The organism is Rufibacter hautae (genome assembly GCF_008271695.1).
Classification (GTDB): Bacteria; Bacteroidota; Bacteroidia; order Cytophagales; family Hymenobacteraceae; genus Nibribacter; species Nibribacter hautae.
Genome location: NZ_VKKY01000001.1, coordinates 1,137,961 through 2,060,706 on the forward strand (window position 1 = coordinate 1,137,961; position 922,746 = coordinate 2,060,706).

The 922,746-nt window shown below is 52.2% G+C and carries 762 protein-coding genes, 6 tRNA genes and 2 pseudogenes (2 of these 770 cut by a window edge); 360 read left to right on the plus strand and 410 right to left on the minus strand.

Annotated elements, in window-relative coordinates; translation table 11 throughout:
- Together FOA19_RS04270 and FOA19_RS04275 are read right to left on the minus strand one after the other, a co-directional pair.
- Positions 1-289 carry the start of a DUF6377 domain-containing protein gene (locus FOA19_RS04270; RefSeq protein WP_149089534.1) on the minus strand. The gene continues 1,097 nt to the left of window position 1, outside the view, so only the first 289 of its 1,386 coding nucleotides appear in the window; its start codon is at positions 287-289; the stop codon falls past the left edge of the window.
- 854 nt (positions 290-1,143) lie between these two features.
- Complete coding sequence (locus FOA19_RS04275; RefSeq protein ID WP_149089535.1) at positions 1,144-1,467, minus strand: hypothetical protein; 324 nt, start codon at positions 1,465-1,467, stop codon at positions 1,144-1,146.
- Positions 1,468-1,589: 122 nt separating this feature from the next.
- Between FOA19_RS04275 and FOA19_RS04280 the strand changes: the two genes are divergently transcribed.
- The 6 genes from FOA19_RS04280 (at position 1,590) to FOA19_RS04305 (ending at position 5,693) form a co-directional block, all read left to right on the plus strand.
- Positions 1,590-1,913, plus strand: a complete 324-nt coding sequence (locus FOA19_RS04280; protein ID WP_149089536.1) for a hypothetical protein — start codon at positions 1,590-1,592, stop codon at positions 1,911-1,913.
- 374 nt (positions 1,914-2,287) lie between these two features.
- Positions 2,288-2,659 carry a hypothetical protein gene (locus tag FOA19_RS04285; protein WP_149089537.1) on the plus strand — a complete coding sequence of 124 codons (372 nt, stop codon included), beginning with the start codon at positions 2,288-2,290 and terminating at the stop codon, positions 2,657-2,659.
- Positions 2,660-2,767: 108 nt separating this feature from the next.
- A complete protein-coding gene (locus FOA19_RS04290) occupies positions 2,768-3,484 on the plus strand; it encodes a recombinase family protein (protein ID WP_149089538.1) in 717 nt (238 codons plus the stop codon).
- Positions 3,485-3,777: 293 nt separating this feature from the next.
- Positions 3,778-4,737, plus strand: a complete 960-nt coding sequence (locus FOA19_RS04295; protein WP_149089539.1) for a hypothetical protein — start codon at positions 3,778-3,780, stop codon at positions 4,735-4,737.
- A complete protein-coding gene (locus tag FOA19_RS04300; RefSeq protein ID WP_149089540.1) occupies positions 4,737-5,012 on the plus strand; it encodes a hypothetical protein in 276 nt (91 codons plus the stop codon). Before FOA19_RS04295 ends, FOA19_RS04300 begins: the two co-directional genes overlap by 1 nt.
- Positions 5,013-5,297: 285 nt before the next feature.
- A complete protein-coding gene (locus FOA19_RS04305; RefSeq protein WP_149089541.1) occupies positions 5,298-5,693 on the plus strand; it encodes a hypothetical protein in 396 nt (131 codons plus the stop codon).
- 116 nt (positions 5,694-5,809) lie between these two features.
- Here FOA19_RS04305 and FOA19_RS04310 read toward each other — a convergent pair whose 3' ends face one another.
- The gene (locus FOA19_RS04310) at positions 5,810-6,760 is read right to left on the minus strand and encodes a hypothetical protein (RefSeq protein WP_149089542.1); all 951 of its coding nucleotides are present in this window, start codon (positions 6,758-6,760) and stop codon (positions 5,810-5,812) included.
- A gap of 62 nt (positions 6,761-6,822) precedes the next feature.
- Between FOA19_RS04310 and FOA19_RS04315 the strand changes: the two genes are divergently transcribed.
- Complete coding sequence (locus tag FOA19_RS04315) at positions 6,823-7,059, plus strand: helix-turn-helix domain-containing protein (protein WP_190300279.1); 237 nt, start codon at positions 6,823-6,825, stop codon at positions 7,057-7,059.
- A 122-nt stretch (positions 7,060-7,181) separates the two neighbouring features.
- On the opposite strand, the gene FOA19_RS04320 is transcribed toward FOA19_RS04315, so the two are convergent.
- Complete coding sequence (locus FOA19_RS04320) at positions 7,182-10,649, minus strand: class I SAM-dependent DNA methyltransferase (protein WP_149089544.1); 3,468 nt, start codon at positions 10,647-10,649, stop codon at positions 7,182-7,184.
- Between the two features lie 249 nt (positions 10,650-10,898).
- Between FOA19_RS04320 and FOA19_RS04325 the strand changes: the two genes are divergently transcribed.
- Complete coding sequence (locus FOA19_RS04325) at positions 10,899-11,765, plus strand: DNA/RNA non-specific endonuclease (protein WP_149089545.1); 867 nt, start codon at positions 10,899-10,901, stop codon at positions 11,763-11,765.
- Between the two features lie 172 nt (positions 11,766-11,937).
- On the opposite strand, the gene FOA19_RS04330 is transcribed toward FOA19_RS04325, so the two are convergent.
- Together FOA19_RS04330 and FOA19_RS04335 are read right to left on the minus strand one after the other, a co-directional pair.
- Entirely contained in the window at positions 11,938-13,236 is a 1,299-nt protein-coding gene (locus tag FOA19_RS04330; protein ID WP_149089546.1) for a site-specific integrase, read from the minus strand.
- 848 nt (positions 13,237-14,084) lie between these two features.
- The gene (locus FOA19_RS04335) at positions 14,085-14,453 is read right to left on the minus strand and encodes a T9SS type A sorting domain-containing protein (RefSeq protein WP_149089547.1); all 369 of its coding nucleotides are present in this window, start codon (positions 14,451-14,453) and stop codon (positions 14,085-14,087) included.
- Between the two features lie 158 nt (positions 14,454-14,611).
- On the opposite strand from FOA19_RS04335, the gene FOA19_RS04340 reads away from it, so the two are divergent.
- From FOA19_RS04340 to FOA19_RS04355, 4 genes are all read left to right on the plus strand, one after another.
- Positions 14,612-15,730 (plus strand): NAD(P)/FAD-dependent oxidoreductase, encoded by a 1,119-nt coding sequence (locus tag FOA19_RS04340; protein WP_149089548.1) that lies wholly within the window; start codon positions 14,612-14,614, stop codon positions 15,728-15,730.
- A gap of 266 nt (positions 15,731-15,996) precedes the next feature.
- Positions 15,997-17,106 (plus strand): type III polyketide synthase, encoded by a 1,110-nt coding sequence (locus FOA19_RS04345; RefSeq protein WP_149089549.1) that lies wholly within the window; start codon positions 15,997-15,999, stop codon positions 17,104-17,106.
- A complete protein-coding gene (locus FOA19_RS04350; RefSeq protein ID WP_223808729.1) occupies positions 17,099-17,842 on the plus strand; it encodes a methyltransferase domain-containing protein in 744 nt (247 codons plus the stop codon). The genes FOA19_RS04345 and FOA19_RS04350 overlap by 8 nt, the downstream gene beginning before the upstream one ends.
- Positions 17,843-17,987: 145 nt before the next feature.
- Positions 17,988-18,206, plus strand: a complete 219-nt coding sequence (locus FOA19_RS04355; protein WP_149089550.1) for a hypothetical protein — start codon at positions 17,988-17,990, stop codon at positions 18,204-18,206.
- A gap of 75 nt (positions 18,207-18,281) precedes the next feature.
- Here the strand turns inward: FOA19_RS04355 and FOA19_RS04360 are convergent, their stop codons facing one another.
- Positions 18,282-19,184, minus strand: a complete 903-nt coding sequence (locus FOA19_RS04360) for a histone deacetylase family protein (protein ID WP_149089551.1) — start codon at positions 19,182-19,184, stop codon at positions 18,282-18,284.
- Positions 19,185-19,361: 177 nt separating this feature from the next.
- On the opposite strand from FOA19_RS04360, the gene FOA19_RS04365 reads away from it, so the two are divergent.
- Complete coding sequence (locus FOA19_RS04365; protein WP_149089552.1) at positions 19,362-19,997, plus strand: porin family protein; 636 nt, start codon at positions 19,362-19,364, stop codon at positions 19,995-19,997.
- Positions 19,998-20,159: 162 nt separating this feature from the next.
- Here FOA19_RS04365 and FOA19_RS04370 read toward each other — a convergent pair whose 3' ends face one another.
- Positions 20,160-20,717: a type 1 glutamine amidotransferase domain-containing protein gene (locus FOA19_RS04370; protein ID WP_190300280.1), complete on the minus strand. Its 558-nt coding sequence runs from the start codon at positions 20,715-20,717 to the stop codon at positions 20,160-20,162.
- A gap of 156 nt (positions 20,718-20,873) precedes the next feature.
- On the opposite strand from FOA19_RS04370, the gene FOA19_RS04375 reads away from it, so the two are divergent.
- Together FOA19_RS04375 and FOA19_RS04380 are read left to right on the plus strand one after the other, a co-directional pair.
- Complete coding sequence (locus FOA19_RS04375; RefSeq protein ID WP_223808730.1) at positions 20,874-21,320, plus strand: TlpA family protein disulfide reductase; 447 nt, start codon at positions 20,874-20,876, stop codon at positions 21,318-21,320.
- Between the two features lie 21 nt (positions 21,321-21,341).
- The gene (locus FOA19_RS04380; RefSeq protein WP_149089554.1) at positions 21,342-21,968 is read left to right on the plus strand and encodes a thioredoxin family protein; all 627 of its coding nucleotides are present in this window, start codon (positions 21,342-21,344) and stop codon (positions 21,966-21,968) included.
- A 105-nt stretch (positions 21,969-22,073) separates the two neighbouring features.
- Here FOA19_RS04380 and FOA19_RS04385 read toward each other — a convergent pair whose 3' ends face one another.
- On the minus strand, positions 22,074-22,406 hold the full coding sequence (locus tag FOA19_RS04385; RefSeq protein WP_223808731.1) for a hypothetical protein: 333 nt from the start codon (positions 22,404-22,406) through the stop codon (positions 22,074-22,076).
- Between the two features lie 307 nt (positions 22,407-22,713).
- On the opposite strand from FOA19_RS04385, the gene FOA19_RS04390 reads away from it, so the two are divergent.
- The 3 genes from FOA19_RS04390 to FOA19_RS04400 all read left to right on the plus strand — a co-directional run bounded on the left by FOA19_RS04390 (position 22,714) and on the right by FOA19_RS04400 (position 25,387).
- Entirely contained in the window at positions 22,714-23,355 is a 642-nt protein-coding gene (locus FOA19_RS04390) for a C40 family peptidase (protein WP_149089556.1), read from the plus strand.
- A 291-nt stretch (positions 23,356-23,646) separates the two neighbouring features.
- The gene (locus FOA19_RS04395; protein ID WP_149089557.1) at positions 23,647-24,522 is read left to right on the plus strand and encodes a YkvA family protein; all 876 of its coding nucleotides are present in this window, start codon (positions 23,647-23,649) and stop codon (positions 24,520-24,522) included.
- 112 nt (positions 24,523-24,634) lie between these two features.
- A complete protein-coding gene (locus tag FOA19_RS04400; protein WP_149089558.1) occupies positions 24,635-25,387 on the plus strand; it encodes a M48 family metallopeptidase in 753 nt (250 codons plus the stop codon).
- A 941-nt stretch (positions 25,388-26,328) separates the two neighbouring features.
- Here the strand turns inward: FOA19_RS04400 and FOA19_RS04405 are convergent.
- From FOA19_RS04405 to FOA19_RS04440, 8 genes are all read right to left on the minus strand, one after another.
- On the minus strand, positions 26,329-26,589 hold the full coding sequence (locus tag FOA19_RS04405; RefSeq protein ID WP_149089559.1) for an acyl carrier protein: 261 nt from the start codon (positions 26,587-26,589) through the stop codon (positions 26,329-26,331).
- Between the two features lie 35 nt (positions 26,590-26,624).
- A complete protein-coding gene (locus FOA19_RS04410; RefSeq protein ID WP_190300281.1) occupies positions 26,625-30,002 on the minus strand; it encodes an efflux RND transporter permease subunit in 3,378 nt (1,125 codons plus the stop codon).
- Positions 30,003-30,067: 65 nt separating this feature from the next.
- On the minus strand, positions 30,068-31,228 hold the full coding sequence (locus tag FOA19_RS04415) for an efflux RND transporter periplasmic adaptor subunit (RefSeq protein ID WP_223808732.1): 1,161 nt from the start codon (positions 31,226-31,228) through the stop codon (positions 30,068-30,070).
- A 9-nt stretch (positions 31,229-31,237) separates the two neighbouring features.
- The gene (locus FOA19_RS04420) at positions 31,238-32,716 is read right to left on the minus strand and encodes a TolC family protein (RefSeq protein WP_149089561.1); all 1,479 of its coding nucleotides are present in this window, start codon (positions 32,714-32,716) and stop codon (positions 31,238-31,240) included.
- A gap of 3 nt (positions 32,717-32,719) precedes the next feature.
- The gene (locus FOA19_RS04425; protein ID WP_149089562.1) at positions 32,720-33,334 is read right to left on the minus strand and encodes a TetR/AcrR family transcriptional regulator; all 615 of its coding nucleotides are present in this window, start codon (positions 33,332-33,334) and stop codon (positions 32,720-32,722) included.
- 352 nt (positions 33,335-33,686) lie between these two features.
- Positions 33,687-34,430, minus strand: coding sequence for a LytR/AlgR family response regulator transcription factor (locus tag FOA19_RS04430; protein WP_149089563.1), 744 nt, complete (start codon positions 34,428-34,430; stop codon positions 33,687-33,689).
- The gene (locus FOA19_RS04435) at positions 34,427-35,452 is read right to left on the minus strand and encodes a sensor histidine kinase (protein ID WP_149089564.1); all 1,026 of its coding nucleotides are present in this window, start codon (positions 35,450-35,452) and stop codon (positions 34,427-34,429) included. Before FOA19_RS04435 ends, FOA19_RS04430 begins: the two co-directional genes overlap by 4 nt.
- Before the next feature lie 58 nt (positions 35,453-35,510).
- Positions 35,511-36,320, minus strand: coding sequence for a LiaF transmembrane domain-containing protein (locus FOA19_RS04440; protein WP_149089565.1), 810 nt, complete (start codon positions 36,318-36,320; stop codon positions 35,511-35,513).
- 757 nt (positions 36,321-37,077) lie between these two features.
- On the opposite strand from FOA19_RS04440, the gene pheS reads away from it, so the two are divergent.
- From pheS to FOA19_RS04470, 6 genes are all read left to right on the plus strand, one after another.
- A complete protein-coding gene (pheS, locus tag FOA19_RS04445; RefSeq protein WP_149089566.1) occupies positions 37,078-38,103 on the plus strand; it encodes a phenylalanine--tRNA ligase subunit alpha in 1,026 nt (341 codons plus the stop codon).
- Positions 38,104-38,310: 207 nt separating this feature from the next.
- Positions 38,311-38,384, plus strand: a tRNA-Asn gene (locus tag FOA19_RS04450).
- Positions 38,385-38,661: 277 nt separating this feature from the next.
- Positions 38,662-41,694, plus strand: a complete 3,033-nt coding sequence (locus FOA19_RS04455) for a choice-of-anchor I family protein (protein ID WP_149089567.1) — start codon at positions 38,662-38,664, stop codon at positions 41,692-41,694.
- Positions 41,695-42,133: 439 nt separating this feature from the next.
- Positions 42,134-42,997, plus strand: coding sequence for a UDP-2,3-diacylglucosamine diphosphatase (locus FOA19_RS04460; RefSeq protein WP_149089568.1), 864 nt, complete (start codon positions 42,134-42,136; stop codon positions 42,995-42,997).
- Complete coding sequence (locus tag FOA19_RS04465) at positions 42,994-44,067, plus strand: glycosyltransferase family protein (RefSeq protein WP_149089569.1); 1,074 nt, start codon at positions 42,994-42,996, stop codon at positions 44,065-44,067. Before FOA19_RS04460 ends, FOA19_RS04465 begins: the two co-directional genes overlap by 4 nt.
- Before the next feature lie 66 nt (positions 44,068-44,133).
- Entirely contained in the window at positions 44,134-45,510 is a 1,377-nt protein-coding gene (locus FOA19_RS04470; RefSeq protein WP_223808733.1) for a GH1 family beta-glucosidase, read from the plus strand.
- A gap of 483 nt (positions 45,511-45,993) precedes the next feature.
- Here the strand turns inward: FOA19_RS04470 and FOA19_RS04475 are convergent, their stop codons facing one another.
- Genes FOA19_RS04475 through FOA19_RS04485 form a run of 3 tightly spaced genes read right to left on the minus strand, consistent with a single transcriptional unit; the run spans position 45,994 to position 51,951 of the window.
- Positions 45,994-47,253, minus strand: a complete 1,260-nt coding sequence (locus tag FOA19_RS04475; protein ID WP_149089570.1) for an alkaline phosphatase family protein — start codon at positions 47,251-47,253, stop codon at positions 45,994-45,996.
- Between the two features lie 19 nt (positions 47,254-47,272).
- Positions 47,273-48,733 (minus strand): SusD/RagB family nutrient-binding outer membrane lipoprotein, encoded by a 1,461-nt coding sequence (locus FOA19_RS04480; RefSeq protein ID WP_149089571.1) that lies wholly within the window; start codon positions 48,731-48,733, stop codon positions 47,273-47,275.
- Between the two features lie 11 nt (positions 48,734-48,744).
- Positions 48,745-51,951 carry a SusC/RagA family TonB-linked outer membrane protein gene (locus FOA19_RS04485; RefSeq protein ID WP_149089572.1) on the minus strand — a complete coding sequence of 1,069 codons (3,207 nt, stop codon included), beginning with the start codon at positions 51,949-51,951 and terminating at the stop codon, positions 48,745-48,747.
- A gap of 497 nt (positions 51,952-52,448) precedes the next feature.
- Between FOA19_RS04485 and FOA19_RS04490 the strand changes: the two genes are divergently transcribed.
- The 5 genes from FOA19_RS04490 (at position 52,449) to FOA19_RS04510 (ending at position 59,653) form a co-directional block, all read left to right on the plus strand.
- Positions 52,449-54,872 (plus strand): TonB-dependent receptor, encoded by a 2,424-nt coding sequence (locus FOA19_RS04490; RefSeq protein ID WP_149089573.1) that lies wholly within the window; start codon positions 52,449-52,451, stop codon positions 54,870-54,872.
- Between the two features lie 24 nt (positions 54,873-54,896).
- A complete protein-coding gene (locus FOA19_RS04495; RefSeq protein WP_149089574.1) occupies positions 54,897-56,141 on the plus strand; it encodes a DUF4374 domain-containing protein in 1,245 nt (414 codons plus the stop codon).
- A gap of 73 nt (positions 56,142-56,214) precedes the next feature.
- Positions 56,215-57,447: a PepSY-associated TM helix domain-containing protein gene (locus tag FOA19_RS04500; RefSeq protein WP_149089575.1), complete on the plus strand. Its 1,233-nt coding sequence runs from the start codon at positions 56,215-56,217 to the stop codon at positions 57,445-57,447.
- Positions 57,448-57,625: 178 nt separating this feature from the next.
- Entirely contained in the window at positions 57,626-58,678 is a 1,053-nt protein-coding gene (locus FOA19_RS04505) for a threonine aldolase family protein (protein WP_149089576.1), read from the plus strand.
- A 282-nt stretch (positions 58,679-58,960) separates the two neighbouring features.
- On the plus strand, positions 58,961-59,653 hold the full coding sequence (locus tag FOA19_RS04510) for a response regulator transcription factor (protein WP_149089577.1): 693 nt from the start codon (positions 58,961-58,963) through the stop codon (positions 59,651-59,653).
- Between the two features lie 72 nt (positions 59,654-59,725).
- Here the strand turns inward: FOA19_RS04510 and FOA19_RS04515 are convergent, their stop codons facing one another.
- From FOA19_RS04515 to FOA19_RS04540, 6 genes are all read right to left on the minus strand, one after another.
- Positions 59,726-60,985: a DUF58 domain-containing protein gene (locus tag FOA19_RS04515; protein WP_317132017.1), complete on the minus strand. Its 1,260-nt coding sequence runs from the start codon at positions 60,983-60,985 to the stop codon at positions 59,726-59,728.
- A 129-nt stretch (positions 60,986-61,114) separates the two neighbouring features.
- Complete coding sequence (locus FOA19_RS04520; protein WP_149089579.1) at positions 61,115-62,110, minus strand: AAA family ATPase; 996 nt, start codon at positions 62,108-62,110, stop codon at positions 61,115-61,117.
- A 9-nt stretch (positions 62,111-62,119) separates the two neighbouring features.
- Positions 62,120-63,316 (minus strand): DUF4350 domain-containing protein, encoded by a 1,197-nt coding sequence (locus tag FOA19_RS04525; protein ID WP_149089580.1) that lies wholly within the window; start codon positions 63,314-63,316, stop codon positions 62,120-62,122.
- Entirely contained in the window at positions 63,313-63,978 is a 666-nt protein-coding gene (locus tag FOA19_RS04530; protein ID WP_149089581.1) for a DUF4129 domain-containing protein, read from the minus strand. Before FOA19_RS04530 ends, FOA19_RS04525 begins: the two co-directional genes overlap by 4 nt.
- A gap of 74 nt (positions 63,979-64,052) precedes the next feature.
- Entirely contained in the window at positions 64,053-64,931 is an 879-nt protein-coding gene (locus tag FOA19_RS04535) for a hypothetical protein (protein ID WP_149089582.1), read from the minus strand.
- Positions 64,912-65,874, minus strand: a complete 963-nt coding sequence (locus FOA19_RS04540) for a stage II sporulation protein M (RefSeq protein ID WP_149089583.1) — start codon at positions 65,872-65,874, stop codon at positions 64,912-64,914. Before FOA19_RS04540 ends, FOA19_RS04535 begins: the two co-directional genes overlap by 20 nt.
- Positions 65,875-65,943: 69 nt before the next feature.
- On the opposite strand from FOA19_RS04540, the gene FOA19_RS04545 reads away from it, so the two are divergent.
- Positions 65,944-66,672 (plus strand): RDD family protein, encoded by a 729-nt coding sequence (locus FOA19_RS04545; RefSeq protein ID WP_149089584.1) that lies wholly within the window; start codon positions 65,944-65,946, stop codon positions 66,670-66,672.
- Positions 66,673-66,963: 291 nt separating this feature from the next.
- Here FOA19_RS04545 and FOA19_RS04550 read toward each other — a convergent pair whose 3' ends face one another.
- The 9 genes from FOA19_RS04550 to FOA19_RS04590 form a co-directional block, all read right to left on the minus strand.
- The gene (locus FOA19_RS04550; protein WP_223808734.1) at positions 66,964-68,574 is read right to left on the minus strand and encodes a family 43 glycosylhydrolase; all 1,611 of its coding nucleotides are present in this window, start codon (positions 68,572-68,574) and stop codon (positions 66,964-66,966) included.
- Between the two features lie 78 nt (positions 68,575-68,652).
- Positions 68,653-69,741: a glycoside hydrolase family 43 protein gene (locus tag FOA19_RS04555; RefSeq protein WP_149089585.1), complete on the minus strand. Its 1,089-nt coding sequence runs from the start codon at positions 69,739-69,741 to the stop codon at positions 68,653-68,655.
- Positions 69,742-69,914: 173 nt separating this feature from the next.
- A complete protein-coding gene (locus FOA19_RS04560; protein WP_149089586.1) occupies positions 69,915-71,084 on the minus strand; it encodes a cellulase family glycosylhydrolase in 1,170 nt (389 codons plus the stop codon).
- A 128-nt stretch (positions 71,085-71,212) separates the two neighbouring features.
- The gene (locus FOA19_RS04565) at positions 71,213-72,361 is read right to left on the minus strand and encodes a glycoside hydrolase family 172 protein (protein ID WP_149089587.1); all 1,149 of its coding nucleotides are present in this window, start codon (positions 72,359-72,361) and stop codon (positions 71,213-71,215) included.
- A gap of 199 nt (positions 72,362-72,560) precedes the next feature.
- A complete protein-coding gene (locus tag FOA19_RS04570) occupies positions 72,561-73,631 on the minus strand; it encodes a glycoside hydrolase family 43 protein (protein ID WP_149089588.1) in 1,071 nt (356 codons plus the stop codon).
- Between the two features lie 65 nt (positions 73,632-73,696).
- Positions 73,697-74,923 carry a sialidase family protein gene (locus FOA19_RS04575; protein ID WP_149089589.1) on the minus strand — a complete coding sequence of 409 codons (1,227 nt, stop codon included), beginning with the start codon at positions 74,921-74,923 and terminating at the stop codon, positions 73,697-73,699.
- A 518-nt stretch (positions 74,924-75,441) separates the two neighbouring features.
- Positions 75,442-77,256: a T9SS type A sorting domain-containing protein gene (locus tag FOA19_RS04580; protein WP_149089590.1), complete on the minus strand. Its 1,815-nt coding sequence runs from the start codon at positions 77,254-77,256 to the stop codon at positions 75,442-75,444.
- A gap of 78 nt (positions 77,257-77,334) precedes the next feature.
- The gene (locus FOA19_RS04585; protein ID WP_149089591.1) at positions 77,335-78,867 is read right to left on the minus strand and encodes a RagB/SusD family nutrient uptake outer membrane protein; all 1,533 of its coding nucleotides are present in this window, start codon (positions 78,865-78,867) and stop codon (positions 77,335-77,337) included.
- A gap of 26 nt (positions 78,868-78,893) precedes the next feature.
- A complete protein-coding gene (locus FOA19_RS04590) occupies positions 78,894-82,013 on the minus strand; it encodes a SusC/RagA family TonB-linked outer membrane protein (RefSeq protein ID WP_223808735.1) in 3,120 nt (1,039 codons plus the stop codon).
- 344 nt (positions 82,014-82,357) lie between these two features.
- On the opposite strand from FOA19_RS04590, the gene FOA19_RS04595 reads away from it, so the two are divergent.
- The 5 genes from FOA19_RS04595 to FOA19_RS04615 all read left to right on the plus strand — a co-directional run bounded on the left by FOA19_RS04595 (position 82,358) and on the right by FOA19_RS04615 (position 89,298).
- Positions 82,358-83,401: a LacI family DNA-binding transcriptional regulator gene (locus FOA19_RS04595; protein ID WP_149089592.1), complete on the plus strand. Its 1,044-nt coding sequence runs from the start codon at positions 82,358-82,360 to the stop codon at positions 83,399-83,401.
- A gap of 103 nt (positions 83,402-83,504) precedes the next feature.
- The gene (locus FOA19_RS04600; protein ID WP_149089593.1) at positions 83,505-85,142 is read left to right on the plus strand and encodes a sodium/sugar symporter; all 1,638 of its coding nucleotides are present in this window, start codon (positions 83,505-83,507) and stop codon (positions 85,140-85,142) included.
- A 90-nt stretch (positions 85,143-85,232) separates the two neighbouring features.
- On the plus strand, positions 85,233-86,405 hold the full coding sequence (locus FOA19_RS04605) for a galactokinase (RefSeq protein ID WP_149089594.1): 1,173 nt from the start codon (positions 85,233-85,235) through the stop codon (positions 86,403-86,405).
- Positions 86,406-86,488: 83 nt separating this feature from the next.
- A complete protein-coding gene (locus FOA19_RS04610) occupies positions 86,489-87,511 on the plus strand; it encodes a UDP-glucose--hexose-1-phosphate uridylyltransferase (RefSeq protein WP_149089595.1) in 1,023 nt (340 codons plus the stop codon).
- A 419-nt stretch (positions 87,512-87,930) separates the two neighbouring features.
- The gene (locus FOA19_RS04615; RefSeq protein ID WP_149089596.1) at positions 87,931-89,298 is read left to right on the plus strand and encodes an MBL fold metallo-hydrolase RNA specificity domain-containing protein; all 1,368 of its coding nucleotides are present in this window, start codon (positions 87,931-87,933) and stop codon (positions 89,296-89,298) included.
- 431 nt (positions 89,299-89,729) lie between these two features.
- Here FOA19_RS04615 and FOA19_RS04620 read toward each other — a convergent pair whose 3' ends face one another.
- The 3 genes from FOA19_RS04620 to FOA19_RS04630 form a co-directional block, all read right to left on the minus strand.
- A complete protein-coding gene (locus FOA19_RS04620) occupies positions 89,730-91,262 on the minus strand; it encodes a SulP family inorganic anion transporter (protein WP_149089597.1) in 1,533 nt (510 codons plus the stop codon).
- A gap of 430 nt (positions 91,263-91,692) precedes the next feature.
- Positions 91,693-94,128: a YDG domain-containing protein gene (locus tag FOA19_RS04625; RefSeq protein ID WP_149089598.1), complete on the minus strand. Its 2,436-nt coding sequence runs from the start codon at positions 94,126-94,128 to the stop codon at positions 91,693-91,695.
- Positions 94,129-94,816: 688 nt separating this feature from the next.
- Positions 94,817-98,161, minus strand: a complete 3,345-nt coding sequence (locus tag FOA19_RS04630) for a YDG domain-containing protein (RefSeq protein WP_149089599.1) — start codon at positions 98,159-98,161, stop codon at positions 94,817-94,819.
- A gap of 1,199 nt (positions 98,162-99,360) precedes the next feature.
- On the opposite strand from FOA19_RS04630, the gene FOA19_RS04635 reads away from it, so the two are divergent.
- Both FOA19_RS04635 and FOA19_RS04640 read left to right on the plus strand, forming a co-directional pair.
- Positions 99,361-100,536, plus strand: coding sequence for a S8 family serine peptidase (locus FOA19_RS04635; protein ID WP_149089600.1), 1,176 nt, complete (start codon positions 99,361-99,363; stop codon positions 100,534-100,536).
- Positions 100,537-101,042: 506 nt separating this feature from the next.
- Complete coding sequence (locus tag FOA19_RS04640) at positions 101,043-101,231, plus strand: hypothetical protein (RefSeq protein WP_149089601.1); 189 nt, start codon at positions 101,043-101,045, stop codon at positions 101,229-101,231.
- A 76-nt stretch (positions 101,232-101,307) separates the two neighbouring features.
- On the opposite strand, the gene FOA19_RS04645 is transcribed toward FOA19_RS04640, so the two are convergent.
- From FOA19_RS04645 to FOA19_RS04660, 4 genes are all read right to left on the minus strand, one after another.
- Positions 101,308-101,919: a sterol desaturase family protein gene (locus FOA19_RS04645; protein ID WP_149089602.1), complete on the minus strand. Its 612-nt coding sequence runs from the start codon at positions 101,917-101,919 to the stop codon at positions 101,308-101,310.
- Between the two features lie 80 nt (positions 101,920-101,999).
- Positions 102,000-102,572, minus strand: coding sequence for a shikimate kinase (locus FOA19_RS04650; protein ID WP_149089603.1), 573 nt, complete (start codon positions 102,570-102,572; stop codon positions 102,000-102,002).
- Between the two features lie 352 nt (positions 102,573-102,924).
- Complete coding sequence (locus FOA19_RS04655) at positions 102,925-104,040, minus strand: BT_3928 family protein (protein WP_149089604.1); 1,116 nt, start codon at positions 104,038-104,040, stop codon at positions 102,925-102,927.
- Positions 104,021-104,590: a DUF1599 domain-containing protein gene (locus FOA19_RS04660; RefSeq protein ID WP_149089605.1), complete on the minus strand. Its 570-nt coding sequence runs from the start codon at positions 104,588-104,590 to the stop codon at positions 104,021-104,023. The genes FOA19_RS04655 and FOA19_RS04660 overlap by 20 nt, the downstream gene beginning before the upstream one ends.
- 25 nt (positions 104,591-104,615) lie before the next feature.
- On the opposite strand from FOA19_RS04660, the gene folP reads away from it, so the two are divergent.
- From folP to FOA19_RS04675, 3 genes are all read left to right on the plus strand, one after another.
- Positions 104,616-105,494, plus strand: coding sequence for a dihydropteroate synthase (gene folP, locus FOA19_RS04665; RefSeq protein ID WP_149089606.1), 879 nt, complete (start codon positions 104,616-104,618; stop codon positions 105,492-105,494).
- The gene (gene cdaA / locus FOA19_RS04670; RefSeq protein ID WP_149089607.1) at positions 105,491-106,321 is read left to right on the plus strand and encodes a diadenylate cyclase CdaA; all 831 of its coding nucleotides are present in this window, start codon (positions 105,491-105,493) and stop codon (positions 106,319-106,321) included. The genes folP and cdaA overlap by 4 nt, the downstream gene beginning before the upstream one ends.
- 382 nt (positions 106,322-106,703) lie before the next feature.
- Positions 106,704-107,630 carry a serine hydrolase gene (locus FOA19_RS04675; protein WP_149089608.1) on the plus strand — a complete coding sequence of 309 codons (927 nt, stop codon included), beginning with the start codon at positions 106,704-106,706 and terminating at the stop codon, positions 107,628-107,630.
- Positions 107,631-107,853: 223 nt separating this feature from the next.
- On the opposite strand, the gene FOA19_RS04680 is transcribed toward FOA19_RS04675, so the two are convergent.
- Complete coding sequence (locus FOA19_RS04680) at positions 107,854-109,299, minus strand: phytoene desaturase family protein (RefSeq protein WP_149089609.1); 1,446 nt, start codon at positions 109,297-109,299, stop codon at positions 107,854-107,856.
- Between the two features lie 137 nt (positions 109,300-109,436).
- Here FOA19_RS04680 and FOA19_RS04685 point away from each other — a divergent pair, with 137 nt between their 5' ends.
- The gene (locus tag FOA19_RS04685; RefSeq protein ID WP_149089610.1) at positions 109,437-110,114 is read left to right on the plus strand and encodes a 3'-5' exonuclease; all 678 of its coding nucleotides are present in this window, start codon (positions 109,437-109,439) and stop codon (positions 110,112-110,114) included.
- Between the two features lie 235 nt (positions 110,115-110,349).
- Positions 110,350-111,666, plus strand: coding sequence for an erythromycin esterase family protein (locus FOA19_RS04690; RefSeq protein ID WP_223808736.1), 1,317 nt, complete (start codon positions 110,350-110,352; stop codon positions 111,664-111,666).
- Positions 111,667-111,953: 287 nt separating this feature from the next.
- On the opposite strand, the gene FOA19_RS04695 is transcribed toward FOA19_RS04690, so the two are convergent.
- The 3 genes from FOA19_RS04695 to kbl all read right to left on the minus strand — a co-directional run bounded on the left by FOA19_RS04695 (position 111,954) and on the right by kbl (position 115,376).
- On the minus strand, positions 111,954-112,871 hold the full coding sequence (locus tag FOA19_RS04695; protein ID WP_149089611.1) for an NYN domain-containing protein: 918 nt from the start codon (positions 112,869-112,871) through the stop codon (positions 111,954-111,956).
- A 541-nt stretch (positions 112,872-113,412) separates the two neighbouring features.
- Positions 113,413-113,844 carry a hypothetical protein gene (locus FOA19_RS04700; RefSeq protein WP_149089612.1) on the minus strand — a complete coding sequence of 144 codons (432 nt, stop codon included), beginning with the start codon at positions 113,842-113,844 and terminating at the stop codon, positions 113,413-113,415.
- Between the two features lie 338 nt (positions 113,845-114,182).
- Positions 114,183-115,376, minus strand: a complete 1,194-nt coding sequence (gene kbl / locus FOA19_RS04705) for a glycine C-acetyltransferase (RefSeq protein ID WP_149089613.1) — start codon at positions 115,374-115,376, stop codon at positions 114,183-114,185.
- Between the two features lie 204 nt (positions 115,377-115,580).
- Here kbl and FOA19_RS04710 point away from each other — a divergent pair, with 204 nt between their 5' ends.
- The 11 genes from FOA19_RS04710 (at position 115,581) to FOA19_RS04760 (ending at position 128,284) form a co-directional block, all read left to right on the plus strand.
- Positions 115,581-116,543 carry an NAD-dependent epimerase/dehydratase family protein gene (locus FOA19_RS04710; RefSeq protein WP_149089614.1) on the plus strand — a complete coding sequence of 321 codons (963 nt, stop codon included), beginning with the start codon at positions 115,581-115,583 and terminating at the stop codon, positions 116,541-116,543.
- Positions 116,544-116,781: 238 nt separating this feature from the next.
- Positions 116,782-117,438, plus strand: coding sequence for an outer membrane beta-barrel protein (locus tag FOA19_RS04715; RefSeq protein WP_149089615.1), 657 nt, complete (start codon positions 116,782-116,784; stop codon positions 117,436-117,438).
- A gap of 243 nt (positions 117,439-117,681) precedes the next feature.
- The gene (locus FOA19_RS04720; protein ID WP_149089616.1) at positions 117,682-118,413 is read left to right on the plus strand and encodes a DUF3891 family protein; all 732 of its coding nucleotides are present in this window, start codon (positions 117,682-117,684) and stop codon (positions 118,411-118,413) included.
- Between the two features lie 86 nt (positions 118,414-118,499).
- Positions 118,500-118,829, plus strand: a complete 330-nt coding sequence (locus tag FOA19_RS04725; RefSeq protein ID WP_223808737.1) for a thioredoxin family protein — start codon at positions 118,500-118,502, stop codon at positions 118,827-118,829.
- Between the two features lie 82 nt (positions 118,830-118,911).
- Positions 118,912-120,345 (plus strand): DUF4403 family protein, encoded by a 1,434-nt coding sequence (locus tag FOA19_RS04730; RefSeq protein WP_190300282.1) that lies wholly within the window; start codon positions 118,912-118,914, stop codon positions 120,343-120,345.
- Between the two features lie 234 nt (positions 120,346-120,579).
- Positions 120,580-121,545 (plus strand): YihY/virulence factor BrkB family protein, encoded by a 966-nt coding sequence (locus FOA19_RS04735; protein ID WP_149089618.1) that lies wholly within the window; start codon positions 120,580-120,582, stop codon positions 121,543-121,545.
- 373 nt (positions 121,546-121,918) lie between these two features.
- Positions 121,919-122,473 (plus strand): hypothetical protein, encoded by a 555-nt coding sequence (locus FOA19_RS04740; protein WP_149089619.1) that lies wholly within the window; start codon positions 121,919-121,921, stop codon positions 122,471-122,473.
- Between the two features lie 305 nt (positions 122,474-122,778).
- A complete protein-coding gene (gene mnmD, locus FOA19_RS04745; protein WP_149089620.1) occupies positions 122,779-123,453 on the plus strand; it encodes a tRNA (5-methylaminomethyl-2-thiouridine)(34)-methyltransferase MnmD in 675 nt (224 codons plus the stop codon).
- A gap of 787 nt (positions 123,454-124,240) precedes the next feature.
- Positions 124,241-126,751 carry a S9 family peptidase gene (locus FOA19_RS04750; protein ID WP_149089621.1) on the plus strand — a complete coding sequence of 837 codons (2,511 nt, stop codon included), beginning with the start codon at positions 124,241-124,243 and terminating at the stop codon, positions 126,749-126,751.
- Between the two features lie 504 nt (positions 126,752-127,255).
- Complete coding sequence (locus FOA19_RS04755) at positions 127,256-127,843, plus strand: hypothetical protein (RefSeq protein WP_149089622.1); 588 nt, start codon at positions 127,256-127,258, stop codon at positions 127,841-127,843.
- A gap of 57 nt (positions 127,844-127,900) precedes the next feature.
- Complete coding sequence (locus FOA19_RS04760) at positions 127,901-128,284, plus strand: SRPBCC domain-containing protein (RefSeq protein ID WP_149089623.1); 384 nt, start codon at positions 127,901-127,903, stop codon at positions 128,282-128,284.
- Between the two features lie 240 nt (positions 128,285-128,524).
- On the opposite strand, the gene FOA19_RS04765 is transcribed toward FOA19_RS04760, so the two are convergent.
- The gene (locus FOA19_RS04765; protein WP_149089624.1) at positions 128,525-129,124 is read right to left on the minus strand and encodes a hypothetical protein; all 600 of its coding nucleotides are present in this window, start codon (positions 129,122-129,124) and stop codon (positions 128,525-128,527) included.
- Positions 129,125-129,308: 184 nt separating this feature from the next.
- On the opposite strand from FOA19_RS04765, the gene FOA19_RS04770 reads away from it, so the two are divergent.
- Complete coding sequence (locus FOA19_RS04770; protein ID WP_190300283.1) at positions 129,309-130,886, plus strand: T9SS type A sorting domain-containing protein; 1,578 nt, start codon at positions 129,309-129,311, stop codon at positions 130,884-130,886.
- 10 nt (positions 130,887-130,896) lie between these two features.
- Here the strand turns inward: FOA19_RS04770 and FOA19_RS04775 are convergent, their stop codons facing one another.
- The 13 genes from FOA19_RS04775 to FOA19_RS04835 form a co-directional block, all read right to left on the minus strand.
- Positions 130,897-131,487, minus strand: coding sequence for a 5-formyltetrahydrofolate cyclo-ligase (locus FOA19_RS04775; protein WP_149089625.1), 591 nt, complete (start codon positions 131,485-131,487; stop codon positions 130,897-130,899).
- Positions 131,488-131,489: 2 nt separating this feature from the next.
- Positions 131,490-133,046, minus strand: a complete 1,557-nt coding sequence (gene bshC / locus FOA19_RS04780) for a bacillithiol biosynthesis cysteine-adding enzyme BshC (protein ID WP_149089626.1) — start codon at positions 133,044-133,046, stop codon at positions 131,490-131,492.
- A gap of 335 nt (positions 133,047-133,381) precedes the next feature.
- Complete coding sequence (gene rimO, locus FOA19_RS04785; RefSeq protein WP_149089627.1) at positions 133,382-134,749, minus strand: 30S ribosomal protein S12 methylthiotransferase RimO; 1,368 nt, start codon at positions 134,747-134,749, stop codon at positions 133,382-133,384.
- A gap of 356 nt (positions 134,750-135,105) precedes the next feature.
- On the minus strand, positions 135,106-136,065 hold the full coding sequence (gene ftsY, locus FOA19_RS04790; RefSeq protein ID WP_149089628.1) for a signal recognition particle-docking protein FtsY: 960 nt from the start codon (positions 136,063-136,065) through the stop codon (positions 135,106-135,108).
- 108 nt (positions 136,066-136,173) lie between these two features.
- Entirely contained in the window at positions 136,174-136,326 is a 153-nt protein-coding gene (locus FOA19_RS04795; RefSeq protein ID WP_071887815.1) for a DUF4295 domain-containing protein, read from the minus strand.
- Between the two features lie 2 nt (positions 136,327-136,328).
- A complete protein-coding gene (gene rpmG, locus FOA19_RS04800) occupies positions 136,329-136,517 on the minus strand; it encodes a 50S ribosomal protein L33 (RefSeq protein ID WP_062543030.1) in 189 nt (62 codons plus the stop codon).
- Positions 136,518-136,747: 230 nt separating this feature from the next.
- On the minus strand, positions 136,748-138,331 hold the full coding sequence (locus FOA19_RS04805) for an aminopeptidase P N-terminal domain-containing protein (protein ID WP_223808738.1): 1,584 nt from the start codon (positions 138,329-138,331) through the stop codon (positions 136,748-136,750).
- Positions 138,332-138,376: 45 nt separating this feature from the next.
- Positions 138,377-138,616 (minus strand): 50S ribosomal protein L28, encoded by a 240-nt coding sequence (gene rpmB, locus FOA19_RS04810; protein WP_149089630.1) that lies wholly within the window; start codon positions 138,614-138,616, stop codon positions 138,377-138,379.
- 110 nt (positions 138,617-138,726) lie between these two features.
- A complete protein-coding gene (locus tag FOA19_RS04815) occupies positions 138,727-138,924 on the minus strand; it encodes a DUF5522 domain-containing protein (RefSeq protein WP_149089631.1) in 198 nt (65 codons plus the stop codon).
- A 280-nt stretch (positions 138,925-139,204) separates the two neighbouring features.
- Positions 139,205-140,245 (minus strand): adenylate/guanylate cyclase domain-containing protein, encoded by a 1,041-nt coding sequence (locus tag FOA19_RS04820; protein ID WP_149089632.1) that lies wholly within the window; start codon positions 140,243-140,245, stop codon positions 139,205-139,207.
- Positions 140,238-140,618, minus strand: coding sequence for a response regulator (locus FOA19_RS04825; protein ID WP_149089633.1), 381 nt, complete (start codon positions 140,616-140,618; stop codon positions 140,238-140,240). The genes FOA19_RS04820 and FOA19_RS04825 overlap by 8 nt, the downstream gene beginning before the upstream one ends.
- 35 nt (positions 140,619-140,653) lie before the next feature.
- A complete protein-coding gene (locus FOA19_RS04830) occupies positions 140,654-141,982 on the minus strand; it encodes a sensor histidine kinase (RefSeq protein ID WP_223808739.1) in 1,329 nt (442 codons plus the stop codon).
- Between the two features lie 221 nt (positions 141,983-142,203).
- Positions 142,204-145,617 carry a two-component regulator propeller domain-containing protein gene (locus tag FOA19_RS04835; RefSeq protein ID WP_223808740.1) on the minus strand — a complete coding sequence of 1,138 codons (3,414 nt, stop codon included), beginning with the start codon at positions 145,615-145,617 and terminating at the stop codon, positions 142,204-142,206.
- 1,249 nt (positions 145,618-146,866) lie between these two features.
- Between FOA19_RS04835 and rocD the strand changes: the two genes are divergently transcribed.
- A complete protein-coding gene (gene rocD / locus FOA19_RS04840) occupies positions 146,867-148,108 on the plus strand; it encodes an ornithine--oxo-acid transaminase (protein ID WP_149089635.1) in 1,242 nt (413 codons plus the stop codon).
- Between the two features lie 277 nt (positions 148,109-148,385).
- Entirely contained in the window at positions 148,386-149,366 is a 981-nt protein-coding gene (gene hemB, locus FOA19_RS04845) for a porphobilinogen synthase (RefSeq protein WP_149089636.1), read from the plus strand.
- Between the two features lie 164 nt (positions 149,367-149,530).
- Here the strand turns inward: hemB and FOA19_RS04850 are convergent, their stop codons facing one another.
- Both FOA19_RS04850 and FOA19_RS04855 read right to left on the minus strand, forming a co-directional pair.
- Positions 149,531-152,407: a FlgD immunoglobulin-like domain containing protein gene (locus FOA19_RS04850; protein WP_149089637.1), complete on the minus strand. Its 2,877-nt coding sequence runs from the start codon at positions 152,405-152,407 to the stop codon at positions 149,531-149,533.
- Between the two features lie 70 nt (positions 152,408-152,477).
- On the minus strand, positions 152,478-152,855 hold the full coding sequence (locus FOA19_RS04855; RefSeq protein ID WP_149089638.1) for a hypothetical protein: 378 nt from the start codon (positions 152,853-152,855) through the stop codon (positions 152,478-152,480).
- 285 nt (positions 152,856-153,140) lie between these two features.
- On the opposite strand from FOA19_RS04855, the gene FOA19_RS04860 reads away from it, so the two are divergent.
- The 3 genes from FOA19_RS04860 to FOA19_RS04870 all read left to right on the plus strand — a co-directional run bounded on the left by FOA19_RS04860 (position 153,141) and on the right by FOA19_RS04870 (position 155,270).
- Positions 153,141-153,953 carry a metallophosphoesterase family protein gene (locus tag FOA19_RS04860; protein ID WP_190300284.1) on the plus strand — a complete coding sequence of 271 codons (813 nt, stop codon included), beginning with the start codon at positions 153,141-153,143 and terminating at the stop codon, positions 153,951-153,953.
- 6 nt (positions 153,954-153,959) lie between these two features.
- Complete coding sequence (locus FOA19_RS04865; protein WP_149089640.1) at positions 153,960-154,592, plus strand: hypothetical protein; 633 nt, start codon at positions 153,960-153,962, stop codon at positions 154,590-154,592.
- Positions 154,593-154,742: 150 nt separating this feature from the next.
- On the plus strand, positions 154,743-155,270 hold the full coding sequence (locus FOA19_RS04870; RefSeq protein ID WP_149089641.1) for a CopD family protein: 528 nt from the start codon (positions 154,743-154,745) through the stop codon (positions 155,268-155,270).
- A 269-nt stretch (positions 155,271-155,539) separates the two neighbouring features.
- On the opposite strand, the gene FOA19_RS04875 is transcribed toward FOA19_RS04870, so the two are convergent.
- The 11 genes from FOA19_RS04875 to ruvX form a co-directional block, all read right to left on the minus strand.
- The gene (locus tag FOA19_RS04875) at positions 155,540-156,841 is read right to left on the minus strand and encodes a hypothetical protein (protein WP_149089642.1); all 1,302 of its coding nucleotides are present in this window, start codon (positions 156,839-156,841) and stop codon (positions 155,540-155,542) included.
- Between the two features lie 298 nt (positions 156,842-157,139).
- Complete coding sequence (locus FOA19_RS04880; RefSeq protein WP_149089643.1) at positions 157,140-157,520, minus strand: co-chaperone GroES; 381 nt, start codon at positions 157,518-157,520, stop codon at positions 157,140-157,142.
- A 202-nt stretch (positions 157,521-157,722) separates the two neighbouring features.
- Positions 157,723-158,271: an REP-associated tyrosine transposase gene (locus FOA19_RS04885; RefSeq protein ID WP_149089644.1), complete on the minus strand. Its 549-nt coding sequence runs from the start codon at positions 158,269-158,271 to the stop codon at positions 157,723-157,725.
- Positions 158,272-158,727: 456 nt separating this feature from the next.
- A complete protein-coding gene (locus FOA19_RS04890; RefSeq protein WP_149089645.1) occupies positions 158,728-159,927 on the minus strand; it encodes a homogentisate 1,2-dioxygenase in 1,200 nt (399 codons plus the stop codon).
- Between the two features lie 287 nt (positions 159,928-160,214).
- Positions 160,215-161,867: a S41 family peptidase gene (locus FOA19_RS04895; RefSeq protein ID WP_149089646.1), complete on the minus strand. Its 1,653-nt coding sequence runs from the start codon at positions 161,865-161,867 to the stop codon at positions 160,215-160,217.
- 138 nt (positions 161,868-162,005) lie between these two features.
- Positions 162,006-162,734: a hypothetical protein gene (locus tag FOA19_RS04900; RefSeq protein ID WP_149089647.1), complete on the minus strand. Its 729-nt coding sequence runs from the start codon at positions 162,732-162,734 to the stop codon at positions 162,006-162,008.
- A 131-nt stretch (positions 162,735-162,865) separates the two neighbouring features.
- On the minus strand, positions 162,866-163,624 hold the full coding sequence (locus tag FOA19_RS04905; RefSeq protein ID WP_190300285.1) for a hypothetical protein: 759 nt from the start codon (positions 163,622-163,624) through the stop codon (positions 162,866-162,868).
- Positions 163,625-163,727: 103 nt separating this feature from the next.
- Complete coding sequence (locus FOA19_RS04910; RefSeq protein ID WP_149089649.1) at positions 163,728-164,678, minus strand: zinc dependent phospholipase C family protein; 951 nt, start codon at positions 164,676-164,678, stop codon at positions 163,728-163,730.
- A 146-nt stretch (positions 164,679-164,824) separates the two neighbouring features.
- Entirely contained in the window at positions 164,825-165,337 is a 513-nt protein-coding gene (locus FOA19_RS04915) for a hypothetical protein (protein ID WP_149089650.1), read from the minus strand.
- A gap of 811 nt (positions 165,338-166,148) precedes the next feature.
- A complete protein-coding gene (gene def, locus FOA19_RS04920) occupies positions 166,149-166,715 on the minus strand; it encodes a peptide deformylase (RefSeq protein ID WP_149089651.1) in 567 nt (188 codons plus the stop codon).
- Positions 166,712-167,131: a Holliday junction resolvase RuvX gene (gene ruvX, locus FOA19_RS04925; RefSeq protein WP_149089652.1), complete on the minus strand. Its 420-nt coding sequence runs from the start codon at positions 167,129-167,131 to the stop codon at positions 166,712-166,714. The genes def and ruvX overlap by 4 nt, the downstream gene beginning before the upstream one ends.
- A gap of 193 nt (positions 167,132-167,324) precedes the next feature.
- On the opposite strand from ruvX, the gene FOA19_RS04930 reads away from it, so the two are divergent.
- The 5 genes and pseudogenes from FOA19_RS04930 to FOA19_RS04945 all read left to right on the plus strand — a co-directional run bounded on the left by FOA19_RS04930 (position 167,325) and on the right by FOA19_RS04945 (position 174,016).
- A complete protein-coding gene (locus tag FOA19_RS04930) occupies positions 167,325-168,902 on the plus strand; it encodes a serine hydrolase (protein WP_149089653.1) in 1,578 nt (525 codons plus the stop codon).
- Between the two features lie 342 nt (positions 168,903-169,244).
- Positions 169,245-170,396, plus strand: a pseudogene (locus tag FOA19_RS23740) (M16 family metallopeptidase); the annotation flags it as partial.
- Between the two features lie 447 nt (positions 170,397-170,843).
- Positions 170,844-172,184, plus strand: a pseudogene (locus FOA19_RS23745) (M16 family metallopeptidase); the annotation flags it as partial.
- 153 nt (positions 172,185-172,337) lie between these two features.
- The gene (locus tag FOA19_RS04940) at positions 172,338-173,234 is read left to right on the plus strand and encodes a DUF2268 domain-containing putative Zn-dependent protease (protein ID WP_149089655.1); all 897 of its coding nucleotides are present in this window, start codon (positions 172,338-172,340) and stop codon (positions 173,232-173,234) included.
- Positions 173,235-173,350: 116 nt separating this feature from the next.
- A complete protein-coding gene (locus tag FOA19_RS04945) occupies positions 173,351-174,016 on the plus strand; it encodes a hypothetical protein (RefSeq protein ID WP_149089656.1) in 666 nt (221 codons plus the stop codon).
- A gap of 467 nt (positions 174,017-174,483) precedes the next feature.
- Here the strand turns inward: FOA19_RS04945 and FOA19_RS04950 are convergent, their stop codons facing one another.
- Positions 174,484-176,751 carry a TonB-dependent receptor gene (locus FOA19_RS04950; protein WP_149089657.1) on the minus strand — a complete coding sequence of 756 codons (2,268 nt, stop codon included), beginning with the start codon at positions 176,749-176,751 and terminating at the stop codon, positions 174,484-174,486.
- A gap of 743 nt (positions 176,752-177,494) precedes the next feature.
- On the opposite strand from FOA19_RS04950, the gene FOA19_RS04955 reads away from it, so the two are divergent.
- From FOA19_RS04955 to FOA19_RS05045, 19 genes are all read left to right on the plus strand, one after another.
- On the plus strand, positions 177,495-178,013 hold the full coding sequence (locus FOA19_RS04955) for a CPBP family intramembrane glutamic endopeptidase (protein ID WP_149089658.1): 519 nt from the start codon (positions 177,495-177,497) through the stop codon (positions 178,011-178,013).
- Between the two features lie 62 nt (positions 178,014-178,075).
- Entirely contained in the window at positions 178,076-179,725 is a 1,650-nt protein-coding gene (locus FOA19_RS04960) for a S41 family peptidase (protein ID WP_190300286.1), read from the plus strand.
- Between the two features lie 99 nt (positions 179,726-179,824).
- Positions 179,825-180,208, plus strand: a complete 384-nt coding sequence (locus tag FOA19_RS04965; protein WP_149089660.1) for an ankyrin repeat domain-containing protein — start codon at positions 179,825-179,827, stop codon at positions 180,206-180,208.
- A 134-nt stretch (positions 180,209-180,342) separates the two neighbouring features.
- Positions 180,343-180,741, plus strand: a complete 399-nt coding sequence (locus tag FOA19_RS04970; protein WP_149089661.1) for a helix-turn-helix domain-containing protein — start codon at positions 180,343-180,345, stop codon at positions 180,739-180,741.
- Positions 180,742-180,806: 65 nt separating this feature from the next.
- Complete coding sequence (locus FOA19_RS04975; protein ID WP_149089662.1) at positions 180,807-181,682, plus strand: aldo/keto reductase; 876 nt, start codon at positions 180,807-180,809, stop codon at positions 181,680-181,682.
- 177 nt (positions 181,683-181,859) lie between these two features.
- Positions 181,860-182,402 carry a hypothetical protein gene (locus FOA19_RS04980; protein WP_149089663.1) on the plus strand — a complete coding sequence of 181 codons (543 nt, stop codon included), beginning with the start codon at positions 181,860-181,862 and terminating at the stop codon, positions 182,400-182,402.
- A gap of 89 nt (positions 182,403-182,491) precedes the next feature.
- Positions 182,492-183,421: a hypothetical protein gene (locus FOA19_RS04985; protein ID WP_149089664.1), complete on the plus strand. Its 930-nt coding sequence runs from the start codon at positions 182,492-182,494 to the stop codon at positions 183,419-183,421.
- 92 nt (positions 183,422-183,513) lie between these two features.
- Complete coding sequence (locus tag FOA19_RS04990; RefSeq protein WP_149089665.1) at positions 183,514-183,933, plus strand: SMI1/KNR4 family protein; 420 nt, start codon at positions 183,514-183,516, stop codon at positions 183,931-183,933.
- 114 nt (positions 183,934-184,047) lie between these two features.
- A complete protein-coding gene (locus FOA19_RS04995; RefSeq protein WP_149089666.1) occupies positions 184,048-184,599 on the plus strand; it encodes a hypothetical protein in 552 nt (183 codons plus the stop codon).
- Between the two features lie 293 nt (positions 184,600-184,892).
- The gene (locus FOA19_RS05000; RefSeq protein ID WP_149089667.1) at positions 184,893-186,863 is read left to right on the plus strand and encodes a glycoside hydrolase family 172 protein; all 1,971 of its coding nucleotides are present in this window, start codon (positions 184,893-184,895) and stop codon (positions 186,861-186,863) included.
- A 280-nt stretch (positions 186,864-187,143) separates the two neighbouring features.
- Positions 187,144-189,144 carry a metallophosphoesterase gene (locus FOA19_RS05005; RefSeq protein ID WP_149089668.1) on the plus strand — a complete coding sequence of 667 codons (2,001 nt, stop codon included), beginning with the start codon at positions 187,144-187,146 and terminating at the stop codon, positions 189,142-189,144.
- 233 nt (positions 189,145-189,377) lie between these two features.
- Positions 189,378-190,151: an RHS repeat domain-containing protein gene (locus FOA19_RS05010; RefSeq protein WP_149089669.1), complete on the plus strand. Its 774-nt coding sequence runs from the start codon at positions 189,378-189,380 to the stop codon at positions 190,149-190,151.
- 144 nt (positions 190,152-190,295) lie between these two features.
- A complete protein-coding gene (locus FOA19_RS05015) occupies positions 190,296-191,558 on the plus strand; it encodes a serine hydrolase domain-containing protein (RefSeq protein ID WP_149089670.1) in 1,263 nt (420 codons plus the stop codon).
- Between the two features lie 199 nt (positions 191,559-191,757).
- Positions 191,758-193,122, plus strand: coding sequence for an AGE family epimerase/isomerase (locus FOA19_RS05020; protein WP_149089671.1), 1,365 nt, complete (start codon positions 191,758-191,760; stop codon positions 193,120-193,122).
- 37 nt (positions 193,123-193,159) lie between these two features.
- The gene (locus FOA19_RS05025; RefSeq protein WP_149089672.1) at positions 193,160-194,161 is read left to right on the plus strand and encodes a glycosyl hydrolase; all 1,002 of its coding nucleotides are present in this window, start codon (positions 193,160-193,162) and stop codon (positions 194,159-194,161) included.
- Positions 194,162-194,272: 111 nt separating this feature from the next.
- Positions 194,273-196,780, plus strand: coding sequence for a glycoside hydrolase family 9 protein (locus FOA19_RS05030; RefSeq protein ID WP_149089673.1), 2,508 nt, complete (start codon positions 194,273-194,275; stop codon positions 196,778-196,780).
- A gap of 498 nt (positions 196,781-197,278) precedes the next feature.
- A complete protein-coding gene (locus tag FOA19_RS05035) occupies positions 197,279-197,728 on the plus strand; it encodes a hypothetical protein (RefSeq protein ID WP_149089674.1) in 450 nt (149 codons plus the stop codon).
- Between the two features lie 79 nt (positions 197,729-197,807).
- Complete coding sequence (locus FOA19_RS05040) at positions 197,808-198,224, plus strand: hypothetical protein (RefSeq protein WP_149089675.1); 417 nt, start codon at positions 197,808-197,810, stop codon at positions 198,222-198,224.
- Positions 198,225-198,527: 303 nt separating this feature from the next.
- Complete coding sequence (locus FOA19_RS05045; RefSeq protein ID WP_149089676.1) at positions 198,528-199,946, plus strand: SDR family oxidoreductase; 1,419 nt, start codon at positions 198,528-198,530, stop codon at positions 199,944-199,946.
- 53 nt (positions 199,947-199,999) lie between these two features.
- Here FOA19_RS05045 and FOA19_RS05050 read toward each other — a convergent pair whose 3' ends face one another.
- Complete coding sequence (locus FOA19_RS05050; RefSeq protein WP_190300287.1) at positions 200,000-202,015, minus strand: cation:proton antiporter; 2,016 nt, start codon at positions 202,013-202,015, stop codon at positions 200,000-200,002.
- A gap of 338 nt (positions 202,016-202,353) precedes the next feature.
- On the opposite strand from FOA19_RS05050, the gene FOA19_RS05055 reads away from it, so the two are divergent.
- Together FOA19_RS05055 and FOA19_RS05060 are read left to right on the plus strand one after the other, a co-directional pair.
- Positions 202,354-203,673: a gluconate:H+ symporter gene (locus FOA19_RS05055; protein WP_149089678.1), complete on the plus strand. Its 1,320-nt coding sequence runs from the start codon at positions 202,354-202,356 to the stop codon at positions 203,671-203,673.
- A 321-nt stretch (positions 203,674-203,994) separates the two neighbouring features.
- Positions 203,995-204,690, plus strand: coding sequence for a DsbA family oxidoreductase (locus tag FOA19_RS05060; RefSeq protein WP_149089679.1), 696 nt, complete (start codon positions 203,995-203,997; stop codon positions 204,688-204,690).
- A gap of 265 nt (positions 204,691-204,955) precedes the next feature.
- Here the strand turns inward: FOA19_RS05060 and FOA19_RS05070 are convergent, their stop codons facing one another.
- On the minus strand, positions 204,956-207,586 hold the full coding sequence (locus tag FOA19_RS05070) for a glycoside hydrolase family 3 C-terminal domain-containing protein (RefSeq protein WP_149089680.1): 2,631 nt from the start codon (positions 207,584-207,586) through the stop codon (positions 204,956-204,958).
- Positions 207,587-207,874: 288 nt separating this feature from the next.
- On the opposite strand from FOA19_RS05070, the gene FOA19_RS05075 reads away from it, so the two are divergent.
- Together FOA19_RS05075 and FOA19_RS05080 are read left to right on the plus strand one after the other, a co-directional pair.
- On the plus strand, positions 207,875-208,780 hold the full coding sequence (locus FOA19_RS05075; RefSeq protein ID WP_149089681.1) for a YwqG family protein: 906 nt from the start codon (positions 207,875-207,877) through the stop codon (positions 208,778-208,780).
- A gap of 54 nt (positions 208,781-208,834) precedes the next feature.
- The gene (locus FOA19_RS05080; RefSeq protein WP_223808741.1) at positions 208,835-209,713 is read left to right on the plus strand and encodes a hypothetical protein; all 879 of its coding nucleotides are present in this window, start codon (positions 208,835-208,837) and stop codon (positions 209,711-209,713) included.
- 210 nt (positions 209,714-209,923) lie between these two features.
- Here FOA19_RS05080 and FOA19_RS05085 read toward each other — a convergent pair whose 3' ends face one another.
- From FOA19_RS05085 to FOA19_RS05095, 3 genes are read right to left on the minus strand one after another with little or no spacing between them, the layout of a single operon-like run.
- Positions 209,924-210,604, minus strand: a complete 681-nt coding sequence (locus tag FOA19_RS05085; RefSeq protein WP_149089683.1) for a TetR/AcrR family transcriptional regulator — start codon at positions 210,602-210,604, stop codon at positions 209,924-209,926.
- 13 nt (positions 210,605-210,617) lie between these two features.
- Complete coding sequence (locus tag FOA19_RS05090; protein ID WP_149089684.1) at positions 210,618-211,250, minus strand: carbonic anhydrase family protein; 633 nt, start codon at positions 211,248-211,250, stop codon at positions 210,618-210,620.
- A 25-nt stretch (positions 211,251-211,275) separates the two neighbouring features.
- On the minus strand, positions 211,276-212,841 hold the full coding sequence (locus tag FOA19_RS05095; protein ID WP_149089685.1) for a SulP family inorganic anion transporter: 1,566 nt from the start codon (positions 212,839-212,841) through the stop codon (positions 211,276-211,278).
- Positions 212,842-213,243: 402 nt separating this feature from the next.
- Here FOA19_RS05095 and FOA19_RS05100 point away from each other — a divergent pair, with 402 nt between their 5' ends.
- The 14 genes from FOA19_RS05100 to FOA19_RS05165 all read left to right on the plus strand — a co-directional run bounded on the left by FOA19_RS05100 (position 213,244) and on the right by FOA19_RS05165 (position 229,329).
- Positions 213,244-214,356, plus strand: a complete 1,113-nt coding sequence (locus FOA19_RS05100) for a porin (RefSeq protein ID WP_149089686.1) — start codon at positions 213,244-213,246, stop codon at positions 214,354-214,356.
- A gap of 293 nt (positions 214,357-214,649) precedes the next feature.
- Complete coding sequence (locus FOA19_RS05105) at positions 214,650-215,210, plus strand: cupin domain-containing protein (protein WP_149089687.1); 561 nt, start codon at positions 214,650-214,652, stop codon at positions 215,208-215,210.
- 133 nt (positions 215,211-215,343) lie between these two features.
- A complete protein-coding gene (locus FOA19_RS05110) occupies positions 215,344-217,374 on the plus strand; it encodes a S9 family peptidase (protein WP_149090490.1) in 2,031 nt (676 codons plus the stop codon).
- A 462-nt stretch (positions 217,375-217,836) separates the two neighbouring features.
- On the plus strand, positions 217,837-219,030 hold the full coding sequence (locus tag FOA19_RS05115; RefSeq protein ID WP_149089688.1) for a serine hydrolase domain-containing protein: 1,194 nt from the start codon (positions 217,837-217,839) through the stop codon (positions 219,028-219,030).
- A gap of 181 nt (positions 219,031-219,211) precedes the next feature.
- Complete coding sequence (locus tag FOA19_RS05120; protein WP_149089689.1) at positions 219,212-219,715, plus strand: VOC family protein; 504 nt, start codon at positions 219,212-219,214, stop codon at positions 219,713-219,715.
- Positions 219,716-219,871: 156 nt separating this feature from the next.
- On the plus strand, positions 219,872-221,266 hold the full coding sequence (locus FOA19_RS05125; protein ID WP_149089690.1) for an MATE family efflux transporter: 1,395 nt from the start codon (positions 219,872-219,874) through the stop codon (positions 221,264-221,266).
- Positions 221,267-221,419: 153 nt separating this feature from the next.
- Positions 221,420-221,776 (plus strand): YciI family protein, encoded by a 357-nt coding sequence (locus tag FOA19_RS05130; RefSeq protein ID WP_149089691.1) that lies wholly within the window; start codon positions 221,420-221,422, stop codon positions 221,774-221,776.
- Between the two features lie 7 nt (positions 221,777-221,783).
- Complete coding sequence (locus FOA19_RS05135) at positions 221,784-223,145, plus strand: glycoside hydrolase family 140 protein (RefSeq protein WP_149089692.1); 1,362 nt, start codon at positions 221,784-221,786, stop codon at positions 223,143-223,145.
- Between the two features lie 84 nt (positions 223,146-223,229).
- On the plus strand, positions 223,230-225,047 hold the full coding sequence (locus FOA19_RS05140) for a serine hydrolase domain-containing protein (RefSeq protein WP_149089693.1): 1,818 nt from the start codon (positions 223,230-223,232) through the stop codon (positions 225,045-225,047).
- A 66-nt stretch (positions 225,048-225,113) separates the two neighbouring features.
- Positions 225,114-226,187, plus strand: coding sequence for a serine hydrolase domain-containing protein (locus tag FOA19_RS05145; RefSeq protein ID WP_149089694.1), 1,074 nt, complete (start codon positions 225,114-225,116; stop codon positions 226,185-226,187).
- A 72-nt stretch (positions 226,188-226,259) separates the two neighbouring features.
- Positions 226,260-226,619, plus strand: coding sequence for a hypothetical protein (locus FOA19_RS05150; RefSeq protein WP_149089695.1), 360 nt, complete (start codon positions 226,260-226,262; stop codon positions 226,617-226,619).
- A gap of 139 nt (positions 226,620-226,758) precedes the next feature.
- Positions 226,759-227,142 carry an iron chaperone gene (locus FOA19_RS05155; protein WP_149089696.1) on the plus strand — a complete coding sequence of 128 codons (384 nt, stop codon included), beginning with the start codon at positions 226,759-226,761 and terminating at the stop codon, positions 227,140-227,142.
- Positions 227,143-227,331: 189 nt separating this feature from the next.
- Entirely contained in the window at positions 227,332-228,342 is a 1,011-nt protein-coding gene (locus FOA19_RS05160; RefSeq protein ID WP_149089697.1) for an aldo/keto reductase, read from the plus strand.
- A 66-nt stretch (positions 228,343-228,408) separates the two neighbouring features.
- The gene (locus FOA19_RS05165) at positions 228,409-229,329 is read left to right on the plus strand and encodes a helix-turn-helix domain-containing protein (RefSeq protein WP_149089698.1); all 921 of its coding nucleotides are present in this window, start codon (positions 228,409-228,411) and stop codon (positions 229,327-229,329) included.
- A gap of 23 nt (positions 229,330-229,352) precedes the next feature.
- Here FOA19_RS05165 and FOA19_RS05170 read toward each other — a convergent pair whose 3' ends face one another.
- Positions 229,353-230,276 (minus strand): M90 family metallopeptidase, encoded by a 924-nt coding sequence (locus tag FOA19_RS05170; protein ID WP_149089699.1) that lies wholly within the window; start codon positions 230,274-230,276, stop codon positions 229,353-229,355.
- 242 nt (positions 230,277-230,518) lie between these two features.
- On the opposite strand from FOA19_RS05170, the gene FOA19_RS05175 reads away from it, so the two are divergent.
- From FOA19_RS05175 to FOA19_RS05185, 3 genes are all read left to right on the plus strand, one after another.
- Positions 230,519-230,974 carry a DUF1801 domain-containing protein gene (locus FOA19_RS05175; RefSeq protein ID WP_149089700.1) on the plus strand — a complete coding sequence of 152 codons (456 nt, stop codon included), beginning with the start codon at positions 230,519-230,521 and terminating at the stop codon, positions 230,972-230,974.
- A gap of 91 nt (positions 230,975-231,065) precedes the next feature.
- Positions 231,066-231,605, plus strand: coding sequence for a dihydrofolate reductase family protein (locus FOA19_RS05180; protein WP_149089701.1), 540 nt, complete (start codon positions 231,066-231,068; stop codon positions 231,603-231,605).
- Positions 231,606-231,702: 97 nt separating this feature from the next.
- Entirely contained in the window at positions 231,703-232,758 is a 1,056-nt protein-coding gene (locus tag FOA19_RS05185; RefSeq protein ID WP_149089702.1) for a hypothetical protein, read from the plus strand.
- Between the two features lie 101 nt (positions 232,759-232,859).
- On the opposite strand, the gene FOA19_RS05190 is transcribed toward FOA19_RS05185, so the two are convergent.
- Positions 232,860-233,654, minus strand: coding sequence for an SDR family NAD(P)-dependent oxidoreductase (locus FOA19_RS05190; RefSeq protein WP_149089703.1), 795 nt, complete (start codon positions 233,652-233,654; stop codon positions 232,860-232,862).
- Positions 233,655-233,776: 122 nt separating this feature from the next.
- Between FOA19_RS05190 and FOA19_RS05195 the strand changes: the two genes are divergently transcribed.
- Positions 233,777-234,022, plus strand: coding sequence for a LytTR family transcriptional regulator DNA-binding domain-containing protein (locus FOA19_RS05195; protein ID WP_149089704.1), 246 nt, complete (start codon positions 233,777-233,779; stop codon positions 234,020-234,022).
- Positions 234,023-234,366: 344 nt separating this feature from the next.
- On the opposite strand, the gene FOA19_RS05200 is transcribed toward FOA19_RS05195, so the two are convergent.
- A complete protein-coding gene (locus FOA19_RS05200; protein WP_149089705.1) occupies positions 234,367-235,245 on the minus strand; it encodes a c-type cytochrome in 879 nt (292 codons plus the stop codon).
- Positions 235,246-235,489: 244 nt separating this feature from the next.
- On the opposite strand from FOA19_RS05200, the gene FOA19_RS05205 reads away from it, so the two are divergent.
- From FOA19_RS05205 to FOA19_RS05220, 4 genes are all read left to right on the plus strand, one after another.
- On the plus strand, positions 235,490-235,996 hold the full coding sequence (locus FOA19_RS05205) for a GbsR/MarR family transcriptional regulator (protein ID WP_149089706.1): 507 nt from the start codon (positions 235,490-235,492) through the stop codon (positions 235,994-235,996).
- A 78-nt stretch (positions 235,997-236,074) separates the two neighbouring features.
- Positions 236,075-236,443: a hypothetical protein gene (locus FOA19_RS05210; protein ID WP_149089707.1), complete on the plus strand. Its 369-nt coding sequence runs from the start codon at positions 236,075-236,077 to the stop codon at positions 236,441-236,443.
- 2 nt (positions 236,444-236,445) lie between these two features.
- Complete coding sequence (locus FOA19_RS05215; protein ID WP_149089708.1) at positions 236,446-237,393, plus strand: TIGR01777 family oxidoreductase; 948 nt, start codon at positions 236,446-236,448, stop codon at positions 237,391-237,393.
- Between the two features lie 54 nt (positions 237,394-237,447).
- Positions 237,448-238,164, plus strand: coding sequence for a YqjF family protein (locus FOA19_RS05220; RefSeq protein ID WP_149089709.1), 717 nt, complete (start codon positions 237,448-237,450; stop codon positions 238,162-238,164).
- 100 nt (positions 238,165-238,264) lie between these two features.
- Here FOA19_RS05220 and FOA19_RS05225 read toward each other — a convergent pair whose 3' ends face one another.
- Positions 238,265-240,385 (minus strand): sensor histidine kinase, encoded by a 2,121-nt coding sequence (locus FOA19_RS05225; RefSeq protein ID WP_223808742.1) that lies wholly within the window; start codon positions 240,383-240,385, stop codon positions 238,265-238,267.
- A 250-nt stretch (positions 240,386-240,635) separates the two neighbouring features.
- Entirely contained in the window at positions 240,636-243,431 is a 2,796-nt protein-coding gene (locus FOA19_RS05230; RefSeq protein WP_149089710.1) for a TonB-dependent receptor, read from the minus strand.
- Between the two features lie 552 nt (positions 243,432-243,983).
- Between FOA19_RS05230 and FOA19_RS05235 the strand changes: the two genes are divergently transcribed.
- Complete coding sequence (locus FOA19_RS05235) at positions 243,984-246,860, plus strand: M16 family metallopeptidase (protein WP_223808804.1); 2,877 nt, start codon at positions 243,984-243,986, stop codon at positions 246,858-246,860.
- Positions 246,861-247,570: 710 nt separating this feature from the next.
- Positions 247,571-250,768, plus strand: coding sequence for a VPS10 domain-containing protein (locus FOA19_RS05240; RefSeq protein WP_149089712.1), 3,198 nt, complete (start codon positions 247,571-247,573; stop codon positions 250,766-250,768).
- A gap of 422 nt (positions 250,769-251,190) precedes the next feature.
- Here FOA19_RS05240 and FOA19_RS05245 read toward each other — a convergent pair whose 3' ends face one another.
- From FOA19_RS05245 to yjjX, 5 genes are read right to left on the minus strand one after another with little or no spacing between them, the layout of a single operon-like run.
- The gene (locus tag FOA19_RS05245) at positions 251,191-252,375 is read right to left on the minus strand and encodes an NRAMP family divalent metal transporter (RefSeq protein WP_149089713.1); all 1,185 of its coding nucleotides are present in this window, start codon (positions 252,373-252,375) and stop codon (positions 251,191-251,193) included.
- A gap of 10 nt (positions 252,376-252,385) precedes the next feature.
- A complete protein-coding gene (locus tag FOA19_RS05250) occupies positions 252,386-253,150 on the minus strand; it encodes a LamB/YcsF family protein (protein WP_149089714.1) in 765 nt (254 codons plus the stop codon).
- On the minus strand, positions 253,147-254,148 hold the full coding sequence (locus tag FOA19_RS05255) for a 5-oxoprolinase subunit C family protein (protein WP_149089715.1): 1,002 nt from the start codon (positions 254,146-254,148) through the stop codon (positions 253,147-253,149). The genes FOA19_RS05250 and FOA19_RS05255 overlap by 4 nt, the downstream gene beginning before the upstream one ends.
- Entirely contained in the window at positions 254,138-254,869 is a 732-nt protein-coding gene (gene pxpB / locus FOA19_RS05260; RefSeq protein ID WP_149089716.1) for a 5-oxoprolinase subunit PxpB, read from the minus strand. The genes FOA19_RS05255 and pxpB overlap by 11 nt, the downstream gene beginning before the upstream one ends.
- A gap of 41 nt (positions 254,870-254,910) precedes the next feature.
- The gene (yjjX, locus tag FOA19_RS05265; protein ID WP_149089717.1) at positions 254,911-255,495 is read right to left on the minus strand and encodes an inosine/xanthosine triphosphatase; all 585 of its coding nucleotides are present in this window, start codon (positions 255,493-255,495) and stop codon (positions 254,911-254,913) included.
- Positions 255,496-255,672: 177 nt separating this feature from the next.
- On the opposite strand from yjjX, the gene FOA19_RS05270 reads away from it, so the two are divergent.
- Positions 255,673-258,273 carry a M1 family metallopeptidase gene (locus tag FOA19_RS05270; protein ID WP_149089718.1) on the plus strand — a complete coding sequence of 867 codons (2,601 nt, stop codon included), beginning with the start codon at positions 255,673-255,675 and terminating at the stop codon, positions 258,271-258,273.
- A gap of 152 nt (positions 258,274-258,425) precedes the next feature.
- Positions 258,426-259,109, plus strand: a complete 684-nt coding sequence (locus tag FOA19_RS05275; RefSeq protein ID WP_149089719.1) for a YceI family protein — start codon at positions 258,426-258,428, stop codon at positions 259,107-259,109.
- Between the two features lie 238 nt (positions 259,110-259,347).
- Here FOA19_RS05275 and FOA19_RS05280 read toward each other — a convergent pair whose 3' ends face one another.
- Together FOA19_RS05280 and FOA19_RS05285 are read right to left on the minus strand one after the other, a co-directional pair.
- Entirely contained in the window at positions 259,348-259,926 is a 579-nt protein-coding gene (locus FOA19_RS05280; protein WP_149089720.1) for a hypothetical protein, read from the minus strand.
- 69 nt (positions 259,927-259,995) lie between these two features.
- Positions 259,996-260,898 carry an alpha/beta hydrolase family protein gene (locus tag FOA19_RS05285; protein ID WP_223808743.1) on the minus strand — a complete coding sequence of 301 codons (903 nt, stop codon included), beginning with the start codon at positions 260,896-260,898 and terminating at the stop codon, positions 259,996-259,998.
- A gap of 219 nt (positions 260,899-261,117) precedes the next feature.
- Here FOA19_RS05285 and fabF point away from each other — a divergent pair, with 219 nt between their 5' ends.
- Complete coding sequence (gene fabF / locus FOA19_RS05290) at positions 261,118-262,362, plus strand: beta-ketoacyl-ACP synthase II (RefSeq protein WP_149089721.1); 1,245 nt, start codon at positions 261,118-261,120, stop codon at positions 262,360-262,362.
- A 90-nt stretch (positions 262,363-262,452) separates the two neighbouring features.
- On the opposite strand, the gene FOA19_RS05295 is transcribed toward fabF, so the two are convergent.
- From FOA19_RS05295 to ettA, 8 genes are all read right to left on the minus strand, one after another.
- Positions 262,453-263,511 (minus strand): proline iminopeptidase-family hydrolase, encoded by a 1,059-nt coding sequence (locus FOA19_RS05295; RefSeq protein ID WP_149089722.1) that lies wholly within the window; start codon positions 263,509-263,511, stop codon positions 262,453-262,455.
- 81 nt (positions 263,512-263,592) lie between these two features.
- On the minus strand, positions 263,593-264,705 hold the full coding sequence (locus FOA19_RS05300) for a glycoside hydrolase family 18 protein (RefSeq protein WP_223808744.1): 1,113 nt from the start codon (positions 264,703-264,705) through the stop codon (positions 263,593-263,595).
- A 244-nt stretch (positions 264,706-264,949) separates the two neighbouring features.
- Positions 264,950-266,230, minus strand: coding sequence for a glycosyl hydrolase family 18 protein (locus FOA19_RS05305; RefSeq protein WP_190300288.1), 1,281 nt, complete (start codon positions 266,228-266,230; stop codon positions 264,950-264,952).
- A gap of 99 nt (positions 266,231-266,329) precedes the next feature.
- Positions 266,330-267,925 (minus strand): SusD/RagB family nutrient-binding outer membrane lipoprotein, encoded by a 1,596-nt coding sequence (locus FOA19_RS05310; protein ID WP_149089724.1) that lies wholly within the window; start codon positions 267,923-267,925, stop codon positions 266,330-266,332.
- Positions 267,926-267,949: 24 nt separating this feature from the next.
- Entirely contained in the window at positions 267,950-271,081 is a 3,132-nt protein-coding gene (locus FOA19_RS05315; protein WP_223808745.1) for a SusC/RagA family TonB-linked outer membrane protein, read from the minus strand.
- A 261-nt stretch (positions 271,082-271,342) separates the two neighbouring features.
- Positions 271,343-272,575 carry a glycosyl hydrolase family 18 protein gene (locus FOA19_RS05320; protein WP_149089725.1) on the minus strand — a complete coding sequence of 411 codons (1,233 nt, stop codon included), beginning with the start codon at positions 272,573-272,575 and terminating at the stop codon, positions 271,343-271,345.
- Positions 272,576-272,947: 372 nt separating this feature from the next.
- Positions 272,948-273,496 carry a hypothetical protein gene (locus tag FOA19_RS05325; RefSeq protein ID WP_149089726.1) on the minus strand — a complete coding sequence of 183 codons (549 nt, stop codon included), beginning with the start codon at positions 273,494-273,496 and terminating at the stop codon, positions 272,948-272,950.
- 119 nt (positions 273,497-273,615) lie between these two features.
- On the minus strand, positions 273,616-275,283 hold the full coding sequence (gene ettA / locus FOA19_RS05330; RefSeq protein WP_149089727.1) for an energy-dependent translational throttle protein EttA: 1,668 nt from the start codon (positions 275,281-275,283) through the stop codon (positions 273,616-273,618).
- Positions 275,284-275,534: 251 nt separating this feature from the next.
- Here ettA and FOA19_RS05335 point away from each other — a divergent pair, with 251 nt between their 5' ends.
- The 4 genes from FOA19_RS05335 (at position 275,535) to FOA19_RS05350 (ending at position 278,896) form a co-directional block, all read left to right on the plus strand.
- Positions 275,535-276,851 carry a DUF349 domain-containing protein gene (locus tag FOA19_RS05335; RefSeq protein WP_149089728.1) on the plus strand — a complete coding sequence of 439 codons (1,317 nt, stop codon included), beginning with the start codon at positions 275,535-275,537 and terminating at the stop codon, positions 276,849-276,851.
- 48 nt (positions 276,852-276,899) lie between these two features.
- Positions 276,900-277,688 (plus strand): porin family protein, encoded by a 789-nt coding sequence (locus FOA19_RS05340; RefSeq protein ID WP_149089729.1) that lies wholly within the window; start codon positions 276,900-276,902, stop codon positions 277,686-277,688.
- Between the two features lie 167 nt (positions 277,689-277,855).
- Entirely contained in the window at positions 277,856-278,077 is a 222-nt protein-coding gene (locus tag FOA19_RS05345) for a DUF2795 domain-containing protein (RefSeq protein ID WP_022821757.1), read from the plus strand.
- 87 nt (positions 278,078-278,164) lie between these two features.
- Positions 278,165-278,896, plus strand: coding sequence for an ABC transporter ATP-binding protein (locus FOA19_RS05350; protein WP_149089730.1), 732 nt, complete (start codon positions 278,165-278,167; stop codon positions 278,894-278,896).
- A gap of 95 nt (positions 278,897-278,991) precedes the next feature.
- Here the strand turns inward: FOA19_RS05350 and FOA19_RS05355 are convergent, their stop codons facing one another.
- The 3 genes from FOA19_RS05355 to queA all read right to left on the minus strand — a co-directional run bounded on the left by FOA19_RS05355 (position 278,992) and on the right by queA (position 283,868).
- The gene (locus tag FOA19_RS05355) at positions 278,992-279,723 is read right to left on the minus strand and encodes a 2-C-methyl-D-erythritol 4-phosphate cytidylyltransferase (protein WP_317132018.1); all 732 of its coding nucleotides are present in this window, start codon (positions 279,721-279,723) and stop codon (positions 278,992-278,994) included.
- Positions 279,724-279,840: 117 nt separating this feature from the next.
- A complete protein-coding gene (locus FOA19_RS05360; RefSeq protein WP_149089732.1) occupies positions 279,841-282,468 on the minus strand; it encodes a PAS domain S-box protein in 2,628 nt (875 codons plus the stop codon).
- 353 nt (positions 282,469-282,821) lie between these two features.
- Positions 282,822-283,868 carry a tRNA preQ1(34) S-adenosylmethionine ribosyltransferase-isomerase QueA gene (queA, locus tag FOA19_RS05365; protein WP_149089733.1) on the minus strand — a complete coding sequence of 349 codons (1,047 nt, stop codon included), beginning with the start codon at positions 283,866-283,868 and terminating at the stop codon, positions 282,822-282,824.
- Positions 283,869-284,091: 223 nt separating this feature from the next.
- On the opposite strand from queA, the gene FOA19_RS05370 reads away from it, so the two are divergent.
- From FOA19_RS05370 to uvrA, 8 genes are all read left to right on the plus strand, one after another.
- A complete protein-coding gene (locus FOA19_RS05370) occupies positions 284,092-285,348 on the plus strand; it encodes an ABC transporter permease (RefSeq protein ID WP_149089734.1) in 1,257 nt (418 codons plus the stop codon).
- Positions 285,349-285,454: 106 nt separating this feature from the next.
- Positions 285,455-286,318 (plus strand): LOG family protein, encoded by an 864-nt coding sequence (locus FOA19_RS05375; protein ID WP_149089735.1) that lies wholly within the window; start codon positions 285,455-285,457, stop codon positions 286,316-286,318.
- A 148-nt stretch (positions 286,319-286,466) separates the two neighbouring features.
- The gene (locus tag FOA19_RS05380; RefSeq protein ID WP_149089736.1) at positions 286,467-287,093 is read left to right on the plus strand and encodes a PepSY-associated TM helix domain-containing protein; all 627 of its coding nucleotides are present in this window, start codon (positions 286,467-286,469) and stop codon (positions 287,091-287,093) included.
- 27 nt (positions 287,094-287,120) lie between these two features.
- Positions 287,121-288,002, plus strand: coding sequence for a helix-turn-helix domain-containing protein (locus tag FOA19_RS05385; RefSeq protein ID WP_149089737.1), 882 nt, complete (start codon positions 287,121-287,123; stop codon positions 288,000-288,002).
- 114 nt (positions 288,003-288,116) lie between these two features.
- Entirely contained in the window at positions 288,117-288,725 is a 609-nt protein-coding gene (locus tag FOA19_RS05390; protein ID WP_149089738.1) for a hypothetical protein, read from the plus strand.
- Between the two features lie 66 nt (positions 288,726-288,791).
- Positions 288,792-289,907, plus strand: a complete 1,116-nt coding sequence (locus tag FOA19_RS05395) for an alanine racemase (protein WP_149089739.1) — start codon at positions 288,792-288,794, stop codon at positions 289,905-289,907.
- 593 nt (positions 289,908-290,500) lie between these two features.
- Complete coding sequence (locus FOA19_RS05400; protein WP_149089740.1) at positions 290,501-291,202, plus strand: hypothetical protein; 702 nt, start codon at positions 290,501-290,503, stop codon at positions 291,200-291,202.
- Between the two features lie 171 nt (positions 291,203-291,373).
- Entirely contained in the window at positions 291,374-294,415 is a 3,042-nt protein-coding gene (gene uvrA / locus FOA19_RS05405) for an excinuclease ABC subunit UvrA (protein WP_149089741.1), read from the plus strand.
- A gap of 135 nt (positions 294,416-294,550) precedes the next feature.
- Here the strand turns inward: uvrA and FOA19_RS05410 are convergent, their stop codons facing one another.
- The 13 genes from FOA19_RS05410 to rpoN form a co-directional block, all read right to left on the minus strand.
- Entirely contained in the window at positions 294,551-294,787 is a 237-nt protein-coding gene (locus FOA19_RS05410) for a hypothetical protein (RefSeq protein WP_149089742.1), read from the minus strand.
- Positions 294,788-294,985: 198 nt separating this feature from the next.
- Positions 294,986-295,717, minus strand: a complete 732-nt coding sequence (locus tag FOA19_RS05415; protein ID WP_149089743.1) for a DUF4142 domain-containing protein — start codon at positions 295,715-295,717, stop codon at positions 294,986-294,988.
- A gap of 263 nt (positions 295,718-295,980) precedes the next feature.
- Positions 295,981-296,835, minus strand: a complete 855-nt coding sequence (locus FOA19_RS05420; protein ID WP_149089744.1) for a DUF4142 domain-containing protein — start codon at positions 296,833-296,835, stop codon at positions 295,981-295,983.
- Between the two features lie 131 nt (positions 296,836-296,966).
- A complete protein-coding gene (locus tag FOA19_RS05425; protein WP_149089745.1) occupies positions 296,967-297,215 on the minus strand; it encodes a hypothetical protein in 249 nt (82 codons plus the stop codon).
- 120 nt (positions 297,216-297,335) lie between these two features.
- The gene (locus FOA19_RS05430; protein ID WP_149089746.1) at positions 297,336-298,001 is read right to left on the minus strand and encodes a DUF4142 domain-containing protein; all 666 of its coding nucleotides are present in this window, start codon (positions 297,999-298,001) and stop codon (positions 297,336-297,338) included.
- 75 nt (positions 298,002-298,076) lie between these two features.
- Positions 298,077-298,652: a DUF4142 domain-containing protein gene (locus tag FOA19_RS05435; protein WP_149089747.1), complete on the minus strand. Its 576-nt coding sequence runs from the start codon at positions 298,650-298,652 to the stop codon at positions 298,077-298,079.
- 287 nt (positions 298,653-298,939) lie between these two features.
- Complete coding sequence (locus FOA19_RS05440; protein WP_149089748.1) at positions 298,940-299,410, minus strand: hypothetical protein; 471 nt, start codon at positions 299,408-299,410, stop codon at positions 298,940-298,942.
- Between the two features lie 9 nt (positions 299,411-299,419).
- Positions 299,420-299,605, minus strand: coding sequence for a hypothetical protein (locus tag FOA19_RS05445; protein ID WP_149089749.1), 186 nt, complete (start codon positions 299,603-299,605; stop codon positions 299,420-299,422).
- Positions 299,606-299,749: 144 nt separating this feature from the next.
- Positions 299,750-301,399 (minus strand): beta-N-acetylhexosaminidase, encoded by a 1,650-nt coding sequence (locus FOA19_RS05450; RefSeq protein WP_149089750.1) that lies wholly within the window; start codon positions 301,397-301,399, stop codon positions 299,750-299,752.
- 150 nt (positions 301,400-301,549) lie between these two features.
- Entirely contained in the window at positions 301,550-303,106 is a 1,557-nt protein-coding gene (locus tag FOA19_RS05455) for a M28 family metallopeptidase (RefSeq protein ID WP_149089751.1), read from the minus strand.
- 131 nt (positions 303,107-303,237) lie between these two features.
- Positions 303,238-303,834, minus strand: coding sequence for a hypothetical protein (locus FOA19_RS05460; protein ID WP_149089752.1), 597 nt, complete (start codon positions 303,832-303,834; stop codon positions 303,238-303,240).
- A 286-nt stretch (positions 303,835-304,120) separates the two neighbouring features.
- Positions 304,121-304,741 carry a hypothetical protein gene (locus tag FOA19_RS05465; protein ID WP_149089753.1) on the minus strand — a complete coding sequence of 207 codons (621 nt, stop codon included), beginning with the start codon at positions 304,739-304,741 and terminating at the stop codon, positions 304,121-304,123.
- Positions 304,742-304,878: 137 nt separating this feature from the next.
- Complete coding sequence (gene rpoN / locus FOA19_RS05470; RefSeq protein ID WP_149089754.1) at positions 304,879-306,357, minus strand: RNA polymerase factor sigma-54; 1,479 nt, start codon at positions 306,355-306,357, stop codon at positions 304,879-304,881.
- Between the two features lie 218 nt (positions 306,358-306,575).
- On the opposite strand from rpoN, the gene asnS reads away from it, so the two are divergent.
- The 5 genes from asnS to FOA19_RS05495 all read left to right on the plus strand — a co-directional run bounded on the left by asnS (position 306,576) and on the right by FOA19_RS05495 (position 312,239).
- A complete protein-coding gene (gene asnS / locus FOA19_RS05475) occupies positions 306,576-307,964 on the plus strand; it encodes an asparagine--tRNA ligase (protein ID WP_149089755.1) in 1,389 nt (462 codons plus the stop codon).
- Between the two features lie 696 nt (positions 307,965-308,660).
- On the plus strand, positions 308,661-309,167 hold the full coding sequence (locus FOA19_RS05480; RefSeq protein ID WP_149089756.1) for a hypothetical protein: 507 nt from the start codon (positions 308,661-308,663) through the stop codon (positions 309,165-309,167).
- Between the two features lie 628 nt (positions 309,168-309,795).
- Positions 309,796-310,635: a hypothetical protein gene (locus tag FOA19_RS05485; RefSeq protein WP_149089757.1), complete on the plus strand. Its 840-nt coding sequence runs from the start codon at positions 309,796-309,798 to the stop codon at positions 310,633-310,635.
- Positions 310,636-311,099: 464 nt separating this feature from the next.
- Complete coding sequence (locus tag FOA19_RS05490; RefSeq protein ID WP_149089758.1) at positions 311,100-311,579, plus strand: GNAT family N-acetyltransferase; 480 nt, start codon at positions 311,100-311,102, stop codon at positions 311,577-311,579.
- 84 nt (positions 311,580-311,663) lie between these two features.
- Positions 311,664-312,239, plus strand: a complete 576-nt coding sequence (locus FOA19_RS05495; protein WP_149089759.1) for a DUF4252 domain-containing protein — start codon at positions 311,664-311,666, stop codon at positions 312,237-312,239.
- 158 nt (positions 312,240-312,397) lie between these two features.
- Here FOA19_RS05495 and FOA19_RS05500 read toward each other — a convergent pair whose 3' ends face one another.
- Both FOA19_RS05500 and FOA19_RS05505 read right to left on the minus strand, forming a co-directional pair.
- Entirely contained in the window at positions 312,398-315,310 is a 2,913-nt protein-coding gene (locus FOA19_RS05500) for a CHASE domain-containing protein (RefSeq protein ID WP_149089760.1), read from the minus strand.
- Positions 315,311-315,434: 124 nt separating this feature from the next.
- A complete protein-coding gene (locus FOA19_RS05505; RefSeq protein WP_149089761.1) occupies positions 315,435-316,784 on the minus strand; it encodes an FAD-dependent oxidoreductase in 1,350 nt (449 codons plus the stop codon).
- Between the two features lie 105 nt (positions 316,785-316,889).
- On the opposite strand from FOA19_RS05505, the gene FOA19_RS05510 reads away from it, so the two are divergent.
- Positions 316,890-317,393, plus strand: coding sequence for a methylated-DNA--[protein]-cysteine S-methyltransferase (locus FOA19_RS05510; protein ID WP_149089762.1), 504 nt, complete (start codon positions 316,890-316,892; stop codon positions 317,391-317,393).
- A 67-nt stretch (positions 317,394-317,460) separates the two neighbouring features.
- Here FOA19_RS05510 and FOA19_RS05515 read toward each other — a convergent pair whose 3' ends face one another.
- Together FOA19_RS05515 and FOA19_RS05520 are read right to left on the minus strand one after the other, a co-directional pair.
- The gene (locus FOA19_RS05515) at positions 317,461-318,078 is read right to left on the minus strand and encodes an alpha-ketoglutarate-dependent dioxygenase AlkB family protein (protein WP_223808746.1); all 618 of its coding nucleotides are present in this window, start codon (positions 318,076-318,078) and stop codon (positions 317,461-317,463) included.
- A gap of 20 nt (positions 318,079-318,098) precedes the next feature.
- Entirely contained in the window at positions 318,099-319,409 is a 1,311-nt protein-coding gene (locus FOA19_RS05520; protein WP_149089763.1) for a cation:proton antiporter, read from the minus strand.
- Between the two features lie 72 nt (positions 319,410-319,481).
- On the opposite strand from FOA19_RS05520, the gene FOA19_RS05525 reads away from it, so the two are divergent.
- Positions 319,482-319,772, plus strand: coding sequence for a hypothetical protein (locus tag FOA19_RS05525; RefSeq protein WP_149089764.1), 291 nt, complete (start codon positions 319,482-319,484; stop codon positions 319,770-319,772).
- Positions 319,773-319,872: 100 nt separating this feature from the next.
- On the opposite strand, the gene kynU is transcribed toward FOA19_RS05525, so the two are convergent.
- Together kynU and FOA19_RS05535 are read right to left on the minus strand one after the other, a co-directional pair.
- The gene (gene kynU, locus FOA19_RS05530; protein WP_149089765.1) at positions 319,873-321,144 is read right to left on the minus strand and encodes a kynureninase; all 1,272 of its coding nucleotides are present in this window, start codon (positions 321,142-321,144) and stop codon (positions 319,873-319,875) included.
- A gap of 86 nt (positions 321,145-321,230) precedes the next feature.
- Positions 321,231-322,286, minus strand: coding sequence for an amidohydrolase family protein (locus FOA19_RS05535; RefSeq protein WP_149089766.1), 1,056 nt, complete (start codon positions 322,284-322,286; stop codon positions 321,231-321,233).
- Positions 322,287-322,504: 218 nt separating this feature from the next.
- On the opposite strand from FOA19_RS05535, the gene FOA19_RS05540 reads away from it, so the two are divergent.
- From FOA19_RS05540 to FOA19_RS05550, 3 genes are all read left to right on the plus strand, one after another.
- Positions 322,505-322,888, plus strand: coding sequence for a RidA family protein (locus tag FOA19_RS05540; RefSeq protein WP_149089767.1), 384 nt, complete (start codon positions 322,505-322,507; stop codon positions 322,886-322,888).
- Positions 322,889-323,146: 258 nt separating this feature from the next.
- On the plus strand, positions 323,147-324,007 hold the full coding sequence (locus tag FOA19_RS05545; protein ID WP_149089768.1) for an SDR family oxidoreductase: 861 nt from the start codon (positions 323,147-323,149) through the stop codon (positions 324,005-324,007).
- A gap of 65 nt (positions 324,008-324,072) precedes the next feature.
- Positions 324,073-324,792, plus strand: coding sequence for a YebC/PmpR family DNA-binding transcriptional regulator (locus FOA19_RS05550; protein WP_149089769.1), 720 nt, complete (start codon positions 324,073-324,075; stop codon positions 324,790-324,792).
- A 129-nt stretch (positions 324,793-324,921) separates the two neighbouring features.
- Here FOA19_RS05550 and FOA19_RS05555 read toward each other — a convergent pair whose 3' ends face one another.
- Positions 324,922-325,653 (minus strand): hypothetical protein, encoded by a 732-nt coding sequence (locus FOA19_RS05555; protein ID WP_149089770.1) that lies wholly within the window; start codon positions 325,651-325,653, stop codon positions 324,922-324,924.
- Positions 325,654-325,706: 53 nt separating this feature from the next.
- On the minus strand, positions 325,707-326,237 hold the full coding sequence (locus FOA19_RS05560) for a 3-hydroxyanthranilate 3,4-dioxygenase (RefSeq protein ID WP_149089771.1): 531 nt from the start codon (positions 326,235-326,237) through the stop codon (positions 325,707-325,709).
- 11 nt (positions 326,238-326,248) lie between these two features.
- Between FOA19_RS05560 and FOA19_RS05565 the strand changes: the two genes are divergently transcribed.
- The 4 genes from FOA19_RS05565 (at position 326,249) to FOA19_RS05580 (ending at position 331,498) form a co-directional block, all read left to right on the plus strand.
- Entirely contained in the window at positions 326,249-327,193 is a 945-nt protein-coding gene (locus FOA19_RS05565; RefSeq protein WP_223808747.1) for an SDR family oxidoreductase, read from the plus strand.
- A 32-nt stretch (positions 327,194-327,225) separates the two neighbouring features.
- Positions 327,226-327,675: a hypothetical protein gene (locus tag FOA19_RS05570; protein ID WP_149089772.1), complete on the plus strand. Its 450-nt coding sequence runs from the start codon at positions 327,226-327,228 to the stop codon at positions 327,673-327,675.
- A 42-nt stretch (positions 327,676-327,717) separates the two neighbouring features.
- Positions 327,718-329,160 (plus strand): aldehyde dehydrogenase, encoded by a 1,443-nt coding sequence (locus tag FOA19_RS05575; protein WP_149089773.1) that lies wholly within the window; start codon positions 327,718-327,720, stop codon positions 329,158-329,160.
- Positions 329,161-329,299: 139 nt separating this feature from the next.
- Entirely contained in the window at positions 329,300-331,498 is a 2,199-nt protein-coding gene (locus FOA19_RS05580; protein WP_149089774.1) for a S9 family peptidase, read from the plus strand.
- A gap of 161 nt (positions 331,499-331,659) precedes the next feature.
- Here FOA19_RS05580 and FOA19_RS05585 read toward each other — a convergent pair whose 3' ends face one another.
- The 4 genes from FOA19_RS05585 to glmM all read right to left on the minus strand — a co-directional run bounded on the left by FOA19_RS05585 (position 331,660) and on the right by glmM (position 335,970).
- Positions 331,660-332,130, minus strand: a complete 471-nt coding sequence (locus FOA19_RS05585; RefSeq protein WP_149089775.1) for a hypothetical protein — start codon at positions 332,128-332,130, stop codon at positions 331,660-331,662.
- 93 nt (positions 332,131-332,223) lie between these two features.
- Positions 332,224-333,189, minus strand: coding sequence for an L-threonylcarbamoyladenylate synthase (locus tag FOA19_RS05590; protein ID WP_149089776.1), 966 nt, complete (start codon positions 333,187-333,189; stop codon positions 332,224-332,226).
- Positions 333,190-333,339: 150 nt separating this feature from the next.
- A complete protein-coding gene (locus tag FOA19_RS05595) occupies positions 333,340-334,482 on the minus strand; it encodes a cysteine desulfurase family protein (protein ID WP_149089777.1) in 1,143 nt (380 codons plus the stop codon).
- 96 nt (positions 334,483-334,578) lie between these two features.
- The gene (gene glmM, locus FOA19_RS05600) at positions 334,579-335,970 is read right to left on the minus strand and encodes a phosphoglucosamine mutase (RefSeq protein WP_149089778.1); all 1,392 of its coding nucleotides are present in this window, start codon (positions 335,968-335,970) and stop codon (positions 334,579-334,581) included.
- Between the two features lie 688 nt (positions 335,971-336,658).
- Between glmM and mazG the strand changes: the two genes are divergently transcribed.
- Positions 336,659-337,477 carry a nucleoside triphosphate pyrophosphohydrolase gene (gene mazG / locus FOA19_RS05605; RefSeq protein ID WP_149089779.1) on the plus strand — a complete coding sequence of 273 codons (819 nt, stop codon included), beginning with the start codon at positions 336,659-336,661 and terminating at the stop codon, positions 337,475-337,477.
- A 146-nt stretch (positions 337,478-337,623) separates the two neighbouring features.
- On the opposite strand, the gene FOA19_RS23280 is transcribed toward mazG, so the two are convergent.
- The gene (locus FOA19_RS23280; RefSeq protein ID WP_190300340.1) at positions 337,624-337,809 is read right to left on the minus strand and encodes a hypothetical protein; all 186 of its coding nucleotides are present in this window, start codon (positions 337,807-337,809) and stop codon (positions 337,624-337,626) included.
- Here FOA19_RS23280 and FOA19_RS05610 point away from each other — a divergent pair.
- The 6 genes from FOA19_RS05610 (at position 337,733) to FOA19_RS05635 (ending at position 343,464) form a co-directional block, all read left to right on the plus strand.
- On the plus strand, positions 337,733-338,584 hold the full coding sequence (locus FOA19_RS05610) for a MotA/TolQ/ExbB proton channel family protein (RefSeq protein WP_149089780.1): 852 nt from the start codon (positions 337,733-337,735) through the stop codon (positions 338,582-338,584). The two genes, FOA19_RS23280 and FOA19_RS05610, sit on opposite strands and share 77 nt — an antisense overlap.
- 27 nt (positions 338,585-338,611) lie before the next feature.
- Entirely contained in the window at positions 338,612-339,217 is a 606-nt protein-coding gene (locus FOA19_RS05615; RefSeq protein WP_149089781.1) for an ExbD/TolR family protein, read from the plus strand.
- Positions 339,218-339,232: 15 nt separating this feature from the next.
- Positions 339,233-339,772 carry an ExbD/TolR family protein gene (locus FOA19_RS05620; protein ID WP_149089782.1) on the plus strand — a complete coding sequence of 180 codons (540 nt, stop codon included), beginning with the start codon at positions 339,233-339,235 and terminating at the stop codon, positions 339,770-339,772.
- A complete protein-coding gene (locus FOA19_RS05625) occupies positions 339,772-340,596 on the plus strand; it encodes an energy transducer TonB (RefSeq protein WP_149089783.1) in 825 nt (274 codons plus the stop codon). The genes FOA19_RS05620 and FOA19_RS05625 overlap by 1 nt, the downstream gene beginning before the upstream one ends.
- Positions 340,597-340,980: 384 nt before the next feature.
- The gene (locus tag FOA19_RS05630) at positions 340,981-341,928 is read left to right on the plus strand and encodes a PstS family phosphate ABC transporter substrate-binding protein (RefSeq protein ID WP_149089784.1); all 948 of its coding nucleotides are present in this window, start codon (positions 340,981-340,983) and stop codon (positions 341,926-341,928) included.
- Between the two features lie 222 nt (positions 341,929-342,150).
- Positions 342,151-343,464, plus strand: coding sequence for a tetratricopeptide repeat protein (locus FOA19_RS05635; protein ID WP_190300291.1), 1,314 nt, complete (start codon positions 342,151-342,153; stop codon positions 343,462-343,464).
- 617 nt (positions 343,465-344,081) lie between these two features.
- On the opposite strand, the gene FOA19_RS05640 is transcribed toward FOA19_RS05635, so the two are convergent.
- The 13 genes from FOA19_RS05640 to FOA19_RS05700 form a co-directional block, all read right to left on the minus strand.
- Entirely contained in the window at positions 344,082-345,152 is a 1,071-nt protein-coding gene (locus tag FOA19_RS05640) for an RluA family pseudouridine synthase (protein WP_149089786.1), read from the minus strand.
- Between the two features lie 93 nt (positions 345,153-345,245).
- The gene (locus FOA19_RS05645; RefSeq protein WP_149089787.1) at positions 345,246-345,857 is read right to left on the minus strand and encodes an OmpH family outer membrane protein; all 612 of its coding nucleotides are present in this window, start codon (positions 345,855-345,857) and stop codon (positions 345,246-345,248) included.
- A gap of 19 nt (positions 345,858-345,876) precedes the next feature.
- Positions 345,877-346,557, minus strand: coding sequence for an OmpH family outer membrane protein (locus FOA19_RS05650; RefSeq protein ID WP_149089788.1), 681 nt, complete (start codon positions 346,555-346,557; stop codon positions 345,877-345,879).
- Positions 346,558-346,586: 29 nt separating this feature from the next.
- Positions 346,587-349,163 (minus strand): BamA/OMP85 family outer membrane protein, encoded by a 2,577-nt coding sequence (locus tag FOA19_RS05655; RefSeq protein ID WP_149089789.1) that lies wholly within the window; start codon positions 349,161-349,163, stop codon positions 346,587-346,589.
- Entirely contained in the window at positions 349,163-349,909 is a 747-nt protein-coding gene (locus tag FOA19_RS05660) for an isoprenyl transferase (protein ID WP_149090497.1), read from the minus strand. Before FOA19_RS05660 ends, FOA19_RS05655 begins: the two co-directional genes overlap by 1 nt.
- 78 nt (positions 349,910-349,987) lie before the next feature.
- Positions 349,988-350,767 carry a type IX secretion system protein PorG gene (gene porG / locus FOA19_RS05665; protein WP_149089790.1) on the minus strand — a complete coding sequence of 260 codons (780 nt, stop codon included), beginning with the start codon at positions 350,765-350,767 and terminating at the stop codon, positions 349,988-349,990.
- Between the two features lie 28 nt (positions 350,768-350,795).
- A complete protein-coding gene (locus FOA19_RS05670; protein ID WP_223808748.1) occupies positions 350,796-351,770 on the minus strand; it encodes a DUF6089 family protein in 975 nt (324 codons plus the stop codon).
- 121 nt (positions 351,771-351,891) lie between these two features.
- On the minus strand, positions 351,892-352,770 hold the full coding sequence (locus tag FOA19_RS05675) for an NAD kinase (RefSeq protein WP_149089791.1): 879 nt from the start codon (positions 352,768-352,770) through the stop codon (positions 351,892-351,894).
- Positions 352,771-352,847: 77 nt separating this feature from the next.
- Positions 352,848-353,513: a CBS domain-containing protein gene (locus FOA19_RS05680; protein WP_149089792.1), complete on the minus strand. Its 666-nt coding sequence runs from the start codon at positions 353,511-353,513 to the stop codon at positions 352,848-352,850.
- Positions 353,503-354,273 (minus strand): alpha/beta fold hydrolase, encoded by a 771-nt coding sequence (locus FOA19_RS05685; protein ID WP_149089793.1) that lies wholly within the window; start codon positions 354,271-354,273, stop codon positions 353,503-353,505. Before FOA19_RS05685 ends, FOA19_RS05680 begins: the two co-directional genes overlap by 11 nt.
- 38 nt (positions 354,274-354,311) lie before the next feature.
- Positions 354,312-354,884 (minus strand): anthranilate synthase component II, encoded by a 573-nt coding sequence (locus FOA19_RS05690; protein WP_149089794.1) that lies wholly within the window; start codon positions 354,882-354,884, stop codon positions 354,312-354,314.
- Positions 354,885-355,068: 184 nt separating this feature from the next.
- A complete protein-coding gene (locus FOA19_RS05695) occupies positions 355,069-355,578 on the minus strand; it encodes a CvpA family protein (protein ID WP_149089795.1) in 510 nt (169 codons plus the stop codon).
- A gap of 12 nt (positions 355,579-355,590) precedes the next feature.
- A complete protein-coding gene (locus FOA19_RS05700; protein WP_149089796.1) occupies positions 355,591-356,052 on the minus strand; it encodes a GatB/YqeY domain-containing protein in 462 nt (153 codons plus the stop codon).
- 124 nt (positions 356,053-356,176) lie between these two features.
- Between FOA19_RS05700 and FOA19_RS05705 the strand changes: the two genes are divergently transcribed.
- The 4 genes from FOA19_RS05705 to FOA19_RS05720 all read left to right on the plus strand — a co-directional run bounded on the left by FOA19_RS05705 (position 356,177) and on the right by FOA19_RS05720 (position 359,137).
- On the plus strand, positions 356,177-356,893 hold the full coding sequence (locus FOA19_RS05705; RefSeq protein ID WP_149089797.1) for a pyridoxine 5'-phosphate synthase: 717 nt from the start codon (positions 356,177-356,179) through the stop codon (positions 356,891-356,893).
- Between the two features lie 70 nt (positions 356,894-356,963).
- Positions 356,964-357,542, plus strand: coding sequence for a hypothetical protein (locus FOA19_RS05710; RefSeq protein ID WP_149089798.1), 579 nt, complete (start codon positions 356,964-356,966; stop codon positions 357,540-357,542).
- Positions 357,543-357,584: 42 nt separating this feature from the next.
- Positions 357,585-358,352, plus strand: coding sequence for an alpha/beta fold hydrolase (locus tag FOA19_RS05715; RefSeq protein ID WP_149089799.1), 768 nt, complete (start codon positions 357,585-357,587; stop codon positions 358,350-358,352).
- 65 nt (positions 358,353-358,417) lie between these two features.
- Positions 358,418-359,137: an SAM-dependent methyltransferase gene (locus FOA19_RS05720; RefSeq protein ID WP_149089800.1), complete on the plus strand. Its 720-nt coding sequence runs from the start codon at positions 358,418-358,420 to the stop codon at positions 359,135-359,137.
- Between the two features lie 213 nt (positions 359,138-359,350).
- On the opposite strand, the gene FOA19_RS05725 is transcribed toward FOA19_RS05720, so the two are convergent.
- The 8 genes from FOA19_RS05725 to FOA19_RS05760 all read right to left on the minus strand — a co-directional run bounded on the left by FOA19_RS05725 (position 359,351) and on the right by FOA19_RS05760 (position 367,971).
- Positions 359,351-359,836, minus strand: coding sequence for a hypothetical protein (locus FOA19_RS05725; protein ID WP_149089801.1), 486 nt, complete (start codon positions 359,834-359,836; stop codon positions 359,351-359,353).
- Between the two features lie 130 nt (positions 359,837-359,966).
- Entirely contained in the window at positions 359,967-361,367 is a 1,401-nt protein-coding gene (locus tag FOA19_RS05730; RefSeq protein ID WP_149089802.1) for a murein hydrolase activator EnvC family protein, read from the minus strand.
- Positions 361,354-362,115, minus strand: a complete 762-nt coding sequence (locus FOA19_RS05735) for a DUF4292 domain-containing protein (RefSeq protein WP_149089803.1) — start codon at positions 362,113-362,115, stop codon at positions 361,354-361,356. Before FOA19_RS05735 ends, FOA19_RS05730 begins: the two co-directional genes overlap by 14 nt.
- Positions 362,108-363,862: a tetratricopeptide repeat protein gene (locus FOA19_RS05740; RefSeq protein WP_149089804.1), complete on the minus strand. Its 1,755-nt coding sequence runs from the start codon at positions 363,860-363,862 to the stop codon at positions 362,108-362,110. Before FOA19_RS05740 ends, FOA19_RS05735 begins: the two co-directional genes overlap by 8 nt.
- Before the next feature lie 17 nt (positions 363,863-363,879).
- The gene (locus FOA19_RS05745; RefSeq protein ID WP_149089805.1) at positions 363,880-364,887 is read right to left on the minus strand and encodes a sugar phosphate nucleotidyltransferase; all 1,008 of its coding nucleotides are present in this window, start codon (positions 364,885-364,887) and stop codon (positions 363,880-363,882) included.
- A gap of 160 nt (positions 364,888-365,047) precedes the next feature.
- Positions 365,048-365,494, minus strand: coding sequence for a dUTP diphosphatase (gene dut, locus FOA19_RS05750; RefSeq protein ID WP_149089806.1), 447 nt, complete (start codon positions 365,492-365,494; stop codon positions 365,048-365,050).
- A gap of 23 nt (positions 365,495-365,517) precedes the next feature.
- Positions 365,518-367,029 carry a lipopolysaccharide biosynthesis protein gene (locus FOA19_RS05755; protein ID WP_149089807.1) on the minus strand — a complete coding sequence of 504 codons (1,512 nt, stop codon included), beginning with the start codon at positions 367,027-367,029 and terminating at the stop codon, positions 365,518-365,520.
- 159 nt (positions 367,030-367,188) lie between these two features.
- Positions 367,189-367,971 (minus strand): enoyl-CoA hydratase/isomerase family protein, encoded by a 783-nt coding sequence (locus tag FOA19_RS05760; protein ID WP_149089808.1) that lies wholly within the window; start codon positions 367,969-367,971, stop codon positions 367,189-367,191.
- 238 nt (positions 367,972-368,209) lie between these two features.
- Between FOA19_RS05760 and FOA19_RS05765 the strand changes: the two genes are divergently transcribed.
- Positions 368,210-368,632, plus strand: a complete 423-nt coding sequence (locus FOA19_RS05765; RefSeq protein ID WP_149089809.1) for a hypothetical protein — start codon at positions 368,210-368,212, stop codon at positions 368,630-368,632.
- A gap of 365 nt (positions 368,633-368,997) precedes the next feature.
- Here FOA19_RS05765 and infB read toward each other — a convergent pair whose 3' ends face one another.
- From infB to FOA19_RS05790, 5 genes are all read right to left on the minus strand, one after another.
- On the minus strand, positions 368,998-372,315 hold the full coding sequence (gene infB, locus FOA19_RS05770; protein ID WP_149089810.1) for a translation initiation factor IF-2: 3,318 nt from the start codon (positions 372,313-372,315) through the stop codon (positions 368,998-369,000).
- A 170-nt stretch (positions 372,316-372,485) separates the two neighbouring features.
- Positions 372,486-373,742: a transcription termination factor NusA gene (gene nusA / locus FOA19_RS05775; RefSeq protein ID WP_149089811.1), complete on the minus strand. Its 1,257-nt coding sequence runs from the start codon at positions 373,740-373,742 to the stop codon at positions 372,486-372,488.
- 7 nt (positions 373,743-373,749) lie between these two features.
- Positions 373,750-374,223, minus strand: coding sequence for a ribosome maturation factor RimP (locus FOA19_RS05780; protein ID WP_149089812.1), 474 nt, complete (start codon positions 374,221-374,223; stop codon positions 373,750-373,752).
- Between the two features lie 453 nt (positions 374,224-374,676).
- A complete protein-coding gene (feoB, locus tag FOA19_RS05785; protein ID WP_149089813.1) occupies positions 374,677-376,836 on the minus strand; it encodes a ferrous iron transport protein B in 2,160 nt (719 codons plus the stop codon).
- Positions 376,837-376,839: 3 nt separating this feature from the next.
- Positions 376,840-377,073: a FeoA family protein gene (locus FOA19_RS05790; RefSeq protein WP_223808749.1), complete on the minus strand. Its 234-nt coding sequence runs from the start codon at positions 377,071-377,073 to the stop codon at positions 376,840-376,842.
- Between the two features lie 165 nt (positions 377,074-377,238).
- On the opposite strand from FOA19_RS05790, the gene FOA19_RS05795 reads away from it, so the two are divergent.
- The 3 genes from FOA19_RS05795 (at position 377,239) to FOA19_RS05805 (ending at position 381,649) form a co-directional block, all read left to right on the plus strand.
- On the plus strand, positions 377,239-377,988 hold the full coding sequence (locus FOA19_RS05795) for a Bax inhibitor-1/YccA family protein (protein WP_149089814.1): 750 nt from the start codon (positions 377,239-377,241) through the stop codon (positions 377,986-377,988).
- 656 nt (positions 377,989-378,644) lie between these two features.
- Complete coding sequence (locus tag FOA19_RS05800; protein ID WP_149089815.1) at positions 378,645-380,024, plus strand: class I SAM-dependent methyltransferase; 1,380 nt, start codon at positions 378,645-378,647, stop codon at positions 380,022-380,024.
- Complete coding sequence (locus FOA19_RS05805; RefSeq protein ID WP_149089816.1) at positions 380,021-381,649, plus strand: sulfatase-like hydrolase/transferase; 1,629 nt, start codon at positions 380,021-380,023, stop codon at positions 381,647-381,649. Before FOA19_RS05800 ends, FOA19_RS05805 begins: the two co-directional genes overlap by 4 nt.
- Before the next feature lie 31 nt (positions 381,650-381,680).
- Here FOA19_RS05805 and FOA19_RS05810 read toward each other — a convergent pair whose 3' ends face one another.
- Positions 381,681-384,152, minus strand: coding sequence for a bifunctional UDP-N-acetylmuramoyl-tripeptide:D-alanyl-D-alanine ligase/alanine racemase (locus FOA19_RS05810; RefSeq protein ID WP_149089817.1), 2,472 nt, complete (start codon positions 384,150-384,152; stop codon positions 381,681-381,683).
- Positions 384,153-384,397: 245 nt separating this feature from the next.
- On the opposite strand from FOA19_RS05810, the gene FOA19_RS05815 reads away from it, so the two are divergent.
- The 5 genes from FOA19_RS05815 (at position 384,398) to FOA19_RS05835 (ending at position 391,817) form a co-directional block, all read left to right on the plus strand.
- Positions 384,398-385,303, plus strand: coding sequence for an EamA family transporter (locus FOA19_RS05815; protein ID WP_223808750.1), 906 nt, complete (start codon positions 384,398-384,400; stop codon positions 385,301-385,303).
- Between the two features lie 85 nt (positions 385,304-385,388).
- Positions 385,389-385,844 carry a hypothetical protein gene (locus FOA19_RS05820; protein WP_149089818.1) on the plus strand — a complete coding sequence of 152 codons (456 nt, stop codon included), beginning with the start codon at positions 385,389-385,391 and terminating at the stop codon, positions 385,842-385,844.
- A 757-nt stretch (positions 385,845-386,601) separates the two neighbouring features.
- Positions 386,602-389,673 carry a SusC/RagA family TonB-linked outer membrane protein gene (locus FOA19_RS05825; RefSeq protein WP_149089819.1) on the plus strand — a complete coding sequence of 1,024 codons (3,072 nt, stop codon included), beginning with the start codon at positions 386,602-386,604 and terminating at the stop codon, positions 389,671-389,673.
- A gap of 12 nt (positions 389,674-389,685) precedes the next feature.
- Positions 389,686-391,200: a RagB/SusD family nutrient uptake outer membrane protein gene (locus FOA19_RS05830; protein ID WP_149089820.1), complete on the plus strand. Its 1,515-nt coding sequence runs from the start codon at positions 389,686-389,688 to the stop codon at positions 391,198-391,200.
- 152 nt (positions 391,201-391,352) lie between these two features.
- A complete protein-coding gene (locus FOA19_RS05835) occupies positions 391,353-391,817 on the plus strand; it encodes a hypothetical protein (RefSeq protein ID WP_149089821.1) in 465 nt (154 codons plus the stop codon).
- A 181-nt stretch (positions 391,818-391,998) separates the two neighbouring features.
- Here FOA19_RS05835 and gloA2 read toward each other — a convergent pair whose 3' ends face one another.
- The 3 genes from gloA2 to FOA19_RS05850 all read right to left on the minus strand — a co-directional run bounded on the left by gloA2 (position 391,999) and on the right by FOA19_RS05850 (position 396,158).
- Complete coding sequence (gene gloA2, locus FOA19_RS05840) at positions 391,999-392,388, minus strand: SMU1112c/YaeR family gloxylase I-like metalloprotein (protein ID WP_149089822.1); 390 nt, start codon at positions 392,386-392,388, stop codon at positions 391,999-392,001.
- Positions 392,389-392,453: 65 nt separating this feature from the next.
- The gene (locus FOA19_RS05845; RefSeq protein ID WP_223808751.1) at positions 392,454-395,096 is read right to left on the minus strand and encodes a DUF5686 and carboxypeptidase regulatory-like domain-containing protein; all 2,643 of its coding nucleotides are present in this window, start codon (positions 395,094-395,096) and stop codon (positions 392,454-392,456) included.
- A 198-nt stretch (positions 395,097-395,294) separates the two neighbouring features.
- Entirely contained in the window at positions 395,295-396,158 is an 864-nt protein-coding gene (locus FOA19_RS05850) for a DMT family transporter (RefSeq protein ID WP_223808752.1), read from the minus strand.
- A 168-nt stretch (positions 396,159-396,326) separates the two neighbouring features.
- On the opposite strand from FOA19_RS05850, the gene FOA19_RS05855 reads away from it, so the two are divergent.
- Positions 396,327-396,809, plus strand: a complete 483-nt coding sequence (locus FOA19_RS05855) for a regulatory protein RecX (protein WP_149089823.1) — start codon at positions 396,327-396,329, stop codon at positions 396,807-396,809.
- Between the two features lie 81 nt (positions 396,810-396,890).
- Here FOA19_RS05855 and FOA19_RS05860 read toward each other — a convergent pair whose 3' ends face one another.
- The 5 genes from FOA19_RS05860 to FOA19_RS05880 form a co-directional block, all read right to left on the minus strand.
- Complete coding sequence (locus FOA19_RS05860) at positions 396,891-397,529, minus strand: DUF4230 domain-containing protein (protein WP_149089824.1); 639 nt, start codon at positions 397,527-397,529, stop codon at positions 396,891-396,893.
- A gap of 430 nt (positions 397,530-397,959) precedes the next feature.
- Positions 397,960-398,880: a 1-aminocyclopropane-1-carboxylate deaminase/D-cysteine desulfhydrase gene (locus FOA19_RS05865; protein WP_149089825.1), complete on the minus strand. Its 921-nt coding sequence runs from the start codon at positions 398,878-398,880 to the stop codon at positions 397,960-397,962.
- Between the two features lie 92 nt (positions 398,881-398,972).
- Positions 398,973-401,399 (minus strand): YfhO family protein, encoded by a 2,427-nt coding sequence (locus tag FOA19_RS05870; protein ID WP_149089826.1) that lies wholly within the window; start codon positions 401,397-401,399, stop codon positions 398,973-398,975.
- Positions 401,400-401,458: 59 nt separating this feature from the next.
- Positions 401,459-401,755, minus strand: coding sequence for a DUF4834 family protein (locus FOA19_RS05875; RefSeq protein WP_149089827.1), 297 nt, complete (start codon positions 401,753-401,755; stop codon positions 401,459-401,461).
- Positions 401,755-402,507 carry an FkbM family methyltransferase gene (locus FOA19_RS05880; RefSeq protein ID WP_149089828.1) on the minus strand — a complete coding sequence of 251 codons (753 nt, stop codon included), beginning with the start codon at positions 402,505-402,507 and terminating at the stop codon, positions 401,755-401,757. The genes FOA19_RS05875 and FOA19_RS05880 overlap by 1 nt, the downstream gene beginning before the upstream one ends.
- Before the next feature lie 219 nt (positions 402,508-402,726).
- Here FOA19_RS05880 and FOA19_RS05885 point away from each other — a divergent pair, with 219 nt between their 5' ends.
- The 9 genes from FOA19_RS05885 to FOA19_RS05925 all read left to right on the plus strand — a co-directional run bounded on the left by FOA19_RS05885 (position 402,727) and on the right by FOA19_RS05925 (position 411,078).
- Positions 402,727-403,272 (plus strand): hypothetical protein, encoded by a 546-nt coding sequence (locus tag FOA19_RS05885; protein ID WP_149089829.1) that lies wholly within the window; start codon positions 402,727-402,729, stop codon positions 403,270-403,272.
- 97 nt (positions 403,273-403,369) lie between these two features.
- Complete coding sequence (locus FOA19_RS05890; protein WP_149089830.1) at positions 403,370-403,783, plus strand: hypothetical protein; 414 nt, start codon at positions 403,370-403,372, stop codon at positions 403,781-403,783.
- A 406-nt stretch (positions 403,784-404,189) separates the two neighbouring features.
- On the plus strand, positions 404,190-405,539 hold the full coding sequence (locus FOA19_RS05895; RefSeq protein ID WP_149089831.1) for a serine hydrolase domain-containing protein: 1,350 nt from the start codon (positions 404,190-404,192) through the stop codon (positions 405,537-405,539).
- A gap of 299 nt (positions 405,540-405,838) precedes the next feature.
- Positions 405,839-406,165 (plus strand): ArsR/SmtB family transcription factor, encoded by a 327-nt coding sequence (locus tag FOA19_RS05900; protein ID WP_149089832.1) that lies wholly within the window; start codon positions 405,839-405,841, stop codon positions 406,163-406,165.
- Positions 406,162-406,674 (plus strand): SRPBCC family protein, encoded by a 513-nt coding sequence (locus FOA19_RS05905; protein ID WP_149089833.1) that lies wholly within the window; start codon positions 406,162-406,164, stop codon positions 406,672-406,674. Before FOA19_RS05900 ends, FOA19_RS05905 begins: the two co-directional genes overlap by 4 nt.
- 131 nt (positions 406,675-406,805) lie before the next feature.
- A complete protein-coding gene (locus tag FOA19_RS05910; RefSeq protein WP_149089834.1) occupies positions 406,806-407,189 on the plus strand; it encodes a DoxX family protein in 384 nt (127 codons plus the stop codon).
- A gap of 218 nt (positions 407,190-407,407) precedes the next feature.
- Positions 407,408-408,955, plus strand: coding sequence for a glucuronyl esterase domain-containing protein (locus FOA19_RS05915; RefSeq protein ID WP_149089835.1), 1,548 nt, complete (start codon positions 407,408-407,410; stop codon positions 408,953-408,955).
- A gap of 94 nt (positions 408,956-409,049) precedes the next feature.
- On the plus strand, positions 409,050-410,285 hold the full coding sequence (locus FOA19_RS05920) for a serine hydrolase domain-containing protein (RefSeq protein WP_149089836.1): 1,236 nt from the start codon (positions 409,050-409,052) through the stop codon (positions 410,283-410,285).
- Positions 410,286-410,322: 37 nt separating this feature from the next.
- The gene (locus FOA19_RS05925) at positions 410,323-411,078 is read left to right on the plus strand and encodes a transposase (RefSeq protein ID WP_223808753.1); all 756 of its coding nucleotides are present in this window, start codon (positions 410,323-410,325) and stop codon (positions 411,076-411,078) included.
- A 58-nt stretch (positions 411,079-411,136) separates the two neighbouring features.
- Here FOA19_RS05925 and FOA19_RS05930 read toward each other — a convergent pair whose 3' ends face one another.
- Entirely contained in the window at positions 411,137-412,174 is a 1,038-nt protein-coding gene (locus FOA19_RS05930) for an LLM class flavin-dependent oxidoreductase (RefSeq protein WP_149089837.1), read from the minus strand.
- Between the two features lie 205 nt (positions 412,175-412,379).
- Here FOA19_RS05930 and FOA19_RS05935 point away from each other — a divergent pair, with 205 nt between their 5' ends.
- The 4 genes from FOA19_RS05935 (at position 412,380) to FOA19_RS05950 (ending at position 416,262) form a co-directional block, all read left to right on the plus strand.
- A complete protein-coding gene (locus tag FOA19_RS05935) occupies positions 412,380-412,967 on the plus strand; it encodes a carboxymuconolactone decarboxylase family protein (protein ID WP_149089838.1) in 588 nt (195 codons plus the stop codon).
- A gap of 18 nt (positions 412,968-412,985) precedes the next feature.
- Positions 412,986-413,900, plus strand: coding sequence for a pirin family protein (locus FOA19_RS05940; protein ID WP_149089839.1), 915 nt, complete (start codon positions 412,986-412,988; stop codon positions 413,898-413,900).
- Between the two features lie 300 nt (positions 413,901-414,200).
- On the plus strand, positions 414,201-415,010 hold the full coding sequence (locus FOA19_RS05945; RefSeq protein WP_149089840.1) for a helix-turn-helix domain-containing protein: 810 nt from the start codon (positions 414,201-414,203) through the stop codon (positions 415,008-415,010).
- 436 nt (positions 415,011-415,446) lie between these two features.
- Positions 415,447-416,262, plus strand: a complete 816-nt coding sequence (locus FOA19_RS05950; protein WP_149089841.1) for a DUF5602 domain-containing protein — start codon at positions 415,447-415,449, stop codon at positions 416,260-416,262.
- A gap of 81 nt (positions 416,263-416,343) precedes the next feature.
- Here the strand turns inward: FOA19_RS05950 and FOA19_RS05955 are convergent, their stop codons facing one another.
- The 8 genes from FOA19_RS05955 to FOA19_RS05990 all read right to left on the minus strand — a co-directional run bounded on the left by FOA19_RS05955 (position 416,344) and on the right by FOA19_RS05990 (position 431,777).
- Positions 416,344-418,584, minus strand: coding sequence for a glycoside hydrolase family 3 N-terminal domain-containing protein (locus tag FOA19_RS05955; protein WP_149089842.1), 2,241 nt, complete (start codon positions 418,582-418,584; stop codon positions 416,344-416,346).
- A gap of 256 nt (positions 418,585-418,840) precedes the next feature.
- Positions 418,841-420,319: a glycoside hydrolase family 30 protein gene (locus tag FOA19_RS05960; protein WP_149089843.1), complete on the minus strand. Its 1,479-nt coding sequence runs from the start codon at positions 420,317-420,319 to the stop codon at positions 418,841-418,843.
- Positions 420,320-420,456: 137 nt separating this feature from the next.
- On the minus strand, positions 420,457-421,890 hold the full coding sequence (locus FOA19_RS05965; protein ID WP_149089844.1) for a glycoside hydrolase family 30 protein: 1,434 nt from the start codon (positions 421,888-421,890) through the stop codon (positions 420,457-420,459).
- Positions 421,891-422,196: 306 nt separating this feature from the next.
- Positions 422,197-423,663 carry a glycoside hydrolase family 30 protein gene (locus FOA19_RS05970; RefSeq protein ID WP_149089845.1) on the minus strand — a complete coding sequence of 489 codons (1,467 nt, stop codon included), beginning with the start codon at positions 423,661-423,663 and terminating at the stop codon, positions 422,197-422,199.
- 252 nt (positions 423,664-423,915) lie between these two features.
- Positions 423,916-425,643, minus strand: coding sequence for a SusE domain-containing protein (locus tag FOA19_RS05975; RefSeq protein ID WP_149089846.1), 1,728 nt, complete (start codon positions 425,641-425,643; stop codon positions 423,916-423,918).
- A gap of 181 nt (positions 425,644-425,824) precedes the next feature.
- The gene (locus FOA19_RS05980) at positions 425,825-427,309 is read right to left on the minus strand and encodes a RagB/SusD family nutrient uptake outer membrane protein (protein WP_149089847.1); all 1,485 of its coding nucleotides are present in this window, start codon (positions 427,307-427,309) and stop codon (positions 425,825-425,827) included.
- A 10-nt stretch (positions 427,310-427,319) separates the two neighbouring features.
- Positions 427,320-430,601, minus strand: a complete 3,282-nt coding sequence (locus tag FOA19_RS05985; RefSeq protein ID WP_223808754.1) for a TonB-dependent receptor — start codon at positions 430,599-430,601, stop codon at positions 427,320-427,322.
- Between the two features lie 138 nt (positions 430,602-430,739).
- Positions 430,740-431,777, minus strand: coding sequence for a FecR family protein (locus FOA19_RS05990; RefSeq protein WP_149089848.1), 1,038 nt, complete (start codon positions 431,775-431,777; stop codon positions 430,740-430,742).
- 232 nt (positions 431,778-432,009) lie between these two features.
- Between FOA19_RS05990 and FOA19_RS05995 the strand changes: the two genes are divergently transcribed.
- Positions 432,010-432,606: an RNA polymerase sigma-70 factor gene (locus FOA19_RS05995; protein ID WP_190300294.1), complete on the plus strand. Its 597-nt coding sequence runs from the start codon at positions 432,010-432,012 to the stop codon at positions 432,604-432,606.
- A 144-nt stretch (positions 432,607-432,750) separates the two neighbouring features.
- Here the strand turns inward: FOA19_RS05995 and FOA19_RS06000 are convergent, their stop codons facing one another.
- Together FOA19_RS06000 and FOA19_RS06005 are read right to left on the minus strand one after the other, a co-directional pair.
- The gene (locus tag FOA19_RS06000) at positions 432,751-433,617 is read right to left on the minus strand and encodes a hypothetical protein (protein ID WP_149089850.1); all 867 of its coding nucleotides are present in this window, start codon (positions 433,615-433,617) and stop codon (positions 432,751-432,753) included.
- A gap of 103 nt (positions 433,618-433,720) precedes the next feature.
- Positions 433,721-433,796, minus strand: a tRNA-Gly gene (locus tag FOA19_RS06005).
- 154 nt (positions 433,797-433,950) lie between these two features.
- Between FOA19_RS06005 and FOA19_RS06010 the strand changes: the two genes are divergently transcribed.
- From FOA19_RS06010 to carB, 8 genes are all read left to right on the plus strand, one after another.
- Positions 433,951-435,135 (plus strand): alpha/beta hydrolase, encoded by a 1,185-nt coding sequence (locus FOA19_RS06010; RefSeq protein ID WP_149089851.1) that lies wholly within the window; start codon positions 433,951-433,953, stop codon positions 435,133-435,135.
- 702 nt (positions 435,136-435,837) lie between these two features.
- Positions 435,838-437,781 (plus strand): LTA synthase family protein, encoded by a 1,944-nt coding sequence (locus FOA19_RS06015; protein WP_149089852.1) that lies wholly within the window; start codon positions 435,838-435,840, stop codon positions 437,779-437,781.
- A 388-nt stretch (positions 437,782-438,169) separates the two neighbouring features.
- Positions 438,170-438,814 (plus strand): DsbA family protein, encoded by a 645-nt coding sequence (locus tag FOA19_RS06020; RefSeq protein ID WP_149089853.1) that lies wholly within the window; start codon positions 438,170-438,172, stop codon positions 438,812-438,814.
- A 113-nt stretch (positions 438,815-438,927) separates the two neighbouring features.
- A complete protein-coding gene (locus tag FOA19_RS06025; RefSeq protein WP_149089854.1) occupies positions 438,928-439,161 on the plus strand; it encodes a hypothetical protein in 234 nt (77 codons plus the stop codon).
- Between the two features lie 387 nt (positions 439,162-439,548).
- Complete coding sequence (locus tag FOA19_RS06030; RefSeq protein ID WP_149089855.1) at positions 439,549-440,007, plus strand: MarR family winged helix-turn-helix transcriptional regulator; 459 nt, start codon at positions 439,549-439,551, stop codon at positions 440,005-440,007.
- A gap of 56 nt (positions 440,008-440,063) precedes the next feature.
- Positions 440,064-441,182: an alkene reductase gene (locus tag FOA19_RS06035; RefSeq protein WP_149089856.1), complete on the plus strand. Its 1,119-nt coding sequence runs from the start codon at positions 440,064-440,066 to the stop codon at positions 441,180-441,182.
- A gap of 461 nt (positions 441,183-441,643) precedes the next feature.
- Positions 441,644-444,601 (plus strand): ATP-dependent DNA helicase, encoded by a 2,958-nt coding sequence (locus tag FOA19_RS06040; RefSeq protein ID WP_190300295.1) that lies wholly within the window; start codon positions 441,644-441,646, stop codon positions 444,599-444,601.
- 431 nt (positions 444,602-445,032) lie between these two features.
- Entirely contained in the window at positions 445,033-447,846 is a 2,814-nt protein-coding gene (gene carB / locus FOA19_RS06045) for a carbamoyl-phosphate synthase large subunit (RefSeq protein ID WP_149089858.1), read from the plus strand.
- Positions 447,847-448,271: 425 nt separating this feature from the next.
- Here the strand turns inward: carB and FOA19_RS06050 are convergent, their stop codons facing one another.
- Positions 448,272-449,651 (minus strand): alanine/glycine:cation symporter family protein, encoded by a 1,380-nt coding sequence (locus FOA19_RS06050; protein WP_317132019.1) that lies wholly within the window; start codon positions 449,649-449,651, stop codon positions 448,272-448,274.
- Positions 449,652-449,802: 151 nt separating this feature from the next.
- Complete coding sequence (locus FOA19_RS06055) at positions 449,803-450,204, minus strand: thiol-disulfide oxidoreductase DCC family protein (protein WP_149089859.1); 402 nt, start codon at positions 450,202-450,204, stop codon at positions 449,803-449,805.
- A gap of 180 nt (positions 450,205-450,384) precedes the next feature.
- Between FOA19_RS06055 and FOA19_RS06060 the strand changes: the two genes are divergently transcribed.
- From FOA19_RS06060 to FOA19_RS23285, 3 genes are all read left to right on the plus strand, one after another.
- The gene (locus FOA19_RS06060; RefSeq protein ID WP_149089860.1) at positions 450,385-450,789 is read left to right on the plus strand and encodes a hypothetical protein; all 405 of its coding nucleotides are present in this window, start codon (positions 450,385-450,387) and stop codon (positions 450,787-450,789) included.
- A gap of 100 nt (positions 450,790-450,889) precedes the next feature.
- Entirely contained in the window at positions 450,890-452,395 is a 1,506-nt protein-coding gene (locus FOA19_RS06065; RefSeq protein ID WP_149089861.1) for an HTTM domain-containing protein, read from the plus strand.
- Positions 452,396-452,519: 124 nt separating this feature from the next.
- Positions 452,520-452,696: a hypothetical protein gene (locus FOA19_RS23285; RefSeq protein WP_190300296.1), complete on the plus strand. Its 177-nt coding sequence runs from the start codon at positions 452,520-452,522 to the stop codon at positions 452,694-452,696.
- Between the two features lie 93 nt (positions 452,697-452,789).
- Here the strand turns inward: FOA19_RS23285 and FOA19_RS06070 are convergent, their stop codons facing one another.
- Positions 452,790-453,293: a hypothetical protein gene (locus FOA19_RS06070; RefSeq protein ID WP_223808755.1), complete on the minus strand. Its 504-nt coding sequence runs from the start codon at positions 453,291-453,293 to the stop codon at positions 452,790-452,792.
- A gap of 248 nt (positions 453,294-453,541) precedes the next feature.
- Here FOA19_RS06070 and FOA19_RS06075 point away from each other — a divergent pair, with 248 nt between their 5' ends.
- Positions 453,542-454,915: a DEAD/DEAH box helicase gene (locus FOA19_RS06075; RefSeq protein ID WP_149089862.1), complete on the plus strand. Its 1,374-nt coding sequence runs from the start codon at positions 453,542-453,544 to the stop codon at positions 454,913-454,915.
- A 96-nt stretch (positions 454,916-455,011) separates the two neighbouring features.
- On the opposite strand, the gene FOA19_RS06080 is transcribed toward FOA19_RS06075, so the two are convergent.
- Positions 455,012-455,407, minus strand: coding sequence for a hypothetical protein (locus tag FOA19_RS06080; protein WP_149089863.1), 396 nt, complete (start codon positions 455,405-455,407; stop codon positions 455,012-455,014).
- A gap of 723 nt (positions 455,408-456,130) precedes the next feature.
- Here FOA19_RS06080 and FOA19_RS06085 point away from each other — a divergent pair.
- The 3 genes from FOA19_RS06085 to FOA19_RS06095 all read left to right on the plus strand — a co-directional run bounded on the left by FOA19_RS06085 (position 456,131) and on the right by FOA19_RS06095 (position 458,506).
- Positions 456,131-457,438, plus strand: a complete 1,308-nt coding sequence (locus FOA19_RS06085; RefSeq protein WP_149089864.1) for a M28 family metallopeptidase — start codon at positions 456,131-456,133, stop codon at positions 457,436-457,438.
- An 8-nt stretch (positions 457,439-457,446) separates the two neighbouring features.
- Entirely contained in the window at positions 457,447-457,827 is a 381-nt protein-coding gene (locus tag FOA19_RS06090) for a DUF3592 domain-containing protein (protein WP_149089865.1), read from the plus strand.
- A gap of 244 nt (positions 457,828-458,071) precedes the next feature.
- Entirely contained in the window at positions 458,072-458,506 is a 435-nt protein-coding gene (locus FOA19_RS06095; protein WP_149089866.1) for a lysozyme inhibitor LprI family protein, read from the plus strand.
- A 93-nt stretch (positions 458,507-458,599) separates the two neighbouring features.
- On the opposite strand, the gene FOA19_RS06100 is transcribed toward FOA19_RS06095, so the two are convergent.
- Together FOA19_RS06100 and FOA19_RS06105 are read right to left on the minus strand one after the other, a co-directional pair.
- Positions 458,600-461,002, minus strand: a complete 2,403-nt coding sequence (locus FOA19_RS06100; protein ID WP_149089867.1) for a TonB-dependent receptor plug domain-containing protein — start codon at positions 461,000-461,002, stop codon at positions 458,600-458,602.
- A 29-nt stretch (positions 461,003-461,031) separates the two neighbouring features.
- Positions 461,032-461,511, minus strand: a complete 480-nt coding sequence (locus FOA19_RS06105) for a GNAT family N-acetyltransferase (RefSeq protein ID WP_149089868.1) — start codon at positions 461,509-461,511, stop codon at positions 461,032-461,034.
- A 244-nt stretch (positions 461,512-461,755) separates the two neighbouring features.
- Between FOA19_RS06105 and FOA19_RS06110 the strand changes: the two genes are divergently transcribed.
- A complete protein-coding gene (locus tag FOA19_RS06110; RefSeq protein ID WP_149089869.1) occupies positions 461,756-462,952 on the plus strand; it encodes a C40 family peptidase in 1,197 nt (398 codons plus the stop codon).
- Positions 462,953-463,603: 651 nt separating this feature from the next.
- On the opposite strand, the gene FOA19_RS06115 is transcribed toward FOA19_RS06110, so the two are convergent.
- Entirely contained in the window at positions 463,604-464,989 is a 1,386-nt protein-coding gene (locus tag FOA19_RS06115) for a D-alanyl-D-alanine carboxypeptidase/D-alanyl-D-alanine-endopeptidase (RefSeq protein ID WP_149089870.1), read from the minus strand.
- Positions 464,990-465,400: 411 nt separating this feature from the next.
- Between FOA19_RS06115 and FOA19_RS06120 the strand changes: the two genes are divergently transcribed.
- Positions 465,401-466,456: a S66 peptidase family protein gene (locus FOA19_RS06120; RefSeq protein ID WP_149089871.1), complete on the plus strand. Its 1,056-nt coding sequence runs from the start codon at positions 465,401-465,403 to the stop codon at positions 466,454-466,456.
- Positions 466,457-466,552: 96 nt separating this feature from the next.
- Entirely contained in the window at positions 466,553-469,675 is a 3,123-nt protein-coding gene (locus FOA19_RS06125; RefSeq protein WP_223808756.1) for a glycoside hydrolase family 3 N-terminal domain-containing protein, read from the plus strand.
- A 363-nt stretch (positions 469,676-470,038) separates the two neighbouring features.
- Here the strand turns inward: FOA19_RS06125 and FOA19_RS06130 are convergent, their stop codons facing one another.
- From FOA19_RS06130 to FOA19_RS06165, 8 genes are all read right to left on the minus strand, one after another.
- On the minus strand, positions 470,039-470,929 hold the full coding sequence (locus tag FOA19_RS06130; protein ID WP_149089872.1) for a carboxypeptidase-like regulatory domain-containing protein: 891 nt from the start codon (positions 470,927-470,929) through the stop codon (positions 470,039-470,041).
- Positions 470,930-471,069: 140 nt separating this feature from the next.
- On the minus strand, positions 471,070-472,179 hold the full coding sequence (locus FOA19_RS06135; protein WP_149089873.1) for a DUF3616 domain-containing protein: 1,110 nt from the start codon (positions 472,177-472,179) through the stop codon (positions 471,070-471,072).
- Positions 472,180-472,314: 135 nt separating this feature from the next.
- Positions 472,315-472,800 carry a hypothetical protein gene (locus FOA19_RS06140; protein ID WP_149089874.1) on the minus strand — a complete coding sequence of 162 codons (486 nt, stop codon included), beginning with the start codon at positions 472,798-472,800 and terminating at the stop codon, positions 472,315-472,317.
- 72 nt (positions 472,801-472,872) lie between these two features.
- Complete coding sequence (locus FOA19_RS06145; RefSeq protein ID WP_149089875.1) at positions 472,873-473,988, minus strand: efflux RND transporter periplasmic adaptor subunit; 1,116 nt, start codon at positions 473,986-473,988, stop codon at positions 472,873-472,875.
- 115 nt (positions 473,989-474,103) lie between these two features.
- The gene (locus tag FOA19_RS06150; RefSeq protein ID WP_149089876.1) at positions 474,104-475,354 is read right to left on the minus strand and encodes an ABC transporter permease; all 1,251 of its coding nucleotides are present in this window, start codon (positions 475,352-475,354) and stop codon (positions 474,104-474,106) included.
- A gap of 147 nt (positions 475,355-475,501) precedes the next feature.
- Positions 475,502-476,746 carry an ABC transporter permease gene (locus FOA19_RS06155; protein ID WP_149089877.1) on the minus strand — a complete coding sequence of 415 codons (1,245 nt, stop codon included), beginning with the start codon at positions 476,744-476,746 and terminating at the stop codon, positions 475,502-475,504.
- An 11-nt stretch (positions 476,747-476,757) separates the two neighbouring features.
- Positions 476,758-477,477, minus strand: a complete 720-nt coding sequence (locus FOA19_RS06160; protein ID WP_149089878.1) for an ABC transporter ATP-binding protein — start codon at positions 477,475-477,477, stop codon at positions 476,758-476,760.
- Positions 477,478-477,847: 370 nt separating this feature from the next.
- On the minus strand, positions 477,848-478,684 hold the full coding sequence (locus FOA19_RS06165) for a hypothetical protein (RefSeq protein WP_223808757.1): 837 nt from the start codon (positions 478,682-478,684) through the stop codon (positions 477,848-477,850).
- A gap of 125 nt (positions 478,685-478,809) precedes the next feature.
- Here FOA19_RS06165 and FOA19_RS06170 point away from each other — a divergent pair, with 125 nt between their 5' ends.
- On the plus strand, positions 478,810-479,781 hold the full coding sequence (locus FOA19_RS06170; RefSeq protein WP_149089880.1) for an isopenicillin N synthase family dioxygenase: 972 nt from the start codon (positions 478,810-478,812) through the stop codon (positions 479,779-479,781).
- Between the two features lie 267 nt (positions 479,782-480,048).
- Positions 480,049-481,224: a chromate efflux transporter gene (gene chrA / locus FOA19_RS06175; protein ID WP_149089881.1), complete on the plus strand. Its 1,176-nt coding sequence runs from the start codon at positions 480,049-480,051 to the stop codon at positions 481,222-481,224.
- A 96-nt stretch (positions 481,225-481,320) separates the two neighbouring features.
- Here the strand turns inward: chrA and rfbA are convergent, their stop codons facing one another.
- From rfbA to prmC, 7 genes are all read right to left on the minus strand, one after another.
- On the minus strand, positions 481,321-482,196 hold the full coding sequence (gene rfbA, locus FOA19_RS06180) for a glucose-1-phosphate thymidylyltransferase RfbA (protein ID WP_149089882.1): 876 nt from the start codon (positions 482,194-482,196) through the stop codon (positions 481,321-481,323).
- Positions 482,197-482,200: 4 nt separating this feature from the next.
- Entirely contained in the window at positions 482,201-483,208 is a 1,008-nt protein-coding gene (locus tag FOA19_RS06185) for an SDR family oxidoreductase (protein ID WP_149089883.1), read from the minus strand.
- A 231-nt stretch (positions 483,209-483,439) separates the two neighbouring features.
- Positions 483,440-484,486: a dTDP-glucose 4,6-dehydratase gene (gene rfbB / locus FOA19_RS06190; protein WP_149089884.1), complete on the minus strand. Its 1,047-nt coding sequence runs from the start codon at positions 484,484-484,486 to the stop codon at positions 483,440-483,442.
- Positions 484,487-484,504: 18 nt separating this feature from the next.
- Positions 484,505-485,527 (minus strand): UDP-glucose 4-epimerase GalE, encoded by a 1,023-nt coding sequence (galE, locus tag FOA19_RS06195; protein WP_149089885.1) that lies wholly within the window; start codon positions 485,525-485,527, stop codon positions 484,505-484,507.
- A 9-nt stretch (positions 485,528-485,536) separates the two neighbouring features.
- On the minus strand, positions 485,537-486,826 hold the full coding sequence (locus FOA19_RS06200) for a nucleotide sugar dehydrogenase (protein WP_149089886.1): 1,290 nt from the start codon (positions 486,824-486,826) through the stop codon (positions 485,537-485,539).
- 2 nt (positions 486,827-486,828) lie between these two features.
- Positions 486,829-487,428 carry an acyltransferase gene (locus tag FOA19_RS06205; RefSeq protein WP_149089887.1) on the minus strand — a complete coding sequence of 200 codons (600 nt, stop codon included), beginning with the start codon at positions 487,426-487,428 and terminating at the stop codon, positions 486,829-486,831.
- 141 nt (positions 487,429-487,569) lie between these two features.
- A complete protein-coding gene (gene prmC, locus FOA19_RS06210; protein ID WP_149089888.1) occupies positions 487,570-488,427 on the minus strand; it encodes a peptide chain release factor N(5)-glutamine methyltransferase in 858 nt (285 codons plus the stop codon).
- Positions 488,428-488,506: 79 nt separating this feature from the next.
- On the opposite strand from prmC, the gene ribD reads away from it, so the two are divergent.
- Positions 488,507-489,544, plus strand: a complete 1,038-nt coding sequence (gene ribD / locus FOA19_RS06215; protein WP_149089889.1) for a bifunctional diaminohydroxyphosphoribosylaminopyrimidine deaminase/5-amino-6-(5-phosphoribosylamino)uracil reductase RibD — start codon at positions 488,507-488,509, stop codon at positions 489,542-489,544.
- 189 nt (positions 489,545-489,733) lie between these two features.
- Positions 489,734-490,216, plus strand: coding sequence for a GAF domain-containing protein (locus tag FOA19_RS06220; RefSeq protein WP_149089890.1), 483 nt, complete (start codon positions 489,734-489,736; stop codon positions 490,214-490,216).
- A 164-nt stretch (positions 490,217-490,380) separates the two neighbouring features.
- Here the strand turns inward: FOA19_RS06220 and FOA19_RS06225 are convergent, their stop codons facing one another.
- The 4 genes from FOA19_RS06225 to FOA19_RS06240 form a co-directional block, all read right to left on the minus strand.
- On the minus strand, positions 490,381-491,064 hold the full coding sequence (locus tag FOA19_RS06225) for a phosphatidylserine decarboxylase family protein (RefSeq protein ID WP_149089891.1): 684 nt from the start codon (positions 491,062-491,064) through the stop codon (positions 490,381-490,383).
- 113 nt (positions 491,065-491,177) lie between these two features.
- Positions 491,178-492,452, minus strand: coding sequence for a Glu/Leu/Phe/Val family dehydrogenase (locus tag FOA19_RS06230; RefSeq protein ID WP_149090508.1), 1,275 nt, complete (start codon positions 492,450-492,452; stop codon positions 491,178-491,180).
- Between the two features lie 119 nt (positions 492,453-492,571).
- A complete protein-coding gene (locus FOA19_RS06235; protein ID WP_149089892.1) occupies positions 492,572-493,402 on the minus strand; it encodes a phosphatidate cytidylyltransferase in 831 nt (276 codons plus the stop codon).
- A 75-nt stretch (positions 493,403-493,477) separates the two neighbouring features.
- Positions 493,478-494,422 carry a CPBP family intramembrane glutamic endopeptidase gene (locus FOA19_RS06240; RefSeq protein WP_149089893.1) on the minus strand — a complete coding sequence of 315 codons (945 nt, stop codon included), beginning with the start codon at positions 494,420-494,422 and terminating at the stop codon, positions 493,478-493,480.
- Positions 494,423-494,478: 56 nt separating this feature from the next.
- Here FOA19_RS06240 and dusB point away from each other — a divergent pair, with 56 nt between their 5' ends.
- Both dusB and FOA19_RS06250 read left to right on the plus strand, forming a co-directional pair.
- The gene (gene dusB, locus FOA19_RS06245; protein WP_149089894.1) at positions 494,479-495,477 is read left to right on the plus strand and encodes a tRNA dihydrouridine synthase DusB; all 999 of its coding nucleotides are present in this window, start codon (positions 494,479-494,481) and stop codon (positions 495,475-495,477) included.
- Between the two features lie 382 nt (positions 495,478-495,859).
- Positions 495,860-496,774: a DMT family transporter gene (locus tag FOA19_RS06250; RefSeq protein WP_223808758.1), complete on the plus strand. Its 915-nt coding sequence runs from the start codon at positions 495,860-495,862 to the stop codon at positions 496,772-496,774.
- A 15-nt stretch (positions 496,775-496,789) separates the two neighbouring features.
- Here the strand turns inward: FOA19_RS06250 and FOA19_RS06255 are convergent, their stop codons facing one another.
- Together FOA19_RS06255 and FOA19_RS06260 are read right to left on the minus strand one after the other, a co-directional pair.
- A complete protein-coding gene (locus FOA19_RS06255; protein WP_149089895.1) occupies positions 496,790-497,212 on the minus strand; it encodes a hypothetical protein in 423 nt (140 codons plus the stop codon).
- Between the two features lie 147 nt (positions 497,213-497,359).
- The gene (locus FOA19_RS06260; protein ID WP_149090510.1) at positions 497,360-499,060 is read right to left on the minus strand and encodes an amino acid permease; all 1,701 of its coding nucleotides are present in this window, start codon (positions 499,058-499,060) and stop codon (positions 497,360-497,362) included.
- Between the two features lie 137 nt (positions 499,061-499,197).
- On the opposite strand from FOA19_RS06260, the gene FOA19_RS06265 reads away from it, so the two are divergent.
- A complete protein-coding gene (locus tag FOA19_RS06265) occupies positions 499,198-499,938 on the plus strand; it encodes a carboxypeptidase-like regulatory domain-containing protein (protein ID WP_149089896.1) in 741 nt (246 codons plus the stop codon).
- Positions 499,939-500,700: 762 nt separating this feature from the next.
- On the opposite strand, the gene FOA19_RS06270 is transcribed toward FOA19_RS06265, so the two are convergent.
- The gene (locus tag FOA19_RS06270; protein WP_149089897.1) at positions 500,701-501,888 is read right to left on the minus strand and encodes a sensor histidine kinase; all 1,188 of its coding nucleotides are present in this window, start codon (positions 501,886-501,888) and stop codon (positions 500,701-500,703) included.
- Positions 501,889-502,069: 181 nt separating this feature from the next.
- Here FOA19_RS06270 and hemA point away from each other — a divergent pair, with 181 nt between their 5' ends.
- Together hemA and FOA19_RS06280 are read left to right on the plus strand one after the other, a co-directional pair.
- A complete protein-coding gene (gene hemA / locus FOA19_RS06275) occupies positions 502,070-503,344 on the plus strand; it encodes a glutamyl-tRNA reductase (RefSeq protein WP_149089898.1) in 1,275 nt (424 codons plus the stop codon).
- Positions 503,345-503,580: 236 nt separating this feature from the next.
- A complete protein-coding gene (locus FOA19_RS06280; RefSeq protein WP_149089899.1) occupies positions 503,581-504,534 on the plus strand; it encodes a phosphodiester glycosidase family protein in 954 nt (317 codons plus the stop codon).
- A 107-nt stretch (positions 504,535-504,641) separates the two neighbouring features.
- Here FOA19_RS06280 and FOA19_RS06285 read toward each other — a convergent pair whose 3' ends face one another.
- Positions 504,642-504,896 (minus strand): ArsR/SmtB family transcription factor, encoded by a 255-nt coding sequence (locus FOA19_RS06285; RefSeq protein WP_239025651.1) that lies wholly within the window; start codon positions 504,894-504,896, stop codon positions 504,642-504,644.
- A gap of 158 nt (positions 504,897-505,054) precedes the next feature.
- Here FOA19_RS06285 and FOA19_RS06290 point away from each other — a divergent pair, with 158 nt between their 5' ends.
- Both FOA19_RS06290 and FOA19_RS06295 read left to right on the plus strand, forming a co-directional pair.
- Entirely contained in the window at positions 505,055-506,128 is a 1,074-nt protein-coding gene (locus tag FOA19_RS06290) for an anhydro-N-acetylmuramic acid kinase (RefSeq protein WP_149089900.1), read from the plus strand.
- A gap of 563 nt (positions 506,129-506,691) precedes the next feature.
- Positions 506,692-507,918 carry a Glu/Leu/Phe/Val dehydrogenase dimerization domain-containing protein gene (locus FOA19_RS06295; protein ID WP_149089901.1) on the plus strand — a complete coding sequence of 409 codons (1,227 nt, stop codon included), beginning with the start codon at positions 506,692-506,694 and terminating at the stop codon, positions 507,916-507,918.
- Between the two features lie 172 nt (positions 507,919-508,090).
- On the opposite strand, the gene FOA19_RS06300 is transcribed toward FOA19_RS06295, so the two are convergent.
- The gene (locus tag FOA19_RS06300) at positions 508,091-508,459 is read right to left on the minus strand and encodes a hypothetical protein (RefSeq protein WP_149089902.1); all 369 of its coding nucleotides are present in this window, start codon (positions 508,457-508,459) and stop codon (positions 508,091-508,093) included.
- Positions 508,460-508,531: 72 nt separating this feature from the next.
- Here FOA19_RS06300 and FOA19_RS06305 point away from each other — a divergent pair, with 72 nt between their 5' ends.
- Positions 508,532-509,644 carry a mechanosensitive ion channel family protein gene (locus FOA19_RS06305; protein WP_149089903.1) on the plus strand — a complete coding sequence of 371 codons (1,113 nt, stop codon included), beginning with the start codon at positions 508,532-508,534 and terminating at the stop codon, positions 509,642-509,644.
- 293 nt (positions 509,645-509,937) lie between these two features.
- Here the strand turns inward: FOA19_RS06305 and FOA19_RS06310 are convergent, their stop codons facing one another.
- Complete coding sequence (locus FOA19_RS06310; RefSeq protein ID WP_149089904.1) at positions 509,938-510,807, minus strand: TerB family tellurite resistance protein; 870 nt, start codon at positions 510,805-510,807, stop codon at positions 509,938-509,940.
- A 127-nt stretch (positions 510,808-510,934) separates the two neighbouring features.
- The gene (locus tag FOA19_RS06315) at positions 510,935-512,110 is read right to left on the minus strand and encodes a serine hydrolase domain-containing protein (protein WP_190300298.1); all 1,176 of its coding nucleotides are present in this window, start codon (positions 512,108-512,110) and stop codon (positions 510,935-510,937) included.
- Positions 512,111-512,501: 391 nt separating this feature from the next.
- On the opposite strand from FOA19_RS06315, the gene FOA19_RS06320 reads away from it, so the two are divergent.
- Positions 512,502-512,576, plus strand: a tRNA-Val gene (locus FOA19_RS06320).
- A gap of 82 nt (positions 512,577-512,658) precedes the next feature.
- Positions 512,659-512,733 (plus strand) — tRNA-Val (locus FOA19_RS06325).
- Between the two features lie 395 nt (positions 512,734-513,128).
- Here FOA19_RS06325 and FOA19_RS06330 read toward each other — a convergent pair.
- Both FOA19_RS06330 and FOA19_RS06335 read right to left on the minus strand, forming a co-directional pair.
- On the minus strand, positions 513,129-513,929 hold the full coding sequence (locus FOA19_RS06330; RefSeq protein WP_149089905.1) for a hypothetical protein: 801 nt from the start codon (positions 513,927-513,929) through the stop codon (positions 513,129-513,131).
- Positions 513,930-514,370: 441 nt separating this feature from the next.
- Positions 514,371-515,660, minus strand: a complete 1,290-nt coding sequence (locus FOA19_RS06335) for a phosphatase PAP2 family protein (protein WP_190300299.1) — start codon at positions 515,658-515,660, stop codon at positions 514,371-514,373.
- A gap of 456 nt (positions 515,661-516,116) precedes the next feature.
- On the opposite strand from FOA19_RS06335, the gene FOA19_RS06340 reads away from it, so the two are divergent.
- Together FOA19_RS06340 and FOA19_RS06345 are read left to right on the plus strand one after the other, a co-directional pair.
- On the plus strand, positions 516,117-517,154 hold the full coding sequence (locus FOA19_RS06340) for a sensor histidine kinase (protein WP_149089907.1): 1,038 nt from the start codon (positions 516,117-516,119) through the stop codon (positions 517,152-517,154).
- A complete protein-coding gene (locus FOA19_RS06345) occupies positions 517,147-517,839 on the plus strand; it encodes a LytR/AlgR family response regulator transcription factor (protein ID WP_149089908.1) in 693 nt (230 codons plus the stop codon). Before FOA19_RS06340 ends, FOA19_RS06345 begins: the two co-directional genes overlap by 8 nt.
- A gap of 164 nt (positions 517,840-518,003) precedes the next feature.
- Here FOA19_RS06345 and FOA19_RS06350 read toward each other — a convergent pair whose 3' ends face one another.
- The 10 genes from FOA19_RS06350 to FOA19_RS06395 all read right to left on the minus strand — a co-directional run bounded on the left by FOA19_RS06350 (position 518,004) and on the right by FOA19_RS06395 (position 528,667).
- Positions 518,004-518,582 carry a heme NO-binding domain-containing protein gene (locus tag FOA19_RS06350; protein ID WP_149089909.1) on the minus strand — a complete coding sequence of 193 codons (579 nt, stop codon included), beginning with the start codon at positions 518,580-518,582 and terminating at the stop codon, positions 518,004-518,006.
- 37 nt (positions 518,583-518,619) lie between these two features.
- Entirely contained in the window at positions 518,620-519,051 is a 432-nt protein-coding gene (locus tag FOA19_RS06355) for a hypothetical protein (protein WP_149089910.1), read from the minus strand.
- A gap of 486 nt (positions 519,052-519,537) precedes the next feature.
- Complete coding sequence (locus FOA19_RS06360) at positions 519,538-520,350, minus strand: hypothetical protein (protein ID WP_149089911.1); 813 nt, start codon at positions 520,348-520,350, stop codon at positions 519,538-519,540.
- A gap of 99 nt (positions 520,351-520,449) precedes the next feature.
- A complete protein-coding gene (locus FOA19_RS06365; protein ID WP_149089912.1) occupies positions 520,450-521,766 on the minus strand; it encodes an efflux RND transporter periplasmic adaptor subunit in 1,317 nt (438 codons plus the stop codon).
- Positions 521,763-523,115, minus strand: coding sequence for an efflux RND transporter periplasmic adaptor subunit (locus FOA19_RS06370; RefSeq protein WP_149089913.1), 1,353 nt, complete (start codon positions 523,113-523,115; stop codon positions 521,763-521,765). The genes FOA19_RS06365 and FOA19_RS06370 overlap by 4 nt, the downstream gene beginning before the upstream one ends.
- Positions 523,093-524,358: a TolC family protein gene (locus FOA19_RS06375; RefSeq protein WP_149089914.1), complete on the minus strand. Its 1,266-nt coding sequence runs from the start codon at positions 524,356-524,358 to the stop codon at positions 523,093-523,095. The genes FOA19_RS06370 and FOA19_RS06375 overlap by 23 nt, the downstream gene beginning before the upstream one ends.
- A complete protein-coding gene (locus FOA19_RS23625; RefSeq protein ID WP_149089915.1) occupies positions 524,345-526,237 on the minus strand; it encodes an efflux RND transporter permease subunit in 1,893 nt (630 codons plus the stop codon). Before FOA19_RS23625 ends, FOA19_RS06375 begins: the two co-directional genes overlap by 14 nt.
- Positions 526,230-527,507, minus strand: coding sequence for an efflux RND transporter permease subunit (locus tag FOA19_RS23630; RefSeq protein ID WP_149089916.1), 1,278 nt, complete (start codon positions 527,505-527,507; stop codon positions 526,230-526,232). The genes FOA19_RS23625 and FOA19_RS23630 overlap by 8 nt, the downstream gene beginning before the upstream one ends.
- Positions 527,508-527,648: 141 nt before the next feature.
- Positions 527,649-527,933 (minus strand): heavy metal-binding domain-containing protein, encoded by a 285-nt coding sequence (locus tag FOA19_RS06390; protein ID WP_149089917.1) that lies wholly within the window; start codon positions 527,931-527,933, stop codon positions 527,649-527,651.
- Positions 527,934-528,277: 344 nt separating this feature from the next.
- The gene (locus FOA19_RS06395; RefSeq protein ID WP_149089918.1) at positions 528,278-528,667 is read right to left on the minus strand and encodes a hypothetical protein; all 390 of its coding nucleotides are present in this window, start codon (positions 528,665-528,667) and stop codon (positions 528,278-528,280) included.
- A 725-nt stretch (positions 528,668-529,392) separates the two neighbouring features.
- Here FOA19_RS06395 and FOA19_RS06400 point away from each other — a divergent pair.
- Both FOA19_RS06400 and FOA19_RS06405 read left to right on the plus strand, forming a co-directional pair.
- Positions 529,393-531,159 (plus strand): APC family permease, encoded by a 1,767-nt coding sequence (locus FOA19_RS06400; RefSeq protein WP_149089919.1) that lies wholly within the window; start codon positions 529,393-529,395, stop codon positions 531,157-531,159.
- A gap of 188 nt (positions 531,160-531,347) precedes the next feature.
- A complete protein-coding gene (locus FOA19_RS06405) occupies positions 531,348-532,880 on the plus strand; it encodes a PD40 domain-containing protein (RefSeq protein ID WP_149089920.1) in 1,533 nt (510 codons plus the stop codon).
- Positions 532,881-533,077: 197 nt separating this feature from the next.
- On the opposite strand, the gene FOA19_RS06410 is transcribed toward FOA19_RS06405, so the two are convergent.
- The 3 genes from FOA19_RS06410 to FOA19_RS06420 form a co-directional block, all read right to left on the minus strand.
- Complete coding sequence (locus tag FOA19_RS06410) at positions 533,078-534,538, minus strand: PorT family protein (protein ID WP_149089921.1); 1,461 nt, start codon at positions 534,536-534,538, stop codon at positions 533,078-533,080.
- Positions 534,532-535,074 (minus strand): RNA polymerase sigma factor, encoded by a 543-nt coding sequence (locus FOA19_RS06415; RefSeq protein WP_149089922.1) that lies wholly within the window; start codon positions 535,072-535,074, stop codon positions 534,532-534,534. Before FOA19_RS06415 ends, FOA19_RS06410 begins: the two co-directional genes overlap by 7 nt.
- Positions 535,075-535,179: 105 nt before the next feature.
- Positions 535,180-535,881 (minus strand): Ig-like domain-containing protein, encoded by a 702-nt coding sequence (locus FOA19_RS06420; protein ID WP_149089923.1) that lies wholly within the window; start codon positions 535,879-535,881, stop codon positions 535,180-535,182.
- Between the two features lie 495 nt (positions 535,882-536,376).
- On the opposite strand from FOA19_RS06420, the gene FOA19_RS06425 reads away from it, so the two are divergent.
- From FOA19_RS06425 to FOA19_RS06435, 3 genes are all read left to right on the plus strand, one after another.
- Positions 536,377-538,545: a PKD domain-containing protein gene (locus FOA19_RS06425; protein ID WP_149089924.1), complete on the plus strand. Its 2,169-nt coding sequence runs from the start codon at positions 536,377-536,379 to the stop codon at positions 538,543-538,545.
- Positions 538,546-538,741: 196 nt separating this feature from the next.
- Complete coding sequence (locus tag FOA19_RS06430; RefSeq protein WP_149089925.1) at positions 538,742-538,948, plus strand: hypothetical protein; 207 nt, start codon at positions 538,742-538,744, stop codon at positions 538,946-538,948.
- Between the two features lie 75 nt (positions 538,949-539,023).
- Positions 539,024-540,190, plus strand: a complete 1,167-nt coding sequence (locus tag FOA19_RS06435; protein ID WP_149089926.1) for a hypothetical protein — start codon at positions 539,024-539,026, stop codon at positions 540,188-540,190.
- A 542-nt stretch (positions 540,191-540,732) separates the two neighbouring features.
- Here FOA19_RS06435 and coaE read toward each other — a convergent pair.
- The 9 genes from coaE to FOA19_RS06475 form a co-directional block, all read right to left on the minus strand.
- Positions 540,733-541,329, minus strand: a complete 597-nt coding sequence (gene coaE, locus FOA19_RS06440) for a dephospho-CoA kinase (protein ID WP_149089927.1) — start codon at positions 541,327-541,329, stop codon at positions 540,733-540,735.
- A gap of 3 nt (positions 541,330-541,332) precedes the next feature.
- A complete protein-coding gene (locus tag FOA19_RS06445; protein ID WP_149089928.1) occupies positions 541,333-542,313 on the minus strand; it encodes a CdaR family protein in 981 nt (326 codons plus the stop codon).
- 8 nt (positions 542,314-542,321) lie between these two features.
- Positions 542,322-542,657: a preprotein translocase subunit YajC gene (gene yajC / locus FOA19_RS06450; protein ID WP_149089929.1), complete on the minus strand. Its 336-nt coding sequence runs from the start codon at positions 542,655-542,657 to the stop codon at positions 542,322-542,324.
- Between the two features lie 15 nt (positions 542,658-542,672).
- Complete coding sequence (locus tag FOA19_RS06455; protein WP_149089930.1) at positions 542,673-543,221, minus strand: DUF1573 domain-containing protein; 549 nt, start codon at positions 543,219-543,221, stop codon at positions 542,673-542,675.
- Positions 543,222-543,254: 33 nt separating this feature from the next.
- Positions 543,255-544,253, minus strand: a complete 999-nt coding sequence (locus tag FOA19_RS06460; RefSeq protein ID WP_149089931.1) for an isocitrate/isopropylmalate dehydrogenase family protein — start codon at positions 544,251-544,253, stop codon at positions 543,255-543,257.
- Positions 544,254-544,263: 10 nt separating this feature from the next.
- Entirely contained in the window at positions 544,264-544,569 is a 306-nt protein-coding gene (locus FOA19_RS06465; protein WP_062543282.1) for a YtxH domain-containing protein, read from the minus strand.
- A 131-nt stretch (positions 544,570-544,700) separates the two neighbouring features.
- The gene (gene nusB, locus FOA19_RS06470; protein ID WP_223808759.1) at positions 544,701-545,840 is read right to left on the minus strand and encodes a transcription antitermination factor NusB; all 1,140 of its coding nucleotides are present in this window, start codon (positions 545,838-545,840) and stop codon (positions 544,701-544,703) included.
- Positions 545,841-546,048: 208 nt separating this feature from the next.
- Positions 546,049-546,222, minus strand: coding sequence for a hypothetical protein (locus FOA19_RS23290; RefSeq protein WP_190300300.1), 174 nt, complete (start codon positions 546,220-546,222; stop codon positions 546,049-546,051).
- Between the two features lie 708 nt (positions 546,223-546,930).
- The gene (locus tag FOA19_RS06475) at positions 546,931-548,031 is read right to left on the minus strand and encodes a Glu/Leu/Phe/Val dehydrogenase dimerization domain-containing protein (RefSeq protein WP_149089933.1); all 1,101 of its coding nucleotides are present in this window, start codon (positions 548,029-548,031) and stop codon (positions 546,931-546,933) included.
- Positions 548,032-548,177: 146 nt separating this feature from the next.
- Here FOA19_RS06475 and FOA19_RS06480 point away from each other — a divergent pair, with 146 nt between their 5' ends.
- Together FOA19_RS06480 and FOA19_RS06485 are read left to right on the plus strand one after the other, a co-directional pair.
- Entirely contained in the window at positions 548,178-549,965 is a 1,788-nt protein-coding gene (locus FOA19_RS06480) for an ABC transporter ATP-binding protein (protein WP_149089934.1), read from the plus strand.
- Positions 549,966-550,096: 131 nt separating this feature from the next.
- Positions 550,097-550,170, plus strand: a tRNA-Pro gene (locus tag FOA19_RS06485).
- Positions 550,171-550,293: 123 nt separating this feature from the next.
- Here FOA19_RS06485 and FOA19_RS06490 read toward each other — a convergent pair.
- The 17 genes from FOA19_RS06490 to FOA19_RS06570 form a co-directional block, all read right to left on the minus strand.
- Positions 550,294-550,974, minus strand: a complete 681-nt coding sequence (locus tag FOA19_RS06490; protein WP_190300301.1) for a DUF2490 domain-containing protein — start codon at positions 550,972-550,974, stop codon at positions 550,294-550,296.
- Positions 550,975-551,150: 176 nt separating this feature from the next.
- Positions 551,151-553,172, minus strand: coding sequence for a transglutaminase domain-containing protein (locus tag FOA19_RS06495; RefSeq protein ID WP_149089936.1), 2,022 nt, complete (start codon positions 553,170-553,172; stop codon positions 551,151-551,153).
- A 100-nt stretch (positions 553,173-553,272) separates the two neighbouring features.
- Positions 553,273-555,186, minus strand: coding sequence for a DUF3857 domain-containing transglutaminase family protein (locus tag FOA19_RS06500; protein WP_149089937.1), 1,914 nt, complete (start codon positions 555,184-555,186; stop codon positions 553,273-553,275).
- Positions 555,187-555,216: 30 nt separating this feature from the next.
- A complete protein-coding gene (locus tag FOA19_RS06505; RefSeq protein ID WP_149089938.1) occupies positions 555,217-557,256 on the minus strand; it encodes a DUF3857 domain-containing protein in 2,040 nt (679 codons plus the stop codon).
- A gap of 395 nt (positions 557,257-557,651) precedes the next feature.
- Positions 557,652-558,959, minus strand: coding sequence for a carboxypeptidase-like regulatory domain-containing protein (locus FOA19_RS06510; RefSeq protein WP_149089939.1), 1,308 nt, complete (start codon positions 558,957-558,959; stop codon positions 557,652-557,654).
- Between the two features lie 57 nt (positions 558,960-559,016).
- On the minus strand, positions 559,017-560,375 hold the full coding sequence (locus tag FOA19_RS06515) for a sensor histidine kinase (RefSeq protein WP_190300302.1): 1,359 nt from the start codon (positions 560,373-560,375) through the stop codon (positions 559,017-559,019).
- On the minus strand, positions 560,365-561,744 hold the full coding sequence (locus FOA19_RS06520) for a sigma-54-dependent transcriptional regulator (protein ID WP_149089941.1): 1,380 nt from the start codon (positions 561,742-561,744) through the stop codon (positions 560,365-560,367). Before FOA19_RS06520 ends, FOA19_RS06515 begins: the two co-directional genes overlap by 11 nt.
- A gap of 708 nt (positions 561,745-562,452) precedes the next feature.
- The gene (locus tag FOA19_RS06525; protein ID WP_149089942.1) at positions 562,453-563,415 is read right to left on the minus strand and encodes an adenylate/guanylate cyclase domain-containing protein; all 963 of its coding nucleotides are present in this window, start codon (positions 563,413-563,415) and stop codon (positions 562,453-562,455) included.
- Between the two features lie 29 nt (positions 563,416-563,444).
- On the minus strand, positions 563,445-563,723 hold the full coding sequence (locus FOA19_RS06530) for a GNAT family N-acetyltransferase (protein ID WP_149089943.1): 279 nt from the start codon (positions 563,721-563,723) through the stop codon (positions 563,445-563,447).
- A 32-nt stretch (positions 563,724-563,755) separates the two neighbouring features.
- Entirely contained in the window at positions 563,756-564,394 is a 639-nt protein-coding gene (locus FOA19_RS06535; protein ID WP_149089944.1) for an alpha/beta hydrolase, read from the minus strand.
- Between the two features lie 9 nt (positions 564,395-564,403).
- Positions 564,404-564,967: an NADPH-dependent FMN reductase gene (locus FOA19_RS06540; protein WP_149089945.1), complete on the minus strand. Its 564-nt coding sequence runs from the start codon at positions 564,965-564,967 to the stop codon at positions 564,404-564,406.
- Positions 564,968-565,000: 33 nt separating this feature from the next.
- Positions 565,001-565,366, minus strand: coding sequence for a cupin domain-containing protein (locus tag FOA19_RS06545; RefSeq protein WP_149089946.1), 366 nt, complete (start codon positions 565,364-565,366; stop codon positions 565,001-565,003).
- Positions 565,367-565,430: 64 nt separating this feature from the next.
- Positions 565,431-566,372: a ring-cleaving dioxygenase gene (locus FOA19_RS06550; protein WP_149089947.1), complete on the minus strand. Its 942-nt coding sequence runs from the start codon at positions 566,370-566,372 to the stop codon at positions 565,431-565,433.
- Between the two features lie 6 nt (positions 566,373-566,378).
- Positions 566,379-567,089, minus strand: coding sequence for a pirin family protein (locus FOA19_RS06555; protein WP_149089948.1), 711 nt, complete (start codon positions 567,087-567,089; stop codon positions 566,379-566,381).
- Positions 567,090-567,188: 99 nt separating this feature from the next.
- On the minus strand, positions 567,189-567,725 hold the full coding sequence (locus FOA19_RS06560; RefSeq protein ID WP_149090512.1) for a YceI family protein: 537 nt from the start codon (positions 567,723-567,725) through the stop codon (positions 567,189-567,191).
- Between the two features lie 379 nt (positions 567,726-568,104).
- Complete coding sequence (locus tag FOA19_RS06565) at positions 568,105-569,004, minus strand: alpha/beta hydrolase family protein (protein ID WP_149089949.1); 900 nt, start codon at positions 569,002-569,004, stop codon at positions 568,105-568,107.
- A gap of 105 nt (positions 569,005-569,109) precedes the next feature.
- Complete coding sequence (locus FOA19_RS06570) at positions 569,110-569,565, minus strand: nuclear transport factor 2 family protein (protein ID WP_149089950.1); 456 nt, start codon at positions 569,563-569,565, stop codon at positions 569,110-569,112.
- A gap of 363 nt (positions 569,566-569,928) precedes the next feature.
- Here FOA19_RS06570 and FOA19_RS06575 point away from each other — a divergent pair, with 363 nt between their 5' ends.
- From FOA19_RS06575 to FOA19_RS06610, 8 genes are all read left to right on the plus strand, one after another.
- The gene (locus FOA19_RS06575) at positions 569,929-571,179 is read left to right on the plus strand and encodes an efflux RND transporter periplasmic adaptor subunit (RefSeq protein ID WP_149089951.1); all 1,251 of its coding nucleotides are present in this window, start codon (positions 569,929-569,931) and stop codon (positions 571,177-571,179) included.
- Between the two features lie 281 nt (positions 571,180-571,460).
- Complete coding sequence (locus FOA19_RS06580; protein WP_149089952.1) at positions 571,461-572,150, plus strand: ABC transporter ATP-binding protein; 690 nt, start codon at positions 571,461-571,463, stop codon at positions 572,148-572,150.
- A gap of 11 nt (positions 572,151-572,161) precedes the next feature.
- Positions 572,162-574,573 carry an ABC transporter permease gene (locus tag FOA19_RS06585; protein WP_149089953.1) on the plus strand — a complete coding sequence of 804 codons (2,412 nt, stop codon included), beginning with the start codon at positions 572,162-572,164 and terminating at the stop codon, positions 574,571-574,573.
- A gap of 327 nt (positions 574,574-574,900) precedes the next feature.
- Positions 574,901-575,788 (plus strand): STAS domain-containing protein, encoded by an 888-nt coding sequence (locus tag FOA19_RS06590; protein ID WP_149089954.1) that lies wholly within the window; start codon positions 574,901-574,903, stop codon positions 575,786-575,788.
- Between the two features lie 12 nt (positions 575,789-575,800).
- Positions 575,801-576,199: an STAS domain-containing protein gene (locus tag FOA19_RS06595; RefSeq protein ID WP_149089955.1), complete on the plus strand. Its 399-nt coding sequence runs from the start codon at positions 575,801-575,803 to the stop codon at positions 576,197-576,199.
- Positions 576,183-576,596 (plus strand): anti-sigma regulatory factor, encoded by a 414-nt coding sequence (locus FOA19_RS06600; protein WP_149089956.1) that lies wholly within the window; start codon positions 576,183-576,185, stop codon positions 576,594-576,596. Before FOA19_RS06595 ends, FOA19_RS06600 begins: the two co-directional genes overlap by 17 nt.
- Positions 576,586-577,629, plus strand: coding sequence for an ATP-binding protein (locus FOA19_RS06605; protein ID WP_149089957.1), 1,044 nt, complete (start codon positions 576,586-576,588; stop codon positions 577,627-577,629). Before FOA19_RS06600 ends, FOA19_RS06605 begins: the two co-directional genes overlap by 11 nt.
- Before the next feature lie 7 nt (positions 577,630-577,636).
- Positions 577,637-579,004, plus strand: a complete 1,368-nt coding sequence (locus tag FOA19_RS06610; RefSeq protein ID WP_149089958.1) for a sensor histidine kinase — start codon at positions 577,637-577,639, stop codon at positions 579,002-579,004.
- 62 nt (positions 579,005-579,066) lie between these two features.
- On the opposite strand, the gene FOA19_RS06615 is transcribed toward FOA19_RS06610, so the two are convergent.
- Positions 579,067-579,489 (minus strand): response regulator, encoded by a 423-nt coding sequence (locus tag FOA19_RS06615; RefSeq protein ID WP_149089959.1) that lies wholly within the window; start codon positions 579,487-579,489, stop codon positions 579,067-579,069.
- Between the two features lie 350 nt (positions 579,490-579,839).
- Between FOA19_RS06615 and FOA19_RS06620 the strand changes: the two genes are divergently transcribed.
- The 5 genes from FOA19_RS06620 to FOA19_RS06635 all read left to right on the plus strand — a co-directional run bounded on the left by FOA19_RS06620 (position 579,840) and on the right by FOA19_RS06635 (position 583,940).
- Complete coding sequence (locus tag FOA19_RS06620) at positions 579,840-580,244, plus strand: hypothetical protein (RefSeq protein ID WP_149089960.1); 405 nt, start codon at positions 579,840-579,842, stop codon at positions 580,242-580,244.
- A 463-nt stretch (positions 580,245-580,707) separates the two neighbouring features.
- The gene (locus FOA19_RS23295) at positions 580,708-580,881 is read left to right on the plus strand and encodes a hypothetical protein (RefSeq protein WP_190300303.1); all 174 of its coding nucleotides are present in this window, start codon (positions 580,708-580,710) and stop codon (positions 580,879-580,881) included.
- A 693-nt stretch (positions 580,882-581,574) separates the two neighbouring features.
- The gene (locus tag FOA19_RS23670) at positions 581,575-581,703 is read left to right on the plus strand and encodes a hypothetical protein (RefSeq protein ID WP_262713900.1); all 129 of its coding nucleotides are present in this window, start codon (positions 581,575-581,577) and stop codon (positions 581,701-581,703) included.
- A 325-nt stretch (positions 581,704-582,028) separates the two neighbouring features.
- Entirely contained in the window at positions 582,029-582,700 is a 672-nt protein-coding gene (locus tag FOA19_RS06630; RefSeq protein ID WP_149089961.1) for a hypothetical protein, read from the plus strand.
- 109 nt (positions 582,701-582,809) lie between these two features.
- Positions 582,810-583,940, plus strand: coding sequence for an alkaline phosphatase D family protein (locus tag FOA19_RS06635; RefSeq protein ID WP_149089962.1), 1,131 nt, complete (start codon positions 582,810-582,812; stop codon positions 583,938-583,940).
- Between the two features lie 176 nt (positions 583,941-584,116).
- On the opposite strand, the gene FOA19_RS06640 is transcribed toward FOA19_RS06635, so the two are convergent.
- The 4 genes from FOA19_RS06640 to FOA19_RS06655 all read right to left on the minus strand — a co-directional run bounded on the left by FOA19_RS06640 (position 584,117) and on the right by FOA19_RS06655 (position 588,104).
- Positions 584,117-584,641: a hypothetical protein gene (locus FOA19_RS06640; protein ID WP_149089963.1), complete on the minus strand. Its 525-nt coding sequence runs from the start codon at positions 584,639-584,641 to the stop codon at positions 584,117-584,119.
- A 132-nt stretch (positions 584,642-584,773) separates the two neighbouring features.
- Complete coding sequence (locus tag FOA19_RS06645) at positions 584,774-586,540, minus strand: ABC transporter ATP-binding protein (RefSeq protein ID WP_149089964.1); 1,767 nt, start codon at positions 586,538-586,540, stop codon at positions 584,774-584,776.
- 121 nt (positions 586,541-586,661) lie between these two features.
- Positions 586,662-587,471, minus strand: coding sequence for a tRNA pseudouridine(38-40) synthase TruA (gene truA / locus FOA19_RS06650; RefSeq protein WP_149089965.1), 810 nt, complete (start codon positions 587,469-587,471; stop codon positions 586,662-586,664).
- Between the two features lie 174 nt (positions 587,472-587,645).
- Positions 587,646-588,104, minus strand: a complete 459-nt coding sequence (locus FOA19_RS06655; RefSeq protein ID WP_149089966.1) for a hypothetical protein — start codon at positions 588,102-588,104, stop codon at positions 587,646-587,648.
- 262 nt (positions 588,105-588,366) lie between these two features.
- Here FOA19_RS06655 and FOA19_RS06660 point away from each other — a divergent pair, with 262 nt between their 5' ends.
- The 4 genes from FOA19_RS06660 to FOA19_RS06675 all read left to right on the plus strand — a co-directional run bounded on the left by FOA19_RS06660 (position 588,367) and on the right by FOA19_RS06675 (position 592,294).
- Complete coding sequence (locus FOA19_RS06660) at positions 588,367-588,843, plus strand: DUF4293 domain-containing protein (protein WP_149089967.1); 477 nt, start codon at positions 588,367-588,369, stop codon at positions 588,841-588,843.
- Positions 588,844-589,227: 384 nt separating this feature from the next.
- Positions 589,228-590,220 (plus strand): hypothetical protein, encoded by a 993-nt coding sequence (locus FOA19_RS06665; protein ID WP_149089968.1) that lies wholly within the window; start codon positions 589,228-589,230, stop codon positions 590,218-590,220.
- A gap of 28 nt (positions 590,221-590,248) precedes the next feature.
- Positions 590,249-590,695, plus strand: coding sequence for a hypothetical protein (locus tag FOA19_RS06670; protein WP_149089969.1), 447 nt, complete (start codon positions 590,249-590,251; stop codon positions 590,693-590,695).
- Positions 590,696-590,740: 45 nt separating this feature from the next.
- Positions 590,741-592,294 (plus strand): HAMP domain-containing sensor histidine kinase, encoded by a 1,554-nt coding sequence (locus FOA19_RS06675; protein WP_149089970.1) that lies wholly within the window; start codon positions 590,741-590,743, stop codon positions 592,292-592,294.
- A gap of 59 nt (positions 592,295-592,353) precedes the next feature.
- Here the strand turns inward: FOA19_RS06675 and FOA19_RS06680 are convergent, their stop codons facing one another.
- From FOA19_RS06680 to FOA19_RS06705, 6 genes are all read right to left on the minus strand, one after another.
- A complete protein-coding gene (locus tag FOA19_RS06680; RefSeq protein ID WP_149089971.1) occupies positions 592,354-593,049 on the minus strand; it encodes a DUF4476 domain-containing protein in 696 nt (231 codons plus the stop codon).
- 148 nt (positions 593,050-593,197) lie between these two features.
- Positions 593,198-594,367: an AIR synthase related protein gene (locus FOA19_RS06685; protein ID WP_149089972.1), complete on the minus strand. Its 1,170-nt coding sequence runs from the start codon at positions 594,365-594,367 to the stop codon at positions 593,198-593,200.
- 150 nt (positions 594,368-594,517) lie between these two features.
- On the minus strand, positions 594,518-596,446 hold the full coding sequence (locus tag FOA19_RS06690; RefSeq protein WP_223808760.1) for an OmpA family protein: 1,929 nt from the start codon (positions 596,444-596,446) through the stop codon (positions 594,518-594,520).
- Between the two features lie 15 nt (positions 596,447-596,461).
- Positions 596,462-596,953, minus strand: coding sequence for a hypothetical protein (locus tag FOA19_RS06695; protein WP_149089974.1), 492 nt, complete (start codon positions 596,951-596,953; stop codon positions 596,462-596,464).
- 246 nt (positions 596,954-597,199) lie between these two features.
- The gene (locus FOA19_RS06700) at positions 597,200-598,006 is read right to left on the minus strand and encodes a (Fe-S)-binding protein (protein WP_223808761.1); all 807 of its coding nucleotides are present in this window, start codon (positions 598,004-598,006) and stop codon (positions 597,200-597,202) included.
- A 97-nt stretch (positions 598,007-598,103) separates the two neighbouring features.
- Entirely contained in the window at positions 598,104-599,456 is a 1,353-nt protein-coding gene (locus FOA19_RS06705; protein ID WP_149089975.1) for a 4Fe-4S dicluster domain-containing protein, read from the minus strand.
- 183 nt (positions 599,457-599,639) lie between these two features.
- Here FOA19_RS06705 and FOA19_RS06710 point away from each other — a divergent pair.
- The 3 genes from FOA19_RS06710 (at position 599,640) to FOA19_RS06720 (ending at position 601,661) form a co-directional block, all read left to right on the plus strand.
- Positions 599,640-599,715, plus strand: a tRNA-Phe gene (locus tag FOA19_RS06710).
- 420 nt (positions 599,716-600,135) lie between these two features.
- A complete protein-coding gene (locus tag FOA19_RS06715) occupies positions 600,136-600,549 on the plus strand; it encodes a hypothetical protein (RefSeq protein WP_149089976.1) in 414 nt (137 codons plus the stop codon).
- A 233-nt stretch (positions 600,550-600,782) separates the two neighbouring features.
- Positions 600,783-601,661, plus strand: coding sequence for a DUF5694 domain-containing protein (locus FOA19_RS06720; RefSeq protein WP_149089977.1), 879 nt, complete (start codon positions 600,783-600,785; stop codon positions 601,659-601,661).
- 222 nt (positions 601,662-601,883) lie between these two features.
- On the opposite strand, the gene FOA19_RS06725 is transcribed toward FOA19_RS06720, so the two are convergent.
- Positions 601,884-602,294, minus strand: coding sequence for a cupin domain-containing protein (locus FOA19_RS06725; RefSeq protein ID WP_149089978.1), 411 nt, complete (start codon positions 602,292-602,294; stop codon positions 601,884-601,886).
- Positions 602,295-602,510: 216 nt separating this feature from the next.
- Here FOA19_RS06725 and FOA19_RS06730 point away from each other — a divergent pair, with 216 nt between their 5' ends.
- The gene (locus FOA19_RS06730; protein ID WP_223808809.1) at positions 602,511-603,587 is read left to right on the plus strand and encodes an HNH endonuclease; all 1,077 of its coding nucleotides are present in this window, start codon (positions 602,511-602,513) and stop codon (positions 603,585-603,587) included.
- On the opposite strand, the gene FOA19_RS06735 is transcribed toward FOA19_RS06730, so the two are convergent.
- Both FOA19_RS06735 and FOA19_RS06740 read right to left on the minus strand, forming a co-directional pair.
- Positions 603,577-604,350, minus strand: coding sequence for an HNH endonuclease (locus tag FOA19_RS06735; RefSeq protein ID WP_149089979.1), 774 nt, complete (start codon positions 604,348-604,350; stop codon positions 603,577-603,579). The two genes, FOA19_RS06730 and FOA19_RS06735, sit on opposite strands and share 11 nt — an antisense overlap.
- Positions 604,351-604,428: 78 nt before the next feature.
- Entirely contained in the window at positions 604,429-605,571 is a 1,143-nt protein-coding gene (locus FOA19_RS06740) for a putative sensor domain DACNV-containing protein (protein ID WP_149089980.1), read from the minus strand.
- A gap of 419 nt (positions 605,572-605,990) precedes the next feature.
- On the opposite strand from FOA19_RS06740, the gene FOA19_RS06745 reads away from it, so the two are divergent.
- Together FOA19_RS06745 and FOA19_RS06750 are read left to right on the plus strand one after the other, a co-directional pair.
- Positions 605,991-606,863, plus strand: coding sequence for a DNA/RNA non-specific endonuclease (locus FOA19_RS06745; protein WP_149089981.1), 873 nt, complete (start codon positions 605,991-605,993; stop codon positions 606,861-606,863).
- A gap of 203 nt (positions 606,864-607,066) precedes the next feature.
- On the plus strand, positions 607,067-607,459 hold the full coding sequence (locus tag FOA19_RS06750; RefSeq protein WP_149089982.1) for a nuclease A inhibitor family protein: 393 nt from the start codon (positions 607,067-607,069) through the stop codon (positions 607,457-607,459).
- A gap of 10 nt (positions 607,460-607,469) precedes the next feature.
- Here the strand turns inward: FOA19_RS06750 and FOA19_RS06755 are convergent, their stop codons facing one another.
- From FOA19_RS06755 to FOA19_RS06770, 4 genes are all read right to left on the minus strand, one after another.
- Positions 607,470-607,736 (minus strand): hypothetical protein, encoded by a 267-nt coding sequence (locus tag FOA19_RS06755; protein ID WP_149089983.1) that lies wholly within the window; start codon positions 607,734-607,736, stop codon positions 607,470-607,472.
- Between the two features lie 401 nt (positions 607,737-608,137).
- A complete protein-coding gene (locus FOA19_RS06760; RefSeq protein ID WP_149089984.1) occupies positions 608,138-608,728 on the minus strand; it encodes a hypothetical protein in 591 nt (196 codons plus the stop codon).
- Position 608,729: 1 nt separating this feature from the next.
- On the minus strand, positions 608,730-609,542 hold the full coding sequence (locus tag FOA19_RS06765; protein WP_223808762.1) for a metallophosphoesterase family protein: 813 nt from the start codon (positions 609,540-609,542) through the stop codon (positions 608,730-608,732).
- Positions 609,543-610,140: 598 nt separating this feature from the next.
- Positions 610,141-611,229 (minus strand): J domain-containing protein, encoded by a 1,089-nt coding sequence (locus tag FOA19_RS06770; RefSeq protein ID WP_149089985.1) that lies wholly within the window; start codon positions 611,227-611,229, stop codon positions 610,141-610,143.
- A 230-nt stretch (positions 611,230-611,459) separates the two neighbouring features.
- On the opposite strand from FOA19_RS06770, the gene FOA19_RS06775 reads away from it, so the two are divergent.
- Genes FOA19_RS06775 through FOA19_RS06785 form a run of 3 tightly spaced genes read left to right on the plus strand, consistent with a single transcriptional unit; the run spans position 611,460 to position 613,244 of the window.
- The gene (locus tag FOA19_RS06775; protein ID WP_149089986.1) at positions 611,460-611,831 is read left to right on the plus strand and encodes a phage holin family protein; all 372 of its coding nucleotides are present in this window, start codon (positions 611,460-611,462) and stop codon (positions 611,829-611,831) included.
- Positions 611,832-611,845: 14 nt separating this feature from the next.
- On the plus strand, positions 611,846-612,505 hold the full coding sequence (locus FOA19_RS06780; RefSeq protein ID WP_149089987.1) for a hypothetical protein: 660 nt from the start codon (positions 611,846-611,848) through the stop codon (positions 612,503-612,505).
- Positions 612,465-613,244, plus strand: a complete 780-nt coding sequence (locus FOA19_RS06785) for a geranylgeranylglyceryl/heptaprenylglyceryl phosphate synthase (protein WP_149089988.1) — start codon at positions 612,465-612,467, stop codon at positions 613,242-613,244. Before FOA19_RS06780 ends, FOA19_RS06785 begins: the two co-directional genes overlap by 41 nt.
- Before the next feature lie 191 nt (positions 613,245-613,435).
- Here FOA19_RS06785 and FOA19_RS06790 read toward each other — a convergent pair whose 3' ends face one another.
- From FOA19_RS06790 to panC, 7 genes are all read right to left on the minus strand, one after another.
- The gene (locus FOA19_RS06790) at positions 613,436-614,356 is read right to left on the minus strand and encodes a helix-turn-helix domain-containing protein (protein WP_149089989.1); all 921 of its coding nucleotides are present in this window, start codon (positions 614,354-614,356) and stop codon (positions 613,436-613,438) included.
- Positions 614,357-614,524: 168 nt separating this feature from the next.
- Positions 614,525-615,664, minus strand: a complete 1,140-nt coding sequence (locus FOA19_RS06795) for an acyl-CoA dehydrogenase (protein ID WP_149089990.1) — start codon at positions 615,662-615,664, stop codon at positions 614,525-614,527.
- A 225-nt stretch (positions 615,665-615,889) separates the two neighbouring features.
- On the minus strand, positions 615,890-616,549 hold the full coding sequence (locus FOA19_RS06800) for a zinc metallopeptidase (RefSeq protein WP_149089991.1): 660 nt from the start codon (positions 616,547-616,549) through the stop codon (positions 615,890-615,892).
- Positions 616,550-616,589: 40 nt separating this feature from the next.
- Positions 616,590-617,081 (minus strand): D-glycero-beta-D-manno-heptose 1-phosphate adenylyltransferase, encoded by a 492-nt coding sequence (rfaE2, locus tag FOA19_RS06805; RefSeq protein WP_149089992.1) that lies wholly within the window; start codon positions 617,079-617,081, stop codon positions 616,590-616,592.
- Positions 617,082-617,193: 112 nt separating this feature from the next.
- Entirely contained in the window at positions 617,194-618,213 is a 1,020-nt protein-coding gene (locus FOA19_RS06810) for a lysylphosphatidylglycerol synthase transmembrane domain-containing protein (protein WP_149089993.1), read from the minus strand.
- 13 nt (positions 618,214-618,226) lie between these two features.
- Positions 618,227-618,574, minus strand: a complete 348-nt coding sequence (panD, locus tag FOA19_RS06815; RefSeq protein ID WP_149089994.1) for an aspartate 1-decarboxylase — start codon at positions 618,572-618,574, stop codon at positions 618,227-618,229.
- Between the two features lie 87 nt (positions 618,575-618,661).
- Positions 618,662-619,501 carry a pantoate--beta-alanine ligase gene (panC, locus tag FOA19_RS06820; RefSeq protein ID WP_149089995.1) on the minus strand — a complete coding sequence of 280 codons (840 nt, stop codon included), beginning with the start codon at positions 619,499-619,501 and terminating at the stop codon, positions 618,662-618,664.
- Between the two features lie 142 nt (positions 619,502-619,643).
- On the opposite strand from panC, the gene FOA19_RS06825 reads away from it, so the two are divergent.
- The 5 genes from FOA19_RS06825 to FOA19_RS06845 all read left to right on the plus strand — a co-directional run bounded on the left by FOA19_RS06825 (position 619,644) and on the right by FOA19_RS06845 (position 627,599).
- Positions 619,644-620,456: a glycogen/starch synthase gene (locus FOA19_RS06825; RefSeq protein ID WP_149089996.1), complete on the plus strand. Its 813-nt coding sequence runs from the start codon at positions 619,644-619,646 to the stop codon at positions 620,454-620,456.
- Positions 620,440-621,846: a DUF4270 family protein gene (locus tag FOA19_RS06830; protein ID WP_149089997.1), complete on the plus strand. Its 1,407-nt coding sequence runs from the start codon at positions 620,440-620,442 to the stop codon at positions 621,844-621,846. Before FOA19_RS06825 ends, FOA19_RS06830 begins: the two co-directional genes overlap by 17 nt.
- Positions 621,847-621,888: 42 nt before the next feature.
- Positions 621,889-623,727, plus strand: a complete 1,839-nt coding sequence (gene glmS / locus FOA19_RS06835; RefSeq protein ID WP_149089998.1) for a glutamine--fructose-6-phosphate transaminase (isomerizing) — start codon at positions 621,889-621,891, stop codon at positions 623,725-623,727.
- A gap of 562 nt (positions 623,728-624,289) precedes the next feature.
- Entirely contained in the window at positions 624,290-626,305 is a 2,016-nt protein-coding gene (locus FOA19_RS06840; protein ID WP_149089999.1) for a DUF1800 domain-containing protein, read from the plus strand.
- Between the two features lie 28 nt (positions 626,306-626,333).
- Positions 626,334-627,599, plus strand: coding sequence for a DUF1501 domain-containing protein (locus FOA19_RS06845; protein WP_149090000.1), 1,266 nt, complete (start codon positions 626,334-626,336; stop codon positions 627,597-627,599).
- A gap of 464 nt (positions 627,600-628,063) precedes the next feature.
- Here the strand turns inward: FOA19_RS06845 and FOA19_RS06850 are convergent, their stop codons facing one another.
- Positions 628,064-628,471 (minus strand): hypothetical protein, encoded by a 408-nt coding sequence (locus FOA19_RS06850; protein ID WP_149090001.1) that lies wholly within the window; start codon positions 628,469-628,471, stop codon positions 628,064-628,066.
- Between the two features lie 48 nt (positions 628,472-628,519).
- On the opposite strand from FOA19_RS06850, the gene FOA19_RS06855 reads away from it, so the two are divergent.
- Positions 628,520-628,903 carry a RidA family protein gene (locus tag FOA19_RS06855; RefSeq protein ID WP_149090002.1) on the plus strand — a complete coding sequence of 128 codons (384 nt, stop codon included), beginning with the start codon at positions 628,520-628,522 and terminating at the stop codon, positions 628,901-628,903.
- A gap of 143 nt (positions 628,904-629,046) precedes the next feature.
- Here FOA19_RS06855 and FOA19_RS06860 read toward each other — a convergent pair whose 3' ends face one another.
- Complete coding sequence (locus FOA19_RS06860) at positions 629,047-630,039, minus strand: YihY/virulence factor BrkB family protein (protein ID WP_149090003.1); 993 nt, start codon at positions 630,037-630,039, stop codon at positions 629,047-629,049.
- A 210-nt stretch (positions 630,040-630,249) separates the two neighbouring features.
- Between FOA19_RS06860 and gltX the strand changes: the two genes are divergently transcribed.
- From gltX to FOA19_RS06875, 3 genes are all read left to right on the plus strand, one after another.
- Positions 630,250-631,788 carry a glutamate--tRNA ligase gene (gltX, locus tag FOA19_RS06865; RefSeq protein WP_149090004.1) on the plus strand — a complete coding sequence of 513 codons (1,539 nt, stop codon included), beginning with the start codon at positions 630,250-630,252 and terminating at the stop codon, positions 631,786-631,788.
- A gap of 232 nt (positions 631,789-632,020) precedes the next feature.
- Complete coding sequence (locus FOA19_RS23300) at positions 632,021-632,380, plus strand: hypothetical protein (RefSeq protein ID WP_190300304.1); 360 nt, start codon at positions 632,021-632,023, stop codon at positions 632,378-632,380.
- A gap of 14 nt (positions 632,381-632,394) precedes the next feature.
- Positions 632,395-633,156, plus strand: a complete 762-nt coding sequence (locus FOA19_RS06875; protein WP_149090005.1) for a TIGR00266 family protein — start codon at positions 632,395-632,397, stop codon at positions 633,154-633,156.
- Positions 633,157-633,232: 76 nt separating this feature from the next.
- Here FOA19_RS06875 and FOA19_RS06880 read toward each other — a convergent pair whose 3' ends face one another.
- The 3 genes from FOA19_RS06880 to lptB all read right to left on the minus strand — a co-directional run bounded on the left by FOA19_RS06880 (position 633,233) and on the right by lptB (position 636,911).
- Positions 633,233-633,853: a cytochrome c gene (locus tag FOA19_RS06880; RefSeq protein WP_223808764.1), complete on the minus strand. Its 621-nt coding sequence runs from the start codon at positions 633,851-633,853 to the stop codon at positions 633,233-633,235.
- Between the two features lie 505 nt (positions 633,854-634,358).
- The gene (locus FOA19_RS06885) at positions 634,359-635,846 is read right to left on the minus strand and encodes a GH3 auxin-responsive promoter family protein (protein ID WP_149090006.1); all 1,488 of its coding nucleotides are present in this window, start codon (positions 635,844-635,846) and stop codon (positions 634,359-634,361) included.
- 333 nt (positions 635,847-636,179) lie between these two features.
- Complete coding sequence (gene lptB, locus FOA19_RS06890) at positions 636,180-636,911, minus strand: LPS export ABC transporter ATP-binding protein (RefSeq protein ID WP_149090007.1); 732 nt, start codon at positions 636,909-636,911, stop codon at positions 636,180-636,182.
- A gap of 182 nt (positions 636,912-637,093) precedes the next feature.
- Here lptB and FOA19_RS06895 point away from each other — a divergent pair, with 182 nt between their 5' ends.
- The gene (locus FOA19_RS06895) at positions 637,094-637,864 is read left to right on the plus strand and encodes a glycoside hydrolase family 25 protein (RefSeq protein WP_149090008.1); all 771 of its coding nucleotides are present in this window, start codon (positions 637,094-637,096) and stop codon (positions 637,862-637,864) included.
- A 155-nt stretch (positions 637,865-638,019) separates the two neighbouring features.
- Here the strand turns inward: FOA19_RS06895 and FOA19_RS06900 are convergent, their stop codons facing one another.
- Entirely contained in the window at positions 638,020-640,944 is a 2,925-nt protein-coding gene (locus tag FOA19_RS06900) for a S9 family peptidase (RefSeq protein ID WP_223808765.1), read from the minus strand.
- Between the two features lie 467 nt (positions 640,945-641,411).
- Positions 641,412-643,121, minus strand: coding sequence for a single-stranded-DNA-specific exonuclease RecJ (gene recJ / locus FOA19_RS06905; RefSeq protein ID WP_149090009.1), 1,710 nt, complete (start codon positions 643,119-643,121; stop codon positions 641,412-641,414).
- A 417-nt stretch (positions 643,122-643,538) separates the two neighbouring features.
- On the opposite strand from recJ, the gene FOA19_RS06910 reads away from it, so the two are divergent.
- Positions 643,539-643,973, plus strand: coding sequence for a PH domain-containing protein (locus FOA19_RS06910; RefSeq protein ID WP_149090010.1), 435 nt, complete (start codon positions 643,539-643,541; stop codon positions 643,971-643,973).
- 88 nt (positions 643,974-644,061) lie between these two features.
- Here FOA19_RS06910 and FOA19_RS06915 read toward each other — a convergent pair whose 3' ends face one another.
- The 13 genes from FOA19_RS06915 to pdhA form a co-directional block, all read right to left on the minus strand.
- A complete protein-coding gene (locus FOA19_RS06915) occupies positions 644,062-645,885 on the minus strand; it encodes a tetratricopeptide repeat protein (protein WP_149090011.1) in 1,824 nt (607 codons plus the stop codon).
- Between the two features lie 166 nt (positions 645,886-646,051).
- Entirely contained in the window at positions 646,052-648,157 is a 2,106-nt protein-coding gene (locus FOA19_RS06920; protein ID WP_149090012.1) for a peptidylprolyl isomerase, read from the minus strand.
- Positions 648,158-648,240: 83 nt separating this feature from the next.
- Positions 648,241-649,491, minus strand: a complete 1,251-nt coding sequence (locus FOA19_RS06925) for a hemolysin family protein (RefSeq protein ID WP_223808766.1) — start codon at positions 649,489-649,491, stop codon at positions 648,241-648,243.
- Positions 649,492-649,519: 28 nt separating this feature from the next.
- Entirely contained in the window at positions 649,520-649,678 is a 159-nt protein-coding gene (locus tag FOA19_RS23305) for a hypothetical protein (RefSeq protein WP_190300305.1), read from the minus strand.
- Positions 649,675-650,244 carry an LPS export ABC transporter periplasmic protein LptC gene (gene lptC / locus FOA19_RS06930; RefSeq protein WP_149090014.1) on the minus strand — a complete coding sequence of 190 codons (570 nt, stop codon included), beginning with the start codon at positions 650,242-650,244 and terminating at the stop codon, positions 649,675-649,677. Before lptC ends, FOA19_RS23305 begins: the two co-directional genes overlap by 4 nt.
- A 99-nt stretch (positions 650,245-650,343) precedes the next feature.
- A complete protein-coding gene (locus FOA19_RS06935) occupies positions 650,344-651,693 on the minus strand; it encodes a PorV/PorQ family protein (RefSeq protein WP_190300306.1) in 1,350 nt (449 codons plus the stop codon).
- Positions 651,677-652,393: a type III pantothenate kinase gene (locus FOA19_RS06940; protein ID WP_149090016.1), complete on the minus strand. Its 717-nt coding sequence runs from the start codon at positions 652,391-652,393 to the stop codon at positions 651,677-651,679. Before FOA19_RS06940 ends, FOA19_RS06935 begins: the two co-directional genes overlap by 17 nt.
- 15 nt (positions 652,394-652,408) lie before the next feature.
- Positions 652,409-654,259 (minus strand): pseudouridine synthase, encoded by a 1,851-nt coding sequence (locus FOA19_RS06945; RefSeq protein WP_149090017.1) that lies wholly within the window; start codon positions 654,257-654,259, stop codon positions 652,409-652,411.
- A gap of 54 nt (positions 654,260-654,313) precedes the next feature.
- Positions 654,314-654,877, minus strand: a complete 564-nt coding sequence (scpB, locus tag FOA19_RS06950; protein ID WP_149090018.1) for an SMC-Scp complex subunit ScpB — start codon at positions 654,875-654,877, stop codon at positions 654,314-654,316.
- Between the two features lie 16 nt (positions 654,878-654,893).
- Positions 654,894-655,277, minus strand: a complete 384-nt coding sequence (locus tag FOA19_RS06955; protein WP_149090019.1) for a TraR/DksA family transcriptional regulator — start codon at positions 655,275-655,277, stop codon at positions 654,894-654,896.
- A 425-nt stretch (positions 655,278-655,702) separates the two neighbouring features.
- Positions 655,703-656,185 carry a 6,7-dimethyl-8-ribityllumazine synthase gene (gene ribH / locus FOA19_RS06960; RefSeq protein WP_149090020.1) on the minus strand — a complete coding sequence of 161 codons (483 nt, stop codon included), beginning with the start codon at positions 656,183-656,185 and terminating at the stop codon, positions 655,703-655,705.
- A 167-nt stretch (positions 656,186-656,352) separates the two neighbouring features.
- Positions 656,353-657,075 (minus strand): tetratricopeptide repeat protein, encoded by a 723-nt coding sequence (locus FOA19_RS06965; RefSeq protein WP_149090021.1) that lies wholly within the window; start codon positions 657,073-657,075, stop codon positions 656,353-656,355.
- A 95-nt stretch (positions 657,076-657,170) separates the two neighbouring features.
- Positions 657,171-658,217: a pyruvate dehydrogenase (acetyl-transferring) E1 component subunit alpha gene (pdhA, locus tag FOA19_RS06970; RefSeq protein WP_149090022.1), complete on the minus strand. Its 1,047-nt coding sequence runs from the start codon at positions 658,215-658,217 to the stop codon at positions 657,171-657,173.
- Positions 658,218-658,356: 139 nt separating this feature from the next.
- Here pdhA and recF point away from each other — a divergent pair, with 139 nt between their 5' ends.
- From recF to FOA19_RS06990, 4 genes are all read left to right on the plus strand, one after another.
- A complete protein-coding gene (gene recF, locus FOA19_RS06975; RefSeq protein WP_149090023.1) occupies positions 658,357-659,472 on the plus strand; it encodes a DNA replication/repair protein RecF in 1,116 nt (371 codons plus the stop codon).
- 289 nt (positions 659,473-659,761) lie between these two features.
- Positions 659,762-660,088 carry a DUF721 domain-containing protein gene (locus FOA19_RS06980; RefSeq protein WP_149090024.1) on the plus strand — a complete coding sequence of 109 codons (327 nt, stop codon included), beginning with the start codon at positions 659,762-659,764 and terminating at the stop codon, positions 660,086-660,088.
- 62 nt (positions 660,089-660,150) lie between these two features.
- Positions 660,151-660,687, plus strand: coding sequence for a hypothetical protein (locus tag FOA19_RS06985; protein WP_149090025.1), 537 nt, complete (start codon positions 660,151-660,153; stop codon positions 660,685-660,687).
- Positions 660,688-660,749: 62 nt separating this feature from the next.
- Positions 660,750-661,325, plus strand: coding sequence for an acyl-CoA thioesterase (locus FOA19_RS06990; protein WP_149090026.1), 576 nt, complete (start codon positions 660,750-660,752; stop codon positions 661,323-661,325).
- A 185-nt stretch (positions 661,326-661,510) separates the two neighbouring features.
- Here the strand turns inward: FOA19_RS06990 and cls are convergent, their stop codons facing one another.
- From cls to FOA19_RS07025, 7 genes are all read right to left on the minus strand, one after another.
- Positions 661,511-662,983 carry a cardiolipin synthase gene (gene cls, locus FOA19_RS06995; protein ID WP_223808767.1) on the minus strand — a complete coding sequence of 491 codons (1,473 nt, stop codon included), beginning with the start codon at positions 662,981-662,983 and terminating at the stop codon, positions 661,511-661,513.
- Positions 662,984-663,080: 97 nt separating this feature from the next.
- Positions 663,081-664,133: a metal-dependent hydrolase gene (locus tag FOA19_RS07000; RefSeq protein WP_149090027.1), complete on the minus strand. Its 1,053-nt coding sequence runs from the start codon at positions 664,131-664,133 to the stop codon at positions 663,081-663,083.
- A gap of 283 nt (positions 664,134-664,416) precedes the next feature.
- On the minus strand, positions 664,417-665,109 hold the full coding sequence (locus tag FOA19_RS07005; RefSeq protein ID WP_149090028.1) for an ABC transporter ATP-binding protein: 693 nt from the start codon (positions 665,107-665,109) through the stop codon (positions 664,417-664,419).
- A 37-nt stretch (positions 665,110-665,146) separates the two neighbouring features.
- Entirely contained in the window at positions 665,147-666,634 is a 1,488-nt protein-coding gene (locus tag FOA19_RS07010) for a DUF5687 family protein (protein WP_149090029.1), read from the minus strand.
- Positions 666,635-667,247: 613 nt separating this feature from the next.
- Complete coding sequence (locus tag FOA19_RS07015) at positions 667,248-667,886, minus strand: hypothetical protein (protein ID WP_149090030.1); 639 nt, start codon at positions 667,884-667,886, stop codon at positions 667,248-667,250.
- Entirely contained in the window at positions 667,870-668,388 is a 519-nt protein-coding gene (locus tag FOA19_RS07020) for an RNA polymerase sigma factor (protein WP_149090031.1), read from the minus strand. Before FOA19_RS07020 ends, FOA19_RS07015 begins: the two co-directional genes overlap by 17 nt.
- A 170-nt stretch (positions 668,389-668,558) precedes the next feature.
- Positions 668,559-670,007 carry a Glu/Leu/Phe/Val family dehydrogenase gene (locus tag FOA19_RS07025; protein WP_149090032.1) on the minus strand — a complete coding sequence of 483 codons (1,449 nt, stop codon included), beginning with the start codon at positions 670,005-670,007 and terminating at the stop codon, positions 668,559-668,561.
- 229 nt (positions 670,008-670,236) lie between these two features.
- On the opposite strand from FOA19_RS07025, the gene FOA19_RS07030 reads away from it, so the two are divergent.
- The 3 genes from FOA19_RS07030 to FOA19_RS07040 all read left to right on the plus strand — a co-directional run bounded on the left by FOA19_RS07030 (position 670,237) and on the right by FOA19_RS07040 (position 675,763).
- The gene (locus FOA19_RS07030) at positions 670,237-671,613 is read left to right on the plus strand and encodes a M20/M25/M40 family metallo-hydrolase (protein WP_149090033.1); all 1,377 of its coding nucleotides are present in this window, start codon (positions 670,237-670,239) and stop codon (positions 671,611-671,613) included.
- 173 nt (positions 671,614-671,786) lie between these two features.
- Positions 671,787-673,148 carry an HTTM domain-containing protein gene (locus FOA19_RS07035; RefSeq protein ID WP_149090034.1) on the plus strand — a complete coding sequence of 454 codons (1,362 nt, stop codon included), beginning with the start codon at positions 671,787-671,789 and terminating at the stop codon, positions 673,146-673,148.
- Between the two features lie 296 nt (positions 673,149-673,444).
- Positions 673,445-675,763, plus strand: a complete 2,319-nt coding sequence (locus FOA19_RS07040; RefSeq protein ID WP_149090035.1) for a patatin-like phospholipase family protein — start codon at positions 673,445-673,447, stop codon at positions 675,761-675,763.
- Between the two features lie 60 nt (positions 675,764-675,823).
- Here FOA19_RS07040 and FOA19_RS07045 read toward each other — a convergent pair whose 3' ends face one another.
- Positions 675,824-676,822 carry a hypothetical protein gene (locus FOA19_RS07045; RefSeq protein WP_149090036.1) on the minus strand — a complete coding sequence of 333 codons (999 nt, stop codon included), beginning with the start codon at positions 676,820-676,822 and terminating at the stop codon, positions 675,824-675,826.
- A 400-nt stretch (positions 676,823-677,222) separates the two neighbouring features.
- A complete protein-coding gene (locus tag FOA19_RS07050) occupies positions 677,223-677,951 on the minus strand; it encodes a head GIN domain-containing protein (protein ID WP_190300307.1) in 729 nt (242 codons plus the stop codon).
- A gap of 268 nt (positions 677,952-678,219) precedes the next feature.
- On the opposite strand from FOA19_RS07050, the gene FOA19_RS07055 reads away from it, so the two are divergent.
- Both FOA19_RS07055 and FOA19_RS07060 read left to right on the plus strand, forming a co-directional pair.
- Positions 678,220-680,589 (plus strand): TonB-dependent receptor, encoded by a 2,370-nt coding sequence (locus FOA19_RS07055; RefSeq protein ID WP_149090038.1) that lies wholly within the window; start codon positions 678,220-678,222, stop codon positions 680,587-680,589.
- Positions 680,590-680,610: 21 nt separating this feature from the next.
- Positions 680,611-681,414, plus strand: a complete 804-nt coding sequence (locus FOA19_RS07060) for a DUF4249 domain-containing protein (RefSeq protein ID WP_149090039.1) — start codon at positions 680,611-680,613, stop codon at positions 681,412-681,414.
- 142 nt (positions 681,415-681,556) lie between these two features.
- On the opposite strand, the gene FOA19_RS07065 is transcribed toward FOA19_RS07060, so the two are convergent.
- The 5 genes from FOA19_RS07065 to FOA19_RS07085 all read right to left on the minus strand — a co-directional run bounded on the left by FOA19_RS07065 (position 681,557) and on the right by FOA19_RS07085 (position 688,575).
- Positions 681,557-681,961, minus strand: a complete 405-nt coding sequence (locus tag FOA19_RS07065) for a fasciclin domain-containing protein (protein WP_190300308.1) — start codon at positions 681,959-681,961, stop codon at positions 681,557-681,559.
- A gap of 197 nt (positions 681,962-682,158) precedes the next feature.
- The gene (locus FOA19_RS07070; RefSeq protein WP_317132020.1) at positions 682,159-682,794 is read right to left on the minus strand and encodes a rhomboid family intramembrane serine protease; all 636 of its coding nucleotides are present in this window, start codon (positions 682,792-682,794) and stop codon (positions 682,159-682,161) included.
- Positions 682,795-683,056: 262 nt separating this feature from the next.
- Entirely contained in the window at positions 683,057-684,031 is a 975-nt protein-coding gene (locus FOA19_RS07075; protein WP_149090041.1) for a polyprenyl synthetase family protein, read from the minus strand.
- 183 nt (positions 684,032-684,214) lie between these two features.
- A complete protein-coding gene (gene rnr, locus FOA19_RS07080; RefSeq protein ID WP_149090042.1) occupies positions 684,215-686,566 on the minus strand; it encodes a ribonuclease R in 2,352 nt (783 codons plus the stop codon).
- Positions 686,567-686,751: 185 nt separating this feature from the next.
- Complete coding sequence (locus FOA19_RS07085) at positions 686,752-688,575, minus strand: ABC transporter ATP-binding protein (protein WP_149090043.1); 1,824 nt, start codon at positions 688,573-688,575, stop codon at positions 686,752-686,754.
- A gap of 249 nt (positions 688,576-688,824) precedes the next feature.
- Here FOA19_RS07085 and FOA19_RS07090 point away from each other — a divergent pair, with 249 nt between their 5' ends.
- Positions 688,825-689,439 (plus strand): hypothetical protein, encoded by a 615-nt coding sequence (locus FOA19_RS07090; protein WP_149090044.1) that lies wholly within the window; start codon positions 688,825-688,827, stop codon positions 689,437-689,439.
- Between the two features lie 61 nt (positions 689,440-689,500).
- Here FOA19_RS07090 and FOA19_RS07095 read toward each other — a convergent pair whose 3' ends face one another.
- Entirely contained in the window at positions 689,501-690,118 is a 618-nt protein-coding gene (locus FOA19_RS07095) for a lipoprotein signal peptidase (protein WP_149090045.1), read from the minus strand.
- Between the two features lie 99 nt (positions 690,119-690,217).
- On the minus strand, positions 690,218-693,778 hold the full coding sequence (ileS, locus tag FOA19_RS07100; RefSeq protein WP_223808811.1) for an isoleucine--tRNA ligase: 3,561 nt from the start codon (positions 693,776-693,778) through the stop codon (positions 690,218-690,220).
- A 570-nt stretch (positions 693,779-694,348) separates the two neighbouring features.
- Between ileS and FOA19_RS07105 the strand changes: the two genes are divergently transcribed.
- The gene (locus tag FOA19_RS07105) at positions 694,349-695,437 is read left to right on the plus strand and encodes a dipeptide epimerase (protein ID WP_149090047.1); all 1,089 of its coding nucleotides are present in this window, start codon (positions 694,349-694,351) and stop codon (positions 695,435-695,437) included.
- A gap of 578 nt (positions 695,438-696,015) precedes the next feature.
- Here FOA19_RS07105 and FOA19_RS07110 read toward each other — a convergent pair.
- Positions 696,016-697,512: a glycine--tRNA ligase gene (locus tag FOA19_RS07110; RefSeq protein ID WP_149090048.1), complete on the minus strand. Its 1,497-nt coding sequence runs from the start codon at positions 697,510-697,512 to the stop codon at positions 696,016-696,018.
- A 244-nt stretch (positions 697,513-697,756) separates the two neighbouring features.
- Between FOA19_RS07110 and FOA19_RS07115 the strand changes: the two genes are divergently transcribed.
- A complete protein-coding gene (locus FOA19_RS07115) occupies positions 697,757-699,163 on the plus strand; it encodes an inorganic phosphate transporter (RefSeq protein ID WP_149090049.1) in 1,407 nt (468 codons plus the stop codon).
- Between the two features lie 608 nt (positions 699,164-699,771).
- On the opposite strand, the gene FOA19_RS07120 is transcribed toward FOA19_RS07115, so the two are convergent.
- The 10 genes from FOA19_RS07120 to FOA19_RS07165 all read right to left on the minus strand — a co-directional run bounded on the left by FOA19_RS07120 (position 699,772) and on the right by FOA19_RS07165 (position 711,551).
- Positions 699,772-700,251, minus strand: a complete 480-nt coding sequence (locus FOA19_RS07120) for a hypothetical protein (protein ID WP_149090050.1) — start codon at positions 700,249-700,251, stop codon at positions 699,772-699,774.
- Between the two features lie 568 nt (positions 700,252-700,819).
- Positions 700,820-702,409, minus strand: coding sequence for an Ig-like domain-containing protein (locus FOA19_RS07125; protein WP_149090051.1), 1,590 nt, complete (start codon positions 702,407-702,409; stop codon positions 700,820-700,822).
- Positions 702,410-702,476: 67 nt separating this feature from the next.
- Positions 702,477-703,364, minus strand: a complete 888-nt coding sequence (locus FOA19_RS07130) for a class I SAM-dependent methyltransferase (RefSeq protein ID WP_149090052.1) — start codon at positions 703,362-703,364, stop codon at positions 702,477-702,479.
- Position 703,365: 1 nt separating this feature from the next.
- Complete coding sequence (gene mnmG / locus FOA19_RS07135) at positions 703,366-705,228, minus strand: tRNA uridine-5-carboxymethylaminomethyl(34) synthesis enzyme MnmG (RefSeq protein WP_149090053.1); 1,863 nt, start codon at positions 705,226-705,228, stop codon at positions 703,366-703,368.
- Between the two features lie 69 nt (positions 705,229-705,297).
- Positions 705,298-705,729, minus strand: coding sequence for an rRNA maturation RNase YbeY (gene ybeY, locus FOA19_RS07140; RefSeq protein ID WP_149090054.1), 432 nt, complete (start codon positions 705,727-705,729; stop codon positions 705,298-705,300).
- Positions 705,710-706,129, minus strand: coding sequence for an ATP-binding protein (locus tag FOA19_RS07145; protein WP_123127003.1), 420 nt, complete (start codon positions 706,127-706,129; stop codon positions 705,710-705,712). Before FOA19_RS07145 ends, ybeY begins: the two co-directional genes overlap by 20 nt.
- A gap of 33 nt (positions 706,130-706,162) precedes the next feature.
- On the minus strand, positions 706,163-709,465 hold the full coding sequence (locus FOA19_RS07150) for a DUF4175 family protein (RefSeq protein WP_223808768.1): 3,303 nt from the start codon (positions 709,463-709,465) through the stop codon (positions 706,163-706,165).
- Positions 709,466-709,841: 376 nt separating this feature from the next.
- The gene (locus FOA19_RS07155; RefSeq protein WP_149090056.1) at positions 709,842-710,615 is read right to left on the minus strand and encodes an exodeoxyribonuclease III; all 774 of its coding nucleotides are present in this window, start codon (positions 710,613-710,615) and stop codon (positions 709,842-709,844) included.
- Positions 710,612-710,956 carry a hypothetical protein gene (locus tag FOA19_RS07160; RefSeq protein ID WP_149090057.1) on the minus strand — a complete coding sequence of 115 codons (345 nt, stop codon included), beginning with the start codon at positions 710,954-710,956 and terminating at the stop codon, positions 710,612-710,614. The genes FOA19_RS07155 and FOA19_RS07160 overlap by 4 nt, the downstream gene beginning before the upstream one ends.
- A gap of 238 nt (positions 710,957-711,194) precedes the next feature.
- Positions 711,195-711,551, minus strand: coding sequence for a carboxymuconolactone decarboxylase family protein (locus FOA19_RS07165; protein ID WP_149090058.1), 357 nt, complete (start codon positions 711,549-711,551; stop codon positions 711,195-711,197).
- A 68-nt stretch (positions 711,552-711,619) separates the two neighbouring features.
- Here FOA19_RS07165 and FOA19_RS07170 point away from each other — a divergent pair, with 68 nt between their 5' ends.
- Complete coding sequence (locus FOA19_RS07170; RefSeq protein ID WP_149090059.1) at positions 711,620-712,333, plus strand: ComF family protein; 714 nt, start codon at positions 711,620-711,622, stop codon at positions 712,331-712,333.
- A gap of 78 nt (positions 712,334-712,411) precedes the next feature.
- Here the strand turns inward: FOA19_RS07170 and gldJ are convergent, their stop codons facing one another.
- Entirely contained in the window at positions 712,412-713,599 is a 1,188-nt protein-coding gene (gldJ, locus tag FOA19_RS07175) for a gliding motility lipoprotein GldJ (RefSeq protein WP_149090060.1), read from the minus strand.
- A 73-nt stretch (positions 713,600-713,672) separates the two neighbouring features.
- The gene (locus FOA19_RS07180; RefSeq protein ID WP_149090061.1) at positions 713,673-714,749 is read right to left on the minus strand and encodes a PorP/SprF family type IX secretion system membrane protein; all 1,077 of its coding nucleotides are present in this window, start codon (positions 714,747-714,749) and stop codon (positions 713,673-713,675) included.
- A gap of 45 nt (positions 714,750-714,794) precedes the next feature.
- Between FOA19_RS07180 and FOA19_RS07185 the strand changes: the two genes are divergently transcribed.
- The gene (locus FOA19_RS07185) at positions 714,795-717,809 is read left to right on the plus strand and encodes an AsmA family protein (protein ID WP_149090062.1); all 3,015 of its coding nucleotides are present in this window, start codon (positions 714,795-714,797) and stop codon (positions 717,807-717,809) included.
- 176 nt (positions 717,810-717,985) lie between these two features.
- Positions 717,986-718,753, plus strand: a complete 768-nt coding sequence (locus FOA19_RS07190; RefSeq protein ID WP_223808769.1) for a DUF4382 domain-containing protein — start codon at positions 717,986-717,988, stop codon at positions 718,751-718,753.
- 111 nt (positions 718,754-718,864) lie between these two features.
- Here FOA19_RS07190 and FOA19_RS07195 read toward each other — a convergent pair whose 3' ends face one another.
- From FOA19_RS07195 to FOA19_RS07205, 3 genes are all read right to left on the minus strand, one after another.
- Complete coding sequence (locus FOA19_RS07195; RefSeq protein ID WP_149090064.1) at positions 718,865-719,350, minus strand: DinB family protein; 486 nt, start codon at positions 719,348-719,350, stop codon at positions 718,865-718,867.
- 83 nt (positions 719,351-719,433) lie between these two features.
- Positions 719,434-719,826 carry a diacylglycerol kinase gene (locus FOA19_RS07200; RefSeq protein WP_149090065.1) on the minus strand — a complete coding sequence of 131 codons (393 nt, stop codon included), beginning with the start codon at positions 719,824-719,826 and terminating at the stop codon, positions 719,434-719,436.
- 146 nt (positions 719,827-719,972) lie between these two features.
- Positions 719,973-721,109 (minus strand): acyltransferase family protein, encoded by a 1,137-nt coding sequence (locus tag FOA19_RS07205; RefSeq protein WP_149090066.1) that lies wholly within the window; start codon positions 721,107-721,109, stop codon positions 719,973-719,975.
- Positions 721,110-721,752: 643 nt separating this feature from the next.
- Between FOA19_RS07205 and FOA19_RS07210 the strand changes: the two genes are divergently transcribed.
- Genes FOA19_RS07210 through FOA19_RS07220 form a run of 3 tightly spaced genes read left to right on the plus strand, consistent with a single transcriptional unit; the run spans position 721,753 to position 727,621 of the window.
- A complete protein-coding gene (locus FOA19_RS07210) occupies positions 721,753-724,845 on the plus strand; it encodes a SusC/RagA family TonB-linked outer membrane protein (protein ID WP_149090067.1) in 3,093 nt (1,030 codons plus the stop codon).
- An 18-nt stretch (positions 724,846-724,863) separates the two neighbouring features.
- A complete protein-coding gene (locus tag FOA19_RS07215; protein WP_149090068.1) occupies positions 724,864-726,333 on the plus strand; it encodes a SusD/RagB family nutrient-binding outer membrane lipoprotein in 1,470 nt (489 codons plus the stop codon).
- A gap of 34 nt (positions 726,334-726,367) precedes the next feature.
- Positions 726,368-727,621 carry a hypothetical protein gene (locus FOA19_RS07220; protein ID WP_149090069.1) on the plus strand — a complete coding sequence of 418 codons (1,254 nt, stop codon included), beginning with the start codon at positions 726,368-726,370 and terminating at the stop codon, positions 727,619-727,621.
- A 144-nt stretch (positions 727,622-727,765) separates the two neighbouring features.
- Here FOA19_RS07220 and fumC read toward each other — a convergent pair whose 3' ends face one another.
- From fumC to FOA19_RS23310, 3 genes are all read right to left on the minus strand, one after another.
- On the minus strand, positions 727,766-729,163 hold the full coding sequence (gene fumC, locus FOA19_RS07225) for a class II fumarate hydratase (protein WP_149090070.1): 1,398 nt from the start codon (positions 729,161-729,163) through the stop codon (positions 727,766-727,768).
- Between the two features lie 136 nt (positions 729,164-729,299).
- Positions 729,300-730,019, minus strand: coding sequence for a M15 family metallopeptidase (locus FOA19_RS07230; protein WP_149090071.1), 720 nt, complete (start codon positions 730,017-730,019; stop codon positions 729,300-729,302).
- Entirely contained in the window at positions 730,016-730,180 is a 165-nt protein-coding gene (locus FOA19_RS23310; RefSeq protein WP_190300310.1) for a hypothetical protein, read from the minus strand. Before FOA19_RS23310 ends, FOA19_RS07230 begins: the two co-directional genes overlap by 4 nt.
- Positions 730,181-730,586: 406 nt before the next feature.
- On the opposite strand from FOA19_RS23310, the gene FOA19_RS07235 reads away from it, so the two are divergent.
- Both FOA19_RS07235 and FOA19_RS07240 read left to right on the plus strand, forming a co-directional pair.
- Positions 730,587-733,460: a M16 family metallopeptidase gene (locus FOA19_RS07235; RefSeq protein ID WP_190300311.1), complete on the plus strand. Its 2,874-nt coding sequence runs from the start codon at positions 730,587-730,589 to the stop codon at positions 733,458-733,460.
- 1,034 nt (positions 733,461-734,494) lie between these two features.
- The gene (locus FOA19_RS07240) at positions 734,495-735,196 is read left to right on the plus strand and encodes a hypothetical protein (RefSeq protein WP_149090073.1); all 702 of its coding nucleotides are present in this window, start codon (positions 734,495-734,497) and stop codon (positions 735,194-735,196) included.
- 52 nt (positions 735,197-735,248) lie between these two features.
- On the opposite strand, the gene FOA19_RS07245 is transcribed toward FOA19_RS07240, so the two are convergent.
- On the minus strand, positions 735,249-737,963 hold the full coding sequence (locus FOA19_RS07245) for a TonB-dependent receptor plug domain-containing protein (RefSeq protein ID WP_149090074.1): 2,715 nt from the start codon (positions 737,961-737,963) through the stop codon (positions 735,249-735,251).
- A gap of 199 nt (positions 737,964-738,162) precedes the next feature.
- On the opposite strand from FOA19_RS07245, the gene FOA19_RS07250 reads away from it, so the two are divergent.
- Together FOA19_RS07250 and FOA19_RS07255 are read left to right on the plus strand one after the other, a co-directional pair.
- The gene (locus FOA19_RS07250; protein ID WP_149090075.1) at positions 738,163-738,480 is read left to right on the plus strand and encodes a thioredoxin family protein; all 318 of its coding nucleotides are present in this window, start codon (positions 738,163-738,165) and stop codon (positions 738,478-738,480) included.
- 7 nt (positions 738,481-738,487) lie between these two features.
- The gene (locus FOA19_RS07255) at positions 738,488-738,730 is read left to right on the plus strand and encodes a DUF6952 family protein (protein WP_123127022.1); all 243 of its coding nucleotides are present in this window, start codon (positions 738,488-738,490) and stop codon (positions 738,728-738,730) included.
- 83 nt (positions 738,731-738,813) lie between these two features.
- Here the strand turns inward: FOA19_RS07255 and FOA19_RS07260 are convergent, their stop codons facing one another.
- The 5 genes from FOA19_RS07260 to FOA19_RS07280 form a co-directional block, all read right to left on the minus strand.
- A complete protein-coding gene (locus tag FOA19_RS07260) occupies positions 738,814-739,422 on the minus strand; it encodes a TetR/AcrR family transcriptional regulator (protein WP_149090076.1) in 609 nt (202 codons plus the stop codon).
- Positions 739,423-739,657: 235 nt separating this feature from the next.
- On the minus strand, positions 739,658-740,266 hold the full coding sequence (locus FOA19_RS07265; RefSeq protein WP_149090077.1) for a TetR/AcrR family transcriptional regulator: 609 nt from the start codon (positions 740,264-740,266) through the stop codon (positions 739,658-739,660).
- 267 nt (positions 740,267-740,533) lie between these two features.
- Positions 740,534-741,976, minus strand: a complete 1,443-nt coding sequence (locus FOA19_RS07270) for a hypothetical protein (protein ID WP_149090078.1) — start codon at positions 741,974-741,976, stop codon at positions 740,534-740,536.
- Between the two features lie 162 nt (positions 741,977-742,138).
- Entirely contained in the window at positions 742,139-743,626 is a 1,488-nt protein-coding gene (gene crtD, locus FOA19_RS07275; RefSeq protein ID WP_149090079.1) for a 1-hydroxycarotenoid 3,4-desaturase CrtD, read from the minus strand.
- 129 nt (positions 743,627-743,755) lie between these two features.
- On the minus strand, positions 743,756-744,199 hold the full coding sequence (locus tag FOA19_RS07280; RefSeq protein ID WP_149090080.1) for an SRPBCC family protein: 444 nt from the start codon (positions 744,197-744,199) through the stop codon (positions 743,756-743,758).
- A 112-nt stretch (positions 744,200-744,311) separates the two neighbouring features.
- Here FOA19_RS07280 and FOA19_RS07285 point away from each other — a divergent pair, with 112 nt between their 5' ends.
- The 3 genes from FOA19_RS07285 (at position 744,312) to FOA19_RS07295 (ending at position 746,637) form a co-directional block, all read left to right on the plus strand.
- Positions 744,312-744,986: a hypothetical protein gene (locus FOA19_RS07285; RefSeq protein ID WP_149090081.1), complete on the plus strand. Its 675-nt coding sequence runs from the start codon at positions 744,312-744,314 to the stop codon at positions 744,984-744,986.
- A 117-nt stretch (positions 744,987-745,103) separates the two neighbouring features.
- Positions 745,104-745,757 (plus strand): hypothetical protein, encoded by a 654-nt coding sequence (locus FOA19_RS07290; RefSeq protein WP_149090082.1) that lies wholly within the window; start codon positions 745,104-745,106, stop codon positions 745,755-745,757.
- A 250-nt stretch (positions 745,758-746,007) separates the two neighbouring features.
- On the plus strand, positions 746,008-746,637 hold the full coding sequence (locus FOA19_RS07295) for a DUF2939 domain-containing protein (protein WP_149090083.1): 630 nt from the start codon (positions 746,008-746,010) through the stop codon (positions 746,635-746,637).
- A gap of 103 nt (positions 746,638-746,740) precedes the next feature.
- Here FOA19_RS07295 and FOA19_RS07300 read toward each other — a convergent pair whose 3' ends face one another.
- The 8 genes from FOA19_RS07300 to rbfA form a co-directional block, all read right to left on the minus strand.
- Positions 746,741-746,986, minus strand: coding sequence for a PLD nuclease N-terminal domain-containing protein (locus FOA19_RS07300; RefSeq protein ID WP_190300312.1), 246 nt, complete (start codon positions 746,984-746,986; stop codon positions 746,741-746,743).
- Between the two features lie 56 nt (positions 746,987-747,042).
- Positions 747,043-747,423 (minus strand): DUF2255 family protein, encoded by a 381-nt coding sequence (locus FOA19_RS07305; RefSeq protein ID WP_223808770.1) that lies wholly within the window; start codon positions 747,421-747,423, stop codon positions 747,043-747,045.
- A gap of 204 nt (positions 747,424-747,627) precedes the next feature.
- Entirely contained in the window at positions 747,628-748,077 is a 450-nt protein-coding gene (locus FOA19_RS07310; protein WP_149090085.1) for a hypothetical protein, read from the minus strand.
- 199 nt (positions 748,078-748,276) lie between these two features.
- Entirely contained in the window at positions 748,277-751,219 is a 2,943-nt protein-coding gene (locus FOA19_RS07315; protein ID WP_149090086.1) for a DEAD/DEAH box helicase, read from the minus strand.
- 216 nt (positions 751,220-751,435) lie between these two features.
- A complete protein-coding gene (locus FOA19_RS07320) occupies positions 751,436-752,659 on the minus strand; it encodes an ABC transporter permease (RefSeq protein ID WP_149090087.1) in 1,224 nt (407 codons plus the stop codon).
- Positions 752,660-752,831: 172 nt separating this feature from the next.
- The gene (locus FOA19_RS07325) at positions 752,832-753,305 is read right to left on the minus strand and encodes a GNAT family N-acetyltransferase (RefSeq protein WP_149090088.1); all 474 of its coding nucleotides are present in this window, start codon (positions 753,303-753,305) and stop codon (positions 752,832-752,834) included.
- A gap of 173 nt (positions 753,306-753,478) precedes the next feature.
- Positions 753,479-754,288 carry a class I SAM-dependent methyltransferase gene (locus FOA19_RS07330; protein WP_149090089.1) on the minus strand — a complete coding sequence of 270 codons (810 nt, stop codon included), beginning with the start codon at positions 754,286-754,288 and terminating at the stop codon, positions 753,479-753,481.
- Between the two features lie 42 nt (positions 754,289-754,330).
- The gene (gene rbfA / locus FOA19_RS07335) at positions 754,331-754,783 is read right to left on the minus strand and encodes a 30S ribosome-binding factor RbfA (RefSeq protein ID WP_149090090.1); all 453 of its coding nucleotides are present in this window, start codon (positions 754,781-754,783) and stop codon (positions 754,331-754,333) included.
- 95 nt (positions 754,784-754,878) lie between these two features.
- On the opposite strand from rbfA, the gene FOA19_RS07340 reads away from it, so the two are divergent.
- Positions 754,879-756,288: a hypothetical protein gene (locus FOA19_RS07340; RefSeq protein WP_149090091.1), complete on the plus strand. Its 1,410-nt coding sequence runs from the start codon at positions 754,879-754,881 to the stop codon at positions 756,286-756,288.
- 386 nt (positions 756,289-756,674) lie between these two features.
- Here the strand turns inward: FOA19_RS07340 and rpiB are convergent, their stop codons facing one another.
- The 9 genes from rpiB to FOA19_RS07385 all read right to left on the minus strand — a co-directional run bounded on the left by rpiB (position 756,675) and on the right by FOA19_RS07385 (position 768,869).
- Positions 756,675-757,106 (minus strand): ribose 5-phosphate isomerase B, encoded by a 432-nt coding sequence (gene rpiB / locus FOA19_RS07345; RefSeq protein WP_149090092.1) that lies wholly within the window; start codon positions 757,104-757,106, stop codon positions 756,675-756,677.
- Positions 757,107-757,118: 12 nt separating this feature from the next.
- Complete coding sequence (gene tatC, locus FOA19_RS07350; RefSeq protein ID WP_223808771.1) at positions 757,119-757,973, minus strand: twin-arginine translocase subunit TatC; 855 nt, start codon at positions 757,971-757,973, stop codon at positions 757,119-757,121.
- Positions 757,974-758,101: 128 nt separating this feature from the next.
- Complete coding sequence (locus tag FOA19_RS07355; protein WP_149090093.1) at positions 758,102-759,376, minus strand: serine hydroxymethyltransferase; 1,275 nt, start codon at positions 759,374-759,376, stop codon at positions 758,102-758,104.
- Between the two features lie 174 nt (positions 759,377-759,550).
- Entirely contained in the window at positions 759,551-761,953 is a 2,403-nt protein-coding gene (locus tag FOA19_RS07360) for a T9SS type A sorting domain-containing protein (protein WP_149090094.1), read from the minus strand.
- Between the two features lie 536 nt (positions 761,954-762,489).
- Positions 762,490-766,074: an IPT/TIG domain-containing protein gene (locus tag FOA19_RS23750; protein WP_149090095.1), complete on the minus strand. Its 3,585-nt coding sequence runs from the start codon at positions 766,072-766,074 to the stop codon at positions 762,490-762,492.
- A 397-nt stretch (positions 766,075-766,471) separates the two neighbouring features.
- On the minus strand, positions 766,472-767,167 hold the full coding sequence (locus FOA19_RS07370) for a metallophosphoesterase family protein (RefSeq protein ID WP_149090096.1): 696 nt from the start codon (positions 767,165-767,167) through the stop codon (positions 766,472-766,474).
- 192 nt (positions 767,168-767,359) lie between these two features.
- Positions 767,360-767,602 (minus strand): hypothetical protein, encoded by a 243-nt coding sequence (locus tag FOA19_RS07375; RefSeq protein ID WP_149090097.1) that lies wholly within the window; start codon positions 767,600-767,602, stop codon positions 767,360-767,362.
- Between the two features lie 55 nt (positions 767,603-767,657).
- Complete coding sequence (locus FOA19_RS07380) at positions 767,658-767,945, minus strand: hypothetical protein (protein WP_123128571.1); 288 nt, start codon at positions 767,943-767,945, stop codon at positions 767,658-767,660.
- Between the two features lie 66 nt (positions 767,946-768,011).
- On the minus strand, positions 768,012-768,869 hold the full coding sequence (locus tag FOA19_RS07385) for an SDR family oxidoreductase (RefSeq protein WP_149090098.1): 858 nt from the start codon (positions 768,867-768,869) through the stop codon (positions 768,012-768,014).
- A gap of 169 nt (positions 768,870-769,038) precedes the next feature.
- Here FOA19_RS07385 and FOA19_RS07390 point away from each other — a divergent pair, with 169 nt between their 5' ends.
- The 6 genes from FOA19_RS07390 (at position 769,039) to FOA19_RS07415 (ending at position 773,538) form a co-directional block, all read left to right on the plus strand.
- On the plus strand, positions 769,039-769,314 hold the full coding sequence (locus tag FOA19_RS07390) for a 4a-hydroxytetrahydrobiopterin dehydratase (protein ID WP_262713903.1): 276 nt from the start codon (positions 769,039-769,041) through the stop codon (positions 769,312-769,314).
- Between the two features lie 105 nt (positions 769,315-769,419).
- Positions 769,420-770,109 carry a 16S rRNA (cytidine(1402)-2'-O)-methyltransferase gene (gene rsmI, locus FOA19_RS07395; protein WP_123128574.1) on the plus strand — a complete coding sequence of 230 codons (690 nt, stop codon included), beginning with the start codon at positions 769,420-769,422 and terminating at the stop codon, positions 770,107-770,109.
- Entirely contained in the window at positions 770,081-771,730 is a 1,650-nt protein-coding gene (gene lnt / locus FOA19_RS07400; protein WP_223808772.1) for an apolipoprotein N-acyltransferase, read from the plus strand. The genes rsmI and lnt overlap by 29 nt, the downstream gene beginning before the upstream one ends.
- Before the next feature lie 103 nt (positions 771,731-771,833).
- Positions 771,834-772,634 carry an inositol monophosphatase family protein gene (locus FOA19_RS07405; protein WP_149090101.1) on the plus strand — a complete coding sequence of 267 codons (801 nt, stop codon included), beginning with the start codon at positions 771,834-771,836 and terminating at the stop codon, positions 772,632-772,634.
- Between the two features lie 131 nt (positions 772,635-772,765).
- Entirely contained in the window at positions 772,766-772,948 is a 183-nt protein-coding gene (locus FOA19_RS07410) for a FeoB-associated Cys-rich membrane protein (protein WP_149090102.1), read from the plus strand.
- 257 nt (positions 772,949-773,205) lie between these two features.
- Positions 773,206-773,538 carry a hypothetical protein gene (locus FOA19_RS07415; RefSeq protein ID WP_149090103.1) on the plus strand — a complete coding sequence of 111 codons (333 nt, stop codon included), beginning with the start codon at positions 773,206-773,208 and terminating at the stop codon, positions 773,536-773,538.
- Between the two features lie 39 nt (positions 773,539-773,577).
- Here the strand turns inward: FOA19_RS07415 and FOA19_RS07420 are convergent, their stop codons facing one another.
- From FOA19_RS07420 to radA, 4 genes are all read right to left on the minus strand, one after another.
- The gene (locus FOA19_RS07420) at positions 773,578-774,558 is read right to left on the minus strand and encodes a mechanosensitive ion channel family protein (protein ID WP_149090104.1); all 981 of its coding nucleotides are present in this window, start codon (positions 774,556-774,558) and stop codon (positions 773,578-773,580) included.
- Between the two features lie 108 nt (positions 774,559-774,666).
- Positions 774,667-775,692, minus strand: coding sequence for an SPASM domain-containing protein (locus FOA19_RS07425; protein ID WP_149090105.1), 1,026 nt, complete (start codon positions 775,690-775,692; stop codon positions 774,667-774,669).
- Positions 775,693-775,875: 183 nt separating this feature from the next.
- Positions 775,876-777,318, minus strand: coding sequence for a TlpA disulfide reductase family protein (locus tag FOA19_RS07430; RefSeq protein ID WP_149090106.1), 1,443 nt, complete (start codon positions 777,316-777,318; stop codon positions 775,876-775,878).
- A gap of 87 nt (positions 777,319-777,405) precedes the next feature.
- Positions 777,406-778,785 (minus strand): DNA repair protein RadA, encoded by a 1,380-nt coding sequence (gene radA / locus FOA19_RS07435; RefSeq protein ID WP_149090107.1) that lies wholly within the window; start codon positions 778,783-778,785, stop codon positions 777,406-777,408.
- Positions 778,786-778,989: 204 nt separating this feature from the next.
- On the opposite strand from radA, the gene FOA19_RS07440 reads away from it, so the two are divergent.
- The 3 genes from FOA19_RS07440 (at position 778,990) to FOA19_RS07450 (ending at position 782,231) form a co-directional block, all read left to right on the plus strand.
- Positions 778,990-779,445, plus strand: coding sequence for a hypothetical protein (locus FOA19_RS07440; RefSeq protein ID WP_149090108.1), 456 nt, complete (start codon positions 778,990-778,992; stop codon positions 779,443-779,445).
- A gap of 199 nt (positions 779,446-779,644) precedes the next feature.
- Entirely contained in the window at positions 779,645-780,718 is a 1,074-nt protein-coding gene (locus FOA19_RS07445) for a hypothetical protein (protein ID WP_149090109.1), read from the plus strand.
- 91 nt (positions 780,719-780,809) lie between these two features.
- Positions 780,810-782,231 carry a methyltransferase RsmF C-terminal domain-like protein gene (locus FOA19_RS07450; RefSeq protein ID WP_149090110.1) on the plus strand — a complete coding sequence of 474 codons (1,422 nt, stop codon included), beginning with the start codon at positions 780,810-780,812 and terminating at the stop codon, positions 782,229-782,231.
- A gap of 271 nt (positions 782,232-782,502) precedes the next feature.
- Here FOA19_RS07450 and FOA19_RS07455 read toward each other — a convergent pair whose 3' ends face one another.
- Positions 782,503-782,928 carry a hypothetical protein gene (locus FOA19_RS07455; protein ID WP_149090111.1) on the minus strand — a complete coding sequence of 142 codons (426 nt, stop codon included), beginning with the start codon at positions 782,926-782,928 and terminating at the stop codon, positions 782,503-782,505.
- A 30-nt stretch (positions 782,929-782,958) separates the two neighbouring features.
- Positions 782,959-784,143, minus strand: a complete 1,185-nt coding sequence (locus tag FOA19_RS07460) for a class I SAM-dependent rRNA methyltransferase (protein WP_149090112.1) — start codon at positions 784,141-784,143, stop codon at positions 782,959-782,961.
- A 166-nt stretch (positions 784,144-784,309) separates the two neighbouring features.
- Here FOA19_RS07460 and FOA19_RS07465 point away from each other — a divergent pair, with 166 nt between their 5' ends.
- The 5 genes from FOA19_RS07465 (at position 784,310) to FOA19_RS07485 (ending at position 791,380) form a co-directional block, all read left to right on the plus strand.
- The gene (locus FOA19_RS07465) at positions 784,310-785,299 is read left to right on the plus strand and encodes a dipeptidase (RefSeq protein ID WP_149090113.1); all 990 of its coding nucleotides are present in this window, start codon (positions 784,310-784,312) and stop codon (positions 785,297-785,299) included.
- Positions 785,300-785,499: 200 nt separating this feature from the next.
- Entirely contained in the window at positions 785,500-788,202 is a 2,703-nt protein-coding gene (locus FOA19_RS07470; RefSeq protein ID WP_149090114.1) for a carboxypeptidase-like regulatory domain-containing protein, read from the plus strand.
- Positions 788,203-788,325: 123 nt separating this feature from the next.
- Positions 788,326-789,399: a peptide chain release factor 1 gene (gene prfA / locus FOA19_RS07475; protein ID WP_149090115.1), complete on the plus strand. Its 1,074-nt coding sequence runs from the start codon at positions 788,326-788,328 to the stop codon at positions 789,397-789,399.
- A 157-nt stretch (positions 789,400-789,556) separates the two neighbouring features.
- Entirely contained in the window at positions 789,557-790,942 is a 1,386-nt protein-coding gene (locus FOA19_RS07480) for a hypothetical protein (protein ID WP_149090116.1), read from the plus strand.
- A gap of 15 nt (positions 790,943-790,957) precedes the next feature.
- Entirely contained in the window at positions 790,958-791,380 is a 423-nt protein-coding gene (locus tag FOA19_RS07485) for a secondary thiamine-phosphate synthase enzyme YjbQ (protein ID WP_149090117.1), read from the plus strand.
- A 41-nt stretch (positions 791,381-791,421) separates the two neighbouring features.
- On the opposite strand, the gene FOA19_RS07490 is transcribed toward FOA19_RS07485, so the two are convergent.
- Complete coding sequence (locus FOA19_RS07490) at positions 791,422-793,656, minus strand: ATP-binding protein (protein ID WP_149090118.1); 2,235 nt, start codon at positions 793,654-793,656, stop codon at positions 791,422-791,424.
- A 164-nt stretch (positions 793,657-793,820) separates the two neighbouring features.
- Here FOA19_RS07490 and FOA19_RS07495 point away from each other — a divergent pair, with 164 nt between their 5' ends.
- A complete protein-coding gene (locus tag FOA19_RS07495; RefSeq protein ID WP_149090119.1) occupies positions 793,821-794,120 on the plus strand; it encodes an antibiotic biosynthesis monooxygenase family protein in 300 nt (99 codons plus the stop codon).
- Positions 794,121-794,130: 10 nt separating this feature from the next.
- On the opposite strand, the gene FOA19_RS07500 is transcribed toward FOA19_RS07495, so the two are convergent.
- Positions 794,131-794,706, minus strand: coding sequence for a hypothetical protein (locus FOA19_RS07500; protein WP_190300314.1), 576 nt, complete (start codon positions 794,704-794,706; stop codon positions 794,131-794,133).
- A gap of 165 nt (positions 794,707-794,871) precedes the next feature.
- The gene (gene gpmI / locus FOA19_RS07505) at positions 794,872-796,407 is read right to left on the minus strand and encodes a 2,3-bisphosphoglycerate-independent phosphoglycerate mutase (protein ID WP_149090121.1); all 1,536 of its coding nucleotides are present in this window, start codon (positions 796,405-796,407) and stop codon (positions 794,872-794,874) included.
- A gap of 142 nt (positions 796,408-796,549) precedes the next feature.
- On the opposite strand from gpmI, the gene FOA19_RS07510 reads away from it, so the two are divergent.
- The 11 genes from FOA19_RS07510 to FOA19_RS07560 all read left to right on the plus strand — a co-directional run bounded on the left by FOA19_RS07510 (position 796,550) and on the right by FOA19_RS07560 (position 805,629).
- Positions 796,550-796,951 (plus strand): DUF4783 domain-containing protein, encoded by a 402-nt coding sequence (locus FOA19_RS07510; RefSeq protein ID WP_149090122.1) that lies wholly within the window; start codon positions 796,550-796,552, stop codon positions 796,949-796,951.
- Positions 796,952-797,028: 77 nt separating this feature from the next.
- Positions 797,029-797,889 (plus strand): carboxylating nicotinate-nucleotide diphosphorylase, encoded by an 861-nt coding sequence (gene nadC, locus FOA19_RS07515; protein WP_149090123.1) that lies wholly within the window; start codon positions 797,029-797,031, stop codon positions 797,887-797,889.
- 111 nt (positions 797,890-798,000) lie between these two features.
- Positions 798,001-798,600, plus strand: a complete 600-nt coding sequence (locus FOA19_RS07520; RefSeq protein ID WP_149090124.1) for a hypothetical protein — start codon at positions 798,001-798,003, stop codon at positions 798,598-798,600.
- Between the two features lie 45 nt (positions 798,601-798,645).
- Positions 798,646-798,957, plus strand: a complete 312-nt coding sequence (locus FOA19_RS07525) for a hypothetical protein (protein WP_149090125.1) — start codon at positions 798,646-798,648, stop codon at positions 798,955-798,957.
- A gap of 82 nt (positions 798,958-799,039) precedes the next feature.
- Positions 799,040-799,321, plus strand: coding sequence for a heavy metal-binding domain-containing protein (locus FOA19_RS07530; RefSeq protein ID WP_149090126.1), 282 nt, complete (start codon positions 799,040-799,042; stop codon positions 799,319-799,321).
- Between the two features lie 49 nt (positions 799,322-799,370).
- Positions 799,371-800,108 carry an SAM-dependent methyltransferase gene (locus FOA19_RS07535; RefSeq protein WP_317132021.1) on the plus strand — a complete coding sequence of 246 codons (738 nt, stop codon included), beginning with the start codon at positions 799,371-799,373 and terminating at the stop codon, positions 800,106-800,108.
- A 3-nt stretch (positions 800,109-800,111) separates the two neighbouring features.
- Positions 800,112-800,900: a ZIP family metal transporter gene (locus FOA19_RS07540; RefSeq protein ID WP_149090127.1), complete on the plus strand. Its 789-nt coding sequence runs from the start codon at positions 800,112-800,114 to the stop codon at positions 800,898-800,900.
- A gap of 234 nt (positions 800,901-801,134) precedes the next feature.
- Positions 801,135-801,809, plus strand: a complete 675-nt coding sequence (locus FOA19_RS07545; protein WP_149090128.1) for a DUF2939 domain-containing protein — start codon at positions 801,135-801,137, stop codon at positions 801,807-801,809.
- Positions 801,810-801,906: 97 nt separating this feature from the next.
- On the plus strand, positions 801,907-802,737 hold the full coding sequence (gene purU, locus FOA19_RS07550) for a formyltetrahydrofolate deformylase (protein WP_190300315.1): 831 nt from the start codon (positions 801,907-801,909) through the stop codon (positions 802,735-802,737).
- Positions 802,738-802,943: 206 nt separating this feature from the next.
- Positions 802,944-804,851, plus strand: coding sequence for a redoxin domain-containing protein (locus tag FOA19_RS07555; protein WP_149090129.1), 1,908 nt, complete (start codon positions 802,944-802,946; stop codon positions 804,849-804,851).
- Positions 804,852-804,999: 148 nt separating this feature from the next.
- Positions 805,000-805,629, plus strand: a complete 630-nt coding sequence (locus tag FOA19_RS07560) for a hypothetical protein (protein WP_149090130.1) — start codon at positions 805,000-805,002, stop codon at positions 805,627-805,629.
- 50 nt (positions 805,630-805,679) lie between these two features.
- On the opposite strand, the gene FOA19_RS07565 is transcribed toward FOA19_RS07560, so the two are convergent.
- From FOA19_RS07565 to FOA19_RS07575, 3 genes are all read right to left on the minus strand, one after another.
- On the minus strand, positions 805,680-807,047 hold the full coding sequence (locus tag FOA19_RS07565; protein WP_149090131.1) for a deoxyguanosinetriphosphate triphosphohydrolase: 1,368 nt from the start codon (positions 807,045-807,047) through the stop codon (positions 805,680-805,682).
- A gap of 178 nt (positions 807,048-807,225) precedes the next feature.
- Entirely contained in the window at positions 807,226-809,379 is a 2,154-nt protein-coding gene (locus FOA19_RS07570; RefSeq protein ID WP_190300316.1) for an IPT/TIG domain-containing protein, read from the minus strand.
- 598 nt (positions 809,380-809,977) lie between these two features.
- Positions 809,978-810,475 (minus strand): YciI family protein, encoded by a 498-nt coding sequence (locus FOA19_RS07575; RefSeq protein WP_149090133.1) that lies wholly within the window; start codon positions 810,473-810,475, stop codon positions 809,978-809,980.
- A gap of 374 nt (positions 810,476-810,849) precedes the next feature.
- Between FOA19_RS07575 and FOA19_RS07580 the strand changes: the two genes are divergently transcribed.
- Both FOA19_RS07580 and FOA19_RS07585 read left to right on the plus strand, forming a co-directional pair.
- Positions 810,850-813,042: a prolyl oligopeptidase family serine peptidase gene (locus FOA19_RS07580; protein ID WP_149090134.1), complete on the plus strand. Its 2,193-nt coding sequence runs from the start codon at positions 810,850-810,852 to the stop codon at positions 813,040-813,042.
- 184 nt (positions 813,043-813,226) lie between these two features.
- The gene (locus FOA19_RS07585; protein ID WP_149090135.1) at positions 813,227-814,072 is read left to right on the plus strand and encodes a LytR/AlgR family response regulator transcription factor; all 846 of its coding nucleotides are present in this window, start codon (positions 813,227-813,229) and stop codon (positions 814,070-814,072) included.
- Positions 814,073-814,136: 64 nt separating this feature from the next.
- On the opposite strand, the gene FOA19_RS07590 is transcribed toward FOA19_RS07585, so the two are convergent.
- Both FOA19_RS07590 and FOA19_RS07595 read right to left on the minus strand, forming a co-directional pair.
- Positions 814,137-814,835, minus strand: a complete 699-nt coding sequence (locus tag FOA19_RS07590) for a hypothetical protein (protein ID WP_149090136.1) — start codon at positions 814,833-814,835, stop codon at positions 814,137-814,139.
- Positions 814,836-814,999: 164 nt separating this feature from the next.
- Positions 815,000-817,090 carry an acylase gene (locus FOA19_RS07595; protein WP_149090137.1) on the minus strand — a complete coding sequence of 697 codons (2,091 nt, stop codon included), beginning with the start codon at positions 817,088-817,090 and terminating at the stop codon, positions 815,000-815,002.
- 353 nt (positions 817,091-817,443) lie between these two features.
- On the opposite strand from FOA19_RS07595, the gene FOA19_RS07600 reads away from it, so the two are divergent.
- On the plus strand, positions 817,444-817,920 hold the full coding sequence (locus tag FOA19_RS07600) for a GNAT family N-acetyltransferase (RefSeq protein WP_149090138.1): 477 nt from the start codon (positions 817,444-817,446) through the stop codon (positions 817,918-817,920).
- A 244-nt stretch (positions 817,921-818,164) separates the two neighbouring features.
- On the opposite strand, the gene FOA19_RS07605 is transcribed toward FOA19_RS07600, so the two are convergent.
- Positions 818,165-818,470, minus strand: coding sequence for a DUF4286 family protein (locus FOA19_RS07605; protein WP_149090524.1), 306 nt, complete (start codon positions 818,468-818,470; stop codon positions 818,165-818,167).
- 93 nt (positions 818,471-818,563) lie between these two features.
- Here FOA19_RS07605 and FOA19_RS07610 point away from each other — a divergent pair, with 93 nt between their 5' ends.
- Entirely contained in the window at positions 818,564-819,373 is an 810-nt protein-coding gene (locus FOA19_RS07610; protein WP_149090139.1) for an energy transducer TonB, read from the plus strand.
- Between the two features lie 43 nt (positions 819,374-819,416).
- Here FOA19_RS07610 and FOA19_RS07615 read toward each other — a convergent pair whose 3' ends face one another.
- Positions 819,417-820,652, minus strand: a complete 1,236-nt coding sequence (locus FOA19_RS07615; protein ID WP_149090140.1) for an MFS transporter — start codon at positions 820,650-820,652, stop codon at positions 819,417-819,419.
- A gap of 204 nt (positions 820,653-820,856) precedes the next feature.
- Here FOA19_RS07615 and FOA19_RS07620 point away from each other — a divergent pair, with 204 nt between their 5' ends.
- Complete coding sequence (locus FOA19_RS07620) at positions 820,857-821,747, plus strand: TraB/GumN family protein (RefSeq protein WP_149090141.1); 891 nt, start codon at positions 820,857-820,859, stop codon at positions 821,745-821,747.
- Between the two features lie 157 nt (positions 821,748-821,904).
- On the opposite strand, the gene FOA19_RS07625 is transcribed toward FOA19_RS07620, so the two are convergent.
- The 3 genes from FOA19_RS07625 to FOA19_RS07635 form a co-directional block, all read right to left on the minus strand.
- The gene (locus FOA19_RS07625) at positions 821,905-822,462 is read right to left on the minus strand and encodes a hypothetical protein (protein ID WP_223808773.1); all 558 of its coding nucleotides are present in this window, start codon (positions 822,460-822,462) and stop codon (positions 821,905-821,907) included.
- 37 nt (positions 822,463-822,499) lie between these two features.
- Positions 822,500-824,818, minus strand: a complete 2,319-nt coding sequence (locus FOA19_RS07630) for a TonB-dependent receptor (RefSeq protein WP_149090142.1) — start codon at positions 824,816-824,818, stop codon at positions 822,500-822,502.
- 219 nt (positions 824,819-825,037) lie between these two features.
- Positions 825,038-825,370 carry a hypothetical protein gene (locus tag FOA19_RS07635; RefSeq protein ID WP_149090143.1) on the minus strand — a complete coding sequence of 111 codons (333 nt, stop codon included), beginning with the start codon at positions 825,368-825,370 and terminating at the stop codon, positions 825,038-825,040.
- A 424-nt stretch (positions 825,371-825,794) separates the two neighbouring features.
- Between FOA19_RS07635 and htpG the strand changes: the two genes are divergently transcribed.
- Positions 825,795-827,621, plus strand: coding sequence for a molecular chaperone HtpG (htpG, locus tag FOA19_RS07640; RefSeq protein ID WP_149090144.1), 1,827 nt, complete (start codon positions 825,795-825,797; stop codon positions 827,619-827,621).
- 209 nt (positions 827,622-827,830) lie between these two features.
- Here the strand turns inward: htpG and FOA19_RS07645 are convergent, their stop codons facing one another.
- The 10 genes from FOA19_RS07645 to FOA19_RS07690 form a co-directional block, all read right to left on the minus strand.
- A complete protein-coding gene (locus FOA19_RS07645) occupies positions 827,831-828,778 on the minus strand; it encodes a hypothetical protein (RefSeq protein WP_149090145.1) in 948 nt (315 codons plus the stop codon).
- A 118-nt stretch (positions 828,779-828,896) separates the two neighbouring features.
- On the minus strand, positions 828,897-829,217 hold the full coding sequence (trxA, locus tag FOA19_RS07650) for a thioredoxin (protein ID WP_149090146.1): 321 nt from the start codon (positions 829,215-829,217) through the stop codon (positions 828,897-828,899).
- Between the two features lie 76 nt (positions 829,218-829,293).
- Positions 829,294-830,103, minus strand: coding sequence for an AraC family transcriptional regulator (locus FOA19_RS07655; RefSeq protein ID WP_149090147.1), 810 nt, complete (start codon positions 830,101-830,103; stop codon positions 829,294-829,296).
- A gap of 86 nt (positions 830,104-830,189) precedes the next feature.
- Positions 830,190-830,957, minus strand: a complete 768-nt coding sequence (locus FOA19_RS07660) for a DoxX family membrane protein (protein WP_149090148.1) — start codon at positions 830,955-830,957, stop codon at positions 830,190-830,192.
- Positions 830,958-831,199: 242 nt separating this feature from the next.
- Positions 831,200-832,030, minus strand: coding sequence for a 4,5-DOPA-extradiol-dioxygenase (gene ygiD / locus FOA19_RS07665; RefSeq protein WP_149090526.1), 831 nt, complete (start codon positions 832,028-832,030; stop codon positions 831,200-831,202).
- A 177-nt stretch (positions 832,031-832,207) separates the two neighbouring features.
- On the minus strand, positions 832,208-832,798 hold the full coding sequence (locus FOA19_RS07670; RefSeq protein ID WP_149090149.1) for a Crp/Fnr family transcriptional regulator: 591 nt from the start codon (positions 832,796-832,798) through the stop codon (positions 832,208-832,210).
- 50 nt (positions 832,799-832,848) lie between these two features.
- Positions 832,849-833,262, minus strand: coding sequence for a hypothetical protein (locus tag FOA19_RS07675; protein WP_149090150.1), 414 nt, complete (start codon positions 833,260-833,262; stop codon positions 832,849-832,851).
- A 125-nt stretch (positions 833,263-833,387) separates the two neighbouring features.
- Positions 833,388-834,335 carry an NAD(P)H-dependent flavin oxidoreductase gene (locus FOA19_RS07680; RefSeq protein ID WP_149090151.1) on the minus strand — a complete coding sequence of 316 codons (948 nt, stop codon included), beginning with the start codon at positions 834,333-834,335 and terminating at the stop codon, positions 833,388-833,390.
- A gap of 100 nt (positions 834,336-834,435) precedes the next feature.
- Positions 834,436-835,032 (minus strand): hypothetical protein, encoded by a 597-nt coding sequence (locus FOA19_RS07685; protein ID WP_149090152.1) that lies wholly within the window; start codon positions 835,030-835,032, stop codon positions 834,436-834,438.
- Positions 835,033-835,049: 17 nt separating this feature from the next.
- Complete coding sequence (locus FOA19_RS07690) at positions 835,050-836,048, minus strand: sugar phosphate nucleotidyltransferase (protein ID WP_149090153.1); 999 nt, start codon at positions 836,046-836,048, stop codon at positions 835,050-835,052.
- A gap of 320 nt (positions 836,049-836,368) precedes the next feature.
- Here FOA19_RS07690 and FOA19_RS07695 point away from each other — a divergent pair, with 320 nt between their 5' ends.
- The 3 genes from FOA19_RS07695 (at position 836,369) to FOA19_RS07705 (ending at position 838,382) form a co-directional block, all read left to right on the plus strand.
- Positions 836,369-836,947, plus strand: coding sequence for a LemA family protein (locus FOA19_RS07695; RefSeq protein WP_149090154.1), 579 nt, complete (start codon positions 836,369-836,371; stop codon positions 836,945-836,947).
- A gap of 184 nt (positions 836,948-837,131) precedes the next feature.
- Positions 837,132-837,593 (plus strand): TPM domain-containing protein, encoded by a 462-nt coding sequence (locus tag FOA19_RS07700; RefSeq protein ID WP_149090155.1) that lies wholly within the window; start codon positions 837,132-837,134, stop codon positions 837,591-837,593.
- Complete coding sequence (locus FOA19_RS07705) at positions 837,594-838,382, plus strand: TPM domain-containing protein (RefSeq protein ID WP_149090156.1); 789 nt, start codon at positions 837,594-837,596, stop codon at positions 838,380-838,382.
- 958 nt (positions 838,383-839,340) lie between these two features.
- Here the strand turns inward: FOA19_RS07705 and fbaA are convergent.
- Both fbaA and FOA19_RS07715 read right to left on the minus strand, forming a co-directional pair.
- Positions 839,341-840,411, minus strand: a complete 1,071-nt coding sequence (gene fbaA, locus FOA19_RS07710) for a class II fructose-bisphosphate aldolase (RefSeq protein WP_149090157.1) — start codon at positions 840,409-840,411, stop codon at positions 839,341-839,343.
- A gap of 52 nt (positions 840,412-840,463) precedes the next feature.
- The gene (locus FOA19_RS07715; protein ID WP_149090158.1) at positions 840,464-840,745 is read right to left on the minus strand and encodes a 2TM domain-containing protein; all 282 of its coding nucleotides are present in this window, start codon (positions 840,743-840,745) and stop codon (positions 840,464-840,466) included.
- Positions 840,746-841,193: 448 nt separating this feature from the next.
- Between FOA19_RS07715 and polA the strand changes: the two genes are divergently transcribed.
- A complete protein-coding gene (polA, locus tag FOA19_RS07720) occupies positions 841,194-844,064 on the plus strand; it encodes a DNA polymerase I (protein ID WP_149090159.1) in 2,871 nt (956 codons plus the stop codon).
- Between the two features lie 105 nt (positions 844,065-844,169).
- On the opposite strand, the gene FOA19_RS07725 is transcribed toward polA, so the two are convergent.
- The 4 genes from FOA19_RS07725 to FOA19_RS07740 form a co-directional block, all read right to left on the minus strand.
- Positions 844,170-844,670, minus strand: coding sequence for a DUF5640 domain-containing protein (locus FOA19_RS07725; RefSeq protein ID WP_149090160.1), 501 nt, complete (start codon positions 844,668-844,670; stop codon positions 844,170-844,172).
- Positions 844,671-845,086: 416 nt separating this feature from the next.
- On the minus strand, positions 845,087-845,551 hold the full coding sequence (locus FOA19_RS07730) for a lipocalin-like domain-containing protein (RefSeq protein ID WP_149090161.1): 465 nt from the start codon (positions 845,549-845,551) through the stop codon (positions 845,087-845,089).
- A 148-nt stretch (positions 845,552-845,699) separates the two neighbouring features.
- Positions 845,700-847,139, minus strand: coding sequence for an SGNH/GDSL hydrolase family protein (locus FOA19_RS07735; RefSeq protein WP_149090162.1), 1,440 nt, complete (start codon positions 847,137-847,139; stop codon positions 845,700-845,702).
- 12 nt (positions 847,140-847,151) lie between these two features.
- On the minus strand, positions 847,152-848,393 hold the full coding sequence (locus tag FOA19_RS07740; RefSeq protein ID WP_149090163.1) for an OmpP1/FadL family transporter: 1,242 nt from the start codon (positions 848,391-848,393) through the stop codon (positions 847,152-847,154).
- Positions 848,394-848,809: 416 nt separating this feature from the next.
- Between FOA19_RS07740 and FOA19_RS07745 the strand changes: the two genes are divergently transcribed.
- The 4 genes from FOA19_RS07745 (at position 848,810) to FOA19_RS07760 (ending at position 852,732) form a co-directional block, all read left to right on the plus strand.
- On the plus strand, positions 848,810-849,703 hold the full coding sequence (locus tag FOA19_RS07745; protein ID WP_149090164.1) for an NAD(P)/FAD-dependent oxidoreductase: 894 nt from the start codon (positions 848,810-848,812) through the stop codon (positions 849,701-849,703).
- A 291-nt stretch (positions 849,704-849,994) separates the two neighbouring features.
- Positions 849,995-850,672, plus strand: a complete 678-nt coding sequence (locus FOA19_RS07750; protein ID WP_149090165.1) for a hypothetical protein — start codon at positions 849,995-849,997, stop codon at positions 850,670-850,672.
- 15 nt (positions 850,673-850,687) lie between these two features.
- On the plus strand, positions 850,688-851,191 hold the full coding sequence (locus FOA19_RS07755) for a T9SS type A sorting domain-containing protein (RefSeq protein ID WP_149090166.1): 504 nt from the start codon (positions 850,688-850,690) through the stop codon (positions 851,189-851,191).
- A 350-nt stretch (positions 851,192-851,541) separates the two neighbouring features.
- Entirely contained in the window at positions 851,542-852,732 is a 1,191-nt protein-coding gene (locus FOA19_RS07760) for a T9SS type A sorting domain-containing protein (protein ID WP_149090167.1), read from the plus strand.
- 91 nt (positions 852,733-852,823) lie between these two features.
- On the opposite strand, the gene FOA19_RS07765 is transcribed toward FOA19_RS07760, so the two are convergent.
- Positions 852,824-853,651: a cyanophycinase gene (locus tag FOA19_RS07765; protein WP_149090168.1), complete on the minus strand. Its 828-nt coding sequence runs from the start codon at positions 853,649-853,651 to the stop codon at positions 852,824-852,826.
- A gap of 216 nt (positions 853,652-853,867) precedes the next feature.
- Here FOA19_RS07765 and FOA19_RS07770 point away from each other — a divergent pair, with 216 nt between their 5' ends.
- Positions 853,868-855,217 carry an MBL fold metallo-hydrolase gene (locus FOA19_RS07770; protein ID WP_149090169.1) on the plus strand — a complete coding sequence of 450 codons (1,350 nt, stop codon included), beginning with the start codon at positions 853,868-853,870 and terminating at the stop codon, positions 855,215-855,217.
- 348 nt (positions 855,218-855,565) lie between these two features.
- The gene (locus tag FOA19_RS07775) at positions 855,566-856,372 is read left to right on the plus strand and encodes a DUF481 domain-containing protein (protein WP_190300318.1); all 807 of its coding nucleotides are present in this window, start codon (positions 855,566-855,568) and stop codon (positions 856,370-856,372) included.
- Positions 856,373-856,909: 537 nt separating this feature from the next.
- On the opposite strand, the gene arfB is transcribed toward FOA19_RS07775, so the two are convergent.
- A complete protein-coding gene (arfB, locus tag FOA19_RS07780) occupies positions 856,910-857,314 on the minus strand; it encodes an alternative ribosome rescue aminoacyl-tRNA hydrolase ArfB (RefSeq protein WP_149090171.1) in 405 nt (134 codons plus the stop codon).
- Positions 857,315-857,799: 485 nt separating this feature from the next.
- On the opposite strand from arfB, the gene FOA19_RS07785 reads away from it, so the two are divergent.
- Positions 857,800-858,006, plus strand: coding sequence for a hypothetical protein (locus FOA19_RS07785; RefSeq protein ID WP_149090172.1), 207 nt, complete (start codon positions 857,800-857,802; stop codon positions 858,004-858,006).
- Between the two features lie 67 nt (positions 858,007-858,073).
- Here the strand turns inward: FOA19_RS07785 and FOA19_RS07790 are convergent, their stop codons facing one another.
- Entirely contained in the window at positions 858,074-858,613 is a 540-nt protein-coding gene (locus FOA19_RS07790; RefSeq protein WP_149090173.1) for a hypothetical protein, read from the minus strand.
- Between the two features lie 280 nt (positions 858,614-858,893).
- Here FOA19_RS07790 and FOA19_RS07795 point away from each other — a divergent pair, with 280 nt between their 5' ends.
- Together FOA19_RS07795 and FOA19_RS07800 are read left to right on the plus strand one after the other, a co-directional pair.
- The gene (locus FOA19_RS07795) at positions 858,894-859,295 is read left to right on the plus strand and encodes a BlaI/MecI/CopY family transcriptional regulator (protein ID WP_149090174.1); all 402 of its coding nucleotides are present in this window, start codon (positions 858,894-858,896) and stop codon (positions 859,293-859,295) included.
- Positions 859,270-861,387 (plus strand): M56 family metallopeptidase, encoded by a 2,118-nt coding sequence (locus FOA19_RS07800; protein WP_149090175.1) that lies wholly within the window; start codon positions 859,270-859,272, stop codon positions 861,385-861,387. Before FOA19_RS07795 ends, FOA19_RS07800 begins: the two co-directional genes overlap by 26 nt.
- Before the next feature lie 214 nt (positions 861,388-861,601).
- Here the strand turns inward: FOA19_RS07800 and FOA19_RS07805 are convergent, their stop codons facing one another.
- The 3 genes from FOA19_RS07805 to FOA19_RS07815 are packed head-to-tail and all read right to left on the minus strand — an operon-like array spanning position 861,602 to position 863,459.
- The gene (locus FOA19_RS07805; RefSeq protein ID WP_149090176.1) at positions 861,602-862,270 is read right to left on the minus strand and encodes a hypothetical protein; all 669 of its coding nucleotides are present in this window, start codon (positions 862,268-862,270) and stop codon (positions 861,602-861,604) included.
- Between the two features lie 20 nt (positions 862,271-862,290).
- Positions 862,291-862,854 carry a DUF4256 domain-containing protein gene (locus tag FOA19_RS07810; RefSeq protein ID WP_149090177.1) on the minus strand — a complete coding sequence of 188 codons (564 nt, stop codon included), beginning with the start codon at positions 862,852-862,854 and terminating at the stop codon, positions 862,291-862,293.
- Between the two features lie 29 nt (positions 862,855-862,883).
- Positions 862,884-863,459, minus strand: a complete 576-nt coding sequence (locus tag FOA19_RS07815) for a hypothetical protein (protein ID WP_149090178.1) — start codon at positions 863,457-863,459, stop codon at positions 862,884-862,886.
- 162 nt (positions 863,460-863,621) lie between these two features.
- On the opposite strand from FOA19_RS07815, the gene FOA19_RS07820 reads away from it, so the two are divergent.
- The 11 genes from FOA19_RS07820 to FOA19_RS23540 all read left to right on the plus strand — a co-directional run bounded on the left by FOA19_RS07820 (position 863,622) and on the right by FOA19_RS23540 (position 876,934).
- Positions 863,622-864,140: a hypothetical protein gene (locus FOA19_RS07820; protein WP_149090179.1), complete on the plus strand. Its 519-nt coding sequence runs from the start codon at positions 863,622-863,624 to the stop codon at positions 864,138-864,140.
- A gap of 210 nt (positions 864,141-864,350) precedes the next feature.
- Complete coding sequence (locus FOA19_RS07825; protein WP_149090180.1) at positions 864,351-865,376, plus strand: DUF3667 domain-containing protein; 1,026 nt, start codon at positions 864,351-864,353, stop codon at positions 865,374-865,376.
- Between the two features lie 87 nt (positions 865,377-865,463).
- A complete protein-coding gene (locus FOA19_RS07830) occupies positions 865,464-866,171 on the plus strand; it encodes a head GIN domain-containing protein (RefSeq protein ID WP_149090181.1) in 708 nt (235 codons plus the stop codon).
- 590 nt (positions 866,172-866,761) lie between these two features.
- Positions 866,762-869,506, plus strand: coding sequence for a S8/S53 family peptidase (locus FOA19_RS07835; RefSeq protein ID WP_149090182.1), 2,745 nt, complete (start codon positions 866,762-866,764; stop codon positions 869,504-869,506).
- Between the two features lie 258 nt (positions 869,507-869,764).
- A complete protein-coding gene (locus tag FOA19_RS07840) occupies positions 869,765-871,408 on the plus strand; it encodes a TldD/PmbA family protein (RefSeq protein ID WP_149090183.1) in 1,644 nt (547 codons plus the stop codon).
- A gap of 64 nt (positions 871,409-871,472) precedes the next feature.
- A complete protein-coding gene (locus FOA19_RS07845; protein ID WP_149090184.1) occupies positions 871,473-872,789 on the plus strand; it encodes a TldD/PmbA family protein in 1,317 nt (438 codons plus the stop codon).
- Between the two features lie 59 nt (positions 872,790-872,848).
- Complete coding sequence (locus FOA19_RS07850; RefSeq protein ID WP_149090185.1) at positions 872,849-873,469, plus strand: DUF4159 domain-containing protein; 621 nt, start codon at positions 872,849-872,851, stop codon at positions 873,467-873,469.
- 27 nt (positions 873,470-873,496) lie between these two features.
- Positions 873,497-873,997 (plus strand): hypothetical protein, encoded by a 501-nt coding sequence (locus FOA19_RS07855; protein WP_149090186.1) that lies wholly within the window; start codon positions 873,497-873,499, stop codon positions 873,995-873,997.
- A gap of 231 nt (positions 873,998-874,228) precedes the next feature.
- Positions 874,229-875,224: an AAA family ATPase gene (locus FOA19_RS07860; protein ID WP_149090187.1), complete on the plus strand. Its 996-nt coding sequence runs from the start codon at positions 874,229-874,231 to the stop codon at positions 875,222-875,224.
- A 171-nt stretch (positions 875,225-875,395) separates the two neighbouring features.
- On the plus strand, positions 875,396-876,280 hold the full coding sequence (locus FOA19_RS07865) for a DUF58 domain-containing protein (protein ID WP_149090188.1): 885 nt from the start codon (positions 875,396-875,398) through the stop codon (positions 876,278-876,280).
- A gap of 54 nt (positions 876,281-876,334) precedes the next feature.
- Entirely contained in the window at positions 876,335-876,934 is a 600-nt protein-coding gene (locus FOA19_RS23540; RefSeq protein WP_223808774.1) for a DUF7710 domain-containing protein, read from the plus strand.
- A gap of 158 nt (positions 876,935-877,092) precedes the next feature.
- On the opposite strand, the gene FOA19_RS07875 is transcribed toward FOA19_RS23540, so the two are convergent.
- Together FOA19_RS07875 and FOA19_RS07880 are read right to left on the minus strand one after the other, a co-directional pair.
- Complete coding sequence (locus tag FOA19_RS07875; protein ID WP_149090189.1) at positions 877,093-879,162, minus strand: insulinase family protein; 2,070 nt, start codon at positions 879,160-879,162, stop codon at positions 877,093-877,095.
- 33 nt (positions 879,163-879,195) lie between these two features.
- Positions 879,196-880,521, minus strand: coding sequence for a M16 family metallopeptidase (locus FOA19_RS07880; RefSeq protein ID WP_149090190.1), 1,326 nt, complete (start codon positions 880,519-880,521; stop codon positions 879,196-879,198).
- 223 nt (positions 880,522-880,744) lie between these two features.
- Between FOA19_RS07880 and FOA19_RS07885 the strand changes: the two genes are divergently transcribed.
- The 13 genes from FOA19_RS07885 (at position 880,745) to FOA19_RS07945 (ending at position 897,962) form a co-directional block, all read left to right on the plus strand.
- Positions 880,745-881,161, plus strand: coding sequence for a hypothetical protein (locus FOA19_RS07885; RefSeq protein ID WP_149090191.1), 417 nt, complete (start codon positions 880,745-880,747; stop codon positions 881,159-881,161).
- 386 nt (positions 881,162-881,547) lie between these two features.
- The gene (locus tag FOA19_RS07890) at positions 881,548-883,956 is read left to right on the plus strand and encodes a penicillin acylase family protein (RefSeq protein WP_149090192.1); all 2,409 of its coding nucleotides are present in this window, start codon (positions 881,548-881,550) and stop codon (positions 883,954-883,956) included.
- 2 nt (positions 883,957-883,958) lie between these two features.
- A complete protein-coding gene (locus tag FOA19_RS07895) occupies positions 883,959-884,291 on the plus strand; it encodes a hypothetical protein (protein WP_149090193.1) in 333 nt (110 codons plus the stop codon).
- A gap of 198 nt (positions 884,292-884,489) precedes the next feature.
- Entirely contained in the window at positions 884,490-885,671 is a 1,182-nt protein-coding gene (locus FOA19_RS07900) for a hypothetical protein (RefSeq protein ID WP_149090194.1), read from the plus strand.
- A gap of 171 nt (positions 885,672-885,842) precedes the next feature.
- Positions 885,843-886,709, plus strand: coding sequence for a DMT family transporter (locus tag FOA19_RS07905; RefSeq protein WP_262713901.1), 867 nt, complete (start codon positions 885,843-885,845; stop codon positions 886,707-886,709).
- A 198-nt stretch (positions 886,710-886,907) separates the two neighbouring features.
- Positions 886,908-887,417: an RNA polymerase sigma factor gene (locus FOA19_RS07910; RefSeq protein ID WP_149090196.1), complete on the plus strand. Its 510-nt coding sequence runs from the start codon at positions 886,908-886,910 to the stop codon at positions 887,415-887,417.
- Entirely contained in the window at positions 887,407-888,360 is a 954-nt protein-coding gene (locus tag FOA19_RS07915) for a HEAT repeat domain-containing protein (protein WP_149090197.1), read from the plus strand. The genes FOA19_RS07910 and FOA19_RS07915 overlap by 11 nt, the downstream gene beginning before the upstream one ends.
- Positions 888,361-888,381: 21 nt before the next feature.
- Positions 888,382-889,251, plus strand: coding sequence for a DUF4097 family beta strand repeat-containing protein (locus tag FOA19_RS07920; RefSeq protein WP_223808776.1), 870 nt, complete (start codon positions 888,382-888,384; stop codon positions 889,249-889,251).
- A gap of 30 nt (positions 889,252-889,281) precedes the next feature.
- The gene (locus FOA19_RS07925) at positions 889,282-889,992 is read left to right on the plus strand and encodes a DUF4097 family beta strand repeat-containing protein (protein WP_149090198.1); all 711 of its coding nucleotides are present in this window, start codon (positions 889,282-889,284) and stop codon (positions 889,990-889,992) included.
- Positions 889,993-890,509: 517 nt separating this feature from the next.
- Positions 890,510-892,945, plus strand: coding sequence for a TonB-dependent receptor domain-containing protein (locus tag FOA19_RS07930; protein WP_149090199.1), 2,436 nt, complete (start codon positions 890,510-890,512; stop codon positions 892,943-892,945).
- A 267-nt stretch (positions 892,946-893,212) separates the two neighbouring features.
- Complete coding sequence (gene nagA, locus FOA19_RS07935; protein ID WP_149090200.1) at positions 893,213-894,364, plus strand: N-acetylglucosamine-6-phosphate deacetylase; 1,152 nt, start codon at positions 893,213-893,215, stop codon at positions 894,362-894,364.
- Between the two features lie 387 nt (positions 894,365-894,751).
- A complete protein-coding gene (locus tag FOA19_RS07940) occupies positions 894,752-896,767 on the plus strand; it encodes a M13 family metallopeptidase (RefSeq protein WP_223808777.1) in 2,016 nt (671 codons plus the stop codon).
- Between the two features lie 262 nt (positions 896,768-897,029).
- On the plus strand, positions 897,030-897,962 hold the full coding sequence (locus tag FOA19_RS07945) for a 1-phosphofructokinase family hexose kinase (RefSeq protein ID WP_149090201.1): 933 nt from the start codon (positions 897,030-897,032) through the stop codon (positions 897,960-897,962).
- Positions 897,963-898,555: 593 nt separating this feature from the next.
- On the opposite strand, the gene FOA19_RS07950 is transcribed toward FOA19_RS07945, so the two are convergent.
- From FOA19_RS07950 to FOA19_RS07960, 3 genes are all read right to left on the minus strand, one after another.
- Positions 898,556-898,966, minus strand: a complete 411-nt coding sequence (locus tag FOA19_RS07950; protein WP_149090202.1) for a septal ring lytic transglycosylase RlpA family protein — start codon at positions 898,964-898,966, stop codon at positions 898,556-898,558.
- A complete protein-coding gene (locus FOA19_RS07955) occupies positions 898,959-899,651 on the minus strand; it encodes an alpha/beta fold hydrolase (RefSeq protein ID WP_149090203.1) in 693 nt (230 codons plus the stop codon). The genes FOA19_RS07950 and FOA19_RS07955 overlap by 8 nt, the downstream gene beginning before the upstream one ends.
- 131 nt (positions 899,652-899,782) lie before the next feature.
- Positions 899,783-900,217 (minus strand): GNAT family N-acetyltransferase, encoded by a 435-nt coding sequence (locus FOA19_RS07960; RefSeq protein WP_149090204.1) that lies wholly within the window; start codon positions 900,215-900,217, stop codon positions 899,783-899,785.
- A 771-nt stretch (positions 900,218-900,988) separates the two neighbouring features.
- On the opposite strand from FOA19_RS07960, the gene FOA19_RS07965 reads away from it, so the two are divergent.
- Positions 900,989-901,303 carry an SH3 domain-containing protein gene (locus FOA19_RS07965; RefSeq protein ID WP_149090205.1) on the plus strand — a complete coding sequence of 105 codons (315 nt, stop codon included), beginning with the start codon at positions 900,989-900,991 and terminating at the stop codon, positions 901,301-901,303.
- A 104-nt stretch (positions 901,304-901,407) separates the two neighbouring features.
- Here FOA19_RS07965 and FOA19_RS07970 read toward each other — a convergent pair whose 3' ends face one another.
- Positions 901,408-902,178, minus strand: a complete 771-nt coding sequence (locus FOA19_RS07970; protein ID WP_149090206.1) for a hypothetical protein — start codon at positions 902,176-902,178, stop codon at positions 901,408-901,410.
- Positions 902,179-902,338: 160 nt separating this feature from the next.
- Here FOA19_RS07970 and FOA19_RS07975 point away from each other — a divergent pair, with 160 nt between their 5' ends.
- Positions 902,339-902,572 (plus strand): hypothetical protein, encoded by a 234-nt coding sequence (locus FOA19_RS07975; protein WP_149090207.1) that lies wholly within the window; start codon positions 902,339-902,341, stop codon positions 902,570-902,572.
- A gap of 78 nt (positions 902,573-902,650) precedes the next feature.
- On the opposite strand, the gene FOA19_RS07980 is transcribed toward FOA19_RS07975, so the two are convergent.
- The gene (locus FOA19_RS07980; RefSeq protein WP_149090208.1) at positions 902,651-903,208 is read right to left on the minus strand and encodes an Hsp20/alpha crystallin family protein; all 558 of its coding nucleotides are present in this window, start codon (positions 903,206-903,208) and stop codon (positions 902,651-902,653) included.
- Positions 903,209-903,356: 148 nt separating this feature from the next.
- Positions 903,357-903,737: an Hsp20/alpha crystallin family protein gene (locus tag FOA19_RS07985; RefSeq protein ID WP_149090209.1), complete on the minus strand. Its 381-nt coding sequence runs from the start codon at positions 903,735-903,737 to the stop codon at positions 903,357-903,359.
- A 553-nt stretch (positions 903,738-904,290) separates the two neighbouring features.
- Here FOA19_RS07985 and FOA19_RS07990 point away from each other — a divergent pair.
- The 4 genes from FOA19_RS07990 to FOA19_RS08005 all read left to right on the plus strand — a co-directional run bounded on the left by FOA19_RS07990 (position 904,291) and on the right by FOA19_RS08005 (position 906,308).
- On the plus strand, positions 904,291-904,713 hold the full coding sequence (locus FOA19_RS07990) for an STAS/SEC14 domain-containing protein (protein WP_190300319.1): 423 nt from the start codon (positions 904,291-904,293) through the stop codon (positions 904,711-904,713).
- A 324-nt stretch (positions 904,714-905,037) separates the two neighbouring features.
- Positions 905,038-905,454 carry an STAS/SEC14 domain-containing protein gene (locus tag FOA19_RS07995; RefSeq protein ID WP_149090211.1) on the plus strand — a complete coding sequence of 139 codons (417 nt, stop codon included), beginning with the start codon at positions 905,038-905,040 and terminating at the stop codon, positions 905,452-905,454.
- Positions 905,455-905,494: 40 nt separating this feature from the next.
- On the plus strand, positions 905,495-905,911 hold the full coding sequence (locus FOA19_RS08000; RefSeq protein ID WP_149090212.1) for a SpoIIAA family protein: 417 nt from the start codon (positions 905,495-905,497) through the stop codon (positions 905,909-905,911).
- 148 nt (positions 905,912-906,059) lie between these two features.
- On the plus strand, positions 906,060-906,308 hold the full coding sequence (locus FOA19_RS08005) for a YetF domain-containing protein (RefSeq protein ID WP_190300320.1): 249 nt from the start codon (positions 906,060-906,062) through the stop codon (positions 906,306-906,308).
- 66 nt (positions 906,309-906,374) lie between these two features.
- On the opposite strand, the gene FOA19_RS08010 is transcribed toward FOA19_RS08005, so the two are convergent.
- Positions 906,375-906,845, minus strand: coding sequence for a hypothetical protein (locus FOA19_RS08010; protein ID WP_149090214.1), 471 nt, complete (start codon positions 906,843-906,845; stop codon positions 906,375-906,377).
- A gap of 393 nt (positions 906,846-907,238) precedes the next feature.
- Between FOA19_RS08010 and FOA19_RS08015 the strand changes: the two genes are divergently transcribed.
- The 4 genes from FOA19_RS08015 to FOA19_RS08030 all read left to right on the plus strand — a co-directional run bounded on the left by FOA19_RS08015 (position 907,239) and on the right by FOA19_RS08030 (position 910,483).
- The gene (locus FOA19_RS08015; protein WP_149090215.1) at positions 907,239-908,507 is read left to right on the plus strand and encodes a PAS domain-containing protein; all 1,269 of its coding nucleotides are present in this window, start codon (positions 907,239-907,241) and stop codon (positions 908,505-908,507) included.
- A gap of 32 nt (positions 908,508-908,539) precedes the next feature.
- Positions 908,540-908,887, plus strand: a complete 348-nt coding sequence (locus tag FOA19_RS08020; RefSeq protein WP_149090216.1) for a histidine kinase — start codon at positions 908,540-908,542, stop codon at positions 908,885-908,887.
- Positions 908,888-908,987: 100 nt separating this feature from the next.
- The gene (locus FOA19_RS08025) at positions 908,988-909,392 is read left to right on the plus strand and encodes a SpoIIAA family protein (RefSeq protein ID WP_149090217.1); all 405 of its coding nucleotides are present in this window, start codon (positions 908,988-908,990) and stop codon (positions 909,390-909,392) included.
- Positions 909,393-909,682: 290 nt separating this feature from the next.
- Positions 909,683-910,483 carry a hypothetical protein gene (locus tag FOA19_RS08030; RefSeq protein ID WP_149090218.1) on the plus strand — a complete coding sequence of 267 codons (801 nt, stop codon included), beginning with the start codon at positions 909,683-909,685 and terminating at the stop codon, positions 910,481-910,483.
- Between the two features lie 273 nt (positions 910,484-910,756).
- Here the strand turns inward: FOA19_RS08030 and FOA19_RS23320 are convergent, their stop codons facing one another.
- From FOA19_RS23320 to FOA19_RS08045, 4 genes are all read right to left on the minus strand, one after another.
- Positions 910,757-910,903, minus strand: coding sequence for a hypothetical protein (locus tag FOA19_RS23320; RefSeq protein ID WP_190300321.1), 147 nt, complete (start codon positions 910,901-910,903; stop codon positions 910,757-910,759).
- A gap of 460 nt (positions 910,904-911,363) precedes the next feature.
- On the minus strand, positions 911,364-911,936 hold the full coding sequence (locus tag FOA19_RS08035; RefSeq protein ID WP_149090219.1) for a hypothetical protein: 573 nt from the start codon (positions 911,934-911,936) through the stop codon (positions 911,364-911,366).
- A gap of 672 nt (positions 911,937-912,608) precedes the next feature.
- Entirely contained in the window at positions 912,609-914,990 is a 2,382-nt protein-coding gene (locus FOA19_RS08040) for a ribonucleoside-diphosphate reductase subunit alpha (RefSeq protein ID WP_149090220.1), read from the minus strand.
- A gap of 188 nt (positions 914,991-915,178) precedes the next feature.
- Positions 915,179-916,138, minus strand: coding sequence for a ribonucleoside-diphosphate reductase small subunit (locus FOA19_RS08045; RefSeq protein ID WP_149090221.1), 960 nt, complete (start codon positions 916,136-916,138; stop codon positions 915,179-915,181).
- A 1,015-nt stretch (positions 916,139-917,153) separates the two neighbouring features.
- Between FOA19_RS08045 and rplU the strand changes: the two genes are divergently transcribed.
- Positions 917,154-917,462, plus strand: coding sequence for a 50S ribosomal protein L21 (gene rplU, locus FOA19_RS08050; protein WP_149090222.1), 309 nt, complete (start codon positions 917,154-917,156; stop codon positions 917,460-917,462).
- A 69-nt stretch (positions 917,463-917,531) separates the two neighbouring features.
- Entirely contained in the window at positions 917,532-917,837 is a 306-nt protein-coding gene (rpmA, locus tag FOA19_RS08055) for a 50S ribosomal protein L27 (protein WP_149090223.1), read from the plus strand.
- Positions 917,838-918,381: 544 nt separating this feature from the next.
- Here the strand turns inward: rpmA and FOA19_RS08060 are convergent.
- From FOA19_RS08060 to FOA19_RS08080, 5 genes are all read right to left on the minus strand, one after another.
- Entirely contained in the window at positions 918,382-919,194 is an 813-nt protein-coding gene (locus FOA19_RS08060; protein ID WP_149090224.1) for a cyclase family protein, read from the minus strand.
- Positions 919,195-919,257: 63 nt separating this feature from the next.
- Complete coding sequence (locus FOA19_RS08065; RefSeq protein WP_149090225.1) at positions 919,258-919,941, minus strand: 2'-5' RNA ligase family protein; 684 nt, start codon at positions 919,939-919,941, stop codon at positions 919,258-919,260.
- 123 nt (positions 919,942-920,064) lie between these two features.
- Positions 920,065-921,390, minus strand: coding sequence for a TraB/GumN family protein (locus FOA19_RS08070; RefSeq protein WP_149090226.1), 1,326 nt, complete (start codon positions 921,388-921,390; stop codon positions 920,065-920,067).
- 132 nt (positions 921,391-921,522) lie between these two features.
- On the minus strand, positions 921,523-922,386 hold the full coding sequence (locus tag FOA19_RS08075) for a LytR/AlgR family response regulator transcription factor (RefSeq protein ID WP_149090227.1): 864 nt from the start codon (positions 922,384-922,386) through the stop codon (positions 921,523-921,525).
- A gap of 95 nt (positions 922,387-922,481) precedes the next feature.
- A protein-coding gene (locus tag FOA19_RS08080; RefSeq protein ID WP_149090228.1) for a pentapeptide repeat-containing protein crosses the window boundary here: on the minus strand, positions 922,482-922,746 show its end. 308 nt of this gene lie beyond the right edge of the window; the window shows 265 of its 573 coding nt (coding positions 309-573); the start codon falls outside the window, past its right edge; it ends in the stop codon at positions 922,482-922,484.

Consider the following 922,746-nt stretch of genomic DNA (forward strand, 5'->3'; position numbering starts at 1 on the left):
ACCGCAGATCACTCCCGGTGAGCATAGCAAGGGCAGAATCCACATAGGCCTCTCCTTTGTTCCTGTAGCGTGTGGAATAGTAGATATCCTGGGTATAGCCAGACAGGTCATAGTACGCCCGCGATTTTAGGGCATAGTAGTCTACCTTCACGCTATCGGGCATGTTCGTGACCCCAATGGTTTCCAGTGAGTCGAGGGCCTCATTGTACATACCTGATGAAACTAGGATAAAACTTAGTTTCAGCTTGGCGTGCGTAATCCTGACTGGGTCCTGAAGGTCTCTTGCCACCTCCTGTAATTTGAGTGCATAAGCAAAAGCTGAGTCATATTTGAAAGCCCGATACTGATATACGAGTTTATCATACAGGGCAAAGTGCTGAAGAGGTGAATTGGTCTCCTTAAGGCTCTTTTTGAGCCTATTTAGTTGATTGTTTTTTATATCTATAAAGCTGTCATTCCTTTTGATTGTACTAGTTAGCTCGTTGAGTAAGCTATCAGTACTAGATGATGCCGAAACAGTTAATGAGGTTAATATGAATAAGAACAACAGAAATATTGTAACATACTTGTTCTTCATGGATATATTTAAGAGAAAGATTTAAGAGGCGGTTAAAGGGGGTAGATGTAAAGTTAGCAAATACTCCCTCAACTATTAGTATTGGTCTTCTCCTTTGGGTGTTTGGTATTTAAGGTGCGGGGGTATGTTGACCCGATTGGAACGCTTTGGGTCTGACCGGGTGGGTCTGTTTTGGCGGTCCTGCATCCTTTTGACACAGACACGCAAGCCTCTGATGGAGTAAGTTTCCTTGGGAAACGGAAACCCTGCCCCCTCGGGCTTCATTCTACTTTACCGGTGGTGACAAGGGGATGGTCAGCCAGAAACCTCCTGCGGCACCCTTGCACTTCTGGCACTTTCTGCACTAATAGCCCGCTTGACCTTCATACAAAACAAGCGGGAGTAGTCTGCCAAAAAGAAAATCGCCTAGGCTCGACCGGGTACCCCAACACTCACATGGTGGGCGTGGCTCCCCTTAACGATGGGCAGCGGCAGGAAACTACCTTTGGGGATTGAAAACGCCCTGAAAGCCCTGAAACAAGGCAAGAACGGCGCATACACAATCAGGTAATAGGCAGGGAATCATGTTAGAGTTCTACCTCGCCGCCATTTCCCAGGTGGCTGTTTCTGAGGTAGTACCTGAGCGTCAGCTTGGCGAGTTCGTAGGCATCCTCCCGTTCCTCGCGCTCCCCCAGGTACAGCACATACTCCACCCGTGACCGGCAGTAGTTGATGATGTGGTCCAGGTGGTCCTCCGTGAAACCTTGGTTGACGAGGCCGCCGAACACCCCCAATGCCTGCTGCATGTAACCAGTCAGGGCTTGGCCGTTGTCCGCGTATGCGTTCCCGAGTTCCTCGACCTTGGCGAGAATCTGCGTCAACTCCTCATTGCTTTTTTTCCTGAATGGCATTCCCTGTATATTTCCCCCAAAGATACTGGAATAAGCCAGCCGAAGATTCCCGTTCTTCCCCCGGCCCCGCGATGATTTCTCCTCCCGCTGCCGTTTTCATCGTTTCACCCGTACGCAAGGACATGGAGCAAAGAAACCCCACCCACACATTGCTGTCATGGTTAGCGGAGGTAAACGACAAGTTGACTTTACTGGCCCCAAACGCGAGGCTACCCCATTTAGAGGCAGAAACCTGCATGCAGGTGATAAAACTGCTCAAAGAGGCGCAGCACGCATTGGACCTCTTGGAAGCAATGATGAGGGACCACCCTGCGCTCATCGCTGCCCAGATAGCCCTGCTAGAAGCCATGATACTAGCCAGGAGGCTCAAGGCTGCTGAAGCCATACAGAAAGCGCAAAACAACCTGCATTTATTCCTGGAGAGCATGGAAGACAGGCATAGGTAACGCATGCCCGGCCCCAGCCTGATTTCGCACCGAATATCCAGGTAAATACTTACAGATAAATACTTAATTATCAGGTTTAAACACTGAATATCAAGTATTCCTGAAACCTCCACTACGCCTAAGGGTATGATCTAGTAGCCTAAATTACCGTTTTCATAATAGTTTTAAGCCCCTTATCCGCTTGCGCTCTGAGGGAGTCATCATGGATTACAGCCGCGCATCTCCAAAAGGTGGGCGGCTGCCTTATGTTTATAAGGCCCGATAAGTGATTTCTTCCGGAAGGAGGCGCATTTCTACAGGCCCCGGAAGGGATAACCACTAAAAATGCCGCTTATCTACGGAATCAAGCCCTCTCCCCAAACCAAGGCTACCGCGTGCGGGTATATTGCACCAGCAACCAAAGAAAACAGCACATGGCTGGCCTTACCCCATCACGCCTTCGTTCCCTCATCAAAGATGTAAATCCTGTGGATGCGTGCCTGAATGAGCTGGCCGAAGTGCGGCTCACGCTCAGGAGACAGCTTGCCAGGGAGGATTTTTCTTACATCCAGACAAGGGAGGCGATAGCATACGCCCAGGACCTATTAAGCCTCCTGGAAACAGCCATGGGGGAGGAACCCGCCTTGGTCCATGCCCAGATAGGCCTGCTGGAGGCATCGGTCCTCTCTAACGGACTCCGGCTCCGGGAGGCTGTCCACACTGCCCACTCCTGCCTGATCTGGCTCCTGAAGAGCAGGCAGGTTTAAACAGAAAAGCAGGTACCTATGCTTCAGACTAATATTATCCCAGGTATTTTATTTCTAGAAACCCTATGTTACATTTGTTGAACGTTCGATTGACTAATGTAACAGGATATGGAGACACAGCTACCTACCACCGCAGAGACCAAGTATGTGGCGTATTACCGCGTATCGACCAGCAAACAGGGCGAGAGCGGCCTAGGGCTGGCAGCACAGCAGAACGCCGTGAACCAGTGCGTGAGAGACCCTCAGCTAATACTGGCCTCCTTCACCGAGATAGAATCCGGCAAGAAAAACAACCGGCAAGAACTGGAGAAGGCCATCTCCTACGCCAACGCTCAAAGTGCAAGACTCATCATCGCCAAACTGGACCGACTCTCCCGTGACCAGGCGTTCATCCACACGCTGAGAAACACCGGAGTAGACTTCATCTGCGCCGACATGCCCGACGCCAATACCCTGACCATCGGAGTCTTCGCAGCCGTGGGACAGCATGAGCGAGAAACTATTAGCAAACGTACCAAAGAAGCCCTGCATGCCAAGAAACTAAGAGAGCCTAACTGGAAACCTGGCACGCCCGCCAATCTCACTGATGAGGCAAGAATGGCCTCCTTGGACACCCGCCGAAGGAACGCTCAGCAAAACGTGAATAACCGACGGGCTGCGGCCCTAGTTAGATCACTTCGTGAAAGAAAAGATGAGGCCGGTAACGCACCCACATGGAGAGAGATCGCAGAGGAACTCAACCGCCACGGCTTCAAAACTAGTCGGGGAGGTTCCTTCCAGGCAACTCAAGCCATGCGGCTCTTCAAGCCAGCAATAGAGGATTGATTAGAATTGCGAAATTAAAGCTATAGCTTAATAGCATACAGTTTAAAACAGTTGCAAAGGGGCATAGTTAAACCTAAAGAGGGTTCATCTAAGCAATACTTATTTTGATACAGAGTAATCAGGATTTTACCGCAAAAAAATTAAGCGATTTTATAGTTCCCAAAGCAACCCGAAGTAGTAGGCATTGTATAGTATGAGTGGAACTGTATTAATATCTTTTAGAGTTTATATTAATATAAATTAATATTATACATTCGCGCACTATATAGTGGCAATGCCGCCTTACTTACCCCATGCCAACAAACGAAATACAGGCTATAGATCTTGATAAAGAAGTTTTGCTTAGAATAGGCAAACCAAGCGATGAGCATATTGTTCCTTGGTCAATTCTGAAAAGCGTCGGCAATTCTTTGGAGGCTTTGGTTCTGACTTTAGCGAAACATTCCCAAGAGTTAAATGAAGCCGTTAGTCTCGATGACTTTAAGCTAGATTTTTCTGGTTTTTATAACGGTTCCCCAGTACCAGCTTTTAAGCTAAACAATCATCCAAAGCCCACTCTTTTTCATTCTGATGCAAGCATACATCGGGCAAAAAAGGCAGTAAACGATGATTTTTCACGAATTATGCGGGATGTTAGCGAAGGTAATTTTAAAGCAATACTAGACCATTACACCCAACCAGAAGCAAAAAATGAAGTGATCAAGCGCGTTTACGAATTTAGTAAAGCGGGTGGCGAAAAACCAGTTAGCATCGTCAGAAGGGATGCTGAAAACCATTTTTACCAAGTTTACCAGGTTAAGAAGTTAAAAAAATCAGTCCTTATCAAACTGCTGGTTGAAGAGAACCTGCCTACTGATATTGATTCCGGGGAAAGCACAGCTGTAGCCAAGATGATCGTCACTACCACCAAAGGTGGTAAAGTTGTGCGTAAACCTTCTGAAATCTACAATGATAAGGAAGCGACTCTTTCTTTAAAATTGGACCAAATTGAGTTTTTGGGCCATAAATATACTTTCATTGCGCCAGTTCTTTTCCAAATCTATCAGGAAGGCGGTGGCACCATTATCGAAAACGAGCAACTGGATATTTATGCGGCCGGGGCAAACCTTACCCAGGCAAAAATTGAGTTGTTCAGTCAGTTCGATCATACTTACAATAGACTAACGGAACTGCAGGACGACCAGCTCTCCAAAAGACTTCTCCGAGTAAAGCAGTATTATAATCTCCTCATCAATACAGTAACAAATTTATAATGGCTGTACTCGACCCTAAAAAAGCTATTAGTAATCTACTGCAAAAAGGTTTCATAAAAGAAAGTAGCCATCATCATTATTATGAATTTTGGCATGACAATAAGCTAGTTGCCCGTACATATTCAAGTCATAACGGACAAGAGTTAAACGATTTCTTAATTGCATCAATGGCCAAACAATGCGGCATGCCCAAGAAGTTTTTTATAGAGTTTGCTAAGTGCACCAAAAGCAAAGAAGACTTCATAAACCTTCTGAAAGAAAAAGGCGACATATAATTAATATTAACTCTGGGAATAGGAAGCGTATTGGATTTCGATAGGTGATTATGATAGATGTCCCTTCAAATGAAAGAAGTCTTAGAATACTCCTTTTAATGGCTATTTAGTTGTTCATGACAATAAATAACGGCAGTGGTTTCTGAACTATAATCCACCTTTGTCCTTACCTATATCAAGGTAAACTTCAGGTTACGGGCACAATCAAGTATGCAATGATGACAGTTACTTTTGTAACTGCAACAGATACCCTCCAATCCCATCCTTTTACACTCCCTATAACGCATGAACATCCCCTACTCGGATATTTCCGGCATCCTGGCCGTGCAGCACCGGGTCCTCAAGGACCTTAAGAAGAAGACGGGTATCCGGCAGCGGGATTGGGAGGTGCTCTGCGCCTGCCAGCGGCTCTCCCTGGCAAAGTACCCGTTCACCGCCTCCAAGCTGGACGCCTATCTGTCGGGGGCCTATTTCCTGCCTTGCCTATATGATTCCATCAATGTATTGCTGGAGAGAGGCTATATCAAGGTGGTGGTACAGGGGAAACCGTTCCGACCTGAGTCGTATGAGATGGCCTATCAGGGGACCGCCTTGGTGAAGAGGTGCTCGGATGAGATGCGGCGCCTTTGGGAAGTAAATGATGAGGAGCTGGCAGGAAGAGGGATCCGCCGGATCTGGTAAGAAGGTAAGTGCCGATTTTGCATAGGAAGCTGCTCAACCCGGGAGTAGGCCTCTGCCACTTCTACAAAAGGTAGCCTTTGGGGAATCCAGTGCTTTAACGGGTTATACCCGTAGGTTTACTTGTCCTCCCTCAGAATTGACTTGATTACCTCGTATTGCCCAGCGCTCAGGCCCTCGACCTCCTCCATCCTGTTTATGTCAATGCCCATGGGGCTGTAGTTGATGACCGCCTTCAGTGACCAGCTGAAATTATAGCGTACCCAGGAGTAGAATCTTCTCGCCCAGTCTTTCTCCGGGTATATCTGTTTGATTTCTGCCTCGGAAGGGATATCCCTGCCGGAGCCGATGAGCAGGTACACCCCGTTCCCCAGGTCCCTGGTCTCCTCGATCAGGTTGACAGGCCTGCAGGGATGGAGCCAGAACTGGAACAGCCTTTGGGCGAAGATGCTGGCCCTCCCGTCACAGGCGATGAGGACCCCTCTCTTATACCGCTTTATCAAGTACACCCCTTCGGTATTGCGGATCTGGTTATCTGCCGGGTTCCTTATCCAGAGCAGGATGTCCTGCAGTCCCCGGTGGAGTTCATTGAACCAGACCCGTTCCTTCGGTATCCCTTTGCCGGGTGAACCGACGCAATTGGCAGAATTTGTCAGGGCGATTCCTTTCCTGACCGTAAGCGTAGCGAGCCCCGAAAGGTTCGCCTGGCGGGTGATCTCCTCAAGGACTAAGTTGAGGCATAGGCTGGAGCGCAGTTCCCTCGCCCCTGAAGGGGAGAAAGAGGAGATCCCGGTCCTGTACTTCATCTGGAAGTACTTGCTGATCCGGAAATTCCCCGATTTACTGAGCAGAATAACTTCCAGCTCCCTCAAGAAGGGCTTGTCCTCGCTGGAAACCAGATAGGAGTTTTGGAAGTCAATCAGGTAATCCCTCCGGAGTCCCTTGATCCGGGAAAGGCCCGTGCTCAGGCCAATCTTAAGGAGCGGGTCGCCCTCGAAAACCAGCACGTACAGACACCGGCCCACAGGTGTGGGGCAGCTTTCCAACATCGGCAGCGCGGCGACCTCCATGGCACAAAGTTAGGAGATTCCCCGAATGGTGTCGCATCCGATACCAAGTAAAAATGGACGGTATGCCACCTTTGGAGGTGCGCCACCTTGAGAAGACAAAGAGATTCGGGTTCCACCTCAAAAGGCTGAGGGAGGGGAAAGGGCTTTCCCAGCAGGCCCTGGCCGACATCGCCAACATCGGCAAGACCACCGTGCTGCGGATCGAGAACGGCAGGCAGTCCCCTACCCTGGAGATGCTTTTCTCTATCTGCGAGGCCTTGGAGGTTCCCATTGTTGAGCTGATGGATTATGAGCGATAAGGATTGCCTGAAAGTGGAACTAGTGGCAGCAGGTAAATAAGAAAGCCCTCGCTCGCTAAGAACAAGGGCTTTCCTGATTCGTGGGTTTCAACCCACCTGAGAGCATATCAAACCGTTCTTTTCTACTTCACATACTGTTCCTGCTCGGTTTTTCTGAGCAGTCCCAAGCCATGCAAAGTTTGCAAGAGGCTCTCGATTTGCTGAAGGCGCTGAGGCTGCTGGGCCTTGGCTACTGGCTTAAACTGGCGATACAGATCTTGGGCGGTGGCAGGACGCTCATGCACTTGTAGCGCCCGTTGCACTGCCTGCGCCTGCTCGGCAAGTGTTTTAGGCCAAGCCAGTACTTCTTTTGCAGTGGCTTTAACCACCTTTGCAGTAGTTTCTATACCCATGTCCGCCTGCTGGATGCCTTGCGGGTTCTGATACTCGGGGCGGAGCCAACGGATGAGGCCACGGGCCTCTTCGGCGGCGCGTTCTTTGTTCAGCGCCACCAGGCGTTCCAGAATTTCCTCTTCGGGCAGATGGGCGGGCCAGCCATACGCAGCAGCAACGGCGGCGTCCAACTCTTGGTGCAGTTGCTGCAGGATGCTCACCAGCCCTTGCTCATGCGTCTTCTGCTCTTTGGCCGTGAGGGCCTCGCCCGCTTTCAGCTTCTCCAGCACGTTGTACATGTCTGTGATGGTGAGCGTGGGGTGCAGGGATTGCCGATGCTTCCGGTGCGTATCCAGCTGTTCGGCGAGGCTGCGGATTTGCTCTTTCTGCGTTTCGGTGGCGGCGGGGAAAGGGAATGGGTCAAAGCACTTAGTTTTGTCATAAACTAAATCATTTCCTACGCCCATTCTTCCTCCGGTTGCTGATGCCCAACTTGTATGAATGTTAGATGATAAAACGCCTAAATGAAATTCATCTTCTGAACCTATAGCTATTAGCTTATCATCAGGCATAATTGTTCCTTCTAAAAAAGAAAAGGTTCTGTGTTTCGACGTTTGCACAGTTACAATATAACAGCTCAGGTTTCGTATTGAGTTTCTTAACTTTTCATTTGACCGTGCATGAAGCCACCAATTTTCTCTTCTTGTCTTATCGTTATTTTGGTCTCTTTCAGGCTTTACTCTTTCTAGTAACCATTGATAAATTTCTCCGTGCTTGTCTCTTAATTCCTTTTCTGAGTAACCGAAGGTATCTATCACATATACCATCCGAGGGACTTGATTAATGTCCCTTCCATTTCTGTAAGGCTTTATAATTGTGTCTAAACTATTTGCAGGATTCAGTTTGTCCTTCTCTTCTTTTGAAAGTATAAAACCAGCACCATGAGGTATTATACCTCTTGCACCGATATTGTAATTGGCCTTCAAAATTTGAACATCAGAAACATTTGCTCCGATACTTATATCAGAATGTATTCTACCATTCTTTTCTTTTAGAACAACTTCTTTACCCAATTCTCCTGTTTCTCTTTCAACTATTACGAGGTCCAACCTTCCCACAAAATTCCCTTTTTCAGCTACGGTCATTGCAATTCTAACTTGAGCACCATCACCACTATCAACCCATGGATGGTCTGGAATAGCATAAGTTATAGAAATTGGTTCTTTAGCATCCATGAAGGCTTGCAACACCCTTCTATTAAAAGACTGTGTTAGGCTATTGGTAGTGATAAAGCCGAATCGTTCCACCTTATCCTTTGATAAAACTTCAGCAGCTTTATACCACCAGTACATTACAAAATCAGCACTGTCTGGCACAGCATTTTTGTAAGCCTTTCTCAAAGCCTCGGTATAACCTTCGCCTAAAGCATCACGCATGCGCTTATTTCCTACAAACGGCGGGTTGCCTACTATGAAATCGGCTTCGGGCCAGGAGGCGGGCTGGGGGTTGAGGTAGTCGTAGACCACGGTGCGGGCGGTCTCGTCGGGCACCTCCTGCCCGGTGACCGGGTGCGGCTTGGTGCTGTGGCCATCCCAGCGGGTGACGGGCTGGCCGTGGTTGTCCAGCCGGGGCTGGCGCTCAGAGTAGCTCAGCACCGCGTCTTGCTGTTTGATGTTGCCGTACTCGCGCAGGATGGGGTTGCTCAGGCGTTGGGCGTGGCCGTGCGCCCGGAAGTGCCACTGCAGGTAGCCGATCCAGAGCACCACGTCGGCGATGGCGGCGGCGCGCGGGTTCACCTCCAGCCCCAGCAACTGAGCCGGGGTTACGGTGTAGCCGCCCGTCATGTCCAAGGCCTGCTGCCCCGGGAAGTGGGCCAGGTACTCGGTCACCTCTCCCTCCAGCCGCTTGAGGTGCTCCAGGGTCACGTACAGGAAGTTGCCGCTTCCGCAGGCCGGGTCCAGCACCTTAACGGAGCACAGCCGCCGGTGGAAGGTCTCAATCTCCTTGCGCGCACCGGACTCATCCCCGTTGTCCTCCAGGATAGCAGAGGCCGTACGGGCCGCCTCCCATTCCTCACGGAGAGGTTCAATGACAGTGGGCATGACCAAGCGCTCCACGTAGGCGCGGGGCGTGTAGTGGGCCCCCAGCTTGTGGCGCTCCCGGGGTTGCAAGGCTCGCTCCAACAGCGTCCCGAAGATGGCGGGTTCTACATCGGCCCAACCGGCCTCGGCGGCCTGGATGAGCAACTCCAACTGCGCCTCTGTGACGGGCAGCGCCTCCGGGTTCTTGAACAGGTAGCCGTTGAACTGCGGTATGGTGGTACGCAGGGCCGGGTCAAATCCGCCCCGGTCCATGCTCTGCCAGAGTGCCCGCAAGGCATCTGGGAAGTGCTGGAGGTTCTGGCGGTAATCCTGGAGCAGTTTGGTGAAGGACTGGTCCGGCAGGAGCTGCACATCCTCGGCGAACATCGTAAAAAGGCAGCGCATCAGGAATCCGGCCACCTGCTCAGGTGTGTGTCCTGCGGCCTCCAACGAACTTGCCAGCTTGGCCAGCCGCTCAGCCAGTTGACGGGTTACGCGGGCAGCGCGGCGGCTAGGATCTAACTCCAGAGGCTCAGTGAAGAGCAGGCGCAACCGCTCCTGCACCTCAGGACGGTGCAGTTCCTCCAAGGTAATCCGGTAGCTGATGGGATCAGGGAACGGCACGTAGGTCTTGCCCTGCCGAGCGAAGTCGGCGTATAGGTCAATGCAGTAGCCCACGTCCACCACGGCCAGAAACGGCGGCCAACCCTCTGTGGTAGGTAGAGACCGGGCGTAGCGCAGGGCCTGCTCCTTAGCCTTCTTCATCTCCCGTTCCCAGGTGCGGGTGTCCCGGGTAGCGGTACCGGTCTTTGTTTTCACTTTCGCCAGACCCAGCAGCTCGGCCTCTGTCACGGTGGCTTTGTCGGCCCCCTGTTTGGCTTCTAGCACGAAGCAGTCCTTTTTGTAGAGGTCTATGAAGTTGGTGCTGGTCCTACCTTCGCCGTCATCGAAAACCACGGGACGCTCAAAGGTGTAGGTAGCCTCGTGCACCTTGTCAGAGGCAGGCCTCGGTTTTTCCACCCCTAGGAGTTCGCAGAGTTCGGTAAGGAACAACTGGTAATTGGCTCGCTCAGAGGCACCGGATGCTTTCCAGCGGTTTATAAAGTTTTCTGTAGATAAAGTATTCGATTCGCTCATATTCAATCTATACCACCAAGGATTGGGTCTTCCCCTCCAAGTGCCGGTTTGGGATCAAGTGCAATCTACAACAGTTTCAAAATATGATCCGACACTATTATGAATACAAAAGAAGATTTTTGTTTTCAAGGAAGCACCGTTGGATTTTTATTTCAGACCCCTTCCTCTGATCTGTTGGGTTCAAGCGGTTACGGATCAAAACCTCTTGTCCTACTCCGCGTTTCGAAATAAAAAACCAAATCTTTTCCGATGACTTTATCCCTACTCCGCCGTTACCACTCATATGCCTACCTCTTCCTCTCTCTTCTCCTTATAGGCTGTAAGGAGACGGAAGTAGCCCCAAGGAAGTCTTTGACCCTGGCTGACGAGCAGCTGCTGCTGGGTAACCCAAGCGGGGCTACAAGTGATATCAGTAACGAGGACGACTACCTAATCATGCGCCCGCAGTATGCGTTCTCCTACAGCCGGGAGCGGGGAACGCCCAACTGGGTGAGCTGGCACGTAGACCCGGACTGGCTCGGTATGGCAGATCGGCAGGACGACTTCAGGGCGGACCCCGAACTGCCGCAGGGATGGTACCGCGTCACGGCCTCCAGCTACTCGGGCAGCGGCTTCGACCGGGGCCACAACGTCCCCTCGGCGGACCGCACCAAAACAGTGGAGGACAACTCAGCCACGTTCCTGATGACGAACATGGTCCCGCAGGCACCCAGCCACAACCGGGAGCTGTGGGCGAACCTGGAGGACTACACCCGGGAGCTGGTGGACCAAGGCATGGAGGTGTACGTGGTGATGGGCAGCTACGGGGAGGGCGGTACTGGGTCGAATGGCTCCTTAAGAACCATCGACAACGGGAGGGTCACCGTGCCGGCCCGCATCTGGAAGGTGTTGGTGGTCCTGCCGCTGGGAGGGGATGACCTGGAGCGAATTTCCTCCTCCACCCGGGTGATCGCCGTGGACACGCCCAACAGCAACACGGTAAGGTCAGACTGGGGAACCTACCGCACCACCGTGGACGCCATCGAGTTGGCCACAGGATATGACCTTCTCTCAGCTCTTCCTGTGCAGTTGCAGCAGTTACTTGAGGGGAGGGTGGACAACGGGCCTGTTATTTAGCGAAAGACATTCTAGTTTAGCGGGGGACTGCTCTGCCCTTCTAACCAACAACTTCCTTCCCATTCCGGAAAATGGGACTCATGCTTGAAGCTGCATATCCAATCCTTCGATGTGGGAAACTGGGGTTACCCTTTTCGGCACCGGCGCTGCTTTTACTCTTTCCTAATCTCCTTTAGCTTACCACCTTCATTTGTGCTGGCAATCGCCAAATGTCGTTCATTTCGTTCTCGGTCACCTTCTCGCTGATCTTGATGTACTTCTTGAAGGTGGCGTAGTTAGTGTGACCCGAGATCCGCATCACCACCTCCGGACGCATGCCCTTCTCCAGCGATAAGGTGATGAAGGTGCGCCGGGCCGTGTGGGTCCCGATGAACTCATACTTAGGCAGGGCTTCGCGCTCCACGACAGTGACTACCTTATCCTCCACTGTCCTTTTGCTGTTGGCCAGTTTGTCGCTCCCCAGCTTCCGCGTGACGGTGGTCGGCTCGTCGATACCCACCATTTCGCAGAGGTCTTTTATGTATTCGTTCGACTTCTGGTTGCTTATCACGGGCAAGGGCTTCGTATCCCCCTCGTACTTCTCAAGTATTGCGAGTGCAAAGCCGTTCAAGGGCACAATGTGGTGGGCCTTGTCGGTTTTGTCATCCCTCAACAGCCACCTATTTCCTTTTACATCACTGCGCCGCAGCTTAGCTATATCAGAATACCGCTGGCCGGTGAAACACCCAAAACAGAAGCAGTCGCGGACCCTGTCCAGCTTACTGCCTAATGGCAGCTCGGCATTGTACAGCCTCATCAACTCCTCCTCCGTAAGGTAGACCATCTCTGCCTCTCGTTGGGCTACTTTGAATTTCCTGAAAGTAAGGTTCTGGTGCAGCCCCCTATCATTCGCCCAGGCCATGAAAGTCTTGAGGGTGGCGAAGTCTTTCCAGAGGGTATTGTCCGTGTGCTTCTTCTCTTGGATTAGGTAGGCCCGGAACAGATCGAAGAAGCGCATATCTATGGCCTCGAAGGAGAGTTTGAAGCGAAGGTGTCTGCTGAACCCGTCCAGGTGGTTGTGGAGGATCTTATACTTCGCTAGCGTGGCCTTGCTCAACTCGGTGGACCTGACCGCTATAAAACCCAGCAGATGCTCCAGGAGGCCCACCACCCGCTCCGGCTCCTTCTCCTCATGGTGCGACAGTACCGCCTCCCTCAGCTCCTCGAAAGAGACATTCCCATCGGCAGTGAGCCGGTTATATAGCTTGAGCATTTCGCTCCGGCGGTTGTCCAGCCAGGCGTTGAACTCCACACAGCCGGTGAAGTTCCGCTTCACATGGTTGCCGTTCTTATCCGGCTTGGTGTTCCAGTACTTGGGATTGATGTACTGACCGGTCTTTATCTTGATAGTCTGCTTGCCGGTCCTCAGGAACAGGTAGATGGCGGTATCCCCCTCCGCCTTAGGTTTGTCCAGGTAGTAGTTCAGTGTCATCGCAGGTGCCTGTGGTACACCTTAAAGTTAAATACGTTTCCGAACTTCGGAAATATTTCGGACACTAAAATTTACACTACTTTAACTTTACTTGCTTTCATTTTAGTTTAAAAACCTTATAATTAAGAGAAAAGAGGCTTTTAACCTACTTGACAACAAACTCAATGTAAGTAAAGCCAATGAGTTCGATTCCCGGCGAGGCCACTTTCCTTTTCCCTCTTCACTGGCCACCTCTTGGCGTGGCCTTTATTAAACCCTGATAATCCTGTTTAGCTGCAGCCTTCCACCTGCTGGTTTGCCGCCCTGCTTTATTTATTCCAATAATTCTTTGTAGGCTAATTCAATTGCATTGCAAATAATAAATTACTCACCCAACACAGTCAATTAGCTTTTCAATTACTTTCTACAGAATACTGTCTTTTAAATTAAACAGCGCAATTCAGCTTCTATTACCATTTACAAAAAGAACATTACTTCTTTAACAGGCCTTGCAGCAGTGCTTTTTGATATTCAGTTAATAAAACAAATAATCATCCATTTGCTTTATAACCCATAATTCCAGGACCCTTCTTCGGGTTATACCCACCTTTGCTTTCCGTATATTTCCTGATTTTTTTGTTTGCACCTTTTAATACAAACAAATTAGACATACACCGCCTGTAAAGAAATGAACGTGAAGACCATTTCATCTAAGTATCGATATCGCTTGGGTAAGTGCTTGTAATTTTGATTTTCCATCACCTTTAAGACCAAGCAATTCCTAGTTTCACATTGCCTCTCAGTGGGTTAAAAGCAAATAAAAAAGGCAAAACCATTGGTTTTGCCTTTCACTTATAAGTGGCTGAATGCTACTTTAGAATTACTTTCCTTACTTCACTGTAGGAGGGGGCCTCCAGTTTTACGTAGTACAATCCTTTGGATAGCTTGTTAAGGTCTAGTACTTTCATGTAGTGGGTATCTGGGTCCTGTATTACCTCACGGTACACCACGTTGCCAATAACATTCATGATCCGGAGATCGGTCTTTTTGCCTTCAAAGCCTTCCAGTGAGATGGTGATTACGCCGCTGGAGGGGTTGGGGTACACCGACAAAGACTGATCTTCTACGTCAGCCTTTGCCTCGCTCTTCTGTTCTGTTGGCAGCGGCCGGGTTCTAACCTGGGCCGACGAGTCAAAGAAGGTGAGACAAATAATAATTAAGAGTATAAAGTGTTTCATGAGTTTTCTTTAATCCTGAATACGAACTTGAGCCATTAACTTATAACTTGTTAACGATCAAGGAGTACACTTAGTTTTGTATTTTATACTGAACAAATACGTAAATCAATTGTTTTAAATATCAATTATAGCATAAAAACAACATCTTACCCGCACCTATGGTTACCCGCAAAGTCATTGTCATTGGAGGAGGATTAGCCGGTTTGGTGAATGCTTTGCAACTATCGGGCCAGGGCGTAGAGGTGACACTGGTAGAGAAAAAAAGGTTTCCCTTCCATAAGGTATGCGGCGAATATATCTCCAACGAGGTCTTGCCTTTTCTGCAGCGCTTGGGCGTAGACGTAGAAGGATTAAAACCCGCCCACTTAACGCATTTCATGCTGTCTTCCCCCACCGGCCGCACGCTCCAGACGCCGCTGGATTTAGGCGGCTTTGGGGTTAGCCGGTACACCCTGGATTATCACCTTTTTCAACTGGCGCAAAGGCAAGGCGTTATATTCAGGCAGCAGGTGAGCGCCACCGACGTGGCTTTTGACGGTCATGAGTTCACCGTGACCCTTTCTTCTGGAGAGCAGTTGCAGGTCCCGGTGGTGATTGGGGCCTACGGAAAACGCAGCGCGCTGGACCGCCGCCTGAACCGCTCCTTTTTTGAGGAACGCTCCCCGTATTTGGCGGTCAAATACCACCTCCGCACGCAGTTTCCTAAGCATGTCATTGCGCTGCACAATTTCGCTGATGGGTACGCTGGGGTATCTGCCATTGAGGAGGACCGGTATTGTTTCTGCTATCTCACTACCCGCCACAACCTGAAAAAGCACGGTACTATTGCCCAAATGGAAGCCCAGGAACTAAGCAAGAACCCCTGGCTGCGCGATCTTCTCCAGAACAGCGAGTTCCTGTATCCCCAGCCCGAGGTCATCAACGAGATTTCCTTCGCGCCCAAAGCCTGCCTAGAAGACCACGTACTCATGAGCGGAGACGCCGCCGGTCTCATCACGCCGCTCTGCGGCAACGGCATGGCCATGGCCATCCATTCGGCGAAACTGCTGTCTGAACAGGTGCTTTTGTTCCTGAACGGCCAGCAAACCAGAACCCAGTTGGAGAATATTTACTCAAAGGCTTGGCAGCGGCAGTTTGGTGCCAGGCTGCAAACCGGCCGTTTGGTGCAGCGCCTGTTCGGCAGGCCGGTCTTGTCTGAGTTGGCGGTCACCAGCCTCAAATACCTGCCGGGCGCGGTGGGTGCCATCATGCGGCGCACGCACGGCAAACCTTTTTGATGGTATGGCCTCAGAAATGTGATCATCTGCCTTTCTGCTTTTGACCTGATTTTTGAGAAACCGGCATAAAACGAACTTGCTGAAATAACCCGCGTTCAAATTGCTTTTAGAGGACTTTTTCGGGCTTTCTTCTTTTGCCAAAACCTCAGCCCGGGGATATGAGTATGTTCCCGATAGCGGGCACTCAATCCCCCTCTGCCCGGAGCCCCGGCAAAACAAATCCGGCTCTTTAAACATCTTGCCGCAATTTTGCTTATACTTAATATATGAAGAGTTACCTCTGCGCCATCGGTACGGCAAATCCACCGTATGCTTTTCCTCAGCAACAGATCGCTGATTTCATGGCCGAGGCCCTTCAGCTGGACAAGGACGACACGCGCAAACTCAAAGCCCTGTACCGGGTGTCGGGCATTGAACAGCGCCATACGGCCCTCCCCGACTACGGCCGCCAGAACGGCGAGTACGAGTTCTACCCCAACACACCCGGCCTGGAGCCTTTTCCCACCGTGGGAGACCGCATGCAGGAATACCGCAAAAGCGCTTTGCCGCTCTCAGTGGAGGCTGCACAGGAATGCCTGGCACAGGTCCCGGATATGGACGTGAGCCAGATCACCCACCTCATTACGGTTAGTTGCACGGGCATGTACGCCCCAGGCCTAGACATTGAACTGGTGGAAGCTTTGGGCTTGCCTAGCCAGGTGCAACGCACGTGCATTTACTTCATGGGTTGCTACGCCGCATTCAACGCGCTCAAGGTAGCCGATACCATCTGCCGCGCCGATGCCCATGCCCGCGTGCTCATTGTCTGCACCGAGCTCTGCACCCTGCATTTCCAAAAACAGCAGCAAAGCGACCATCTGGTTTCCAACTCTCTCTTTGCCGATGGCGCCGCCGCCGTACTGGTAAGCCCCAAGCCGCTTTCACCGCTGTCACTGCGCGTAGATGCCTTTCACTGCGATTTGGCACCGTCGGGGCACAAAGACATGGCTTGGCACATCCATGATTTCGGGTTTGAGATGACGCTTTCCTCTTATGTGCCGGCGTTAATCAAGCAGGGCATCGGGCAATTGACGCAGTCGCTGCTGCAGAAGCTGAACCTGAAACTGGAGGAGATAGATCTGTTTGCCATTCATCCGGGCGGGCGCAAGATCCTGGAGGTGATTGAAGAGGCACTGGGCCTTACCGCCAAAGACAACCGGCACGCCTACCAGGTGCTGCGCCAGTTCGGGAACATGTCCTCGGCTACGGTCCTGTTTGTGCTGCATGCGCTTTGGCAGGAGCTGCAGCCCGGCCGCCACGAGGCGCCCATTCTCAGCTTCGCCTTCGGGCCGGGGCTCACCCTGGAGTCCATGCTACTGTCGGTGCACTATGTTTAAAGAGCGGTCCACGGAACCGGAGTTGATGGACGACCTGTCGCTGGCCAGCGACGACTTGCGCCGGAACCTGCAGGAACTGGAGTTCATCAACATCTGGCTGGGCGGCCATGACGTGGTACGCCACGGTTTGGACCAGATCATGCGCGATCCGTTTCTGGCCTCTTTCCCCAAAAACAAGCTTAAAATAGCCGATCTGGGCAGTGGCGGCGGCGACACCCTGCGCATGGTGGCCCGCTGGGCACGGCACAAAAACCTGCCTGTGGAATTGACCGGCATAGACGCCAACGCCTTCATGCTCCAATACAGCACCGCCCTGAGCCAAGACTACCCCGAAATCTCTTACCGGCAAGCCGATGTCTTCTCACCGGAGTTCGCCCAGCAGGAGTTTGACATTGTCATCTGCAGCCTTTTCCTGCACCATTTCCCGGAGGCGGCCTTGGCTTCTCTCCTGGGCCAACTGAAAGACCAGGTACGCGTGGCAGTGCTCATCAACGACATCCACCGGCACCCGCTGGCGTATTATTCCATCAAGGGCCTTACCCAACTATTCTCGCGCTCGTACCTGGTAAAACATGACGCGCCGCTCTCGGTGCTGCGGGCTTTTTCCCGCACCGACTGGCAGCGGACGCTAGGCAAAGCAGGTGTCCAAAGCTACCGTTTGCGGTGGCGATGGGCGTTTCGTTGGCAGATTGTTTTCGGCCCGATTGCAGAAAAACGGCACCAAAACGAAAAATAATTTGTAACTTACTTAAACAGAGAAACATATACGTATTTACCGCATTTTTAAACCATCGGTTACTACGCAGAAAGCTCCCTGTCAAAAGCGGAAGCCATCCTATTAAGGTTAAGCTACCGCACATTGTTTCACCAAATATTTTCCCATGGGCCGAAGTTCCTCAAAACAACCCCTTCAGTTCTGGCTGCTTCTGGCAGCATCCATCCTTTTATCAGCAATGGTCATCAGCCTCTTCTTTGAGATCATGAAGGTGATGATCTACTTACTGCTTGTGCTCCTGCTGGTGCCAGGGATCTACCTGGCTCTGAAACGCTCCCTCCCCTTCCTTCGCGGCACCGATTCCAAACTAAAAACCCGTATTTGATTTACGTACCAGGTAGCACGTACCAAGTATCAGGATAAAAATCTTGCTACGGGATACGTGTTATCTGATACTTTTTTAAAAGAAGATCTGCTGGGCCAGCCGGAAGGTATTGGCGTGGGCTTCCACGATGTCTGCAATGCGGGTAGAGTAACCGCCGCCCATGCTGGCGCACACGGGAATTCTGCGTTGGTGGCACAGATCCAGCACCAGCCGGTCGCGCTCTTTGCAGCCGGCCAGAGTGAGCCCCAGTTTACCCAACTTGTCCGAGGCCAGCACATCTACCCCGCTCTGGAAAAACACGAAATCGGGGTTCACTTGCTCCATAAGAGCGGGCAGATGCTCGCGCAGTAATTTCAGGTAGTCGGCATCGCCAATACCATCGGGCAGAGGCACGTCTAGGTCAGATTTTTCTTTGTGCAGCGGATAGTTATTGCCGCCATGCATGCTAAAGGTAAACACGCGCGGCTCCTCGGCGAAAATCTGGGCAGTGCCGTTGCCCTGGTGCACATCCAGATCCACAATCAGTACTTTCTGTGCCTTGCCTTCATCCAGCAGGTACTGGGCCGCCAGCGCGTTGTCATTGAGCAGGCAGAATCCTTCGCCCCGGTCAGTGAAGGCATGGTGCGTGCCGCCGGCAATGTTCATGCCCATGCCGTATTCCAGCGCAAACTCCGCAGCCATCACTGTGCCGCCCATGATCATAACTTCCCGCGCCACCAACTCCTTGGACAACGGAAAACCGGTTCTCCTGATCTCGGAGGGCGTGAGTTCCAGGCCGTGTAGCCGCCGCCAGTACTCCTTTGCATGCACGCGCAGGATGCGCTCCTCCGGCAAAGACGCAGGCTGGAAGAAGTTCTCCTGTGTCACGGTGCCTTCGTAGAGGAGTTGCTGCGGCAGCAGCTCGTACTTGAGCATGGGAAACCGGTGGTTTTCCGGCAACGGATGCGCGTACTCGGGGGACCAGGCAATTTTAAGCATAGTTTAAGGGCAAGCGGCTTTTAGGATTATTCCTCTTCAGATTCAACTGGGTTACTGTGACAACATTGTCTTTGTGCAGAATGTTTGTCTGCAACATTATAGGCAAGAGATAGTATAAGAGGAACAACCCGTTTCTGCGGAAAGGGTTTATCCACTACCCCAAATGTACTACCTACTATGAAAAAACTTTGTTTACTGTTCATAAGTGTATTTTTCTTTGAAGCTGCACAGGCGCAGGAGCGCGTGCTGAACAGAGGCGTCATCAACCACAACGAAGAATCTGGCGGCGGCGAACGCACCAACAGCGGTTTCGGGGTGAAAGGCGGGGTGCTTTTCAGTTCGCTTCAGGGCGATGGCAAAAACATGCTGGACAACCTCAAGTCCTCCACCAACTGGCACGCAGGTGTCTATTCCCAGTTCAGTGTGAGCCGGGTGTTCTCCATCCAACCGGAGGCCCTTTACACCCGCCGCGAAGTGAACGCCAATGACGCTGACAGACAGTTTGATTACATTGATGTGCCGGTTTTAGGCGTGCTTAGCCTGACAGACAACATCAGCATTCATGCGGGTCCGCAGGTGGGCGTGATGCTCACCGCCAAGGAAAACGACAAGGAAATTGACAAGGAAGGCCTGAACACCTTTGACTACGGCGCGGCCGCGGGGATTGAAGCCAAGGTATTCATCTTCAGGGTAGGCGGCCGTTACTACCGCAGCTTTGAGGACCTGGGCAAGTTCGACTCGGCTAATGCCAACCGTGCCCTCAATGACATCAGAGCCGGAAACTTCCAGGTTTACCTGGGCGTAGGATTCTAACAAGCACTAATAAAAGGGTTTTCAAGCAGAAGGTGCTCCGGAATGGCAGCACCTTCTGCTTTTTTAAGGGTTTCCGTTTTAGGATTATTTTATTTAAATCAGGCCCAAAACGAGCGCGCCGATGACATGGTCATCGGCGCGCTCGCTTTTTAGTTGGCGAACTTAGGACCTATCGTGCTTTCCTTCGGCGAATTCCTCAATCATCTTCTTGTTGAAAGCGGGGATATCGTCTGGCTTGCGGCTGGTCACCAATCCCTGGTCTGTGACTACCTCCTGGTCTACCCAATTGGCGCCGGCGTTGGTGAGGTCTGTTTTAAGGGAGGGCCAGCTGGTCATTTTTCTTCCTTGCACGGCTTGCGCTTCTATCAAGGCCCAGGGGCCGTGGCAGATAGCTGCAATAGGTTTTCCGTTGTCATTAAAGGCCCGCACAAAGGCCACTGCCTGCTCATTGGCCCGCAGATAGTCTGGGTTCATGACGCCGCCGGGCAGCAGCAGACCGTCATAGTCAGAGGTTACGGCGCTTTTCAGCTCTTTGTCCACGGTGAATTCCTGGCCCCAGTCGGTCATGGCCCAAGCCTTCACTTTGCCGGATTGCGGGGAGATGATGTGGGTCTCGGCGCCGGCCTCTTCCAGGGCGGCCTTCGGCTTTTCCAGCTCTACCTGCTCAAATCCGTTTTCTACAAGAATGGCTATTTTCTTTCCTGCGAGTTTCTGTGACATGTCAATTTTGTTACGTATATGTTAAAATCCTACCCAGTTGTACTTTGGTATAGATAGAATCGTTACATTGGTATGAAATACACTACTGCTATGGTCCCCCGGAGAATCCTTTGCCTCAGTGCTTTGCTCTGCAGTTTACTCCTGACTGGGAACGCTATGGCCCAAACCCAAAATGTGGCCAGCGTAAAGCTCCCGCACCTGCAGAAATACCTTAATTCAAAATCAGACACCACCTACGTCATCAATTTCTGGGCCACCTGGTGCAAACCCTGCATTGAGGAACTCCCCAACTTTGAGGCGCTGCAGAAGCAGAGTGCCGGCAAGCCGATCCAGGTGGTGCTGGTGAGCATGGACTTCGCCAAGGACCTGGAGAAGAAGGTAGTGCCCTTCGTTAACCGGCACAAGCTGCAGAGCACAGTTTTTCTGCTGGATGAGCCCGACCAGAATGCCTGGATTGACCTAATAGACCCCTCGTGGAGCGGCGCTATTCCGGCTACCCTCTTTGTGAACAACAGCCGCAAACAGCGGTTTTTCATAGAGAAACCCATTACGCTGGCGCAACTGCAGGAATACATTACTTCTAAATTCCCACAAAACCCTTAGTCTCCCTCAAACCTTACGCTTATGAAAAAACCTTACTACTTGCTCCTACTCCTCAGCGTGTTCACGCTGCTGGGAACCTCCGCCTACAAAGCCGCCGATGGCGGTTACCAGGTGGGTGACACCGCCTCGGACTTCAAATTGAAGAACGTAAATGGTCAATTGGTGAGCCTCCGCGACCAGAAAGAAGCCAAAGGGTATATCGTGACGTTCACGTGCAACACCTGCCCTTACGCCAAGTTGTACGAAGACCGCCTCATCCAGCTGCACCGGAAATACGCCGCCAAGGGCTACCCGGTCATCGCCATTAACCCCAATGACGTGACTGCTTCCCCGGGCGACTCCTACGCCCAGATGCAGAAACGCGCCAGCGACAAGAAATTCCCGTTTGTGTACCTGTATGACGAGTCCCAGGAAGTGGCAAAACGCTACGGCGCTACCCGCACGCCGCACGTCTATATTCTCACCAAATCTGGCCAGGACTTGAAAGTGTCCTATATTGGCGCGATAGACGACAACTCCGGTGATCCAGAGAAAGTACAGAAACGCTACGTAGAGGCCGCCCTGGACAACCTGCTTTCGGGCAAGGCCGTGCCGCAAACCAGCACCAAAGCCATTGGCTGCACCATTAAATGGCGCAACAATAGCTAGAGCGCAAAGAATACCAATAACTTAGAAGGGCTGCCGTTTAGGGCTTGTTTTGCAGAAAACAAGCCCTAAACGGCAGCCCTTCTTTATGGCAAGTTCTGAAAGTTTCTAAACCGCTCCCGTAGGCGGCTTAGCCTGATTTTGCTTCGCCAGGAGGCTCTGTTTCACCCCGGCCATGCGGGCTTCCACCTCATACTTATTATTATAGTAGCCCACCTTCACCGATTCTAGCAGGTACAGCCAGAGAAATCTAAGGTAGCCATGCTCCTGAAACTGACGCACATGGCACAATTCATGCGCCACCCAAGCACTGTCCAGTAAAAAATTTTCTTTGGAAACTCCGCTCAAGTGTATAGTTTTGCCCAGCACCATGGCCACGTTGGTGCTCTTCAACTTCCAGCGGGCAAACCGCGCCAAAGGTGAGTTCTCAATAATTTTCAAATTATTTTCCAGGGGCTGCATCTTTCTTTTTTGCCAAATTATACGGCAGACAGGCTTCTAAAGCTACATTCTTGCATCCATTTCCCTTCTTTACAATTCCCGCACAATAAACCGGGCTTTAAACGAGTTTGGTTTTAAAAGGTTTCATATTTACCTTTGAAATAATGAGAGTATGTTGGAAAATAACATTCTTTCTGTAAAAGGGCTTTCTTCCTGTTTTTAAGCGTCTCTGACGCTGACAGTTGGAAGAGCCGCGAGGTGGTCTCTGCTGCAGCCGGTACCACCCGATGTTTCACCATTAAAACAGATGATGAAAAGTTACATTCTGTCTGCACTAGCCTTAGGCTCTGCGTTTCTGTCCTTCTTCTATGAAGTACAACCTTCTTCAGCCAACAACTACTCTGAGGAAGCATTATCGGTCACCCCATCAGAACAAATCCAGGAATGGGCGCTGGCACACAACAATTTCCGTGCTAACGATCCGCTCAGCGGGGTAACCAAAGAGAAAAGCCTCACCTTCAAAGACTCGCTTTTCTACAACTACTACTCCCAGTCGCTAGGCCTTAAGTTGGATTACGACGAAGACAAAGCCCTGCTGGAAACCGTAGCCGACTGGATTGGCACCCCTTACCGCTCCGGCGGAAACACCCAACGCGGCACTGACTGCTCTGGGTTCGTGAGCAAGGTCTACAAGCAAGTGTACGGCATCAACCTTACCCACAGCTCGCGCTCCATGTTCCATGAGGTGAACAGAGTTTCCAAAAACGCCCTTGAAACCGGCGACCTGGTTTTCTTCCGCCGCGGGCCCGGCCAACCCATCTATCACGTAGGCATTTACCTGGAAGACGGCAAATTCATCCATGCCGCCTCTAACGGTGGGGTCATGATCAACTCCCTTATGTCTCCTTACTACAAGAGAAACTTTTACGCCGCCGGCAGACCCATCTAAGCTGCCGCAGCTTCAAGCATAAAAAAAGCGCCTGCTCTGTTCTACAGGGCAGGCGCTTTTTTTATGCTTCCTGTTTCTGGGTTATTTATGGGAAAACAGCCTCAAAACCGGCCTGTTATCCGCAGGCGCTTCTAACTATTTCCTATTAAAACAAGTATAGAAAGTGTTACAAGCCAACGTACGTGCCGGCATCCTTTACCTTCTTACCCGATCTCCATTCTTTTTTGTTACTTGCCGCTGCGGAAGTGAAGCGCCGATCTTTACACCTGTTACTCAAACGTCAATACCCATATGGAAAACCAAACCGATAACCCCAACAATGTACACCAGTCCTCCGCCTTCAAGCGGTTCCTGCACAAGGCCGAAGAATACCTCAAGCAGCCGCTGCGCATCAAGACCCTCCTGAACGATGCCTACCAGAAGGCCTCCGAGAAAAAGGATTTCGGGACGATTGCCTCCGAGGCGGTGGAGAGCGTGGCCACGCTGTCGCGCCTGATCAAGGCCTCCGTTTCAGGGGAGTACCACGGCATCCCTAAAAACACCATTGTGATGGGTGTGGCCGTGCTCATCTACTTCCTCTCGCCCATTGACATGGTACCAGACTGGATTCCGATCATCGGGCTCCTGGACGATGTCACGCTGTTGGCCTGGTTCATGACCAGCATCAAGACCGAGATGGACAAGTTCCTGGCCTGGGAGACTTCTATGGGCAGAACCCCCGCCCAGGCTGGTGCCGTGGTGCCTTCTTCCATGCACACAGACCCATCGGCCCACACGCCTAAGTACGAGAACGAGGCCCCGGGCCAGTACGGTAGCAATCGCCTATCGGCCCCGTCCAATACGGGCATCGGCTCCTCGGCCTCGCAGCAGAACCACACCTACGGCGAAGGCAACATGCAGGTGGGGAACAACTCCTCGGGCTCGCAGGGCTCTACCGGCGGCATCATCCCTAACCAGCATGATGACATTCCGGTGACCAGTCTGCACTCCGTGGAAGGTACGCCCATCCAGGAGATTGACCCAACGGCCACCCATGACGCCGCCCCCACCGACCACGGCGTGCCTACCGGCTACGGCGAGCCAAACGTGCGCGCCTCTACCACAGATAGCACCCGCGTGCCCAACAGCAACAGCTATGACACAGACCACGGCGGGAACGTACGGTAAGGTTTGGAGCTTATTTTAGGAAAAGGCGCCTTAAACGGGCGCCTTTTCTGTTTTACAGGGTGAGGTCAGGCATACGGGAAAATAGCGGCCCAACCTGTATCTTTGCCGGGATATGGAGAGGAAGAAAAGCAGCCCTACCCTTGCATCGGGGATTCTGGAGAAGGAGATTGACACCATAGGCCTTGTGCAGTTTGTTCCCAGCGCCACGGCAAAATACGTTAGAATCAGCATCAGGCCCTGCAAAGGCGTACGGGTGACCTTACCCAAACGCGCTACGCTGGCGCAGGCCGAGGCCTTCGTGCAGGAGAAAGCCCCCTGGATTAGAAAGCACCTGTCATCGCAGCAACTACAGCAGAGTAAAAAGACGCTGTTCTCCCCCGAGGTGGAGTTCAAAACCCGTTTCCACCAACTCCTCCTACTGCCGCATCCCTTGCCGCACTGCAAGAGCCGGATCAAAGACGGTGTGCTGTACGTGTGGTACCCCGAGCAGATTGACTTGCAACACACCGATGTGCAGGACTACATCAAAAACGCGGTGGAATACACCCTCCGGTTAGAGGCCAAGCGCTACCTGCCCCAGCGCGTGGCGCACTTCGCCCGGCAGTTCGGGTTCTCTTTCCAGCAGGTGACCATCAAAAACGCCAAGACCCGCTGGGGCAGCTGCTCTCACACCAACAACATCAACCTGAACCTGCACCTCATGCGCCTGCCGGAGCACCTCTGCGACTACGTCATCCTGCACGAGCTGGCGCACACCGTAGAAAAGAACCACGGTCCCCGCTTCTGGGCTCTCCTGGACAAAATCAGCGGCGACGCCCGCGGCCTGGACAAGCAACTGAAAGCCTACCGGTTGGAAGTCTTTTGAAAGGAGTTCTGAGCTCTGAGTCTTGGGTCCTGAGTGGCTTTGGAGTATCTCTGTTGGCGAGTTGAAACACAGGCGCTTTTGGTCTATTTTCTGTTAATGGCCTCGAAATACAACCCACCCCTACCCCTCCGAGGAGGGGAATTTCGCAAAATATCAGTAGGTGGTTGGGGCGCAGTTCTGGTTATTGGTGATAACACCAATAACGGCACAGGCGAGGTTGGCCAGAGAACGATGAGGAATGTAGGGGCACCTCTTGTGGGTGCCCTTTCTGGTAGCAGCTGTTGTTTGCGTCAGAACCGTTGGAGACAAGGCATGCCTTGTCTCTACATGATCAGATAACCCAGATGCATAATCTAGACGAATACCAAGACCACCCGTATCCTGCGGCAGGCCGGGGCGAAGGTCTACAGTGAGGCCGAGGCACGGCCTGACGCACGGAAGAACTATTTGAATGGCAGTGGCTTGCGTGTGCTATGGAACAGAGGACGGCTGCGGGGTGGTACTGGAATGAAGCCTCACTGTCCGAGCGTCAGCGAGTTTGAGGCTTCTTGATTCTTTTGGTTACTTTTCTCATCAAGGAGAAAAGTGACAAACGCCCGCAGACCGCGGCTGCAACCCAAGAGTTAGAAGAAAGGCAACAGGAAGTAAAGACCTCTAGAGTGGGTTTGAGGCTAACGCCTCACTGCAGTTGCAAACTGCAGACCATGGTAGGTCCAAGTTGAAAACTTGAACCAGAGAAGAGTGAAGAGAGAAGAAAGAAGAAAGAAGAAGAAGTCATCCCCCTACCCCCTTCCAAGGGGGACCATGCGCTTAAAAACTGTTTTACATCCGTTTCCCTAAAAACAGCCTCAAAACAAGCCCCGTCTCATGTAAATGAAGAAAGACAGAAGGAAACTCCCCCTGCCTTTCTGAGTCAAAAAATGAGCACTCTAATAAAGGGATTAACTTGCCTGGCGCATGGTGTGGCTGGAGACATAGTTCACAAAATCACCAACGGTGTTCAGGGGCACTTCGTCGGGGATGACAATCTTGAAACGTTTCTCCAGCTCCAGGATAATGTCTACCACATCTACGGTGTCAAAGCCGAACTCCTTGTTCAGGTTGGCTGAGGCCCGGAGGCGGGAGGGCTTTATCTCCTTGGTCTTACTGATGATTCTAACGACTTTTCGGGTAACAGAAGGGGTTGTATGGGCGGTAATCATATGGGTAAATGTTAAAGGGTCCTTATTCAAACAAATCAGCCTACCAGCACCGCTTTTTCCTCACGGCGTTTGGGCAGTACCTTCCTCTTGATTTTCTCATTGATCAGGTACATCATAGGCACTACCAACAGGGTAAGGAACGTAGCAAAGCTTAAACCAAAAATAATAGTCCAGGCCAGGGGTCCCCAGAAGGTCACGTTCTCGCCGCCCAGGAAAAAGTGCGGCTCTAACTCGGTAAAGAGCGTGAAGAAATTGAAGTTGAGACCAATGGCCAGGGGAATCAATCCTAGAATGGTGGCAGTGGCGGTCAATACCACCGGACTCAGACGCGTTTTACCGGCCAACACAATGGCTTCCTTCAGCTCCATTCCCTCTCCCATCAACACATCGGTAAATTCAACCAGCAGAATCCCGTTCTTCACCACAATCCCGGCCAGGGCAATAATCCCAATCCCGGTCATCACTATTGACATATCCATATTAAAGACAGAGAAACCCAGCAATACCCCTATGACCGAGAAGATAACTTCTGATAAAATAATGAGGGATTTGGAAACCGAGTTGAACTGTGTCACCAGCACCAGGAAGATGAGGCACATGGAGGCCAGACCCGCCAGGGAAAGGAAATCCATGGTCTCTTTCTGGTCTTCCTGCTCGCCGCCCATGCGTATCTCATACCCCTCGGGTGTAGGAAACTGGTCCAGGGCTGTCTTGATGTTGCCTACCACCTCATTGGGGTTGTAACCGCCCAGCACGTTGGAGGAAAGCGAGATCACCCGCTTCAGGTTCTTGCGCTTGATGCCGCCGTACGTGGTAGAGTATCTGATGGTGGCGACCGCCGATACCGGTACCTGGCGCACCATGCCCGAGGCATCTCTGAACGTGAGTATCATGCCCATGAGCTGGTCAATGTTCTTGCGGTACTGCTCGGCCAGCCTGATCTGGATGGGGTACTCGTCCTCATCCTTCTTGAACTTGGATGCCTCCTTCCCGAAGATGGCCGTCCGGAGCTCGGAGCCTATCTGCGCGGTGCTCAGGCCCTCGCGGTTGGCCCGCACGCGGTCAATCTCCACGGTGATCTCGGGGTTCTTGTCCTCTAAATCGGTGCGCAGGTCTTCCACGCCGGCAATCTGCAGTGAGTCAAGGTAGCGCTGCACGTCTTTGGAGACCTTGATGAGCCCGGCAAAATCTTCGCCGGCCACCTCCACCAGAATGGGCTTGCCCACTGGCGGACCGTTCTGCTCCTGCTCCACGGTGATCTCGGCCCCGGGAATGCCTTTCACCGCCTCCCGGATATCGTCCAGGTACTTAGAGGTCTTTACGCCCGGCTCACGGTACTGGTACTCCACAAAAGCTACCGTCACCCGCCCGCGGTTAGACTCGGCCTGCTGGCCTCCTGACATGGGGTCGCCGGCGCCCACCGCCACGTTGGAAATCACAGATTCCACGTTGGGGTTTTTCTGACCCACCACTTTAAACACCCTGGACTCCACCACCTTGGTAATGGAATCTGTCACCGTTTGGTCGGTACCCACCGGCATCCGGATGTAGGTGTAGATGAAGTTAGGATCGCCCTGCGGGAAGAATACTACTTTGGGAGCCCTGAGGCCGGTCACCACAAAGGAGAGCACCAGCAGCCCCACCACAAAACCTACCACTTTGTAAGGCCGTCCGCCTACCAGCATCCAGCGCAACAACCCCTCATAGCGCCGCATGAAGGCGGGCAGCACGCGGCCCTGGAACGAGTTGATCCAGCCGGTGAAGACATACTTGTTCAGGGCCACAAACACCATGAGCACCACCACCAGGTTGCCAATCCCTACCCAACCGGCCGCATAACTCAACAGCGCCACCCCGGCCATGATGAGCATAGACAGCCTGAAGGATTTTCTTTGTTTCGCTGGATCCTGGTTGCGGTTCATGAAAGACACCGCAAAAACCGGGTTGAAGATAAAGGCCACCAGCAGCGAAGCCATGAGGGTCAAGATCAGCGTGATGGGCAGGTAGAACATGAACTCGCCTACAATGCCGGGCCAGAAAGCCAGCGGCAGGAACGGCGCCACCGTGGTGAGCGTACCGGCCAGCACCGGCAAAAACACCTCGCCGGCTGCCAACTTCGCCGATTTGGCGATGTTCCAGTTGGTCTCATGGAAGATGCGGTGCGTGTTTTCAATGACCACAATGGCATCGTCTACCACAATCCCCAGCGCCAGCAGAAACGAGAAGAGCACAATCATGTTCAAAGAGAACCCAATCATGGGCATGATCAGGAAGGCGATGAACATGGAAATAGGCACGGACAGCCCCACGAACAGCGCATTGGTGGTACCCATGAAGAACATCAGGATCAAAGTCACCAGGATAAACCCAATGATGATGGTGTTGATGAGGTCATTGAGGGTGTGGCGGGTCTTGTTGCTCTGGTCACCGGTGACAGTGATCTTTAGGTTCTGGGGCAACGTGGTGCCGTGCGCCTCTTTGATGATGGCGTTGATCTTGTCTGAGGCTTCAATGAGGTTCTCGCCGCTGCGCTTTACAATGTTGAGCGTAATCACGGGGTCGTTGTCCAGGCGGGCAAAACTCTCGCGCTCCTCAAAGGTATCGGTGACCTGCGCGATGTCCCGCAGGTAGATGTTGCCGCCGTTCAAGGACTTCACCACAATATCCCCGATGATGGCTGGGTCTGTGTACTGGCCCACCACGCGCACGGCCCGCTTCATGTCGCCCACGCGCACGGTGCCGCCTGAGATGGTCATGTTCTCGGTGAAGATGGCGCGCTCCACATCGCCAAAAGTCACCCCGGCCACCTGCATTTTGTACATGTCCATGTTCACCTGCACTTCCTGCTCCAGGGCGCCCACAATGTCCACGCGGGTGATCTCGGGCAGGGTCTCAATGCGGTCCTGCAGATCCTCGGCGAACTGTTTCAGTTTCTCGGCGCTGAAATTCCCCGAAAGGTTCACGTACATGATGGGCATCTCGGAGAAGCTGATCTCCTGCACGTTGGGGGCTTGGGGAAGATCAGTAGGCAAATCGGTTTTGGCTTTGTCCACGGCGTCTTTCACCCGCTGCTTGCCCACCTCTACGTCTACATCGGTGTTGAACTCCACGTTGATCATGGCAAAGTCCTGCATGGAGGTAGAGGTGACCTTTTTGACTCCGTTCAAGGATTTGATTTCCTTTTCAATGGGCCGTGTGACCAGATTCTCCATGTCTGAGGGCGAGGTGCCGGGATACAACGTGGTCACGATCATGGTGGGGATCACGATGTCCGGGAAGTTCTCTTTCTGCAGGCGGTTGTAGGTGAGAATGCCCGCAATGGAGATGAGGAACGCAATGATGTAGATACTGGTGCGGTTATCAACGGCCCAACTGGTGGGCTTGAATTCCTTGATGTTATGAGACTGTTCCATGTAGTTGGTGTTTAGGAAACCCCGGCCACGCTGACGCGTTTAGGGCTTCTTTTTGGAAAAACGCCTTAGAAACTCACCGGCTGCCCCTCATTGAGGTTCTGGGCTCCGGCACTGATCACCTGGTCATTGGGGTTGAGGCCCGTGAGCACTTCCACTTTGCCGCCGTAAGAAGTACCCGTGGAGATGTTCCGCTTCACGGCTACCCGCTGGTTGCCTTTCTGCTCCACCACGTACACAAAGTTGCCCTGCTCGTCTTTCTGCACAATGTCCAGCGGCAGCGTGAGGGTGTTCTCCTTGGCGTAATCCTGGATGCGTACCACCGCCACCATGTTGGGGCGCAGGTTCACTTTTCCCTGTTCAGAGGGCTTCACCCCCAATTCCACCGTAAACGAGCGGTTAGTCGGGTTGATGTTGCTGCCCACCACCCGCACCGTGGACATGATTTCCTGGTTCAGATCGGGGAAGAGCACCAGGGCGTCATCGCCCCGCTTGATCTTGGCCGCGTAGGCCTCAGAGACTTCCGCCACGATCTTGCCGCTGCTGGCGTTCACCAGCCGGATGATGCCCATGCCGGGCGCCACTGACTCCCCAGATTTAGGAACCACCTGGTCCACCTCACCAGAGATAGGCGCTTTCACGATGTACTGGGCCCGGGCGGCCTGCATGGCGGCTAGTTGGCGCTCCAGGCTCTCCACGTTGTTCTTGGCGGTGAGAAACTGGATCTCGGTGCCGATTTTCTGATCCCAGAGGTTTTTCTGCTTCTGGTACACCGTGCGGGCCAAATCCAGATTAGGCCGAAGGGCAGCAATCTGCTGATCCAGCGGACCGGCGTCTATGGTGGCCAGGGTTTGGCCGCGGCTCACGCGGTTGCCGGGGTCCACGCGCAGACTGGTCAGCACGCCTGGCACTTTGGGACTCACCATCACGTTCTGGTCAAAGTCCACACGGCCCTGCACCTCCAGGTAATGGCGAAAAGTCTCGGGCTGCACGGTCAGCACCGACACCGGCACGGCGGCCACTTTGGGCCCGCTGCCCTTGCCTTCTTTCTGCAGCTCGGTTTCCAGTTGCGTGATCTGGCTGGTTAAGTCGGCCTGCTCTTTCTTGAGTTCGGCTAATTGGGTGGCTTTGTCTTGCTCTTTCTGGCCGCAGCCAGAGGCGAACAGGGCCATGGAAATAAAGCCGGCAATGAGGTAGATTTTCATAGAAGATAAAAATGAAAGGTTCATGGGTTGGGTTTATTTCAGGAGCAAGGCACCGGTGGCCCGGTCAGCGTCTATCTGGGCAATGAGGGCGTCATAGAGGGCACTGTAGTAGCTGGTCTGGGCGGCGCGCAGATCAGTCTCTGCGGTGATCACCTCCAGGTTGGAGCCCACGCCTTCCTGGTACTTGATGCGCGACACGCGGGCAATCTCCTCGGCCAGCTCCAGGTTCTGCCGCTGCGCCCGCAGCACGCTCATGGTGTTCTCTACCGTGACATCAGACTGACGCAACTCTAAATCAATGGCCTGTTGCAGCTGCTCAAAGCCCAGTTTCACGTTCTCCAGCTGGATTCTGGATTGCTGCACCTGGTAGCTCTTGCGCAAGCCGTCAAAGATGGGCACCTGCAGGCTCAGGCCCACCACCCCGAAGTCAAACCAGTTGCGGGTAGTGGTGTTGTTGGCCCCAGCGCGCACATCCAGCAAACTGGAAGCCGATTTTCCCACGCCGTTGTAGCCGTAGTTGGCGTTGAGCAGCAACCGGGGCAAGTAGCCCGATTTGATGTTGCGCTGCTGCAAGAGGGCCAGGTCGCGCTGGGTTTCCAGGATGGAGTATTCAATGCGGTTGGCGTAGGCAAAGGTCCCATAGTTGACTTTAGGTTTGCCGGTGGCCAGGCTGCTCTCATTCAGTTGATCGGTGAGCAGGATGGGCTGGGCCTGCGGGTACCCCATCTGGAACTTGAGCAGTTGCTCTCCCAGGGTCAGCAGCCGCTGGGCTCTGTCGCGGTCTATCTTGAGGTTGTTGTAGCTTACCCTAAGGCGGTCCACGTCCAGCTTCTCCACAAACCCGTTGCGGTTCATGATAGAGGTCTGGCGCAAGAGCGTGTCCAGGCGGGTGAGGTTCTGGTCCAGCAATTTGATCTGCTCGGCGGCCACCAGCACACTGTAATAGGCTTTGCTCACCTGCTCGGCGGTTTCTATCTCGCCCTGCTGGGTGCTCTTCTTCGAGAGCTGGGTGTAGGTAGAGGCTGCCCGCAACCCGATGAGGTAGGAACCGTCAAAGAGCAACTGGGAGGCCGAGAGCGCCGCCGCTCCGGTCCAGGGCTGCACAAACGTGATGGCCTGCGGCCCGGACATGCCCTCGGGCACGGTGTAGGTGGGCGTGAGCACAATGTCCTGCCCCGAGCTGAGCTCCTGCTGGGTAATAGTGAAGTTATTGAGCTGCCCGCCGCCCCCGAAGGCGCTGAAATCTACAATAGCCTTCTGCTGGATGAAGTTGTTGCTGATGTCTACCCCGGCGTTCACCTGCGGCAACCCGATGGCGCGCACTTCGCCCACTTTGGCTTTGTCTATCTGTTCCTGGTTGCGCAACGTCTTCAGCGAAGGGCGGTTCTGGAGGGCGAACTGGATGGCCTGGGACAGCGAGAACGCCTGCTCCTGTGCCCAGGACGGCAAAGGATCCAGTACTGTGAGGAGCCAGGCTAACAAAAGCCAACTAACGGAGAGGCGCTTTTTCATAATTTAGTCTTCTTCGGTGATCTGTTTATGCTGATTGATCAATCTATGCCCCTTAAGGGTGGCCAACCCCAGCATGAAATGCTCCAGCAGCGCTATTTGCACTTTCTGCAAGTCAAACCGGGTGGCCGGATACGTCTCTGAATCAAAGCCCAACTCCACCTCGGCCAGGCGCAGCCTGGCCAGAATCTCCACGTCAATGTCTTCCCTGAACAGCTTCTCTTTGATGCCGCGCTGGATGTGCTCTTTGGTCTGCTTTAAAAAGAAATCGTTTTTGTGCTCCTGCCACAGCCCCCAGGAGGTAGGGTGGTATTTCTGAAGGTCATAGAAAATGCTGGGGTGCATCTGCCGCATTAGCCCGCGCACCATCTCCACAATCTGGAACATGGCCTCCAAGGCATTGTTAGTGGAGGCCAGCGCCTGGCTGCAGGTTCCTTCCATGCCCTTGATGTACTGCTGCATGCCCTCAAACACCACCTCGTCTTTGTTCGCGAACCATTTGTAGATGGTCTTTTTAGACACCCCCAAACGCGCGGCCACATCATCCATTGAAACTGACTTAATCCCTTTCTGAAAGAAAAGGGCCAGTGCCTCCTGCAGTATCCTGTCTCTGATTTCCATTCGTTTCCGTTGATCGGGGGTAAACCTATGGAAACTTTTCTTGTTCCCAAAGTTTCCATTACAAATGTTTTCAGCTTTCTAAATCTTTGATTCTCTGCATATATAACTTTCCGAAGCGAGCTCAAAGGGCAGGCAGAAAGCTGCTATTACAGGCCTGTCGTTTAAGGCTGATTCTTTCAAAAACACCCCAGAAACGAGTACCATATAGGAGACTTCATTCTTTGGGCTAGCGCCATTTCAGGCCTATTTTGGTCATAACAACCCAAAAACGATTCCCTTCCTCCAGCTTCAGGCCGGGGTTTATGCTTATTCTTAGAAAATTATTTTGGGGCTCTTTTTACGTTTTCAGGCGCTAAATACCCAGCACGGCTTTCAAGCGGGCGTACCCGGTCTTGCTCAGGGGCAGGCGGGTGCCGTTGCGAAGCAGGGCCACGTGGGTTTCCTTTTCCAGGGGCTCAATGCGGGTGAGCTGGTCCAGGGCCATCATGTAAGACCGGTGCACCCGCACAAACTGACGGTTCTCCAGGGTTTTCTCATAATAGCCCATGGTTTTCTTCTTCAGGAAACAGCCGTAGGCGGTATGGATCTTCACGTAATCATCATAGGCCTCCAGGTAATGGATGTCCTGCACCGGAATGATCCGGATGTCGTTGTTCACCTTCACCACAATGCGTACCTGCTCCTCAGGCTGTTTGGCCGGCACTTCCTCCAGCACTTTCACCGTGGTCTCTGATGCCGGCTGCTGCTGTTTTTGGCGCCATTTCTTTAAAGCGGCATCAAAACGCTCCTGGGTGAAAGGCTTGAGCAGGTAATCCACGGCGTTGGTCTCAAAGGCCTTGATGGCGTACTCGTCAAAGGCGGTGGTGAAAATCACGCCCGGCACGGCCTCCACCAACTCCAGCATCTCAAAACCGTTGATCTTGGGCATCTGGATATCCAGGAACACCAGCTCGGGTTGGTGCTGCATAATGGCTTTCACACCCTCAAAACCGTTGTTGCACTCCTGCACCATCTCCATATCTGGGTACTTCTGCAGGTACTCGCAGACAATGCTCCGCGCCAGGGGTTCATCATCAATTACCAGACACTTGATCATATTTTCTGAGGTATTTTAACGGTGGTGATGAAAACGTTGTCTTGTTGGTGGGTGGTGAGCAGATCGGTGCGGGCGTACAACAGGTACAGGCGCCTGCGTACCGAGTCCAGCCCGAAACCGGTGCCCTGCTTGTGCTGCAGCAGCGCGGAGTCAAAAGGATTCAGGGTGCTGATGACCAGCATAGAATCCTGCAGGGTGGCGGTAATCTGGATGAGAATATCGTCAATGGTATCATACAGGCCAAACTTGATGGCGTTTTCCACAATGGGTTGCAGCAGCAGGTAGGGCAAGGTCCCTTGCAGGCTTTCTTCCTGGTAATCTACCTGGGTCTGCAGCCGGTGCCCGAACCGCACTTTCTCAATCTCCAGGTAAATCTGCAGGTGCTGCAGCTCATCCGCGAGGGGCACCATGGTTTGGTCATCTTTGCGAAGCGTGCCTCTCAGGAAATCTGACAGCTGCTGCACCATTTTCTTGGCCTGGTCGGGTTGGGTTTTCACCAGTGCGCTGATGGAGTTAAGGCTGTTGAACAGGAAGTGCGGTTGCAGTTGCTGCCGCAGGTTGAACAACTCGGCTTCGCGGGCCAGTTTCTCGGTGGCGGTTTTGCGTTCCTCGGCTTCTTGCTTCTCACGGGCATAAAACCACAGCCAGTTCTGCAGCACAATGAACAGGATCATCAACCAGGCGAAGGCCAGCCGCACAAAGAAAGTCTTGTCAACAAAGGCCAGGTATTCTGTCTCCGCGCCCAACAAATGCTCCAATCCGGTATCCCAAAGCACCAAACTGATCATGGCCACGCCCAAACTCCAGCCCATCAAGTACACCACCTGCCGTCCGCCGGGGCGATAGAAGCGCAATGCCAACGACATCACATAGCCGCTGCCCACTACCAGACCACTGCTTAAGGAGGCGTCTTTCCAGGCCAGGTCTACCGGAAAACCTGCCTGGTAAATCACCGCGCTTTGCACCGCGGCCCACAGCAAAGCCCAACCCAGATACAGCAAAATAACCTTAAGTGATGACATGGTGCAGCAGTGGTTTGGCACGTAAGCAGGCGCTACCGATAGCATAAGCGACCTGTGGTTAGTAACTCTTGATCTCTATGCCCCCGCAGAGCACCGTTCCCTTCAGCACCAGCACCTTGTCAGATTCCAGGGCGGCCTCTACGAAGCCTCTTTTGTCGTCTATCCCCCCAAAGATGGTAACCACCTCAGAGCGTACCCGCCAGTGCGGCGGGATGATCAGGCTGACGCCCCCGAAGAACTCGGTGATGTTCAGGATCACTTCGCCCTGCACGTCGGCGTGGGTGAGGTTGTATTTGGCCCCGCCGCAGAAGGTGAGAATGTCGCCGCCTTTGAAGTCCTTTGTGATCACGTTCTTGGTGATGCCGCCAAAAACCGCGGTCCCCGTAAGGAAGTCTTCTTTGGAAAAACTCTCGTTTCCGGGGAAGCTCTCATTTGTAGAAGCAGCCCGGTTGAAGTTAGGTCCCTGTGGCCCGAACCGCCTTACTTTCTTCATGTGTTTCTCGCAGGTGTGCCGGGGTTTGAAGATAAGCCACAAGCCGGCCACCATGATAATAATCGGCCATAAATAATTCCTGAGCCGAATACCAGGCACCAAATCTTCCAGCAGAAACACGCCCCCGATGATGATGGGCACGATAAACCCGGGGTTGCGGAACGAATGCCGGAAGCCGCTTACCAGGCCAATCACGATCAGAAGCATTTTCCAGGAGAAAACCCAGCCCGGCAAGAAGATGGCGTGCATCTGATTGGCCAGCAATATAGCGCCCACCCCTATGATGAGTAACCCGGCGGCCACCCGGCCTCCTTTGTTTGCAGGACGGTCCCACTGCCGGTAATCGCCTACTCGTTTTATGTTCGGATTTTCCATAACCTTGCTGATTTATGTTCCAAAACTAGGCAGAACCGGTGCGCGCCACAACGGGAATTAGGCTAAGCCCAGCGGAAAGTAGGTGAATGGCGGGTGGGCGTAGGTGAATGAAGATAATTTGTTGTTTACCGATTCTTTTGGGAGTTGTAGTTTGTATGGGCTAGTGGAGGGCCGCTGTGGTTCTTATAAGTTTCCTGTGCGCGTAGTCCGTTAATGCTGGCGTAGTACCGCTGTTTGCGTGGGTTCATAAGCTTTATTGTTTCATGGCTGGGCTCCGTGCGCTCACGGCCGCGAGGCCCCGCCTTCCGGCATCGCGCTGCGCCAGCTTCCTTTGCTCCCTTGCGGTCACAATGCCTCTCGGCACCGGAATCTGACAAGGCGCTCAACCGAAAGGCTGGAATTGGTGCGTTTGGTTAAAGCCTTTGCAGCACAGCGGACTTTCCCCTCCTTAGCCAAGAAGAAGACCCTGTGGATGTTCTGATTCCCCTCCTCGGAGGGGCAGGGGTGGGTTATCTCTCCATGGTTCAAGTCTGTGACTTGGACCCACAATGACCGGCAGTTTGCAACTGCCGAGAGGCGAGAGTGGCAAAAGCGAACGTCTCAGCGTTGATTTGGCAAAAAGGACAACTATAAGACCTCTCTTGTTTTAAAGCTGTTTTTACTGAAACAAGCTTGAATCGTATTCACCTACGAGGATTGGACCTACTGTTCCTGACAAAACCTTACGCAATCCCCATTACTTCTTTATCTTTGCGCTATGCTATTGGAGAACATAAAACGGCTGACCCAAGAGGTAGAGGCCTATGCGATAGAGAACAAAGAGCAACTGGAGACTTTCCGGAACACCTATGTGAGCCGCAAAGGCCAGATTGCCGCCCTGTTTGACGAGATGAAATCCGTTGCCCCTGAGCAGCGCAAACAGGTGGGACAGGAGTTGAACCAGCTCAAGCAGTTGGCCCAGCAGAAAATGGATACCGTGCAGGAAGCGCTGGAGCAGAACGCCACGCCAGATGCGCTGGCGGGCCTTGATTTTACCTTGCCGCCGGTGCCTAATGCCTTGGGTACCCGGCATCCGCTGGCCCGCGTGCGGGAGCAGATCATCCGTATTTTCGAGCGCATCGGGTTCAACGTATCTGAAGGCCCCGAGATGGAGGATGACTGGCACAACTTCTCAGCGTTGAACTTCCCCGAGAACCACCCCGCCCGCGACATGCAGGACACGTTCTTCCTGAGCAAAAACCCGGATATGTTGTTGCGCACGCATACCAGCAGCGTACAGGTACGCGTGATGGAGCACCAGAAACCACCCATCCGCACGCTGTCCCCGGGCCGCGTATTCCGGAACGAGGCTATCTCGGCGCGTGCGCATTGCGTGTTCCACCAGGTAGAAGGCTTGTTCGTGGACCGTGGCGTCAGCTTCAAAGACTTGAAAGATACTCTCTACTACTTCGTGCAGGAGTTGTTCGGGCCAGACACCCAGATCCGGTTCCGTCCGTCGTTCTTCCCGTTCACGGAGCCCAGCGCTGAGATTGACATCACGTGTCTGATTTGCAAAGGCGAAGGCTGCAACATCTGCAAGCACAGCGGCTGGGTGGAGATTGGCGGCTCGGGCATGGTAGACCCGCAGGTACTGGAAAACTGCGGCATAGATTCCAAAGAGTTCTCCGGCTTTGCCTTCGGGATGGGCATTGAGCGGATTACCATGCTCAAGTACCAGATCAAGGACCTGCGCCTGTTCACCGAGAACGACGCCCGTTTCCTGCGACAGTTTGAAGCGATTTAGACGATCGGACTAGAAAGCAATTCACGGCTAGGCGTTTGTTTTGGGGCTGTTTTCAAATAAGTAGCCTCAAAACAAAATTTTTCTGATTTCATTTTCAGCCACTTATCATAAAAGGTAAAATTTTTCTAGGCGAACACTTGCGCACAATCAGAATAGCCCCTACTTTTGCATCATCATTCAAGGTCACACGGCCAAAAGGTGATAAACTCCTCCTTAGCTCAGTCGGTTAGAGCACATGACTGTTAATCATGGGGTCCTTGGTTCGAGCCCAAGAGGGGGAGCTTCTAAATCAGCCACTTACGAGATAAAACTTGTAAGTGGCTTTTTTGTTTGCACACAATTTTCCAAAAAAGGCCATAAAACGCCTGACAGGTTCTCTTGCCTGAATAGCGGTAGAACGTCCGCAGAACGGCCCTTTCCTTCTCTAGGAACTGCTTCTTCATACAGCAGTAACGAGCCTGCTCCTATTTTACCTATTGATAATCAATAGGCAACATTCCCATAATATGCACAGGGTACCTTGGTTGCATCTAACCTTTTCACCTTTACCACATACCTATGGGAAGAAAATTACTGATTATCATGGCGCTGTTAGCGCTGCTGATCCAGATAGCCTCGGCGCAGACCCAGTTCCAGGCAGGCGACATTGTGGTTGTAGGATACCGCATGAACGCCACCGATGTCGGAGATGAGATCGCCCTCCTGCCCCTGGTGAACATCCTTCCGGGCACCATCTTTCAGCTGACGGATGCCAAGTTTACCTCCAATGCCCAAGCGCAGTGCCCAGGAGGACTTACCTGGACGGCTCCCGCGGCGGGTGTGGCAGCCGGCACCATCATCAAGATCCAGAACGATGTGCCCAGCGCTAGCCTAGGAACATTGGCTGGCTCCGGCTTCGGACTGAGTTCCAGCGGAGACCAGGTCTTGATTTACACTGGCACCGCGGAAGCCCCCAGCTACATCACCGCCCTCAGTTCCAACAACTGGGCTACCGCTAATACAAGCTGCAGCGGCAGCAATTCTTTACGGCCTGCCGCACTAACCGACGGCACCACCTCCATCAACCTGAGCACCGCCCCGGGAAACGTAGAGGGGAACACGGTTAATGCCTATTACAACGGTCCTCAGACGGGCACTGCGGCGCAGATACGCCAGGCAGTGCTTAATCCAATCAACTGGGTGGGGATAGGTTCAGGAACCGCCGCTCAAGCATGGCCTAACTGGGCTTTTCCTGGTCCACCCGCTGTGTCAGGGGCTACTACCATCAGCAACATCTCCCTACAACTTACTTTTAACCGGGAGCTGGAGCAAGCATCTGCTACCAACCTCGCCAATTACACGGGTATTGCAGGGCTGCAGCAGGCCATCCTGAGTGAAGACAAAAAGAAGGTTACCTTGACGTTTACTACGCCGTTTACCTCTGGCGCTCCTTACTCCTTAATGGTAAACGGAGTGAAGGATTTGGAGCAGAAACCGATGCTCAGTGCTTACACCTTCAATTTCACTTATTCCACCAGTATTGCCTGGAAAGAACGGTTTATGACGGTCCCGGAGAACGGAGGACCTCTAAGTGTAGAGCTGACCTTGGTGAATCCTTCGGATGCCACCGTGCAAGTGGTGGTAAAAGCGGACCCGTTCAGCACGGCTTCCGCGGCTGACTTCACCTATACCACCCAGACCATTACCTTTACCGGCAACAGTACCGCCACCCAGACCATCACCATCCCCGTGACGGATGACGCACTAGCCGAGCAGGACGAGTATGTAGTTCTGAGTCTGGAAAGCCCCAGCGGTGTCAGCATCTCCGGGAACCCATTCATTACCCTGTACATCAAAGACAATGACCGTCAGGCGCCGCAGCCTAGCCGGGAGATCCAGTTGGGTCACGTGGCAAGCTTTACCCCCAATACCGCCGAGGGTAGTACCACCGAGATCGTAGTGCATGACCGGGCCTCACAGCGATTGTTCATGACTAGTGCGGTGCAAGGCCGCCTGGATATCGCTGATTTCTCAAATCCCGCCAATATTCGCCTGATAAAGTCCATCGATATGAATCCGTATGGAGGCATCACCAGCGTAGCGGTGAAAAATGGAGTAGTGGCCGTGGCTTCCCCCAACGCCAACGAGCAACTCAACGGCTCCGTGGTTTTATTTGACACCGATGGAAACTTCAGCAAACAGGTAACGGTGGGGGCGCTGCCCGATATGATCACCTTCTCCCCTGACGGCTCCAAGATCTTGACGGCGAATGAAGGCCAGCCCAACGACGCGTATACGGTGGATCCCGAGGGTTCCATCAGCATCATTGATATCTCGGGCGGCTTATCGAAGGTAGAACAATCCAAGGTGACAACCCTGCTTTTTGACGCTTTCAACAGCCAGGAGGCTCAACTACTGGCCTCCGGCGTGCGCAAGACGAAAACCTCCAGCACCTTATCTCAGGATTTTGAGCCCGAGTATGTGACCATTTCCTCTGACTCACGCAAAGCATGGGTCACTCTTCAGGAAAACAACGCTATTGCCGAAGTGAACCTGGAGAACAACACCATTTCCGCGGTCTGGCCCCTGGGTACCAAAAACATGGGGGTGATGGGGAACGGGTTCGATGCGTCTGACAACAACAACCAAGTGCTGCTGGCTAACTGGCCGATCAAGTCTTTTTACATCCCTGACGCCGTAGCGAACTACACCGTGGGCAATACCACCTACCTGGTCACTGCCAATGAGGGAGACGAGAAAGAGTACGCCGGCTTGAACGAGCGCACGACCGTGGGGGCCGCTAACCTGGACCCCACTGCTTTCCCCAACGCAGCCGTGCTAAAGGAAAGCCATAACCTAGGCCGACTGCGCATCTCAAACCTGCAGGGCGATACCGACGGTGACGGAGACTTTGATGAGCTTTACATGCTGGGCTCCCGCTCCTTCTCTATCTGGAATGCCGGCACAAAAGCATTGGTGTATGACAGCGGCGACGCTTTTGAGCTGTTTACCTCAAAAGACCCTATAATCTCTCCGCTCTTCAACGCCGATAACGAGGGCAATGGCTTCAAGACCCGGAGTCGCGCGAAAGGCCCCGAGCCGGAAGGCGTAGCGGTAGCTTCCATAGAAGGCAAGACGTATGCCTTTGTGGCGCTGGAGCGGGTAGGCGGCCTGATGGTGTATAACATTACTGACCCGGCTAACCCGCAATTTGTAGACTACCAAAACAACCGCAGCCTCACCACCTTTGCCGGAGACCACGGGCCAGAGGGAGTATTCTTTGTAGACCGCGGCGATAGCCCAGACGGCAGGTTCTACGTGCTGGTGGCCAACGAACTGAGCGGCTCTGTGTCGGTGTACAAAATCCAGAATACCCTTACGGCCTTGGAGCCGGAGACTGGTTCTAAACAGGAATTTGTCCTTTATCCAAATCCTACCAACGGCTCTAAAGTCCACCTCAGCAAAAAAGCTAATGTAGAGGTATTAGACGGACTCGGGCGCAAGATCTACGCCGGCAACGGGGTGCAAACCCTCGATGTTTCCGGCTATGCCCAAGGCCTTTACTTTGTGAAGACAGAAAAAGGAGAAGTGCGTCGCCTGATTGTCAAATAAAGGAACCGCTCTTACGCCTTAACACCACAAAAAGAGAAGCATGCTTCTGTTCTTGTGGTGTTTTTTTGTTTTTGGGATTTTGCAAGAGTATCAAAGCTCTGGTTCCTTTTGATCAGAGTCATAGCCAGGATGCTCTTCCCTGAGACGCCACTTTAGGGAACGATTTCACAAAACGGCAATAGAACGTTAACGATGTGGAAATACTTGGCAGGTACATTTACAGTGTGGTTGTACTATAACTTTTAAGTTTAGAATTCACCCACATGCCCCTCAGAGCATTGATTGAATATGAATCTGGCATTCTATCCCAACTCGTTTCATTATTGGACATGAGAAAGATGAAAGACTTTTTCCAGCATACCCTCATCGTTTTCCTGGTGCACCGGATGCATTCCTTTGACTCGCCGTTCAAGCGTCACTAAAATTCATTGAATTGCCTATGAAGCGCGTCAAGTCCCCCAGAAAAAGGAAAGTAGAGGTAGTGGTTATTTCAGACGTGCACCTGGGCACCTATGGGTGCCATGCCAAGGAATTGTTGGCGTACCTCAAGAGTATAAAACCGAAGAAAGTCATCCTCAACGGGGATATCATAGACATCTGGCAGTTCAGCAAAAGTTACTGGCCCACGGCCCACATGCAGGTGATCAAGCACCTGACCGGCCTCATTTCTAAAGGCGTGGAGGTGACCTATATCACGGGCAACCATGACGAGATGCTGCGCAAGTTCGTTGGATTCAGGTTGTCTTCCTTCTCCATCCAGAACAAGGTTGTCTTGGAACTGGATGACCAGAGGATATGGATTTTCCATGGGGATGTTTTCGACGTGACCATGCAGCATGCCAAGTGGCTAGCCCGGCTGGGCGCCCATGGCTATGACCTGCTCATTCTCCTCAACCGCCTGGTGAACTTTATGTGCCATAAGCTCCACCGGGAGAAGGTATACTTTTCAAAAGGCATCAAGAACCGAGTGAAAAGTGCCGTCAAGTTCATCAATGACTTTGAAACGGTCTGCGCCGATCTAGCCATAGAAAACCAATTCCAGTATGTGGCTTGCGGGCACATCCATCAGCCAGAAATGAAGGAAATTACTACTCCTAAGGGCACAGTCACCTACCTCAACTCGGGTGATTGGGTCGAGAACCTGACTTCTCTGGAATACTATGATGGGCAATGGCACCTGTATAAATATCAAGATGAAGTAGCCGAGCTCCATCAACTTACCGAAGCACCTGCGGTGGCCTCCCTTGATAGCAACGCCCTCTTCCTGGACCTGATGTCAGAATTCAACCTCAAACGTGCATGAAAGTACTCTATGCCATACAAGGCACGGGCAACGGTCACCTGAGCCGGGCCTTGGAAATCGTTCCCATCTTACATAAAAAGTGCCAGTTGGATATCTTGGTAAGCGGGTGCCAGGCAGACCTAATTTTACCTTTTGACGTGAAGTACCGGTTCCACGGCCTAAGTTTCATCTTCGGCAAGAAAGGGGGCGTTGACTTTGTGGAGACCTTTTCCCAATTAGAAACCCGATCCTTTTATGACCAAGCGCGCCAACTTCCGGTAGAGGACTATGACTTAATCATCAGTGACTTTGAGCCTATCTCCGCCTGGGCCTGCTCGTTCAAGAAAAAGCCCTGTGTAGCATTAAGCCACCAAGCCGCGGTGATTGATCCCAACGCTCCACACCCCAAGAAAGAAGACCGGTTGGGCAAACTGATCTTGCAGTATTATGCCCCGGCCACCGCGTATTATGGCTTCCACTTCCAGCGCTTCTCGCCCGATACGTTTACGCCGGTCATTCGGGCGCAGGTGCGGGAACTGGAGCCTACAAACCAGGGGCACTACACGGTCTACCTTCCGGCGTACGCCGATGAACTGCTCCTGAAGAAGCTATCCAAATTCCAAGAGGTCAGGTGGGAAGTCTTTTCTAAGCACAACCGCCTGCCCATCCGGCAAGGCAACATAGAGATCAAACCGATCGACAACGAGTTATTCATCAAGAGCATGGCTTCCAGCGCCGGGGTGCTCTGCGGGGCTGGATTTGAGACGCCCGCCGAGGCGCTGTACCTTGGCAAGAAACTGTTGGTGGTGCCCATGAAAAGACAGTACGAGCAGCACTGCAACGCGGCCGCTTTGGCCAGCATGGGGGTACCGGTGGTGAAGAACCTGAAACCGAAGAACCTGCCCAAGATTGCGGAATGGCTGCATGAAGGGCCCGTCATTCCGGTGGATTATCCAGATAAAACCGAGCAGATCCTTGATAGGATTCTGGCGGGCGATTACCAAATGAAAGCAGAAAAGCCGAAGAAGGGCTCTTTTCGGCAAAAGTGGCACGAAGCCATTATGCCTTCTCTCAGGGCGTTCTTTGTTTAAGATATACAGTTTGAAGGCAGTATTGCTCCTCACTTAGGGGCAGCGCTGTTTAGGAGCCAAAACGGCATGATGGAGCACGAACCAGCGGCAACGCAGCACACACATGAATTACGCAGAGAGTCATTTGGAAAAGAGTTTGCATGGGGTGTTTCAACCGCCGCCTACCAAATAGAGGGCGCCCATGACGCCGACGGAAAAGGCCCCTCCATCTGGGACGAGTTCACCAATACCAAGAAAAAAATCCTCCGGGGAAACCACGCCAACCACACCTGCGATTTCTACAACCGGTACCCCGCAGATCTGGACCTGATGAAGGCCATGCAAATTCCCAATTTCCGGTTCTCTTTTTCCTGGCCCAGGATCTTGCCGGAAGGAATTGGCTCCGTGAACCAGAAAGGCTTGGATTATTATGACCGACTGATTGACAATTGTCTAGCCCGGGGCATTGAACCTTGGGTGACCCTCTACCACTGGGATTTGCCTGCGGCCCTGGAAAGAAAAGGCGGGTGGGCCAATCGGGATATCGTGGGTTGGTTCACGGAGTACGTGCAACTTTGCGCCTCCAGGTACGGGGACAGGGTTCGCCAGTGGATGGTCTTGAACGAGCCGATGGCTTTTGTGGGCGCCGGTTATTTCTTGGGCATTCACGCGCCAGGCCGCCGCAGCATCAACGGTTTCTTGGCCGCCACTCATCATGCCACCTTATGCCAAGCTGAAGGCGGTCGGATCCTGAAAGGAATCTTGCCGCACGCCGAGGTAGGCACCACCTTCTCCTGTTCTCACATAGAGCCCTTCCGCGATCTGCCCCGCGACCACAAGGCTGCCCAGCGGGTAGATGCCTTGTTGAATCGGCTATTCTTAGAACCAGCCTTGGGGTTAGGGTATCCTTTCGCGGACATTCCCTATTTGCGACGGATGGAGAAATACTTCGCTCCGGGCGATGAGGACCTTCTTCCTTTTGACTTCGATTTTATAGGCCTGCAGAACTACACCCGCGAAATGGTGAGGTTCTCGTTTTTTACGCCTTTTCTGCAAGCCAAACTGGTACCGGCTTCAAAACGCGGGGTGGAGCGCACCGTCATGGATTGGGAAGTGTACCCAGAGTCCATGTACCACATGTTGGAAAGATTCAACGGGTATGCCGGCGTCCGGAAAATCATTGTCACCGAGAATGGCTCCGCGTTCCCAGACACTGTCACCAACGGGCAAGTACACGATCCCCAACGGGTAGCGTACTTAAATAACTACCTTAAGCAGGTGCTCCGCGCCAAACAAGAAGGAATGAAAGTAGAGGGTTACTTCGTCTGGACGTTTACTGACAATTTTGAATGGGCCGAAGGCTACCACCCGCGTTTCGGGCTGGTGTATGTGGACTTCCAAACCCAGGAACGTATCATTAAATCTTCGGGGCATTGGTACAGCCGCTTTCTCACGAATGCCTGAGTTTCTCACTAGCTAGAGTGATGTTTGAAGAGTAGCAGAGGAATTAACAACTCTGGGAATGTTAAATCCTCCGTTTTTTCTCCAATGGTTTACAAGCTAACTCCCTTCTATATTACCATTCAGTTAAGGTTCTGATTAGGGGATTATTGCTAGGAATGGCTTGCTACCTTTAGGTATGTTTGTTTGCAAGGAAATCATAAAAGCGGCAGCCCTGTGGCTGCCGTCTTTATTTTATAGGGCTGCTATCGGCGCAGGAGGCAAAAGTGTTCCCGGGCAATGGCTTCCGTTTATTGGCTGTTTCTGGTAAAGTAAGGATAAATCAACGCTTAGATAGAAGTGCTCTAAACAGAAAAGGCTACTGATGACCAGTAGCCTTTTCTGTTTAGTTTTGTAAAAACAAGCAAGAATCATACGCTCTGAACAGGGCTACAAAAAGTTTACTTTGAGCTCCCTCTACAGTCACCAGTTCTAATAAGACTTCGCTCAGTTCTTACTCAACACCACCCATCTGTTCACGATGTTGTGAGGCCCTTCTAAGACCACTTTGTAAAGTCCTGAGGATTGTTCCTTGACAGGAATCACCACTTTCTCCTCCTTGATGGGCACTGTTTTCAAAAGCTTGTACTCGTCCTTCTCGCCATTTTTGAAATGGTTGGTTGTCGCAAGCCATACCTTTACCTTTCCCTTCTTGTCCATTGCTTTCCAGCCTAGCTTGAGCTCACCATTCTCATAGACGGCCTTTGGCTTCGCAATAGAAACGTCACCTGTGAGCGGCACTCCATCTATTTCCATCAGAGCTTCACGTGGTAAGTCAACCTGAAGGAATCTTGCGATGGTGGGCATGATATCCACGATGCCGGGCCGGTTTTCTTTAAACTGGGCGTTCAGGTTTTTGGCGTTTGTGACCATCCAGGTGGTGCGCTCTCTTTCAGATTGTCCGCCGTGATGTTTACCGGTTTTGCTGTCTCGGCCATGGTCTGTGGTGATGACCATCATCCAGTCTTCGCCATGCTGCCGTTGCCGGTAATCAATGGCATCCCACAATCGGCCCATTTGGTTGTCTACTAGTTCCACTGCTTTGTTCAGCTGCTCGCTGTCGCCATGGTAATGGCCCATATCGTCTGAGTACTCTAGATACACCCAGGACAGATCGGGCGCTTTGTCTTTGATGTGCTCCGAGGCTTTCGTCACTACCTGCTCATCTATCAGATGCATAAACCGCCTTTCCTTGTCATGCGGAAAGGTGATGGTATCCAACTCAAGACCATCCACCTCATAGTCTACCTGCAGATTACCCGTTTCCGGAAGACCTTCCCCCACTAGTTTTGTCCGGTTGTCCAGCCAACTGGAGAAGACGGCGGTTTTCTTCTCTGGGTATTGCTGCTTCAGAAACCGAAAGATGCTCCAGTAATGGTAATTAGGGGCCTTGATGTTGTTGTCCCAAACGTTGTGCTTGTTCACCCAGGTACCGGTTAGTAAGCTGTTATAGCCTACCGCTGAGATGGTGGGGGTTTGGGAGTAAGCATCTTTCTCCCCGCCTACGTGGGCGCGGGTATAGCCTCCTATGGCAGCTATTTTATCCATGTTGGGCGTGTGTTGCTTCTCCAGCACATCGGCCGGGATGCCGTCTACAATCACGAAGACCACTTTCTTTTTCCCTGACTGTGCGTGTGCCGTGATGGAGAAGACTAACCCCAGCAGAAACAGAAGGTGCGTTAATAGGGTGTTTTTGAAAAAATGCATAGAAAACAAGTTAGGTCAATTACTCTGGTTTCAGGATCCACATGGTGCCATTGATGTTGTCCCCCTCGGGGTACTGACGGGCGATGGCGGCCTCCACATGCTGCCTGTTCAGGTTGAATTCACTTTCTGGGTACATCCAGCGCTTGGGGATTCTCTTCTGGTTCAACACCCCTGCCCCACTCACATCAAACGAAGGCATTCCGGTGCGGCGCTGCTCAAAGAAAGGCTGCCAGCCAGAGTTCATAAAGAAAGCAATATACTTCTGCGTGAGCACGTACTCCAACTCCCGGGAAGCGGGCAACTGCACTTCGGGGCTTTGAACGTAAGCGGTGATCCCTTCCTGGGGAACGCCGTAGGTGAGCATGCTGGCCTCTATTCCTTTCTTGTAAAACGTATCAGCGTTACCAGCTATCCAGCCCCTCAGCACAGCCTCGGCCAGGATGAACTGCACCTCCGCATAGCCCAGCGCCACACTTGGCTCATTTACCGGGTTATTGTAATAACGAGCATCTATTTTGGAGGCATCGCCGCTAACCACCTTGGTTTTGTTCACATCCAGGGTTTCGCTTCCCTTCACTCCTCCGTAAGCACTCAGGTCACCTTCCGGAAGACTGCTTTTGGAGGGAGCCACATCCGCCATCTTTGGCAGACGCGGGTCTTTGAGGTTCTGCAGCAAGGTCACAAACCCCTCTTCCATGTAGTAGGCAGTCTGCAAGTCGTTGCTGTTGAAATAAGGGTAACGGTTGGCCTCCAGGTCATAGAAGGGCAAAGAAGCGTTGTCGCTGTTGGAAGTAAAAATAGGATACTGCGCTGGATTGTTCACGATCTCCTGAAAGCGTTGCTTCACCCTCAAACCTGCATGGTTCTCTTTCAGGGACAGGTTCATTAATACCCTCAACGTGAACGAATTCACCAGTTTTTGCCACTTCTTGAGATCGCCCTTGTAAATGACATCACCCGTTACGGTTTCCGTGGAGTTAGCCAGTAACGTATTGGCTTCGTTCAATTCCTGCAAAACGTTCAGATAGATGTCCTCCTGCTTGTCGTAGACGGGCGAGAAAACACCTTCGCCTCCTTTCAAGGCCTCCGCGTAAGGAATGTCCCCAAAGGTTTGCGTGAGCTCCACCACAAAGTAGGACCTGAAAAACTTTGCCAGCGCGGCATACGCCGGCCGGTTGGTACGGGCGGCCTCTTCTTCCATTTTGACCACTTGTTTTAAATGATCGTAGTTTTCATAGCCCGAGCGCTGCCACCCGTAGTACTGGTTCAAAGACACGCCATCGGTGTTGGTCAGGTAGCGGGAGGCCAAAGCCGCAGAAAGGCTGATTTCGTTGAAGGCCTTTGTCTCAATATTGGTTAATAGCAGATCCGGGGACGCCTGGATGGTTCTGTTGGGGTCAAGCTGCAGGCTCTCGAAATCCTCACAAGAGGCCAGGCAGCTGAGAAGAAGAAACAGGAAAGGTATATGTATTTTTTTCATTTCTGTGGTCTTTAGAACTTAAAGTCAAGGTTAACGCCCATGCTGCGGGTAGAAGGGGTTTGCAGGTTGTCTACCCCTGTATCTGGGTCCACATTAGGCAGTTTAGACCAAAGCAGCAGGTTACGTCCCACCAAGGAGATAGCCGCCGAACGGATAGGCAACCGCTGCAGTACTTTGCTTGGAATCTGATAGGAAAGGGTTACTTCTCTGAGCTTCAGGAACGTTTCTTTGTAGTAATGGTAGTTGGAGGCTGGTCCGTTGCTGGTGTTGATCATGTAGTTGATGTAGCTCACCGCTTTTTCATTAGGCGCAAACTGCCGGGTGTCTTCCACAATGTTGCCCTGGCCATCATACTTCACCTCTCCACTAACCACCACCACGCCGTTGCCCACATAGGTAGCCTGTCCGGCGTTTGCCTCATCCCTGAACTGGTTCACTGTACCCGGGTGCGTTCCTCCCCACCACATCTTCTGGTTGGTAGTGGAGTAGATTTGTCCGCCCAATTGGCCGTCAAAAAGGAAGCGCAAACTGATGTTCTTAAGAGAGATAGCATTCTCGATTCCATAGACCCAGTCTGGTTCGTCATACCCGATGGCGCGGGAAAAAGGATCAGTCCTGGGGAAACCGTTGGAATTGTAGATGATGTTGCCCTGTGGGTCTTTTTCGTAGACGGTCGCATAGATTTTGTCGGTACGGTCTCCAACTTTCAGGCGGTTCAGTTCTTCTGCTCCCCCAAATATCTCCTTCAGGTACCGGCGGTACTGGCTTACGTTGGCGGTAATATCCCATCTCAGGTCATCGCGCTTGAGGGGAGTAACCCGGGCGATTACTTCCAGGCCTTTCCGCTGGAACACGTTCCCGTTCTCCAAGCGGGAGGCGTATCCACTGGAAAGCGAAACCGGAATGTTGGTGATGTTGTTATAATCCCTGGCCTGGTAATAGGTCACATCAAACCCAAGTCTGTTCTTGAAGAAGTTGAACTCCAAACCTGCTTCCCAGGTATCAGACGTTTCGGGCTTAATTTCAGGATTCAGGTCATTATTCCCGTAATACTGGGATGGGGTTCCGTTCCATTTCACTCCGTTCTCATAGGCAGCTAGATGGCTGTACGGGTAAAGCCCGATGCGGCCTTCCGAGACGCGGGACCAGGAGCCGCGCAGTTTCAGGTAAGACAAAACCGTAGGCATGGTGATCAAGTCAGACACCACCACCGCGCCCGAAACTGCCGGATAGAAGAAGGACTTATTGCTAATAGGCAAGGTAGAAACCCAGTCGTTACGCCCGGTTAGGCTTAGATAGACCGCCCCGAACAGTTCAAGGTCCACCACCCCGTACACGCTGTTCTTCTTCTGTTCCTCTAAGTTGTTCTGCCCCTGCACCGGATTGGCGGAGTTGCTGATGTTGTAGAATCCCGGAATGGTCAACCCATCTGTGTTCACCGATTGGCCTTTCAGGTTCTGGTAGTTATTGGAGCCCCCCACCTGCGCTTTGACGGAAAGGTTTCTGTGGAATTCATGCTGATATTGCAAAATCAGGTCAGAAACCACATCAAAGTAGTTCTGGCTGCTCACGTAGTAATTACCCCGTGATTTATCATTGTACCCCACATAGCTTTTAGGCTCCTTCGTAGTTCTTGTAAGGCCGTAGATGTTCACGCCAGTCCGGTAAATGGCACTGAAAGCCGGGTTGAACTTATAGTCCAGGGTGACTACCCCGAAGGTGTTGTCCTTATAGTAGCCGCGCTGGTACTCATAAGCCTGAAAGTAGGGATTGTTGTACCAAGATTGGTTGTAGTGCCTCTGCTGCTCTCCCTCTCTTCCCTCTATCCAGTAGTTTCTCAGGTCTCTTACGTCTACATCGGCACCCGTCCACAGAATAAGGTTGTACAGGTAATTGGTAGGCCCGTAACCGGTCTCGGGGTAATTGTCGGTGTATTGTCGGTTATAGCTGATCCGGGTGTCGGCGGTTAACTTTTCTGTAAGGCTGTAGTTCCCCGAGACACTGAACGAGCTGTTGTTCAAGCCGGTGTTTGGGACGATCCCTTTCTGGTAGATATGCGAGGCGGCGGCTCTGAAACTTCCCTTCTCTCCACCTTTGGTCAGGCTTACGCTGTTGGTGGAGATCATTCCGGTCTCAAAGAAATTCTTCACGTTGTCTTTGCCCCTGGAACGCCAAGGCAAGGGCTGCCGGGCACCCGTCACCGGATCTACCGGGCTGTTGTACTGGGGAGTCTCCCAGTAGCCGCTTGGCGTGGAAGCATCGGGTTGGTCAAGTTTAGGACCCCAGATCCAACCGGCTCCTTCAACGCCACCACCCGAGCCGTTCACGTAGGCATACCGGCCATTGTTCCCGTTGCCATAGGTTGTCTGCACTTCGGGTATTTTGATAAAACTAGGCTGAAGAAGCGTGGAGGAATTTACCTCTACGCTCAGGTCAGTGCCTTTCCCCCGTTTCGTGGTGATCATGATGGCCCCGTTCCGCCCAATGGAGCCGTAAAGGGCAGAGGCGGTGGAGCCCTTCAGCACGTTCACGCTTTCAATGTCATCGGAGTTGATCTTCCAAAGGTCTGCGGTTTGGTCTGGCACCCCATCAATCACGATCAAGGGCTTTCTTCCCCGCAGGCTGATCTCCGGGTCCTGGAAAAGGTCGGTGGAGCTTTTGATGGTAAGCCCCGCTACCCTGCCCGTCAGGTTACTGACCACGTTGCCTTCGCGGGCTTTCACCAAATCCTCTCCCTGTACTTCCTGCACGGCATACCCCAGCGCTTTTTTCTCCTTTTTAATGCCCAAGGCGGTGATCACCACCTCCTCCAGGCTTTGGGAATCCTCTGCCAAGGTTACCTCCAGCGAACTACTGTTGCCTAAAGCAATCTCCTGCTTCACATACCCGATGAATGAAAACAACAAGACAGGTTGGTCAACGCCGGCGGTATTGAGAGTGAACTTGCCTTCCGTATCAGTGATGGTCCCGTTGGTCGTCCCTTTCAGGATGACCGAGACCCCCACCAACGGCTGGCCAGCGGCATCCCGTATTACGCCAGTCACTGGTCTACTTTGATACTCCAGGTGCCTGTTAAGGTAATCAACAGAAGCCTTGGCACCGTGCCCCGCTTTGGAGGCAAAACCCTCCAGAGGAACAACGCCGAGCAGCGCCAGAAGCAACAGGGAGCATCTCCCTAAGTAGTTGCCTCTTCTTTTTACGGTAGAGATTCTTATCATGCTAAACAGGTTTAGTTTAAGGATGGATGGTTTTGTATGTACAGACTGAGTAATGATCCATTGGAAGAGCGTTGGAAGGAAAAGCGTAAGGGGGCCATCCTTACCAGAGTCTGGGCTACCCAAGAACTGCTCCTATTGCGGCTAGGTAATCGTCCTGCAAAACTCAAAAGCAGGATTTACTACAGTGTTTAGGAGAGATTAAAAAACCATTAAGCAAAGAGGGGTTTAGCAGGAAGCCTTAACACACCCATAACTTAGACAGGAGATACAAGGTCGCGGAAAACCTTAGGGATGTAGAAAGGGGGGCTCTTTGGAGACAAATTAAATTACCACTATTGGTATTCCACTTTTGGCTAGCTGCTGAGAGAACTAGGTCGCCATCACCTTCAGCTTTGTAGAATCATTCTAAATAACTTGGGATTGTAAGTTGTATCGGCTAATATTGTGCTACTATTTAGAATTAGTCTAATTATCAGGTCAACGACTTGATTCACAATATGAGATTACGGTCCTCTCTAAACTTTCTACAGCTTACTTCTCCTTTATATAAAGGGCTCTTCGCCTTTTTCTTCTTTTTTCTCACCGATTCTCTGGCTGGATATGCACAAAACACCGGTACTGTCTCAGGGAAGGTAACCGACACTGGAAGCAGAGCCATTGAGTTTGCCAACGTGTTTATCAAAGGCACCGAGGCGGCGGTACAGACCAACGCCGACGGCTTCTTTTCCCTAGCCGCTCAAGAAGGAGATTATGACCTGGTTATTTCGTTTGTGGGGTATTCTTCAAAAACGAGCAGAATACGCATCACGGCGGGCCGCACCACCAACCTAGGCACCATTGCTTTATCAGGAAGTCTGAACGTGGACGAGGTTTTGGTGACCGGAAAAACGCAGAACACCGCTATTAAAGAAGAGGGCTTTAACGTGACGGTGCTGGATACCAAGAAGCTCTACAGCACTTCCGCTGATCTCAACCAAGCTTTGAACAGAACCACTGGTATCCGCATCCGGGAGGAAGGGGGCGTGGGCTCCAACTTCAGTTTCTCTTTGAACGGCTTTTCCGGAAAACAGGTCAAATTCTTCCTGGACGGCATCCCCATGGATAATTTCGGCTCTTCCTTAACACTCAACAACCTGCCAGTCACCATGGCCGAACGGGTGGAAGTCTACAAAGGCGTTCTTCCTATCCATTTGGGCGCGGACGCTTTGGGCGGCGCGGTGAACATCGTGACGCGGGCCAACCCTAACTTCCTGGACGTTTCCTATGGCGTTGGATCTTTCAACACGCACAAAGCCTCCGTGAACGGCGCCTTCACCAATCTTAAAAGCGGGCTTACCTTCCGGGCGAACGCTTTCTATAACTACTCAGACAATAACTATAAGGTGGATGTGCAGCCTATCAACTTTACCACCGGCCAAAGGGAAGCGATGAAAGAAGTAGAGCGTTTCCATGATGCCTATAAATCGGGTACTCTTCAACTAGAAGGAGGCGTCACCGGTAAAAAATATGCTGATCTTTTCCTGGTAGGATTGATAGCCTCGGGCAACGACAAGGAGATCCAGACCGGCGTGATCATGGATCAGGTATTTGGCGCCAGAACCACCCGCTCCTCTTCCGTGATCCCGACGGTGAAGTACCGCAAAGCCAATCTTTTTGTCCAAGGCCTGGACTTGAGCCTGTACAGCGCCTATAACATGACGCAGAACCAGTTTGTGGACACCACCCGCCTGCAATACAACTGGAACCAGGAAACGAGAGAAACGAGCACGGCAGAATTTAACCGGACGCAGCTGAAGAACCGTGACAAAGAAGGCTTGGTAACCGCTAACCTCAGCTACGCACTCTTTCCCAGCCAATCTCTTTCCTTTAACTATGTTTTGTCTGATTTCGGGCGAAAATCAAGCGATGTGGAAGACCCGCAAAACGTGACGTTCCGGTATCCTCAAGCCTTGAACAAGCAGGTGATGGGCCTTGCCTGGCAGTTGAATAAAAACCGGTTCAATGCTACGGCCTTTTCCAAGCTTTACCTGTTAAATGCCAGTTCTTTTGAACAGATCTCAGACGGAACGGGTGAGCCGAACTTCCAGCCTAGCCAGACCAAAACAAATAACATAGGCTACGGCACCGCACTTGCCGGTTTCATCTTGCCTCAGTTACAGGTAAAAGCCTCTTATGAGCATACCTACCGCTTGCCCGAGGCGATAGAATTGTTGGGAGACGGTCTGTTTGTCCGGAGGAACTCTGCTTTGAAGCCTGAGAAAAGCGATAACGTGAACGTAGGCGCCGCTTATTCCTTTAAGCCCCACGCAGACCATCAATTCGCATTAGAGGCTAACTACATCTATCGGAACTCAGATGACTACATCCGGCTAGACCAAAGACAAGCCCAGCCAGTTGACCGGCAGTACATCAACATGGGGAACGTGGTAACCAACGGAGTAGAAGGCGATTTCAGGTATTCCTGGAAAAACAGGCTCCAAATGGGCTTGAACCTTACCTACCAGAGCATTCTGGACAAAGAGGAATTCCTGACCAGCACCAATCTCACTGGCACTACCGTCTACAAGAACCTAGGATACGGTTACCGCATCCCCAATATGCCTTATCTGTTCGGAAACGCGGAAGTAGGATATTCCTTCACCGATCTGGGTGCAAAAGACAACGTGCTTACCCTTAATTACAACCTCAACTACGTGGAGGAATACTTCTTCACTTGGGAGCACTTGGGAAGAAACAACCAAGATATGATCCCGCGCCAGGTAGCCCATAATGTAATGGTCAACTATGCGCTGCAAAACGGGAAATACGGCCTCTCCCTGGAGTGCCGAAACCTGACTGACAATAAGCTTTTTGATAATTTCAAGCTTCAAAAACCCGGCCGATCCTTCTTCTTGAGAGCCAGATACTTTTTCAACAATTAAGATTACCAACCAATCCTTACCTAAATGAAGTCCACGATCAAACAACTAGCCAAGTTCAGCTTTTTAGCAGGGGTAGTTTTTACCTCTTTTTCCTGTAGCGATAATGATAACGACGACCCAACCCCAGTGGCCGAATCAGATAAAGTGTTTGCCTTAGGCGTGGGAGTTACCACTTCTACTGCCACCACCAACTATGTAGTGCAGACCAGCAACCTCATGAGCGGCACCATCTCTCTGACCGGCAACGGTCTTCTGCAGGAAGGCTACCGTGATTACGCGTTCGGTGGGGGCAATTTCTACAGCATCGGGGGGTTGGGCATTACGGATGTCAATACCATTAGCCTGAACTCTTCAAACCAGCTGACAACTAAGACTGGCCTTACGTTTGAGCAAGCCAACAACGACTTCATTGACCCTACCGGTGCCGGTACTACCATGGTGGGGGTTTCCATGCCCGCCAGCCCTACGGCCGGCCTGAACGCCAACTTCTATACGGTGGACATCGCTTCCAATAGCATTACCAACAGAGCGAATGTGCCTATGAACAACATCCACCCTAGCAACAGAGACTGGTTATTCCACACCGGTATGCAGGTTAGAAGTAATCAACTGTTCCAGACGTTCTATCCGGTAAACTATACCACCTACGCCACCGCCAACACCGATACCTGCTACGTGGCCATTTACAGCTATCCGGGCTTCGGGCTGCAGAAAGTGATCAAAGACACCCGTACGGGTCCGGCCGGGGCGTTCAACAACCGGTCAGGTATCTTCAAGACCGAAAATGGTGATCTTTACACCGTTTCCAACAGCAGCTACTCCAACGGCTACAGCCAATCTACCAAACCAGCGGGTATCCTGCGAATTGCGGCTGGTTCTACAGAATTTGACCAAAACTACTTCTTCAACACCGATACCGCCCCTAACGGAGGCAAAATTGCGCACGCCATCTACATAGGCAATAACAAGTTGTTCGCGGCCATCACCACCGTGGCCCCTACCCTGGCAGACAGATGGTCAGACAAAAACCTAAGACTTGCCATTGTGGACCTATCGGCTAAAACCATCACCCCGGTAGCCAACGCGCCTCAATTCACCGGTAACGGAGGCAGAAGCTTCGCCGCCTTGCTGGACGAAGGCAAAGTATACACCGCCATTTCCACGAATGGCGTGGTGAATATCTACCAAACCGATGTTGCTACTGCCACCGCTACCAAAGGAGCTGTAATTGAAGGCTCTTTCTTAGGCGGGATCGCCAGACTGAAATAACCCTTTTCCCTCCAGCCTTTGCTTACCTGGCCAAGGCTGGAGGTATTTTTACCTATTCCCCCTTGCGTACAACATGAAAAGTAAAAAATCAAGCAACCCAAGTCTCTTAAGACGCCTGAACGATTGGCTCCACCTCTGGCTAGGCCTGGCCTCAGGCATTGTGGTGTTTATTGTGAGCATCACGGGTTGTTTTTACGCTTTTCAACAAGAAATTAAAGATGCCCTGGAGCCTTGGCGGTTTGTGGAGGCCCAGGAGAAAGCCTTTGTTCCGCCCAGCCAGTTGCTGGATACTGCCCTGGCCTACATGCCCGGCGTAAAGCCCACCGGCCTTACGTACAGCAACCGCGAGGAAGCCGCTGCCGTGGGTTTCAGTAGTTTTGCGAACGGAGAGCGCAGTTTTACGGCCGTTTTCCTGAATCCCTATACCGGCGAGTTCCTGCAGAAACAAAAGTCCATTGGCAAAGGGGAGTTTGATTTCTTCCGGTTCATCATTGATGGACACCGGGCCCTTTGGCTTCCCTATGACATCGGGCGCCCTATAGTAGGTGTTTGCACGCTCATCTTCCTGGTGCTGCTGGTGACCGGACTTGTGATGTGGTGGCCCAGACGCTGGAACAAATCTAACCGCGACAAAAGCTTCAAGATCAAATGGAATGGCAGCTTCAAGCGGGTCAACTATGACCTGCATAACGTGCTGGGCTTCTACAGTCTGCTTTTAGCTTTGGCCTTAGGAATCACGGGTTTGGTCTGGAGCTTCAAATGGTTTGAAGAAGGCCTCTACTACGTCACCTCCGGCGGAAAAGAATTACCAGAGCACCACCACCCGCATTCAGACACTACCCAGGTGGCGCTGCTGGCCAACAACCCAGTCTCGGCGCTGGACCGGGCCTGGTACAAGACCATAGCGGTAGAACCAGACGCGCAGGGTTTTTACATGACGCCCATCCTGGAAGACAAAGACGATGCCCTTGAGATCATCGCCTACCAGGACCACGGCTCCTGGTACAACCGCAACGAGTACTACTATGACCAGTACACGCTAAAGCTCTTCCGGGTACAAGGTGATCGCTATGAAGAGGCAGGCTTCGCCGATAAACTATCCTTGCTCAACTATGACCTCCACATAGGCGCGGTGTGGGGCTTACCGGGCAAAATTCTGGCTTTCTGCATCAGCCTTATCTGCGCCAGCCTGCCCATCACCGGGTTTCTGGTGTGGTGGAACAAAAAGAAGAAAACAAAAAAGAAGGCTCTTTCCAGGAACGCAGAAAATACTACCCCGAAGAATTCTGGCATGGCAACCGCGTAGAAGCTGTCGGGTACCTGTCCCTGGTTGCCTCTCGTTTTTTCGTCACTCCCGCAACTCTTCTGTCATGAGCAGGTTTCTGGCGGCCTTTACTTGTCAAGTTTAGGGGCTGAGGGCCTGTAAATTGGTGGTGCGCGCTGTATCTTTGCCGTATCCCTAGTTTCCAGAAAGCAAAACCACCATGCTCTATAGTTTCACCAACGATTACAGCGAGGGTTGCCACCCTAACATTTTACAACGCCTGACAGAAACCAATACGCAGCAGCAAGCCGGATACGGGAATGATGCTTTCTCTCTGGAGTCTGTGGCCGCCATCAAGGCCATTTGCGCGCAACCCGACCTGGATGTGCATTTGGTGGCCGGGGGCACGCTGGCGAACCTTATTGTGCTGAGCGCTTTCCTGAAGACCTATGAGTCTGTGATCGCCGCCGAAACTGGCCACATCAACAACCATGAGGCGGGCGCCATTGAAGCCACCGGGCACAAGATTGAAACCGTGGCCACCCCAGACGGAAAGCTAAGCCCAGAGCTCATCAGGCCGTTGCTCAACAAGTTTCCGGAGTACCACACCGTCAAGCCCAGGATCGTCTACATCTCCAACTCCACCGAAATTGGCACGATTTACAAAAAACAGGAACTAACTGACCTGTATGCCTTCTGCCAGGAGAACAACCTGCTGCTGTTCATGGACGGCGCCCGCTTGGCCATGGCCTTATCGGCAGAGAGAAATGACCTCACCCTGGCAGACGTAGCCGCCCTCACCGATATCTTTTACCTGGGCGCTACCAAAAGCGGCGGCTTGATTGGCGAAGCCATTGTGATCTGCAACGCCAGTCTGCGCAAAGATTTCAAATACTACATCAAGCAACGGGGCGCCTTGCTGGCCAAAGGCCGATTGTTCGGGATTCAGTTTGCGGAGCTGCTGCGCGATAACCTCATGTTCCACCTGGCGGGTCACGCCAACGCCATGGCCCAGAAGATTGCCCGCCAACTGCAGGAACTTGGCTACTCTTTCCTGACCCAGTCAGAGACAAACCAGATATTTCCTATTCTGCCAGATGCGTTTATTGCCCAACTTTCTAAAAACTACGGCTTTTTTGTCTGGCGTAAAATGCCCGGAGAAGTCTCTGCCATTAGGTTGATCACCTCCTGGGCCACCCCAGAAAAACAGGTAGACCAGTTCTTACAGGAAGTAAAAAACCTATCTGCGGTAGCAAAGCAAGAACTAAGCTAGGACGCATCCTGCTAGCGCAGATCAGGCCTTTCTTCCCCACTAAACCATCCGCTTTTCCTTAGGTTGTAGGGCCAAGTCGTTATCCTTAAAAGCCACTTACAAGGTAAAACTTGCAGGTGGCTTTCCTGTTTTTAAGCCTTTTTGGTGCTTTTCTGCCCATCTCAGCGGATTAAACACTGAATTTCACCATTATCGATTCTTATTTTGTGCGATTTTGAGCCAAAATGAATATAAATTCACTAAAAAATCTATTTTTACTAAACATCCCTTAACCCGCAGACCATGAAAGCATCTCCCCCCGCATGCCTTCGGCAAAAGATTGAGGAAAAAATAGCGGAAGTGGCAGTGATGGCCGAAGGCCTGCCTGGTGTGGTGGTCATCCATAACATTCAGAAAGACCTGGCGGTGGAGTACATGTCGGCCCGGGGACTGCAGCAGATTGGCGTGACCTTGCCAGAGTTGCAGCAGATGGGCAAGGAGTTCCACTCCAGGTTCTTCAACCCGATAGAGTCTGCGGATTACATACCCAAACTTATCCATGGCCTGCTAAGCCGCAATGACGAAGACGAGGTCCTGTCCTTTTTCCAGCAGGTGCGGTTCCATGATCAGGATGATTGGATGCTTCACCTGAGCTCCATCAAGATCTTCATGCGTGACGAAGCGGGCCAGCCGCTGCTTACCATCACCATTGCCATTGCGGTGAACCCCATGAGCCACATCACGGCCAAGATAAAGCGGGTACTGGAAGAGAACGCTTTCCTGCGCCAGCATTACCAGAGTTTCACCCAACTGGGCCCGCGCGAAAGGGAGGTTCTGCGGTTGGTGGCCCTGGGCAAAAGCTCGCTGGAGATTTCGCAGGAAATGTACATCTCCGAGAAAACCGTGAACACCCACCGCCGCAACATCAGGTTAAAACTGAATGCCCAATCTTCTTTTGAGATTTCCCAGTACGCCCGCGCCTTTGACCTTATTTAAGAGCCGAGTCCGGTTCCTGATTTCAGACTGTTTTCCTTAAAAAGGCCCTAAAACAAGAACTTGCCGGCAAAGTTACAGCAACCCGCGGGATTTGAATTCCAGGTACTTGTTGATGGTGTTGACGGTGAGTTTGTCTGGCGGCGTCAACACCGAGTGGATACCGTGGGCCGCGAATTCCTTTACAATCTGCCGCTTCTCATAGGCAAACTTCTCCGCGATGGCCTTCAGGTAGATTTCCTCGGTGCTGTCGGCGGGTTTCTCCAGCAGGGCGCGGGTCTCAGTGTTCTCAAAGAAGATGACCAGCACCAGGTGGTGTTTGGCCAGCTTGCGCAGGTACGGCAACTGTCGCTTGGCCCCATTCAGCGTCTCAAAGTTGGTGAAGAGCAGCAGCAGGCTTCGTTGTTTTACCTTAGATCGCACGGTGACGTACAGCCGCTGGAAATCCGTTTCCTGGAACTTGGTGGTTTGGCTGTAGAGCAGCTCCAGGATCTTCTGCAGTTGCGAAGCCCGGCGCTCAGCCGGCAGCACCGACCCGATCTGGTCTGAGAACGTGATGAGCCCGGCTTTGTCTTCCTTGCGCAAGGCCACGTTGGAGAGCACCAAGGTCGCGTTGATGGCGTAGTCCAGCAGGCTCAGACCGGCAAACGGCATTTCCATCACGCGGCCCTTGTCAATGAGGCAATACACCTGCTGCGATTTCTCGTCCTGGTAATGGTTCACCATCAACTCCGCCTTGCGGGCCGAGGCTTTCCAGTTGATGGTGCGCTGGTCATCGCCGGCCACGTACGACCTGATCTGTTCAAACTCGGCGCTGTGGCCTACCTTCCGTACTTTCTTAATGCCCATGGCCGTGAGGTGCTGCGAGGCCGCCAGCAGCTCATACTGCCGCAGCTGCAGAAAAGACGGGTACACCGGCACCTCCTGCCCCCTCCCGAACTGGTACCGGCGGCGCACCAACTGCAAGGGCCCGTTCACAAACACGTTGGTGGCCCCAAAAGAATAGACCCCGCGCTGCACCGGCCGCAGTTGGTATTCAATCACGTGCGTCTCACCAGGTGGCACCTGCACCAGGAAACTGGCATCGCGCTTTTGGAACTGGAACGGCAATTCTTCCATCACCTCCAGCCGCACCGTAAAGCCGTAGCGGTTCTCCACGTACAGGTACACCGGATTCTCGCTCCCGTTGGAAAGCTTCTCCTGCATGCTCCGTGACGCCGCAATCCCCTCGGGGTGGCGGAAGAGCGCAGCCACGTCTACCAGCACAAACAGCACCAGCACCCCAAACAGGATCTTCACCAGGAACAGGAACGCCGGGAAAAAGAAAGCCAGCACAAATAACCCTACCGCCGCAGAGAGGGCGTAGAAAAAGTACCTGGTGAAGTACAGGCGGCTAAAAAAGGAAACGAGTGCTTTCAGGAGTGGAGCGTTTTAGGGGTGATTTGGTGAAAACAGGCTGTAAACCTAGCGGGGCACCTCGGTTTTCTGGATGATTTGTTTGATGACATCGTCTGGGGTGGCACCTTCCATTTCGCGCTCCGGCGAAAGCAGGATTCTGTGGCGCAGGACGGAGGGGGCCAGTTCCTGCACGTCCTCGGGGGTGACAAAAGAGCGGTTCCGGATGGCGGCCAGCGCTTTGGCGCTGTTGAGCAAGGCCAGCGATGCCCGGGGCGAGGCGCCCAAGTACAGAGATTTGTTTGCGCGCGTCTGCACCACCAGTTGGGCAATGTACTCCAGCACCTTGATATCTACGTGCACTTCACGCACCTGCTTTCTCAGGGCAGAGACTTTCTCGGCGGTGAGTACGGGCCGAATCTCGTCCAGGGTCTGTTGCAGGGCCGGGCGGTTGTGGTGCACGCCCAGAATGGCTACTTCCTCCGCCAGAGACGGATACTGCACCAGAATCTTGAACATGAAACGGTCCAGCTGGGCTTCGGGCAGGCGATAAGTTCCCTCCTGCTCAATGGGGTTCTGGGTGGCCAGCACAATAAACGGATCGGCCATGGTGTACTGGACCCCGTCCTGCGTGATCTGCTGCTCTTCCATCACCTCAAACAAAGAAGACTGCGTTTTGGCCGGCGCGCGGTTGATCTCGTCAATCAGCACGATGTTGGAGAAGATGGGTCCCTGCTTGAACTGGAACGTGGCCGTGCCCGGATGGAAAACCGAGGTTCCCAGCACATCAGAAGGCATCAGGTCTGGGGTGAATTGGATACGGTTGAAACCCACGTCAATGGTGCGGGCCAGCAGTTTGGCCGTCAAGGTTTTAGCGATTCCCGGCACACCCTCAATGAGTACGTGCCCATCGGCGAGGATAGCGATCAGGAGGAGGTCAATGAAGGCCTCTTGCCCGATGATCCGCTTGCGGAGTTCTTCCTTTATTTGCCCTATGGCCTGCTGCAGATCAGAGAAATCAGTTTGTGGTGCCAGGCCTAACGCGGCTTCTTCTAGTGGTTCCATGTTTATTCGTTATCGGCTGGTAGCTTGCCGGTAAAAGCTTTCTAATTGTTTGTTCAACTGCCACAGGTTCTGCTCTTCCAGGGTATGGGTGGTGCGCACGTAGTGGATGAGCCGGAACAGCTCGCTTACTTCTGAGGCGGGTATCCCCGACTTATGAGCAATGCGGGTCTGCAGTTCCTGGTCTAGGTCACGGGTAGATTCAAAGTAATGCAGGCGCAGGTACTCTAGAAAGTAGTTGATTTTCTTCTCGGCGATGACTTTATGGTCGCGGTAGTTGAAGTACAGGTTCCCGATGACGCGCACAAACTCTAGCGTGGTATTCCTGGGTTTCTCCACCACGGGGATGATGCGCTGCGTGCGCTTGCTCTCAAACAGCACAAAAAGCAGCAGACTACCCAAAGCCAGGTAATACGCCCAGGCCAGCGCCTCATGGCTGAGCAGCACCCTAAACACTGAGCTATCGCCCACGGCGCCCTGCTTCTGGTACTCATCCCACCACACGGGCCGCACCGGCAAATGCGACAGCGCCAAGGCCGCGTACTTACCCTGCACCGGATGGATGACGTGGTAATTGGTAAAGGCCAAAGGCACCGAGCTGAGAAAGAAACTTCCCTTCCCATACCGGATCTGCACAAAGTTGGCGCCGCCGGCGGTGTTCTTGCCCAGAACAGTGGCTTTGTGGTTAGAGTCCACTGTGATGGTGCGGTTCACCTTTTCCCAGGCATAGCGCACCGGTTTGTTTTTCAGGAGCTGCGGATGCGTGAAGACCAACCCCAGGGAATCCTGCTTGGGAGCGAACTCCAGTTTAAAGCCCAAGGTATCTTGCAGCTGCCGAGAGAAATGGTGGGAACTGATGAAGACGTTGCTGCCCTGCGCTACAAACTGGAGCAGCGTTTTCAGGTCCAGTTTGTCTACCTGCGTGGTTCCATTCACAAACAGGTAATTCACCGGCGCGGTGGTGCTGTCTTCTCTAAGCGTGTTGTTTTCCTCCACCTGGTTTACCACCGGCAACCGCACAGAGGTGACAGGCTGGTCAGGGAAAAGGTCTGGCAAGAGCTCAAAAAGCACATAGGCGCCGTACGGAATCTTGTCTTTGTTGGAGAAAGTCTGCTTCCAGTCAATAGGCTTAGGCCGATAGTATTCCACCACCACGAAGACGGTGAACAGCAGGCCAAGGCCCAGCGCGTATAAACGGTAGTTTTTCATGCCGTTTTTGTCAAAGACTGGTTAAACTGCTGGAACGAGTTTCTTACGGCTTCAAACTTCTGCTCGTCTACCGCAGAGCCGCCGTACCATACGTACTCAAACAGCTGGGTCACGCGCTCAAACGGCCGCTGCAAAGGCGAGTTCTGCAGTTCGTTCACGTAGCTCCAGTTGGTTTTACCCGGTCGCCAGTCAATGAAGCCACCGTCGGTGAGGGTTTTCAAGGTGCGCAGATAGTACAACCTGGTCGCACGGCGGTAATCGCCCTGGGCTTCGGCTTCCTCCAACAGGGCCGCAAAATCTATCTCGTGGATGTTCTCGCGGTAAGTCTCATAGGTAAGAGCGGCCGCAGCGGGCTTTTTCCCGAACAGGCCCGAGAAATCCACTTGAAACAGTTTCAAAATCACATACACGGTGGTCACGATGGCAATGCCGTACAGCACGTACTTCCAGAAGCCGTTGTAAGAGGTCTTGCCCAGAAGGCTGTTCAGGTAATCGCCTACGCGCCGCCAGAAACGCTCCCAGAAAGACATATCTGGCCGGATGTCCTGCTGGTACTGGAAATCTTTGTTTTCGCGGAGTTCCTGCAACTTTTGGGCATTGGGGTAGCGCACCTGCAAGGGAGCGACGGCCGCCGGCGCCGGTGCCTGGAGTGGCGCCCCCACGGATGGGGTACCAAATAAGGCACAGCACAGAAAAAGCAGGAAAAACAGAAGCCGGGGAAAGCGCACAGAAAAGATTATAACAGGTCTAAAGATGTCTCCCGCTGGGCGCCAATCTGGTTTACCTGCTCCAGCAAGCCTACGCCCTCTTTCTTCTCCACCAGGTCAAAATACTGGAAAGCAACACCGGTGAGGGTAAGGGCATACAGCAGTAAACTGATGAACGTGGTGAAACCCGTGGCTACCACCAGCAGCACGTCACTATCGCCGCCAGGCAAATGAAAAATACGCAGAATATACAGCGCCATGGCCGGCAAGGAGGCCACAAACCCGATGATGCCCTGCAGCAAGGCCAGCAACAGCAGAAACCCGAAACTGGGCCACCAATACCCTTTGATCAGGTAAAAGCAGCGCTCCACCGCATCCAGAAAACCCACTTCCTCGTGCAGCATCACCAGCGCGAACATACACAGCGCCACCGCCACGTAGATGCCTGGCAACACCAGCAGCAAAGTGGCCAAGACGCTTATCAGGATCACGCCCACGCTGGAGTACAGCACCGGAATAAAGTTGCTTTTGATGCCTTCCCAGACCTGGGCAGAATCGACCTGGCCCCGGTGCTGCATGTACTGCAGCATGTAAGAATAGATGGTAAGGCTCAGCAGCACAAAACTCACCAGCGAGAAAAACAGGCTTACCCAGTAATGCGCCGAGTTCACAGTCTGGGCAAACGTGTAAGCGCCCATGGAACCGTACTCCACCGCCCCGGAAAGCTCATCTAGTTGGATGCCTTGGTAAATCCCGGAGAAGATACCCGCCAGCAGCGCGAACGGCACCACAAACAGCAGAATGCACTTAAAAAGCGGCCTGAAGTTCTGCCGCAGGAACGTAAAGGTGGTATTCAGTTTCTGGCCCAAATCACGTTCTAGCCTGAACTCAATCAGCGGATCTTTCATTAGGTAACTTGGCTTGCAGCCAGTAAGGATATAACAGAAAGTAAAAAACAATCAGCGCCGCCGAGCCTCCAATGATGAGCAGACTGGCGAACAGGGGCATCTGGGTATGGCGGGTCACAAAACCCTCCAGAAAACCGGCCATGATAAAGATAGGCACCAGCCCCACCACTATCTTCATCCCGTCTTTGGCCCCGCGCCGGAAAGACTCCAACCGCGAAAAAGTCTTAGGGAAGAGCAGGCTGTTGCCCATGATAAAACCGGCGCACCCGGCAATGATAATGGCAGATATCTCCAGGGTACCGTGAATCCAGATGGTGAGCATAGAGCTGAGCAGCAGCCCCTGTTTGTAGAAAAAGTACTGGAACGCGCCCAGCATAATGCCGTTTTTGAGCAGAATCCAGAAAGTGCCCGCAGAAAACACAACGCCCATGGCAAACGCGGTGAACGCCACTTTGATGTTGTTGAAAGTGATGGTAAGGAACATGGTGGTCTCATCGGCCTGCTTGTAGACCGCCATGGGATCACCCTTCCGGATGTTGGCCACCGTCTGGTTCACGTACTGATCGCCCAGAATGAGGCGCACAAAGGTATCGTCATACGCCGCAGACAAGGCCCCAATGAAAACGGCCGATGCGAAGATGAGGAACGCATAGAACAACTGCCGGTGGTACTGCCCCATCAACAGCGGCAATTCCTGTTTCCAGAACAGCACAAAACGGTTGCTTTTCTCTTTCTTGTTGCGGTAAATGGCCTGGTGCACCTTGCCGGTGAGGCTGTTCAGGTAGTCGGTGTTGTCAGAGTCTGGGTAGAAGGTGCGGGCGAAGGCCAGGTCGTCGGTGAGCTCAATGAAGCGGTCGGCGAGCTCATCTGGGTTGGACGTGGGCTCTGAGGCGTACCGTTTCCATTTAGCTGAATTCTGTTTGATGAAAGCGGCCTCGCGCATGCCCTGTCTTTTTGTTTCCTTCCAAATATATCTAACTTAGGCAAGTTATTAAAGCAGTTGAAGAAGTAAATGGAAACCATCAAAATCAGGACCACGCAGAATGTAGAAGTTGAATATGAGATCGCCAGCGTGGGTGACCGGATCCTGGCCTATATCATTGACACGCTGGTAGGCGTTGGCTGGCTGATTATCTGCGGTTTGGTATTTGCGCTGCTGCTGTCTTCGGCTTCCCCTTCTACCCCGGCCATTGTGGTGCTGGCTATTATCGCCCTCTTGCCTTACATGTTTTACGACCTGCTCTGCGAGATTTTCATGAACGGGCAGAGCTTGGGCAAGAAAGCCCGCGACATAAAAGTGATCAAACTAAGCGGACAGTCACCCAGTATTGGAGATTACCTGGTGCGCTGGCTCCTGCGGCCCATTGACATCTTCTTCTACGGCATTGTGGCCATCGCTACCATCGCCATCACGGGCAAAGGCCAGCGCCTGGGCGATGTGGCGGCGGGCACCAGTGTGATCAGAACCACGGCCGTGCAGAAAAAGAACCTGTTTCAGGTGCAGCTGGAGGAAAACTACACCATTGTATTCCCCGAGGTGGCCTTGCTTTCAGACAAAGACATGGCGCTGGTGCGCAAACTGCTGGCCAAAGCCATTGAGCACAAGAATGAGGCGCTGCTTAACCGCATCGCAGAACGCGCGAAAGAAGTCATGAACGTAAACCCCACCATGACCGACCGCGAGTTCCTGAAGACCGTCATCAAAGACTACCATCACCTCACCGCCGGCATGGAGGCGTAAGTTTCACTCTGTTTTGCGTCTATTCTCCCAAAAACGGCCTTAAATCAGAAGAGGATCTTTACAAGAACAAAGCTACGTTAGCGAATGTAGGGGCAATCCCTTGTGGTTGCCCTTTTAGGTTCATCAAGGAAAAGGGCAACCACAAGGGATTGCCCCTACATTTATCCGCCTTAGATGCAGGTTGTAAACCACCACTATCTTACAGTAAAAGGTGTTTCGGGGCTGTTATCTTTAAAACAGCCCCGAAACACTTTTAGAGGAAAAGCATAAGCTATTGCTTTCATTTAGCCTCTAATGCACTAACCGGTACCATTCGTAGACGGCGGCAGAGCCGGCTGGGCCCTTGGCGGTGAGGCCCACGCGAACGCCCCGGTCCCAGGGTGGCAGGAAATCGCCGTTCAGGGGTTTGCCCTCGTTCAGAGGATTCCAGGTGGTGCCATCGGTGCTCCAGGCGAATTGCAGTTGGTCACCTTTAGCGGCGGTGAGTTTGAACTGCAGCAGATCACCCGTAGGAGCCGCTACTTTGGAGTGCACCGTTTCTTTGTTCTCTTTCACCGTCCACAGCGATATCTCCCCGTTGCGCAGAGATACCCCAATGGCGTTCTGCGGGTCACCGATGGCGGCCAATCCGGCGGCTACGCCCTGTGCCAGCTGTTTCTGGTTGATGGCGGTGGTGGCGGTATAATCTGCTTCTAATGTACGCTTAGACAACACGCTGCCTACTTTCTCAGGGGTAGCCTGCAGCAGCAAGCGGCCGCCGTTACCGGGCTGCACGGTGAACTTGGGCGTCTGCTCCACAAACCACTGCCACGAAGGGGCCAGGGTGCTGGCGGTGAACTCTTCCTGGGTGTTCAGTTCCTCTTTGGCGTTGGTATTGTAAGGCGCGGCGGCGGTTAAGGCCGGAGAACCGTTCTGGAACTTAGGCCAGCCATCGGTGCCCCAGGTGATCTCGTCCAGCAAGCCTTGGCGGCCCGGGTACACGGTACTGTTGGCGCTGTAAGCATGGTACAGGAAAAAGTCGCGGCCTTTGCCATCAGAGACCACCGTGCCGTGGCCGGGGCAGGTCCAGGTTTCGTTTTTCTTCATGATGGGGTTTTGGGCATATTTCTCCCAAGGACCTCTTAAATCCTTTGCTCGGGCTACGCCTACGCCGTAGGTACAAGCCCGTCCGCAGCAGGCATCGCCGGCGTAGAACATGTAATAATAGCCATTGCGTTTGATGAGAGCCGGGCCTTCCACCAGACCACCCTCCCAGGTGCCTTTCTCGTTCCGGAACAGCTCAAACTTCTCGCCGGTGAGCGCGGTTCTTTCCTCGTTCATGCGCTGGCCCCAGAGCGGGGTGGGCTTGCCTACGCTGTTGGCGTCTTCTTTCCAGATCAGGTACAGATCGCCTTTCTCATCCCGGATGGGGAAACCGTCAATAGAACCCACCTCCTGGCACACCAACGGACCCAGGTCGGTGTAAGGACCAGTGGCTTTGGTGGCGCTGGCCACGCCTACGCAGAGGTTGCCGCCTTTTTTCTTGGCCGTGTAGTAGATATAGTATTTGCCTTTGTCATAGGTGATCTCAGGGGCCCAGAAATGCGCCTCGGCCCAGTCTGGCAGTTTGTTGGGGAAGACGTGGCCCACCGTTTCCCAGTCTACCAGGTTTTTGGAGTGCAGGATAGGGTACAGCGGCGCCCACTCAGAGGAAGTGGCTGTGGCCCAGTAATCATCGCCCACGCGCACCACCGACGGATCGGCGTAGTCGCCGGGCATCACGGGGTTGCTGTAGGTCACCGCCTGGGTGGAGGTCACGGGCGCGGCTGTGGCCTCTGAAGCAGCAGTGGTCTGGTTCTTTTGGCAGGAAGAAGCCATTAGCCCCAGCACTACGGCTGAGATGGAAAGGAAGTAGTTTTTCATAGGTAAAGAAAATGCCAGTCTGCCGGTGGGTTCCAGCCCTGGGTTTGTACACGTTTAATCAGTTCTGTTTAGATAGTTTTATCTCTGCCCCGAGGGGACCGGAAGGGGCACCCCGGAAGGCACCGGCTCCCCGAAAACCGGATAGCCGTCGGCTGTCCAGGTGAATTTCTGTAGCCGGATATCGCGTTGCCAACCCGGCTTCTCAGATTTCTTGGCGTGGTAGAAAATCCAGTCCTCGGTGTTGTCTGGCGAAGTGGTGAAACTGCAGTGCCCCACTCCTAGCACGTTGGCCGTGGCCTGAAATACGGGTGCGCTTGATTTAACCCAGTTACTGGCTACCATAGGGTCGGCTAAGGTGTCTGAGAGGGTCAGCTGCCCTAACCGGTATTCTTTGAGCCAGGATTCCCGGCAAGAGTAAATTAGAAAAGCTTTCTCCTTTTTCTTCAGCAGCTCAGGCCCCTCGTTGAGGTCCAGTTCCCCGCCGGTTTCCCAGGGTTCGGTGGGCGAAGAAATCTTGGCCCGGTTAGAGGCAATGGTCCAGGGATTGCTCATCTTAGCAATATACAGGTGCTGTTTGGTTCTATCCGTTGAAGCATTCTTTTCCCAGCCAGACCAAACCGCGTACAACTGCCCGTTCAGGTAAAACGGCGATACGTCAATGGCCCACCTTACCGAGGACGGGGTTTGCAGGCTGTCGCCGGTGTAGAGCATGCCTTTGTCTGCGTACGGCCCAAACGGACTGTCGGTGGTGGACTCCAGCACGCCCGAGCGCTGGTGGATGAACGGCCCGCCCGGCTCTTTCCCGGCGGCGTAGTAGATGTACCATTTGCCTTGCAGGTAGTGGATCTCGGGGGCCCAGATATTATGCGCGTTCCAGCCACTGGCAGGGGCTTTCCACACGGGCACCCGCGTGCCCAACTCGGTCAGTTTCGTGGATTGCGAGACATAGATGGTGCCGTTGCCGGAGCCGCAGGAATAATACACACTGTCTTTCTTCAGAACCCAGGGATCGGCGCCGTCCATGATGGGATTGGTGAAATAACGCGAGGAGGCGGTCTCCCGGGCATCTGTAGCTACAGGCGCAGGCAGGGTGGCACTGGACTTACAGCCCAGCAGCCACCCACCACAAGCAACTAAAACAACTAACTTCTTTAATTGGCGATTCATACTTATTTACATGCGCCTTCTTCTGGCCCAAGCCGATATTACTTATTTTTCAACTGGCCACCACCTGTCTCTGTTTTGGAGCTGATTTTCTTAAAACCGGCCAGAAACGGTACCCGGTTTGAAAGCAAGTGTAGGTTCTGTCATTACCTACTCAGGAGCAGTTCTCTGGCAAATCACTGCGCGGCCACAGCTTTCTCTTTCACTCCGGTCATGCTCCTGATCAGGTCCACCTCGGCCTGGCTGTACGGCGTGCCGTCTTTCCGGAGGATGTCATGGAACCAGACTTTCGGCTCACCGGTGTAGTTCTTATCCCAGCTGTCCCAAGGGTAAATGGTTTGGGTTTTACCATCCACAAAGCCCCAGTTGACCATGCCTACGTTGTGTTTCTTGGCCACCGGCAGAGAGCTCTGGAACGTGCTGCCGTTGGGCCGGGCCATGTACTCGGTGCAGATCATGGGCTTGCCGTAGCGCTTGAGCCAGTTGATGCGCTGCTCCAAATACTGGGCGCTGTCATAGTTATGGAAGGTGATGATGTCTGACTCATCCAGCATCACTTTCTCAATGGCCGTGAGTGAATCCTCTACTGACCAATTCCCTTTCCAGACAGCCGAGGTCACCGGCTGCACCGGGTTGGCGGCGCGGGCCCAGACGAAGCTTTTCTTCAGCAGCGGCAGCACGTAGTCCAGTTTATTGGGCAGTTCCTGTTTGCCGTAAGCCGAGCCCTGATTGATGTTGTCTGGCTCGTTCCAGATGTCCCAGGCCAGAATGCGGTCATCATTGGCGAACCTCCGGATTACGCCTTTCACGTAACGTTCCAGGCGCGGGTGCTGGGTAGAGTCCTGCAGTCCTACTGATCCGGGGCTTTGCACCCAGCCCGAGTTATGCACATGCGGCCGGGGCTCGCGCTGTTTCCCCAGTTTAGGATTAGGATCCCACACCGAGTCAAAGATCACCAGAATAGGCTTAATGTTGTGCCGCTGCGCGATGTCCAGGAACGTGTCTACCCGCTGCAGGAATCCCGCCGAGTCTTGCTGGTACAACAGGTCATGCAGGTACACGCGCGCCGTGTTCATGCCCAGGTCCTCGGCCCAGCCCAACTCCCGGTTAATGGTGGCGGTGTCAAAACTCTCGGCCTGCCACATCTCCAGTTGGTTGATGGCGGTGCTGGGCGAGAAGTTAGGCCCGATAATAAAGCCTTTGTCTTTGTACCATGCCTTGGCTTTGTCTACGCTCCAGACGGTTCTGGGCTTGGCCTCGGTTTGGGTGGTGGCTTCTTTCTTGCCGCAGCCCTGGGTTAACAGGCCGCAAACCAAAGCCAGCAGGTAGAGAGACTTCCATTTCATAGTTCAGTTTCAATTAGGTGCGTAGTTTCAAATTGTTGCCCAAAATCCATTAGGCGTAGTTTTTTGATATAAGAAGCATCCCCGTTTAAGGGGCGTTTTCAGGAAATCAGGGCCAAAACGATTGCTTATCAGTTTACTTCCAACTCGTTTTTAGAAGGCAGTTTAGGGAAGGGCGCGTGTGGTTCGGTCTGGTACCAGTACACCACCGAGCTGATGTCTGACTGCTGCGGCAGGTACCTATCCTCGCTGCGCCAACCCAAATCCTGAATGGTGATGCGCAGGTCTTTGTTGAACCGCACCGGGTCTACAATGTGCCAGCGGTACATGCCAAACCGCTGTTGCGCGTTGTACAAGCCATCGGGACGGATAACCTGGTGCAGGCCGGCGTAGGCGGTGGAGTACGGCTCGTACTGCCGCGTCTTCTTGTTCTCAAAGTTGTAGGAGCCGCAGAAATAGTCCTCCGTGCCGGTGCCGTTGATGGTTGGGAAGTCTTTGTCGCCGTCCAGGAAGAACTTGATCTCGCCTTCGCCCCACCAGCCGTTGTTGTTCACGCCCCAGGCCATGTAGGTGCCCACGTACTGTCCTTTGCCTTTGATACCGTCTACCAGGGTGTACAAAGCGCCTTTGGTGGGATTGTTGCGCCGGAACTGCGCGTGGAAATAGGCGGCATCGCTGGGGATATCGGTGAGGGTGTAGTCTATCTGGTAGAACAGGTTCATGCGCTCAGAATGGGTGTTCTCCATGGTGATGCGGCACTTCTTTCTAAAGGGCATGACCCAGTACGAGTTGAAGGCGCTGCCCGGGTTCACGGTCACGGCCAAAGAGTTCAGCGGCGCGTACTCACCCCAGCCCATCCCGAAGAAATCGCCCACGGGCACTTCAATGGAGGGCTCTTTTTCATCGTCCCAATAGATTCTTAAGATGGAGTAGCGCCAGTTGCCGGTGGGGGTCATCCAGATGTGCTGAATGGCGCCGGAGCCGTCAATCTCGGCCAGGGTAACGGTTTTACCGCCTTCAATCCAGATAAAGGGGTTTACTTTCCAGCCTACGCCCAACTCGCGGGCCTGCCGCCCGTGTACGCCCTTGTCCAGCGGGGCCATGCCGCCTTTGCCTTTCTCGCCGGTGAAATTCTCCGGACTGATGGAGCGGGTCTCGGCGTTGGAGGTGCGGTAGAGGTTGCCCAGGTTCATTTCCAGGCCATTGAAGTTCCCGGAGCGTTGCGCGAAAGCGCCCGTGGCCAGGCAAAGAACAGCAAACAGTGAAAGTAGACGTCTCATCAAATTCTATTTTGGTTTAAATTTAACGGTACCTTGGTCAGGGATTTCGCATTTGTTCTCTGCCTGTTTCCAGGCCGAACTTTGCAAAACCCTTCCTTCTCAGTTGTAAGCCACTCGGTTTAAGGCCTGCTTTTCTGAAAACAAGCCCTAAACCCAGGCAAAATATTCTACTTCGGCACCGCCTATTTCCAGGCAAAAGTTACTTCACCTCGCCAGATGGCCTAAGAAGCGGCGTGTTGATTTTTACCGGCTCCCCGAAGTTGGGCGTGCCGTCTGCGTTCCAGGTGAATTTCTGAATGCGGGGGCTCCGGGCGTTGCCGCAACCCTGCCCCGCGAAGGAGTTGGCGTGGTAAATGATCCAGTCCTCGGTGCCGTCCGGCGATTTGAAGAACCCGTTGTGCCCCGGCCCGAAGGCGTTGTTCTCAGCCTTGGTGGCAAACACCGGCGCTGGTGACTTGATCCAGTCATCGGGGTTCATGGGATTGCCGTTGTCGCGCAGGGTGAGGCGGCCCAGGGAGTAGCTATCGGTCCAGCAGCCGCTGGCCGAGTACACCATGAAGACTTTCCCGGCGGCATTCTTGATCACCTCGGGCCCCTCGTTCACCAGGCCGTTCATCTCCCAGTTGAAGGTAGGCCGGGAGATCATGACTCGGTCGCCCTCAATGGTCCAGGGGTTGGTCATCTTAGCAATGTAAATCTGCTGGATGCCCGGGTCATTGGTGCCCACCCAACCCGACCAGATGAAGTACAGCTGCCCGCCGTGCTCAAACACCGACCCGTCAATGGCCCACCGGTCTGTAGTAGGCGTCAGTTTGCCTTTCATGGTCCAGGTGCCGGTGGTAGGGTCTGCGGAGGCGTTCTCCAGCACGTACATGCGGTGGTTTACATCGTTGCCGTTATCGGCGGCGAAATAGATGTACCATTTGCCGTTCAGCTGGTGGATCTCGGGGGCCCAGATGTTTTGGGAGTAAGGCTCCCCCACCGAAGGCGCCCACACGGTGGTAAAGGCCTCCTTGCCCAACTGCGAGATGGCCTTGGTCTTGATCAGCCCGATGCGGTTGCCCAGGGTATGCGTGTAATAATAGGTATCGTTCTGCTGGTACACCCACGGATCTGGTCCGCTGGGCAGCAAAGGATTGGTAAAGGTGTTGGCTGTGACGGGGCCAGGTGGATTTGGTTTTTGCTGGACATCATCCGCTTCCTTCTTGCAGCCTGCGCCAAGCGCCAGAAAAAGGGAAACACCATACAACAGCCGTTTGTAATTACGCATAATCAGTATTTAACTCGGTAAACAATTATTTAAACTCTCCTCGACCCCCTTGGCTGACTAGCGCCTCACGGCGTGATGCGCCCTTCTTTGAGGTAGACCTCACTGTGCCCATCGCTGAAATTCCGGGTGGTGATGAGCCAGATAGTATTGGCGTCTTTCAGGAACATAGACGAGTAATACGCTCCCTCGTTGGTGGGCAGGTTAGGCCACGGGTAGGTGATGTTACTGAAATTCATGGCCGAGCTATTGCCCACCAGCACCAGCATGGTATTCTTTTTCCAGTCGGCGCCTACGGAGCGGCCCCCGGCATCCTGGCAGGAGAGCACGGTTTCGCCAGACGGCAACTGGATGAGGTACGGGGCCCCACCCCAGATATTCTGCGAGGTAGCCAACCAGCGCCGGCTATTGGCCGTGGTGCTTGGCCCCTGGTAGTTGAAGCGCGCGTCCAGCGAGGACCACACCATCCAGGGCGATTTGGAGTTCTTCACAGATTCAATGGGGAAGACAATGCCTTTGCCGTTGTTCAACACCACCGGAACCGGCATGCCGTCGCGCATACCGGGGGTGTAGGCCACCTGTTTGGGCATCTTCCAAGAGGCGCCATTGTCGGTGGACCGCACCATCAGGATCTCCTGCTCCTGCGCGGTAGAGCCCGGCCCGGCCCACCAACGGGCCTCGCTGGAGTAGAAGATCTCAATCTCGCCATCGGGCAACTGCACCATAGACGGTTCCCAGGACCGGCCGGAAGCCACTACCACGGGCGGCCCGAAGGTCCAGCCCCGGTCATTGCTGATCCTGATCTGGATGTTGGCGTGGGCGTTGTCATCTGGGTTCCCGCGGCCGGTGTAGGCCAGCATCACGCGGCCGTCCTTGAGCACCAGCACGTCTGGGTTGGAGAAACCGTAGTAGCTGGGGTTGTTGTCGGGCATGAGGGTTTCGGGGGCAGACCAGGTGGTGCCGTTGTCAATACTCCGCCTGATGGCGATGTTGTCCCACTCGTTTCCGGGCGTGCCGTAATGGTAAGTCAGCAGCAGCGTGTCTCCTTTTACCCGGCGCACGCGGCCGTACTCGGCAAAGTACACGTCATGCGACAGCTTCGTGGCCGTGGTGCTCCAAGTGATGTTTAAGGACGCAGTGCTGTTGTCTACCGCCGGGAAATCATCGGCGTGTACTCCGGGAGTAGGACCCGGACCCGGCCCGGGGTTGGGGTCATCTTCCCCGCTTTTGCAGGAAAAGGTGAACAGCACCCCCAGCAACAGGCACCAGACCTTTATTCTAAGTAACTCCATCATTCCTATATTAGGCACCAACTTCAGGCAGTTGGCCACACCTGGTAAGTTTGATTCGCCTTTCCTCTTGTCTCTACCATCCTATTCCCTATCATCGGCTCAGAAACCCGGCCGCTACACCATGGATTCCAGAAACAAAATAATCAGCAGGACCAGCAACGTTAGGACCTGCTTTCTCTTTTTCGGTTTTTCAACCCTGCGTCTCATACAGACAATTATCTAGTGGATACAAACACACAAAGTCTCATGCAACAATACAGGCCTATGGCGCTTTCACTTGAGAAGTAAGGCCAAAGCCCCGCCGCAGTACCGGCCTAAAAAGCCGAAAGCCTGTTTCAAGCCTATTTTCTGCGAAACAGCCCTAGAACGCCCGCTTCGGAAAACCCTGTGGTAAACGGCTACCCGTCTGTGGAGTCACCATTTACCCCAAGCTTCCCTTCAACCTGCGGGAGAGTATTTTGGGGCTGTTTTGCAGAAAACAGCCCCAAAACCATTCAGCGAAATTCAGGTTGGTTGCCGTTTTACTGGACTACAATCTTGCGGTTCTCTACGCCGCCTTTGTTGTCGTTCACCTGCAGAATGTAGATGCCCGGGGCCAAGGTCAATTGCACACTGTTCATGGCGCTCAGGGTTTTCACGGTACGGCCATCCAGGGTAGACACTTTGAGCTCGTACTTTTTGCCTTTCTCCAGTTTCACGTTGATTCTGCCCGGGGCCGGGTTAGGGTACACCTCCATGTTCAGGTCCAGTTTCTGGTCAGCGATGCCGGTGAGCACGCCGTTGGTGATGGTGAAGCTGGTTTTCATGAAAGGCGAACCCATGAAGCTGTTGTCAATGGCCTGTACCCCGTAGCGGTATCTGCCCTGCGGCAGGTCTTTGATGATCCAGGAGGTGCTTAGTTGCACGTTCCCCATTTTCTGCACCATCAGTTTACCGGTGGTGGTGTCTGCCATGGGGTGGATGTACATTTTGCCGGTGGCATCTTGCAGGAAGATGTTATAGGAAAGGGAATTGGCGGATGTGGTGGCATCGGTGGCGGCGCTCCAGCTTAGGGTAACGCCTCCGCCGGTTCCCATGGTGGCCTGTAGCGTGGCCGGCATAGTGGGCGCGGTGTTCACCATAGTGGTGGGGTTCACCACAATCACCGATACCTTGTCATTGTAGGCGCTGTTGGCACCGTTGAAGTTGTTGCCTGAGAAACCAGTCAGCATCAGGTCTAGGTCGCTGTCGCCGTCAATGTCGGCCACTTCAATGGAGCTTTCTGAGACGCCCGGCAGTTTGTCATTGTTGGCCATGGCCGTGAAAGCGCCCGCGTTGTTCAGGAAAATAGCGGTGGCCTGTCTTTTGGCGGTGTCATCCCAACCGGTGACAATCACATCCAGGTCCCCGTCATTGTCCCAATCAGCGAAGCGGCCGCCGTCACCCACCGCAATCTGGCGGTAGGTAGAGAAAGTAGTGGCCTCAGTGAAGGCACCGGCGGTGTTTTTGTAGAGGCGGTAGATGTCACTGGAGGGTTCCCCGTTGGCGCCGCCGTCTCCGTTCAGGAGCAGGTCCAGGTCACCGTCGGCATCATAGTCGCCCCAAACGGCACCCCCGAATCCTTTCTGGATGAGACCCAGATCGCGCACCATAAAGGTGCCGTTGGTGTTCACGAACATTTTGGAGAAACGGCTCTCGCTCACTATTTCAAAGCCATTCACAAACAGATCCAGGTCACCGTCTTTGTCAAAGTCCACTGCCGAAATCTCAGGGTCAACGAACTTGTAATCGTTGAATTGCGCCGACTCGGTGAACCCGCCGGCTTTGTTGTTGAAGTAAATCTTGGCCCGGGAAGCGTCATTGGCCGTGTTGTTCGCGTTCCCGAAAGCGTAGATGTCTGTATACCCATCGTTGTTCAGATCAGCAAAGCCAGTACCTGGGTTTACCTGCTGAATGCCGGAGTTGGCTACCTGCGTGAACACGCCGGTGGCGTTGGACTTGAACAAGGCCGTAAACGGACCCGTGGTCCCAAAGCCCGACTGCAGCATGTCCAGCCTGCCGTCATTATCCACATCGCCCCAGTCAATGGAAGCAAACGCACCCGCCAGGAAAGGAGAAGCGGTCTTGGTGAAGTTCCCGGCGCCGTCATTAGTGAACAGTTGCACAAAGCGCTCGGAGCCGGAGATCTCTCCCATGATGAGCAGGTCCATGTCTCCGTCGCGGTCAATGTCAATGGCCGAAACGTCACCGTGCTGCACTGGGAAGTTGAGGTTTTTCATGGTAAAGTTCTGGGCGGTAGCTTCCTCCTGCTGACTTAACAATCCCAGACAAAGCAAAAACGGTAGATATTTTCTCATATGGTTTGGTTGATGGTTTCAGAAAACGGGTAAAAAAAGGCCGTGGAGCTTGGGCAGCTCCACGGCATTCCTTAAAAATCAATAACCGGGGTTCTGATTCAGGTTAGGGTTAAGGTCAAGCTCCAGCTGCGGAATAGGCAGGAACTCATCCTGTCCGGGTGTGAAGGAGTTGAAGGCCGGGTCTCTCTGCTTGGTGGTAGCCGAGGTGATGTCACCCCATCTTACCAGGTCATGCCACCGCTGCCCTTCTCCGGCCAACTCAAGGAGTCGCTCATGCTTGATCTGCTCTAGGAACTGCTCTTTGGTGAGGTTAGGCTTCACGTCTGAGAGTCTTGCCAAACCCGCTCTCTGGCGCACCCGGTCAACGTACTGATAAGCCTTGGCCGTGTTGCCGGTCTCGTTCAGCACCTCTGCATACATGAGCAACACATCTGCGTAGCGGATGTAGCGCCAGTTGTTAGGCGAGTTGTACTCCTCGGTGTTTTTCCAGTTGTCGTTGAGGAACTTGCGGAACCATACCCGGTCATTGTTGGCACCGTACCGCTGGGCAAAAGACTCGCCGTAGATCATGGAAAAGGCCGGCCCTCTTTCGTCTGTGTAGTCAAAGAGGAACGAGGCCGCAAGGCGCGGATCACGGGCGCCGGTGGTGGTTCTTTCATTAAACTCGTCCACTACCCATCTGCGGGCTTCCACATCTGACCAACCCACCCCGGGAGGAGACATGAACTTAGGCAAAGACTGGCCATAGTTGAGGTTGTCTGCCCGTGGGTCTGTGTCATCGTCGTGGTTCTCGGCGGGGTTCAACGCAAACTGCCACTCAAACACAGACTCTTTGTTGTTCTCAGAAGTCACCAGGAAGTTGTCACGGTAGTTAGGCATGAGGTCATAAATGTTTCTGCCTTCATCCTCTACCAACCATTTCAACGGAGCCACGGCTTCTGTGTACTTACGCTGCTGCATGTACACTTTAGCCAGTAAAGCGTAGGCGGCTCCCTTGGTGGCCCGGCCCAGATCGGCGGAGCCGTACGTGGCGGGCAGTACCGCGGCGGCCTCGTTCAGGTCGCGCTCAATCTGGGCAAATACTTCTGCCTGCGTAGAGGTAGGCGGTAGGTCTCCTACCACAGACACCTTGGTGATCAAGGGAACGTTGCCGTAGATGGTGGCCAGGTGGAAGTAGAACATGCCTCTCAGGAATTTGGCCTCGCCAATGTAACGCTGCTTCAGTGACTCGTCCATCTCGATACCGGGTACATTGTTGATCACCTGGTTTGCCCGGTTCACGCCAATGTAGTTGTCCCGCCACAGCGGCCCGTAGGTATCGCCCAGGTTGTAATCGGTTACCAGAAACTGGTCAAAGTTATTCACCAGATGCGAGGCCGGACTCAAACTTCTGCCTTCATCTGACCTGCCAATGTAGAACCAGGGCAGGAAACGGGAGATAGCCCGGTGCATGGTGCTGTAGGTGGCGTTCACGCCCAGCAATGCATCGTTGGGGGTCTTCCAGTAAGCTTCCACGGCCAATTGGTTCGGGTTCTCTACATCTAGGTCCCTGTCGCAACTGAACATGGCCAAGCCAGCTGCCATCAATGAATATGTTAGAAACTTTTTCATATGCCTTTCTATTTAACTGCACTTACTTAAAAACCGGCCTGAATACCTACAGAGATCACCCTTGGGGATGGCCAGTGTCCATTGTCTAATCCTCTCTCCCGGATACCACCCGTCACGTCAGGATCCAGCCCTGAATAGTTGGTGATGGTAAACAGGTTCTGACCGCTTACAAAAAGGCGGGCGTTTGAGATTCTGGCTCTGGTGAGCAGACTTGCCGGCAACTCATAACCCAGCTCAACATTTCTGAAACGCACGTAGGATGCTTCTTCCAACCAGCGGTCGCTTTCTGCCCGGTTGTTGGAGATGATGCCCTGGTCATCTGTCTCCAAACCGATTCTTGGGTCACTGGTATTGGTGTTGGTTGGTGACCATGGGCTCAGGTCTGAGCGGAAGTTGGTGTTCTGGTAGATGTCCAGCGCTCTTCTCACGTCATTGTAGATGGTGTAGTCAAACACTCCTACCAACTGTACATTCAGGCTGAACTGCTTGTAAGAAGCGTTGAACTGACCACCGGCCTGCAGAGAAGGCCAGGGAGAACCCGCAAAATCCCGGTCTTCGTTGTTAATCTGCCCATCACCGTTTTTATCAATGAACCGGATGTCACCTGGTCTTGCATTCGGCTGGATCACGGTTCCTTCGGCACTTACGTGGTTGTTGATTTCGTCTTGGTTTTGGAAAATCCCGGCGGTTCTGATCACGTACCACTCCCCTACCGGACGGCCTACCGCTGAGCGGGCGTTACCGGTCTGGATGAAAGATACCCCCTGGCCTACTTCCTCTACCTTGTTCTTGATGGTAGTGGCGTTGGCAGAAACATCCCATCTGAAGTCACTGGTGGTGCTGCTTCTGTAAGTGGCGGCAATCTCAAACCCTTTGTTTCTGATAGAGGCGGTGTTGATGAACGGGTTGCCTTGCAGGTTACCCAGGTAGCCCGGCACGTCTAGGTCCAGGATAGCGTCTTTTGACAGCGAGTTATAGACGTTGAACTCTAAAGAGACTCTGTTATTGAGGAAGCTGGCGTCAATCCCAAGGTTCTGCTGCACCCTTTCTTCCCAGTGCAGGTCTGGGTTGGCCAAACGGGCGGCGTAAGCCCCTATGTAAGGCGTCTGGTCTGTCCCAAAGATGGCTCTTGGGCTGCTGTTGATGTAAGCGGTGTAAGGCCAGGAACCCAAGTTAGGCACCACAATCCCCAGTTTACCGTAAGACGCGTTCAGTTTCAGGTCAGACACCCAAGGAGCGTTGAAGAAGTTCTCTTCGCTTATTCTCCAGCTGGCGGCTACGGACGGGAAGAAACCTCTTCTGTAGTTCGCCCCGAAACGGGAGTCCTCATCTACCCTACCGGTGAAGGTAAGCAGGTATCTGTCTTTGAACGTGTAGTTCACCCGGCCCAGGTACCCGAAGATTTTGTAGTCATCACCTAATCCACCGCCGGCAGAAGCTGTTCCGGTGGCAGCCCCAACAGTGGGATAATACTGGCCGTTGGCATAGAGCAGGTTGGTTCTTCCACCAGAGGTAAACTCTCTCTCGGCCTGCTGCTGGCTTATCCCCACTACCCCATTGATGGAATGGTCCCCAAAGGTTCTGTTGAAGTTCAAGGTGTGCTCAAACAGTGTGCTGAGGTATCTTGACCTGTCTTCGTTAATCTCACTTGGATAGGAAGTAGCGTTGAACTGGTACACCCCTGTTTTTCTGATCCGCTGCAAGTGGTCAAAGCTCACCTCTAACCCCACGTTGAATTTATAGCTGAGCCATTCTACCAGCTTCACATCTACATAGGCGTTCCCTACCAACTTGGCGAACTCGGTTCTGTAATTGCGGTAATTTCTTACCGCTACCGGGTTATAAGCATAGGTCACGGCGCTAGTAGAGCCAATGCCGTAGCCATCTGGGTTAGACGGAGTAACATAAGAAGGATCCTGCACTGGGATAACCGGCAGCATGATGGCCATGTCATAGATGGGGTTGCCTTCACCCGGAGATCTGGCGATGGAGTTGGTCAGGACCATGTTCTCGCCAAACGTCACCCGCCCTTTCTGGCTGCTGGTGTTCACCCGCAAGCTACCTCTGTCAAAGGAAGTCGCTTTCACAAATCCTTCGTTTTTGAAGTAGCTGGCAGAGATAAGGTAATTGCTTGTAGCTGTACCGCCAGACAAAGACACGTTGTAATCTTGCAGGCTTCCGTTCTGAAGGCTTTCATCCTGCCAGTCTGTGTTGATGGCAGGGTTGAAAGTGCCTTCGGCTACGCTTGGCAGCGGGGCTTTGTTTGAGTTCTGGTACTGCATGCGCTGCATAGCGGCAAATTCACTCGCATTCATCACATCCCAGCGTTTAGGGATCTGCTGCACGCCGTATTTGGCGGAGAAGCTAACCTTGGCCGGTCCTTCTTTTCCTTGCTTGGTGGTGATAATCACCACGCCGTTGGCGGCGCGGGCACCGTAAATGGCTGCCGCAGAAGCATCTTTCAGCACCTGGATAGAGGCAATGTCATTGTTGTTGATGGTGGTGTTCGCGTCGGCGATCATCCCGTCAATCACATAGAGCGGGTCGGTGTTCAGGAAGCTGGCAGTACCCCTGATCTCGATTCTGGCATTGGATCCTGGCACGCCTTCGGTTCTTACCGTTACCCCGGGTGTTAACCCTTGGATAGACTCTGCCACCGAGTTGGCGCTTACCCTGCTGGCAGCCTCTGGGCTCACCACGGAAACCGCGCCGGTCAGGTCACTTTTTCTTACGGTCTGGTACCCAATCACCACCACCTCATTAAGGGTTTGCTCGTCTGGCTGAAGGGTGATATTAATAGAAGACTGTCCTGCAATAGGCACTTCCTGCGAAGTGAAACCAATATAGGACACTACCAGCGTACCGTTCTCCTGGCCGCTGGCCAGGGAGAGGGAGAAATTACCGCTGGCGTCTGTAGAGGCTCCATTGCTGGTTCCTTTCACCAGAACCGTTACCCCGGCCAACCCTTCGCCCTGGGCACTAACCACTTTCCCTGAAACCGTTCTACCCTGGGCCTGCGCTTCATAGGCCAGGGAGTTAACCAGTAGGCAAACCATCAACATAAAGAGCCAGTGGCCTATTTTACACCTTCCCAGATGGTGGCGTGCATTGTCCAGCGACATTTCATTGTGTAACTTTTTTTTCATGTAATGAGCATTAAAAGTTGTTAAAGCGGACTACTTCAGATTTTAAGACCTATCAGATTCTTAAACAAACAGGTGAGCGGGCATCAAATTGACAATTTCGCAAAATAGCGTAATCGATTACGTTGCATATTTACAAATTGGCAATTTAATTTCCTAACATCACCCCTCCAACTCTTGGCATTTCTTTTAATAATTATCATTTCTGGCTTATTTTTTACTAAATAAACCCAAAATACAGGTGTTTAAATGACACTTTATTAAGATTGTTTGAAATTTAAGTCAAAAACAGGCTATTTGCGAAATTCATAAAATTTGCGATATATTTACGTAATCGATTACGTAGCATGAGCAGAACCACCATCCATGATATTGCGAAGGAACTGAACACGACAGCGGCTACGGTTTCACGTGCCCTGAACAACCATCCTTCCATTAGTTCTGCCACCAAAGAAGTTGTAAGAAAAGCGGCCCAAAAACTCAATTACAGGCAAAACCGGGCTGCGTCCTCTCTTCGCTCGGGCAAGACCTACGTGATTGGGGTGATCATTCCCAGCGCCGAGATCAGCTTCTTCGGGTCTGTCATCCATGGCATTGAGAAGGTGGCCAAAAGCCAGGGATACAGCGTCCTGCTGTTCCAGACAAATGAAAGTTATGAAGACGAGGCGCAGGGAATTCAGACGCTGCTGCAGTCAAACGTAGACGGCATCATTGCTTCCATTGCCAAAGAGACCACCCGCTACGACCATTTTCAGGAGGTGAAAAACCGCAAGATCCCGCTTATCTTGTTTGACCGGGCCATAGATGAACTGGACGTACCGGCCGTGGTCATAGATGATTACAAGGGCGCCTACATGGCCACCGAGCACCTCATCCGGCAGGGCTACCAACGCATTGCCCACATCTCGGGCCCGCAGCACATCCAGATTTTCCATGAGCGCCTGCGCGGATACGTAGACGCGCTCAAAGCCTATAACTACAAAGTAGACGGCGACCTGATCACTTACGGAAAAGTCTCCATAGACTCGGGCCGCACCTGCACGGAGGCTTTGCTGAACCTGCCCAAAAGACCCGACGCCATTTTTGCGGTAGAGGATTTCACGGCATTGGGTGCCCTGCAGGCCATCAAAGAAACCCCCTGGAACAAGCCCGGCCAGATTGGCCTGGTAGGTTTCGCGAACGAGGCTTTCAGCGCTTACATCACCCCAGGCCTAACCACCGTTGACCAGCAAACCGCCTTAATGGGCCAGGAAGCAGCCAACATTTTCATGAACCTACGGCAAGAGGAACCCACCCTGGTAGACCTTCCGCAGAAAATCATCCTGGACCCGGTATTGGTTGTGCGCCAGTCTTCTCTGCGCAAAAAGATCAGCCGCCGGCGCGAAGAATAGAAAATTCTTATATTGAGATTATATGAGATAATCATTAAAAAGATAACTTCACCAAACGATCTATCATTTTCAACTAACAAATAACTGACTCACTCTCCTCTTTATGGGCTTACAAACCATTGACTACATTGTCTTCCTAACCTACTTCTTTATCGTCTCGGGGTACGGCTACTGGATTTACCGGCAGAAAAAAGACGAAAAAATGGACTCCAAGGACTACTTCCTGGCCGAGGGGTCGCTGACCTGGTGGGCCATTGGATCCTCCCTTATCGCCTCCAACATCTCTGCGGAGCAGTTTATCGGGATGTCGGGCTCGGGTTTCGCCATGGGTCTAGCCATCTCTACTTATGAGTGGATGGCCGCTCTTACCCTGATCATTGTGGCGGTATTCTTTATCCCCATTTATCTGAAAAACAAGATTTACACCATGCCCCAGTTCTTATCCCAGCGGTACAACGACGGGGTGAGTACCATTATGGCGGTTTTCTGGCTGTTGGTGTACGTGTTTGTAAACCTTTCCTCTATTCTTTACCTGGGGGCTCTGGCTATTGAAACCGTTACAGGCATTGACTTTGATTACGCCATGTACGGCTGTGCCATCTTCGCTATTTTCATCACCTTGGGTGGCATGAAAGTGATTGGCTACACAGACGTTATTCAGGTATTTGTACTGGTGCTGGGCGGTTTGGCTACTACCTACCTTGCCTTGGACTTGGTGTCTGAACAATTAGGCGGTTCTGGTGCCTGGGATGGGTTGGTGCACCTGCGCCAGCAAGCCGGCGACCACTTCAGCATGATTCTTTCTGAGAACGAGATCATGATCCCGAACGGCGAAGGCGGAACCCGTGATGCCTATATGGACTTACCCGGTCTTTCTGTCTTGATTGGCGGTATGTGGATTGTGAACCTGAACTACTGGGGTTGTAACCAGTACATCACGCAGCGTGCGCTGGGTGCTGACCTGAAAACTGCCCGTAGCGGTCTTATTTTTGCTGCTTTCCTGAAACTGATGATGCCTATCATTGTGGTATTGCCGGGTATTGCCGCGTATGTACTGCACAAGAACGGTTTGTTCCAGAGAGAAATGGCAAACCAGGCTGGCAATATCATTCCAGACCACGCGTACCCAGTATTGCTGAACTTACTGCCTACCGGTTTGAAAGGTTTGTCTTTCGCGGCCCTTACCGCTGCTATTGTAGCTTCTTTGGCTGGTAAAGCAAACAGTATCTCTACTATCTTCACCCTAGACATCTACCGCAAATTCTTTAACAAAAACGCTTCTGAAGCCAAATTGGTAAATTTCGGTAAATTAACGGTAGTTGCTTCCTTCGTTATTGCCATCTTGGTAGTACCGCAATTGCGTAAACTGGACCAAGCGTTCCAGTACATCCAAGAGTACACCGGCTTTATCTCTCCGGGTGTATTTGCCATCTTCTTCCTTGGCTTCTTCTGGAAGCGCACCACGTCTGCGGCGGCCTTAACCGCGGCAGTATTAACCATTCCACTTTCTACTTTCCTTAAGTTCCAGTTTCCTGAAATTCCGTTCCTGGACCGGATGGGTATTGTGTTCGTGGTGTGTATGGTTCTGATGATTATTATTACGTTACTTGACCCTAGGAGCAAAAATAATCCCAAAGGATTGGAGATTGACGGTTCTATGTTCAAGACTACTACCACCTTTGCCGTATTATCTGTCCTGATCTGCGGTATTTTGGCAGCCCTTTACATCTCTTTCTGGTAAGAGATACTTAATCAAAAGCATCTTAATTACGTTTACCTCTAAAGGCATAGCATTTCAAAGTGCTATGCCTTTAGGCTTAATACAGATATTATGGTTGAAGACATTGTTGTTAAATTCAAGGAGCTATACAAAACAGAGCCGGTGGTGGCACGTTCCCCTGGTCGGGTGAACCTCATTGGGGAGCACACAGATTATAACGAAGGCTTTGTGCTGCCTGCCGCCATAAACAAGGAGATCTACTTCGCCATCGCGCCAAACGGCACCCAAACCATGCGGGCCTACGCCTTTGACCTGGAAGAGAGCGCCGAGTTTGACTTGAACAACGTGCAGCGCACAGATATTGGTTGGGCCAACTACCTGCTTGGGGTGGTGGCACAGCTGCAGAAAGCCAACTACGAGGTAAAAGGGTTTGACCTGGTGTTCGGGGGCAACATTCCCATCGGGGCGGGGCTTTCCTCCTCCGCGGCGGTGGAATGCGGCCTAGCCTATGCCCTGAACTACCTGTACGCCTACGGCATAGAGCGCTTTGACATGGTGAAGATGGCCCAGAAGGCCGAGCACGAGTACGCGCTGGTGATGTGCGGCATCATGGACCAGTTCGCCAGCATGTTTGGCAAGCACAACCACGTAGTGAAGCTGGACTGCCGTTCCCTGGAGTACCAGTATTACCCGTTCAACATCGACGATTACCGCATTGTGCTCTGCGACACGCAGGTGAAGCACTCGTTGGCTTCTTCTGAGTACAACACCCGCCGGCAGGAGTGCGAGACCGGCGTGGCCTTGCTCCAGAAATTATACCCACAGGTACATAGCTTGCGCGACGTGACCGAGCAGATGCTGGAGCGCCACCAAGACGAGTTTGACCCGGTAGTTTACAAACGCTGCCGGTACGTGGTGCAGGAAAACCTGCGCGTGGAGGATGCCTGCCTTGACCTGGAACGCGGCGATTTGGTAGCGTTTGGGCAGAAGATGTTCGCCTCGCACCAAGGCCTGCAGCACGACTACGAGGTAAGCTGCCCCGAGCTGGACTTCCTGGCCGACAAAGCCAAACACTCTGATGCCGTGCTGGGTGCCCGCATGATGGGCGGTGGTTTCGGGGGCTGCACCATCAACCTGGTGAAGCTGGACCAACTGGATGAGTTCACCCGCCAGATGTCTGAGGCCTACCAACAGCAGTACAACATCACGCTTAAAACCTACGTGGCCGAGATTGTGGACGGCAGCAGCCTGGTTCCGGTTGATTTCTCCAAAACCAGCCGCTAAACACCAGAACCAAAAAAGGTCCCGCTCAGTACCGAAGGCAGAAAACAACTGCCCTCCCAATTACCCACTTACTACCTGAAACTATGAACTCATTTGATATCACGGAGCACTCGCACCGGCGCTTCAACCCCTTACTGGGCGAGTGGGTGCTGGTGTCGCCGCACCGCTCCAAGCGCCCCTGGCAGGGACAGCAGGAGACCACCGAGAAGGACACCCGTCCGCAGTACGACCCTTCCTGCTACCTGTGCCCGGGCAACGTGCGCGCCAACGGCGAGACGAACCCTAATTATCCCTCTACCTTCGTGTTCACCAACGACTTCGCCGCCCTGCAGGCCGAGAGCCCCTCGGGCTCCTTCACCGATGGCATGCTGCGCGCGGAGAGCGAACGCGGCATCTGCAAGGTAATCTGCTTCTCGCCCCGCCATGACCTCACCCTGTCTGACATGGAGACCGCCGAGATTAAGAAAGTGGTGGATTTGTGGCAGGAGCAGTACCAGGAGCTCGGCGCACTGGAGGAGATCAGCTACGTGCAGATCTTCGAAAACAAAGGAAGCGTGATGGGCAGCAGCAACCCGCACCCGCACGGGCAGATCTGGGCCCAGAGCTCAGTGCCCGGCGAGCCTGCCAAAGAGACCGAACAGCAGGAGGCCTATTTCGCTGAGAACGGCCGCAGCCTGCTGTCCGACTACCTGGCCCAAGAGCTGGAGGAGAAAACCCGCATTGTGGTGGAAAACGAGCACTTCGTGGCACTGGTGCCGTTCTGGGCCGTGTGGCCCTTCGAGACCATCGTCATCCCGCGTCGCCACTTCGGGCACCTGGGAGAGATCTCGGAAGAAGAGAAATCCGGCTACGCCGACATCATGAAAAGACTGTCCAGCGTCTATGACAGGCTGTTCCAGACCTCCTTCCCGTACTCGGCAGGCATCCACCAGGCGCCCACCGACGGCAGGAACTACCCCGGCTGGCACCTGCACATGCACTTCTACCCGCCGCTCTTGCGTTCGGCCACGGTGAAGAAGTTCATGGTGGGCTACGAGCTCATGGCCGATCCGCAGCGCGACATCACTCCCGAGAGCGCCGCCGAAAGACTCAGAGGGTTGTTATAGGTGTTTCAGGCCCGGTTCCTGAAAACCAACCCTAAAACAAAATCTCTTTCCATTTTAGCAGAAGCACCTGGATGATAGCTGTTCAGGTGCTTCTGCTTTTTATTTCAAATCAGAAAAGGGCAACCACAAGGGATTGTCCCTACCTTCCTCTCGCTGGCGCGAGCTTGCAGCCCGTGTCCGCACGCTTTTGTGAATAGCTTTCCGAATCCTCCTCTCTTTGTCATCCTGAAAGGACCTTGTGAACGAACGGCAGTAGCCCTTACCACAAAGCCTCACAAGATCTTTCCAAGATGACAAAAAAGGAAAGTGCGTGCATTCCTTTTCGCCCTGTTTTCCAGAAATAAAGTTTAAAACAGCATTTTCTGCATCTGAAAAGGCTGCGGCCCGTACAATCCCCACCTATTCAGACTTACTTTTCTATGACGATATCTTTTTACGGCGCGGCCCAGACCGTGACCGGCAGCAAACACCTGGTTACTTTAGAAAACGGCAAACGCATTCTGCTGGACTGTGGCCTGACCCAGGGCATGGGCGACAAAACCGAAGAACGGAACCGCTCCTTTGACTTCGAGCCCGAGAACCTCACCTGCCTCATCCTCTCGCACGCCCACATTGACCACTCCGGATTGATTCCGCTGCTCGTGCGCGAAGGCTATACCGGCCCTATTTACGCTACGCCGCCTACCCTGGAACTCTGCAAGCTTCTGCTCATGGACAGCGCCCGTATCCAGGGCAGCAACGGGAACGGCAGCACGCCGCCGCTTTACACCGAGGAAGACGCCGAGCAGGCCCTACAGCAGTTCGTGACCGTGCCGTATGATGAACCTTACCAGATTGACGAGGACATTGAGTTGCTCTTCACCGATACTGGCCACGTACTGGGAAGCGCTGCCATCAACCTCCGGCTGCAGGACGACGGGAAGGAACGCACCCTCTGCTTCAGCGGCGACATCGGGCGGTTTGCCAACCGGATTCTGAATCCACCACAGGCGTTCCCCCAGGCCGAGATCATCATCTGTGAGTCTACCTACGGCAACCGCGTGCATGACAGCCTGGAGAACACCGAGGAGCGCCTGCAGAAGATTGTGCAGGAAGTCTGCGTGGAGCGCCAGGGCAAACTCCTGATTCCGGCGTTCAGCATCGGGCGTACGCAGGAACTCATTTACTCTCTGAACTACCTGGCCGAGGAGGGCCGACTGCCCGAGGTGAAAGTGTTTGTGGACAGTCCGCTCTCGGTGTACGCCACCGATATCATGCGCGACAACCCACAGTACTTCCGCGACACCATGCAGGAATACCTCAAAGAGGACCCAGATCCGTTCGGGTTTCCGCAGCTCACCTATATCACCGAGGTAGGCGACTCTAAGGAACTGAACAAGATTGACGAGCCCTGCGTGATCATCTCCTCCTCGGGCATGATGGAGGCCGGCCGCATTCAGCACCACCTCAAAACCAACCTCTCTGACCCTAACAGTGCCGTGCTCATCACCGGTTATTGCGAGCCTTCTACATTAGGCGGCAAACTGATGAACGGCGCCGAGAAAGTCTACATCATGGGCGATGAGGTGGAGGTAAAAGCCGAGATGATGATCATGAAAGAATACAGCGCCCACGCCGATTACGGAGACATCGCCAAGTTCCTCCACTGCCAGGATAAGGAGAAAATCCAGTGCATCTTCCTGGTGCACGGCGAGAAATCGGTGATGACCCAACTGAAAGACGATCTATCAGAACTGGGCTACCAGAACATCGAAATCCCGGAGTTCCGGTTGTCTTACGTGGTGTAGTTCCTCATATTTGCAATCACCAAGAAAAGCGTTTCGGGGCTGTTTTGCTTAAAACAGCCCCATAACGCTTTTGTGCTATGGTACGCGCCTACGCTTCAACTCGCAGGCGTGAGCTTGCAGCTCGTGTCCGTACGTACTTCAGAAAGCTTTTTTTCCCTGCATTTCAAAGTCCAGGTAATCTGGTTCATTTCAAAGAAACTCCCCCTCTCTTGTCATCTTGCAAAGATCTTGTGAGTGAACTTGAGAAACTTTGAAGAAACGGCGCTACAGTTAGCCCACAAGATCCTTTCAGGATGACAGAATAGAGTGAAGCTGGATACTTGCAACGCCTGCAGACACGAGCTTCAAGCTCGCGCCAGCGGAATTCTCCTTCTCATAGGCGGCGCGTTTCAAGCTTGTTTTACCTAAAAAAGACCTAAAACGAGAGGCACTCAATCTGTGACGATGCCGTAATGCGGATCTTCCAAGATATTCACGTCTATCACGGCACCTGCTTTCTGGAGCAGTTGGCGGCAATCGGGACTGAGATGGCGTAGGTGCAGTTTCTTGCCGGCTTTTTGGTAGCGCTCGGTGAGTTTGTTTAAGGCCTCAATGCCCGACATATCCGCCACTCGGCTGTCTTTAAAATCGATGATTACTTCTTCGGGATCATGGGCCACGTCAAACTTCTCGGTGAAAGCCGTCACGGAACCGAAGAACAGCGGACCGTATAGCTCATAGTGTTTCGCACCGTTCTCGTCCACGTACTTTCTGGCCCGGATGCGCTTGGCGCTCTCCCAGGCAAATACCAACGCCGAGATGATGACGCCAATAAGTACGGCCAGCGCCAGGTTGTGCAGCCAAATGGTGATGCCCGCCACCAAGATGCCTACGAATACATCGGCCCGCGGCATTTTGTTGATGATCCGGAAACTGACCCACTCAAAGGTCCCGACGGACACCATCACCATCACGCCTACCAACGCCGCCATGGGCACCCGCTCAATAAACGGAGCCCCCACCAAGATAATGACCAGAATGGTAAGCGCCGCGACGATCCCCGCGAGCCGCGCCTTGGCTCCCGCCGACAGGTTCACCAACGTCTGCGCAATCATAGCACATCCACCCATCCCGAAGAAAAACCCGTTCAGGAGATTCGCACTTCCTTGCGCCATGCACTCGCGGTTCCCGTTTCCACGGCTACCCGTGATCTCGTCCACCAGGTTCAAGGTCAACAGACTCTCGGTAAGCCCCACGCCCGCCATGATGAGGGCGTAAGGGAAAATAATCTGCAGGGTTTCCAAGGAAAGCGGAATCTGCGGAACATGGAACGGTGGCAAACTCCCGCTCACCGAAGCGATATCCTTGACCAACCGGGTTTCAATGCCCAAGCCCATCACCACCCCAAAGACCACCAAGATGGCCACTAATGACGGCGGCACTGCTTTGGTTATCCTGGGCAGCAGGAGAATGATGGCAATGGTCAACGCCACCAGTCCGGCCATAATGAGCATTGCATCTCCTGAAAGCCAGGCTTCTTTCCCGTTCACTACCGTCTTGAACTGCGCCACCTGCGACATGAAAATGATGACCGCCAAGCCATTCACAAAGCCGTACATCACCGGCTGCGGCACCAACCGGATGAACTTCCCCAGTTTAAACACGCCCACCAGCATCTGCAGAACTCCGGCCAAGGCCACCGCCGCAAACACATACTCCAGCCCGTGCGACTGCATCAAGGCGATAAGCACCACGGCCGTAGCTCCTGCTCCACCCGAGATCAGCCCTGGCCGGCCACCCAACACCGCCGTCACCAAGCCCATGATAAAGGCTGCGTACAAACCCACCAACGGCGGAAAGCCCGCCAGAATCGCAAAGGAAAGCGACTCTGGAATCATGGTCATGGCCACCGTAAGCCCGGCTAATATTTCTTTTCTGTAATCTACTTTCTGGCTGAAATCAAATAAGCGTAAGTAAAGCTTCATTCTGGAACTCTGAATGGGGGAAACTGGTGCATGACTAAGCTTGCTTGCACCTTGCTATAAACTTGATTTGTGATAGACTCAGGATAATGACTAGACTAGCTTACTGCGCTAGTAGGAAAAGCTTTCTTTCCCTAAAACCACAGGAAGGAGCACTAAAAAGGACCTGCACTATCACAGTGCAAAAGTACTACTATTTCCCGGGCCTCACCTTCCCCGTAGATGTGATCTTGAATAACAGGCATATTGAAGCAATATCAGAAGAGCTTTTGGCTTAGTTTTAAGAATATACCCCAAAAATAGGTAAACACTTTTTGACTGTTGCGCAATCTTCCAGCCTCTATATTATAAGGATTATGAGTTCAGCTGACCGGTATAAACAAAAAAGGCCACCTTAATGGAGGTGGCCTTTTTTGAACTTGACATGAACTACTTATTGCTTCACTACCCGGATGGTAGATTTACCTGTATTGGTCTGCACCTGCAAGTAGTAGATACCAGGTACTTGGTCTGTTAGATCAGCGATGGGCCTGCCAGTTTCTAGCTGCACCTGCCGTTGAGAAACAGCCCGTCCGCTGCTATGGAACAGGGTCACCGTAGCTGGCCCGCTTCCTTCTGTGGAGGACACATACACCTTGCCTGGAGTTGGGTTAGGGTACGCTCCTAAGGAAGCTTGGGCAGAAGCTTTGCCATCAGCCTTCACCGTAATTACTTTGGAGTATTCAAACTTACCGTCTAAGTCAACTTGTTTCAGGCGGTAGTAGACAGTACCTGTCGGCGCAGCAGCATCAATAAAAGAATATTTCTGCGACTCATTGGTAGTACCATTACCCCCTACTTTGCCGATACTTCCAAAAGTCTTTCCATCTTGGCTGCGCTCTACCTGGAAGTAGTCGTTGTCTTTTTCAGTGGCGGTTGTCCAAGACAAATAGATAGAAGAGTTCTTTGTTTGTTTTCCCTCGAAGGATATCAAAGTAACAGGTAATGGACCTGGTTCAATAGTAGCGGTTGTTGTAGCTACTCCCGTCAAATTATAATTAAAATCATCTGCTCCTAGTAGCGTGGCCCCCGAAAGGGTAACAAGCCAAGTACCTGGCTCTGAATTGGCAAAATTTGCGGCACCTCCAACAAGCGCTACATCGTCTGTTACAACATGGCCAACTAAGGTACGCTCTACGATTGTGGCTGTAGTGGTCCCATCCTTCACCTTATTCGCTGCTGTGAATGCACCCGTAATATTCTTAGGAGTAATAGTAGCCCTCAATCCAATAGGTTGAACAATTCTATAATTGGCTGCATCTGCTCCCTCAATGGTAAATCCAGTCACTAATGCTAACTTATTATTGCCAACATTTTTGTCCTCAAAGGTGGCATCCGCAAAAGAATTATTTACCGTAACTTTTTCTTCTACTCCGTTATTGGAAACAACTCCAACTAAGGTAGGATTGCCTAGTAATTTTGCATTAGTAGTGCCATCATAAGTTCTATTTTCAATGGAAACGCTTGAAACCTCCACCGGTCTGAGTAAAATGTTAGCCGCTGTTACTGCTGTTGTATTAACAAGCTTGTAATTACCTGCATCTGCTCCTGTAATAGAAATGCCGCTTACGTTGATTTCCCGAGACCCTACATTTTTATCAACAAAGTTGGCTGAGGCATAGGCAGCGCCAACAACATCCCCACTAATGGAGTCTGTTTTAAATGATACCGTTGCCAAAGTTGTACCATCATAGATTTTGTTTTGCCCAATTGTGGTAACGGTAAGATTTCTTTGGGTGATATTTGCAAAAAGACCAGAAGGTTGAGTAAGAATGTAGTTACTAGAAGCTGCCCCTTTTAATGTGCTGATGGAAGTAACTGAAATATTCTCTCCAACTTTAACACTTGAAAACACACCAATACCATCATAGGAAACTTGGTCACTGCCTACTATACCTGTCAAGGTTCCAGTTATGGTGGCGGCATTTGTCTTATCATAAACCTTGCTGCTTGCTGCCGGATTTGTAAGGGTAAGCGCTTTCTGAGCAATAGTGAGGTTTACCTCTGTTCTTGTAGCACTTGGACAACCAGAGCCATTGCGGGATTCAGCATAATATTTATAATTACCAGCAGAAGTTTCTTTTGGAGTATAAGAAAGCGAATTCGTTGCTAGCAGCTCTCCACCCGTTGGAGCGCTGTACCAATTGACTGTTTGCCCGGCAGGAACAGTTGCTGTGAAGCTAGGGTTAGAACTTCCATAGACAACCGTTTTGGTTGTTTCCCCACTCGCTACGACAGGTGCAGCATTTACAACTGCATTGATCGTGAATGCAACACCGTTCGCTGGTGCTCCAGTATGATTTGGCAGAGTTGATCCTAAGTAAATTCTATAAGTACCTGTGGCACTATTTACCGGAAGAGGAATCGTTTGGGTGATTCCACTAGTCACACTTGATGGACCACCACTTCCGGTTCCGAAGACTGTAGTTAGCTTTTGGAAGGAGTAAATTTCAGTATATGGCCCTCCATTAAGACCTAGATATGCTTTAAAAGTGGTTGATGTATTATATTTGAAAGCATTCCCGTTACCATTCCCATTAGTAGTTGTAAACGTAATCGTCACACTGGAACCTGCACAAACTGGATTTGGTGTAACGCTGTTGACCGTTATACTCTGAGCATATGAGATTGAGATTGTTGCAAGTAGCGAAATAATACATAAGAACAAAACCTGAAATGGCTTGTACAAGAAAGTAGGCTTTCTATTTTTAGGTTTTAGAAAATTTGGTGAATTTATTCTATACAACCTCAATTTATCAAGATCGTCAATAAACTGATCTGGTAAAATTTTTCTAACAATAGAGTACAACTGCATCATACTTTCCTCCATATTTAATCTTTTGATTGAAACTTTTTCTATTTTTTTCTGTATTCAATACACAAGTATGGAAAAAATAATTCACCCAATCCAATCGGACTGTTTTATCTCTTCATTTTAAAAATTATATAAATTAAAAAAATAGATATATTATTTTTTATGATTAGTACAAGTTAAAATTACAATAATCTTATTTTATATACAACAATGTAGTATTGTCAATAATAAAATCCTATAAATCACCAAATAAATAAATAATATTATACAACTTATAAATATTGTTTTATTAAATTTTATTGAAATAATCTAACTGCGAATGCAAATTTCTTGAAATTTTTAAATACTAATAAGCTTTAAACAAGCGTCAAGACCTAGAGAATAAGTTTAAAAACTAGAATGATGGTTAAGGATATAAATTTATTCTCGCCTTAACTCAAGAAGCACATAACTTTGGTTTGATAGGTTGTTAACCATCACAATCAACTTGTCCTTGCAAAGAATACTAACTCAAGTATCATAAAGAATAGTTAATAGGCTCAAAATACAATACTAATCTAGCTTCCAATCTCCCCCTCCAAGGTTATTTTAAATAGAGTAGGCAGATAAATCTTTGGCTCCCTGCTCACAAGCACATGCGTATAAAGCAACTAAGGCCACCTCAATGAGATGGCCTTAGTTGCTTTATAATTTAAAAGATTGATTATTGCTTTACTACACGGGAAGTTACTTTTCCTGAAGCAGTCTGCACTTGCAGGTAATACACACCTGGTGAATAGCTCGCAAAATCAAGAGCTAAAGACTGCCCCACTTCTACTTGAACATTTTGCTGCAGCACTACTTTGCCGTTGCTATAGAACACAGTAACGGTTGCGGCACCACTCACTTGAGAAGAGGTAACATAAATCTTGCCTGCAGTTGGATTAGGATAAACTTCTAATGAAAGCTGAGCACCTGCTTTAGAATCCGCCTTCACTGCAATCACCTTTGAGTACTCAAACTTGCCGTCAAAGTCAGCCTGCTTGAGGCGGTAGTAATTCACACCAGTAGAAGCAGAAACATCTGAGAAGTTGTAATTCCGCAATACATTGCTATTTCCATTTCCTTTTACCCTCCCTACACTGGTGAAAGTTTTACCGTCCAGGCTACGCTCAATCTGGAAATAATCATTGTCTTTCTCAGCGGCAGTTGACCATGACAATTCTATTGACGAAGCTTTTTGCTTTCCTTCAAATGAAATTAATGAGACAGGCAGAATCTGCTCAGTAATTGTGGCGGAGGTAGGAGCTACCGATGCCAAGCTATAGTTTCCTGCATCGCTACCAGACATGCCATAACCAGATAAGGTTACAGGCCAGGTACCCACTTGCGAAGATTCAAACTTTGCTAAACCACCAGTTAAGCTAACAACATCCCCGTTAATTGCACCAACCAATTTACGAGAAGTTACTGTTGCGTTGGTGTTACCATCCCACTCTTTATTACTTGCTGTGAAAGTACCGGTAATTTCTAATGGCGCAATAGCAGCAGATGGAGAAGCAATTATATTTGAGAGGATATAATTTACTGCATCAGTTCCCTCCAGTCTTACATCCTCTACTGTTACAAGTTTGTTGGTCCCTACATTTTTATCAGCAAAAGTAGCAGAACCATACAACGCAGTCACTACATCACCAGATATCTTATTTGTAGTTAAGGTAACAGGCGCGTTAGCATTTCCATCGTAAATCTTGTCTTGGCTAGTTGCAGTTACGTTCAAGGTTCGCTGAGTAATGTTAGCGAATACTGTTGCAGTAGTATTGAAAGAATAATTAAGAGCATCTGCTCCACTAAGGGTTATACCGCTTACAGATACTGTTTTATTAGCTGCTACGTTCTTTGTTCCAAAAGTAGCAGTTGCATATGCTGGGTTTACAATATCATTGGTAAGTTTATTTGTATTCAATAGAACTGTGGCAGCAGTGGTTCCATCATAGACTTTATCCTGACCAGTTGCCGAAACAACAAGCGCTCTTTGGGTGATGTTAGCCGAAGCAGTTGCAGTAGTGTTATAAGTATAGTTCGCTATATCCGCACCTGTTATTGAGATACCAGTTACATTGATTGCTCTAGTCCCTATATTTTTCTCAACAAATGTTGCAGTTGTATAAACTGAGGCCACGTCATCTGTGCTCACCTTATTAGAGGATAAAGTAACTGTAGCAGCGGTGGTCCCATCATAGACTTTGTTTTGACCAGTTGCAGAAATAACAAGTGCTCTTTGGGTAATGCTCGCTGAAGCAGTTGCCGTAGTGTTAAAGCTATAATTACCTGCATCAGTACCACTTATTGAAATTCCGCTTACAGCGATAGATCTAGTTCCTACATTTTTCAAAGCAAAAACGGCAGAACTATAAGCAGGCACTACGTTATCAGCAGCAAGCTTGTCACTTGACAAAGTAACTACTGCAGCCGTATTACCGTCGTATACTTTATTCTGCCCTGTAGCTGAAACAACTAGCACTTTCTGGGTGATGTTCGCTGAAGTAGTTGCAGCAGTATTAGACAGCGTGTAGTTGTTAATACTTGTACCGCTAATTGAGATTCCACTTACATTGATTGATCTTGCTCCTACATTTTTATCCACGAATACTGCAGACGTATAAGCAGGCACCACATCATCTGCTCCTAATTTATCAGAAGAAAGAGTAACGGTGGCACTTGTAGTACCATCATATACTTTATTCTGGCCAACCGCGGTTACAACAAGTGATCTTCTAGAAATATTGGCAGTTAACCCATTAGGGATGGTTAAGGTATAGTTTGCCATATCGGCGCCAGACAGGCCTCCTGTAGAAGTCACTACAATTCCGTTCCCAGCATTTGCCGTAGCAAAAGTACCTACATTGCTCCAAGTAACTACGTCTGGTGAAATAACACCAGTCAATGTACCTGCAATGGTAGCAGCAGTAGTTCCATCATACACTTTTCCATTTGCAACGGGAGTTGCAATAGTAAGTGTCTTAGCAGAGATAGTTGCCGTTAGAGTTGATAACTGAGTAAGAGTGTAGTTTACTGCAGCTGTCCCTCCAAGAGAATATCCAGTTACTGTGACAGGCTTGTTTACACCAATGTTTTTGTTTACAAAAGCAGCACTTACTGTTGTAGAAACTAATGTTACATCATCATTTCCAACTCTACCTACTAATGACGGGGTCCCCGTTAAGGTAGCCGTAGTAGTTCCGTTATACTCTCTACTTACTGCTGCAAGACCCGAAATGGAGAGTGCTTTTCTATTAATTGTAAGCGTTACTGGAGTACGCGTATAACTAGGACAGTTAGAGCCACTTACAAACTCCGCATAATACGTATAAGATCCTACTGCCACTACAGTAGGCGTGTATGTTGAAGTAGAAGCCAACGCAGTGCCACCTGTGGAAACATTGTACCATCTCACTGACATTCCAGTTGGTGGCGTAACAGAAAAAGTGGGATTAACTTCTCCATAAGTAATGCTTAAAGGCTTACTGTCTACAGTTGTTATGGTAGGGGAACTAGCCATACCTACTGAAAAAGGAATAGTAGAGAATCTATCTATTTGATTTCCTTGGTTGGCAATTGAACCAATATATCTTCCAACCCCAACAGATCTACTATCTAATGTAACCGTCGTGCTAGCTCTATCCCCAATTCTTCCGTTCATTTGTATTTGCCCGAGCGGTTGCAGTAGAGTTGCTGTTGCTGAGTTTCCGTCATAAACTCCTAATGTAAACACAGCATTACCATTCTTGTCAGTAGTTACGGTAACGGTAATGCTTTCAGTGGGGCAGTAGTTATCCTTATCATTTGCAACAAGCGTCTGGGCCGCTACCTTAGAGGATTGCCCAAAGGACATTCCTGCAAGTAGGAGCACCACAAAACAAATTTTAGGCAACAAGGAGGGTTGACAGAAATGAAAACCTCCACCAGAAGTCTCAAATGTTTTTGCTCCTATCAACTGCTTCCTATGTAAGGACTGCTGGAGCATATTTGTTAGAGCAACCTTACCAAACGAGTACAATTTTTTCATAAAAGGGTTACTAGATATTGATTGATTATTGTATTACTTAGTTACTTCTTTTAACAAGTGCTACAAATTTGGCAATACTATCTATCAATTCATCACATTTATAAGTATGACAATTTTTATAATACCGTATAAATACCCTTTCAAATGTTTAAAAATTGTATTAGCAGGCTTTTATTTATTTATATTCATGTCTAGCTGATATAATTACAAAGCCAATATTGACAAAAAATATTTATACTTCTTACCATTAAAACCTATGTAAGTACACATAATGGAATTGCTTCTAGTCTCCCTCTTTTTTTCTAACATATACAATAATTTAAATTAAATTATTTATATAACCTTTTTAGAAATTATGAGTAAAACCATAGATTGGTCAGCATATAATTGTAAGATTATTTATATATTTTATTATGCATGCATAATAAAATCAACTACTTATCAGCCATTTCTGGATTATTCTTGCCTTTACTCGTTAATCCTTATATTAAAATTCAAAATACTATAAGCACTTTCCTATTGTTTAAAATTACATTCTTAGCTTCTCTAAAAACGCTATTAAACAACAACACACTACTTATAAACAAGAGGTTAGCCACAATCTTGGTAAGGTTAGACGAGAGACAGAGCAGGGCATCCTAAGTAGGCTGTAATTTTGAGTTAACTACTTTGGCAAGCACCTACAACTACTTATATACATTGTAGAGCTTACATGAATATATGAATTTTATAATATTAAAGCCACTGCTTTCCTTTCAAACTTTTCCTCTTATGATTAAGGAAAATATAAGGCCACTACGAAGCACTGAGTAATTACACTCCCATCATTCCGAAGCTTATCTTGAAAAAACCTGGAGCATTACCAGCTTACCACAGAATGTAAATGAGCAAATATGCACTGCCTTCCGCTGGTCCGTTTTAGCGTTCTTTCATAATTATGAACCTAAATCAAGAGCATGCCTCTTAAGGAGTACATCGACTTAACTTTATACAAACTAGGCGCTTCAGGTTTAAAAACAAGCCTTTCCATTGATCATATCCAGTATACCATATAACTTTTTCGGCCTTATAAAGACTAAAAATCTAATTATTACCTCAAACAGTAGAGGGTGATTGAACCATAAACAAAAGCCGGGGGTTACGAAGAAGCGTGACGCTTGGTTACGCTGCTCTTTATCTTTAATATCAAAAGATTAACTATGCGATCAACTAATTTCAAAAAAGCAGTCTCTTTCTTCGCCCTGGCCTCTGTATTCTCTATGGCGGGTTGCCAGAAAGACGAACTTTTAGAAGAAACGGCTACTGCGCCAACCCCTCCTGCCGCTGCCTCCAAAGCGGTAGAAGGTAAATACATTGTTGTAATGAAGAATGGCTCTGCCGCTTCTAAACAAGAGTTAAGAAACCGCTTATTTTCGAGATTAGGCATAAACCAGAATCGCGTTAGCGAAGTGTTCAACGGTGCATCAGATGGATTCACTGGTAACCTCAGCAAAGACCAGGTGCTACAGTTAAGACAAGATGAAAACGTAGCGTATGTAGAGCAGGAACAAACGGTACAGCTTGAGAAAGCTGTTGCTACCCTTTCTGCTGAAACTACTACTTCTACAACCGCCACTACCCAGTCCATTCCTTGGGGCGTGGCCCGTGTAGGTTATGGTGACGGTACTGGCAAAACCGTTTGGGTGATTGACTCAGGCGTGCAGTCTACCCATCCAGACTTGAACGTAGACAAAACCCGCAGCAAGTCCTTTATTTCCGGAGTTACTTCTTATGAAGACGGCTATGGCCACGGTACTGCAGTTGCCGGTATCATCGGTGCCAAAAACAATACAACTGGCGTAGTAGGCGTGGCCGCTAACGCGACCATTGTTGCCCTGCGCGTATTTGATAACACTGGTTACGGAACCCTTACCCGCATCTACTCGGCGTTGAACCATGCTTATACCTACGGGAAAGCAGGCGACGTAGTGAATATGAGTCTGCGCGTGGCTGCTTCCACTATGCTGGATGACTTAGTAAGAAAAGTAGCTGCCAAAGGCATGTTTGTAGTGGTAGCATCTGGAAACAGCTCTATTGACTGCAAGGTTGACTCTCCGGCCCGTGTGGTTGCCACAAACGTGTATGTGGTATCTAACATGGACTCTTACGGCAAGTTCAACGCTTCGTCTAACTTCGGGGCTTCTGTGAAATATGCAGCGCCGGGTACCAACATCAAAACTACCTGGAAAGGCAGCGGATACGTGAACGGTAACGGAACGTCTTATGCCGCTCCGCACGTAGCTGGCATCTTGGCTTTAACCGGCGGAAGAGTAGGCTCGCAAGGTTTAGTAACCAATGACCCAGATGGCAAACCAGATCCCATCGCTTTAAAATAGTAGCATCAGTCATGCTCTAAACAAGAAAGGCCCGTCATGTAGACGGGCCTTTCTTGTTTAGAGCATGACTTGGCTCACCAATAATTCCAGCCTGCCGGAATCCATCAGCATCATACCAATTGCTTTCTCCATTTAAAACCGTTTATAGCTCGTTTTACCGAAAAGCCGTTCTACCGAAAGATGTGGTTTCGCTCCATCTTGGCTTATCTTTCCTTCTCACGCCTAACAAGGCAATCTATAGCTCTCCCACTTCGGCGGTTTTCACTCACCTCGGCATCAAAACCATATCTGTTATCTGATCCAACTCCTCACATTTGTCTATCTGTATTTGCTGGCGGAGTAATCGTCAACAATTGCAAACCAGTGAACTACCGAACACCAAAGCGTGCCAAATGACGGACCGGAAAAACTCAGGCTCAACCTTTTTGTCTAAAATAGAGTAATCTGAATACAAATGGTTTTATGGTGTAAACCAAGCCTTTAATCAATGACCTAAACTTACTGATATGAAAAATTTACAAGCATACTTTTTCGCGTTCATGCTGATCATGTCCATGACGCTTTCCAGCTGCGACGTTATCGGGGATATTTTCCAGGCCGGTATGTGGACCGCAGTCATCGTGATTGTGATTGTGATTGCTTTGATCATGTGGCTACTCCGCAAAATACGGGGTGGAGGAAGAAACCGGCTTTAGGGCTCATTTACTCCAACAACTCTAAAAAGAGAAGGCCACCTGCAAAGGTGGCCTTCTCTTTTTATATAGGTATAGCTTATCTTTTACGCTGCTCTGGCATGGTACCCATGATCCAATCCCAAAGTGGGGAAGAAACGCCGTACGCCCGCTCAGGGTCTTTGTAGTGATGGATGCTGTGGTGAATCCAGAGCTGTTTCAAGAAGTTTTTGGGTGGCGCGTAAGCATGCACCGCGTAGTGCACGAAAAGGTAAAGCGCGTACCCAAACAAGAAACCAGCCACCAAACCAAATACCAGCGACCCGAAGACCAGTTTGAACACGAAAAAGAAAAACGAGGCGATAAACAGACTCACGATGGGCGGCATGGCCAGCCTGGTTTTGTCTTTGGGGTAGTCGTGGTGGTTTCCGTGAAACGTGTACTGGATGTTCTTCTTGAACTCATTGGTGGGCTCCATATGGAAAATGTAGCGGTGCGCCAGGTATTCCACCAGCGAGAAAATGAGCCAACCGGCTACAAACAAACCTACCGCCGAGAGCACATCCAGGAAGCCGTATGTAAAGCCGTACACCAGCAGACCAGTAGCAATCACTAAGAAGATAGAGATGGGGAGCGCAATGTGGGTATGGGTGAGCCGCTCCAGTACTGGATTCTTGAACAGAGTTGCAGATCCTTTGTGATTCGGTTTCATAGTAAACAGAAAAAATTAAACGAAGCGTTTCTTGCCAGGAAACGCGCAAAAATAACTAAAATTATCCAGAATCAGCCATTTTACTGGCTAGCGGCGCCAAGAAGGCACTGCTCAATTTGCTGCGCCACGGTAGGTACATCTCGGCCTCCGGCGGCAACGACCAAAGATGCCTGTTGGTAAAACGGTTCGCGTTGTCGCAGAGTGTCAGCGAGATACACCAGCAACTCATCGGGGGTTTTGTCCCGCAGCAAGGGCCGACCCTGCAGGTCAGACGGCGTTAGGCGGGCCACCAATTCGGCGGGAGTGAGTTTCAAATAAACCGTGGCACCTTGCGAAACCATAAAACCCATGTTTTCACAGAAACAGGGTGCGCCGCCACCGGTTGCCAACACCAGGCGCTCTGATCGGGCGGCAGCCAGACGTAAGGCCTGCGCCTCGGCTTGCCTGAAATACTCCTGCCCGCGCTGCTCAAATACCTGCGGCACGGCAAGCCCCTCCTGCTCCTCAATCAAAGTATCCAAGTCCAGGAAAGTGCACTGCAGCCGTTGGGCTAGTTCTTTCCCCACCGTGGATTTCCCGCAACCGGGCATGCCCACGAGGAAAACTTTGGCAGGAAGTTCAGTCAGTTGGGAAAGGACTTGGGCGGAAGACATGTAATCAGAGACAGGTTTCAAGGATTGCAAAGACCAGCGGCAAACCGGTTCGTTTTTGGGCTATTTTCTCAGAAACGGCTTGTAAACTGCGTGTACGTACAAGACCGTAACAAGGGACCGATCCACGGGAAAATATAGTAGAATCACCTTCCTATTCAAGTTCAGGCAGTAGATACCGAAGGCCGAATACCTAAAACCGCACGTTTGACAAGGCTTCTGTCAGCAACCACTTGCCCCCCTTATCTGAATTGCCGCTTACCAAGCGTCCTTTTCCATCTTCGTTTCTGGCCAGATTCCGGAAAACCGGGCCAGAAACGCTGTAGTTCAGAGGCAAACAAGTGGTTTAGGCGCGCTATCGTACCAAGGTCTGCACTTCGGACAGGTCTGGGATATCATTGTAGTGCCACTTGCCTACCACGATGCCGTTCTTGAAAAGTAGTAAGCCTGGATTGGAGCGGATCATGGTTTTAAGCACCGTCGCATCGGCGAAGAAGTACGGCGCCGACAGGTTGACCTCGTGGCGGAACACGTCAAATTCCTGGCTGCTGCTGGAGGTAATGACCACCGGCACCACTTTGGGCGTTTGGTTTTTCTCCAGACCGGCCAGCAGGGCGTTGATTTCCTTGAAACTCTCCTGGTCAGCCTTGCTCACGTCTTTCACCAGAATGAGTAGGCGGTTGCCCAGGAACATCTCCTTCGTGAAATCGCCCTGATCGTTCCAGATATTGAAATCGGTGATCTTGGGGCCATCCTCCGGGTTGAGCGGCACCATCTTCTTGAATTTGTAGGTGGTATCGGTGGGGTAACTCTCAAAGGTAGACTCCACGCCGGCTTTCTCCATCACGTACTGGTACCGCAGCGGCGCCGATGGTTTCATGAGCTTGGGGATATTGGCGCCCACCCGGTAAGACCTGAAATCCAGGAACGGCTCGTGTTGGTAAGCATACACGCTAATGGCCACCGAGAAGACCAACGACACCAGCACAATGGCACCCGTCACGCCGCGGTTCATCTGACCCAATGACAGCAGATGGCGCTGGGTAAACAATAGCACTAGGATGAGTACCAGCAGAATGATGTCCTTCGTGAACGACTGCCAAGGCGTGAGTTTGATGGCATCCCCGAAACAGCCGCAATCGGTTACCTTGTTGAAGTACGCCGAGTAAAAGGTGAGGAAGGTGAAGAACACAATCAGGAAGAAGAGCAGCCACAACACTGTCTTCAGGCGCCAGCGCACCAGCAGGGCCACGCCCAGCACCACTTCCAGGGTACTCAGGAAGATGGACAGGTACAGTGCAAACGGTTTGAACGAGAGAAACACCGAGGAGAAATCCGTGGAGAACACCTCAAAGTACTCCTCCAGTTTGATGGCGGTGCCCACCGGATCATTCAGTTTGATCAGACCCGAGAAGATGAACAACCCGCCCACCACTATCCAAGCGAACCTACTAAGCAGACGGAGTACCATGGTCAGGATAATTTAGTTTGATAAGGCAAAACACAGCATAGTTGAGCATATCGCGGTAATTGGCCTCTACCCCTTCAGACACTAGCGTGTGGCCGGCATTGTCTTCTATCTGTTTGGTGCGGTAAATCTTCATCAGGATCAGATCGGTCATAGACTCCACGCGCATGCTGCGCCAGGCCTCGCCGTAATCATGGTTCTTGTCTTCCTGCAGCGCCTGCGTCTTCCTGATTTCCTCCTGGTACAACTCCCGTACCCGCTCCACCAGCAAGGCCTGCTCGGTCTCACCTTGTGCTATGAGTTGCTCCTGCATGAGGGCAATGACGCAGTAGTTCACAATGGCCACAAACTCAGACGCAATATCATCCTGTATCTTCTGCGTGCCCTTCTCCTGGATGGACCGGATGCGCTGCGCTTTGATGAAAATCTGGTCGGTGATGGAAGGCAGACGCAGGATTCGCCAGGCGGTGCCGTAGTCCTGGGTTTTCTGCAAAAACAGGCGCTGGCATGCTTCTACCACGCGGTTGTACTCCTGGGCGGTTTGGTGAATCAAGTTTTTCGTTTTACTTTTATAGGAAATGGGAATAGGCCAATTGAACGCGAAAGATACACTTTTTTGCAAAAAAATCACCCTCAACTGCGCTGGTAGATTGGTCTTGTTGCAGCAGCCCACGGTAATGGGCATCCTCAACTCCACCCCAGATTCCTTTTACGCGGGCAGCCGATTGCAGGGTACCGACCAGGCCCTGGCCCAGGCCGAGAAGATGCTCCAGGACGGTGCCACGTTCCTGGACGTAGGCGGTTACTCCACCCGACCGGGCGCTCCGGAAGTTTCGGAACAGGAAGAGCTAAATCGCGTAGTACCCATTATAGAGGCGCTCTCCAAAGCTTTCCCTGAGGCGCTGTTGTCCATTGACACCTTCAGGGCCCGGGTAGCGGAAGAGGCAGTACGGCACGGGGCGCACATCATCAACGATGTCTCCGGTGGTACGCTGGACGCGGACATGTTCCCTACAGCGGGCCGGTTACAGGTTCCGTACCTTCTCATGCACATGCGCGGCACGCCGCAGAATATGGCTTCGCAGAACCACTATGAGCAGGGGCTGCTGGAAGAGATCACCTCTTTCCTGGCCGGGCAGGTGGCAGCGTTGAGGGCAGCCGGGGTAAAGGACATTCTGCTGGACCCTGGTTTTGGTTTCGCGAAAAACGTGGACCAGAATTACCAGCTGCTGCGCCGGCTCAAAGAACTGGAACTGTTTGAGTTACCATTGCTGGTGGGGCTCTCCCGCAAATCCATGACCTACAAACCGCTTCACGTGGGTCCGGAGGAGGCCCTCACAGGCACAATTGTCGCCAACACCGTGGCGTTACTGAACGGGGCAGACATTTTGCGGGTGCATGACGTGAAAGAGGCGGTACATACTATTGAAATTGTTAAAAAGATGCTGACGGCGTGATTCCACTGTTTTCCATAGGGTTTTTAGATATAGAGTGGCTGGACATTATTGATGTGCTGCTGGTGACGGTATTGCTGTACCAACTCTACAAACTCCTGACCGGAAGCGTGGCCCTCAAGATCTTCTTAGGCCTATTATCTATCTACCTGCTGTACCTGGTGGTGAAAGCCGCCGGCATGGAGCTACTTACCATCATCTTGGGGCAGTTCATGGGCGTGGGCGTTTTAGCGGCGATTATCGTATTTCAGCCCGAAATCAGGCGTTTCCTTTTGATGATTGGCAAGACCACCGCGTTCAACAACGAGCGTCTGTTCAAAGGATTCCCCTGGCGCCGCACCGAGCCTACCGACAAGCTTTCCATCACCCCCTTCATTGAGGCGGCCAAGTCGCTGGCCGGCAAGAACACCGGCGCCTTGATCGTGTTTGCCCGCAGCTCAGAACTGCGCTACTTCGCCGAGTCCGGTGACGCCATTGACGCCATCGTGAGCAAGCGTCTGCTTATCTCCATCTTCAACAAGAACAGTCCGCTGCACGACGGCGCCGTCATCATCCAGGGCAACCGGATCAAAGCCGCGCGCTGTATTCTACCCGTGACGGAGAGCAACGATGTGCCCGCTTCCATGGGTCTGCGTCACCGCGCCGCCATCGGCCTGTCTGAAGTCACCGACAGCGTGGTGCTGGTGGTCTCCGAGGAAACCGGCCAGATTGCCCTCGTGCGCAACGGCGAAGTCTACCGCAACCTCTCCGCCGCCGACCTGCGCTCCAAACTCAACCACTTCCTGTTTGACATTGAGCCGAAGGTGGTAGAGAAAGTAGCCGCCGCATAGTTCATTGCTGATTGCTGATTGTTTATTGTTGATTGCTTTCCCGCACAACCCTATCCATCTAGTCTGCCCTAGGCACGTCTAGCGCGAGTTTGCCCCAGCAATTGTCGTTTCCTGCCCTGTGGGCACCCTCCTAAATCAGGAGAGGATTTTCTGTCTACCTCCGCTTTACCGTCTGCACATAATAAGACCTTGAAGTGTCCGGAGGTCCAGCGAGTGTCTGTGCCCAAAGCTCTCCCCTGTAATTGGTTCTAAAATTGAGACCACCCTATTTCAGGCTCATTTTCCAGAAAACAGCCCCAAAGCACTTAACAGCCACTGAACTGACCAGAAAAGCGGTTGGCTTATTGGAAATGCCTATCTTTTGGGCATCAACCAGATGACCATGCGATTCCCTTCACTCCTCTCCCTCCTGCTCGTGCTTTTCGTCTCTTTGCCGATTTTCGGGCAGAAAACGGCTAAAGAGAAAACCGACAAGCAGCTCACCCAGAAACTGCAGACGCTTACCAAAGACTTCCAGGGCGAGGTAGGCATTTATGTGCGGCATCTAAAAACTGGGAAGACGGTGGCCATCAACGCCGATACGCTTTTCCCCACCGCCAGCATAATCAAGGTGCCTATCATGGTGGCCATGTTCGATAAAATAGAGCGCAACGAAATCGACCCCAAAACCATCCTGCGCTACCGCGATTCGCTATACTATGCCGGCGAAGACATTGTGGGCAGTTTCAAGGACAGCTCTACCGTGGCTTTGAGCAAAATCCAGATGCTCAGCATCACCACTTCAGACAATACCGCCAGCCTGTGGCTGCAACAACTGGCGGGTACCGGTACCGCCATCAACGCCTGGCTTGAGAAAAATGGCTTTACCTACACCCGCATGAACTCCCGCACTCCGGGCCGGCGCCCTAATTGGGAGAAGTACGGCTGGGGCCAGACGACACCTCGGGAAATGGCTACGCTGGTGACCATGATCAGGGAGGGAAAAGCCGTGAGCCCCGCCGCGAGTGAGCGCATGTACCGAAACCTGGGCCGCATTTATTTTGACAGCGAGGCACTTTCGCAGATACCGCCTTTTGTGCACACCGCCTCTAAATCAGGGGCAGTGAACCGGTCCCGCTCAGAGGTGGTGCTGGTGAATGCCCCGCACGGCGACTACGTGTTCTGCATCATCACCAAAAACCAGAAAGACGAGAGCTGGGAATACAGCAACGCCGGCTACGCGCTCATCAGGGCCGTCTCCAAAACGCTGTGGCAGCACTTCGAACCCAAATCTGATTGGAGCCCAGCCCTAGGCGTGGAGAAATACTAGATCATCGGGCAGAGATTCCGTTTCCCAAGAAAGGACTTTCATCCGATCCTGCAGCCCCGAAGGCAAAATCTATTTTAGGCTTCTTTTCTAAGAAACGCGTTTAAAACGCCTGTAAAAGAACAAAGCCCACCATCCGCACTAGGTGCTTCAGGTGGACTTTTTCCCTTCATGAGATAGTAAGACCGCTATATTCGGCGCTACCCCTATCCTGGTGCGAATCTTTTTAAGATAATTTTGGCGCCGATAGCTGGAACACATCTTTCAGGGCGCGGCGGGCGGCGTGGAAACCGCACATGCCGTGCACGCCTCCGCCCGGCGGGGTGGACGAGGAGCAGATGTAGATGCCTTTGGCCGAGGTCTGGTACGGAGACAAGGTCACCACCGGACGGGTGTACAGCTGCCCCATGTCAATGATGCCGCCGTTGATATCGCCGCCGATGTAGTTAGGGTTATGAGCCTGCATCTGGGCCGTGTTCATGGTGTGGCGTTTTAAGATCAAATCCTTGAAACCGGGCGCAAAACGCTCTACCTGTCCTTCAATGGCTTGGGTCATGTCAATAGTGGATCCGTTGGGCACGTGGCAGTACGCCCAGGCCGTGTGTTTGCCCTCGGGCGCGCGGCTGCTATCAAAAAGGCTTTGCTGGGCCAGGAGCACAAAAGGCTTCTCCGGGTGTTTCCCGCTCGCCGATTCCCTTTCCGAAGCCGCGATCTCTTCCAGCGTGTTGCCCAGGTGGATGGTCCCGGCCTGGCGGCACTCGGGCGCCGTGAACGGGATGGGTCCGTCCAGAGCCCAGTCTATCTTGAACACGCCCATGCCATACCGGTAACGCTGCAACTGACCCCGGTAGAAAGGCGACAGCTTCTCGCCGGCAATGTCCAGCAGTTGTTTGGGCGTAACGTCCAGCAGGAGCGCTTTGTGCGAAGGCAGTTGTTTCAGGGAAGTCACGTAGTTCCCGGTCTCAATTTTACCACCCAGGCTCACGAAGTAAGACACCAGCGCGTTGGCAATCTGTTGCGAGCCACCTCGGGGTACCGGCCAGCCCTGCAAATGCCCCACCGCCATGAGCACCAACCCGATGGCCGAGGTAGTAAGGTTAGACAACGGCTGAATGGAGTGTGCCGCCATGCCCGCCCATAGCCCCCGGGCTTCCTGCGTCTTGAATTTATTGGCCAGAAACGTAGCCGAGGTCAAAGCATTCAGCCCGAAAGCAGCCATGTCAATGGGGTGGTCGGGAATCCGCAAGGGGCCCAGCACATCTTTGGCCAGGCCAGGCCAGCTCTTGACCAAGGGCTTCATCAGGTTGAGGTACGCCTGTCGGTCTGGTCCCAGGGCCTGCGCGGTTTCCTCTAAAGACAGGTGCAGCGCCGCGGCCCTTCCGCCATCAAACGGGTGCGCCGCCGAGACCTCAGGGTACACAAACTCCAGCCCGTGTTCCTGCAGCGGCAAGGTCTTGAAGAAAGGGGACCCGGCCGCCAACGGGTGGATGGCCGAGCACACATCGTGCACAAACCCCGGCAGGGTCAGTTCCCGGGAGCGCAGCCCGCCGCCCAACTGGTCTTTTCCTTCTATCAACAGCACCTCCAGCCCCGCCTGCTGCAGCACAATAGCCGCCGACAAACCATTAGGACCAGAACCAACTACCACCGCATCATATTGAGTAGTGCTCACGCTTGCTCTTTTTAAGGGTTATGGTATCTCCTGCAACAACCTGGGAGGCGCTTTGTTTTACCCCTGATGTATGAAAACGGGAAGTAAAACAGAACGAGGTTCTTGCGTATACGTGCTACAAGCTACTCATTTTTTCCATGCCTGACGCTCCCTTTCTGCCCCTTTTTCCGGACCTCACGCCCATCCTCAGCAACGTGACCGCCCTTGATTTTGAAACCACCGGGGTAAGCGGGAGCAAAGGCCGGGTGATTGAGATAGCGGCCGTGAAAAGCGCCAATGGCAAGATCACGGGCCGGTTCCACACGCTGGTGCAACTGAAAGGAGAACTCCCCAGGAAAATCACGGAACTGACGGGCATCACGCCCGAGGATCTGGCCCATGCCATGGACGAGCGCACCGCTTTCAGCATCCTTAAAGAGTTCATCGGGGACAGCACGGTGGTGGCGCACAATGCCCCTTTTGACCTGGGTTTCCTGTACAGCACCTACCGCCGGCTCAAACTTGGGCCGGTGCAACATCCGTTTATAGATACCCTGTCAGTGTGCCGTTTGCGCCAGCCCTCCCCGCGCAGCCTACCCGACATGTGCAAGGTTTACGGCATCCCGCTTACCAGATGGCACCGCGCCCTGCCCGATGCCACCGCCACTTGGCAACTGCTTCATCGGCTGCACAAGGAAAGTCCCCTGGATAACATGCGCAACAAACTGGTGCTTAACCCCAAGTACGGCACTCCTTATTGGCTGCCGCCGCTGGCTGAACTCCTGCCCTCGCCAGATACGGCAGTACAGGATGCCCCTGTCCCTTCTCAGGACTAAAACCGGCCCAGAACCCAACCTCATCTTTTGAAACAAATTAAATAATACCAATACGTTTAACACTTATTAGCTTTCCTACATTTGGGTATTTGCCTCTATAAAAACCCGTACAAATTCAACGCACCAAGGTCCTGCGCTTTCGTTAAGCATATTCTGGGAGTAGAACAAAGTAAACCTTTTATAACTATTCCATTCCTTCAAAACAACTCAAGATATGTTTATGCGGAAATTGAACATGGGAAGACTGCAGCTGGTGTGGGTGTTACTGTTAAGCGGATGGCTCTTCTCCTGCTCCTCAGACAACGACTCGCTGGACGAGCGAGAGCAGGAAGAGGGTTTCCTCACGAAAGGGGTTTACCCGCTGGAGGACGTAGGCGATCTGGACATCCTGATCAACGAGATAGGCAACAGCCAATACGTGTTGATTGGGGAGGCCTCCCACGGAACCTCGGAATTCTATACCTGGCGGGCCAACATCACCAAGAGGCTCATCCAGGAGAAAGGCTTTAACCTGATTGCAGTAGAAGGCGACTGGCCCGCCTCCTACTCCTTGAACCAGTATATCCAGGGGCAGACGGGCGGTACCGCGCAGCAGGCGGTGCAGGCTTTCCAACGCTGGCCCACCTGGATGTGGGCGAACCAGGAGGTCGCCACTTTCTCTGAGTGGCTCAGGCAGCACAACCAATCCTTGGCCCAAAACCAGAAAGTAGGTTTCTACGGCATGGACGTCTACAGTCTATGGGAGTCACTAGAGGCAGTACGTTCTTATATGGAGACGGCGGACCCCGCCATTGCCCAACTGGCCCGAAACGCCCAGACCTGCCTGCAACCGTACAACCAAGATGAGCAGCTGTACGCCCAGGCCACCGCGCAAGGCACCTCCTGCGCGCAGCAAATGCAAACCCTGCTGGAGGCGGTACAAGCCTACCGATCAAGGCAGCCCGCCAACCATGAGGCCTCCTTCAACGCCGAGCAAAATGCGTTGGTAGCCTTGAACGCGGAACGGTATTACACCCAGATGATCAGGAGCAGTACAGGTTCCTGGAACGTGCGGGACCGCCACATGCAGGAAACCGTGAACCGTTTGGTGGCTCACCGGGGAAATGGAGCCAAAATCATTGTCTGGGCCCATAACACGCACGTAGGAGACGCCCGCTACACAGACATGGCCAACGCTGGCATGGTGAACATCGGGCAGTTGATTCGTGAGCAGCATGAAGACAAGGGAGTGTACCTGGTGGGCTTCGGGTCTTACCAAGGGCAGGTAATAGCGGCTACCATGTGGGGCGCGGCCACCAGGGTTATGAACGTACCGGCCGCCATGAACAACAGTTGGGAGGATATTCTGCACCGGCACAGCGCCGAGGACAAACTCCTGCTCATGCGTGAGCTGAAGGACATCCCCGAGGCGCTCCAGCGGCGCGGGCACCGAGCCATTGGGGTGGTGTACAACCCGGCCTCGGAGGGTGGTAATTACGTACCCACGGTCCTGCCCCAACGCTATGACGCCTTCCTGTTCATTGACCAGACCACAGCCCTCAATCCGCTTTAAGCCTGATTTTGTAAAACAAGCCCCAAACCAGGCTCAATGAGAAAATGCACCTGTTATTAAAGGAAAAGGGGGAGCTGTCCGGCTCCCCCTTTCGTATTTTTGTCTTTGTTGTTTTGTCTTGGAAAGCTTTGTCACGCTTCCCCTCACTCTTTCAAGAGCAGCTAGTCAGGCTGCAAGTGAACACTTATTCCCAAAGGGCTAGTCAGGCCGCTTACGGGTTCTTTTGTAAAGGTGGCTAGTCAGGCCGCCTATGCATACTACTACTTCTGTTGCCGTTAGTCAGACCGCTAGAGAAGCTTGACGCTTTTGGCCACGTCGTTGCCTTCATCATCTTTCTCAATCTCAAACTCCACGCGGTCGCCTACGTGCAGCTCATTGAAATCTGTGTCAATCACGTTGGTGAAGTGGAAGAACAGGTTGTTGGGTGGGAATTTAATGAAACCATACCCGTTTTTCAGGCTCATGATCTCGCCTTCACCGTGTCCGTCAACATTCCCGTGCGACTCTTCATAGTCCTCGTCGTGGCCTTGGGGCGCCGCGTTCCGCTTCTGGTCCGGCTGTACGAACAGGCGCTGGATGGTGGCATCGTTCTGGGCAATCCGCTGATCAATGATGCCATGCATGGCCATGGGGTAGGTCACCTCGGCCAACAGATCCTGCGACGGGCGGGTTGTCATCCGCTGGCCGTTGTCTGTGGTGTACTCAAACTCCCAGGTAAGCGCCATCACGCGGGTTCCCAGGGTGTTCACCTTGCGTACCATGGGCACATAGTCCCCGTCTGAGGAGATGAGCACCAGTACATCGAACCGTTTGTAGAATGCCTGTTCAAAAGCTTCCAAGGCCAGCCATACGTCTATGCCGCGTTCCTGCTTGTACCCCTCCGGCGTGGTCCGCACGGGCAGGTAATGGGTCGTCACGCCCTCAGACATGAGGATGTCATCAAACACACGGTCCCAGTACAGGGTGTCGCCGCGTTGGCTGGCTTCGTAGGCATTGAGCCTGCCCCGGAAATAGTGGGCGTCTACGATTCGGCAGAAACGTGGGTCCACGTCCTCCTCCTCGGCCACTTGTTCCCTGATAAATTCATGAAGGCCAGAAATACTAATCCTGCGTTTGCGCTGATGCCCGTAGGCGTAGTAATTACTGACCTGCAAGAAGTAATTGCCGTCATAGAAGACGCCAATCCTTACTAGTTTTTCCTGCATGTGGTTTTTGGTTTTTGTCTGTCTTTCTTTTTGTTTATTTAATCTATTGGTTACTTGTTTCTACCTATTACCGGCTTTTATAAGGTGCAGGGGGAGTAAACGGGCGAAAGCGGCGAATGCCAGAGGTGTTTTTTGGGGAGGGGGAGCAGGAAATAGTTCTCTATGGATGTTTTAAAGGAACCAGGGGAAAAGAATCTGCTATATCTTAAAAATACCTTCATTAATTTTTTAGTCTGGGGGACCACTTTCTGATTTAATTTCTCATCTGCTTCTACAGCAGTTACCATATTACCGGTACAGGCCCCTTTCCTTTGGAACGCTGTAGGTACCGCATTTCCTTAAATGGAAGAACATATCCTTTAAGTAATTACAAGACAAAAGTAGGGAATGATTGTTTCGCTGACAACCTAAATTCCATATAATAACAAACGTCTCCGTTGGTAGCATAGTACATACCAACGGAGACGTTTTTGGGGTATTTTCAGGAAAAAAAGGTAAAACAAACAGGGCTTTTTGCTGTTATGCAGCAAGATATTCTCCGTTATTTCACCTTCAAGGCAAAAGAAATTGGCGTGCCTTTCCAGATGGCGTCAAAGACAAACCGGTCACCTGGTTTAAGGACTGGCTCTAGCACATGGGATGCAACATTTTTCCCGTCTTCTTCAGGGCCCATGCCCCAGGCATATAATTCAAACTTCTGCAGGTTTGCCTGATCTTTGACTTGTAGGGCCTTTATAGGCCGTAAATCCCGCACCAAGTAGACATGAGCAATTTCCAAATCCTCCGTTTGGTTTACCACTACCCCGGATTTTAACTCCTCCAAAGAGTAGCTTTTGGTCAGGTCCACAGGTTGCCCATTTTTGAAGAAAAGGAAATTCGGTTTTTCCTGCGCCCAACCCATGCTAACGTTTGCACTAAAATACAGCAGTATTACTGCCAGCAGCGATTTAAATAGAACTTTAGATTTCATCATAGTTTAAAATTAAAATATGAAATAAAATAAAAATGAATTCTAATTGCTAGGTGATGGAAGTAACGCCTTTATTTCAACTAGATAGTTAAGCATTAAAAGGATATTTCAAAGAATACCCCAAGCCGCTCCGCAACAAATAATTATCAAATCACTGATTCTAGGCGCAGTATAACTGTTAATTTAGTTTAATAACTAACTAATTAGTTTATTCATTTCAAGCGCCGCTCACTTTATTTTCGAATAACTGAAAGTGAGCCTCTAAAAAACAAGACCGGCCTGCCATTTTCAGAATGGCAGGCCGGTCTTGTTTCATGCTTTTCTCTTAAGGTTCCGAAAGATTATCCTTTCAGGACACCTAGTTCCCTGCCAACTTCGGTAAAGGCCTGGATGGCGCGATCTATCTGCTCCTTAGTATGTTCCGCAGAAAGCTGCACCCGTATGCGGGCGGCGCCTTTGGCTACCACCGGGAAATAGAACCCGATCACGTAAATGCCTTTCTCCAGCATGCGGGCGGCAAACTCCTGTGCCAGGGCGGCCTCGTAGAGCATTACCGGCACAATAGGATGTACCCCCGGACGGATGTCAAACCCGGCAGCGGTCATGTTCTCTCTGAAGTATTTGGTGTTCCACTCCAGGCGGTCACGCAGCTCAGTGGTGGAGCTCAGCAATTCCAGAACCGCCAGCGAACCTCCCACAATGGCCGGTGCCAGGGAATTGGAGAAAAGATATGGGCGCGAACGCTGGCGCAGCATGTCAATGATCTCTTTACGGCCCGAAGTGAACCCGCCCATGGCGCCGCCCAACGCTTTGCCCAAAGTACCGGTGATGATGTCCACGCGGCCCATCACATTGTTGTACTCATGCGTGCCGCGGCCGGTCTTGCCAATGAAACCGCTGGAGTGGCATTCGTCCACCATCACCAAGGCTTTGTACTGATCCGCCAGGTCACAGATTTTGTCCAGCTGCGCGATGGTGCCGTCCATGGAGAAAGAACCGTCGGTGACAATGATGCGGTGCTTGGCGCCCTGGGACTCCTGCAGTTTGGCTTCCAGATCGGCCATGTTGTTGTGTTCGTAGCGGTAGCGCTGCGCCTTGCACAACCTCACGCCGTCAATGATGGAGGCGTGGTTCAGGGCATCGGAGATGATGGCTGATTGTTCATCGAACAGAGGTTCAAACACGCCGCCGTTCGCGTCAAAGGCCGCCGCGTAGAGGATGGTATCCTCGGTGCCCAGGAACTCGGCCAGTTTCTGCTCCAGTTGTTTGTGGATGTCCTGGGTTCCGCAGATGAAGCGCACGGAGCTCATGCCGTAGCCGTGGGTATCCAGGGTGCGTTTGGCGGCTTCCAGCACGGCAGGGTGCGAGGAAAGCCCCAGGTAATTGTTCGCGCAGAAGTTCAGTACCTCGCCGGTCTGCTGGGTTCTGATCTCAGCGTGCTGCGGGGTCGTGATCACGCGCTCTTTTTTATACAAGCCATTGGCTTTGATCTCGGCTAACTGCTGCTCCAGATCTGGTTTTAAAGTTTCGTACATATCGGTTAGATAAACTTGCTACTAACATTTAACGGGGTTTCAGGCTTGTTTTCTGCAAACGGGCCTGAAACAAAAGTTGAGGCACAGGTAAGTTTTCTTCCTACTCCGTACCTAAGATCACCAAAGATACAAAACCCCGGCACTCTCCCATATTTTTTGGAGCCACTTGAATAACGTACATTTGTTTTCCTATTCAGCACTTGCATGTCAAAACAGAAAAATGCCATTTTAGTGATTGGGGCCTGCGGACAGTTGGGCTCTGAACTCACCCTTGAATTGAGAAAAATCTACGGCGATGCCAACGTGGTGGCCGCCGATATCCAATACCCCAAGCAAGCCGATCTGCGCGAAACCGGGCCTTTTGAGATTGTGGACGTGCTCACCCCGCAACACCTCACCGAGCTGGCCTCGCGCTACAAGTTCAAGCAGATCTACCACCTGGCGGCCATTTTGTCGGCGACCGGCGAGAAGAACCCCAAGTTTGCCTGGCGCCTGAACATGGACGGCCTCTTCAACGTGCTGGACTTCGCGCTGGAGCAGAAAGTGGAAAAAGTGTACTGGCCTTCGTCCATCGCGGTTTTCGGGCCGAACACACCGCGCCAGAACACGCCCCAGGACACCATCATGGACCCCAACACGGTGTACGGCATCAGCAAGCAGGCCGGCGAACGTTGGTGCGAGTACTACTTCAACAAATACGGTCTGGATGTGCGCAGCCTGCGGTACCCGGGCCTTATTGGCTACAAAGCCCTGCCCGGCGGCGGCACCACCGACTACGCCGTGGACATTTACCACCAGGCCCTGGCCACCGGCACGTACAAATGTTTCCTGAGCGAGAACACCCGCCTGCCCATGATGTACATGCCAGACGCCCTTAAAGCCACCTTAGACCTGATGCACGCACCCGCCGAGCAGGTGAAAGTGCGGTCTTCTTATAACCTGGCGGCCATGAGTTTCACGCCGCAGGAGATTGCGGCCAGCATCCAGCGCCACTACCCTAACTTCCAGATTACCTACGAGCCAGACAGCCGTCAGCAGATCGCAGATTCCTGGCCGCAGAGCATTGATGACCTGGCCGCCCGCCAGGACTGGGGCTGGAATCCGCAGTATGACCTGCACACCATGACCGATGACATGCTCCTGCACCTGAAGCGCATCAACAACTAAGCTTTTCAGGGCAAAGAACCTGTCTCTTTAGATTGAAATCATTCTTGAAATCCATGCCTTTCTGCCGGGCATGGATTTTTTGTTTTAGGCCGATTTTTTCCAAACAAGTCAGAAACAAACAAAATCAATCTTCTTCATAGTGAGGGTACTATCCTTCAAAGAACCGTTCACCGGCGGCAAATACGCAAGGCTTGCTTATTATTGCCCCTCAAAAAATCCCCTATTTAACTTTAAAACTATGTTGAAGAAATTTCTCTCGGCCGCTGCTTTGTGTTTTACCATCGGGTTTGCGGCTTCGGCGCAGGATGCCGGTGGCATTAAACCCGGTGCCGGTGCTGTAACCGGCGAGGTACAGTTAAGCCTCACCGATGGCAACACCGTAGGCTTGGGCTTGAACCAGCTGCGCGGCCGTTACTTTTTAGCCCCTAACACCGCATTACGCGCTTCCTTCATCCTGGATGTGCAAAACCAAACCGCAGATGACGATTTCAGCCGTACCTCTACCCTGTTTGTACTGGCACCTGGCATTGAGAAGCACTTTGCGGGCACAGACCGCCTTTCTCCGTACGTAGGCGCCGAGATCTCTTTTGCCAAGTTCTTCGCCAGCGAGGAAGCCGACAACTACGAGATTGAGGGAGGATGGTCAAACGGGAACAGCGTCACCAACCGCAACTACTTCGGGTTTGGCTTGGGAGCCGTGGCCGGGGCCGACTACTACTTCGCGCAGCACGTGTACCTGGGCGTGGAGTTCGGGTTCGGGCTGCAATACCAGGCAGAGGGTGATGTGGAGATCAATCCTGAGAATGGCTCTAACACCACTCTGGAAGGAGAAAGCGGCTCTTTGCGCCTGCGCCCTAACGTGAACACTGGCCTGCGTTTAGGTTTTGTGTTCTAGTCTTACCTTCTTGACTTGACCTGCCCGGCATTGTTTTCAGTGCCGGGCTTTTTTGTGCCCATTTTTTGAAATCGGCCTTCAAACAGAACTTCCCTTGCGCAAAGGCGGCACGCGCTACCGGTTTAGGGCATGTTTTTCAAAAACATCGTAGAAACCACTTTACTACATCTCTGAATCAGACGTACAAACCTTCACTGCCCCCATTGGCCAAAATCGGCAGCACCAAGGGAAGAGAAAACCACCATGATTGTAAACCCCCACGAGAGAGGCTGGGAAATTGTCTACCAGCAGGCCCACGCCCTTTTGGCCGCCGAGATAGGCTTCGCGTGGCTACCCGAGAAGCGGCCGCTGTATTTCATGCAGACGCTGGCAGCCATTGCCCAGCACGATGACGGCCAGCAGGACCTCACGGGCCGCTATGCCCTCACGCCGGCCGGGGCGCCCGCCAACTTCACGCAACTTCCTTTTTGCCTGGAGCAGGCGCAGCAGGTCATGAAAGAGGCCCGGTTCCAGGGCCGGTGGCGCAGCCTGCTCACCAGCATGCACCTGTCCTTTTTGTACGAAGAACTGCGCGGCCAGAAAAAGGAGTGGGATGCTTTTCTGGATGAGCAGCTCCAGTGCCAGCGGAAATGGCGGCAGGGCCTCAAGATCAAGAAAGCCCAGGCGCAGTACGCCTATGATTTCATGCAGTGGTGCGACCGCTTCTCGCTCATCCTGTGCCGCAACGAGCTGCCCGAGATGGAGCGCGCCCTGGAGATCAGCAACGGCCCAGACCAGGTGAAGTACGAGGTGGCCCTGCTGAAGACCGGCACCGTGCGGGTAACGCCCTGGCCTTTCCGGGAGAAGCAGGTGAACCTCTGCGTGGAGGCCCGCTGCCTTACCCAACTGCAGTTCTCCTCAGACCAGGAACTGGACCGTGCGCTGTGGCAAACCCCCGTCACCAGAAAAGAATGGCTTCTGCAAAAAGAACCGTAAAAGCGCTCGCTGGGCGTGGAATAGCATTTTCCCTCAACTCAGGGCTGTTTTTCCACGTTACCGATAGTTTAACGAATGTATTTAACATGATGGCCATCCAGATCTCTTCTGATAACGAACTGCGCTCCCTCATCTTTGAAAAAGAACGGGTCATAGTCAAATTCATAGACAAAGACTGCCTTATCTGCAAAGCCCTAGCTCCCTCCTTCAAGGAATTCTCAGAGAATGCCATGTACGGAGACATCACTTTTCTGCAGATGGACGCCGCTGAGAACCCGGTTTCCAGCAAGGAAGTGAAACTTACCGGCACGCCTTTCTTTGCCATTTACTACAAAGGCACCCTGCGCAACTGCGCCCTGCTTTCGTCTAAAGAAGATGTGCGGGAGTTCCTTGACCAGTTGCTCATGGCCCAATAATCACGCGGTTTATGCGTACTTTTGCCAAAACAGCCACAAAACACCATCGGCTTACCACCAAGGCATCACTATTTTAGACGGCATGCGAGGGCGCTCTTTCCACTTTCTCTTTTCTTTTCTGCTGTGTGTCTGCGTACTGCCCGCCTGCCAGAAGTCAGCGTCCCTTAACGTGCCGGCCCCCGAGGCCCAGGTTTCTTCCCCGCCCTTACCGGAGCCCCGGCTTTCTACCATCACGTTGCCCATCACCATTCCGGTCTCGGCGCTGGAAGGAATCCTGAACCAGGAACTCACCGGCGTTATTTACCAGGACGACAACCTGCAGGACGATGACCTCATGGTCAAGGTGACCAAGGCCGGGCCCATGAAACTGCGCTCTGAGTTCAGCAAACTGTCCATGGAGGTGCCGCTCAGGATCTGGGCCAAAGGCCGATGGCAGTGGAACGCCTGCGAGCTGTGCAAAAACATCCAGAAAACCGAGGAGACCGAGTTTGAGGTAACCGTGCGCACCGATAGCCGCCTACAACTCCTCCCCGACTACAACCTAAAAAGCTACACCAGCGGTGACTTTGCCTGGGGCGCACGCAAACCCACGCTCTCGCTGGGTCCTTTGCGGCTGAACCTGGCCCCTTTCATAGAACCAAAGCTCAAGGCCCAGCTCGCCCCCATGCTCCGGTTACTGGACCATGAACTACAGAAACGCGTGCCCCTGCCCACGTATCTGGCCCAAGCCTGGCGACAGTTGCAAGACCCGGTGCTTCTGAACGACCAGTACAACACCTGGCTGTCGGTGGAGCCCAAGGCCGTGCGCCTGACCCCGCTAGAGCTTCAGCAAAACAAACTGAGCCTGCAGGTGGGCATTGACGCTTTCCTCAAGGTTTTATCTGGCCAGAAACCAAGCCAAACGCTGGTAGCCCTGCCAAACTACACTCCCACCCGCACACTGCCGTCGGTGGCCCAGCTCAACATTGCCAGTGATGTTTCCTTCACCTACCTCAACCAGATTCTGGAGAAAGAAGTGAAAAACCAGAAATTCAGCTTTGAAGAGGGCAAACACCAGCTCACCATCCATGACGTGGCCATCAGCGGGAAAGGCACCCAATTGCTACTGGCGCTGGACGTGAGCGGCCAGACCAAAGCGTCTTTCCTCACGAAGAAATTCCAGGGCAAGGTATGGCTGCAGGCCACGCCGTTCTATGACCCCGCCACCCAAAGCATCAAGGTGCAGAACCTGGAGTACACCCTGCAGACCAGAGACAAGTTGGTGAACACCGCCCAATGGCTCTTGCAGAACAAGTTCAAGGCCCAGCTGGAAAAGCAGATGGAGTTCCCGGTGAAAAGCCAACTGGCCAACATGCGCCAGGCCCTGCAAGCCGGCCTGAAAGAAAACCAACTCCAGGAAAGATTCCTGCTACGCGGCGCCGACTTCACCTTGGAACCAGACACCCTTTACGTGACCCCAACCGGCGTGCAGACGCACTTCCTGGCCTCGGGGCAGCTGACGCTTTCTTTTCAATGAATGATTGAGTGATTGAGAGAATGAGTGAGTGCTTGAAGGTTTGAAGGAATAGGCATGATTTCCTGAAAACAGGCCCAAAACCAATTACTAGGAAACAAGCGGTGCCTGCCAATCCTGGATTCATCCAGTAACACCCTAAATTATCCATCCATTTCACCCTCATTCTTTCTAAAAATCAACAATTGGGCGTCTATTGCCGTAGTTTCAGATATTTCAATCCTGATTCTGAAGCGAATGGCTAAGTATACAGCAAAAGGCATATTGGGCATCCTCACAAATTCCGCATCGGAGTTCATGAAGAACAACTCGCTCCGGTTGGCAGCGGCCCTTTCTTACAATACTATTTTCTCCCTGCCTCCCCTCTTGTTTATTGTGGTACGCACGGCCAGCTTTTTCTTGGGCGAAGACGCGGTCACCGGACAGTTGGACAACCAGATCAGCGGTTTGGTGGGACGTGAGGCAGCCACGGAAATCCAGGGCATGATGGCGAAACTACACTTGGAAGGCCCTAGCCCTCTGGCTACCTGGATAGGCATAGGCACCTTGGTCTTCGCCGGCACTACCATTTTTGTGACCCTGCAGGAGTCCTTGAACAACGTCTGGAACCTACAGACCAAGGCAAAGAACGGCATCCTGAAACTGGTGATGGACAGAATCCTGTCTTTCGGGATGATCTTGAGTATTTCGTTTCTCCTGCTGGTGAGTTTGGTGGTGAGTGCCTTAATTGGCATTCTAACAGATTATATGCAGCGACTGCTGCCAGGGATAGCCATTGTGTTCATCTACCTTTTAGATGTGGTGGTTTCTTTAGGGTTCATCACCCTTCTTTTCGCCTTGATCTTCAAATATCTACCAGATGCCATCATTCGCTGGCGCGATGTGTGGGTAGGGGCCGCCGCTACCGCTTTTCTGTTCTTGCTGGGCAAATACCTCATTGGCTGGTACCTGGGCCAAAGCGATTTCAACAGTTCTTATGGTGCGGCGGGTTCTATGGTCATCCTGCTCTCCTGGGTGTATTACTCCTCGCTGATCATCTTCTTCGGGGCAGAGATTACGCAGGAGTATGCCGATGCCTTTGGGCAGCCGGTAATGCCCAACCATAACTCCGTGCGGATTGAGATACGGGAAGTACCCTTTGAGGAATCCCCAGAGGCCCAGAACTCCGGCCGGCCGCCTTCCCAAGGGCGTTTCAAAAGCTAGTTGTTTAGATGCCATTTAGGAGAAAATAGCCGCTAAACAGCCGTTGTGCAAGGCAGCACTGCTAACCCGATACTGCGGTTTTCCTATGGCAGGAAGACACGGCCGAACTGTGAAATAAATACCGGAAAAGCGGCAACGCAGAAGGGTTTCCTATAGTATAGTGGTCAGGTAAGCAAGATTATTTTTTTGCGTTTCTGTGTAGCTTTGCAAATCGTTTTTTGTATATTAGAATACAATTCTGGCTGGGTTTCTTCTTATTTTGGACATGGGTATGTGGCGGCTGATTTTGCTTTTGTGTATAATCCCGTTTTGGGTACAGGCTGGCTGCCAGGGAAACCAGGAACCAGATACGCCGCGGGTGGCACGGGCGTCAATGAGGCCCAGGACAACGGCTCCTAAGAGCACCTACGCCCCTAACTTCAACAACACAGCCCGTATGGAGGCGTTCTATCAGCGCATAGAACTGCTGGAACAGGAGCACCCAGAGGTTATCAAGGCTACTGCCTTTATCTCCAATCCCTTCTTGCCCGTAGAGGAGCCCGTGCTGCAGCAGTACGCCGAACAGGTGCGCACCAAGTTTGAGGTCTTGAAAGACACCATTCATAACCAGCACAACGCCCGCTACATAGACACGCTCTTCCAGCTCAACTTTGACTCCAGCACCGTGGAGTTGTACTACCCCATGTACACCAAACGCTTCATGCTTTCTTACGCCGATATCAAAAGCCCTAACCTGCAGCTGAAAAACGGCATCAAGGTAGGATGTTCCCGCCAGGAGCTTCTGCAGAAACTGATGGGCTACAAACTCTTTATCAAAGAAACCAAGAACGTGGTGGAAGTCTGCGACTGGGAACGCAACTCCTGGCTCAGGTTCCAATTGTCCAAAGGCAAAGTAACCAGCATCCAGTACGAAGGCTACATAGATTAGCCCTGCCACCTCGGCAAGCTGGCGCTGATCCTTCCATCCTTTAGGCAGGATTTCTTTCCCTGATTTCATCTAAAATCTTCCTGATATCCTTTTTGCTGCCCACTATTTTGGCCCTGTTTTCTAAAAATCATAAGCAAAACAGCCTAGTGGTTACCGGAATTACGGACAATGGCAGAACTGATTTTCTGCGAGGATTGGCAACCGTGATCTGTGTTATAGGGGTGATTTAAGAAAAATGTCCCTGAAACGGAGCTGGTTTCCTTGTCCAGTTCTCCATTCTTGCTTCCTAATTCTTAATTTGCTTCATGAATCTTGAAGTAAGACAAACAAAAGACGGCTCCACCACCCTGTTTGTGCCGGAACTGAACGAGCATTACCACTCGGTGCACGGAGCGCTGCAAGAGTCCTTGCACGTGTTCATCAAAATGGGCTTAGAGGCAACCCTGGAACGTCAGTCATCGGTGCGCCTGCTGGAGGTTGGGTTTGGAACGGGCCTCAACGCCTTACTCACGCTGCAACACACCCTAGCTTTTGGGGCAACGGTGCAGTATGACACCCTGGAGAAATACCCGCTCACCCCAGAAGTGGTGGCCCAGCTGCAGTTTGACAAATTCATTCTCAACCCAGAACTGCTGGATTTTTTTGCCCCTTTGCACGCTGCTCCCTGGGAACAGTCCATCGCCATTACCCCGCATTTCACCCTCCGCAAACTGGAAACTGATCTAGAGGCCTTCTCCCCGGCCCCGGATAGCTACGACCTGATCTATTTCGATGCCTTCGCCCCGGAGAAGCAGCCCCACCTCTGGACCGACACCATCTTCCAGAAAATGCACGATTGCCTCGCCCCTGGCGGCACCCTGGTCACCTACTGCGCCAAAGGCAGCTTCAAACGCAGCCTAAAAGCCGCCGGCTTCACCGTAGAAGCATTGCCCGGCCCTCCCGGCAAAAGAGAAATGACCCGCGGCGTGAAAGCCACATAAGTTTAAGGGCCGATTTCCTAAAAACATGCTCTAAACGCTTATGCTTAGTAATTCTCCCTTGCGCTGAGCCGCAGTTTTGGTCATTGATGATAACACCATCAACAACGAGGAACATCGCTTGCATTCCTTCCTAATCCTTCTGCAATCGTGATTTTGAGGCTCTCGCCTCACGGCAGTTGCAAACTGCCGATCATTTTGGGTCCAAGTAGCAGACTTGAACCATAGAAAAAACCAAAGGCAGATTGACAAGAGAGAAGGCACCTGCGGCAGGCTGGGGCGAAGGCCTACAGTGAGGCCGAGGCACGGCCCGCCGCAAGCAATGGATGCTCGAATGGCAGTGGCCTGCGTGTGCGATGCAACAGAGGACGGCAGCGTGGTGTCACAACTACTGAAGCCTCACTGTCCGAGCGTCAGCGAGTTTGAGGCTTCTTGATTCTTTTGGTTACTTTTCTCATCAAGGAGAAAAGTGACAAACGCCCGCAGACCCCGGCTGCAACTAGAAGGTTGTAAGAAGGGAGTAGGAAGTAAAGGCAGAAGAAAGAAAGTCACTACCTCCAAAGCAGATTTGAGGCTAGCGCCTCACTGCAGTTGCAAACTGCAGACCATGATAGGTCCAAGTTGAAAACTTGAACCAGAGGAAAAAGATAAGAAAATATTCTCCTTACCCATCCTTCAAAGTATATTAACTAAAAGAAACCATTTTGGCTAAGTGCTCCCTTCGCATAACCCAAAAAATCAAAGACCGTTTCGTATCTTCAAGCTTCCAAACACTCACAAAACCCTTTACATGAGAATTGTTTACACGCTGGCCTTGTTTTTAGGGGCCAGTCTAGGGATTTTCGCCCAAACGGGGCAACCCCAAAAAGCCAATTACCAGTTAGCCTCCCGCTTCTCACCCAAAAAACTGGAGAAGCTTATTTTCACCACCAGCTTAGACCCGCACTGGCTAAAGCAAACCGATAGATTCTGGTACCAGTACGAGACCTCCAATGGCAAGAACTGGTACATCGTAGACCCGGCCACCAAATCCAAGCAGGCTATTTTCAACACAGATCAATTGGCGGCCGCCATCACCACCATCGTGCGGGACCCGTTCGATGCGCAGCACCTGCCCATTGAGAACCTCAAATTCACTGAGGACGAGAAGAACGTTCAGTTTGAGATCAAGAGCACCATTGACCAGGTAAAGAAAGACCGCGTCGACAAAAAGGCCGCCGACTCACTGGAGAAGAAGGTTTTCTACTTCCAGTACAACCTGGCTACCCGCAAGCTCACCGAGCTGAAGGATTACAACAAACCCAAGCGCAAGCCCATGTGGGCGTCCATGTCGCCAGACCAGAAGTTTGTGGTGTTCGCCAAGGAGCATAACCTCTACTGGATGGACCGCGCCAACTACGAGAAGGCCCTCAAGAACGATAAAGACTCTACCATTGTAGAAACCAAATTCACCACCGATGGCGTGGAGAACTATTCTTACGGCGACTCGCAGGGCGAAACCAACGTGGAGCGCGAGAAGAATAAGAAGAACCGCAAGCCGGCTTTCATCATGTGGTCACCGGACTCTAAGTACTTCATCCTGACCCGCACCGATGCCCGCAAAGTAAAAGACCTGTGGGTGTTGCACAACACCGCTACCGGTCGTCCGGCGCTGGAAACCTACAAATACCAGATGCCCGGCGAGAAGGAAGCCCCCATCAGAGAGCTGCTTTTGTTCAACTTTGCGGAAAAGACCGCTAAAAAGATCAACGCCGCTGCCTTCAAAGACCAGGAACTCTCCGTATGGCCGGCGCCTGCCAAGCAAAGCGCCCGCGATGACGAGTTCCGCGCCAACCTATGGCATGGCACCAACAGCAAAGTCTACTTCACCCGCACCAGCCGCGACCTGAAGAAGATTGACGTACTTTCGTTGGATGTGCCATCGGGCACCGTGAAGCCTTTGATTGACGAGCGTTTCAACACCTACGTGGAAGTGAGCCGCGTGGGTCTGGTGAACGGCGGCAGTGAGTTGATCCATTGGTCTGAGCGCGACGGTTGGGGCCATTTCTACCTCTATGACGGCAACGGCAAGCTGAAAAACCAGATCACCTCCGGCGCTTACCACTGCGAAGAGATTGTAGGCATTGATGACAAAGCCCGCGTGCTCTACTTCACCGCCAACGGCCGCGAAGCCAAGGAAGACCCCTACTACCTGCACCTGTACCGCGTGAACTTTGACGGCTCCGATCTGAAACTCTTGAACGGCGGCAACTTTGACCACCAAGTGAGCATGAATGACGGCCGCAAGTTCTTCGTGAACAATGCCTCCCGCGTGAACACTGTCCCGGTTTCGGCGCTGTATGACAGCAACGGCAAGAAAGTGATGGACCTGGAGAAAGCCGATCTATCCCGCCTCATGGCCACGTCTTACAAGTTCCCAGAGCCGTTCATCGTGAAAGCCGATGATGGCGTGACCGATCTGTACGGCGTCATGTACAAGCCTTTTGACTTTGACTCCACCAAGAAGTACCCCATCATTGAGTACATCTACCCAGGCCCTCAGACTGAGGCCGTGAACAAAGCCTTTGGGCGCAGCATGGACCGCATGGACCGTCTGGCGCAGATGGGCTTCATTGTGATCACTGTGGGGAACCGCGGCGGGCACCCGGCCCGCTCCAAATGGTACCACACTTACGGTTACGGCAACCTGCGTGACTACGGCCTCGCCGATAAGAAAGCCGCCGTGGAGCAATTGGCAGATCGGCATAAGTTCATTGACGTCAACCGCGTGGGCATTACCGGTCATTCGGGTGGAGGGTTCATGTCTACCGCTGCCATGCTGGTGTACCCAGACTTCTTCAAAGTGGCCGTCTCCGGCGCCGGAAACCACGAGAACAACATCTACAACCGCTGGTGGTCTGAGAAGCACCACGGCGTGAAGGAGGTCATCACCGCCAAAGGCGACACTACTTTCCAGTACACCATTGACCGAAACCCGGAGTTGGCCAAGAACCTGAAGGGCCGCTTGCTGCTCACCCACGGCGACGTAGACAACAACGTGCACCCTGCCAACAGCATCCGGATGGCCGATGCCCTCATCAAAGCCAACAAACGGTTCGATTTTGTGATGATGCCCGGCCAGCGCCACGGCTACGGCGACATGACCGAGTACTCTTTCTGGATGACCGCCGATTACTTCTCCAAATACCTGTTGGGTGATTTCTCCCAGCCAGTAGACATCATGGAAATCAACAGAGAAGCAGAGCAGAACAACAAGAGACCTTCCTCCAACAGAACCGCTCAACCGGAAGACCAAGAATAGCCCTCCACCTAAACACCCAAAAGCCGCAGCCCTCACTGGACTGCGGCTTTTTTTTAATGTATTAACTTCTGCAGGGGGAAAGGTGGCATTCTATTGCCTTTTGGATGATTGTAGTTGAGCTTCTAAGCACACTTGGCTCACGCTTCGTCCCCCTTTGAAGGGGGTAAGGGGATGACCAACCCGCATGAAGAACCGAAACCTTGTACAATGGAACACATGCTTATTTTATGAATAGGAAACTTCATGGTACTGCCATGATCTGCATGAGTAGTCATCCCCCTACCTCCTTCAAAGGGGGACAAACCGGCTAATGTGCATTTTGATTTGAAGCTTACTTTTTCATACAATACTTATTTGATTTTGGCTGCATTAGCATCCTATTTCAGGGCTGTTTTCAGGAAAAAGAGGTTAAAACGACATCTAAGTCAGAAACGAACTTTCCTTGATGGGGCTTCTGCACAGGCTACCAATCCTTTTATATTTTGTTTTCCGTATAAAGCATCTATGAAAAAACTGCTCCTCGGTTTGTTGCCTTTGCTTGCCCTGTTTACTTCCTGCTCCAGAGAAAATGCCGTTCAGTACGAAACCAATCCGTCTGCCGATGCGGTAGCGGCTTCGCCAAGCGTTTCCTTTACCAGCTTTGCCGGCGAACTGCCCGCGCTGACTTTGCCTTTCAAGGCGACCTGCGCTTTTGAGTATACCTTCGGCTCCAGGTTAGACACCACGGTGGCCGGCAGCTACCTCAAGCCCCACGAGATCCCTTACCGTCGCCTTGCCATCAACAAAGACGTGACGGCACTGCTGGTGTTGTTTCCGTCAGATGAAACCGTGCCTAGAATCAGGACCTACAACCAGGAAGGAGCCCAACTGGATGAGCAGAACCTGAAATTCAACCCGTGCGGCGAGGAACCCGGGTTCAAGCACAGCGAGCAATTCACCATCCAGAAAGACTTCACCATTGAGCACCTGGACAGTACCACCCGCTGGCAGTTTGACGCAGCGCACAACGAGGTGCCCAACACCAGAAAACTCACTGTCACCCGCAAACGCTTCAAGATCTCGCCCCAGGGAGACATCTCAGAAATAAAGTAACCCGCCGCGGCATCAGGAACCTGCCGTAGCTTTTACCTTCGCCCCATTGTTTGAACTATGAAAGACTTCAAGAAATATTACCTGCTCCCGGCCACGCCCGAGGAAGTGTACATAGCCCTCACCAACCCCATCACGCTGGAGATCTGGACCGGCGAGCCCGCCGAGATGTCCACCGAGCCCGGCTCTGAGTTCTCGCTCTGGGAAGGCAGCATTGTGGGCAAGAACCTGGAGTTTGAGGAAAACAAGAAGCTCGTGCAGCAGTGGTATTTTGAGGGCGAGCCCGAAGAATCCATCGTAACTATCAAGCTGCACCCGCACAAGCAAGGCTGCTCCATGGAGGTTAAGCAGACCAACATCCCAGACGAGGCCTATGACGAACTGGTGGAAGGCTGGAACGATGCCTATGCCGGCGCTCTGCTGAATTTCTTTGAGGAGCAATAGCCCAGCCCCCCTACTGCTCTGCTGTTTTTAAGCTGATTTCTCAAAAAAGGCCGGTAAACGCTACCGGCCTTTTCCATTCTGTTTTGTGTAAGCTAGGTCTATTCAAACTAGCTCACGGTATAGCCAGAAACCTCATGGCTAGCTGTCTTTTAAGCCTGATTTCTGAAAAACAAGCCCAAAAGCCTGATGATTGTTTTTATCGAAATAAAAGAACCTGCCTCAGGACCTTACCACTGGAACTCAGTCTTGGAAGGTGGTAGCGGATTTGGCCTTTTTCCTACTGATGACTTTGTCTAGCACATGGGAGGTGAGTGCCACCGCATTGAGGCCTATAAAATTGCGCCAGAAAACGGGTGCCCCTGAGGTGGGCTTCACAAAGTAATGGTGCGCCGCCAAGGCATTCACCATCCCGAAGGTGGCCCAGCTGGTTCCTTTGTTTTCCGGTCCTTTCCCGCCGTTAAAAGCACCCAGCGACATCACGTGCAAACTTGCCGCCGACCAGTACGCCCCATTCTTCGCAAACCCGATGGAACTCACCAAACCCGCCACGGTCTCCCCTACCAGGAACAGCACCACCTTACTTTCTTTTTTCTCCTCCACTTCTTGTCTGAGAGAAATCCTCCGATCAAAAGACGGCGTAACAATGCCTTTTCCAGCGCTATACCCCAACAAGGACCCGTTGGGCGGAGAAAGGCGCAGAATGGTGGTAGTTCCTCCGGTGGCGGAGTCAACAGTGGGTGACGATTGAATGGAATCCGGTGCTAAGGAAACGTCCTGCCCTTGGCTCAGGCCCGGCAGAAGTAGCAGCAGTAAAAGAAGGGTATAGAACAGCTTTTTCATCAGTAGTATGACAGACTCAGCGTACTATTCACCTATCTTCTGTTTTGTCTTATGAGCAAAAAATATATAGTGAAGTACTAATGTAACCCATAGGTGCAAATCACTTCGTGTTGGTGGCTCTAAAAATTAGTTCGCTGTTTTCTGCGTCCGCTCGTTATATAATTCATCAGTAAAAGAGTACGTTATGAGAAACCGCTACATTCTATTGTTCCTCTTGTTGTGGGCCACGGGCACCCAGGCGCAAACCAATCCGCCGGGCGCCACAGAGCGGGTGAAGGTAACCGTGCCCGCAGGCATGCGAAATGCACCTTTCAACACAGACCGCTTTGTCTCGCTGCCCAGGAATTTCTCGCTGGCCGTCTACGCCCGCATCTCCGGCGCCCGGTTCATGGCCATTGCGCCCAACGGCGATCTGCTGGTATCGGTGCCGGGGCAAGGCCGGGTGAAGCTGGTGCGGCCCAACGCCACCGGCGATCCGCAGGTAACCGATTTTGTGAGTGGACTAGCCCGTCCGCATGATCTGGTTTTCCACGAGATTAACGGGACCACCTATCTGTATGTCTCGGAGAAGAACAAGGTAAGCCGCTATACGTACCAGAACGGGGATTTAACGGGGCAAAACCGCCAGGTGATAGTAGACAATCTGCCCGATGCGAGCCTGCCGGAACTGAACGGCAACTATGGCCACGAGCTGAAGAACATCGCCTTGGATCGGAACCATAACCTATACGTGTCCATCGCCTCTACCTGCAACGCCTGCGTCTCAGATACCCAAAGCGATCCCATCAGAGGAGCTATTTACGTGTATGATGCCCAGGGAAATAACCGCCGGCTTTTTGCCCAAGGCCTCCGAAACGCCGAGGGGCTGGCTTTTATCCCGGGTACCGATGAGTTGTGGGTAACGGTGAACAACCGCGACCAGATCCGCTATCCTTTTAACGACGCTACCGGCAACTACGGCAAGATCATCTCCAGCTACGTGGACAACAATCCGCCGGAGGAGTTCACCCAGGTGCGCGACGGCGGAAACTACGGTTGGCCTTTCTGCAACCCTACCTTCGCGGAGGGCACGGATAACATGCCTTTCGCCCCAGATTACGAACTGAACCGGAACAGCACCGTCAACTGCGGCAACATGGACCGCATCTCCAAGGGAATAGCCGCTCACTCAGCACCGCTGGGCTTCATCTTCACCCAAGGAACCAAACTGGCCGCTCCGTACAACAACGGCGCCATCTTGGCGTTGCACGGCTCCTGGAACCGCACGAAGAAAACCGGCTACAAAGTGATTTATTTCCCCTGGAACGCAGCCACCCAAACACCCGGTCCGCAGATTTCCCTGATAGACCATATCCTGAACGAAGACTCTACCAGCGCCTGGGCCAGACCCGTGGATGTAGCCATTGACGTACAAGGCAACCTGCTGGTCTCTGATGACCAAAGCGGCACTATCTTCAAGATGACCTACCATGATCCGCTGGGCGCCAGCGACAACCTACCAGCCGGTCACCAGGTAACCGTAGCGCCAATGCCGGCCCAGAAAAGCACGCTGCTCACCATTGAGGTACCGGCGCCCATGAAGGCCACGGTCACGCTGGTGAATCTGCAGGGCGATAAACTCTGGGAAACCACGCAGAACCTAGGCAGCGGAAGCACCAAAATAAGAGTAGCCACTGACCACCTCGCCGGGGGTATGTACCTATTGCAGGTAGTGACACCGGCTTTCCAGATCTCCCGGAAGGTGCTGGTGCAGAAAGAGTAAGCCTGAAGATTTAGACCTGTGAGTCGGATTGCTCGAACGACCACACCAAGTCAGGAGTGATCACGGCATCCAGGGTGAGGTCTGTGGCGCTCACATCGTCAATGATCTCCACCGGAGGGTCCAGGGAGAGCCCCAGTTTTTGGCTCATTTGGGGCAAAAGGGCCAGAAAACGGTCGTAGTACCCTTTGCCGTACCCCACGCGGTGACCATTGAGGTCAAAGGCCAGCAAGGGCACCAACACCGTGTCAATCTCAGACTCGGGGATGGGCAGGGCGTTGACCGGCTCCGGAATACCCCACTTGCTTCCCTGCAGCTGGGTATCTGGGGTAATGAGGAAATGAGCCATGGAAAAATCCTTCGGGTTGGCCACGGGCACCGCCACCTGTACGTTGCGCTGCCATAGCTGCCGCACAATGTGCCAGGTGTTGATTTCCTGTTGCTGTTGGATGGGCAGGAAAGTGTGGACCGTCTGACCAGGCTTGGGCGCGAATTCGGCCAGGAAACGCGCCGCGATGCGCTCGCTGCAGACTTCTATCTCTTCTGCGGTGAACTGCCTGCGCCGCTGGGAAAACTCCCTTCTAAGATCAGCTTTCAAGGCCATGGCTATTCCTCCTGAAGTACGGTAAAGCAGTAAGAGAACGGCTCAAAGGCGGCCAGCAACTCCTGGATAAAATTGGGGTTGTTGGTCTGGTAGGTGAGCAGGTTGTCTACGCGCTCCTGCAGCACGCCCGTAGGGAAAAGCTTCTCTTTGAGGTTGGCCAATTGGTTGTACGCCGTATCGTTTTTGTTTTCCACGGCTTTGTTCAGCTTTTTCTCCAGCATCTGGAAGCTGTTCAACGCTTTCTGGGTTTCGGCGCCCACGGCTTTCACCAGGGTGGGATCAATGGACTGGGCCAGTTCCTCTATCTGCCGAAAAGCCTCTTCCACGGCATCGCGCTGCTGTTGCAGGCTTACCTCCTGCTGGTTCAGCAGCTCGGCCAGTCGTTTCTTCAACTCGGGCAATTCCCGGAACATCTCGGTCACGGTGAAACCCAGTTTCTCCATGCGCTGCGCGTTGGGTTTGGTGATGTACATCGCTGAGTTGCGCAGCATCACCGCCGGATACGGCACACTGTACGCCTCAAACGTGCCTTTTAACTGAAACCAGTACGCCACCTCGGCCCCACCCCCAATGTAGGCCAGATTGGGCAGCACCAACTCCTGGTACAAAGGCCGCAATACTACGTTAGGGCTGAATTTCTCAGGCTGCTCCTGGGTTAAGGCTACAATCTCCTCGCGGGTGAAAACCAGGTCGGTGTTCAGGACTTTGTAGTGGCCGTCTTCCTGTACAATGCGCTCGCGCAGGTTCTGGTCCAGATAAAAAAGGTTGATTTCGCGCACCATCACCTGCGGTTTGTAGTGCTGCTCCAGCGCCGCGTTGGTTTCAGTCACGGCTTTAAACCCTACTTGCTCGGTGAGTTCGCGCTGCGCGATGGTGCTGAACGCCTGCTTCAACGCGCGGCTATCGCCGTCTACGCACACCACGCCGTACTCGCCAAACAAACCGTTCACGATCTGGCGCATGGCCTCGGCCAGCGTGGCGCTGCCGGTGTAGGCCTGTTCAAACAGCGGATAACTCTCGGGCATCTCGTCCAACAACTCGTTCAGGCCGTCGGTAGAGAATCGGCCTACGGCACCCTTGGCATCGCTCTCCCAGGCATACTGCTTCCCGAACAGTGTGAAATGGTTCACCTCGGCGAAGTCGTGGTCCTCGGTGGCCATCCAATAAACGGGCACAAACGTCTGGTCTGGGTAGGCTTTCTGCAGCTCGCGGGCCGTGTTGATGGCCGTAATCACCTTATAAATGAAGTACAGCGGACCGGTAAATAGGTTGAGTTGGTGCCCCGTGGTGATGGTAAAAGTCTGGGCATCGGCGAGCGCTGAGATATTGGCCTGCACCGCCTTAGTGATTTCCACGCCCTGGTACTGCCTATTCAGCTCCTCTACCAGCACCTGCCGCCGCTCCGCCGGAAAATTCCGCTCCTGAATGAGGGCCGGAAACGAGCTGATTTCAGGAAAATGGGCGTAAAACGGCCGGAGTTTGGCATCTTTCCGCAGATAGTCCAGCACAAGCGAGGAAAAGGCACCAGTGGCGCTATAGTCAATACAGGAAACTTTCATAACTGGGTACGGGCGGCGTTGAGCGCACCTACCGTGCAAAGGTAAAATCTATTTTCAGAATAATACCCGTAGTACGTTTCTAAGAAGACCATGGATGGTGTCACGCAGGAAACTACAGGAAGTACGAGGTTGATCTGAGCCGAAGAAAGCATTCTGATTTGAGGCTGCTTTGGTGAAAACAGGCTAGAAACAGAATCCAGGTTGTAATTTATATTCGCGCCTTACATGCACAAAAGGGCAACCAAAACGGGTTGCCCCTACTTAGATACCGAAACAAAAAGACCTCACAGATTTTTAAATCTGTGAGGTCTGATGCACTGTTTTGAAGCTATTTCTTAAGAAACAGACGGTAAATGGCTGGATACTTCTTTCTCTACCGGAGCGTAATTGTTAGTCACTACCTCGCCATAAAGGTCGAAGTCAGAAGAATCGGTGATTTTCACGTGGGCGAAATCTCCTAGGCGTACGTAAGTGCTGTCTGCGGGTACCAATACTTCATTGTCCACTTCCGGAGAATCGTATTGGGTACGGCCTACGAAGTAGCCGCTTTCCTTGCGGTCGAAGAGTACTTTATAGGTGTTACCTACTTTCTCTTCGTTCATTTCCATGGAGATACCTTGCTGTAATTCCATGATGGCATCGGCGCGCTCTTGTTTCACCTCGTCCGGAACGTTGTCTACCAGGGTGTGGGAGTGGGTGTTTTCTTCGTGCGAGTAGGTGAAGATGCCCAAACGATCAAATCTGGTTTCCTCTACCCAACGGTACATCTCCTCGAAGTCCTGCTGCGTCTCACCGGGGTGACCGGCAATCAAAGTAGTTCTCAAAGCGATGTCCGGTACACGCTGACGGATGGTGTCTACCAGTTCCAGGGTACGGCGCTTGGAGATACCGCGGCGCATGGTTTTAAGCATGTTGTCTGAGATGTGCTGCAAAGGCATGTCCAGGTACTTGCAGATGTTTTCGCGCTCTACCATCACGTCCAGGGCATCCATCGGGAACTGGCTTGGATAAGCGTACTGCATTCTGATCCACTCAATGCCGTTTACGTCTGACAGGCGTTGTAACAACTCAGCCAGTTTGCGCTCACCGTAGTGCTGCAGCCCGTAATAGGTCAAATCCTGCGCGATGAGGATGAGTTCTTTCGTGCCCATGTTGGCCAGACGTGTGGCTTCCTGCACCAGGCTCTCCATAGGACGATCCACGTGCTTGCCGCGCATCAACGGGATGGCGCAGAACGAGCAAGGGCGGTTACAGCCCTCGGCAATCTTGAAGTAGGCGTAATGTTTAGGCGTGGTGATTAAGCGCTCGCCTATCAACTCGTGCTTGTAATCAGCCTCTAGAGTTTTCAGCAATTGCGGTAACTCCAGCGTTCCGAAATAAGCGTCTACCTGCGGAATCTCGGCCTCTAAGGAGTCTTTGTAGCGCTGAGACAAACAGCCGGTCACGTAGAGTTTATCAATAGCGCCTGCTTCTTTGGCATCGGCGTAGCGCAGAATGGTGTCGATGGATTCCTGCTTGGCGTTGTCGATGAAGCCGCAGGTATTCACGATGATGATGTTGGCGTCATCTTTCTCTGAGTCATGCACCACCTGGCGGTCGTTGGCCTTTAACTGGCCCATGAGCACCTCAGAGTCTACCAGGTTTTTGGAGCAACCCAGCGTGATAACGTTGTATTTGTCTTGTTTAAGCGATCTTACTTTCACGTGCCTGTCTTAGGGAATTCTTACTTATGGGGAGCAACAACCAAAGTGGGGTGATTGGTTTACTTTGCGCCTCTTTTATTAGAATCAGCCTATAAATAGCCTGATTCCCATCTCTTCTTTATTATCTCTTGTTCAAGTTTTCAACTTGGACCTACTTTGATCTGAAGTTTGCAACTTTCGTGAGGCATAAGCCTCGACGTCCGTCTTCCAGACCTTTCTACTTCCACATATCGCAAGTTGAAAACCTGCGTCAATGGTTGCTCCAAGTTGAAAACTTGAAGCAGGAAGAAATAAGAAGTAGGAAAGGCTTTCCTGTTTTGAGCCTACTTTTTTCAAAACAGGCCCAAAACAACTTACTATTTCTTGGAGAACAATGAGTCCACGAACTCTCGTTTGTCAAAAACCTGCAGGTCTTCCACGCGCTCACCTACCCCAATGTATTTCACCGGAATCTTGAACTCGTCAGAAATACCAATGATCACACCGCCTTTGGCCGTTCCGTCCAGCTTGGTCACTGCCAGGGCAGTTACCTCGGTGGCTTTGGTGAACTCGCGGGCTTGGATCACAGCGTTCTGACCGGTGCTGCCGTCCAAAACCAGCAATACTTCCTGCGGAGCGTCTTCAATCACTTTCTGCATCACGCGCTTGATCTTAGACAACTCGTTCATCAGACCCACTTTGGTGTGCAGACGGCCGGCGGTGTCAATGATCACTACATCAGCGTTCATTTCCACGCCTTTCTTCACCGCATCATACGCCACGGAGGCCGGATCGGTGTTCATGCCGTGGTCAATCACCGGGATGCCTACGCGGTCGCCCCAGATTTTGAGTTGGTCTACCGCAGCGGCCCTGAATGTATCGCCTGCGCCCAGTACTACTTTCTTGCCTGCTTTGTGGAACTGCGAGGCCAGCTTACCAATAGTAGTAGTCTTGCCTACGCCATTCACGCCTACCACCATGATCACGTACGGGTTGCCGCCGGTGTCTGGGAGGGTGAAATCGGCGGCCACACCGCCTTTGTTCTCCTCCATAAGGTCCATGATCTCTTCGCGCAGGATGCGGTCCAGGTCTGAGGTCCCCACGTACTTGTCACGGGCAACGCGCTTCTCAATGCGGTCAATGATCTTGACGGTGGTACCAATCCCTACATCAGCATGTACCAGAACGGTCTCCAGCTCATCCAGTACCTCTTCATCCACCTTAGACTTGCCCACGACGGCTTTGCTGAGTTGGTCAAAGAAGGAGGTTTTGGTTTTCTCCAGACCTTTGTCCAGAGATTCTTTTTTGTCTTTGCTGAAGAAACCGAAAAGTGCCATAGCGGTCTAGGGAACTATTGGAAGTAAAAATTAGAAATAAGAATATACCAAAAAAGTCCCTGGTATGGAGGGACTTTTACAGGTATATCATCAATGCGATATCGGCAATTATTTTTTGAGGGCGTCTTGCACTTGGTCAATCGGCACCATCTCTTCTCTGAAGGTGTAGGCTCCAGTCTTAGGAGACTTAACAGCTTTGATCACCTTTGCCCAGTCTTTACCAGTGGCGGTCTTCAGGGTTGCTACTACTTTCTTAGCCATGGTTATTTAATTTCTTTATGTACGGTAACTTTCTTCATGAACGGATTGAACTTCTTCATCTCCAAACGCTCAGGAGTGTTCTTTCTGTTTTTGGTAGTGATATACCGAGACATGCCAGGTACGCCGGAGTTTTTCTGCTCAGTGCACTCCAAAATCACCTGAACTCTATTGCCTTTAGCTTTCTTTGCCATCGCGAAGTTGATTTTTATTTAGGACTGCAAATATACGAGGCCAGTCCTGTAATTACAAATGCTTTTCTACTTTTTTACTTTGTGTATCACACAGTTTGTGCCTGAACACCCGCTTCGTTTCACTTCCCTAAGTTGAAGCACCGTGCTTTAGTTCCTTTAGAGCCTGTTTTCTGTAAAACGGCTCCAAAACCCCTTCTGAATTTGAGACTTGCCTCTAGCGGCCGATGCCCTTACTTTAACTCCGGCAGTTTGAAGTTATCCAGCGGGCTTGGCTTGGCCATGGCCGCCTCAATGTCTTTCACCGTACGGGGCGCGCCCACCGACAAGTTCTCCCAGCCTTTGTCGGTGATGAGCACGTCGTCCTCAATGCGCACGCCTATGCCCCACCATTTCTTATCACAAGGGCTACCCTCGGGGATGTAGATGCCGGGCTCCACGGTAATCACCGTGTTGGCTTTGAAAGGCCCGTAGGAGCCGCGGTCGTGTACGTCCAGGCCTAGGTAATGCGACACGCCGTGCATGGTGTAGCGGCGCGCCTCCTCGGCTTTCTTAATGATGCCTAATTTGACTAAACCTTCGGCCAGTACCGCTTGCGCGGCTACGTTAGGAGCGCTGAACATATTGCCTACTTTGCACTCCTTGAACCCGGCCTCTTGGGCGGCATACACCAATTCATAGATCTGCTTCTGCTCTTGGGTAAACTTCCCGTTGGCCGGAATGGTACGGGTCACATCGGCGGTATAGCCGTGGTACTCGGCGCCCAGATCCATCAGCACCAACTCGTTGCCCAGCTTTGGTTTCTCGTTTTCGATATAATGCAGGATGCAGCCATTGTTGCCCGCACCCACAATAGACGGATAGCCCTCGTACTCAGCCCCGTACTTTTTGTATACGAACTCATGGATGCCCTGCACCTCGGTTTCTGACATGTTGGGCTGCATAGCTTTCATCACCTCCAACTGCCCGATGGCCGACATAGCAATGGCCTTGCGGAGCAGCTTCATTTCCTCGGGAGTTTTGGATTCCCGCATTTCAGCCAACACCGTCTCCAGTGCCGATAAATCAAACTTCTCCTTGGGCATGTTTGCGACCAGGGCAGCCCGGGCGGGTGCATCTTTGGCGGCTAGGTAACTTTTCAGGAAGGCGTTGTTGCTCAGGTTGGGGCTGGCGCCCATCTGCCGCTGCACCTCCTGCTTCACCTTGTCGCCGGCCTGGGCATCGTATTGCTTGATAATTTGGTAGAGTTCCTGATGGGCGAAATCCTGGGTAGGAGAGACGCCAATCTTCTGCCGGAACTGCGCCACCAAATCATACAGATCGGCTTTGTCACCGGGCTCGTTTCTTAGATCCGTGGGCAGGTTCAGGAACAGGATTTGGTCAAAGGCGGCCGTGTCCAGCTTGAAGTTGGCGAAGGCGGTGGCCGGCAGGGCGTGCGTTAAACCAAGGTGCTGCTTCACGCCTTCCTCGCCCAGGCGCTTGCCGGTCCAGGACTCACGCTGCGGGTTGCGGGGCTGCGCGAACAGTACTTCCTGGGTAGCCACGCCGTTTATGACGTGTTGTTCTGAAAACAGGAGCAAAACGGAGTTAGGCTCGCGGTAGCCGGTGAGGTAGTAGAAATCAGGGTCTTGGTGGAAGTTGAAGTCCACGTCGTTGGCCCTGTTTCTCACCGGATTGGAAAACAAAACGGCAACGGAGTGGGCCGGCAGCTTTTGCCGCAGGGCCTCTCTCCGTTGCCGGTGAAATTCTTTATCCAGGAAATCCGCAGGTTTGTCCGGGCCAGTTGATTGCGCGGTCACCCCTATCGGCAGCGACACAAGCAATGTAAAACAAAGGTGTCGCAGAGCCTTCATGGCAGAAGTTTAGTAAACGATGTAACCGTCTTCTTTGGCTTTCTTCAAAACGGCAGAAATACCGTTTTTAGAGATCGTGCGGAGCGCAGAAGTAGAAACTTTCAAAGTCACCCAAGCATCCTCTTCTGGGATGTAGAAGCGCTTTTTCTGCAAGTTCGGGTAAAACTTGCGTTTTGTTTTATTGTTGGCGTGCGAAACGCGGTTACCCACCTGCACTCTTTTACCGGTTAAATCACAAACTCGTGCCATTGTATCGTTAGTATCGTTTATTACAAAAGGGATGCAAATATCCGCAAAAAGTTGTGCAATGTCAACCCTTGCCTTCAACTTTTTTCTTTAATGCGTTCTTCAAAAGTGTTTTAACCCGCCTCAGCGTCCTTTTTGCTTCCATCTGCCGGGGCAGAATTCCCCTTTTTGGTGAATCCGTAAGGGCAATGCTTGCAGCCGCTCTGGCAGCAGTAACCACGCCGAAGGTGGTACTGCTGGGTGAAAACCATGAGCCCCTGCTCGTTGAAATAAAAGTCGCCGGGCTCCAGCGGCAGCGGTTTTGGTTTCATGCCGCAAAGATACGACTTACCGGGCTGGTAAGAAAGCTAGGATCGAGCAAACCGCAGCCAGTGCTGCTTGATTATCTTTAGTGGCTACCTATGCGTTTAACTATCCCACTGAAAGCCTCCTGGCTGGTGATCGCGAAGACAAAAGCTTTTGCATCTGTTTCGTACGTCATGTTTTAAGCCGCTGCAATTCTAATTGGGTAATCACCGTAAAGATGATGTCGCAGCAGGTGCTCTTGTCAAACTTGCTCGTCAGAAAACCCCTCTCGCCTTTGAACGCCCGTTATTGTACTACTTCGTATGCCACCATAGAAAGGGCTTTATTCTTAAGAGACATCTCCCCTACTTTCTGGCAATGGAATGAGTCTTTGATTTGCTCATAGCATTCTTCGTTTACCATAATCTGGCCGGGCATGGCCGCGCTCTGCAACCTTTGCGCCGTGTTGACTACATCCCCTATCACCGTGTAGTCCAGGCGCCGGAGGGTAGCCGAACCGATGTTGCCGGAAATAACCTCGCCGCTATTGATCCCGATGGAGACTTTGGGCATATACCCGCCGTGTTCTCCCTGGGCCGGCATCTCGTCTATTTGCTTGCGCACGGCCAGACTAGCCTCTACTGCGCGGTCTAGGTGAAAATCACCTTTGAAGACAGCCATGATGGCATCCCCGATGAACTTGTCAATGTAGCCGCCCTGGGCGATGATCTCTTTCACCATGGCGTCAAAATAGGTATTCAGCAGACGCACCACCACATCGGCGGGCTGGGTTTCGCTGATGGCAGTGAAGCTGCATATGTCTATGAACACCACACTTACCTCCAGCGTCTCGTTGGTCAGGAGCGAGGTCTCAAATTCGCGGGTACCCATAAAGTTCAGCACATTCTCGTCTACATACATGCGCAGAATGCTGTTTTCCTTTACCGCCTGCAGGGTTTTTCTGATCTGCGTGACGTGTTTCAGGGTTTTCTCAATGGTCAACTCAAGGTCATTGAAGTTAACGGGCTTGCAAACGAAGTCAAAAGCGCCTCGGTTCATGGCTGTCCGGATGTTGTCCATGTCGCCGTAGGCTGAGACCATGACTGCTTTCACCAGCGGATTAGATTCTGATATTTTAGTCAGCAGACTCAGGCCATCCATCTCGGGCATGTTGATGTCACTCAGCAGAATGGAAATGTCTGGGTGCTCTACCAGTTTGGCCAGGGCCTCGTTCCCATTTAAGGCAAAAACAAACTCGTATTTCTGCTCCCGTATCTGCTTCCTGAATTTCTGCTTAATGAGCATCTCCAGATCCACCTCATCATCGGCTACCAGTATCTTAGTCATGGAGCTGTGTTTTTAATTTGTCTCTTAAAAGGGAAAAGTCCAGGGGCTTGGTCAGAAAGTCATTGGCCCCCAAACGCATGGCATTATTGTAGTTCTCCTCATCGCCGTAGGCCGTCACCATCATGACCACGGGCGGTGGGGTCTCGTACTTTTCTTTGATGTGTTGCAACAACTCCAGACCGCTCATGCCCGGCATGTTGATATCTGACAGAATGAGCACGGCTTCATGGTGGTGTGCGCGCATGTAGGCCAGGGCCTCCTCTCCGGAGTTGGCAAAGGCGAACCGCATCTGCTTTTCCCGTATCTCTTTGCGGAAGCGCTGCTCAAAAAGAAGCTGCATGTCCTGTTCATCATCTACTACTAGTATGTTCATGCGCCTGGTCTTTTCTCTGGTCTAAGTTTAATTTGTTACGCGGGCAGTAAAATATCAAACTCGGCGTACTCTCCTTCTTTTGTATGGGCCTTCATGGAGCCGCCGTGCCCTTTGGTGACAATGTCATAACTCATGGAAAGGCCCAGGCCCGTACCCTCGCCGGTGGGCTTGGTGGTAAAGAAAGGCTGGTAGATTTTAGCCAGCACTTCTTCCGGTATGCCCATGCCATTGTCTTTCACTTTTATTTCTATGCCGCTCTCTGTTTTCTTTGTAGCCACATAAAGAATGGGCTTAAATGCGGTGCCCAATACTCTTTTTTTCTCAACCACTGAGTAGAAGGCGTTGTTGAACAAATTGAGCAGCACGCGGCCCATTTCCTGCGGCAACATTTCCACTTTCCCCACTGCCTCGTCAAAATCGGTTTCCATGGTGGCATTGAAGCTTTTATCTTTGGCACGCAACCCATGGTAGCTGAGCCGCAGGTATTCATCTACCAAGGCGTTCAGGTTGACAAACTCCTTCTCTCCGCTGGGCTGCCGGGCGTGTTGCAGCATGTTTTTCACAATGCTGTCTGCCCGCCGGCCATGATGCACGATCTTGCCCATGTTCTGGTGGATATCCTCTGCTAAGATAAGGGCTTCCGCAGTATTGCCTCCTATTATTTCTTCTTTTAATTCAATCAACAACTCAGCATTGACTTCAGAGAAGTTGTTCACGAAGTTGAGCGGGTTCTGGATCTCATGGGCTATGCCGGCGGTGAGTTCGCCCAAGGAGGCTAATTTTTCTGCCTGGATGAGTTGAGTTTGGGTGTTTTTCAGTTTTTCCAGCGAAGTCCGTAACTCTTCGGTTCGTCGGGCCACCTTTTCCTCCAGTTCCTGGTTTCTGGCTTTCAAAACATCAATGGGCCAGGACTCCCCTTCTGCCTGCTCAGAAGAAGGGAAAGACAAATGGACATGAATCGCCTTCCAACTTTGGCCTTTACGTTGATAAGCCGCCGATAGCCGCGTGTTCATGTGCACCCGTTCCTCTGCCAAAGCAAAGCTCAAATCTATGACCCCGTCCAGCAACGCCACCTCCCCAACGATTCTGATGTTCAGGTTTTCATAATGATACGCCAAACCTAGGGGTAACTGCGCCTTGGAGCGGGCGATCAGCCGTACATACTCCTCAACTGAGGAAAGGACCTCGTCTTTCCCAGTGCCGCAAGCCGTCAAATCTTCCGCCCCACATCTCCGGATCACTCCTTCAAAATCATCCGGTGCCAGCAAGGTGGCTTCCATCAAAGCCAGATGGACCTGTAGCAAATCAGCCTCCAGCACTGGATCTGAGGGATGATGTAGCAAGGTGATCTTTGTGTTCTCCATAGGTGACTTTTAGGGCTTCGCAAATCTTAAATTTTGAGGACCTGTTTTGAAGCCGTATTCCGGAAATCTGGCCTAAAACAGCAAGTACTTGTGTAAGGGATTCTGCCTGTGTAAGCCTTGGTGTTTTGAGGCTGTTTAGCCGAAATCTGCCTTAAAACACCAAGAATTGATTACACGCAACTAGCCATTTTGATTTTGCCGAGTTGACTCTTAAAGGCTTTTCAGACAAGCGCATGCGTCCTTTGGGCAACCTCCACTTTTTGGAATGGAAGCGTTACGGAGAAGGTAGTGTACGCCCCTTCCTGGCTGTCTATTTTCAGCCCGCCCCCGTGCCCTTTGACAATGATATCATAGCTAAGCGACAAGCCCAGGCCTGTTCCCTCGCCGGTAGGTTTGGTGGTAAAGAAGGGCTGCAGGATTTTGTTCTGGATGCCCACCGGAATACCTATTCCGTTGTCACGTATTTCAATCAGCACGCCGTGCTCTGTTATTTTCGTTTTAACGCTCACCTGCGGATGAAACCCCGGGCCTTCTGCTTTCTTCTTTTGCTGTACAGCATAGAAAGCGTTGTTGAACAGATTAAGAAATACCCTCCCCAGGTCTTGGGCCACTACCTCTATCTTAGGAAGAGTACCATCCAAATCGGTGACCAACTCAGCATTGAAGCTTTTATCCCTTGCTCGCAGCCCATGGTAGCTGAGGCGCAGGTATTCGTCTACCAATGAATTCAGGTCTGTGGGAGCTTTCTGCCCGCTATGGTTCTGCGAGTGCTGGAGCATGCCTTTCACAATGCTGTCGGCACGTTTGCCGTGGTGGCTTATTTTCTGCAGGTTTTCCTTCACGCCAGAAGCAATGATCAGGGCCTCCTCGGTTTCGCCGCGCTGCAGTTCTTCCTGCATTTCCTCTAGTAGCTCCACACTTACCTCAGAGAAGTTGTTCACGAAGTTGAGCGGGTTCTGGATCTCATGCGCGATGCCGGCGGTGAGTTCACCCAGCGAGGCCATTTTCTCTGATTGAATAAGTTGATTTTGGGTGACTTTCAGTTCTTCCAGGGAGGTTTGCAACTGCGCCGTTCTGTGCGACACTTTCTCCTCCAGCACCTTGTTCTCTTTAAGCAGAGCTTTGGACCGGACTCTGATGAATCCCCACACCAAAGCTGCAAAGAGCAAGACGTATAAGACGTACGCCCACCAGGTCTGCCACCACGGCGATCGAATGACCACCGTAACCGAGGCTGCTTCCTCATTCCAGACCCCGTCACTGCTGGCCGCTTTCACGGAAAAGGTATAGGTGCCGGGCGAGAGGTTGGTGTAGGTGACGGAGCGCTGGTCCCCGCCGTCCAGCCAGTGTTGGTCATATCCCTCCAATTTGTATTGGTAGCGGTTGAGGGCTGGGTTGGTGTAATGGATACCGGTAAACTGAAACGTGACCCGGTTCTCATTGTGCTTCAACTCCAACTTCTCTGCACCCGGCCACAAAACACTAGTTTCCTCCTTGCTGTCTTGCCCGCTTTTTAGGTAGCTTATTTTCTCCAGCAGTACCTGGGGCAAGGTAGCATTGGAGACTAGCTTATCTGGGTTAAAACGCAGGATGCCATTACGCGTACCCACCAGCCAATCTCCGTTGGTGGCGGTAGCATTACCCCATGTTGACAAATCTGCTGAGGGTAGCCTGTTGCGGGAAGAAAGGGTGGTAACGGAAAAATCTGTCGGGTTGAAGATGGAGTACCCCCTGCCGCCTCCCAGCCAAAGCTTCCCAGCAGCGTCTTCCCTGATGATATAGATTTGATCATACAGCAATCCTTCCTTCTCCGTAAACTTTCTCAGAACCCCCTTCTCTCTGTCCACCAGAAACAGACCTCTAACATACGTTCCGGCCCAGAGCCTTCCGGCCCGGTCTTCATGGATAGAAGTGACGGATTGAAGCCCTTTTTCATGATTATGGAAGGAGGTGAACTTCCCTGTTTTCTGATCCAGCTTGTTCAAGCCTCCTTGATTGGTCCCCACCCATAACGTTCCGCTCCGGTCTTCCAGCAATGAACCAACTTGGTCATCGTCCAACTCCCCTTTTTCAGGGATAGTAGTACCTGAATTGATAATAAAGGGGAAGCGCTCAAACTTACCTGTTCTCTGGTCAAACCGGCATAAACCTCCGCCAAAGGTACCAACCCATAATCTTCCACTTCTATCTTCCAGTACACTCCTAACCTGATTATGACTCAAAGAGGAAGAATCACCTTTTATGTTCTGATAGTTGATGACCTGCTTTGACATAGGGTTATACCGGAACAAACCGTGTTGGGCGCTGCCTATCCAGGCGATGCCAGCCTTGTCTACAAAAATTGAGTAAGTTATGACCGGCGAACCGTCTTGCCCGGGAAGCGGTACAGCCGTAAACTTCTTAAGATTCTTATCGCTTTCATAAAGCCCCAGCGGGGTAGAGACCAGATAGTTCCCCGTCTTCAGGAGGGCAATGCTGTAGGCTGTCCCACCCGGGTATCCCGTTTTGTCCCCGGTATGGTGAATGAACTCAAATTGGGACTGCACTTCGTTCAACCTGTACACCCCGAAGTTTCTGATTGCCACCCATACTCCTCCGTTCCGGTCTATCAAGGAACTCCATAGAACATTGAATGGTAACCCATCGGGTAAAGCAAGGTCAGCCGTGTAACGGCTCAATTTGGCCCTAGTCGAGGGCAGGTGCAGCAACCCTTTGCCAGACAACACCCATAAGGCCCCGTCACGCCCTTCCTTTATATTAAAGCAGCTGTCTGCCGTCAGCTCTAGGTTTTTATCGTTAACGGCGTAGGAGGCGAAGGTATTGGTAGCCGTGTCAAACCGGGCAATTCCTTTGGTGGTGCCTACCCAAAGCTTTTTGCTTCTGTCCTCAAAAATGGTTTGCACACTTCCATACCCCTTAGATAAGCTCTGGTTTTTATAGAAGGTGGCCTTGTTATTTGCTGTGTTGAACCGGACTAGGGCATTGCCGGCCTTAGTCTTCTGCGCTAGCCACAGCACCCCAGGTTGGGAGGGTGCCTCATAAATGGTTATTATTCCATTCTTTCTAGCTGTATCCTGGCTGACCAGGCACCCCGTGAACCTCTCCTGCTTTGCATTGAATCTATAGAGCCCGTTGTCTGTCGCCAACCAGACCTGACCTTTTGAATCCCGAAAGAGGTCGTTATAGGTACCGGTAGGGAGATTGAACTTCCCTTGGGAAAGCGAGTCATAGGTGGTAAAACCACCCGTCTTAAGTTTGATGCGGTCAATGTGCCACTTTCTATCTCCATCTACATTCAAAGTCCAGAGAATACCTTTTACATCTGTAAGAATATTATGTGTAATTTCATTTACCAGTGGCTTTCCTTCTTTGGAGAGATGGGGAAAATGGGTAAAGTTGTCAGTGGCACGGTTGTATCTGTATAAACCATTTGTTATCGTTCCAACCCAAATGATCCCCGCGCTGTCTTCTCTGATAGCTCTGATAGCCCTGTAGTTCTGTTCCTTTTTATCAGCGGTCTCTAGGTTGTACACCTTCACCTTATAGCCATCATAGCGTACCAACCCATTCTGGGTGCCAAACCACAGATACCCGTGTTTGTCTTGCAAAGAGCAAACGGCCCAATTTTCCGGCATCCCGTTTTCTACCGATAACCTGGTAAAATTGGGCTCTCTAAGTTGGCCTGCGGAGGCAAAGGCAGTAAGACAGAAAAAAAGGAGTAAAAGGTTTTTCATATCATGCGTTTAGAAGGCACTTAGCTAATTTTCAATTCTGGCAACGATGCGCGATACCTTACTCCCACTCAATTCCTTGATTTGGATCCGCTGAATGCTAGTAAAGAAATGCTGTACAAGTATCTCTTCAATTGCACCGGCAAGGTTTCCGTTTTGGAAAGCACCTTTATAAGCAAAGCTTGAGCGAAATGGCAATACCTATCTGAGACTTGAGTCTCGCAATTCATAAGGAGGGGGAAGCAATAAGAAGCTTTTAAACCTGGATTCCTTGTATTCCATGTTCAAGACATAAAACAAGCAGTAAAGGCAATCTATGAAATGGGGAAGCTACTAATAAGGGTTTGCTGCTATTGCTTCTCTCTTTTTAAAGAGTTTAGCTAGCTTGCTTTAAAGATGTTATCCTTTTCTTTTCTATCTCACTAACAGCCATTCGGTTGCAAGACAAAATTTGAGAAACACTAAAGAAATGGACTAGGTAACTAGAGCCTTTCCCTGCTAAGCAAATTCTTCTTTCTATAAAGGAAAGATAATGATATCTATATGATTATTACAGTTTTAAATTGACTAATTCATAAAAAGTCTGCAAAAGCAAGTGACACCTGCCACCTAATTTGCCAAAAGAGTACTCCACCATGCTCCCCTTTCTTTGCATGGCTTCTCATGTAACTCCATTTACAAACAAATTCCCCTACTTACCAGGATGACAAGTAGAGGAAGGGCATGGAGAGTACCTGATTATCTTTTCAAGAATTTGGAATGTCTGGATTTGACTAGAAGCTACAAGTTGATGTTGAAAGGGCACTTCGAAGGTCCATTGATCTGGGGAAGTAAGAACTGGTCCAGACCACCAGATTGCTGGCGAAGTCTACATCAGCGGAGGCAGTCACCCAATAAACTCTGTGGCTTTGAATTTTTACTTGTAGGCATTGCCCAAGATAACGGCTCCCAACAAAACCGCCACGACGATATTCAGTGAGCGTAAATATTTTGTATTGGGCTAAAATGTGGGGCAAGGGATGCTGAACCGAATCCGTGCTGCCTTTGGGAATAAAGACTTTTCGTTACTTTTATCTCTGGAAGCGGTTCCTCCGTAAATACAGATTCAGGGAATACCGCTCGTCCTTTCCTTTCACCTTAAATGCACTACCACATGAATACTTCCGCTGTTACCTCCAGCCAAGAGGCTATTGCCTTAGAAGACAAATACGGAGCCCACAATTACCACCCCTTACCGGTGGTACTCAACCGCGGCGAAGGCGTGTTTCTCTGGGACGTGGAAGGCAACCGGTACTATGATTTTCTATCGGCGTACAGCGCTGTGAACCAGGGCCACTGCCACCCGCGCATCATTGGGGCGCTTACCGAGCAAGCCCAGCAACTCACGCTTACTTCGCGCGCCTTTTACAATGACAAACTGGGCCCTACGGAGAAATACCTGGCAGAGCTGTTCGGCTATGACAAAGCGTTGATGATGAACTCCGGGGCCGAGGCCGTGGAGACTGCGTTGAAATTGGCCCGCAAATGGGGCTACAAAGAAAAAGGCATTCCGCCGCACGAGGCCGAGATCTTGGTGGTGGAGCACAACTTCCACGGGCGCACCACCGGTATCATCTCCTTCTCCACCGATCCCAGCAGCACCGTGGGCTTCGGGCCGTACATGCCAGGCTACAAAGTACTGCCGTACGACAACCTGGAGGCTCTGGAGCAAGCCTTGAAAGAAAACGCCCACATCTGCGCCTTCATGGTAGAGCCCATCCAGGGCGAAGCTGGCGTAGTGGTTCCATCAGACGGGTACCTGAGCGGCGCCAAAGCCCTGTGTGAGAAATACAACGTGCTCCTGATCATTGACGAAATCCAGACGGGTGTTGGCCGCACGGGCAAACTGCTGGCCTCTCACTATGATGGCGTGAAACCCGATATCCTGATTCTGGGCAAAGCCCTCTCGGGTGGCGTGCTTCCGGTTTCCGCGGCCCTCGCCAATGATCGTATTATGCTTTGCATCCAACCAGGGGAGCACGGTTCTACCTTCGGGGGCAATCCGCTGGCCTGCGCCGTGGCCGTTGCCGCGCTGGATGTGATCCAAGACGAGAACCTCACGGAGAACGCCATGCGCCTGGGCGAGGTTTTCCGTGCGCGGATGAACGAACTCAAAGCCCGTCATCCTGAGTTGGTGAGCCTGGTGCGTGGCCGTGGTTTGCTCAACGCCGTCATCATCCAGCCTACTCCGGATGGCCGTACCGCCTGGGATGTCTGCGTGAAACTGATGGAGAACGGCCTGCTGGCCAAACCTACCCACGGCGACATCATCCGCTTCGCGCCGCCTTTGGTCATCACCGAAGAGCAATTGAACGCCTGCTGCGACATCATTGAGAAGACATTGGCGGAGTTTTAAACGAACTTACTTCCATTCAACAAGGCTGCCTGAACTTCATGTTTAGGCAGCCTTTTGTTTTATGTCTGTTTTCAGGAAATCAAGCCCAAAAACACTGCCGGTGGCAAGATTCGGGAAAACATAGCATCTGAGCGTCAGGGGCCGTACCTTTGCGCCGCGCCGGAGAAGGCAGGCAGAAAATATCCATTCTGTCTACACTTTTCGCCGGGCGCTTTTGTTGTATCAGCAGCAGGCCCGTTCCAAAGCCGGAACCGCTTGCTTAACCCTAACCGCTGCTATGAACCATTTAACCCGCCGGCCCCGCCGGAACCGTAAATCAGATGTCATCCGTAATCTGGTACAGGAAAACCACCTCACCCTACACGATTTAATCTTCCCCATATTTGTCACCGAAGGCCAGAATGTGCAGCAAGCCATTCCTTCCATGCCTGGTATCTCGCGCTTTAGCTTAGACCGCCTGGTAGACGAAGTAGGCCAATGCGTGGAGCTGGGCATCAAGGCCTTCGCGCCGTTTCCTAATATCTCTGAGGAAAAGAAAGACCGTTTTGCGCAGGAAAGCAAGAACCCCGAAGGCCTTTTCCTGAAGACCATTTCTGAACTGAAGCGTCAATTCCCCGGCATTGTGCTGGCGACCGATGTGGCCATGGACCCTTACAGCACCGATGGCCACGACGGCATTGTGGACAACGGCGAGATCATCAACGATGCGTCTTTGGAAGTGCTGGGCCAGATGGCTTTGGCCCAGGCGCAGGCCGGTGCCGATATTGTCGCTCCTTCTGACATGATGGACGGCCGCGTAGCGCACATCCGTCAGTTACTAGACAAGCACGCCTTTTACAACGTGGCCATTATGAGCTACACCGCCAAATACGCCAGCGGCTTCTACGGCCCGTTCCGCGATGCCCTGGAGTCTGCCCCTAAGCACGGCGACAAGAAAACCTACCAGATGAACCCTGCCAACAGCCGCGAAGCCCTCATTGAAGCCGAACTGGACACGCTGGAAGGTGCCGATTACCTCATGGTGAAGCCCGCCCTCTCCTACTTGGACGTGATTAAATCGCTCCGTGACAACTCCAACCTGCCTATTGCTGCCTACAATGTGAGTGGCGAGTACGCTATGGTGAAAGCAGCCGCTCAGAATGGCTGGCTGGATGGCGAGAAGATCATGCTGGAGACCCTTTTGAGCATGAAACGCGCCGGCGCTGACATCATCCTTACCTACTTCGCGAAGGAGTTTGCCCAGTACGTGAAGCGCTAGGCTATTTCTGACCTGTTTTACTTAAAACAGCCTTAAAGTAGAAAGGGAGCCCAGCGAGGCTCCCTTTCTACTTTGATAACTGGATGAGAAATAGACCTCTAAAACAGAAGGAGCTGCCCAAGGTATCTTGGGCAGCTCCTTCTGTTTTTCAGCTAGCGGGCATTTTACCGCAGGAAGGCCAGGCGCTTGGTGTAGCGCTTGCCGTCTATGGTCAGGTGATACAGGTAGGTGCCGGAGGCTACGGTTCCGCCGCCACTGGCGCGACCATCCCAGGTAACCTGGTGTGCCCCGGCTTGTTTCTTACCGTTCACCAGCGTAGCCACAATTTTTCCGCTCAGGTCATACACGGTCAGTTTCACGTTGGCTGCTCTTTCCAGGGCGAAAGGAATGGTGGTTACTCCTCCCTGCCGGAAAGGGTTAGGGAAGTTTTGCTTCAACCCGAACTGTTCAGCGTTGGCGATTTCTTCCTGCGAGGCGAGCGGCCCGGAGTAGCGGCGGCTGTACACCCCGTTTCCGTGGGTACCTACCAGCACCAGGTCATCGGTGGTACGGCTGAGCACCATGTCTACCGGCACCTGGCCAATGGAGCTGGCTCCTTCTCTTATCCAGTTGGTGTTTCTGCCGCTGAGAGTGGCCGTGGAGTAAAGTCCGGTGCTGGTACCCACCAGGTATTTGGTCGTGCCATCGGGGCTGGGCAGAATGGTAAGCCATCTGGTGGACGGGCCGTTTCCTTCCACATCGCCGCTCTCTTCCAGGTTCCCCGAGATAGGCGTCCAGGAAGTTCCGCCGTTGGTGGTATAGAAAAGGCTTTCGATTTTATAATTGGTGAACACCACAATAGCTTTGTTCGCATCGCGTGGGTCAATGGCAATACAGCCAATGTTAGCCCCCGACGGGAAGTTGGTTCCTGTCACAGTAGTACGGGCAGGGGTAGTAGCGGATGCATCATTGAACTTGTAGAGCTTCCCGGACCGAGTCCCGAAGTACACCACGTTGGCAGGCGACTTACTCACCGATACCGCCGAGATTTCCTCTGAAGAAGTCAGCCTGCTCACTACTTCCCAGCCCAGGCTAGACTGGTTCCCGGTGCTGTTAGCCGGAATCTGCGAAATGTTCTTATTCCGCCACAGGGTGTCACCGGCCGGCAAGAACATTTGGTACTCATTGTTAGGGTCAATGGTGTACGGGTTCACGAACAGATAACCGCCGGCTTTAGGCGGGTCAATACGGGCGTAGCCGGTGTAGTCACCGTTGTTATTATAGGCGAACCGGTACACTGTTCCGCTTTGGGACGACACCAGAATGGAGTGCGTGGTAACTGCCGTAAAGGCCCCATCGCCGCCTAGTTGCTCTACCCAATTGGTCTGTTCCTCTATGTTGTCTACTGCCCAGCAGCCGTTGTCCTGCATACCGCCCACCACAAAGTCATCGGTGGTGTTCAGGTCAAAGGCCACGGTGTAGAACTGTGTGGTCTGGTAGCCGCGGTTCAAAGACTCATAAGCCACCGTACCCGCCAAAACGTTGTTCGTTCTGGAAAGCCCGCCGTCATGCGCAGAGATCATCATGTTTGGATTGCTCCTATAGAAGACTACCTCGTGCTGGTCTGGGTGATGGTTGGGGTATTGTTCAAAGGTGGCATTAGAGGCAATGTAGCCCCCAATCTTGGTAGTAGCCGTGGTGTTGGTAAAACCGCTGGTAGATCGGTAGAGGTTGGTGCCACCCAACACCACAATGTTAGGATCGGTGGGTTTGGTTCTTACCACCATGTTGTACCCGCCCTGCAGGTCCAAATCCCCAGACTTGCCGCCCAGCATGGGCAGGTTAGCGCTTAGATCGATCCAGGTGCCGCCTGCGCCGCTGCCATTACCAGACACATATTGGAATTTCCAAAGGTTGGCCTCGTTGGCGGCGTTCTCCGCGGTATAAACAAAAAAGTGCACAATGTTCTCATTAGACGGAGAAATGTCCATCACGATGCGCTCATAGGTATCCGGAAACTCAGCGGGAGTAATGTCCGTCCAGGTGGTGCCGTTGGTGGAACGGTAGATGCCTTTCTTGGTGGAGGTGCGGCCTCCGTTAGCAAATTGGCTCAGGGCCGCGTACATGGCGCCGTTATTCCCAATGGCAATATCGGTGAAGAAAGGGCTGGTGTTGAAATCCTCCGTATCGGCCCCGAAGCCCAGGACGTAGTCCCAGGTGGTTCCGCCGTTGACAGACCGCCGGATAGAGCCCGCCGTGGCTGCAAAAACCTCATCTTGGGTAGTGTTGGCTGGGTTGGTGGCTACGCGGTAGTTATACTGGAATACGCTGGTGAATCGAGTATAATCATCGGTTTGGGTGCTGGGCAGCGGGTTCCAGGTCACGCCGTTGTCAATGGATTTGAAGATCCCGTTTCCATAATAAGAGGCGCCGGGCGCATTTGCCGAGTTGCCGATCAGTTCCCCTGTGCCGTAGTACCAGACGTTGCGCTTGCCGGCCCTTCTGTCCTGCGAGATGGTGGTAACACTGTGCAGCATGTTGGGGTTGGTAACCTTTACCCAGGAATTACCGCCGTTGCTGCTGCGCCACATACCACCAGACACGCCGCCAGCCAATATGTTGTTCTCATTGGCCACGTCAATGGCCAAGGCGCGGGTACGGCCGCCTACGTTATAAGGTCCGCGTCTGTCCCAGGTGAAAGTGGCCAAACGGGCATAAGGATTCGCCTGGAACAGGACCTGCTCTGCCGTGAGGATTCTATTGGAATAAGCCAACTCCAACTCCCGGATTCCCTCGGGGATTTTACCGGTGGCCGGGTCTCTGAGCCGCGCCACCTCATATGCCTGCCGGGCATTGGGGTCTTCCTCGCTGCCAATAGCGCCTTTCTTATGCAGGCGCTCTGCGCGTGCCACCCGGCCCGCCTCTTTAAGGCCCTGAGCCGAGAAATGCGTTTTCCGGGTGCCTTTGAAAACCGGGGAAGATGCAAAGTATAGTAGCGCCCCAAAGAAAAGAAGCAAAGCGCCTGACATCCAGAATTGGCGCTGCGGGGTTAAACGTTCCATGAAAAATGTAAGGTTTGGTCTGATGTACTGTTGGTTTATGATAGGTTAGGCAAAAAGTCGGCTATAAAATTCAGTCTGACAAGGCGTAAGAGTGAATTACCAGGGGGCCACCTTCGGTCAGGGAGCTTTTCAGTTCGGCTTTGATTTTCTTTCCGGCGGTTACGCCAGGTCTGCCCTTGCCAGCCTGCACCGTCATGGGAAAGTAAACCGACATCTGTTGCCCCTGCCCCAAGGATTTGTTAAAGCCAGCTCCGTAGCCCAGCACCTGCGTAATGCGCACCTCGGCTTTGCAGGGCGCCTGGCTGCAGGGCCCGTTGCCTGCGGGCTCCAGGTCTGGCAAGATCCTCACCACCTCCAGTACGGCGCGGGCACGGCCGGGCGCAACTGGCTTCTGGTCAGGTACCGGCAGTTTCTCTGTAATGGTGTTGAGCTTAGAAGATTTAGGCATCTCTGTTTGGCCGTCTTGGTCTGTTTCAGGCAATCGTTTACACGCAAAACCAGCCAACAGGAAGAAAGTTGGCAAAAGGAGCAGTAATCTCTTTCCGGCACAGGTTCTATGCATAAAACAAATATAATTACAAAGATCAGGTTTTTAACATCTTACTATAAATATCTGAAGCCAGAAGCCCGGGCAGTGCTTATTTGCGTATATGCCGCAAAACCAGCAACCTTGCCCCTGTTATGGGGTATAGGAGAAAACGAATGTTTCTACCCGTTTTATAGCGTCAACTCCATGAAAACCTACTTTCTGCCACCGCCTTGCAAGTGGTTGGCATTGTCTTTTCTCTTCCTGCTATCGGCCTGCGATATGTTTGAGTACCACCCGTACGCCGGTAATCTAGAGTTCAAAGACCTTACCGCCCAAAACGTAGCCCGCATCAAAGCCCTGGAAAGCCAGTACAATCCCGAGAATCCGCTACGGTTTGCCTTGACCGGGGACACTCAGGGATTCTTTGCCGAGACCGAGGACATGGTGAAAGACATGAACTCCCGCGACATTGCCTTCGTGATTCACGCCGGCGACCTCACGAACTACGCTTTCACCGACGAGTACGAGCGCATGCACCGCGTGCTGGCCAAACTGAAGGCCCCGTACGTCACCGTGATCGGGAACCATGACTGCCTGGGCGATGGCGACAAGCTCTACAAAGAGATGTACGGCCCCCTGAACCACTCCTTCACCTTCGGGCCAAATAAATTCATCCTGCTCAACACCAACTTCCTGGAGTTCGACGCGAGCGTGCCCGATGTGAACTGGCTGGAGAAAGAACTGCAGACCCCCCAGACCATTATGAACAAATTCGTGATCTCGCACATCATCCCTGACAACAGCGAGGCCAACCCCGCCCAGGAACAGACCTACGTAAACCTGATGCGCAAATACAACGTGCGCCTTTCCCTGCACGGCCACACGCACAACTACCGCGCGTCTGAGCTGTATGATGACGGCATTCCCTACGTCACCACCGCCGCGTCTTTGAAGCGGAGTTATGTGCTGGTGACAGTAACCGGAGACCAGGCAACCTACGAAAAAATTGATTTCTGATTCTGTATGAGAAACTTTTCCGCTTTTTGCCTGCTTTTCTGCCTCACGCTCTCCCTCACTGCCTCCGCGCAGGACATCGATACCCTTCCCCAAATCACCGTTGACAAGGCAGACCGCCCCAAAAACAAATGGTACGCCCCAGATTACGTGGTGGCGCAGCACGCCGGCCTTATAGGAATTCTGGCGGCGGGGGTGGGCTACGATTTCGGGAAACATGACCGCACCAACGCCGAGCTTATGTACGGGTTTACGCCCAACTACGGATTCAAGAACACCACCCATACGTTTACCACCCGAGTATACTACCAGAGCCATCCCAAGCCGCTGTTCAAGGGGTTCCAGATCAGTTGGATCAGGGCGGGCGCGGGCATCAGCATGACCATTGGCGAACAGTTTGAGACCTTCTTCCCCAAGCACTACCCCGAGGGCTACTACATCTGGCCCACGGCTACACGCATTCTGCCCTTTGTGGGCTCCTCGCTGGGCCGGGAGTTCGGTGGCAAAAAACGGCCTCACTACGGAGAGCTCTACGGCGAGATTGGCACCAGCGACGTCATGATTGTGGACAAGTACCGGAACAAGGGCATCTCGGTCCCCGATATCCTTAACCTGGCCATTGGCGTGCGCCTTTCCCTGTAGAGCGTCCGTTTAGGGGCTGTTTTCCAGAAATCGGCACAGAAACAAAGCTTAAGGGAAACAGTTCTGTTTGGGCGGGCGTTGGTTTCTCCGGCACAAACCCTCATTTTTGCAGCGGTTCTCTTCACAGCCTTCCCCCGCGCGGATATTGTTATGGATTATAATTACCTGAAATCGCTGCACATCATTTTTGTGGTCACCTGGTTTGCGGGCCTGTTCTACATTGTGCGGTTGTTTGTATATTACGCAGAAACGGCCTCTAAACCCGAGCCTGAGAAAAGCATTCTGCAGACGCAGTTCGCGCTCATGCAGAAACGGTTGTGGTACGGCATTACGTGGCCCTCGGCGGTACTCACCGTGCTCATGGGCCTGAGTCTTCTGCGCTACTATGACCCCATCCCTACCTGGCTCTGGATCAAACTGGGCTTTGTGGCCGGACTGCTGGCCTATCACCTGTACTGCCATCACATTTTCAAACAGCACCAGCGCGGCGAGATAAAGCAAACCTCCACCGCCCTGCGCATCTGGAACGAGGTAGCCACGCTTTTCCTGGTGAGCATTGTGTTTCTGGTAGTGTTGAAAAACGGCCTGGACGCTACCTGGGGCGTACTGGGTTTCATCGGTTTATCGGTCCTGCTTATGGTGGCCATCATGGTTTACCGCAAACTCAGAAAAGCTTGAGCCTTCTCTCCTTCTGGCATCCTGCCCCTCCTGAAAGGACCTTGTGGGCAAGTTGCAACAGCCGTTCACCTCATCACCTTTCCAAAATAGAGGCAAAAGGGTTTCGGGCCTGATTTTCAGAAATCAGCCCCGAAACCCTTTTGCTTCTGGTGGTAGCCTCTTGAGAATCCAGTCTCTTTTCCAGAAAACAGGCCCGAAACAGGTTGGGCCTAAAAAGGAAACGGCCCCAAAGGGGCCGGCTCACTACAAACAACCAACATGACAGCGACTTACTGATAAGCCGCCATTACCTTTTCGTATTCATATTTAGAACCCACGGTTTTAGCCGCCTGGGAATACGCTTCTCTTATTTTCTTATCGTCTTTGGGGAGCTGCAGCGCCATCTTGCGGAGCAGCTTGGCCTTCTCGTAGTCTGACCCGATGCTTTCGCTGGCTTTGAGCAAAGGCAGGTACTGGCTTGTGCTCAGCCGCGAGTTACCCAACAGACTGCTGTACGCCTTGGCTTTCTCATAGTCAGAGCCAATGCTGTTCATGAGCGGCAGCACTTTGTCAAAGTACTTGACTAATTGCTGCTCATGGCGCATGAGCGGCTGCAGTCCTTTGGTGCGCTCATAGTCTGAGGAAATGTTCTGCAAAGCCCGCATAGACAGCTCAAACTGCTTTTCTGAGAGCTGCGGACGGCTGGCCAGCGCGTGCAGGACTTTCACTTTCTCGTAGTTAGAGTCAATGGTGGCAATGGCCTCAGCGGTTTTGTCCAGGGCTTTCTCAGAGAGTTCCTCCTGTTGCAACAAGTGCCTCAACACCCGTGATTTCTCGTAGTCAGATTCCAGGGAAGCGCTGGCAGTGGCGTAGGCCTCGGCGGTCTCTGAGTTCGCCAGAAAGTCCAGCGGAAGCTTGGTGAGGATGGACGCGGCTTCGTAGTCCGAGGTTTTTCCCTGGGTTACTTGCTCCAGCAGGAGGCGCATCTCGCCCGGCTTCAAATCCTCTTTCCCGAGGAGGTACTTGTACATTTTGGTGCGGCCAGAACCGGCTTCCATCCCTGCGGTAAAGGCCAGCAGTTTTTTGGCACCGCCTTCCCCGTACAGGCGCGCGGCGCGGGCCTCGGCCCCCAAACCGGTTTTGGACACCATCTCGGGCAGGTGCTTCGCCAGCCAGGTCTGTCCGGCGGTGGCATAGTCCTGCGTTTCGCCGTCAATCCAGTAGTTACCTTCCAGAGCGCCGTCTCTGTTCTCCAGCACCACCTTGTGCTCCGGCCCCGATTTCTCTTGGCGGGCAAATTCAAAGCGTCCGCCCTGGCTCAGGCCGGTGATGGAATGTTCATCCTCGGCTACTGTCACGTTTCCGCTGGTCACCAACTTCAGGCGCAGCCCGTTGTCATCGGTGGTGATGTACACAGATTCCCCTTTGCTGCCCTGGGTGGTAAACGTGCCGTTGATCACCCGCACTTCCTCGTGGCTGGACGAAGTGGTCTTCTTGGCTTTCTGCCCGTCCTCTGAGGTTTGGGCATAAACCGGCGCCACCAAGTTAAGACAGCCGAAAGCAAGGAAAGAGGAAAGCAGAAATGGACGCATGGCGTGACGTTTTAGTGAATTGTCTTACAAGTACCGGGAACCCTTTCTCTTTTAACCTAAAGACAACCGCTGTTTGGGGTGGTTGCACGGAAAAGAGAAAATGTTTCTGTTACTTTCTTAGACAAGCGCCATGCCAACGAGTTAATGTAGTGATTTACAGAATTTTATCTTCTACACTTAAAACAAAAATGTTCGCTTCCGAACAACAATCATTCAAAAGCGAACACTTTCTGATACAGGTTTAGGCTTATTTCAGCTAAAACAGGCTAAAAACGAAAGATGCTTTTTCTGTCTTAGACTATTCCTCTTCGCGCTCCAGCAGCAGCACCGAAGACTGCGGCACAATAAAATATTTATCGCCCAGGTAGTTGATTTCCACGGCATCGCGCTGCAGGTAGATGGCCAAATCGCCTTCGCGGGCCTGCAGCGGCAGGTAGCGCACCTGTTCCTTCTCGTCCTGGTTCCAGATCTCATCGTCCAGCCCGTAATCAGCAGGAATGGGGTAGCCGGGCCCCACACGCATCACGTAGCCTTCCTGCACCTTTTCTTTCTCCTGCACGCCGGGCGGCAGAAACAAGCCGCTCTTGGTCTGCTCTTTTGTGCTCTTGGGTTTAATGAGCAAGCGGTCTCCTACTACAATCAGCTTCTGCAGTTTATTGGCGGGTGAGTCTTTGCGCATAGTGGTCAACGTTAAAGTAAATAGGGCTGCAAAGATACAACTGCGATTGCGTTCGGCGCTACTAGGGGAAGGAAGGGACGAAGAGCAGGAATTGTGTTTAGAGGAAATTTTGGAGAAAGTAGGCTAGAAATAGGAGAACTCCCGCAAGTTTAGCGACAGCGTAACTTGTGGGTATCATGGCGGAAGTTTATAAACTTCCTTCCTACTCTATCACTACCACCTCTACCAAGCCTTTCACCCCTGTATAGTCACGGGCACTGCTGTAAAGGTAATGTTCCGGCTCATCTACCCAGCCAGCCACAATGGGGTTCTGGTGCAGGTAGGCCAAGCGCTGTTTCAACATTGCATTACTGCTTAACTCAACAGGATGGTTCGTCTGCTGCCAAAATTGGTATTTAGTATTATTGGGGTTCTTTTTACCGGCCCGCTCGAACATCCAAAGCATCCATTCTCTTCTACTTTCCCGTGTATTTTCCTCAATTGCTTTCGTGATTTCTTTGGAAGTGTACCGTTTCAAGTCTCGTAAGATATTCTCCAACTTATCCCCCGTTGAGCCAATGATGAGATGTACGTGATTGGACATGAGACACCAGGCATACACTTCCAGGCCTTTATGTTTGATACAGAACTGAAGGCTTTCTACAAAAATGTCTTTGTACTCCCTTCTGGTAAATACGTCTATCCAATTGACGGTAGCGAAGGAGACGAAATACAGGCTCTGCTGTTCTCTTATTTTGTAGCTAAGGCTCATGGAACAAGGTAAGTTTATAAACTTACCGCAATGGGCACCCACAAGTTACGCTTCGCTAAACCTGCGGGAGAGGCGAGAAGAATGAAGCCTTTTCCCATTCAAGGCATTTGGCTTAAAAGTGATTTTATACCAAATTATACAGCACTCTCAGTATCTCGAAGGAGCCATATATAATCATGCCAGTAGCAACAATATACATACCGGCTCCGTGACCATATTCATCCTTATAACCATTCTTCTTCTCGCCGTGCATATGATAGATTGAGATCAGTCCTATTAACAAGCAAAGCAATCCTATGGTAAAATCAAACCAAGCCACTTACTGAACTTTAAACAAATTAATATCCCTCTTCCGCAAGTTTAGCGACAGCGTAACTTGTGGGAATCTTACTTCGGAAGCCTCTAAACTTACGTGCCTCCGTTTCAAGCGCGGTTTCCCAAAACACCCCTAAAACCCTATTCCATCATATCCGCCGGGCGGGGTGCCTGCGGGGCCACGTCTGGGTTCCAGCTCATGGGGTAGTTCTGGTCCAGCAGTTCCAGGGCATCCATGGTCAGGTAGAGCGGCTTGAAGGTGTCAATCATGACGGCCAGTTCATGCGTTTCCTTCTTCCCGATGCTGGCTTCCACGGTGCCGGGGTGCGGGCCGTGTGGAAGGCCGCTGGGGTGGATGGTGAACGAGGCGATGTCAATGCCTTTGCGGGACATGAAGTTGCCGGCCACGTAGTACAGAATCTCGTCTGAGTCTACGTTGGAGTGGTTGTAGGGCGCCGGAATAGCCAGTGGGTGGTAATCAAACAACCTGGGTACAAAGGAGCACACCACAAATCCCTGCGTCTCAAAGGTCTGGTGCACGGGCGGCGGCTGATGGATGCGGCCGGTGATGGGCTCAAAATCATGGATGGAGAATGCGTACGGGTAGAAATAGCCGTCCCAGCCCACCACATCCAGCGGCGAAAAATCATAGTGGTACTGGTGCAGGAATCCTTCCTTTTTGATCTGGACCAGGTAATCGCCGGGCTCGTTTTCTACCAGCAGTTCATGCGGCGGCCGGATGTCGCGCTCGCAGTAGGGGCTGTGCTCCAGCAACTGCCCGAAGTGGTTGCGATAGCGGCGCACGGTCTCCACGGGGCTGAAACTCTCGGTGATGAGCAGGCGCACCGGCCCCTCGTTCCACTTCCACTGGTGGATGATGGTTCTGGGAATGACCACGTAATCGCCGGCTTCCACTTCCAGGCGGCCCATCTGCGACCGTAACTCGCCGGAACCCTCGTGGATGAAGACAATCTCATCAGCTAAGGCATTCTTGTAGAAGTACGTCATCTGGCGCTCGAGCGGCAGGCAGATGGAGATGGTGCAGTCCTTGTTCATCAGGACCGTCTTGCGGGCACCCAGGTAATCTTCGCCGGTACTTTCCCCTTTGAACGGCTTGATGTGGTAAGGCGCCAGCGGCACATCTGATTTCACCGGTCCGTACGGCACCGGCTCCCCTATTCTGGTGATTCTGGTGGGTGCGTGTTGGTGGTAGAGCAGCGAGGAAACGCCAGAGAAGCCCAGCGTGCCCACCAACTGCTCATGGTAGAGACTGCCGTCGGGCTGCCTGAACTGAGTGTGTCTTTTGCGGGGGATGTTTCCTAACCGATGATAATAGGCCATACCTTTTCAATGAGTGAAGGAGTGATTGAACGAAGAAGTGAATGTCTTTTTAACGCGTACGCAATTCGGTTTCAGAAGAGATAAGTTGTTCACCTATCTAAAAGCCGCCTGCGTTTCAGGCCTGTTTAGGCCAAAACTGCTCCAAAACAGGAATTACCCACAGCCCTTATTCCCTTCCGGAATTTAGCCTCTGCAATGGAGCGAATAAGTTAGGACTTCCTGCCCCATAAAGCAAAAAGCGCAGCAGGATTTCCTGCCGCGCTTTCAATCTAATCTATCAAGGAAATTTACTTTCCTAAGCTAATGTGCTTGGCTTGGTCAAAGAGCCCCAGCGCCCGCTGGAAATCGGGGTCAACCTCATTCAGAACGGGATAGAAACCTGCGGCCTCGTAGCGGCTGCGGGCAATGAAAGCCTTCAAGTTGTTGCGGATGGTTTTCTCAGACCTTTTCAGCTCTTTGCTGTCCACCTTGATGTCTGCGCGCTTGGCTTCTTTCAAAAGCCCCTGCATCATGGCATCAGAGATCTGGAACGACTCCTGGAAACTGGTCAGGGAAGTGTTCTCCAACTGCTGACGGTGGTCCCGGAAGTACGTGAGGGCATATTCGCGCAGCACGTTCTTGCGGTACAACTCGGTCAACAGATTGGTGTTGTCTGTGGTATCACGGGGCACGAACACGTCTGGCATAATGCCTCCGCCGCCGTAGACCACGCGCCCGTGGCTGGTTTTATATTTCAGCGAATCATTGAACTTGATGCTGTCCTGGCTGAAGAACTCGCCGTGCTTGTAGCGGTTGGCAATGTCCATCTCGTAATCCTCGGCTGACTCGGGGTCATACGGTTTCTGGATGGAACGGCCGCTAGGCGTGTAATACCTGGAGATGGTCAGGCGAAGCTCCGCGCCGTCAGACAACGGGATAGGTACCTGCACCAAGCCTTTCCCGAAGGAACGACGGCCCACAATCAAGGCACGGTCATGGTCCTGCAAGGCACCGGCCAGAATCTCAGAGGCCGAGGCGCTTCCTTCGTTGATCAAGACAATCAGCTCCCCGTTCTCAAAGTCACCTTTCACCTTGGCGTAGTAGTTGGCATCGTACTTAGAGCCTTTGCCGTCTGTGTACACCAGTTTCTTGTTTCCGGCAATGAACTCATCGGCCATGCGGGTGGCGTGGTCTAAGTACCCGCCGGGATTATCGCGCAGGTCCAGAATCAGGCGTTGCAGGCCTTGTTTCTTCAGGCCATTCAGTTTGGATTTGAATTCCTCATAGGTCCCGTTGGAGAAGCGGCTCACTTTGATATAACCGGTCTTGTTGTCTACCATGTACCCTGCATCCACGGATACGGACGGAATCTTGCGGCGCGTTACCGTGAAATGCACCGGCTTGGTCTCGTGCGGACGCAGCACGGTCAAATTCACCTTGGAGCCTCTAGGGCCGCGCAGCTTCTTAAACACCATCTCGTTGGAGATGTTCACGCCGGCAATAGCCTCGCCGTTCACTTTCAGGATCTTGTCACCAGCCTGGATGCCCACCTGCTCAGAAGGTCCTCCGCTCAGCGGCGCAATCACATACAAGGTATCGCGGAAGATGTTGAACTCCACGCCAATCCCGTCAAAATCGCTCTCTAAATAAGAGCGGGCCATGGTGATGTCCTTAGAGGGAATGTACGAAGAGTGCGGGTCCAGTTTCTCCAGCATCTTGTTGATGGCGTACTCAGAAAGCTGTTCGGTGTTCACCGTATCCACGTACTCGCGGTCAATGTAGCTCAGAATCTCTCGGAACTTGAGGTATCCGCGGGCAGTACCCTGCGGATTGTTGGAACTAGGCTGGAACAAAGTGGCTCCCACCAGGATGCCCACGGCCATGGCCAGGCCCAGGAAGAGCGGCAAGCGTACCTGAAACAAAGAATTCTCTATTTTCTTAGGCTCTGTTTTCTCAGTCATATATTATACTAATCATATTAACACCAAAGAAGACTTATTCTGCAAACCATTGACCTCTTAGCAGTTGCCAACCTTAACCAAAAATAAATCTTCCTTCATAATACAAAATACAACTCAGTAAAGTTGCCTTCACCGGGCTTATGCGTTAGAAGATAATTTCTGCGCCATTTTCCTGAGCTCGCGGGCGTATACCTGGCGGTAGCTTCCGTTGCGGGTGGTGGTGTCTGCGGGAGACAAGATGGGGCGGGCCTGCACTCTCTTGGCCGTACCCAAAGCTACCTGGGCAATCTGCTTGTCGGGCCAGTGGCCTTTGAGGGCGCGCAGACACTTATAGATCAGCTCAGAATCTTCAGATTTGGCTTCCACTAGTTGCTCTGTGTAGTAGGCGATGGTCAGCAGCACGCGGGTGTTGCCCATGTCCTGGTAGTAATGCGGGAACAGCTCCTTGCGTAGCATCTCGTTGGCGGCCTGCTGCTGCAGGACAAACAGATAGTCTTTCTGCAGGTTTTGCAGCAGTACCCCTTTGATATCGGCGTGCTTGTCGGCCCAGTTGGCTTCCCCGGCATGCGCCTCAGAGATACGGGCTATCTCCTCAAACGGATTTTCCTTCACTCCCTTGGGTGGGGTGAGGTCGGCGTATTTAGATCCTTTGGGATAGGTGATCTCGTATTCGGGTTCTTTGGCCCTGGCCGAGGCGGCGGCAGAGGCCTGCGCATTGGCAGCCGCCACTGAATCTGCGGTTTGCTTTTTCTCCCCTGAGGTGGTTTTGGTGGCCATGTCGCGGAGCATTTTCTCGCACGAGGTCAGGCTTAAGATACTAATACAAGCCACTGCCAGTACGGCACGGCTACGGAAGGAATGAATCATGAAATGAATTATAAACCAATATTTTAAAGACAGCCGCCGGCAAGTATACCCCTCCCCTCACGCCTAAAGTAATGCTTTAAGTAAGCCCTCAAAAGAGATAGGGGCAGAATATTTGTGCACGCATTATCCACTTAGCTATCCACCCGCTTGTCCACAGGCTTATCCACTTTGCCGTGGTTTTTCAGGCGACCGGCCATCTTCTTCAGTTCTCGGGCGTAGACCTGCCGGTGGTACCCATGGGCAGTGGCCGTATCTGCAGTGGCTTGTTTTTCGCGGGCCTGTACCCGGGTGGCAGTAGAGAGGGCAGCCTGGGCAATCTGCTCCTGTGGCCAATGACCTTTGAGCGCCCGCAGGCACATATAGATCAGTTTAGCGTCTTCAGACTTTGCTTCCAGCAGTTGGTCTGTGTAAAACCCGATGGCCTCCAGCATGTTGGGCTGGGTGGGATCTGTGTAGTAATGGTGGAAAAGCTCATGACGCAGCATCTCGTTGGCGGCCTGCTGCTGCAAAACAAACAGGTAATCTTTGCCGGTGTGCGCCAACAGAAGCTGGCGCATATCGGTGTCTTTGCCGGCGTAGTCTCTTACCGGCCCGTTGGCGTTCACGATGCGCCGCACCTCCAGAAAAGGATTGGGGGCCACGCCTTCCGGAGGGGTGAGGTCTTGGTACTTGGAGCCCGCCGGGAACGTGAGGGTCCACTCGGGCTCCGGCATCACCGCCGCGCGGATGGGCGCCGAGGCCTCCACTTTGGTGGACCGGAAGCCCAACCAGCTTCCGCCGCCGGTATCCGGGTTCAGGAAGAACCGCTGTACCACCAGGGTAGCCAGTCCCAGGGCAATCAGGAATATGTCAACTCTATAGCTTTTCTCCATGTGAGGGCCTCCTGTCATAAGGTGCTCTGCTTATTTTCTCTCTGCATCCGGTTCCATTTTCCACAAGATGCGTTCTGGGCCTATTTTCCATAAAACAGGATTTAAACGCACCAAACACCTTTTAGCGTGTCTCGTGCTCACCGGTTTGGTACTCAATTTTATTCTGCTCCAGTTGCTGCGTTTGCTCGGGTGTGAGCGGCGCCATCTGCCTAAGATCGGGCTGGCCCGCGTTTACCCACGCCGTGTACCAGTAACTGGCCACCAAGTGGATAGCTAGCCGCATCTGCCGCTCAACCTGCCCCTGCAGTCCGTGGTGGTAGGCTTTGCTGAAATCCCTGGAATAGACTTTTACGGTAGAAGCGCCGCGCTCTTCCAGGCTGTATTTCGTGTCCTCAGAAAAAGTTTTGCTTAGCTGTTTCTCTACGGTAAAGACCGAATCTAACGCGGCATTGGACCTGGCCACGATCTCCCAGGCGGTGCGACCGGGGTTGGGCAAGTGCTGCGGTGGCCCCAGAAAGAAATCATATTCCGAGGCCCAAAGTTCCGGCAGACGGCTTTCCCACAGCCCATGGATGCCTCTTTGGTTGGTGAACTGACCGTTGTAGTTGTGGGTGGTGTGCAGCGGCACGCAGGCATCGGCTAGGTAATGGCCCAGTTCCGCCGAAAGCCGTAATAGGCGCGCCACATCATGCTCCTGGAAGGCCTGGGTGAGTTGGTACTGCACCAACCCGATGTGCCAGGGCACGATGCCGTGCCGCTGTAGGGTGTCTAGGGTGAATTGCTGCACGGCGTCATCCCAGCGGCGCGGCAGCTTGTAGGCGGCACTGTCTCCGTACACGTCCAGGTCAATGAAGTGGCGGGCACCTTCCTCGGGCACCGCATACCGTCTTTTATCCGGGGCTACGGCCTGCTCCATGAGATACGGCAAATGCTGCTTGTAAAACCCGATCATCTCGGGCGGCAAGGTGTACACCGCCTGCTGGTTGATGCGCTGGTGCGCGTAGAAGCCCCAAGCCAGGGCAACCCGCTGCAAGACAAGCAAAAGCACCAGAAGCAGAAACCGTTTCAGCATGGAATACTATACGCGTGGACCGAAAAAGGAAAGGCCTGTTTTCAGGCTTCTATCCTAAAAACAGGCTTAAAATAATCTGGTAAACTTCCGGCTGGCTTAGCCCCGGCGTTTGATGCCCGTTTTTTACAAACAGGCGCGAAACCGGTTCAGAGCTTGGCGCTTTTCTTCGCCTGCAGGTAATCTTCCTTCTTGAAGATCTTAATGCCGTAGTAGTTGATCTGCTTGTAGTCATACAGGCGGGCAACTATCTGCTCATCGGCGTAATCTGTGTAGGCGTCCACGAAGTCAAGCCCCTCTACCTGCTCCCCGGCCTCCAGCACCGCCATGTCACGCTGCTTTACATTCTTCCTGATTTTGTCAAAGGCAGAACCGCCCTGGGCGTTGTAGAGAATCCTGTTAGGACTGACCTCACTGTAATAGAGAATGCACCAGGCATCGGCGCCCTCGTCTTCCGGATTGTAGGCCCAGACCGCTTTGCCCATCTTGCCTTCAGTAGGCCCCACATCTGATTTAGGCACCCAGCCCTTGTCATGCAAGAAAGCGCTAATCTCCTGTTTGCCCATGCCCTGCAACTTCAGAAGCTGCTCCAGATTAAGGCTTTGCCCCGCACAGGTGAGAGAGAGCAATACAACTAACGGGAATAGAACGAGCTGTTTCATACTACCTTCCAAATTATAACTGCCTGTAAGTAAGTTACATTATTATTTTGACAAAAGAAAATTTTCATGGCTTGGGAACCCACCCCTACCCCTCCCAGGAGGGGAATCCCTCAATGCGTTAGGAAGAGGATTGGGACGCAGTTATGGTTGTTGGTGATAACACCAACAACGGCGGGCACCATGAGCGAGGTTGAGAGGAGAATATAGGGGCGCCTCTTGTGGGTGCCCTTCCGTAGCTGCCGGATATTGCAGAGGATTCGTTGGAGACAAGGCAGTGCTTGGTCTCTACCTGATCAGGTAAACAAGATGGTTAATCCAGACGAATACCAAGACCGATTGTTTCCTGCGGCAGACCGGGGCGAAGGCCTACAGTGAGGCCGAGGCACGGCCTGCCGCAAGCAGTGGCTGTTCAAATGGCAGTGGCCTGCGTCAACGATGGAACAGAGGACTCTAGCGGGGTGGTACTGGATTGAAGCCTCACTGTCCGAGCGTCAGCGAGTTTGAGGCTTCTTGATTCTTTTGGTTACTTTTCTCATCAAGGAGAAAAGTGACAAACGCCCGCAGACCACGGCTGCAGCCCTGAGGCTTGTAAGAAAGGTAGTAGAAAGTAACTACCTTCAAAGTGCCCTTGAGGCTAACGCCTCACTGCAGTTGCAAACTGCAGACCATGATAGGTCCAAGTCACAGACTTGAACCAGAGAAAGAGAATTGAACCAGAGAAAGAGTGATAAATTTGAAAAAATAGCCTCAAAACAAAAAACCTCACAGATCTGTCAGACCCGTGAGGTTTCAAAAATTACTAAACAATCAACTACCGCTTGCTAAGCCCAGCGAACTTCATGCGGTAATCCGCGTCCACGTCGCCTTTGGTGATCTTGGTGAGTTTGCCTTTGATCAGGCGCTTTTTCAGCGCCGATAAATGGTCGGTGAAGAGGATGCCTTCAATGTGGTCGTACTCGTGTTGGATCACACGGGCGGTCACGTCATCAAACTCCTCAATGTACTCATTGCCTTGCAGGTCATAGTACTTGATCTTGATACGCTCCAGGCGCCACACTTCCTCGCGCACGCCCGGGATGCTCAGGCAGCCTTCGTCAAAGCCCCACTCCTCGCCAGATTCCTCCAGGATGGTGGGGTTGATGAACGCCTTCTTCACGCCCTGGTCTTTTTCGTCCTCGTCCATGAAAGGGTTGGAATCAATCACGAACAGACGGATGCTTTTGCCTATTTGCGGGGCGGCCAGACCTACGCCGTGGGCGTGGTACATGGTTTCAAACATGTCTTCAATGAGCTTCTCCAGCTCAGGGGAATCCAAGGGGATGTCTTTGGCTTTGGTGCGCAGCACCGGATCGCCGTAGGCAACAATAGGGTAGATCATAGATATTGTCTGCTCTCTAAGTAACTCTGTAAAATAATGGTGGCGCTGATCTTGTCCACGGTCTCTTTGTTGGCGCGGGCTTTCTTGCCCAAACCAGCGTCTATCATGGTCTGAAACGCCATTCTGGACGTAAAGCGTTCATCATGGGTGATGACTTTCTTGTCTGGGAACTGCTTCTTCAGTTTCCGGACAAAGCCTACCACGTGCTGGGTGTTGTTCGTGTCTGAACTGTCCAGGTGCTTGGGCATGCCTACCACAAACTCGTCTACCTGCTCTTTCTGGCAGTACTGCGCCAGGAACGTGTGCAAGTCTTTGGCGTGCACCGTGTCCAGGCCAGAGGCGATGATCTGCATTGGGTCAGTAACCGCGATTCCCACCCGCTTCACGCCGTAATCAATGGCCAGTATGCGCCCCATGTCTCGGTTTTTACGTTGTTTTCCGGAAATAAGCCTAGAAACGGCGCAGGCTTTCTGCGTTGCGCGTCCGTTGCCCCCGGAAAGAAGACAAAGGTAGCGCATTATTCTGAAAACCCGGCTTCTCCGCCGCCGGGCCAGTTTCAACCGAACGGTCTTTTTGTGTATCTTGGGAGGTAAAACGAAACTCTCATCCATGTCACTTCTTTTTTCCGGCCGGTCGCTCCGGCTTACTTTCCTGGCGCTCTTCCTGTGGTGCCTCTCCCAACCCGTTTTTGCCCAAGCCGATCTCCAGAAACTGGACGCCTATTACCAAAAAGCCCTTAAAGACTGGAACGTACCAGGCATGGCCATCGCCATCGTGAAAAACGATTCGGTGGTATTTGCCAAAGGCTATGGCGTACGTGACCAGCAGAAAGGCGGCACCGTGGACGCCAACACCATCTTCGGGATTGCCTCCAACACCAAGGCCTACACCGCCGCCGCGCTGGCCATGCTGGTAGACGAAGGCAAACTGAGCTGGGACGACCCCGTGACTAAATACCTGCCGTACCTGCAACTCTATGACCCGTACGTGACGCAAAACCTCAACATCAGAGACTTACTAAGCCACCGCGTGGGCCTGCAGACCTTCTCCGGTGATATACTCTGGTACAACACCACTTTCAGCCGCAAAGAGATTCTGCAACGGGCCAAGTACCTCAAACCTGCTTATCCTTTCCGGGGCGGCTACGGCTACTCTAACCTCATGTTCATCGCCGCCGGCGAAGTCATTGAGGCCATCAGCGGAAAGCCTTGGGAGCAGTTCATCCAGGAACGCATTTTTAAACCGCTAGGCATGAATCGGTCTTACACCTCGGTGAACCAACTGAAGGGAATTGAAAACGTGACCAAGCCGCACGGCAACCCTACTTCAGAAAACGGGAAACCAGTGCCTACGGTGCTTACCGCCTGGGACAGCTGGAACCCGGCCGCCGGTATTTTCACCAGCGTGAACGAAGATGCCAAATGGCTCAAACTGCAACTGAACCGGGGCACCTACAAAGGCCAGCGCCTGTTTTCTGAGAACGCCTCGCACACCATGTGGACCATGCACAACGCAACACCGGTAGCAAAAGAGATGGAAAAAATCACGCCTTCTGTTCATTTCAGCGGAGCCGGCTTGGGTTGGATGCTCAATGACTACCAGGGCAAAAAAATAGTAGTGCATAGCGGCGGCCACGAAGGCATGAACAGCCGCACGGTGCTGGTGCCCGAGGAGAAACTGGGCATCGTGATTCTGACCAACAGCATGAGCAGCATCATGGCGCCCATTGCCAACTACACCATAGATCAGTTCCTGGGCATTCAGAACGGCCGCGACTGGAGCCAGTTCAACCTGGAGGCAGCTGCCAAAGCCCAAGCAGCAGAAAAGGCGGCTGAAGCCAAAACCGCTAAACAGAAAACCGCCAAAGCCAAACTCACCCGTGACCTGAACGCCTACGCCGGCACGTTCCACAGCCCTTATTATGGAGATGCGGTAGTAACGGTGCAAAACGGAAAACTGATGCTGAGCTTGGTCTCGGCCCCAGCCTTGGGCGGAGAACTCACCCTCTGGCAACCCGACATCTTTAACCTGGCCTGGAAAAACAATTTCGCGCTGCTTACGCCTACCAAGGCCCGGTTCCTGCCTGGCCCAGACGGTACTATCTCTGAGTTACGCTTAGACGCCAACAATCCAGATTTACACTTCTCGGAGTTGGAGTTCAGCCGCGTAAACACCGCCAAACCGTAAATTTTCGGCTTCTTTCTGAACTCAACGGGCTCCGTTCACCTTTGCAGGGAGGGAGCCCGCTGGTTTCAGGGTCTTTTGAGAAAAGAAGGCAGAAAATGGGCGGGGCTGTAATAATCCATTCTTCCCGCCGACTAAGAAAGTACCCCTACGGCAACTTCGGGCCCGAAAGCCCAGCCGCCGCAATTTAAACCATTAACTATCATTTGTTTACAAACTCGCTCTCTTTTGTGATATGTAAGAATAATTCCAAATCATTATAAGCAGAGTCATCCTTTTACCCAACCCAAACAAACTATTCGCATGTCAAAGAAGAGCACCCTGGCAATCTTGCTGGCTGCCGCCATGTTAACGCAGGCGCAAGCGCAGACTAAAGCCACGCCGGCCAAGAAAGCCACTACCACCGCCACCAAGTCTCAGGGTGGTACCCGTAAGTTAGAGACGGTGAGCCGCAAACCCGGCGAGCTGGTGATTCCCTACGAGAAATACCAATTGGCCAACGGCCTTACCGTGATTGTCCATGAAGATCATTCTGACCCCATCGTGCACGTGGATGTGACCTACCACGTAGGCTCGGGCCGCGAGGAAGTGGGCAAATCTGGCTTTGCGCACTTCTTTGAGCACATGATGTTCCAGGGCTCGGACAACGTAGCGGATGAAGAGCACTTCAAGATTGTCTCAGAGGCCGGTGGAACCCTGAACGGAACCACCAACCGCGACAGAACCAATTACTTTGAAACCGTTCCTTCCAACCAGTTAGAGACTGCCCTTTGGTTAGAGGCTGACCGTATGGGCTTCCTGTTGGATGCCGTGACCCAGCAGAAATTTGAGGTGCAGCGCGAGACCGTGAAAAACGAGCGTGGACAGCGTGTAGACAACGCTCCTTACGGTTTGTCTTACGAGAAAATGAGCGCTGCCTTGTATCCGTATGGTCACCCGTACGCCTGGACCACCATTGGGTACATCGAGGACCTGAACCGGGTGAACGTAAATGACCTCAAGAACTTCTTCCTGCGCTGGTACGGCCCTAACAACGCTACCCTGACCGTGGGTGGTGACGTAACCCCGGCCCAGGTGGTGAAACTCGCCGAGAAATACTTCGGCTCTATCCAGCGCGGCCCGGAGGTGAAGAACATGAAACTGCCGGCTCCGGTACTGGCCCAGGATCGTTACATCTCTTACGAGGATAACGTGCGTTTCCCGCTGGTGCAAATGGTGTTGCCAACCGTGCCGGCCAATCACCCGGATGAGCCAGCCCTGGATGTACTTGCCGATATCATTGGCGGCGGCAGAACGTCTATCATCTACCAGAACATGGTGAAAACGCAGAAAGCCAACCAGGCCGGTGCGTACCATTCCACCTCTGAGTTAGCTGGTGAATTCGCGCTGTCGGCGCGGGTGCTGCCTACCCAGAACTTAGCTGATGCCGAGAAACAACTGCGCGAGGCCATGGCGGAGTTCGAGAAAAAAGGCGTGACCGATGAGGACATCGCCCGTTACAAAGCTTCCTATGAGGCCAGCATCATCAACAGACTTTCCAGCGTATCTGGCAAAACGTCTACCCTGGCGGCTAACCAGTTCATGACCGGGAACGCCAACCATCTTGTAAAGGAAAGACAGGCAGTGAACGCGGTGACCAAAGCCGATGTGCAACGCGTGTACAACCAGTATGTGAAGGGCAAAAAAGCCGTGATCCTGAGCGTGGTACCCAAAGGCAAGTCTGAATTGATTGCCAAAGCCGACAACTTCAAAGTAGACCCAACCGGCTACAAAGCCCCGGCTGATCAGTACTCTGGCCTGAAATACGTAAAAGCGAAAGATAACTTTGACCGCAGCAAGCGTCCGGCCGCGGGTGCCGTTCCGGCCATCACCGTGCCTCCGTTCTGGAAAGAAAGCCTGGCCAATGGTATCAAAGTAATCGGTGCCAAGTCTGACGAAGTACCAACCGTGACCCTGTTGTTCACGCTGCAAGGCGGGCACAAACTGGAAGCCAACGATCCGTCCAAAGCGGGTATTGCTTCTTTGACGGCTTCTATGCTGAACGAGTCTTCGCAAAAATTCACCGCTGAGCAGATCAGCACCGAGCTGGAGAAACTGGGCTCCTCTATTGGTTTCGGAAGTGGCGCAGAAAGCATGACCGTTTCGGTGTCTTCCCAGGTGAAGAACCTGGATGCTACGTTGGCTTTGCTGGAAGAGCGCATGTTCCGTCCTCGTTTTGACGCGGCTGAGTTTGACCGCATCAAGAAGCAGCGCCTGGAAGCCATCAGAAACCAGAGCACCCAACCTACCGTGGTAGCCGACAACGTGTACAACAAAATGCTGTACGGCGAAGGCAACATCCGCGCAATTCCGGTGGTGGGCACTGTGCAAACCGTGGAAAGCATCAACCTGGATGACGTGAAGAAATTCTACGCGAACTACTTCTCGCCAAGCGTGACCAACCTGGTGGTAGTAGGTGATGTAGACCAAAAGCAAGTGATGCCTAAACTGGCGTTCCTGAACAAGTGGACGCCAAAGCAGGTGACCATGCCGTCTGACTTCAAGGCGGCCAGCATTGACAAGACCAAGATCTTCATCGTAGACAAAGAGAAAGCCGCCCAGTCTGAGATCAGAATCGGGTACATGGCGCTTCCTTTTGATGCCACGGGCGAGTACTACAAAGCTAACCTGATGAACTACGTGTTGGGTGGGGCCTTCAACAGCCGCATCAACCTGAACCTGCGCGAAGACAAAGGCTACACCTACGGCGCCCGCTCCGGCTTCAACGGCACCGAAGAGGCTGGTCCGTTCACCGCTTCCGCTGGCGTGCGTTCCAACGCATCTGATGCCTCAGTAGTGGAGTTCATGAAAGAGATCAAGCGCTTTAGAGAAGAAGGAATCACCGATGCCGAGTTGGCCTTCATGAAGAACGCCATCGGGCAGGCGGATGCCCGCCGGTATGAGACTTCGTTCCAGAAAGCGGCCTTCTTAAACAACATGCTGCGCTACAACCTGACGCCTGACTATGTGGCTAAGCAGAACGAGATCCTGCAGAACATCACCAAGGAGGAGATCAACGCGCTGGCCAAAAAGTACCTGCCGGTAGACAACATGAGCATTATGCTGGTGGGCGACAAAGCCGCTATCAAACCAGGTTTGGAGAAACTAGGCTACGACGTGGTAGAACTGGATTCTGACGGAGGCCCGGTATTGGCCAAAGCCACTGCCCCGGCCACCCCGGAAGTGAAGAAAGAAGAGCCGGTGAAAAAAGGTCGCAAAGCCAAAGTGCAAGGCCGCGTTTTCTAGGCTAATTCTCACCGGTTTACCTGCATAAAGTAAATCCATTTTAAAGGCGTTTTCGGGAAAAGACCCCGGAAACGCCTTTTTTCATTTTACATCGTAAATCCAATATATAATTGTAATTTATGGAACCTTCTCTAACAAGTTTACTTCCAGCTGATGAGGATTCCCTTCGGATTATTTTTCGTTTTTCTGTCAACCTTCTGCCATGCCCAGAATTTGCCAGCCCCAATTACCAACGATCCGGACTCGGCTGTCATCGTCTACAAAGACATCATCAATTTTTGGAAAGCATTTGACCGGAGTAGCCAAGAGGGAAGCCAGGCGTTTGAAAAGTACTACATCAGACCAGGAAGCAATGGTGTAAAGCATTTTATTGACCATAATAGGATAGTGAATGCAGACTCCCTTTTTGGAACGGTCCAAAAAAAGCGATCGGAGTATCTCAGAGTTCGTGAACAAACCCTAAGTATAGAGAAAGTGGTGCCACAGTGTAAGGCAGTTTATTATTCCTTTGAGTACCTATATCCCAAGGCAAAATTCCCACCGTTATATTTCGTTATCGGACGGTTTAACACAGGAGGGGTTTCCCTTAAAGCTGAGCAAATTATTGGCGCTGAAATGAATGAGCTCTCCAATATCCCTTATTTAGTTGCTCACGAACTTGTTCACGCAAACCAGAATATTCCATACAAGTATAAAATCTTGTTGGAGCAATGTATTATTGAGGGAAGTGCAGATTTCCTGGGTGAATTGATTTCAGGGAAAGTTGCTTCTCAAGAACCTTACAGATATGCAGAAGGCAGGGAAGCAAGCCTGAAGAAGGACTTTCTGCGAGACATGGAGTTAGGCGAAAATGATGATTTCGCTAATTGGTTAAATGCCGGAAAAAGAAAGGATGACAGACCTGCGGATATGGGCTACTATATTGGGTATGCCATTACCAAAGCATATTATGAAAAAGCGTCTGACAAGAAGAAGGCGGTTTATGACATCCTGAACATCCAGGATTGCAAAGAATTCCTAAAAAAGAGCGGGTATCAACCTGATAAATAAAACTTCACACAACTAAAGCTACAGCACACTAAGGCGCACCCTAGCTCAGGCATATCATTGAAATTGAACGGGTTACTTCTGCCTTAATTCAGCATTAAAAGAGTACCTAAGCTGCCATGCCAAGACTTCTCCTTTTCTGCGCCTTTGTTTTTCTGGTGGCCGGGTTCAACGCCTGCTCCTCAGACCCGGCTTTGCAGTTTGAGCAGCCGCAGCCTTTGACCGGTACAGAAGAAACCGCTTTCCCGAAGGCGCTTTGGGGGCAGTATTTCAACGCCCAGGACTCCACCACCCTCCTGCTCACGTCCTCGGCGCTGGTGCAGAGATTGCAGTTCGTTTTGCCCGCGGCGATGCAGGAGTTACAAGATGATTCTATTCCCTACAGATTGGAAAATGGCCGGCTCTTCCGCAAAGATTTCCCCGAAGGCTTGCCCATCGTGCGCCGCACCCCAGACTCGCTTTACCTCCAGGTAACCATCCTGGATACGCTGTTCGCGCAGAATGCCACCCACCGGCTGCGTTCCTTCAAAGGCATGTATTTCCTGAACCAACAGATTGAACCCAACCGCTGGAAGGTTTTCTGCTTGAGTAGGCAGGGCCGCAATCACATTAGGCTGCAGTACCTGGATGACTCGGTAGACCGCGTGAAACTGGAGGAGATTATTCCCCTGCGCGAAACCGGCAAGGTGTTCCTGGCCAATCCCTCCCAAAAAGACCTCCGGAAGTTTCTGAGGCAAGGCGGCTTCCGGCAAATGGAAACCTATACCCGCGTGGCCCAGCTTTAGAAAAATTACTCTGTTTCCCGCTTCGCTGTCTTGCCAAAGAATTCTTCTACCTGATTTTAAGGCCGATTTAAAGAAAACAGGCTAAAAACGCTTCCGCAGTTGCACTCTTTGATTCCTCTGGTTAAAGAATTCCTCTGGTTCAAGTTTTCAACTTGGACCTAACACGGGCTGAAGTTTTCAACTTCAGTGAGGCGAAAGCCTAAAACCAGCTTTGCTGAGTCTGTTACAGGGAAGAATCCCACCAAAATGAATTACCCCTGAAAGATTTGGGCAAAGGCCTACAAAATTTTTCAGGGTTTACGAAGGAATGGAAGCAGAGACAAGGCAGTGCCTGGTCTCTACATTGGATCTACTATTGAGATCATCGTGCTCCACCAGGCAGAGATTTGAACGGAGAACTTGAGAGACGTTTTAAGCTCGTTTTTAATAAATCAAGCCGAAACAGATATAAGGTGTAGACAATCACCTTAAAAGCTCTTCCGCAGTTGCAGGCCCGTATAGAAGTTGCGGCCGGGTGCGGCCTGGAAGTAGCGGTTCCCGAAGGCGTTCAAGTCATTCCCCAGGCTGTAATCGCGGTCAGTGGCGTTGTCTACGCCGCCGTACAGGTCCAGGTGCCAGGTCTGCGCAAAGGTGCGCCGGAGACCGGTGCGGGCCCCTAAGATGAAGTAGTCTGGGGCGTACACCGTATTGGCATCGTTCAGCGGGATTTCATCTGAATAGTTGGCGGTGGCGTTGAGGTACAGGCCAAGTCGGCTTTCCACATCCAGGCCGGCCACGGCTACGTGCGGAGCGGTACCGGTGAGGCGATTGCCCGAGAAATCATTCTCGTTCTGCTGGTAGTTCTGGAACCGGAACCGGTTGTAGGTATAAGAACCCCAGAGCCGCAGCAAACGCAACGCATGGTCCGGCGCCTGCACAAGGGCATACCCCAGCGCTACTTCCACCCCTTGCTGTTTCGTAGCCCCGGCGTTCGCGAAGACGGCTACCCCAGAGGGCGTGGTACGGCTCACGATGGTTTCCTGCAGCTTGAAATGGAAAGCGACCACATCATACGTGAACCGCTGGTTGAACAGGCTTCCTCTTACCCCGGCTTCGTAATTAGTGCCGCGCTCGGGCTGCAAGGAAAGGTTGATGCTGGCATCTGAGGGGCGCACCTCGGCCTCAGTGGGCGGCGAGAACCCCGCGCTCACGCTGGCGTGCGCCGATAAAGTGGGCGAGATCACTTTCACCAAACCAACGCGCGGCGAGAACTGCGCGTCAATGTTGCGGGTCTGTTTATACCCCTCGGGGTTAGTGCTGGCATCGGAAACGCGGACCAGATCATACCGAAGCGAATTGAGGCTAGCGCCCAGCGTGAGCAGGAAGTTCGCCGGCAAATCCACCTCGGCCTGGCCGAACACAAAGCCTTCTTTCACGGTCACTTCATCGTCATAGTTCAGGGGACCGGGCGTACCAGCGTTGTTCACGTACTGGCGGGCATTCACAAAACGGCGCTGCCCCTCGGCCCCTAGGGTAAAGCGGGTGGGCAGGCTGCCTATGTCTGTCCGGTAGGTGGTGCGCGTCCGACCGCCGAAGCTCTGGTTCAGGTTGCGTTCATAATCGGTCACGAAGGGGTGGTTGAGGAAGCTGAACACGCCAAACAAGGAAGTGGTGTTGCTCCAGCGGTCATTGAACTGGTAGTTGTGCACAAACCCCAGGTTCAGGCCCTTCAGGTTGAGCGAGGCGTTCTGGTCTTTGTTCAACTGCCGCGCCGCCCGTGGATTAGCGGCAAATTGCTCACGGGTGAGCGCACCGGGAAGCTCGTAGAACAGATCTGAGTACAAAGCATGGAAAGACAAGGTTTGTTTCTGCGACGGGTAAAACTGCCCCGAAAGCAGCAGGGTTTTGCGGTCCATGGCACTTTGCTCGCGGTAGCCGTCCAGGGTCTGGCGGTCAAAGCGCAGCAGCAGGTTTGATTTCTCTGAGGCCACGCTGGCACCAACAAATCCTCTACGCAACCCAAAAGAGCCTACCTGTACCCCTGCCATGACGCTGCTTTCTACCGGACGCACGGTCTCCATCAAGATGGTGCCCCCCGTACCGGCGCCGTACACACTTCCACCCGGCCCTTTGATGACTTCTATGTTCCCGATGATACCAGGGTCCAGCATGTTCAGGGGAATGGTCCCGTTTGCTTCCACCAACGGCACCTCGTTCAGGTAGATTTTTACGTTGCGCACGCCGTACGGGGCCCGCAGCGAACTTCCCCTGATGGAGATGCGGTAACTGGCCGTGGCCCGTTCTTCCATCCGCACGCCGGGCAGGGTATTCAGCGCCGGTACCAGCGTGGTCTGTGAGAACCGCTCCAGGTCACGGGTTGAAAGCAACCCTATGGCGCCGGCGGTCTTCTGCAAGGGTCGGCGGGTTTCGTACCCCCTTACCACCACTTCCTGCAGGTTCACCGCCAGGGGCTCCAGCAGAATCACCAACGGCTTCTTGCTCTGCGGCACTACCAATTTCTGCAGACGGTGGCTGGTTTCGTGCTGGACCAACAGCGTGTCAAAACGAGAGGCCAGCACCATCCTGAACTGCCCGGCGGCATTGGTGAGCACCTGAGCTCCGGTGGCGCCCTCACTCACAGTAACACCTTCCAGCGGCTGCTGAGAACGGGCATCTAACACGCGCCCTTCTACGGTTACCTGCGCCCAAGCCGGGAAAAACGAAAGAAGGAAAACAAAAGCGAAAAGGTATTTCATGGGATTGAATTCAAGGGCAATCAGATGGAGGAAACAGCAAAGGCTGACTGTTTTAGTGCTGTTTTCACGAAATCAGGCTTAGAACAAGGTGCGTACCCTGCCCCGTCTCTGCCGGAGTTGCTTACGGAATCTGGTGCCAGGCGGCGGTACAAACCTATGAAAAACATCTAGCTTTACCCATCCAAGGTTTGGCAACCGCGGATTTGCTACTTGGCCTTTACTAGACACACTCACCGGAAATCATCCAGCCTAGCTGAGTCCCCTTGCTTGTCGTCTTGCTTATTGAACAACCATATGGCTGCGCATGCACTTCATAGGCTGGAAACTATATACTATATTCGGCAGTGCAGTTCCGTTTATCCTACCAACGGTGGGCGTGTAAACGGAGGTTTGGCCCGCATATAGGGTAGATAAACGGAGGAGTTCCGTTTACACGGTAGTTGTGTGAAATATAGATTATGAATAAAGGACTAAGAATCAAAGATTGCCTAATCATTTTATTGGTTACCATACTGATTGCTCCAACAGCCTTGGTGATTTTCAAAACTCTCCCACTTAATGAAGGCTTGGCTGAATTTCTCGGCTATACGATAGGCATGGGTTTATCAGCGGCGTTTGCTATTAGAATCTACAAATAGAAAGCCAACGAATTTAAAGTTGCAATAGGCTCCACCTATATAGAATATGCTCCTTTGGTTGCCCTGTGGCCTATCTTGTTGGTTTTCGGGATTACTTCGCACTTTATGTATTTAATTCCAACACCTGATTTTCTCTCTGGGGCGTTTGAACCTTCAGAAAACAACATAACTTGGCTTTCCCTACTTACTGCTGCACTAATTGCGCCTGTTTTAAAGGAAATTATATTCAGAGGGGTAATCCTGAAAGGGCTGCTTTGCCAGTACAACCCCGCCAAAGCGATAGTGGTTTCCAGCCTTATCTTTGGCTTTGTGCATTTGAATCCTTGGCAGTTCCTTGGAGCCTTTGGAATAGGAATTATTAGTGGCTGGATTTATTGGAGAACAAACAACTTATTACTGCCCATAGTCATGCATATTTCCAACAACCTATTTTTTTCTCTGTTTGGAAAGTATTTCGGCACCTCATATCTAATTGACACCCCGATGCAGCAAGTTTTCGGCAACCAACTCAATCAGTCAATTGCTGTTGGTCTTTCAATTCTTCTGTTTGCAGTAATATGGTATATTTTATCAAGGAGAATGAGATACCAAGAACTAAGAAATACTTCACACAACATTGCGTAAACGGCATCCTCGGCCGACAGCCTCGCAGCCGCTTACACGAGCCCGTTAGCGGTAATATCAAGATGAAAAATATAATTCTAGTTCTCCTGAGTATCATAATTAGTTTCAAAACTGTAAATGCTCAAAACAACTTATCTGATACAGAAAAACTAACAGCAACTGCAAAAATCTGGGGGTTTCTGAAGTATTACCACCCGAATGTTGCCAACGGAAAGTTAGACTGGGACAATCAGTTACTGGTAATCTTACCCTCCATAGAAAAGGCCAGCAGAAAAGAGGAGTTGTCTGGCATCTTTGTAGCATGGATCGAGTCTCTAGGCGGAATTAAGTTGTGCAGAAAATGTCAGACAATTCCTCAATCAGCACAGTTCGATAAAAATTTTGATTTGACTTGGTTTGAAAACAACAAGATATTCACCAAAGAGCTCACGGAAAAACTTAAGTTCATAGAACAAAACAGGTTTCAGGGGAAACCTTTTTATGTAACTACCGAGGGTCGAAGTTCCAGCCTTGTTATCTCGAATGAAAAACCATATGACAACTTCGTCTGGACAAACAGGCCATTACGTCTCCTGTCTTTATTTAGGTACTGGAATATAATCGAGTATTTCTATCCCCACAAGTATCAACTAGACACGAAATGGGATGTGGTTCTCTCCCAGATGCTTCCTAAATTTTCCTCCCCAGCTTCTGAATTAGCGTACCACTTGACCATGCTGGAGCTTGTGGTAAAGATTGATGACAGTCATGGCTACTTTACAACCGATGTACTAAATGAGCATTTCGGTTTAAAACAAATTCCAGCGGCTTTCAGAATCATTGATGATCAGATTATAATAACGGGCATTTATGACAATGCACTGGCCAACTTAAATGACATAAAGGTAGGGGACGTCATAAGCAAAGTGGAAGGTGTTGAAGTAGCTGAGGTATTGAAGCAGAATCTAAATTATTGTAATGGATCAAACTATCAGTCCAAACTAAAACATGCTACTGTCAAAATCCTAAATGGCTCTTCGGACAGTGTCAACGTTGAAATTACGAGGGGTGGGAAAACCAAGGACCGAAAGCTAGCAAGGTACTCATTTGACCAATTTAAGTATGGTACTAATCAAAAATCGTGGAAGGTTCTTCAAGATAACATTGGTTATATTAAACTGGGAATCATTAATGAGAAAGAACTTGCTGATGCCCTTAATAGTCTGGTAAGCGCCAAAGCCATCATTATAGATCTGAGAGGTTACCCTAAAGAATTTTATGGTTACCATTTCAGGGACTTTCTGGGGGTGAGAAACGCAGAAACGAATAAAGTAGCAAAGCCTGATTTTAGGTTTCCTGGTAAGTTTATTTTATCCAATCATACTATAGTTTCTAAAGGGGACCCCAAGTTCACAGGTGAAGTTCTAGTTCTTGTTGACGAATACACGCAAAGCAGGGCCGAATATACCGCCATGTGGCTACAGAATGGATACCATGTAAAAACGGTAGGCAGCCAAACAGCAGGAGCAGGCGGAACGATGGTTCCCCAGGAGTTTGTAGGAGGTTACAAGTCCTACTTTACGAGTAGTGCCATCTTCTATCCAAACATGGCCCCGATACAAAGAAAGGGTGTGAAAATCGATATTGAAATCAAACCAACCCTTCAAGGGACTGTTGATGGCAAAGATGAAATACTTGAACGGGCTATTGAATTGGCGACTAAAAATAAATAAATACTGTTGCCAACAACGTGTAAACGTCAGCAGCGGCCGACGGCCTCGCCGTCGTTTCCACAAGTACGTTAGCACTAATTATAAATAGAAAAACTGCATATGAAAAAGAATCCAGTATTTGAAAAACTGGTGTCCTGTATAGTGAACAATAAAAGCCAAGAATTTTCAGTAATATTAGAGAAGGACCCAACCGACTTAAACTTTAAAGACGGAAAAGGATGGACACTCTTGCATTATGCCGCTCAATACTTAGCGGTTGAAATTGGTCAGACGCTTTTATCAAGAGGTGCCGACATAAATGCTAAAGACAACTTTGGGAATAACGTTTTATGGAGAGCAGCCTTCTCTTCAAACGGAAGAGGTGAATTCATTCAGTTGCTTTTGCATAACAGAGCCGACAGATACGAGAAAAACAATAGTGGAATAAGCCCTGAAGAGTTAGCCAATACCATAAGCAACTATAATGTCAGGCAATTTTTTTAAAATAACAGGTGCTAACATTTTGTAAACGCCAGCTGTCGACGGCTCGCCGTCACTTACACCAACCGTTACCTGCAAGGCTTAAACCATAGCATCCCCGCTAATGACAAAACTATTTATTCAGCAAAATATAGAATATGGCGTCACTTCAACATACTTCAGTAAGACAACGAGAGATAACTGAAGTTTTTTTGAACGAATTGGACAAAAACCTATTCGAACTTATCAATGGTACAACCGAAAAAATGGTTGAAATCAATGAAATCGCAGATGCGTTGCATATTCACCCGCGTCATTTAACAAACACAGTTAAATTAGTTACTGGTAAGAGCCCCTGTGATTTATTTGAAGGCAAAATATTGGTTGCAGCCAAGCAAATGATTGTGGATGATAAAATGAACATCTCCTCTATTGCAAATTTACTTACCTACGACCCCTCAAACTTTACTAAATTTTTCAAGCGGTTTACAGGAAAAACGCCCAAACAGTTTCGGGAGGAAACTCTAAACCAAAAAACTGAACACCTCACCATTTAATCTGAACACTTCACCATTTTCCTACCTGTACCCAGTTATAATTTTGCAGGATACATAACGAAAATATGAAGATGCAAGAAATTATTATCGGAAAGGGGACTGAGAACCCATTGGTAGCTAGAAAACCAGGTTACGGAACAATGCGTTTGACGGGACAAGATTTTTTTGGTGAACCAGCCGACCGAAACGAAGCAGTAAAATTATTAAGAAGAGCCGCTGAGCTAGGAGTTAATTTTTTTGACACTGCCGATTTTTATGGTCCTGGCGTCACCAACAAATTATTGGCAGATGCTTTTTACCCGTATTCACCAGACCTTATTATTGCAACAAAAGTTGGCAGTATCCGCGGAAAAGATAAAAGTTGGCAACCTTATAGCAAACCCGAGGAATTAAGGAGAAGTATTGACAATAACCTTAAAGAACTGAGATTAGAACAACTTCCACTTGTTCACCTGGGGAAATCAGCAGGCAGTCCCGAGACGTATGATGAGGCACTGGGCGCAGTACTTGAACTCCAAAAAGAAGGGAAAATCCTGCATTTAGGATTGACGAATATTACAGTAGAGCAATTTAGATTTGCCACAAGCAAAGCCGAAATTGCAACGGTTGAGAATTTATACAGCTATGCCCAGAGAACCACTGACCCCAACAGTCCTTTTGGTTTTCAGGGAGGTGAAGTATTGGAACTTTGCGAACAAAAGGGAATTCCGTTTATTCCATTTTTCTCGTTGCAAACTTCACTTCCTGTAGAACAGCAAAAACTGAAGCAGGTTGCAGATGCTCATGCTATTACTGTTGCTCAGCTGAATATCGCTTGGCTCTTGCACAAATCAGAATGGATTTTACCAATTCCCGGGACAACCTCTATCAAACACCTGGAAGAGAATATTGCCGCAACTTTGATTACGCTTTCCCTAGGAGAAATGGATTTTCTTGGGTAAGTTCTTAGCACATTACCAAAGCCCTGCAGGTAACATGGATTTGGCGTTATAGGGAGGTTGAAGAATAAAGGCTCAAGTATCGTACTTGAATTTATCTTTAAAAATGAATGGGCTGAAGTTCCCTGATTTACCCTACAACTCCAAGCTCTAAACCGTTAGCAGGCATAAAATAATAGAATGAAAAAGTCACTTCATTTTGCTGCCTTGATTCTAATAGTTTTTTCCTGTAACAGCAGGATAGACACAGTTCAGGAACCACAACTGCCATCATTTACTGTAAACGGAAAAGAGTACCTTAATATTACCAAATCCAGATATTACCCAGCCTTTGAAAAAAGGCCGCTCAAAGAATTTGAGAAAGCCGATGGTAGAATCATTTTAGGTTCATCCGACGGGTTTATATTAGTTACTGCCAAAATCTGGATTGTAGACTCCATGTTTAAGAATTTGGCAGAAAAAGAAAATTTGAAATACTCCAAAACTTTTTTCCTTGACACTACAAACAAAGTATCTCCCTTTGACTTTACCAATGGCTTTGAAGTAAAGTCTATTTCGGGTGACACAGCTTATTTTCATTTAACAACTAAAAAACTTCAATTCACTGAAAAAGAAATTAAAGAGAGGTGGAGAATGAAAATTAATTGCCATTTTGAAGATAAAAATGGTCTTTCAGTTGACACTTTCTTCGTCAGTAGATTCAATGCTGATTGGATGAAATAGAAATAATGATCGCCAACATGGTGGAAAAGGTAGCCTTGGCCGACGGCCTTGCTCGTTGTTTATACTAACCATGTGGGGCCTAGATAGAAATGAAAAATTTAATTCTTTTGGTACTAATACTTTCTCCCTGGGCTGTGAGCCTTGGGCAGGTGAGTGGCTTTGAGTTCAGTCCCCAAGAGTTAAAAGGGCTACAGCTAATTACTTCTAACCACACTAATTACTCCTCTCCCTCTGATAGCACCAACAGCAGGACAGTCTATGAAATTACCCCTTCAGGTAAAGTCACTAGGAGCGACACTTATGAGAATGGGGTAAAGGTACATTGGGAAAAGAACAGGTACGGCAAAGAGGGGCGGCTTGAATCCACAGAATCACACGGGCGAATTTATTCATATGATGAAAAGGTACAGGACCATGTCCCAGCTTTGCTTGACGACTTTTATCATCTCACCACCTATGAATATAAGCAAGACCGACTTTACAGAGTAAGAAGCAGCAATTTTGCCTGGGGCTCAGGCACCTTGGACACGGAGAAAACATATGAGTATGATAAAATCGGCCGCAAAATAAAAGAGACCATCACATACCTACACGTTGGGCTGGAAGCATCATTCGCCAGGAATACGGCTACCTTGGACTCTATCTACTATAAGGGAGCGGCAGATAGGATAGTAACTAAATTCCGCCACAGCAGAGATTCGATAATTGAGACCCGATTTGATAAGGAAGGGAATGTGGAAGGATATACCCACAGCAAAATAAATAGTAGAGGGCAGGTTGAAGAATGGGAAATGACAGACAAAAACGGGTCCAAGGTAATGAGGGGTGTGAATTTTTATAATAAGGCAGGTAAGATAATAAGAAGTAAGAGCACTACTATAGATATTTCAAAATCAAAGGGAGACACAATGGCAGGTGACGAGTTTGTATACAAGTATAACTCCGCTGGTAAGCTAACAAGCAAAACTGTCTTTTCTGAAAACAGAAGGATCTCAATAGAAACCATTACCTACAAATAACTACATCTCACAACATTGTGCATAAGCCATGCTATTACCGATGGCCTCGCACGCCTAATGCACGAGGCCGTTTGCAGGCAACTAACATAAAAATGGAAATTTTAGAAAGGCTAAAATCTTTAAACAAACCAGTTCCTAAATCGCCCGCACTACCAGTAGAAGAGGACGTGAAAAATGCAGAAGAAAAGTTTGGAGTAAAGTTTCCGCCTTCTTACGTGGAATACCAACTTGAATATTCAGACATCTTCTTCGGGACTTTTGAGCCTTACCGACTTATTGAGGACGGCAGCTACTTGGATTTAATAAAAGCCGTTAGCGAAGCAAGAGAATACGGGCTACCAGAAAACCTACTGCCTTTTTTGGAAGACAATGGAGATTACTATCGTTTCGACTTAAATTCAGAAGCACCAGAATATATTGTCAGATATTGGACGCACAATGGTACAACCGACGAGAAATGGGAAAACTTTCTGGATTGGGTTGAGAGATGTTGGATTGAAGAGCAAGTGTAAAAAAGAAAAAAGGCTGCCAACAACACCTAACCGGCAGCCTTCGGCCGACGGCTTCGCTCGTCGTTTAGCTTAGTACGCTTATCAGTAATCTCATAAATCAAACGCGGACTTCATATGACAAAATCTGTTCCGGTAGTACTTATGATTTTGATCTCATCTTGCGTTTCTTACCACGTAACAGATGAGGGTGGTTACAGAGTGGACAACCCGAAGGTTTTCAAATACAATAGACCAAAGTACAATGGGCTGGATAAGGGGGCAATTGACACTACAGCCATTTACTTCCTTGACAGCACAAATAGAAAGCATCCGGAAGGCTGGAAAAAACGTGATCAATTTTGCAGGTTTTTCTCAGGAGGGCAGGTGGTTTTCATTTCAAGTGAAGGAATGCCTGATGCCAAACTGATTAATAATGCAGAAAAGGGAACGCCTGGGTATTACTTTATAGAGGGCGACAGAATCAGAATTGATCTGTTCCAAGATCTAAATGGCGGACAGACCGGAAAATACTTTGGCAAAGTTCAAGGCAACGGAGACATCATGTTCTACGAACAAAGACCGGAGACGTATTACGGTTCGTTTAGAGGACTTGAAAGAGACGGACAAAAATCATTTTGGAAAAGAATTAGAGTAGACCATATTACTCCCTACAAACCAAATTGGTGATCTGTAATTAAGGCCATAATAGTCTAAAACAAACGCCATCACGCCTTAAAGTTTGGTCCATTTATAGTCCAAATAGTTTACAGCATCACTAAATTCAACAAAAGAAATAGCAGAGACCTCACGCACTGGAAGCACCACTACCAGCTACAATCTTGCCGCAGCCCACAAAAAACCGTTACCTTCAATAATTAGAAAAACAGCCCTAAAACCCGCGCCATAGGTATTCGGCCACACACCGCCGAAGGAAGTCTTGTTCAGGAAAGCATACATCAATAACCATTTACCTAACCCGTATGATGAAACAACTATTGATTACCGTCCTTTTCTTTGGTGCTTTTTTGAATGTGTCTGCGCAGAATGACAACTACCGCAAAGAGTTGCTCAACCTGGCAGATGTCTCCCGGCTTCCTTTGTACCGCTCAGGCAATATGGAGCAGTTATCCAGCTATGACCGCACCGGGGGCAATGATGATGGCTTCTCGGGGAAATACTCAGCCATCAGGAAAGAACCCGAAGGGCTGGTCTTGGCCGATCTGAAAGGTCCCGGCGTAGTGAACCGCATCTGGACGCCCACCCCCGAGGCAGACACCGTGAAATTCTACTTTGACGGGGAAAAGAAGCCCCGAATCAGCATTCCGTTTATCAATCTTTTCAACGGGAAACAATTCCCATTTGTGGCGCCGCTCTCGGGCAGCCAGTTAGGTGGGTTCTACTGCTACCTGCCCATCCCCTATGAGAAATCACTGAAGATCGTTTACACGGGCAAGAACCTGCGCTTCCATCAGTTGCAGTACCGCACCCTGGAGAAGAAAGAGAGAATGGGCTCGTTCTCCACGGCTCTGGTAAACCAGCAGAAAGATGCCTTGGAGAAAATTGCGGCTGCCTGGGGCAGGCAAGCCTCGCCGCTCCAACTGTACGGAAACAAAGTAAAATCCCAGAAGGTCAATGTGGTTCTGAAGAAGGGCGCCGAGGCCTCTCTCTTTGCCCTGAAGCAAGGCGGGCGCATAGTGGGCATAGAACTTGGCGCCGGAAGCGACCTGCTGCAGGCCTACCACAAAGTGCTGCTGACGGCCCGTTGGGACAATGAGCCAAAGAACGCGCTGGAGTTGCCCCTGCACAATTTCTTCGGGTTTGCGTTCGGGAAACCGGCCATGCAATCCATGCTTCTGGGCTCTGACCGAAACAAGCTGTACTCGTACCTGCCCATGCCCGTGGACGCATCAGCGGAACTGCGTTTGAAGTACGACAAAGGAACAACCGGTGACCCTGAGGAAATCCTCCTCTCAGGCACTGTCTACTACACAGAGGACAAAAGGAACCCCGCTACTGAAGGCAAACTGTATGCGCAGGCCAGAAGACAGTACAACATACCGCAGGCCGTTCCGCACCTGATTGCCAACGTAAAAGGTAGAGGGCATTACATTGGTACCATTCTGCAGACCCAGGGCCTGGAAGAAGGCAGCACCTATTATTTTGAGGGCGATGACCGCGCCTTTATTGACGGCAAGCTGAAACTGCACGGCACTGGCTCTGAAGACTACTTCAACGGTGGTTGGTATGCGGTTACCGATAAATGGGACAAGGGCTTGAGCCTGCCCATCCACGGGGCTTTGGCCTATGACCTCATGACCTCACGCACCGGCGGCTACCGCTTCTACCTTGCCGATAAGCTGAACTTCCAGGACTCGCTCCGGCTCACGATAGAGCACCAGCCCGAAGCCAAAATCAACGTCAAAACAGATTACACCTCCGTGGGCTTGTTCTACGCCGACCAGCCCCAGTTTGAGAACTCCGAGATCAGGATAGACGACCAAATCACCAGGCTTCCGCAGCGCCATAAATTAACTCCCCAGGGCATGGTGTATTCGCTTTACTGGCTGGCCACCGCCGACTACCAGGAGCCTTCCATCGTATTCGGGCTGAAGCCCTCTGATTCCTGGACCGCCAAGATTGACATAGACGCCGTTCCGGTGGTGCAGGTGTCGTTGCAGGGTTTGGACAATGGCCGGTACAAGGTGTATGTAGAGCACGGCAAAACCGAGCAGGCCAGTCCGTTCAGCGTGTGGCAGCGGTCTTCCCAAGTTTCCGGCTGGATTCCTACGGATGTTGAGATGCCCAAAGAAGGCGGGAAAACCGTCTATGCCGGAGAGATTGAAATCACCGATGACCTGAAAACCATCACTCTGCGCAAAAGACCGGCAGACCTCGCCTCGGTGCGCGTTTTCAGCTTCCTTTTTGAGAAAATAGAGGAAAAGAAGCCGTAGTGCAGTAACTGGTTTCCGAAAGCACTTCAGAGTAGTTATAAACAAACTGTACAAAATCCTGTTACAGAAAGAAGCGTGCGGAATTTACTGGCTCGGTTTATCTCAGTACAGATCTTATCGTTCTCAAACTTCACCCGTATACCCCGAAGCTCCTCGTATTTCTCATCCCAGGTAAACCTCTACCCTCAGAGTTGCCCCTTACCGCCTTGAGAAAAGATCACCTGCCGCCCTGTGCCTGGCAAAAGGCTTTTATCGTTTGCATAAACCTTAACCCGTTCTCATGATTACATCCACCACTTTTTACGGCTTGCTGGTATTTAGTCTGAAGTTAATGACCTTTATGGGGTTCACTTCTTCAGACACCAACTGGAAAAACCGGAAAACCATTTCAGACAAAGGCACCTACAGAGGTGCCATTTTTTTTGTCCAGCATGGCAGCCTTCCGGGCGCTGACCAATTGGGATACAAGCCTATTGAGGCAAATCCAACAGGCCTTTTAGAACCAGAACTAAACCAAGAACAGGATGTAATGACAAGTTCAGTAACAGCCATCTTAACGCGGGGGCCTTATTTGCAAATGGGCAATAAAACAGCCGTCACCCTGCGCTGGAGAACAGACCTACCCACCAATTCTGTTGTACAGGTTGGCACCACCTATGGCGTGTATACCCTTTCTGCTACGGATCCGGTTCTCACCACCAAACACGAGGTCAGGATCAAGGGGTTGACCGCAGACTCAAAATACTTTTACAGATTTGGCAGCTCTACGCAGGTATTGCAGAGCGGCAGAAGCAACTATTTCAGAACCGCTCCCGGAGACAATACCATCCGGAAGATAAGGATTGCCGTGCTGGGTGATTGCGGGGAAAATGAAAACGGGAACCGATCTGGCTCCCTAAGCTCCTATCTCAATTACACCAAAACAAACCCCGCGGAGCTTTTGCTCATCCTGGGAGACAACGCCTACCCCGGCGGCAGTGACGGCGACTATAAAAGGGAGTTTTTTGCCCCTTATGGCGAAAACATCCTCAAAAACCACATCCTGTTTCCGGCCATAGGCAACCACGAATACCAATCTGTCGGCTCACTGACTGGCCGGGACAGAGGCGGCTACTACACCAACTTCTCCATGCCCACCGCGGGAGAGTGCGGCGGGGTACCCTCAGGCACCAAGGCCTTTTACTCTTTTGATTGGGGCAACGCACACTTCATCAGCCTGGACTCCTACGGGCGAGAAGCCGCTGATTATACCAAACTCTATGACACACTGGGGGTGCAGGTGCAGTGGCTGAAGAAAGATCTGCAGGCTAACCGCAAGAAGTGGGTCATTGTGTACTGGCACCATCCGCCCTTTTCAAAGGGGAGCCACAACTCAGACGTTGATGAAGAGCTGAAAAGACTGAGGGGGAACTTCATTCGTATTCTGGAGCGCCATGGGGTGGACCTGGTGCTCACCGGCCACAGCCATAACTACGAGCGTTCTTATTTGCTGAACAACTACTACGGATCTGAGGCCAGTTTCAGCCTGCTTACCCACGCCAAAAGCAGTTCCAGCGCCAAGTATGACGGCAGCATCAATTCTTGCCCTTACATCACAACCTCTGGCAAGCGAAACCGCGGAACGGTGTATGTGGTGGCTGGTTCCTCGGGGGCATCTGGCGGGGTGCAATATGGCTATCCGCACAACGCCTTGCCTTTTGCAGTCAATGACGGCGGCATGTTCTACCTGGAGATTGAAGCCAACCGCCTGGACGGCAAGATGCTGCGCAAGGACGGCACCGTCTTCGATAAATTCACCATCATGCATGATGTAAATAAAACCTTGACCAGGAATATCTCGCCAGGTACCGCCACCAAACTCTCCGCCTCTTGGATAGGCACCTACAGATGGTCTACCGGTGCCACCACCCGCAGCATCACGGTAAGTCCACAGTATGCGACCACTTACAGAGTAACTGATGGCAAAAAATGCCTAACAGATGTATTCAAGGTAAACACCGGCCTAATCGCCGGCATCACCAGTGCTGCCGAAAGCATCCATAGTCCTATGCTGGAAGTATATCCCAGCCCTGCCAGACGCGGCACCGTCATCACGGTTAAGTCAAATAGCCCAGAAACCACGGAGGCGTATGTTTTAGATATCGGCGGGCACATCCTGTCTACCTTCCAGTTTACCGGCACCGGCGAAATTGACACCAAGAACCTGCCCAGTGGCATGTATATCCTTAGCTTATCTGAGGAGGGCCAGCTCAAGAAATATAAGTTTGTGGTGGTAGATTGATTTGAGCCTCCATCAGGCTAAAGAAGCAAAAAGCGTTTTAGCTGTCTTCTCTTAAAACGATCCCAGAAACTAATGTTTCTGGGATCGTTTTGTTTGTTGCCGGAGGTAGCCTTTTTATATTTTATAGCACACAGCCAATGTCGTATATTCGGCAGTACTGTTTCGGTTAGCCTTACATGTAGTTTGGGCAGTTTGAATAGACTCGTCTAGCCGGTATTTAGGTAACATAAAAAATGAAAATAAAACTACTAATTATCCTCGCTCTTCTTAGTCTCCCAAAAGCTTACTCACAAGAAATATCTAAGGAAGAAATCCTTAAGTATGGAATCGAAACAATAACAGCTGTGGATGAAGATGGGAAGCAGTTGATTAAGTTTTTCAATGCAAAGGGAGACATCATAAAAGCAGGTGAAGTAGAGAAAAGTGGCACCCTAACTATCAACGAGGAATACCGATATATTGGCTTTGGCCAGCTCGATGAAATAATAAAATTTGATACCGACGGCAGAATTCACTCAATAATAAAACACCAATACAATGCACAAGGGCAATTGGTAAAAGCCGAGCTCTTAGATGATGGCAAAGTTGATGTCACTTGGACATACACTTATGACACAGCTGGGAACAGAATAAAAGAAACAGAAGACTCAAACACCTCAGGCAATTATGTGACAGTTTTCAAGTATGAAAACAATTCTCTATTGATTGAAGAAGACAAGTCAAATGATACTATAGGTAAGGAGGAGAAGGTCAGCTACAAGTATAATGACCGTAAGCAGTTGATTGAGAAGAGAACCAAGGACTACTTTAGTGGAACCACCTTAACTCAGACTTACCAGTACAATGAAGAGGGCAAAATAAAACAGCTTAAAGACAAATCTTCAAATGGTGTTTCAATGGTGATAACCTATACTTACGATGAGAAAGGTCTTTTAATTAGTGACAGTTGGAAAGGTTCATTGAGCAAAGAAGCCTATACTACTTTTTACATAGTTAATAAGAAGTAGAAAATGAAAGGATATTCGGGACTGATCTTAAGTTTTCTGTTTTCATGTTTAAGCCAGGCGGAGCATACATCTTCAATGGAGTTTAATATTTCTAAGCACACCTATTAACGGCAAGCAAATACTGGAACCCAAACCAACAAACTAATGAATAAAATCATCTACGCTTTACTATTCATTTTCATCATTACTTCTTCCTTTCAGAAACCACCTGTTGGCAAGAAGCCTTCTGTCATCATAGACAAAACGGTGAAAGCAAGGATTGATGAGGCCTTGAGAAGTTTTGTGGATTCAGGCAGAGTGGCAGGCGCATCGGCGCTGATCTTTGAGAAGAACAAAGAGGTGTACCATAATGCTTTTGGGTTTGCTGACCGGGAGGCCAAAACGCCCATGGACCGGAATACCATTGTGCGCATCTATTCCATGACCAAGCCAGTGACCGGGGTAGCGCTTATGAAACTCTATGAGAAAGGTGCTTTCCAACTGGATGACCCGCTTTCAAAATACGTCCCGGAGGTTGCGAACATGAAAGTGTACAAGGGCGTGGATGCCTCGGGCAATCTGATTCTGGAGCCGCTCAAACGCCCTATTACTGTCCGGGACATTACCCGCCATACGGCAGGGTTCGCGTCTGCCACCGATCTTCCGGGTTTAAGCGAATTGGTGCAGCAGGCGGATCTCTCTAACCCCAACCACACGCTGGAGCAGATGGTGAAAAAGCTGGCCAGCCTGCCGCTCCTGTTTCAGCCCGGCGAGCAGTGGTCGTACGGGCCGTCGGTAGACGTGCAGGCCTATCTGGTGGAGCGCCTCTCGGGTAAGCCTTTTGCCCAGTACCTGCAGGAAAACATCTTTACGCCGCTGGGCATGACTAACACCCGCTACGTGGTGCCGGAAAATGACAAAAGTAGGTTTGCCGCTACCTACCGCAAAGCCGAAGACGGTCAACTGACCCGTGTTCCAGACCTAGACAACCTCTTCAACACCAAAGATTTCGCCTTGAAACCGGGAGGCTGGGGCCTCACCTCTACCCTGGATGATTACATGAAGTTCGCCCGCATGCTGGTGAACAAGGGCACCCTGGGCAAAGCCAGAATCCTGAAACCCGAAACCGTTAAACTGATGGCCACGAACCAGTTGTCAGACAGTGTGACGCAGCGCATGTGGCTGCCCAGCAAAGGCCAGGTGGGTTTCGGGATTGACTTCGCGGTACGTTTGCATCCGCCGGCTTCTAAAGAGGAAAACAACGGCGCCGTAGGTGAGTTCTTCTGGGATGGCGCGGCCAGCACTTTGTTCTGGGTAGACCCGGCCAATGACCTTACCGCTGTTTTGTTCGTGCAGGTATTTCCCTTCGACGGCCAAGTGCATAAGCGTTTCCGCGATGCCGTTTATGGCTCGTTTCAGGTAAAGTAATGCTAAAACGAAAGCACCCGCACTGTTCACGCAATCACGCTGCGGGCATGGTTCTTCCACGGTTTCTCAACCTTTAAACGCTGCCAAACAGAGAAGTCTCACTTTGTCTTGGGCAGCAGAAACTTATCCAAGATCTGTAGCAAAGGGCTATCTAAAATGGTGTTATATTTATAGGAAATAGTCTTCCTCTATCTTTCCTATGTTGCTACTTTACGGTCTCAGGGTTTTGCGCTTTTCTCTGGTTTTGATAGCGGTTTCGCTGCTTTCGTTTGCGGCCTCGGGCAGGCAAAACAGGGCGAAAATAGCGGTAGAGATAGAACAGTCCATGCGCACGAAGTTACTGAACGTGTGGTATCCCAGGAGCCTAGACCAGCAGCATGGAGGCTTTCTGAGTTCGTTCACCTATGACTGGCAGCCCACCGGTTCGCAGGACAAGATGATTGTGACCCAGGCGCGCCATACCTGGTCCAACGCCATCGCCTCGCAGCTTTACCCCAAAGAAGCGCATTACAAAACCGGCGCCCGCCACGGCTTCGCTTTTCTCCGCGATGTCATCTGGGACAAGAAGAACGGAGGCTTCCATACGCTGGTAAACCGGGAAGGCCAGGTTATCCGCCGCGGTATTGCGGAGAAGGAAGCCTACGGAAATGCCTTTGCGCTGTATGCCCTGTCTGCGTACTACAAAGCTACCCGTGACAAGGAGGCGCTGGCTCTGGCGCAGGAAACGTTTCGGTGGTTGGAGAAGCACAGCCATGATCCAGTCCATAAAGGCTATTTTCAACACTTGAAACTGGACGGAACGCCTATTGTACGCCCAGATACCATCTCCTCCACGGCAGACCTGGGCTACAAAGACCAGAACACCTCCATCCATTTACTGGAGGCTTTCACCGAACTCTACCAAATCTGGCCCGACCCACTGGTGCGGGACCGATTGCAGGAAATGCTACTCCTCATCCGCGACAAGATTACCACGCCGCAGGGGTACATGGTATTGTTTTTCCAACCCAACTGGACGCCCGGCTCTTTCCGGGACACCGATAAAGAAACCATCCTGCGGCACCGCTACCTGGACCATGTTTCGTTCGGCCATGATGTGGAAACCGCTTACCTCATGCTGGAGGCCTCGCACGTGCTGGGCCTTAAAAACGACACCACCACGCTGCGGGTAGCCAAACGCATGGTAGACCATGCGCTGCGCAATGGTTGGGACACGGAGAAAGGCGGCTTCTATGACGAAGGGTATTACTTCAAAGGAGATCCCAAAATAACCATCACCAAAGACAGCAAGAACTGGTGGGCCCAGGCCGAGGGCCTCAACACGCTCCTGCTCATGGCCGACCTCTTCCCTCAAGACCAGATGCAGTACTACCAGAAATTTGAGACGCTCTGGCGCTATATCAACACGTACCTCATTGACCAGGAACACGGCGGCTGGTACGCGGGCGGACTGGACAAGGAGCCCCAGCAGAAGACGGCTCTCAAAGGCCATATCTGGAAAGGCAACTACCACCAACTTCGGGCCATGGCTAATTGCATGGAGCGTTTAAGGGCCAAAAAATGAAAAACAGCCTCAAAACAGAAATAGCGATACTACCTGTATGAGAAAAACCTTCCTCTTTTCTTTCCTGATTTTCAGTCTGCAATGCCTGGGCCAGGGCTTCGCGCCGGTGAACCCCAATGCCACGCCCGAGGCCAAAAAGCTGCTCGCCTACCTGTACCAGATCAACGGTAAGCACCTTTTGTCTGGGCAGCACAACTACAACGAGACGCCCAACAAGTTCTCGGAAATGGTGGTGGCCCGCACCGGGAAACAGCCTGCTATCTGGGGAACCGATTTCATCTGGCGCGGCACCCAGGACCCCGGCGCTGAAATCGTGAAAGAGGCCATCCAGAAACACCAGCAGGGGCACATCGTGACGCTGATGTGGCACGCCGGTCGGCCCATTGACACGCCGCCTTTCCGCTGGAAGGAAAGCATCCAGGGCGAACTCACCGACCAGCAGTGGAAAGAACTCACAACTCCCGGCTCGGCCCTGCACAAGGTATGGCTGGCGCAGGTAGACCAAACCGCCGAGTACCTGAAGCAATTGCAGGCCGCTAACGTGCCGGTGCTTTGGCGCCCTTACCACGAGATGAACGGCGTCTGGTTCTGGTGGGGCGACAAGAAAGGCAAAGACGGCTACCAGAAACTCTGGACCATGCTCTATGACCGCTACACCAATCACCACAAACTCAACAACCTGCTCTGGGTTTGGAACGCCAACGCCCCGCGGGACATCCCCAAAGACGAGGCCTTCGCCTACCACCTCTTCTACCCTGGCGCCAAATACGTGGATATTCTGGCCACCGATGTCTACAACTTCGATTACGAGCAGAAAGACTACAACGAGCTCCTGGCCTTGGCCAAAGGCAAACTGATCACGCTGGGCGAGGTAGGTGAACTCCCCAAACCCGAGATCCTGCAGGCACAGCCCAAGTGGTCTTGGTTCATGGTTTGGGCCAACTGGATTGAAACCCACAACACCCCAGAGCGGGTGAAAGAAGTTTACAACCTGCCCCAGACCCTGACTTTGGATGAACTAGCAGCTACCAAAAAGTAAGCCTAAGGATTCACTCTCTGGACGAGAACGAATACCTTCGCCTTGGTGAAAGCCTGTGTTTACGCACCTATTTTCAGAAAACAGACCTAAAACGAATTTTCTAAGAACCCAATGATCCAAAGACTACTCAAAAGAGCCTCCTACCTGACAGCTGTGGCGGTGTTTGCCCTTCAAGCGCCCGATGCGCTTGCTCAGGCCAACACCAGCGGCGGCTTACGACTAAACGAACTGGAATACCTGGAGATGCCGGGCCTCAACGTGATGCTGGCCCATGACTTCTACCCCGAGAGCCACCAGGGTGGCGTGGGCATCATCCAGAACGGCCTCCGCATTGGCACCAATGGTGATCTTCGCCTGGAGCCCACGCCCGGGCAATGGCAACCGGTGCCCAAAGTAGGGCCGCGCGTGGTGGACAAAGCCACCCAGACCATCAGCGTGCGGATGCAGTACCCAGACCCTGACAAAAACCGGAAAGGCTTCAACCCCATCATCTACCCAGACCTGAATTTCGCCTACGAGGTGAAGGTACGGCCCGAGGGCAAGAACTTCCGGATCATCGTGGACCTGGACCAACCCCTGCCCGATGCATGGATTGGCAAGGTAGGCTTCAACTTCGAGCTGTTTCCGGGCATCCTGTTCGGAAAGAGCTACTACATGGACCAGCAGTTCGGGATTTTCCCGAGGCAGCTGAACGGTCCCGGTTTCTATGATGCTTCCAAAGAATACCAGACTACACCCCTAGCGACGGGTCAGCAACTGACCATCGTGCCCGAAGACCCGCGGCAGACGCTCACCATCCAGAATGTTTCGGGCGAAGGCCTGCAGTTGATTGACGGCCGCGCGCAGCATAACAACGGCTGGTTTGTGGTGCGGTCGCTGGTGAAGAAAGGGGCTACTAAAGGCGCGATTGAATGGCTTGTGTCGCCTAATGCCATCGTTGGCTGGAAGTATGATCCGGTGGTACAAATTTCCCAAGTGGGCTATCACCCCAAGCAGCAGAAAGTAGCCGTGATTGAGCTGGACAAAACCGAAACGCAGCGCCACCCGGTGACCTTGTACCGCATTAAGGAAACCGGCGGACTGGAGAAAGTGCTGGAGACGCAACCCAAAGAATGGGGCAAGTTCCTGCGTTACCACTACCTGCAGTTCGATTTCACCAAGGTGGAGCAGCCGGGTATGTACAAAGTTCAGTACGGCACCTATGAAACCAGTCCGTTCCAGATTAGCGACCAGGTGTACAAACGGCACGTGTGGCAGTCGGTGATTGAGACGTTTTTGCCGGTGCAGATGTGCCACATGCGCGTGAACGACCGCTACAAAGTATGGCACGACGCCTGTCACCTGGACGATGCCCGCATGGCACCCCTCAACCACAACCACTTTGACGGCTATCTCTCCGGCCCCAGCACCCTGACCAAATACCAGCCCGGGGAACACGTGCCCAACCTGGCCGTGGGTGGCTGGCACGATGCCGGTGACTATGACATGCGCGTGGAATCCTTGGCTGATGAAATCCGGATTTTATCGCTCGCTTTTGAGGAATTCAAGGTAAAGTACGACAACACCAGCATTGACCAGAAACTGAAGATCGCCGAACTCCACCGCCCCGATGGCAAGAACGATATCCTACAACAGGTAGAGCACGGCGCGCTTTCCATTGTGGCTGGTTACCGCAACTTGGGCAGATTGTACCGTGGCATCATAGAACCTTCTTTGCGCCAGTACACCTTACTGGGCGAGGCCTCCACGCAGACGGATGAAATGGTGTTTGACCAAGCTAAAGCGCCTAACCCACTCCCAGAAATCGGGCAAAAAGGTGCCCCGGATGATCGTTGGGTGTTCACTGAGGAGAATCCCGGCAGGGAACTGCAGGTCGCGTCTTGTTTAGCGGTAGCGTCACGGGCTTTGAAAGGCTATAATGATTCTCTGTCAACGCACTGCCTGCAGATTGCCCAGGAATTGTGGGACAGAACAAAGGAGAAAGACAAGATGCAGCGCGTGAATGCCGCCGCCGAGTTGTTCCTTTCTACCAAGGACAAGAAGTACTCCAACTGGCTCGTGGACAACACTCAAGACATCACCAAAAACATCAGCCGCACGGGCTGGGTGATTGGCCGGACACTGCCGCTTATCAAAGACAAGAAATACAAAGCGGCGGTACTGGACGCGGTGGCTAACCACAAGAAAGTTGTAGAAGAGCAGGAAAAGAAAACGCCGTACGGCATGCCGTATGAGCCCGATATCTGGGGTGCTGGCTGGGGTATCCAGAACTTCGGGGTACAGCAGTACTTTTTGCACGCTTCTTACCCCACCATCTTCCCGAAAACCTTCCTACTGCACGCCATGAACTTCGTGCTGGGCGTGCACCCGGGTTCCAACGTGTCGTCCTTCGCCTCGGGCGTGGGTGCCAAATCGTTGACCACCGCCTACGGAAACAACCGCGATGAATGGTCGTACATTCCGGGTGGAGTAGGTTCTGGCACGGCCTTAATCCGCCCAGACTTTCCGGAGCTGCTGCACTGGCCGTACCTCTGGCAACAAACCGAATATGTGATTGGCGGCGGCTCCTCCGATTACATGTTCCTGATTCTGGCGGCAGACCATTTGTTGAGCAAGTAACCTTTCTCATTTTACATCAGAAAAGCCCGGAGACACGTCTTCGGGCTTTTCTGTTTTACGGCTGTTTTCTAAAGATCAAGTAAGAAACCAAACATCGTACAAGGTCGCTCTTGCTAAATATGAGGTGTTGCTTCTCAGCCTTGATGGACCCTCCTGCCAGTACGTCTTCTTCCTCGTTAACCACAAAGGTCAAAAGCAGAAAGCCGTTTAGATTCCTTTTTATCAAACAAGCTTTAAAACAGGCCACAGTCTTTACTTATTTTTAAGTAATTCACAGATTATCAAAGTAATACACCCAACTTTACATATAAATTAGATATATTCGGTGAGCAATTTCAACCTCCCCCTTCTGGTTCATCAAACGAGTTAAGCAGCCCACACCCCCTCCATCAGCTGCTTTCAACCCGGTATTTTTCTATGACGCAGGCACTCTCTACCAAGCTATCGTAGAGAAGCCGAAAACTGCATTTTGAAAAGTAGGCGCTAAAACAACTTCTTATGAAAAAGATTACCCTTGCGTTGGTCCTCCTTATGCTGGCTACGGTTTGTTACAGCCAGACACCTGTGGTTCCTACGCCTATTCAAGGAGCCTCTAAATACACGAAAGAGTATTACTTAGAGAAAAAGGAAGCAAACATGGTGAGAGGCTGGATTTTTACCCCAGTGGGCGTGGTGCTTATGGGAGCAAGCTTTGCAATGGCTTGGAATGAAGTTGCTACTGGCATCACTTCTTTTGGGCAAAACGAGACTGACGGTACTGGTTCAGGAATATTGGCCTTAGCTGGGGTAAGTTCTATTATTGTGGGCACGGTCTCCTTTATCTCTGCAGGAAGCAACAAGAGAAAAGCCAGGTCTTTGGCGGTAGGCTATGAACAGGTTCCCTCACTACAACCAGGAAATGCCATAACCAAGACAGTGCCCACCGTGGGCCTAAAGGTTGCTTTTTGAAGTTTCTGCTTCAAGGTAGGGTAAGATAGAGATAGGCCTAAACAGTCTTTTGAAAAAGTAGACACTTAAAGACCGCCTCATGAAATCCATCCTCTTTTCCACGGTTCTTCTTTTTGTAGTAACAACTTCTTACAGCCAAGGCGTTGTAGAAAAAACATATTCCCAAGAGTATTACTTGCAGAAAAGTAAATCTCAAAAGAAGCTTGGCTGGATACTTACAGGAGGTGGTCTTGGTCTGGCAACTGGCGGATTTATAACGCTCACCGCACATAACCCCCTGTGGAACCCTAAAGAGCCCCAAACTACTATTGGGGCTACCATGACCCTGATAGGATTGGCCTCCATGGCAGTAGGAGTGTTCCCATTTATTTCTGCCGGATCTTATAAGCGCAAAGCCAGGTCAGTAGCAATAGGGCCTACCCATATCTCCTTGCCTCAACCAGGGACAGCAGTCACTAAGGCGGCTCCAGCGGTAGGTGTACAGATTTCCTTTTAAAGCTTACATCGCCAGTGGGCAAATAGGAGCATACTTCTTACTCCAACAACCACACTGAGCCAACTCATCTGAAAGCACTATCTGCCATAATGGGCCAAGTCTGGTATCCCCATGCCCGGAGCTCTTCCTACACAGGCGGTGCCTACATTGGGCCTGAAAATCACTTTTTAAGTTCCTGATTGCTTCTATCGGCTAATTCACTGAAGCATTTACGCTACCGCAGGGCACCTCAGAACAAAAGCAAAACAAGGCTGTTACGATACCACACCTCTTTCCCAAAGAAAGGCACCATCGGCAGACAGCATGAAAATCTTACTCACCGGCACTACAGGATACATTGGGCAGAGCCTGCTTCCGGCGCTGCTGAAAGACGGCCATGAAGTGGTATGCTGCGTGCGCGACCGGAACCGGTTTGATGAGGGCAGATACGCCTCAGAAAAGCTGCAGGTCATTGAGGTGGACTTCCTGGACCAGGCCTCGCTGGCGGTGATCCCAGATGACATTGAGGCGGCGTATTACCTTATCCACTCCATGTCGGCGGAGGGCGAGGACTTTGAGAAGCTAGAGCGCACCACGGCCCTTCATTTCAGGGACAGAATTCAGAAAACGGCCGCAAAACAGGTGATCTACCTGGGCGGCATCACCAATGACGAAAAGCTGTCCAAGCACCTGCACTCCAGAAAAGCGGTAGAGGAAATCCTGGCCTCGGGCACGTATCACCTGACCACACTGCGGGCTGGCATCATCCTGGGCTCAGGCAGTGCCTCGTTTGAGATCATGCGCGATCTGGTGGAGAAACTGCCCGTCATGATTACCCCCAAATGGCTCAACACCAAATCACAGCCCATTGCCATCCGGAACGTCATTGAGTACCTGGCGGGGGTGTTAGGCAAAGAAGAATTGTATGACCAAAGCTTTGACATTGGCGGGCCCGATGTGCTCACCTACAAGCAAATGCTCCTGGGCTTCGCGAAGGTGCGGGGCCTGAAACGGACCATCATCATTGTGCCGGTCATGACGCCTAAACTCTCCTCGTACTGGCTGTATTTTGTCACCTCCACCTCCTACACGCTCGCTACCAACCTGGTGCAGAGCATGCGCGTGGAAGTCATCTGCCAAGGCAATCGGCTCCAGGAATTTCTAAATATCACGCTGCTGCCCTATGACACCGCCATCAAACTGGCTTTTGACCGCATCCAGAACGAGGGCGTGATTGCCAGCTGGAAAGACGCGTTGTCCAGCAACGTGCTCCACGAGGGAATCTCCAAGCTGCTCACCGTGCCCACCTTCGGGTGCTTCACCGACAAACGCGAAGCCGAAGTAACCCAAATAGACAAATCGGTGCACAAAATCTGGTCTATTGGCGGCGAGAACGGCTGGTATTATGCTAACTGGCTCTGGAAACTGCGCGGGTTTATTGACAAGCTGTTCGGAGGGGTGGGTCTGCGGCGCGGCCGGAAAAACAGCACCATGATCCACGCCGGCGAGTCGCTGGATTTCTGGCGCGTGCTCTACGCCGATCGCGAAGAAAAACGCCTCCTGCTCTACGCCGAGATGAAGTTGCCCGGCGAGGCCTGGCTGGAGTTCAAGATCATCGGGAGAACGCTTTACCAGACTGCCACTTTTCGGCCGCTAGGTTTGTGGGGCCGGTTGTACTGGTACTCGGTGCTGCCGTTTCACGCCTTTATTTTCAGCAACATGCTCAAACGCATTGCCGCCTGAACAAACCCCGTTTTAAGCCGAATTTCAGAAAAATAGACCTAAAATATTAAGGCTTACTTCTGCTCTGGGTACAGAATGGCGTAGCTCACGTCCTGGAAATAGCGGGAAAGATAACGGGGCACCACGTTGAACTCTGGCCGGTAAGAGACCGTGTGCGGCCTACCCAGCACTACCGTGAACAGATCATTTTGGGTCATTTCCTTGGCCAGTGACGGGAAATTATCCCAGTTCTCATACAGCTCGTAGCTGATGTTCACGGTGTAGCGGTCCTGGTCCTGCACGAAGCTCTCCAGCGTTTGCAAAGTCCCTTTCGCACCCAAGATCCTGATTCTGGCGCCGGCTCCTTTGGCGAGCTGCAGAATGGTGTTCACCCAGTAGGGGAATCCGGCCTCCCGCTCAGAGTTGCGGGGCACCACCACCACAATGGTCTGGATGGTATTTAAAGGGTCGCAGAACTTACAGAAGATGGTCTGCACCGTGGTGTGGTTCACCACCCGGTTCAGGATACTGCCCCAAAACCACTCACGGGCGCTAAGCTTGCCATTCCAGGCCATCACCACCTCGGTAATGCGCAGTTCCCGCACCGCCCTGATGATCCCGTTGCCCACGTTGATATCCACCCGGTACACCGGCCGGATGATTTCGGGGTCTTCCGTTACTTCATGGATCACGGAGGCCACATCGCGTTGGTGCAGCTTGATTTTGTCCTCGGGGTTATGGTGTTCTGAGACCACCACCAGCGGCAGCAAGGGTTCCGGCGCAATGGGGTTCTTGATGAGCAGCGAGAAATCCAGGAGGCGTTTCAGGTGCTCCATGTTTTCCACCGGAATCAGGATGCGCTCGTCGCCCTCAGTGCCTTCCGGTACTTTGTCGGCCATGGCAATCGCAATCTTCCGGCCGGCTTTCTCGGCCACGATGCTACTAATGAGGCAGGAAACCAGAATCAGCAGGATGGTGCCATTCAGTGCCTGGATGTCTAAAATCTTGAGGTTATACCCGATCAGGACCACCGCAATAGTAGCCGCCGCGTGTGCGCTGCTCATGCCAAAAATCAGCCTGCGCTCATCCGGATCAAACCCATAGATTTTCTGCGTACAGAAAGCCGCCAGCCATTTGCCCGCAAACGAGATCACAATGATTACGGCCGCCACAAACAAGGCCTCGGGACCTTCCAGCAGCACCCGCACGTCTACCAGCATGCCTACGCTGATAAGGAAAAACGGGATAAACAGGGTGTTGCCCACAAACTCGGTGCGGTGCATCAACGGCGAGGCTCTTGGAATAAGCTGGTTTAAGGCCAAACCCGCCAAAAACGCCCCAATGATTGGCTCGGCTCCGGCCAAATGCGCCATGAACCCAGATAAAAACACCACGGCCAGCACAAATAAATACTGCGCGTTGCCTTCGCCCTCCAGCGCCCTAAAAAACCAGCGGCTGATGCGGGGAATCCCCCAGAGCACCACAAACACAAACAGCGCCTGCTGCGCCACAAACTGCACCCAGAATAAGGGCGACAAATCGGGTTTCTGCAGATTGGTGACCACCGCCAAAATGATCAGCACGGCGGCATCGGTGATGATGGTACCGCCCAGGATAAGCGTCATGGTCCTGTGCTGCGTAATGCCCAACCGCCCGATGATGGGGTACGCCACTAGGGTGTGCGTGGAGAACATACTGGCCAGCAGAAACGCCGAGAGCGGACTATACCCCAGCACAAAGCGAGCGCCCAAGAACCCCAGGATCAGCGGAATAAGGAAGGTGAGCGTTCCGAAGACGATGCTTTTGTTCTTGTTTTCCCTGAAGTCGTCCATGTCCATCTCCAGGCCGGCCAGGAACATGATGTACAGCAACCCGATGGTACTGAAGAGCACCACACTTTCGTCGCGCTCCAGTACGCCCAGGCCGTGCGGCCCCAGCAGCACCCCAGACAAGATGAGGCCCAGAATACCGGGGATCCCCATTTTGTTGAACAGCATGGGCGAGAACAGGATCACCAGCAGAATGACGGCAAACACCAAAACTGGGTCCTGAAGAGGAAGTTTGAAAAGAGACAAGGACAATAAGACCATGTTGGGATAGCTCAAAAATAGATTACACCTAGGTACGACGCATCTGAACGGATGTTCCTGTTCTCTTTCTGCCCTTACTCCATACCAGGCAACTAGTTTTGGCAACGGCCCTGTCACGCACCATTCTCCGTACATTTTCAGAAAACAAGGTAAAAACCGCTACCAGAAACACCTCTCCAGGGCAGCAACTCTCAACTTCATGCGGCGGGTACCCGAAACTTTTCTACATTTAAGAAGCCATCTCTGCCTTCATAGGATCCTTGGCCCAACACTTTTCTTTGAACACGCTTATCGTCTTTTTTCCTGAAAACGCCTTAAAACCAAATTCCCTCTGGCCTATGCCACTCCTGCTGATTGCCCTTGCCGTGCTTGCCTTGCTTGTTCTGATGATCGTCTTCCGGCTGAATGCCTTTCTGGCCTTGATTCTGGTGGCCTTGGGGTTAGGCATTGCCGAGGGGATGCCCGTGAAAGACGCTATCACCTCGGTACAGAACGGAATCGGTAGCACACTGGGCTCCATTGCCTTGATCATTGGTTTCGGGTCTATGCTGGGTAGCCTGATTTCAGACAGCGGCGCGGCGCAACGTATTTCGTTGAGTTTGATTAAGAAGTTTGGAATACGGCATATCCAGTGGGCCATGATTCTGACTGGGTTTGTGGTGGGGTTGCCCATGTTTTACAATGCCGGTTTCATCCTGCTCATCCCGTTGGTGTTCAGTATTGCGGCCTCTACGGGGTTGCCGCTGTTGTTTGTGGGCATTCCCATGGCGGCAGCCTTGTCGGTGACGCACGGGTATTTGCCGCCCCACCCCGGCCCCACCTCCATTGCCGTCATCTACAAAGCAGACATAGGACTGACCCTTATCTACGGGCTCATAGTGGCCGTGCCCGCCATCATTATTGCCGGACCTATCTTTACCCGGTTCTTAGGCAGATTCAAAGCTAGTCCGCCGGTTGGTTTGGCGGCCCCCAGAGTCTTCACCGACGAAGAGATGCCCGGCTATGGCACCAGTTTTTTCACGGCGATCTTCCCGGTTTTGCTTATGGCTTTGGCCACCCTCGCCAACGCCATCCTCCCCGAGGCCTCGGTGCTTCGGCAGTCCCTTGATTTTGTGGGTGACCCGGCCATTGCCCTGCTCCTTTCGGTTTTCCTGGCCATCTACACACTGGGGTTAAGAAGAGGCCGCAAGATGGATGACATCATGGCGCTTTTAAGTGGTTCTGTGAGCAGTGTTGCCATGATCATGCTCATTATTGGCGGCGGTGGGGCCTTGAAACAGGTGTTGGTAGACAGCGGCGTGGGCGATTACATTACGGCGCTGGTACGCGACATGTCCTTGTCGCCTTTGGTGCTGGCCTGGAGCGTGGCTGCCATCCTACGGGTTTGCCTGGGCTCGGCCACCGTAGCCGCCATCACTACCGCAGGCATCACCTTACCCGTCATCGCGGCCACCGGGGTTAGCCCCGAGCTCATGGTGCTAGCCACCGGCGCGGGCAGCCTCATGTTCTCGCACGTGAATGACCCCGGCTTCTGGATGTTCAAAGAATACTTCAGCCTGAGCATCCCGGATACTATTGCCACCTGGTCTATCATGGAAACGCTGGTGTCGGTGATTGGGCTGTTGGGCGTGCTGGGCTTGAACGCCTTTCTGTTTTAACCCGATTCCTCCTGACAGGATCGACCATTTGCATAGCTGACTAAAGCAATGCGCCTTTTTGGCAGACCTTTGGTTTCCTGAACGATACCGGAAGGCTTCGTCTGCCCTGCTCATCTAAAAAATACCCTTACCGGTTTCCTAACGCCATTTTCTGGGCAGCAGCTGTTCATACCCCTTGACGGTTGCTGGTTCCGGCATGCCCCTCCAGGAACATTTAGGAAGGTTCTTAGTATAGAATTTGATGCAACATCCTGGGCGCCGGCGGTGAGCAAGCATGCTTTGCAAGCCAGGCCCCGAGTTTTCACCAGAAAGAAGAGAAAGATGAAAGTAGAGATATGGTCAGATGTGGTTTGCCCCTTTTGTTACATAGGCAAACGCAGGTTTGAGAAGGCGCTGGAAGGTTTTCCGGGCAAGGACAAGGTGGAGGTGGTATGGCGCAGTTTCCAGCTTGACCCCGAAATGAAATTCGTTCCCGGGCAATCGGTGCACGAGTACTTGGGCAAACGCAAAGGATCCACCGCCGCTGAGGGCAAGAAAATGAACGACTACATGGCCCAGATGGCCAAAGAAGTAGGCCTGGAGTATGATTTCGACAAGGCCATTATCAACAACACCTTTGACGCGCACCGCCTTCTGCACCTGGCCAAAAAGCACAGCAAGCAGAACGAGATGAAAGAAAGGCTGTTCGCAGCTTACTATACCCAGGGCAAAAACGTGGGCGACCTGAATACCTTGGTGCAGTTAGGCGAGGAAGTGGGTTTGAACGGAGCCGAGATCAGGGAAGTCCTGCAAAGCGACACCTACACTCAGGAGGTGCAGAGAGACTTATACGAGGCGCAACAAGTGGGCGTGCGCGGCGTGCCCTTCTATGTGTTTAATGACAAATACGCCGTATCTGGCGCACAGCCCACCGAACTGTTCCAGGAAGTGTTGAACAAGGTTTGGGAAGAGGAAAAGCCGCAGCTGATCTCCGGCGAAGGTGCGGGCTTCTGCACCCCAGACGGCGTTTGCGAGTAGTTTTCAACCTATTTTAAGGAAAATGACATGAAAGTACTGATTGTATTGACTTCACATAGTAACCTAGGAAACACGGGTGAGAAAACCGGTTTCTGGAAGCGGCTCACCTTTTGCTACAACTTTTAAGAAAATAGCCCTAAATCGGCTTTGGGGTGACAGCCGCTAACTTTTCTGGCAGGCTTTCCTTCTTTCCAGAAAGCCATAAAAAGCAAGAGGCCTTCTCCAAATGTGTTGGAGAAGGCCTCTTGCTTTTCAGATCATTAGCTTACTTCAAAGCCAGCGTTCCTTCCACGGTTTTCTTGCTTTTCTTGGTAGCGGCATCTGGCTGGCTTCCGCCTACGCTGATGGTCACGGTACCCGGCACGTGCTTGGCAGTACCGTCCTCGGCAATCAGATGGAGATCTTGCGGACGTAGGGTAAAGTTCACCACTTTGCTTTCGCCTCGTTTTAAAGAAATGCGCTCGAAACCTTTCAGGGCTCTTATAGGGGTTTTGTAGCCGTTCTGTTGGCGCGTCAGGTATAACTGCACTACTTCTTCACCGTCCATTTTGCCGGAATTGGTCACGCGCACGCTCACCTGCACCGGGCTGTTCACTTGAATGGTCTTTGGCAGATCCAATTTGTCATACGTGAACGTAGTGTAGCTCAGCCCGTGCCCGAACCCATACAAAGGTTGCCCTTTGAAGTATCGGTAGGTGCGGTTTTCCATGGAGTAATCCCCGAAAGCGGGTAGGTCCTGATCGCTTTTGTAGAACGTCACAGGCAGACGTCCGGCTGGGTTGTAGTCCCCGAACAGCACATCGGCGATGGCTGTACCGGCTGACTGACCGGCATACCAGGCGTTCACAATGGCCGGAATGTTCTTGGCCTCCCACGGCATGGCGATGGCGCTACCCGTCATCATCACAAACACGACCGGTTTACCGGTGGCTTTGAGCGTCTTCATCAGATCGGTCTGTACTTTGGGCAACAAGATGGAGGTTCGGTCGCCGCCGTTGAAGCCGGGCTCGTCCACTTTCATTTCCTCGCCTTCCAACTGCGGCGAGATACCACCCACAAAGATGATGGCATCGGCGTCCTTCACGCGGTTCGCGATGGCTTTGAAGTCAGACTTGGCGAAGTTACCGGCCCGCAGCTGGATAGAGGCTTTGCCACCGTCCTGGTTGTATTCCACCACCAAACGGTACTTCTGACCAGCCTTGGTAGGCAGTTTGTAGCTTTTCGCGCCCCAGCGGTTGCGGGTCCAGGCGTTCAACTGCTCTTTGCCGTCCACAAAGAAGCGGTAGCCGTCATCGCCTTCTACCTCCAGAGTGATAGAACCGGTGGTAGTGGCCGTATAATCTGTAGTGTACCGGGCCGAGAAGTTGTAGGCTTTCATGGTACCCACCACGGTTTCGCCTTCCTGCCAGAAATTGTTTATCGCAGCTTCCTGGCGAGTGGCTACTGGTTGGCCTTTCAGCTCCATGTTGTTGAAGTACTCGGCTTGCACGCCGGGTTTGCCTCCAAAGCTCAACTGCGGGGTAATGTTGGTGTACACCAGCAGGGTGTCTTTGGTGAAGGTAGAAGCGCGTTCATAGATTACCTCGGTACCGGCCCCTACTTTGTTTTTGATGCCCTGCAAGGCGGTTACAATCTCAGACGGCAAACCGTTGTAGTTCCCCAGCACCGCAATCGGGTTGTCAGCGTTAGGGCCTACTACGGCAATCTTCTTCAGGTTCTTTTTCAGCGGAAGCGTGTTCTTTTCGTTTTTCAAAAGCACCATGGACTGTTGCGCCATCTTGAGCGAGTGGGCTTTGTGAGGGGCGCTTTCCAGTACGGTTACCGGCGTCTGCGCGTATTTCACCATGGCCACCGGGTCAAACATGCCCAACTTAAACCGGATGGTAAACAAGCGTTTCACCGATACGTCAATCATGCGCTCCTCAATTTTGCCTTGCTTCACGGCTTGCACCAGGGCTTTGTAGGCATCGGTACCGCAGTCAATGTCTGTGCCGTGCATCACCGCATCGGCAGAGGCCGAGGCAGCGTCTGGGTGGGTTTTGTGGTTCTTGAAGAAATCGTCAATAGCCCAGCAGTCTGAGGTGACGTAGCCGGTGAACTGCCACTGGTTACGCAGAATGTCGTTCATGAGCACATCGGAGCCGCAGCAGGGTTGACCACGGAACGCGTTGTACGCGCACATCACGCCCGCTACTTTAGCGTTTACCACCAATTCCTCAAAAGCAGGCAGATAGGTATCCCACAGGTCGTAGTTGGTAGCAGTGGCGTTGAACACGTGGCGCTCGGGCTCCGGACCGCTGTGCACGGCGTAGTGCTTGGCGCAGGCGGCGGCTTTCAGGTATTTGGGATCGTCGCCTTGCAAACCACGCACAAACGCTCGGCCCAGCATGGCGGTCAGGAACGGATCTTCGCCGTAGGTTTCCTGCCCGCGGCCCCAGCGTGGATCCCGGAAGATGTTGATGTTGGGCGTCCAGTAGGTCAAACCCACGTAGCGCTGCCCTGATTTGCCATCGGCAATGGCTTTGTTATAGATGGCGCGTCCTTCCAGGGCAGAGTAATCGGCCATCACCTGTAAAGAAGTGGTGTCAAAAGTAGCGGCCATGCCAATCGCCTGCGGATAGACGGTTACTTTGTACGGCGTACGGGCCACGCCGTGCAGCACCTCGTTCCACCAGTCATAGCTTGGAATGCCCAAGCGGTCAATGGCCGGGGCGGCGTTCAGCATCTGCGCTACCTTTTCTTCTAAGGTAAGGCGCGATACCAGGTCATTCACCCGGGCTTCAATGGTGAGCGAAGGGTCTTGAAAGGGGTACGCGTATTTCTCTTCTTTGCTGGAGCTAAAGGCCAGCATGCCAACGATGGCACAAAAAGAGAGTAAAACATAGACTTTTTTCATGAAATCCGGGAAAGTGTGGTTATGGAGTCTAAATTGGAGAAAAAATCCAACATTTCTGTAAAAAGCAGGCAAGTTTTAGATGGCGCACCTTTATTTAAAGGGACCATTGATAAAAAGTTAAGTGTACCTTCATAAGACATATTGGTGCCTAAACGCAGAAGATTTTACAGGAAGTTCTTCGCGGTACAACTGGATTCATTTTCATCTTCCAGAGAAATGCGCTGATTGACTTTAATATCTATTGCTACTTTCTACCAGCAAGCATACATCTTTTTTTACACCAACTACATGACTAAAGCAGAACTTGACATAAGGTTACAAGAACACAGCCTAGACCATTATTTTCAACACCTGGAGCCACATATACGCAATACCATTAGGCTTTACCTTACACCTGCTTCTGAAGAAAGTATTAAACTGGGTCAATCTAAAATAGGTGGCTTGCCAGATTTACCGCCTAGCTTGGCGTGGGTTACAGAAACAGGTATGGTCAAAATCAAAGAAAGGAAATTCCTTCTCTTTTCTAAAGAAACCGAAAGTCTTCAAACCAAGCCACTTTCCTTTATTGCTCAGATCAACCTGGCTGAAGTGGCGCCTTTTGACACGGAGAGCCTTTTACCACGAACAGGAATACTTTACTTTTTTTACTCGGCAGAACAAGAAGCCTGGGGGTTTGACATTGGGGATGAAAACAAGTTCAAAGTTCTGTATTTTGATGGTGACCTGAGCACCTTACACAGAGCGGAAGCTCCTTCCGAGCTTGAGCCCCACGCGCTTTACAGCCCCTGCACACTTACGCCTGTGCAGGAAATAAGCTTGCCTTCTAATGAACATGAAATCTATAGCCTCTTCACAGAAGAAGAAAGTGATCTGTTCTTTGAGCATGTCTACGATGATGGCAATATCAACAAACTACTTGGTTACTCAGACAACGTCCAAAGTGCAATGGAACTGGAGTGTGAGTTAGTTACAAATGGGCTTTACTGCGGTAATTCTTCTGGTTACGATGACCCTAAAGCCCAAGTACTTGCCCCTAATGCAGTAAACTGGCGACTCCTTCTACAAATTGATAGTAACGAAGACGAATGTGGTATGATGTGGGGCGACATGGGCCGGCTATATTTCTGGATTAAAAAACAGGGCCTGCTGGAGAAGAACTTTGACCTTAGCTGGCTTATTCTGCAGTGCTGCTGATTATCTTATAACATAATACTTCATTCCTCTATGAAAACACTTCTGAGAAACTTGATGTTACTTTCTCTTTTGCTTTTTACTTATGCCTGCTCCACTAAGCAGCCTGTGCAGCAAGGTGCTACGATGGAATCTACTTCTCAGGACTCTGTGGCGGCCAAACCAGAGCCTTCTGACCTGCCAGAAACAGAGAGCTTACCATCTACTTCCACAGAAGTCGAGGTTTCCTCAGAAACGGCAGACAAACCTTCCCCAATTGAACCTTGGGGCAAGCCAGACACTATTTTGGCCAAAATCCTGACAGAGGGCTTTTTCCACTCTGATGAAGTCTGGGAAGATGCCCAGACAGAGAAATGGTACGGCTTGTTCCAAAACAAGAATGGTTTTTATTTGCAGCAAACCAACCTTGAAACGGAAAGGTACTATGATCCCATTATAGATGAAGATGAAAGCGAGAAAACCGGTTGGAAAGTAAGCACCTCTAACCAAGATACCTCTGTCGTGTTAATAAGTAGTACCGACCTTATCAAAAGCAGGAAAGTGGAGGCCGTTACGTTGTCTAAACAAGAGATTTGGCCCGGCAATAAAGTAACTTTCACCTACAAAGGAAATCCCTACACCCTGCAGGCTACCGGTAAAAAGAAAAGATCAGATGCCGGGAGTGATTACTATATAGTATCAAATTACAAGCTGTTTCTCTCTACCATAAAAAACGGGCAAGAGGTGAAGCAACTGCTGGTAGAGTCACGCTTCTTTGATGATGCTATGATTTATATTCGGTTTGTGGGGGACTTGGATGGAGATTCCTTTCCCGATTTTCTGATAGATCGATCCAATGATTACAACGGCTCAAACCCATCGCTTTTTCTCTCTACACCCGCGAAAAATGGAAGTTTGTTGAAAATGGTAGGAACCCATGAAAGTGTAGGCTGTTAACTCTCCTTTACTTCGCTTTTTGGCAAGACTTGAATCATATCAGATTGTACAAAGTACATATGCAATTACGCAGTTTTAACCTGCTTTTATAAAAACGGCCACAAAAGGGCAAGCCCAAAATGTAAAGCCCCTCTTGCGACATGCAAGAGGGGCTTTGTTTGATGGATGAAGAACCAACTAACAGGTAGATCAATAACACCTGGAAACTGGTTATCCCTTGATGGTTTTAAAAACAAGCTCTGTTAAAAAGTCCACCAGCTGGTTTTCCTGTTTCGGATCCAGGTTGGTGAGCGAGGGCAGATGCTTGGCGAAGAAGACTTGCTGATGGGCACTTTCTGAGATCGTAGACACCAACGATGCTGGGTATTGATACTCTGGGTTGATTTCCAGAATAATGCTGGCAATTCGTTTGTTCAGCCTTTTGTAACTCAGGAAGAACCCTTCTTTGTTGTTCTCATCCACCTCTTTGGTGAGATACGCCTTGGCCGACTCTGAGATTACAATCTTTTGGAGCGTTACCTCATCAATGTGGGCAAAATCCATGTCGTTCTCTATCCTGCCAGACAGAATCCGTATGGCGACCCGCAATCTTTCCTCCGGGGAGGCAATGTTAGAGGTAGCAAACACCAGGCGGTACTCCAGCCAACTCCAGTACCAGGAGATCAGGTAGACCAACAGGTGATGCTTGCTTTCAAAGTACCGGTAAATGGTAGCCTCCGTGATGCCGGTTCGCTCGGCCAGTTTCTTGAACGTAAATGCCTCAAGACCCAGCTCCTCCATCAGCTTGATGCCATGTTCAATGATCATCTTGCCTTTGTCAGAGCTTTCCGGGTCTTTGAGGTATACTTTCTCCTCTACTGTAATCTTAATGTTAGCCAGCAGATTCTTCATGGTGCGGGTTTCCCTAGGCGACTTCTTCGCTGTAGAACTCTACTGCGCCCGATTTTACATCGTACATGCCACCTACGATGCCAATTTCGCCATTTTTAATCATTTCATCCAAAATCGGGCTTTTTTCTTTGATGAGTTGCACCGCGCGTCTCACATTTTCCTGCGCCACCAATTCAACAAACTCCTTGTTTTTAGAGCTTTTCTCGCCTTGGTAATCAATGGCCTCTACAGATGGGGCAATTTTATTTACCAATCCGGTGAGGTTACCCAATTCTACGTGGTCGCAGGCCCCTTTGATTGCTCCGCAGCTGGTGTGCCCTAATACCACAATGAGTTTAGAACCGGCCACTTTGCAGGCAAATTCCATACTGCCCAGAATGTCTTCGTTCACTATGTTTCCGGCAATTCTGGCGTTGAAGACATCGCCTATTCCCAGGTCAAAAATGAGCTCTGAGGAGGTGCGTGAATCTATACAGCTCAGGATAATAGCGAAGGGGTTTTGGCCCTCAGCGGTCTCCTCTACCTGCTGCAAAAGGTTACGGTCTTCTCTTTTGCTATTTACAAAGCGGTTATTACCTTCTTTTAGAATTTGAATGGCATCTGCGGGAGTTAGCTTTTGCTGAAGCTCTTTGGTGTACGTTGTCATGTTTATTTTTAGTGGTTAATGGAAATTAGAAATTTGTGTTGGCGGTACTTGCCCGTTGCCGCTCTCCGGCCTCTTTGAAAGTGAGGTGGATGTTTTTCAGGTGGGCATTCTCCTTGAAGTCCTGGATCAATTCCTTTACGTCATGGTCTACCACGGCCGATTTAGAATAGTCAATCACCAGGTCCGATCCATCAGGAATCTTGCGCAGGGCCTGCATGATGTTGCCTTTGTTCAGGAACGTCACTTCCTCGGCCAGCACCAGATGGTATTGCTCTTTGCCCTCCTGGGTTTTCTCGGTATGCAACAGGTGAGACACTTGGTAGCTGTTTTTCAGGAGGAAGAGCACGGCTACCGCCATACCAATGCCAATACCGGTGAGCAGGTCTGTGAAGACAATGGCAATGATGGTGACAATGAAGGGCAGGAACTGCATCATGCCGGAGCGGTACACACTTTTAAACAAGGCTGGTTTGGCCAGTTTATACCCTACGGTGAGCAAAATGGCCGCTAAACTGGCCAACGGAATCATGTTCAAAACACCCGGGATGGAGATCACGCACAGCAGAATCAGTACCCCATGGGTGAAGGCGGCCAACTTGGTTCTTCCCCCAGACTGGATGTTGGCCGAACTCCGCACAATCACCTGAGTCACGGGCAGACCGCCCACCAACCCGGCTACCATGTTGCCTACGCCCTGGGCCTTGAGTTCTTGGTTAGCGGGGCTTATTCGCTTGTAAGGGTCCAATTTATCGGTGGCTTCCAGGCAGAGGAGTGTCTCCAGACTAGCCACCACCGCCAGCGTTCCGGCCAGGAAAATCACTTCATAGCTAAAGATTCGGCTGAAATCTGGCCGGGTGAATTGCCCAAAGAAGCCGCTGATGTTCTCTGCGACAGGCAGCGTAACCAGGTGGTTGTCACGCAGCGCCAACTGCGGATAATAGTTCTGGAATAAAATGTTCAGCCCGATGCCCAGCACCACCACTACTAGCGGTCCCTGAATGAGCTGGAAGATTCTGCCTTTTTTAGAAAGGACTTGATCCCAGAGAATCAGAATAAACAAGGAAAGCACACTGATAATCACGGCCGAAGGCGACACGTACTTGAGCATGTGAAACAACTCAGAAAAAGTATTCTGTCCGTCGGGTTGGACAAAGTGCACATTGCCTTCATAATTGCGGTCATAGCCAAAGGCGTGCGGCAGCTGCTTTAGGATAATGATCACTCCAATACCGGCCAGCATTCCTTTGATCACCGAAGTAGGGAAATAGTACCCGATGTTCCCTGCTTTCAAGAAACCTAAAGCCAACTGCATGAGCCCGGCCAGGAAAACCGCCGACAGGAAAACTTCAAAACTACCCAGCTGGTCAATGGCGTTAAGCACGATCACGGCCAAACCCGCCGCCGGCCCACTTACCCCCAACTGCGAACCGCTAATCAGACTGACTACCACCCCACCAATGATCCCGGAGATGATACCGGCAAACAAAGGAGCCCCAGAAGCCATGGCGATGCCCAGGCACAAGGGAACTGCTACCAGGAAAACGACCAGCCCGGCAGGAAAATCGTTTTTAATTTCTTTGAAGCTTAGCATGATTTTAATACCGTTTTAATGTTTATTAAAAGTACTTTAATGTATATTAAAAGTATTACTATAGCTATTCAAAGTAAAACTATATACCTCAGATTTCCAAGGAAAGTTTAGCCTTTGGTAGAGCTGAATGCGTCCAGAATTGAAAACGATCATCTCTGCTCGAACAGAATCACGGATTGCTACTGTAGAAGAGGCAAGCCGTTAAAACCATCATAGGGTTTGCCGAGAAAAGACTGAGCTCGGGTTAAAAAACCGAAACCATTTTAATGCCTTTTTCCGGAAAACGCCCTTAATTCAAACCTCCTGCAAAGTCACACATCGTCTTGCTGCTATTCTCGTAGCAATAATTTTATAGTCCTCCATCCTGATCCAACCATACCCAACTTCTCCCTGCCCAAAAACATGAAGACAAAACTGTTGCTGGCATTTCAATGGCTTTCGTTGGGGCTTAGTCTCCTGCTGGGGAGAGAGGCGGCTGCGCAGACAGACAGTACCTGGCTTCAGTCGCCGGAGGTTGCGGTGAGCGGGTTTGTGGACGTGTTTTATACTTATGATTTCAACAAACCACAGGAAAGCTATCGGCAGCCGTTTCTCTATAACCACAACCGGCATCATGAAGTGAACCTAAATCTGGGGCTGGTGAAGGTGGCGGTGACGCACACGAAGTACCGGGCCAATCTGGCGTTGCAGACAGGTACCTACGCCAATGACAATTACGCCGCCGAGCCGGGCGTACTGAAAAACATTTTTGAGGCCAATGCCGGGCTTTCCCTGAACCCCAAGAACACACTTTGGCTGGATGCCGGGGTTTTCTCATCACACTTGGGGTTTGAAAGCGCCATCTCGCTAGACAACTGGACGCTCACACGCTCGCTGGTGGCCGAGAACTCTCCGTACTTTTTAACCGGGGCCAAACTCACCTACAGCCCAACCTCCCAACTAGACCTGGTGGCCGTGGTGTGCAACGGCTGGCAGCGCATTGAGCGCCTGGAAGGCAACTCGTTGCTCTCCTTCGGGACCCAGGTGAATTACCGGCCTAACGAAAGCACCACCCTCAACTGGAGCACCTTCGTGGGTACCGATACCCCAGACTCTACCCGGCGCATGCGCTACTTCAACAACGTGTACGGTAAATTCCAACTGACTTCCAGGTTTGGCCTGCTGACTGGTTTTGACCTGGGTTTGCAACAACAAGCGAAAAACAGCGCACGGCATGATGTCTGGATAGGCCCCGTCTTGATTGGCCGCTACACCCTTAACCAAAAATGGGCCGCTGCCCTGCGGGCCGAGTACTACCAGGACAAAACAGGCATCATCATTCCTAGCCAAATGCCAGACGGTTTCAAAACCAGTGGCCTCTCCCTGAACCTGGATTATACCCCTGTCCCTAACGTAGCCGCCCGCCTGGAGGGCCGCTGGTTCCACAGCCCGGATCTGCTATTTCGGCGGGAGGATGGCTTTACAGACCAGAACGTATTTGTAACGGCATCGCTAGCGCTCCGGGTTGGGAAGTAAAAACTCTTTGGTAGCAGAGGAAAGGGGCTTTAGCAAGAAACAAATACACGTTCACCTGCTTAAGATTCAAGTAAAAGAATCCCGTTTCAGGCTTGTTTTCAGGAAAACTGCCCAGAATCAGAGGGCTGTGGTAAGAAGTAGCGTCACATATTAGCCTCATAGGCTTTGATACGCAAAAACAATTGCTAACTTCGTTCACCACTCGTTGTTATCTCCTGTCTCCCAATCAGATAACCAGAACATTCCTCTGCGCTCACGCACTAGTACTTCCAGCTTTCTATCTTTCATCACCCATGAAAAGAAGCAGGTTTTTAGGTATTCTTCTGGCATCAACTCCCCTTCTTTCTTTTACCTCTTTTGGGCAAAACACCCCTAAAACCGGCAAAGGGTTTAAGGTAGCCTCGGGCGAAGGAAGGTACCATGGGCACCTTCAGCTGAGGGGCGTGAATGCCAATGTGCTGGATGTGAAAGTATCTGGCAAAGACACCAATGGAGCACTGGCCATCTTTGAACAAACCAGTTTGTCGCCCCGCCGAGGAACGCCGCTGCATGTGCACCCTTCACAAGACGAGATTTTTCAGGTGCTGGAGGGCGAGTACCGGTTTCAGGTGGGCCAGGAGAAGTTTAGCTTAACCGCCGGCGAATGCATTTTCCTGCCCCGGCAAGTGCCGCACGCCTGGACGCAGGTAAGCCAATCAGGCAAAATGACTGTGACCCTGCAACCCGCTGGCAAGTTGGAAGAATTCTTCGTGGCCATGGCGGCTTTGCAGCAAGAACCCACCCAAGCACAAATCACGCAACTCTTCAAAGAACATGAGATGGAGGTGGTGGGTCCGCCTCTGGCTGTGGACTAAGTTCGGCGCTGTACTCCTTCAACTGTATTTTCTTAAGTAAGCTCCTGTTGCCCTTCCATAGCCTTCCCCTCCCAAGGCAGTTCTGCTTCTAGTTATTTGTTTATTTCACCTAACCCATAATGCCATGCTAAGAATGACTCGCTTACTTTTTGTGCTGGTTTTGCTGCTGGGTTCTTTGCCCATAACGGCGCAAACAAACAAGCTACCCGCGCTGATTGACCGGGAAATCTTCTTCGGGGACCCGGAGATTGTGAATGCCCAGATCTCGCCCGATGGTTCGTTTATTGCCTTCATCAAGCCCTACAAAGGCACCCGCAACATATGGGTAAAGAAGCGCGAAGAACCCTTTACGGCCGGTAAGCCCATGACCGCCGATGTTGCCCGCCCCATTATCAATTACTCCTGGTCCAGAGACGGGAAAACGTTGCTGTACGTGCAGGATAAAGGCGGCAATGAGAACTTCCATGTCTACGCAGTGCAGCCCGCTCAGAAGTTGGAGGCCGGACAAGAAGTACCCGCCGCCCGTAACCTCACCAACGTACCCAACGCCAGAGCCATCCTCTACCTTGCTCCCCTGTCAGAACCCAACATTATCTATGTAGGCTTGAACGACCGTGACAAAGCCTGGCATGACCTATACCGCCTAAATCTGACCACCGGCGAAAAGACGCTGGTGCGCCAGAACACCGACCGCATTACCGGCTGGACCTTTGACTGGAACGATAAACTGCGCCTGGCCACCCGCTCCAAGCCAGACGGCAGCACTGAAATTCTGCGGGTAGATGAAAAAGAACTTCAGCCCATTTACAGCGCCACCGTTTTTGAAACAAGTGCCCCCATAGGGTTCCACAAAGACAACCAACGCTTCTACCTGAGAACCGATAAAGGCAACCGCAACCTGCAACAACTGGTGCTGGTAGACCCGGTCACCTTAAAAGAAGAAGTGGTAGAAACAGACCCTAAAAACCGGGTAGACGTGGGCCAGGTGCTCCTCTCTGAAGTAACCCGCGAGCCCATCTTTATCGCTTATCAGGATGATAAAATGCGCCGTACCTGGAAAGACAAAACCTATGAAAAAGACTTCAGCGCCCTAGAGAAGAAGTTTCCGGGCCAGATGGTGCTCCTGGGTTCTTCCACCATAGATGAGCAGTACTGGATAGTGAATGTCCTCAGCGATGTGAACCCCGGAGAGGTGCACCTCTTTGACCGTAAAACCAAGCAGCTCACGTTCCAATACCGGCCCAGGCCGAAGTTACCGGTGAAGGATCTAGTTACCATGCAGGTCATCCGGTACAAATCCTCTGACGGTCTGGAGATACCCGCCTACCTTACTTTACCTAAGAATTCTACCGGAAAAAACCTGCCTTTGGTAGTGGTGCCGCACGGTGGTCCCTGGGCCCGTGACGTATGGGGCTTTAACAGCTATCACCAGTTTCTGGCTAATCGTGGGTATGCGGTGCTATCGCCTAATTTCAGGGGCTCCACTGGCTTCGGGAAAGAATTTCTGAACGCAGGGAACAAGGAATGGGGCCAGAAGATGCAGGATGATATTACCTGGGGCGTAAAACACCTTATTGCGCAAGGCACCGTAGATTCTAAACGGGTAGGCATCATGGGAGGCTCCTATGGAGGCTACGCTACGCTGGCTGGGCTGGCCTTTACCCCAGACCTGTACGCCGCCGGAGTTTCCATTGTGGGACCTTCTAATCTGCACACGCTGCTCACCACTATTCCGCCCTATTGGGAATCTGTCCGGAAGCAATTTTCTGTACGCATGGGGGATGTGAACACTCCAGAAGGAAAAGAACAATTGGCCCGCCAATCGCCGCTGAATTCCGCTGACAAAATCAAAGCCCCGTTAATGGTAGTGCAGGGCGCCAATGACCCGCGGGTAAACAAAGCCGAGTCTGACCAGATTGTGATCGCCCTCCGCACGCGCGGCTTCCCGGTGGAATACCTGGTAGCCCCAGACGAAGGCCACGGCTTCGCCCGTCCCGTGAACAACATGGCCATGCTGGCTGCCGCCGAAAAATTCCTGGCCAAGCACCTGGGCGGCCGCTACCAAAAATCTATGCCTCCGGCCGTGGCTACGCGTTTGAAAGAGATTACCGTTGACGTAAAAACCGTAGCGCTTTCTTCGCCCAGCACCGCCGAGAAAGATTGACCGGCCAGGCTGTTTCTTCCGGGAACATGGTTTTCTATCAAACAGCAAAATATAGGCTATCAGTCCTTTAACCATACCAAAACCATTTTTGACCTGTTCTCAGGAAAAGAGGCCGGAATCACCAAGTTCCGGCCTCTTTGGCTTTCATCACCGGTGAAGCCGAAGCGTTACAAAAACTTAATATTTTGAATATCAACAATATAAATCTATCTTCATCACATCAAGCGCTTGCCCAGAGTTCTACCTTCCTCTTCCGCTCCTTACTTGGGAGAGGTCTTTTAAAGGAATAACCTAGGGAAAGCCCCACTGGAGAAGGCACATCGCCTTCCAGAAACAACAAAGGGAAACAGGGGAAGCTGTCTCTAAACACCTGACCGGTTTTGGCTAGCGCCTGCGCTTGGGTGCCCTGCAGAGGATGGTAGTCTATGAGAAAGCACACTGGCCAGTAAACCTTCTCCACCCATGAAAAAGTCTTTCCTGATCTTCTATTGTGTGCTGAGCGTGGCACTTCCGGCGCTGGGGCAAACCCTTACCAGGCTAGACGGGAGCAAGATCCCGGCGGCGGCACTGGGCCGCAAAATCCAGGAACTGATGCAGGCGGCCAAGGTGACGGGACTGGCGGTGGCGGTGTTCAACCAGAACAAACCGGTCTACCAGAAGACCTTCGGGTATAAGAATGCCCCTACAAAGGAACCCATCAAAGCCACCACCAATATCTACGGCGCCTCCCTGAGCAAAGCGGTGTTTGCGGTGCTGGTGATGAAACTGGTAGAAGAAGGAAAACTGGACCTGGACAAACCCCTGCAAAGCTACCTGCCTAAGCCCATCTATGACTACGCGCCCGCCACCAAATGGCAGGACCATTACCAGGATCTGAAACAAGACTCGCTGTACCGCCAGATCACCGCCCGCATGTGCCTCAGCCATACTACGGGGTTGCCCAACTGGCGCTGGGACGAGCCCGATGAAAAGCTACGGGTGAAATTCAAGCCGGGCCTGCGGTACAGCTATTCCGGCGAGGGTTTGGTGTACCTGCAGACGGTGCTGGAGAAGATGCTGGGCCAGAACCTGGAAGAAATGATGCAGCAGAGGATATTCGGGCCGGCGGGGATGGTCAATTCCTCTTACACCTGGCAGCCTCGGTTTGACCAAGACTACTGCCTGGGGCATTCGGCCACGGGAACCGTCTATGAAAAGGACAAGGACAACGAGGCGCGGGCCGCCAGCACCCTGGAAACCACTTTGCAAGACTATACCCTGTTCACGCAGGCCGTACTCCAGCACCAGCTGCTTTCCAAGGCCAGCACCAAAGCCATGTTCACGCCGCAGATCCGCATCAGGTCTGTGCAGCAGTTTGGCCCTTTGCGTCTGCAGGAATCCGCCGCCAATGACGGCATTAACCTGGGCTACGGGTTAGGCTGGGTTTTACTGCAGTCAAAGTACGGCCCGGGAGCTTTCAAAGAAGGTCACGGCGATGGCTTCCAGCACTACTCCATCCTATTTCCGGAGCGCGGTGCGGGCATTGTGCTCATGAGCAACAGCGACAACGCCGAGAGCATTTTCAAAGATTTGCTGGAAGTGGCCCTGGCCGATACGTTCACGCCCTGGTACTGGGAGAACTACATTCCCTACGACCACACCGCGCAGAAGAAATAACCACCAGCACAACGCTTACGGGGCACATCCGCCCGCCGGCGATTTGGCCCCAATTTTAGAAAAACAGTTGAAAACCAGAGAAAAGAAAGAGACCGTAAACCAACCGCTTATGACGCACATCGCCTCTTAGATAAGTTTTCACCATTCAGCATGCCTTAGCACCTACCCAAAATTCAATGTTATGAAAGAGCAACAAGCGTATCAGCAGAAAATAGTCCCGTTCCTTTGGTTCGATGACAATGCCGAGGAGGCGATGATGTTTTACACCTCTATCTTCAAGAACTCAAGAATCAAATTCATCTCCCGCTACGGCGAGGCGGGCCCGGGTCCCAAGGGAAAGGTCATGACCGGGAGCTTTCTCCTGGACGGGCAGGAATTCATGGCCCTTAACGGCGGTCCCACCTATGCGTTCACCCCGGCCATCTCGCTTTTCGTGAACTGCGACACCCAGGAAGAGGTGGATGATTTCTGGGAGAAACTCTCTGAAGGTGGCTCTACCCAGCGCTGCGGCTGGTTGAAGGATAAATTTGGGGTATCCTGGCAGATTGTGCCTACTGCCTTGGGCCAACTCATGCACAGCCCCGATGCCGAGCGAACCACCCGCGTGATGCAGGCCATGCTGCAGATGGAGAAGATTGACATTGCCACGCTTCAACAAGCTTTTGGGGATGTGGTAACCGCCTAATCTTTGTATCTTCCGCCCTGGTAGAACCTTAGGGGCATAAGGCTGTTGCAAGCTTTATGCCCCTAAGGCACTTATGCGCCTATGCCAAGGGAGCTTCTTTTCGTAAATAGCAGCTCCCCGGGCCAGGCACCACCGCCCCTAAACACCATCTAACCCATGAATGCGCGTCAAGAACTGATCCGGTTGATCTGGGATGCCGTGAAAGGCAAGGAGCAGGACTATACCCGCCTGAGCCTTAAAAGGTCCATTTTGCTTTTGGCCACGCCCATGATTCTGGAGATGCTCATGGAGTCTTTGTTTGCGGTGGTGGATATCTTCTTTGTGGGTCGATTGGGTCCGGCGGCCATTGCCACGGTAGGCCTCACAGAATCTGTGCTCATGATTGTGTACTCAGTGGGCATGGGCATCAGCATGGCGGGTACGGCCATGGTGGCCCGGCGCGTGGGTGAAAAGAAGTACAAACAAGCTGGCACCACCACGTTTCAGTTGCTGGTAACCGGTGCGGTACTGGCCGTGCTGCTGGGCACCCTCACGGTGCTGCTCGCCGAGGATATCCTCCAGCTCATGGGGGCCTCGCCCGAGGTGCTGTCCATGGGTGTGCCGTACGCCCAGGTCATCTTCGCGGGAAATCTGGCCATCATTCTGCTGTTCCTCATCAACGGGGTTTTCAGGGGTGCGGGGCAACCCCACCTGGCCATGCGTACGCTGTGGTTTTCCAACGGGATCAACATCATTCTGGCGCCGCTGCTCATCTTCGGGCTGGGCCCCATAGAAGGCTTGGGACTGACCGGGGCGGCCTGCGCTACCACCATCGCCCGCAGTTTGGGCGTGCTCTACCAGTTCTACCACCTGTTCAACGGCAAGCACCTGCTCAAGATCACGCGGGAGAACATGGTGCTGCGCTACAAAGTGGTGACCAAGATTCTGAAGGTATCGGCGGGCGGCATGGGCCAGTTCATGATCGACTCGGCCAGCTGGATTTTCCTTACCCGCATCATCGCCGAGTTTGGGAGCAACGCGCTGGCCGGCTACACCATCGCCTTCCGGATCATCACCTTCACGCTGCTGCCGGCCTGGGGCCTGTCCTCGGCGGCGGCCACGCTGGTGGGCCAGAACCTGGGCGCCGGGAAGCCCCGGCGGGCCGAGATCTCGGTATGGCTTACGGCCCGGTACAACATGATCTTTCTGGCGGTGGTCACGGCGGGTTTCTTTCTGTTTGGCGAGCACCTTTCCAGCTTTTTCACCCAGGAGCCCGAGGTGATCTCCATTGCCTCTGAGGGTTTGACCATCATCACGCTGGGGTACGTTTTCTTCGGGTTGGGCATGGTGATGGTGCAGGCCTTCAACGGCGCCGGCGACACCAGAACGCCCGCCTTTATCAACATTCTGGTGCTCTGGATTATTGAGATCCCGCTGGCCTACCTGCTGGCCATTCACCTGGGCTTCGGGATAACCGGTATTTTCGTGACCATCGCCTGCAGCCACTCCAGCCACGCCTTGGTGAGTTGGTGGGTATTCCGGCGGGGCCGCTGGAAAGCAGTGAAAATCTAAGGGGAAGCACAGAGCAGGCACCTCCCATTTCTGATTATAGGCTATTTTCAAAAAATCTGCCCTAAAACGCTTGCCGAAGGAAAAGTGACGGACCTTGTACGTTCGGGTATATTTCTGATATTCATAACAGTATTTCTAGAACCCGTAAGTTGCATGAAAGAATTCGCCCTACTTTTCAGAAGGAACATCACTTCAGCAGAAGCGCAGCCCTCCCCCGAGCTGCTGCAGACCTATCTGGCCCAATGGAGTACCTGGATAAGCAAGCTGGCAAGCCAGGACGTGCTGGCGCCCGGCGGAAATCATTTCTCCCCGGAAGGCAGAGTGCTCAGGTCCAATCAGCAGATAACCGAAGGTCCTTACACGGCGCAGCAGCAATCAGTGGACGGGTACCTACTGGTGCATGCCCAAGACCTGGAGGCGGCCGTTGCACTGGCAGGTGAATGCCCTCTTCTACAGGGCGAAAACACCAGTGTGGAGGTGCGCGAGATTGCCGAACCAGGGAAACTGTAAGGCTCTTATGCGACGCATTCTATTCCTTTCACTTCTTGTTTTCGGCTCATTTTGCAGTTTCGGGCAGAAAACGCCTTTGCTGAAAGTCAGCGCCAATAAGCGGTACCTGGAAACCCCAACCGGCCAACCGTTCTTCTGGCTGGGCGACACGGCCTGGGAACTACTCCACCGGCTGAACCGCGAGGAGACAGACCTTTACCTCAAAGACCGAGCAAGCAAAGGCTTTACCGTCATCCAAACGGTAGTGCTGGCGGAGCTGGATGGCTTGAAAACGCCCAATGCCTACGGGCACCTTCCCCTGCTCAACCAAGACCCTTCCCAACTAAATGAACCGTATTTTACCCATGTAGATTACATGCTCAAGCGGGCGGAGAAGCTGGGCCTTTACGTTGGCCTGTTGCCCACCTGGGGCGATAAATTCCACAAAGCCTGGGGCGTGGGCCCCGAGATTTTCACGCCCAAGAACGCTAGACAGTTTGGCCAGCTTTTGGCAAAACGATACGCAAAACAGCCCAACCTCCTCTGGATTCTGGGCGGCGACCGCTGGCCCGAAAACGAGGAAGACAAGCAGATCATCCGGGCCATGGCCCAGGGCATCAGGAGCGTGGACCAGCAACACCTCATCACCTACCACCCCAGCGGCGAGAAAAAAGCCTCTGATTTCTTCAATGAAGACTGGCTGGATCTGGACATGTTCCAGGCGGGGCACAGCCGGCAAAGCTATGATTATAAGTATGTGCGCGACAGCCGGAAAGTAACCCCTGCCCGCCCCGTGATCAACGGCGAACCCCGCTACGAAGACCACCCCGACCGGTTCAAGCCCGAGGAGTTCGGCTGGATGGATGCCTCAGACGTTCGTTCCTCCGCTTACTGGACCATGCTCTCCGGGGCGGCGGGCTACACTTACGGCGCGCACGGCATCTGGCAGATGTACCAGGCCAACCGAAGCTCCGTCAGTTGGGCCAGAACCAGCTGGAGAGCGTCCTTAGACCTTCCCGGGGCAATCCACCTTTTGCACCTGAAAAAGCTGCTTTCTGCTTTCCCGTGGCAGCAACTGCGCACCGACCAAACCCTGATTCTGAACGACAATCCCGTAGGGGAAGCCCATCAGGTAGTGGCCATGGGTGAGCAAAAGGATTTCTTGCTGGCTTATACGCCCATGGGCAAAGCTTTAAAGCTGGATCTTTCCATACTGGCAGAAAACAAATGGCAAGCTTTCTGGTTTAACCCTAGAGACGGGCAGTGGAAGAAGATAGGAGAATACAACCGCACCGATCAGCCCACCTTTACCCCTTGGTCTGCAGGCAGAGGAAGCGACTTTGTTTTAGTACTTCTGCCGGTAAACTCGCCCTACCAACTCCCCCGGTAAGAACCATGCCCCCTGCCAGACGCTTTTTGTCTGAACCTCCCCCACCCAGTACGCTTCTAGAGTACCGTTTTCTGAGGTTACATCATGGACAAAAAGCTTATAACGCTGGCGTTTCTGCTCTGCTACTGTTGGGGATTACACGCCCAACCGGCTCCTGCTGCAAAAGAGATCCGGCAGGTTGAAAACAACCTGATCCCGTTTGTGCCGGTCAACGGCTTCGCGGGGTGGAACCTCCATGAACGGATGAAGCACTACCGCGTGCCCGGCCTCAGCATTGCGGTGATCAAAGACTTCAAAATTGCCTGGGCGAAAGGCTACGGCTTAGCCGATACCCTCAAGAAAACGCCGGTCACTACCCAAACGATGTTCTCGGCGGGTTCTATCAGTAAGCTGGTCATGGCCGCCGCAGCCCTGCGCCTGGTGCAGGACGGCAAATTAGCGCTGGACGCCCCCATCAACCAGTATCTCACCTCCTGGAAAATCCCGGAAAACGACTTCACCCGTAAAACCCCCATCACGCTCAGAATGCTGCTGAGCCACACGGGGGGCACCACCCAATCTTCTTACTTCGGGTTCACGCCAGACAAAAAGCCGATGCCCACAATCGTGGATATTCTGAGCGGCACGGCCGTGGCAGAGAGCAGACCCGTGGTGGTGAACAGCGAACCAGCTAAGGAATTCCGTTACTCGGGCGGGGGCAGCATTATTGCGCAGTTGGCTTTGATGGATGTCTCAAAGATGGACTTTGCCTCTCTGGTGAAAAAGACGGTGTTTGACCCGTTGGGCATGCAGCACTCCACCTTCGCGCAACCGTTGCCACTTGAATTTTCCGCCAAAGCGGCGTGGGCGTATTCGTCGGCGCCCTGGTTTAAAGGCATGCCGTACGTGTATCCCCAGCAGGCCGCCGCCGGTTTGTACACCACTCCCACAGATCTGGCCAGGTTCTTCATTGATCTTCAAAACGGATACCGGGGTAAGGGGAAGCTTCTGCAGCAGACGCTCGCCCAACAGATGTTCACGCCGCAAGTCACGGTGTCCGAAGGGTTTTACAAAGAGCAGATGGGCCTGGGTCCGTTCTTGCTGCAACGCACCGACAACCAAGAAAACAAGGGCATCTACTTTGAGTTTACCGGGGTCAACGCCGGGTTCCTGGCCTACGGAATCGCGAGCCTCACCGAAGGCTACGGGGTGGTCATTATGCTGAACTCCGGTGATGACGTGAACGGGTTGGGCAAAGAGATCAGACGAGCCGTGGCGAAGACGTATGGCTGGTACCACTTCCTCCCGGAGGCCATCACGCCTCTTGCTTTAAGCACTGCCGAGCTGGACCAGTTCACCGGCCGTTACCGGCGCGGTCCCGATGAAGTGGTGTACCTGCGCCGGGAAAAGAACTACTTGGTAGAGAACGTCAACGAAGGTGCAGACATTTACACCTTCCCGGTCACCAAAGACACCTTGATCTTCACTGATTTCAACATCAAAGGATTCGTGCGCCGCGATGTAACGGGCCACGTTGCTTCCCTACAAACTGCCTGGCAAGACAAACCCATGCCCCGCATGAAAGCCGATGAATTCACCCCCAGCGAACACCTGAAAGCGCAGCGGTTTGCAGAGGCCAAAGAGGGTTTCCGGCAGTTGAAGATGAATGAATCCCAACTTACGTATTTGGCCTACGAGCTGCTAAACAAGCCCACACCAGCTTTAGCGGCAGCCAAAGCCATCCTGGAAGTAGCGCTGGAACAACACCCCACCTCGGCGATGGTGCAGGCCCGTTTCGGGGACTATTTTGCTAAAATGAACGATAAACCCAACGCCATCCGCTCCTACTCCAAAGCCCTGGAACTGGACCCTTCTGATCTCCAAGCCAAAGAAAAACTGAGCCAGCTAAAGAAAGAACCATAAGTTCTAACCAGCCAAGCTACTCGCTCTTTTAGAAATTAACTTCGATAGAACCATCACCCAAAAATCATGACCCGAATCTGCCTTGCTCTGCTACTCACCTTGTCGGTGCACCTGTGCTTTGCTCAGGTAGACACGGCACGGATTCGGGAGATCATCCAGAAACAGGCTGCCCAGCAGCGCTTCTCAGGCACCATTCTGGTGGCGGACAAAGGTAAAATTGTGCACCAAGCCTCCTTCGGGGTGAAAGACCAAGCTACGCAGGAACCTATAGACCACCAGACCAGATTCGGGATTGCGTCTATCACCAAAATGGTCACGGCCCTTGTCATTCTGCAGCTGGTGGAGGAAGGCAAGTTGTCGCTGCAGGACCGGGTGAGCGAGCTCCTGCCCTCGTTCAAGTTTCCGTACCAGGACAAGCTCACCATACACCATTTGCTGTTGCACATCTCGGGGCTTCCCCGCGAAGAAGACACGTTGTACTACGCGCCTATCACGCCTCAGGCTTTTGTGCAGCAGGTGTTAGCCGCCGGGGCCAAGGCCGGAGAATTTGACCAGTTCCACTACAACAACCTGGATTACGTTCTCCTGGGCCTGATCATTGAAGCCAAATCCGGCACTACCTGGCAAACCGCGATTAAGACCAGAATCATTGACAAGCTCCGGCTGGCCAACACCGGTTTTCTGGTGAAAGGGAAACTTCCCGCTAATTTTGCCCAGCCTTATTCTCTGACCAAAGACGGCAACCTGGCCCGGGACCCTGATCTTTATTTGGAAAATTACTACGCCGCGGGATGCATGTACTCCAACGCCCCAGACCTGCTCCTGCTGGACCAGGCGCTGTACGGGAACTCTCTGCTCAGCGAGAAAAGCAAAGCCTTGCTGTACACCTCCTACCCCCAATACAACTACACCGGGTACAGCGTCTGGACCTATCACTACCCCTTCGCGGCTACCAAGCCCCTCATCATGGAACGGCGTGGCGGCATTCTGGGCTCCAACTCGGCGCTGGTGCGCATGCTGGACGCCAACAAAACCATTATCATCCTCAGCAACACAAATCAATTCAATCCAGATTCTTACGGCGACAAGGAAAACCTGCGGGAAGCCCTGCTGATGGAATTAGGCAAAGCGCCCCGCTAACTCGTGTGCGGAAACAGGTGAAACGCCTGCTTCCGGTTTGCTGCTTAGAATCAAAATACAACCCAAAAACCTATGTATCCAATGAAAGCCATTTACATTACCTTGGTCGCTCTTCTGGGCATGACGTCCTGCGCTGGGCTCAATTCCACTACCTATATTAAACCCAATGACAGCTTTGTCTTAGGCAATAATGAGCACGGTGCTTTTCAGGTGAATCTGAAAAACACGTCCAAAACCAACTTATCCATTCACCAGGCGCCTATTAACGGAGGCAAACATTCTACTCTCAATGTAAAACCCAACCAAAGGGCCAGCGTGAAAGTGGACAAAAACACCGCGGTGATCATCACCAATGGTTCCAGTGACACGGCCGCCGTGAGCCTGAAGGTAACCGGTGATCTGGGTCTCTCCATGGGCTACAAAAATCAATAACCCGCCCCAAGCAATGCCTCCCTGTTTCTGGGCTGTTTTTTTAAAGTAGCCCAGAAACAGGCTTTTGGGAGTGGGGTCTTTTCAGAAAGCATCGTTAACTTGTGGGTAGCCAGAAAGATGTAACCTAAAACCAGTTCTTATGACTACGGCCACCCCTACCACCATTGATCACTACATCGCTGGTTTTCCGGAAGACACGCAAAAGGTATTGGAGCAGATTAGGGCGAGGGTGAAAGAGTTAGTCCCAGAGGCGGAGGAAACGATCAGTTACGCGATCCCCACGTTCAAGCTCACGAACAAGCCCTTGGTGTATTTCGCGGCGTATAAAAACCACATCGGGGTTTATCCGGCGCCGGTAGAAGACCTTGGCTTCAAAGAAGCGGTTGCCGGTTATAAAACCGGAAAAGGAACCGTTCAACTTCCGCTGAACAAACCGCTACCCCTAGACCTGATCACCAGAATTGTGGAATTCAGGAAGAACGAAATCGCGGAGAAGAAAGCAGGCCAGCAGAAGTCAAAATAAACTGCCCCAACGGACACTTTACTCTTTAAGGATAGCTCCTGATTCATTGCACCAAGGGCTTTCTTCATCCTTCTTCTGCTGACTTCCTTCTTTTGGATACAACATCAAGAGATTGGGCTACGTCCGTGGCCGCACGTTTCCTCACCTTTGTCTTACTCAAAAGAAGACATTCACTTAAAAGGTAAAAACATGGAAAGATTAAGAAAAACAGAGTTAGGAAGCCAAGGCTTGGTGGTACCAGTTTTAGGCTTGGGCTGCATGGGCATGAGCAAAATCGGCGGGGCCGATATCTACGGCACCGCCGATGAAGCAGAGTCCATCAGAACCATTCACCGGTCTCTGGAACTGGGCGGCAATTTCCTGGACACCGCCGATCTGTACGGGCCCTTGGAAAACGAACGGCTGATCTCCCGCGCCATCAAAGGCAACCGAAATCAGTACATCATCGCCACTAAATTCGGGTTTGAGATTGACGACCTGGGGCAGATGACCTGGCAAATCAACGGCCGCCCCGACTACGTGCGGAAAGCGGTGGAACGCTCCCTCCAGAACCTGGGCACCGACTACATTGACCTGTACTATCTGCACCGTCTGGACCCCAACACGCCCATTGAAGACACCGTAGGCGCCATGGCCGATCTGGTGAAAGAAGGCAAAATGGGCTACATCGGGCTTTCCGAGGTTTCTTCGGAAACCATTAGAAAAGCGCACGCCGTTCACCCGCTAACCGCCGTGCAGACGGAATATTCCCTGTTTGAGCGGGAAGTGGAGGAAGCCGGGGTGCTGGACACGCTGGCGGAGTTGGGCATCGGGTTTGTGCCTTATTCGCCGCTGGGCCGTGGGTTTATCTCCGGCGACATCAAAAGTCCGGACGATTTCCCCGCGGATGATTTCCGGAGAGGCATGCCGCGTTTTCAAGGCGAGCAGTTTTACAAGAACATAGAGCTGGTGCAGGCCATCAAAGCCCTGGCGGAGGAAAAAGAAATCACGTCGGCGCAACTGGCGCTGGCCTGGATTCTGGCCAAAGGCTTCGTGTCTATTCCGGGGACCAAAAAGGTGAAGAACTTGGAGCAGAACATCGCGGCCACGCACCTCACGTTAACGCCTGAAGACATGGCCCGTCTGGAGGAAATCGTGCCGCTGGGCACTTCCACCGGCGCCCGCTATGATGCGGTTTCCATGTCCATGATTAACCTTTAAAAGCAAGTTGGTACGGGAAGCTTAGTCAAAAACTTCCCGTACCTTTTCTCTCTCATTCTCTGGCGTATGAAAAAGCAACCCAATAGCCCTTACATCATTAAATCCGTTTCTGAACTGCACCGGCTGTTGGGCATCCCTCAGCCCGAGCACCCTTTGGTGAGCCTGATCAACCTGAGCGACCTTAGAGATGCCTGCCAGACCATGCTGGGCAGCTTTGTGTATAGCTTTTACACCGTCTGCATCAAGAAAGGCTTTCAGGGTAAACTGAAATACGGGCAAAACTACTATGATTTCGATGAGGGCGTGATGACGTTCTTCTCGCCCGGCCAGGTCATCTCCACCGATGCCACGGATGAGATTTCCCTTTCGGGTTGGTGGCTCATTTTCCACCCAGATTTTATCCAGAACTATCCGTTGGGCAAGAAAATCAAGGAGTACGGGTTCTTTTCGTACGCCTTGAGCGAGGCGCTGCACCTGTCAGAAAAGGAAGAGGCCGTGCTGGAAAACATCAAGAACAACATCGCGCAGGAATACACTTCTGCCATTGATTCTTTCAGCCAGGATGTCATTATTTCGCACATTGAAGTGTTGCTCAATTACTCTAACCGCTTCTATAACCGCCAGTTCCTTACCCGCAAGAACACCCACCATGATTTGCTGGTGAAGCTGGAAACGGTGCTGAACGAATACTTTCAAAACGGGCAAGTGCAAGAAACGGGGCTGCCCACCGTGCAGTTTGTCTCCGAGAAACTGAACCTCTCACCCAATTACCTCAGTGACATGCTACGCAGCCTCACCGGCCAAAGCACCCAGCAGCACATCCAGAACAAACTGATTGAGAAAGCGAAGGAGACGTTAAGCACTACTTCGCTTTCGGTGAGCGAGATTGCGTACGGGTTGGGTTTTGAGTATCCGCAGTCGTTCAGCAAGCTGTTCAAGAGCAAGACCAACGTATCGCCGCTTGAGTTTCGGCAGTCTTTTAACTAAACCGTGCTCAAAACGCCACACGATCAGGCCGCCGCTGACCTTTTGGGCAGACAACAGTTCTTGTACTTCTGCCCGCTGCCGCAGGGGCAGGATTCATTGCGGCCCAGCCGCTTGCCGTAGGGGTTGAGCAGTTCCCGGAAATTCAGCCTAAAACGCCGTTTGGGGTTCTGCTTAAAGATGCGGGTGAGCATGGCGTACAACCGCGGGTGCTTCTCGGCCATCTGGCCCGGTTTCTCAAAGAAATACTCCGTAGACACGGCAAAGAACTCGGCCTCATTGGTGGCTGCGTACGGGTTGATGTCTGATTCTCCTTTCTTGATCTCCTTTATCTTGCGGTCTACCAGCGCTTGCCACGGCTGAATCAACTCATCGGGCAGGTAGGTGGTGGGTGTTCCGTTGATCTCGCCGTCGGCCTGGTCCAGCAGGTGCGCAAACTCATGGATGCCCACGTTCTGCCGGTCGGCCATGTCATTGAAGCCGCGCTCCAGGGCGGGCTTGGAGAGGGTCACGTAATGGTCGTTCTGGAACGGATTCACGCGGCCCAGCACCTCCGAGACGGCTTCGCTGTCTTCGTCTTTGAACCGCTCCAGGCTGCCGGGGAACACCAACACCTCGCCCAGGTTCTGGTACTCCCAATCCTGTATCCCGAAGATGGGGATAATGGCGCTGGCCGCCACCAAAATGCGGGTGGTATCGTCAATAACGGTCTCAATGCCGGTGATGCGCTTCTCAGACAGAAACAACTGCATCATCTTCTCAAAACGCTCTTTCTCGGCATCGGTCTTAAGGGTGTGGTAAAAGCCCACCCGGTCGTTGAGGATCTTGCGCCACTCCGCCGGAAACTCCTGCGCCAGCACTTTCTTGCGCCGGCGGTTCTTGCGGGTGGCCCACCGGAAGAAGATGGTACAGATGATCCCTACAAATACAATGAATGCGACAGTTCCCATAGGGCATACCAACGTGTAAGCGGCAGGAAAGATGCCTTTCCGCGCAGCGTATAAAATTAGCTTTCTTCCCTGTCCATTTCCAACGCCAGAACACCAAGGAGTTTAGGGGCCGTTTTGAGGAAAACAAGCCTTAAACAAGCCTGCGGTAAATTGTATACGTAGTTTTGTGCGGCCCGCTTTTTCTTTTTACTTTGGTCTATCCCGCTGTCAATCCAGAACCCTTTCAACAAACCTGTACCCCTATGCCCGCCACCGCGCTCAGCCCCCAGGATTACCTAGATGCCCTGCCCCAAGACCGCCAAGCGGCCATAGAAGCCTTGCGCCAAACCCTGCTGCAGAACCTACCCGCCGGTTTCCAGGAGGAGATAAGCTACGGGATGATTGGGTACGTGGTACCACACACGCTGTATCCGGCGGGCTACCACTGTGACCCCAAACTGCCTTTGCCCTTCCTGAGCATCGCGTCGCAGAAGAATTTCATTGCGGTCTACCACATGGGCCTGTACGCCAACCCAGAACTGCTGGCCTGGTTTACTTCTGAGTACCCCAAACACAGCAAAACAAAGCTGGACATGGGCAAAAGCTGCATCCGGTTCAAAAAGCCAGACCAGATTCCGTTGGCGCTCCTGGGCGAGCTGGCCCGCAAAATGACACCCCAAGACTGGATCGCACTGTACAAATCGGCCTTCAACAAGTAGGTTCTGGCTTGCGCTTCAGGCTTGTTTTTCAAAAATCGGCCTTAAAATATTCTCTCTGTTTTCTTTACCCTAACAACACCCGCAGACGCGCATGAGACAAGTAGTGCTTTTTATCGCGATGAGCCTGGACGGATACATTGCGAAGGAAGATGACAACATTGATTTTCTGAACCAGGTGGAGCGGCCCGGCGAGGACTACGGCTACGCGGCGTTCCAGACCACGGTAGACACCTTGATCTGGGGCCGCAGAACCTATGATAAGATCCAATCCATGAACTTGCCCGAGTTTATGCACAAAGACAAGAAGTGCTACGTGCTCTCCAGAACCCAGACCGGGCAAGACGAGAACGTGGAGTTCTACGGCGGAGACCCCAAAGACCTCATATCTTCCTTGAAACAGCAGCCCGGCAAAAACATTTACTGCGACGGCGGCGGGCAGGTGGTGGCGGCCCTGCTCCAAGAAAACCTCATAGACAAGCTCATCGTCTCCATTATCCCGCATCTGCTGGGCAGCGGCATCAGGCTGTTCCAGGACGGGCGGCCGGAGCAGAACCTGGTTCTCACCAGGAGCAATACGTTCCCCTCTGGCTTGGTGCAACTCTGGTATGACTGCGTGAAACCAGCGGATTAACCTAAAAACTTTTCTTCTTTTTCAGGGAAAAAAGGCTTTGGACTGTCTTCTAGAAAAGGATTTTCCTTTTGTTTTGCGCCACCGGAGACATGAACCCATGAAAAAGATTTTGATTGCAGGCCTAGGCTTATTTCTAGCCAGTTGCCAGGAAAAGGAAGCAGACGTAAAACCGGTTGCCCCTGTGGCGATCTGGCAGGAAGACGACCGCTTTCTCTTTGATGCCCGCCTTCAGACCAACAGTTACGCAGACGGCAACAGCCTGTACCTGATGGGCCTGAACAATTTCACCCGCCTCACCCAGGAAAACGGCAAGAATGTTTCCAGCCGCAGCCTGCTGGAGCGGGTCAACAACCCTACCCAGTACAAGTACCCTATCTCTAAAACCCTCACGGCGGTGGCTTATGACGAGGTCACTGTGGTCGTCTACCCTACGCACTATCCGTCCATCCAGTCAGGGAAGGGCATTCTCATGACCAGGATAGACCCCGGGTTCCAAGCCTTTGATTTTGCGAGCGCCGCCACGGGCGAATGCATGGCGCTCTCCAACGACAACGTACTGGCGGTGCCTTACCGCGCCACAGACGGCATGAAGATTCTGCTGGCCAAACTGCAGGTCACGCCCAGCAGCACCGGTTTGTATGACCATGTGCAGGTCCTGGATACCAAGGTTGTGCCCCTCCACCCGTACCACGTGCCCACCCAATACGTGGGCAAACACCCCGAAGGCTTCTACGTGGCCAACGGCGAGGCCACCTACCTGCTCTCCCCAGACGGCACCCTGCAGAAACTCCGCGATAGCGGCTTGCAGCGCGTGTTCCCCTACAAGCAACAGGTCTACGGCCTGTTCAACGATGGCCTGCACGCCTCCCCTGACAGGAAAAACTGGACCTTCAAAGCCGATATAGAAACCCTGAAACTGCTCTCCTACGCCAGCCTGCACGACACCCTACTCCTAGGCACCTTCAACGACCAGGTATTTCAGATCAGGATAAAACCTGCCTCCATCAACATGCTGGAACTGAAAAATGACGGCCTGAAAGGAAACAAAATCACCTCGGTGTCACTCTATGACCATAAAGTGTATGTGACGACCCTCTCGGGGGTGTTTGTCAAAGACGAGAAAGACTTCCTCTCCTACAAAGACGCGCAATAATGCCTTTTACCCAAACCTACCATTCAAAACTGAAAGAACTCCCTGGCCCGTGTGAACAGACCAGGGAGTTCTTTTTGAAGGTTGCCGTTGGGTAAAGAAACTTATTCTTCGCTGGGTTTGGTCATTTGGTGCATGGTGGCGGCGACCATGTTGTCGGGCATGAGTTTGGTGGCGCCTACCATCATTTTGCTTCGCATACCCGAGATCACCTCCAGTTTACCGGCCATGAGCGCCTCGTAGCCGTCTTTGGCCACTTTAGCCGGATCATCCAGGTCCTGCTCTTTCACCATCTTGGACTCCTCCATATCGGCTTTGTGGAAGAACTCGGTATCAGTAGGGCCAGGCAGCAGTTTGGTGAGAGTGACGTTCGTTTCTTTGATCTCGTCCTGCACCGCTTCTGAGAACGAGGAGACAAAGGCTTTGGTGGCATGGTACACCGCCTGCAAAGGCCCCGGCATCTCGCCCCCAATAGAACTCACCATCAGAATCTTGCCCTCGTTGCGAGCCACCATTTCCTGCAGGTACAGCTTGGTGAAGGTGAGATACGCCCCGATGTTGAGTTGCACGATGTCCAGCTCACGGTTGATGTCGGTGTCCACAAACTCGCCGTACTGGCCCTGTCCGGCGTTGTTCACCAGCACATTTACCTGCAGGCCGCGGGCTTTCACTTCGTCGTAGACCTCAAAGGGAGCCTGGCGCAGGAACAGGTCTTTGGCCAGCGTAACCACCTCCACCCCGTGGTTCTGCCGGAGCTCGGCGGCGCGCTGGTCTAACTCGGTCTGGTCGCGGGCTACCAAAATAAGGTGATAGCCGTTCTGGGCGAAGATCTTGGCGAGCTCGTACCCAATGCCTTCGGTGCCGCCCGTGATCAGGGTATATTGCGTGTCTTTAGCCATGTCATTACCGGTTTAGGTGAGCTTTTTTAAACGAGGACGCTTTTGGCTGGTTTACTAAAAAAGGTAATTTATAGAATTACCTCAAGACTTATCTGCCCAACTAAAAACCGGTAGTGGCCCGCATGACCAGGAAAGCCATCCTGGAGAAACTGCCGGCCAAGGACTTCATGCAAGTGCACCGCTCCTTCATCGTGCCCCTGCGCAAAGTGGACAGCGTGAGAAACAAGATCCTTTTCATCGGCGGTGCCGATATTTCCATTGGTGGTATTTACGAGGCCAATTTCTGCGCCAGTTTTCCGCTTGAAACCCGTAAATACTTTCTGCTTGTATTCCTAAAACAAGCCTTAAAATGGCCTTTGGCTGACTGAGAAAAGGGTTTGAAACTAAATCAAATTCATCTGAAGTACGCACCCAATAAACCGGATACGGCTACGTTTCCAGTATGCCTTTCAGGCACAAAAGAGTTTGTTCATTGTGAGATGCCGTTCGTTCCTGTACGGCTTTCACATTCTAAATAAGAGCCCGGGACCTTTCCGGGCTTTTTTTCTGAAAACAGGTTCAAAACGCCTGCACCAGAAACCTCCTCAAAAGCAAGTCCCGTTTCCGGCTTCCTTTCTATAAAAGAAGCCGAAAACGGGACTTTGCTGTTTACACCCCTTAGCTGAAATTTGACGCTAGGGTCTGGCTCCTGGCTTAAAGGCCTACAGATATACTATTGCAAGGATTGGCAGTACTCGTAAATGGAGGCCAGTTCCTTATCAGTGTATTGGGCAGTCATTTTCCAGGGCATGTTTTCGTTTTTCAGGACCTTGCCCTCGGGAGTTTTACCAGTCCGCAGGGTATGCATAAACTGCGCCTTGGTCCACTTACCCACGTTCCCGGTGCGGGTGATGTTGGCCACCGGCGGATAACCGGGCGCCACCGGATCGCCGCCCTTCAGGTTGGCGCCATGGCACCCGCTGCAAGGCACCGCCAGGTATTTGCCCATGGCCACGCCTTCCAGGGTATCTACATGCGTCACCATCGGCAGGGCATGGTCAATCTTCTCTACTGACAGCAGCGGCATCTTATCTAAGTACGCCATCACTTTCACCACAGGCCCAATATCTGAGGCAGGCAGCTCTTTGTGCACGGGAGGCAGGCTCTGGCAATAGGCAATGATGGCCGCCATGTCCTGCGCCGAGAGCAGGGTGGTTTCATGCGAAGGCATGAACAGCAGCGCCTGCCCGTTGGCATCTACCCCGTGCCGAAGAGCCCTCATCCAATCGGTGGTGGTATAACTGGCGGGTAAGCCCCCTTTGCCTTTGGTGAGGTTCGCCGACACCAACCTTCCCAGTGCCTTGTCATCTATCATGACCTGTCCGCTCATATCAGCCCCGTGGCAATCTTTGCAGCCCTTGATGGCCGTAAGGTGCGCTCCTTTGGCTAGCAGGGCACTATCCTGTTTTATTTCCAGCTTTTCGGGGGCAAAAGAATACTTCTTCTCCATGCGGTGCCCTATGTTGAAAGACACGTACAAGTAAACAAGGCCGAGCAGTAGGAGAACGGAGCCAAGGACCACGCCGGTCCATTTCAGGATTTTCTTGAACATGATCTGGATATGGTTTCAGGTGGAGTGACCTGGCCGGAAAAACGACAGCTGTGCTTCCCGGCCTTTCCTTCAAAGACCAGGAAATCAGCCCTTTCCCCTACTTTACCCAGCACTTTTTTCAACCACTGCCCGGCTCCAGGTAAAAGACATTGCTGTGCGCAACTGAGATATGGGATTATTCTGGGGACAGAAAAATATCTTTCAATAAATATTGAAAGTTTGAAAACTTCTTTATATTTGAGCCATGGAATTAGCAGAGGCGAAGCAGAAGTTCATAGAGGCGTGGGGCAAGCTGGGCTCTGAGTGGGGCATTAACCGCACCATGGCCCAGGTACACGCGCTGCTGCTTATTTCCCCCGAGGCGCTCACCACCGAGCAGGTCATGGAACAGCTGCAGATTTCCCGCGGCAACGCCAACATGACCCTGCGCGACCTCATCAACTGGGGTTTGGTGGAGAAACAGCACCGCAGCGGCGAGCGCAAAGAGTATTTCTTCGCCGAGAAAGACGTCTGGACCATTGCCCGCCAGGTGGCCAAGGAACGCAAGCGCCGCGAGCTGGAACCCGTGCTGAAACTCCTGGGCCAACTACAGGAAGTGCAGGGCGATGAGCAGGACCCGGAGTACCAGACTTTCAAGACCTCGGTGACTGATATCAACAAGCTGGCATCCAACGTGGACAAAACTCTGGAGACCATGCTGAAAGCGGAAGAGAACTGGTTTTTCGGCTCAATTTTCAAGCTGTTCAAGTAGCGGCTATTTTTTTATCCAATATGTTTCATTTTTTTCTGAAAGTTCAATACAAATCATTCACCTTAAACCACTACTTCTATGAACTACTTTATCCTCACCTACACCATCTATCTCCTCACCAGTATCGCGCTCACCGTTTGGGTGGCCCGGGTCTTGTTCAACAACGGCCGCATCTTTCTGGTGGACATTTTCCACGGCAACACCCCGCTCGCCGACTCTGTGAACAAACTGCTGGTGGTGGGCTTCTACCTCATCAACATCGGGTACATGACGCTGGCCCTGAAAGAGGTGGGCACCATCACCTCTGTGCAGGCGGTGGTGGAAGTGCTGAGCTATAAAGTAGGCTGGATCATCCTTATTCTGGGCGGCATGCACTTCCTCAACCTCACCATCTTCTTTAAACTCCGGGCCCGCGCCCAGAGCCAACTGCAACCCAACGTGCAATAGCCATGGCAAAGATCATTCTGGCCGGAGGCAGTGGCTTCCTGGGCCAACTGCTCACCCAACATTTTACCGCCCGCGGCGATGAAGTCATTGTGCTCACCAGAAAACCTACCAATGCACAGTCCGATGCCCAACAGGTGTACTGGGACGCCGCCAACCCAGGCGATTGGGTCCAGCACCTGGAGAACGCCGAGGCACTTATCAACCTCACCGGCAAAAGCGTGAACTGCCGCTACCATGAAAAGAACAAACGCGAGATTATCTCTTCCCGCGTGAACGCGACGCTGGTGTTGGGCGAGGCCCTGCAGAACCTAAAGAACCCGCCCAAACTCTGGATCAACGCCGCCTCCGCCACCATTTACCGGCACGCCTTGGATCGTGCCCAGGATGAACTTACCGGCGAGCTGGGCCAGGGTTTCTCCGTGGAGGTCTGCCAGCAGTGGGAAAGCGCGTTTTTCGCCCAGAAAACCCAGAACACCAGAAAAGTAGCCTTGCGCATTGCCATCGTCCTGGACAAAGCCGGCGGGGTCATGCCTTACTACCTGAACCTGGCCCGTTTCGGGTTAGGTGGCCGGCAGGGCAATGGCTTGCAGTGTTTCAGTTGGATCCATGCCCAGGACTTGATCGGGAGCATAGAATTTCTCATGCGAAACCCAGAACTGGAAGGCGTCTTCAATCTTGCGTCCCCGCACCCGGTTCCAAACCACCACTTCATGCGCACCGTACGGCAGGCTTTGCGCGCGCCCATCGGGTTACGGGCCACCAAGTGGATGCTGGAGATAGGCGCCCTGGTGCTGGGCACGGAAACCGAGTTGCTCCTGAAAAGCCGCTGGGTGGTGCCCACCCGGTTGTTGCAGGCTGGTTACGTCTTCAACGTCCCCACCATAGAGAAAGCGGTGCCCTTGTGTGTGTGGAAGAACGGTTTAAGGGCTGATTTTGGTAAAACAAGGTAAAAACATCCGGCCGGTTCTGGGGTTCAGTCAGTGGTATCTTTCACTTCTTCGTGCATGAAAAAGACTTTCCTTACGGCAGAATGGCGCAAGCTCATCATGGTCAATTATGCCATAGATGCCCAAGTGCTCCAGAAGTACCTGCCGCCCCATACCCAACTGGATCTTTGGAACGGGACCTGCTACGTGAGCCTGATCGGCTTCATGTTCCTGAACACCAAAATCAAAGGAATCAGAATCCCGTTTCATACCGATTTTGAGGAGGTGAACCTGCGCTTTTACGTGAAGTACCCAGAGGCAGGCGTGTACAAACGAGGCGTGGTGTTCATCAAGGAGATCGTGCCCAAAACGGCCATCACGTTGGTTGCCAACGCGCTGTACAAGGAACATTACGTGACCATGCCCATGCAGCACTCCTGGGATTTGCGCGAAGACGCCCTGGCCATAGAATACCGCTGGAAAAAGCAGGATTGGTACCGCCTGGGCGTAGTGGCCCAACCTACGCCCCAGCCTTTGGCGCCCGGCAGCGAGGAAGAATTCATCACGGAGCATTACTGGGGTTTTACCACCAGAGATGAACACACCACCACAGCGTACGAGGTTGCGCACCCGCGATGGGAGATGTATCCGGTAACGGAGTACCAGCTTTCCGTGGATTTCACCGCGCTGTACGGCCCGGATTTCGATTTCCTGAACACGGCCTCGCCCCGCTCCGTTTTCCTGGCAGAAGGCTCCGAGATCCTCATCAAAGAAGGAGGCGTTCTGAGAAGCTAAGCCTGACACAAAGGGTGAGAATCAGAAAAGCCGGAGGAAAGCAACCTACATCCGTTTACCGGCTCTTTTCTACAAAACAGGCCCAAAACACTAAAGGTGCTTACCGTTTGAAGTACACCCTGAAGGTAGAGCCTTTGTCTTTCTCACTTTCCACTTCTATGGTGCCGCCGGCGTTTTCCACGATGCGTTTCACAATGTAGAGCCCGATGCCGGTGCCCTCTACGTGGTCATGCAGGCGCTTGAACATGGAGAAGATCTTTTTGTGGTCGGTGGTTTTCAGGCCCAGGCCGTTGTCTGTCACGGACAGCACCAGGTAGCCCGGCACCTCTTCCGTTTTGATCTTGATTTGGGGCGTGCGGTGAGGCGACCGGTATTTGAGGGCGTTGCTCACCAGGTTATACACGATGCTGCGCACGTTCTTAGCGGAGAAATTGACCGTGGAGTTAAGCGCGAACTCGGTTTCCACCTGGGCATTGGTCGCGTTGATGGTGTTCTCAAAGTCCAGGAGCACGTCTGCCACCACTTCGGGCAATTCAAGGGAGGCAATGTCTTCGCCGGCTTCGCGCTGGATCTTGGCCACCTCGGTTAAGTCGGCCACGGCGCGTTTGAAGCGGGTCACGGAGGCATCCATGAGGCTGAGCACCCGCTGCACCACTTCCTGCTGCCGGATATCGGGGGGAAGGTACTCCACCAAGGTTTCTATCAGGCCCTCAATGTTGGAGATGGGGGCCTTAAGGTCGTGTGAGGCGGAGTACACAAAGTTATCCAGGTCGGCGTTGATGGCACGCAGCTCGGCGTTCATGGCTTCAATCTCCCGCCGCGCCTCCACCTGCTCCTTAATGCCTATGGCAATGGCGATTACCCCAATGATGGTTCCCTTCCGGTCACGCATGGGGTGGTAGACAAAGCTGAAGTACATGGGCTCCAAGACGCCGTTGCGCTCCAGCATCACCTCCAGCTCATTGTTGGAGTAGGGAACGCCCGTGTAGAACACCCCGTCCAGCAGTTCTTTGATGCCCTGGTTGCGGACCTCGGGCAAAGCATCCAAGATAGGTTTGCCTATCACGTCGGCGTGTCGTTTGCCCCAGAGCTCACAGATGCCGGGGTTGGCCAGTTCCACCACGTGCTCGGGGCCGCGCAGAATACAGATGGCCACTGGGGCCTGCTGAAACAGCTCACTGAGCTCGTTCTGCCGCCGGACGGCTTCCTCGCGGGCCCGCACGCTGGCAATTGAAGAGGCAATCTGGCTGGTGAGCAGTTCATGGAAATTCTGGTACTCGGTATCATACTCCAGCATCGGGCTGATGCCCGACACGAAGAACCCCAGCAGACTATCTTGCCCAGGCAGGTAAATGGGGAGAATGACCGCACTTTTGGCTACCGGCTGCGAAGCGGAGCTCTGCGCCGGCAACTCGTATTGGGAAAGGTCATCCAGCACCAGGCGTTTGCGGGAATCCCGCACCTTTGCCAGCGGCCATTCATTGTGGGCCTCGTGCGCCAACAGCTTCACAGACGGCGACACCTGCGGCACCACTTTCCCGGACTCGCCTAAGAGCAGGGCCTCGGTTTCAGGGCGGTTCAAAAGGTAGATCTGGCTGAAGGGGATATCGCTTTCGTTCTGGGCCAGCAGGTCGCAGGTGGTCTGGCAGGCCTGCTCCAGCGTCTGGATTTGCGACAGGGCATCGGCGATGTCTTTGAGGCATTTGAGCCGGCGCTGCCCCAGAATGGTACTGGTTTCCTCAGAACAGGCGCAAAACACGCCCGCCACTTTCCCGGCGTCGTCAAAGGCAGGACTGTAGGAGAACGTCCAGTAAGTCTCTTCCAGAAACCCCTTGCGGTCCATGTCCAGCCGGAGGCCTTCGGTATAGAAAGGCTCACCACCCGCCAGAATGCTTTCGGCAATGCCACCGATGTCGCTCCAGATCTCGGCCCAGATTTTCCTGGCCGAGGTACCCAGCGCCCAGGGGTGTTTCTTGCCCAGGGCGGGCAGATAGGCGTCATTGTGGAAGGCGTACAGGTCCTTAGACCACCAGATAAACATGGGGAAACCCGAGTTGAGCAGCAGCCGGATGTTGGCTTTGAGGCTCTGCGACCAGCCGTCTGGGTTCCCCAGCGGATGCGCTTCCCAGTCATACCCCCGCATGAGGGCACCCATTTCTCCTCCGCCCTGAAAAATGGTTAACGCGTTTGAGGTGGGGGCGTCTTGGAAGGCGTCTGGCATAATGCGGTGGTGGTTAAAGACATTCAAATTCATTTCCCGCAGCCAAGCCGCAGGCACCTTTTCACAGGCGATAGTAGCAATACGGACAAAGCACAAGAAAGGCTCTCCTGTTTCTGCGGCCCTAAGGCCACGTCTTGAAAAAGGAAAAGGAGCCCCAGGGTTTTAGGGCTCCTTTTACAGAATAAGGCTATAAATAGTTACAGAAAACGCAGCCTAAACCCAGGTGAATTTCGGGCCACCTGAACCGCCGCTAGAACCGGAAGAAGGTGTTGGTGCCGCCTACCTTGCCCCCGAAATTGCGGATGTTGTAGGTGAACGTGAGCAGCACGTAGCGGGTGAGCACCTGCGTCTGGAAGTCTTCCACAAAGTTCTCCCGGATGCTGCGGTACGCGCTGATGTTCTGGTCCAGCAAATCATACACCGATAGTTTCAACTGGGCCCGGTCGTTTTTCATGAACAGGAACGTGACACCGGCATTGAGGCGGCTTACGTCTTTCCGGATGCCGGGCGCTACGTTGGAGTTGTTGGTGTAGTCAAAGGTGGCTTCCCACACAATGCGTTTGGGCACGCGCACCACCACGCCGGTTCTGGAGGTTCTGGTGAAAAAGCTGATGTCTTGGAACGCCTCGTCTTCATACACGCTGCGGCGGCGGCCCAGGGTCAAAGACTCGTTGAACTCAAACTTGTCATTGAAGTTCATGCGCGCGCTCAGGCTAGGGTTCACGGAGATGTTCTGCCCGTAGCTGCGGATGTCATTGAGAATGATGAGCGTTTTCGTGTAGTTCATCCACATGGAGGCCGTCAGGGAGAACTGCTTTTTGCCATCAAACTTCCAGTCTTTGGAGATATCAGTGTTGGCGTTCATCTGCCAGTTGCCATCGGTGTTCACGGGACGGGTGGTCTGCAGGCCGGTGGTCTCGTCCAGGGTTCTGGCGCGGGTCACGGCATCGCGGCTGATACTCCCGGAGAGGTACGCCCAATAGTTGATGGAGCGCTTGGTGTCAAACTTGCGGAAATGCAGGTTCAAAGAGTTGGAGATGGTGGGCGCCAGCTCGGGGTTCCCGTACTGGATGAACAAAGGGTTGGACTGGTCGGTGACGGGTTGCAGATCAGCGGCGGAGGGCTCCCGCACGTTCACGTTGTAGCTGAGGTTGAATTCTTTCCAGTTCACCGTGAGCGACGGAAACGCATAGAAATACTCCTGTTTAATGGGCTGCAGTTTCTGGAAGGCGTTGTCAATGTTGAGCAGCGTAAACCGCACGCCCGGCTGCAGGGTCAGGTCTTTGATCTTCCACTTCACGCTGGTGGTCACGTAATTGCGCCAGCCGCTTCTTTCCACCTCGTCAGACAGCTCGGGGAGCAGCACCGAATAGCCTTGCCCTTCAGAGGACAGGTTGAAGGTGTTCACCAGGTTTCGGTCTTTGAAGAACTCTGAGTTCACGCGCACCACCCCGCTCAGCGCCTTACTGAAAGGCTCTGTGTAGGAAAAGGACGTGTTCACGCCGGTGTTGGCCACCACGTTGTCGCGGAGCTGGTCCAAGGTCTCTGTATAGGGGTTGGTGCCCGTAAAGTAACTTTCTACCCGGTAGTACTGGTCCTGGTCGCCGTCATTGAAGTTGTAGGTGCCGTAGAAGTTGAATTGGCGGCCTTTCTTCCTGCGCGAGCTGCGGTCAAAGGAGAGATTCCCCGAGAAAGTGGTGGTGGTGTTTTCCAGCAGCTGCTGGTTATCGCTGGTGTTGAGCAGTTCATAACCGCCCCTGAACGTGTTGGTGAAAAGCCCCTGGTTAGACGCACTCCGCGCCAGCACCACGCTGGGCGAGAAACTGAGATTGGTCAGCGAGTCTATTTTCCAGTCCAGGCGGCCGCCCAGCCGGTGGTTGCGGCTCTCGCTGTCCTGGTTTCTGGTGCGGCGCGAGTTGATGGTATCGGTCTCCAGGTGCTGCGCCGAGTTCACCAGTTGGTTCAGGTCAGAATCAATGCCCCCGAAAAAGTACTGCAGGTTCAGTTTCACATCGCCTTTAAGCAACGTGTTGAAGTTTCCGCCCGCGCCGGAAGAACGTTGGATCCCGTCTTCGGTACCCCCAAAGGAAATCCCGTTCACGGCAAACCCGCCATCGCTCCGCACCATGATGGTGTTCATGCCGCTGCGGTTAAAGCCCCCGATTCTGGAAATGTCCTCAAAACCGAAGGCCGGTCTGTTGAGGTTATTGGAGTAGCCCAGCAAACTGATCTGGGTGGTGTCCCGGAAGACGTTGAGGATGCCCCCGCCTTCGTACCGGCGGTCTGAGCCCGTGCCCGCGTACACTTTCCCGAACGCGCCCTGTTTGATGCCTTTCTTCAGCTTGAGGTTGATGACCTGCGGAATCTCGTTTACCGGCAGATCGGGGTCTTTGCGCAGGGCATCTGGGTCGTTCACCACCTGTACTTTCTCAATCATATCGGCGGGCAGGTTGCGCGAGGCCACCTTGGGGTCGTTCCCGAAAAACTCTTTCCCGTCTACCAAAATCTTGTTCACCGCCTTGCCGTTCACCGCAATGTTCCCGGAACCATCCACGCTTACGCCCGGCAATTTCTTCAGGAGGTCTTCCAGCAGCGCCGTAGGCAGCGTTTTGAACGAGTTTGCGTTGAACTCCAGCGTGTCTTTGCGTACCACAATGGGCGGCGCCTCAGAAAGGATCACCACCTCGCCCAGCAGGTTGTCTGACTGCGTCATCTCCACCTGTCCCAGGTCCATCTCCCGGTTCTCCGGCGACAGCGTGAACTCCTTCCTATACACCTTGAAGCCGGTCATGGTAATCACGATGCGGAGTTTCTGGTTCAAGGCCAAGCCCGGCACCTTGAAATTTCCCTTGTCATCGCTCACCCTAAAGGTCACCAACGTGGTATCCTGGGCGGTGTAAACGGCAATAGTGGCGTAAGACAAGGCCTCTTTGTGGGTAGCATCCCAGAGTTTCCCTTTCACCTCGCCTTTCTGGCCTTGGGCGAAAGCACCCGTCGCCAGGCAGACAAAGAAGAGGAACAGAACAGCAGGTAAAAATGACTTCATGTGGTGGAGTAAGGGGGTGAACAATGGGTTAAGGTGCAAAAGAGAATCCCGGCGAAATGCTATGCGATATAATGTTAAGCAAATAAAGCTGAAGCATCGGACTGCTCAATGCACATTTAACATAGTTTAACATTTGATTAAGCCTATTTCCTGGCAAGAGATTGCCGGAATGATTCATTCTGTTTAAAGCCTGATTTTTAAGAAATAGCCCTGAAACAAACCGCGTCATGTCAGCTTCGCTCGCGTGAAATTCCTGTGCCCGGCTATGCTCTATTTCATAAGCATTGAAGGAGATTTTGCAGTAAGTGGCACTTGCTCTGTTAAAAGTTGCAGCCCATAATAGAATCCGCTCCTTTTTTGGCCTCATGTAAAAAGAGGTCTCAACCTATTGGAAAAACACAAAAAATTCTTTAACATTACCTAACCCTATCCTTTCACTAACCCTTCAAGCATATGTCAAAGAAGAGCATTATGGTCTTGTGTTTGGTTGCGACACTGTCTGCCCAGGCACAAACCCCTAAGAAGGCTACCCCGGCCAAAAAAACTACCTCCATGGAAAAGACGGGCCAGACGAAGATGGTAGAAAAGGTAACCCGCAAGGGCAGCGAGCTGGTCATTCCCTACGAGAAATACCGGTTGCCCAACGGCCTCACCGTGGTGGTGCATGAAGACCACTCAGACCCCATCGTGCACGTGGACGTGACCTACCACGTGGGCTCGGCCCGTGAGGAAGTGGGCAAATCTGGTTTCGCGCACTTCTTTGAGCACATGATGTTCCAGGGCTCAGACAACGTAGGTGATGAAGAGCACTTCAAGATTGTCTCCCAAGCGGGCGGGGATTTGAACGGCACTACCAACCAAGACAGAACCAACTACTTTGAGACCGTGCCCTCTAATCAATTAGAGACGGCGCTTTGGCTAGAGGCCGACCGCATGGGCTTCCTGCTGGATGCCGTGACCCAACGCAAGTTTGAGGTGCAGCGCGAAACCGTGAAGAACGAGCGTGGCCAAAACTACGACAATCGCCCCTACGGCCTAGTGTATGAGAAAAAAGCTCAGGCGCTGTATCCATACGGCCACCCGTATTCCTGGACCACCATCGGGTACATTGAGGACCTGAACCGCGTAGACGTGAATGACCTCAAGAACTTCTTCCTGCGCTGGTACGGCCCCAACAACGCCACGCTGACCGTGGGTGGTGACGTGACGCCGGCGCAAGTGGTGAAACTGGCCGAGAAGTACTTCGGCTCTATTCCGCGGGGCCCCGAGGTGAAGAACATGAAACTTCCGGCCCCGGTACTGGCCCAGGACCGTTACATCTCTTACGAGGACAACGTGCGCTTCCCCATGGTGCAGATGACCTTCCCTACCGTGCCCAACTACCACCCAGATGAAGTGCCGCTGGACGTGCTCTCAGAAATCATTGGCGGCGGCAAAAACTCCATCATCTACAAGAACCTGATCAAGTCGCAGAAAGCCGTGCAGGCCAACGCGGGTCACCCGTGCTCAGAACTGGCCGGTGAGTTCACCTTGACCGCGCTACCTATCCCCGGCAACTCGCTCGCCGATATGGAGAAAGAACTGCGCAACGCCTTCGCTGAGTTTGAGAAAAGAGGTGTCACCGATGATGACCTGGAGCGCTTCAAATCTGGGTACGAGGCCAACATGATCAACAGCCTCTCTAGCGTAGCCGGCAAGACTTCTATCTTAGCCGCTTACCAGACCTTCACCGGCAACCCCAATTACCTCACCAACCAGCTCAAAGCGAACCGCGCCGTGACCAAAGAAGATGTGCTGCGCGTGTACAACAAGTACCTCAAAGGCAAGCCGGCGGTAATCCTGAGCGTGGTGCCCAAAGGCAAGCCCGAGATGGTGGCGAAAGCCGATAACTTCAAAGTAGACCCCGACGGCTACCGCGCACCCGCCGACCAATACGCCGGCCTCAAGTACGTGAAAGCCAAAGACACCTTTGACCGCAGCAAACGTCCGGCTTCCGGCGCCAACCCCGTGATCAAAGTGCCGCCTTTCTGGAAAGACAACCTGGCCAACGGCATCAAGGTGATTGGCGCCAAGAACAGCGAAGTGCCCACCGTGACCCTGCTGTTCACCCTGCTGGGAGGCCATAAACTAGAGGCGCATGATCCGTCCAAAGCCGGCATTGCTTCCCTCACTGCTGCCATGCTCAATGAATCTTCTGAGAAATACACCGCCGAGGATATTTCCTCCCAACTGCAGAAACTGGGCAGTTCCATCAACTTCGGAAGTGGCACCGAGACCATGACCGTATCGGTGTCTTCTCAGGTGAAAAACCTGGATGCCACCCTGGCCCTGCTGGAAGAGCGCATGCTGCACCCCCGCTTTGACCCCGCCGACTTCGACCGCCTCAAGAAACAACGCCTGGAGGCCATCAAAAACCAGAGCACCCAGCCCACCGTGGTGGCGAACAACGTCTTCAACAAAATGCTCTACGGCGAAGGCCACATCAAAGCCGTGCCGGTCATAGGTACCACCGCCACCGTGGAGAGCCTCAACCTAGACGACGTGAAGAAGTTCTACGCGAACTATTTCTCGCCCAGCGTAACCAACCTGGTGATTGTGGGCGACGTGGAGAAAACCCAGATTATGCCTAAGCTGGCCTTCCTGAATAAATGGGCCGCCAAGCCCGTGAACATTCCGGCAGAGCCGAAGGTGGCCAACATAGACAAAACCAAAATCTACGTGGTAGACAAAGACAAGGCCGCGCAGTCTGAGATCCGGATCGGGTACATGGCCTTGCCGTATGACGCTACCGGCGATTACTACAAAGCCACGTTGATGAACTACGTGTTGGGCGGGGCCTTCAACAGCCGCATCAACCTGAACCTGCGCGAGAACAAAGGCTACACCTACGGTGCCTGGTCCTACTTTTCCGGCTCTGAGGCTCCCGGTCCTTTCACCGCCGCAGCCGGCGTCCGGACCAACGTCTCAGACAGCTCGGTGGTGGAATTCATGAAAGAGATCAAGCGTTTCCGGGAAGAAGGCATCACCGATGAGGAACTGGACTTCATGCGCAGCGCCATCGGGCAAAGCGACGCCCTCAAGTACGAGACCTCTTTCCAGAAAGCGTCTTTCCTCAACAACATGCTCCGCTACAACCTAGACGCTGACTATGTGGACAAGCAGAACCAGATTCTGAAAACCATCACCAAAGAGGAGATCAACGCCCTGGCCAAGAAGTACCTGCCTCTGGAGAAAATGAACATCATGCTGGTGGGCGACAAAGGCTCCATCAAACCCGGCCTGGAGAAACTGGGCTATGACGTGGTAGAGCTTGACCCAGACGGCGCGCCCATCCTGGCCAAAGCCGATGCCCCAGCCGTTACCGCTGAGCCCAAGAAAGCAGAACCGCTCAAAGGCCGCAAAGCTAGAAAAGAAGGTCGTGTCTTCTAAACCGGCAAAGTCATTCTCTCTGCTTCGTTTTGGGTCGATTTAGGAAAAATCAGGTCCAAAACGCCTTCGCAAACTTTACAAGGAGCCCGCCTTCATCAGGTGGGCTTCTTTGTTTCCAACCGCGTCATGTTGAAAGAAAGTGGAAAGACGCACTATACTTGATATTCGGAAATGTAAACCCACCCCTACCCCTCCGAGGAGGGGAATTCTCAACAAAAAAGCAAAGCCGCTTCACTCACCCTAAAACCTGGTTCAAGTTTTCAACTTGGACCCAAAATGATCGGAAGTTTGAAACTTCCGTGAGGCGAAAGCCTCAAAAGGAGCGTTCCGAAACTATATTATACCTCAGATGAATAGATTGAAAAAAGAGTAAATCGAAGACCTGCTTCTGCTAAGAGGAATTCCCCTCCTGGGAGGGGTAGGGGTGGGTTTGCGGGCCATTTTCCAGAAAACATGACCAAAACACGAGACCGGCTGCTCCCCATTTCAGGGCCATTTTCATGAAAACGGCCGGAAAGCGCTCTGGTCACGGCAAGCCAGAATGGGGCCTTCTGCCACTTGCCATCCTTCATCAAGAAACTACCAAGTGAACCTTCCTACAGCCTTCTGCCGGAAAACTTAACCCCAGACGATTTTTAGGATGAGGCTGCCGGTTATTCACCAAAGGGCGGTTATATTTAAGGGCATCATCCTTACCAATCTCTTCTTCCATGCGGAAAACAGTCTACCTCGCCCTACTGCTCGCGGCGGCATCGCCTTGGGCGCAGGCCCAGCAGAAACAGAAACCCAAAGCTGCCAAAACACAGGAAACCACGCCCCAAGATTACTTCAAAACTGTGAAGTGGCGCAACATCGGGCCGTTCAGGGGTGGGCGATCGGTGGCGGCCTCGGGCGTGGTAAACAACCCCTTGGTGTATTTCATGGGCACCACCGGCGGCGGATTATGGAAGACCGAGGACGCGGGCCAGAGCTGGTTCAACATCTCAGACGGCTTTTTCAAAACCAGTTCGGTGGGCGCGGTATCCGTGTCTGAGTCGGATCCGAACGTGGTGTACGTAGGCATGGGCGAGCACGCGCCGCGGGGTGTGATGACCTCGTACGGCGATGGCGTGTACAAATCGGTGGACGGCGGTAAAACCTGGACGCACTTGGGCCTGGACCAGACGCGCCATATCTCTGGCATCAGCATCCACCCTACTAATCCTGATATCGTGTACGTGGCGGCGCAGGGTGCTTTGCACGGCCCCAACGCCGAGCGCGGCGTGTACAAATCAGTGGATGGCGGCAAGACCTGGAAGAAAACCCTGTTTGTGGATGAGAACTCCGGAGCCGCCGATCTGAGCATGGACCTGAACAACCCTCGGATTTTATATGCCGCTACGTGGGACCACCGCCGGTTGCCGTGGGAAGTGCGCAGCGGCGGCAAAGGCAGCGGTCTGTACAAATCCATGGACGGTGGCGAGACCTGGAACAAAATCCAGAACGGCCTGCCGGCGGAGTTGGGCAAGATTGGCGTTTCCGTTTCCCGGGTAAATTCTGATAAAGTGTTTGCGTTGGTGGAGAGTGACACCCAGAAAGAGCAGGGCGGCCTGTTCGTGAGCAACGATGGCGGGCAGCACTGGAACCGCGTGAGCAAAGACCACCGGCTTACCCAGCGCGCCTGGTACTACATTGAAGTCTTCGCCGATCCGCTGCAGGAAAACACGGTCTACGTGCTCAACGGCCCCGGCCTGAAATCCACCGACGGCGGTAAGACCTGGAGCCAGCTCCGCGGCACACACGGTGACTACCACGGACTCTGGTTCAACCCCAAAAACAGCCAGAACATGGTTATTGCCAATGACGGCGGCGCGGCGGTGACCTTCAACGGCGGCAAGATCTGGTCTACCCAGAACAACATGCCCACGGCCCAGTTCTACCGCATCAGCGCAGACAACCAGTTCCCCTACAACATCTACGCCGGACAGCAGGACAACAGTTCGGTGAAGATCGCGAGCCGCAATTTATCTGGTGGTAGCATCGGAGAGCGGGACTGGACCTCCAGCGCCGGCGGCGAGAGCGCCTTCCTCGCCTTTGACCCCAACAACCCGCGCTACGTGCTGGGCGGCAGCTACCAGGGCACCATCGAGGTGCTGGACACGGAACTCAAGGAAGGCAAACCCATCATGATCGCACCCATCCAGTACATGGCCCTGCAGCCGAAGGATATGAAATACCGCTTCAACTGGAACGCGCCCATCATCCACTCCGCGCACGAGAAAGGCACCTTCTACCACGCCGCCAACAAGCTGTTCAAGACCACCGATCTGGGCAAAACCTGGGAAGTGGTCTCCCCTGATTTGACCCGCCATGACGAGAGCAAAATGGGCTGGAGCGGCACGCCGTACACCAATGAGGGCGCCGGCGGCGAGAACTACGGCACTATCTCCTACGTGATGGAATCTCCGCTGGAGAAAAACCTGCTCTGGACCGGCTCCGATGACGGCTTGGTCTACATCACCCGCGATGGCGGCAAGAACTGGAAAAACGTGACGCCTAAAGGCCTGGAGGAATGCCTCATCAACAGCATTGAGGTATCGCCGCACGAAAAAGGCACCGCCTACATCGCCACCACCCGCTACAAGTTCAACGACTTCACCCCTGCCATTTACAAAACCACTGATTACGGTAAAACCTGGAAAAATATCTCTAAGGGTATTCCGTACGGAGCCTTCACCAAAGTAGTGCGCGAAGACAGCCAGCGTAAAGACCTGCTGTTCGCCGGCACCGAGACCGGCCTGTACATCTCGCACGATGGCGGCAAGGGATGGATCAACTTCCAGGGCAACCTCCCTGTCACGCCCATCTCAGACCTGAAAGTCCACCAAAACGACCTCATCGCCGCCACCCAGGGCCGCTCCTTTTGGATTCTGGATGACCTGAACATGCTGCGCGAGTTGAATAGAAAACCATCAGCACAGGCCCTGCACCTGTTCCAGCCTGAGGATGCCTACCGCGTATTCGGGGGCAGCGCCCTGGACCAGGAACCCGAGGAGGAAACCAGCAACTACGGCAAGGCCAGTTTTACGGGTACCAACCCGGCCAGCGGTGTGGTCTTCTACTACCAGGTTCCGGCCGGCTTCCAGAAAGACAGCACATTGACATTGGAGATCCTGGATAGCCATGGCAAGGTAATCCGAAGCTACAGCAACCAACCCGATAAGACGTACGTGGGCTATTTGGGCGGTCCGGACGAGGAACCTACGCTGCACACCAAAGTCGGCCTGAACCGCACTGTGTGGGACCTGCGCCATGCCACGCTGCCGGGCGTGCCCCCGGTGTTCATTGAAGGCAGTTACCAGGGCCGCAAAGTAGCCCCGGGCACCTACCAGGCACACCTCAAAATGCACGGTCAGGAGAAAACGGTTTCCTTCAAAGTACTAGCAGACCCAAGGCTCAAAGCCACCGACGCAGAATACCAGCAGCAGCAGACCATGCTAGCCGCCGTGGAGCAGGACGTGAAAGACATTCACCTAGGAGTGCAGCAGATGCGCAAAGCCAAAAACCAAGTCTCCTCCCTGCTCACGCTGCTAGATGGCAAACCCAGCTACGGAAAGATCCAGACCGAAGGCAAGGCGCTTATCAAGAAGATGGATACCTGGGAAGATGAATTGGTGCAGAACAAATCACAGGCCACGGATGACGTCATCAACTTCGTGAACAAACTCAGCGCCAACTACCTCTTCCTGAAAGGCGAGCTGGACGTAAGCATCCCCTACATAACCCAAGGCCAACAAGAACGCCTAAAGGAATTGCAAACCGAGTGGCAGAAGCACAAAGGCCAGATGACCGAGCTGGTGCAGAAAGACATATCCGCTTTCAACCAACTTTGCCAGCAGGCGCAACTGCAGAAAATCACCGTGCTGTAGGTTTTATCCTGCGGCACTAAGAAAGGGAGAGAAGCCACTGGTTTCTCTCCCTTTCTCATTCCTCTTCCTCCCTGTCACCCCGAGAAAGTAACACCGTTTAATAGTTGTATTAATTTCCACGCATTTCGTCCCCCTTTGAAGGGGGTAGGGGGATGACCACTCGTGCAGATAATTGTATTCTCGTGTATTCCCGGTCTTTGTAGGGGCAATCCCTTGTGGTTGCCCTTTTGTGAGGAGCACCATTGAAGCATTTGCATGTAGCAGACGCTTTTAGTTTTTCACCCGGCTTTGTCATCCCCCCACCCCCTTCAAAGGGGGACGGAATACGTGAAACCAGATTCAATAGCATCTCATTTTAGCCTACTTTTAGCTATCCCTTTTAAGCCTATTTTCAAGAAATCAGCTTGAAAATAGGCTTTCTGTCACCAATTCTTAATCTGCTGCACCAAAGTATCGCCGGCCATCCAGGTCATAATCAGGACCACTAGTAACCCAAATAATGTCAACAGCCGCGGGTGCCGGTAATCGCCCATCAGGGTTTTCTTGTGGGCTGCAATGAGCATGGTTCCCAGGGTGACGGGCAGCACGAAGCCATTCAGGAGACCGGCCCACACCAGCAGCTTCACCGGCTTCCCGATGAACACGAAAATAATGGTGGAGACCACAATGAAGGCAATGATGACCCAGTTCTCGTTCCGGGCGATGCGGGGGCTGAAGGACTTGATAAAGGAAACCGAGGTGTACGCCGAGCCTACCACCGAGGTAATGGCTGCCGCTAGCATCATGATCCCGAACAGCTTGTAACCAAAGTTGCCGGCCGCCAGTTCAAACACCGAGGCCGTCGGGTTCTCGGGGTTCAGGGCTTTGCCTTGCTGCAGCACGCCCAGGGTGGCCAGGAACAGAAACACCCGGATGAGGGAAGCCAGCGAGATCCCCGATACGGCACTGGTGGTCACCTGGCCCAGGGCTTCTTTGCCTTTCACGCCCGCATCCAGCAAGCGGTGCCCGCCTGCGAAAGTAATGTAACCGCCCACCGTTCCGCCTACCAGCGTGATAATGGCTGTGAAACTGACCTCAGCCGGGGCCACGGTCCTGATGGCAGCCTCAGCTAGTGGTGGCGAGGAAATCCAGGCGACGTACACAATCAACCCGATCATGACCACACCAAGAATTTGGGCAAAACGGTCCATGATTTTACCCGCCTCGCGCACTAGAAAGATCATGATGGCAAAGGCCGCCGAGATAATCGCGCCGGTTTCCACCGAGATCCCGGTGAGCACGTTGAAGCCCAGCCCCGCGCCGCCCACGTTCCCAATGTTGAAAGCCAATCCGCCCAGGACTATCAGGAAGGCAATGAAGCCGCCCAGGCCCGGCAGCACCGCGTTAGCCACGTCCTGCGCCCGCTTCTCAGAGATGGCAATGACCCGCCAGACGTTGAGCTGCACGCCAATGTCCAGGAGGATGGAAAGCAGGATCACAAACCCGAAGCTGGCGCCCAGGCTCTGCGTGAAAACAGTGGTTTGGGTTAAGAAGCCCGGCCCCACGGCCGAGGTGGCCATCAAAAAAGCGGCGCCCAAAAGCACACTCCAGTTTCTGGGTTGTTTCATAAAAACGGGCCTAAAAAGCTTGGAGGGTAATGTCTTGGCGGGTCAGTTCTGTCCGGATGAGTTGGGCGAATTCCACCGCGTGCGCCCCATCGCCGTGGATACAGACGGTATCGGCTTTGATGGACACGTCTACGCCTTGCTGAGACAACACTTTGCCTTCCTTCACCATGCGCACCACCTGTTGCACGGCTTTGTGATGATCTGTGATGAGGGCATTGGGCAGTCGGCGGGAAGTAAGGGTGCCGTCCTGCTGGTAAGTTCTATCGGCGAAGACCTCGTGAGCGGTTTTCAGGCCCAGTTTCTCGCCGGCCTTTACCAAAGCGCTTCCCGCCAAACCGTACAGCACCGCCTCGGGATTCACTTTGTAGACTGCTTCGGCGATAGCCTCGGCTAAGGCGGGGTTTACGGAGGCCATGTTGTACAAAGCGCCGTGCGGCTTTACGTGATGCAACACGCCACCCTCGGCGATGATGAAGCCCATGAGCGCACCAATCTGGTACACGACTAAGTCAAAGGCTTCTTCGGGGGAAACCGCCATATCACGGCGACCAAAACCAGCCAGGTCCTGGAAACCGGGGTGCGCACCCAAAGCCACCTTCTGTTGCAAGGCCAGCCGTACGGTCTTTTTCATGACGCCCGGGTCGCCGGCATGGAACCCACAAGCAATGTTGGCCGAGGTCACCAGCGGCAGAATGGCTTCGTCGTTGCCCAGGCGGTACGCGCCAAAGCTCTCGCCTAAATCACAGTTTAAATCAACGGTAAAGGTTTGCTTCATCTTTTGGATTGAAGGTGGAGGACTCTTTTAAGGTGTTCCAGGGTTTGCTCCTGATGGTAATACAGCTGGTGGGCCTCCGATAGGGCAACCTGCCGATACCGGAGCTTACTGCCCGGCCGCACCTGCACCAACAGCGGCAAATCCGCGGAGATGACTTGCCCTATGCGCGGATATCCCCCGGTGGTCTGGTGTTCGGCCATCAAGATAATAGGATTTCCGCTGGTAGTCACCTGCACGGTGCCAAAAGTAACGGCGCTGGAAAGCAGTTCCAGCGGTTCTTGCAGTTGCAAACTTGGTCCATCCAACCGGTAGCCCATCCGGTCCGAAGCCGGGGAAACCTTAAATTCCGCGTGCCAGAACGTTTCCTGGGTATTTTCAGAAAACAAGCCATATTCCGGCCCGGGTAATACTCGCAGGGTGGGGTGCTCACGATAGGTAGGAAGCAAGTTTGGGGAGAGGCCCCAGGTGGAAACCAGAAACGACTCCCCGGCAGGGCATTTCTCTTGCCAATGGCGCAGTTGCTCAGAAGTAGCGCTTATTAATGGCAAGACATCACCTTTCTGCAGAGATCGGCCTTGCCAGCCGCCCAGTGCTGCCCGCGCGTAGGTAGCCGCGCTGCCCATCACCAGGGGCACGTCAATACCTCCAGCCACGGCCAGGTAAGCCCGGCAGCCCTGCACAGCCGCACCGAATTCCAGCAGCGTCTCTTTTCTAACGAATATCGGCCGATGGATGGGAACGGGGGTACCGTTCAGTTTAGGGGAAAGGTTGGCGCCGGCCAAGGCAATGAGGCTGTCTTCCTGAAACCGGAGACGGGGTCCGGACAAGGTGATTTCCAGCGCGGCGGTGTTTTCGGGGTTTCCTGTTAAAAGGTTGGCCAAACGGAGGGCAAAGGAATCCATGGCGCCGCTGACCACCATACCCTGCTTCTGATAGCCGTATCGGCCCAAATCCTGCACGGTGGTGAGCAAGCCCGGTTTCTCTACCTTAATCCCCATCTGCGTCTGGTTTCATGGCCTGGAACTCCGCTTCAGAAATCGGCACAAACCGCACCACATCTCCCATCTGCAGCAGACTGGGCGATTCTCGGTCAGGGTCGAACAAGGAGAGCGGGGTACGGCCGATCAGTTGCCAGCCGCCGGGTGTTTCCAGGGGGTACACGCCTGTCTGCAGTCCGGCAATGCCGACGGAGCTAGTGGGGATCACATTACGGGGAACTTGCTTGCGGGGGGCGGCAATCTTGGGGTCCATGCCGCCTAAATACGGAAAACCGGGCGCAAAGCCAATCATGTACACCAGGTAGTCTGCTTGGCTGTGCCGCGCAATGACTTCCTGGGGAAGTAAGCCGCAGTGTTCCGCCACAAACGCCAGATCAGGCCCATACTCCCCGCCGTAGACCACCGGAATCTCCTTTATAGAAGGTTCCTCTGGTGCGGAATCGGTTTCCAGTTGCGCCAGCATCAGCCGGATGTTCTCTTCCACGGCCGCGTACGGATCTACCTGGCCCCGCTCGCTGACAAGCCAGGGATCATAATACAAGGTGACGGTGGTGAAGGCGGGCACGTACTCTACGAGCCCGGGAAAGGAATGCTGATTCAGAAACCGGACCACGGCCTTTACTTGCCCGTGGGTCTCCACGGCTATCTCGTCTCCCAGCTGCAGCACAACGGCCGCATCGCCTAGGGGATACATCTTAACCGAGGACGTGGGCAGGGACATGGATCCGGTTTCTGTTTTCAGCTTGTTTTCAAGAAAACGGCTTAAAAATGCTCTGGTTTCAAACTTACGCTGGCTTCTTGGTGCTGCAGGTAAAGCTCCTCGTTTCTGAAAGGCACCAAAGCCAGTTTTACCGCCTGCTCATAGAGGTCGGCGCGGTCTACCACGTTTTGCGTGAGCAGCCCAATGGCGCCGCCTTTCTGCTTGGAGTTGGTGTGGCCAAACACGCGGTCATCGGCTTCGCCGAGCTCTACGCCCTGTTGCACCAGCTCGGCCACGGCAGGTGGCAAGAAGAACATACCGGTACGGGCCTTGCCCACCAGTTTTTTGGAACGGACCACAATCCAGGCGAAAGCTGCCAGGTCTGTGTGCAGCGTTTGCACGCCGCCTTCAATGCCTACCCAGAAATCGGCCGTAGGCTGGGCCTCAAATGCATTGCTCACGCGGTTAAAGGCACCGGTGAGGGTTTCTGTATCTGTCATGGGCTGATCAGATACGCCGGAGGGCACGGAGATAGGCTCCGCTACAAATTCATACTGCGGAAACATGGCTTGCAAGCCATGGAGTGCCGCACTTACTTTGACAGGATTGGTGGAGGCCACCACTACTTTTTGTACTACTTTATTCATGTTTAAGGTTTTCTCGGGTACGAAGTAATGCAAAATTCTTATATTTTAATGCGTTCTTAATCTCAAATATTTTTTTGGAGTATTTTTTTAAAAAATAGGGACAAAAACATTTATAACTACAATGCAAAACCCCCTTTAATCGGCTGGAACCGCCTTTTATTTGTAACTTTACCCAGAATGAAAAACAAGCACCTCCTGCGTCTCAAAAAAGGCCTTGTCTTTGCCTCCTGCGCCCTCGCGGTTTCCTGCGCGCCGCGCGTCTCCCCTTCCGGCAGCTCTGTTCCAGTGGCGCCCGGCGTTTCCAAGGCCCTGGCCGATCACCGTATCTCGCAACTGAGCAAGATCGCCTATGACCTGCACCTGACCATTCCGGCCAAGAAGGAGGCGCCTGTCCAGGCCGCTGAGGTGGTCACGTTCCACCTCAAAGACAAAAGCCAGCCCCTGCAGCTTGACTTCAAGGAAACCCCAGACCACCTCAGGCACGTGAGGGTGAACGGGAAAGCCATTCCGGTGCAGCACACCCAGGAGCACCTGGTCATTGGGCCGCAGCACCTGAGAAAAGGCGACAATAAAGTAGAGATTGAATTCACGGCGGGGAACCTGTCTCTGAACCGGCACGAGGATTTCCTGTACACCCTGCTGGTCCCAGACCGGGCCCGCACCGTTTTCCCCTGTTTTGACCAACCCAGCCTTAAAGCCACCTTCAAGCTCACGCTGTCGGTGCCCCAGGACTGGAAAGCCTTGGCCAACGCGCCCTTGCAGGACTCTGTGCTGAATGCGGGGCAGAAAACGTACCATTATCAAACCTCAGACCTCATCCCTACCTACCTTTTCTCTTTTGCCGCGGGTACTTTTGACCACGTGGCACAAATGAGCAACAACCGTACCATGCACTTCCTGCACCGCGAGACGGACAAAGAAAAACTGGAGCAGAGCCTCACCCCCATCTTCCAGATTCACCGCGATGCGCTGCAGTTCATGGAGCAGTACACCGGCATTACCTACCCGTTTCAGAAGTTTGACTTCGTCTCCATCCCTGATTTCCAGTATGGCGGCATGGAGCACGTGGGCGCTATCCAGTACAAGGCCTCCACGTTGTTTTTGGACGAGGGCGCCACGCAGGACCAGAAGATCTCGCGCTCTAGTTTGATCTCGCATGAGACAGCGCACATGTGGTTTGGCGATCTGGTGACCATGGAGTGGTTCAATGATGTCTGGATGAAGGAAGTCTTCGCCAATTTCATGGCCGATAAAATCACGCAGGTGGCCATGCCTACTTCCAACTACGACCTCAAGTTTGTGGTAGACCACCTGCCCGCCGCCTACGGTGTGGACCGCACTGCCGGCGCCAACCCCATCCGGCAGCAACTGGATAACCTACAGGATGCGGGCTCCATGTACGGCAACATCATTTACCACAAAGCCCCGGTGATGATGCGCCAACTGGAGCGGCTCATGGGCGAAGAGGCGTTTCAGAAAGGGTTGCAGCAGTACCTCAAGAAATACGCCTACGGCAACGCGACCTGGCCCGACCTCATCCAGATCTTGGACGACCTCACCCCCGCCGACTTGCAGGCTTGGAACCAAGTGTGGGTGAACGAGCCGGGTCGCCCGCAGTTTGACTACAGCCTGCAAACCCAAGGCAACAAGATCTCCAGCCTTACCATCCGGCAGAAGGGCGAAGACGGGTCTAATCGTTTTTGGCCCCAGTTTTTCGAAATCGCCTTGATTTACCCAGACCGCATTCAGGAGCTGACGGTGAACATGAACCAGGCCGAGGTGACGTTGAAAGAGGCCGTGGGCAAAGACAAGCCTTTGTTTGTGTTGTTTGATGTGACAGGGCAGGGTTACGGGGTGTTCCCGGTAGATGGGCAGATGCTGGGCGGGCTTTACGGACTGAAGAACCCGGTAGCGCGGGCCTCGGCGTACATTAACTTATACGAGAACATGCAGAATGGCCGCGGTGTCACACCACAGCAACTGCTGGACTTTTACCGGGGCGGACTTTCCAAGGAACCCGAGGAGCTGAATGTGAAACTGATCACCGGCCAGTTAAGTGATATTTTCTGGCGTTTTCTGCCGACTGCCCAACGACTAGCTTTAGCTCCACAACTGGAACAGGAACTCTGGACCGCCATGGAGAAGGCCACGGCTGCCAACGTGAAAAAGCTGCTTTTCAAAACCTACCAGAGCATTGCCTTGAGTTCTGCCGCCCAAAATCGCCTGTACCATATCTGGGACAAAGAACAGGCCCCAACCGGGATCAAGTTGTCTGAAGATGACTACACCTCGCTGGCGTTGGCCCTGGCCGTGCGCGATTACCAAAACAGTCCGCAGATACTCGCCCGCCAAATAGCCCGCACTCCCAACCCAGACCGTAAGAAGCGCCTCCAGTTCATGCTGCCCGCCTTATCTGGAGATGTGAAAGAACGGGATGCCTTTTTCGCCTCCTTAAAGAAAGAGGAGAACCGCGAGGTAGAGTCCTGGGTGTTAGCTGCGCTGAACTACCTGCACCATCCGCTGCGGGCCGCTACCTCAGAGAAATACCTCAAAGAAAGCCTGGACCTATTGGAAGAGATCCAGCTGACTGGTGATATCTTCTTCCCTGTCTCTTGGCTTTCGGCTACTTTCGGGTCTTACCAAACCGCAGGGGCAGCCAACACCGTCCGCACGTTTTTGCAGGCCCACCCAGACTACAACCCTAAGCTGAAAGGCAAGATTCTGCAGGCAGCCGATGGCGTGTTCAGGGCGGAGAAGTTGGTGCAGTCCATGAAATAATGGGGGCTTAGGAGTAGAAGGTGAAAAGGAGATTTTCCGGTAGCCGAAGGCACGCCGGCAAGGGTACTATTTCCGGGGAAGAGAACAAATACTGACTTCCAGCGTTCAAAGAATAGTTATGTATCTACATAATCCCTTAGACCTAAGCAACTATGAAACCTCTATTTTCACTTAAATCGGCCGGACTAGCCCTGGTGGCGGGTCTGGCTTTGGCTTCCTGCAACGAGGCTCCCAAAGAAGGAGACAAAGCCACCATCACCGACCAGAAGACCGCCGCCGATGCCAGCGGGCAAACCTTTGTGATAGACACCGCCGCTTCTTTGGTGGAGTTTACCGGTAACGGCGTAGGCAAAAACCACCCGGGCACGTTCCACCTGAACTCCGGTTCCGTATCGGTGGCTAACAACCAGATCACAGGCGGTGAGTTTGTCATTGACATCAACTCCTTGACCATGAAAGAACAGGGCGAGATGTTCCAGACTAAACTAAGACCTCACCTACTGAGCGGCGATTTTTTTGACGCTGAGAAATTTGGGACAGCCAAGTTTGAGATCACCAAGGTAGAACCGTTTAAATCGGATGGGAAAGACACCTCGCTGGTGCAAGGCGCTAACTTCAGCGTGAGCGGTAACTTCACCTTGAAAGGCGTGACCAAGAACATCACGTTCCCAGCCCGCATTGAGCTGGATGAAAACACCATGGAAGCCGAAGCCAACTTCAACATTGACCGCCGCCAGTGGCAGATGAATTACGGCAACGACAAAACCCTGGGCGACAAGTTCATCTCCGAAACCGTGAACATAGAATTAGACCTGGAAGCGAAAAAACAAGGTTGAAACGCCACCGCGTCGACCCAGTAAACCAATACTCACCAAAGCAAAGAGCCCGAAGACCTGCGTTTTCGGGCTCTTTTTGTGTAAATAGGCTTAAAAAGGTTAGCTGCTAGTTGAATTCTTGAAGATTGCGGTTCTGCTTATATTCAAGATTTAAATAGTATCCCATTTCCCTAACCTGTCCTCTATCTTACCAATTTGAAGGTAGATGGTGTTTAAAGGAATGTTGGCAGAGACAGGCTTACTTAATCTTAGCTAAAATATCTAGTTCAAAATCTTCCCTGACCTTCTTTCTTTCTTCTGGCGTCAAATCAAAGAATGTCTTCCATTTTGCATTCTTGGTAATGGGCAATTCCATGGTACTCATCAGGCAGAAAGAACAATGCTTTGGACTAAAGATTTGCGTTTGTTGGTCAGAGACTGTTAGGCAGTCTCTGGACTTGATAACATAAAGCCTCTGTGCAGACGTCCCTTTGACAATCCGGTAATAGTTAACAGCGCCGTTAAAAGTTGTATCCTGGCTTTTGAAATACTTCTTTGCAAGACTAGCCTCGGTTTCTTGATCGATACTGTCACCTACCACTAACAATGCATCTTCCTCATCCAAGAACTTGTAGCCTGCGGTAACGAAAGCTTTCAACGTATGTGCATCTACTCTGACCTCAGGATAGTTGTCCCATAGCTCATCCAAGGTTCTGCTCACATTCTTCCCAGTGTCTTTGGACACATCGTGGCAAGACAAATACGCAGGTGCATTGATGGCTTTGCAGCCGGACAAACCCATACAAATACACATTAGCAGTAGCAATGCTTTCTGCATCTTCTTTTTGATTAAAGCCCAAAGCGTGACCACTTTTAAAAAGATGAAGGCCTAAGTACTTCTTCCATTTCAATCCTTCACCAGCAATTCTTTCACCGCTGCTTCAATGGTAGCCCAAACCGGTGAGACAGGTGCCACCAAATCAAAGTGACCGGCGTCTGGCAACAACACTAATTTTGCCTTGTTTTTTCTGGAAGAGGAATGATTCACAAAATTCTGCGCCTGGCTTACTGGCACAATCGGGTCACGGGCACCTTGCACCATTCTCACAGGGGTTTTCAGGGCCAGGGCAGGTGAAGGTATTGCTTCGGTGTAGCGCTGGGGAACGGCTGCGGGCAAACCACCCATCAGTTTTTCTACGGCCGTGTTGCAGCTTCCCTTCTCAGTGCTGTACGTGGCCAGATCTGGGATGCCGGCCAGGGAAACCACGCCTTTTACTTTCAGCGGATTTTTGGTGTATAAAGCGCTAGTGCGGGGCAGGTCTTTACGTCCGGCAGCCCAGAGAGCCAGGTGTCCGCCCGCCGAGTGGCCCATCACCACAACTTCTTTCGCGGAGACGGGGTATTGTTTGGCCAGTTGCCGCACGTAATCCACCGCTTTAGCGACCTCCAGGAAGGTACCCGGGAAGCCTCCGCCCGCGTCTCCTACCCGCCGGAACTCAATGGTCCAGGTAGCAAAACCTGCCTGGGTGAGGGCGGCGCTCACGTGGTTCATGTACTGGTAGTTGTATTGGTTGAGCCAGCACCCGCCATGGATGACCACCACCACCGGGAACGGCCCCTTGCCTTGGGGCACCCGCAGCTCGCCAAATTGCAGCGAATCTGGTCCGTAGGCGAGGCGCGTGCCAGCCGCCGGCGTGGGCAATTGCATGAGATCTTGCCAGGAAATAAGCTTAACAGGCTGCGTTTGGGCGTGGAGCGGACCCGCGCAAAAGAGAAAACACCACAGCAGGATGGGCAAAAAGAACTTCATATAGTTTGGGCAGACTTTCTTAAAAACAGGCCTAAAATAGTTGGCCTTGTACGGAAGCATGAAGGTACAAGAGGCTTTTCGATTTTGAACAAGTATCTTGCCGCTACTTTCACCCCGTAAAGGGAGGAAGCGGTTGTGACCTGCGGGAAGAGACTTAACACCAAGTCTTTGCCAAAGCGTTACCGGCCACCTTTGAATCTGAATTTTGAAGTACAAGAAATGAAACGAGTTGTAGTAACCGGCATGGGTGCCTTGACGCCCATCGGGAATACCGTACCAGAATATTGGCAGTCTTTGGTCAACGGCGTGAGCGGCGCGGCCCCTATCACCCGCTTTGACGCCTCCAAGTTCAAGACCCGCTTCGCCTGCGAACTGAAGAACTTCAATCCGCTGGACTTCATGCCCAAAAACGAGGCCCGCAAGAACGACCTGTACACGCAGTATGCGCTCATCTCAGTAGCAGAGGCCGTGCAGATGGCGAACATCAATTTCGAGGAACTGAACCGCAACCGCATAGGCGTGATTTGGGGCACCGGACACGGCGGGATTGTCACGTTCCAGGAGCAGTTGCTGGAGTTCGCCGCCGGCGATGGCACGCCTCGGTTCAACCCGTATTTCGTGCCGAAGATGATTGTGGACATCGCGGCGGGCGTGATCTCCATGAAGTACGGACTGCGGGGCGTGAACTTCGCCACGGTTTCGGCCTGCGCCAGCTCCAACACCGCCATTCTGGAAGCCTTTAACTACATCAAATGGGGCAAAGCCGATATGATTATCACCGGCGGCTCGGAGGCTTCTATTAACGAGGCCGGCATGGGCGGTTTTGGGGCGCTGAAGGCCTTGTCTACCCACAACGACGACCCGGCCACCGCCTCTCGTCCCTTTGATGTGAAGCGCGACGGATTTGTGATGGGCGAAGGAGCGGGAGCCCTCATCCTGGAAAGCTACGACAGTGCTGTGAAGCGCAACGCCCCCATTCTAGCCGAGGTAGTGGGCGGAGGCATGGCCGCCGATGCGTACCACCTCACCGGCACCCACCCCGAGGGCGAGGGTGCGTACCTGGGCATGCTGGAGGCGCTGGAAGAAGCCAACCTCTCGCCGGAAGACATTGATTACCTTAACTGTCACGCTACCTCCACGCCTATTGGCGACGCGAGCGAGGTGATTGCCGTGGAGCGGGTTTTCGGGGCTAATACGCACCTGCACCTGAGTGCCACCAAATCCATGACGGGCCATTTGCTGGGAGCGGCCGGAGCCATTGAAGCCATTGCGTGCATCAAGGCCGTGCAGGAGAACCTCATTCCGCCTACCATCAACGTGACCGAGCCTGAACCTGAACTCAGCGCGAAGTTTGACTTAACCTTGGGCAAAGCTGTTTCAAAGGAAGTGAACTACGCCATGAGCAACACCTTCGGGTTTGGAGGACACATCGCCACGGCCATCTTCAAGAAGTTTACCGCGTAAGGCCCTATCCGTTTCTTATACGTTTTCATGAAAAGAGCCCGGAAGCAGTTTGTTTCCGGGCTCTTTTCATGAAAACAGGTTTGAAAGAATCTACTGCAACTTGACTTCCTTCTGACCTTCGTTCACACCTTTCATAAAGGAGATGAGGCCTTTCATGTAAGTTTGCTGGTCATCGTAGAAGGCCATGTGGCTGCCTTTAGGGCAATAGAGGTAAGAACCGTTCTGCACCTGGGTTGCCATCCACTCCATGTGTTTGGGGTCCATGGTGTCAAACTCGGCGCCTACGGATAAGGTTGGCACGGTGAGGTTTTTCAAATCGGCTTTGCGGTCCCATTTCTCCAGTTTGCCCGAGATCCCGAACTCGCTGGGGCCTTGCATGGTCACGTAAAACGACTGGTTCATTTTGGCGAACGAACGGTTCACCGGCTCAGGCCATTCCTCCAGAGGCAGGCGCAGCACGTGTTTGGCGTAGAAATGCGGCATCAGCAACTCCATGTACTTGGGGTTCTGGAAATCCTTGCGGGCCTCAATGTCGCGGACCTGGGCCAACACCTGTGGGTCCATTTGCTTGGCCAGGACTTCATCGGCGTACTTGCCGTAGTCAATGGCGCTGGACATCATGTTGGAGATAATAAGGCCTTTCATGTTCTGCTGGTATTTGAGGGCGTACTCCAGGCCCAGGATGCCGCCCCAGGAATGCCCCAGCAAGTAGAAGTTATCAGGTCCCAGGTTCAAGGCCTTGCGTACCTGTTCCACTTCCTCCACGTATCGAGCCAAATCCCAAATAGTGGTGTCTTTAGGATTATCTGAGTTGCCGCAGCCCAATTGGTCATAGTAGATGAACTCAATGCCCTCGGCGGGCAGGAAGTTCTCCAAGCATTCAAAGTACTCGTGCGTGGCACCCGGACCGCCGTTGAGCAAGAGCAGTTTCATCTTGGAGTTGTTGCCCACGCGTTTGGTCCAGACGTTAAAGGTGCCTTTGGCAGTTTGGATGGGCACCATCTTCACTCCGCCGTCTTGCACCCCTTGCTCGGTTGGGGCGAAATACGCTGCCGCCGGCGCGGCTGTTTCTGAGGTGTTTTTTTGATCTGAGCAGGAAAACAGAAGGCTCAATACCAGCAGACAGGTGCCTTGTAGAAGTTTGTTCATGTTTTATTCTTTTGGGTTATTTCTCTCTGAGCATCAGCGGTGAGCTTTCGTCTACTTTTCCAGCTTTTTTTCGGGTAAAAACTAGTTGGCGGGCCCAGCTGCTGTCTCTACTGTTCCATAAATGGCGTTTAACAATCCGTTGGAGGGGGAATCCTGGGCCAGCTGCCAGAACATGATGCCGCCTAATTTATGGGTTTTCACGTAATTCACCTTCAGTTTCATGGAACGGGGGTCATCATAGGTCACAAACAGCCCTTGTGTCTCATTGTAGAGATAAGGCGCCTGGGCTTGCTCATCCCAATGGTAAGTGTAGCCTTGCTGCGCCGAGAGAAGCCTGGGAAAATCTTTGAAGGCTTCGGCGGTTTTGAATTTGCCCATCTGGTAAAGTCCGTTGTTCACATTGGGCACCTGTTCCCAGATTCGACCGTAAAACGCGGCCCCGATGATGACTTTCTCCGCGGGAACGCCTTTCTTCAGGAGAGACTGCACGGCGTTGTCGGTGGACTCTGGCTGCTGCGGGGTGGAATACAGGGCGGTGTGGTGACCCGTTTTAGCAGAACCTCCGTTCACCAAATCATAGGTCATCAGATTCACGTAATCCACTTTTTTCATCACCTTCTTCCAGTCAATCGCTTCGTCCAGGAACTTCTGGAATCCGCCGGCGGCGAAACTGATGATGGCCTTTTTGCCCAGGCTGCGGCGTAGTTCCTGCACCAATCCAGTGAAGTTGTCTTTGTCCTCCGGCGAAAATTTGTGCCCGGGAAACCCTTCTACCACCGGATATTCCCAGTCCAGGTCAATGCCATCGGCCCCGAAGTACCCGTTCATCTTTTTGACAGAGGCTGCAAACTCTTTCCGGCCGGCGGAGGTGGAGAACACATCTGAACAGGTTTCGCACCCGCCCCATCCGCCTAAAGACACCAGTACTTTCAACTGGGGGTTCTTCTGTTTGAGCAGCACCATCTTCTGGAGCACGGCAGAATCTGCGGGGTTCCTGAGCTTCAGTTTGTTTCCGTCCAGCAGCCCGAAGGAGTAGATGATGTGGGTTAGTTGCCGGGCATCATAGGTATCCAGTTGCGCGGCGTCTCCGGCAAAATACGCGATGACCGCCGGGCGCGGCGGACTTGCTTTCTGCGCAGTGGCCGTGAGTGACAGGAATGCGAGCAGCAGAAAGATTCTGGTAGATTTCATCATGAGGGATGGAATGAATAAGTAGGATTTGTTTTAAGCCTCGTTTAGCGAAATTAAGTCAGAAACGCACATGCCTTTCTGTTTCTAACCTGCTTTTCAGAAAACAGGCTAAAATCAGTTCTCCAGCGGAGCGCATCTTCCAGAAAGTAGGGCCGGGCTTTTAAGCGTACTCCTGCTTTAGGGCCGTTTTCATAAAAACAGCCTCAAAGCAGGAGTACGGGGTATGCCAGCAATACTGGGGCTTCTTCTAGTTACCCAAGGCAGTGTTGGCGGCCTTCAGCAGTGACTTGGATTGGTCAGGGGTATCGCTTTCCACGCTCCACATCATGAGGCCACCCAAGCCTTGGTCTATCACCAACTGGGCTTTCTGCTGAATGATGGGGTGCCCGTCATAGTAGATGCCGTCATCCACGGCAAGCATGTTTTTGGTGTGCGCCATGGGGTCTTTCAATAAGATGTCTCTGAAGCTTTCATAGGTGGCGTATTTCCACAGATTACCCCACCCCACCTGCGTGCCGTCTTTGGGCATGTTGTAATGCAAACCGAACGCTGGGAAGCCCAGCACAATCTTCTCTTTCGGCAACCCGAAGTTCACCCAGGTATTCACCAGGTCGGTCGCGCCCCAGTAAGGAGAGTGGGCGGTTGGCGCCAAGTCTTCATAGCGGTACGGCTGAATGTTCACCCAGTCAATCTCCGGAACCTTGGCAATGGCACTCAGCACGCCGGTGGTCCAGCCGCCGGGCACCGAGGCCGTGTAGAAGAACTTACCATTGGGCCCGGGAGGCAGCGCGGCCGGAATGGCCTTGAAAAACTGCTCTATTTTGGAAACCGGCTCTAAAACGCCTTCGGAGGTGTTGTTAAGGTACACGTTGATGCCGTCAAAACCGTTGTTGGAGGCAAACTTCATGATGGTGGCAATGGCCGTGGCCTGCTTGGCGGGGTCTTTCACCACATTGAAGAAGCCGTAATCGGCGTACATGCCGCCGCCGTTCAAGGTCACCATGTTGCCAGTTACGTCCAGCAGCACGTACACGCCCGCGTTATGCGCCGCCTTGATGATGAGCGGAATGTTCAGGTTCTCCAGCGTGGTATCTACCAATGAGGCCTGGCCAGCCACTTCGCCTACCACCGCCGAGGAAATCACCAGGTGGGTCAGGTTGGCGAAGTTCACGTCATTGATGGAGCCGTTCTGCGTGAGGAAACCCACCATTTTCTTGTTGTAGGTTTTCGGCACGAAAGGCTTGATCACAATCACATCGGCCTCTCTGGAGTTGGTGACGCCGTTGCGGGTGGCTTCAAACTTGATGGTGTAGTCTTTGGCCTCGGGGAAAAGGTATTTGAACCGAAGGCCGGTGCCTACCTCTACCCCATCCACAAACCATTTGAAGGTAGCGTCCTGGGCGGGTGACACCTGCAAGTCAATGATGAGCGAATCTGAGATATCAGTAGTATAGGTGTTGGCCGTGGACCACCCGAAAATGCGGGGCACCGCGGTGCTTTCAAAAACCGGGTTTTCGTCGTCTTCCACCTCACAGTTGGTTAAGAAGAACAGGCAGAGAAAACAGCCTAGCAGGAGATTTATATAATTTTTCATCATGATCTGATTAAGTTCTTTGTTACTCCTCTATTATTTATCCCACCAAACCCGGGCGGTCCAGACATCGCCGCCGGTGATTCTGGCAGCGGCTTCTTTCACGTTGGCTTCGTTCAACAGATACTCGTTCACCGGGTACTGCATTCTTCTGGGCACCTGACCACCCGATTGGTTTACACCAGGGTCGCGGTTGCGGTAGGTCAGGTTAGGCAGACCGGTTCTTCTCCAGTTAGCGTATCCTTCCTGCGGGTTCAAGGCAAAATTGATCCAGAGTTGGGTGTTGATTTGCTCCAGTTCCTGGCCGGGCAGCAAGGGGTTGGCGGCTTTAAAAGCATTGATGGTCGCCTGCGGTACTTCGGGGGCTTTGTACACCGTCATTTGCTTCACGCCGGCTTCCAGCGCCTTGTTGAAATGGTCTTGCGCCGTTCCGCCAGAGTTCCAGCCTCTCACAGCTGCCTCTGCTCTCCATAATTCCACCTCGGCGTAGCTCATGATAATATAGGGCGCATCAATGGCCGATATGTATTTGGATGGCTGCAGGACCTGTAAGATGCGGGGAACCTCAGTGGCCTGGCCGTTTACATCTACAGTGATGGCCGGGCCGGTTCCTTCATAGGAGAAAGTACTGGGTGGAAGCGACATGGCGGTATAGCTCCCCAACTTGCCGCGCACCTGGTCGGTGATTTCGGTCCGGTTTTCGTCTTTCAGGTAAGAAGCGCCAAAGATTCTCAGTCTTGGGTCTGAGGTATCCTCCAGGTATTTGGCAAAGGTGTTCACCATTCTAAAGGCGCTCTCAGTAGGCGATACCGCCATCAGAACATAAGAAAAACCATTTCCCCCGAACACATCGCCCCCGAAAGGCACGTTGATGTGCTGCATCACGGCCATGTCACTGTTGCTTTCCATCACGCCGGCGGCAATGGCTGCCTCGGCTTCTTCTCTGGCTTTGGCGGGTTCCACTTTCACCAGGCGCATGGCCAACCGCAGGCGTAATGAGTTCCCGAACTTTCTCCATTTGTTCACATCGCCGTTAAAATAGAAGTCCTGGGTCACCGGGTCTCCGGCGGGAGTCAAGGCCTTGGTGGCGGCATCCAGTTCTTTGAAGAAGTCATAGTATATGTCTTTCTGGGCATCATACTTAGGCGTTAAGACTCCTTCATGGTACCCTTTCCCGGCTTCAAAGTAAGGGAGATCGCCGTACAGGTCCGTTAACCGGGAGAAGATGTACACCTTCATGATCCGGGAAACGGCATTTATGTTCACCTGGGCCGGGTCACCGGTGGTGCGGATCACCATATCAGAGATGTTCTTCACTTCCCGGGGGTACTGGGTATCCCAGAGGGCGCTCATGTACCCGTCGTTTTTCTGGCCTTTTCCGCCAAACTCGGTGGTAGCGTATTCGCCCGTCCACTGCTGCATCCAGTCGCCGGCGTAGATAAAGCCGTTCCGCCACTGCTCATACATCCCACCCGAGAGCTGCAACTGAATGGTAGGCAGCATGAGGTTAGGGTCCATTTGCGTGGACTTGGTAGGGTTCTGGTTCATCTCCTCAAAATTGTCGCAACTGCCCAAAGACAGGAGAAGCAAACCGCACAGCAAAAGCCTTATTTTCTTATAGGTTGATTTCATGATTAATCTATGTTGAGGTAAACGCTAGAATCTGATGGATAAATTAGCCCCAAAGCTTCTTCTGGACGGGATAGAACCGTACTCCAAGCCTTGCCCGTTGCCGTTGTTGTAGCTGGACTCTGGGTCAATGTTAGGCAGGTTGCTGTACAGGATAAACAGGTTTCTTCCCACAAAAGAGATAGAGGCCGCCTGAATAGGCAATCTGCCGAACAAGGTTTTAGGAAGGGTGTACCCGATGGTCAATTCCCGGAGTTTGGCATAGGTCGCATCATAGATAAACGGCTCCGGTGAGTTAGACAGGAACTGAGCCCAGTAACTCTGCGGATTCACAAAAGTGGTGTTGGGCTGATAGTTAGGAGCCTCCGCGGTGCCTACGTTCACTACCCCTTTGCCTACGTAACCGCCGGTGGGCGTCCAAGCAGCGGGACTTGCGCCAGCGGCTAATCTGGCTTCTTCTGAGGCATACCAGCCCGCACGGCCTTCCAGGGTATTTTCTGAGGTACCATTGGTATGGGCAATGGCACTGCTCATGGAGTATATATCGGCCCCTGATTTAATGTCTACCAGAGCACTCAGTCTGAAACCTTTATAGGTCAGCACATTAGTGATCCCCGAAGTCCAGTCATAGGTTCCTTTGCCTAATACCTCCTGCTCGGTACCGAACACGGGCAAACCGGCGGCATTGTGCACCACATTTCCGTTCGGGTCGCGCATCAGTTTCTTTCCTACAATAGTCCCGAAAGTCTGCCCTTCCTGGGCCATGATGGCGGCCCCGGCCCAACGGGCATTGGCCAGGGTGTACTCTTTTACCTGCTCATGCAGTTTCACCACCTGGTTCACGTTGCGGGCATAGTTTACCATCACATCCCAAGAGAAAGCAGGGGTAGAAACCACCCCGCCTTTCAGCATCAGTTCCACGCCTTTGTTCGTGATTTCCCCGGCATTGATGATAGCGGTGTTGTACCCACTGGTAGCCGGGATGATCAAAGGAAGGATCTGATCGGTGGTTTTCTTGCTGTAGTAGGTTAAATCCAGTTGCACTCTGTTCTCCAGGAACCGGAGATCGGTCCCGAATTCATAAGTGAAGGTGCGGGTGGGTTTCAGCTCCAGGTTAGGAACGCTGGTATTGGAGATCTCGCCCAGCGGTTTGCCTAAGAGGGAGAAGTTCTTCAAACCGTAGGTTAAGCTTAACTGGTAAGGATCTGTGTCACCACCCACTTGGGCCGCGGAAGCCCGCAGTTTCCCGAAGGAAAGAATAGGGCTTCTATCCATTAGGTTCGTGAACACGAAACTTCCGGAAACCGATGGGTAGAAGTAGGAGTTATTGCCTTTGCTCAAGGTAGAGGACCAGTCGTTCCGGGCGGTCACATCAATGAAATAGGTGTCTTTGTAACCGGTTTGGACGGTTCCGTACAACGAGTTGATCTGTTTCCGGAACAAGCCATAGTCGTTGCTCTGAGTTGTGAAGTTGGTGATGGCCTGGATGCCTTCCAGCACGATGCCAGAACCAGTGCTCATCTGGTTTTCGGCGCGGCGGTGCATGATGTTACCCCCCGCAAACGCCGTCACATAGAAGTCATCGGTGAACTGTTTATCAAACTTCAGGAGCGCCTCGTAGTTTTTCTCTGCCACGTGGTTGGATTGCTCCTGCAGGGCACCGGTTTCCCAGAGCGGGGTTCCTTTCGGCGAGAAGTTGGTGTAGCGGAAATTATAGAAATCGGTACCGCCCCGCAGCTGCAGCCCCAGCCAGCTGGTGAAATCATAGTTCATTTGCAGATAACCAATCACCCGGTTGCGTCTGGAGTCATTGGACATCTCATTGGTAGACCAGTAAGGGTTGATGCGGTAAGTGTTCCCGTTCCAATCCTGGTAGCGGCCGAACTCATCTTTGTAGCCTTCAGCAAGCCAGCGTTGGTCAAAGTTAGGGGCAATCCCGATGATGGCCAGACCCACGTTGTTGGGGTTGTCTGACAAAGCCGGTCTATTATCTACTTTTTCAGTGATGTAGTTCACCTTTCCGTTGATGGTTATTTTGGACCCCAACTTCATGGTGCTGTTGATGAGGAAGGTGTTGCGGGCCATGCCCGTCTTGGGCACGATGTCTTTGTTGTGCATGTCAGAAACGGAGACCCGCACCGAGGCATTTTCATTTCCGCCGGTGAAAGCCAGCGTATTGGTGAAGGTGGACCCCGTCCGGAAGAAGCTCAGGATATTGTCGTTGACCAAAGCATAGGGCTTGGTTTCCCCGTTGTAGATCTGCAGGCTCAGGTTTGGATCCAACTGAGGGCCCCACGCCGATTGAGTATTGTTGGCATTGTTCTCCAGGGGCAGGATGCCGTCCCGGCCCTGTCCGTACACCTTCTGGTAGTCATCAAACCTAGATAATACCCTTTCAGCGGTATAATTGCCGGTATACTCTACGCCTATTCCTTTTTGGTTAGCCCCCGTTTTGGTAGTGATCATGATGACGCCGTTGGAAGCCCGTGAGCCATACAAGGCTGCCGCAGCCCCGCCCTTCAACACCGATACAGATTCAATATCGTCTGGATTAAGGCTGGATAATCCGTCACCCAGGTCATAACCGCCCCACTGCCCGGCACCACCGGCGGTGGTGTTGTCCATGGGTACGCCGTCAATGATGTACAAGGGTTGGTTGTTGCCGCTCAGTTCTGAGTTTCCCCTGATGATGACTCTGGAAGACCCCGATGGCCCGGCGGTGGGAGTAGAGATGTCCACCCCGGCCACTTTGCCCGAGAGGGAGTTGATGACGTTGATTTCTTTGGCGGTAGCCAGTTCGCTGCCTCCTACCTGCGCAATGGAGTACCCAAGAGCCTTCGCCTCTCTTTTTATCCCCAAGGCCGTCACCACTACTTCAGACAGAGCCGTGACATCTGGCACCAACGTAACGGTGATATTGGCTTGGCTGCCCACTATCACCTCCTGCGGAATATACCCGATAAAGGAAAACACCAGCACACTGCCCGGTGCGGCCGGTAGGCTGAATCGGCCACTGGCATCGGTGGCGGTGGCGGTAGAGGTCCCTTTTAGCAGGACCGTAGCCCCCGGAATAGGGGAGTTATCTTCGGAAGACACCAACTGGCCAGTGATGACGTTTGTTTGTGCCTCCGCCCGATAAAAGACAACAGTCAGCATCATAAGAAGGACTGTTATACATTTCTTAGGAAAAGTAAACGTTTCATTCATACTTATAGAGTTTTACAAGATGGGAATGGGGGTGAGAAAAGAAACTACTATGTTTCTAAGATAATTTAAAAAGATGCCATTAGGAAGGAAATGGCAGAATACATTTTCACCGCTCTACTCCGCAATCAGAATAGAACCAAACCAAGAATATCTTTGAAAGAAGTTTAGGTAAACCGAGGAAAGGATAGGAATTCAGCAATCACCTCACTTGGTTTATTCTACCAAGTACTTGTTTGAATACATCAGGTTATCTGCCTTTACCTGAATAAGATACATGCCCTGAGAAAGCCTGGGAAGCTCTACCCTGCTCTGCCGCTGCTTATTCTTGAAGGTCTTGTCATACACCTTCACGCCCTTCATGTCCCTGATGTCAATCTTCACTTTGTTTGTAGCCGCGGGAAAAGCCAGGTACCCAATGGCGGGCTGTTTTGTAGGGTTTGGGTATAAATGCACCCGAATCGGTTCTGTGCCCTGCTGGGTTGAACCGGTGACCTTCTTCAACGCCTGATGAATGGTACTGAGCAAGGAATAGCTACCGGTAGCATCCTGCGCCAGTTGCCAGATCATGATTCCGCCGTACTGCTGCTCTGCTACGTATTCTGCTTTGGCCCTGATGGTAGGGATGCCGTTGTAATAGATGGTGTTTCCTACCTGATCCAGGTTTTCTGAACCCGGGTAGCGCTTGATGATTTCGCCAAAGCCTATGCCTTCGTTGAAATCTGCCCCGAAACCATAGCCATAGAAAGGAACTCCCAAAACGGCTTTCTCTTTCGGGAGCCCACGGCCCACCCAATGATCAAGACACGCCTTGGCAAACTCAAAGGAAGAATGCTGCCCCGGACGATTGGGCGCCCAAGGTCCGGTTTCGTCATAGGCCATGATGTTGATAAAATCAAAATACTGGAAGGTGTCACTGGACACGGCATCGCCGCCGTTGGTATGCGCCAACGCCGCCGTCACCAATTTGCCCTGTGGCTTGAGGGCGGCGGAAAGATCTGCAATGAACTTACCGTAGTCACTGTTGATGGAAGCCCCTTCCAGGTCAACATCTATTCCGTCTAAATTATGTGCGGTGAGGTAGGCCGCGATCTTACGCACAAAATCTGCCCGCTTGGCATCACTGATCAAGTCAAAGTAAACTGCATACAGAGTAGGGTTGGAGGAAATCAACCCGCCCCCTATGGATACCAGTACTTTCACCTGCTGGGCATGTGCCAACTGGATCAAGGTGTTGTTGGCCGGCGTGAAGCTCAGATTACCGGCGGCATCTGTGTTCTCAAAGGCAATATTGATGTGGGTTAGTTTGTCATAGGCGATGCTTCTGGCCATGGCATTATAGTCCAACCAATTAGGCAGGTACGCCACCACTTTGTTTTGTGCCTTCACCTGCCACGCCAAAAGAAAGAAAAAGACAAACAGCCTCAATGCTTTAGGTAAATTTTCCATCTGCTGTTTATCTTATAAGGTTAGGGGAAGTAGTAGCTAAAGCTACGGTTTTCTAGCTTACTATAAAGACAAATATTTCCCTGAACAATAGAAAGAGGCAGCACGCTAGCAAGGCCCTCATTTGATGCAAGGGCTTCCTACTTGTGCCATTGATTTTGGGCTTATTTCGTAAAATCAAACCAAAAACAGTAGCGTAAGAAAATAGGCCTTCTTAGGAGTGCAGAAGAAATGGGAGTTAGCCGAACAGCTGAAAGCTGGCTATTATTCTTCAGCTAGGTTTTATTTGGAGAACAAAGATGACTTTGGTTTTCTAACGCACTATCTTGACTAAGTGACTACAGATTTGGTTGTTGGTAATAACACCAACAACGGCTATAACAAGGTTGCCTCAAGGATAATCGCATTGTCCATCACTTCAACCTTGAAAGCTTTCCAAACTACTTTAGGATTACTATCTGTATCAATCCAAGTTGCCCCATCTATTTCTTTAAAGGAGTCTTTGAAGAAGTGGTAACGTTTAAGAAAAACGGCATCATCAGAGTAAAAACTTACTTTTTTACATATATTATCTTTATTAAAATCATACAAAACTACCCCTTTATATTTACTTACACCACTAAGTGCTCCATTCTCATTAATATTATCAGCTAATATTAAATCGTCTTCATAAACCTTAATGGTGAAATCATTTAATAATTCATAAGGGTGACTACCTAATGTTTTTACATTAGAAAGGACCTCATTTTTGGTTGAACCTAAATACAGCTTTGACCTTATACTAGACAATGGTGAAGTTCCTACAATAGGCATCCCGGTTTTACTAGAATGATTATCTGGAATAAGTCGGGTGTTCTGTGAAAACAAATCACCAGAACTAATTATCAATAGGAATAATGCAAATATTAAGTATTTACTATTCATCAAGTTATAATTTTTCCAAATTTAGACAGTAAACTAGTTTTAGTAAAATTCTATAAACCAAAAGAGCCCGGAAACTTACGTTTCCGGGCTCTTTTTATAAAATCAAGCATTAAACAAACCTAGTTCATCAGCTTCTTGTAACGGATACGCTTCGGCTCTACATCGCCCAGGCGTTTCTTTTTGGCTTCTTCGTAGTCTGAGAAGTTTCCTTCAAACCACACTACCTGCGAGTCGCCTTCAAAGGCCAGAATGTGCGTGGAGATTCTATCCAAGAACCAACGGTCGTGGGAGATGACCACGGCGCAACCAGCGAAGTTCTCCAGCGCGTCTTCCAGGGCCCGGATGGCGTTTACGTCCAGGTCGTTGGTAGGCTCATCCAGAAGGAGCAGGTTGGCGCCTTGCTTCAGGGTCATAGCCAGGTGCACGCGGTTACGCTCTCCCCCGGACAGCACGCCTACTTTCTTCTCCTGGTCACCACCAGTGAAGTTGAACTTACTCACGTAGGCGCGGGCGTTCACCTGCCGACCGGCCAACAGCATGGTCTCGGTACCACCGGAGATGGTCTCAAACACAGACTTGTTCGGGTCCAGGCTTTCGTGCTGCTGGTCTACGTAGGCAGTTTCCACGGTGGGTCCTACGGTGATGTTACCCGCATCGGCGGCTTCGCGGCCAGTGATGAGGCGGAACAAGGTAGACTTACCCGCACCGTTCGGCCCGATGATGCCCACGATACCAGCGGGTGGCAAGTTGAACGTGAGGTCTTCAAACAGCAGCTTGTCTCCAAAGGCTTTGCTCAGCCCTTCGGTTTCAATCACCACGTTCCCCAAACGCGGACCGTCTGGGATAAAGAGCTCCAGTTTTTGCTCTTTCTCTTTGGCTTCCTCAGAGGCCATTTTCTCGTAGTTGCCTAAACGGGCTTTGGACTTGGCCTGACGGGCTTTCGGGCTCATGCGGGCCCACTCCAACTCGCGTTGCAGGGTCTTCTGGCGCTTGCTTTCGGTTTTCTCTTCTTTGGCCAAACGCTCGGCTTTCTGCTCCAGCCAGCTGGTGTAGTTCCCTTTCCAAGGAATACCTTCGCCGCGGTCCAGTTCCAGAATCCAGCCGGCTACTTTGTCCAGGAAGTAGCGGTCGTGGGTAACGGCAATCACAGTGCCTTTGTATTGCTGCAAGTGCTGCTCCAGCCACAGCACAGACTCAGCGTCCAGGTGGTTGGTTGGCTCATCTAATAACAAGACATCGGGCTCCTGCAAAAGCAGGCGGCAAAGCGCTACGCGGCGTTTCTCGCCGCCGGACAGGTTGCCAATCACGGCTTCGCCCGGAGGGGTGCGCAGGGCGTCCATGGCGCGCTCCAGTTTGCTGTCCAGGTCCCAGGCGCCCAGGTGATCCAGGCGCTCCTGCACCTCGCCCTGGCGGGTCATCAGTTTGTCAAAGTCGGCGTTCTCATCGGCGAAGGCTTCGTTGATCTCGTCGTACTCCTTTAAGAGCGCCACGGTCTCGGCTACGCCTTCCCGCACAATCTCCATCACGGTTTTGGCGGGGTCCAACTGCGGCTCCTGCTCCAGGTACCCCACGGAGTAACCCGGCGAGAAAGCCACCTCGCCCTGAAACTGCTTGTCTACGCCGGCAATCACTTTCAAAAGGGAAGATTTACCAGAGCCGTTGAGACCCAACACGCCAATTTTGGCGCCGTAGAAGAAAGAGAGGTAGATGTTCTTGAGAACTTGTTTCTGCGGCGGGTAAATTTTATTCACCCCCGCCATGGAGAAGATGATGGTTTCGTTGCTCATGAATAGTATTTAGATTCTGGTGCGTTAACGGCAGAAGCGTTTTGGCGGCATTTTGGTAAAAATAGCCCCTAAACGAAACCCATAACCTTGTTCTCCAAAACTCAGTATGAAAACAAGCGTCAGGTTGCGGTTATTTTCTGCCAATGGGTACAAATATCGTAAATTTTGGCACGGCCGAGTTATGAAAATTGGCGTTTATTCATAAACTTGTACCAAAATAGACTTTAATTTTTTCAGTTAATATCCAGTTGATGGAAACCAAAGATTTGTCTGAGGAGGCCCATAAGTACGGCTACATTGAGGGTAACCAAGTGTGGTTGAAGCCATTTATGCATTTTCCTGCGCGCCAGGTTGGCGAGGTGAAGGAGGTCCCCGAAGAATCATTGTACTACTTCGCAAACCGTTTCGAGAACTTCAAACAGAAGGTGGAAAGCCTGCTGGAGAAGATTGCCACCTCTGAGAACAAGGGGTCTTTTCTCATGAAGGTGCTGCACCTGAAGGAACAGATTGAGAAGTATGATGCCATCGGGGATTTTGAGTCTTTGCACCAGCGCCTCTCGGCCGCCGAGGAAGAGATAAAGGAAGCCATTGCCAAGAACCGCGACAAGAACCTGGCCACCAAGATCACGCTCATTCAACAGGCCGAGGCCCTGCAAACCAGCATTGACTGGCAGGAAACCACTGACAAGCTGAAGGAACTGCGCCAGAACTGGATCAAGACCGGACCGGTAGACAAAGCCCTCACCGATGAATTGGAGGAGCGCTTCAAAACGGCCGTGGAGGTGTTCTTCACCCGCAAGAAAGAATTCTTCCAGGACAAAAAGGACATGCTCTCCCGCACGGTAGACAAGTACAAGGCGCTCATTGCGCAGTCTGAGTCGGTGAAGAACTCTGAGGAGTGGGAAGAAACCAGCAAGAAGCTCAAAGACCTGCAAAACCAGTGGAAGGAGATTGGCGGCACCCTGCCCCGCAAGATGTCCAATGACCTTTGGAACAGTTTCAGAGCGGCCAACAACCACTTCTTTGAGCGCCTCAAAAAGCACATCAACAGCCAGAAGACCGAGTCTAAGGACAAGTACCTGGAAGACAACCTGGAGAAAAAACGTTCTCTCGTAGCTCAAGCCGAGGCCCTCTTAGACGAGCCTGTGCAACAAGCGGTACCTAAAGCCAAGGAACTGCAAGCCGCCTGGAAAAAAATAGGGCCGGTGAAGCAGGAGGAGTCTGACATTGTATGGGAAAGCTTCCTGGTCGCCTGCGACAAGATATTTGAACTGAGTAGCCTGGAGCATTTCATGCGCAAGCGTCCTTTGCCAGAAGGCAAGAACTCTGAGAATGACCAGCTGCACGCCCGCATCAACGCCCTGCGTGATTTCATCAAGTATGACAAACAGGAGCTGGAGGTGCTGGAAACTAACCTGGGTCGGTTAAATCCAAATCCGGGGAACGAGGCTTTCCGCTCTATGCTGGAGGGGAAAATCAAGAACTTCAACCGGAAAATCCGGACAAAAAACGAATTGATTGAGCTTTTGCGCAAAAAGTCTGGCGTACAAAGCAACAAAATTGCCTAACTCATTCGTAAGCCGTTAGAAATAGTCCTAAATTCTAACGGCTTACCTATGAAAAAATACTTTCTACTACTTTTCCTATCTCTTCCTTTCTTATCTCAAGCCCAGAACATCAAAGGTCCGTACCTGGGGCTCACCACGCAGTTCCAGAACACCTGGATCATCAATGATGAGCAGTACGAGGATGTAAACTACAAACACCGCTTTACCACCAAATGGGCGCCGTTTGGTGCGGTAGTTGGCTACAAATTCAACGAGAACCACAACCTACAGGCCGAGATCTACCGCTCGCACCAAGGCGAGAAATTTGACCTAATAGACAATGCCGGGAACAAAGCCGGCGAGAAGGACATAGACCTGGTTTATTGGAATATTCCGCTGCTTTTCAAATACACCACTGCCGGTACGGTGCGCTTCAATTTCCAGGTGGGCCCGCAGTTGGGCATCCTGCAGAAAGGCACGGAAAAAAACACCTTTTCCCGCACGGCCTCTTACACTGTTAAAGACCGCTCCTTTTCTGTACCGCAAGGAAATTACCTTTTGGCCAGTACCGAAAAAGGTGAAGGCAGCAACTCATCGGTGGGTGAGTTCAACAAATATGACCTGGGCATTCTGTTGGGCCTAGGCGCCGAATACAGCCTGAACGACAACCTTATTTTAACCGCCAATCTGCGCTACGGCTACAACTTCGTGAACATCCGGAAGGAAGAGCACATTGAAGACCTCAACCGCGACACCGACTATTATGTGCTGCGCCAGAACATGGTAGCCGGCCTGCAGATTGGCATTAATTACCTCTTCAACACCGGCGACGGCACCAGCAGCGCCCGCCACGAGTAAAAAACCACGCTCCGGCTAAACATTTTATAAAATTGGCCGTTGTGTTTTAGCATTGCAGCGCTTCGCGATAAGAAGAAATATTTGAATTGTCAATCAAAATCTTATTTTTGCAGCCCTGTTACCTCTGCAACTTGTTTGTATAGCTATACTTTAAAAGCGAATTTATTATGTATTGGACACTTGAACTTGCCTCTTACTTGGAAGATGCGCCTTGGCCAGCTACCAAAGATGAATTAATTGACTATTCTATCCGCTCCGGCGCCCCTATGGAAGTGGTAGAGAACTTGCAGGCTTTGGAAGACGATGGTCAACCTTACGAGAGCATTGAAGAAGTTTGGCCGGATTATCCTACCAAAGAGGACTTCATGTTCAACGAAGACGAGTACTAATCTTCAATTAAGGATTAAAAATTAAGAATTGAGAATTGCTCCACGGTGTTCTGATTCCTAATTCTTAATTCAAGGTTCTTAATTACTTTGAGCGTCTTAGAAATAAAAGAACTGGTTGCGGGATACGACGAGCGCGTACTTCTCCGCAACCTTTCTTTTTTTGTACCAGAACCGGCATTCGTGGCCATCATCGGCCACAACGGCAGCGGCAAATCCACGCTCCTGAAGACCCTTACCGGACAGGTCCCTTACCAAGGACAGATTCTGGTGCAGGGCAAACCTCTGGCTAAGCGCGCCGGCGCCATTGCCCGTTCCCTCTCCTATTTGCCGCAGAAAAACCAGGTATCCTTTCCCATTAAAGTGCGTGAGTTGGTGGTCATGGGTCTGTTCCGGCAGAAGCGCCTGTTGGACCATTACACCTCCGCTGACTACGGCCGCGCCGAGGCTATGCTGGACCGCCTGCATATCTCCCACCTAAGCCAACGCACCTTCACAGATCTATCCGGGGGAGAGCAACAATTGGTCTGGCTCGCACAACTCATGCTGCAGGACGCGCCCATCGCTTTGCTGGATGAGCCCACCCAGCAACTGGACGTTTACCACAAGAAAAGAGTTTTTGATTTGATGGACGCCTGGGTGCGGGAAGAACAGAAAACGGTGCTTTGCATCACCCATGACCTGTTGAATCTGCTGCCCATGGAAGGTTATCTGCTCAACATCTCCCAACCCTCTCCTACCCTAGAAAAGATTTCTCCCGAGACCGTCCTTGCCCAGCAGCGTTTTTTGGAGGAGAAAGCCACTTCAGCCGTCCAGCGCTAGCTTCTTAATCCCATAGCTTGGAAGGGATCAGTCAACTGCCCTGTTTTCTATTACTTTTCTGAAAAACACACCAGAAAAGGAAACCACCTCGGCTGTCATCGTCCCGCTTCCTGCAACAGGAAAGCCTCGGCTAAGACCAGGTCTTCGGGCGTGGTGAGTTTGATGTTGCGGAAACTGCCTTCTACTAGTTCTATCTTGTGCCCGAAACGCTCCACCACGGAGGCATCATCGGTGAAGAGGGGGATTTCCGGTTGGGCGTAGGCGCGGCGCAGCAAGGGTAGCCTGAAGCATTGTGGCGTCTGCACCAAACGGTAGGCGGTACGGTCCACGGCTTTGGAGTTGCCGCCCCGCACTCTTCTGATAGAATCTTTCAGGGTTACAGCTACCACAGCGGTTCCGTTCTGGGCGGCTGTGGTGTAAGCGGCGTCTAGAATGGCATTGTCAATAAAAGGACGCACACCGTCGTGCACCGCCACCACGCCGTCTTCTTCGGCGGCCAGCGCCTCTAAGCCATTTTTCACCGACTGGAACCGACTGCTGCCTCCGGTTACAATCTGGTGCTTCATGGTGAACTGGTGATCTGCGCAGAGGCTGCGCCAGGTAGGGATCTCGGCTTCCGGCAGTACCAGCACCAGCGGCATGTCAGGGTCAAAGGCATGGAACCGCCGAAGCGTATGCATGAGCACCGGCTCGCCGGCAATGGGCAGGAACTGCTTGGGCATGGCCGCCTGCATTCTGGAGCCAGAGCCACCGGCCACAATGATCGCGTACTTCTTTACATCAGGTGAAAGCATGGTGGCCGCAAGATACGCAATCAAACGGGGCAAGGCCAGTTCCGTTTAGGAGCTGTTTCTGGAAAATCAGCCTCTAAACGACATTGGGCCATCTGGCCAGTATCCGCTTTCGGGAGCAATGACACACGGCCCAATCTCTTGCTGGGATTTTTAGAACTCCAGAATGAAGGTACTGCCTTTGTCCACCTCGCTGGTGACACTGAGGTTGCCGCCCATGGCTTTGGCTTGGGAATGCGCAATGTAGAGCCCCATGCCTTTGCTGTCTTTGTGGTGGTGGAACCGCTGGTACAGCCCGAAGATGCGCTCGCCGTAGCGTTTCAGGTCTATGCCTAAGCCGTTGTCTGAGAAGTACAGCTTCTCGCAGCCGTCGGCTTTCTCAGCCTTCACGTCTATGTGCAGGGGCCGATTAGGGGAGCGGTATTTCACAGCGTTGGTGAGCAGGTTCAGGAGGATGCTGTGCAGGTATCCGGCGTTGTAGTAGACCTCCGGCACTTGGGAGAAATCCGTGGTGAGTTGGATGTCCTTTTTGTCCAGGAGCCCGTCTACCGATATGACTACTTTTTCAAAAGCCTGGGCCAGGTTCACCTGCTCTTTGTTTGTATGCGGATTGTCTTTGATCACCAGCACTTCCAACAGGTCATCTATGATGGTATTTAACTGCACCGTAGACTCCTTAAATTTCTGGATGAGCACCTTGTTTCTGCCCTCGGGGATGGACTCAGTGTCTATGAGGTTGGCGATGCCGGTAAGGTTGGCCAGCGGTGCGCGCAGGTTATGCGAAGTTATGAAGGTGAACTGCTTCAGGTCGGCATTGTTCTGGGTGAGTTCCCCAATAAGCACCTCACGTTCCTGCTCGTAGTGCTTGCGGTTGGTGATGTCGCGCAGCATAGAAATCCAGTGCGTGAGCTGCTGCTTGCGGTTGAACATGGGAATGAGCAGCAGGTGACTCCAGAAAGTACTGCCATCTTTGCGGTAGCTTACTAGTTCCACCTCAGAGGACAAACCTGCCTGCGCCCGCGCAGTCAGGTTCTGCAAGACGGTAGCGTCGGTCTCGGGGCCGGTGAGAAAAGCAGGGTCTCTACCCAGCACTTCTTCCGGAGTGTACCCCGTCAGCTTAAAGAAGGCCTCGTTGTAAAAAATGGACTCCAGTTTCTGCGGTATCCCCAGCGTCACTTCACTGAGGATGATGGCGTCTTTGGCGTTGGTGATCACAGACTCTAGCAAACGGAGTTGCTGTTCCTCTGCTTTCTGCTGCGTAATGTCGGTGAGGAGCGCGAATACGTTCTCTACCTTCCCTTTCTCGTCCAGCAAAGGCTGTACCTGCAGTTTGATCCATCGCTTTTCGCGGTCTTTGGAGTACTGGATGATCTCGCACTGCAGGGGTTTCAACTCTTTTAGCTGGCTGTCAATGAACTCCAGGGTCTCTACATCTGTCTCGGGGCCGTTCATGAGCGTACCGGGAGTCTTCCTGAACATTTCCTCCTGGGTGTACCCCATCATGCGGGTAAAAGCGGCGTTCACCCACTGGATGGTGAGATCGGGGCTCATGATCAGTACCCCGTTGATGGTCTCGCGGGCCACTACAGAAAGTTTCCGCAGTTTCTCCTCGGTCTCTTTCTGCTCCGTCACATCCAGCATGGCGCCCACAATTCTTACCGAGCGGCCGTTCTCATCTCTTAGCACGGTGCCCTGGTCAATTACATACGCGTACTCGCCATTGGCTTTTTTGAAGCGATACTCTTCGCGCCAGAAGCCCTGGGTTGTACTGGCAATGGCGGCGTCTAAAGAACCGTTCACTCGTTCCAGGTCCTCGGGGTGTACCTGCGCTGCCCACACGTCCAGCTCAGGCCCAAACTCCTTCACCTTGAACCCAAACAGTTTCTCAAAGCCCGGTCCCCAGTTGATTCTGTAATTGATGATGTCAAAGTCCCAGATGGCGTCCTTGGTGGCCAGGGTGGCGTAGTAGTAGCGGTCATTGCTTTCCCGAAGCTCAATCTCTGAGAGTTTGTTTTCCAGGATCAACTGCAACAGGCTCCGGATGCTCTCCAGCGTCTCTTCCTCCTCCGGGGTGGGCGCTTTTACCTCCTGGTAATAGATGGCCATGGTGCCCAGTATCTTCTGGTTAGACCCAATCAAAGGAAAAGACCAGCAGGCCTCCAGCCCGTAGTTGAGCAGGGTGGGATAATAGTCTTTCCAGCGCGGATCGGTTTTCACGTCCATGGCGATCACTTTCTGGCCCAGGAAAGCAGCCGTACCGCAGGAGCCGGCATTCTCCCCAATCTGGATGCCTTTGATATCATGGCAGAAACTTTCTGGCAGGCTAGGCGCGGCAATGGGATAAAGCTTATCGCCCTTCAGGCGCATGCAGGAGCAGAACATGCCTTTGTGCATCTTCTCCACCTCTTTCAGGTAAAAAGACACGGTAGACTCAAGGGTGCTGCCAGGCAGGGCGTTTCTCTCCAGCACCTTCTTGCCCAGGCGCTCCAGTTCCATGGTCTTTTTGTAGGCGCTTACCTCTTTGAGGAGGCCAACGTTGATCTGCTCAGAGGCGGCTTGCCTGGCTTGGTTCTTCGCCTTCTCCAATTCCTGGCGCGTGGCCTCCAACTCCTGCTGTAGCAGCGCCAGCTGCTCTTGATGATTGGCTGGCTCCTGCAGGGAGCCTTGTATCTGGTTCATGGTTTCATCCTGGTTTGCGGCGGGCAGATCATCTTCATCCTTCCCCTCTTGCGTACCCTTCCGGACAAAGGCCGCACTCCCGTCTTGAGTTTCCTCCTGCATTGAAATTTCTTAAAATTAGGAACCACAAACCATTCGCGTCAGAACTTTCCTTTTGGTGCCGGCACCCGAGGATCCTTAGATGATTTGCTCTGTTATTATCTGGCTGAAAGCTGGGATTTGGATCCTAAAAAAAGACCTCCCAAGTGTCAACTTCCCCTAATCAAATAGCAGAATAAAGATAAGCCAATTCTTTGGACCAACTACAGGCAAGCCTTAATTAGATTTTCAAAAGACTGGTTTATAAAGAAAGAAGAGCACAGGCGCTTTGGCCCTGATTTCTGTGAAACAGCCTTAATACAAAAAGCCCCGCGGTAAGGGTTACCAGCGGGGCTTTCTAAGGAAGGCGTGAAGCCTTACAGGATCAGCATAACGTCTCCGTAGCTGAAGAACTTATATTTCTCTTTAATGGCTTGCTGGTAGGCTTCCATGATCAGGTCATACCCTCCAAAGGCGGCGGCCATCATCAACAGGGTAGATTCTGGCATGTGGAAGTTGGTGATGAGGCTGTTCGCGATCTTGAAGTCATACGGAGGGAACACGAATTTATCGGTCCAGCCTTCGTTGGGTTTCAGGCGGCTGTTCGCCGATACAGATGACTCCAGCGCGCGCATGGTGGTGGTTCCTACGGAGCACACACGTTTCTTCGCATCCAGGGCTTTGTTCACAATTTTGGCAGTCTCATCGGTCACGAAGAACTGCTCAGAGTCCATCTTGTGTTTGGTGAGATCCTCTACGTCTACCTGGCGAAAAGTACCCAGGCCTACGTGCAGGGTTACCGGAGCCACGTCCACGCCTTTCAGTTCCAGGCGTTTCAGTACTTCTCTGGTGAAGTGCAGGCCGGCGGTAGGCGCGGCTACGGCACCAGTCACCTCGGCATACACCGTCTGGTAACGCTCTTCGTCCTCGGGCTCTGGCTCGCGTTTGATGTATTTAGGCAGCGGAGTCTCGCCCAGGCTGTGCACCACTTTGTAGAACTCCTCGTCTGGTCCGTCATACAGGAACTTGATGGTACGGCCACGCGAAGTGGTGTTGTCAATTACCTCTGCTACCAGGTCACTGTCCCCGAAGTAGAGTTTGTTGCCTACCCGTATCTTCCGCGCCGGGTCTACCAGCACATCCCACAGGTGAATACGCTTGTCCAGTTCGCGCAGCAGAAACACCTCAATCTTGGCGCCGGTTTTCTCTTTGTTTCCGTACAAACGGGCCGGAAACACTTTGGTGTTGTTGGTCACCATCACATCACCGTCATCAAAATAACCAATGATGTCTTTGAAAACTTTATGCTCAATCTTGCCGCTGTCACGGTGGATTACCATCATTCTGGCTTCATCACGGTTTGGGGCCGGATGGGTGGCCATCAGGTCGTTGGGCAGGTCAAATTTAAACTCTGATAACTTCATTTTTAATATTACGGTATTAAAATATTTTGGAAAATAGAGGGCAAAGGTAGGCAGTTTGCGCTAATTTCTTTTACTTTCCGCCAAATTTAAGTAAGGGGATCCCTTAGAATCTGCCGAAAAGGCAAGCGGAGGGGTGTAAGAAAATAACCCTTTTCGCTACTAATAAGTTTGTTGCACCCATAACTATTTCTAGGACAGTCCTTTTCTCTTCTCATCTCTACCAATGTTATACTTACGGCTGGTTTATGAAAGTTTTCAGTTTGCGTGGCAGGCCCTCAGGTCTAACCTGCTGCGTACCATCCTTTCGTTGCTGGGCGTAACCATAGGCATCTTCGCCATCATCTCGGTGTTCACCATTGTAGACTCTTTGGAGCGCAGCATACGGGAGAGCATGAGCTTTGTGGGCGAGCGCATTGTCTACGTAGAGAAGTTCCCCTGGATCTTTAGCGACGACTCTGACATACCCTGGTGGAAATTCATGCAGCGCCCCTCTCCCAACACGCGCGAGTTCAGGTACATGCATGAGAACCTGGAGAACGCCGAGGCCGTGGCCTTGGTGGCCCGCCGGGGCGGTAACACCTTCAAGCACCGCAACAACAGCATGGGCGGCATTATGCTGCAAGGGGTGACGCTGGATTTCAACAAAGTGGCCGAGGTACCCATTGCCGAGGGCCGGTTTTTCACCCAACAGGAAATTGATGGTTCCCGCAACGTGATCATCATTGGCGACGAAGTGGCGCAAAGCCTTTTCCCCAACTCCTCTGCCTTGGGCGGAGACATCAGGATCAGCGGCCAGAAATTCACGGTTATCGGGGTCATGGAAAAACAAGGGGCCGGTCTTTTTGAGGGCATGCCCACCAATGACAAAAACTCCTACGCGCCCTTTGGGGCTTTCGGGAAACTGTTTGCCGGCGGGCCCAGGGGTGTACAGCCCACGCTCATGGTCAAAGGCCGGGTAGACGACCTCAAACTGCAGAACCTGGAGTACGAGATCAAGGGCAAGATGCGCACCATCCGGGGGCTCAAGCCTTACCAGGAAGACAACTTCGCCATTAACCGCTCAGAGATGATGGCCGACGCCATTGGCGAGATGTTCGCCATCATTGGCATTGCGGGCTGGGTCATAGGCGGGTTCTCCATCCTGGTGGGTGGTTTCGGGATCGCCAACATCATGTTCGTCTCGGTGAAGGAGCGCACCAACATCATCGGGATCCAGAAATCATTGGGCGCCAAAAACTTTTTCATCCTGTTCCAGTTCCTCTTTGAGTCTGTCTTCCTGAGCCTTATAGGCGGCGGGGTGGGCATCCTGCTGGTCTCGCTGGTAACCTTTATTCCCATGGGTTCGTTGGAGATTATCCTTACGCCCGGCAACATAATCCTGGGATTGGGCGTATCGGTCGTGATTGGCGTGCTCTCAGGCATTATTCCGGCGGTCATTGCTTCCCACCTGGACCCCGTTATCGCCATCAGGTCTAAATAGCAGATCCAGGCCACCTTTTACCCTGCTCCCGTTCCTTTTTATTTTAAGTTACCATGCCTGTTTTTGGCGCCTTTTGCGTAAAACAGGGCTAATACATGAATGCTATATGACGAAGTTGAGAAAAACAAGTAAGACCAAGCTGCAAGATGAAACCTCCAATGTGGGGAGCGGCACCACTATCATTCAGCCAGACGCAAATGTGAACAAGGTTGAATCATTGCAGGAGGCCAAGAAAATAGCCAAGAACGACGCTAACTTCACCAGCGAAGATGACAAGCGCATTAGAGAGGCCTTCACCGATAAGAACTGGAACGAGATCAAGATCGCCGACTCCTGGCAGATCTTCAAGGTGATGTCTGAGTTTGTGGAGGGCTTTGAGAAAATGGCCAAGATTGGCCCGTGCGTGTCTATCTTCGGCTCGGCCCGAACCAAGCCTGAGAACCCGTACTACATCATGGCCGAGGAGATTGCCGCCAAACTGGTGCGCCACGGCTACGGCGTGATCACCGGGGGTGGCCCCGGCATCATGGAGGCGGGCAACAAGGGCGCCCACTCCGAGGGCGGCCGCTCGGTGGGTCTCAACATCCAGTTGCCGTTTGAGCAGTTCAACAACATCTATATTGACCCAGACAAGCTCATCAACTTTGACTACTTCTTTGTGCGCAAAGTGATGTTTGTGAAATACGCGCAGGGCTTCATTGGCATGCCGGGCGGTTTCGGGACGCTGGACGAGCTGTTTGAGGCCATCACGTTGATCCAGACGAAGAAAATTGGCAAGTTCCCCATTGTTTTGGTGGGCAAGAAATACTGGCAGGGCATGTTTGACTGGATCAAAGACGTGATGCTGACCCAGGAAAGCAACATCAGCCCCGAGGACCTGGACCTGGTGCACCTGGTAGACAACGCCACCGATGCCGTGAAGGTCATTGATGATTTCTACAGCAAATATTTACTGTCTCCAAACTTCTAAGAAGAAGATATTCCCAGGCCGATTTTGGCCCGTTTTTCACAAAAGAGCCCCGAAACACTTCGGGGCTCTTTTGTTTTGGCGCCTCACGCAATACACTAACTTTGCTCTCCTTGAGTTAAAGAGAAAGAACGCTTACTCCCCCACCGCCGTGACCGACTCCACCAAAAGACAGAAACAGGCCCGCGTCCTCCGCGATTTCCGGAAAGTGCACCGGCTTACGGGCGCGTTGCTGTTCGTCTTTTTCTTTGTCATTTCCATCACTGGGCTTTTGCTGGGCTGGAAGAAACACACCGGCGGCATGATTCTGGCCAAAACCTATACCGGCACCTCCACCAACCTCAAAGACTGGCTGCCCGTGGATAGCCTCACCGCCAACGCCTTCCAAGCCATTAAAGACTCATTGGGCCAAGACGTTTCGCTCACCCTGGACCGCATTGACATGCGCCCCGATAAAGGCACCGTCAAATTCCTGTTCGTGGAAAAATACCTGGGCGTACAACTGGATGCCACCACCGGAAAACTCCTGCACCTGGAAACCCGCCGCGCCGATTTCATTGAGAACCTCCATGACGGCACCATTCTGGACCGCTGGTTTGGGGTAGACAACGGCGTGCTGAAAGTCATGTACAGTACCATCATGGGCGTGGCCTTGCTTATCTTCACCATCACCGGCTTTTGGCTTTGGTATGGTCCCAAGCGGATGAAACAAGATAAACCTGCGGTGGCCTCCAAACCCAATGGCCCACGCCCAGCCAGACCTGTTCGGTCTGTATAAACCTGTGTAGCCTCTTTGTCCGTCGCAATGCCCCGTTCCACCCAGCACATCCCGCACTTTGACTTCCTCCGGAACAAATATGGCCCGGAGTTGCTGCTGGATGTGGGCCGCATGGAAAGCCTGAAGAACTTTGTGCTGGACAACACGCCCCACACCCTCTCCTTCTATGACGTGCTGTTTCTGCAGGAAGGCAGCGGCACCTTCAGTCTGGACCAGGTGGTGCATACGCTGGAACCCGGCAAAATCATTTTCACCTCTCCGGGGCAGGTACGCCGCTGGCGAGTAGAGCAACCGGTGCGCGGGTACACGCTTTTCTTTGAGGAAGGCTTTATCTCGTCTTTCTTCAATGACCCGCTGTTTCTGCACCGCTTTCAGTTTTTTCACAATCCTACCCGCCCCAATGCAGTGATGACCTCAGGAGAGGAATTCAGAAGGTTTATCCAGCAGGTGGAAGCCATGGAACAGGAATTTAAACACCTGCAGAACGACAGTCCGCACATGATCAGGGCGCTGTTGTACCAGATGCTCATGCACCTGAACCGCCTGTTCGCCCAACAGCACCAGACAGATGCTGATACTGAGGGGAACGCCTCCATTTACTCGTTCCGGAAACTGCTGGAAACTCATTTCCGGGAACGGCACCAGGTACAGGAGTATGCCGATCTGCTGCACATCACCCCAGCCCACCTAAACGAGATTACCCAACGCTACTTTGGCACCTCCGCCTCCTCTTTGATCAAAGGAAGGCTCTTACTGGAAGCCAAGCGGGAACTTCTGTACACCCCCAAGACCGTGTCAGAGATAGCTTATCACCTTCACTTTTCAGATACCGCCAACTTTAACCGCTTCTTCCGGTCCAGTTGCGGGCTTACTCCCAAAGACTATAGAGAGCAGGCGTTGGTAAAATGACCATAAACGCCTGTAAACTGACCTGTTCCCTTTTTGCCTTCTCTAGCACCTTTGTATCAGTCACAGGGGCAAACCGCTCCGCTGAATTTAACCTAAAACACAGGAGACAAAAAGATGAAAAACGTACTTTTAGGACTGGCGCTCTCTTCGCTAACGGCCAATGTTCCCGTTGAACAAACACAAGAATCACAAGCAAATGATTGGCATCTTCCGGCAGGCAAAAGCAGCCACGTGCACTACCTGGGTCAGGAAAGCTTGTACCTCAGCAAAGGCGTGGCGCTTTACGGAAAGGAGAAATACCACGAGGGCATCATTGAAGTAGACATCACGGATGATGACGCACAAGGAGAAGCCGGCATCGTCTTCCAACACACCTCAGATGGTGCTTACAGGGGAATCACGTTTAAATCAAGTGTACTTCAATCGCTTGCACCTGCTTGTCCGGCATTGACGGCAACAGAGCAGAACACACCCAACTGTACCCCAAAGGCTTCTAAACCCGCTTCCTGGACGCACTTGAAGATTATCCTCCAAGACAACAAAGCCCGGGTCTTCCTGAACGGTGCCTCTGAGCCAGTTTCTGAGATAATGTTAAAGGCCACCAAAAAGCCCATCATAGGGAGAATAGGATTGATCGCCTCCGGCGGAGCCTATTTCAGCAACTTCAGATACTCTCCTTTATCCTCCACGAGCGTAGTAGCCAAAGCAGCGGTGGGTGACTAACATCGCTGCGGCTCCTGAGAGAACCGAAGACTTCTGTATCTTTGGTTTCTGTCTAACGCTGCTGCCATGTCTTTCCTTGACCAAATCACCGAGCCTACTCTCCTGCTGAACGAGCAGATTGCCCGCACCAACCTCCACCGCATGGCCGAGAAAGCCAAACGGCAGAACGTGAAGCTGCGGCCGCATTTCAAAACGCACCAAAGCTGGCAGGTAGGCGAATGGTTTAAGGAAGCAGGCATCTCCGCCATCACTGTTTCCTCGGTGAAGATGGCGCAGTACTTCGCCCGGCATGGCTGGCAGGACATCACCATCGCCTTCCCGCTGAACCGCCGGCAATTGCCCCAGATAGCAGAACTGGCGCAGCAGATTACCTTGAACCTGACCGTCACCTCCGCCGATGACGTGGCCTTTCTGCGCGAGCATTTGTCTACGCCTGTCAACATTTGGATTAAAGCAGACACCGGCTATGGCCGCACCGGCATCAAGACTGAAGATACCGCCGTTTTAGACGCTGTTTTACAAGAACTGGCCCAAACCAAGCAACACACGTTTCTAGGTTTTCTGGCGCACGCCGGTCACAGCTACAAAGCCCGAAACCATAAAAGCATTGCCGCTATCCACCAGGATACGCTTACAAAGATGCGCGGCTTAAAAGAGCGGTATGTTGGGACGTGGCCTCAGCTGCAACTCTCCATCGGGGATACGCCTAGTTGCAGCATCATGGAAGATTTCAGCGGCATGGACGAGATCCGCCCGGGCAACTTCGTCTTCTATGACCTCATGCAAAACCTCATCAGTTCCTGCCGCTTGGAAGACATTGCCGTAGCCATGGCCTGCCCGGTGGTAGCCCTGCACCCAGACCGCAACGAAGTCATTCTCTACGGCGGCTCCGTGCACTTCTCCAAGGACGCTTTGCCGCAGGCGGATGGTGGCGTCATCTTCGGGTTAGTAGTGCCGTTGACGGAGAATGGTTGGGAAGCGCCACTTCCAGCCACAACATTAATTTCCTTGTCCCAGGAACACGGCATTGTGCGCACCACGCCGGAACTGTTCTCTCAATTTAAGATTGGTGGCTTGGTCGGCGTACTGCCGGTGCACTCCTGCTTGACAGCAGACGTAGCAAAAAGCTACCTAACGTTGAACGGCGAGCGGCTGGAGCATTTGAGTGGGGTAGTTGTCTGAAGCAGGATTTTCATAATTAACAGATTTCTGGAATTGCTTCTTTAGATTGCGCAGGAACTTGTAATATACATTCTGCAAATTGTCATGAAACTTATATGTTGAAGCAAGGAATGGTAACAAGTATGGCAAGGATGGCTGTTTATAACATTCTGTTATTTATAGTTATTATGGTTTTATACGGCATCACCGTTTTCTTACTCGGTTATGGCTCCGCTAGCAACCATACAACCAAAGCATGGATAGTATTCTGCGGTTATGTCATGATTCATCAATGCATAAACTTTTTGTTTTTAAATAGATACAGAGATAAACAAGTCAAAGTATTTACCGGCCTATTTGTTATTAGTTTATACTTAATGATTGTTTTGCAGTATCAGATGTAAGTAGTGTTTTTAACCTTACATTAAATCCCTCGTCGGCTGGCGCAAGGTTGCAGCTCGTGTCCGCACGCATTCCATCCATAATGAATTTTACTTAAGAACGCGTAAGCACGAGCGGGACGCTCGCGCCAGCAACACATCATTTTTGACCTACTTTATGGAAAAGGATTTAAAACGCATCTGCCTTATAGTTAATAGCCAAATTCCTGTCTGATGCAGATACGTTACTTGATACTTAGATTTTACAATCTCTTAATCCTGAGTATCCTCTTTGGGGTGTTTGGTTGTGAGTTTTCTGAAAGGAAGAAAGCATCTCCTAGTATTCAATCCATTACTTTCATAGACATCGACTGGGCTGATTCAGCAACTGATACCAATGAGAATTTCGGGGCTCGCAGGCTAGTTCATTTTAACTTTACAAATGATAGAGTATCCATCTACAGAAAGGATTTTGCTTTTTCTTATGACTATAAAAGTGACTCAAATTCAACACCTAATTTCGACCGTTTCCACAAAGACACGATAATCTCAGATCCCAGTATAGATACAGTTCTATACAAGTTTGTTAAATGGGCATCATCGATTGATTTTCAGAAGTACTATAAGGAACAAGCTGATATAAGGGCAAAAGCAGAACCCTGTCTTTGTAATTACAATTCTTACTTTATTAAAATCAAAACAGACTCAGCAGAGAAGGTCATTGCTCTAAGCAGTAGTTTAGAGAGTAGTTCATTCGAAAAAGCCAGAAAATTACTCTTTAGCCTTACGGAGTTAAACAAACTAAGCCCGACTACAAAGAGAATAAATGAAGACAGTCTACTTGGCCCTATTTTAACCCAAAATACATTTATCTCTCTTTTCCTCCCTCCTCCGCCACCGCCTGATTTGCCTCCTCCTCCATATCCAACTAAATAACCTCCCGTTTTCATCCCTCTTTCCCCAAAAGTAGCCCCTAAACACTCCACCAAAAACTCCTCTCTCTCAATAAACTATTCCCTTCCAAATTCGGTTAAGAAGAGATGGATTGCCCGGTGCCATTGTAGCGCGGGAATGCCTACCTTTGCTCTTTAAACCGAAACCGATCGGATGACGCCAAAAGAATCAACCGCTACCCCCGTAGCCAAAAAAAATACTTCCTCTACCGTAGATGTGCCTTTCATTGAAGTGTACGGCGCGCGGGAGCACAACCTCAAGAACATCTCGCTCAAGATACCGCGCAATGAGTTGGTGGTTTTCACGGGCATCAGCGGCAGCGGGAAATCCTCGCTCGCGTTTGACACCATCTACGCCGAGGGGCAGCGCCGCTACATGGAAACGTTCTCGGCCTACGCCCGCTCCTTCTTGGGCGGACTGGAACGCCCGAACGTAGACAAGATTGAGGGACTTTCGCCGGTGATTTCCATTGAGCAGAAAACCACTTCGCGCAACCCGCGCTCTACGGTGGGCACCATCACTGAGATTTACGACTTTCTGCGTTTACTCTACGCCCGTACCGCCGAGGCCTTCAGTTACGTGACCGGCGAGAAGATGATGAAGCAGTCGGATGACCAGATTGTGCAGCACATCCTGGAGCATTTCAGCGGCAAGCGCACCATCATTCTGGCCCCGGTGGTAAAAGGCCGGAAAGGCCATTACCGCGAATTGTTTGAGCAGATTAGGAAGATGGGCTTCTTGCGTGCCCGCATTGATGGCGAGTTGGTGGAACTGACGCCCAAGATGCAGGTAGACCGCTACAAAATCCACGACATCGAAATTGTGATTGACAAGCTGGTGCCCTCAGCCGAGGACCGTTACCGGTTATCTACCTCTATCCAGAACGCATTGCAGCACGGCAAAGGCACGGCGCTGGCCATGGACGCAGACACTAACGAGACGCAGTTCTACTCCCGCCACTTGATGGACCCTGCCACCGGCATCGCCTATGATGACCCAGCGCCTAATACGTTCTCGTTCAACTCGCCGTACGGGGCTTGCCCGGTGTGTAACGGCTTGGGCGAGATTGAGGAACTGACAGAGGAATCCATCGTGCCGGACAAAACCGTGAGCATCAGCCGCGGCGGGATTGCTCCCTTGGGCGAGTACCGCGACATCTGGATTTTCTCCCAGATCACCGCCTTACTCAAACGCCACAAAACCGCGCTCACTGTTCCTATCCAGGATATTCCGGCAGAGGCCTGGAACCATTTACTGCACGGTTTTGAGGAAGAAGACCCGAAAGGCAAGAAAGAGCCGTTCGTGTTTGAGGGCGTGCTCAACTTCCTGAAGAAACAACTGGAGTCTGACTCGGAGAACGTGCGCAACTGGGTGCAGGAATACACGCAGCAGAGCACCTGCCCCGAGTGCAACGGCTACCGCCTGAAAAAAGAATCGCTGCACTTCAAACTGGACAACAAGCACATCGGCGAACTGTCTGAAATGGACATCGCGGAGCTGGCGGGTTGGGTAGCTAATTTGGAGGAACGCCTGAATGAACGCCAGAACCTGATTGCCCGCGAACTGCTGAAAGAGATCCGCAAGCGGATTGGCTTCTTGGTAGACGTGGGATTGGAGTACCTGCACCTACACCGCTCCGTGCGGACTTTATCCGGCGGGGAGAGCCAGCGGATTCGTTTGGCTACGCAGATTGGCACGCAGTTGGTGGGCGTGTTGTACATCATGGACGAACCCAGCATCGGGTTGCACCAGCGTGACAACGAGAAGCTGATTAAAGCCCTGCAGGATCTACGTGACTTAGGAAACTCGGTGGTAGTAGTGGAGCACGACAAAGATATGATTCTGGCCGCCGATTACGTAGTGGACATCGGTCCGGGCGCGGGAGTACATGGGGGCCAGATTGTGACAGCGGGCACGCCTAAAGAGATGATGGAAAGTAAAACCACCACCTCTGATTACCTGAGCTACAGAAGAGGAATTCCGGTACGCAAGCAGAAACGCGATGGAAATGGCAAAAGCCTAATCCTGCGCGGCGCCACCGGCCACAACCTGAAAGACGTGACGCTGGAGTTGCCGTTGGGCAAATTGATCTGCGTGACGGGTGTATCAGGTAGTGGAAAATCGTCACTCATTCATGACACGCTCTACCCGATTCTGAACAAATACTTCTTCAACGCCAAGCGCGAGCCGCTGCCGTTCAAAGCCATTGAAGGCTTGGAGCACATTGACAAGGTGATTGAAGTGGACCAAAGCCCCATCGGGCGGACGCCTCGTTCTAACCCGGCTACGTATACGGGCGTGTTCACTGAGATCCGGAGTCTGTTTGCGTCTATGCCTGAGGCGAAGATCAGAGGTTACGCGGCTGGTCGGTTCTCGTTCAACGTGAAAGGCGGTCGGTGCGAGACCTGCGAGGGCGCGGGAATGCGGACCATCGAGATGAACTTCATGCCCGATGTGTACGTGCCCTGCGAGACCTGCAAAGGCAAACGTTATAACCGCGAGACGCTGGAAGTTCGCTTCAAAGGAAAATCCATCACCGATGTGCTGGACATGACCGTGGAAGCCGCCGTGGAGTTCTTTGAGCACCAACCGCGTATCCTGCGCAAGATCCAGACCTTAAACCAGGTGGGCCTCGGCTACATTACCCTGGGCCAGCAGGCTACTACCTTGTCTGGTGGAGAGGCGCAGCGCGTGAAACTGGCCACGGAGCTTTCCAAAAAAGACACTGGCCGCACGCTCTACATCCTGGATGAGCCTACCACGGGTCTGCACTTCCAAGACATCCAGCACTTGTCAGACGTGTTGAACAAACTGGTAGACAAAGGCAACTCGGTGCTGATCATTGAGCACAACATGGACCTGATCAAAGTCGCGGACCACGTGGTGGACATCGGGGCGGAAGGCGGTGCCAAGGGCGGCATGATTGTGGCCCAGGGAACGCCGGAGCACGTGGCAGAGATGAATTTAGGCTATACCGCCCGCTTCCTGAAAGACGAACTGAGCACCAGCCACTACATAGATGCGCCGGTATTCGTGGCAGATGAGCCAGAGCCAGAAGATGAGGCACCGGTGGAAGAAGTGAAAGAAAAGAAAACCCGGGGCCGCAAGAAGAAAGAAACCACGGAGGCTGATGCTACGGCACCCGCTGCCGTGCAGGAGAAGAAAAAGCCCGGCCGCAAAAAGAAAACCGAATAACGTTTAGGGGCTGATTTGAGGAAATCGGCTCAGAAATACAAAACAGAAAAGCCTTGCTCCAAGAGCAAGGCTTTTCTGTTTTAAAGGTCATTTCCGCAAAAGGACGCTAAAACAGCGCCACCCGAAAATTACTTCTTAGTGGGCAGCTTCTTCTGAATGGGCCGCTGAGTCTGGCTGGGCTACGGCAGCGCTGTCCGTTTTCACGGGAGCAGCCACGGTGTGGGCCTCTTCTTTTACTGGCGCAGAGGCAGTTACCTCTTCGGTAGTGGTGCCAGAACCCAAATCAATAGGATCTGTGGAAGAGGTATAGGTAGAACAAGCAGAACCGGCCAGCAAAGCACAAGCCGCAAAGAAAGGCATGATAGATTTCATCGTTTTCAGAAAGTTTGGCGCAAAGGTACTCAATTGGGGCTTTGAAAAACAACTGGCATTTCCCCTTACGGATTGGCGCTCTCACCTTCCTCCCCCCGATGCTGGTTTTGGGCCTCCTTTCCCTAAAACAGCCCTGAAACAGTGAGCCCGGCTACCTTATGGAGATAGTCGGGCTCACTGTTTCAGGGTGCTTGCCTTTTACTCAGCGCCGGCTTTTTTGGCAGTGCCACTGGCAGCGGCTCCGCTGGCGGTAGCTCCGTCAGGCGATCCGCCCCGGCCTACTTTTTCAAATACCGGCTGAGCCAATTTGCGGTGTTCGCGCAGAACGGGCAGGGTCTTGGCCGCGAAGGCTTTCAGGTCTGGGTCTTTGCCGTTTGCGGCTTCCTGTTCAAACAACTTGATGTCTTTGTCATGGTCTTCCACCATGTGCTGCATGTACATCCGGTCAAACTCGTCGTTGCCCTGCTGCGAGAGCATGTCCAGGTGCTGCTTGTGCTCAGGCATTAGCGTGGGCGGCAGGGTAATTCCTTTTTTGGCCGCCAAGGCCTTGAGCTCGGTATTTGCCTTGGTGTGGTCGGTGATCATGCGCTGCCCGAATTGCTTTACGCTGGGGTCTTGTCCTCTGGTGGTAGCCAGTTTTCCTGCCTGCACCTCCATTAAACCTCCGCTGGCGGCGGTCATCAGGAAGAGTTGGTCCTGGTCTTGGTTTGCGGCCATGCTGTCTGAGCTCACGCCCGTGGCCGGATTGTCAAGGGTGGCATCGTTATGGGCTTCGGCCAGGCCGGTGCTGCCGGGGTGGGTGCCCACTTGTTCGTTTGACAGGCCGTAGCCGGTACCAAAGTTATCTGGGTCTGTGCTGGCTGTATAGGTATTGCAGGCAGCGCCAGTTAACAGAATGGCGGCCGCAAAAAGGGGCATGGTGTGTTTCATAGTTTTAGAATGATCGCGTAGAACTGTTTTTAAGAATGGTTTTTATACGCAGGGCTCTGCCGGTGGTTGATTTTCTTTGCCGCAACTATTATTCAGGAACTTAAGACCTAAGGATTATAGGCCAGCGGTTCTCTGCTGTGGGCCGGGAAATACCACCTGATTAATCAGGCCTGACATGAAAGTGCCTGCGTTTTGGAGGCGTTTTGTAGAAACAACCTTTAAACGCAGGCACTTGAAAAATGAGAAGTAGGGTAAACGCAGACTTAGTCTACGCGGTCTTCCAGTTTGGTAGCCATCCCTTGGTGAGATTTAAGCATAGGCAGTGTCTTGGCGGCAAGTGCCTTCACGGTTGGGGTTTCTGCGTTGGTGCTTTTCATTGTGAACATAGCGATGTCCATTTTATGGGCAGCTTCCATGGCATCCATATAATCTTCTTCAAACCCTTTGCCGGTTTTTCCTTTCAGCTTGTCCAGCATGGTTTGGTGTACGGGCATCAGGGTTTTAGGCAGGGTGATTTTCATTTGCGAGGCCAAGGTCATTTGCTCTTGGCTGGCTTTGGTGTGGTGGTCTACCATCATCTGGGCAAATCTCTTTACCTCAGGATCAGTGGCAGTCTGAACGGCCAATTTACCGGCCTGGATCTCAAACATGTTACTGCTGGCAGCCGTCATCATGAACATGGCGTCTGTCATGTTGGTCATATCCATGGTGGCCCCGGCGGTTCCGGTAGCGCCTGCGCCTGCGGCTGTTCCCCCGGTAGTTCCGCCAGTAGTGCCTCCAGTTGTACCAGTGGTGCCACTAGTGGTAGACCCACCGGTGGTGCCCGTAGTACCGGAGGTAGTTCCGGTAGTGCCCGAAGTGGTACCGGTGGTGCCTGTGGTTCCGGTGGTAGTACCAGTGGTGGTACCCGTTGTAGTGGTTCCGGCGGTGGTGGTGCCTGCGGAGCCAGACATGGTTCCTGACCCTGACATAGAACCGGCTGTACCCGCGCTACCGGCTGTTCCGGAGGCGCTTGATGTTCCGGTGGCGGAAGCAGTATCTGTAGTGGTATTTGTGCTGGAACATGCGGTGCCCGCAAGCATAGCCCCGGCCATCAGCATTGACATGACTTTTCTCATAGCTCTTTATTTTTGTTCAAATTCGTTCAGCCCTGTATACGTTCTCAAAATGAGGCAGTTAGAGCGTCAACACTGGAACAAATACTGAATTTCAAGAAAACCATGGCTATTTATACGGGTTAGTTGGCCTCTTACCGTTGGTTGGAGGAATCTGCGGCCAGCGTATCTGAGGCGATGGCGTGGGTAGAGGCCGCCCCACCCATGCCGCCGCTGCCAGCGCTACTGGTGGCTGCGGTAGGGCTTTCCGCTGATCCCTCGGCGTTGACATCTGTGTCTGTGGTGGGTTGTGTCCCTTTCTGGTCGCTGCTGCAGCCCGAAGCCAAAAGAAGGAACAGGGCCAAGGCGCCGTAAGAACTATTTCGGATTATCGTCTTTTTCATATATAGCTAGCTAATCTGTTTTGAAGGTCTTTTGAGGAAAACAGGCTTGAAACCGATGCTTTCCCCTTTACAACAGAAAAGCCTGCGGTGGGCAGGCTTTTCTGTTGTAAAGGGGAAAATTTATTTCAAGATTTTCTTTTCCAGCTCATCGGCTTCGTGCTCATGCACCCGCAACATGGGCAGGGTTCTGATGGCGAAGGCTTTCACGGTGGTAGTGGGGGCCGCATTACTGACCACGTCAAACAGCGCGATGTCGCTCTCGTGCGCATCCTCAATCTTGTCTATGTATTTCCGGTCAAACTCAGAACCGGTCAGTTTAGACAGCTCGTCTACCAGTTTCTGGTGCTCAGGCAACAGCGCGGTGGGAAGTGTGAAGTTCATGCCCGAGGCGATGCTGGTGAGTTCCTGGCTTCCTTTGGTGTGGTGGTCTACCAGGGTCTGGGCAAAACGCTTGATCTCTGAATTGGCACTGCGCTCCAACGCCAGTTTCCCCAGTTGTACTTCCATCATGTTGCTGCTGGCTGCCTCAGTAAGGAAAGTGGCTTCTGTGATGTCACGGGTACCGTAGCGCATGGTGCCGGTGCCCGCTACGTTGCTGGTGGTGCCCGGGGCGACATAGGCATCTGCCGTGGTACGGGTAGTACCGGCCGCCGAGTTGGACGAGGTCACCGTTGCTTCGTAGGCATCTGTGGTGGGCACTGAGTTAGACGTGTTGGCATCTACCCTGCTGCAACCCCAGCCTGCCATCAAGGCAAGTGCCGTTACGCCGTAAAATATCTTTTTCATAGTTTCTTCTGTTTCATTGAGCCGCCCAAGGCAAAACTGCTTGGGCAACAACTACTCCCGCAGGCTTGCGGACCGCTATTTAGGCTCCAGTTCATCTTCCAGCTGCTCTACCTGCGAGAGGTGCGCGCGCATGGTGGGGAGGCTTTTCCCGGCAAAGGCTTTCAGTTCCATATCGGTGCCTTCCTCAGACATTTCCTCCAGCCTTTCAATGGATTCTTTGTGGTCTTTTACCAGCGCCTCTAAGTAGGCTTTGTCAAAAGCGGCCCCTGAATTGCTCATCAGGTCGTTGAAGGATTTCTGATGGTCATCTCCCAAGCTGGAGGGCACCATGAGGTTCTTGAGGTCTGCGATCTGTTTTAGCTGGGCGTTGGCCTGGGTGTGGTGGTCCATCATCAACTGCCCCAGTTGCCGCACCCGCGGATCGGCGGCTTTGCTACTGGCCAGCCGGCCCAGTTCCACCTCATACAGGTTACCGCTGGTCACCTCGGCCACAAACCAGCCGCTTTTCTCATCTTTGCCCGTACTTTCCAGCAAATCCTCATTGTGTTTTCCCGCCGCATCTACCGAAGTAGCCTCAGACGAGGAGCCGCCACAACCAGAGACAGAGGAAACACAAGCCGCGAACAGCAGGTAAAGCAGAGCGTTTTTCATAGTTAGATCTTGTACTGATGGCAAACGGAAAATTTCCGTACAGTCTTTTTACGGAGTATGCTTCACAGGGTTGACATTGTACTCTACCAATTCTAAACTGGCTCTTTCTCTTTGCCGCTGGTTTGTCGCCTATCAGAAGTTGTGCTTAAAGAAGAGCCCAGCGGTACCATCCTCTCCCAGCCAGAAGGCCGCGAAAGGTATTAAAACCAGAAGGGCGTTTGGGGGCTGCTTTTCTAAAAGCAGCCCCCAAACGCCCTTCTGCCAAAGAGAACGCTACTTAATACCGACTACAGACTGACGCCTTTGCGTTTTCCGGCCTGCCGAATGGCATCCCGTACAGCCTCTTCGTACTCTTCCGGTACCGAATCCAACTCAATCTGCCCGGTCTGGCCAGAGGTTAACCGGTACAGCAATTTATCTGACTGTACCCGCAGCAAGCTGATGGTATTCCAGGGCAGCGTGATGGCCGCCTGGGTTAAGGAAAGCTTCAGTTCCAGGTGCTCCTCGGTTACCTGCACATAGCTGGTACCGTTGGCTTTGCGCCGGCGCCAGGCCACTATCAGGTAAGAGATGGCCAAGGCCACTTGCAGCAAGGGCAGGAAATAAACGCCAATTGCCACCTCGTCCTCAGCAGTGTAGTGCCGGTACACGCCCAGCCCACCCAATAGAAAGAACACCACCGCCATGAACAGGTACAGCTTAGAGAGCGCAGACCCGTTGTGGTTAGAGGGTGAAAGGTTCAAGAAGTAAGATTCCATAAAATAAAGCTATTTAGAAGATTTGCTTTTCCGGTCCCGCAGCACAATGATGATCTTGATCACCACAAACATCATGAACCCCACAAAAGCCGCCAAGGTCACAAAGATATTAGGGTCTTCCAGGCGCCACATCAAGATGAGGAACGAGACGGTGAGCATGAAATTCAGCAACAAAGCAGATGGACGAAAAGCCATGGGTCAAAGCAAGAAGTAAGAGGGTAAAGATACAAAGATGCACCCAGTACTCAAGTCTTTACCTGTTTATGCGCTACTTTAATGAAACTGTCCCTAAAACAGAATAGTGCCTTTTCCAAGCGAAAAAGAAGCGTTCCGAAGCGTTTATTTATCGGCCAGGGTCCAGCGTTCAAAGTCACCGAAATAGGCGCTTCCCCAGAAGGCGTACCGGGGCAGAATGGCCGTTTTCAGCCGCCGCTTGAAGTCAGCGAAATCCTTCTGCTTGGGATCGGTCCAGAGTACTTCGCTCAGGGCGGTCATGCGCGGGAACACCATGTACTCTACCTTGGCCGGACTGCCCATGTACTCGGTCCAGACATTGCCTTGCGCTCCCAGGATGTACTTCTGCAGTCTCAGTTGCTGCAACTCGGCCGGAACGGGGTTGTACTGGTAAACTGCCTCCAACGGATTGTATCCATGGATGGCCAGACTGTCCTGCGGATTTTTAGACTGGTAATTGTCAAAGTACAGCGGGTTGCCGGGCGTCATGATCACCGGGTGGTGCCTTTTGGCTGCCGCGATGCCCTCCGCGGCCCCGCCCCAGTTCATGACGACCGCCGTGGTGTCTAGCTCCCCTTCCAGGATCTCGTGCCAGCCCACCACTTTCTTGTTCTTTTTGGCCAGATAACCCGATACCTGCTTTATGAAATAGGTCTGCAGCTCTTTCTCGTCTTTGAGCCCGTTGGCCTTCATGAACGCCTGCGTGCTAGAACTGGCTTTCCACCAGATCTTGCTGCACTCATCGCCGCCAATGTGAATATAGGGTGACGGGAAAAGGTCTGCCACCTCCTGGAACATGGTCTCCAGAAACTTGAAGGTCTCCGGGTTGGGCGCCAGCACGTTGTTCTGCCGGTTGTACATGCCCCAGGTATTGGCTACCTGCCACGCTGAGTCTGGTTTGGTGCTGAATTCTGGATAAGCGGCAATAATCGCGCGGCTGTGCCCGGGAATATCAATCTCCGGTATCACGTTGATGCCCCGCACCGCCGCATAGGCAATAATTTCCCGCACCTGGTCCTGGGTGTAGAAGCCGCCGTAACGCGTAGAGTCATAGCGGACGGGTACATCCTTAAAGTGCCCGATGAGGGTAGAGTTGCGCCAGGAGCCTATCTGGGTGAGTTTAGGGTAACTTTTGATCTCCAGGCGCCAGCCCTGGTCATCGGTGAGGTGCCAGTGAAAGTTGTTGAATTTATGGAACGCCAGGTAGTCCAGGTACTTCTTGAGGAAATCAACGGGAAAGATATGGCGGCTCACATCCAGGTGCATGCCGCGGTAAGCGAAGCGCGGATAATCCTTGATCTCCACCGTCGGGAAGGCTACCTGCTTGGCTTTCTGCAGCGGCAGTAACTGCAAAAACGTCTGGATGCCGTGCACCATTCCGGCCACGTCCCTGGCCTTTATCCTGATCACCGGCCCACCCGATTCCAGCCAGTACATCTCGGGCCGGTTGGCCTCTATGGTGTCATGCAGGAGTTGGATTTTGGTGTGCCTGCCCGGTTTGGCATCTGGGGTAGAGATGGCAAGACCCAGGTCACACTGGTCCAGCAGAAGCGCCTGCAGGTACTCGGCCTGGGCTTTGTAGGGAGCATCTGCGAGAATGACGGTATGCCGGTCTATGGTCACGGGCCTTTCGCCGGTGGCGTTGAAGGAAACGGGCCGGGGCACGATGTTATTGGCCAGCGGCGCCTGTCCCTGGCATTGGAAAGACACCACGGCAAACAAGCCCAGCAAACAAGACAGCCAGCGTTTCTTCATTAGTTGGTGACGGATTAACGTTGTTTTTACTTTCCAGCAGCACAGCCAAACAGATGATTAAAAATAAGGTTTATTTCCACACGGCCTAAAAACAGATCGGCCTTTCTCTGGAGAACCAAAGAAAGGCCGATCTGTCCGCTGCGGAGACGCTTATGACTGCGGCTTCACGGCCGGAAGTGCCTTGCGCGGCAACTTGTCTTTGCGGGTAGCTGACTGGTACACGAAGGAAGCCACAATCACGGAGGCTTGCTTCAGGTCCTCGGCCTGGAGGCGGTCATAGGTATCCATGTTGGTATGGTGGGTACGGGTGTTGTACTCCAGACCGTCCTGGATGAACTGGAAGCCCGGCAAGCCCAACCCATCGAAGGAAAGGTGGTCGGTGCCGCCGGTGTTGCGGTTGGTCACGGTGGTGGCGCCCAGGTCATGGAACGGTTTCAGCCACTCGGTGAACAAAGGGGCTACGGCCTCGTTGCCCTGGGTGTAAATGCCCCTGATTTTACCCGAGCCGTTGTCCAGGTTGTAGTAAGCGGCAATCTTGGCGTGCTCCGGCAACAGCTTCATGGTAGCCGGGTCACCCAGGTGCTTTTTGGCATATCCCCGGGAGCCGTGCAAGCCTTGCTCCTCCCCGCCCCACAGGGCGATGCGGATGGTGCGCTTAGGCTGCAGGTTCAAGGCTTTGATAATGCGTACGGCTTCCATCATCACGGCCACGCCGGCGGCGTTATCCGTAGCGCCGGTGGCGGCGTGCCAGGAGTCAATGTGGCCGCCCAGCATCACAATCTCAGACTTCAGTTTCTTGTCGGTACCCGGAATCTCCGCGATCACGTTATAACCTTGTTGGTCATCCGTCAAGAAACGGGTTTTGCTTTCCAGCTCCACTTCCACGGGAATACCGGCGGCCAGCAGGCGGCTCATGCGGGCCAGGTCTTCCTGAGCCATTTCAAACTCAGGCAACACAGGCTTGGCATCCATGGCGTACGAGGCGCCGTTGCTGGTGAAGTACGTACCGTGCGAGCCGCTGCGGCCGCTGAACATGGCCACGGCACCTTCCTGTAGGAACATCTCACTCATTTTGGCTACCAGCGCCCGGCGGGCCTGCATGGCGGCTCTTTGCTCATCGGTCATGGGCGTACGGCCGGCGGTAGGCTGCACAGGCTCGGCCATTTTCTGCAGCTGCTCATCGGTGTAGCGGCTGGCATCGGCAGTGAAGGTGGTTTTGATAGGATTGGTCACCTCCATCATCACTACTTTGCCTTTCAGCTTACCGGCGTATTGGGCCAAGTCTTCTTCTTTGGTGGCTTTCACCAGCATCACCTGCGCTTTTACCGGTCCGTTGGTGCTGGGCGTCCAGGCCTTTGGCGACCCAATCATGGGTTGGTAGTATGGCTTGGTGAGGGCCAGATAGGATTTCTCCACATCCCAGCCTTTCCCAAACGTGCCCCAAGGCTCAATCACGGCGTTCTTCAGGCCCCAGGAAGTCAGTTTGTCTTTGGTCCACTGGTTGGCTTTGGCCAGGCCGGTAGAACCAGAAAGTCGCGGTCCGTTCACATCGGTGAGGTAGAAGGCGATGTCCATCACCTGGGAGTTTTTGAGTCCCTCCTGGCGGATTTTCTCCACCACGGTGGCATCCAGCGGCTCTACCTGTTGGGCAAAAGCGGGCATCGCCAGAAAAGCGGCGCCCAGGAATAGTTGTAAGGCTTTGTTCATTAGAAAGGGGTTTGTAGAGAGGTTTGTGGGTCTGCGGGTAAATATAGAAAAGGGCAGATGATTAAACCAACCTCACAGGATAAAAACCTATTCCTGAACAGAATAGACCTTCCACCAGGTGCTGCCAGGCTTTACCGGCCGGTGGTATTCAGGTAGGAGTTTTCCAGTTTGAATTGCCCGTTTTTGGTGATGCGGTAGGCCTCCAGACAAGACCAGCGGCTGAAGACTTTATCGGCACGGAAATACCTTTTCACCAGCACCAGGTTCTTAGACAGCAACACAATGGGATACGAATAGGCATAATAAGAGGCAGGAGCTAAGCCTAATTCCTGCAACACCATGATGTTCTGCGGAAAATCCTCTGCGGTCCAATCGGTCCGTTTCTGCTGCCTGATTCGGTTTTTGATCAACTCAAACTCCGGTTTGGTCAGGCGGAAGTCTATCTTGAGTTGGGGCCCGGCGCCGTGCAGTCCTTGGCGAGCCGCTACGCGGCTAGCATCAGAGATGTTGACTTTGGCCCACAGGGAGTCATTGACATACACCTCAGACAGGTTCCAGGGCAGCATGTTTTTGTCTACCCGGTTGTGCCTGCCGTTCTGCCCGGCCAGGTACCGCATGAAACGCTTGGTCACCTGGGTTTCCGTTTTACCGGCCTGCGCCAATCCCTCAGAAGAAATGGACAATAGGAAGCAGAGGAAAGCGAAAAGGGCGAAAGACTTGAGACGCATGAGCTGGGAAAAAAACAATTCTTCTACAATATCCGGAAAACCCGGGGTATTCACAACCAAGCCCTTTCTACAGAGATGCCGGGTTCGGCTCTTCTCGGAGGCATGGGTTAAAAATGCAGTCGCGTTTTGGGACTACTTTAAAGAAACCAGGCGAAAAGCGTGCCACTTAAAAACTGATGATAAATCTGATTTGAAGGGGTTGTTTCTGATTTCTCCAGCGGCACCTCTTCTCTACCCTCGTCTAAATGGATTAGGCCGTTTTTGCCCTGATTTTCTGAAAAAGGCTCTAAAACGGAGTACCCCAGAGGCAGACGCCCAGCAGAAAACCCAGCGCGAAACCGGTGTATACCTGTTTGGTGTTATGGGCCCCCAAAGCCAGCCGGGCAGACAATACGGCGCCGCAGATAACACACCCTAAGGAAACGGGCAACAGCAGGTACGCCTCGGGCAGCCAGGCATGCAGCAGCACCAGAATCCCCAATGTGCCCCCCAGCCCTATGCCGTGCGCGCTGATTTTCCAGAATTGGTTGATGACCAACGTGAGGTACACCGAGGCCGTGATCACGCCCATCATGAGGTAAAAAAGGCTGTCAAAGAAAGAGATGCGGTAGAACACCACAGTGAGCACGGTATAGCAGGTGGCAGAAAGCAGGAGCGGCCAACGGCGGTCGGTGCGGGCGTCTAGCGTTACCGAGGTGACCAGGCCCGCCTGTTGCAAGAGCATTGTCCCCAGTACCGGCAGCAGGAAGGTAAGGATGAACACCAACAGCACAATAAGCCGCCTGCCTTCCGGCGGATACGAGAACACCTCGGCCGGCAGGTAATACAGCAGCAGACTGAACAGGTATGTGGGAAGTAACAACGGGTGAAAGAGCACTGAAAGCACCGTTGCGAGGCGGAGATTCACTTTTTTAAGTAAGCATTAAGAATGTAGAATTAGGAATTGGAGCGGCCGGTACCGGGCTACTCACGGAGGCAAGCAAGGCGTTAAATCATTTCTGTTTTTAATTCTTCATTCCTGATTCTTGATTGGCGGCCCCTCTCCTATAGCTCTTTACGGAGGCGGGCCACCGGTATGTTCAGTTGCTCGCGGTACTTGGCCACGGTGCGGCGGGCAATGTTGTAGCCTTTCTCGTTGAGCATCTTCTCAATCTTATCGTCTGAGAGGGGTTTGCGCTTGTTCTCGGCCTCAATGATGTCTTTGAGAATGGCTTTCACCTCACGGCTACTGGCGTCTTCGCCGGCATCGGTGGCGATGCCTTCTGAGAAGAAGAATTTGAGCGGAATAATTCCGAACTCGGTCTGCACGCTCTTGCTGTTGGCCACGCGGCTCACCGTGGAGATGTCCATGCCAATGTCCTCGGCGATGTCTTTCAGGATCATGGGCTTGAGCTTGCTTTCGTCACCCTCCAGAAAATAGTCGTACTGCCGGCGCAGGATGGCCTCCATGGTGCGCAACAGCGTGTTCTGCCGCTGCTTGATGGCGTCTATGAACCACTTGGCGGCGTCCAGCTTCTGCTTCACAAAGGTCACGGTCTCCTTCAGCTTCTTGTCTTTCTTGGAGCCTTTCTCATAGGCATCAAACATATCGGCGTAAGAGCGGGAAATGCGCAGATCCGGAGCGTTGCGGGCATTCAAAGAGAGTTGCAGCTGGCCGTCTTCGTTGGTGATAATGAAGTCTGGAATCACGTACTGCACGCGCGTGGCGCCGCCGGTTCCGCCCGGTTTGGGGTTCAACTTCAAAATCAGGTCAATGGCCGCTTTCAGCTCGTAGTCTTCCAACTCCAGTTTCTGCTGGATCTTGGCGTAGTGCTTCTTGGTGAACTCGTCAAAGGTGTCATGGATGATCTGCTCGGCCACTTCGGTGATATCGTCTGGGTCGCGGCGCTCTAGTTGCAGCAAGAGACACTCCTGCAGATCGCGGGCCGCGATGCCGGGCGGGTCAAAGGCCTGGATGCGACGCAGCACGTCTTCAATCTCCTGCGGGCTGGCGTCTATGTTCTGCGAGAAAGCCAGGTCATTGGAAATAGCCTGCAGTTCGCGCCGGATGTAGCCGTCCTGGTCAATGGACCCGATGAGCTGCTCACCTATGGCCATTTGCTTGGCGTCCAGGTTCAGAAAGCCCAGTTGGTCCAGGAGGGCATCGGTGAGCGAGCCGGTGAAGGCAATGGGCATTTCGCGGTCTTCCTCGTCTCCGGGGCCGTCGCCCTGCATTTTGTAGCCGGCTACCTCGTCATCGTTGATGTAATCGCCCAGGTCTACCTCATCGTCATCGCGGCGGACTTCGTCTTCGGCAAAATCATCCTCGGTGTTGTCGAAATCGTCATCGGCATCACTGCTGGAATCATCGTCGGTGGCAGGCTCATCGGCGGCGTCTCCCTCTTCCAGAGCGGGGTTCACCTCCAGTTCCTCTTTGATGCGGGCCTCCAGCTCAGCGGTAGGCACCTGCAGCAATTTGATGAACTGTATCTGCTGCGGCGATAATTTCTGGGATAAAAGCTGTTTTAAGTCAAGTCTCTGCATATGAAAACGGCACCAACCACACAAGTGCGGACTAGCCCAAAGTTATGGTTTTTTACTACTGGATTGCAAAAAAGGTTAATTTTGGCCCGCACCAATAGCGCGAGGCATTAAGTATCAGGTATGAAGCGGCAAGACTCTTCTTTCTATGAAGGCTTTCTGCCCCCGGATACCTACTTTTGCACGGGCTTAATACGTGCTACGTGATACTGTATAATGATATGAAAAGAACCAAAGTAAAAGAAGTCCTCCAGACGGCGCCCAGCGACCAGGAGGTGTTGGTAAAAGGTTGGGTGCGTACCAAGCGCGGCAACAAATACGTGACGTTTATTGCCGTGAACGACGGCTCTACTATACACAATATCCAGGTGGTCGCTGACATGACGGTGTTCTCTGAGGAGAGCCTGAAAGAGGTGACCACCGGCGCCAGCGTCTCTGTACTGGGCACTTTGGTGCAGAGCCAGGGCAAAGGCCAGACCGTGGAGATCCAGGCCCGCACCGTGGAGGTACTGGGTACCGCCGACCCTGAGACGTACCCTCTGCAGAAGAAAGGCCACTCGCTGGAGTTCCTGCGCGAGATTGCCCACCTGCGCCCCCGCACCAACACGTTTGGCGCAGTGTTGCGCGTGCGCCACGCCATGGCGTTTGCCGTGCACCAGTACTTCAACAGCAAAGGCTTCTTTTACATCCATACGCCCATCATCACCGCGTCTGACGCTGAGGGCGCCGGCGAAATGTTCCGGGTGACTACCCTGGACCCGGTGAACCCGCCCAAGACCGAGACCGGTGAAGTAGACTTCTCAGAGGACTTCTTCGGGAAATCAACCAACCTGACGGTGTCCGGCCAGTTGGAAGGCGAAGTGACCGCCATGGCGCTGTCTGAGATTTATACCTTCGGGCCTACGTTCCGGGCCGAGAACTCCAACACCAGCCGCCACTTAGCCGAGTTCTGGATGATTGAGCCTGAGATGGCGTTCTACGAACTGGAAGACAACATGGACCTGGCCGAGGACTTCCTGAAGTACCTGGTGCGCTACGCCCTGGACAACTGCATGGACGATCTCCAGTTCCTGAACGACATGTACGACAAGGAACTACTCCCCCGCCTGAACTTTGTGGTGGAGAACGATTTCCAGCGCCTGAACTACACCGAGGCCATTGAGATTCTGAAGACGGCCAAGCAGAAGTTTGAATACAAAGTAGACTGGGGCACCGATCTGCAGAGCGAGCACGAACGCTACCTGGTAGAGAAGCACTTCAAGAAGCCGGTGATCCTGACCAACTACCCTAAAGACATCAAGTCTTTCTACATGAAGTTGAACGACGACGGCAAAACCGTGCGGGCGATGGACGTGCTGTTCCCCGGCATTGGCGAGATCATTGGCGGTTCGCAGCGCGAAGAAAGCTACGAGAAACTGGTGACCCGCATGCAAGAGATGGGCGTACCGGAAAAAGAGATGTGGTGGTTCCTGGATACCCGCCGTTTCGGGACGGTGCCGCACAGTGGTTTCGGGTTGGGCTTTGAGCGCCTGCTGCTGTTTGTGACCGGTATGGGCAACATCAGAGACGTGATTCCTTTCCCTCGTTTCCCTAAGAGCGCTGAGTTCTAGGATTTACTTACTCCACCCTTTGTGGCTGCCAACCGCCCTACTGTCTGCATGACAGTAGGGCGGTTTTGTTTTAAGCCGATTTCTCTAAAAACGGCTTCTAAACTGATTTTCTGGTTTACTATTTCATATCCTGAAACTGTGTTTATCTCGGCTTTTTGTTTCCGGATGATTGATGAAAACCGCTAAGATGGATCAACCAGAAGCTGTGCATCTCTCTTTAAAGAAGTTCCGTAAAGCTGTTTACATTGGGTTCACGGCATCCTTCCGGTAAGTAGACAAGCATCAGGCTTCATCGAAGGCTTTGCACGCAACCTCCAGGCAAAAACCTTTGGCAAGGATCTGAGCACAATGCGCAGAAATGCCCTTTTAGCATTAAATCTAGCAGAACAAGGCCAATCCATTATGATCCGGCGGATTGACCGGCAGAATCCCTATATTTTAAATCCTATATATTAGTATCCTTTCTTGCTGCTTATCCGTATTGCCCAGAATCTACTAATCTCAGTTTAACCATCTGTTTTGATGCTTACTGCCTGCATAAACAGAATGAACAAAGCGACTTCTAAGGGAAACTAAACTGCTTTAAATCATATAAAGAACATAGAAAAGCAATTTAATCCGTAATAATTAGCATTTACCCAATAATTTATTTTGATTTGTAACGACAATAGAGACAATCCTACAAACACAAAAACTATGATGAAACACTTTACTCTCCTCTTGTTTGTATTGGCCATGGCCGTAGGTTCAGCGCAAGCCCAAAGCGCTGCCCAGAAGAGCAAAGAGCGTGCGGCTCAGATGAAACAGAAAGAAAAAGAGCGGGTAGAACTGGCCAAGCAAAAAGCAAAAGAGCGCAAAGAACTAGCCAAACAAAAGCAGATTGCCCGCGAAGCCCAGATAGACGCCAGATACGAGGCCATGGACGAGGCTTACGCCCAAAAGGAAGAAGCCCGGAAAATAGCCTTGCAAGAGAGAGAAGAAGCCATCAAACAGAAAGAAGAAGAACGGGAACAAGCCTTGAAAGAAAAGGCAGCGGCAGCCAAGGAAAAACAGCGCCAGGCTAAACTTGCGATGAAGGAGAAAGAAGAAGCCAGAAAAGTGGCTGCCCGGGAACGTGCCCAAGCCCTGAAGGAAAAGGAAGCCGCCCGCAAAATGGCTGCCAAGGAAAAAGAGGCTAACCGCAAGATCGCATCTAACGAATAACTAAATCATACCAACTCCATTAACCTGCAACTTGCAGGTAAAACAGCAAGAGCCCGCCAATGCGGGCTCTTGCTGTTTTACCTGTTCTCTATTTAGTGTCAAGGTAGAAAAGGGGTTAGTTTTTAGGCTGCTTTCTTGTAAAGATGCCTAAAACGAGTTGCCCTCATGCTAACCTAGTTTTCTACCGCATTGTCTTTGTAATCACTTTCGGCATCAACTCTAAAAAATGCTTGCCAGGACTTACTTGGTGATTGACCAGCATAAGGTTCTACTCCATCCAGCACCTTGCTGCCCGTTCTCTTTTAAGGCGCTTTCCCTGAAGCAACCAAAACAAGGCAAGTAACAGACAGGGTTCTTCAGCAAAGAAGACATATTATTTCCCATGCCAGTTCTCTCCTATTGACAGTCACGTCTGCCTTCGAAACCATTTCTGACGCCTGAACAGAGTTCTAAACCCTTCGGAACTTAAGAGTTGGTACAAATCACATAGTATAAATTCCCATAAATAATTATAATTAATGTTACCATTGTTTTATTTTATAATTAATTATAATTATTATTGGCTTACTGAATTTTACAGAAGCCCACTTTAAAACATGTTCTACCGGGAATTCTAGACTAATATTATATGGGAAACCGCTACACTTTAAAACCCGCCTCAGTTCTATGGTATCTACTGAGGATTGTGCTTGTTCTGCTCATTGTAGATACGTGCGCCATTGCTGTGGAGTACTACCTCCGGACATATGTTGACGCGTCTATTACAGGTTCTTATTCTTTCCAGTACTATGTGACGGGCATGTTCGGGTTTGATGGGGAGAGAAATATTCCCACGTACGTGTCAACCATCAACCTATTGATCAGTGCCATCCTGCTTTTTACCATCTCCAAGCACGTAAAGAACAGCGCGCAGCCCAAACACCACAGAAAATGGTACCTGATGGGCTGCATGTTTGCCTGGCTTTCAGCAGATGAGTTGTTTTCCCTGCATGAGTTACTGGTGAAGCCCTCCCGGAATTTCCTCAAGGAGTCATTGCAGCAAGACAACCTGGGATTCCTGAATTTTGCCTGGTTTGTGCCTTACGTCCTCTTTTTCATGCTGGTAGGGCTGTACCTGGTGAAGTTTGTCCTGTCGTTGCCCAAACCCACGCTGCTGCGGTTTATAGGAGCCGGGACGGTATTCATTGCAGGAGCCGTAGGCATGGAGATGGTGGGCGGTGATTTCATGGCCGATCAAGGCAGTAGAATAAGCCTGGTCTATAAAATGTTCACCTCGGTGGAGGAAGTGTTGGAGATGGTGGGCATTATCCTCTTTATCTACTCACTTCTCAAGCACATGGAACAGCAGAAAGGCCTGAACGACTTGCTGGTGATTAGCCTAGACAAAAAAGAGACTGCACCCGCTTCTTCTGCCCCAAAGAAAACCGTCATCAAAGAAGAGGAAGCGCTGTTAACAGTAGCATCCTAATCTTTCTATCGTCTTTGTTCTGCAGGTGAACGCCGCTTGTGGCAATTCCCTGCAGAACAAAGACGTCAAGCTAATTTCCTTTCATCCAAGGGCTCCTTTGAGCAAGTTTACGCGAAGTGGATTTTCCATATAGCCCTTTGTTGAGGTTTCATTTTCAGCCTTATTCTTCATTTCTGGGCCGAAAACAGATATCTGTTTTCTTTTTGCTCGTCCTCCTCCTTCCCCGGTACTCACTTCTTTGAATCTGAATTATTGAAGTGGATTAAGATTCGGTCTTTACCAGGCTTTTCAGCTTTCTACAGCTTATTAGATCAGGGATTGGTGTTCGTCAGCACCCCTCCTTTGTAAAAGAACTCCGCTAATTCAACTGAAAACTTGCAGTTTACCAAGTAATTTTATAATTTAAATTTCACTTCTACAGATTCTCCCCAAAGAACCGACAGCAAAACACCTAAACTACTATCATGCCTTTTTCTACTCCTTTGCCTGAGGCCAACCGCAGCGGCTTCTTCTTAAGCTTTGACAAAGATTTACTTCAGCTAGACACTATCCATAAGTTCTTAAGCCAGGCCTATTGGTCTAAAGGAATTCCCAGACAGGTGGTGAAACGTGCCATAGACCATTCTCTGTGCGTGGGTGTCTACTACGAGGGGAAACAAGCCGCCTTCGCCCGCCTGGTCACTGACTATACCACCTTCGCTTATCTCTGCGACGTTTTCGTGCTGGAGGAATACCGGGGCAACGGGCTGTCTAAGTGGATGCTGAAGGCCTTCAGGGCGCATCCCGAATTACAGGGCCTCCGCCGTTGGATGCTAGCTACCGAGGATGCACATGACCTTTATACCCAGTTCGGGTTTGAGCCGCTGCCCCACCCAGAGCGCTTTATGCAGTTGCACACGCCCAATATTTACCAGAAGCAGCCCCAGAGAAAAGAAGAAGTGTAGACCTGTAAAGACGGGTGACGCGCAGTGGGCATTGAGCGTTTTTGCTTTCTTTTCCGTAAAAGAAGGCAAAAACAGAACTTCCGTATGCATTATTCATCCGTCTATACACCTCAGAAATCACTTCGGCACAAGCTCCTACCCTTTTGGGTTCTGGCCGTTTTCTGTCTTCTGCAAGCCTGCAGCAGCACCAGCAAACTGCCGCCGGCTCAGTCAACAGCAGAGTTTTACCAGAAATACCGCAACGAGGCCGGTTTCAAAGGCACCACCGTGCCCGTAGGCTTGGTTTCCAAGTACCTGGCAAAGGAAATCACCGACACCACCATACGGGCGGCTTTGGCCAACATCTCCTCGGTGCGCGTCCTTTCCTTTACGCCCACCACCAGAAAATCACAGCGTTTACTCCAGCAGGGACTTACCCAGGAACTAGACCAGGTGCTGCAACGAGACAACTACGCCGCCATTCCTTTGCTGGATGAGGCACCGGGTTCTTTGCAGTTCAGGATGAGGCAGTCTAATGAGCAGGTGCAGGAAATAGTGGGCTACCGCAAATACGGCAACTCCTTCTTGATGCTCCAGGTCAACGGCCGCTTCACCCGCCAACAGGTAGAGCAAATGCTGCAGAAAATAGACCCAGATCTGCTGATTCCGCTTTTGGGCTGATTTCCAAAGGCCTCTGTTTTAAGCCTGATTTCAGGAAATCGACACAGAAACGACAAGCTGCCCGTTGACAGAACGAACCAGTAACATGAAAAAGAGCACCGGAAAGAGAGGGAATTACCTTTCCGTTCCGGTGCTCTTTTTACATGATGCGCTTTGCTTTACATCTTTTCCCCGGAGGCCAGGAGGGCAGGCGGAGGCGTCACTTTCTCCTCGCGGAAGTACACGGTAAAGGTGGTACCCTCGCCTTGCTTACTGCTCACTTCAATGCGGCCGCCGTTGTTCTCAATGATGCGTTTTACAATGTACAGGCCTATGCCAGTGCCCTCCACGTGCGAGTGGAAGCGGCGGAACATGGTGAACAGCTTCTCCTGTTGGTCTTCCCTAATGCCCAGCCCATTGTCTGCCACGCTCAACACCACGTAGCCATCCTGCCGGGAGGTGTGGATGTGAACCGTGAGTTTACGGGCCGGATCGCGGTATTTCACCGCATTGGACACCAGGTTATAGAGGATGCTGCGCAGGTTCTTGCGGGCGTACCGCAGGTGTTTCACCTCAAAGGTGGTTTGCAGCTGGCTCCCGGAGGCCTGGATCATGGGCGCAATGTCTTCCTCTACCCCGGCCAACACTTCGGCAAAGGATAGCATCTCCGCCTGTGAGTCCAGGTCTTTCTGCACCTTGGTAATTTCCGTGAGGTCATGGATGGTGCCCTTCAGTTTACCGATGGAGGAGGCCACCATGTGCAGCAGCAAATGCTCCTCGCTCTCCTCATTCCCCTCTACGGTTTCCAGCAAGGCCGAGGTAAGCCCCTCCAGGTTGGCCAAAGGCGAACGCAGGTCATGGGAAGCCGTGTACACGAAGTTGTCCAGGTCATTGTTGATCCTGATCAGCTCCTGGTTTTTCAGGTTCAGCTCGTCGTTGATGGTGGAGAGCTGCTCGCGGCTTCTCACCTGTTCCGTCACCTCCACCGCAAACGTGAGCACCGACTCCACCTCCCCACGGCCGTTTTTGATGGGCTCATACACGATGTTGAAGTGCCGTACGTTTTGCTGGCCCTCGGGAGAATCACTGAAGTAAACCGGTACTTCCTGGCCCACAAACGGCTCGCCGGTTTCCGCGATGTGCCGGATAACGGTGCTGAACTGCTCCCGCTGAGACGCGGGCAGCGAATCTGTGGCAATCTCCCCTACCTTGGCTTTCCCGTCGTACAGGTTGCTCAGGTAAGCGTTCACCAGAGTGTATTTCAGGTCTTTGGCGCGCACCAGCCCCACAATGGCCGGAACCTGCATGAAGATCTGCTGCAGCGTATCGGCGGACTGCTTCAGCTTTTTCTCCATCTTGATGCGGTCACTGATGTCAATAGCCGAGCCGATGTATCCCAGGAACTCCCCGCCCTCGGTGCTGAACCGGGGAATACCCATGGTCACCACCCCGCGGTAAGCCTCATCGCGGCGGCGCAGCCGGTATTCCACCTTGAACTCCTCATTTGCCGCTACCGCCTGCTGGTAAGACTGCATCATGCCGGGGTTGTCGTCTGGATGGATGAACTGCAGCCAGCCCTGCCCTAGGTTGTCCTCAAACCTGGAGCCGGTGAACTTGAGCCACTGTCGGTTTACGTAGGTGCAGTTGTGGTGCTCATCGGTGATCCAGATCATCACTGGGGCACTGTCGGCCATGTTGCGGAAACGGGCCTCGCTCTCCAGCAGGGCTTGCTGGGCTTTCTTCTCCTCCGTGACATCGCGCACCTCCAGAATGTGGCCAACCACCTGGCCGCCCTGCTTCACAAAACGGGTAGAGCAGACCACCGGAATAAGGTTGCCGTCATGGCAGACAAAGGAATCTTCAAAGGTAAAGGCTTTCTGAGACACCAGCTCCGGCGCCAGGTTCCCGGCCTCACTGCCCCGGTGCACCACCTCATACAAAGGCCTTCGCTTCAATTCCGATAGGTCATACCCCAGCAACTTTTCAGCGGATGGGTTCTGAAAGGTACAGTAGCCCCGGTCGTCCAGCATGAACAAACCGGCGGTGGTGTTTTTGGTGATGAGCTCAGTGAGTTGGTTTGAGCGCAGGTATCGCTGCAGTGACCAGACCACGAAGAAAATAAGCAAGCTGATGATGCTGCCACCCAACAAGATGAGGTCGTGCTGGTCTATGCCCGAGGCCTCAGCGAAAGCCTTGTTCGCTTTGTAGCGCAGGGTCCAGGTACGGCCGGCAAACCGAATGGTGTCTGTATCTGTGAGCAGGCTGTCAGAGCTGGCAGCAACGTCAATATCCGTGGCGTTCCGGAAAAGGAGCGCGTCTTCTTTTATCTTTTTGCCGTCATAGATGGAAATGCTGATGTTCTCCAAAGCATCACCCAAGGTATTGGAGAAAAGGTCTTTGGCTCGGAAAGGCGCATAGACAAAGCCCCGCAGCTTGTTTCTGCGCTCCATGAAGTCTACCGGGTCTTCGCCGCCGTAGTAGACCGGCATGTAGATAAGCAGGCCCGCCTGCACATCTTTCCCGCTTTCCTGCACCAACCGCACCTTACCCGTCATGGCCGGCCGGTTTGAGTCACGGGCAGCTTCCATGGCCTCGCGGCGGGTAGGGTCATTGAACATGTCAAAACCCAAGGCCCGTTGGTTGGCCACGTTCATGGGTTCCAAAAAGATGATGGCCGAGTACTCTGTGCGGGGCCCAACCGGGGTGATCTGGAAATTGGGAAACCCCTCGGCCCGAATGCGGGCCTCCAGCACCGGGGCCTGCTCTGGCGTGGCCATGGCCGCGAATCCAATCCCCTGCACCCCGGGGTAGTTCCGGAGGATATCCAGCGAACTCAGGTAGCCATGGAAACCGGCGCGGGTCACAGTGTCTGAGGCGGCAAACAACCCGTTTACGCCCTTCAAGATCTGCAAGTAATAGCCCATGCGGCGCTCCAGGGTGGCTTTGATCTGCACCTTCTTGATCTCAAACATGCGGGCATCCTCAGCCTCGTCATTGGATTTGGACACATAGTAGGCATACAAGGTGATTCCCAACACCAATACAAAGGACCCCAGGGCCAGGTAGTAATCTTTCAGACGGGAAAATATCATGTACAATCAGTTCGCTTCACCTTCTCTAGGTATGTAGAAGGTGTTTTGGGTTTGGCCGGCAAAGACTTTTCTGCAGGGTGTTTAAAGGGTGTTTTCCGGAAAAAGGCCTGAAAACAGAGGCAAACTAAGCCAGTTGCGCCTGCAGGTACTCCTGCACTGCTGGCTTGTCATAGTCTTCCTCTTTCTGGATATGTTCCATTAATACCCGCATGATCTCTTCCTGCCGCTGACCATTGGCCAGTGCCTCGGCATACGGTAAATCCGGGGAAAAGGTAACCATGGAATACAAAGGCAGCCAGGAATCTGGGTATTGGGCTGTGATTTTGGCCTCTATTTTCTTTTGGAGCAGAAAACGCGGATCGGCGACTTTGTCACGCATCTCAATAAAGTTATAGACGGCCAGGTCGGCAATGGCATCGGTGTTGGGCTTGCGCACGTCCTGGAACGTCTGGAAAATGGTCTCCCAATTGTCTTGGTGCTGTTCCAATAAACCGCGCAAAACGGTGCAGTCCTCAAACCCGGCGTTCATGCCCTGCCCGTAGAACGGCACGATGGCGTGGGCGGCATCGCCCAGCAACAGGATCTTGCCGCTGTGGCGCCAGGGCTGGCACTTGATGGTCACCAACGACCCGATGGGATTCTCGAAGAACTCCTGCGCCAGATCGGGCATGAGCGCCGTGGCATCGGGGAAGATTTCCTGGAAGAAGCTGGTCAGTTGCTCGGGCGTCTGCAGTGATTTAAAGGAGGGCTCGCCTTCGTAGGGGAAAAACATGGTGCAGGTAAAAGACCCGTCCACGTTAGGCAGCGCAATCATCATGTACTGGCCGCGGGGCCAGATGTGCAGCGCGTTTTTCTCCAGTTGCCAGCTCCCATCGGCCGCGGGCGGAATGGTGAGTTCTTTGTAGCCGTAGTCCAGGTAGCTTTGCTCGTAGTTGAACCGGTCTGTTTTCTGCAATGACAGCCGCACCATGGAATAGGCGCCGTCGGCGGCAAAAATCACGTCCGGCGAGATGTGGTGCTCCTGCCCCGAGACCGTGTCCAGCATGGTGACTTTGTTCGTGGCCACCTCCACCTCCATGACCTGTTGCTGAAAGTGCAGCGAGATGGTGGGCTCGGCCTCGGCCAAATCCAACAGCGCCTGGTTCAGGCCGCCCCGGGAAACGGAGTAGATGGCCTGCCCCTCCTGCCCGTACGGCTGGAAAGAGAGATTCCCGTTCTTGTCATGCATCACGCGCTGGTACATGGGAATGGCCACCTTGCGGATATCCTCGGCAATGCCGATGGTTTCCAGGGCCCGCCAACCGCGGTCACTCAACGCCAGGTTGATGGAGCGCCCGCCGCCAAGATCGGTGCGGCGCAGGTCTGGCCGCCGCTCGTACACATCCACCCGGTATCCTTGTTTGGCAAGATACAAAGACAGCAGGCAGCCTACCAGGCCCCCGCCCATGACGCTGAGTTGGGTGGTTTTCTCCATCAATTTTAGTTACGTGTGGTCTCTACGCAGAAACTGGCCCTCAAAAGGTGCTTTCTACGGAAAGAAGAGGTAAACTTAGGTTAAATTTTGTAAACAAGCCCTGCCATGTCTGCCCCTTCATCGCTCTTTGTGCTCCATGTCACTTCACCGGTGGGCACCATTCAGCTTACCTCTACGGAAAATCAGCTGTTTAGGGCTTGCTTTCTGGAAAACGGCCCCGAAACGGACAGCCCGGTTATCCCCGTCTGTCTGCAGGAGGCCGCCACGCAACTGGAAGAATACTTCGCCGGTAAACGCCACACCTTTGACCTCCCGCTCTACACCCAAGGCACTCCCTTTCAGCAACAGGTCTGGCAAGCTTTGCAACAGATCCCCTTGGGCAAAACCGACCATTACCTGGGTCTGGCTAAACGCATGAATAACGCGGGTGCGGTACGGGCGGTGGGCGTGGCCAACGGCGCCAACCCCTGGATGATTCTGGTACCCTGCCACCGCGTAGTGGGCGCGCAGGGCCAGCTTACCGGTTATGCCGGAGGACTCTGGCGCAAACAGTGGCTTTTAGAACACGAAGCCAAAATGAGCGGCACGTACCAGACGGCTCTCTTTTAAATGAGAGAAGGAGTGATTGAGAGCATGAGTGAATAGGAAAATGACATTCTCTCAATCATTCAATCACTCAATCAATCAATCTAAACGTGAGGTTGATTCTTGGTTGAAGCGGTTTGGTGGTTTTGGGGAGTTGATGGTGCCAGAAGTGTTGGGTGGGGCCGGCCATGAGGAGCAGACTGCCGGAGGGCAAAACCAGTTGGTGTTTCAAGTCTTTCTGTTGCCGGTGCCGGAAAGAGAAGGTGCGCTCCTGGCCCAAGCTGATAGAGGCAATGATGGGGTTCTGCCCTAATTCGGGTTCATCATCGGCGTGCCAGCCCATGCTGTCTTGGCCGTGACGATAGAGGTTTTGCAACACGCTGTTGAAAGCGGCGCCCGTAGTCTTTTCCAGGTCTTTTCTTAAATCTGATAATTCTGGCAGCCAGGGCAGCGGTTCCCAGGTGAGGCCCGAGTAGGTGTAGGCTTTGCCGGCATCGGCGTACCAGGCGGTGAGCCGGGGCTGGTCTACCTGGCGGCCAAACATCCTGATCTTCTCTTGGCGCCAGGCGGCTTTCTCTGTCAGCGCCTGTTGCAGAACCTCTCGTTTCCCCGGGGGAATAAAAGCCGGGAGCAGGTAGACCTCCGCATCGGGCATAGGCAGCTTACAGGCGGCAAACTGCTTTTGGAATTCTGGGGAGAGGTGCGGCATGCAGGAAAGATACAGCTAAATTATTCCTGGGGCTTAGCGGTAGGCTCGCCTTTGTCATTGTCTGACATCTCCAGGGCGGCTTTGTCGGGGTCAATGAAATCGGTGGGCTTCCGGACCTTGTCCAGGTAGCGCATGATGGGGGTAGCCAGCACGCCGTGCATGAAAACCGACAACAGGATGGTGAAGCCCGCCACCGCCCAGATTTCCTCGGGGTTCGCGAAATCGGCTTTGCCCAAGGCGAAAGCCAGGTAGAACACCGATCCTATCCCCCTAATCCCGAAGAAGCTGATGGCCCACTTTTCCCGGGTTTTCACCGGAACGCCCAATAAACCAATGAATCCGGCCAGCGGCCGAATCACCAGCAGAAACCCGATGCTCACCAGCGCGCCTTGCCAGGTAAGCGCATCCAGCAGGCCCCGGCTGATGCTGCCGCCCAGCAAAATGAGCACAATGACCACCAGAATCCGTTCAATCTGGTCGGTGAAATCATGCATCTCACGGTGGTAGGAATTGTCTTCTTCGTAATGCTTGAGGGTAAGGCCCGTGATGAACACCGCAATGAAGCCGTACCCGTGCACCATCTCAGTGAGGCCGTAAACGAGTAACGTCGCCGAGATGGCCACAAAGCCGTCCTGCGTCTCGGGGAAGTTGCCTTTCTTGGGAAGCTTGAACAAGAGGTACTCCAGCACTTTCCCCAGCAAAAAACCCGCTCCCACGCCCACCACAATGCGGTACAGCACATCATAGGAAAGCCAGTCCATGAGCCAGGCTTCGGGCGCCAGCCCGTGAAGTGCCAACGAGATGGCCAGCCAGGTAAAGGGAAAAGCCATGCCGTCGTTTAGACCGGCCTCGGCAGTGAGCGCGAAACGGGTGGCGTCTTCCACCTCATCGCTGGGCGGCCCCACCTGTACATCGGAGGCCAGCACTGGGTCAGTGGGCGCCAAAGCCGCCGCCAGCAACACCGCCGAGGCCACCGGAAAGCCCAGGAACTGCCAGGCCAGCCAAGCCAGGGTGCCTATACAAAGCAGCATGGTCCAGCTCACCAACCGCAACGGCACCTGCCACTTGAACAAGGAAAACCGCCGGTTGATCTTGATGCCCGTGCCCATAAGCGTGATGATGACGCACAGTTCTGAGAGCCGCAACGCAAAATCGTTCTTGCGCAAAGGGTCAGGCTCAGGCAACCCGATGGGGAGTTTATAGAGCAGAAAACCCACGCAGATAAACAGCATGGCATAGGAAACAGGCACTTCCTTGAACCAGGTGGGCAACCAGGCCATGGCCAGCGCGGCAATGCCAACCACCACAAAAGAAATCAGGTAAATGTCCATGGCCGCTTCAGTTTCTGGCAGGCGGAACCCTGCTCCTCGTATAAATACTTACCTCATACGGAAACCAGGCGCATGTTTCTGCCTTATTTTCTGAAAAAGCGCAAAAAAACCTGTGGCTACCTGCTCAGGCAACTCCTTCTCAGCCAGAAACTACCCCTAAAGCAAAATGCCTTTCCTCAGGTCTTTGTGTTTAGAGGCGGTTTTGCGCAAACTACCTCTAAAACAAACAACCTAAGAAAAGGCACGTGGAAGAAGCGTTGGTTGGCTGTATTTAATCTATTGTCTCCATTCCCGCTGTTGAAAATCAACCCACCCCTACCCCTCCCAGGAGGGGAATACCAAAAGCCTAAAAGTAAAGGCTAAGGCTTTCCCAAGCATTCTAGTTAGAAATCCCCTCCTGGGAGGGGTAGGGGTAGGTAAAGGAGCGCTATCTATTTGTAGCTTTTGCGAATAGCAAAGAGCTCTATTTCTGGAAATGCGCCGCCAAAAACTGCCCGAACCGGAACACGTCTTCAAAGGTGTTGTAGAGCGGCGTGGGCGCCACCCGGATCACGTTGGGCTCGCGCCAGTCCAGGATAAAGCCATTGGCCATTAAGGTCTCAAACAGCTCGCGGCCGTTCTGGTGCACCAGCAATGACAACTGGCAACCCCTCGCCGATGGCTCTTTGGGCGTGATGACTTCCAAGGCTTCTTTGGGCTGCGCTAGTTCATTGATCAGGAACTCAAGGTAGCCGGTGAGCTGCTCGCTTTTAGCGCGCAGGTTCTGCATACCAGCTTGGTCAAACATCTGTAGGGAGGCTTTGTGCACAGCCATGGGCAGAATCTGGCTGTTGGAGAGCTGCCATCCCTCGGCGCCCGGCATAGGAATAAAGCCTTTCTTCATCTGGAAGCGCACGCTCTGGTCATGGCCCCACCAGCCGGCGAAGCGCGGCAGGTCTGGGTTCTTGGCGTGGCGCTCGTGCACAAACACCCCGGAGGTTCCGCCCGGGCCAGAGTTCAGGTATTTATAGGTACACCACACGGCAAAGTCCACGTTCCAGCCGTGCAGTTGCAGTGGCACGTTGCCCGCGGCGTGCGCCAGGTCAAAACCGCAGATGGCGCCTGCAGCATGGGCCTCGCGGCTGATGGCGGCCATGTCAAACACCTGACCGGTATAGTAGTTCACTCCACCCATCATCACCAGCGCAATCTCGCTGCCTTTCTCGCGGATGACGGCCAGAATGTCCTCGGTGCGCAGCGTATGCTCGCCGGCCCTGGGCGCCACTTCAATAATGGCGGCATCGGGGTTGAATCCGTGGAATTTCACCTGACTCTCCAGCGCGTATTGGTCTGAGGGGAATGCCCCGGCCTCGGTCAAGATCTTATAGCGCTGGCCTTGCGGCAGATAAAAAGATACCAGCATGAGGTGCAGGTTCACGGTGAGCTGGTTCATGACCACCACTTCCTGCGGCAGGGCACCCACCAGCCGGGCAGTTGGCTCGGCCAAGGCCGCATGGTAGGTAAACCAAGGCGTATCACCGGTAAAATGCCCTTCCACACCCAATTCGGCCCATTTGGTCATTTCTTCCTCCAGGGCGGCCCGGGCCGCTTTGGGCTGTAGCCCCAGGGAGTTGCCGCAGAGATAGACCGTGTCTTTCCCATTGAAGGTTGGAATATGGAACTGGTCTCTGTACGACCGGAGCGGATCTGCCTGGTCTAGGGATTGGGCAAAGGCAAGGGTATTTTGAAAAGCCATGAAATGCGAATACGTTGAAGAAACAAATTTAAGAAGATGCCGGTGCAAACAGCCCCATCCTGGGTACTTTCTACACCAACAGAAAATCAGGGGGTTTGTTTGCTCTGGGCCAACTTCTGCACCAGGAAACGCTCTTTCTCCAGACCCAGCCATTGCAAGGCGGCGCCACCCAGCAGCAGTTCTTTCACCTCTTGGGAATAAGCCATGGACTCAATGAGTTTGCCGGGCTCCTGCTCACCCAGCGGAAAAGGGTAATCGGAGCCCAAGGCCACCCGGTCTGCCCCAAATTGCTTTACCACATAATCTAGGGTATTGGGGCAATGAACCAATGAGTCTATCCAGAACTTGCCCACGTAGTTTTCCGGGGCCACGGGGTTGTCCACGGCGCAGAGATCGGGGCGAACGTCAAAGCCGTGTTGGATGCGGCCCAGCGTGAACGGGAAAGATCCGCCGCCGTGCGCGAAGGCCAGCCTGAGGTTAGGCAACCGTTCCAGCACCCCTCCGAAGATAAGCGAGCAGATGGCCCGGGAGGTCTCGGCAGGCATGCTCACGAGCCAAGGCAGCCAGTACTTGCGCATCTTCTTCTCGCCCATCATGTCCCAGGGATGCACAAAAACGGCAGCCCCCAGATCGGCGGCGGCTTCAAAGATGGGGAACAAGGCGGCATCGTCCAGGTTGGTGTCGTTCACGTTGGAGCCTATCTGCACCCCGGCCAACCCAAGCTCTTTCACGCAGCGCTCCAGTTCTTTGATGGCCAGGTCGGTGTCTTGCATGGGCAGGGTACCCAGACCCACAAACCGCGCCGGGTACCGGGCCACCACCCCGGCAATATGGTCGTTAAGGATTTTAGAGAGGTCCCAGGTGTGCTCGGGCTTGGCCCAATAACTGAACATGACCGGCACGGTACTTAACACCTGCACGTGCACGCCATGTTGGTCGCACTCGCGCATGCGGGCCGCGGGATCCCAACTGTTTTCCTGGATCTCACGGAAGAACCGGTCGTCCAGCATCATGCGGGCGCAGCAGGGTTTGTGGTGCTCCAGCCTGATGAACCCGCCATAGCCGTACCGCTCCCGCAGATCGGGCCAACGCTCCGGCAGAATGTGGGTGTGGATGTCTATCTTAAGCGGCTGGTAGGACATGGCTGGCAGAACAAACAAAAAGGAACTGTTGCTCAACTTACGAAATCTCTTTCACATAGTCTCGTCTCAAGGTCGGCAGGCTCCGTTTTCTGGCTTGTTTTTGACAAAACCAGCTTGAAACGCACGGCAAAATATTTACGAAAAATGCCTCGCGGCCTGGCAGAAGTGCGGCAGGTTAGATAAACTTACTTCATCCTTTCACCTTATTATATACGCACATGGCACGACAATTATTCTCCTCGGGCGCACCCTGGGAAAGCACTGTAGGTTACTCCAGGGCCGTACGCGTGGGCCCCTTGATTGAAGTCGCCGGCACCACCGCCGTAGAGAACGGTCAGGTGGTTAGTCCAGGCGATGTGTACGCGCAAACGGTTTGCATTCTGCAGAAGATAGAACGGGTCTTGCAGGAAGCCGGCGCCTCACTGGACGAGGTAGTACGCACGCGCATGTTCGTGACCGATATCAGCCAATGGGAAGAGGTGGGCCGCGCGCACGGCGAGTTTTTCAAAGACATCAGGCCGGTCACCAGCATGGTGGAAGTCAAAGCCCTCATTGACCCCGCGCTGCTGGTGGAGATTGAAGCCACTGCCTACATCGGTTAAGGAGGTTTTCCGGCCATTTTCAGAAAATCGGCCTTGAAACAAGATTGCTTATTCACTTAGGATTTATGTGTGCCGGAAGCCGATTTTTCATCCTTCAGCCAAGACTTGGATTGGTTATCTGGCGAACAATACATTGCCAGGTGGCCGATGGGTTTGTTGCCAAAACTCATTTTACAGGCGGCTTCTTTTGCAATAAATTCAAAAGATGGGTAGTTTAGAGGACAAGAGTATATTCCCCACCTCTCACCCGCCCTGTCTATGCAAACAATCCTTGTTTTGGGAAGCACCGGAAGCCTCGGCTCCAGTATCCTGGAAGTGCTGAAACAGCAGCCTTACAAGGTCCGCGCCACCGCCCGCACGCCCCTGAAAGCCGAGCAGCTACAGCCCTCGGTAGACGAGGTGATCATCTGCGACCCCACTGATCCTGAAACCCTTTCCCCGGCGCTGGTACAGGGCGTGGATTACATCATCTCGGCGCTGGGCAAAAGCCTGAGCCTCTCAGACAGCAGCCGTACCTCCTTCCACGAAGTGGATTTTCAGGGCAACCTGAACGTGCTCCAGTTGGCGCAGGCCCACGGCCAGTTGAAGAAATTCATCTACGTGGGTGCCTTCAGCGGCGAGAAACACCCGCACGTGGCGTACTTCAAGGCGCACGAAGACTTTGCCCGGGCCCTGCAGCACAGCGGGATTGCCGCCACCATCATCAAACCACCCGCGCTTTTCTCGGCTTTCCTGAATCTGCTGCCCATGGCGCGCAAGGGCCGGCTGGCGTCTATCGGTGACGGGGAGTGCATCACCAATCCTATCCATGAGCAGGAAGTAGCCGAGGCCTGCGTGCAGGCGCTTACCTCTCCGGAGAAAGTGATGGAACTGGGCGGCCCGGTAACTTATTCGCGTCTGGAATTGGTACAACTGGTGGGCAAGGCGGTGGGCAAGGGCAACAGGGCCATTCCCAAAGTGCCGTATTGGGTGGTGAACTCTTTTCTGTCCATGGTGCGCCTGGTGAACCGGTCTCTCTATGAGAAGGCGGCATTCTTTGTGGAAGTCACCAAAAGAGACTGCGTAGCCCCCATCAAAGGCAAACTGAAGCTGGAGGATTATTTAGCCGAACATGTGTAGCAACCCGCTTGGGCTATCCGCCGTTTTTCCTGATATTTGCCTATACTTTGTTTTAGACTAACCGCATGGGAAGAGCATTTGAGTTCCGGAAAGCCCGGAAGATGAAACGCTGGGACATGATGTCCAAGCAGTTCACCCGCATAGGGAAAGAGATTGTGATGGCCGTGAAATCCGGCGGACCCGACCCAGACACCAACGCCCGCCTGCGGGTGTGCATCCAGAACGCCAAAGGGGTGAACATGCCCAAAGACCGCGTGGAAGCCGCCATTAAACGCGCCCAAGGCAAAGAAGAAAGCGATTACTCAGAAGTTGTATATGAGGGCTACGGTCCGCACGGCGTGGCTGTTTTGGTAGAAACCGCTACCGACAACGTGAATCGCACCGTGGCCAACGTGCGCATGCACTTCAACCGCACCGGCGGGGAGCTAGGCCGCACCGGTCAATTTGACTTTATCTTTGAGCGTAAAGGCGTTTTTCACCTCAACGGCGAAGGCCTGGACATGGAAGAACTGGAGCTGGACCTGATTGATTTCGGGCTGGAGAGCATTGACAAAGACGAAGAAGAGAACGAGATCATCATCCAAACCTCTTTCGGTGATTTTGGGGCGATGCAGAAAGCCCTGGAAGAGCGCGGCCTCCACGTGAAAACCTCAGAATTGCAGCGCTACCCAACCGTTCTCAAAGAACTTTCCCCGGAGCAACAGGAAGACATGGAAAAACTCATTGACCGCCTGGAAGAGGACGATGACGTGCAAGCCGTGTACCACAACATGAAAGAAGAATAAACTATTTACAGGCTGATTTCTGAAAATCTGCCGCGAAACAGTAATCATAGCAAAGGCCCGCTTTCTTTGGAGAAGGCGGGCCTTTGTGTTAATTGGATACTGTTGAAGGTACAAACAGTTAGAACTGTGTCAAGTGCCAACTGTCTCATAAGCATTGATAGAGCCAGACTTTTTATTGGTGACTGAGAAACTGAGTAGTCCGGCTGCGAACAATATAGCTCCTCCTAAAAATGGGAAACCTGCTCCCACTAAATCTTCAAGTACTGGAGAGAATAAATAAGGTAAACAATATAGCATCCCAAATCCTCCTAACAGCATAGACATACAGGAAGTAATCAAGGCAATCTTTGTTAATTTAGTTTTCATCACAAGTTCTATATTTTTAGAACCTACCACTCTTTTCCTTAAATCTGCTGTGTAGTATTTTGAATACTGTTCAATCTGCCAAGACTTTATTGATTGTGATGCTAGCCCCTGCTTGAAGTCACCATAAAAGATTCGCCACTTATTAGGAAGGAGTAAAAATCCGTACAAAAAGATGGCTAGACTTGGCACAGATATATTCCCATTGCCAATCATAAATGCTTGCATTCTTATTTCGTCAACCGGAGTCATTTTATAGTCCAAAAGAACATGTTTGAGGTCATGTGATTCATACCCCGGCACAAGCCTTAGCTTATTGCTTATCAAGCATTCAGCAATATCCTTCCCTAAGGTTCCTCGTTCTAACTCATTAAGCTTATCAACTATCTCCTCATACTTTTTAACATTGCTGAACCGCTCTATTATCCAAACAGATAAATGAAACGAGAGAGTAATTATTAATTGAGGCAATCTGGATATGCTTTTAATATATTTCATTGGGCTCTAACGACTAATTACAGCAAAGACTAGTGCTAAACGGTAATTCTTTTCTACTGCTGCACTGGAGCCGGCTTCGCCATCACTTCACAGCAGTTGGAGCAGGTGCGTTTTTCGTCTGAGGCCCAGAAGGCGTTCATGACCACGGGCAACTGCCCCACGATGTCTGACACCGGGATGAACTCTTCGTACAGTTTGGTGTTGCAGTTCTCGCAGTACCACTGGAAACCGTCTAGTTCGCTTTCATTGCGGTAACGCTCCATCACCAGCCCTACGGTGTTTGGGCCGCGGCGTGGGGAGTGGGGCACATTGGGTGGAAGCAGGAAAATATCGCCTTCGTTGATGTGGATGTCTTTGAACTCGCCGTTGTCAATGACTTTGAGCACGATGTCGCCTTCCAACTGGAAAAAGAATTCCTCGCCGTTGTTGATGTGGTAATCTTTGCGCGAGTTGGGTCCGCCCACCACCATCACAATAAAGTCTTTGTTGTCTTTGTACACCTGTTGGTTGCCCACCGGCGGCTTAAGCAGGTGGCGGTGTTCCTCTATCCATTTCTTGAAGTTGAAGGCAGGTTGTAAGGCCATGTCAATAGCGTTTGAGTATAGGATGCGTCTCCGGAATCGGCCCAGAGATTGCTCCAAGGTACGAAACCTGCCGCATAAAAGATAGATGCCGTTCTGGGGCCGTTTTCACCAAAGCGGGCCAGAAACAGCCATTCCCTCCATCCGGAATAATCTGTACATTTACCTCTATGGATTTGAACCTACAAGACAAGCACGCCGTGGTCTGCGGCAGTACGCAGGGAATTGGCAAAGCGGTGGCCCTGGAGTTAGCGCTCATGGGCGCAACGGTCACGCTGGTAGCCCGCAACGAAGAACGCCTGCAACAAACCTTACAGGAACTGTCTACCCAAGCCGGGCAAGAGCACCAGTACGTAGTGGCAGACTTCAGCCGGCCTCGGGAGGTGCAGGAACGTTTAGCGGCCCATTTAGAGAAAATCGGTCAAAACCATATCCTGGTAAATAACACCGGCGGACCGGCGGGCGGACCGGCTTTGGATGCTGCTTTAGAAGAGTTTGAGAATGCCTTTGCGGCGCACCTGCTGTCTAACCACGTGCTGGTGCAGGCGGTGGTGCCGTACATGCAGGAAGCGCAGTACGGCCGCATCATTAACATTATCTCCACCTCGGTGAAGCAGCCCATCAAAGGCTTGGGCGTATCCAACACCATCAGGGGCGCGGTGGCCAACTGGGCTAAAACGCTGTCTTTTGAGCTGGCGCCGTTTGGCATTACGGTCAACAATGTACTGCCTGGCGCTACAGTAACGGCCCGCCACCACTCGCTGATTGAAAACCGCATGCAGAAAACCGGCCTCTCGCGTGAGGAGATAGAAAAAGAGATGAAGGCGGGCATCCCGGCCAACCGATTTGCCGAGCCCGAGGAAGTGGCGGCGGCGGCGGCATTCCTGGCCTCACCGGCGGCTGGCTACATCACCGGCATCAACGTACCCGTAGACGGCGGCCGACTGGGCAACCTGTAACCGAAACAAACAAAGATTTCTCCCCCATGCCCGTGAAACAAAAAAGACTCAACTTCTACTTAAGCCTGTACCAGGCCGTTGGGTTTTCGCTTACCTCTATCGTTTTGACCATCGTTCTCATAAAAGAGGGAGGCATGGCGATACTGCTCATCTTCTTCATGGCACTGCTGTTTTTACCGTTTCTGCTGCTGTCCATCTCAGAACTCCTCAAACCATTGCTCGGGAACCAGAACCTCAAATTGTGCATCTACCTGGCGCTGGGTTTCCTGGTTCTCCCGGCGCTGGCGTTGCCGTTCTTCTTTGAGTTGGGCGGATTCCTAATAGCAGTGTTCTGCCTGTGCTTCGCCGGAGGGGTGTGGTTTCTGAAAGACTGGCACCATAAACTGTTAGCCATAAACGTCCTAGGCGGCCTGGTCCTTTCGGCGATTCTGGTGTACCTCTTTTGGAGTGTAACCAACAACATGAATCAAACCCTGCCTTAGAGCCCATCCCGTTCCTGCGCTTTTATATAAATCAATAGCTGTATGCTGCACCTCCAGAACTACATCAACGGTACCTTCGTCGCTCCGGTCTCGGGGGCGTTCCTGCCCAACATTAACCCGGCCACCGGCGAGGTGTATTCGCAAATCCCGGATTCTGATGAGCGCGATGTCCAGGCAGCCTTGGAAGCAGCACAGGCGGCATTCCCTGCCTGGTCTACCCTCTCCGCCGAGAAACGGGGCCGTTTTCTGATAAAGCTCTCCGAATTGATTGACCAGAACCTGGAGCACCTGGCCGAAGCCGAGACCACCGATAACGGCAAACCGCTCTCCCTCTCCAGAACCGTGGACATCCCGAGGGCCAGCAGCAACCTGTATTTCTTCGGGACGGGCGTGCAGCATTTTGCCTCGGAGGCCCACACCATGGAAGGCGTGGCCGTGAACTACACCGTGCGCAAACCGCTGGGCGTGGTGGCCTGTATTTCCCCGTGGAACCTTCCGCTTTACTTGTTCACCTGGAAGATTGCCCCGGCCCTGGCCGCCGGGAACTGCGTAGTGGCTAAACCCTCCGAGATCACGCCCTATACCGCCCATCTGCTAGCCGAGCTTTGCCTGGAAGCCGGACTTCCCGCTGGCGTACTGAACATCGTGCACGGCACCGGCCCTAAAGCAGGCGCCGCTATGTGCGAACATCCTGACGTAAAGGCCATTTCCTTTACCGGCGGCACCCAAACCGGCAAAACCATTGCCCGTATGGCGGCACCCATGTTCAAGAAACTTTCCCTGGAACTAGGCGGCAAGAACGCCACCGTCATCTTCGCGGATTGTGACTTTGAGAAAACGGTGAACACCGCAGTGCAGGCTGCCTTCGCGAACCAAGGTCAAATTTGTCTCTGCGGCTCGCGCATCTTAGTGGAGCGTCCGCTGTATGACCGTTTCAAGGCCGCTTTTCTGGAAAGAGCCAAAAACCTGACGGTAGGTGACCCAATAGAAGAAGGCTCCCGGATGGGTGCCCTCATATCGGAAGCGCATTTACAGAAAGTGCAGCAATACATCGCCCTGGCGCAAGAAGAAGGCGGCACCCTACTCACCGGCGGCGAACGCATGCAACTAGAGGGCCGCTGCGCGAACGGCTACTTTCTGCAGCCCACCGTCTTTGAAGGCCTTCCCCACACCTGTCGCACTAACACCGAGGAAATCTTCGGTCCGGTAGTCACGCTCCTGCCCTTTGACACTGAGGAAGAAGCCCTCACCTACGCCAACTACACCCAATACGGCCTCGCCGCCTCCGTCTGGACCCAGGACCTCACCCGAGCGCACCGCGTGGCGCATGCACTTCAATCCGGTATTGTGTGGGTGAATACGTGGCTTTTGCGGGATCTAAGAACCCCATTTGGTGGCACGAAGCAAAGCGGCGTGGGCCGGGAAGGCGGCTGGGAAGCGCTCCGCTTCTTCACCGAGCCACAGAATGTGTGCATCAAGCTTTAATGAATGATTGAGAGAATGAGAGATTGAGAGATTGAATGAATGCTTTCGTGCACCATTATTCTCTCATTCATTCAACCATTCAATCTCTCATTACCAATAAATGCCTACTTTTAAGGCTACGAACTTTCTAACAAACCCCATGAGACATACGATTAACCGCTGGGTTCTAGCGGCTTCTTGCCTGGTGCTGACTTTGAGCGCACAGGCCCAACAAAAACGCGACTTTGATTTAGACGACATCTTCCGGAAAGGCACCTTCCAAGCCCGCTCTGTCTATGGCGTGAACTGGATGCGGAACGGCCAGTTCTACTCTTCGCAGGTAGTCGACCAAAAGAACCAGGCTGTGGACGTGGTGCAGGTGGACGTGACTACCGGTCAGCCGGTGAGCACCATCATCGAGGGCGAAGACATCAAGGTGAACGGCAAGACGCTGGAGTACGATGATTACAGCTTCAGCAATGATGAAACTAAAATCCTGTTTGAAACCGAGCACGAGCCTATTTACCGACGCAGCAGCAAAGGCCATTTCTACGTGTATGATCGCGCCAGCAAAAAACTGCAGAAACTGAGCCAGGGCGGAAAGCAGTCTTACGCCACCTTCTCGCCGGATAACAAATATGTTGCCTTCGTGCGGGACAACAACCTGTTCTACGTAGACCTGGCCACCATGCAGGAGCGTCAGGTTACCAATGACGGCAAGTGGAACTTCATCATCAACGGCGGCACCGACTGGGTGTACGAAGAGGAATTCGGGTTTGCGCAGGCGTTTTTCTGGTCGCCGCAGGGAAACCAGATTGCGTTCTACAAGTTCGATGAGAGCCAAGTGCCCGAGTACAATATGCAGATGTGGGGACCATTGTATCCGCAGGACTACAAGTTCAAGTATCCGAAGGCCGGCGAGAAAAACGCCACCGTGGCCATCTACACCTTCGACCTGGGCTCCGGCAAAACAACCAAGATGGAAACCGGCGCTGAGGCCGACCAGTACATCCCGCGCATCAACTGGACCAACTCGCCTAATCTGTTGTCCATCCGGAGAATGAACCGTTTGCAGAACACGCTGGAGATCCTGCACGCTAACACGCAGACCGGCCAAAGCAAAGTGGTGCTGAAGGAGACCGATAAAGCCTACATCGACATCACCGATGATTTGACGTACCTGGCCAACGGCAAGCAGTTTGTGCACAGCTCAGAGAAAGACGGCTTCAACCACTTGTACCTCTATGACATGAACGGCAAACTGGTGCGCCAAATCACGAAGGGCAAGTGGGAGGTGAGCAGCTTCTACGGCGTGGACGAGAAGAACAACGTGGTGTACTTCACCTCCACCGAGGCATCGCCGCTGGAGCGCCATTTGTACAGCATCGGGTTGAACGGCAAGAACAAGAAGAGCCTCACACCGGCCAAAGGCACGCACACCATCAACCTGAGCCGCGATTTCAAATATTACCTGGATTACTTCTCCACCATCACCACTCCAACCGTGGTAAGCCTGCATACTTCAGACGGAAAGCAGATCAAGGTATTGGAGAGCAACGAGAATCTGAAGAACACACTGGCTACCTACAACATGCCGAAGCCCGAGTTTTTCCAGTTCAAGACCTCGGAGAACGTGACCCTAAACGGCTACACTATCAAACCCGCTGACTTCGACCCGAACAAAAAGTACCCGGTCTTGATGTTCCAGTACAGTGGTCCGGGCAGCCAGGAAGTGGTAGATAGCTGGAGAGGCCGCAATTACCTGTGGCATAGCTACCTCACCAAACAGGGGTACATTATTGCGGTGATTGATAACCGGGGAACCGGCGGACGCGGCGCAGATTTCAAGAAAATGACGTACGGCAACCTGGGCCACTATGAAGTGATGGACCAGATTGAAGGCGCGAAGCATTTGGGCAACCTGCCGTACGTAGATAGAAGCCGCATTGGCATCTGGGGCTGGAGCTTCGGGGGCTACATGAGCTCACTGGCCATCACCAAAGGCGCCGATGTGTTCAAAGCGGCCATCGCGGTGGCTCCGGTGATCAACTGGCGCTTCTATGACTCCATCTATACTGAGCGCTTTCTGAAATTACCACAGGACAACGCCAAAGGCTACGACGATAACTCGCCTATCACCCACGCGAACAAACTGCGCGGCAAGTACCTGCTCATCCACGGTACCGGCGATGACAACGTGCATTTCCAGAACTCCATCGAGATGACCAATGCTCTGGTGAAAGCCAACATCCCGTTTGAGAGCGCCTACTACCCTAACCGGAACCACGGCATCAGCGGCGGCAACACCAGCATCCACCTATTCACCAAAATGACCGAGTTCATCCAGCGTAACTTGTAGTCTGAACTTCAGATAAAAGCAAAAGGCTCCCGTTCTTGATCGAACGGGAGCCTTTTACTTTTAAAGCGTTATAGGCTTAGTTATTGAAAACTTGACCTAAAACTGAGTATGGCTAAGTAGAAAAAAGTAAACCTTTAAATTAACTGCAGATAAGAGAGTAGCTAATAGATCATAAACTTTTCGGGTAGCTTTTTATTAATAAATTTGAATAATTGGTCAGCTTGGTCTGATGCTCTCCAAACTCCTTTCAATCCCCACTGGGAAGCTTCCAATTTCTTTTTGTTGTATAGCAAAGAAACAGTAAAGCTTGCCCCATCCTGTATGTTTTCCCTAACTCCACCTTTATCTTCTACCTCATTATCCATATCTATAGTTGAGAGATAAGCATAAGTCAAGATATAGAGAGAGTCAATAGCACTATCTTCCAACTTTACTTTCAAAGTGTCTACAATCTCAGTTGTATTTTCATAATGATGTTTTAAAACATACAATGTGTTTTCATCCAAACGTCCATTGTTGATCTTGAACCGCTGCCGATCATAAACGGTAACATCAGTATTATACATAAATGCCTCAAACTTTGTAGTAAGGCCAAATGTCTTAATCTCTAATCCATATTCTTTAGATTTCACCTTCTCTGGATGCTGACAAGATATGAATGACAGCAATGCTGCAAAGGACAACAAGTAAAGGCTTGATTTTCTATGCATGTCTCACTCAACCTCTTATTTTCCTTGATAGCTGGCGCGTTGCAGGCGATCGTTGATGGCGAGGCCCAGGCCATGTTCCGGCATCGGTTCTGCGAGGATCAGATCAATGGGTTGGGCATCCAGGGTACGGAGCGCGGAGAAAAGGCTTCGGGCGGCTTCGCTTAAATCGCCGGAGGCGGAGAGTTGGATTTGCTGTTCACGTGGAACCTCAGGAAATATCTCCTGAAGGGAAATAACCCCCACGCGGGCGGGATCTGTTTTGAGCAGGTTTTCGGAAATATCGCCTAAAAGCACCTTTTTGCGGGGCGAATAGTGGCTGCTGAGCATGCCGGGCGCGGCGGGGTTGGAGGACGAGGTTTTGATTTTGGCTTTGGAGACGTGCACCACTTCCTCCAGTTCTTCCACAGCCAGTCCGCCTAAGCGCAGCACTTCCACTTCGTTGCCATTCAGTCTTATGATAGTAGACTCAATGCCTACGTCACAGGCGCCGCCGTCCAGAATGTAGGGGATGCGGTCACCAAGTTGGTCCTGCACGTGCTGGGCGGTGGTGGGGCTCACGTACCCGAACGGATTGGCACTGGGCGCGGCCACCGGGAAAGGCAACTGCCGGAGCAGATCCAGGGTGAGCGGATGGTTGGGAATGCGGACGCCCACGGAATCATGGCCCGAGGTCACCAGCAGCGGGATGTGCTTGGCTTTCGGCAAGATTAAGGTTAGAGGGCCTGGCCAGAAACGCTCGGCTAATGTATAGGCAACATCTGGCACCTCACGGGCAATGTTGCTGACCTCAGAAACGGAGTGCGTGTGGACAATGAGCGGATCGAAGGCAGGCCGGTTCTTGGCTTCAAAAATCTTCACCACCGCCTTTTCGTCATAAGCGTTTGCCGCCAGTCCGTAAACGGTTTCGGTGGGAATCGCGACCAGGTCGCCTTGGGTTAGAACGGTTATTGCGCGCTGTAAATCAGTGCCGATGTCTGCCATAGTGCTATGATAATCCTGCAAAGCTACTACGATGTTCTCTGATTTACAGCCGGGAAATCGGTTTTAAGTTTGTATTAAGAAAACCAGGCTTAAAACAGAATGCCCCGCTTTACAGGCGGGGCGTTCTGTTTTAGTAGAATATCTTACTTCTTAAACCGATACTTTCTGGTAAAGCTTGGCCAGAGTAGCTACGGCATAATCAATCTCCTCGGCGGTGTTGTACTTGCTGAACGAGAAGCGCACATTGCCCCGCTCCATATCTGAGTTAATGGCGCGCAGCACGTGAGAACCTAAATCTACGCCGCTGGTGCAGGCGCTTCCGCCCGAGGCCGAGATTTTGTTGATATCTAGGTTGAAGAGGAGCATCTCGTTCATCTCAGACACCGGCAGGCTCACGTTCAGTACGGTATAAAGGCTTTTGTCACCCTCGGCAGAAAGGCCATTGAACTGCACGTCTTCAATCTGCTCGCGCAGCTTCACAATCATGCGGTCTTTCAGGCTTTGGATATGCCGCTGGTGCTCGTCCATGTCGCGGTACGCAATCTCCAGGGCTTTCGCCAACCCGATGATCCCGTACACGTTCTCGGTGCCGCCGCGCATGTTTCGCTCCTGCGATCCGCCTTGAATCAAAGGATGGATTTTCACCCCTGAGTCCACATAGATGAAACCTACGCCTTTAGGCCCGTGGAACTTGTGGCCTGATCCTACCAGGAAGTTTAAGCCAAGGGCCTGCACATCGTGACGGTAATGGCCCATGGTCTGCACCGTGTCTGAGTGGAAGATGGCATCGTACCTCTTGCAGATCTCGGCAATGGCTTGGATGTCGTTCAGGTTCCCGATCTCGTTGTTGGCGTGCATCACTGACACCAGCGTGCGCGGCTGCGAGGCGAGGGTTTGCTCCAGATGCTCCAGATCCAGCACACCGTTGTTGTCTACCCTCAGCATGGTCAGCTCCACCTCGCCGGTTTTCTCCAGCGCCTCCAGCGAGTGCAACACCGCGTGGTGCTCCAAAGGCGAAGAAATGGCGTGTTTGATTCCCAGGCTGCGGACGGAACAGATAATGGCCAAGTTATCGGCCTCAGTACCTCCGGAAGTAAAGAAAATCTCAGACGGCGATGCGTTGATCAAACCGGCTACTGTCTTTCGGGCGCCTTCAATGGCCGCCCGCACCTGCCTCCCATGTGCGTGTATAGAGGATGGATTTCCGTAGTGCTCCAGCATGAAGGGAGCCATTACATCAAAAACTTCTTTGTCTATGGGCGTGGTAGCCGCATTGTCTAGATATACACGCATGAGGAAACTTACTTTTTACAACAACAACAGGTGAAACAGGTCCGGTTCATAGGAAGCCTTCTTAGAAAGAATTTAAAGCTTTGTATTTTTACCTAACTACGACTTAACGGTGATAATCTCTTTGATATCGCCAATGATTTTGTTGGCCAGGTGGTCGGCGGTGGAGAGGCTGTCAGACTCGGCGTAAATCCGGATGATCGGCTCTGTGTTGGATTTCCGCAGGTGCACCCACTCTTTGTTGAACTCAATCTTGACGCCGTCAATGGTGTTGATGGGCTGCTTGGCATAATGCTTCTGCACTTTGGCCAGCACCGCGTCTACATCAATGTCTTTGGTGAGCTCAATCTTGTTTTTGGAGATATAGTAATTAGGGTAGGTAGCCCGCATCTGGGTCATGGTTAAGCCGGTTTTGGCCAAATGGCTCAAAAACAAGGCGATTCCCACTAAGGCGTCGCGGCCGTAATGCAGCTCTGGGTAGATGATACCCCCATTGCCCTCCCCGCCGATGATGGCGTTCTGGGCTTTCATCATGTTCACTACGTTTACCTCCCCCACAGCGGCGGCGAAGTACTGGCCACCGGCTTTCTCGGTGACATCGCGCAGGGCGCGGGTAGAAGACAAGTTGGAGACCGTGTTTCCGACCTGATTTTGCAAAACGTAGTCAGAAACGGCTACCAGGGTGTATTCTTCGCCAAACATGCTGCCGTCTTCGTTCACCAAGGCCAAGCGGTCCACATCTGGGTCCACTACAATGCCTAGGTCAAACTTGCCTTTCTCCATCACGCGCGCAATCTCGCCCAGGTTCTCGGGGAGCGGCTCTGGGTTGTGGGCGAAATGGCCGGTTGGCTCGCAGTTCAATTTCTCTATTCGTTCCACACCCAAGGCTTCTAGCAGCATAGGCACGGCAAACCCACCACTGGAGTTTACGGCATCTACCACTACCCTGAAGTTCTTGGCTTTAATGGCCTCTACGTCTACCAACGGCAGATCAAGAATGGCCTTGATATGTTTTTTCAGGAATTTATCGCTCTGGGTGTATTTTCCCAGCTTGGTCACCTCGGCAAACTGGAAAGACTCCTGCTCGGCTATTTCCAAGACTAGTTTCCCTTCGGCATCGTTGATGAACTCGCCGTGCTGGTTCAACAGCTTCAGTGCGTTCCACTGTTTGGGGTTGTGGCTGGCCGTTAGGATGATTCCCCCGCCCGCTTTCTTGGCCGGAACTGCCATCTCCACGGTGGGCGTGGTAGAAAGGCCTAAATCTATGACGTTGATGCCCAAGCCTTGCAGCGTAGCCGCTACCAGACGGTTCACCATCTCACCGGACAGACGGGCATCACGGCCAAGCACGATAGTATCGTTGTTGGTGGTTTGCAGTACCCAGGTACCAAATGCCGCCGCGAATTTCACTACATCAACCGGTGTAAGGGCGTCCCCTACTTCTCCCCCAATTGTACCTCTTATTCCTGAAATTGATTTTATAAGTGCCACTGATTCCAAATTTTGAACACGCAAAAGTAGTAAAATAGAAATGATTCAACACAAGGAATGGTGACAAAGGTACCAGCCTACCAGCACGGATGGCGCTTACCATTATCTTTTCTGCGTGTCAATGGCGGGCAACAAAGACCTTAATTAAGGTACTCAGCAAGAGACAAAACCGGCAGATTGGGTGACTATTGCGTCTAAATACAGAAAGGGCTCTCAGCAATGGTTTATACGTTTTAGGTCTTATTTTCCAGAATAAGGCGCAAAACCCTTGGCAAAGCACTATAATTTGCATTGAAGCCAGTATCTTTTGAGAGAAGACAGCGTTTTAGTGCAAATTCTAAAAACCTAACTTGGATTTAGGCGTTCTCTCAAATACACCTGCTTTTAGGGCATTTGGCGGCGATAAACGCCTTTGAACAACGCCCAAAGAAAAAACTTCAACTTTTTTCTACTCCGGTTATGGAATCTTTGTGAAGCATGCATCATGGTAGAAAATAAATCGTTCTTGCCCGGGACCAGGTCTTGGAGAGAACGTAACCTGTTTCAAGGCTAGATCTTAAAATTCGGCCTTAAAACAAGTTAAGTTGATTCACCCTCACCGGTAAAGTTTATGGTTTGTTGTGTTATTGTTTCATTAAGAAAACCCGCATAGCTCATGAATTGTTAACAATACGTTTATCTTTGTTAAATGGAAACCCCGGTAGTACCCGCTTACCCCCGCCAAGCCCAGTTAGACGCCTTTAACCGCCTGCTGGATATTTTAGATGATCTGCGAGAAAAATGCCCCTGGGACAGGAAGCAAACCATGGAAAGCCTTCGGCACCTCACCATTGAGGAAACCTACGAGCTCTCTGAGGCCATTCTCACCCAAGACCTCCCGGAGATCAAGAAAGAGTTAGGCGATGTACTGCTACACCTGGTTTTCTATGCGAAGATTGCTTCTGAAAAAGGCGCCTTCGACATCGCGGCGGTGCTCAATGCCCAATGCGACAAGTTGGTTTTCCGGCACCCACATATCTACGGAGACACCAAGGCAGACACAGAGGAAGAGGTAAAGAAGAACTGGGAGAGTTTGAAACTGAAAGAGGGCAATAAATCCGTTTTAGCCGGCGTTCCTTCCTCGCTTCCGTCCATGGTGAAAGCCATGCGCATCCAGGAGAAGGCCCGCGGCGTTGGATTTGATTGGGATGAACCCTCTAAAGTTTGGGAGAAGGTAGAGGAAGAGTTGGCCGAGTTCAAGACTGAGTTTGACAAACCCCAACTCAGCGAAGAAGACAAGGCCAAAGCCACCGATGAACTGGGTGACGTCTTTTTTTCTTTGATCAACTTCGCCCGTTTCCTGGACCTTAACCCTGAAGAAGCCTTGGCCAAAACCAACCAGAAGTTCATTCACCGGTTCCAGTACCTTGAGAAAGCGGCCGCATCGCAGGGGAAAAAACTAAGCGAAATGACCCTGGCAGAAATGGATGTCTTTTGGAACGAAGCAAAAACAAAAAGCCAGCCATAAGGATAAACCAAATTCTTAAAAATACCTTAAATAGATTGTACTTTTGCAATAAATTTTCCGGTATTATTTGATAAATTGCGTTTAAATCCCTAGGCTTGTATTTAGGTTGCTCCCAAACAGAAGTAACTCTCTCGCTGATTTAGCAGTTAAAAGGGAATTATTAACGTATAAAGAGCATTAAACTTTTTAACAACCAATTCATTATCAACAACTAACACAGTAACACAAACAACTAAACCTAAATTTTTAGAAACAATGGAAAAAAAGAGTGCACCTGCAACTGCAAAACCAGTACAACAAGAAGGCAAAGCAGGCTCAATGTTCGCAAGCATCGTAATTCCGGTAGCCATCATCGCTGCTGTTTGTATTTATCTGTTTATCCTTGGTAACGGAGCTAACTTTGAAGGCGGCGACAACGCCAATCACCCACTTCCAGGCAACATGCTGGGCCAGGTGTACAAAGGTGGTTTCATCGTACCAATCCTGATCGCGATTAACATTCTGGTAATCACTTTCTCAATTGAACGTTTCTTGACCATCAACAAAGCAAAAGGTGGTAAAGGTCTTGAGTCTTTCGTGAGAAGCGTGCGTCAGAAAATGAACGCCAACGATATCAATGGCGCTATCGCTATCTGTGATCAACAGAAAGGTTCAGTAGGAAACGTGGTGAAAGCCGGTTTGCTGAAATACCAAGAAATGCACAACGAGCACGGTATGACCAAGGATCAGCGTATCCTGGCTATCCAGAAGGAGATTGAAGAAGCTACTGCGCTTGAGTTGCCTATCCTGGAGAAAAACCTGGTTATCATCTCCACTATCGCCTCTATCTCTACCCTGGTAGGTCTGATTGGAACGGTATTGGGTATGATTAAAGCGTTCGCGGCTCTTGCAACTGCAAGTGGTGCACCAGACGCTACCCAGCTGGCAAACGGTATCTCTGAGGCCTTGATCAACACAGCCCTTGGTATCACTGGTTCTGCTATCGCCATCGTTGCTTACAACTTCTTCACCAGCAAAATTGATGAGTTGACCTACAGCATTGATGAGGCTTCTTACAGCATTATCCAGACGTATGCTGCGCAGCACACTGAAAACAACAGAATCTAATTAGAACTTCTCGCTTAGAAGGAAAAAATGCCTAAAGTAAAAGTACATAGAACCTCTCCATCCCTGGACATGACTCCAATGGTGGACTTGGCATTCCTTCTGGTAACGTTCTTCATGCTTATTTCGAAGTTCGCACCAGAGGAAGCGCTGGTAGTGGATACGCCTTCTGCGACAACAGAAATCAAAGCCCCGGATGCCAACGTGATTACCATCAGTATTGGTACCGATGAGCGGGTTTTCTTTGGAGTAGATGACAAAAACACTAAACTGAGACTGATAGATAAAATAAGTGAGAAATACGGAGTAGGCTTCACGCAACCAGAGAAAGAGGTTTTTGCTTCTCTGGCTTCCTTTGGAGTTCCTATTTCCCAACTTAAATCCTATTTGGCTCTGAAACCCGAAGATCAGAAAAAGGTAAACCAGCCAGGTATTCCTATTGATTCTACCAGAAATGAGTTAGGTGACTGGGTTCAATTGGCCCGTTACTCTAATCCCCAGTCTATTGTAGCCATCAAAGGAGACCAAAAAGCAGGCTACCCAGTTGCTGGTCGTGTGATTGAGATCTTGCAGGAGAAGAACGTGAACCGTTTCAACCTTGTAACAGATATGGAAGTTAAACCTGTTATCAAATAACGAAAGGGAAACGACATGGCAGAAATACAACAGTCCGGCGGCGACGAAGGCGGTAAAAAACGGGCCAAGAAAGGCTCTACCAAGGTGGACATGACCCCCATGGTAGACTTAGGCTTCCTGTTGCTTACATTCTTCGTAATGACCACTACGCTGGCCAAGCCGCAGATCATGGAGATCAACATGCCGGTGAAACCCAAGGACAGACAAGAGCAGAATGAGTTGAAAGCGTCTAACGCCTTTACCGTTCTTCTTGGCGGAGACAATAGAATTTTCTATTACCGCGGTCTTCACCAGCCAAACATGAACATCATCCCACAAGTGGAGGAGAGCAACTGGTCTGGTAAAGGAATCAGACAAGTAGTTCTGGATGCAACCCGCGCCAATCCAAACCTGGTAGTACTTATCAAGGCTGATGAGACTTCTTCTTACAAGAACCTGGTAGATATCTTGGATGAGATGAGTATCACCAACACGCAGAAGTACGCCGTAGTGGAATTGGATAACGCAGATGCTACTTTGCTTAGAACCGCAGAGAAAGGAGGAGGAGCGCAATAATGGATAACCAACGATTAGCAACCGCCTCTCTTGATGATATGGTCTTTGAAGGCCGTAACAAAGAGTATGGTGCCTACATGCTTCGTAAGCTTTACACGAAGCACGTAAACAGGGCAATTGTCATCGCAATCATTCTCTTCGTGCTCTTTTTGAGTATTCCTTTGATACAGTCAATGTTCAAAGACGAAGATGCAGTGACTGCAGCTCCGGTAGTGAAAGTAGTGGACTTAGCTGCGCCACCTTCCGTTGAGAAGGTAGTGCCACCGCCACCGCCACCACCAGATGCCCCACCACCTCCACCACCCGTACGTTCTACCGTTAAGTTTACACCTCCGGTTGTAAAGAAAGACGAAGAAGTACAGAAAGAGGAGATTCCGGATGTAAAAGAGCTCCAGAAGACAGACGCTGGTACTGAAACCGTAAAAGGTGACCCAACTGCGCCGCCAACCCTTGAAGGGATTGAGAACGGTACAGGTCCAACTGGTCCGGTACAGGAAGTCTTTGAAGACAAGGTTTACATTGCGGTAGAGAAAATGCCTGAGTTCCCAGGCGGGATGGCAGCCATGATGAAATACATGGGTGAGAAATTCCGTATTCCATCAGCCGCTCAGCGTGCTGGTGCAGAAGGTAACGTGGTACTCTCTTTCGTAGTAGGCCCAACCGGGGAAATCACCAACATTGAAGTTCTAAAAGGCCTTGGTTATGGTCTGGATGAAGAAGCCGTACGCGTAATCAAGGGGATGCCTAAGTGGAGCCCAGGTGAGCAGAACGGTCGTAAAGTGTCTGTAAAATATACAGTTCCTTACCGCATCGTGATCAAGTAACCAAAACCTTCACTGGTACTCTACAAAAAAAGCTCCGGAGACAGACCTTCTTTCAAGAATGGTTTTGTCTTCGGAGTTCTTTTTTACCACATACCCTCAGATTCACGTATTATACTTGTCAGAAGCATAAAAGCAGCACCATGAATTATTCCAGAAGACCCCAGCGAGAAGACCGGGAAAGCGCCTACGGAGGCATCATGAAATATGTGTCCCTGCTTATGGTGGTTCTATACTTTGGCTTCGGCTTATACGTTCTATTCTCTAGCGAACGGCAAATCCCCTTTCCAAGAGAGTATAAATATATGTTGGGAGGGCTCCTCCTTTTCTATGGTTTGATTAGATTTGTGAGAGCGTACCAACAGTACTTCAAAAAAACCAGACGAAATGAACAAGATTAATCTTTTCACTTTTCTATTCACTGCAGGTGTGGCATTTGCTACTTTCTCGTGCGGTCAGTCTGGGAGTAAGAATACAGACACCCCTACCTCTGGAAGTATCAAGATAAGTGCAGATGAATCCTACGCCCCTATTGTTGATTCCCAGATCCAGACCTTTCAGGGGTTGTACAAATACGCCAAGGTCCAAGCTGTGTATAAGCCGGAGGCCCAGGTAGTGCATGACCTCCTTACGGATACCATCAGGTTCGCCATCATGGCCCGTCCGCTCAACGACCGGGAAAAGGCAGAGTTTGAGAAACTCAAGCTCACCCCCCGGATGAACAAGATAGCGGTAGACGGGATAGCGCTTATCATCAACAAGGAAAACACAGACACCACCCTTACCCTCCAACAGATAAGAAGCATCTTCACGGGTAAGACCACCTCTTGGAGCCAACTGGACCCTACGGCGAAGGATGGCAAAATCACCATCGTGTTTGATAACAGTAACTCTAGCACGGCCCGCTTCATTCTTGACTCCATCAACCAGAAGCAGCCGCTACCCCCTAATACCTACGCATCTACCTCTAATTCAAACTTGGTAGACTATGTAGCACAGAACAGAAATGCCATAGGCGTGATAGGCGTGAACTGGATCAGTGACCGCCGCGACAGCACCGCCATTTCTTTTCTTAATAAAGTGAATGTAGTGGGGATTAGCAGAAGCGACAATCCCACTTCTGTGGATGATTTCATCCAACCCTATCAAGGATATTTGGCCCAAGGAACTTATCCACTACGCAGAGAGGTTTTTATCATAAGCAAGGAGGCCCGCGCTGGACTTGGCACAGGTTTTGCATCCTTCATTTCAGGAGATAAAGGCCAAAGAATAATTTTGAAATCGGGCTTAGTACCGGCCTCTATGCCAGTTCGGATAGTAGGGTTTAGACAGTAATTTTAACCAGAGTTTCACTAACACTAACAACCAAGACAAATGATTAAGAACTGGAAGACGTATGGAGTTTTAGCGGCCGCTTTCTTTACTGCCGCTGGAGCCTCAGCACATAATGGGCTGCGTTCTGGTAAGATTGAACAACAACTAACATCAATACAATCCCCCCAGGATCAATTGGTATTCGCTTCTTATGCTGTACAAGATAATTCTGCCGCCGGCTTGGTGAAACAAGGCAGAGCAGCTCTTGAGCAGAACAAATTAGCAGAAGCGCAGCAGTTTTTTGACAAAGCGTTGGCGTTAAGCAAATCAAAAGACAACAACGTCAAAATCATGATTGGCGAGGCGTATGTATCGTCAGGCGTGAAGGATTTGTCTCCGGCAATCAAACTTCTGGAGGAAGCTACCAGCAAAGACACCAAAAACGCTAATGCGTTTGTGTTGCTGGGCGATGCTTACCTGCACAATAAAACCGTAGATGGTGGTAGAGCGATGGCCAGCTATGACAAAGCTTTGGCTGCCGACGGCAAATTCGCAAAAGCCCATTTACGCAAAGGACAGTTGTACGTACAGTCCCGCAACTTTACTCAGGCAAAAGAGGCTTTGGACGCTGCCGTAGCTGCGGATCCAAACTACGCCCCTACTTACCTGGAATTGGCTGAACTGTACTACCGCGCGGAGCAATATCCTAAAAGTTCTGAGTACATCAAGAAGTACGTGTCAATGGCAGAGAATACGCCAGAGACCCGCGCCAAGTATGCCTCTATCCTCTATCTGACGAAGGATTATACCAACGCCATGACAGAGATCCAATCTGTTCTGAAGAGTGATCCTAACAACATTGCCATGAACCGTTTGTTGGCATACAACTACTATGACACCAAGCAGTATGACAAAGCGTTAGAGGCCATTACCGCTTACTTCAATAAGTATGATGAGGCCAAGCGTATTCCTTCTGACTACGAGTACTATGCCAACATTCTGGTAGAGAACAAGAAACCTCAGGAGGCGGTTGCAGTTATTGAGCAAGGGAAAAAACTTGACCCTAAGAACCCGCTTTATGATGATCTTCTGGCCAAACAATACCTAAGCCTTAAGAACTACCCAAAAGCGATTGAGTCTTACAAAGCGAAGTTCGCGACTACGCCTCCCAACAACACCGATCTGTTCTACTATGGTTATGCCCATGAGTTGAACGATGACTTCAAAACCGCGGATAGTGTGTACACCATCATCACCACAAAGAACCCTACTTATGCGTACGGTCACTTCTGGAGAGCGCGTGTCAACTACAGCTTAGACCCTGAAACAAAAGCAGGCTTAGCCAAACCGCACTATGAGGAGTTCATCAAGTTGACTTCCGGCGATAAAGAGAAGTACAAGAAAGACCTGATCACTGCTAACAACTATCTTGGTTACTATTATTATCTGAAAAAAGATAAAGCGAATGCGACCAAGCACTGGCAAGAAGTGAAGGCCTTGGATCCGGCAAACGCAGATGCCACCAACGGTCTGAATGGTCTTAAGGCTATGAAGTAATCTTCTTCAACAGCATAAAAAAAGCGCCTCTTTTGCGAGAGGCGCTTTTTTTATGCTGTTACTTTTGGTTGGAAGAAGAATGTTACCATCTATAGGTAGTTCACCTACATCACTAATTATAATGGAAATATATCTAAGCTTATCCTCTGATTGTTTTGTTTTAAGCTCAAGAACAAAGCTTAGTAAGAACATAAAAGCAAATACACTTACATCTGAAATGGTTTTCGGCCTGTTTTATGAAAATAAACATGGAAGTAGCTTACCATTAATGCGGAACGATACTTATCAACTTGCTTTATTTACAATGAGCAAATGAGTGCTTCAAATACTTCTTCACAGAGGACTAAGGACATCTAATTGATAACCCAGAAATCAAGAAGGTCAATCGAAGTTCATGTGAATGTATTTTTTTCAAAGCAGTTAGAGAGCTACATACTACCTAAATAAAAAATCAGCCTGCACCATTTTAAGCCTTCTTTCCTAAAAATTACTCAAAAACATCCTTCTAAGTTAAGAGCAGGCATTCTAGGGAATGATCAACTTGAACACGCTCATAATACCTTTATAAGCTTCCGAAGAAACAGCTAGCGCCTAACTCAGATCAGAATAAGATATTATCAACTCTGGATACGGTTCTGAAGCACCTGCCCGTATTGTCTCCATTTCTCCAAGGCGGCCACAAAGTCTGTGGGTAATTCAGATTCGAAGAACACGATTTTCTGGGTTGTAGGGTGGGTAAAACCTAGCGATTTGGCATGTAGGGCTTGTCTGGGTAGCAAGTCGAAGGTATTCTGCACAAAGGCCTTGTACGAGCCCGTTTGCTGCCCTTTCAGTATCTTATCTCCGCCATAGGTGGCATCATTGAACAACGGGTGCCCCAGGTACTTCATATGTGCCCTAATCTGGTGGGTGCGACCGGTCTCCAGATTGCATTTGATGAGACTGCAGTACGTAAAGCTCTCCAAGACCTCATAATGAGTAATAGCTGGCTTTCCGAAATCACCTTCGGGGTACACCGCCATCACTTTCCGGTCTTTTATGCTGCGTCCTATGTGCCCTACAATGGTACCTTTCGCCTGTGCAGGAACGCCCCAGACAATGGCATAATAGGTTCTCTCAATAGTATGGTCAAAGAACTGTTTGGCCAGGTACGTCATAGCGAACTCTGACTTAGCAATCACCAGTAAGCCGGAGGTATCTTTATCGATTCGGTGCACCAGGCCGGGCCTGATCTCCCCGTTTCTGGAAGTGGGTAGGTTCTGCAGGTAATACACCAAGCCGTTCACCAAGGTACCAGACCAATTATTATACGCGGGGTGCACCACCATGCCGGCAGGCTTGTTGATCATCATCAGTTCCTCATCTTCATACACAATGTTGAGCGGGATATTCTCCGGCACTACATCCGTGTCTCGTGGAGGGTTGGCTAGGGTGACGGTAATCACATCCAAGGGCTTGACTTTGTAGCTGGCCTTGGTGGGTTTTCCGTTCACGCGCACAGACTCCGCTTTGATGGCATCCTGCAGTTTGTTGCGGGTCACGTTGGGCAAGCGGTCCATCAGGAATTTGTCTACCCTTAGCAGCGCCTGGCCTTTGTCTATCTGTATGCGATGGTGCTCATATAACTCATCAGAATCGGCGGAGGCCAAGTCATCAATTTCGTCTTCTGGGGCGTCAGGTAATTCCATGCGTTTTAAGCCTGTTTTCTAAAATATAGCACAAAAATAAAGAGCCGGTAACGAAAATCGTCACCGGCTCTTGAGTATTAGAAGGGATTAACCTTATTTTTTCTTTTTAACAGGAGTTGAGTTAGTCACAGCTGGCTTAGGAGCAGTAGCACCTGGGGTTGCCGCAGAAGCTGCAGGAGAACCTTTAGGAGCTGGCGTTACACCAAGATCTTTCAGTACCAGGTCAGTGAAGCTGTTTCCATCTTCTGGGCCATATAACAAAGCCTCGGCAGTAAAGATGTGAGTATAACCGTTCTCTTTGGCCACTTTGTCAATTGCCTTCTGGATTTTGTTCATCACTGGCTCTAAAGCAGCTTGCTCTTTTTTCTGCAAAGAAGCATCAGCATTGCGCTGGAACTCTTCAATAGAGGCCTGCAGAGTAGTCAACTCTTTTTCTCTGTCTGCTCTTACCACATCGGTCATAGTAGGGGCACCTTTTTTATAAACCTCTACTTTCTCTTGGTAAGACTTATACTTGTTCTGAAGTTCTTTCTCCAACTGGCTGCTGTGGGCTTTCAGATCAGACTCAATCTGGCGGCTTTCAGGCAACTGGCTGATGATGTAGTTAGCATTGGTATAGCCAATTTTAACTGTTCCTGTCTGTGCAAAGGAAGCCACACTTACCAATAGAAAAGCGGCTACTAACAGAGATTTCAATTTGTTCATTGTAAGTTACTTAGTTTGTTTAATTGTTTTTCTTTTTAACCGGGGTTGTTTTGCGGGTAGGTGCCGCTCTCTTGTTTGTTGGATTCTCCGAGGTTTCAGTAGCTGCAGGCAATGGAGGCACATCGGCCGGATCATCTTTCAAAGCATCTGCTGGGCGGGCACCGGCGGTATTCTGTTCTTTAGATGCCAAACCTAGTTCCTCCAACACAAACTCTGTGTAATCATGCCGAGGGTCTGTGTACAGCATCACCACATCGCCAGATTTGTCAAACATGAAGTTGAGGCCACGTTGCCTCACAATTTTCTCCACGGCTTCAAACAACTGGTCCTGCGCTGGTTTAATCAGTTCTTGGCGTCTTTTGAACAAAGAGCCCTCAAAGCCGAACATCTTCCGTTGAAATTCCCGCAGTTCTGTTTCCTTGCGGTTTAGCTCTTCCTGCCGCTTCACTTTCATGTCGGGCGTTAACAGAATCTCCTCAGCTTGATAACTCTTTTGGAGCTTTTCAAGTTCCGCCCGCATGCCCTCTATTTCCTTTTGCCAAGACTGAGAGAGTTTTTCTACCTCAGCCTGTGCGTTGGCATAAGCGGGCATTTTCTGCAAGATAAAACCAGAATCAATATAGCCAAAGCGCTGTGCATTTACCTCCTTCCCGAAGAGAAGAAACAAACCCAATACCAAAAAGCACTTTAACTTCTTCATCACTTCTACCTTAACAAATTCTGTTCCAATTATCTAATTTGCTGACCAATGATGAAGTGGAACTGACCTCCGTTAGCACCTGGACGCCCTGGTACCGTGTCAAGTCCCCATCCGTAGTCAAAGCCCAGCAAACCAAAGGCGGCCATGAACACCCTGGCTCCTACCCCCACAGAACGATACAGTTTGAAAGGATCGTATTCACGGTAAGTACCAAAGTTATTACCCGCTTCGGCAAAACCAAGGACAAACACGGTAGCCGCAGGGTTCAAAGAAACCGGGTAGCGCAATTCAGCCACGTATTTGTTGAAGGCGATACCACCGGCCGCGTTAGGCGTGATGCTCTCATCCTCGTAACCTCTCAAGCCAATGTAGTCTGTGGCCACGATGAACGAGCCACCCCCTAAACCAGAACCACCCAACTTGAAGCGCTCAAATGGCCCGATAACTCCTTTGGAACCGTAGGTCCCGATGAAACCAAAGTGAGCGCGTGTATTCAACACCAACTTACCATCACCGCTCAGTGAATGGAACCAAGACGCATCAAACATCCACTTGTGGAACTCAATCCACTGGAAGTTATTCACGCTGCCCTTAAACAAAGAGTAGGGTGGCGTAAACGTCACGTTCAGTCCAATAGAAGAACCAGAACGGGTATAAGTCGGGTTGTCAATACTTGAGCGGGCAAAAGACGTGATAAACGAAATGTTGTTCGCATCCGTGATCTGGTCTGCCTCGGCGTACCCCCTGAAGATGGTAGAACCGTTGCTCATATTGTACCTGAAGTAAGAAATTGAATTACTTAAGGTAAAATAGTCATCTGGCCACCGCAATCTTCTCCCCAGGTTCACACTTGCCCCTGAAATATCAATGAAGGCTTCCTGTACCTGGCTAAACTCATCTTGTTGGTTATATCTTTGAATAGACTTGCTCAAACTTACGGTCAAAGAGTTTGGACGGCGTCCGCCTAACCAAGGCTCGGTGAAGGAAAGTGAGTAAGACTGGTAACGCTTACCATTGGCCTGGATGTTCAAAGCCAGACGCTGTCCGTCTCCGGATGGTACTGGTCTCCACTGTTTCCAGTCTGTCGCTTTCCGCAAGGAGAAGTTGTTCAAGACCAAGCCTACGGTGCCTACCGCACCAAGGCCACCACCCCAACCACCAGACAAAGTAATCTGGTCATTAGGTCGTTCCTCAACCGTGTACCGGATATCTACCGTTCCGTTCTCAGGGTTTGGAACTGGCTCCATCCCGATTTTTTCAGGGTCAAAGTAACCTAAATTGGAAAGTTCACGCTGCGAACGGATCAAAGCCGATCTGCTGAAGTTCTGGCCTGGCAACGTGCGCAACTCCCGAAGAATCACGTGATCACTGGTTTTTGTATTACCGGTTACAGAAATGCTGTTGATTGTAGCTTGAGAACCTTCGCTCAACCGCATCTCAATGTCAATAGAATCACCTTCAACGGCAACTTCTACCGGTTCAATCTGGAAGAACAGGTAACCGTCATCCATGTATAAAGAGGTGATATCATTCCCGTTAGGGTTATAGTTCAGACGCTTATCCAGTTCTTCTCTGTTGTAGACATCGCCTTTGTTCAAGCCCAGTACCCTGGCCAGCATAGCATCGTCGTAAAGGTAGTTACCGCTCCAGCTAATGTTGCGGTAGTAGTACCTACGGCCCTCATCCACTACAATCTTGATCCCGATGCGGTCATCACTTATCTTGTAGATAGAATCAGAAATGATGGCAGCATCACGGAAACCTTCTGAGTTATAGAAATCAAGCAGGAGTTTCTTATCTGCCTCGTACTCGGTTTTGTTGAATTTGGCACCGGTGAAAACCTTGTAGAACTTCTTCTCCTTGGTCTTCTTCAGCTTACGCTTTAATTGGGTTTCACTGAATACTTCATCACTATCGCTCCAAATTCCGGAGATGAAACCTCCAAACCCTTCTTTCCTACTCTCACCGGTAGCGGCATTAATTCTTTCAATATCCAGTTCCCCAATACGGACCTTCTCTCCTTTATCAACCTTTATCTCCAGCGCCACGCTATTAGCAATCACTGAATCTGGGGTTTGCCTGATGACAACTTGGGCATTCAGATACCCTTTATCCTGGAAGAATTTCTGTACTGTGGTACGGGTAGAGTTCAACAGTGCGTCTGTCACTACCCTTCCTTTATTCAAGGATATTGATTTCTGCAGATCTTCAGCCTGTGACTTAGAAGCTCCAGAGAAATCAAAACGGGATAAGCGTGGGCGCTCAGTCAGGAAGAAATCAAGGAAAATATTGTCTCCCTCAATTTTGGTGGCACGCACATCTACCCCACCCAAGATCCCTTGGTCCCATAGTTTTTGAATGGCTCTGCTGATTGCATCGCCTGGCACATCTATCTCATCCCCTATTCTTAACCCTGTAAGAGAAATCAACGTACTAGGATCAAGGAATTTGGCACCACTCACCGTGATACCGCCAATCTTGTATTTACGGGGATTTGCGTAATCAATGGTAGCGGCACTGGTGCTGCCAACCCCTAGTCTGATCTGCGCATTAGCAGTTACACCAGACATCACTAAAAGGCATAACAGCCAAAAATACTTACTCATTAAGAATGTGCTTTTTGTAATTGTTCGCTTGTTTTGCCAAAACGACGTTCGCGTTGCTGGAAGGCAAGTATGGCTTCATAAAGATGCTCTTTCCTGAAATCTGGCCAGAGAAGATCTGTGATATACAATTCTGTGTAAGCCAGCTGCCAAAGCAAAAAGTTACTGATTCTCTGCTCTCCACTGGTTCTGATTAGAAGCTCAGGGTCTGGCATGCCTGCCGTATTCAGATAATCTTGCACCATGCGCTCATTGATAGCCTCTGGTTCTAATTCTCCTGCTTTTACCAACGAAGCCATCTTTTGCATGGCATTCACCAACTCCCAGCGACCACTATAGCTCAAAGCCAAGACTAAGGTCATTCGGGTATTTTGGCTGGTTATTTGGATCGCCTCTTCCAGTTGCTTGCGGCAGGCCTGGGGCAATGCCGCCAGATCTCCAATAGACTGCAGCCGGATATTGTTTTTGTTCAAGGTCTCGGTTTCCTTGCGGATGGTGCTCACCAACAATTGCATCAAGGCCTCTACTTCGTATTTAGGCCTTGACCAGTTCTCTGTAGAGAAAGCGTAGAGCGTTAAATAGTGAACCCCCAGTTCCGCCGCCGCCTCTACCGTTTCGCGCACGGCAGTAATGGCATTCTGATGGCCAAAAATTCTAAGGTTCCCCTTTTTCTTTGCCCATCTACCGTTTCCATCCATGATAACGGCAATATGTTGGGGCAAATTGCCTATGTCTATCTTTTCCTTCAGGCTCATTAAAAAGAAATTTCAATGCAATTTAGGAAAAGCTTATCACTTTTTACTTATTATCACCACCCTTAGCCTCTTTTACTTAACCGGGCAGTTGATCTTATAGAATGTGTAGGAGACACTAACCCCATTGTAGAAATACAAGTCTCTGCTGTTAGGATTCATGACCTGCTCATTCTGATCAGTGAGATTATCAAAAGCATCGGTGAAGAGCACCCTCACGCCAGCTTCAAATCCAAGGTTCCAATGTTCAGAAAGGGCATACTTCACTCCCGCACCCACAGGAACAGCCAGTGCAAAGCCGGTTCTATACGATGCGTTTTTATCTGTTTCTGGAGGATAAATTAAGTTTATCTTTGATTCTGGAGCAGTAGTTTTATTATTATAGACTAACCCCGCAACGCTCACGGTGAAGTAAGGGGTCCATCTGATAGGCCGCCTGAAATCATAGTAATCCATGAAATTATAATCAATCCCTGCACTTAGTTCTAAAAGGCTGGTCTTAACCGTTGCTTGTCTATACATAGATAGAGGTAATTCTTTGGCTAAGGCAGATGGATTACCTGTAGGCTCTTCGTCTTTTGCTTTCACCCGGCCAATTAGCAAACTTGCTTTCCATGCTAGAGCATTGGAGATATCCTTCTTGTAGAAAACATTGAGCGCAGGTCGGTTATTTTTTAAGCGGTATCTTGGCGCTATATCACCTTTATAGACAATTCCACCAATCCCTATTCCTAACTCACTGGTTGTTCTAGGCTGCCCTGTCTGTTGCTGCGCTGCTGCAGGTAACACAAAAAAAACACTCCCTATTTGTACCAAGGTGCAAACAAGGAGTGTGCGTAATGTTCTTAAAATCATTTACTCAAAATCAGAAGGTGTTTCCGTATTAACGGAATTTCGGTCCTCTTCGTGTAGGTGTCAGGATATAATTCAAAGAAAATCCAGTAGTGATGTACCAGTCATCATCAGACACGTCACCTCTCTGATCACCTTTGGCACCATAACCTGCTATTCTTCTGTAACCATTCTCAGTGATGATCGGGTACTGGCTAGCTCTAGAGTTATCGGCACTTCTGTCAGACAGAATAGCGGCGGCAGTGCTCAACTGGCTCTTATCTGCATAAACGGTACTTACGTCATCCAGGTAGTCGGTAAAGGTTTTGCGCCAAGTAATTTCAAACCCAAGATCCCAGTATCTGGCAAGCTTGTATCTAACCCCTAAACCGAAAGGAATGGCAAATTGGATTTTCTTGTATGGATCTGGATAGCCTTCGCCATTGGCGTACTGTCCTTCAGTTCCCAAAGGCTGTAGTTCATACCATCCAGCTGCCAGACGGGAATCAGTTCCGTCATAATAAGCTTTAGGGTTGTGATGGAACACAGCAACTCCTGCGAAGGCATAAGGCGTAAAGTCTGGGCGACGCATGAAGGTTCTGCGGTTCTCAAACAGATCTACAATACCTTGCACGCTTAATTCCTTGATATCATTTCTGAAGCTAAGGTTACGCTTGTATCTAGGTTCGTTCTCTGGTTCTGAGAAATCAGCACTTTTGCTATCATCACCGGTGATTCTACCCCAAGAAAGCGCAGCGCGACCATAGATTCTGGGAGTGAATTTACGGGTAAAGTTCACTGAAATGCTTGGCCGGGTAGAACTAAGGCGTAAGCTGGTAAAATCAGACTCAGGAGTTACATCGCCAAAATAATTCATGGCGTTTAAGCTAACCCCTACACTATTGTAAAGATTTCTTCTACTAAAACGCTGAGCTTCCGCCTCCGGAAGAGCAGCCATAAAGAGAACAAATAAAATTAAAGAAGTAGAGAAAAATTTCTTCATGCCATCAACTGTTACTGATTTCATCAACTTATAACTGGTTTACTATTTAATTTGCAAAACAATGCCTGCTTCGCAACGAACAAAATTATACCTTTTTTTTATACCTCAAACAGGTATATAGGATTTTTTTATATTTTAATTTTATTTAACCATTCCTTTGATCAAGTCCCCAGTGCATCTTAGTTCTAAGGGTGGTCAAGAAATTGACTTGATTCAATTTCACGAGCCTTGCATTGAAGTCTTCCCGCCGCACCGCTAACTGGATGGAAGCGTCCACTGGTTTTGACCTGGAGTCCAAAGATACCAGATATCGGGTGCTTCTGCCTTCAATTTCAAAGGAAATCACACTTTTGTCCGAGACCACCAAGGGCCGTACGTTCAAGTTATGAGGGCATACGGGAGAGATTACAAAATTGTTTGTCTGCGGCATCATCACCGGACCGCCACAGGAAAGCGAATATCCGGTAGAACCAGTGGGAGTTGCCACTATCAAGCCGTCTGCCCAATAAGAATTTAAATATTCCCCGTCTATGTAGGTGTGCACGGCAATCATGGAAGACGTATCCCGCTTCAAGATTGAGAATTCATTCAACCCAAAGTTTTTGCCGTCAAACACCTCCTGATCGCTGTCTAAATGAATGAGAGACCTATCTTCAAGGGTAAAGTGTCCTTTTAGCAAGGCATCAAGAGCCATCTCTAACTGAGCATACGGGACCGAAGCCAGAAATCCTAGCCGTCCCATGTTGATGCCCATAATTGGAATTTGCAAAGCCCCAATGTAGGTAACCGCATCCAGCAAGGTCCCGTCGCCGCCCAAACTGAGCATGTAATTCACATCCTGCAGGCTGGTATCACGGGTAAAAACCTCAGCCTGACTGGGCACGGGCGTAAAGGGCGCAAGAGATTCTACAAAATGATCTGCTACCGTTAACTCAATCCCCTGCTGCACCAAAATCTCCATTAGCCGGCGCACAAAAGGAATAACTTCCTCTTTTACAGGCTTACCGACTATTGCTATTTTCATGGTGTACTCAGATCAAAGATATTGCAACACATTCAATATCAAGACAAATATATATTGTGTTTGCCGATATAGAAAATTTAAATATTTAAATACCGCAAAAGCAAATCCAATCTATCTTGGTCTTGCGGTGCGCTGGAAGTGTCCTGGAACTGTGCGGTAATTTTATATCCAAACCGTTCTAAGGTTGCCACAATACGGGTTAAGTCCCCGGTATTTATCTTCAGTGTAAGCTTTATCCGGAAGATATCCGCCTCATCTGGTGAGACATTGGCACTCAGGATTTTGGCGTTGTTAGATTCCACCAGGCGGCTGATCTCACTCAAGGAGTAATCTCGTTCGGCCATGCAGAGCACCAGAATACCGCCCTGCCCCTGGATGGCGGACATCTGCCCGAAGGCCGAAATGGTGTCGCTGACGGTAATCACCCCCAGATACTCCTGCAAATCATCCAGTACCGGCACCACCTGCACCTTGTTCTTAATGGCCAGTTCCATCACGTTATAAAAGTGTTGGTTCTGCTGCACATGCACGTGCTCAAAATCAAAAGGAATATTCTCTAAAACCGCATCTGGGTCCTTGGCCTCTAAAACGTTCTCTTCGGTGACCAGCCCCAGGTATTTCCGGTTCTTCACCACGGGCAGTTGGTTCAGCCGGAACTCATCCATCCAACGCACCGCTTTCTCGCCGGTGTCAGAGAGTTTGAGGGGCGGAACCATCTGGTTTATCAATTCTTCAGCTATCATAGGCAGCAGTCTTTAACAGGAATTCCTCTAAGATACTGTTAAAGGCCTTCGGATGTTCCATCATAGGTGCGTGGCAGCAATGGTCTATAAAACGAAGCTCTGATTTTTGGATCAATCTGTTGAATTCATGGGCCACCATAGGCGGCGTAATGGTGTCATTAAGACCCCAGATAAGCAAAGTAGGAGCTTTTATTCCGCCTAAGTCTTTCCCCAGGTTATTTCGCTGCGCCGATTTGGCAATGGAAATAATCCGGAGCACCTTGGGGTTGCTGTTGGTGATGTCAAAAACTTCATCCACCAGTTCTGGGGTGGCCACGGCCGGGTCATAGAACGTGTACTCTATGCGCTCCTTCACAAACTCGTAATTGCCACGCTTGGGGAAGGACCCTCCCATGGAGTCCTCAAACAGGCCTGAACTGCCGGTAAGCACCAGGCGCTTCACGTGCTCGGGACGTTTCAAGGCGAACTCCAGGGCCACGTGGCCTCCCAGCGAATTGCCCAGCAAGGTAAGGTCCGTCAGGTTTTTGTAGGAGATGAAATCCTCCACGAACTCCACCAAGCCGGGAACGCTGGCCTGCGGCAACGGCATCTCGTACAGCGGCATGAGCGGAATAACCACGCGGTAGTTCTTATGGAAATAAGAGACCACCCCCTGCCAGTTACTCAGCGCACCAAACAGTCCGTGCAAAAGCAGAAGCACTTCGCCTTCGCCTTCGTCTATGTACTCAAACCCGCCTTCCTTCTTGATTTCCAAGTCCATGTGAGAAAATCGCTTGTATTGATAGTAAGTAGAAACAATTATAGGGATGTAATATTAGCAATATTCACCCAATTTCTGAGCATTTCCAATCCGTGTTGGGTAAGGGCCGCCTCTGGGTGGAACTGCAGGGCGTACAGCGGCAGGTGCGCGTGCCGGAATGCCATGAGTTCGCCTTCAGCGGTTTGCGCCAAAGGCACCAGGTCTCCCGGAGACTCCTGCACCACCAACGAATGGTAGCGAACCACCGGTATTTTGGAAGGAAGCCCCGCAAAAATCGGATCTGGTACGCAGTGGATCTCGGAGATTTTGCCATGCATCGGCCGCAGGCCTTTCACCACCTTTGCTCCGAAGAACTGCCCCAGTGCCTGATGTCCCAGACAGATTCCCAGCATGGGCAACCGGTCATGGAAGTAGTCAATGACGGCGGGCATCACCCCGGCTCGCTCAGGCGTGCCCGGGCCCGGTGACAGCACAATCCCTTCCAACGGCAAAGCCTTGAGTTCCTCCAGCGGCACATCATTGCGGCGCACCTCTACCGCCACGCCCAACTGCCGGAAATAATCATAGAGGTTGTAGGTGAAAGAATCAAAGTTGTCTAAAAGAAGCAGCACAGAGAAGAAAACGCAGGGAAATGAAAAAAGATGTTCCTGTTTTAGGCCCATTTTCTATAAAACAGACCCAAAACAGGAACGAAAAACAAATCAACTTATCCGATTACCGGGTACTTTAACAAAATATTGACTCCGTTTCAACGGTGTTTTTAGCAAAGCAGCCCTTAAACGGGAAAGCGGATTTTTACCCGAAGGACTCCAGCGCCTCGCGCCCGAAAGGGATGATCCACTGCACGAAAGACCAAGCGCTGGGCGCAGCATCCAGGTAATACGGATACACCTCAGAGTCCCGCACAGATTGAAACGTCAGGTCCAGGCCGGTGGCGTGGGCAAAGTACACGAGCAGGCAAATACAGAAGCCCCACTTCAATGCCCCAATAAGGGCCCCGATCACGTTGTCCATGAGACCGAGCGGCGTGAGGTGCACGGCTTTCTTGATGACCATGCCGATAGCCCTTACCGCAAACCCAATCCCGATGAACACTACCAGATATGGCAGGAAAGGCAGAAACCCGGCTTTGTCGCCCAGCCATTCATGGATGGGCGGCGTGAGCAGGCCCACTATCTTCATCCCGAAAACGGTAAGGATAATCAATGAAGCCAAAGACGCGATCTCCAGCACCAATCCCTTGAAAAAACCCTTGAAAGCGCCGTAAGCCACAGGCAGCAGCAGGAAAAGGTCAAATGTACTCACGCGGTGTTCTTCTTAGGCGTTGGTGTTGTTCAGCAGCGCGTTCACGGCGTTGGAGATCGCGCGGCCATCGGCTTGGCCGGCCAGCTCACGGGAAGCCACGCCCATCACTTTGCCCATATCGGAAGGCCCTAAGGCGCCCACGCGCTGGATGATTTCCAACAGACGCTCGCGCAGGTCTCCCTCGTCCAGTTGCTGAGGCAGGAATTCCTCAATCACGGCCAGTTCGGCCATCTCCACTTCCTCTAAATCAGTGCGGTTCTGGGCGCGGTAAACGTCGGCGGACTCGCGCCGCTGCTTGGCGGCTTTGGTCAGAAGTTTCAGCTCCGTATCCGGGGTAAGGGCCTGCACCCCGCCTTTCTCGGTCTCGGCCAGCAGAATCTGGGACTTGATGGCGCGCAGGGCTTGCAGACGGGTTTTATCTTTGGCCAACATGGCTTGCTTAATGCCGGCTTCTACTTTTTCTTTCAGGCTCATAGTTTTATAGGTATAAATAGTGTCTGGTGCCGCGGCACCCGTTGGGAAATCATTTAGATACGGCACGCCAAGTTTCTTTTATCTTTGCCCCATCCAACGAATGGAACGCTAACGTAAGACCAACATGACGAAGCTGAGCGTAAATATAAATAAAATAGCCACGCTACGGAACGCGCGCGGCGGCAACCGGCCAAATGTAGTACAAACGGCGCTGGACTGCGAGCGTTTCGGGGCGCAGGGCATCACCGTGCATCCGCGGCCCGATGAACGGCACATCCGGTTCCAGGACGTATACGATCTCAAAGCCGTAGTGACCACCGAGTTCAACATAGAAGGCAACCCCACCCCCGATTTCATCAAACTGGTGAAAGCCGTGAAGCCCGAGCAGGTGACCCTGGTACCCGATGCCCCCGATGCCATCACCTCCAACGCCGGTTGGGATACGCTTAAGCACAAGGATTTTCTGGTAGACGTGATCAAGGAATTCAAAGCCGACGGCATCCGGACTTCTATCTTCGTGGACCCCATCAACGCGCAGGTGGAAGGCGCCGCCCTCACCGGCACCGACCGCATAGAACTCTACACCGAGGCTTATGCCCACCAATACCACGCTGGCCGCGAGGCTGCCGTGCAACCGTATGCCGAGGCCGCCCGCGTGGCCCAACAAGTGGGATTAGGCCTGAACGCCGGCCATGACCTGGACCTGGACAACCTGCGCTACCTGAGAGAACAACTGCCCAACCTGGACGAGGTCTCCATCGGGCACGCCCTCATCTGCGATGCGTTGTACTACGGCCTGGAGAACACCATCCAGTTGTATTTGCGCCAACTCAACTACTAATGCGGCATTCCCCGTTTCCGGCCCGATTTCCTGAAAACAGGCTCAAACCGGTGTCTCGCACGCCAAGGCTATGTTAGGGCTGCTGCTGAAGATAGCGGCCCTGGCTATTGCCGCGCAGTACGGCGTGCGGTTCTTTTCCTGGTTGTTCAGGAAACAGCAGCGCGTGTTTTACCTCTCACCCATGCGCCAGTTCAAGATGGTGTTCTGGTCATTGCTCAGTTTCTGGCTGGGCGGTACCATGCTGGGCACGCTTTTGCGCGACCCTAACGTCACGCCGCTGGAATTGGGCATCGCCATCGGGCTGGGTTCTTTGCTGTTCCTGTTCGCGCTGCCTACCCTGCTGGTGCATTTTCAGTACTGGCGCCATGAGCGGGAAAACGCCATGGAATTGGAGAAAGAAACCAACACCGCTTTGCTTTTGCAACCCAATGGGCGGTACCTGCTCAATCAGCAGCACATCAGGGAGATCACCGAGGTCCAATGCCCTACCAAGCGCTTTTTCTGGAGTTCTTACCAGTACCTGGTCATTTCCCTTACCGATGGGCAACAGCTAAAAGTTACTTCCTTGCTCATTGATCTAGAGCAGCTAAAGGCTTTGTGGCCGCGGGTGCCGTACCAAACCAAAACGAAATGGGTCTGTTTTCTGTAAAACAGGCCAGAAACACATTCTCGCACCTTATCTCTCCAGAACATGGAATTAAACTATAAAGTATTAGGCGAAGGCCAACCGCTCCTTATTCTGCACGGACTCTTCGGCACCTTGGACAACTGGCAGACGCTAGGCCGGGAGTTCTCCAAAACCTTCAAGGTGTACCTGATAGACCTGCGCAACCACGGCCGGTCGCCGCACACCCCTGAGTTCAGCTACCAGCTCATGACCGATGACCTGGTGGAGTTCTTTGACCAGCACCAACTGCAGGATGCCTTGGTCATTGGCCACTCCATGGGCGGAAAGGTTTCTATGAACTTCGCGCTGCAGCACCCAGACAGACTCTCCAAACTACTGGTAGCCGATATCGCACCCAAAGCTTATCCGCCGCACCACGATGACATCATCGCCGGTTTCCGGTCCATTGATTTAAATGCCATCCAGAACCGGCAGGAAGCCGATGACCAACTGGCCCAAAAGGTAGATGATTTCGGGACGCGCATGTTCCTGCTCAAGAACCTGTACCGCAAAGACGACAACACCTTCGGCTGGCGCCTGAACCTGGATGCCATTGAGCAGAACCTGGACAAGGTCCTGAGTAACATTGAATCTGAGGCGCCTTTCACCAAACCAACCTTGTTTCTGCGCGGTGGTAATTCGCGCTACATCAAACCAGAGCAGGACCTTCCGCAGATTCAGAGCCTGTTCCCCCAGGCCACCATCCAGACCATTGAAAATGCCGGCCACTGGCTCCATGCCGAGCAGCCCCAGGAATTTTACCGCCTGACTATGGCGTTTTTGCAGGCTTAAACCCTAGACGTAAATTGAATACCTAGAGAGCCGCAATACTTGTGGCTCTCCCTTTTTAAACCTCTATGAGTACTCCCGCAAAAGGCACGCTTTTCCTGATTCCCACGGTGCTGGCCGAGGACACTGCCTCGGCGGTTATTTGCCGCCAAGTGGCGGAGGTAACGGCCCAGCTCAAATACTTTCTGGTGGAAAATGCCCGTACGGCGCGCCGCTACATCAAATCCATTGCGCCCAGCCAGACCATAGAAGAACTGCAGATCACCGTCATCGACAAAAACTCATCTGATGCCGAGCTGACCGCGGCTTTGAAACCGCTTTTGGCCGGCCAGGATGCCGGGGTGATCTCTGAAGCCGGTTGTCCCGGCGTCGCTGATCCCGGGGCGGAGTTGGCACGACTAGCGCACCAGCACGGCGTGAAAGTGGTGCCGCTGGTAGGTCCCTCAGCGATCCTGATGGGGTTGATGGCCTCGGGGTTCAACGGGCAGTCCTTTGCTTTCCACGGCTACCTGCCCATTGAGAAGCGCGACCGCATCCAGGCCTTGAAAGGGTTGGAGAAAGAGATGGCACAGAAAGACCAGACCCAGATTTTCATGGAGACGCCCTACCGCAACAAACAGATGATTGACGACCTGCTCCAGCATCTGAGCAAAGACACCAAACTCTGCATCGCGGCCAACATCACGGGCTCCAACGAGTTCATCAAAACCCTGCGCGTGGCAGACTGGAAAGGCAAAGTGCCAGACCTGCACAAACAACCCGCCGTCTTCCTGATCTATAAACGATAGGGCTACGGGTGTTTTACGATTATTTTCTGAAAGTCAGGGCTAAAACAGCGGGCATGGATTTGAAAGGAAGTTTCTTCTATAAGAGCAGAAAGAAGCATTTTGCCTAAAGATTGAGATTTCAGCTCTCTGATGAACTGGCTTTGCCATTCTAAAATTTCCGCTGTTGCAGCGGTTCCTTTCTAATACCAAATTGTGAAAGCGGTCGAAGCTTTTCTAATCATTCCAACCATAGCTTTTCCATGTGCTTCTTTCTGAATCAAATTCTTCAGTCACCATGAAACCTCTGGAATAGCTAATCACATAATGATTCTTATCTCTGAGCCGCCGGTAAGCAATCCCCAGCGATGTATCATAACTGACTGGAGCCTCTCCTAAGCTGTTTCTGATTTGATGAATCTCCATTATGATTCCTTCACTTCTGAATCTCTGAACTTTGTCGACTGCAACTCCAGCAACTAGTTGAGATATAATGAAGGTCGGCAGGATGGAAAAGGTAAACAATGCCTTTTCTGTTTTAATGGTGCTGCTGCGAAGGCTTACTATTAGGAAAATGAGAGTTGAGATAAATACGACAGCGAATGGAATTATCAGAAAGAAAACTTCTATTACTGCCAAAGGTGGAATAAAAGGTACCACCACCCCAACTAGGACGACAAACAAGAGTATAAGCGTTCTTCTTTGCCTTTTCTTCAACTTCATCCCTTTTTATAAACTATAAATTACCATAACACCTGAGACAAGTTGGCAACGGCAACTTGTCTCAGGTGTTATCTTTAGTGAAAGGTGTTTAGGGCCTGGTTTCTGAAAACCAGGCTCTAAACACCTCTTCTTATTTCGGCATGAGCCAGCCTTGCGGGTTGAGGTTGGTTTGGTTTTTCCAGATTTGGAACTGAAGCTCTGAAGTGCCCTCGGCATCGGTGTACACGGTCCCGATGTTCTGTTTCGCACTGATTTCCTGGCCCTCGGTCACGCTCACGGTGCGGAGTTTGGCATAGACGGTAAAGTACTCACCGTGCTGCACCATCACAATGTTGTTCATGCCCGGAATGGTCTGTACCGCCAGCACTTTCCCCCCGAAAATGGCTCTTACCCGTTCGTTGGCACCAGTCTGGATATCAATACCACGGTTCTCCACTACTACACCCTTCAATACCGGGTGGGCCTGCCGCCCGAAGCGTTGGGAGATGAACCCGCGTTCTACAGGCCAGGAGAAACGGCCTTTGTTCCCCGCAAAGTTAGAAGACAAGGCGGCAGCTTCTGGGGTAAGGGTCACGCGGTCGGTGCGGGAGACGGAGGCTCTGGTCTTGGCAGGGGCGCTAGCGGTGGCGGCTGGTTCACTTGGGGCAGGTTTGCCGGCGGCGGCGGCGGCTCTGGCTGCGGCGGCGGCTTCACGAGCAGCCTTGGCTTTGGCAGCGGCCTCAGCAGCGCGGGCGGCGCGGGCAATTTCTTCCCGCACAATGTTGGCAATGAGCCTGTTCAACTGCTGCACCGCTTTCTGGCGCTGCTCCACTTCCTGCTTCAGGGACTGTTCCTGCAGGCTCAGTTGTTGGATTACCTGGTCCTGCTGGTCATGCATAGAGAGCAGGTTTTTGTTTTCGTTCAGCTGCACGCTGAGCAGGCTTCTCTTCTGCTTTTTCTGGGTGGTTAGGGTGCTCAGTTGCTGGTTCAGGTTCTGCTGCACTTCCTCAATGGCGGCCGCCTGCTTTTTGCGGGCTTCGGTGTACTGGCGCAGATAACTCATGCGGCGCATCATCTGGTTGAAAGAATCTGAGGCGAACAGGAACATGAGCTTGTTGTAGCTGTTGGCCGTTTTGGAAGCCGCATAGATGAGGCGGGAGTATTCCTTTTTCAGGCGCTCTAAGTCGGTCTGGGCATCGGTTACTTTTTCCTCGGTGGTGCGCAGGTCGCGGTTAAGGTAAACTATCTCAGAGGAAATGTTTTTGATAACGCCAGTTTGCACCGTGATCTTTTCTTTGATCACGTTCAGTTGCCCCAGGGAGGCTTGTTTCTTCTGGGCCGTTTCCTGTAGAATCCGGTTTGCCTCCTGAATCCTTTTGAGGTTGGCGTTTTTCTCGCGCTCCAGCTGGGCTTTGCTTTTTACCGGCGCTTTCTTTGAGGACGTTTTGGAAGAGGAACGGGTGGTCCTTTTCTGCTGTGCCTCAGCAGAATTCAACCCGATCAAGAAAAAGAATAATAAAAGATAAAGTAGCCCCGCCCTATTTACGTTCATAGTTCGAAGGTACGGAAAAAGGGAAATCCAGAGAAGTCTCGGAGGTGGAAACCTGTCTGTGCTTCACGGCTACCACCATTGTCTTTGAGGCATTTCCCTCGGGCTGCTGAATGGAAAGCAGAACGGCCATGGCAAAAGGCTTCCCGTTCAGATCCTCAAAATCCTGATAGTCCACGGTCATGTAGTCTTTGGTCTGCAGGTTACGGACTTCGGTGCGTTTGAGCTTGAACTTGGTGGTATCCACAAACTGATCAATCTGCAGATTGGTGCGCAGAGTGCGCAGGTGCTGCACCGGGCCATCTTGTTCCAGCTTTTCCCGGCTGGCGTCACCAGCAACGAAATTCCCGATAAGGAGGTCCTGCAGGGTTTTAAAATCCACGTCTACGTTGTAGCGCTCGCGCAGCATGTTATAGGAGCCCACAAAGTACTCGTCTTTAAGCCGGTTCACGACATACACCGAGTCTGGGGTTATTTTCAGGCGGGCAGCTTCAAAACCCAGCGCCTGCACCGAGGCCCAGATCACTTCGTTTTTCTTCATGCGCAGCGTAAGGTTCGCGTTGATTTTGGTGCTCTCGCTCTGCACCTTGCCTTTTGCGCTGAAGAAGGTGTAATCTGTATTGACTACGTTTACCTTGTTAATATTCTCAGGAGCCACAGCGCCAGAAGCGCCGGGAGCGGCTTTTTTGTTACATCCTACCAGTACCAGCAAACTCAACCCTAGGGCGTAGATATAGTTACTCTTATTCATAAAGTCTCTTGTCTTTTATCTTCTTACTGATGCCCTCTGAGGCGCCGCCCACCTGGTTTGCGCGCACCCACTGTTTCAGGGCCAGATCGCGCTGGCCCAATTGGTAGAGCACATCGCCGTAGTGTTCAATAATGGTGGCATCTGAAGAGACAGCTACGGCTTTTTCCAGTAACCGTTTCGCTTCCTGGTAATCTTTCATCTTGTACAAGACCCAGGCGTAGGTGTCTAAGTACGTAGGATTGTCTGGATACTGCGCCACCAGCGTACTGGCCAACGCTTTCGCCTTAGGCAGGTTCTGCCCTCTCACCGACAGGAAATAACTGTAATTATTGAGCGCGTGTGGGTTGTTGGGTTCTATGGCCAAAGCGGCTTCATACGCCTGGTCTGAGAGCGGGTACTGTTCCAGTGAATGGTAGGCATCGCCTAATTGCAGGTTGAACTGCAACTGCAGATCCCGGTTATTGCCAGCCAAGCGGCGCCCGTATTCCAGTGATTTGGTGGCTTTGGCGTAATTCTTATTGATGAGGTAGGCCGTACCATTGTAAAACCAGAACATGGGTTGGTTTGGGAAGAACTCCAGTGCCCGCTCAGAATGGACGACCAAGGAGTCGTTCTGGTTCATTTCGCCGTCCAACAGCACAATCTGCTGCCAGATTTTGTAGTGCCCCGGGTCTAAAGCTACCGCCTTCACATAGCTGTCCCGCGCGGGCAGCTTGCGGCCGGCATTGACAAAAACATCTCCGGCTACGGCGTAGGCTTTGGCTTCGCGTGGATGCGCTTTGGTGGTGAGTTCCGCCAGTTTAATGGCCTGGGCCGCTACTTTGTCATTGGGCAGCCGCCGGATATAGTCTACCAGGATTTTCACCTTGGAGTCAATGTCCAGGGAAGGATTTCCGAAAGCCAACTCCAGTTGGGTATCGGCCTCAGCGGTTTTGCCTTGCTGCTGCAGTAGATCGGCGAGCATCAGACGGCCATAAGCATTATCAGGGGCAACCGTCAGAGCTTTTTGGGCCATGCTGATCGCCTCGTTAATTTTCTTGTTCGCAGCCAATATCTCGGCTTGGGCTAACAAATAGCGTACCTCCTCAGGCTTGGAGGAGATCAGGTTCTCACCTTCTTGCAGGGCTTTGGACAGGTTATTCTGCTTGAGGTAGATCTGCTGCTTTTTAAAGGAGATTTCCTCAATAAGCCCGTATTTCTCCTCAATCTGACCTAAGGTGCGCAAGGCATCGTCCAGCCGGTTTTTGGCCAGATAAAGGTCCGTTAGGTTGAAAAGATATTGCTCTGTGTGCGGGAGTTCCTGCGTGAGCCGGGCGTAGACTTTGATGGCATCGTCGTACTCCTGTTGGTTGGAGTAGATTTGGGCCAGCAGCAGGTGGTAATAGGGATTTTTGGGCTCCAGCTCCAGGGCGGCTTTGGCAAAGGGCAAGGCGCCCCTCACGTTGCCCAGCAGCAGACTGGTTTCCGCCAGCTTGTAGTTGACGGCTGCATTGTTAGGACTAATGGCGTACGTCCGCTGAAAACGGTCTAACGCTTTGTTATACTCTTCCAGCACGAAGAATTTCATGCCTTCCAGAAAATAGGACTCACTAAGTTGCTGCTCCTGTTGGCTAAGAACCAGAGGAGGAACCGCCGCCTGTGGGGCAGCGTTCTTCTCTTTCTTGCGCTCAGACTGGGCATAGCTGTTCTCACTCGCCAAAACCAACCCGCACAAAGCAGCCACTATCGTGAGTCCTCTCTTCAGCATAAAATTAAATCTCCTGTCTAGCCACGCAGGGTATTGTAGTCGCCTAAGCTTAGGTCAGCCGGAATCCCCTCATACACAACGTAATTACCCACCATTGAGTTAGCGATGTGGGCGTGGTTTACCTTGCTGCTTTCCTGTACAATGCTGTTGCTGATCACCGACCCGCTTACCTGGGTGTTGTTTCCAATTGAAACGTGCGGACCTACCACAGAATTGTTTAGTACTACGTTTTCCCCCAAATATACCGGCGGAATGATAACACTGTTGTTTACCTGCGCGGTTCCAGACACCAGGCCTTCTTCGTCTTTGATGTACTCCAGGTAACGCTGGTTGGTGAACACGGTAGAGTCTTTGTTTCCGCAGTCCAGCCACTCAGAAATCTGGCCGGGGATGAACACAGAACCTTTGCTCTTCATGTTCTCCAGCGCGTTGGTGATCTGGTACTCGCCTTTGTCTTTGATGTCGTTGTCCAGCAGGTACTGCAGCTCGCTGCGCAGGTACTCGCCATCTTTGAAATAATAGATCCCGATGATGGCTAGGTCAGACACGAACTCCTGTGGTTTCTCCACAAACTCGGTGATGTGGCCTTGCTCGTTCAGTTTCACCACGCCAAACGGACGCGGATCTTCTACTTTCTGTACCCAGATAGTGCCCTCGGCAGAGGTGTCTAATTTGAAATCGGCTTTGAAGAGGGTATCGGCGAAAGCCACCACCACGTTGCCTTTGAGGGCGCTCTGGGCGCACAGGATGGCGTGGGCGGTACCCAACGGCTGGTCCTGGTAATGGATTGTACCTACGGCACCTACAGACTCGGCTATCTTCAATAACTTCGCCTCTACCTCCGCTCCGAACCTACCGATAATGAAGGCAACTTCTTCAATGGGCTCCTGACACACCTTGGCAATGTCTTCTACCAACCGCTGCACAATTGGTTTCCCGGCGATAGGGATAAGGGGTTTAGGAACAGTAAGGGTGTGCGGGCGCATACGTTTGCCCATGCCGGCCATTGGTACAATAATTCTCATAGTTTCTCTTTAATAGTTTGCTTAAGTAAGGCCTACCTACGGGTTTTTCGGGTTTTAGATATGTTCACTTCCCGTTTTCAGGCTATTTCTTCTAAAATATAGTAAAAACCGAAGATATCAAATCCGGCAGGCAGCCTTGAAATTAATTTTCAGGTGCCTTTTAGTGCTTCCCGGTACTTCCGTACCCGCCGGCGCCGCGCTCTGTGTCAGAGAGTTCCTCCACGGCCTGCCAAGCCACGCGCTCATACCGGGCCACCACCATCTGCGCGATCCGCTCGCTGTCTTCCACTACAAAATCAACATCGGAGAGATTCACAAGCAGCACTTTGATCTCGCCGCGGTAATCGGCGTCAATGGTGCCGGGGCTGTTCACGATGGAGATGCCGTGTTTGAAGGCCAGTCCGCTGCGGGGCCTGATCTGGGCCTCGTGCCCCTCGGGTAGTTCAATGGAAAGCCCCGTGGGGATAAGCATACGTTGCAAGGGTTTAAGCGTCACAGGTGCCTCCAGATTGGCACGCAGGTCCAGCCCAGCGGAGTGCTCCGTGGCGTAAGCGGGCAGCGGATGCTTGCCCAGGTTGATGACTTTAACGGGAAGGGTGGTACTCATAGAAAGCTAATATACGAATTTATCTATTTAACTGCCGCTACGGGGGCTTTTCGCTGCAGAGGCTTTTCCACCACCCACACCACTGCCAGGAAAACTGCGCATAAGGCCAGGTGGTACACCTGCCGGAGCCAGAAATTCTCAATACCCCACGCGTACGCGAGCCAGATAAGTCCCGAGGCCAGCAACAGGTACCCGAAGATGGCTTTGATGGGATACGGCACCGGGAAATACTTCTGCCCGATGGCGTAGCACACCACTGACATGGAGAAGTAGCATAGGAACGCCGCAATGGCGCTGCCCATGTAGCCCAGCACCGGAATCAAGAGGAAATTCGCCGCCACCGTAACAATGGCCCCGAAGATGGTGATATAGGTGCCGTAATGGGTTTTATCGGTGAGTTTGAACCAGACGGTAAGGTTGTAGTAGACGCCGTTGAACAGATAAGCCAGTAAAAGAACAGGTACTATTTCCATCCCAGTGCGGTACTCTGCCTGCCCTAGGAAATATTGAAAGATGTCCAAGTTGGCACTGATGCCCAAATACGCCAAAGCGCACACAATCACAAACCACCGCATGACCACCGCAAATGTGGCCGGCGAATTCTTGTCCTGTGACTGCGAAAAGAAGAAGGGCTCCGCCGAATACCGAAATGCCTGGATCATGAGGCTCATCATAATGGCCAGTTTATAAGTAGCCCCAAATACGCCCACGGCCTGTTTATTGGTTACTCCGGGGTAAAAGCCTTCTGGCAGCCAGTGCTCCAACATGACCCTAGAGAGCATCTCATTGGTTGCTCCAGCCAGGCCCATAATCAAAATAGGGAAAGCGTACTCCACCATGGGCTTCATCTCGCCAAGATTTAACTTGAATCGAAAATCAGAAAACTCCCGCCAAAGCATGGGAATAAAAAGTAAGTTGGCAACCATATTCACTAGGAAAATATAACCTACCCCAAGATCAGGATTGTATATAACCTCCACCACTGGCCGCAGTTCGGACAGGTAATTGCCTTCATATACCTGCCGGCAAAAAAACAAGAAGAATAAATTTCCACCAATCACCAGGAAGATATTGGTAAGCCGAATAATGGCAAAACGAACTGCTTGATTCTCTAACCGCAAGCGGGCGAACGGAATGGCTGAAAGAGCATCAACTGCCATAGTAATAGCCAGCCAAACTATATACTTTTCCTTTCCAGGGTAGTCTAGCGCTTCGGCAATGGGCGATGCAAAAAGGAGAATACCAGTTGTGAGAAGAAGGCTAGAGACCAAAATAAGCGTTTGCACCTTTTGGTAGAGTTCTCTCCGGTCCACCCCAGGTTTGTTGGCAAACCTGAAAAAGGCCGTCTCCATCCCAAAAGTATACACAATGTTCAGGAATGCGACAATGGCATAGAGGTAGGTGACTAACCCATATTCTTCGCGTTCAAAAACGGTGGTATAAAGGGGCACCAGCAGGTAGTTCAGGGCCCGGCCCACAATGCTGCTGAGTCCGTACGCCGCCGTCTGCCCAACCAGTTTTTTAGCAATACTCATATCAGGGGATTGGCAGGAAAATGAGAGAGGGTAAGCGTGGTCATTTTTCCTTATGTACACCTACTCCCGTTTTGAACCTGTTTCCTGTAAAACAGACCCAAAACGGGAGTAGGCAGAAAGTTAAAGAATACTCTATTGGGTTGAACCAAGGCCGAGAACCTACTCGCCTTTGAAGGCTGGCTTGCGCTTCTCCAAGAACGCCGAAGTTCCTTCTTTGAAGTCCTCAGATCCGCAGCAGCGGCTGAAGGAATTGGCCTCGGTCTGGTAGCCGTTTTCCTCTTTGTCATACCAGGCATTCACGCAGTCCACAATCATGCCTACTGCCAGTGGTGCTTTGGCGGCAATCTTGCTCATGATTTCCAGGCATTTGTCCATCAGCCCTTCGGGAGTGGTTACGTGATTCACCAAGCCTACTTCTTTGGCTTCAGCGGCCGAGATCATGTCACCGGTCATCATGAGCTCCATGGCTTTGCCTTTGCCCACCAACTGGGTCAGGCGCTGCGTGCCGCCGTAGCCCGGGATGATGCCCAGATTCACCTCGGGCTGCCCGAAACGGGCGTTCTCGCTGGCTACCCTAATGTGGCAGGCCATGGCCAGTTCGCAGCCTCCGCCTAAGGCAAAACCGTTCACGGCGGCAATCACGGGCTTAGGGCTCTCTTCAATCATGGAAAAGACCTCCTGCCCGCGCTCGGCAAAGCGACGACCGTTCACCTCGTTCAGCTCGGCAATCTCCGCTATGTCGGCCCCGGCCACAAACGCCTTCTCCCCGCTTCCCGTCAGGATCACGCCCCGCACCTCGGGGTCATCATACACTTCCTGCATGGCGTTGTTTATCTCCTTTACCGTCTCAATGTTGAGCGCATTCATCTTGTTAGGACGATTGACCGTGATAAACAAAATGCCGCCTTTGTTTTCCAGCAGAAGGTTGTTGTATTGGACCATGTTCTATCTTCTAAACGTGTGTTTCTCCTTGAAATAAGAGGCGCAAATATAAAGAAATCCACACAGATTACGGTGCTTGCCCGCTACCCATTAAAAATACTCTTAATCGCCACTTTTTCAGCGATAAAGCTTAGGAAAGTATAAAAGTTGTTCTTAACTTAAATGTGTATATCTGGAACAGTTTTTGCACCTTCAGCGTTACACGGCATAATTCCACTTCTCTTCGCATCTACATCATATGACCACTTTTTTTAGATACGTTGTGTTTGCCATGGCGCTGGTACTCCTGGGCGCTAATGCGACGCAAGCCTCGGCCCAGAAGCCCAGAAAATCAAAGCGCGAAGCTAGTCGGCGCGGCCCCGATGGCATAAAGAAGGGCCAGACTGGCGCCAGCAACGTGGACCGGGAAATGCTCCTGGACCGCCAGAAAGCAGTTGCCTCTGCCAAGACCAGCGGCGGCATGTACTCTGGTCCGCGGTACTCCATGCCCGATAACAAGTACGATACCGGCAAGGGCGGCTTCTCCATTGGAGCCTATAAAAACAAGGCCAAGAAGGTTAAGCAGCGGAAATCTAAACGACTCATTGACAAGGACAATCCCAACGGAAAGATGTATCAGCAGAGCCTGAACAAGCGAAACCGTAAGTTCCTGCTTTTCTAACCTGCTACCCAATCATATCAAAAGCCCCTTTCACCTGTGTGATAGGGGCTTTCTTGTTTTTAAGGTGTTTTGCTGAAATCAAGGCCAAAAACATGAGCCAACAACAGAATGGCTTATTATCAGGAGTGTGCCCGATAAGAGTTCCTAAGGCTACTATTGGTAGTTATTAATTGCCACAGAAGTAACTACTACGCTATTGTAAGAACAAGTGGATAGCAAGGGTTTGACATCGGTTTGGCTTCTATAGCAGGGAGTTTTGTCAATACGTTTCAAGGCTGTTTTTACGGAAACCTGGTAAAACAAAAAGCCCCACTTTTTGGGTGGGGCTCTTCTTATTTGAAATTAACTGATGACTATTCTTTGGATTACAGCGTCCGCTTGATCTCACGCTCTTCGTAGGCTTCAATGATGTCGCCTTGGTTGAGATCGTTGAAGTTCTTGATGCTGATACCGCACTCGTAACCTTGGCGTACCTCGGACGCATCGTCCTTGAAGCGTTTCAGAGCCAGGATCTCGCCGGAGTGTACCACAATACCATCGCGCACAAGACGAATCTTGGAGTTTCTGGTAATGGTACCATCTGTCACCATACAGCCGGCAATGGTTCCCACTTTGGTAATCTTGAACACCTCGCGTACCTCTACGTTGGCAACTACCACCTCTTGTACGGTTGGCGCCAACATACCTTCCATGGCGTCTTTCACCTCGTTGATGGCGTTGTAGATGATAGAGTACAGACGGATGTCTATCTGCTCCTGCTCTGCCAGTCTGCGGGCATTGGTAGACGGACGAACCTGGAAACCAATGATGATCGCATCTGAAGCCGAAGCCAACAGCACGTCTGACTCGGAGATCTGACCAACCCCTTTGCTCAGGATGTTCACCTGTACCTCCTCGGTAGACAGTTTCAGCAATGAATCGGAAAGGGCCTCTACCGAACCATCCACGTCACCACGCACAATCACATTCAGCTCCTTGAACGTACCGATGGCCAGACGACGACCGATCTCATCCAGGGTGATGTGTTTCTTCGTGCGCATGCTCTGCTCACGCTGCAACTGCTGACGGCTTACGGCAATCTCGCGGGCTTCACGCTCCGTCTCCATTACCACGAACTTGTCACCTGCCTGCGGCGCTCCGTCAATACCCAACACCTGGATCGGCATGGACGGACCGGCTTTCTTGTGGCGCTTGCCTAACACGTCAGTCATCGCTTTCACACGACCATAGTGTGAGCCTGCCACCAGAATATCACCGATCTCTAATGTACCGGTCTGTACCAGTACGGTTGCCACGTATCCACGGCCTTTGTCCAAGGCGGCTTCAATCACGGTACCCACGGCGCGGCGGTCTGGGTTCGCTTTCAGTTCCAGTAATTCGGCTTCCAGCAATACTTTCTCCAACAGCTCGTCAATTCCTTGTCCGGTCTTGGCCGAGATCTCCTGGCTTTGGTATTTACCACCCCACTCTTCTACCAGTACGTTTAACTGGGCAAGTTCCTCACGGATCTTGTCTGGGTTGGCGGTTGGCTTATCCACTTTGTTGATGGCGATTACAATTGGCGAACCGGCCGCTTGCGCGTGGTTCAAAGCCTCTTTGGTCTGCGGCATCACACTATCATCAGCGGCTACCACAATGATAACCACGTCCGTTACTTTGGCACCACGGGCACGCATGGCGGTAAAGGCCTCGTGACCCGGTGTATCCAGGAAGGTGATGTCTTTACCAGCTTCAGTGGTTACCTGATAGGCGCCAATGTGCTGGGTGATACCACCTGCCTCACCGGCCGTTACTTTCGTTCTACGGATGTAGTCAAGCAAGGAAGTTTTACCGTGGTCAACGTGACCCATGATAGTCACAATTGGCGCGCGCGGCTGCAGATCCTCTTCGGCATCTTCTTCCTCTACGCCGCGGTTTTCATCGTCCTCAGTCGTAGCGAATTGGATTTCGTAACCAAATTCATCGGCGATGATGGTGATGGCCTCGGCATCAAGACGCTGGTTGATGGACACGAACATGCCCAGGTTCATACAGGTCTTGATTACGTCGTTCACGCTCACATCCATGAGAGCAGCCAGGTCATTCGCAGACACGAACTCGGTTACGCGTAGAATCTTAGATTCCAGCTGCTCCTGCATTCTGCGCTCATCAGCGGCGTCTGCCACGGCAGAGCGTTTCTCACGGCGGTATTTGGCACGGTTACCTTGGTTCCCGCCTTTTCCTCCGCTCAGACGGGCCAATGTAGCCTTGATCTGATCCTGGATTTCCTTATCTGTTAACTCGGCACGAGGTGCTGCTGGTGCTCCCGGACGGTTTCCGCCACCGCCTCCTGGGCGCTGACCTGGTCCTCCACCCGCTGGACGATTACCTTGGTAACCGCCACCGCCACCCGGACGGTTGCCTTGCTGTGGTCCGCCGGCTCCTGGCTGACGATTAGCCGCCTGGCCGGTGCCTAACGGACGGGTACTAGTTGCTCTGTCACCGGCGCGGTGTCCTTGCTGTTGTGGGGCGGCATTGCCACCGCCACCTTGCGCACCGGTTTTAGGTACTTCAATGCGTTTGCGTTTCTTCTTGTCTCCTCCGCCTTGGCCTTGCTGACCTGGGGCACCCGGTTGGTTTCCGCGGCGGCGCTCATCTGAAGACGCCACTGGTTTACCGCCTTTGCCACGGCCTCCGCTAACCGGAAGTTCAATTTTACCCAACACGGTCAAGCCTTTCAGCTGATCTGCCTGTGCTTTGATAGTAGACTGTGGTGCCTCTGGCGCACTTGGCTCAGCAGCCGGGGCTTGAGCCGGAGTTGCCGCTACCGGTGCCGGAGCAGGAGTTGGCGTTGGGGCAGGTGCTGCTGCCGGAGTTTCTTGTCTTGCTTCCTGTGGTGCAGGTGCAGCTGGTTTTGGCGTCTCTGCTACTGGTGCCGGTGTGGCAGCCGGGGCTGGAGCAGCTGGTTTTTCAACCGCAGCGGGGGCTTCCGGGGCTTTTGCCTCTACCGGGGCTTGAGGCGCTGGTGCAGCAGGCGCTTCTACCGCTGGTTTAGGAGCCTCAGCTACCGGCGCCGGAGTTGGAGCTGGTGCCGGTGTGGCAACTGGAGCCGGAGCAGCCGGTCTTTCAGTAACGGCTGGCGCTTCTGCGGCCTTGGCAGGCGCAGGGGCAACTGGAGCCGGAGCTTGTGCTACCGGGGCAGGTGCTGGTGCTGGCGCCGGGACCGCAGCAGGCGCTTGCTTTGGAATTGGTCTGCCTTTGGCATCCAGGTCAATCTTGCCCAGGATCTTGATTCCTGGCAACGCAGAACCACCTGCGGCGGCTGTGGCCGGAGCAGGGGCTGGTGCTTGCGCAGGAGCCTGCGGCGCCGGAGCGGCCGGTCTTGGCTGCTCAACGGGCTGCGTTCTCACCTGGTTGGATTTGATAAACATCTCCGGTTCAGGCTCAGGCTGCTTCTTGGGCTCCGGCCGATGCTCATGCTCAGCCGGCTTCTTCCCGATGTTCAGTTCTGCTGCCTCGGCCTTGGCCTGCATGGAGGAAGCAAATTCTTTCGACAGCATATTGAACTGCTCCGGGGTAATTTTTGAAGTAGGTTTATTCTCGATCTCAACCCCTTTCTTGCCCAGGAATTCTATTACCGTGGCAAGGCTGATGTTTAAGGTGGTTGCTACCTGTTTAAGCCTCATCGATCTTTCTTCTGACATGTTCAAATATGCTGTTATAATTTACTTTTAGTAGTTACTTGTTTCTTACTCATTAAAAAGGATGGGTGGCCATGACGACTTCGCGTTTTTGCCCTGTTTCCCGGAAAATAGGCCAAAATTGGCACCCACCCTCCAGTAAGGTCAAATAACCCGGCACATAAAGCGCACCACTAGTTGTTGCTTTCTTCTGAATCAAACTCTTGGCGGATGATGTTGAGCAGGTCTTCCACGGTCTCTTCTTCAAGCTCCGTTCTGCGCACCAGATCTTCCTTGCTGACGGCCATCACGCTGCGGGCTGTATCCAGACCAATGCGCTTCAGCTCGTCAATCACCCAGCTTTCAATCTCGTCTGAGAATTCAGTCAGGTCAATATCTTCTTCAAACCCTTCGGTTTCACGGAACACGTCAATCTCCAAACCAACCAGTTTACTAGCCAATTTGATGTTCTGCCCGCCTTTACCAATGGCCAGGGAAACCTGGTCTGGCTTCAGGAACACAGAGGCGCGTCCGGTTTCTTCATTTATCTTGATGCTGCTGATCTTGGCAGGGCTCAACGCCCGCTGGATGTACAGCTCCACGTTGTCTGTGTAGTTGATAACGTCAATGTTCTCGTTCTCCAACTCCCGCACGATGGTGTGGATACGCGAACCTTTCATCCCCACGCAGGCACCTACCGGGTCAATGCGGTCATCGTAAGATTCCACAGCTACCTTGGCACGCTCGCCGGGCTCTCGCACAATCTTCTTGATGGTGATAAGGCCGTCAAAAATCTCAGGCACCTCGCCCTCAAACAGACGCTCCAAGAATTGTGGAGAAGTACGGGAAAGAATGATTTTTGGGTTCCCGTTGATGATCTCCACGCGTTGCACTACCGCTCTTACCACGTCACCTTTGCGGTAACGGTCTTTGGGGATCTGCTCAGACTTAGGAATTAAGAGTTCATTGTCCTCAGAATCAAGGATCAATACCTCGCGGTTCCATACCTGGTAGACCTCGCCGGAGATGATCTCCCCTACCTGATCTTTGTATTTCTGGTACAGCAGGTCTTTCTCCAGGTCTTTCACCCGTTGGATGAGGGTCTGGCGGGCAGTCAATACGGCGCGGCGGCCGAAATCCTCTAACTTGATCAGCTCAGAAACTTCTTCGCCTACCTCAAAGTCAGGCTCAATCTTGCGGGCCTCAGAAAGGCTTATCTTATCATCATCCCAGATGTCCTCTGAGTTATCGTCCACAATCTCGCGGTTACGCCAAATTTCAAGATCGCCTTTCTCTACGTTCAGGATGATGTCAAAATTCTCATCGGTAGACCATTTCTTCCGGATCATAGTGCGGAACACGTCCTCCAAGATCCGCATCATGGTAGGGCGGTCAATGTTCTTGAATTTAGCGAACTCCGCAAACGACTCGATCAATATTGAACTATCCATGTCTTTCTTATTTAAAAGAGATTACAATCTGCGCTTTCACAATATTACTGAAGGCCACGTGCACGGGCTCCAGCAACGCTTTCTTATGTTTCTGTTTCACTTCCTCGGCCAGCAGGATGCCGTCTTCCAGCACATCCCTGATCTCGCCGGTTTTCTCTGCGCCGCCCTCAAAGGTCAGCTTCACGGAACGGCCAATATTTTTTCTGTAGTGCCGTTCTGTGGTAAGCGGAAAATCCACTCCCGGTGAGGACACCTCTATCACGTAGCTGAATTCCTCACCCATGGCTTCCTCAATACGCTTAGACACCCGACGGCTGATCTGCGCGCACTGGTCAATACTGATGCCTTGGTCACCGTCGGCGAGGATAGTCACTTTGGGCCGAACGGGGGTATCAGAGACCTTCACACTCACAATGAACAGGTCTGGCTCTGGCAAGGCTGCCTGCGCAAATTCCTCAATCGTTTTTTCCTCTAGGGCCATTCGCAATCTGGATAACAAATAAAAAGGGGGACTCTCTCGTCCCCTCCAATTCACTTTAATCGCACAAATGTACAAACAAATCCACTGAAACACAAGCAACAGGGCATTATGTACGCTTTAAGATCAGGCAAAAGAAAATCAGCGCAGGAAAGAGCAGCTTTTTCACCGGCTTCTGTTGACCAGAAAACCGAGACTGCTCACCTAGGAAATAACCAAGAACTTGCCTATATAGTTCAAAATAGATAAAGATGAATTTTGCGGCCGATTTCTCAAAAAAAGACTTAAAGCGCAGGCAAGAATAATTTAAGGAGCCAGCCGATCAACCATCACAACAGATAGGCTTCACAAGAAATATGGTAGCATAAAAAAAGGCAATCTCTTTAGGATTGCCTTTTTCTATTGTGTACTGATTTTGGGCTGTTTTCTGTAAAGAAACCCCAAAACGCAATAAGTTTAAGAGAACAACCGGAACACCACGAAGGCCGAGGCGTACGCCAAACCGGTCATGTAAATCAACTGCATCACAGGCCATTTCCAGCCTTTGGTCTCGCGGTAAACCACGGCCAGCGTGCTCATGCACTGCATGGCGAACACGTAGAAAATAAGCAGTGAGAAGGCGCGGGCCGGTGTGAAGAACGGCTGCCCGAACTCGTCTTTCTCCGCCATCAGTTTTTCTTTTACGGTAGAGATGTTCTCAGAATCGCCTACGCTGTAGATGGTAGAGATGGTACCCACAAAAACCTCGCGGGCCGCGAAGGACGTGAGCAACGCAATGCCTACTTTCCAATCATAGCCCAGCGGGCGGATGGCCGGTTCCATGAACTTCCCAAATTGCCCGGCATAGGACGCTTCCAACTTCTGCCCCGCCACGTGCGCCTCGGCATCAGCATCCTTCAGGTTCAGAGAAGTCAGCTCCGCAGCGGCGCGCTTTTCAGCCTGTTCAATGGCGTTGCCGGGACCATAGGAAGACAAGACCCAAAGCACCACCGAGATGGCCAGAATCACCTTCCCGGCCTGGAACACAAATGCCTTTACTTTCTCTACAATGGTGAGGCCCACGTTTTTCCAGCGCGGCATTTTGTAGGTAGGGAACTCCATGATGAAGTAGCTGCGCTCTTTCGTTTTGAGCACCCATTTCAACAAAGCCGCCGAAAAGATAGCCGCCAGAAAACCAATCAGGTACAAGCCCATCAAGACCAAACCCTGCAGACTCATAAAGCCCAGGAAATATTTCTCCGGCACCACCAGCGCAATCATGACGGTATAGATAGGCAGACGCGCCGAGCAGCTCATGAGCGGCGTTACGAAGATGGTGATCATGCGGTCTTTCCAGTTGTCAATGGTGCGGGTGGCCATGATCGCCGGTACCGCACAGGCCACACCCGAGATGAGCGGCACCACGCTTTTCCCGTTCAGCCCGAACTTGCGCATGATCTTGTCCATCAGGAAAGTCACACGGGCCATGTAACCAGTCTCCTCCAACACCGCAATAAAGGCAAACAGTAAGGCAATCTGCGGAATAAAAATCAGCACGCCACCAAGCCCCGCCAGAACGCCATCGGTGAGCAGGTCCACGAGCGGCCCCTCGGCTTGGGTATGAATCCAGGCATTAAGCGTGGCCACGCCGGTGTCAATGAGATCCATGGGGTAGGCCGCCCACGCGAAGATGGCCTGGAAGATCATGAACAGCACCCCGAAGAAAATAAGGTACCCGAAGATTTTATGCGTGAGCACCTGGTCCAGTTTGTTGCTGAACTGCTCGTTGTTCTCGGCCTTGGTCACGCGCATGGCATCTAGCAATAGACCATTGATGCGGGTGTAGCGGTCTACCGTTTCTGAGGCTTGCAGTGCGTTGGAATGGAAGCCGTATTTCTTCACCAGCTCCCCGATGTACTCTTTGTCATCATCGGAGAGGAAAGAAAGTTTGTGGTATTGGTGGGCGTAATGCCAGGCCAGGTAATCGTTGCTCAACTCAAAGTAGTAGCGGATCTGGCGCACCATCACCAGCAGGTTTTCCGGAATGGTGAAGAAGGTAGTTTTAGGTGCCTCCAGTTCTTGAGAAAGCAGGATTTTAAGCGCCGCCAGGCCACTACCGGTACGGGCATTCACCGGAATCACAGGCACGCCCAGTTCCTGCTGCAATTCGGCCACGTCAATCTTCACGCCGTGCTTCTCGGCCACATCCATCATGTTCAAGGCCAGTACCGCCGGAATCTTCAGATCGGCTAGTTGGGTGAAAAGCAGCAGATTGCGCTTCAGGTTAGAAGCATCGGCGGTGATGATGAGCACATCTGGGTAAGAGGCGGATTTTTTGTCGTGGAGCAGGTCAATGATCACCTTCTCGTCCAGCGACTTTGGATAAAGGCTATAAGTACCGGGCAAGTCAATAACCTGCGCCTTCAGGTTAGGGGTGAGCTGGCTGATGCCGGTTTTCTTGTCAACGGTGACGCCCGGGAAGTTCCCCACCTTTTGGTTCAAGCCGGTCAAATGGTTGAACAGCGAAGATTTCCCGGAGTTGGGGTTCCCAATCAGGGCAATCTTGGCCACCTTACGGGCAGCGGGAACAGTGGTATGCGGAACGGAGGCGGGGGCCGGCGCAAGAACTTCAGACATAGACTAAGCCTTTAACTTGATGGTAGCAGCTTCGTCTAAACGCAAGGAAAGGGTGTAATCGTTCACAATAATGGTAATGGGGTCGCCAAGGGGGGCACGGCTGTTGAGTTTCACCTCCTCGCCGGGAATACAGCCCATCTCCAGCAGTTTCAAAGACATTTCGGGGTCGGTTAAGCAACAGATCACGCCCTTCTCCCCTATCTTCAAATCCCGCACACTCTTTTGCTCTCTTTGCACCTTGCTTCTCTTATTTAGACTTGTTATAAACAGCTGCAAGGTACAAGGTGTTCCTTTTGAATCCAAAAAGAACCCGATGTTTTGCGTTTCAGCCCGTTACCGGCCCGATTTTGGCTTGTATTTCTACTGATTTTTGTCTATATTTCGTGAAAACAATCTAAAAACATGTCACTTTTCTCTTCTAACAACCCAGCGCTTAAAGAAGAAGCGTTTATGCAGGCGGCCGTTCCACAAGCCGTGGAAGGCCCAGTCATGACCCTGAACGGTACCATCGCAAAATCTGCGCTGCTACTGGGTATTGTTCTGGCCTTCGCGGTATTCTCCTGGGATCTGTTCGCCGTGATGGGGGTGCCCCTGCCGTTCCTGATGTCCATTCCGTTGATTGGAGTGGGTCTGGCCTTCCTGATTGTCTTTAAGAAACATTGGGCGGCTTACATCGCGCCCATTTACTGCGCCCTACAGGGATTGTTCCTGGGCGGCGTTTCCGGCATTCTGGAAACGAAGTTCCCTGGCATCGCGAACCAAGCCATGCTGTTGACCTTTACCGTGTTCGGCAGCATGCTGCTGCTGTACAGCACCCGCGTCATCAGGGCCACCGAGCGTTTCAAGTCTATCATCCTTACGGCCACCTTCGGGATTTTCTGCTACTACATGGTCTCTTTTGTGCTGCAGTTCTTCGGCGTAGAGATGGCTTTGATTCACAGCACCGGTACGGCCGGCATTATCTTCAGTGTTTTGGTAGTAATCATCGCAGCCATGAACCTGATCCTGGATTTCGACACCATTGAGCAGGGTGTAGCCTATGGCGCTCCCAAGAACATGGAGTGGTACGCCGCTTTCGGACTGGCTGTCACTTTGATCTGGCTGTACATTGAGATCCTGCGGCTGCTTTCCAAACTAAACAGCCGTAATTAATAGACAACTCGCGTTTTCTACGACCGTACATACCTCTATATCAATCTTGTACGAGTATGCCGAAGACGAAAAAAGACCAGAAAAAAGAAGACCCATGCTGGAAAGGCTATGAACAAGCCGGCATGAAAGACAAGGACGGCAAAAAGGTGCCTAATTGCGTAAAGAAAGACTAACCCTTTAACATAGAAAACGCTACTGAGATTTCAGTGGCGTTTTTGTTTTATTCAAGGTAAAAAGCCGCTTTAAACCCGTTTTACAAAAAACAGCACCTAAACGCTATTCTTGAAAGCACACCTCCAACAAACTATCTCAATACTATTTCATTTTTACAAGAAGACAATACATAATAAAGCGAATCCTAAAAATTTTCGTTTCAGAACTCACCTCCTCCATTCATGGGTTCAAATTATCCAAGTCTGCTCTTCCAAACAGACGTATGAGGTGTGAGTATTTAGTATCTTTGCCGTTGCTTTATTGTCTGGCTTACTCTAAAACACCATTTTATGCTTCTATATATTGATCCGGGTTCCGGCAGTATGCTCTTTCAAATTTTGATGGCAGGTTTACTTGGAGGCCTATATGCAATTAAAACCTTCTGGAGGCAGATTAAAACTTTCTTCCAGAGGATCTTTGGGAAAAAACCTAAGGCCTAACAGGTGGCATACGCAGAGGTGACAATCGGATCGTATCGAGATCCTGACGGATTCATTTTCCAGACAGAGAACGGGCTGTTTAGGCAGGTAAACCATTCCTACGCAACTACCTATAGGCACTTGTTTTCCTCCGGCCTTTATCAGGAGCTAACCGCAGCCCAGTTGCTTGTTGAGCACGTTGAAACAGAACTTCCTGCGTTAACGCCCGAAAGCTGGTTAGTAATTCAACCACACCGCATTCCGTTCATCTCTTACCCTTATGAGTGGTGCTTCAGCCAGTTAAAGGATGCCGCTTTGCTCACCATCCAACTCCAACAGAAAGCCTTGGCACAAGGCATGAGTTTGAAAGATGCTAGTGCCTATAATGTGCAGTTCCTTCACAGCAAACCCATCTTCATTGACACGCTCTCATTTGAACTATACGAAGAGGGTAAACCATGGGCAGCCTATCGGCAGTTCTGCGAGCATTTCTTAGTGCCTTTGGCCTTAATGGCTCATACAGATATCAGTTTAAACCGTTTGTTGCTCTCTAACCTAGAAGGCATTCCGCTTCATTTGGGAAGCAAGCTCCTGCCTTGGCAAACCTATACAACTTTTGGCCTGCTTTTGCATGTTCACCTACATGCAAAAGCCCAGGTGAAGTATACTGCCCAAGAAAGTGGTTCTAAAATCAAACAAAAACCAATGTCCAAAAATGCACTCCTACAGCTATTGGACAGCCTTACCTCAACTATCAAATCACTCTCCTGGAACCCAGATAAAACAATTTGGGCAGATTATTACCAACACACGAACTACCAGACGGAGGCAATGCGCCACAAAGAAGGGGTGGTAGAGCAGTTGCTTCAAAAAGCCAATGCCAAAACCATTTGGGATCTAGGCGCGAATACTGGCCGTTTCAGCCAAATCGCGGCCAAAATGGGTAGCCAAGTAATTGCCATGGATTTTGACATTGGCTCCACCGAAATCCACTATCAACAGATTAAAGAAGAAAAGAACACGGCTGTCCTCCCATTGGCAATGGATTTAACTCAGCCCAGTCCAGCTATTGGTTGGATGAACAAGGAGCGAGAGAGCATTTTCACACGCCCAAAGCCTGAGTTGATCATGGCCTTGGCCTTGGTCCATCATCTGGCTATAAGTCACAACCTTCCGGTTTCCTATTTAGCCTCCTTTTTGGCGGGATTAGCCAATTACCTCATCATTGAATTCGTGCCAAAATCAGATTCTCAGGCACAGAGGCTCTTGGCAAGCCGAAAGGATATCTTCACCAATTATACCCAAGCTGTATTTGAGGAGGAGTTCTCCCGCTTTTTTCAAGTAGTGGAGAAGCATCCTCTTGACGGCACAGAGCGAACCTTGTATTTAATGCAAAAACGATGAAAGGCATCAAGAGCCTTGCTTGGCATCCCTTTCTGGGGAGCTTATTCCCCGTACTTTTCCTTTTTGCTTACAACAGCAGCTACATTCCTTTTTCCGAACTCCTGATCCCTACGCTGGCAGTTCTCTTTTCGTCCGTGCTTCTCCTATTTACGGCCAAACTGTTCCTCCCCACATGGCAGAAAGCCGGTATTCTGGTAAGCACTTGGTGGCTTCTCTTCTTCTCCTATCAAGCACAAAGAGTGCAAATTATGAGTTGGTTTGGGGAAGCAAGCGCACGTCATTCCTATGTACTCTCAGTTAACCTGCTGCTTTTGTTAGCTATATTTTTAATCCTTAGAAAAAGCAAAAGCTCTCTTTACCCGCTTTCCAGAATCCTTAATGTGTTCGCTGGCATCCTCGTTATATTTCCGGTAAGTCAGATTCTATATTTTCAGGGTAGCCATTTGGTTTCAAAGGCATCTATCCAACCCATAAATCAGCGTAAAATTCAAGGACTGGGAACAAGACCAAGCCAGAGACCAGACATCGTTTACATCATTTTGGATGGTTTTGGCAGGCCCGATAACTTACAGAAAAGCTATAACATAGATCTTGAGGAGTTCACTAAATTTCTAAAAGCTGAAGGCTTTCTTCTACCTAACCAAAGCAGTGCTAATTATGCTCGTACGGCCGCCTCTCTGGCCTCTTCCCTAAACTTCGACTATCTCCAGAACCTACCCGGGTATCACCCTAAACTCACCTACCTGGATCTCCATAAAATCACAGAAGAAGCCACGGTATTACGTTTGCTTAGGAAAGAGCAGTACCAGTTATTTGGCTTTGCCACAGGTTTTGGAAATGCGGAGCTCACCAAACTTGCCACATACCTTTCCCCCTTCACCCAACCATCACCGCTGAGGGAAATGCTTTTTTCTATGTCTCCTTTACAGATCATAGAAGAAAACGCTATGCTATACAGACAATATGTTGATCTTAAGACCAAGTTATTTCACTACAAAGAAGCTCCTGCAGACAAGGGGAAACGCCATTATGAGTTAATTCAATTTGCCTTGGACAATGTGCCTCACTATGTGGGATTAGAGAACCCTTCCTTCGTGTTTGCCGACATCTTTGTGGGTCACCCTCCGTTTGTCTTCAATGAGCAGGGCAACTATCAGAAACCAACCTCAAAGCAGGAAAACTTTATTGCAGACGGAAGCGATCTTATTCCCTCTTACCCCGGCGGGAAAGAAGCATATATGCAACAGTACAGATCCCAACTCCTTTTTCTAAACAAAAGGATCATGACCTTGGTAGAGCGCATAAAACAACAGGCAAAAAGGCCCACCATCATTATTCTGCAAGGCGACCATGGCCCAGGCGCCAACTTTCACCAAGAAGATGCCACAAAGTCCAACCTCAGGGAACGATTTGCCATCTTTAACGCCATTTACCTTTCAGGCAAAAACGCCCCTCCTCTTCCAACAGATTTAACCCCAGTAAATACCTTCCGAATTCTTCTAAATCAGTATTTTCAGACGAAACTACCCCTTCTTCCAAACCGACAGTTCTACTCTCCGGGAAATGAGCCAGGTAGATTTACAGAGGTCACCCAAATTCTTCAAAAGAAAGAGAATCCACTTTAAGCCCGTTTTACAAAAAACAGGCCCTCAATGACTATTCATTAAAAAACACCCGCTTTACCCGCGTACTCACGTTAGTCAAAAGCTCATAGGGAATCGTTCCGATGCGGGCAGACAGTTCCGTGAGCGGCAATTCCGCACCAAAAATCAGCACCTCGTCGCCAGCCCGCACATCCAGGCCGGTGACGTCTACCATACACATGTCCATGCACACGTTCCCAATGATAGGCGCGCGCTGCCCATTGATGAGCACCTCGCCCACGCCATTTCCGAAGCGGCGGTCGTAGCCGTCGGCGTAGCCAATGGCGATGGTAGCGGTTTGCTTCTCGACCTCGGCAATGCCGCGGCGGCTATAGCCCACGGTTTCACCGGCTTTGATGGATTTCACCTGCGAAACGGTGGTTTTGAGCTGTCCTACCGTCTGCAGGCTGCTTTGCTCTTGTCCCGCGGCCTCAATGCCGTAAAGGCCAATTCCCAGACGCACCATGTCAAAGGCAGCCTCCTCCCCAAAACGCACGATGCCGGCGGAGTTGAGGATGTGTTTGGTCACAGCGTAACCCAGTCCTTTTTCCACGGTGGTGGCCATCTGCCGGAAATTGGAAATCTGCTCACGGGAGAAATCATTGTACAAGGCCTCATCGGCGCCAGCCAGGTGACTGAAGACGCTTTGTACGCGTACGTGCGGCATTTGGTCCAGCACTTCCAGGGCTTCGGTCAGTTCTGCGGCGTCAAACCCCAGGCGGTGCATGCCGGTATCCAGCTTCAGGTGGATACGGGGCGTTTTGCGGCTGTTTTTGGGAAAGTAGTCCAGAAACCGGTGCAGCAGGTCCGGGGAGTAGATTTCGGGCTCCAAGCTGTACTGCTGCATCTTCAGGAAACTGTCGGGGCTGGGGTTCATGACCATGATGGGCAGCGTGATACCATGCTCCCGCAGGGCAATGCCTTCATCGGCGTACGCCACGGCCAGGTAATCCACGCGGTGGAACTGCAGCAGGTTGGCGATCTCGTAAGCACCCGCGCCGTAGGCGAAAGCTTTCACCATGACCATGATCTTAACTTGGGTCGGCAGCTTGGCGCGGTAGAAGTTGAGGTTGTGCACCAGCGCATCCAGGTTCACCTCCAGTTTGGTGCCGTGGATCTGCTGCTGCAGGGCGGCCACGATCTTCTCGAACTGGAACACCCGTGCGCCTTTCACCAAGATGGTTTCCTGCCGGAAGGTCTCGGAGCGGAGCTGGCCCAGAAAGGAATCAGTGCCCAAGTAAAACTCGCTCCCGGCGGGGAAAAGGTCTTGGTGGCGGGTGATGATGTCCCCGATACCAATGACGCGGTCCACGCCACGGGCTTTTATTTCCTGCGCTACCTGCTGGTATAGGGCATGCTCCTCCACTCCGGCTTCCAAGAGATCAGAGACGATGAGCGTTTTGCGGCCCCGGCGGGCCTGCTGACCCAGCACATCCAGCGCGATGCGCAGACCGGCCAGATCGTTATTATAGGTATCATCGATGACGTAACAGCCGTTGATGGCCTCCTTCCGCTCCAGGCGCATGGCCACGGGGTGCAGGCGCTCAAAGCGACTCGCCAGTTCCTCGGGCTTCACGCCCACGTACAGCAGCACCGCCAGGCAATGGAGCGCGTTCTCCAGCGAGGCCTCATCCGAGAAAGGAAGCGTGAGGTCCTGGCCTTTGCCATCGTAGCGGAATCGGACTTTGGTTTTGCCGTGGTGCATCTCCAGCACTTTCAACTGCACCTGCGCCGCGGGGTGCTCATGGGTGCTCCAGGCAAAGGTTTGCAGACCGGCCTCCTGGATGGCTTCATAGACGGCGGGCTGATCGGCGCAGAAGATAAGCTTCTCCACGTGGGCAAACAGTTTCAGCTTTTCCTGCAGTTTCTGAGTTGAGGAGGAAAAGCCTTCATCGTGCGCCGACCCCAGGTTGGTGAACACGCCAATGGTGGGCTGCAGCACGCTGGCCAGGTGCTCCATCTCGCCGGGGAGGGAAATTCCGGCCTCAAACACCCCTATGGAATGACTTTCGTTGATCTGCCACACCGAAAGCGGTACCCCGATCTGGGAGTTATAGCTGCGGGGGCTTTTGACCACCCGCTCAGAGGCGCTCAACAGCTGCGCCAGCCACTCCTTGACAATGGTTTTGCCGTTGCTCCCCGTAATCCCGATGACTGGTATATTGAATTTTCGACGATGATAGGCCGCCAATCGCTGCAAGGCATGAACGCTGTTGCTCACCAGCAGCACGTTGGCCTCTGGATAGGTAGACAGGTCCATAAGCCCCGAGGCGTCTTCCACCACAAACTGCCGCACGCCGGCAGCGTACAGCTCGGGCAGGTATTGGTGCCCGTCATGGAATTCCCCCCTGATGGCGAAGAACACCGAGGACACGGCATTAGCTATTTTGCGGCTATCGGTGAGCAGGTGCTGGACGGGATAGGTGCCATTGCACTGCACCAACATGCCGCCCACCACCTGGGCAATTTCTTTGAAAGTAAACATGACGCGGTTATCTGTTATCCAAATATACAACAGAAGGCATACCGCCAAACACCCTCCTGTTTATTGCTGCCGCCGGCCAAAGAATCCGTTTTGAAGCCGATTTTCAAAAAAGGACGTTAAAATAGCCGGAACCCGCCCAGGACCTTCGTTATTGCCAAACACAAGGGATGTTTTGGGCAGAAATAGCTGCGTATTAGGCAGTACGCGGAGCAAGGGCTACCTTTGTGCTCCTGAAAAAAATTACCGTGAAATTCAATCGTTACCACATAGCTGCCGTCAGCGCCTTTCTTATCTGGGGATTTATCCCGTTTCCGCTTAAAGCTTTATCTGGTTTTCCCAGCAGCCAAATCCTTTACTTCCGCATTCTGGTAGCGGTACTCACCTTGTTGCTCATCTCCGGTACTACCCGCCGCGAGCAGTGGCGCCAGACGTTTCATAGGTTCAAAGAAAACGGGCCCATAGAAAAGCGGAGGTTCATTCTATACACCTTGCTGGGCGGGGCGCTACTCACCATCAATTGGCTGGCGTTCATCTACGTGGTAAACCACGTGGACATCCAGACAGGCTCTTTCTCCTATCTGCTTTGCCCTATCCTTACGGCCACGCTGGGCTTCCTGATTCTGCATGAGCACCTGCGGGTGCACCAGTGGGTTTCGGTCGGACTGAGTCTGATGAGCTGTCTTCTGGTGGGCACGGATTCTATCTATAACCTGCTGTTCAGTTTGCTCATCGCCTTCTCTTACGCCTTCTACCTCATTACCCAGCGCCTGCTCAAGGACTACGATAAAATTGTTTTGCTCACATTACAGTTACTGCTGGCCTTCATGTTCATCGGGCCCAGTTATCCGTGGTTTGTGGGGCAGGAGGCGCAGCCTATTACGGGTCATTTTGTGGGACAGATTGTGCTGCTGAGCTGGCTATTCACTGTAATTCCGTTGTTTTTGAACCTGTATGCGCTCAAAGAACTGAAATCGGCTACGGTTGGCGTGCTCATGTATCTCAACCCCATCATCAACTTCACCATGGCATTCCTGTATTTCGGCGAGGTCACGAGCCAGCAGAAAATTCTAGCTTATTTGGTAATTTTCGCCTCGGTGATCTTGTACAACTTACCCATCGGGAAGAAAAAAGGAATACCCGCTTCTGCCTAGGTTTGGGCGTCATGCAACCTTCGGGGTTGTTTTCGGCTCTTGTGTATAGATAAGGCAATGTAGCCTCACCTAGTGAACACATGTTATGAAAAGCATTTGGTATTTGGCATTGACGGGCCTGCTGCTCACAGGCTGTGCCCAAACAGAAAACCTGACCTCCACGGAGGAAGCCGTCTTTACCCAGGGAGCCAACCTGACGCTACAGCTGCAAAAGCCCGTGGCTATTGGTGACCTCACGCTTAATCTGCAAAAGGTAGACGAGAGCCGCTGCCCCATCAATGCCAATTGCGTCAGGGCGGGATCTGCCATCACCTATCTGCAGCTGCAGGATACCCGAGGCAATAGCACCACCAAGGTTCTGTACCTGGGAGATCCGCTCACGGTGCCCGATAACCGGGGCTTCCGAGACGCCGATACGGTCAACGCTACTTTGGGCAGTAAAACCTACCGCCTGATTCTAACCGAGGTTCTGCCGTTCCCTAACACCACAGACCAGAATCCGCCAGAGAAAACCGCCAAGGTATCGGTGACAGCCTTATAAACTTTGATTTTTTTGAAGGGAAGCGAGCCCGCGGCGAAAGCTGCGGGTTTCGTTTTTTATGCCCGTTCCTGTTTAGGGTTCTGACCCACATTTTGTAAAAACAGCCTCAAAACAGAACAAGGATAACCCAGTAAGAATACATCTCACACCTTCACACTTGGCAGCAGTTCTACATTGCAAACATGATGCTGTAAACTGAATTCCCTCCTTGTCTTTTTTCTCTTATCCGCTTTAGAACTGTTATTCAGAAATGAGACCTAAAACATTGGTTCATCTCAGCTCCTCTTTGCCAAGGGCCTGCTTGGTTTATGACCTAAGCCTTCAATAATCGCTTGAGATATTCTCTTTCTTCGGCTCCGAATCTAAGATGTAACCCTCTCTTTGAAATCCATAGTCCAAAATCACCTTGAAAGTTGGCTTGAAGCTTATGTAAGGTACCAATTTGCCCAATACATCATAGGCTAAAAAGTGGGATAAGATGTTAACAAAAGAGGATTTGCAGCTTAAAATTATAGATTCGTCAATAATACACTTAAAAAAACTTCAATTTTTAACAGAAATATATTTTCACCCCTAATGAATTACAAAAGTGCGTTTTTTGGGCGTTTTAGGCCCTTTTTTATTAATCTGATGTAGTGCTTTCGCAACTCCTCCCCAGACTTGATGTATTAGTGTTGTAGTAGATATTTCACTAATAATTTGCCAATATATTATATTAGACGCTTGAAAATCGATGTTTATTAACGAAAACGCATTTATGAAGAAAAACCTACTCATCTTTCTGCTCCTACATTTATGTGGGGTAGCGTTTGCTCAATCCACTATATCTGGCCGGATAACTTCCAGCAAGGGTGGTGAGCCTCTACCAGGTGTAAGCGTGGTAGTAAAGGGTACTACAGTGGGTACAACCTCTGATGTTTCTGGTAACTATCAGTTGCAAGCCCCCGCTAACGCCACCACGCTGGTGGTTAGTTTTATTGGATACGTAAGTCAGGAATTGCCTATCAGTGGCCGCACTACTATTAACGTAGGTCTGCAGGAAGACCAGCAGGCTTTGGAAGAAGTAGTGGTAGTAGGTTATGGAACCCAACAAAAGAGTTTAGTGACCGGGGCCATTTCTTCTGTGAAGGCAGAGGAGATTGCCACGGTATCATCCAGCCGGGTAGAGCAGGCCTTACAGGGCCGCACTGCCGGCGTTACAGTATTACCTGCTTCAGGTTCTCCGGGCAGCGGGATGCGCGTACGGGTAAGAGGAACTGGTTCAAACTCTGGTTCAGAGCCTCTTTACATTGTTGACGGCGTAAGAGCCGGGGGCATTGAATTCCTGGACCCTTCAGAGATTGCTTCCATTGAAGTACTGAAAGACGCGGCCTCAGCGGCCATCTACGGGGCTGAAGGTGCCAACGGGGTAGTGATCATCACCACCAAAACCGGTAAAGTCAATACCTCAGAGATCAGCTATGCTTTCCAGTACGGCAGACAATCGGTGGGCAGAATGATGGACATGATGAATCCACAGCAGTATCAGCAGTATCTGGAGGAGTCTAACAGCCCAGGCAGACCTACAGCTGCCGAAGCCGCAGCTGCTGGAGCCGGTACTAACTGGTTTGATGAAATATTCCAGACGGCGCCTCAGCAACACCACTCTATCAACTTCAGCGGAGGATCAGAGAAATCCAGCTTCTTGGTAGGCGGTAACTTCTTTACCCAAGAAGGTATTGTGGGCGGTGACAAAGCCAAATTTGACCGCTATACCGTTCGCATCAACTCTGACCATAAGGTTAAGCCCTGGTTGAACATTGGAGAAAGATTCTCCTACTCCAACTTCAGACGTAGAGGCTTGGCAGAAAACGATGAGTTTGGCGGTTTGATCAGCAGTGCCCTTTCCTTAGACCCCTTAACCCCGGTTACTTACACCGGAGCGCTTCCGGCCCACGTGACCGCCGCCATTCAGGCTGGCCAGCCACTGGTACGGGATGAGAACGGCAACTACTACGGTATCTCCAACTTCATCAGAGGAGAGTATGGCAACCCATTGGCCAGAATCGCTTTGGCCAGAGGCCAGACTACCCAGAACAAAGTGGTTGGTAACGTGTACGCCGACGTTGAGCCTATCAAAGGTCTGAAATTCACTTCCCGCTTCGGGATTGACGGAGCTTTCCAGAGACAGCATAACTGGACGCCTACTTTCTGGTTCTCCAGCGAAAACCTGAACTCCATTGCCAACGGCTCTGATTCTCAGAACAACTGGTTCAACCTGCAGTGGGAGAACTTCGCCACGTTCACCAAGCAGATTGACAACCACGGCTTCACCTTGCTGGCGGGTACCTCTGCCTTGAAACGCATGTGGAATTACATTGGCGGAAGCTACTCTGGCCTCTTCAAAGAAGAAGACAAGTTCTCTTACGCAGACACTACCCCAGACGCCTTGGACCGCATAGGCAGCAATGCCAATGTGAGCACCCTGGCCTCTTACTACGGCAGACTTTCTTATGACTACGCGGGCAAATACCTGTTGAACGCCACCGTAAGAAGAGACGGATCTTCTCTGTTTTCGCCTGAGAACGCCTGGGGTACTTTCCCATCCATCTCTTTGGGCTGGGTTGCCTCTAACGAGGATTTCTTCCCGGAAACCAAAATCAACCATTTGAAACTACGGGCCAGCTGGGGCCAGAACGGTTCCCTTTCAAGCTCCCGCATCGGGGATTGGTTAGCTGCCGTAGGAGTTGTGGGACGTTATCCAGATGGTTCGGGCGACTACCTGGTAGGGGCCGCTCCTACTACTCTAGCCAATCCAGACCTTACCTGGGAAACCAGTGAGCAATTGGACTTCGGTATTGATATAGGCATGTTCAACAACCGTCTGACCTTCACCGCCGATTATTTCGACAAAAAGACCATTGACCTGATTACGCCAGGGGTTGCTCCAGGCTTTGTGGGCGCTGCGCTGCCGTTCGTGAACGGCGGTAACGTGCAGAACAAAGGATGGGAATTTGAGCTAGGCTACCGCAATGATGCCGCAGAAGCCTTCCAGTATGAGGTATCTGGAAACATTACCGCCATCAAGAATAAGGTAACTTTCCTTGACCCTAACGTGAACGAGATTCCTGGCGCCAGCATTGGAACCGGTTGGTCTGCTACCGTTTTCAAAGAAGGATACCCTATCTGGTACCTGAGAGGCTACAAAACCGCCGGTATCTTCCAGACTCCTGAGGAAATCAGCGCGTACCTGACTTCTACCGGTATCACCGGTTACTCTCCACAACCAGGCGACCCAATTGTGGTGGACGTTAACGGTGACAAGCAAATCTCTCCGGCAGATTATGACATGATCGGCAATCCGCATCCAGATTTGATCTTCGGGGCCCGCGTGAACTTTGCTTACAAAGGCTTTGACTTGTTGGCTTTCGTACAAGGCCAGATTGGCAATGATGTGATCTTGGGCTTCAGCCGTACAGACCGCCCTACCGCCAACAAACCGGCTTTCTTCTATGAAGACCGTTGGACCGGAGCCGGCAGCACTAACACCGGCTTCAGAGCAAGCACTACCAACGCTTATGTGTACAACAGTGACTTGATGGTGTTTGATGGTTCTTACGCCCGTGTTCGTCAGTTACAGTTAGGCTACACCCTGCCAAACTCCGTGACTGAAAGACTGAAAATGAAAAACGCCCGCGTGTACATCTCTCTGGACAACTACTTCACCATTACTGACTACCCTGGCCTAGACCCAGAGGCAGGTAGCAACAACGCCAACAGCTTAGGTATTGACCGCGGTACTTACCCAGTGCCAAGATTAGCGATGTTTGGTTTAAACTTTAATTTCTAAGCAACAGAATCCATGAAGAAGAACTATATCAAGATTGCAGCATTCGGCTTAGCCCTTATGGCCATGACTTCTGGCTGTAAAGACTTCTTAGACCAGGAGGTGCCCGGCAAGCTTTCTGAACAGGAATTTTACAAAACAGATGCAGACGCCCTCCAGGCCACTACCGCCATCTATGACATCATGCAGGCGCACTACAACACCGCTTGGAGCAGTATCTACATGGTGAAAATCATGCCTTCTGACGAAAGCAACGCCGCCGGTAGCGGCCCCGGTGATCAGCCGGCTTACCAGACCATTGATGACTTCAACTTTGACAGCGAGAACGACGCCGTGAAGTGGGGTTGGAGACTGACCTACAGTGCCATCTACCGCGCGAACAAAGTCATCAACAACGTGCAGCCAGAAACAGAGCTACGCAAAAGACTGATTGCCGAGGCCAAGTTCCTGCGCGCTTACAACTACTTTGAACTGGTGTCTCTGTGGGGCGACGTGCCGCTGGTAACCGGCGACATTCCTATTGAGCAGTGGAGCAGCACCGGCAGAGCCGCCAAAACGGCTGTTTACGCTCAAATTGAGAAGGACTTGCAAGAAGCCATGGTAGACCTTCCGCTCAAAAACGCATTGGGCGGCGGAGACAGATTCAGAGCGTCTAAGGGAGCGGCCCAGGCGCTGCTGGGCAAAGCCATGCTCTACCAGCAGAAGTGGGCAGATGCCGCCACCCAGTTTGAATCCGTGATCGCTTCAAACCAATATGGGTTGGAGTCATCAGTGGGCAAGGCATTCTCTGAGGCCGGCGAGTTTGGCAAAGAGTCTCTGTTTGAGGTCTCTTACACCAAAACCCAAAGCTATGACTGGGGGAACTTCCCTTGGGGCGCGCAGCCAGAAAGCAACATCCACCTTCAGTTGATGGGCCCAAGAAGCGACTTCTACACCAAAGCACCTAGTGACTCCTTGATTGGCGGATGGGGCTTCAACTCTCCTAAGGCCAAGCTGTACCAAGCGTTTGTAGCCAATGGCGACGTAGAGCGGAAAACGGCTACCGTGATGTCTGAAGCCGAGCTGAAAGCTATGGGCGGAAACTGGACCAACCCCACCGCTTATGACTACGAAGGTTACTTCCAGAGAAGATACGGCACGTTCAGTTCCCAGACCGGCTCACCGGTGTCTGAGCTGAACTATGGTACCAACTGGCGCATGATCCGCTACGCAGACGTGCTCTTGATGGCTGCCGAGGCCCACTACCGCGCCGGCAACGAAGGCAAAGCCCGCGAACACCTGAACATGGTAAGACAGCGGTCAGAGTTAACGCCGGTAACCGCCAGCGGCACCGCCCTGTTTGACGCCATCGTGAGAGAGCGTTTCCTGGAACTTGCGTTTGAAGGTTTCCGCTACGTAGACCTGGTACGCTGGGGCCTTGCCGCCCAAGAATTAGGACCGTTGGGCTACAAAGAAGGCAAGCACAACTTGCTGCCCATCCCGGGCGAAGACGTGCGGACGGCAGGTCTACAGCAAAACCCAGGGTACTAAGCATCAACTAAGCCCTGCTTAAATCAAAAGCCCACCAGAAATCTGGTGGGCTTTTTTTATCAACCTTTCTGAAACCATGAAGCAACCATTGCCTCTGTTTCTGGCTCTTTCTAGTACGTGGGTGAAAAAGCCTTCCTTTTCAAAAAGAAGCCATGAAACATAGAATCGGTTTTATTCTTTTGGTCCTTCTCTTCCTGGCGGGATGCGCGCGCTCAAAAGACGTGGTCACCATAGAGCGTACCGTCAATCTGCACCAGCAGCCGCCTCCACGGTTTGATCCTTTTGTGCTCTCCTGCCAACAAGGTGAATCTTTTGCGCTTTCCTGGCTCAAGCCTGTTACGATAGGTGCTTTAACCCTAACGCTGCAGAAAATAGCAGATAGCCGTTGCCCCAAGGATGTCCTATGTATATGGGCCGGCATTGCTGTGGCAGACGTGCAACTGCAGGATTCTACCGGCGCCAGCGTGTATAGAACCTTATCCTTACACAACATGGAAAGAGTGGAACTGGGTGCCAAAGCGTACCAGGTGACGTTGAGAGACATTGCCCCTTATCCCAGAGCCGCTAACCTGAACCAAATAGAAAAAGAAGCAAGGGTATCGGTCACCCCTTTGTGATATCAGGAAACAGTGAATGTAAAAGCCCACGGCCCCTGCTGTGGGCTTTTGTTTTTCTCAAGCTACACAGCGTTTTCAAGCTGATGAAACCTAAGCTTTGGGGCGATCAGGCCTTTAACAAAGCTTCGCCTACCTTCCGTTTTCCGGCCTATTCTCTAAAAGAAGCTTTAAAATGGGTGTTTTACCGTTCGTACAGTTCCAGCGGCAAGCCATCTGGGTCAGAGAAAAAGCAGAAGCGCTTGCCGGTGTGCTCATCCACTCGTACTTCCTGCACTTCCACGCTTTGGTTTATCAGTTCCTGCCGGGCGGTTTCCACGTCTTCCACCTCAAAAGCCAGGTGCCTCAGGCCGGCAGCCTCGGGGAAAGATAGGCGGGCAGGCACGTTGGGGAAAGAGAACAATTCAATGATGTACTGCCCGTTCAGCGCCAGGTCTGCTTTGTATGAATCGCGCTCAGCGCGGTAAATCTCCTGCTGTAGCGTGAGGCCCAGTATCTGCGTGTAGAACTTCTTAGAAACTGGGTAATCGGTGCAGATGATGGCAATGTGGTGGATGCTTTTTAACTGAATCATGGAGTAAAGGTACTTATTGCCAGGTTCCGGAAATCGGAATATCCACTTGGGCAAGAGCTTACCGCCTAAAAGCCGTAGCCAATCCGGATACCGGAGCTTACTTTCTCGCGCTGCTGGAAGCCGGTCACAAAATCCACCCTAAAGACTTTGAAAAGGTGCTCCAGACCTACGCCCAGTTCCAGGTAATGGCCGGCGGCCGCGGTGTGGAGGTAATTGACGCTACCCACTTCCTGCCACTTCAGCTTGCGGATGAGCGGGATCTTGTTCAGGATAAAGCCGTTGAAATGGTGGCTGTAGTGGCCCTCAATGTAGGTTTTCTGGGTGCTGTAGCGGTAGTAATCCAGCAACTGGAAACCGCTGAAATCACCGGACAGGATGGTGCGGTTCCCGGAGAAATGCCTGAAGTCCATAAAATACAACTGGTTCTTGCGCCAGAAAGTACCCGCGCTCACCGAGTAGGAACTGGTGCCCAGCAAACCCAGGGCCAGGTCATCGCTCACACCCAGGGAAACGAAGTCATAGTCCACATCGCTGCCCAGAACCCCGGAGATTCCTTTCCGGTAGTTCAGGGTGAAGAGCGGCCATTTGGAGCCCAGGTTGATCTTGCGGTCTGGGTGCGAGATGTATTCCGCGCCCGGGCGATAAGTCAACATGAGGGCAGCGGTGAGGGCCTGGTGCCGCGGGAAGGCGGTAGAACCCACCTCAGCGTTTTGCGGCTCATTTGACGAAAACACCCGGGAAGCACGGTCGCGCACGGTGTAATCGGTGGTATTGAACATCATCTCGCGCTGGGCATAGCCCACCTGGAACGTCGCTGACAAACCGTTTACCAGCTCGCGGTTGTGCCACAGGCGCAGGTACTGCCGTTGGTAAAGCTTCTCGTAGTTCTTCTTCAACAGCAGCGTGTACACAGTATTCACGAAGGGCGTAATGGGTTCCTCGGGGTTGAACTGACTAACGAACTTGCCACCCTCAAAGCCCACAGAGCGCCGCCGGACCATGTCATACATAAAAGAACCCGCCAACTTGGCCTGCACCTCTTTGTTGCTGAACCCGTAGCGCAGGGTAGGCGCGATGGTGTAGCGGCGCCGGTCCTCGTACCGTTTGGTGTACTCAATGCCTAGGTTAGCCACGAGGCCTTCCACGGTGTTATACTGCCAGATACGCGTGACCGGCTCAATACTGAAAGAGGTGCGCTCAAACGAGTTCTGGTAAGAGTAACCCGAAAGCAGCAGATCAGAGGCGCTGAACTTGTTGTTCTTTCGGTCTATGGAGTCTTTGTAGGGCTTTGATTCTTTGATGACCTGCAGGCTGTCTTTGGTGTGGTAGTCCACTATCTCCTCCTGGGTTAAGGGCACCGGGCGCACCTCGTTCCAATAAGCACTGTCTCGGGTATTGGCGTCTTTCTCAATGAGCAAAACCTCCTTTTTCTTGAAGTACTCGGCATCGGGTACGCCGTTGGCAGGCGGGTTATCCCGAAGGGCTTTGCGTTCCTTACGGCTGAGTTTGGGCGCGGGCACCGATGCCACTACTGGCGGACTCACCACGGGAGCTGGCGCGGTGGAAGCAGCCGGCGCTGGGGCTGGAGTTTGCTTCACGAAGGGTGCTGGTTTTACGCGGTATTTGCTGTAAACGGCCATGAAATAGCCATTGCCCTTGAAGCCGTAGCCCTCCACGTCAAACGTGAATTTCTGCGATTGCAAAACCCATACGTTACCCGGCGCCGGCGTAAACTGCTGCGTAATGCGCAAAGTGTCTACAAACTCAATCTGCTGGTCTTTGGTCACGTACAGGTTAAGGCTGTGCAGGCGCCAGGAGCCGTCCACAATGTACACGTAGCCCGTACACACCGGGTCTGTCTTCCGTTTGGGGATTACCTTGATGCGGTGGATGAGATAGCCGTTGTCCTGGCTGCTGCCCACGTACTCATACTTGTAGAAGAACATGGCGTTGTTGGCCAGCGGCGAAACAAAGCCCCGTTCGTTCACCCCCTGCGCTTTGAGGAGGTTCTGGTAAAAATTGACGTTAAACTCCGAGGCCTGGTTATAGCTAAACGCCCGGCTGCTGCCGCTCACCTTGGAGGAGATCATGCGCTCGCGGTACTTGCCCGGCTGCATGAAACTCATCTCAGACACCGATTCTGACAGATACAGGATGCCCGGTTTAAGGCCGGCCGGCACTTTGATGATGCCCAGCAACCGCTTGGGCATGTTGATGAGGCGCTGCAGACCCTTCACGTACACCTGGGCGGTGAAGGCCTGTACTTCCTTCAAATGGTATTCTCGTTTGGCAATGGCCTGCTCCATGATGCCGTACGCCGGGTTCTTGCCGCTGAGACTTACCCGCACCTCATTGAGGTTGTAGACATCGGGGAGCAATTGCACGTTGAGCACCAGCGGCGTGGGTTTCTCCTCCTCCGGCACCTCAATGGCCCGGGTCTGGCTTTTGTAGCCCACGTACTGGAACACCACCGTGTGCTTGCCCGGGTCTACGTTGAACTGGTAATCGCCTTGCTCATTGGTGGTGGAACCCACGGTAGAGCCCTGCAGGTACACCGTCGCGAAGGCCAAGCCGGCCCCTTTCTCATCGGTCACTTTCCCTTTCAGCACACCGGCGGTGGCTACCCCCGTCAGCAGGAACCAAAGGCCCAGCACAGAGGCAAACTTACGAGACATCCTGGGGGAAAGGCACGGGTATAAAGAAAGCATGAGCAAAGGGTTTGGCTGTTTAACGAAACCGGCTAAGGTTACCATATCAGCACGTATTCAAAATCCTTACTATTCTTTAACACATCGGTTCTTCTTGAACAGCAAGAAGATAGATTTAAAGGTAAAGAGAAGATACGGAAGAGAACAAAAGCCGCTGGCCATTTTAGGCCCGTTTCATTTAAAAGATGCCTGAAACGCTCAGGAAGTTGCCTGCGCGGCCTCCAGTTTGCGCAATTTGCGGCTGTACTGCATGTTCAGGAGCACCCCCAGCAGCACCAGGGCAATGCCCAGATACGCATACAAATGGAACGTCTCCCCGAAGAACACCATGCCCAGGCCCAGCGCGTACAGAATACCGATGTAGTTGAGGTTGGCCACCCGCGCCAGCTTCTCCACCTGGTAAGACCGCGTCATGAAGTACTGCCCCAGCTGCGTGAGAATGCCTGTCAAACACAGCCACAGCCAATCGTTTCCCTGCAGCGGAACCCAGTCAAAGAAGCAGAAAACCAAAGACAAAGGCAGAGACACCAGCGGGAAGTAAAACACGATGACCAACGGATGCTCGGTCTCGCTCAGCTTCCGCACGGAGTTATACGCCACCCCAGACAGAAACGCGCTCCCGATGCCGATGAGCAGATAATACAGCGAGATGCGGGTATCCACGCCCTCAATCACCAGCACCCCCGAGAAGGAGATCAGGAAACACACCCACTGCCACGGCGCTACTTTCTCTTTGGCAATGAACACGCCCAGCAAAGCCGTGAAAATGGGTGCCAGGTACTGGATGGTTACCGCGCCCGCCAGCGGGATGTTCTGGATAGTGGTGTAGAACAGGAGCAGCGAAAAGCCGCCGGCCAGCCCGCGCAGCACCAAGACCGGCTTGCGGTTGCCCCACGGCGAAACCCCGGCCTGCCTGATCATGCCATAGCTGAGGATCAGCGAAATCACCGAGCGGAACAGCACCACTTCCATGGGTGGCAGATGCGACAGAAACTTGACGCACACGTTCATCAGCGCAAAAAAGAACGTGGAAAGCAGCATGTACTGAACCCCTCTGGTCATGGCGGTAAGCGGAAAATTCTGAGGCGCAAAGGTCGGGCTTTTACCGGAGCATTTTGCATCTCTTTTTGAATTTAGGGGCTTTAAACGTCCGCCTACCAAACTGTTTTTGCCTATTTTTGGTTTATAGAATATACCGGCAGCGGTAGTTTTCCCCTAAAGACCAGACCTGTGTTCCAGCCCAAAAAGAAGAAAGTCTACACCAAGAAAGAGGCCTTGCCTAAGATCGCCTCTTACTGCGCCTACCAGGAACGCACCCAGAACGAGGTACGCGCCAAGCTGCTGGACTATGGCCTGGACTTGGACGAAGCTGATGAACTGGTCATTCTCCTGACCCAGGAAAAACTGCTGGACGAGGAGCGCTACGCTCAATCCTTTGTGCGGGGCAAGTATGGCCTTAAGCGCTGGGGCCGCCGCAAAATTCAGATGGGTCTCAAAGCCAAAGGCCTCTCCGACTACTGCATCCGGAAAGGCCTCCAGGAAATTGACCCAGATGTCTACTGGGAGAACCTGCTGCACCTACTGGAGAAGAAAAACAAAACCGAGGGCGAACGCAACCCCATGGCCCGCCGCCAGAAAATTCAGTATTTCCTCCAAAGCAAAGGCTATGAACTGGACCTCATCCAGGATGCTTGGCGGGAGTTGGGTTTGTAAATGTGGATATTTGTAAATGTGCTAATGTGGAGATGTGCTGATGTGCTAATTTCCACATTCCCAAATCTCCAAATTTTTAAATCACCTTTTCTTCGGCACAGGCGGCGCGGCCATGGTCTCGCGTGGCATGAGGTAGACGCGGCGGCCGGTCATGTTCTCCAGCATCGGTTTCAGGATTTTCTCAGCGTTGACGGAAGTCTGCTGGAGGATTCCGCTGCTCAGAGCCGCCTGCTTAACGTTTTCCTCGGCGTACTTGTAGCCCTCATCTACCAAATCAGCATCCTGGAAGTACGTATTCTCTTTCCCAAACACCTTGGACTGAGTGTGGTCAACGCGATAATAGCAGATCTCTGGAGCGGGCAAACTCACGTGCAGAACAGAATCCCCGATGAACTGCAAATCGCTTTCCTGTAACTTCTGCAGGTCAATACAGCCCACTGCCTCGCCGCCCACAATGAGCGCCACCTTAGAATCGGGCAAGAACCGAGACACTTCCTTTTTGTATTCCACCACGTCTTTAAAGTTGTAGCGCACAAGCTCCAGTTTGCCCATTGCCTCGATTTTGGTCAAGACGGTATTATGCGTCACCTCCACCGCCGGTTCACCGGCAGGATTCAGGAAATTCTTCACAGGCATCAGCAGAAAGCGCCACGCCAAGCCGGCCACAATCAAGAGCAAGAGCCATGGAATAAGCTTACGGAGAACAAAAAGGAGTCGCATGAATTGAAAATAGGTGTCTATGTCTATATGCGAAAACCGCACCGAAAGTTACTTCTGCCGATTTGGGCTCGGTTTGGGAAAATCAGATTCAAAATAGAATATCAGATTTGGCAGGACCTGCTAAGACATATCTAACATTTTCAGCTTTCGCTGGCGCGAGCTTCCAGCTCGTGTCCGCACGCATACCTAAAGGTTCCTATTTGCTTTTCTGAGATCAAGCTCTTTAGCCTACCAAAGTCTCTTACCCACATTCTGTCCTCTTGGAAAGATCTTATGGGCGAACGAGAAAGGCTGGGTAGTAAACGCTACTACAGTTTGCTACCAAGATCCTTTCAGGATGACAAAAGAGGGAGTATGCAGCTTTTCTTTCTGGTAAGTGTCCGGACACGAGCGGGACGCTCGCGCCAGCGATGGAAAGCAATGGCAGTAGTTACCTGGCAACTTTCGCCGAAGGCCATGCCAATCCATACCGTTGTGCGTAGCCGGCCCAGCCTTGCTGTCCGCCGGTATGCACTGCTACCAGTTTAGTGCCCGCCGGAAAGTAATCTTGTTTAATCAGGTCAAATACACCGTACAGCATCTTGCCCGTGTACACCGGGTCCAGCAGAATATTGTGCCGCTGATGGAAGGTTTGAATGAAAGCCAGCAGTTCTGGGGTGTGTTTGGCGTAACCGCCGAAGTGGTAATGGATTTGCAGTTCCCAGTTCTGGTATGTCTGCCCGCTGTAGGCCTGCACCAACTCCGTTACTTCCTTCTGCAGGAACTCCCCTCCTTTCAGAGCCGGAAACCCGATGATTTTTCCTTTTCCCGCTACGCCGACTACTATCCCGGCCAGGGTGCCACTGGTGCCGGAAGCGACACAGAGCACATCCCAAGGCGCGGTGAGCTCCGTGATAATCTCAGCGCATCCTTTCACGGCCAGCAGGTTCGTGCCGCCCTCAGGGAGTAGGTAGGGTTTTGGGGCTGTTTTCAGGATTTGGGCCTGGAAATGCGGTTCGTTCCGGAGGCGGTAATCTGAGCGACTGAGGTACCGGAGAAGCATGCCCTGTTGGGCGGTAAAGGCCAAGGTAGGATTGAGCGGCAAAGTCTCCTCGCCTCTAATGTAGCCAACGGTGGAAAACCCGAACTCTTTTCCGGCGGCGGCTACGGCAGCGATGTGGTTAGAAAAAGCCCCTCCGAAGGTAACCAATGTCTCGCAGCCCTGTTCCTGCGCCGCCAATAGGTTGTATTTGAGTTTACGCCACTTATTCCCAGGGATGCCGGGGTGCAACAGATCCTCGCGCAGCACGGCCAGTTCCACTCCTTTTTGGGTGAGCAGTGGATCTGAGAGCGGTTGCAGGAGAACAGACATAGGCAATTCTAGAAAGGGCAAAAACAGCAGCGCCCGTTTCTGGACTGCTTTTGGGAAAACAAACCAGAAACGGGCACTGCTTCTATCAAAAGTTAAACGGTGGCTGGGCCCACAGGTCTTCTACGCAGACCGTACACCACGGCCCCAATGAGGCCGGCGAACAGCAGCAGCGAGGAAATCAACGCCACGGTGTTGCCCAGGCTGTATTCCTTTGGTTCAAACTTGAATTCTACCACGTGGTTACCGGCGGGCAGGTTCATGGCCCGCAGGATGTAGTTGGCCCGGAAGTGATCTACCGGCTTGCCGTCAAGGTACGCTTGCCAGCCGTCTTTGTAATAGATCTCGGAGAAGACCACCACGCTAGGCTGGGCCACCACGGCCGTGTACTTCAGGAAGTTGGGCTGGTACTCAATCAGTTTGATGATGGAACCGGTGGTGGTATAGGTCTGCGGTTTCACGGTCGGGAATTTGGACACGTCCACAATGGCCTCGTGCTTCGCGTCAATGCCTTTCAGGGCGGCCAATTCCTCGTCTGGGGAGTTCACGGCGCGCACTTCGTCCACGTACCAGGCGTTGCCCAGGTACCCCGGAATGATCTGCACGGGCTGCTGCTCCTGCCCGGTGATGGCGTATTTGGCATTCAGCATATTCAGCACCTGCACGTTGCCCTGTGCAATGTGCTGCTCAATGACATCCTGGTAGCGGCGCAGTTTGGCCCCGTGGTACCCGCCAATAGACTTGTGGAAGTAAGAGGTACGGGCATCGCTGAAGGCATTAGGCACATTGAAGACACGGTAGCTCAGTTCCTTGTCCTGCAGAATGGCTAGGTCGGCGGGGGTTGGCTGGAAGTAGGTTTTGCTGTAATCCTGCTGAAAATCCTGGTTGTTGAGGTAGCGCTTGTCTACGGTCCAGAGGTCAACCAAAATCAAGAGGCCGATTATGGCGGTGGCCATGAACGAGGTCACTTTGCGTTTGGTGTAGAGGTAGAGCGTACCGGCGGCCAGCACAATGAAGATGAGGGAGCGCAAGGCATCGCCGCGGAGCATGGAAGCCCGGTCTGCCCGGATGGCCTCCAACGGATACTGGTACTGGGCCAGTTGCTCGTCTACCGGACCAACGTAATCAAAGGTACCGCTCAAGAGCACCAAGAGTAAGCACACGCCACCGGTGGCGGCCAGCGCAATCGTCAGTTTCTTCTGGAGGTTCTCAATAGGCTCGTTCTGCAGCACGCGGCACAAGGCCAGAATAGCCAGCAGCACCATGGTTACCTGCGCAATCACCAGCGCCATGCTCACCGCCCTGAACTTGTTGTAGCCTGGGAAGTAGTCAAACATGAAGTAGTTGAAGGCCTCAAAATTCTTACCCCAGCTCAACACAAACGACAGAATAGTGGCGCTCAAAAGCCAGATCCAGAGTCTGCGCGGGGTCACCAGCAAGCCCAGCACAAACAGGAAGCAGATGATGGCTCCCATGTACACCGGTCCACCCACAAAGGACTGATCTCCCCAGTAGAAAGGCATGGTGGCGTTCTGTAACTGGGCCTCGGGCACGCCGCCCTGAGCCAGTTGTTTGTAGGTCTCAGAGTCTTTCTCCAACGGACCTTGTGAGGCGCCACCATAAAAGTTAGGCACTAACAGGGTCATGGTCTCGCCCACGCCGTAGCTCCATTGGAAGGCATACTCGCGGTCCAGGCCCGAGCCGATCTCAGAGGCGTCTTTGCCCTGGGTCAGTTCAGAAGCGCCCCGGATGGAATATTTACCGTACTCTGCGGTGGTGTAGATACGCCCAAAACTCACGCCCGCGGCCAAGGCTGCGCCGATGGCCAGGATCAACGTACGTTTGAAGAAATCCGCGATGCGGCCTTCTTTAGACCAGGTCACCAGCTCCACCAACCCGAAGATGAGCACGATGAACAGCAGGTAATACGTGATCTGCAAGTGGTTCATCCGGATGTGCATGGTTAACCCGAAGGCGAACAACGCAGCTCCCAGCCACAGGTTCTTGCGGTAGGCGTACCAAAGCCCGCCCAGCACCAACGGCAGATAGGCAATGGCCAAAGACTTGGTGTTGTGCCCGGCTTCCAGAATGGCGAAGTTATAAGACACAAAGGCGTAAGCCACCGCTCCTACCGCTGCCAGCATCGGCCGCAGGCCGAAGATGAGGAACATGAGGTAGGCGCACACCAGTGTGATGAAGATGTTGGAGGCCACCAGCGGCAAGCCGACGGTGAAAAGCGAGTGCACGTACTGGAACAGGTCACCGGAGAACTGCACGCTGATGAGGTACGCCGGCATACCGCTGAACATGGAGTTGGTCCAGAGCGCCTCATCGCCGGTCTTCTCCCGGAAATCGGCGATCTCCTTGGCGCCGCCCTGGAACTGCACCACATCGTGCTGCATGAGGCTTTTGCCGTCAAAGAAAATGGGTGAGAAATACGCTACTACCAGCAGCAGGAAAAACAAAAGCACCAGCAGGTGCGGCAGCACGTGGCGGTTGAAATCGATTTTAGAAGTGGCCATGAGGTTTAATTGCAATAAAAAAGCCCGATGCGGGGCATCGGGCTTGAAAGATACTCAGTTTATTTCACTTCTTCATAATCTACGTACTCGCCGCCGGGGAAGTCTTTGCGCGGTCGCCGGTCTTCGGGCACGAACTCTACCCGCACTTTATCGCCGCTACCCGTTGGCTGGCTCCGGGTTTGGCCCTGCGCCTGCTGGTAATGCGGTTGCTGGTGGGGCTGCCCCTGAAATGCCGCGTACTCCTGGGCCTTGCGCATCTGCTTCTGGACAAAGGTTTTAAGAAGAAAGCGGATGATGTACGGCATGAGGTACCGCATCAAGAACATCACCGCCAGCATGATCAAAAAGAATTTCACTAGGCGTATGGGTTTGGTTTAAAGTAAAAGTCGCCGCCCTGGTACTGGTCTATCTCTTGCGGGCTACACGGAGATAACGTCTGTTTGTCTGTTAACGTGTACACGCCGTACCCTAATCGGGCCAACGTCTCTACCACGGCCCGGCGGTTCTGGGCGCCGTTCAGCTCTGTCTGAATCAACGGCCTGAACTTCTTTATAGTTTCCTGCAGGTGGGCAAATACCTGGTGTTCATAGCCTTCTACGTCGCATTTGATGAAGTCCAGCCGGTCCAGATCTAGGAACAACTCATCTGGTACGCGCATTTCCACCTGGTAGGTCTGGGCGTACTGCTCCTGCGCCGAGCTGGCTATTTTGGTCATGCCGTGGTGCACCAGCCCGTCTCTTACTGGCGTGCCCATCTCAATGGTAGTGTTCTCACCGCCCAAGGCAAAAGGCAACAAGGTGAGGTTGTCTACGCCACTGGCCTTCACGTTGTCCCGCCAGATGCGCCCGAACAGCGGCACCGGCTCCACGGCCAGCACTTTGCCCTTCGGCCCGGCCAGTCTGGACAGGAACGTGGAATAATAGCCCAGATTGGCGCCGATGTCTACACACGTAAACCCCGGACGGATGATTCTTTTCAGGAAGAACAGCTCTGGGTACTTTTCACGGCCCCGGCCCGAGCCCACCATGATGATGTACATCCGGCTGACCAACCTAAGGTAGCCCTCAAACCCGAGCGCCTTGACCAATAATTTGCGGAGAAGTTTCACGCGGTAAAGTTCAGGAATATGAGGGGAGAAAACAAAGGGGTGCGTTTTGGAGGTGTTTTTGGGAAAAGAGGTGGGAAATACTAGAAGACTGAATAGTATATTCGGCAGTCTACTTTGGTTATCGGTAGGCTTCGGGATTGAAGAGTATGGTTTGTAGAGAAATAAATGGATGACAACTTTAGATATTTACTTTATCCAGTAGTTAGGGCAATTTAAATTATGAAAAGATCTTCTTTGGTCCTCATAGCTTTCTATCTTTCATTTGGTTGCTCAGAAAAAGTCAACTCTGAATCAAACCCAAAGACTATCAAAACAGAAACAGCCAAAAAAACAGAGAGCACTGAACAATCTTATCAAACTCCAGCCGATAGCCTAAGAAGCTATGAGTTTAAAGACTATCGCACAGTTAAACTTACTGACCCTATTTATGAGGATTTTGATGGCGACTCAGTAAAAGACACAGCGGTGTTTACCAGTAGGAAACAAAAGGCAGGGGTGATAATAAGAAGCGGAAAAAGCAACAAAGAGTACGTGATTGGCTGCGGGAAAGAGTTTGAAGAAATGAGTGACGATTTCAGCTGGGTTGACTCTTGGGGAGTTGTGAAAGACAAAGAAACTTTTGAAATAATAATCGAAAATGCCGAGATAGTAGGCGAACGTAAATTCATACTTGATAATCCCTCCATTTTCGTGATGAAGCACGAAAATGGAGGGATTATAACATTCAAGAATGGACATTATGAATGGGTCCATCAATCGGATTAAAAAAGACTATTCTAATATTGTGCATAAGCCATGCCACTGCTAAAGGCTTTGTACGCCTTAACCTGCTCCAACCGTTACTCGCAACCTAATCATAGAAATGAAAACCCTTAGACATAGCTTCTGCGACCCTTTTAAACCTGATGTTATAGAATTAGGCGATATTGAGAGTAAGGAAGTAATCAGCAGATTTGAACAAATTTCTTGGGACGAAATCATTTTCAATATGGGGAAAGCAAATAAATCAGATATACACTATTCTCCCTCCTTAGAATTTGAAGATGAAACTACAAAGCATGGGATAGTCGTTAGCGGTGTCGGCACTTCAAGCCTTGAAGAATTCTACGTTTCTTACAAAAGGCCTAAAAGAGTAAAGATATTATTTGGACTAATTGAGCGTGACAACCCTGAATATTATACCGATGTGACTGGTCAGACAAAAGAAGATGTTATTGAGATTCTAAATGCATTTATTACTGGAAAGTACGACTTCTTAGACAGTAAAATTAAATGACAGCGCTTTACAAGTGCTTAACACTATTGCTATCAAAGTGAGCTAAAACAATCTTAGCTGAACCGTTAAGCCCAATTTTTAAATTGAACCCTATGCAACTAATAAGGCCGAAAATTATAGGGACACTAAAGATTGAGACGATGATGGCAGGCAATCTGGCCGTCATCAACGACATCAAAAATGCACCAAATAAAATAATCATTCCATGCCGCTCGATTGAACATGGCGAGGAAATCATTAGCAAAATCAAATCTTCAAAGCCAGGAGAAAAGCTTTATCTTTAGAATAGATTCAAGGCGATTGATGAAATCCAGCCTCATGAATGCGGTTACAGGCTACGCTCTAGGCAACTCGCGTCAGTTTACAAGCAAAGTCATTATTGAAAAACTTTTCATGAGGCTACAAAATGGCAAGAATCCTTCTTTCACTTGGGTTGGTTTTGGTTTTCACCTTCTCAGCAAGGGCGCAAAGCACAGAAATGGATGCGTTGATCATGCCTTATGTGCAGACCAATAATTACGGCGGCAGTGTGCTGGTCGCCCAGAAGGGCAAGGTCTTGTTCTCCAAAGCCTATGGCCAGATGAACAGGTCTTACAACCTGCCTAATACCGCACAGACAAAGTTCTTCCTGGCATCCGCTTCCATGATTTTTACCTCGGCGGCTATCATGAAATTAGCCGAGGAGAAAAAGCTGTCCTTAGATGATCCTGTGGCCAAGTATCTTCCCAGTTACAAACACGGGAAACGCCTCACCTTGCATCACCTGTTAAGCCAGAGATCGGGCATTCCGGCCATTGGCGAGAACCAGAAAGTGGATTATGATAGCATCACCAAATTCCAACATACCCCAGAACAACTGATCAAGTACATAGAAGCAGATTCACTGCAGTTTGCACCTGACAGCAAGTACAACCACGGCCGCACAGATTACATTGTTTTAGCCTCCATTATTGAAAAAGTCACCGGAAAACCATTCGGCACCTATCTAAAGGAAACCATATTCACGCCCTTGAAGATGACCAACACGGGTCATTCTACCGGCGAGAAAGAAATCATCCCGAACCTTGCCAATGGATACGCCGCGGTAGGCCATTACGACCTAGAAAATGCCTACCAGATCAACTGGACTTCTAAGACCGGGCATGGCTCCATTTACTCTACCACAGAAGACCTATACAAATTCGCTACCGCCATCTCTACCAATGCGTTGTTATCAAAAGAATCTTGGCAAAAGGTATTCACCGATTATGGCGACAACGTAGGATACGGCTGGTTCATCCGGGATCATTTAGACAGAAAAAGGGTCCAGATGAATGGCCGCTCGCCGGGTTTCTCTTCCTATTTCGCCATTTACCCTTATGACCAGTTGACGGTGATTGTCCTTTCAAACAACTATATCTCTCTCCCGGCCACCCTTGGTCTGCAGCTGGCAGCGGTGGCTTTGAAAAAAACCATCGCTAAAACCAGCCTCACCAAAAAAGCCGTCACCCCTGAGCAGGCAGCCCAGTTGGTGGGCAAGTACAAGTTTGACGCAAATTTCTATCTCAAGGATTTCACTATGGAAGTCAGCTACCAGAACGGCAACCTGTCCTGCTCCTGGGGTGCTCTGATTCCCGTAGCCAATGCTACCAAACCCGGCACCAAGTTCATTCAGCGCACCTATTGGTCAGACGTTGAATTTACCAGCAACAGCACTGGCCAAATTGACACCATGCGGGTAGACGGACACAAGGGGATAAAAATAAAGGGCTTATAAAACGGTCAACTACCTAAGCACCGGCCAGGGCATCAGCTTTAAATAAGGAGATTGACAGGCTCCGTTCAAATCAATGCTTTTTCCAGAAAAACGAGCCTAAAACGTAGCCAGCTGCACAAAGAGAGTCTCCGCGTCTTCAAGCCGCCATCGATCAGCAACTACCCAACGTGACTACTCCCTGTGAAAACCCAAACAGAGTAAGCACTTCATGCTACTTTCCTTAAAAAAACAAGAAAACACTTGCGCAACCAAATAGTTGCACGTATATTCGCAACCATATGGTAGCAAATAGAAAGTAGATGGAGACCAGACGAGATGTATTCCAAGCCATAGCCGACCCCACCCGACGGGCTATTATCCTGCTGCTTGCCGTGAGCGCCATGACCCCCAACGCCATTGCCGAGCACTTCAACAGCAGCAGGCAGGCCATCTCTAAGCACATCCAGGTTTTAACCGAGTGTGAGATTTTGAAACAGGAGCAGAAAGGCAGAGAAATCCACTATCATTTGAATGCCAGCAAGATGAACGAAATTGAGAAATGGCTGGAGCAGTTCAAGCAGCTACTGGCCAAACGGTTTGATCAGTTAGACGATGTATTAAAACAACTTAAATCAGAGAAGAAATGAACAAGGCAATTTTATTCAACTTTCTGGTAGACAAGGAAAACAACCAGATCAACGTAGAAAGATCATTTGGGGCACCCCTTGATTTGGTGTGGTCCGCCTGGACAGAAGCTGCCATCCTGGACCAGTGGTGGGCTCCCAAACCGTATAAATCTGTCACCAAATCCATGGACTTCACCGAAGGCGGCCGCTGGCATTACTACATGCTGAGCCCCGAAGGAGAAAAACACTGGTGCATGTTTGACTTTGACGTGATAAAATCCCAAGCCTATTTCTCTGGCGCAGATGCCTTCTGTGACGAAAATGCGGTGATCAACACGTCCCAACCCCGGGTAAAATGGGAAAACGCCTTTAAAGCCCAAGAAGAAGACACGCTCGTAACCATCCAATTGTCTTTTGAAAAACTGGAGGATTTAGAAACCATTATTCAAATGGGCTTCAAGGAAGGGTTCTCTGCCGGGTTAGAAAACCTGGACCAGTACCTCCTAACAGTTTTGCCCCAAAAAGGATAACAACACCAAGGCAAGCGCTTCAGGAGGTAACATAGAAGCGCTTGCCTTGGTCTGCCTATCACAGCAACTTCACACACCGGACCAGAATCAACCAAAAGACCCATTAACCAAACAACTAAACCTAAACACTTATGAAGCGGAAGATCTTAACCGGATTTTGCATCCTCTTGGGATTATTACTCATCAACGGAGGCTTAAACAAATTCCTCAATTACATGCCGGTCCCAAATGATTTGCCAGAACCCCTCATGAAAGATACGGCAGCATTAGCCGAAATCTCCTGGCTCATTCCCTTGATCGGCTTAGCCGAAGTCTTAGGAGGAATCTTGATCATTTTCCCTAGAACCAGGGCCTTGGGGGCATTGATAGTCTTCCCGGTGATGGTAGGCATTCTGCTAACGCACCTTTTCGTTGATACCAGCGGGCTGCCCATAGCCATCGTGATCTGGCTGATTCTGCTTTGGGTCATTTTCGAGAACCGGAAGAGATACCTTCCCTTGATCAACCAGGCGTAAACCTCTTCAACGGTCGTAAAAGCCGGCTAATGAAGACGTTTTTCTGAAATTCAGAAAGGAGTGGTTTTTAGAAAAACGGCAAGGAATCATCCACCCTCCCTCCCTGAATACCAGAAATCCTTACCGCTTACCAGATAGAAACAACCAAGATGGTAGAAGAGGCAATCTACCGTCTTGGTTTAGATTTTATAAGTATCTTGAGGCAACAAAGAGCCCTCATGAGAAAACTCATCTACCTCCTATTTGCCTTAACTGTTTCTTCTGCCTCAGCGCAACAGGCGGCTATGGGAATAGCCGCGAACTACCCCGCCCCGGTAAACTTCACCGCCGAGCAGGACCACCAGCACATGATGAAGCAACTGGGCATCAAGGCGCTTCGGCCGGGACCCAGCGGAGATGAGAAGGCGCCCAACGCGGCCAACTACGATGAAGCCAAGGCTAACCCTTACCCCAACCTGCCCGAGTTGCTCACCCTCAAGAACGGCAAAAAGGTAACCACCCCGGCCCATTGGTGGAACCAGCGCCGGCCCGAGATTGTGGAAGATTTTGAGCGGGAGATTTTTGGCCGAATTCCTAAAAACGTACCCAAAGTAACCTGGAAGACCCTGATCTCGGAGCGGGAGATGGTGGGCTGGATTCCGGTGAACGCCAAACAACTGGTGGGTCAGGTAGACAATTCCCAGTACCCTGCGCTGGAGGTGAACATTGCCATGACGGTAGTCACGCCCGCCAACGCCAAAGGCCCCGTACCGGTTTTGATGATGTTCAGCCGAAGCGCTCTGCCCGCCCCGGCGCAACCGCCCAAAGAAAGCCTGGAGAAGATTAACGCCGCCATGAAGAAACTGCTGGTAGAGGCAGACCCATCGTTGAAAGCGGTGTTTGAGCAGTACCCAGCCTATAACCCCATTGCCTCCCAAACGCCTACTTTTGGTCCGCCCCCGGCTGGCGATCCACCCACGGCCCAGCAGTTACTCGCGGCGGGTTGGGGGTACGTATTGATTGAACCCGGCAGCATCCAGGCCGATAATGGCGCGGGCCTCACCAAAGGCATCATTGGTCTGGTGAACAAAGGCCAACCCCGCAATCCAGAGGATTGGGGCGCCCTACGCGCCTGGGCCTGGGGGGCCTCCCGCGGACTGGATTACCTGGAGACCGACCCAATGGTAGATGCCAAACGGGTGGGCATTGAAGGCGTGTCACGCTTCGGGAAGGCGGCTTTGGTGGCACAAGCCTTTGACCAGCGCTTTGCCGTGGGCCTTATTGGGTCTTCCGGCGAAGGCGGGGCCAAACTGCACCGCCGCAACTTCGGCGAAGCCGTGGAAAGCCTCACCAGCAGCGGCGAGTACCACTGGATGGCCGGCAACTTCCTCAAATACGGCGCCTCGGAGGCTACCTTCGGGAGCAAAACCGCCAACGACCTGCCAGTAGACGCCCACCAACTCATCGCGCTCTGCGCCCCCAGGCCTACGTTCATCAGCTACGGCATCCCAGAGCAAGGCGATGCCAAATGGCTGGACCAGCAGGGTAGTTACATGGCTACCGTGGCGGCCGGACCGGTTTACAAACTGCTGGGCGCTAGAGATTTGGGCGTAGGACATGACTATAAAACCGCCAAAATACCGGGCGTGAACGTGAGTTTACTAGACGGCGAGTTGGCCTGGCGGCAGCATGACGGCGGCCACACCGATGCTCCCAACATCAAGTACTTTATTCCCTGGGCCGATAAAATGCTGAAGCAAAAAGCGGCTGTTGGCGCGAGCCGATAGTCAGATTTCTGCGGCATGCCCTGGCGCTTTTTGGGGAAATTTTTCTTAAGTTGTCTTATCTTTAAAGCTGGTATTTGTGTTGGTAGTTTCAGGTATGACCTTTCTCAGAGCAAAATCGCTGTTTGTGGGCTGTTGCACAGCCTTTGTTTGCTGCTTCCTTCTCCTTGGTTGTCAAAAATCGGGGAAGAAGCAAAAACTGTGGGGTGGCGACGAGGAAGAAAAGCTGCAGGTGGCCATTCCGGCCTCGTTTACGGCCGATAGCATCCAGAAATTGACCGTGAAGCTGGATTCCGTTTTTAGGCACTTTCACAAAAAACGGGGCTTTAACGGCACGGTACTGGTGACCAAGTATGACAAGGTCATCTACAAAAACGCCTTCGGCCTGGCCGATTTTTTCAAGAAAGACTCGCTCACGGTAGAGACCGCTTTCCAGCTGGCCTCGGTGTCTAAGCAGTTCACCGCCATGGCCATCATGATGCTCAAAGAAGAGGGCGAGCTCAACTACGAGGACAGCGTGCAGCAGTACCTCCCCGATTTCCCTTACCACGGCATCACCATCCGGCAGTTGCTTACCCACCAGAGCGGTTTGTCTAACTACACCTATTTCAGCGATAAGCTGTGGCCAGACCGCAACAAGAACCTCACCAATGAAGATGTGATTCACCTCATGGTGACGCATCGCCCGCAGCCGTACTACCCACCCAACACTCACTTTGACTACAGCAATACCGGCTACAGCCTGCTGGCCTCCATTGTGGAGAAAGTGTCTGAGAAGCCCTTCGCGGAGTTCTTGCGCGAGCGCATCTTTGAACCGCTTGAGATGAAACACACCTTCACCTACAGCCCCGATTTCCTGACGCTCACCGGCAAAATAGCCACCGGCCACACCCGCTTCCGGCAGAAACGCACCACCGATTACCTGGACACCGTGCTGGGCGACAAAGGCGTGTACTCTACCGTGGAAGACCTCTACAAATGGGACCAAGCGCTGTACACGCAAAAACTGGTGAAGCACGAGACCCTGGACGAAGCGTTTACTGGCGGCATTCTGCACAAAAAGAAAAACCAAACCGAGGACTACGGCTTCGGCTGGCGCATCCGTCCGCTGGACAACGGAGATACTGCCGTCTACCACGGCGGCCTGTGGCACGGTTTCTCTACCTACTTCCTGCGCAACCCCAAAGAGCACAGTGCCCTTATTGTGCTCAGCAACCTGCCCAACGGCAGCTTCAGCTATCTGCAGGAACTTCGGAAGTTCCTCTACCCCGCCCACCCAGACAGTGTCGCAACTAAAGACCAGAAACTGGCGGTCCGGGGCCGGAGAAGGTAAGACCCCGGAAATTGAATCTCCTATCATAAGATCTGCAATGCGTCAGAGACAAGGCGGTGCCTGGTCTCTACAACACATTAACCCTGCAAAGCAACTTATTTTAGCATTGCCGTTTATCTATAAGCTAATAGATAAAGGTGGCATGTCTGATAAATTCCAAAACAAATACAGGATTGCCTCTACCCGTTTACAACATTGGGATTATGGCTGGAACGCTGCCTATTTTGTCACGATTTGCACAAAGGATAGGGCGCATTTCTTTGGCCAAGTCTTGGACGGAGAAATGTATTTGTCAGAAACAGGAAAACTAGCCCTCACCTTCTGGGCGGAGATCCCTAATCACTTCCCGTTTGTAGAATTAGATGCCTTTGTGGTGATGCCCAACCATGTACACGGTATCCTTTTGATCCAAAAACCAGAAAACGGCCTTAAAAACACACCACCACCCGTAGAGACCAGGCACCGCCTTGTCTCCACGTTACCCGATCCTTCATTGGCCAGTCTCACGATTACTGATCCAATTTCGCCTGATGCTGGTACTACCTATACACAACCGAAATCCCAAACCCTTGGCCAAGCTAGGTTCACCAATCCTCCCAAACACACCTTATCTTCTATCATTGGGTCTTACAAATCTGTAGTCACCAAATATGCGCGGAAGATTTCAGGTGATTTCGCATGGCAATCTGGATTTCATGACCACATCATCCGGAGTCATTCTGCTCACGAGAAAATTGAGGATTACATTCTTCACAACCCAGCCAGATGGGAGCAGGATAAATTTTATGGATGATCTCTGATCAGGAATGCGCGAAATTAGGAATGCGTAGGAGACAAGGCGGTGCCTGTCTCTACTTGTCCACAATTGCCTTTCTCACTGCCGGGGCCACTACGGTGCCTAGCAGTTCAATGGCGTGCATGACTTGTGCATGCGGCAAGGTGCCCACGCTGATGTGCAGCAGAAAACGGGTGTTGCCGAACAGCTCGTATTCCCATAGAATCTTGTCGATGACCTGTTGCGGGCTGCCTACCAGCAAGGAGCCTTCAGGGCTGCGCATGAGGTCGTATTGCTCGCGGGTCATGCCAGACCAGCCGCGCTCCTGCCCAATCTTGCCCATCACGTACGCGTAAGGCCCGTAGAATTCATCAGCAGCTTTCTGGGAATCATCGGCGAGGTAGCCGTGCGAGTTGATGCCCAACTGCAGCTTGATTGTATCATGCCCCGTCTGCTGGTAGGCTTTCTTGTACAGATCGGTGAAGGGCACAAAACGCTCGGGATTGCCGCCAATAATGGCCAGCGCCATAGGCAAACCGTAGCTGGCAGCCCGCACCACCGATTCTGGGGTACCGCCCACGGCCACCCAAATAGGCAGTTCCTTCTGGTAAGGTCTGGGGTACACGCCTAGGTTGTCAATAGCCGCCCGGTGCTTGCCAGACCAGGTGACCTTTTCGCTTTTGTTCAGTTTCAGAAGCAGGTCCAGCTTCTCAGAGAACAGCGTGTTGTAATCCTGCAGATCATACCCGAAAAGCGGAAAAGACTCAATAAACGAACCGCGCCCAGCAATGATTTCGGCGCGGCCTTCTGAGAGCAGGTCTACGTGCGCGAAATCCTGGAACACCCGGACCGGGTCATCGGAACTGAGTACCGTCACGGCGCTGGACAGTTTGATATTCTTGGTTTTCACCGCCGCCGCCGCCAACACCACGGCAGGCGAGGACACAATGAAATCTGGGCGGTGGTGCTCGCCAATGGAGAAGACATCCAGCCCCACCTGGTCGGCGAGTTCAATCTCTTCCATGAGGTTGCGCATGCGCTCGTGCGGCGGCAGCATTTTGCCGGTACCGGGATCAGGAGTGTTCTCTACGAAGGTGGTGATGCCTATTTCCATAGCCAATGTTACGATGTCTTTAGAATAAGGGAAAGAAAAAAGCGCCAGAGGCTGCCCTGCCCCCGATATCCTTGGGGTAAGTACCTGTTGGTTTGGTGCGGTTTTAAGGCTATCTTCATGAAAACAGCCCCAAATCAGAAAGCACTCCCCATACATAGCCCCCGCAGAAACGTTATCACCTCACCAGCCAAAGAAACGAAGACCCATGACCTACATCAAAACGGGCGTAAACCAACCCTGCATCGTGGAATTGCTCTTTTACAAAGGTTCTACCGGAAAAGCCTTGTCTAACCTGGCGCACACCCTCCTGCACGGCCCCTCTACCCTCAGCTCTGCCGAACGGGAACTGATTGCGTCTTATGTCTCCCACCTGAACAACTGCACCTACTGCCACTGCTCCCACGCCGCGGCCGCCAATGTCCATTTCAACGACCAGGGAACCGCCGTGCGCGGCGTGGTGGAGAACGTGGAAACCGCTCCTGTCTCGGAGAAAATGAAAGCCCTGCTGCGCATCGCCGGCAAGGTGCAGCAGAGCGGGAAAGCGGTTTTGCCGGAGCACATCGCCCAGGCCAAAGCACAGGGCGCCTCTGACGAGGAAATCCATGATACCGTGCTCATTGCGGCGGCCTTCTGCATGTACAACCGCTACGTTGATGGGCTAGGCACCAACCTGGCCGCCGAGGAAGCTTACCCCGAGATGGGCATCCGGCTGGCCCGGAAAGGCTACAAATACCCGCCGCTTTTCCTGCGCAAGGCCATCGTCTGGATGATGAACAAGAAAGCCAAAAACTAACCCTTCCTCCACTTATCTATGCTGGACATTGTGATTGAAGCCCGCAAAGCCTCGCTGGCCCCGGGCATGGACGTACGCCGCATTCTTCCTTTTCGGCTCCGCCGGATGGTGGGTCCTTTCATCTTCATGGACCACGCTGGCCCCGTTGATTTGCAGCCGCCGCTGGTGCAGAACCTGGATGTCTTGCCGCACCCGCACATCGGGCTGTCTACCGTGAGCTACCTGTTTGGCGGCCAGGTCACCCACCGCGACAGCCTGGGCGTGGAGCAGGTTATCAGGCCCGGCGAGGTGAACTGGATGACGGCCGGCAGCGGCATTGCGCACTCAGAGCGCTTTGAGGACCCCGCCACCCTGGCCGGCGGACAACTGGAAATGATCCAGACGTGGGTGGCCCTGCCCGAGAAAGACGAAGAAGCCGCGCCCGCCTTTGACAACTACAAGCCAGAGCAACTGCCCATTTTCACCGATACCGGCGTCTGGATGCGCCTCATCGCCGGTGATGCCTTCGGGCTCAGGAACGGGGTAAAGACGCACTCGCCGCTCTTTTACCTGCACGTGGTGCTGGACCAAGGCGCGCGTTTCGGGTTGCCGAAGGAACATGCCGAGCGGGGCCTTTACATCGCCAAGGGCAGTCTGGAGGTCTCCGGCCGCACCTACACCGTGGGGCAGATGCTGGTCTTCAGCAAAGGCGCTGACCCCATTCTGCTGGCCAAAGAACCCACCACCCTCATGCTGCTGGGCGGCGAGCCGCTGGGCGAACGGTTTATCTGGTGGAATTTCGTGTCTAGCCGGAAAGACCGCATTGAGCAGGCCAAAGCCGATTGGAAGGAAGGCCGCATCCTGCTTCCGCCCACCGATAACGCGGAGTTTATCCCGCTGCCCGAGGACAAATCCAAACCCGCCGGCAGTCCCGCCCCGGAGGCGCTTTCCTGAAAAACAGGCCAAAAACGGAACGCCGCGCTAACACAGCTCAGGAAAAAAATAAAGTAACAGCACATTTTAGGGCCGTTTTACCAGGATTGGCCTTAAAACGTGTACTTTAGTTTCGCTATCCTCTTTAAATATAGGCATTTACACAGGCAAGGGTCTTTCTTCTAAGGTGAATCCAGGAACCTGAGAAGAGAAGAATCAAGCGCTCCGGGCAACGCTCCTTCACGGTAAGCTTTGCGGCAAGCCGATGTTTGCCCCCGATGGATGAGTCAGCAGGCACCTGAAGTCATTTAAAAGAGGAGCATGGAGGTAGAAATACTCAGGCATACCGCTACGGCCGCCCTACAGCCTTTTATCACCCAGTATTGGTCCGGCACGTTCAGGGGTAAGTCCACGCCAACGCTCAGGCAGAAAGTACTTCCCTCCGGATACATTGAACTGGTTTTGCACCTGCCCAAAGCGCACGGCCCCTTGAAGGGGAATGCCCGCCGGAAACCCAGTATCGCTTTCTCTTTCTTTGGCTTCTGGACCGTGCCTTACGTGCTGCAATTCAAAAACGAGGCGGAGACCTTCGGGATCTGTTTCAAGCCTGAGGCCTTGCACGCCGTCTTCGGGGTGGCGGCCGCTACGCTGCTCAACTGCCCGGCAAACCTGGACGAGGTGCTGGGCGCCTCTTTCTCTGCCTTCTGCCGCAAGCTGGGCCACCTGAAAACCTTTGAGGAACGGGTCCTTGCCGCCGATGCCTTTTTCCTGAATCAGGTACCAGCCAATGATGTGCCCCCGTCCTTTGTACAGGTAGCCGCCCACCTCATCCGCTGCCAGGAAGGGGGTACCTCGGTGGAGCGCCTGAGCCACGAAGTCTGCATTGGGATGCGGCAACTGGAGCGGGAATTCAAGAATAAGCTGGGCCTGAGCCCCAAAACCTACATGCGCATCTCGCGCCTGAACAAGGTTTTGCAGCTCATCACCCAGAACCCCTCGCTCAGCCTGGCCCAGCTTTCCTATCTGGGCGGCTACTCAGACCAGGCCCACTTCAACCGCGACTTCAAGCAAATCACGGGCGAGCTTCCGTCGGTGTACCTATCTGAGCAGGAGAACTTTCTCACCATATAGTAATCTAGGCCTAGATGTAGGGCAAGGCTCTTTTCCTGCCAGAATCATAAAAATGGCTGCTAAACATAATGTCGGATTTATACAAGACTCTGACACTCTCCCGGAGTACCTTTGGCGCCGAACCTTGTTAAATCATGACCGGCGGCGACACGGCCAAAGTACTAACTGAGACTGTGCTGTGGCTGGCCAAAGGTAATTATCTCAACCGGTTAGAACTTGCTTTACCCGATCATGGGTGCGGTTCCGGCTCCCACTCCCGCTCACGCTAACCTTACTACCTGCCAGAGCCCCCTCTGCTTACACAGTAAGATTCCTTCCCTACTTCTTCACCAGAAGAGCCCGTCTATTATTCTCGCCATCTTACCCGTGCCCAACCTACGCACGGCGTCTGATGCCCTATTCAGCTTTAAACTCACTTATTTAATTAACCAACTTGATGAAAAATTCAATACTTCTGGGGTTCTATCGTCCCATTGCATCCTTCCTCTTTCTGTTATTCTTTCTAATTGGCTGCGAAAGCCCCGAGGATGTACAACCCAGTGGCAGGTTGTCACAAGACCGGAAAGGGAACTCCTCCAACATTATCTATGGAAAAACCATGGACTTATGGGGCGGCACGGCCCGCGTGTGGGTAGAGCGGGTACAGGGCAAACCAATTGCCATCGGGATAGAGCTGTCAGCGGAGGCGCTGGAGAACTTGCCGCATGAGGTACAGGAGATTGTCTTGCCGTTGCCGGGCCCGCTGCATGCCACCGGATTCAAAACCGTGATGATCGGCTGGAACCCAGAAGGCCATGAGCCCGCGGGCGTGTACACCCTTCCGCACTTTGACTTCCACTTCTACATGATCACCGAAGGACAGATCCACCAGATTATGGGTGGGATAGACCAGGGCGGGTATGACCTGCAGGACAGAGGCGTCTTCCCTAATGTGTATACCTTCGGGCCGGTTCCGTTTGCCGTTCCGCACATGGGCCTGCACTGGAGTGATGTTACCTCCCCGGAGTTCTCGCCTGCCGGCTTCAGCAAGACTTTCATCTATGGATCTAACCAAAACCGGGTTACTTTCCTGGAGCCGATGATCACGCTGGCGTATCTGCAGAGCCTGTCTCCGGGCACCTCTGTGGAAAGCCCCGTTCGTTCGCTGCTCATCCATGACAAACCAGGCTACTACCCCACTTCTTACACCATTACCCGCACCGGCGACTCTTATATCATCGCCCTCACGGATCTGGTTTGGCGCCATAAATAGGCCCTTTTCCGCATAAAAAATCCCTGCCACCTCTATCACAGGAGATAGAAGTGGCAGGGATTTTCATGTGACTACGTGCTGTTACTTCAGCTCAAAGTTCTGCTGCAGTTTGATGTTGTCTGAGGCAGTCCCGATCATCAATTGGAACTGGCCGGGCTGCGTGATCCACTCCAGGTTGTCGTTGTAGAACGATAGTTTTTCCGTATCAATGGTGAAAGTGATGGTTTTGCTTTCGCCGGGTTTCAGGGCTACTTTTTCAAAACCTTTCAATTCCTTCACTGGGCGCACGGGCTGGGCTACTACATCGCGCAGGTACAGCTGGGCCACTTCCTCGCCGGCTACTTTGCCGGTGTTGGTGAGCGTGAACGAGGCCGTGATGGTCTCGCCTTTGCCCATGCTTGGCTTGCTCAACACCAGGTTGCTGTAGCTGAAGGTGGTGTAGCTTAACCCGTGCCCAAACGCATACTGCGGGCTTTTCACCATGTCAATGTAGCCGGAGCGGTAATTGGTATCTTGGTCGTTCTGGCTCGGGCGGCCCGTGTTGTAGTAGTTGTAGTAGATCGGAATCTGGCCTTCGGAGCGTGGGAACGTCATGGGCAGTTTTCCGGATGGGTTGTATTTGCCGTAGAGCACATCAGCGATGGCGTTTCCGGCCTGGCTGCCCAGCCACCAGGTGTAGGCGATGGTAGGCACGTGCTTGGCGGTCCAGTCAAACACCAGCGGTCGACCGGCCATAATGAGCACCACCACCGGTTTACCCGTGGCCTGAATGGCTTTGATGAGTTCTTCCTGCACGCCGGGCAGATGGATGTTGGCACGGCTCTTGGCCTCACCGCTCATATCGGCCTTCTCTCCTACCGCCATCACTACTACATCGGCTTGTCTGGCCACGGCCAAAGCCTCCGCGAAACCGGCTCTGGAGGTATCCTGCACTTCGCAGCCTTTGGCGTAGAGCAGCTTGGTGTTACCAGCCTGGTTCTGCATGCCCTCGTAGAGCGATACCAGCTTGTCTTCCTTGCCCCAATCAATAGACCAGAAACCCTGCATGTCTTTCTCAGATTTGGCCAGAGGTCCGATGACAGCCACTGATTTCAGGTCTTTGGAAAGCGGCAGTACCTGGCCTTGGTTTTTCAGGAGCACGATGCTTTTGCGGGCCACGTCGCGGGCGGCTTCCAGGTGCTCGGGTTTGTTGAGGGTTTTCTTCTCGCGTTTCTCGTCGCTGAAACGGTACGGGTCATCAAACAAGCCTAGTTCAAACTTCTTGCGCAGGATGCGGCGCACGGCATCGTTGATGAGTTCCTCCTTTACTTTTCCTTCGCGCACCAACTGGGGCAGGCTGCTGATGTAGCTGCGGCTTTCCATGTCCATGTCGCTGCCGGCGTTCAGGGCCACCTCGGCGGCGTGCTTGTTGTCCTGCACGAAGCCGTGGGCGATCATCTCGCCGATAGAACCCCAGTCACTCACCACGAAGCCCTGGAACTTCCACTGGTCTTTCAGGATGTCGCGCTGCAGGTAGCTGCTGCCGGTGGCCGGAATCCCATTGAGATCATTGAACGAGTTCATAAACGTGGCCACGCCGGCATCCAGCGCGGCTTTGAACGGCGGCAGGTACACTTCATGCAACGTGCGCAGGCTCATCTCCACGCTGTTGTAATCCCGACCGCCAATAGCAGCGCCGTAGGCCGCGAAGTGCTTCGCGCAGGCCATCACGGCATCCACGTTGCCCAGACCTTCGCCCTGGAAACCCTTCACGCGGGCTCTGGCAATGAGCGAACCCAGGTACGGGTCTTCGCCGGCGCCTTCCATCACGCGGCCCCACCGCGGATCACGCCCGATGTCTACCATGGGTGCAAACGTCCAGTGCAAGCCTGAGGCAGCAGCCTCGGTAGCCGCAATGCGGGAACCTTGCTCAATGGCTTTCAAATCCCAGCTGGCGGCTTCGGCCAAAGGAATAGGAAAGGTCACGCGGTAGCCATGAATCACATCCTGCCCGAACAACAGCGGAATCTTAAGCCTCGACTGCATAGCCGCGTCTTGCAGCGCCCGGGTGTACTTCACACCGCGCACGTTCAGCATGGAGCCAATCTTGCCCTGCTTTACATCGGCCACTTTGTCGCCCGAGGCGGTGATGGGTCCAGTGGCATCCTGGTCGCCGGTGTATTGGTTCAGCTGGCCTACTTTTTCCTCCAGGGTCATTTTCTGGAGCAGGTCGTTCACCCGTTGGTCTAGGTTGGCGGTGTTCACCTTGGCGGGTTTCTTCTGTGCCATGGCACCGGAGCTGAGCAGCACCGCCAGGGCCAGAGAAGAGAGTTTTAGTTTCATTTGTATAGTCGGGGAATAATGAGTTTTCGTTTTGTGGCTGTTTTCTGGAAAATGGCTCTAAAAGGACTTTTTGATACGTGTGATCAGCAGGGGAGAATCATCCCCTACCCCTTCAAAGGAAGACGGAATGCGTGAGCTTCGCAGCTTATTAGTCAGTTACTATTTAGAGGCTATATTTCTGAAAACGGCCGTAAAAAAGGCAGACGCAAGTTTGCACCTGCGTCTGTCCAAAAAAAGTAAATCCGAAGAAAATTGCTTACAGCACCAGCGTGGCGATGGAGTGCGGCAAGCTCTTGGCATCGGCGGCTTTGCCGTTGATCCAGAGTTTGTAGTCCAGCGGTTTGTCGGTGGTGTTGAGCACGATCACGGCTACTTTGCCGTCTGGGTTCAGGAAGGCGGTGGTTTGCAGGGCATCGCGGTTAGACGAGCTGATGATGCGCTTGGCACCCGGCTTCACGAACTTAGAGAAATGGCCCAGGTAGTAGTAGCTGTTAGTGTAGAGCACTTTGCCGTTGCGGGTATCGGCGTGGATGGGCGCGAAGCAGAAGTTGCCCACGTGATTTGGGCCGCCTTTCTCGTCCAGCACCATGTTCCAGTCGGTCCAGGCGGCGGTACCGGCGTTGAAGTCGTTCACCATGGAGTAGCCGTAGCGCTCGCCCAAGGCCCAGTCATTGATGCGGTTGAAATCGAATTTCTCGATGCAACCCTCGGTGAAGATGAGGTTGGTTTCCGGGAAGGTTTCTTTCACTTTGCGCAGGTTGTCAAACAGCATGTCAGAGCCGGTCCAGGTCTCGTACCAGTGATACCCGATGCCCCACACGTATTTAGCCGCCTCAGGGTCGTTCAGCACGGTGCTGGCGCGTTGGTAGATGAGGTCGCGGTTGTGGTCCCAGGCAATGAGTTTCTTGTCTTTCATGCCGCTTTTGTGCAACGTAGGTCCTAAATACTCCTTGATGAAATCGCGCTCCTCTTCGCCGGTGAAGATGCAGGACTCCCAGGTCTGTTTCGCCATCGGCTCGTTCTGCACGCTCAAGCCCCAGATGGGAATGCCCGCCTGCTCATACGAGTTGATGAACTTGATGTAGTAATTCGCCCAGTTCTGACGATACTCCGGCAACAGTTTCCCGCCGCGCAGCATGGTCTTGGTGTCTTTCATCCAGGCCGGAGGGCTCCACGGGCTCACGTACATGGTCAGTTTTCCGCCCGCAGCCTGAATCGCCTGCTTGATGAACGGAATACGGTACTGCTCATCGTGCTTCACACTGAAGGTCTTCAGCTCTTTGTCGTTGTCCTCCACGTAGGTGTACGAGCCGCTGGAGAAGTCACTGCTGTGGATGGTGGTTCTGCCCAGCGTGTACCCGATACCGTCTGTAGGGTCATAGTAGGCTTTCAGGATTTCCTGCTGCTTGTCTTTGGGCAGTTTAGCCACGGTTTCCGCGGTGGCATCGGTGATGGCGCCGCCGATGCCCACCATCGTCTGAAAGGTCTTGCTCGGGTCCACGAACACGCACACCTGCGTCTCCATCGGTTGCCCGAAATCCTGGAAACGCGCCGTTCCGTTCTGCGACAGACGCAAATCGGTGTCTTTGGCCGTGGTGTACACCGTCACCGAGCGGTTGTCTACCTTAAAAGTATTGTTGCTGGTTTTGCTTTGGCTTGTTTTCACCTGCGAGCAGGAAAAAGCGACACCCGCGGCCAGCAAAGTAAGAGATGCTAGGGATTGTATTTTCTTCATTTATGCAATGAGTGACTGAGTGATTGAAAGATTGAGTGAATGGGATCGTACTGCTAAGGTAAGCTTGTTTTAGGCATCTTTTTCTTAAATGAAGCTGAAAACAAGTTGACTTTAACTGTCCTCCCCTTTCTTGAAATTTACCACACGTAAGTACCTACCGCGCCGGCGTTCAAGGTAGCGGCCACGGTTTTGCCTTTGTGCCGGATGTTGAACGTCTGAGCCGCATCGCTGTTGTTCAGGACTATGACAACGCGCTCGCCTTTGGGGGTTTTAAACGCCACGTTAGGCAAGTCAGTCGGTACGTTAGAGGCGATTCTCACTGAGCCGGGACGCACAAACTTAGACGCGTGCGCGATGACATAATAGGCCGGGTTACGGATGACTTTGTCTCCGTCGATGGTCAAGGCACCTAAGCACTCGGTGCAACCGCCGGGCGTGTGGGGTTTCTGCTGCGGATCAGCGGCCAGGTTCCACTCCAATACGTTGCGGGACCAGTTGCGGGGAGCCCCGATGATCAGCTCACGCACGTGCCATTTCAGGTCGCCGGGGAACTTGCCGGGGGCACCAATCCACTGCTCGGTGAAGTACACGTTCTTGTCAGGGTGTGCATTGTGCACCTCAGACATTGCCTCAATCTTGCCGCCGTACAGGTGGAACGCCGAGCCATTGATGTATTTCTTCGCCTCCGGATCATTCAGGATAGTGATGGGGTAATCCGGACGGTCCAGATTGTGGTCGTAGACGATGATCTTGGTTTTTATGTTCGCTTTCTGAAAAGCAGGCCCTAAATGGTTCTTCACGAAGACGGCCTGATCTGGCGCGAGCATAAGCAAACTCGGGTTGTTGCCCGGGTGCAAGGGCTCGTTTTGCACCGTGATGGCATCAATGGTGATGCCTTCTTTGGCCATTTCCTGCACGTACTTCACGAAGTACTTCGCGTAGGCATCGTACCACTCCGGCTTCAGGGAACCGCCTTTGGAGTTGTTGTTCGTCTTCATCCAGGTAGGCGGCGACCAAGGCGATCCCAGAATCATGATTTTGGGGTTAATCGCCAGAATCTCTTTCAAAACGGGAAGCAGAAAGGCACGGTCCGGCGCCAAGCTGAATTTCTCCAGGTTGGGATCAGTCTGGCCTTCGGGCAGATCATTGTAAGAGAACACCTTCTCGTCTAGGTCAGACGCCCCGATGCTCACGCGCAGGTAACTCACGCCAATGTTGTTTCCGTCCGTCCCGAAGAGCTCTTTCAGGATTTCCGCCCGCGCCGCCGGAGTCATTTTGTGCAGGTGGTACGCGCTGCCGCCGGTCAAGGTATAGCCAAAACCATCGATGGTCTGGAAGGTCTGCTGTTCATCAATGTCAATGACGGAGGAAGTGGTAGCTGCCGCATCTGAGAACGCCAAGGGCTGCGCCTGCTTCTGGAACAGCGAAGATTTATCAGCGTTGGTCAGCCATAGGTCAGCCTCATTCTTAGAGAAAAGGCCTTTGTTAGAGGTACAGCCCACCGCACCGCCCAGGCAAAGCCCACCGATGAGCAGGGTGTGCACCCACTGTTTTTTGAGGGAATGAATCATGAATAAGTATTAAAATAATGTTGACTCAGGAAAGCAGGCCTGGCAGTGGAGGTTTCAACCACTACCACTCTCCTCTTTTTGTCATCTTGGAAAGATCTTGAGGGCGAACAGCAATAGCGTTTGGGAAAGGGCTACCTAGCTCGCTCACAAGATCCTTTCAGGATAACAAATGGGTGTAGGATCGCTTCAGAATATAAGTTCTACCTGAGTCTGAATTTCAAACTGTAAAACGTACTGCCTCATTGCAGCACAGAAATCTGTTTCGGGGCTGCTTTCTCTAAAATAGCCCCGAAACAGGGAATAGAATTACCACACGTAGGTACCTGTCGCGCCGCCTCTCAGGGTAGTGGAGACAATCTGGCCGCGGTACCGGATGTTGAAGGTCTGGTCAGCACCGGTTTCGTTCAGGACCAACAGCACCTTCTTGCCCGCCGGATTCTTGAACGCCACGTGCTGCAGCGTGTTGAACATCTCGGTGTTCTGGGCATTCAGGAGCGTGGTTTTCACCCTTATTGAGCCGGGACGCACAAATTTAGACGCGTGCGCGATGATGTAGTAAGCCACGTTGCGGGTGGCGTTATTTCCGTTTACCGTTACGGCAGGCAGACACGTGTTACAGCCACCCTCGGTGAAAGGCCGGTTGTTCTGGTCAGCGGTCAGGTTCCACTCCAGGGCGTTCTTGCTCCAGTTACGCATGGTGCCAATGATTACGTTGGTCATGTGCCATTTCAGATCCTCAGAGAAGTTACCGGGGGCGCCTACCCATTGCTCGGTGAAGTACACGTTCTTGTCTGGGTGCGCATTGTGCACGGTGGTCATGGCCGTCACGTTGCCCGCGTACAGGTGAAACGCTGAGCCATCTACGTACTGCTTCGTGAGCGGGTCATCCATGATAGAGATTGGATACTCCGGGTGATCCAGGTTGTGGTCATACAGGATGATCTTGGTTTCCATGTTCGTGGCGCGTAACGCCGGCCCGATGTTGTTCTTCACAAAAGACCTCTGGTCCAGCGCCGACATGAACATGCTGGGGTTGTTCCCGTCATGCAAAGGCTCGTTCTGCACCGTAATGGCGTCAATGGTGATGCCGGCCGCTTTCATGCCCTGGATGTAATTCACCAGGTACTCGGCGTAGTCATCAAAGTATTCGAACTTCAGCGAACCGCCTTTGGGGCTATTATTCGTTTTCATCCAGGCCGGTGCCGACCACGGTGAAGCCAAGAGTTTGATGTTAGGGTTAATGGCCAGAATCTCCTTGAGTACCGGAATATAATAGGCCTGATCCGGGGCCAGGCTGAAGGCGGTGCCCATCACATCCTGGTACGAGTACACGGTGGGGCTCAGGTCAGAGGCGCCCACGTTCAGGCGCAGGTAACTCACCCCAATGGTGCCTTCCTCTTCATCTACCGCGAACAACTCTCTTAACAGATCGGCGCGGCTGGCGGCGGCCATCTGGTTGAGCACGTAGGCGCTGCCGGTGGTTAAGGTGTACCCGAAGCCATCCACGGTTTGGTAGGTCTGGGTAGTATCCAGGTCAATGGTGAGGTTATTGTTCGTCTCGGCCTTGAAGTTCAGGGTCACGTTCTGCTTCTTGAACAACACCGATTTGTCTGGATTGGTGAGCCAGAAAGCTACCTGGCTGGTACCGTTGCCGCCTGGGGGTGGCGGGGGGGACGGAGTTGGGTCTGAGTCGCCGCCGCAGCTGGCCAAAGACCCGGCCAGTAACGCCAGCACACTCAGTTTAGATATTTTCTTTAAAAATGGATTTCCCATGGTTACGCTTTGAACAGGCCGGTTTACCCTAAAAAGAGAGCGGCTAAACCTGCCTCATGAAACACACGGCTGCGCTTGGCTAACCCTTTGCTCTGGATAGCTCGGCTCACAGCTTTTCTCATTTGCAGGCTTTAGGTGTTTAGAGGCTATTCTTCAAAAATCGGCCCTAAAACGACGCCAGGCATACCTGCCCCTTTTATGAAATGAAACGGGCGCTTCCTCCTTCTCCCGAAGGCGAAGCGCCCGTTTTGATTATTGCTTTACAAATGAATACTCGGCAGTTTTGTAGTCGTTCGTGACGGTGATGGTCGCTTTGTAATTACCGGCTTGCGTGATGCCTTTGTAGTTAGGGCCTCCGTTGGTCATGGTTCCGCTCAGGGCCGTGCTGTTGGTCCCGAACTGAACATCCCAAGGGGAGTTGAACTTCAGGTCAAAGTTGGCTTTCAGGGCTACCGTTCCTTCAAAAGTATAAGGGTGCTTGTAGGTCAACAGGTACTCGTTGCGGGCATCCCATCCTCCGCCGGCATCATCCCAGTGGAAGAGTTTGATGTTGTAGTACTTCCAGGTGAGCTTACCGGTCTGGAAGTTCAGAGTGAGTTGGTAGGCCTGGTCACGAGAAACCACGATCCCTGCGTTTCCCGTACCGAAATCAACGGGCGCAGATACGGCATCCGCGTCTGGCGTGGCGGTCTCGCCAATTTTGGCCGTGGTAGTGAAAGAAGTGCCCGAGCCGTCATTGGCAGAGTTCAGTCTGTATTCTTTGCTTGCCTCCAGCGCCAGGAACACGTTTGATTTGAAAGAGTTTCCGTCTTTGGTCAATTCTGCCACCACGGTGTTGCCTTGCAACAAGAACAGTTTGTCTGGGATAGTGGCTGGAGGTGGCACAGAGGTGTCTTTCTGCAGGGAGTAGGTGTATTGCTCACCAGACAGGTTCAAAGTCACGATATGACGACCAGTGGCGGTTGCCGGAATGTCTTCAAACGTACCGGCAGGAGCCTGAGACTCCATCACCAGTTGGTTGCTGGTACCTTTCACGCGTTTCATGAGGTAACCCCAATCGCCGTTGGCTCTGAAAACGAACCCTTCGGTTTTCTCAATACCCAGGGAGGCTTTCCATACCCCGTTGCCTTGGTACTCCAATGCCTCCTCGCTGTTCCAGCCACCGGCAAACGCACCACCAATCACGCTCCAACGGTCAATCTTCACGAAGCTGAATTCGTTTGTGTTCAGGTCTACAGTAACGCGGTAAGTTCCGGCGCCCGGTGCTGCAATGGGGGTTCCTTTTTTGCGCAATTTGCCTTCTGCTGACGCGCCGTACACCAAGGAGGTGGCGTTCTGCTGGCTGTAGAATCTGAAAGTACCGCCCTCGGTTAAACGGGTGTACACCTCAAACACGTTGGTCCGGTTTCCGTTGGCGTCTTTCAATGGGCGCATCTGAATGGCTTGGCTTACATCGGCGCCTTTCTCGGTGGCTGAACCGGAGATATACAACCGGTCTGGGTGCGTCTCGTTCGCGAAACGGGTAACGGCGAGAGGCTTGCCCGCTGACACAGTTTCTTTGCTCAACGACTGCGCCACCACGGCCCATTTCAACTGGGCCACCGCATTGGCATCGTAACCCGCCATGGACAAGGCTTGGTCAATCTGCACTGCGGTAGGCGTAGCGAACAGGTTTTTCCCGCCGTTGCCGGTAGGCATGCTCAGGATGGGCGTGCTGAAATCTGCGTTGGCGGCAGAGTCTATCACCAATCTGTAGGTGACGCCATAGTTCTTGCTGGAGACTGCCGGAGCCCACTCAAAACGGGTAGTGGCGTTAGGCGCGGTCTGGTCCAGGGTGATGGCGGCATTCTCTGCCGGGTTAGCCAGTACCGGGGCACTCAGTTCCCAATTGCCCACCGGCTCAATATTGTCTTGCTCTTCGCAGGCGCCCACTACAAACAGCAGGGCCAGGAGCTGGAAAAACACGTTTATCTTTTTCATGAGGACTATTTATTAGACATGAATTCTTGAAGAGACTCTTGGGCAAACACCTGCACCCCTCCTTCCTGGCCCCGCAAAGTATTTGCGGAGCCAGTTATTTCAGGGCTGATTTTAGAAAAACAGTCCTGAAACAGAACCCTGGGGGGAAGGTTCTGAGACGGGTGCCTTGCGGCCGAAAGATTTAGTTATACCCTTGGGTTTGCGTCAACTGCGGGTTACGGTTGATCTCTGACTGCGGAATAGGCAGGAACAGCTCATGCGGCGCTACGTTGTACTCCTTGCGGGTATTGGTGCGCAGGTCAATCTCATTGAGGCTGTTCATTACCTGGGCAGCCACGCCGTAACGGCGCAGATCATCCCAACGGTGACCTTCCTGGGCCAGCTCCAGACGGCGCTCTTTCAAGATGGCCATTCTCATCTCCTCTTTGGTAGTGGAGGTATTCACGCCCAGGTTTACTCTTCTGCGCACGGTGTTCAACACGGTTCTGGCTTCTTCCAGACGGCCCAGCTCATTCAGGGCTTCGGCTTTCAGGAGCATGATATCGGCTAGCCTGAAGAGGTACTGGCGGTTGGTACTGGCCCAGCCGTTGGCACTTTTCCAGCGGTACGCGAACGGAACGCTTCCGCCAGTGCTCACTGACCAGAACTCATCTGACCAAGGTGCATTCTCAAACAAGATGGTGGTGTTTCTCCGGACATTGTCGTTCTCAGAGTTATAGGCATTCACCAGGTCATGCGACGGGGTCATGAATTTGCGCCAGGTATCACCGCTTAAAGACGGCGGGAGCAGCATCTGAGGACCCCAGTTAGCTTCGTTTCCGCCGATGAACTGCACCTCCATGATAGACTCGGCATTGTTGTAGTGCGCGCCGTCAAACAGATCGTTGAAGTTGCCTAGCAACTGGTAACCGGCCGGGCTGTTGATCACGGCATCGGCGTACTGCAGCACTTTGTTGTAGTCGCGGTCAGGGCGCTGCGCCCAGGCTTTGGCTAGAAGCGCGTTGGCGGCTCCGCGGGTAGCGCGGGCTTTGTTCACGCTGGCATTCTCTCCGAAGGTATCAGGCAGTCTGTTTTCCAAGGCAAAGGTCAGGTCGGTCACAATCTGGTTGTAGACCTCCACCTCGGTGGCGCGGGGCTTTTGGGTAGTAGCTGGGTCTAGCGAGGTTACTGGCTCTAACACCAACGGCACGCCACCCCACATTTTCACCAATTGGAAGTAGTGGTATGCGCGCAGGAAAGCAGCCTCGCCTAGAATCTGGTTCTTGCGGGTCTCAGACAACTGTGGGTCTGTGATCTGAGGTACCTTCTGCAACACCACGTTTGCTTTGGCAATGGCGTTGTAGATCTGGCTCCAGTTGTTCCAGAGACGGCTGTTGGTAGGCGTGATGGCCACGTTGTCTACCGCGAAGATTTCGGCGTTGTCACCCCCGGCATAATAGTTATCAGAGAGAATCTCGCTGAACACCAGGTTGTCCCAGATGTAGTATTCTGCCTGAAACGACTCATAAACGCCGGTTAACGCGGCTTCGGCATCGCTGGCAGATTTGTAGGCGTTTTCCGTAGTGGCCTCAGAAATGGGCTCCAGTTCCAGGAAATCGTCACAGGCGGGGGCTCCCATCAAGAGAGCACCTGCCAAGGTATATATGGCTATTCTGTTCAGTTTCATATATTCTTAATTAGAAAGAAAGATTCAGACCTAAGATTAAGTTGCGCGTCTGCGGATAGGTACCAAAGTCAACGCCCTGGGCTCTGTTGTTTCCGCCAAAGGCGTTCACCTCTGGGTCAAACCCTGAATAGTCTGTGAGGGTGAACAAGTTCTCGCCGGTGGCATAGAGGCGCAGGTTGTTCATTTTGATCTTGGACAACAGCGTTGAAGGCAGGTTGTAGCTGAGGGTAAGGGTTTTCACACGCAGGTAAGAACCGTCTTCCACAAAGCGGGAAGAGATGCGCGAATTGTCGGTGCTGGCCCAAACCGCTTTCGGGATATCCGTCACGTCACCTGGGTTTCTCCAACGATTGATAACGGCAATCCCCTGGTTTTTAGGATCAGACATGCCTTCCATTTCTATGCGGGTGGCGTTAAAGATGTCATTGCCTTGTGAGCCCTGCAGGAAGATGCTCAAACCGAAGTTTTTGAAAGAGAAGGTGTTGGTTACCCCGTAGATGAAGTCTGGATTAGGGTTACCAATGATCACGCGGTCATCCGCCGAAGGCGTAAAAGTGCTTTCGCCGTTTCTGTTGATGTAGTAGGCCATACCGGTGGCTGGGTCTACCCCACCCCACTGATAGCCATAGAACAGGGCCAAGGGAGAACCTTCTCTTGACAAGCTCACATCACCTCTACCGGCTACGCCACCCCCGAAGAAGCTTTGGCCCAGGATGTTGGTTACTTTGTTTCTGTTGAATGACAAGTTCAGATCAGTGGTCCAGGAGAAATCACCCACCAGGTTCTGGGAGCTCACCAGGAACTCAAGACCTTTGTTTTGCAGGCTTCCTACGTTGGCATCACCACCGTTGAAACCGGTAGACCTTGGCACTTCAATAGGCAGCAACAGGTCTGTGGTTTTCTTCAAGTAGGCATCAACGGTTAAAGAGATACGGGAATTGAGGAAAGCCACATCCAAACCTACGTTGGTCTGCTCAGACGCTTCCCAACCCAGTTGGTTGTTCCCGATAGAAGAGGGATAGCTACCTGGTTGGGCGGTACCGCCAATAGGGTAGTTAGCGCCGTAGCCTACGCGGGGCAGGTATGCATACGCTCCCAAGCCGGTATCATTACCAACCAATCCCCAACCTACGCGCAGTTTCAAATCATTCAACACGTTGGTTTTAGGGAAGAAATTTTCCTCAGAGATTCTCCAGCCCAAAGACGCTGATGGAAAGTAGCCCCAACGCACTTCCGGACCGAACACGGATGAAGCATCTGCTCTGAAGTTGGCGGTTAACAGGTACTTGTTCGCGAAGTCATAGGTCACCCGGCTAATGAACGAGGTGTTGGTTTTCTCAGACTTGTTCGCATCTGCCGACTGGATTACGGCACCGGCACCAGGTGTGGTTACTGCCGTACCAGAGAACTCCGTGCGCTCAATGCTGCTGTTTTCCCATCTGAATTTCTGCTGCACAGAACCCACCATGGCGCTGAAGTTGTGCTGCCCCACGGTTTTGGTGTAAGAAAGGGTGTTGTCCAGAATCCAGAAGTTGGTGAGGTTGGTGCTGTTACGGCCAATCCCTTTTCTGGCGCGGCCATAGCTAGTTCTGAACGGATCTAAGAAGTAGTCGTTGATGGCGCTGATGTAGTCAATACCAAAGTTGGCGCGGTATTTCAGGCCCTTCAGTAGTTGCACCTCGCCGTACACATTGCCCAAAAGACGCTGGTTGCGGTAGTTGCGGTCAGAGCCATCGGTGCTGGAGATTGGGTTTTCCCAGTCCTGGAACGGGTTGCTGGTGAAGGTTCCGTTAGCGTTGTACACACCAATGACTGGCGGGGTAGACAGTACGCCCAAGATCACCCCACCCTGGTTTACAGACTGGTTATCAGCTACGTCTACGTCATGGTAGCGGGTGTAGCCCATGTTGGTACCCACGGTTAACCAGTTGGAAAGCTTTTGCTCTAGGTTCACTTTAAAGCTGGCGCGGTCCATGGTAGAACTGCGCACGGCGCCGTTCTGCTTCATCCAACCGCCAGAGATGTAGTAGTTGGTTTTGTCGGTCTTGCCGGAAACGGCTAACTGGTAGTTCAGAGAGCTTCCGTTCTGGAAAACTTCTTTCTGCCAATCGGTATTCTCCTGGTAGCGGCTCCAGTCTGTGTTCTGGCCCAGTTCGGTCATCAGGTCACGGTACTGCTCGGCGTTCAACACGTCAAGGGTATTCCAAACTTGGGAAACCCCAGTGTAAGTGCTGAATTCAAAAGTTGGCTTCTCGGTTCTACCGCGTTTGGTGGTGATCAACACTACCCCGTTGGCACCCTGCGCTCCGTAGATGGCGGCCGAAGAGGCGTCTTTCAGAATAGAGATGCTTTCAATATCGGCGGGGTTCAAGCTTCTGGTATCACCAGAAGGAACGCCGTCTACCACGTACAAAGGATCACTGTTGGCGGTAATAGAGCTTGTTCCCCGGATACGGATGTTGAAACCAGCCGAAGGTTTACCAGAGTTGGTCAATACCTGCACCCCGGCGGTTTTCCCCTGAATCAGATTCCCGATCTGGGTGTTAGGGCGGGCGTCAAAGGCTTCGTTGTCAATCACCGATACAGAACCGGTAATGTCTTCTTTTTTCTGCGTACCATACCCAATCACCACTACTTCTTGTAAGGATTTGGTATCTGGGGCCAGGGCTACGTTGATGGTAGAGCGGTTCTCAATGGCTACTTCCTGTGTCGTGTACCCGATGTAGGAAAGCACCAGGGTGCCGGTTCCGTTTGGGACGTTCAAGGAGAAGCCTCCGTTCACGTCTGTGGAAGTGGCGTTGGTGGTCCCTTTCACTGAAACGGTAACGCCGGGCAACCCGGTCCCGTTCTCGTCGGTTACTTTCCCGGAAACGCGGAAGCCGTCCTGCACTACCGGAGCCACAGAAGCTTTGGGCTGGGCTGCTCTGGTGTTTCTGGTGCGCACGTGAATGTTGTTGTTCACCTGCTTGAACTCCAGGTTGGTGGTAGCCGCTACTTTTTCCAGCACTTTGTCCAAGGGCTCGTTCTTGGCCTGCACCGTCACCTTAGACCGGCTAGGCACTTCGTTCTCATCAAACGTGAACTTAAACAGGGTTTCGGCCTCCACTTTCCGGAAGAATTCCTGGAGGGTGCCGTTGGTGATGGAGAGGGTGATTTTTGTTTTCTGAATAGTGCTCACCGGGGCTTTGCCGGGCGCGGCGAAACCCGTTGAGAAGAAAGCCAGATGCAGCACAAATACCGCCAAAGCTTTCCAGGTCATTCCTTTCAGGACGCCGTAAACGTTTTTTTCCATATCTTGGGAGTGTTTAGTTTTAATTGTTTGTATTGCCTCATGGATCTGGATGCGCCAACATCTGGTTTCCGGAGGTAGTTGACAGGTAGGCCACCCAGTGGCTTACCTGTTAAAAGAACCGGTCATCTCCTCATAAGCTCACGGTTTTTTGAAGGTTATCTGAACTTGGTCTTGGTTCACCTGGTAAGTGAAATGCTTTACAAAGCCAATGCCTTCCAGTACCTGGGGCAGGCTTTGCTGTCTGTATTCACCGGTATAACTCCATGCTTTTTTACTGGTTGGTCCCATGCCTTTCACGTCAATCTGCACGCCGTACCAGTTCTCAATTCTATCTACCACCTCTTCCAGGCTGGCTTGTTTGAAATACAGCACCCCGTCTTTCCAGCCCAGCACTTCCTGCGCTTTAAAGGTGTCCACGGCATGTTTCTGGTCTTTGCGGTTGAACACCAATTGCTGCCCCGGCACCAATTGGGCCAGCGTGGCTTCCTCTTTTTCCTCCCCTTTGCTGATTTTCACCACCCCGGTGGCCAACGCCACCGAGATGGCGGTGTCTTTAGGCTGGTATCTGATGTTGAAGGAGGTACCCAAGGCCTGGGTATATATGGAGCCAGATTTCACCACGAAAGGCCGGTCTTTGTCTTTGGCCACCTGGAAGAAAGCCTCGCCCTCTAGCGCAATGTCTCTTCTGTTCTGGGCAAAAGGCACCAGGTAGCTCACTTTGCTGCCCGGCCGCATCACCACCGAGGACCCGTCTTCCAGCTGAATGGTTTTCCACTCGCCGGGGGCGGTCTGCACGGCCATCATTTTCCCAACGGCAGACTCTTTTTGAAAGTATTGGCTGGCCACAAACCAGACTAACCCCAGCGGCAACAGAATGGAGGCCGCCACGCGCATCCATTTGGTCCAGGCGCTTGGCTGCAGGGGCAGCACCTTGGCTTCTTGCGTCTCGTTTTGGGCGTCTTTTTGAATAAGGGCCTCTAAACTGCGCCAGGTTTTATCTGCGTCGTGTGCGTAAGTTGGTTCAGACTGCTGGTGTTCCGCCTGGGCCCAGAGTTCCTTCATCTCAAGTTCCTGCTCAGGGGTAAGTTTCTGATGCTTAAACCACTCCAATACCGCCTTCACCTCACCAGGGGCACATGCCCCCTTGTAAAAACGGTCTAGTAAGTGTTGATCCATGGGTTATAAAAGATTAGCGCTTTTCCCTATTACACATATCCCCAGGCTTGCACCACCTCCGTTTTCAAATATTTTTAACAAAACTTTCGGTTTTTGTTTTTTCTATAAAATGGTCTACATTTATCCTTAGTATTTTAGGTTTTTGAAATTGACTACTTCAAAAGGAGATCTGAGGACGTTGGAAGAGAGAGGTTGTAGTAGCATGAAAGACAGGTACTTTAACCAAAAAACCATGCAAACAGATAGCAGGGAAAGTTTCGTGGAGGACATTGAGGCCTTGACCACCGGTAACGTGGCGGCCTTTGAGCGTCTGTACCATAAACTGGAACCCAAGCTATTTGCCTTTGCCATGAAACTGGTGAGAAGCCGCGAAGATGCCGAAGAAATAGTGCAGGAAGTTTTCCTGAAAGTATGGGAGCGCCGCAGTTCCCTGGACCCTACCCAGAACCTGGATGGCTACCTGTTCACCACCGCCAAGAACCTGGTGTACAACAAAGCCCGCCACCGGGTGTACGAGTTCGCCTTCGGCCAGTACCTGGCCGATTACGGGGCGGTTTCTGAAAACTCCACCCAAACCACGCTGGAGCACAAAGAACTGGTACAGTTGTTTGAAGAGGCCTGCGCCTCCATGCCGCCGGTGAGGCGACAGGTGTTTGTCATGAGCCGCACCGAGGGCCTGAGCAACACCGAGATTGCCACCAAGCTGAACACCAGCAACAGCAACATAGAAAACCACATCAACAAAGCCTTGAAAATGCTCCGGGAGAAATTCAAGAGCTATGACATTGTCTATGGCTTCCTCTTGATGTGTGCTTACTTAGTACGCTAACGGTTTTACTGGACTTTCTGAAAAACAAGCTCAAAAAGAGAAGCCCTCGACAGATGCAAAACATCAGCCGAGGGCTTTTTCACTTAGAATATCATTTGGTTTAGAACCTGTTTTTCAGAAAAACAGCCCCTAAACACCAGGCAACTATCTTCCAGCTTTGCCCTGGCCCAGACCAATCTGCAGCCCTATGGAAGGCACAATGGTGATACCGGAGTAGTCTACCTGCTCGCCTTTCAGGAGCTCAAAGGTGCCGTAGTTCTGGTAGAACATAGACAGTGCAGGCAGCAGGAAAATGCGCTTGGCCCCAATCTTAGCGTTCACAAACAATCCGTAAGACGGGAAATTCCCTTTTCTGGTGAGGCCTTCCAATTGCACGGCTTTTCCGCCGCCCACTTTCTCATACAATCGGCCGGGCACCAGGCCGTACTCCACGAAGGTATGGTTATAGGCCACCCCGAAGGAGATGTTCCCGAACTCCTCATCTACCCCGAACGACCGGCTGAACACCAGCGGCACCAGCACGTCTCTTCTGGAGGCTTCAAACTGCAGGATGGGGGAAAGCTTGTCCAGGAAGATTTTGGACAGGACATCTGATTTCTGCCCGGCGTACTGAAAACCTACGCTGCCGTACCATCTCTCGGCGCTTTTGGCCGAGCCGGCAAGCGGCCCCATGAACTGGTACATGGCGTCCAGCACGTGCACCCCAGAGGCGTATTTGTAGCCCACGTCCACGCGGGGCAGCACCCCGTAGCGCACATAGAAATCAAAGTTGGGTCCTACCGGATCCAGGGTGTAGGCAATGGCGGCCTTCGTCGCCGATTTCACCAACCCGTCATAGTACACAGAGTCGCGGCTGGCGAGCGCCTTGATGGCATCCTCGCCCACGTCTTTGAGCTGGCTGATGGGCTCTGAGGCGATGTTCCCCCCAAAGTTGGCGCCCACCTTGAACTCCCCGTGCGGGGTAACCCTCCCAGAGTGGATTACGGAGCGGGGCGCCGTACAACTGGCCACTGATACGAAAAGGACAAATGCTAGAACTTGGCAATAGCGGGGGAAACTCAGAACTCTACACTTACCCATCTTAAGGAACCGGAAAAGAAATATATAAATGATTTGGAGCGAGAAACGGGATTCGAACCCGCGGCCCTCAGCTTGGGAAGCTGATGCTCTACCAACTGAGCTACTCTCGCTTGCTACTGAACAAAGATAACCAGTTTTCTCTTAGAGGCAAGAATTGCGCCACCTTGGTCCTTGTTCGGTCTAAATCTGAAACAATCCGTATTTACCTCTATTCCGTAATGTACTATACCGCAAACCACCCTTATTCATCCTTACACTAAAACTATGGAAAAGAGAATATTAACCTTCGCCCGTAAAGGCGGATTCATTTTGGCCACGGCTTGCAGCTTTTTGGTCCTCTCCTGCGAGAGCAAACGTCCCGTGGAGGAAACCGAGAGCGTGAGCCGCGAAGGAGCCGTGGACACCACCGCGGTTGACCTCGATGCTGATGCAGACACCTCTGACCAGGCAGCATCCAGCCTGAAGCCCACTGGTACCAAACCGGCCTGGGCAGACACCATCACCGGACCTATGCAGGCAGTGATAGAGAAACTGGCCAGCTACAACGCCAAACCCATTCCGCAACTCACGGCGAAGCAGGCCCGGCAGAACCCCACCCCTACCACCGCCGTCATGGACCTGATGAAGGAGAACAACATGCCTATGCCGCCTTCTAAGGTAGACACCGTAGGGAAAAAGATTCCGGTGACAGGGGGCCAGATCCACGCCCGGGTGTACACGCCCAAAACGGGTACCGCCCCGTACCCGGTGATTGTCTACTACCACGGCGGGGGCTGGGTCATTGCTGATCTGGACACATACGACGCCTCGGCCAAAGGACTGGCAGAGCAGACCGAAGCCGTGGTCATCTCGGTGGCCTACCGTCAAGCTCCTGAAAACAAGTTCCCAACTGCCCACAATGACTCTTTCGCGGCCTACAAATGGGCTTTGAAAAACGCCGCTTCCCTCAAAGGTGACCCCAAGAGAGTAGCCGTGGTGGGCGAAAGCGCCGGTGGCAACCTGGCGGCGGCCGTGAGCATGATGGCCCGCGACCAGAAGGTACAGATGCCGTTGCACCAGGTGTTGGTCTACCCCATTGCCAGCTATAACACCAACTCTGCGTCTTACCAGCAATACGCCTCGGCCAAACCCCTGGACAAACCCATGATGGAATGGTTTTTCAAGCAGTACCTGCGCACGCCAGCTGATGGCAAGAACCCCTGGATCAACCTGGTGGGCGCTAACCTCAAAGGACTGCCTCCTACCACCATCATCAACGCCCAACTGGACCCTCTCCAGACCGAAGGTCAGCAGTTAGCCCAGCGGTTTGATTCTACCGGAGTAGACGTGAACCACAAGGTTTTCAATGGCGTGACGCATGAGTTTTTCGGGATGGCCTCTGTGCTGCGCGAGGCAAAGTACGCGCAGGAAATGGCGGTGACGGACTTGAAGAAGGCTTTTGAGAAGTAACGTGTTTTAGGTTTCTTTTTTTGAAAACAGCCTTGAAACGATGAGACGTTTTAAGGCTGTTTTTTTGTTTTGGCTTTAGGGAGTTTTCCCGAGGGGCTGCTCTTTTGCATAAGCTTTTTAGTGGACGCGTAGTCTGGTTGTGCTGGCGTGGCGCCGATGTTCGCGTGGGTGCATGAGCTTTATTGTTGCATCGCTGGGCTCCGTGCGCTCACGGCCGCGAGGCCCCGCCTTCCGGCCTCGCGCTGCTGTTTTAGCCTTGGCCGGTTGGCCTGCCGCATCCGCGGCACCAGGTCTAAAACAAAGGCGCTCAACCGAAAGGCTGGAAACGGATATGCGCCTTCTAAGCGGGGACTCCCCCCCTTGAGGGGGGCGAAGGGGGGTGTTTATAACTGCCGGATTTAGCTCAGCCCTCTCTCCCTTTTCATGGTTCAAGTCTGTGACTTGGACCCAACATGACCGGCAGTTTGTAACTGCCGTTAGCATAGATTTTACCAAAACCACCCACTTTAAAGGATCGAAAAGGGCGTTTAAACCTGCTGGTCTGGCGTTCCCATTATCCACAAAGCTAAAATCCCAATTACCTTTAACTGTTTAAAACCTTCTTTTCCCAAAACAGCCTTAAACCTAGTGTATTCCGCTCTTCTATCCTTGGTTTCTATATCTGCTTCGGGTTCAGTAATTTTGCGGTTCTTTCTTTAGGACATGATAAAATCTTTTCAGCCGAGGGCGTTGCGACGGAGCGTGCATGTGGCCATGCTGCTGGCGCTGTGCCTGGCGATGTTGCTATACACGGTCTGTCGGCTTCTCTTCTATTTTTTCAACAAGGGCTTTTTCGCGGAGACGTCTTTCGCTGACCTGCTGTACCTCATGTGGGGCGGGCTCAAGTTTGACCTGGCGGCAGTCTTGTACACCAACCTGCTGTTCATTGCACTGATGATTTTGCCCTTCCGGTTCCGGCATCATCCGGTGTACCAGAAAGTGGTGAAATGGGTCTTTCTGGTGTTCAACGGCATTGGGTTAGCGCTTAACTGTGTGGACTTTATCTACTATCGGTTTACCCTGCGGCGCACTACCGGCAGCGTGGTCAAGGAATTCGCGAATGAGGATTGGGGCGGCTTTGCTTCCAGTTTCCTGGTGGATTTCTGGTACATCGCGGTGATCTGGGTGGCGCTGGTGGCGCTGATGGTCTGGCTCTACAACCGCATCAAACTGGAGAAAGCACCTACCTACAATCCTTGGTTTTACTATCCGTGGCATACCGTCATGCTGGTGCTTACCATAGGGCTGAGCATCGCGGCCATGCGCGGCGGCTTTCGGCACAGCACGCGACCTATTACCTTGAGCAACGCCGGCGAGTACGTGAAGCGGCCCCAGGAAATGTACATCGTGCTCAACACGCCCTTCTCTATCATCCGGACCATCAATAAAACCAGCTACCAGAAGCTGGCCTATTTCCCGGACCAGCAGGTAACCCAGCTTTACTCGCCGGTGCACCAGCCTACTGACTCAGCCAAATTTCAGAAAAAAAACGTGGTGGTGATTGTGCTAGAGAGTTTCGGGAAGGAGGCTGTGGGCGGCTACAACCAACACCTGGAGAACGGCACCTACACCGGGTTCACGCCTTTCCTGGACTCGCTTATGGGCCAGAGCAAAGTGTATTGGAACTCGTTTGCCAACGGCCGGAAATCCATTGATGCGCTTCCCTCGGTGCTTACCAGCATTCCCAGCATCCAGGAGCCGTTCGTGTTAACGCAGTACGTGAGCAACAATTTGCCCAGTTTGCCGCGCACGCTTCGGCAGAAGGGCTATTACACCTCTTTCTTCCACGGGGCGCCCAACGGCTCCATGGGTTTTGACGCGTTTATGAACCTCATTGGCGTGCAGGATTACTACGGCATGACGGAGTACGGCAAGCCCGAGGATTTTGACGGCATGTGGGGCATCTGGGACGAGGAGTTCCTGCAGTTCATGGCCGGCAAGCTGAACACGTTTCAAGAGCCGTTCATGAGCGCGGTATTTACCACCTCGTCGCACCACCCCTACAAAGTGCCGGACCGTTACCAGGGCAAGTTCAAGAAAGGACCGTTTGAGATCTTTGAGTGCATCGGGTACTCAGATATGGCGTTGCGCAAGTTCTTCCGGAAGGCCAGCCAGGCGCCCTGGTTCAAGAACACGCTGTTCGTGATCACCGCCGACCATTCCGCCACGCACACCTTCTATCCCGAGTACCAGACCGCCTGGGGTAACTTCGCGGTGCCCATCCTCTTCTACGCCCCCGGTGATCCTTCCTTCAGAGGTGTGGAGCAGGACCGCGTGGTGCAGCAACTGGACATCATGCCTACCGTGCTGGGCTACTTGGGCTACGACCAACCGTACTTCTCCTTCGGGAAAAACATGCTCAACCCGGCAGAAGGCAATTTCGCCATCAGTTACCAGGGCGCTTACCAATGGACCGAAGGCGATTATTTCCTCCAGTTCGATGGCATTAATACGCTGGGGTTGTTCAATTACAGGGAAGACAAATTCCTGAAGGAGAACCTCAAGGACAAGGAGCCGCTCATCAGGGTAGCCATGGAAAACAAGCTAAAGGCCTTTATTCAGCAGTACAATAACCGCATGCTGGAGAACAAGCTAACCGCGAAATAGGGGTTAATTGCTGATGGTTGATTGCTGATTGTTAGAATCCCGTTTAGGAGCTGATTTCTCAAAAACAGCCCCTAAACGGGATTTTTTCTTGCTGCAAACCACACGCATTCCGTCCCCCTTTGAAGGGGGTAGGGGGATGACAAAGGCCGTTGAAAGAACCATCCTACTCTTGCCACAAAGCAAGGGCAACCACACGAGATTGCCCCTACACGGCGCGCCATTGCCGCCTCGTTCAGGGGTTTACCTGTAGAAACCATTACCATGCCGGTGGCAACGTTTCTCCGGAGTACCTTTGTGGTCGCTGTTTAAGGTTTGCTTTTCAGAAAACAAGCCTTAAACGCTTATTTCTTTTCCAGTTTCATAGCGTTTGCCCCAAGATCCAAAATCCATGACCATCCATACTAAGCCTACCCTCTTCTACATTTCCGATGCGCTTTGCGGTTGGTGTTTTGCCATGGGTCCGCAGATAGAGAAACTGCAAGCCGCCTACGCAGACAAGTTTCATTTTGAGGTGCTGAGCGGCGGCATGATCTTGGGTGACCGCGTGGGGCCTATCGGGAACATGGCCAATTACATCCGGCAGGCCATGCCGCGGCTCAACGAAATCACCGGCGTGCAAATGGGCGAGGCATACTTCACAGAGGTTCTGGACAAAGGCACCTACATCTCCAACTCAGAGCCTCCCGCCATTGCCTTGAGCATCTTCAAAGAACTGCACCCAAACAAGCAGGTGAAGTACGCCAAAGCCATCCAGGACCTGCAGTTCAAGGAAGGCAAGGATTTCAACGAGGTGGAGACCTATTTGCCGTTGGCTGCGGAGGCCGGCCTTTCTGAAGAGCAGTTCCGGGAGCGATTCGCGGAGGAAAAATACCAACGGCAGGCCATGGGCGAGTTTGCGCAGGTGCAGGACTGGGGCATCCAGGGCTTCCCGTCTATGGTGGCGCAGAACGGAGACAAACTGTATCTGGTCACCCGCGGCTACGCCAAATTTGAGGACCTTACCCCGGCCCTGGAGCAGGTCTTGGCCCAATAAAAAGACATTCTGGTGCTGCCTTTGCCAGTAAACCTGAAAATGGACTCCGGGTTTTCTGTCGATACGCCGGTGTTTTCCGTAGAGGAGGACTACCAACCTAACCTACAACCACTATGAAAAAGGAAATCACCACCGTGGGCGCCACCATCCGGAAAACAGGAATCATGCTTGCCTTCTCCAGCCTTTTCCTACTGGGCGCCTGCGAAGCCAAGAAACCCGCCGACCAGGAAGCCAAAGACCGGGATGACGCGGCCACGGACATCACCGAGGATGCCGACCCTGACAGCACGGTGGAATCTCCGGCCACCACTGGTTACCTGGCGCAACCTACCCCCAGCCGGGTTTAGTTCGTCCTTCCTTACCCATAACGGTATTCCCGGGCAGGCTTTTAGCTTCTAAGAACCTGCCCGGGAAAGCCCAGCCAGATTCTGTTTTAAACCTGTTTAAGGAAACCAGGCTTAAAACGCTGGCTTCTTCTCAGACTTGTCCTTTGCCTGGCTAGGCAATGCCTGTTCCGTTCCGGTGGCTAGCACTTCTTCGGGTGTTACAAAACCTGTACCCACAGGTAAAAACCAGCTTTATTCCGGCGAAACCGTTTTCTGGCTTTTTTCCGTAAAACACTTCAGAAACGGTGATTTACTGGAAGAAACCTGCACGAAGCGGAACAAAGTCACTACAATAATTGTATATACAATAATAAGACGTAGATTTGCCACCGCAACGGCAACAAGCCCATGAAATTAGAAGAGGAACTAAAACAGAAGACATTTGGCAGCCCTTACCGGCGCATGGCGGTGAACGTCATGTTCACGGGCAATTGGCTGCAAAAGGAGTTCTCCTGTCAGTTGAAGCAGTATGGGATCTCGTTGCAGCAAAACAACGTGCTGGGCATTTTGCGCGGACAATATCCTAATCCGGCCACGTTGGGCCTGATCCAGGACCGGATGCTGGACCGTGACTCCAATGCCACGCGCTTGGTAGACAAACTGCTGGAGAAAGGTCTGGTGACCCGCTGCCAGTGCCCCGATAACCGCCGCAAGGTAGACATCGTGATCACGGAGCAAGGCCTGGAGCTGCTGAAGAAGACAGACACCATTATGCAGAACCTGGAGGAGAAATTCTGCCAGATCAACCCTGAAGAAGCCACCCAGATTGGCGAATTCATGGACAGATTAAGAGAACGAAGCTGCTAATATTTTTTTACCCATATAGTTGTATATACAACTCTTGTATTAACCAGAAATAGATCATGAGTCAGATAGAAAATCAACCGCTGTTACAGCCTTACCAGAAAGGCGCCCTTGAACTGAATAACCGCTTGGTGATGGCCCCTATGACCCGCAGCCGGTCTAACAACCCAGAGAACGCACCCACCGAGTTGAACGCCGAGTACTACGCCCAACGCGCCAGCGCCGGGTTAATCATCTCAGAAGGCACGCCGGTGAGCCCGCAGGGCGTGGGGTACATCAACATCCCGGGCATTTACTCTGAAGCGCAGGTAGAAGGCTGGAAAGGGGTGACCAATGCCGTGCACGAGAAAGGCGGAAAGATCTATGCCCAGTTGTGGCACGTGGGCCGCATGTCGCACCCAGATTTTCACAACGGTGCGTTACCGGTAGCCCCGTCGGCCATCAACCCCAATGACCAGGCATTCAGTGCCGAAGGTTTTAAGCCAACCGTGACGCCAAGAGCCTTGGAAACGGCAGAGATAAAAGGGATTGTGGCCGATTTCCAGAAAGCAGCTATCAACGCGATAGAAGCTGGTTTTGACGGTGTGGAGATCCACTCCTCCAACGGCTACCTGTTCCACCAGTTCTTCAGCCGCTGCTCTAACCAGCGCACCGATGAGTACGGCGGAACGATTGAGAACCGCGCCCGCTTCTTCTTTGAGGTGCTGGATGCCGTGAAAGAAGTCATTGACCTGAACCGCGTAGGTGTCCGTCTGAATCCGTCTATGCACGAGCAGTTCGGGATCACCGTTGACGAGGAAACCGCGCCTACGTTTGAGTACATCGTGAAGCGCCTGAACGACTATGATTTGGCGTACTTGCACCTCACCGAGGCCTCACCTAAAGTAGCCGAGTTGCCGTATGCTATAAAGGAGATCGCCAAGCACTTCCGTCCGCTGTACAACGGCACGCTCATCATCAACGGCGGCTTTACGCAGGAAACTGGTAATAAAGTATTGGAAGACGGCTTCGCGGATTTGGTGGCCTATGGCAGACCGTTCATCGCGAACCCAGACCTGGTAGAGCGTTTCGCGGAGAATGCTGAGCTGAACGCCCCGGACTACAACACGTTCTACAGCAACACCGCCGAAGTAGGCTACACCGACTACCCTACCCTGGCCGAAGTTTCTGCCGTGTAACAAGTAAGGACAACACAACTGCATATATAGAAAATGGCCGCACGCTTTGTGCGGCTTTTTTCGTTTCAAGGGTGTTTTGGTGAAATCAGGCTAGAAAAGGAGAAGGTTTTCTAATATAAATGAATGTAGAACCAATCAGGAATGCGTGCGGACACGAGCTGGAAGCTCGCGCCAGCGAAGGGCCAATTCCTTTTATAGCATGGAAGCTACTTCCGCTACATAGTTTGTGCCCCATCCCTACCCCTTCCAGGAGGGGAATCTATCTAACTGAGTTAAATTCCCCTCCTGGGAGGGGCAGGGGTGGGTTATCTTGAAAAGCAGATAAAGTATCTTATTGATCCTGTTCTAGGCATATTTTGTCAAAAACACCCTCAAAACAAACCCTTCTAATCAGCTTAGCCTCAACTACTATTTTGCGGCAAATTCCTTAGCATAGAGTACCTTTGCAGTCTGCCAGACGTGTGAAAGAGATCCTCCTGATGAAAGCTGCTTCCCCATCCTTTGCCCTCGTGCATCTATATGCTACCGGCTCCTATGGTCTAAAACATGGGCTGCTGCAGGTGGGCGTATTGTCGCTGGAGAAAGGAAATGCGGTGCTTAGAGAATGGTTCATCAACCCCGAGGCGGAGTTTGGCCGCAGCGTGCAGAAACTCTCCAAAATCAGCAAGGAGCAGGCAAAAAGCGCGCCTCTCTGGCAGGAGCAGAAAACCGAGGTGCAGGCCTACCTGAGTTCTTTCACGCACCTGTTTTTCTTCCACGAACGCCACGAGCAGACCTGGCTCAAGCATTACATTCTCGCGGGAATGGCCGCACCGCCCGTCTGCGCTGATCTAGCCTTGCTGTCTTCGTTCTTTCTGCCGCACCTGAATCTGATGGAGATGGGCGATGTGGTGGCGCGCTCCACGGCAGCCCAGAAAAAGCCGGCTTCCCAACCCATGCACATGGCCTTGGCGGCCCTGCACACGCACCTTTTCCAACTGTTGGAGGTATTGTTGCAGAAAATCCCCAGCACACCCGAGAACGAATCCGGCGAACCTACCCTCTTCATGCAACTCCTTCGGCAGGTGCTGAACTTGGGCGCCATCTTTATGGGCACAGCCTGGCGCACGTTAGTATCTGCCGCCGAGCACATCGAGACCTTGGAACCGCTGGACTTGCACTGGCTTACGCCTCCGGCTACTACCGAGGTGCCGGTCTTGCCCTTCCACCTGCGCGAGCAGCTCACCTCCTGGCTGCCCACGGTGCCTGATGCCCCTGTGGTGAAACCAAGGGTAGACATCGCACCGCCGTCTGACCAGCTCATCCACGATGCCCTGCACGCCTGGTACAAGAAACACGGCCTGCCCGAGCGCTACGCCCAGATGCAGTACGCCAAATTCTGCAACAAAGCCCTTACCGACAAAGGCACCTTCGTGGCCGAGGCCGGTACCGGCACCGGGAAAACCATGGGCTACCTCATCGCCGCCGCCGAGCTGCTCCGCCTGAACCCCGGCCGGAAAGTGGTGGTGGCTACGGCTACCAAAAACCTGCAGGAACAGGTCATGCAAGGTGAGATTCCGCGGTTGCGCTTCAAGGGCGGTTTACACGCGCATTTGCGGCCCGCCATCGTGAAAGGCAAAAACAACTACCTGTGCGTCTCGGCGCTGCTGGAATTGTATGACGAGCTGGTGGTACAGGAGAAAGGCACCATCCGGGAAGGGCTGAGCTGGCTCTACCTGGTATTGCGTGTGCACCACACCCAAGGCGAAGTAGAGGAGATTCCGCAGAACATCAAGGCTATTTTACCAGACACGTACCGCTTGCTCACCGAGGCCAATGCCCAGGAAGTGTGCGTGCCCAAACTGTGCCAGGAACCAGCCAAGTGCACGTACGCCCGCCACATGGAGCAGGCCTACGCCGCCGATATTATCGTCACAAACCACCACAAGCTGCTGCAGCTAACGCCCAAGCTCACAGATTTGATCAAACACTGCATCATTGACGAGGCCGACCAGTTCCCCGACTTCGCCCGGAGTGCCCTGAGCATGAACTTCAGCTTGGGCATTGTGGAGGCCCGTCTGCTGCGTCCGTTGCTGGGCAAAGACTACCGCAAAGGCTTACTAGACGTGGTGGGCGACAAAGTCATGAAAGGCGCGGATACCGAAACCACCCTGCTGGTACTGGACGAGATTGACTCCATCCACCGCGACTGCGCCACCATCAGGGCCAGTGGCGAGCTGATTCAGGCGTTGCCCATCCAAGGGGAGCAGCGGTGGCAGGAAGAAGTTGCGCTGATAGAAAACGGCCGCTGGACCAAAAGAGAATTCAGCGCCGATATTGAGCAAGCCCTGCAGGAGCTTTTGACGGCCATTCAATTTGTGGCCGGTAAGATTGACCGCATCCTTAAACTCCTGAAAAAGCCCGAGGACAAGACCTTCAGCCGCCTGGAAACCTACAAAGAGAAGGCCGCGGAGTTTGCCGATTCGCTCCAAAAAATCACCAGTGATTTCCCGGCCCGCAAATGGATTCACGTGCTGGAGAAAAGCGGTCAGAACTGGTCGGTGAGCAAGATGCCGTACTACCTGCAAGACGAGATGGAGAAGCTGCAGAACGTGTACCCCAGCCTGCTGTTCACCTCGGCTACGCTGTACGTGGGCGGCAACACGCAGTATTTCCGGAATCAACTGGGCCGCTCTGAGCCGTTTGCCCAGGAAGTGCGCTACCTCTCGCCGTTCAACTATGAGCAGCAGGAAAAGGTCCATGCCGTGGTGCCCGCGTTCATCCCTTGCTACGAGCACAAGATGGCCCTGGACCAGAAACAAGCCTGGCTGCAGACTTCCATGGAAACGCTGCTCAAGTGCATTGTGGCCATGAACGGCCGCACGCTGGTGCTCTTCACCAGCCGCCGCGACATGGACGATGCCTACCGTTGGCTGCACCCGCGCCTGCCCGCCTATGACATTGAACTGCTTAAACAGGAAGGCACCAGCCTTTGGGAAATCAGGCGATTCCGGCAAGAAGAGCATTCCGTTTTGCTGGGCCTGGACCGCATGTGGTCGGGCGTGGATTTTCCAGGTGTGACGCTTTCGCAGGTGATCGTATTCCGGTTGCCAAATCCATCACTGGGGAACCCGTTGGTAGCGCATCGCCGTGAGGTGGAGGGTGGTTATTTCTGGAGCAAGTTCTATTATCCGGCCAGCCAGCACAAGTTACGCCAGGGATTCGGGCGCTTGGTACGGCGCGAGAAAGACAAGGGTGCCTTTGTGATCCTGGATTCCCGCATCTTCCACACGGCGCGCATGCAGCACCTCAAAGATGAGCTGCCGGTAGACATCACGCCGTTTCATGGCGGCGCGGAAATGGAAAACTGGTTGCTGAAGACACTTCTGCCCAAACTGGAACTGGCCTCTGAGTGGGAGCGCCGCGGAGTTTCTCTATAGCCGTAAAATACATTTCACGGTTTTGGGCCTGTTTTCTGTAAATCGGGTCCGAAACGCGTCTCCTCAATGCGCACGACGTTACGGTGTAACGTCGCTACAGAATACCAATGTAGCGTCGTTGCAGTGCAACGACGTCATCCGGCAGGATGAAAGGGTGCTGCCTTCCACAGCAAGGCCAGCCCGATGCAAAAACACCTTCATTCTGCATTTTGCCCTCAATAATACGAAACAAGGTCAGACTTTACTCTGCCTTTCTGGTATTCTGGAACTCTTCCCGGCTCTACTGCTGTTTGCAATCGGTTTCTGGTTTAAGACTGAATTTCAAACAGTTAAAACGCAAGAGCAAATAATTTATCCGCCCAAAGCAGTTTATTTCATAATTCTAAACTTTCTGCTTTAACTTTGGGCAATTTATACATACCGCTTTACTAATGCCGAAAGATAATTCCATTAAGTCAGTCTTAATCATTGGTTCCGGTCCTATCGTGATTGGGCAAGCCTGCGAATTCGACTACTCTGGCTCCCAAGCCTCCCGCTCTCTGCGCGAAGAAGGGATTGAGGTCACCCTCATCAACTCCAACCCCGCCACCATCATGACCGACTCCATCACCGCGGACAACGTGTACCTGAAGCCGCTGGAGAAGAAGTCTATCATTGAGATTCTGGAGAAGCACCAAATTGACGCCGTACTGCCCACCATGGGCGGACAGACCGCGTTGAACCTGGCGATTGACTGCGAGAAAGCTGGTATTTGGAAAAAATACGGCGTGAAGATCATTGGCGTGGACATCACCGCCATTGAGACCACCGAAGATCGCGAGAAATTCCGCCTATTGATGATTGAGTTGGGCGTGAACGTCTGCAAAGGCAACACTGCAACGTCATTCCTGGAAGGCAAGGAAATCGCCCAAGAAATCGGGTTTCCGCTGGTGATCCGTCCGTCGTTCACCTTGGGTGGAACCGGTGGTGGTTTCGTGAACTCTCCTGAGGAATTTGACCAGGCCCTGACCCGCGGTCTGCACGCCAGCCCTACCCACGAGGTACTGGTAGAGCAAAGCATCATGGGCTGGAAAGAGTACGAGCTGGAGCTGTTGCGCGATAACATTGGCAACGTGATCATCATCTGCTCTATTGAGAACTTTGACCCGATGGGTATCCACACTGGTGACTCCATCACGGTAGCACCGGCCATGACCTTGCCAGACACCATCTACCAACAGATGCGTGATTTGGCTATCAAGATGATGAACGGCATCGGTCAGTTTGCCGGTGGCTGTAACGTGCAGTTCTCGGTGAACCCCGAGGATGACACCATCATCGCGATTGAGATTAACCCCCGCGTGAGCCGCTCTTCGGCCCTGGCTTCTAAAGCCACCGGGTACCCGATTGCCAAAGTAGCCGCCAAACTGGCGATTGGCTATAACCTGGATGAACTGAAAAACTCCATCACCAAGACAACCTCGGCGTTCTTTGAGCCCGCACTGGACTACGTGATCGTGAAGATACCGCGCTGGAACTTTGACAAGTTCAAAGGCGCGAACAAGAAACTGGGTCTGCAGATGAAGTCTGTGGGCGAGGTAATGGGCATTGGCCGTACCTTCCAGGAGGCGTTGCAGAAGGCCTGCCAAAGCTTGGAAATTAAGCGGAACGGCTTGGGCGCCGATGGCAAAGAGAAAACGAACTACGACCAGTTGATGGACAGCCTGGCCAACCCAAGTTGGGACCGCCTGTTCACCATCAAAGACGCCATGAAATTCGGGGTGGCTACCAGCACCATCCAAAAAGTAACCAAAATCGATCCTTGGTTCCTGCAGCAGATTGAAGAGTTGGAGCTTACCGAGCGTGAGGTGCTAAAATACACCATTGATTCCATTCCGGTGGACTTGATGCGCTCTGCCAAAGTGAAAGGCTTCGCTGACCGTCAGTTGGCTTATTTGCTGCGTTGCAAAGAAAGCGAAGTGCACGAGAAGCGTACCAGCATGGGCATCAAGCGCGTGTTCAAGATGGTAGATACCTGCGCAGCGGAGTTTGAAGCCGTGACGCCGTACTACTACAGCACCTTTGACGGCGAGAACGAGAGCAAAGTTTCCGATCGCAAGAAAGTAGTAGTGCTGGGTTCTGGTCCTAACCGCATCGGGCAGGGTATTGAGTTCGATTACTCCTGCGTGCATGGCGTACTGGCGGCCAGCGAGTGTGGCTACGAGACCATCATGATTAACTGTAACCCTGAGACGGTAAGTACAGACTCTGACATCTCTGACAAGCTGTACTTTGAGCCGGTGTTCTGGGAGCACATCTACGACATCATCCTGCACGAGAAACCAGAAGGTGTGATTGTGCAGTTAGGTGGACAGACCGCGCTGAAATTGGCCGAGAAACTGACCCGCTATGGCATCAAAATCATGGGTACTACCTATGAGAGCCTTGACTTAGCCGAAGACCGTGGTGCTTTCTCTACCCTGCTGAAAGAAAACAACATCCCGTATCCTCCTTTCGCGAGCGTAAACTCTGCCGAGGAAGCGTTGGAGGTGTGCAAAGACCTGAAGTTCCCGCTCTTGGTGCGTCCTAGCTACGTATTGGGTGGCCAGAACATGAAGATCGTGATCAACGAGAAAGAACTGGAAGCGCAGGTACTGGACATCCTGAAAGACAGCCCCGGCAACAATGTCCTCCTGGATCACTTCTTGGACCGTGCCATTGAAGCCGAGGCCGATGCCATCTGCGATGGTGAGAACGTGCAGATTCTGGGCGTCATGGAGCACATTGAGCCAGCCGGTATTCACTCCGGTGACTCGTACGCGGTGCTGCCTCCGTTTGACCTAAGCGAGAACGTGATGAATCAGATTGAGGAGTACACGAAGAAGATCGCGTTGGCGCTGAATACTGTTGGTTTGATCAACATTCAGTTTGCCATCAAGAACGAGATTGTGTACATCATTGAAGCAAACCCACGCGCCAGCCGCACCGTGCCGTTCATTGCCAAGGCCTACCAGGAACCGTATGTGAACTACGCCGCCAAAGTAATGCTGGGCGCGAAAAAGGTAACCGATTTCACCTTCAACCCAGTGAAAAACGGCTACGCCATCAAAGTACCGGTGTTCTCCCACAGCAAGTTCCCAGAGGTAAACAAAGAGCTAGGCCCAGAAATGAAGTCAACCGGCGAAGCCATCTACTTCATTGACAACCTCGAAGACGAATACTTCACCAAAATCTACGGCGAACGGAATTTGTACCTGAGTATGTAATCACCTGTATCGCCTAGCAACTAGCGCGATGAACCATAAAAAAGGCTGCCCTGATTGGGGCAGCCTTTTTCGTTTTGGGGCTATCTTCTTAAAAACGGGCCAAATACAGAATCTCTCTGCCGCAAGTTTGAGCGTAGCGGTAACTTGTGGCGAGGCTTAGTTCCAGTTTTCAACTGACGAGGCATCGGTTTGCAGCTTCCATAGATCAAATTCCCCGCTTCGCCAGTTGAAAACTGGCTGTCATTTCCACTCCAAGTTGCCGCTGCGCTCAAACTAGAAATAGAACTTTTAACAGTCTTGGCTGCCTGTTAGCCAATTCTATAGCTTAACGCATGCTGGCGCGAAGGAAAGGCCTGTGCTTTTCGGCTGCTTTTTGAAAAACAGCCTTGAAACGGCTTCCAAGAACAATTTAGACTGATACTCTACTAATACCGCTGGATTTGCCCGGCCTTAAGTCTTGCCAGGTAATCCTTGGAAGCGGCCATTACTTTGGGAGACAACAGCAGCGCACACGTCATGGTTGGGATGGCCATGAAGGCGAAAGCGGTGTCTACTAGGTTAATGACCGAAGTGATGGTGACCACGGCCCCGATAATGATGGTGAGGATATAAAAGTAATCATACAGGCGGCGGTACTTGAACCCGAACAGGTAGGTGAAGCACTTGGAGCCGTAGTAGCAGTAGGAGAACAAGGATGTAAAGGCGAAAATGAATACGCAGACCACCAGCAGGTACTTGCCCACATGCGGCATGGCAGTTCCAAAGGCTTGAGCCGTCATGGAAACACCGTTACCGGAGTTGGTTTCCCAAACGCCCGTTACCAGAATAGCCAAGCCAGTCATGGTGCAGACTACGATGGTGTCAATGAACGGTTCCCACATGGCAACCAAGCCTTCGCGCACCGGCTCATTGTTCTGTGACTCGCCGTGCATCATGGCGGCGGTGCCAATACCGGCTTCATTGGAGAAAGACGCGCGACGGGCACCCATGATAATCACCTGCATCACAGCTCCGCCCATGACGGCTTTTCCGGTGAAGGCATCCTCGAAAATGAGCGCGAACATATCCGGCACCGCCGAGATATTGGAGAAAATGATGTACAGCACCGAGCCTGTGTAGAGCACGACCATGAGGGGCACCAGCTTGGTAGCCACAGAGGCAATTCGTTTCAGGCCTCCAAACAGGATAATGGACACCAACAGCGCCATGGCCATGCCCATGAACAGGTTAGAGATAAACGTGTCTTCGCCTACTACGCCGCTGGGTTTCAGGACGACATCGGTGATGATTTGGGTAAGTTGGTTGGACTGGAAAAGCGGCAAGGTTCCGAATAGCCCGGCAAAGGCGAACAAGATAGACAGAGGCTTCCATTTTTTACCAAGGCCCTCGGTGACCATGTACATGGGTCCGCCTTCTACGGCGCCCAGTTCATTGCGGCCCCGGTACATGATGGAGAGCGTACAGGTGAAGAATTTGGTGGCCATGCCCACAAAAGCGCTCACCCACATCCAGAACAAGACACCGGGTCCGCCCATGGCAATACCTACGGCTACCCCACTGATATTACCCATACCAATGGTGGAGGCCAAAGCACTGGCCATGGCCTGGAACGGGGTGATTTGCCCGGCGGCGTTGGGGTCCTGGTATTTCCCCTGTAAGATGCTGATGGAGTGGCCCATCATCCGGAAGGGAATCAGGCGGCAGTACAGCATCAGGAAGAGCCCGCCACCCATTAATAAGATCAACAAAGGCATGCCCCAGGCCAAACTACTGGCCTCGGCAAGAAAAACATCTATTTTTTCCACGGAGAAATAATTGTACAAGAATCTACAAACTTAAGGCAGGAAACCCGCAAAAAGAATGAAGAGGCTGTAAAATCACCAATACTCTATAGAACTACAGGGAAAAGAAAAAAAACTGCTTTGTAGAGTCCCATGGTTTCCGTTTTAAGGGTGTTTACAGAAAGCGCGCTTTCAACTCCGGTGTAGGCAACATACAACTCTCCTGCTGGCCAAACCAACGGTAGCGGTTCCTGGAAACCCAATCATACAGAGGGTCCCGGAGAAACTTCGGCATTAAGACAAACACGTACAAACCAGCCCATCCGCCGCTCAATCGGCGCACAATGCGCAGGGCTGCGGCAGACCTTGTGTAGATTTTCCCGTCTTCTACCAGCAATACACTCTTGAATTGTTCCGTTGGTAAACCATGCGCCTTGAGCACTTCTTGGCCGGTCTCAGACTGCAAAGAGGCGAACTTGAAATAACTTTTTGGATCATTATTGATCACAAACTGCACAAATCCGTTACATAGGTTGCAGACACCGTCAAAAAGGATAGTTGGAGAGGAAGGTAACATAAGGAAACGGCTTGGTGAATAAACCCTGATTTGGTACGCACAAGTTACTACCTCAGTTAAAGAATTTCTCTCCTTATGAATAATTTTTGACGAAACATGGCACCTTTCTAAGAAGTGTGCGTAAAAGATGAACTTGAAAAGGGAAACCAAATAAAAACCATTCATTAATCTGTCAAAACTATGAAAAAGACTTTTGTAAACATGTTCGCAGTTGCCGCATTCGTAGCAGCCTCGGCATTAACGTCTTGCTCAGGCGCTTCTGAGACAACCACGGATACCACATCCACAGATATGAGCACTGAGTCTGGTACTACTACCGGAACCACTTCTGGTACTACCGGCACAACCGGTACAACTAGCACCACCACTGGTACTACTACCGGAACCACCACCGGCACTACCGGTACAACCGGAACCACTACTGGTACTACCACCGGAACAACTGGTACCACAGGTACCACCGGCTCCACTACTGGTACTACCACCGGAACCACCACAGGTACTACTACTGGAACCACTGGCACAACTGGTACTACTACCGGAACCACCACTGGTACAACCACAGGCACTACTACTAGCCGCTAGTAGTTTTCAATAGACGTTCCCTGGAACGTAATGTATTGCAGGAAGGCAAGACCCCAGGGTTTTGCCTTTTCTGTGTTCCCATCCACCAATTCACAGAAGTATGCATCTACTTAGACAGTACCTGCATCGTGTATTCTATACAGATACCCGGGCGCTCTCTTTCATGCGGATTTGGGTGGCCAGTGTACTGTTACTGGACATCGGCATCAGGGCTACTGACTTGGAGGCGCACTATTCCAATATGGGAGTGCTGCCCTTGCACGTGCTGCACGCCAACGCTTGGAACCAGTTCTTCTTCTCTTTCCATGCCCTAAGCGGTCTGTGGCAGTTTCAGTTGGTCCTGTTTGTCATTGCAGGACTGTCGGCCATCTGCCTGTTGCTGGGCTATCACACGCGTTGGGCCACTTTTATCTCCTGGATTTTGCTGCTTTCCGTCCAGAACCGCAATCCGCTTATCACCCAGTCTGGGGACAGTTTGCTGCGGATGCTCCTTTTCTGGGGGATGTTTCTGCCCTGGCACCGGCATTATTCCGTGGATGCGCGCCGCTCCCTCACCTCTGAGACCAATCCGCATTACCTGAGCGTGGCCTCCGCTGCCTACCTGCTGCAGGTGGCCTGGGTATACGTGTTCACGGCCTTGCTCAAAAGCGGTCCTGACTGGACCACCGATGGCACTGCCCTCTACTATGCCCTCAGCCTGGACCAGATTCTGATGCCCGGCGGACGCATTCTCTACCAGTTCCCCGAGTTGATGAAGTTCCTCACGCACGCCACCTACTTTCTGGAGCTGTGGCTACCGTTTATCCTGCTCATCCCGTGGCGCACTACCTGGTTCAGGATGCTGTTCATTGGGGCTATCATAGGGCTGCACATTGGCATCAGTCTGTCTTTGTTTGTGGGCCTGTTTTACCTCATCAGTATATCGGCGGTCATAGGGTTGCTGCCTACTCCGGTCATGGATACCGTGGACCGCTACCTGCGCACGGGCTATAAACGGGTGCATAAGCGGTGGGCTCGGGCAGGCAAAGGCCTGCGCTCTCCTCTGGAGATAGATGTACAATTGAAGTGGAATTCGCCCCGGTGGGCCAGCGGCTTTCCGCTGAGATACCTGCGTGAAGGGGTGGTGCTGGTGGCCCTTATCCTGGCCTTGTGGTGGAACCTGAGCACCTTGGGCAAACCTTACTTCCAGATACCGGCCCAAATGCAATGGGCGGCCTTGGTGCCGCGGCTGGACCAGAACTGGAGCATGTTCGCGCCAAATGTTTTCAAGGACGATGGCTGGTATGTACTGGAAGGCTTCACCAACAATAACCGCAAGGTAGACCTGAACCAGCAAGGCAAAGAACCTGATACCGTGAAACCAGCCTCCGTGATGAGTCTCTTCAAAAATGACCGCTGGCGCAAATACTCAGAGAACTACTTGTTTGTGCCCAATGAGTACATGCGGCCTTACTACTGTTTTTATCTCATGCGCCGCTGGAACGAAAGCCATCCCAAGCCAGAACAAATCAACGAACTGAATGTAATCTACATGAAGGAATTCACTCTGCCAGACTACAAAACCGCTCCCATCAAGCGCGAGGTCCTCTGCAACTGCAAGCCTTAAACTTGGTACTAGCGCCTAACCCAGGACTCTAAAAGTCTTTTCGCTTAGGCAGCAGCCCTGTTCTTTTTCGTCAATTAACCGTATAAGCAAGGAAAATTCTAACCTAAACAGAAAGGAGTTTTTTATGCCACAAGGAGATAAATCTGCCTACACCGACAAACAGAAACGGCAGGCCGAACACATTGAGGAAAGCTACGAAAAACGCGGGATCAGCGAAGAAGAAGCCGAGAAGCGTGCCTGGGCCACCGTGAACAAACAAGACGGCGGCGGCAAAAAGAGCGGCTCCGGCCGCAAGAAGTAACAACCAGAAAAGTCAGAAAGACGAAAGGCGTTTAGGAGCTAATTCTATAAAATTAGCCCCTAAACGCCTTTCGTATGAAGTGCTTACGCTGCCCTACACCTTCACCTTCCGCAGCCACTTGGCCACGGCTCCGGCCACTACGCCGGCTACCAGGTAGTAGCCAATGGTGAGGGCCTGGGTCTCTTTGGTTCTTGCGCTGGGGGCCACGCCTAAGCCCATGGGGCCGGGCAAGACCACTCCTCCTACGCCAGCCGCCGCGCCCAGAATGGTGCCGCGCCATAAGGCCATCTTACCGCCGCCGCTGAAGCTATAATACAAGCCGTTGGAGACAATATCGCCTAGCAAAGATAGGGTGTGCAGTTGATCATCATCGGGTGGGGTCTGGCCTGCGTAGCGCAAGCCTTTGGCGATGGCTCGCATACCCAAGATATCCATGCGGGGAGCGTTGGGGTAGAACCGGCGCACGGTTTCGTGCAGAACGGTTACGGCCATGGCGCCCGCCAGTCCGCTTATACCGGATCTCAGCCATTTGTTCAATCTTTTCTTAGAAGTCTTTTTAGTCTTTCTGGTTCTTCTGGTGGTGTTGTCAAGTTCCATAGTTTACTCTGTTTAAGCGTGTTCCCTCCCCTCAAGTATTCTCGCGCGAACTAGTATAAACCGATTTTAAGGCCTGAAGGTTACCGCCCCTGTTAAGCGGCTGTCTGTTTCAGGGCTCTTTCCCACAAAATGGGCATAAAACAGAGACTGAATCTTTTTACCTATCTTTGTGTCTTCTAATGACGGGCGCCATTTGCCGCGTCTTTTTTTTCATGCCTGGCCAAAGCTTACGGCCGTTACAAATCAGAATGACTTTTTCAGAACTTAATCTTATAGAACCTCTGCTGCAGGCCCTGCAGGAAGAGGGTTACACCACCCCCACTCCCATTCAGGAACAAGCCATCCCGCCGGTATTGAACGGCGATGACCTGCTAGGCTGTGCCCAGACCGGAACCGGTAAAACCGCTGCCTTCAGCCTACCGCTGTTGCAGCGCCTGCACGAGGCAGGTCCGGCCCATCCGGCCAAGGCCATCAGAGCCCTGATCCTCACCCCTACCCGCGAGTTGGCTTTACAGATTGGTGACAGCATCAACGCTTACGGCCGGTACACCAAGATCAAGTACACGGTGGTGTTTGGCGGCGTGGGTCAGGTACCGCAGGTAGAGCAGATCAAGCGGGGCGTAGACATTGTGGTGGCTACCCCAGGCCGTTTGCTGGACCTCATGAACCAAGGACTCTTGTCTCTGAAACACATTGAGACCTTCATCCTGGATGAGGCAGACCGTATGCTGGACATGGGCTTTATTCATGACGTGCGGAAAGTCATCGCCCAGATTCCGGCGCACCGCCAGACGCTTCTGTTCTCGGCTACCATGCCGCAGGAAATCCAGAAGCTATCGGCTAGCATTCTTCGTGATCCGGTGTACGTAGAGGTAACCCCGGTTTCCAGTACCGCCGAGAAGATTGCCCAGAAAGTGTATTTCGTGGATAAAACCACCAAACGCGCGCTGTTGAAGCATCTTCTCAAAGGAGAGGAGATCCAGCGGGCGCTGGTTTTCTCCCGCACCAAGCACGGCGCAGACCGCATTGCCAAGGAACTCTCTAAAGCAGGCATCTCGGCGCAGTCTATCCACGGCGACAAAGCCCAGAGCACCCGGGTGAAAGCGCTCACCCAGTTCAAAAACAATGAACTCAAAGCATTGGTGGCTACTGACATCGCGGCCCGCGGCATTGACGTAGACGATCTGACGCACGTGATCAACGTGGACCTGCCCAACGAGCCAGAGACGTACGTGCACCGCATAGGCCGTACGGGCCGGGCTGGTGCCGAGGGCATGGCGCTTTCTTTCTGCGACGACACAGAGCTTCCGTACCTGCGTGATATTGAGAAACTCACCAAGCAGACCATTCCGGTAGAGGAAGACCAGCCTTTCCACGTGGACTATGCCAAACTGCCCTTGGCGGGCGGCAAAGCCACCGATAAAGCAGCCAGAAGAAGTGCTGGTGGCGGAGGCCAAAGCCAGGGCCCGAGAGGCGGTGGCCAGGGAGGCAACAGACGCCCCGAGCAGCGTCGCAGCGGCGGCCAGAACAGTGGCGGCGGCAGAACCGAGCAGCGCCAAGGCAGCGGCAGCAGCCGCAGTGGCGGCGGTAGAAACTCCGGCAGTGGCCGGAATCCCAGATAAGCGTTCTTTCATCCAGCTATAAAACAGAAAAGCCGTTCACTAAGTAGTGAACGGCTTTTCTGTTTCTGGTACTAGGTTCAACTAAGCGTTACCGCCTTAAGAGCTGTAGTCGCCGGAATCATGACCAGGAGAATACTGGCCAGTGGAATATGGGCTTTTAGAGCCTTTCTGTTTTTTGCCCAATTTGGCAACTTTGGCTTGTCCTTGTCCAATCCAGCCTTGCTTGCTGGCTACCCAGTAAGAGGCGCCCAACAATGCGGCACCGCCTAATACTTTTTGGGTAGTGCTCATGCCGTTGTAAGAACTAGAAACAGAAGTTCCTAAGTTTTTCACCGCCTGTGGCACCTGAATATTGCTCAGGCCACTGCTAATGCTGCCTAAGATTCCTCCTTGTCCTTGTTGGCTACCGGTTCTGCTTTGAGCTGAATCCTGTGAGTAAGAAGTGGCATCCTGCGCGGCAGCCCCTGGCTGGTTGTTAAATTGATTTTCCATAATTTTAAGTGTTAGATGTATAGATCATTTTGTCTCCGAAGCAGTCTGCCCCGGCCCGCCGATTTCATGCATCGGCGAATCCATTTTATCGCAAATGCGCCCGAATAGTTGCGTTGGCGTCTGACTTTTCTCCAATTATTTTAAATCACTGCGTTAATCGCAGACAGAAACCAAGCTCCAAAATATCCCTCCACGGATATATATAAATTCTTGCCTTTTTACATAAATATGCCTCAAAAACAGCACAATACGGTTACAACAGCGCTAGTACTTCTCTTGATCTTCTTCGTAGAAACCGCATAACAGCTCAAACTCCCGCATCTTGGCAAAGTATTAATACCTACCCTGAAAGCCGGCAGTTTTTTTCTCTTCAAAAGGAAAGCCACTACTTTCCTGGCTTTTCAGTGCTCATGTTCTTTGCCCAGATAGCCATCTTCTGCCCAATCCCGCAAATCAGCTTATAAGCACAAAACCACTAGGCCGGTTTCCCGTTTCCTTTTTAAGCCTTCTTTGTGGAAAACAGCCCCAAAACGCTCGCCGGCAACTCTCTAAGCGAAAGCTTGGGCGTGCCCTGCCCTGAACATTGGATAGATATTTGCCTGAGGTGACTTCTCCCAAAAAGAAGCTGTAAGAATACCCCCCGGCGGTAGACTAATAGCAGTAGTTATACAGAAGAAAGTATCTTTACCCCATAGTGCTCTTGCCACCTTACTTCACCAAACTATGATCCTGAAGAAAACCATTGTCCTCTGCCTTTCCCTGATGCCGCTGGCCGGGGCTGTTGCGCAGAAAAGCACCCAATTGAAGAACATTCAGCAGAAAGAGGTCACCCGCATTGTGACCACGCTGGCCGCCGATGACATGATGGGCCGCCAGACCTTCACGCCGGGCATTGAGAAAGCCGCCGATTTCATCTCGGCTGAGTTCAAGAGCATCGGGCTGCAGCCGTTGGCCGGCGACACAGACTACAAGCAGGAGTTCAAGATGTACGCCCTGAAACCCAGCAAGACCGATGTCACCCTCAACAAGCAGAGCCTGAACCCCGATGAGTTCTTCTACAGCACCGTGCACCGCAAGTTTGAGTGGGAAGAGAAAGCCCCAAAACCCGTGTTCATTGGCGAGAACGATGATTTCAGGCAGGGCATCAACACTGCCCGCAAACTAGACAAAGACGTGCTGGTGATGGTACACCCCAAGCACCAGGAAATGTTCAAACGCTACGCCAACTCGTTCCGCCAGACCCGTCCGGTAGCAGAATTGGGCAAAGGCAACACGCTCATCTTCGTGCTTTCGCCGCTTACCGAGGTCACTTCTTTCAACATTGAGATCAAGAACGACGTGGAGGAAATGCCTTTGGCCAACGTGGCGGGCATGATCCCGGGCAAACGCGCAGATGAGTACGTGGTGTTCTCGGGCCATTATGACCACATAGGCACCATGAAAGCCGTAGCCGGGGACTCCATTGCCAACGGCGCCGATGACGATGCCTCCGGTACTACCGCCGTCATCACGTTGGCCAGACACTTCCAGAAGCAGGGCAAACCAGAGCGCACGCTCATCTTTGTGGCCTTCACGGCCGAGGAAATAGGCGGCTTTGGGTCGCAGCACTTCTCCAAGCAACTGAACCCCGATGAGATTGTGGCCATGTTCAACATTGAGATGATCGGCAAAGGCTCTAAGTTCGGGCCCAACAGCGCGTACATCACCGGTTTTGAGAAATCAGACTTCGGGACGCTGTTGCAGCAGGCCGTGAAGGGCACGCCGTACAGCTTCCATCCAGACCCGTACCCTGGCCAGAACCTGTTCTACCGCTCAGACAACGCCACCTTGGCCCGCCTGGGCGTTCCGGCCCACACCATCTCCTCGGTGCAGATTGACCAGGACAAACTCTACCATTCCGTAAACGATGAAGTAGAGAGCCTGGACATGGCCCACATGACCAACATGATCAAAGCCATCGCCATGGGCGCCAAGGATTTCGTGCAGGGCAAGAAAACCCCTAAGCGCGTAGATAAGACGCAGGTGCAGTAGGGATTTAAATGGGATTCTTATTTTTATTAGTAAGCCTTTTTTTCCTTGGAGCCAGCGTGTATTTCATCCATCATGAACACAACCGCTCCAAGTATGGATACCATACTCAAGGCACAATAATCAAACAAGAGGAAAAATGGGAATACAAAAATGGAAGTGCTTACTACATGTATTACCCAATTGTTCAATTCCGTTCAGAAGACAGCCAAGTGGTACAGCAAAAAATGGAAATGGGCTCCAGTATTCCTTTTTACAGCGTGAAAGAAGTTATTGATATTGTGTATTACCAAGGTAAAGTGTACCCAACAGGAAGTGGATGGAAGATTTTGTATTGGGGCTTTTTACTACTGAGTTTAGGAGCTACGATTTATCAGATATACTACTGGTAAGTCTCTCTAAGTAGCTTAATCTTAAATGATGAAGTCCTGGTTTTAGGCCGCTCTTAGAATAATTTTTATAAGATAGTAAAACAGAAGAAGGAGAGATCGTTGGAATTGTTATCCATGATTGGGACAGTCCAGAGATCAATTTTTCTCTTACCCTTCCAAATATTGAAATTATAGAAAGAATATGTTGAGATGGGAAATACAGATTAAGAATTGAAAACAAGTAGAACATGTTAAGATTTAAGTCATGAACTCCAGATTCTTTCTACCAGCTTTGCTGCTATTTATATTGACATTTTCTACTTATGCATTTCCCCAGCAAAAGGAGAAGCAAGACGTAATCGACGTAAACCTAACCAAGTGCCTAGACAGAAAAGAAAACCAAACCACTGCTGGCATGTGTACCTGCACGTACAATGCCCTTCAGGAATGGGATAAGAAGCTAAACGCATCTTATAAAAGCCTGCTACCTAAGCTAAATGCCTCGGCAAAGGCTAGTTTGGTTTCGGCTCAGCGGCAATGGGTTTTGTTCAAAGAAAAGGAAATCAGCCTTATTGACGCGACCTACGGGAAAGCCGAAGGAAGCATGTGGCAAGTGGTGAGGGCAAATAAAGTCCTAAGCCTAACCAAACAAAGGACGCTGGAATTGGAGTCATTGCTGCAAACCCTGCCCCAGCTTTAGATCCTGAAATACATACTAAGTTAAAAGCGTTTCGGCCCTGTTTTCAAGAAAACAGGGCCGAAACGCTTTTAACTGCTTCTGCTTTTTTAAGCTTTAAAAATTCCCGCGCAGTGTGAGCATGAGGTTGCGGCCAGGGGCGCTTACCCCAGAGGCATAGACGCGGTAGAACTTGTCCAGGATGTTCTCCAGGGCAGCTTGTACCTGCACTCTTGGGTGGATCTGGTAAGCGGTGCGCAGGTTGAGTGTGTACCAGGCCGGCACGCCCTGCGGAGTGGCGTACTGCAGGTTGTCTTCGCCCACGGGGTTGTAGTCTTCCAGGTTTTTCCAGCCGTTGTACTGCACAAAGAACTCAGAGCGGAACTTCGCTAAGGTCAGAAACAAACTGGTCTTCCCGAACACCGGCGGAATATGGTCCAGCGGGGTTTCCCCTTCTTCTGATTTGATGCGCCCGTAGGTGTAGGTAAGCGTAGAAGCCAACCGGAAAGCCGAGGTGATATCGGCGTTGACAGACCCGCTGAAACCATACACGTAGGCTTTGTTCGCGTTTACGCTGGCCACTACCCGGCTAAGCTGACCATTGTACTCTATCTCGCTCTGCCCCTGGAACAGGAAAGGCTGCGTGGTAATGGCATCTCGGTACCAGGTGTAGAAACCGGTTCCCTCCACCCGCACACTCTGCGCGATGGTCTTGCCGATAGACAGCTCGGCATTATAAGTGTATTCTGGCTTCAAATCTGGGTTAGGCACCACCAGTTGCCCGGCAGTAGACTCAAACACCTTAGCTAAATCATCTACGTTAGGTGCCCGGAACCCCGAGGAGGCCACGGCCGCAAATCGCCAGGCTTGCCCTGGCTGGTACACCAAACCCAGGTTGCCGTTTACGGCGGTGTTCTGCTGGGTGACTTCGTCGAACGGGAACGGAAAGAAAGTCTTGTCCTGGAAGTTGGCGTTCAGTTCCACGCGGCTCAGCCGGATACCGTCAGAAAGAATCCATTGCGGGTTGATCTCCCAGGTGTGCGTCAGGTATGCGGCGGCCGTGCGCATGTCTGAACCGCCGCTGGGGTAACGGGTATCCAGGGGCGAACGCTCGCCGGTGGTCAGGTCGGTGCCGTAGGCGCGGGAGGACACCTCATTGTAAGTGCCTTCCAGGCCGTAGCGCAGCTCATGGTTACCCAGGAGTCGACTTACATCGGCGTTGAGGGTGTAGACGTCCACGTGCTCAAAGCGGTTCTGCAGCGGGCTGCGCTTGAAACGGCGGTTGTGCCGACTTTCTTCCACGCTCTGGTAAGCGGCCGTCACGCGCAGGTTCTCCAGCCAGCCCCGGCCCTTGGTGGCAAACGTGTAGGCCGCGAGCCAGCGCTCCTGCGGGCCGTAGTACCACTCGCCGTGGTTCAGGTTGCCCTGGGCATCTACCTCGGTGAGGCGGTCATAGCGCGGGATGTCTGAGGACGTAGAGAACTGAAGGTTCAGTAAATGCGAGGTGTTCACCGAGGGCTGGAACAGGACCTTCTGCAAGACATCGTACTGTTTGTAGCCGGTGAATTTCTGCACGTTGATATTCTCATTGGGCACTATGACGTCTTTCCCGTCTTGCCATGCAGCATAAGATGGGCGCAGTCCCCAGGTGCCGTAGAACGGGTTGCGGTTCTTGCCCTGGCGCAGATCCCCGAAATCTGAGTAGGTGAAGCTGGTAAGGCTGCCCCATTTCTGCCCACCCACGGAGAAGTCCACGTGGCCGGTTTTCTCTTGGTTGGCAGTGGCGTAGCGGGTGAAGGCGCCGCCCGTCACGCGGGTGCCGGCACTGTCGCCCAGCACCGGGTTCTTGGTGTAGAAATGTACTACGCCGCCCAGGGCATCGGAACCATACACAACGGATCCCGGCCCGAATACCACCTCTACTTTCTCCAGCGCGGCATTGTCTACCGTGATCACGTTCTGCAGGTGGCCGCCGCGGTAAATGGCGTTGTTCAGGCGCACGCCGTCTATGACCATCAGGACTTTGTTAGCCTCGAAACCGCGCAGGATGGGGCTGCCGCCGCCCGCCTGGCTTTTCTGCACCAGCACCTGGCCGCTTTGCTGCAAGACATCGGCGGAAGTCTGGTTGCTCTGGAAGGCCAGTTCCCGCGCCTTCAGCACCTGGATCTGCTGCGGCACATCGGCGCGTTTCTCCTCAAACTTACTCGCAGAGACCACTACCTCGTCCAGGGAGTAGCTTCGCTCAGTGAGCGCCACGCGGTAGTTCAACGCGGCCAGCTGGCTTACGGCCAGGGTGCGTGTCTGGTAATCGGTGCGTTCAAACCGAAGGCTGTCGGTCTCCAGGAAACCCTGGGTGTTGAATTTGCCCCGGGCATCGGTGAGGAGCGCGTTGCCGCCCTGCGTGGGCACTACCCGCACGCCTGCCAACGGCTGCAGGTTGGCCCGGTCCTGCACCACAGCAGTCTGCGCCGATGCCACCAAAGGCACCGCCAGCAACAACAGAGATAGAAATGACTTCATATTGGAAAAATAGAAAGTAAGAAAACAGATCAGAGCGCGAGCTCCATCTTTATATCGGCGCGTTTGTATTCTTTCAGTTCATCGGGCACCTCCACAAACCCCAGCTTGTGGTACAGGTGCAGGGCCGTTTCCAGTTTGCGGTTAGAGAGCAGCATGAGCGTGGTGGCACCCAACTCGCGGGCTTTCTGGATGGCAGCCTCGCCCAGGCGCTTGCCAATCTTCAGGCCTTGGGCCTTGTCGGTAACGGCCATTTTAGCCAGCTCGTAGGTCTGGTCATCTACCTTGATCAGGGCGCAGGTGCCTACCACCTCGCCGTGGTACTCGGCCATGAAAATGTGCCCGCCCTTGGCGATGATGTAGCCGTCTGGGTCGCCCAGGGATTTGTGGTCCAGCTCTTCCATCTCAAAGTAATGCTCAATCCAGGCTTGGTTCAGCTCGCGGAATCTGGCGGCGTGCGCGGGGGTATAGTCTATAATGGAAACGGTAGGGGAAGGTGATGTGGTAGTCATAGGGTTGAAAAGTACTAATGGGCAAAGATACTGAAAGACCTAAGCGTTTAAGGGCTGTTTGTCAGAAAATGGCCCCAAATCAGCTTAACCGGTATGCGCTTTGAGGCCATTTTCTAAAAAGAGGCCGAAAATCGGTTCACCACTATGGAAACCCATCGGCAGAAGGCCACTGGAACGAGTTCTGCTTTCTGCCTGTTCCTGTTAAAAGGAAAAACCCTATATTTCGCCCTCAGACCAAGTGTACATGAAGAAGACCCCCTATTTTCTCCTCCTGCTGAGTTTTCTAGCGGCCTGCACCAGCAGCAAACCCCTCCCCGACCTGGGTCAGGCGAAAACCACGGAGGCTCCCTCGGCGCTGGCGCCCCATGTGGAGGCGGTGCGGCAGCAATTTGCCCCAGACAAGCGGGTAGCCCTCTTCGACGTAAAAACCAAGGGCTTGGTGCTCACCGGCGAGACCAATCTACCCGCTGCCAAAACCGCTTTGCTGGAGCGCCTGCAAACGGCCGGCATCTCTTTCCAGGACAGCATCCAGGTCTTGCCGGAAGCGGGGCTCAAAGAAAACACCTTCGCGGTGGTCACCTTGTCGGTGGCCAACCTGCGCTCAGAACCAAAACATCCTGCCGAACTCGCCACCCAGGCCACCATGGGCACCCCATTGCGCGTCTGGAAACACAGAAGCGGCTGGTATCTGGTGCAGACGCCAGACAAATACCTGGCCTGGGTAGATGCCAGCGCTATCAAACTCATGGTCAACGCCGCCTTCATGGCCTGGCAGCAGGGCGAGAAACTCCTGTACACCAACCCTTACGGCTTTGCCTACGCCGCCACTAACACGCAAGGCGCCACGGTGTCTGACTTAGTGTATGGCGATGTGCTGGTGCTGAAAAAACAAACCAAAGGCTTCTATGAAGTGGCCTTCCCCGATGGCCGCTCTGCCTTCGTCTCTGCCCCCGAGGTTCAGAAGTACAATGACTGGGCTGCCTCGCGCCAACCCACCGAGCAGAACCTGGTGGAAACCTCCAAGCGGCTGCTGGGCTTGCCTTATCTTTGGGGCGGCACCTCCTTCAAAGGCGTAGACTGCAGCGGCTTCACCAAAACCGTGTATTTCATGAATGGCTTGGTTTTGCCCCGCGATGCCTCCCAACAGGTGCACGTTGGCGAATTGATTGACACCAAAGAAGGTTTCCAGCACCTGCGCCCCGGCGATCTGCTGTTCTTCGGGACACCGGCCAAAGACGGCAAGTCCGAGCGGGTGGTGCACGTGGGCATGTGGATCGGGAACAACGAGTTCATTCACTCGGCGGGCCGTGTCCGCATCAACAGCATGGATCCCGCTGCCCCCAACCACGATGCCTACGAGCGCAACCGCTTCCTAAGAGCCAAACGCATCTCCCCGCAAGCCTCCCTCATAGACCTCAGAACCGCCTCGCTGTTCCAATAAGCCAAACCAATAAACAAAGCGCCTCGTTTTCACCCTGATTCCTCCAGAACAGGCCAAAAACGAGGCGCTTTGTTTTACCATTTCTTCCGTCCGCCAGGACGATGAAGGCATTGCAACGGCTCCTTAGCAAAGCAGTTCATGCAGCTCGTCGGAGGTTGGGCGCATGCGTAACCCAACCACTGACGAGCGCAGGCAGTGGCTGTTCAACCGGCAGTGACGTAAGTGAGCCATGAAACAGAAGGCTTTTGCCAGGTGGTACTTTACTGAAGCCTCACTGTTCGAGCGTCAGCGAGTTTGAGGCTTCTTGATTCTTTTGGTTACTTTTCTCATCAAGGAGAAAAGTGACAAACGCGGGCAGACCGCATCTGCAACCTTGAGAGGTAAGAACAGATATAGAAAGTAATAACCTACAAGGTGGTTTTGAGGCTAGCGCCTCACTGCAGTTGCAAACTGCAGACCATGATAGGTCCAAGTCACAGACTTGAACCAGGAAAGACAGGAAAGAGAAGGGTTAGAGGTAGGCATCCTGTTTTCAACTGTCTTTCTAGCTCCAACCATCCTCAAAAGCTTTATCAATAGAAAAGTCCGTTTCAAGGCTCGTTTTACCAAAAGCGCCTCAAAACGGACTTCACTGAAACTTGAAGACGATGGTTAGTACTTCTCGTGTACCTCCGTCATAATCCGGACCATCTCATTGCGGATATCAGTGGACGAGGCATTGAAGTTGTTGTTCATGAAACTAAACAGCAGCAGCTTTCCGCTTTTGGTCAGGAGGTAACCGCTTTGGTTGTGCACGTGGGCGAGCGTTCCAGACTTCCCGAAGACGAAAGGCGGTTCTGCTTTATAGATACTCCGGAAAGTGCCGGGTCGGCCGCCGGTAGCCATAAGCGGAAGCAGGCGCTCGGTGGGTCGCTCCTGCTGGAGTTTCTGCAGCAAAGCAATAATGCTGCGCGGCGTGAACAGGTTCATGCTGGAGAGACCCGAGCCGTCTACCCAAACCGGCGCATCTGGCAAGTCTGCCAAATACGTCTTCACGGCGTGTTTGATGCCACGCTCAATGGATAACGTGTCTGACAAGGTACCGGAGCAAAGGGCCATCAGCTGCTCGGCAAACAAGTTATCGCTCACCTGTAGCATGCGCTTGTACACCGAGTCTGACGGCAGGCCATAGAACGTTTGGGCACCTTGCGGCAGGGCACGGTTCTTCAACAGGGTTACTTTCTTCTTCAGAGTATCGGCGAGGAGCCGCACGGTCATTTCTGGAGATGGGATGAACGGCACTTCCACGGAGAAATCCGCCGAGGCATGCTTGGGGTAAAAGGTCAGTTCATTCGTGCGCCAGGCCCGCACGAAGGTGTCTTTGTGCGGATAACGGGCGGTATCGGTCTTAATAGAGGGCTTGAAGATGGCCGGCGTGGTGGTGTAGCGCTGAGTGAGACCGTCTTTGCGGGTAAACTTTACCACGTTGCCGTGGATGGGAAACACGCTGCGCTCTGGTTGGTAGTAATAATTATAATCATCCCAACTCCAATTGGGCGCGAAGGGTGTGCTACTAAAGGGAGCCTCCAGGTAATAGAGCTTCTCTTTGCGGTTCTTCAGGAAATCATAGGCACGGGTGTTCTTCAGGTCCATGTGGGTGAACGTGGGATCGCCGGTGCCCCAGAAAATCAATGAATCGCCGCGCACCACGTATTTGAGCGCCGGAATAGAATCGCCCAGCATTTTCAGGCTGGCGTAGAAGGTGAATAGCTTGGTGTTGGAGGCCGGCACGAAGTACTTATCGGAGTTATGCTCCACCACCATCTGGCCCAAGGCCGGGTCATACAGCGCGAAGCCCACAAACCGGTTCTTCCCTATCTCGGAGGCCAGCACCTGACGCTTGATTTCCGCTGGTCCGTATGGCGGGGGTGGCGGTGGCAGTGGCGCAGGAGCCGTAGTCACAACTGGCGCCTGTTTGGGCGTGGTGCAGCCCAGCAGAGACAGCAGGAAAAGACAGGGAAACAAAAGCCAGCGGCGGCCCGGAAAACTAACAGACATACAGGAACAGTTTAGAACCCATAATTAGTCCAAGATTCTGACAGCATCAAAAATTCCTGCAGAAAATTACGGGCTTCTTCTCTTCTTGGAAAAAACCTTACGCATTCCGTCCCCCTTTGAAGGCCCGTGATGACAATGCCTTTTCAAGAACTCTTTATCTTCCGCCAACAGCAAGGGCAACCACAAGGGATTGCCCCTACCTATCGAAAATACTATGATTGGCACGAGTAATCATCCCCCTACCCCCTTCCAAGGGGGACGGAATGCGTTCTTCCCTTTGGAGTTAATTTTTTTTCGAGTTCCTGTTTTCAGCCTCTATTTTAAAAATGAGCCTTAAAACACGCGAAACAGAAACAATCTCATTATTTTAACGCAGAGTTATTCCCATCCATCTGCTAAACCTTTTTTCTTATGATACTCAGATCTCGCCGCGAGGTGCTGGCTTCGCTTTCTGTGGCTGCTGCGGCCCTTCCTCTGCTGGGCTTCAGTCCGGCTACCGCCCCTGAGAAAGGTCCTAAAACCATTGTACCGCCTCGCCTTAAACCCGGCGACACGGTGGGCCTCATCTGTCCGGCAGGCGCGGCGTTCAGCAAAGAAGTAGTGCAGATCACCAAAGAGTCTATTGAGGCGCTGGGGCTGAAGGTAAAAATGGGCAAGCACGTGTTTGACCGGTTCGGGTATCTGGCGGGTACAGACCAGGCGCGGGCCGAGGATGTGAATGCCATGTTCGCGGATAAATCGGTGCAGGGCATTCTGGCCATTCACGGGGGTTGGGGCTGCGCCCGATTGCTGCCTTTGCTGGATTACAAGACCATCCAGAAAAACCCCAAGCCGCTCATCGGGTACTCAGACATCACGGCGCTGCTTTTGGCCATCAATGCGAAAACCGGACTTATAACGTTCCATGGCCCGGTGGGCTCCGCCACCTGGAACAAGTTCTCCGTTGACTCTTTCCGGCAGGTACTGGTAGATGGCAGCGCGACCTTGTTTGAGAACCCCAAAGAACTGGGCGACAACCTCACCATCACCAAAGACCGCATCACCACCATCACGCCCGGCACGGCGCAGGGCAAACTGGTAGGCGGCAATTTAACAGTGCTCACCGCCATCATAGGCTCAGATTACCTGCCCAACTGGAAAGACGCCATCCTGTTCTTGGAAGACACCAACGAGGCCGTGTACCGGGTAGACCGCATGCTCACGCAACTGAAATTGGCCGGGGTGCTGGACCAGGTGAAAGGCGTGGTGTTTGGCAAGTGCTCAGACTGTGACCCTGGCAAAGGCGGTTACGGCTCGTTAACGCTGGAGGAAGTGCTGGAGCAACACCTGCAGCCTTTGAAAATTCCGGTGTATTCCGGGGCCATGATTGGGCACATTACCCACAAATTCACCGTACCAGTAGGAGCCGAGGCCAAGATAGACGCTACTGCGGGAACTATCCGGTTATTGAAGGGTGCCGTGGCGTAAACTGGAACTTTGCTTTGTTATGAGCCTGTTTTCCAGAATAATGCCGTAATTTGCACTCTTTCGCGCTACGTACTTCCATAATCCTTGCTTTTTGCCTTGAAAAAACTCCGTTTTCTCCCCCTCGTCTTCATTTTTCTCTTTGCGGTAGGGTTCATTTCCCTGCATGGCCAGACCCGCGGCAAGAAATCCGCGAAAACCACCAAAACCGTTTCCAAAAAGGCATCGGCGGCCACCAAAAAGAAAGCCCCGGTCTCCAAGAAAGTAGCGGCCAAGAAGCCTGCAGCACCGGTGTTTAATCCTAAAACCGATCCGCCGTTCCTGGGTGCGAACCAGAAATGGGTAGATTCCGTGTTCAAGACCCTCACACCCGAGGAGCGCATCGCGCAGCTGATCATGATTCCGGTGTACTCCAACAAAGACCAGGCGCACATTGACTCCATCAGCCGGTTGGTGACTACTTATAAGGTGGGCGGGCTTATTTTCTTCCAGGGCGGACCGGTACGGCAGGCGCACATGACCAACCGCTACCAGCGCGAAAGCAAGGTGCCCCTGATGATTTCCATTGACGGCGAGTGGGGCCTGGGCATGCGCCTGGACAGCACCACCCGGTTCCCGTACCAAATGAGTTTGGGCGGCATTGAGAACGAGAAACTCATCTATGACATGGGCGCCGAGATCGCGCGCCAATGCCGCCGCTTGGGCATCCACGTGAACTTCGCGCCGGTGGTAGACGTGAACAACAACGCCAATAACCCCGTAATCGGGTTCCGCTCCTTCGGCGAAGACAAATACAACGTGTCTCGCAAGTCCATGGCCTACATGAAAGGCATGCAGGACAACAAAGTGATGGCCAACGCCAAGCACTTCCCCGGCCACGGCGACACCAACGTGGACTCGCACTACGGCTTACCGGTCCTGCATTTCTCTAAACTTCGCCTGGACTCCACGGAGTTGTACCCCTTCAGAGAGCTGATGAAAAACGGTTTGGGCAGTTTGATGGTGGCGCACATGAACATTCCGGTGCTGGACAACACCAAAGACGTCGCCTCTACCCTTTCCAAAGGTATTGTAAGTGATCTGCTCAAAAAAGAGATGGGCTTCAAAGGCCTGGTCTTCACCGATGCCCTGAACATGCAAGGGGTGGCCAAGTTCTACGCGCCCGGCATTGTAGACGTGAAAGCCTTGCTGGCCGGAAACGATGTGCTCCTGAACACCATGGACGTGAAAACCACTATTGCCGAGGTGAAAAAAGCCATCGCCAACAAGGAAATCACCCAGGCCGAGGTGGATGCCCGCTGCCGGAAAGTGCTGGCCGCCAAACAGTGGCTGGGCTTGGACAAAATGCAGCCCATTGAGACCAAAAACCTCATCCAGGACCTGAACAACCCCACCGCCGACTTCATCAACCGCCAGTTGACCGAGGCTTCTTTGACGCTGCTCCGCAACAAGAACAACGTACTGCCCATCAAAACGCTGGACACCCTCAAGATTGCCGCCCTGGCCTTAGGCACCAACACCGAGACCGATTTCCAGCGAAACCTGGCCAAATACGCGAAAGTGGATAATTTCTTCTTATCGCCCACCAGTTCCATCGCGGATCTGCAGGGTTTAAAAGACAAGCTGAAGGACTATAACACCATTTTGGTGGGCGTGCACAAACTGCAGTTGAAGGCCTCCGGCAACGGTACCTTCGGAATCACCGCCGAGATGAACCTGTTCCTGAAAGACCTTATCCGTTCCAAGCAGACCATCGTGAGCGTGTTCGGGAACGTGTACAGCCTCAACCGTTTTGAAGACATTGAAAAAGCCCACGGGGTGCTGGCCGCTTACCAGGAAAACGAGCTGACGCAGGACGTGGCCGCGCAGATCATCTTCGGAGGCGTGGGCGCCAAAGGCAAACTGCCGGTGAACGTGTCTGCCTACTTCAAGATCAACGACGGCCTTAAAACCGATGCCGGGCTTCGGCTGGCCTACACCCAACCAGAGGCTGTGGGTCTCCGGTCAGAGGATTTCGCGCAGATTGACACGCTGGTAAACCAAGCCATTAGAGCCAAAGGCACGCCTGGCGCCCAGGTGCTGGTTGCCAAGAACGGAAAAGTGATCTACGCCAAATCCTTTGGGTATCATACTTTTGAGAACCAGACACCGGTGAAGAACACAGACCTGTACGACCTGGCCTCGGTGACCAAGATCACCACTGCCTTGGCGGCGTTCATGAAACTGAACGGCGAGGGCAAGTTTGACGTGGACAAAACCCTGGGCGAGTACCTGCCCCTGATGAAAGGCTCTAACAAAGAGAACCTCCGTTACCGCGACATCCTCACGCACCAGGCCCGCCTGAAATCCTGGATTCCGTTTTGGAGAGAGACCGTGAAAGCCAACGGCGAGTTGAAACCGAATATCTTCAAGGCGGATTCTTCTGATAAATTCCCGTACCGCGTGGCCCAGAACCTGTTCATCCGGAAAGATTACGCCGAGGAGATTTACGAAGAAATCAAAAAATCGCCGCTAAACGACAAGCCGGGTTATGTATACAGTGACCTGTCTTTCATTCTGGCGCCGCTGGTAGTGAAGAACATCACCGGCGAGGATTTTGAGACCTACCTGAAGAAGAACATCTACGGACCGCTGGGCGCTTCCACGCTCACGTTCAACCCTTACAAGTACTACCCGCTCTCGCGCATTGTGCCTACCGAGGTAGACACTCTGTTCCGGAAGCAGTTGCTGCACGGCACCGTACACGATGAGGGTGCAGCCATGCTAGGCGGCATCAGCGGGCACGCCGGCTTGTTTGGGACCGCGAATGACCTGGCCAAGGTGATGCAACTCTACCTCAACGATGGCATCTATGCCGGCAAGCGCTACATCGCCAACAAAACGGTGAGCACGTTTAGCAAATGCCAGTTCTGCCCAGACAACTACCGCGCCCTCGGGTTTGACCGTCCGTCCAAGCCGGGCACCGAGAACGGAAACGCCGCCAAGAGCGCCCCGGCCGAGAGCTTCGGGCACACTGGCTTCACGGGCATTTACACCTGGGTAGACCCAGTGAACCAATTGGTGTATGTGTTCCTGTCTAACCGCGTGCACCCCACCCGCGAGAGCTCTGTCCTAAGCAAGCTGAACACCCGCACCAAGGTGATGCAGGTGGTATACGATGCCATTGACAAATCCCGCGTCTCGCCGCCTAAGCCAGACACTGTGGAAAGCAAGCGCAACTAACCGCTTTTAATAGAAAGTCAAACAAAAGAGCCGCCTAGGTAACCCGGGGCGGCTCTTCTGTTTGGCGAGGTTTCTCAGTAATGGTTCTGACCTGATTTCAGGAAAAGAGGCCAGAAACAAAGCATCCTTTCAGGATTGTCCCTACCCGATTGTCATCTTGGAAAGATCTTGTGGGCAAGCTGTAATAGCGCTCACTCAAAGCTTGTCTAGTTCGCTCGCAAGGTCCTTTCAGGATGACAAAGTAGAGAGAAAGAGACGGAAAAGAAGAGAGAAGGCTTGGCGGGGAGTTTACGCCTTTCCCGGTTAACCCATCCCTACCCCTCCCAGGAGGGGAATTCTTGTTATTCCGATTCAATCAATCAATCAATTACTTAGCGTAAGCTGGAATTGCGGGGTGGCGAAAGAGATGGCATCCCCTTCGCGTTGGCTGGTGCTTACCCATTTGCCTTGGTGGTAGATCCAGCCGTTGGGGGTGCGTTGGTCAGGGCCGTAGCATCTGATACTGGGCTCGTAGGAGATTCTGGCGGGTACTTCTTTGGCGCCGGTCTCAGGATCAACGGCCTCATAGCGGTTCTGCTTGATCACGAGCCACTCAAACGCGATGAAGAAACCCTTGGCCGGCATCTGCAGGTCGTGCTGGCTTACATCCAGGGTCACGGTTTTGATGCCTTTCGGGGCTGTACCCAGGAGAGGTGTGGAAAGCAGATCGGGGCCGGGGGCACCGCCTTCGCCTATCCGCAGGAGGCGCAGTTTAAAGGAGGCATTTTTAAGGTTACTCAGGGTCACGAGCGAAATCTGGTCCAGGAAAGGCGTGGCAGCATAGCCGGGTTTGTAAGGAATGTACTGGGCTACAATCCAGGGCGTGCCGTTGCTCCCGAAGGAATACTCCGTATTATCGTCGAGTTTGTTGATGACGAACTTGCTGCGTTTGGTGCTTTTCTTCACTGTGACCTCGTTGAGGGCCACCGCCGAAGGCACCAACGCAATGCGCAGGCTCCCGCCAGAGATGGGAAGGCGCATTCGCTCATAGCCTAAACAAGAAATGACCAAGGTTTTTCCCTGCAGCCCCACAGCGGCAAACCCGAACTCGCCCTTTTCAGAGGAAGTGGTACCCAAGTTCTCGTCCTCCACCCAGATGTTGGCGAAGGCCACCGGCTTGCCCGTGGCTCTGTCGGTGATGGTGCCTTTCACCTGGCCAAACCCGGTGCCGGCAAAAAACAAGAATACCAAGAACAGGGAGAAAACGTGTTTCATGCAGCGCGAGAATGGGATAGAAACTATTTCGGGGCTGCTTTGTAGAAAACAGCCCCGAAACGGCCATTGTTGATTGAAGAGAGTAATCTTTCTGTCAACGCCGGGCAAGGCAACTTATTTAGAAACCGGCTCTAAATTTTTCATTCCTCTTTGATGCGGTACACATCGGCGGTGACAGCATTTTTATCTGTTTTACGTTCGTCTCTGGGGCTATCGAAAACCACTAGCAAATGCTCCTCGTCATAGATGCCCAGACCTTCAGCTTTGTCCAGGCCCGTATGGGAACCGCTGCCGTGGGGCACGTCAAAGAGGTGGTCCAGTTCTTTGCGGTGCACGATCTGCTCGCCCTCTACCGATTGCACCATGGCGTTAGGCCAGCGGTACACGGCAATAGTGCCATCTAGGTCCATGGTGGGGCCCGCCAAGATATAGAGGTCATTGTCTTTCACGCGCAGTTCCCGCACGCCTTTGCCCACCATGTGCAGGAAGTGTTTTTTGTAGAGCGAGCCGTCTTTGTTGGCCTTGAGCTGCAGGGTGCCTTTCTCCTCCCCGTCTTCCAACTGAAGTTCCACCACCATTGACCAACCGCGCAACACCGGGCCGCGCAGCCCCACAAAGATGCGGTTCTCGTGTACGGCCAGGCCTTCAATGTCAAACCCGTTGTCTTTCCCCGGAATGGGCAGGAAATCTTTCAAGTGGATGTCCTCCTGGAAGGCATCCATGAGTTGGTTTCCGTGCTTGGAGCTGGCTAGTTGGGCGGCACGTAGCTTTTTGGAGGAATCCTCGGGGTCAGCGCACTTTTTGGCCAGGGTATATTCGCCGGTCTCGGGGTCATGCACCAGCGGGATGCGGGCCAGCAGGTACCGGTTGGGGTCTGAGGAGACTTTGGCCAGCCGCTTGATCTGCTTTTCCACGGAATCTTCCTTGCGTGGTTTCTTGCGCTTGAGGCTGTGCGAACCCACGAGCCAAAGGTAGCCCCCGCCTTCGCCCAGGCCTTCAATGTCAATCTCTGAGTTGGTGCCGTCGGGCAGGTCCAAGTACTGGCTCAGGTCAAAATGCACGTGCTCGCCAAAGGTCTGGTCACCGGTGAGTTTCAGGCGCTCCAGGGTGGTTTGCTCGTCGCAGCTCATCCAGAGGTAATCGCCGGTGCGAAGTACGGCGGAGAGACCGTCGCGCACGTGTTTGCCGGTGGCGGTGATGCTGTGCTCAGACTCAAAGTGCAGTTGAACGGTGAAAGCGGGGCTTTTCATGGTTGGTTTTTGGTTGGGTGAGCGCCTGTGTGACGGCAAGGGTTTTGAGGCCCTTTTCCCTGAAACAAGGCAGAAACAGAACGCGACAACCCCGGGCAGAGTTGTCGCGCTTAGGAGCAGAAGCGGAAAAAGAATTTATCCCTCGTCAGATTCAGAGGATTCTTCCAGGTTGCTATCCTCGGCGTTTTTAAAGTTGGGGAACGCTTTGTTGCCCTCTTTGATGGCTTTGTCAAGAGCCGGGTTCGCCTGCAGGCGTTGGGCCACGGCCGGGTTCAGCATCACCTCAAAGATGGTCTTGAAGTAAGGCTTGGCCTGGAACCGCTTTTCAAACGCCTCTTTCTCGGCGCCTTTTAAACCCTTGTGGTCTTGGGCCCACTTCTCCAGCTCGGGTTTGAGTTTGTGCATCTCGGCACCGGCCTCGTCTGAGGCGCTCTTGATCAGGGCGATGGTTTTCTGGTCGTTTTTCTCCAGAAAGGCCGCTTTCATCTTGGTGGCATAGGTGTTCAGGATCTTGTCCAGCTTCTGCTCGGTAGGGCTGATGCCCGCCGCCTGCGCCGTGAGCATGAACAGGGAGAAAACCATGCTTAGAAGCCCGGAGGCCATCCACTTTGTCTTTTTCATCTGGTTTGTATTTGAGAGTTGATACACTGTTTTGACCCGGCGCCTGCGGCCGCGCCTACTTTCATTTATTCTTTACGAGGCCTTCTTTTCCTCATCCGGCGAAGCCGCCTCCACCACTTTCACTTTGTCATTGGCTTGGAGACCGTCTACCACCTGGATGTTGATGCCGTCAGACAGGCCGGTTTTGACCAGTTTCTTCTTGAACTGCTGCGGCCCCGTTTCCACCTCCACAAACACGCTGTCTTTGCCTTTCTTGCCGAACTGCAGCAAGCCTTCCTTAATAGCCAGCACGTTCTGTTTCTGGTCCAGCACAATGTCGGCGTTGGCAGAATAGCCGGCCCGCAGGAAATCGCCGGGCTGCAGCATCACCTGCGCCTTCACCTGGAACTTCACGGCGCCTTCCTCCAGCACGCCTTTGGGGGCGATGTACTCCAGCTTGGCCTTGAACACTTTGTCCTCGATGGCCCCGATGGTGAGGTTCAAATCCATGCCTTCGCGCAGCTTGCCCACCTCAGACTCGTCAATCTTGCCCTCGAAGATGAGGCTTTTCATATCGGCCACGGCCGCGATGGTGGTGCCCTCGTTGAAGTTGTTGCGCTCAATCACCGAGGCCCCCACTTTCACGGGCACGTCCAGCACCATGCCGTCCACGGTGGAGATGATGATGTTGGAGCCGCCCGTACGCCGCGACGTACCCGATTTCACCAGCTGGCGGTTGTTCTCGGCCGAGGTCAGGTCTTCCCGGCGCAGCTTGTAGTCCAGCACGAACTTGTTGTATTCCTGCTCCGCAATCACTTTCTGGTCATACAGCATCTTCTGGCGGGCCAGCTCGCGTTTGGCCTGCTCAAAGGCGATGCGGGCCGTCTGTACGCCGGTCTCGGCGTTGTTCACGCTCACCATGTTGGGCACAATCCTGATCTTGGCAATGGTTTGCCCGGCCCGCACCGTCTGGCCCGCCTCTACGTACAGTTCCTCCACAATGCCGCTCACCTGCGGCTTTATCTGGATTTCCTTGCGCGGCACAATGGAGCCCGTGGCCACGGTTTTCTTCACAATGTTGGTGTAGAACGGCTTCTCGGTCTTATACACCACCGGGTCTGCGTTTGACTTCTTGTAGAAGTAATAGCCAATCCAGACGCTGCCGGCCAGAAACAAGACGATGAACAACCCTAGAAATACCTTTTTCATTTTCTTAATGTGCTAATGTGTTAATGTGCTGATGTGCTATGTCAAATCTCCGGTTTTTAAGATGCCGCAGAGGTGTTTTGGTGTCGTTTTCTAAAAATCAGGCGCTAAACAGAATCTATTCGTCTTTTAAAGCCTCTACCGGGTTCACCCGCGCCGCTTTGGTGGCGGGAATGAGGCCGGCAATTGCCCCCATCACAATCAACAGCACCACCGCCATCAGAGCCACTTGCGGATCTACCTCAGGGCTGGCGAAGAAGCCGGCATCCACCTCGAAGCGCTCCATGAGGTAACTGATCAACGCCACCAACCCGGTGCCCACAATCAAACCCGAGATACCCGCGATGCTGGTAATTACCACCGATTCCTGCAGAATCAAGCTGATCACCGACCAAGGCGTGGCGCCCAGCGCCTTCCGGATGCCGATTTCCTTTGTGCGTTCCTTCACCACGATGAGCATGATGTTGCCCACCCCAATGATGCCCGCAATAATAGTCCCGATGCTCACGATCCAACTGAACCCCGAGATACCGGCAAACAGTCCCTGCACGTCTTTGAACTCCTTCTCCACGTTCGCTGAGCCGAAAGCCTTCAAATCTGTAGGCGCCACCTGGTGACGTTGGGCCAAAAGTTTTTTCACCTTCTCCTCCACCACCTCGGCGGGTACGCCCGGCGCAGGGATGATCTTGAAGTGCCCTATGCGGTTAGGCTGGTTGAAGGTCTGCTGCAGCGTAGTGTTGGGGATGTAAATGGTCTGCGAGGCGTTGACAATGTCCTCCCCCTTGCCCACCGGCGTGAACTTGCCCACCACTTGGAAATAGCTACCCTTGATGTTGATGTATTTGCCAATAGGCTCTACGCCCTCCTTGAACAGCACCTCCTGCACGCGCGGCCCAATCACGGCTACTTTGCGTTTCTCCTCAATGTCAATGCGGTTGATGAAACGCCCGGTAGAAATGGTAAGCGGGTCCACGTACAGCATCTCTGGGTAGTCGCCGCTCACGTTGAAGGACGAGTTTTTATTCGCGTAGCTGACGGTGAACGTGCCGTCCAACCCGTTGCTGGGCGAGAGGATGCCCACCTCAGGCAGCTGCTCCTGAATGGCTTTCACGTCATCGTTGGTCAGGTGCACGAACCGGCCGGCCTTCAGCCCCATGTAAGGCACACTGGTGCGCTGCGTCCAGACGAAGACGGCGTTCTTGGCTACGTTGAAGTCTTTGGTGATGCCGTGTTCCAGCCCTTTGCCCGCGCCCAGCAAGAGCACCAGCATGAAGATGCCCCAGAACACGCCAAACGCCGTGAGCCCCGTCCGCAGCTTGTGCTTCTTGACGGTGGCGTAAATCTCAGCCCATTTGTCTACATCAATCATTTTTGGGAGTTCTGCGTCTTGAGTCTCTAGTTCTGAGTCTTTGGTATCTTTAGGCCCGTTTTCCGGAAATCAGGTGGAAAACAGCTTCTGGGTTCAAGTAGAGGCAGGCGTGGGGGCGCCCTTCTGCAACCTCTTTTTAATTCCTGATTATTCTGAGCGCAATGCTTCAATGGGTTTGATACTGGCGGCTTTCAAAGCGGGCATCAAGCCAGCCAGGGCTCCGGCCAACACCAACAGCACCGTCGCGGAAACCGCTACCCCCAGGTTCACGCCGGGGTTCGCGAAGAACGGCAAGTCGGCCCCGGATTTCTCTAGGGCGTAGCGCATCAGGTCCAGCAGACCCACACCGGCCAAAAGCCCCAGGTACCCCGAGAAAGCCGTAATCACCACTGATTCCTGCAAGATCATGCTCACGATGGACACCGGGGTAGCGCCCAGCGCCTTGCGCACGCCAATCTCGCGGGTGCGTTCCTTCACAATAATGAGCATGATGTTACTCACGCCCACAATTCCGGCAATGAGCGTTCCTATGCCCACCACCCACACAAACATGTTAATGCCGTTGAACAGCCCCATGATCTGCTCGTATTCTTTCTCGCCGTTGTTGATGTCCAAGGCCTGCACATCCTCCTGGGAGAACTTGTGCCGCTGAGCCAGCAGGGCTTTCACTTTGTCTTCAATCACTACCGCCTTTACCCCGGGCTGGGCTACCATGGCTACCAACTGCACCTGGTTGGGTTGGTTGTAGGTGGTCTGCAGCGTGGAGAAAGGAATGTAGGCCCGTTCCTCGCGGCGACCGCCGTTGTTGCCGCGCACCGTGAAGATGCCCACCACCTTGAAGTGAATGCCTTGGATGTTCACGTACTCTTCTAGACCGGTTTTGTCTTTGAACAGCACCTCGCGCACCTTCTCGCCCAGCACAATGACCTTGCGTTTTTCTTTGATGTCGTTCTCGTTGAGCAGGCGGCCTACTTTCAGGCGCTCGCCGTTAACCTCCAGAAACTCGGGCGTAGCCCCGAACACCTGGTAAGAGCCGTTCTCGGTTTTGTAGTTGATGGTGTACTCGCCCCAAAGGCGGTTTCGCGGCGAGATGATCTGCACCTGAGGCACTTCGCGCGCAATGGTGGCCAGGTCCTCATTGGTGAGTTTGATCTCCCGGCCCGGTCCCAGGCCCTGGTAAGGCATGGAAGACTTGCCGCCCGAAAAGAAGATCCCGTTCTTGGCCCCGTCCCCGAAGCGGTTGAACACGCCGTTCTGTAAACCTTGCCCAAAACCCAGCAGCATGACCAGCATGAAGATGCCCCAGAACACGCCAAAGGCCGTGAGGAAGGTACGGAGCCGGTTTTTCCGGATGGTGCCCAGAATCTCCTGCCATTTGTCAACATCAAACATGCGCTGCGGGGTTAAGCTTGGGTATAGGCCACGGGCGTCAGGAATTCCTCGGTTCTGTTTCCCAGACCATCGTCGAGGATGAGGCCGTCTTTCAGGCGTATCACGCGTTCGGTCTGGTCTGCGATGTCGTTCTCGTGGGTCACAATCACCACCGTGATGCCTTGTTTGTGCACCTCCTTGAAGATCTCCATCACCTCGTAGGACGTGTTGGTGTCCAGGGCGCCGGTAGGTTCATCGGCGAGGATCAACTTGGGTTGGCTGATGAGCGCCCGGGCGATGGCCACGCGCTGCCGCTGCCCCCCAGACATCTCGTTGGGCGAGTGCTCGGCCCACTCTTTCAGGCCCACGCGGTCTAGGTACTCCAGAGCCAGTTTGTTGCGCTCCTTGCGGCCCACTTTCTGGTAATAGAGCGGCAAGGCCACGTTCTCCATGGCGTTTTTGAAAGATAGCAGGTTAAAACTCTGGAAAACGAAGCCCAGGAACTTGTTTCTATAATAGGCGGCTTTGGCTTGGGAAAGGTTCTTGATGGGCGTACCCGCCAGCGTGTAATCGCCGGTGTCAAAATCGTCCAGAATGCCCAGGATGTTGAGCAGGGTGGATTTGCCAGACCCCGAGGAACCCATGATGGAGACCAGTTCCCCTTCCCGCACGTGCAGATCAATGCCCTTCAGCACATGGAGCTTGTTCTGCGCCATGGCGTAGTATTTATGGATGTTCTGGAGCTGTATCATGGTCAACGCTGGTGAAATGCCCTAAACAAATGCCTTCTGCCGGAAAGCGTCACCTGTATAGATGCAGGTTTACCGGCGGTGGTTGCCTGCACAAAAAATTTGCTGTTTTGGGCCCGATTTTCTTAAAACCTGCCCAAAACAGCCTCTGTGAAAGCGACTTACCTTATTTGTAGCAATCACCAATTATTTATTACAACTCTTTCAAGACAATTATAGAGCGTTTCTCCCCTATGCTGCGGCGGTAAATTGTTTTAGGGCCTATTTTTTAAAAACAGCTTTGAAATAGGCTATCGGCTACACAGCCATTAGGCCCAACAAAAAAGCCGCTCCTGTTTAGGAGCGGCTTCTCTGAAAATGGGCAGGAAACAGGTTATTTCGCCAACGTGATTTTGCGTTCAACCGTGTTGAAAGGACCCGGAATCATCTTGCCTGCGTTGTCAATCAGCTCTAGTTTGAAGGTGTTCTCGCCCATCGGCAGGCCTTCTACCAAATACGGCAGCCACTGGTCTAAGATGAACTCGTTGCCGTTGATGGTGGCGCGCACTTTATTTCCATCTTTGGCTAGTTCCGTATTCACCAGGTAGAAGTCCAGCATCACCTTGCGGGTATCGGCGCCTTTGTACTCGCCTTTGGGGCGGCTGTAGAACAGGTGCTGGCCACTCTCATCGAACTTGGCGGCGCTGGCTGGGGCGTTGCCCACGTTGATCACGCGCAGGTCATAGGCATCATCGTGCTTGATGCTCTCATGGTAAGACCGCGAAAGGAACGACAACACCACGTGCTGGCCTGGCTTGATGGCCTTCTTGAACGTTGGCTTATAATGCGCGGTATAAGGCTCGTTGTCCACGATGTTGTGGATGTGCTGGCCTTCTTTGGAGTTGGCGTGCTCGTGGGTACCGGCATCGGTGGTCTGCTGGCTCAGCTGGAAGTTCTTCACTTCGTAGTTGAACTGCACTGAGTCGCCGGTCACCTTGCCGTTTTTCTCGGGTTGGTTCAGGTCCAGGTCCGCATCTGGGAAATCAACGGAGTTGCTGTAAGAATACACTTTCAGGCCGCCTTTTTCCATGGGCGTGCCCATAGCGCCTTGGTGCTGTACGCCGGCAGTGTCATGCGCCATTGCCGTAGTGTCTGAGACAGTGGTTTCAGTGGTTTCAACAGCCCGTTTTCCGTCACAGGCAGAAGCCAGGAGCGTTACGGCTACTGCCATAAAAGATAGATGTTTCTTTTTCATAGTTAGGTTTTCGTATAAATACGCAGAATGTTTCAAAGATAGAAATTTCGTAACTTGCGGCATATTTTAAAAGACATTCAAAAACACGTCAGGACAGGTTTATGAACGATAAATTATTAGAGGAAATCCCATCGGTGGACCTCGCCGATTTCACTTCCGGCGATCCGGCCCGCAAAGCTGCTTTCGTACAGGCCATGGGCGATGCGCACCAGAACATCGGCTTTGCCGCCTTGAAAAACCATGGGCTGAGCGATGAGTTGACAGATCGTTTATACGCGGCCATCAAGAAGTTCTTCGCCCTGCCCGATGACGTGAAACAGAAATACGAAATCCCGGGTCTGGCCGGCCAGCGCGGCTACGTAGGCAAAGGCAAGGAGCACGCCAAAGGCCGCAACACCGGCGACCTGAAGGAGTTCTACCACGTGGGCCAGGAAGTAACCGATAACGACCCGATCAAAGAAGAATACCCAGATAACGTGTGGCCTGCAGAGGTGACCGAGTTCCAGGAGGTGGCCCTGGAGGCGTACAGCCGCCTGGAGGCCGCCGGCAAGCAGGTTCTGCGCGCGTTGGCTCTATATTTAGGTCTTTCTGAAGACTATTTTGAGGCCAAAGTACACAACGGAAACAGCATCCTGCGCGCTATCCACTACTTCCCCATCGAGAACCCGGATGCCGTTCCTGCCGATGCCGTTCGCGCCGCCGAGCACGGGGATATCAACCTGATCACCCTGTTGATGGGCGCCTCCGCCGATGGCCTGCAAGTGCTGCGCCGCGACGGAAAATGGATCCCGATCACAGCCTTGCCAGAGCAGATTATCGTGAACGTGGGCGACATGCTCTCGCGCCACACCAACAACAAACTGAAGTCCACTATCCACCGTGTAGTGAACCCGCCACGCGAGCTGATGCACACTTCCCGCTTCTCCATTCCGTTCTTCATGCACCCACGTTCTGAGATGGACCTGACCTGTCTGGAGGGCTGCATTGACGAGCAAAACCCGAAACAATTCCCAGACATCACCGCCGGTGACTTCCTCAACGAGCGTCTGGTGGAGTTAGGGCTTAAGAAATAAGTTCTTCTTTTTGACTTTTGGAAGGAGCCTTTAGGGGCTCCTTTCGCATTTTAAGTCTATTTTTATAAAACAGGCCTAAGAGCACACTTAAAATTTGCCTATGGTGCTACAAAGGGCCATAGCAAGAACCGGCGTTCGCACTTTTATCACCTTCGTAGCGCTGCTACGAGGCTCAAAAACTGATTTCGCAGAACCTTACTCTTGCCCTTTTCGCTTACCAATTCAACCTTTAAGAATGCTCTGAAACGCTTCCAACCCTACCAGCTATTGCGCCCTCGTAATTACATTTTCCTGAAGGATGTGGCTTCGCTCTCGCTCACGGCGTTTGGCGGGCCTCAGGCGCATATTGCCATGATGCTGCGCCTGCTGGTGGAAAAACGGCGCTACATCTCCGAGAAAGAACTGCTGGAACTCAATGCCCTGTGCCAGATTCTGCCCGGCCCCTCCTCTACCCAGACCATTACAGCCATTGGGTTCAAAGTAGGCGGACCTAACCTTGCTTACCTTACGCTCCTCGTCTGGATTGCCCCCGCTGCCATCATCATGATTGCCGCGGCCCTCATCATCTCTTTTCTGGAAGGCAAAGGCGCGCCTTTAGGCTTCACAAGATTCATCCAGCCCATGGCCGTGGGGTTCGTGGCTTTCGCCGCCTGGCGGATCAGCTCAAAAGTGGTCTACACCAAAGGCGGTATCGTGATCATGGTGTTCTCCGCTATCCTAGCCTTCTTTTTCCGGTCGCCCTGGGTGTTTCCGGTGCTGTTGCTGATAGGTGGAAGTCTAACGGCACTCAGGTTCCAGAAGCAGCCCGTATTGGAGAAGAAACCGATGAAGGTGGAGTGGGCTAATTTCCTGCTGTTTATCGGGGTTCTCATTGCGGCGGCTTTGTTGGGGCGGTTCACGCAACTTCGGGCGGTGCTGCTTTTTGAGAACTTCTACCGAAACGGCAGCCTTATCTTTGGGGGGGGCCAAGTACTGATTCCTGTGATGTACACCGAGTTTGTGGAGTTTAAGGGCTATCTCAACTCCAAGGAGTTTTTGTCTGGGTTCGCGCTGGTGCAGGCCTTACCGGGTCCGGTTTTCTCTTTCTGTTCATATATCGGTACGCTGGCAATGCGCCCTTACGGTTGGGGCGGACAGATTCTGGGCGGCGTGGTATGTACCATCGCTATTTTCCTGCCAGGCACTTTTCTGATCTTCTTTGTGATTCGCTTCTGGGAAGAGCTCCGGAAGTACAGAGTCATTCAAGCTTCATTAGAAGGCATCAATGCCGTGGGTTGCGGAATGGTGTGCGCCGCCGCCATTATGCTGTACCATCCCATTGAGAATACCCCTTACAACTTCGGGTTGGTGGTGCTCACCTTTGCGCTGCTGCAATGGACGAAGATTCCGGCGCCCGCGCTTATCTTAGCTGGTTTGGTGATTGGCTTGATCTTCCCGGGGTAGGAGTGCTTTCGGCCCGTTTCTCAGAAAACAATCTTAAAACAAAAAGCCCTGTAAAGATAAAATCCTCACAGGGCTTTCTGTCTATCTATACAGCCTTTACAAGCTGTTCTGTTCTCTCAAGACACTCAGCAGGTAATCGCCGTAACCGCTTTTGCGCAGGGGCTCGGCTACGCGCTGTAATTGCTCGGCATTGATGAAGCCCATGCGGTAGGCCACCTCCTCAATAGACCCGATCTTCAGGCCCTGGCGCTCTTCAATTACCTGCACAAACGTAGCAGCTTGCATCAACGACTGGATGGTACCAGTATCTAACCAAGCGGTACCGCGGTCCAAAATACCAACTTTCAGTTTGCCTTGGCGGAGGTACTCTTTGTTCACATCGGTGATTTCGTACTCTCCGCGCGGGCTGGGCTCAAGATTTTTGGCGATCTCTACTACGTCGTTGTCATAGAAGTAAAGACCGGGCACCGCGTAGCTTGATTTCGGCTGCTTCGGTTTCTCTTCAATAGAGACGGCATTCATGTTCCCGTCAAACTCTACCACGCCGTAACGTTCCGGGTCTTGCACGTGGTAGGCATACACCACGCCGCCATCCGGGTCATTGTTAGCCTGCAGCAGTTTGCTCATGCCGGAGCCGTAGAAGATGTTATCTCCTAAAATCAAAGCGGCTTTGTCATTCCCGATGAAGTCGGCGCCTAACACGAAGGCTTGGGCGAGTCCGTTGGGAACTTCCTGTACCTGGTAGCTGAAATTGCACCCAATCTGGCTGCCATCGCCCAGCAGACGCTCAAACATAGGCAGGTCGTGCGGGGTGGAGATGATCAGGATGTCTCTGATACCGGCCAACATGAGCGTGGACAGCGGGTAATAGATCATGGGTTTGTCATACACGGGCATCAGTTGCTTGCTAACAGCGAGCGTGAGCGGGTGTAATCTTGTTCCTGAGCCTCCGGCTAAGACGATTCCTTTCATGGTCTTATTTCTGGTTGTAGATGAAATCTTGGTTATCGCGGAACCAGGCCAACGTCCTCTGCAGACCTTCCTGAATTCTGATTTGCGGATTGTAGCCCAACAGACGCTGCGCTTTAGAGATATCGGCTAAGCTGTCTCTAATGTCACCGGCACGCTCTGGGCCATATTCCGCCTGCACGTCCACGCCGGCTTCTGCTTTCAAGATATTGAACAGGTCGTTCAAAGAGGTCCTATCGCCTACCGCGATGTTGTACACCTGGTTGATCGCTTCTGGGTTCTCCACCAAGGCGGCACGGATGTTCGCCTCCACGCAGTTCTCCACGAAGGTGAAGTCACGAGTTTGCCCGCCGTCGCCGTTCATTCTTGGTCCGCGGTTGTTCAGCACCGCGTCGATGAACAACGGAATTACCGCTGCATAGGCGCCATTCGGATCTTGGCGGGGTCCGAAGATATTAAAGTACCGCAGCCCGATGATTTCCATGCCGTAGGTTTTCCCGAACACATCGGCATACAACTCATTGGCGTATTTGGTCACCGCATAAGGAGACAACGGCTTCCCGATCTTGTCTTCTACCTTGGGCAGCGACTTGCTGTCACCGTAGGTTGAGGAAGAGGCAGCATAGACAAAGCGCTTCACGTTCTGCTCTTTGGCAGCCATGAGCATGTTCACGAAACCGCCCACATTCACCTCGTTAGACGTCACCGGATCTTTCACGCTTCTCGGAACTGAGCCCAAAGCGGCCTGGTGCAACACCACGTCCATTCCCTCGCAGGCTTTCATGCAGGTATCCAGATTCCGGATGTCACCTTCCAATACTTCCAGTCTGTCATTGTCTTGGAAAGCCCTCAGGTTTTTGTGGAATCCGTTGGAATAATCATCCAGAACCCGCACTTTCTTGGCATTGTACTTTAATAGGTATTCTACTAGGTTAGAGCCAATAAATCCGGCGCCGCCAGTCACTAAAAAAGAGGTTTGCTCTAAAGAGCCGTTATGAAAAGGATGCTCGTACACAGGGGAATTGAATAAGGAATTAAAAAATTAAAATACGTTTGAGAGTTACTTCAAGAAAACTGGCTTAAAAACACAGTTCCTTTTTCACCCAATTTGATTCTTTTGAATATGGTGTAATCCCATTTATAAGGAATCTTTATTCTGCTTTGTAGCCAGTTTAAACAAAGATGCGTTTACAGGCTGTTTCCATGAAAACAGCCTGTAAACGCATCTTAACTTTGATTCAGCAATTTAGCGGGCATACTGCTCATTGTAGTACTCCTGGTAGCTACCAGAGGTCACATTCTGCAACCACTCCTCGTTTTGCAGGTACCAATCTACCGTTTTCTCCAGACCTTCCTCGAAAGTAACCGATGGTTTCCAGCCCAGCTCGTTCATGATTTTGGAAGAGTCAATGGCATAGCGTAAATCGTGGCCGGCTCTGTCGGTAACAAAGGTGATGAGTTTACGGGAGGTGCCCGGCTCACGGTCCAGTTTCTGGTCCATGATGTCGCAGAGCAGGTGAATAAGGTCTATGTTGCGCCACTCGTTCACGCCGCCGATGTTGTAAGTATCGCCTTCTTTGCCTTTGTGGAACACATCGTCGATGGCACGGGCGTGGTCTATCACGTACAACCAGTCGCGGATGTTCTCGCCTTTGCCGTATACTGGCACCGGTTTGTTGTTCTTAATGTTGTTCAACGCCAACGGAATCAGCTTCTCCGGAAAGTGATTGGGTCCGTAGTTATTAGAGCAGTTTGACACTTTCACCGGTAACCCATACGTGTGGTAATACGCCCGCACGAAATGGTCTGAACTGGCTTTAGAGGCGGAGTAAGGAGACCGAGGATCATATTTGGTTTCCTCGGTGAACATGCCTTCCTCGCCCAATGAACCGTACACCTCGTCAGTAGAGATGTGGTAGAACACTTTGTCGGTGAAATCAGATTTCCAGAGTTCTTTTGCGGCGTGCAACAGATTACAGGTTCCGTTTACGTTCGTGCGCACAAACGCCATGGGATCAGTAATGGAACGATCCACGTGCGACTCGGCGGCCAGGTGCATCACAGCATCAAACTGATGCTCTTGAAACAACCCGTTGATGTATTCCTGATCGGTGATGTCGCCTTTGATGAAGGTGTAGTTAGGAGCATCTTCAATGTCCGTCAGGTTTTGAAGATTGCCCGCATAGGTAAGCTTATCCAGGTTGAAGATTTGATAGTTTGGATACTTGGTTACAAATAACCGCACCACATGGGAACCGATGAAACCAGCGCCTCCAGTAATTAATATTTTCATCCTATTAGATATTAACTTCTATTTCTTCGTCAATTGCTGCTGCCACGCCCAGGAACTGCCTAAGCTGTCTTCCAGAGACAAGGAGGTTTTAAACCCGAGTTCCTGGGTGGCTTTGGTCACATCAGCGTAGATGGCCGGCACGTCACCGGCGCGACGAGGACCAATTTTGTAGTTAAATTTCTGCCCGGTAGCCTTTTCAAAAGCCTTGATCACTTCCAACACGCTGCTGCCTTGCCCGGTACCGATGTTGAACACCTCGTAAGGCACGGCCTCTGGTTTCGCCAAGCGTTTGATGGCGGCTACGTGTGCTTTCGCCAAGTCCACTACGTGCACGTAATCCCGGATATTACTCCCATCCGGAGTGTCGTAGTCGGTACCGAACACGGTTAGACTCTCCCGGATGCCCGCGGCAGTTTGGGTGATGAAAGGCACTAAGTTACTTGGGACACCTAAGGGCAACTCTCCAATCAGGGCTGACTCATGCGCTCCCACTGGATTAAAGTACCGCAGAGCGATAGACTTCACAGAATAGCTTCCACTGTTGGCCACATCCTGCAAGATCTCCTCGTCGATCTTCTTGGTATTACCGTAAGGCGAGTTGGCTTTCTGCGTAGGGGTTTCCTCTGTTACCGGAAGTTGCTCCGGAATACCGTACACTGTGCAGGAAGAGGAGAACACCAATTGGGTTACCTTGTTGGCTTCCATCACCTGCAACAAGGTCACCAACCCGGCTACGTTGTTGTGGTAGTACTTTAACGGTTCCTTCACCGATTCTCCTACTGCTTTGTAGGCCGCGAAGTGGATCACGCCAGTGATGTCACCTTCTTTTGAGAAAACCTCCTGTAACGCAGCGGCATCAGTACAATCTACTTTATAGGAAGTTACCTCTTTGCCAATAATTTGGGAAAGGCCCTGTAATACCCGCTCTTCTGAGTTGCTGAAATTATCAACGATAATGGGGGTATAGCCTGCTGCGGCCAGTTCTACCACGGTGTGGGAGCCGATATAGCCTGCTCCGCCGGTTACAAGAATTTTACTCATAGTATGTGTTTATAAGCTCCAGTAAGGCAATGTATTGATTTTTCCCCGATAAATACCTTTCAAGTCAATCACGATAGGACTATCAGCGGAGATACTCTGGAAATAGCTCTCATCAAAACCTAAGTAATCCTTATGGTTCACAGCCACTACTACGGCGTCATAGTCGTTGCTTGGGTTTTCGGTCAGGGCAAAGCCGTACTCGTGCTCCAGTTCCTGTGAAGAGGCATAGGGGTCCACCACGTCTACCTGCACTCCGAAGCTCTTCAGCTCGTTGATCACGTCAGCCACCTTAGAGTTACGGATGTCTTCCACGTTTTCTTTGAAGGTAGCACCCATCACCAAAACCTTGGCTTTGGAGATGGCTTTTCCTTCTTTAATCATCATCTTGATGGCTTTGCTGGCCACATAAGCGCCCATACCGTCATTGATGGTACGGCCGCTGAGGATGATTTTGGAATCGTAGCCTAATGCTTTCGCTTTGTAGGTCAAATAGTAAGGGTCCACGCCAATGCAGTGACCGCCTACCAGACCAGGGAAGAACTTCAGGAAGTTCCACTTGGTGCCGGAAGCCTCCAACACTTCGTAGGTATTGATGTTCATCCGGTCGAAGATGATAGACAGCTCGTTCATCAAGGCGATGTTCACGTCACGCTGGGTATTTTCAATGATCTTGGCAGCCTCGGCAACCTTGATGGATGAGGCGCGGTGCACACCCGCCTGAATCACTAATTCGTACACTTTCGCGATGATATCCAAGGACTCTTCATCACAACCAGAAACCACTTTCACGATCTTGGTCAACGTGTGCTCTTTGTCGCCCGGGTTGATGCGCTCTGGGGAGTAACCAACTTTGAAATCAGTCGTGAACTTAAGGCCAGACTCGCGTTCCAAGATTGGAATACAGTCTTCCTCGGTACAGCCTGGGTATACGGTAGATTCATACACCACGTAATCGCCTTCTTTCAGGACCTTGCCCACGGTGGTGGAGGCTCCCAGCAAAGGCTTCAGGTCTGGAAGAGCGTAAGCATCAATAGGGGTAGGAACCGCTACAATAAAGAAACGGGCCTCTCTAAGTACTTCCAAGTCGTTGGTGAAGGTGATGTCACACCCTTCAAACGCAGAAGCCTCCAGCTCACCGCTAGGGTCCACGTTGTTTTTCATCAACTCTACCCGCTGAGCATTGATGTCAAACCCGATAACACTGATTTGTTTGGCGAACTCCAGGGCAATGGGAAGTCCTACATATCCTAATCCGATCACAGCCAATTTGGCTTCTTTGTTGAGGAGTTGCTGGTACACAGTTAATCTATTTGAATGGATGATTTAGTTACTACGTTATTTTCTAATTTGTATTTCTCGCCTGTTTCTGGGCAAAGGGCTTCATTCTGGTCATTGAACACCAGTTTGTGTCCGGCTTCGCTGACCCAACCGTGCTGTTTGGAGGGGTTTCCGTAGACCAGCGCATAAGGGAGCACATCCTTGGTCACAACGGCTCCGGCACCAATAAGGGCGTAGGCTCCAATGGTATGGCCGCACACCACAGTGGCATTGGCCCCGATGCTAGCGCCTTTCTGCACCAACGTTTTTAGGTACTCTCCCCGCCGGTTGATTGCGCTTCTGGGATTTAGCACGTTGGTGAACACCATAGAAGGTCCTAGGAAGACATCATCTTCGCACACCACTCCGGTGTAAACTGATACATTGTTTTGGATTTTGACATTCTCCCCCAAGATGACACCTGGGGAGATCACTACGTTTTGCCCAATATTGCAACGCTTCCCAATGACACAATCAGACATAATATGTGAGAAGTGCCAAATCTTGGTTCCCTCCCCAATGGTACAACCTTCGTCAATGACAGCGGTTTCATGGGCAGTGTACGCGGAAGCAGGTTGGTTCATGGGTACTGGGCTTTTTCAAAGAGCCGTGCTCTTTACGGATAACCTTCTTATTTGGATATCATTTTTTGCAGCCGCAAAGGTAGGGGTTTTTATAATAATTCCCTGTAACATGGTTATATTCATCACGCTTCTTATAGAAAATCATTTCCATACGGCCCCAGACACCCGGTCTTTTCCCCGCAGATCCTTGTAAACCCTGATTTCCTGATACCCCATTTCTCTCAGCATCTCAACTGTTTCTTCAGCAAAGCGCTCGTTTATCTCAAAGAACAGTTTCCCTCCTTTCTTCAGCAACTGCTGCGCCACCACCGCAATGCGACGGTAAAAAAGCAGGGGATCTTCATTAGGGACGAACAGCGCCAAGTGCGGTTCAAACGCCAGCACGTTCTGCCGCATCTGCTCTTTTTCCTCCTCCAGCACGTACGGCGGATTACTTATCACGGCATCCAAACTGTTCGGCGCTAGCGCGGGCATTTCCACCAGAATGTCTTGTTGCAGCCAGGTTACAGATTGCACCAGCTTTTCTGCGTTCGCCTTTGATACCTTCAATGCCGCTGAGGAGACATCCAGTCCCCACACTTGGGCACGAGGCAGTTCAGCAGCCAGGGTAATGGGAATACAACCACTGCCAGTTCCTATGTCCAACAGTTTAACTTCTGAATGATGCTGGTAGGTTTTGATGACCCGCTGTACTAATTCTTCTGTTTCGGGCCTGGGGATGAGCACTGCCGGGGTAACCATGAACTCACGTCCGTAGAACGAGGCCTCGCCTAACACATATTGCAGGGGCTCATGCCGCAAAAGCCGTTCCAGATAGCCCTGCACTTGTTTTTGCACCTCCTCGGGAGCCTCTTCTTTCCGGCGGCGCAGCAACTCAAACCTGCCTACGCCCAGCGCATGCTGCAGGGTCCACTCGGCCATTGTGCGGGCCTCCGGGGCTTCGTAGAGCGTTTCCAGTTGGTGAGCCAGGTGCTCTAAAATAGCTTCAAGGGTCTGCATAAAGGTCAGTTTTGGGCAATTTCTGAAAAAACGCCCGATATTCGGGCAAAGAATTGACCAGAGCGCGTAAATACAGGTAATGCACACAGAGGAGAAATACATGCAGCGGGCGCTGGATTTGGCGGCCTTAGGCAGCGGTTACGCACGCCCTAACCCTATTGTGGGCTGCGTGGTAGTCCACAAACACAAGATCATTGGCGAAGGCTGGCACCAGCAGTACGGCGGCCCCCATGCCGAGGTCAATGCCATCAACAGCGTGAATGACAAAAGCTTGCTCCCCCACAGCCGTGTGTATGTCACCCTGGAACCCTGCTCCCACTACGGAAAGACTCCGCCCTGCGCCGATTTCTTAATTGAGCACGGTGTGCGCGATGTCATTATCTGCAACCCCGACCCCAATCCGCTAGTGGCGGGCAGAGGCGTCAAGAAACTGCTGGATGCCGGCTGTAAGGTGCACATTGGTGTACTGGAGGAGGAAGGTCTGGAATTGAACCGCCGCTTTTTCACCTTCCAGACCAAAAAGCGCCCTTACCTGGTATTGAAATGGGCAGAGTCGGCGGATGGGTTCATTGCCCTGCCAAATTACCAGGCTACCCAGATTTCTGGTCCTCTGGCGAAACAACTGGTGCATAAGTGGCGCACCCAGGAACAAGCCATTCTGGTGGGCACCCGCACGGCACTCCACGATAATCCGCAGCTTAATGTCCGCCATTGGCCCGGACAAGTCCCCCTGAGGATAGCCATTGACAAGCAGTTGCAGATCCCTACTACGCACCACCTGCTGGATGACAACCAGCCTACCCTCATTTACACTCTACAAGAAAAGGCCAGCACCGCCCATACAGAATTCATAAACTTATCTCCGGAGGGCGTTTTCCTGGACCAGATGTTAGCCGATCTTTTCCAGCGGAACATACAGTCGGTGCTGGTGGAAGGAGGCACGGTCCTGCTGGAGACGCTGCTGCAAAACAGTTTATGGGATGAAATCAGGGTCTTCAAGAGCACCAAAAGCCTATCGCACGGCATTAAGGCACCACAACTGCCGCCGCTTTCAATCGCCTCCAAAACAATGGTAGGGGACGACGAATTGACTATTTACCGAAACCGTCTTTCCTAGAGACAGCCTCTTCTGGGCCTATTTAGAAAAAACAGCCTTAAAACAGGAAGCCTGTTCTTTCCGTTTCCTGCAGCATACCACCAAAAGTTGCGTCAGGGAACCCCTAAGGCTACCTTTGCCGTTCAAGAAAACGTTGTGCTACACAGATCATTAGCACATCAGCACTTTTACAAATTAGCACATTTCCCCATGGCCGAAGACTTATTTATTGACACCACGCTCTCCAAAGAAGAGAAATACAAAACCCTGCTTCCGCAGATTGAAGCATTAGTAGCCCCGGAAACCGACCTGGTTGCGAACCTTTCCAACGTGATGGCGGCCCTAAAAGAGACGTTCAACTTTTTCTGGGTGGGCGCTTACCTGGTGAAAGAAAACCAACTGGTGCTGGGGCCTTTCCAGGGACCCGTAGCTTGCACCCGCATCCCGTTCCACAAGGGCGTTTGTGGCGCCTGCTACACCCGCCGCGAAACCATCCTGGTACCGGACGTAGAGGCTTTCCCCGGACATATCGCCTGCAGCAGCGCTTCGAAATCTGAGATCGTGGTACCGGTGATCAAAGACGGCGAGGTGAAAATGGTACTGGACGTGGACAGCGACCAGTTGGATGACTTTGACGAGGTTGACCAGAAGTACCTGGAGCAACTGATGAAACTAGCCGAGAACTGGTTCTAGTACTTGGTACTACGTATCAGGTAACACGACTCTAAACTTGCCGTTTTAGGCTCGATTTCTGAAAATACCCTTCAAACGAAGAAGCCTCATCTTATCTAGATGAGGCTTCTTCGTTTTATCAGAAACTAGAAAAGGTCTTATTACGTGATTCGCGCTACTTGATTCTAACCGAAGAAACCGGAGCTGCTGGTTTTCAGTTGGGCGATGATGGTTTGGCCGCCTTTGGTTTTCTGGCCCAGTTCTACTTTCACCTCGGTGTCTACCGGCACGAAGATGTCTACGCGGGACCCGAACTTGATAAAGCCGAACTCCTCGCCCTGGTTTACCTCGTCACCCTCGGTCACATACCACACAATACGGCGGGCCATGGCCCCGGCAATCTGGCGGAACAATACCTCGGGACCAGCCAGAGACTCCACCACTACCGTGGTACGCTCGTTCTTGGTGCTGGACTTTGGGTGCCAGGCCACAAAGTAATTACCCGGGTGGTATTTGAAGTATTTCACTATCCCCGAAACCGGGTTACGTGTGATGTGCACGTTGATAGGCGACATAAAGATGGAGATCTGCTTGCGCACATCGTTGAAATACTCGGGTTCCTCCACGTTCTCAATCACCACCACTTTGCCATCGGCGGGCGCCACCACCAAATCTTCATGCAGGAGAAGGTTGCGGTACGGGCTACGGAAGAACTGTAGAATGAGCAGAAAAACGATAAAGGAAACGCCAGAGAAGATCCTGTTAAAGGTGATATGCTCGCTGTTGAAGTAGTAAAGCGCCATGTTCACGACCAACATGCCTAACAGGGTAAAAAACAGAATCTTTCGTCCTTCTTTATGAATTTTCATTAGATACTCTTTGGCTGATTAAGCAAAAATATAAAAAAAACCGCCTCCTGTCTAGAAAAAAGACAGGAGGCGGCAAGTTTATATACTTCTGGCCGTTGCCGGAAAGCTTCTACTTAGAAGCCACCCCGGAATTTATAGGTCTGTGCTACCTTGTCAATAGCCACAATATAAGCGGCGATACGCATGGGCACGCTGTATTTCTGAGAGGTGGCATACACCTTGTTGAAGGCCTCGGTCATGATCCGGTCAGAACGCTCCGTCACCATGTCCAGGCTCCATTTGTAGCCTAAACGGTTCTGCACCCACTCAAAGTAAGACACCGTCACCCCACCAGAGTTGGCCAGAATATCGGGCACCACCATGATGCCTTTCTCGTTGATGATCTTATCGGCGTTGGCCGAGGTTGGGCCGTTGGCACCTTCCACAATCAGTTTGGCCTGGATCTGATCAGCGTTGCGGGCAGTGATCACGTCTTCCACAGCGGCAGGCACTAATAAATCCACAGCAGAGGTCAACAGCTCATCATTGCTGATAGGCTCTGCCCCCACGTATCCTTCCAGACGACCGTTGTGGGCGTTCTTATAGGCAATGGCTTCTTCAATGTTGATACCGTTCTCGTTCCAATAGGCGCCGCTCACGTCGCTTACGCCCAGGATCTTCACCCCGCGCTCAGCCAGCAGTTTGGCCGCCCAGGAACCCACGTTCCCGAATCCCTGCACCGCAGCAGTGGATTGCGTTGGGTCCATGCCCAGTTTCTCCATCGCGGCCATGGCCGATACCATCACCCCGCGTCCGGTAGCCTCTACCCTACCCAACGAACCACCCAGTACCAACGGTTTACCCGTCACCACCGAGTTCACGGTCATGCCCTTAGTTTTGGAGTATTCGTCCATGAGCCAGGCCATCTCGCGCGGACCGGTACCCATATCTGGGGCAGGAATATCCTGATCCGGGCCGAAGGTATCAATCAAAGCCACGGTGTAAGCGCGGGTCAAGCGCTCAATCTCGCCGGCCGACATAGTAGTGGGATCACACACAATCCCGCCTTTGGCTCCGCCGTACGGAATATCCACCACGGCGCATTTCCAGGTCATCCAGGCGGCAAGGGCTTTTACCTCGTCCAGGAAAACACCTTTGTCATAGCGGATACCACCTTTAGACGGACCTAATATATTAGAGTGCACCACCCTGAAACCCTCAAACACCCGCACGCTGCCATCGTCCATGGTAACGGGTAGGTTCACAATCACTTGCCGGGTAGGGGATTTCAGAACTTCATACGTCTCATCATCCAGACCTAACACCTCCGCCGCAATGTTGAAACGGGACATCATAGACTCAAAGGGATTCTCTTTGTCTTTGATAGGCGCTGGTTCTTTATAAGCCATCTTACTGTTGTATGCTGCCATAAATTATAAATTTTGTAATTCAGGGGAATTTACTGGCGGCAAAATTATCAAATTTATAACACTAAACTATGATTAGCGGTTTTATAAGTAAGGAAATTTTACCGCACCAGTTCCAGGAAAGCCACCAGGAACGGCACAACCAGAATAAGGCTGTCAAATCGGTCAAGAATGCCGCCGTGGCCAGGAATGAGGGTGCCGGAGTCTTTCACGTCCAGGCTTCTTTTCAGCATAGATTCCACTAAATCGCCTAAAACGCCAAACACAGACACCAACACGGCCACACCTAGCCAGTGCACCAGCTCCAGGTCTTGGAAGTACAGTGACAATATCCATGCCACGCCCAAAGACAGAAGCACGCCGCCAACCCAGCCCTCCCAGGTTTTGCCGGGCGAAATACGCGGAAATAATTTATTTTTCCCAAGGGTTTTGCCGGCCGCGTAGGCTCCCGTGTCTGAGGACCAGATGAGAAACATAACCCCCAGAATGATCTGCCAGCTGTATCTGTCTGGCAGGAAAGCCAGTACGTGCAGTAACGTAAACGGGGCTGCGATGTAAAAAACCCCAACCAGCGTAAGGGCCACATTGGTGAAAGGCTGCTCTTTCTTACGGTACAGCTCGGCCACCAGCGCCAGCAGCATCACAGGGGGCAAGAGAAAAAGCCAGTCACTAGCCAGATCACCGCGCTCTACCAGAAAACCCAAAACGTACAGGCCTACACCCAGCATCGCCCCAATGGCTTTGTTAGGCTGGAACCCCCGGTTGGCAAGCAGGCGGTAAAACTCCAGCAGGCCCAACACCGTGAGCACCAAAAACAGCAGGAAGAACGTCCATTCATGAAAGTAAATGGCGCCTATGAAGACTGCCCCGCCAATCACGCCCGCCAGAACGCGTAGCTGCAGATTGTTCAATTGTTTTTTCTCTGTTTCCATTTAAAAGGATTGGTAAGACGGCGTAAGGCAGCAAAAGGCCCGCGGCTGTTTAAAGGCTGATTTCAGGAAAAGGGCTTAGAAACGGGATTCTTCCTCTGCGGGAACCGGCAAGCGCCGGAAAGAGGTGTACAGGCCGTATAACAGTACAGCGGTAAGCCCCAAAGAAATCAAAGACAAAGACCAGGAGTTAGGCTCCGTGGATTCCACGTTCATGGTTACGGCCTGGCGTTGCGCCAGGAACATCATGAGCACCATGAACCCGTTATTCATGAAGTGCCCGATGATAGGCACCCAGATATTCCCAGACCACCAGTACAGGTACCCGAAGAGCAGGCCCAGCATAATACGCGGCACCACGCCGTAGAACTGCAAGTGAATGATCCCGAAGATGATAGCAGACACCCAGATGGCTAGGTGTGGGTTGCGCCACCAGCGCTGCAGTTCCTGCTGCACAATGCCCCTGAACGCCAGTTCCTCGCCAATGGCGGGCAGCACCGCAAACACCACCATGCCCAGAACCAATTGCGGGATGGTGTTGATCTTGGTCAGCTCCAGGGTCAGTTCCCGCAGGGCATCTTCCTTGGCTTTGGCCCAGCGCTCAAACCCTTCCAGAAAAGCCGGAAAGTCTACGGTAGCATTCCAGTGCACCACCCAGGAGGAAGCCGGCAGAATCACTAGCAGCAACACAGCGCTACCTAAAAGCAGGTAAAACGGCACCACGGCCCTAGGCGACAGAAAAGCGGCAGGTTTGTAAGCATTCACCCGCAGGAAAGCCAGTGAGGCCACCGTGAACCCCACAAAGTGCACCATCCCCTGAAACAGCACCAACGCGCTGCGGCTCTCAGGGTAAGCACTCGGTTTGGAAAGCATCTCGGCGGTCTCCACCACCCCGTAGCCCCAGATCATTTTCACCAGCACCACCGCCAGGAAATTCCCGATGAACAGCCCTGCCACCACGAACACGATAAACAACAAAAGTGACTTTAACGGATGCAGGGTTGGGGAGATGAAACCTTTCATATAGGCGGTGTGGTTTTAATGAGGTAAATTTACGCGAAATATTTAAACTCATTCACGTGGTAAAAATCGGTCAGATAGAGCTGCCGGACTTCCCGCTGCTGCTGGCACCTATGGAAGACGTCAGCGATCCGCCATTCCGGGCAGTGTGCAAGGCCAACGGCGCCGACTTAATGTATACGGAGTTCATCTCCTCAGAGGGCCTAATCCGCGATGCGGCCAAAAGCCGCCAAAAACTGGACATCTTTGACTACGAGCAGCCCATCGGGATCCAGATCTTCGGTTCCGATATAGATTCCATGCGCGAATCGGCGGTAATCTCGGCGCAGGTGGGCCCAGATTTGATAGACATCAACTACGGCTGCCCGGTGAAGAACGTGGCCTGCAAAGGCGCTGGCGCGGCCCTGCTGCGCGATATCCCCAAGATGGTGGCCATGACCTCGGCCATTGTGAAGGCGGTAGAGCCTTTCGGGTTGCCGGTGACGGTGAAGACCCGTTTGGGCTGGGACGAATCCACGAAGAACGTGGAGGAAGTGGCCGAGCGACTGCAGGACATCGGGATCAAAGCCTTGACGGTACACGGCCGCACCCGCGTGCAGATGTACAAAGGCGAGGCCGACTGGACCCTCATCCGGAAAATCAAAGAGAATGCGCGCATCCAGATCCCCATCTTCGGGAACGGCGACATTGACACGCCTGAGAAAGCCGTTGCCTACAAAGAGCAGTTTGGGGTGGACGGAATCATGATCGGTCGGGCCTCCATTGGGTACCCCTGGATTTTCCGGGAGATCAAGCATTACGTACAGACCGGCGAGTTGCTGGCGCCGCCCACCATCCAGGAGCGCATTGACATGTGCAAGATGCACTTTGACAAGGGCTTGGAGTGGAAAGGTCCGCGTCTGGGCATTTTTGAGATGCGCCGCCACTACGCCAATTACTTCCGGGGCTTGCCCAACGTGAAAGGTTACCGCACGCGCTTGGTACAGACTGAGGACCCGCAGGAGATCTACGCCATTCTGGACGAGATTGCAAACTCCATGGAGTACGCCGAGGCGTAAACTTCATATATCATACAAAGAAGCGCTTTAGGGCTGATTTCCAAAAATCGGCCCTGAAGCGCTTCTTTGTTTTCAGGGACATCAGTTTTTGGCAGAGACACTCGTAGGACCTTCGGACACTACGAGGTCTTAGAGCCGACGATGTCACTGTACCAAACCTCACATTTTTTTTCTCTAAGAACTCTTGAAAGTCACCACAACACCCTTTACTCAAAAGACTTCGTAGCGCCCGAAGGCCCTACGAATGTCTGCGCCAGTTCCTTTTACAAGCTGTTTTACAAAATCAGGGCTAAAACAGATTCAGTCCTTCTATCCTTCACTCAATCTCTCATTCGTTTAGAAGCTTCCCTTATCTTTGCACCTCCATTTTCAAGCTCCTGCTGTGTCTACTCAAGTCCCTTCTCCTGCCCTCTCCAAACCTGACGCTTCTACTCCCGCGCTGGCGTGGATCATCTTGACCGGATTGGCCCTTATCTGGGGCACCTCGTTTATTCTGATCAAGAAAGGGTTGGAAGTTTTCTCCTCTGATGAACTGGGCGCCATCAGGATCACCATTGCGATGCTGGCTTTGCTGCCCTTCGCGCTGAAGGGATTGAAAGCACCCAAACCCGGCCAATGGAAGTTTCTGCTGCTGAGCGGCCTGATTGGCAACCTGATTCCGGCTTTTCTTTTTGCGTACGCTGAAACCAGACTGGCCAGCGGCCTGGCGGGCGTGTTGAATTCGTTGACGGCTTTGTTCACTCTTATCATAGGCGCCATTTTCTTCCAGCAGAAGATCACGTTGCTGCGGGTGCTGGGAATTCTGATCGGGATTGCAGGAACGGCGGTGCTTATCTTCTCGGGCAGCGCCCAGGAGACTTCCTCCAATTCATTTTACGGCTTGTATGTGGTCCTGGCCACGGTGCTGTACGGCGGCAGTCTGAACATTATCAAGCACTGTCTGGCGGGCATCAAGCCGTTGACCATGGCTAGCCTGGCTTTACTGACGGTGGGACCGCTGGCGTTTATCTATCTCTGCACCACGCCGGCATTTGAGAAACTGGCCACGCAACCAGCGGCCTGGGAAGCCTTGGGGTATATCACGCTGCTGGCCGTGTTCAGCACCGCCATCGGGTTGGTGTTTTACAACAAGCTCATCCACATGACCAATACGCTTTTCGCGAGCACCTCTACCTACCTCATGCCTGTTGTGGCCTTGATCTGGGGCGTAGCCGATGGCGAGAGCATTCATCTGATGCACTACGTGGGCATGGCCATCATTCTAGGAGGGGTCCTGCTGGTGAACCGGGCGAAATAGAGGAAAAAAAACCAACTACCGGTCGGCGCGGCTTTTCAGGAGCCAGGCTACGGCATCCTGTTCAGACAGGAAGATACCCATCTTGGTAAGGTCACTGTATTGGTCAAGGTACTCAAACCCTACTTTGTCTCTGATATGGTTGAAATGGGTAGGGGTAACCAGGTTGGCGCAGTAGCTTTTATGGCTGCACTCTTCCTCCATTGAGGGAAAAAAACGCTGGAGCAACCAAGCCTCATCCTCAGCAGACACCTGTCCCCGGCTGCGCAGGTCAAACATATAGTAGGCCGTTTTCACTTCTTTGGCCATGTCCAGCGCCTGCAAATACCCCTGCCGCAACTGCGTGGAATCGGGGCTCCTATACCAGCGCAGGAACAGGATGTCCAGATCCCTGCGGTAAGTCAGGTGCAGATTACTTTCTATGATCTCTCTCTCAACCACGGCCTCAGCTTTTCCTTTTACAAGGCAGACACAGCTCGGCCTACCTAAAGTATAGGAAAGGTACCACCCAAAAGGGAAGAAAGAAAATTTTTGAAACCTTTTAGCAACAATAGCGTAGTTGCCGCAGCGCAAGAAAATTTGTACGCCCTATACTACTTGCCGGCGCACCGCCAGTTTGCTGTGTTTGTAGCTGTACCCGAAGTAGATAGCCAGACCAATCAGCAGCCAAACGGTGAATAACAGCCAGTTGTTCACCCCTAATTGCGTCATGAGGTAGAGGTTGGTCAAAAGTCCCAGCACCGGCAGCAAAGACAGGTTCTTTTTAAAAGAAACCCAGGCCATGAGCACACAGGAAATCAGGAACACCAGCATAGGGATTTGGTGACGGAACTCCTCATAGCCGCCACTCCAAGCCACCGCACTCCAGAACTCATCAATGGCTTCCCGGTTGTACAGCAATACCAACACCCCAATTATCCCCAGAATCACCGGCACCAGGAATTTCCCGTTGAGGTAAGGCACCTTAAAACGGGCCTCAGAAGTACCATGCGGATCAATCATGAGAATACCGCCGCACACCAGGGCAAACGCGAAGAGCGTCCCAATGCTGGTCAGGTCAATCACCAAGTCCATGTTGAGCAGCAAGGCAGGCACGCCCACAAAGAAACCGGTCACCAACGTAGAGAAAGATGGGGTTCTGAAGCGCGGATGCACTTTAGAGAACACAGGAGGTAACAAGCCGTCGCGGGACATGGTCATCCAGATACGGGGCTGTCCAATCTGGAACACCAGCAGCACCGAGGCCATGGCAAAGATGGCACTCACGGCTACCACACCGGCCAGCCAGTCAACGCCTACTTTGGTAAACACATACGCCAACGGATCGCCTACGGCCAGTTCTTTATAAGATACCATTCCCGTAAGCACCAACGTGATGATCACGTACAGAATAGTACAGATGATAAGCGCATAGATCATGGCGCGGGGCAAATCGCGCTGCGGATTCTTACATTCTTCTGCGGTGGTACTGATGGCGTCAAACCCGATATAGGCAAAAAACACCGCCGATACGCCTTTGAGCACGCCGCCAATCCCGTTAGGGGCAAACGGGCTCCAGTTGGCTGGGGTAACGTAGAAAATCCCCACGGCAATCACCACCAACACCACGGCCATTTTCAACAGCACCAGCAGGTTAGAGGCGTTTTTGGACTCTTTTATCCCAACGTACACCAAAGTAGTAATTACGGCATTGATGAGGAAAGCAGGCAAGTCTATCACCAGCTTCCCGCCCAGGAAATTAGGGGCCGCCAGCCAGGTGTTGTATGCCTCCAACTGCACCGGATCTGCCGCTGAAAGCGGTTGCCCGGCCTGCAGCAGCGCCACTACCTCGTAGTAGCCTTTATGGGCGCTTTGGGTTCCCATGGTTAACCAGGCCGGAATATCCAGCCCTACCCCACTCATCAGACCGGTAAAATAATCGCTCCAGGAGATGGCCACCACAATGTTCCCCACCGTGTATTCCATAATCAAGGCCCAACCAATGATCCAGGCCGCCAGCTCCCCGAAGGAAGTGTACGCGTAGGTGTACGCCGAGCCGCTCACCGGGATGGTGGCCGCAAACTGGGCATAGCACAGCGCCGAGAACGCGCACGCAATGGCCGTGAAAACAAACAGCAGCGATACCGCCGGACCACCCTCATAACTCGCATTCCCGATGGTACTGAAAATACCGGCTCCAATGATGGCGGCAATTCCCAGGGAAGTCAAGTCCCTTACGGTTAGGTTACGCTCCAGCCCCTCCTCCACAGCCCCCGGGTGGGTGGCTACATCGGCGGACGGGGTATGCAAAACAGCGGTTAAACTCTTGCGGCGGAAAAGACTTTTTAAATTCACTTGGTCTGTTGGGTGTAAAAATTCAGGTGAAAAGTTAAGCAAAATATTCTGAAAGCGGCGAAACCACCCTATATTTAGACAAACCCACCCTTATGCCCAACCGCCGCCTCACCGTCTCCGTGCCCCAACCCTGCCACCAGGATTGGCACGCCATGTCACCTGAGCTTCAGGGCCGTTTTTGCCAAAACTGCGCTAAAACAGTAGTGGATTTCACCGCTATGTCTGACGCCGAAGTGGTGAATTGGCTTACTAAGCAGGAAGGTCGTACCTGTGGAAGGCTCAGTGAAAAGCAGTTAGGAAGAGAGTTAGTCGCCACTGCCCCAAGGAACCGATGGACTTGGCGAGCTGCGGTACTGGGTTTATCGGTGTGGTTAAGCACGAAGACAGTAGAGGCACACCCCTCTCCTGCTTTCCCATTGTCTATCAGAGACGCAGCGCCCAAATCAGAAATTCCTCAAAAAGCTTTCGCCGCAGATAGCTTAGTAGTACTTAAAGGAAGAATACTGGATGCGACAACTAATACCCCAATGCCAGGCACAACGGTACTACTCAAAGGCACTACCGTGTCCACCCCCACAGATGTGAACGGGTATTTTTCTTTGGGACTTCCCATAGGAATACAACCCGAAGAACAAACGGTTATTTTCTCTTTCATCGGCTACCAAACTCAGGAGAGAAAGGTGGCGGAATTATTGAGAACCTCAGAAGTAACCATTCTCCTCTCCCAAGACACAAGCTTCATGGGAGAAACTGTTATAGTCGGTGGCGCCTTCTGGTATAAGTGGTATTCTCCACGTGGTCTTTACTACAGGGTTAAAAACCTATTCCGCTGATTGCGTTTCTAGGGTGTTTTAGGGTAAACAAGCCAAAAGCACTACCCACTCCCTACCCCTCCGAGGAGGGGAATCCCACAATGCGTCAAGAAGCGGCTGAACGGCAGTTTTGGTTGTCGGTGATAACACCAACAACGGCGAGGAAAGCTGAAGCAAGATATGCAAGGGCTCTCTTGAGAGGTCCTTGTAGGGGTTATGTTCTTTGCGGCAGAACTAGGGAGACAAGGCAGTGCCTGGTCTCTACATTGTAAAATAACCCAGAATGAATAACCCATCCAAACGCTAAGGCTGTATGTTTCCTGCGGCAGGTCGGGGCGAAGGCCTACAGTGAGGCCGAGCACCGGCCTGACGCACGCTTTAACAGCTCAAGCAGTAATGGCCTACGTGTGCTATGAAACAAAGGACGGCAGCGGGGTGGTACCTTTACTGAAGAAAAGACTGTTTGAGCGTCAGCGAGTTTCTTTTCTTCTTGATTCTTTTGGTTACTTTTCTCATCAAGGAGAAAAGTGACAAACGCCCGCAGACCGCATCTGCAGCCCCGAGGCTTGATAAGGAAGGGAGTAGGAAGTAGAGGCAGAAGGAAAGTCACGAAAGTAAATCCGCGCCAAAGTTGTGCAAGGCAGTTTTGAGGCTTGCGCCTCACTGAAGTTGCAAACTTCAGCCCAAAGTAGGTCCAAGTTAAAAACTTGAACCAGGAGATAGAAAATAGAATACAAACTTTCTGTTTAGCACCTCTTTTCCAGAAAACAGTCCTAAAACAACTTACCTATTCAACACTACCCTAAACGTAGTACCCTTGCCTACCTCAGAGGATTTCACGAACAGGCGGCCCTGGTGGTAGTTCTCTATAATCCGCTTGGCGAGAGCCAGACCTAAGCCCCAGCCCCGCTTTTTGGTAGTGTAGCCAGGAACGAAAACTTCTTCCTGTTTCGTCTTGGGGATGCCTTTGCCGGTATCCTGAATGTCCAGCGCGATGGCGTCTTTTACGTTGGATTTCACCAGGCGCAGCGTGATGCTGCCTTTGCCTTCCATGGCGTCCACAGCGTTCTTGCAGATGTTCTCAATGACCCACTCAAACAGCGGGATGTTCACTTTGGCCGTGGTCTCGGGCGGAAACTCAGATTCTATAGAGAAGGCTACTTTGTTGGAAACACGGTTGCGCAGATACCCGATGGCGTTTTCCAGCACCCGCTGCAGCGGCTCGTCTTTGAGCACCGGCACCGACCCGATGTTGGAGAACCGTTCGGTAATGATCTCCAGCCGGCGCACGTCTTTGCCTAGTTCTTCTATGATGGGCTCGTTCTCAAACCGGGGGCTGCCTTTGAGGTACTCATACCAGGCCATCAAAGATGAAAGGGGCGTGCCCAACTGGTGGGCGGTCTCCTTCGCCAAACCCACCCAAACACGGTTCTGCTCGGCTTTGCGCGAGTAACTGAAGGCATAATAGGCAATCACCGAGAGGCACGCAATAACTGTAAGCTGCACGTACGGGTAGTAGCGCAACTGCGTGAGTAGCTCAGAATCTTTGTAGAAAATATAGTTCTTGAACTCCTGCTGGTAAGACACCACAATGGGCTTGTGCTGCGCCTTCATCTTGGCTATTTCGCGCTGCAAAAGCCTTTTTTTGCGGTTTTCTGAAATTTTTTCGGGGATATCTAGGTTCTTATAGGCGATGACGTTCTCTTTCTCGTCGGTCTGGATCACGGGCACCGAGCGGTTCGCGTCAATGATCTCCTCCTGGATGAACACCAGGTTGTCTGAGTCAATCTCGGCGTTGATCATGTAGCGCAGCCCCTTGGCGTACAAGTCAATGAGTTGCTGTTCACGCTCAGAAAGCTTGGCTACCAACAGGTTAGTATAGATCACGGTTGCCGCACCAATAAATAGTGCAATGGCAATAATGAGCAGCTTTAACCTGGATTTCCTGGAATAAATGGAGGTCGGGATCATGTACAAAGGCAACGGTAGAGAAAATACGCCCGTCTAGGGATTGGGTTCTCTCTTAACGAAGATAGTAGCCCAAGCGTCTGTTATCAGCAATTTGTAATGAGTATAAATAAAAGAAAGATACAAAAGTAATTCATTATTAAAAGTATGTGCTGTAATTTTGCATGCTATTTCAAACTGCCGTATGCTTCACAACTTTAGAGCCGTCAGTCTTTCTTATAAAAAAGCTCCCTTAGACATAAGAGAGCTTATCGCCTTGGATGAGGGGTCGTGCCGACAGTTCCTGCAAACGCTCAAAAATTTCATTCAGGCAACTGACATTTTAGTGCTTTCCACGTGCAACCGCACGGAGGTGTATTATACCTCTGATGATGACTACAGCCACGAGATCGTGAAGCTGTTGGGCATCAGCAAAGGCATTTCCAATATTTCCCAGTACCTGGATTACTTCACCATCGTAAACGAGCACGCTGATGCCGTGCAGCACCTGTTCAACGTGGCCATGGGCCTAGACGCGCAGGTGGTGGGTGACATGCAAATCTCTAACCAGGTAAAACAAGCCTACCAGTGGAGTGTAGACAACGAGGCTGCCGGACCTTTCCTGCACCGCCTGCTGCACACCATCTTCTTCACCAACAAGCGCGTAGTACAGGAGACCTCGTTCCGTGACGGAGCCGCTTCCACGTCTTACGCCGCCCTGGAACTGGTAGAGAGCCTGACCGCTGACATCGCCAACCCGAAAGTACTGGTAGTTGGTTTAGGCGAAATCGGCGCCGATGTGTGCCGCCACTTATCTGACTCAGACTTCCAGAACGTGAAAATCTCTAACCGCACCAAAGCCAAAGCCGAGATTCTGGCCGAGGAGTGTGGCCTGGAGGTAGTTCCGTTCGAGAACCTGGTGGAAGCCATGAAAGAGGCCGATGTCATCATCTCCTCCGTAGCCCGCGAGGAGCCGTTCTTCACCAAAGAGATGGTGAGCCGCCTGAACGTGCTCACCTACAAGTTCTTTATTGACCTGAGCGTACCGCGCAGCGTTGAGCCGCAGGTAGAGCAGATTCCGGGCGTGCTGGTGTACAACATTGACACCATCCAGAACAAAGCCTCTGAAGCCCTGCAACGCCGCCTGGATGCCGTACCGCAGGTGAAGCAGATCATCAAGGAATCCATTGCCGGATTTGAGGATTGGAGCAAGGAGATGAACGTGTCGCCTACCATCCAGAAGCTGAAGAACGCGCTGGAGACCATCCGCCAGGAAGAGATGGCCCGCTACATGAAGAAACTCTCTCCGCAGGAAGCCAAGCACATGGATGACGTGACCAAGTCCATGATGCAGAAGATCATCAAGCTGCCGGTACTGCAACTCAAAGCCGCCTGCAAACGCGGCGAGGCCGAAACCCTCATTGACGTGCTCACCGACCTCTTCGACCTGGAGAAACAATCCGCTGAGAGCCACAGCTAGAAAAGAATCCTTTTCATAATATCACCCTGAAAACGGGACGTTCCTCCAAGAGCGTCCCGTTTTTATTTTGTGGTTTTGCTGATGAACGTAGGGGCAATCCCTTGTGGTTGCCCTAATACAGGAGCAGACACAAAAGGGCAACCACAAGGGATTGCCCCTACATCCGTTTTAAGCCTGTTTTCCTAAAAATAGGCTTGATACAGACAACATGATTGCCTACGCTTTATCTTGGCGGAATGAAAACGTTGCTCCCCCTCTTATTCTCCGCTTTACTGTCTCTCCCAAGCCTTGCGCAGGTGAACTGGACCCTCTCCCAACCGCACCAAACAGGCTTGCCATCATCGGTGAAAGTGTTCACCACCTCAGACTCACTGGACGGCAAGCCGTTTAGAGCCTACTATCTGGAAGCAGACCTGAAAGACCCCAAACTGGAGATCGTGGCCCGAGTGGGCAACGGCCAGCGCTTTACGCACAAGCAGTACTATGAACAGGAAACCGGCAACGTCCTGGCCGTGGTGAACACCACCTTCTTCTCCTTCGCAGACAACAGCAACCTGAACCTAGTCATCAACAAAGGCAAAGTGCTGGCTACGCAGGCACCGGTCAGGCGCAAGAACCCCAACGGCCCAGACACGCTCACCTATTACCCTACCACGGGGGTCATCGGGTTTTTCCGAAACCGCACCGCCGATGTAGCCTGGGCTTACAACGTGGGCAAGAAAAAGAAAACCATGGAACTAGCGGCACCTTATGCAGCTGGAACCAACGGACAGCCGGCGCCGGCACCTTCTAAGCGCATCGCCAAGCACATGAAACGCTGGAAACCTCAAACTGCCGTAGGCGGGGGACCGGTACTGGTGCAAGACGGGAAGGTGAAGATTACGGCGGAGGAGGAGATGCGCGCCGGCGCCAGCTTCGTCGGGCCCAATCCGCGCACGGTGATGGGTTATACTCCAGATCAGAAACTGATCATCTTGATGGTGGAAGGCCGTAACAAAGGCGTAGCCGAGGGTGCCAGTTTAGACCAGTTGGCACAGCTGATGGTGCGCCTGGGCTGCCAAGAGGCCGTGAACCTAGATGGCGGCGGCTCCAGCGCATTGTATGTGAAAGGGAAAGACACCATCAAACCCTCAGACAAAGAGGGGCAGCGGCCAGTGCCGGCCGTGCTGGTGCTCAAATACAAGGAGTAGGGGAAAGCCTAAAAAATTAAAACCGTTTCTGGCCTACTTTCTTGAAAACAGGCTGGAAACGGTTCCGGGGATACTTACTTGACGGGGGAAACTGACAAAGGGAAATGTTACAGGTCGCCGCAACACTCCTCCAGGCAGTCAATCACATCAATCAGCTTAGGGATGGAAAGCGAATAATAGATCTTGGTGCCAACCTTGAAAGACGAGAGCACCCCCTTGTCTTTCAGCGTGATCAAGTGCTGTGAGGCAATGGCTTGCGGTAAATCCAGGTATTGGTAGATCTCCGTCACAGTCATCTTGTCTTCCTTACCCAGAAGATCCACGATGGCCAACCTTTTTGGGTGCGCCAATACCTTCAGCATTGAGGCAGCCTTATCAATCTTCTTAGATTCCACTCTGGATAATAAACTTTTCATAAGGACACACAAAAATCAATACTACAATAGACACGTCTCCGTGCCTTTAAACCCGCCCTGCAACCCGTTTTGCTTCATACCTGAACATTACGTTACTTTAACGCATGGCGACTTACCATGTTATAGGTATTATGTCGGGCACTTCGTTAGACGGAGTTGACTTGGCTTATTGCAGATTTACGTATAATGACGACAATTGGATATATAAAATACTTAATACTGAAACAGTTCCATATTCAAATATTTGGGAAAAGCGCCTGGCGGGCCTCACGGAGGTCTCGGCCGCTGAAATAATCGCCACAGATCGCGCCTACGGCCACTATCTAGGCGAGCTGACCAAAGACTTTGTCACGAAAAATAATTTGGAGGTGGACTTCATCGCCTCGCACGGGCACACGGTTTTCCACCAGCCCCAGCTGCACATCACGTTCCAGGTGGGCAGCGGCGCCTACCTGGCCGCCGAGGCCGGTTTGCCCGTGGTCTGCGACTTCAGAGCCCTGGACATCGCCCTGGGCGGACAAGGTGCTCCATTGGTACCTATTGGCGACCGACTGTTGTTCTCTGCGTATGATTTCTGCCTGAACCTGGGCGGCATCTCCAATATCTCGCAGGAAGGCCCAGACCACCGCGTGGCGTTTGACATTTCCTGCTGCAACATGCTCCTGAACCCCCTGGCCGAGCAGCTAGGACAGCCCTATGACAAAAACGGAGACATCGCCCGCACCGGCCAGTTTGACCAGGACCTCTTCGATCAACTCAACGAGCCCGCCTATTTTACGGCTCCTTCCCCAAAATCAATCGGAAAAGAGTGGGCCGATACTTACAGTCTCAAAGCACTGCAGGCCTCTAACGCCACCGTAGAGGACAAATTGCACACCGCCTGTCACCACATTGCCTGGCAAATAGCGCAATCGGTGCGGCGCTACACGCCTCAGGGCCAGGGCAAACTCCTGCTTACTGGTGGCGGCGCCTTCAACTCTTTTTTGGTGGAGCAGATCAGGTATTACCTAGGCCCCAACTTTGAGGTAGTAGTACCCGAGCCCGAGCTGGTCAACTTCAAAGAAGCCCTCATCTTTGCGTTTCTGGGCGTACTGCGCTGGCGCCAGGAACCCAACTGCCTCCGCAGCGTCACCGGTGCCCGCCACGACAACTGCGGCGGCGCCATCTATTGGAACTGAGTTTTTGGGATGTTTTTCGGGAAACGGGTCTAAATGAGATTCGGAGGCTCTCGCCTCACGGCAGTTGCAAACTGCCGGTCATGTTGGGTCCAATTCACAGACTTGAACCAGGTAAAGTTAACCCACCCCTACCCCTCCGAGGAGGGGAATAAAACCTATCCATGGTTCCCTCCTTGGCAAATGTTAGGCGGGTATATCGCTGTTTCGGAAAGCAAAGGCTTTGGCCGAGTACACCAATTCCAGCCTTTCGATTGAGCGCCTTGTCAGGTTCCGGTGCCGTCAGGCATTGCGACTGAAAGGAGCAAAGGAAGCTTGCGCAGCGCGAGGCCGGAAGGCGGGGCCTCGCGGCCGTGAGCGCACGGAGCCCAGCCATGCAACAACACAGCTTATGCACCCACGCAAACAGCAACGCCACACCAGCAAAAGCGGACTACACAAACAAAAGAATCGGTAAACACTAGATACCCACGGCACAGCCATTAGAGGAGAATAATCTTAAAATTCCCATTAGGCTAACAAGCGTTATCCCGTACCTTTGCGGGAGAACGCAACCCCAACCCCTTATGAAAGACCTCCTCGCCAAGTTTGAGAACAAGCGCCCCGAAATCGTTTTTGAGTGGAAAGATGCCGAGACCGAAGCCGAGGGCTGGGTAGTCATCAATTCGTTGCGCGGCGGGGCAGCCGGCGGAGGAACGCGCATGCGCAAGGGCTTGGACAAACGTGAGGTGGAATCGCTGGCCAAAACCATGGAAGTGAAGTTCACGGTGTCGGGGCCGACCATTGGCGGCGCTAAATCTGGGATTAACTTTGACCCGGCAGACCCCAGAAAGCAAGGCGTGCTGGAGCGTTGGTACCGGGCGGTGTACCCGTTGCTGAAGAACTATTACGGCACCGGCGGCGACCTGAACATAGACGAGATCCATGAAGTAATTCCCATCACGGAGGAATACGGCTTGTGGCATCCGCAGGAAGGCATTGTGAACGGACACTTCAAGGCCACTGAGCCGCAGAAGATAAACAAGCTAGGCCAGTTGCGCCAAGGCGTAAGCAAGGTGCTGGAAGACGCGCACTACTCCCCTTCCCTCGCGCGCAAGTACACGGTGGCCGACATGATTACCGGCTACGGTGTGGCCAAAGCGGTAGCGCACTACTATGAACTGTGGGGCGGTGAGTTGCAAGGCAAGCGCGCCATCATCCAAGGCTGGGGGAACGTAGGTGCCGCGGCTGCTTACTACCTGGCTTCTGAAGGCGCGAAAATCGTGGGCATCATAGACCGCGTGGGCGGACTCATCAAGGAAGAAGGTTTTTCTTTTGAGGAGGTCAACAGTTTGTTCCAGAACCGGGTAGGCAACACCTTAACGGCGGATAGTCTTCTTTCCTTTGAGGAAACGAACAACCGCATCTGGGATCTGGAGGCTGAGATCTTCATTCCGGCGGCGGCATCACGGTTGGTGTCCACGGAGCAGATAGAACGCATGAGGCAGCACGGCCTGGAGGTAATCTCCAGCGGGGCCAACGTACCATTTAAAGACCCAGAGATTTTCTTCGGGGCTACAGGCGAGTTCGCTGATCAGCAGGTATCTGTCATCCCTGATTTTGTGGCGAACTGCGGCATGGCGCGCGTTTTTGCCTACCTCATGGAGCAGGACGTGGAAATCACCGATGAAGCTATCTTCACCGATATCTCCCGCACTATCCGGCAGGCACTGGAGAAAGCCCACGAGCGTAACCCTAAGAAAACCGAGATCGCGAAGACCTGCTTTGAAATTGCGTTGAGCCAATTATTGTAAAGACTTTGACAAGGCTGGCAGTTAACTTTTCTGCTCGTCGGCTAACCTATATCCAAACACCCCAACCGTTTTGCCCCTGTTTTTATGAAATCGGGTTAAAAACGGCTGGGGTGTTTGGCGTTTGAATCATTGCAAAGCAATCCTGTTAGGCAAGGCTTACACTAAAGCTTTGTTACTGCTTCTTGAAGCCGGCGGCCAGCAGTTTGGCAACGTCTTGCTCTGCCACCCTTACTTTGAAGCTGCGGCCAGTGGGACAAGAACAGGCGGCGCAGGTGATCAGATCGGCGGGAGCCGGCGTCATACCCACCTCCAGAACCGTGAATCCCTGGTCCTGCACGTACTTTTTCACACAGACTTTCACGTCTGGGTTGTTGTTGCAGTAGCCCCAGGGGTTATTGTTGCACTGCAGCTCTGCGTAAACGACCCATTGCCCGGTGGAAATGCCGCCGCCCTCTTCTGCGGCCTCAGACGGCATCTGGCAGGCCACCGCGTTGAGAAACAGACCCAGGGCAAAAATCTGGAATAAGACTTTTCGTTTCATAGATTTGCTGGTTCATTTACAAGATGACCCTTGCGCCAAAGCTTTGGTTGCAAGCTCCTTTAACTTTTATAGATGCAAGCGCAAGTTTCTGATATCCTTAGATTCGTCTTCCTGGGCAACACCGTGCAGCAGTACCTCATTTTTGTGGGCATCATGCTGTCTGGCTTCCTGTTCAAAACCGTGGTCTCGCGGCTGCTTTCCACCATTCTCTTCCGGGGCATCATTAAACGCATTAACCAGGACGTAACCAAGGAGGAGTTCAAGCGCCTGCTGGTGACCCCGCTGGAGGTACTCGCGTTTCTGGTGTTCCTCTACATCGCCTTTGACCGCCTCAATTATCCGCCGGAGCTGGGCTTGCCCGGCAAGGAGGAACTGGGCCTCAAGCGTATTCTACAACGCATTTACACCATTTTCCTTATCTGTTCGCTTACGTGGGTCATCCTGCGGTTGGTGGATTTCATTGGGATGATGTTTTCCAAAAGGGCCGCCAAAACGCTCTCCAAACTGGATGACCAGCTGGTGCCGTTCTTCGTGGATTTCACCAAGGTGATCATCGTCATCATCGGGTTCTTCGTGATTCTGGGCACGGTGTTCAAGGTGAACGTGGCCGGTTTGGTGGCCGGTCTGGGAGTGGGTGGTTTGGCCATCGCGTTTGCCGCCAAGGAAAGCTTGGAGAACCTACTGGCCTCCTTCACCATTTTCCTGGACCATCCGTTTGTGGTAGGCGATCTGGTGCAGGTGGGCGAGATTACCGGCACCATAGAGAAAATAGGCTTTAGGAGTACCCGCATCCGGACGCTGGAGAAAAGCTACGTGACGCTGCCCAACAAAAGCATGATTGACAAGCCCCTGGATAACCTCACGCTGCGCACCTTCCGGCGGGTGAAATTTGACCTGACGCTTACTTACAGCACCACTTCAGAGCAGCTGAAAGCCATTGTAGCGGACATCCAGCACCTCATAGACGCCTACCCGCGCACCAACCAGGACGGCCGCGTGCGTTTCTTCAACTTGGGTCCGCACTCCAAAGACATCATGGTCCTCTACTTCATTGACACCCTGGACTACGACCAGTACATAGACGTGAAAGAGGAAATCAACTACCAGATTGTGGAGATCGTGGAAAAACACGGCGCCGAGTTCGCTTTCCCAACGCAAACGGTGTACATGAAGCAGGAAGCGTAGGAGATTTGGGGATGTGGGGATTTGAAGATGGTTTGAATGTAGGGGCAATCCCTTGTGGTTGCCCTGGCGCATTCCTGCACAGTTGTTGGTGAGAACAACGTAACTTGAACCATTTCCCCTATAGTACCACCTCGTTACATTGTAACGAGGCTACATTTTAGTTCTGTAGCGACGTTACAGTGTAACGTCGTACGCATTCCTTCTTAACCTGATGCAAAACAAAATCCCTGTTTCAGAGCCGATTACTCAAAATCAGCCCTGAAACAGGGATTCTTATTTTATCTGAAAGGCTTTTACCAGCCGGAGCCTCTGCGGCCTCCACCTAGGATGCCGCCCAGCAGACCGCCTAAGCCGCCGCCGCTCATGCCACGGCCATAACCTCCCCTGCCACCCAGGCTGCCCAAGATAGAAGCCATAGAGCCTAAGCCGCCCATACGGCCACCGCCGTACATGCCGCCTCTGCCACCCATCATACCGCCTGCCATTCCGCCGCCTAACAGGCCGCCCAGCAAACCGCCTAGGCCTCCGCCCATGCCGCCTCCCATCATGCCGCCTCCCATCATGCCACCGCCCATCATGCCGCCATGCCCGTATCCGCCACGCCGGCGGTTCATCATGCTGCTGATCACGATAGGAGCCAATACGCCCAGCATACCCGTCACCATACCTGGTGAGATGCCTGAGTTCTTGAACATGTCGCCGAAGCCGCTTTTATTCATAAACGACTGCGAGGTAGGGTCTTCGCCCTGTTCCTGGGCCTGGTTGGCTTTATCTACAAACTGATCCAGGATGCTAAACTGCTTTTGGTCAATGCCTAGGTATTTGCTTACCTCCGCAATGCGCTGCTGTTCCTCTGTGGTGTATTGCCCGTCAGACTTCGCGAAGCTGATGATATCAGTGATGAAGGAGAAGCGCAAGGGACTGTTTTTGAGCACGTCAAGACAACGCTGCAGGCTTATCTGTGATGGGTTTTTCGCAATGGAAATAATTTCCTGCTGCAGGTTCTCAGGCAGTTCTGCCGCTTCGCTGGTGAGTTGCAGAAACTGTAATTCTTCTTCAGACACATGTCCGTCTGCCGAGGCAATGGTGGCCAATGCGCCCAGGTATGCTCCCTTTTCCTGATCAGAGTAATCTTTCAGAAGGATGGTGTTTTCTTCAGCCATAGTTTCAGTGTGTTGGTGTAGAATTACACAAACGACAAGGCTAAAAACGAGTTGGCGTTTAGGGGCTGTTTTCTCTAAAACAGCCCTTAAACGCCAACCCACCACTTTCTATTTTCTACTGTATTTTCTACTGTTTCACCGCCGCGATGATGCGCTTGAAGAACTCATCGCCGTTGGTGCCGTGCCAGCGCCAGACCACCACCAGGTCATGCTCGGGGTCTACCCAGATGGTGTTGGAACCCGCCCCCAGGGCCGCGAAACTGGTGGACGGTGCGTTGGGCCACTGCTTTTTCTGGGTGTTCAGCCACCACAAGTACCCGTAATCGGGGCCGTGCGGACTTGGGGTGGTAGCTTCCCTCACCCATTCATTAGACACGATCTGCTTGTTTTTCCATTTGCCCTGCCGCAGGAACAGGTACCCAAAGCGGGCCTCGTCGCGGGTGTTGATCCAGAGGCCGCCGCCCCAGCGGGTACCGCCGCTCACGCTGGGCAGCTGCTTGCCGTCTACCTCCACCAATGAGTTACGGTAGGGCAGGTATTGCCACGTCTCCGAGGCGCCAATGGGGTCCATGACTCTTTCTTTGAGCACCTGCGGCAATGGTTTCTCCCAGAGCCGCAGCAGAGACAGAGACATGCGGTTAATGCGCACATCGTTGTACTCATAGAAGGTGCCGGGCTCTTTGAGCTCCCGCGGTTTGCGCTCGCCGCTGCCAAATTCCTCTTTGCCCACAAAGGTGTGCGTCTTCCCGAAGAGCGCTCCCTCCCACTCGCTCGTCTGTTGGGCGTGGTGCTGCCAGGTAACCTTGCGGTTGTGCTCAGAGTCATAGCCGCCGTCTTTGATGTATTGGCCCACCGGATCTTGGATGTCCTTGATCATGCCTTTGTCCACGGTGATACCTAGGATGGTAGACAGAAAACTCTTGGCGATGCTGTAGGTGGGGTCCACGCTCTTGGTATCGCCCCACTCGGCCACAATGTAGCCGTGCCGCAGGATGATGCCGTTGGTACCCGCCCGGCTTGCGGGGATGGGCCCCAGCAACTTCCCGAAGACCTCTTCCTGGTTGGAGAAGTCGCGCGGCCATTTGGTTTCCTGCGTCTGGGCGTACAGCACCGCCTGGGCCAGCAGCTCGGGGTCCATGCCTACCTGCTCCGGGGTACGTTGTTGCCAATCATCGCCTTTCTCTGGGTAATAGACTTTGGCGTTCGCCGATGCGCTATGCGGGAGGGTGGTGCTGGTATTGCTCTGGCAGGCAAGGAAACCCAGGAATACCAAGGGAAGCAACGGGCGGAGATATTTTTTCATGCAGACGGGTGCGTTCGTTTTCAGCTTGTTTTCGGGAAAATACGACAAAAACGGTTCACTCCTCTTTTCTATTCAGTGGGAAAACCAGGGCATCCAACTTCTAACAGATTTTGTATTTGGAATGAAAACCTAGTTACTTAGCCCGGCTACCTCAAGACATTGCCTGCCTCGTCCTCCTTTCCTTTGACCTCCGCAGAAATTTTCACCAGAAACTTACTCACCGGCTAGCATGATAGGTTCTTGCAAATGAATCTTTTACCGCTTTTCTAGCCACCTACGCCTTCGTTTTACTTAAAATTTTATCTACTTTTTTGGGCCAGCATTTGGTGATTAAAATTCTACCTGCCATATTTGCATCATCAAACGGAGACAGCAGGTCTCCTACTGATAGGGGATGTTAGCTCAGCTGGTTCAGAGCATCTGCCTTACAAGCAGAGGGTCGCTGGTTCGAATCCAGCACGTCCCACTCAGGAAAACCTCTCTTTGGAGAGGTTTTTTTATGGAGAGATTACCCTTGAAGACACACGGTCTTCAACCACCACAAGTTTGGGATGTTAGCTCAGCTGGTTCAGAGCATCTGCCTTACAAGCAGAGGGTCGCTGGTTCGAATCCAGCACGTCCCACTTAAGTAAAAAGCACTTATCAGGTTCGCCTGGTAAGTGCTTTTTCGTTTTTGGCCAAATGCAAATTTCTGACTTAATCCAATCTGAAATAAGTCTATCATTTCCTTGAATCTGACTTACTTCTACCTCAGCAAGATTTGCAAACACCTTTCTCTACTAACCTTGGGCAAGAAGCCTTTTATGATGACAAAAATTATTGTTCTTCTCTGATGAGCCAACCCAAGACCATCCGTTTAAGAAAAATGGTAGATACTAAGAGTTCCTTAGTAACTAGTATAATGCTCAAGACTGTGATTAACTAAACATTTGAGGATTGGCGGCAATGAATCTACCAGCATGAGCACACCATTGCAATAAATAAGATTAGGAGTGATTGCATATGGCGGACCTGAATATCATCTCAAGGAAAATCCCTTATACTCCAACTCTTGGAGATACCCGTTCACCATCACCTCAGAAGGATAGCCACGTCCATTGTATTTATAATGAATTTTCACCTCGTGCTCTGACCCGTCAAAAGATGGTCCCTTGAACTGGGTTGACTTCACCCAAATAGGATTGTTGGGGCTCAGGAAAGGTACGAATCTGGTGAAAAAGAAGGTGAACGTTGTAGTGCTGTAGTAAAAGTGATGTCCAAAACCACCTACTCCACGCATGGGGTTCGGGTTAGAATCGAAAGCCGCCTCAAGCACAGCGCTGTGCCGCAGAGGGTTTCCCGAAGCATCAGAGGCATACCAATCCTCCTTGGTGACATTACCCAAACCGTCATAGGACAGGACGACTAATTGGTATACGGGGTGACTTTCGCCCCTTCTTATAAGGACCCTCGTCAGTATCCCCGTCGCATCATAGGTAAAGGTATATTGGTGGGTATCGTCGGGAAAGAATTCCTCCCGGGTAATGGAGGACGCCAATCTGCCAGAGGCATCGTAGGCGAGCAACTCCTCTTTCCTATTAGAGAGCACCTTCGTCAGCCTTCCTTCCCGGTCATATTCATGGTGTACATCCTCTGGGTTGGAGTGAACCAACAACCCCTCTTTGCTGTAGGCCATCTCAAAGTCGCTCACCTTACTTTGGCTGACATTATAGATCTGGACCCTCGTTAGCAAAAGGCCCGTCTCCCCGAGTTCGTCATCAGAGCAGGACAGGAAAATCAAAGGAGCCAAGACGCAGAAAAGGAGCAGGGTATATCTCATTAAAAAAAACAGGTAGATTCTGGTTGAAAACGATATTAGTTTGAATGGTATAGTCCAACAAAGGCAAGGAAATGAAATCTCATGGCGGCCAGCTACTGCCTCATTAGCATTCCATGAAAACTTCCTTTTTTGTCTCGGGCCGGACCGGGTAAATGCCGGAGGTTCTAACCTTCAGATCTACTATATTACCTCGCCAGGGACTAAAGTCAAGCAGTTTCTATCGCAAAAGCTATCAGTATAGATAGAGCTTAAATTGCCCCAACAGGCCTTATAGACACCCCGAAATATAGGCATAAAATCCTATTTAGAGAAAAGCACCCTCTGCCTTCCAATCCGTAAATAACCAAAGCCTTCCGTTGGTCTTAGCCCCTGTTTCCTTTCCAGTTTTTACCAAAGGCGGAGTATCTAATCATTTCTTCACCAAAGCAATCTCTATATAAGTCATCTCGTACGACTCAGGCCTGAACGGCTTCCCTTTTTCATCAGGAATTCTACCACGTATCTCCCCAATTCTCTGCCCATGGTAAGGCCTACCTCATTGTCTGTCCGGAAATGGATGCCGGCGTAGAACCTGGAATCGGCGCAGTCTTTGGCTAGTTTCCGGAACTGTTCCGCATCGGCGGGGAAGAAGTAAGACAGGACCTCGCAGGAGGTGGCCGCCGCCGCGGCATGCCCCGACGGATAGCCGGGAAAGGGCGGCGTGGAAATCAGGGGCTTGTAGGTGGAGTCATACTGGCTGGGCCTGATTCCCCAGTAGGCGTACTTGGCATCCATGATGGCGATGGCCGCGTCATGGTAAGCGGTACTCAGCACGCAGTAAATGCGGGCGGCAGCCGGGGCGTCCTCATGCAGGCGGTACTCAAACATTTTCTGGCTCGCCAGATCGGTCCAGGTATCTCCGCTGTTGGCCCAGAAGTAAGCGGCGGCGGCAGTTTTGAACGTCTGCTTGAACTCCTTCATCTCCTTCATGTCGGCGGCGAAGTCTGGGGGCGCGGGCGGCTGGAACTGGTTCGCCGATTTCAGCACCAAGGGCACATAGGAAACCAGGTTGATGCCCAAGGGGTACTTGCCGGTCCATTTCTTCGGGTCTTTGTTTATATCGCCTTTCCACACCATCGCCGATCCGTCTTGCTTCGCTTTCTCTATGATCTGCCGGGCCACCTGCTCGCCCAACTTCCAACCGGCTTCCACATCGCTGGGGAACTGGACGCCCGCGTCTATGCGTGATTGGGCGGCAGCCCGGCCCATCTGCAGAATGGAATCGGCCTTGGCCGGGAAGAAATAAGCCAGCACGTGGGCGGCTGCGGCGGCTGTTACTGAATGCTCACAGGGGTACGAAAAGGTAAGCGGCGCAGGAATGGCGGGTTTCAGGGAAGGATCTACCTGGTGGGGGCGTTTTCGCTGGTGCTTGGCTTTCTCTCGCCAGGCCAGGACCGTGGCATCATAGATGGCCATGTTCATCCACGCCGAAGGCATCCTGAGGGCTACCTCAAACTTCTGGGCGGTTAACTTAGGCACCAACTGGTTCCAGCGGTAAGCCGGCGCGCCCGCATCCCAATATTTCACCACCTGCAGTTTGGCATCGGTTAGCTTCCCCAGGTGCTGCTTCACGGTGCGCAGCTCCGCTTTTGACGCTGCCGGCGTAGGCGGTGGCGGCACCATTATCGGCTGGGCCTTGTCCACCAGCCAGGTATTCCAGTGGGCCGCTTCGTATCTCTGGGACTGGGACACACCTGGGAAAAATACGCCATTCGTGAAGAATAGAACAAGGAAGAGGAGCCTGATTTTTCTGAGAGGATTTGTAATGGGCATAACGTTTAGGCTAAAGGCGTTGGACTAAAATGTTGGCGCAGTTTGACTCCGGTCTTCATATATTAAAACGTATATATTGACACGGATTTCTGGTGATCAGCTGGAGCTCCCGGGGATGATGACACAAGGATATACAATTAAACCGAAGCCAAAAGCCGCCGTCAACAGACAGCACGCTTTGGTCAACCAACAGCGTTTTTAAGCTGATTAGCGGAAAACAGCCCCAAAACGGAGCGTGCCATTACGTAGAGCATGCTATCTGAGGGTCAGTTATTTATGAACCTTGACGGGTTGTCTATAGATGCCGAACCCCATTTCATAGACAGGTAAAAGAATGGAGAGAGATTTACCGAAATAAATCTCCTACTTAGCAGCATGAAGAGCATACTGGACAGGAAGCGGGCGACACTCTATGCATGGATAGGGCTTGTCTTTCTGTTGCTCTGGCTGTTTTCTGACTTGGCCAATAATCCCGATACCTTTGGGGAAAGGGCTGTCAACAATATCTGGCGGGTGGCCTATGTGGTAGTGCTCAACTACGTGCTGTTTGAGTTTACCCTGGCCAGAGCAAGCCGGAAAAGGATCTTCAGCTCGCTGTTTCTCTTAGTGGCCCACATCATGCTCTACTCCTGGGGCTTGTATGCCTGGCGGTTCATAGGCATTCAGTTGGGGGCTTACACTGCGCTGACCACCTTTTCTTCGGCGGAAGCAGGGGCTACGAAGCAGATGGAGTTCAGCGTGATGTCTATCTTCTTCTTTGGGATTCTTCGGCACATTTATGACTATATCCAGTTGAAGCATGCCGCCCAGCAACTGCGCATTGAAAAGCAGGAGGCCGAGCTGAACTATCTCAAGTCGCAGACAAACCCGCACTTTCTTTTCAACACCCTGAACAACATCTATTCCCTGGCTCGGGACAAGTCTGACCTAGCCCCGGAATCCATCCTGCGCCTTTCCAAGATCCTGCGTTTTATGCTGTATGAGGCCGGCGGCTCCTTCGTAGCCATAGAACAGGAACTGAAGATCATCAGCGACTACCTTGCCCTGGAACAACTGCGCTACGATGAGTCTTTGCGGGTCAACTTCAACCATGACGTGGAAGACATGAAACAGGCCCTGCCGCCGCTCCTGCTCATGCCCCTGGTGGAGAACGCGTTCAAACATGGGGTGTCCGAGACCAGGAACCAGCCTTTCGTAGACATCCACTTATCTGTAAACAAGCGGCAACTAACGTTTATCGTAAAGAACTCTACGGAGGCAACCCTTGAGGAGAGGCAGGCAAAAGAGAACATCGGGCTTTCTAACCTCAGGCGACAACTGGAACTGCTTTACACAGAGTACAGTCTTTCTGTGCAGCAAGGCGATTACGTGTTTACGGCAACTTTGAAAATAAACCTCGCCAGCCATGTCTAACATCACATGCATCATAGTGGAAGATGAGCCTCTGGCCGTGAAAATCTTGTCTGACTACGTGTCGCAGGTGCCATTTCTTGACCTGAAGGGAATCTTCAAAGACGCAATCCTGGCCACGGACTACCTGCGCAACCACGCCGTTGACCTCATCTTCCTGGACATCCATCTACCAAAACTGAAAGGCATGGCTTTCCTGAAAACACTGGTCAATCCGCCGGAGATCATTATCACCACTGCCTACCATCAATATGCCGTGGAGGGATTCAACCTGAACGTCACCGATTACCTTTTGAAGCCCATTGAGTTTGAGCGCTTTCTGGTAGCGGTGAACAAAGTAAAGTCAGCCGAAAGAGATAAACCAGGGACGCCGGCGTTGCAGGAAACCAAAGATTATCTTTTCCTGAATGTGCAGAAGAAGAAGGTGAAAATCCTGTTCTCTGATATCCTGTACATAGAAAGTCAGAAGGAATACATCAAGCTCGTGACCACCAAGGGGGAGCATCTTTCCAAGATGAGCACCCATGAAATGGAGACGCTGTTGCCGGCTCACCTTTTCAAGAGAATCCACCGCTCCTTCATCGTGTCCAAAAACAAGATTGACTCTTACACCATAGAAGAGGTAGAGGTGAACGGCGTATCAATCCCTATTGGACGGGGCTACCGGGATATTCTGACGGAACTGTAATATTGAGGAATGAGGCTTATCTGTGTTTAGGCAAGGCTATCTATAGGAAAAACCGTGTTACAGAATTTGCCCGATTTTAAAAAAACAGGCCTTAAAACAGATTGCTTGTCCGCAGTTTTCCCACAAACCGGTTTCATGGATGAGCATCATGGATGCCTGCTATTTTAGGCTCGTTTTAGGAAATCCACCACAATCTGAACCCGCTCGGCATGCGGTTCGGTGAGGCGGGTAACGCTTACTTCTTCGCCTTCGTGGTAGTACTTGGCAATTCCTTTTATGATTCCTACGGCCACGCCGGCCATGCGGCGCTTAGAATGGTAATCTACGATCAATCTGCTGGGCCCCTGTTTGGTCACCAACAACTTGGGCGGCGAGGTTCTGCCATCTTCCTTCTTCACCGCGCCGTGCATGGCTTCCTCGGTGTTGAGCAGCATCTCATAGGTGCGCCACTCAGGCTTCACGTACTTCTTATAGACAAGCAGCAGGTCTGGGACCAGGAACTCGCCATAGCTTTCCATCAGGTCATAGATGGGGATACCGGTTGCCTCAGAAGCCTTGTTCACGATGCCAAACAGCTCATCCGTTGGATACATCTCGTGCATGTGGTAAGCCGTCCGCTCTATGCCCGCCGACTCCACCAGCCTCACCCAGGTGCTATAGTCAAAAGCGTTCTCTACGTACCGCTTCAATAGCACGAAAATGGAACCATGCATCATGTCTGACCTACCTACTCTTGCTTCCATTGTATCTCTATTCTAAGGGTAACGTTATTGCACCTGCTTATGCAGGGGCAGATGAGCTTTGATCTGCCTTCAACCAGTCCAGCGCCTCGGCCTTGGCCCTGAAGTTTCGCAGCGCAAAGGGAAGTTGCTGCGCTGCCTTGATTTGTTCTATATTACGCTCAGACACCTTTTCTACCCCCTCGCTGGAGGACTGCAGCCTTGCCACCTTCTGGAGGCGCGTTCTGGACAAACCGGCTGCCAGGTACATAGAAATCTCCCGGCTCTCCTCCTCTCCCACCGATATAATCGTTTGGGTAGAGTCTAGCAGGAGTTTCTTTACGTCGTAATTCTTGATGATGTCTACCATCTTGTTGATGGTATGCTTTATTTCAGGCAGCAGGTACCCATGAAGGTCAGGGTAAGCAACCTCCAGAATGTCAGTTCCGGGGTCATAGTTTAGTCTCACAATGCTGTTCTCAAACAGGATCATCAATGCGTTTTTTTTAATGGATCGTTAATCAAGCGATTTACTCTGCAACGTGCATCGCTGGTTTTTAGTGGCAAACCCGGGTTTTAATTTCCCATAACCCCATCTCGGTTGCTTAGGCCGTCTCAATATCATCAATGATAATAGACGCCAGGTTCTCCAGTATTTTTTGGTCCATCACAGAGAATTCCCTGAACTCTTCCGAATGTATTTTCCATCCTAAGTGTAGGCGTGAAGCACCGCCTTTTGCCTCCATGCTAATCAGCCTTGTTAGCAACGGGTTCAACAGGGGACTACAAAGGTAACCCATTGTTTTTTACAATTCCCTTATTTCAGGATTAACCAACAATACTGCCACAGATTATTTATTTACAGGCTGATGGTTACCCAGACTATAAATAAATCCTACTGCAGCTGAGGCAAACACCAAAAAGGCCCTGGAATTGGATTTCAGCTGATTAGCGAAGACGGAAACTAGAGAGGAGCAGCCTAAACCCGATGGGCACCCGGCTTCTTTTTCGCTTGCCGCACGGCAGACGAGGACACAAAGTAGAGCAGAAACCCAGACAAGACTGTTAGCAGCCCGAAAAACGAAAAAGCCTTCAAAAGGACATTTCCTATGTTGTCACGGCTTTGGAAATCCATGGTGTGCAGCATCCAGAGGAAGTCAAACACGCGCCACTGGTTGTGCCGGATGGCCTGGAAAGTACCCAGTTCCGCGGAAACGTACGCCGTGCAGTTAGGCTCACGGAAGGTGATGGCCCAGGCAGGCAAAGGCTTCTCGCGGTATTCATGGTGGCCGCCTACCTGGGTGAGGTATTCCACTTTCTGCACCTGGGCGGGTTCCACCACGTTGCTTAAGGCTACCTGCACCGCCGACTCCTTGCTGAGCGGCGCTACCAATTGCCCTGTGGTGGCATTGGCCAGTTGCACCTTGCTGGTGGCACCCGCGTGCCCGCCGCCATGGCTGCCTCCTTCTTGCGTACGCTGGGCACCGGCATCGGTGGAGAAATAACGGATTTGGTACGTGGGCACGCCCAGCACCTCTATTAGCTGAATGGAGTTGAGCGAATCTACCACAGTGGTGGTCTGCAGATGTTTCAGGGCAACTTGCGGGGAAACCAGGTCCAGAGAAGCGGGCAGATACCTTTTCTCTTTCCGCAGATGGTCTCCGTGCACCTTGTCTATGTCATTCCAGCTGAAATACAAACCTCCCAGGGTCCAGAAAAGGAACTGAACGCCTAACACGAGCCCAAAATACCGATGGAACCTGCGGATATAGTAGTGTCTGCTTCTTGCCATACCGCCAATTTACAACAAGACACAGATTAGCCGCAGCCTTTGCCAGTTTTAGGGCTGTTTTCTGTAAATCGGGCCTAAAACGGCTTTGCCTTGTTTGGCTTAGTGGTTATGTCCGGCCATGGGGTCTGAGCCCTTCTTCAGCACATATTCGCTGTAGAGCAGGTAGGCGCCCGTCACCACCACGGTGTCTTTCTGGGTGAGGCCGCTCAGGATGGCCACCTGGTTTGCGCTTTCCTCGCCCAGCGTCACCGTCTTTGGCGCAAACGTATTCTTACCTATCTGCACCCAGACGTGGGCTCCTTTGGAATCCCTGATCACGGCATCCAGCGGCAGGGTCAACGCTTCATTTGCAACAGCCGGCAAGGAAATGGTGGCCTGGGTTCCCGGAATCAATCGCCCTTGCGGATTAGGCAAGGTCGCCCGCGCCACCACTACCTGGCTGTTCTGCCGGAACTCGGGGTTAATGAAGGAGATTTTGGTTTTGATGGGCGCTGTGGTGCCGGCCACCGAAACCTCCACCTGCGTACCGACTTTCAGCTGGTTGGCTTCCTGCGCGTAGAGTTCCGCCTCGGCCCAGATACTCCCGAAGCGGCTCAGCCGGTACAGCGGACTTCCCTCGGCCACGTACATTCCTTCAGCGGCGGAGATTTCCGTCACCGTACCGGAGGTAGGCGCCACAAACGTGATGCGGGAATCAAACTTTCTGGTTCGGCCAATCCGATTGATCTGGGCGTTGGTAAGGCCGGTGAGTTGAAGCTTTCTTTTGGCGGCGCTCAGGATAGAGGCAAACTGCTTTTCGCCGGGGAACGCTTGCACTTGGTCCAAAGCCAACAGGTATTCCTGCTCCAGCGTGAGCAAGGTTTCGCTGTACAGGTCATAAAGCGGTTGCCCTTTCCGGATGGGCTGGCCCGTTTCCTTCACATAAAGCCTTTCAATCCGGCCCGCTGTCCGGCTGCTGATCAGATCGGCTTGGGTCTGGTCCACGACCAGCCTTCCGGTGAGCACGGTATTGCTGCCTACCTGCCCCAGCCTGGCCGGCCGGGTAGTGATGTTGCCTAGCTGAATCTGGTTATCGCTGAGCATGATGCTACCCGTTTCTGAGCCGTTTTCCTGACTTTGCGTCGGAATCAGGTCCATCCCGCAGATGGGACATGAACCCTGCTTGTCCTGCACAATCTGCGGGTGCATGGGGCAAGTGTAGGATCTGGCCGTTTTGGCCTCGGTTTTCTGTTTCTGCACCGGAACCAGATCCATGCCGCAGACCGGACAGGAGCCGGGCTCATCTTCCACTATCTGCGGGTGCATAGGGCAGGTATAGGTGGTGCCCGCCTCGGCATGCTGGTGCTCGTCTTTTGCGGTGCAGGCCACCACCAAGACGGCCAGCAACATGAGCAATAGGTTCTTTAAAGTTCTCATCGGTTAGTCTCCTTCACCCTGATAAAGCTTTCACTGTCTACCAGGAACTGCGCATTGGCGGCAATCACATCCTGCGCCGTCAGCCCTTGCACTACTTCCACCTTTCCATCGGCGCGTTGGCCCACCTGCACGGAAACTGGCTTAAACACGCCATCGACTTTCAGGAAAGCCACAGACTGCGTACCCAGGTCCAGCACCGCCTCCTTGGGCACCCACAGGGCCGAGCCGGTGCTGTAGCTGGTTCTCCCGGTGATGACCTGTCCGATTAAAGCGGAATTTCCCTGGGCCGGCAAGGAGACCCGCACCCGGGCAAAGTTCTCATTCGCCTCGAAAACCGGCTCCACTAGGTTCACGGATGACTGCAGCGTTTTCCCGGGCAGTTGGTTGAAGGTGATGGTCACCGGCGCTCCTTTCCTGAGTTGGCCTACCAGGTTGCTGGCCACGTTGAACTGGGCCCATACCTGCGAGGCGTCCACCACTTTGAGCAGCGCTTGCCCAGTGGTCACGTACATGCCTTCCCGGATGGCAAACCCGCCGCCTTGCCCCGGCACCGAAGCCGCACTTCCGCTACCCGTAGCCCCGCCTGCGCTGGCCGCACTGCCACTCATACCACCCATTCCGTCTCCCCCACCTGCAGACGCCGCGGCAGAAGGAGCCACGGTGGGTGCTGCGGTAACGGCAGGGTCCAGCACGTAGCCGTTGTAAGGACTGAAGACCGGGAACGTGTAAGATTCGCGGCCGGTCCGGGTGAGTTGTTTGATCTGGCCTTCGGTAACCCCTAAGAGCCGCAGCTTTTGCCGGGCCCCAGAGATAAGGGCGGTGTTGCCGGGGTCATTCTGCAATAGGTAAAGGAGTTCTTTCTGGGCGGTGACAAGTTCGGGGCTGTAGATGTCGTAGAGCCGTTGGCCATTACGCACCGGCTGGTAATTGAATTTCACGTACAGTTTTTCAATTCTGCCCCCAAAACGCGCCGGGATCATGTACTGCCTCCGCGTATCATAGGTCACCACACCGCTCATGGTGATCTCCTTCTCTACCTGCTTCTGCACCGGCTGCGTGGTTTGGATGGAAGAGACCACCGTCTGGTTTGCGGGCTGCAATAGGTAGTTCAGATCCGTGGAAACGGCGACGGCAGGCGTGTTGGTGGGCTGCTTGGCTACGAGGTCCATGCCGCAGATGGGGCAAGAACCCGGCTTGTCCTGCACAATCTGCGGGTGCATGGGGCAGGTGTATTCCATTGCGTGGGCGATCCCAGTTTCCGTGCCGTGCTTGTCTTGGCAGGCCGAGAAGGTGAACGGCAGCAGCAGCAGCAGCAACCCGAGGACCTTATTTTTCCAGTTCTTTCTCATAGTTCACACCAATCAGGTAGAGTTGCTCCAGGTTGTTGAGGTATTCCATCTGCGCCATATTCAAGGCTTCCCAGGCGTCAATGACCAGGGGCAGCTGGCTTGTGTTCTGCTCGTAGCTCAGGAGCGTGGTCTCGTAGTTACGCCTAAGCGCGGGAATGATCTTCTTCTCGTAGTTCTGCACCTGCGTGCGCTTGGTCTGCAACTCCAGGCCCATGCTGGCTACCATGTTGCGGGCCTCGTTCAAAAGGTTCTCGCGGCCTTTCTGCATGCCCTGGATCTCCAGGTTCATGGCCTTGAGGTTAGCCTTGTACATCTTGGAAGACCACGGCGCGATAGGAATGGACACCATGCCCATAAGCGTGTACACCTGCGGCATCATTCTGTCGCGTGGCATCATGTTCTCAAACCGCACCCCAAACTCCGGTTTGCGCTCCATGTTCTCCAGCCGCAGGTTCAATTGTATAGATTCAATGGTGCGGTCCAGTCGGCGCACATCGCTACGGGTCACCCGCAGCGCCGCGGTGTCTGGCAAAGGTGTAAGCTCCGGGACCTGCACCGTGGTGTCTATTTTGAAACGGGTTTCGGCGGGCAGATTCATGAGCATGTTCAGCTGGAGGTTCTTCATCGTGATCTCGCTATCGGTCATGGTGAGCATGTTTTCCACTTCGCCCAGGCGGCCCTCGGCTTTGTAGATACTGCCCAGGGAGCTTTGATTGTAAGGGTAGCGGACTTTGCTCAATTTGAGCATGAACTGCATGATGCGCTGGCTCTCGCGCAGCACAGACTTTTTCTTTTCCAGCACCACCCATTGGTAATATGCGGTTTTGGCCTGCGCCCGAAACTGATTTGCCATCACCTCGTGCTCCTCCTCTTCTATGGCGGCCCTAGACAACAGGTATTTTTCCTTCGCCTTCAACTTCGCCGGGTTAGGGATGTCCTGCTCAATAGCGGTCATCAGCATGCCTTTGTCACGGTCTTCCATGACGGTTTGGCCCGGGTACGGGAGCATGAACACCCCCGCTCCTACCATGGGCGCCATCCAGCTGCGGGCACCTTCGGCGGAGGTTCTCAAGGCTTTGGTCTGGAGGTCGTGCTCCTGCAGCATGAGGTTGTTATGGTGCACCGTATGGATAACAGTCTCCAGGGTATACACCTCATTTGCTTGCGTCTGGGCAACTGCACCAAGGGCAGACAGCAGCAACAGCCCCGCCAGTAGGCAGTTTTTATAGTTAATGGGTAACATCGTAGATCTCTAATTTGCCGTGTTTCTTCAGCTCGTATTCTTTGGTCATTTCAAACACCACGGGGGTCACCAGCAGAATGTGGATGGAAGAGGAAAATACCCCGCCAATCAAGGGCAGCACAATGGGCAGCATCACATCGGTGCCCACGCCGGTGGCCCACAGAATAGGAATCAACCCGAAAAGCGAGACGGAGACGGTCATGATTTTAGGTCGCAACCGCTTGGCCGCCCCCTGGAACACATACTCCCGGATGTCCTGTTTGGTGATGGTCTGGCTGGAGTTTCCTTTCTTGGCGACCAACTCATGCATGGCTTCGTTCAGGTACACCACCATCAGCATTCCCGTCTCCACCGCCATCCCGAACAAGGCAATGAAGCCCACCGCCACTGCCACCGACAGGTTGATGCCGTAGAAGTACAAAATGAACACCCCGCCCACCAGCGCGAAGGGAATGGTGACCAGGTTGAGCAACGCCTCCTTGAACGATTTAAAGGAGAAGTACAGAATCAGGAAGATGATCACGAACACCAGCGGGATGATGATCTTCAAGGTCTGGTTCGCCCTGATCTGGTTTTCCCACTGCCCGCTCCACTCCAGGTGGTAGCCGTTGGGCATGCCCGTTACCTGCTGGTTGATGGTGTTGATGGCCTCCTGCACGGTGCTGCCCAGATCACGGTCCCGCACGTTGAACAGGACGGCGCCCCGCAGCTGCGCGTTCTCCGAGGCAATCATGGGCGGCCCGTCCACAAACCGGACATCGGCCACGGCCGAAAGCGGCACCGTTCCTGCCGTCCCAGATTGGATGGGAATGCGGCGGATGCGGTCCAGGCTGTTGCGGTATTCCTGTGCCAGGCGCAGGTTAATGGAGAAGCGTTGGCGGCCTTCAATGGTGTTGCCAATGGTCATGCCTCCCAGCGCCGACTCCACCACACTGTTCACATCATCCACGGAGAGGCCGTAGCGCCCCAGTTCCTCGCGCCGAGTCTGGATCTCCAGGTACCGGCCTCCGGTTACCGGCTCAATGTACAGGTCCTTCACGCCTTCCACCTTTTGCAGGGCGTTGCGCACCTTCTCGGAGACCACCGCAATGGAATCAAGGCTCTGCCCGTAGACCTTCACGCCCACATCCGTCCGGATGCCGGTAGCCAGCATGTTGATGCGGTTGATGATGGGTTGGGTCCAGCCGTTGATCACGCCCGGAATCTGCAGTTTCTGGTCCAGCTCCGCGATGATCTTGGCTTTGGTCATGCCCTCGCGCCACTGCGACTGCGGCTTCAACTGAATAATGGTCTCAATCATGCTGATGGGCGAGTTATCCGTGGCGGTGCTGGCCCTACCAGCCTTCCCTAAAACTTGCGCCACCTCGGGCACCGATTTGATGATCTTGTCCTGCACCTGCAGAATGCGCTTGGCCTCGGTGTTGGAGATATCGGGTAGGGTGACGGGCATGAACAGGATGGAGCTCTCGTCCAGTGGCGGCATGAACTCTGAGCCCAAACTCATGAGCATGGGAATACTCACCAGTAGCGCTAGCAGGTTCACCCCGATGGTGGTTTTCCGCCAGTTGAGGCACCAGCGCAGAATAGGCGCGTACACCCGCTCCAGCCCGCGGTTGATGGGGTTGGCACTCTCGGGCTTGAACTTGCCTTTGAGCAGCAATGACAGCAGCACCGGCGTCACGGTAATGGCCACAAAGGCATCCACGATCAAGATGAAGGTCTTGGTCCAGGCCAGCGGGCTGAACAGGCGTCCTTCTTGCCCAGTTAACAAAAAAACTGGCAAAAACGACGTGATAATAATGATGGTGCTCCAAAACACGCTGGGGCCAACCTGCTTGGAGGCTTTCTCTATAATGGTCAGACGCGTTTGCTTATCCATTTTCTTCGGTTTGTTGGGCATCGGCGAGATGCCGGTAAGCGTTCTCCACCATCACAATGGCGTCATCCACAATCACCCCAATGGACAGGGCAATACCGGTAAGCGACATGATGTTGGACGTGATATCAAAGACATTCAATAAGATGAACCCGATGGCCACCGACAAAGGCAGCTGGATGATGATGATGAGCGCGCTTCGCCAGTGGAACAGGAACAAAAACACAATCGCCGAGGCGACCAGCATCTCCTCAATGAGGGTGGTTTTGATGGAGTCCACTGATTCATTGATGAGCCCGCTGCGGTCATAGACAATGTTGAACTTCACGCCCTTGGGCAAGCCCGCAGACACCTCTTCCATTTTGGCCTTCACGTTCCGGATCACCTCTTCGGCGTTCTCGCCGTAGCGCATGACCACGATGCCACCTACCGCTTCGCCCTCTCCGTTGAGGTCGAAGATGCCCAGGCGGCTCTCGCCCGTCATCTGCACGGTGGCAATGTCCCGCACGCTCACCGGAATGGTGTTCTGGGTGACGATGGGGATGTTCTCTATCTCCTCGGTTGATTTAAGATAGCCGGTGGTTTTGATGATGTACCCGATGTCGCTCATCTCAAACTTGCGGCCGCCGCTCTCATTGTTGTTGGCCCTTACCGCCGCCATGACCTGCGGCACCGACAGGTTGTAATAGGTCAATTTGTTAGGGTCCACCGTGATCTGGTACTGCTTCTGAAAGCCCCCAAACGAGGCGATCTCGCTCACGCCCGGCACGTTCTGCAGCGCAAACTTCACGTACCAGTCCTGCACCGCCCGTTGCTCGCCTAAGTCCATGCCTTGGGCATCCAGCGTGTACCACAGGATGTGCCCCACGCCTGTTCCGTCCGGTCCTAGGGTAGGAATGGCACCCTCGGGTAGGAGGCGGTTGGCGTAGTTGAGGCGTTCCAGCACCCGTTCGCGCGCCCAATAGATATCGGTCTGGTCCTGGAAGATGACGTAGATGAAGCTCATCCCGAACATGGAGACGCCCCGCACATATTTCACCTGGGGCATGCCCTGCAGGTTGGTCACCAGCGGGTAGGTCACCTGGTCCTCCATAATCTGCGGACTACGGCCCATCCACTCGGTAAAAACGATCACCTGGTTCTCGGAGAGATCCGGGATGGCGTCTACCTTGCTGGTGGTCACCGAGTACACGCCCCACCCGAACAAACCGGCCGCGATGAGCAGCACAATCATCCGGTTCCGGAGCGAGAAAGAAATTAAGTTGCCAATCATAGAAAGAAGGAATTATCCTGCCAGCGGCCGGCCCATAGCCCTGGTACGTTTTCGGCCTGTTTAGATGAAAACAGACCGAAAACAGCAAACTAGTTTTGGGCATCGAGGGAACCGGAACCGCTTGGGGCAAGACCTTAAGACTTAGTGTTGATCACCTTCGTGGTGCTGCTGGGCAGCCGCGGCCGAGTCAAGTTTCTCGCCGGGTTTTGCCTCTTCCAGGAACATGCCGCACTTAGGGCATTTGCCTTTCTCCTGGCTCACCACCTCAGGGTGCATGGGACAGGTGTAAGAGACGCCCGCCACCTGGGCTTCTGTGGTAGTGGTAGTTCCTTCGGCGGCTTTCTGTTCCGTTCCGGAACCGTTACAGGCAGTAAATAGAGTCAGGCCGAAGAAGGCCAGCGCGAGGTTTACTTTCAGAGATTTCATAAATATGGGTAGGATTTAAATAGATTAGAAACAATCGGGTTACCGCACGGAAACACGTTTCCCGGCGGGGCATTTGAAAGTCACTCCTGGACCAAAGCAGCGTTGAAGCCGGAGAAAGGAAGGGCAGGAAAACAGATTGGTGAGATGCTGTAAAATCAGGTTGCGGAAAGCCTCTAAGCCAGAACGCATGTTCCGAAGCGCGCTAGATAGAAAATAGCGCTAGGCACTCGCCGCCACGGCTTAAAAGCCAGCCGCGCAGGTCATCAAGACAGAACTGATTTTACAGAACAGAAGGCAGCCGAAGAAAGCAGAATAGCGGCCGCTTCTGAGAAAAGAGGGGAAAACTAGATAAGGAAACGCTGGTGCAGGATACCGATGTCACGGCCCGAGATGGGCGGCGGCAAAGCCACCTGCGGAAGGGTCTCCAACAGTACCGGCCTGATGCTTTGCGTGAAGCTTGGATAGATTACTGGCTTGGTTGCAGTCTTCACCACCTGCTGGGAAGAGGCGCTGAAGGTACTTGTAGAGGCTACGCTCCGCTGCATCACGCAGGTAGCGTCATTGCAGGGGGCTTGCTTTTCCTTGGCTTTTTTGCTGCAGCAGCAGCCAGACTCCATGGAAAGGCTTAGCGCTGCACCACTCTTCTTGCCAGCGCAGCGCATAGGATCCACACGGAAGCCGAAGGAGCCCATCAAGAGGGCTACTACCAAGCTGAGGTGAATAAATCTGTGCATTGCCTTCATCTGGCTTGAGATTCAACTGTTTACTGCCTTAACGCGCTGTTTACTGCCTTAACGCGCTCTGTTGGCCAGAGTTGTGCAAGACATTACTTTATTACCTGCAAAAGTAAGGACCTCCCCACAACTGCTGTTATACAATTTTATTCAGTTGTTACATAAATCAGATCACCGCGCTTGAAGACTGAACATCCTTCAGCATCTCTAAAATATGTAAAACCAAATATTAACTCAACCTATTCACGCTTGCTTTTGGGTTCTCTATAAATGCTTAGAAGCGCAACTTTGTTTCTAAATTACAGGGTCATGCCTGATTAAAGTTCCTGCGTTGACTTGCCTTGCAGAATTTCCGCGCCACTAACCATGTCATTAGCTGAGGCTGTTTAGCGCCTGTTTTTCTAAAATCCGCCTGTTTTTACTGGATGTAGTTTCCCCTTTGCAAGACCAAGCCAAGCCTTCTAACAGCGGTATGGTTTGCCAATAGAACCAGCTTGGGACCTACCCGTATAGCATCCGCTGATCTGTCTCATGTTCCTGCAGGAACCAAGGAGCATTACAATTCAGCAAATTTGATATCTTCGTCTCAGACTTCCCTCGTATAGGGGTTGGGTTGGAGACACGCTTACCAAATCTTTGCCTGTTTAGCTTTCCTAGGTGCTGAAAAGCGCCTGGTGCTTGGGTCCATAAGCTGCTACGCTGTAGGCTTGTTACAAAAAAGACGGATGAAAAAAGACCTTACAAACTCAATCTCGCCTACGCACGCGCCTAAACTGAAAGAGTTGGCGGCCACTGCCATATGCGGGAACGATATTACCTCCTCCTGCCTGTATGTATCGGCGTTGGCCATCATCTATTCGGGCCAGTATGCCTGGGTTGCGCTCCTGATGGTGGGCGGAGTGCTGTTCCTGTTCCGGAGCATCTACGCGGAGGTGGTGGGCGCCTTGCCCCTGAACGGCGGGGCCTACAACGCGCTGCTGAACACCACCAGCAAGAGCACGGCCTCTATGGCGGCCTGTCTCACCCTGCTGTCTTACATGGCTACCGCCGTGATCTCGGCCAGCGAGGCCATGCACTACGTGCACCATCTGTGGGAAGGGCTCCCCATTATCTATGCGACCATTGGGTTGCTGGCGTTTTTCATGGGCCTGACCATCATGGGTATTGGTGAGTCATCTATTGTAGCCATCGTCATTTTCATCACGCACATTTCCACGCTCACCCTGCTGGTGCTGGTAGGGTTCTTCTACCTGTTCAACCACGGGTTTGACACGCTGGCCCTGAACTACAGCCAACCACTGCAGGGCAGCATCTGGCGAGCCCTTTTCTATGGATTTGCGGCAGCCATGCTGGGGATTTCGGGGTTTGAGAGCTCGGCTAACTTTGTGGAGGAGCAGGCCCCTGGCGTATTCGCCAAGACCTTGCGCAACATGTGGCTGGCCGTTACCATCTTCAACCCGCTTACGGCTTTCCTGGCCATCGCCATTATTCCCATGGCCGAGGTAGCCGAGAACCAGACCGCTCTGCTGGCTTACCTGGGAGAAATCTCGGGCGGCCATTGGCTTTCCATCCTGGTCTCTGTCAATGCCGCCATGGTGCTGAGCGGGGCAGTGCTCACGTCTTACGTGGGCGTGACCGGCCTGGTGCACCGCATGACGCTGGACCGCTGTCTGCCCCAGTTCCTCCTGATCACGAACAAAAGAGGATCGGCGTTCCTGATCATGATCAGTTTCTTCCTGCTGTGCGTGTCCATCCTGTTGATTACCGGCGGAGACATAGCAGCCCTGGCAGGGGTGTACACCATCTCGTTCCTGGCCGTGATGACCTTGTTTGGGGTGGGCAATATCCTGCTCAAGATGCGCCGCAACCGCCTGCCCCGCCCGGTGCGTGCGCGGGGTATTACGGTCTTCATCGCCATCTTGGCTGTTTTAGCGGCGCTGGTGGGCAATGCCCTCTTAAACCCAGAGTATGTGTGGGTGTTCCTGAAGTATTTCATCCCAACGGTTTCGGTGGTGTTCATCATGCTGTTCCGGATCAGGCTGCTCCGGCTCTTCGCGTACCTGTTGCAGAAGATTGAGAAGCCCCTGGCTAAGATTATCCCCATCACCTCCTACGCCACCAAGCGCCTCATCACCGATATCCGCTCGCAGGAGTTCGTCTTCTTCACCCGCGGTGATAACATTGCCAACATCAACCAGGTCATGCGCTACATTATTGAGAACGAGCAAACCAGCCGCATCAAAATAGTGAACGTGCTGCGGGAGGGCGAGGAACCGCCCAAAAAGCTGATGCACGAGGTGGAGGTGCTGGATCGGGCCTATCCTGAACTGGAGGTGGATTTTATTGTCATCAGAGGGCACTTCGGGCCCGATCTTATCCAGGAGCTGTCTTCCAAGTGGCAAATCCCGAAAAACTTCATGTTCATCGGCTCGCCCGGAGACCGTTTCATCTACGGTTTGCAGGAACTGGGCGGCGTGCGACTAGTAATTTAACCTAGGCTGGTCGTTTTACGCCTGTTTTTCTGAATACAGGGTGAAAACAACCCGCCACAAAAAGCCCGGACTGCCATGGAGCAGTCCGGGCTTTTTGCCTTCTTTCCTGAAAAGGCCCGCAAAACGTTTGTGGCCCTTTTCAGGAAAATACCCTATCTTATTGGTAAATGGATAACCACCAACCCGATATGAAAAAGAACTCCTGCAGTATGCTTCTGTTTTGCACGGCTTTGTTTGCCCTCCTCCGTCTGCCCGCCTTCGCGCAGGTGAAACCGGTGGGGGTGTTTGACAGCAGCAAAGACATTGGCAGCGTGCTTAAACCCGGCTCCGCTTCCTACAACCCCAAAACCCAGGAGTACACTATCGCCGGCTCGGGCTACAACATCTGGTTTGACAAAGACGAGTTCCACTACCTTTACAAGCGCATGTCCGGGGATTTTATTCTGTATACCCACGCTAGGTTTGTGGGCGAAGGCGTGGACCCGCACCGGAAGGTAGGCTGGATGGTACGCAAAGACCTGGAAGGGAACTCTGCGCACATCAATGCCGTCGTGCACGGCGATGGCCTGACCTCGCTGCAATACCGCAAAGCCAAAGGCGACAGCACCCAGGAAATCAAATCAAGCCTTACCGGTGCCGATGTGATCCAACTGGAGCGGAAAGGCAACACCTTCACCATGCGGGTGGCAAAATTCGGGCAGCCGTTTGTCACACAGGAGGTGTCTAACCTGGACTTGGGCAAGGACATCTATGTTGGGCTGTTTGTAGGATCGCATAACAAAGACGTGCTGGAGAAAGGAATCTTCCGGGATGTGCGCCTTACCGTGCCCGCACCGGATAACCTGGTGCAGTACCGCCAATACCTGGGCAGCAACCTGGAGATTCTGGACGTGGCCACCGGCAACCGCGAGACCATCTACACCTCGCCCAAGTCACTGCAAGCTCCTAACTGGACACCCAACGGCAAAACCCTCATCTACAACAGCGATGGCCTCATGTACACCTTTGATCTGGCCAGCCGCAAGCCCAAACTGCTGAACACCGGCAACGTCAAGAACAACAACAATGACCATGTGCTATCCTTCGGGGGCAAGATGCTGGGCCTGAGCAGCGGCGTGGAGGAACTGGGCGGCTCCATTATCTACACCGTGCCGGTCACCGGCGGAACTCCCAAACAGATCACACCGCGGGGCCCCTCCTACCTGCACGGCTGGTCACCCGATAACAAGACGCTGACCTTTACCGCCGAGCGTAACGGCGAGTACGACATCTACACCGTCCCTGCTAACGGTGGCCCGGAGAAACGCCTGACCACCGCCAAAGGCCTGGACGACGGCTCTGAATACTCGCCAGACGGCAAATACATCTACTTCAACTCCAACCGCACCGGCACCATGCAGATCTGGCGCATGAAACCCGATGGCACCGCCCAGGAACCCGTTACCAAAGGCGACTTCCATGACTGGTTTCCGCACGTGTCGCCGGATGGCAAGTGGCTGGTGTTTGTGTCTTTTTTGAAAGAAGAAGTGCAGTCCGGCGACCATCCGTTCTACAAACACGTGTACCTGCGCCTGATGCCCATCAGTGGCGGTGAGCCCAAGGTTATTGCGTACGTCTACGGCGGGCAAGGCACCATCAACACTCCTTCGTGGTCACCAGACAGCAAGAAAGTCGCGTTCATCAGCAACTCAGCCGATATAGCCGCAGTTCCGGTGAAGTAAGGGTTGGGCAAGTATCACCTAGGAAAGAAATGCGTTTAGAGGCTAAAATTGGCAAATGGCTTCAAAAACGTTTGGGCTGAAGTGTATGCGTTAGGAGAAACCCACATTATAAAAGCCGATTTACCAGTTTTCAGATAACACAAAATAGCCGCTCTTTTCAGGAGCGGCTATTTCTTTACGCTTAGACCCAAATGCCTTTAATCGTTGAAACGTTTTCTAATTTGTAGGTTGAACCCCAAGGTGTAGGGACGTAACCCGAAAGGCTCCCTCGCTTTGAACGTGGAGCCCAAAAAGTAATTGAGACTTGGCATGAACATCACTTCTACCTTGTTGAACAGCATAAAATTATACCCGGCCCCAATGAGCAGGTTATAGTTAGACTGCTCCAACAGGTTTTCCTTAGAAGGAAAGGTGATAGTCTCTTTCCATTCTCCGTTGATGAATTCCTGGGTCCGGCCCTTCACCAGCAGGTTCATCCCGCCTGCTACGCTCAGATTGAACCGGCTGCGCGGCTTCTCCAGAAAGAAATACGTCAGACCAACGCGCAGTCCTCCGTAGGCAAACGAACTCTTCAATTGGCGTTCATCTACGGCATAATAGGGTCTCAACACCTGGGTTCCATCTGGGGAAGTGCTGGCCACCACGGAGTCTATCTGCCCCGAGGAGTACGAATACGAAACGTTTTCCCGAAGCTTCATCAAAGATAGGCTGGTTTCCAGGTACAGGTTCCGTTTGAGCATCTTGCCAAAGTTCAGCCCAAATTCATAGCCCATCCGCTCGGTATCCAAGCCCTTCCTGCTGGCCACCTTGGAGATGTACACCTCATCTGCTGCCTCCGGTTTAAACGACCTGAACGCATAACGAGGCGCCACCGTGAAGCCCAAAAACCAAGGCTTGCCTGGTTTCACTTTCTTCTCCTCGGCGGTAGCCGAAGAATCTGTCTTAGGCACTTCCTGCTTGTCTACTGTTACCGGTTCTTGCAAGGAGTCTGCCACCATCACGCCCGTGCTGGCGGTGTCTACCGTTACCTGGGCCTGCCCTTCTACAGGGGCGGTCTCACTGCTCTTTACTGAGTCTTTTACTACCAGCCGCACATCCTTCGCTATGCTTGAGTTGCGTGCCTCACGGGTACTACGGGTGTCCTGCGGAATGGAATCTTTCGGGTTAACCAGCACCAGGATTTTTCCTGCCGGTACCGGAACAGGAATTGAAACACGTCTGCGGCTTCGTTTAACGTTCTGAGTTTCGCCGCCGGGTGTTTTCGGTTCGTTTTGCGTGATCTGCCTTAAAACGGGCTCATCGGTTCTGCTTGCGGTTCTGGACTCAGGGGCTACTGAACTGGAGCGTGCTTCAGATTTGGTTGAAGAAGGAGTCTGTTTTCGGGCTGATTTAGGGATTTCTGCTTCAATCTGGGGCTTCGGCTGCTCCTGTTGGGCAACTTGGGTGAGCTGTGTTTCTGGTTTGTTTTCCATGATGTAATACACACCGCCGGGCACTACCAGCAACAGCAAAGCTGCCAGAAAAAACCATCCCAGAGGCCGCCGTTTTTTGGGTGGCCTGATCTCCGCGGCTATCTTGCTCCAGCTTCCCACGGGAGGCTCTTCTTCCAGCCCCAGCATTTTGCGCCGTATCTCTTCTTGTTCTTTATCCGTCAGCATTGTTCAGAGATTGAGTGTTTTTGGAGCATCTTCTTAAGATAGCTTTTCGCCTTGGCCAGTTGTGACTTGGAGGTTCCTTCCGCAATCTGCAGCATGTCACCTATCTCACGGTGGTTGAAGCCTTCCACAATATACAGGTTAAAGACAAGGCGATAGCCTTCGGGCAGTTGGTTGATCAAACCCAGCAGTTCCTGGGCCGAAATGGTGCTAATGATATCATCATCGTTGGGGACAACTTCTTCTACCGTGCTGTAATCCAGCTGTTCCTGGTACTTCTTGTTTTTATGGTAATGGTTGATGGCCGTATGCACGAAGATCTGGCGCATCCAGCCCTCAAAAGAACCTCCGTGGTAGGTGTTTATGTTCTTGAAGACCTTCACAAATGCTTCCTGGAAGATATCCTCGGCCTCAAACCTAGACTTGGTATAGCGCGTGCAGACCGCCATCATACGGCGGGAGTACAGCTGAAACAGCTTCTCCTGGAAAGCAGCTTTCTCCTGCTTACAACCCGCTATGATTTCTTCTTCTGTGGCCACCTATTCGTTTCTTAACTGGCGAGACGCGCAATAGTATAATTCAATCTGGTATATGATCTGGGGGGAATCTGCTGGAGGGTAGGTACTCTTAGGCAAAGAGCTTCTTTAATTGGCTTTTACCTTCACTTTCACTTGCATGTCTTCATACCTGTTAGAACCAATGTTTGCCCGGTAGGTGAAAGAATCATCTCCCACATAGTTCCGGTTGGGCGTGTAGATGAAGGTGACGCTCTTGTAAGAGGTACCACCGTAGTCATAAAACCGGAGGGTGCCATGCTGCGGTTGCACCACAATGGGGCCGTAAGAACTGCCATCGGCGCAAAAAAGGATATCGTTCGCGAATGGCTTGATCTCCTTAGGTGTATTCATGGTCGTTTCCAAGGAATCTTTCCCAAGTTTTGTGATACATCGGGATGGGTCCAGGCGTTCTTCAATGTGAAGCAAAATTTTCTCTGTTTTACAGATCTTATCGCTACATACAGTATAGGTCAGGCTGTCATCTCCTATATAGCCTTTCTCATATACATAACACATCTTTTTTTCTCCGTAGCAATCTGAGGTCAGTTGACCACGGGCAGGTTGGCTGTACTTAATGGTCACCTCGGTTTTGATGCTGTCATTTACCAAAGGAGAAAGTATCAACTTCTCAAAAACGCCACCCTCGCTGGTATACATTTCATCTGAGTAAATACTGAATTGTTGAAACGAGAGGGGCAGTTCATCTCCTACTTCCTGGTCACAGCTCCAACTGAAAAGACCCAGCACTAAAAGCAGAAGTGCGGAGGCGTGTGCGGTGTATTTTTTCATAACCATGGGTTTTGGGTTCTGCTGGTAAGACAGGTCCCCACGGTGAACCGTTGCCTGAGTTAAAAATAAATATAAAAAATTATGAGGGAACTCGCTTATCCCCTTGTCTAAATAAAATAGCCCTAAAACAGTTTCCACCTGCAGGAGGCTTCCCAGGCCAATGAGCTACTTACAAGCTTGATGAAAAGCAACATTTCTTGGTTGAGTGTCTTGATGGGCTCCGCTGAAGCTTATGCAACCAGGATAAAAGCTTTTGCTTAAGCCGAAGCAGGCGCCTGCACAATAGCTCATATCTTCTGAGTTGCCTACCCAAGATCTATCTTCCTACACGATGTAAAAATTTTCAGAATTTTTTTCAGAGCCGGGCAACCGTTCCGTTTTCGGCCCTGTCTTACCCTCAGAACCGCGATTCCAACCCAGCCAATCAAACTCTTTTGTCTAAACCCTTTGGTAGTCCCTCATCAGGATTACAAAGAATCCTTATGTCTAATTTTTATGAAAAATTCACTCATCACCTTGCTTTCTGCGGCCTTAAAAGGAAGGCGCGCCTTATTTTTCACCCGTAAAGCAGGCCTTGTTTCAGGGACGGTCAAGACCCTGACCTTGCTTTTGATTGCCCTTTCCACCTTTCTGGTGAGTTGCCAGGAAGACGAAGAAGATGCCCCTGCCCCTATTATAGGGGTACTTACGGTAGACGCCGGAGCAGACCAGACGGTAGAGGTAGGCCAGACCGTTACCCTGGACGGCTCCAGCACCAAAGACAGCCGCAACGATTCCATTTCTTACAACTGGTCTTTGGTAACCAAACCCACCGGAAGTACTTCTGCCGTAACCAACCCCAAGAAGGTGAAACCTACCTTTGTGCCAGATGCTGCCGGCCAGTACAAGCTGGAATTAACCGTTTTCAGCAAAAACGGGCAGAAAAAGGACACCGTGCAGGTTACCGCCACTCCCAAATCAGACCCTAACAGCGCCACCATCCTGAGTACCGACATCCTGTCTGATCTTGTTCTGGAAGACAAGTTCACTGAACCCGGCAAAGCCGATTACATCGTGACCAACCTCCTGCAGGTAAAGGCCCGGCTAACGGTGAAACCAGGCGTCATCATTGAATTTGACGCCGACAAAGGACTGGAAATACTTGGCCAGGGATCCTTGATCGCGAACGGCACCCCCAGCCAGACCATCACCTTCACCGGCAAACAGAAAGTAAGAGGCTTCTGGAAAGGCATTTTTGTGGGCAGCAACGCGGAGATGCACCTGGTAGAAGTAACCTACGGCGGAAGCAGCGCGCAAAGGGAAATTGAGGTAAAAGCCAACGTAGGCGTGTGGGGCGATCATATCAGCGGGGCCAGCCTCAAAGCCACCAACTGTTCCTTCAACAATGCCAATGGCTACGGTCTAGCGGTACTGGGAAGCCTTGGCGCGTTCTACAATAACTCCTTCAATGACAACAGCAAGCTGCCCCTGTACATAGTAGCCTCCCAGATCCATACCCTGGACACCGAGTCTAGATACAACGGAGCAGACAAAGGCATAGGCATTGCGGGCATAGTGCCGCAGTACATCACCAACGTTACCTGGCCCCTCATGAAAGATGGAACCAACTATGTGGCCGTGGGCGACCTTACCATGGAAGGTAGTGTAGCCATTGCGCCAGGCGTTACCATTGAGTTCATGAAAGGAGCTGGAATGTACGTAAGAGAGATGGGCTCCCTCAAAGCCATTGGAACCGCAGCCAAGAAAATAACCTTTACCGGCCGCGCCAAAGTCAAAGGCTCCTGGAGAGGCATCGTGTTCAGATCCATGAACCAGACAAGTGAATTTGCTTATACCGAGGTGTCTTACGGCGGCGAAACGAGTTACAACATTGGGGGCAAAGAATACCGAGGCAACCTCCTGCTCTGGGGCGACGCAAGCCTGCCCGGCTACGAAGGTGCCCTGACCATCACCAACTCTTCTTTGACGAACAGTGCAGGGTACGGCATGGTGGTAGCGCCCGGCGGCGGATATCTCAATGATTTCAGGAGCAATACCTTCAGCCAGAATGCGGGTGCCGCCATGTACGTAGACCCCAACCAAATCCACAAGATAGACACCGGCTCCAGGCTATATGACAACAACGGCTACAACGGCCTGGAAACCGAGGGCACCTTGAACAATGGAGACGAAGTGGAGTGGAACATCCCAATTGGAGGGTTGAGGGTCCACGTGGTAGGTGACCTGTTTGTAAAATCTGGCCTTAAAATGCACTTTGACCCAAGAGGCTCCATTGGCCTCCAGTTCGATGACAACAAAGGCATGTTTATTCAGAACGGTGGCTACCTTATCGCCAAAGGCGCCCCAGGGACCGAGGTTTCCTTTACCGGCTTCCACCGTCAGAGCCAATTAGGGTACTGGAAAGGCATCACCTTTGAGAGCAACAGCCCATTGAATGAGCTGAACGATGTGAATGTAAGTTACGCCGGGGCCAGCGGAGCCACCACCTTGAATAACACAAGCAACATCATGGTGAAAGGCTCCGCCAAGATCATCAACTGTGAAATCTACAACGGCTTGGGCTGGGGACTTTACGTCACCAGAGCGGGAACTGTCAACGCAGATGCTTCCAGCGGAAACTTTTTTGGAAACAACAAGCGGGGAGCGTACCTGAAAGAAAAGTAAGAAACCTTGGCATAAGGGAACATTCATCTAGACGGCACCCCACGTAATTGTGGGGTGCCGTTCTTTTTATTTCCCTTTTTGCATCGTTTTCAGAAAACAAGCGACCTTCTTTTCCGTTGTAGGTAGTAACCATTGAGGAGGTCTTACACCTTGTAGAACAATGGTTTATGTAAAACACCGCTTGAATTAGGATGCCATGGATGAAGATACCCACATCTTGCTGAGACAAGGTTGGCGCTGGAGCCTGAAACCCGTTTACTTCATGGGGTTCAATATCTCCTGGCTGGTGATGGAAGAGGTATTCATCAGTCCGTTTGACCACCAGAAATACCCTTTCACCGAAGCCATGCACCTGGCCCGGTTCTACCAGGCTTGGCTTAACCTCCAGAGAAAATTGAGCTGACAAAAGAGCAACCGGCTTTGCATGGTGCTTCTGGGGCAATTGCATACTTTTGCCTTTCTTAGCCCCTCTCTGGATATGCAGTTACTTGAAGTCACCAACGCTTCCACCGTCAAAGCTTTCTTAGACCTTCCTTCCTCCATCTATCAAGACCACCCCAACTGGATCCGTCCGCTGGACCAGGACATTGAGCAGGTATTTGATCCTAAACAGAATCCTAACTTCAGGAACGGGACTGCCATCCGGTGGATTCTCCGGAATAGCCAGGGGCAAACCATTGGGCGGGTGGCCGCTTTCGTGAACAACAAAACCAAAGACGCTTCTGAGTACGTGACCGGCGGTATGGGCTTTTTTGAGTGCATCCATGACCAGGCGGCCGCCAACCTGCTGTTTGACGCTTGCCAGAAATGGCTGGCGGCCCAAGGCATGGAAGCCATGGACGGGCCAATCAACTTCGGGGAGCGCGACCGGTGGTGGGGCTTGTTGGTGCAGGGTTTCACGGAGCCAAACTTCGGCATGTTCTACCATCCGCCGTACTACCAGCAGCTATTTGAGGCTTACGGGTTCCAGGTGTATTTCAAGCAGTACACCTATTACATGGATACGCACGCGCGGTTCGGGGAGAAGGTGTACCAGCGCTCAGCCGTGCTGGATGCTACCCCGGGGTACAGTTTTGGGCATCCTTCTAAAAACAACCTGGAAAAACTGGCGCAGGACTTTCTGGAAGTCTACAACAAAGCTTGGGCCGGGCACTCGGGAATCAATGAGATGACCTTGGAAAAGGCCATGAAGATGGTGAAAAGCATGAAACCCGTGATGGTGGAGCAGCTCATCAACTTCGTGTATTTTGAAGGCAAGCCCATCGCGTTCTTCATCATGCTGCCCGAGCTGAACCAGATCTTCAAGCACCTGAACGGAAAATTCAACGTACCGGCCAAACTCAAGTTCCTCTACCACCGCTGGCGCTACAACAAACGCCATGACAAGAAAGTCTTCGGGTTGATCTTCGGGGTGGTGCCCGAGTTCCAGTCCAAAGGGGTGGATTCTTACATGATTGTGCATGCCCAGGCGCCGTTGAACGCCTATGGCGCCCGTGAGATAGAGATGAACTGGGTAGGTGATTTCAACCCGAAGATGATGCTGGTGACGCGTGGGCTGGGGGCTCGCATCTACAAAACGCATATTACGTATCGTAAGATTTTTGATCCGTCTAAGCCTTTCACCCGGTATCCTATTATTAAATAGGGTTTCTGTTTAGGGGCTGTTTTTGGGAAAAGAAGCTGGAAACGGATTGATTGCTTAGGTGTGGAGGTCTTTTTACGTGGCCGTTATCTGCTTGCGTTTGCTTGTGTATTCGTAGTCTGTTTGTGCTGGCGAAGGCCCGTTGTTTGCGTGGGTGCATGAACTAGGTTGTTGCATGGTTTCCCTCCGTGCGCTCACGGCCGCGAGGCCCCGCCTTCCGGCCTCGCGCTGCGCCAGCTTCCTTTGCTCCCTTCGGTCGCAATGCCTGCGGCACCGGAACCTGACAAGGCGCTCAACCGAAAGGCTGGAAAAGGGTTTGATTCAAAGGCTCCACATTCCCCTCCTCGGAGGGGTAGGGGTGGGTTATTTTCCATGGTTCAAGTCTGTGACTTGGACCCACAATGACCGGCAGTTTGCAACTGCCGTGAGCCGAAAGATTTGAATAGTGAGACTATAAAGCAGTATTGATCCCCTTGCAGGAAGCAAAGAGGAATGTTTACACCAGCTATTTCTAGCCTGTTTTCTTGAAAACAGGTCAGAAACGTCTATTGGGCTAGTTGCAGAAATTGCTCGTGCAGTTGAATAACCTGCGGCAAAACCAGGCGAGTGTCATCATTGTGGAGGACGAACTGCGCGCGGCTGACCCTTTCTTCTTCTGAGAGTTGTTTGGCGATGATGGCTTCTACATCAGTGGCACTACGATGGGCATCGCGTTGCAGGGTGCGGGTTAGGCGGAGGGCTATCGGGGCTGATATGGTGAGCACATGGTCTACCTGGGTGTAGGCGTTGGACTCAAACATGAGGGCCGCTTCCTTGAGGATGTAAGGAGCATGCGCCTGTTGCTCTAACCAAGTGTAAAAGTCTTTGCGCACCTGCGGATGCACCAACCCGTTCAGTTTGGCTAATTCGGCGGCATTATGGAAAACTTTTTGGCTGAGGTACGCGCGGTTCAGGTGCTGTTGGGCATCAAACGTTTCCGGGCCGAAGGTGGCGATGAGCTGCTCGCGCAACTCCGGATCATGGTTCATGACCCATTTGGCGCGGGTGTCAGAATCGTAGACGGGAACGCCCAACAACTGAAAACATCGGCAGACAATGCTTTTGCCCGAGCCAATACCACCGGTGATGCCTATCTTCAGCATGGCTTACTGCGGAGTTAAGGATATCTTCACCTTACCCGGCAAAATGGCTACCTGCTTAGTATTGGCCGCTTTCTGCAGCACTGTAGGCACAATGGTGGAATCTGCGGAGTTGAACTTCTTGAAATCCAGGGCTACCTGAAACTGCTCTGGCAGGATTGTCTCGCGGTGGCGGGGCAGGTAGGAATAATGCAGGATTAAGGGTCCGTTTACCAACCGCAGTTGATGGTCGGCGGGGAAATTCTGCAGGACAGGCTGCACCGTAACCTCTTTTCGCTCCAGCGGCAACACGTTGAACTGCACCTCGGCCTCGCTCACATCCGCTTTCACCAGAGAGGTATAGTCATGGGTTACCGGCACTTCTCCTTTGTACGGCCCCGTCAGGTTCTGCACCGGAAGGGATAATAGGAAAGGATTGGAAAACTGGTTCAAGATAAGCTCTGGGCCGGTGAAGGTGACAGAATCTGGAAGGATCTTGGGTGGTCCTATAAACGCATGACCGGCCGCTACCTTTACCTGGGTGGTGTCAATGGTCAGCGGGAACTTGCGGGTGACCAATCGATCAAAATCAAAGCTGATGGTGTCTGTGACCACAAAGTTAAGGCTCAGGCCATCCAGCACATTGGCAATGGCCGGGCGTAGCGCCTGCCCGGGCAAGCGCTTCAACTGGGGCAGCCCACTGATGGTGAGTTGCGCCGGCCGCACGTTGAAAAGCAGGTTCTTACGGAGCAGTTTCCACCCTTTGCCGGTCACGTTGATCATCACCTCCTCGGGCAATGGTTTCACCGGCACCAGTTGCCTGGGGTTGTACTTGAACAGGATGGGGTAAGAAACTTGGGTGGTATAGCTCTTATTGAGCGCGTTCAGGAGCCAGAAAGTAGAGGCCGTAAAAAAACAAAGCAACACCACCCTCCAGTACTGTTTCTGCTTGGGCGAGAATGGCCTCAGTAACCAGAGGAGGGCGTGCTTTGTCTTGTTAAATGGCAAGGTGGCTCTTAGGTGTTAAGGGTATCGGCAGTGGTGTTGGCATTCACCCGACTAGTGGCTTCCACCGCAATGGCAACTTTGTCAAACTTAAGTTTGATGCCTTTGTCTACTTCAATCCAGACGGTGTCATCGTCTATGCTAAGCAAGCGGCCGTGCAGACCGCCAATGGTTACTACGTTCATCCCGCGTTTCAGCTCCTCCCGGAATTTCTTCTGGTCCTTGGCTTTTTTCTGCTGCGGACGCACCATGAAAAAGTAGAACACCAGAATAATCAACCCGATGAACAGGAAGTTGGAATAAAGGTTTGCCCCCCCAGGGGAGGCTTGCAATAATACAGTTAACATAAGGATGTTCTAAGATTACATGCGAACAGGTCCGTCTGCTCCTGCTTGTGGCACTGCGCCGGTGATGTTGGTTTTAATGCTTACCTGATTGATCTGCGGATCAGTGTTGGCCGTGATGGTGATTTGCTTTGACTGCTGACCAGATTTGCCGGTTGGGTCAAATACCACTTTGATCTGACCGGTTCCGCCCGGGGCAACTGGCTCATGCGGCCACTCAGGAACGGTACAGCCGCAGGTTGCGGAGGCGTTCTCAATGATCAAAGGCGCTTTACCCGTGTTGGTGAAGGTGAAGGTGTGCTCCACTTTCTTGTCAGCCTTGATGTCACCAAAGTCAAACTCGGTCTCCTTGAACGTCATGACCGGCTTAGGGGCATTGGGGTTCACTGCCTCTTGCCCTGTTACGTTAGGGTTGGTGACGGGATCATTGGCGGCAACAGGGGCGCTGCCTTCAGACGCGTTCTGCTCAGTGGCAGTGGCGGTCTCATCTGTACTTGCTTTTTTCTCGCAGCTAGAGGTCCAAAGGCCACCAGCCAGGAGCAACGCGATTATAAATTGCTTTTTCATAATAAATTAAGCCTATTTAAAGAATAGGACAAGTTACAAATTAGAAATGATATGCTGCGCAAATTCTGAGGTGGAGGCAGTTCCGCCTAAATCACGGGTGCAGCAGCTTTTGTCCAGCAGGGTAATCTCCAGGGCATTCTCAATGCGGTCAGCGTGCTCGTGCAAGCCCATGTGCTGCAACATCATCAAGCCCGAACGCAGTAACGCCGTTGGGTTGGCCAGGCCTTGACCAGCAATGTCAGGGGCAGAGCCGTGCACGGCTTCAAAGATGGCCATGTCATCACCTATGTTGGCGCCAGATACCACACCTAAACCGCCTACCAAACCGGCACACAGATCAGAGAGGATATCCCCGAAGAGGTTGGTGGTCACGATCACTTCAAACTGCTCTGGCTTGCTCACCAGCTGCATGCACATGTTGTCAATGATCTTCTCGTCCCACTGCACCTCCGGAAACTCCTTAGACACGTTGGCGGCAGCCTCCAGAATCAACCTTCCGGCCGATTTCAGGATGTTGGCTTTGTGGGCCACGGTTACTTTGGGGCGGTTATGCTTGGCAGCGTACTGGAACGCGGCACGCACAATCTTGTGGCAGCCTTCCACGGTTACGCGGGCGATAGAGTCAGAGATGCCCAGGCGCTCATCGTACATCTCCAAACCGGAGTACAAACCTTCAGTGTTCTCTCTGAACAGCACCAGGTCTACGTCCTCAAAGCGGGTTTTCACACCGGCCGTGGTTTTGGCAGGGCGCACGTTGGAATATAAATCGAATTTCTGGCGCAGCTGCACGTTGATGCTCTTGAACCCTTTGCCCACCGGCGTGGTGATAGGGCCTTTCAAGGCGATTCTGTTCCGCTCCAGGGAGTCAATGAGGGATTGCGGGATAAGCTCGCCTTTAGATTCAAAGGTGGTTTGGCCGGCGTTTTCTTCTTCCCAGGTAAGGGGCACTTCTGCGGCTGCAAAGATCGCCTTCACGGCTTCTGTGATCTCAGGACCTATCCCGTCGCCGGGAATAAGGGTAACGGTTGTCATGGTCAGGGGCTTATATTTCCTTTTTACTGTTTATTTCGTTGATGAGGGAGTCCACGTCCAGCAAAAGGCGCTCGGCTTTGTCACGGGCGTCTTTGATCACGCGCTGCCCTTCGGTTTTGGCGGCAGAGCCTTGTTCTTCTCTTCCGGCAATCAGGTCATTGGAAAGCTCCAACAGCCTGGCGCGGTATTTCTCTAATTGAAAACTCAGTTTGTCACGGGTCTCACGGCCTTTTTCCGGCGCAAACAGGATCCCTAAGACCGCCCCTGTGGCGATACCGGAGGAAAAGGCAAGGATAGCATTGGTTTTTTTGCCCATAGTTTAGGTAGTGTTATAGTAGGTTGTATCTGGGAGCCGCACCGCGTTTAGGGCTTGTTTTCATAAAATCAGCACCTAAACGCCGCACGCAAAGCTCGTTTATATTCCTTACGAACGAAAACCGGCCCGGATTATTTGTTATCCAGCAATCCTCGGCCCGATTTCCGGATGGCACCGCTGGAAAGCAGGTCCTGCGAGAGCTTGTCCAGCACCCCGTTGATGAACTGCTTGCTTTTAGGCGTGCTGTACACCTTGGAGATGTCAATGTACTCGTTGATGGTCACCTTTACGGGGATGCTCAGGAAAATGTGCATCTCGCAGAGCGCCATCTTCAGGATGATCTTGTCCATGAGCGCCACGCGCTCCACATCCCAGTTCTGCACACTCTCGGCGATCATGGCCTCGTACTTCTCGTCATTTTTCAGGGTTTCATTATAAAGGTCCTCAAAAAACGCCTTGTCATCTTCCCAGCTGGCAGACAAGTCCAGCAGCGGCAGGTTCTCATCGGTGTTCTCCTCCAGCATCTTGATGGATTTGTTCACCAGGTTCTTCACCACCGATTTGTTCTCTACCCAGTTCAGGTCTTTTTCCTCAAACAGGGTCTGCAGGTTCTCGTCCTTAAAGATAACGTTTTTGAAGATATGTTTGAGCAAATCGTGGTCCTGCTCATAGGTAGGTTCCTGGATCTGCAGATAGGCCAGCACTTCCTCATCGGTCTTGAGGTGGTTGCGGTAAATTTTCTGGATGACCTCCATCTCGCCAGCCCAGCTCAGGTTTCTCCGGATCACGCGCTGCTCCAGGAATTTGTTGGCCAGCAGTTTCTGCAAGGCTTTGTTGTCCAGCAGTTTTCGCAGGTTCACATCTTTGCGCTCGGTGAAGCGGGTGGCTGCTTTCTGCTCTTCGCTCTCAATGAGGTTGACCAGTTCCTGGCCCACTAACAGGGTAAGCAGGTAACGGTCATAGATCTCCTCAGCGGCGGTGAGCATCTGATTCCCGAAGTACTTGAGGTCTTTACGCAGGGTATTCTGGTAGAAGTTGACGGCTGCCTGGGCAGCATCCAGGATCTCACGGTCTTTTTCCTCGGTGTCAAACTTTTTGGTCTCGTACCATTCTTTGAACAGCAGGCTGGCGATCTGCTTCTGCCCTTCCAGTTTTCTACGGTCCTGGACCTCAATGGCCATCAGGTCGGGGGCAAATCTGTCCGCAATCAAGTCCAAGGCCAACTGGTAGTCAGACCCTTCTGCCTGCACGTAGGCGTAAATAGCTTGCATGGCTTTGATTCGGAGTATTCTGCGGTTGAGCATGATAATAAGGAAAGAACGTGGTGAACGTGAAAATTACGGTAAAAGTTGGCTTGAAACGGGCCGCCTTGAAGGCTTATACGGCCCGGCCCCCAATTCAGCCGCAAAGGTCCGAACTAACGGGGCAAGAAGCAAACCGGAGTTATTTTAATTTAGTTTCGCCTGTGGCGAGGTTCCTCTATGCTTGCTTATTGTCACCGCTGTTGTTGGTGTTCTTACCCATAGACGGAGCCTGCACCTCTCTTTTTGCTTTTTTTGCTTCATTTTCTGGAAAACACTGGAAAAGCGCACGTCCCCCTTTGAAGGGAGTAGGGGGATGACTTCCTCTGCTGATCTTTCTCCCTTCTTTCATGGTTCAAGTTTTCAACTTGGACCTACCATGGCCTGCAGTTTGCAACTGCAGTGAGGCGCTAGCCTCAAAACTACTATGATGCGGATTTACTTCCGTGACTTTCTTTCTTCTGCCTTTACTTCTTATCTCTTTCCTTACAACCTTTTAGTTGCAGATGCGCTCTGCGGGCGTTTGTCACTTTTCTCCTTGATGAGAAAAGTAACCAAAAGAATCAAGAAGCCTCAAACTCGCTGACGCTCGGACAGTGAGGCTTCAGTCAAGGTACCACCGGGCCAAAGCTGTTTGTTTCATAGCACACGCAGGCCACTACTGATTGAACAGTCCTTCCGTGCGGCAGGCCGTGTCTCGGCCTCACTGTAGGCCTTCGCCCCGGCCCGCCGCAGGATACTGGTGGTTGTGGTGTTTGCACGTATTATCTAATTATGTAGAGACAAGGCACTGCCTTGTCTCTATCAGGTCTTCCGCAAAGAACGGTTACTACCGGGAAGGGCACCCACCAGAGGTGCCCCTACATTCCTCATCGTTCTCTCGCCAATCTCAACCGTCGTTAAAACAATGGCTCAACTACCTCCTGACGAATTGCGGGATTCCCCTCCTCGGAGGGGTTGGGGTGGGTTAAAAAGCAGAATGCGTTTCAGGGCCAGTTTCTTCAAACCAGCCCCGAAACGCATTCACTATCTTTCTCTTTCCTTTTGGGAAAGGCGGCAATTAGTAAGTCTGCTTGATCTTAGCCATGTCATCTACGCGTTTCTGCGCGATTTCTGTGGCGGCTCTTTGGGTGTGCGTACCGTCGGCCTCCGCTTTGGCGAAGATGTTGAGCGTGGTGTTGTAGATCTGCTCGGTCTGCTGCATGGCCCACTCGCGGTTCAGCTTCTTCACCTCTGAGTACACGTTGATGATACCGCCGGCGTTGATCAAAAAGTCTGGGGCGTACACGATGCCCATGTCCACCAGCGCTGGTCCGTGGATGTCTTCGTTCTTGAGCTGGTTGTTCGCGCAGCCGGCAATCACCTGGCACTTCAGGCGGGACAGGGTGTTGTCGTTGATGGTGGCTCCCATGGCGCAAGGCGAATAGATGTCCACGTCTACGTCATAGATCTCGTCCAGACCAACCACGGTGGCACCGGTAGCCGCCGAGATGCGCTTCAAGCGCTCCTGGTCAATATCAGTGATGAACAGTTGGGCGTTTTCTTTCACCAGGTAGTCAATCAGGTAACCACCTACGTGACCGGTTCCTTGTACGGAGATCTTCTTTCCGGCCAAGCTGTCGTTGCCCCAGGCTTTTTTGGCGGCGGCTTTCATGCCCATGTAGGTTCCGTAAGCCGTTACCGGCGATGGGTCGCCGCTTCCGCCCTGTGATTCTGGAAGACCGGCTACGTATTTGGTCTCCATCCCGATGTAGGCCATGTCCTGAGTGGTCATACCCATGTCCTCGGCGGTGATGTACTTTCCGTTCAGGTTGTTCACGAAACGACCGAACTTGCGCATCATGGCTTCGGTCTTGTCTTTCTTGGAGTCCCCGATGATCACAGCCTTTCCGCCGCCCAAGTTCAGGCCTGAGATAGCCGATTTAAACGTCATTCCGCGGGAAAGACGCAGCACATCGCGCAGCGCTTCTGCCTCAGTTGCGTATGTCCACATACGGGTACCACCTAAGGCAGGCCCCAGCACGGTATTATGCACGCCAATAATCGCCTTTAAGCCAGTGTCATGGTCGTGGCAGAAAACCACTTGCTCATGGTTGTATTCGCTTATTTGGCTGAAAACCGAGGTTTCCTGCTCAGTCGTTAGATCTTTAACTTCTATCATGTTTTGTTTTTACCTTAAATACCAATTGGACTTTGTTAGATATTGGGGAAGCTAATCGGTAATTTTGATGCAAAATTAAATTTATATTTTTGAAGACCAAGAAAATCCTAACAAGTGTTAGTACGTATTTTCTTTAAACGCAGCCTGTGAAATCGCTCAAATACCTCAATAAATATCTGCTCAAATACAAGTTCCGGTTCTTCTGGGGCATTGTGTTTGTGATTGTCTCCAACATCTTCGCCATTATCCCGGCGCAGGTGGTGCGCCACGCCTTTGACCTGGTGCGCGAGGGCATTACCATGTACAACCTTCATGACGGTTTTGCGCAACAGGAGCAGGTGTATGATTCCTTCGCCCGGAGTACTCTTTTCTATGGCGCCGTGATTGTGCTCATGGCTTTGCTGCGCGGCATTTTTCTATTTTTCATGCGGCAGACCATCATTGTGATGAGCCGCTTGATTGAAAACGACCTTAAAGACGAAATCTACGCGCATTATCAGACGCTGCCCCTCTCCTTCTACCGCAAGAACAACACGGGTGACTTGATGGCCAGGATTTCTGAGGATGTGAGCCGCGTGCGCATGTACCTGGGGCCGGCCATCATGTACGGCATCAACCTAGTGGTTTTGTTCCTGATGGTGATCCCGTACATGCTCTCGGTGAACGTGGAGTTGACCATTTACACGCTGCTGCCGCTGCCTATTTTGTCAGTGAGCATCTACTACGTGAACAACATCATTGAGAAGAAATCAGACGAGATTCAGAAAAGCCTCTCCGGTATCACCACGTTTGTGCAGGAGGCGTTCTCGGGCATCAGGGTGCTGAAATCGTTTGTGCGGGAGCAGGATTCGCATGCCAATTTCACGACGGCCAGCAACACCTACAAAGACAAGTCGCTGGAGTTGAACTTCGTGAACTCCTTGTTCTTTCCGCTGATTTTGTTTCTGATTGGGCTGAGTACCATCATTACTGTGTGGTTTGGCGGCAAGGAAGTGATCAACGGCAGCATCACGCCGGGGGTAATCGCGGAGTTCCTGATTTACGTGAACATGCTCACCTGGCCGGTGACCGCGCTGGGTTGGACGACTTCTTTGGTGCAACGGGCGGCAGCCTCGCAGCAGCGCATCAACGAGTTCCTGCACACCAAAACCGATATCATCTCGCAGCAGAATCTGGAGAAAGAAATTACGGGCGCCATTGTCTTTGACGAGGTAGACTTCCTGTACCCAGACACGGGTATCCACGCGCTCAAAAAGCTTTCCTTTGAGATCCACCCCGGTGAGACGCTGGCCGTGATAGGCAACACCGGCTCGGGCAAGAGTACCATCGCGGCGCTCGTGTGCCGCCTGTATGACACCACCGGCGGACGCATTCTCATTGACGGCGAGGACATCCGGAATTACAGCCTGTCCAGCCTCCGGAGCCAGATTGGGTACGTGCCGCAGGATGTGTTCCTGTTCTCAGACTCCATCCGGAACAACATCGGGTTTGGGGTAGAGGCGCTGCCCGAGGAGAAGATGCTGCAGGCCGCCAAGGACGCCGATGTCTACGAGAATATCATGCATTTCCCGGCGCAGTTTGACACGGTGCTGGGCGAGCGCGGCATCACGCTTTCCGGCGGCCAGAAGCAACGCGTGTCCATCGCCCGCGCCCTGGCCCGCGAGCCTAAGATTCTGATTCTGGACGATTCGCTCTCGGCGGTAGACACCAAAACCGAGAACGCCATTCTCAACAGCTTGCAGCGCGTGATGAAAAACCGCACCTCCATCATCATCTCGCACCGCGTGAGCTCCGTGAAACTGGCCAACCGCATTCTGGTGCTGGACGACGGTGTGGTAGTGCAGCACGGCACCCACGAGGAACTGATGCTGGAAACGGACGGCCTGTACCGCGCCCTCTATGAGCGCCAGTTGCAGACCGAGGACATGGAATAAAGCTGTTTCGGGCCTGGATTCTGAAAAACGGGCCTGAAACTGCTTTATTCTGCTAAAATCCTGCCCACATTTTTCAGGACACCTTTCGTCAAATCTGAATTTTGTTTTACTTTGCAGCAGATACCAATGATCGGGATGTAGCGTAGCCTGGTATCGCGCCAGCATGGGGTGCTGGAGGTCGCAGGTTCGAATCCTGCCATTCCGACGAAAATCAGAAAGCCCGTTGTTCTTCTCAGAGCAACGGGCTTTCTGATTTTAGATCTCCTCTGTTTCTAGGCTGATTTTAAGGAATTGGCTGCAAAACGACTACCAGCTTTACTCCCTGCCACTACTCCATCCGCCCGAAATCGTGCCGCAGGAGGAACATGGTGAAGTGCTGGTGGTTTCCGCCGCCGGCCAGTTGGGACATCCACATGCCTTCCAGGGTGAGGTGCTTGTTGAACGTGTATCCTACCCCGCCGAAGACCCGGTTGGAGTCAAAGGGTTGGTCGCGGATGATGACCCGCACCTCGTTGCGTAGAATGCCGTACCAGGGCCGCTGCTCCTCTTTCTTGGGACCGAATGGAATCCGGAGGGCCACCTGATAGCGCAGGCGTGTGTGGTAGCCCTGCGTGAGCCACCGTTCCTCTACCTGGTACCTATGCACCATCCCCACGTTGCCCAGTTTACCCCGCACGGATACCTGCTGGTAGAACCGGTTCTCGTTGGTGAGGTTGGTCTCCTCAGCGGAGACGTAGTTGCGGTTGAACAGGTGCACATAGCCTGCGCCAAACGTAACCGGAATCTCTTTCAGGTTGTACTGTACTTCGGCGCCCAGAAAGCCAGTTCTGGGGTCTTTGAAGGGTTTGTAGGTACGGTACTGCAGGTTGGTAGTGGCCACCCACCGGGGGCTGAACCAGTAAGAACCTGAGTATTGCAACCAGTGGTTGATGGTATTGGGCTGCCCCTGCGCAACCAACGCCAGACCTACCCCACACACCAAGAATAGCACAAAGAGCCGTGACTTCATTTTCATCTTCCCATAAATTACACCCAGGAGGCTAGGGCCTCACCATCTTGGTTCTACAAAAACCAGAAAGCCTTGCGGGTGGGCAAGGCTTTCTGGGTGCGGTTGGTTTACGAAGAGGCAATACTGCTTGCAAGCGTTTCAGAGGCTTTTTAGGTAAAACACCCTCAAAACAAAGATCAGCTTTTCTTCTTCAGTACAATTTTCTCTGCGTGCTTGGCGACCAACCTATTATAGAACTCCCGCAGGTTTCCGTACTCAGAGGCTTCAAATAAGGTTTTGTTTATGTTAAGTTTACTGATGATCTGCAGCTGGCCGTTGGTCATCTGCACTACATAGGAGAACTTGGCGGCGTTGCCGGGCAGAACGGCGGTGGCACTTTTAGGCATCTCCTCCACCTCGTAGCCTTGGGGCAACTGGTAGGTGAACATATAGGTCTCATCTACCGGCGTCCCGAAGTCAATGGGGTATAGCCGCGTGGCTAGCTTAAACGGGTTCTCGCCCAAGGCATGGGTGAGCATAGGCGAAATGTAGAGCAGATCGGAGGAGGCAGCCTCACCAGTTTTGCTGAGCTGGTACTCTTTTTTGAAAGTCTCTTGCAGGTTCTCCAGGTTATGGATCTTCACGCCCTGGCGCACCCAGTCGGTTCCGGCGTTGGCAAACTCCTTGATATAGGCCTCCTGGCCTTTGTCCCGGATAGCGGAGCGGGCCTGCAGCGCCGGTACCCCACGGTAATCCTCGGTGAGCAGCGCGCTGACTTCGCCGGTAGGCTGGATTTTGATGTTCCCGGATACCAACTGGGCATTTCTCTCGGTACCGGTGAGCGGCAGCCATTTTCCGGCGGTGCCGGTCATGACCCAACCCTGCACGTTGAGGCAGCGCAATGGCAGCATCCCGAAGGGCAGGTCTTTTTCCGTGGCATCCAGCAGGTAGTTCTTTCCGCCGATGGCTACGTGGGAGATCACGTAGTCAAACTTGCTGATCATGGGCGAGTTGGTCACAGGGCGGCCGTGCTCGCGGGTACTCACCAGCATGGGATTGGCGTCCAGGCCTGCCTGGCGCAGCATGGCGGTGAGCACCAGGTTGACCTCAGAAGAAGAACCCAGGTGGTTGTCAAAGGCTTTGCGCAGGTTCTCGGTGTAGATGCGGTGCTTGCCATCCCAGCGCATGTTGCTTTTCACGTAGTTCAGCACCGCCTTCACTTTCTCCAGGGAGTCTGTCTTGCCGGCGATAAGCCCATCGGTGGTTTTCTTCAGGAAGGTGGCGTTGGCGAGCTGGCCCCCAAACTCTTCTTCCTTCACCAGTTCCTTTGTGAAGCTTTCCCAGTCCCCGGTCATGTACACCGGCTTCTGCTCTGGATATTCCACCTTGGCTAGTTCAAACTCTATTTTGGAGAGGTAATCCTTGGCATTGGTGAGGTACGGTTCCTCGGTGAAAGCGGGCACATCTTTCATTACCCACTGGTACTGTACTATGGACATGGAGAGAGAGCCGTTTTTGTCTACTTTGGCAAAACCCACGTCATCGGTGTAGGCATAGGCCACCGTTTTGCGCTCTACTTTGGCGTCCTTTATATGGAACGGGCGCCCGCCGTAGATAATGTGTTTGTAGTCGTAGAAAGGCACCATGCCCACGCGGTACTCGCTCCACTTCACCGGAACGGTGTGCTGGAACGCCCACTCCCGCAGAAGCCTGAAGAAATCTGAGGTAATGGTATAGGAGAGCTCAATTACTGACCCCACTTTCACCCCGGGCATGGTCAGTTTCTTCAGGTACCAGTTGGCGTCCTGCTTCTCGTCAAAGATGGCATTGTCTTCCAGTTTCACCTTTACCGTCTCGCCGTTCTCCACGTTGTAGGTAAAGCCTCTCACATTCTCTACCACCTCCTTACTGCCGTCGCGGCGGCGGTAATACGGGATAAGGAAATCGGCTTGGTTTAACCCGCTCTTCTTCAGAATCTTTATCCTGACAATGCGTTTGAACTGCAGCTGGGTGCCCTTGGTGAAACGGAACGAGGATTCGCCCAAATCATACAGGATCACGGCGCCGGCGCTGGTATCCGGGGCGTAGGAGGTCATCTTCAGCTCCTCGGGCGTGACCTGGCCCAGTTTGAAAGGATCGGCGGAAAAGCCCGGCGTGCTGAGGCCCATGGCCAGGCACAGCAAAATCAGCCAAGGCTTACAAAAAACGTTGGTCTTCATACAGAAAGGGTTTTGAGGATGGGTTAAGTACCGTGATTTGGTAAAAACCCCGGACAGCGCTGAAACGACACCGCCCGGGGCTTACATGGATTTACTCGCATCAAGTGGTTTCTGCGGCCAGCACCACCTGCTGCTGATCTGCCCTAGAAACCTGCTTGAGAAAGTTGACCAGTTCTTTGTACTGCTCTGCCTTGTGCCGGCCTTTGTGCATGGTAAGCTGGCGCACATAGATAAGCTTGGTGCCTTTCATCTGCACCTGGGCCTGGTACTCGCCAAAAGCGGTGGTGATCTTCACCGGCTGCGGCATGCTCTCGGCTTTGTAACCGGCCGGGATCTCGTACTCCACAGAATCTACGTCATGGAAAGACATAGGCCAGATGACCTCATGCTTCCGGTTTTCATTCACGGCGGGCGCCGAGCTCCAGCGGTTCATGAGGTTAGGTGTGATGAAGAGCCGCTTCCCGCTGACCGAGGCCAGCCTGGGCAGTTCCAGTTGCAGTTTCTCTTTGACAATGGGAGCGTTCTTTACCTTCTCCAGGTTGTAGGTTTTGATCTCAAACGCTGGGATTTTGGTGTTTTTGTACAGCCACTTCAGTTGCTCCTCAGGGTTGTAATGCTGCAGCACGCCATTGCGCTCCTCGTGCTGCATGCCCGTGTAATTGGTAAGCGCCTCGCCTACTCCGCTGCCTTGGGCGTTCAGTTTCACCTGCACTGTGCGCTTCTGGATATTGTCAAACGCCTTGAACGTGGGCGTGGACACCAGTTTGCCGCCTTCGGGCGTGATGAGGAGCGAGTAACGGTCGCCGGTAGAGGAACCGGTGTACCCGGCATCGGCCATCTGGCTTGTGCATTCGAGCCAGATAGAGTCTTTGGGCATGGGCACGCACACCACCACGTGGTTGAACTGGCTGTTAGGGAAATCCTTCAACACCGGCCGGTTGTCGTCTCCGGCATAGATGAGGGCGTAATGGCTTTTGATGCCGGCCACTTCCAGTAAGGCTTTGGTGTAGTTGCTCAAGGCCTTGCAGTCTCCGTAGCCTTTGCTGTCTACCATGGAGGCCTCAAAAGGCTGCCAGCCGCCAATTCCCAACTGAATAGACACATATCGCGTCTTGTTCTGCATGAACTGGTAAATGGCTTTGACCTTCTCCTCGGGTGTGCGCAGGTCTTTCACCAAGGCCAGAACCTGCGCTTTGGTCGCCTCCGGGATCAGGTCACGGCCCAGGTTGAGCTTGTTCTGCCACTCCCCGAAAGACTTCCAGGTCTCCAGGGTTCCGGCGTAGCCCTGCACTTCAAAATTGGCCGGCGCCGTCCGCACCAAAGGCACCAACTCACTGAAGGCCGGACCGAAGGGCTCCCGCTCAACAGGCGCCAGGTCTTTCACTTGCCATTGGTACACCTGCTGCGAACCATCTTGTTTGACGCTTGCCTTGTCCAGCACCAGTTGCTCATGGTACCGCAGCGGCATGCCGGCGGGCATGATCACCTGGAACGTGGCTTTCTCCACCGCCAGCTTCTCCCCGCCCAGAGGAGCCCACTGCGTGTAGAACAGCATGTTGTTAGACGTGGTCTGGTACTCATACTCTATGGTATACGGGTAAGTGGAATGGGCCACCCCCGCCACCTTCACCCGGTTGTCTTCATAGAGCGAGAAATCGCTGGTGTTGCTGTAGTCTTTGATGTCAGACGCTTTCAAGGTGCCCGCCTTCTTCCCGAACATATCGTAGAGCGTTCCCTTGATGTAGTCCACCTTGTTGAGTTTGTCATACGGAACCACCAGTTGGGCAAAGCCTTTCCCTTCCTCGTTCAAAATGGTGACTACCCGTTTGATGCGTTCTGTGGCCGATTTTGGAGAATTCACCGTAAAGGTGGTCTCCTCCACCCGGACCACGGCGTTGGCGCCTTTAGACAAGGCGGAGCTGATGGACAATGCCGCGTAGTTGGGCGTATCGCCGGCCCAGGAGGGGGCACTCACCAGCAGGCAGAGCAGGAGCGACAAAAATCGTTTTTGCATGGTTTTAAGGAAAATAAGCCTAAATCAGGATTAACCTTTCTTTTTCAAGACAATCTGCTCTGCGTGTTTCGCCACCATTTGGGTGAAGAACTCTTTCAGGTGCTCGTACTCCTCGGTGTAGAAGATAGGCTTGGAGATGGTCACTTTGCTCATCACCTGGATTTTGTTGCCCGTTACCTGCAGCAGGTAGGTGAATTTGCCGCCGTTCTCCGGCAGCGCCAGAATCATGTTCTTGGGCATCTCCTCAATAGCGTAACCCTCCGGGATGACGAAGTTGCAGATGTACACCTCCTCAGAGCCATGGCCAAAGTCTACAGGGTACTTGCGGGTGGCGTTCTTGAAGGGATTTTCCTGCTGCGTTTTCAGCATCATGGGATTGAGGTAGATGATGTCTTTGTTCTGGGTGTCTCCCACACTGGTCACCTCATATTGCAGGGCCACCGGCTTGTGCAGCTCCTTCAGGTTCTGCAGAACTGGCGTTTTCCGCTCCAGTTGGCTTTGGGTGCTCACCAGTTTCTCCAGGTACTTAGACTCTCCGGCTTCCTGCACGCTATGGCGCGTGTTCAGGGCCCACAGGCCGCTGGTAGATTCCATCACTTTCCCGCTGAGTACGCCGGTGGCCAGAATCTGCACGTCTGCGTTGATCAGCTCGGTGGTACGGCTGGTGGACTGCAAGGAAATCCAATCGCCGGCGTCTTTGGCCACCAGCCAGCCATTGCCGTTGAGGCAACGCTTCGGCAGCATGCCCATTGGCACCAGAGGATCAGTGGCGTCCATCAGAATCTGCTTGCCGCCAACCTTGGCATAGGCAATCACATAGTTGAACCTGCTAAGGATGGGTGAGTAGGGAACGCGTCCGTTGTCACGGGTACTCAAGATCACCGGATGGGCCTCAAAGCCGGCATCGCGCAGCATGGCAACCAGCATGAGGTTGATGTCTGCCACGTTTCCGGTCTTGGTGTCAAAAGCCTTGCGCAAGCTGGTGGTCACGTATTTGCCGCCGTTTCCGTTCCACTTCACAGAGTTCTTCACAAACTCATAGATGGTGTTGAGGCGGGTTAAGGTGTCTTTCACAGACTGAAGGGCAGCCACTTCGTTCTTGAAGAACCCGGTGCGGTTCAACTGCAACCCGAAGCTTTCATCGGTCATCAACTCCTCGGTGAGGCTGTTCCAGTTACCCGCAATCCGCTTGGCGATTTGGTTAGGCATCCGCACCCACTCCAACTCAAACTCGATCTTGGAGACATAATCATCCAAGGTGGTGATGTACGATTCTGGGGTAATGGCCGGCACGTCTTTCATCACCCACCGGTGGTTCATGGATTTGGCGGTGATGTTATCCACACCTCCGGGAATTCGGGTTGAGGCAAGTCCACGGTTCACATCCTGGGAACTGTAGCGCACCGAGAAACTCATGTTGCCGGGAACCGACTCGTTCAACGCGAAAGGCTCATAGCCTTGTGGGTTCTGCTTGTATTCAAAGTACTCCGGAATGTTGGCTCTGTACTCACTGTACACCACCGGAATGGATTTCTGGAAGGTCCAGTCACGCAGGTTGAAGAGGAAGTCTGAGGTAATGGTGTACGAGATCTCCAGCACCGATCCCTCTTTCACAGCAGGCAGGGTGAATTTTTTGTTTGACCAGTTGGCGCTGGCTTTTTCATCAAAAACGGCTTTGTCCTCCATTTTCACCTTCACCATCTTGCCGGCTTCCAGGTTGTAGGTAACACCTTTGATGTTGATGACCTGCTCCTTGTTGCTGTTCTGCTGGAAATACGGCACCACCATGTTGGCCCAGTCATAACCGGTCTTCTTCAGAATCTTTATGCGCAAAACGCGCTCAAAATTCACTTTGAAGTCTTCCTGGACATAGGTGAAATAAGACCGGCCGTAATCTGCCAGAATAACGGCGGCGGCGCTGGTGTCTTTGTCATAGACTTTCATCTTGAGCTCATCTTCCGTCACCTTCCCGAATTTGACCGGGGCTTCCTGGCCAGCGGCCACAAAATGGAACAGAAGGAATACCACGGCCAGCAAAGACCGTGTGTTAAAAAGGGTAGAGTTGGGCATAGGGCGGGGTTTGTTTTTAAATATATAAATAATTGAATGTAATTCGATGTATATGCATGGCTTCTCCCTGAAGCCCAAGGGAAAAGCCTTTTTTTATTCATTTTCTCTACAGGAGCCAAAAAGCACTTTCAGAAGAGATTTCTATCCAGAAAATATTTTATAAAATTTTAGTACTAATGTAGAAAATAGATTCTTACACTACCTATCCCCGCAGAACCCACTACACTTTTCGCAAAAAATTAGCATTAATGGCTGTTCGTACTGAATTTAGACCCAATATATGATTATTCCGACTGAATATTTCTATAGCCGAAATAAATTCAGAAAGATTCTAATGTAATTATTCAAACCAAGGTTGCCTCTGCCGCTTGGCTGCAGCTCTCTGACCAGAGGCTCTATTCTGGGCGAGGGGAATAATCCAAGGGCAGCATCTCGGCTAGCTTTTCCCAGGCCCAGTAGCCTTCCACCAGGTGCGAATAGGGGTTCAGGATCATGCCGTTAGGCTCAATAAAGGTATAGGGCTCCGTTAAAGTGAGCAGCGAGGTCTGGAAGCCGGAAGCCCGGCGCTTGGAGAAAACACGTTGGTTCACAAAACCCAGTTCCTCCTTTTCTTTGGTGTACACCACGTTTAGATTATCCTTAAACTGTAGCCTCAGCCTTTCGCCGGAAGCATCTGGGGCCACTAATTGTTCATAAGGAATAGGATCTTTGTACAAAAAGGCCACTGTCTTGTCTAGCCCGGCCATCCGGCTCCAGTAGCTGAGGCTGTCTTCCTGCGCACCTCCCTGGCTTATTCTCATAATGGTGCCCATCTGCTGGTTTCTAGCCCGGTTCAGCCCAGCCTGGATCTCGGCTTCCGGCGGTCGGTTGGGGTTGGGCCGCCGCTCCAGCCTTCTCACGTTGAAGCCCTCGGCCTCCAGGTTTTTCCGGTAGAGCGCGCGCGTGAAATGCATAAGTGAGCCGTTATAGGCGTTGAGACGCGCCTCCTCCCAGCGTTTCTGCTGGGCGTTGCTGCGGGGTTTCATCTTCTCAAACCTGGGGTACCCGGCATGAAACGTCTGGCTATTGGCAAAGTTTACCTGGAAGTCTTCCAGCACAAAATGCAGCCGGTACCCCAAGGCCCTGTTTTCAATAATCAAAGGTTTTATCGCCTCGGCGGTCAGCAACCGGGCCTCTGGGTCGAATTGGAAATAGAGCACATCTGCGTTGATGATCTCGGTCTTGGCCGCATTTTCTGTCTGCCCAATGAAATTCTTCAGAAAGATGGAATAATTCTGTTTCCAGTTGGTGTCTGGCCTGATAACGATTTCCTGCAGCGCATTGGCCTTGGGCATGAGCTCAAACCTGAAGGAAAGCTGCTGCCCGGCCTGCAGAGTGAATTTATGTGACAGCGTTTCGTACCCCAGGAAAGACACCACCAGTTCATGGGTGCCGGCAGGGAGGGAAGAAAGCTTGAAAGTACCATTCTCGGCGGAGTTAGTGCCGTAGGTGGTTTGGGCGATGAAGACCGTGGCGAAGCCCAGCGGCTTCTTGGTTTGGGCATCAACCACGGTGCCGGCCACGCTGGCAGAATTGCCCGCTTGTCCCTGCGCCGGCCTGCCCGGGCCGCACCACAGCAGCAGCAACATGAAAAAGCAAAGCAGGTGCGGGGTTCTAGAGGCGGAGGAAAACATAGCGAAGACGTATCTCAGAAAGATACGCATCTGCCTTTACTCCGCAGAGACACGCCCTTGGTTTTAACACTCTTTAACTAAAACGGCCTAGAAACGCATGGTGAACGTGGTGCCCTGCCCCAACTCAGAACTCACCGTCAAAGAGCCTTTGTGCAACCGCATGATCTGCCGGGATAAACTCAACCCGATGCCCGTACCGGTAGCCTTAGTGGTATAAAACGGCAGGAAAATCTGCTCCAGCGCTTCCTCAGCAATGCCGCTGCCGTTGTCGGTGATTTGGATGACCACGCGGCTGTCTTGGTCCGGGAAGGCTTCTATCTGCAGGGTTTTGGTGGGCTGATCGGCCAAAGCGTGGATAGCATTCCGGATAAGGTTGATGAGCACCTGCTCCACCAGTTCGCGGTCAGCGAGGACCTGCAGGCCTGTAGAAAGACAATTGACCAGCAGGAGAATGTTCTCGTGCATCAGTTCTTCCTGGAACAGCGTCTGGAGTTGCTTGAGCATATCGGCCACGGAGAAGAATTTCTTCTTTGGCACCGGCACGCGAGCCAGACTCCGGAAATCCTGCACAAAACGCACCAGTCCCTGGCTGCGGCGCTCAATGGTCTGCAGGGCCATGCCCATGTCTTCGGTTTCCTCGCGCTGCAGCAGAATCTGCCCATCAGGCTGCGCCTCCAGCACATCCTGGATATCGGCGGCCACGCTGCCTGCCAGGGAGGAGATAGGCGTCACGGAGTTCATGATCTCGTGGGTGAGCACCCGGATGAGGTTCTGCCAGGCCTCCATCTCCTTTTCCTCCAGCTCGCGCTGGATGTTCTGGATAGAGGCCAGCCGGAAATCCTCGCCGCGCATCACCAGATCCACCACAAACAGAGACACTGGCACTCGCTCTTTGCTGTGCTTCAGTTGCAGCACTACGCTCTGCCCGGCAGGCAAAGAAAGTAATTGATCCACCAACTGAGGCGCCTCATTCTTAAGATGTTCCACGTGGGTGAGCTGCGAAACCTGCAGCAGGCGCTTGGCTGCGTTGTTGATGAGCTGAATCTCGCCCGTTTTCCGGAACGTGATGATGCCGATGCCGATGTGCTGCACCACGGTCTGGAAATACTGGGTGGTGGCCTCCTTCTCAGAGCGGATGTCGCGGAACTTACTGATGACCTCGTTGTAGCGTTGGTAGAGCTCGTCAAAGACTTTCCCTTCGCCGCGCGAGGAGAAAACCTCCGAGAAATCATCGTACTTGATGGTGTTCAGGAATTTGATGAGACGTTCGGTGGTGCGCTCAATGAACAAGATCAGTGCTATGGTCTGCACGGCAATCAGGAGGCCCAACGCTACCTCTGTAGCCACCAGGGAAGACTTGAAATCGAGGCGAAAGAAAAGGAACACGGAGGCTACCAGCAGCAGCACCCGCAAGATGACCTGAAACCTGAAGTTCTTAAAGCCCATACTTCTCCAGGCGGCGGTACAATGATGCGCGGGACAAGCCCAGTTCCTTTGCGGCCTTGGAGATGTTACCATCGTACTTGCCCATGGCTTTGACTACGGTGGCCCGTTCCACCTCATCCAGGTTGTGCGTTTGGGGCACGTTTTCAGAAAAGGCCGGTGATTGCATCTGCAGAAAGAAGAAGTCCTGCGGCTGCAGCACGTGGTTTTCTGAGATGATGGACGCCCGCTCCAGCACGTGTTCCAGCTCCCGGATGTTACCCGGCCAGTCATACCGTTTCAGCCGCTCCAGCGCCGCCGCTGAAACCGACTTGGCCGGTTGCTTGTATTTCTGGGCGTAGCGTTTCAGGAAATGGTCTACCAAGAGCGGCAAATCTTCCAGACGGTCGCGCAATGCCGGCAAATTCAGCTCGATGGTATTGATGCGGTAGAGTAAATCTTGCCGGAAACGGCCCTGCTGCACCATCTGCTGCAAAGGCATGTTGGTGGCGCAGATCAACCGCACATTGATGGGAATGGGCTGCCCTGTCCCTACCCTGATGACCTCCCGGCGTTGCAGCACCGTGAGCAGTTTGGCCTGCATGGCCATGGACAGGTTGCCTATTTCGTCCAAAAACAACGTCCCACCGTTGGCCATCTCAAAACGGCCTACTCGGTCTTCCTTCGCATCGGTGAACGCGCCTTTCTTGTGCCCGAAGAGTTCGCTTTCAAACAAGGTCTCGGTGAGAGAACCCATGTCCACGGAGATGAACACTTTATCGGCGCGCGCCGATTGCTGATGCAGGCTGCGCGCGATGACTTCCTTGCCCGTGCCGTTCTCGCCCAGAAGCAGGACATCGGCATCGGTTTTGGCCACGCGGTTCATGAGGTGCAACAACTGCTGCATGGCCGGGCTTTGGCCGGTGACCAGGTTCACGCCCTGGCTCAGCTGAGAGGCCAGCGCCGAGTTCGTTTTCTTGAGCGTGGAAATCTCTTTGTAAGAAGTCTTGAGCTTGGACGCCGCCGAGAGCGTGGCAATCAGTTTCTCGTTCTGCCAGGGCTTGAGGACAAAATCGGTGGCACCTTCTTTCAACGCCCTTACCGCCATCTCCACATCCCCGAAGGCCGTAATCATAATCACCACCGCGCTAGGGTCTTTGGCCAGGATTTCCTTGAGCCAGTAAAAACCCTCGTTGCCGCTGGTGGTATCCTCGTGGAAGTTCATGTCCAGCAGAATAAGGTCGTAGGTGTCATGGTTCAGGAGGAACGGAATCTTGCGCGGGTCTTTCTCAATGAGTACCTGCTGGGCATACTTCTTCAGCAGCATCTTGGCTGAGAAAAGAATGTCCTCGTTGTCGTCTATGATCAGGATCTTGCCTAGGTTCTGTTCCACGGGTTTTGGTTGCGTTTTGTAAAAAGTACACCTAAACTGTGCCAGACCCGGCAAAAGGCGCTTTCTGGTGCTGGCAAGGTGAATTTACAAAATCCCCGGATAGGGTAGTGTCCGCGGCTGAACAAAAAAGTGTCCGCTGGTGAACACTTGCTTCAGCCTTATTCTCTGTTTTGGACCTCTTTTACCGAAAACGATGCTAAAACGGATTTCAGGTTAATTTGCCATCGGGCACGTTTTTGTAGGGGCAATCCCTTGTGGTTGCCCTACCGCCGGCCACCGCTAAACAAGTTGTTATTGATAACACCAACATGGCGTAACGGAACACGCATTCCGTACTCCTGTGAAGGCTCAGGATGATTCATTCACAAGAAATTCTGGTTCAAGTTTTTAACTTGGACCTACCATGCCTGGAAGTTTGCAACTTCCGTGAGGCGAAAGCCTCAAACTGGTTTTGCTGATCTGAAAACAGTAAGTTTGACGCCAGAAAGAACCCACCCCTACCCCTCCGAGGAGGGGAATCTCCCCCTATGGCCATTGTTGCCGCCGTTGTTGCGTGTTCTCACGGACAACCCCAATAACTGTGGCATGCGAAAGGGCAACCACAAGGGATTGCCCCTACTTTGAAATGCGCAGGAACTTATGTAAAGTCCTGTTTAGGGCCTCTTTTCTGAATAACAGGCTCAAAAAGGAAATCTTTGCCAACGGCCTTTACTCTACCTTGGCGGCAGCGGCGGCATACTCATAAGGTTTCCCGATGAGCATGACCTCAAAGGCGTTGCTCACCCCCTTGAGGTTGATTTTGGCGGTTCTCACCGAATAAGGAGGATTCCTTAGCATGCCGTAGGCGGCCTCGGAGATCACGAAGCTGTTGTTCAGTTCTTTGGTGGCGGCCTGCAAACGCGCCGCTACGTTCACCGGAAAGCCCATCACCGAGAGGCTGTTGTTCAGCCCGATGCCCACGTTGCCGTAGATCACCTGCCCCACGTGCACGCCAATGCCTACCTCAAAGAAATGGTTGAAATACGCCCGCATGTAGGTGTTGTTGAAGATCTTGACATCCTCCAGAATCTTGATCCCGGCAAATACCGCCGACTCGGTGGCCATTTTGATGTTCGTGTCCAGACCGAAAACGGCATACACGCCATCGCCGGCCGTGTCAATGATCTTGCCGCCGTAATGTTCAATGGCGTTCCGGAAGAGGGTGATGATACGGCGCATGATGTGGATCACATCAAACGGAAGGTTGGCTTCCATGAAGGGCGTGAAATTGCGGATGTCAATGAAGAACAAGGCCATTTTCCGCCGTTTCCCTATGGCTTCTGAGCCGTCTTCGGGGGCTCCGTTGAGGAAGATGTAGCGGTCTGTGTCGTCTTTGATGAGCCGGTGCACCTGCACGCCCTCTCCTTTTACGTTGGTCTGGCAGGCCAACCGCACGTTGTCGGGGAGCTTTCTAACTTCGCGCACCATCCTTTCGCAGCTGTTGATCTCGGAGAGTTGCTCGGCGCCCTGCAGCACCAGCACGCGGCAGGTGGTGCACTCCCCTTTTCCGCCGCAGGCGTGGTAATGCGGGATGCCAGCAGCCAAAGATGCCTCCAACAGGGTTTGGCTTTCCGCTATTTGGACTGTTTTCTCGCCTTTGAACTCTACCTGCACGGTCATATTCTGGCACATTAACGGTTAGGGTAGTACCTGCGGGCGCCCTACTTTTTCACCAGCGACTGGTACTCGGGGTGTTTCTTCAGGTAAGCCGCCATGTACGGGCACAGCGGAATCAGCTCCATGTTCTCCTTCTGCAGGTATTCCAGCACCTGCTTGGACAAAGCCGCCGCAATGCCCCGGCCTTCCAGTTCCTCGGGGACCTCGGTGTGCAGCACGGTCATGACCTTGTCTTTCAGCCTATAGCTCACCAGGGCGGTTTTGCCCTCCATAGTGGTTTCAAATTGATGCTTGGCCGTGTTGTTCCTGATCTCTGCTTCCATGTAAAGGGTTCTTTCTCTCTAAGATAAGAAGATTATTCACTCTCCTGGGTTCTGGTCAGGATTTCTTTTGCCAGTTCCAGCTCTTCCTGCAGAATGGTGTGGGGCCGGCCTTTGTAGATTTTCTTCGTGACCACGGCGATGTGCGCCTCCAGCACCTGCACCGTCTCCTCTACCCGGCTCACGGGCACGTGTGGGTCTGGGTCACCGGTGGTAATCAGAACGGGGGTGTTTTTGAAATTGCCTTTGTAGTTGCTGGTATCCAGTTGGGGACCTATCAGCCCGCCGGTAAACAGGAACAGACCGCCGAATTGCTGGGCGTTTCTGGCAGCGTACTCAGAGGTAAGGCAGGCACCCTGGGAAAAGCCCAGCAAATAGATGTTCTGACTGCTGATTCCCTCGCCCGCCATGGATTTCACCAGGTCATGGATCTGGTCCAACGCCGAGTCCAGCGCCGGTTGGTTCTGCTCGGTGGGCGCCATGAAACTGTAGGGGTACCAGCTGTGGTTAGAGGCCTGCGGCGCGAAAAGCGAGAAATCATCTACCGGCAGGTAATCAGCCAAAGAAAGAATACTTTCCGCGGAGGCGCCTCGCCCGTGGATCATGATCAGGGCCTTACCGGTCTGGGACAAAGGCTTGCCGTGGGTGATAACGTGTCTTTCGTGCGTATACATAAGAAGGCTTTAGTGTAACACTTGGTTGACCTGGGTGGCCTGAATGGCTTGCCCTAACCACAGAAAATCTTCCAGAAATTTATCCAGCCGGCCAGCGTATGCGGCATCTGTCAACTGCCCGTCCTGGAACAGCGTCTGCACTTTGGGGGTGAGAAGCGCATTGGGCAGCACAATCCCGTTCAGGGTAAGGGCGTAGTGCTGCAGGCTTTTGGCCGCGTTGATCCCGCCCAGCATGCCCGCCGAGACCGCCACAATCCCGAAGGGTTTATGGAAGTACTCTTTGTAGAAGTAGTCCAGGGTATTTTTCAGAGCACCGGAGTAGCTTCCGTTGTGCTCCGGCGACACCATCACCAAACCGTCGCTCTGGGCAATGGCAGCGCTGGTCTCCTTCATCAGATCAGAAGGGTTGGGGGTTTTGTCAAAGGTGTTCTCCAGTAACGGGAAATTGAGCTCCCGCACGTCCAGCAGGTGAACGCTGTGTCCCTTTTCTTCCAGTCTTCGCCCTACTTCCAACGCCACCTGGTGTGACTGCCGCTGCGGGCGGGCACTCCCAGATACTACTACTAGTTTCATGTGTGTTTTTTTAGAATGATGGGCAAACCGCCGCTATTGCGGTTTCAAGGTAACAAAAATGGAGCTCCTAACCGCGGGCAGCAGGTTTCTGGTGCGGTGGCCTTTGCCAGTGGTGTCTTCCACCAGCAGAATGTCGCCGGTTTTGAAGGGCCGTTTCTCGCCCAGTGAGGTTTCTATCTCAATCTCGCCGTCCAGGAGCACTATGTATTGCCGGGCGGGGGCGCAGTGAAAATCATAGTCATAGCTGGGCAACACCTTCCGGAAGATGATGCTTTCCACTTCCTCGGCATCAGAGAGAAAGCCAATCTCCCCTGCGGAGTGCAGGGGCTTGGCCAATTGGGCAAAATGGCTCTCGCCGCTTTCATCCGCGTACACGCGGGTGATGTTGAATACTTCCATTTTGGGGCTGTTTTTCCCGAAACGGCCCTATAACCGTTTCGGGAGTGATGGTGCCTAGACCGGTTTAGTCAAGGTTGGGCAGAACCGCTTCAATATCGGCACGGCGCGGCTCATACTGCGGCGGCAGCAACAGGCTGGAGCCCAGCTGGTCCCAAGGCTCGTCAATCCCGAAGCCCGGGTTGTCCGTCGCGATCTCAAACAGCACCCCACCCGGCTCGCGGAAGTAGAGCGAGTAGAAGTAGTTGCGGTCAATTTTCTCGGTGATCTGCAGCCCCAAACCGGCACGTCTTACCTTCTCCTGGAACTGCATGAGGGTTTCCTCATCTTTCACCCGGAAGGCGATGTGGTGGTTGGTGCCGGCCCCGCCGATGCCACGGGCCTCGTTGGGCAACTCTACCAGGTCAATGATGGCCGCATGCTCCACCGCATCGGTGCTATAGCGGTAACGATTGCCGCTTTTCTCCTGCAGGGTGTAGCCAAACACATCCGTAAGGACGGCGGCGGTGCCTTTGATGTCGCGCAATGTTAGCGTCACACTGTGGAAACCTTTGGTGGCCACGGCGGCTTTGATTTCGTCGGTTTCCCAGGCCACGCGGTTGTCAGGGTTTTTAGGGATCACCAACTCCAGCTTGAGGCCATCAGGGTCCAGGAAGGTCAGGTACTGCTCCCCGAATTTCTCAGAGGGCTTGTTGTAGATGACGTTGTGCTTCTCAAAACGGTCTATCCAGAAATCGAAGCTACCCTCGGGCACCGAGTAGCCGATGTTGGTGGCCATACCGGTGCCGGCGCTGCCGCGGCGGGCTTCTTCGTAGGGGAAGAACGTCAGAATAGTGCCAGCACTGCCGCGCTCATCGCCGTAGTACAGGTGGTAGGTGCCCGGATCGTCAAAGTTGACGGTTTTCTTGAGCAGGCGCAGCCCCAACACTTTGGTGTAGAAGTCCACGTTCTTTTTGGCCTTTCCGGCAATAGCCGTGATATGGTGCAGGCCTAATATTCTGTTTTCCATGATGGCTTAGTGATTGATAGGCACCTCTATGAGGAGGAATTTACTATCGGTTGAAAAGCTGAAATCTAAGGTATCCGTTTCCCAGATGCCCACGGCATCGCGCTGGTTTAGCGTCTGGCCGTTTACCTGGAGCGTACCGCTGATGTTGAAGACGAACACGCCTTTGTTCAGCGGCTTGAAGGAATACGTGTACGTCTGCCCTTGTTCAAAGGAGCCCAGGGAGAGCTTCGCGTTCTGGTTTATCCAGCAGTGGGCCTGGCCTTCCTCGTTGCTCACGATGGTGACCAGCTGGTTCAGGCGCTTTTCCTCTGGGAAGAACCGGCGCTGGTAGCGGGGCGTGATGTTCTGCAACTTGGGTTCAATCCAGATCTGCAGAAAGTTCACCTCGTCCTGGCCCACGTTGTGTTCCTCGTGGCGCAGGCCGCTGCCGGCGCTCATGATCTGCACCCAGTCTTTGTGCACCACCTCTTTGTAGCCCAGTGAGTCTATGTGGTTCATGGCCCCCGAGAGCATCACCGAGATAATCTCCATGTTGGCGTGCGGATGGATGCCGAAACCGTTCTCAGGCTGCACGTAGTCATCATTGAAGACCCGCAGCAACCCAAAACCCGCCCGCACCGGGTTGTAGTGGCTAGAGAAACTGAAGATGAAATTACTCTTCAGCCAGCCCAGGTCTTTGAGGCCTCTGTCTCCGGGATAATATCTTTTGAATTGCATTTTAGGTCGATTTAATGATGTTTGTACGAGCAAAACCCGAAAAGGACCAGAATCTACTCACCAGAAACCGAAGCCGCAGCCTCGGTCTCCGGTGGCGTCTTAGCCTTGTTTCACCAACTGGATCTCGGCCTGCAGTTTGATCTCGTCGCTTACCACTACGCTTCCGGCCTCGGTTACGGCGTTCCAGGTTAACCCGAACTCTTTGCGGCTGATTTTACCTGTTACTGTGAAACCGGCTTTGGTCTGGCCGTAAGGGTCTACCACAATCCCGCCGAACTCCACTTTCACCGTCACTGGTTTGGTGATGCCTCTTATGGTCAAATCGCCGTGCAGTTGGTAATCATCGTCGCCTACGTTCTCGTATTTGCTGCCCACAAACCGGATCTCCCCGTGGTTTTCCGCGTCAAAGAAATCAGCTGATTTCAGGTGGGTGTCGCGCTGCTCGTTGTTGGTGTTGATGGAGTTCACATCGGCGGAGAACACTACGCTGCTGGCGCTGGTGAACTGCTCATCCTCGGTCTCCGCCTCCACGTGGAAGCTCTGGAAATAGCCGGTCACGGTGGTGATCATCAAGTGTTTCACCTTGAACTGTACTTCTGAGTGCATTGGGTCTACTGCCCATTTGGTAGTTGCGATGGTAGTTTCCATTATCTTACTTTTTGGTTAGTTTAAATTCTCTTTCTGTGTTGATAAAACAAATGTATATACATTTAATGTACATACATACATTTTGACCCAAAAGTTTCAAAATATTTTCACGAGGTCTGTGCAACATTGAAAGCTGGGTTTATTCAACCAGTGAAGAACGCTCAGAATCAGACTTGCCTACCCTACCGAAAAACCTTTTTTCGCCAACTCCTCAATGGCAGCACAAAACAAAAATAAGGCAAGTACTATAGGATGTATCTCCACTCCATGTAGCGCCTGCCATGAATTAAGCCTGATATTGTAAAATTGGCTTCAAAATGAGGTAAGTAGGGTGCCGCAATGCCATGGGGTTATATGAGTGGTTAAGCTATTGGATGCCCACAATCCAGTTCTTTAGATCTGCGGCATCGGCAATGTTCCAGGAGTGGAATCCTCTGCCTTTTGTTTGAATAAGCTCAGCCCTTAGATTGCCTATTTTCTTAAGGAACGTAGAAAGGCCTTCTAAATCCGTGGCGTTTATATCTGCCATCTGTAGTTTTTGGCAGTACTTCTTTCTGACAAATTCCAGATCTGGCTCACAGTATAACCTGATTGGAATATCTTTCAGGAGGCGGGCATTTCCCCCATCCTGGGCAGTAGCTGAATAGGCAGAGGAATTTAAGTACGCTGCTGGCTTTGCCTCGGGAGGGCCTCCTAAGCGTGTGTCAAGGGTGTTCTTCAGACTATGCCCCTCCTTGCTTATCAGGTCAGAACAGTGATAACCTATCTTATTCACGGCCGAGCGATAAATCCTTTCTAGGTCTAGGGGCGCATCTATCACAAAGACTCCTTTGATTTTCCGGGATGAACCAGATTTGATTAAGTATTCTGCATAGCCTACGGCCACTGCCCCTCCCGCGGAAAACCCACCGATTACAATAGGTATGTCCTGCAGGTTGTATTTGGCATATTCTGCTTCCAGTATTTGGTCAAGCTTAAACTTTGCATGGTCATCTGCAAACAAAGTGTGCTGGAGTTCCGGGAAAATGACCAGATAGCCTTGTTTCTCTAACAGGGCAGGAATTTGGGTCTTCTGGGGTATTTCTTTGGTCTTTTCGCCAAAACCCTGCAAAAGGACCAGCACGCCTTTCACCTCCTTTTCAGGTTTGGTTGTAAAGTAAGCATCCGCTCCTTTGGCACTGGCAATTTTAACTCTCTGTAACCTCTGACCTATACAAGTAACACAGACCAGAAAACTCAAGCCTATAAATAGAGCTACCCTTTTCATGCCTATCCTTACAATTGATACAGGACTAAGCTACCCGAAATTCTTGGGTTATCTAAAAGCCTGCCCAAGAAATAATTTATGAGGCTTCTCAGGAGCGCCTTATCCTTATTTCTGCTGCGGTACAGACTGCCACAACACGTTCATGACCCACCACTTGCCTTCTTCTTTCACCAGGTGTATGTAGTCAATGCCCCATACCGCCGTGACTTTCGCCGAGGCTGTTTTGTCGCAAATGTCCAGGATCTGCACTTTCTGCACGGAGTTCTCATTAGCCTGCTTGCCGTTAGCGTTCCAGCGCTTGGCCAAACTCACCAGTGCTTGAAAAGGCATCTCCAGCTGTTTTGAATAGGTCTGGTTCGCGGCCGAATAGGAAAAGCCGCGCTTCTGCAGCAAAGGATGCACGCTGCGGTAGGCAATGGTGGTGTCTGCCTTGTAGAAGGCCTGAATGTAGTCTTGGCAGGCAGCGGTGACCCCGGCTCGGTCCTGCTCCGTGGACACACACTGGGCCCAACCAGCCGAGAGAGAGAACGAAAACAGCAAGGCAGCGAAAAGTTTCTTCATATTATAGTTAGGGTTTAGGTTTAGTCAAGACCATGAACAGCCCGCAGCCTATCTGTGGCCGCTTTCACTACTTTAGACATTCTTCAGGGGAAACTCCCTTAAGCGGATATAAAACTTAGCTGGGCATTGGGCAGCCTGTCACTTGCGGTTCTGGGAAGCGAAGCTGTTTTTGCCCTGTTTCCCAGAAAAGACGCAGAAAACCCCAATGGGCTGCACGCTGGGCGGGGGAATGTTCGGGCATGAACAAAAAGTGTACGCCAGCGGACACTTTTCAAATTAACAAAATAATAAATCTACTGATTATCAACAGTTTATAAACCCGGCACAGCAATTGGGAGAGAATAACAAAATTGCCTTAACACCATGGACCGTATCATAGAAAAGAAGCGTTGGACACCCAAGAAGATCGCAGCCTACATAGGAGGCATCCTGCTGATCGCCTTGGCCACCTACCTCATCGCCTTCGCCGATAACAGCTCTAAACTGAACGTGGAAAGCCAGAAGATCACCATGGCCACTGTGAGCCAGGGTTCTTTCCAAGAGTTTATTCCGGTAGACGGCACCGTGCACCCCATCAAAACCATCCTGATTCCGGCGGTGGAAGGCGGCACCGTAGACGAGAAATACCTGGAGGGCGGCAAGCCCGTGAAACAAGGCGATCCCATCCTGAAACTCACGAACAACCGCCTGGTGCTGGACTTCATGAACCAGGAAACGCTCATGAATGACCTTATCAACAACCTGCAGAACTCCAAGCTGAGCCTGCAGCAGAACAAATTCAACCTGCGCCGCCGCCTGGCTACCTTAAACGCCCAGGTAGATGCCGCCAAAGATATCTATGAGCGCAACATTTCTTTGTATGAGGCCAAGGCCGTGTCACAGCAAGAATTCCTAGGTTTTAAAAGAGAATATGACCGCCTGAAAGCCGAACGGGTCATTGAACTGGAATCGCAGAAGTTTGAGGAAAGCAACGCCCGCCAGCAGATTGCCCAACTGGAAACCACCATTGCCCGCACCAGCCGCAACCTGCACATGATGGAAGACAACCTCAAGAACCTGTACATCAAAGCACCTATCTCAGGGCAGCTTTCCTCTATTCAGGTGGAGTTGGGAACACCGGTGCAGTCGGGCCAGGTAATTGGTCAGATAGATGACCTGAGCGGCTTCAAAGTGAAAGCCGAGCTGGACCAGCATTACGTGAGCCGCGTCTTTGCCGGGCAGCAAGCATCCTTCACCTACAACGGCCAAAGCTATCCGCTGGAAATTGCCCTGGTGTACTCAGAGGTGACCAACGGCCGCTTCCCGATTGACATGAAGTTCATTGGCAAGGTACCGGAGGGCATCCGGCGCGGTCAGACCCTGCAGATCAGATTGCAGTTGTCAGACCCGGCTCCGGCAGTGTTGCTACCCCGCGGAGGGTTCTACCAGAGTACCGGCGGCGCCTGGGCCTACGTTTTGGATGGATCCGGAAAAGTAGCCTCGAAACGCAGCATCCGGTTGGGCCGCCAGAACCCAGAGTACTATGAGGTACTGGAAGGCCTGAAACCCGGCGAGCAAGTGATTGTCTCCTCCTATGACGCCTTCAACGACAAGGATAAGCTGGAGCTGAAGTAAGCTGTTTTCAAGCCGTTTCGGCCAGAACAGCCTTAAAACAGACTAGTTCAGCTTCAGTTCTGAATTTTGAGTTCTGAGTTGAACACGCATTCCGTCCCCCTTTGAAGGCCCGGGATGACCAAGGCAGTTGAAGAACCAGAAAGCAATAGCTATAGAATCAATAAAAATGAATCTCGGGAATGCCTGATCTGCAAGAGAAGTCATCCCCCTACCCCCTTCAAAGGGGGACAATATGCTCGAGTAGCTAAACAATCAACCATAGACAATTAACAACCAACCATATGTTAAAGACCGTCAACCTTCAAAAGAAATATACCACCGATGAGGTGGAGACTACCGCGTTGGTGAATGTGAACCTGAACGTGCGCCAGGGCGAGTTCGTGGCCATCATGGGGCCATCGGGCTGCGGAAAATCCACGCTGCTCAACATCATTGGGTTGCTGGACAACCCAACCAGCGGTGAGTTCTTTTTCCTGGAGAAGGAGATCTCTAAGTTCAGTGAGCGCCAGCGCGCGAACCTGCGCAAAGAGCACCTGGGGTTTGTGTTCCAGAGCTTCAACCTGATTGATGAACTGACGGTGTACGAGAACGTGGAACTGCCTTTGATCTACCTGAAGGTGAGCAACGCCGAGCGCAAACAGCGCGTGGAGCAGGTGCTGGAGCAGATGCAGATCGCGCACCGCCGCAACCACTTCCCGCAGCAACTCTCGGGCGGTCAGCAGCAACGGGTGGCCATTGCCCGCGCCGTGGTGTCTAAACCTAAATTGCTTCTAGCGGATGAGCCCACCGGTAACCTGGACTCGGCCCACGGCCAGGAAGTGATGCAACTCCTGAGCAGCCTTAACGAGCAAGGCACCACCATTGTGATGGTAACCCACTCCCCCACCGATGCCGACTACGCCCACCGCATTGTGAATCTGTTTGACGGTCAGATCATCTCTGAGAATGTGAAAGAGCTCGCCATTCTGTAAGCCCAGAAGCCATGTTCAAAAACTATTTTTTAGTTGCGGTGCGCACGCTGCGCCGCAACCTGGGGTATACTATGCTCAATGTGATCGGCCTGGCCCTGGGCATCACCTGCAGTCTATTGTTGTTTTTGGTCATTCGGCACGAGCTCAGCTATGACACCTTCCACAGCAAGGCAGACCGCATCTACCGCATCAACGTAGACAAAATCACCGCCAATGGCCCCGAGGACAACGCGGGTACCCCGTTCCCCATGCTGGCTACCATCAAGGCCTCCTTGCCTGAGCTTTCTCCGGCCACGCACCTTTACAACGCCGAAGGCGGCACATTCACGATTGTATCTAACAACGACAGAGTGCCCGCCAAGAAGTTCAGGGAGGAGAAGAACGTGCTGTTTGTTGAGCCGGCGTTCTTTGACCTGTTTGACTTTCCCACCAACGGCGTCAACGCCAAACAGGCCCTGAAAGACGTGAACACCGTGCTGCTCACCCAAACCATTGCTGACCGGTTTTTCCCCGGCGAGAACCCGGTGGGCAAGGTCCTGCGCATGGACAACGTGGTGAACCTGAAAGTAACCGGCGTTATACCAGACGCTCCCGAGAACACAGACCTGCCTTACGTGATGCTCATTGACTACGAGTCTTCCAAGAAGATCAACACGTTCATGAACGATACCTGGAACAGCACCAACAGCAACCAGCAGGTGTACTTTGCCATGGCGCCGGAAGCATCTGTGAAGCAGGCCGAAGACCGGCTCAACCAGATCACGTCCAAGTACCGGCGCATCTCCCCCGGCGAGCAGGAGCGGTACACGTTCCAGCCTATCACGCAGGTGCACTTTGACGAACGATACGGAAACTTCACTGGCCGCACCATCAGCAAAACCACGCTCTGGGCCCTGGGTCTGATTGGCATGTTCCTGGTGCTGGTGGCGTCCATCAACTTCGTGAACCTGGCCACTGCCCAAGCGCTGCGCCGCGCCAAAGAGGTAGGCATGCGCAAAGTGCTGGGCGCCAGCAAACCACAATTGATGACGCAGTTCCTCTGCGAGACCGGACTTATCACCTTGGTGGCCCTTCTGCTGTCGGTGGTGTTTGCTGAGCTGTTGTTGCCCTTCCTGAACCAGTTGCTGGAACTGCAGATATCCTTCTCCATCTTGCGTGACGCCCAGATGCTGCTGTTCTTGCTGGTGGTACTGGTGGCGGTGACTTTCTTCGCGGGCTTCTACCCGGCCCTGGTGATCTCCGGGTTCCAGCCCATCTCGGCGCTCAAGAGCAAGGTGGCTACCGCCCGGGTGGCAGGTCTTTCGCTGCGCCGCACGCTGGTGGTGGTACAGTTCACCATTTGCCAGGTCCTCATCATCTGCACCATCATTGTGCACAACCAGATGGAGTATTTCCGGAGCGCCTCGCTGGGCTTTGACCAGGAAGCCATTGTGAACATTCCGGTGCCGGCCGGCAAAGCGGGAGATCTGATGGCGCTGCGTTCCCAGTTGGAGTCCCACTCTGCGGTGAAGGCTACCTCGTTTGCCATCGCGCCGCCCTCTGCCAACATTGACATGAACTCTTCTTTCCAGTACGATGACTTCTCTGTGAACCGCAACTTCAGCGTGAACCTAAAGCTCGCCGATGAGAACTATCTGAAAACGTTTGGTATTCCGTTGCTGGCCGGCCGCATGTACGAGAAAAGTGATACCATGCAGGAATTTGTGGTGAACGAGACGTTCCTTGAGAAAGTGGGCGTTAAAGATCCGCAGGAGGCAGTGGGCAAAAAACTGCTCGTGAACGGCGGCCAAACCGAAGGCAAGATTGTGGGTGTGGTCAAAGACTACCACCTGTCTTCATTGCGCAATGAGATTCCGCCGGTGGTCATGTCTACCATGACCCAGGTGTACTTCTACCTCAATGCTAAGATAGAGCAGAAAAACGCCAAAGCCGCCCTGGCTCACCTGCAGAACGTATGGCAGACCGCTTACCCAGATGACGTCTTTTACTATGAGTTCTTCGATGATTCCCTTGCCCGGTTCTACGAGGAAGAACAGCGCCAGGCGCACCTGTTCAAGGTCTTCTCCTTTATTGCCATTGTCATTGGCTGCCTGGGCTTGTATGGGCTGGTCTCGTTCATGGTGGCGCAGCGCACGAAAGAAGTGGGCGTACGCAAGGTCTTGGGGGCCTCGTCAGCGAGCATCGTGGGCCTTTTCTCCGCCGATTTTGTGAAACTGGTCTTAATCGCCTTTGTCATTGCCGGGCCCATCTCCTATTACTTCATGGACAAATGGCTGCAGGATTTCACGTACCGCATTGACATTGGCTACTGGGTGTTCCTGGCGGCCGGCGCCCTGACGCTCTTCATCGCCTTGACCACGGTGAGCGTGCAAGCTTTGCGGGCGGCGTTCTCCAACCCGGTTCGCGCCCTGAAAACTGAGTAGCAGGTTTTATTTTCAGCCTGTTTTGGGGCTGGTTTGCTAAAATCGGCCTTAAAACGGGACCTGAGTTCTCTTTCGGCTCACTCCTTTTATTCTGATTATTATTCTCTGATCCCCGCCATCTTTCTGGCGGGGATTTTTTTGTGGTATACCGCAGGAGTCTGTTCTCTTCAAAAACAACTTGCCCTTATGCCCGTTTGGCCGCTTTATTTACTACTTTTACCCAAATTACTACTTTCAACCCAATGCCTCTCCCCATGTTCTGGGGCTGTTTTCAGGAAAGAGGCAGGAAAACGAATACTGTCTACTTACCCCTGACAACCACCCTTTATGAACAAAGAAAGCGCCGCAGCCCTCAAAGGCAAGAAAAAGCAAATTCTGGATACCTGGATGGCCAACCAGACCAAAGATGCCGCCCTCCGCGATGACCTTATGAGCGTAGCAGAGTTGCAGCAGCAATCAGAGGAATTCCTGAACTCCTTGCTAAAAGCTTTTGCCTCCTCCCAGGCAGAAAACCCTGACTCGGCGGGGTATGAGCCCATCCACGATATCCTGAGCGAGATCTCCATCTCCCGGGCGCGCCAGGGCTTTTCTCCGCGCGAGACCAGTGCCTACATCCTCAGCCTCAAAGAGGTGTTGAGCCAGACCCTGGAAGAGCGCTACAAAGATGACACCACCGTTTTGTACCGCGAGATTATCTCCATGAACAAAATCATGGACAGCCTGAGCCTGGTAACCACGGAAACCTACATCAAAGGCCGCGAAGAGGTCATCCTGCGCCAGACCAGCGAGATGAGTGAGATTTCCACCCCCGTGATCAGGGTTTGGGAAGGCATCCTGGCGCTCCCTATCATCGGAACCCTGGACAGTGCCCGCACTCAGGTGGTAATGGAAGCCCTGCTGGAGGAGATTGTAGCCACGGGCAGCCGTATTGCCATCCTGGACATCTCCGGGGTGCCTACCGTTGACTCCCTGGTGGCCCAGCATTTGATCAAAACCGTGAGCGCCGCCCGCCTGATGGGGGCCGAGTGCATCATCAGCGGTATCCGCGCCGAGATCGCCCAGACCATTGTGCACCTGGGTATTGACCTCACCAACATCTACACCAAAGCCACCCTGGCTAGCGCCTTGAAGATGTCCTTCAGCATGCTGAATATTCAGGTAACACGGGCATCCCAGAACGGCCCGATTGGCTCTAAACAGAATTTCGGGTTTTAACGCAGGACTGCCATGGAAAGAATTCCTATTTTAAAAATGGGCCCCTTCCTGTTGGTCACCATCCAAGTGGATTTGTATGACCGGCTGGCCCTTACCCTGGAGAACGACCTCATCAACATGGTGAGCAAGACCGAAGCCAAAGGTGTATTGATTGATATCTCTGCCGTAAGCATAGTAGACTCCTTCATGGGTCGTATTCTGGGCAATATTGCGTCTATGTCTAAAATCATGGATGCCGCCACGGTTGTGGTAGGCATGCAGCCAGCGGTAGCCATTACGCTGGTAGAACTAGGCCTTACCCTCGCCGGCGTTCACACCGCCTTAGACGTGGAGCAAGGCATGGAACTGTTGCGCAACAAAATTGGCCAACTAGACACCGACGAAGAAGGCCTCTATGATAGTTTTATCTAAGGAGAAGCTGAGTATACAGAAAGAGCAGGACGTAGTTTTGTTCCGGAACCGGATAAAGGAGCTGGCTACTAAAATTGGCATGAGCCTGGTGAACCAGACCAAATTGATCACGGCCGCCAGTGAATTGGTCCGGAACATGTTGCGCTACGGCGGCGGCGGCATCACCCAACTGGAAATTGTGAGCAAAAACAGCATTCCTGGCGTGCGTCTGGTCTTCGCCGATGAAGGACCAGGCATCAAAGACGTAACCTTAGCCATGAAAGACGGTTATTCTACCGGAAAGAGTTTAGGACTAGGGTTACCGGGCGCCAAGCGGTTAGTAAATGAGTTTGATATCAAGAGCGAACCCGGCAAAGGCACCACAGTCACCATAATCCGGTGGAAAAATGGACTTTAATTTCTCTGAACACCATCATTTCGCGCTCACAGACCGAACCTTCCTGAACATTATCCGGCGCGATATTGGCAAGATTGCTGAGGCCACCGGGTTCACCGAGGCCGAGGCCGGCCGCGTGAGTCTGGTGATCACGGAGATGTCTACCAACCTGGTCAAGCACGCCAACTCCAAAGGCGGCGAACTGCTGGTGAAGGCTATCTGCGAGGAAAACGGGAAAACCTGCGGCGTAGAACTGATCTGCCTGGACAACGGCCCCGGCATGAGCGATCCGCAGCGCATGATGGAAGACGGGGTCTCTACCTATGGCAGCATGGGCCAGGGCCTTGGAGCCATCAAGCGGCAGTCAGACTTCTTTGACATCTATTCCCAGCGCGGAATTGGCACGGTCATTCTTTCCCGGGTTTACCGGAAAGGGAAAGCTCCAAAATCAGGGGCAAGAAGTGAGCAGAAATTTCAGGTGGGCGCGGTATTGGTGCCCAAAGCTGGAGAGAAAGTAAGCGGCGATGGCTGGGGTATGCGTTTGTCTTTGCAAGGAGCACACTTAATCATCCTGGACGGGCTAGGCCACGGCGAACATGCTCATGATGCGGCCCAAAACGCATTGCAGGCTTTCCAACAGCAGTCTAAACAAGCCCCTTCTGAGATGCTGCGCGGCGTTCATGCTCTCATCAAACGTACCCGCGGTGCGGTGGGCGCCATTGCCCAGTGGAACACGGAGAACAGCAGTCTGTTGTTCTGCGGCATCGGCAATATTGCCGGCCGGCTTATCATGGCAGACCGGGCCAAAAGCCTGCTCTCCTATAACGGCACTCTGGGCATGAGCATGCCCAACACCATCAATGACCAGCACCTTACCTGGGAACGGGGCAATCTCATGATCCTGCACTCAGACGGCCTGAAAAGCCGGTGGGATTTAAGCAAGTACCCGGAACTGACCAGGCATGACCCAACGTTGATTGCAGCAGTACTCTACAAAGACAATACCCGTACCACCGATGACACTTTGGTTGTAGTGGTACGCGCTACTGATTGAACCTGCTATGGACCAGCCCATCACCACTATAAAGCTGCAGAACGAACTTGACGTTGTATTGGCGTACAAAAGAGCCATGCAGCTTTCTGAGTTCTCGGGGCTACCCGTGGCCTCCCAGACCAAATTCGCGACCGCCGTTTCTGAAATCTGCCGTAATGTTTTGGAGCACGTGGGCGAGGGTACTATCAGGTTCAGTATGCTGGAGAGCAGAGGCATCATGTTACTGGAAGCTTTTGTGACAGACCGGGGCCGGGGCATCCCCAACATACAAACCCTGCTGGACCGGCAATACACCCCTCCGGCCAGCGGCAAAGGCCAGGGCATCTACAGCTCCCGCAAACTGGTGGACTATTTCTCCCTGGACAGCGATTTTGACAAAGGCACCCGCGTGCGCCTGCAGAAACGCATCCCGGCCAATCATCCGCCCATCAACAAAGCCATTATCCAGGGCTGGGCAGACTATTTCAACCATGAGTCTGAGATATCGCCGTACGCCGAGATAAAGCGGCAGAACATGCAGCTCATTGAACTCATGGAGCAGCTGCGGGTACGCACCATTGAGGCAGAATACCAACTGCGGGAAATCCAGCACCTGAACCAGGAACTACAGACCTCTAACCAGGAAGTGAACGCCCTGCTGCAGGAACGCGAAATCAAAAACCAGCAGCTGGAGAAAGTAAACAAAACCCTGGATGAGTTTGCCCACACAGTCACCCATGACCTCAAGGCGCCGCTCCAGAACATCAAAGGCCTGGCAGACGCCATCACCGATTTTATGGAGGATGGCAGCATTGACGAGGCGCAGGCCGTGATGCCCATGATCCAGCTGCAACTCAAGCGCATGGACCACCTGATTACGGACGTGCTGGCGTATTCCTTAACCGGGCGCCAGCAGATCCAGAAGAAGCCGGTCTCTGTGGGAAAACTGGTATACAATGTGGTTACATCGCTCACCGTTCCGGAGGGCATTTCCATCTACATCCCAGACAACCTTCCGGTGCTAGAGGCCGAGGAGATCTATCTGCAGCAAATTTTCAGCAACCTGTTAAGCAACGCCGTCAAGTACCACGATCTGCCCTCTGGCAGCATCTGGGTAAGGGCTTTTGAAAGAAACAACTTCTGGGAGTTTGTGGTAGAGGATGACGGCCCGGGCATTCCGGCCGGTGACCAGGAGAAGATCTTTGAGTTATTTGAGACTACCAGTGACGTGAACCACGCAGACAGCACGGGCATTGGCCTAGCCATTGTGCGCAAGATCATGGAAGAGAAAGGCGGCCGGGTATGGGTACGCTCAGAAGACCGCGGCACGGCCATGCATTTCACCTGGCCCCTTGAGCCAGACTCTGTCCGGCAAGTATCTGACCACCTGGTCTAAGACGTATAAAAGCAAAAGGCGCAGGTTTACTGCGCCTTTTGCTTTTATGGAGATATATAATCTTAGTTTTTCTGGTAATAGTCGGCCATGATTTCCTTGACATCGCTCTCTGTCAAAGCCTTGGAGAAATGCTTCTTCACCGATGCATATCCTTTGAGCCGCTCCAGGTCATAGAAACTGGCCGAGGACGTGAGCATAAGGATAATCATGCTCCCGAACTGCGATAAAGCCTGGTTGTGGTATTCGTCCAGAAAGCTGAACCCGTCCATCACCGGCATTTTGATGTCCAGGAAGATGAGGTCTGGGTACGCCAGTCCGTTCTTCGCCGAATTCTGCAGATACTCAAGGGCCTCCGCTCCGTTTTTCTTGACCAGTATCTCCTTGGCTACGCCCAACTTGGTCAATAAGCGCTTATTCACAAAGTTGGTGGTATCATCGTCATCAACCAACATGATCAAATTCAAGGGCTCATACTGAGTCTTCATGCAAAATCTTTAAAAAGTAGGTAAGGAATGGTCCCTTTATCTTCAACCGCCAAATATAGCAAATCTGTGGTAATTCTTATTTGAAGAAAGTCTTTAAAGCTGGATTTCAGTGGATAAACGCAGGACCCACTTCTGATTCGGCTACAGGTTATTGCTCCCTTGCCTTGGCATGGGTTTGTTTAGGCGTCCTTTTCTGAAAACAGCCCTAAAACCGCTTTGCACCACCTTTAACACAAGTCGCAGGTATTGCGTATGAGGAAATGGACTGACATCGCGCCTCGTACGGTTTTTTCCCTGTGTACAAAGATCCGGATGCACCCGTTTACTCGTACTTATAAATCATTGAGAACATGGCCATTAACTTACAGCAAACCAGTGCCCGCCTGAACTTCTACATGCGCATTAAAGAGTTGGATGTGTACCAGCTCAGTGTACTTACCCAAACGCCCCCAGACGTTGTGGGCTGTATTCTGCAAGGGGAAGACTATTGTATGGATGACTTGGTTACGCTGCTGAAGCAGTTGCCGGACCTGAACTCCAGGTGGGTGATCTACGGGGAGGGAAACGTATTTAAATGCGAGACGAAAGAAGGGGAAGCCGCCCTACCAGCCGGCCTGAAGAAAGACCGCTCTGCCTATTTAGCCGAGATGCAGGCCCTATTGCACCAATTGGAGGAGATTGACAAACAGAAACAACAGCAGAACCATTTAGACCAGTTGCGCAACAGAATACGGGACCTCACCAAGCATATTTAGGTCTGTTTCTGGCATAGTTTTAGCGGATTAGCTTATAACTGCGCTACTCATGTACGGGAGTGGTAGAAGGTAGTCTGCTGGCCCTGTTATCTGTTAAATCTTGGTAGAGTTGGAAACCAAACAACCCTAAGGCTAGTACTATGCACAAAAGCATGAGGTACTGCCCGGGTGTTTTAGGGGTTCTTTGTCCGGCAGGAGGCCGTTCTCCGGACAGTGCTGCCCATTAACCCAAACTACCCCAGGTCGCGGCTGCTATATACCCATAAGAGAATGCCTGCAGCAACGCCACTCCCAGCAGCAGAGTTACTGCAAGTATTCGCCCTGTTTTGTTTTCATTTCTGCGTTTGGTGCCCAAAGCCCAAGATGAATGAGAAACGCTCAAGAATAAATTTAAAGGAAGTGACGTGTTTAGGTAGGGGTAAAACCTTGAATTTCAATCTTTATAGTAGGAGGTATACATATCATGGGACAACACCGAAAACTAGAATTGCCGAAAGAGTTGTACTACTGCAACCGAAACCGATGGGGTTTTGAGTCAACTCACAACCCACCGCTGGTGCTGCAAGAAACCCTGCCACCAGTAGCTCCGCTGGCTGAGATCTATAACTTCTGCGGTTATACCTTCTCAGATAATTAGAAACACTTTTACAATAGATACCCAAGTACTAGCCTGCAGATTGCTCACTAGTGCTTGGGCTTTTTCTTGCCCTGCCTTTTGTCGGGCTATGCCATTCTCTTGTTCCGTTCTGCCAAAGCCTAAAAACGCTCTCCTTCTGGCCCAACACTAGAAGTGAGCTGACCTACTGTTCCCCGGAAATTAAAAAGCAAAAGCGATTCACAAGCCTCTCCTAGCTGTTCATTCATCCAAGATTCTTCCTCTTGCAACCATTTTCTGGCTTATTGCAGCATTTTAGGAGAATTTTTGTATTATTCGCATAAATGCATTGTACCTAATAAAGTTAAATATGGTACCAAGCGATGTATTTACTTCCTATAGTCTCGACCTTTAAAACCTTTTAATAAGATTCTTTAGCTTTTCGTAGAAAAAGCCTAAACATTCTTACCCCTCAAAGGTTATATACTAGTCCAACAGGCACAATACAAGCATTTTACCAGGCGCTAAGCCTTCAGTATTACGTGTAGAATACAATTTGAATCTATTTTTTTTACCGTAACTACCACCTTCAATTTAAGTATAACTACTCTACAAACTCTTGCCAAAGAGGAGTAAAGAGTGATGATGAAAAAACTGAGGCAGATAAAGTTGGGACTGTATAATTTAAAGACGAAAGCCAGAAAGATTTTCAGACGCGGATACGAGGACTTAACCATGTTGATTTACTACCATGACTTGAAACAGCAATTTCAGCTCTTGATTGTAAACACCAATAACCTCTTGCTTCTGAAAAGAGAGATCACCCGGGCCGAGGCGTTCAGGATCATGAACACCCGCGCCTAAGCTAAACTGTACCCCTACATGGGGCTTGTATATAATAGATAAGGCGCAAGCCAAGCATAAACGAAAGGACCAGCCGTAGAAAGCTGGTCCTTCTTTTTTGTATTAAAAGTTAGTTCATATTAGTTACTCTCTAGCTCTGCTCTAACCTTCATTTACTTTCTAATGCACTTGCTACCTGCCTTTAAAATAAATACTCACCAGACCCGTTACTTAGGTGTTCTTAAATATTAAAATTCCATATATAAAGTTAACAACATATTTAATCTAGAAACTTAGCTTTTATCCAATAGTCATCTATTCTTTAACCTATACTAGTAAAACCTTCATGAAAAGAACTTTGATTATTCTTATCCTCTGCGGTGCCTCGGCATTGGCAAACGCCCAAAACTTTGGTAAGACGCTTATTTCGGGATCAGTCAACTTCACTTCAAGTAAGAACAACTTCAACCAGTCAGCAGGGCAAGAAGCCAAAATCAACTCATTTTCTATCAATCCACAAGTTGGCTTCTTCCTTAGTCCTATCGTAGCCCTCGGGGTTTCTGCCACATACACCAGAGGAACCTATAGCTCGTCCTATCCCACTAACTATCCTGACAATGTTCCAAGGAATATTTCTTATACGTCCATTTCAAACTCGTATTCCGGAGGACCTTTTGTGCGCGTGTACAAATCAATAACTCCTAAATTCGGTTTTTTTGGGCACGGAACGGGCTATTATACCTATTCCAAAAGCAAAACTGAACACGAAGATGATTTTGTTCAAACAACTCCTTCCATAGGAAAAGGCGGAGGAGTAAGTATAAACCCGGGCGTGGTATTTTTCCCAACCAACACCATAGGAGTGGAGGCCACGTTAGGAAGAATAGGATACAGTAGTCATAAAACAGAAAGCGAAGGTTATACGCCAATAGATTCAAGTGGCTTTGAGGCTAACTTGGGTTTAAGCACCTTTACTTTAGGCATCTCCTTATATCTGGGCCGGACTGCTTCTGAATAAAGATTTCTGTATGCCCTATTCACTCCAAAGCCGCAGTCCGCCCAGGGCTTTGGAGTGGATAGGGCATAGAAACTGCATCCCGGCTCGTACCTGGGCCGTACCTTGACGTATGCATCACCTCAAAAATTGGCTTTCTTTTTTCCTGCTGCTTTCCCTTTTTTCCTGCACCTCGGCAGACACAGATCGAGGTTTAGAGACCCTGCCGCTGGCTAACAGCCAAACGCCGCTATCCATTATTGCGCTGGGTTCCTGCAACTCCCAGGACCGCGAACAGCCGCTGTGGCGCGAGATCCTCAAGAACCAGCCGCAACTCTGGATTTGGCTCGGGGATAACATCTACGGCGACACCGATGACATGGGCGTTTTAAAGGCGAAATACGAAAAACAGCTCCAGAATGAGGATTACCAGAAGTTGGTGCAGAACGTGCCGGTAATTGGCATCTGGGATGACCATGACTACGGCCGCAACAATGCGGGCAAAGAATACCAACATAAAAGCCAAAGCGCCCAACTGTTCTGGGATTTCTTGGAGGAGCCCCTGCAGAGCCCGCGCAGAAAGCAGAAAGGCGTCTACAGCGCCCACACCTACGGACCGCCGGGCCAGCAAGTGAAAGTCATTCTCCTGGACGGGCGCTTCCACCGTGATTCCCTGCAAGGCCAGGAACCTGCTTACCAGAACAACACCAAAGGCGATATGCTGGGTGAAGCCCAATGGCGATGGCTGGAAAAGGAGCTCAGGAACAGCAAAGCCCAGTTCCACCTCATCGGGACGGGCCTGCAGATTATCGCCGATGACCACGGCTACGAACGCTGGGGCAATTTCCCCAAATCCCGGGAAAGGCTGTTCAACCTCATTGCCCAAACCAAGGCGCCCAACGTGATCCTGCTGTCCGGGGACCGGCACTTTGCCGAGCTTTCCAAGATCTCGTGGCCCGGTGTGCCCTACCCCATCTACGACTTCACTTCCAGCGGCCTTACCCATTTCTGGAAAGGCGGCCTGGTCAATGAACCCAACCGTTACCGCGTGGGCGACATGCACGACAAACTCAACTTCGGGGTGATGCGCTTCCAATGGGAGCAGACTTCCGCCGAGGTGAGTTTTGAGATCAGGGGCCGTGACAATGACCTGCACCAGCTGGTGAAAGCAGAATACGCCCTGCCCAAACCACCTACGCCGGTATCCTCCGCCACGCCTTCTACAATCCAAGAAACACGGCAGACCAAAGCGCTGCACAAGTAAAACCAGCCAAACAAAGACGAGAAAAGCCAGTATTTTAGACGGTACCAACCACACGCCAAAGCAGTCTATACCACCTTTGACACCTAAAAAGCAAGCGCCCTCAGGAACAGATTCCTGAGGGCGCTTGCTTTTCTATTTTGGGGCTGATTTTTTAAAATCAGCCTTAAAACGACTATTTACTTTTGGGCCAGGGCTACCTCAATGACGGCAGGTTTTCCCTCGGGGAAACGTTCCACGTAAAACTCCTGCAGGGTGAGTTTCTGTTCTTCCGCGTAGTCAAAAAGGGTGCTGTAAATGCGTTTGGGAGCGATGGTGATGTTGGCTTCTACCTCGCCTCGCAGAACTTGCCTGCCGGCGGGTACCACTCTGAAAGAGAATCCAGAGGGCAGAGTCGCGCTGGAGTCCTTCACGGCCACGCCAATGAACGCCTTCAGGGTTTTAGAGTCTTTGCCCGGGTTGTTATAATAGATCCCCGCGAAATCGCCGGCGAGTTGCTTCTGCTCCACGGCTTTGCCTACCTGCTGATAGATCTGGCCCAGTTCCTCCGAGTCGGTGGAACCTTCATAATATTTACCGGCCACGATCACCTGCGAAGACTCCGCCCGGGAGACCTTCACTTCGGCAAAGCCGCCCATGTACGTATACACTACCAGCCCCAGCCCGATAATCACCGCCAAGACAATCAAAAACTTTTTACCCATCTGTTTATCTATTCTGCTTTGCGCATGTCCAGGCAAAGGTAAGGCTCAGCCCTGAACCAAACCCAGCCGGCCAGTAAAAACCCGTTTCTACCCCGATTTTAGCAAATCAGCCCTGAAACGGATTCTTTGCTTTTACACGAAGTTCTTGTACTGCATCTCGTGGAGCTGGGCATAATACCCACCCGACTGGATCAATTCCTCGTGACGACCGCTTTCCTTGATCTCGCCACGATCCAGCACAATGATGTTATCGGCTTTCTGGATGGTGGAGAGGCGGTGGGCAATCACGATGGAGGTACGGCCTTCCATCAACTGCGCGATTGCGAACTGAATCAGTTCCTCGGTCTCAGAGTCCACGCTTGAGGTGGCTTCGTCCAAGATGATGATTTTAGGGTTGTACACCATGGCGCGCACAAACGAGATCAATTGCCGTTGACCCACCGAGAGCGTAGCGCCGCGCTCCATCACGTTGTAGTGCAAACCTCCCGGCAGGCGCTCAATGAATCTGTCGGCGCCTACCAAACGGGCGGCTTCCCACATCTGGGCCTCGGTGATGTCTTTGTTCCCCAAGCTGATGTTATCGGCGATGGTGCCGGAGAAAAGGAACACATCTTGCAACACCACGCCTATCTGACGGCGCAGCAAATCCAGGTCATACTCCCTAATATCGGTGCCGTCTACCCTGATGGTGCCTTTGTTGATCTCATAGAAGCGGCTGAGCAGATTGATGATGGACGTTTTACCGGCTCCCGTGGCGCCTACCAGGGCCACCGTTTGCCCGGCGTACACGTCAAAGGAAACGCCGCGCAAGACCCAGTTTTCGTCATTGTACGCAAACCAGACATCGTCAAACTGCACATCGCCGCTGATCTCTTTCGGCGCGTACGTGCCCGAGTCTGAGATCATTTCTTCGCTTTCCAGCAGCCGCATAATCCGCTCAGAACTCACCACGCCCAGTTGCAGCGTGTTGAACCTATCCGCAATCTGCCGGATGGGCCTGAAGAACATGGCGATGTACATGATAAACGCGATGAGCGAGCCCAGCGTCACGGTGTCCTGGATCACGCCTTTGGCTCCATACCACACCAGCAGACCCGTTCCGGCTGCGCCGATGACCTCGGCCACCGGGAAATAGATGGAGTAATACAGCACCGATTTGATGTTGGCGCGGGTGTGCTCCTTGTTGATGGCCTGGAACTTCTTCATCTCGCGCTCCTCGTTGTTGAAGATCTGCACCACCATCATACCCGTGAGGTGTTCCTGCACAAAGGCGTTGAGTTTAGACACCGCGCCGCGCACCTCCTGGAAAGAGGCCTTCACCTTCTCCTTGAAGATATAGGTACTGATGATGAGCAGCGGAAACATGGAAAGGCTCACCAGGGTTAGTTTCCAGTCAATCCAGAACATGTAAGCCAGGATGAAGAGCAATTGCAGCACATCGCCAATCATAGCCGCCAGGCCTTCGGAGAACACGTCTGACAGGGTTTCAACGTCGCTCACGTTACGGGTCACCAGCGTCCCGATGGGCGTACGGTCATAGAATTTGAGCCGCAGCTTGAGGATGTGCTCATAGAGCTTCACCCTAATGTCGCGCACCACGTACTGCCCCAGCCAACCGGCGAAGTAGGTGTGGAAGTACGAGACCGCCGTGTGGGCCACCAGCAGTACAATGAGCCAGATGAACATGCGGTTCACCCCTTGCCAGTTGTACTGCAGAATCTGCTTGTCCACCATCTCCTGGATCAGGAACGGACGGATAGTAGCCAGGATCGCCGAGGCCACGGTTAAAAAAATCACCAGATAGAACACCTTCTGGTACGGTTTCACAAACCGGAATATCTTGCGCAGGACTTCCCAGTCAAACGCGCTCCCGGTTTTGTTGCCTCCTATTTCACTCATTAGATCAATTGCTGGTTAAGTCTGCCCCTGGCAATGCCTGGATTAGAACGTAAAAGTAAGGTAAGCCTCTCTGCGTTTAGGCCTTGGTTTCTTAAAAGAAAGCGTAAAACAAGAGGTTTTGTTACGAAGATGGTTCCTCTGTTCTCACCTGTGCGGCAAGGACTTCCTCAAAGAGTACCCGCTGTTGGGCAAAATAGTTCTCTGGATATTCCACACGGTGCAGAAACAGCCCTTGCGCGGGGGCCGCGCCGCTGGCCAAGCTCCTATCTTGGCGCTCAATCAGGTGTCTGAACTGAGCCACGGTGAGCTTGCCTTTGCCCACGTCCAGCAAGGTACCCACCACCAGCCGCACCATGCCGCGCAGAAATCGGTTGGCCTTGATGGTGAAGACCAGTTGCGGTCCGTTCTCCTGCCAGAAAGCTTGGGTAATGGCGCAACGGTAGTGCTTAGTATCGCCTTTCACTTTGGAGAAGGTGGTGAAATCTTCTAGTTGCAACAGCACCTGCGCCGCCTCGTTCATCAGGGCTACGTCGGGCTTTCTGGAGAGATAGTACGCGTGCCGCACCAGAAAAGGATTCTTTTCCAGGGTAATGCAGTATTCGTACGCCCGGCTGGTGGCATCAAAACGCGTGTGCGCCTCAGGCCCTACCGGCAGCACCTGCCCCACGGAGATATCTGGAGGAAGAATGCGGTTGAGTCTGTGCTGGATTTCCTCTGGATAGTAAGCCTGCGGCAAGTCTACGTGTACCCACTGCTGGGATGCGTGCACGCCGGTATCGGTGCGGCCGCTGCCTACGGTTTCTACCTGGGTCAACCGGAACACCCGGCGCAGGCAGTCGTCCAGCACCTCCTGCACGGTGAGCGCATTGGGTTGCAGTTGCCAACCGTGGAACCTGGTGCCGTCATACGCCACTTCTAAAAAATACCGCATGGCACAAAGATACGCAATTACCGGGTGAGTCTCAGGTTCTGGCGCATGGCTGTAACGCAGCCGGTTCTATTTTGAGGCCGTTTTCTGGAAAAGAGGCCTTAAACACCCACTGTCCATCGGCGGGAAATACCCGAAAAAGAAATCGGCCTCCAGAAAGGAGGCCGATGGTTTACTTTAGAAAGGATTGGTGAAAGAGGTGCCCGTAGGCGCGTTTCTTTCGGCTTGCCAGGCGGCTTGACGGGCATCGCGCTGGCGTTCGTATTTGGTCTGCAGGGCTTGTCTTTCCTGCTCATAGTCATTTTTCAGGCGGGCCATCTCCTCCTCGTAAGAACCGGTGGTATTACCGGCCTTGGTTAACCGGTCATTCAGCCGGTGCTGCTTTCTATTGTATTCTTCTTTCAGGTTGGCCTGGTCGCGTTCGTATTTGGCTTTGGATTTGGCAAGCGCATGCTGGTATTTCTCGTCTTTTCGGGCTGCCTTGGCCAGCAACTTGGCGCGCTTCTTTTCGGCTTTGGCAGATTGCTTGTCTCTGACCACCGTTGAATACTCTGTCCCGGCAATTTCCACTGCCGATGCTGTTCCACCACTTACTAACAGCAACCCTACTAAACTGAATACCGCAAGTCTTTTCATGATTCCAAGATTTTAATATAACTGGCTTTGCAACGTTCATGCCAACCAGAGCAAGTTAACGGCTTTGGCCAGACCAAAAAATCTTTTCTTTGCACATCAGCCTGTGGAAAACCTCTTGCAACGTTTATAACTATTCAAAGTTCTTTGCGCTCAACATCTTACCAAAGCCCTTGACGGCCTAACTGAATGTGTTCCGCACAGGTATAGGCGATAGCAAAGTTTTATGTAGTTTTGCAAAAGATTTAGAAACCAATAAATAACTATGATTCAGAGAATCCAGAGCGTTTTCCTGTTTTTGATTGTAATTGCCATGGTGGCTTTGTTTTTCCTGCCTATCTGGGCTAAAACCAATCCGGCTAATAACCAGGAGTATGCCTTAACCGCTTTTTCTTTAGGTCCCGTGAATGGTGCTGCTGATGCCGCCTCTACTAACACTATTTTCATCGCTATTCTGGCTGGGGCCGCGGCCCTTATTGCCTTGTATGAGATCTTCCAGTACAAGAGCCGCCTGACCCAAATGAAACTGGGCTTGTTGAACTCCCTGGTGATGGCCGCTCTCATGGGCTGTGCCTTCTACTTCTCTTCTTATGTGGGCGAGGACCTGATCAAAACCAATACCCAGGGCGAGTACCTTTCTGGTTTCTACCTGCCTGCCTTCGGGTTGCTCATGAACGTGCTGGCCAACCGGTTCATCAAACGTGACGAGGACCTGGTGCGCTCTATGGACCGCCTGCGCTAGAACCTTAGCTTTCTCCACAAAAGAGGCCCCGCTTGCAGAAGCGGGGCCTCTTTTGTTTTAGCATGGTTCTTCAACTGTTCATCAAAGCAACCTGCGGCCTTTTACTACTATGTCATACTTCACGACACCTTAGCGAAGAAAAGATGAACGGGAGAGAAAACCGCCCTAAGTTCCCTCCAAAATTTTCTTTATAAATTATAATAATAATCTATATTGGATAAATATTCATAAAACAGAAGACGCGCCTACTAGCTATGGACTTAACCAACCTATACACTGGTAAAGCATTCATCTTCAAAAGAATTGCCTTCAGAGATTATTTCCCTATTGAATTTCTATTCTGATATACGACACATGAGGTATTTTCTGAAAAGCAGTGTTTACATGCTTTTATCTGTTTTGTTTTGTTCGGCTTCCGTAGATGCTTACGGCCAAAACAACACCCAAATAAGGGGATTTGTAGATGCCTCGGCTACGTTCAATGGCAAGAAACTCTCTTTTGGCTTAGGAGAACAGGACTTGTTCATTACCTCAGACATCACCGATCGATTATCTTTTCTGGGCGAAACGGTTTTCAAATTCGATCCTTTCTCCGAAACCGATTTCTCGGTGAGCATTGAAAGAATCGTGTTGAAATACAACATCAAGGGGAACCACAACATCCTGCTTGGCAAGCACCACACCCCTATCAATTACTGGAACGACACCTACCACCATGGCAGGGTGTTCTTTCCTACTATCTCTCGGCCCTTGTTCTTTTCCACGAACCTTTTTCCCTTGCATACCACGGGGGTAAGTTTTCAGGGCCAGAATTTGGGCACGTTGAAGTTTGGGTACGATGTGATGTTTGGCAACGGGTTGAGCTCTTCTGATGTCTTAGACAATGATGCCAGTAAATCAATGACGGTAGCCGTGCACATCAGGCCGCAGAATGCCCTTCGCATCGGGCTTTCCTACTACCGTGATATCATTGCTAAGGGAGCCGACCTGCACCATGGTGCATCTAGCAGCTGGCAAATAGATGAACACCTGATCACGGCCTCGGTGGCCAGCTTTGGCGAGAAGGTAGAAGTACTGGCGGAAAGCATGGCCGGCGTGACGCAAACCGATTCTACCGGCTCCAGAAAATCTGTTGCCTCATACGTGTACGCCGGGTACAAAGTCACCGATAAGATAACTCCCTACGTTCGGTTTGACCATCTCCGGTACCAGCAAGGGGAAATTGGCTTTCTGAAAAACAACACCGAGTCTTTCTTGGCGGGCATACGCTACCAGCTGAATTACCTGGCTGTGATCAAGCTGGAGTACCAACGCCATAACTCAGAAATGACGGCTCCGGCAAATACAATTTCCACCCAAGTTGCCATTGGCTTTTAGCATGAGGAACTGCAGAGATAGAAACCTTATGTCAGGAGTTTTCAAAGGGTTGGTGCTGGCGTGCTTGTTGGTTTTGCTGGCTTTACAGGCGCAGGCCCAGCAAACGCTGGCCGTGATTGCCCACCAGAATGGCGCTCCCACTACCCTGTCGTTTAAAGAACTGAGATCTGTGTTCAGGGGTGAAAAGCAACGGTGGAGCAACGGAACCAAGGTGATGATTGCTTTGATCAAAACCAATAACACGCTAGGCGAGACCATCAGCGAGAAAGTGTATGCCATGAAACCAGATGCCCTGAACAAGTATTGGCTGGCGCTGGTGTTTCAAGGGAGGGCTTCGGCGCCTTACTTTTTCAATTCCGTTCCTGAACTGCAGACCTTCGTCTCCCAGAATCCCGGCGCTATTGGCATCATTGACCAGCCCATCAGCACCCCAGAGATCAGGACAGTGGTCGTTGACGGGAAACGGACCTTGTAAGGGCATCTAAAAGCATACGAGCACACCTGTTTTAACGCATAGCAAATGATCCTACACCTAAAATCGAAGATTTGGCTGACTGTTGCTGCTATCGTTTTAATGTTCTCGTTTTTCACCCTCTATTACTTTCCTGACCAGCAAGCCAAGCTTTTACTCAACAACTACAACAATGAGGTGCAGAACCTGGCCAACACGGTTTCTTTGGGAGTGAAGATTGCCATCACCGAACAGAACTTTGAAGGCGTACAGACGGCTCTGGAATTTGTGAAAGATGATTCGCGGCTGGAGTTCATCAGTATGGTACAAACTGATACTATATGGAATGAGGCCCGCACGTCTTACCAGGTGCAGGAAAAGTTGTTCAAAAGCTTCCCCGAAGACAGCCGGTTTGATGCTACTGCCGTGTCCAATGATTCTATTCTGGTGAAACGGTCCCCTTTTCAGACGTCCATGATGTCGGGCGCCATTCTGATCGGTTTCTCCACTAAGGCCATCAACGAAGGGAAAGCCAAGATCATGAACACCTCTTTGCTGGTGAGCACTTTGGTCTTCAGTATTGGCATTCTCATTGGGTTCTGGCTGTCTAAAACCATCTCTAAACCGGTGCTAGCCTTACGTGATGCGGCCAATAAGGTAAGCGAAGGAGATTTCACCACCCGGGTCCATAACGTCTCGGGAGATGAGATTGGAGAACTCGGGAAGTCTTTCAACGAGATGGTGGAATACTTGTCTGTCACTACTCACAAACTGAAAGAAGCCAACCATTCGCTGGCCACTACCAACGGCACCCTGAATACTACCCTGCTGGAACTGAAGGAAACCCAGGCCCAGCTGATCCAGAAAGAAAAGATGGCGTCTTTGGGAGAGCTCACCGCCGGGATTGCCCATGAAATACAGAACCCGCTGAACTTCGTGAACAACTTTTCTGAGATTAACCAGGAATTGATAGACGAAATGGTGCAGGAGCTTCAGGACGGAAACACAGAAGACGCGGTTGCCATTGCCCAGGATATAAAAGCCAATGAGCAGAAAATCAGCGCCCACGGCAAACGGGCCGATGCCATTGTAAAAGGAATGCTGCAGCACTCCAGAACAAGTACCGGCAAAAAAGAACCCACCGACCTCAACAGGCTGGCCGATGAGTTCCTGCGCTTAAGCTACCATGGCCTTCGGGCGAAAAACAAATCGTTTAATGCCGGGTTTAAGACCCATTTAGACCAAAACATAGGAAAAGTAGACATTGCCCCCGAAGAGATAGGCCGGGTACTGTTAAACCTGTACAACAACGCGTTCTACTCCATCAATCAGAAGAAACAACAACTGAACGGCACGTTTGAGCCCGAGGTGGTTGTCACGACTTCCCTGGGGAAAGACATGGTAGAGATTTCAGTGAAGGACAACGGGCTAGGCATTCCGCAGAACATTCTGGATAAGATTTACCAGCCTTTCTTCACTACCAAGCCCACGGGTGAGGGAACCGGCTTGGGACTATCGCTGAGCTACGACATCATCACCAAAGGGCACGGGGGAGGAATGCGCGTAGAAACAGAAGAAGGAAAAGGAGCCGAATTTATCATTCAGCTCCCTGTTTCCTCCTGATAGCAAAATAGGAGGCATTCCCTTCTTTTTACCTTTGATTATGGTTTCTGGCAGAGGGGCTATCTTATCTCTTTGTAGAGGAAATCCTGCAACTCCCGTTTACTATTGCTGAAGTCCAGAGCATCTAACACGCGGCTGAAACGTTGGCGGTCGCAGACATAGTTATAGGCGAATTTGGCCAGGGCTACCCGCCTATCCTCAAAAGAGATGGCTTTCATAAGCAGGTACAGGTCTTCGGTCATGATGCCCCCGGCCAGTTTTATCTCGCCTTTGGCGATGTCCAGCCTCCGGTCATCAAAGCCTTCGTCCTTCATGAACCGTAAAACGCGGTCCACATCCTGTTGGTCCATCACGTACTGGCAAACCTCATTTCCGCCGGCGGGTGGCAGAGGCCGGGAATAAGGCACATCCTCCACTTTGCGCAGCACCAGCGGGAAAGCCCGCCCCGGCACGGTAGGCACCAAGGTGTACACGCTTTCATAACCACTTGCCAGGATGATCTCTGCGGTGATGTTCTGGGCCCGGCGCCCTCTGCCCAGCACCCGCAGGTTAAGGATGTGGCGGCCGGCCGGCAACTCACCCACCGCTACCCTGGGCGCCGGCGCCGGATTGATCAAACGGCCCCCAATGGTGAGTTGGAAATATTCGCCTCGTTGAGTCTCCACCAGGATGGCGGCGTCTAAGGCGGGCTGTTGCGCATGCACTACCTGCATTAGGCACAGCATGAGAATACTCAGGATGTAAAATCGTTTCATAGGAGTAGTGGCTAACTGCTACGTAGGTTCTAACCCAATATTGTGCCAAACCTATATAACAACAAAAGTCCTTTCTATTTAGAGACTGTTTTCAGCAAACAAGCCCCTAAACAGAAAGGACATTTATTTTCGCCTTCTCCTCTATCGTCTATCCCTGGTAGTAAAACTGGCCGTACGGGCTCTTAATGGTGAGTTCGTTTTTCTCGCTGGCCTCTACCCGGCCAATGATCTGCGCATCCAGGTTGAACGATTGACTGATGCTGATCAAGTCTTGCGCAATGGCCTCAGGCACGTAGATCTCCAGGCGGTGGCCCATGTTGAAGACCTTGTACATCTCCTGCCAGCTAGTATTGCTCTGCTCCTGAATGAGTCTGAACAGCGGCGGCACCGGCAACAGGTTGTCTTTGATGATGTGCACGTTCTCGGTGAAATGCAGCACTTTGGTTTGCGCCCCACCGCTGCAATGCACCATGCCGTGCAGTTGGCTGCGGTAGTCTTTCAAGATGGCCTGCACCAGCGGCGCGTAGGTTCTGGTTGGCGACAGCACCAGTTTGCCCACGGTCAGGCCAGTTTCTTCGTTTACATCGGTGAGTTGGCAATTGCCGGAGTACACCAGGTCAGACGGTACCGCCGGGTCAAAGCTCTCGGGGTAGTTCTTGGCTAAATAGTTAGCGAACACATCATGCCTAGCCGAAGTGAGGCCGTTGCTGCCCATGCCACCGTTGTACTCGCTTTCGTAGGTCGTCTGGCCATAGGACGAGAAACCCACGATCACATCGCCGGGTTGGATGGTGTGGTTAGAGATGACTTCGCTGCGTTTCATGCGGGCGGTTACGGTGCTGTCCACAATGATGGTACGTACCAGGTCGCCTACATCGGCGGTCTCGCCGCCGGTGCTGTAGATGCCGATGCCGTTGTCCCTCAGCATCTGCAACACTTCCTCGGTACCGTTGATGATGGCCGCAATGACCTCGCCGGGCACCAGGTTCTTGTTTCTGCCTATGGTGGAAGAGAGCAGGATGTTATCGGTGGCGCCCACGCAGAGCAGGTCATCGGTGTTCATCACGATGGCGTCCTGGGCAATGCCTTTCCAGACGGAGAGGTCACCGGTCTCGCGCCAGTACAGGTAGGCTAGGGCAGATTTGGTGCCGGCCCCGTCGGCGTGCATGATGTTGCAGAACTCGGGGTCACCCACCAGCAGATCCGGGATGATTTTGCAGAACGCTTTGGGGAACAAGCCTTTGTCAATGTTCTTGATGGCGTTGTGCACATCTTCTTTGGAGGCGGACACGCCGCGCTGCAGATACCGGTTTTCCATGGCGGGAAGATAATAGTAAAAGCCGTTTAGGGCCAGATTTCACAAAAACAGCCCTAAAACGAGGAGCCGCCCTTTGCTGGGCAAAAATAAGAAAGCCTCCCGGTTCTGGGAGGCTTTTCTTTTGGTATTTCAGTTCTTTACGCTTCTTAGTTACGGAGCGGGCTCGTCAATGCGCGTCACCTTGAACTCGGTACGGCGGTTGCGCTGGTGCTGGGCCTCAGTTTTGGCGTTGCGCACCACCGGTCTTGATTCGCCATAACCGCGGGCCGTGATCCGTTTAGAGTCGATGCCTTTGGAGATGATGTAATCTACCGCACTCTGGGCCCGGCGCTGCGACAGGTCTTGGTTGTAGATGTCCTTACCGCGGCTATCGGTGTGCGAGCTCAGCTCAATGGTGATGGTGGGGTTGTCCACCAGGGTCTGCACCAGTTTGTCCAACTCCACGGCCGCATCCGGACGGATGTTGGCTTTGTCATAGTCGTAGAAGATGTTCTCCACCACAATGGCTTTGTTCTTCACGATTTTAGAGAGCGTGAGCGTGGTCGTGAGCCTGATCTCGGTTAATGGTTTGGTCAGTTGGTCCTGCGGCGGGGTTTTGCCTTGGGTGATCACAGAGTTGCGGGCGGCAAAGTAGCCAGTCCGCTCCGCGATGACCGAGTACACGCTCGCCGTATCTAGTCTGAAGGTGAAGTTTCCGGCGGCGTCAGAGGTGGCTTCGGCTACTTTCTGGCCCTGGGCATTCTGCAGCGTCACGCGCGTGCCCAGCATAGGGGTGGTGGCGTTGGTTTTCTCATTGCGCTCCAGCACTTTCCCATCCACAAAGAAGTTCACCAGCTTAGGCTGGCGTTTCACGAAGGCATACAGGTCATCGCCGCCCTGGCCGCCGGAGCGGTTAGAGGCGAAGAAGCCCTGGTCTTTCCCGGTGATCAGGATGGAGAAATCATCGCCTACCGAGTTGATGGGCGTGCCCATGTTGATGATGGAATCGCCGTTGATTCGGAAGACGTCCAGACCGCCCAAACCCGGATGCCCGTCTGAGGCAAGGTACAGGGTACCATCTTGCGCTACGTACGGGAAGGACTCATTGCCCGGCGTGTTAATGGTGGGCCCTAGGTTCTCAGGGCGGGAGAAACGGCCGCCTTCATCCAACGTGGTTTTCCAGATGTCGCGTCCGCCCTGGCCACCACGGCGGTCAGAGGAAAAGTACAGCGTACGGCCATCGGGCGCAAACGCAGGCGAGGAATCCCAGGCTACGGCATCGTTGAAACTGGCCGCTCTTGGCTCAGACCATTCGCCGGTTTTGTATTGCGAGATGTAAAGGTCTACGTTGGCGCTGCCGTTCTTCTTGCCGGTATTGCCCCGCGCGAAGATCATGGTGCGGCCCTCGTTCGTGAACGCCGGAGATGCGTCATGCACCTCAGGGGCGTTCAGTTGCGCCGAGAAAGGCCTTACCGGCGCGGCGGTGTTGCCGGTATCAGCCACAGGTACTACGTACAGGTTCAGGAAACCCTCGCCGTTGCCTTTGTATTTGGCTTCTTCGCGGGAAGAGGAGAAAATCACCTCGTTGTTCAAGATAATGGGCGAGAACTCAGAGGCGGCCGTGTTGGCGGCGGGCACCGGCCGTACAATCTTGTAAGTAGGCGTGTTAAGAATGCTGGCCACCTCTTTCAGGTTCTCCACCTCTTTCTGGGCCAGCCGGATGAACGCCTTGTTGGAAGCCACGGCCAGGTAACTCTGCAGTTGCGTAGCGGCTTCCTCATACTTGCCACTGGCTTTCAAAGCCATGCCGTAGCGGAACATGGTTTCCTCTGTCTTGCGGGCGTCCAGGGCGGCTTTGTAGTACTGCTCCGCCTGCGACAGCCGGTTAGACAACCGATAAGCCTCGGCCAGTTTGAAATTGACCTCGGCCCCCGTGCGGCCTTTTTTCAGAGCGGCCTGGTAGTGGTCAATGGCTAGCTGGTACTCTTCTTTCTGAAAGTTCTTGTTGCCTTTCTGCACGGAGCTTTTGAAAGGCCCACAAGCCGCCACTGCCAAAGACAAGGCCACTCCCATTACAAGCGTTCTATTCTGTCGCATCATGTGCATTCCTACGCGTTATTGGCCCTGGAAATACCGAGCCAGCCAAGTATCTTTTGCTGGTTTGGGCCACTCCTGCCGAAGTCCCCCCACCGTTGGAATCAAAGTATCAAAATAAAGCGAGTCAGGCGACAACGTTCCTGCCGCCACCTCGGCTTTTATCTTCACCAAGGGAAGCGTCCGCACCTCCCCTTCCTGCCTGAAAGCCAGTTGGGTACGGTCAAATAATTGAACGTTAAATTCCTGCTCTAATTGCCTTAAAAAGGCGACTGATTTATCTATGGAACACCCGCTGGCCGAGGCCACTTCTTCATTGGTGGCTAGAAACAGAAAGTGGCGTTCCTGTATGCTGAAAGACGCCTGTAAATCGCGGCCGTGGCTGCTCCACTCGGTTACGAAATCCTGGAGAAGCTGCTTCATGCGCGCCTCCTCCCCTTCGGTCAGCGGACGATTGATCTGATACACCCACACCCGGCTATATGGCGGTAATTGCTCAAAAGGAACGTACATTTTTTGTAATATGCTAATTTTAATTAGACTCACGTATCACGTATCAAGACGCAATACAATGCATTTGTGTTTTTAGCCCGATTTCCTGGAAAACAGACCTGAAACGCTTTTTCCCCTGCTGCCCAGCCTCGTTACAGTGTAACGAGGCTAACTTTCCGGTCTGTCGCGACGTTACACCGTAACGTTGTTGGCAATCGCCTCTACTACCAATACAAGCCCGCCTCAGCAAAGGAACTGTGCTACCCGTTACGCATTAATGCCCTCGGCCTGCGCAATGAGTTCCGCGATGTCAAACACCTGCACGGAGTCTTCTTTGTTCTGGCTTTTCACGCCGTCGGCCATCATGGTCATGCAGAACGGACACGCACTGGCAATGATGGTGGCACCGGTGCCGATGGCTTCCTCGGCGCGTTCCACGTTGATGTCTTTGTTTCCGGGCTCCGGCTCTTTCCACATCTGGGCTCCGCCGGCGCCGCAGCAAAGGCCGTTGGCGCGGCTGCGCTTCATCTCCACTAAGTCAGCGTCTAAGGCAGCCAAAACCTCGCGGGGCGCCTCGTAGATGTTGTTGGCGCGGCCCAGGTAGCAGGAGTCATGGAAGGTGATGCGCTTGCCCTTGAACTCGCCGCCACCGGCAATCTTCACTTTCCCCTCGTTGATGAGGTTCTGCAGGAACGTGCTGTGGTGAATCACCTCGTAGTTTCCGCCCAGCGCCGGGTACTCGTTCTTGATGGTGTTGAAGCAATGCGGGCACGCCGTCACGATGGTCTTGATGCCGTAGCCGTCAAACGTGGCGATGTTGGTCATGGCCTGCATCTGGAACAGGAATTCGTTCCCGGCGCGCTTGGCAGGGTCCCCGGTGCAGGTTTCCTCCATGCCCAGCACGGCGTATTTGGTGCCTACGTGTTCCAAAATTCGCACGAAGGCACGGGTAACGTTTTTATATCGGTCGTCAAAAGCACCGGCGCAACCCACCCAGAATAATACTTCTGGAACTTCGCCACGGGCAGCTAAATCTGCCATCACCGGTACTTGTATCTGTTTTTTCTCTGACATCTAGGGTAGTATGCTAATTAGAAAATGTGCTCATCTGCTAATTTATTAGGCATGCCGCACAAAAGCTAATGGGCGTTAGGTTTATTCTGATTATGGCCTAGTTTTTAGAAACGGTGTATAAATCATCGGCCCAGTTGAAGCGGTCGCTGGGCGAGAAAGCCCATGGCGCGCCGTTGTTCTCAATGTTGTTGAACATGGTATTCAAAGACGCCGGCGCCGCCGATTCTTCCAGCACCAGGAAGCGGCGCAGGTCAATGATGGTAGACAGCTGGTTGATGTTCACCGGGCAAGACTCCACGCAGGCGTTGCAGGTGGTACAGGCCCACAGCTCCTCAGGGGTTACGTAGCCGCGCAGCAAGGTGCGTTCCTCGGAGGCCTTCACGCGCTCCGATTCCTCCGTATACTTCGCCGGGTCGAAGATGAGCGGCGACTCGCCTTTCTCCTCCATCCGGTCCCGGGTATCCATCACAATCTTCCGCGGTGACAGTAGTTTGCCGGTGAGGTTGGCCGGGCACACGCTGGTACAGCGGCCGCACTCGGTACAGGTATAGGAATCCAGTAGTTGCTTCCAGGTAAGGTCCTCCACGTCTTTGGCCCCGAACTTCTGCGGATCGGCACCTTCAGGAGCAGGCGGCACTACGTAACTGGGGTCCAGCATGGCTTTGATCTCGTGCGTGATGCTCTCCACGTTGCTGAACTGGCCTTTCGGCTCCAGTTTGGAGTAGTACACGTTGGGGAAGGACGTAATGATGTGGAAGTGCTTGGAGCTGGGCAGATAGTTCATGAACGCCAGAATACCCACAATGTGTACCCACCAGCCAGCGGTGGCAATTACCTGCAGGGTGCTTACGTCGCTCCCGAACAGATCCACCATGAGGCCACTGACCGGAAAAGCCCCGGGCAACTGATGCCCACCCAATTGCGCCAGTTTCTGGTCTGCGATGTTAAAGGCGAACAAAGCCAGCATGAGCACAATCTCGGTGATCAGGATCACGTTCGCATCCATCTTGGGCCAGGCACGCATCTCGGGTCCGCGGGTCAGGCGCGGCACGTTGGTGAGGTTCCGGCGCGCCAGGAAGATCACACAGGCGATGATCACCAACAGGCCCAAGACTTCATTGATGGCCATGAGCACGCTGTACACCGGCCCCAACACACCCAAAATGCGGTGCGTCCCGAAGACGCCGTCAATCAGAATCTCGATCAATTCCACGTTGATCACGATGAAACCAATGTACACGAACAGGTGCAGCACCGCCGGAAGCGGCCGTTTAAACATTTTTTGTTGCCCAAAAGCGACGAGCAAAAGGGTGTTGATGCGCTCAGAAACGTTACCGGAAATCTCCTTTTCACGCCCCATGTTGATGTTGCGCACAATCTTACGGATCTGCCACACAAACAGGCCGATACCTACCAACGCCACCACTAAAAAGATGATATTACTGATCACAGAAAGGATATTTAAGACATGGAAACTGCTTGTACTACGAACGAATTTAACAAAGTATTCTGAAAAGGGCAGAAAAGATTTTTTTGAAAGAAGTTTTGCAAATCCGCGCAGGCTCCTTACATTTGCATACTTTTTCACCAGAACGGTAGCGAAACACCTCCCGGAAAGGTTCTAAAAGATGCTGGTGATGTAGCTCAGTTGGTAGAGCAAAGGACTGAAAATCCTTGTGTCGTTGGTTCGATTCCAATCATCACCACCAGCAGAAAAGAGAATCCCGCTTCAGATAATGGAGCGGGATTTTTGTTTTTATGCCGTCGTAGAAAAGTAAGCGACTACTAAATCATCCCTGCTTTATAAGCTAATTGGCTAGAACACGATTCCACCACACATACTCTTTTCTGCTAAGTAGGCAAAGCTATATGGTGGGTAAATACGCTATCCAACTTTTACATTTATTTACAGCGTCTTACTTCTGGTCTTATGTAGACCCGTCATCAGAATAATTCTTTTTTGGCTAATTCCGGGTTACAATACAGGTTGGCTTGTACATGTTTTAAGTCAATACAGGTTAGGCCAAAAGTATTAATGTTAACTTTTAATAAAATTTCAAGATAAAATGTTTTGAACACTCTAGTTCTTCTGCATAGATTTGTAGAATTCTATAACCAAATTATAAAATATGAGAATAAAACTCTACCCTACACTACCTTTTACAACCCTTTTAGTAACATTTGCCTTGTTCACTTTATCATCTTTTGGGCCGAAGCATAATCCCATTACCATAAAAAAAGGAGATAAGATTGAGTATCAGGTAACCTCAACCAAACTTGACAAGAGGGTTATTGATATGTTTACCTACATGAATGAAAGTGGCACTGCTGTTACCGGATTCAGATGCACCCCAGCGAGTTTAAATAAAACGTTTGAAGCAAAATCAGACAACCAAAAAATAGCTCTCTTGATTAGTCTTCACCATTTATCCAAAGAAATAATTAATGCCAAAATATTGATAAACGGCATAGTGGTACAAGAAGCATCTACTGGAGCCGGAGTGGTGCAGTTAGACCTAGAGGTAGACAACTCACTACGTTAAGAAACTACGACCAAGTTTTTAGGCATTCTAAGATGTGCACCATCTAATACTTAATTAGACGCAGAAGAATACTTATCTATATATGACTAAAATCCCGCTTCAGGTAATGGAGCGGGATTTTAGTTTTTGGTCTGCTAATGGAAAAGAAGCTAGAAAGCGGCTCCTTTTCCATTAGCAGAATCAAAGTAGATTTGTTGCACGTCCGCTTGGCTTACCAGCAAAATGTGGTAATTATGGGAAACAGATATACCATGCGCATCACCTTACTTTTTGCCTTCCTCACCTTTGGGTTAGTTTTTCAAACTTCTGCGCAGGTCAACAGAACCAAAATTGCTGTCATGGGCTCAGACCATTTGGCCCAAATCTACCGAAAAGATAACCCGCATACTGATGTACTAAGCCCGTCGGGGCAGAAAGCTATAAAGGAACTCACTGCTTTAGCAGCCAAGTATGCCCCTGATATGATTCTGGTGGAAGTGCTTCCCGAAAGACAGCGTGAGATAGATAGCCTGTACGCGCTTTACCTGCAAGACAAACTGAACTTTGAAACTCTGGAGAATGGCCGTAGCGAGGTCTACCAGATTGCTTTCAGGCTGGGCAAACAACTGAACCTGAAACGCATTGTATGCGCCAATGCTCCAGGCGGTACCTCGCAGGGAATCCTGGCCAACGGCGAGAACATAGAGCTTTATAACAACGAAATAGCAGCCTTACGCCAGATAGTAAGTAAACTGAGCACCGGCTTGCAAAAAGGCACGCTTTCCCTCAGGCAGTATCAAGCCTCCCTGAACCAACCCGAACTTTATAATCTAGTCTACCGCGTGCGTTACATTGTTCCCGCGCGGGTGGTAAATGGCACCTTCAAAAACCCAGATGCTATGGTAGACACGGCCTTTGTGAATCCTAAATACATTGGGGCTGAACTCACCTCGGTATTCAAAAACCGAGATTACAAGATATACTCCAACCTGGCCACTGCCCAATTGAAAGAGAAGCCCAAACGCATGCTACTTATTATAGGCGCGGCGCACATCGGTTCCCTGCACAGTATCCTGCAAGACGACTCAGCTTTTGAATTGGTACCTGCGAATACATTTTTGGGAAAGAAGTAGAACGCACGCCATTGTTTTGCAGAAATCCACTTCCAGCCTAATAGCGGGATTTCTGTTTTCAGGCATGTTTTGAAAAAAGGAACCAGAAACGGTTAGCCAATTCCTTTGCAGCCTCACAGTTTCACCGCTGCCTACCTCAAGGTGTCACCTCAGAAGTCACCTATGGCCTAAGGAACGCAATGATTGCTTTGGTTTGAACACAGGAATTATTGATGCCCTAACTTACTCGTCTGCTTTGGGCAGTAGCCGATGGTGGTGGAAGGTTTCCATTCCTAGCCGGCTTAAGGTGTCTTTCTCGAAATCGAACTCAATCAAGACGGCAGGCTCGTTCCCTACTACCCAGCCATCGTGCCCGGGTTCTATGGCTACTACCTGCGGCGCCACGAAGTCTTCGGTGATGCCATCGGCGTACAAAATCTGGAGGTGCCCCTTGGCCAGGAAACCCAGGTGGGCGTGCATGCAAAGATCAGTGCCCACAATCTGCTTCATGTGGGTAGACCACTTAAAGCCCGGCGGATACACCACCCGCTTTACCCGTGAATCACCCGTCCGTACAAAGTCCATCAGAACGCCTCCTACCTCGCGGTGCTCAGCCCCTGGCATGGGTGCCAATAGTGTATCTGTTGTTTCCATAGTATTATTTCTTGAAGGTGTGGGAAAGCATATTGTCTTGAAGCAGTACCTAGTTGCAAACTTGTAGCGCTTGCCGCAGTTTCTACTTTAAGGTAAGCTTTTATTAGTGAATCCTTTACAAGCGCGATCAAATTTTTCTCTCGCTATGCAGCTGTAACCTAGCTGGGCTTTACTTTCACCCTTACATTATTTGAGCAATTAGTACCCTTGAATGAAGTGGAGACTTTTAGATTTAGGCCTAGTTTTCAGAAATCGGGGCAAAACCATAAAGCTAATTGCAGCATATTAGGTGAGTTATTTCCAAATTGTCTACTTTCAGGCCAAGAAAACTCCGTTATGCCTGCTTCGCCGGAAGGTTTAAAACATTACCTCCAGAAATTTACCCGCCTCCGCCAGGGTGGAACCAAATACGGTCCAGCTCCCCATAAACCTGTTCTGCTGCTGAGCATCATAGAACAGTTTGAGAAAGGCGAGATCCATAAGAATAAGGTCTTTATCTCCCCAGAGCTAGTAGGCGTTTTCAAAGAGAATTTCGCATTGTTGGTTACCACTGGCCATAACTCAGATTTCTTCCTACCATTCTATTATTTGACTAGCGAGGGCTTTTGGTTTGTTAAGACATTACCTGGCAAAGAATTGAATGCTCACGTCAAGAGCTTCAACGTACTTAATGGATTAGTGGATTTCGCTTATCTATCCGAAGACCTCTACACGCTTCTTCAGGCTCCAGAGACAAGAAACGTACTGAAAAGCGCTTTGCTGCAACGCTACTTTCCTGCCAGCGCTCCCCAATACCAACAGGCGAAAAAATATGGCGGCTATCTCCATAATCTGGAAAAATATATCCTGAACGAGGACACTGCCATCTACACCCCAGTTCAGCAACCAATACCTGACGAGGAACAGGTATTTGTGAGAGGCGGCTTGTTCAAGAAGTTGGTACCGCAGGTTTATAACTTCACCTGCTGTATCACCGGCATGCGCCTTAGTTCTCTGCATGGGTTTTCTATGATAGACGCCTGCCATATTGTGCCTTTCAGCCGAAGCAACGATGACCGTGTCACCAACGGGTTGGCCTTGTGTCCCAATCTGCACAGAGCCTTCGACCGGGGCTTGATTACCGTAGATACGCAGCTGAAAGTAGTGGTTTCTCCCACCATTGCCGAAGATGAGGAGAATGCTTATGCTTTGAGGAAACTTGAAGGAAAGCGATTGAATTTACCGTTTGGGGCAATTCATTATCCAGCACCCGAAAATCTGACATGGCACCGGGAGAAGGTGTTTAAGGGATGAACCTTTCACTATAGTGGTACTCCAGGAAACCTCTGTCTGGCAAGAACCTAGAAGGCAGAATTATTTTAGCCTTGTTATACTTTAGAAAGAAATCATCTGCATAATCAACCTCTTCCTTTCCAACAACAGAAGAAGATATTCTAACAACATAATCTGGAGTAATGGTAAGAATACCAGCTTCAAAAGCTTTGTCATGCAAGGCATTCATGGCCAATCCATTTCTTGGATTAAGTCGGTTCTTTTCATCAATTCCCCACGGTCTAATATGACCAGCTACTAGAAGGGCCGGAATCTGTATGCCTGTTATACAGCAGGTAGAATTATAGGCCGCCAGCACCGTCCGCCTGAAAACAGATTGGTTTACTCGTACCTTGACTATTTGCTCCCGCACTCTTCCTTCTTTTGGAAGTTCTGCTTCATCAATCTGATGGATGTTCTCTAGTGTTGAATTTTCAAACTTGGACCGCAACTTTTCACTCTCATAAGGAAGATCATTCCAATTACTAGTGAATTGATTCCAAACCTCCCTATCTAGTTTGCTTGTGTTCTTGGCGCCCTTTATGCCTCTCTCCTGCAAACTTGGATTTAAGCTTGCGAAATTTACCAACTTGTAAGCAACAGAATTACTTGTTCTTCCGATCAATTCTGCTAACCTAACTACTTCTGGATTATTCCTATGAAGTTTACCAAAGGGTAATTTACAGTACAGATTGATAGCCAATAACAATTCTTCCCTAGTCCAAAGGCTCTGGCCTTTTTTCATAAATTAGGAATTTTATCAAAATCAGAAAAGACAAGTAGCTGTTTCTTGCCTCCTATCCTCAAACCAGCCCCGAAACACCTACAACAGCAACGTGTCTACCCTGTGCGCGTGGACCATCATCTCGCAGGGTGACCAGCTGAAGATGGTGAAGCGGCCGTCTTGGGAGGCGACCAGGGCGGTGGCGTTGCGCTGGTCATGCACGAACTGGGCGGCGGAGAGGTGGCGGGTGCCGCCGTTGTTGCTGGGGTGGATAATGATGGGCTCATTCCCCAGCACCGGCTCGGTGAGGGCAATCTGCTCCACCAATTCATTGCTGTCTGAGCGGATGATCTTCACCCCGAAGGCCAACAACTCATGCTGGTCATTGATTATGGTGGCGCCGTCTACCGCCGTAAGCCCCGCCAGGCCGTCAATCTCCCGGCGCAGGGCGCCTTGCCAGATGCTGCGGCTCCGGTCTTCCTTCTCCTGGCGCATGAGCTCGGCCAGGGCTGAAAAAGCCGGCGAGATGGCGTACTGCACCGGGTGCAGAATGGACTGCTGCCAGGTATCGGAACCGGTGGGCACCACCAGCAGCGTACCACCTCTACCGTGCGCCCGCATGGACACCGCCAGCTGCACCAGGATGTTCACCGAGTCGTCCCAGGTGGAGGGGGCGTTGAACCCTAGCAGGGAGGTCAGCACCTCAGGGCAATCGGGCAGGCTGTCGTTGCGCTCATCTATGAACTTGATCACATCGCCTTTGAGTACGGCCACGTTGGCGAACTTCCCAAACCCGCGGGACCGCCGATGCTTCACCACCAGCAAACCCGGCTCAGACACATCCAGCACAAAGCAGAAACTCAGGATTTCGCGGGTAGTGCCCCACATGTATAGCTCACCATGCTCTTTCCAAACGCCTATATGGATTCCGGGCCGCTCCACGCCGGGAGCCAGCTTGGTGAGGTTAGGACTGGTTAATGGAAGCCGTTGGGCAAACAAGAGCGGCTTCACGGCTTGGTCTGGGGGCAAGAAGGCCAGGGAGATGCGGGGCGACTGCCCTTCTTCTTTTCTGAGGCTGGCCCAGAAAGCGGCATCAATCAAGGCCTCAATCACCTTTACCGAGGGCGTAGGCGCCAGGTTCAACTCTCCACGCTCCTGGGCCTCAGTAAGGTGGTGGGCAAAATGAGCTTCAATGGCTGGCGCTACGGTTTTGGCCGCAGCATAGGTGGTCTTACGGATCATGCAATCTGAATGGTCAATGGTAGGTGAAGCTGCGGGAAGGACTTGCCCAGTGGTTTTACAGGCATTATTGGCCTGGTTGCCCATGGGAATGGACCGCCCCGGTTTCAGAATCTAACTTACATTTTGTTTCGCTGTGTACAAGCCCCCAATACAATTTGTTTCACCGGGCTCAGATACCAGATTACCAGGATAAAGCACCCTACCGGCAGGCGGTTCGCTTCTACCCTCCTGGCACCTCCTTGTTTTCAGCTCGATTTTCCGAAAACACCGGTAAAACCCATCCGCCGTGCTTTTCTGGCCTGCAGTTGCGTTTACGATTATTTAACATGAATTATTCCTATCCAAGTACTTGCAAGCAGCGCATTGCACGCTATCTTGCTTTAAATAATCAAACTGCCCATCAAACAAAACAGTCCCTCATGAAGAATTTGTACCGTTCCCTGCTCCTGGCCCTCACTCTGGGCGTTGCCGCTTCCTGTTCCGTGGAAGACGTGGCGCCCAATCAGCCCCTGAGCCACACCTCTACCGACAGCGCTACTGCCACCCAAGACAGCCACCTGGCCATGGGCAATCCCAGTTCGGCCGGCACCAGTTACAGCAACTACCTGGTGAGCAAACCACAGTTTGTCCTATCTTACAACAGCTACCGGGGTACGCCTAACTGGGTGAGTTGGCACCTGAGCAGCGCCTGGGTAGGCAGCACTCCCCGCCAGGATGATTTCCGGGCCGATACCTCGCTCCCCAGCGCCTTCTACAAAGTACAGACCTCAGACTACACCGGCAGCGGCTTTGACCGGGGCCACAACTGCCCCTCGGCAGACCGCACCCTTACCGTCGCTGACAACTCTGCCACGTTCCTGATGTCTAACATGATTCCGCAGGCTGGGCCTAACAACCAACAGACCTGGGCTGGTTTAGAGAACTACTGCCGCACCTTGATTAACGCCGGAAACGAGTTGTACATTATCATGGGAAGCTACGGCGTGGGCGGCACCGGGCTCAACGGGTACAAAGAAACCATTGCCGCCGGCAAAGTAACCGTTCCCAACCGCATCTGGAAAGTGATTGTGGTGTTGCCCAACGGCTCCGGTGACGTAAGCCGCGTCACTTCCAGCACCCGCGTCATTGCCGTGAACACCCCTAACACCACCAGCATCAGCAGCACCTGGGGCACGTACCGCACCACCGTTGATGCCATTGAGGCGGCCACGGGCTATAACATCCTCTCCAACGTGCCGGCCACCATCCAGAGTACCATTGAGGCCCGCGTAGACAGCGGCCCAACGCAGTAAATCTCTCCTTCATCTGGGAGACGAAAAAGCCGTGACGCCGGGTGAAACTTACCTGGTAAAAAGAAAGGATTTTGCGCGTGAACCTATGCAGCTTTTTACCGCTGCGGCCGTTCAAGCCCAAGATCCTTTCTTGTATCAGGCGCAAAACGATAGAAGTGCTCGTATCTGCCGCTGTGCGGCTAAAAATTTAAAGGTATAAATTGATGTCTACACTCCTCCAGGAACTAGAGCAGGCGGCCCAGGGCTTGCTGTTCATCAGCGAAAGCGAGTCTCCCTTAGAGCCTTTCACGTTGCCTGCCGGTACCTCCGCCCAAACCCCGGCTGATTTTCTACATGCCCTGGGCAAGCCAGACCAGCCGGTGGAAGAGGTAACCCTTGCTTACTTCTTCCGGAACATGGTGCGCACTTCCCCTGAGCAGGACTTGGCGCAGCAAGCCACAGCCCAACGGTTTATGGCCTTGCAAGGCTGGCTGGAAACTCATTTGCAGAAAGTACGGGTGTACCGCGTGGGGCAAGTACAGGTACAGGCTTATACCCTGGGGAAAACCCCAGACGGATTGTGGCTGGGACTGAAAACCACGCTGGTAGAAACGTAAACCCGCGGCCCTAAGGCAGCAATTCTTGTACAAGTTTGTCCATAGAGGAAGTTTTGAGGTACGGTTCCAGTTGCGCCTGTGAGGTAAACGTCCTGATCATGCCAATGCTGCCGCAATGCTCCAGGAGCCAGACCTCGGCGTAAAAGGTCCCCATAAAATATAGACTGATGTGGCACCAACCCTTGAGGCGGGCGTGCAGATACCTTCCGGTGCTTTGCACACAATTGATTTGCTCTGTCAGGGGTAGTTGGCTGAACTCCTTCACTTTTATTTCCATCTCTGCGTGGCCTTTATTGTAGTCTCATACGCTCCAGAAGACTGCTTTAGTGCTTAAGGTAGCGTTTTTTTATTTTTCTGCGGCGTAGAAAGGGCCCTAATCTTTTCACCTTTTGTAGAGAAGGGGCTGCGCCGTCAAAGCAATCAGGCTAATCTCTGCCTCTTCCCTAGCGCTCCGGCACCTGCTCAAGACAAGCACCCGGCTTGTAATGGGCTTTCGGGTCCTCAGAAATTAACTTAGAAACTAGAACGCAGGCGTTTAGCACTTGGTTTGTCTCTACTTTTATTATTTAATCTTCTTCTTTACTAGGTACTATTTTAAGCACATTTCCCTGAAAACAACCCCAAAACATGCCCTGTCCCGAAGCAGATTTCATGGAAAAGACCCGGCAGAAACTCTTTCTACAGGCGCATCTTAGCGCCCAGGGCCAGATGGAATATCTTGGCGGGGTTCAGGTAACGCGGGTTCTGCACGTACGAGATGAGGTATTCGCCCATGGTTCCCATCTCATAGTAGCCGCTGAAGCGGTTCAGTTTCTCTATCCTGGTGAGGTTCACCTGGCCACCCACAAAAAAGTACAGGTGGAGCGCGGTGGAAAACCGGTAATATCTGTTGGGGTACCGGCTGAGATGCCGCTCTGAGGCGAAGTACTCATCCCCGAAGGTATAGCTCAGTTGCACACCGGTGGTCACCGGATACCAGTCCACTTTCTCAATCTTCACGGGTTTGGTTGCCAGCAGCGAAGATTTCAGGGCAACGGTCAGCAGGTGGTCTCCGCCAACCTTTTTGGGCAGGTACCCAAAAGACAAGTCCGTCTCCAGTTTCCGGTTGAAAGACTGCCTTCCCACGCCCACCGACACCAAGCCAATATCGCCGGCAAACTGGGTTTTCACGTAGTACGGCGACAGTTCTTGTGCCGGAGATTGCCCTTTACTGGGAAAAGCCCCTAGAAGCAGCCCCAGCCCTAACAGGAATTGCGTAAAGCGTTTCATCTTAGTAGGCTATTTGCTCCACGGAATATCCCTGGTCCCACACCTTGAGGTAAGTGAACCCGCGCCGCTTCACGGTGGTGGTCACGTGGTACAGGACATCATCGTCATACGTCTTCTCTGAACTCCAGCCGTGCCGGTGTCCGTGCAGGCTCAGCGGCACCCGGCCACTGGACGCTAGCGCCTGGTGGAAGGACATCTCCAACTCGGGGTCAAAGTCAGAGTCAAAAGGCGGAATGTGCGACACCACGATGGCTTGGTTCCAATTCTCTCCGGCCGTGGGCCGAAGTTCATTCCCCAGCCAATCCAGGTTAGGGATGTTCCCGCTGAAGCCGTACTCGCGGCCGTTGGTATCCAGGAAAACGAACTTGGTGTGGCCGTAGGTGAAAGAGTAGTTCAGGTCGCCGTACATCTCGGCGTACACCTTGCGCGCATTGCCCAGCAGGTCATGGTTCCCGATGACGGTGAAGTACGGCCATCGGAGGTCTTTCATAATGTCATGCACCCACCGGAACTCCCTGGACATGCCAAAGTCAGAGATATCGCCCAGGTGAATCACAAAGTCTATGTCTGAAAAAGAATTGGCCTTGTGCACGAAATCCACGATCTCGTCATAAAACCGCTGGGTGTCGCCCATGACCAGGATGCGCAAGGTGTCGCTCGCCGGTTGGTTGGCCAATTGCCGGAGGTAAAAAGCGGTGAGGTTCTTCTCCTCGGGTTTCAGCCGGATCTGGTTGGGGTGGTATTCAAAGAGATCTGAGCAGGAAGCCAGGAAGAGCAGGGGAAGGGAAAAAAGGAGGGGTAAAGGTTTCATCATAGTAAGCGGAAAAGCTAAAAAGCCGCGGCTTCTTAGAAGTGATTTCTGGAAAAAGAGGCTCAAATCTCCTTCCAGTGTCAGGGATGCCACGCCCACAGGGAATGGCAAAGTCAGCGATACATTGTTCCGTGCCTGGCCTCCAGGAAACAGAGGCGCCACCCCAGAACGGCGGGATCACAAGCAGCCGCTGGCCTGGCCAGTGACTGCGTTTCTCAATAGCGATTGTTTCTCTCTTTCTTTACGTGTTCTGCCGCAGAAACTCCATCAGAATACCACAGCATCCCTTTGTTTCAGCCATCAATTGCCTTGGTATATTTTAACATGATGGTAACCTAAGCAAGAGCAGCGCAGAAAGTGTGTCAAAGGTAAGGTCTCGCTGGATTTTTCCTAGCACAGATTAGCCTGCAGGTACTAAACCATAGCAGGTATACCCGAAGAAAGCAGTTGCGCCTCAACTTGGAGATGACGGGTTACAAGCCTGACCTTCCCTGAGTTTGAGTCTTTGTTTAGAAGCCGATTTCTTAAAAACACCCCGGAAACCGGAAAGGCTTGCCGGGGTTTACCAAATGCAAAGAAATCTAGGTAGCCTAGAGGATTATTATGGTTGGCACTGGTCTTTCAGCTCCTGGGCGGCGAGGGCAAAACCTAGTTGGGCCGCTTTGGAGAGCAAGTCGCACCCGCGGGCGGAGTCGCCTTGGGTTTGCTTTATTTTGGCCTGCAGGTAAAAGGCCTTGGGGTTGGCAGGAGATTGGCGCAGCGCCTGCTCAGTGTCTTGCCAGGCTTTCTGCAACTGCTGCATTCTGTAGTAGGCGAATGTGCGGTACAGCAGGGCCTCGGTGGTGCGCATTGATGGGCCGGAGGTTTTCTGCAGGTACGTGCTGATATCAGCCTCGGCGGCGGGCCAGTTGTCTTCCATCTGCAGGTGCACTACGCCGCGGTCCAGGTAAGCGCCGGCTTGGGTTTGGTCCAGGGCAAGGGCTTTGTTCAGGTCCTGCAGGGCTTGCTGGTACTGTTTTGTTTGGAGATAACCCTTGCCCCTTGCGGCATACCAGGCAGCTTTGGGGGTTTCGCTCTCGCGCAGTGCCGCAGAGTAATCTTCTATAGCACCAGCGGGGTTCCTGAGGTAGGTCAGCCGAAGGGCGCCGCGCCGCACCCGGGCATCTTCCAGGGCGGGCTTATGCTCCAGCACGGTACTATAGGCTTCATCGGCCTGTTTCCAGAGGCGCTGCTTCTCCGCCTCCTGCGCCTGCTTAAGGGCTCGGCTGGAGGCAATCTGGCGCCAGCCAAAGTAGGGGCCCATCACCAGCAGCACCGCGGCCACCACCACGGCTAGCACCACCTGCAGGTCATGCCGGGAGAAGTGCGTGTGTTTCTGGGGGCGTTGCCGGTAATGCCGCTCCTGGAAACCGGCGGGCTGGCGCGTGTGGTGGTAGCGGGGCATGGCGTGGGCGTGGGCCTGCCGCTGGCTTTTCTCGTACTGCTGCTGCAGGTCAAAGGCGGCGCGGCGCCGGGGGTTGGAGAGCACCTGGTAGGCATCGTTCACCTGCTTGAACCGCTCCTCGGCGTGGGTGTCGTGGGGGTTCTTGTCGGGGTGCCATTTGAGGGCCAGCCGCTTGTAGGCGGCTTTTATCTCGGTGGCCGAGGCGTTGGGGGAGAGTCCCAGAATATGGTAGTAGTTCTTTTTCAATGGTCAGGGGCCGGCGGGCCATCTGCAAAAGTACGAGATAGCCCGGCTGCATGGGTGGCGTTTCGGGCTTATTTTCTTTTAAACGGCCTTAAAACGGCGGCAGATATCCAATGCGAAATGGTATCCGTAAAATGCCTTATCCCGTATGGAATTCTGGGGAAGTTGATTTAGGGAATATTTTTCCCCGGATGTACCGTATATCCCCCTACGCACCATCAACTAGAAAAGACATGGCTACCGAAGACAAAAGCAAAACTGACAGCATCATAGCAAACCTCATGGGGTACATAGATACCCGCATTGACCTGGTGAAGCTTGATCTGCAAACCAAACTGAAAAGCATCTTTGTGAGCACGGTGCACGGCGTGCTGCTGGGGCTGGTGGGCTTGATGGTGCTGCTGTTCCTCAACGTATTCATTGCCCTGCTGTTAAACGATTTACTTGACAGCCGCTTCTGGGGCTTCGGGATTGTCACGCTTTTTTACCTTATCTTGCTTGTCATCCTACTTGTGGGGCTGGACAAGAAAGTGTTCCAGGGCATGGCCGACAAGGCTTTCCGGAATACCATTTACAAGACCGATGAATCTGAACAAACCATCTAACCATACCTGCTGCCATGAGCGAACTAACCAATCCGCTTTTTGATGACCCGCGCGAGTTCCTGGAACGTCAGAAAGAAGAATATAAGAATGCCTTACTCAGCGACGTCACGGAGCTGAAAGACCAGTCCCAGCAGATTGGGAAGAGCGTTGCCATTGCCGGCGGGGTAGTGGCGGGCATCTACCTGATCAGCAAAGCCTTTGGCAGGGGAAAAGACGCCAAACCCAAGAAGAGAAAGAAAAGCAACCGCCTGGAGAACCCGGCCCGCTTCAAAGGCGCCGAGGACCGCGCCTGGATCTCTTCCATCCCCGATGTGGAGGACGATGAGCCGCTCTACAGCGCCATTGAGCGCACCTATCCGGCGGTTTACCACCCAAACACTGGCACCGTGGCTACTTCGCACAGCCGGATACGGCACAAAGAGGAGACTTCTGGGCTAAAGGCTTTTTTCCAATCAGATTTATTTAAGATATTGGAGCAGCAGTTGGCCGCTCTGGTGGTGGTGTACCTCTCCAAATTGGTGGAAGAGCACCTGAACAAGCCGGCCACTACTTCGCAGCCAATTCTAACCCAACCTCTTCTAGTGGAAGAAAACACCACTGTTGATTACCTGTCACAGCCTGACGTTAGCACGAATGCCCAATCGCCTCAATCACAATCTTTTTCCGATATCTAATACCTCAGACACCGCCAACCACCCTAAACGGCTGGCGGTGCTTCTGGACCCTGACCACCTCACCGTAGCCCGCTGCCAGGAGATTCTGGCGCTGAGCCACCGGCACGAGGTGGATTTCTTTTTCATGGGTGGCAGTCTGATCTCTAACCCAGACCAGACCTCCTTTGTGCACTACATCAAACAGCACAGCTCCATCCCGGTGATTCTGTTCCCCAGCAGCGGCCTGTACATAGACCCGCAAGCCGACGGCATGCTGCTGCTTTCCCTGATCTCGGGCCGCAACCCAGACTTCCTCATTGGCCAGCATGTGGCCGCGGCACCATTGCTCAAATCCAGCGGTTTGCCTCTCTACCCTACCGGCTACATGCTCATTGACTCTGGGCGGCAGACCACGGCCTCCTACATGAGCGGCACCACGCCTATCCCGTTTGACAAGCCTTCCATTGCCGCCGCCACTGCCTTGGCCGGCCAGATGCTGGGGCTGCAGTACATGTACCTAGACGGTGGTAGCGGCGCTATGTACCCGGTGAGCCCAGCTATGATCCAGGCGGTGCGTCAGGCCGTTTCCGTGCCCATCATCGTGGGCGGCGGCGTGAACACTCCTGAGAAAGCTGAGGCTGCCTGGAAAGCCGGTGCCGATATCCTGGTAGTGGGCAACCACATTGAAAAGAGCCCGCAGTTCATACAGGAGGTAAGCGAGGTAAAGCAGCGCTTCAACGTGGCACTGCCGCAGGAGTAATGATCTAATCCATTTTGAGCCATTTTTCAGAAAAACAGGCCTAAAATGGGGCATGCGTAGAGACCAGGTATGCCTGGTCTCTACAGAAGTACGGACATCATCCCTTTTTCCGTCTCTTTTCACCAAAACACCCTAAAAACAGAAAGGCCCGCTTTGCAGCGGGCCTTTCCTTTTACTCTATGTGCAAGTGCTTACACGTTCATGGATGACTCACGGCGGCGCATTTTACCGGCCGGAATCCCGAACATCATCTTGAAGCGACGGCAGAAATACGCCGTGTCTTTGTACCCTACGTCTTTGCCAATCTCTCTGATGCTTTTCTTGGTCGTGCGCAGCAAGAATACGGCACGCTCCATGCGTTGGTATTCAATGTAGTCCTGCGGGTTGATACCGGTGAGCATCTTGAAGTACTGGCCCACGTAGTCCTCAGAAACGTTGGCCACGTTGCTGAGCACTTTGTTGGACAAGTCACCGCCCAGGTTCTCCTTAATGTAGTTGAACAGGTCAATGAGGCGCGGATCTTTGAAGTAAGTGCTGTTGGTTGCCAGCTGCTCCACAAACATCTTGTTCTTCAAGATGTAGCGGATCAACTCTACCACCATCTGCTCTGTGTACAGGCTGATGATGCGCTCCTTGCCCGGCAGATCCTGCATGCTCTCCTCCACAATCTTGATCACCAGCGTGGCCAGCTTGTTGCTGGTAATCACAAACGCCGGCACCTCCAGGGAGGTGAAGAAGTTCACAGAGTCAAATACCTTGGCCTCAAAGCTTACAAAGCTATGGCTGTCATCGGCTTCGCCGATTAGGTCAAGGTCATTGTTGCTTTTGAAAAACTTATCTTTGGTGGTGATATAATCATCATTGGAGATAACCCGGCTCTCGGTATCGCCATAATAAAGCTTGGTACTACGGCCGCCTGGAATGAAGAGTAGCTGACCCTCTTCTGCTACTTGTTTATCGTCTCCGAAAGCAACAATGCCATTGTGCACTAAGATAAGGTTGTTTCCAACGTCATAGTAGTTACGCACCGTCAGCGGCTGCTGCAACACCAGGTTTTTAGCCTTGATGTAGCGAACTTTCAGCGACTCAATTATTTTATTGTAATCTTCCATGTAAGGGCACTGATTAAAGGGTTTTAACTTATGTTGATTTTTTAAGTTGTCTGTCGGTTTAAAATTAGTACTTATCTTTTAAGTTATCAAACAAAAAAGGTAGATATTTATAAACTGACAATCACTATATACCCTTATATCAACAATAAACGTTATTAATCCCCTTTTCTATTTCAATATCTCCCTTGAGATTACTATTTTCTGTATCTCAGATGTTCCCTCGTAAATTTGCGTGATTTTGGCATCGCGCATAAGTCTTTCTACGTGGTATTCTTTCACAAACCCGTACCCACCATGAATTTGAACGGCCTCAACAGCAGTATCCATGGCTACTTTAGAGGCGAAAAGCTTGGCCATTGCCCCAGATTTTGAGTAATCGCGGTGGGCGTCTTTATCGGCGGCGGCCTGCAGGCAAAGCAAGCGTGCGGCGTCAATATTGGTGGCCATGTCTGCCAACTTGAACTGGATGGATTGGTGCTGCGAAATAGGCACACCAAACGCTTTACGCTCCTTAGAATACTTCAAAGACAACTCATAGGCGCCGGAGGCAATGCCCAGGGCCTGCGAAGCAATCCCGATGCGGCCGCCGTTGAGGGTAGACATGGCAAACTTAAACCCGAAGCCGTCCTCGCCAATGCGGTTCTCCTTTGGAATTTTAACGTCTGTAAACATCAAAGAGTGTGTGTCTGAACCTCTTATGCCTAATTTATTTTCTTTTGGCCCAATTTCAAAGCCCGGCATGCCTTTTTCTACAATAAGGGCATTGATGCCTTTGTGCCGCAGCTCTGGGTTGGTCTGCGCAATGACCAGGTACACCGATGCCGTGCTGCCGTTGGTGATCCAGTTCTTGGTGCCGTTGAGCAGGTAATGGTCGCCCATATCTTGGGCAGTGGTGCGCTGCATGGTAGCGTCTGAACCGGCTTCTGGCTCAGAAAGGCAGAAAGCGCCAATGATCTCGCCGGAGGCCAGGCGCGGCAGGTATTTCTGTTTCTGCTCCTCATTGCCGTACTTCTCCAGCCCCCAGCACACCAGGGAGTTGTTCACCGACATCACCACCGAGGCAGACGCATCTACCTTGGAGATCTCTTCCATGGCCAGCACGTAGGAAACCGTGTCCATTCCGCCGCCGCCGTACTTAGGGTCTACCATCATGCCCAGGAACCCCAGCTCGCCCATCTTCTTGATTTGCTCCGCAGGAAACTTCTGGTGCTCGTCACGTTCAATAACGCCCGGCAACAATTCTGTCTGGGCGAAGTCGCGGGCAGCTTCCTGCACGGCCAAATGCTCTTCCGTTAATTTAAAGTCCATATAATGCGTGTATTATGATTGCTGTGGTGTGTGAATGATGAAACAAAAATAACTAAAAAATAGTATGCAAGCAGCTTAACTTAACCCAAAAGCAAAGACAAAGCTAACATTTGTTCGGTTTTTTGGCTATTTACTTAAAAACAGCCTATAAACGAAAAGGATACAACAAAAAAAGAGGACAGCTTCCGCTATCCTCTCCTTTACATATAATTGACTTAAAGGTTCCTAGTCTCTGCGGCCCATAAGCATGGACGCATAGTAGAGCAAGGTAGCCAACGAACCGATGGCCGCCACTACGTAGGTCATCGCGGCCCATTTCAGGGCATCTTTGGCCATGCCGTGCTCTTGGGTGGTTACCACGCCCCGAGTGTCCATCCAGGCCAAGGCACGCTTGCTGGCGTCAAACTCCACCGGCAGCGTGATGAAACTGAACAGGGTGGTCAAGGCAAACAGCAGCACGCCTATAGCCAACGGAATTGGTGTGGCTTGGATCATCAGAACCCCAATCAACAGAATCCACTGCATGTACCGGCTGGCCACGCTCAAGGCGGGCACCATGGCCGAGCGGAATTTCAGGAAGGTATATGCCTTCGCGTGCTGCACGGCGTGGCCGCACTCGTGGGCCGCCACGGCCGCCGCCGCCGCGCTCCGTCCTTCGTACACGGGTTCGCTCAGGTTCACCGTTTTATCGGCGGGGTTGTAATGGTCCGTCAGCCGACCAGGGGTGGAGATCACGCGCACATCGGTGATCCCGTTGTCGGCCAGCATCATCTCCGCTATCTCGCGGCCACTGAGCCCAGATCTGAGGCCCAGCTTGGAGTACTTCTCAAATTTACTTTTCAATGTCCAGCTGACCAGCGCCGAGGCCAGCATCATTGCAATCATGATTATCCAAATACCGCCCATTTCTCTCTTTCTTTAAAGGTTAACTGTGTTGGTCTCCCAGGATTTTGTTCACCACCTGTGACGTAGAGTACCCTTTCACCAGCGGAATTGTTTCCACGGCACCGCCTCTGGCTTGCACTATATCATGCCCCACAATGTTCTCGATGGCATAATCATCGCCTTTCACCAGCACGTCTGGCCCAATGGCTTGGATCAACTCACGGGGTGTTTCCTGGTCAAACAACACTATAGCATCTGTAAACCAAAAGGATGCCATAACCCTTATACGTGACATTTCGTCTTGCAATGGCCTGGAAGGACCTTTTATTCTACTGACAGATTGGTCTGTATTCAAGCCCACCACCAGTTTGTCGCCCAACAGCCGGGCCCGCTCCAGATAATCTACGTGGCCCACGTGCACAATATCAAAGCACCCGTTGGTGAACACTATCTTCTGGCCTTGCGCCCGCCATTCTTCTACTTTGGTTAAAAGCTGAGGCAGCGCTACGATTTTCTCTTCTGAAGGAAGCATAGGATGGGAAACGGTTAGATGGTACAATACAAAGGAACGGTTCTTGGGGAAAGAACGCAGAAACCCGGCTTCTGTTTTCAAGCCGATTTAAAGAAAACGGACCGGAAACGGTTTACGCGACTTGCTTGGCGGGTTGGTCTTTGTCTTTGGGTTGGGCCAGGCCGGCCACCAGACTGATACCGCCCATGATCACCACCAGCAGGGCGCCCGTGGTATGCGTGATAAGTGCATAAGCCATGCCCTTGTCTAAAGGCACAACGTACAGCAGAAGAGCGGTTCTCACCAGAATGTGGTACACGCCAATCCCGCCCTGCACCGGCGCCGACATTCCCAGGCCGCCTACCACCAGAATAGCCATGCCCGCCTGCCAGGATAGCCCTGAGGTTCCGGGTAAAGCAAAAAAAGCCAGGTAGCTGCCCAGGTAATAGGTAAGCCAGATGAAGAGGGTGTGGAAAATAAACGCGCCTTTCTGCTCCATTCTGGCAACGCTGGAGATGCCTTGCCACAAGCCGCGCACAAACGCGCTCAACTTCTTGAAGAAAGTGTTCTGCCGCAGTTTAGCGATGTTCCGGTACACAAACCAAACCATGGCCCCCGTCCCGAAAACAGCGACGGCGCCCAGCACATACAGCGTCTGCAGGTTCTGCTCAAACCCATGGAATTTTTCAGAGAAGATCTCCAGGAAGAAGTCTTTGAGTCGGTCAAATTCCAGTAGCAGGGTAATGCCCATGCATAGGAGCAGCATCATCAGGTCAATAACCCGCTCCGTGATGACGGTACCCAGGGAAACGTTCACCGGCACGCCGGAGGATCGCCGAAGCAGCGTACACCGGATGACCTCGCCCGCCCTCGGCAGCACGATGTTGGCCAGATACCCCACCATGAGGGCATGGTACGCCTGCATGGCCTTGGGCTTAAACCCTAATGGCTCATACTGCATCCGCCAACGGACAGCCCGGCTCACGTAACCGGCCACGGAGACAAGCAAGGTGACCACCACCCAGAAGTAGTTCGCCTGCGAGAGCTCGGCTTTCACCGCAGAAAAATTGATACTGCGCAGGGCATACGCCATCAAGAAAACCGATACCGCCAACAGCAGCAGGTACTTGAGTACGTTCAAGGTTTTCTTCATGCCGGGGCGGAAACTACACCAGGCGGTTATGCTGGTCTGGGAAAATTACGGTGGGTTCGTGGCTGCGGGCGTCTTCGAAATTGATCAGGGCGTAAGAGATAATGATGATGATATCCCCTACCTGTACCCGGCGGGCAGCAGGTCCGTTGAGGCAAATCATACCTGAACCCCGCTCTCCTTTTATAATATAAGTCTCAAAACGCTCGCCGTTGTTCACGTTTACGATCTGGACTTTCTCATGGGGAACCATGTTGGCCGCATCCAAAAGATCTTCGTCTATGGTAATGCTTCCCACGTAGTGCAACTCAGCCTGGGTTACTTTGGCCCGGTGAATCTTGGATTTAAGAACTTCAATCTGCATCAAAACAATCTAAAAACGCACAAAGTTATAGATTATTTATGATACAAACAGGCAGTTGTCTTTTTGGTTTTATCTCTGGAATAGAATCTATAACAGCATATTGTCTATAAGCCGCACCTCGCCCAGGAAAGCCGCTAGGCATAGGGCTACCGGCGCACCTGCAGGTATTTCCTCCAGCGGCTGCAAAGTCTGCGCATGCACCACCTCCAGATATTCTAGCCTGATTTCCGGAAAAGAGCCCAAAAACGTTTCCGCTTCCTTTTTGGCCTCTGCTACTGATCCAGCTTGGAGTTTTGCGTGCAGGAGCTGCAGGGCTTCGTAGAGATGCGGCGCAACCTCCCGCTGCTCCGCCGTGAGGCGCCGGTTCCGCGAGGACATCGCCAACCCGTCTTCTTCCCTGATGATAGGGAAACACACCAGTTCCAGGTCAAAGCTCAGGTCCAGCACCAACTGCTGGATAATGGCAAACTGCTGCAAATCCTTCTGCCCGAAGAAAGCCTGGTGCGGTTTCACCAAATGGAAAAGCTTGCTGACCACCGTAGCCACGCCGTTGAAATGGCCCGGACGGTGCGCCCCCTCCATCACCTGTTCCAACTCGCCAAAGTCAAAAGAAAGCCGCGCCTTTTGCCGGTACATCTCCTCGGCGGAAGGCGCAAACAGTACATCGCATCCCTCCTGGGCCAGCATCTGGGCGTCCGCCTCCAGCAGCCGTGGGTACAGGCGGTAATCCTCGGCATTGTTGAACTGCACCGGGTTCACAAACACGCTGCAGACGGTGATATCGTTCTGGCTTTTGGCAGCCCTGATGAGCGACAGATGGCCTTCATGCAGAGCGCCCATGGTGGGGACAAACCCAATGCGTTGACCTTGCTGGCGCAGCAACTCGGTGTGCTGCCGGATATCAGATAATGAGGTAAGCTGCAACATGGAGGGCTGCGGGTTTAATATTGAATTGGCAAAAGACGCCAAAGGTATGATTTTATTCAAATAAATTGAGAATCAGCCGATAATTGCTTAATTTTGCATTTCGCAATTACTATTGCCTGTTTTATTTTAATCACTCCAACCTATGTCCAAATTGAGAATCTTATACGCGGCTACTGAGATTGATCCCTTTCTGCAAACCACAAAAGTAGCGGAATTCCTGAGGATGTTGCCACAAGCGATGCAAGAGCGTGGGATGGAAGTAAGGATTTTTGTGCCTCGGTTTGGTCTGATCAACGAGCGCAAGAACCGCCTGCACGAGGTGGTTCGCCTTTCTGGCATCAATATTGCCGTTGGCGAAGAGGAAAAGCCCCTGATTATCAAGGTGGCCTCTATCCCGAATGCCAAGCTGCAGGTTTATTTTATTGACAACGAAGACTATTTCCACCGCAAGTCCGTTTTGGTGGACAAAGACAATAAATTCTATCCAGACAATGATGAGCGTGCCATCTTTTTCTGCAAAGGCGTGTTAGAAACTGTGAAGAAACTGGGCTGGGCTCCGGACATTGTGCACTGCAACGACTGGATGACGAGCTTGATTCCGTTGTACCTGAAGAGCACGTACAAGAACGATCCTATCTTCAAGACGGCTAAATCTGTGTTCTCTGTCTACAACAGTGAGTTCACCCACAAATTTGAGGGCGACCTGCTGGAGAAAGCCAAGATGCTGGACATTGAGGACGAGATGCTGTCTAATCTGAGATCAGGTGACTTTGGCGCTTTCATCAAGATGGGCCTTCAGTACGCCGATATGGTGATCAAGTCAAACGAGGACTTCAGCGACAACCTGAACGCCATGTTTCAGGAGTATAACAGCACCAAGCAGATCAACACCATTAGCTCAGACGAAAACACCCTGGATTCTTACTTTAACTTGTATAATGAACTTGCGAATTAGTAAAGCAGCTGCTGTACTCTTTATTTTCTCTTTCTTTTTCACCGCGTGCGAAGATCCAACGGCCATTGGTTTGGAACTGCAGGAACCAGGCACCCAAATAGGCACTTCTTATACAGACACCGCCACTGTAAGAGCCTCTACCGTTTTATTGAAAGACTCTATTATTGGCCTGGGTGCCCCCCGGGTACAGGTAGGGAGAATCACTGATCCTGTTTTTGGAACTGTGACGGCCAAAACCTACGCAGAGTTTGCTCCCCTATCTTTCCCTACTAATGCCGATTCCATCGATGTAAGCAAAGGAGCTGACTCTCTGATCATCAACCTGGACTACAACTACGCTTTCGGGGATACCACCAAGGCGATCGCCATGAATGTCCACCGCCTCACCCAGGCCTTCAGAGATGATGAGACCTACTTCACCAACGAGGCAATGACGTACAATGAGACTCCAGTAGGCTCCGTTACCTTCAACCCACGTCCCAGCACTACTTACAGAAGCACCACTGATACAACCCAAAGGCTGCCGCTCTTATTGAAGATCAAGATTACCGGTGCTTTCGCGAATGAGGTTCTCCAGGCTTTGGCGCAGACTTCCACTACCCAAACATTTGCCAACGTCATCAATGGTCTGGCCCTTGTACCCGCCAGCGGTTCTGATGAGCAAGGCAGCATTGTAGGGTTCCTGCCTACTTCTACCAACACCACGCTTACCTTGCACTACAAGTCAAAGAAAAACATAGCAAAGACTACTTCGCTGCTGTTCACTGACCGGTACTACAACCACATTGAGGCAAATCGGGCCGCAACGTCCCTCGCTTCTTTAACGGCTAACGGTAATACCATTTCATCTGCAGATGCAGGAAACCGTACTTACCTGCAAGCCGGGGCCGGGTTGGTTACCAAAATAGAACTACCTTTTCTTGCTGATTTCCGTAAGACCCAATCCGGCGGAGAGCAGAACCTGGCCATCAACAAAGCCGAGCTGATCATTCCGCTTGTGACATCCACTGTGATCACCGCCAGAGACTCTATGATGCTACCCCCGGTTATTTCTGTTGTAGAAGCAACTACCTCTAAACGAATTGCTTTGAATGCCGGAGTGCCGAGTGCGCTGCTGGCGGAAAACTCTACCGCTCCTGCTACCCTTCAGTACAGAGGGGCAAAAGGCGGCTATGTGTATGTGGTGAACATCACCAGTTACATGCAGAATCTGCTTTACAACAGAAGAGCGAACAATGGCCTCATCTTACTGCCTGCCAACGTGAGCAGTTCCCTGTCAACGCCTACAAACCTGGCCCAAACTGTAAATCGGGCCATCATAGAAGCAAATCAAAGCCCTAGCGCCGAGCGCCGGATCAAGCTCAGACTCTTCTATTCAACTGCTCAATAATAATTTTTATATACCCCTAGCTTAACAGTAGATTACATCACTATGTGTGGAATAGTAGCTTATGTAGGGCAGAGAGAAGCCTGCCCAATTATCTTGAAAGGATTGAAGCGTTTGGAGTACCGCGGTTACGACAGTGCCGGAGTAGCTTTGTTAAACGATGGTGATCTTAAAGTTTTCAAAAAGAAAGGCAAAGTCGCTGATCTAGAGGCGCATATCGGCACTCAGGATACCAGCAGTACCATTGGTATAGGACACACCCGTTGGGCTACCCACGGCGAGCCAAACGATGCCAATGCGCACCCGCACTATTCCACTTCCAAGAAGATTGCCATTATCCATAATGGCATCATTGAGAACTACGCTTCTCTTAAAAAGCACTTGATCAACAAAGGCTACGAGTTCCACAGTGATACTGATTCTGAGGTATTCGTTAACCTGATTGAGGATGTGCAGAAGAACAGCAATGTTTCTTTGGCTGAAGCCGTACGTCTGGCCTTACATGAAGTAGTTGGTGCTTACGCTATCGTGGTTATCTCCCATGACTCACCTACCCAATTGGTGGCGGCCCGTAAAGGCAGCCCATTAGTGATTGGCGTGGGCAAAGGCGAGTACTTCCTGGCCTCGGACGCTACTCCAATCATTGAGTACACCAATGAAGTGGTGTATCTGAATGATTATGAGATTGCCGTAATTAAGGATGGTGTAATGGACATCCGTACCAAAGAAGACGTGGTGCAGACGCCTTACATCCAGAAGCTGGAACTGGAGTTGGAAGCCATTGAAAAAGGTGGTTATCCGCACTTCATGCTGAAAGAGATCTTTGAGCAGTCCCGTTCTATCATGGACAGCATGCGTGGTCGTTTAGTGGCTGAAAATACGCAATTGACCATGTCCAGCATCAGAGAATACGCTACCCGTTTCAAGAACGCGGATCGTATTATCATCGTAGCATGCGGAACATCCTGGCACGCTGGCCTGGTGGCTGAGTATATGATTGAGGAATTTGCCCGAATCCCAGTAGAAGTGGAATACGCTTCTGAGTTCCGCTATCGGAACCCGGTCATCCGTGAGGGAGATATCGTGGTGGCGATTTCCCAGTCTGGTGAGACCGCTGATACCCTTGCCGCTCTGGAACTGGCCAAATCCAAAGGCGCTATGATCTTTGGGGTGTGTAACGTAGTAGGTTCTTCCATCGCCCGTGCTACTGATGCCGGTGCTTATACGCACGCTGGTCCTGAGATTGGAGTGGCTAGTACCAAAGCTTTCACGGCTCAGGTAACGGTTCTTTCGCTTATCGCGATGATGATTGCCGAGATGCGTGGTACCATGGAACTGACCGCTTTGCGTAGCTTGATGTTGGAGATGGAGAAAATCCCGGCGAAAGTGGAGCAGGCGCTTCAGTTAGACAAAGAAATCCAAGCGATCTCTGAGATTTTCAAAGATGCCACCAACTTCATCTATTTGGGCCGTGGTTTCAATTTCCCGGTAGCCTTGGAAGGCGCCTTGAAGCTGAAAGAAATTTCTTACATCCACGCAGAAGGATACCCAGCAGCAGAAATGAAGCACGGACCTATCGCGTTGATTGATGAGAACATGCCAGTGGTGGTAATCGCTACGAAAGACAGTTCTTACGAGAAAATCGTCTCTAACGTACAGGAAGTAAGAGCCCGTAAGGGTAGAGTGATTGCAGTGGTGACCGAAGGTGATACCGTAATCCCGCAGATGGCTGAATTCGTAATTGAGGTGCCTAACACTCATGAAGCCTTGATGCCATTGATCTCGGTTATTCCTTTACAGTTGCTAAGCTACCACATTGCGGTACTGCGCGGCTGTAACGTTGACCAGCCACGTAACTTGGCTAAGTCTGTAACGGTAGAATAATTCTATTATCAAATATCTTAAAAGGGGAAGCCAAATGGCTTCCCCTTTTTGTTTAAGTTGGTTCATAACATTGAACCTAAGCGTGTTGTTTTGGGCTCATTTTTGTTAAAACAATCCTGAAACTAAAGCGAATTCCGATTAATACCCGAATAGAGAATCCTTTGAATCGAAGTCAACCAGGGTGCTAGTAGAATCTAAACGGCCTCGATAATGTATTGGATACATTGTCCAATGAAGGGAGATGTTCTATGAGCGAATGAGGCTATTTGTTTATGGTAAATGATTGTATCTTAACCAAGTAGTTGGGATTCTCGCCGAAAATCTTTTTATTAACATTAAACCATTGCTTCCATTTTTTGCTCTATAGGGAAAGCGAATAGCTCAGTATAAACGCTAATAGATTTCTAAAACGTTCTCTGTTGATAGGAATCAGGGAATCTTACGGGCGTGAACAGGTCCGTTATTCATGCACCCCGTACATGGGCTTGAGGGTAGGACAAACACGTCCCTAGTTGCAAGCTCAGCCTTAGTCAGAATAGTTATCACTTAAAATATCTGCAGTATGCACCGTACGTTTAGATATCCTGGTCTGGCACTGGTCTTCCTCCTTTCTTCTCTGCTGCTCTCCTCTTTTGGGAACGCTGAAGGACCGGTAGCAAAAGTGCCCAAATTTCCCTACAAAAAGGCAGGGCTTACCGAGCGACAAGCAGCGGCGCACTTGCTGAGCCGTTTCACCTTCGGGGCCAAGCCGGGCCAAGTAGATGAGGTGGCGAAAATGGGACTGGAGAAATGGTTTGCGCAGCAACTCCAGGCCAACTTACCTGATTCTGAACTGGACCAGAAGCTTGCTCCCTACCGCTCGTTGAAGATGTCTAATGAGGAGATTGTCTACTTCTATCCGCAGAAAGGCCAGATTCTGAAATTAGGGATGCAGGAAGGTGTATTCCACATTGATTCCCTTAAGAACAGCGAGCTAACCAAGGAGGGCCGGATTGCGCAACGGGAGAAATTAGGTGCCTACATGAAGGAAAAGGGTTTCAGGCCGCAAGGGGAATTGCACAATGCGCTCTTCGACCAGAAAATCTTGAGGGCTACTTATTCTCACAACCAGTTGCAGGAGATTCTGACAAGCTTCTGGTTTAACCATTTCAACGTTTCGCTCACAAACAAAAGCTGCGACCTGTACCTTACCTCCTACGAACGGGATGTGATTAGGCCTAATGTATTGGACAAGTTCGAGACCATTCTGCTGGCCACGGCTAAATCCCCCGCGATGCTAGCCTATCTGGACAATTTCAAAAGCGTGGCCGACAAACCAAGTCTTACCCCTGAACAGAAAAAGAGACAAGAGCGCCAACAACTGATGCTAGAGGCCCGTTTGGCCCAAGACACGTCATTGCAACAAAAGCAACTGGCCCAGAAAAGCAAAACCGTGAAAAGAGGCGCGGGCCTGAACGAGAACTATGCCCGTGAGATCATGGAACTGCATACCCTGGGAGTAGACGGCGGCTATACCCAGCAGGATGTAACACAGGCAGCCCGCATCTTAACCGGTTGGACCATCAATCCTGAGATGAACCGCTTCAACCTGAATAAGCAAGCTACTGAACAGAACCCAGAACGCGCCGCTATGTTGGCGAAACAGGGCATTGTGCAGGAAGGGGATTTCTTCTTCGCGGCTAACAAACATGACCAAGGCGCCAAAGTAGTCTTGGGCACCAGCTTTCCGGCCAATGGCGGATACGAAGAAGGCTTGCAGTTGATCAAATTACTGGCCCACCATCCATCGGCAGCAAAGTTTATCTCCAGAAAGCTGGCCATCAGGTTTGTGAACGATACGCCGCCCCAAAGCCTTATAGACAAGATGGCAAAGACTTTCCGGGAGAAGGACGGAGACATCAGGGAAGTGCTGCTGACCATGGTAACTGCGCCCGAGTTCTGGGGCAAGGAAGCCTTGCGGGAGAAAACGAAATCGCCGTTTGAGTTGGCCATCAGTTCGGTGCGCAGCCTCAACGCTGATATCCAGGATCCCGCTCCACTAAACGCCTGGATCACCAAAATGGGCGAGCGGATCTACTACTACCAGGCCCCAACCGGTTTCCCCGATAAAGGTGCATACTGGATCAATACCGGCTCCCTGCTCAACCGCATGAACTTCGGGCTGGCTTTGGCTTCGCAGAAGATAAAGGGTGTTTCCTTCGACCTGGTGGCTCTGAACAACCATCGGGAACCGGAAAGCGCCGAGGCGGCTTTGCTCACCTACAGCCAATTTCTGTTACCCGAACGCAACCTGGAGGCCACTATCAAACGGCTGACACCTACGCTCACTGATCCCAGTTTCGGGCAGAAAGTAGATGCCGCTGCAAACAAGAAACCTGTACCGATGCAGAGTGCTCAACAGGAGCAGGAAGACGAGATGATGATTGAAATGCAGGAGAAGAAAGGACAAGGGGCAAAAAAAAATCAGAATAAAGCCCCTGAGCAGATGAAGACCATGGCCCTGAAAGGAAGCAACACGCCTATGCTAGCCCAAGTGGTGGGCATCATCATCGGGTCACCGGAGTTCCAACGCAGATAAGGCATTTAACCCGCAAAAAGAATTTGAGATGACTACCAGAAGAGGATTCCTAAAATCAGGGGCGCTGGCGCTTTTCGCGGCGGGCCTGGGCGGCGTGCCTAACTTTTTGGCGCAGGCGGCGAGTAGCAGTAAACTGGTGTTGCCCTACAAGAAAAACAAAATCCTGGTCTGCATCTTCCAGCGGGGTGCTATGGATGGCTTAATGGCGGTGACGCCCTTTACCGATGAATTCCTGCAGCAGGCGCGCCCCGGCTTGTTTATGACCGCAGCCCAGAGCTCCGCAAATCCTCTGTTGGACCTAGACGGACGTTTCGGGCTGCACCCGGCCATGCGGTCTTTTGAGCCCCTGTTCCGAGAGAAGCGCCTGGCCATTGTGCACGGCATGGGCTCACCTAACCCTACCCGCTCCCACTTCGATGCGCAGGATTACATGGAAACGGGCACTCCTTTTGACAAAGGCACCGCCAGTGGGTGGCTAAACCGAGCGGTCGGCTTGATGGGCCACGAGGCCACTCCGTTCCAGGCAGTCAGCCTCACCTCTTCGTTGCCCCGCTCCTTCTACGGTGACCACGCGGCCATCGCCATCAGCAACCTGCAGGACTTCGGGGTGCAGATGCGGGGAAACCAACAGGGCGCGGCACTGGCCTCTAAGAACTTTGAGGATCTCTACGACCAAACCTCTTCCTCTTTGCTGAACAAGACCGGCAAAGAGAGTTTTGAGGCCGTGAAGATGCTGCAGAAGATCGATTCCAAAAACTACATCCCGGCGAATAATGCGGTCTACCCTAACTCCGGCTTGGGAAAATCACTGAAGCAGATTGCGCAGATGATTAAGATGGATGTGGGCTTGGAAGTGGCTTTCGCCGAGTCTGGCGGATGGGACACGCACTACAATCAGGGTACGTCTAACGGCACCTTCGCCCGAAACGTGAATGACCTGAGCCAAAGCATCACCGCCTTCTGGGCTGATCTGGATGCCTACCAAGATGACGTGAACGTGATGACCATGACCGAGTTTGGCCGCACCGTGCACCAGAACGGCAGCAACGGCACCGACCACGGCCGCGGCTCCTGCCTATTCGTCCTGGGCAATGACGTGAACGGCGGTCTGGTGCACGGCCACGTACCGCCACTGGCCAAAGAAAACCTGGAAGACGGCCGCGACCTGCCCGTCACCACCGATTTCCGGAGCATTTTCAGCGAAGTAGCCGGAAAACACCTGAACATCAAAAACGACAAAGTTATCTTCCCTGACTTTACAGGTGAGAAAATAGGTGTGATGCGACAAGCCTGACGCATGACCTAACGGTTTCAACTTATAAAAACAGCAAGGGCAGCGTTAAGGCTGCCCTTGCTGTTTCACGCTCGTTTATGTAAAAACAGCCTTAAAACGCTCAAACATTACATGCTACTTTTTCCGCTGGTGCGAGCTTGCAGCTCGTGTCCGCACGCATTTCTGATAATCACTTCACCCACACCTTTGTCATCCTGAAAGGATCTTGTGGGCAAGCGGTAGTGTCGTTTCTCTAATGCTTTTCTAGTTTGCCCACAAGATCTTTCCAAGATGACAGAAGAGGAGGGGTGGTAGGGCTTGATTAGGCTGGAGAACCTTATCTCTAAAAAGCTCGACAAAGTCCTTTCTGCAATACGTGCGGACACGAGCGGGACGCTCGCGCCAGCGGAAGAATAGCAAAGGCTCAAGAAAACCCTTCTGTTTTGAGGTTGTTTTCGCCAAAAGAGGTGGAAAGCTCCTACTTCTTAAACCTTGACCAATTGGTAGAGCGAGGCCAGGAATACGAAAGCTTTGTCAATGGAGCGGTGGGAATCTTCGCGGAGAGGGACTACTTCCAAAACCTCTTTGTTCACCAGTGGCTCGCCTATCAGCCCGGCTAGGTTGAAATTGAGCGGGGCATACGCTGAGGTAAACTCCGTTAGGTTCAAATGGTTGGCGTTGAAGAACACGGTTATTTTGTCGCCTTTGCCTTGTTGGTTGTACTGCGCCAAGCGCTTTGGTCTCTCATGCAGAAGCAAATCAATCACTAAATCCGCTTGCGGAAGCCAGGCCTTCAGTTCTGCCGGGTCCTGTAAATGCAAATAGGCTCTGTTATAGAATTTAAGGCTTACTTCTGCTTCCTGCTCTTCCGTGGCTAAAACTAATGTGTTCATATTTCTGTACCTTTAAGCCTGTAAAGATACAGATTAACCATTTTGCATATGGCAACCAACATCATAGAAAGCAAATCTGCTCCGGCCCCCATCGGCCCCTACAGCCAGGCCGTGATGGCCGGTAATACTTTGTATATCTCCGGACAGATCGCCCTAGATCAAGAAACTGGCCAATTGGTACAGGCTGATATTCAGACCGAGACGCACCAGGTGATGAAAAACCTCCAGTACATTCTGCAGGAAGCCGGCATGGCCTTCAGCAACGTGGTGAAGTGCAGCATCTTCGTGAAAGACCTGGGCAACTTTGGGGCGATCAACGAGACGTACGGAAGCTATTTCACCAGCAATCCGCCGGCCCGCGAAACAGTAGAAGTGAGCCGCTTGCCCAAAGACGTGAACGTGGAGATCTCCTGCATTGCGGTAAAATTCTAATGAGTGAATGAGAGATTGAATGAATGAGTGAATGGAATTGGAAGGGTCCGTCAGATGCAATTTTAGGCAGTTTTCAGGAAAACAGACTCAAAATTGATTCTTTCTCTTTACTCTCTCATTCATTCAATCTCTCCATCATTCATCTAATCTTTTACCTTCTCGTCAACTTCACAATCTTCGCCTTTGGCTTTGGCCTCGTTAGGGCCTGGTTCATCGTTCACGGGGGCATGCCCCACCTCCACTTCTTTGTTGATGACTCGTACCGCATAGGTGGAAGGATAGATATCGGCGCCGTAGCGGCGGGCGTACACCAAGGTGAACTGGGCCCCAATGAAAACGATCTGCGAGGTGTAGAACACCCAGGTGAGTACCACAATCACCGAGCCCGCGGCCCCGTAGATACCGGCAAAGTCGCTGTTCCCCAGATAGAGGCCGATCAATGATTTCCCCAGCGAAAAGAGGACGGCCGTCACTAAAGCCCCAATCCAGACATCGCTCCACCTGATTTTAGCATCAGGCAGAAACTTATAGATTAGCGCAAAAAGGAAGGTGACCACGCCCGTGGAACCTACCCAGTTAGCGATCCAGGTGAGTTGCAGTACTGACTCGTCAATCTGGTTTGTCAGGAAAGAAGTGATGGCCACCAACGCGGTGTGCACTACCAAGCTCACCAGCAGCAGAAACACAATGGCCAGAATCATGGCGAAAGACAGGAGCCGATCCCAGAGAAGCTTCAGGTACTCGTTTCGGGGTTTGGGTTTCACACCCCAGATCTGGTTCAGCGACTCTTGCAAGGAGACAAAAACCCCGGTAGCTCCTACTAGCAAAGTAAACACCCCCACCATGGTGGCAAAGGTGAAGTCAGCCGACTGGTTGATGTTCTCTACCATCTCCTGGATATCATAGGCTCCTTGGCTGCCCAACAAGTCGCGCAATTGCTCATATACCCGGCCCCGCACCGCATCTTTCCCAAAAATGGCTCCGGCAGTATTGATCATGATGATTAGGATAGGCGGCAGCGCGAAGATGGTATAGTAAGCCAAGGCCGCGCCTTTCTGGAACGAGTTGTTGTCCAGAAAATCCAGCCAAACCTCTACAATGATACTCCAAGCCTTCTTTAGCTTACTTTTCAGCATGTAGTTTATTTTCCTCCTTCATACGTACTAAAAGCGGCAGGTTTACAAACTTATTGGAACACAAGTGGTTTCCTAAGCAAACGCCCTGAGAAGCAGGGCAAACCGGCCTGAAACAATAAGTAAACAGAGGCGCAAGGTTTTAAGGATAAAAGCTTTACGGAAGACGTGAAATACCGTACTTTTGCACCTCGATTGACATACCTATACAACATGGAAAGAGAAGTACGAGTACGCTTTGCCCCTAGCCCCACCGGGCCGCTGCACATTGGCGGGGTACGCACAGCGCTGTATAATTACCTTTTTGCTAAGAAAATGGGCGGTAAAATGATACTGCGCATTGAAGATACCGATCAAACCCGCTTTGTGCCCGGCGCCGAGCAATACATCTTTGACTCCCTGGAGTGGTGCGGCATTACCCTGGACGAAAGCCCGGTGCACGGCGGTCCGCACGCCCCTTATCGCCAGTCTGAGCGCAAGCCCATGTACATGGACTACGCCCTGCAGCTGGTAAATGCTGGCCACGCCTACTACGCCTTTGACACCGCCGAGGAACTGGAAGAGATGCGCGAGCGCCTCAAAGCCGCCAAGGTAGCCACCCCGCAGTACAACGCCATTACCCGCGCCACCATGAAGAACTCCCTCACCCTGCCCGAGGATGAGGTGAAACGCAGATTAGAGAGCGGTGACCCATATGTGATCCGTCTGAAAGTACCGCGCAAAGAAGAAGTTCGTCTGAAGGACTTGATTAGAGGATGGGTAATGGTGCATTCCTCAGCCATCGATGACAAAGTTCTGATGAAGTCTGACGGCATGCCTACCTATCACCTGGCTAACATCGTGGATGACCATTTGATGGGAATCACCCACGTGATCAGAGGCGAGGAGTGGTTGCCAAGTGCCCCGCTGCACGTGCTATTATACCGCTACTTCGGTTGGGAAGACACCATGCCCGAATTCGCGCACTTACCATTGCTTTTGAAACCAGACGGTAACGGTAAATTGAGCAAGCGCGACGGCGATAAGTTAGGCTTCCCGGTATTCCCGCTGAACTGGGTAGATCCGGTGAGCGGCGAGAAATCCAGCGGTTACCGCGAGGCGGGTTACCTGCCCGATGGTTTCGTGAACTTCCTGGCTTTCTTGGGCTGGAACCCAGGCACGCAGCAAGAGATCTTCTCTATGGAAGAACTCATTGAAGCCTTCAGCATTGAGCGTATTGGGAAATCCGGTACCCGTTTCGATATCCAGAAAGCCCGTTGGTATAATGAGCAGTACCTGCGCGCCAAACCAGACGCAGAATTAGCCCAGTACCTTCTAGCGGCCCTGCCCGAGCAAGGCATTGCCTGCTCTGAGGAGCGCGCCGAGAAGATCGTGAGCCTGATGAAAGAGCGCGTGACCTTCCCGCAGGATTTCTGGAAAGAGGCCGCTTACTTCTTCGTGGCGCCGACGCAGTACAATGAGCAGGTAGCTGCCAAGAAATGGTCGGCTGCCGCGGCTGGAGCCTTTGAGGAATTCAGAAACGAGTTGGCTTCTCTGACAGAGTTTAACGCTGATTCTGTGAAAGCCTTGTTGCTGCAGATTCTGGAGCGTAACGGCCTCAAGATTGGCCAGGTAATGCAAGCTTTAAGAATCGCCTTGACCGGCGTAGAGGCAGGTCCAGACCTGATGGCTATTATTGAGATCATCGGCAGAGAAGAGACCGAAGCTCGTATTGACGCTGCTCTAACTAAACTGGGCCAATACGCTGCATAACGCTAACTTCTGCGCAGGCAGAGAAATATAACACATACGGTTTCGGAGCTGTTTTGCAGAAAACAGCCCTGAAACGTTTTAAGACAAACATGAAATCCGCCGTTATAAACAAGCCCCAGATGCTTGCTTATGACGGCGGATTCTTTTTAATTCGTTTATCCTTCTGCCAGATTTCCCGTTTGTAGTAAAAGCAACTGGCCCGGCGGCTTGCCTGGGCGTAAACTTTACTACTATGGCAAAGAAGAAAGCAGACAAGGACAAACCAGAGAATAAACCGGAAAAAAAAGCGAAGGTGCACCCTGAGCTGGAAGGCTTCGAGATCAAGATCAATCCCTTGGGGGACATTACCTCTAACTTCAACATTGACCAGCTCAACTCTTTCCTGGACCGCAACGTCTCAGACAAGAAACTGGTAGGTGACCAGGGCAAGAAGCGGCCGCAGGAAGAAGACGAGGAGTTCCCAATTGAGGAAACCGTGGACGAGGAAGAGAACGAGGAGGATTTCTTCAAAAAAGGGGCATCTTTGGACGATGAGGCCGATGATGACTTCTCTGACAAAGGGAAACCATCAGACCCTAAGAAGAAAAAATAAACCTAACCTCATATATGACATCCCACGAAGTAGATTACCGCATTCACGGCTCAGACATTCAGGTGCTGGAAGTAGAACTGGACCCACAGGAAACCGTGATTGCCGAGGCTGGCGCCATGGTGTTCATGGAAGACGGCATTCAGTTTGAAACCAAGATGGGCGATGGCTCCAACCCCGCATCGGGCTTCTTAGGCAAGCTGGTGCAGATGGGCAGCCGGGCCATCACCGGCGAGTCGCTGTTCATGACGCACTTTACCCATCGTGGGTATGGCAAAGCCAAAGTAGGCTTCTCGGCTCCTTATCCGGGTACTATTATGCCTATCAACCTAGCAGAGTTTCCGCAGGGCTTGATCGTGCAGAAAGACGGTTTCTTGGCCGCCGCGCTAGGCACTAGAATCGCCATGCACTTCAACCAGCGTTTGGGCGCGGGCTTCTTCGGGGGCGAGGGTTTCATCATGCAGCGCCTCACTGGTGATGGCTTAGCCTTCATCCATGCGGGCGGAACTGTGATTGAGCGGCACCTGCACAACGAGACGCTTCGGGTAGACACCGGTTGCGTGGTAGCTTATGAAAACGGGATCGATTTTGATATCCAACGGGCCGGCGGCCTGCGCTCGATGGTATTCGGGGGCGAAGGTCTGTTTCTGGCCACCCTCAGAGGCACTGGGCGGGTTTGGATTCAGTCCATGCCGGTGAAGAAACTGATCCAGGCCTTGATGCCGCACGGCGGAAACGCCAACAAAGAAGGCGGCTTGCTGAGCAGCTTCCTAGAGTAGAGTTTTTTTGGAATAGATAACATAAACAAAAAGGCAGCAGGCACTACACGCCTGCTGCCTTTTTGTTTATCAGAATCTAAACCGCCGGCGGAATGGGTGCGGGCACCACGTTCTTCACGGGTTTTATAGACTTCAGGTACGTAAAGATGGCTTCTAAGTCTTCGTCCTTCATCTTACTGTAGTGCGGCCAAGGCATAGGCGGAAGTATTTGCCTGGTGTTGTCCATGCCTTTGTATTTCCCTTCGCGCAGCGCTTTCTTGAAGTTATCCAAAGTCCAGTTTCCTATGCCGGTGGGGTCTGGGGTCAGGTTTGCCGAGAAGGAGACACCCCAAGGCCCCACTGCCGCTGTATTGTTCATATTGAACATCATCCATCCATTTTTTCCTGCGCCCGCAGGCATGGGTGGAAGTTTATCAGATGCTGGGTGCCCAGACAAATACCGATCAGGATCAGGCGTCATGGGTGGTATCTTATCTGTGGGTGCCAGTTTGGGCGAATGGCAATCACTGCAGGCCCCAATGGTCACCAAGTACTCTCCCCGTTCTTTTAACGCCTCCTGGCTCAACGCCGTAGGCTGCGTAGATGATTGCGTAACGGCACTGACGATCCCGGCTTCGGCAGTTTTGCTTTCCTGGGGCTTGCTTTCGCAGCTGTAGAACAAAGCGGCGGCACACACAATGGCAAGAACTCTTTTCATGGCTTTAGTTGGGTTAAAGTTGGAAAGACGAATGGTTACAGCCGCATAGTGATTCCTTAGCCGGAACTATGCTCTGGTTTACACGTGAAGAGTACTAGAAATTGCGGGGGACTTTCTTGATAAACCGTAATGATTTCTCCGGCTACTGAGACACCGGCACTTTAGGGCATCCACTCTTGGGCAGAAAGCCTAAGAGCAGCTTTGAAGCAGGCTTTCAACCTAATTGGTTGAAGAGCGATCATGTTCTATGATCTGCCTCAATCGGTATAAAGATAGGAGAAATATGTATTTATACAACTATTCCATGTATAAATACCATTTGTATACATCATTTTATGTATGCCTATCCCTTAACATCACATGCTTATGTTTTGAGCCTAGTTATCCTAAATACCGCATAAACCTTAGGCTTAGAACCTTGGTTTGTACCTGTATTTCAGTCTTGATTTTCTGAAAACAAGCTTTAAACGCTGACTTTGCAAGTTTGCGCGGGCTGGCTTTTTGGCTAGGAAAGTTGGTTCACCGCTAGAATTTCCTCCAGGTACTCTCGGTTGTTAGCCAAACGCGGAACCTTGTGCTGGCCGCCCAGTTTGCCTTTGTGCTGAAGCCAGTTCAGGAAGGCGCCGGAAGGAGCCACCGTAATCAGCGGAGCCTGTAAGGCGAGGTCTTTCTGGCGCTTGGCATCGTAGTCTGAGTTCACGGTGCGCAGGGTCTGGTCCAGCACCTCGGTGAAACGCTCTATACTGGAAGGTTGCTGTGAGAATTCTATGACCCATTGGTGCCCGCCCTTGCTCTTGCCTTCAAAGTACACGGGTGCGGCCGTAAAGTTGGTGATGGTGGCACCAGTAGCCTCACAGGCCTTGGTGATAGCCGTCTCGGCGTTCTCTACTACCACTTCTTCACCGAAGGCATTGATGAAGTGCTTGGTGCGGCCCGAGATTTTGATACGGTACGGCGCCAACGAGGTGAACTTCACCGTATCACCAATCTTGTAGCGCCAGAGACCGGCATTTGTAGAGATGATGAGGGCGTAGTTCTTGCCCAATTCAACCTGATCTAAAGTCAGTACCTGTGGGTTTTCCTGGTCGGCTTCTTCCATGGGAATGAACTCATAGAAAACGCCGTAATCCAGCATCAGAAGCATCTCGTCTTTCAGGCTAGGCTCATCCTGTATCCCGAAGAACCCTTCTGAGGCATTGTACACCTCCAGGTAGTTCATCTTGTCGGTAGGAATGATCTGCCGGAACAGTTCGCGGTACGGCCCGAAAGCAACGGCACCATGGGTAAACAACTCCAGGTTGGGCCAGACCTCGGTGATGTCTTTTGCGCCTGTTTCCTCTAAAATGCGGTTTAAAAGCACATAGGTCCAGGTGGGCACGCCGGAGATGCTGGTCACGTTTTCTTTGACGGTGATCTCCACCATCTTCTCAATCTTCTCTTCCCATTTGTCCATGAGCGCCACTTTGAGCGGCGGCGTCCGCATGGCCTCGGCCCAAATAGGAAGGTTCTGCATGATCACCGCCGAGACATCGCCGCAGCGGGTATCTGAGTTGAACTCATTGGGATGGTGGCTACCGCCGATGGAAAGTCCTTTGCCGGAGAAGACTTTGGTGTCTGGGTAGTTGTTCACGTAAATGGAAAGCATGTCTTTGCCTCCCTTGTAGTGACAGTCTTCCAGGGCCTCGGGGGTAACGGGGATGAACTTGCTGCGAGCGTTGGTGGTCCCCGATGACTTGGCAAACCACTCTACTTTGCTAGGCCACAGCACATTCTGCTCCCCGCGCATCACGCGCTCAATGTACGGGTACAGGTCTTCGTAGGCACAGATAGGCACCCGTTCCTGGAACTCGCGCACGCTCAGTTGATCAGAATAGCCGTATTTCTGCCCCCATTCGGTATTACGGGCAGTGGAGATGAGGTTTGTGAACAATTCACTCTGTACATCATGCGGGTACTTCCGGAAAAGATCTATCTGGTGGATCCTCTTCTTCATTACCCACGTCACAAGCGAATTGATTATCTCCACTATCTAATTGTTGATGGTTAGTTGTTGATTGTTTTGACCTGCTTACGTTTTGAGGTTGTCATTAGTCACTTTGATGAGGCTATTGATCAAGAGAGGCAACCGCTGTAAGCGTTGGAATATGTGCTTGTACTGCTCTTCGGGAATTAAGTTTCTACCCAGCGATGTAAGCCAGGAAACCACCTATCTAGAGTAGAATTCTAATTGCAAGCGGTAACTACCTCAAAAAGAAGCTTTCCTTCTTTGCCCGCAAGATCCTTTCAGGATGACAAAAGAAGAACTCCGTTTGCAACCAACAATCAACTAGACCTTTCGCTTCAGCTCAAAGTGCTTACCCAGGTATACGCGACGCACCTGCTCATCGGCGGCTAACTCCTCGGCTGAGCCGGCTTTCAGAATTTTACCCTCAAAAAGCAGATAGGCGCGGTCTACGATGGAAAGCGTCTCGTTCACGTTGTGGTCGGTGATGAGGATGCCGATGTTCTTGGTTTTTAGCTTGGCCACGATGGTCTGGATCTCCTCTACCGCAATGGGGTCTACCCCGGCAAACGGCTCATCCAGCAACACAAACGACGGGTCTACGGCCAGGGCACGGGCGATCTCAGTGCGGCGGCGTTCTCCCCCGGAGAGCACCACGCCTTTGTTTTTGCGCACGTGCGTGAGCGAGAACTCCTCCAGCAACTCTTCTACCTTCTCGCGGCGCTCCTGCTTGCTCTTGTCCGTCATCTCTAGCACCGACATGATGTTCTCCTCCACCGTTAGGTCACGGAACACCGATGCCTCCTGCGCCAGGTAGCCTACGCCCCTTTTGGCCCGCCGGTACATAGGCAGTTGGGTGATGTCTTCCTGGTCCAGGAAAATACGTCCGGAGTTGGGTTTCACCAGCCCCACAATCATGTAGAAAGAAGTGGTTTTGCCGGCGCCGTTAGGGCCCAGCAGCCCTACAATCTCTCCTTGGTTTACCTCCACACTCACATCGTTAACTACCGTGCGAGACTTGTATTTTTTGAACAGGTTTTCAGAACGTAAAATCATTGCTTAAAATTAAGGAATAAACCTTAGATGTGGTACGGTAACGCAAAAGAGCTGCCGCTACGTACGTGTAAAGAATTAGGTTATGCTTTGAAGTATAAACTTTCAAACAAAGTGATTGACTCATAGGGATATCTCTTGCGCAAGCTGTCTTTTAGCTGTAACTTATACCTCTTCTTTCACCCATGCGTTTACAATCTATGTTCTCCTTCTTAAGGAAAGTTGCCCGTGGCTCTGGAGTGGCGGTTGCCTTATTTACTTTCTGCATGACCCTGCTGAGCGCAGGGTCTGGTCCGGCGTCGTTCCTGCACGGTATTGACGTGTCAAGGTACCAGCGTGAGGTAAACTGGGAGCATGTAAAGGATTCCAATATCAATTTCGCCTTTATGAAAGCCACCGAGGGCGATTTCATGAAGGACCCTTACTTTGACCGCAACTGGGAGCTCAGCCGCCAGCACGGTATCAAACGGGGCGCTTACCATTACTATCAGCCGTGGGTGAGCGTAGACAAGCAAATAGCGCATTTCAAAAATACCGTGACCCTCCTGCCCGGCAATCTGGCCCCCGTACTGGATGTGGAAGCGTACGCCCATGAGATCTCCGATGCCAAGTTGCGCAGCGATATCCGCCAGTGGCTAACCGAGATTGAGAAGCACTACGGCGTAAAACCCATCATCTACAGCTACCAGAAGTTCTATGACCGCAAGCTCCGGGGTCACTTCCCGGATTACCATTTCTGGATTGCCCGTTACCAGAACGCAGAGCCTTCCATTCACCCCGGTGACAAAATGGTTTTCTGGCAGTACTCAGAAAGAGGCATTGTGAAAGGCATTGACGCTCCGGTAGACGTGAACTGGTTCTACGGCGATTTAGAAGCCCTCGGTTCTCTCTGCGTTCCCGCCGCCACCCCAACTGCCACCCCTGCCGCTACTCAGGTCATGGCCCAGTCAAACTAGCTTTGGGGCTCTTTTCCAAGAATCATGGCTAAAACAGGATTTTCTGGCTTCATACCCGATAACCAAGCACTTACTCTAAGCACATAAAAAAGCCCATCCTCTTTTACAAAGGATGGGCTTTTTAACTGTTTTCAGAAAATCAGCCTAGAAACGGATTATCTGATAGTGGCAGGCTGCGTGACAGTTGGAGCAGTGGGTTGCTGCCCTGGCGTTGGCGTGGCAGTGGCAGGTTCCTCAATCAGTTCCAAACCGTATTCTTTGCCTTTCACTAGGATTGGTACGCCTTTCTTCATCCAGGCAGGTTCTGGGGCTCCTTTTAAGTAATGGTCAAAGAACTGCGACATGCGCACCGAGAGGTCTTTCCGGTTCTTGCGCTGCACCAGGTTATGGGCCTCTCCGTTGTACACCAGAAGCCAAACGGGCTTGTTCAACCGGCGCAGGGCCATGAACATCTCAATGCCCTGGTACCATGGCACGGCGCCGTCATTGTCGTTGGCCATCATCATGAGCGGCGTCTCCACCTTAGGCACGAAGAACAGCGGCGAGTTCTCAATGTACTGCATGGGTTTCTCCCACAGCGTCCCGCCGATGCGGCTTTGGGTGCGCTCATACTGGAACTGCCGGCTCATACCGCTCTCCCACCGGATTCCGCCGTAGGCGCTGGTCATGTTGCTCACCGGGGCTCCGGCCATGGCGGCTTTGAACATGTTGGTGCGCGTCACCAGATAGGCTACCTGGTAGCCGCCCCAGCTCTGTCCCTGCAAAGCCATGTTCTTCTCATCCACAAATCCCTTGGCTACCAGGCTCTGCACGCCCGGTATAATGCTGTGGTACGCGCTCTCGCCGGGATAGCCGTCTTTGTAGATAATGTCCGGCACAAACACCAGGTAGCCTTGGCTCACGAACAACGGAATGTTGATGGTAGAGGCACTTGGCGCCGGCGCCCGGTAGTTGTGCAGGGTCTCCGCGTTGCGCTCATAGAAATACACCAGCATCGGGTACTTCTTCTTCGGATCGAAGTTCTCTGGCTTGAACAGGAGACCTTCCAGCGGCACGCCATCGTCTGAGCGCCAGTTGACCAGTTCCACGTTGCCCCACAGGTACTCGCTCTGCTGCGGATTGGCGTTGCTCACTTTCTGCGGCGCGTTGAAGCTAGTGTTGGTCACCCATACATCTGAATACTCCCTGAAGTTGGCCCTCCGGAAGATCAGGCGGTCACTGTCTTTGGCTTTGCGCACGCTGGTGAAGCTGTACGGCTCCATGAACACTTTCTGCGGTGCGCCCGTTTTCGTCACGTAATCGGTGAAGAAACCGGCGTCTTTGGTTTTCAGGTCCAGGGCGCGCAGCAGCAGTTTATCTTCTGACGGCACCACTCGCTGACTAGGGTTCAGGCTCACATAGCGAAACTGCAGGTTGTTCTGCCGACCGTAACCATCGGTGATATTCACGGCAGCGGCTTTCCCGGATGGGTCCAGACGCCATACGTCGTAGCGGTCGTTCACCAGCAGGTACTGGTCGTCTTTGGTCCAGCCGGTGAGGCCGTATTCCTCCGGCAACGAGGGTACATCATTCTGCTCATCGTAGAAAGCCACTTTCAACTTTTTGGTCAGGTTCACCGGGCTGCCGCCTTTCACAGCCATGGCTTTCCAGGAACTGTCCGAGGGCTCGTACCAGTACAGGTATTTGCCGGCCGGCGATAACCTAGGCGTACCGCGGGTGCCTTTCACAGCCAGCTTGCGGCTACCGTCTTTCAGGTCAATGAGCCAAGCATCCTGCCGCGAGGGGGTGTCGTAGCCCACGCTAAGGAGATAGTTCACGCTGCTGCTGCCTACGGCCACATCGGCGGTACGCCCCGGGTTCAGGGACACATCTGGGATCTCCAGCGTAGCCAATTGCACCATCTTCTTGCCTTTGAGGTCATACACAGCCAGGAACGAGCGCTTCTGCTCACGGTCCAGTTGTTTCAGCTGCATGGGTTGGATCAACGGATCACGGTAGGTCCAGACGTCCAGGCTTACTTTGTCTTCCTCCAGCTTGGTGGTGTCTTTCTCGTACTGCGTAGGCCGCGGGAACGTCCCGAAGAACAGGCGATCGCCTTTGTCTGAGAAACCCAGTTGGGCGTGCTCGCTCACCATCCACTTGGCCGGCATGCCTTTGTAGGCGGTATCGGCAAGAACGCGGGCCCGGTTGTCTTTGGCGGTCCAGTGCAGCAAATGAAAGTAGCGGATGTCTTTGCCCGTGCTGTCTTTGCTGGACACAAAGGCCAGCTGCTCGCCAGCTTTGTCTGCCACCAGGTTCTTGTAGGTCACGCGACCACTATCCACCGGCATGGTTTTCCGCGCCGAGGTGTTGAAGACGAACAACCCGTTCTTGCTTTTCGCCTCTTTGCCGGCTTGCACAAAGAACAGGTTGTTGCCTTTGTCTGAGAACAGGAAATCGGTGACGCGGTCAAAGCGGTACTCCTGACCCGTGGGCAAGTGGCGCAATACTAACTCAGAAGCATCTTCCTTTTTCCCGGTGCCGCCAGAAGGGGCTTTTGCGGTTGTTTTGGCGCCGGCCGGGGCTGCGGTTTTGGTAGTGTCTCTGGCTACTTTGGCAGCCAGCGGCGCCTCCATTTGGTAGGCCAGCCACTCGCCGTTCTGCTTGGGTAGTTTGTAGGATTTCACCCGCGCCACGTACTGCGTGTTGCCTTTGGCCAGGTCTAGGATGGCCAGGGAATCTTTGGGCATTTCCTCAGGCTTCTTTTTCTTCAGTTTGGCCTGGCGGGTAGCGGCGTAAGTAGGTTTCACCTGGAAAATGGCGAAGCGGCTGTCAGAGGTAAACGCACTGCGGTACCCCCTCGGGAAGGTCTTGCCGGAGTTCTGGCTCAGGTCTCTTAAGTGCAGCACACCGTCGCCTTCCTGCGGATTCACGGCGTACAGCAGGTATTTCCCGTCGTTGGAGAGGGAATCGCCTTCCACGCTTTTCCACGAGTCATACACGTCATGGGTCAATACTTTTTTGGCGGGCGTCTGCGCCTGTGCCGTCAAAGCACCCGCGCTCAGTAAGAGCCCCGCCAAAAGAATTCTGGGTTTCATCATCAATAGAGCTTGTTTGTGTAGGATGGAAATCTAAAAATACACCATCTGCCCCTCACATGCGAACTTATCCACATCAAAATGCTGAATCTGACCTGATTTGCAGAAAATGGCCTTGAAATGGGAACCCACCCCTACCCCTCCGAGGAGGGGATTTCCACATTGCGTCTGGTAGTAGGTGAGCCCTAGTTTGAGTTGTTGAAGATAACACCAACAACAGTGGATGAAAGTCCCCGAGCGTATGCGCAAATGGCAGAAAATGTAGGGGCAATCCCTTGTGGTTGCCCTAAACAGTAGGCACCATAATAGAGGCGTTTTATATAGGGATAAGCTACAAAGAGGAACAGTCAGTAAGAAAATCAATTGTTTAGATCAGTGCCAACGGCCAAGGGCAACCACAAGGGATTGCCCCTACATTCTTTGACTGCTTTTAGGAAAAACAGGCTTAAAATACCAGTAAGAGATTTTGATTAACTCGCGAAGCGGATGTCTTTGATGCGCAGTTGCAGGGTTACGTTGCCCCGGAAAACGTTCTCTTCTACGGCGTAGCAGACATCAAACGGAATGCCTTTCTGGATGCGCGGATAGTACTCGGCCATCCCGAAGGCGATGGCGTCAAAGAAGGTTTCGCCGTCCTGGGTGAGGCGAAGTTTGAGGTGGGCATCCCCTACCACGCGGGCCGAGCCGGTGTCGTATACGCAGGTGCTCATGAACACGGGCGCCATGTTGCCCGGTCCGAACGGCTCCATCTGTTTGAGGATGTTGAAGAACTTCTGGTTGATCTGGTGAAACTCCAGCGGACTATCGATCTCTACCATGGGCACTCGCTGCTCCTCCCGGATGGTTTGGGTCACGATTTGCTCAAAACGGGCCCTAAACGCCGGCACGTTTTCCACAGGAAGCGTAAGCCCAGCGGCGTACATGTGCCCGCCGAACTGATCCAGCAGGTCTGAGCACGCCAGGATAGCCTGGTGCACATCAAACCCGTGCACGGAACGGGCCGAGCCGGTAGCCTTGCCGTTGGACTCCGTGAGGATGATGGTGGGCCGGTAGTATTTCTCAATGCAACGGGAGGCCACAATGCCCACCACGCCTTTGTGCCAACTCTCCTTGAACAAGACCGTGGAGCGGGCGCTACGCAGGAAGTCATCGTCCTCAATCATCTGCAGGGCCTCTTTGGTGATGCTGGTGTCATGGCCGCGGCGCTCTGAGTTGGACACGTTGATCTTCTGCACCATGTCAAAAGCCTCTTCCTTCGTTTTGGCCAGCAGCATGGCCACTGAGCGCTTGGCATCGCCCATACGGCCGGCGGCGTTGATGCGCGGCGCAAACCCGAATACAATTTGGGTGATGTCCAGTTCACTGCGCAACTCGGCGAGTTCTTTCAAGGCGGTCAAGCCGGGGCGCAGGGGTGCGTTGTTCATGCGCTGCAACCCATGGTACGCCAGAATGCGGTTCTCACCGGTGATGGGTACAATATCGGCAGCGATGCTTACCACCACCAAGTCCAAGAGCTGGAACAGCGGTTCCTCGTCAAAGCCCTGCTGCTGGCAGAAGGCCTGCATGAACTTGAAGCCTACGCCGCAGCCGGCCAGTTCTTTGTAGGGGTACGGGCAATCGGCGCGTTTGGCGTCCAGCACGGCGATGGCTTGGGGCAGTTCTTCATCGGGCAAGTGGTGGTCGCAGATGATGAAGTCCACGCCTTTGGTGTTGGCGTAGGCTACCTTGTCAATGGATTTCACACCGCAGTCCAGAGAGATAATCAGGCTGAAGCCATTCTCCTGGGCGTAGTCTATACCTTGGAACGACACCCCGTAGCCTTCTGAATAACGGTCTGGGATGTAGTATTCAATGCGGTTCTGGAAGAAAGGCTGCAGAAAACCGTAGACCAACGCCACCGAGGTGGTGCCGTCCACGTCATAATCGCCGTAGATCAGGATACGCTCCTGGCGGTGCAGAGCGTCTACCAGCCGGTTCACGGCCTTGTCCATGTCTTTGAGCAGAAACGGGTCGTGGAGGTCTTCTAGCGAGGGACGGAAAAAGGCTTTGGCCTCGTCAAAGGTGCAAATCTCCCGTTGGCAGAGAATAGCTGCCAATGCAGGAACCAGGTTCAGGCTTTGGGCTATATGCTGTACTTTTGCGGCGTCCGGCGCTTCCTTAACTACCCATCGTTTCTGCATCGGCTGTTGCTGCGGCTTGGTCTGTGAAATGAGGTTGCAAAAATACGAAATCTGCGAGAGAACCGGGCACTCCTTTTGGCGGCTTCGTGTTTTTAAAAGCAGATCCTTTTCCCTTAGCTTTACGTGCGTGAAAAAACTGAAAGCCTTTTACCACAAATACAAAGACTACGGCCTGGTAGACGGGCTTATGTATCTGTCTTTTTTCCTGTTCCTAGCCATCCTGTTTATCTTCTTCCGGGATTAGCGTTTCCCTCCTGATTTCTGTAAAACAGGCCCAAAATGCTGGAATATCAAGGCGTTTCTCCTGCAAGTAAATCACTGCCTCTCAGGAAGAAAGAAATTCCGCAAAGCGCTGTTTCTTCGTCCATGGTTTTTCCGGGTGTTTTTCTACCTTAGGGCGCATAACGCGGTAAGGCTATGGTTCCTCTTAAGTTTTCTTCCTCCAAAAGTTGGTTTATCACGCTGGTTATCTGGGGCACTGTTGCCTTGCTCTGCGTTTTGTTAATAGGTGAGCTCCGCTCAGAAACACCACCGCTAAGAAAACTGGGTGCTGTAGTCTTTTGCCTCCTAATCAGTGGTCTATTGCTCTGGACTTGGTTTGGGACGTATTACCGCATTTCTGGGGAAGTGCTTCAGTTCAGGTGCGGTCCGCTGCACGGCCGTATTCCTATCAAGCAAATCAGGGAGATAAAGCAGCACCAGCATTTATGGGCGGGACTCAGGCCAGCCTTGGGTTTCCAAGGCGTGGTCATCAACTATAATCGCTGGGATACGGTGTATTTCTCTCCGGCCCAAAAAGAAGCCTTTCTCCAAGCCTTGCAAGCTGTGAACCCGCAGATTGTGGTGGCGTAATATCCTAAAAAATAAAGAAGCCGTTTTAGACTTGCTTTCAAGAAAGTGGATCTAAAACGGCTTCTTTATTTCTAGCAATTAGTGACTTCTAGACCTTATCCCCGCGCAGTTTTCTCAGTCTTTTGCGGGCTTCGGCTACGAACACGCTGCCGGGATGCTTCACCAGCAGTTGGTTGTAGAGTTCCTGGGCTTTCTCGGGTTGCTTGAGATTTTCTTCGTTCAGTTTGGCCAGCAGAAACAGCGCATCGTCTGAGAGGATGTCGTATTTGGGGTTCTCTATGATGAATTGCAGGTTCTTGGCTGCCTCCTGAAACTGACCAGTCTGCTGCAACAGCTCGGCCTTCTGGAAATAGATTTCATCGGTGAGGCTGTGGCCAGGGTACTTGGTGAGCAGTTTGTCCAGGGCAGCCATGGCCTCGGGGTACTTGTGCTGGAACACCAAGAAATCAATGGCCGCATATTCTTTGAGCGCCGCCGCCGAGGTGTCCATTCCCGTGTTGTCAATTATAAGCAGGCTCAGATCCAGGGCATCGTTCGCGATCTCGCGGCTGGTGGCCTGTTTCAAAATGTCCAGGTGGCTTTGGGCCAGTATAAAATCACCTTTGTAGTAGCTGAGCCGCGCATTGCGGAGTTTGGCCTCGTAGCCCAAGGGCTGTTCTTTGTGCGTTTTCTCTACCTGGCTGTACAGCAACGTACTTTCCCAGGGCTCTCCGCGCAGCAAATACACATCGGCGAGGGCTAGTTTGGCCTGGGCTACCACGTTGGGCTGGGCCCGGGGCATGGCAATAACTTCCTGCAGGTTTTTCACGGCTGCCTCCTGCGCCCCGAGGTAAAATGCCTGCAACTCACCCAGCTCTTTGATGACCTCGGCGGTGCGGTCGTTGCGGCCTAGTTCCTGCAGCAGGCTTTCGTATTCCTGGGCCAGCAGCTTGATCTTCTCTTTGTCTAAGGGGAAGGTATTCTTCACCTGTTCCTCGCGGGCCTGGATGATGCGCTGCCGCGCGATGGGGTACAACTCACCGGTGCGGTACTGCTGCATCACGTAGGTGTAACCCTCAATGGCGGTGGCGTAGTCTTTGTTGCGCAGGCTGATATCGGCCATGGAAAGCACCCGGGCACCGCCCCCTTGGGTCCGGCGGTCCAGCGCGCGCGTTTGCAGCAAAGCGGGTCCGAAGTCTTTGCGCTGCAGAAGGGTCCAGATAAGCAGTTCCTGCACGGGGGTGGCATCCGGCTCCGCCTGCACAGCGGTCATGAGGCGCTGCTCCAGCATGGAAAGAGATTCCTCGTCGCGGAGGGCGTTCTGCAGCATGTTCTGGGCGAAGGTGAGCGGCACGTTGCTGCTTCTCACCTGACGCAGGACCTCCTCTATCAACAGATCGGTTTTGCGCTGGTAGGAATAAAGCTGGAGCAGTTGGGCGGCAAAGGTCTTCTCGCTGCCGCTCAATTGGCGCGCGCGCAAGTACACCTGCTCGGCGTATGGAAGCATATCGGCTTGCTGAAAGGCCGTGGCGATGCCGTACACGTTCTCGGGGGTGGCGGTCTGCACTACCTGGGCCCATTTCTTCTCGGCGGCGGCGGTATTGCCGGAGGCCTGCAGCACGCGTCCTTCGTCTATGGCATAGGCGGACACGCCCGGGTACTTCTTCTGCGCCCGCTTCACCAGTTTCTCGGCCTCTTTGTAGTTGCGCAGCGCCAGCAGGGTGGTCAGGTAATCTGGGTACACCAGCCCGAACTGCACGTCCTGTTCCACCAATTGCACGAATAGTGCCTCGGCTTTGGCGTATTCGCTCTGGCGCAGGTACTCTTTGGCCAAGGCCATTTGCTCAGGAACGCTCTGGGCGCTGGCCTGCGGCACAGCCATGCCCAGAAAGCCCAAGGCCAGGAGCCAAATCAACAATAACTTTCTCTTCATGGTATTCTCCAGCTAAGCTATTCTTCCTTAACGTATTCTACGCCTGTTCAATATACTGTTTTACCCCCGATTTTTGAAAATCTGCCCCTAAACGGATCTCCCGGAAAACACAAGAGCCGCGCTGGGTGGCGCGGCTCTTGCAATATGTTTGAAAACCGGATTTGGCTTAGAAGAATCTAACGCGGTTGTCTTCAATCTTGGCGTTTTTGCGTACGGCCTCATACAGGGCGCTTTGTACACGTCCGGCACGGGTGCCTTGCAACTGCTGCTTCACAGAAGCTACATCAGCTACTGGCGTGGCCGGGGTCAGGCTGTTCAACTGCACGATCACGATTCCACCTTCTCCATCGATTGGGGCAGAACGCTGACCTGGCTTCAGGCCGAACGTCTTCCCTACGGCAACCGGCTCCAGGCCTAAGCCCGGGATTGTGGCGGCACCTAAGGTAACATCGTTGGCCGGACGAACCAGCGCATCTGGACCGTACTTAGCAGCAATCTGATCCAGTGAACCAGAGGCAGAAGCCAGCTTCTCTTTGATTTTCTGGCCTTTCAGTTCGTTACGTACGGCGGCAGTCAGTTCATCCCGCACATCGGCTACCTTGGCAGTTCCTTTTTCGCGTTTGCCGGTCAAAACCGCTACCACGTACTGGTCATCCATGGTGATCACCGGAGATACACTGCCTTCTTTGGTGTCTTCAGAGAATGCCCAACGCACCAGTTCACGGGCGTTCTGCAGGTTGTTGATAGAACGGTCAGAGGCGTTGATGTTCTTGGCCTCTACTTTAGACAAGCCTTTCTCGTTGGCAATGGTTTTGTTGAAGCTCTCCAGGTTGGTGCTGCTGGCGGCAATGGCGCCGGCACGGCTGAAAGCAAGCTCACGGGAATTGTCACTTGGCGTAAGCGCACGGGTCACCTGGGCTACCTGGTACGTTTTGGTAGTTTTAGGCTCCGTGATTTTCACGATGTGGTAACCGTAGTCTGTCTCTACCAAGTTTGGCAACAAACCAACTCCCGGAGCAGCAAATACCGCTTTCTCAAAAGCTGGCACCATGCGTCCTTCCGTGAACCAACCTAAGTCACCACCTTGGGAGGCAGTTCCGTCAGTCCCGTGCTGGGCAGCCAAAGCGGCGAAGTTAGCACCGCCTTTGATCTGGTTCAGGATGCCTTGGGCTTTGGCTTTGGCAGCAGCTTTGGCTTCTGGAGTGGTATTGTCAGGCTTGATCAAGATATGGCTGGCGCGAACAGAGGCTTGACCGCCTTCTTTTACATCCATGATCTTGTACAGGCTGAAGCTTCCGTTCTGGGCGAAAGGACCGTATAACTTGCCTTTCTCCAAAGCTTGGGTTTTCAGTTCTTCTGGTAACTCGTTCGCTGCCACGTAGGCTGGGTTGAACGGGGTCTCAGATTCTGCTTTCACAAACAAAGAGTCGTTCTCAGTGGTAGCGAAACGGGCAGCCAGTTCAGAAGTCTCTTTGCTGTAGTCTGTGCTGTCTTCTTTAGAAGCAGATACCGGTACTGTTACATACGTAATAGAGCGGCCTTCTTCTACCTCAAATTTCTTTTTGTTTTTGTTCAGGTATTCGCTTAGCTGGTCATCGGTTACCTTGATGGTTGAGTCAGCGATGCTGAAGTAAGGCACAAACAAAGAAGTGATGCTGGCCTTGGTGTTTTGCTCAGCGTTGAAACGCTTGGCTTCTTCTGTGGTCACGTAGTTAGACACCGTGAACAGGTTGTAGTATTTGTTACGCAGACGGTCTGTGGCCAGATCCTGCTCATATTTACGCCACGCGGCTTGTTGCTCCGGAGGCATGCTGCCCAGGTTACGCAAGGTCTGTTTTACCTGCTCTACGCTGAACTGGCCCGTCTTAGGATCTGTGAACATCTGCTTCAGGGCCGGGTGAACGTTACGTCCCTGTACCATGTCTACCTGCTCATCGGCGGATACGCCAATGCCTACTTTCTCAAATTCGTCCTCAAACGCGTACTTGAACACCAATTGGTTCCAGGTCTGCTCGCGCAGGGAAGACAACTCAGCTTCTGAAGGCTGGCGGCCGTACTGGTTGGCGTAGTTGTTCTTCGCCTCTTCAAACATGGCTTCAAATTCCTGCACAGACACTTCATGCCCGGCCACTTCCCCTACTGCCGTGTTGTTTCCGAACAACCGGGAATTTGGTCCCAGCAAGTCTCCCAACACAATGAAAATGAGCAAGCCAATGGCTATAGCGCCAATGGCGAACCCTGACTTCTCCCGAATCTTGTTAATTAATGCCATGTAAGTATTAGACGTATTTTAAGCGTTATGCAAAATAATTGCAATAAGTGATAAAATCAAAATATAAGTGTCTATAGAGCAGGTTATTCTTCTGGAGAGGTCAACCTTACTGAAAGATGTACCGTATTGATGCGGTGTTCATCCATAGAAAGGATCCTGATCTCAAAAGGCGGAACCACGATCACATCTCCCGCCGTGGGTATTTCCTGCAGTACAGACAAGATAAAACCGCCTAAAGTTTCATAGTCGCCCTCGGGCAGGTTCAGCTCGTACTTCTCGTTGAGGTAGTCTATTTCCTGGCGGGCACTGAACAGGTAAGAACCGGGCTGGGGTAAGGCCTGCTCCAGCAGATCCTCCTCGTCATACTCGTCGTTGATATCACCCAGAATCTCTTCCATCACGTCTTCCAGGGTCACGATCCCGGAGGTACCGCCAAACTCATCCAGTACCAGCACAATGCTGCGGTGCTCGGTGATGAACTTCACAAAGAGCTCCCGGGCCAGCATGGTCTCGGGCACGGCCTCCATGGGCGTGAGGATCTCTTCTACCGTAGCCGGATTGTTGAACAGGGAGAACTGGTGGCAGTAGCCCAAGATATGATCCAGGGAATCCTGGTAGATGAGGATTTTGGAGTGGCCGGTCTCAATGAATGCCTCGCGCAGCACCTGCACGCCTTCTTCCAGTTCTATGGCGTCAATCTCGGTGCGAGGTACCATACACTCCCGTACCTTCACGTTCTTGAACTCCAGCGCGTTGTTGAAGATCTTGCTGTCTACCTCGCTGGAAGGGGCCAGCACTATCTCATCCGGGGATTGGAGCCGCACTGCAAACGGCTGAAAAGCCAGGGCGTTGGCCAGAACATCGGTTTCGGTTTCGTCCTCGTTTGCGGAAAACAGGCCTGAAACAGCAGTCACCAGAAAAGTGATGGGGTAGAAAAGCACCAAGAAAAAGGCCAGCAACGGAGAAATCACTTTCAGCACACTGGCTGCGGCTACCAGGCTGGCCAATACGCCCACTACCAGAAACAGCATCCAAGCCAGAACGATGGTAACCAGACTGGCCAGGGCGAAGGCTGCCCAAGGTTGTACATACTGCTGCAAAAGCGTTGACAAGCTTCCCAGACCTCCAATGCCCAGTAAAAGCAAGCCCAGACTTACCCCCAGTTGAATGGTGAACAGCGTTTGCTTCTCACGGCACAGGAGAAACCCGATAAGGGAATTTTGGTTTTCGGTGGCCTGTAACCTGATGTAGGCCCGTCCAATCTGCCGCAGGGCCACTTCTGCCACACTGAAGAGCGAAAGCAGCAGAAGTCCTGCCGCGGCAATTAGATACATGTAGGCAAGGTCCATAAAGCAGGGAAGTTCAATGCTTTGCCTTGTTCATACGGAAAAGCATTAGAAAGATAATGGATAACATAATGATCCAATAACTTTGCAACACGCCGTTCACAATGGATTGGTGCACCCCAATGACCAGAAAAGCGACGGCCAAGGCCATGTAGATGGTTTGTTTTAAGGTCATTGTTTCAACAGAAAAGAGCCCGAGAACTGCTTTAGGGTATAGTCAGAGAAATCCTGCTTGGCGGTAAGGCCCACGCCCGTCACTACTTCTTCGGTGCTGGTGATACGTACAAACTTGTCTGTGAAGATGCTTTGCTTCTGACGTTCCCAGAACAGTTCCTCGGTGTTCAGTTGTTCATTCTTCACGATGTTTTTTACCACTACATCGTTGCGGGCCACATACTGGTCTTTGACTTTGTCATACCGCCCGAACTTGGCCGTGATGATGGTGGTAGGCTTTCCTTCCTCGTAGAAGGTGATGTACATGCCCTTGGAATAGATAATGTCACCGTTCTGGAGCTGTTGCTCCACGGGAGCACTAAGCTTCAGTTTCATCTGCGCTGAGTCACTATAAATGGTGACCTGGTTGTAGGTTTCTGAGGTTGGGCCCTTGTACTCTATGGGTTTGATATTCTCGTCTGCCTTCTTGCAACCCCAGCACATCACCACGCCCAGGAGAAACACCCAGAGGAGTGGCGCCTTGATGCCCCAATACTTTACCAGCAGTACTTGAATCTGATTACTCATTCCTTTAAACGGTTCAGATACCAGACCCAAAAATCAATCGTAGATTTAGGGCCTGGTATCTGTCTTTCTTTTTATCTGAGGCTGTAAGATGATCGATGCTTAGTCAAACTTCCGTTTTATGAACCACCGATTGTTGAAGGTAATGCCCAAGTTCACCCGTAAATACTGTTCTTTGAGCCCCGTGTTCTCTGCCTCCAACTGCCCAACGGTGAAGCTAGTGTTCAGGAGCGCCTGGGTATAATCTGGCGGACGTACGCCTCTGCCCAAAGGAAGAGAGAAGCCAAAGGTAAGCGCCATGTCTTTCAAGTCATGGGCACTTGGGGTAGTGTTTCCGGTGGTAATAGCATTGATCTGGGTATTACCGTAGTAACCACCAAAACGGTAGGTTACCCTTTTGAAGTAAGAGCTCACCGATCCCGCATCTGGGGTGATCTCAGAACCAATGCCTACGCGGTATCCGTCTCCTAATTCCTGGCGGCCGCCCTCTTTGGCTAAGCTGAAGCCTCTGTATTCTGAGCCTTTGGTTTGGGTATAATCTGCACCTACAGACCAGTTCTTATTATTGTCAAAAGACAAGCCAACCTGTATCATCTTAGGCAAGGTGGTGTAGCCTTCCAAGCTGTCGGTGACAAGGCTGGAAATGACAGACTCATCCAACAAACGACGCTCCTGGGCTACCTGCCGGTCTGTGCTCAGGTTGGCTTTGGTGGTATAGGTACCGCCAATACCCAAGCTGGCTTTATCGCCTAATTTCTTCCGGTAGTGTAAGCCTCCTTTGAACATAAGGCCGGTGTACTTGGAAGTGGTATGAATCAACGTTTTCTGCAAAGCGCTGGTGGAATCCTCCCTGTCTACCAGAATAGTGGACTCCTGCCGGTCAATAGTCCCGAAAAGGTAAGACCCGGCCACACCCGCCGTTAAGCCATTGGCTATTCTCACCCCGTGCGCAAAATAGACTTCATTGATACCTCCGGTACCGTTATACTCATTGTAAGAAGTAACAGTAGCCTCTGACCCGGACACTGGGGCAGTGGAAATGGTAGTGTAGTTTACCCGGCTATAGGGTCTCAAGCCCAGGGAAGTTGTCCAGCGGCGTGAAAGCGGCAAAGCCAAAGAAAGGTAACCCAGGTTGGCGGTGCCGTCTACCTGAGAGGTGTTTTTATCAGACAACCGCTTCAGTTCAGAGGCCACGGCGGCTTCAAACGTCACGGAGTTGTTGTAGTACAGCAGGGCTGGGTTAAGATCATTGATGAGAGCAGCACTCCCGTTGGCCACCCCCACCTGCCCCATGCCGGTGCTGCGGACAGAACTGGTGCCGTGCACCATATCACCCACGCCAAAGCGGGAATAAGGGGAGTTGGAAAGCTGTTGCGCCTGTAGTTGCTGTGACCCAATAACTAAACCAGAGATCAATAACAGTGCGCGGAAAGGCTTATACATTATACTCAAGTATTCGGTTTAACCCGATTAAAACCAATTCGGGAATGACAAAGATGCGTGCTTTTACTGTACTTTCAAAAAACCGGGCGTCGCCGCCGCACAGAATAACCGTCAATGGTTTGTATTGACGCTCATAATGTTGAATCATGCCCTCGGCCTCTGCCACTGCGCCATACAGAATCCCGCCTTTAATGGCCTCGGCAGTAGTTTTTCCGGGCCTTGGCAGCAATTCGTAGCCTTCCAACAAGGGCAGCTTTCCGGTGAAGGAATGGACTGCCTGGTACCGCATGGTAATGCCCGGCGAGATACTGCCGCCCTGGAACGTACCATTGGCCTCCAAAAGGTCATAGGTAATGCACGTTCCCGCGTCTATGATGAGGCAGTGGTGGTCTTTGAACAGGTACTGGGCTCCTACCGCTGCCGCCAACCGGTCTACCCCCAACGTGTGTGGCGTTCCGTAGTTGTTGTGCACCGGTACCGGTGTCTGGGCGTGGAATAGAATCCTTTGCCCAGACACCGGGATGTGCTGCACCAGTTCTGCCGATTCCTGGCTCACCGAAGACATGATGGCGTTTTGCAGGGTTACGCCCGCCAGCTCTTTCCCCAACGCAGGAAAGTCTGGGCAGGTGTATTGTTGCACCAAAAGCCCGTCTTGAAAAAGACCGGCTTTGATGCGGGTGTTACCCCGGTCTATCACCAGATTCAGCATTCTATGAACGACAGATTACATAAAGTATTTCAGGCGCACTACTTCTTTTTCAGTGAGGAAGCGCCAGTTGCCTCTTGGCAGGTCTTTTTTGGTTAAGCCAGCATACTGCACCCGGTCCAGCGTCACTACCTCGTAGCCCAGATGTTCAAAGATGCGGCGCACAATGCGGTTTCTTCCAATGTGGATCTCGATGCCCAGGAACTTGTTGCTTTCTCCCAGAAGCGCCACGTCATCCACTTCAGCTCTGCCGTCTTCCAGTTCCAGGCCATCCTGAATCTGCTTCACGTGCTCTTGCGTGATAGGCTTGTCCAGTTCTACCTGGTAGATTTTAGACACCTTGTTAGAAGGATGTGTCAATTTCTGGGCCAGTTCACCGTCATTGGTGAAAAGCAACAGACCGGTGGTGTTTCTGTCCAGACGGCCTACCGGGAACAAACGCTCTTTGGAGGCATTCTTCACCAAGTCCATCACGGTCTTGCGGCCCTCTGGGTCATCAGTCGTAGTGAGGAAGTCCTTTGGTTTGTTCAGGAGCACGTACACCGTTTTCTCGCGGCTCAGAGTCTTACGACCGTACTGCACGGTATCGGTAGGTGCTACTTTGTAGCCCATTTCGGTCACCACCTGTCCGTTTACCTTGATCTCGCCAGCAGCGATAAGCTCATCTGCCTCGCGGCGGGAGCAGATCCCGGCGTTGGCGATGTAGCGGTTCAGGCGCAGGTCTTCGTTTCCGTAGGATTCGTCTCTTTTCTTGCGGCGCTCTTCGTAGCGTTTCAGGTTATAGAAAGGTGCCTCCTGGGTTTCCTCGTCTGAACGACCGAAACGGCCTTCTTTGAAGCCTTTGCTTTCACCTCTGGCAGGGCGCTCGTTTCTGTCTCCGCGCTCTGGTCTCCCGTTACGGTCTGGACGGGGGTTGCCACGCTCCGGACGGTCATCGCGTCTCTGAAAAGAAGGACGGTCCTCGCGGCCGCGGTTTTCACGTGGAGCATTGCGGTCAAATGGTCTGTCTCCTTCTCTACGCGCCGGGCGCTCAGTTCTGTTTTCGTCCCGATTTCCGGAAAACGGCCTGTTTTCGCGGGGAGCATCTCGGCGGCTGTCATCTGAACGGTTGAACCTGTCCTCGCGGCGTTCACCGCCCCGGTTAAAGCCACGCTCTTCTCTGCCAGTGCCTCTTTCCCTGCGGTCATCTCCGCCGCGGTTGAACCCACGATCGTTGCGGTCAGAAGAGAAACCTCCTTCGCGGCGGTCACCGCCACGGGCTCCGCGGTTGTCTTCTCTGCCAGCGCCGAAGGACGGACGGTCTGTGCCACGGCGCTCACCGCCGCGCTCGTCACGGTTATTGAAAGAACGACGTTCGCCGCCTCTTTCCTCACCACCACGGGCTGGGCCTATGCCGCCTTCACGACGGTCATTGAAAGAACCACCACGGCGGTCATCTCTGCCTTGGCGGTTGAACCCACCTTCTCTGGCCGGTCTGCGGTCAGAGCGGTCTTCGCCTCCGCGTGGGCGGAAATCAGGGCGGTCATTGTTGCCTCTATCTGGACGCTCAAACCCGCGGGACGGACGGAAATCGCCGCCCCGGCGGTCGCTTTCCCTTCTAGGCGCGCGTTCTCTGTTCTCGCGGTTGGTGTTTATATCTCCGTCACGGTCATCTTCGCGGCGCGGTCTTTCTGAACGCTCGCGGTCACCGGATGGTCTATCTGAATTGTCTGAATTTCTGTCCCGGTTGCGGAAGCCACCGTCACGGTCGCCTCCCTCTGGGCGGTCAAAGCGGGTGCCTCTTCCAAATACTTTCTTTCCTTCGCCCCAAGAATTGTTATTCCGTGGACGGTCGTTGCCTTCTTGAGGCGTGTCTTCGTTTCTTGCCATGTTGTTGTGAAAAACTGCAGTATCGCTACTGTATAAAAGATGTGATGCTAAAAATTAGAGCGCGGCGGCTTCGCCGATGCTGTTCTCCTCCGGGGCCAGGTCTCTGAGCTGCGGAAGGTCTTTAAGGTGGTTGATGCCGAAGTATTCCATGAACTTCTGGCTGGTGCCAAACAGGACCGGGCGGCCAATGGTGTTGGCTTTGCCTTTGATTTCCAGCAGGCCTTTCTCCAGCAGGCGCTGGATGGCGTAGTCACAGCTTACGCCTCTGATCTGCTCAATCTGCGAGCGCGTGATGGGTTGTTTGTAGGCAATGATTGCCAGAGTCTCCAAAGCCGAGGCCGACAGCTTCTTCTTGGATTTGTGCTTGAGTAAAATACTAACCGAGTCTTGGTAGGCCGGTTTGGTCAAAAACTGGTAACCACCTCCAATTGCGTATATCTGGAAAGCGAACGCATCAGTAGAGAATTGAGCATTGAGCTGCTCAATTCCCTCCAATACATCACTCACGCTCACCTCAGTGACCAGGGCCTCGGAAAGGCATTTCTGCAGTTCCTCTATAGACACCGGTGAGGTGGCGCAAAATATCAGCGCCTGAAGATGGTTCAGTAACAGGTTCAAATTCTATGCGGTTTATTTAGTCGTTGCGGCTCATTTTGGCCTCAATGGTGTGCTGCGTATGCGGCACCGCCTTTAAACGCTCCTTCGGGATCAATTTGCCAGACTTGATACACACCCCGTAGCTGCCGTTCTTGATCCGGATCAAGGCGTTCTCCAACTGTTGGATGAATTTCAACTGCCGGGAAGCCAACTGGTTCAAGCTTTCTTTCTCCTGGGTATCTGCGCCGTCTTCCAGCACTTTGGAAGTAGAGGCCGTGTTGTCTGTTCCGGAGTCATTTCTGCGGCTCAGGGTTTCCTTAATGAAGGCTACCTCTTTGCGCGCGTTATTTAGTTTCTCAATGATGATTTCCTGAAATTCGTTCAATTCCTCTTGGGAATACCGCTGTTTTTCTTCACTCATGGCTTTAGGGTTCGTAACGGTTTAGCTATAGTTTGTTAGTATGTAAGGGTTAGCCAACTTTATTTGAGGGAGAGAACATCTTGCGTAAAGTACGGAGATTTTATACTGACCCTTGATTTTTTAAGACAATGGCTACTTATTTTTTGCGCAAAATTACAATTAATATTTCTATAAAGTAAGCAGAGAATCAAATTGATAGCCAAAATATATAATTTTATTCCATTTAACTGCTACTTACTATCTCTGGAACTCTGTTTTAAGCCTGCTTTATCAATTCTTGGTTAAAAACTGCTACTCTATTATCTTTCTGTTAAGGAGCATTTTTGATACCTGTTGATCACAGCCCATAACGTGTACTTTTCTAAAAACCAGAAGGTCAACCACATAGTAGCTGACCTTCTGGATTGGTGCTTAGGTAAGGGATTTTAGTTTACCCAATTCAGCATCTGGATGGCGGTTGCGGCCGCTTCCACGCCTTTGTTCCCGTGCTTGCCACCCGCACGATCCCAGGCCTGCTGCTCATCATTGGTGGTGACTAGCCCAAAAATTACGGGCTTGTTGAACTTGAGACCTACCTGGGTAAGCCCCTGGGCAACAGCGTGGCAGATATAATCATCGTGCTTGGTTTCGCCTTTGATCACTACGCCCAAGGCGATGACCGCGTCTATCTCGTTGCTCTGAGCCAGGAACTGGGCACCCAGCGTCAGTTCAAAAGAGCCGGGCACCGTGTTGCGGTAGATGTTCTCGGGTTTGGCGCCGTGCTGCAGCAGCGTTTCATAAGCACCTATGCACAAGGTGTCGGTGATTTCTTTGTTCCACTCGGCCACTACCAGGCCAAACTTCTTGCCTGAAATATCCGGCAGGTTATCTGAATTATACTCACTGAGGTTTTTAAGGGCGCTTGCCATCTGTAAGGGAGGTTAAGGGGGCGTTGATATCTCTTGGCTGTGTATTTTGGGCTTTATTTGCCAAAAACAACCCGGAAACGGTTCTACGCAAATTTGCATAAAAAAACAGAGCGGCTGCCGAAATAATTTTCAGCAGCCGCTCTGTTTTTAGTTGGCTTTAAGGAGCCTTATTTCTTGGCTAATCCCTCGGCACGGGCCTTGTATTTCTTGGCTTCGTTTACCTCTGGGCTCAGTGGATAATCGTTGATCACGCGGTCATACACCTCAATGGCCTCTGCGTACTGGTTTGCGGCTTCGTGGGCTACGGCAGCTTTCATGAGGTACTGCGGAGAGAAGAAGTCGTTGGCTTTGTGCTCAGCGGCTTTCTTGTACAGAGAAGCAGCCTCTTCTTTCTTACCAAGTTCCAGGTTGGCATCGCCTTGCAGGCTGTAGACACGGGCTTGGAGCAGCAGGTCGTCAGACTTGAATTCTTCCAGGTAGTTCAGCGCCTCTTGGTATTTTCCTTGCTTCAAAGAAACCACACCAGCGTAGAAGTTGGCCAGCTTACCGGCTTTGGTGCTGCCGTACTCGTCGGCAACGGCTTTGAAGCCATCGTTTTGGCCATCGCCGTTCAGGGCTTTGCTCAGGGAATCAGCTTCTAAATAATATTCTGCCTGGAACATGGCCGCCAGGGCCTCTTGGTTCTTCGTCTGTTGGTTTTGGTAATACAGGAACCCTCCAACTACGGCGGCAGCAATGGCTACAAAAATCCCGATGAACAGGTTTTTATGGCGCTCCACATAACTCTCCGACTTCAATAGGCGGTCAGCTAGCGCATCTGGATTTTCCAACAGCTCGTACTCGCCTTCCCGCTTCAGTTCGTCTTCGCGCTTGATTGTGTTATTTGACATCAGTATTTATAATAATAAGATTTAGATGCTGTTCTTGAAAACCCTTGTCCGCTGAACCCCAAATTGTTGAGTGGGGTTCCCGTGGAGCCGGATTTTTAGTCCATCACGTAAGGATAGTCTTTTTCTACGTAGATATCGGTGTACAATTCCTCCGGGGCCGGGTAAGGAGACTTCTCCGCGAACTCCACAGACTCTAGTACCTGGGCTTTGATCTTGTTGTCAATTTCCTCCAGTTCCTGCTCCGTAGCGAAGTTGTTTTCCAGGATGGTGAAACGCACGCTCTCAATGGGGTCTTGGTTACGGTAGTTTTCCAGTTCTTCTTTGGTGCGGTACTTGGCCGGGTCAGACATGGAGTGACCTTTGTAGCGGTAAGTGCGGAACTCCAGGAAAGTTGGGCCTTCACCGGCGCGGGCACGCTCAGCAGCGCGGGCTACGGCTTCGTGCACGTCTTCGCAACGCATGGCGTTCACGGCCTCAGACGGCATGTCATAAGAAAGACCCAGTTTGTACAGCTCGGTCACGTTAGACGTACGCTGCACCGAGGTACCCATGGCGTAGCCGTTGTTCTCTACCACGAAGATCACGGGCAGTTTCCACAGCATGGCCATGTTGAAGGCTTCGTGCAAAGCACCCTGGCGCACCGCACCGTCACCCATATAAGTGATGGCCACGTTGCCGGTCTTGTTGTATTTCTCAGCGAAGGCCAGACCAGCGCCAAGCGGAACTTGCGCCCCCACAATGCCGTGGCCGCCTACGAAATTGACTTCTTTATCGAAAATGTGCATGGAACCGCCTTTGCCTTTAGAGCAACCGGTGGCTTTGGCGTACAGTTCGGCCATGACGGCGTTTGGCGAGGTGCCTAACCCCAGCGGGTGGGCGTGGTCGCGGTACGCGGTGATCCATTTATCGTCTTTGGTGAGCGCGGTGATGGCACCGGCCGCACAGGCTTCCTGCCCGATGTAAAGGTGACAGAAACCTTTGATTTTCTGCTGGCCGTATAACTGACCGGCTTTCTCCTCAAATTTGCGCATGAGTTGCATCATCTCATACCAGCGCATGTAGGTCTCTTTTGAAAATGCTGGGGCAGCGTTTACCTTTGCCTTTTTCGCATCATTCGTCTTCGCTGCTTTCGTCTCTGCCATACTATATGTTTTGTTCGTAAGGGTTAAGTCAAAAATTTCAGAGCTTGCAGACCGGCTTTTTCAGAGTAGATTTAGCCCGGGCTCAGTTCTGTAAGGTATTATAACATGCGAAATTAAGTAAAAATCTGTAAACAAGTTCATGCTCCTCGAAAATCTACACGTCCTGCACTTCAAGAATTACGAGGAAGCCACCCTGCCTTTTTCTCCGCACATCAACTGTTTCATTGGCGACAACGGCAGCGGCAAAACCAACCTGCTGGACGCTATCCATTACCTTTCGCTCACCAAAAGCGCCTTCACCTCCTCAGACCTGCAGAACATCAAAGAGGGCGAAGACTACTTCATTGTACGAGGCCGGTTCAAAACCGAAGAGAAAATAAGTGCCGTTCAGTGCTATTTAAAGACGGGCCAGAAAAAGATTATCACCTTAAACAAAGCACCTTATGACCGCGTGAGCGAGCACGTGGGCAAGTTCCCGGTGGTTTTGATCTCGCCCTATGACACCGATCTGATCAGAGAAGGCAGCGAGGAGCGGCGCAAGTTCTTTGACTCCCTCATGGCCCAACTGGACCACTCGTATTTGGACCTGCTCATCCACTACACCTATGTACTCAAACAACGGAACTCGCTTTTGAAGCAGTTCTATGAGAAAAGCTACGTAGACAAAGAGTACCTGCAGATTCTGGACGAGCAACTGATGCCGCTTGGAACTGAATTGAGTATCCGGCGGGCCGCTTTTCTGGAGACGTTTGAGCCCGTGTTCCAGCGCCATTACCAGCACCTTTCAGACTCGCATGAGGTAGTCACCCTCGGGTACCAGAGCCAGTTGATCCGGCAGAACTACGCGTACCTGCTTGATCAGAGCCAGCGCAAGGACCTGCTGCTGCAACGCACCACCGTGGGCCCGCACAAAGACGATTTCGTGTTCCTGATGGACGGGAAGAGCGTGAAGAACTTCGGGTCGCAGGGCCAGCAGAAGAGTTATGTCATCGCACTCAAGCTAGCCCAGTTTGAGGTGCTTTCTGCCAAAAACGGCCAGAAACCGCTTCTCCTCTTGGACGATATCTTTGACCGCTTGGACGAGAAACGCATTACGCAGCTCATGCAACTGGTGGCGAACAACACCTTCGGGCAGATCTTCCTCACCGACACGCACCTGGAACGCACCGACAAAATCTTGCAGCCTTTGTCAAATAACATCCGCCGGTTCAGAATCTCAGAAGGCACCGCTGTGACTATTGAGGATGAGGAGTAGTGTCTGCTTGTAAATTGCTGATTGTTGATTGCTTTCTCTCTTTTGCCGCTGGCGCGAGCAGCGGGTCTCCCAAATAAAAATCTCCACCATTACCGTAAAAAGAAGAGAAGTCTCGTATGAAGAGATGTGTTTTGCGCTCGTTTATTGATAATCAGGGGGAAAGCGAAAGTGCATAACTGGGCTTGTTTTGGGGATAACCGAGTGGGTAAATTCATCTGCCCCAAACCCCTCCAAAGCGCGCATAATTGGAGTACCTTAGCGCCACAGCACAACCAAAATAAAACTGAATATGTCCCTGCGTCCGCTTAATCCCAGAAACCCGTTCATGCGCAAAGCCGATACCATCTCCCTGAAAGACAGTATTGATGCCATGCTCCGTGCCTACAAACTCAACGGAAAACTGAGCGAGGTGCAACTGGTGAGTTCCTGGGAGAAGATCATGGGCAAAGCCATTTCCCTTAAAACGCAGGAAGTGTTTGTGCGCAACCGCAAGCTGTACGTGCGCCTTACCTCGGCCCCGCTCAAGCACGAGCTCAACATGGCCAAAACCAAAGTAGTCACGCTCATCAACTCTGAGATGGGCAGCCAGGTCATTGATGACGTTATCTTCTTATAGTTTCTTGTAATTTCCGCCGCGGTCTCCCCTGCCGTCACACGCTTGCCTCAGAAATCACTTCTATGACCACTTTCAAGTACGTGCTGGCGACGCTGGCCGCGGTTGCCCTTTCCTGGCCATTGCATGAATTGGCGCATTGGCTCACCGGCGAGTTGCTGGGCTATGACATGACCATGACCCTCAACGCCACGTACCCCACCGGCAGAAAATACCTGCACGAGTGGCACGGCCATGTCATGAGCGCCGCCGGCCCCATCCTGACCATCCTGCAGGCGCTCCTGATCTATTTCCTCCTGAAAAGAAACGGCACTACCCTGCTCTTCCCGTTCCTGGTTACCTGTCTGTACATGCGCCTGATGGCCGCCGGCATAAGTTTCCTCAACCCCAATGACGAAGCCAGAATAAGCAAGGCCCTAGGCATTGGCATGTTCACACTGCCGCTGCTGGTCTCCGGCCTGCTCTTTTTCCTCACCTACGATGTCTCCAAAGCCCGGAAGCTCAAAACGAAGCTCATTCTCTGGACCGTCTTCCTGATCATGTTCTTCAGCTCCATCCTGATACTCTCTGACCAGGCTTTTAAGGTGAAGCTGCTTTCTTAGCCACTGGCCTTCCACTTCTTCTGTTTTTGCCCTACTTTTAATCAAACAGCCCAGAAAAGGTCATGCAGCCACCCAGACTTGAACCAGATTTATTCCGCCCGGTTTCCCATTCCCGCACCACGCTCACCGAGCTCATGATTCCCAGTTACGCCAACTTCGGGGGGAAGATCCACGGGGGCATTCTGCTATCGCTCATGGACAAGGTGGCGTACGCCTGCGCCGCCAAGCACGCGGGAAACTACTGCGTAACCGTGACGGTAGACGGTGTCCATTTCCTACAGCCCGTAGAAGTGGGTGAACTGGTCAGCCTCATGGCTTCGGTGAACTACGTGGGCAAAACCTCTCTTATGGTGGGCATCAAAGTAGTGGCCGAGAACGTGAAATCGGGGTTTATGAAGCACACCAACACCTCTTACTTCACCATGGTAGCCAAAGGCGAGGACGATAAGCCTGCCCAAGTGCCGGGCCTGCTCCTGGAAACTCCAGACGATGCCCGCCGCTTTATTGAGGCCATCCAACGGAAAGAAATCAAGACCCGCTCTGAAAAAGAATTCAAAGAGATCAAGACCAACCTGGAACTGCGCCAGAACATCACGGCCTTGCTGGGGCAACGGTGCCAACTAGGTTTTGAGCTGTAGGGTGTTTTAAGGCTGTTTTTCAGAAATCAGGGTAAAAACGGAGCCGCGGATTTGTGAGGTTGAAGGATTACCGGTAGAACTGCTTTCCAGGGGAACGCACCCCTGCCCCTCCCAGGAGGGGATTTTTCCTACTAACGCACCTACAAAAGTCTAGCTTGGCTTTCCTTTTAGACCCACTTCCCCATTTACAGCAGCGGCGAGAGCAGGCGGGCCAGTTTCTCGAAGAACTGTTTCAGGCGGGGCCTCTGTCGCCAGGCTTCCAGGTCAATTTTGGAGGCGTGCTGCAGGTCTTGGTAAAAGATGTCGCGGAGCTGTTGCGAGAGATGGGTATCATACACCACGGCGTTCACCTCAAAATTCAGCTCAAAGCTGCGGTTGTCCATGTTGGCGGTGCCCACCATGCTCACGGCCTCGTCAATGACCATGGTCTTGGCATGGATGAAGCCTTTCTGGTACAGGTAAATCTCCACCCCGGCATGGAGCATATCGTCATAGTAAGACCAGGCCGCCGCATTCACCAGCGCCGAGTCTGAGATGCCCGGCACCAGCAGTTTCACCTTCACGCCACCCAGCGCCGCCACCGTGAGCGCCTGCAGAATGCCTTCGCCGGGAATAAAATAGGGCGTGGTAATGAGCACCTCTTCCTGCGCCAGGTAAATGGCCTGCAACAGCGAGAACATGATGGTGGGCATGGGCGAGTCTGGTCCGCTGGCGGCTATCTGCACGGGCGCGTGGCCATCGGGGAGCGGCGCCGCCAGGAAATACCTGCGGTGCGGCGGCAGCAGCTGCCCCGAGGCAAAGTTCCAGTCACAGAAAAACAGGTACTGCAAATAGTAGATGCCTGGTCCGTCAATGCGCAGGTGGGTGTCTCGCCAGTACAGCCGTTTGCTTTCCCCGGGATGGTTGATGTACCGGTCGGCCACGTTGATGCCGCCCACAAATGCGGTCTTGGCATCTACCAAAATGATCTTGCGGTGATTGCGATAGTTCAGCCGGTTGGCCAACAAAAGGAACCGCACCCGATGGAACGGGAAAGCCTCTACCCCGCCGGCCCGCAGCTCGTTTACGTATCTCTTCCGGATAGACCGGCTGCCGTAATCGTCATAGATAAAGCGCACCTGCACGCCTTCCCGCGCCTTCTGGATGAGAACCTCCTTGATCTGGTTGCCAATGTTATCGTCTTCAATGATGTAATACTCCAGGTGGATGTGGTGACGGGCATCGCGGAGCGCCTGCAGCACCTCGGGAAACTTCTCTTCGCCGTTCAGCAGCAGTTTCACGCGGTTTCTGCCCGTGAGCGGACTAAGGCCGTCGTTGAGCAAAAGCTTGACTAGTTCGCGGTAGCCCTGTACTTTTTCATTGCTTGTCGCCAGGGTTTCCTCTGAGTAAGCCTCCACGCGGTGTTCCAATTTCTGGAGGAACATTTCGTCCTTGACCAGCTTCTTGGTGTAGATCTTCCGCTTCTTGTAGTTAATCCCGAAGGAGAAATAAATGATGATGCCCACAAACGGCACAAAGATGGCCAGCAGCAGGTACGCCAGCGTTTTAGATGTGGAACCCGTGTCATAGATAATGCGCAGGCACACCAGACCCACCACCGTAAAGTAGACGATGTTCCAGATCAATAACCAATCTACGCTGTTCAGCAGGTACGCCACAGAAGCTTTGTTTCAGACTTGTTTTTAGGAAAATAGGCGCAAATCACCCTCGACCCACGCACTCTCAATATGCACAAAGCAGCGCTATGCCGGTGGTCTATTGCGCTTGGGGCTCTGCCCGATGTCTTTCTTCCCGCACCCCGAAGATGGCCCGGTACATGTGCTGCAAGGTTTCCCTTGACCAGCCTTTCACGCGGCCGCGCTGCATGACCAGGGTATTGTCTACCCCTGCCGGACTCAGGAAATAATGGAACGTGAAGCGGGCATAGGGGTTTTGCCAGCCCAGGATCTGCCCGTACCGCAGCACGTTGAACACCAGCGTATCGTTCCAGCGCTCAGCGGTGTAATAGCCGGCGGCAAACCGTTTCAGTTCCTGTACTTCCTCGGGGCTTACCGCCGAGGTAAGCAGTTTCTCGTTTTTTGGAAAAAACCTGAAATCCGTGACGTAATCATCCGGCGAGAAAACGGAGCGATGGCCCACGTAATAACCGGCATCTGTGGCGGCCACGGCGTACCAAAGCCAATTGTTGAACGGCGTAGGCGTAACCATGAGGCTTGTGTGGGGCAGTTGCTTTTTAGCCAGAGAAGCCTCAATCCCCTCCCTTATCACGGACTTGTTTACCACCGCATACAGCAGGTACAGCCCCGCAGGCAGCAAGCCCACCAAAGCCCATCGGTTTCTTACCGGCAAGGTATTTCTGAGCACCAGCAGCGCTATCAAAGCCGCCACCGGCCAAATGGTGAAGAACGGATCTGCTACGTACAGCAGGTGAAACGAAAACCGCTGGTGACTGAACGGCTCCAGCAATCCCGTACCGTAGGCGTTGCAGGTATCCAGCAGATCATGGGCAAACAACTGCACCACAAAAAACAGAAAGAACTGCTGCCACCTGACCTGACCTTTCCGGTGCCACTTACTTGCCAGCAACGTGAGCAGTACCGCCAACAGCAACCCGAAGAAAAACGAATGGGTGAACCCGCGGTGCACCAGCAGATTCTCTGAGGTCGGAAGCCACAGCGCTGCCACTACGTCCATATCGGGGAGGTTCTGGGCTACCGCGCCATAAAGTAAAGCCCGCTTCCCCAGCTTTCTGGAAAGCACAAGCTCGCCGAGGCAAGCGCCCAAAGCAGCATGCGTAAGTGAATCCATTTGGTTCCTGTTTGGTGTTTCTCTACGCACAGAAACCAAAAGCCGTTTTAAGAGCGCTTTTCAGAAATCGGCTTTGAAACAGAGGCAGGCTATTCTGTATAGATTTGCACCTCTACGGCCTAGTTCCTACCGGCGATCTTCAGAAACCATCGGCCAGAAAAAATCCCTCTTTTAGAGCTGTTTCGCGGAAAACGGCCTTAAAAGAGGGATATATCCAATCAATCTACGTGTGGATTACTGGTACATCATCAGGTGCTTTTCCACAGGTTTTTACTGTGGATATCTATACCGTAAAATAGCTTTCCAGCTGTTTGAGGGTGGTTTCGTCGGTTTTCATGTCTTCTATGACTTGACCTTTTTCCAGCAGCACAATGCGGTCGCAGACCTCTATTACGTGGCTTAGGTCGTGGCTGGAGATGAGCAGGGTCATGCCTTGGCGTTTGAGGTCTTTCAACAGGTTCTTGAGCCTGATCTGGGAACTTGGGTCCAGGTTGGCGAAAGGCTCATCCAGAATTAGCAGCTCGGGGTCAGACATCACGGCGGCGGCCACGCCTACCTTCTTCTGGTTGCCCTTGGAGAAATCCCGGATGTACTTGCGCTGCTCCAGAATCTCGCCGTTAAAGAAATCGCGGAAGCGGTCCAGAAAGGCCTGCACATCGCCGGTAGTTAAGCCGTTGAGCTTGCCGATGAACGCGAAATACTCCTCGGGCGTGAGGAAGTCAATGAGGAAGCCTTCGTCCAGGTGAGAGCCGGTGTACTGTTTCCAGTCCTCGGTGGCGCGCACGTTCTCGCCCTTGCTGAACACCTCGCCTTTGGTTGGACGGATCAGGTCCAGGATCATCCGGAAGAAAGTGGTCTTGCCGGCGCCGTTGTTGCCCACCAGGCCAATGGTTTCGCCTTTCTGCACGGTCAGCGCCGGGATGTTCACCACCGTCACGCCGTTGTAATTCTTTTGAAGGTCGCGTACTTCTATCATCTCGTTATGCGGCTATTTTTTGAAATCAGGGTTAAAACTAAGCTTGCCGGAAACCGGCCGCGATGGCGTATTTCTCGCGCTGGAAACGGCTGACCACTATGCCCAGCAACTGCCGGTGGAAAAGGAATCCCAGCAGACCAAGGGTGCCTACGGCCGCGATTCCCCACCAAGGCTTGTCCATCAGCCCGAAGGGCAGGTACACCAGGATTGGGAGGAGCAGCGCGGGCAGCATCAGGATGAACTGTGAGGCACCCACCCCCTGCCAGTTAAAGGAAGCGCTCTTGCTCAGGTCAATCCGCTTTTTGTTGTAAGTGCTTAGGTACAGCACCACAAACGTGTTGATCCCGATGTTGTAGAGAAAGCAGGCCGTGTTGATGAGCATGATTTTTACGCCGCTACCCGGCATGAGCCCATACAGCAGCGTCACCAGGTAAGCGACGGTACAGGCGGGCACAAACAGCCAGAACTTGCCCAAGTAGAAGGTATACGGGCTGAGGCGTTTGGTGAGCAGGGCATCAAAGTGAGCGCTCTGCCAGCCCGGCACAAACTGGCCGTAGCTCAGCATCATGAAACCCGTCATGAAAATACCCGGAAAGATAAGCATGGCAAACCCTTTGGTGTACATTTCCTGGGTGTAGAAGATGAACCCATAGGCCATAAAGAGGACAGACATCATGGTGGTGGACTTAGGCCGTTTGTGGCGCAGAATCAACTTCAACTCAAGCCCAATGAGCGTACCCAATTCCCCGAAACGCTGCAGGAAACCGATCTCGGCGGAGGTGCCCACCTTAGACTGTTTCCTGATGCGTATTTCCTCTGGGTACGTGTGCGCGATCAGGAAGCGGTAGTTGAGCAGATAGACCGCCACGAGCAGCACCAAGGGTACCAGCACCCAAACCGGGGTCATGCCCAAAGCCCGGAAGAACGCCCCAGAAGCGGTTCCAACTGAGATCAAGTTCAGGTAATCTAAGGTAGCCAAGGCCACTATCGCCAGCAGAAACCCGAAGGTCACCAAGGGTTTCTCCACCAGTTGACGCTTGAAGTAAAGTGTCAAAAAGTTATTGATCAAAGTAATCAGAAACAGCCCTAAAACCCACATCCAGGCACCAGTTAGCCCGTACACCTGCGGCAATACTTTCAGCGCAAACGGGACGAACAGCAGCAAAGACATGTAATTGAAGAAGCTGGTGATAGACTTCCAGAGCACGAAATGCACCAGTTTGCCTTTGCCTACCGGCAAGTGCAGGTACGGTTGAATGCCCAGCACCGGCAACTCCTGCATAAAGAACCTAAAGGCCAGGTCAAACAAGAAGTAGTACAGCAGCGCCCCGTTGATTACCGCCACCGGATCTTTGTCTGGCCACACCTGCTCAAGGATCTTGTCCATGAACAAGCTCAGCAGTACCACATACAGCAGCAACAGGAGCATGAAGAAGCCCAATACCAGGTTCACGGCAAGGTTCTTCTGCCATACACTGGAACGGGTAGCTTCTTTCCATTGGTGAGAAAGTAGAAGTCTGATCATAAAGGGAAGGTAGTAAGGAAGGCTGTTCCATTCGTTAGTATCCCGAACCGCCTAAATATTACAGCCTTGCCCTGGTTTTTTCTTGAGCTTACCGGTACAAAATGGATGCGTTTGGAGGGGCTTGGTTGTGGAAGACACCTAGAACTGAGGCCTGTGCCAAACGGCAGTTACAAACTGCCTACATGGTAGGTCCAAGTCACAGACTTGAACCATGGTAAGTAGAGAGCAAACGCCACTACCAGCAGGTGTAAACACCCCCCTTCGCCCCCTCAAGGGGAGAGTCTCCGCTTAGTAAGCATTCCTATTTCCAGCCTTTCGGTTGAGCGCCTTGTCAGGTTCCGGTGCCGTAAGGCATTGCGACTGAAAGGAGCAAAGGAAGCTGGCGCAGCGCGATGCCGGAAGGCGGGGCCTCGCGGCCGTGAGCGCTCGGAGCCCAGCTATGCAACAGCACAGTGAGTGCACCCACGCAAACAGCGGCGCCACGCCAGCACAAGCGGACTACGAGCGCAAAAAGAAAAAGAAGATGGCTAACCTAACAGCAGGAACTTCGCTGCCTGAGAAAACTAGCGAAATCGAGCCAAAAAAGGCTTAAAGAAAATAATGAATACCTCGGCTATGCCGCCACTTCCACACTCTCCAACTCACTATACGCCGCTTTCAAGGCCTTCAGATGGCCCCCGAACATCTGCCGGATGTACCACTTCAAAAAGAAATAACCCAGCACCGCGCCAATGACAAACCCGATGATAAGGCGCAGATACATTTGCTCCCAGGGCAGGTGCGAAATGTTGATGCCTTTGGCCAGTTTGAGATAAGCCAGTTGCCCAACCGCCAACCCAATGGGCGCCAGCAGCATGTTCGTCCAGAAGTAGAGCTTGGTGAGGCCGGTGAGCATCTCAATGAGGTTGCGCAGGGTGGACCGCAGATTGGCAGTAGTCACGTTGAGGCCTTTCACATAAGACAGCCTTGCCCAAAAATAGCCCAGAAACGGTAGGCAGACCACCATCACCACCACGCACAAGACCTGGAAAGCCGTGTCTTCCTTCACCAGCACCGCGCACACCCCAAACAGTATGACCGTAAAGGCCTGCACCACCAACTCAAAGTAGATGTTCCGTCTAAGTTTGGTCAAGGCGTTCTCGGTACGGGCCTTGAGCAAGCCTGTGATCTGGTGCTCGGTCACCTGGTGCTCCGCCGCCGCTTGGGCCGCGTACACCTTCCAGGTATCTTTGAGGCTATCTAAATTCATCATACACCGGGGTTAACAGCTTCTCTAGTTTCGCTTTGATGCGGTTCAACTTCACACCTACGTTTGATTTGGTGATCCCTATGATCTCAGCCATCTCATCGTAGCTTTTGTCTTCCAGGTACAGCATCACAATGGCCTTTTCCACCTGCGAGAGCTGGTCAATGGCGGCGTAGAGATATTTTATTTTCAATTCGTATTCAGCGGAGGTATCGGGCGAGGCCGGAATCTGCAGGTCCATGTCTGAGAGAGAGCCGTGGTGGGGGCGGCGGCTATCTTTCCGGAAACTGGAGACGGCGGTGTTCAAGGCTACGCGGTACATCCAGGTACTTACCTTGGACTCATGCTTAAACGAGGGATAGGACCGCCAAAGTTGCAGCACTATGTCCTGAAACAGATCTTTCCGCTCCTCGGGGTCCCGGCAGTACATGCTGCACACCTTATGGATCAGCGCCTGATCCTGGGCAATGAGCTTGACAAATTCTGCGCGTAAAGCCGGATTCTCCACCGTAGTACGTAAAGGTTTAAGGTATTAGTAGCCTTGGCCTCTGGTAAATTACACGGGAAAGCGTAAAAACAGAAAGGTATTGAAAACAGAACCCCGTTTTTGGGCTGTTTTTCTTTAAACAGCCCCAAAACGGGGAACAGGTAATGGGTAAACAGGCCATTTCTTCCCCATCAAGGGAAAATACCCAATGACTGGTAACTCACGCCAATCTTCTCAATGGCGGCGTAGAAACCGGCGGTGCGCAGGTCTGTGATGCCTTTGACCTGGTGGGTTACCTCGCGCATCTCCTGGTAGGCCGTGATCATGGTATCCTCCAGACCCGAGTACACCAAGTCCTTTTCATCGGCACCGTGGATGATGAGTAGCTTTTCCTCGGCAGAGAGGCTTTTACCGGTGGTCTTCTCAATGGTGTTCACCAGGCGCTTGAGGCTGGCTTCCTCGGCGCGTTTGCCCATCCGCCCAAAACGCACGTTAGACAGGTTCTTGAGCCACTCAAAATAGGAAACAGTCACCCCGCCGGCGTTCAGGTACAGGTCTGGGATGATGACTACCCCGCGGGTATGCAGAATCCGCTCGGCTTCCTGCGTGATAGGTCCATTGGCGCCCTCGGCGATGATCTTGGCTTTGATGTGCTCGGCGTTTCCGCTGTGGATCTGGTTTTCCAGGGCCGCCGGCAACAGCACATCGCAGTCGTACTCCAGCATTTCAATGGAGTTGGGGATGAACTTGCCGCCCGGGTGCCCTTCAAAGCTCTCGTTCTGCTTGCGGTAATGGAAGATGCTGTCAATGTCCACGCCGTCTGGATTGTAGATACCGCCTTCGCGCTCGGCTACGCCAATGATGATAGCGCCATCCTGCTGCAGGAACTTGCCCGCATGGTACCCTACGTTCCCTATCCCCTGGATGATGATTCTCTTGCCGGCCAGTCCGCTGGTGAGGCCTAGTGGCTTCAGCACGGCCTCGTCATGCAGTGATTCCCGCAGCCCGAAGAAAATGCCCAAGCCCGTGGCTTCGTTCCGACCCCGGATACCGCCCTGGCCCACCGGTTTACCGGTCACGCAGCCCAAAGCATTGGTTTCCCCGAACTTAAAAGTGTGGTAGGTATCGGCAATCCAAGCCATCTCGCGGCCGCTGGTTCCGTAATCTGGAGCGGGCACGTCTACGGCCGGGCCTATCAGGTTTTTCTTGATGAGCTCAGAGGCAAACCGGCGGGTCACCTTCTCCAGCATCTCCACAGACGAGGTTCTGGGGTTTATTTTCACGCCGCCCTTGGCCCCGCCAAACGGCACATCCACCACGGCGCACTTGAAGGTCATGAGGCTGGCCAGCGCCACAACCTCGTCTTCGTCTACGTGCATGCTGTACCTGATACCGCCTTTGGTAGGCAGCTTGTGTTGGCTATGCTGGGCCCTTATTCCTTCAAACACATGCACCTGCCCGTCTACCTCCACGGGGAAATTCACTTTGTAGACGCTGTTGCAGGCCTTGATCTGCGCCAGAATACCGGGATGAAGCTTGGAATGTTGGGCGGCCTGGTCATAGTAGTAGTGGACACTATCCAGAAATTCTCTGCCGGGTGACACAGCGGGGCTCTTAATGGATGACACGGATTGACTCATAGTTTCTGCAATTGGTGGTTTAGGTAAAACGTACTAACACCAGTTCACGTTGCTTTGCCGGTAAAATGTTCCACGGAGAACATTTTGCGCCCTACCGTTTCTGCCCTCATTTCTGAGAAACAGGCCCAAAACCGTTTTTCGCTTTCTGCATAGGCCTTCGCCATTGGTTTTTGTGGAATAATCCGGAAATTACAGGTCAGGTTATACAAACAAAGCCACCACCTTATTTATGTTTACTTCTATTTCCTCGTTTGCCCGCGCAGGTTCCGCTGCCCTGGGCTTCCTTTTCCTTTCTAACCTTACCTCGGCGCAAACCATTGTCAAAGCAGATCCCCTGATCAAAGGCCTTACCGAGCAGGTGTCGGCGCAGGAGCTGGAGCGCCTGGTGCGCGGCTTGGTGAGCTTTGAGACCCGCCACTCCTTGAGCACCGTCAAAGACAAGAAGAAAGGCATCGGCGCTGCCCGTAATTGGGCCGAAGCCGAGCTGCAGAAAGCCGCCGCCACCTCGGGCGGACGCATGACCGTGACCCAGGACAAATACACCGTGAAAGCCGATGGCCGCCGCATCAAGGAAGACGTGGAGATGGCCAACGTAATGGCTACCCTCAAAGGCACCGACCCCAATGATGACCGCGTGTTCATTGTGAGCGGCCACATAGACTCCCGCAACACCGATGTGATGGACGTGACCGGTAAAGCCCCCGGCGCCAACGACGATGGTTCCGGCACCGCCGCCGTGATTGAACTGGCCCGCGTCATGGCCAAGCAGCAGTTCCCGGCCACCATCATCTTCGTGTGCGTGCAGGGCGAAGAGCAAGGGTTGTACGGCGCCAAGCATTTGGCCGAAAAAGCCAAGGCCGAGAACTGGAACTTGGTCGCCATGCTCAACAATGACATGATTGGGAACTCCTTCTCTGATGAGACCAACCTCAAAGACAACACCCGCGTGCGGATCTTCTCCGAGGGCGTGCCCGCGTTCGAGACCCCTGAGATGACCGCCCTGCGCAAAAGCATTGGCGGCGAGAACGACAGCCGCAGCCGCCAGTTGGCCCGCTACATGAAAGAAATGACCTCGCGTTATATCCCGCAACTGGAAGTAGTCCTGAACTACCGCACCGACCGTTTCCTGCGCGGCGGCGACCACACGCCGTTCAGCCAGGCGGGTTTCACGGCCATCAGGGTTTGTGAGATGAACGAGAACTACCGCTACCAGCACCAGGATGTGCGCACCGAGAAAGGCATCGCCTACGGCGATTTCCCGGAGCACGTGGACTTTGAGTACGTTCGCAAGAACACCGCTATGAACCTGGCTACCCTGGCCAGCCTGGCCTTGGCCCCATCCTCCCCGGAGGAAGTAGGTGTGGTGACCAGCAACCTCACGAACCAAACTGAGTTGCGCTGGAAAGCCCCGGCCAAAGGCGAGCGCCCAGCGGGTTACTACATCCTCATGCGCGATACCTCGGCCCCCATGTGGGAAAAGAAAATCTACGTGGAAGGCACCACCACTACCCTGCCCTACTCCAAAGACAACTACTTCTTTGCCGTGCAGGCAGTAGATGCTGAGGGCCACGAGAGCCTTCCGGTTATGCCTAAGCCGCTCCGCTAAGCACGTTTAGGGGCTGATTTTCTAAAAAGCCTTCAAAACAGGCCCGGTAGTAAGTTCTGCCGGGCCTGTTTCTTTCAGGGCAAAACCGTATTTTTACCTTAGCATCACGGCCCTAAGCTACGTAGGGAGAAAATCAGTTTACCAAGCCTGCCTGTCTTTTAGCACTGTTGCCCATGTCTACCGCCATCACTGCTCCTACTCTTAAACCATCGCTGCTCACGTGGCTCCGGCAACCGGTAGACAACGCGCCTTTGGTGGTGTTCAGGTGGTTGTTTGGCTTGCTGTTGTTTCTGGAGACGGCGGGCGCTATCATAACGGGTTGGGTGAAGAAAAACCTGGTAGAGCCCACGGTCTCTTTCCCGTTCATTGGGTTTGAGTGGCTCAGGCCTTTGCCCGGCAACGGCATGTATTTCTATTATGGCCTCATGGCCCTGCTAGGCTTGCTGGTGATGGTTGGGTTGTATTACCGGGCCAGCATGGTTCTTTTCACGGTGCTTTGGTGGGGCACTTACCTCATGCAGAAAACCAGCTACAACAACCACTACTACCTGCTGCTGGTCCTTTGCTTCTTGATGCTGTTGGTGCCCGCCCATGCGTACGCCTCCGTAGATGCCCGGCGCAAACCAGAGCTAAAATCCCTTTCCTGCCCAAGGTGGTGCCTGGTCATCTTTGTGGCCCAAATGGGGATTGTCTACACCTACGCCTCCGTTGCTAAAATGAATGCCGATTGGCTCGCGGGTATTCCCATCAAGGTTTGGTTTGCCAATAAATCGCACTTCTGGCTCATTGGTGGACTGCTCCAGGAGACCTGGTTTCAGAAGTTGGTGGTGTACGGCGGCATCTTCTTTGACCTGCTCATTGTTCCGCTGCTGCTCTGGCGACGTACCCGGTTCTTGGCTTTCTGCATGGCTATCTTCTTCCACGGCTTTAACTCGGCCATCTTCCACATAGGTATTTTCCCGTACCTGGCCCTGGCCTTGTGTTTGTTCTTTTTTCCGCCGGAAACCATTAGAAGAAGGTTCCTGCGCAAGAAGCCGGCATTCACGGCCAGTGAGAGCCCTGTTCAGGAAATAAGCACCCGAGAAAGGCTTTTCTTCTGGTTTCTGGGCATTCATTTGCTGGTACAGGTTCTGCTGCCGCTGCGGCACTGGTGGTTTCCGGGTAACCCCAACTGGACCGAGGAAGGACACCGTATGTCCTGGCACATGATGCTACGCACCAAAAATGGCTACGCTTCCTTCAAGGTGCTGGCAGACAACCAACTGTTCTGGGAATATCCAGAGAACCACCTCACCGCCAAACAAGCCCGCACCGTAGCCACGCACCCAGACCTTCTCTGGCAGTACTGTCAGTTCCTGGAGCGTAAGTACCGGCAGCAGGGTTATAGAGAGGTGAAAGTGTTTGCCCATACCCAGGTGAGCCTCAACAAACGGCCTTTTCAGTTATTGGTAGACTCTACCGTGAACCTGGCCGGGGTTGCTTGGCTGCCGCATCAGCCTTCCCCTTGGATTGTACCGCTGCAGGAAAAGAAATAATCCTCCTGTAAATTCGATTCTACGCTGGCGTTTTCCGGAAAATTGGACCATTCAATGCGCTAAACCCTATCTGCTCAAGGGCAATCCTTGATGAAGAGGAGGAATCATGTTGCTTTTCAGGCCATAACACCAACCTTTTTAGGCCTCTGGTAGTAAGTGCAGCTAACCGGCTTTAAGAATGGATTTTAGCGTATAACAAAGGGCCATCTCTCCCTTAATGATGCCCTGCACCTGCCAAAGGGAAAATAGCGCCATGCCACCAAGCCTTTTATCTACATTTATTTCCCGTAGTTCATATGTTTAAACTCTTACCTCAATTAAGGGTATTCCTGTTCCTGCTGTTATTTGTCTCCTGGCAAGCCTCTGCCCAGAAAGTTGGGTTGGTGCTCAGCGGCGGCGGTGCCAAGGGGTTGGCCCACGTGGGCGTGCTCAAAGTGCTGGAGAAAAACAACATTCCCATTGATTACATTGTGGGCACCAGTATGGGCTCTGTGGTGGGCGCGCTGTACGCCGCTGGCTACTCGCCCCAGGACATAGAAGACCTGGTATTGTCCCCTAAATTCCAGTACTGGGTGTCTGGCCGGCCGCTGGAGGAACACGCCTTCAACTACTTCAGCTTAGACCCTTCGCCGGCGGCGCTACGGTTGCCTATCTCTCTGCAGAAAAGCATCAAAGTACAGACCACCAGCGGACTGGTGAGCGACGTGAACCTGAACTACGCCCTGGCTTCTACGCTGGCGGCGGGCGGGGCCATCTCCAAGTATGACTTCAACAAGCTGTTTGTACCCTACCGCAGCCTAACCGCCGAGATCTTCACGCGCCAGCAGATTGTGCAGCGCAGCGGCTCCTTAGCTGATGCCGTCCGTAATTCCATGGCCGTGCCGCTGGCTTTCCGCCCTATTCGCCAGGCCGATGGGCGCTACCTGTTTGATGGCGGCCTGTTCAACAACTTCCCTACCGATGTGCTGCGCTCAGAATTCAAGCCCGATGTCATCATTGGCGTGAACGTGGGCGATGTCTCCTTCAAAAAATACCCGCATGAAAAGGACGATGAACTGTTAAGCTCTTCCCTCGTTTTCCTGGGCTTTGACGTAGCCGATACCTTGGCCGTTGGCCCCAACGGCATCCTTATCCAACCTGATCTGGAAGGATACGGTACCACCGCCTTTGACCGGGTGAAAGATCTGATTGACATTGGGGTGAAAGCCGCCGAGGAGAAGTTGCCGCTCATGAAACAGCGCATCAAGCGCGAGGTAGACTCCGTGAGTTTGCAGCAAAGACGGCAGGCGTTCCAGAAACAGGCGCCCCCGCCGCGTTTCGCCAGCGTCAAGATCCAGGGTCTTAAGGAAAACCAGCACAACTACGTGCGCAACTTCTTCCGGAGAAACGAAGACAACAAATACGAGATAGGCGAAATTGAGGAAGGCTACTACCGGTTGGCGGCCAATGACTTCTTCAAGGGAATCTACCCGCGCATCAGGTTCGATAGCCTGGCTGGCGGATATGAACTAAGCATTGACGCCCAGCAGAGCAACAACGCCACCGCCGAGGTGGGCGCCGTCTTCAGTACCCGGCCGGTAGACAACCTGTACCTGGGGCTGGAATACCGGTACCTGAACCGATTGCTGTACACGGTGGGCGCCAACGCCAACATAGGCCGGTTCTACTCCGCGGGGCAGTTCGGTTTCCGGGTGAACATACCGGCCAAGCTGCCGTTCTATGTGGAACCCTCGGTGATGTACAGTTCCCTCAATTACCGTGACGTGAACGATTTCCTTAACCGCGATGCCGCCAGTACCCAGGTGCGCCAGCGCGATTTCAAGTTAGGCATGCAAGCCGGGTTCAGCCATAATTTCAGGAGCCGGGTAGTAATGGATCTCTCGTATTTCTCCAATGAAGATGAGTACGCGAACGTGAGAACCGTGTCCTCTGAAGACGTACTGGACGAGACCGACTTCACCGGATACACGGCCGCGTTGCGGTTTGAGCGGAACTCCCTGAACCGGAAAATGTACTCCACCCGAGGCCGCCGGGCGGTGATGGGCATCCGCGGCGTACAAGGTGAAGAGGCGTACAAGCCAGGCACCACCTCCCTGAATCCGGACAGGCGCACGGCAGATCACCAATGGCTGCAAATCTCTGGTTCGCTGGAAGAGTACTTCCCTTTTAACAATGATAGAAGCTCGTGGGGCTATTTTCTGGAAGGGGTGGTCAGCACGCAGGGCACCTTCTCCAACTACCGGTCATCGGTTAACACTTCCCCCATCTTTGCGCCGCTGCCAGATTCCCGCACCCTGTTCCTGGACAAGTACCGCGCTAGCCGGTACGGGGCCGCGGGCCTGCGCTATTCTGCCACCTTACTGACCAAGTTTGAATGGCGCACCGAAACCTACGTACACGTGATCCACGGACCGCTGGAAGAAGGCCCCATGCAGGAAGCCATCAGAGCCAAAGGGTTTGAGCGGCCGAGAGTCACGGCCAGCACCGGCGTGATTCTACACCTACCCATCGGGCCGGCGGCCCTGCATTTCATCCACTATGACAATGACGAGAACCGCTGGAGTGTCTTCGGGCACGTAGGTTTCCTGCTGTTCAGGGGCCGTACGCTGCAGTAGCCTTCCAATCGGTTTAGGGCCTCTTTTCAGAAAAGGAGCCCTAAAACAACTAAATTGAAATCAGTTCAGGGAAAGCAGGTTGTAGTAATCGTACACGGTTTTCAGGAAAGGAAGGACCGCACCGTGCTGCACTTTCTCATGCAGGGTGCTTACCAATTTGCCGGCTGCATCATACGTGTTGGTTTCCTGCAAGACAAGCTGCTTGTTGCGGTAGATGAGCTTCTGGGTGACCTGCCCCTGCGCATTGTAAGTGATGGTGAGGATTTCAGGCTGGGCCATTACCGGATGACGGATTTCCAGCTTCTCAGGTAACTGGGCGGCATTGTAGCTGATCTTGATGTTTTTGATTGGGCCGCTGCCATCTAGGCTCATGAGTTTTCTTCTTACCACCAACCCGTTCTCCTCCAGGTAATGCCATTTGGGGCCTTGTTCCTTCAAAAGGTGGTCTAAACTATAGCGGTGCACGAACCCTTGGTAGGTAGGAGTATCGTTCACATTCTGGTACGTTACTTTCTGGTCTTGTCCCAGGTGGTCAACGGCCACCGTGGCCAGCAGAAGTTCCTGGCCTTGCTCCAGGGCGTAAAGGCGCTTGCTTTGCACGTATTGGGGAAGGTACTGCAGGTTGCGTTTGTATTTAATGCCCACGGCGCTCAGTTCATGGGTTGTAACAGAGTAATAGTTGTCCTTGATTTCATCGCCGGAGGCTATCTCCAGAATGACCTCAAACAAGGTGGCATCGTTTTTCAATTGGGTACCCTGGGTTTTGCCCAGGATGAGGATTGCGTCCAGGCCTTGTTTCTGCGCTTTGTTTCTGAGCTGCTCTACCAACTTCGCGTACGCCACCTCGCCTTCTGCTTTCTCCTCCACCACGGCAATTTTCACATAGGCGGTATCAGTGGGCCGTTCCCCGGGAAAAAACACCTCCACTTCCTGGCTGTGGCCGGGCGTGGGAAGAGAAGACAATCGGTCACTGGAGGCAATTGGTTCATAGGCCCGCATGCAGGCGGTCTGGACCAACAGCACAGAAAGCAGCAGCACTGAAGAAAAGAAGGTTTTCATAGAAACGTAGGTCTGAAGAATCTCCCCTAAAGACCAACAACCAGAGCCTTACCCCTATTCTAGGTGCCTGAGGTAGAGGCAAGAAAAAGCCCCGCTTCTTTGAACACAGTTCTGGGAAACGGGGCTAAAAACAGGAAAAGTATGGATCGGGTTTCAGGCAAATAGCCTACCTTCATGCCCGGTGGTTCACCAGAAGTGAAGGGAAATCGTTGGCTTTATTTCACGTCTCTCTACAAACATCAGATCCAAAAACCTGAAGAAATGCAGCCCGATTTCCCTTACACTTTGGCTTTTGCCTATAAGACCTTTAGCAATTAAGCCGTTTTAAAGCCGATTTCCGGAAAACAAGGCTAGAACGATGTCTGTCTAATGCCCTCCGGTACGGCTGATATCGCTTGAATTAACCGCGTTTCTTCACGGTGCCGCTGCCACTCACGCGGCTGTCTACGCTGGGCGAGCCTTCATACGAAACCCGGCCGCTGCCGCTGATGCTGGATTTGAGCGAGGAAGTGGCGTTGATCTCGCAGGAGCCCGAGCCGCTGATGCTTACCTGGGCCGAGTTGGTCTTGAACTCATACCCTTTCATGGAACCTGAGCCGCTCACCGAGATGGTGCTCTCCTGGCCTTCGCCTTTCAGTTCCACGCTGCCAGACCCCGAGATGCGGCTGGACAGGTTTTCTACGTTAGCGTTCAGCTGGATGCCGCCCGAGCCGCTCACCGCCAGATCCAGTGATTTAGCCTTGAAAGTACCCTCTCCCTTGATCTTCCCGGAGCCGCTGACCGCCAGGTGGTCTACCTGCGGCACAGTGATGTAGATGGTCACGCGGTCATTGCCCGACGAGGACCAGTTCCAGTTTCTGTCCTCGTCTTTTCTCTTGATAGACAGGCGGCCATTTTTCACCTCCGTCTCCAAGTCTGCCAACTGGTCTTTGTCTCCTTCTACTTTCACGCTCTGGGTACCGCCCTGGCGCAGGATCACATTGGCCGGATACGCCAGCCCTATCTCATGGAAAGCCGGCAGGTTACGGGTTTGCTCATCAAAGGCAGTACGATTGGCTCCTCTGAAGGACGACAAGGAAGCAATAAGGGCCAAAACAGCCAGTAATGGGAACAAGTTGGTTTTTTTCATGGGAGTGGTAGCGTTACGTTTCATTCTAAAGATGAGTCACGCCCATGAAGGGTTGCTTCCCAACCTATATATTTTTTCAGCCCTACCCGGTTTTGGGCCTGTTTAACTGAAAACGCCTCTAAAACAGCCCGGCAGTTAGTCTACAACCCAAACCCATTCAGAGACAAATTGCGCATGTTGGTCTTCTTAACAGAATATTAATATTCTCCTATGTAGGGGTGATGGCTGTTTTCGCGGTCTTTTGAAGAATACCTGCTTAAACAGTATCATGCAATCTCTTCCTTACCAATCGTCTTGCAGAAAGCTTCTCTTGCTTTTCTTCTGCACCTTCCTCTTCGCTCTCCCTTTGTCAGGAAATGCCCAACAGAAACTCACCCTCAGCGGCTACGTGAAAGACCAGTCCTCCGGCGAAGGCCTCATTGGCGCCACCGTAGGCGTGCGCGAGCTCTCCGGCGTGGGCGCCGCCACGAACGAATACGGCTTCTTCTCCCTCACTCTGCCACAAGGCACCTACACCGTGGTGGTAAGCTACCTGGGCTTCGTCACGCACACCCAGATGGTGGCGCTCTCTTCTCCGCAGAAACTCAACATCGAGCTTAAAAGTGACCAGACCGCCCTGCAGGAAGTAGTGGTCACCAGCACCGATGTGAAAGACGAGAACGTGCGCAGCATGGAAATGAGCACCATGAAAATGCAGGTCGCCGAGCTCAAGAAAATGCCGGCCCTCATGGGCGAGGTGGACGTGATCAAGGCCATCCAGATGACGCCGGGCGTACAGACGGCCGGTGAGGGAACCAGCGGCTTCTACGTGCGCGGCGGCGGCGTGGACCAGAACCTGATTTTGCTGGACGAGGCCCCCGTGTACAACGCCTCCCACCTCATGGGCTTCTTCTCCGTGTTCAACGCCGATGCCATCAAAGACGTGCAGCTCTACAAAGGCGGCATCCCCGCGGAGCACGGCGGCCGGTTGTCCTCGCTGCTGGACATCCGGATGAAAGAAGGGAACAGCAAACGGTTCGCCGCCTCGGGCGGGATCGGAACGCTCAGCAGCCGCCTGACCGTGGAAGCGCCTATCGTGAAAGACAAAGGCTCGTTCATCCTCTCGGGCCGCAGAACCTACGCTGATGTATTTTTCAAACTCAGCTCAGACGAAGGCATCAAAGACAACCAGCTCTATTTCTACGACCTGAACCTGAAAGCCAACTACATTCTGGGTCCGAAGGACAGGCTGTTCGTGAGCGGGTACTTCGGGCGCGATGTGGCGGGCAACAACTCCGGTGCGTTTGACTGGGGCAACGCCACGGCCACTCTGCGCTGGAACCACCTCTTTAACGACAAGCTGTTCACCAATACCACGCTCATCTTCTCAGATTTTGACTACTCGCTGGGCTCCAAAGAGAAATCTTCTGAGTTCACCTGGACCTCGCACATCATTGACTACAGCCTCAAAAACGACTACACCTACTACCTCAATCCGCAGCACCAGTTCAAGTTTGGGTGGATGGGCACGTTCCACCGGTTCCAGCCGGGCGTAGTGAAACCAGGCCCCGAGTCGTACTTCAACGAGATCAGGTTAGACGGATCAAACGCCCTAGAAACTGCCGCGTACCTGAGCCACCAGTATGAGATCACGTCGCGCCTTTCTATGGAGTACGGCCTGCGCTTCTCTTATTTCGCGAACGTGGGCAAAGGCACCGTGTATGAGTACGCTGAGGACGGTTTCACCAAAATCGGGCGCAAAGACTACGGCTCTCTGGAAGTCATCAAAGACTATAGGGGCTTGGAGCCGCGCTTCTCAGCGAAGTACCAGGTAGATGAGAAAAGCTCCGTGAAGACCTCCTACAACCGCATGCGCCAGTACCTGCACCTGTTGTCTAACTCCACCGCCTCGCTGCCTTTTGACGTGTGGGTGCCCAGCAACCACTACACCAAACCGCAGATCGCTGACCAAGTGGCCGCCGGGTACTTCCGAAACTTCCAAGACAACATGTTTGAGGCCTCGGTGGAGGTGTACTACAAATGGATGCAGAACCAGATTGACTACAAAGACAATTCTGATGTGTTCCTGAACAACCGCATTGACACGGTGTTGCTGCGTGGTTCGGGCACGTCTTACGGCGCGGAGTTTATGCTGCGCAAGCAGAAAGGCGATTTCACCGGCTGGATTGGCTACACCTGGTCTAAAACTGACCGCACGGTGCCCGGCATCAACGGCGGCAAGGCCTACCCGGTACGCTACGACCGTCGTCACTCGGTGAACGTGGTTTCTACTTACCAACTGAACCAACGCTGGAGCTTCGGGGCCAACTGGACCTACGCTACCGGGGGGGCCACCACTATGCCCGTGGGCCGCTTTGAGTACGAGGGGCACTCCTATCCTATCTACTCCTCGCGCAACGGGTTCCGGTTGCCCGCTTACCACCGCTTGGACTTAGCGGTAACCTATGACCGACCCAGAAGCCTAACCGGCAAGAAGCATGACAGCAGCTGGAGCCTCTCACTCTACAATGCTTACAACCGCAAAAACGCGTTTTCCATCGCTTTTAGAGAAAACGAGGACAATACGGCCCAGACCGAGGCGGTAAAAACCTACATGTTCGGGATCATCCCGGCTATTACTTACAACTTCAATTTCTAAGTGAATTACCTAGAATAGACCATGAAAAGATATTTGTTTTTCCTGCTTTCCTCCTTGCTTTTGTTCAGCAGCTGTGAGGAAGTCATTGACTACGATTTACCCGAAGAGTCCGCCAAAGTAGTGATAGAAGGGCTGGTCACCGATCAGCCGGGCCCTTACACCGTGCGCCTGTCCTCTTCCAAAGGCTACCTGACCCAAGGTCCGGCGGCCGGCTTTGACAATGCCGTGGTACGTATCAAAGACAATGAGGGCTTTGAGGAGATTCTGCAAGCCAAAGGCAACGGTTTGTACCAGACAACCCAACTGCAAGGCAAACGCGGCAACACGTACCACCTCAACGTGCAGCTGAACGGGCAGGAGTACACCGCCAGCAGCTTCCTGAAACCCGTGAGCACCCTTGACTCCCTGACCTACCACTTCAAAGAAGGCACCGCCGAGGTAGACGAGGGATACTACGCCACCATCTTTTTCCAAGAGCCCGCCGGCAAAGGCGATCTCTACAAGTTCAACATCTACGTGAACGGCAAGCGCGACAAAGAAATAGTGGCCATCAACGATGACCTCTACGATGGCAACTACGGCGACCCCGAGATTGGCATTGAACTGGAAGACGGAGATGTGATGAAGGTGGAGATGCTTTCCCTGGACCGGCCCGGCTATGAGTTCTTCCGGGTGCTCTCCCGCATGCAGTACTACACCGGCGGGCCGTTTGATGCCCCACCGGCCAACGCTCCGGGCAACATCAGCAACGGTGCCATCGGGTACTTTGGGGCTTCGGCCGTTTCTGTTATTGAGCGGAAGGTAGAATCCGGAAACATCAGGTAAGCGCTACATCCCGCCAGTTCGTTTTGGAGCTATTTTGGAGCCGTTTTCCAGAAATCGGCTCTAAAACGGGCGCTTGAAATATGCCAAAAACAAAAGGGTCTACCACTATGGTAGACCCTTTTGCATTCACACGTGTCGTTATCTAAAGTGCGTTAGTAGGTGGTGGAATGGCTCCGCTGAGTTGGTGCCAGACGCCATTCATATAGAGTTGGTCTGATTTCATCAGCCGCAGGCCACTCACCATGAGCGTTCCTTTTTTGCGGCAGACGCGCAGGCTGTTTCCGCCCATTGATTTTATGTCGGCGCCATCGCGCAGGTCCTCGGTGGTGAGGGTTCCTTTCACAATGTGCTGCTCCAAAAAGCTTCTGAGTTGTTCCGGCGAGTCGTTTTGGTGCTGGCCTAAAGCCTGGCTTGAAGGCGCAAAGAAGGTGTATTCCCCGCTGTTGGTGAGCATGGGCATCAAACCTGCTTTGGTCACCATGTCCAGCAGTACCGGGTCTTTCTGCGCGATGCCTTCGCCCAAGCTAGTTCGGTTTACCTTAGACACAGCAGCTGTCTTAGCCAAAAGAGATTGAGCCCTGCCGTTTGCCTGAAAAAACACGCAAAGGCAAAACACCAGATATACCTTAGTAAAATTCAACATTCATCTACCCTCCTTTTCCTTAAAAATGCTGTAATACAATAGTATACGTAAGTTCCAAAGAAAAGATAGAGCCATGCTCCTAGGGTAAATACAAAACTACCCTAACCTGTAATGGATTGAATGATGGTCTGGAAGAAGTTCAGGAGTTGGCTAGGTATCAAAATGATGCTCACCACAAACCCGAAAGCCGCGCCATAGAAGTGGGCACTGTGGTTGATGCCGTCGCCGCTGCTCCTGGTGCTTAGGTAATAGGAATAGAAGAGATACAATGCCCCAAAGATGTATCCTTTGATGGGAATGGGAATAGGGAAAATGAGCATCTCCGTTAGCGGGTTGAAATAGATGCTGGCAAAGATGATGGCCGCCACCCCGCCTGAGGCCCCCAGAGAATAGTACCGGCTGTCGTTCTTATGTTTGAAGTACGTGGGCAGGTCTGATATGATGATGGCTAATAGGTAGAGCGAGACGTAGAGAATGGCCCCAGTGGTAAACCCGAACACCCCCATAAACTGGTTCTCTACCACCCCCCCGAAGAAGTACAGCGAGAACATATTGAAGAAAAGGTGCATGAAATCGGCGTGCAGAAAGCCGGAGGTGAGCAGGCGCCACCACTCATTGTTGCGCGCCACCGACTGCGGATGATGCACCCAATTCTCCATCAGGTTCTGGTTCTGCCAGGCAAACAAAGAAGCAAGGACGGTAACGGCAATGATGATAAAGGTGATGGTAATGGGCATGTGGCTCTAAATAGGTACAGAACAGATGAGGCAGCAGCCCCAAACAAAGGCTCAAGTTAGCAAAACCTGAGCAATTAAGACGATGAACGGCATTCTCCCTCCGCCAGTTTAGAAGGTAAGAAATCACCTTTTACAGACCAAGCAACCAGAAGTATGAAAGCCGTTTTACGCACCATTCAAGAAAAACAGGGCTAAAACAGCTTACCTCCAACTCAATCAACTAGAAAGCTACTTCATAAATCGGCAAAGCCGAAATCAAGCATTAGCTCTCGCGCTCAATCAACTGAAGGGCCAGTTGCCGGAGCAGTTCTTTTTTGCTGTTGAGGGCATTAACTTCGTTCAGGTGGTGGAGGGCTTTCTGGAAGTAGTGGTTGATCTGGCTGTGGGTAGTGGCCTGGATGTCCAGCTCGTCATAGATGGATTTTACGGCCGCTACTTTCTGCTTTTCCTGACCGTTGTCGCCTTGGCCCTGCCAGCGGCGCAGTTCCTCGCGCTGCGTGGCGGAGGAGCGTTCCAGGGCTTTCAGTAGCAGGTACGTTTTCTTGTCTGAGACAATATCGCCGCCCACGCGCTTCCCGAATTTGGCTTGGTCCCCGTACACATCCAGCAGGTCATCGCGGAGCTGGAAAGCAATGCCCATGTTGATCCCGAATTCCTTCAGGTGGCGGGCATCTTCTGCGGCAGCGTTGTTGAGCAGCGCACCCAGCTCCAGCGCGAAGCCCAGCAGCACGGCGGTCTTGAGCTTGATCATGTGCAGGTACTCTTCAATCCGCACATCCTGGCGGCTCTCAAAGTTCATGTCCAGTTGCTGACCTTCGCATACCTCGGCAGCGCAGGTACTGAACAGCTGCAATACTTTAGGCAATTTTAAAGGATCAACGCCCAGAAAGCACTCATAGGCGCGCACCAGCATGACATCGCCGCTGAGAATAGCGGTGCTGGTGTTCCATTTCTCGTGCACGGTTTCCTGGCCGCGGCGCAAAGGCGCGTTGTCCATGATGTCATCGTGCATGAGCGTGAAGTTATGGAAAACCTCTACCCCAACGGCGGGCATGAGGGCCTTCTCCACGTCGTCATGGAAGAGGTAAGCACCCAGGACCGTCAGCAGCGGACGCACTCTTTTACCGCCCAGGTCCATCATGTACCGGATGGGCGCATAGAGTTCATCGGGGAACTGCCCGTACCGGAGGGTAGACAGCGTCTGGTGGATACGTTCTGAGAATTGGGAGATATTCACAGGAGTATTTTTTAAGCGATTGGGCAAAGTCCTTTGGGTTAGATGAAAATGCGGTTTCTTTACTTACCGCCAAAGCTACAGTAAAATAAAGAAACCGCGTTTTTGTTTTTACTCATAAGCCTTAAAAAGCGTTTCCAGACCCTTTTGGGTAAAAGAGCCCGAAAACGCTTTCAAAGAAACCGATTATTTCTTCACGGTGTCAATCAAGATCAGGTCAATGGTACGCTCCAGCACGTTGGCGGCTTTCACCTCCACCATCACCTCATCGCCAAACGAGATAATGCGTTTGTTGTTCTGCCCGATGATGCGGTAGTTAGCGGAGTCCAGTTCGTAGAAGTCGTCCTGCAGATCGGCTAGGCGGACCATGCCTTCGCACTTGTTCTCCTCAATCTCCACGTACATGCCCCAGTCAGTTAAGCCAGACACGATGCCCTTGAACTGCTGCCCAATGAACCCGCTGATGTACTCCACCTGCTTGAACTTGATGGATGCCCGCTCAGCATCGGCGGCGCGTTTCTCCATGTCTGAGGAGTGCTGGCTGCGCTCTTCAAACTCTTCCTTCTCGGCGGAGAAATCCTTCTGCTCATACTGGTGTATCAAGCGGTGCGCCATCATATCTGGGTACCGCCGGATAGGTGACGTGAAGTGCGAGTAGTGCGCGAACGCCAACCCGAAGTGCCCTTCTTCCTCGGTGCTGTACTTGGCTTTGGCCATGGTTCTGATAGCCAAACTCTGCAGTACGCTTTGTTCGGGCTTGCCATGGGTCTGATCGGCCAGCTTGTTCAGCTCTTTGGAGATGTCCTTGCCTTCCTCCAGATCTACCTTGTACCCGAACTTGCGCGCGAACACAGAGAAGTTCAACAGTTTCTCCGGATCTGGCGCACCGTGCGTACGGTACACCATGGTAAGTTTCTTGTTGCCTTTGCGCTGCTTGTACACGTGCTCGGCCACGTACTTGTTGGCCAGCAGCATGAACTCCTCAATGAGTTTGTGCGCGTCTTTGCGCTCTTTCACGTACAGGTGCAGCGGCTTGCCGTTCTCATCCAGCTTGAATTTCACCTCGATGGTCTCAAAGTTCACGGCTCCGTTCTGGAAGCGTTTGTCTTTGAATTTCTTGGCCAGCTCGTTCAGCTTCAGGATTTCCTGCGCGTAATCGCCTTCGCCGGTCTCAATCACCTCCTGGGCTTCTTCGTAGGCGAAGCGGCGGTCTGAGTGAATGATGGTACGGCCCACCCAGTAGTTGTGGACCTTGGCGTTGTCATCCATCTCAAACACCACTGAGAACGTGAGTTTGTCTTCGTGCGGACGCAGCGAGCACAGGCCGTTAGACAGGCGCTCGGGCAGCATGGGAATGGTACGGTCTACCAGGTACACCGAGGTGGCGCGGCGGTAAGCCTCTTTCTCCAGTCTGCTGTTGGGCTGCACGTAATGGGTCACATCGGCAATGTGCACCCCAATCTCCCAGTTGCCGTTCTCCAGTTGGCGCATGCTCAGGGCATCGTCAAAGTCTTTGGCATCTGCCGGGTCAATGGTGAATGTGGTGATGTCTCTGAAGTCGCGGCGCTTGGCGATTTCCTCCTGGGTGATGGTATCCGGTATGGCATTGGCCTCTTTCTCCACCGACTCTGGGAACTCAAACGGCAACCCGAACTCAGCCATGATGGCGTGGATCTCGGCGTTGTGCTCACCTGCCGGTCCAAAGACGCGGATGATCTCGCCCGTAGGGCTTTTCTGCGGATCCTCGGGCCACTCCGTCACTTTCACCAGCACTTTGTCGCCGTGGTTGGCATCGGCTAAGCCGCGCTCGCCCACAAATACGTCAAAGTACATTTTCTTCTGATCGGGCACGATGAAGCCGTAGCCTTTGGACATCTCCAGACGGCCCACGATCTCCTCGCGCTGGCGCTGGATCACCTCCACCACTTCCCCCTCGGGACGTTCATTGGCCCGGCGGGTTCTGCGCAGTTGTATGCGCACGGTATCGCCGTCCATGGCAAACATGAGTTTCTCTACCGGTACCCGGATGTCCTGCTCGCTTTCCTCGGTCACCACATAGGCGTGACGGGCGTTGGCCAAGTCCACCTTGCCCACCATGGTAGCGCCTCCCCGGCGGGAGACAGTGGCGCCGCGGTCAGAATCTCTCTCTCGGCGGCTGCCGCGCTCAGGGCGGTCAAAGCTTTTCTCCACGCTGCCGCGGAACTCTGGGTTCAGGATATAGGAGTCATCCGGCAGGAAAATCAACTCGCCGTTTTTGCTCATCTTTTTCAGGAGACTGGAAACCACTTCGCGGCCTTCTTTGTCGTTGACGCCCAACCGGCGGTGCAGCTGGCGGTACGTGAACACCTTCTTAGGCTCCTGCCCGAAGATATTCAACAGCACCTCCCTAGACACCTCGCCCGCGTTCTGGCTGCGGCCACTGCGTCTGCCGGAAGCGCCGCCTTTTTCGCGGCGGGGAGCACCTTTGTCTTTTCTGGTATTACTAGACCGCGGGGCAGAATCTCTGCCGGCACCCGGGCCTCTTCTTTTTCTTTCCATTAATTCTTTTCAATTTCTAGTAGATTCTGTTTTCAAGGCAGAACCTGGGCGGCATGGTAGCTGCCAAATAAGTTTCAATCCTGCTTCCCTTCTACGTTGGAAAGCGTTTAGTATATGCTGTTTAAAGCCTCATTTTACGAAAACATGGCAAAAACACCTTTGCGGGGAAGCACCTGCAAATATATCTATTGTTCTATACTTGCTTTGTACGCTTTTCGTTTCTCTTGCGCCGCTAAAATATCCTTGAGCTCCCCAGCCGGGACGGCCTGGAGCAAGGCTTTGGTGTAAGGCTGCTGCGGAGAAGCGAAAATCTGGTGCGCGGGCCCCTGCTCCACAATGCGGCCTTTGTCCATCACCAGCAGGCGATCAGACATGAATCTGGCCAAAGAGAGGTCGTGGGTAATAAAGAGGAGCGTGAGGTTGAAATCGCGCTTGAGACGGTTGAGCAGGTTCAGGATCTGGGCCTGCACCGATACGTCTAAAGACGAGACGATTTCATCACAGATGATACACGTGGGTTCCAGCGCCAACGCCCTGGCAATGCAGATACGCTGTAATTGTCCGCCGGAAAATTCATGGGGATAACGGTGAAAATGCTCGGGCAGAAGGTGAACGGTCTCTAGTAACTCAAAGGTCCGGTGCCTTCTCTCCTGTTGGGTATGTAACACCCCGTGCACCTGCATGGGTTCCATAATGGCGGCCCCTATTTTCATCATAGGATTGAGCGAAGCCAACGGATTTTGGAAGATCATCTGGAAGTCTTTCCTGCTTTTCCGCAGCTCCTCCGCGGGCAAATCAAACCAATCTTTCCTGTTGAAAACTACTTTCCCCAAGGTAGGCTCTATCAACCGCAACAAAGCCCGCCCCAACGTGGTTTTCCCACAGCCAGATTCGCCCACGATGCCCAACGTCTCACCCGGGAAAACCTCAAAGGAAATGCCGTTTACTGCTTTCACCACCTCTTTTTGTTGCCAAAAGAACAATCTACCCCGGGTGAATTTCACGTGGATATCTTGTACTTGCAGGATAGGCTCTCCTGCTATCTCTTTCTCCCTTGAAAAGTCCTGATCTTGCTTCACTTTTTGGGTCTTTTCCACTGCTTTCTGAGGGCTTTCCGTTTCAGCGTCATTTTCCTGAAAACGGTTCTGAAACTCCCCCGGGCTGAAGTCTAAAAGGGTGGGCAAAACGTTTCCTTGGGTGTGCAAGGTGGGCCTACAGGCGAGCAAGGCTTTGGTGTACGGATGCTGCGGATTGGTAAAGATTTGCGTTACGGTCCCCTCTTCCACTATATGGCCTTGGTACATCACTAAAATCCGGTCTGCGATTTCGGCCACTACGCCCAGGTCATGGGAAATAAATAGCAGGGCCATCTCTTTTCTAAGCCGCAGTTCATTGAGCAACTGCAGGATTCCGGCCTGTACGGTGACATCCAAGGCTGTGGTAGGTTCATCCGCGATGAGGAGAGAAGGTTCGCAGGCCATGGCCATGGCAATCATGATCCGTTGCTTCTGTCCCCCGGAAAGCTCATGTGGAAAACGCCTGAAAATCTTTTCCGGCTCGGGCAGCTTCACTAACTCAAAAAGCGCCAGGGTGCGGGAATACGCCTCTTTTTTTGAAATAGGCAAGTGGATGAGCAAAGCCTCTGCAACCTGTTTTCCACAGGAGATCACGGGGTTCAAGGAGGAGGAAGGGTCTTGGAAGATGATGGAAATCTCCTGGCCTCTTACCTGGGGCAACTGCTTTTCCAGGAGTTTCAATAAGTCTATCCGGCCCAATCCAGGAGAGTTGAACATAGCAGAACCAGAGATCTGAACCTCACCTCGGGGCAAAAGCTGCATGAGCGATAGGGCTGTCACTGTCTTACCCGAGCCGGACTCCCCCACAATGGCCACAGCCTCCCCTTTCCTGATCTCAAATGAAATACCCTTTACAGCCGGCACCGTTTCCTGTCGCGTTTCAAAGGCGATATCCAATTGGTCTACTTGTAACAAGGGCGCGGCTGTAGGCATATAGACAGTGAGTTGCGTAGGGATGGAGACTTGGCTTAAATATGCTTAAGATATCATCTGCCTTACCTGATTTTTAACCACCAATAGAACTAAATACTAGCAGAATGTTGACCAGATTTCCGCTTGAAACATCTTTGACGCCTCTATATAGCAGAAAATTTATTTATCGGCACAACTTAAATAATTAAACCTGAGTATTGACATTACCGCGTGCCCTCCTCCATTTCTTTTGATTTTAGAGCCGTTTTTATGAAACACGTTAACTTCCTAAGCAACCTTCTTTTAAAAAGCGTTTTAGTAGGGTTCTTTTTCCTGTTTGCCGTACAGGGTGCCTCCGCGCAATACCGCTATCCCAACCATTTCAGAACCGGTGTAGGGTTCGCCTACATCCTGGACGGAGACAATAGCGGCGCCTTGTTCTCCCAGCAATATACCCGTGAACTCACAGACCATCTCCATTTCACAGTTTCCGCGGAGTACCTCAGTTCCTCCCGATATGATAAACAGATACAGCTTTTCACTTCCAGAAAAGCCTTTGTCATGTTTGATGCCTCCTTCTTCTATGACCTGCTGGAGACGGAGCGCTACACCATTAAATTCGGGGCGGGGCCTGCCGTGCGGCGGCGTTCAGAATTAGACCTGGTGAGAGGAGGCGTGGATGATGATGTAGTCACTACGCCAGGTAGAAGTTCAGATGAGGTGTTCGTCCATATTAGAGAAAAGGACTTCGGGGGCAAAGCGGTTTTTGAAACTGACTTCTTTGATGACAGCCGTTTGTTCTTCGGGATGCGGGCTGCCGGGTATTTCTATAATAAAGGAACTTCCATCTTCGCGGTGGGCCTTAACATGGGCTACTCCTTTTAAGCCGATTTCTTAAAAACACCTATAAAAAAAGAGGGCTGCCTATTTAGACAGCCCTCTTTTTTTATGCCTCTACAATATTGATCTCGTGTTTTTCTTTCACTGGTGGTTGGTTCAAGAATCGGTTCTGGTTGAAGATGATGATCAGAACCCCCACAAAGATAGCGGCATCGGCTACGTTGAAGATGGGCCACAGCGACATGGCTGTTCCCCCAATAAGCGGGATCCAGTTTGGCAAAATGCCTTCCCAAATGTCAATGTAGAACATGTCTATCACTTGGCCGTGCAGCCACGGGGTAGAAACGCCGTAGGGCGCGTTGTCCAGCAAAACGCCGTAAAAAACGCTGTCAATGAGGTTACCGATAGCCCCGCCCAAAATTAAGCCTACACAGAAGATCAGTCCTTTGTGGTACTGGTTTTTGATGAGGTAGTACACCAGATACCCGATGGCCACCATAGCCACCATCCGGAAGACCGTCAGAATGATTTTGCCGTAAGCCGATCCCAGCTCCACCCCGAACGCCATGCCTGGGTTTAGGGTGTAATGCAGCTTAAACCAGTCCCCGAACACCGGGATCTGCCCGGACATGCCCATTTGCATGTTGTTGTGCACCAGCATTTTCACGGCCTGGTCTACGGCGATCACCAGCAAGGCAACCAGATAGTATTTTGCGTACTTCATGAGTAAGGTTTAACCGGCCGTTTCAAGCTTCTTTGTCTTAAAGGAGGCCGAAAACGGCCGGCGTTCAATCTTCTTTTAAATTCCTGGGTAAGTGTGCTCTTATCTGGCTACTTCCAGCCTCACCGGCAAACTGAAGCCTTCCATGTCCAGCACGGCAGCTTCTGCACCAGCGAGCGACGGCACCAAAGTCAGTTCCACTGCCTGTACTTCCTCAGAAATGTACCCTCCAAAGGCTTGAACGGCCGCAGCCACTTCTTCATTGCCATCCTGCAGGAACACTCTGATTTTATCCTGTACATCCAGACCGCTGTCCTTACGCAGGTTTTGCAAACGGTTTACCAATTCACGGGCCATGCCTTCCAGGCGAAGTTCTTCGGTGATGGTGATGTCCAAGGCCACGGTCAACGCACCTTCTGAAGCCACGAGCCAACCCGGTATATCCTCTGACATGATTTCTACGTCTTCGCGGCTGAGCACGGTCGTGTCATCCTCCACCGGAATCTCGAAGAAACCTTCGCGCTCCATTTTGGCGATGTCTTCCTGGCTCATCTGCTGGATCTGGGCAGCCACCAACTTCAGCTTAGGACCGAACACCTGGCCCAGGCGTTTGAAGTTCGGTTTGATCTTCTTCACCAGAATGCCGGTGGTGTCTTCCAAGTACTCCAGGCTCTTCACGTTCACCTCAGAGAGAATCAGATCTTCTACAGCCTGTAGCTGCGTTTTCATCTTCTCATCCAAAATCGGAATTAAGATACGGCCCAACGGCTGACGCACTTTGATCATGTGCTTCTTGCGCAGCGAGTGCACCAGAGAAGAAACGCTCTGCGCCAGTTGCATGCGTTGCTCCAGGTCTACGTTGATCAGGTTCTCGTGTACCTGCGGGAAAGACTCCAGGTGGATGGACTCGGCTTTGCTGCGGCCACTCACCAGGTTCAAGTCCAGGAACAGACGGTCCATGTAGAACGGCGCAATCGGCGAAGCCAGTTTGGCCACGGTTTCCAGACAGGTATACAGCGTTTGGTAAGCGGCTTGCTTGTCCTGGTTCAGTTCGCCTTTCCAGAAACGTTTGCGGTTCAGGCGCACATACCAGTTGCTCAGCTCATCGGCCACAAAATCCTGAATGGCGCGGGCAGCTTTGGTAGGATCGTAGTCGTCAAAGTACGCACCTACTTCTTTCACCAGCGTGTTCAAGCGGGAGATGATCCAGCGGTCACTCTCGGTGCGTTGCGCTACCGGGATCTCTGCTCCCTCAAACGTGAAGCCGTCCAGGTTGGCGTATAGCGCGAAGAAAGAGTACGTGTTCTGCAATGTCCCGAAGAAACGGCGTTGCACTTCGGTGACGCCGTCCAGGTTGAACTTGAGGTTATCCCAAGGAGGAGCATTCACGATCATGTACCAGCGGGTGGCATCCGGTCCGAAACGGCCGATGGTCTCAAACGGATCCACGGCGTTGCCGAGGCGCTTGCTCATCTTGTTTCCGTTCTTGTCCAGCACCAGGCCGTTCGCGATCACGTTCTTGAACGCCACGCTATCTTCCAGCATCACAGCCAGCGCGTGCAGGGTGAAGAACCAACCACGGGTCTGGTCTACGCCCTCGGCGATGAAGTCTGCCGGGAAGTTGGCGTCAAATTTATCTTTGTTCTCAAACGGGTAGTGCCACTGGGCGTACGGCATGGCGCCGGAGTCAAACCACACGTCAATGAGGTCGGTCTCGCGCTTCATCGGCTTGCCGCTTGGGCTCACCAGGATGATGTTGTCTACGTATGGACGGTGCAGGTCGAAGCCATCGTAGTTGAAATCGGTGATGCCCAGCTCAGCCCGAGGCTCCTCGGTCCCGGTTGGGCTCAGGGCGAACTCGCCGGCAAATTCCAGCAGGGTGTTGGTCTGGTGCTGCGTTGGGGTACCAGTCGCTTTGCCTTCGGATTTATGGGCCAGGCGCAGCGGATTCTCTTGCATGAAACCGGCGTCTAAGCTGCGCTCAATCTCGCGGTCCAGCTCGGCTACTGACCCGATGCAGATTTCCTCATCGCCTTCCTCGGTGCGCCAGATAGGCAGCGGCGTTCCCCAGTAGCGCGAGCGCGACAGGTTCCAGTCCACCAGGTTCTCCAGCCAGTTTCCGAAACGGCCCGTGCCGGTTGACTCCGGTTTCCAGTTGATGGTCTTGTTCAGGTCAATCAACCGTTGCTTCACCGCGGTGGTTTTGATGAACCAGGCATCCAACGGATAATACAGAATCGGTTTATCAGTACGCCAGGAGTGCGGGTACGTGTGCTCGTACTTCTCCACCTTGAAGGCTTTATTCTCTTCCTTCAGGATGATGGAGATGATGACATCCGTGGTTTTATAATCCGGATGGGTTTCATCTTCATTGGTGTAGTTCTTCACGTAGAAGTCATCGGGCCCAAGTGGTTTGTGGGTTTTGATGTTGTACTTCTGAACGCCTTCCTGCAGCCTTACGCCAATCTCATCAATGAACTTTCCTCTCCGGTCAACAGTGGGTAGCTCATTGCCTAGTTCGTCTTTGATGGTGAGGGCAGGGATGCCGTGCTGTTTGGCAACCCTAAAGTCATCGGCCCCGAAGGTTGGCGACGTATGCACCACGCCGGTACCGTCCTCGGTGGTCACGAAATCTCCGGCCACCACCTGGAACGCTTGGTCTGCATCGTAGAACGGTTGCAGATACGGCATCAGTTGCTCATACCGAAGTCCCACCAATTGCTTCCCGGTAAACTCTTGCACAATCTCAAACGGAATGGCTTTGTCTCCGGGTTTGTAGTCAGCGAGCTGTAGGTCTTTGTTCTTGTCTGAAAAATACTTTCCTACCAGCGCCTTCGCTAACACCACACTCACAGGTTTATGGGTGTACGGGTTGAAGGTATTGATCTGCACATAGGTGATTTTCTCGCCAACGGCCAGAGCGGTGTTGGAAGGCAAGGTCCAGGGCGTGGTGGTCCAGGCTAGGATGTAGACACCATCGTTAGACCCGGAGAAAAGAAAATCAGACTTGGAATCTTTCTTGACTTTGAACTGCGCCACGATGGACGTGTCCTTCACTTCTTTGTAGCAGCCCGGCTGGTTCAGTTCATGGGAGCTGAGCCCGGTGCCATCGGAAGGCGAGTACGGCTGAATGGTGTAGCCTTTGTAGAGGTAGCCTTTGTCATAGAGTTTCCGGAGCAGGGCCCAGTTAGACTCTATGTATTGGTTGTCAAAGGTGATGTACGGTTTGTCCAAGTCAACCCAGTAACCCATGCGCTCAGTAAGGTCATCCCACTGGTGCTTGAAGCGCATCACGGTCTCGCGGCAACGGGCATTGTACTCCTCCACCGAGATGGTCTTCCCGATGTCGTCTTTGATAATGCCCAGTTCTTTCTCTACCTGCAGCTCAATAGGTAACCCGTGGGTATCCCAGCCGCCTTTGCGTACTACCTGAAATCCCTGCAGGGTTTTGTAGCGGCAGAAAATATCTTTCACGGCCCGGGCCATTACGTGGTGAATACCTGGCGCACCGTTGGCCGAGGGCGGTCCCTCATAAAACACGAACGTGGGCTGACCCGCGCGGGTCTCCACCGATTTCTCAAAGATGCGGTTCTCTTTCCAGTAGGCTCTCACCTCTTCGGCCAGACCCGCATAGTCTAGTTGCTTATACTCGTTGTACTTCACCTTTTTGTCTGTATGCTGTGGTAGGTGTTCTTCAATTCTAAAATATCGGTCTTGCAGAAGGTATTTCGTCAAAGCCTATACTAGCTAAAGCTTTACGTGACAGAATAAATTGCCTCTCTCTCGCAAGCCATAATTAAGCAAAGTTAAACAATAAATAACTTCTGTTAGGATTCCAACGCTTTTTTCCGCTTCGGGGCTACTTTTTTGAAAACAAGCTGGAAACGGGAAGTGCCTTACCCCCCTATTCACCACCCCGCTCTTCGGGCACGCCTCTTGGTTAAAGAGGGGAGTTTCTATTTGCCCACTCTGTACCGCCTACACAATAGACCTCGTAGCGTCCGGAGGTCCTGCGAGCGTCTGTGCCTATAGCCGTTCCTGGCGAGAAGGATGCCCCGTGGACAACTTTTCATTTTAAGCCTACTTTTCCAAAAACGGCCTTGAAACAGGAAAACCACTTTTTCACAGGATAACTTTCATGCTTTCGGCCTAGGCAGATTTTATTCATGGATTTTCTATCGGCTGGATTTCCTTTCTTTGTTTCTTTGCCGGTACACCTAAAAACAGAAAAAGATGAATTCGACCCAAATCGTCTCTTTGAGTTATCAACCGTTGAATTTGCCTCTAATAGAACCTTTCGCCATAGCCACGGGCACGCAGTACCAGGTGGAGAATGTGGTGGTGCAGGTGCAACTGGCAGATGGGACCACCGGTTTGGGCGAGGCGGCTCCGTTCCCGGCGGTGAGCGGTGAAACGCAGGAGAGCACCTTGGCGGTACTGCAGGATTTGGAGAAACACCTCATCGGGAAGGACGTCAAAAACTGGCGCACCCTGGCCAAGGAATTGGAGAAACTGGCTCCGCAGGCACCCGCTGCTCGTTGCGGGGTAGAGATGGCAATTCTGGATGCGCTCTGCAAACACTACCAGATGCCGCTTTATGTTTTCTTCGGCGGCGTAAAGACGGAGCTGGTCACTGACCTGACCATTACCGCCGGAGATGAAGCTCACGCGGCAGCCTCGGCCAAGTCAATCGTGGAACGCGGCTTCTCTATTATAAAGGTAAAGACCGAGGGAACCGATGTGGATTATGATTTGCGCCGCCTGCAGGCAATCCACAATGCTGCTCCAGGAGCAAAACTGATTGTAGACGGAAATTGCGGCTATGACTTGGCACGCGCCCAGCAGTTTGTTCACAGGCTAAATGAAGCGAAAATCCCAGTTATCTTACTCGAACAGCCACTTCCAAGAGAAAGTTGGGAAGATTTAGCGGTGTTGGCAACTACTTGCCCTTTCCCCATTGCCGCTGATGAATCTGCGCGCAGCGCCCACGACGTTGCGCACTTAGCCCAGGACCGAAGCGCCTCGGTTGTCAACATAAAATTGATGAAGTGCGGCGTGCTAGAAGCTTTGCAGATGGCAGCCTTAGCGCAGGTCCACGGACTGGGTCTAATGATTGGGGGTATGGTAGAATCTATTCTGGCCATGACCTTCTCGGCTCATTTCGCGGCCGGCATTGGTGGGTTCGGCTACATAGATTTGGATACTCCTCTATTTATAGCCGAGCATCCGTTTACCGGAGGCTTTGAACAAGTGGGTGAGAATTTGACTTTAAATCCTAAAGAAACTGGTCATGGAGTAGACTTCGCCCCTACCCTTTTGTGAGGTAATCCGTTCAAGAATTGAAAAGCGGTTTGGGCATGTTTTACTGAAAACATACCCAAACCGCTTTTTGGTTTATAGGTGGACTCCACCTAAAAGTTATATGGTTCAAGTCTGTGACTTGGACCTACTATGACCTGCAGTTTGTAACTGCAGCTAAAGCAAAGCTTTTCTTTTCGCTGGCGCGAGCCTCCGGCTCGTGTCCGTGCGCATTCCTGATTACCTATTGCATATGCTCAGCAATGTGAAGGCACGAGCCGGAGGCTAGCGCCAGCATGTACCACATATATATAATAAAGGACATCTTTTGAAGCAAACGCTTCACTGCAGTTACAAACTGCAGACCATAGTAGGTCCAAGTCACAGACTTGAACCATGATTTAGGTTGTGTATGGGTGTGTAATGAAAGAGTAAGTTCTAAGCGTTAAAAGGCCTAAACATCCACGTGGAAAACTCTCTTTTAGATATTTTCTTAATCTTAACTTATCAAACACGTAAAAGGCCTCTACATTTCTGCAGAGGCCATTTTTGTGTTAATGCGTTTAGAAGCTGCTTTTGTGAAAACAGCAGATTTCCACAGCTTAGATTTTCTCAAAAATGCGCTTGAAGCTTACGGCGGCTCCTATGTACTGGCGGAGTTCTGAAATGTGCATACGCTTCTGCTCGCGGCTGTCGCGGTCACGGACGGTGACGGTGTCGTTCTCCAGGGTCTCATAATCCACGGCGATACAGAATGGTGTTCCGATGAGATCCTGGCGGGTGTAGCGTTTCCCAATAGCGTCGCGCTCTTCGTAGATCATGTTGAAATCGAATTTCAGGTCATCGAAGATTTGCATGGCTTTCTCTGGAAGGCCGTCTTTCTTTACGAGCGGGAATACGGCAGCTTTTACTGGGGCAATGGCCGGATGGAATTTTAGGAAAGTACGGGTTTTAGTGTTCTCGCCTTCGGTGATTTCTTCTTCCTGGTAGGCGTTGCAGAGCGTCATCAGGAACAGACGGTCGGCGCCCACGGAGGTCTCTACCACGTACGGCACGTAGTTTCCGAAGGGTTTGCCGTCTTCGTTCAGGTCGTTGTCAAAGTACTGCTGCTTTTTGCGGCTAAGGTTCTGGTGCTGCGTTAGGTCAAAATCAGTACGGGAGTGGATGCCTTCTACTTCTTTGAAACCGAACGGGAATTCAAACTCAATATCTACGGCGGCGTTGGCGTAGTGGGCCAGTTTCTCGTGGTCGTGGAAACGGAGCTTTTCGGTAGGAACACCTAGCGCTTCGTGCCAGTTGCGGCGCATGGTTCTCCAGTGCTGGTACCATTCCATTTCGGTGCCAGGGCGTACGAAGAACTGCATCTCCATCTGCTCGAACTCGCGCATTCTGAAGATGAACTGGCGGGCCACAATCTCGTTCCGGAAGGCCTTACCTATCTGGGCAATCCCGAAGGGCACTTTCATACGGCCTGATTTCTGCACGTTCAGAAAGTTCACGAAGATTCCCTGGGCGGTTTCGGGGCGTAGATAAATGGTGCTGGAGTCTTCGGCCACAGATCCTACCTGTGTGGAGAACATTAGGTTGAATTGGCGCACCTCGGTCCAGTTAGAAGTACCTGAGATAGGGCATTTTATGTTTTCTGAGATAATCAATTGCTGTACGCCTTTCAAATCTTCGGCGCCTAGCAAGCGTCCCATTTCCTGCAGCAAAGATTGGGCTTTCTCCACATCGCCGGCTTTCTCGTATTCGGCGGCTTTCTCCTCTAGCAGAACATCGGCGCGGTAGCGTTTCTTGGAGTCGAGGTTGTCAATCATGGGATCGTTGAACGAGTCCACGTGGCCCGATGCTTTCCAGGTGTTGGGGTGCATGAAGATGGCAGCGTCAATGCCTACCACGTTCTGGTGTAGTTGGGTCATGCATTTCCACCAAAGCGTTTTGAGGTTGTTTTTCAACTCCACCCCATTTTGCCCGTAATCATACACGGCTTGCAGGCCGTCATAGATTTCGCTGGACGGGAATACGAAGCCGTATTCCTTGGCATGCGAGATGATATCTTTTAATTGTGCGTTTTCTGTGGGTTTCTCAGTTGTGCTCATGGCCGCAAATATAGAGGTTTCATCGGCACTTTTTCTAAAACGCCGGATGGGTTTGGTTAGAGAAGTACCGCATCTGGGGCGGAAATGTTCTGGCAAGATGCCTGATTATAAGGGGAGTTAACGGCTTGTTCGTACTTTTGCCTTGCTAAAAATACGTAGAGGTAATATTCCTTAACAATTCGGTAACATTGTAAGGTGTTTTAACCTTTACTTTTGGCAGCTTTTTTCTCACCTATATTATATTATGTTCGGATTAGAAACTGATCTACTGATCTTGCTGGTAATTTGCTTGCTGGCCGCTTGTGCATTTGAATTTGTGAACGGTTTCCATGATACGGCCAACGCCGTGGCCACCGTCATCTACACCAACACCCTTCGCCCCTGGGCCGCCGTGGTCTGGTCTGGCTTCTGGAACTTCATCGGGGTTTTTGCCGGTGGTATTGGCGTGGCCATGGGTATTGTGTACCTCCTGCCCATTGAAACGCTCATTGACCAGGATGTCTGGCACGGCATTGCCATGATTGCGGCTTTATTGATAAGCGCCATTATCTGGAACGTGGGTACCTGGTACTACGGTCTGCCTTCTTCCAGTTCGCATACGCTCATCGGCTCCATCCTGGGACTAGGGATCGCCTATTCGCTTCTGCCTTCTACCACCGAGGCTACCTTTGCCTGGTCTGAGGCCACTAAAACGGGGATGTCGCTCTTGGTGTCTCCTTTCCTAGGCTTCACTTTAACCGTTTTCCTGATGTTCCTTTTGAAGCGGTTTGTGAAAAACAAGACCATTTTCAAGGAGCCGCACAAACGCAAGGCGCCACCCCTTTGGATCAGAATTATTTTGATCATCACCTGTACCCTGGTTTCTTTCTTCCACGGATCCAATGACGGCCAGAAAGGCGTGGGTCTGGTAATGTTGATTTTGATTGCCATTGTTCCTTCTTACTATGCCTTGGACCGCGACAAAGATCCGATGGGCTTGTTGAGCTCCGTTACCCAGGTAGAGCAGGTATTGACCAAAGTAGACAGCACCGTTCTTTCTGCCACCGATGCCAAGCAGTTAAGTCTGTTGAATGCTGAGACCCGCGAAATGAGAAGCCTTCTTACCGCTAATCCCTCTACCGAGGCTTTACCTAAAGACAGCCGTTTCCTGTTGCGCCGTGATATCCTTTTGATCACCAAAGGCACCGATAAGTTGATGGAGAGCCAGGACATCACGTTAAGCCAACGTGACCGTGACCAATTGAAAACTGGGGTAACCGGCTTGCGTTCCTACACAGATTACGCCCCTAACTGGGTGATCATGATGATTGCGCTTTCCTTGGGAATCGGGACCATGATTGGCTGGAAACGCATTGTGAAAACCATTGGCGAGAAAATCGGGAAGGAACACCTGACCTACGCGCAGGGTGCCTCGGCTGAGTTCATGGCTGCCAGCGTGATTGGTTTCTCTACGTTCGTGTTCAAATTGCCCGTAAGTACCACCCACATCCTTTCTTCTGGTATTGCCGGTAGTATGGTGGCCAACCGCGGGATCAAAAACCTGAATGCCGGCACCATCCGGAACATTGCCTTGGCCTGGGTATTGACCCTGCCGGTTTCCATGTTCCTCTCCGGAACGTTGTTCCTGATCTTCCGCTGGATGTTTTCCTAAACTACTTTTTACTTCAATAAAAAAGAGCCGCTGCATTACTGCAGCGGCTCTTTTGCTTTTACCCCCTTTCTAAGCTCATCTGCTTACCAGAGATTCTTTCTCTTCCTATATCTTGAAGCTGCTTTAAGGCTGATTTCTGTAAAACGGCTCCTAAACAGTAGGGTAATTTCATACGCATGCTCTACAGGTTCATCTTACATCCATGAAGCTTTCTTCCATAGACTCAAGAGCCAACCTTCAAATGGAACGTGAACCCCGAAAGGCAGTTCTTGAATACAGGCCTTTTAACAGGCTACAGCGTGAGCTGGCTTATGAGAGCTCGCTATTCCTGGGCTGATGGCTGTACGGGTTTAAAAATGGCTTCTACGGGGCCTTCCTTTTGGCTGTTCCACGCCTATTTCCGTGGAACAGCCAAAAGGAACCGCGCCAGAATCACGTATTTGGTGTAAACCGGGCAAATGACTTGGTATATGTCCTCCATTTTGGGCTTGAATTTGGTAGAATAGCCCCTAAATGCCTGAAGTAGGAAGTAGCTAAAAACAGAAAGAACCGCCGTGGGCGGTTCTTTCTGCTTAGTGGGGTATGTAGCGGCTGCTAGATACTGCTCCTTAGCCTTCTTTCGGCCAGAGAACTTCCAGGTTATCGTCCATATGTACCCCGAAGTTCACGGCCAGTAGCTTGCCTTCTTCAAAGTACAGGTCAATCATCTCTTTCTCGTAAGAGAGGCAGGTCACGTTGTTCTCGATTTTCTCTTTCTCTACGTTCTGCACGCCGTGCTGCTTGAACAGATCTTCTACTTCCTGCTGGCCCATTTCAAAGATCTTCTTCCCGAACAAAGTCACGTTAGGGTTGGCCGTCTCAATGCAGCTCAGGCGGTAGTCGTCTTCTTTGTCAAAGTAGAACGAGAAGCCGCTGTCCCAGTAGTTCCAGGCTTTGTGCTCAAACTCGTCTTCCTCGTCAGACTCTTCTATTTCTTCAGGCTCGCCCATGATCTCCTCCACGTCGTCCATGCTCAATCCGAAGTGTAAATCGCCAATGCCGTATCCCAGCTTTATCTCGTTGTCAAATTGCTCTTGATCCTGTTCCATAGTTTCTATTGGTTATATGGTTCCGTTTCCGGGTTTGTTTTCCTAAAACTACTCAAAAATAGCGGGTCTTCCACATTTGCCCCTGCTGAGGCCCTGTTCCGGAAAATCGCGCCGCGCCCCAGCTCCCCCTTCTCATTCCTGATTTTTCGGCTTTTCCCACTTTTCCACGGAGTCAACTTGATATCTATTATAAAATGATTTTTTTCTAAAAAGAATCTTGTTCGTCATTAGGGCTGTGCAGAAGTGGATAAGATTTCTTGTCCCCACGTTTTCCCCGGCGTTCTGAAATATCCTCTCAGTAGTCACCTTTATTCCCCATTCTCTGTGGATTCTTTTCTGGTCTCTATCAAGCACTTACGGGAGCTTTCCACTTCTTCACACCAAAAGCCGGGGAAAAGGCCCAACGTTTATACTCACGTGAATAACTTTCAAGAATTTCTGTTTTTATGCACGGCCACCCACAATTGCCTGTTTGAACGTAGAATCTTCGGTTTTGGGTTTCTGGATTATCAGACTTGCGCCGGTTTTATCCAGATTCTTGTCCACAGTTATCCACCCTGTTTCCACGCTAGAATTCGATGGCCTGCGATTCAATTTCCCAGTTGGCCCTGATCTCCCAAATGTCTTTGGGCAGGATCACCGGCTCTGGCAATCTGCGCTCCTTCAGGAGGCCGTTGTCCCATTTTCCGTTACCGTTCAGGTCCACCAAAATCCTGATCTGGTAAGACCCGGGCTTGAGATCGTCCCAAAGAATGGTTTTCTGGTTCTTCACTTCCTTCACCACAGCATTCTGAGTCAGGAGCTGCACTATGAAGTTTTGCTGCTTGGTAGAGAACACCACCTTCAGGCTGCCGGCATCTACCTTATCGCTTACCTGGAGGCTCTGCGGCATTTTTCCATACGGATCCCCAATGTACGGTAAGACCTTAGTGGTATCCATGTTGACCTCAATCTCGCGTTTGGCCACCAGCGGCAACCTGAACGTGATCTGGGTGGTCTCCGGATTAAACCGGAAATCTGAGGTGTCTTTGGTAGTGACGGTGGTGGCGGAATCCAGCACGAAGGAGAAGGCTCCTACTGGGTTTACTACTTTGGTAGGCACCTCAAACTGCACTCTGATTTGCTCGCCGGGTTTCACGGGTGACCCGTTCAAGACCGCAAAGCTGTTGTTTTTGCGGGGAGCCGCTTTTCCGCTGAGGCGCACGGCCACCGTGTCCAGGCGGGAGTTGTTGGCGCTGTCCTGTACTTCCACAAGCCAATGCTTCTCATCGGGCTTTCCGGGGAACAGGCGCAGGGTTTTGCCGTTGTTCCCGATCAGGTATCTCATGTTGGGGTCTTTGTCTGCAGCGGTAACTGTCGCCTGGGCGATTCCCTCGTTGTACTCTACTTCATACATGTTCAGGAAGCTTCTTCTAGCGATGACGTTTGGCCGGGTCACATCCTGGGTATGCAGTTGCAGCTGGACGCCCTCTACCGATGGTCGTACTTTGATAGTGTCGGTGGTATAGGCAATGTATTCCTTCTCGTTGTCGTACCGCAGGTTGTTGTTCGTCTCGGTTAAACCGTAGATGAAGTAATTGCCTTCTTTGATGTTCCGGAAGCTGAAATTCCCGCTGGAGTCTGTGTTGGTCACGTACAGCGGCCGGCCTTTGGTCACCTGGGAAGTATCTGTCACCGGGTACAAGAGCACGTTCACCTCTTTGGGTGGCGTATTGCTGAACAGTAGGTTGGCCTTGCCGCTTACCCGCCCGGAGTCTAACAACGGACCCGTACTAAAAGTGATGATCACGTCCCGAGCTGGGTTTTTCTCCGTCACATCTGCCAGGCTTTTCCTGAAGTTGAGGCTATAGGTGGTATTCTCTTCCCAGGGTTGCGAAAAGGTGAGTTCCACGGTGCCGTCTTTTACCCTGCTCTTATAGGTATTGTCTGTAAACGGCGCGATGATGAGTTGCCGCGTGAGGTCTACCGTCTGAATGTTTTCATCAAAGGTCAACCTGATCTCCTCGGGTTTCACGTTAGTCTGCCCGTTGCTGGGATAGCTGCTCACAAGTTTAGGAGGCGTGACATCTTTGGCTCCCCCCTCGGGGCTGCTGATGCTGGCGCACCCACCTAGAAACAGGGCCAAGCCCGTGAGTGCGTTTTTAAGCTGATTTTTCATTTGTGGCTTTAAAATGGAAATGACCTTACAGTGTGAACTGCAAGGTCATTACGCTTAGTGTGTGTGGTTAATTTTTTTGTGCGATGAAGATTTGGCTGGAATACGAATTGTCATTCTGGGCGCCGTAGAGATTAGACCTGAAGCCCGTAAAAAAGGAACCCAGCATCTTGCTCTGCCCATGCTTGTACTTCTCACTAAGGATGCTCACGTAATAAGCGTCCCACTTCATGGGCAACACTTCTTTGAGCTGCAGCCGGTGTTTTTTCAATAGCCGCTGCATGCTGGCCTTGTTGAAGTGGTACAAATGCCGTGGCACATCATAAGCCGCCCAGTTGGCTCCGTACTTCTTGGCGTCATATGAATCGGCGTTTGGAACGGCAATTACAATATGGCCCCCTTTTTTGGTAGCGTTCACCAGCGCTTTCAGGGTCTCGTTCAACTGGTGGATGTGCTCCAGCACGTGCCACATGGTAACTACCTCAAATGTTTCCTGGCCCAAATTCTCCAAAGAACCTTGAAACAGCGACTTCCCTATTTTCTCCTCGGTCTGCTGGCGGGCGATTTCGTTGGGCTCTACTCCTTCTACTTGCCAGCCCTGTTTTTGGCAGGACTGTAGGAAGTAGCCTACGCCACAACCGTAATCCAGAATGCGGCCTTTGTTTCCCAGTTTGTTGACCAGCTCCACCTTGTTCTTTACCGCCATGGAACGAACCAAACGGTACGTTTTATTGAGCAAGCCTTTACTGGTGTCTGAATGGGAAATGTATTCCTCCGAGGCATAGTATGGAGCTATGCTCTCCTCGGGCGGACGCGGGTTCGTGAACTTGAGCTGGCAGTTGGTGCACTGCACAATCACAAAACTTTCCTGGCTTACGCTTTTGTCTTGTACTACTAAAAAATTCTTAAACTCTGTTTTGGAACAAATGGGGCAATGGTCTAGCCGTTCGTAGCTCATTCTATTTTCCTAAGTATACCATCAGGATGGAAATATCTGCGGGAGATACGCCACTGATGCGGGATGCTTGTCCTAAGGTTTCTGGCTGCACTTTGAAAAGTTTCTCGCGGGCTTCGTTAGAAAGCGCCGTGATAGCTTTGTAGTCTAGCCGGTCTTTGATGCGGTAGTTTTCCAGTTCCTCCATTTTGGAGGCCATCTGATTTTCTTTCTCAATATAGCTCGCATATTTCAAAAGAATAACCGCCTGCTCCAAGCTATCTGGTAAATATTTGCTAAGGTACAGTTTCAGGCTCTCTGATGATTCTACCAGGTGTTCCAGTTCCACATTCGGGCGCTTCAGCAAATTACCGGCTTTGGCTCGCTCGCTGATGGGTGCGGAGTCCAAAGAAAGCAGCATGGCATTCACCTCCTCAGGCTCAATCCCTTTCTGCTGCAGATACGTGAGTACTTCCTGTGTCTCCTGCTTCTTGCGGTTCACTTTCTGCAGACGCTCTTCTGAGGCTAGGCCCAGTTCATAACCTTTCTCGGTGAGGCGAAGATCGGCGTTGTCTTGGCGTAATAAAATTCGGTGCTCCGCACGGGAAGTGAACATCCGGTACGGTTCGTTTGTGCCCTTGTTTACCAAATCATCGATCAAAACACCTATGTAGGCCTCTGATCTTTTCAAGACGAAAGGGTCTGAGTTATGCACCTTATTATGGGCGTTAATTCCCGCCATAAGGCCTTGGCAGGCCGCTTCCTCGTATCCGGTGGTACCGTTAATCTGCCCTGCGAAGTAGAGGTTATCCACCAACTTCGTCTCCAATGTTAGGTTCAATTGGGTAGGTGGGAAGAAGTCATATTCAATGGCGTAACCAGGTCTGAACATCTTCGCGTTCTCAAATCCGGGGATCTCCCGAAGTGCTTTCAGCTGCACATCTTCTGGCAATGAGCTGGAGAAACCGTTCACGTACACTTCCACGGTGCTCCATCCTTCTGGTTCCACGAAGATTTGGTGCCGGTCGCGTTCCGCGAAACGATTGATTTTGTCTTCTATCGATGGGCAGTAACGTGGGCCTAAACCTTGGATGCGTCCCTGGAACATGGGCGATTTCTCAAACCCGGTTTTCAGGATATCGTGTACTTTGGAGTTGGTGTAGGTAATGTAGCAGCTCCGCTGATTGGTGAGCGCTGGCGTATCAGTGTAAGAGAACTTAGACGGATTCTCATCGCCCTTCTGCTCTTCCATTACCTCATAGTTCAGGCTACGGCCGTCTACCCGCGGCGGTGTTCCGGTCTTCATGCGGCCGGCTTCAAAGCCTAGAGATACTAATTGTTCAGTGATGCCTTTCGCGGATTTTTCGGCGGCTCTGCCGCCTCCCAATTTTTTCTCACCAATATGGATGATGCCGTTCAGGAAGGTACCGTTAGTTAAGACTACCGCTTTGGCTCTGATCTCAATTCCTAAGCTGGTCTTCACTCCTACTGCTTGGCCGTCTTCCACCAAAATCTCGGAGACCATCTCCTGCCAGAAATCAATATTAGGCGTTTGCTCCAAGGCCATTCTCCATTCCTCGGCGAAACGCATACGGTCGCTTTGGGCCCGAGGGCTCCACATGGCTGGGCCTTTGGACATGTTCAGCATCCGGAACTGGATCATGGTCTTGTCTGTGATGATACCGCTCATGCCGCCTAGGGCGTCAACTTCCCGTACAATCTGGCCTTTGGCTACGCCACCCATGGCTGGGTTGCAGGACATCTGCGCAATAGTGTTCATGTTCATGGTTACGAGCAATACCTTCGACCCCATGGTGGCGGCCGCATGTGCAGCTTCGCACCCGGCATGTCCCGCCCCAACTACTATTACATCATAACTTGTGAACATAGTGTGGATTAGTGTTATGTTTCACGTGAAACATTGTTGATAAGTGAGGAAAACTCAGGAAACAGGTGTTTACAACTTAAGCAGATCTAAACACTCATTTTCTTTGGTTCGCATTAACGCCTTCTTTTCTGGCGTTTTATCATCGAAACCGAGCAGGTGGAGTAAGCCATGCGCCATTACCCGGTGAAGTTCTTCTTCTGGGGAAATGTTGAAAGTGGTGGCATTGTCCACAATGCGGTCTATACTAATGAAAACATCACCTTCAATAACTCCATCAAAGTCGGAATTATCAAAGGTGATGACATCAGTGAGCGTATCATGCTCTAAGTATTCTACATTCATCTGATGAAGATATTCATCGGAACAAAAAATGTAGTTCAAAGATTCTAATTCGAAGTCATATTTCGAAATTATTTCCAAAAGCCACGTTTTGACTTTCTCTTCGTTTTTAACCTCAAATTCTATCTCCTCGGTAAAGAACTCAATGGGTAGTTCCTGCATTCTCAATATTGAAAGTTAAAGAAACCGTACGGCCGTCATTGCTGAAAGAAACATCATCGCAGAGGTTGCGCATTAAGAAGATTCCTCTTCCGCCGGGGTTCTCCAGGTTCTCTGGGGCAGTAGGGTCAGATAAGGTCTCTGGGTCAAATCCGTTTCCTTCATCCTGTACTTCAAAGCGCAGTTGGTTGGGCTCTACAAAAAGAGAAAGATAGACGTTCTTATCTTTATCAAACTTGTTGCCGTGTCTGATGGCGTTGTTCACAGATTCCGTCACGGCAACCATGATATTACCATAGATGTCATCCTCAATCTGAAATTTCTCCCGTGAGTTGTCAATGAAGCTCTCCACGATACGGATATTCTCAATGATAGAAGGAATCTGAATTTTTACTTGATTCATAATATGTTTACTATATCTGAAATGTCTGCAAATCTAATAACCTAATCGCTTAAAATAAGCATCTACTTGCTTTTTATAATAAGGTGTCAAAGCAGGTAGGTTCTGACGGAGCGATTCTGTCTGCTGTTTCTGCCGTTCCTGGTACTTCTGAAGCGATGGCGGTATACGGGCGGGCAATTCCTTAGCGGTATTTGCTTCTCGTTTCTCGTCCAGATCGCGTTCATTGGCGGCTTTCTCAGCTTGCAGCAAACGAGTCAAAATCTCCTTTTGCCGCATCATGGTCTGCTCTGTAAGACGTTTATTAACGAGATCAGTTTCGGTTTGTTCCATGAGCTTGCTCAAATTACTGAGTTTCTCCCCTCCTTCTTTGCCTCCCGGCTGGGTAGGCGAAGGGGCCAGTTCTTTCATGGCATTCCGGAGCATTTCCTGCTGCGCCGCCAGGCGGGCCAGTTGCTCTGATAATTGCTGACCACTTTTCCCACTCTGCTGCAACTGCTGGATCTGCTCATTCAACTGCTGCTGCATCTGCCCCAAGGCACCCGGTTGGTTCTTGCCGTTCTTGCCTTTCCCTTTCTTCTTGCCCGGTCCACTTTGCTGCATGGCCATCATGGCCTGTTGCATCTGCTGCTGCACATCACTCAACATCAAGGCCAGGTTGTTCATGGAGGTCATAGCCAGCTGCTGGTGCTGACCGGTCTTAGGCAAGTTACGGTCTTTGATGGCCTCAGAACTGTTCTGCATCTCCCCTTCCATGGCACCTACTTCACGGGTCACAAACGACTGGATCTGCGGCACGCGTTTGGCCAGGGAGAGCAATGAATCTTCAATAATCTTAGCGTCATCTGAGAGTTTGATCTGCTGTTGGGCCAGCCCGATGAACCTAGGGTCGCTCTGCTGCACGTTCCGGAAGTCCTTCATGAGTTTCTCCTGGTCAAAGGACAGCGTTACCAGGTTCTCTAGGATATCCCGCAGGTGGTCCAGGTTCTGCTGCATCTGCTGGGAGTCGCCTTCCATTTCCTGGCTTTGCATCTGCTGCGACATCTGCTTCATCTTTTGCGCCGCTGATTTCTGCGACTGGCTCGCTTTCTTGTTCTGGCCTTTCTGCATAGACTCCTGGGCATTCTCCTGCTCCTGCTCAATCTGCTCCTCCATCTTCTCGGTGTCAGGGATGTCTTCAGGGTTCTCCAGTTGCTCATTCATCTTCTCGGCCTCTTTGAGGTCTTCCTGCATCTGCTTGAATTCCTCTTGCAGTTGCTTTTGTTCCTGCTGTAGGCTTTGATCAGGTTTGTTGTTCTGCTCGCCGGTTTTGTTCGCCAGATCCTCCTGCTTCTTGGCTAGATCGTCTAGCTTCTGTTGGGCATTGTCTAGCTTCTGCTCTACTTGTAGCTGCTTGAACATCTCCAGCAAGCGGTCCAGCTCTTTCTGCAGGTTTTCTTCTTTGTTATTGAGTTTGTCCAGGAGCGGCTGGATCTGTTCTGGCCGAGGCTGCTTTTGCTCCAGCAGTTTCTCCAGTTGTTCGTAAAGCTTCTTAGTCTCGTCGTCCAGCAGTTGGTCCATCATCTTCTTGAGTTGGTCGCGTTTCTCGGCTAGTTTCTCGTTTTGGGGCGAGAAACGCTCCTGCTGCTGGTTCAACTGCTCGTTCATCTTCTGCAACTGGGCCAGTTCTTCTTGCAAAGCCTTCTTCTTCTCGGCAAGTTCCTGCAGGGCTTTTTTATCCTGGTAAGAGAGTTCTTTCTTTAGCTTGGTTTTCTCTTCGTTCTGCTCCAGAGATTTCTTCAGTTCCTCGGCCTTGGTGAGCGACGACTTCATCTGGGACTGCACTTGCTGCGAGGATTCTTCAATGGATTTCTGCACCTCAGACGGGTCTGGGTACTTGAAGATGAAGGTTGAAGTGCGCGCGCTCTTCGGTTGGGGCACCTGGTCGTTATCCGTTACTTGCACAAAGTACTCCAGTCTGTCGCCGGGCTGCAGATTCAGCGGCTTCAGGTTCATCTGCCGGAAATACGACTGCGTGGCCAAAGAGCCGCTGAACGGAATAGAAACCGCTCGGTAGCCAGTGGCCGCTTTGTTTCCTCTGAGCACGCGGTAGTGCAGGGAAAGATTGCTGAAGCCGTAATCATCTGAGATGGTCCCTCCTACTACTAAATAAGAGTACAGCACCGAGTCACGGAATTGCTCTAAAGTAATCTCAGGGTTGCGGTCTGGGATAACGGTGACCTGGTGCGAGATCTGCTCTTTATTTTCTGAGTAGCGGTTCTTGAGGTGCATGCTGTAGCGCTGGCTCTGCATGAACGTCTTCCGCACCACGTATTCCTCGTCTTCGGTTTGGGCTTTTACTTTCTGGGCCGGCGCATCAAACTGTAACCAGAGCGAATCGGCGTTGTCTGCGGCCAGGCGCCAGGTCACTTGCGTTCCCTCAGGAATAGTCAAATCTCCTGTGTTGTCTAGGATTTCGGAAGGACGTTTGGTATAGGCAGGATAACGTAACTGGGCTTTCAACTGCCGAAGCATGGGCCTGGCCACTACGGTTAAGCGGTTTTCATCTGAATAGAAGCCGGCGCCGGTCAACTGGAAATCCACCGACTCCTGCACTTGCTCAAAATCATAAGCGTAGGTCTGGTCTTTCAACTTATTGAGCGGCATCTGCCGGCCGTCAATGACCAGAAACACTTCTTCTGGCACGCGGTTCCCTTCAATGTTCACCTTCAACTGAAAATCCTCGCCTTTGAATGCCTGCAAGGAGGAATTCTGGATTTCAAACTGGAAAGGAGCTTTGGGGGCATAATGCCGCTTGAAATGGATGATGCGCTCCGTTCCCTGCACAAACAAAGTCGGGTAAATAAAAGCCAAAACCACTACCAAGGTAAGCGGCAGCAGCAGGTATTTAAAGTAAGAGCGGTTCTGGGTGAATTTAATCCGTTCCGGAAAGCGATACCCCACCAATTCCTCTGAGCGTTGCTCTACACTAGCAGCTACCAGGCCATTGCTCATGGCTACGTTTTTCAACTGCAGCAAATTGAGCAAGTGGTCCTGGATCTCAGGGAAGTAATTGGAAACCTGTTGGGCAGCCTGCTCATCGGTGAGGAGCTTTTTCAGGTTGGTCAATCCCATAATGGGTGCCCAAAGCCACCGGATCACGGCAAAAGCACTGATGGCCAGAAACGAGAACAAGAGAAAGGCCCGTACCTCCGGCTGGAAATAGAAGAAATACTCCAGAACGGTGATGAGCAGATAAGAAGAAAGCACCAACCCCAATGAGAGTAAAGCACCTTTAAAAAGCAGGTTCAGGTAGAATTTGCGTTTAAACGCCTGAAGCTGCTGTAAAACTGTATCCAAAGAACCGGCAGCCCGCATAAGTGAGATAAGATTAGAGTAGCCCGAAACAACGGTACGGGAGAAATGAGTACCAGCCGTTTCCTTTTATTGTCATACGTATTTAATCAGCAGAGTATTAACTCTTTTGCTTACTAATTTATTGTTAATTCTCTGATTTGAGAGCATTCCGCAGGGTTTTTGGGCTATATTCCTCAAATCAGGTGAAAAACGAAACAGGAGAGGAAAATGGTTCCTGTGGATAGGTGACGAATGGTTTTCCCTAGTCTATAATATAAGGAGGGACGCTGTCCACAGAAGAAGTAAAACAAAAATACGTTTCTGGCCTGTTTTCCCAGAAACAGACCAAAAACGCATTTTCAAGGTAGGAGGAGAAAATCTAGTTTTCCACGGGGTGCATCTCCAAAAGGATAGGGCAATGATCTGAGTGTTTAGCCTCAGGTAAGATAGCGGCCCGCTTCATCAAAGGCTTCAAGTGCTCAGAAACCAAGAGGTAATCAATCCGCCAGCCCAGGTTCTTGGCCCGTACGTTGGCTCGGTAGCTCCACCAAGTGTATTGGTGCGGCTCCTGGTTGAAGTGCCGGAACGAATCAATGTAGCCATCCTTCAGGAAACTGGAGAACCAGTTCCGTTCTTCGGGCAGGAAGCCGGAGGAGTTGGCATTTGATTTGGGGTTGTGGATATCAATGGCCTGATGGCAGATGTTATAGTCACCACAGATGACCAAACCGGGCACCGTGTCCTTTAAACCCTGAATGTACTGTTGGAAATCGCGGAGCCACTCCATCTTGAACGCCTGGCGGTGCTCGCCGCTGGAGCCCGAAGGCATGTACACGTTCAACACCGAGTAGCTATCATAATCTGCCCGGATCACTCTGCCCTCGTGGTCGTACTGCTCAATGCCGCAGCCAATGCACACGTTTTTAGGCTCCTTTTTGGAAAGGATGGCCACCCCGCTGTAGCCTTTCTTGATGGCCGGATGCAGGTACACATGATACCCTATCTCCTCAAAGCAGGCTTTGTCAAACTTGGTCTCGTCGGCTTTGATTTCCTGCAGGCAAAGTACGTCTGGGTTGGCGGCTTTCACCCAATCCAGAAAGCCTTTGGAGATGGCAGACCTGATGCCGTTTACGTTGTAGCTGATAATCTTCATGAATTCATTTCGTCAAAGTACTCCAGGGCGTGCCACTTGAGCATGCGCTCCTGCTCTTTCAGGTTACAGGCCGGCAGCGGCTTCACCGATTTCCAGTGCGGCCATCCTTCCTGGTCCAAGCCATCCAGTTCATAGTAACCGGACAAGCTCAAGAGTTTGCAAGTGGCAATGTGCATCAAGTCCTGCTTTTCTTCTTTGGTGAACTCCCGTACTCCCTGGCCCAACTCCTGCACGCCTACCAGAAAAAGGATAGCATTCAGATCAGGCTTTTTTCCAAACTGTTTCTTGATGTCCTGGCGCAACGCTGCCCAACGGACATCAAAATCTTCTTCGTTCTCCATTGAAATTTTGTGTGTATAAGTGGCCCAACGCAGAAGTGGATTTCTCTGCGCTATCCACCATTTTTCTAAACTTATTTAGAGCCTAATTTGATGAAAATAGCCCTAAAACCGTGTTTTAAGTAGATTAATCCTGTTGCTGATTTCCGTGATGGAACGGCATCAAAGGAAGTAATCCACAAGTAAAAGCAAGCAGTTTTAGGGCTGATTTCCAGAAAACAGGTCGGGAACAGAAATGGTTCTAGGCTTGGGTTTGCCCTTCGGTTTTCAGTTCTTCCCAATACTCCACAGCTCTTCTGAAGTGCGGAATCACGATAGAACCACCAATTAAATTGGAGATGGCGAAGACTTCGTACACTTCTTCATCCGTCAGGCCGCACTCAAAGCATTTGCCTAAGTGGTACTTGATGCAGTCATCGCAGCGTAAGACCATGGAGCAGGCCAGGCCCAGCATCTCTTTGGTCTTTACATCCAGCGCACCTTCTGCGTAGGCATTCGTATCTAGGTTGAAAAAGCGCTTGATCACTTTATTGTCCGCCTCCATGATCTTCTCGTTCATGCGGGTGCGGTAATCGTTGAATTCTGTTACTAAGCTCATTTTATGCGTCATTAAAGGCGGCATTCTGCGCCGCTATGTAAAGTTACATCAAAATACCCAAGTAGTCTATGTCACAGCTGCAGATGGGCCTCAGGTCCCTTTACCATGACTTTCTGGTGTTACTTTTTCCGGAGGAGTGCCGGGCTTGCGGTGGTGAGTTAGCCCTTGGGGAAGAAGTTGTCTGTAGCCATTGCCGCATCAAACTTCCTTACACGGACTTCCACCTCTCCCCTACTCAGAACTCTTTGCATGAAGTTTTCTGGGGAAGGGTGCCTATCCAATTAGCCGTGGCGTATCTCAAGTTCCAAGAGAAAGGACGGGTGCAACGATTACTCCACCAATTGAAATACAAAGGGCAGGAAGAAGTAGGCGAAGTGTTAGGGAGATGGTTTGGTGCTCAGATTAAAAAGCAGGATGACTTCAGATCAATAGACTTGGTAGTGCCAGTACCTCTGCATAAAAGCAAGTTGAAGCAAAGAGGCTATAATCAGGTGGAAGCATTTGCCAGAGAAATAGCAGATGCTTTAGAGAAGCCCTTAGTGGTGGATGCCTTGCAGAAGAACCGAGTCAGTGCCACCCAAACTTCAAAAAATCGGGAGGCCCGATGGGAGGCCATGCGGCAGTTGTATGCCATTCAAAAACCAGCGGCCGTTCAAGGAAAGCATGTGTTGTTGGTAGACGATGTCATCACTACCGGGGCTACCATTGAGGCCTGTGCGGATATCCTGCTAAAGAATGGAGCCAGTGGTGTAAGTGTGGCTTCTATTGCATACACCTTATAATAAGGAGTACCTAAACCCCATAAAACAAGAAAGGCCGGAATTACCGGCCTTTCTTGTTTTATGGAAATAAAGGATTTCTTATTTGTTTGAGCCAGTGTTGATCATGGCGCAACGGAAACCGATGGTAGAGGTAGCAGAGTCCTGCTCCATGTAACGACGAGTTCCTGGAGACAACCAGTACGCCACATCTTTCCAAGAACCACCTTTGAACACACGCACGGTGTTGGTGATCAATGATTGGAAGCCGGCTACGTCATACATAGATGAATCATCCTGAACTCCGTTACGACGCACTGGGTTCAAGTCTTCCACGTCTTGGAAGGAAAGCGGACGGTATACGTCTTGTACCCACTCGTTCACGTTACCAGCCATGTTATACAGACCGAAGTCGTTTGGTGGGTAAGCGTACACGTACTCAGTGATCATGGCGCCGTCGTTCAAAGAACCTGCAATACCAGCGTAGTCACCACGGCCACGTTTGAAGTTAGCCAGGAACTGGCCTTGTCCTTTACCATATGGGTTACGCACCTGGTGTCCATCCCAAGGATAGATACGCTTGTTGGTTTGGTTTTCCTCTTCGCTCAACTGGGTTCCAATCAAAGCCTGAGCAGCGTATTCCCACTCAGCTTCTGTTGGGAGACGGTAGTTGGGCAGAATGGCGCCAGACTCAATGGGAGGCGTAGTTCCTTCGGCTAATTCGCCATCATAGTCAGCCGCCAGGTTTTTGTTTACCATGGCCGTTCTCCAGGTACAGTAATCCTGAGCCTGTAACCAGCTCACCCCTACTACTGGGTAGTAACGGAAACCTGGGTAACGCAGGTAATAGTTTACGTAAGGGTCATTGAAAGACAATTCACGCTCCCAAACGGTAGTGTCTGGCAAAGCCTTAGCGTAGATTTCTTCAGAAGAGTCTTTTCTGATGTAGTGCAGGTACTCCAACCAGTGAATGTTGGCTACCTCGGCTTCGTCCATGTAGAAAGACGCCACGGTAACGGTACGCTCAATGTTGTCGCGGGTCATGGCCACATCTTCCTCAGAAGAACCAAGGGTAGTTCTACCGCCTTCAATAAATACCAAACCGGGTCCTTCAGGTACGTCGCTATAATCGGCTACAGCAAAACCACCTTCTTCATCGTCATAGGCAATCCCCGTGGCGGTACTATTTTTCCCGGGATCCTGGCTGGTGGGACGGTTGTTTTTAGAGCAGGAGGAGAAAACGATTGCTCCCGCCGCCAACACGTACATTAAGTGTTTAGAAAGTTTCATAAAATTGGTAAATACCGGTAAGATTGTATTCTTTAGATCAAATGTGGCTTTTAACACGCAATAATAGAGAAAATTAGAATGCCGGGCAAGAAATGCGGTTGTATTTCTTATCTGACCCCGACCTTTTAAAAATCTTTAAGTAATCCACTTTCTCAAAGGAAAGAACGAGCTCGTGTGTAGGGCCTATGGCTACCGGGCTGGCCGCTAGCGGATGCCGGTACCCATATCCTATTTTAAATCCTTTATGTGTAACGCCAACTATCCCCTGAATAGTGCTTGCAATTGAAGTATTTTTTGCGCCCGGTAGCAAGGTAGCTCCTAGTCCTAGTGTGACTGGTGTGATATTGGCGTAAATAGTTGCGTCTAAGCGGTTAAAGCTGCGCTGGTGCGTATACGAAACCGTGGGAATAAAGCTGATTTCCTCAAACCGATCTCGGTTAAAATAGCTTTTTACATAGAACTTATAACCCGTCTGAAATTGCAGCACCGGAGCGGCCGTACTGGCTGACATCTCCCCTACTTTGGGATTATTCAAATGGTGCCCCGAAACGCCCAGCCAGAACTGCGGCGTGAACAACAGCAACCCGCCAGACAAGGTGAGGTAAGAGGTTCTGTCCAATCCAAAGATCTCGGAAGTAGGGTTGGTGACCGTGCCGTTGGAGTTCAATTGGTCTTCAAAGATGAGCCCACCGGCAGAAGGCTTCTGTGAGCCGTAGCCCACCTGCATGCCGGCACTTAAATCCAATTTCTCCTTTAGCTTGGCATGGTAGGCATAGAGAAGGCCCGCTTGTATCTTTTGGTACCCGCCTGCCGGTGCTTTGTCTGCCATAACGGTAGCACCTACCCCATTTTTGGATTGGGTAAACCGGTACTCTCCGCTGGCCCATTGGGTATTGTACCCGCCGTTGACTCCTGTCCATTGTGACCTATGACCGGCTGTTATGCTGTAGTCAGACAATAATCCGGTGAAAGCCGGGTTAAGAAAGAGACGGTGCGCATACGGCAGGGTGCTGGTGCTTTCCTGCGCTAACGTTATAGTAGACACAAAGAGCAAAGAAAAGAGCAGCAACCATAACCTTGCCAGCCCTCCTTGCCACCGGTTGCATCCACGGCATACAAATTGCAGGAACCCATGTAAGCGTATATTCATCTGAAAATACCTAAACTTACAAGCTGAAAACACATCATTACTAACATGAGGAAAGTATTTATAGGTCTGGCAGTATTTATTGTGGTATTGCTGGCCGCAGCTGCTCTCATCCCCATCTTCTTCAAAGATAAGATCAAGGAGCGCCTGGATAAAGAGATTGCCAAAAGTATCAACGCCCGCGTCTTATACGAAACAAATAACGTAAGTCTGTCGCTATTTCGCACATTCCCAGACCTGGGCCTGAGCGTAAAAGAACTCACCATTGTAGGCAAGGATTCCTTCCAGCGTGACACCCTCGCCTACCTGCCAGATTTCAATCTGGGCTTGGACCTGATGAGCGTGATCTCCGGCGACCAGATCGAGATCAACTCGGTGCAGATGGACGAGCCGCGCCTCAAGCTGTTGGTGCTCAAAAGCGGAAAAGCCAACTGGGACATCTTCATCCCTGATTCCGCCGCTACCCCCGAGGCCCAGGACACCACTGACTTCAAGATGGGTATTGAGGAATGGAAAATCAACAATGGGCAGATTGTGTACCAAGACCTGAGCATCCCGTTTGGGGTGAACGCCTACAATGTGCAGCATACCGGCAGCGGCGACTTGGCCAAAGACGTTTTCGATATGGAAACCAAGACGCAGGCCGAGCGCTTCACCATGACCTACGGAGGCGTGAACTACATTGAGAACAAGAAGCTGGACGCTGATGTGACCCTGGCCATGGACCTGGCCAACATGAAGTACACCTTCAAAGACAACAACTTCCGGATCAATGATTTTGCCTTAGGCATGGCCGGCTCCATTGCCATGCCCACCGATGACATCAACCTGGATTTAACTTTTAAGGCCCTGGAGACTGATTTCAAGAATATCTTCTCGTTGGTGCCCGGTGTATTCACTAATAAATTCAAGGATGTGAAGACCGATGGCAAAGTAGCGTTCAACGGTTATGTGAAAGGAATCTTTAATGAGACCACTATGCCAGGCTTCGGGGTAGACCTGAAAGTGAACAACGGAACCTTCCAGTACCCAGATCTTCCGCAGGCCGCCAAGAATATCAACATTGACATGAGCGTGAAAAACGCGGATGGCAACATTGACCACACGTTAATTGATGTCCGCAGACTGCACCTTGACCTGGGCAAGAACCCGGTGGATGGCCGCGTAGTCATTGATGGTTTGGAGCCGATGAAAGTAGATGGAAACCTGAAAGCCAAGTTAGACTTGGCCGAGGTGACCAAAGTGTTCCCGCTGGAAGGCACCACCCTCCGCGGCTTGCTGGACATAGACGCCAATGCAAAAGGCGTGTACTTTGAAAACCACATGCCGGTAGTGACCGCCAAACTGAACCTTTCCAACGGTTACGTGAAATCATCCTCGTTCCCAGCGCCATTGGAACAAGTAACGGTGGCTTCTACCGTAGTGAACCGCACCGGCAACGCCGCCGATACAGACATCCAGGTGTCCCGCTTTAAGATGCTCTTAGACAAAGAACCGCTGGAAGGCCGCGTGTCCATCAAGAACCTGGCTCAACCCCAGTTCGATGCTGATGTGAAAGGAGTACTGGATTTGACCAAACTCACCAAGATCTTCCCCATCGAAGGCACCACCCTCAGCGGCCGCCTGAACGGAAACATCCTAGCCAAAGGCAAGATGACCGATGTGGACGCCGGCCGTTACGGCAACGTGCAAGCCAGCGGCACCGTGCAGATTGCACAACTAAACTACAAGAGCACCGATCTGCCTCAGGGCATGCGCATCAACTCGGCTAGGGCTACTTTCAACAATGAGAAGGTGGCGCTTCAAGGACTCAATGGGTTCCTGGGCAAGAGCGATGTACAGATGGACGGCACTGTCTCCAATTACATGGGCTACCTGTTCTCAGAAAACCAGCCCTTGCGCGGTAACTTCTCCCTGCGGTCCAACAGTTTCAATGTGAACGAATGGATGGTAGATGAGCATACCGGCCAAACGGTACCTTCCTCTACCCAAGAAGCACAGGGTGTGGTGCAGATCCCAGCTAACCTGGACATGGTGTTGACAACCCAGGCGGGAACCGTTATCTACGATAACCTGAAGCTGCAGAATGTGAAGGGAAAAGTGACCCTTAAAGACCAGATAGCCAGACTGGAAGATGTTTCTTTCAACACGCTGGGCGGCCAGTTTTCCACTACCGGTTCTTATGACTCCAGAGACCTTATCCACCCAAAATTCTCCTTTGGGCTGGACATCAAGAACCTTGATTTTCAAGAATCTTTCAACTCCTTCAATACCATCCAACAGATTGCGCCCATCGCCAAACTGCTGAAAGGTGAGTTCTCCTCTAAGTTCAATTTCAGCGGAGAGTTGGGAAGTGACATGATGCCGGTGATGAGCACGCTTACCGGTAAAGGCATGATTGAGGTAGTAGAAGCCGTGGTGACGAACATCAAGGCCCTGAGCAAGATCAGCCAGTTGACCAACCTGAAGGAAGTTCAGAACTTCACCCTCAAAAACCGAGGCTTTGCGGCTGAGATCGTGGGTGGCAACCTGGTGGTAAAGCCCTTTGACTTTGCCGTGGGCGACATCAAGATGACCGTAGGCGGCACGAACAATGTCAGCGGAAAAGTAGACTATGTGGTGGCCATGGATGTCCCTTCCGGGAAGGTAGGAAACGCTTTGGCCGGAAAGATCACCAGCCTTACGGGCGTGCAGAACCTCAACGGCCTGGAGCGGGTAACCTTGCAACTGGGCGTGACCGGAAACTACAATGACCCGGCTGTGGCCCTGAAAGGCAGCAGCCTCAAAGCCGAGGCTTCCTCTCTGGTGAAACAGGTGGTGACCAGCAAATTGGAAGGCGTGAAAGAGAAATACAACGTGAACGTGCCTACGAACAAAGATAGCCTCAAAGTTGAATTAGCCAGAAAGCAGCAGGAAATGGAGCTGAAGGCCCGCCAGGAGTTGGAGGTGAAACGCCAGGAAGCGGAGCAAAAACTCAAAGCCGAGGCCAAATCAAGGCTGAATAAACTTCTTGCTCCCAGAAAGCCAACTACCTCAACGCCAGTAGATACCACCAAGAAGTAGTAAGAATAACCATATTTTTAAAGCCGTTTTTAGTCTTTTTTCTTAAAATAGGCTAAAAACGGCTTTATTTTTGTTTGGCAATCTTCCGCCAGCCTTGCGTAAAGGTGGCGGCCGCCAAAATCGGTGGTCTTGTTCCTACTCACCTTTCTATTATGAAAAAACGATTGCTATTTGGAATGCTGTGGACGGCAGCCGTAGGGTTTGCCGCTTGTTCTGATGAAAATGACCCGGCCGGGTCGTCCCGCATGGAAGTACGCCTCACCGATGCGCCCGGGGATTACGCCGAAGTAAACGTGGACATCCGCTCGGTGCAGATCCACCGCGAAGCCAACGATGATGAGGCTAGCTGGGAAACTCTGGAGACCATCCATCCTGGCGTATACAACCTTCTGGACTTTGCCAACGGCCGTGATACCTTGCTCGCCAGCGCCAACCTTCCCGCCGGACGCATTTCCCAGATCAGGTTAGTGCTCGGGAATAACAACTCCCTCAAATTGAAAGGTGAAACGGCTACCCGTCCGTTGACCACTCCTAGTGGCCAGACCTCGGGTTTGAAACTGCAGATCAACGCCGACCTGGTCGCCGATGTAACGTACCGGTTGCTGTTAGACTTTGATGCGGCTAAGTCAATTGTTCCACGTGGGAACAGCGGACAGTACAACCTGAAGCCGGTCATCCGGACGTTTGCAGAAGCCATCGCAGGAGGTATCAAAGGAACCGTAACCCCGGCTGATGCCAAACCCGGCATCCTGGTGATTTCCGCGGCCAACGACACCATTGGCGGTTTCACCGATGACGCAGGCCGTTACCTGATCAAGGGCATCCCGGCGGGAACGTACAAAGTACAGTTCAGCACCGCCGCACCTTACCAAAACAAAGAGCTCTCCAACATTATGGTCACCAATAACGCTATCACCGAAGTTCCGGCGGTAGATCTTAACTAACATAAAAGGAGCAAAAAGAAGAGGGGAGCCCATCACGGGCTCCCCTCTTCTTTTTATAGCATGATCTGTTTCCAATCCCTTTCTAAGAAATCGGGCCGAAAAAGGAATAGGTCAAATCTCCAGATCTTGACCGTAGCGGATGCGCACGTAGGTCACGTAGTCTGAGTTGATGGGCTCATGCCCTGCCAGACGTAACTCACGGGCTACCTGACCGCGGTGGTAGGTGGCGTGATTGATGGCGTGGGTAAGGATGTCCTGTACCTTGGTAGAATAGGCTTTCCCCTGGGTGTTGGTGTACTCAATGGTGCGGTTCAACTCGGCGTCATCGGCTTGGTCATAAATCTCCGCCAGTTTCGCTGAGGTCTGCTCATGCAGTTGGTGCAGTTCATGCAGCGTGTGGCGTTGCAGAACCGTTACCGGGCTTTTAGTGCCGGTGATACGTGCGATCCAGATGGCTTGGGCGTTCAGGACGTGGCTGAACATAAGCTGGGCGTAGTCTGGGAGGTCTCCCTCAATGCGGTCAAAGCTCTTGAGCACGCGCCAGTTCGCCCAGATGTTGTATTCGGTGAGGTTTCTAAGTACGTCGTTAGTAGTCATAATCAGGTAATTTGGGGTACAGGAAAGGCCTTTGCCTTTCAGAATCGGGCAAAAGTAGTAAACGTGACGCTTAGATAGAATGTTTAGCTATACTTTTGAAGCAGGTCCCACACGTAAGGCAGGAATACTAGCAACCCCGCCAGCGCAGCAGTGATAGAAGCGATAAGCACCGCTCCCGCCGCAATGTCTTTGGCTTTACCCGCCAGCGGGTGCCGCTCCGGCGATACCAGGTTAACCACCACTTCCAGCGCCGTGTTGAAGAGCTCGGCCATCCAGACCAACCCGATGCAGAAGATGACAATGACCCATTCCAGCGTGGTAAGCCCAAAGTAAAACCCCGCGGTCACGGCCGCCCCGGCAGACAGCACATGCCACCGCAGGTTGATCTCAGACCGGAATGCCGCCGTGATTCCCTTCAACGCATACCCGAAACTGTTCAGGCGCCTTCTTATAAAGGTGGGTTGTTGTGGTTCCATGTAGGGTACGTACGCAAGGAGAGCCGGGCAGATGCAAATTCTACCCTTCCTCGCCAGTGGCGAAGGAAAATTCATCTCCGTTTTAAGCCTGATTTCAGGAAAACAGCCGCAAAATAGCTTCGGCTTGTCCTCAGGCAAGCCAATGACTACACTTTGATGATGATGTTCTTCCGGTACATGGCATAGAGCAGCACCATGAAGAAGAGAATCCAGGTGATGGCCCAGGCCAATGAGGCATTGATCGGGCTCAGGTGCGGCGTATAGAAAGACTCGTAAAGGAAGGTCTTGCTGTCTACCTCGCCAGCCGGCGTATTTACCTTGATCATGGACAGAATCCTGGGCAGAAGTCCGGAGAGGAAGAAGACGGTGATCGCGTTCACGCCATACACCAGAAAAGGCGTGGTGAACCTGCGGTAGCCTTTCACGTCAATAAGCCAGTAGCACAGCCCTAAACCCAGCATCGCTAGACCCGAGGTGTACAGCACGAAGGAACTGGTCCAGATGCTTTTGTTGATAGGAAAATGCAGGTCCCAAATCAGTCCCAGGCAGGTGCAGATCACACCCCACACCATCAACCAGGCGATCTTGTTTCCGGGATCGTCTTTCTTCGTGAGCCACTGCCCTACCAGCACGCCGGATAGCGAAGTAGCCACGGCTGGGAACGTACTCAGAATGCCTTCCGGGTCCCAGACTTTGGTGGAGTTCCAAAGGTGGCCGGGTAGCAGTTTGTTGTCCAGCCAGGCAGCCAGGTTGGTGGTAGGTTGCAGGTTGGCCTCCCCTATGCCGGGCACCGGGGCAAACATCATCAAAGCCCAGTACCCGATCAGCAGAAAAGCGGCAATCAGAATCTGGGTACGGCGCTCGGTTTTCAGGAAGATAAGAGCCGCGATAATGAAAACCACCCCAATACGCGCCAGCACCCCTGGAATCCGGACTGTTTCGAAGTCAAATTTGGGAAACAAGGCCAAAAACAGACCCAAGGCAAATAGGGTAAGCCCGCGCCGGATAATCCGGAAGATGGTAGCCGTATGCTGCTCGGGCCGTTGTTTGGCGCCGGACAACGCATAGGCAATAGACACACCCACTATAAAGAGAAAGAACGGAAACACCAGATCGGTGGGCGTGCAGCCGTGCCATTCCGCGTGCTTAAGCGGAGCGTAGATCTTGCCCCAATTGCCCGGGTTGTTCACCAGAATCATGCTCAGCACCGTGATTCCCCTGAATACGTCCAGTGACCTGAGCCTTGTCTTGGCGGGTTCCACCAAAGCCTCTTGCGAGATCATTTCTTCTGAGGCTGAATGTGTAGTAGAGATTGTATTCACTGGAGATTGTATCAAAAGTGGAAGAATAGCAGGGGCAAGAAAAGCACGAGACAGTAGAACTTTATAAAAGCCAAGTTAACAGATTCTTACAGGTTTTTCATAGGAAAAGAGGAAATCTGCCGCTTTCTGTGTCACCAGTATAGAACACCTTGTTTTGAGGCTCTCAGAGTAAAGCATGGTTCAGGTTCCTAAATAATATCAATAAGTGTTAAATACTCACTTATAAAAATTAATTGATTTAAACTTTAAATTAAAAATACTTACTATTTCTGCTGATGCTTTGCTAGGTTTTTTATAATTTTCCCATCAAATTTTATATAGCAATTACGCTATTCTTCATAGTCCTACTAGAAAGTGCCGTTTAAAGGCCGTTTTATGATAACTTCATTCAAAACAAAGCAATTTTTGATGAATAAAATAAATTATGGTTTGAGAAAGGATATGTTTTTAGCAAATCTTTAATTTTGCAGCAGCCTTGTCCTTCGGTGGTTAACACCAAAACATCCCAATCACCTTCTTTGACCTAAATGCCTTGATTTATTCACTTTCCCAGAAATTTCCAGATCAATAACAACAATCAGTCTACACCCCTAAATCCTTATTTATGAGAATAATGTTACGGCTAATTCTATTTGCCCTATGCATTTGCATTGCTCAGGCAGGTTATGCCCAAAGCAGAACAATTACCGGAAGGGTCATCTCTTCTGAAGACAACTCCGCCATGCCCGGCGTGAGTGTGGTAGTAAAAGGGTCCTCTAACGGTGTCTCCACCGATGCCGAGGGCAAATACTCTATCCAGGCGGCACCAGGAAGTGTGTTGGTGTTCAGTTTCATTGGTATGGTTCCGCAGGAGCGTACCATTGGCGTAGACAATACCATCAACGTCACACTGGTGTCAGATTCCAAAGCCTTGGAAGAAGTGGTGGTAACCGGCTTCAACATTGCCCAGGAGCGGAAGAGTATCAACTACGCCGTGCAAGAAGTAAGCGGCGCGGCCCTGGAAGAGTCACGCCAGCAGAACGTGGTGAACGCTTTGCAAGGAAAAGTGGCCGGTGTGAACATCACCAGTTCTGGTGGGGGTGCCGGAGAAGGCTCCAGCATCGTGATCAGAGGGGGTTCTTCCATTGACGGTGATAATCAGCCTTTGTTTGTGATTGACGGTATTCCGGTAGACAACTCCTCGTTCCAGGAGTCTACTGCGCCAGGTGCGGGTAGCGGTTTCAACGGAATGCTGGGTCGCTCCGTAGGTTCCTCTAACCGGGCCGGTGACATCAACCCAGATGACATCGCCTCTATTACTGTTCTAAAGGGACCTGCCGCGGCAGCGCTTTATGGTCTTCGTGCCGGTAATGGTGCCGTGATCATCACCACCAAAAAAGGGGTGGCCGGGCAGACCTCTATCACCTACAACGGTCTTTTCTCTATGGACGAGGTGAACAGACTACCAGAAGTGCAGCAGGTGTACCAGCAAGGCACAAACGGTGTGTTTGACGCTACTACCCGTAGATCATGGGGGCCTAAGTTTCAGGAGGGACAGCCTATCTACAACAACGTGGAAGATTTCTTCCAGACAGGCTTCAAGATGAACCACAACCTGAGCATCTCGGGTGGATCAGAGAAAACCAGCTTCTATATCTCCGCAAACCACTTAGACCAAGGTGGTGTAGTACCGGAAACAGAATACAAGAAGAATTCTGTGCGGGTGTCTGGTACGGCTAAATTCAACGACAAGCTTTCATTTGACGGATCTGCCAACTATCTGCAGACAAGCGGCAGGAGAGCCTTGCAAGGCCCAGGTTTGTTTGGCGGAACCGGTGGTTTCTTGGTTAGTATCTTTAACTGGCCATTAAACGACAACATGTCTGACTGGCAGAACCCAGACGGTTCACGTCGTAGATTGTTAGAAAGCGTAACCGGTGACATTGACAATCCTTACTTCACGGTTAACAAAAACCCACAGACTGACCGTACTGATCGTATCATCGGGAACGTAGGGATCACTTTGGATCCTACAAAGTGGTTAAAAATCAACTACCGCCTTGGTACTGACGTGTACACCGAGCGGAGCCAAAGCGTGCGTTCTCCCGGTACTTCCTTGCCTAACAACCAGGCTGGTGGTTTAGCCATCTCCGTTAACCAGTTCCAGCAGTATACCTCTAACTTCGTGGTAACTGCTAACAAAAACATCACCGAGAAATTCGGGGTAGGTGTGGTAGTGGGTAACACCGTGGAGCAGACCGAGACCAAAGGCGTTGACTATTTAGGTCTGATTTTCCAGAACCCTGAGTTTGTGGGCCTGAACAACACCACTAACAGAAGCGTGATCCAGCGGAACTCTCTGCGTCGTTTGATTGGCGCGTTTGGCCGGGTAAGCTTTGACTATGACAACTTCCTGTTCTTAGAGTTGCAGGGCCGTAATGACTGGTCTTCTACCCTACCGGTGAAAAACCGCTCGTTTGCCTATGGTTCTGCCAGCTTAGGCTACGTGTTCACCGAGCACCTGCCGCTTAGCTCCGGTTCATTCCTGAAGTTTGGTAAGTTCAACATCTCGTACGCGCAGGTAGGGAAAGACTCACCTCCTTACAGAGTGTCTTCTCCGTTGACCAATAACACCTTCTTGGGCGGTGGTTTCCGGAACAACTTCTTCGGTGGTAACCCAGAACTGAAGCCAGAGACCAAGAACTCCTTTGAGACTGGCTTGGATTTCAACTTCTCTAAAAACAACCTGCGTTTCAACGTTACTTATTATAATGATAGAACCGTTGACCAAATCATCGCGCCGCGTCTGAGCCAAGCTTCTGGTTTCATTCTGCAGTACGTGAACGGCGGAACCGTAGAGAACAAAGGGGTAGAGGCGATCTTGTCCGGAACAGCTATTCAGAAAGGTGGTTTTGCCTGGGATGTGGTGGCCAACTTCTCCCGCAACAGAAGCAAGGTAGTAAGCATTCCTTTCCCATTGACTGAGATCTACCAGTCAGATGCCTGGATCGTAGGTTTTGCTAGAGGTGGTGTGTTCCAGGGCGGTTCTTTGAGCGGCTTGAGCGCCATGCAATATGAGCGTGCCCCAGACGGACAGATGATTATCAGCGCTGCCGGATACCCAACGTTTGTGGACCAGAAATTCACTTACGCCGGTGACCGTGCCCCTGACTACACGCTGCAAATTACCAACACCTTCAACTACAACAACCTGTCGCTTTCTTTCTTAACTGATATTCGCAAAGGTGGGGTGGTAGTGAACGGAAACGAGGCTACCCTGGTAAACAGCGGCTTGAGCACCCGTACGTTGGACCGTTACAAGAAAGCTGTGTTCCCTGGCGTAGTAGCCGTGACCGGTGCCGATGGAAAAGTAACCTACGTGCCTAACACCAGAGAAGTAGAGTTGACGGAGAGCTATTACCGTAACATCATGTCAGTGGTAGGAGATGACTTCATTGAAGACGCTTCCTGGATTCGTCTGCGTTACGTGACCTTGGCCTACAAATTGCCTAAATCAGCGTTTGGACGCATTCCATTCAAAAACGTGGAACTGAACGTAACGGGCCGTAACCTCATCCTTTTGACCAAATATTCAGGATCTGACCCAGAAACAGCTTCTGCCGGAGCGGGTGTTCGTGGCGGTGGTTCCGGTGGCTTCGATTACGGAAGCGTACCAGGTACCAAAGGTGTTGACTTCGGCGTGAAATTATCCTTCTAGTTTATTGAGACTCAAAACATGAAAAAATTTATCATAGGTTTTTGCGCAGTGGTAGGCTTAGGGCTTACCTCCTGCGACAATTTTTTGGATGTCAATGAAGATCCAAATAACCCGGTTTCCACTACGCCTAATTACCTGCTGCCAAGCATTATTGGCAACGGCTTGCAGGTGCAGCTTTTATCTGAGCTGAGAGTGGGGCAGATCACGCAGAACATTGCCGGAAGAACGGCCAACATCACCACTGACCAGTACTTCTTCACGCCAGGTAACTCTACCTCTACCTTCAACAACACCTATTACCTGGTGGGTAGCAACATTGGCCCCATGATGGAGGCAGCGGCGGCAGAAGGTTCTCCTTATTATGTAGGGGCAGGCAAAGCCATGAGAGCGATCATCATGGCCCACCTGACCGATATGCTGGGCGATGTTCCTTACACTGAGGCGTGGCAGGGATACACCAACATTGCACCTAAGTATGACCCGCAGGAGCAGATCTATTCTACCATCCTTACCTTGTTAGATGAGGCCGAGGTAGAGTTCTCTAAGCCTGCCACGGAGAACAAGCGTCCTTTCTATACCTCTAACCCGGTAAGCGGAGACATTCTGTACCAGGGCGATGTAAGCAAATGGATCAAATTGGTGAACTCTATCAAGGCGCGTCAGCTAAACCACTTGACCAAGAAAGCCAACTACAACCCAGATGCGGTTCTGGCGGCCATTGACAAAGGAATCAAATCCAACGCCGATGACGCCATGTTGGGCTACAGACAACCCACTAGTGTAGAGTCTGCCACTACCAGCATCTTCGGGCCTACCAGAGCCAACTTTGCGAGCTATACCTTTGGCAAAATGTTCGTGAACCTGCTGAACGGAACCACTTTGCTGGGTGATGCCACGGCGGCAGATGACCCTCGTTTCCCTATCATCTCCCCGTCCTTAAGCAACGGAGCCGTACCAGGCGCTGGTTCTTCGCCAGCTCTTGCGGCCTCAGATATCTATGGCGGGTACTACTCTACAGACAATAGCCCTTTCCCGATGGTGACCAATGCTGAGATGCGTTTCATTGAGGCAGAAGCTGCTTTCCGCAAGGGTGACAAGGCTCGTGCCTTTACCGCGTACAAAGCTGGTATCACTGCGCACATGACTAAGCTGGGAGTAGCTGCGGCTGCCCAGGCTACGTACATGGCCAGCGCAGCCGTTGCCCAAAGCGAGACTACCCTGACCCTGAAGAACATCATGGAGCAGAAGTACATTGCCATGTTCCTGAACCCAGAGTCATGGTCAGACATGCGCAGATTTGATTTCGACCCTACCATCTACCCAGGTTTCCAGATGCCAACCGGCGTGAACGCCCTGCTGAACGGTAAAGTAGTTCGTCGCCTCCCTCCTGCCCAGACTGAGACGCAGTTTAACCCAACTGAAGTAGCCAGAATGGGCTGGGGTGCCCAGGACTACGTGACCATTCCAGTTTGGTGGGATCAGCAATAGTAGGTAGAAGTATAGGAATTAATCTAAAGAAGATATGAAAAGCATTTTTAATAAATACCTGGCCCTGCCTGCCGTTGCTTTGTCTTGTTTGTCTTTGACCTCCTGTGAGGAAGACTACGAAGCACCGTATAGAATTACCGAAGACTCTTTCCAGATTTTCCAAGCTACCGGTACACTGCCGGTAGCCGCGAAATATGCCGCAGGAGAAACCGTGAAAATGGAGTTGGTGTACAACAAAACCGATGTGAAGGAGATTGTGCTCCTGCAGAAGTTTGACAACCAGGATTCCTCCGTGGTAAGAACCATACCAGCCCAAGGTGCTTTCTCAAAATATAAGAAAGCTGATACACTGGTAGTGGAGTACGTAGTGCCCGCCGGGTTGGCCAATAAGGCTACAGTTCGGTTAGATGCCAAAGCCATTGGGTTCAACAACGCCTCTAAAACCAGAAGCGCATCGTTCAGAATAGCCGAGGCTACCCCTACCATCAAGATCAAAAGCGTAGCGCACCGTTCTGCCGTGACGTCCGGTGCGAACACCGCCAATGACGTGATCCGGTACGAATTGGTGCTGAACGAAGGCGGCGTTACTTCTGCCACTGCTACTACTTCAGCTTCTGCCATCCTGTTCAAGGACCTGGACAGCTTGAACGTGTACGCTACCGTAGGCACCAGCCCAGAGACCAGAATCGATAGAATCGGATTGACCAAATCTGGCGCCGCGCTTACCAGAAACGTAGATGTGAAGGTACCAGCCAACGCCGTTGGGCAGGATGTGGTTTTCCGTTTCGAGGCGAAAGCCGTTTCTCCTAAGAACGCTGCTTCTGTGAGTTCTGCACCGGTGAGCATTGTGGCGGCCACTCCTTTCACAGGAACTGCTACTGCTACCATCGGGATCAACGGGGATGCCGCGGCCACTTCCTTCAACTTTGTGGGAAGAGCCAATGTAGGAACCGAAACTGAAGTTACGAACAAGGACATCACAGTGACTAGTGTGGCGGGCAACAAGTTTGTGGTGAAAGCCGAGAACAAGACTGCTTTTGTGAAAACCACAGCTGCCGTGTACAACAGCGCCACCGTAAACAGCGTGCGGCAGGCGTATTATACCGCTTCTGCGGCCACGCCAAGCACGGTAGTGACTTCTATTGCTGACTTGGTAGTGGGTGACGTGTACATCGCCAAATTGGTGGATAAAAACAACTACGTGATCTTCAAGGTAACCGGCATCAACAGAGCCGGCGCCGATAACCAGACCACGGCTACCTTAGAGTACAAGTACCTGCAACCATAAAGAATACCAAAGAAGGGTTGCTCATAAGAGCCGCCCTTCTTTTTTTGACCTTACTTAGATAAAAGAGAAAGGCCCTTCCGCAACAGCAGAAGGGCCTTTCTCTTTTAAGGGTGTTTTTGCCAGAAGAGGCTAAAAACCCCAGGATTACTTTTTCAAGCTTCCGATCATATCCTCCGGACGTACCCACTCGGTGAACTGCTCATCAGTGAGCAGGCCTAAGTCAAGGGCAGCTTGGCGCAGAGTAGTGCCTTCTTTGTGGGCTTTCTTCGCGATTTTGGCCGCGTTGTCATAGCCTACGTGCGGGTTCAAAGCAGTTACCAGCATCAAAGAGTTCTCCAGTTGGCGTTTGATTACCTCGTAGTTCGGCTCAATACCCACGGCGCAGTGCTTGTCAAAAGAATCGCAGGCATCAGCTAATAAGCGGGCGCTCATGAGCAGGTTGTAGATCATTACTGGCTTGAACACATTCAGCTCGAAGTGACCGTTCATGCCGCCTACGGAGATCGCCACGTCATTCCCGATTACCTGGGCGCACACCATGGTCATGGCCTCGGCCTGGGTTGGGTTTACTTTGCCTGGCATGATGGAAGAACCCGGTTCGTTCTCCGGGATGATGATTTCACCAATACCGGAACGCGGACCTGAAGCCAGCAAACGGATATCGTTGGCAATCTTCATCAGGCTTACGGCCAGTTGCTTTAGGGCACCGGAAGTCTCCACGATGGCATCGTGGGCAGCCAGGGACTCAAACTTGTTCTCAGCGGTTCTTAAAGGTAAGCCAGAGAACTCAGCAATCTTCTGGGCCACCAATTCGGCGTAGCCTTGCGGGGTGTTCAAACCGGTTCCTACGGCAGAACCTCCTAAGGCAAGTTCGCTCAGGTGGTCTAAGGTGTTTCTAAGGGCGCGCATGCCATGATCCAGCTGAGACACGTAACCAGACAGTTCCTGGCCCAAGGTCAATGGCGTAGCATCCATTAAGTGCGTCCGGCCGATCTTCACCACGTTCATGTACTCCTGTGACTTGGCGTGCAGCGTGTCGCGTAGTTTCTGCACCATTGGCAGGGTATGCTCAGCTACTACCTTGTAACCGGCAATGTGCATGGCCGTCGGGAAAGTGTCGTTGGAAGATTGCGATTTGTTGACGTCGTCGTTCGGGTGGATTTTCTTTTTCTCATCCATCAGGTCGCCGCCCAACAGCACGTGCGCGCGGTTGGCTACCACCTCGTTCACGTTCATGTTGCTCTGGGTACCTGAACCAGTCTGCCAAACGACCAACGGGAACTGATCGGCTAACTCACCAGCCAGAATCTCGTCACATACGCGGCCAATAATTTCGGCTTTGTCTTGCGGAAGTACGCCTAAATCGGCGTTGGTGTAGGCGGCGGCTTTCTTTAAGATAGCGAAAGCGTCGATAACTTCAGTTGGCATTAACTGGCCCCCGATGGTGAAGTTTTCTTTGGAACGTTGGGTCTGGGCACCCCAGTATTTATCGGCGGGCACCTCTACCGGGCCCATGGTGTCTTTCTCTATGCGTACGCTCATGTCTGTTAGAAAATGGTTAATACTTTAGATAGCTCAAAACTACGGAATTATTCATAAAAAACGGGCGACGATCACGCCTCCCGTTTCTAGTCTGTTTTCAGGAAAAGAGCCTTGGAACAGCAGCTTCCTTGAGGGCCTACTGCTTCATCTTCTTCAGGTCCTCAAACCGAATATCCATAAGCGGATAATTGGGCCAATCATTAAAGTCATAATGCCACCATTCATTGTGGAAAACGGTGAATCCGTGGCGCTGCATGGTGTTGATAAGCAAGGCGCGGTTCTTCTTCACCTGCGCAGACACGTGTGGATAATCTGGGTGCGACTGTTTCACCGTGGCATCATACGGCGTGGGCATCTCCAGTTCTTTTCCGTCTTTGAGGCTGATAAGGGTCAGGTCCATGGCGCAGCCGCGGTTATGGCGAGACCCATTTTTAGGATTAGCCACGTAGGCTTTCCGTTTTACTTTTTTAAAGAAAAGCTCTGTGACATGGTATGGGCGGTAACCGTCATAAATCTTCAGACCCAAGCCTAGCGGTTTCAGTTCTGCTTGAATCTTCTTTAGGGCATCGGCTACGGGTTTGCGGGCATAAGCAGTGGAAATGGTATATACTGGCTCTTTTACCAGGTTATCTGCCGTGGCATATTTGATGTCCAGTACTAGTCCTGGTATGTAGGACTGCAGTTCCACTAACTCCTGCTTGGGGTCTTGGGCCACCAGTTGCTGGTACAAGGCAGTAGAAGTCACTACGGGCAATCCATACTTGTTTTTAGCGATGGCCAGCGTAGCCGGGGCCTGTGCCCAGGCATGGATAGTGGCTACAAACCAAAAAAGGAAAAGGCAGAGATGTTTTTTCATTTGCGTCTATAGACCACGTACGCCAGAATACCAGATACCAGAAAGGTGAGCAGCCGCAGCCACTCTATGCGGCCGGTAGTGAAATAGGTAAGACAAAGGGCAGTCCAGGCGAGCAGCGTACCAAGGATAAAGAGAAATAAGATAAGCCTTCTGTTTTTCATGTAGGTGTAAGGTGAAGCCGGACACTATCAGTGGCCCGAGCATGACTTTTCTTTTACTTTGCCTCAACAACTATTCCCCTGAAAAAACTCATTTTTCAACTCTTTTTATAGAAGGAGGATCAAAACGGCAGATGAATGCAGGGAGGAAGAAGCTTTAAATATAGATAATTTCTAATATGCACGCAGCACGTTGCCAGCAAAGGATCAATCCTGCTCTCTTTGCTTGTAGCTGCTACACTTATTTCAAGTGCTTTAACGGTATTTTCCAGAAAGAAGGCCTAAAACAGAAAGGAAACCTACAAGGAAAAGGAAGATGTTGGCTGTAATAAATATCTATTTTCCCCTACTAATAAACGGGTCGTTAGTGGCCCCAATTAAACGAGAGAACAAACCCTTTTCCCTTACCATGAACAGAAGACTAAAAGTAGCGTGCTTATCTGTCTTGCTGGGCAGTATGGCCGTGAGCCCTGCCCAAAGCGTGTGGGCGCAGGCCGCTAAGAAACCTGCCGCCAAAGCCACGGCCAAATCCTCCGCCGCTACCCCGCAATTCGATCTGAAGTCTGAGAAGTACAAGCTGGCCAACGGCCTGGAGGTGGTGTTGCACCAAGACAAATCAGACCCGAAGGTGGCAGTGGCCATCATGTACCACGTAGGCTCTAACCGCGAAAAACCGGGCCGTACGGGTTTTGCGCACTTCTTTGAGCACATGCTGTTCCAGAACTCAGAGAACGTGGGCAAGGGCAACTTCATCAAAGGCGTAAACCAGATTGGTGGCACGTTCAACGGCGGTACCTTCACCGATGGGACCGTGTATTACGAGGTGGTTCCCAAGGATGCGTTGGAGAGAATCCTCTGGATGGAGTCTGACCGAATGGGCTTCTTCATCAATACTGTTAGCGAGTGGGGCCTGGAGAACGAGAAGCAGGTGGTGAAAAACGAGAAGCGCCAGCGTGTGGATAACCAGCCTTACGGACACACCAACTACGTGATTTTGAAGAACCTGTACCCAGCCAGTCACCCGTACAACTGGGAGGTGATTGGGTCGCTGGAAGACCTCCAGAACGCTACCTTAGATGATGTAAAGGAGTTTTATGAACAGTGGTACGGTGTGAATAACGCCACGCTGGTACTTACCGGAGACTTTGAAACCGCCGATGCAAAGAAGCTGGTAGAGAAGTATTTCGGAGAACTGAAGCCTAGGCCTGCGGTGAAGCCTTTAACCCCAATGCCAGTCAAACTGGCGGCTACCAAGTCGTTATTCCACGTGGATAACTTCGCCAACCTGCCGGAGCTTACTATGGTGTACCCTACGGTAGAACAGTACCACAAAGACTCTTACGCCCTGGACATGCTGGGCAGCCTCTTGTCTGATGGCAAGAACTCGCCCTTTGAGCGCATCATTGTGGAAGAGAAGAAACTGGCGCCGGGTGCCTCCGCCGGCCAATCATCAGCCGAGATTGCCGGTACCTTCCGGGTGCGGGTGCGTGCCTTTGATAAGAAGGATTTGGACGAGGTACAGGCCGCCGTGTTCGCCGCTTTTGACAAGTTTGAGAAAGAAGGCGTGAACGAGAAAGAACTGGAGCGTCTGAAAATCCGCCAGGAAACTGCTTTGTACAACGGTATCTCCAGCCTCCTGAACAAGGCTTTCCAACTGGCCCAGTACAACGAGTTTGCCGGGGACCCCAGCTTCGCGAAGAAAGACATTGCCATGACTCAGGCTGTGACCGCGCAGGACATCATGAACGTGTACCGTAAGTACATCAAGGGCAAACCGTACGTGGCTACCAGCTTCGTGCCCAAAGGCCAGGAAGATCTAGCGCTGAAAGGTGCCGTGAAAGCCGAGGTAGTGGAAGAGAAAGTGGTGGCTGGCGCCGAAGGAGCCAACACTGGCAAGGAACCGACTACCTTTGCGAAAACGCCGTCTAAAATTGACCGCAGCAAGATGCCCGAGCTGAGCAAAAACTTCAGCTTCAAAGCCCCCGCCATCTGGACCTCGCAGCTTAAGAACGGCATGAAAGTGTACGGCATAGAGCAGACCGAATTGCCGCTGGTGCAGTTCAGCATCCAGATCAAAGGCGGTATGCAGCTGGATGATTCTAAGAAGATAGGAACCGCCTCGCTGGTAGACGCCATGCTCATGGAAGGTACCAAAAACAAGACGCCGCAACAGCTGGAGGAAGCCATTGGGCAGCTAGGCGCCTTCATCAACGTGAACTCGTCTTCAGAAGACATCACCATCTCGGGCAACACGCTTTCTCGCAACTTTCCGCAGGTGATGAAACTGGTGGAGGAGATTCTGCTGGAGCCACGCTGGGACGAAGCCGAGTTTGCCAAAGCCAAACAGGCCAAGCTGAACCAGATCAAGCAGAACCAGGCCAACCCGGGCAGCATCGCTTCCCTGGCCTTCAACAAAGTGTTGTACGGCGAGAACAGCCGCTTTGCCTACCCAACCATCGGGACGATGGAAACGGTGCAGGGCATCACGCTGCAGGACTTGAAAGATTACTACCAGAAGAACTTCTCGCCGAGCATCGCCAGTTTCCAGGTGGCCGGGAACGTGAAGCAGGCCGAGGTAGCTAAAGCCTTGACGGGTCTAGAGCAGAAATGGGCCGCTAAAAACGTCAGCCTGCCTACGCCCATCACCGCTACTAATAAACCTGCCGCCCGTCTGTACTTCATAGACCAGCCAGACGCGAAGCAATCGGTGATTTACGCCGGTTACCTGGCCGTACCAGTCGGTTCTCCGGATTACGCCGCCTTGCAGGCCATCAACCACAAACTGGGTGCCGGCTCGGCCTCTACCCTGTTCAACGTGCTGCGTCTGCAGAAAGGGTACACCTACGGGGCCGGATCGGGCTTCTCGCGCCGTCCAACCGCGCCTGGCATGTTTGCCGCCTCTTCCAGCGTGCGCACGAACGTCACGAAGGAATCATTGCAGACCCTAGATGAGATCCTGAAAACCTACGGCACCAGCTACACCGAGCAGGACCTAGCCACGACCAAAGGCGCCTTGATCAAGGAGACTGCGCTGAGCTACGAAACCCTAGGCAGCCTGGTAGGCTTGCTGGAAAACATCAGCACCTACAACCTGCCCCTGGATTATATCAAGCAGAACGAGTCCGCTATCCAGAACCTGAGCTACACCCAGGCCAAGAGCCTTATCAACAACTACATTGACCCTAGCAAAATGGTCTACGTAGTGGTGGGCGACGCCAAAACCCAATTAGCGGGCCTCAAAGACCTGGGCTTGGGAGAGCCCGTAGTATTGCAGAACAAGTAAGCCAGAGAAACCTTCTTGGTTCCCAAAAGCCCGTTGCCCATGCAGCGGGCTTTTCTTTTGCTTCTGTTTTAGGGCTGTTTTTGAGGAAATGCAAGGGAAGCGTGAACCCACCCTACCCCTTCGAGGAGGGGAATTCTGGAATGCGTCAGGAAGTAGTTGAGCCGCAGTTCTGGTTGTTGGTGATAACACCAACAACGGCGTCCATGTCAGCTTCATTCCCCTTAGTAGTAGCATTTGCTCAAAAGACCTCGTAGCGTCCGGAGTTCATGCAATTGTCTATACTCATGACTGGTAACTAGTAGGAACACCTCTTGTGGGTGCCCTTGCAGATAGCTATTGGTTATCGTGGAAGACCCGTTTGAGACAAGGCAGTGCCTGGTCTCTACATGACCAAATTACCCAACCTAACGCCACAGCAATCTGTTTCCTGCGGCAGGCCGGGGCGAAGGCCTACAGTGAGGCCGAGGCACGGCCTGCCGCACGGAGGAACTGTCCGAATGGCAGTGGCCTGCGTTGACTATAAAACAGATAGCTTTAGCCAGGTGATATCTTAACTGAAGCCTCACTGTCCGAGCGTCAGCGAGTTTGAGGGTTCTTGATTCTTTTGGTTACTTTTCTCATCAAGGAGAAAAGTGACAAACACCCGCAGACCGCGACTGCAGTCCTGAGGCTTGGTAAGGAAGGAAGTAGGAAGTAACTACCTCCAAAGTGCCTTTGAGGCTGACGCCTCACTGCAGTTGCAAACTGCAGACCATGGTAGGTCCAAGTTGAAAACTTGAACCAGAGAAAGAGATATAATAATAGTTGCAAAAACGAACCATCACCAATACTCATCAAAGTGACGACGAATGAGCCGGGAGCCTACCTAAATCCCTTAAGGCCTGTTTCCTCAAAAACGCAGCAAAAACTCACCTTAAGCCCAAAGCTTTTCTGTTAACTCCCTAGAGCAAGAAACCGTACGTTGTGTATAAGCCAATCAAGCCCCATCTTTGCCGTCTGTAAGGCGCCTGAGGCGTTGGTTTACAATAATACCCATGATAAAACAGAAGTCATATTTCGTCCTGCTGGCGCTTAGCTTTTTCACGTGGGCCTGTGAGCCGGAGAAATTGGAGCGAGGCAAGGAAATGGCCGTGGAGGCCGAACGCCATAAGGTGAAGCGCATCACGCAGGAAGACATGGAAAAGCAGGCCCTGCTAGCCGGCGATACCATTATCAGGTTGGTGGAGGGCGCTTTTCTGCAGTTAGCCGAGAGCCAGCCCAAAGAGCAGGCCTTGTTTGTGGCCCAACCAGACAAACTGCCTACGGTGAACAGCATCCTGCAACGCTACAACGCCACCTTAACCCGGCAGGCTTTTAGCTCTGAGAACGAGGCCAAACAGTTCCTGACTCAGAACCAGCTTCTTTCCGAGGCCGGAAAACCGGTGCCGCACGTGGAACTTCAGGTACGAGAGGGCCTTTTCCAATACCAGCGTCCTATTGAGATCAGGAGAAGGAACTGCGCCAGTTGCGATGAACCCAGCCTGCTAGATTACACCTCCTCCACCCTGGATCAACTGCGGGTGTTCTCAGCACAGGGTCAGCCCGACGGGTTTGAGGAAGGTCAGGTAAGGGGCGTCTGGACCATCTCTTTCCCGCGCAAGAAAATCATTGAGCACATCACCCTTAAGACCAAGCCTTCTAGAAGGGGCCGAGGTGGGTTCTTCGGGAGTAAGCCCGATTCTGCCAAATCTCAATAAAAACGATAGGTAACCTGTTTTGCCTCGGTTTCTCCAAAATGAGGCAAAAACCTTATTTCACCTGGAACGTGGTGGTCAGATACCCCAATTTTCCGGTAGGCGTCATGCCTTCCAGAACAGCCCGGTAAGTAGATTTCTGGTCGGCGGTGAAGAAGGTGATCTCGGCTTTACCGGTGGCATCGGTCTTAATGTTCGGGCTCCAGACAAGCGTGGTGCGCAGGTCTGGCATGACCACGTTACTGGTATCTGGCTTGTCATAACGGGGCAGGTAGAATTCACGCGCTTTCTGGAAGTACAGCCCCTGGTAGGTAGCCATGCCCGGCATTTTCCCTGATGTGCCGGGTTTGTCGCTTTTGTCGGGTCCTCTTTTGGTGGTGATGGCAATGACCCCGTTTCCGCCGCGGGAACCGTACATAGCCGAGGAAGCACCCGGTTTCAATATCTCCACGGCCTCTACCTGGCTGGGGTTTAAGGATTGGATAAAGGAGGCATCTGTTTGGGTACCGTCCAGCAGAAACAGCGGCTGTCCTCCACCCCGCATGCTCACCATGCCGTTGCTCACCTGCAAGCCGGCTACCCGTCCCTGCAAGCCTTGTATGATGTCCATGCCACGCGGAAGTTCAGATCCTCTCAACACCCTATCGGCGGTGGAGTGCAGGCTTCCAGCAGCGGGTTTGAATTCCTCCTGCTTCTTCCCGCGCACGTTCACCTGCTGCAGCATAATGCCGCTCTTTCCGGAGAACTGGTCCAGTTTCAGCTGCTCGCGGTTGCGCTGCAGGTACGCCCATACTTCATTGGAATACGGCGCCGGGATTGGTTCATACGGCACCTGTGGGAAGGCTTGGATTTGCGGCAGGTTGTTGTCTAATTCCACAAAGGCGCTGGCCACCCCTTTGGCCGACTGAACCGTGATGGTAGAGGTATCCGGGAAGCTGGCCAGGCTGAACTGGAACCTTCCCCGGTCATCGGTCTGCAGTTTGATGGTGGCCATGGGGTTGTTGCCGTTCATGAGCATGATGTCTGAGTAGGCATCCGGCTGGCCGGTGATTTTGGTAACCGTACCGCTCACGTATAAGTCCCGCTCGGCACGGTACTGCAGCTGTGGAAACTTATCCTGCAGGATTTCCTTCCAGACAAACCGGCGCCAGCCTTGGGTGAGCAGCAGGTTATCCAGAGCGAGCACCACCTCGGGCGCAGCTGAGCTGAAGTAATACGAGGGTTCTTCCACGTGGCCTTTCAGGTCTGAGCTGAGAAGCAGGTAAGACATCAGATTAGCCGCGTGCGGTGAAGGGGTGACGGTTTTCTGGTCGGTGATGGCTAGGGAGAAGTTGCCGGCCACAGGGGCACCGGTCTCGTCCTTCGCCTGCAGTTGCATCGTCACTTTCTCGCGGGGTTTGTAGGCAGGCTTGTCTGGCGTGAGGGTCATCTGTACCTGCGGAGCGTGGTTCACAAACACCAGCCGCTCGCCCAGGGGCTCACCGGTCTCAGAGAAGACCGTGAACTGCACCAGGCCTGAGGGGAACTTGCTTTTGGGCACTTCCATCTGGAAAACCTCCTGCGCAACCGGGCTAGAGGCTGCGTACAAGACCTCACCCCGTACCTGGGCCACCAGGTGCAAGGATTTGGGTTTGCCCACGCTGTCCTGCTTAAAGCCCAGGCTATAAAATTTGACCCTGATATTAGGCCCCGTTTTGCTGTCTACTGAGAAAACAAAGCCCTTTTTCTGCGGAACCGGCAGCGGGTATTCCTTCGCTATGCCTTTGGGGGCCGTGATGCGGGCCGTGTACTGTTGGTTGGCCTCGGGGATAAAGCCTACCCGGCCCATCCCAAATTTGAGCGCCTTGAAGTCCACTACTTTCTGGCCCTGCTGGTTGTAAATGGCGCCTTGCACATCTTTGCCCAGACCGTTGGCATCCACTGCTTTGAAGCCTACCATGTTCCAGAGGCCAGCTACCAGGTTGCCGCCTTCGGGGAAGAATTGCACATCTAACTGCTCTTTGGGCATGGGAATGGCAATGGTGCGGTTCAGGTTGCCGGCTTGCTGTTCTATGGCCAGGAAGATTTTGGGGCTTGTGGTTTCATCGTGCGGCAAGAACAAACGCAGGAAGGTTTTCCCCTCGGTGGAGGTGGTGGCCTTTTTGGTGCCTCCTTTTTTATCGAAGTTGGTAGAGTAGGAAAAGGTGGTTTGCGCCAAAGGCTTTGCCCCGTAGTTTTGCAGGCGAAGGTTCACCAGAACAGAATCGCCGGAGGGTTGGGGCTTGAAGGTGAAAGCGGTGGTGGTGACTACGTCGTTTTTGCGGGGACTCCAGACGGTGATGTTCTGGTGGAAGAAGTAGGCCTCGTCAAAGTTCTGCATCCAGCTGGTGTAGGCACGTAAGCGGTAGGTCCCCTCGGGCATGTCATCGGGCAGCGCGAAATCGCCGTTTCCTTTGCCTTTGTCCAGCCGCACCACACTGGTTTTGTAGAACGTGTTGTCTGGGGTGATCAGCTCTACGTACAGTACTTTGCTCATGTCATTGGGCACGTGGTCATGCGCGTTGACCAGGTACGCCTTGAACCAGATGTCCTCGCCGGCGGCGTAATACGGTTTGTCCAGGTGCAGGTACACTTTCTCCTGCGGGTATTTGGCGTGCAGCGTGGTCAGTTTGGCTACTACCCGGTTGATGACCTCGTTCTGTTGCCAGGCCGGCGGCGCAAAGGCAGCCAAAAGGCCTGCCAGGGCCAGCAGCAGAAAGAAAAAGCTTTTAGGGAAACGGTGGAATGACATACAGCAAGAAGGATTAAGGCCTGGGAAAAACACCTGCGCTTGGGAGCCACCGGTGCTTTCCAGAGACAACGTAATTTACTTCGGTCTTTTACATAATAAAAGTGGCAGGCGTATTTTGGGCTTTATTTCTGAAAAAGAGGCTAAAAGCGTTAAATTTGCGGAGGATTTGATTTTTTAATGTACCTACATTTTTAAGAGTATGGCTATTATTCAAGCTACCGATACAGATTTCCAGGATGTGCTCAAAAATAACGAGCGCGTGGTGGTGAAGTATTTCGCCGATTGGTGCGGCAACTGCCGTCTGTTTTCCCCTAAGTTCAAGCGCATGTCTGGCAACGAGGAGTTTGCGAACGTGGCTTTCGTGGATGTGAACGCGGAGACCAGCCCCGAGGCCCGCAAACTGGCCGGCGTAACCAACCTGCCTTTCTTCGCGGTGTTCAAGAACGGCGAATTGGTGGAAGGCGCTGCCACCAGCAAAGAAGATTTTGTAACCGAAATGGTTCGTAAACTAGCCTAATTTTCCCATGAAGATACCAGCCATTAAGAAACTGGTGGAGACGCAGACCATTGACAGCCTGCGCGAAGCCGAGGAGCAACTAATCAACGAAGAAACGCCCGCCTTTGAGATTGAAGGCGCCGACGAAGGCGAGAAACTGACCCACGTATTTGGTGCCATCTGGATCCTGAACCACATGGGCGACCATAACACTGATTTCAAAACCGCCCTGCGCGAGTTCACCCAAAAGGTGCGCATCTCCATCAGCTAAGATGGCAGTGTTGCCCATAGAACTAAAAAAGCCTGCTAACGTCATTTAGCAGGCTTTTTTGTTAAATAGTATTTAAAACGGGTTTACTTCAGCTTGGAGAAAAAGTCCTCGGCGGTTTTCATGGCTTCCTCCGTGCAGATGCCGCGTATGTAGTACAGGAATACACTCCGGAAAACCTCAGAGATGTCAAACCTGTCTGGCGGGAACGTCAAGGGGTTCACAATGAGGCCCAACTGCTCCAGCATGATCTTGGTCACCAATTGGATGTTTAGGTCCTGCCGGAATTCTTTCTGCAGCACGCCCGCGTTGAGCAGGTTATACAGCAGGTGCGTGGTATAGTCATTGGAGTGGTTCCAATACAGGTTCCAGGCCGTTGGGTAGGTCTGCTGGATTTCCATGAGCACCGTGGGCTGCGAGGCACGCAGCGTGTCAAGGCCCAGTTTCACCACCAGCAGCAACCGCCGCAAGGGGCTGGGTTCCCCCGCGAAAATGCGCTCATGGTCCTGCTTACGGGATTCCAAATCATATTGCACCACCTGGGTGACCAGATCTTCCATTCCCTTGAAAAACTCCCGGAAAGTGGCCGAAGAAATATCAACACGGTCCAGGATCTCCTTCTCGCTGAGGTGGGCCACGCCCTCCTGCCTGAAAAGATTGAGTACTTCCTGTAAAACGGTTTGCTTAAATGTCATCTATAGTCTGAAAAATCGGGTTAAAACCAGATAATGGCGCGCGGTTCAATGTTTTACGAAACGCAAAGATATTACTTTCTTTTCTAGCAGATATATGTCATCTATAGTCTGAAAAATCGGGTTAAAACCAGATAATGGCGCGCGGTTCAATGTTTTACGAAACGCAAAGATATTACTTTCTTTTCTAGCAGATATAAGTACTTTCCGCGGAAATGCACAAAAAACCGGCCAAAGGCTAAAGCGTGAAGCTAGAGAAAAAGTTCTCCAGTTCTTTGTTGCCTTTCTCGGTGGAGATGCCTTTGAGGTAATACAGGAAAATGCCCCTGAACACCTCAGATAAATTGTAGCGGTGGGGCGGAAAAAGGGATTGGTTCAAAAGGATATTGATCTGCTCCAGCAACACTTTGGTGACCACCTCAATGTTGAGATCGGGCCGGAAAACCTGCTGCTGAATGCCTTTGTTCAGTAAGTCATAGAACAGGTAATAAGAATGCATCTGGGCGTGGCGCAGGTACAGGGTCCAGATGCGCGGGTACAGGTACTGAATCTGGACAAAGAAGCTGGGATTGATCTGCTGCAACTGCCCCACGTGCTGTTTAATGACCTGCATGATCTTGCCAATGGAATGGTCCACCTCCAACAGAAGCTTGTCTTGGATCTCTTTCTGCTCAGAGAGGTAAAGCTCCACGGCCTGGCGCAGGAAGTCTTCTTTATCGGTGAAAGACTCGTTGAAATCCTCCACAGATAAACCAAAGTTCTGCATGAGCTGCCGCTCTGTTAAGTCTTTGACTCCATTGGCAGAGAAGGAGCGCATGGCCGTGCGTAAGAGCTCGTCCTTGGTCATTTTCTGGGGCCGTTTACAGGGTTAGGGGGTAAACAAATATAACACTTTTCAGATAAGAACAAAGCCTTGCCAAAAGTGGATAAAGGTTATTCTGTATCTCAGATAATTCGCTTTGGAGACTAGTATATCGCTGATCATCAGTAGGTATAATCTGGATTATGACCCTGAGAAAAGAAGAAAATACAGGGGTTATCCACAGCCATTTATAAACCGATTTTGCAAAAATAGCCCCTAAACAGAAGGTGTACTGCAAATGGAAAATGCTGTTTACTGATGGTGGTATAGGGCTTTCTTTTTCCGGTAAATCCGCATGTAGACCTGCCCTTTCTTCACCTCATGGATAACCACCCAATGGTGCCTTAACTCGGCCAGTTCATAGTCATTGAAGCCGTTGAACACATTGGAGTAGAAGATGTAGGTCTGCCGGGTGAGGTCCTTGGCCGGGAACCGCCGGAAGTCATGGGTGAGGTCAGTATCTGCGGGGGCGGCCAGGTTAGGGAAATCGCTGCCTACCTCCTGCCACGGAATCTGCTGTTCATCCAGGTAGGTGATCATCTGGCGGCGGAGGTCAAAGTACGGCAAGTGGGCCAGCGTGGCATCCCAGCCTTTGGCCACTCGCTCGGGGTACACCCAGAAGTGCCCGCTGACCAGGCTCGCGGCCAGAATCAGGTACACCGTAAGCCCTACCCGCCGCGTCAGCACGTGGTCCAGCAGATGGACGGCCAGCAGCCCAAGCAAGACATAGACCACCAGCCAGTACCGGTGCCCGATGGGATTGGTAAACCACACCAGTACCGCAATCAAGGTCATTAAGGGGACCAGCAACAGAATGAGCAATTCCTTGGTGTCTTGGGAAAACTCGTTCCGTATCCGCCAGAGCAAAATAAGTCCCGTAAGCCACAGACCCACCCGCCCGAAATCAATCAATCGCCAATTGATCAGAAACAGATTGCGGGCAAATTCCTGGGCGCTGACAATGCCCGCATACGTGCTCCAGTCTGAGGAAGGCGCGTACCCCACCCACCCGAAATGCCGGTAATGCAGCCACAGCCAGAGAAGCAGCAGCAAACCCGCGGGCACGTACGGCAGAAGCATTTTGCCCACCATCTGTAAAGCCAGTTTGCCGTTATCCTGCCAAAGCAGCAGCAGATGCGTGAGGAACACCGCCACCAGCATAATCTGGCTTCGGGGGGTGTGGATGGCCATGAACGCCAGTGCCACGGCAAGGAGCATAGGCCTATGCTGTAACATGGCGTTGAGGCACACCAGGTAGAAAAACAGCAGCACGATGTCTGGGGCCACCTGTGCGCTTTGGGCCAGCAGCGTTGGGTCCAGAAAGATGAGGAGCATGCCCAGGAACACCCAGGGAGTAGGCAGGAACCGCCGGACTAGCAGATACACCTGCCATACAATGCCCAGCAGGAAAGGCAGCATGAGGAAGTGGCTCACCGACACGGTTTTCCCGAAGAGATGCCAGCCCGCCGCCAAATACATCCCGAAGAGCGGCGGATAGCCCGCCAGCTGCTCCGGCACAAACAAGGTGGTGAACTGGGTCTGATAGTACCACTGCCCGTATTTAGAGGCCAGCAGAATACTGTCCCAGAAGAAGCCATTATCCTGCACATACCACGTGAGCCACGCCATGAGCCCCGCAAAGGGAAGCACCACGGGCAGCGCCTGCCGAACCGATGAAGCAAAAGGCGTTCTCAAGCAGTTTCTGGATGCGTTTTAGGGTGACGGATTTATAGTACAGTGTCTGCAAAGAACAACAATTGCCCCAGAAAAACCACTCGTAGCCTAGGGTAATCTTCAAGGTCCGAAGCCAGATTTCAGCCTGTTTTCAGAAAAGGAGCTTCAAACGGAAATCCTGCCTCAGGCCTGCACCTCAGCGCTCGTCACTGGCACCAAATCGGCCGCTATCTTGGCGGATAACAGACACAGCGGAATGCCGCCACCCGGGTGAACGCTGCCGCCTACAAAATACAGGCCTTTGAGTTTATTGGTGAAATTGGGGTGCCGCAGGAAAGCCGCCATCCTATTGTTGGAGGAACTGCCGTACAAGGCACCGGCAAAAGAAGAGGTATCGGCTTCAATGCCGCGGGGGTCCCAGACCTTCTCCACCGTGATCAGCGCTTCCAAGTCCACACCCAAAGCTTGGCTTATTTTTCTGATTACCTGCTGCCGCGTCTGCTGGATGAGTTCTTCCCAGTTTTGGCCGGCATTGTGCGGCACGTTCACCATCACAAACCAGTTCTCGTGCCCGGCGGGCGCGTCTTCTGGGGTGTATTTGGAGGTGATGTTCACGTACACCGTGGGGTCCTCGGCAATGGTGCCTATCTGGAAGATGTGTGCGAACTCCTGCTGGTAGTCCTGGCTGAAGAAGATGTTGTGCAGGTCCAGCTCGGGAAAGGTGCGCGAGATGCCCCAGTAATAAATGAGCGCCGAGCTGCTGCGCGGTTGCCGCAAGGTTCTCTCGGGGGCCGGTTGCTGGGGCAGCAGCTTGCGATAGGTAGGCACTACATCCATGTTGCTGACTACTACCTCGGCGGCATACGTTCCCTGCGCCGTGCGCACGCCGGAGGCTCGACTTCCTTGGGTGATGATTTCTGTTACAGGCTCTTTGTACCTGAACTGCACGCCCAACTCCTCCCCCAGCTTCACCAGGCTCTCCGCAATAGCGTAGATGCCGCCCTGCGGGTAAAATGCGCCTATGTTGAATTCCAGGTGCGGAATGAGGTTCAGGGTGCCGGGGGCTTGGTAAGGGTCAGAGCCGTTGTAGGTGGCGTAGCGGTCTAAGAGCTGCACCAGCCGTGGGTCTGAGAAGGCGCGGGCGTTGGCCGCGTGCATGGTGGTGGTCAAGCCCAACTCGGGCAAGGCTGGCAGCGTCTTCAGCACATCGGGGCTGAGGTAGGTGTCCAGCTTGTGCAGCGATTTGTGCAGGAACGTATTGGCGGTGGCGTGGTACAGGCGGGCCACTTTCTCCAGGTGTCGGTGCAGTTGCTTTTGCGGGATGCCCAATTTGGTTTCCACCTCGCGGGCGAAATCATCGGCGGCGGCATGGGCGGTGAGGCGCGTGCCGTCGGGCCAGAAGTACTGTGTGACAATGGGCAGGCGCTGGTAGTTGAAGTAGTCTTTGGGATTGCGGTTGGCCAGCGTGAAAAGCTCATCCACCAGGTGCGGCAGCGTGAACAGCGAGGGACCAGCATCAAACCGGTAGCCACCCGGTAAGGTGAACTGCGTCATTTTTCCCCCGAAGGAGGCGTTGGTTTCCAGCACCGTCACGGCGTACCCTTTCACCGCCAGCCTGATAGCCGCCGCGATGCCACCGATGCCCGAACCAATTACTACTGCTTTTGCCATATCGCCAATCTACGCAGTTTCGCGCTTTTTCCAGACCATAACCTGTTCCACGGGTAAAAGTTTGGAGGAATCTCCTCGTACTTGATGCTGTTTTAAGTTTGTTTTGCTGAAAACGGCCCTGAAACCCTCCTACCCCACTTTCCCGAAGAACCGGCGGTACACCGGTCCTCTCATGGAGAACTGCGCATATAGGACGGGGTAAACCAGCGCATCCAGCAAACGGGAGCCGGTGCTAAACTCAATCTGCTCATGGATGATGCTGTGCCCTTTTTCCTGGGTGATGAGGTGCCGGTGCCGCCAGAAAGTCAAGGGAGCGGGCAGTTCCTGGCCCTCGTCTACAAACCAGCTTTCGCGTTCATTTTCCTCCCGCTCGGTGATGAGGCTGGTCCAGCGGCGTCGGATGGGGCCGGCCTGCAGTTCTATTTCTACCCTATCGCCGGGGTAACTTCCATCAAAGCGTAAAATTTTTAGCGAGGGGAATGGGGGTGAAAGGGCCCTGAACAGGTCTACTGTAAAACCTTCTAGAATAGCCCGGTGGTTCTGGGCTACCTTGAACTGGAGATGGAGTTTCATGCCGGCAAGTTGGGTACAGTTATCTAACCTGTTCCCTGCGGCAATGTTCCGGTAGAAGGGCCGCAAAGAAGGAAAGCGTTTGTTAAAGTAAGCATCAACCTATAAAAAGAAAATGAGAATTGCGCTTCTGGTGATCGTGACGATGATAGTGGTAGGACTGGGCAGCTGTAACCATTCCAGGAACATGTACACGAGCCCTGCTTTTGCGACGGCGGCCAAACACCATAAAACCATCGCTATTCTGCCCTTCGATGTGCAGGTGGGCCTGCGCCCGAGCCAGATGCGGAAAATGACCCCTGAGCAGCTGTACGCCCTGGAACTGCAGCACGGCAGAGCGGTGCAGAGTGCGTTTCAGATCCATTTTCTGCAAAAGGTGAACAAAGACGGCGAGAAGATAGCTGTGCAGGACGTGAACCAAACCAATGCCATCCTGAAGGAGCACGACATCCAGCCGGAGGAAATCCCCAACTATCTGCCCTCTGAATTGGCCCAGATGCTGGGTGTGGATGCGGTGATGGTAGGTTCCCTCACCACCGAGAAGCCCGTCTCTACTGCCGTAGCCGCGGCGGTCGCGATCTACACGTTCCTCTATACGCCTTACGTGGGCAGTGCCGGCCCTACCAACTCCGGCAACACCATGATGAAGATCTACGACGGCGCCTCCGGTGACCTGCTCTGGAGCTATGACAAGACCCTTTCCAGAGGCATCGGTAGCGATACCCACAACATCATCAAGGCCATTACGCGCAAAGCCACCAGGCAAAATCCTTACGTCAAGATGAAGTAGTCCACACAGTGATGCCTTTTGGGAAAGGTCATGCCTAATACATAGAGTAATTGCAATATAGTTTCATAACTCATCCTAAAAACAAGTATTAACCCTTCATTCTAAAACTCAGTTATCATGAAATCAACTTCATTGTTATTTGTCCTGTTGGCCCTGCTGGTAAGCTTGAGCGCCACTGCCCAAACCAAGGAAATCTACACCAACCCGGCGTTTGCCAGCCTTACCAAATCGCACAAGATGGTGGCTATCCTGCCTTTTGAGACCAGCATTGGCTTGCGTCCGAACCAGATGAAAAACATGACCCCTGAGCAGATCAAGGAGATGGAAGTCAAGGAAGGTTTGGCCGTGCAGAGCGCCCTGCAGACCTATTTCCTGAAAGTGAGCAGCAAAGACGACTACACCATCGCTTTCCAGGATGCGGCCACCACCAATGCCATCCTGCTCAAAAACAACATCACCCCGGCCAATATCAAAACCTTCACGCCAGGTGAGTTGTCCAAAGTACTAGGTGTGGACGGCGTGATCACCGGTACCTTCAGCACCGACAAGCCCATGTCTGACGGCGCGGCCCTGGCCATGTCTTTGGCGGTAGGTTTCTCCGGCGCTACCAACTCAGGCAAAACCGCCATCAACATCTATGACGGCGCCTCCGGCGATCTGCTCTGGAAATACGAGAAAAGTCTGTCGCGCAGCTTGGGTAGCGATACCAACTCCATCATCACTACCATCATGCGCAAAGCCTCTAAGAAGTTTCCGTACACCAAAAGCTAATTTGCAGGTATAAGCTTTTTTAAAAAAAGGTTGGCATCGCCCCCTGATACAAGGTTATCAGGGGGCGATGCTGTTTAAGGGCTGTTTCTCTAAAAATATGCTTAGAATCTCACGGAAGAAACCATGTCCCTGCAGGTGAATTCTGTAAATAGTGGTATGTTAAATCTTTTTAGTAATATTACTAGCCTGCTGCTGCAGCAAAAGGCACTGTATCATAATTATTGGTCAAGATTTAATTATACATTCTTACATGAAAAAGATTTTACTTCTCTTGGTAGTGGTGGTGCTTTGTGCCGGCGGGTATTGGTTCTACAATCGGGCAAAAACCGGTCCGGAGGCATCCATTGTAGAAATTAGGGCGGCCCTGGAAGCCAAAGACATGGAAAAGCTGCAGAAGTACGTAGACTTTAAGCGCACCTCCAGCAGTATTGTAGAGCAAAGCCAGAACATGGCCGTTGATTTATTACCAGAAGAGCTGCAGGGAGCGGCCAATCTGCTCAGAAAAGGATTAAAAGCGAAAAAGCAACTCACCTCGGCTGTGCGCAGCCAACTCATCCAGAGCTTGGAGACAGTGTCTGGGCAGAAGGTGCCCGAAGTAGCCGATGTGATCAAGCTGCTGCCGGTAGGGCGCCTGATCAACGAGAAGATGCTACCTAAATTGGAGTTTGAAGGTGTGGACCACATTGACCGCCAGGATTCCATCGCGCTGGTAGGCCTGAAAGTAAGGCCCCAGAACGGCAATGAGTCTCTGGTGCTGGAACTGCGCATGCTCCAGAAAGAGGATTACTGGCAGGTGGTGGGCGTCAATAACTTCGGGGAGGTGCTGCCCCAGTTGATCTCCATCGGGAAGAAGAACAAAGACCAGGCAACGCAGGAGTAAGCTTTAGGGCCGTTTCCCTGAAAACAGGCTCTAAACAAAGGGGATATTCTCTTTAAGGGAATATCCCCTTTGTTTTAGGTGTGCAGCGCCAGAATGGTTTACCCTAAACGTTAGCGGTTCTTATTTTCTGTCTTCTACCGATAAGTATGTAGAGAAGAGCTCCCAAAAATGGGATAAAGATGACCGCTACCAACCAAATCAGCTTCTCTATGCTGTTCGCGAATCTACCTGTGAGCAAGTCTATGAGCGCCCATATCCATAATATCCCCGGAATACCTACTAAAATCAGGAGTATAATAAATTCAGGGAAGCCAAGGTTGCCCATGAATACTAAGATGGTGTTTCCCATGTTCATGAAGGTTTATTTAATCTGAAAAAGGGTTTTGTTGGTTCTTAGAAAGTTGCTTACTCCTCATAAAAGAACTCCATGGTGTATGCATGGTACTCTGGTTGGGTGATTCCATCCACATAAACCAAATTATGCGCTTGCGTGTACTTCTTTCTGTAAGCTTCGTCTATTGAAAGGTTCATCTGGGCATCGGTCAGTGGTTTAGCCGTTACTGGGATAGTCCTGTCTCCGAACTTCAATTGCCCCACCCCTTGCTCTGTAAAGGCTGTGAACCAGCTTCTGTTACTTTTTGACCAACTTCTGGCAAACACCTTGCCGCCTACTTCTACCATCCAGATCTCTAGAAACTTGTGGCCGTCTTTTCCACCCTTCACCCTTACCAAAGTATGCAATGCCAGATAATCTATAAATTCCTGAGGAAAGAAATAATTCGTCACTTAATCTAAGGCTTAAATAATGGAAAATACTTAAGGGAAATAGGCCTACCCAAATGGGTGAATTCTTTTATTTATGGTCTAAATAGCTACCCAAAATAAGTAGAGATGCGTTGCCTATTGAAATTGTAGGCCTTTATCCAACCCTGCTTACTTGTGTAAAATATTCAAGTAAAGTATAGAATACAAAGGATAGTAACTCATGATTTATTTAACATGAATGCTATTGGGTAAGAAGAAAACAGTAATATCACTGGCACTTTCTCGGCTGAATTTCTCTATGTTCTTGTTCTTCAAAAACAGAGTTCCTACCCATGCTATTCCCTCACTGTTTGTCATTTCAAATTTATAATGGTCTTCATGTTTAAAACATGAGCTTACCAGGAATTCTGTTTGGTTGCCATTGATGTCTTCCACTAATTTGCCGGTACCATCACTAAGTACCTGTATGTAGATATTGATTTTTGCACGATCTGTTCGTAAGCTTTGATCTGAATTGAATTTTTCAGAGTAGACGTGGGTGAAATAATATCTGGTGATAAAGTTTGAAACCTGCTTTGTATCTGGGTCTACGTTATAAGTATAGGTGCCGCGTTGTGCAAATGAAGCAAAGCTTATACCTACAATAATTAGAATAGTTAGGAGTATTCGTTTCATAATATTCAATAACTAATATATGTTTTTCAATTTACTAAATAGACAAGTATTTCCTTAATATTCTTATAATCTAATATATAGTACTCTTATTGACAAGTAGGTTGCCCAACTAAAAACACAAAAGATTACCCTAGATATCTGGCATCTAGGGTAATCTGTAATCATTTCTGGTCTTTTTTGAAAAACAGCCTCTAAACGCTTAGCTCAATAAGCTCTCTATATCCTCTTTGGTGAGGCGTTTGATGACGGCTTCATCGGTGGAGATGAGGTCTGAGACCATCTGCAGTTTCTTGTCCTGAAGGGCTAGGATCTTCTCCTCCACGCTGTTCTTGGTGATGAACTTGTAAGTGAAGACGGTGTTCTGCTGACCAATGCGGTGGGCACGGTCAATGGCTTGGGCTTCCACGGCGGGGTTCCACCAAGGGTCCAGGATAAACACGTAGTCGGCGGCGGTGAGGTTGAGCCCCACGCCACCAGCTTTGAGGGAGATAAGAAAGACCGGCAGTTTAGGGTCGTTCTGGAAATGGGCTACCTGGGCCTGGCGGTCTTTGGTGGAGCCGTCCAGGTATGCGTACTTGATCTTGCGCTCGTCCAGGGCGGCCCGCACAATGTCCAGGTGCTTTACAAACTGGCTGAAGATAAGCACTTTGTGGCCTTCGCTGACCACGTTGCGGGTAAGGCGCATTACTTCGCCCAACTTGCCAGACTCTGCCGTGGATTCCGGATCAGCCATGCGCGGGTGATTCGCGATTTGGCGCAGTTTCATGAGGCCCTGCAAGAGCATGAACTGCGACTTGGCCGTGCCCTGCTCCTCAATGTTCTTCAGGATCTTGTTTCGGTAGAAAGACTTCGTTTCCTCGTAGGCGTGCTCCTGCTCCTCAGTCATCTTGCAGTACGTGACGTGCTCAATCTTCTCGGGCAGTTCCTTGGCTACCTGGCTCTTGTGGCGGCGCAGGATAAACGGCTTGATGAGCGCGTGCAAACGACGGGTTTTATGCTCGTCTTTCAGCTTCTCAATAGGCCGCAGAAACTCTTTTTTGAAGAAGTTCTGGGTACCCAACAAGCCCGGATTGATAAATGACATCTGGCTCCACAAATCCAAGGTGCTGTTCTCCACGGGCGTGCCCGTCAAAATCAAGCGGTGCTTGGATTTGAGCTCCCGGATACTAATAGAAGTATTAGAATTTGGATTCTTGATGGCCTGACTCTCATCCAGGATGATGTAGTCAAACATGTACTTCTTCAGGATCTCGTGGTCCAGGCGCACAATGCCGTACGACGTGAGAATAAGGTCATAGTGCTTGAACTGCGCCACGCTCTTGTTCCGGTACGTGCCGGTGTAGGTGAGAATGCGCAGTTGGGGCGTGAACTTCTGGGCCTCGGCGAGCCAGTTGTAGACCAGCGAGGTAGGCATTACCAACAGAGACGCCGTCTGGGCGCCGTTTTCCTTGCGGTGCTGCAGCATGGCCAGCGTCTGCACGGTTTTCCCCAGACCCATGTCATCGGCCAGACAACCCCCGAAGTGGTATTCCTGCACAAAATGCAGCCAGTTGTAGCCCGCCTTCTGGTACGGGCGCAGTTCGCCTTTGAAACCGGCGGGCAGCGGCCTATCTTCCACGGCCTCAAACTCGCGGAGCTTCTCCAGTTTGCGGCTCATGGTCACGTGGGCCAGGTTGCCGTTCTGCAAATCGCTCACTAGCGAAAGGTGGTGCTTGCGCAGTTTCAGTTCGTCATCGCCTTCAGAGAAGGCAAAGAGCTCCAAATATTGGGTAAACCATTCCTCTGGGATGATTGCGATTTGGCCATTAGGCAGCTTGTACTCGCGGCGTTTGGTGAGGATGTGGTTGCGGAGCTTGATGAACGGGATCTCATACGGCCCGAAGCGCACGGTACCGTAGATGTCGAACCAGTCATTGGTCTCGTTGATGCCCACGTTCACCGAGGTCTCGCCTATAAAGTAGTTTTTCTCAGACTGACTCTGTTTCAGGGTAAAGCCCAGTTCCTCCAGGTCTTTGGCGTAGCTGTTCAACCACCCAAAGGCCTGCGGCTTGTCCATGATGGCTTTGCCGTTCCTTACCTCCAAGCCGCGGCTGGAAAGCTCGCGCAGAAAGAAGATCTCGCGGTCCAGGTCACGGTGCAGGCGATGGAACACGTAAGAGTCCGGGGTCTTCTCCACGCTCACGCTGATCTTGCGCGATTCCTGGGTGCCCACGGTGTAGGTGCCGTACTTGAAATTAAGCTGGAAGACGATTTTATCGCCTTCGGAAGGAGGCTTGATCTCCTCTTCTTCCTCGTCTTCGCCCGCCGCCGTAGCGAACAGGGCCGGGGAAGGCTCGGCCACCGCCAGTTCAGAGAACAGGAGCTGCGGCTGCGGCACGTAGCGTTCAGACTTTATATCGAAGCCCTTGGCGTAGACGTCAAACTGCTCTACCAGCGGGGCCACAAATTTGCGGTAATAGCTTTCCTCCACGTTGCGCGGCACCACAATGAACTTCTTGTTGAGGAAAGGCTGCAGCTTTTTGCCGTCTACCTGCTTCTCAAAGCTGTACAACACATCGTTGAGCAAGAGCCAGGCGGGCTCTTTGCACACCAGCACCGCGTCTTTGTACTGGAACTCTAGGCGCTCGCCCTGGTACTTGATGGTGGGGAAATAATGGGTGTTGTCGTCGTTGCGGCGGAAGTGGAACAGCACGGTGGCTTTTTCAGTGGCCATGTTCAGGCGTTTCCAGGTAGGCTCGCCGTCCTTGCCCATCACAAACACCATCTTGTCCTGCAGCAGGTCCAATATCTTGGCCATGCGGCTCTGGATGTAATGGTCTATGCTCTCCTGCAGGAGCTTGTCGCCTTTGGCGGGGTCATAGGTCTTGAAGAAGAAGTCTGAGAGAGTGGTTTTCTTCAGGGCGAATTTCTTGAACACCGCATCCTGCTGGATCTGGTCGGTGAGTTCAATCAGCTCAAAGTCAATCTCGTTCAGGCGCGCGGCGAACTCATCGGCGTTTTTGCTGGAGATGTTCTGGTGCTGGAGGGTGAGCTGCCGTTTGGAGTTGACCTGCACCACGAAAGACTCAAACAAATAGCCTAGGTATTCATGCTCAAAGAGAGAATAGATAACTTGAAACGGCTGTGTTGTATATACTTTCATGGCAGAGGCTTCCAATCCCAATATTGAAAGTACAACAAAATCTTTTTTTACCCGCAGAAAAAGGCAGAAATTTTATCAAATTACCATCTTTTAAGTAATGACAATCCTATTTTGAGGTCATTTTCTTAAAATCGCACAGAAAACAAACGTTAGCAGAACAGGGTTTCCGGGCTCTCCATTCAAGGGCTCTTTTCAGAAAAGAAGGCTGAAAACAGATCAAAGGTTTTCCCTAATGGTAAGGGCCGCAGCGCGGCGGGCGGGCCGGATGGACACCAGAAGCGTGATCAGGATGATGGCCGCGGCGGTGAGCATGAAGTCTGTGGGGCGCATAAGCACGGGGTACGCCTCTACCACCGAGGTGCTCATGCCCATGGAAACCCAGCCAAACGTCTGCTGCAGCCAGCAGATGGTACCGCCCACCACCAAGCCCACAATGGCCCCCGTAAACGCCACAATGGCGCCCTCCAGCAGGAAAATTTTTCTAATGGTGCCCGGGTCTGCGCCCAGTGAGGCCAGAATGGCAATGTCTTTCTGCTTGTCCAGCACCAGCATGGAGAGCGAGAAGAAGATGTTGATGGAGGCAATGAGCAGCACAAACGTGAAGGTGACAAACACGAATAGCTTCTCCACTTTCACGGCCCTGAGCAGGCTCACGTGCTGTTCTTCGCTGTCTTGCACGTTGAAGCCCTTGCCCAGCAGCTTCTGCAAGTCAGCTCTTACCCGGTCAATGTTATCCAGGTTATCGGTCTTGATCTCCAGCGAGGTGCGCTTGTTCCCGTAACTCAGCAATTCCTCCGCGAAGGTCAGTGGCACAAACACGTACTGGTCATCATATTGCCGCTCTATGGCAAAGATGCCCCCCGCCTGGATGCCCAACTGCCGGAAAGCGTTCTCTGGGTTGATGATGGTTTTCTTGCCAGCCTTAGGGTACAGGAACTGCAACGGGGAGAACGGATTCTCGGGCCGGATGGAGAGCTGGTACTGCACACCACGGCCAATGAGGGCAAACTGCTGGTTTCCCCTTATCAGGTGGTAATCGCCGTCAACAATAGCGGAGTCAATCTGGTTCTGTTGGAAAAAGTTATCGGTGACGCCTTTCACCTTCACCACCATCTGGCGGTCATTGTAGCGCAGCAACGCGTTGTCTTCAATCACCTCGGTGAGCAGCGCCACGCCCGGTGTCTTCCTGATGCGGTCCAGGAACTGGGCGTTGGTCTCAAAGGATTTGCCCTCCACGGCCGTGATCTTGATCTCGGGGTCAAACTTGCCGTACAGCGACCGGATGAGGTCTTCCAGGCCGTTGAACACCGAGAGCACCACAATGAGCGCCATGGTGCCCACGCCCACGCCAATCATGGCAATGATGGAGATGATATTGATGATGTTGCGCTTCTTCTTGGAGAAAAAGTACCGCCGGGCGATAAAAAGGGCAACGTTCATCTTTGGGTAAATGCGTGGATTAATGATTAAGCGATCAAGTGCAAGCGTGAGGGAAAGAATGGTCCAAACTCATCCGTCACTCAGGTCACCTTTACTGTTCTGGGGCAAAAGGGTTATGTTTTCTTCTCTGCCTAGGCCTTTTTAGGGGTGTTTCTGTGAAAGGAGGGCGAAACTACAGCTGGGCCACTTTCTCGCGTTTCACCTCTTTCTGCATGCAAACGCTGCTTTCTATGTTCTCGTATTGCCCGAAGTTGGGAATGACCTTGAAATCACTCTTGGTGTAGAGCCGGATGGCCTCTGGCTGCGCTTTGCCGGTCTCCAGAATGAGCGTTGAAAACTCCAGCTCGGCGGCCCAGCGCTCCAGTTCCGCCAGGATTCTTCCGGCAATGCCCTGCCCCCGGAACTCAGGCAGCACAAACATCCTTTTCACCTCCATGGTGTCCTGCGAGTAGGCTTTGATGGCGCCGCAGCCCACGGGTACCTCGTCATAGTAGGCCACCACCACGTGCCTGATGGCACTGATTTTATTGAATTGTGCAAAAAACGAGTGGTCATCCCCGTCCCGCACATGAAGATCGGCGTCCAAAAGGGAAACAAGCTCTGCAAAATCCTGGTTGGCTGAATCTGTCCTGATTAACTCAATCATCTTGTTGCGAATAGTAGGAATAGCGGGGACGTGAGGGTGAAGTTAGCAGTTCTTGGCAGATTGTCAAAGTCCAATAAGCAGGGTCCCTTTCAGGCCTGATTTTCAGAAAACCGGCCCAAAGCAGAAAACCTCTCTCTACAAACTGCAACAAGCCAGACGCTTACTTGTTTTCCCTATTTCCAGGCTTTTACAATAAGACCAGTACCGGTGGGGTGTTTGCCGTTGGTATCAAGCCAGTTCAACAGCAAACAGAACGGATACACAATCAGGTAGTAGGACGGCAGAATAAGGAAGAACAGCTTGCTCGCTCCCAGCATCAGGATGGGGTACTTCATGCTCAGGCGCCAGGAGATTTTGCCGGGCGCGCCGTATGAGTAATGCGCCTCGGTGCGGCTGAAACCGGCGCTCTTCAGTTTCTGCTGTATTTCCTGGATGTTGTAGCCGTCACGTACGTGTTCCTCAATAAAGGAGCTTTCGTCATCGCCGTGCACGTCTGAGCCGCCTTGGTCAGAGGGCGTAGAGATGAGTACCATACCGCCCGGCCGCAAAGAAGCATGGAAGTTTCTGAACACCTCCACATCTTCCAAGATGTGCTCCATCACGTCTACGCTCAGCACCAGGTCAAAGGCCTGTGGGTCCTGGAACGTGACCAGGTCGTCTTTCCGGAACATGACGTTGTGGCGGCCTATCTTCTGGAAGAAGTTGGCGCAGTCGGCGATCTGCTCGTCTTTCACGTCCACGGCCAGGATGCGCCAGTTGGGACCCATTCCCGAGAGGTAATAGCTGTACTGCCCGAAGCCCGAGCCGGCATCCAGAATCTGCACGGGCGCCTGGCGTTTGCCTTTGGCCCAGGCTCGCAGCTCCTTGTGGATGTGCCACGTGCGCAGCAGAAGTAAGTCTAAGAGGTTGTAAAAAAGCTTGCGCAGGAAAGGGGTCTTGTTGAAGGCCTCGCCCAGAACGCGTTTAATTGGATCGTACTGCATGGGTGGGTTTAGTAGCTGGCTTGGAGAACGGGTGAGGATGGATTAGCGCCCGTCGGCATCTTCCTCCTCGTCCTCGCCGTCTTCGTCAGAAAGGTAATAGTCTTCTTCGGCCCGGAACGGGTTGGTTGGGTCTTCTTTAGACTCGGACGGGATGTCCAGCTCAGAAATGATTTTGTCCATTTTGGCGGCGTACTCGGCGGTATCGTCCAGGTAGAAAATCAGCTCTGGGATCACGCGCACCTGGTTTTTGATGCGCTTGGCCAGTTCGTGCCGGATGGTCTTGGTATGTACTTTTATCTCGTTGAGCAGATCGCGCCCGTTGGGGTTGAGCAGCAGGCTCAGGTGCACTTTTGCCACACCCAGATCTGGTGACACGGAGACCCCGCTCACCGATATGTAGGTGCTCTGAAACAGGTGGGAAACATCGCGCTGGAAGATCTCAGCAAGCTCCTTCTGAATCAGTCTGGCGAATTTTTGTTGGCGTTTACTTTCCATGGTTCCGCAAATATCGTATTAATTTCACATTTTTACCCCACAAACCGTCCTCCTCTTTGCCGCAAGGTCAGAGCGAAGGCTAAGCCGCGCATTGCTTGATACGATTCTTCCGCAGTTTGTTTCCGTCCAGGTGGGTGGTGTTGGTACTGCTGTTTCTCCTCATCCGGCTTCCATTGCTCATTTTTGGGCTTCCTGCTACCCTCTCAGAACTGCACCACGTGCTTTTGGGGGAGCGTCTGCATGCCGGTTTTATCCTGTACCAGGATGTGTATGACACCACGGCCCCGCTCTCGGCGGCCGTGTACTGGTTTCTGGACCTGGTGGCGCCACGCTCTTACCTGGTGCACCGCCTGCTGGCCACTTTCCTTATAGGGTACCAAGCCTTTCTGCTCAATAATGTCTTCAACCGCAACCAGGTGCACCCTTACAAGTCCTACGTGCCGGCCTTGCTGTACATGCTGTTCGGGAGCATTTTCTTTGAGCTGGATGTGCTCTCCCCGCTGCTGCTGGGCCACACGTTTGTGATTCTGGCCGTGTACAGCCTGACGGCTATCTCCAAGGAGGCCGCCAACGCCCGCCGCCTGTTTAAGGCCGGGTTCATGCTCGGGCTGGCGGCGCTGTGTTACCTGCCATTTGTGTGGTTTCTGTTTCTGGGCTTCTTCGCCATCATCTACTTTGCCTCCGGGGCCTTCCGAAGCACCTTGCTCATGCTCACAGGCTTTGTGTTCCCGTTCACGGTGGTGCTCACCTATTTCCTGTACCAGAACTCCCTGGGTCCGTTTTTGGAGCAGGGTTTGACCTGGTCCTGGCAGTTCTCCTTTGATTTCGGGTTGCCGATAAGCCAGGTCATGACTGTGGCCGCGCTTCCGTTGGGCATACTGGTGCTTTCTTTCCTGAGCCTGCCCCTGGTCACGCTAGGGCCCAACTACCAGGCGCGTTTTCTGCAGATCATGCTCATCTGGGTGATTGTAGTCCTGTTGGTGCTGGTGAACGGGCATGATGCCTCGGCCAAAGGCCTGGTGCTGCTGTTACCCCTGATTTCTTACTTCGGGATTTTTCTCTTCAGTTGGTGGGGAAACCGCCTCTGGATTGCCGAGCTCCTTTTTCTGGTGATTGTTGCCGCTGTGGTGACCGTGCGCTACAACCCGTTGGGTTTGGTGTATCCGGCCCTGCGCCTGCAACCCGAGCTGGTGCAGGTGCGCGAGGCCCCCAAATACCAGCAGGTACAAGGACAGCGCCTGTTGGTCTTAGGCCCCGACCTCAACTATTACCAAAACAACAGCGTGGGCTCTCCCTACCTGCGCTGGGACTTGGCCAAACCCTACTTCGGGCGACTGAGCTACTATGACGCGCTGTTCACCATTCTGCAGGACCTCAGGAAAAATCCTCCCGCCTACATCGTAGACCAGCAGAACCTCATGCCCGAGCTGCAGTACAAACTGCCCCTGGTGTTCCAACGCTACGAAAAGGTAGAGAACGGCCCCGTCTACCGGCGGGTGCGGTAAGTTTCTACTGAATGGTTTGCGTTGCTGTTTTACAGCTGTTTTTTGGAAATTAAGCTTGAAACAGGAACCCACCCCTACCCCTCCTAGGAGAGGAATCCTGAGTTATTGAGGCAGTGTTATATGGCAATAATTTGCTAGCCAGCGTTATAGAGGTAAGTGTAGGGGCAATCCCTTGTGGTTGCCCATTTCGGTTTCAGGTGAGAATTAGCCGCACAGTTAGGCACATCCTATCAGGCATTCATCTCTACTAATCAGCATTGCTGATTTGAGCCTATTTTCTGGGAAACAGCCCTAAAACAGAAAGGGCGCCTATACGAGGCGCCCCTACAATTAAATCTATATTTTCAAACTCAGGACTCTGAACTCAAGACTCAGAACTCGCGCCATTAGGCGCAGGCAATCTTGTCTACCCGGGTCTGGTGACGGCCACCTTCAAACGGCGTGGTCAAGAAAGCTTCCACCATCTCGCGGGCTACTTCCTCGCTCACGAACCTGGCCGGCACGCACATTACGTTGGCGTTGTTATGGGAGCGTGCCAGCTCGGCTAGTTCTCTTTGCCAGCATAGGGCCGCCCTGATGCCGGCGTGCTTGTTGGCGGTGATGGCTACGCCGTTGCCGCTGCCGCAGAGCAGAATGCCCAGTTCGTATTCTTTGTTCTCCACTGCCGAGGACAGCGGGTGCACGTAGTCTGGATAGTCAACGGAGGCGTCTGAGAATGGCCCGAAGTCTTTCACCTCGTGGCCCAGGGCTTCTAGTTGCTCTTTTACTAATCCTTTGTATTGGTATCCGGCGTGGTCGCCGCCTAGTGCTATTTTCATCTTAGTCTTTCTTTAAGAAGTAGCTTGTTGGTTCAATTTAGCCAGATCGCGGCGGCGTACCCACCAAGAGATGTTGATACTCACTTCGTAGAGCAGCAGCAACGGAATGCCCATCAACGTCATACTCAGCACATCGGGTGGCGACAAGATGGCCGCCACGAAGGCAATCACCACAATGGCGTGCTTGCGGTAGATGCGCATGAGCTCCGGCGACACAATACCCGCCCGTGACAGGAAATACACAATCATGGGCAACTCAAACATGATCCCGCAGGACAACACCAGCGTGACCAGCGTTGAGATGTAAGACGATAAATCGAACTCATTGGCGATACTAGGGTCTACCTGGTAAGAGGCCAAAAAGTTGATGGAAAGCGGCGAGACAATGTAATACCCAAACAACGAACCCACCAGAAACAGGAAGGACACGAAGAACACCGCTCCCCGGGAGTTCTCCCGTTCATTAGGGTACAATCCGGGTTTAATGAAACTCCAGATTTCCCAGAATAGGTACGGGAAGCCCAGCAGCAACCCAATCACAAACGAGCTGGTGAGGTGCATGGTGAACTGCGAGGAGAGCTCGCGGCTCTGTAGCGTGAAATCCAGCTTGTTGATGCACAGGCCCGCCGAGTTGATCGCCGCGCCTACCTCGCAGAGTTTCCTGTAGGTGAAAAAATCGGTGCGCGAAGGACCCAGGATAATGTCATGGAAGACGATCTCCTTGTTGGCCATGGCAATGCCCGTGAACACCACCACGGCTGCGGCCGAACGGATCAAATGCCACCTGAGAATCTCCAGGTGGTCCAAAAAGGTCATTTCATGCTCTTCTCCGCTGTGCGCTGCCACCTCTCCGGAACGTTGTGCCATTGGTATTTTAGTGTTTTACAAATAGGCAGGAGTGTTAACCCTTTAAACTTAGGTGGGTTTCTTGGTTGTTTTCAAGAAACCCACTCAAAAGCCTTGTGTCTAATGCCTTGCTACCTGTTTCTGATTACTTAGTAACTGAACAACGGGAATTGTTGCATCCAATTGTTGATTTCTTTTCTGGTATCTGCCAGGATGGTCTCGTTGTCATGGTTCATGAGCACGCGGTCAATGTAGTCCACAATGCGGTCCATGTCTTGTTCCTTCAGTCCCCGGGTAGTTACGGCGGCGGAGCCGATTCGGATTCCGGAGGTCACAAATGGAGATTTATCGTCAAACGGCACCATGTTCTTGTTGATGGTGATGTCTGCCTTGATCAACGTGTTTTCGGCCAGTTTTCCGGTAAGGTCCTTTGAACGGAGGTCGATCAGCATCAGGTGGTTATCGGTGCCGGCAGAGATGATTTTGTATCCGCGGTCTACGAACGACTTAGCCAACACCTGCGAGTTGCGCTGTACCTGGGCCGTGTATTCTTTGTAAGAAGGCGAAAGCGCCTCATGGAACGCCACTGCCTTAGCCGCGATCACGTGCTCCAACGGTCCGCCCTGCGTGCCCGGGAATACGCCGCTGTCCAGCAAAGAAGACATCATGCGCAGCTCGCCTTTCGGGGTTTTCAGCCCAAACGGGTTCTCGAAGTCTTTCCGCATCATGATCATACCGCCCCGTGGCCCGCGCAGGGTTTTGTGGGTAGTGGTGGTCACGATGTGGCAGAACTCAAACGGATCGTTCAATAGACCCGTGGCGATCAAACCAGCTGGGTGCGAGATATCGGCCAGTAACAGCGCGCCAACGGCATCGGCGGCTTCGCGCAGGGCTTTGTAGTTCCAGTCACGGGAGTACGCCGAGGCGCCGCAGATGATCAGTTTTGGTTTCTCGCGCTCGGCTACTTCCCTTACTTTGGTCCAGTCAATCTCGCCGGTCTCGGGCTCCACGCCATAGAAAGACGGCTGGTACAGTTTCCCCGAGAAGTTCACCAAAGAACCGTGGGTCAAGTGCCCGCCGTGCGATAGGTCAAAGCCCAGGATCTTGTCGCCGGGGTTCAGCACCGCCAGCATCACCGCCGCGTTGGCCTGCGCACCGGAGTGTGGCTGTACGTTCACCCACTCAGCCCCGAACAGTTGCTTGGCGCGGTCAATGGCCAACTGCTCAGACTGGTCCACAATCTCGCAGCCACCGTAGTAGCGCTTGGCTGGCAGACCCTCGGCATATTTATTCGTCAGCACACTGCCCATGGCCTCCATCACCTGCTCTGAAACAAAGTTCTCAGAGGCGATGAGTTCTATGCCGTGCAGCTGGCGCTGGTGCTCTTTCTGGATAAGATCAAAGATTTGGGAATCGCGTTGCATTTGAATTCTGTTAGTGGGTGCCCAAAAGTACGGCCATTGCAGCAAATAACCAATGGTTTAGCCCGCCAAGGCGTAAGAGAAAGGCTTGCGGCTGTTTTGGGGCTGTTTTCTGGAAAACAAACAAAAAACCCTCAGGCACTGCCTGAGGGTTTCCTGGGTGAACGGATGTTCTGGTTATTGCTTGATAAGGCGCTGGGTAAGCCGCTCGCCGTTCAGCTCGGTTACCAACAGGTAAATCCCTGATTTTACCTTAGCCCCAATCACCAAGTCTGACGCTGACGTGCCTTTGGCCACTTTGATTTTTTTCTCCAAAGCCACTTCGCCGTACTCGGTCATAAGCTTCACGCTCATTTCGCCGGCTTTCTCTGCGTTTACGGTCAGCTTCACTTTATCGGTGAACGGGTTTGGGGAAGCCTGCACCGCCGCTGTGTACGCCTTGTTGTCTACTTTTACTGTCTGGCTGTAGGTGAAGGTGCCATCTGCGTTGGTGCGCTTCAGGCGGTAGTAGTTGGCTGGGCCGGCTGCCGGGCTGAAATCCTCTGCATGGTACACCGCGGTAGCTGCGTTGGCGCTGTTCTGTCTAGGAGCCTTAGAAATGATGGTCTCGAACTCTTTGCTTTCTGGGCTAGAGGCTCTTTCTACATCATAAGTCGCTGTTATCTTTCCAGGGGCCATCCACTTCAGTTTAACGGTTTTCGCGTTCCAATGGGCGATGAAATCCATTTCTTCTACTGTGGCAACTGGCTCTTCTTTTACCGGCTGCGAAGCCACAAAATCGATGGCTGAGTAGCCGTTGTGCAGGTAGAATTCGGAGAAGTCTGTGATGCCTGCCACTTCGGCGGTAAAGTAATTACCGGTGGAGCTGAAAGCTGTTCCAAGAAGATGGTTTGTGATAGAACCTGCTTCGGTGTTGTCTGTGTACAAGCAGTTCTCACTTGGGCCCGAACTGCTGTAAGTGGTAAAAGACAAATTCTCTAAAGTGGTTACCTCAGGAACTGCATTCTGGTAGGCTTCTACTTCAGATTTCAGTCCGTAGAACCTTATTCTGACTGGTTTGTCTGCGCTTGGCGCTGTAGTGGATTTGAGTCTCCAGTTTCTGGCCAAGGCCTTGATATCGGCTCCGTCAGTGCTTTTCAAGGTGCGGGCATTCTCTGAGCTCACTGCAAAATCAAGGGAGACCTCTCCTAAGCTGTTTCCTCCATCATTGAAGGTAGCCACTACCTCGCCCTCAAATTTGATTTCCTGCCAGGTTCCGGAACCCGTTGACGTTACGGATGCAGATGATTTGCAGGCATTATAATCTGAAGTGCTTTTAGGCGTGTAAATGGCAGATCCGCAGCTTAAGAAGTTCCAGCCAGTGGTATTTCCAATTGATTGGCTAGATAAGCCTGCATAGTAGGCTCCCGGACCTGTAGCCGTAACATCAGAAATAGTCAGGTAGTCTGTACAGAAACCGAAAGACGAAAAGTTAACGTTGGCTGTTTGGCCCGCAACGGAAGACTGAATAGTAGTTAATGAACCAGCTCCAAAGGTAAAGAGGCTTTCAATGGTTTGGTTTTGGCCTGCCTCCAGAACAAGCGTGTTGCTCTCCGTTGCAATGGCTTGCTTGGGGAGGGTGATGCTTTTGAAGGTATTGCTATGGTTCACGTATGACCGAGGTCCGTGAAGCGTCACTAATTTATAAGACTTACCCCCACCGTTGAAAATATGCGTTTCAGGGCCGTTTATTGTAAAAGCGGCAGAATCTGCCTTCAGGGTTAAGGAAGGAGATACATTCCAGGTACTCAGGTTCTCAAGAGCAGAGTTGCCCAAGTCTAATGATCTAGCTTTGTCACTAACCGAGTTGAAGGCATTGATGGAGATTGGATATCCGTTGGTCTTCAGGGAGCCTTGTTGCAAGTTGATGGTGCCGTTGGCGCTTACCCTTATCTGGCTTTGCAAGTCCCAGCTTCCAGATCCGTCAAACGTCAAAACTGTGCCCGGGGCAAAAAGTCTACCCTCAAAGTTAAGCGGAGCATTCTCCGTTGCGGTTTTGAAGTTCAGGAGGAAGCCCTTGGTGCCCGTAAAGGTAAGATCAAGGTTTGCCTGCAGTGCTCCGTGTACATTCAAGGTTTGGCCATTTCCGTCAAAATTCGTAGCCCGGATGCCAGTCCAAGAGATGTTGTTCACGTTTGCCTCCTGGTCTAAGGTGACTTTCTGCCCCGTAAATAAGAAGGAGTTAATATCAAACACTATGTTGTCTGCCGCCGTTGGTAGTGTCTGGTGTTTCACTTTCCCTCCGCTGGTGGTTGCCCAGTGGCCTAGTTCACTCCAAGCGCCGCTCCCGCGGTTTGTTGCTCCAAATGGAACCCAGTAATAAGTTTTGCCAGTGGCCGTGGTATCTTCTAATTCTGCGGCAGATTCACCCTTGGGTGTCCAGGCTAGTTGAGCAAGATTCAAGATGGAGCGGATGTTTTTGGACTTGGCTGCTCTGGCATAGTGGCTACTACCATAGGTGTAAGACAGAGCTCCGCTGGCCAGCACCAAACAGAGGGTGACGTACATCACCTCCTTTAAACGGGTAAAGTTTCTAATCATAAGTGATCATTAAAGGGGTTAGTAATTGGATTGTAAATTGTGGTTGTGTTTTAAGGATAATTCTATTGTAAAGCTGCAGTTGTACTTGCGTTCAAGGTTATACTTATTACCTAATAATACTTGTTTGATTGATCGCGTCTGATCTAGAATATTATACCAATCTCTTCTATTAAGTGCTGTAACAAGCTATTCAAGTTTAAATCATTCTATTTTGAGTTCTAATATATAGTATAAATATATATAGACAATAAAAGGTATATAAATCTATTATTAATATTAAAAAGATTATAAAATATGGTGTTCAGATGATATCAAATTGTCAACTCTGCACTTCAATGAGGCATTACTGTAGATAGTTGCACTTTCCTCATTGAAGTATAACCGTGGTTAGTGGTAAGTTCTTAGAGGTATAAAAACCTAGAATTATCTAGGGTAGCCGTCAAAAAGCAATAATCCTTTTCCTGTTGTTTTTCAAAAATGAGGGCATAAAAAAGGGGAAGCATTCGCTTCCCCTTTTTCGCTAAGACAAATTTGTATTACTTCTTAATGACTCTTAAAGTAGATACCTGCCCATTTAGTTCTGTGGTAAGAATGTATAAGCCGGAGCTGAGTGAAGTATTGTTCACTGGGATTTCGAGGGTTGAAATTCCGCTTTCTATATTGAATATTTGCTCGTAGGCTTTCTTGCCAGTTACATAATACAGCGCTACCGTTAACTTGCCAGCTTTCTCTGCTGCAACTTCCAGGTTAAGGGCATCTGTATTATCAAATGGGTTCGGATAAACCTTCACTGAAGAAGATGCTATAGTTGCTGAGCTTTCTACAACAATGGTTTTGCTGTACTCCACGCTTCCGTCTAAATCAACTTGCTTCAACCGGTAGTAGGTCACGGCGTTGTTGGTTGACGTGCGATCTTCTGTTGTGTAAGAAGTCTTAGAAGTACTGTTCACCACTTTGCTGTTCACTCGTTGAACTGTCTTGAATTCTGTACTATTTGGGTTTGCAGTGGCTTGTACCTCAAAGTAAGCATTGTTTCTTTCCGAAGCAGTAGTCCAGGCTAAAGCAACTCCGTTAGAAGTTCTTTTTCCAGTAAACTCTACCAGTTCAACAGGAAGTGTAGTAGGCTCAAGAACTAAGAAGTCTGCCTGAGCAACACCACCCTGTGTCATCACTGCCATTGGGCCTGAAGTAGCACCTGCCGGAACTGTGACTGTGATGGTATTAGGGTCTTCATTTGTGTACTCTGTAGCCTCAGTGCCGTTGAAGGTGATTGAGCGAATGTTGCTCAAGTTAGACCCTTTAACAGTAATGATTGCTCCTATCAATCCAGAATTTGGTGATAGAGAAATAATGCTAGGAGATACATAGAAATCGGTTTGTGCCTCTCCCCCATCGGTGGTCACCACCAGCGGACCAGAGGTCGCCCCTGCGGGGATAGTTACCTGTAATTGCGTTCCGTCCTCGCCCAGGGTCCCGTACTGGGTGGCGGGGGCCCCGTTGAAGGTGATGCTGCGCACGCTCACCAGGTTGGTGCCGTAGATGAGCAGGGGCTCGCCTACCGCCTTGGAGGCAGAGGACAGGGAGGTGATGGTCGGGGCCGGAGGGGTCACGGCGAAGTCGGTGGCGCTCTCGGCGATGGTCTCGCCTTCCTCGTTCAAGACAACGATTCTGCCCGTCACGGCGCCTTCGGGCACGCGGCCGGAGATGGAGGTCTCGGATGGCCTGTCAAGCTCCTCGGCGAAGAGCACCTGGCCCGCCGCGTTGTAGAAGCCAATGCCGGCCACCTCGGGGAAGTTGGTGCCGTTCACGGTCACCAGCGTGCCGATCGGGCCGCGCTCTGGAGTGAACGAGGTGATAGCGGTCGAAACTACGAAGTTAATCTGTGCCTCTCCCCCATCGGTGGTCACCACCAGCGGACCCGAGGTCGCCCCTGCGGGGATGGTTGCCAATAATTGCGTTCCGTCCTCGCCCAGGGTCCCGTACTGGGTGGCGGGGGCCCCGTTGAAGGTGATGCTGCGCACGCTCACCAGGTTGGTGCCGTAGATGAGCAGGGGCTCGCCTACCGCCTTGGAGGCAGAGGACAGGGAGGTGATGGTCGGGGCCGGAGGGGTCACGGCGAAGTCGGTGGCGCTCTCGGCGATGGTCTCGCCTTCCTCGTTCAAGACAACGATTCTGCCCGTCACGGCGCCTTCGGGCACGCGGCCGGAGATGGAGGTCTCGGATGGCCTGTCAAGCTCCTCGGCGAAGAGCACCTGGCCCGCCGCGTTGTAGAAGCCGATGCCGGCCACCTCGGGGAAGTTGGTGCCGTTCACGGTCACCAGCGTGCCGATCGGGCCGCGCTCTGGAGTGAACGAGGTGATGGTGATTCCAATAACGGTAAAGAAAGATTTTGCCGAACCCCCTGCAGTTGTTACTACTAGATCACCCGTTGCCGCCTCTTCTGGTACAACTACAACTAATTGGTTGCTGTTAACTGACATGTACTCAGTAGCAGTTATGCCATTGAAGGTAATGCTTCTAATACCATCTAGATTGGTCCCATTTATAGTAACTTCTGTGCCTATAGGTCCAGAAGATGGACTTATGTTCGTGATAGAAGGAGCTGGGATAATAACTGTAAAGCTAGTTTGGGCAGATCCTCCAAGGGTTGTTATCACTAAATTGCCTTGGCCTACAGTTGCCCCAACAGGTACCTTCACTGAAATTTGTGTTGCGCTTACAAGAGTATATTCAGTTGCATTTTGGCCATTGATGGTGATGCTTTGGAAGTTCTCCTTTTCAAAGTTTTTGCCATTAACTGTAATCAGTGTGCCAATCGGGCCTGAAGTAGGAGTGATTGAGGTAATGGTTGGTGCTGGAATGATAGTAAAAGAACTGCCAGACGTAGTTGAATGTAAAGCATTCCTAACAGTAATTGGTCCAGTGATAGATCCAGTTGGCACACTTACAGTTATTCTGTTGTCATTCACCACAGTCAAATTGCTGCTTGGTTTGTTGGAGGAGAAAAGGACTTCTGTAGTGTTAATCAGATTAGAACCATAGATATCTACGGTTGTACCAAATCCCCCAGATGTTGGAGTGAAGGAAGAAATTACTGCTGGTAAAATCGTTCCGGTACCCGTTAAGTTAACAACGTAGTTTGATTCGTCTGAGTCATTGTTTCTGATGGTTAATGATGCTCTCTTATCAAATATAGTGCTAGGCGTAAATACTACTTTGAAAGTAGTTTCTTCGTTAGGCTGCAACGTTCTTAAAGAAGGGTATTCAACTATCTCAAACTGACCTGCTGGATCTTCGCTCGTGATAGATAAAGCAGGTTCTGTTTCTGGTGCTGTAAGCAGCAGAGGCTCTGAACCAATGTTTTTAATAGTAAATGTAGTGGGGCTGCTAGTCGTTTTCACATTTTGAGAGCCAAACGAATAAGCAGTTCCGTTGCTCACAACGGTTTTGCCAGATACTGTAACGTCTATTTCTGGAACAGTGGTTCTTTTGGTAATGCTTACTTGGTCAATATAAATGCTTGTTGCGCTATTTGAAGAAGAGTTGATCGAAATCAAACGGAACCGGATGCTTTTAGTGTCAGGCTTAAGTGAAGCAGTCATCACATGAGAACTGTTAAGGCCTTTTCCCGCTAAACTGGTAAAGGAAGCTTCTGGTACTGGATTGTAAGTTCCATTAATGGTGGATGACTCTTCTACCACAAACTGGCCTGTAAAATTTCTGCTACTTGAGTTTGTGTTCGCTAGAAAAGTAAGTTTTTCAGGTTTGTCTGAAAAGTTTACTTGCACAATAGATCCGGCGGCATTGAAGTTAGCCACTGAGGATGATGATGTATTTTGAGCTGGATCTGAATCTGGGAGTGCGGTGTTGGTTAGGTTAGTAAATGAGGGATCATTTCCTAAGTTTAACTGAGACCAACCCGGAATTGTTGACGGAGAAGTCAATAGGGTTTTCCATTTACCACTGTAGGAGGTAGGTAAATTTGTGGTTGCAGTTCCAAGTGTCTGTGCCTGCGCCTCCAGCATAGGCGTTAATCCCAACAGTATCAAGGCTAATAATAGCCAGACCCTGCTCACATTCTTTTTCCCGGAAGCACTTCTTCTGAGTAAATTTTTCTCCATAAACGCTACTGTATAATTGATAAACCTTTTTGTATTTATATTCTAGTTTGCTTGCCTCTGCTCTTTTGCCAGTATCCTTGTCGTTCTTCTTATTTAAATATTGCTACTCAATATGTAAGTATAAATACTTGGTTGTCTCGCTGGGAGGAGGCGAACTACGGGTAAAATTACTAGAATGTTTAAGATTGTCTAAATAATCATTATAATTTTTTTGGCATTAGATTCTAATGGTTTTCGGGAAATTGATAAAGGATTATTATGTAAAGTGGGTTTTTGGCTAATAGAGAAGGTTTTTGCAAATAGCTGCAAGAAATAGTTATCTAGTTAATTAATATTAAATATAAATATTTACAGTATATATTAATAGTCTTAAATATAGTGTGTAAAATATCCTAAACTACTTCACTTTTATGGGATAAGGTTGGTCTTGGTTATTTATTGTAAATAGTCCTACTTTATCTAAGTTGAAGGCACATAGGTTGCCCAATTCTGTATTCCGGTAAAAGACACATCCGGCATCCAAGTTGATGGCAGGTCTTTTTTTGGTTATCGCTTTTTCAATGGTGGAGGTGGGAACAGGAACGTGGCCGTGGAGGAGGCGGCGTTCGCCGAGTTTGGCAAGGGTGGGTTGCATGTGCCTGGTGTTCAGGAGAAGGTGGTTGCTGGTAAGCAGCGGATTGTGGAGGCTGAAGTCTAAGCCGGCGTGTACCAGTACATAATCATCCAGCACCACCATGAGCGGCATGGATCTAATGAAGGAGAGGTATTCTGAGTCGATGTCCTTGAAATAGGTTACGCCAAAGTTGTCTAGGGTTTTCTGTTTGTCCTCAGGGGTGAGCCAGACGGTGTGTTCTCCCTGGTCAACGGCATCTAGCAGGAGTTGGTCATGGTTGCCCCGGATGCAGGTAAGCCGGTAGCCTTGGCGCTGGAGTGAAAAGATGTAGTCCAGAACACCTTTGCTGTCTGGGCCTTTGTTGATGTAGTCTCCCAGTAGGTAAAGATGGTCCTGGGGTTGCAGTTGGATCACTTCTTCCACCATCTTCCGGAAAGTGACAAGACAGCCATGTATATCTGAGATTGCGTACCGGGCCATGATGAAAGAGTTTAATAAAAGTTATAACTGGATCTTTTGGTAGGTGAAAACGATAGAGAAAAGAGATGGGCAATAGATATAAGCCACTTTATTAAGGTGTTTAGCGCCCTTTTTTGACGAAACTGCCCAAAAACGGCACAAAAAAGCACCTCCCGTGCAGGAGGTGCTTTTTCTCTTCAAGGGAAGAATTCATCAAGAGCCGCCGTAGCTGGGCTTATTGATGTCTGGTTTATGGAGATTGCGGTTAGGATGGGTGATGGCCTCCGGTGCAGGATCACCGTTGTCATCCAGGAATCTTTCCGCTATTTCTTCGCTGCGCTGAATTTCCTCAGGGCTTCCCGCAGTTTTCATGCCGGCTTTGCTGATGCCTTCGTCGGTTGGTTGACCTTTCTGTGACTTTGAGTCATGGCTGGTGTTCTTGCTTTTATATGGCATGAGTTCCTCCTTTATCTATTTAGTTAAACAATTAAAAAAAGCGTTGAAAACGGCATCAGGTGCCGCGGCCTTCGCCGTCGGTGCGCATGTTGTCTTTAGGCGGCTCGTTGCTGTCAGCCTCCTCGTTCACGCTCACGCCGGTTGGTCCGTCTGAGCTGTCAGAGCCGTAGCCTTCTTTGCCGTCGCGGTTCCCGAAACCACCGCGCTGCGCTTCGTTTTTGGGCGGATCTGCACCTGGTATAATATGCCCCGCCATCATGTCTTCCATGTTGGTGGCGGTGTCATCTATCACCCGTATCGGACGATCATGTCCGTTCGGGTGGCCGTTATTGTCAGTAGCCATAGGCGTATGTTGTTAGAGGTGATAAGTCTACCTTTTTACTCCTTTCCACGTGGAAAGGTTGGAGCTTTACCCACCAATCTGCTCGCCGCCGTTCACATGAATGGTCTGCCCCGTGATGTAGGAACCATCCTCAGAAGCCAGGAAAACATAGGCAGGAGCCACTTCGGCAGGTTGACCCAACCGGCCCATGGGCTGGCTTTTGCCAAATTCGCCTACTTTCTCCAACGTGGCCGGAATAAGCGGGGTCCAAATAGGGCCCGGCGCCACGGCATTCACCCTGATGCCTTTTTCAGCGAGGTTGGAAGCCAGCGAGCGGGTGAAAGAGGTAATGGCGCCTTTGGTAGCCGAGTAGTCCATGAGGTGGTCTGAACCGCGGTAAGACGTGATGGAGGTGGTGTTGATGATGGCATCGTCTTTCTGCAGATGGTTCAGGGCCGCCTGGGCCACGTAGAAATAGGCGAAGATGTTGGTCCTGAAAGTTTTCTCCAGTTGGTCAGGCGTAATCTCGCGCAGGTCTTCCCGCTCGTGCTGCTCGGCCGCGTTGTTCACCAATACATTGAGCCCGCCCAATTCTTGCACGGCTTGTTCCACGCATTGTTTGCAGAACTGTTCGTCGCGCAGGTCACCGGGGATGAGTACGCACTTCTGCCCTTCGGCCTCTACCATTTTGCGGGTGTCTTGCGCATCTTGCTCCTCATCCAGGTACACAATGGCCACATCGGCGCCCTCGCGGGCGAAATGCACTGCCACTGCCCGCCCTATGCCGCTGTCGCCGCCCGTAATCAGAGCTTTTTTGCCCTTCAGTTTGTCGCTCCCTTTGTAGTTCTCCCGGATGACGATGGGCTCTTTTATCATTTCATGCTCAAGGCCAGGCTGATGGTCCTGGTGCTGATCTGGAACTTCCTTCGGATATTCTGTTGCCATAATTTTTGAGTAGATGTTTAATCTATGGATATCTTCTTCTGAAGCTGCTCTTTAGCAGGCCGCTCCCTTTTTACTTATCTCAGGAAGAAGAGATACGTTTTAGCATCGTTTTCCAGAAAACAGAGTAAAAACACGGAGACAATAAGAGGCAGAAAACCCCGAGAGACCAATCCTTCAACCTAACCTAACGGCCAGTGCCATGTGGACCGAAAAAGACAACCACCTTACCCGCAGCTTCAAGTTCCGGGATTTCAAAGAAGCCTTCGCGTTCATGACGGAGGTGGCCGTGGTGGCCGAGGAGATAAACCATCACCCCTGGTGGAGCAACAGTTACAACAAAGTAGAGATCAGGCTCACCACCCATGACGCCGGCCACACCGTCACCAACCGAGACCACGTGCTTGCGCAGCGCATCAGCGTTTTGGCGGAGCGCTACGGCGTCTAGTTCCTGATTTAAGCCCGTTTTCTTTAAATTAGCTTCAAAACAAACCACCCAACTCAGAACTCAAGACGCAGAACTCAGGACTGAAATAATCAGTATCTTTGGCTTATGGCCGAACCCGTAGAAGAGACCAGTCTGTATTTAGTGCCCACGCCCATCGGCAACCTGGAGGACATCACCCTCCGGGCGATCCGCATCCTGAAAGAGGTGGACGTGGTGCTCGCCGAGGATACCCGCACCAGCGGCAAACTGTTGAACCACCTGGGCATTGACAAGCGCATGCACAGCCACCACTTGCACAATGAGCACAAAGCCGTGGCGCACCTGGTGGAGCGTCTGAAGAAAGGCGAGAAAATGGCCATGGTCTCCGATGCCGGCACACCCGGAATCTCGGACCCCGGTTTTCTGTTGGTAAGGGCTTGCGTGCAGGAAGGCATCAAGATTGAGTGCCTGCCCGGGCCTACCGCGTTTGTGCCCGCCCTGGTGAAATCAGGCTTCAGCACCGATAGGTTTACGTTTGAAGGGTTCCTGCCCATCAAGAAAGGCCGGCAGACACGGTTGCAGAGCCTGGCCCAGGAAGAGCGCACCATGATTTTCTACGAGTCGCCGCACCGGGTTTTGAAGACGCTGGAGCAGTTCAAGGAGGTGTTCGGGGCGGAGCGCATGGTCTCGGTGAGCCGTGAAATAAGTAAAATGTTTGAGGAAACCCTTAATGGCACCTTAGAAGAGATGGTGCAGACGTTTACTACCAAAGCTATAAAAGGAGAATTTGTCATTGTTGTCCAAGGAAACAAATAGTCGTTTTTACCTCCCGGTACTGGCGTTCCTGAGCGCCTTTTTGCTGTGGTTGGGTTGGCCGGTGAAACCACTGGCCTTTGTCTTGTTTATAGGTTGGGTGCCGTTCCTGCTGCTGGAGAAGGCCATTTCGGAGAAAACAGCCCCTAAACGCGGGCGCACGTTTTTCAAGTACGCCTATCTCACGCTGCTGCTCTGGAACATCTTCACCACCTATTGGGTGAGTTACTCCACGCTGGGCGGCGGCATCGCGGCCGTGGTGTTCAACGCGCTGTTCATGATGATGCCCATGATGGCTTTCTTCTGGACCAAACGGGCCGTGGGGAAAACCATTGGCTACCTAAGCTTGCCTATTTATTGGATCGCGTTTGAGCAGTTTCACCTGAACTGGGACCTGAGCTGGCCTTGGCTCACCTTGGGGAACGGGTTTGCCTCTTTGCCCAGTTGGGTGCAGTGGTACGAGTACACCGGTTTCCTGGGTGGCTCTGTCTGGGTGTGGGCCGTGAACCTGCTGGTGTTCCTCGCGCTGACCTCGCCGGAGAAGAAAAAAAGCAAGTGGGTTGCCCCAGTCCTCACGTTTGCCTTGCCGCTGCTGCTGTCCTTTATTATTGGAAGCCGGTACCAGGAGAAAGGCGAACTGGCCGAGGTAGTGGTGGTGCAACCCAACGTGGACCCGTACAAAGAAAAGTTTGAGGGGGGCGAAGGCTACATTCCGTTTGAGGAGCAGTTTGCCCGTCTCCTTAAATTGTCTGAGGAGCAGATCACGCCCAACACCAAATTCGTGCTCTGGCCCGAGACCTCCATCAGCAACGGCATTAACTGGGAAGAGAACTTCGGGCTGAGCCCGGTGAGCTACGCGCTGCGCGATTTCCTGAACCGTCACCCTGGCTTAGAATTGGTGTCCGGCATCACTTCGGCGCGGCTGTACCCAGATTCTACCAAGCGGAGCAGCACGGCAAGGTTCCATGAGCAGATCGGTTATTACGATGTCTACAACGCGGGGCTGCACTTCAAACCAACCGGGCAGCATGAGTTCTACCACAAGTCCAAGCTGGTGCCTGGCGTAGAAAAGACGCCTTATCCGGGCGTGTTCAAAGCCTTGAAGATGTTCGCCATTGACTTGGGCGGCATCGCCGGGAACATGGGCACCCAGGAAACCCGGGCCGTTTTCAAACACAGCCAGTACCCGAAGCTGGTGGGCGCGCCGGTGGTCTGCTATGAATCCATCTACGGCGAGTACGTAAGTGAATATATCCGCAACGGGGCCAGCGCCATTTTCATCATCACCAACGATGCCTGGTGGAGCGACTCGCCGGGCTACAAGCAGCATTTGGCGTACGCTTCGTTAAGGGCCATTGAAACCAGACGGGCAGTGGCGCGTTCAGCCAATACGGGCATCTCTGGATTTATCAACCAGAAAGGCGAACTGCTGCAGAAATCGGGTTGGTGGGTACCGGCGGCCATGCGTGGGCAGATCAGGTTCAACCAGGAGCAGACGTTCTACACCCGCTACGGCGAGTTCATCGGGCACGGAACCCAGTGGCTGGCCCTGGGGCTGGTGGTATTGGCGCTCGCGCTTTGGCTTACCCGCCGCGCTAAAAGCCGGGAGGTCTCGGTAGCATAGATTCCGTTTTCGGGCCGTTTTACGGAAATCGGCGTTGAAACAACTCAATAAGCTTATAGTCCCTTGTGTGCCGCTGGCGAAGGGTTCAGATAACTAGAAAGACATGAAAGACGTATCCGCTCTCCGCGACCAGGTAGTACAGCTCACCAAAGAGGTAGGCAAGTTCATTTTGCACGAAGCCTCCAATTTCGATGTCTCCAAACTGGAGCACAAGGGCCTGAACAACCTGGTCTCGTACGTTGACAAAGAGGCCGAGGAGCGCCTGGTGGCCGGACTAGAGAAATTCCTGCCCGAGGCCGGCTTCATCACCGAGGAGGAAACCAAGTCTGAGCAAGGCGAGGAATATAACTGGATCATTGATCCGCTGGACGGTACCACCAACTTCATCCACGGCCTGCCGGTGTATTCGGTGAGCATCGCCTTGATGCAGAAAGACGAGTTAATTATTGGCGTAGTCTATGACATTACCCGTGACGAGTGCTACCACGCCATCAAAGGCGGTGGCGCCTTCTGTAACGACCGCAAGATCTCGGTGTCCGATGCCCCTTCCCTCGCAGACTCGCTCATCGCCACTGGTTTCCCCTACTACAGCTTTGACCTCATGCAGAAATACCTGCAGGTGATGGGCTCTTTCATGCAGGGCTGCCACGGCGTGCGCCGATTGGGTTCTGCTGCGCTGGATCTGGCTTATGTGGCCTGCGGCAAGTTTGAAGGCTATTTTGAGTTCAACATCAACTCGTATGATGTAGCCGGAGGCGCGCTGCTGGTGCAGGAAGCCGGCGGCCAGGTCACCGATTTCAGGGGTGGCAAGAACTACGTCTTCGGGCGCGAGATCTGCGTGAGCAACAGCCCCAAGGTGCAGCAGGAAATGCTCCAACTAATTGAGCCGTTCTGGAAAGAGTAGCTCTGGCGGCGTTTAAGAGCTGTTTTTTATAAATCGGCTTAGAAACGGCGCAGGTAGTTTCAACCGTGAAACCAGCGATTTACGGCGCTTCGTTAAACTATTTTTACCTTTGCCGGCGTTACCCACATGTTATGGTACAGGAAATCATCATTGTCTTTATCTTTCTTCTGGCGGCGGGCTATCTGCTCCGGATGGGCTATAAGAGCTTTTTCTCCAAAGAGGCCGGTTGCGCCAAAGGCTGCGGTGGCGCTTGCTCTACCATTGACCTGGCCAAGATCCAGCGCGAGATAGAAGCCAAACAGGCCACCAGATAAATATCTGTTTTCATCGATATACCTAGAAAGCCGTTCCCGCAGGAGCGGCTTTCTGCTTTTCAGAGGGTTTTAGTTTAGCGGCTCTTTTTCTGAAAACAGGCCTAAAACGGGTTGTCAAAGCCTGCCGCCGGGCTTCATGGGCAAGTTCAGGCGCCGGAAATATCATTTATGTTGAATATTGCTGGCAACCAGACCGGATTTTTACGTATAGTTCAGAAACTACCCATTGACACAGAAAACATCTAAGATATCAGGTTATGCAAGACAAAGAACAATTAACCAGCCAAGTAAAAGTAGAGGCGAAGCTCAACCAGGAGGGCTATACGGAAGACTTCAGAGTGACCGAGGAGAATCGCCTCGTAAACCTGAAAGGCGACAAAAGCTATAGCGTGGAAGACGTGAGAATCGTGGATTTCTACCGTTTTGAAGGCGACACCGACCCAGATGACATGGCCATTCTCTACGCCCTTGAGTGCACAGACGGCACAAAGGGAACCATCTCCAACTCTTACGGCCCTTACGCCGACCAGAACGTGGATGCTTTCCTGAGACAGGTAGAAGACCTAGGCAAGAAGATAGACAAAAAGTAAGCTTTGCTTTTTAACCCCCTAGACCAAAACGGCCGGAGATCATTCTCCGGCCGTTTTGGTTTGGTCCTGGTCCTCAGAAGGGTCCGGGTCTTTGGGAGCCACCTTTAGTTCCACCGGGCGGTCCAGCCCGGCGGGTGGTTCCTTCATCTCAATAGACAGGTCCTTGCCGCCTTTCACCCCGAAGTTGAGCGTGGTGATGGGGAACGGAATCTCAATTTTATGCTGGTCAAAGGCTTTTTTGATCTTGATGATGGCTTCGCTCTTGGCGTACACAAAGTCTGTCTGGCGCTTGTACTGGATCCAGTACCGTACCAGAAAGTTGATGCTGCTCCCCCCAAACTCCTCGTACACCACCTCCACTTCTTTGCTGTCAATCATGTTCCTGATACCCACCATGGCGTCTTTCACCACCTGCTGCACCCGTTCCAGGTCCTCTGCGTAGGAAACGCCTACCTTCAGGTCAATCCGCCGGATGCCGTAGTGCGAAAAGTTCGTGAGCGCCGATTCAAACACCTTGCGGTTAGGCACCTTCACCAGCTCGCCGGTTTGCCTTCTGATGTCCACGGTGCGCAGGTTGATCCGCTCAATGGTCCCGAAGTGCTCGTTGGTTTCTATCACATCGCCTACCACAAACGGTTTCCTGAACGCGATGATCACCCCTGAAATGAAGTTGGCGGCAATGTCCTGAAAGGCGAAACCCAAGGCCAAACCGATGATACCAGCACCCGCTAACAACGTGGTGACCGTCTTGTCCAACTTCAGGATACTTAGGGTGAAGAAAATACCCAGCGTCAGGGTGGCCACGTACACCGTGGTGCCCACCAGGTTGTTCAAGGCGCTGCTGTGCGTGAACCGGATGAGCAGTTTGTCTGAAGTCTTCCGGAAAAGCCGCGCGGCAAAGAAAGTAAGCACCAGTACCAGCATGGCCAGAAACAGGTTGGGCAGCATGAGTACTATCTGCTTCAGCCAGATCTCCAGCTTGCGCCAAAGGAGTTGAAACGCTTCGTTGATTTCAGTCACAGATAAGAGAATTGAATAACTTAGAAACTCCGCCCAAAGCCTAGGCTCCGGGGCTAAATTCCTCATACGGAATATAAGGCAATCCAGCTAAAGAAAGCAAAAGGGTTTCTAGCCCCAGACTTTGGTGCCCTCAGAGCAGTTGCGGCACATCTCTATCTGGCCTCGGCCCTTGAGCAAAGAACCCCTGAACTTGCGGTATCCATCGCTTTTCCAGAGCTGCTTGAAGCTTTGCTGCTGTAGGTTGCCTAATCTGTAATGCGCGTCTTTGTCAAAGCAGCAGGGCACCACCAGGCCATCCCAGGTGATGACGCAGGAGTGCCACATCTTCCAGCAGCCGTCAATAAGCTTGTTTTTGAGGGTATAGGTGCCGTTGGGCTGCGCCTGGTAGCGCGAGTAATAGTCTATGGTAGGAATGAGCGGCGAGCCCTGGGCATAGTCATAGATCTGCGCGGTCTTGAACCAGACATCGTCCACGCCCAGCTCTTTGGCCAGCTGTTTGGCGTCTTCTATCTGGTGCTCATTGGGGCGCACCACCAGAAACTGGAAAATAAGATACGGGGTCTTGGATTTGAGCTCGCGCTTGTATTTCACCAGCCGTTTGGTGCCCTCCAGCACTTTGTCCAGCTTGCCGCCTACCCGGTACTGTTTGTAGACCTCCTGCGTGGTGCCGTCCAGCGAGATGATAAGCCGGTCCAGGCCAGATTCCACGGTTTTGCGGGCGTTTTCCTCGGTCAGGTAATGGGCGTTGGTAGAAGTGGCGGTGTACAGGCCTTTGCCGGAGGCGTATTTCACCAAGTCTAGGAACGAGGGGTGCAGGTAAGGCTCGCCCTGGAAATAGAACAGCAGGTACAGGAGCCGATTATGCAGCTGGTCAATGGTCTGCTTGAAAAGTTCGTTGGAGAGCATGCCCGTGGGGCGGGTAAACGACCTTAGGCCGCTGGGGCACTCGGGGCAGCGCAGGTTGCAGGAGGTAGTGGGCTCAAAAGAGATACTGACCGGGTCTCCCCAGTGGCGCGGCTTCTTGGTGAGGCGGGCCAAAGCGTAGCTGCTCACCACCTGCAGCGCGTTCCAGGCGCGGCGCGGAGTAAGCTTAGACGCCAAATTCAATCCATCCTGAAACGTGCCTCGGGTCAAATGCTTTTTATATTATAAAACAGGTGCCACCTTCAGTAGGTAGCACCTGTTCCTGTTTTAAACCTGTTTAGGCAAAAGTAGGCAAAAAAGGCGAGGCTGCGTGCTGCAGCGGTGGCCAGTTTCCTTTGTTATACTGAGACCTGTATCTTGAAAGGTGCCCGAAAGTTTGGGTTAATCTATGCCCTACTTCCTGGCGGTCTTCCGGTATTGGTCCACGGCGGCGGCAATGTCGCGGGCCCCTTCGGCGTGGCCGGGGCGGCGGGCATTGGTGCTGATGAGGGTACCGTCTGGGGCAATCATGAAATAGCCCGGGAAAGATTTCACATCATAGTCCTTCAGGATCTTGGCCGAAAGGTCTGGCGCGTAGAGGTGGATGCCCGGCAGTTTCTTCTGCGCGATATTTGCCTTCCAGGCATTGAAGTCTTCCCCTACTGATACCTGCAGCAGCACAATGTCTTTCTCGGCTAACTGTTGGGCGAAGTATTTGTAGGCTTGCTGGTCTACGTTGCAGATGCCGCAGTGCGTGCGCCAGAAGCCCAGGTACACAATCTTATCCTTGAATTTGCTCAGCGAAACGCTGTCGCCGGTAGAAGACAGCAAGGTGAACGCCGGGGCGGGGCTGCCCAATCCTACCCTTCTGAACTGCTTGTACTGCGCGTGCACAAACGAGAGGAAGTTCTGGTCTTTGGCCTCTTTCTGGAAATCAGTGTACATGGCATCGGCGTCTGGCACGTACCCGAACCTGAAAGCCTGCGAAAGGATGCGGGCCATCATCATGTCACGCGCGGTACCCTGCAGTTCCTGTTTCACCAGACCGTACATCACCGGATAGTAGTCACGCTCCAGGTTGGCTGGTTTCTGCTCCAGGGCCCGGTATTGGAAGTAGTTGTTCAGGAAATCCAAGTAAGCCTGGTTTCTCATCGCCCCTGGAAAGTTGAGGTTTACCTTTTTGAGGAAGTCATAGTAGTTGGGCGAAAGTTGGGGCGGCAGATCCCCCACGCGTTTGCGCACGTCCACGTAGGTGAGGCGGTCATTGGCGTACCCGAATTCAATCTGCGCCCGTGCGTAGCCTTTGAAGGCCTCAGAGACTTTGGCGTTTTTCAGAAATTTCTCCAGGAACTTGATCTGGTCTTCCCGACGCTCCTCTAAAAAAAGCAGGAACTCCTTTTCCCGTTTGTGGATGTTGTCTGGCAGCACCTGGTAGTCTTCCTCCTCTTCAAACTTGCGCTCAAACTCCAGCAGGAAGTTGTTCTCGTCAAAACCCTGGCCTTTGAATTTCACCGTGGAGATAAAGTCCTCGGCATCGGCGCGCACATCTAGGTTATCGCCGGGCTGCAGGAACAGCATCACCGACTCAGGGCCGTGCACCAGTTCGGCCAGCATGGGCTCATTAACCGGGGCGGTGAGGGTGAATTCGCCGTTCTTGGACAAGGCCACCGTGTGCGACTCACCGGAATAGGAGGCCGGAACGGTGTAAAGCTCCAGCAGCACGCTATCGCTTACCGGCTCGTTGATTCTGCCGGTGATGGTGACCGTGCCCTGGGAGGCGTGAGCGGAAATAGTGCTAAAGCAGAGCGCCAGGCCCAGCACTAAAGAAGTCAATAATCTGTGAGGGGTGAAAGACATCTTGAAAATCAATAAAGAAGATACAATCTTTGATTCAGTAATGGTTTTCTAACGCCACCAGAAATAAAAATAGTTCAAAGGGTTGGCTTATCCAAATAAACCGCTGAAGACTTCCTCCAACCTGCTAGCCGCATGGATTCTGATGTTAAACCGGCTCAGGTCTACCCCTTTTTTGTTGTATTTAGAAATGAAAATGTCCTGAAAACCCAATTTCTCGGCCTCTGAGATACGTTGCTCAATACGGTGCACGGCCCGCACCTCGCCCCCTAAGCCCACCTCAGCGGCAAAGCAGGTGGTGTGCGGAATAGCCACATCTTCAAAGGAAGAAAGCAGGGCGGCGCAAATGGCTAAATCCAAAGCGGGATCTTCCACTTTCAAGCCTCCGGCGATGTTTAGAAAGACGTCCTGCATGCCCATTTTAAAGCCCCCACGCTTCTCCAGCACGGCCAAGAGCATGTTCAGGCGCTTGGCATCATAACCAGTGGTACTGCGTTGCGGCGTGCCGTACGTAGCGGGCGTGACCAGGCTCTGCACCTCAATGAGCAGCGGGCGGTTGCCTTCCATGGTGCCCCCGATGGTGATGCCACTGAAAGCCTCCTCGCGCTGCGAAATAAGAATCTCAGAGGGGTTGCTCACCTCCCGCAGGCCGGTGCCCAGCATCTCGTAGATGCCCAACTCAGACGTGCTCCCGAAACGATTTTTAGTCGTGCGCAGGATGCGGTAGGTCATGTGGCGGTCGCCCTCAAACTGGAGCACAGTGTCTACCATGTGCTCCAGAATCTTAGGTCCGGCCAGGTTGCCTTCCTTGGTGATGTGCCCGATCAAAAACACCGGCGTGCCGCTTTCCTTCGCGAATTTGAGCAGCTCAGCGGTACACTCCCGCACCTGGGCCACGCTGCCCGCGCCGCTTTCAATAAAGGATGAGTGCAGCGTCTGGATAGAGTCAATGATCAGGACATCAGGTTGGAGTTGCTCTATCTGCTTGAAGATGTTCTGGGTGCCGGTCTCGGTGAGGATAAAGCAGTTGGGGTGTTTGGCGCCCAGGCGCTCGGCGCGCATCTTGATCTGCTGCTCGCTTTCCTCGCCGGAGATGTACAACACGCGCTGGCTGCGCAGACTCAACGCGATCTGCAGCATGAGCGTGGATTTCCCGATGCCGGGCTCACCGCCGATAAGCACCATAGAGCCGGGCACAATGCCGCCGCCCAAGACGCGGTTCAGTTCGGCGTCCTCGGTGACCACGCGGGCCTGCTCTGAGTAGGTGATCTCCCCGATGGGTTTGGGTTTGCTGGCCACCTGTTGGCTGCTGGTACCCACTTTCCAGGCGGTGGTGGGCGTCACGTCCTCGCGGGCCACTACTTCTTCTACGTAGGTGTTCCACTCGCCGCAGGCCGGGCAGCGGCCTATCCATTTAGCCGACTGCGCCCCGCAGCTCTGGCAGAAATATGCTGTTTTGATTTTAGCCATAAGATTGATTTTCCGCGCCGCGAATACGGCGAAGGTAAGAATCCGCGGTAGTAACCGGGTACAGAGATAACAACTTCTATCCTATAATTACTCCGTTCTGGGCCGCATTTTCCAAAAATAAACCAAAATCACGCGCATCCCTTTCTTCTGTTCAGCCATTTGGGCGCGGTTTTCGTTCATAGATTTCTAGCTAAGTACAAGACCATGAAGAAGATAAAAACCCTTACGTTGTATTTGTTCTTTCTGCTGTGTGCCGGCTTCTCTCTAACCGGTTGCCAGACCACGGCGCCAACAGGCACCGAAAACCAAGCCAGCACGGCCAATGCCGAGGAAGACACCACCCCAGCCGGACCCCGGTTCTCGCCGCAGCGCGTAGACGTGCGGGGCACCATCACCCAGCGGGAATATAACCAGGGCCAGATGCTCATCTTGGTGGAAGGTTTCCCCGATAGATTCTCCCGTTTTGGGCGAGCAGTGGTGCTGGTGACGCCTATTACCCAGATTGTGGGCCTGGACGGGAAATCCATCAGCCTGAGCGAATTACAGAACGGGCAGCAGGTGGCGGTGCAGTTTAGAGGCAGGTTCCGGGAGTCGGTGACCGGTTTCGCGGCCCAGGCGGTGGCCCGCAAAATGTGGATTGAGCCGCTGGGTGGCTACTAGCACTGCTTCAGCTTAAACACGTGGCTTTGGCTTTGATGAGACGAACGCGCAGCTTCTGGTGGTGATGTAAGCCGAGCCCGGAAACTGGAGCAGGCGGGAACCAGGCTTGGCCGGAAAGTTGTAGTGGAAGCCTATGCCCTGATTATGAGGCGATTTTTGTAAATTGCACGCAAATCAGGTTTGGCTTCTGTTTACCTATATGTCTGGGACTTTTCTTCGTTCTGCGCTGGCTTTTTGCGGGCTGCTTTTTACTTTCTCCTTCACCCTATCGGCGCAAGCCGGCAAACCCATCAAGATCGCGGATCTGGAATTGCAGGTAGCGGGCACCGGGCAACCGGCCACGCAGCTGCAGTATGCCTTCCAAGCCGGGGATGTGCTGGTGCTGGACCTGGAGAACAAGGCCAAAACGATCTACAAGGTGACGGTGCAGGAGTATTTCTCTTCCTCGCCGCTGTACAGCACCGAGGAAACTAAGAAACTGAACAACCTGCGCCTCACGGTGCCGCAGAAATCGGTGTACACCATTACGCTGCAGAGTTTGTCGCAGACCAGCACCAAAAGCCATTTCACGCTTACCCGCATTCCTAAAATCGAGGCCACGCAGAATTTCAACACGCTGGTGGCTTGGCGCACGGTCAAAGACACCGTTTGGACCACCGCTACCGAGAAAGTACTGGTGAAGAACGACCTCAAATCTGAGACAATAGTAGACAAAACCTTCCGCCTGGCGTCACTCACCAACATCACCAGCAACAACCGCAGCACCGAGCGCTTCAAGCTGCCGGCCGGTACCAAACACTGGGTGTACTGGGTGGGCGTAGGACAAGAATCGGTGGAGGCGCTACAGGAAACGGGCAAGACGCTGGCCAAAGGCGCCACGGCCCTGCTCACAGGCAGCAATCCGTTGGTGGCGTTCGGGTTAGGGCTGTTGCCGCAGCTGCCGCAGGTGAAATCCAGCGGATACATCAGCTACCACCTGTTCAACAAGAACAACGCTTACCTTTTCAAGGAAGACGAAGACGGCTGGAAACCCTACAGTGTGGCCAGCGGCAAGGACGTGCTTTCTGATTACGGCAAGGTGCTGATCAACCAGACCCCCAAGACCGATGATAGCTACCTGTACCTGGGTTTTGAGAACCCCAGCACCATCACCGGCCTGGACCTTACGTTGAAAGTGGTGGCGTTCATAGACAATCCTGTGTACCAGACCCGCACCGTGCGCAAACCGGCCAAGATCACCACCCGCCGCGAGCCTATCTTGGCCGCAGACTAAATCTGCTTTCGCGCGCCTTTTTGGGAAACAGGCCAAAAACAGAAGTAGTATCTTTGCCGGAGCTTCGGCCTAAGCCCGGGCACCCATGTTTATGAGCCTAGCACTTCCTGCCCCTTTCCAGACCCGCATGCAGTCGCAGTTGGGCGAGGCCTACTCTGCCTTCACCGATGCCCTAGACCAGCCCTCACCTACTAGCATCCGGGTGAACCGCGCGAAGATGCCGCTGCCTACCAGTTTGCCCCAGGTGCCCTGGACCGAGACCGGGTTCTACCTATCGGTGCGGCCCAGTTTTACCCTGGACCCCATGTTCCACGGTGGGGCCTACTACGTGCAGGAAGCCAGTTCCATGTTCCTGGAGCAAGCCCTGAAGCAGAGTGTAGACCTAAGCGAACCTTTGGCCGTGCTGGACCTGTGCGGTGCCCCCGGCGGAAAATCCACTCACATTGCCTCTTTGCTTTCCGAGGAAAGCCTGCTGGTAGCCAATGAAGTCATTAAGCCCAGGGCCAATATTCTCGCGGAGAACATCCAGAAATGGGGCTCCGGCAATGTGGTGGTCACGAACAATGACCCCAGCCACATAGGTAAATTGATCGGTTTTTTCGATGTGATGGTGGTAGACGCGCCCTGCTCCGGCGAGGGCATGTTCCGCAAAGACCCCGATGCCATGAACGAGTGGTCGGAGGCCAACGTGAAACTCTGCTCAGAGCGCCAGCGCCGCATTCTCATGGATGTCTGGGACGCGCTCAAGCCCGGCGGCGTGCTCATCTACAGCACCTGTACCTACAACCTGGAGGAAAACGAGGAGAACCTGGCTTGGCTCGCCCAGCAACAAGACGCCGAGACCATCACCTTAGACTTGTCTCCCGATTGGGGCATCACCGAGACAGAACTGGAAGGCATGCACGGCTACCGCTTCTACCCGCACCGCACCCAGGGCGAAGGCTTCTTCCTGGCCGCCGTGCGCAAAACCGAGGGTGAGGAGGCGCGCACCTTCAAAAAGAGCAAGCGTCCGTTCCTGGTCCTGGCCTCCAAGCAGGAGAAAGCGTTGGTGCAGGGTTGGCTGAAAGAGCCTAAAAATTGGGAACTGGTGAAGCACAAAGAAACCCTCCGCGCCCTGCCCCACGCCTGGATGCTGGAACTGGAACAGCTCTACGAGAACCTGCGCGTGGTTTACGGTGGTATTGAAGTGGCCGAGGTCATGAAGAACAACGCCAAACCCCTGCCCGCCTTAGCGCTGTCTCAGCACGTGTCTGAAGATGCTTTCCCCCGCGCCGAGGTAGACCTGGCCACCGCCCTCAAATTCCTGCACCGCGAAGACGTGGTCCTGGAAAACTCCGCCAACGGCTGGGTGTTGGTGCAGTTCAACGGAGTAGCCCTGGGCTGGGGCAAAAAACTCCAAAACCGCGTCAACAACCACTACCCCAAAGAATGGCGCATCAGAATGAGCCTGGATGAAGCTTTGAAACCGGAGAATGTAGGAGGTTTGTTTACGCTGGGAAGTACCATCGAGTAGCAAGAATTCGTTTTCGGCTTTATTTCTGAAAGTGAGGCAGAAAACGAAGAGCCAATCCAACTAAGACATTGCTTTTTAAGCGCAGACTCTCCCCTTGAGGGGAGATAAAGAGGGGTGTAAATTGTTTGAAGAACAGTTAAGCTTTAGCTAAGCCGAAGCAAGCATGTTGGAATAGCTTCCGCAATACACAGCCTGATTTTGTAAACACCCCACTGCGCTCCCCTCAAGGGGAGAGTCTCGCTTAATTTACATCTCTGGTGTTTAAAGGTGATTACTTCTCCTCTAAATCTAAAATTTGATACTCTTTCACTTCAAACCCACTGGAAGTAGAGTCGATCAGAACAGAAAGCTTTACATCAGCTTTGCTTCCAGAGAGTGATAACTCAACAAGTGAGGGAAATTCATGTATCTGCTCAATCTTATGAGTATTGTATCCATATCCTGTGTACTCACCTATTGATGTTTGAATTTCTGGCTTTTGTTTCAACTGCTCAACAGCCTGTTCTACTATCTCTGGAGAAGCTATTAGGTAAGTTCCTAAAGCTGTCAAAGCAAAGACAAACAAGAAAAGCCCTAACAGGTATTTAAAGAATTTCGCCCTGAATAGTTGGTCTTTATTACCTGTTAATTTCCGCAGGATAAAGTAGGCGATAATTACACCTACTACCGTTTGCAGAATATTGATTGCAAATTGCATGGATCAGACTGGATATCAATAACTTATTTCCTATTCCACGTACAGCACCAAGCCCTTCAAGTACTCGCCCTCCGGGTGGAAGATGCTCACGGGGTGATCGGCGGGTTGGGAAAGGTGGTGCATGACTTTGACGTTGCGGCCGGCTTCAATGGCGGCAGCCATCACGGTGCTCGCGAAGAGGTATTTGTCTACCACACCGGAGCAGGAGAAGGTGAAGATGATGCCGCCCGGTTTTATCTTCTGGATGGCCTCGGCGTTCAGGCGTTTGTAGCCCATGAGCGCGTTGTGGCGTACTTTCTGGCTTTTCGCGAAGGCGGGCGGGTCCAGCACAATCAGGTCATACAGGCCTTCTTTGCCGCGCAGGAATTCAAAGGTGTCTACGGCGTAGGCTTCGTGGCGGTCCTGGCCGTTGTTCAGGGCAGCGTTCTGGTCGGTGAGGTCAATGGCCTTTTTGGAGACATCCACAGAATGCACGGCGGTGGCGCCGGCGTTGAGCGCGTAGATAGAGAAGCCCCCGGTGTAGCAGAAGGTATTGAGCACAGTTTTGCCTTTGGAGTAGTGCGCCAGCAGTTGGCGGTTCTCGCGCTGGTCAATGAAGAAGCCGGTTTTCTGGCCTGTCACCCAGTCTACCAGAAACTTGTTGCCGTTCTCAGTGACCACGTGCGGCGTAGGGGTCTCGCCAATTAAGTAGCCGTTCTGGCCCTGCACCGGACCTTTGGCCGGCAAGGTCTCGGCGCTCTTGTCATACACGGCGGTCAGTTTGCCGTCATAAACCTCTATGAGCGCCTGCGCGATGTGTTGTCTCACGTGGAACATTCCCACGTTGTGGGCCTGCAAGACGGCGGTGTTGCCGTACACGTCAATGATGAGGCCGGGCAGATTGTCGCCCTCCGCGAAGACCAAGCGGTAGACATCGGTATCTGGGGTGTCCAGGAAACCCTGCTCACGGCGGTAATCCACGGCCCGCTGCACACGGCTTTTCCAGAAAGCGTAATCGGGCTCCACTTCCTCAAACGAGAAAATGCGCACCGCGATGGAACCCGGCTGGAAATGCCCGAGGCCCAGGAACTCGCGTCGGTTCGTGTACACGGCCACGATGTCGCCTTCCTGCACCTCGCCCTCCACTTTTTTGATGGCCCCCGAGAAAACCCAGGGGTGGAAGCGCTTGAGGGAATGTTCTTTGCCTGCGTGTAATAAGATAGAAGGAAGTACCATAGCCGAAGGGTACGCGCCAGCGGGGCGTACGTTTTGAATTGTTTTTGCAAAATTCGGGAAAAAATCCGGCTTTTGGGCTGCGGTCCGGCAGTTCTTCGTAAACTCGGGCTTTGTTGGATTTCTTTAGACCTGTATTCACGCCATCGTGCCTTCACCTATTCACCATTTGGAAGATTCCCGCCTGCCCATCATTGACCTGCACTGCGACCTCACCGGCTACCTGGCCTGGATTCCCGGCGCCACGCCCATGGACGTGGACCGGATTGGCTGCGCGATCCCACATCTGCAGGCCGGTAAGGTAAAGCTGCAAACCATGGCTTTTTTCACGCCCACCGAGCCCGGCAGCGCCGATTTCACCTTAAAACAGGCCCTGCTTTTCCGGGAGGACCTGCTGAGAAGGGAAGATGTTTTTGCCCTGGTTTCCCCAAAAGAACTCCAAAACCAGGTGCTGCACGGGAAGCGCATAGCCATGGTGGCGGCCATTGAGAACGCCTCGGGGCTCTGCGAGGAAGAAGAACCATTGAAACTTGCTTTTTCAAGGCTGGAAAAAATCACAGAACTGGCGGGGCCGATGCTCTACATCAGCCTGACCCACGTGGACGAGAACCGGTTCAGCGGTGGCAATCTCACGCCTGGCATCGGGCTGAAGCCGGATGGCGAGCAACTGCTCCGTTACCTCAGCGGCCGGCGCATTGCCGTGGACCTGGCCCACACCTCAGACGCAGCCGCCTTTGACATCCTCTCCTTCATTGACCGGCAGAACCTGGATATCCCCGTGATGGCCAGCCATTCCAATTTCAGAGCAGTGTGCGACCATCCTCGGAACCTGCCGCAGGAATTGGTAGCGGAGATAGTGCGGCGGCAAGGGCTCATCGGGCTGAATTTCCTGAGGAGTTTTGTGCACCCAGACCGGCCCGAAGGGCTGCTGGAGCACATTCGCTACGGTTTCCGGCACGCGCCGCAAGCCCTGGCCTTCGGGGCCGACTTCTTCCAGGAGTCCGGCGGGACAGGTGAATCCTATTACCATGAAGAACACCGGACGGCAGCCCGGTACCAGAACATCCTGGCGGAGTTAAGGCAGGAGTTTTCCCCCGATCAACTAGGGGACCTCAGCTACCGGAACGTGCTCAGGTTTCTGGGAAGGCTGTGGGGCTAACCCGAAATGGTCTTCCAAACGTTTCAAAGCTGTTTTACAGAAAAGAGCCGGTAAACAGGAAACTGTAACTTGTCTGGTCCAGAGGAATGAATCAAGTATATAAAAGGTGCTATATGTGGTAGCCAAACTAATCAGGGATTTCGCTACATTTAGGAATATATCCAGTATTCCTATTCAAGCTATTATCCTTTAGTACTTACATGCCCCCAAGATTAAGACTCATCCCCTGTCTGCTGCTTTTTGTTTTAGCCACACTTTTTGCGTTTGGGCCCAAAAACGCATCCTTCACCACCAGTTTTGAAGAAATCATTGCCCGGTTCCAGCGCTTTACGAAAGAATATCCGCAGGAGAAAGTGTACCTGCACCTGGACAAACCATACTATGCCGCCGGCGAGGATGCCTGGTTCAAAGCCTATCTGGTGAACGCCAAGGAGCATACGCCCAGCCAGCTCAGCAAGGTGCTGTATGTGGAGCTGCTCAACCCCGAGGACTCTGTTTACAGCCGGGTGGCGGTGGAGGTGCAGAACGGACTGGGCCATGGTGATTTCGCCCTGCCCGATACCATTCCGGCCGGACAGTACCGGCTGCGGGCGTACACCAGCTGGATGCAGAACTTTGACGAGGAGTATTTTTTCCACCAAAACCTGACCATCTACAACCCCAGAATGGAAGACGTGGTGCCTTCCGTGGTTTTTGAGGTGAAGCCACAGAGCAAAGGAGACTCCGTGCGGGTAAGCCTTTCTTTGAAAAACCACCAGGGAGAGCCGCTGGCCAACACGCCGTTCACGTACCTTACCCAAACGGGCCGCAAGACATCGGCTAAGCAAAAAGGGGTGACCAACGCCCAAGGATTGTCTCGGTTCGCGCTGCTCCTATCTGAGAAGGAGGACCGGCAGAACACCAAACTGCAGCTAACGGTCACCGAAGGCCAGAACGCGTACGTGAAAAGCTTTCCTATCCCGTTGCCCAACCTCAAACCAGATCTGCAGTTCTTCCCTGAGGGCGGAAACCTGGTGGCGGGCATGTGGAACGTGGTGGGCTTCAAAGCCGTGGATGCCACGGGTCTGGGCGCAGACGTATCCGGCGCCATCTACGACCAGACCGGCAAGAAAGTCACCGATTTCAAGAGCCTGAAGTTTGGGATGGGCCGCATCAGGTTCATGCCTTTCAAGGGAATGACGTATGAGGCCCGCCTATCTTTGCCCAACGGGAGTTCCGCGGTGTATCCCTTGCCTGCCGCCAAAGAACAGGGCGTGCTGATGACCGTGGACAACAGCAGCCCTGAACTTATCAGATTGAAAGTCTACCTGCTGGGCTACGCCGATGGGGTGAACCGGCCCAAGGCTCTCCATTTCCTGGGCCAGAGCCGGGGCGAGATGTATTTCAGGGGAACGGGTACTACGGGCAAAGACTTGGTAGTGGTGGAGGTGCCCAGAAAGAGCTTCCCCGATGGGGTTTCCCAGATCACCCTGTTCTCAGGCACCGGCGAACCCCTGGCCGAGCGTTTGGTCTTCGTGAACCAGGGCCGGCAACTGCGTTTAAGCCTCACTTCTGATAAAACAGCCTATAAACCCCGCGAGAAAGTAACCATGCGCCTGCAGGCCAAAGATGAGGCGGGCAACCCTGTGGCGGGCACCTTCTCCGTAGCCGTCACGGACCAGCAGAAGATTACGCCTGATGTGAACGGCAATAACATCCTCACCAACCTGCTGCTCACCTCAGACCTGCGCGGGCACATAGAAGCGCCGGGGTACTATTTCTCCGGGCAAGACCCTGAGGCCGCCCTGGCGCTGGACAACCTCATGCTCACCCAAGGCTGGCGCCGGTTTGTGTGGCAAGACCTGCTGCAGAGCAAGCCTCCCCAGCTTACCCACCCCATAGAACAGGCGCTCACGGTCAGGGGAACCGTCTTGAAAACATCGGGGAAGCCGGAGCCCAATGCCGTGGTGAACCTCTTTGAGCTTAGCAACATCGCCGGCACACTCACCGACACCACAGACGCGCAGGGCAAGTTCATGTTTGGGGTGGCCGGCCTGGATGACAGCGCCCGCATTGTGGTGAAGGCCCTCTCGGCCAAAGGCAAGAACGCGTTGGAAGTGGTGCTGGAGAAAGGGTTGCCGCTCACGCTGGCGAAACCCAGGGCTCCGCTGCCCCCGCCTCCCGGCCCATTCTCCCAGGAACTGGCCAGGTACCTGCAAGGCAACCGCGAGCAACTCAAGCTAGACCAGCTATCCGGTAAAAGCATTCTCCTGAACACGGTGAACATCAAAGGCCGGGTACAGAAAGAAGAAGACGATTATGCCAGCCGAGGGCTTTACAGCAGGCCAGACAGAACCCTCAAAGCGGCAGACCTGCCACCGGGCATGAACCTGATCGCCAGTCTGCAGGGCCGCATTGCCGGGTTGTATGTGTCAGGAGACAACATTTCCATGCGCGGGGGCGGACCACCGCTTTTCCTGCTGGACGGCATGCCCATGGAAATGGAATTCTTCAGAACCATGTCTATGAGTGACGTGGACCGGATTGATGTGCTCATGCCCGGGGCGTCCTCCGCTGTTTACGGGTCCCAGGGAGGCAATGGCGTGATTGCCGTTTCGCTCAAGCGCGGGAGCGCCGCCACACCCGAGATCTCCCGCTGGAGAGGCATTTCGTCCTACAAAGGAATTCGGTACCAGACCGCTCGGGAATTTTATATGCCCCGCTACGATGCGCCCGCCGAAACCAAGCTGCCTGACCTGCGGAGCACTATTTTCTGGTCGCCCACCATCACCACCAATGCCTCGGGTACCGCGGAGTGGACCTTTTTCGCCGCCGATGCCCTTACCACGTACCAGGCGGTAGTGGAGGGAATCACGGGCCGCGGGCAGGTAGGGCGCGGGCTGGCAACCGTGCAGGTGAGGTAAAGAACTCTCTTACACAGAGCACCTTGTTTTACGGCCCTTTTTCCTGAAACAAGCCTGAAACGCACACAAACAATTGCGCCGGAAATTTCGTATCTTTGCGGCCTGAATTAAGTAAAGCAGAAGATGTTAGATAAACTGGAAGCCATAAAACAGCGGTTTGAAGAGGTTAATGAGCAACTCATCCAACCAGATGTTGCCAGTGACCTGAAAAGATATAAGTCTCTGAACAAAGAGTTCAAGGACCTGGAGAAGATAGTGGCCGAGTATGAGCGTTACAAGCTGCTGCTCAGCAATATTGAGCATACCAAAGAGGTGATCGCCACGGAGAAAGACGAAGATTTCCGGGAGATGGCCAAAGAAGAGCTGGACGAGCTGTTGCCGCAGCGCACCGAGATGGAAGAGCGCATCAAAGAGATGCTCATCCCTACCGATCCAGACGACAGCAAAGACATTATCATGGAGATCAGAGCGGGTGCCGGTGGCGATGAGGCCTCTCTTTTCGCCGGTGATTTGTACCGCATGTACAGCCGTTTCGCAGAGAAGCAAGGCTGGAAAATGGAGGTGATTGACGTAATGGAAGGCACCGCCGGAGGGTACAAAGAGGTGATTGTAGGCATCAAGGGCGAAGACGTGTACGGCAAGCTTAAGTTTGAGTCAGGTGTGCACCGCGTGCAGCGTGTTCCCGCCACCGAGACCGCCGGACGTATCCACACCTCCGTGGCCTCAGTAGTAGTTCTGCCTGAGGTGGAGGAACTGGACGTGGAACTGAACATGAACGACATCCGCAAGGACCTTTTCATGTCCTCAGGACCAGGTGGTCAGTCGGTGAACACCACGTATTCTGCCGTACGCTTAACCCACATCCCAACCGGTATCGTGGCCCAGTGCCAGGACCAGAAATCGCAGCTCAAGAACTTTGACAAGGCCTTGGCGGTGTTGCGTTCCCGTATCTACGAGATAGAGCTGGCCAAGAAAAACGAGGCAGAAGGCGCCCAGCGCAAGAGCATGGTGGGCGGCGGTGACCGTTCAGATAAAATCAGAACCTATAACTATCCGCAGGGCCGTGTCACCGATCACCGAATTGGACTGACTGTGTACAACCTGCCTAGCGTGGTAGACGGTAACATTGACGAGTTTGTGGAGCAGCTTCGTATCGCTGAGAACGCTGAGCGTTTGAAAGAAGGCGTGCAGGCCTAAGCCAACCCATACCAGAAAGCGCAGTTCACCAGAGCTGCGCTTTTTTTATTCCTTTGTTTTGGGCCCGATTTTTATCAAATAGCCTCAAATCAGGTCCGCTACGTACAGGCAGATCAATTAGCACATCAGCACCTTAAATCATTAGCACCTTACCTTCATGCCGCTTCCCTCCTTTCTTTCTGCTTCCTGGCGACTTTGGCTGCAAAGCCTGGCCCTGGTTTGCGTAGTGGGCTGGTGGATGAGCGCGTGCACGCCCCGCGACGAGGAAATCACCGCCGATGCCGGGGCCTTGCTCAGATTGGAGGCCGATACAGTGCTGTTTGATACTGTTTTCACCGAGGTGGGTAGCGTCACCAGGCGCCTGAAAGTCTACAACCCCAACAAGAACGCCGTCCGGATCTCGGAGATAAAAGTGGGTGGGCTCGCCGGCTCGCCGTTCCAGGTGTTTGTGAACGGAAGGCCGGGACCGCAACTGCAGGACGTGGAGCTCCGGGGCGAAGACAGTCTGCTGGTGCTGGTCAAAGCCACCATCAACCCCAACGTGCAGGAGCAGCCTTTCCTGGTGAACGACTCTATCCTGTTTCTCACCAACGGAAACCAGCAGAAAGTGAAATTGGTGGCTTATGGGCAGAACGCCACGTATTACCGCCAAAACTACCTCACGGTTCCCGCCGAGGTCTGGACTTCCGCCAAAGCGCACATCATCTATGATTCTGTCACGGTACCGGCGGGGCAAACCCTCACCATCCAGAAAGGCAGCCAGGTCCATCTGCATCGTAAGGCCAAGATAAAAGTGCTGGGGACGTTGAAAGTGGAAGGCGAGCACGAGAAGCGGGTGGTGTTTCAGCAGGTGCGCCTGGAGGAGCAGTACCGCAACGCGCCCGGCCAATGGCAGGGGTTGGAGTTCTTGGCGGCCAGCCAGGGCAATGACCTGCGCTTCGTAGAGATCAAAAATGCGGTGAACGGCGTGTACCTGAAAGCCGAAGCCAACAAAGTGCCCCAGGTGACGCTTAGGAACGCTTTTCTCAAAAACATGCTGCAAAACGGGGTGCAAAGCATTGGCGGCCATGTGCGGCTGGAAAACAGCATCATCGCTAACTGCGCCGAATACGCCTTTATGGGTTTGGGAGGGCGCTATGAAATTATCTTCAGTACGGTGGCCAATTATGCCAATGACTTTGTCCGGTTTATGCCTTCCATTTCGTTTGACGGGGAATACGTGTTGAGCGTGGTCAACAGCATTTTGTGGGGCCGGCAGGAAGAGGAACTGCAGTTTGGCGCCTTGACGGGGACTGCCAGCAGAACCATCCGGAACTCCTTTTTGAAGACAAAAGCCTACCAGACCGAGTTTGGAAAAGACGGAAACCAACTCAACGTAGACCCGCAGTTCCGCGATGCGCCCAAGTTGGATTTCCAGATCATCAAGCTGTCACCGGCCAACGCCGCCGGTACGCCGGTGCCCGGTATCACCACGGACTACGAGAACAAACCGCGTGACCCTCAGAAACCCGATGCCGGGGCGCTGGAAGTAGACTACCAATAATTTTTCCTTAGCTGTATGAAGTGGTTCCAGAAAACCTTACGCCTGCCCGCCGTGAAACGCGGCTTTCACCTCATCACCGATCTCTTGGAGGCTCAGTTGCCCGAGCTGGAGGAGATAGAAGTAGGCCTGGCGCACATTTTCATCCAGCACACCTCGGCCAGCCTCTCCATCAACGAGAACGCAGACCCCACCGTGCGCCACGATTTTGAGCAGCACTTCAACCGCATGGTCCCGGAGAACGCGCCCTATTACCGCCACACCCTGGAGGGCCCCGATGATATGCCCGCGCACATCAAGGCTTCCCTCATGGGCGCCTCCGTGACGGTGCCCATCACCAACGGCCGCCTGAACGTGGGTACCTGGCAAGGCATCTACCTCTGCGAGCACCGCAATCAAGGCGGCAAACGCACGGTGGTGGTTACCCTGCAAGGCAAGTAGAGTTTGAAGGCTGTTTTTGGGAAAACCCGTCTAAAACGGAGTTACCTTTCCTCAGAGGAATAGTTGATCTGGGTGAAGTTTACCGTAAAGGTGGTGCCCTTGCCTAATTCACTGTCCACGTCAATGGTGCCGCCCAGGGTTTTCACCTGCATGCGGGTAAGGTAGAGTCCTAGCCCTTTGGACTGTTCCACTTTATGGAACACCTTGTACAAGCCAAACAGTTTATCGCCCACGAAGTCCAGGTCCATGCCAATGCCGTTGTCGGAGACGGAAAGGTGCAGGGTGTCTGAGGTGCGCCAGCTTCTGATGTTGATCTCCGGCCGGCGCTCCGGCGAACGGTACTTCAGGGCGTTGGAGATGAAGTTGTGCAGAATACTTTCCAAATACAGCTTAGGAATGTGGATGGTAGCCACCTCCAGCTCAGAGGTGATCTGGGCGTTGGTCTCGGCCAGGATGGCCGCCAGGTTCTGGGTTTCCTTCTGGATGAGCTCGGCCAGGGAGACTTCCTCGTGCGGGAGTTCATTCACCAAATGCGTCTTCAGGATCACGTTGAGGTCATCAATGGTCTCAGACATGTTATCACTCACCTTTCGCACGTTTTTCATGACATAGGCGGCGCTCTCCTGATCCGGCTCCTCAATGTAAAATTGATGCAGGCTTTTGATAGTGGCCAGCGGGGAGCGCAGGTTGTGCGAGATGATGTACGCGAAATCCTCCAGTTGGGCATTTCTGGTGCGCAGCTGCTCGGTGTTGAGCAGGAGTTCCTGGTTAAGGCCCTCCAGGGCGGCGGTTTGGTTGCGAAGCCGGATGGCAATAAGGTCTTTGAGCAGAATCTGCGTAATCTCCACCTCGTTGATGCTCCAGGGCTGTGATTTCCCTTTGATCACCTCCACCCACTTCTCAAAGGATTTCCGCGGATGGATGCGCAGGCCATCGGTGAGCATGGGTTTCTCGGGGTTGCCGGCCCACACCCGGGTTTCCCTGATCTCGGGCTTGAAGAACAGCAGGTATTCCTGGTTGTACCGCGAGATCTCCAGCGCCAGCAATCCGCTGGCTACCTCCCTTATGCGTTCTGCCTCGGGCCATTCCTTTGACAGTTGGTTTGTGCAGAACACCCCTTCAGACACATGCTCTGAAAGCCAACCCGTGAGTTTGCTGATCTCCTCCTGCGGCGGGGTCTGGCCGTACGTGGTGAGGGAGCCGTTCAGGAAAAGAGCTGCGCCCTGGCTCTGGGTGATGTCCAGCAGGTTGGGTTGCGGCCCGAAAAGTCCTTCGGACAGGTTCATGCCGTTGTTTAGGCGCTTGACCAAGGTCCGGGCAATCTGTTTATAGCGGTTGAACTGTTCCTGGTCGCGCTTTTCCTGCATGGAGGCAATGACCTCGCCAAAGGTCTTGCACACCAGGTCACAGAGTTGGCGGCGCCAGACATCTATAAAGGTAGGTTCCACGTGGTGGCAGGCAATTACCCCCCAAAGCTTGTTCTTTACCAGAATGGAGAATGAAATAGTGGCGGCTACGCCCGTGTTCCGGATGTATTCCAGGTGAATCTCAGAAGGGTTGCGCAGCTCAGATTTGAGGATGTTGATGGGCTGGCCGGTACCGGGGTTGAAGTAAGGGCTGATCTCCACCGCCTGGGCGTTCACGTCTGGGATCTGCCGCACGTGTTTCTGAAGCAGCAGTTCCCGGGCCGGCGCCGGAATGTCAGTGGCCGGGAAATGGTGGCCTATAAAGGTGTCCAGCTTTTCGTTGCGGCTTTCGGCAATGACATCGGTGTTCCACTCCTGGTCAAACTGGGTGACATCCACGCGGTCATAGTCCAGGATGGTGCGCAAGGTATGGGCCACGGTCTGGGCTGCTTCCTCCAAAGTGTAAATGGCCCCAAGCTGCTGGTGCAGTTGGCTCAGGAGGTTGTTGTGGCACAGCTTCTCCGCATCTGAATACGGGGCGCAGGGCTCACACTCCAAAATGATTTTTCCCTCTGTTTCGTGAAAATGGCCTATAAACGGCCGCCCGCTCAAGGAAAGGAACTGGGTGCCCGTCATGCTCGGGTCAAACGCAGTCTCTGCGGAGGAGAGTAAGTCCTTCAAGGGCTTGCCCAGTATTTCCTCCAACTCCAGCGGCAGGTACGCGCCCACGTTGCGGCTGGCTTGCTCTACCTGCAGGGTGTCTTGGTCCAGGACGAGTAAGAAGCCGTGGGGCTGGATGCGACCGATCAGGTGAATGGGCTCACTGTCACAATTAGAAAGGTCAACTTGGTGATTCTGATAATTTTGCATGCTGTTGCTACACCCTCTAAAGAGGTTCTAAGGCATAGGAAGGAGTTTGAGGTTAACGCGGCAAGATAATTTACGTTACATATTTTCCTAACTTACCTTCAATTGTCACATCTCTCCGGGATTATGGATAAGAACGCCGCCTCTCGGGTTATATTTTTCATTTTATGTTTGTTTCCCTTAGTTCCTTTACCATTGCCAATGACACCGAAGCCAGCGTGAAAGAGGCATTCAGAAATAGGCCGCACCTGGTAGATGACGCGCCCGGTTTTCAGAAACTGGAGGTGCTCTCGCCGCAGGACAACCCCAACGAGATCTGGCTCATGACCTACTGGGACGATGAGGAAAGCTTCAAGACTTGGTACAAAAGCCATCAGTACCAAGACTCGCACAAAGGCATTCCCAAAGACACCAAGCTGGTGCCGGGCAGCGTGAAAATCCGGTATTTCTCTAAAATAAGTGAGTAGAAAGATTAGGTTATTGGGCCACCTCGCCGGTAACGCTGTAGCGCTCGGCGCCCATGAGCAGCAGTTTCTGGGTTTCATCCAGGTGGTAACGCACCAAGTGCGGCGCGGTGCCGGAGTGAGCCTCCAGGTGCAGTACTTTCTTCGTCCCGAACAGCATGTTGTCCTGCAGAATGGTGGCGTCTAGCTGCACCAACTGGCCTTTGGCATCCAGAGTGTAGGTGACTTCCTGTACGTTGGTGCGGGCGTCTTCCTTAGCGGTGTAGCGGCGAACCTGCTGCCCTAAGGCGTCTGAGGAAGAGTCTACCGTGAAAAGTCCTTTGAGCGCCGGCTTGTTGATATCGGCATCGGCGAAGGGCGCCAGTTCCTCGGTCCAGTTCAGGGAGGTGATGGTCTTGGTTTCTTTCACGGTACCATCTTCCGCTACGGCTTTCCGCACCATGGCTTTCTTTGTATTAAGCGCTTGGGCCTCGCGGTCCAGAAATCCTACCAGATCATACGCTTGATGCGTGCTCTTCACCACCGGGGCCATGGTTCCCTTATCCTGGCAGGCACTACCCCCCAGAACAAAGGCCGAAAGCAGGACCAAGGTTGATTTTTGATACCAGAAGCGAAGAGACGGAACGTTGAACATGGACGGCAGGAAAGAGAAAGCTGTAAATGGTTTTGGGCTTGTTTTACGCAAAACAGATGAAAAACGGAGATAGAAAAGCAGCAGGTGCTTCGCTATCTCCGTTTCTTATTTGCGGTAAGGCTATTCTACGCTGGAAATCAGCAGCGAGGTTCCGGTCATGTCGGCGGGGGCTTGTACGCCCATCAGGGTCAGCACGGTAGGCGCGATATCACCTAGTTTCCCGTCCATCAGTTCGCCTTTGTACTCCTCATCTGCCAAGATGATAGGCACCAGGTTGGTGGTGTGGGCCGTGTTAGGCGTACCATCGGGGTTGCGCATCATGTCGGCGTTGCCGTGGTCTGCGATGATAATGGACGCGTAGCCGTGCGCTAAGGCAGCGGTCACTACGGCCTGGGTACACTGGTCCACGGTCTCCACGGCTTTCACGGCCGCTTCAAACACCCCGGTGTGGCCTACCATGTCTGGGTTGGCGAAGTTAAGGCAGATAAAGTCCACCGTCTCCCCTTCAATCTCGGGGAGAATGGCATCCCTGATGTCAAAGGCGCTCATCTCAGGCTGCAGGTCATACGTGGCTACTTTGGGCGATGGGCATAACAAACGTTTCTCGCCTTCAAACGGCTGCTCGCGGCCACCGGAGAAGAAGAAGGTCACGTGCGGGTATTTCTCGGTCTCGGCAATCCTGATCTGGGTTCTACCGGCGTGGGCCAGCACTTCGCCCAGCGTGTTGGCCAGGTTGTCTTTGTCGAAGATGGGGTACACGCCTACGAAGGTATCATCGTAGTTGGTGAGGGTGTAGTAGCGGAGGCTCAGCGGGTGCATGTCCTGCTCAGGGAAATCGCGCTGGGTCAAGGCCTGCGTGATCTCGCGGCCGCGGTCGGTCCTGAAGTTGAAGCAGATCACCACGTCGCCTTCCTGGATGTGCGCCATCGGCTCGCCGTTCTCTCCTAAGCATACAATAGGCTGGATGAACTCATCGGTGACGCCGTTGTCATACGACTCCTGCACGGCTTCGCGCCAGTTCACAGAGCTACGGCCCTGGCCGTGCACCAGCAGGTCGTAGGCCAGTTTTACGCGTTCCCAGCGGTTGTCACGGTCCATGGCGAAATAGCGGCCAATGATAGAGGCAATCTTGCCGCCGGTAGTGTCCAGGTGGTCCTGCAGGTCTGATAAATATGCCAAACCGCCTTTGGGATCGGTGTCACGGCCATCGGTGAAGGCGTGTACAAATACATTGGGGGCCCCTTGCTCCTGCGCCAGTGAGCATAGCGCCTTGAGATGTTCAATATGGGAGTGGACGCCGCCGTCAGACACCAACCCGATGAAGTGCACGGGTTTGTTGTGCTCGCGGGCGAACTTGAAAGCGTCTTGCAGCACCGGGTTCTGGCCCAGGGTTTTCTCTCTTATGGCTACGTTCACTTTCACCAGATCTTGGTACACCACGCGGCCGGCGCCCAGGTTCATGTGGCCTACCTCAGAGTTGCCCATCTGGCCCTCGGGTAGTCCCACGGCCTCACCGGAGGCTTGCAGGCGCGCGTGCGGAAAACGGTGGAACAGGGAATCCATAAAAGGAGTATTGGCGTGCTCAATCGCCGATACGGATGGGTCTGTGCCCAGGCCCCATCCGTCTAGAATCATCAAAAGTACCTTTTTGCTCATGCGCGTAAAGATACAAGCCAGTCCGGAAAAAGTAGCGTCTGCCGTTTGATTATGGAGATTTCCTGTATCTTTAGGCCAGTGAACTAAACAGCCTTTGGCATAGTTTTGGCATTGGATAAGGAAAACCTGCTTAAAACGAGACATGAAAAATTTAAAGAGATTGATGGCGATGACCTTGGTGCTGTTGGGAATGCTGGTAGGCGCCGAACGGGTAGCAGCTCAATCTGATGTGATGGGAGGTATCCAGTCTGCAATTAAGTCTGGTTCTTCCCGGGATTTGGCCCGCTACTTCAATTCCAAGGTAGACGTGAACATTGACGGCGACAACGGCAGCTACAGCCAGAGCCAGGCCGAGATGGTGGTGCGCAATTTCTTCAGCAAGAACGCCCCGGTTGGTTTCAGCTTTGACCACCAAGGTGGTTCTGAAGACGGCCAGCGGTATGCCATTGGCAAATACAACCACAAAGGCGGCCGCTACAACGTGGTGGTGAAGGTGAAGAAATACGGCGATGCCTATAAGATTGACACCATTGAGTTTAAATAACAGAATATAATTGCCCCTAACAGGACAATCCATAGAAAAGGCACCGATAGTTCGGTGCCTTTTTTTATTTTTGCACCGTGAAAGCATCCTACCTTACCCAAGAAGGCATTAGGGCATTTATCCGGCAGGCCCTGCAGGAAGACGTAGCCGACGGTGACCACTCGTCATTGGCCTCCATTCCCGAGAGTGCCCAGAACCAGGCCAAGCTCCTGGTGAAAGACCGCGGTGTGCTGGCCGGGGTGGAACTGGCCTGGAAGATCTTCCATGAGGTAGACCCTACCCTCCGTTTGGAGGTGTTTTTGCAAGACGGGGCCCAAATCAACCACGGAGACGTAGCCTTCACCGTGCACGGCAACGCCCGGTCCATCTTGACAGCCGAGCGCCTGGTCCTGAACTGCATGCAGCGCATGAGCGGCATTGCCACCTACACGCAGAGCCTGGCCAAGCTGATTGAGGGTACCGGGGCCAAATTGCTGGATACCCGCAAGACCACGCCTAACTTCAGGATGATGGAAAAATGGGCGGTTCTGATAGGCGGCGGCCTCAACCACCGATTTGGCCTCTTTGACATGATCATGCTCAAGGACAACCACGTAGACTATGCTGGGGGCATCAAACAAGCCATTGAAGCCACCCACCGCTACCTGGAGAAGCTGGGCAAGCCGTTGAAGATTGAAGTGGAGACCCGAAACCTGGACGAGGTGCGGCAGGCACTGGAGACCGGCGGTATTGACCGCATCATGCTGGACAACTTTGAAGTACCTTTGCTGCGCGAAGCGGTGGAACTCATTGGCGGCCGCTTTGAGACCGAGGCCTCGGGCGGAATCACGGAAGAGACCATCAGGGCGGTGGCCGAGACGGGCGTGAACTACATCTCGGTGGGCGCCTTGACACACTCTAACCGCAGCCTGGACCTTAGTTTGAAGGCATTTAAGTAAAAAGACCCAATAAAAATCAATTAAACCAATAAAGGTAGAAGCGTAGGAAGCAGCAGGTTGGCAAGTGAAAAGTCATGTTACATGATACTTGCTACGTGATACCAGAGAATTATGCAACAACCAAATCAACGCGGCGGACAGCGGGTACAACAGCAGCAGCCTTTCAACCCCCTGGCCATCCGCACGAAGAAGAACCAGTTAGACAAAAACGATTACGCCAAGATGGCGCTGGTGCAGGTCTGGAAAAAAGAATGGTGGCGGGCGCTTATTCCGCTGGTGCTGTTCTCGCTGCCGGCGATCTTCGCCTTCTCTTGGTGGTGGGTAGCCGGTGCCGTAATCATGACGGTACTCTACATTCTGGTGCGTTCTGCGCAGGTGATGGGCGTGACCCAGATGGAGCAGAGCAACGTGCTGTTTGAGCGCGTCATGTTTGAGATTGACCAGCGCCAGATCCTCATGAAGCGCAACGACAAGGAAGGCATGGCCCTGCAGTGGGAGATGATTGACCGCGTGGTGCAGACCAAGGATGCCTACCAGATGTACCTCAAAGGCCCTGCCGCCGACCAACTGCCTACCGGCTGGAAAGGCTGGGTGGCCAAGAATTTCAACGTGCCGGTGTTCCTGCACCTGCCGTTCAAGATTTTCAACAGTCCCAATGACATCAAGCTCATGGAAAGTCTGTTGCGCCGCAAAAACTTTATTCCTGCGTAAGCGTCTAAAACCAGAGAAATCGTTTACGACTTAAATTTCCTAAAAATGATAAAAAATACCCTTTCCGTATTCGCCGTGGCCGGTGCGCTTTTGCTGGCTTCCTGCAGCAGCCAACCTTCTGACCTGCGCCCTGAGCTTAAAGTTTCTGCTGACAGCGTTCCTCCCGGAATGCGCAACAACACCGCCAACATTGACAACGCCCGCAACGATGAGGAAACCCGGGAAGATATCCTGATCAACCACGACGAGCACGAGAACCAAACCAAGCCAGGTGCCCAGAAAGGCACGCTTCCTACCCAGAAAAGCAACCAGCAGAACGCGGTAGAAAACAACGAAGCAAAAGACCTGCACGAATAATCAACTCTAGCTAGAAGCCCGTTTTTGGCATGTTTTCCCCAAAACAGACCAAGAACGGGCTTCGGCGTACCTTCTGATTTCTATGAGAAAGACTTTCCTTGCCTGGGCCCTTTTGCTGGGTACCCTAGCTTCTGTTTCTTCCTGCAATAGCTCCCCCAAAACGGAGGATTCTGCCGCTACAACAGCGCAGCAAGGCACTACCGCCGACAGCACCGCTGCCCAAGGCCAGCAGTTGGCCTACATCTGCCCTATGAAGTGCGAAGGCAGCGCCAGCATGGAACCCGGCAAATGCCCGGTGTGCAAGATGGACCTGGAGAAGAACCCTGCCTTCCAGGCCTCCGCAGACAGCACCGCTACCTTGTAAGGCCCTGGCCCAACGCCACGTGCTGCCCGCTTAAACTCCCCGCACCCGCATGATACAGCACCCGGAAGATTGGTTTCATACCTGGTTTGATTCTCCGTATTACCATCTCCTGTACAAGAACCGCGATGTCCGGGAGGCCCAGTACTTCCTGGACAACCTCCTGCGGCACCTTCGGCCCAAACCCACTTGTGAGCTCATGGACCTGGCCTGCGGAAAGGGAAGGCACGCCGTCTACCTCAACCAGCAAGGCTACACGGTGACCGGCCTGGACCTGTCTGAGCGCAGCATTGCCTATGCCCGGCAGTTTGAGAACGAGCGGCTCCATTTCTATGTGCATGACATGCGCGAGGTGTTCAAGCCCGAGGCGTTTGACTTCATCTTCAACCTGTTCACCAGCTTTGGGTACTTCTCCGCCGATTACGAGAACGTGATCGCGCTCAGGGCCAGCACGGCCTCGCTCAAACCCAGGGGCAAGTTCATCATTGATTTCATGAACACGCCGCGGGTGATCAATCGGTTGGTGGCCAGGGAGACGAAGGAAGTGGGCGGCATTGCCTTTCATATTACCCGCAAAGTAGAGGCGGGCTTTATCATCAAGACCATTAGGTTTGAAGACCAGGGCCAGTCGCATGAATTTATAGAAAGGGTACGGGCGCTCCAGTACCAAGAGTTTTTGGAGTACTTCCAGATGGCCCAGCTCCGGTTGGCAGGCGTGTTCGGGGATTACCACCTGGGGCCGTATGATCCGGAGAAGAGCGAACGTATGATTTTCATCCTGAAGAAATAACCCATGATAGTAGCGGTCTCCGTTCTATTTTTTACCGTTTTGGGCGCCGGCTGGCTCGTGCGTTTCCTGCCCCAGGACAACCAGCGCTGGCTTAAGCTGTTGCTGGCGTTCAGTGGGGCGTACCTGTTTGCGCTCACCATCCTGCACATTCTCCCCGATGTCCTGCTCAGTACCCAGGACCCGCACCGCGTGGGGTTCTACATTCTGGCCGGCTTCTTTCTGCAACTGGTTTTGGAGGTGTTCTCGCACGGCGTGGAGCACGGCCACATTCATGCGCATCCGCAGGGGAACGGGCATCACCACCACAACCACGGCACGGTGCCGGTGCTGTTGCTCACGTCGCTCATCATCCACTCTTTTCTGGAGGGCAGCGTGATGGTGCAGAGCCGCATGGCCGCCCAACAGGCGCATGAGCACCTGCACAGCCATGCCCACGTAACCGATAACTTCTACCACATTCTGGCCGGCATTGCACTGCACCACATTCCGGCGGCGATTGCCTTGATGTCAGTTTTGGTGGCGCAGCTGCACAGTTTCAAGAAGGCGTTCCTATACCTGCTCTTGTTTGCCGTGGCCTCGCCGCTAGGCTTGCTGTTCAGTAATTATGTGGCCCTGGAGAAACTGCTTTCCGGCGAAGCCTATACTGTGTTGTCTGGCCTGGTAGTGGGTAATTTCCTGCACATCTCCACCACCATCCTGTTTGAGACCAGCCCCGAGCACCGCTTCAACCGCGGCAAACTGCTGGCCACCATCGCCGGAGCCTTGATCGCCATCGGGGCGGGGATGCTGTAGAAATCCGTAACTAGAACCGTTCATAGAAGCACCGCCGCTCCTCCGTTTCCAGCCTGGTTTCCATAAAACTGGCTTGAAACGGAGGAGCGGTTTTCTTTTGGCGCTTTGCCCCGAACCGCTATCTTCATGAGACCTGAAACCAAGGAAAGAAAAATTCGCTCTGCAAGTCACACTGAGCCGGCGAACGCATAGGTTTTACGTAGAAAGGTTTCTACTCAGATTGAACATAATGCTATGAAGAAAATCATGGTTTGGCTCTCCATTCTGGTGTTGGTGAGCGCCGTAGGTTACTGGCTATACAAACGCTACGCCCAAGGCCCCGAGTTTTCGCTGTACCAGATAAAGAAAGCGGTAGATAACCGCGACCTGACGGCGCTGGAGAAGTACGTAGACGTGGACCGCACCACCGCCAGCTTCCTGGACCAAGCCGTACAGGCCGGCATGGCCGAGCTGCCCCAGAAAGAGCAGGCCCTGGCCGCCATGGCGCTGGGTATGGCCATGGCCTCCAAGAAGGAAGAAGTGCTGCAGACCCTGCGGGGCGGAATTGAGGAGTACGTGGCCCACCGGAAAGGCCTTGACGGCCGGCCCGAGACCGTGAGCGAGGAAGAGTGGCAGCAGTTGCAGGCGGTATTGCCCATCCAGAAACTACTGAAGGAGAACCCGCTCTCTAATGGCCGGCTGGAAGGTATTTCCTACGTGAACCGCACGGATACCGTGGCCGTGGTGGGCCTTGACCTGCGCGTGCCTTCCCAGCCCAACCCCGTAATTGTGGAGGTGAAGATGCGGGATCGCGACGGTTACTGGCAGGTGGTGGGCCTGCCCAATGCCGGCGTGGTGATGAAGCAACTGGGGCTCCTGGAGACGTTCAAACAGTTCAAGAACCTGCCTCAGATGAAACTGCGCCTGTGATCTCAGGAGCACAAATCCTTTTCCTATCTCTTTTTCCCTTTTGAGGCTGCTTTCTAAAAAATAGCCTTAGAACAACCTGCCTGCCAATTCTCAGCCCATGGTTAATTTTCTGCTCATTGACTGCCCAGACCGCAAAGGCCTCATCTTCACCATCACGCAGATTGTCTTCCGCAACAACCTCAACATCACCAGCAACGATGAGTTTGTAGATCGGCAACAAAACCATTTCTTTATGCGCGCTGAACTAGCCGGACAGGTGCAACCCGAGGTGCTGGTGGCCGAACTCAGAGCCGAGCTGCCACCCGAAGCCCACATCCGGCTGGTACCTGAGCGCAAGAAAGACATCGTGATTCTGGTCACCAAAGAGCACCACTGCCTGGGTGATCTGCTGCTGCGCCATGAGTACGGTGATCTGAACGCGAACATCAGGGCGGTGATAGGCAACTATGCCGAGCTGGACTCGCTCGTGTCCAGGTTCGGGATTCCGTTTCACCATGTCTCGCATGAAAACAAGACCCGCGAGGAGCATGACCAGGAAATGAGCCAGGTCATTGCCGCTTACGCGCCTGAATACGTGGTGCTGGCCAAATACATGCGGGTGCTGAGTTCCGGTTTTGTGGCGCAGTTCCCTAACCGTATCATCAACATCCACCATTCGTTCTTGCCTGCTTTCATTGGCGCCAATCCGTACCGGCAGGCCTACGAGCGTGGCGTGAAGATCATTGGCGCCACGGCACACTTCGTGAACAGTGACTTGGACGAGGGGCCTATTATTGCCCAAAACGTGATCCAGGTGAACCATACCCAGGATGCCCGCGACATGGCGCAGTCGGGACGCGATGTGGAGAAGATTGTGCTGGCGCAGGCCCTCAAGCTGGTGTTCGCCGAGAAGGTGTTCGTGAGCAACAACAAAACCATCATCTTCTAAAAGGCCTCGGCTCCCGCCGATTTCCTCAAAGACACGGTTCTTTCCTTCGGCAAGCGGATGGGGAAAGCCCATTTTCAAGCTAAAAATCAGAAAGTTAAACCTTTGTTAAACCTTAGGTAAGTCTAGGTTAAATACAGTTATTTCTTCATATTTACCATAGTCGTTCCCGTTGGGGAGATGCGTTCACTTGCTTTAATGGTACAATCATGAAGAATCTACTACTGCTACTGCTGTGTTTGTGCTGGCTTCCGCTGGCGCAGGCCCAAACCCCCACTGGCTCCCTCACCCTGAAACAGGCGCAACCCAAGGCAGGTCAGGAAGTACGGTTCACCTACAATCCGGCAGGCACGGTTCTGGAGAAAGCGGCCAGTGTCACGGCGCTGGTATACGCCTATGACCAGAACAAACCCAAGGCCCACGAGATAGAGCTCAAGAAAGTCAAAGCCGGCTGGGAGGGCAGGTTTAGGCCCGAGGCTGGGGTAGACGGCGCGGTGCTGCTGTTCAGGGAAGAAGAGACCTATGACCGCAACAACGGCAAAGGCTATTCCTTCTTTTTATATGATAACAAAAAGCAGCCGGTGCAGGGCGCGTTGTACGGCCTGGCCGCTGCCTACGCGGAATGGGGCGGTATGGTAGGAATCGAAAACGACGGTCTCAAAGCCCTGGATCTCCTCCGGCAGGAAGCTGCCTTGTACCCGGCCCAAAAGCGGGAGATGACCCAGACAAGAACCTACGCCCTGAGTTATGCTTACAAAGGGGAAGAAAGCAAGCAGAAAGTGCTGCAGGAACTGGAAGACCTGTCTAAAGAGCCTAACTTAACGGCCAAAGAATTGGGTTTCCTGGCCAACTACTACAACCGCCTGGAGCAGAAAGACAAAGGAGAGGCTTTCGGGGAGCAGGCCCGCGCTCTGGAGCCTACTGGCGAATTTGTGCAGACCCAGCGTCTGATGGAGTTTTACAACACGGAAGATCCCGCCAAAAAGAAAGAACTGGCGCTGGCCTTCGCGAAAGAGTATCCGGGGCACGAGCGCGTGGCGAGTCTGTTGAGCGGCATCGCGCTGGAATACGCTGAGGCCGGCAACTGGCCCGAGTTTGAGGGGTTGCTAACGAAGTACCCGGTGCTGGCTACTTCCTCCTTGTACAACTCGGCGGCCTGGCGGCTGTATGAGAAAGGCGAAGACCTGACCAAAGCCAAAGCCCTGGCCCAGAAAGGCTATGAGCTGGCTCAGAAAGAAGTCCAGCAACCCACCGAGCCCAAGCCAGACCTCTATGCCGCCACCGACTGGAAGAAGAGCCGCGAATATACCGTAGGCCAGGTGGCCGATACCTACGGCGCCATCCTCCTCAAAGAAGGGAACAAAGCCGCTGCCGAGAAATACTTGGCGGAGGGCTACAGTTACACCCGCGGCAACAGCCCCGACATCACCGAGCGGTACGCAGAGGTTTTGGCTTCTGGAGGAGACAAAGCCAAAGCCCGCAAAATCATGGAAGAGATGGCAGCCAGCGGCAACGGCACCGCCAAGGTAAAAGGCTACCTCAAAGACATCTACACCCAGCAGCAGAACGGCGAAACTGGGTTTGAGGCCTATCTGGCCAAAGTGGAAGCCCCCGCCCTAGAAAAGCTGCGCACCGACCTGAAACGGAAAATGATCCTGGAAGCTGCTCCCGCCTTTGAACTCCGCGACCTCAACGGCACTGTGGTGTCTCTGGCTTCGCTCAAAGGAAAGACGGTGGTAGTGGATTTCTGGGCAACCTGGTGCGGACCCTGCGTGTCCTCTTTCCCGGGCATGCAGCAGGCGGTGAACAAGTTCAAGGACAACGGCAAAGTGGCGTTTGTGTTTGTGAACTCCTGGGAGAGCGGGAAAGACAAAAAGAAAACCGCGGCAGATTTCATCAGCAAAAAGAATTACTCGTTCCAGGTGCTGCTGGATGAGGAAAACAAGATGATAGACGCCTATAAAGTACAGGGCATCCCTACCAAATTCATTTTGGACGCCAACGGCAACATCCGGTTCAAGAGCGTGGGTTTCTCCGGCAACAGTGACAAAGCCGTGCAGGAAATCAGCACGATGATTGACCTGCTCCGCCCCGAGTTACTGACGAGTGTGAAATAACCAATAAGGTAAGTCTATAAACAAAAAGGCCACTGCGTAAAGCGGTGGCCTTTTTGTGTTAATTTGTGGAAATCAGCCTCAAAACGCATCCTTTCTATGCGCCAGCCTATTATTAAGAATTTGGGTTGAGCCTTAAACGAAACCAGCTATGTTATTCAGGTTATTCTCCGCTCTTCTTTTAATTGGTTGTGTGTCTTGTTCTTTGAGTGACCCCAAAGAGGACTATCATGCTTTAGCGGCAAAAGAGATAAAAGAAAAAGGGTTTATAGCTTCAGGCGTTCTTGGCACTCCCAATGTATTAATTCAGGCAGAAGATTTCACCGGAGTGATCATTGACAAAGGAAACAAAGATATAGTTGATGATAGCGCCTTTACCCCAACAGTAGAAGAGGCGATCCTAGCAGAGAATATCATGCGGAATTGTTTCGACATCAATACGGTGGATTATGCTTTTGATTCAGCCTATATAAATAAAAGAGAAATTGAACCGCTGATGGAGTACCGAAGACAGTATTCTGGATTTTATAACGAAGAAGGAGAGCGGGTAATAGGAGTTAATTGTTTCAGACATACCAAAGAAGACTTTCATTCTTCTCCCCAATGGTTAAGAAGAATGAAATATGTCAAAGATGGTGGAAATAGATTCTGGAGAATCGAAGTGAACTTAAAGACAAAGCGTTGCGGAAGATTTAGAGTTAATGGACTAGCATTCCAGCAAAGGCAATTATTCAATGCCTCCCTAGTTCGCCCACAAGATCTTTCCAAGATGACAACGTAGGGGGTGAGTGTCCTGCAAAGAACAATCAGCAATCAACAATTAACAATCACCTAATACATCCTAGGCAAGTCAATCCCTTTGATCTTCCGGAACAGACTAATGGCGCTGCTGTCGGTGAGGCCTGAGATGAAATCGGTGATGTTGAGGATTTTCTCGTAGTTGTCCTCAGAGAGTTGGCGCTGCGGACCCAGGAACTGATCGGGTACCAGGTCCAGGTATTTGCGGTGTTTTCCGGAAAACGGCTCGAAAACGGCTTTCAGGAAAGCTTCCAGCAAGCCGCCCAGTACCTCAAAACCAGCGGCCTCAATCTCCAGCACCGGACGGTGGCGATAGATGCGGTCAATGGAGATTTTCTTGATCTCGTCCAGGGCGGCTTTCTGCTGCACCAGGTTGATGAGCGACTGGTCAAAAGTCCCGTTCAGGATGGCTTCTTCGTTATCCAGGAAAATGCCGGCGCATTCATAGATCAGGTTGTTGATGATGACGGCCCGCCAGACGCCCAGTTGCTCACGCCAATCATGGAAAGTGGTGCTGTGGGTTTTGCCCGGGCGTTCGTTCAACAGCGGATGCAGCAGCGCTGCGGCCTGTTCAAACGGAATCAGCCCCAAACGGCAGCCATCCTCAAAGTCAATGATGCGGTAACAGATGTCATCGGCGGCTTCTACCAGAAACGCCAACGGGTGCCGATGGAATGCGTGTTCGCCGGCCGGCAGCAAGCCCAATTCCTCGGCAATTTTCCTGAAATGCGCCTGCTCGGCTTGGAAGAACCCGTACTTTTTCTCGCTGGCCTTTTTGGTGCCTTTCACCACCGCATCGGAGGGGCGCGGATATTTGGTGAAGGTAGCCAGGGTGCTGTAAGTAAGGCGCATGCCACAGGAGCCGGTGCTTTGGCCCGGGTACGTGTGCGTGATGATCCGGAAACCGGCGGCGTTGCCTTCAAAGTTCTGCAGGTCTGAGATTTGGGCCGAGGTTAAGTCTTTCAGATAGTCAGCCGCCTCAGAGCTCCGGAAGAAAGCGGAGATGGCGTCTTCGCCGGAATGGCCGAGGGGTGGGTTTCCGATGTCATGCGTGAGGCAGGCGGCGGCCACCATGTCCCCGAAATCAGATTCCAGCATGCCAGGGTGCGTCTGCAGAATGGCCGGGTGCCGCTCCAGCAACACCTTGCCTACCATACGCCCCAGAGACCGGCCCACACAGGAGGTTTCCAAACTATGGGTAAGCCGGTTGTGCACGAAATCGCTCTCCGGCATGGGCATGACCTGCGTCTTGTTCTGCAGCCGGCGGAAAGGCGTGGAGAACACCAATCGGTCATAATCGCGCTGGAACTCCCCGCGCACCGACTCATCGGTGGCGTGTTCTTTGGTCTGAAGGTCAAAGCGTTTCTTGGAGATCAGGCGCTCCCAATTCATCTGTGGCATGGCAAAACTCTAAGCCCCGAAACTACGCCTCCCCAGCGTGCAATGCAAGGGAAAGCTCTGATTACGAGTGATTCTGTTTCAAGGCTGTTTTACCCAAAAGAGCCTTAAAACAGAGCGGGTACGGAAGACCAAATGCTTCCGTACCCGCTCTGTTTTAGAATCAGCCTGGCTAGAACACTTATTCCAGTTTCAGATACCTTAGAGTGCCGCTCTCGCGGGAGGTGGACCACCTGATGAGCAGCAGCCCGCGCACGGTAGGTATCTCGTCATCATCGTTTCCGGGGAACAGCGTGAGGTCATACCGGTTGGCTTCTGGGGTCACCAATATCTCAAAGCTCCGGTAGAGGCGGCCAGATACGTCGTAGATAGACAGGCGTACCCTTTCTTCCTGGGCGGCATTAAAGAACAAAGAAGTCTGGTTTCCGCCGGGGTTAGGGGCTAGTTGCCGCACAAAGCCCGGTCCTGCCACCTGCACCACATCAGAATACTCAGTGGTGTTGTTGGTCCTCACCAGCCGCAACCGGTAGTAGTTGAGCTGGGAGAATGGGTTGGGGTCTACAAACTCATAAGACTGCGGGGTAGTGGGGCTGCCGGTGGCGTTCACGGTGCCAATGGTGGTGTAATTCTCCCCATCGGGGCTTCTTTCTATGGCGAAGGCGGTGATGCCGTTTTCCTGTTCCGTGGTCCACTGCAGCAACACCGTGCCCTCGGTGGTGAGTTCTCCCTCCAGTTCAATCAGCTCCACCGGAATGGCGCAGGCGTTGGCCGGCTTGGGAACCATGGGGTCTACATTGCAGGGGAAGGCCGTGGTGCTGCGGTCCATGACATACTTACCACCGTCTATGTCGCTTATCTGGTTGAGGGTTCTGGAAGACGGGCCCCGGGCCACCGCGTAGTGCATGATGGCTCTAGGCAGGATAAGGTGGCTTAGCTGATGCCCATGCCCTAACTCATGCACCAGCACCGACGGAAAATCGAACTGGGTGGTGGTGGAGCCGTCTGGGCCGTACTGCCAGTCGCCGCGCGGGGAGTATTCCATGTCGATCTCGTCTACCCAGAAGTTCACCGTAGTGCCGCCCGAGATACAGCCCTTGTACCGGCTGATGGTTCTGCCCAGCACGTTGGCGGGCAACTCGCCGGAGGCGGCGAACCGTACCGAGTTGATGCCGTCATCGGCGGTGCTGGCCACAGGGTCATTGGAAGCGGTGATCCAGTTCACGAACGTGTTACAGGACCACTCATTCATGGCGCGTTTAAAGGCATACAGCGCCGGGATATTGGTCTCAAAGTTGGCCGAGAACCGGAAGGTGTAGCCGCCCAGGTTGTTTTGGTCTATGAGCCGGGGCTGGTAGCTCTGCTCAGGGATGTTCCGTTCGTCGTCTTCGTAGCTTACGTTGGAGTACGCGAAGATAATGGTGAGGGGCGCGGCCGAGGTAGCGGTGTTGGGGTCGTTGTTCACCACCCTGAAATCGCCGGTGCCAGCGGTGCCGCCGTCAAGGCCGTACGAGGGTACTTTTACTCTTATCTGGGTGTTGGTCCAGCTCACGTAATCAGAGGCTAGCGGCTGGATAAAGGTCTTGCCTCCGTCATCGGCGTTGCGGAACTCCACGTAGCCGTTGCCTCTGGTTGCCCCAAAGTTGGTGCCGTTGATGGTGAGCACATCGCCGGTGCCCGCCCGTAGGGTCAAAGGACTGAAACTGGAGATAAGCGGAATGGCCCGCCGCTGGTTCTGCGTGCTGGCTTTGGGTTTAAGGGCCAGTTCCAGTTCTGGATTGGCTTTTACAGAGCGTATAGGAGTGCCAGAAAGGCGCGAAAGCGAACCGTACAGTTCCAGCGGAATAGAGCTGTATTGCGCAAACGGGTCTTTGGCCGTGCCCTGCGTTAACTGGTACCTGATGAAGCCCTGCAAACTCCCGAACACCGTGTACCGGGATTGCGCTTTGCCCGCTTGCAGGAAGAAAACGCCCTGTTGATTTGTTTTCAGTTGCAGCGTGGCAGAGTACGTCTGCATGTCCAGGCCTACGCGGCCGCCCTCAGTGATGATCTCCACGGTGGTAGCCGTGGGCGTGCCTTTGAACACTTTGTAGATCTCTACCTGGTTGGCGGTGTAGATGTTCTTGTGCCCTTCATCCCAGAAAGAACGCTGGCTGATTACTTTTCCTTCCACCACCACTTGGGCGGCCTGCGTGCGCTCTTCCAAAGACAGCGGAATAAGCAAACACGCGTCCTGGGCCCGCACGGCTGTGTTGCCCAACAAGCCAAAAGCCAGGAGAAGGGCAGCAAGAAGGTTCTTAGGTAAGCATGAGAAAAGACGGGTAAAGCGATGCTTCATATAATGACTTTGAATAGGGACTGCTGGTTGGAAGATAGTGCAGGGTAACGCCGGTTGTGAAAGATACTGGTCTGGAGACATCAATGCAATATCACTACGGATAAAATAGCCCCTTCGGTTGGGTGCGGTCGCTTCTGGCGGTAAAAAAAAGAGGCACTTACCCAGTACAGATAAATGCCTCAAAAGCTAAACAGAAACTACTTCGGGTTGAAAACGGGCAACTGGGGTAAATTATTGTGGATCAGGGGAAACATAGCCGTTGATTTTGACCACTTTCCAGAAAATCGGGCTAGAAACAATCCATAAGCAGCCGAGCTATGAAAAGGATGGTTCCAAATAAACGCTTCTTAGGCCTGAGTTGAGGGAAGATGCTGTTAGAAAGAGGAAGTTTTAGGTGGATTTCTGCTGCCGGAAAAGGAGAAGAAGGGAGGGCTTGAAAACACAAAAGGATCCGGCTAAGTCAGTCGAATCCTTCTGGTACGTTACACAACAACTATTTCCCCTCTAAAACGGAAGTAGGTATGTGCATATTGTATGGCGGTAAAAATTTATTTTCCGTTTTAAGGCTATTTTTTCTGAAACAGCTCAAAAGCGGGCTTTACTTAAGTTTGGCGCCTTTCTGGGCAAACCAGGGGTGCAGTTCCATAATCAGACGGCCGGCTTTCACGGCTGGGTCGGCTTCAGTGAGCGCTTTGGCTTCCTCCATGGTCGCGACGTTGAAAATAAAGATGCCGCGCAGGTCGCCATCGTCCATGAACGGGCCGGCCAGAGTGAGCTTGCCCTCGGCGGCCAGCTTGTTGATGTGGGCCATGTGCGCGTCCTGTATTCTCATGGATGTCAAAGAGTCTTGGTTGCGGTTGGGACCTTTCTTCAGCAAAGCCATGAAATAGAGCTTCATCTCGCCCTCGGCCGGCTCCTTGGTCACGGGTTTCACCTGTTCCTGGGCGGCGGGCTTGGCGGGTTCTGGCGTGCCTTGTTTGGCGGTGGCTTTCGGCGCTTGTTTGGCTGGTTCTTTGGCAACGGGTTTGGTTTGGGCCTGGGCCGAGGCAGCTCCCCAGAAAAGTCCGGCCAACAGTAAAATGTGCTTACATCGCATAGTGGTGAGAGGGTGTGTGGGTCTGTATGCTTACAATTCCTGAAGATACGAGGTTTGTGACCAGATACCTGACAAACCCGCTTCTGCTCCCCGGGTCAGCCTGGTTTTAGGTCTGTGCCGGGCAGCGTCGTGCCGATATTCTTTATTGGGAATATAAGAATGTTTTCTCTAATATAGTATAGCTGCCCGCCCGCCAGATGCCGCATTTTGAATGGATTGAACCGTGCCAGGGTTTTCTGGATTCTGGCCTGCGGAATAACCCAGGAAAGGCTTCTGTTTCGTAAATCTGGAGGGGTCTGGATGCTTTCCATGGAATACTGTCCCGGAGCCGATGCCCTTTTGCTTTTCAATTGGTGAAACTAACACACATAAACATGAACAAATCCTTTACGTTTATCTGGGTTGCTGCTTTGGCGGCAATGACCGGCTGCAAAACCAGCACGCCTCCCGCTTCACCCTCCGCTGCCGCAAGCGCCACCGCGCCTGCGACCACCGCGGCAGCCAAATCCGTTAACCATATGTACCCGAAAACCGAAAAGATAAACCACCTAGACACGTACCACGGCACCCAGGTGCCAGACCCGTACCGCTGGCTTGAAGCCGATACTGCCCAGAACGTGGCCCAATGGGTAAAAGAGCAGAACGCCGTCACCTTTGATTACCTGGCCAAGATTCCGTTCCGGGAGCAGATTCAGAAGCGCCTGACCCAGCTCTGGAACTATCCCAAATACGGGGCTCCTTTCCGCGAGGGTGACTATTACTACTTCTACAAAAATGACGGGCTCCAGAACCAAAGCGTGCTCTACCGCCAGAAAGGCCTGAACGGCACGCCTGAGCTTTTCCTGGACCCCAACAAACTCTCTGAAGACGGTACCACCTCTTTGGGCAGCCTTGATTTCAGCAAAGACGCTAGATACGCCGTCTACACCACCTCCACCGGCGGTTCTGACTGGCGCGATGCCTACGTGCTGGATGTGACCACGGGCAAAAAGCTGGCTGATGAGCTGCACTGGATCAAGTTCTCGGGCACCAGCTGGTACAAAGACGGGTTCTTCTACAGCCGCTACGCAGAGCCCACGCAGGGTTCCAAAATGGCCAACAAGAACGAGTACCACAAAGTCTACTACCACAAAGTAGGCACGCCCCAGAGCCAGGACCAACTCATCTGGGAAGCCAAAGCTCACCCGCTCCGCCTCCTGTTCGCCAGCACCACTGAAGACGAGAAGTACCTCGTGCTCACCGCCTCAGAAGGCACCAGCAACAATTCTTTGTATGTGAAAGACCTCACCAAGAACAACAGCCCTATTGTGCCGTTGGTGGAAAGCTTTGAAAAAGAGTATGGCGTGGTGGAGAACATAGGCGACAAGCTTATTGTGCTCACAAACCAGGATGCGCCTAAGTACAGGCTCATCCAGATAGACCTGAAGAAACCGCAGCAAACCAACTGGAAAACGCTAGTGCCGCAAACCGATAATGTGCTGAACTACGCCTCGCTAATAGGCGGCCGGTTGGTTCTGAACTACATGAAAGATGCGGCTACCTTGGTGCGGGTGCACGATACCAGCGGCAAGTGGCTGCATGACGTGACCTTGCCTACGCTGGGCACCGCCGATGGCTTCACCGGAAAGAAGGAAGACAAAACCGTTTTCTACTCTTTCACCTCTTACACCTATCCTACCACCATCTACCAGTATGACGTGGCCTCCAACAAGTCCACCTTGTTCCGGAAGTCTGAGGTAGATGTGAACATGGAAGGCTACGAGACCAAGCAGGTGTTCTATACCAGCAAAGACGGCACCAAGGTGCCCATGTTCATCACCCACAAAAAAGGCTTGGTGCTGAACGGCAACAACCCCACGTATCTGTATGCCTACGGCGGATTCAACGCCTCCATGACCCCGGGCTTCAGCATCGCGCGTATGGTGTGGCTGGAAAACGGCGGCGTGTTTGCGGTGGCCAACATCAGAGGTGGCGGCGAGTACGGCGAGGCCTGGCACAAAGCGGGCATGACGCCCAACAAACAGAATGTCTTTGACGACTTCATTGCGGCCGCTGAGTACCTGAGAGACCAGAAATACACTTCTCCCCAGAAACTGGCCATTGCCGGTGGGTCTAACGGCGGATTGCTGATTGGCGCCGTGGTAAACCAACGGCCTGATCTCTTCAAAGTGGCGCTTCCGGCGGTAGGTGTGATGGACATGCTGCGGTTCCATAAGTTCACCATCGGGTGGGCGTGGGTGCCCGAGTATGGGTCATCGGATGACGCTGCGCAGTTCCAGAACCTCATGAAGTTCTCGCCCATCCACAACCTCAAGGAAGGTGTGAATTATCCGGCCACCCTGGTCACCACCGCCGATCATGACGACCGCGTGGTGCCGGCGCACTCGTTCAAGTACATTGCCACGCTGCAGGAGAAAGGTGCCGGTAACAACCCGTACCTCATCAGGGTAGACGTGAAAGCCGGGCACGGCGCCGGAAAATCCACCACCGCCCAGATTGCGGAAGCCGCTGATGTTTGGTCCTTTGTGTACTACAACATGGGCGTGAACCCGTACGCGGCGCAGTAACAGACTCACCCGTGATATAGCCAAAAGCCGATGTTTTCAGAAAGCATCGGCTTTTGTGCTTCTTTGGCCAAACCGGCCCGAAAACAGAACGCGATATCTGTATAAAAATGGAGCCAGGAGATGGTGTACTCGCTCACAGATTGCTATTTTTAATGGCCAATCAAATCCCTGTTGCCCAGCAATTATGGCCCGTTACCCTGACCTGAAAACCAGACTAGCCGTAGCCCCTGTCCTGGGCCTGTTGTTCAGGCACGTAGGGGAGCCGGCCTCCTTGATTGAATTGCTGCGGAACCCCGACTATTACGCTGACCTGAGCGTGTGCATCGTCTCCATGTGGTTGCTTTGGGAATACAACCACTGGGTCATCAAAAAGCTGGACAAGCGGTACTCCTGGCTTGAGGCACCCCTGGAGCGGGGGCTTCAGCAGATCTTGCTGGGCCTTGGAGTAACGGTGCTGTATGTCACGCTGGTCTCCTTTGTCTACAATGAGTTTATCATGAATGGGCATCGGGCAACGGTTTTCAATATCACGGTGGTGTTTGTGACCGATGTGCCCGTTTCTTTCCTCATCTTCCTGAGCCTGCATCTGGTGTACACGCTGCTGCGGGTGCAGCAAGAATACGAAGCCAAACTGCAGAACCTGCGGCAAACAGCGCCGGTTCCTGAGGCCAGACCAGAGGCCCCGGCCCGCAACATCATGGCGCAGCAGGGCAAAGCGCTGGTGCCGGTTCCCCTTTCAGAAGTGGCCTATCTCTACAAAGCCAAGGAACTCACCTTCCTGCGAACCTTCTCGGGGAAAGATTACCTGGTAGACGAGACGCTGGAGCACTTTGAGAACACCTTGCCCGCTGAATCGTTTTTCAGGCTGAACCGGCAGGTGCTGGCGCAGATGAGCGCCATCCAGAAGTTCACCTCAGACGGAGCCGGCAGACTGCTTATTTCTTTAGGTCCGCCGTTCAAGGAAGAAGTCTTTGTCAGCCGAAGAAGAACCCCGGAGTTCAACGGCTGGATGCGCGAAGTGGCGGTATAACCCAACCGTTAAATCCTGTATTGGGACCATTTTCGCGAAAACAGCCCCAATACAGCGCTAAGGCTCACGGTGCCAACTCCACATACTCCACGTACACGCCCAGCAGAATATGCCACAGCAGGTAATGCGATAACCTGATCAGCAGCGTGGCCAGAAAACCCGCCTTTTTAAGATAGAGTGCCTGCAGAAAGTTAAAGGCGAAACCCGAGCCAAAAGAGTACACGATAAACCACCAGGCCCCGTCGGGGAACTGCTCCAGCGGCTCGCGCAAGGCACTCAGCGTGGCGATGCCCCAGAAGGCTACGTGGGCATACTTTCCTCGCCAGATGATCTGCTCCAGCAGCAAGACCAGCGTGATGGGTACCAACCGGTAAAAGACCTCTACATACAGCGCGCCAGAGAAGTAAAGTCCTATGGAGTAAGGAAACGGCTGCAGAAAAGGCGGAAGCTCGGTGTACGGATCTGGGTGCAAAATCATCTTCACCACCAGGATGTCCAAAGCGCCAAACACCAGGCCAATGGCCACGGGCAGCCAGATTCTTTGCTTGCGGTTTACGGTGGGCTCCCAGATGTTGGGCAACCCAGCCTGAGGCTGTAGCCAGAGAAACGGCAACGCCAACATGAGCCAGCCAATGCCGTCCAGCCCTACCAGCCGGAGATTAGGGGTGTTCTGGGGAAAGCGCTGGCCCCAGAAGAACGTGAGTACTACCAGTAACAGGAAAAAGAAGAAGGTAAACAGGGATTTGGTTCTTTGCAGGTGCATGGGATAAAATTGAAAGAGGTTTAGTGCGGATTTTAGAGCGATGGATAAAGGCACAGGGCTCTCCGTTTCTGGCCTGTTTTCAGGAAAACAAGCCAGAAATAGGATCAGGAAGAACTTCTGGGTGGGGCTGTGATGGATTCAGCTCGCTTCTGTTGGCCGCTGAGTCACCGCTTGACAGATGGATTATTGGAAAGCACCTCTCTTTTCTCCATGTGTTTTAAAATCTCCTGCTTCTCCAGCAAAGCCGGCCGAAGCTTCTTCTCAGACAGGAGCTGGAGTTGGTCGCCACGGTGCTTGCTGCCGGGTTGGGTGGCGTTGCCGTAACTGAGCAAAACCTGGGCTTTCACCTTGTCCCCGAACTCCGTGATGGCCACGTACGAATCTCCGTGGAAGGCGTATTCTTTGTTGTCCTCACCGCTGTAGTAGTACATGGTCCGGAAGACGCCGTAGTGACTGTGCGCACCGTTGCCGGGCACGTTGTAATCACCTACCCTGAAGCGGTACACATCACCCCAGGCTACGTCCAGGGAGCCGTACTTTTTCTCTACTTCGTCTGCGGTGGTTACCAGGAGCGCTACTGCTTTCTGCGGGTCTTTGAGACCGTCTGGCGTGGTGAACGGCTGATCAGGGTTCCAGGGCGTAGTGAACATGTCCTCGCGCATCTTGTCAAACCAGCGGGCGAACAGGATGGCGCCTTTGCTGTTGGTCTCGGTCTTCTTGTCCCATTTCTGCAGCACGGCGGCGGCTCTTTGGGCTATGGGGTCAGGGTGTTTTTGCACTGCTTTGAGCAAATCATCCAGAAAACGGTCCGCCGATTCCATGCCGGTGTTCATCTTGTAGGCCACCAGTTCGTCAAAAGAGATAGAGGCATCGTCTTTGATCATGTTCACGGCGCGTTGCGGGCGCAAAGGTGTTTCCTGCGGCGCCATGTAGGGCGGGAAATCAGCGGGTTTGAGGGCTACGGGGTAGGTGCTGGTCCAGGGGGCGTCATTGGCGTTCTGCACAAAGCCGGTGCTGGGATTGAAGACTTTGGGCAGGTCTTCGTAGCGATGGTAGGAGTTCCAGATGTACTTGGAGGAGCGTCCGTCTACGGTGCCGTTCCAGAACGCCCAGTCACCCTCAGGGCGTTTGGGCACGTTGCCGTTGAACAGGTACAGGATGTTGCCGGTTTTATCGGCGTAGATGATGTTGAACAGCGGGTTCTGCAGCATTTTGACCGCTGATTCAAACTGCTGCCAGTTCTTGGCCTGCGCCATCTTGTGGTACTGCGTGCCCAACAAAGCGTTCTCCAGCCCAGCAATGCGTACGGCGTAGGCTTTGCCGTTCTTCTCTCCCACCACGGGGCCGTGCTTAGAGGCGGCGATGACCAGGTTCTCCGTTTTCACAGAGCCATCGGCTTGCCGAATCTTCAGCGGCACGGTTCTTTTCTCGAAGGCTTGTACTTTGCCATCCAGCAGGTAGCCGCCGTTCTGCAGTGTGAGTTCGTAGCGGTCCGAGGCATCAATGGTGTTCACGGTGTGCGTCCAACCCAAGTAGTCATTAAAAGCGATGTTCAGGATAGGCTGCCCTATCAGCGACACGCCATAAGCGTTGAACCCCGGTGCCGATAAATGCGCCTCAAAAAACACGAAGAAATCGTCCCAGGGCAGGTGCGGATTGGTCACCAGCATCGCTTTCTTAGACGCCGACCGGGAAGGCGCAATGGCGTAGGCGTTGGAACCGGGCGTGATCTCGCGCACGGCTGCCCGTATGTCATCGCTGCCCAGGAACTCCAGGCAGACCACGCGGGAACTGTGGGCCAGCACATCAGCAGGCGTAATGGGCAGCACTTGCTTTCTGGCCGGGTCAATCGCCTCTGGATGGGCCTGGGCATAGGCGTTCACTCCGCGCACGAAGGCATCTAAGTGCTGCTTGCCCTCGGGTGGTTGCTGGGCATACTGCTTTTTGGCCGTTTCGGGCAGGCTAAAGAGATGCACCTGCTTGTCGCCGTTAAGGTATTTCTCGCCCCAGTATTCTGCGGCTCGGCCCCGCGCCTGTCCGTAGAGTTCCAGCAATAGGTTGGCGTGGTTGTGCATCTGCGCCCACCCGAAGGCGTAGTACATCTCACTGGTGTTCTGGCCGTACACGTGCGGTACGCCGTAGTTATCCCAGATGATTTCAGTAGGCGCCTTTTGGGCCTGTACGTTGCTTAAAGTGGCGCAGAAAAAGAACGCCAGCCACACCGCCGCTTTGAAAGTTGTGCTTACCTGTTTCATGATGCCTGTAGATGGATTGGGTGCTTGTAGCCCCTTAAGTGTAAGATGTTTTAAGGCTTTATTTTTCATAGGGTTATGGATGTGTTTTGTTTTCAGGGAAAGATTTCTGCTTTCTGGGAAGGACAGTCGCTGGGGCGTTTGTCTGGGACAATAGTAAGGGGTTTGAGAACCAAAAACCGTCCTGATTAAGCGGATGGGACGTATTCTGGGGTGAGTGGTAGGGAATTGAAAGGTGAATGGCCGACGCTGTTGGGCGGAGAAAGAACGGAAAGCGGTAGCCGTGGCTTTTTGTTTGCGCCTGCGGAGGCGTAATTTGCGGGACCATCGGCCGATAGGCCCTTTAGAAAAGCATTATGAGTTTACCTGTATCTGTCCGTAGAGGAACCGAGGCCGATCTGCCCGGCGTGCATGCCCTGATTGTAGAACTGGCCGTGTACGAGAAAGCCCCCGATGAAGTCACCAACACCATAGAAGACATGCGCCGCGATGGCTTCGGGGGCAAGCCTATCTTTGAGTTCTATGTGGCGGAGTCTCCCGAGGAAGGCATTGTGGGCATCGCGCTGTACTACACCGCCTACTCTACCTGGAAAGGCAAGATGCTGTTTCTGGAAGACATTGTGGTGACCGAGCGGCACCGGAGAAAAGGCCTGGGCCGGTTGTTGTTCAATGCCGTGGTGCAGACGGCTAAAGAAGAGAACTACAAGCGCATGAAGTGGCAGGTGCTGGATTGGAACGAGCCCGCCATCACTTTCTACCGCAGCATTGGCGCCAACCTAGACGGCGAGTGGATCAACTGCAACCTAAGCCACGAGGAACTGCAGCGGTTCTAGTTTCTCCCCAGCCAAAAGCAACAGCTTGAGAAGCTCTGCGGCGTTTCGCAGGCGTTTTTGTAAAAACGGCCTTAAAGCAGCTGAAAAGAGGATTGTGGGTACTGGAAGCTCTCGGTAGCCTGAGAGCCGCCCAAAAAAAAACGCCCTGAAACCGAATAGTCGTTTTCAGGGCGTTTTTATGCAAACAGGCCTAAACAAGGTTCAGAAACACCGAGGTTCTTGGGACTAGTCTCTGTCCATCAGGCTATTCTATTACCTCCAGCACAGTCCGGAAAGACACGAACTGGCCGGGGTACTGGGCCTGCATTTTGGCCTGCATGTTTTGGTCGTGTTCGCGGTGGTATTCCAGCAGATCGTCCATGTGGCGGGCGTAGTACTGGATGGCGTACGTGGTGCCTCCGTTGTCTTCCTCCTCCATCACCTTGGCAATCTGGAACTTGACAAAGAAGGTAGTGGCCATCACCTCCGGAATATGGGTTTCCTGCATCCACTGGAGCCAGTCTGCGGCCACAGCGTTGTCTATGTTTACGGTCTCGTTGAAAAGAATCATCCTCAAAAATACTGCTTATCTTGCGATAACATACATCGGAGTACAAAAGGTGCCTTCCAAAGTCACCGCGCATTTAAGTCTATTTAAAATCTAATGAAGAAAGTTTTACTGGCCATGCTCCTATGGCTATGTGGCGCTGCCACTGGTTTTTGCCAAACAGACACTGTTATTTATCTGAACAGTAATTTTGCACCAGCCCCCAAGAACAAAGCCCTCTATTACAGAGTTGAACGCTACACAGACCTAGCTAAAATCCAGGGCTACAAACGTGATTTCTACCTTACAGGTGAGAAGTACCAAGAGGTGTATTTCAGTAAGATGGACTCAGTTAAGGAGGGGCCCAACACGGTATGGCACAAGAACGGGAAAGTAAAATCCGTGGACCATTATGTGCACAACAAACTGCAAGGGAAATCTGAGGGCTGGTTTGAAGACGGGGAGGTGCAGTATGAGTATAACTATGACAAAAACGAGCTGCATGGCGAGGTGAAGTCTTACCACGCTAACCGCCAGTTAAGACGTAAGGACCTGTTCTCTGAAGGTAAATTAGTAGAAGGGCACTGTTATGATGAAAACGGAACTGAAGTGCCTCATTATCCGCATTCGGTCATGCCCGAGTTCCCGGGTGGAATCCAGGCGATGTTCAAGTTTGTGGGGCAGTCTGTCAGAATTCCTTTCGGGATGCGTCTGGTGGGTGCCGAGGGCATTGCCTTGGTCAACTTTATCGTAGACAAATCTGGTAAAATATCTGAGGTGGAGGTGATAAGAGCCACCCATGAAAAGCTAGGCAAAGAATGTGTTAGGGTAGTAAAATCAATGCCCCGTTGGACGCCTGGTCAACAAGAAGGCGAGAAAGTAGCCGTGCGGTACACCATACCTATTAGAATAAAGCTTGCTGACTAAGCCTCTGTTTAGGGCCTGTTTTTCTCAAAACAGGCCCTAAATTTTATTCGGTGTAGTCCAGGTCTTTGTGGAAACTCTCGGGCAGGGTGCTGATGGAGATGAGCGCGATGATGATGGTGATGGCGCCCAGCAAACCGGCGGTGGTCAACAACCCCAGATCGTCTTGCAGGCTCTTGAAAGACAGCGTGAGCGCCACCACGGCCCCGCGCACGAAGTTGGGTACGGTAGTAGTGACGGTAGCCCTGATGTTGGTCCCGAACTGCTCTGCCGCGATGGTCACAAACACCGCCCAGTACCCACTCCCGAAGCCCAACGCCACACACAAGGCATAGAAGTACGCTTCACTGGCACCCTGCGCCAGCAGGAACAAGGCCACGATGCCTGAAAGCAGCAGCAAAAACAGCACCACCACCTTTTTGCGGCTGCGTAACTTCTGGCTCACTAGCCCGCTGGCCAGATCGCCCACTGTGAGTCCGAAATAGGAGAAACCGATACCTTTAGCCGCCGAGATGGCTGCTGTTATGCCTAAGGCCTGGCTGATCTCGGGCGAGAACGTGATGAGCACGCCAATCACAAACCAGATGGGCACGCCAATGAGAATGCATTTGAGGTATTTGAAGAAGCGCGTGCTGCTGGTGAACAAACTGAGGAAATTACCCCGGGCCACCTCCTGTTTCTGGGCCTTTTCAAACATGCCAGACTCATAGACCCCAATCCGGAGCAAGAGCAGCAGCAAGCCCAGCCCCCCGCCCACAAAGTAAGCCGTGCGCCAATGGAAGTACTCACCAATAACGCCGGCCAAAATAGCCCCTGAAATGCCCACCGAAGCCACAATGGTGGTACCGTAGCCCCGTTTTTCTTTGGGCAGCACCTCAGAAACCAAGGTAATGCCGGCGCCCAGTTCGCCCGCCAAACCTACCCCGGCAATGAACCTAAGCCAGGCATAAAGGCCTAAATCCGTCACAAAACCGTTGGCGATATTCGCGGCAGAATACAAGAAGATGGAGCCAAAAAGCACCGAAATACGCCCTCGCTTGTCGCCTAGTACACCCCAGAAGATTCCGCCCAGTAACATGCCTGTCATTTGCATATTTATGAGATGAACCCCCTCCTCCAGCAGTGCCGCAGGGCTGGTGACGCCTACCTCCTTCAAGCTCGCAATCCTTACAATACTAAAGAGGACAAGGTCATAGATGTCTACAAAGTAGCCTAGTGCTGCTACAATAACGGCCGTGTTTAACAGTTTACTACTTGTGACCGGGGAAGTGGTGGATTGCATAAAGGGAGCGCAGATTTTATGGGGTTAGGTGAATTTGTACTTTGTCTATAATTCTGTATACACGCCCTGCGGGCATAAAATATTTATCGACAGGAGGTTAGTTTTGGGCGGGTATTTTTCCGGTTTCATCGGAATATTGACAATGATCATATGTAGCTCTGAAAAAAAATTATACTTTTGTTAAAGTTCTGTAACCTTCTTTCTATGGGGACGTATAAACACGGCATTTTTTGGTTTTTCTTCGTAAGTCTTTTCTTTGGCGTTCTGCTTTTTCCTGAGAATGGAGCTTGCGCTACCCCTGGCACCCACAGCAACTCCCTGCTTTGGAAAGTAAGCGGAAAAGGAATAAAAACCTCCTACCTGTACGGAACCTTCCACTTAGTACCCAAAGATCAGTTTGTTCTGCCTAGTAAGGTAAAACAAAAAATGATAAAGTCCGAGACCGTGGTCTTTGAAGTAGACTTGGACAGCCCCAAGCTAAGCCGCCTCATCTCTAAGTCTATGCGCATGAGCCAGCCGCTGGAGTCTCTGATGACAGCACAGGAATACAACCTGCTCACCAGCTTCGTGAAAGATACCTTGGAGCGCAGCATGCAACAGTTCCGCTACATTAAGCCCGGCTTCCTGGGTCAGTTGCTCCTCTACCCTAAACTGTTAGGCTACAGCCCAGAATCGTATGACTTGGCCCTGCTGGACCTGGCCAAAAAGTGGCACAAAAACGTGTATGTGCTGGAAACCCCCGAAGAGCAGGTAGCGCTTTTTGACCAGTCTACCCTGGAAGACCAGACTTCGCAGTTACTCAACAACGTAAAGCAGTTTGACAAGCAGCGCAAGCTCATGAAAAGCATGCTGTCACTGTACCAGCAAGAAGACCTCAACGGATTGTATAACCTGATTACCTCGCAGGAAGATGCAGCCAAGTCTAACGACATGCTGCTGGATGAGCGTAACCACAAATGGATGGCTCCTATGGTAGATATGATGCAGAAAAGCTCTTCTTTTGTAGCTGTAGGCGCCGCCCACCTAGCCGGCGAAGAAGGACTCATCCAATTATTGCGTGCCCAAGGCTACAAAGTAGAGCCAGTACTGGACTAATATTCAAAATAGATCTATCTAAACCCTAAGAAGGCCCGTCTCAGTTACATGAGGCGGGCCTTTCTGTTGATGCGTTTACGGCACGTTTTTAGAAAATAGGCTTAAAAAGAAAAGCCCCGGCTTACACCGAGGCCTTTCTTAGTGCTTGGGTTTATCTTTATTGGATAGTAATCGGGAAACTTACCTCTACATCTGTCTCGCCAGTATTGACAGTGCTGGTAGCGCTTTTCTGGCCGGGTTGATGCTTGAGTACCACTTTCAGCGTGCCTGCAGAGGCGGCTCCAGTAGTCGCTAGGTTGTTGATACCCATCGGCAGGTTATTCTTGTCAGCATCATTGTAAGTCACCGTCAAGTTAAGACCTGAAGATGGAACATAGAAGAACTGGTGCTCATCACCTTCTTCCTCTACTTCCTCCGTAATCTCTCCCACCGGGGTTTTTGACTCATCCAGAACCGTTACAGACAAGGCATAATTTGTATTAGGGTTCAATTGAACTGGGGTAATAGTAGGAGCCTGTCCACCGGGACCGTCTATGTCACGGTAAGTGGCTGTTGGAATATTGCCAGCTGCATTTATAGGGTTGAAATAAAGCTGCACCGTGGTGATCAGTTCTTCCTCATTAGTAGGAATCGGGTCTTCGTCATTGCTGCACGAAGTCATGAACACAGAAGCGGTAAACAATATGGCGAGGGATGGTTTCAAAAATACTTTCATGGGGATTTTAAATCTTAAGTCTAATGAAAAAATCAGGTTAGAAATTCAGCGGGATGCTCACCCGCAGGGTAATGGACCGGCCTATTTCATCGGCATAATACCGGAAACGGTTCAGGTAATCACGATAAGCGGTGTTCAGGAGATTGCGGCCGATTAAGCCCACCTCAATCTGCTGTTTACCTAGCTGAAGGGTAGTACCAGCTTCAGCGTTCAGCAGGAAGTAACCAGCTGGTGGCATGGCGTAATCTCGGGCCAGGTAATTGGCTGGGATGTGGCGCTGCCGAGGCACGGCCAGTCCGCTGATGGATATAAAGTTTTGCGCAAATACTCCCTGGGCTCCCAACCGCTCTACCGAGTAGCGCAGGCTGTTCTCGTAGCGGTCACTAGGAATCCAGATCAGGTACTCATCGGCGGATTGGTTGTAAGCCCGCACCAGCGAGGCCTTCGTGGCGAACAGCAGGTGATCGGTCAACTGGTAAGACGCACTTACATCTACCCCCGAGAACGTGGCATTGGTTTGCTTCTGACGGGCCGTCAGGAAGGCGCCTCTGATGGTGAGTGTAGGTACCGTATCGGGTTCCTGGTAGATGTAATTGTCTATGAGGTTGTGGTACACACTAATCTCACCGTTCAGGCGCTTATTCTGCACGTACGCCAGCGTAGCCATGAAATTGTAGGCCCGCTCCACGCCTAGATTCGCATTGCCGTACTCATAGGTGCCCGTACCGTGGTGGATGCCGTTGCTGTACAACTCACTGGTGGTAGGTGAACGCCAGGCCGTGGAGGCATTCAGGTTCAGGTCCAGGTGCGGCCCGAAGTGGTAGATGGCGCCCAACGTACCAGACAAGTTCTGGAACCGGTGCGTAGGCGTGAGCAGCTCATTGTCCAACTCAGACTGACCGGTTCTCTCCGGGGTGTCTTTGCGGTACAACTTGGCCTGCAGGTAGCGGTAATCGTACCGGAGACCTGCTTCCACGTGCCACTTGCCTTTCTCCCAGTTTTCAATCCAGAACAAGCCACCGGTATGACTCTGGTAAAAGGGCACAAAGAAACGTCCCTCGTAGCGGTTGAACTGGTACTGGTACGTGGCCCCAATGCTTCCTTTCAGATTCCAGATGAGCGGATGCTCCCAAACGGCTTCGCTGCTGTGCGTAGTGATCTCAAACCTTAAGCCTGGAGTGCTTTGGTCACCGTGTGCGTCATACTCCTCACGCTGGTTGTACTGCCGGGCGTAGGTGAAGAGCAATCGGCTGGCCGATCCGGTGCGGTAGAACCCATGCAGGCGCATCAAATCATGCGTCACGTTCTGGTACGGCACCCCGATGTCATAGGTGAAAGCGGCCTCCGGCTCCGGGCGTTCCCGCTGCAACGCATTGCGGATATCGGTGAGGTTACCCACGTGCGAGGCCGAGAACACACCTAGCTTGGTGTCAAATCGGCTGAAAAAGGCATCTACCCCAAACTTCTCCCGCGTGTAACCGGCGGCGGCCGAGAAGTTCTGCTCCTGGTAACCGGTGTTGGCCAAGTAATAGTCTGGGGTTTTGCTGTTGCCGGCCTTTTTGAGCGTGCCTTGCAGGCGCCAGCTCAGCGACGGGATGCCCGCCGGATTGCTTTCCACCATACCCGACACCACACCTTGACGGTTATGGCTCACGCCCACCAGATTCAGCTCGGCACTGGTGCCGGCGGAGTCTCTCAAGGCTTTAGGTTCCACCAGGATCACGCCGCCGATGGCATCGGCGCCGTAGCGCACGCCGGCGGCCCCTTTCACCACGGTCAGTGCAGAAGCCACAAACGGGTCAATCTCGGGCGCGTGTTCAGAACCCCACTGTTGGGCCTCGTGGCGCACGCCGTTGTTCATGACCAGCACGCGGTTGCTGTGCATGCCGTGGATCACGGGTTTGGCAATGCTGGGTCCGGTCTGGATGCTGGTCAGCCCCGTCATCCGTTCCAGTGACTGGGCCAATGACTGGCCATGCGTCTGCCGCAACTCCTGCCCGCTTAAGTGGCTGGTGGCCTGAGGAATCTGCTCCCGCTGTTTGGCAATCCGGACCTCCACAGAGTGCAGTTGGAGGGCATCCGGGTGCAGCCGGAAGTTGATCACCTCCGGGGCTCGAACGAATTTCTCCAGCCGTTCTGGGTTGTAGCCAAGGTAAGACACTGCCAACCGGTACGTGCCGGGGCAGAGATCATGGAAATGGTAATGGCCGTTGGCATCGGTGATGCTGGTGTGCGGGGTGCCTTCCAAAACCACGGTGGCACCTATCAAAGGGCTGCGGTCTTCATGGTCGGTGACTTTGCCGGAAAGCGTGATGCCGCAGTCTGCATCGGCAGGAGCATCTTTTCCGGGAGTCATAGGACCATCCTGTGCAAGGACATTGACAGACGCCAGGCCAATACACAGCAGAAGCAGCACCAAATAGTTTACATATTTGCGCAACTCAGTAAGAAAAAAAATGGGAAAAGGAGGAGCGTCCTCCAAACCGCCTTCAAGCGCAGGGTATTTCTGGCCTGTTTTTACAAAAATCAGCTGAAAACAGCGTGACTTGGCAAGCCTGCCTTAAAGGAAAAAGAATTAACTGAGCGGGGCCACAGGCGGGCCGCGCGGAGAAGCGGTATGCGGATAGCTGAACTTCCAGATAAAGGCGTAGCCATCCTGGTAACTGTCTATCAGAGGAATGGGAGCGGTAAACGCCACTATAGTCTCTGAGGGGTGAAAAGGCGTATTGAACAACTCGGCTGTAGGACAGTGCGTGTGCTTGTTGTCAATGTGCGGCCGGTTCTCATCGTGGGGTTTGTCTTCTGAGTGCGCGTGGGCGTGCAGAGCCACCAGTACCTTTTCAGGCACCATCACCCGCATGAACAGCAGGAGCAGGAGGTAGGCACTTATGGTTCTAAGACAACGCACTTCAAAGGGGCTTACGAGCAAATATAGGTCCTAAAAATAATATTTCTGCAGCAAACGTCAGACAAGCAGAAAGAACGGCAGCTTTCAGCTATTGAAACGAGGAGGTGCGAGCTTATGTTTTTAGGCTGTTTCTCAGAAACTGGGCCATAAATGGGAAATGCTTTGTCTTCACAGAACTGCAAGCTCGCGCCAGCGGAGCGGAGGCCTGTTTTCAAGCGGTTTATCAGAAAACGGGCGGTAAACGGCCAGTTCGGCTAAAGGTAAGTTTATCTATGGCTGCTCGCCATAGAGGTAAAACAACCTCCTGTTTGCTTTCTTTTGACAAATATTCTGCCATCCTGTCACTTTTGGTTTAGGTGGAACAGCTTTTGCCAAGCCTCTTCAAAACTGCAACCCACAACATTTTTTACATAGATAGAAGGAAATGGAAGAAAAAGGCACGATTTCGATTCACACCGAGAACATTTTCCCCATCATCAAGAAGTTCTTGTACTCAGACCACGAGATTTTCTTGCGTGAGTTGGTGTCCAACGCCGTGGATGCGAGCCAGAAAGCCAAAAGCCTCTCCAGCATCGGGGAGCTGAAAGGCGACCTGGGCGAGCTGAAGGTGACCGTGAAGGTAGACAAAGAGAAAAAGCAGATCATCATCTCGGACAACGGGATAGGAATGACCGCCGAGGAGATCAAGAAATACATCAACCAGATCGCGTTCTCCGGCGCCACTGAGTTTGTGGAGCGCTACAAAGACTCCAATGCCGACAAAAGCCAGATCATCGGGCAGTTCGGTTTAGGGTTCTACTCGGCGTTTATGGTGGCCGGCACTGTAGAAATTGACACCTTGTCACACCAGGACGGCGCCGAGGCAGCGCACTGGATCTGCGACGGTTCTACCGAGTTCTCTATCACCAACGGAACCCGCACTGAGCGCGGTACTGATGTGATCTTGAACATCGCCGAAGATTCTGAGGAGTTCCTGGAGGAAGCCCGCTTGCAAACCATCCTGAACAAATACTGCAAGTTCCTGCCCATTCCGGTAGAGTTCAATGGTGAGACCATCAACAACCCGAACCCGATCTGGACCAAGTCTCCGTCTGAACTGACAGATGAAGATTACAAGAACTTCTACAAAGAACTGTATCCGTTCTCAGAAGACCCCTTGTTCTGGATTCACCTCAACGTGGACTATCCGTTCAACCTGACTGGTATCCTGTACTTCCCTAAGGTGAAGAATGAGTTCGATTTCCAGAAAAACAAAATCCAGCTATACAGCCGCCAGGTGTTCATCACCGATGAGGTGAAAGACGTGGTACCGGAGTTCCTGATGCTGCTGCACGGCGTGATCGACTCCCCGGACATTCCGTTGAACGTGAGCCGCTCTTTCTTGCAAGCCGATGCGAACGTGAAGAAAATCAACACCTACATTACCCGTAAGGTGGCCGATAAACTGAACGAAATCTACAAGAAAGACCGCACTGCCTACGAAGAGAAGTGGAACGACATTGCGGTGTTCGTGAAGTACGGCATGCTCTCCGATGACAAGTTCTACGAGAAAGCCAAAGACTTTACCCTGCTGCAAAGCACCGACGAGAAATTCTACACCCTGGAAGAGTACCGCAACTACGTACAGGCGAACCAAACCGACAAAGACGGCAACTTGGTCATCTTGTATACTACAGATCCTGAGAAGCAGCACGCTTTCATTGAAACCGCCAAGAACCGCAACTACGATGTGGTGAAACTGGACACCATGATTGACCCGCACTTCATTGGTCAGTTAGAGCAGAAACTGGAGAAAACAACGCTGAAACGCGTAGACGCCGACACCATTGACAAGCTCATCCAGACCAATGCCAAGCCTGAAAGCGTGCTGTCTGAAGACGAGACCACCCGTTTAAAGGAGCTTTTCGAGAAAGCGATCGCAAACCAGAACATGACCGTAGGCGTGGAAGCCCTCAGCACCGATGACCAACCGGTGATCATCACCCTGCCCGAGTTCATGCGCCGCATGAAAGACATGAACCGCATGGGCGGCGGTGGCATGATGATGATGGGCAACCTACCCGACATGTACAACGTGACCATCAACGCCAACCACCCTATCAACCACCGCATCCTCAAGCACAATGACGAGCGCGGCGAGAAGATAGCCAAACAGGCCTATGACCTGGCGTTGCTGTCACAAAACATGCTTTCGGGTGCTGCCTTAACGGCCTTCGTGAAACGCAGCGTAGAGTTGATTGACAAAGAATAGCCTGCTGTTTTAAAGCAATTTTTACCAAAAGAGCCCGGAAACGTAAGTTTTCGGGCTCTTTTGATTTTAGGCGTTTTCTGAAATAAAAGCCATCCTACTTTTGTCATTCTGGAAGAATCTTGTGGGCAAACGGCAGTAGCGGTTGAGTAAATGCTTCTCAAGCTTGCTTACAAGGTCCTTTCAGGATGACAAAGTAAAAACTACAGTTTCTAATAGGGACATCCTTCTTTTGACCAAGTGAAGATTAACTCCTTTCTACGGTATTGTGCTAGCAACTTTTGGGCAGTGGTTTTATCGCCTTTCTTTAACTCCTGAAAATAAGGTTTTACCAGTTTGTTCGCTTCAGAAGTTGGAGCCAGTTTATTTAACCTAGTATAAGCAGAAGCATAATATTGATTAATCTTCGTGCTATCCGCCATATCCATTATGGGTGTGTTGTCCATTCCTTCCAAAAAGTAGGTAAGGTATTCTTTTAGTTTTTTTTTGCCCTGCCCGCGCATCACAAAGCTTGGGTTCTCCTTCATAAAATTCTCCCACCAAAGAATGCGGTTTACAAATTCTGTCTCCGTAATAAATATTCCTCCATCAGTATTGAAACCATCTTCGTTTTCTTCCTCCACTTGAACCAGATATTCCTTCATGATAGGGCTAACAAAGGGATAAAAGTGGCGAGTTATAAAAGTTCGGTTTTGCTTGAGATAAGTTCCACCCTCTTGGTAGTCAACCGAAAACCCGTTCGTGTTCATAAGGTTACTGTATTCTTGCAGCTTCTTGGGGATAGGTTCTTCTGTGTCTGACACTAAAGGCATAAAATAGTCTGATGTGTCTCTGTAATGGACTTCGTTGAGTTTGTCATTTGTCCGCTGATAAAATTCTTCAAACAGCACATAACCAGAGTCTGCTACTGAAGTGGGTTGGCCTTTGAACAAAGAGGCGTATTTGTCTGCAGCCTTCGTCATGCTGGCAACGTCTCCGCTATCCAGTTTGGTCAAAAACTGTTCATATTCGACTACCAGAGAACTTTCAGGCTTGCTTTCTTTATCAAGAAGTTGGGCTGGTGCCTTTGCATCTTGACTGGTGGGAGGAGAATCAGTCTTTTGTTGGCAAGTCACCATTAGAAGCAAAACGCATGCAGCCAAATAGGTCAATCCTCTCATAGGGTTAGAAGCTGGAAAGTGGTTGAGACTAAAGTAACGGTTTTAAAGCAGTTTTTACCAAAAGAGGCCGGAAACGTACGTTCCCGGCCTCTTTGCTTTTAGGGTCCTTGAATACCTATTACAAATGCGCCGTCAGCTTTTGCTCCAGCACCTTTTTGGGTACAGCGCCTACTTGCTTCTCTACCACCTGCCCGTTCTTGATGACCAGTACGGTAGGCATGCTCCTGATGCCGTATTTTGCGGAGATGATGGGGTTGTTATCCACGTCCAGCTTCCCGATGATGGCTTTGCCCTCGTATTCCTGCGCCAGTTCTTCTACCAACGGACCGATCATCCGGCAAGGACCGCACCACTCGGCCCAGAAATCTACCAACACGGGTTTATCGGATTGAAGGAACTCCTCAAAGGTGGTGTCTGAGAAATGAACTGCTTTTGTCATGTTGCTTTCGTTTAAGTACAGGGCAAAAGTAGCGGCGGCAGTGCGACTAGGATTGTATCAGAACGACATTCTGCGGTTAGATGCGGAGACCCGGGTCTTGCGGGTCCTCGGAGAAAAAGGTGCGGGGCGTTACGCCTGATAATTCCTTGAAATCGCGGTTGAAGTGGGCCTGGTCATAGTAACCGCTGTTGAGCGCCAGTTGGGTGAAGCTTTGGTTTGGTGCCTCCAGGTACTGCTGCAGGGCATAGCGGAACCGCTGAATTTTGGCGTACTCGCGCGGGCTGAAGCCTAGCAAGTTCTTGAAGCGCCGCTCAAACTGGCGCCGGGAGGTGTGCATCTGCTCGTAGAGGTTTTCCACATCGGGTTGCTGGCCGGCGTCAATCTCAGCTTTGATCAGCTGCTGGAGCGGCGCATCGGGGTTTTTTTCCTGCAGCAGTTGCTCCGTCAGGAATTGCACCAACAAGTCCAGCCGTTCTTCCGTGCTGGCCGAGGTGGTGATCTGTTCTTCCAGTTGCCTTAACCCGCTACCCAACATTTCCTGCATCGGTCTTGCCTGGTCTCTTACCTCCTGGCCCGGCGTTTTGAACAGCAGACTGGCCGTGTACGGGTACAAGGCCGCCCCTAATATCCCGAAACTCTCCTGCGTCACCAGTTTGGTAGGTTTGCTGGACGGCCCTTGCAGGTAGAACTCGGGTACGGTTTGCTCTGTGCCCGGCGCCATGAAAGACCCTTTGTAATGGAACGTGAGCTGCGCGCAGCCATTAGCCACGGAGCTGAAGTGATACGGCGCGGAGATGTCCTGTCCCTCGGCGATCCAGAAATGGCGCACGTACTCCGCCAGGTGCGGCGGCGGCGGAATTTGCCGGTAAGAGGTGGTGTGCGCCATGCGAAAGAAGAATCTAGTGCCTTTAACTGAACCCCGCCAGCGAGATTCTGCTCCGCTAAAGTAAAGAATTCAGGAGACTTTCAGGCCTACGCCGCCGCAGAAGTAAGCTGCGGCGTACGCTCCTTTTTCCTTCCGTTTCGCCAAATATAGAATAACAACACCAGGAGAATCACCCCACAATTAGCCGCCACCAGCATGGGCGCAAAAGGAAACACGAAGCCCAGCGTCATTAGGAACATATTAACGATAGCCTGCGCCACCAGCACTTTCTCCAGCCTGCTGAGCAAAGCGGAGGTGAGCAAGATAGCGCCCGCCAGCCCGAAGGTGATCAATCCGGAGATGTTGGTGAGTTGGTATTGGAAAGGCGCCAGCACCATGGTGACCAGAGCGGCCCCCAGAATAGCCCAAGGCAGCCGTCCTATTCTGAGCGGTTCTACTCTTGAGGGAATGGCCGGGGCCACTGCCTCGGCTGAAAACAGAAACCGGAACCGCTGGTATTCATAGCCCAACAGCAGGAGGTTTAGGAGCAGGAAAACGGTGTTCACGTAAGGTGTGCCGGTCCAGTTTTGCGAGACGGTAACCGCCAGAATGGAAACGTTCATAGGCACCAGCATCACCGCGCCCAGCGTGCTGAACCGCTGCGTAAACAGCAAGGCCCCGCAGAGTACCTGGCAGCACGCCACCACCTGCGCAAACAAACCCAACCCGTATTTCGCCAGCGACTGCTCCAGCCAGGGCGGACCAATCAACTGCCCGAAATTCCCGTGGGTGAGTTTGCAGATACCCGCCGAGAAAAACACATAGCCCAGAAACAGGCGGATAAGCAGTACCAGAAAGTCTTTGTTCTTGAGCATGGCCTTATCGTTTACAGTTGCATTTCAAGGCTGATTTCTGAAAAACGCCTTCAAAACGATGACAAGTAAAGCAGCCGAGAACCGAAATGAAAATCTTTTAGACTAACCGGCGCATGATCTAGACTAACACCAAGTTAAAGCAGAAAACCACCCGGAAAAGCACTGCGTTTCTGAGCCCATTTTTACAAAAAAGGCCGGAATCGCTCCGGCCTTTGGCAGTGGTTCTAGTGCGGGGAAGTTGCTTAGGCACCTATTCTCACCGAGGTCATGGTCAGGGAGCCGCCCACCATCTTGTCGTTGAAGAAAGAGGTCTCCTCGTCTTTGTCCTGCAGCCCCAGCGTGTACATCAGTGGCAGGTAATGCTCCACCGTCGGGATAGCCAGCAACGCCTCTTTGCCCAGGGTCTGGTAGTTGATGAGCGGCTGGTGATCACGGATAGTAATGAGGTCCTTGAACTTCTCATTGATGGTCTGGGTCCAGTCATAGCCACCGCCGTTAATCATGCTCCAGTCCATCATGCGGAGGTTATGCACCATGTTGCCGCTGCCTACAATGAGCACGCCTTTCTTCCGTAGAGCGGTGAGTTCTTTGGCAAGGTCATAGTGGTACTGCGGACCTTTGGTGTAGTCAATGCTGAGCTGCAGCACGGGCACGTTGGCCTCGGGGTACATGTGCCGGATAATGGTCCAGGTGCCGTGGTCCAGGCCCCAGTCGTGGTCCAGTTCTACCTGCGTGGTGGTGATGAGCGCAGCGGTTTCCTTGGCCAGGGTTGCATTGCCAGGCGAGGGGTACTGCACCGCGAACAGCTCTCTGGGAAAGCCCCCGAAATCATGGATGGTCTGCGGGAAGTCCATGGCTGTGATCTTGGTGCCCTTGGTAAACCAGTGCGCCGATACCACCAGCACCGCCTTGGGTATCGGAATCTCCTGCGCCATCTTCTTCCAGCGCTGGCTGAACTCGTTGTCTTCAATGCCGTTCATCGGCGAGCCGTGTCCAATAAAGAGCACCGGCATGGTATAGTCCTGAGGGGTTAATTCCTCGGTGAATTTTCTGAAAGCACTTAAAGTCGTCATAGCGATTGCTCCTCCTGCGAGCGATTTTATAAAGGTTCTTCTTTCCACGGATGTTGGGTTTATGGGTGAAGAAGGGCGTGAACCGGCGGGTGGAGTCAATTGTAAAACAACGTTTCGCAAGCCTCAGGTTCACCATACAAAGATCGGACAACCCAGGGCCTAAAAGAATAAGGTAGTTTAAGAAATGGCTTGTTGGTAGAGGTCCAGGCCTTCAGACTTGATGGAACTGAAGAACTCCGGCGTGATGCCAAGGTAGGAGGCGATGTGGTACTGCGGAATGCGCTGGCTGAGGGTGGGAAACTTGAGCAGGAAATCGCGGTAGTTCTCAGCGGCGGTCTGGGTCATGCCGCTCAGCATCCGTTTCTTGAACGCGAAGTAGCCGTTTTGGAGCAGTTTTCTATAAAACAGGTTGAAAACGGGATGCTGTTGGGTGAGTTCCTCAAAGGCCGAACTGTTGATCTGCACGTATCGCGTAGGCTCCAGCGCCTGAATGGACAGCAAGGCCGGTTTGTTAAACGCGATGTCACTGATCCAGTACCGCTCCACAGCAAACTCCAGGTTCACTTCCTTGCCTGCCTGGTCTATGATGAAAGAGCGCAGGCAGCCGCTCAGCACGAAGTAGATGTAATGGTTCTGCTCGCCGGTGCGCAGCAGAAATTCCTTTTTCTTCGCCTCGCGCAGCTCACAGATAGCCATGAACGCCGCTTCCTGTTCAGGGGAAACAGAGACGTGTTGGGCAAGGGCGGCGGCGAGAAGGTCTTGGGACAAAAGATATGAGTTGTGGTGCAGGGTATTTACGGCGATGCGCCTTGCCGGGGTTACTGTTTGGTCACCTGTAACTCCATGCGTGAGTCGGCCAGCATGGAATTATGCTCGTAGAGCGACATGGTCAGCACGAATCCATGGAGGGAGGCTTCCAGACTGGATACGCACCCGCAACTCTTCGCCGACATGAGGTAAGTCAGTTGGCTTCCTATCACGTCTACCTTTATGTAGTTCTGGACTCGGCCAGTGGGTAGTTCCACCGTCACGTACACCTGTTTAGCGTCCTCGGGGTTTCTACCGATGGTCACCAGCACATTGGTGTACGCGGTGTCTTTCTGGGTACTGCTTTTTGTGTCTAAAAAGGTCTCCTGCGCCGTGCCTTTAAAGGTGCCTATGAATTTTTGTGGGAAGTCTAGTTCCTCCTCTTCCAGTTCCTTTTCCGCGCAAGAGAAGAGAAGCAAAACCAAGGGCAGGAGATACCAGGTTGATCTTTGAAAGGCACGGAGAAGAAACATGAGCAACGGGAGTGATTAGGCGCAAGGAATACGCCCTTACTACATAAAGACAGCGAGTTACGGCTTTCCCCCTATTCCTAAGACCACGCTCCGCAAAAGTTTGTCTTGGCCTCCAGAAACTCCTGCCACATCTCGCTCAGGATCTCTCCGGCGGGTTGTATCTTCTGCACGATGGCTGCGGCCTGACCTATCTCCAGCTCGCCTTCTTCCAGGTCGCCCTCGTACATGCCGCGTTTTGCCCGTCTGGATCCCAAAAGTTGGGCCAGTTCCAGGTTACTGGCGCCCCGCAGTTCGGCGGCTTTTACATCTTGGTAGAATTTGTTTTTGAGCAGGCGCACCGGCGTAAGTTGTTTCAGGGAGAGCTCGGTGTCTCCTTCCTGGGCAGCCACCACGCGGTCTTTGAAGCTCTGGTGCGCACTGGATTCCACGCTGGCCACAAACCGGCTGCCCACCTGTACCCCATCGGCCCCTAGGGCCAGCGCCCCAAAGATACCGGCTCCGTTCGCCACACCACCGGCGGCAATCAGTGGCAGGTTCACGGCCTGGCGTACCAGCGGAATAAGGCAGAAGGTGGTGGTTTCTTCGCGGCCGTTGTGCCCGCCGGCCTCAAACCCTTCCGCCACGATGGCGTCTACCCCGGCTTCCTCGCATTTGCGCGCAAACTTCACGTTGCTCACCACATGAATCACTTTGGCCCCGTTGTCTTGCAGCTTTTTGGTCCAGGTCTTCGGATTTCCCGCTGAGGTCACCACCACCGGCACTTTCTCTTCCATGATAATCCTGAAATGCTCGTCCAGGTCTGGGTACAGCAGCGGCACATTCACCCCGAAAGGTTTATCGGTGGCTTTCTTGCATTTCTGGATGTGCTCGCGCAGCACCTCGGGGTACATGGAGCCGGCGCCAATAAGGCCCAGCCCCCCGGCGTTGCTCACCGCCGAGGCCAGTTTCCAGCCGCTGCACCAGATCATGCCTGCCTGAATAATGGGGTATTGTATGTTGAAGAGTTGGGTGATTCTGTTGCTCATCTGGTATTCGGTATCAACTATCAGTAATTAAGCCCTTGTAGCTTTCAACAAGGTACTTAGTTGATTTTTAAATGATGTTTTGTAGAAGGCTGACTTGATTTTAAATCTTATCTATGAGTTGATTAGGCAGCAATTTATCCAAGAAGGGCTTTTGCTTCTTTTCAACAACAAGAAACTTCCAATCAGTTTTTCCGTCTACTGAGATTGCATAAGCCTGTTTTTCAACTACTATTTCATAAAAGCCTGTTTTCTCATCATGCAAAACATTCTTAAAACCGAAGGCTTGTTGAAGTCCCATTTTGGTTAGGTTCATCCTTTGTGTCTGCTCATCCTTGGTTTCCTCTTCATTATCACTTTTCAACTTAATTTTCATTAAGCTTGAATAATGGAGGTGTGAGTAGAACCTATTGCCGATTTTTTCCGCATCTGAAATTTCAATGATTTCAGGAGTATTTAACTCAAACTCCATTTCAGAATTATTGAAGGTCATCTCCATTGCTTTTATCATTTGAGCTTTGGGAACCAGTTCGAAAACATCCGTTGGAACGTAATCCATTGACTTCTCAAATTCTTTAGCAATGATTAAGCTGTTATAACTTATGAATTGCTTCTCAATTAGCTTTTTATAGTCTTGGCAGAAGCCAACTGTAGATATGGTTAAAAAGAGAAAAATCAGAATTGTAGAACTGGGTTTCATTAAATGCTTCAATTAGATCAATGGCTGAAATCAATCTCGGTGCTGTCTCCAATGTTCAGGCGCTGGCTCAAGCCTTTCAGGGCGGAGTCTGAGCCTACCAGCGAGTCTTCCAGCACAGCGTATCCCAGTTCGGCGTAGCCGCCGATGATGGAGTTGCGCACAATGGTGTAGTTGAGGATGGCGCTCTCGCCAATGGCTACGTTGGGGCCCACAATGGAATTGGAAATCTGCACGCCCTTGCCAATGCTCACCGGCGGAATGATGATGGTGTTGGGGAACTCGGGGTACTCCGCGCGCTTGAACTCGGGGCGGTTCAGGAGGGTGGCGTTGGCCTGGAGCAGCGTGTCTTTGCGGCCGCAGTCAAACCACTGGTCTACGGTGTAAGAGACCATCTTCTCGCCGTGCTGGATCATGTGCATGAGCGCATCGGTGAGGTGGTGCTCGCTCTGCGTCCGGATGTCGTTAATTACAATGTGTTCCAGGGCCTCCACCAGTTTGCTGGGGTGCGCAATCTTGTAAAGGCCCACTAGTGCCGAGTTTGACTTGGGAATCTTGGGTTTCTCAATCACCTTGGTGATAAAGCCCTGGCCGTCCATCTCCGCAATCCCGAACATGGTGGGGTTTTTCACCGATTTCACCGCCAAGATGGTATGGTCTGCCGCAAAGAACTGCTGCATGTCCACGTCCACAATGGTATCGCCCAGCTGGATCAGAACCGACTCCTCGTTCCGGAAAGTCTCCCGCGCCGACCACAGGGCGTGGCCCAAGCCCTCGCGCGGCTGCTGCACCACAAACTCGGCCTCAATGTGGGGGTACTTGCGTTGCACGTAGTGCATGATCTTCTCGCCCAAATACCCCACCACCAGCACAAACTGCGTGATACCCGCCGCTTGCAACCGTTCAATGATATGCCCCAGAATGGCCTTGCCGGCAATAGGAACCAAGGCCTTGGGTTGGGTGTGGGTGTGGGGCCGCAAGCGGGCGCCCATGCCAGCCACCGGAATTACTGCTTTCATACTGCGTTATTGAAGGCTTTTCATCACAAGCTACGGAATTCTTGTGGTTTTCCTGCACACCGGCCCGGCAGGAAAACACCGGAAAAGAATAGAGGAATGAAAATATAAATAGCGTTTTCTGAATATTTATACCGATCCTGCTTATCTTTAGAGGTCTGTAGCTCAGGCGCTTCGCATACGCACATTGGTCTCCCGTTTAGCGGGTGTTTTCAGGAAAACACGGCAAAAACGCACATTTCTGCCGCAGTTGCGTATAGAGGGTGCCAACGGCTATTAATACGCAAGTAAATACCACCCATTCTGAATAAACCACCTCAACTATGAAAAAACTATTGCTTTACCTTGTGGGTTTCGTGATTCTGGCCTCGCAGAGCTCCTGCGGATACAATGACATGGTGCAGAAAGACGAGGCAGTCTCCAGCCAATGGGCCCAGGTGCAGAACTCCTACCAACGCCGCGCCGACTTGGTGCCCAACCTGGTGAACACCGTGAAAGGTGCCGCTAACTTTGAGAAAACCACCCTCACCGAGGTCATTGAAGCCCGGGCCAAGGCCACCAGCATCCAGCTAAACGCCGACGACCTGACGCCCGAGAACCTGGAGAAATTTCAGGCGGCCCAAAGCCAGCTGAGCGGTTCGCTCTCCCGGTTATTGGCTACCGCCGAGGCCTACCCAGACCTGAAGGCGAACCAAAACTTCCTGGAACTGCAGGCGCAGTTAGAAGGCACCGAGAACCGCATCTCCGTGGAGCGGCAGAAATTCAACGGCTCAGTGCAGGAATATAACACCTACATTAGAGCGTTCCCACGCAACTTCTTCGCCGGTTGGTTCGGGTTTGAGAAGAAAGGCTACTTTGAGGCCGAGGCCGGTGCCCAGAAAGCTCCTACCGTACAGTTCTAGACTAGTGTTGAGCAGCGGGTATCAGGCAGCAAGACTTTAAAACAGCATCCTGCGATCTCCGTTGCTATGCTCTTCGCTAGATCTCCCAATAGCGTTTCAGGCTTGTTTTGCAGAAAGCAGGCCTGAAACGTGCTTCCTTACATGACTCAGAACTCAGGTTTCAACCCTCAGAACTCTTTTCAAAATGCCCCGCGATACCATTACCGAAGCAGACGAAGCCGTCATTGTGCAGGCCATTCAGGAAGCTGAACGCAACACCTCCGGCGAGGTGCGGGTGCACATTGAAGACACCTGCGAGGGTCAGGTGCTGGACCGGGCCACCCAGGTGTTTGCCTACCTGCACATGCACCAGACCAAGCTGCGCAACGGTGTGCTGTTCTACGTGGCCATGAAAAGCCACAAGTTCGCCGTGCTGGGCGATGCTGGCATCAATGCGGTGGTGCCCAAAGATTTCTGGGTGGAGATCAATAAGGTGGTCATCGCCGATTTCAAAGAAGGCAAGTACGCCGAGGGCCTCAAGAAAGGCATTACCATGGCGGGCGAGCAACTCAAAAGTTATTTTCCTTACGCCGGAGACCACAAGGATATCAACGAACTGTCTGATGATATCTCTTTTGGTAAGAACCTGGACGAGAATCAAAAATAAATGAGAAAATCTATCTGGCTTCTGGGGATATTGTGGCTATGGGCAGGACTAGGGCTGGCGCAGGATTTTCCGCCGCGTCCTTCTCCGCCGCGCCTGGTCAATGACTTGGCCAACATTCTCTCGCCAGAGGAAGAGCAAGCCTTGGAGCAAAAGCTGGTCAACTACAATGACAGTACCTCCACCCAGATTGCCGTGGTCAACATCACCTCCATTGGCGGGTATGACGTCTCTGACTACGCTTTTAAACTAGCCGAGCAGTGGGGCATTGGCCAGCAAGGCAAAAACAACGGTATCCTTATTCTCACTGCCGTTAATGAGCGCAAGATATACATTGCTACCGGCTACGGCCTAGAGGGCGCGGTACCAGACGCCATTGCCAAACGCATCACCGAGTACACCATCAAACCCGAGTACAAGCAAGGCAACTACTACGCCGGCTTGGACAAAGGCACCAGCTTTATCATTGACGTAGCCAGCGGCGAGTACAAAGCCGATCCGCGCCAGCAACAAGGCGATGACGGGGGCGGCATTCCTATCCTCTGGATTATCATCGGGATCCTGATCATTATCTTCCTCATCAGTCGCCGCGGCGGCGGACGGGGAGGCAGAGGCGGCGGCATGCGCACCCTTGGCGGACCCTTCTTCCCCCCAGTGATCTTCGGGGACTTCTCCGGCGGACGCGGCATCTTCGGAGGTGGCGGCGGCGGCTTTGGAGGCGGCGGAGGCGGTGGTTTCGGCGGATTTGGTGGCGGAAGCTTTGGCGGTGGCGGTGCCGGATCAGATTGGTAAAAGGTTGCACTGTTTCCGCGTTAACGGAAAGCAAGATACTTATAACGGAATCGGGGCTGTTTTCTCAAAAACAGCCCCGATTCCGTTTTCTGTTTAACAAGATTGTTTCAATAGTAGGGACCCTGACTTATCGTAGATTTCCCCTTTGAAGAAAGAAGCGGATGAGAATGCTAAATTTTCTTACCCCTTCTTTTCATGGTTCAAGTCTGTGACTTGGACCTACCATGGTCTGCAGTTTGCAACTGCAGTGAGGCGCTAGCCTCAAAACTGCTTTATAGGTCTTTACTTCCTATTTCCTTTCTTCTAACTCTTTAGTTGCAGTCGCGGTCTGCCCGCGTTTGTCACTTTTCTCCTTGATGAGAAAAGTAACCAAAAGAATCAAGAAGAAAAGAAACTCGCTGACGCTCAGACAGTCTTTTCTTCAATTGTTGTGACACCTGGCAGCCGCCTTCTTTTTCATAGCTCACTTACGCCACTGCTGCTGGAAGAGCCACTGCCTGCGCTCGCCGGAGGTTGGGTTACGCACGCGCCCAACCTCCGACGAGCTGCATGAACCTGTCTTGTTTCAGAGCCGCTGCAATGCCTGCATCGTCCTGCGGACGTAGTGGAGAGAAGCCTCCTTATTTTATATTTATTTATTTTCTGGTTCAAGTCTGCGACTTGGACCCATCATGATCTGAAGTTTGCAACTTCAGTGAGGCGAGAGCCTCAGGGAGGGCATCCAGTTCAAATCTGCTTTCACTGCTGTTGGTGTTATCACCAACAATCAGAACTGCGGCTCAACTGTATCTTAGAGGATACGCTTTTTGGCATCTGAAGCAATTCCCCTCCTTGGAGGGGCAGGGGTGGGTAGCGCATGTGAGCCTTGTAAAACAAGAAAGCCGATCCCAAAGGACCGGCTTTCTGCCTGTGCTGCTATCCTGAAAATAGCACATCAGCACATTAAAAAATTAGCACATTATTCCGCGTTACGGTTGATGCAGTTCAGGTCTTGGAAGGCTTCTTTCAGGCGGGCCACAAAGGTCTCTTCACCGGCGCGTAACCATACGCGTGGGTCGTAGTACTTTTTGTTCGGGCTGTCTTCGCCGGTTGGGTTGCCAATTTGGGCTTGCAGGTAGTCTCTTTTGCCTTCGTAGTAGTTTTTGATGCCGTCCCAGAAGGCCCACTGCATGTCGGTGTCAATGTTCATCTTGATGGCGCCGTACTCAATGGCCTCGGTGATTTTCTCTTTCTCAGAGCCGGATCCGCCGTGGAATACAAATTGCACTGGGTTATCGCCGGTGCCGTATTTCTGCTGGATGAAGTCCTGGGAGTTTTTCAGGATCTCAGGACGAAGCTCCACGTTGCCTGGCTTGTACACGCCGTGCACGTTCCCGAAAGCAGCAGCCACGGTGAAGCGGTTGCTGATCTTGCCTAGTTCTTCGTAAGCATAGGCTACGTGCTCTGGCTGGGTGTACAAGTGCGCGCTGTCAATGTCTGAGTTGTCAACGCCGTCTTCCTCACCGCCAGTCACGCCTAATTCAATCTCAATGGTCATGCCCATTTTAGACATCCGCTCCAGGTATTTGGCAGAGATCTCAATGTTTTCTTCCAGGGGCTCCTCAGAAAGGTCCAGCATGTGGGAACTGAACAGAGGCTTGCCGTGCTGGACGTAGAATTTCTCACCGGCATCTAACAGACCATCAATCCAGGGAAGTAATTTTTTAGCCGCGTGGTCAGTGTGGAGAACGACGGTGACACCGTAAGCCTCGGCTAGTTGGTGTACGTGGTGGGCGCCGGAGATAGCACCGGCGATAGAGGCGGCCTGTCCTTCGTTGCTCAGGCTTTTGCCGGCATAGAATTGGGCACCGCCTTGGGAGAACTGAATGATAACGGGAGAATTCACCGCTTTGGCCGTTTCCAACACCGCGTTGATGGAGTTGGTACCAATTACGTTTACAGCGGGAAGTGCAAAGTTATTGTCGTTGGCGTACTTGAATAAGTCCTGCACCTCGTCTCCGTACAGAACCCCAGATCTAAATTTAGGCATGGATTTGCTAGTTTTGGTCTACTAGCAAAACTAAGTAATAAATCCGTTAGTTCTAAAGATTCTTGTTCCGGGTTAGTTTCTGGTACTCGCGCTCCACGGCGTAATCATGGGAGCCATGGTAGGCGTCATAGTAGTTGAAGGCCAGGCCAACGCCCCAGCCAAGGCTCAGCCAGGCGGGCCAGGGCAGGCCCATGTAATTGAAATCTTCGCCTTTGTTGAGGTACCAGACACTCCACACCAGCAGGTTAATCACCGCATAGGTGAACAGATGCCGCCTGAAAGCCACGCGCTTTTTGGCCAGTTTCCATAAGAACTTATCTTTTTCTCCTTCCATCTGCTTTCCTATAAGATGATTATATAGTAAAACATAAATATAAAGAATCAAGCCTGAGGTTGGGTGCTTTTCAGGCTAAAGTTTGTACAACTCCTGCTTTAGAGCCGGTTGGAGAGCCAATATCCTTTTGCGTTATCTATACTGTTTACGAGAATCAGGCGTAAAACGGATTTTTTACCAGTGAAAGGGAGAACGTTGGATTACAGACGTGTTGTCAGCGTTCTTCAAAATTGCTTGTCGTGTGCCCTAAGCCACTTAGAGAAAACTGATGATAATCAAGAGAAGCAGCGACGGAGAATCAGAAAGAAGAATCTCTCTGGAACTCTGCTTTAGGCCTGTTTTCCTGAATATGGGCTAAAAATACAGGGTTTAACTTTTTGCCCGATCCACAGTTTATACAAAAGACACCATTGCATACCCGCGGCATTGCCCGTACCTTCGCTAACCTATGAGTACACCAGACAAACGCCTTTTTCTGCTAGACGCCATGGCGCTCATTTACCGCGCCCACTTTGCCTTCAGCAAAAACCCAAGAATCAATTCCAAAGGCATGAACACCGGGGCCGCGTTGGGTTTCACCAACACCCTGGTAGACCTGCTTAACCGCGAAAAGCCTACCCACATAGGGGTGTGCTATGATGCGCCCTCCAAGACTTTTCGGCACGATTCCTTTGTGGAATACAAGGCCAACCGCCAGGCCATGCCCGAGGATATTTCCATCGCCATCCCGTACGTGAAGAAGATTGTGGAAGCGTTCCGGATCCCAGGCCTGATTATGGATGGCTATGAGGCCGATGACATCATTGGCACGCTTTCCTGCAAAGCCGAGAAAGCCGGGTACGATGTCTTCATGATGACGCCCGACAAAGACTACTACCAACTGGTCACCGACCACGTGTTTGTCTACAAACCGGCCTTTCTGGGCAACGCCATAGAGGTGATTGACAAACCCAAAGTGCTGGAGCGCTGGGAAATCAGTGACGTGAAGCAGGTGATTGACATCTTGGGCTTGCAGGGCGATGCCGTGGACAACATCCCCGGAATACCCGGTATTGGCGAAAAGACCGCGAAATCGCTCATTCAGCGCTTTGGAAGTGTAGAGAACCTGATCGCCAACGCGCATGAGCTCAAAGGCAAGCAGAAAGAGAACGTGGTGAACTTCGCCGAGCAGGGCCTCATGTCCAAAGAACTGGCGACCATTCACCTGGACGTGCCCATTGACTTTGACGAGGAAGGCCTGCGCTACGATGGTCCGGATACCGAGAAACTGGCTGCCCTGTTTGACGAACTGGAGTTCCGGCAATTGGCTACCCGCGTGTTAGGCACTGCCTCGCCCGCCGTTCCCAAGCCCGTGAGCAACAAGCCTACCGTAGGCAAAGGCTTCAAGTCTGATAAGCCCATGGGACAGACCTCGCTATTTGAGATGCCAGCCGGTGAAACCATGACTTCCGAGGAAGGCGCAGAAGCTGCCGCTCCTGGTGAGGAATATGCGCCGCGCATAAGAAAAACCATAGACACTACGCTGCACGAGTACCACCTGCTCACCACCCCAGAGCAGCGGCAGCAACTGCTCAAATACCTGAAGCTGCAGAAAGAGGTTTCCTTTGACACTGAGACCACCAGCATTGACGCCATCACCGCGCGTTTGGTGGGTATTTCGTTCTGCTACATGCCCGGCGAGGCCTACTACATTCCGGTTCCACCCAAGGATGAGGATGCCGCCCGCGAGATTGTGCAGGAGTTCAAGGAAGTGTTGGAAAGCCCCAGCATCACCAAGATTGGGCAGAACATCAAGTATGACCTGGTGGTGCTGCAACGCTACGGCATTGACGTGCAAGGTCCGCTTTATGACACCATGCTGGCCCACTACCTGCTGGAGCCGGACATGCGCCACAACATGGACCTGCTCGCCGAGACGTACCTGCACTACACGCCCATCGCGATAGAAACGCTGCTGGGCAAAGGCAAGAACCAGCTTACCATGGACAAATTGCCGGCGCTACAAATTTATGAGTACGCCTGCGAAGACGCCGATATCACGCTGCAGCTTAAAAACTATTTCGACCGTCTTTTAGAGAAACAAGGCCTGAAACGCCTCTTCAACGATGTGGAGAACCCGCTCCTGCGCGTGCTGGGCCACATGGAACGCGAAGGCGTGAGCATTGACGCCGAGGCTTTGGCCGAGTCTTCTGTTTCCCTCCAAACCGCTATCCAGGAGATAGAGCAGAAGATCTTCAACCTGGCGGGCATGGAGTTCAACATAGGCTCACCCAAGCAGTTGGGTGAGGTGCTGTTTGACCGCATGGGCTTAGGCGGAAACAAGATCAAGAAAACCAAAACCGGCCAGTACGCCACCGGCGAGGAGATTCTGTCTAAGCTGGCCTTTGAGCACGAGATTGTGCAGCTCATTTTGGACCATCGGCAGTTGACCAAGCTCAAGAGCACGTACGTAGACGCGCTTCCGCAATTGATCTGTACCGAAGATAACCGTCTGCACACGTCTTACAACCAGGCTGTGGCCGCTACGGGTCGTTTGAGCTCCACCAACCCCAACCTGCAGAACATTCCTATCAGAACGGAGAAAGGCCGCGAGATACGGAAGGCGTTTGTGCCGAGAGACGAAGAACACGTGCTTCTTTCCGCGGATTATTCGCAGATTGAGCTTCGCATCATGGCGCATTTCAGCAATGACGCCACCATGAAAGAGGCCTTCCAGAAAGGGTTGGACATTCACGCGTCTACGGCGGCTAAGGTGTTCCACGTGCCCGTGGATCAGGTGGATTCTGACATGCGCCGCAAGGCCAAGACCATCAACTTCGGGATTATCTACGGGATCTCGGCCTTTGGTTTGGCGGAGCGTCTAGCCATTCCGCGCCGCGAGGCTGCCGAGATTATTGAAGCCTATTTCCAGGAGTTCCCGGCCGTGAAAGAGTACATGGACAGTGCTATCAATCAAGCCCGCGACCAGGAGTTTGTGGAGACGCTGCTGGGCCGCCGCCGTTACCTGCGCGATATCAATTCGCGTAACCAGAACATCAGGGGCTACGCCGAGCGAAACGCCATCAACGCACCTATCCAGGGTACCGCCGCCGATATCATCAAGATTGCCATGATCAACATCGACCAGTGGCTGCGCGAAGAGAAACTGGCCAGCCGCATGATCCTGCAGGTACATGATGAATTGGTCTTTGATGTGCTAAAGGAGGAACTGCCGGTGGTGCAGCCTAAGATTGAGGAACTCATGAAGCATGCTTTCCCACTGAGCGTACCTATGGAAGTTGGCCTGGGCACCGGCGAGAACTGGTTACAAGCGCACTAAACGTTTTAAGGTTGTTTTTCCTAAAACAAGGGAGAAACAAACGCATATAAAACAGGAAAGGAAGCTTACGGGCTCCCTTTCCTGTTTTATATTATTCAGTTTACTCTATTTTGCTTTGAAGGTGATGGTTTCTTCAAAGTCATTGCCCTCCATATCTGTGCTAGTAGAGGTTAGCGTCAAGGTATTTCCGTTGAGCTCAAATTCGTATTCATGGGTATCATCTTCAGATTCGGCCCAAGTATAGGTGAGAGGATAGTCCCAGATGATCTTGTCACCATCTATTTCGTAATCGCCATCACCTTCATCATCTCCATCCAGAAGAAGGACAAATTCTCCCTTGCCGTCCATTTTGAACGCTATGTCATCGGTACCAGCTTCGTTCTGAACAATTTCTAAAATGTCTTGTGCAGATTGACCATCATATTTGACTTCTTGTTCATCCAGTTCCCAAGTCTTTTGAGATAACTGTGCTTCAATAGATGGCTTTGGCTCATCTTTGTCATCGTCTTTGCTGCAAGAAGAGAACACCAGTGTGAAAGCTGCTAAGAGGGTCAGGAGATAAGATTTTTTTAACATGATAGGGAATTGATAAAGTGAAACAAACATGATTATAGGTTAGAAATAGGGTTGAAATTCTTTTTAGCTACCGGTCTGGTCAACTCTAATGACATGCTTGCTTGACATGCTTGCTTCTATGTGAATGATGCAATTTCATGTACTTAAAGTTTAATTGCCGTTTGTAGAAATAAGACCGGGCTTGTGTAGATTACCCCTATACATGATTTTTGAAAAAGCCTATCTCTCCGCCCAAGCAGGATTTTTGGAGAGCGAAACCGGTAAAAGTCCGCTTGAACAGGACATGAATTTTTGCGAGAAGTGAGGGGGAGAGCGGCTAATAGAGGGCAAGGCCATGGGAGAAAAAGCCCCGTTTTCATAAAAACCCCTTAAAAACAGAAGAGGGAGCCTGCTGCCAGGCTCCCTCTTCTGTTTTTAAGGAATATATTTTAGGTACCTCCAGGGAGTTACATGGTCTCTAGAGTAACGGTGCCGTCAATGGAGATGCCAGAGATAGACTCCGTGAATTCTCCGTCTAGCTTAGAACTGGTTAAAGAAGTCACCGTGATTTCCAGGTCATCATCCGGAAGTCCGTAGGCATCGCCAATGCCACTGATGGTGAGCACGCCTCCGCTCAGAGACCAGGTGCCTTGGGTTTGCTGCGGGTCTGAATTATTACACTTGGTAGCCCCTTCGTTTACTTCCAATACGCCGTTGGCCTTAAACTCCACGAAATTGTCTCGCTGGCAGTCTTCAAAGTCTTCATAGAGGTCAAGGTTGCCAAACGGGGTGCTGGCCTGCAGGGCGGTGATTTGCCAGCGCTTGTTCTGCAGCATCTCGTCTTCTGACGGGGTGTCATCATCATCGCTGCTACAGGCACTGAAGAAAAGGGCGCCGCAAAATAAGAGAAGGAGGAAGGGGTTGTTTTTCATAGGTTTTGTCGTTAGCTAGCTTGTATACGAATGTATTTGGTTCTGGTGTAGCAAACGCGTGTTTTCTACCGCTAGTATACCTTCTTAGCCCGAAACAAAAAAGGCCAGCTGTTTAGCTGGCCTTTTTCTAAAAACTAGGTCATTCTGGTTACGGGATAAGCACCGCCCGGAACTGAGTTACATCAATGGTAGGCACGGTAGAGTTGTACTTCCTATTAATCTCTTTGATCATCTCGTTGGCGATGATGGCGTATCCGCGTGGCGTTGGGTGCACCCCGTCAAGCGAGAACAGGTTACCCGTGATGAAAGCCGGAGAATACGTTACGCCGTTCATGTTGTAAGGTGTTTGGATGCTGTTGAAGAAAGTAAAGGCATCAAACACGGCCAGGTCGTTGGCAGTAGCTGCGTTCCTGATGATGGTGTTGTATTCAGTGGTAGCAGCCTGAATCTCGGCTTGCTCGTCGGCATCCAGTACCAAGGCGCTTGGCAAAGGATTTTCTCCGCTTAAACCAAACATCTTGGTGGTATCCAACTGGTAGTTCTGCAGCAGTCTTTTAAGCTCCTGGTCCATGGCGGCGGCGTCTGCAGGGAATTTCGCCTTGGCCTGGTCACGCCAGTACCTTCCGGTTGGCTGACCCAGCAAACCCAGGTAAGCCGTGGAGGTAAGGGTAAACAATGCCGTACCGGAAGAACCTACCCTAATGTCATTCTTCGCGATAACGGTTCGGTTAGCTCCGCTTTTGGTAAGCGCCACTACCGCAGTTACCGCAGCCGGCAGACCTGCCCTGAACGTAGGACCTACCGTGGTAAAGAATGGTACGGAACGTACATCTGGGATGGTAGCTACGATACCTTTGGCCGCCTTGTTTCTAGACAAGCCCGCCGCCAACTGGGAGTAGATGGCGTTGAAGGTAGCAGCAGGGGTGATGCCGCCAAACGGGTTGGCAGGGTCTACCACTCCGCCAGCAGTGGCGTAGCCCAGCACATCGTTATTCCCCAGCCAAAGCGAGAAGAACGTAGGCTGGGTAGAAACCACCTTCTGCACGTAGCTTACCTGGCCCACTTCGGCATCGGCCAACAAGCGTTCAAAGTAAGGGTTCACACCGCCGTATTGTGGCACGGCACTAGCCAGCACAGAAATACCGGGTACCCCCCAGTTCTGGATGGCTCCGGTGAATTTGGTGAGGCGACGGCCACCCGGCAAGGCCGGAACATCTGTGCGGACGGCCAGGTTGGTGGTTACCGGGGCAAGGATGGGAGCTCCGGTAGAAGAGAACCCGCCCAAACGCAGGTAGCCAGAGCCGTTGCGTTGCTCATTTGTAAACAGTGGCTGAGCAAAAGCACCGCCTCCCACAAAACTGAACTGGTTAGCCAGAATGTTAGGGTAAGAGAAAATCTGACCTTCCAGGTAAAGGCCGTTGTCTTGGTAACCGGCGGTAAGGGAGTTTCCTACGGCTACGTACTTGCTGAAATCCAGAGGACCCTTGCTAAGGGTAATGTCCTCCTCAAACTCGGGCTCGCAACCGCTGAATAAGAAAGCGGTGGAAAGAAGAGCAGCCGCGCCTAATCTATAGAATATGTTCTTCATGTTGTCTTGAAATTAAAACTTGTAATTGATGCCAACACCCGGAATGTAGGCTACTGACTTGAAAGTGCCGGCTACCCCGCCAGATTTGCTGGCGTCATCGGTGCGCTCTTTCTTGTTGATGTACAGGAACGAAGCGTCAAGGTCAACTTTATCGCTCAGGGCCAGGGTTAAGCCACCAGATACGCCTCTTGAATCTGAGTCTGGTGTTTCTGGGGTAAGATAGCCTTCCTGTACCGGTGAGTTGTCATAGTAAGCACCGGCTCTGATGGTGAAGATCTCAGACAACTTGTACTGGGCACCCACCCGGTAAATGAAAACGTCTTCGTAGTTGCGGGGGCTCTCAGAGAAGGTTTCTCCTCTAATGCCGGCGTTGTAGTCAAAGCGCAGAGACTTGTACGCGCTCCACTGTACGCGCTGCACGTCTACCGCGAAGGTAAGGGCCTCTGTAGGTTTGAAGCCGATTCCCAGGGTGATGTTAGCCGGCATGGGAAGGCTGGCATCGAACTGAGTCGCCTGGAACTGGCCCGCCACCAACGGGGAGGTAGGCAGCCTGAAGGTGACATCGCCCTCCTTTACTTCCATCTCTACTTTAGAGCGGTACGTGAGGCCCAGGGAGAGTTTCTCTGTGGGTTGGAAGAAAACGCCCAGGTTAAACCCGAAGCCGCTAGCCGCGCCATCCAGTTCTACCCCGGCCTCGTTGTAATTGGCGTCTGCCAGTGGAATGCTCCTTTGCAGGTTCACACTGCCGGTAGAGTAAATAAACCCGGCCCCAAGCCCCAGTTTATCAGTGATGCGGTAACTGATGGTAGGCTGGATGAAAATGGTTTTCAGGGTTAACTCATTCAAGCCATAGCGTCCCTGCCACCGGGTTCCCCAGTTAACGGAAGAACCAAAAGGCGTATACACCCCAATACCGAAGCGGAGCGGGCTATCTTCTTTCCCGAAAGAGGCATACACCTGGAACGGGGTGCTGATGGGGTTGTCTGTAGCAGATTCTGAGATACCCGGTGAAGGCTCTCTGTAAGCAATCTTCGCATTCAAGGCGCTAACCCCTAACTGGATACCATTCTGCCGAAGATGCGCCAGCGCTCCTGGGTTAAAGAAAATGCTACTTTGGTCCAGCGCTAAACCGGTGCCCGCGTGGCCCATGCCTAACTGCTTTTGCCCCTGTAGGTTAGCTTGGAACCCTCCAGCCTGGGCTACACCCGCCGAGAGCACAGCACTGCCCAGTAAGGCTAAAAATTTACTTTTCATGCGTTCGCTAGTTAAAAATAAGTGTATTTGGTTCTTAAGGATTTGTTAATCAAATATAGATAAATAGAACTGATATTCTGATAGTGTTATGCATATCGCTATATTTTTTATAATTATTAATTATGAACTGGTAAGGGCGGTTTTGAACAGAAATATGCTATAGTATTATTACGTGCCCTGGTGAAAAGTATTCTGCAATTCCCCTCCTCCTGTGGGCCTTCTGCGGCTGACCTTTTAAGCCCCTTGCCAGGCTGGAATTTGACTTTGCACCACAAGTGGTTTATAACATTGTGGTAAGTACTATTTACTTCAAATAATCCACAGTGAGGCGCAGGTTCTGGAAGAAAAAAGTCACGCAGAAACCATCTCTTTTTTGCCAGATGCGTTTAGCCATGACTGGTTAAGAGATTTCAAGTATGTATGATGTATTAATAGTAGGCGGCGGCCCGGCCGGTCTTAGCGCGGCGATGCTTCTGGGGCGGTGTATGCGAAAAGTAGCCCTGTTTGATTCCGGGGTGTACCGGAACTCCTATTCCCATGCCATGAACGGCTTCATCTCCCGCGACGGAACCCCTCCGGCAGAGTTCCTGCGCCTGGGCCGCGAGGACCTGGCCAAGTATGAAGTGGATATCAAACAGAAACGGATTGCCCGGGTGACCAAAGAGGGCGACCTGTTCAAGGTGGAGGATGAAGAGGACCAGGTGTACCTATCCCGGAAGGTGCTGTTGGCCACCGGCCTCTGCGACCGCTGGCCCAAGATACCCGGAGCCGAGCCTTTCTACGGTTCCAGCATCCACCATTGCCCTTACTGCGACGGGTATGAGTCAAAGAACAAGCCGCTGGCCGCCTATGGCAAAAACCGCGACGCCATTGGCCTTTCCCTTTCCCTGAAGACCTGGAGCAGCGACGTGATGCTGTTCACCGATGGCACCAACCGCCTGACCCGCGAAGACCGCGAGCTTCTGGCCCGTAACAAAGTGCAGATCAACACGGCCGCCATTGAAAGACTGGAGGGCGAAGACGGGCATATGCAACACATCGTGCTCAAGAACGGCCAGGTGGAAAACCGGGAAGCCATGTTCTTCTCCACCGGTTCAGACCAGCACTCAGACCTGGCGCGCCAACTGCAGTGTGATTTTACCAGCAAAGGCGTAGTGAGAACCTACAAGCACCAGCAAACCAACGTGCCTGGTTTGTACGTGGCCGGAGACGCCGCCCGAGACATGCAGTTGGTGATTGTAGCTGCCGCTGAAGGCACCAAGGCCGCTGTGGCCATCAATATGGAGCTTCAGAAAGAGTTCAGGCTGTAGCCCGATCTCAAAGTTTACAGAGAAGTACCGGAAGGTGCGTTTAGGATCTGTTTTTCAGAAAACGGGTCTTAAACGCACCTTTTTATTTATGTAATATATTGACAATCATCATGATTGGTGAAATAATGGTGTGAAAAGCCAAGTGCTTTTTGTACCTTATGTAAGTTCAATGCAAAAGGGTTAAAGGCGATTCATAAAAAGGCTGAGTAGGCAGGAGTTACCTTTGGGAAGTGGACGAGCAGTGCCTCCCCGGCACTCTATATTTTTTGGTGTACGTCAATGATGCCTGCTATGCGAACTCTTTACCTTTCTCTGGCTTTATGTACCCTCTGCTTTTGTGCAAGGGCGCAAACCACTCTTCTTACCTTGCCCCGCTCTGTAGACAATTATATATGGTACGGAGAACAAGCAACTGGCTATTGGGTGCTGTCCCATTATTATACAATCACTTATAACTCACGGGGGCAGGAAACAGAGCGAATTCTTTTCTTTGGTGATTTTGAACAGTCCAAGACCATCAACACCTATGGGAATTTCGGATTGTTGGCAACCTTGGAACAGACCATGGTTTCTGGGGGCGTTTGGGAGGACAAGTCCAGAACTAGGTATGTGTATGATCAGCAGGGAAGACTACTCACTATAACCAACCAAGCATTCAACAGCGCTAGTTCTCAGTTAGAGAATTTGACCAGAGTCATCAATACCTATACGAATGATGACCTTAACCCTTCTTCCGTTGAGCGTCAAATATGGAGTGAAACTTTGGTTGGTTGGGGATTGGAAGAAAAAGACATCAACTTGGTATGGTCTACTGATTCCAATCATCCTTTTAAGTTACTTAGCTATGAGACCCAGGTGGTGGATTTTGATCTTTCATGGGTCACTTTAAAAAGGCATACCAATTCCTATGACCCTGTCACCCGCACATCAACTTATTCCACAGACTTTGCATCAAGTAATAATAGTTGAGTGCCAAGTATCCGGATGATCACAACGTTTGATGCGCAAATGAACCCCACTCGGTTGCTTGTACAGGAATGGGATTACGACAAATGGAAGTTTCTGGGAGACACACAGTATCTCCTGACCTACAACCCAGATAATGTCTTAACCGAGGGAATCACTAAGATTAGAATGGTTGATGGTGGTCCTCTGGAGAATCTCAGCAGAGATGTTTATAGAGACTTTCAAACGTTTAATATTACCGGTGCTGCTGAGCAACTGCCAGAGTCCTCGCTGGCGGTTTTCCCTAATCCTACCTCCGGCAACCTGAACATTAGCTTAACAGGTGCAGGCTTTAAGCAGGCCCAGATTCAGCTTTTCAACTTGCAGGGAAAGAAAATGTATGAGGCCATGGCTTCGTTCCGCTCCATCAGTACGGGGAACCATGTAATTCCCTGTCAACAATTGGGTGCGGGCGTGTACGTTCTGCGCATCACCACAGACAACAACAAAGGGATCTCGCGCAGGGTGGTGAAAATGAAGTAAACCAAAGCGCAAAGATTTGGGGCAAAGAGAGGGTGCGATTCTGGGCTGGTTTTTAGAAATCAGCCCAGAATCGCACCCTTTTGAGTAATGGCACAGCCTGGGAAAGAGCTTCTAGAAGATGCTTTCAGATGGTTATCCTAAAAAATACAGAAAAATTTATGGGATAGGTAGGGGTAAACAGAAAAGAGACTGTCAAAACTTAACAGTTTGGGTCCAAAGGCCTTAGCGAAGCGCAAGGAAAGCGTGAGGGAGTAGAAAGGAAAGTACGTGCTTTTAGAACAGTGGCCACCCAGTGTCAGGAATTATAGAGACAAGACCTTTTATCCAGAAATCCTAAAACCATAAGCCCCATGAAAACTCTTTACCTTATTGCTTTACTGTGTGCCTTGTGCGCAAGTGCTTTTGCACAAACCACCATCACCTTGCCCGGCAAAACAGAGTACTATGTTTGGAATGATGAGCCTTCACCGGGAACTTGGCAAGGAGCAGGTGCCTATACGCACACCTACAACAACCGGGGACAGGAAACAGAGCGCATACATGCCACCGATGCGATCAATATATCTAGGTCGGTGAATACATATGAGAACTTCCTCCTGAAAGAAAGTATAGCTTATCTCTGGGACATGCTCACCACTGCCTGGAAACCAACCCTTAAATCTACGTACGTGCATGATGCGCAAGGGAGGGTAGCCAATATAGTCTACCAAAGTAGTACCGCCGGAGGCCCTTTAACCAACACGGTGAAGTCTATTCACCTCTACACGGGCAATGAGAAGAAACCACACACCGTTGTGCACCAGAATTGGGACCCAGCCACTGGTACTTGGAAGGACGATGAGAAGGATACCAACTTCATGTGGGTTTCTGAGGCGACCAACCCCGCCGGGTTCATCATGTATGAAACCCAAACGTACGATGCCGCTGCTAACGCCTGGACCAACGTAGAGCGCGTGAACACTTCATATAACGCCACCACCAGAACCCTGGTCATGACTACCGAAGAGGCATCGGGTTCCACCTGGGTGAACAGCGAGCGGGAAACCATCACCTATGATGACAAAAAGAACATCACTGGTATGCTTATCCAGGAATGGAACAACAACGCATGGGAGCTTGACAACGAAGTGCAGTACGTGCTTACCTACAACAGCAGCAACGTCTTAACAGAGAGAATCACCAAGATGAGAGACAACGCGGGCGAAGCGCTGGAAAATGCTTTCAGAGAGGTCATGAGTGACTTCCAAAGCTTCATCGTGACGAAGTCTGCGGAGCAGTTGCCGGCGTCTTCTTTGGCCGTGTTCCCTAACCCCACCAACAGCAGCCTCAAAGTAGCCCTGAGCAACGTATCCTTCCAGGAGGCCCAGGTAGAGCTGTTCAACCTGCAGGGCGTGAAAGTGTACGGTGCTTCCATCTCGCACCGGTCGCTCACCAGCGGGGCACACGTGATTCCTGCCGAGCACCTTTCTGCCGGCATGTACATCCTGCACATCAAAACCGATAACAACAAGGAGATCTCCCGCCGGGTGGTGAAAAACTAACCAGGCCAGCCGCCAACAGAAAAGCCCGGAGCCTAACATCAGGTTCCGGGCTTTTCTGTTTATGATTAGGTGCAGACTACAAAACGTTTGGCTAGGTTTTACTGGAAGTTTTTCGCTTCTGCTGGGAAAGCTTCCGGAAAACGCGGTCCGTTAAACAGTACTCATGGCCTTCCACCAGCAGGTGCATGATCAGGTTCTCCACGGCAATGGGCTCGCCTTCTTCCACCTCGTCCAGATTAGAGTAACGCACATGGGAACTGTCCATGACGGTGACTACCGCGTTCCCGAAGACCTCCACGTGCTGCCCGCCTTTGATGATGATGCCGGTTTCCTCTCCCAACCCTATGCCTACAAATTGTGGGCGTTTAGAGACGGCGTGGGCTAGGCGGCCAAAGCGGCCCCGCTCAGTGAAGTGGGTGTCAATGAACACGTTTCGGATGAAGGAAAGCCCCTCAGTGGTTTTCACCTCGCCTTTCAAAAGCGAGTAATAACCGTACCCCTCGTAGATCATGCGGTCAGACATAGCGGCGGCCCCGGCGCTGGTGCCGGCAATGGTGATTTCCTCTTCTTTGAACCGGCGTTGCATGAGCTCGTGCAGCTGGGTACCGGCCAGAAACTCTTTCAGACGTAACTGGTTGCCGCCGGTGAAAAAGATCACCTCGGCCTTGCCGATGCGCGAAAGGTACTCAGGTTTATCTGCTTCGTTGTCTTCGTCAATGTGCATGAAGCGCACGCTGCTGCAGCCCAGCTCCTCAAACGCTTCTTTGTAGGCCTGCCCAGACTCCATAGGTTCCAGGGTGGCCGTGGTAATCACCTCAATATGAGAATCAATGCTGCAAAGCTCAGAGCGGACCAGGTTGATAAGACCGTCATCATCGCCGCCGCCCAGGGCTATAAGGGTTCCTTTGGGTACTTGCATAAGTTGGGATTATAAATGTGAGCGGGCTCTGTCTAGGCAAACCGCTGTTAGGCGCACCATGGGCAAAACTATCAGAGGTATGAACGTAGCCTTCTGCACAAGGATGTCAAAATAGGGCAGAAAATGGAAGGAAACAAGCTTTGTGACACGCCCTGGGGCAAAGCGGCCAGCCTACTCCTCCAACGATGTTGGGCCTTATACGTACCTGCTAGTGATATGAAGATCCAGCAATTTGAAGACAAAGGTCTGGCCCATTTCTCGTACATCGTGATGGATGATTCAGAGATTGCGGTCATTGACCCGGCGCGGGACCCCAGGCCCTACGAAGAGTTTGCCATGATCCATGACGCCAAGATTGTCGCGGTTATTGAGACCCACCCGCACGCCGATTTCGTGAGCGGCCACCTGGAGTTGTCAGAAGCGCGGCAGGCCAGCGTCTACGTGAGCAAACGCGCCGGGGCCAGATACCAGCACAAGCCTTTTGACGATGGAAACGAACTGCGCATAGGAAACGTGACCCTGCAGGCCCTCAATACCCCCGGCCACTCGCCAGACAGCATCTCTGTGCTGTTGCGCGATGAGCAGGGCCGGGAGCATGCCATCTTCACCGGCGATACCCTCTTCATTGGCGATGTGGGCCGGCCAGATCTGCGGGAGAACACCGGCCACGAGACCGCTGACCGCGAGGAACTGGCCCGCCTGCTGTACCGCTCTACCCGCCAGAAACTCATGCCACTGCCCGACCAGGTGCTGGTGTATCCGGCCCACGGGGCCGGAAGCCTTTGCGGCAAAGCCATCAGCGAGGCCAAGTCCAGCACCATAGGAGACGAGAAACGCACGAATCCGGCCCTGCAGGACATGACCGAGGATGAGTTCGTGGCCTATATTACCGCCGACCAGCCCTTTGTGCCCCGGTACTTTGAGTATGATGTGCACCTGAACCAGAAAGGAGCACCCAAGTTCCAGACCTCGGTGAAGCAGGTGCCCATCATCGCAGCAGACCATAAACTAAGCAAAGGTTGCCTTGTCATTGACACGCGGCCCCAGGACAAGTTCAAGCAGGGGCATCTGGCCAAAGCCATCAATCTGCAGGACGGACCTAAGTTTGAGACTTGGCTTGGCTCGGTGGTGCGGCCTCAGGAGGGCTTTTACCTTATTGCCGAGGACGAGGAAAAGCTGCGCGAGTTGATTGGCCGCACTGCCAGCATTGGGTACGAAGCCTTTATCTCGGGGGCACTGCCGGTAGCCCCAGCCGGAACGGTGCAGTCACCGACGCTGGACCTTGCCCAGTTCAGAGCCAACCCAGAGGCCTACACCATTCTGGACGTCCGGAACACGAATGAGGTGCGCGAGAAAAAGGTTTTCACCAATGCCCTGGAGATACCGCTGCCAGAACTCCGGGACCGACTGGACGAAGTGCCCATTGACAAGCCCATTGTGGTGCACTGCGCCGCCGGGTACCGGTCTGCGGCCGCCGCCAGCATTGTGGCCCAGGAAATCACCCAGGTACCCGTTTATGACTTAGGCGAGGCCATTACTGAATTCAACGGCGATAAAGACCACTAGCCTAATTTCAAACGAACCAGAAATGCCCTGTTTTGCAGCTGATTTTCATAAAACAGCCGCAAAACAGGGCGTTGTTTTTTCAGGCAAACGAACTGTAAAAGGTTGTTCTGAATTTGTTGACACCTGGATTTCTAATCCTTAGAGATGGCTTGTTAACCTTGCTTCCTGGCGGGGTACAAGGCTTGGTTTTAGGCGAAAGTAGCTGGGTTTTAAGCTAAAATCTATAACTTCGGGAAAGAAGCCGTGTTTGAGGTGGGCAATTCGCTTATAGCGCAGCACCTGGTTAAGGCTTCTTTTTACGTTGAAATGACTCGGGGCTGCTGCAGGCCGGGTCACCATTATTTGCTTATGCTTTCTTTTTCGCGGCTTTCTGGCCTTCTCTTTCTCCTTTTCTTTTCTGTTGTCTCGGCCTCGGGCCAAATCCTGAATGTAGAAAAAGCCCGGGTGGAAAAAGACACCTCCAACTATTTCACCGGCAAGCTGGGCGTAAACCTGAACCTGTTCAACCGCGCCGTGGGCAAAGAAGGCCAAACCGACCATTTCCTGGGGCTCACCGGGAACGGCAACATTGGGTACGTGTCTGACCGCAATACGTATCTGCTGCTGGGTTCCTACAATTACGTGCGCCTCAAGGGCGAGACGCAGGTAGAGACCGGCTACATACACGGGCGCGTGACCTTCAACCGCCAGGCGCGTCTGTCTTATGAAACCTACGCCCAAGCCCAGTACGACTATAACCGTGGTCTGGAACTGAGGATGCTGGCTGGCGCAGGTATCAGGTTTGCGGTGGTCCGGAAAGATAACCTCAGGTTCAACCTGGGCACCGGCATTATGCACGAGTATGAACGCTGGCACAACCTGGAAGAAGATAGATACATTAACAAGAGCATTCCCAAACTCTCCAATTACGCCAGCATCCGGCTACCTCTGAACCCGTTTCTGGAGCTGAGTACCATCCATTACTACCAGGTGGGCTATGACCAGTCGGCGGAAATGGCGCGGCACCGCTTCAGCGGAGATCTGTCCATCATTATGAAGATCAACAGCCGGTTCCAACTCACCACCAACTTCTCGCACACCTACGAGAACCGACCCATTGTGCCCATCCCCAATTACCTGTACAGCCTCACCAACGGAATTCAATTAAGCTTCTAAAATCCCCGGAAAGGAGCAAAGGCTTTGTTTCTGCGCAGTGCATGAAATATCAAAGCTGTCACCTGCGGCGGGCCGGGGCGAAGGCCTACAGTGAGGCCGAGTCCCGGCCTGACGCACGGAAGAACTGTTCACTTGGCAGTAGCCTGCGTCTACGATGCAACAGAGGACGCTGGCTAGGTGGTACCTTGACTGAAGCCTCACTGTTCAAGCGTCAGCGAGTTTGAGGCTTCTTGATTCTTTTGGTTACTTTTCTCATCAAGGAGAAAAGTGACAAACGCCCGCAGACCACGGCTGCAGCCAAAGAGATAGAAGAAGGGTCTAGAAAGTAAAGACCTATAAAGTGGTTTTGTGGCTCAAGCCTCACGGAAGTTGCAAACTTCCGACCATGGTAGGTCCAAGTCTCAGACTTGAACCAGAAGAGATAGTTGTTGCAAACTGCAGGCAATGATAGGTCCAAGTCACAGACTTAAACCAGAGAAAAAGAAGGGTTAGAAGTCCGATTTAGGCCTGATTTCCGCAAAACATCCCAAAAACAGATTAGTCTTCAGCGCTTCCGGCGCGCCGATTGGCTTTTTTCTGGCCTAGCTTCTGTTTGGCCAGTAGCCTTTTCTGCACGGCGGCTTTGGACGGACGGGTTTTCTTGCGGGGCTTGGGCCGGTGCAGGGCCTGTTCCAGTACCTCGTAGAGTTTCTGCACCACTAGTTCCTTATTGGCTAATTGGCTGCGGTCTTCCTGGCTGGCCAAATGCAGGAAGCCTTCTTTGTTCAGGCGGGGCGCCAGTTTCTCTAAGAGCAGGTCTTTCTGTTCCTGCGTGAGCAAAGCGGAGTTTTCAATGGAAAACCATACCTCTACCCTGCTGGCAACTTTGTTCACGTTCTGTCCGCCGGGGCCGCTGCTGCGCGAGGTCTGAAAAGTCAATTCGGGGGTTAAATCTGGGAGCATAGAAGCAATACGTAAACGCGCCGGGTCAGATATTCTTTCTCGTCCTGGGAGCCGTTGGTAGTCGGCTGTGCCATTCTGCACAATCTTGTCAAGACGCACACCAAAGCCACAAAAGAGAACCTTAAAAGGTAGAGCAAACCGCAGGCAGTTCAACTCAAGTGGAAACTAATCGGCTTTAGAAATTAAAAGAAGTTATTGGCAGGGAGTATCCAGAAACTGTTCAAGTAAACAGAGGTTGTTCATTTCTGGACATATTTAGTTCACGGCCGGACAGTTGTAAAAACAGGTTGTGATATAAATGGTTGAATATCAATTATTTGCAAGTTGGCACGTCTTTGGAAAAGAAAGTAATCAGAGCAGACAACCAAAAGCACTGTCACTGCATCTTTTAGTTGTAACGGAACAGGAAACAGAGTTCCGGCTTCGCCAGGGAGGCCAATCCCAAAAACTGAAATCGTACCTGTAAACCTTAAAAATCTAAAGTCATGAAACTTATTATCTTATTATTCGCCATGTGTGTTGGTTCTGGTTTGGCCTTGAAAGATGCCTTGAGCGGCCTTAACTACAAACAAGAAGTAATCTACATCAACCAGTCTGGCAAACAGATGCCTGGCCCTACCGCCGATGCCGCTACTCCTACTGCCTATACCGTGGCCTACGCCCCTACCGGCAAAGTATCCTTCGGCGCGTAAGACACCGCTGCCTGTTTTGAGCCCGATTTTCTTTAAACAAGCCCAAAGCAGCGCACAGCCTATGATGCTAGAACCAGGAGGAGGACTCTTTCTTTTTCTTCTTCTTTTTGTCTGACGGGCTGAAAATACCCTTGATGATTTGCCCTGGGGTGGGTGGCTTTTCCTTCACCAGAACGTACCGGATAGAGAAGGCCCCACCCATGTTGAACCATTCCTCGTGCCGGATGTGGATGGCCGGTTTCAAGTCGGCGGACAGCAGGAACGGGAGCCCGTTCACTTTGTACTCCAGGCCCACAATGGCGTCTACGCCGTAAATGGCGCCATAATCTTTGAGGCGACCGCCGTGCGCCCCGCCGCCTAGGTAGTAATTGAAGCGCTGACCCAGCATAGGAAAATGCTGCTCGGCCAAGATGGTGGCGGTTATTTCCCGGGGAGAGGCAGTGAGCAAGCCCTCTAGGGTGGTTTTTTCCAGAATCTTTTGTTGAACGGTAAGCCCAAACTCATCGCTGCCAATTCTAAGGCCGGCAGCCGTCTTGTAGCGTTGGGCCAGGGCCGGCAGACAGGCCAGCAGAGAAAGGCAAAGCCCTAACAGAAATACTTTCTTCATGCGGTAAAGTACGGAAGAGAAAACCAAACAGCCGCCCAAAAGGAGGGCAACACTTTCCAGCAGAACGGCCATACCTTGGGTTTTCTTTCACCAGCCCGGTGCCGTTTATCGGCTTTGCAGCAGTTGGGGGTTTTATTATATTGTAAATCAGCTTCTTTGTAAAAAGGAGCTTTTGTTTTTATCTTAACTACGAAAAATTTCGTGATTAAATTTTCTTTTTACGAAAAGCTTCGTATTATTGACTACGAAATAAGTCGTAGAGCTGAGTTGAAGAGAAACCATGGAGAATACAGCCCCCTTGAAACCCACCGAGACCGAACTGGAGATTCTGCAGATCCTGTGGCAGCACGGGCCCAGCACCGTCCGGTTTGTGAACGAAGAGCAGAGCAAGACCAAGGAAACCGGGTACACCACCACCCTGAAACTGCTGCAGATCATGCACGAGAAAAACCTGGTCTCCCGCGATGAGGAAAGCCGCTCGCACGTGTACCGCGCCGCCGTCACCGAGGAGGAAACCCAGCAGCACCTGCTGGGTCGCTTTCTGGATACCGCTTTCCGCGGCTCGGCCATGAAACTGGTGATGCAGGCTTTGGGCAACCACCGCACCACCCCAGATGAATTAAACCAAATCCGCCACCTTTTGAAAAAACTGGAAGATGACTCCTCAAACGCTGATTCATGAACTCATGCCCCAGGCGGTGACCAACGCGCTGGGCTGGACACTCCTGCACTCCCTCTGGCAAGGAGCATTGATGGCCCTTTTGGTGGGCGTCTTGCTTAGGTTAATGCACCGGCACTCGGCGGCTACCCGGTACTGGGTGGCTTGGGGAGGGCTCATCGCGCTACTGCTGGTTTCCGTCATCACGTACATCAGCCTGTATAACCCAGTGGCCGATGCGGCAAATCAGGAGGTAGTGCTGCTGGAGGACAGCGGCGCGTTGCAGGTGCAGACCGTCATCATCCAGACCGCGCCGCCTTCTTTTTGGGAGAACATCCTGGCGCAGGGCCGCGGGTATTTTGACCAGAACCTGCCGGCCGTAGTCACGCTGTGGCTCATGGGCATGCTGCTGATGGGGCTGCGGGTGCTAGGTGGCTGGGTTTACGTGCAGCGGCTACGGTCTTACCGCACCCGGGTGGTGCCCGAAGCATGGCAGCAGAAAGTGGTGGAACTGTCCCGCAAACTGGGCATGCACCAAGTGGTGAGCGTGGCTGAGTCTGCCCTGGTGCAGGTGCCCATGGTCATCGGGCACTTCAAGCCTTTGATATTGCTGCCGCTGGGCGCGTTGGCTGGCTTATCAGCGGCGCAGGTAGAAGCCATTCTGGCCCACGAACTGGCCCACATACACCGCCGCGACTATCTTTTGAACCTGCTGCAGAGCATGGTGGAAACCCTGTTTTTCTTCCATCCGGCGGTGTGGTGGATCTCAGACTGTGCCCGCACCGAGCGGGAGCACGCCTGCGATGACCTGGCCCTCGCGCTCTGCGGCGACTCCCTCACCTATGCTTACGCCTTAACTAACTTAGAAGAACTGCTCATGAAAACGAACGTATCCACTCCGCGGCTTGCCGTGGCATTCTCAGGCCGTCGCCGGTCTTTGCTGGGCCGCATCACCAGATTGGTGCAGAAATCCAGCCTCCGGCCTTCTTTCTCTGAAGGATTCCTGGCCAGCTGCGCCGTTATTGCCGGCGTGTTGGTGTTCTCGGCCAGCGCCTGGGCCAATTACAGTGTGCCTGCTACCCCCATAGCCCTTCAGCCGCAGACTCTGGAAGAACAACCTTTGCCGGTTCAGTCTACAGAATTACCTGTCTCTCTTGAAGAGCAGCCAGAGAAACAGCCCGTGCAAACCCCAGGAGACGAGGACCTGACCCTGCAGCAACTGGAAGATGGGCTGGTAATTGTGCAGAACAAAAAAGGCAAGGTGGTGGAAGTCTACGTGAACGGCCGCCGCATTCCTAAGAGCGAGTTGGGCAGATACCAGTCCCGCATTGACCAGCAACTAGCCGCCGCCAAGAAAGGCAAAACCATCCGTGATGACGAAGAAGTGGAAAGTGCCATGGAGGAAGTAGAGGCCTCGCTGGGCAGAATGGGGGATGATGAGAACATCAGGGGCCGAAGAGGCCGGTTAGCGCCCATGCCCCCCATGCCTCCCATGCCGCGCACCCCAAGGACGGGTATACCCCCCATTGCGCCCATTCCTCCTATTGCGCCCGTAGCGCCTTTGGCTGGCGATGCAGAAAGCAACAAGCGCTACAAAAAGGAAATGAAGGAATATGAGGCGCGGATGAAGGAGTTCCATGCCCGGATGGAGGAATATGAAATGAGGCAGCGGGAGTTTGGGACCAGGGTGCGGGCACGGCAAGAAGGAAGCGCCGCCGAGCAGGCCCGCTTTTCTGCCGAGCATGACCGCCGCATGACCGAGCACAGCGCCCGCATGAAAGAGCACGAGGAACGCATGAAAGAGCACGGCATCCGGATGAAGGAGCACGAGGAGCGCATGAAAAAACATGACGCCATGATGAAGGAACTCAAGGCTGCCCTGGTGTCTGATGGCTTGATCAAGTCTGCCGATGACGACTACCTGTTCAAGCTGGACAAAACCGGGCTCTATATCAACGACAAAAAGCAGTCTGATACCTTGTTTGCCAAATACAAAAAGATCATCCAGACAACTACCGGCGAAGACGTAGACCTGATGCTACAAAAAGAGGGCTCCAATTTCGTGATCCGGTCTAATAGCAACTCCAGCACCAATAAGAACTCAACTAAAAAGTAGTTGTTTTTTCCGGATTGCTAAAAATCAAGATCCCCTTCTTCTCTGTTTTAGGCCTGTTTTCTTAGAAAGACACCTGAAACAAGAAAAAGGGGATTTTTCGTGTAGTAATCCTGAATAGCTGCTTTTCAAGAAGGGTAGGCTGTCAGGAAGGTCAGGTCAGTAGTCAAGTTGCTCTAGGTTAGTACTCAGGCGTGCGGCTTTGCTTTATTTCCTTTTAGATCAATGAACCTACCAATCGCTGTTTCAGGCCTGCTTTTGTGAAAACCCACACAATCTGGTAGCTGCCTGCTCCATCACTGTTCCACTGGTAGACAAAATAGGTGTCTCCATTCTGGTAAATCTTGAAAGTGTTGGTACACTCGTAGATGTCTTCATAAAAGGCCTTGCTTATAGAAACTAGTTGCCCTGCGATCTTCACTTTTACCGCTTTCACCTGGGTTTTAGGAAAGTTTCCATCTGTTCCCCAGACAGGCCGGCCATCAATTTCCGTCACCCATTTGTCCTTCTGCTTGTCTACGATTCTGTTCTTCAGGTTAAAGGGCGCTATCACATACTCAAAAGAGAAATCAGATCCTTTGTAGGGCCGGACTTTCTCTAGGTGCAGCAGCCTGGATTTATGAATGAATCCTTGCAGGTAATCTGGCTGGGTGGAGGAGAAGGAAAACTTATTTTTAGGAATGTACACCGTAATCCATTCTCCATTGTCTTCTTCGGTGCCATACCAGAAGACCTCATTGCTGCTGATCCTGTAGATTATTTCCGCCTGCCCGTTTGGCTGTTTTCTTACGTTGGTGAAGCCGTCTTTGTCGTTGATGATGGCCACTTGCGCTTCTGCCAGAACAGAAGAAAGAAGCAATAAGATGAGTACAAGGAGGTTCTTCATATCTCTCAGCCTGGAGGACGTCAAACTCTTAAAGAACCCCTGAACGCCCTGGCGGCATAGTACGAGGAAGCACCGTTGTGGTACACGAAGACTTGGCCGTAGCGGAAATCGGCGAAGATGGCACCACCAAGTTTCCTGATCTCAGCTGGAGTTTTGAGCCAACTGGAGGTTTTCATATCGAAGTTGCCGAGGGTTTGCAGTTGCCGGTACTGCTCTTCGGTGAGCAGTTCAATGCCCATATCGGCAGCCATCTCCACAGCACTGTTTTCTGGTTTATGCTCTTTTCTGGACTCCAGCGCTTCATGGTCGTAGCAAACGCTTCGGCGGCCTTTAGGGCTTTCTGCGGCACAGTCATAAAAAAGATATTCGCCTGTGCTGGTATCCTGGCCTATCACATCTGGTTCTCCGCCGGTTCTTTCCATTTCATGCAGCGACCACAGCTTTCCAGGATTGGCTTCCAGCTTTGCTTGCACGGCAGCCCAGTCAAGATCCTGGTGGCGGCGCCTGTTTTTCTCAAAACGGCCTTTCAACGTGGTGAGTAGTTCCTCGCGTTGTTCCGGTGATAGCTCCTTTTCAGCTTCCATATTATTTATTATTGCTTATTCTATGTTCTTTATAGCTTTTGTGAGTGATGCATTTTGTAGGATGTTATTTCTAAAAGTTTGTAGGCATTTCCTAGCGTTGCTTTAGACTGATTACTTAATAAGAAAGGTGAGTGTATGGAGTAGTAAATAAATTTTACTGAGTCTTCATTCTTTATAAAGACATTTGTTATGGTCGGATGTGTCGGTAAGGACCCGCGACAGTCATTTACAAGATTTATTTGGGGAGTGTCAGATAAGAGTGATTTAAAGGCCTTCTGTTCTTGAATAGAGAAGCTAATGATCTTTTGGTAGCCACTTTCTCCGATTATCCTGCCTTGAACTCCAGTTTCATTTAGCTCAATTATAGCTATTTTGCTGTGACCAGGGTGTATTGAGTGCCAGAAAATTCCAGGTGTTCTTGATGTCACGAAGTCATCATAATGGGTCTGAAAGAAACTGCCGGAACTTATATTCGGCTTTTCGTCTACAGCAATCAGGTTACAATCTGATTCTTCCTCTTTTGAAGAATGAATTGTCTTGCAACTGGCTAAGAAAATCAATATTCCAAAAAGTAAGCTCTTCAGGGTTATCTCTTTTGATTGCACAACATTAGATCCTATCGGCAATAAACATACAATTTATTGTTGAATCATCAGATGGCCTTGATCCTCCATTTTAAGCCTTCTTTTAAGAAACCAGCCCTGAAACGCGTTGCCCGTTGAAGCCGGTAAATCCGTACCTTCGCTGTTGTATAGAGACGCGCGCGTATGAGTGAGAACATCTTTCCGGAAATGCAGCATTTGCTGGGGCTGCCCTTGACCAAAACCACCCGGCTGGGGCATGTGCAGTTCTTCCACTTCGGGAAGGCGCACATCATGAACGCCACCGGCCTTATCCTGGACGTGGGTGCCTGGACCCTGGAGGTGGCCTGCCATTGGCAACTGGAGGAAGCAGGAGCGGTGGCTATCAGGTTTGAGGAGGTGAAAATCCCCAAAGACACCCAGACGTTGGCAGACCCGACCTTTGATCCGCTGGTGCCCGGCAGCAACCTCAGGGACCGGAAACTGCAGGAGATGGTGCGTGGGCAGAAAGAGCCTTTGCGTGTGTGGCAAGTGACGGCCTCGCCGGAAGGGGAACTGACCATTTCCCTGGAAGGAAACCGGTTGTTGTGCATCAATCCCAGCCAGGGCGTGCTGGAAAATACAGATCAGTTCTGGCGCCTCTTCAGCAATGAGCAGGACTTGGGCGGAGTTGGATTTGGGACTGAGGGCGTAAAACGGGCCTAATCTGGTGCCTGCTGTTTAGGGGCTGTTTTCCTTAAACTAAGGCCAAAACGGCTAAGCTTGGTTTACTCCTCTTGCAAGCCAGGTCGCGCTTCAATCTTGAACTCCAGCCGGAAAAAGCCTTCACCGGCAAAGCCGATGGGATTTCTTTGCTACTTGCGGCCCTTTACAGTATATTGCTTACCTAATATATAGCGTGTAGTACAAAGCTTTATGGGCAAGCACCTGCGTAAGTATCCGGTCTGTACCAATTGTGAATTTGAGTTTGTCCAGGAGCAGCCAGACAACTTCTGCCCGCGTTGCGGACAGGAAAACCACGACCTGAACGTTCCGTTCCAGCACGTGGCCCTGGAACTGCTAGAAGGCACCATCCACTATGACAGCAAGTTCTGGATAACGGTAAAATACCTGCTTTTTGCCCCCGGCAAACTCACCAACGAGTTCCACCGAGGGCGCCGCATGGGGTATGTGCCGCCCATCAGGCTGTACGTGTTCATTTCCTTTGTCTTCTTTTTCCTGCTTTCTTTGCGGGTAGGCCATATTGAGGGCGGTGAGCGGACCTTAGGGAGCCAATTAAGAAAAGCCCCCTCTCAGGTAGACAGCCTGCTTGTTCAGGCAGGGCCCCAGGCCACAGATTCCATCCGGAAAAGGCTGGAGGAGAGAAACATCAATATGGACAGCCTTTTGGTAGCCGATAACCAAACGGAAAATTACAATTTCGCCACGCTTGACAGCATTCCGCCGCATGCCTCCACTGCGCAGTTAGACTCTGCTCTTAACACCTTCAAGGTTAAAAATCACAATTGGTTTACGCGCGGGGTTCTGCAGAAAAGCGCTGATTTTCAACGGCTCACCAGAGACGAACTCATTGCGAAAGGGCTCAAATATCTCTCCCTCATGATGTTTGTGCTCATGCCGGTCTTTGCGCTGCTGCTCAAATTGGTCTTCTTCCGGGCCCGGCGTTTTTACATGGAGCACCTCATCTTCAGCATTCACCTGCACTGCTTCTACTTTGTGCTGTACATCCTGTACATGCTCTCTCTATACCTGTTCACCTCCATAGATTTGTTCGGTTGGGCCAACTTGCTGGGCTTCCTGTACCTCTTCTTCGGGCTGCGGCGGGTTTTCAAAAGGGGGTATCTGCGTACGTTCTTCAACATGGCCACGGTGCTGTTCCTTTACCTCATTGCCGGGGTGACAACGCTGCTTCTGGGCCTGGTGGTGAGTTTGGCGGTTTAGTTTTCTTTTCCGGCACGCGCCGAGCAACCTTTGGCAGATTTTGGCATCTATACTAGAAACAACCAGATCCTAAACTTCCATAAACCCATGAAAAAGACATTCTCTTCCCTTTTGTTGCTCCTGGCCTTTGTTTGCTGGGTGTCACAGGTGCAGGCCCAATCAGTAGAAGGCAACGGCAATATCACTACCCAGACCCGTTCTGTGGGTTCTTTTGATAAACTAAGGGTAAGCGGAGGTTTTGAGGTGGTGCTTACCCAAGGCACTGCCGAGGGGCTGAAGCTTGAGGCCGAGGACAACATCCTGCCTTTGATTGAATCTACGGTGGAGAATGGCATGCTCACCATCAAAACCAAACCCAACAGCATCCGGAATGCCAAGCGCCTGAAAGCATACGTGACGGTACGCAGCCTCAAAGCCCTTGAGCTGGCGGGTGGCATAAAACTCACCTCCACCAACACCATCAGCGGTACGGCCCTCAGCCTGGAGTTTGCCGGGGGTATCAACGTGCAAATGGCCGTGCAGGTGAAAGAACTCACCGGTGATTTTGCCGGAGGCACCAAAGTAACCTTAAGCGGCCGCGCCGATAAAGTACGGATGGATCTGGCCGGAGCCACCACCCTGAAAGCCCTTGACCTGAAAACCGATTACCTGACCTTGGATGCCGCTGGTGCCAGCAATGCGGAGGTAAACGTTGCCAAAGAATTGAGTGTAGAGGCTGCCGGTATTGTGAATGTCAACTACAAAGGCTCGCCAAATGTGAAACACAGCGGCATGGGTAAGGTAAGGCCTATCTAATACCCTGCTTCATATTCTTTCTAAATAGAAATGCCCCGGTAGAGCTATCTGCCGGGGCATTTCTATTTAGAAAAAGGTTCCTCCATCCGCTCTGGCAATCACGCATTTCGGCACATCTCAGAGAAGTGGCGACCATCCTTAAGCTGGCTCTCACCGCCTTTGTAACTAAGTGGTGAGGCATCCTTAAACATTGTTTATCAACTGCTGGTAGTATTTCGAAGCTGATTGTTAAATAGGAAGGAGTGACGGTAAACCCCGTAAAAGGTTATTGCATTTTTTAGCCTTTTTGATAAAAAAATTACTAAACCATATGATGTAGTTACATGAGTTTATGCTGTTGTAAATAGCATCAGGAAAGTATCTTATATGAAATTTTGGAAAGGAAGAAGTACGGTGTCTTGCTAAAGTTTTATTGATAATACAGAGGGTGATAAAAGAGGAAAAGCGAGAGGTTAAAAGCCTTGAGAACTGCTATTATATTTTTCAAATACGTGAAAACCTACTTGACATAATGTTCCGTAGGTACTCTCCATAAGCCCCATTACATACTACCAAACTAACAAATGTAAAACCTTTACCCACCTTCCTTTATGAGAAGAATTCTATCCATTGCGGCTTTCTGCTTTTTGGCAGTAAGCCAGGTCTTCGCACAAGCCTTTGTAGACCCAAAACTGAAGGCAACCCTCGTTAACAGATTACTGCCTGTGCAGGTGGTAGTAACCTTCAAAGGCAATGCGGCCCCTACCTTGCTGGATGTCGCTTCCCTCACCAAAATAGGCATCCTGCAAGGATTGACCTTACGTGCTTTGCCCATTGCCGGTATTGTGGCTACTCCATCCCAGGTAGAAGCCCTGGCCAAAGACCCCAGAGTAGCCTCTCTTTACCTAAACGAATCCCTCAAGTATGAAAACGATGGTGCCCGTGCCATCACCGGGGTGGATAAACTTCGCACCGAGATGTCCTTTACTACCCAGAACGGAGGTCTTCCGGTGTCCGGGAAAGGAGTGGGCGTGCTGGTAAATGACAGCGGCGTAGACGGAACGCACCCAGACCTGCAGTTCGGCAAGAACCTGAAGCAGAACGCGACTTCGGTGACCAACCTGAACTCGGTTTCCAGTATTCTGCCTTACACGCCGGTAGAGAATATCCCGAACACTGATGCCACCGGTGGTCACGGAACGCACGTAGCCGGTATTGTGGGCGGTATTGGCCAGGCCTCCGGAGGCAAGTACACCGGGGTAGCCCCTGGCGCCGACCTGGTAGGCTATGGTTCTGGTGCTGCCCTGTTATTGCTGGATGTGCTCTCTGGCTTTGACTATGCCATCATCAACCAGGCCCGTTACAACATCCGGGTCATCACCAACTCCTTCGGAAACACCAGCGACACCGGTTCAGACGTGAACCCAGCTGATCCTATCACGCTGGCCACCAAGCGCTGCGTTGACCGGAACATCGTGGTGGTGTTTTCGGCGGGTAACTCCGGTCCTAGCTCCAGCACCATCACCGGTAACTATAAGAAAGCACCATGGGTCATTGCCGTGGCCGCCGGTGACAAATCGGGCCGTTTGGCTGACTTTTCCTCCAGAGGGGTCAAAAACAAAGGCGGTTCCTTCACCCTTGACGGACAAACCTTCACCTGGCAAGACCGCCCAACGGTAACTTCTCCGGGCGTGGATATCATCTCCACCCGTGTGATTGCCCCAGTTTCTTCCCTGTCCATTGACAAAGATGCTACTACCTTAGAGCCTGCCCATTTGCCTTACTACACGCACATGAGCGGTACTTCTATGGCGGCTCCGCACGTGGCGGGCATTGTGGCACTGTTGCTGGATGCGAACCCTGCCTTAACCGTAGCGCAGGTAAAAGAGATACTGCAGCAGACGGCCTCCAACATCCCAGGCACTGAATCATGGGAAGTAGGCGCCGGTTATGTGAACGCGTATGCTGCCGTGGACAGAGCCTTTAGAGCCTCCGCTATCTATGGTTCCACGGTAAACATGACCAGAACCTTCAACAGCAACGTGAACGCGAACAGCGAATCTGAGAATTTCTCCATCAACTTTAACCCGGCCACTACTGCAACCAACGTTTACAAATTCAACGTGGCTTCAGGCACTACCAGCATTGAAGCCAAAATCAAAGCCATTGGCCCAGCCGGTGAAACCGGTAACCCCGTTAGATTAACCCTTATCTCGCCAAGCGGCGTGAGAACCAGCGCTGGCATCCCGGTGACCTTTGCCCTGAGCTATGACCGAGGTGTGGCCGTGGCATCTCCGGAGGCAGGCTCCTGGACCGCCGAAGTTTCCGGCTTGAACGGCGTTGCTTTTCCCGAGACCATCAACGGAGTGGTGAACAAAATGACAGCCGCTGGCATTACCGGCTTGGCCGACATCGCTGGTCACCCTGCCGAGGCTTCCATCAAAATGGCCGTAGGTGCCCGCTTGGTAGATGGTTTAGCAGGAGGAGGCTTCAAGCCAGACGAACTCCTGAAGCGCATTGACCTGGCAGATTACCTCATGATGGGCGAAGGCATCCGTCAGTTCCTGCCCATTGATGGCTCTTTCACCTTAACCGATGTAAAAGACAGAAAGCTGCTGGCCGAGTCTATCGTGGCCAAAGGCGGTGCCTTGCGTGATTTAAGCCACAAGTTTAACGGCATCATGTTACCGGTGTCTCCGGGTAAATTTGTACCAGCCGGGAAAGTGACCCGTGCTGAGTTGTCTTACTCGCTGGTACAGGCGTTGGGCTTGCAGGAATTTGCCTTGGCGCGCAACGGTAAAACTCCTACAGTTACCGTTGACGGCGTGAGCTATTCAATTGAAGATGCTGCTTCTATCCCGGCCGGTTTGGAAGGGTACGTGAGCGTGGCCCTGGAGCTGAACCTGATCAACGCCTACTACTCGGTGACCCAAGGTCCGTATGACCTGAAGCCAACCCTGCATGCTACCTTCAAGCCGCTGCAAGACGTAACCCGCGGTGATTTCGCCGTGATCATTACCCGTACCCACGCCCAATGGAATGCCGCTACCCAGCCTATTGCTGCCACCAGCACTTCTACTGCGGTTGCTGCCTCGGCCAATGACCGTGTGTACTCGTACCCTAACCCATTCTCTGGCAGAACCACTATTAGCTACGCCGTAGCGCAGGAGGGACCAGTACAGATCAACGTGTATGACGTGATGGGCAACAAAGTGCAGTTGTTGGTGGCTGAACGCAAAGCTGCGGGTAACCACACCGTGAACTTTGACGGAACCAGCCTGCCTGCCGGAACCTACATCTACAAAGTAGAGGCTGGCAACAAGGTCTTCACCAATCGTTTGGTTCTTACCAAGTAGGCTGTAAAACAGCTTTAAGCATAAGAAAAGGCGTCATCCTCCACGGGGTGGCGCCTTTTCTATTTATGTCCTGTTTTCTCTAAAATAGGCTTAAAGAGAGCAGCCTCACAGGTGGTAAACATTAGTATCGGTTACTTATCTCCTCGGCTTTTTCCAGTTCTGGTCAATCTTTCTTGCTTTCCTCCTGAACAAGAAGTAAACTTAGAAGTGCAAATCTTTTTGCGCATATAAATTCTCGCTTACCTAACAAACAAACCCTTGAAAAGACGTGATTTTATAGGACTGACCGCCATGGGCGTAGGAGGGCTTCTGCTTTCCAACGTCCCAACGTTTGGTCATGAGATTGATCCGGCCCGCGCCCTGGAAACCGTGGATGTGGCCCTGAAAAAGCGCCTGGCCGATGTGGCTCTGAATGCCGCCAAAAGCAAAGGCGCCACTTACACCGATGTACGCATTGGCCGCTACCTGGCCCAGAACGTGTTTACCCGCGAGAAGCAAGTTCAAGGCATCAGCACCACTGAGAGCTACGGCGTGGGCGTGCGCGTGATTGCCAACGGCACCTGGGGCTTCGCGGCCACCTCAGACGTGAGCGACAAAGGCGTTGCCAAAGCCGCCGAGCAGGCCGTGGCCATCGCCAAAGCTAACTCCAAACTGCAGAAAGAGCCGGTACAGCTGGCTCCGCAGCAAGGGTATGGAGAGGTTTCCTGGAAAACGCCCATAAAACAGAATGCCTTTGCCGTACCCGTGTCAGAGAAAGCCGATTTGCTCCTGGCCGCCAACGCCGCTGCCTTGGCCAACGGAGCCAACTTCGTGAATTCGGCCTTGTTTCAGATAAACGAGCAGAAATACTTTGCCTCCACCGATGGCTCTTATATTGACCAGGACATCCACCGCATCTGGCCCAACTTCACGGTAACCGCCGTAGACAAAGCCTCAGGCAAATTCAAAACCCGCGATGCGCTAAGCGCCCCAATGGGCATGGGCTACGAGTACCTCACCGTGAAGGCGCCTACCATGAAAGGGCCGGAAGGCACCGGCCTTATCGGCTACGACAAATACTTTGACATGGTGGCTGATGCCGGTCTGGCCGCTAAGCAGGCCCGCGAGAAACTGACGGCTAAATCAGTCATGGCGGGGAAATATGACCTGGTGCTAGATCCCAACCACTTAGGCTTGACCATCCACGAAAGTGTGGGGCACCCGCTGGAGTTGGACCGCGTGCTGGGCTACGAGGCCAACTACGCCGGTACTTCCTTCGCCACCCTGGACAAGTGGAAAACTAAAGCTTTCCCGTACGGCAGCAAGCACGTGAACATCTTCGCCGATAAAGTACAGCCGGGTTCTTTGGGCGCGGTAGGCTACGATGACGAAGGCGTGAAAACCAAGCGTTGGGATTTGATCAAGGACGGAACGTTGGTGAATTACCAGGCTACCCGTGACCAAGCCCACATCATCGGCGAGAAAGAATCGCACGGCTGTTCGTATGCCGATAATTGGAGCTCGGTGCAGTTCCAGCGCATGCCTAACGTGTCTCTGGCTCCGGGCAAGCAGAAACTGAGCGTGGATGATATGATCAAAGGCGTGGACCGTGGTATTTACATCGCGGGCCGTGGTTCTTACTCCATCGACCAGCAGCGTTACAACTTCCAGTTCGGCGGCCAGTTGTTCTACGAGATTAAAGGCGGCAAGATTGTAGGTCCGCTGGAGGATGTGGCCTACCAGAGCAACACCCAGGAATTCTGGAACTCCTGCGCCGCTGTCTGCGACGAAAGCGATTACCGCATGTTCGGCTCCTTCTTCGACGGCAAAGGCCAGCCCAGCCAGGTGAGCGCCGTTTCGCACGGCTCCGCTCACACCCGCTTCAACGGCGTGAATGTCATCAATACTGGAAGGAAAATTTAACAAGGAGAAACTAGCGAGATAAGCGCGGCTATATTAGTCGTGTCTTGCTACTTGATACAGACCAATGGCAATATTAAGTAAAGATCAGGCGCAGGCGCTGCTGAAAAAGGCCCTGAGCTATTCCAAAGCCGATGAGTGCGAGGTAAACCTCACCGGCTATAAAGGGGGTAACATCCGTTACGCCCGCAGTACCGTGTCTACCAGTGGCGAGGAAGAAAACATGTCGCTGGCCGTGGAAGCCCGTTTCGGGAAACGTTCCGGCGTAGCTACCATCAACGAGTTTGACGATGCCTCGCTGGAGAAAGTAGTGCGCCGTGCCGAAGAGGTCGCCCGCATTGCCCCGGAAAGCCCGGAGTACGTGCCCATGCTCGGCCCGCAGAATTATTTGCCCAGCAACGCCTGGTTCAAAACCACCCACGACATAGATCCAGAATACCGTGCCAACGCTGCCGCGAAAAGTATGCAGCTCGCCGATAGCAAAAAGTTGACGGCCGCTGGTTTCTGGGAAGACCGCAGTGGCTTCAGCGCCAAGATGAACTCCAAAGGCCTGTTCGCCTACAACCAAAGCTCAGACGTGGATTTCTCCGTGACCATGCGTACCGCAGACGGCACCGGATCGGGCTACGTAACCCGTGATGTAAGCGATGTTTCCAAATTGGACACTGGGGCAGCCTCAGAGATTGCGGCGCAGAAAGCCTTAGGTTCTATGAACGCTAAAGCCGTGGAACCTGGCAAGTATACCGTGATTCTGGAGCCCACCGCGGCGGTGGATCTGCTGGAAAACATGTTTCGGAGCATTGACGCCCGTAACGCCGAAGAAGGCCGTTCTTTCCTGAGCAAGCCGGGCGGGAAGACCAAACTGGGCGAGAAGATGTTTGACGAGCGCGTGACCATCACCTCAGATCCTACTAATCCCGAGATTCCTGCCTCCACTTGGTCCGGCGACGGCCGGCCGCACGAGAAAGTAACCTGGATTGACAAGGGAGTAGTGAAAAACATGTCGTACTCCCGTTTTTGGGCCGAGAAGAAAGGCGTGAAAGGTTTGCCTGCCCCCGGTGGCTTCATCATGGCCGGCGGTAACCAAAGTCTGGAAGACCTCATCAAAGGCACTCAGAAAGGCATTCTGGTGACCCGTTTATGGTACATCCGGGCCGTAGATCCACAGACCCTGCTCTACACCGGCCTCACCCGCGACGGAACTTTCTACATTGAAAATGGCAAAATCAAGCACCCCGTGAAGAACTTCCGTTTCAACGAGAGCCCGGTCATCATGCTCAATAACCTGGAGGCTTTGGGCAAACCGCAGCGCATCGGTGGTAACTTGGTGCCTCCTATGAAGATCAGAGACTTCACCTTCACCAGCTTGTCAGACGCTGTTTAATCAAATGAAATCATGCTTAAAGCCGTTCTAGTTCATAGAACGGCTTTATTTTGCTTCCCATGCCCGCTCCTTTCACCTTCGTACGCCTGCAATACCGCTCCGGCAACTGGGACACCGACCAACGGATGCCCTCCAACCTGCTGCACTCGCTGGTAGAGTACACCACCGTGCCTATCATGGAGCAGGAAAAGGTCATCAGTCTGGAAAGTACCGAGCTGTTCCGCTATCCGTTCTGTTACCTGAGTGGCCACAAACTGGTGCAGTTTAACGCGAAGGAAAGAGCTAACTTTGAGCGTTACGTAAAGAACGGCGGCTTCGTGTTTGTAGACGACTGCAACCATGACATAGACGGCCTCTTCGCCCGGTCATTTGAGGAGCAAATGCGCGTCTGTTTCGGGCCGAAGGCGTTGAAGAAAATTTCCAATACCCATCCTATTTACCGTTCCTTTTTCAAGTTCGAGGAAGGCCCACCCACCACGTCTTTTGAGCTCAACGGCTGGGGCGATGACCTGGTTCATGACTACCTGAAGGCCTACGAAGTGAACGGCCGCATTGCCGTGCTTTATAGCAACAAAGACTACGGCTGCGAGTGGGACTATGACTTTAGAAACAAACGCTGGCTCGCCGAGGACAACACTAAGTTTGGGGTGAATATTCTGATGTATGCGCTTACGAGTTAAAGCTTACCTCCTGTAGATTTTTTAACTATGAAGAAATACATACTGTTAGCTGTCATGACCTTGATTTGGTTACCAGCAATTTCCTGTTCTTGTGGAACTGCTAGAAATTTCATTAAAGCCACGCAAAAAGCTGATATAATTGCCTTAGTCAAGATTAAAGAGTACCAAGACTTCTTTACCTTGACAGGAGCAGGTCCGGAACCAATCAACCAACCCCAATCAGTTCAGGTAGAAGTCGTTCAGGTATTAAAAGGCAAAGAGGAGAGAAAGGAAGTCAAAATTTACGGCGACGATGGAGCACTGTGCAGACCTTATATTGATGTGTTTAAAAAAGACCAATTTTATGTCATCGGGTTATACAAAGGTGACAGCGAGGCAGGTGAAGATTACGCTGTTTCAATCTGCGGAGAATTCTGGCTTGAGTATGATCAAAAACTTAAAACAGTAAAGGGGCGCATTGAAGAGAACAGACAGAAGCCTAAAGTTTTACGTCTCAATAACCTGCAAACACTACTAACTAAGGTGTGATAGTAATAGGGAACGCAACTTGACATCATTCAGCCTATTCCCTTAGAAATCGCTTTCCCATTCCTGAATATGAAATGCGTGCGGACACGAGCTAGAAGCTCGCGCCAGCGTAAGTATGCCTAATAGCTTTTTTGGCCTGATTTCCTGAAAACAAACCGAAAACGGAAAGGCAAATTCAAGAACAATCGCTTACTTACTGGTTCAAGTAGTATCGTTTAGCTTCCGCCCCACGTGACCCCACAAGACCTAAACCAACTGTTAAGCAAACTGCCGGCGCTTCGGCAGGAAATAAGTAAAATCATTGTAGGCCAGCAGGAAGTCCTAGATGAGGTGCTCATCACCCTGTTAGCCGGTGGCCACGGACTTCTGGAAGGCGTTCCCGGCTTGGCGAAAACCCTGCTGGTGCGTACGCTGGCCAGTGCCGTAGATTTGCCGTTCCGCCGCATCCAGTTCACCCCAGACCTCATGCCGACCGATATTCTGGGCACCGAAGTTCTGGAGGAAGACCACACCACGGGCAAGCGTTTTTTCCAGTTCAATGAAGGTCCCATCTTCGCCAGCATCGTGCTAGCCGATGAAATCAACCGGACGCCGCCTAAAACCCAAGCAGCGTTGCTAGAGGCCATGCAGGAGTTTGAAGTGACCTACGCCGGTAAAACCTACCCGCTGCCGCGTCCTTTCTTCCTGCTCGCCACGCAGAACCCCATTGAGCAAAGCGGTACGTACCCGCTGCCCGAGGCGCAATTAGACCGGTTCCTGCTCTACATCAAAATCAAGTACCCCACAGAATTGGAGGAGATTTCGGTCTTGAAAAACACCACTGGCGGCAAACGGGAAACGGTGCAACCCATTCTATCCGGGCCTGAGATTCTGGCGCTCCAAAGTTTAGTGCGCGAAGTCTCCATCTCGGATGATTTGGTTTCCTATGTTGCCCGCGTAGTTCGTGCCACCCGCCCCGCTGAAAGTCCGGTATCGTTTGTGCAGGAGTTCGTACGTTGGGGAGCCGGTCCACGGGCCGGACAAGCGCTTATCCTTACCGCTAAAGCGCGAGCCCTCTTGCAAGGCCGTTTCGCGGTAACATTGCCAGACCTAGAGACCATGGCGTATCCGGTGCTGCGTCACCGCGTACTCGTCAACTTCACCGCCGAGGCAGATAATATCACCACCGATAAAGTAGTGGAAGAACTGCTGAAAGGCGTGGAAATGCCGAGGGAGGTTTTAAGGTAGAGCTGCATCGAAAGAAAAATCGCCTTAGACAGCCTCTTTTCTGTCATCCTGAAAGGATCTTGTAAGCAAATGGTAATGGCGCTTATTCAAAGTTATTCTAGCTCGGCCACAAGATCTTTCCAAGATGACAGAAAAGAGGCTGTACTGCCCGTTTGACAACTAAAATAAATTATGCCCCACCGCCTCCTCAACCCCCAGACCTTCGCCGCTATCAAAGACCTGCGCCTGATTGCCAAGGCGGTGGTAGATGGTTTTCTGCTTGGACAGAACCAGAGCATTAGGCGGGGAGCGGGCATTGAGTTCAGCCAGTACCGAAGCTATCAACCCGGCGATGACCTGCGGCAATTGGATTGGAAGATGTTCGCGCGCTCAGATAGGTACTACATCCGGGAATCGGAGGTGGACAGCAGTGTGGCGGTGCGGTTTGTGGTGGATGCCAGTGGTTCTATGGCGCATCAGGATGGAACGCTTACCAAGCTGGATTATGCCCGCTATTTAGTAGCCTCGCTCGCGTACTTGGCGGTGCAGCAAGGCGATGCCGTGGGACTGTTTGTGTTACAGGAAGACCAATTGGTACAACTGGCACCACAGCAATCCAGCCAGCACTTGCAGCGGTTCTTCCATCAGCTAGAGCAGGTGAAACCTAATGGAGCATTCCCGGCACCAGACCGTTTAGCGCCTGTTTTCGCGAAAAAGCGGCAAAAAGAAATTACGGTACTGGTCACCGACATGTACGAGCAGACCACTGAAATAACGGAGACGCTGCGCAAAATAGGCGCGCGGGAGAAAGACACGTTGCTGTTCCACTTGATGAGCAAAAACGAGTTGGAGTTCACGTATCAGGGTCAGCTTGCATTCCAGGATCTGGAGACGGGGCAAACGCTTCAGGTGAGCACTGAAGCCCAGCGAACCGAGTACCTAAGACGGCTGCAGGAATGGCTGGCTAATCTGGAAACAGACACCCGCAAAAAGCAGATCCATTACGAACGGTTTCATCTGCACGAGCCCTTAGACAAGGCGCTTCGGGCATTTCTGATGAGCCGGGCCAGGATTTAGGGAAGAGTGAGTCTTGAGTTTAGTTTAGAAACATGTTTGGCTAAATGAAAGAAGATGAAAGTTAAGGAGATTGTCATAGAATCAGAGAGTAAAGGTCATATCATAGGAGGACAAGAAAAGACAAACGACAACTCTGACATAGATGTCATATTAGAGGACGGGACAGTTTACTCCGCTACCGCTTTTACCTTCGAGAACATAAGATTTCTAAGGGAAGAAAACTCTAAGACAGGGGAATGTCTCAGCGGCAGATATTTCTGGGCTAAGGACATGCTGCTCGTCAGCCAAATAGAAAGAAGGGAAATTGAAACTATCATCAATCACCTGATTAGAGAAGGTGAATTCCACTTCGTGTTCAAAAGAGTTGATTCTTGCAAATCAGTCTGGGTCTTCAACTCCATCAATAAGCTATTCTCTGGTGGTGTGTTTGAGGACCTTGTGGTCGCAGAAGAGTGGATAATGAGAAATAAACTGACTGGAATTCTAACTAAGTATCCGCTTGACCAAGGTGCACTGGACTGGGCCGTAAAGAATGGTCTGGTGAACATGAAACCAGAGAAGTTGAAAGAAAAGAAAGTAGATCCTGACTTCATAGGCGGTTTCACCTCCGCATCGATGGAGCATTACCATTATGAGAGCGGCAATCGAGAGTAAAATAACTTGACCTAAGCCTGGATTTCCCAAAAGAAGCTAGGAACCAAAGTCGATTTGTGCCAGCAAGTACCTATTAATGTAGCTCGGCCTCGTTTCTGGGCGCTTTTCATCAAAAGCGCTCAGAAACGAGGCCGAGCTACATTAATGTCTGTAAAACCTTATTTCAGTTTGAAGACATCGTCTTTCAGGTTCTTGTTGATCTCCACGCTGTTCACGGTGGAGGAAACCACCTGGCTGCCGATGTGCAGGTCAATCTGGTGCGGGAACTTGATGCCGTTCACTTCGCGGTAATCTTTAAAATCGGTGGTTTGGTTGGCGGTTCCTACGGAAGTTTGCTCGGTGGCCACTTCGCGTACTTTCAGGCCGGTTTCCTTGTCAAAGTAGTGGAAAGACTTCTTGCCGCTGGGCAGGGTAAGTTCCAGTTTGTAGGCTTCACGACCGTCTACTTTCTCTACCTGGTTTAGGGCCAGTTTCACGCCTAGTTTGTCGTAGTTCAGGAAACTCAGCCAGTTGTCCAGCTTTTGGTCCTGCAGCTCGGTGGGGGTCATCTCTTTTGTCTGGCCCTGCGTGAGGATGGCGCCTCTGGTGCCGTTGATGGTCACGCGGTTGATTTCGTTGGGGCCGTAGCTCACAGTGAGCAAAGACTTGTCCGCGCCTTTCTGCTGAACAGTTACCGCCAACTGGGCGCCGGGTACGTTCATGGTGCGCTTAATGGTGAGGTCCTTTACCTTCTCCACGTTGGCTTTGCCCCCGATGGCGTTGATGTACGAGGCTAGCACGGTCTGCACAGTGACACCGGCCGGAAGCGAGGCCATCGGCGCATCGGTCTTCTCGCCGAAAGCATTGAAATAAGCCACGGGTTGGTTGCCGTTGAAACGCTTCAGCTTGTCGGTGATCTCGCGGGCGTTGCCTACGGCTACCAGGTACGCTTTCTCGGGCTGCAGGTACTGCTGGGCCACGCGCTGGATATCGGCGGGCGTAACGGCGGCTACGTTCTTGAGGTAGTTGGCGTAGTAGTCTTTGGGCAGGTTGTAACGCGCGGTATTGATGGCGAACATGGCCACCGTAAGCGGATTCTCCAGCGAGCGGGCAAAAGACCCGATGATCATGTTCTTCACCTTCTGCAGTTCCTCATTAGGCACCGGCTCTTTGCGCAGGCGGTTCATTTCATAGGTGATCTGGGTGAAGGCGCTGTCGGTAACGGTGTTCCGCACGCTGGCGAAAGCACTGAACCGGCCCATAAGGCGATCCGATACCAGCGAGGAGTTAGAGCCGTAGGTGTAGGCGTGCTTCTCGCGCAGGTTGGCATCCAGGCGGGCGAAAGAACCGCCCAGGATGTTGTTCATGAGGCTGGCCGCGATGGCATCTGGGCTGCCGGGTTTCAGGTCTACCGCGTAGGTCACCGAGATGTTAGACTGCACCGAGTTAGGACGATCCACAATGGCTACTTGGTTCGCCGCCAACGGGGCCGGGGCCGGATAGGTGTTCTGCTTTACATCGGCTTTCTTCCATTTGCCAAAGTACTCTTTCACCAGCTTCTTGGCGTCTTTGGCCGTGATGTCGCCCACAATGGCCAGGTAGCCGATGTTGGGTCTGAAGTACGTGTTGTAGTACTGCTGGGCATCAGCTAAGGTGATGTTCTCCACGGTTTTCTCAGTGACAACCTCTCCGTACGGATGGCTTTTCCCGAAGAGGAGTGCTTGCTGCACGTTTTCCTCCATGGTAGCCGGATCATCTTTAGACGAGGCCAGGCTAGAGGCCATCTGCTTCTTGAACTTGTCTAGTTCTTCCTGGGTGAACTTGGGGCGCAGCACCACATCGGCGGTCAATTCCAATAGTTTAGGGAAGTGCTTCTTCAGGCCGGAGGCCGAGAAACCGGTAGAGGTGGTGTTGAGCGAGGCACCAATGAAGTCAATCTGCTCGTCTAGTTGGTCTTTGGTGCGGGTGGTGGTGCCGGTGCGCATGAGGTAGCCGGCAGCGCCGGTGAGTCCGGCTTTCTCGCCTTCCAAAACCGGGGCGCGGTCCAGCACCAGACTCATGGCCACGGTGGGCAGTTTATGGTTTTCCACCACGTACACTTTCAGGCCGTTAGAGAGCGTGAAGAACTCGTATTGGCCTAACTCAATGGTAGGCGCCGGACCCGCGGGCGGCGGGGTTTGCTTTGTCTGGGCCGTGCTGCCAAAAGAGACCGCCAGCGCCAAAAAGAAAATGGAAATATATTTTTTCATGGAATTCTGTGAGTAAGGAAAAGAAAACAAAGCTTATCTGGCTTGGGTTGCTTTGGGCAAATAATGCAGCACGGCCCGGTTTTCTTTGGTCAAGTATTTTTTGGCTACCCGCATGAGGTCATCTTTGGTCACGGCCAGGATTTTGTCCAGCTCGGTGTTGATGAGGTTGGTGTTGCCGTGCAGGGCGTGGTAAGAGGCCAGTTTCTCGGTGCGGCCTTCCAGGGTAGAGATACTGCTGATGTAGCTAGTCTCCATTTGGTTGCGTAGCTTCTGAAACTCTTGGTCAGAGATGGTCTCGTTCTTCACGCGATCAATCTCCACATCCATGGCGCGCTCCAGGTCATGCACGTCTACGCCCTGATTGGCAATGGCCAGGTTGATGAATAGCCCCGGATCTTCCAAAGGCATGGGGATAGAAGCTGCGGTCACCGCTTTCTGCTGCTTGTCCACCAGAGCCTTGTTCAGGCGGGAACTAGGTCCGCCGGCAAGCAAGGTAGTGAGCATGTTGATGGCATAAGAGTCCTCAGAACCCTGCGCCGGAATGTGGTAGGCTTGAATCACGGCCGGTAATTGGATGTTGTCAAACACCACTTTGCGGCCTTCTTCTATCTGCGCCGGCTCTACTACCGTTGGGCGCGGGATGTTGTTAGTGCCTTTGGGAATATTGGCGAAATACTGCTCTACCCACTGCTTTGTCTGGTCAATGTTGAGGTCACCGGCAATGGTGAGAGTGGCATTGTTAGGCACGTAGAAGGTCTTGTAGAACTGCTCAAACTCTCTGGCCGAGGCCCGGTCTATGTACTGCGCAGACCCAATGGGCACCCAGCGGTACGGGTGCACCGCGTACGCCGTCGCGAAGGTGTTTTCAAGCAAAGTGCCGTACGGTTGGTTGTCAATGCGCTGTTTCTTTTCTTCTTTCACCACCTGGCGCTGCGTCTCAATGCCCTGCGCATCAATCTTGGCAGCCCGCAGACGGTCGGCTTCCATCCAAAGGCCCAAAGCCAGTTGGTTAGACGGTAGAATCTGGTAGTAGTAGGTGCGGTCAAAGGAGGTGTTGGCGTTCACGGCACCACCCGCGCTCTGAATCATATTGATGTACTTGCCGCGCTCCACGTTCTCTGAGCCTTCAAACATTAAATGTTCAAAGAAATGCGCGAAACCCGTACGGTCTGCGTTCTCGTTCTTGGAACCCACGTGGTACATCATGGTCACGGCCACCGTGGGCGTGGTTTTGTCCTGGTGCAGGATCACATGCAGACCATTGGGCAGGTCGTACTCCGTGAACTCAATTTTGTTGCTCTGTGCGGCCGCCGTTAGGCTGGCACCCAGCAACAGGATACTCAAAATTTTACGTTTCATTCAAAAAGCGTTAAAAATAAAAAGGGTCGTTTGGGAAGTATGGCGCGTTTTTGGCTTAGTTTCCAGAAAACATCCTTAAAATTAAGGCAATTTTTTTACAAACCGTTCCATATGCCTGATTGCCTTCCAGATAGTTCATCTTTTTTGAGTTGCCATTAAACCAAAGGCATGCAATTGTCTCTAATCTCTAAACCAACCAAAGCGAACCTATAGTATGAAAACCATGCAAAATTTAGCCAAGCTCGCGTTTCTGTTCATCGCCCTTTTAGCCGGCACCTCGGCGTTTGCCCAAGGCACCCAAGGAAGCCAAGGCCGCGCCAGACTTACCTCTGAAGAGCGGGCCCTAATGCAACTGCAGCGCTATGAGAAGCAACTGGAACTCACCCCTGAGCAGAGCGTCAAAATCAAAGCCATCGTGTTGTCCTCGGCCCAGGAGATGGACAAAATGCGTGCCGCCGGCGGACGCCCAGACCGTGCCGCCATGCAGGCCGAAGCGCAGAAACGCGCCTTAGAAATCAATGCTATCCTAACGCCAGCCCAGCAGGAGAAATTCGCTAAGATTGTGGCCGAACAACTGGAAAGAGGCCAGGGCGGCGGACAAGGCGGTCCGCGCCGCGTCAAAAGCCCTGGCGACATTTAACAGAATCATGTATTAAGAACACGAAGGCCGGAGCAACCCTCCGGCTTTTTTGTGCCTGTTGGGATAATGCCATGGTAGAGACCAGGCACCGCGTTGTCTGAGTGGTGTCGGATTTTGGTACATTCCCCGCTGGCGCGAGCGTCCCGCTCGTGTCCGCACGCATTCCAGAGCCTCTTTTTGCGCATCAGTAAGGCAATGTCCATAAATACGTGCGGACGCTCGCGCCAGCGCAATGGTCTACTGTCTGAATCACTCGGGCCGTTCCGGGCTCGTTTTCCCTAAAACAGCCTTAAAACGCAATGACCCTGCCTTTGACCTTCATCGGCTTGCCATTGCTTGGATAAGAAACTATCTTACAGGAACAATCCACCGCTGCCTGCCTCTATATGAAATGGATCAAAGCCATTCTTGCTGTTTCCTTGACCCTCCTTGTCATCTATGGCCTTAACCGCACCTATGGCGTAATTCCGGCCCTGGGACCGTTCCTGAGCCCCTATGAAGGGTTCTGGCGCAGCGGCGCCGATGATGGTTTTGAATCTGAGGAATTGACACTGGAAGGCTTGCAGGCGCCGGTGCAGGTCCGGTTTGATTCTTTGCGGGTGCCGCACATCTTCGCGCAGAACGACCACGACCTGTACTATGCCCAGGGCTACCTCACGGCCAAAGACCGGCTGTGGCAGATGGAGTTCATGACCCACGCCGCTGCCGGTCGATTGTCTGAGATCATTGGGGAGCGTACCCTGGAAATGGACCGCTACCAACGCCGGATAGGCATGGTGGTGTCGGCAAAGAAATCGCTGGCCAGGATGCAGGCCGATCCGCAGAGCCGGGCCGTGATGGAGGCGTATACCGCCGGGGTGAACGCCTATATCGCGCAACTGTCGCCGCATGAATATCCTTTTGAGTACAAGCTGCTGCACTACAAGCCCGAGCCCTGGACTACACTCAAGATTGCGCTGCTACTCAAGATGCTGGCCTATGACATGACCGGCTACTCAGACGACCTGCGCATGACCAACAATCTGCGCAAGTACGGCCCCGAAATCACCCAGGACCTCTTCCCAGATTACCCTTTCCACGAGGAACCCATTGTGCCGCTGGGCAGCAAACCAGATTTCACGCCGCTTCCTATTCCGCCTACCCCCGCAGATTTCATGGCGGCTGCTGCGGCGCATACCCTGGAGCGCCAGAAGCCCGAGAACCTGGGCAGCAACAACTGGGCGGTGACTGGCGCCAAAACAGCTAACGGGTACCCACTGCTGGCCTCAGACCCGCACCTGAACCTGAGTCTGCCTTCCATCTGGCACGTGGTGCAGCTGCATGCGCCGGGCATCAATACGTACGGAGTCATCATTCCGGGCGCGCCGGGGGTGGGCATCGGGTTCAATGAGCGCATTGCCTGGGGCATGACCAACGTGGGCGCCGATGTGCTGGACTGGTACCAGATCCAATTCAAAGACAACAAACAGCAGCAGTACTGGCACGATAACCAGTGGAAACCCGTGCGCCGCGTGGTGGAGAAAATCAACGTGAAAGGCGGACAAACCATTCTAGATACGGTCTTGTACACGCACCACGGGCCGGTGGCCTATCTACCCCATGAGAAAGCGTTCCGGGCCGGAAGCACGCCCATCGGTCACGCCCTACGTTGGATTGCCCACGATCCGCAGAACGAACTGAGAACGCTGATTCTGGTGAACCGCGCCGCAGATTATCAGCAGTTTCGGAATGCTTTAACTACCTGGGCTGCGCCGGCCTTCAACTTCGTCTACGCCGATTCCCAGAACATCGCCATTGTCTCTAACGGGCAGTTTCCGCTGAAGTGGCCGGAGCAAGGCAAGTTCCTGTTGGATGGCTCTAACCCTGCGCATGACTGGCAGGGCTGGATTCCCATGGAGCAGGTGCCGCAGGTCTTAAACCCCGAGCGCGGCTTCGTGAGCTCGGCGAACCAGACACCGGTGAGCCCCCAGGATTATCCGTATTACCTGGGCGCCAGCTTTGCCGGGTATGAACGCAGTGCCCGCATCAACCAGCGGCTCTCGGCCATGACCCAGGCCACACCCGATTCCTTTCGGCTCATGCAGACGGATAATTACAGCTTTGTGCCCCAGAACGTGCTGCCCACCCTTCTCAAACTGGTAAACCAGGATTCGCTAACAGGCACCCAGAAAAAGGCGTACCAGCTGTTGGTTTCCTGGGATTACCGCTTCAACCCCGATAAGATGGCACCCTCGCTTTTTGAGAACTGGTGGCAAACCCTGGCCCGCGCCATTTGGAGCGATGATTTTCCGCCGGAGACCTATAAAGCGCCTGCCCGTGATCGTTTGGTGCAGATGATCCAGCAGGTGCCCAGAAGCCGCTGGTACGATGACGTGAACACCCCCGATAAAGAGACCCTGCCCATGCTGGTGAACGCCACCTTCAAGGAAGTAGCCGATAGCCTGGGCGTAGGTGGCGAGAAATGGCTCTGGGGTAATGCCCGTGATTCTTACATCCGGCACATGGCCCAGCTGCCGGGCTTTGAGCATCAGTTATTCACCGGGGGCAGCGCCAACTCCATCAACGCACTTAACGGCAGTCATGGCCCATCCTGGCGCATGGTGGTGCAGATGGGTCCGCAGATTCAGGCTTGGGGCGTGTACCCCGGTGGCCAAAGCGGCAACCCCGCCAGCCGCTTCTATGACAATCTCCTGAACGACTGGCAAACCGGGAAACTGCACCAACTGCTGTTTTTAAAATCGGCGGCGGATAGACCTTCGGCTACTTCTGTTACCTGGACCTTCAAGAAAAACTAACCATGCTCTTCCTCCTTATTCTTCTCTTCAGCGTTGTAGTTCAGTTTTTTCTGCCGTGGTGGAGCCTAGCCCTAGTGTGCTTTGCGGTGGCCTTTTGGAAGGCGCGCTACGGCGGGCAGGCGTTTCTGGCCGGCTTCGGGGCGATTGGGTTGGCCTGGCTGGGCATGGCTCTGTTCTGGCACCTGGTCACCGATGGTCTTCTAAGTAACCGCGTAGCCGCCATGCTCACCGTGAACTCTCCCTGGATTCTGCTGGTGGTAACGGTAGTTATTGGCGGGGTGGTAGGCGGACTCAGTGCTTTGTCTGGTTACCTCGTGCGCCGGCTGTGGGTGTAGGCTGGTTTTAAGGCTATTTTCCGGAAAAGCAGGCAGAAACCCTGAACAAGATTTCTTATTTTAGAGCATAGAGATTTAGCCACATACTTTTACTCCACAGCACCTGCTTCCGCAAAAGCATTCGCGGATTAGGATTTTTTGAAAACTTATTCTTCAGGCTTTCAAACTAAGTATTATGCCTTCACTTACAAGTCTTGTATGAAACAGATTGGAATAAACTTTCTACTCCTTTTGTTGCCGGTGCTCTCCTGGGCTCAAGCAGAACCGCAGCCGTACCGCCTTTCTGCTCAGCTCCAGACGCAGGTGGCCACTGATACAGTACCTTGGAAACACCAGAAAGCGGCATGGGACTACACCTACATGGGCGACTATTTTAAGGCATTACAAACTTGGGATGCGCAGTACCCTACCATGAACCGCAAGGTTACCGCTCAGGACAGGGCCACTTTTGCTGGATACACTGCTAAAAACGCGAAAGAATACTTACTCACTCGAGCTGCCATAGAACAGTTGTTCATCATCAATGAGGCGCACCATAACCCACGGCACCGAGTCTTCACACAATCGCTTTTGGCAGATTTGTACAAGCAAGGCTACCGGTACCTGGCCTTAGAAGCCTTAGTCCAGGCAGACAGTTTAATTAACCAGCGCGGATATCCTGTCATTACAAGCGGATACTACACCAAAGAACCTCAGTTCGGGAATTTAATTAGAGAGGCAATACGGTTGGGCTACATTGTATTTGGGTATGATACTGAGGGCAATGGCAAGGATCGCGAGACTGGCCAGGGCCGTAATATTCAACAAGTACTTCAAAAAGACCCGAAGGCTAAAATAATCATCCACTGCGGCTTTGACCATGTGAACGAAGGTCCGTCTCAAGCGTGGGAGAAAGCTATGGCAGGTAGGCTGAAAGAATTTACCGGCATAGATCCATTCACAGTAGACCAGGAAGACTACACAGAGACAAGTGCTACCCATTACGATTCACCTTTTTTCCAATTATCCCAGCTATCCTACCCTGCTATATATGTCCGGAATGACAATGGACAGCTTTTCACCGGCACCAGTAATAACCGGCAGGTAGACGTAGCAATGGTGCACCCCAAAACCAAATTGGTAAACGGTCTCCCAGATTGGATTTGGATGAATGGACAGCGGAAGCCCTACAAAGTGTCGGCAAATAAAATAACAATAGATTTACCATGCCTTGCCTTAGCCTACAAAGCCACAGAAAGTGAGCAAGCAGTACCTATAGACGTAGTGGAGTTTAGTAACCGTACTTCGGTTTTACCCTTGGCTTTACCTAGAGGCGAGTACCGGCTGGTGCTCCGTGATGGAAAAGATAAAACCCAGGAGTTGCAGATGAAGGTTAAGTAGTAGCAGTACGCCTTAAATTTCTGTTTCGGGCATATTTCCTATGAAACATGCCCGAAACAGAAATGATTTATTTTTATACAGAAGGAATATCTGAATATCAGCTTTTTGGTAACCCTTTAATTCCTGATTTGCCGAAGCATCAACTGGCGTACTTTCATCCTTTTCACTATTTTGATTTATCTAGCCGTTCTTCTCAGAATCCTTTCTAATCCGTTCGCCAACGTGTTTCAGAAGCAGCTTACCTCAGCGGGTAGCTTGCCGTTGCTGGTCAATTTTATTACATATTTCCTGCTGAGTCTCCTGTGCATAATCCCTGCTGTGGGTGTTAATTGGCTCTCGTTGCCTCTAGGCTTCTGGGGGTACTCGGTGCTGGTGGGTTTGTTTGGAGCGTTGGGGAACGGGTTCCTGGTGCGGGCTTTGCAGCGCGGAGACTTGTCGGTGCTGGGGCCCATAAATGCATATAAATCGGTGGTGGGGCTCCTGGCCGGGATGGTGCTGCTGCGGGAGTTTCCCAACGGGTGGGGCGTGCTGGGGATTGCGCTCATCATTGGCGGCAGCTATTTCGTTTTGGGCACTACGGAGGAGAAGTTCTCCTGGCGGCTTCTAAAGCAACCCAGTATCCAGTTCCGGCTGTGGGCCATGGTGTTTGCTGCGGTAGAGGCGGTGTTCATCAAAAAGACCATCCTGTATTCCTCGCCCACGGTTTCCTTTATCAGTTGGTGCTGGTTTGGGGCCTTGTTCTCGGCGATGGTCACGTTCTGGAGCCCTGCGCACCGGCTGGGGTTCAAGCAGGAGTTCATTAGGTCCAAACTAAAGCGGTACGCGCTGCTGGTTTTCTGTATCGGGCTTATGCAATTCACCACCAACTATGTGTTTGAGCAGATGCCAGTAGGCTACGCGCTATCCTTGTTCCAGTTGTCCACGCTGGTGAGTATTGGACTGGGCTATAAATTCTTCCAGGAGACGGATATCCTCAAGAAGACGATGGGTGCCCTAATCATGGTGGCGGGCTCCGTGCTGATCATCCTTTTGAAGTAGTCCTGAGTTCTGAGTCATTTTTGTTAACTTGACTTACCTCCCGCACCTCGGCGTTTTCATCCTGTTTTCCACAAAACCTGCCTAAAACCACCACATTCCACCCAACTCAGGACTCAGAAACTCAAGACTCAGAACTTTTTCAAAATTTATTTTGAAAACCCTGTAATGACTTCCTTCCTGCGTCGTCTCTGTTATTGAATGGACTTACAAGAGTTTAAAACCAAGGTGCTCCCGGCTAAGCAGAAGCTGTACAGAATGGCGCTCTTCCTGTTGCAGAACAAGGAGGAGGCGGAGGATATCTTGCAGGATGTTTTCCTAAAACTCTGGTCCAACAAACACAAGCTCCACGCCTACGCCAGCATTGAGGCCTTCTCCATGAGCATCACCAAGAACCTGTGCCTGGACAAGCTCAAAAGCCGCAAGAACAAGCACATGGTAGATGTGGTGGACATGGAACTGGACTCGCTGGAAGTAAACCCCTACCAGCGCTATGAGCAGGCCGACCAGGTGAGCAAGGTGCTGGAACTGGTACAACTTCTGCCCGAGCAGCAGCGCCTGATCCTGCACCTGCGCGATGTAGAGGGTTACGGCTACGATGAGATTGAACAGGTGACGGGCATCAACGTCAATGCCATTAGGGTGGCGTTGAGCAGGGCCCGCAAAAGTGTGCGAGACGGACTTTTAAAGATGGAAAACTATGCAGTTTGAGCAGGTAGAAACCTTACTGGAGAAATACTACAACGGCGACACGTCTTTAGAAGAAGAAGACCAACTAAAAGACTTCTTCCGGAAGACCAAAATGCTGCCAGACACCCTGAAGCCGCACGCCGTGCAGTTCCAGTTCTATGCCCAGGAGCAGAACGTGCAGATGGACAAATTCCTGGCCGATGACTGGCTGTTTGAGAAGATAGAGAACCCCGCCATGTCAGCCGGGGAGGTGCCGCAAAAGAAAAAGGGCAACAACTTCTTCCAAATGTATGCCTGGCAGATTGCCGCTAGCATGACACTGTTGCTAGTGGCCTTCTGGACCGGAAATCACTTCCGGCAGGCCAATGACGTGCCCGCAAGCCCTACGGAGATCATCGCTCAGCAGCAACCGGAAATCCAAAGACCCCAGGACCAGGAATCTCAGCAAACGGTTGAAACCTATCCACAGGTAGAAAGCCCGGTGAGGACAGCCGTTGCTACGGCAAGCGGCAGCCCAGAACCTAAAATAGAAACCTTCCTCCCGGCCAAAAGACAACCGGTAAGATCCGTCCTGACGACCAATACCGCTGTCGCGAGTTCATCGGCGAGTGATAGATTGCAACTGGTGACGCAAGGCCTCAAAACCGAAGGGCTGACAGAGCAGGAAAGCAAGAAGATCATCAAGCTACTGGTGAAGACCATGAACAAGGACGGAAACCTCAACGTGCGGCTAGCCGCCTGCGAGGCCCTCTACCAGTTCAAAGACCACAAGGAAGTCCGGAAAGCCTTCATCCAGGCCCTGGGCACCCAAACCGAGCCGCTCATGCAGCTTACCCTCATTGAGATGGTGGTCAAAATGAAAGAGGCTGCCGCCGTGTCACAGTTGGAAATGCTCATGCACAAAGAAGACCTGTTACCCATTGTAAAATACAAAGCACAAGAGGGTCTTGGAACCCTTATCTAGTTACGCATTAATTCTACATCCATGAAAAAAACGATTGTACTGGCATGGGCCCTGCTCATGCTCACCGGGAACTGCCTTGTCTCAGAGAAAGCCACTGCCGCTTCCCGCCAGACTACCCCGCCTACCGCAAAGCAGACAACGCCGCGCGAGGCCGAACTACGCACCTACAAAGTGAAACTGGGCAACGGCAAAGACGCCCGCGTGCAGCTTTCCATGTTCAACAGCAACGTGAAAATTGTGGGCTACTCCGGCGACGAAGTCGTGATTGAAACGAAGGACTACAGCGCCCCGCCCAAACGCGCCGAGGGCCTGAAACCGCTCTACAACCAGATAGAGGACAACACCAACCTGGGGCTGGGGGTAAACAAAAACGGGAACACCGTTACCATTACCAAAGCATCTAGGATAGATGCCCAGTACGTCATCAGAATCCCCAAGAACGCCGCGGTGGTGTACAAAGAAACCAATTGGGAAGGGGGCGATATTTCCATCTCAGATGTTGACGGGGAAGTGGAGCTGAAGCTGAACAACTCAGAGGCCACCTTGACCAACATCTCCGGACCCGTAGTCGCCACTAACACCAACGGCTCCATCAAGGTGATTTTCTCCTCGCTTGCCCAAAGCAAGCCCAGCGCCATCTCTACCGTGAGCGGCGATATTGACATCACGTTGCCCGCCAAAGACAAGGCCAACTTCAAACTCAAATCCATGCAAGGCGAGATCTACACCGATTTTGACATTGACCTGCAGCGGAAGAAAGGCAAAGACGAGGAAGATGAGTTGTCGTTGCTAGGCGGCGGCGGAGACATTGCCGGCAAAGTCAACGGCGGCGGCGTGGAAGTAAGCGTGCAGTCCATCACCAGCGACATCTTTATCCGGAAAAAGAAATAATCTCTACAGTCCTTTAAAACCAACCCTCTTATGAAAAAACTATTGCTTGTAGCCCTGCTGCTGTGGGGTATAGGGAACCTCCATGCCCAGAAAAAAACGGTGGAGAAAACACTGGCCTTGCCCACTACGAAGAAAGTGAACCTGAACCTCAAATTCGGGAACAATGTGAAGGTAACGGCCTGGGATAAAAAAGAAGCCTACGTGAAGGTAACCTACGAGATCAACGGCGGCAAACTGAACCAAGCCATGCTGCTCACCTTTGATCTTGGCAAAGACCAGCTCAACGTCACCGCAGATCTGGATGAGAAGCTTCTGAAAAACAGTAAAATTGAAGGCGGTTGCCCCGAAGGCGCTACGACCACCTACGGAAATTATTCCAACGGCAAATTGGAAAGCGGCGTCTGTGCCCTTATTGACTACGAGATCTTCCTACCCCGTGACGCCAACCTCACCCTGGAAACCATCAACGGCGACCTGGAACTCCGCGGCCTGCGGGGCACCGTGAACGCCAAATCCATCAGCGGTTTCGTAGACATGGACTGGCCCACCCAGCAGGGCGCAGCCGTCTCCCTCAAAACCATTACCGGCGAAGTTTACTCAGACCTGGACATTGCCCTCGCCGACAAGAAGCAGGAAGCGCCCATGGTAGGCTACCAACTCCGCGGCAAAGTCAAAGACGGCGGCGCCAACATCAAGCTGGAATCCATCAGCAACAACGTCTACTTCCGCCGGAAAAAGTAACCCCGTTTAGGGGCCGGTTTTCGAAAATCAGCCCCTAAACAGACAAGCCAAAGGTGATTTCTCCTACCGGTCCATGTAGGGGCAATCCCTTGTGGTTGCCCTTTAACACTAGCGGAGCCTAGTACAAGTTGTTGGTGATAACATTAACAACGGCTAACCGACACTACTCGGTTGTTTACCTTTCAGGTACGATACCCGAATGTCCCCCTTTGAAGGGGGTAGGGGGATGATTACTCGTGCTGGTTTTGGCGTTCCCGAGAATTATTTTAATTCGGTTCCTAGTTGTTGGAGTAGGTTCTTCAAACATTTTTGTCATCCCCCTACCCCCTTCAAAGGGGGACGATAACTTACCAAATACACAGTAAGCTTTTTACAGCTACTGCCTTAAGTTATTACCTGATAATCGTTTTTAGGCCGATTTCCTGAAAACAGCATAAAAAGACCCTGCCGCCTTGCACCGGCACTCTCCTCTGCTGTTACTCCTCCTTTCTATCCTTCCAATTCATCCAACATTGCTATGAAAAAAAGAGCCCTCTTTCTGCTGGGACTGCTATGCCTATGCCTCAACTGTACGGTTACCGGGTGGGCCCAAAACGCGGTTCCTTCTCTCCCCAATGCGCCCGCCAAAGGTACTGGTAAAATCTCTGGCGTGCTGGTTGATTCTGTGTCTGGGAAGCCGGTGGAATACGCCACGGTAGCGCTCTTGCGAAAAGACAGCAACGTGTCGGTAGACGGGACTTTAACTGATGACCGGGGCCGGTTCACGTTCAGTAAGGTGCCTGCGGGGGTGTATCAGCTTACGTTCAGTTTTATCGGGTACCAGGCCAAAAGCATCCACGGGGTGTCGGTTACAGAGAAAGAGGTGGAAGTGGGACGTGTGGCGCTGAGTCCGGCGGTGAATAAGTTGCAGGAGGTAACGGTGGTGGGGCAGAAACCGCTGGTAGAGGACAAAGTAGACCGCCTGGTGTACAACGCCGATCAGGACATCACCAACACGGGTGGCAACGCCGCCGATGTGCTCAAGAAAGTGCCGTCGCTCTCGGTGGACGTGGACGGCAATGTGCAGCTGCGGGGCTCCGCTAACGTGCGGGTGCTCATCAACAACAAAGCCTCTACTATTATGGCCACTAGCCTCGCCGATGCCCTCAAACAGATTCCGGCGGAGATGATCAAAAGCGTGGAGGTGATTACCAGTCCATCGGCGAAGTACGATGCCGAGGGCACGGCCGGCATTATCAACATCATCACCAAAAAGAACGCAGTGCCTGGCCTGAACGGTAGCGCGGGTTTCACAGTGGGCACCCAGAACAGCAGTGCTTTCACCAACCTGAGCGCGCGACGGGGCAAAATGGGCCTCAACCTGAATCTGGGCAGTTTCAAATATTCGGTGCCCAAAGGCTACGGCATGTACCGCCGCGAGGTGGCCGAGGGCGGTGACATTATCACCCTCCAGACCGGCGATGGGCGGGTGCACGGCGGGGGCGGTTCCTTTCAACTGGGCCTTGACTATGACTTGGACTCGCTCAACCTGTTCTCCGTGGGCCTGCAAATGAACACCGGGCGTTACCAGGGCAGCAGCGCGCAGGAAACCACCACAGATCAGCCAGGTGCACTGCCGTACATCCGCAATACCAGTGATTTTCAGTTCATCCCCCTGGGCACGGATGTGAACCTAGACTACACCCATATTTTCAAGCCGCAGCAGGAACTCACCCTGTTGGCGCAGTTCAGCCAGTCAAACCACGATAACTTTGTGAACCAGGACCGCTTCAACAGTGAGGACCAGCTTTTCTACCTGCAGCGCAACACCAACCAGAACAGCAACCGCGAGTTTACTTTTCAGGCCGATTACGCGCATCCGCTTACAGACAAAGCCACCCTGGAGACCGGGCTTAAAACCATCCTCCGCCGTGCCGACAGTGATGCCCAGTACGATATTCGGTACCCGCTGGAGAATCAGGCCGCACCCGAGGAGAACATGTTCCAGTACCAGCAGGATGTGGTGGCTGGTTACCTTTCTTACGGCCTGACCATGGGCAAATACAACCTGAAAGCCGGCACCCGGTATGAGCAAACCCGCATCAAAGGCGATTTCACCAGCACCAACACGTTTCTGGAGGAGACTTACGGCAACCTCATTCCCAACGGCACGCTGTCGCGCACGCTTAAGGAAAACCACACGCTCAAGGCCAGCTACACGCAGCGCATCCAGCGGCCGCACATTTTCCTTCTGAACCCGTACCGCGACAACCGAGATCCCAAGAGCGTCTTCTTCGGCAATCCCAGACTGGACCCCGAGCTGACGCACCTGTATGAGTTGGGCTATAGTACGTTTTTCAAGACCAGTTCCGTTACCACTGCCTTGTACCTTCGGAAGATTGATAACGCCATCCAGCAGGTGACCTTGGGCATAGACCAGGGCGTGGCGCAGAACACGTTTGAGAACGCCGGCAAACTGCTGAGCTACGGCCTCAACGTGTCTGGCTCCACCAAGCTGGTGCCGGCTTTAAGTCTCAACGGCAACCTGAACGTGTACTACAACCGTTTGCAGGGCTTGGGCACCCAGAACACCGGCTGGCAGTACAACCTCAATGTGACCACCGGCTATGAATTGGGCAAAGGACTGAGCACGCAGTTCACTGGCGGCTTCAACTCGCCCCGCGTCACGCTACAGGGCCGGGCGCTCTCCTGGCAGTACTACAACTTCGCGGTAAAGAAGGAGCTGTTCAACAAAAAAGGCAGCGTGAGCGTGGGCGTGAACAACCCGTTCACCAGGTCCATCAACTACGGCACCGAGACCCGCACCGCCACCTTCACCCAGACGAACGAGAACCGCAATTTCAACCGCTCCGTGCGCCTCAGATTTGACTACAAATTCGGGCAGCAGGGCGCAGGAAAATCAGCTCGCAAGAAGAAAGCCATCCGCAACGATGATGTGAAGCAGGGAGAGTGATTTTTATTGAGTGATGGAGTGAATGAGTGGGTGAGAGAATAATTACTATCGATTCTGTCCTCCTGGAAGGATCTTGTGGGTGAATTGAACTAGCCTGTACTAAGTGCGGCTAGTTCAATTCACCCACAAGATCCTTTCAGTTGTAAAAGGCAGTGATGGTGTGCTTGTTTTTAACCTTATTTTTAGGAAAGAGGCGAAAAACAGAAGAGGACTGCGCTGTTTTCGGGCTGTTTTCTTGAAATTTGCCCGAAATAGAAACTCAGGCTCATGCGCTTTGCTCTTACCAACGGCACCATTTACTCGGGGCACACCATTACCCAAAATCACGCAATTTTGTTTGAAGATGAACAGATCATTGGGCTGGTGCCCGATGACCAACTTCCCGATGATGTGACTGTGCTGGATGCCGAAGGGGGTTTTATCTGCCCAGGCTTCGTGGACCTGCAGGTGAATGGCGGCGGCGGGGTTTACTTTACGCAGTATCCTACGCTGGAGAGCCTGCGCACCATCCGGGATGCGCACCTGCAGTTTGGCACTACCAGCTTCTTGCCCACAGTGATCTCGGCATTCCAGGACAAGATTCTGGAGACCATCACGGCCGTGCGCGAAGCCATGCAACAGCAGCCCAGCATCTTTCTGGGCATGCACCTGGAAGGACCGTTCTTCAATATGGAGAAAGCCGGCGCGCATGACACCGCCTGCATCCGGGCGGCCACGCATGAGGAACTGGACGTGCTGCTGGAAGCGGGCAAAGATGTGATCACCTACCTCACCCTGGCGCCTGAATGCGTGGAGGAAAGTGTCCTGGCGCGATTAGTGGAAAGTGGCATCGTGCTTTCGGCGGGGCACAGCCTAGCCACCTATGACCAAGCCCTGCACTTCTTCCGGAACGGTGTGACCGCGGTGACCCACCTCTACAACGCCATGAGCGGCATTGACACCAAACAACCTGGCCTGGCCGCGGCCACGCTGTATTACGGCCAAGCCTGGACCAGCATTATTGTGGACGGCGAGCACTGCCACCCGTACGCCGTACGGATGGCCAAAAAGATGCTGGGCGAGAAGCTCCTCCTGATCTCTGACTGCGCCGCCTGCGTGGGCTCAGATATCCTGTTCACCGACTTCGGGAATTTTAAGGCGTACTACCGCAACGGCCGCTGCGAAACCGAGGACGGCCGCCTGGCCGGATCTGCCCTGACTATGCTGCAGGCCGTGCAGAACACCGTGAATCTGGTTGGTCTGCCGCTGGACGAGGCAATCAGAATGGCCACGCTCTATCCAGCCCAAGTCCTGAAATTGGAGCACAAAGTAGGTCAACTGCTACCCGGCGCGTCCGCTAACCTAGTGGTGTTGGACAAGGCATTGCAGCTGCAGAAAGTATGGGTAGACGGGCAGGAAGTAACGCTCCGCCAGAAGTAACGTCCAAGCGTTTTAGGGGCATTTTCTGCAAAACATCCTTTTACTTTCTTAAACCCTTTTCCAAAGAGAACCGAGAGGAATGAGGCTGTGCATTCCAAAGGGTTGAGGGATTTAGCTTTTCCTCAGCCATCTTATTTTTAGCTTGATTTCCCGGTAAATTGGATGTTGAAATATTAATATTATATTGGATTGATATTTAAGTTGAACAATAAACTATTCAATTCAAGAATCAGCCGCTTCACCGAGTCTTTCCTTCTCCTGTGATGCATGATGGCCTCTCTTCTTAACCTTTCCTAATCTGTTATGATGTTAAAAAATACTCTTAAACCTTCAGGAATTTCCTTTCTTGTACTTGCAGGCGTTCTGGCAGTAAGTTGCAACAAGGCCATGACTACTAAGGACCAACAAGCCGTTGCCACTACACAAGAAGCCACGCCAGTTGCGGCTGAAAGTAAACTGCAGTCAGGCATTCTGATGGCCAACATGGATACTACGGTAGCACCCGGTGATGACTTCGCAGGGTTTGTCAATGGACTATGGATGAAGAAAACGGAGATTCCGGCAGACAAAGCTGCTTTTGGGAGTTGGTCTCTTATCGTAGACAAAGCGCAGGAAGACATAAAGGCCATTATAGAAGCCGCCGCCGCTGGCACATCTGCGGCAGGTTCAGAAGAACAGAAGATCGGGGATCTGTACGCGTCTTATATGAATCTGCAAGCCCGTGATTCTATCGGCATAAAACCGCTTAGGGCAGAATTTCAGAAAATAGACGCTATTCGCACGCAGAAAGATTTGGTGCGGCATTTCGCCTATATGAACAAGTATGGCGGTAGGGTTCCGTTCAATGTGGCGGTTGAAACAGATCTTAAGAATCCCAAACAATACATGTTGATGACTTGGCAGGGTGGCTTGGGCTTGCCGGAGCGCGAGTACTATTTCCTCAATGATGCCAAGTCAAAGGACATCCGAAATAAATACGTAGCGCACATTGAGAAAATGTTCACGTTGGCGGGTGTAGCTAAAGGCAAGGAAAAAGCTTCTCAAATCATGGCCTTGGAGACGCGTATGGCCTCCAAACACATGAAAAAGGAAGACACCCGCAACATAGTGGCGCTTTATAACAAATATGCCGTCAAAGATGCGGCAGCCCTCATGCCTGCTGTTGACCTGAACGGTTTTCTGCAGGAAGCCGGCATAAAGCAAGACAGCATTGTGGTAACACAGGTGGCCTACATGAAAGCCGTCAATGACATTGTAAAAACCACTCCGCTCTCTACCTGGAAAACCTATCTGCAATGGAGCGCTCTTAATTCTGGTGCTGCTTATCTAACGTCTGCCCTGGAAAATCAAAACTTTGAATTTTATGGGAAGACCCTATACGGCGTACAGCAGCAAAGGCCGCAGTGGCGCAGGGCTGTGGATGTGGTAAATGGCAGTCTGGGCGAAATGGTAGGGAAAGTTTATGTCCAAAAGCATTTTCCACCTCAGGCCAAAGAACGGATGCAGGTGCTGGTGGGTAACCTGATCAAAGCATATGAAAGCAGCATCAAAGAGTTAGATTGGATGAGCGAGGCCACCAAACAACAGGCCTTGGATAAGCTAAGCAAATTCACGCCTAAGATTGGCTACCCTGACCAATGGCGCGACTATTCAGCCCTGCAAGTAGCCAAGCATGATCTGTACGGGAACATGCAGCGGGCCACCGCTTTTGAGTACCAGCGCAACGTGAACAAACTAGGCAAACCCGTTGACCGCAGCGAATGGGGCATGACCCCTCAAACCGTGAACGCGTATTACAACCCGCCGTTGAATGAGATTGTTTTCCCGGCCGCCATTCTACAGCCTCCGTTCTTTGATATGAATGCTGAAGATGCGGTGAATTATGGTGGTATTGGAGCCGTAATAGGGCATGAGATTGGGCATGGGTTTGATGACCAGGGCAGCACCTTTGACGGAAACGGCGTCATGCGCAACTGGTGGACAGACCAAGACCAACAGGAATTTAAAAAACGCACCAATGCGCTGGTTGCTCAATACAATGAGTTCAAGGTATTCCCTGATCTGAACGTGAACGGAGCCTTTACCTTAGGTGAAAACATTGGAGACTTGGGCGGCTTAAGCATCGCCTTGAAAGCGTATAAAAACAGCTTGAACGGAAAGCCTGCCCCTGTTTTGGATGGGTATACCGGCGAGCAACGGGTATTTATCAGTTGGGCGCAAGTCTGGTTGAATAAAGCCCGGGAAGAAGCACTGCGCAACCAGGTTTCCACAGACCCGCACTCCCCAGACATGTTCCGGGTGAACGGCGTGGTACGGAACATCCCTGAGTTCTACACCGCTTTCAATGTGAAACCAACCGACTCCTTGTACCTGGCTCCTGAGAAAAGAGTGAAAATCTGGTAACAATGCCGCGCTAAGGTGTCACGGTAAGTAAAAAGGCCAGCCTAACGTAATAGTAGGCTGGCCTTTTTACTTACCTGTAAAGAAATGCCGCAGCAGAAATCACAACTTTCTACCATTTCTTTGAAAGCAAGCCAAATACATCCGTAAAAGAAATTTAGAACCATTTTTCAAAAAGTAGCCGTTAAACGAAACTTATACCTTCTGGTATTTACAATTTGAAAACAGGTGTTGCCAGAACAACACCTGAACCAACACCTGAACTATGAAAATCATCACCATCACCCTGAACCCCGCCATTGACAAAAGCACCCGAATAGAAACGGTGGCCCCCGAGAAAAAACTGCGCTGCGAGAAACCCGTGTTTGAGCCGGGTGGCGGGGGCATCAACGTTTCCAGGGCCATCAAAAAACTGGGCGGGGAATCCTGTGCCTGGTTTCTGGCCGGCGGACACACGGGCGAGAAACTGGGAGAGCTTCTCCACCACGAAGGGGTGTCTTTCAGGAAGTTCAGCTGCCAGGAATCTACCCGCGAGAACCTGATTGTCTTTGAGGTTTCCTCTCGGCAGGAGTACCGGTTTGGCATGCCCGGCCCCCAGATCTCCGAGCCCGAGTGGCGGCAACTGCTACAGGCATTGGAAGACTTGGAGGAGGTGCCCGAGTTTGTGATTGCCAGCGGCAGCAATCCGCCGGGTGTACCCGATGATTTCTATGCTAAGGTAGCTGAACTGGCCTCCAAAAAAGGCTTCAAACTGGTAGTGGATACCTCGGGCGCAGCCCTGATGAAAGCGGCCGGCAAAGGCATTTACCTGCTCAAACCTAACCTGAACGAGCTCGCCGCGCTGGCCAACAAAGAAGTGATTTCGGCGCAGGAACAGGAAGATTTGGCCACCCAAGTCTTGGAGGAAGGCAAGAGCCAGGTGCTGGTGGTGTCTTTAGGGCCGAGGGGCGCCATGCTGGCCTCCAAAGAAGGATTTGATTACGTGGTACCGCCCACCGTGAAACAGGAAAGCGCCGTAGGGGCCGGCGACAGCATGGTAGGTGCTATGGTCTTGAAACTGCAGGAAAACTGGCCTCTGTCTGACGTCATCCGCTACGGCGTAGCCGCCGGAACCGCCGCCACCATGACCCCCGGCTCAGAACTCTGCCGCAAACAAGATGTAGACAGCATCTACCAATGGCTCAAAGCCCGCCGGTAAGGTTAGAAAGGAATTTGGGTTTTGTTTTGAAGTCGTTTTTAAGAAATCAGGCTTAAAATGATGCTTCTTGCAAGTGCGGCAGAGCGGATAGAAAATTTGCTGCAAGACTGCTCAGAAATACGTGCGGACACGAGCTGCAAACTCGCGCCAGCGAGTAATATCGCAGAAGTAATTTGAGGCTCGCGCCTCAGGGCAGTTGCAAACTACCCAAATAATGGGTCCAAGTCACAGACTTGAACCATGGAATTGGGAAAGCAGTTGTAAACACCCCTCTTCGCTCCCATCAAAGGGAGAATCTCCGCTTAGTGGGCACATTTCCAATTCCAGCCTTTCGGTTGAGCGCCTTGTCAGGTTCCGGTGCCGCAGGCATTGCGACCGCAAGGGAGCAAAGGAAGCTGGCGCAGCGCGATGCCGGAAGGCGGGGCCTCGCGGCCGTGAGCGCTCGGAGCCCAGCAATGCAACAACACAGCTTATGCATCCACGCAAACTGCGGCGCTACGCCAGCAAAAGCAGACTACGAGTGCAGATTGATAAAGAAGCACGAATCATTCAAGTAAGACTATTACCCACAACCCATCAAAAAGTCAAGATGCTTACTTTCTCCCTTCCTTCACCACCTCCATCTGCACCGGTACAACACCGCTTTTCTCCATATCCAGCTTGCGAGCCGCCGATTTAGACAAATCGATGATGCGGCCGGGAGCGAATGGGCCGCGGTCGGTGATGCGCACTTTCACGGAACGTCCGTTCTGCGGATTCGTTACTTTCACCTTGGTCCCGAAGGGCAGTTTCTTGTGGGCAGCCGTGCGTTTGCCGGGTTTATAGCGGTCACCGTTGGCCATTTTGTTTCCCCTTAGTTTATCTGAGTAATAAGAGGCTTTGCCTTTCTCTGTGTAGCCCCGCTCCCCAAAAGACGGAGCCTTGGTGGTGCAGTTGGTGGTGAGCAAAGCCAATAAAAGTAAAATGCAGAGAGGGCGGGGGAATAAAAGGGTAAGCTTAGGCATAGGAGAAGAAATGTTGTAAAGCACTGGCCAGCAGCGGCCAGTTAAGTTGTTCCAGCGGATGTTTGGTGTTGGGTACCACATGCAGCTGGCCTTTGGGCAACTGCCGGTAAGCGGCCAAGGCTTCTTCCACGGAAACCATCTGGTCTTTGTCGCCAACGGCTACGCAAACAGGAACGCTGATCTGGGCTAATTCTTGCGCAGAGAGCAAAGGCGTTTGGCCCAGTTGCAGCATCAGGTCTGCGGTGTGGCGCAGCAGTTGCGCCCAATCCTGCGGGGCATGGCGCTGTTGGAGAATCTGGGCAAAAGCCGGTACTTTCTCAGAAATGACTTCGGGGCGGAGTTTGGCGGTTTCCCCTTGGGCGGTTTCCGGAGTCCAATTGAATTTGGTGCCGAGGGTAAAGATGCTGGCGAAGCGGTCTGGTCTCTGCCGAGCCGCCTCCAAGGCAACGTAGCCGCCCATGCTGTAGCCAAACACCTGCACGGGCGGCAGGTCTTGTTCCTCTAACCAGGTAAGCAGTTGTTGAACGAAGTACGCGATGGTGAACGGGCCATTGGGGAAAGGTTCTCCGCCGTGGCCGGCCAAGTTCAAAGCGTACACCGGCACCTGCTTAGGAAGCAGCGGCAGCAGCGGCTCAAACTGGCTTTTGGCCCCTAAAGCGCCGTGTAACAAAAGCAGTGGTTCCATGCTGTAAGGTAAGCGTTCTGAAGGATTCTAACCAAACGTTTCGTTTTACCCCTGATTTTAGGAAAATGCCCGCGAAACAGGTCCTGTGGGTTGTCGCTCAGGCTGCTTTCCCAAGTGATGACTTCTTTGGACTAGCCCAAAATCTTCAGTAAGTGGAAGCCTTTGATCACGAAGCCTTCCCGGAGGTAGAATTTATGGGCGGCGTTGTTGCCTACGTAGGCATCCAGCATCAAGGTCTCGCATTGGTTTTTGGTGGCCTCGGCGGTGAGCCAGTCTACCAGCAGTTTGCCTATGCCTTGAGAGCGGTACTGCTCATCCACCACAAAGTTGTCTATCTCCAGGTACTTGCCGCTGTACAGTTTGGTGCCTATCCAGTACCCCGAGAGCCCCAGGCAGGTATCCCCATCAAAAACGCCTACCATGCGGTATTGCTGGGGCAACATAAGCCGTAACAGGGTTTCATAGCGCTCTGGCTCCATGTTGGGGTTCAGGTACTGGATCAAGGGGAACTGCTGCAGCATCTCAGCCAACTCAGATATCTGCCTTATTTGGAAAGGTGTAGCCATGGGGTCTTCATCTAAGCCTCAAAAATAGGAAGTGCATGGCAGGGGTAAAACAAATGCTAACAAAATGTTAAAGAATGCCCCTTTAATTCTGATAAAGTTAAATATCTGTTAATTAGGGTTTATGCGCTGGTTTTTAGAAAATAGCCCTTCTATATTTGATGCGTTGATGACCCGTAAATAGAAGTCAAATTTTCTGAAAATAGCAGGTAATTAAGGGCTGTTATTCTTGCTGCTAGTAAATGTAGATACATGACTTCACTTGTTGCTTTAAATGTTTAAAAAATAATTTTCTGTCTGCATGCAGACTTTCTGAATTAATAAGGATGTGCTTTTTAAATTATTCTGGTAGCGCAGCGTGCAAAAAGTGTCCGATTTTAAATAGTGTTGTGTCCGGCATCGCACATTGTAGACAGGGGTAAAGAGTTAAAATGCTGTAAATCAGTTATTTAATAAAGTGGCATGTAACTTGTAAACCTTTATTAGGAACCAGTGAATGACCTTTGGGTGGATCAAATACAGGATTGTTGAGAGGATAAATTCAAGCTGAAATAAAAAGAAAAAAAATTATCATCCGCAAGCAACCTTCTTTTAGATTCTGCATCTATTAGAATATAACACAAAAACATAGAAAACATACATTGTTAAAATAGGCATTTTTTATGCCCTGGATCTTTACGTCCTTTTCCCTAATAAAAGGTGTTTGTTTAAGTCAAAAAATGAAAAGTATTAAGGTTTGTTATTAACAGTTTAACTCATTTAAAAGAAATAATTATGAAACGTTTATTATTCATTCTCGCCCTCGTTTGCATGCAAGTAGTAACATCTTTCGCCCAAGGTCCTACCAGCCGGGTGAATACAGAGAAAGTTAAGATGTACCGTCAGCCTGCCATTGGCGGCGAGGTGATGCGTTTGTTGGGCTCTGAAGACGAGATCATCGTCATGCGGAAACAAAACCATGAATGGTCTCTAGTGCAGATTGACGGAGAGGCAGGCTATGTCCTGAACACCTATCTAAAGGCCAAAAAAGCCAAAAAGGCCACTGCCGCTAAAACACCTGTCGCCCCCAATAAAAGCGCCAAGCTCTAAGCCGCAAAGATGAGGGTCGGGGCAGCTTCCGGCTCCAACCCGTAAAAAGCAGAGGGCCCACTCAACGTTGAGTGGGCCCTCTGCTTTTATAGAGCACTTAGCCTCTATTCTTTTGGAGTGTAGTTGTAGATGTCAATGGCCTCGGCGAGCTGGTCTTTTTTCACGAGGCGCAGGAGCTGCGGAATTAAGGAAACCCCTGCCCCGATGAGCAGCAAAGGAGATATCTTGCCGCTGCTAGACCCGCCCCGGAACTGCTGCGTAACGCCAGCCACCATTAAGCCCGCACCCGCCACGTAAATACCCGTCTGTATGTTCTGCCCGCGTTTGTAGTCCTGCAGGCTTTCCACGCTGCCAGGGTTGTCAGAAAGAGCGGTGCGTAGGTTTTTATAAGTGAGAGGCTGCAAAGGCTCATTCTCCTTCTGGAAATAGTACACGCGGCGCTGGGTTGGGTAACCGTAACCTCCCATTCCGTATCCGCCCATGCCGTACCCTCCGTAGCCGCCATACCCTACGCCAATGCCGGGGCCATAGGAGTTATAGTCGGTGCGGTACACAAAGTACGTAGACACGCGCCCGGCCTGTTCGCGCTGGGCGAAGTTACTGAAGCGCCGTCCGGCGTCAACGCGGGCAAAGAAACCTTCCTGGCTCTGGAAATACTTCACCGTTTCCGGGGCATATTTGAGAGAATCGTCTAAAAGGAAGAAGTTCTGTTTAAAGACAGGGCTCTTGAACTGGAGCCGGCTTGCGTACACGCGTTGCCCGTTGTGCAATTCTATAAAGTAAGGTTGCCCCGAGGTGGTGCCATTGATTTGAGCCCAACCACTTTGTGCCCCCATCCAGCAAAGGAAAACCAGTAAATATAATTTTTTTATCATAGCAAAAAGTAAACGAAAAAAGTGGACACTGTATGATAAAGCTAAATAAAAAAAGGCAAAAAGGCCCTGTAAATTGGAAGAAGCGGCCGTAAAGCGCAACAGCAGGCAGAAAACCAAGTAAAAGAAAGAAGCCTTATGTTTTACTTAACCTGATTCTACTATGTTCATTGCATTGTGTATTTTATTGATCATCGCTTTGTTTGTCACCGTGTATTACATACGTGCGAACAAGGCGGGCGCTTCCGCGGAAGGAACCACTACCCGCCTCTCGGGCGGCGGATCTAACGCTCCAGCCACTCCGGGCCAGACTTCCAGAAGTTCCTTCAACCCGGGCAGTATCCCAGACAGCGCCGGAAACGGCAACGCCGCTATGAGCTCCGGCAAGCAAGGCTAGTTTGCTTGCACCTGATAGATAACAGAAAGGCACCACACTAGTGGTGCCTTTCTGTTTGCGGGTCTTGCAAAAGCCTTCTTATTTGTTGCCGTTTTCAGTGGCCATGGAAGCCTGCTTTTTGCGGGAAGAAGTGTTCCCTTTGGCGTCTGCTCCCTGGTTATCGGCGTTTTGCTCTATCTGGATAGGCTGGTTACTGCCTTCGCGTACCTCAATGCGGTGGCGGGCAGTTTTCTGCTCGTCTTTAGGCACCCGCACGTGCAGGATACCGTTTTCAAACACCGCCTCAATGTTTTCTGGTCTCACGGTGTCTGGGAACTGGAAAGACCGGCTGAATGACCCGTATTGGCTTTCTACCAGGTGGTAGCGCTTGTCTTTCTGCTCCTTGTTGAAGCGCCGCTCGCCAGAGATGGTAAGTCTGCCTTGTTGGTAGTCAAGGTGGATGTCTTCCTTCTTGAGTCCGGGCAGGGCCATCTCCACTTCATACCCTTTCTCGGTTTCACAGGTGTCTACCTGCGGGCTGAAACTATTCAGCCGCTCGCGGCTATTCACAGAATCATTAAAGAATCGGTCCAGCATGCTGCTGAAGGTCTGCGGCATCATGTCGTCAAAGCCGCTTCCAAAACGTTGAATGGCCATAGCTTTAAGTTCTTTAAATTGTGAAACATTGGCAGGCCAAGTGCTGCCTCTTGTAATAGCTTCCTTTCACTCACGAGGGCCGTTTTAAGCCGGGTTTTGGAAAAGGAGCCCCGAAACGCCGTCCGGTTCTCCTTTTTATATTGAAAGTTTAACGTTGTTCAATCTCCAGTAATCTGGGGCCCTGCGGCAGGTACGGAATATGCACCCGCAGTTTCTTGCCTTCGTGTACCACCTGCAGATGGTTGAAATCTACATAAGGCGGTAACAGGAATTGTTGGTGGAACAGCGGCATCTGCATGGCCGGGTGCTGTTCACTCTGGTGCAAGGCCATTACGGTGAGCTGGTTTTTGTCCAGAATCACCTGGAATTGTTCGGCAGATACGCCAGGCAGTACCACCTGTAAGATCGCCTCTTTTTTATGCTTCACCATTTTCACCTGCGGCTGCACGGTGCCTCCGCCTAAGGTGTTGGTCAGGTCTATATAATGCGCTACGTTCTTTAAGAACTTTTTATCTTTAATCAGTTTCATCTGCTTCTCCTCCTCCGGTCGATGTTTTCTAGGAGGCATATTGCAAACGGCATACCAATGCTTTCAGAAGGCCTTTTAGAGCAGTGTTAAGACATAATGGCAACCGGCGAAACGCAAAAGACGTAATTTTGGCAGGTTTTTAAAGCCGTTAAAAGGCAGCAAATCAGAACCGCTTCAAGATGCCCGCAAAAAGTAAAAATAATGCCCTGGTTAGAAGAAAAGACCGTATTTAACCGTCTTTTGGCGGTATATCTACGTACAGTTTCTATAGTGTCATATGGCCGGAGGGTAGCTAGAAAGCAGCTATAGGCTAGCGGAGAAGTAAAAGTATACTGTGCAACGATTGCTCTGCTGCAACCAACCCCTCAAGAAAAGCCAAGGTGACAAGGCGGGCATGGGTCCTGTAGAAATGAGGTGTTCAAGCGAATACCCGGGCACAGGTGTTAAGAAGAGGTAAATTGGAGGAAATATTTCACCAGATAGCCAGATAGGGAGCGGGACAAATGTAACCGGAGTTGTCTTGCCCTATGGAGGCTGTGCTATGACAGGCGCAATGCGAAAGATCTATTATCAAACCACCGGACTTACCCTAAGTTATGACGAGGACCTTGCCACGGCCTACGCCGTCTGGAATGGTTTTCTTAGTAGCCCCGAACTTAGAGAAGCTGTTCTGCAATGTCTGGAGCTGATGGAGTCAAAAGGTATCACCCGCTGGCTCGCTGATAACCGCAAGATGAAAGCCATCAGGCAGGCAGACCAGCAATGGTTTTTGAGCAACATCATCCCGCGCATGCTGCAGAGTCCTTTGCGCCGCATGGCCACCCTGGTCTCTGAAGATATGTTCAACAAGATGGCGGTGGAGCAACTTTTGCACCGCGCCGGTGGTCTGGACCATCTTACCATGCGTGATTTTGACAATGAGAAAGAAGCTTTGCGGTGGCTTATGGCACCTTTGTCTGTGTCTTCCCAGGCATAGATTTAGGGCAAAGTATAAAATCCAATAAAGATTTCAGGGATTCTCTCAATTTGGAAAGAAGTTAAGGTGTACCTTTGTACCCAAGAGAAAGGAAGGAAAAGCTTGCAAAAGGAAGAGCCTTTGGCGAGCTTATTAGATAAAATAGCGCCCTGGTTATTATTTTTTAACCCCTTCTTGAAAATCTGCCCATACCTCTGCAAGTAGTCACCCCATTCCTTGCCGGCGGGCACCCTGAAAAAATTATATACTTAAATTAACCAGCAAGACTAATACAAAAGAGACTGCCTTCCCCCGTACGCAGCTGTAGTATTTTATAACTATTTGATGTTCTTAACCTTACCCTCCGTTTTTTATGAAAGCGAAGCCTTCTCTGTGCGTTATGACCAGGCGCGTTCCCTGGGCATGGCCGTCTGGAAAGGCAAATTGACCGGTGCAGACCTGCAGGAGGCTTTACTCATTTGTGCCCATGTCATGGACAAGTACGGCCTCACCCGCTGGCTCGCCGATGACCGTAAATTGAAAGCGTTCTCTGCCGAAGACACCCAATGGGTTTCTGAGCACGTGGTGCCTTCTTACCTGAGTGGCCCGCTACGCCGCATGGCCTTCTTGCCCTCTGAAGACCAAAGCCAGGTAGAAGCCATTGAATACCTCATCCAGCGCGCCGGCGATTTAGATGATTTAGTGCTAAAGAACTTCCAGAGTGAGGAAGAAGCCCTTGACTGGCTGATGCAGGACTTTTAGAAGTACCCCATTCCTGAGGTATTCTTTTTACTTTAACGACATGTTTGAACAACTGCCCTCCACCTATTACCAGAGTAATGCCTTCACGGTACAATATGACCAGGACCGCTCATTAGGCCTATCTGTCTGGCAAGGGAAAATGAGCAGTGAAGATTTGAAGGAGGCTTTTCTGCTTTGTTCTCACGTGATGGAGAAATATAAGCTAACCCGCTGGTTGGCCCATGATCGGAACATGAAAGCTTTCTCTGAAGAAGACACCCAATGGATCTTTGAGAACATAGTGCCCTCTATGTTGGCTGGTCCTCTGCGGCGGATGGCCATCATCCCCTCAAAAGACAAAGAACAGGTAGCCTCCGTGGACTTCCTCATCCAGCGTGCCGGTGACCTCGGCGACATGGAAGTAAAGAATTTTGAGGAAGAAAATGAAGCCATGCGCTGGCTTATGCAGGAGTTCTAGAATTGCATAACTTCTGGTGGTGACTCCAGTTGCTTTGTTCTTTCTCAGGCAATCCGGTGAATCCCGGAGGTGTTTTGGGGCTGTTTTCTAGAATCAGGGCCTAAAACACAGGCATAGGGTCCGCAGAGCGTCATGTAGAGAGATGCTTTTGGGTCGTAAACCTCTCTCCTTTCACTCGTTTGGGGAAAAATGGAAACACTGGAATACGTGTTGGGATGCACCCTTGGTGAAAGACGGAAAGTTACTGCAAGAGCAGATGCAGACGCATAACATCACAGAGAATGACATTATGGAAGTCTTGCGCACGAAGGGAGGCCCGGTTGATGTAGCCAGAATAGAAAACGCCTGCCTGGATTGCAGCGGCAATAGCAGTGTGGTCTTCAAAGAAGACAAGTGAGCAGCCTGGAGTTTCTTAAATCCTCATAGGAAAGCCTGCTTAGCCGTGAAGGAAGAAGTATCTGGTTTACTTAATTCTGGCTAGTTTCATGCCTACTTTCCCGTAGGAAGTTGTAGGCCAATTACCGGCGGCTAAGGGAAGGCAAACGTCTAAAATAAGTGTGTCTCTGGTAAGCTGTACGATGGTGTGTTCCCGCCCTCCTATGACAAGTTTACCTCCTTGCCGCTCATACGTTGTGGTGGCAGAAGCCGGCTCATTGGCGCTACAACTGCGGGTGCCGTGCTCAATCACCAACTCAGTGGTACTACTGAAATCATAGATGTCATCGTCCTGGCACGTGGTATTGGTGGGTTTAAAGGCCATGTCTGAGGGCTTAGTTTTGTAAGCACATGCTTCAGTGCCACCCAGCACAAGAACCTTGTTGGAGTACATCTGCCACCTAGTGTTCAGAGTCACCGTAGGGGCACCGTCATCATCTGCGTCACAACTGCCCAAAAAACATGCGCAGAAAATAAGCCCTGGAAGACGAGTTCTCATAGTATCAGCAGGTTTTATACAGACCTAATATTACAAAAAAAATGGCTTGTGAAAGTGCGTGCATGTAGCAGGAAGAGCCAGGTTCTATGGGCGTATTTCTTGCCTTTCTCCAGGACTATTGATTCATGGAAGGATGATTTCTGCCGATTGAGGTTCTGCCTAGCGATGAGTTAAGAATTGAAGGCTTCCACTGTGTCTTGCTGCAAACTTTACGTATCCGCTCAAGGCTGTGCTCATTTATTCTCATGGGGTTGGAAAACCTAAGGACTTGATTTATTTTGCCTTAGCGTTGATGGCTTGCAGAACAGAGCCAAAGTAACCGCAGCATCGAAAACAATCTGGATTATAGCCCAGTTATTGCGTTTATTTATGCTCCCGTAACCAGTTTTTGAAATGGATTTTTCAAAATTATTCCAGCATGTACCCGATAACATGGTGGTGATTACCCCAGACTTTAAAATAGTTGCCGCCACAGATGCCTACCTGCAAACCACCATGCGCAAGCGGGAGGACCTTTTAGGCCTGCATTTTCTATTGGAGGCATTTCCCAACCTGCACTATTCTTTTGAGGAGAACCCGGTGTATAAGTCCATTGCCAGGGTAATGGAAACCAAAAAGGTAGATTTCATGGACCTGGTGCAGTACAGTATAGCGCGGCCGGCGGCGGAGGGCGGCGGGTTCTACGAGAGTATCTGGGAAGCCTCGCATACACCTGTTCTGGACGCGGAAGGCAATGTGGAGTTCATCATCCAGAAGACCATGGACGTGACGGAACGGGAACAGGCCAAGCTGGCCCACCAGGAAAGCGAGAACAAGTTCAAGATCATGACCGATACGGTTCCCCAATTGATTTACACGGTGAGTCCGGAAGGGAAGGTGACGTACGTAAATGAGCGGTTTGTGAAATACACCGGCATGCCTGCCCAGGAGATCATGGCCTCAGAAACCGGCTTTTTGGATGTGATGCACCCCGAGGACCAGGGACCTTTCATCGCGCGGGCGCAGGAGAGTTTCCAGAAGCAGGTAGAGTTCCAGGCCGAGATAAGGATGCGGGACCGCGAAGGCAATTACCGCTGGTTTGTGAAAAAGTGCTCGCCGGTGACGTTGGGTAACCAGAACAAGGTTTCTTTGTGGGTAGGTAGCGCCACCGACATCCACGCCACCAAGCAGATGGTGCAGGAACTGCTGGAGAGCAATGAGCAGATGGCGCTACTCTCAGACCAGGTGCATGCTGCCCTGGAGAAAGCCCAGTCTGAGCGCAAGACGCTGGAGAACATGATTATGAACGCGCCAGCCATTTTCTGTACCTTAAAAGGGCCGGAGCATCGCTTTGAATTGATCAACCCTTATTACCAGGGGCTTTTCCCAGACCGGGAGCTGCAGAACAAAACGGTGGCCGAGGCGGTGCCGGAAGCGGTTGAGCAAGGGTTTATAGACCTGCTGGACAACGTGTACAACACCGGTGAGGCCTTTTCTGCAAAGGAAGTCCATTTTCAGCGCAAACGGCAAGACACCCAACTAGTGGAAGACATCTACATGACGCTCAATTACCAGCCTATCTTTGGCGAGGGAATGAAGGTCATCGGGATCCTGGTTTTTGGGTATGAGATTACAGACCATGTGAAGCTGCGAGAAAGTCTTCAGAAGGAAGGCAAAGTTTAAAAGTCCATGAGTTTACCCGTTACTAGCTTTACATGAACGCTGCCCAAAGTGACTTTCAGCAACTCAGGATAAAGCTGATCTTATTTAAGTCTAAAGTACGCTCCGCGGTGTACGGCGGCACGCCAGACCAGGAGTTCTTCTCCTCCAGCGGCCCCATGGGCCAGTGGTTCAGGACCATTGGCGCCGTACGCTACAGTGACCTGCCCGAGATCGGGACGATGTCCAGGCTGTACAAGGAGTTGGTCTCCACGGCCAACCACCTGATAAGCCAATACCGCTCTGGCAAAATAGAAGAGGCCCATGAGGGGCTCAAGGACATTGACAAACTTGCCGAGCAACTAACCCGTCTCATCTCTGCGGTGGAGGGTCGGCTGGTGTAAACCCACGGATTGCCAGTAGAGGGCAATGTGCCTTGGGCTCATGCGTTTATTACCTAGATTTTACTTAATACCATCAAAACATATTGCTTAAAACCCTGCCATGGTCACCACCTATTTTCAAAGCCGGGCCTTTACCCTTACCTATGACCACCAGCACCAATTGGGCATAGCCCAGGCGGTTGGCTTTCTGAACAGCGAAGAGTTCAGGGAGGCTACTGCCATGTGCGTGCGCCTGCTGGAGGAGCACAAGCCCCTGCGCTGGCTCGCCGATAACCGCAGGATGAAAGCCATCAGGCAGGCAGACCAGCAATGGTTTCATGAGTTCGCCTTTCCCAAACTCAGGGACAGCAGCATCCGGCGGAACGCCACCGTGGTCTCTGAGGACATCTTCAATAAAATGGCCATAGAGCAGCTCATGAAACGGGCCCCAGATCTAGGCGACATGCTGCTCCATGACTTTGAATCGCGCGAGGAAGCCCTGGCCTGGGTGCTACAGCCTGTGTAGAAAACCTCCGGAAATACGTTTAACTTATTATCACCCCGAAAAGGAAGCCACAGCAGGCTTCCTTTTTGTTTTAGCGCTGTTTTTTGAAAAGAGAGGCGAAAGCCCGAAGGATGGTTTAGGACTGTTTTACAGAAATCGGTCTTAAAACAGGAAAGCCTCTGGGGTGCGAAACCTCATGGCTTGTAGAAGTATATCCGGGGCAATTTTCAGGGCCATGCAACCTTCCGGAGGAGGAGAGGCTCTTCACAGTATAGATCCCCATATACTAATCGCTACATGCCCCTTTAGAAATGAAAAACTACTTAAGTAAGCTCCCCTTGGTCTTATTCACTACCCTGTTCCTGGCCAGCTGTGACCTGGAAGACCCGGAACCCTCCACCGACCTAACGGCCATCTACCTCACCAAGATCAGCACCTCCCAAGGCGATAGCCGGGAGTTCCAGTACTCGGCCTCGGGGTGGCTTACCCGCTTGGTGGGGAAAGGTTCCCTAGCCCTGAACGAGAGTGCGCCGTCTACGAGCGAGGTGATCTATGACAACCTGGGCCGGTTTGCCTACGTGCTCACCGATGGGCCCACCATTGACACGGAGAATGCCTATTTCTACACCTCAGAAAACCAACTCTACAAACTAGATGAACTCATCAATGACAAAGTAGAGAGTTACCACACGTTTGAGTACAGCGTGAACGGCAGGCTGGCCACCCGCTACGACTTTTACAAAGACGCTGCCACCGCCACCCCCCGGGAAACGAACAAGGTTACCTACACCTATGACGCCAACGGCAACGTGAGTGAGATTGCGCTGTACAGAAGACCCACCACCGGCGCAGCCTGGCAACTGGTTCAAACCAGCAAGTACGAGAACTATGACACCAAGAAAGGCGTGCAGCACCTGGCAGATTCTCTCTTCACGCCAAATATTCTGCTGTTCCGCAACAATCCCGGCAAAGTCACCACCACGCTGGCCAACGGCGAGCAGCGCGTAACCACCTTCACCTACGAGTACAACGCCCAGAACCTACCCGTGAGAAAGACCACCACGCCCGCCAACGGTACTCCTTTCCAGACGGACTATACCTACCAGATGTAAGAGCTAGGATAGCCACAGCACTGTTGTTTTAAATAGAAGAACTCCCGTTTCAGGCCTGATTCCATAAAATCAAGCCTGAAACGGGAGTTCTTTTTTGAATTCACCCTGCGGATATTAGCACTGGTAACTGCAATAGCAGGCTATTCTGTGGGAACACTCGTCTGACGAATCATCTCCTTAATTCTGCTTTCTGCCTCTTCTCTGCTAATGCCGTGGTAGAAGTCGTGTACCAATGGGTGTTCGAAGGCATCATGCGGAAAGCTTGTGGTCTTCTTAAGCTTCATACTGCTTAAGGGTATTTTCTAACTCGTGATCTAGTTGGTCAAGGTCTATGAACTCAGCTTCTTCTTTGTCCAGTTGCGCCAAGTCATGATTCAATTCCTTCTGCGTGGCAGAAAAGGTGTCATTCTCTTCTATCATCTCTAATTCGTCTTTGGTGAACTTGCGCAAAATTCACATCAAATGCTGATACATTTTCTCATTCACCAGTAGGCGTATAGCTTGCATAGCAGTTTGTTTCAAGGTTTACCAGTAGTTAAAGTTACGATTCCATTCCATTTGTGGTCTGTTTTGGAGAAATTAGGCTAGAAACAAAGGGATGCCTATATTTGCAAATAGCCTAAATGCAGAGAGGCTGATAAGAAATGAATCCTACCAGCCTACTATGGCCTGTTGATGAACAGGACTTGGTACAGGCAAGAAGTGGATTTAATGGCACTTCTTGCAGTTTTTGCCTCGTTAATGAACAGGGCAGCTAAGGGTAAGAGTGTATATATTGGCACTCTTACAATTGATAGTTAAAGATGGAACTGCCATTCCTTCTTTCTCGGCTAATGAGACCGCTATCTGAGTGAACGTTTTTAATTAGGGTAGCTAAACGCTACCCTTTTTTACTATAATCAAAATCTATTGTATCATAACCAAAAGGCAATTCTCTCTTCGAAGGCCTGTACTGTTCTTTGAAAGTCTTATTGCCATTCTCATCTACCTCCACCCATTCTGGTAATCCATAAAAAACCATTGTCCAATTACTATTAAAGCGTGCTGCTGTTAGTAAGCCTTTGCCCTTTAACTTTCTACAAACGCCTTCAATTTTTACCCTAGTTGCATTTCCCTCAGTATTCTTATATTCTTTTTCTAAATCACTTATCCTTAGTATTCTGCCAACTTCATTGAACAAATAGAGTATTTGAGTGTCTAAACTCTGGTCTTTGGGGAAATTTTTATAAGTGAATCCAGATATTTCTTCTTGATTATGTAATTGGATAGATGCTGAATTACCTGAAATCGAGAATGTGGATTGCGTGCCTACCTCTTGCTTATCATGTTGATGATTTGGAAGCATGCTTCGGAAGAAACCTTTGATAGAAGGTATTTGCTCTAGTCTAGATGTTAAGGCTTTTTCTTCCTCTTCAAGCACGAGGAGAATTTCACGAATTTGAGCTTCAGTCATCTACTTGTGTTTTAAATTAGGTAATGGTATCTTTGTGGTACAAAAATAGTGGAGCCGCTCGGAATCGAACCGAGGAAGCGCAGGTCTCAAGTCTTTGCTCCTCTCCTGACGGCCCCTATTTTATTCTGTTAGAACGCCTAGTTAACTGTCCAAGGAGAACTAGGCGTTCTTGTGTTATAAAGGTATATGTTCTTTTCTTATTCTCCAAGGAAATCAAGGATAATTTTGTGAATTATAAGATTTTTTTGAGCCTCCTTGTAGTCGTATTAAGCCTTTGTAGTTTAGTATCTCTCTAATCTTCCCCTTGTAGGTCCTCCTTAGGTTCCCCTATAGTTTTCTTCTTGACTTCTCCTGTAGGTTCCTCTTTAGGTTCCTTTCTATCTTCCCTTGTAGGTTGCTTATTAGGTTCCTCCTTGAGCTCCTCCTTAGGGCCCTTGTAGGTTTTTCCTTAGCTTCCCCTGTGGGTTCCTCCTTAGGTTCCCCTGTAAGTTCCTTTTTAGCTTCTCTTGTAGGTTCCTCCTTAGGCTCCCCTGTAAGTTCCTTCTCAGCTTCCTCTGTAGGGTTAAGGCTATTTTCTGCCTTTCAAGACAAGGGCCACTAAGGAGACTAAAAGATAACAAAAAAGGAGGCCGTTTCGGGCCTCCTTTTTCTACTTCTAAGTAAGAGTAGTTCTTAGCTACCGCAAGCCTCGCAAGCGTCTGGGTTATCCAGGGAGCAGGCCATGTCGCTTTGGTTCTGCTCGACGTTGCTGTACATCGGGGCAAGGGTTTCAGCGGCTTGTTTCTCTACCGTGAACTTGATGGCATCGGCGGCGGCTTTGGTGCGCAGGTAGTACATACCGGTTTTCAAGCCTTTCTTCCAGCTGTGGAAGTGCATAGAGGTCAGCTTCCCGAAGTTCACATTAGACACGTGCAGGTTCAGGCTTTGGCTCTGGCAGATGTAAGCACCGCGGTCGGCAGACATGTCAATGATGGTCCGCTGGCTAATTTCCCACACCGTCTTGTACAGGTCCTTGATGTTCTGCGGAATGTTGGTGATGCCTTGTACCGAGCCGTTGGCCGCGATGATGGCATTCTTCATTTGGTCGTTCCACAGGTTCAGTTCAATCAGGTCTTGCAGCAAGTGCTTGTTCACCACCATGAACTCTCCGCTCAACACGCGACGTACATAGATGTTAGAGGTGTAAGGCTCAAAGCCTTCGTTGTTGCCCAAGATCTGCGACGTAGAAGCAGTTGGCATTGGCGCTACCAACAGAGAGTTGCGTACACCGTGCTCTACCACTTCCTGACGAAGCGCTTCCCAGTCCCAACGACCACTGTCTGGCGTTACGCCCCACATGTCAAACTGGAAGATACCCCGGCTGATAGGTGAGCCTTCAAACGTCTCGTACGGTCCGTTTTTCTTGGCCAGATCCTTAGAAGCCGTCATGGCCGCGAAGTAAATGGTCTCAAAGATCTCTTTGTTCAGACGGGCGGCATCTTCGCTCTCAAACGGCATACGCAGTTTCAGGAACGCATCGGCAAGGCCCTGTACGCCCAACCCAATAGGGCGGTGACGCATGTTGGACTTCTTCGCTTCCGGAACCGGGTAGTAGTTAATGTCAATCACCTTGTTCAGGTTCTTGGTCACCGTGTACGTTACCTCGTAGAGTTTCTGGTGGTCAAAGGTCTTAACGCCTTTCTCTTCTTTGATGTAGCGTGGCAGGGCCAGAGACGCCAGGTTACACACCGCAATCTCATCGGCATCGGTGTACTCAATGATCTCAGTACACAGGTTTGAGCTTTTGATGGTACCTAGGTTCTGCTGGTTAGACTTGCCGTTGGCGTGGTCCTTGAACAACATGTACGGCGTACCGGTCTCGGTTTGGGCCTCCAGAATGGCGAACCACAGTTCCTGCGCTTTAATGGTCTTGCGGGCTTTGCCTTCGCGCTCGTATTTCTCATACAGACGCTCGAAGTCTTTGCCCCAGGTGTCAGACAAGCCTGGGCACTCGTTCGGGCACATCAGGCTCCAGTCGCCGTTGGCTTCTACGCGCTTCATGAACAAGTCTGGCGTCCATAACGCTAAGAACAAGTCGCGGGTACGCATTTCTTCTTTTCCGTGGTTCTTGCGCAGATCCAGGAATTCAAAGATATCGGCGTGCCATGGCTCCAGGTAAATCGCGAACGCGCCTTTACGCTTTCCGCCGCCCTGGTCTACATAACGGGCTGTGTCATTGAACACTTTCAGCATCGGCACTAAGCCGTTAGACGTACCATTGGTGCCTTTGATGTAAGACCCGGTAGCCCGGATGTTGTGCGCTGCCAGACCAATACCACCCGCGCTCTGCGAGATCAAGGCACAGTTCTTCAAGGTGTCATAGATACCCGGAATGCTGTCTTCTTTCATGGTCAACAGGAAGCACGAAGACAACTGTGGCTTAGGCGTACCGGCGTTGAACAACGTAGGCGTAGCGTGCGTGAACCACTTCTCAGACATGAGGTTGTAGGTCTCAATGGCCGAGTCGATGTCATTTTTGTGGATACCCACGGCCACCCGCATGAGCATGTGCTGCGGACGCTCCACCACTTTGCCATTCACGCGCAGCAGGTACGAGCGCTCCAGGGTTTTGTACCCGAAGTAGTCATAGTTGTAGTCGCGGTCATAGATGATGCTGGAATCCAGCACGGCCGCGTGCTTCTTGATCACGTCAAAAACATCCTTCGCAATAAGGGAAGCGTTCTCACCCGTTTTTGGATCTTCGTAGGTGTACAACTGCTTCATGGTGTTGAAGAAGGACTTCTGCGTCACCTTGTGCAGGCTGGAGATGGCAATACGCGCCGCCAGAATGGCGTAGTCGGGGTGCTTGGTCGTGAGCGAGGCAGCGGTCTCAGCGGCCAGGTTATCCAGTTCCACGGTGGTCACGCCATCGTAGATCCCGTCAATTACCTTTTTGGCTACCTCTATCGGGCTCACAAACGTCATGTTCAGGCCATAGCAGAGTTTCTCTATGCGGGCCGTGATTTTATCAAATTTGACCGATTCCCTGCGGCCGTCTCTTTTTACAACTAACATACGCTTACACTAATAGGTGACGGATGACGTACCATCCAGATATTTCTCTCCCATGCGCTTTTGCGCCGGAGCATATTTTTGGCTTGATTTTACTTGAGAGCCCTACCTCCAACCGATTGCCGGATGCTTTGGGCCCGTTTTTAGAAAAACAGCCCCAAAGCGCTTTAGGGCTGTCAAGGGGGTGATGGTTAAAAGTCCTCGTCCAGAGAGAACACGTTGGAGTCACGGTCGCTCATCACGCCCGATTTCTGGTACTCGCCCACACGTTTCTCAAAGAAGTTGGTTTTGCCTTGCAGGGAGATCATCTCCATGAAGTCAAATGGATTGGTTGAATTGTAGATTTTGCCGCAGCCCAAAGCAACTAGCAGGCGGTCGGCCACAAACTCGATGTATTGGTTCATCAGTTTTGCATTCATCCCTATGAGGTCTACGGGCAGCGCATCGGTCACAAACTCCTGCTCAATGCTCACCGCGTCACGGATGATCATTTGTACGCGCTCTTCTGGTAACTTGTTCTGCAGCATACCATAAAGCAGGCAGGCGAAGTCACAGTGCAGTCCCTCGTCACGGGAGATCAGCTCATTGGAGAAGGTCAAGCCTGGCATCAAACCACGCTTCTTCATCCAGAAGATAGAGCAGAAAGAACCAGAGAAGAAAATGCCCTCTACGGCCGCAAACGCAATCAGACGCTCGGTGAAGTTTTCAGAGTTGATCCATTTCAGGGCCCACTCGCCTTTTTTCTTCACGCAGTCTACGGTCTCCAGGGCGTTGAACAAGCGGTCTTTCTCCTGCGGATCTTTGATATAGGTATCAATCAAGAGGGAGTAGGTCTCTGAGTGGATGTTCTCCATCATGATCTGGAACCCATAGAAGCAGCGGGCCTCTGGCAGCTGCACCTCTTGCATGAAGTTGATGGCCAGGTTCTCGTTCACAATCCCGTCTGAAGCCGCGAAGAACGCCAGTACGTGGGAGATGAAGTGACGCTCGCCGTCGTTTAGCTTCTCCCAGTCTTTCAGGTCTGGGGTCAGGTCAATCTCTTCGGCCGTCCAAAAGCTAGCCTCTGCTTTCTTGTACATCTGCCAAACGGCATCGTTTTGGATGGGGAACAGGACAAAGCGGTTCGGGTTTTCTTGCAATAAAGGCTCCATAGACTAAACGGTTTCTTGCTCTAACTTTATTAAAAGGGTGCGCCTTCAGACGCTGTCTCTCACCTTGTAACAGTGGCTTAACGATTAAGTTAAGAAGCAGTTGTTGTGGCTTGAGAATTCAAATATAGGGACAAATACGTTGGTTGCCCGTTTGGAGCACCCTAATTTACTAACTTCTTATACAGCGGTTATCCACAATATAATTAACCTTTAACATGTTGAAAATCAGTAATTTATAATTTTATAAAAATTAGGAACCTTGAATATAGGCTTTGTTCTATGGCTTGATAAGCGGTATCTTAAAGGATAGTAACTGATTTTGGAGGGGAAATGGGCAAGAGCATTATGAGAGAGCAGAAGTGCCTTTTAAGGGAAATTTTCTAAGCTCTGTTCTGGCTGTAAGTTGCTGTAAAAAGAAAGGAAGTGTACTGATAAAGGCAGTGATTTTGCTTTGGTGCTTGCCGCCGTATGGCATTCAGGCGTCCTGAAAAAGAAAGGCAGAAGCGCTCCATTGATCAGTAGGAGAGCGTCGGAGAACGAGAGCATTAGGTGTGTTGCTCAACTGCTGGCAGCCCGCTTAAGCCAGGAATGGCGAAGGAGGAGTAAATAGCTGTTTTACTGGAGGTGGAAGTAAAAGAGGCCTGCAGTACTTGGGTAGCGGTGCTGGAAAACAAACCTGCTGTTTCTCTTGGTATTAGCCAAGAAGTTCTTTACTTTCAATTATGCTCTCGCACTGGAGTTAGATCGCTTTTGAGCCCTAAAAGTGCACCCATCTGGCCATCTTTTCTGAGCGGCCTACGTTTCTTGTGTCTTTATCCACTTGTAACTCATTGACTATCATAACACATTATGTTTATCCACTAAAGTTATCCACATATTGGTGCATAACTCACAACATCCTTTAAACCAGCGAAGTACCCGTGAAAACCCAGCTAAAATAAAGGCCGCTTGTTTGGATATTAGCTTGAGTGTCCGTACTTTTGCGGTTCAATTTTTTAAAAAATATCGTAAGCTGATGTACGCAATTGTAGAAATCGCTGGTATCCAGACGAAAGTAGAGAGCGGTAAGTTCTTCTACACTAACAAGCTTTCCGGCAATGAAGGTGACGCCGTAGAGTTCGCCAATGTTCTTTTAACTGATGACAACGGTACTTTATCTGTAGGTGCTCCTTTCCTTGACAACATCAAGGTGACTGGCACTATCCAGGGACACGCCAAAGGTGACAAAGTGATCGTCTTCAAGAAGAAAAGAAGAAAAGGCTACAAGAAGAAAAACGGTCACCGCCAGCAGTACACCAAAGTGTTGATCAACACCATTGGTTAATTATTGAGGTAAAGGAAAATTATTGTAGAACCTATTCTGGGTTTCTCCCCAGATTAAAATAGACTAGAAATGGCTCACAAAAAAGGTGTCGGTAGTTCTAACAACGGCCGCGAATCACATTCCAAGCGCTTAGGCGTGAAAATCTTTGGTGGTCAAACCATCATCGCTGGTAACATCATCGTGCGTCAGCGCGGTACAGCACACCACCCAGGTGCAAACGTAGGTATCGGGAAAGACCATACCCTGTTCGCCCTGACCGATGGTATCGTACAATTCAAAAAAGGCGTGAAGAACCGTTCTTTCGTTTCTGTTCTTCCTTTAGACGTAGATGCCGCTCAGGTTTCTACTACTCCTTCTGAAGAAGTTACTGCCTAAGCACATCCTCGGCTTCCGCCGATCAAAATCTTTAAAAAGGCTGTCCCACAAGGCAGCCTTTTTGTTTTTCAGGTGTTTTGCAAATAACAGGCTGAAATCTGGCGTTTGAGACTAAAGCCAAACGGCAGTTGCAAACTGCCGGCCATAGTGGGTCCAAGTCACAGACTTGAACCATGAAAAGATAACCCACCCCTACCCCTCCGAGGAGGGGAATAAAGACTTGCCAAAGCTCCCCTACTTAATTAAGGAGAAACAGGGTATTTCTCTGTTGCGAGCTGCTAAGGCTTTTCCTACTTGTGCCATTTCCAGCCTTTCGGTTGAGCGCCTTGTCAGGTTCCGGTGCCGTGAGGCATTGCGACCGCTAGGGAGCAAAGGAAGCTGGCGCAGCGCGATGCCGGAAGGCGGGGCCTCGCGGCCGTGAGCGCACGGAGCCCAGCTATGGAACAATAAAGTTTATGCACCCACGCAAACTGCGGCCCTCCGCCAGCGCAAACAGATTACGTGTCCACAAGAACATGAAAAAGCAGAGAGTAGTTAAATGTACTTAATGCGGCGCCTCCGCAAAAGAAACACTCCCTCCCAAAGAAGAACCCACCGGCGATAAAGCATACAGCACCGGCTTGCCAGGACTTGCATCCAGCACCAAACTCGTGACTTGTAAATTCAACAAGTACCAGCCATCCGCCACCGTATCAGGCACGAAAATCAACTCGGTGATGGTCGCCTGGGTGCGGGTGTTCTCCGGGTACTGCCAGAAGGCATGGTGCGCGAGCAAAGCCCCGCCGTCTTCCTCCCGGTCCACCGAAGGCAAATCCAGGAGCAAATGCTCTATTCCATGCTCAACCAGATACGAAGCCAAAGCAGGTTCCAAGTAAGTGGGATTGGTGCCCGAGTAGTGCGCGGTACGTTTGCTCTCCAGATTAGGCAGGGTGCGCAAGATTAAAGCTTCCGGTAAATTACCCTCGTCAAGATGGGCGATCACATCTTCAGCCATCACCATAAAATCACCGTTCTCCAACTTTCTGGGAGAAACAGAAATTACTTGCGCCACAAATAGGAAGCGGGTGAGGCATCTGTCCAAGGTGGCAGTTGGGTCTGGCGAGATGTGGCCATAGCACTCGGTGTGGGTGCCGTTGCCGTGGGGCGTGAGGTGCACCCGCTGATAATTGGTGGAACCGCCCAAGGCCACACTGCCCACGAAGTCTCCTACGGTGATGGTGTCTACCTGCACCGGCTCGGCCCAGAAGCAGTTGACGTTCTCCGGACCCGGAGCCAGCGGTAGGGAGATGTCCAGCGGTTGCAGCGGGTTGTACCCGTAGGTGCGGTCCCGGAAGGTAATGGTGGCAGAGGTAAGCATGGGCAACGATTTAGACCTGTTTTCCCTAAAATACACCCAAAACGGAAAGCGACCGAAAAGAAATCACTTCAGCGGGAAAGTAGCCAGCATTTGGGTGGTGCTTTCGCGTTGGTACCAGTCATGGTAGACCAGTTCCAGGGAGTGGATGGTGGAGGTTCCAAATTTCCGATGGCGGCATTCTTGGAGCTTCTGCAGGAAAAGGGCGGGTTGAGTCAACGGCTTTCTGAACCGCACCACGGTGCTATGGGCCGTCTGGATGGTGTAGCGCTGGTCAATAGACTCCTGCAGCCCCGAGGCCCGGAAAGCCTGCCGCACGCTGTTCCGCAGCTGTTCCAGTTCATCGGTTTTAGGAAAGCCCTGCACCAGTACGCATGAGGGGGAGGCGGTGAGCCCTGCATAGAGGATATTGAATTTTGAATGCGGCTTCAGTGCTTTTTCCAGCAGGTCAATGTATGCCTGCGGCTGGACGTCATCTAGCGTGAAATTAGGGTAGCAGGAGATAATGGATAGAACGGTGAGGTGAATGTCTGCAGGCGGATAGTAGTACTGGTCTGGCTCTACCGGTGCTAGATGCTGCAGCAAATCCTGTATTTCATTTACCACTGCCTGGCTGGGGCGAGCCAGCAAAGTGAGTCCTCGTCTGGTGTCCTCAGGCGAGTCAAGGTGGGTGTCAAGGGCAAAATCACCGGCGGCGAATCTTGCCTCGGCGCTTTCCCATAGTTGGGTGTAATGGTCCTGTAAGTTCATGAGTTGGGGGGCTCATTTCTTCCTTTTAGCCTTGTTTCACTAAAATAAGGTTAAAGCCCGATAAAGGTGCAGGTTTGCACCTTTTTCGGGTTAATTTGGGTAGTTATCCACCATTTTCAGTAATTACAACAGCGGCAAGGGGGTAAGGGCCGGGGAGTTGCGCACGAGGCACACATACTGGAAAACCTGGGTAATGCGCGGGTGCTCACCGGCGAAATCTATGCTCTGGTTAGGAAACAGCACCTTGATGCTGGCCAGCCTTGAAGAAGTGCGGTAAGGCGAACCAGGGGCATCGGTTTTGAACAGGGTGATGGAGTTCTCACGGCTGGCAGCCCGCAGGTCTTTGATGCCGTTCACAAATACCATCGGCCCGTCGTTGTTGGCCATGGTGCTGTTTACGTAGCGCTGGCCTTTGCTCAGGAAAGCCGGCAAAGAGGCCGCGGGCATCATGTTCTCGCTGTCTATGGTGTACACGCCAATGGAGACCGTCTTCCCTCTGAACGGAGAGTTCTTGCCTTGCAGGTAATAGGCAAACGGTACGCCCCGCTGCAACTCCACGGGTAAGGTATGGAAGAGGCCCCACATGCCGTAGAGCTTCGCCTGCTCCAGGTGCTGCGCTTTCACCACAATATTCAGGTTGAGGTACATGACACTGTCACGGCGGGCTTTACCATCTAAATACGCGATGTTCTGCAGGGTGTGCTGTAAATCAAACTTCGTAGCGGCAGGTAAACTAGAAGTAGAATCTTTGGCCAGAGAAGGCAGCATCTGAGAAGCCAGAGAAGACAAAGCGTCTGTATCCAAGGTATCGGCGGAGATGATTTGCTGGAGCTTCGCGAAGGCGGAATCCTGGAGGGTGGTCTGCGGTAGTTGGGCCAGGGTTTCTTTCAGGAATGATTGGGTGGCCTCCAAATCCTGCAGTTTATCTACACCTAGTATCTGGATGCGGTTCGCTTCGGGCAACGTTTGGTTCAGGGTTCTGATTTTTTTGATCTTGTCATAGAAGTTCTGGTTTCCCCACTGCGCATTTTGTTTCGCCCAGAACTGGAACACCGTCTGTAAGTGACGTACCTCGCCGGTGCGCAGGTATTGGTTCAGGAAATAGGCTTGGCTGTAGTCTACCTCGGCCAAGTAATGGCGCAGGCCCACGCGTTGGTTCAGGTGTTGGAGCAAGGCAAAGTCCAAGGCTTGGGGAGCGGCGGTGCCGTGGGCCTCGCCTAGAAAGAAAATCTGCTTTTGGTAGAAGGCGCTGTCAAAAATGGGGAAGGCTGGTGCGGTGGCTTGCAGGTCTACTTCCTGTTTGTATTGTTGCAGGTAGGCCTGGTGCGGGGTGCTCTCGCCGCCCACGGCCAGCAAGGCGTAAATGCCATAGGCAATAGAAACCAAGACCAGCAATACCACGGGGGTGAGCAGGAGAAACAGGGCAAATCTTTTCAGGATCTTTTTCATGACGAAGGAGGTGTGAATCGTTTCGTCAAAAGTAGAAGGCCTGAGAGTACGCCGCTGGGCAATGGGGTGAAATGCCGCTTCTTTGGGGCAACAGGTAGGTTTTGGGGTGAATGGTAAGGGCGCTTGGGGCGATCAGGCGGCCACAAACGTCTCCCGCACCAGCCCAGAGTACGAGCGCGCTACCGGCACCAGTTGCTCTGTGCCATCGAAGTGAAGCTTGTACCCCTGGGCGTTGCCCGATACCGTCTGCACCCGCTCCAGGTTCACCAGGTAAGACCGGTGGCACCGCGAAATCCCCGGCCAGGTGATCTGACTTTCCAGCCGGCTCAGGCTGCTGCGGAGTAAGGTTTTGGTCAGTTTTCCAGAATCCAGGTGAAAAACGGTGCAGTAGTTGTCGCTGGCTTCTATGAACAGCAGGTTTGGGGCGGAAAGCCGCAGCGTGTCTTTCCCGTTCTCGGCCACCAGTACCAGTTCCTCTTCCTGGGTTGAGAGAGCGGCCGGGGCAGGCGTTTCCTTTTTCTCCGTCGGTTCCAGGGGGCGATACTTCTGCAGGAGGTACACGTAGTTGATCATCACCAGGAGTACCGCCGGTACCAACCCCATTAGGAAGGCCACCATAGACATGTAGAGAATCTGGCTCAGGGTGAAGGGCATCACGCCCATGAGCGAGCCGTATACGGTGCACAGAAAGCCGCCGGTGCCAAAGTGCAGCAGGTTCCAGATGATCTCCTTGCCCACGCTCCAATTGGCCTCCGTGAAAAGCCTAGGCAGCATCTTCCGGAAAGCGTAGAAATTGAGGAAAACCGAGACCGCTGCCACCACGCCGTAGCCCGCCAAAATGGGGTTCTTTGACGGATGGTGCCAGTTATACGACCCAAACGGCTGGAACACGATCAGCGAAAAGGCGATGATAAACCCAAACAGCAGCGAGTGGAAGACAGATTTGGAAAGCGTGAGCTCGCTCAGCGGATACGGCTGCCGTAGAAAAGAAAGCATAAGGGTAGCAAACGGTAAAGACCTGTTCTGGAGAAAATGCCGGTACTAAATGTACATAAAATTTCTTTTTCCCCGTGGAACAGTCTCATTCGCTGTTACTTCACGTCAATATCGTACTTGGCCAGAAGACCCAAAGCACCCTGCACCGAGAACTTGGCTTTTTTGATGCGATTCAACTCAGGGTCCAGGGTATAGTTGTAGGCGGTTCTAAAATCTGCTTTCTCCAGGTTGCTGCGCTGGAAAACGGTGCGGGCCAGGTCACAGTCCAGAAAGGCGGCTTGGGTCAGATCAGTATCGGTGAAGTTGGCTTCCTTGATGCTGCAATTCTCGAAGACGGTCTTTTTGAGGCTCTTTTTGGCA

Coding starts and splice junctions, on each gene's coding strand:
- FOA19_RS06825 (WP_149089996.1), top strand. CDS start 619,644: ATGTCCAAATTGAGAATCTTATACGCGGCTACTGAGATTGATCCCTTT.
- FOA19_RS07040 (WP_149090035.1), top strand. CDS start 673,445: ATGTTTAAACTCTTACCTCAATTAAGGGTATTCCTGTTCCTGCTGTTA.
- FOA19_RS07925 (WP_149090198.1), top strand. CDS start 889,282: ATGAAAAAACTATTGCTTGTAGCCCTGCTGCTGTGGGGTATAGGGAAC.
- FOA19_RS07220 (WP_149090069.1), top strand. CDS start 726,368: ATGAAAAGCATTTTTAATAAATACCTGGCCCTGCCTGCCGTTGCTTTG.
- FOA19_RS06340 (WP_149089907.1), top strand. CDS start 516,117: ATGAAGAGCATACTGGACAGGAAGCGGGCGACACTCTATGCATGGATA.
- FOA19_RS05270 (WP_149089718.1), top strand. CDS start 255,673: ATGAAAAACAAGCACCTCCTGCGTCTCAAAAAAGGCCTTGTCTTTGCC.
- FOA19_RS06510 (WP_149089939.1), bottom strand. CDS start 558,959: ATGCGTATCTTTCTGAGATACGTCTTCGCTATGTTTTCCTCCGCCTCT.
- FOA19_RS06565 (WP_149089949.1), bottom strand. CDS start 569,004: ATGAAAAGGGTAGCTCTATTTATAGGCTTGAGTTTTCTGGTCTGTGTT.
- FOA19_RS07580 (WP_149090134.1), top strand. CDS start 810,850: ATGAACAAATCCTTTACGTTTATCTGGGTTGCTGCTTTGGCGGCAATG.
- FOA19_RS06170 (WP_149089880.1), top strand. CDS start 478,810: ATGAACGATAAATTATTAGAGGAAATCCCATCGGTGGACCTCGCCGAT.
- FOA19_RS05520 (WP_149089763.1), bottom strand. CDS start 319,409: ATGGACATTTACCTGATTTCTTTTGTGGTGGTTGGCATTGCCGCGCTG.
- fbaA (WP_149090157.1), bottom strand. CDS start 840,411: ATGCCTAAATTTAGATCTGGGGTTCTGTACGGAGACGAGGTGCAGGAC.
- dut (WP_149089806.1), bottom strand. CDS start 365,494: ATGAGTACCACCCTTCCCGTTAAAGTCATCAACCTGGGCAAGCATCCG.
- FOA19_RS07725 (WP_149090160.1), bottom strand. CDS start 844,670: ATGTTTGTTTCACTTTATCAATTCCCTATCATGTTAAAAAAATCTTAT.
- FOA19_RS06140 (WP_149089874.1), bottom strand. CDS start 472,800: ATGAAAAAGACAAAGTGGATGGCCTCCGGGCTTCTAAGCATGGTTTTC.
- FOA19_RS08045 (WP_149090221.1), bottom strand. CDS start 916,138: ATGGAGCCTTTATTGCAAGAAAACCCGAACCGCTTTGTCCTGTTCCCC.
- FOA19_RS04525 (WP_149089580.1), bottom strand. CDS start 63,316: ATGAAAAACTACCGTTTATACGCGCTGGGCCTTGGCCTGCTGTTCACC.
- FOA19_RS04975 (WP_149089662.1), top strand. CDS start 180,807: ATGAAGATGCAAGAAATTATTATCGGAAAGGGGACTGAGAACCCATTG.
- FOA19_RS07620 (WP_149090141.1), top strand. CDS start 820,857: ATGGGGACGTATAAACACGGCATTTTTTGGTTTTTCTTCGTAAGTCTT.
- FOA19_RS23630 (WP_149089916.1), bottom strand. CDS start 527,507: ATGATTGGCAACTTAATTTCTTTCTCGCTCCGGAACCGGATGATTGTG.
- FOA19_RS05490 (WP_149089758.1), top strand. CDS start 311,100: ATGCCTTTTTCTACTCCTTTGCCTGAGGCCAACCGCAGCGGCTTCTTC.
- FOA19_RS06295 (WP_149089901.1), top strand. CDS start 506,692: ATGAAAGACCTCCTCGCCAAGTTTGAGAACAAGCGCCCCGAAATCGTT.
- FOA19_RS07260 (WP_149090076.1), bottom strand. CDS start 739,422: ATGACATTTAAGCAAACCGTTTTACAGGAAGTACTCAATCTTTTCAGG.
- FOA19_RS07190 (WP_223808769.1), top strand. CDS start 717,986: ATGCTGTGGACGGCAGCCGTAGGGTTTGCCGCTTGTTCTGATGAAAAT.
- FOA19_RS05420 (WP_149089744.1), bottom strand. CDS start 296,835: ATGAGAAAAGTCATGTCAATGCTGATGGCCGGGGCTATGCTTGCGGGC.
- panC (WP_149089995.1), bottom strand. CDS start 619,501: ATGTTGCAGCTTACCTCATTATCTGATATCCGGCAGCACACCGAGTTG.
- FOA19_RS05010 (WP_149089669.1), top strand. CDS start 189,378: ATGAAAATAAAACTACTAATTATCCTCGCTCTTCTTAGTCTCCCAAAA.
- FOA19_RS06630 (WP_149089961.1), top strand. CDS start 582,029: ATGAAAAGAACTTTGATTATTCTTATCCTCTGCGGTGCCTCGGCATTG.
- FOA19_RS05905 (WP_149089833.1), top strand. CDS start 406,162: ATGAACAAGGCAATTTTATTCAACTTTCTGGTAGACAAGGAAAACAAC.
- FOA19_RS07015 (WP_149090030.1), bottom strand. CDS start 667,886: ATGATGAATTTAGATAGCCTCAAAGATACCTGGAAGGTGTACGCGGCC.
- FOA19_RS05030 (WP_149089673.1), top strand. CDS start 194,273: ATGATCCAAAGACTACTCAAAAGAGCCTCCTACCTGACAGCTGTGGCG.
- FOA19_RS05610 (WP_149089780.1), top strand. CDS start 337,733: ATGGAAAAAAAGAGTGCACCTGCAACTGCAAAACCAGTACAACAAGAA.
- FOA19_RS06075 (WP_149089862.1), top strand. CDS start 453,542: ATGACTTTTTCAGAACTTAATCTTATAGAACCTCTGCTGCAGGCCCTG.
- FOA19_RS05130 (WP_149089691.1), top strand. CDS start 221,420: ATGAAAGAATTCGCCCTACTTTTCAGAAGGAACATCACTTCAGCAGAA.
- FOA19_RS05730 (WP_149089802.1), bottom strand. CDS start 361,367: ATGAACGTAAATAGGGCGGGGCTACTTTATCTTTTATTATTCTTTTTC.
- FOA19_RS04365 (WP_149089552.1), top strand. CDS start 19,362: ATGAAAAAACTTTGTTTACTGTTCATAAGTGTATTTTTCTTTGAAGCT.
- FOA19_RS23310 (WP_190300310.1), bottom strand. CDS start 730,180: ATGAAAAACAGAAGGCTTATCTTATTTCTCTTTATCCTTGGTACGCTG.
- FOA19_RS05575 (WP_149089773.1), top strand. CDS start 327,718: ATGCTGCACCTCCAGAACTACATCAACGGTACCTTCGTCGCTCCGGTC.
- FOA19_RS06860 (WP_149090003.1), bottom strand. CDS start 630,039: ATGCTGAAAAGTAAGCTAAAGAAGGCTTGGAGTATCATTGTAGAGGTT.
- rfbB (WP_149089884.1), bottom strand. CDS start 484,486: ATGAAAATATTAATTACTGGAGGCGCTGGTTTCATCGGTTCCCATGTG.
- FOA19_RS06785 (WP_149089988.1), top strand. CDS start 612,465: ATGCCCAATCGCCTCAATCACAATCTTTTTCCGATATCTAATACCTCA.
- FOA19_RS05915 (WP_149089835.1), top strand. CDS start 407,408: ATGAGAAAACTCATCTACCTCCTATTTGCCTTAACTGTTTCTTCTGCC.
- FOA19_RS06150 (WP_149089876.1), bottom strand. CDS start 475,354: ATGATTGATGTAGACAAATGGGCTGAGATTTACGCCACCGTCAAGAAG.
- FOA19_RS06700 (WP_223808761.1), bottom strand. CDS start 598,006: ATGTCAGAGAAAAAACAGATACAAGTACCGGTGATGGCAGATTTAGCT.
- FOA19_RS06100 (WP_149089867.1), bottom strand. CDS start 461,002: ATGAAGTCATTTCTATCTCTGTTGTTGCTGGCGGTGCCTTTGGTGGCA.
- FOA19_RS07605 (WP_149090524.1), bottom strand. CDS start 818,470: ATGATTCTTTTCAACGAGACCGTAAACATAGACAACGCTGTGGCCGCA.
- FOA19_RS06435 (WP_149089926.1), top strand. CDS start 539,024: ATGCAGTTACTTGAAGTCACCAACGCTTCCACCGTCAAAGCTTTCTTA.
- FOA19_RS06780 (WP_149089987.1), top strand. CDS start 611,846: ATGAGCGAACTAACCAATCCGCTTTTTGATGACCCGCGCGAGTTCCTG.
- FOA19_RS05500 (WP_149089760.1), bottom strand. CDS start 315,310: ATGATATTTTCCCGTCTGAAAGATTACTACCTGGCCCTGGGGTCCTTT.
- FOA19_RS04640 (WP_149089601.1), top strand. CDS start 101,043: ATGAAAAATTTACAAGCATACTTTTTCGCGTTCATGCTGATCATGTCC.
- FOA19_RS05095 (WP_149089685.1), bottom strand. CDS start 212,841: ATGCTAAGCTTCAAAGAAATTAAAAACGATTTTCCTGCCGGGCTGGTC.
- FOA19_RS06810 (WP_149089993.1), bottom strand. CDS start 618,213: ATGAAGAAAACCTTGAACGTACTCAAGTACCTGCTGCTGTTGGCGGTA.
- rbfA (WP_149090090.1), bottom strand. CDS start 754,783: ATGGAAAGTAAACGCCAACAAAAATTCGCCAGACTGATTCAGAAGGAG.
- FOA19_RS07600 (WP_149090138.1), top strand. CDS start 817,444: ATGAGTTTACCTGTATCTGTCCGTAGAGGAACCGAGGCCGATCTGCCC.
- FOA19_RS07740 (WP_149090163.1), bottom strand. CDS start 848,393: ATGAAAAGTAAATTTTTAGCCTTACTGGGCAGTGCTGTGCTCTCGGCG.
- FOA19_RS06135 (WP_149089873.1), bottom strand. CDS start 472,179: ATGAAAAGCCCCGCTTTCACCGTTCAACTGCACTTTGAGTCTGAGCAC.
- FOA19_RS07035 (WP_149090034.1), top strand. CDS start 671,787: ATGTCTACCGCCATCACTGCTCCTACTCTTAAACCATCGCTGCTCACG.
- FOA19_RS05705 (WP_149089797.1), top strand. CDS start 356,177: ATGACGAAGCTGAGCGTAAATATAAATAAAATAGCCACGCTACGGAAC.
- FOA19_RS04690 (WP_223808736.1), top strand. CDS start 110,350: ATGGGAAGACTGCAGCTGGTGTGGGTGTTACTGTTAAGCGGATGGCTC.
- FOA19_RS06885 (WP_149090006.1), bottom strand. CDS start 635,846: ATGAAGAAGAGGATCCACCAGATAGATCTTTTCCGGAAGTACCCGCAT.
- FOA19_RS05310 (WP_149089724.1), bottom strand. CDS start 267,925: ATGAAATCAACCTATAAGAAAATAAGGCTTTTGCTGTGCGGTTTGCTT.
- FOA19_RS06405 (WP_149089920.1), top strand. CDS start 531,348: ATGAAAAAGAACTCCTGCAGTATGCTTCTGTTTTGCACGGCTTTGTTT.
- FOA19_RS07480 (WP_149090116.1), top strand. CDS start 789,557: ATGCCGCTTCCCTCCTTTCTTTCTGCTTCCTGGCGACTTTGGCTGCAA.
- FOA19_RS05165 (WP_149089698.1), top strand. CDS start 228,409: ATGAAAAAGCAACCCAATAGCCCTTACATCATTAAATCCGTTTCTGAA.
- FOA19_RS07195 (WP_149090064.1), bottom strand. CDS start 719,350: ATGACTACTAACGACGTACTTAGAAACCTCACCGAATACAACATCTGG.
- FOA19_RS07050 (WP_190300307.1), bottom strand. CDS start 677,951: ATGAAAAAAACCAACTTGTTCCCATTACTGGCTGTTTTGGCCCTTATT.
- FOA19_RS05275 (WP_149089719.1), top strand. CDS start 258,426: ATGAAACCTCTATTTTCACTTAAATCGGCCGGACTAGCCCTGGTGGCG.
- FOA19_RS07855 (WP_149090186.1), top strand. CDS start 873,497: ATGAAGAAATACATACTGTTAGCTGTCATGACCTTGATTTGGTTACCA.
- FOA19_RS04595 (WP_149089592.1), top strand. CDS start 82,358: ATGAGCAGAACCACCATCCATGATATTGCGAAGGAACTGAACACGACA.
- def (WP_149089651.1), bottom strand. CDS start 166,715: ATGATCTACCCTATTGTTGCCTACGGCGATCCGGTGCTGCGCACCAAA.
- FOA19_RS06590 (WP_149089954.1), top strand. CDS start 574,901: ATGAACAAAGAAAGCGCCGCAGCCCTCAAAGGCAAGAAAAAGCAAATT.
- FOA19_RS05965 (WP_149089844.1), bottom strand. CDS start 421,890: ATGATTCATTCCCTCAAAAAACAGTGGGTGCACACCCTGCTCATCGGT.
- fabF (WP_149089721.1), top strand. CDS start 261,118: ATGAAACGAGTTGTAGTAACCGGCATGGGTGCCTTGACGCCCATCGGG.
- FOA19_RS06010 (WP_149089851.1), top strand. CDS start 433,951: ATGGAAAAGAGAATATTAACCTTCGCCCGTAAAGGCGGATTCATTTTG.
- FOA19_RS06375 (WP_149089914.1), bottom strand. CDS start 524,358: ATGTTACCCATTAACTATAAAAACTGCCTACTGGCGGGGCTGTTGCTG.
- FOA19_RS23320 (WP_190300321.1), bottom strand. CDS start 910,903: ATGATAGAAGAGAATGACACCTTTTCTGCCACGCAGAAGGAATTGAAT.
- FOA19_RS07215 (WP_149090068.1), top strand. CDS start 724,864: ATGAAAAAATTTATCATAGGTTTTTGCGCAGTGGTAGGCTTAGGGCTT.
- FOA19_RS07520 (WP_149090124.1), top strand. CDS start 798,001: ATGCAACAACCAAATCAACGCGGCGGACAGCGGGTACAACAGCAGCAG.
- FOA19_RS05485 (WP_149089757.1), top strand. CDS start 309,796: ATGGGAAACCGCTACACTTTAAAACCCGCCTCAGTTCTATGGTATCTA.
- FOA19_RS07495 (WP_149090119.1), top strand. CDS start 793,821: ATGTTTGTTTCCCTTAGTTCCTTTACCATTGCCAATGACACCGAAGCC.
- FOA19_RS07120 (WP_149090050.1), bottom strand. CDS start 700,251: ATGGAACAGGATCAAGAGCAATTTGACAACGAGATAAAGCTGGGATAC.
- FOA19_RS06015 (WP_149089852.1), top strand. CDS start 435,838: ATGATAAAATCTTTTCAGCCGAGGGCGTTGCGACGGAGCGTGCATGTG.
- FOA19_RS05710 (WP_149089798.1), top strand. CDS start 356,964: ATGTTAGGGCTGCTGCTGAAGATAGCGGCCCTGGCTATTGCCGCGCAG.
- FOA19_RS07570 (WP_190300316.1), bottom strand. CDS start 809,379: ATGAAGCATCGCTTTACCCGTCTTTTCTCATGCTTACCTAAGAACCTT.
- FOA19_RS06755 (WP_149089983.1), bottom strand. CDS start 607,736: ATGGAAATAAAAGTGAAGGAGTTCAGCCAACTACCCCTGACAGAGCAA.
- FOA19_RS04390 (WP_149089556.1), top strand. CDS start 22,714: ATGATGAAAAGTTACATTCTGTCTGCACTAGCCTTAGGCTCTGCGTTT.
- FOA19_RS06285 (WP_239025651.1), bottom strand. CDS start 504,896: ATGCTGAAGGTATTGGCGCACCCAAAAAGGTTGGCCATCGTGGATCTT.
- FOA19_RS23285 (WP_190300296.1), top strand. CDS start 452,520: ATGCCACAAGGAGATAAATCTGCCTACACCGACAAACAGAAACGGCAG.
- FOA19_RS06220 (WP_149089890.1), top strand. CDS start 489,734: ATGGCCGAAGACTTATTTATTGACACCACGCTCTCCAAAGAAGAGAAA.
- FOA19_RS07970 (WP_149090206.1), bottom strand. CDS start 902,178: ATGATAAAAAAATTATATTTACTGGTTTTCCTTTGCTGGATGGGGGCA.
- FOA19_RS07920 (WP_223808776.1), top strand. CDS start 888,382: ATGAAAAAAACGATTGTACTGGCATGGGCCCTGCTCATGCTCACCGGG.
- FOA19_RS05755 (WP_149089807.1), bottom strand. CDS start 367,029: ATGAGTATTGCTAAAAAACTGGTTGGGCAGACGGCGGCGTACGGACTC.
- FOA19_RS05285 (WP_223808743.1), bottom strand. CDS start 260,898: ATGAAGTTCTTTTTGCCCATCCTGCTGTGGTGTTTTCTCTTTTGCGCG.
- FOA19_RS06585 (WP_149089953.1), top strand. CDS start 572,162: ATGTTCAAAAACTATTTTTTAGTTGCGGTGCGCACGCTGCGCCGCAAC.
- FOA19_RS05120 (WP_149089689.1), top strand. CDS start 219,212: ATGAAAGAGCAACAAGCGTATCAGCAGAAAATAGTCCCGTTCCTTTGG.
- FOA19_RS05890 (WP_149089830.1), top strand. CDS start 403,370: ATGAAAACCCTTAGACATAGCTTCTGCGACCCTTTTAAACCTGATGTT.
- FOA19_RS04325 (WP_149089545.1), top strand. CDS start 10,899: ATGACTTTATCCCTACTCCGCCGTTACCACTCATATGCCTACCTCTTC.
- FOA19_RS07070 (WP_317132020.1), bottom strand. CDS start 682,794: ATGCCCATTACCATCACCTTTATCATCATTGCCGTTACCGTCCTTGCT.
- FOA19_RS06855 (WP_149090002.1), top strand. CDS start 628,520: ATGGCAACCAACATCATAGAAAGCAAATCTGCTCCGGCCCCCATCGGC.
- FOA19_RS05180 (WP_149089701.1), top strand. CDS start 231,066: ATGAGACAAGTAGTGCTTTTTATCGCGATGAGCCTGGACGGATACATT.
- FOA19_RS04520 (WP_149089579.1), bottom strand. CDS start 62,110: ATGGAACCACTAGAAGAAGCCGCGTTAGGCCTGGCACCACAAACTGAT.
- FOA19_RS05255 (WP_149089715.1), bottom strand. CDS start 254,148: ATGGGGATTAAGGTAGAGAAACCGGGCTTGCTCACCACCGTGCAGGAT.
- FOA19_RS07280 (WP_149090080.1), bottom strand. CDS start 744,199: ATGAAACTCCATCTCCAGTTCAAGGTAGCCCAGAACCACCGGGCTATT.
- FOA19_RS05560 (WP_149089771.1), bottom strand. CDS start 326,237: ATGGCCTTACAACCTGCCTTCAACTTCAAGAAATGGATAGAGGAACAC.
- FOA19_RS06110 (WP_149089869.1), top strand. CDS start 461,756: ATGAAGAAGACCCCCTATTTTCTCCTCCTGCTGAGTTTTCTAGCGGCC.
- FOA19_RS05145 (WP_149089694.1), top strand. CDS start 225,114: ATGACCCGAATCTGCCTTGCTCTGCTACTCACCTTGTCGGTGCACCTG.
- FOA19_RS05885 (WP_149089829.1), top strand. CDS start 402,727: ATGAAAAGATCTTCTTTGGTCCTCATAGCTTTCTATCTTTCATTTGGT.
- mnmD (WP_149089620.1), top strand. CDS start 122,779: ATGAATCTTGAAGTAAGACAAACAAAAGACGGCTCCACCACCCTGTTT.
- FOA19_RS07210 (WP_149090067.1), top strand. CDS start 721,753: ATGAGAATAATGTTACGGCTAATTCTATTTGCCCTATGCATTTGCATT.
- prfA (WP_149090115.1), top strand. CDS start 788,326: ATGTTAGATAAACTGGAAGCCATAAAACAGCGGTTTGAAGAGGTTAAT.
- FOA19_RS04435 (WP_149089564.1), bottom strand. CDS start 35,452: ATGTCATCACTTAAGGTTATTTTGCTGTATCTGGGTTGGGCTTTGCTG.
- FOA19_RS04950 (WP_149089657.1), bottom strand. CDS start 176,751: ATGAAATACCTTTTCGCTTTTGTTTTCCTTCTTTCGTTTTTCCCGGCT.
- FOA19_RS06270 (WP_149089897.1), bottom strand. CDS start 501,888: ATGATCCCGACCTCCATTTATTCCAGGAAATCCAGGTTAAAGCTGCTC.
- FOA19_RS05375 (WP_149089735.1), top strand. CDS start 285,455: ATGACGAAGTTGAGAAAAACAAGTAAGACCAAGCTGCAAGATGAAACC.
- asnS (WP_149089755.1), top strand. CDS start 306,576: ATGAAAAGAACCAAAGTAAAAGAAGTCCTCCAGACGGCGCCCAGCGAC.
- FOA19_RS07000 (WP_149090027.1), bottom strand. CDS start 664,133: ATGGATTCACTTACGCATGCTGCTTTGGGCGCTTGCCTCGGCGAGCTT.
- FOA19_RS05505 (WP_149089761.1), bottom strand. CDS start 316,784: ATGGAGAAAACCACCCAACTCAGCGTCATGGGCGGGGGCCTGGTAGGC.
- FOA19_RS05650 (WP_149089788.1), bottom strand. CDS start 346,557: ATGAAGAAGTTAAAGTGCTTTTTGGTATTGGGTTTGTTTCTTCTCTTC.
- FOA19_RS05640 (WP_149089786.1), bottom strand. CDS start 345,152: ATGGAATTACCTGACGCCCCAGAAGACGAAATTGATGACTTGGCCTCC.
- FOA19_RS06080 (WP_149089863.1), bottom strand. CDS start 455,407: ATGGAAAATCAATTTAACAACCAGCCAGGGGCTGCCGCGCAGGATGCC.
- FOA19_RS05445 (WP_149089749.1), bottom strand. CDS start 299,605: ATGGCTTTTCGTCCATCTGCTTTGTTGCTGAATTTCATGCTCACCGTC.
- FOA19_RS07730 (WP_149090161.1), bottom strand. CDS start 845,551: ATGAAAAACAACCCCTTCCTCCTTCTCTTATTTTGCGGCGCCCTTTTC.
- FOA19_RS05985 (WP_223808754.1), bottom strand. CDS start 430,601: ATGGAAAAAAACGTTTACGGCGTCCTGAAAGGAATGACCTGGAAAGCT.
- FOA19_RS23750 (WP_149090095.1), bottom strand. CDS start 766,074: ATGGAGAAAAATTTACTCAGAAGAAGTGCTTCCGGGAAAAAGAATGTG.
- FOA19_RS05960 (WP_149089843.1), bottom strand. CDS start 420,319: ATGAAGAAAATACAATCCCTAGCATCTCTTACTTTGCTGGCCGCGGGT.
- FOA19_RS04590 (WP_223808735.1), bottom strand. CDS start 82,013: ATGAAAAAAAAGTTACACAATGAAATGTCGCTGGACAATGCACGCCAC.
- rsmI (WP_123128574.1), top strand. CDS start 769,420: ATGGCCGAACCCGTAGAAGAGACCAGTCTGTATTTAGTGCCCACGCCC.
- rfaE2 (WP_149089992.1), bottom strand. CDS start 617,081: ATGCTTCCTTCAGAAGAGAAAATCGTAGCGCTGCCTCAGCTTTTAACC.
- FOA19_RS05190 (WP_149089703.1), bottom strand. CDS start 233,654: ATGGCTAAAGACACGCAATATACCCTGATCACGGGCGGCACCGAAGGC.
- galE (WP_149089885.1), bottom strand. CDS start 485,527: ATGAGTAAAATTCTTGTAACCGGCGGAGCAGGCTATATCGGCTCCCAC.
- FOA19_RS05370 (WP_149089734.1), top strand. CDS start 284,092: ATGTTATACTTACGGCTGGTTTATGAAAGTTTTCAGTTTGCGTGGCAG.
- purU (WP_190300315.1), top strand. CDS start 801,907: ATGGTTAATTTTCTGCTCATTGACTGCCCAGACCGCAAAGGCCTCATC.
- FOA19_RS06830 (WP_149089997.1), top strand. CDS start 620,440: ATGAACTTGCGAATTAGTAAAGCAGCTGCTGTACTCTTTATTTTCTCT.
- FOA19_RS07585 (WP_149090135.1), top strand. CDS start 813,227: ATGGCCCGTTACCCTGACCTGAAAACCAGACTAGCCGTAGCCCCTGTC.
- rnr (WP_149090042.1), bottom strand. CDS start 686,566: ATGGAAAGAAAAAGAAGAGGCCCGGGTGCCGGCAGAGATTCTGCCCCG.
- FOA19_RS06265 (WP_149089896.1), top strand. CDS start 499,198: ATGCCCAACCGCCGCCTCACCGTCTCCGTGCCCCAACCCTGCCACCAG.
- FOA19_RS06310 (WP_149089904.1), bottom strand. CDS start 510,807: ATGGCTGAAGAAAACACCATCCTTCTGAAAGATTACTCTGATCAGGAA.
- FOA19_RS04400 (WP_149089558.1), top strand. CDS start 24,635: ATGGAGAGGAAGAAAAGCAGCCCTACCCTTGCATCGGGGATTCTGGAG.
- FOA19_RS06920 (WP_149090012.1), bottom strand. CDS start 648,157: ATGGCATTAATTAACAAGATTCGGGAGAAGTCAGGGTTCGCCATTGGC.
- FOA19_RS07745 (WP_149090164.1), top strand. CDS start 848,810: ATGTATGATGTATTAATAGTAGGCGGCGGCCCGGCCGGTCTTAGCGCG.
- FOA19_RS04430 (WP_149089563.1), bottom strand. CDS start 34,430: ATGATCAAGTGTCTGGTAATTGATGATGAACCCCTGGCGCGGAGCATT.
- FOA19_RS07865 (WP_149090188.1), top strand. CDS start 875,396: ATGCCCCACCGCCTCCTCAACCCCCAGACCTTCGCCGCTATCAAAGAC.
- FOA19_RS05945 (WP_149089840.1), top strand. CDS start 414,201: ATGGAGGTAGAAATACTCAGGCATACCGCTACGGCCGCCCTACAGCCT.
- FOA19_RS06795 (WP_149089990.1), bottom strand. CDS start 615,664: ATGGACTTTAAATTAACGGAAGAGCATTTGGCCGTGCAGGAAGCTGCC.
- FOA19_RS05920 (WP_149089836.1), top strand. CDS start 409,050: ATGACCTTTCTCAGAGCAAAATCGCTGTTTGTGGGCTGTTGCACAGCC.
- FOA19_RS06550 (WP_149089947.1), bottom strand. CDS start 566,372: ATGGAAAACAGAATATTAGGCCTGCACCATATCACGGCTATTGCCGGA.
- FOA19_RS05795 (WP_149089814.1), top strand. CDS start 377,239: ATGTCACTTTTCTCTTCTAACAACCCAGCGCTTAAAGAAGAAGCGTTT.
- FOA19_RS06315 (WP_190300298.1), bottom strand. CDS start 512,110: ATGAAAAAATATCTCCGCCCGTTGCTTCCCTTGGTATTCCTGGGTTTC.
- FOA19_RS06900 (WP_223808765.1), bottom strand. CDS start 640,944: ATGATGAAACCCAGAATTCTTTTGGCGGGGCTCTTACTGAGCGCGGGT.
- FOA19_RS06060 (WP_149089860.1), top strand. CDS start 450,385: ATGAAAAAGACTTTTGTAAACATGTTCGCAGTTGCCGCATTCGTAGCA.
- panD (WP_149089994.1), bottom strand. CDS start 618,574: ATGCAGATTGAAGTTCTTAAATCCAAGATTCACCGGGCCAAAGTAACC.
- FOA19_RS07880 (WP_149090190.1), bottom strand. CDS start 880,521: ATGAAACGTAAAATTTTGAGTATCCTGTTGCTGGGTGCCAGCCTAACG.
- FOA19_RS04460 (WP_149089568.1), top strand. CDS start 42,134: ATGAAGCGCGTCAAGTCCCCCAGAAAAAGGAAAGTAGAGGTAGTGGTT.
- FOA19_RS06460 (WP_149089931.1), bottom strand. CDS start 544,253: ATGACAACCGTTACCCTTATTCCCGGCGACGGGATAGGTCCTGAGATC.
- FOA19_RS05100 (WP_149089686.1), top strand. CDS start 213,244: ATGAAGACAAAACTGTTGCTGGCATTTCAATGGCTTTCGTTGGGGCTT.
- FOA19_RS06580 (WP_149089952.1), top strand. CDS start 571,461: ATGTTAAAGACCGTCAACCTTCAAAAGAAATATACCACCGATGAGGTG.
- FOA19_RS04350 (WP_223808729.1), top strand. CDS start 17,099: ATGTTTAAAGAGCGGTCCACGGAACCGGAGTTGATGGACGACCTGTCG.
- FOA19_RS07205 (WP_149090066.1), bottom strand. CDS start 721,109: ATGATCTCGCAAGAGGCTTTGGTGGAACCCGCCAAGACAAGGCTCAGG.
- FOA19_RS05860 (WP_149089824.1), bottom strand. CDS start 397,529: ATGCGACTCCTTTTTGTTCTCCGTAAGCTTATTCCATGGCTCTTGCTC.
- FOA19_RS05045 (WP_149089676.1), top strand. CDS start 198,528: ATGAAAATCTTACTCACCGGCACTACAGGATACATTGGGCAGAGCCTG.
- FOA19_RS05220 (WP_149089709.1), top strand. CDS start 237,448: ATGAAAAAGACTTTCCTTACGGCAGAATGGCGCAAGCTCATCATGGTC.
- FOA19_RS23295 (WP_190300303.1), top strand. CDS start 580,708: ATGGGACAACACCGAAAACTAGAATTGCCGAAAGAGTTGTACTACTGC.
- FOA19_RS07630 (WP_149090142.1), bottom strand. CDS start 824,818: ATGACTCCCGGAAAAGATGCTCCTGCCGATGCAGACTGCGGCATCACG.
- FOA19_RS07610 (WP_149090139.1), top strand. CDS start 818,564: ATGAAGAAAGTTTTACTGGCCATGCTCCTATGGCTATGTGGCGCTGCC.
- FOA19_RS04685 (WP_149089610.1), top strand. CDS start 109,437: ATGCCTGACGCTCCCTTTCTGCCCCTTTTTCCGGACCTCACGCCCATC.
- FOA19_RS05810 (WP_149089817.1), bottom strand. CDS start 384,152: ATGTTTACTTTCAAAGAAATTGCCCAGGTGGTGGGCGGCATGTTGGTG.
- FOA19_RS05980 (WP_149089847.1), bottom strand. CDS start 427,309: ATGAAACTGAACAGAATAGCCATATATACCTTGGCAGGTGCTCTCTTG.
- FOA19_RS06945 (WP_149090017.1), bottom strand. CDS start 654,259: ATGGCAAGAAACGAAGACACGCCTCAAGAAGGCAACGACCGTCCACGG.
- FOA19_RS06065 (WP_149089861.1), top strand. CDS start 450,890: ATGCATCTACTTAGACAGTACCTGCATCGTGTATTCTATACAGATACC.
- FOA19_RS05175 (WP_149089700.1), top strand. CDS start 230,519: ATGCCCGCCACCGCGCTCAGCCCCCAGGATTACCTAGATGCCCTGCCC.
- FOA19_RS04905 (WP_190300285.1), bottom strand. CDS start 163,624: ATGACAGGAGGCCCTCACATGGAGAAAAGCTATAGAGTTGACATATTC.
- FOA19_RS06410 (WP_149089921.1), bottom strand. CDS start 534,538: ATGCTGACGGATAAAGAACAAGAAGAGATACGGCGCAAAATGCTGGGG.
- FOA19_RS05415 (WP_149089743.1), bottom strand. CDS start 295,717: ATGAAACACACCATGCCCCTTTTTGCGGCCGCCATTCTGTTAACTGGC.
- FOA19_RS07680 (WP_149090151.1), bottom strand. CDS start 834,335: ATGAGCAACAGAATCACCCAACTCTTCAACATACAATACCCCATTATT.
- FOA19_RS04490 (WP_149089573.1), top strand. CDS start 52,449: ATGAGATTACGGTCCTCTCTAAACTTTCTACAGCTTACTTCTCCTTTA.
- FOA19_RS23280 (WP_190300340.1), bottom strand. CDS start 337,809: ATGCTTGCGAACATTGAGCCTGCTTTGCCTTCTTGTTGTACTGGTTTT.
- FOA19_RS06305 (WP_149089903.1), top strand. CDS start 508,532: ATGCAAGCGCAAGTTTCTGATATCCTTAGATTCGTCTTCCTGGGCAAC.
- FOA19_RS07010 (WP_149090029.1), bottom strand. CDS start 666,634: ATGATCAGACTTCTACTTTCTCACCAATGGAAAGAAGCTACCCGTTCC.
- FOA19_RS05135 (WP_149089692.1), top strand. CDS start 221,784: ATGCGACGCATTCTATTCCTTTCACTTCTTGTTTTCGGCTCATTTTGC.
- FOA19_RS05195 (WP_149089704.1), top strand. CDS start 233,777: ATGACCAGGAAAGCCATCCTGGAGAAACTGCCGGCCAAGGACTTCATG.
- FOA19_RS07875 (WP_149090189.1), bottom strand. CDS start 879,162: ATGAAAAAATATATTTCCATTTTCTTTTTGGCGCTGGCGGTCTCTTTT.
- FOA19_RS06545 (WP_149089946.1), bottom strand. CDS start 565,366: ATGGAAGTATTCAACATCACCCGCGTGTACGCGGATGAAAGCGGCGAG.
- FOA19_RS07375 (WP_149090097.1), bottom strand. CDS start 767,602: ATGCCATATAAAAGCAAGAACACCAGCCATGACTCAAAGTCACAGAAA.
- FOA19_RS05925 (WP_223808753.1), top strand. CDS start 410,323: ATGCGTCAGAGACAAGGCGGTGCCTGGTCTCTACAACACATTAACCCT.
- FOA19_RS07965 (WP_149090205.1), top strand. CDS start 900,989: ATGAAACGTTTATTATTCATTCTCGCCCTCGTTTGCATGCAAGTAGTA.
- FOA19_RS06940 (WP_149090016.1), bottom strand. CDS start 652,393: ATGCTGAATCTGGTGATAGACCGGGGTAACACCCGCATCAAAGCCGGT.
- FOA19_RS06620 (WP_149089960.1), top strand. CDS start 579,840: ATGGCCATTAACTTACAGCAAACCAGTGCCCGCCTGAACTTCTACATG.
- FOA19_RS06390 (WP_149089917.1), bottom strand. CDS start 527,933: ATGAAATCTCTGAAAGTAAACCTCGCGCTGGCCTTCTTCGGCCTGACT.
- FOA19_RS05805 (WP_149089816.1), top strand. CDS start 380,021: ATGAAAGGCATCAAGAGCCTTGCTTGGCATCCCTTTCTGGGGAGCTTA.
- FOA19_RS07510 (WP_149090122.1), top strand. CDS start 796,550: ATGAAAAATTTAAAGAGATTGATGGCGATGACCTTGGTGCTGTTGGGA.
- FOA19_RS05105 (WP_149089687.1), top strand. CDS start 214,650: ATGAAAAGAAGCAGGTTTTTAGGTATTCTTCTGGCATCAACTCCCCTT.
- pxpB (WP_149089716.1), bottom strand. CDS start 254,869: ATGTCCCTGCCCACGTCCTCGGTTAAGATGTATCCCCTAGGCGATGCG.
- FOA19_RS05110 (WP_149090490.1), top strand. CDS start 215,344: ATGACTCGCTTACTTTTTGTGCTGGTTTTGCTGCTGGGTTCTTTGCCC.
- ybeY (WP_149090054.1), bottom strand. CDS start 705,729: ATGCAGGAACTACCCATTGAGTTCTTTACCGAGGAGATAGAATTTGAG.
- FOA19_RS07565 (WP_149090131.1), bottom strand. CDS start 807,047: ATGCCACAGATGAATTGGGAGCGCCTGATCTCCAAGAAACGCTTTGAC.
- FOA19_RS05595 (WP_149089777.1), bottom strand. CDS start 334,482: ATGCGTGTATATCTAGACAATGCGGCTACCACGCCCATAGACAAAGAA.
- FOA19_RS06280 (WP_149089899.1), top strand. CDS start 503,581: ATGAAAACGTTGCTCCCCCTCTTATTCTCCGCTTTACTGTCTCTCCCA.
- FOA19_RS04750 (WP_149089621.1), top strand. CDS start 124,241: ATGAGAATTGTTTACACGCTGGCCTTGTTTTTAGGGGCCAGTCTAGGG.
- rfbA (WP_149089882.1), bottom strand. CDS start 482,196: ATGAAAGGAATCGTCTTAGCCGGAGGCTCAGGAACAAGATTACACCCG.
- FOA19_RS04715 (WP_149089615.1), top strand. CDS start 116,782: ATGTTGAAGAAATTTCTCTCGGCCGCTGCTTTGTGTTTTACCATCGGG.
- FOA19_RS04885 (WP_149089644.1), bottom strand. CDS start 158,271: ATGAGCCTTAGCTACAAAATAAGAGAACAGCAGAGCCTGTATTTCGTC.
- FOA19_RS06655 (WP_149089966.1), bottom strand. CDS start 588,104: ATGAAAAGACTTGCGGTATTCAGTTTAGTAGGGTTGCTGTTAGTAAGT.
- FOA19_RS05975 (WP_149089846.1), bottom strand. CDS start 425,643: ATGAAAAAGATAAACGTGTTTTTCCAGCTCCTGGCCCTGCTGTTTGTA.
- FOA19_RS07090 (WP_149090044.1), top strand. CDS start 688,825: ATGAAACACGTTAACTTCCTAAGCAACCTTCTTTTAAAAAGCGTTTTA.
- FOA19_RS07130 (WP_149090052.1), bottom strand. CDS start 703,364: ATGAGCTACGAACGGCTAGACCATTGCCCCATTTGTTCCAAAACAGAG.
- FOA19_RS05525 (WP_149089764.1), top strand. CDS start 319,482: ATGTTTCTGCCTTATTTTCTGAAAAAGCGCAAAAAAACCTGTGGCTAC.
- FOA19_RS06735 (WP_149089979.1), bottom strand. CDS start 604,350: ATGAAAAAAGGCCAGAGCCTTTGGACTAGGGAAGAATTGTTATTGGCT.
- FOA19_RS04725 (WP_223808737.1), top strand. CDS start 118,500: ATGATGGCCATCCAGATCTCTTCTGATAACGAACTGCGCTCCCTCATC.
- FOA19_RS08030 (WP_149090218.1), top strand. CDS start 909,683: ATGAAAAACTACTTAAGTAAGCTCCCCTTGGTCTTATTCACTACCCTG.
- FOA19_RS07115 (WP_149090049.1), top strand. CDS start 697,757: ATGTTCGGATTAGAAACTGATCTACTGATCTTGCTGGTAATTTGCTTG.
- FOA19_RS06990 (WP_149090026.1), top strand. CDS start 660,750: ATGCAGCCACCCAGACTTGAACCAGATTTATTCCGCCCGGTTTCCCAT.
- gltX (WP_149090004.1), top strand. CDS start 630,250: ATGGAAAGAGAAGTACGAGTACGCTTTGCCCCTAGCCCCACCGGGCCG.
- FOA19_RS06365 (WP_149089912.1), bottom strand. CDS start 521,766: ATGAGAACTTTAAAGAACCTATTGCTCATGTTGCTGGCCGTCTTGGTG.
- FOA19_RS07160 (WP_149090057.1), bottom strand. CDS start 710,956: ATGGAGAACGAAGAAGATTTTGATGTCCGTTGGGCAGCGTTGCGCCAG.
- FOA19_RS04535 (WP_149089582.1), bottom strand. CDS start 64,931: ATGAAAGATCCGCTGATTGAGTTCAGGCTAGAACGTGATTTGGGCCAG.
- FOA19_RS07380 (WP_123128571.1), bottom strand. CDS start 767,945: ATGGCTACTGACAATAACGGCCACCCGAACGGACATGATCGTCCGATA.
- FOA19_RS05780 (WP_149089812.1), bottom strand. CDS start 374,223: ATGGCCCTAGAGGAAAAAACGATTGAGGAATTTGCGCAGGCAGCCTTG.
- FOA19_RS04465 (WP_149089569.1), top strand. CDS start 42,994: ATGAAAGTACTCTATGCCATACAAGGCACGGGCAACGGTCACCTGAGC.
- FOA19_RS04630 (WP_149089599.1), bottom strand. CDS start 98,161: ATGAAAAAATTGTACTCGTTTGGTAAGGTTGCTCTAACAAATATGCTC.
- FOA19_RS05015 (WP_149089670.1), top strand. CDS start 190,296: ATGAATAAAATCATCTACGCTTTACTATTCATTTTCATCATTACTTCT.
- FOA19_RS07885 (WP_149090191.1), top strand. CDS start 880,745: ATGCAAAATTTAGCCAAGCTCGCGTTTCTGTTCATCGCCCTTTTAGCC.
- FOA19_RS04770 (WP_190300283.1), top strand. CDS start 129,309: ATGAGAAACCGCTACATTCTATTGTTCCTCTTGTTGTGGGCCACGGGC.
- FOA19_RS04695 (WP_149089611.1), bottom strand. CDS start 112,871: ATGCAGGAAAAACTAGTAAGGATTGGCGTCTTCTATGACGGCAATTAC.
- FOA19_RS04650 (WP_149089603.1), bottom strand. CDS start 102,572: ATGTCTTCCGCCCAAGTCCTTTCCCAACTGACTGAACTTCCTGCCAAA.
- FOA19_RS04480 (WP_149089571.1), bottom strand. CDS start 48,733: ATGAAAAAAATACATATACCTTTCCTGTTTCTTCTTCTCAGCTGCCTG.
- FOA19_RS07910 (WP_149090196.1), top strand. CDS start 886,908: ATGGACTTACAAGAGTTTAAAACCAAGGTGCTCCCGGCTAAGCAGAAG.
- FOA19_RS05540 (WP_149089767.1), top strand. CDS start 322,505: ATGGCACGACAATTATTCTCCTCGGGCGCACCCTGGGAAAGCACTGTA.
- FOA19_RS07950 (WP_149090202.1), bottom strand. CDS start 898,966: ATGCCTAAGCTTACCCTTTTATTCCCCCGCCCTCTCTGCATTTTACTT.
- FOA19_RS06400 (WP_149089919.1), top strand. CDS start 529,393: ATGAAAAAAGACCTTACAAACTCAATCTCGCCTACGCACGCGCCTAAA.
- FOA19_RS05580 (WP_149089774.1), top strand. CDS start 329,300: ATGAGACATACGATTAACCGCTGGGTTCTAGCGGCTTCTTGCCTGGTG.
- FOA19_RS07145 (WP_123127003.1), bottom strand. CDS start 706,129: ATGAATCAAGTAAAAATTCAGATTCCTTCTATCATTGAGAATATCCGT.
- FOA19_RS05335 (WP_149089728.1), top strand. CDS start 275,535: ATGGAAACCAAAGATTTGTCTGAGGAGGCCCATAAGTACGGCTACATT.
- tatC (WP_223808771.1), bottom strand. CDS start 757,973: ATGGCACAACGTTCCGGAGAGGTGGCAGCGCACAGCGGAGAAGAGCAT.
- FOA19_RS06790 (WP_149089989.1), bottom strand. CDS start 614,356: ATGGAAGATTACAATAAAATAATTGAGTCGCTGAAAGTTCGCTACATC.
- FOA19_RS06540 (WP_149089945.1), bottom strand. CDS start 564,967: ATGAAACTAGTAGTAGTATCTGGGAGTGCCCGCCCGCAGCGGCAGTCA.
- nusA (WP_149089811.1), bottom strand. CDS start 373,742: ATGGATAGTTCAATATTGATCGAGTCGTTTGCGGAGTTCGCTAAATTC.
- FOA19_RS06500 (WP_149089937.1), bottom strand. CDS start 555,186: ATGCAAAAACGATTTTTGTCGCTCCTGCTCTGCCTGCTGGTGAGTGCC.
- FOA19_RS04635 (WP_149089600.1), top strand. CDS start 99,361: ATGCGATCAACTAATTTCAAAAAAGCAGTCTCTTTCTTCGCCCTGGCC.
- FOA19_RS04990 (WP_149089665.1), top strand. CDS start 183,514: ATGGAAATTTTAGAAAGGCTAAAATCTTTAAACAAACCAGTTCCTAAA.
- FOA19_RS05000 (WP_149089667.1), top strand. CDS start 184,893: ATGATGAAACAACTATTGATTACCGTCCTTTTCTTTGGTGCTTTTTTG.
- FOA19_RS06845 (WP_149090000.1), top strand. CDS start 626,334: ATGACTACCAGAAGAGGATTCCTAAAATCAGGGGCGCTGGCGCTTTTC.
- FOA19_RS07110 (WP_149090048.1), bottom strand. CDS start 697,512: ATGAGCACAACTGAGAAACCCACAGAAAACGCACAATTAAAAGATATC.
- FOA19_RS05495 (WP_149089759.1), top strand. CDS start 311,664: ATGCATTATTCATCCGTCTATACACCTCAGAAATCACTTCGGCACAAG.
- ribD (WP_149089889.1), top strand. CDS start 488,507: ATGCACACAGAGGAGAAATACATGCAGCGGGCGCTGGATTTGGCGGCC.
- FOA19_RS06240 (WP_149089893.1), bottom strand. CDS start 494,422: ATGAAAGGTTTCATCTCCCCAACCCTGCATCCGTTAAAGTCACTTTTG.
- FOA19_RS07755 (WP_149090166.1), top strand. CDS start 850,688: ATGATCACAACGTTTGATGCGCAAATGAACCCCACTCGGTTGCTTGTA.
- FOA19_RS05385 (WP_149089737.1), top strand. CDS start 287,121: ATGCCCCGTTCCACCCAGCACATCCCGCACTTTGACTTCCTCCGGAAC.
- FOA19_RS07405 (WP_149090101.1), top strand. CDS start 771,834: ATGAAAGACGTATCCGCTCTCCGCGACCAGGTAGTACAGCTCACCAAA.
- FOA19_RS07645 (WP_149090145.1), bottom strand. CDS start 828,778: ATGAGAGGATTGACCTATTTGGCTGCATGCGTTTTGCTTCTAATGGTG.
- FOA19_RS06360 (WP_149089911.1), bottom strand. CDS start 520,350: ATGGCAAGAAGCAGACACTACTATATCCGCAGGTTCCATCGGTATTTT.
- FOA19_RS06525 (WP_149089942.1), bottom strand. CDS start 563,415: ATGTGCCAGAATATGACCGTGCAGGTAGAGTTCAAAGGCGAGAAAACA.
- FOA19_RS04960 (WP_190300286.1), top strand. CDS start 178,076: ATGAAAAATATAATTCTAGTTCTCCTGAGTATCATAATTAGTTTCAAA.
- FOA19_RS04970 (WP_149089661.1), top strand. CDS start 180,343: ATGGCGTCACTTCAACATACTTCAGTAAGACAACGAGAGATAACTGAA.
- FOA19_RS05230 (WP_149089710.1), bottom strand. CDS start 243,431: ATGAAGTCATTTTTACCTGCTGTTCTGTTCCTCTTCTTTGTCTGCCTG.
- FOA19_RS07230 (WP_149090071.1), bottom strand. CDS start 730,019: ATGAAAAAACATCTCTGCCTTTTCCTTTTTTGGTTTGTAGCCACTATC.
- FOA19_RS06230 (WP_149090508.1), bottom strand. CDS start 492,452: ATGGCTTATAAAGAACCAGCGCCTATCAAAGACAAAGAGAATCCCTTT.
- FOA19_RS07810 (WP_149090177.1), bottom strand. CDS start 862,854: ATGGAAGCTGAAAAGGAGCTATCACCGGAACAACGCGAGGAACTACTC.
- FOA19_RS05900 (WP_149089832.1), top strand. CDS start 405,839: ATGGAGACCAGACGAGATGTATTCCAAGCCATAGCCGACCCCACCCGA.
- recJ (WP_149090009.1), bottom strand. CDS start 643,121: ATGCAGAAACGATGGGTAGTTAAGGAAGCGCCGGACGCCGCAAAAGTA.
- FOA19_RS04985 (WP_149089664.1), top strand. CDS start 182,492: ATGAAAAATTTAATTCTTTTGGTACTAATACTTTCTCCCTGGGCTGTG.
- FOA19_RS06370 (WP_149089913.1), bottom strand. CDS start 523,115: ATGAGAAAGAACTGGAAAAATAAGGTCCTCGGGTTGCTGCTGCTGCTG.
- FOA19_RS07845 (WP_149090184.1), top strand. CDS start 871,473: ATGGCAATATTAAGTAAAGATCAGGCGCAGGCGCTGCTGAAAAAGGCC.
- FOA19_RS05455 (WP_149089751.1), bottom strand. CDS start 303,106: ATGAACAAAGCCTTACAACTATTCCTGGGCGCCGCTTTTCTGGCGATG.
- FOA19_RS04560 (WP_149089586.1), bottom strand. CDS start 71,084: ATGAAATGGAAGTCTCTCTACCTGCTGGCTTTGGTTTGCGGCCTGTTA.
- gldJ (WP_149090060.1), bottom strand. CDS start 713,599: ATGAAACTTTCTAAACACTTAATGTACGTGTTGGCGGCGGGAGCAATC.
- FOA19_RS04675 (WP_149089608.1), top strand. CDS start 106,704: ATGCGATTCCCTTCACTCCTCTCCCTCCTGCTCGTGCTTTTCGTCTCT.
- FOA19_RS07995 (WP_149090211.1), top strand. CDS start 905,038: ATGTTCTTAACCTTACCCTCCGTTTTTTATGAAAGCGAAGCCTTCTCT.
- FOA19_RS05675 (WP_149089791.1), bottom strand. CDS start 352,770: ATGAAAATAGCAATAGTCGGTAAGCCTGTAAAAGAGGAAGTTATTCCT.
- FOA19_RS06605 (WP_149089957.1), top strand. CDS start 576,586: ATGGACTTTAATTTCTCTGAACACCATCATTTCGCGCTCACAGACCGA.
- FOA19_RS07095 (WP_149090045.1), bottom strand. CDS start 690,118: ATGAAGTACGCAAAATACTATCTGGTTGCCTTGCTGGTGATCGCCGTA.
- FOA19_RS05865 (WP_149089825.1), bottom strand. CDS start 398,880: ATGTCTGTTCTCCTGCAACCGCTCTCAGATCCACTGCTCACCCAAAAA.
- FOA19_RS04880 (WP_149089643.1), bottom strand. CDS start 157,520: ATGCGCAAAGACTCACCCGCCAATAAACTGCAGAAGCTGATTGTAGTA.
- FOA19_RS23300 (WP_190300304.1), top strand. CDS start 632,021: ATGGCAAAGAAGAAAGCAGACAAGGACAAACCAGAGAATAAACCGGAA.
- FOA19_RS07980 (WP_149090208.1), bottom strand. CDS start 903,208: ATGGCCATTCAACGTTTTGGAAGCGGCTTTGACGACATGATGCCGCAG.
- FOA19_RS06555 (WP_149089948.1), bottom strand. CDS start 567,089: ATGCAATTCAAAAGATATTATCCCGGAGACAGAGGCCTCAAAGACCTG.
- FOA19_RS04965 (WP_149089660.1), top strand. CDS start 179,825: ATGAAAAAGAATCCAGTATTTGAAAAACTGGTGTCCTGTATAGTGAAC.
- FOA19_RS06430 (WP_149089925.1), top strand. CDS start 538,742: ATGGATGAAGATACCCACATCTTGCTGAGACAAGGTTGGCGCTGGAGC.
- FOA19_RS07445 (WP_149090109.1), top strand. CDS start 779,645: ATGTCTGGGACTTTTCTTCGTTCTGCGCTGGCTTTTTGCGGGCTGCTT.
- FOA19_RS04710 (WP_149089614.1), top strand. CDS start 115,581: ATGTCAAAACAGAAAAATGCCATTTTAGTGATTGGGGCCTGCGGACAG.
- FOA19_RS06645 (WP_149089964.1), bottom strand. CDS start 586,540: ATGAGTGAAATAGGAGGCAACAAAACCGGGAGCGCGTTTGACTGGGAA.
- FOA19_RS05725 (WP_149089801.1), bottom strand. CDS start 359,836: ATGAAGTTGAAGAAAAGGCAAAGAAGAACGCTTATACTCTTGTTTGTC.
- FOA19_RS06675 (WP_149089970.1), top strand. CDS start 590,741: ATGATCCTACACCTAAAATCGAAGATTTGGCTGACTGTTGCTGCTATC.
- FOA19_RS05430 (WP_149089746.1), bottom strand. CDS start 298,001: ATGAAAAAGATATTTTACGGCGTAACGGCACTTGCCTTGATGGCAGGC.
- FOA19_RS04980 (WP_149089663.1), top strand. CDS start 181,860: ATGAAAAAGTCACTTCATTTTGCTGCCTTGATTCTAATAGTTTTTTCC.
- FOA19_RS06465 (WP_062543282.1), bottom strand. CDS start 544,569: ATGGGCAAAAAAACCAATGCTATCCTTGCCTTTTCCTCCGGTATCGCC.
- glmS (WP_149089998.1), top strand. CDS start 621,889: ATGTGTGGAATAGTAGCTTATGTAGGGCAGAGAGAAGCCTGCCCAATT.
- FOA19_RS04775 (WP_149089625.1), bottom strand. CDS start 131,487: ATGGCCTTGAAAGCTGATCTTAGAAGGGAGTTTTCCCAGCGGCGCAGG.
- FOA19_RS04700 (WP_149089612.1), bottom strand. CDS start 113,844: ATGATGAAATCTAAAGTTCTATTTAAATCGCTGCTGGCAGTAATACTG.
- FOA19_RS07235 (WP_190300311.1), top strand. CDS start 730,587: ATGAACAGAAGACTAAAAGTAGCGTGCTTATCTGTCTTGCTGGGCAGT.
- FOA19_RS06910 (WP_149090010.1), top strand. CDS start 643,539: ATGGTTCCTCTTAAGTTTTCTTCCTCCAAAAGTTGGTTTATCACGCTG.
- FOA19_RS04355 (WP_149089550.1), top strand. CDS start 17,988: ATGGGCCGAAGTTCCTCAAAACAACCCCTTCAGTTCTGGCTGCTTCTG.
- ftsY (WP_149089628.1), bottom strand. CDS start 136,065: ATGGCACTTTTCGGTTTCTTCAGCAAAGACAAAAAAGAATCTCTGGAC.
- FOA19_RS07990 (WP_190300319.1), top strand. CDS start 904,291: ATGCGAAAGATCTATTATCAAACCACCGGACTTACCCTAAGTTATGAC.
- FOA19_RS04395 (WP_149089557.1), top strand. CDS start 23,647: ATGGAAAACCAAACCGATAACCCCAACAATGTACACCAGTCCTCCGCC.
- rocD (WP_149089635.1), top strand. CDS start 146,867: ATGAATACTTCCGCTGTTACCTCCAGCCAAGAGGCTATTGCCTTAGAA.
- FOA19_RS05620 (WP_149089782.1), top strand. CDS start 339,233: ATGGCAGAAATACAACAGTCCGGCGGCGACGAAGGCGGTAAAAAACGG.
- FOA19_RS06965 (WP_149090021.1), bottom strand. CDS start 657,075: ATGTCAAATAACACAATCAAGCGCGAAGACGAACTGAAGCGGGAAGGC.
- gpmI (WP_149090121.1), bottom strand. CDS start 796,407: ATGAGCAAAAAGGTACTTTTGATGATTCTAGACGGATGGGGCCTGGGC.
- FOA19_RS04855 (WP_149089638.1), bottom strand. CDS start 152,855: ATGCCTAAATCTTCTAAGCTCAACACCATTACAGAGAAACTGCCGGTA.
- FOA19_RS06505 (WP_149089938.1), bottom strand. CDS start 557,256: ATGCCCAACTCTACCCTTTTTAACACACGGTCTTTGCTGGCCGTGGTA.
- FOA19_RS04320 (WP_149089544.1), bottom strand. CDS start 10,649: ATGAGCGAATCGAATACTTTATCTACAGAAAACTTTATAAACCGCTGG.
- ruvX (WP_149089652.1), bottom strand. CDS start 167,131: ATGGGGCGCATACTGGCCATTGATTACGGCGTGAAGCGGGTGGGAATC.
- FOA19_RS05060 (WP_149089679.1), top strand. CDS start 203,995: ATGAAAGTAGAGATATGGTCAGATGTGGTTTGCCCCTTTTGTTACATA.
- FOA19_RS07415 (WP_149090103.1), top strand. CDS start 773,206: ATGCAAGACAAAGAACAATTAACCAGCCAAGTAAAAGTAGAGGCGAAG.
- FOA19_RS07735 (WP_149090162.1), bottom strand. CDS start 847,139: ATGAAGAACATATTCTATAGATTAGGCGCGGCTGCTCTTCTTTCCACC.
- FOA19_RS23540 (WP_223808774.1), top strand. CDS start 876,335: ATGAAAGTTAAGGAGATTGTCATAGAATCAGAGAGTAAAGGTCATATC.
- FOA19_RS05245 (WP_149089713.1), bottom strand. CDS start 252,375: ATGAAACAACCCAGAAACTGGAGTGTGCTTTTGGGCGCCGCTTTTTTG.
- FOA19_RS07355 (WP_149090093.1), bottom strand. CDS start 759,376: ATGCAACGCGATTCCCAAATCTTTGATCTTATCCAGAAAGAGCACCAG.
- hemA (WP_149089898.1), top strand. CDS start 502,070: ATGCTTCACAACTTTAGAGCCGTCAGTCTTTCTTATAAAAAAGCTCCC.
- FOA19_RS06640 (WP_149089963.1), bottom strand. CDS start 584,641: ATGGGTAAAAAGTTTTTGATTGTCTTGGCGGTGATTATCGGGCTGGGG.
- FOA19_RS08025 (WP_149090217.1), top strand. CDS start 908,988: ATGGTCACCACCTATTTTCAAAGCCGGGCCTTTACCCTTACCTATGAC.
- FOA19_RS05085 (WP_149089683.1), bottom strand. CDS start 210,604: ATGAAGAATCTGCTGGCTAACATTAAGATTACAGTAGAGGAGAAAGTA.
- FOA19_RS06355 (WP_149089910.1), bottom strand. CDS start 519,051: ATGATCCTGTTTGAGAACAGCATTGTGAGACTAAACTATGACCCCGGA.
- FOA19_RS07960 (WP_149090204.1), bottom strand. CDS start 900,217: ATGGCTACACCTTTCCAAATAAGGCAGATATCTGAGTTGGCTGAGATG.
- recF (WP_149090023.1), top strand. CDS start 658,357: ATGCTCCTCGAAAATCTACACGTCCTGCACTTCAAGAATTACGAGGAA.
- FOA19_RS07750 (WP_149090165.1), top strand. CDS start 849,995: ATGCGAACTCTTTACCTTTCTCTGGCTTTATGTACCCTCTGCTTTTGT.
- ribH (WP_149090020.1), bottom strand. CDS start 656,185: ATGGCAAGCGCCCTTAAAAACCTCAGTGAGTATAATTCAGATAACCTG.
- FOA19_RS04570 (WP_149089588.1), bottom strand. CDS start 73,631: ATGCGTAATTACAAACGGCTGTTGTATGGTGTTTCCCTTTTTCTGGCG.
- FOA19_RS04620 (WP_149089597.1), bottom strand. CDS start 91,262: ATGAAGCTTTACTTACGCTTATTTGATTTCAGCCAGAAAGTAGATTAC.
- FOA19_RS04815 (WP_149089631.1), bottom strand. CDS start 138,924: ATGAAACCAAAACCGCTGCCGCTGGAGCCCGGCGACTTTTATTTCAAC.
- FOA19_RS04915 (WP_149089650.1), bottom strand. CDS start 165,337: ATGAAACAGCTCGTTCTATTCCCGTTAGTTGTATTGCTCTCTCTCACC.
- FOA19_RS05315 (WP_223808745.1), bottom strand. CDS start 271,081: ATGATGCTGACTGTTGTCTTTTATCGGGCGGAGGCACAAACAAACGTC.
- FOA19_RS04895 (WP_149089646.1), bottom strand. CDS start 161,867: ATGACTGAGAAAACAGAGCCTAAGAAAATAGAGAATTCTTTGTTTCAG.
- FOA19_RS07165 (WP_149090058.1), bottom strand. CDS start 711,551: ATGAGCTTAGTAACAGAATTCAACGATTACCGCACCCGCATGAACGAG.
- FOA19_RS05645 (WP_149089787.1), bottom strand. CDS start 345,857: ATGAACAAATTGAAATCTCTGTTAGTAGCCGCTTTTCTATTGGTAAGT.
- FOA19_RS07820 (WP_149090179.1), top strand. CDS start 863,622: ATGAGTGAGAACATCTTTCCGGAAATGCAGCATTTGCTGGGGCTGCCC.
- FOA19_RS05825 (WP_149089819.1), top strand. CDS start 386,602: ATGAAGAAAAACCTACTCATCTTTCTGCTCCTACATTTATGTGGGGTA.
- FOA19_RS06475 (WP_149089933.1), bottom strand. CDS start 548,031: ATGATAGAAGTTAAAGATCTAACGACTGAGCAGGAAACCTCGGTTTTC.
- FOA19_RS06610 (WP_149089958.1), top strand. CDS start 577,637: ATGGACCAGCCCATCACCACTATAAAGCTGCAGAACGAACTTGACGTT.
- kbl (WP_149089613.1), bottom strand. CDS start 115,376: ATGTACGAAACTTTAAAACCAGATCTGGAGCAGCAGTTAGCCGAGATC.
- FOA19_RS06160 (WP_149089878.1), bottom strand. CDS start 477,477: ATGATACAGCTCCAGAACATCCATAAATACTACGCCATGGCGCAGAAC.
- FOA19_RS05005 (WP_149089668.1), top strand. CDS start 187,144: ATGATTACATCCACCACTTTTTACGGCTTGCTGGTATTTAGTCTGAAG.
- FOA19_RS07560 (WP_149090130.1), top strand. CDS start 805,000: ATGTTATTCAGGTTATTCTCCGCTCTTCTTTTAATTGGTTGTGTGTCT.
- FOA19_RS04760 (WP_149089623.1), top strand. CDS start 127,901: ATGAAAGACTTCAAGAAATATTACCTGCTCCCGGCCACGCCCGAGGAA.
- FOA19_RS04405 (WP_149089559.1), bottom strand. CDS start 26,589: ATGATTACCGCCCATACAACCCCTTCTGTTACCCGAAAAGTCGTTAGA.
- gloA2 (WP_149089822.1), bottom strand. CDS start 392,388: ATGATTCAGTTAAAAAGCATCCACCACATTGCCATCATCTGCACCGAT.
- FOA19_RS07915 (WP_149090197.1), top strand. CDS start 887,407: ATGCAGTTTGAGCAGGTAGAAACCTTACTGGAGAAATACTACAACGGC.
- FOA19_RS07690 (WP_149090153.1), bottom strand. CDS start 836,048: ATGAAAGCAGTAATTCCGGTGGCTGGCATGGGCGCCCGCTTGCGGCCC.
- rpmB (WP_149089630.1), bottom strand. CDS start 138,616: ATGGCACGAGTTTGTGATTTAACCGGTAAAAGAGTGCAGGTGGGTAAC.
- FOA19_RS07055 (WP_149090038.1), top strand. CDS start 678,220: ATGCAATCTCTTCCTTACCAATCGTCTTGCAGAAAGCTTCTCTTGCTT.
- FOA19_RS04310 (WP_149089542.1), bottom strand. CDS start 6,760: ATGGAGGTCGCCGCGCTGCCGATGTTGGAAAGCTGCCCCACACCTGTG.
- FOA19_RS05140 (WP_149089693.1), top strand. CDS start 223,230: ATGGACAAAAAGCTTATAACGCTGGCGTTTCTGCTCTGCTACTGTTGG.
- FOA19_RS06765 (WP_223808762.1), bottom strand. CDS start 609,542: ATGATGAAACCTTTACCCCTCCTTTTTTCCCTTCCCCTGCTCTTCCTG.
- FOA19_RS04300 (WP_149089540.1), top strand. CDS start 4,737: ATGGCTGTACTCGACCCTAAAAAAGCTATTAGTAATCTACTGCAAAAA.
- FOA19_RS05720 (WP_149089800.1), top strand. CDS start 358,418: ATGAGTACTCCCGCAAAAGGCACGCTTTTCCTGATTCCCACGGTGCTG.
- FOA19_RS07470 (WP_149090114.1), top strand. CDS start 785,500: ATGCCCCCAAGATTAAGACTCATCCCCTGTCTGCTGCTTTTTGTTTTA.
- FOA19_RS05235 (WP_223808804.1), top strand. CDS start 243,984: ATGGAAAAGACGGGCCAGACGAAGATGGTAGAAAAGGTAACCCGCAAG.
- FOA19_RS07760 (WP_149090167.1), top strand. CDS start 851,542: ATGAAAACTCTTTACCTTATTGCTTTACTGTGTGCCTTGTGCGCAAGT.
- FOA19_RS07655 (WP_149090147.1), bottom strand. CDS start 830,103: ATGGCGCACACCACCTCTTACCGGCAAATTCCGCCGCCGCCGCACCTG.
- FOA19_RS07450 (WP_149090110.1), top strand. CDS start 780,810: ATGAGCCTAGCACTTCCTGCCCCTTTCCAGACCCGCATGCAGTCGCAG.
- htpG (WP_149090144.1), top strand. CDS start 825,795: ATGGAAGAAAAAGGCACGATTTCGATTCACACCGAGAACATTTTCCCC.
- FOA19_RS05170 (WP_149089699.1), bottom strand. CDS start 230,276: ATGGGAACTGTCGCATTCATTGTATTTGTAGGGATCATCTGTACCATC.
- FOA19_RS06695 (WP_149089974.1), bottom strand. CDS start 596,953: ATGTACGTTCCTTTTGAGCAATTACCGCCATATAGCCGGGTGTGGGTG.
- FOA19_RS05990 (WP_149089848.1), bottom strand. CDS start 431,777: ATGGATCAACACTTACTAGACCGTTTTTACAAGGGGGCATGTGCCCCT.
- FOA19_RS05535 (WP_149089766.1), bottom strand. CDS start 322,286: ATGTCCTACCAGCCGCTTAAGATAGACATCCACACCCACATTCTGCCG.
- FOA19_RS05940 (WP_149089839.1), top strand. CDS start 412,986: ATGCTGGACATTGTGATTGAAGCCCGCAAAGCCTCGCTGGCCCCGGGC.
- FOA19_RS04410 (WP_190300281.1), bottom strand. CDS start 30,002: ATGGAACAGTCTCATAACATCAAGGAATTCAAGCCCACCAGTTGGGCC.
- FOA19_RS05715 (WP_149089799.1), top strand. CDS start 357,585: ATGGAATTAAACTATAAAGTATTAGGCGAAGGCCAACCGCTCCTTATT.
- FOA19_RS06840 (WP_149089999.1), top strand. CDS start 624,290: ATGCACCGTACGTTTAGATATCCTGGTCTGGCACTGGTCTTCCTCCTT.
- FOA19_RS07440 (WP_149090108.1), top strand. CDS start 778,990: ATGAAGAAGATAAAAACCCTTACGTTGTATTTGTTCTTTCTGCTGTGT.
- FOA19_RS07185 (WP_149090062.1), top strand. CDS start 714,795: ATGAGGAAAGTATTTATAGGTCTGGCAGTATTTATTGTGGTATTGCTG.
- FOA19_RS06535 (WP_149089944.1), bottom strand. CDS start 564,394: ATGTATACGCACGAAAGACACGTTATCACCCACGGCAAGCCTTTGTCC.
- FOA19_RS04440 (WP_149089565.1), bottom strand. CDS start 36,320: ATGGAAAATCCGAACATAAAACGAGTAGGCGATTACCGGCAGTGGGAC.
- FOA19_RS04345 (WP_149089549.1), top strand. CDS start 15,997: ATGAAGAGTTACCTCTGCGCCATCGGTACGGCAAATCCACCGTATGCT.
- FOA19_RS04580 (WP_149089590.1), bottom strand. CDS start 77,256: ATGAGAAAATATCTACCGTTTTTGCTTTGTCTGGGATTGTTAAGTCAG.
- FOA19_RS07900 (WP_149090194.1), top strand. CDS start 884,490: ATGAAACAGATTGGAATAAACTTTCTACTCCTTTTGTTGCCGGTGCTC.
- FOA19_RS05125 (WP_149089690.1), top strand. CDS start 219,872: ATGAATGCGCGTCAAGAACTGATCCGGTTGATCTGGGATGCCGTGAAA.
- FOA19_RS04825 (WP_149089633.1), bottom strand. CDS start 140,618: ATGAACATACTAGTAGTAGATGATGAACAGGACATGCAGCTTCTTTTT.
- FOA19_RS07575 (WP_149090133.1), bottom strand. CDS start 810,475: ATGCGATGTAAGCACATTTTACTGTTGGCCGGACTTTTCTGGGGAGCT.
- FOA19_RS05080 (WP_223808741.1), top strand. CDS start 208,835: ATGTTACTTTCTCTTTTGCTTTTTACTTATGCCTGCTCCACTAAGCAG.
- FOA19_RS07890 (WP_149090192.1), top strand. CDS start 881,548: ATGAAATGGATCAAAGCCATTCTTGCTGTTTCCTTGACCCTCCTTGTC.
- FOA19_RS06530 (WP_149089943.1), bottom strand. CDS start 563,723: ATGGAAGCAGAGATCAGGAACAACACGGCCAAGCATCAATTTGAAACC.
- FOA19_RS07835 (WP_149090182.1), top strand. CDS start 866,762: ATGAGAAGAATTCTATCCATTGCGGCTTTCTGCTTTTTGGCAGTAAGC.
- crtD (WP_149090079.1), bottom strand. CDS start 743,626: ATGGCAAAAGCAGTAGTAATTGGTTCGGGCATCGGTGGCATCGCGGCG.
- FOA19_RS05155 (WP_149089696.1), top strand. CDS start 226,759: ATGACTACGGCCACCCCTACCACCATTGATCACTACATCGCTGGTTTT.
- queA (WP_149089733.1), bottom strand. CDS start 283,868: ATGAAGTTATCAGAGTTTAAATTTGACCTGCCCAACGACCTGATGGCC.
- FOA19_RS06420 (WP_149089923.1), bottom strand. CDS start 535,881: ATGAAAAAATACACCGCACACGCCTCCGCACTTCTGCTTTTAGTGCTG.
- porG (WP_149089790.1), bottom strand. CDS start 350,767: ATGATTTTAAGAACATTACGCACACTCCTTGTTTGCACCTTGGTACAA.
- FOA19_RS05400 (WP_149089740.1), top strand. CDS start 290,501: ATGCAGATACGTTACTTGATACTTAGATTTTACAATCTCTTAATCCTG.
- pheS (WP_149089566.1), top strand. CDS start 37,078: ATGCTATTGGAGAACATAAAACGGCTGACCCAAGAGGTAGAGGCCTAT.
- FOA19_RS07685 (WP_149090152.1), bottom strand. CDS start 835,032: ATGAAACCCAGTTCTACAATTCTGATTTTTCTCTTTTTAACCATATCT.
- FOA19_RS06350 (WP_149089909.1), bottom strand. CDS start 518,582: ATGGAAGCAAGAGTAGGTAGGTCAGACATGATGCATGGTTCCATTTTC.
- FOA19_RS07525 (WP_149090125.1), top strand. CDS start 798,646: ATGATAAAAAATACCCTTTCCGTATTCGCCGTGGCCGGTGCGCTTTTG.
- FOA19_RS04305 (WP_149089541.1), top strand. CDS start 5,298: ATGAACATCCCCTACTCGGATATTTCCGGCATCCTGGCCGTGCAGCAC.
- FOA19_RS04600 (WP_149089593.1), top strand. CDS start 83,505: ATGGGCTTACAAACCATTGACTACATTGTCTTCCTAACCTACTTCTTT.
- FOA19_RS07485 (WP_149090117.1), top strand. CDS start 790,958: ATGAAGTGGTTCCAGAAAACCTTACGCCTGCCCGCCGTGAAACGCGGC.
- FOA19_RS05510 (WP_149089762.1), top strand. CDS start 316,890: ATGTCTGCCCCTTCATCGCTCTTTGTGCTCCATGTCACTTCACCGGTG.
- FOA19_RS07930 (WP_149090199.1), top strand. CDS start 890,510: ATGAAAAAAAGAGCCCTCTTTCTGCTGGGACTGCTATGCCTATGCCTC.
- FOA19_RS04275 (WP_149089535.1), bottom strand. CDS start 1,467: ATGCCATTCAGGAAAAAAAGCAATGAGGAGTTGACGCAGATTCTCGCC.
- FOA19_RS05410 (WP_149089742.1), bottom strand. CDS start 294,787: ATGAAATCTATCATGCCTTTCTTTGCGGCTTGTGCTTTGCTGGCCGGT.
- FOA19_RS04415 (WP_223808732.1), bottom strand. CDS start 31,228: ATGAACCTTTCATTTTTATCTTCTATGAAAATCTACCTCATTGCCGGC.
- FOA19_RS07265 (WP_149090077.1), bottom strand. CDS start 740,266: ATGACCAAGGACGAGCTCTTACGCACGGCCATGCGCTCCTTCTCTGCC.
- FOA19_RS06800 (WP_149089991.1), bottom strand. CDS start 616,549: ATGATTGCAATGATGCTGGCCTCGGCGCTGGTCAGCTGGACATTGAAA.
- FOA19_RS07300 (WP_190300312.1), bottom strand. CDS start 746,986: ATGGGAAACACCATCTTAGTATTCATGGGCAACCTTGGCTTCCCTGAA.
- FOA19_RS07180 (WP_149090061.1), bottom strand. CDS start 714,749: ATGAATATACGCTTACATGGGTTCCTGCAATTTGTATGCCGTGGATGC.
- FOA19_RS06570 (WP_149089950.1), bottom strand. CDS start 569,565: ATGAAGAAACTTTTCGCTGCCTTGCTGTTTTCGTTCTCTCTCTCGGCT.
- FOA19_RS05735 (WP_149089803.1), bottom strand. CDS start 362,115: ATGAATAAGAGTAACTATATCTACGCCCTAGGGTTGAGTTTGCTGGTA.
- FOA19_RS06850 (WP_149090001.1), bottom strand. CDS start 628,471: ATGAACACATTAGTTTTAGCCACGGAAGAGCAGGAAGCAGAAGTAAGC.
- FOA19_RS07250 (WP_149090075.1), top strand. CDS start 738,163: ATGGCTATTATTCAAGCTACCGATACAGATTTCCAGGATGTGCTCAAA.
- FOA19_RS04455 (WP_149089567.1), top strand. CDS start 38,662: ATGGGAAGAAAATTACTGATTATCATGGCGCTGTTAGCGCTGCTGATC.
- FOA19_RS07985 (WP_149090209.1), bottom strand. CDS start 903,737: ATGAAACTGATTAAAGATAAAAAGTTCTTAAAGAACGTAGCGCATTAT.
- FOA19_RS04615 (WP_149089596.1), top strand. CDS start 87,931: ATGACGATATCTTTTTACGGCGCGGCCCAGACCGTGACCGGCAGCAAA.
- FOA19_RS07325 (WP_149090088.1), bottom strand. CDS start 753,305: ATGATTGAGTTAATCAGGACAGATTCAGCCAACCAGGATTTTGCAGAG.
- FOA19_RS04730 (WP_190300282.1), top strand. CDS start 118,912: ATGCGAGGGCGCTCTTTCCACTTTCTCTTTTCTTTTCTGCTGTGTGTC.
- FOA19_RS05930 (WP_149089837.1), bottom strand. CDS start 412,174: ATGGAAATAGGCATCACCACCTTCGTAGAGAACACTCCTGATCCCGGT.
- FOA19_RS04485 (WP_149089572.1), bottom strand. CDS start 51,951: ATGATAAGAATCTCTACCGTAAAAAGAAGAGGCAACTACTTAGGGAGA.
- FOA19_RS04540 (WP_149089583.1), bottom strand. CDS start 65,874: ATGCGCGAGGCCGCTTTCATCAAACAGAATTCAGCTAAATGGAAACGG.
- FOA19_RS05590 (WP_149089776.1), bottom strand. CDS start 333,189: ATGGCAGACATCGGCACTGATTTACAGCGCGCAATAACCGTTCTAACC.
- FOA19_RS05115 (WP_149089688.1), top strand. CDS start 217,837: ATGAAAAAGTCTTTCCTGATCTTCTATTGTGTGCTGAGCGTGGCACTT.
- FOA19_RS06330 (WP_149089905.1), bottom strand. CDS start 513,929: ATGAGATATACCCTGCTCCTTTTCTGCGTCTTGGCTCCTTTGATTTTC.
- FOA19_RS04945 (WP_149089656.1), top strand. CDS start 173,351: ATGCCAAGACTTCTCCTTTTCTGCGCCTTTGTTTTTCTGGTGGCCGGG.
- FOA19_RS06880 (WP_223808764.1), bottom strand. CDS start 633,853: ATGAAAAGAGTTCTTGCCATTGTGTGTGCCGCCGCTTTGTTCTACAGC.
- FOA19_RS06095 (WP_149089866.1), top strand. CDS start 458,072: ATGAACTCCAGATTCTTTCTACCAGCTTTGCTGCTATTTATATTGACA.
- FOA19_RS07290 (WP_149090082.1), top strand. CDS start 745,104: ATGAAATCAACTTCATTGTTATTTGTCCTGTTGGCCCTGCTGGTAAGC.
- FOA19_RS07545 (WP_149090128.1), top strand. CDS start 801,135: ATGAAGAAAATCATGGTTTGGCTCTCCATTCTGGTGTTGGTGAGCGCC.
- FOA19_RS06615 (WP_149089959.1), bottom strand. CDS start 579,489: ATGAAGACTCAGTATGAGCCCTTGAATTTGATCATGTTGGTTGATGAC.
- FOA19_RS04995 (WP_149089666.1), top strand. CDS start 184,048: ATGACAAAATCTGTTCCGGTAGTACTTATGATTTTGATCTCATCTTGC.
- hemB (WP_149089636.1), top strand. CDS start 148,386: ATGAACCATTTAACCCGCCGGCCCCGCCGGAACCGTAAATCAGATGTC.
- FOA19_RS05955 (WP_149089842.1), bottom strand. CDS start 418,584: ATGAAACTAAAACTCTCTTCTCTGGCCCTGGCGGTGCTGCTCAGCTCC.
- rpmA (WP_149090223.1), top strand. CDS start 917,532: ATGGCTCACAAAAAAGGTGTCGGTAGTTCTAACAACGGCCGCGAATCA.
- FOA19_RS07320 (WP_149090087.1), bottom strand. CDS start 752,659: ATGAACGTTGCCCTTTTTATCGCCCGGCGGTACTTTTTCTCCAAGAAG.
- FOA19_RS06345 (WP_149089908.1), top strand. CDS start 517,147: ATGTCTAACATCACATGCATCATAGTGGAAGATGAGCCTCTGGCCGTG.
- FOA19_RS06875 (WP_149090005.1), top strand. CDS start 632,395: ATGACATCCCACGAAGTAGATTACCGCATTCACGGCTCAGACATTCAG.
- FOA19_RS07490 (WP_149090118.1), bottom strand. CDS start 793,656: ATGCAAAATTATCAGAATCACCAAGTTGACCTTTCTAATTGTGACAGT.
- FOA19_RS04820 (WP_149089632.1), bottom strand. CDS start 140,245: ATGACTAAGATACTGGTAGCCGATGATGAGGTGGATCTGGAGATGCTC.
- FOA19_RS04425 (WP_149089562.1), bottom strand. CDS start 33,334: ATGGAAATCAGAGACAGGATACTGCAGGAGGCACTGGCCCTTTTCTTT.
- FOA19_RS05215 (WP_149089708.1), top strand. CDS start 236,446: ATGGCAAAGATCATTCTGGCCGGAGGCAGTGGCTTCCTGGGCCAACTG.
- FOA19_RS04295 (WP_149089539.1), top strand. CDS start 3,778: ATGCCAACAAACGAAATACAGGCTATAGATCTTGATAAAGAAGTTTTG.
- FOA19_RS07955 (WP_149090203.1), bottom strand. CDS start 899,651: ATGGAACCACTGCTTTTGTTACACGGCGCTTTAGGGGCCAAAAGCCAG.
- FOA19_RS04470 (WP_223808733.1), top strand. CDS start 44,134: ATGATGGAGCACGAACCAGCGGCAACGCAGCACACACATGAATTACGC.
- FOA19_RS04830 (WP_223808739.1), bottom strand. CDS start 141,982: ATGGAGAACACAAAGATCACCTTGCTACATCATCCCTCAGATCCAGTG.
- FOA19_RS04290 (WP_149089538.1), top strand. CDS start 2,768: ATGGAGACACAGCTACCTACCACCGCAGAGACCAAGTATGTGGCGTAT.
- FOA19_RS05850 (WP_223808752.1), bottom strand. CDS start 396,158: ATGACCAGAGGGGTTCAGTACATGCTGCTTTCCACGTTCTTTTTTGCG.
- FOA19_RS05325 (WP_149089726.1), bottom strand. CDS start 273,496: ATGAATAGTAAATACTTAATATTTGCATTATTCCTATTGATAATTAGT.
- FOA19_RS06635 (WP_149089962.1), top strand. CDS start 582,810: ATGCATCACCTCAAAAATTGGCTTTCTTTTTTCCTGCTGCTTTCCCTT.
- FOA19_RS04585 (WP_149089591.1), bottom strand. CDS start 78,867: ATGAAAAAGTTTCTAACATATTCATTGATGGCAGCTGGCTTGGCCATG.
- FOA19_RS07850 (WP_149090185.1), top strand. CDS start 872,849: ATGCCCGCTCCTTTCACCTTCGTACGCCTGCAATACCGCTCCGGCAAC.
- truA (WP_149089965.1), bottom strand. CDS start 587,471: ATGCGGTATTTTTTAGAAGTGGCGTATGACGGCACCAGGTTCCACGGT.
- FOA19_RS05200 (WP_149089705.1), bottom strand. CDS start 235,245: ATGTTCAAGAAAATCCTGAAATGGACCGGCGTGGTCCTTGGCTCCGTT.
- FOA19_RS05075 (WP_149089681.1), top strand. CDS start 207,875: ATGACTAAAGCAGAACTTGACATAAGGTTACAAGAACACAGCCTAGAC.
- FOA19_RS04380 (WP_149089554.1), top strand. CDS start 21,342: ATGAAAAAACCTTACTACTTGCTCCTACTCCTCAGCGTGTTCACGCTG.
- FOA19_RS07795 (WP_149090174.1), top strand. CDS start 858,894: ATGGAGAATACAGCCCCCTTGAAACCCACCGAGACCGAACTGGAGATT.
- FOA19_RS05025 (WP_149089672.1), top strand. CDS start 193,160: ATGAGAAAAACCTTCCTCTTTTCTTTCCTGATTTTCAGTCTGCAATGC.
- FOA19_RS04500 (WP_149089575.1), top strand. CDS start 56,215: ATGAAAAGTAAAAAATCAAGCAACCCAAGTCTCTTAAGACGCCTGAAC.
- FOA19_RS06745 (WP_149089981.1), top strand. CDS start 605,991: ATGAAGAATTTGTACCGTTCCCTGCTCCTGGCCCTCACTCTGGGCGTT.
- FOA19_RS04360 (WP_149089551.1), bottom strand. CDS start 19,184: ATGCTTAAAATTGCCTGGTCCCCCGAGTACGCGCATCCGTTGCCGGAA.
- FOA19_RS04370 (WP_190300280.1), bottom strand. CDS start 20,717: ATGTCACAGAAACTCGCAGGAAAGAAAATAGCCATTCTTGTAGAAAAC.
- FOA19_RS05280 (WP_149089720.1), bottom strand. CDS start 259,926: ATGCAGAAAGCATTGCTACTGCTAATGTGTATTTGTATGGGTTTGTCC.
- FOA19_RS07255 (WP_123127022.1), top strand. CDS start 738,488: ATGAAGATACCAGCCATTAAGAAACTGGTGGAGACGCAGACCATTGAC.
- arfB (WP_149090171.1), bottom strand. CDS start 857,314: ATGCTCCCAGATTTAACCCCCGAATTGACTTTTCAGACCTCGCGCAGC.
- FOA19_RS07595 (WP_149090137.1), bottom strand. CDS start 817,090: ATGAAACAGGTAAGCACAACTTTCAAAGCGGCGGTGTGGCTGGCGTTC.
- FOA19_RS04565 (WP_149089587.1), bottom strand. CDS start 72,361: ATGAGACGTCTACTTTCACTGTTTGCTGTTCTTTGCCTGGCCACGGGC.
- FOA19_RS05895 (WP_149089831.1), top strand. CDS start 404,190: ATGGCAAGAATCCTTCTTTCACTTGGGTTGGTTTTGGTTTTCACCTTC.
- coaE (WP_149089927.1), bottom strand. CDS start 541,329: ATGCTGAAGATAGGCATCACCGGTGGTATTGGCTCGGGCAAAAGCATT.
- FOA19_RS07125 (WP_149090051.1), bottom strand. CDS start 702,409: ATGAAAAATCAGCTTAAAAACGCACTCACGGGCTTGGCCCTGTTTCTA.
- FOA19_RS05185 (WP_149089702.1), top strand. CDS start 231,703: ATGAAAAAGATTTTGATTGCAGGCCTAGGCTTATTTCTAGCCAGTTGC.
- rpmG (WP_062543030.1), bottom strand. CDS start 136,517: ATGGCAAAGAAAGCTAAAGGCAATAGAGTTCAGGTGATTTTGGAGTGC.
- FOA19_RS06955 (WP_149090019.1), bottom strand. CDS start 655,277: ATGAGTGAAGAAAAACAGCGGTATTCCCAAGAGGAATTGAACGAATTT.
- FOA19_RS07030 (WP_149090033.1), top strand. CDS start 670,237: ATGTTTACTTCTATTTCCTCGTTTGCCCGCGCAGGTTCCGCTGCCCTG.
- FOA19_RS06090 (WP_149089865.1), top strand. CDS start 457,447: ATGGGATTCTTATTTTTATTAGTAAGCCTTTTTTTCCTTGGAGCCAGC.
- FOA19_RS08060 (WP_149090224.1), bottom strand. CDS start 919,194: ATGCTTACCTCTGCCACCATTACCTTCCGGGACCGCACCTACGGGTAC.
- FOA19_RS05300 (WP_223808744.1), bottom strand. CDS start 264,705: ATGATGAAATCTACCAGAATCTTTCTGCTGCTCGCATTCCTGTCACTC.
- FOA19_RS05425 (WP_149089745.1), bottom strand. CDS start 297,215: ATGAAAAAGACGATAATCCGAAATAGTTCTTACGGCGCCTTGGCCCTG.
- FOA19_RS08065 (WP_149090225.1), bottom strand. CDS start 919,941: ATGAACTTACAGGACCATTACACCCAACTATGGGAAAGCGCCGAGGCA.
- FOA19_RS07790 (WP_149090173.1), bottom strand. CDS start 858,613: ATGAAGAAAGTATTTCTGTTAGGGCTTTGCCTTTCTCTGCTGGCCTGT.
- ettA (WP_149089727.1), bottom strand. CDS start 275,283: ATGAGCAACGAAACCATCATCTTCTCCATGGCGGGGGTGAATAAAATT.
- FOA19_RS07460 (WP_149090112.1), bottom strand. CDS start 784,143: ATGGTACTTCCTTCTATCTTATTACACGCAGGCAAAGAACATTCCCTC.
- FOA19_RS07155 (WP_149090056.1), bottom strand. CDS start 710,615: ATGAAGATTATCAGCTACAACGTAAACGGCATCAGGTCTGCCATCTCC.
- FOA19_RS05320 (WP_149089725.1), bottom strand. CDS start 272,575: ATGGAAAATTTACCTAAAGCATTGAGGCTGTTTGTCTTTTTCTTTCTT.
- FOA19_RS04605 (WP_149089594.1), top strand. CDS start 85,233: ATGGTTGAAGACATTGTTGTTAAATTCAAGGAGCTATACAAAACAGAG.
- FOA19_RS04930 (WP_149089653.1), top strand. CDS start 167,325: ATGTCACTTCTTTTTTCCGGCCGGTCGCTCCGGCTTACTTTCCTGGCG.
- FOA19_RS07660 (WP_149090148.1), bottom strand. CDS start 830,957: ATGCTCAAGAACAAAGACTTTCTGGTACTGCTTATCCGCCTGTTTCTG.
- FOA19_RS06030 (WP_149089855.1), top strand. CDS start 439,549: ATGAAATTAGAAGAGGAACTAAAACAGAAGACATTTGGCAGCCCTTAC.
- trxA (WP_149090146.1), bottom strand. CDS start 829,217: ATGACAAAAGCAGTTCATTTCTCAGACACCACCTTTGAGGAGTTCCTT.
- FOA19_RS07700 (WP_149090155.1), top strand. CDS start 837,132: ATGCCCCGCGATACCATTACCGAAGCAGACGAAGCCGTCATTGTGCAG.
- FOA19_RS06915 (WP_149090011.1), bottom strand. CDS start 645,885: ATGAAGAGAAAGTTATTGTTGATTTGGCTCCTGGCCTTGGGCTTTCTG.
- FOA19_RS05700 (WP_149089796.1), bottom strand. CDS start 356,052: ATGAGCCTGAAAGAAAAAGTAGAAGCCGGCATTAAGCAAGCCATGTTG.
- FOA19_RS05250 (WP_149089714.1), bottom strand. CDS start 253,150: ATGAAGCAAACCTTTACCGTTGATTTAAACTGTGATTTAGGCGAGAGC.
- FOA19_RS07775 (WP_190300318.1), top strand. CDS start 855,566: ATGCTTTCTTTTTCGCGGCTTTCTGGCCTTCTCTTTCTCCTTTTCTTT.
- FOA19_RS04625 (WP_149089598.1), bottom strand. CDS start 94,128: ATGGAGGAAAGTATGATGCAGTTGTACTCTATTGTTAGAAAAATTTTA.
- FOA19_RS06165 (WP_223808757.1), bottom strand. CDS start 478,684: ATGGCAGTAGCCGTAACGCTCCTGGCTTCTGCCTGTGACGGAAAACGG.
- FOA19_RS07105 (WP_149090047.1), top strand. CDS start 694,349: ATGAATTCGACCCAAATCGTCTCTTTGAGTTATCAACCGTTGAATTTG.
- FOA19_RS05205 (WP_149089706.1), top strand. CDS start 235,490: ATGGAATTAGCAGAGGCGAAGCAGAAGTTCATAGAGGCGTGGGGCAAG.
- FOA19_RS07825 (WP_149090180.1), top strand. CDS start 864,351: ATGGGCAAGCACCTGCGTAAGTATCCGGTCTGTACCAATTGTGAATTT.
- FOA19_RS06035 (WP_149089856.1), top strand. CDS start 440,064: ATGAGTCAGATAGAAAATCAACCGCTGTTACAGCCTTACCAGAAAGGC.
- FOA19_RS08035 (WP_149090219.1), bottom strand. CDS start 911,936: ATGACTGAAGCTCAAATTCGTGAAATTCTCCTCGTGCTTGAAGAGGAA.
- FOA19_RS06425 (WP_149089924.1), top strand. CDS start 536,377: ATGAAAAATTCACTCATCACCTTGCTTTCTGCGGCCTTAAAAGGAAGG.
- FOA19_RS04420 (WP_149089561.1), bottom strand. CDS start 32,716: ATGAAAAAGCGCCTCTCCGTTAGTTGGCTTTTGTTAGCCTGGCTCCTC.
- FOA19_RS05340 (WP_149089729.1), top strand. CDS start 276,900: ATGAAAAAATACTTTCTACTACTTTTCCTATCTCTTCCTTTCTTATCT.
- FOA19_RS04575 (WP_149089589.1), bottom strand. CDS start 74,923: ATGATGGAGTTACTTAGAATAAAGGTCTGGTGCCTGTTGCTGGGGGTG.
- FOA19_RS05435 (WP_149089747.1), bottom strand. CDS start 298,652: ATGAAAAACGCTCTGCTTTACCTGCTGTTCGCGGCTTGTGTTTCCTCT.
- FOA19_RS05070 (WP_149089680.1), bottom strand. CDS start 207,586: ATGAAAAAAGTCTATGTTTTACTCTCTTTTTGTGCCATCGTTGGCATG.
- FOA19_RS07695 (WP_149090154.1), top strand. CDS start 836,369: ATGAAAAAACTATTGCTTTACCTTGTGGGTTTCGTGATTCTGGCCTCG.
- FOA19_RS04890 (WP_149089645.1), bottom strand. CDS start 159,927: ATGGCCTATTATCATCGGTTAGGAAACATCCCCCGCAAAAGACACACT.
- FOA19_RS06895 (WP_149090008.1), top strand. CDS start 637,094: ATGCGTTTACAATCTATGTTCTCCTTCTTAAGGAAAGTTGCCCGTGGC.
- bshC (WP_149089626.1), bottom strand. CDS start 133,046: ATGAAAGTTTCCTGTATTGACTATAGCGCCACTGGTGCCTTTTCCTCG.
- FOA19_RS04795 (WP_071887815.1), bottom strand. CDS start 136,326: ATGGCTAAGAAAGTAGTAGCAACCCTGAAGACCGCCACTGGTAAAGAC.
- mnmG (WP_149090053.1), bottom strand. CDS start 705,228: ATGTTCACAAGTTATGATGTAATAGTAGTTGGGGCGGGACATGCCGGG.
- FOA19_RS04280 (WP_149089536.1), top strand. CDS start 1,590: ATGGAGCAAAGAAACCCCACCCACACATTGCTGTCATGGTTAGCGGAG.
- FOA19_RS04550 (WP_223808734.1), bottom strand. CDS start 68,574: ATGAAAAACTACTTCCTTTCCATCTCAGCCGTAGTGCTGGGGCTAATG.
- FOA19_RS07800 (WP_149090175.1), top strand. CDS start 859,270: ATGACTCCTCAAACGCTGATTCATGAACTCATGCCCCAGGCGGTGACC.
- FOA19_RS05395 (WP_149089739.1), top strand. CDS start 288,792: ATGTCTTTCCTTGACCAAATCACCGAGCCTACTCTCCTGCTGAACGAG.
- FOA19_RS05150 (WP_149089695.1), top strand. CDS start 226,260: ATGTATCCAATGAAAGCCATTTACATTACCTTGGTCGCTCTTCTGGGC.
- FOA19_RS06660 (WP_149089967.1), top strand. CDS start 588,367: ATGATTCAGAGAATCCAGAGCGTTTTCCTGTTTTTGATTGTAATTGCC.
- FOA19_RS05765 (WP_149089809.1), top strand. CDS start 368,210: ATGACCACTTTTTTTAGATACGTTGTGTTTGCCATGGCGCTGGTACTC.
- FOA19_RS06680 (WP_149089971.1), bottom strand. CDS start 593,049: ATGAAACGATTTTACATCCTGAGTATTCTCATGCTGTGCCTAATGCAG.
- FOA19_RS05450 (WP_149089750.1), bottom strand. CDS start 301,399: ATGAAGAAACGCTGGCTGTCTTGTTTGCTGGGCTTGTTTGCCGTGGTG.
- FOA19_RS06665 (WP_149089968.1), top strand. CDS start 589,228: ATGCTTTTATCTGTTTTGTTTTGTTCGGCTTCCGTAGATGCTTACGGC.
- FOA19_RS07045 (WP_149090036.1), bottom strand. CDS start 676,822: ATGAAAACCTTCTTTTCTTCAGTGCTGCTGCTTTCTGTGCTGTTGGTC.
- FOA19_RS05760 (WP_149089808.1), bottom strand. CDS start 367,971: ATGGTCCAATACAACAACCTTCTGCTGGAAAACAAAGGCGGCATTTTG.
- FOA19_RS06760 (WP_149089984.1), bottom strand. CDS start 608,728: ATGAAACGCTTTACGCAATTCCTGTTAGGGCTGGGGCTGCTTCTAGGG.
- FOA19_RS07555 (WP_149090129.1), top strand. CDS start 802,944: ATGAAGAATCTACTACTGCTACTGCTGTGTTTGTGCTGGCTTCCGCTG.
- FOA19_RS07285 (WP_149090081.1), top strand. CDS start 744,312: ATGAGAATTGCGCTTCTGGTGATCGTGACGATGATAGTGGTAGGACTG.
- FOA19_RS23305 (WP_190300305.1), bottom strand. CDS start 649,678: ATGACCTTAAAACAAACCATCTACATGGCCTTGGCCGTCGCTTTTCTG.
- FOA19_RS04765 (WP_149089624.1), bottom strand. CDS start 129,124: ATGAAAAAGCTGTTCTATACCCTTCTTTTACTGCTGCTACTTCTGCCG.
- FOA19_RS05625 (WP_149089783.1), top strand. CDS start 339,772: ATGGATAACCAACGATTAGCAACCGCCTCTCTTGATGATATGGTCTTT.
- FOA19_RS04835 (WP_223808740.1), bottom strand. CDS start 145,617: ATGCCGGAAAATTGGGCCGTTTGCTCTTTGCAAGACAAACACGGGTAT.
- FOA19_RS06740 (WP_149089980.1), bottom strand. CDS start 605,571: ATGATCCGTAAGACCACCTATGCTGCGGCCAAAACCGTAGCGCCAGCC.
- FOA19_RS07025 (WP_149090032.1), bottom strand. CDS start 670,007: ATGAGTCAATCCGTGTCATCCATTAAGAGCCCCGCTGTGTCACCCGGC.
- FOA19_RS05225 (WP_223808742.1), bottom strand. CDS start 240,385: ATGCCAGACGCCTTCCAAGACGCCCCCACCTCAAACGCGTTAACCATT.
- FOA19_RS07410 (WP_149090102.1), top strand. CDS start 772,766: ATGGTACAGGAAATCATCATTGTCTTTATCTTTCTTCTGGCGGCGGGC.
- FOA19_RS06120 (WP_149089871.1), top strand. CDS start 465,401: ATGATACTCAGATCTCGCCGCGAGGTGCTGGCTTCGCTTTCTGTGGCT.
- FOA19_RS07625 (WP_223808773.1), bottom strand. CDS start 822,462: ATGAAAGTATTTTTGAAACCATCCCTCGCCATATTGTTTACCGCTTCT.
- FOA19_RS05210 (WP_149089707.1), top strand. CDS start 236,075: ATGAACTACTTTATCCTCACCTACACCATCTATCTCCTCACCAGTATC.
- FOA19_RS23670 (WP_262713900.1), top strand. CDS start 581,575: ATGTTGATTTACTACCATGACTTGAAACAGCAATTTCAGCTCTTGATT.
- FOA19_RS08000 (WP_149090212.1), top strand. CDS start 905,495: ATGTTTGAACAACTGCCCTCCACCTATTACCAGAGTAATGCCTTCACG.
- FOA19_RS04555 (WP_149089585.1), bottom strand. CDS start 69,741: ATGAATCGCCAATTAAAGAAGTTAGTTGTTTTAGTTGCTTGTGGTGGG.
- FOA19_RS05845 (WP_223808751.1), bottom strand. CDS start 395,096: ATGCTTTCTTTATACCCGTGCCTTTCCCCCAGGATGTCTCGTAAGTTT.
- rplU (WP_149090222.1), top strand. CDS start 917,154: ATGTACGCAATTGTAGAAATCGCTGGTATCCAGACGAAAGTAGAGAGC.
- FOA19_RS04495 (WP_149089574.1), top strand. CDS start 54,897: ATGAAGTCCACGATCAAACAACTAGCCAAGTTCAGCTTTTTAGCAGGG.
- FOA19_RS06725 (WP_149089978.1), bottom strand. CDS start 602,294: ATGGAAACAACAGATACACTATTGGCACCCATGCCAGGGGCTGAGCAC.
- FOA19_RS07240 (WP_149090073.1), top strand. CDS start 734,495: ATGATAAAACAGAAGTCATATTTCGTCCTGCTGGCGCTTAGCTTTTTC.
- FOA19_RS07430 (WP_149090106.1), bottom strand. CDS start 777,318: ATGTCTTTCACCCCTCACAGATTATTGACTTCTTTAGTGCTGGGCCTG.
- FOA19_RS05870 (WP_149089826.1), bottom strand. CDS start 401,399: ATGGCCACTTCTAAAATCGATTTCAACCGCCACGTGCTGCCGCACCTG.
- FOA19_RS07370 (WP_149090096.1), bottom strand. CDS start 767,167: ATGGCCCGGTACGCAATCTCAGATATACATGGCTGTCTTGTCACTTTC.
- FOA19_RS06130 (WP_149089872.1), bottom strand. CDS start 470,929: ATGAAACACGTTTTCTCCCTGTTCTTGGTATTCTTGTTTTTTGCCGGC.
- FOA19_RS06070 (WP_223808755.1), bottom strand. CDS start 453,293: ATGGAACTTGACAACACCACCAGAAGAACCAGAAAGACTAAAAAGACT.
- FOA19_RS04375 (WP_223808730.1), top strand. CDS start 20,874: ATGGCCCAAACCCAAAATGTGGCCAGCGTAAAGCTCCCGCACCTGCAG.
- FOA19_RS07975 (WP_149090207.1), top strand. CDS start 902,339: ATGTTCATTGCATTGTGTATTTTATTGATCATCGCTTTGTTTGTCACC.
- FOA19_RS08075 (WP_149090227.1), bottom strand. CDS start 922,386: ATGCTTTCTTTTCTACGGCAGCCGTATCCGCTGAGCGAGCTCACGCTT.
- FOA19_RS07540 (WP_149090127.1), top strand. CDS start 800,112: ATGATAGTAGCGGTCTCCGTTCTATTTTTTACCGTTTTGGGCGCCGGC.
- FOA19_RS07830 (WP_149090181.1), top strand. CDS start 865,464: ATGAAAAAGACATTCTCTTCCCTTTTGTTGCTCCTGGCCTTTGTTTGC.
- carB (WP_149089858.1), top strand. CDS start 445,033: ATGCCGAAAGATAATTCCATTAAGTCAGTCTTAATCATTGGTTCCGGT.
- FOA19_RS05630 (WP_149089784.1), top strand. CDS start 340,981: ATGAACAAGATTAATCTTTTCACTTTTCTATTCACTGCAGGTGTGGCA.
- FOA19_RS05345 (WP_022821757.1), top strand. CDS start 277,856: ATGTATTGGACACTTGAACTTGCCTCTTACTTGGAAGATGCGCCTTGG.
- FOA19_RS05835 (WP_149089821.1), top strand. CDS start 391,353: ATGAAACATAGAATCGGTTTTATTCTTTTGGTCCTTCTCTTCCTGGCG.
- FOA19_RS05460 (WP_149089752.1), bottom strand. CDS start 303,834: ATGCGTCTCAAGTCTTTCGCCCTTTTCGCTTTCCTCTGCTTCCTATTG.
- FOA19_RS07590 (WP_149090136.1), bottom strand. CDS start 814,835: ATGCACCTGCAAAGAACCAAATCCCTGTTTACCTTCTTCTTTTTCCTG.
- FOA19_RS05390 (WP_149089738.1), top strand. CDS start 288,117: ATGAAAAACGTACTTTTAGGACTGGCGCTCTCTTCGCTAACGGCCAAT.
- FOA19_RS06105 (WP_149089868.1), bottom strand. CDS start 461,511: ATGACTACCACATCACCTTCCCCTACCGTTTCCATTATAGACTATACC.
- FOA19_RS06205 (WP_149089887.1), bottom strand. CDS start 487,428: ATGAACCAACCTGCTTCCGCGTACACTGCCCATGAAACCGCTGTCATT.
- nusB (WP_223808759.1), bottom strand. CDS start 545,840: ATGCAAGCTATTTACGCCTACGTGCAGGCAGAAGGGTCTGACTACCAG.
- FOA19_RS07310 (WP_149090085.1), bottom strand. CDS start 748,077: ATGAAACGAATACTCCTAACTATTCTAATTATTGTAGGTATAAGCTTT.
- FOA19_RS07535 (WP_317132021.1), top strand. CDS start 799,371: ATGATACAGCACCCGGAAGATTGGTTTCATACCTGGTTTGATTCTCCG.
- FOA19_RS06750 (WP_149089982.1), top strand. CDS start 607,067: ATGTCTACACTCCTCCAGGAACTAGAGCAGGCGGCCCAGGGCTTGCTG.
- FOA19_RS07200 (WP_149090065.1), bottom strand. CDS start 719,826: ATGGAACCACAACAACCCACCTTTATAAGAAGGCGCCTGAACAGTTTC.
- FOA19_RS06025 (WP_149089854.1), top strand. CDS start 438,928: ATGAAAAAGGAAATCACCACCGTGGGCGCCACCATCCGGAAAACAGGA.
- FOA19_RS05910 (WP_149089834.1), top strand. CDS start 406,806: ATGAAGCGGAAGATCTTAACCGGATTTTGCATCCTCTTGGGATTATTA.
- FOA19_RS07085 (WP_149090043.1), bottom strand. CDS start 688,575: ATGCCTACAGCCGCGCCCTTGTTACAAGTAGACCAATTGGATATCGCC.
- FOA19_RS07895 (WP_149090193.1), top strand. CDS start 883,959: ATGCTCTTCCTCCTTATTCTTCTCTTCAGCGTTGTAGTTCAGTTTTTT.
- ygiD (WP_149090526.1), bottom strand. CDS start 832,030: ATGACGACTTTAAGTGCTTTCAGAAAATTCACCGAGGAATTAACCCCT.
- FOA19_RS07715 (WP_149090158.1), bottom strand. CDS start 840,745: ATGGAAGGAGAAAAAGATAAGTTCTTATGGAAACTGGCCAAAAAGCGC.
- FOA19_RS05240 (WP_149089712.1), top strand. CDS start 247,571: ATGCGGAAAACAGTCTACCTCGCCCTACTGCTCGCGGCGGCATCGCCT.
- FOA19_RS05935 (WP_149089838.1), top strand. CDS start 412,380: ATGACCTACATCAAAACGGGCGTAAACCAACCCTGCATCGTGGAATTG.
- FOA19_RS07360 (WP_149090094.1), bottom strand. CDS start 761,953: ATGATTAGAAACTTTACCCGTTTAAAGGAGGTGATGTACGTCACCCTC.
- FOA19_RS04850 (WP_149089637.1), bottom strand. CDS start 152,407: ATGGAACGTTTAACCCCGCAGCGCCAATTCTGGATGTCAGGCGCTTTG.
- FOA19_RS04865 (WP_149089640.1), top strand. CDS start 153,960: ATGAGAAACTTTTCCGCTTTTTGCCTGCTTTTCTGCCTCACGCTCTCC.
- FOA19_RS06720 (WP_149089977.1), top strand. CDS start 600,783: ATGGGAAACAGATATACCATGCGCATCACCTTACTTTTTGCCTTCCTC.
- FOA19_RS07945 (WP_149090201.1), top strand. CDS start 897,030: ATGAAAATCATCACCATCACCCTGAACCCCGCCATTGACAAAAGCACC.
- FOA19_RS04955 (WP_149089658.1), top strand. CDS start 177,495: ATGTATTTAATTCCAACACCTGATTTTCTCTCTGGGGCGTTTGAACCT.
- FOA19_RS07805 (WP_149090176.1), bottom strand. CDS start 862,270: ATGAAGAACCTCCTTGTACTCATCTTATTGCTTCTTTCTTCTGTTCTG.
- FOA19_RS05040 (WP_149089675.1), top strand. CDS start 197,808: ATGAAATCCATCCTCTTTTCCACGGTTCTTCTTTTTGTAGTAACAACT.
- FOA19_RS05360 (WP_149089732.1), bottom strand. CDS start 282,468: ATGCAGGAGGAAACTCAAGACGGGAGTGCGGCCTTTGTCCGGAAGGGT.
- FOA19_RS04315 (WP_190300279.1), top strand. CDS start 6,823: ATGCCACCTTTGGAGGTGCGCCACCTTGAGAAGACAAAGAGATTCGGG.
- radA (WP_149090107.1), bottom strand. CDS start 778,785: ATGGCTAAAATCAAAACAGCATATTTCTGCCAGAGCTGCGGGGCGCAG.
- FOA19_RS04720 (WP_149089616.1), top strand. CDS start 117,682: ATGATTGTAAACCCCCACGAGAGAGGCTGGGAAATTGTCTACCAGCAG.
- FOA19_RS23290 (WP_190300300.1), bottom strand. CDS start 546,222: ATGAAAGAAGGGAGAAAGATCAGCAGAGGAAGTCATCCCCCTACTCCC.
- FOA19_RS04740 (WP_149089619.1), top strand. CDS start 121,919: ATGAGGCCCAGGACAACGGCTCCTAAGAGCACCTACGCCCCTAACTTC.
- FOA19_RS06775 (WP_149089986.1), top strand. CDS start 611,460: ATGGCTACCGAAGACAAAAGCAAAACTGACAGCATCATAGCAAACCTC.
- FOA19_RS07705 (WP_149090156.1), top strand. CDS start 837,594: ATGAGAAAATCTATCTGGCTTCTGGGGATATTGTGGCTATGGGCAGGA.
- FOA19_RS04910 (WP_149089649.1), bottom strand. CDS start 164,678: ATGCTGAAACGGTTTCTGCTTCTGGTGCTTTTGCTTGTCTTGCAGCGG.
- FOA19_RS05820 (WP_149089818.1), top strand. CDS start 385,389: ATGAAAAGCATTTGGTATTTGGCATTGACGGGCCTGCTGCTCACAGGC.
- FOA19_RS05480 (WP_149089756.1), top strand. CDS start 308,661: ATGATGAAACACTTTACTCTCCTCTTGTTTGTATTGGCCATGGCCGTA.
- FOA19_RS06495 (WP_149089936.1), bottom strand. CDS start 553,172: ATGAAGACCAACGTTTTTTGTAAGCCTTGGCTGATTTTGCTGTGCCTG.
- FOA19_RS06455 (WP_149089930.1), bottom strand. CDS start 543,221: ATGAAAAAGCAATTTATAATCGCGTTGCTCCTGGCTGGTGGCCTTTGG.
- FOA19_RS05160 (WP_149089697.1), top strand. CDS start 227,332: ATGGAAAGATTAAGAAAAACAGAGTTAGGAAGCCAAGGCTTGGTGGTA.
- FOA19_RS05050 (WP_190300287.1), bottom strand. CDS start 202,015: ATGGTCTTATTGTCCTTGTCTCTTTTCAAACTTCCTCTTCAGGACCCA.
- kynU (WP_149089765.1), bottom strand. CDS start 321,144: ATGGCTTTTCAAAATACCCTTGCCTTTGCCCAATCCCTAGACCAGGCA.
- FOA19_RS07005 (WP_149090028.1), bottom strand. CDS start 665,109: ATGATAGAAGTACGCGACCTTCAAAAGAATTACAACGGCGTGACGGTG.
- FOA19_RS05655 (WP_149089789.1), bottom strand. CDS start 349,163: ATGAGTAAGTATTTTTGGCTGTTATGCCTTTTAGTGATGTCTGGTGTA.
- FOA19_RS06600 (WP_149089956.1), top strand. CDS start 576,183: ATGATAGTTTTATCTAAGGAGAAGCTGAGTATACAGAAAGAGCAGGAC.
- uvrA (WP_149089741.1), top strand. CDS start 291,374: ATGACGCCAAAAGAATCAACCGCTACCCCCGTAGCCAAAAAAAATACT.
- lptC (WP_149090014.1), bottom strand. CDS start 650,244: ATGAGTAATCAGATTCAAGTACTGCTGGTAAAGTATTGGGGCATCAAG.
- FOA19_RS05970 (WP_149089845.1), bottom strand. CDS start 423,663: ATGGGAAATCCATTTTTAAAGAAAATATCTAAACTGAGTGTGCTGGCG.
- FOA19_RS06490 (WP_190300301.1), bottom strand. CDS start 550,974: ATGAAGTCACGGCTCTTTGTGCTATTCTTGGTGTGTGGGGTAGGTCTG.
- FOA19_RS05295 (WP_149089722.1), bottom strand. CDS start 263,511: ATGAACAAACTTCTACAAGGCACCTGTCTGCTGGTATTGAGCCTTCTG.
- FOA19_RS08020 (WP_149090216.1), top strand. CDS start 908,540: ATGAACGCTGCCCAAAGTGACTTTCAGCAACTCAGGATAAAGCTGATC.
- FOA19_RS04610 (WP_149089595.1), top strand. CDS start 86,489: ATGAACTCATTTGATATCACGGAGCACTCGCACCGGCGCTTCAACCCC.
- FOA19_RS05555 (WP_149089770.1), bottom strand. CDS start 325,653: ATGAAATATATTAAAAGCATATCCAGATTGCCTCAATTAATAATTACT.
- FOA19_RS04860 (WP_190300284.1), top strand. CDS start 153,141: ATGAAAACCTACTTTCTGCCACCGCCTTGCAAGTGGTTGGCATTGTCT.
- polA (WP_149090159.1), top strand. CDS start 841,194: ATGAGTACACCAGACAAACGCCTTTTTCTGCTAGACGCCATGGCGCTC.
- FOA19_RS06020 (WP_149089853.1), top strand. CDS start 438,170: ATGACCATCCATACTAAGCCTACCCTCTTCTACATTTCCGATGCGCTT.
- FOA19_RS04875 (WP_149089642.1), bottom strand. CDS start 156,841: ATGCGTCCATTTCTGCTTTCCTCTTTCCTTGCTTTCGGCTGTCTTAAC.
- FOA19_RS06515 (WP_190300302.1), bottom strand. CDS start 560,375: ATGGGCTTTAAGAACTTCAGGTTTCAGGTCATCTTGCGGGTGCTGCTG.
- FOA19_RS06575 (WP_149089951.1), top strand. CDS start 569,929: ATGGACCGTATCATAGAAAAGAAGCGTTGGACACCCAAGAAGATCGCA.
- rpiB (WP_149090092.1), bottom strand. CDS start 757,106: ATGAAAATAGCACTAGGCGGCGACCACGCCGGATACCAATACAAAGGA.
- FOA19_RS07785 (WP_149090172.1), top strand. CDS start 857,800: ATGAAACTTATTATCTTATTATTCGCCATGTGTGTTGGTTCTGGTTTG.
- FOA19_RS05995 (WP_190300294.1), top strand. CDS start 432,010: ATGCAAACAGATAGCAGGGAAAGTTTCGTGGAGGACATTGAGGCCTTG.
- FOA19_RS07170 (WP_149090059.1), top strand. CDS start 711,620: ATGTCACAGCTGCAGATGGGCCTCAGGTCCCTTTACCATGACTTTCTG.
- FOA19_RS06300 (WP_149089902.1), bottom strand. CDS start 508,459: ATGAAACGAAAAGTCTTATTCCAGATTTTTGCCCTGGGTCTGTTTCTC.
- FOA19_RS07765 (WP_149090168.1), bottom strand. CDS start 853,651: ATGCAAGTACCCAAAGGAACCCTTATAGCCCTGGGCGGCGGCGATGAT.
- FOA19_RS04940 (WP_149089655.1), top strand. CDS start 172,338: ATGAGGATTCCCTTCGGATTATTTTTCGTTTTTCTGTCAACCTTCTGC.
- FOA19_RS05670 (WP_223808748.1), bottom strand. CDS start 351,770: ATGAAATCAGTAACAGTTGATGGCATGAAGAAATTTTTCTCTACTTCT.
- lptB (WP_149090007.1), bottom strand. CDS start 636,911: ATGATTTTACGTTCTGAAAACCTGTTCAAAAAATACAAGTCTCGCACG.
- nagA (WP_149090200.1), top strand. CDS start 893,213: ATGCGCTTTGCTCTTACCAACGGCACCATTTACTCGGGGCACACCATT.
- yajC (WP_149089929.1), bottom strand. CDS start 542,657: ATGTTAACTGTATTATTGCAAGCCTCCCCTGGGGGGGCAAACCTTTAT.
- FOA19_RS04645 (WP_149089602.1), bottom strand. CDS start 101,919: ATGAAACCGAATCACAAAGGATCTGCAACTCTGTTCAAGAATCCAGTA.
- FOA19_RS04340 (WP_149089548.1), top strand. CDS start 14,612: ATGGTTACCCGCAAAGTCATTGTCATTGGAGGAGGATTAGCCGGTTTG.
- FOA19_RS07770 (WP_149090169.1), top strand. CDS start 853,868: ATGAAGATCCAGCAATTTGAAGACAAAGGTCTGGCCCATTTCTCGTAC.
- FOA19_RS07530 (WP_149090126.1), top strand. CDS start 799,040: ATGAGAAAGACTTTCCTTGCCTGGGCCCTTTTGCTGGGTACCCTAGCT.
- FOA19_RS06685 (WP_149089972.1), bottom strand. CDS start 594,367: ATGGAAAACCGGTATCTGCAGCGCGGCGTGTCCGCCTCCAAAGAAGAT.
- FOA19_RS06595 (WP_149089955.1), top strand. CDS start 575,801: ATGGAAAGAATTCCTATTTTAAAAATGGGCCCCTTCCTGTTGGTCACC.
- mazG (WP_149089779.1), top strand. CDS start 336,659: ATGGAAACCCCGGTAGTACCCGCTTACCCCCGCCAAGCCCAGTTAGAC.
- FOA19_RS07315 (WP_149090086.1), bottom strand. CDS start 751,219: ATGAAAGTATATACAACACAGCCGTTTCAAGTTATCTATTCTCTCTTT.
- FOA19_RS04900 (WP_149089647.1), bottom strand. CDS start 162,734: ATGATTCATTCCTTCCGTAGCCGTGCCGTACTGGCAGTGGCTTGTATT.
- FOA19_RS05950 (WP_149089841.1), top strand. CDS start 415,447: ATGAAAAATTCAATACTTCTGGGGTTCTATCGTCCCATTGCATCCTTC.
- FOA19_RS07060 (WP_149090039.1), top strand. CDS start 680,611: ATGAAAAGATATTTGTTTTTCCTGCTTTCCTCCTTGCTTTTGTTCAGC.
- FOA19_RS05740 (WP_149089804.1), bottom strand. CDS start 363,862: ATGCTGAAGAGAGGACTCACGATAGTGGCTGCTTTGTGCGGGTTGGTT.
- FOA19_RS04870 (WP_149089641.1), top strand. CDS start 154,743: ATGGATTATAATTACCTGAAATCGCTGCACATCATTTTTGTGGTCACC.
- FOA19_RS04755 (WP_149089622.1), top strand. CDS start 127,256: ATGAAAAAACTGCTCCTCGGTTTGTTGCCTTTGCTTGCCCTGTTTACT.
- FOA19_RS05020 (WP_149089671.1), top strand. CDS start 191,758: ATGTTGCTACTTTACGGTCTCAGGGTTTTGCGCTTTTCTCTGGTTTTG.
- FOA19_RS08070 (WP_149090226.1), bottom strand. CDS start 921,390: ATGAAAAAGATCCTGAAAAGATTTGCCCTGTTTCTCCTGCTCACCCCC.
- FOA19_RS05515 (WP_223808746.1), bottom strand. CDS start 318,078: ATGCCGCACCTCTCCCCAGAATTCCAAAAGCAGTTTGCCGCCTGTAAG.
- FOA19_RS23625 (WP_149089915.1), bottom strand. CDS start 526,237: ATGGATAAGCAAACGCGTCTGACCATTATAGAGAAAGCCTCCAAGCAG.
- FOA19_RS07295 (WP_149090083.1), top strand. CDS start 746,008: ATGAAAAAGATTTTACTTCTCTTGGTAGTGGTGGTGCTTTGTGCCGGC.
- FOA19_RS08010 (WP_149090214.1), bottom strand. CDS start 906,845: ATGAGAACTCGTCTTCCAGGGCTTATTTTCTGCGCATGTTTTTTGGGC.
- FOA19_RS06115 (WP_149089870.1), bottom strand. CDS start 464,989: ATGTCTGTTAGTTTTCCGGGCCGCCGCTGGCTTTTGTTTCCCTGTCTT.
- FOA19_RS06395 (WP_149089918.1), bottom strand. CDS start 528,667: ATGCACAGATTTATTCACCTCAGCTTGGTAGTAGCCCTCTTGATGGGC.
- yjjX (WP_149089717.1), bottom strand. CDS start 255,495: ATGAATAAAGTAGTACAAAAAGTAGTGGTGGCCTCCACCAATCCTGTC.
- FOA19_RS04335 (WP_149089547.1), bottom strand. CDS start 14,453: ATGAAACACTTTATACTCTTAATTATTATTTGTCTCACCTTCTTTGAC.
- FOA19_RS06670 (WP_149089969.1), top strand. CDS start 590,249: ATGTCAGGAGTTTTCAAAGGGTTGGTGCTGGCGTGCTTGTTGGTTTTG.
- FOA19_RS05035 (WP_149089674.1), top strand. CDS start 197,279: ATGAAAAAGATTACCCTTGCGTTGGTCCTCCTTATGCTGGCTACGGTT.
- FOA19_RS08040 (WP_149090220.1), bottom strand. CDS start 914,990: ATGTTAGTTGTAAAAAGAGACGGCCGCAGGGAATCGGTCAAATTTGAT.
- FOA19_RS07940 (WP_223808777.1), top strand. CDS start 894,752: ATGACTACTAAGGACCAACAAGCCGTTGCCACTACACAAGAAGCCACG.
- FOA19_RS07615 (WP_149090140.1), bottom strand. CDS start 820,652: ATGCAATCCACCACTTCCCCGGTCACAAGTAGTAAACTGTTAAACACG.
- FOA19_RS06925 (WP_223808766.1), bottom strand. CDS start 649,491: ATGTATCTAATTGCCGCGGCAGGACTTCTGCTGCTTTCGCTCTTCAGT.
- FOA19_RS07245 (WP_149090074.1), bottom strand. CDS start 737,963: ATGTCATTCCACCGTTTCCCTAAAAGCTTTTTCTTTCTGCTGCTGGCC.
- FOA19_RS05830 (WP_149089820.1), top strand. CDS start 389,686: ATGAAGAAGAACTATATCAAGATTGCAGCATTCGGCTTAGCCCTTATG.
- FOA19_RS06145 (WP_149089875.1), bottom strand. CDS start 473,988: ATGAAAAAGGTATTTCTAGGGTTGTTCATCGTCTTGTTTCTGGCCGGC.
- FOA19_RS06235 (WP_149089892.1), bottom strand. CDS start 493,402: ATGGAAACAGAGAAAAAACAATTGAACAATCTGCAGCTACGCGTTCTG.
- prmC (WP_149089888.1), bottom strand. CDS start 488,427: ATGCAGACCCTTGAAGCTATTTTAGAGCACCTGGCTCACCAACTGGAA.
- folP (WP_149089606.1), top strand. CDS start 104,616: ATGGGAATAGGCCAATTGAACGCGAAAGATACACTTTTTTGCAAAAAA.
- FOA19_RS05055 (WP_149089678.1), top strand. CDS start 202,354: ATGCCACTCCTGCTGATTGCCCTTGCCGTGCTTGCCTTGCTTGTTCTG.
- feoB (WP_149089813.1), bottom strand. CDS start 376,836: ATGTCTGAAGTTCTTGCGCCGGCCCCCGCCTCCGTTCCGCATACCACT.
- FOA19_RS06715 (WP_149089976.1), top strand. CDS start 600,136: ATGAGAATAAAACTCTACCCTACACTACCTTTTACAACCCTTTTAGTA.
- FOA19_RS06155 (WP_149089877.1), bottom strand. CDS start 476,746: ATGTTTGATGTTGACAAATGGCAGGAGATTCTGGGCACCATCCGGAAA.
- FOA19_RS05545 (WP_149089768.1), top strand. CDS start 323,147: ATGCAAACAATCCTTGTTTTGGGAAGCACCGGAAGCCTCGGCTCCAGT.
- FOA19_RS04735 (WP_149089618.1), top strand. CDS start 120,580: ATGGCTAAGTATACAGCAAAAGGCATATTGGGCATCCTCACAAATTCC.
- FOA19_RS04505 (WP_149089576.1), top strand. CDS start 57,626: ATGCTCTATAGTTTCACCAACGATTACAGCGAGGGTTGCCACCCTAAC.
- FOA19_RS05615 (WP_149089781.1), top strand. CDS start 338,612: ATGCCTAAAGTAAAAGTACATAGAACCTCTCCATCCCTGGACATGACT.
- FOA19_RS07455 (WP_149090111.1), bottom strand. CDS start 782,928: ATGCAATTTGCAATCAATATTCTGCAAACGGTAGTAGGTGTAATTATC.
- FOA19_RS04475 (WP_149089570.1), bottom strand. CDS start 47,253: ATGCATTTTTTCAAAAACACCCTATTAACGCACCTTCTGTTTCTGCTG.
- FOA19_RS04510 (WP_149089577.1), top strand. CDS start 58,961: ATGAAAGCATCTCCCCCCGCATGCCTTCGGCAAAAGATTGAGGAAAAA.
- FOA19_RS05680 (WP_149089792.1), bottom strand. CDS start 353,513: ATGATAGCTGAAGAATTGATAAACCAGATGGTTCCGCCCCTCAAACTC.
- FOA19_RS06980 (WP_149090024.1), top strand. CDS start 659,762: ATGTCCCTGCGTCCGCTTAATCCCAGAAACCCGTTCATGCGCAAAGCC.
- FOA19_RS05090 (WP_149089684.1), bottom strand. CDS start 211,250: ATGACAACGTACACCAAAGAGCTTCAGCAAAAGCTAACTCCCGCAGAT.
- FOA19_RS06225 (WP_149089891.1), bottom strand. CDS start 491,064: ATGAAAATTCATAAAGAAGGACGAAAGATTCTGTTTTTTACCCTGTTA.
- FOA19_RS07385 (WP_149090098.1), bottom strand. CDS start 768,869: ATGGCAACAGAATATCCGAAGGAAGTTCCAGATCAGCACCAGGACCAT.
- fumC (WP_149090070.1), bottom strand. CDS start 729,163: ATGAGCGTACGCATAGAGAAAGACACCATGGGCCCGGTAGAGGTGCCC.
- infB (WP_149089810.1), bottom strand. CDS start 372,315: ATGTCAGAAGAAAGATCGATGAGGCTTAAACAGGTAGCAACCACCTTA.
- FOA19_RS04330 (WP_149089546.1), bottom strand. CDS start 13,236: ATGACACTGAACTACTACCTGGACAAACCTAAGGCGGAGGGGGATACC.
- FOA19_RS05440 (WP_149089748.1), bottom strand. CDS start 299,410: ATGGAATCTTACTTCTTGAACCTTTCACCCTCTAACCACAACGGGTCT.
- FOA19_RS07330 (WP_149090089.1), bottom strand. CDS start 754,288: ATGCAGTACGATCCAATTAAACGCGTTCTGGGCGAGGCCTTCAACAAG.
- FOA19_RS06290 (WP_149089900.1), top strand. CDS start 505,055: ATGGCGACTTACCATGTTATAGGTATTATGTCGGGCACTTCGTTAGAC.
- FOA19_RS06985 (WP_149090025.1), top strand. CDS start 660,151: ATGACCACTTTCAAGTACGTGCTGGCGACGCTGGCCGCGGTTGCCCTT.
- FOA19_RS06085 (WP_149089864.1), top strand. CDS start 456,131: ATGATCCTGAAGAAAACCATTGTCCTCTGCCTTTCCCTGATGCCGCTG.
- FOA19_RS05685 (WP_149089793.1), bottom strand. CDS start 354,273: ATGGACTTGGAAATCAAGAAGGAAGGCGGGTTTGAGTACATAGACGAA.
- FOA19_RS08015 (WP_149090215.1), top strand. CDS start 907,239: ATGGATTTTTCAAAATTATTCCAGCATGTACCCGATAACATGGTGGTG.
- FOA19_RS04545 (WP_149089584.1), top strand. CDS start 65,944: ATGGAAACCATCAAAATCAGGACCACGCAGAATGTAGAAGTTGAATAT.
- FOA19_RS05550 (WP_149089769.1), top strand. CDS start 324,073: ATGGGAAGAGCATTTGAGTTCCGGAAAGCCCGGAAGATGAAACGCTGG.
- FOA19_RS05745 (WP_149089805.1), bottom strand. CDS start 364,887: ATGAGAATTATTGTACCAATGGCCGGCATGGGCAAACGTATGCGCCCG.
- FOA19_RS06690 (WP_223808760.1), bottom strand. CDS start 596,446: ATGATGCGACAGAATAGAACGCTTGTAATGGGAGTGGCCTTGTCTTTG.
- FOA19_RS04655 (WP_149089604.1), bottom strand. CDS start 104,040: ATGGTACTCCGTCTGCTTAGTAGGTTCGCTTGGATAGTGGTGGGCGGG.
- rpoN (WP_149089754.1), bottom strand. CDS start 306,357: ATGCAGAGACTTGACTTAAAACAGCTTTTATCCCAGAAATTATCGCCG.
- pdhA (WP_149090022.1), bottom strand. CDS start 658,217: ATGGCAGAGACGAAAGCAGCGAAGACGAATGATGCGAAAAAGGCAAAG.
- FOA19_RS06055 (WP_149089859.1), bottom strand. CDS start 450,204: ATGTTACCTTCCTCTCCAACTATCCTTTTTGACGGTGTCTGCAACCTA.